Source organism: Rhodococcus sp. USK10, assembly GCF_019378875.1.
Classification (GTDB): Bacteria; Actinomycetota; Actinomycetes; order Mycobacteriales; family Mycobacteriaceae; genus Rhodococcus_F; species Rhodococcus_F pseudokoreensis.
In genome coordinates this window covers 7,700,879-8,396,788 of record NZ_CP076048.1, presented here as the reverse complement: position 1 = coordinate 8,396,788, position 695,910 = coordinate 7,700,879, and the positions used below count along the sequence as shown (strand labels likewise).

General features: G+C 68.6%; 652 protein-coding genes, 10 tRNA genes, 1 other RNA gene and 17 pseudogenes (1 of these 680 running past the window's edge). 253 read left to right on the top strand and 427 right to left on the bottom strand.

Going from position 1 to position 695,910, the window contains the following annotated elements:
- Nucleotides 1-783 precede the first annotated feature (783 nt).
- The 4 genes and pseudogenes from I1A62_RS45515 (at nucleotide 784) to I1A62_RS45505 (ending at nucleotide 4,168) form a co-directional block, all read left to right on the top strand.
- On the top strand, nucleotides 784-1,809 hold the full coding sequence (locus I1A62_RS45515; protein ID WP_257890701.1) for an aldo/keto reductase: 1,026 nt from the start codon (nucleotides 784-786) through the stop codon (nucleotides 1,807-1,809).
- Nucleotides 1,810-1,890: 81 nt separating this feature from the next.
- Nucleotides 1,891-2,510 (top strand): annotated as a pseudogene (locus I1A62_RS47385) (SDR family NAD(P)-dependent oxidoreductase); the annotation flags it as partial.
- Nucleotides 2,511-2,618: 108 nt separating this feature from the next.
- A complete protein-coding gene (locus I1A62_RS47380) occupies nucleotides 2,619-3,434 on the top strand; it encodes an oxidoreductase (protein WP_374710854.1) in 816 nt (271 codons plus the stop codon).
- A 62-nt stretch (nucleotides 3,435-3,496) separates the two neighbouring features.
- Nucleotides 3,497-4,168 (top strand): TetR/AcrR family transcriptional regulator, encoded by a 672-nt coding sequence (locus tag I1A62_RS45505; RefSeq protein WP_219458326.1) that lies wholly within the window; start codon nucleotides 3,497-3,499, stop codon nucleotides 4,166-4,168.
- A gap of 184 nt (nucleotides 4,169-4,352) precedes the next feature.
- On the opposite strand, the gene I1A62_RS46780 is transcribed toward I1A62_RS45505, so the two are convergent.
- Complete coding sequence (locus tag I1A62_RS46780; protein ID WP_257890700.1) at nucleotides 4,353-4,478, bottom strand: hypothetical protein; 126 nt, start codon at nucleotides 4,476-4,478, stop codon at nucleotides 4,353-4,355.
- A 389-nt stretch (nucleotides 4,479-4,867) separates the two neighbouring features.
- On the opposite strand from I1A62_RS46780, the gene I1A62_RS45500 reads away from it, so the two are divergent.
- Nucleotides 4,868-8,146 (top strand): protein kinase, encoded by a 3,279-nt coding sequence (locus I1A62_RS45500; RefSeq protein ID WP_219458325.1) that lies wholly within the window; start codon nucleotides 4,868-4,870, stop codon nucleotides 8,144-8,146.
- A gap of 57 nt (nucleotides 8,147-8,203) precedes the next feature.
- On the opposite strand, the gene I1A62_RS45495 is transcribed toward I1A62_RS45500, so the two are convergent.
- The 6 genes from I1A62_RS45495 to I1A62_RS45470 all read right to left on the bottom strand — a co-directional run bounded on the left by I1A62_RS45495 (nucleotide 8,204) and on the right by I1A62_RS45470 (nucleotide 15,147).
- On the bottom strand, nucleotides 8,204-8,872 hold the full coding sequence (locus tag I1A62_RS45495) for a FadR/GntR family transcriptional regulator (RefSeq protein ID WP_219458324.1): 669 nt from the start codon (nucleotides 8,870-8,872) through the stop codon (nucleotides 8,204-8,206).
- A 278-nt stretch (nucleotides 8,873-9,150) separates the two neighbouring features.
- Nucleotides 9,151-10,572 carry an MFS transporter gene (locus I1A62_RS45490; protein WP_219458323.1) on the bottom strand — a complete coding sequence of 474 codons (1,422 nt, stop codon included), beginning with the start codon at nucleotides 10,570-10,572 and terminating at the stop codon, nucleotides 9,151-9,153.
- 243 nt (nucleotides 10,573-10,815) lie between these two features.
- The gene (locus I1A62_RS45485) at nucleotides 10,816-11,316 is read right to left on the bottom strand and encodes an SRPBCC domain-containing protein (protein ID WP_219458322.1); all 501 of its coding nucleotides are present in this window, start codon (nucleotides 11,314-11,316) and stop codon (nucleotides 10,816-10,818) included.
- 602 nt (nucleotides 11,317-11,918) lie between these two features.
- On the bottom strand, nucleotides 11,919-12,644 hold the full coding sequence (locus I1A62_RS45480; protein ID WP_219458321.1) for an alpha/beta fold hydrolase: 726 nt from the start codon (nucleotides 12,642-12,644) through the stop codon (nucleotides 11,919-11,921).
- A gap of 66 nt (nucleotides 12,645-12,710) precedes the next feature.
- Complete coding sequence (locus tag I1A62_RS45475; protein ID WP_219458320.1) at nucleotides 12,711-13,493, bottom strand: enoyl-CoA hydratase/isomerase family protein; 783 nt, start codon at nucleotides 13,491-13,493, stop codon at nucleotides 12,711-12,713.
- Between the two features lie 88 nt (nucleotides 13,494-13,581).
- The gene (locus I1A62_RS45470; protein WP_219458319.1) at nucleotides 13,582-15,147 is read right to left on the bottom strand and encodes an AMP-binding protein; all 1,566 of its coding nucleotides are present in this window, start codon (nucleotides 15,145-15,147) and stop codon (nucleotides 13,582-13,584) included.
- A gap of 236 nt (nucleotides 15,148-15,383) precedes the next feature.
- On the opposite strand from I1A62_RS45470, the gene I1A62_RS45465 reads away from it, so the two are divergent.
- The 7 genes from I1A62_RS45465 to I1A62_RS45435 all read left to right on the top strand — a co-directional run bounded on the left by I1A62_RS45465 (nucleotide 15,384) and on the right by I1A62_RS45435 (nucleotide 21,401).
- A complete protein-coding gene (locus I1A62_RS45465; RefSeq protein ID WP_219458318.1) occupies nucleotides 15,384-16,607 on the top strand; it encodes an ABC transporter substrate-binding protein in 1,224 nt (407 codons plus the stop codon).
- Nucleotides 16,608-16,929: 322 nt separating this feature from the next.
- Nucleotides 16,930-17,913: an ABC transporter substrate-binding protein gene (locus tag I1A62_RS45460; protein WP_219458317.1), complete on the top strand. Its 984-nt coding sequence runs from the start codon at nucleotides 16,930-16,932 to the stop codon at nucleotides 17,911-17,913.
- Entirely contained in the window at nucleotides 17,910-18,746 is an 837-nt protein-coding gene (locus tag I1A62_RS45455) for an ABC transporter permease (RefSeq protein ID WP_219458316.1), read from the top strand. The genes I1A62_RS45460 and I1A62_RS45455 overlap by 4 nt, the downstream gene beginning before the upstream one ends.
- Nucleotides 18,747-18,781: 35 nt before the next feature.
- Nucleotides 18,782-19,519 carry an ABC transporter permease gene (locus I1A62_RS45450; RefSeq protein WP_219458315.1) on the top strand — a complete coding sequence of 246 codons (738 nt, stop codon included), beginning with the start codon at nucleotides 18,782-18,784 and terminating at the stop codon, nucleotides 19,517-19,519.
- A 47-nt stretch (nucleotides 19,520-19,566) separates the two neighbouring features.
- A complete protein-coding gene (locus I1A62_RS45445) occupies nucleotides 19,567-20,391 on the top strand; it encodes an ABC transporter ATP-binding protein (protein WP_219458314.1) in 825 nt (274 codons plus the stop codon).
- 4 nt (nucleotides 20,392-20,395) lie between these two features.
- Nucleotides 20,396-20,863 carry a VOC family protein gene (locus tag I1A62_RS45440; protein WP_219458313.1) on the top strand — a complete coding sequence of 156 codons (468 nt, stop codon included), beginning with the start codon at nucleotides 20,396-20,398 and terminating at the stop codon, nucleotides 20,861-20,863.
- A gap of 184 nt (nucleotides 20,864-21,047) precedes the next feature.
- Nucleotides 21,048-21,401 carry a hypothetical protein gene (locus tag I1A62_RS45435; protein WP_219458312.1) on the top strand — a complete coding sequence of 118 codons (354 nt, stop codon included), beginning with the start codon at nucleotides 21,048-21,050 and terminating at the stop codon, nucleotides 21,399-21,401.
- Between the two features lie 158 nt (nucleotides 21,402-21,559).
- Here the strand turns inward: I1A62_RS45435 and I1A62_RS45430 are convergent.
- Nucleotides 21,560-22,164, bottom strand: a pseudogene (locus I1A62_RS45430) (TetR/AcrR family transcriptional regulator).
- Between the two features lie 113 nt (nucleotides 22,165-22,277).
- On the opposite strand from I1A62_RS45430, the gene I1A62_RS45425 reads away from it, so the two are divergent.
- A complete protein-coding gene (locus I1A62_RS45425; RefSeq protein ID WP_219461756.1) occupies nucleotides 22,278-23,051 on the top strand; it encodes an SDR family NAD(P)-dependent oxidoreductase in 774 nt (257 codons plus the stop codon).
- Nucleotides 23,052-23,320: 269 nt separating this feature from the next.
- Here I1A62_RS45425 and I1A62_RS46775 read toward each other — a convergent pair whose 3' ends face one another.
- The 5 genes and pseudogenes from I1A62_RS46775 to I1A62_RS45395 form a co-directional block, all read right to left on the bottom strand.
- Nucleotides 23,321-23,488, bottom strand: a complete 168-nt coding sequence (locus I1A62_RS46775; RefSeq protein WP_257890699.1) for a hypothetical protein — start codon at nucleotides 23,486-23,488, stop codon at nucleotides 23,321-23,323.
- 226 nt (nucleotides 23,489-23,714) lie between these two features.
- Nucleotides 23,715-24,115: pseudogene (locus I1A62_RS46945) on the bottom strand (DUF6308 family protein).
- Nucleotides 24,116-24,140: 25 nt separating this feature from the next.
- Entirely contained in the window at nucleotides 24,141-24,308 is a 168-nt protein-coding gene (locus tag I1A62_RS46940) for a hypothetical protein (protein ID WP_219458311.1), read from the bottom strand.
- Nucleotides 24,309-24,352: 44 nt separating this feature from the next.
- Nucleotides 24,353-24,643: a pentapeptide repeat-containing protein gene (locus I1A62_RS45400; RefSeq protein ID WP_219461754.1), complete on the bottom strand. Its 291-nt coding sequence runs from the start codon at nucleotides 24,641-24,643 to the stop codon at nucleotides 24,353-24,355.
- A 10-nt stretch (nucleotides 24,644-24,653) separates the two neighbouring features.
- On the bottom strand, nucleotides 24,654-25,787 hold the full coding sequence (locus tag I1A62_RS45395) for an IS630 family transposase (protein WP_219461752.1): 1,134 nt from the start codon (nucleotides 25,785-25,787) through the stop codon (nucleotides 24,654-24,656).
- A gap of 110 nt (nucleotides 25,788-25,897) precedes the next feature.
- Between I1A62_RS45395 and I1A62_RS45390 the strand changes: the two genes are divergently transcribed.
- Nucleotides 25,898-26,245, top strand: a complete 348-nt coding sequence (locus tag I1A62_RS45390; RefSeq protein WP_244163500.1) for a hypothetical protein — start codon at nucleotides 25,898-25,900, stop codon at nucleotides 26,243-26,245.
- 13 nt (nucleotides 26,246-26,258) lie between these two features.
- On the opposite strand, the gene I1A62_RS45385 is transcribed toward I1A62_RS45390, so the two are convergent.
- The 3 genes from I1A62_RS45385 to I1A62_RS45375 all read right to left on the bottom strand — a co-directional run bounded on the left by I1A62_RS45385 (nucleotide 26,259) and on the right by I1A62_RS45375 (nucleotide 27,334).
- Nucleotides 26,259-26,567 carry a hypothetical protein gene (locus I1A62_RS45385; protein WP_257890698.1) on the bottom strand — a complete coding sequence of 103 codons (309 nt, stop codon included), beginning with the start codon at nucleotides 26,565-26,567 and terminating at the stop codon, nucleotides 26,259-26,261.
- 75 nt (nucleotides 26,568-26,642) lie between these two features.
- Nucleotides 26,643-27,083, bottom strand: a complete 441-nt coding sequence (gene arr / locus I1A62_RS45380; protein ID WP_192581798.1) for an NAD(+)--rifampin ADP-ribosyltransferase — start codon at nucleotides 27,081-27,083, stop codon at nucleotides 26,643-26,645.
- Nucleotides 27,068-27,334 (bottom strand): hypothetical protein, encoded by a 267-nt coding sequence (locus I1A62_RS45375; protein ID WP_219461758.1) that lies wholly within the window; start codon nucleotides 27,332-27,334, stop codon nucleotides 27,068-27,070. Before I1A62_RS45375 ends, arr begins: the two co-directional genes overlap by 16 nt.
- A 136-nt stretch (nucleotides 27,335-27,470) precedes the next feature.
- Between I1A62_RS45375 and I1A62_RS45370 the strand changes: the two genes are divergently transcribed.
- A complete protein-coding gene (locus I1A62_RS45370; protein ID WP_257890697.1) occupies nucleotides 27,471-28,172 on the top strand; it encodes a hypothetical protein in 702 nt (233 codons plus the stop codon).
- A gap of 55 nt (nucleotides 28,173-28,227) precedes the next feature.
- On the opposite strand, the pseudogene I1A62_RS47375 reads toward I1A62_RS45370, so the two are convergent.
- Nucleotides 28,228-28,575: pseudogene (locus I1A62_RS47375) on the bottom strand (hypothetical protein); the annotation flags it as partial.
- A gap of 50 nt (nucleotides 28,576-28,625) precedes the next feature.
- On the opposite strand from I1A62_RS47375, the gene I1A62_RS45360 reads away from it, so the two are divergent.
- A complete protein-coding gene (locus I1A62_RS45360; protein ID WP_219458309.1) occupies nucleotides 28,626-28,832 on the top strand; it encodes a hypothetical protein in 207 nt (68 codons plus the stop codon).
- Nucleotides 28,833-28,849: 17 nt separating this feature from the next.
- On the opposite strand, the gene I1A62_RS46765 is transcribed toward I1A62_RS45360, so the two are convergent.
- From I1A62_RS46765 to I1A62_RS45345, 3 genes and pseudogenes are all read right to left on the bottom strand, one after another.
- Nucleotides 28,850-29,092, bottom strand: a complete 243-nt coding sequence (locus I1A62_RS46765) for a hypothetical protein (protein ID WP_257890696.1) — start codon at nucleotides 29,090-29,092, stop codon at nucleotides 28,850-28,852.
- Nucleotides 29,093-29,758: 666 nt separating this feature from the next.
- Nucleotides 29,759-29,965: a hypothetical protein gene (locus I1A62_RS45350; RefSeq protein WP_218269481.1), complete on the bottom strand. Its 207-nt coding sequence runs from the start codon at nucleotides 29,963-29,965 to the stop codon at nucleotides 29,759-29,761.
- Between the two features lie 865 nt (nucleotides 29,966-30,830).
- A pseudogene (locus tag I1A62_RS45345) lies at nucleotides 30,831-31,471 on the bottom strand (ScbR family autoregulator-binding transcription factor).
- Nucleotides 31,472-32,008: 537 nt separating this feature from the next.
- On the opposite strand from I1A62_RS45345, the pseudogene I1A62_RS45340 reads away from it, so the two are divergent.
- The 5 genes and pseudogenes from I1A62_RS45340 to I1A62_RS45320 all read left to right on the top strand — a co-directional run.
- Nucleotides 32,009-32,227: pseudogene (locus I1A62_RS45340) on the top strand (trehalose-6-phosphate synthase); the annotation flags it as partial.
- An 8-nt stretch (nucleotides 32,228-32,235) separates the two neighbouring features.
- A complete protein-coding gene (locus I1A62_RS46930; RefSeq protein ID WP_219458307.1) occupies nucleotides 32,236-32,580 on the top strand; it encodes a cytochrome P450 in 345 nt (114 codons plus the stop codon).
- Nucleotides 32,580-32,994: pseudogene (locus I1A62_RS45330) on the top strand (IS110 family transposase); the annotation flags it as partial. The gene I1A62_RS46930 and the pseudogene I1A62_RS45330, both read left to right, overlap by 1 nt.
- 109 nt (nucleotides 32,995-33,103) lie before the next feature.
- A pseudogene (locus I1A62_RS45325) lies at nucleotides 33,104-33,900 on the top strand (IS256 family transposase); the annotation flags it as partial.
- Between the two features lie 63 nt (nucleotides 33,901-33,963).
- Nucleotides 33,964-34,904, top strand: a pseudogene (locus tag I1A62_RS45320) (phospholipase D family protein).
- 87 nt (nucleotides 34,905-34,991) lie between these two features.
- Here the strand turns inward: I1A62_RS45320 and I1A62_RS45315 are convergent.
- The 4 genes from I1A62_RS45315 to I1A62_RS45300 form a co-directional block, all read right to left on the bottom strand.
- Nucleotides 34,992-35,789 carry a hypothetical protein gene (locus I1A62_RS45315; RefSeq protein ID WP_219458306.1) on the bottom strand — a complete coding sequence of 266 codons (798 nt, stop codon included), beginning with the start codon at nucleotides 35,787-35,789 and terminating at the stop codon, nucleotides 34,992-34,994.
- Nucleotides 35,789-37,555, bottom strand: a complete 1,767-nt coding sequence (locus tag I1A62_RS45310) for a hypothetical protein (protein ID WP_219458305.1) — start codon at nucleotides 37,553-37,555, stop codon at nucleotides 35,789-35,791. Before I1A62_RS45310 ends, I1A62_RS45315 begins: the two co-directional genes overlap by 1 nt.
- 21 nt (nucleotides 37,556-37,576) lie before the next feature.
- Nucleotides 37,577-37,717, bottom strand: a complete 141-nt coding sequence (locus tag I1A62_RS45305; RefSeq protein WP_206011962.1) for a hypothetical protein — start codon at nucleotides 37,715-37,717, stop codon at nucleotides 37,577-37,579.
- A 1,204-nt stretch (nucleotides 37,718-38,921) separates the two neighbouring features.
- Complete coding sequence (locus I1A62_RS45300) at nucleotides 38,922-39,371, bottom strand: hypothetical protein (RefSeq protein WP_219458304.1); 450 nt, start codon at nucleotides 39,369-39,371, stop codon at nucleotides 38,922-38,924.
- Between the two features lie 250 nt (nucleotides 39,372-39,621).
- Here I1A62_RS45300 and nrdH point away from each other — a divergent pair, with 250 nt between their 5' ends.
- Entirely contained in the window at nucleotides 39,622-39,849 is a 228-nt protein-coding gene (gene nrdH, locus I1A62_RS45295; RefSeq protein ID WP_124390984.1) for a glutaredoxin-like protein NrdH, read from the top strand.
- Nucleotides 39,850-39,866: 17 nt separating this feature from the next.
- Here nrdH and I1A62_RS45290 read toward each other — a convergent pair whose 3' ends face one another.
- Nucleotides 39,867-40,412, bottom strand: coding sequence for an Lrp/AsnC family transcriptional regulator (locus tag I1A62_RS45290; RefSeq protein WP_124390983.1), 546 nt, complete (start codon nucleotides 40,410-40,412; stop codon nucleotides 39,867-39,869).
- Between the two features lie 195 nt (nucleotides 40,413-40,607).
- Between I1A62_RS45290 and I1A62_RS45285 the strand changes: the two genes are divergently transcribed.
- From I1A62_RS45285 to I1A62_RS45270, 4 genes are read left to right on the top strand one after another with little or no spacing between them, the layout of a single operon-like run.
- Nucleotides 40,608-41,999, top strand: a complete 1,392-nt coding sequence (locus I1A62_RS45285) for an NAD(P)/FAD-dependent oxidoreductase (RefSeq protein WP_219458303.1) — start codon at nucleotides 40,608-40,610, stop codon at nucleotides 41,997-41,999.
- A 44-nt stretch (nucleotides 42,000-42,043) separates the two neighbouring features.
- Nucleotides 42,044-43,003, top strand: a complete 960-nt coding sequence (locus I1A62_RS45280) for a metal ABC transporter substrate-binding protein (RefSeq protein ID WP_219458302.1) — start codon at nucleotides 42,044-42,046, stop codon at nucleotides 43,001-43,003.
- Nucleotides 43,000-43,737, top strand: a complete 738-nt coding sequence (locus I1A62_RS45275; protein ID WP_219458301.1) for a metal ABC transporter ATP-binding protein — start codon at nucleotides 43,000-43,002, stop codon at nucleotides 43,735-43,737. The genes I1A62_RS45280 and I1A62_RS45275 overlap by 4 nt, the downstream gene beginning before the upstream one ends.
- 6 nt (nucleotides 43,738-43,743) lie before the next feature.
- The gene (locus tag I1A62_RS45270) at nucleotides 43,744-44,634 is read left to right on the top strand and encodes a metal ABC transporter permease (RefSeq protein ID WP_219458300.1); all 891 of its coding nucleotides are present in this window, start codon (nucleotides 43,744-43,746) and stop codon (nucleotides 44,632-44,634) included.
- A 3-nt stretch (nucleotides 44,635-44,637) separates the two neighbouring features.
- Here I1A62_RS45270 and I1A62_RS45265 read toward each other — a convergent pair whose 3' ends face one another.
- Together I1A62_RS45265 and I1A62_RS45260 are read right to left on the bottom strand one after the other, a co-directional pair.
- Nucleotides 44,638-45,528, bottom strand: coding sequence for a universal stress protein (locus I1A62_RS45265; protein WP_219458299.1), 891 nt, complete (start codon nucleotides 45,526-45,528; stop codon nucleotides 44,638-44,640).
- Nucleotides 45,525-47,348, bottom strand: coding sequence for an amino acid permease (locus I1A62_RS45260; protein WP_219458298.1), 1,824 nt, complete (start codon nucleotides 47,346-47,348; stop codon nucleotides 45,525-45,527). Before I1A62_RS45260 ends, I1A62_RS45265 begins: the two co-directional genes overlap by 4 nt.
- 256 nt (nucleotides 47,349-47,604) lie before the next feature.
- Here I1A62_RS45260 and I1A62_RS45255 point away from each other — a divergent pair, with 256 nt between their 5' ends.
- The gene (locus I1A62_RS45255; RefSeq protein WP_124390977.1) at nucleotides 47,605-48,081 is read left to right on the top strand and encodes a hypothetical protein; all 477 of its coding nucleotides are present in this window, start codon (nucleotides 47,605-47,607) and stop codon (nucleotides 48,079-48,081) included.
- A 10-nt stretch (nucleotides 48,082-48,091) separates the two neighbouring features.
- On the opposite strand, the gene I1A62_RS45250 is transcribed toward I1A62_RS45255, so the two are convergent.
- From I1A62_RS45250 to I1A62_RS45240, 3 genes are all read right to left on the bottom strand, one after another.
- Entirely contained in the window at nucleotides 48,092-49,303 is a 1,212-nt protein-coding gene (locus tag I1A62_RS45250; RefSeq protein ID WP_124390976.1) for an RNA polymerase sigma factor, read from the bottom strand.
- 1 nt (nucleotide 49,304) lies between these two features.
- Complete coding sequence (locus tag I1A62_RS45245; protein ID WP_087561310.1) at nucleotides 49,305-49,667, bottom strand: YciI family protein; 363 nt, start codon at nucleotides 49,665-49,667, stop codon at nucleotides 49,305-49,307.
- 124 nt (nucleotides 49,668-49,791) lie between these two features.
- Entirely contained in the window at nucleotides 49,792-50,346 is a 555-nt protein-coding gene (locus I1A62_RS45240; protein ID WP_219458297.1) for a helix-turn-helix domain-containing protein, read from the bottom strand.
- 82 nt (nucleotides 50,347-50,428) lie between these two features.
- On the opposite strand from I1A62_RS45240, the gene I1A62_RS45235 reads away from it, so the two are divergent.
- The 5 genes from I1A62_RS45235 (at nucleotide 50,429) to I1A62_RS45215 (ending at nucleotide 54,117) form a co-directional block, all read left to right on the top strand.
- Nucleotides 50,429-51,103, top strand: coding sequence for an AzlC family ABC transporter permease (locus I1A62_RS45235; RefSeq protein ID WP_219458296.1), 675 nt, complete (start codon nucleotides 50,429-50,431; stop codon nucleotides 51,101-51,103).
- On the top strand, nucleotides 51,100-51,423 hold the full coding sequence (locus tag I1A62_RS45230) for an AzlD domain-containing protein (protein WP_219458295.1): 324 nt from the start codon (nucleotides 51,100-51,102) through the stop codon (nucleotides 51,421-51,423). The genes I1A62_RS45235 and I1A62_RS45230 overlap by 4 nt, the downstream gene beginning before the upstream one ends.
- A gap of 17 nt (nucleotides 51,424-51,440) precedes the next feature.
- On the top strand, nucleotides 51,441-52,265 hold the full coding sequence (locus tag I1A62_RS45225; protein WP_219458294.1) for an MBL fold metallo-hydrolase: 825 nt from the start codon (nucleotides 51,441-51,443) through the stop codon (nucleotides 52,263-52,265).
- 100 nt (nucleotides 52,266-52,365) lie between these two features.
- On the top strand, nucleotides 52,366-52,539 hold the full coding sequence (locus I1A62_RS45220) for an adenylate cyclase (protein ID WP_124390971.1): 174 nt from the start codon (nucleotides 52,366-52,368) through the stop codon (nucleotides 52,537-52,539).
- 183 nt (nucleotides 52,540-52,722) lie between these two features.
- Nucleotides 52,723-54,117: an NAD(P)/FAD-dependent oxidoreductase gene (locus tag I1A62_RS45215; RefSeq protein ID WP_218269553.1), complete on the top strand. Its 1,395-nt coding sequence runs from the start codon at nucleotides 52,723-52,725 to the stop codon at nucleotides 54,115-54,117.
- Nucleotides 54,118-54,195: 78 nt separating this feature from the next.
- Here I1A62_RS45215 and I1A62_RS45210 read toward each other — a convergent pair whose 3' ends face one another.
- Together I1A62_RS45210 and I1A62_RS45205 are read right to left on the bottom strand one after the other, a co-directional pair.
- Nucleotides 54,196-54,657 (bottom strand): PaaI family thioesterase, encoded by a 462-nt coding sequence (locus tag I1A62_RS45210; RefSeq protein WP_219458293.1) that lies wholly within the window; start codon nucleotides 54,655-54,657, stop codon nucleotides 54,196-54,198.
- A 250-nt stretch (nucleotides 54,658-54,907) separates the two neighbouring features.
- Nucleotides 54,908-55,681 carry a hypothetical protein gene (locus tag I1A62_RS45205; protein ID WP_219458292.1) on the bottom strand — a complete coding sequence of 258 codons (774 nt, stop codon included), beginning with the start codon at nucleotides 55,679-55,681 and terminating at the stop codon, nucleotides 54,908-54,910.
- A gap of 184 nt (nucleotides 55,682-55,865) precedes the next feature.
- Between I1A62_RS45205 and I1A62_RS45200 the strand changes: the two genes are divergently transcribed.
- Genes I1A62_RS45200 through I1A62_RS45190 form a run of 3 tightly spaced genes read left to right on the top strand, consistent with a single transcriptional unit; the run spans nucleotide 55,866 to nucleotide 59,268 of the window.
- Nucleotides 55,866-57,335 carry an iron ABC transporter permease gene (locus I1A62_RS45200; RefSeq protein ID WP_124390967.1) on the top strand — a complete coding sequence of 490 codons (1,470 nt, stop codon included), beginning with the start codon at nucleotides 55,866-55,868 and terminating at the stop codon, nucleotides 57,333-57,335.
- Complete coding sequence (locus I1A62_RS45195; protein ID WP_219458291.1) at nucleotides 57,332-58,438, top strand: iron chelate uptake ABC transporter family permease subunit; 1,107 nt, start codon at nucleotides 57,332-57,334, stop codon at nucleotides 58,436-58,438. The genes I1A62_RS45200 and I1A62_RS45195 overlap by 4 nt, the downstream gene beginning before the upstream one ends.
- A complete protein-coding gene (locus tag I1A62_RS45190; RefSeq protein WP_219458290.1) occupies nucleotides 58,435-59,268 on the top strand; it encodes an ABC transporter ATP-binding protein in 834 nt (277 codons plus the stop codon). Before I1A62_RS45195 ends, I1A62_RS45190 begins: the two co-directional genes overlap by 4 nt.
- Nucleotides 59,269-59,274: 6 nt before the next feature.
- On the opposite strand, the gene I1A62_RS45185 is transcribed toward I1A62_RS45190, so the two are convergent.
- Nucleotides 59,275-61,863, bottom strand: a complete 2,589-nt coding sequence (locus tag I1A62_RS45185) for a rhomboid family intramembrane serine protease (protein WP_219458289.1) — start codon at nucleotides 61,861-61,863, stop codon at nucleotides 59,275-59,277.
- Between the two features lie 175 nt (nucleotides 61,864-62,038).
- Here I1A62_RS45185 and I1A62_RS45180 point away from each other — a divergent pair, with 175 nt between their 5' ends.
- From I1A62_RS45180 to I1A62_RS45150, 7 genes are all read left to right on the top strand, one after another.
- The gene (locus tag I1A62_RS45180; RefSeq protein ID WP_015890703.1) at nucleotides 62,039-62,452 is read left to right on the top strand and encodes a BlaI/MecI/CopY family transcriptional regulator; all 414 of its coding nucleotides are present in this window, start codon (nucleotides 62,039-62,041) and stop codon (nucleotides 62,450-62,452) included.
- A 26-nt stretch (nucleotides 62,453-62,478) separates the two neighbouring features.
- Nucleotides 62,479-63,432: a M56 family metallopeptidase gene (locus tag I1A62_RS45175; RefSeq protein ID WP_206005003.1), complete on the top strand. Its 954-nt coding sequence runs from the start codon at nucleotides 62,479-62,481 to the stop codon at nucleotides 63,430-63,432.
- A gap of 225 nt (nucleotides 63,433-63,657) precedes the next feature.
- Entirely contained in the window at nucleotides 63,658-65,640 is a 1,983-nt protein-coding gene (locus tag I1A62_RS45170; protein WP_124390962.1) for a DEAD/DEAH box helicase, read from the top strand.
- Nucleotides 65,641-65,772: 132 nt separating this feature from the next.
- Nucleotides 65,773-67,224, top strand: coding sequence for an NADP-dependent phosphogluconate dehydrogenase (gndA, locus tag I1A62_RS45165; RefSeq protein ID WP_219458288.1), 1,452 nt, complete (start codon nucleotides 65,773-65,775; stop codon nucleotides 67,222-67,224).
- Nucleotides 67,225-67,371: 147 nt separating this feature from the next.
- Complete coding sequence (locus tag I1A62_RS45160; protein WP_219458287.1) at nucleotides 67,372-68,769, top strand: DEAD/DEAH box helicase; 1,398 nt, start codon at nucleotides 67,372-67,374, stop codon at nucleotides 68,767-68,769.
- A gap of 4 nt (nucleotides 68,770-68,773) precedes the next feature.
- On the top strand, nucleotides 68,774-69,652 hold the full coding sequence (locus I1A62_RS45155; protein ID WP_219458286.1) for a DMT family transporter: 879 nt from the start codon (nucleotides 68,774-68,776) through the stop codon (nucleotides 69,650-69,652).
- A 3-nt stretch (nucleotides 69,653-69,655) separates the two neighbouring features.
- Nucleotides 69,656-71,092 carry a GuaB1 family IMP dehydrogenase-related protein gene (locus tag I1A62_RS45150; RefSeq protein WP_219458285.1) on the top strand — a complete coding sequence of 479 codons (1,437 nt, stop codon included), beginning with the start codon at nucleotides 69,656-69,658 and terminating at the stop codon, nucleotides 71,090-71,092.
- A gap of 71 nt (nucleotides 71,093-71,163) precedes the next feature.
- Here I1A62_RS45150 and I1A62_RS45145 read toward each other — a convergent pair whose 3' ends face one another.
- Entirely contained in the window at nucleotides 71,164-71,406 is a 243-nt protein-coding gene (locus tag I1A62_RS45145) for a hypothetical protein (RefSeq protein WP_257890695.1), read from the bottom strand.
- Here I1A62_RS45145 and I1A62_RS45140 point away from each other — a divergent pair.
- The 3 genes from I1A62_RS45140 to I1A62_RS45130 are packed head-to-tail and all read left to right on the top strand — an operon-like array spanning nucleotide 71,399 to nucleotide 74,715.
- The gene (locus I1A62_RS45140) at nucleotides 71,399-72,769 is read left to right on the top strand and encodes a hemolysin family protein (RefSeq protein ID WP_219458283.1); all 1,371 of its coding nucleotides are present in this window, start codon (nucleotides 71,399-71,401) and stop codon (nucleotides 72,767-72,769) included. The genes I1A62_RS45145 and I1A62_RS45140 overlap by 8 nt on opposite strands.
- On the top strand, nucleotides 72,762-73,850 hold the full coding sequence (locus I1A62_RS45135; RefSeq protein ID WP_219458282.1) for a hemolysin family protein: 1,089 nt from the start codon (nucleotides 72,762-72,764) through the stop codon (nucleotides 73,848-73,850). Before I1A62_RS45140 ends, I1A62_RS45135 begins: the two co-directional genes overlap by 8 nt.
- Nucleotides 73,851-73,854: 4 nt before the next feature.
- Nucleotides 73,855-74,715, top strand: coding sequence for a 3-methyladenine DNA glycosylase (locus tag I1A62_RS45130; protein WP_219458281.1), 861 nt, complete (start codon nucleotides 73,855-73,857; stop codon nucleotides 74,713-74,715).
- A gap of 79 nt (nucleotides 74,716-74,794) precedes the next feature.
- Here I1A62_RS45130 and I1A62_RS45125 read toward each other — a convergent pair whose 3' ends face one another.
- Complete coding sequence (locus tag I1A62_RS45125; protein ID WP_219458280.1) at nucleotides 74,795-75,424, bottom strand: maleylpyruvate isomerase family mycothiol-dependent enzyme; 630 nt, start codon at nucleotides 75,422-75,424, stop codon at nucleotides 74,795-74,797.
- 90 nt (nucleotides 75,425-75,514) lie between these two features.
- On the opposite strand from I1A62_RS45125, the gene I1A62_RS45120 reads away from it, so the two are divergent.
- Together I1A62_RS45120 and I1A62_RS45115 are read left to right on the top strand one after the other, a co-directional pair.
- Complete coding sequence (locus I1A62_RS45120; protein WP_124390952.1) at nucleotides 75,515-75,982, top strand: OsmC family protein; 468 nt, start codon at nucleotides 75,515-75,517, stop codon at nucleotides 75,980-75,982.
- On the top strand, nucleotides 75,979-77,010 hold the full coding sequence (locus tag I1A62_RS45115; protein ID WP_219458279.1) for a nucleoside hydrolase: 1,032 nt from the start codon (nucleotides 75,979-75,981) through the stop codon (nucleotides 77,008-77,010). Before I1A62_RS45120 ends, I1A62_RS45115 begins: the two co-directional genes overlap by 4 nt.
- On the opposite strand, the gene meaB is transcribed toward I1A62_RS45115, so the two are convergent.
- From meaB to I1A62_RS45100, 3 genes are read right to left on the bottom strand one after another with little or no spacing between them, the layout of a single operon-like run.
- Nucleotides 76,999-78,003 (bottom strand): methylmalonyl Co-A mutase-associated GTPase MeaB, encoded by a 1,005-nt coding sequence (gene meaB / locus I1A62_RS45110; protein ID WP_219458278.1) that lies wholly within the window; start codon nucleotides 78,001-78,003, stop codon nucleotides 76,999-77,001. The genes I1A62_RS45115 and meaB overlap by 12 nt on opposite strands.
- A gap of 1 nt (nucleotide 78,004) precedes the next feature.
- Nucleotides 78,005-80,269, bottom strand: a complete 2,265-nt coding sequence (gene scpA, locus I1A62_RS45105) for a methylmalonyl-CoA mutase (protein ID WP_219458277.1) — start codon at nucleotides 80,267-80,269, stop codon at nucleotides 78,005-78,007.
- Nucleotides 80,266-82,182 carry a methylmalonyl-CoA mutase family protein gene (locus tag I1A62_RS45100; RefSeq protein WP_219458276.1) on the bottom strand — a complete coding sequence of 639 codons (1,917 nt, stop codon included), beginning with the start codon at nucleotides 82,180-82,182 and terminating at the stop codon, nucleotides 80,266-80,268. Before I1A62_RS45100 ends, scpA begins: the two co-directional genes overlap by 4 nt.
- 117 nt (nucleotides 82,183-82,299) lie before the next feature.
- On the opposite strand from I1A62_RS45100, the gene I1A62_RS45095 reads away from it, so the two are divergent.
- From I1A62_RS45095 to I1A62_RS45060, 8 genes are all read left to right on the top strand, one after another.
- Nucleotides 82,300-83,118: a PaaI family thioesterase gene (locus I1A62_RS45095; RefSeq protein WP_219458275.1), complete on the top strand. Its 819-nt coding sequence runs from the start codon at nucleotides 82,300-82,302 to the stop codon at nucleotides 83,116-83,118.
- Between the two features lie 49 nt (nucleotides 83,119-83,167).
- Nucleotides 83,168-83,878, top strand: a complete 711-nt coding sequence (locus I1A62_RS45090) for a TVP38/TMEM64 family protein (protein ID WP_257890694.1) — start codon at nucleotides 83,168-83,170, stop codon at nucleotides 83,876-83,878.
- Between the two features lie 59 nt (nucleotides 83,879-83,937).
- Nucleotides 83,938-84,519, top strand: a complete 582-nt coding sequence (locus tag I1A62_RS45085; RefSeq protein ID WP_219458274.1) for a SatD family protein — start codon at nucleotides 83,938-83,940, stop codon at nucleotides 84,517-84,519.
- Nucleotides 84,516-85,043, top strand: coding sequence for a hypothetical protein (locus tag I1A62_RS45080; protein ID WP_219458273.1), 528 nt, complete (start codon nucleotides 84,516-84,518; stop codon nucleotides 85,041-85,043). Before I1A62_RS45085 ends, I1A62_RS45080 begins: the two co-directional genes overlap by 4 nt.
- A 118-nt stretch (nucleotides 85,044-85,161) precedes the next feature.
- A complete protein-coding gene (locus I1A62_RS45075) occupies nucleotides 85,162-86,892 on the top strand; it encodes a fatty acyl-AMP ligase (RefSeq protein WP_219458272.1) in 1,731 nt (576 codons plus the stop codon).
- A gap of 26 nt (nucleotides 86,893-86,918) precedes the next feature.
- Nucleotides 86,919-87,206 carry an acyl carrier protein gene (locus I1A62_RS45070; RefSeq protein ID WP_218269568.1) on the top strand — a complete coding sequence of 96 codons (288 nt, stop codon included), beginning with the start codon at nucleotides 86,919-86,921 and terminating at the stop codon, nucleotides 87,204-87,206.
- Nucleotides 87,203-91,519: a type I polyketide synthase gene (locus I1A62_RS45065; protein ID WP_219458271.1), complete on the top strand. Its 4,317-nt coding sequence runs from the start codon at nucleotides 87,203-87,205 to the stop codon at nucleotides 91,517-91,519. The genes I1A62_RS45070 and I1A62_RS45065 overlap by 4 nt, the downstream gene beginning before the upstream one ends.
- A 4-nt stretch (nucleotides 91,520-91,523) precedes the next feature.
- Nucleotides 91,524-92,225 carry a thioesterase II family protein gene (locus I1A62_RS45060; protein WP_124390941.1) on the top strand — a complete coding sequence of 234 codons (702 nt, stop codon included), beginning with the start codon at nucleotides 91,524-91,526 and terminating at the stop codon, nucleotides 92,223-92,225.
- 24 nt (nucleotides 92,226-92,249) lie between these two features.
- Here the strand turns inward: I1A62_RS45060 and I1A62_RS45055 are convergent, their stop codons facing one another.
- From I1A62_RS45055 to I1A62_RS45045, 3 genes are read right to left on the bottom strand one after another with little or no spacing between them, the layout of a single operon-like run.
- The gene (locus tag I1A62_RS45055) at nucleotides 92,250-93,452 is read right to left on the bottom strand and encodes an SPFH domain-containing protein (protein ID WP_219458270.1); all 1,203 of its coding nucleotides are present in this window, start codon (nucleotides 93,450-93,452) and stop codon (nucleotides 92,250-92,252) included.
- Nucleotides 93,453-93,884 carry an NfeD family protein gene (locus I1A62_RS45050; protein ID WP_087561276.1) on the bottom strand — a complete coding sequence of 144 codons (432 nt, stop codon included), beginning with the start codon at nucleotides 93,882-93,884 and terminating at the stop codon, nucleotides 93,453-93,455. It abuts the gene before it with no gap.
- Nucleotides 93,885-93,892: 8 nt separating this feature from the next.
- Nucleotides 93,893-94,732, bottom strand: a complete 840-nt coding sequence (locus tag I1A62_RS45045) for a DUF3097 domain-containing protein (protein ID WP_219458269.1) — start codon at nucleotides 94,730-94,732, stop codon at nucleotides 93,893-93,895.
- A gap of 67 nt (nucleotides 94,733-94,799) precedes the next feature.
- Between I1A62_RS45045 and I1A62_RS45040 the strand changes: the two genes are divergently transcribed.
- Nucleotides 94,800-95,603, top strand: coding sequence for a hypothetical protein (locus I1A62_RS45040; protein WP_219458268.1), 804 nt, complete (start codon nucleotides 94,800-94,802; stop codon nucleotides 95,601-95,603).
- Here the strand turns inward: I1A62_RS45040 and I1A62_RS45035 are convergent.
- The 8 genes from I1A62_RS45035 to I1A62_RS45000 all read right to left on the bottom strand — a co-directional run bounded on the left by I1A62_RS45035 (nucleotide 95,569) and on the right by I1A62_RS45000 (nucleotide 104,204).
- The gene (locus I1A62_RS45035) at nucleotides 95,569-96,678 is read right to left on the bottom strand and encodes a ferrochelatase (RefSeq protein ID WP_206005027.1); all 1,110 of its coding nucleotides are present in this window, start codon (nucleotides 96,676-96,678) and stop codon (nucleotides 95,569-95,571) included. The two genes, I1A62_RS45040 and I1A62_RS45035, sit on opposite strands and share 35 nt — an antisense overlap.
- A gap of 41 nt (nucleotides 96,679-96,719) precedes the next feature.
- Nucleotides 96,720-97,517, bottom strand: a complete 798-nt coding sequence (gene inhA / locus I1A62_RS45030) for an NADH-dependent enoyl-ACP reductase InhA (protein WP_005241845.1) — start codon at nucleotides 97,515-97,517, stop codon at nucleotides 96,720-96,722.
- 46 nt (nucleotides 97,518-97,563) lie between these two features.
- Nucleotides 97,564-98,313 carry a 3-oxoacyl-ACP reductase FabG1 gene (gene fabG1, locus I1A62_RS45025; RefSeq protein WP_072942052.1) on the bottom strand — a complete coding sequence of 250 codons (750 nt, stop codon included), beginning with the start codon at nucleotides 98,311-98,313 and terminating at the stop codon, nucleotides 97,564-97,566.
- Nucleotides 98,314-98,406: 93 nt separating this feature from the next.
- Complete coding sequence (locus I1A62_RS45020; RefSeq protein ID WP_095860600.1) at nucleotides 98,407-99,387, bottom strand: VWA domain-containing protein; 981 nt, start codon at nucleotides 99,385-99,387, stop codon at nucleotides 98,407-98,409.
- Nucleotides 99,384-100,358, bottom strand: a complete 975-nt coding sequence (locus I1A62_RS45015; RefSeq protein WP_219458267.1) for a DUF58 domain-containing protein — start codon at nucleotides 100,356-100,358, stop codon at nucleotides 99,384-99,386. Before I1A62_RS45015 ends, I1A62_RS45020 begins: the two co-directional genes overlap by 4 nt.
- Complete coding sequence (locus I1A62_RS45010) at nucleotides 100,355-101,605, bottom strand: AAA family ATPase (RefSeq protein WP_374710735.1); 1,251 nt, start codon at nucleotides 101,603-101,605, stop codon at nucleotides 100,355-100,357. Before I1A62_RS45010 ends, I1A62_RS45015 begins: the two co-directional genes overlap by 4 nt.
- A 129-nt stretch (nucleotides 101,606-101,734) precedes the next feature.
- Nucleotides 101,735-103,216 carry an NlpC/P60 family protein gene (locus I1A62_RS45005; RefSeq protein WP_219461750.1) on the bottom strand — a complete coding sequence of 494 codons (1,482 nt, stop codon included), beginning with the start codon at nucleotides 103,214-103,216 and terminating at the stop codon, nucleotides 101,735-101,737.
- A gap of 379 nt (nucleotides 103,217-103,595) precedes the next feature.
- Nucleotides 103,596-104,204 (bottom strand): DUF6676 family protein, encoded by a 609-nt coding sequence (locus I1A62_RS45000; protein ID WP_124390933.1) that lies wholly within the window; start codon nucleotides 104,202-104,204, stop codon nucleotides 103,596-103,598.
- A 306-nt stretch (nucleotides 104,205-104,510) separates the two neighbouring features.
- On the opposite strand from I1A62_RS45000, the gene acnA reads away from it, so the two are divergent.
- Nucleotides 104,511-107,312, top strand: a complete 2,802-nt coding sequence (acnA, locus tag I1A62_RS44995) for an aconitate hydratase AcnA (protein WP_124390932.1) — start codon at nucleotides 104,511-104,513, stop codon at nucleotides 107,310-107,312.
- A gap of 172 nt (nucleotides 107,313-107,484) precedes the next feature.
- Complete coding sequence (locus I1A62_RS44990; protein WP_219458266.1) at nucleotides 107,485-108,051, top strand: TetR/AcrR family transcriptional regulator; 567 nt, start codon at nucleotides 107,485-107,487, stop codon at nucleotides 108,049-108,051.
- Nucleotides 108,052-108,076: 25 nt separating this feature from the next.
- Here the strand turns inward: I1A62_RS44990 and I1A62_RS44985 are convergent, their stop codons facing one another.
- Nucleotides 108,077-108,292 carry a helix-turn-helix domain-containing protein gene (locus I1A62_RS44985; RefSeq protein WP_043825986.1) on the bottom strand — a complete coding sequence of 72 codons (216 nt, stop codon included), beginning with the start codon at nucleotides 108,290-108,292 and terminating at the stop codon, nucleotides 108,077-108,079.
- A gap of 99 nt (nucleotides 108,293-108,391) precedes the next feature.
- The gene (locus I1A62_RS44980) at nucleotides 108,392-110,023 is read right to left on the bottom strand and encodes an ABC-F family ATP-binding cassette domain-containing protein (RefSeq protein ID WP_087561339.1); all 1,632 of its coding nucleotides are present in this window, start codon (nucleotides 110,021-110,023) and stop codon (nucleotides 108,392-108,394) included.
- A gap of 197 nt (nucleotides 110,024-110,220) precedes the next feature.
- Between I1A62_RS44980 and I1A62_RS44975 the strand changes: the two genes are divergently transcribed.
- Together I1A62_RS44975 and I1A62_RS44970 are read left to right on the top strand one after the other, a co-directional pair.
- Nucleotides 110,221-111,369, top strand: coding sequence for a lycopene cyclase family protein (locus I1A62_RS44975; RefSeq protein ID WP_219458265.1), 1,149 nt, complete (start codon nucleotides 110,221-110,223; stop codon nucleotides 111,367-111,369).
- A 31-nt stretch (nucleotides 111,370-111,400) separates the two neighbouring features.
- Entirely contained in the window at nucleotides 111,401-112,297 is an 897-nt protein-coding gene (locus tag I1A62_RS44970; protein ID WP_219458264.1) for a Ku protein, read from the top strand.
- Between the two features lie 66 nt (nucleotides 112,298-112,363).
- Here the strand turns inward: I1A62_RS44970 and I1A62_RS44965 are convergent, their stop codons facing one another.
- The 7 genes from I1A62_RS44965 to I1A62_RS44935 all read right to left on the bottom strand — a co-directional run bounded on the left by I1A62_RS44965 (nucleotide 112,364) and on the right by I1A62_RS44935 (nucleotide 118,955).
- Nucleotides 112,364-112,783 (bottom strand): metal-sulfur cluster assembly factor, encoded by a 420-nt coding sequence (locus tag I1A62_RS44965; RefSeq protein WP_219458263.1) that lies wholly within the window; start codon nucleotides 112,781-112,783, stop codon nucleotides 112,364-112,366.
- Nucleotides 112,780-113,295 carry a Fe-S cluster assembly sulfur transfer protein SufU gene (gene sufU / locus I1A62_RS44960; RefSeq protein WP_072942076.1) on the bottom strand — a complete coding sequence of 172 codons (516 nt, stop codon included), beginning with the start codon at nucleotides 113,293-113,295 and terminating at the stop codon, nucleotides 112,780-112,782. The genes I1A62_RS44965 and sufU overlap by 4 nt, the downstream gene beginning before the upstream one ends.
- Complete coding sequence (locus I1A62_RS44955) at nucleotides 113,292-114,551, bottom strand: cysteine desulfurase (protein WP_219458262.1); 1,260 nt, start codon at nucleotides 114,549-114,551, stop codon at nucleotides 113,292-113,294. The genes sufU and I1A62_RS44955 overlap by 4 nt, the downstream gene beginning before the upstream one ends.
- A 6-nt stretch (nucleotides 114,552-114,557) precedes the next feature.
- Entirely contained in the window at nucleotides 114,558-115,367 is an 810-nt protein-coding gene (gene sufC, locus I1A62_RS44950; protein ID WP_072942079.1) for a Fe-S cluster assembly ATPase SufC, read from the bottom strand.
- A gap of 45 nt (nucleotides 115,368-115,412) precedes the next feature.
- A complete protein-coding gene (gene sufD / locus I1A62_RS44945) occupies nucleotides 115,413-116,642 on the bottom strand; it encodes a Fe-S cluster assembly protein SufD (RefSeq protein ID WP_219458261.1) in 1,230 nt (409 codons plus the stop codon).
- A complete protein-coding gene (gene sufB / locus I1A62_RS44940; protein ID WP_072942082.1) occupies nucleotides 116,642-118,102 on the bottom strand; it encodes a Fe-S cluster assembly protein SufB in 1,461 nt (486 codons plus the stop codon). Before sufB ends, sufD begins: the two co-directional genes overlap by 1 nt.
- A gap of 103 nt (nucleotides 118,103-118,205) precedes the next feature.
- Nucleotides 118,206-118,955, bottom strand: coding sequence for a helix-turn-helix transcriptional regulator (locus I1A62_RS44935; RefSeq protein WP_373414841.1), 750 nt, complete (start codon nucleotides 118,953-118,955; stop codon nucleotides 118,206-118,208).
- 132 nt (nucleotides 118,956-119,087) lie between these two features.
- Here I1A62_RS44935 and mptB point away from each other — a divergent pair, with 132 nt between their 5' ends.
- The 5 genes from mptB (at nucleotide 119,088) to I1A62_RS44910 (ending at nucleotide 125,085) form a co-directional block, all read left to right on the top strand.
- Nucleotides 119,088-120,872 (top strand): polyprenol phosphomannose-dependent alpha 1,6 mannosyltransferase MptB, encoded by a 1,785-nt coding sequence (mptB, locus tag I1A62_RS44930; RefSeq protein WP_206005033.1) that lies wholly within the window; start codon nucleotides 119,088-119,090, stop codon nucleotides 120,870-120,872.
- A 6-nt stretch (nucleotides 120,873-120,878) separates the two neighbouring features.
- Complete coding sequence (locus tag I1A62_RS44925; protein WP_219458260.1) at nucleotides 120,879-121,823, top strand: ABC transporter ATP-binding protein; 945 nt, start codon at nucleotides 120,879-120,881, stop codon at nucleotides 121,821-121,823.
- Nucleotides 121,820-122,620 (top strand): ABC transporter permease, encoded by an 801-nt coding sequence (locus I1A62_RS44920; RefSeq protein WP_219458259.1) that lies wholly within the window; start codon nucleotides 121,820-121,822, stop codon nucleotides 122,618-122,620. Before I1A62_RS44925 ends, I1A62_RS44920 begins: the two co-directional genes overlap by 4 nt.
- A complete protein-coding gene (locus I1A62_RS44915; protein ID WP_219458258.1) occupies nucleotides 122,617-124,053 on the top strand; it encodes a hypothetical protein in 1,437 nt (478 codons plus the stop codon). The genes I1A62_RS44920 and I1A62_RS44915 overlap by 4 nt, the downstream gene beginning before the upstream one ends.
- Nucleotides 124,054-124,122: 69 nt before the next feature.
- Nucleotides 124,123-125,085 carry a heme A synthase gene (locus tag I1A62_RS44910; protein WP_124390920.1) on the top strand — a complete coding sequence of 321 codons (963 nt, stop codon included), beginning with the start codon at nucleotides 124,123-124,125 and terminating at the stop codon, nucleotides 125,083-125,085.
- Here the strand turns inward: I1A62_RS44910 and I1A62_RS44905 are convergent.
- Nucleotides 125,082-125,447 carry a hypothetical protein gene (locus I1A62_RS44905; protein WP_219458257.1) on the bottom strand — a complete coding sequence of 122 codons (366 nt, stop codon included), beginning with the start codon at nucleotides 125,445-125,447 and terminating at the stop codon, nucleotides 125,082-125,084. The genes I1A62_RS44910 and I1A62_RS44905 overlap by 4 nt on opposite strands.
- A 79-nt stretch (nucleotides 125,448-125,526) precedes the next feature.
- Here I1A62_RS44905 and I1A62_RS44900 point away from each other — a divergent pair, with 79 nt between their 5' ends.
- Nucleotides 125,527-126,492 (top strand): quinone oxidoreductase, encoded by a 966-nt coding sequence (locus tag I1A62_RS44900; RefSeq protein WP_219458256.1) that lies wholly within the window; start codon nucleotides 125,527-125,529, stop codon nucleotides 126,490-126,492.
- Between the two features lie 69 nt (nucleotides 126,493-126,561).
- On the opposite strand, the pseudogene I1A62_RS44895 reads toward I1A62_RS44900, so the two are convergent.
- A pseudogene (locus I1A62_RS44895) lies at nucleotides 126,562-127,544 on the bottom strand (heme o synthase).
- 217 nt (nucleotides 127,545-127,761) lie between these two features.
- On the opposite strand from I1A62_RS44895, the gene tkt reads away from it, so the two are divergent.
- Genes tkt through pgl form a run of 5 tightly spaced genes read left to right on the top strand, consistent with a single transcriptional unit; the run spans nucleotide 127,762 to nucleotide 134,197 of the window.
- Nucleotides 127,762-129,870 carry a transketolase gene (tkt, locus tag I1A62_RS44890; protein WP_219458254.1) on the top strand — a complete coding sequence of 703 codons (2,109 nt, stop codon included), beginning with the start codon at nucleotides 127,762-127,764 and terminating at the stop codon, nucleotides 129,868-129,870.
- A gap of 6 nt (nucleotides 129,871-129,876) precedes the next feature.
- Complete coding sequence (gene tal, locus I1A62_RS44885) at nucleotides 129,877-131,001, top strand: transaldolase (protein ID WP_218269582.1); 1,125 nt, start codon at nucleotides 129,877-129,879, stop codon at nucleotides 130,999-131,001.
- 3 nt (nucleotides 131,002-131,004) lie between these two features.
- Nucleotides 131,005-132,549: a glucose-6-phosphate dehydrogenase gene (zwf, locus tag I1A62_RS44880; protein WP_124390914.1), complete on the top strand. Its 1,545-nt coding sequence runs from the start codon at nucleotides 131,005-131,007 to the stop codon at nucleotides 132,547-132,549.
- Entirely contained in the window at nucleotides 132,550-133,461 is a 912-nt protein-coding gene (gene opcA / locus I1A62_RS44875; protein ID WP_124390913.1) for a glucose-6-phosphate dehydrogenase assembly protein OpcA, read from the top strand. It begins immediately after the preceding gene.
- On the top strand, nucleotides 133,454-134,197 hold the full coding sequence (gene pgl, locus I1A62_RS44870) for a 6-phosphogluconolactonase (RefSeq protein ID WP_219458253.1): 744 nt from the start codon (nucleotides 133,454-133,456) through the stop codon (nucleotides 134,195-134,197). Before opcA ends, pgl begins: the two co-directional genes overlap by 8 nt.
- 330 nt (nucleotides 134,198-134,527) lie before the next feature.
- Here pgl and ppc read toward each other — a convergent pair whose 3' ends face one another.
- The 15 genes from ppc to rpe form a co-directional block, all read right to left on the bottom strand.
- Nucleotides 134,528-137,284: a phosphoenolpyruvate carboxylase gene (gene ppc, locus I1A62_RS44865; protein ID WP_219458252.1), complete on the bottom strand. Its 2,757-nt coding sequence runs from the start codon at nucleotides 137,282-137,284 to the stop codon at nucleotides 134,528-134,530.
- A gap of 46 nt (nucleotides 137,285-137,330) precedes the next feature.
- Nucleotides 137,331-137,564: a preprotein translocase subunit SecG gene (secG, locus tag I1A62_RS44860; RefSeq protein ID WP_015890633.1), complete on the bottom strand. Its 234-nt coding sequence runs from the start codon at nucleotides 137,562-137,564 to the stop codon at nucleotides 137,331-137,333.
- A 125-nt stretch (nucleotides 137,565-137,689) separates the two neighbouring features.
- Nucleotides 137,690-138,475, bottom strand: coding sequence for a triose-phosphate isomerase (gene tpiA / locus I1A62_RS44855; RefSeq protein ID WP_219458251.1), 786 nt, complete (start codon nucleotides 138,473-138,475; stop codon nucleotides 137,690-137,692).
- A 3-nt stretch (nucleotides 138,476-138,478) separates the two neighbouring features.
- Nucleotides 138,479-139,690: a phosphoglycerate kinase gene (gene pgk, locus I1A62_RS44850; RefSeq protein WP_219458250.1), complete on the bottom strand. Its 1,212-nt coding sequence runs from the start codon at nucleotides 139,688-139,690 to the stop codon at nucleotides 138,479-138,481.
- Between the two features lie 17 nt (nucleotides 139,691-139,707).
- On the bottom strand, nucleotides 139,708-140,727 hold the full coding sequence (gene gap, locus I1A62_RS44845; RefSeq protein WP_015890630.1) for a type I glyceraldehyde-3-phosphate dehydrogenase: 1,020 nt from the start codon (nucleotides 140,725-140,727) through the stop codon (nucleotides 139,708-139,710).
- 265 nt (nucleotides 140,728-140,992) lie between these two features.
- Nucleotides 140,993-141,976: a DNA-binding protein WhiA gene (whiA, locus tag I1A62_RS44840; protein WP_037237817.1), complete on the bottom strand. Its 984-nt coding sequence runs from the start codon at nucleotides 141,974-141,976 to the stop codon at nucleotides 140,993-140,995.
- Complete coding sequence (gene yvcK / locus I1A62_RS44835) at nucleotides 141,967-142,992, bottom strand: uridine diphosphate-N-acetylglucosamine-binding protein YvcK (protein ID WP_219458249.1); 1,026 nt, start codon at nucleotides 142,990-142,992, stop codon at nucleotides 141,967-141,969. The genes whiA and yvcK overlap by 10 nt, the downstream gene beginning before the upstream one ends.
- The gene (gene rapZ / locus I1A62_RS44830; RefSeq protein WP_072942446.1) at nucleotides 142,989-143,855 is read right to left on the bottom strand and encodes an RNase adapter RapZ; all 867 of its coding nucleotides are present in this window, start codon (nucleotides 143,853-143,855) and stop codon (nucleotides 142,989-142,991) included. Before rapZ ends, yvcK begins: the two co-directional genes overlap by 4 nt.
- A 44-nt stretch (nucleotides 143,856-143,899) precedes the next feature.
- Nucleotides 143,900-146,083, bottom strand: a complete 2,184-nt coding sequence (uvrC, locus tag I1A62_RS44825; RefSeq protein ID WP_124390907.1) for an excinuclease ABC subunit UvrC — start codon at nucleotides 146,081-146,083, stop codon at nucleotides 143,900-143,902.
- Nucleotides 146,084-146,151: 68 nt separating this feature from the next.
- On the bottom strand, nucleotides 146,152-146,604 hold the full coding sequence (locus tag I1A62_RS44820; RefSeq protein WP_124390906.1) for a PH domain-containing protein: 453 nt from the start codon (nucleotides 146,602-146,604) through the stop codon (nucleotides 146,152-146,154).
- Between the two features lie 13 nt (nucleotides 146,605-146,617).
- The gene (ribH, locus tag I1A62_RS44815; protein ID WP_124390905.1) at nucleotides 146,618-147,109 is read right to left on the bottom strand and encodes a 6,7-dimethyl-8-ribityllumazine synthase; all 492 of its coding nucleotides are present in this window, start codon (nucleotides 147,107-147,109) and stop codon (nucleotides 146,618-146,620) included.
- On the bottom strand, nucleotides 147,106-148,359 hold the full coding sequence (locus tag I1A62_RS44810; RefSeq protein ID WP_124390904.1) for a bifunctional 3,4-dihydroxy-2-butanone-4-phosphate synthase/GTP cyclohydrolase II: 1,254 nt from the start codon (nucleotides 148,357-148,359) through the stop codon (nucleotides 147,106-147,108). The genes ribH and I1A62_RS44810 overlap by 4 nt, the downstream gene beginning before the upstream one ends.
- A gap of 80 nt (nucleotides 148,360-148,439) precedes the next feature.
- On the bottom strand, nucleotides 148,440-149,048 hold the full coding sequence (locus I1A62_RS44805; protein ID WP_072942119.1) for a riboflavin synthase: 609 nt from the start codon (nucleotides 149,046-149,048) through the stop codon (nucleotides 148,440-148,442).
- A gap of 11 nt (nucleotides 149,049-149,059) precedes the next feature.
- Complete coding sequence (gene ribD, locus I1A62_RS44800; protein ID WP_219461749.1) at nucleotides 149,060-150,112, bottom strand: bifunctional diaminohydroxyphosphoribosylaminopyrimidine deaminase/5-amino-6-(5-phosphoribosylamino)uracil reductase RibD; 1,053 nt, start codon at nucleotides 150,110-150,112, stop codon at nucleotides 149,060-149,062.
- 28 nt (nucleotides 150,113-150,140) lie between these two features.
- On the bottom strand, nucleotides 150,141-150,824 hold the full coding sequence (gene rpe, locus I1A62_RS44795) for a ribulose-phosphate 3-epimerase (protein ID WP_219458248.1): 684 nt from the start codon (nucleotides 150,822-150,824) through the stop codon (nucleotides 150,141-150,143).
- A 58-nt stretch (nucleotides 150,825-150,882) separates the two neighbouring features.
- Between rpe and I1A62_RS44790 the strand changes: the two genes are divergently transcribed.
- On the top strand, nucleotides 150,883-151,221 hold the full coding sequence (locus I1A62_RS44790; protein WP_124390902.1) for an MmcQ/YjbR family DNA-binding protein: 339 nt from the start codon (nucleotides 150,883-150,885) through the stop codon (nucleotides 151,219-151,221).
- Between the two features lie 60 nt (nucleotides 151,222-151,281).
- On the opposite strand, the gene I1A62_RS44785 is transcribed toward I1A62_RS44790, so the two are convergent.
- The 3 genes from I1A62_RS44785 to fmt form a co-directional block, all read right to left on the bottom strand.
- Nucleotides 151,282-152,139, bottom strand: a complete 858-nt coding sequence (locus I1A62_RS44785; RefSeq protein ID WP_219458247.1) for a mycofactocin-coupled SDR family oxidoreductase — start codon at nucleotides 152,137-152,139, stop codon at nucleotides 151,282-151,284.
- 120 nt (nucleotides 152,140-152,259) lie between these two features.
- Nucleotides 152,260-153,687: an RsmB/NOP family class I SAM-dependent RNA methyltransferase gene (locus tag I1A62_RS44780; RefSeq protein ID WP_124390900.1), complete on the bottom strand. Its 1,428-nt coding sequence runs from the start codon at nucleotides 153,685-153,687 to the stop codon at nucleotides 152,260-152,262.
- Nucleotides 153,684-154,607 (bottom strand): methionyl-tRNA formyltransferase, encoded by a 924-nt coding sequence (gene fmt / locus I1A62_RS44775; RefSeq protein WP_219458246.1) that lies wholly within the window; start codon nucleotides 154,605-154,607, stop codon nucleotides 153,684-153,686. The genes I1A62_RS44780 and fmt overlap by 4 nt, the downstream gene beginning before the upstream one ends.
- A 249-nt stretch (nucleotides 154,608-154,856) precedes the next feature.
- On the opposite strand from fmt, the gene I1A62_RS44770 reads away from it, so the two are divergent.
- Nucleotides 154,857-155,063: a hypothetical protein gene (locus I1A62_RS44770; protein WP_015890616.1), complete on the top strand. Its 207-nt coding sequence runs from the start codon at nucleotides 154,857-154,859 to the stop codon at nucleotides 155,061-155,063.
- A gap of 63 nt (nucleotides 155,064-155,126) precedes the next feature.
- Here I1A62_RS44770 and I1A62_RS44765 read toward each other — a convergent pair whose 3' ends face one another.
- The 18 genes from I1A62_RS44765 to I1A62_RS44680 form a co-directional block, all read right to left on the bottom strand.
- Nucleotides 155,127-156,104: a triacylglycerol lipase gene (locus I1A62_RS44765; protein WP_219458245.1), complete on the bottom strand. Its 978-nt coding sequence runs from the start codon at nucleotides 156,102-156,104 to the stop codon at nucleotides 155,127-155,129.
- 98 nt (nucleotides 156,105-156,202) lie between these two features.
- A complete protein-coding gene (locus tag I1A62_RS44760) occupies nucleotides 156,203-156,859 on the bottom strand; it encodes a PadR family transcriptional regulator (RefSeq protein WP_219461747.1) in 657 nt (218 codons plus the stop codon).
- 87 nt (nucleotides 156,860-156,946) lie between these two features.
- On the bottom strand, nucleotides 156,947-158,965 hold the full coding sequence (locus tag I1A62_RS44755) for a primosomal protein N' (RefSeq protein ID WP_219458244.1): 2,019 nt from the start codon (nucleotides 158,963-158,965) through the stop codon (nucleotides 156,947-156,949).
- Nucleotides 158,966-159,011: 46 nt separating this feature from the next.
- Complete coding sequence (metK, locus tag I1A62_RS44750) at nucleotides 159,012-160,226, bottom strand: methionine adenosyltransferase (RefSeq protein WP_120659112.1); 1,215 nt, start codon at nucleotides 160,224-160,226, stop codon at nucleotides 159,012-159,014.
- 132 nt (nucleotides 160,227-160,358) lie between these two features.
- On the bottom strand, nucleotides 160,359-161,660 hold the full coding sequence (gene coaBC, locus I1A62_RS44745) for a bifunctional phosphopantothenoylcysteine decarboxylase/phosphopantothenate--cysteine ligase CoaBC (protein ID WP_219458243.1): 1,302 nt from the start codon (nucleotides 161,658-161,660) through the stop codon (nucleotides 160,359-160,361).
- Nucleotides 161,661-161,674: 14 nt separating this feature from the next.
- Complete coding sequence (gene rpoZ / locus I1A62_RS44740; protein WP_005241734.1) at nucleotides 161,675-161,980, bottom strand: DNA-directed RNA polymerase subunit omega; 306 nt, start codon at nucleotides 161,978-161,980, stop codon at nucleotides 161,675-161,677.
- A 41-nt stretch (nucleotides 161,981-162,021) separates the two neighbouring features.
- Entirely contained in the window at nucleotides 162,022-162,645 is a 624-nt protein-coding gene (gene gmk / locus I1A62_RS44735) for a guanylate kinase (protein WP_219458242.1), read from the bottom strand.
- 8 nt (nucleotides 162,646-162,653) lie between these two features.
- Nucleotides 162,654-162,974 carry an integration host factor, actinobacterial type gene (gene mihF, locus I1A62_RS44730; protein WP_072942134.1) on the bottom strand — a complete coding sequence of 107 codons (321 nt, stop codon included), beginning with the start codon at nucleotides 162,972-162,974 and terminating at the stop codon, nucleotides 162,654-162,656.
- A gap of 126 nt (nucleotides 162,975-163,100) precedes the next feature.
- A complete protein-coding gene (gene pyrF / locus I1A62_RS44725) occupies nucleotides 163,101-163,946 on the bottom strand; it encodes an orotidine-5'-phosphate decarboxylase (RefSeq protein ID WP_219458241.1) in 846 nt (281 codons plus the stop codon).
- Nucleotides 163,943-167,311, bottom strand: a complete 3,369-nt coding sequence (gene carB, locus I1A62_RS44720; RefSeq protein ID WP_219458240.1) for a carbamoyl-phosphate synthase large subunit — start codon at nucleotides 167,309-167,311, stop codon at nucleotides 163,943-163,945. Before carB ends, pyrF begins: the two co-directional genes overlap by 4 nt.
- On the bottom strand, nucleotides 167,311-168,471 hold the full coding sequence (gene carA, locus I1A62_RS44715; protein WP_087555942.1) for a glutamine-hydrolyzing carbamoyl-phosphate synthase small subunit: 1,161 nt from the start codon (nucleotides 168,469-168,471) through the stop codon (nucleotides 167,311-167,313). Before carA ends, carB begins: the two co-directional genes overlap by 1 nt.
- Nucleotides 168,468-169,034, bottom strand: a complete 567-nt coding sequence (locus I1A62_RS44710) for a transporter (RefSeq protein WP_219458239.1) — start codon at nucleotides 169,032-169,034, stop codon at nucleotides 168,468-168,470. The genes carA and I1A62_RS44710 overlap by 4 nt, the downstream gene beginning before the upstream one ends.
- Nucleotides 169,031-170,374, bottom strand: coding sequence for a dihydroorotase (locus I1A62_RS44705; protein WP_219458238.1), 1,344 nt, complete (start codon nucleotides 170,372-170,374; stop codon nucleotides 169,031-169,033). Before I1A62_RS44705 ends, I1A62_RS44710 begins: the two co-directional genes overlap by 4 nt.
- Nucleotides 170,371-171,315 (bottom strand): aspartate carbamoyltransferase catalytic subunit, encoded by a 945-nt coding sequence (locus I1A62_RS44700; protein WP_124390892.1) that lies wholly within the window; start codon nucleotides 171,313-171,315, stop codon nucleotides 170,371-170,373. The genes I1A62_RS44705 and I1A62_RS44700 overlap by 4 nt, the downstream gene beginning before the upstream one ends.
- On the bottom strand, nucleotides 171,316-171,945 hold the full coding sequence (gene pyrR, locus I1A62_RS44695) for a bifunctional pyr operon transcriptional regulator/uracil phosphoribosyltransferase PyrR (RefSeq protein ID WP_087555939.1): 630 nt from the start codon (nucleotides 171,943-171,945) through the stop codon (nucleotides 171,316-171,318). It lies immediately after the preceding gene.
- Between the two features lie 140 nt (nucleotides 171,946-172,085).
- Nucleotides 172,086-172,595 carry a transcription antitermination factor NusB gene (nusB, locus tag I1A62_RS44690; protein ID WP_087555938.1) on the bottom strand — a complete coding sequence of 170 codons (510 nt, stop codon included), beginning with the start codon at nucleotides 172,593-172,595 and terminating at the stop codon, nucleotides 172,086-172,088.
- Nucleotides 172,596-173,159: an elongation factor P gene (gene efp, locus I1A62_RS44685; protein ID WP_005241702.1), complete on the bottom strand. Its 564-nt coding sequence runs from the start codon at nucleotides 173,157-173,159 to the stop codon at nucleotides 172,596-172,598.
- A gap of 34 nt (nucleotides 173,160-173,193) precedes the next feature.
- A complete protein-coding gene (locus I1A62_RS44680) occupies nucleotides 173,194-174,297 on the bottom strand; it encodes a Xaa-Pro peptidase family protein (RefSeq protein WP_219458237.1) in 1,104 nt (367 codons plus the stop codon).
- Nucleotides 174,298-174,433: 136 nt separating this feature from the next.
- Here I1A62_RS44680 and I1A62_RS44675 point away from each other — a divergent pair, with 136 nt between their 5' ends.
- A complete protein-coding gene (locus tag I1A62_RS44675; RefSeq protein ID WP_219458236.1) occupies nucleotides 174,434-175,180 on the top strand; it encodes a B-4DMT family transporter in 747 nt (248 codons plus the stop codon).
- 105 nt (nucleotides 175,181-175,285) lie between these two features.
- Here the strand turns inward: I1A62_RS44675 and aroB are convergent, their stop codons facing one another.
- The 14 genes from aroB to aspS all read right to left on the bottom strand — a co-directional run bounded on the left by aroB (nucleotide 175,286) and on the right by aspS (nucleotide 193,962).
- Nucleotides 175,286-176,398 (bottom strand): 3-dehydroquinate synthase, encoded by a 1,113-nt coding sequence (aroB, locus tag I1A62_RS44670; protein ID WP_219458235.1) that lies wholly within the window; start codon nucleotides 176,396-176,398, stop codon nucleotides 175,286-175,288.
- Between the two features lie 65 nt (nucleotides 176,399-176,463).
- Entirely contained in the window at nucleotides 176,464-176,970 is a 507-nt protein-coding gene (locus tag I1A62_RS44665; protein ID WP_124390889.1) for a shikimate kinase, read from the bottom strand.
- Between the two features lie 38 nt (nucleotides 176,971-177,008).
- On the bottom strand, nucleotides 177,009-178,196 hold the full coding sequence (aroC, locus tag I1A62_RS44660) for a chorismate synthase (protein WP_072942156.1): 1,188 nt from the start codon (nucleotides 178,194-178,196) through the stop codon (nucleotides 177,009-177,011).
- 75 nt (nucleotides 178,197-178,271) lie between these two features.
- Nucleotides 178,272-178,874 (bottom strand): A24 family peptidase, encoded by a 603-nt coding sequence (locus I1A62_RS44655; protein ID WP_219458234.1) that lies wholly within the window; start codon nucleotides 178,872-178,874, stop codon nucleotides 178,272-178,274.
- 91 nt (nucleotides 178,875-178,965) lie between these two features.
- Nucleotides 178,966-179,793, bottom strand: coding sequence for a shikimate dehydrogenase (locus tag I1A62_RS44650; RefSeq protein WP_219458233.1), 828 nt, complete (start codon nucleotides 179,791-179,793; stop codon nucleotides 178,966-178,968).
- Nucleotides 179,783-181,552 carry an endolytic transglycosylase MltG gene (mltG, locus tag I1A62_RS44645; RefSeq protein ID WP_219458232.1) on the bottom strand — a complete coding sequence of 590 codons (1,770 nt, stop codon included), beginning with the start codon at nucleotides 181,550-181,552 and terminating at the stop codon, nucleotides 179,783-179,785. Before mltG ends, I1A62_RS44650 begins: the two co-directional genes overlap by 11 nt.
- Nucleotides 181,549-182,085, bottom strand: a complete 537-nt coding sequence (gene ruvX / locus I1A62_RS44640; RefSeq protein ID WP_124390885.1) for a Holliday junction resolvase RuvX — start codon at nucleotides 182,083-182,085, stop codon at nucleotides 181,549-181,551. Before ruvX ends, mltG begins: the two co-directional genes overlap by 4 nt.
- A 2-nt stretch (nucleotides 182,086-182,087) precedes the next feature.
- Nucleotides 182,088-184,760 (bottom strand): alanine--tRNA ligase, encoded by a 2,673-nt coding sequence (gene alaS, locus I1A62_RS44635; protein ID WP_219458231.1) that lies wholly within the window; start codon nucleotides 184,758-184,760, stop codon nucleotides 182,088-182,090.
- Between the two features lie 78 nt (nucleotides 184,761-184,838).
- Nucleotides 184,839-186,290, bottom strand: a complete 1,452-nt coding sequence (locus tag I1A62_RS44630; RefSeq protein WP_219458230.1) for a replication-associated recombination protein A — start codon at nucleotides 186,288-186,290, stop codon at nucleotides 184,839-184,841.
- Nucleotides 186,291-186,345: 55 nt separating this feature from the next.
- Nucleotides 186,346-187,521 (bottom strand): phosphotransferase family protein, encoded by a 1,176-nt coding sequence (locus I1A62_RS44625; protein ID WP_124390882.1) that lies wholly within the window; start codon nucleotides 187,519-187,521, stop codon nucleotides 186,346-186,348.
- A gap of 65 nt (nucleotides 187,522-187,586) precedes the next feature.
- Entirely contained in the window at nucleotides 187,587-188,537 is a 951-nt protein-coding gene (locus tag I1A62_RS44620) for a transglutaminase family protein (RefSeq protein ID WP_219458229.1), read from the bottom strand.
- On the bottom strand, nucleotides 188,534-191,113 hold the full coding sequence (locus I1A62_RS44615) for a circularly permuted type 2 ATP-grasp protein (protein WP_219458228.1): 2,580 nt from the start codon (nucleotides 191,111-191,113) through the stop codon (nucleotides 188,534-188,536). The genes I1A62_RS44620 and I1A62_RS44615 overlap by 4 nt, the downstream gene beginning before the upstream one ends.
- Nucleotides 191,113-192,084, bottom strand: a complete 972-nt coding sequence (locus I1A62_RS44610; RefSeq protein WP_219458227.1) for a DUF389 domain-containing protein — start codon at nucleotides 192,082-192,084, stop codon at nucleotides 191,113-191,115. Before I1A62_RS44610 ends, I1A62_RS44615 begins: the two co-directional genes overlap by 1 nt.
- 69 nt (nucleotides 192,085-192,153) lie before the next feature.
- Nucleotides 192,154-193,962, bottom strand: coding sequence for an aspartate--tRNA ligase (gene aspS / locus I1A62_RS44605; protein ID WP_124390878.1), 1,809 nt, complete (start codon nucleotides 193,960-193,962; stop codon nucleotides 192,154-192,156).
- Nucleotides 193,963-194,105: 143 nt separating this feature from the next.
- Between aspS and I1A62_RS44600 the strand changes: the two genes are divergently transcribed.
- The 3 genes from I1A62_RS44600 to I1A62_RS44590 all read left to right on the top strand — a co-directional run bounded on the left by I1A62_RS44600 (nucleotide 194,106) and on the right by I1A62_RS44590 (nucleotide 196,438).
- Nucleotides 194,106-195,029: a neutral zinc metallopeptidase gene (locus I1A62_RS44600; protein WP_219458226.1), complete on the top strand. Its 924-nt coding sequence runs from the start codon at nucleotides 194,106-194,108 to the stop codon at nucleotides 195,027-195,029.
- Nucleotides 195,030-195,092: 63 nt separating this feature from the next.
- The gene (locus I1A62_RS44595) at nucleotides 195,093-195,719 is read left to right on the top strand and encodes a helix-turn-helix domain-containing protein (RefSeq protein WP_124390876.1); all 627 of its coding nucleotides are present in this window, start codon (nucleotides 195,093-195,095) and stop codon (nucleotides 195,717-195,719) included.
- A gap of 2 nt (nucleotides 195,720-195,721) precedes the next feature.
- On the top strand, nucleotides 195,722-196,438 hold the full coding sequence (locus tag I1A62_RS44590) for an SRPBCC domain-containing protein (protein ID WP_219458225.1): 717 nt from the start codon (nucleotides 195,722-195,724) through the stop codon (nucleotides 196,436-196,438).
- Between the two features lie 19 nt (nucleotides 196,439-196,457).
- Here the strand turns inward: I1A62_RS44590 and I1A62_RS44585 are convergent, their stop codons facing one another.
- A complete protein-coding gene (locus I1A62_RS44585) occupies nucleotides 196,458-196,913 on the bottom strand; it encodes a hypothetical protein (protein WP_219458224.1) in 456 nt (151 codons plus the stop codon).
- 105 nt (nucleotides 196,914-197,018) lie between these two features.
- The gene (locus I1A62_RS44580) at nucleotides 197,019-198,053 is read right to left on the bottom strand and encodes an Rv2578c family radical SAM protein (protein WP_219458223.1); all 1,035 of its coding nucleotides are present in this window, start codon (nucleotides 198,051-198,053) and stop codon (nucleotides 197,019-197,021) included.
- A gap of 108 nt (nucleotides 198,054-198,161) precedes the next feature.
- Between I1A62_RS44580 and I1A62_RS44575 the strand changes: the two genes are divergently transcribed.
- From I1A62_RS44575 to I1A62_RS44565, 3 genes are all read left to right on the top strand, one after another.
- Nucleotides 198,162-198,560 (top strand): RidA family protein, encoded by a 399-nt coding sequence (locus I1A62_RS44575; RefSeq protein ID WP_124390872.1) that lies wholly within the window; start codon nucleotides 198,162-198,164, stop codon nucleotides 198,558-198,560.
- A gap of 112 nt (nucleotides 198,561-198,672) precedes the next feature.
- A complete protein-coding gene (locus I1A62_RS44570; RefSeq protein ID WP_219458222.1) occupies nucleotides 198,673-199,656 on the top strand; it encodes a TrkA family potassium uptake protein in 984 nt (327 codons plus the stop codon).
- Nucleotides 199,657-200,299: 643 nt separating this feature from the next.
- Nucleotides 200,300-202,363, top strand: coding sequence for a transglycosylase domain-containing protein (locus I1A62_RS44565; RefSeq protein WP_124390870.1), 2,064 nt, complete (start codon nucleotides 200,300-200,302; stop codon nucleotides 202,361-202,363).
- A gap of 84 nt (nucleotides 202,364-202,447) precedes the next feature.
- Here the strand turns inward: I1A62_RS44565 and I1A62_RS44560 are convergent, their stop codons facing one another.
- Entirely contained in the window at nucleotides 202,448-203,740 is a 1,293-nt protein-coding gene (locus tag I1A62_RS44560) for a class I SAM-dependent methyltransferase (RefSeq protein WP_219458221.1), read from the bottom strand.
- Nucleotides 203,741-203,956: 216 nt separating this feature from the next.
- Entirely contained in the window at nucleotides 203,957-205,195 is a 1,239-nt protein-coding gene (locus I1A62_RS44555) for an RNA-guided endonuclease TnpB family protein (RefSeq protein WP_219458220.1), read from the bottom strand.
- Nucleotides 205,196-205,228: 33 nt separating this feature from the next.
- Between I1A62_RS44555 and tnpA the strand changes: the two genes are divergently transcribed.
- Both tnpA and I1A62_RS44545 read left to right on the top strand, forming a co-directional pair.
- Entirely contained in the window at nucleotides 205,229-205,741 is a 513-nt protein-coding gene (gene tnpA / locus I1A62_RS44550; protein ID WP_225858163.1) for an IS200/IS605 family transposase, read from the top strand.
- Nucleotides 205,742-206,144: 403 nt separating this feature from the next.
- Nucleotides 206,145-207,923 carry an ATP-binding cassette domain-containing protein gene (locus tag I1A62_RS44545; protein WP_257890693.1) on the top strand — a complete coding sequence of 593 codons (1,779 nt, stop codon included), beginning with the start codon at nucleotides 206,145-206,147 and terminating at the stop codon, nucleotides 207,921-207,923.
- Nucleotides 207,924-207,961: 38 nt separating this feature from the next.
- Here the strand turns inward: I1A62_RS44545 and I1A62_RS44540 are convergent, their stop codons facing one another.
- On the bottom strand, nucleotides 207,962-209,554 hold the full coding sequence (locus I1A62_RS44540; RefSeq protein WP_219458218.1) for an HD domain-containing phosphohydrolase: 1,593 nt from the start codon (nucleotides 209,552-209,554) through the stop codon (nucleotides 207,962-207,964).
- Between the two features lie 131 nt (nucleotides 209,555-209,685).
- On the opposite strand from I1A62_RS44540, the gene I1A62_RS44535 reads away from it, so the two are divergent.
- Genes I1A62_RS44535 through I1A62_RS44525 form a run of 3 tightly spaced genes read left to right on the top strand, consistent with a single transcriptional unit; the run spans nucleotide 209,686 to nucleotide 211,658 of the window.
- Nucleotides 209,686-210,771 carry a dihydrodipicolinate reductase gene (locus tag I1A62_RS44535; RefSeq protein WP_219458217.1) on the top strand — a complete coding sequence of 362 codons (1,086 nt, stop codon included), beginning with the start codon at nucleotides 209,686-209,688 and terminating at the stop codon, nucleotides 210,769-210,771.
- A 57-nt stretch (nucleotides 210,772-210,828) separates the two neighbouring features.
- Complete coding sequence (locus tag I1A62_RS44530) at nucleotides 210,829-211,185, top strand: helix-turn-helix transcriptional regulator (protein ID WP_219458216.1); 357 nt, start codon at nucleotides 210,829-210,831, stop codon at nucleotides 211,183-211,185.
- Nucleotides 211,182-211,658, top strand: coding sequence for an SRPBCC family protein (locus I1A62_RS44525; RefSeq protein ID WP_219458215.1), 477 nt, complete (start codon nucleotides 211,182-211,184; stop codon nucleotides 211,656-211,658). The genes I1A62_RS44530 and I1A62_RS44525 overlap by 4 nt, the downstream gene beginning before the upstream one ends.
- Nucleotides 211,659-211,681: 23 nt before the next feature.
- On the opposite strand, the gene I1A62_RS44520 is transcribed toward I1A62_RS44525, so the two are convergent.
- From I1A62_RS44520 to I1A62_RS44505, 4 genes are read right to left on the bottom strand one after another with little or no spacing between them, the layout of a single operon-like run.
- Entirely contained in the window at nucleotides 211,682-213,667 is a 1,986-nt protein-coding gene (locus I1A62_RS44520) for a 5-oxoprolinase/urea amidolyase family protein (protein WP_219458214.1), read from the bottom strand.
- Entirely contained in the window at nucleotides 213,664-214,320 is a 657-nt protein-coding gene (locus I1A62_RS44515; RefSeq protein WP_219458213.1) for an urea amidolyase associated protein UAAP2, read from the bottom strand. The genes I1A62_RS44520 and I1A62_RS44515 overlap by 4 nt, the downstream gene beginning before the upstream one ends.
- Nucleotides 214,317-215,162: an urea amidolyase associated protein UAAP1 gene (locus tag I1A62_RS44510; protein WP_219458212.1), complete on the bottom strand. Its 846-nt coding sequence runs from the start codon at nucleotides 215,160-215,162 to the stop codon at nucleotides 214,317-214,319. Before I1A62_RS44510 ends, I1A62_RS44515 begins: the two co-directional genes overlap by 4 nt.
- 1 nt (nucleotide 215,163) lies before the next feature.
- A complete protein-coding gene (locus I1A62_RS44505) occupies nucleotides 215,164-216,729 on the bottom strand; it encodes an amino acid permease (RefSeq protein ID WP_160099078.1) in 1,566 nt (521 codons plus the stop codon).
- A 194-nt stretch (nucleotides 216,730-216,923) separates the two neighbouring features.
- On the opposite strand from I1A62_RS44505, the gene I1A62_RS44500 reads away from it, so the two are divergent.
- The 3 genes from I1A62_RS44500 to I1A62_RS44490 all read left to right on the top strand — a co-directional run bounded on the left by I1A62_RS44500 (nucleotide 216,924) and on the right by I1A62_RS44490 (nucleotide 219,422).
- Nucleotides 216,924-217,628 (top strand): TetR/AcrR family transcriptional regulator, encoded by a 705-nt coding sequence (locus I1A62_RS44500; protein WP_219458211.1) that lies wholly within the window; start codon nucleotides 216,924-216,926, stop codon nucleotides 217,626-217,628.
- A gap of 61 nt (nucleotides 217,629-217,689) precedes the next feature.
- Nucleotides 217,690-218,019 carry a type VII secretion target gene (locus tag I1A62_RS44495; protein WP_219458210.1) on the top strand — a complete coding sequence of 110 codons (330 nt, stop codon included), beginning with the start codon at nucleotides 217,690-217,692 and terminating at the stop codon, nucleotides 218,017-218,019.
- Entirely contained in the window at nucleotides 218,016-219,422 is a 1,407-nt protein-coding gene (locus I1A62_RS44490; protein WP_219458209.1) for a hypothetical protein, read from the top strand. The genes I1A62_RS44495 and I1A62_RS44490 overlap by 4 nt, the downstream gene beginning before the upstream one ends.
- Nucleotides 219,423-219,426: 4 nt before the next feature.
- On the opposite strand, the gene I1A62_RS44485 is transcribed toward I1A62_RS44490, so the two are convergent.
- The 3 genes from I1A62_RS44485 to I1A62_RS44475 are packed head-to-tail and all read right to left on the bottom strand — an operon-like array spanning nucleotide 219,427 to nucleotide 222,016.
- Nucleotides 219,427-220,086: a hypothetical protein gene (locus I1A62_RS44485; RefSeq protein WP_219458208.1), complete on the bottom strand. Its 660-nt coding sequence runs from the start codon at nucleotides 220,084-220,086 to the stop codon at nucleotides 219,427-219,429.
- Nucleotides 220,049-221,320, bottom strand: coding sequence for a histidine--tRNA ligase (hisS, locus tag I1A62_RS44480; protein ID WP_219458207.1), 1,272 nt, complete (start codon nucleotides 221,318-221,320; stop codon nucleotides 220,049-220,051). Before hisS ends, I1A62_RS44485 begins: the two co-directional genes overlap by 38 nt.
- A gap of 15 nt (nucleotides 221,321-221,335) precedes the next feature.
- Nucleotides 221,336-222,016 (bottom strand): MBL fold metallo-hydrolase, encoded by a 681-nt coding sequence (locus I1A62_RS44475; RefSeq protein ID WP_219458206.1) that lies wholly within the window; start codon nucleotides 222,014-222,016, stop codon nucleotides 221,336-221,338.
- A gap of 177 nt (nucleotides 222,017-222,193) precedes the next feature.
- Between I1A62_RS44475 and I1A62_RS44470 the strand changes: the two genes are divergently transcribed.
- Nucleotides 222,194-223,072 carry a peptidylprolyl isomerase gene (locus I1A62_RS44470; RefSeq protein ID WP_219458205.1) on the top strand — a complete coding sequence of 293 codons (879 nt, stop codon included), beginning with the start codon at nucleotides 222,194-222,196 and terminating at the stop codon, nucleotides 223,070-223,072.
- A gap of 22 nt (nucleotides 223,073-223,094) precedes the next feature.
- Entirely contained in the window at nucleotides 223,095-223,889 is a 795-nt protein-coding gene (locus tag I1A62_RS44465) for a peptidylprolyl isomerase (RefSeq protein WP_219458204.1), read from the top strand.
- 94 nt (nucleotides 223,890-223,983) lie between these two features.
- Here I1A62_RS44465 and I1A62_RS44460 read toward each other — a convergent pair whose 3' ends face one another.
- The 10 genes from I1A62_RS44460 to I1A62_RS44415 all read right to left on the bottom strand — a co-directional run bounded on the left by I1A62_RS44460 (nucleotide 223,984) and on the right by I1A62_RS44415 (nucleotide 235,472).
- Nucleotides 223,984-226,359 carry a bifunctional (p)ppGpp synthetase/guanosine-3',5'-bis(diphosphate) 3'-pyrophosphohydrolase gene (locus I1A62_RS44460; protein ID WP_124392991.1) on the bottom strand — a complete coding sequence of 792 codons (2,376 nt, stop codon included), beginning with the start codon at nucleotides 226,357-226,359 and terminating at the stop codon, nucleotides 223,984-223,986.
- Between the two features lie 103 nt (nucleotides 226,360-226,462).
- Complete coding sequence (locus tag I1A62_RS44455) at nucleotides 226,463-226,996, bottom strand: adenine phosphoribosyltransferase (protein ID WP_219458203.1); 534 nt, start codon at nucleotides 226,994-226,996, stop codon at nucleotides 226,463-226,465.
- The gene (locus I1A62_RS44450) at nucleotides 226,993-228,759 is read right to left on the bottom strand and encodes an ABC transporter substrate-binding protein (RefSeq protein ID WP_219458202.1); all 1,767 of its coding nucleotides are present in this window, start codon (nucleotides 228,757-228,759) and stop codon (nucleotides 226,993-226,995) included. Before I1A62_RS44450 ends, I1A62_RS44455 begins: the two co-directional genes overlap by 4 nt.
- Nucleotide 228,760: 1 nt before the next feature.
- Nucleotides 228,761-229,984 carry a protein translocase subunit SecF gene (secF, locus tag I1A62_RS44445; protein WP_219458201.1) on the bottom strand — a complete coding sequence of 408 codons (1,224 nt, stop codon included), beginning with the start codon at nucleotides 229,982-229,984 and terminating at the stop codon, nucleotides 228,761-228,763.
- A complete protein-coding gene (secD, locus tag I1A62_RS44440) occupies nucleotides 229,981-231,651 on the bottom strand; it encodes a protein translocase subunit SecD (RefSeq protein WP_219458200.1) in 1,671 nt (556 codons plus the stop codon). The genes secF and secD overlap by 4 nt, the downstream gene beginning before the upstream one ends.
- Before the next feature lie 143 nt (nucleotides 231,652-231,794).
- On the bottom strand, nucleotides 231,795-232,187 hold the full coding sequence (gene yajC / locus I1A62_RS44435; RefSeq protein ID WP_218268442.1) for a preprotein translocase subunit YajC: 393 nt from the start codon (nucleotides 232,185-232,187) through the stop codon (nucleotides 231,795-231,797).
- 136 nt (nucleotides 232,188-232,323) lie between these two features.
- Nucleotides 232,324-233,418: a Holliday junction branch migration DNA helicase RuvB gene (gene ruvB / locus I1A62_RS44430; protein WP_124392985.1), complete on the bottom strand. Its 1,095-nt coding sequence runs from the start codon at nucleotides 233,416-233,418 to the stop codon at nucleotides 232,324-232,326.
- Nucleotides 233,415-234,017 (bottom strand): Holliday junction branch migration protein RuvA, encoded by a 603-nt coding sequence (ruvA, locus tag I1A62_RS44425; protein WP_219458199.1) that lies wholly within the window; start codon nucleotides 234,015-234,017, stop codon nucleotides 233,415-233,417. The genes ruvB and ruvA overlap by 4 nt, the downstream gene beginning before the upstream one ends.
- Nucleotides 234,014-234,583 (bottom strand): crossover junction endodeoxyribonuclease RuvC, encoded by a 570-nt coding sequence (gene ruvC / locus I1A62_RS44420; protein WP_124392983.1) that lies wholly within the window; start codon nucleotides 234,581-234,583, stop codon nucleotides 234,014-234,016. Before ruvC ends, ruvA begins: the two co-directional genes overlap by 4 nt.
- 136 nt (nucleotides 234,584-234,719) lie before the next feature.
- A complete protein-coding gene (locus I1A62_RS44415; RefSeq protein ID WP_124392982.1) occupies nucleotides 234,720-235,472 on the bottom strand; it encodes a YebC/PmpR family DNA-binding transcriptional regulator in 753 nt (250 codons plus the stop codon).
- Between the two features lie 144 nt (nucleotides 235,473-235,616).
- Between I1A62_RS44415 and I1A62_RS44410 the strand changes: the two genes are divergently transcribed.
- Nucleotides 235,617-235,973, top strand: coding sequence for a GntR family transcriptional regulator (locus tag I1A62_RS44410; RefSeq protein WP_124392981.1), 357 nt, complete (start codon nucleotides 235,617-235,619; stop codon nucleotides 235,971-235,973).
- Nucleotides 235,970-236,890: a hypothetical protein gene (locus I1A62_RS44405; protein WP_219458198.1), complete on the top strand. Its 921-nt coding sequence runs from the start codon at nucleotides 235,970-235,972 to the stop codon at nucleotides 236,888-236,890. Before I1A62_RS44410 ends, I1A62_RS44405 begins: the two co-directional genes overlap by 4 nt.
- Here I1A62_RS44405 and pdxT read toward each other — a convergent pair.
- Together pdxT and I1A62_RS44395 are read right to left on the bottom strand one after the other, a co-directional pair.
- Nucleotides 236,887-237,495, bottom strand: coding sequence for a pyridoxal 5'-phosphate synthase glutaminase subunit PdxT (gene pdxT, locus I1A62_RS44400; protein ID WP_087555886.1), 609 nt, complete (start codon nucleotides 237,493-237,495; stop codon nucleotides 236,887-236,889). The genes I1A62_RS44405 and pdxT overlap by 4 nt on opposite strands.
- On the bottom strand, nucleotides 237,492-238,346 hold the full coding sequence (locus I1A62_RS44395; RefSeq protein WP_124392979.1) for an acyl-CoA thioesterase II: 855 nt from the start codon (nucleotides 238,344-238,346) through the stop codon (nucleotides 237,492-237,494). The genes pdxT and I1A62_RS44395 overlap by 4 nt, the downstream gene beginning before the upstream one ends.
- Nucleotides 238,347-238,402: 56 nt before the next feature.
- Between I1A62_RS44395 and I1A62_RS44390 the strand changes: the two genes are divergently transcribed.
- Entirely contained in the window at nucleotides 238,403-239,026 is a 624-nt protein-coding gene (locus I1A62_RS44390; protein ID WP_219458197.1) for a hypothetical protein, read from the top strand.
- A 6-nt stretch (nucleotides 239,027-239,032) separates the two neighbouring features.
- Here the strand turns inward: I1A62_RS44390 and I1A62_RS44385 are convergent, their stop codons facing one another.
- From I1A62_RS44385 to I1A62_RS44335, 11 genes are all read right to left on the bottom strand, one after another.
- Nucleotides 239,033-239,854 carry an acyl-CoA thioesterase II gene (locus tag I1A62_RS44385; RefSeq protein WP_124392977.1) on the bottom strand — a complete coding sequence of 274 codons (822 nt, stop codon included), beginning with the start codon at nucleotides 239,852-239,854 and terminating at the stop codon, nucleotides 239,033-239,035.
- Nucleotides 239,855-240,005: 151 nt separating this feature from the next.
- A complete protein-coding gene (gene pdxS / locus I1A62_RS44380; protein WP_015890540.1) occupies nucleotides 240,006-240,908 on the bottom strand; it encodes a pyridoxal 5'-phosphate synthase lyase subunit PdxS in 903 nt (300 codons plus the stop codon).
- Between the two features lie 151 nt (nucleotides 240,909-241,059).
- Nucleotides 241,060-242,082: an NUDIX domain-containing protein gene (locus tag I1A62_RS44375; protein WP_124392976.1), complete on the bottom strand. Its 1,023-nt coding sequence runs from the start codon at nucleotides 242,080-242,082 to the stop codon at nucleotides 241,060-241,062.
- Nucleotides 242,079-243,206, bottom strand: coding sequence for a glycosyltransferase family 4 protein (locus I1A62_RS44370; protein ID WP_219458196.1), 1,128 nt, complete (start codon nucleotides 243,204-243,206; stop codon nucleotides 242,079-242,081). The genes I1A62_RS44375 and I1A62_RS44370 overlap by 4 nt, the downstream gene beginning before the upstream one ends.
- Nucleotides 243,203-244,108: a phosphatidylinositol mannoside acyltransferase gene (locus tag I1A62_RS44365; RefSeq protein ID WP_124392974.1), complete on the bottom strand. Its 906-nt coding sequence runs from the start codon at nucleotides 244,106-244,108 to the stop codon at nucleotides 243,203-243,205. Before I1A62_RS44365 ends, I1A62_RS44370 begins: the two co-directional genes overlap by 4 nt.
- Complete coding sequence (pgsA, locus tag I1A62_RS44360; protein WP_124392973.1) at nucleotides 244,105-244,770, bottom strand: phosphatidylinositol phosphate synthase; 666 nt, start codon at nucleotides 244,768-244,770, stop codon at nucleotides 244,105-244,107. Before pgsA (I1A62_RS44360) ends, I1A62_RS44365 begins: the two co-directional genes overlap by 4 nt.
- A gap of 79 nt (nucleotides 244,771-244,849) precedes the next feature.
- Complete coding sequence (locus I1A62_RS44355; RefSeq protein WP_124392972.1) at nucleotides 244,850-245,425, bottom strand: HIT domain-containing protein; 576 nt, start codon at nucleotides 245,423-245,425, stop codon at nucleotides 244,850-244,852.
- Between the two features lie 5 nt (nucleotides 245,426-245,430).
- Entirely contained in the window at nucleotides 245,431-247,488 is a 2,058-nt protein-coding gene (gene thrS, locus I1A62_RS44350; RefSeq protein ID WP_124392971.1) for a threonine--tRNA ligase, read from the bottom strand.
- 95 nt (nucleotides 247,489-247,583) lie between these two features.
- Nucleotides 247,584-248,009, bottom strand: a complete 426-nt coding sequence (locus tag I1A62_RS44345) for a TIGR02611 family protein (RefSeq protein ID WP_206011520.1) — start codon at nucleotides 248,007-248,009, stop codon at nucleotides 247,584-247,586.
- Nucleotides 248,010-248,086: 77 nt separating this feature from the next.
- Nucleotides 248,087-249,289, bottom strand: a complete 1,203-nt coding sequence (locus I1A62_RS44340; RefSeq protein WP_124392970.1) for an RtcB family protein — start codon at nucleotides 249,287-249,289, stop codon at nucleotides 248,087-248,089.
- A 155-nt stretch (nucleotides 249,290-249,444) separates the two neighbouring features.
- A tRNA-Val gene (locus I1A62_RS44335) sits at nucleotides 249,445-249,516 on the bottom strand.
- 263 nt (nucleotides 249,517-249,779) lie between these two features.
- Here I1A62_RS44335 and I1A62_RS44330 point away from each other — a divergent pair.
- The 5 genes from I1A62_RS44330 (at nucleotide 249,780) to I1A62_RS44310 (ending at nucleotide 250,263) form a co-directional block, all read left to right on the top strand.
- Nucleotides 249,780-249,852: transfer RNA gene (locus I1A62_RS44330), tRNA-Gly, on the top strand.
- A gap of 24 nt (nucleotides 249,853-249,876) precedes the next feature.
- Nucleotides 249,877-249,947, top strand: a tRNA-Cys gene (locus I1A62_RS44325).
- 1 nt (nucleotide 249,948) lies between these two features.
- Nucleotides 249,949-250,020: transfer RNA gene (locus I1A62_RS44320), tRNA-Val, on the top strand.
- A 79-nt stretch (nucleotides 250,021-250,099) separates the two neighbouring features.
- Nucleotides 250,100-250,172 (top strand) — tRNA-Gly (locus I1A62_RS44315).
- A 16-nt stretch (nucleotides 250,173-250,188) separates the two neighbouring features.
- Nucleotides 250,189-250,263 (top strand) — tRNA-Val (locus I1A62_RS44310).
- A gap of 70 nt (nucleotides 250,264-250,333) precedes the next feature.
- On the opposite strand, the gene I1A62_RS44305 is transcribed toward I1A62_RS44310, so the two are convergent.
- Complete coding sequence (locus tag I1A62_RS44305) at nucleotides 250,334-250,822, bottom strand: 2-isopropylmalate synthase (RefSeq protein WP_219458195.1); 489 nt, start codon at nucleotides 250,820-250,822, stop codon at nucleotides 250,334-250,336.
- A gap of 473 nt (nucleotides 250,823-251,295) precedes the next feature.
- Here I1A62_RS44305 and I1A62_RS44300 point away from each other — a divergent pair, with 473 nt between their 5' ends.
- From I1A62_RS44300 to I1A62_RS44290, 3 genes are read left to right on the top strand one after another with little or no spacing between them, the layout of a single operon-like run.
- Nucleotides 251,296-252,513: an MFS transporter gene (locus I1A62_RS44300; protein ID WP_124392968.1), complete on the top strand. Its 1,218-nt coding sequence runs from the start codon at nucleotides 251,296-251,298 to the stop codon at nucleotides 252,511-252,513.
- 22 nt (nucleotides 252,514-252,535) lie between these two features.
- A complete protein-coding gene (locus I1A62_RS44295; RefSeq protein ID WP_219458194.1) occupies nucleotides 252,536-252,877 on the top strand; it encodes a hypothetical protein in 342 nt (113 codons plus the stop codon).
- Nucleotides 252,874-253,404, top strand: coding sequence for a GNAT family N-acetyltransferase (locus tag I1A62_RS44290; RefSeq protein ID WP_124392966.1), 531 nt, complete (start codon nucleotides 252,874-252,876; stop codon nucleotides 253,402-253,404). Before I1A62_RS44295 ends, I1A62_RS44290 begins: the two co-directional genes overlap by 4 nt.
- A 9-nt stretch (nucleotides 253,405-253,413) precedes the next feature.
- On the opposite strand, the gene zapE is transcribed toward I1A62_RS44290, so the two are convergent.
- Nucleotides 253,414-254,430, bottom strand: a complete 1,017-nt coding sequence (zapE, locus tag I1A62_RS44285; RefSeq protein WP_124392965.1) for a cell division protein ZapE — start codon at nucleotides 254,428-254,430, stop codon at nucleotides 253,414-253,416.
- Nucleotides 254,431-254,464: 34 nt separating this feature from the next.
- Here zapE and I1A62_RS44280 point away from each other — a divergent pair, with 34 nt between their 5' ends.
- Genes I1A62_RS44280 through msrB form a run of 4 tightly spaced genes read left to right on the top strand, consistent with a single transcriptional unit; the run spans nucleotide 254,465 to nucleotide 258,698 of the window.
- Nucleotides 254,465-255,253 carry a pyrimidine reductase family protein gene (locus I1A62_RS44280; RefSeq protein WP_124393038.1) on the top strand — a complete coding sequence of 263 codons (789 nt, stop codon included), beginning with the start codon at nucleotides 254,465-254,467 and terminating at the stop codon, nucleotides 255,251-255,253.
- 23 nt (nucleotides 255,254-255,276) lie between these two features.
- Nucleotides 255,277-256,833 (top strand): alpha/beta hydrolase, encoded by a 1,557-nt coding sequence (locus I1A62_RS44275; protein ID WP_257890692.1) that lies wholly within the window; start codon nucleotides 255,277-255,279, stop codon nucleotides 256,831-256,833.
- A 34-nt stretch (nucleotides 256,834-256,867) separates the two neighbouring features.
- Complete coding sequence (locus I1A62_RS44270) at nucleotides 256,868-258,202, top strand: glycosyltransferase family 87 protein (RefSeq protein ID WP_124392963.1); 1,335 nt, start codon at nucleotides 256,868-256,870, stop codon at nucleotides 258,200-258,202.
- 58 nt (nucleotides 258,203-258,260) lie between these two features.
- Nucleotides 258,261-258,698: a peptide-methionine (R)-S-oxide reductase MsrB gene (gene msrB / locus I1A62_RS44265; protein WP_087555868.1), complete on the top strand. Its 438-nt coding sequence runs from the start codon at nucleotides 258,261-258,263 to the stop codon at nucleotides 258,696-258,698.
- Here msrB and I1A62_RS44260 read toward each other — a convergent pair.
- Genes I1A62_RS44260 through hemE form a run of 4 tightly spaced genes read right to left on the bottom strand, consistent with a single transcriptional unit; the run spans nucleotide 258,658 to nucleotide 264,147 of the window.
- Nucleotides 258,658-261,006 carry a molybdopterin-dependent oxidoreductase gene (locus I1A62_RS44260; RefSeq protein WP_124392962.1) on the bottom strand — a complete coding sequence of 783 codons (2,349 nt, stop codon included), beginning with the start codon at nucleotides 261,004-261,006 and terminating at the stop codon, nucleotides 258,658-258,660. The genes msrB and I1A62_RS44260 overlap by 41 nt on opposite strands.
- Nucleotides 261,007-261,021: 15 nt before the next feature.
- Nucleotides 261,022-261,717 (bottom strand): hydrogen peroxide-dependent heme synthase, encoded by a 696-nt coding sequence (gene hemQ, locus I1A62_RS44255; RefSeq protein ID WP_124392961.1) that lies wholly within the window; start codon nucleotides 261,715-261,717, stop codon nucleotides 261,022-261,024.
- A 4-nt stretch (nucleotides 261,718-261,721) separates the two neighbouring features.
- On the bottom strand, nucleotides 261,722-263,083 hold the full coding sequence (locus tag I1A62_RS44250; protein ID WP_219458192.1) for a protoporphyrinogen oxidase: 1,362 nt from the start codon (nucleotides 263,081-263,083) through the stop codon (nucleotides 261,722-261,724).
- Nucleotides 263,080-264,147 carry a uroporphyrinogen decarboxylase gene (hemE, locus tag I1A62_RS44245; protein WP_192581903.1) on the bottom strand — a complete coding sequence of 356 codons (1,068 nt, stop codon included), beginning with the start codon at nucleotides 264,145-264,147 and terminating at the stop codon, nucleotides 263,080-263,082. Before hemE ends, I1A62_RS44250 begins: the two co-directional genes overlap by 4 nt.
- Before the next feature lie 161 nt (nucleotides 264,148-264,308).
- On the opposite strand from hemE, the gene I1A62_RS44240 reads away from it, so the two are divergent.
- Nucleotides 264,309-264,902, top strand: a complete 594-nt coding sequence (locus tag I1A62_RS44240; protein WP_072942294.1) for a DUF3000 domain-containing protein — start codon at nucleotides 264,309-264,311, stop codon at nucleotides 264,900-264,902.
- On the opposite strand, the gene I1A62_RS44235 is transcribed toward I1A62_RS44240, so the two are convergent.
- The gene (locus I1A62_RS44235; protein ID WP_219458191.1) at nucleotides 264,903-266,165 is read right to left on the bottom strand and encodes an alpha/beta hydrolase; all 1,263 of its coding nucleotides are present in this window, start codon (nucleotides 266,163-266,165) and stop codon (nucleotides 264,903-264,905) included.
- 168 nt (nucleotides 266,166-266,333) lie between these two features.
- On the opposite strand from I1A62_RS44235, the gene I1A62_RS44230 reads away from it, so the two are divergent.
- The 4 genes and pseudogenes from I1A62_RS44230 to I1A62_RS44215 all read left to right on the top strand — a co-directional run bounded on the left by I1A62_RS44230 (nucleotide 266,334) and on the right by I1A62_RS44215 (nucleotide 272,530).
- Complete coding sequence (locus I1A62_RS44230) at nucleotides 266,334-267,728, top strand: wax ester/triacylglycerol synthase family O-acyltransferase (protein ID WP_219458190.1); 1,395 nt, start codon at nucleotides 266,334-266,336, stop codon at nucleotides 267,726-267,728.
- A 49-nt stretch (nucleotides 267,729-267,777) separates the two neighbouring features.
- Nucleotides 267,778-269,063: pseudogene (locus I1A62_RS44225) on the top strand (HRDC domain-containing protein).
- A 149-nt stretch (nucleotides 269,064-269,212) separates the two neighbouring features.
- On the top strand, nucleotides 269,213-270,421 hold the full coding sequence (locus I1A62_RS44220) for a thiolase family protein (RefSeq protein WP_124392955.1): 1,209 nt from the start codon (nucleotides 269,213-269,215) through the stop codon (nucleotides 270,419-270,421).
- The gene (locus I1A62_RS44215) at nucleotides 270,422-272,530 is read left to right on the top strand and encodes a 3-hydroxyacyl-CoA dehydrogenase NAD-binding domain-containing protein (RefSeq protein WP_124392954.1); all 2,109 of its coding nucleotides are present in this window, start codon (nucleotides 270,422-270,424) and stop codon (nucleotides 272,528-272,530) included.
- A 51-nt stretch (nucleotides 272,531-272,581) separates the two neighbouring features.
- Here the strand turns inward: I1A62_RS44215 and I1A62_RS44210 are convergent, their stop codons facing one another.
- Genes I1A62_RS44210 through I1A62_RS44185 form a run of 6 tightly spaced genes read right to left on the bottom strand, consistent with a single transcriptional unit; the run spans nucleotide 272,582 to nucleotide 279,361 of the window.
- Complete coding sequence (locus I1A62_RS44210) at nucleotides 272,582-275,281, bottom strand: fumarate reductase/succinate dehydrogenase flavoprotein subunit (protein ID WP_219458189.1); 2,700 nt, start codon at nucleotides 275,279-275,281, stop codon at nucleotides 272,582-272,584.
- A complete protein-coding gene (locus I1A62_RS44205) occupies nucleotides 275,281-276,060 on the bottom strand; it encodes an ABC transporter ATP-binding protein (RefSeq protein ID WP_124392952.1) in 780 nt (259 codons plus the stop codon). Before I1A62_RS44205 ends, I1A62_RS44210 begins: the two co-directional genes overlap by 1 nt.
- Nucleotides 276,057-276,914, bottom strand: coding sequence for an ABC transporter permease (locus tag I1A62_RS44200; RefSeq protein WP_219458188.1), 858 nt, complete (start codon nucleotides 276,912-276,914; stop codon nucleotides 276,057-276,059). Before I1A62_RS44200 ends, I1A62_RS44205 begins: the two co-directional genes overlap by 4 nt.
- Entirely contained in the window at nucleotides 276,911-278,341 is a 1,431-nt protein-coding gene (locus tag I1A62_RS44195) for an ABC transporter substrate-binding protein (protein ID WP_219458187.1), read from the bottom strand. Before I1A62_RS44195 ends, I1A62_RS44200 begins: the two co-directional genes overlap by 4 nt.
- Nucleotides 278,342-278,357: 16 nt before the next feature.
- Complete coding sequence (locus I1A62_RS44190) at nucleotides 278,358-278,585, bottom strand: ferredoxin family protein (protein ID WP_005240903.1); 228 nt, start codon at nucleotides 278,583-278,585, stop codon at nucleotides 278,358-278,360.
- Nucleotides 278,582-279,361, bottom strand: coding sequence for a GntR family transcriptional regulator (locus I1A62_RS44185; protein WP_087555854.1), 780 nt, complete (start codon nucleotides 279,359-279,361; stop codon nucleotides 278,582-278,584). Before I1A62_RS44185 ends, I1A62_RS44190 begins: the two co-directional genes overlap by 4 nt.
- A 294-nt stretch (nucleotides 279,362-279,655) precedes the next feature.
- Between I1A62_RS44185 and I1A62_RS44180 the strand changes: the two genes are divergently transcribed.
- A complete protein-coding gene (locus I1A62_RS44180) occupies nucleotides 279,656-280,672 on the top strand; it encodes an iron-siderophore ABC transporter substrate-binding protein (RefSeq protein ID WP_219458186.1) in 1,017 nt (338 codons plus the stop codon).
- A 96-nt stretch (nucleotides 280,673-280,768) separates the two neighbouring features.
- Nucleotides 280,769-282,166, top strand: a complete 1,398-nt coding sequence (locus I1A62_RS44175; protein WP_124392947.1) for a sugar porter family MFS transporter — start codon at nucleotides 280,769-280,771, stop codon at nucleotides 282,164-282,166.
- 74 nt (nucleotides 282,167-282,240) lie between these two features.
- On the opposite strand, the gene dxs is transcribed toward I1A62_RS44175, so the two are convergent.
- Nucleotides 282,241-284,187, bottom strand: a complete 1,947-nt coding sequence (gene dxs, locus I1A62_RS44170) for a 1-deoxy-D-xylulose-5-phosphate synthase (RefSeq protein ID WP_219461745.1) — start codon at nucleotides 284,185-284,187, stop codon at nucleotides 282,241-282,243.
- A gap of 251 nt (nucleotides 284,188-284,438) precedes the next feature.
- Here dxs and glsA point away from each other — a divergent pair, with 251 nt between their 5' ends.
- The 4 genes from glsA (at nucleotide 284,439) to I1A62_RS44150 (ending at nucleotide 288,813) form a co-directional block, all read left to right on the top strand.
- On the top strand, nucleotides 284,439-286,259 hold the full coding sequence (gene glsA, locus I1A62_RS44165; RefSeq protein ID WP_219458185.1) for a glutaminase A: 1,821 nt from the start codon (nucleotides 284,439-284,441) through the stop codon (nucleotides 286,257-286,259).
- Between the two features lie 105 nt (nucleotides 286,260-286,364).
- On the top strand, nucleotides 286,365-287,324 hold the full coding sequence (locus I1A62_RS44160) for an ATP-binding cassette domain-containing protein (protein WP_206005124.1): 960 nt from the start codon (nucleotides 286,365-286,367) through the stop codon (nucleotides 287,322-287,324).
- Nucleotides 287,321-288,160, top strand: coding sequence for an ABC transporter permease (locus tag I1A62_RS44155; RefSeq protein WP_219458184.1), 840 nt, complete (start codon nucleotides 287,321-287,323; stop codon nucleotides 288,158-288,160). Before I1A62_RS44160 ends, I1A62_RS44155 begins: the two co-directional genes overlap by 4 nt.
- Nucleotides 288,157-288,813, top strand: a complete 657-nt coding sequence (locus tag I1A62_RS44150; protein ID WP_219458183.1) for an SIMPL domain-containing protein — start codon at nucleotides 288,157-288,159, stop codon at nucleotides 288,811-288,813. The genes I1A62_RS44155 and I1A62_RS44150 overlap by 4 nt, the downstream gene beginning before the upstream one ends.
- On the opposite strand, the gene I1A62_RS44145 is transcribed toward I1A62_RS44150, so the two are convergent.
- Nucleotides 288,810-289,268, bottom strand: coding sequence for a MarR family winged helix-turn-helix transcriptional regulator (locus I1A62_RS44145; protein ID WP_124392942.1), 459 nt, complete (start codon nucleotides 289,266-289,268; stop codon nucleotides 288,810-288,812). The two genes, I1A62_RS44150 and I1A62_RS44145, sit on opposite strands and share 4 nt — an antisense overlap.
- A 603-nt stretch (nucleotides 289,269-289,871) precedes the next feature.
- Between I1A62_RS44145 and I1A62_RS44140 the strand changes: the two are divergent.
- Nucleotides 289,872-291,677 (top strand): annotated as a pseudogene (locus I1A62_RS44140) (transposase).
- Between the two features lie 42 nt (nucleotides 291,678-291,719).
- Here the strand turns inward: I1A62_RS44140 and I1A62_RS44135 are convergent.
- The gene (locus tag I1A62_RS44135; RefSeq protein WP_219458182.1) at nucleotides 291,720-292,988 is read right to left on the bottom strand and encodes a class I SAM-dependent RNA methyltransferase; all 1,269 of its coding nucleotides are present in this window, start codon (nucleotides 292,986-292,988) and stop codon (nucleotides 291,720-291,722) included.
- A 13-nt stretch (nucleotides 292,989-293,001) separates the two neighbouring features.
- Nucleotides 293,002-294,996: an APC family permease gene (locus tag I1A62_RS44130; protein WP_219458181.1), complete on the bottom strand. Its 1,995-nt coding sequence runs from the start codon at nucleotides 294,994-294,996 to the stop codon at nucleotides 293,002-293,004.
- A gap of 162 nt (nucleotides 294,997-295,158) precedes the next feature.
- Between I1A62_RS44130 and I1A62_RS44125 the strand changes: the two genes are divergently transcribed.
- Together I1A62_RS44125 and I1A62_RS44120 are read left to right on the top strand one after the other, a co-directional pair.
- Nucleotides 295,159-295,824, top strand: a complete 666-nt coding sequence (locus I1A62_RS44125) for a TrkA family potassium uptake protein (RefSeq protein ID WP_072942332.1) — start codon at nucleotides 295,159-295,161, stop codon at nucleotides 295,822-295,824.
- A 64-nt stretch (nucleotides 295,825-295,888) separates the two neighbouring features.
- Entirely contained in the window at nucleotides 295,889-296,548 is a 660-nt protein-coding gene (locus I1A62_RS44120; protein WP_124392938.1) for a TrkA family potassium uptake protein, read from the top strand.
- 78 nt (nucleotides 296,549-296,626) lie between these two features.
- On the opposite strand, the gene I1A62_RS44115 is transcribed toward I1A62_RS44120, so the two are convergent.
- Complete coding sequence (locus I1A62_RS44115) at nucleotides 296,627-297,307, bottom strand: DUF3159 domain-containing protein (protein ID WP_219458180.1); 681 nt, start codon at nucleotides 297,305-297,307, stop codon at nucleotides 296,627-296,629.
- A gap of 28 nt (nucleotides 297,308-297,335) precedes the next feature.
- Nucleotides 297,336-297,713 (bottom strand): OB-fold nucleic acid binding domain-containing protein, encoded by a 378-nt coding sequence (locus I1A62_RS44110; protein ID WP_043825920.1) that lies wholly within the window; start codon nucleotides 297,711-297,713, stop codon nucleotides 297,336-297,338.
- 136 nt (nucleotides 297,714-297,849) lie between these two features.
- On the opposite strand from I1A62_RS44110, the gene I1A62_RS44105 reads away from it, so the two are divergent.
- Nucleotides 297,850-298,563: an alpha/beta fold hydrolase gene (locus tag I1A62_RS44105; protein WP_124392936.1), complete on the top strand. Its 714-nt coding sequence runs from the start codon at nucleotides 297,850-297,852 to the stop codon at nucleotides 298,561-298,563.
- 23 nt (nucleotides 298,564-298,586) lie between these two features.
- On the opposite strand, the gene I1A62_RS44100 is transcribed toward I1A62_RS44105, so the two are convergent.
- Both I1A62_RS44100 and dut read right to left on the bottom strand, forming a co-directional pair.
- Nucleotides 298,587-299,447, bottom strand: a complete 861-nt coding sequence (locus tag I1A62_RS44100) for a DUF3710 domain-containing protein (protein WP_219458179.1) — start codon at nucleotides 299,445-299,447, stop codon at nucleotides 298,587-298,589.
- A gap of 2 nt (nucleotides 299,448-299,449) precedes the next feature.
- Nucleotides 299,450-299,971, bottom strand: coding sequence for a dUTP diphosphatase (dut, locus tag I1A62_RS44095; RefSeq protein ID WP_192581899.1), 522 nt, complete (start codon nucleotides 299,969-299,971; stop codon nucleotides 299,450-299,452).
- Between the two features lie 86 nt (nucleotides 299,972-300,057).
- Between dut and I1A62_RS44090 the strand changes: the two genes are divergently transcribed.
- The gene (locus I1A62_RS44090; RefSeq protein ID WP_087555839.1) at nucleotides 300,058-300,528 is read left to right on the top strand and encodes a DUF3093 domain-containing protein; all 471 of its coding nucleotides are present in this window, start codon (nucleotides 300,058-300,060) and stop codon (nucleotides 300,526-300,528) included.
- A 46-nt stretch (nucleotides 300,529-300,574) separates the two neighbouring features.
- Here the strand turns inward: I1A62_RS44090 and I1A62_RS44085 are convergent, their stop codons facing one another.
- Complete coding sequence (locus I1A62_RS44085) at nucleotides 300,575-300,877, bottom strand: DUF4193 domain-containing protein (RefSeq protein ID WP_087555838.1); 303 nt, start codon at nucleotides 300,875-300,877, stop codon at nucleotides 300,575-300,577.
- Between the two features lie 482 nt (nucleotides 300,878-301,359).
- Here I1A62_RS44085 and cei point away from each other — a divergent pair, with 482 nt between their 5' ends.
- Nucleotides 301,360-302,049, top strand: a complete 690-nt coding sequence (cei, locus tag I1A62_RS44080; protein ID WP_124392933.1) for an envelope integrity protein Cei — start codon at nucleotides 301,360-301,362, stop codon at nucleotides 302,047-302,049.
- A 7-nt stretch (nucleotides 302,050-302,056) separates the two neighbouring features.
- On the opposite strand, the gene I1A62_RS44075 is transcribed toward cei, so the two are convergent.
- A complete protein-coding gene (locus tag I1A62_RS44075) occupies nucleotides 302,057-302,959 on the bottom strand; it encodes an inositol monophosphatase family protein (protein WP_206005135.1) in 903 nt (300 codons plus the stop codon).
- Nucleotides 302,960-303,137: 178 nt separating this feature from the next.
- Between I1A62_RS44075 and ppgK the strand changes: the two genes are divergently transcribed.
- Together ppgK and I1A62_RS44065 are read left to right on the top strand one after the other, a co-directional pair.
- Entirely contained in the window at nucleotides 303,138-303,890 is a 753-nt protein-coding gene (gene ppgK / locus I1A62_RS44070) for a polyphosphate--glucose phosphotransferase (protein WP_219458178.1), read from the top strand.
- A 121-nt stretch (nucleotides 303,891-304,011) separates the two neighbouring features.
- Complete coding sequence (locus tag I1A62_RS44065) at nucleotides 304,012-305,385, top strand: RNA polymerase sigma factor (protein ID WP_087555835.1); 1,374 nt, start codon at nucleotides 304,012-304,014, stop codon at nucleotides 305,383-305,385.
- Between the two features lie 82 nt (nucleotides 305,386-305,467).
- Here I1A62_RS44065 and I1A62_RS44060 read toward each other — a convergent pair whose 3' ends face one another.
- From I1A62_RS44060 to I1A62_RS44050, 3 genes are read right to left on the bottom strand one after another with little or no spacing between them, the layout of a single operon-like run.
- The gene (locus tag I1A62_RS44060; protein ID WP_087555834.1) at nucleotides 305,468-306,640 is read right to left on the bottom strand and encodes a cation:proton antiporter; all 1,173 of its coding nucleotides are present in this window, start codon (nucleotides 306,638-306,640) and stop codon (nucleotides 305,468-305,470) included.
- 7 nt (nucleotides 306,641-306,647) lie between these two features.
- Nucleotides 306,648-307,130: a cation:proton antiporter regulatory subunit gene (locus I1A62_RS44055; protein ID WP_005240833.1), complete on the bottom strand. Its 483-nt coding sequence runs from the start codon at nucleotides 307,128-307,130 to the stop codon at nucleotides 306,648-306,650.
- 47 nt (nucleotides 307,131-307,177) lie between these two features.
- Nucleotides 307,178-307,531 (bottom strand): DUF952 domain-containing protein, encoded by a 354-nt coding sequence (locus tag I1A62_RS44050; RefSeq protein ID WP_124392931.1) that lies wholly within the window; start codon nucleotides 307,529-307,531, stop codon nucleotides 307,178-307,180.
- Nucleotides 307,532-307,794: 263 nt separating this feature from the next.
- On the opposite strand from I1A62_RS44050, the gene I1A62_RS46750 reads away from it, so the two are divergent.
- Nucleotides 307,795-307,989, top strand: a complete 195-nt coding sequence (locus I1A62_RS46750; protein ID WP_005240831.1) for a hypothetical protein — start codon at nucleotides 307,795-307,797, stop codon at nucleotides 307,987-307,989.
- Between the two features lie 110 nt (nucleotides 307,990-308,099).
- Here I1A62_RS46750 and I1A62_RS44045 read toward each other — a convergent pair whose 3' ends face one another.
- The gene (locus I1A62_RS44045) at nucleotides 308,100-309,863 is read right to left on the bottom strand and encodes a DEAD/DEAH box helicase (RefSeq protein ID WP_206011525.1); all 1,764 of its coding nucleotides are present in this window, start codon (nucleotides 309,861-309,863) and stop codon (nucleotides 308,100-308,102) included.
- 253 nt (nucleotides 309,864-310,116) lie between these two features.
- Here I1A62_RS44045 and I1A62_RS44040 point away from each other — a divergent pair, with 253 nt between their 5' ends.
- Entirely contained in the window at nucleotides 310,117-311,289 is a 1,173-nt protein-coding gene (locus I1A62_RS44040; RefSeq protein WP_219458177.1) for a YihY/virulence factor BrkB family protein, read from the top strand.
- Here I1A62_RS44040 and I1A62_RS44035 read toward each other — a convergent pair.
- A complete protein-coding gene (locus tag I1A62_RS44035) occupies nucleotides 311,262-311,498 on the bottom strand; it encodes a DUF3039 domain-containing protein (RefSeq protein ID WP_005240826.1) in 237 nt (78 codons plus the stop codon). The genes I1A62_RS44040 and I1A62_RS44035 overlap by 28 nt on opposite strands.
- Nucleotides 311,499-311,575: 77 nt before the next feature.
- Here I1A62_RS44035 and I1A62_RS44030 point away from each other — a divergent pair, with 77 nt between their 5' ends.
- The 3 genes from I1A62_RS44030 to I1A62_RS44020 all read left to right on the top strand — a co-directional run bounded on the left by I1A62_RS44030 (nucleotide 311,576) and on the right by I1A62_RS44020 (nucleotide 314,582).
- The gene (locus tag I1A62_RS44030) at nucleotides 311,576-311,935 is read left to right on the top strand and encodes a DUF3099 domain-containing protein (RefSeq protein ID WP_005261100.1); all 360 of its coding nucleotides are present in this window, start codon (nucleotides 311,576-311,578) and stop codon (nucleotides 311,933-311,935) included.
- A 30-nt stretch (nucleotides 311,936-311,965) separates the two neighbouring features.
- The gene (locus I1A62_RS44025; RefSeq protein ID WP_124392929.1) at nucleotides 311,966-313,444 is read left to right on the top strand and encodes a methyltransferase; all 1,479 of its coding nucleotides are present in this window, start codon (nucleotides 311,966-311,968) and stop codon (nucleotides 313,442-313,444) included.
- 166 nt (nucleotides 313,445-313,610) lie between these two features.
- Complete coding sequence (locus I1A62_RS44020) at nucleotides 313,611-314,582, top strand: sigma-70 family RNA polymerase sigma factor (protein WP_005240812.1); 972 nt, start codon at nucleotides 313,611-313,613, stop codon at nucleotides 314,580-314,582.
- A gap of 85 nt (nucleotides 314,583-314,667) precedes the next feature.
- Here the strand turns inward: I1A62_RS44020 and I1A62_RS44015 are convergent, their stop codons facing one another.
- Together I1A62_RS44015 and I1A62_RS44010 are read right to left on the bottom strand one after the other, a co-directional pair.
- Complete coding sequence (locus I1A62_RS44015; protein WP_124392928.1) at nucleotides 314,668-317,427, bottom strand: GNAT family N-acetyltransferase; 2,760 nt, start codon at nucleotides 317,425-317,427, stop codon at nucleotides 314,668-314,670.
- A complete protein-coding gene (locus I1A62_RS44010) occupies nucleotides 317,420-318,691 on the bottom strand; it encodes an acetoin utilization protein AcuC (RefSeq protein WP_124392927.1) in 1,272 nt (423 codons plus the stop codon). Before I1A62_RS44010 ends, I1A62_RS44015 begins: the two co-directional genes overlap by 8 nt.
- 133 nt (nucleotides 318,692-318,824) lie before the next feature.
- Between I1A62_RS44010 and I1A62_RS44005 the strand changes: the two genes are divergently transcribed.
- Together I1A62_RS44005 and galE are read left to right on the top strand one after the other, a co-directional pair.
- A complete protein-coding gene (locus I1A62_RS44005; protein WP_124393033.1) occupies nucleotides 318,825-319,517 on the top strand; it encodes a metal-dependent transcriptional regulator in 693 nt (230 codons plus the stop codon).
- A gap of 3 nt (nucleotides 319,518-319,520) precedes the next feature.
- On the top strand, nucleotides 319,521-320,513 hold the full coding sequence (galE, locus tag I1A62_RS44000) for a UDP-glucose 4-epimerase GalE (protein ID WP_219458176.1): 993 nt from the start codon (nucleotides 319,521-319,523) through the stop codon (nucleotides 320,511-320,513).
- 7 nt (nucleotides 320,514-320,520) lie between these two features.
- On the opposite strand, the gene I1A62_RS43995 is transcribed toward galE, so the two are convergent.
- The 3 genes from I1A62_RS43995 to I1A62_RS43985 form a co-directional block, all read right to left on the bottom strand.
- A complete protein-coding gene (locus I1A62_RS43995) occupies nucleotides 320,521-321,669 on the bottom strand; it encodes a DUF4192 domain-containing protein (protein WP_219458175.1) in 1,149 nt (382 codons plus the stop codon).
- A gap of 160 nt (nucleotides 321,670-321,829) precedes the next feature.
- On the bottom strand, nucleotides 321,830-322,495 hold the full coding sequence (locus tag I1A62_RS43990) for a DUF5642 family protein (protein ID WP_219461744.1): 666 nt from the start codon (nucleotides 322,493-322,495) through the stop codon (nucleotides 321,830-321,832).
- A 118-nt stretch (nucleotides 322,496-322,613) separates the two neighbouring features.
- Nucleotides 322,614-323,240, bottom strand: coding sequence for an MBL fold metallo-hydrolase (locus I1A62_RS43985; RefSeq protein ID WP_219458174.1), 627 nt, complete (start codon nucleotides 323,238-323,240; stop codon nucleotides 322,614-322,616).
- A gap of 285 nt (nucleotides 323,241-323,525) precedes the next feature.
- Here I1A62_RS43985 and I1A62_RS43980 point away from each other — a divergent pair, with 285 nt between their 5' ends.
- The 3 genes from I1A62_RS43980 (at nucleotide 323,526) to I1A62_RS43970 (ending at nucleotide 328,223) form a co-directional block, all read left to right on the top strand.
- Nucleotides 323,526-324,494 carry a proteasome assembly chaperone family protein gene (locus tag I1A62_RS43980; RefSeq protein WP_095860679.1) on the top strand — a complete coding sequence of 323 codons (969 nt, stop codon included), beginning with the start codon at nucleotides 323,526-323,528 and terminating at the stop codon, nucleotides 324,492-324,494.
- A 146-nt stretch (nucleotides 324,495-324,640) separates the two neighbouring features.
- Nucleotides 324,641-325,678: an alpha/beta fold hydrolase gene (locus tag I1A62_RS43975; protein WP_015890471.1), complete on the top strand. Its 1,038-nt coding sequence runs from the start codon at nucleotides 324,641-324,643 to the stop codon at nucleotides 325,676-325,678.
- A gap of 40 nt (nucleotides 325,679-325,718) precedes the next feature.
- Entirely contained in the window at nucleotides 325,719-328,223 is a 2,505-nt protein-coding gene (locus I1A62_RS43970) for an RNA helicase (RefSeq protein WP_072942366.1), read from the top strand.
- A 3-nt stretch (nucleotides 328,224-328,226) separates the two neighbouring features.
- Here the strand turns inward: I1A62_RS43970 and I1A62_RS43965 are convergent, their stop codons facing one another.
- Nucleotides 328,227-328,631, bottom strand: a complete 405-nt coding sequence (locus I1A62_RS43965; RefSeq protein WP_072942367.1) for a DUF5997 family protein — start codon at nucleotides 328,629-328,631, stop codon at nucleotides 328,227-328,229.
- Nucleotides 328,632-328,689: 58 nt separating this feature from the next.
- Here I1A62_RS43965 and I1A62_RS43960 point away from each other — a divergent pair, with 58 nt between their 5' ends.
- Nucleotides 328,690-329,457: a LysR substrate-binding domain-containing protein gene (locus I1A62_RS43960; protein ID WP_124392922.1), complete on the top strand. Its 768-nt coding sequence runs from the start codon at nucleotides 328,690-328,692 to the stop codon at nucleotides 329,455-329,457.
- A gap of 13 nt (nucleotides 329,458-329,470) precedes the next feature.
- Here I1A62_RS43960 and I1A62_RS43955 read toward each other — a convergent pair whose 3' ends face one another.
- Complete coding sequence (locus tag I1A62_RS43955; protein WP_124392921.1) at nucleotides 329,471-330,394, bottom strand: hydrogen peroxide-inducible genes activator; 924 nt, start codon at nucleotides 330,392-330,394, stop codon at nucleotides 329,471-329,473.
- A gap of 88 nt (nucleotides 330,395-330,482) precedes the next feature.
- On the opposite strand from I1A62_RS43955, the gene I1A62_RS43950 reads away from it, so the two are divergent.
- Entirely contained in the window at nucleotides 330,483-331,163 is a 681-nt protein-coding gene (locus tag I1A62_RS43950; protein WP_124392920.1) for a PhzF family phenazine biosynthesis protein, read from the top strand.
- On the opposite strand, the gene I1A62_RS43945 is transcribed toward I1A62_RS43950, so the two are convergent.
- Nucleotides 331,149-331,865, bottom strand: a complete 717-nt coding sequence (locus I1A62_RS43945) for a hypothetical protein (RefSeq protein ID WP_124392919.1) — start codon at nucleotides 331,863-331,865, stop codon at nucleotides 331,149-331,151. The genes I1A62_RS43950 and I1A62_RS43945 overlap by 15 nt on opposite strands.
- Nucleotides 331,866-331,883: 18 nt before the next feature.
- Between I1A62_RS43945 and I1A62_RS43940 the strand changes: the two genes are divergently transcribed.
- Nucleotides 331,884-332,186: a hypothetical protein gene (locus tag I1A62_RS43940; RefSeq protein ID WP_124392918.1), complete on the top strand. Its 303-nt coding sequence runs from the start codon at nucleotides 331,884-331,886 to the stop codon at nucleotides 332,184-332,186.
- Here I1A62_RS43940 and I1A62_RS43935 read toward each other — a convergent pair.
- From I1A62_RS43935 to I1A62_RS43920, 4 genes are all read right to left on the bottom strand, one after another.
- Nucleotides 332,150-333,376, bottom strand: coding sequence for an aspartate aminotransferase family protein (locus I1A62_RS43935; protein ID WP_219458173.1), 1,227 nt, complete (start codon nucleotides 333,374-333,376; stop codon nucleotides 332,150-332,152). The two genes, I1A62_RS43940 and I1A62_RS43935, sit on opposite strands and share 37 nt — an antisense overlap.
- Nucleotides 333,377-333,444: 68 nt before the next feature.
- A complete protein-coding gene (locus I1A62_RS43930) occupies nucleotides 333,445-334,809 on the bottom strand; it encodes an MFS transporter (protein ID WP_219458172.1) in 1,365 nt (454 codons plus the stop codon).
- Nucleotides 334,810-334,988: 179 nt separating this feature from the next.
- The gene (locus tag I1A62_RS43925; protein ID WP_219458171.1) at nucleotides 334,989-336,068 is read right to left on the bottom strand and encodes an alpha/beta fold hydrolase; all 1,080 of its coding nucleotides are present in this window, start codon (nucleotides 336,066-336,068) and stop codon (nucleotides 334,989-334,991) included.
- A 97-nt stretch (nucleotides 336,069-336,165) separates the two neighbouring features.
- Nucleotides 336,166-336,810, bottom strand: coding sequence for a Pr6Pr family membrane protein (locus tag I1A62_RS43920; protein WP_124392914.1), 645 nt, complete (start codon nucleotides 336,808-336,810; stop codon nucleotides 336,166-336,168).
- Nucleotides 336,811-336,880: 70 nt separating this feature from the next.
- On the opposite strand from I1A62_RS43920, the gene hrpA reads away from it, so the two are divergent.
- The gene (gene hrpA / locus I1A62_RS43915; RefSeq protein WP_219458170.1) at nucleotides 336,881-340,768 is read left to right on the top strand and encodes an ATP-dependent RNA helicase HrpA; all 3,888 of its coding nucleotides are present in this window, start codon (nucleotides 336,881-336,883) and stop codon (nucleotides 340,766-340,768) included.
- A 38-nt stretch (nucleotides 340,769-340,806) separates the two neighbouring features.
- On the opposite strand, the gene nrdR is transcribed toward hrpA, so the two are convergent.
- Together nrdR and I1A62_RS43905 are read right to left on the bottom strand one after the other, a co-directional pair.
- Nucleotides 340,807-341,271, bottom strand: coding sequence for a transcriptional regulator NrdR (gene nrdR, locus I1A62_RS43910; protein ID WP_124393031.1), 465 nt, complete (start codon nucleotides 341,269-341,271; stop codon nucleotides 340,807-340,809).
- Between the two features lie 180 nt (nucleotides 341,272-341,451).
- Entirely contained in the window at nucleotides 341,452-341,949 is a 498-nt protein-coding gene (locus I1A62_RS43905) for a LysM peptidoglycan-binding domain-containing protein (RefSeq protein WP_219458169.1), read from the bottom strand.
- Between the two features lie 216 nt (nucleotides 341,950-342,165).
- On the opposite strand from I1A62_RS43905, the gene lexA reads away from it, so the two are divergent.
- Nucleotides 342,166-342,897 (top strand): transcriptional repressor LexA, encoded by a 732-nt coding sequence (lexA, locus tag I1A62_RS43900; RefSeq protein WP_192581897.1) that lies wholly within the window; start codon nucleotides 342,166-342,168, stop codon nucleotides 342,895-342,897.
- Nucleotides 342,898-343,029: 132 nt separating this feature from the next.
- On the opposite strand, the gene I1A62_RS43895 is transcribed toward lexA, so the two are convergent.
- From I1A62_RS43895 to ptsP, 3 genes are all read right to left on the bottom strand, one after another.
- Nucleotides 343,030-344,172 (bottom strand): acyl-CoA dehydrogenase family protein, encoded by a 1,143-nt coding sequence (locus tag I1A62_RS43895; RefSeq protein ID WP_011598578.1) that lies wholly within the window; start codon nucleotides 344,170-344,172, stop codon nucleotides 343,030-343,032.
- 127 nt (nucleotides 344,173-344,299) lie between these two features.
- Complete coding sequence (locus I1A62_RS43890) at nucleotides 344,300-345,637, bottom strand: uracil-xanthine permease family protein (protein WP_257890691.1); 1,338 nt, start codon at nucleotides 345,635-345,637, stop codon at nucleotides 344,300-344,302.
- A gap of 82 nt (nucleotides 345,638-345,719) precedes the next feature.
- Nucleotides 345,720-347,390: a phosphoenolpyruvate--protein phosphotransferase gene (gene ptsP, locus I1A62_RS43885; RefSeq protein ID WP_219458168.1), complete on the bottom strand. Its 1,671-nt coding sequence runs from the start codon at nucleotides 347,388-347,390 to the stop codon at nucleotides 345,720-345,722.
- Nucleotides 347,391-347,587: 197 nt separating this feature from the next.
- On the opposite strand from ptsP, the gene I1A62_RS43880 reads away from it, so the two are divergent.
- From I1A62_RS43880 to I1A62_RS43865, 4 genes are read left to right on the top strand one after another with little or no spacing between them, the layout of a single operon-like run.
- Nucleotides 347,588-348,355: a DeoR/GlpR family DNA-binding transcription regulator gene (locus tag I1A62_RS43880; RefSeq protein WP_087555994.1), complete on the top strand. Its 768-nt coding sequence runs from the start codon at nucleotides 347,588-347,590 to the stop codon at nucleotides 348,353-348,355.
- Nucleotides 348,352-349,332 carry a 1-phosphofructokinase gene (gene pfkB / locus I1A62_RS43875; protein WP_087555807.1) on the top strand — a complete coding sequence of 327 codons (981 nt, stop codon included), beginning with the start codon at nucleotides 348,352-348,354 and terminating at the stop codon, nucleotides 349,330-349,332. Before I1A62_RS43880 ends, pfkB begins: the two co-directional genes overlap by 4 nt.
- Before the next feature lie 16 nt (nucleotides 349,333-349,348).
- Nucleotides 349,349-351,463, top strand: coding sequence for a fructose-specific PTS transporter subunit EIIC (locus I1A62_RS43870; RefSeq protein ID WP_219458167.1), 2,115 nt, complete (start codon nucleotides 349,349-349,351; stop codon nucleotides 351,461-351,463).
- Between the two features lie 57 nt (nucleotides 351,464-351,520).
- Complete coding sequence (locus I1A62_RS43865; RefSeq protein WP_005240765.1) at nucleotides 351,521-351,778, top strand: HPr family phosphocarrier protein; 258 nt, start codon at nucleotides 351,521-351,523, stop codon at nucleotides 351,776-351,778.
- A gap of 14 nt (nucleotides 351,779-351,792) precedes the next feature.
- Here the strand turns inward: I1A62_RS43865 and I1A62_RS43860 are convergent, their stop codons facing one another.
- The 7 genes from I1A62_RS43860 to I1A62_RS43830 form a co-directional block, all read right to left on the bottom strand.
- On the bottom strand, nucleotides 351,793-353,115 hold the full coding sequence (locus I1A62_RS43860) for an esterase family protein (protein ID WP_219458166.1): 1,323 nt from the start codon (nucleotides 353,113-353,115) through the stop codon (nucleotides 351,793-351,795).
- 69 nt (nucleotides 353,116-353,184) lie between these two features.
- Entirely contained in the window at nucleotides 353,185-354,300 is a 1,116-nt protein-coding gene (locus I1A62_RS43855) for a hypothetical protein (RefSeq protein WP_219458165.1), read from the bottom strand.
- Nucleotides 354,293-355,747: a GTPase HflX gene (gene hflX / locus I1A62_RS43850; RefSeq protein WP_219458164.1), complete on the bottom strand. Its 1,455-nt coding sequence runs from the start codon at nucleotides 355,745-355,747 to the stop codon at nucleotides 354,293-354,295. The genes I1A62_RS43855 and hflX overlap by 8 nt, the downstream gene beginning before the upstream one ends.
- A gap of 58 nt (nucleotides 355,748-355,805) precedes the next feature.
- Nucleotides 355,806-356,675: a diaminopimelate epimerase gene (gene dapF / locus I1A62_RS43845; RefSeq protein WP_219458163.1), complete on the bottom strand. Its 870-nt coding sequence runs from the start codon at nucleotides 356,673-356,675 to the stop codon at nucleotides 355,806-355,808.
- An 87-nt stretch (nucleotides 356,676-356,762) separates the two neighbouring features.
- Nucleotides 356,763-357,611 (bottom strand): RNA methyltransferase, encoded by an 849-nt coding sequence (locus I1A62_RS43840; protein WP_219458162.1) that lies wholly within the window; start codon nucleotides 357,609-357,611, stop codon nucleotides 356,763-356,765.
- A complete protein-coding gene (gene miaA, locus I1A62_RS43835) occupies nucleotides 357,608-358,537 on the bottom strand; it encodes a tRNA (adenosine(37)-N6)-dimethylallyltransferase MiaA (protein ID WP_218268391.1) in 930 nt (309 codons plus the stop codon). The genes I1A62_RS43840 and miaA overlap by 4 nt, the downstream gene beginning before the upstream one ends.
- Nucleotides 358,534-359,250, bottom strand: a complete 717-nt coding sequence (locus I1A62_RS43830) for a class III extradiol dioxygenase subunit B-like domain-containing protein (protein ID WP_219458161.1) — start codon at nucleotides 359,248-359,250, stop codon at nucleotides 358,534-358,536. The genes miaA and I1A62_RS43830 overlap by 4 nt, the downstream gene beginning before the upstream one ends.
- Nucleotides 359,251-359,453: 203 nt before the next feature.
- Here I1A62_RS43830 and I1A62_RS43825 point away from each other — a divergent pair, with 203 nt between their 5' ends.
- Nucleotides 359,454-360,839, top strand: a complete 1,386-nt coding sequence (locus I1A62_RS43825) for a DUF349 domain-containing protein (protein WP_124392902.1) — start codon at nucleotides 359,454-359,456, stop codon at nucleotides 360,837-360,839.
- A gap of 6 nt (nucleotides 360,840-360,845) precedes the next feature.
- Here I1A62_RS43825 and I1A62_RS43820 read toward each other — a convergent pair whose 3' ends face one another.
- Nucleotides 360,846-361,445, bottom strand: coding sequence for a hypothetical protein (locus tag I1A62_RS43820; protein ID WP_219458160.1), 600 nt, complete (start codon nucleotides 361,443-361,445; stop codon nucleotides 360,846-360,848).
- Entirely contained in the window at nucleotides 361,442-362,959 is a 1,518-nt protein-coding gene (gene miaB, locus I1A62_RS43815; protein WP_219458159.1) for a tRNA (N6-isopentenyl adenosine(37)-C2)-methylthiotransferase MiaB, read from the bottom strand. The genes I1A62_RS43820 and miaB overlap by 4 nt, the downstream gene beginning before the upstream one ends.
- Nucleotides 362,960-363,169: 210 nt before the next feature.
- Here miaB and gluA point away from each other — a divergent pair, with 210 nt between their 5' ends.
- From gluA to I1A62_RS43795, 4 genes are all read left to right on the top strand, one after another.
- Nucleotides 363,170-363,898 (top strand): glutamate ABC transporter ATP-binding protein GluA, encoded by a 729-nt coding sequence (gluA, locus tag I1A62_RS43810; protein ID WP_087555993.1) that lies wholly within the window; start codon nucleotides 363,170-363,172, stop codon nucleotides 363,896-363,898.
- A gap of 82 nt (nucleotides 363,899-363,980) precedes the next feature.
- A complete protein-coding gene (locus I1A62_RS43805) occupies nucleotides 363,981-364,814 on the top strand; it encodes a glutamate ABC transporter substrate-binding protein (RefSeq protein WP_219458158.1) in 834 nt (277 codons plus the stop codon).
- A gap of 91 nt (nucleotides 364,815-364,905) precedes the next feature.
- A complete protein-coding gene (locus tag I1A62_RS43800; RefSeq protein ID WP_072942416.1) occupies nucleotides 364,906-365,586 on the top strand; it encodes an amino acid ABC transporter permease in 681 nt (226 codons plus the stop codon).
- Entirely contained in the window at nucleotides 365,583-366,482 is a 900-nt protein-coding gene (locus I1A62_RS43795; protein WP_124392898.1) for an amino acid ABC transporter permease, read from the top strand. Before I1A62_RS43800 ends, I1A62_RS43795 begins: the two co-directional genes overlap by 4 nt.
- A gap of 99 nt (nucleotides 366,483-366,581) precedes the next feature.
- On the opposite strand, the gene recX is transcribed toward I1A62_RS43795, so the two are convergent.
- From recX to pgsA (I1A62_RS43730), 13 genes are all read right to left on the bottom strand, one after another.
- A complete protein-coding gene (gene recX, locus I1A62_RS43790; protein WP_219458157.1) occupies nucleotides 366,582-367,097 on the bottom strand; it encodes a recombination regulator RecX in 516 nt (171 codons plus the stop codon).
- Between the two features lie 8 nt (nucleotides 367,098-367,105).
- Complete coding sequence (gene recA / locus I1A62_RS43785; RefSeq protein WP_087555792.1) at nucleotides 367,106-368,152, bottom strand: recombinase RecA; 1,047 nt, start codon at nucleotides 368,150-368,152, stop codon at nucleotides 367,106-367,108.
- A 144-nt stretch (nucleotides 368,153-368,296) separates the two neighbouring features.
- The gene (locus tag I1A62_RS43780) at nucleotides 368,297-368,491 is read right to left on the bottom strand and encodes a DUF3046 domain-containing protein (protein WP_015890433.1); all 195 of its coding nucleotides are present in this window, start codon (nucleotides 368,489-368,491) and stop codon (nucleotides 368,297-368,299) included.
- Nucleotides 368,492-368,524: 33 nt separating this feature from the next.
- Nucleotides 368,525-369,673 carry a glycosyltransferase gene (locus I1A62_RS43775; RefSeq protein WP_219458156.1) on the bottom strand — a complete coding sequence of 383 codons (1,149 nt, stop codon included), beginning with the start codon at nucleotides 369,671-369,673 and terminating at the stop codon, nucleotides 368,525-368,527.
- Between the two features lie 27 nt (nucleotides 369,674-369,700).
- Nucleotides 369,701-371,245, bottom strand: a complete 1,545-nt coding sequence (locus tag I1A62_RS43770) for a glycerol-3-phosphate dehydrogenase/oxidase (protein ID WP_219458155.1) — start codon at nucleotides 371,243-371,245, stop codon at nucleotides 369,701-369,703.
- Nucleotides 371,242-371,874 carry a TetR/AcrR family transcriptional regulator gene (locus I1A62_RS43765; protein WP_219458154.1) on the bottom strand — a complete coding sequence of 211 codons (633 nt, stop codon included), beginning with the start codon at nucleotides 371,872-371,874 and terminating at the stop codon, nucleotides 371,242-371,244. Before I1A62_RS43765 ends, I1A62_RS43770 begins: the two co-directional genes overlap by 4 nt.
- A 72-nt stretch (nucleotides 371,875-371,946) precedes the next feature.
- Nucleotides 371,947-372,663 carry a PIG-L deacetylase family protein gene (locus I1A62_RS43760; RefSeq protein WP_124392893.1) on the bottom strand — a complete coding sequence of 239 codons (717 nt, stop codon included), beginning with the start codon at nucleotides 372,661-372,663 and terminating at the stop codon, nucleotides 371,947-371,949.
- A gap of 16 nt (nucleotides 372,664-372,679) precedes the next feature.
- Entirely contained in the window at nucleotides 372,680-372,856 is a 177-nt protein-coding gene (locus tag I1A62_RS43755) for a hypothetical protein (protein ID WP_192581895.1), read from the bottom strand.
- Between the two features lie 187 nt (nucleotides 372,857-373,043).
- Nucleotides 373,044-373,874, bottom strand: coding sequence for a hypothetical protein (locus I1A62_RS43750; protein WP_225858159.1), 831 nt, complete (start codon nucleotides 373,872-373,874; stop codon nucleotides 373,044-373,046).
- 17 nt (nucleotides 373,875-373,891) lie between these two features.
- Complete coding sequence (locus I1A62_RS43745; protein ID WP_124392892.1) at nucleotides 373,892-374,722, bottom strand: PspA/IM30 family protein; 831 nt, start codon at nucleotides 374,720-374,722, stop codon at nucleotides 373,892-373,894.
- A 154-nt stretch (nucleotides 374,723-374,876) separates the two neighbouring features.
- Nucleotides 374,877-375,263, bottom strand: coding sequence for a helix-turn-helix domain-containing protein (locus tag I1A62_RS43740; RefSeq protein ID WP_124392891.1), 387 nt, complete (start codon nucleotides 375,261-375,263; stop codon nucleotides 374,877-374,879).
- A gap of 71 nt (nucleotides 375,264-375,334) precedes the next feature.
- A complete protein-coding gene (locus I1A62_RS43735; RefSeq protein ID WP_124392890.1) occupies nucleotides 375,335-375,835 on the bottom strand; it encodes a CinA family protein in 501 nt (166 codons plus the stop codon).
- Complete coding sequence (pgsA, locus tag I1A62_RS43730; protein ID WP_219458153.1) at nucleotides 375,832-376,494, bottom strand: CDP-diacylglycerol--glycerol-3-phosphate 3-phosphatidyltransferase; 663 nt, start codon at nucleotides 376,492-376,494, stop codon at nucleotides 375,832-375,834. Before pgsA (I1A62_RS43730) ends, I1A62_RS43735 begins: the two co-directional genes overlap by 4 nt.
- Nucleotides 376,495-376,611: 117 nt before the next feature.
- Between pgsA (I1A62_RS43730) and I1A62_RS43725 the strand changes: the two genes are divergently transcribed.
- Together I1A62_RS43725 and I1A62_RS43720 are read left to right on the top strand one after the other, a co-directional pair.
- Nucleotides 376,612-377,136 carry an amino-acid N-acetyltransferase gene (locus I1A62_RS43725; RefSeq protein ID WP_087555781.1) on the top strand — a complete coding sequence of 175 codons (525 nt, stop codon included), beginning with the start codon at nucleotides 376,612-376,614 and terminating at the stop codon, nucleotides 377,134-377,136.
- Between the two features lie 74 nt (nucleotides 377,137-377,210).
- Nucleotides 377,211-377,495: a YciI family protein gene (locus tag I1A62_RS43720; RefSeq protein ID WP_124392888.1), complete on the top strand. Its 285-nt coding sequence runs from the start codon at nucleotides 377,211-377,213 to the stop codon at nucleotides 377,493-377,495.
- A 42-nt stretch (nucleotides 377,496-377,537) separates the two neighbouring features.
- Here I1A62_RS43720 and I1A62_RS43715 read toward each other — a convergent pair whose 3' ends face one another.
- The 6 genes from I1A62_RS43715 to thyX form a co-directional block, all read right to left on the bottom strand.
- Nucleotides 377,538-378,521 carry a TerC family protein gene (locus I1A62_RS43715; protein WP_124392887.1) on the bottom strand — a complete coding sequence of 328 codons (984 nt, stop codon included), beginning with the start codon at nucleotides 378,519-378,521 and terminating at the stop codon, nucleotides 377,538-377,540.
- 209 nt (nucleotides 378,522-378,730) lie between these two features.
- Nucleotides 378,731-381,343 carry a DNA translocase FtsK gene (locus tag I1A62_RS43710; RefSeq protein ID WP_219458152.1) on the bottom strand — a complete coding sequence of 871 codons (2,613 nt, stop codon included), beginning with the start codon at nucleotides 381,341-381,343 and terminating at the stop codon, nucleotides 378,731-378,733.
- Between the two features lie 80 nt (nucleotides 381,344-381,423).
- The gene (locus tag I1A62_RS43705; protein WP_124392885.1) at nucleotides 381,424-382,047 is read right to left on the bottom strand and encodes a TIGR03085 family metal-binding protein; all 624 of its coding nucleotides are present in this window, start codon (nucleotides 382,045-382,047) and stop codon (nucleotides 381,424-381,426) included.
- Nucleotides 382,048-382,072: 25 nt separating this feature from the next.
- Nucleotides 382,073-384,049 (bottom strand): ribonuclease J, encoded by a 1,977-nt coding sequence (locus I1A62_RS43700; RefSeq protein WP_308340761.1) that lies wholly within the window; start codon nucleotides 384,047-384,049, stop codon nucleotides 382,073-382,075.
- Nucleotides 384,046-384,954, bottom strand: coding sequence for a 4-hydroxy-tetrahydrodipicolinate synthase (gene dapA / locus I1A62_RS43695; RefSeq protein ID WP_124392883.1), 909 nt, complete (start codon nucleotides 384,952-384,954; stop codon nucleotides 384,046-384,048). The genes I1A62_RS43700 and dapA (I1A62_RS43695) overlap by 4 nt, the downstream gene beginning before the upstream one ends.
- A 43-nt stretch (nucleotides 384,955-384,997) precedes the next feature.
- On the bottom strand, nucleotides 384,998-385,750 hold the full coding sequence (gene thyX, locus I1A62_RS43690; RefSeq protein ID WP_124392882.1) for an FAD-dependent thymidylate synthase: 753 nt from the start codon (nucleotides 385,748-385,750) through the stop codon (nucleotides 384,998-385,000).
- A gap of 341 nt (nucleotides 385,751-386,091) precedes the next feature.
- Between thyX and I1A62_RS46745 the strand changes: the two genes are divergently transcribed.
- From I1A62_RS46745 to I1A62_RS43675, 3 genes are all read left to right on the top strand, one after another.
- Nucleotides 386,092-386,475, top strand: a complete 384-nt coding sequence (locus I1A62_RS46745; RefSeq protein ID WP_257890690.1) for a tyrosine-protein phosphatase — start codon at nucleotides 386,092-386,094, stop codon at nucleotides 386,473-386,475.
- Nucleotides 386,476-386,502: 27 nt separating this feature from the next.
- On the top strand, nucleotides 386,503-386,979 hold the full coding sequence (locus I1A62_RS43680) for a toxin-antitoxin system HicB family antitoxin (RefSeq protein ID WP_124392881.1): 477 nt from the start codon (nucleotides 386,503-386,505) through the stop codon (nucleotides 386,977-386,979).
- Between the two features lie 102 nt (nucleotides 386,980-387,081).
- A complete protein-coding gene (locus I1A62_RS43675; protein ID WP_015890414.1) occupies nucleotides 387,082-387,516 on the top strand; it encodes an SRPBCC family protein in 435 nt (144 codons plus the stop codon).
- Between the two features lie 5 nt (nucleotides 387,517-387,521).
- On the opposite strand, the gene I1A62_RS43670 is transcribed toward I1A62_RS43675, so the two are convergent.
- From I1A62_RS43670 to I1A62_RS43650, 5 genes are all read right to left on the bottom strand, one after another.
- On the bottom strand, nucleotides 387,522-388,754 hold the full coding sequence (locus tag I1A62_RS43670; protein ID WP_219458151.1) for a winged helix-turn-helix domain-containing protein: 1,233 nt from the start codon (nucleotides 388,752-388,754) through the stop codon (nucleotides 387,522-387,524).
- 46 nt (nucleotides 388,755-388,800) lie between these two features.
- On the bottom strand, nucleotides 388,801-389,259 hold the full coding sequence (locus I1A62_RS43665) for a flavodoxin family protein (RefSeq protein ID WP_160101486.1): 459 nt from the start codon (nucleotides 389,257-389,259) through the stop codon (nucleotides 388,801-388,803).
- A gap of 29 nt (nucleotides 389,260-389,288) precedes the next feature.
- The gene (locus tag I1A62_RS43660; RefSeq protein ID WP_124392878.1) at nucleotides 389,289-389,768 is read right to left on the bottom strand and encodes a hypothetical protein; all 480 of its coding nucleotides are present in this window, start codon (nucleotides 389,766-389,768) and stop codon (nucleotides 389,289-389,291) included.
- Nucleotides 389,765-390,523, bottom strand: a complete 759-nt coding sequence (dapB, locus tag I1A62_RS43655) for a 4-hydroxy-tetrahydrodipicolinate reductase (protein WP_124392877.1) — start codon at nucleotides 390,521-390,523, stop codon at nucleotides 389,765-389,767. Before dapB ends, I1A62_RS43660 begins: the two co-directional genes overlap by 4 nt.
- Nucleotides 390,524-390,626: 103 nt before the next feature.
- Entirely contained in the window at nucleotides 390,627-391,244 is a 618-nt protein-coding gene (locus I1A62_RS43650) for a TIGR03086 family metal-binding protein (protein ID WP_124392876.1), read from the bottom strand.
- Between the two features lie 90 nt (nucleotides 391,245-391,334).
- Between I1A62_RS43650 and I1A62_RS43645 the strand changes: the two genes are divergently transcribed.
- Complete coding sequence (locus I1A62_RS43645) at nucleotides 391,335-391,820, top strand: MarR family winged helix-turn-helix transcriptional regulator (protein WP_124392875.1); 486 nt, start codon at nucleotides 391,335-391,337, stop codon at nucleotides 391,818-391,820.
- 21 nt (nucleotides 391,821-391,841) lie between these two features.
- On the opposite strand, the gene I1A62_RS43640 is transcribed toward I1A62_RS43645, so the two are convergent.
- The 4 genes from I1A62_RS43640 to I1A62_RS43625 all read right to left on the bottom strand — a co-directional run bounded on the left by I1A62_RS43640 (nucleotide 391,842) and on the right by I1A62_RS43625 (nucleotide 395,625).
- On the bottom strand, nucleotides 391,842-392,282 hold the full coding sequence (locus I1A62_RS43640) for a YdeI/OmpD-associated family protein (RefSeq protein WP_124392874.1): 441 nt from the start codon (nucleotides 392,280-392,282) through the stop codon (nucleotides 391,842-391,844).
- A 33-nt stretch (nucleotides 392,283-392,315) separates the two neighbouring features.
- On the bottom strand, nucleotides 392,316-393,422 hold the full coding sequence (locus I1A62_RS43635; protein ID WP_124392873.1) for an alcohol dehydrogenase catalytic domain-containing protein: 1,107 nt from the start codon (nucleotides 393,420-393,422) through the stop codon (nucleotides 392,316-392,318).
- A gap of 36 nt (nucleotides 393,423-393,458) precedes the next feature.
- Nucleotides 393,459-394,805 (bottom strand): pitrilysin family protein, encoded by a 1,347-nt coding sequence (locus I1A62_RS43630; RefSeq protein ID WP_219458150.1) that lies wholly within the window; start codon nucleotides 394,803-394,805, stop codon nucleotides 393,459-393,461.
- 133 nt (nucleotides 394,806-394,938) lie between these two features.
- Nucleotides 394,939-395,625, bottom strand: coding sequence for a HemK2/MTQ2 family protein methyltransferase (locus I1A62_RS43625; protein ID WP_124392871.1), 687 nt, complete (start codon nucleotides 395,623-395,625; stop codon nucleotides 394,939-394,941).
- Between the two features lie 83 nt (nucleotides 395,626-395,708).
- Between I1A62_RS43625 and I1A62_RS43620 the strand changes: the two genes are divergently transcribed.
- Entirely contained in the window at nucleotides 395,709-396,164 is a 456-nt protein-coding gene (locus I1A62_RS43620; protein WP_257890689.1) for an SRPBCC family protein, read from the top strand.
- On the opposite strand, the gene I1A62_RS43615 is transcribed toward I1A62_RS43620, so the two are convergent.
- The 3 genes from I1A62_RS43615 to I1A62_RS43605 all read right to left on the bottom strand — a co-directional run bounded on the left by I1A62_RS43615 (nucleotide 396,161) and on the right by I1A62_RS43605 (nucleotide 399,067).
- Nucleotides 396,161-396,715: a DinB family protein gene (locus tag I1A62_RS43615; RefSeq protein ID WP_219458149.1), complete on the bottom strand. Its 555-nt coding sequence runs from the start codon at nucleotides 396,713-396,715 to the stop codon at nucleotides 396,161-396,163. The genes I1A62_RS43620 and I1A62_RS43615 overlap by 4 nt on opposite strands.
- A 244-nt stretch (nucleotides 396,716-396,959) precedes the next feature.
- Nucleotides 396,960-398,102, bottom strand: a complete 1,143-nt coding sequence (locus I1A62_RS43610; RefSeq protein ID WP_219458148.1) for an RNA-guided endonuclease TnpB family protein — start codon at nucleotides 398,100-398,102, stop codon at nucleotides 396,960-396,962.
- Between the two features lie 548 nt (nucleotides 398,103-398,650).
- Nucleotides 398,651-399,067, bottom strand: a complete 417-nt coding sequence (locus tag I1A62_RS43605) for a VOC family protein (RefSeq protein WP_124392868.1) — start codon at nucleotides 399,065-399,067, stop codon at nucleotides 398,651-398,653.
- Between the two features lie 89 nt (nucleotides 399,068-399,156).
- Here I1A62_RS43605 and I1A62_RS43600 point away from each other — a divergent pair.
- Nucleotides 399,157-399,660: pseudogene (locus I1A62_RS43600) on the top strand (helix-turn-helix transcriptional regulator); the annotation flags it as partial.
- Between the two features lie 52 nt (nucleotides 399,661-399,712).
- On the opposite strand, the gene I1A62_RS43595 reads toward I1A62_RS43600, so the two are convergent.
- Nucleotides 399,713-400,957, bottom strand: coding sequence for an IS256 family transposase (locus tag I1A62_RS43595; protein WP_219458147.1), 1,245 nt, complete (start codon nucleotides 400,955-400,957; stop codon nucleotides 399,713-399,715).
- 18 nt (nucleotides 400,958-400,975) lie between these two features.
- Between I1A62_RS43595 and I1A62_RS43590 the strand changes: the two genes are divergently transcribed.
- Complete coding sequence (locus I1A62_RS43590) at nucleotides 400,976-401,554, top strand: helix-turn-helix transcriptional regulator (RefSeq protein ID WP_374710730.1); 579 nt, start codon at nucleotides 400,976-400,978, stop codon at nucleotides 401,552-401,554.
- Here I1A62_RS43590 and I1A62_RS43585 read toward each other — a convergent pair.
- From I1A62_RS43585 to I1A62_RS43575, 3 genes and pseudogenes are all read right to left on the bottom strand, one after another.
- Nucleotides 401,539-401,835 carry an MTH1187 family thiamine-binding protein gene (locus I1A62_RS43585; RefSeq protein WP_124392866.1) on the bottom strand — a complete coding sequence of 99 codons (297 nt, stop codon included), beginning with the start codon at nucleotides 401,833-401,835 and terminating at the stop codon, nucleotides 401,539-401,541. The genes I1A62_RS43590 and I1A62_RS43585 overlap by 16 nt on opposite strands.
- Nucleotides 401,836-402,266: 431 nt before the next feature.
- Nucleotides 402,267-403,384, bottom strand: a pseudogene (locus tag I1A62_RS46925) (hemerythrin domain-containing protein).
- A 29-nt stretch (nucleotides 403,385-403,413) separates the two neighbouring features.
- Nucleotides 403,414-404,074, bottom strand: a pseudogene (locus I1A62_RS43575) (helix-turn-helix domain-containing protein).
- A 654-nt stretch (nucleotides 404,075-404,728) separates the two neighbouring features.
- On the opposite strand from I1A62_RS43575, the pseudogene I1A62_RS43570 reads away from it, so the two are divergent.
- Nucleotides 404,729-406,149: pseudogene (locus tag I1A62_RS43570) on the top strand (wax ester/triacylglycerol synthase family O-acyltransferase).
- Between the two features lie 47 nt (nucleotides 406,150-406,196).
- The gene (locus tag I1A62_RS46730) at nucleotides 406,197-406,319 is read left to right on the top strand and encodes a hypothetical protein (RefSeq protein ID WP_257890685.1); all 123 of its coding nucleotides are present in this window, start codon (nucleotides 406,197-406,199) and stop codon (nucleotides 406,317-406,319) included.
- Nucleotides 406,320-406,390: 71 nt separating this feature from the next.
- Here the strand turns inward: I1A62_RS46730 and dapA (I1A62_RS43565) are convergent, their stop codons facing one another.
- Both dapA (I1A62_RS43565) and I1A62_RS46920 read right to left on the bottom strand, forming a co-directional pair.
- On the bottom strand, nucleotides 406,391-407,296 hold the full coding sequence (gene dapA / locus I1A62_RS43565; protein WP_219458146.1) for a 4-hydroxy-tetrahydrodipicolinate synthase: 906 nt from the start codon (nucleotides 407,294-407,296) through the stop codon (nucleotides 406,391-406,393).
- A 153-nt stretch (nucleotides 407,297-407,449) separates the two neighbouring features.
- The gene (locus tag I1A62_RS46920) at nucleotides 407,450-407,677 is read right to left on the bottom strand and encodes a hypothetical protein (protein ID WP_308340787.1); all 228 of its coding nucleotides are present in this window, start codon (nucleotides 407,675-407,677) and stop codon (nucleotides 407,450-407,452) included.
- Nucleotides 407,678-407,745: 68 nt separating this feature from the next.
- Here I1A62_RS46920 and I1A62_RS43555 point away from each other — a divergent pair, with 68 nt between their 5' ends.
- Together I1A62_RS43555 and I1A62_RS43550 are read left to right on the top strand one after the other, a co-directional pair.
- Entirely contained in the window at nucleotides 407,746-408,066 is a 321-nt protein-coding gene (locus I1A62_RS43555; protein WP_219458145.1) for a hypothetical protein, read from the top strand.
- A 64-nt stretch (nucleotides 408,067-408,130) separates the two neighbouring features.
- The gene (locus I1A62_RS43550; RefSeq protein WP_124392861.1) at nucleotides 408,131-409,474 is read left to right on the top strand and encodes an NAD-dependent succinate-semialdehyde dehydrogenase; all 1,344 of its coding nucleotides are present in this window, start codon (nucleotides 408,131-408,133) and stop codon (nucleotides 409,472-409,474) included.
- 101 nt (nucleotides 409,475-409,575) lie between these two features.
- Here I1A62_RS43550 and I1A62_RS43545 read toward each other — a convergent pair whose 3' ends face one another.
- Nucleotides 409,576-410,475 (bottom strand): alpha/beta fold hydrolase, encoded by a 900-nt coding sequence (locus I1A62_RS43545; protein WP_124392860.1) that lies wholly within the window; start codon nucleotides 410,473-410,475, stop codon nucleotides 409,576-409,578.
- 421 nt (nucleotides 410,476-410,896) lie between these two features.
- Between I1A62_RS43545 and I1A62_RS43540 the strand changes: the two genes are divergently transcribed.
- The 3 genes from I1A62_RS43540 to I1A62_RS43530 all read left to right on the top strand — a co-directional run bounded on the left by I1A62_RS43540 (nucleotide 410,897) and on the right by I1A62_RS43530 (nucleotide 412,572).
- Entirely contained in the window at nucleotides 410,897-411,310 is a 414-nt protein-coding gene (locus I1A62_RS43540) for a cupin domain-containing protein (protein WP_124392859.1), read from the top strand.
- 102 nt (nucleotides 411,311-411,412) lie between these two features.
- On the top strand, nucleotides 411,413-411,745 hold the full coding sequence (locus I1A62_RS43535; protein ID WP_257890684.1) for a zinc-binding dehydrogenase: 333 nt from the start codon (nucleotides 411,413-411,415) through the stop codon (nucleotides 411,743-411,745).
- Nucleotides 411,746-411,834: 89 nt separating this feature from the next.
- On the top strand, nucleotides 411,835-412,572 hold the full coding sequence (locus I1A62_RS43530) for a class I SAM-dependent methyltransferase (RefSeq protein WP_124392858.1): 738 nt from the start codon (nucleotides 411,835-411,837) through the stop codon (nucleotides 412,570-412,572).
- On the opposite strand, the gene I1A62_RS43525 is transcribed toward I1A62_RS43530, so the two are convergent.
- On the bottom strand, nucleotides 412,564-412,770 hold the full coding sequence (locus I1A62_RS43525; RefSeq protein WP_124392857.1) for a hypothetical protein: 207 nt from the start codon (nucleotides 412,768-412,770) through the stop codon (nucleotides 412,564-412,566). The genes I1A62_RS43530 and I1A62_RS43525 overlap by 9 nt on opposite strands.
- Before the next feature lie 84 nt (nucleotides 412,771-412,854).
- Nucleotides 412,855-415,068 carry a serine/threonine-protein kinase gene (locus I1A62_RS43520; protein ID WP_219458144.1) on the bottom strand — a complete coding sequence of 738 codons (2,214 nt, stop codon included), beginning with the start codon at nucleotides 415,066-415,068 and terminating at the stop codon, nucleotides 412,855-412,857.
- A gap of 249 nt (nucleotides 415,069-415,317) precedes the next feature.
- Between I1A62_RS43520 and I1A62_RS43515 the strand changes: the two genes are divergently transcribed.
- On the top strand, nucleotides 415,318-416,673 hold the full coding sequence (locus tag I1A62_RS43515; protein WP_219458143.1) for an MCE family protein: 1,356 nt from the start codon (nucleotides 415,318-415,320) through the stop codon (nucleotides 416,671-416,673).
- Between the two features lie 32 nt (nucleotides 416,674-416,705).
- On the opposite strand, the gene I1A62_RS43510 is transcribed toward I1A62_RS43515, so the two are convergent.
- From I1A62_RS43510 to I1A62_RS43500, 3 genes are all read right to left on the bottom strand, one after another.
- Nucleotides 416,706-417,329 carry a maleylpyruvate isomerase family mycothiol-dependent enzyme gene (locus I1A62_RS43510; RefSeq protein ID WP_219458142.1) on the bottom strand — a complete coding sequence of 208 codons (624 nt, stop codon included), beginning with the start codon at nucleotides 417,327-417,329 and terminating at the stop codon, nucleotides 416,706-416,708.
- Nucleotides 417,330-417,445: 116 nt separating this feature from the next.
- Nucleotides 417,446-417,598, bottom strand: coding sequence for a hypothetical protein (locus I1A62_RS43505; protein WP_179220111.1), 153 nt, complete (start codon nucleotides 417,596-417,598; stop codon nucleotides 417,446-417,448).
- A 78-nt stretch (nucleotides 417,599-417,676) separates the two neighbouring features.
- Entirely contained in the window at nucleotides 417,677-418,897 is a 1,221-nt protein-coding gene (locus I1A62_RS43500; protein ID WP_257890682.1) for an MFS transporter, read from the bottom strand.
- Nucleotides 418,898-418,968: 71 nt separating this feature from the next.
- Between I1A62_RS43500 and I1A62_RS43495 the strand changes: the two genes are divergently transcribed.
- Nucleotides 418,969-419,904, top strand: coding sequence for a LysR family transcriptional regulator (locus I1A62_RS43495; protein WP_124392852.1), 936 nt, complete (start codon nucleotides 418,969-418,971; stop codon nucleotides 419,902-419,904).
- A complete protein-coding gene (locus tag I1A62_RS43490; protein ID WP_219458140.1) occupies nucleotides 419,901-420,665 on the top strand; it encodes a 2-phosphosulfolactate phosphatase in 765 nt (254 codons plus the stop codon). Before I1A62_RS43495 ends, I1A62_RS43490 begins: the two co-directional genes overlap by 4 nt.
- A gap of 11 nt (nucleotides 420,666-420,676) precedes the next feature.
- Here the strand turns inward: I1A62_RS43490 and I1A62_RS43485 are convergent, their stop codons facing one another.
- A complete protein-coding gene (locus I1A62_RS43485) occupies nucleotides 420,677-421,642 on the bottom strand; it encodes an NAD(P)-dependent alcohol dehydrogenase (RefSeq protein WP_219458139.1) in 966 nt (321 codons plus the stop codon).
- Nucleotides 421,643-421,986: 344 nt separating this feature from the next.
- Here I1A62_RS43485 and I1A62_RS47370 point away from each other — a divergent pair, with 344 nt between their 5' ends.
- Together I1A62_RS47370 and I1A62_RS47365 are read left to right on the top strand one after the other, a co-directional pair.
- Nucleotides 421,987-422,121: a hypothetical protein gene (locus I1A62_RS47370; protein ID WP_374710728.1), complete on the top strand. Its 135-nt coding sequence runs from the start codon at nucleotides 421,987-421,989 to the stop codon at nucleotides 422,119-422,121.
- Nucleotides 422,122-422,189: 68 nt separating this feature from the next.
- Nucleotides 422,190-422,438, top strand: a complete 249-nt coding sequence (locus tag I1A62_RS47365; protein ID WP_374710727.1) for a hypothetical protein — start codon at nucleotides 422,190-422,192, stop codon at nucleotides 422,436-422,438.
- 23 nt (nucleotides 422,439-422,461) lie between these two features.
- On the opposite strand, the gene I1A62_RS43475 is transcribed toward I1A62_RS47365, so the two are convergent.
- From I1A62_RS43475 to I1A62_RS43465, 3 genes are all read right to left on the bottom strand, one after another.
- On the bottom strand, nucleotides 422,462-423,715 hold the full coding sequence (locus tag I1A62_RS43475; protein WP_257890681.1) for an alpha/beta fold hydrolase: 1,254 nt from the start codon (nucleotides 423,713-423,715) through the stop codon (nucleotides 422,462-422,464).
- A gap of 144 nt (nucleotides 423,716-423,859) precedes the next feature.
- Complete coding sequence (locus I1A62_RS43470; RefSeq protein ID WP_257890680.1) at nucleotides 423,860-424,258, bottom strand: hypothetical protein; 399 nt, start codon at nucleotides 424,256-424,258, stop codon at nucleotides 423,860-423,862.
- The gene (locus tag I1A62_RS43465; protein ID WP_257890679.1) at nucleotides 424,255-424,695 is read right to left on the bottom strand and encodes a hypothetical protein; all 441 of its coding nucleotides are present in this window, start codon (nucleotides 424,693-424,695) and stop codon (nucleotides 424,255-424,257) included. The genes I1A62_RS43470 and I1A62_RS43465 overlap by 4 nt, the downstream gene beginning before the upstream one ends.
- Before the next feature lie 242 nt (nucleotides 424,696-424,937).
- Between I1A62_RS43465 and I1A62_RS43460 the strand changes: the two genes are divergently transcribed.
- Complete coding sequence (locus I1A62_RS43460) at nucleotides 424,938-425,378, top strand: protein-tyrosine phosphatase family protein (protein ID WP_219458137.1); 441 nt, start codon at nucleotides 424,938-424,940, stop codon at nucleotides 425,376-425,378.
- Between the two features lie 83 nt (nucleotides 425,379-425,461).
- Here the strand turns inward: I1A62_RS43460 and I1A62_RS43455 are convergent, their stop codons facing one another.
- From I1A62_RS43455 to I1A62_RS43445, 3 genes are all read right to left on the bottom strand, one after another.
- The gene (locus tag I1A62_RS43455) at nucleotides 425,462-427,735 is read right to left on the bottom strand and encodes a polyribonucleotide nucleotidyltransferase (RefSeq protein WP_124392846.1); all 2,274 of its coding nucleotides are present in this window, start codon (nucleotides 427,733-427,735) and stop codon (nucleotides 425,462-425,464) included.
- Nucleotides 427,736-428,047: 312 nt separating this feature from the next.
- On the bottom strand, nucleotides 428,048-428,317 hold the full coding sequence (gene rpsO / locus I1A62_RS43450) for a 30S ribosomal protein S15 (protein ID WP_015890377.1): 270 nt from the start codon (nucleotides 428,315-428,317) through the stop codon (nucleotides 428,048-428,050).
- Between the two features lie 110 nt (nucleotides 428,318-428,427).
- On the bottom strand, nucleotides 428,428-429,402 hold the full coding sequence (locus tag I1A62_RS43445; protein WP_025432373.1) for a bifunctional riboflavin kinase/FAD synthetase: 975 nt from the start codon (nucleotides 429,400-429,402) through the stop codon (nucleotides 428,428-428,430).
- Between the two features lie 176 nt (nucleotides 429,403-429,578).
- On the opposite strand from I1A62_RS43445, the gene I1A62_RS43440 reads away from it, so the two are divergent.
- Nucleotides 429,579-430,292, top strand: a complete 714-nt coding sequence (locus I1A62_RS43440; protein ID WP_124392845.1) for a metal-dependent transcriptional regulator — start codon at nucleotides 429,579-429,581, stop codon at nucleotides 430,290-430,292.
- A gap of 4 nt (nucleotides 430,293-430,296) precedes the next feature.
- Here the strand turns inward: I1A62_RS43440 and truB are convergent, their stop codons facing one another.
- The 11 genes from truB to rimP all read right to left on the bottom strand — a co-directional run bounded on the left by truB (nucleotide 430,297) and on the right by rimP (nucleotide 441,326).
- The gene (gene truB / locus I1A62_RS43435) at nucleotides 430,297-431,214 is read right to left on the bottom strand and encodes a tRNA pseudouridine(55) synthase TruB (RefSeq protein ID WP_219458136.1); all 918 of its coding nucleotides are present in this window, start codon (nucleotides 431,212-431,214) and stop codon (nucleotides 430,297-430,299) included.
- Nucleotides 431,215-431,276: 62 nt separating this feature from the next.
- Nucleotides 431,277-431,960 carry a 4'-phosphopantetheinyl transferase Npt gene (gene npt, locus I1A62_RS43430; protein WP_124392843.1) on the bottom strand — a complete coding sequence of 228 codons (684 nt, stop codon included), beginning with the start codon at nucleotides 431,958-431,960 and terminating at the stop codon, nucleotides 431,277-431,279.
- Nucleotides 431,957-432,886 (bottom strand): metallophosphoesterase, encoded by a 930-nt coding sequence (locus tag I1A62_RS43425; protein ID WP_124392842.1) that lies wholly within the window; start codon nucleotides 432,884-432,886, stop codon nucleotides 431,957-431,959. The genes npt and I1A62_RS43425 overlap by 4 nt, the downstream gene beginning before the upstream one ends.
- A gap of 1 nt (nucleotide 432,887) precedes the next feature.
- Nucleotides 432,888-434,276: an MATE family efflux transporter gene (locus I1A62_RS43420; protein WP_219458135.1), complete on the bottom strand. Its 1,389-nt coding sequence runs from the start codon at nucleotides 434,274-434,276 to the stop codon at nucleotides 432,888-432,890.
- A 12-nt stretch (nucleotides 434,277-434,288) separates the two neighbouring features.
- Nucleotides 434,289-435,290 carry a bifunctional oligoribonuclease/PAP phosphatase NrnA gene (locus I1A62_RS43415; protein ID WP_124392840.1) on the bottom strand — a complete coding sequence of 334 codons (1,002 nt, stop codon included), beginning with the start codon at nucleotides 435,288-435,290 and terminating at the stop codon, nucleotides 434,289-434,291.
- An 11-nt stretch (nucleotides 435,291-435,301) separates the two neighbouring features.
- Nucleotides 435,302-435,790: a 30S ribosome-binding factor RbfA gene (gene rbfA, locus I1A62_RS43410; protein WP_015890370.1), complete on the bottom strand. Its 489-nt coding sequence runs from the start codon at nucleotides 435,788-435,790 to the stop codon at nucleotides 435,302-435,304.
- A 112-nt stretch (nucleotides 435,791-435,902) separates the two neighbouring features.
- On the bottom strand, nucleotides 435,903-436,193 hold the full coding sequence (locus tag I1A62_RS43405; protein ID WP_015890369.1) for a DUF503 domain-containing protein: 291 nt from the start codon (nucleotides 436,191-436,193) through the stop codon (nucleotides 435,903-435,905).
- Nucleotides 436,194-436,294: 101 nt separating this feature from the next.
- Entirely contained in the window at nucleotides 436,295-439,219 is a 2,925-nt protein-coding gene (infB, locus tag I1A62_RS43400) for a translation initiation factor IF-2 (protein WP_124392839.1), read from the bottom strand.
- A 105-nt stretch (nucleotides 439,220-439,324) separates the two neighbouring features.
- Entirely contained in the window at nucleotides 439,325-439,678 is a 354-nt protein-coding gene (locus I1A62_RS43395; protein WP_072937877.1) for a YlxR family protein, read from the bottom strand.
- 44 nt (nucleotides 439,679-439,722) lie between these two features.
- Nucleotides 439,723-440,754, bottom strand: a complete 1,032-nt coding sequence (gene nusA, locus I1A62_RS43390; protein ID WP_072937876.1) for a transcription termination factor NusA — start codon at nucleotides 440,752-440,754, stop codon at nucleotides 439,723-439,725.
- On the bottom strand, nucleotides 440,751-441,326 hold the full coding sequence (gene rimP / locus I1A62_RS43385; protein WP_124392838.1) for a ribosome maturation factor RimP: 576 nt from the start codon (nucleotides 441,324-441,326) through the stop codon (nucleotides 440,751-440,753). Before rimP ends, nusA begins: the two co-directional genes overlap by 4 nt.
- Nucleotides 441,327-441,523: 197 nt before the next feature.
- On the opposite strand from rimP, the gene I1A62_RS43380 reads away from it, so the two are divergent.
- From I1A62_RS43380 to I1A62_RS43365, 4 genes are all read left to right on the top strand, one after another.
- The gene (locus I1A62_RS43380) at nucleotides 441,524-442,051 is read left to right on the top strand and encodes a hypothetical protein (protein WP_124393024.1); all 528 of its coding nucleotides are present in this window, start codon (nucleotides 441,524-441,526) and stop codon (nucleotides 442,049-442,051) included.
- Nucleotides 442,048-442,491 (top strand): ferritin-like domain-containing protein, encoded by a 444-nt coding sequence (locus I1A62_RS43375; RefSeq protein ID WP_124392837.1) that lies wholly within the window; start codon nucleotides 442,048-442,050, stop codon nucleotides 442,489-442,491. Before I1A62_RS43380 ends, I1A62_RS43375 begins: the two co-directional genes overlap by 4 nt.
- A gap of 98 nt (nucleotides 442,492-442,589) precedes the next feature.
- Nucleotides 442,590-443,075 carry a nuclear transport factor 2 family protein gene (locus I1A62_RS43370; protein WP_219458134.1) on the top strand — a complete coding sequence of 162 codons (486 nt, stop codon included), beginning with the start codon at nucleotides 442,590-442,592 and terminating at the stop codon, nucleotides 443,073-443,075.
- Nucleotides 443,072-443,899: an SDR family NAD(P)-dependent oxidoreductase gene (locus tag I1A62_RS43365; RefSeq protein WP_124392835.1), complete on the top strand. Its 828-nt coding sequence runs from the start codon at nucleotides 443,072-443,074 to the stop codon at nucleotides 443,897-443,899. Before I1A62_RS43370 ends, I1A62_RS43365 begins: the two co-directional genes overlap by 4 nt.
- Before the next feature lie 11 nt (nucleotides 443,900-443,910).
- On the opposite strand, the gene I1A62_RS43360 is transcribed toward I1A62_RS43365, so the two are convergent.
- Together I1A62_RS43360 and I1A62_RS43355 are read right to left on the bottom strand one after the other, a co-directional pair.
- Entirely contained in the window at nucleotides 443,911-444,759 is an 849-nt protein-coding gene (locus tag I1A62_RS43360; protein ID WP_219458133.1) for an ABC transporter permease subunit, read from the bottom strand.
- The gene (locus tag I1A62_RS43355; RefSeq protein WP_219458132.1) at nucleotides 444,756-445,694 is read right to left on the bottom strand and encodes an ABC transporter ATP-binding protein; all 939 of its coding nucleotides are present in this window, start codon (nucleotides 445,692-445,694) and stop codon (nucleotides 444,756-444,758) included. Before I1A62_RS43355 ends, I1A62_RS43360 begins: the two co-directional genes overlap by 4 nt.
- A gap of 73 nt (nucleotides 445,695-445,767) precedes the next feature.
- Here I1A62_RS43355 and I1A62_RS43350 point away from each other — a divergent pair, with 73 nt between their 5' ends.
- Nucleotides 445,768-446,982: a sensor histidine kinase gene (locus tag I1A62_RS43350; RefSeq protein WP_257890678.1), complete on the top strand. Its 1,215-nt coding sequence runs from the start codon at nucleotides 445,768-445,770 to the stop codon at nucleotides 446,980-446,982.
- The gene (locus I1A62_RS43345) at nucleotides 446,979-447,647 is read left to right on the top strand and encodes a response regulator transcription factor (protein WP_219458131.1); all 669 of its coding nucleotides are present in this window, start codon (nucleotides 446,979-446,981) and stop codon (nucleotides 447,645-447,647) included. Before I1A62_RS43350 ends, I1A62_RS43345 begins: the two co-directional genes overlap by 4 nt.
- Nucleotides 447,648-447,667: 20 nt before the next feature.
- Here I1A62_RS43345 and I1A62_RS43340 read toward each other — a convergent pair whose 3' ends face one another.
- The gene (locus I1A62_RS43340) at nucleotides 447,668-449,113 is read right to left on the bottom strand and encodes an MFS transporter (RefSeq protein ID WP_219458130.1); all 1,446 of its coding nucleotides are present in this window, start codon (nucleotides 449,111-449,113) and stop codon (nucleotides 447,668-447,670) included.
- A gap of 103 nt (nucleotides 449,114-449,216) precedes the next feature.
- Here I1A62_RS43340 and I1A62_RS43335 point away from each other — a divergent pair, with 103 nt between their 5' ends.
- Together I1A62_RS43335 and I1A62_RS43330 are read left to right on the top strand one after the other, a co-directional pair.
- The gene (locus I1A62_RS43335; RefSeq protein WP_124392830.1) at nucleotides 449,217-449,816 is read left to right on the top strand and encodes a TetR/AcrR family transcriptional regulator; all 600 of its coding nucleotides are present in this window, start codon (nucleotides 449,217-449,219) and stop codon (nucleotides 449,814-449,816) included.
- 57 nt (nucleotides 449,817-449,873) lie between these two features.
- The gene (locus I1A62_RS43330; RefSeq protein WP_124392829.1) at nucleotides 449,874-450,521 is read left to right on the top strand and encodes an FHA domain-containing protein; all 648 of its coding nucleotides are present in this window, start codon (nucleotides 449,874-449,876) and stop codon (nucleotides 450,519-450,521) included.
- On the opposite strand, the gene I1A62_RS43325 is transcribed toward I1A62_RS43330, so the two are convergent.
- From I1A62_RS43325 to I1A62_RS43305, 5 genes are all read right to left on the bottom strand, one after another.
- Nucleotides 450,522-451,484 (bottom strand): alpha/beta fold hydrolase, encoded by a 963-nt coding sequence (locus tag I1A62_RS43325; RefSeq protein WP_124392828.1) that lies wholly within the window; start codon nucleotides 451,482-451,484, stop codon nucleotides 450,522-450,524.
- Between the two features lie 270 nt (nucleotides 451,485-451,754).
- Entirely contained in the window at nucleotides 451,755-452,054 is a 300-nt protein-coding gene (locus tag I1A62_RS43320) for a hypothetical protein (RefSeq protein ID WP_219458129.1), read from the bottom strand.
- Between the two features lie 126 nt (nucleotides 452,055-452,180).
- On the bottom strand, nucleotides 452,181-452,594 hold the full coding sequence (locus I1A62_RS43315) for a hypothetical protein (RefSeq protein ID WP_192581894.1): 414 nt from the start codon (nucleotides 452,592-452,594) through the stop codon (nucleotides 452,181-452,183).
- A gap of 135 nt (nucleotides 452,595-452,729) precedes the next feature.
- Nucleotides 452,730-454,460 (bottom strand): acyl-CoA dehydrogenase family protein, encoded by a 1,731-nt coding sequence (locus tag I1A62_RS43310; protein ID WP_219458128.1) that lies wholly within the window; start codon nucleotides 454,458-454,460, stop codon nucleotides 452,730-452,732.
- 68 nt (nucleotides 454,461-454,528) lie between these two features.
- The gene (locus I1A62_RS43305) at nucleotides 454,529-456,274 is read right to left on the bottom strand and encodes a proline--tRNA ligase (RefSeq protein ID WP_219458127.1); all 1,746 of its coding nucleotides are present in this window, start codon (nucleotides 456,272-456,274) and stop codon (nucleotides 454,529-454,531) included.
- Nucleotides 456,275-456,330: 56 nt separating this feature from the next.
- Here I1A62_RS43305 and yaaA point away from each other — a divergent pair, with 56 nt between their 5' ends.
- The gene (gene yaaA, locus I1A62_RS43300; protein ID WP_124392823.1) at nucleotides 456,331-457,074 is read left to right on the top strand and encodes a peroxide stress protein YaaA; all 744 of its coding nucleotides are present in this window, start codon (nucleotides 456,331-456,333) and stop codon (nucleotides 457,072-457,074) included.
- Between the two features lie 53 nt (nucleotides 457,075-457,127).
- On the opposite strand, the gene I1A62_RS43295 is transcribed toward yaaA, so the two are convergent.
- The 4 genes from I1A62_RS43295 to I1A62_RS43280 are packed head-to-tail and all read right to left on the bottom strand — an operon-like array spanning nucleotide 457,128 to nucleotide 460,597.
- Nucleotides 457,128-457,520 carry a universal stress protein gene (locus I1A62_RS43295; protein ID WP_124392822.1) on the bottom strand — a complete coding sequence of 131 codons (393 nt, stop codon included), beginning with the start codon at nucleotides 457,518-457,520 and terminating at the stop codon, nucleotides 457,128-457,130.
- A complete protein-coding gene (locus tag I1A62_RS43290; protein ID WP_072937858.1) occupies nucleotides 457,517-459,076 on the bottom strand; it encodes a tripartite tricarboxylate transporter permease in 1,560 nt (519 codons plus the stop codon). The genes I1A62_RS43295 and I1A62_RS43290 overlap by 4 nt, the downstream gene beginning before the upstream one ends.
- A 1-nt stretch (nucleotide 459,077) precedes the next feature.
- Nucleotides 459,078-459,611 (bottom strand): tripartite tricarboxylate transporter TctB family protein, encoded by a 534-nt coding sequence (locus I1A62_RS43285; protein WP_124392821.1) that lies wholly within the window; start codon nucleotides 459,609-459,611, stop codon nucleotides 459,078-459,080.
- Nucleotides 459,608-460,597 (bottom strand): tripartite tricarboxylate transporter substrate binding protein, encoded by a 990-nt coding sequence (locus I1A62_RS43280; RefSeq protein WP_219461734.1) that lies wholly within the window; start codon nucleotides 460,595-460,597, stop codon nucleotides 459,608-459,610. Before I1A62_RS43280 ends, I1A62_RS43285 begins: the two co-directional genes overlap by 4 nt.
- 67 nt (nucleotides 460,598-460,664) lie before the next feature.
- On the opposite strand from I1A62_RS43280, the gene I1A62_RS43275 reads away from it, so the two are divergent.
- A complete protein-coding gene (locus tag I1A62_RS43275; RefSeq protein WP_219458126.1) occupies nucleotides 460,665-462,281 on the top strand; it encodes an ATP-binding protein in 1,617 nt (538 codons plus the stop codon).
- A 30-nt stretch (nucleotides 462,282-462,311) separates the two neighbouring features.
- Nucleotides 462,312-462,986, top strand: coding sequence for a response regulator (locus I1A62_RS43270; protein WP_124392819.1), 675 nt, complete (start codon nucleotides 462,312-462,314; stop codon nucleotides 462,984-462,986).
- 12 nt (nucleotides 462,987-462,998) lie between these two features.
- Here the strand turns inward: I1A62_RS43270 and I1A62_RS43265 are convergent, their stop codons facing one another.
- From I1A62_RS43265 to mqo, 10 genes are all read right to left on the bottom strand, one after another.
- A complete protein-coding gene (locus I1A62_RS43265) occupies nucleotides 462,999-463,760 on the bottom strand; it encodes a serine protease (RefSeq protein WP_219458125.1) in 762 nt (253 codons plus the stop codon).
- A gap of 62 nt (nucleotides 463,761-463,822) precedes the next feature.
- Entirely contained in the window at nucleotides 463,823-464,194 is a 372-nt protein-coding gene (locus I1A62_RS43260) for a glyoxalase superfamily protein (RefSeq protein WP_218268328.1), read from the bottom strand.
- Nucleotides 464,195-464,237: 43 nt separating this feature from the next.
- On the bottom strand, nucleotides 464,238-465,671 hold the full coding sequence (locus I1A62_RS43255; RefSeq protein WP_257890998.1) for an MFS transporter: 1,434 nt from the start codon (nucleotides 465,669-465,671) through the stop codon (nucleotides 464,238-464,240).
- Nucleotides 465,672-465,772: 101 nt separating this feature from the next.
- A complete protein-coding gene (cobA, locus tag I1A62_RS43250; RefSeq protein WP_219458124.1) occupies nucleotides 465,773-466,999 on the bottom strand; it encodes a uroporphyrinogen-III C-methyltransferase in 1,227 nt (408 codons plus the stop codon).
- Nucleotides 467,000-467,046: 47 nt separating this feature from the next.
- Nucleotides 467,047-467,427, bottom strand: coding sequence for a cobalamin biosynthesis protein (locus I1A62_RS43245; RefSeq protein ID WP_219458123.1), 381 nt, complete (start codon nucleotides 467,425-467,427; stop codon nucleotides 467,047-467,049).
- A complete protein-coding gene (locus I1A62_RS43240; protein ID WP_124392814.1) occupies nucleotides 467,420-468,820 on the bottom strand; it encodes a cobyrinate a,c-diamide synthase in 1,401 nt (466 codons plus the stop codon). The genes I1A62_RS43245 and I1A62_RS43240 overlap by 8 nt, the downstream gene beginning before the upstream one ends.
- The gene (gene cobO / locus I1A62_RS43235) at nucleotides 468,814-469,428 is read right to left on the bottom strand and encodes a cob(I)yrinic acid a,c-diamide adenosyltransferase (protein ID WP_124392813.1); all 615 of its coding nucleotides are present in this window, start codon (nucleotides 469,426-469,428) and stop codon (nucleotides 468,814-468,816) included. The genes I1A62_RS43240 and cobO overlap by 7 nt, the downstream gene beginning before the upstream one ends.
- Nucleotides 469,429-469,464: 36 nt before the next feature.
- Nucleotides 469,465-471,378 carry a magnesium chelatase subunit D family protein gene (locus I1A62_RS43230; RefSeq protein ID WP_219458122.1) on the bottom strand — a complete coding sequence of 638 codons (1,914 nt, stop codon included), beginning with the start codon at nucleotides 471,376-471,378 and terminating at the stop codon, nucleotides 469,465-469,467.
- A 211-nt stretch (nucleotides 471,379-471,589) separates the two neighbouring features.
- Nucleotides 471,590-472,102: a GNAT family N-acetyltransferase gene (locus I1A62_RS43225; RefSeq protein WP_219458121.1), complete on the bottom strand. Its 513-nt coding sequence runs from the start codon at nucleotides 472,100-472,102 to the stop codon at nucleotides 471,590-471,592.
- Between the two features lie 64 nt (nucleotides 472,103-472,166).
- Complete coding sequence (mqo, locus tag I1A62_RS43220; protein WP_124392810.1) at nucleotides 472,167-473,711, bottom strand: malate dehydrogenase (quinone); 1,545 nt, start codon at nucleotides 473,709-473,711, stop codon at nucleotides 472,167-472,169.
- A gap of 121 nt (nucleotides 473,712-473,832) precedes the next feature.
- On the opposite strand from mqo, the gene I1A62_RS43215 reads away from it, so the two are divergent.
- The 3 genes from I1A62_RS43215 to I1A62_RS43205 are packed head-to-tail and all read left to right on the top strand — an operon-like array spanning nucleotide 473,833 to nucleotide 476,551.
- Entirely contained in the window at nucleotides 473,833-474,843 is a 1,011-nt protein-coding gene (locus tag I1A62_RS43215) for an alpha/beta hydrolase (protein WP_087555705.1), read from the top strand.
- The gene (mtr, locus tag I1A62_RS43210) at nucleotides 474,840-476,225 is read left to right on the top strand and encodes a mycothione reductase (RefSeq protein WP_219458120.1); all 1,386 of its coding nucleotides are present in this window, start codon (nucleotides 474,840-474,842) and stop codon (nucleotides 476,223-476,225) included. The genes I1A62_RS43215 and mtr overlap by 4 nt, the downstream gene beginning before the upstream one ends.
- Nucleotides 476,222-476,551 (top strand): YnfA family protein, encoded by a 330-nt coding sequence (locus I1A62_RS43205; protein WP_219458119.1) that lies wholly within the window; start codon nucleotides 476,222-476,224, stop codon nucleotides 476,549-476,551. Before mtr ends, I1A62_RS43205 begins: the two co-directional genes overlap by 4 nt.
- Before the next feature lie 34 nt (nucleotides 476,552-476,585).
- Here the strand turns inward: I1A62_RS43205 and I1A62_RS43200 are convergent, their stop codons facing one another.
- Complete coding sequence (locus I1A62_RS43200; protein WP_087555702.1) at nucleotides 476,586-477,152, bottom strand: alpha/beta fold hydrolase; 567 nt, start codon at nucleotides 477,150-477,152, stop codon at nucleotides 476,586-476,588.
- A gap of 103 nt (nucleotides 477,153-477,255) precedes the next feature.
- Here I1A62_RS43200 and I1A62_RS43195 point away from each other — a divergent pair, with 103 nt between their 5' ends.
- From I1A62_RS43195 to I1A62_RS43185, 3 genes are read left to right on the top strand one after another with little or no spacing between them, the layout of a single operon-like run.
- Nucleotides 477,256-477,618 (top strand): GntR family transcriptional regulator, encoded by a 363-nt coding sequence (locus I1A62_RS43195; RefSeq protein ID WP_219458118.1) that lies wholly within the window; start codon nucleotides 477,256-477,258, stop codon nucleotides 477,616-477,618.
- Nucleotides 477,615-478,535, top strand: a complete 921-nt coding sequence (locus I1A62_RS43190) for an ABC transporter ATP-binding protein (protein ID WP_219458117.1) — start codon at nucleotides 477,615-477,617, stop codon at nucleotides 478,533-478,535. The genes I1A62_RS43195 and I1A62_RS43190 overlap by 4 nt, the downstream gene beginning before the upstream one ends.
- Nucleotides 478,532-479,230 carry an ABC transporter permease gene (locus tag I1A62_RS43185; protein WP_219458116.1) on the top strand — a complete coding sequence of 233 codons (699 nt, stop codon included), beginning with the start codon at nucleotides 478,532-478,534 and terminating at the stop codon, nucleotides 479,228-479,230. The genes I1A62_RS43190 and I1A62_RS43185 overlap by 4 nt, the downstream gene beginning before the upstream one ends.
- Here I1A62_RS43185 and I1A62_RS43180 read toward each other — a convergent pair.
- The 3 genes from I1A62_RS43180 to I1A62_RS43170 all read right to left on the bottom strand — a co-directional run bounded on the left by I1A62_RS43180 (nucleotide 479,227) and on the right by I1A62_RS43170 (nucleotide 483,358).
- Entirely contained in the window at nucleotides 479,227-480,765 is a 1,539-nt protein-coding gene (locus I1A62_RS43180) for a cobyric acid synthase (protein ID WP_219458115.1), read from the bottom strand. The genes I1A62_RS43185 and I1A62_RS43180 overlap by 4 nt on opposite strands.
- Nucleotides 480,762-481,619: a type I methionyl aminopeptidase gene (map, locus tag I1A62_RS43175; protein WP_072937841.1), complete on the bottom strand. Its 858-nt coding sequence runs from the start codon at nucleotides 481,617-481,619 to the stop codon at nucleotides 480,762-480,764. Before map ends, I1A62_RS43180 begins: the two co-directional genes overlap by 4 nt.
- A gap of 119 nt (nucleotides 481,620-481,738) precedes the next feature.
- Nucleotides 481,739-483,358 carry an AMP-binding protein gene (locus tag I1A62_RS43170; protein WP_219458114.1) on the bottom strand — a complete coding sequence of 540 codons (1,620 nt, stop codon included), beginning with the start codon at nucleotides 483,356-483,358 and terminating at the stop codon, nucleotides 481,739-481,741.
- A gap of 116 nt (nucleotides 483,359-483,474) precedes the next feature.
- Here I1A62_RS43170 and I1A62_RS43165 point away from each other — a divergent pair, with 116 nt between their 5' ends.
- Complete coding sequence (locus I1A62_RS43165; protein ID WP_124392802.1) at nucleotides 483,475-484,341, top strand: LuxR C-terminal-related transcriptional regulator; 867 nt, start codon at nucleotides 483,475-483,477, stop codon at nucleotides 484,339-484,341.
- Nucleotides 484,342-484,394: 53 nt separating this feature from the next.
- Nucleotides 484,395-485,816, top strand: a complete 1,422-nt coding sequence (locus I1A62_RS43160) for an APC family permease (protein WP_124392801.1) — start codon at nucleotides 484,395-484,397, stop codon at nucleotides 485,814-485,816.
- A gap of 16 nt (nucleotides 485,817-485,832) precedes the next feature.
- Here the strand turns inward: I1A62_RS43160 and I1A62_RS43155 are convergent, their stop codons facing one another.
- The 8 genes from I1A62_RS43155 to dxr form a co-directional block, all read right to left on the bottom strand.
- Nucleotides 485,833-486,261 carry a GyrI-like domain-containing protein gene (locus I1A62_RS43155; RefSeq protein ID WP_219458113.1) on the bottom strand — a complete coding sequence of 143 codons (429 nt, stop codon included), beginning with the start codon at nucleotides 486,259-486,261 and terminating at the stop codon, nucleotides 485,833-485,835.
- The gene (locus I1A62_RS43150; RefSeq protein WP_219458112.1) at nucleotides 486,261-486,740 is read right to left on the bottom strand and encodes a GyrI-like domain-containing protein; all 480 of its coding nucleotides are present in this window, start codon (nucleotides 486,738-486,740) and stop codon (nucleotides 486,261-486,263) included. Before I1A62_RS43150 ends, I1A62_RS43155 begins: the two co-directional genes overlap by 1 nt.
- A gap of 1 nt (nucleotide 486,741) precedes the next feature.
- Entirely contained in the window at nucleotides 486,742-487,047 is a 306-nt protein-coding gene (locus I1A62_RS43145; RefSeq protein WP_072937830.1) for a hypothetical protein, read from the bottom strand.
- 158 nt (nucleotides 487,048-487,205) lie between these two features.
- Nucleotides 487,206-489,020 (bottom strand): penicillin-binding transpeptidase domain-containing protein, encoded by a 1,815-nt coding sequence (locus I1A62_RS43140; RefSeq protein WP_219461730.1) that lies wholly within the window; start codon nucleotides 489,018-489,020, stop codon nucleotides 487,206-487,208.
- A 54-nt stretch (nucleotides 489,021-489,074) separates the two neighbouring features.
- The gene (locus I1A62_RS43135) at nucleotides 489,075-489,911 is read right to left on the bottom strand and encodes a GNAT family N-acetyltransferase (RefSeq protein ID WP_015890310.1); all 837 of its coding nucleotides are present in this window, start codon (nucleotides 489,909-489,911) and stop codon (nucleotides 489,075-489,077) included.
- A 94-nt stretch (nucleotides 489,912-490,005) separates the two neighbouring features.
- Nucleotides 490,006-491,163, bottom strand: coding sequence for a flavodoxin-dependent (E)-4-hydroxy-3-methylbut-2-enyl-diphosphate synthase (gene ispG, locus I1A62_RS43130; RefSeq protein ID WP_124392797.1), 1,158 nt, complete (start codon nucleotides 491,161-491,163; stop codon nucleotides 490,006-490,008).
- Nucleotides 491,164-491,204: 41 nt separating this feature from the next.
- Nucleotides 491,205-492,425: an RIP metalloprotease gene (locus I1A62_RS43125; protein ID WP_219458111.1), complete on the bottom strand. Its 1,221-nt coding sequence runs from the start codon at nucleotides 492,423-492,425 to the stop codon at nucleotides 491,205-491,207.
- Nucleotides 492,426-492,431: 6 nt separating this feature from the next.
- Nucleotides 492,432-493,589: a 1-deoxy-D-xylulose-5-phosphate reductoisomerase gene (dxr, locus tag I1A62_RS43120; protein ID WP_124392795.1), complete on the bottom strand. Its 1,158-nt coding sequence runs from the start codon at nucleotides 493,587-493,589 to the stop codon at nucleotides 492,432-492,434.
- A gap of 120 nt (nucleotides 493,590-493,709) precedes the next feature.
- Between dxr and I1A62_RS43115 the strand changes: the two genes are divergently transcribed.
- Nucleotides 493,710-493,979, top strand: coding sequence for a DUF2631 domain-containing protein (locus I1A62_RS43115; protein ID WP_072937825.1), 270 nt, complete (start codon nucleotides 493,710-493,712; stop codon nucleotides 493,977-493,979).
- An 80-nt stretch (nucleotides 493,980-494,059) separates the two neighbouring features.
- On the opposite strand, the gene rlmN is transcribed toward I1A62_RS43115, so the two are convergent.
- Nucleotides 494,060-495,169: a 23S rRNA (adenine(2503)-C(2))-methyltransferase RlmN gene (gene rlmN / locus I1A62_RS43110; protein WP_219458110.1), complete on the bottom strand. Its 1,110-nt coding sequence runs from the start codon at nucleotides 495,167-495,169 to the stop codon at nucleotides 494,060-494,062.
- Nucleotides 495,170-495,283: 114 nt separating this feature from the next.
- Between rlmN and I1A62_RS43105 the strand changes: the two genes are divergently transcribed.
- Both I1A62_RS43105 and I1A62_RS43100 read left to right on the top strand, forming a co-directional pair.
- On the top strand, nucleotides 495,284-495,697 hold the full coding sequence (locus I1A62_RS43105) for a lipopolysaccharide assembly LapA domain-containing protein (RefSeq protein ID WP_124392794.1): 414 nt from the start codon (nucleotides 495,284-495,286) through the stop codon (nucleotides 495,695-495,697).
- Nucleotides 495,698-495,780: 83 nt separating this feature from the next.
- Nucleotides 495,781-496,632, top strand: coding sequence for a CoA ester lyase (locus I1A62_RS43100; RefSeq protein ID WP_219458109.1), 852 nt, complete (start codon nucleotides 495,781-495,783; stop codon nucleotides 496,630-496,632).
- A gap of 9 nt (nucleotides 496,633-496,641) precedes the next feature.
- Here the strand turns inward: I1A62_RS43100 and I1A62_RS43095 are convergent, their stop codons facing one another.
- The 6 genes from I1A62_RS43095 to rpsB form a co-directional block, all read right to left on the bottom strand.
- Nucleotides 496,642-497,343, bottom strand: coding sequence for a class I SAM-dependent methyltransferase (locus I1A62_RS43095; RefSeq protein ID WP_219458108.1), 702 nt, complete (start codon nucleotides 497,341-497,343; stop codon nucleotides 496,642-496,644).
- Between the two features lie 10 nt (nucleotides 497,344-497,353).
- Nucleotides 497,354-498,280 (bottom strand): phosphatidate cytidylyltransferase, encoded by a 927-nt coding sequence (locus tag I1A62_RS43090; protein ID WP_124392791.1) that lies wholly within the window; start codon nucleotides 498,278-498,280, stop codon nucleotides 497,354-497,356.
- A 28-nt stretch (nucleotides 498,281-498,308) separates the two neighbouring features.
- Nucleotides 498,309-498,866 carry a ribosome recycling factor gene (gene frr / locus I1A62_RS43085; protein WP_015890301.1) on the bottom strand — a complete coding sequence of 186 codons (558 nt, stop codon included), beginning with the start codon at nucleotides 498,864-498,866 and terminating at the stop codon, nucleotides 498,309-498,311.
- A gap of 81 nt (nucleotides 498,867-498,947) precedes the next feature.
- On the bottom strand, nucleotides 498,948-499,676 hold the full coding sequence (gene pyrH / locus I1A62_RS43080; RefSeq protein ID WP_124392790.1) for a UMP kinase: 729 nt from the start codon (nucleotides 499,674-499,676) through the stop codon (nucleotides 498,948-498,950).
- Nucleotides 499,677-499,854: 178 nt separating this feature from the next.
- Nucleotides 499,855-500,679 (bottom strand): translation elongation factor Ts, encoded by an 825-nt coding sequence (gene tsf, locus I1A62_RS43075; protein WP_072937822.1) that lies wholly within the window; start codon nucleotides 500,677-500,679, stop codon nucleotides 499,855-499,857.
- 112 nt (nucleotides 500,680-500,791) lie between these two features.
- Nucleotides 500,792-501,658 (bottom strand): 30S ribosomal protein S2, encoded by an 867-nt coding sequence (rpsB, locus tag I1A62_RS43070; protein ID WP_015890299.1) that lies wholly within the window; start codon nucleotides 501,656-501,658, stop codon nucleotides 500,792-500,794.
- A gap of 315 nt (nucleotides 501,659-501,973) precedes the next feature.
- Here rpsB and I1A62_RS43065 point away from each other — a divergent pair, with 315 nt between their 5' ends.
- Entirely contained in the window at nucleotides 501,974-502,504 is a 531-nt protein-coding gene (locus I1A62_RS43065) for a M23 family metallopeptidase (RefSeq protein ID WP_225858148.1), read from the top strand.
- Here the strand turns inward: I1A62_RS43065 and I1A62_RS43060 are convergent.
- Nucleotides 502,501-503,526, bottom strand: coding sequence for a MinD/ParA family protein (locus I1A62_RS43060; protein ID WP_219461727.1), 1,026 nt, complete (start codon nucleotides 503,524-503,526; stop codon nucleotides 502,501-502,503). The two genes, I1A62_RS43065 and I1A62_RS43060, sit on opposite strands and share 4 nt — an antisense overlap.
- A gap of 301 nt (nucleotides 503,527-503,827) precedes the next feature.
- Between I1A62_RS43060 and I1A62_RS43055 the strand changes: the two genes are divergently transcribed.
- Nucleotides 503,828-504,997: a multidrug effflux MFS transporter gene (locus I1A62_RS43055; RefSeq protein ID WP_124393017.1), complete on the top strand. Its 1,170-nt coding sequence runs from the start codon at nucleotides 503,828-503,830 to the stop codon at nucleotides 504,995-504,997.
- Nucleotides 504,998-505,050: 53 nt separating this feature from the next.
- On the opposite strand, the gene I1A62_RS43050 is transcribed toward I1A62_RS43055, so the two are convergent.
- Nucleotides 505,051-505,830 carry a siderophore-interacting protein gene (locus I1A62_RS43050; protein WP_219458107.1) on the bottom strand — a complete coding sequence of 260 codons (780 nt, stop codon included), beginning with the start codon at nucleotides 505,828-505,830 and terminating at the stop codon, nucleotides 505,051-505,053.
- Between the two features lie 356 nt (nucleotides 505,831-506,186).
- Here I1A62_RS43050 and I1A62_RS43045 point away from each other — a divergent pair, with 356 nt between their 5' ends.
- A complete protein-coding gene (locus I1A62_RS43045; protein WP_219458106.1) occupies nucleotides 506,187-506,564 on the top strand; it encodes a helix-turn-helix transcriptional regulator in 378 nt (125 codons plus the stop codon).
- A complete protein-coding gene (locus tag I1A62_RS43040) occupies nucleotides 506,561-507,169 on the top strand; it encodes an SRPBCC family protein (RefSeq protein ID WP_219458105.1) in 609 nt (202 codons plus the stop codon). Before I1A62_RS43045 ends, I1A62_RS43040 begins: the two co-directional genes overlap by 4 nt.
- Before the next feature lie 40 nt (nucleotides 507,170-507,209).
- Here I1A62_RS43040 and dprA read toward each other — a convergent pair whose 3' ends face one another.
- From dprA to I1A62_RS42985, 11 genes are all read right to left on the bottom strand, one after another.
- Nucleotides 507,210-508,364 carry a DNA-processing protein DprA gene (gene dprA, locus I1A62_RS43035; RefSeq protein WP_124392785.1) on the bottom strand — a complete coding sequence of 385 codons (1,155 nt, stop codon included), beginning with the start codon at nucleotides 508,362-508,364 and terminating at the stop codon, nucleotides 507,210-507,212.
- A complete protein-coding gene (locus I1A62_RS43030) occupies nucleotides 508,361-509,869 on the bottom strand; it encodes a YifB family Mg chelatase-like AAA ATPase (protein WP_124392784.1) in 1,509 nt (502 codons plus the stop codon). The genes dprA and I1A62_RS43030 overlap by 4 nt, the downstream gene beginning before the upstream one ends.
- Entirely contained in the window at nucleotides 509,869-510,225 is a 357-nt protein-coding gene (locus I1A62_RS43025; protein WP_087556533.1) for a YraN family protein, read from the bottom strand. Before I1A62_RS43025 ends, I1A62_RS43030 begins: the two co-directional genes overlap by 1 nt.
- 209 nt (nucleotides 510,226-510,434) lie before the next feature.
- Nucleotides 510,435-511,307: an LLM class F420-dependent oxidoreductase gene (locus I1A62_RS43020; protein ID WP_219458104.1), complete on the bottom strand. Its 873-nt coding sequence runs from the start codon at nucleotides 511,305-511,307 to the stop codon at nucleotides 510,435-510,437.
- A 185-nt stretch (nucleotides 511,308-511,492) separates the two neighbouring features.
- Nucleotides 511,493-512,536 (bottom strand): patatin-like phospholipase family protein, encoded by a 1,044-nt coding sequence (locus I1A62_RS43015; protein WP_124392782.1) that lies wholly within the window; start codon nucleotides 512,534-512,536, stop codon nucleotides 511,493-511,495.
- A gap of 34 nt (nucleotides 512,537-512,570) precedes the next feature.
- On the bottom strand, nucleotides 512,571-512,888 hold the full coding sequence (locus I1A62_RS43010) for a DUF2469 domain-containing protein (protein WP_005240496.1): 318 nt from the start codon (nucleotides 512,886-512,888) through the stop codon (nucleotides 512,571-512,573).
- A 37-nt stretch (nucleotides 512,889-512,925) separates the two neighbouring features.
- Nucleotides 512,926-513,606, bottom strand: coding sequence for a ribonuclease HII (locus I1A62_RS43005; RefSeq protein ID WP_124392781.1), 681 nt, complete (start codon nucleotides 513,604-513,606; stop codon nucleotides 512,926-512,928).
- Nucleotides 513,603-514,385, bottom strand: a complete 783-nt coding sequence (lepB, locus tag I1A62_RS43000) for a signal peptidase I (protein ID WP_124393016.1) — start codon at nucleotides 514,383-514,385, stop codon at nucleotides 513,603-513,605. The genes I1A62_RS43005 and lepB overlap by 4 nt, the downstream gene beginning before the upstream one ends.
- An 81-nt stretch (nucleotides 514,386-514,466) precedes the next feature.
- The gene (gene rplS / locus I1A62_RS42995) at nucleotides 514,467-514,808 is read right to left on the bottom strand and encodes a 50S ribosomal protein L19 (protein ID WP_005240490.1); all 342 of its coding nucleotides are present in this window, start codon (nucleotides 514,806-514,808) and stop codon (nucleotides 514,467-514,469) included.
- A 94-nt stretch (nucleotides 514,809-514,902) separates the two neighbouring features.
- Complete coding sequence (locus I1A62_RS42990) at nucleotides 514,903-515,808, bottom strand: hypothetical protein (protein WP_072937973.1); 906 nt, start codon at nucleotides 515,806-515,808, stop codon at nucleotides 514,903-514,905.
- Nucleotides 515,809-515,881: 73 nt separating this feature from the next.
- Nucleotides 515,882-518,221, bottom strand: a complete 2,340-nt coding sequence (locus I1A62_RS42985) for a Tex family protein (protein ID WP_219458103.1) — start codon at nucleotides 518,219-518,221, stop codon at nucleotides 515,882-515,884.
- A gap of 75 nt (nucleotides 518,222-518,296) precedes the next feature.
- On the opposite strand from I1A62_RS42985, the gene I1A62_RS42980 reads away from it, so the two are divergent.
- Entirely contained in the window at nucleotides 518,297-519,343 is a 1,047-nt protein-coding gene (locus I1A62_RS42980; RefSeq protein WP_225858147.1) for a class A beta-lactamase-related serine hydrolase, read from the top strand.
- Nucleotides 519,344-519,364: 21 nt separating this feature from the next.
- On the opposite strand, the gene trmD is transcribed toward I1A62_RS42980, so the two are convergent.
- The 14 genes from trmD to I1A62_RS42910 form a co-directional block, all read right to left on the bottom strand.
- Nucleotides 519,365-520,057, bottom strand: coding sequence for a tRNA (guanosine(37)-N1)-methyltransferase TrmD (trmD, locus tag I1A62_RS42975; protein ID WP_124392779.1), 693 nt, complete (start codon nucleotides 520,055-520,057; stop codon nucleotides 519,365-519,367).
- A 10-nt stretch (nucleotides 520,058-520,067) separates the two neighbouring features.
- Nucleotides 520,068-520,619 (bottom strand): ribosome maturation factor RimM, encoded by a 552-nt coding sequence (gene rimM, locus I1A62_RS42970; protein ID WP_219458102.1) that lies wholly within the window; start codon nucleotides 520,617-520,619, stop codon nucleotides 520,068-520,070.
- 13 nt (nucleotides 520,620-520,632) lie between these two features.
- Nucleotides 520,633-520,875: an RNA-binding protein gene (locus I1A62_RS42965; protein ID WP_005240479.1), complete on the bottom strand. Its 243-nt coding sequence runs from the start codon at nucleotides 520,873-520,875 to the stop codon at nucleotides 520,633-520,635.
- Nucleotides 520,872-521,333: a 30S ribosomal protein S16 gene (rpsP, locus tag I1A62_RS42960; protein WP_219458101.1), complete on the bottom strand. Its 462-nt coding sequence runs from the start codon at nucleotides 521,331-521,333 to the stop codon at nucleotides 520,872-520,874. The genes I1A62_RS42965 and rpsP overlap by 4 nt, the downstream gene beginning before the upstream one ends.
- A 179-nt stretch (nucleotides 521,334-521,512) precedes the next feature.
- Nucleotides 521,513-522,598 (bottom strand): amidohydrolase family protein, encoded by a 1,086-nt coding sequence (locus I1A62_RS42955; protein WP_219458100.1) that lies wholly within the window; start codon nucleotides 522,596-522,598, stop codon nucleotides 521,513-521,515.
- A gap of 3 nt (nucleotides 522,599-522,601) precedes the next feature.
- Entirely contained in the window at nucleotides 522,602-524,191 is a 1,590-nt protein-coding gene (gene ffh, locus I1A62_RS42950; protein ID WP_124392776.1) for a signal recognition particle protein, read from the bottom strand.
- 76 nt (nucleotides 524,192-524,267) lie between these two features.
- Nucleotides 524,268-526,820 carry a [protein-PII] uridylyltransferase gene (locus I1A62_RS42945; RefSeq protein WP_219458099.1) on the bottom strand — a complete coding sequence of 851 codons (2,553 nt, stop codon included), beginning with the start codon at nucleotides 526,818-526,820 and terminating at the stop codon, nucleotides 524,268-524,270.
- Nucleotides 526,810-527,148 carry a P-II family nitrogen regulator gene (locus I1A62_RS42940; protein WP_005240467.1) on the bottom strand — a complete coding sequence of 113 codons (339 nt, stop codon included), beginning with the start codon at nucleotides 527,146-527,148 and terminating at the stop codon, nucleotides 526,810-526,812. Before I1A62_RS42940 ends, I1A62_RS42945 begins: the two co-directional genes overlap by 11 nt.
- 4 nt (nucleotides 527,149-527,152) lie before the next feature.
- Nucleotides 527,153-528,520, bottom strand: a complete 1,368-nt coding sequence (locus I1A62_RS42935; protein WP_124392774.1) for an ammonium transporter — start codon at nucleotides 528,518-528,520, stop codon at nucleotides 527,153-527,155.
- A gap of 211 nt (nucleotides 528,521-528,731) precedes the next feature.
- A complete protein-coding gene (gene ftsY, locus I1A62_RS42930; protein WP_219458098.1) occupies nucleotides 528,732-530,138 on the bottom strand; it encodes a signal recognition particle-docking protein FtsY in 1,407 nt (468 codons plus the stop codon).
- Between the two features lie 66 nt (nucleotides 530,139-530,204).
- The gene (smc, locus tag I1A62_RS42925) at nucleotides 530,205-533,810 is read right to left on the bottom strand and encodes a chromosome segregation protein SMC (RefSeq protein ID WP_219458097.1); all 3,606 of its coding nucleotides are present in this window, start codon (nucleotides 533,808-533,810) and stop codon (nucleotides 530,205-530,207) included.
- A gap of 22 nt (nucleotides 533,811-533,832) precedes the next feature.
- Entirely contained in the window at nucleotides 533,833-534,102 is a 270-nt protein-coding gene (locus I1A62_RS42920; protein ID WP_257890677.1) for an acylphosphatase, read from the bottom strand.
- Nucleotides 534,103-534,107: 5 nt separating this feature from the next.
- Nucleotides 534,108-535,037, bottom strand: a complete 930-nt coding sequence (locus I1A62_RS42915) for a hypothetical protein (RefSeq protein WP_219461725.1) — start codon at nucleotides 535,035-535,037, stop codon at nucleotides 534,108-534,110.
- On the bottom strand, nucleotides 535,037-535,477 hold the full coding sequence (locus I1A62_RS42910; protein ID WP_072937781.1) for an OsmC family protein: 441 nt from the start codon (nucleotides 535,475-535,477) through the stop codon (nucleotides 535,037-535,039). The genes I1A62_RS42915 and I1A62_RS42910 overlap by 1 nt, the downstream gene beginning before the upstream one ends.
- Before the next feature lie 147 nt (nucleotides 535,478-535,624).
- On the opposite strand from I1A62_RS42910, the gene I1A62_RS42905 reads away from it, so the two are divergent.
- Nucleotides 535,625-536,329 carry a pyridoxamine 5'-phosphate oxidase family protein gene (locus I1A62_RS42905; RefSeq protein WP_124392771.1) on the top strand — a complete coding sequence of 235 codons (705 nt, stop codon included), beginning with the start codon at nucleotides 535,625-535,627 and terminating at the stop codon, nucleotides 536,327-536,329.
- Here the strand turns inward: I1A62_RS42905 and mutM are convergent.
- From mutM to I1A62_RS42855, 10 genes are all read right to left on the bottom strand, one after another.
- Nucleotides 536,280-537,149 (bottom strand): bifunctional DNA-formamidopyrimidine glycosylase/DNA-(apurinic or apyrimidinic site) lyase, encoded by an 870-nt coding sequence (mutM, locus tag I1A62_RS42900; protein ID WP_124392770.1) that lies wholly within the window; start codon nucleotides 537,147-537,149, stop codon nucleotides 536,280-536,282. The two genes, I1A62_RS42905 and mutM, sit on opposite strands and share 50 nt — an antisense overlap.
- A complete protein-coding gene (gene rnc, locus I1A62_RS42895) occupies nucleotides 537,142-537,900 on the bottom strand; it encodes a ribonuclease III (protein WP_072937778.1) in 759 nt (252 codons plus the stop codon). Before rnc ends, mutM begins: the two co-directional genes overlap by 8 nt.
- A gap of 19 nt (nucleotides 537,901-537,919) precedes the next feature.
- A complete protein-coding gene (rpmF, locus tag I1A62_RS42890) occupies nucleotides 537,920-538,102 on the bottom strand; it encodes a 50S ribosomal protein L32 (RefSeq protein ID WP_005240446.1) in 183 nt (60 codons plus the stop codon).
- Between the two features lie 2 nt (nucleotides 538,103-538,104).
- Entirely contained in the window at nucleotides 538,105-538,665 is a 561-nt protein-coding gene (locus I1A62_RS42885; protein WP_124392769.1) for a DUF177 domain-containing protein, read from the bottom strand.
- Nucleotides 538,666-538,814: 149 nt separating this feature from the next.
- The gene (locus I1A62_RS42880) at nucleotides 538,815-539,588 is read right to left on the bottom strand and encodes a DivIVA domain-containing protein (RefSeq protein ID WP_124393012.1); all 774 of its coding nucleotides are present in this window, start codon (nucleotides 539,586-539,588) and stop codon (nucleotides 538,815-538,817) included.
- 108 nt (nucleotides 539,589-539,696) lie between these two features.
- Nucleotides 539,697-540,191, bottom strand: a complete 495-nt coding sequence (gene coaD, locus I1A62_RS42875; protein ID WP_124392768.1) for a pantetheine-phosphate adenylyltransferase — start codon at nucleotides 540,189-540,191, stop codon at nucleotides 539,697-539,699.
- A complete protein-coding gene (gene rsmD / locus I1A62_RS42870) occupies nucleotides 540,188-540,754 on the bottom strand; it encodes a 16S rRNA (guanine(966)-N(2))-methyltransferase RsmD (RefSeq protein WP_206005279.1) in 567 nt (188 codons plus the stop codon). The genes coaD and rsmD overlap by 4 nt, the downstream gene beginning before the upstream one ends.
- Complete coding sequence (locus I1A62_RS42865; protein WP_219458096.1) at nucleotides 540,751-544,155, bottom strand: pyruvate carboxylase; 3,405 nt, start codon at nucleotides 544,153-544,155, stop codon at nucleotides 540,751-540,753. Before I1A62_RS42865 ends, rsmD begins: the two co-directional genes overlap by 4 nt.
- A gap of 134 nt (nucleotides 544,156-544,289) precedes the next feature.
- On the bottom strand, nucleotides 544,290-546,548 hold the full coding sequence (recG, locus tag I1A62_RS42860; protein ID WP_219458095.1) for an ATP-dependent DNA helicase RecG: 2,259 nt from the start codon (nucleotides 546,546-546,548) through the stop codon (nucleotides 544,290-544,292).
- 8 nt (nucleotides 546,549-546,556) lie between these two features.
- Nucleotides 546,557-548,236, bottom strand: a complete 1,680-nt coding sequence (locus I1A62_RS42855) for a DAK2 domain-containing protein (RefSeq protein WP_124393011.1) — start codon at nucleotides 548,234-548,236, stop codon at nucleotides 546,557-546,559.
- Nucleotides 548,237-548,471: 235 nt separating this feature from the next.
- On the opposite strand from I1A62_RS42855, the gene rpmB reads away from it, so the two are divergent.
- Together rpmB and I1A62_RS42845 are read left to right on the top strand one after the other, a co-directional pair.
- Nucleotides 548,472-548,663, top strand: a complete 192-nt coding sequence (gene rpmB / locus I1A62_RS42850) for a 50S ribosomal protein L28 (protein WP_005240429.1) — start codon at nucleotides 548,472-548,474, stop codon at nucleotides 548,661-548,663.
- A gap of 151 nt (nucleotides 548,664-548,814) precedes the next feature.
- A complete protein-coding gene (locus I1A62_RS42845; protein WP_206005282.1) occupies nucleotides 548,815-549,603 on the top strand; it encodes an enoyl-CoA hydratase/isomerase family protein in 789 nt (262 codons plus the stop codon).
- Between the two features lie 75 nt (nucleotides 549,604-549,678).
- Here I1A62_RS42845 and I1A62_RS42840 read toward each other — a convergent pair whose 3' ends face one another.
- The 3 genes from I1A62_RS42840 to I1A62_RS42830 are packed head-to-tail and all read right to left on the bottom strand — an operon-like array spanning nucleotide 549,679 to nucleotide 551,768.
- Nucleotides 549,679-550,353 (bottom strand): uracil-DNA glycosylase, encoded by a 675-nt coding sequence (locus I1A62_RS42840; protein ID WP_219458094.1) that lies wholly within the window; start codon nucleotides 550,351-550,353, stop codon nucleotides 549,679-549,681.
- Nucleotides 550,353-550,874: a gamma carbonic anhydrase family protein gene (locus I1A62_RS42835; RefSeq protein WP_124392762.1), complete on the bottom strand. Its 522-nt coding sequence runs from the start codon at nucleotides 550,872-550,874 to the stop codon at nucleotides 550,353-550,355. Before I1A62_RS42835 ends, I1A62_RS42840 begins: the two co-directional genes overlap by 1 nt.
- Nucleotides 550,875-550,883: 9 nt before the next feature.
- Nucleotides 550,884-551,768 (bottom strand): thiamine-phosphate kinase, encoded by an 885-nt coding sequence (locus I1A62_RS42830; protein WP_374710726.1) that lies wholly within the window; start codon nucleotides 551,766-551,768, stop codon nucleotides 550,884-550,886.
- Between the two features lie 285 nt (nucleotides 551,769-552,053).
- Here I1A62_RS42830 and I1A62_RS42825 point away from each other — a divergent pair, with 285 nt between their 5' ends.
- Together I1A62_RS42825 and I1A62_RS42820 are read left to right on the top strand one after the other, a co-directional pair.
- A complete protein-coding gene (locus I1A62_RS42825) occupies nucleotides 552,054-552,287 on the top strand; it encodes an Lrp/AsnC ligand binding domain-containing protein (protein ID WP_072937768.1) in 234 nt (77 codons plus the stop codon).
- Between the two features lie 2 nt (nucleotides 552,288-552,289).
- Complete coding sequence (locus tag I1A62_RS42820; protein WP_124392760.1) at nucleotides 552,290-552,886, top strand: DUF3515 domain-containing protein; 597 nt, start codon at nucleotides 552,290-552,292, stop codon at nucleotides 552,884-552,886.
- Between the two features lie 19 nt (nucleotides 552,887-552,905).
- On the opposite strand, the gene I1A62_RS42815 is transcribed toward I1A62_RS42820, so the two are convergent.
- The 3 genes from I1A62_RS42815 to I1A62_RS42805 all read right to left on the bottom strand — a co-directional run bounded on the left by I1A62_RS42815 (nucleotide 552,906) and on the right by I1A62_RS42805 (nucleotide 556,239).
- Complete coding sequence (locus I1A62_RS42815; protein ID WP_124392759.1) at nucleotides 552,906-554,015, bottom strand: D-alanine--D-alanine ligase family protein; 1,110 nt, start codon at nucleotides 554,013-554,015, stop codon at nucleotides 552,906-552,908.
- Between the two features lie 95 nt (nucleotides 554,016-554,110).
- The gene (locus tag I1A62_RS42810) at nucleotides 554,111-555,235 is read right to left on the bottom strand and encodes a cystathionine gamma-lyase (protein WP_124392758.1); all 1,125 of its coding nucleotides are present in this window, start codon (nucleotides 555,233-555,235) and stop codon (nucleotides 554,111-554,113) included.
- Between the two features lie 5 nt (nucleotides 555,236-555,240).
- A complete protein-coding gene (locus tag I1A62_RS42805) occupies nucleotides 555,241-556,239 on the bottom strand; it encodes an NAD(P)H-dependent glycerol-3-phosphate dehydrogenase (protein ID WP_124392757.1) in 999 nt (332 codons plus the stop codon).
- A gap of 171 nt (nucleotides 556,240-556,410) precedes the next feature.
- Between I1A62_RS42805 and cofC the strand changes: the two genes are divergently transcribed.
- From cofC to I1A62_RS42790, 3 genes are all read left to right on the top strand, one after another.
- Nucleotides 556,411-557,112, top strand: coding sequence for a 2-phospho-L-lactate guanylyltransferase (gene cofC / locus I1A62_RS42800; RefSeq protein ID WP_307720178.1), 702 nt, complete (start codon nucleotides 556,411-556,413; stop codon nucleotides 557,110-557,112).
- A gap of 67 nt (nucleotides 557,113-557,179) precedes the next feature.
- On the top strand, nucleotides 557,180-559,384 hold the full coding sequence (locus I1A62_RS42795; RefSeq protein WP_124392755.1) for an RNA degradosome polyphosphate kinase: 2,205 nt from the start codon (nucleotides 557,180-557,182) through the stop codon (nucleotides 559,382-559,384).
- Nucleotides 559,385-559,419: 35 nt separating this feature from the next.
- Nucleotides 559,420-560,355, top strand: coding sequence for an NUDIX hydrolase (locus I1A62_RS42790; protein WP_124392754.1), 936 nt, complete (start codon nucleotides 559,420-559,422; stop codon nucleotides 560,353-560,355).
- 102 nt (nucleotides 560,356-560,457) lie between these two features.
- On the opposite strand, the gene I1A62_RS42785 is transcribed toward I1A62_RS42790, so the two are convergent.
- From I1A62_RS42785 to leuC, 3 genes are all read right to left on the bottom strand, one after another.
- Nucleotides 560,458-561,153 carry an HU family DNA-binding protein gene (locus tag I1A62_RS42785; RefSeq protein ID WP_124392753.1) on the bottom strand — a complete coding sequence of 232 codons (696 nt, stop codon included), beginning with the start codon at nucleotides 561,151-561,153 and terminating at the stop codon, nucleotides 560,458-560,460.
- 158 nt (nucleotides 561,154-561,311) lie between these two features.
- On the bottom strand, nucleotides 561,312-561,920 hold the full coding sequence (gene leuD / locus I1A62_RS42780) for a 3-isopropylmalate dehydratase small subunit (RefSeq protein ID WP_087556567.1): 609 nt from the start codon (nucleotides 561,918-561,920) through the stop codon (nucleotides 561,312-561,314).
- 27 nt (nucleotides 561,921-561,947) lie between these two features.
- The gene (gene leuC, locus I1A62_RS42775; RefSeq protein ID WP_124392752.1) at nucleotides 561,948-563,369 is read right to left on the bottom strand and encodes a 3-isopropylmalate dehydratase large subunit; all 1,422 of its coding nucleotides are present in this window, start codon (nucleotides 563,367-563,369) and stop codon (nucleotides 561,948-561,950) included.
- 137 nt (nucleotides 563,370-563,506) lie between these two features.
- On the opposite strand from leuC, the gene I1A62_RS42770 reads away from it, so the two are divergent.
- The 3 genes from I1A62_RS42770 (at nucleotide 563,507) to I1A62_RS42760 (ending at nucleotide 565,019) form a co-directional block, all read left to right on the top strand.
- Nucleotides 563,507-564,208 (top strand): IclR family transcriptional regulator, encoded by a 702-nt coding sequence (locus tag I1A62_RS42770; RefSeq protein ID WP_015890242.1) that lies wholly within the window; start codon nucleotides 563,507-563,509, stop codon nucleotides 564,206-564,208.
- Between the two features lie 38 nt (nucleotides 564,209-564,246).
- Nucleotides 564,247-564,765 (top strand): pyridoxamine 5'-phosphate oxidase family protein, encoded by a 519-nt coding sequence (locus I1A62_RS42765; protein WP_219458093.1) that lies wholly within the window; start codon nucleotides 564,247-564,249, stop codon nucleotides 564,763-564,765.
- An 86-nt stretch (nucleotides 564,766-564,851) separates the two neighbouring features.
- Complete coding sequence (locus I1A62_RS42760) at nucleotides 564,852-565,019, top strand: DUF5302 domain-containing protein (RefSeq protein WP_150136595.1); 168 nt, start codon at nucleotides 564,852-564,854, stop codon at nucleotides 565,017-565,019.
- 60 nt (nucleotides 565,020-565,079) lie between these two features.
- On the opposite strand, the gene I1A62_RS42755 is transcribed toward I1A62_RS42760, so the two are convergent.
- The 4 genes from I1A62_RS42755 to I1A62_RS42740 form a co-directional block, all read right to left on the bottom strand.
- Nucleotides 565,080-565,152 (bottom strand) — tRNA-Glu (locus I1A62_RS42755).
- 76 nt (nucleotides 565,153-565,228) lie between these two features.
- Nucleotides 565,229-565,300: transfer RNA gene (locus I1A62_RS42750), tRNA-Gln, on the bottom strand.
- Between the two features lie 141 nt (nucleotides 565,301-565,441).
- Nucleotides 565,442-566,917, bottom strand: a complete 1,476-nt coding sequence (gene gltX / locus I1A62_RS42745) for a glutamate--tRNA ligase (protein ID WP_219458092.1) — start codon at nucleotides 566,915-566,917, stop codon at nucleotides 565,442-565,444.
- Nucleotides 566,918-566,990: 73 nt separating this feature from the next.
- Nucleotides 566,991-567,764 (bottom strand): fumarylacetoacetate hydrolase family protein, encoded by a 774-nt coding sequence (locus tag I1A62_RS42740; RefSeq protein WP_206005293.1) that lies wholly within the window; start codon nucleotides 567,762-567,764, stop codon nucleotides 566,991-566,993.
- A gap of 115 nt (nucleotides 567,765-567,879) precedes the next feature.
- Between I1A62_RS42740 and I1A62_RS42735 the strand changes: the two genes are divergently transcribed.
- The gene (locus I1A62_RS42735) at nucleotides 567,880-569,124 is read left to right on the top strand and encodes an MFS transporter (RefSeq protein WP_124392749.1); all 1,245 of its coding nucleotides are present in this window, start codon (nucleotides 567,880-567,882) and stop codon (nucleotides 569,122-569,124) included.
- On the opposite strand, the gene I1A62_RS42730 is transcribed toward I1A62_RS42735, so the two are convergent.
- The 5 genes from I1A62_RS42730 to I1A62_RS42710 all read right to left on the bottom strand — a co-directional run bounded on the left by I1A62_RS42730 (nucleotide 569,121) and on the right by I1A62_RS42710 (nucleotide 575,513).
- Nucleotides 569,121-570,131, bottom strand: coding sequence for a 3-isopropylmalate dehydrogenase (locus I1A62_RS42730; protein ID WP_087556574.1), 1,011 nt, complete (start codon nucleotides 570,129-570,131; stop codon nucleotides 569,121-569,123). The genes I1A62_RS42735 and I1A62_RS42730 overlap by 4 nt on opposite strands.
- Before the next feature lie 68 nt (nucleotides 570,132-570,199).
- Complete coding sequence (serA, locus tag I1A62_RS42725) at nucleotides 570,200-571,795, bottom strand: phosphoglycerate dehydrogenase (protein ID WP_124392747.1); 1,596 nt, start codon at nucleotides 571,793-571,795, stop codon at nucleotides 570,200-570,202.
- 223 nt (nucleotides 571,796-572,018) lie between these two features.
- The gene (ilvC, locus tag I1A62_RS42720; RefSeq protein ID WP_179220164.1) at nucleotides 572,019-573,020 is read right to left on the bottom strand and encodes a ketol-acid reductoisomerase; all 1,002 of its coding nucleotides are present in this window, start codon (nucleotides 573,018-573,020) and stop codon (nucleotides 572,019-572,021) included.
- 49 nt (nucleotides 573,021-573,069) lie between these two features.
- The gene (gene ilvN, locus I1A62_RS42715) at nucleotides 573,070-573,573 is read right to left on the bottom strand and encodes an acetolactate synthase small subunit (protein WP_015890233.1); all 504 of its coding nucleotides are present in this window, start codon (nucleotides 573,571-573,573) and stop codon (nucleotides 573,070-573,072) included.
- The gene (locus I1A62_RS42710; RefSeq protein WP_087556578.1) at nucleotides 573,570-575,513 is read right to left on the bottom strand and encodes an acetolactate synthase large subunit; all 1,944 of its coding nucleotides are present in this window, start codon (nucleotides 575,511-575,513) and stop codon (nucleotides 573,570-573,572) included. The genes ilvN and I1A62_RS42710 overlap by 4 nt, the downstream gene beginning before the upstream one ends.
- Before the next feature lie 267 nt (nucleotides 575,514-575,780).
- On the opposite strand from I1A62_RS42710, the gene I1A62_RS42705 reads away from it, so the two are divergent.
- The 3 genes from I1A62_RS42705 (at nucleotide 575,781) to I1A62_RS42695 (ending at nucleotide 580,038) form a co-directional block, all read left to right on the top strand.
- Complete coding sequence (locus I1A62_RS42705; protein ID WP_218268468.1) at nucleotides 575,781-576,278, top strand: PH domain-containing protein; 498 nt, start codon at nucleotides 575,781-575,783, stop codon at nucleotides 576,276-576,278.
- Between the two features lie 52 nt (nucleotides 576,279-576,330).
- Entirely contained in the window at nucleotides 576,331-578,175 is a 1,845-nt protein-coding gene (ilvD, locus tag I1A62_RS42700) for a dihydroxy-acid dehydratase (RefSeq protein WP_219458090.1), read from the top strand.
- Nucleotides 578,176-578,496: 321 nt separating this feature from the next.
- Complete coding sequence (locus I1A62_RS42695) at nucleotides 578,497-580,038, top strand: amino acid permease (protein ID WP_124392745.1); 1,542 nt, start codon at nucleotides 578,497-578,499, stop codon at nucleotides 580,036-580,038.
- A gap of 84 nt (nucleotides 580,039-580,122) precedes the next feature.
- Here the strand turns inward: I1A62_RS42695 and I1A62_RS42690 are convergent, their stop codons facing one another.
- The gene (locus I1A62_RS42690; RefSeq protein WP_219461723.1) at nucleotides 580,123-580,989 is read right to left on the bottom strand and encodes a DoxX family protein; all 867 of its coding nucleotides are present in this window, start codon (nucleotides 580,987-580,989) and stop codon (nucleotides 580,123-580,125) included.
- A gap of 98 nt (nucleotides 580,990-581,087) precedes the next feature.
- On the opposite strand from I1A62_RS42690, the gene I1A62_RS42685 reads away from it, so the two are divergent.
- Nucleotides 581,088-582,236, top strand: coding sequence for a sorbosone dehydrogenase family protein (locus I1A62_RS42685; protein ID WP_219458088.1), 1,149 nt, complete (start codon nucleotides 581,088-581,090; stop codon nucleotides 582,234-582,236).
- A gap of 91 nt (nucleotides 582,237-582,327) precedes the next feature.
- On the opposite strand, the gene gatB is transcribed toward I1A62_RS42685, so the two are convergent.
- From gatB to I1A62_RS42665, 4 genes are all read right to left on the bottom strand, one after another.
- Nucleotides 582,328-583,842 (bottom strand): Asp-tRNA(Asn)/Glu-tRNA(Gln) amidotransferase subunit GatB, encoded by a 1,515-nt coding sequence (gene gatB, locus I1A62_RS42680; protein WP_124392743.1) that lies wholly within the window; start codon nucleotides 583,840-583,842, stop codon nucleotides 582,328-582,330.
- A gap of 42 nt (nucleotides 583,843-583,884) precedes the next feature.
- Complete coding sequence (locus I1A62_RS42675; protein ID WP_124392742.1) at nucleotides 583,885-584,916, bottom strand: ATP-dependent 6-phosphofructokinase; 1,032 nt, start codon at nucleotides 584,914-584,916, stop codon at nucleotides 583,885-583,887.
- A 96-nt stretch (nucleotides 584,917-585,012) separates the two neighbouring features.
- The gene (locus I1A62_RS42670) at nucleotides 585,013-585,675 is read right to left on the bottom strand and encodes a response regulator transcription factor (RefSeq protein WP_124392741.1); all 663 of its coding nucleotides are present in this window, start codon (nucleotides 585,673-585,675) and stop codon (nucleotides 585,013-585,015) included.
- A gap of 9 nt (nucleotides 585,676-585,684) precedes the next feature.
- The gene (locus I1A62_RS42665; RefSeq protein WP_219458087.1) at nucleotides 585,685-586,881 is read right to left on the bottom strand and encodes a sensor histidine kinase; all 1,197 of its coding nucleotides are present in this window, start codon (nucleotides 586,879-586,881) and stop codon (nucleotides 585,685-585,687) included.
- Between the two features lie 139 nt (nucleotides 586,882-587,020).
- Between I1A62_RS42665 and I1A62_RS42660 the strand changes: the two genes are divergently transcribed.
- Together I1A62_RS42660 and I1A62_RS42655 are read left to right on the top strand one after the other, a co-directional pair.
- Nucleotides 587,021-587,662 (top strand): hypothetical protein, encoded by a 642-nt coding sequence (locus I1A62_RS42660; protein WP_124392739.1) that lies wholly within the window; start codon nucleotides 587,021-587,023, stop codon nucleotides 587,660-587,662.
- Complete coding sequence (locus I1A62_RS42655) at nucleotides 587,659-589,110, top strand: alpha/beta-hydrolase family protein (RefSeq protein ID WP_219458085.1); 1,452 nt, start codon at nucleotides 587,659-587,661, stop codon at nucleotides 589,108-589,110. Before I1A62_RS42660 ends, I1A62_RS42655 begins: the two co-directional genes overlap by 4 nt.
- Here I1A62_RS42655 and gatA read toward each other — a convergent pair.
- The 3 genes from gatA to I1A62_RS42640 form a co-directional block, all read right to left on the bottom strand.
- Nucleotides 589,107-590,588, bottom strand: a complete 1,482-nt coding sequence (gatA, locus tag I1A62_RS42650; RefSeq protein WP_124392737.1) for an Asp-tRNA(Asn)/Glu-tRNA(Gln) amidotransferase subunit GatA — start codon at nucleotides 590,586-590,588, stop codon at nucleotides 589,107-589,109. The genes I1A62_RS42655 and gatA overlap by 4 nt on opposite strands.
- Nucleotides 590,585-590,884: an Asp-tRNA(Asn)/Glu-tRNA(Gln) amidotransferase subunit GatC gene (gene gatC / locus I1A62_RS42645; protein WP_005240352.1), complete on the bottom strand. Its 300-nt coding sequence runs from the start codon at nucleotides 590,882-590,884 to the stop codon at nucleotides 590,585-590,587. The genes gatA and gatC overlap by 4 nt, the downstream gene beginning before the upstream one ends.
- Nucleotides 590,885-590,959: 75 nt before the next feature.
- Nucleotides 590,960-591,517 carry an antibiotic biosynthesis monooxygenase gene (locus tag I1A62_RS42640; protein ID WP_219458083.1) on the bottom strand — a complete coding sequence of 186 codons (558 nt, stop codon included), beginning with the start codon at nucleotides 591,515-591,517 and terminating at the stop codon, nucleotides 590,960-590,962.
- Nucleotides 591,518-591,721: 204 nt separating this feature from the next.
- On the opposite strand from I1A62_RS42640, the gene I1A62_RS42635 reads away from it, so the two are divergent.
- Nucleotides 591,722-592,372: an amino acid-binding protein gene (locus I1A62_RS42635; protein WP_025432327.1), complete on the top strand. Its 651-nt coding sequence runs from the start codon at nucleotides 591,722-591,724 to the stop codon at nucleotides 592,370-592,372.
- Between the two features lie 69 nt (nucleotides 592,373-592,441).
- Here I1A62_RS42635 and I1A62_RS42630 read toward each other — a convergent pair whose 3' ends face one another.
- From I1A62_RS42630 to I1A62_RS42590, 9 genes are all read right to left on the bottom strand, one after another.
- A complete protein-coding gene (locus I1A62_RS42630) occupies nucleotides 592,442-592,930 on the bottom strand; it encodes a GNAT family N-acetyltransferase (RefSeq protein ID WP_124392735.1) in 489 nt (162 codons plus the stop codon).
- A gap of 57 nt (nucleotides 592,931-592,987) precedes the next feature.
- Nucleotides 592,988-595,078: an NAD-dependent DNA ligase LigA gene (gene ligA / locus I1A62_RS42625; protein WP_219458082.1), complete on the bottom strand. Its 2,091-nt coding sequence runs from the start codon at nucleotides 595,076-595,078 to the stop codon at nucleotides 592,988-592,990.
- 41 nt (nucleotides 595,079-595,119) lie between these two features.
- A complete protein-coding gene (locus I1A62_RS42620; protein ID WP_219458081.1) occupies nucleotides 595,120-596,142 on the bottom strand; it encodes a methionine synthase in 1,023 nt (340 codons plus the stop codon).
- Nucleotides 596,139-597,233, bottom strand: coding sequence for a tRNA 2-thiouridine(34) synthase MnmA (mnmA, locus tag I1A62_RS42615; protein WP_219458080.1), 1,095 nt, complete (start codon nucleotides 597,231-597,233; stop codon nucleotides 596,139-596,141). The genes I1A62_RS42620 and mnmA overlap by 4 nt, the downstream gene beginning before the upstream one ends.
- Complete coding sequence (locus I1A62_RS42610; protein ID WP_219458079.1) at nucleotides 597,233-598,453, bottom strand: cysteine desulfurase family protein; 1,221 nt, start codon at nucleotides 598,451-598,453, stop codon at nucleotides 597,233-597,235. The genes mnmA and I1A62_RS42610 overlap by 1 nt, the downstream gene beginning before the upstream one ends.
- Nucleotides 598,454-598,470: 17 nt before the next feature.
- Nucleotides 598,471-599,394, bottom strand: a complete 924-nt coding sequence (locus I1A62_RS42605; protein WP_124392730.1) for a 1-acyl-sn-glycerol-3-phosphate acyltransferase — start codon at nucleotides 599,392-599,394, stop codon at nucleotides 598,471-598,473.
- Nucleotides 599,391-600,224: a GNAT family N-acetyltransferase gene (locus I1A62_RS42600; protein ID WP_219458078.1), complete on the bottom strand. Its 834-nt coding sequence runs from the start codon at nucleotides 600,222-600,224 to the stop codon at nucleotides 599,391-599,393. The genes I1A62_RS42605 and I1A62_RS42600 overlap by 4 nt, the downstream gene beginning before the upstream one ends.
- 135 nt (nucleotides 600,225-600,359) lie before the next feature.
- Nucleotides 600,360-601,316, bottom strand: coding sequence for an electron transfer flavoprotein subunit alpha/FixB family protein (locus I1A62_RS42595; RefSeq protein ID WP_124392728.1), 957 nt, complete (start codon nucleotides 601,314-601,316; stop codon nucleotides 600,360-600,362).
- Nucleotides 601,317-601,362: 46 nt separating this feature from the next.
- Complete coding sequence (locus tag I1A62_RS42590) at nucleotides 601,363-602,163, bottom strand: electron transfer flavoprotein subunit beta/FixA family protein (protein WP_005259535.1); 801 nt, start codon at nucleotides 602,161-602,163, stop codon at nucleotides 601,363-601,365.
- A 242-nt stretch (nucleotides 602,164-602,405) separates the two neighbouring features.
- Between I1A62_RS42590 and I1A62_RS42585 the strand changes: the two genes are divergently transcribed.
- From I1A62_RS42585 to I1A62_RS42575, 3 genes are read left to right on the top strand one after another with little or no spacing between them, the layout of a single operon-like run.
- The gene (locus I1A62_RS42585) at nucleotides 602,406-603,185 is read left to right on the top strand and encodes a bifunctional 2-polyprenyl-6-hydroxyphenol methylase/3-demethylubiquinol 3-O-methyltransferase UbiG (protein ID WP_219458077.1); all 780 of its coding nucleotides are present in this window, start codon (nucleotides 602,406-602,408) and stop codon (nucleotides 603,183-603,185) included.
- A complete protein-coding gene (locus I1A62_RS42580) occupies nucleotides 603,182-604,774 on the top strand; it encodes a glycoside hydrolase family 57 protein (protein WP_219458076.1) in 1,593 nt (530 codons plus the stop codon). Before I1A62_RS42585 ends, I1A62_RS42580 begins: the two co-directional genes overlap by 4 nt.
- Complete coding sequence (locus I1A62_RS42575; protein WP_124392726.1) at nucleotides 604,771-606,015, top strand: glycosyltransferase family 4 protein; 1,245 nt, start codon at nucleotides 604,771-604,773, stop codon at nucleotides 606,013-606,015. The genes I1A62_RS42580 and I1A62_RS42575 overlap by 4 nt, the downstream gene beginning before the upstream one ends.
- Before the next feature lie 77 nt (nucleotides 606,016-606,092).
- On the opposite strand, the gene I1A62_RS42570 is transcribed toward I1A62_RS42575, so the two are convergent.
- Complete coding sequence (locus tag I1A62_RS42570; RefSeq protein WP_219458075.1) at nucleotides 606,093-606,350, bottom strand: DUF3253 domain-containing protein; 258 nt, start codon at nucleotides 606,348-606,350, stop codon at nucleotides 606,093-606,095.
- A 25-nt stretch (nucleotides 606,351-606,375) separates the two neighbouring features.
- Nucleotides 606,376-607,119 carry an acyltransferase gene (locus I1A62_RS42565; protein WP_124392724.1) on the bottom strand — a complete coding sequence of 248 codons (744 nt, stop codon included), beginning with the start codon at nucleotides 607,117-607,119 and terminating at the stop codon, nucleotides 606,376-606,378.
- A 137-nt stretch (nucleotides 607,120-607,256) separates the two neighbouring features.
- On the opposite strand from I1A62_RS42565, the gene I1A62_RS42560 reads away from it, so the two are divergent.
- Nucleotides 607,257-608,564 (top strand): PQQ-binding-like beta-propeller repeat protein, encoded by a 1,308-nt coding sequence (locus I1A62_RS42560; RefSeq protein ID WP_219458074.1) that lies wholly within the window; start codon nucleotides 607,257-607,259, stop codon nucleotides 608,562-608,564.
- 39 nt (nucleotides 608,565-608,603) lie between these two features.
- On the opposite strand, the gene I1A62_RS42555 is transcribed toward I1A62_RS42560, so the two are convergent.
- The 5 genes from I1A62_RS42555 to I1A62_RS42535 are packed head-to-tail and all read right to left on the bottom strand — an operon-like array spanning nucleotide 608,604 to nucleotide 613,343.
- Entirely contained in the window at nucleotides 608,604-609,761 is a 1,158-nt protein-coding gene (locus I1A62_RS42555) for a class I SAM-dependent methyltransferase (RefSeq protein ID WP_219458073.1), read from the bottom strand.
- A 1-nt stretch (nucleotide 609,762) separates the two neighbouring features.
- Nucleotides 609,763-610,734: a class I SAM-dependent methyltransferase gene (locus I1A62_RS42550; protein ID WP_124392721.1), complete on the bottom strand. Its 972-nt coding sequence runs from the start codon at nucleotides 610,732-610,734 to the stop codon at nucleotides 609,763-609,765.
- 55 nt (nucleotides 610,735-610,789) lie between these two features.
- Nucleotides 610,790-611,569: an enoyl-CoA hydratase/isomerase family protein gene (locus I1A62_RS42545; RefSeq protein ID WP_124392720.1), complete on the bottom strand. Its 780-nt coding sequence runs from the start codon at nucleotides 611,567-611,569 to the stop codon at nucleotides 610,790-610,792.
- Nucleotides 611,570-611,626: 57 nt separating this feature from the next.
- Complete coding sequence (locus I1A62_RS42540; RefSeq protein ID WP_219458072.1) at nucleotides 611,627-612,466, bottom strand: NUDIX domain-containing protein; 840 nt, start codon at nucleotides 612,464-612,466, stop codon at nucleotides 611,627-611,629.
- Between the two features lie 52 nt (nucleotides 612,467-612,518).
- Nucleotides 612,519-613,343, bottom strand: a complete 825-nt coding sequence (locus I1A62_RS42535) for an ABC transporter ATP-binding protein (protein WP_072937719.1) — start codon at nucleotides 613,341-613,343, stop codon at nucleotides 612,519-612,521.
- 83 nt (nucleotides 613,344-613,426) lie between these two features.
- Between I1A62_RS42535 and glgX the strand changes: the two are divergent.
- Nucleotides 613,427-615,394 (top strand): annotated as a pseudogene (gene glgX / locus I1A62_RS42530) (glycogen debranching protein GlgX); the annotation flags it as partial.
- A 14-nt stretch (nucleotides 615,395-615,408) separates the two neighbouring features.
- Here the strand turns inward: glgX and I1A62_RS42525 are convergent.
- The 4 genes from I1A62_RS42525 to ctaD form a co-directional block, all read right to left on the bottom strand.
- A complete protein-coding gene (locus I1A62_RS42525) occupies nucleotides 615,409-616,110 on the bottom strand; it encodes a YitT family protein (protein WP_257890676.1) in 702 nt (233 codons plus the stop codon).
- Between the two features lie 82 nt (nucleotides 616,111-616,192).
- The gene (locus tag I1A62_RS42520) at nucleotides 616,193-616,972 is read right to left on the bottom strand and encodes an aminoacyl-tRNA hydrolase (protein ID WP_124390298.1); all 780 of its coding nucleotides are present in this window, start codon (nucleotides 616,970-616,972) and stop codon (nucleotides 616,193-616,195) included.
- On the bottom strand, nucleotides 616,969-618,189 hold the full coding sequence (serB, locus tag I1A62_RS42515; RefSeq protein ID WP_219458069.1) for a phosphoserine phosphatase SerB: 1,221 nt from the start codon (nucleotides 618,187-618,189) through the stop codon (nucleotides 616,969-616,971). Before serB ends, I1A62_RS42520 begins: the two co-directional genes overlap by 4 nt.
- 104 nt (nucleotides 618,190-618,293) lie before the next feature.
- Nucleotides 618,294-620,084: a cytochrome c oxidase subunit I gene (ctaD, locus tag I1A62_RS42510; protein WP_005240299.1), complete on the bottom strand. Its 1,791-nt coding sequence runs from the start codon at nucleotides 620,082-620,084 to the stop codon at nucleotides 618,294-618,296.
- 312 nt (nucleotides 620,085-620,396) lie between these two features.
- On the opposite strand from ctaD, the gene I1A62_RS42505 reads away from it, so the two are divergent.
- Genes I1A62_RS42505 through I1A62_RS42495 form a run of 3 tightly spaced genes read left to right on the top strand, consistent with a single transcriptional unit; the run spans nucleotide 620,397 to nucleotide 622,989 of the window.
- Nucleotides 620,397-621,404: an ABC transporter substrate-binding protein gene (locus I1A62_RS42505; RefSeq protein WP_219458067.1), complete on the top strand. Its 1,008-nt coding sequence runs from the start codon at nucleotides 620,397-620,399 to the stop codon at nucleotides 621,402-621,404.
- A gap of 35 nt (nucleotides 621,405-621,439) precedes the next feature.
- Complete coding sequence (locus I1A62_RS42500; RefSeq protein WP_219458066.1) at nucleotides 621,440-622,507, top strand: iron-siderophore ABC transporter substrate-binding protein; 1,068 nt, start codon at nucleotides 621,440-621,442, stop codon at nucleotides 622,505-622,507.
- A gap of 8 nt (nucleotides 622,508-622,515) precedes the next feature.
- The gene (locus I1A62_RS42495) at nucleotides 622,516-622,989 is read left to right on the top strand and encodes an NUDIX domain-containing protein (RefSeq protein ID WP_124390301.1); all 474 of its coding nucleotides are present in this window, start codon (nucleotides 622,516-622,518) and stop codon (nucleotides 622,987-622,989) included.
- A gap of 75 nt (nucleotides 622,990-623,064) precedes the next feature.
- On the opposite strand, the gene nrdF is transcribed toward I1A62_RS42495, so the two are convergent.
- The 4 genes from nrdF to I1A62_RS42475 all read right to left on the bottom strand — a co-directional run bounded on the left by nrdF (nucleotide 623,065) and on the right by I1A62_RS42475 (nucleotide 627,047).
- Entirely contained in the window at nucleotides 623,065-624,030 is a 966-nt protein-coding gene (gene nrdF, locus I1A62_RS42490; RefSeq protein ID WP_219458064.1) for a class 1b ribonucleoside-diphosphate reductase subunit beta, read from the bottom strand.
- 77 nt (nucleotides 624,031-624,107) lie between these two features.
- Nucleotides 624,108-626,291 (bottom strand): class 1b ribonucleoside-diphosphate reductase subunit alpha, encoded by a 2,184-nt coding sequence (gene nrdE, locus I1A62_RS42485; protein WP_374710725.1) that lies wholly within the window; start codon nucleotides 626,289-626,291, stop codon nucleotides 624,108-624,110.
- The gene (gene nrdI, locus I1A62_RS42480) at nucleotides 626,249-626,725 is read right to left on the bottom strand and encodes a class Ib ribonucleoside-diphosphate reductase assembly flavoprotein NrdI (protein WP_087556616.1); all 477 of its coding nucleotides are present in this window, start codon (nucleotides 626,723-626,725) and stop codon (nucleotides 626,249-626,251) included. Before nrdI ends, nrdE begins: the two co-directional genes overlap by 43 nt.
- Before the next feature lie 88 nt (nucleotides 626,726-626,813).
- Nucleotides 626,814-627,047, bottom strand: coding sequence for a redoxin NrdH (locus tag I1A62_RS42475; protein WP_005240286.1), 234 nt, complete (start codon nucleotides 627,045-627,047; stop codon nucleotides 626,814-626,816).
- Between the two features lie 573 nt (nucleotides 627,048-627,620).
- Between I1A62_RS42475 and I1A62_RS42470 the strand changes: the two genes are divergently transcribed.
- Nucleotides 627,621-628,454: a siderophore-interacting protein gene (locus I1A62_RS42470; protein WP_219458062.1), complete on the top strand. Its 834-nt coding sequence runs from the start codon at nucleotides 627,621-627,623 to the stop codon at nucleotides 628,452-628,454.
- Nucleotides 628,455-628,481: 27 nt separating this feature from the next.
- Here I1A62_RS42470 and I1A62_RS42465 read toward each other — a convergent pair whose 3' ends face one another.
- On the bottom strand, nucleotides 628,482-629,045 hold the full coding sequence (locus I1A62_RS42465; protein ID WP_072937710.1) for an NAD(P)H-dependent oxidoreductase: 564 nt from the start codon (nucleotides 629,043-629,045) through the stop codon (nucleotides 628,482-628,484).
- 101 nt (nucleotides 629,046-629,146) lie between these two features.
- On the opposite strand from I1A62_RS42465, the gene I1A62_RS42460 reads away from it, so the two are divergent.
- Together I1A62_RS42460 and I1A62_RS42455 are read left to right on the top strand one after the other, a co-directional pair.
- Complete coding sequence (locus I1A62_RS42460) at nucleotides 629,147-629,746, top strand: TetR/AcrR family transcriptional regulator (RefSeq protein WP_087556618.1); 600 nt, start codon at nucleotides 629,147-629,149, stop codon at nucleotides 629,744-629,746.
- A 34-nt stretch (nucleotides 629,747-629,780) separates the two neighbouring features.
- Nucleotides 629,781-630,551 (top strand): META domain-containing protein, encoded by a 771-nt coding sequence (locus I1A62_RS42455; protein ID WP_219458060.1) that lies wholly within the window; start codon nucleotides 629,781-629,783, stop codon nucleotides 630,549-630,551.
- Here the strand turns inward: I1A62_RS42455 and I1A62_RS42450 are convergent.
- The gene (locus I1A62_RS42450; protein WP_124390307.1) at nucleotides 630,548-631,099 is read right to left on the bottom strand and encodes a nucleosidase; all 552 of its coding nucleotides are present in this window, start codon (nucleotides 631,097-631,099) and stop codon (nucleotides 630,548-630,550) included. The two genes, I1A62_RS42455 and I1A62_RS42450, sit on opposite strands and share 4 nt — an antisense overlap.
- Nucleotides 631,100-631,149: 50 nt before the next feature.
- On the opposite strand from I1A62_RS42450, the gene nadE reads away from it, so the two are divergent.
- Nucleotides 631,150-631,989 (top strand): ammonia-dependent NAD(+) synthetase, encoded by an 840-nt coding sequence (gene nadE, locus I1A62_RS42445; RefSeq protein WP_124390308.1) that lies wholly within the window; start codon nucleotides 631,150-631,152, stop codon nucleotides 631,987-631,989.
- A gap of 4 nt (nucleotides 631,990-631,993) precedes the next feature.
- The gene (locus tag I1A62_RS42440) at nucleotides 631,994-632,767 is read left to right on the top strand and encodes an SDR family oxidoreductase (protein WP_219458058.1); all 774 of its coding nucleotides are present in this window, start codon (nucleotides 631,994-631,996) and stop codon (nucleotides 632,765-632,767) included.
- Between the two features lie 20 nt (nucleotides 632,768-632,787).
- Here the strand turns inward: I1A62_RS42440 and I1A62_RS42435 are convergent, their stop codons facing one another.
- Nucleotides 632,788-633,045 (bottom strand): MoaD/ThiS family protein, encoded by a 258-nt coding sequence (locus I1A62_RS42435; RefSeq protein ID WP_087556623.1) that lies wholly within the window; start codon nucleotides 633,043-633,045, stop codon nucleotides 632,788-632,790.
- Nucleotides 633,038-634,093, bottom strand: coding sequence for a GTP 3',8-cyclase MoaA (moaA, locus tag I1A62_RS42430; RefSeq protein WP_219458056.1), 1,056 nt, complete (start codon nucleotides 634,091-634,093; stop codon nucleotides 633,038-633,040). The genes I1A62_RS42435 and moaA overlap by 8 nt, the downstream gene beginning before the upstream one ends.
- 119 nt (nucleotides 634,094-634,212) lie before the next feature.
- Between moaA and glp the strand changes: the two genes are divergently transcribed.
- The 4 genes from glp to I1A62_RS42410 all read left to right on the top strand — a co-directional run bounded on the left by glp (nucleotide 634,213) and on the right by I1A62_RS42410 (nucleotide 638,448).
- Nucleotides 634,213-635,397 (top strand): gephyrin-like molybdotransferase Glp, encoded by a 1,185-nt coding sequence (gene glp / locus I1A62_RS42425; RefSeq protein ID WP_124390311.1) that lies wholly within the window; start codon nucleotides 634,213-634,215, stop codon nucleotides 635,395-635,397.
- Nucleotides 635,394-636,368 (top strand): bifunctional molybdenum cofactor biosynthesis protein MoaC/MoaB, encoded by a 975-nt coding sequence (gene moaCB / locus I1A62_RS42420; RefSeq protein WP_219458054.1) that lies wholly within the window; start codon nucleotides 635,394-635,396, stop codon nucleotides 636,366-636,368. Before glp ends, moaCB begins: the two co-directional genes overlap by 4 nt.
- Complete coding sequence (locus tag I1A62_RS42415) at nucleotides 636,361-636,774, top strand: molybdenum cofactor biosynthesis protein MoaE (protein ID WP_219458053.1); 414 nt, start codon at nucleotides 636,361-636,363, stop codon at nucleotides 636,772-636,774. The genes moaCB and I1A62_RS42415 overlap by 8 nt, the downstream gene beginning before the upstream one ends.
- 252 nt (nucleotides 636,775-637,026) lie before the next feature.
- Nucleotides 637,027-638,448 (top strand): DEAD/DEAH box helicase, encoded by a 1,422-nt coding sequence (locus I1A62_RS42410; protein WP_219458051.1) that lies wholly within the window; start codon nucleotides 637,027-637,029, stop codon nucleotides 638,446-638,448.
- Here the strand turns inward: I1A62_RS42410 and bluB are convergent.
- The 3 genes from bluB to I1A62_RS42395 form a co-directional block, all read right to left on the bottom strand.
- Nucleotides 638,445-639,104 (bottom strand): 5,6-dimethylbenzimidazole synthase, encoded by a 660-nt coding sequence (gene bluB, locus I1A62_RS42405; protein ID WP_124390314.1) that lies wholly within the window; start codon nucleotides 639,102-639,104, stop codon nucleotides 638,445-638,447. The genes I1A62_RS42410 and bluB overlap by 4 nt on opposite strands.
- A complete protein-coding gene (locus tag I1A62_RS42400) occupies nucleotides 639,101-640,138 on the bottom strand; it encodes a GTP-binding protein (protein ID WP_219458050.1) in 1,038 nt (345 codons plus the stop codon). The genes bluB and I1A62_RS42400 overlap by 4 nt, the downstream gene beginning before the upstream one ends.
- Before the next feature lie 130 nt (nucleotides 640,139-640,268).
- Complete coding sequence (locus I1A62_RS42395; protein ID WP_124390316.1) at nucleotides 640,269-640,754, bottom strand: DapH/DapD/GlmU-related protein; 486 nt, start codon at nucleotides 640,752-640,754, stop codon at nucleotides 640,269-640,271.
- A 127-nt stretch (nucleotides 640,755-640,881) separates the two neighbouring features.
- On the opposite strand from I1A62_RS42395, the gene I1A62_RS42390 reads away from it, so the two are divergent.
- Complete coding sequence (locus tag I1A62_RS42390) at nucleotides 640,882-641,283, top strand: PAS domain S-box protein (RefSeq protein WP_225857933.1); 402 nt, start codon at nucleotides 640,882-640,884, stop codon at nucleotides 641,281-641,283.
- A gap of 264 nt (nucleotides 641,284-641,547) precedes the next feature.
- Here I1A62_RS42390 and I1A62_RS42385 read toward each other — a convergent pair whose 3' ends face one another.
- From I1A62_RS42385 to prfB, 16 genes are all read right to left on the bottom strand, one after another.
- Entirely contained in the window at nucleotides 641,548-641,757 is a 210-nt protein-coding gene (locus I1A62_RS42385; protein WP_011598322.1) for a hypothetical protein, read from the bottom strand.
- Between the two features lie 87 nt (nucleotides 641,758-641,844).
- Nucleotides 641,845-641,917: transfer RNA gene (locus tag I1A62_RS42380), tRNA-Ala, on the bottom strand.
- Between the two features lie 162 nt (nucleotides 641,918-642,079).
- Nucleotides 642,080-642,811, bottom strand: a complete 732-nt coding sequence (locus tag I1A62_RS42375) for a DsbA family protein (protein ID WP_219458048.1) — start codon at nucleotides 642,809-642,811, stop codon at nucleotides 642,080-642,082.
- 41 nt (nucleotides 642,812-642,852) lie between these two features.
- Nucleotides 642,853-643,341 (bottom strand): MauE/DoxX family redox-associated membrane protein, encoded by a 489-nt coding sequence (locus I1A62_RS42370; RefSeq protein ID WP_219458046.1) that lies wholly within the window; start codon nucleotides 643,339-643,341, stop codon nucleotides 642,853-642,855.
- Nucleotides 643,342-643,367: 26 nt separating this feature from the next.
- Nucleotides 643,368-644,594 carry an MFS transporter gene (locus I1A62_RS42365; RefSeq protein WP_219458043.1) on the bottom strand — a complete coding sequence of 409 codons (1,227 nt, stop codon included), beginning with the start codon at nucleotides 644,592-644,594 and terminating at the stop codon, nucleotides 643,368-643,370.
- A gap of 58 nt (nucleotides 644,595-644,652) precedes the next feature.
- Complete coding sequence (gene pgm / locus I1A62_RS42360) at nucleotides 644,653-646,284, bottom strand: phosphoglucomutase (alpha-D-glucose-1,6-bisphosphate-dependent) (RefSeq protein WP_219458041.1); 1,632 nt, start codon at nucleotides 646,282-646,284, stop codon at nucleotides 644,653-644,655.
- Nucleotides 646,285-646,357: 73 nt separating this feature from the next.
- On the bottom strand, nucleotides 646,358-646,702 hold the full coding sequence (gene crcB, locus I1A62_RS42355) for a fluoride efflux transporter CrcB (RefSeq protein ID WP_124390321.1): 345 nt from the start codon (nucleotides 646,700-646,702) through the stop codon (nucleotides 646,358-646,360).
- Nucleotides 646,699-647,073, bottom strand: coding sequence for a CrcB family protein (locus I1A62_RS42350; protein ID WP_219458040.1), 375 nt, complete (start codon nucleotides 647,071-647,073; stop codon nucleotides 646,699-646,701). The genes crcB and I1A62_RS42350 overlap by 4 nt, the downstream gene beginning before the upstream one ends.
- Before the next feature lie 88 nt (nucleotides 647,074-647,161).
- Nucleotides 647,162-647,533: a transfer-messenger RNA gene (ssrA, locus tag I1A62_RS42345) on the bottom strand.
- Between the two features lie 95 nt (nucleotides 647,534-647,628).
- Nucleotides 647,629-648,483, bottom strand: coding sequence for a DMT family transporter (locus I1A62_RS42340; protein ID WP_124390323.1), 855 nt, complete (start codon nucleotides 648,481-648,483; stop codon nucleotides 647,629-647,631).
- A gap of 8 nt (nucleotides 648,484-648,491) precedes the next feature.
- Nucleotides 648,492-648,965 carry an SsrA-binding protein SmpB gene (gene smpB, locus I1A62_RS42335; RefSeq protein WP_015890164.1) on the bottom strand — a complete coding sequence of 158 codons (474 nt, stop codon included), beginning with the start codon at nucleotides 648,963-648,965 and terminating at the stop codon, nucleotides 648,492-648,494.
- A 76-nt stretch (nucleotides 648,966-649,041) separates the two neighbouring features.
- On the bottom strand, nucleotides 649,042-649,947 hold the full coding sequence (gene ftsX / locus I1A62_RS42330) for a permease-like cell division protein FtsX (protein ID WP_087556638.1): 906 nt from the start codon (nucleotides 649,945-649,947) through the stop codon (nucleotides 649,042-649,044).
- A gap of 67 nt (nucleotides 649,948-650,014) precedes the next feature.
- Complete coding sequence (gene ftsE / locus I1A62_RS42325) at nucleotides 650,015-650,704, bottom strand: cell division ATP-binding protein FtsE (RefSeq protein ID WP_005240222.1); 690 nt, start codon at nucleotides 650,702-650,704, stop codon at nucleotides 650,015-650,017.
- A gap of 55 nt (nucleotides 650,705-650,759) precedes the next feature.
- Nucleotides 650,760-651,221 carry a hypothetical protein gene (locus I1A62_RS42320; protein ID WP_124390324.1) on the bottom strand — a complete coding sequence of 154 codons (462 nt, stop codon included), beginning with the start codon at nucleotides 651,219-651,221 and terminating at the stop codon, nucleotides 650,760-650,762.
- Nucleotides 651,218-652,114 carry a mechanosensitive ion channel family protein gene (locus tag I1A62_RS42315; RefSeq protein WP_072937794.1) on the bottom strand — a complete coding sequence of 299 codons (897 nt, stop codon included), beginning with the start codon at nucleotides 652,112-652,114 and terminating at the stop codon, nucleotides 651,218-651,220. The genes I1A62_RS42320 and I1A62_RS42315 overlap by 4 nt, the downstream gene beginning before the upstream one ends.
- 5 nt (nucleotides 652,115-652,119) lie before the next feature.
- On the bottom strand, nucleotides 652,120-653,226 hold the full coding sequence (gene prfB / locus I1A62_RS42310; protein ID WP_124390325.1) for a peptide chain release factor 2: 1,107 nt from the start codon (nucleotides 653,224-653,226) through the stop codon (nucleotides 652,120-652,122).
- Nucleotides 653,227-653,392: 166 nt separating this feature from the next.
- On the opposite strand from prfB, the gene I1A62_RS42305 reads away from it, so the two are divergent.
- The 4 genes from I1A62_RS42305 (at nucleotide 653,393) to I1A62_RS42290 (ending at nucleotide 657,583) form a co-directional block, all read left to right on the top strand.
- Nucleotides 653,393-653,887: a carbonic anhydrase gene (locus I1A62_RS42305; RefSeq protein WP_219458038.1), complete on the top strand. Its 495-nt coding sequence runs from the start codon at nucleotides 653,393-653,395 to the stop codon at nucleotides 653,885-653,887.
- Nucleotides 653,888-653,923: 36 nt separating this feature from the next.
- On the top strand, nucleotides 653,924-654,706 hold the full coding sequence (gene hisN, locus I1A62_RS42300; protein ID WP_124390327.1) for a histidinol-phosphatase: 783 nt from the start codon (nucleotides 653,924-653,926) through the stop codon (nucleotides 654,704-654,706).
- Nucleotides 654,707-654,935: 229 nt separating this feature from the next.
- A complete protein-coding gene (locus I1A62_RS42295; protein WP_219458036.1) occupies nucleotides 654,936-656,348 on the top strand; it encodes an acyl-CoA dehydrogenase family protein in 1,413 nt (470 codons plus the stop codon).
- A 29-nt stretch (nucleotides 656,349-656,377) separates the two neighbouring features.
- Entirely contained in the window at nucleotides 656,378-657,583 is a 1,206-nt protein-coding gene (locus I1A62_RS42290) for an acyl-CoA dehydrogenase family protein (RefSeq protein WP_219458034.1), read from the top strand.
- A gap of 36 nt (nucleotides 657,584-657,619) precedes the next feature.
- On the opposite strand, the gene I1A62_RS42285 is transcribed toward I1A62_RS42290, so the two are convergent.
- A complete protein-coding gene (locus tag I1A62_RS42285; protein WP_219458032.1) occupies nucleotides 657,620-659,611 on the bottom strand; it encodes a phage holin family protein in 1,992 nt (663 codons plus the stop codon).
- Nucleotides 659,612-659,708: 97 nt separating this feature from the next.
- On the opposite strand from I1A62_RS42285, the gene I1A62_RS42280 reads away from it, so the two are divergent.
- A complete protein-coding gene (locus tag I1A62_RS42280; RefSeq protein WP_219458030.1) occupies nucleotides 659,709-660,470 on the top strand; it encodes an MBL fold metallo-hydrolase in 762 nt (253 codons plus the stop codon).
- A gap of 79 nt (nucleotides 660,471-660,549) precedes the next feature.
- The gene (locus I1A62_RS42275; RefSeq protein ID WP_124390332.1) at nucleotides 660,550-662,184 is read left to right on the top strand and encodes an acyl-CoA synthetase; all 1,635 of its coding nucleotides are present in this window, start codon (nucleotides 660,550-660,552) and stop codon (nucleotides 662,182-662,184) included.
- Between the two features lie 105 nt (nucleotides 662,185-662,289).
- On the opposite strand, the gene I1A62_RS42270 is transcribed toward I1A62_RS42275, so the two are convergent.
- A tRNA-Met gene (locus tag I1A62_RS42270) sits at nucleotides 662,290-662,366 on the bottom strand.
- A gap of 439 nt (nucleotides 662,367-662,805) precedes the next feature.
- Between I1A62_RS42270 and I1A62_RS42265 the strand changes: the two genes are divergently transcribed.
- Complete coding sequence (locus I1A62_RS42265) at nucleotides 662,806-663,138, top strand: transglycosylase family protein (protein WP_124390333.1); 333 nt, start codon at nucleotides 662,806-662,808, stop codon at nucleotides 663,136-663,138.
- 477 nt (nucleotides 663,139-663,615) lie between these two features.
- On the top strand, nucleotides 663,616-664,176 hold the full coding sequence (locus I1A62_RS42260; RefSeq protein ID WP_124390334.1) for a transglycosylase family protein: 561 nt from the start codon (nucleotides 663,616-663,618) through the stop codon (nucleotides 664,174-664,176).
- A gap of 78 nt (nucleotides 664,177-664,254) precedes the next feature.
- Here the strand turns inward: I1A62_RS42260 and I1A62_RS42255 are convergent, their stop codons facing one another.
- Nucleotides 664,255-667,236, bottom strand: coding sequence for a UPF0182 family protein (locus tag I1A62_RS42255; RefSeq protein WP_206005356.1), 2,982 nt, complete (start codon nucleotides 667,234-667,236; stop codon nucleotides 664,255-664,257).
- 154 nt (nucleotides 667,237-667,390) lie between these two features.
- On the opposite strand from I1A62_RS42255, the gene I1A62_RS42250 reads away from it, so the two are divergent.
- A complete protein-coding gene (locus I1A62_RS42250; RefSeq protein WP_124390336.1) occupies nucleotides 667,391-668,002 on the top strand; it encodes a PPA1309 family protein in 612 nt (203 codons plus the stop codon).
- Nucleotides 668,003-668,005: 3 nt separating this feature from the next.
- On the opposite strand, the gene I1A62_RS42245 is transcribed toward I1A62_RS42250, so the two are convergent.
- A complete protein-coding gene (locus tag I1A62_RS42245; RefSeq protein WP_192581742.1) occupies nucleotides 668,006-669,028 on the bottom strand; it encodes a PDZ domain-containing protein in 1,023 nt (340 codons plus the stop codon).
- A 113-nt stretch (nucleotides 669,029-669,141) separates the two neighbouring features.
- On the opposite strand from I1A62_RS42245, the gene I1A62_RS42240 reads away from it, so the two are divergent.
- The 3 genes from I1A62_RS42240 (at nucleotide 669,142) to I1A62_RS42230 (ending at nucleotide 672,916) form a co-directional block, all read left to right on the top strand.
- Nucleotides 669,142-670,569: a zinc-dependent metalloprotease gene (locus I1A62_RS42240; protein WP_124390338.1), complete on the top strand. Its 1,428-nt coding sequence runs from the start codon at nucleotides 669,142-669,144 to the stop codon at nucleotides 670,567-670,569.
- A gap of 119 nt (nucleotides 670,570-670,688) precedes the next feature.
- Nucleotides 670,689-671,579, top strand: a complete 891-nt coding sequence (locus I1A62_RS42235) for a hypothetical protein (protein ID WP_124390339.1) — start codon at nucleotides 670,689-670,691, stop codon at nucleotides 671,577-671,579.
- Nucleotides 671,579-672,916: an AarF/ABC1/UbiB kinase family protein gene (locus tag I1A62_RS42230; RefSeq protein WP_124390406.1), complete on the top strand. Its 1,338-nt coding sequence runs from the start codon at nucleotides 671,579-671,581 to the stop codon at nucleotides 672,914-672,916. The genes I1A62_RS42235 and I1A62_RS42230 overlap by 1 nt, the downstream gene beginning before the upstream one ends.
- A 41-nt stretch (nucleotides 672,917-672,957) precedes the next feature.
- Here the strand turns inward: I1A62_RS42230 and I1A62_RS42225 are convergent, their stop codons facing one another.
- Nucleotides 672,958-673,299 (bottom strand): WhiB family transcriptional regulator, encoded by a 342-nt coding sequence (locus tag I1A62_RS42225; protein ID WP_072937673.1) that lies wholly within the window; start codon nucleotides 673,297-673,299, stop codon nucleotides 672,958-672,960.
- Nucleotides 673,300-673,750: 451 nt separating this feature from the next.
- The gene (locus tag I1A62_RS42220) at nucleotides 673,751-675,889 is read right to left on the bottom strand and encodes an ATP-dependent DNA helicase UvrD2 (RefSeq protein ID WP_219461719.1); all 2,139 of its coding nucleotides are present in this window, start codon (nucleotides 675,887-675,889) and stop codon (nucleotides 673,751-673,753) included.
- A gap of 80 nt (nucleotides 675,890-675,969) precedes the next feature.
- Here I1A62_RS42220 and I1A62_RS42215 point away from each other — a divergent pair, with 80 nt between their 5' ends.
- The gene (locus I1A62_RS42215) at nucleotides 675,970-676,224 is read left to right on the top strand and encodes a mycoredoxin (protein ID WP_015890142.1); all 255 of its coding nucleotides are present in this window, start codon (nucleotides 675,970-675,972) and stop codon (nucleotides 676,222-676,224) included.
- Here the strand turns inward: I1A62_RS42215 and nudC are convergent.
- Both nudC and I1A62_RS42205 read right to left on the bottom strand, forming a co-directional pair.
- Nucleotides 676,221-677,132: an NAD(+) diphosphatase gene (gene nudC / locus I1A62_RS42210; protein ID WP_219458027.1), complete on the bottom strand. Its 912-nt coding sequence runs from the start codon at nucleotides 677,130-677,132 to the stop codon at nucleotides 676,221-676,223. The two genes, I1A62_RS42215 and nudC, sit on opposite strands and share 4 nt — an antisense overlap.
- A 20-nt stretch (nucleotides 677,133-677,152) precedes the next feature.
- Complete coding sequence (locus tag I1A62_RS42205; RefSeq protein WP_219458025.1) at nucleotides 677,153-678,220, bottom strand: TrkA family potassium uptake protein; 1,068 nt, start codon at nucleotides 678,218-678,220, stop codon at nucleotides 677,153-677,155.
- A 121-nt stretch (nucleotides 678,221-678,341) separates the two neighbouring features.
- Here I1A62_RS42205 and I1A62_RS42200 point away from each other — a divergent pair, with 121 nt between their 5' ends.
- Nucleotides 678,342-678,740 (top strand): MauE/DoxX family redox-associated membrane protein, encoded by a 399-nt coding sequence (locus tag I1A62_RS42200; protein WP_124390343.1) that lies wholly within the window; start codon nucleotides 678,342-678,344, stop codon nucleotides 678,738-678,740.
- On the opposite strand, the gene I1A62_RS42195 is transcribed toward I1A62_RS42200, so the two are convergent.
- Nucleotides 678,718-682,065: an ATP-dependent helicase gene (locus tag I1A62_RS42195; RefSeq protein WP_219458024.1), complete on the bottom strand. Its 3,348-nt coding sequence runs from the start codon at nucleotides 682,063-682,065 to the stop codon at nucleotides 678,718-678,720. The genes I1A62_RS42200 and I1A62_RS42195 overlap by 23 nt on opposite strands.
- Nucleotides 682,062-685,358 carry an ATP-dependent DNA helicase gene (locus I1A62_RS42190; protein WP_124390345.1) on the bottom strand — a complete coding sequence of 1,099 codons (3,297 nt, stop codon included), beginning with the start codon at nucleotides 685,356-685,358 and terminating at the stop codon, nucleotides 682,062-682,064. Before I1A62_RS42190 ends, I1A62_RS42195 begins: the two co-directional genes overlap by 4 nt.
- Before the next feature lie 56 nt (nucleotides 685,359-685,414).
- Between I1A62_RS42190 and I1A62_RS42185 the strand changes: the two genes are divergently transcribed.
- Together I1A62_RS42185 and I1A62_RS42180 are read left to right on the top strand one after the other, a co-directional pair.
- On the top strand, nucleotides 685,415-686,200 hold the full coding sequence (locus tag I1A62_RS42185) for an alpha/beta fold hydrolase (protein WP_124390346.1): 786 nt from the start codon (nucleotides 685,415-685,417) through the stop codon (nucleotides 686,198-686,200).
- Entirely contained in the window at nucleotides 686,200-686,508 is a 309-nt protein-coding gene (locus tag I1A62_RS42180; protein WP_124390347.1) for an MGMT family protein, read from the top strand. The genes I1A62_RS42185 and I1A62_RS42180 overlap by 1 nt, the downstream gene beginning before the upstream one ends.
- Nucleotides 686,509-686,520: 12 nt before the next feature.
- On the opposite strand, the gene I1A62_RS42175 is transcribed toward I1A62_RS42180, so the two are convergent.
- Together I1A62_RS42175 and I1A62_RS42170 are read right to left on the bottom strand one after the other, a co-directional pair.
- Entirely contained in the window at nucleotides 686,521-687,786 is a 1,266-nt protein-coding gene (locus tag I1A62_RS42175; RefSeq protein ID WP_219458022.1) for a lipase family protein, read from the bottom strand.
- Between the two features lie 140 nt (nucleotides 687,787-687,926).
- A complete protein-coding gene (locus tag I1A62_RS42170; RefSeq protein WP_219458021.1) occupies nucleotides 687,927-689,372 on the bottom strand; it encodes a PLP-dependent aminotransferase family protein in 1,446 nt (481 codons plus the stop codon).
- A 61-nt stretch (nucleotides 689,373-689,433) separates the two neighbouring features.
- Between I1A62_RS42170 and I1A62_RS46725 the strand changes: the two genes are divergently transcribed.
- Complete coding sequence (locus tag I1A62_RS46725) at nucleotides 689,434-689,559, top strand: hypothetical protein (protein WP_257890675.1); 126 nt, start codon at nucleotides 689,434-689,436, stop codon at nucleotides 689,557-689,559.
- 22 nt (nucleotides 689,560-689,581) lie between these two features.
- Nucleotides 689,582-691,330, top strand: a complete 1,749-nt coding sequence (locus I1A62_RS42165) for an NTP transferase domain-containing protein (protein WP_219458019.1) — start codon at nucleotides 689,582-689,584, stop codon at nucleotides 691,328-691,330.
- Between the two features lie 9 nt (nucleotides 691,331-691,339).
- Here I1A62_RS42165 and I1A62_RS42160 read toward each other — a convergent pair whose 3' ends face one another.
- From I1A62_RS42160 to nirB, 4 genes are all read right to left on the bottom strand, one after another.
- On the bottom strand, nucleotides 691,340-692,044 hold the full coding sequence (locus I1A62_RS42160) for a sirohydrochlorin chelatase (protein WP_124390351.1): 705 nt from the start codon (nucleotides 692,042-692,044) through the stop codon (nucleotides 691,340-691,342).
- On the bottom strand, nucleotides 692,041-693,198 hold the full coding sequence (locus I1A62_RS42155) for a uroporphyrinogen-III synthase (protein ID WP_219458017.1): 1,158 nt from the start codon (nucleotides 693,196-693,198) through the stop codon (nucleotides 692,041-692,043). Before I1A62_RS42155 ends, I1A62_RS42160 begins: the two co-directional genes overlap by 4 nt.
- The gene (gene nirD, locus I1A62_RS42150) at nucleotides 693,195-693,596 is read right to left on the bottom strand and encodes a nitrite reductase small subunit NirD (protein ID WP_043825757.1); all 402 of its coding nucleotides are present in this window, start codon (nucleotides 693,594-693,596) and stop codon (nucleotides 693,195-693,197) included. The genes I1A62_RS42155 and nirD overlap by 4 nt, the downstream gene beginning before the upstream one ends.
- 81 nt (nucleotides 693,597-693,677) lie before the next feature.
- On the bottom strand, nucleotides 693,678-695,910 hold the 3' portion of the coding sequence (gene nirB, locus I1A62_RS42145) for a nitrite reductase large subunit NirB (protein WP_124390353.1). It continues 278 nt past the right edge of the window; 2,233 of the gene's 2,511 nt are visible here — the last part of the coding sequence; its start codon lies beyond the right edge, outside the window; the stop codon is at nucleotides 693,678-693,680.

Genomic DNA, 695,910 nt, shown 5'->3' with positions numbered 1-695,910 from the left:
TCGATTCCCGATGCCGTCAATCGAGTCGCTTCGCTCCTCTGAGTTTCCAAGATCAGGCTCTCACCAGTAGTTTTCGTCGACGCGTCAAATTCGGTCCCCCACTGCCCAACGAGGCTGGGGAGGTGGGCGGGTGCCTCTGCTTCGTTGCCCCGCCCACCTCCCGCGCCGCTCATCGTCATACCCACCAGTATTACCACCCACCCGCAGAGTGATACGAAACCCTAAAGTCGATTAACTCCCAAATCTATTGTTCTGCAGCATATTATAAATATAATATTCTGATGCTTGTGCATAACATCTATAAATACTTTCTATCCAACTGATTACCCAAAAATATTGGTACTCAAGACTTTTCAGAAACGACTTGAATCGGGCGAAACGAGCACCCGCAAGCCCCCGACTCCCGGCGCCGGTACTCCCCAGAACAGGTCGCCGGCACCCCCACATCACAAACCGGGGACATGTCATCACACCAGGTCACAGCACCATTACGCCCTCACACTGGACACGGCCCGCACCCTGGGGTCGGGTGCGGGCCGTGCACGAGAGGGTGAGCCCTTCTACCGGCCGGTGACGCCGTGGGTGCCCCGGTCTCGCCAGGGCCGATCGCCTCGGCCCTCGACGCACTGCCCGCCCGACGGACCCGAGGTCGGCCCATCCGGGTCGCGGACGATCACCGTCTCCACCGTCATGCCTGGCCCGTCCATGATTGATTAAAGGACGCTGGCCTGTTACCGTGTTTACGGTCCACTGGCCTTTAAAATCGAAGAGGAGCCAACTGGGATGACGCAAGGACCTCACGCACGCACTGCACTAGGCACCAGTGGCATCACCGTGCGATCCATCGGGCTAGGACTCATGGGCATGTCACAGTTCTATGGGGACACCGACGACGAAACCTCTGTCAGCACGATCCGCGCGGCCATAGATCTGGGGGTCGAGTTACTTGATACGTCTGACTACTACGGCGCCAGCAGTTCGGAGTACGGCGCGCCCGTCCCAGGATTCGGCCACAACGAGGAACTAGTGGGACGCGCGCTCAAAGGTCGGAGGGATCAGGTTGTCCTCGCGACCAAATTCTCTGCGCGTCCGACTGGAGACGGGACAAGTGTCTTTGACGGCCGCCCGGAGTACGTCGTAGAGGCTGTCGATGCAAGTTTGCGGCGGCTCCGCACTGATCACATCGACTTGTACTACTACCACCGTCTCGATCCGACGGTCCCGATCGAAGACACCGTCGGTGCAATGGCGCAGTTGGTCAGCGCCGGAAAGGTACGTGCCCTTGGTCTGAGTGAGGTTGATGCGGACGCGCTTCGGCGTGCCGTGGCTGTCCATCCGATTGCTGCGTTGCAGAGCGAGTACTCGTTGTGGGAACGCGGGATGGAAGCGCGAGTGATGCCGGTCGCCCGTCAGCTCGGGGTAACCGTCGTGCCTTACAGCCCCCTCGGGCGTGGCATGCTGACCGGTACCTTCGGTCCCGAGATAGTCTTCGCCCGGTCCGATTTCCGGTCGACTCTTCCGCGCTTCCAAGGCGAACATCTGAAGAGCAACCTCGAACTCGTCGACGAGTTGTCCGCGTTTGCCCACGAATGCGGCGCCACACCCGGTCAGATCGCACTCGCCTGGCTCCTGGCACAGCCGCACGATGTCTTGCCGATCCCTAGCAGCCGGCAGTTGAAGCGCATCGAGGAGAACCTCGCCGCAAGCGCAGTGCGTCTGAGCGCAGACGATCTGGCCGCGCTGTCGGCACTCTTCGATCCTGAGCGCGTTTCCGGAGAGCGTTACGGCATCAGACACCCGGCTCGATAGATTCCGAACGATCGAGGAGAGCGGCTGAATTCCAAACCCTTCGAGGGCAAGGTCGCTTACGTCACGGGCGCTGGATCCGGTATGGGGCCGACATCGCCCGACTACTTACGAGCGAGGCGCGAAGATCAGTCTGGTGGGCCGCCGAGAGGAGACATTGAGAAATGTCGCTGCGGAAATCTCCGACAAGGTGGGGAATCGAAGGTTTTCGCGGGCAATGTCAGCCGCATCGATGATGTCCAGCGGACCGTCGTGGAGACCGAGAAGCACTTCGGAGCTTTGCATCTCGCAGTCAACAACGCCGGAGTCTCGAGCGCCTTCTTCGACCTTCCAGATCTACCCGAGGAGGAATGGCTGTCGACTATCGGCATCGATCTTTCCGGCATCTTCCGCTGCCTGAAGTTCCAAATCCCGGCGATGTTCCGTGCCCAAGGGGGTTCGATTGTGAACATCTCGAGCGCCTTCGCCGATCGAGGGTTTGCGCGACGGCCTGCCTACAGCGGAGCAAGCACGCGATTCGTGGCCTGACCCGTTCAGCCGCCATCGAGTGGGCGCCGCAGGGCATCCGAATCAACGAACTGCAGCCGGGCGTTATCGCTGTTCCGCGGCAGCAGAGCAACACCGAGGATGTCGCGCGCATCGCTGCAGGCATTCCCATCCGTCGTGTCCGATCAGGCCGCGAAATTGCAACCGCGGTGGCCTTCCTACTTTCCGACGAGGCCGCCTACATCACCGGAGCGCGCCTCGCGATCGATGGCGGCTATGTCCTAACCCACAAGCACAACCACAACCACCAACAAGGAGAAACAACCATGAGCACATGGTTCCTCACAGGGAGTTCACGTGGCCTCGGACGCAGCATCGCCGAAGCCGTCCTCACTGCAGGTGACAACCTAGTCGCAACCGCGCGCACCACCGATTCCCTCGATGACCTCGTCGAGCTCTATAACGACCGCATTTACCCGCTCACCCTCGACGTGACAGATTCTGTGGCCGTGCGGGATGCCGTTGAGAGCGCTGTCGAGCACTTCGGTCGCATCGATGTCGTTGTGAATAACGCCGGCTACGCCGATGTCGCTTCCATCGAGGACATGAGCGATGGGGCGTTCCGTTCGCAGGTCGACGTCAACTTCTTCGGTGTCGTCAACGTGACCCGTGCTGTCCTCCCCATCATGCGCGCCCAGAGCGCCGGTCACATCATCCAGATCTCATCCGTCGGCGGTCGGGTCGGCGGTCCCGGCCTTGGCGCCTATCAGTCGGCGAAGTGGGCTGTTGGGGGCTTCTCTGAGGTGCTGGCAAAGGAGGTAGCGGGGTTCGGTATCCACGTCACTGTCGCCGAGCCTGGGTCTATGCGCACGAACTGGGCCGGTTCGTCGATGGCCACTCCGCCAGTCAGTGCGTCCTACGCTGGGGTGATTCGTCCAGTTATCGACCGTTTTCGCAAGTCTGATGGGAATCAGCCTGGCGACCCCGCGCGTATCGCGCAGATCCTGCGCGACATTGTGGAAGCAGAGCAGCCGCCGGTTCGACTACTTCTCGGCCGCGACGCGGTGCGCGTTGGCGCGATCGCTGCCGAAACTTTGGCCGATTCGGACGCGAAATGGCGCGAGGTCAGTGAGTCCGTCTAGCCTGCGAATCGGCCTTTCTAGGCTGGCGTCGACGCGGCTCGATTTCGGTGGAAGATAGGACGATGACTACGACGGATTTCGAACGAGCACGTAGACCTGAACACAAGGAGCTGCGTCGCGATGCAATACTTGCGGTCGCTCGCGAGATGCTCGCTGAAGTTCCGCTACGCGATATCAGTCTGCGCGAACTCAGTCGTCACGTTGGTCTGTCCAAATCCAACGTGGTCCGCTACTTCCCTACGCGCGAGGCCATCTTCTTCGGGCTCCTCAACCGAGAATTCGATCTGTGGCTCGATGATCTGTCAGTGGAGCTACCAACGCAGGATGCGCTGCCCCTCGAAGTCATCGACTGCTGGGTCGGGTCTCTGGCGCGCCGACCGATCCTGTGCGAGTTGTTGGCGGCGCTGGGCGGTGAGCTTGAACGAAACATTCCGTCGGAGGAAGTGCGCGACTTCAAACTCGCAATCGGCGTTGCCCAAAAGCGACTGGCCCGCCTCGTCGAGCCTAGGCTGGGGCTTGAGCCGGAAGCGGTCGAGGAATTAGTTTCCTTCAACATCGTCGTTGTTGCCGGGCTATGGCCATTTGCGAATCCGTCACCAGCGGTTGTGCTTGCCTTAGAAGATGATCGGCTGCGGCGTTCGCGTATCGACTTTCGACAGAGAGCTACGCGAGCCCTCAACCTCGCCCACGCTGGTTTGGTCCAAGAATCGCTTCGGTCGCAAGGCGGTGAATAGTTTCGCTACCCTCTGGCGGTCCTTGTCGTGCTCGTCGATCGGAACCGTCGGGAGGGCGACGGCAGCAAACGCGAGCTGATACCAGTCCGTGAGTGAATCGCTTGCGGCGTTTCGCTCGGACACCTCCGGAACCACCGCCTTAGGAAGACCTGCTTGAGGTTGTCGTGCTCATAACCCAGCGCGCTCAGTCGTCCTGCTGGCGGATCGTATCGAGCGCTTGTGCGAGTTGTTCGGGAATGACACCACTGCTGGCGGCGACTTCCCGGAGACCGCCTGGATCCTTGGCTCTGCGCTCCTCGTCGTCGATCAATCCGGCGATCTCACCTACCTTGGGGTCAGGCGATCGTCCTCGACGGCTGTAGCCGGTCGCCGGTGGCGCCTGCTCGGGGGCCTGTGGGTGCGTTACAACGGTGCAGAAAGCTGCAGGTCGGTTGCCTTCCGGATGACGAGGGTCAAAAACCGCTCCATACGCAATCCCTCCCACCCGCCAGAGCACCCCAGCTGGTCGGAAGGCGGGCCATCGCGAGATTCCCGAGGGTCCGCCGTTGACCGCAACATCTTCATAATCGTTAAAGCCGGTGGCGGCGATATCCTTGAGACCACGCCATCGAGAGGTGAGTCCGCGGTGGTATTCGCGCTGGTCGTGCCGTCGGGACCAGTGCGCGGATCGATAAGCCGACGGGGTGAGTAGACCGTCCGATGGGTGAAGGTGATCCGCTCGACACTCAGCGGTACCCGCCGTCCCCGGCCGCCGAACTCGGTGGAGCTGGTTTCGCCGATGTTCAGGAGATCGGCCGCGGCGGTTTCGGCGTGGTCTACCGCTGCACCCAGGCGGATCTGGATCGCACGGTGGCGGTGAAGGTGCTCACCGTCGAACTCGACGAGGAGAACCGGGCCCGCTTCTTTCGGGAACAGCGTGCGATGGGCCGGTTGACCGGTCACCCGAACATTCTCAACATATTGCAGGTCGGTGCCACCGACAGCGGCCGTCCCTACATCGTGATGCCGTACCACCCGCAAGAATCGCTGGAAGCCCCAGTCCGGAAGGACGGCCCGCTCCCCTTAGGCGAGGTTCTGCGACTCGGCGTGAAGATGGCCGGCGCGGTGGAGTCGGCGCACCGGCTCGGCATCCTCCATCGGGACGTCAAACCCGCAAACATCCTGCTCACCGATTACGGCGAGCCGGAGCTGGCCGATTTCGGTATCGCGCACATCAGCGGTGGCTTCGAGACCGCGACCGGTGCCGTCACCGGGTCGCCGGCCTACACCGCACCCGAGGTGCTCGGCGGTGAACCCCCGAGCCCGGCGGCCGACGTCTACGGCCTCGGCGCCACCCTGTTCAGCGCCCTCACCGGTCATGCCGCGTTCGAACGTCGCAGCGGCGAACAGGTCGTCGCCCAGTTCCTGCGGATCACCACGCAAGAGGTGCCCGATCTGCGTGAACAGGGGATCCCGGACGATGTGTCCGCGGTGATCGCCCGGGCGATGTCCCGCGAGCCCAGTGCGCGCCCGGCCACCGCCGCCGACTTCGGGCAGGAACTGCGAACGCTGCAGCGCGCCCACGGCTTCCCGGTCGACGAGATGGCGCTCCGCGTGGAACCCGATGGAGAAGGAAATGCACAATCCGGCGACCGAGGACCACTGTCGAGAGGCCAGCGACTCTCCACGACGTCCTCCCGTTCGGGCGGTACAAGCAGTCTCCCATTGGAGATGACCAGCTTCGTCGGCCGCCGGCACGAACTCACCGAAGCGAAGAACCTGCTGACCGGGTCCCGGCTCGTGACGTTCACCGGGATCGGGGGTGTCGGCAAGACCCGGCTGGCGATGCGGGTCGCCGCAACGGTGCAACGTGAGTACGACGACGGTGTTCGCCTAGTCGAGTTGGGTGAGCTACGCGACGAGTCGTCCCTTATCGACACCGTGGCCGCAGCCGTGGGATTGCGAGACCACTCGGCGAGGCCGCTCCGGGAGGTCCTGATCGAGTTTCTCGCGCCACGAGAGGTGCTGGTGGTCCTCGACAACTGCGAACACATCGTGGACGCCGTCGCCGAACTCGCCGAGACCCTCTTACGGGCAAGCCCGCGGCTGCGGATTCTGGCCACTAGCCGCGAACCCCTCGCCATCGGCGGGGAGGCAGTGCTGCGGGTCCCCCCGCTGGCTGTCCGGGACCCGGAACTGCGTCCCTCCCTGCGGGGGTTGCCCAAATACGATGCAGTGTCGTTGTTCATCGAACGCGCCGCGGCCGCCGTTCCTGGGTTCGCGCTCACCGAGGACAACGCGGCGACGGTGGCGGGGATCTGCCACCGTCTCGACGGGTTGCCGCTACCGATCGAGTTGGCCGCGGCAAGGTTGCGGGCGCTCTCGCCCGAGCAGATCCTCGATCGGCTGACCGACCGCTACACCCTGCTGACTCGCGGCAACCGGGGTGCCCCGACCCGGCAACAGACGCTGCGGTTGTGCATCGACTGGAGCTTCGAGTTATGCACCGCCGCAGAACAACTGGTGTGGGGCCGGGCGGCAGTCTTCGCGGGAAGCTTCGAACTCGACGCCGCGGAGCAGGTGTGCGGCGCCGACCTGACCCCCGAGGAGTTGCTCGACACGTTGACGTCCCTGGTGGAGAAGTCGATCCTGATCCGGGAAGAGCACGGGTCGGTCGTGCGGTTCCGGATGCTCGAGACCCTTCGCGAATACGGTTACGAGAAACTCGAGCAGACCGGTGAGGCTTTGCGTCTGCGTCGCCGCCACCGGGACTGGTACGAGACGTTGGCGCTCGCCGCGGACGCCGAGTGGATCAGCGCCCGCCAACTCGACTGGATCGCCCGCCTGAAACGGGAACAACCGAATCTGCGCGAAGCCCTCGAATTCAGTATCGCCGACGACCCCGCTGCCGGTCTGCGCACCGCCGCCGCACTGTTCTGGTTCTGGAGCTCCCAGGGCCTCTACAACGAGGGCCGGCGCTGGCTCGACCAGTTGCTCGCCCACCACGACGGCGCACCCACCTTGGAGTCAATCAAGGCACTCTATGGCGACAGCGTGATGGCTTTTGCTCAAGGCGATCTCCAAGCCGCGGCAGCACTTGTCGAGAAGGCGCGGACTCTCACCGGCGACACGGACGATCCAATGATGCGCTCTCTCGTCGACTTCGCGCAGGGCGCGGTGGCCCTCTACAGTGGCGATCTGTCGCGTGCATCTTCGCACCTCGAAGCCGCGCTCGCGGAGTTCAGTCAGCGTGGGGAGCGCACCCTTGAAACCAGTGTCCTGTTCCCGTTGGGGTTGATCTATGAGCTGTCCGGCCTGACGGATCGGGCGGTCGACCGTCTGGAGCGTGTTCTTGCGATCACGGAGCAGCACGGCGAGAAGATGTATCGGTCGCACTCGTTGTGGGCCCTGGGTATTTCCGTCTGGCGACAGGGCGACACCGATCGCGCGGTCCGGTTACTCGAACAATCGCTGCAGCTGTCACGGCAAGTGCACAACCCCCGTGTTGCCACAGCGGTCCTCGAGGCGCTGGCGTGGATCGCCGCCGAGCGGCGCGACGCCGTTCGGGCTGCAACGTTGATGGGTGCTGCAGAAGAGCAGTCGCGATCAGTGGGCTTTGCTGTGCTTGTACATCCCAATCTGTCTGCCTACCATGAGAATTGCGACCATTCTTCTCGTACGAAACTCGGAAGCAAAGCATTTGAGGCGGCCCATCGTAGGGGTCGAAGTTTGAACTTCGATGCAGCCATCGCCTATGCCCTCCATGAGCAACCATCGAGCACTGCCCCACCCGACACCGCTGCGGCGACGCACCTGACCAAGCGGGAACGACAGGTCGCCACCCTGATCGCCGATGGCCTGACCAATCAGGCCATCGCCGAACGCCTGGTGATCTCACCCCGCACCGCGCAAGGCCATGTGGAGCACATCCTGGCCAAACTGGGTTTCACCTCCCGCGCGCAGGTCGCGGCATGGGTCGTGGAGCAGACCGACGACTGACTCGAACTTCACCCGCATGAGCGCAACAGGGTAATGGCGCCGGTCGGCGGGTCAGATCTAGTCGATTTGCGTGTCGAGATGATCAGACAGCGCCGTTTCGGCCGCATCGAGGTCGTGATTACGGACGGCAGCGACGATCGACCGGTAGTCCGCGCAGGCGCTGCTGGTGTAATCGATCCAGGATTGGGTGTCGGATGGTTTCTGCTGTCGCTGCAGAGCGGCCGTCGCGCGCATCGCCCCCATCAGGTGAGCGAGAAGCCGGTTGCCGGAAGCGGCTGCCAACGCGACCTGGAATTGGGTCTCGAGCTCGAGGAACGCCGATCTGTTGGTGCTCGACTGTTCCAGCTCCGCGACCAGCTGCTCCAGGTGGTGAAGTTGGGCGTCGGTTCGCGACTCGGCGGCCTTTCGTGCTGCAGGGCGGGCGAGGATCGTCACGAGATCGACTACCTCTTCGGGCTCGAAATGGCCGAGGGCCATGTAGAGCCGCATCAGACGAGACACCGTCGGACCAACACGATCATTGATGATCGTTCCTCCGGCCGGTCCGATCCCGGTGCGGACCGTGACGATATCCATGCCCTCGAGCACCCTCAGCGCCTCACGAAGGGAAGGGCGGCTGACTTGAAGCGTTTCGGCGAGGGCTCGCTCCCCCGGCAGTCGATCACCCGGCCGCAAGCGGCCCTCGTGAATCAGAGTCTCGAGTTGATCGAGGACGCTCTCGAACATCCTCTGTTTGCCCACCGGCGCGAACAGGCTCGGTGATGCCTCTGATCTCGACTCCGTCAACACGGTTCCCTTCCTCATTGCAGGTTCTGCGCCAGACCCAGGTGTTCGGTGAGCGGCGGCTACCCACGCACTGAACGCCGACACAGCGTGAGCCTGGCCATCCGCTGCACCTATACGCCCACGTAGATCCTACTTCAGCGCTGCCCAGTGGATTGACGCTGCGCCCGAGGCGCAAATGAGCGAACCTCGGACGCAGCCTCCCTTCGTTCTCGCTGGCCTCAGCGTGTTTCTTCTCCAATCCGCGCCCTCGGCTGTGAGCTCTGCTCTTCATGCGACGCTGCCAGTGACTCGAGACTCTTACCTCGTGTTTCTCGGCCGAGAACCAGCACGAAGGCAGCGGCGGTGAACAGGCACGCGCTGATCGCGACGAAGGTGCCGACGTATCCCCACGTGACGAGGAGCGCGGGAATCATCAGCGGACCGATGACTGCGCCGATCCGGCCGGCTGCGGAGGCGGTGCCCGTTCCGAGAGCACGTGCACCGGTACCGAAGAGCTCAGGGGTGTAGGCGTAGAGCCCGGCCGACATGGCCGAGAGGCAGAAGTACATGACTGATCCTGCGACGATCACCATCACCGCGGAGGTTGCGGTTCCGTACCAGAGCGCGGCGGTGGAGCACATGACCGTACTTGCAGCGTAGACCGGCCTACGCCCGAGTCGTTCCAGCAGGACCGAGGCGAGCAAGGCCCCCGGGATGCCCCAGGCGAAGATGAACATCGTCATGCCGATCGAGGAGTTCACACTCGCGCCCCGGTCGACGAGCATCTTGGCGATCCAGATGTTGATCCCGCTCTGGGCCAGGAACTGGAAGAACCACATCGCCCACGCCGTCGTGGTGTGAGCGCGTTGCCCGCGCTGGAACAGGTCGCGCAACGGTCCGCGCGTCGAGACGGCGGTTTGGACCACAGTGGCCTGGACTACGTCCGGAGCGGTGGCCTCTCCCGCTGGTTGTTCGCCGAACTTCTTCAGTGTTGCTGCGGCCTTCTCGTACTTCTTATGGGCCACTTGCCACCGGATCGACTCCGGCAAACCACGGCGCACCACCAGCGCGAACAGGGACAGCACGAACATAAGGAGGAAGGCGCCACGCCAACCGAGCAGGAGCGTCGCGCAGCCCGATCCGAGGTAGGCGATCACGGCGACGACATGTGCGAGCCCGAGGTACTTGCCGCGGCGCGCGGCGGGAAGGAACTCGGACAGGAGGGCGATGGCGCAGGGGAGTTCGGCGCCCATTCCGATACCAGTGAGGAATCGGAAGCCGAGCAGGGAGCTGAAATCCCATGAGAAGGCGGTCAATAGGCTAGCGGTTCCCCATACCAGCATGCTGGCGGTGAACACGGGACGACGTCCGAACCGGTCGGATAGCCATCCGCCGCCGATTGATCCGATCGCCATTCCGATGAAGGAGGCACTGGCGATGGCGCCGGTTTGTACCTTGGTCAGGTCGAATTCGCTGCTGATCGGGGCCAACACGAATGTCAGAATCGCAACATCCATTGCGTCGAAGAGATATGCGGTCGCGACGACCGCGACAATTCGACGGTGGTAACGCGTGAAGGGGAGACCCTCCAATCGGTTGAGTATGTGCAACCCGACCGTGTCTTGAGTTCCGATGTCTCCGACGGCCTTACTCCGGCTCATCGTGTTCTCCTCGTGTCGCTGTGCTCATGGGAGTGAAATCTGCGGTGCACCAGCGCCTGTGGAACATCATCGATGACGCTGTAGGGAATTCCGGATACCCGGACGGGAGAGCTTCGTACTTCCAGCCGACCCTGTATGCGAGCTGCGGCGATACGCCACATCGACGTCAGTCGTTATGGCAACACCGTCCGGCGTCGTAGGGCGCGTCAGCAGTCGCGGGACGAGGCTGACTCGATATCGGCGTCAGTCACTCGCAAGAAGGGTGTCCATGCGGTCATACGATCTCTGCATCCTCTCCATCCCGGACTCCAGTGCCTGATCCCGGATGAACGATGAGGCGAACTCGCACGCGAGTGTCACCGTCGTTTTTCCGCCCTCTTCTTCGAAGATGGCGGTGATGACACTGTCCTTGTTGGTGTTCGAGGCCTGTTCGTCGTCGGGCATGTTCGCCCAGTGCTTGGTGTAGACGAACTTTCGCGGAGCGTCGATCTCGACGTACTCACCGCCGTAGATGACCTCGGATCCGTCGGGTGCCTTCTGTCCGAAACGCCAGCGCCCACCCGGCCGGAGGTCGATCTCCGTGATGTGGTTGGTGCGCCCAACCGGCCCCCACCACTGGCTCACCAGATTCGGGTCATGGAACGCCTCCCATACCCGTTCGCGTGATGCCTGGAGTTCTCGGGTAATGATGATCGACGTACCGCCCGAGGGCGTGACGACTGCCGAATCGACGGCATCACTCATTTTGTCGTGCTCCTTTTCGCCGTTCGCTGATTTTGTCGTGCCGCACGGGAGCGCGGAACAGGCCGGCTCGGAATGCCCGCATCTGTTGATGTCATACAGCCGCGCACAAGCGGTCCGGTTCCGAAAGCCTCTGTACCACTGGGCAGAAGCAGTGACTCGTGTCTGACATCACAGTTCTACCCGGCTATGGATAGTTTGTATAGTGGTTTGACCAAGAAACCAGTAATTTTACTTAACCCGCCCTGCCGGCGGAATCTCCACACCGGGATTGCCCATGACGCGAACCAGTCGCCCGAACGTCGAGAACAGCGCCGCGTGATGCACGCGAACGAGGATCGCACCGCTCCGACGTGCGCCGCGGAACTCACAGAATGGCGGTGGCGGTACGCCACTGCCCAACGCGGCCCGCACATCCCGTCTTCGACCGCTTCCGCGGGTTGCCCATGCCGTTCGGTCCGCCATCTCGATGCGATCCGCAGGTTTCTATCTGATCTGCGCTCACTCTTGGGGAGGCCCGAGACCATGAATACGCCCCGATGCCCGCCTGACGTGTGTGTGTCGGGCGGGCATCGGCATCTCGGTCGGTGGAACCCTGGTGGTGTTCAGTCGCGTCCGGCTTCGAGGATCTTGTCGGCGAGTAGACGCGGATTGGTGAACATGATCTCGTGGCTGCCCGGCATCTGGACGAGCCGGAAATATCCGAGGCGATTGGACATCCGGGGGTGCCACCCCCACTCACCCTGCAGGAGGCCGTTGTCCTCGGTGCAGTTGATGTAACTCTTGGGGATCTCGAGGGTGTAGAACGTCTTCAGGTCGATCGGCTCGGTGAATGTGCGGAAGGGTTGCGGGCGTAGGTGACCGTAGGTCTCCGTCGCCAGTTCGATGTCCGCGTCGTTGATGAAGCCGTCGCGCCAGACCTCGAATGGCAGCATGACCGTGCCGTCCCCGCGCTCCTCGCAGTTCGCGGTGAGCGCCGGCCCGAAGAAGGGTGGGGTGTTGTCGAGTACGCACTGTCCGTCCAGCGGAACGAACGCATTCTGATAGACGAGTCGTTTGATTCGCTGGGGGATGATTTCGGCGATCTTGGAGATCAGGAACCCGCCCCAGCTGTGTCCCAACAGGACGATGTCAGTGAGATCGTTGTCGCTGATGTACTCGAGAATGGGTTGACAGGATTCGAGGGTTCCGACCTCCGGGGAGTCACCGGTATTCAGCCCTCCGGCGGTGGGGGTATGCACCTCGTGCCCGTCTGCCTCGAGGGCGTTGCGGACCTCCTTCCATAGATCGCCGTAGTGCCAGGCACCATGGATGAGGACGTAAGTTGACATGATTCCATCTCCGATCGTTCGGATGTGAGCGGCGGTGTTGTGAGTTTGCGGTGGGCGGATCCGCCGTTATCGCCCCGTGTAGTTCGGCTTCCGCTTCTCGGCGAATGCGGTCAAACCTTCCTTCAAATCGTCGCTGTCGAAATGCGCGTACATCGCCTGACGCTCGGCGCGGAGCGCCGTTGCTGTGGACTGCTCGAGGCTGTCGTCGATCAGGCGCTTGGTGGCCGCGAGTACCAGCGGGCTTTTCTCCGAGATCTCCAGCGCCAGCTCCTGCACCCGGTCTTCGAACACGTCATCGTCGACCACTTCGCTGACGACGCCCCATTCGAGGAACTGCTCGGCGGGAAAGAGTTTCCCGGTGAAGGACAGGTATTTCGCCCGCATCGGACCCACGACTCGGGCCAGCCTGACCGCGCCTCCAGCGCCCGGGATCAGCCCGAAGTTGACGTGTGCGTCTCCGATGCGCACGCTGCGCTTGGCGACAACGACGTCGCAGGCGAGGGCGATTTCCAGGCCGCCGGCGGCGGTCACGCCGTTGAGCGCGGCAATCACGGGCTTGTCGACCTGGGGAATGTGTTCGAGGCTGCCCGCGGCGCGCCGGAGGAAGGTATTCATTGCGTCGTCGGAAAGTCCGCCCGAGAACGAACCCAGATCGCCGCCGGCGCAGAAGGCGCGGCCGGTTCCGGTGATGACCAGGACCCGGATGTCCTTGTCGAGTTCCAGCTCGGTCAGCGCTTCGTCGAGTTCGACGACCAGGTCCGCATTGAGTGCGTTGAGGACCTCCGGGCGGTTGAGGCGTATCCAGCCCACCGGGCCCCGTCGCTCGACGAGTACTGTACGAGAGTTCATGTGCCGATTCCTTTTTCCGAATGTGTGCACGCCGAAGCGTGGGGCGCGATGATGGGTGGGATCGCCGAGGATCTGCGGGCGGGTGGGTTCAGTTGACCAATCTGTCGTGGCCGTCCCAGTACTTGCTGCGCAGGGACTTCTTGTCGATCTTGCCGACGGCGGTGACCGGTAACTGGTCGACGACCTCGATGGATTTCGGGGCTTGATGGCTCCCCTTCTTTTCGCGAACCAGGTTCACGAGGTGCTCGGTATCGATACTCGATCCAGGTCGGGGAACCACGATCGCAGTCACGGCCTCACCCCATTTCCGGTCTGGCACACCGATGACCGCGACCGAGGAGACGGAGGGATCTCGTGAGATCACGTCCTCGATTTCTCGGGAGTAGACATTGAAACCGCCCGTGATGATCATGTCCTTTGCCCGTTCGACGATGTAGACGAAACCGTCCTCGTCTTGGATGGCAAGGTCGCCGGTGTGGAGCCAGTCGCCTGCGAGCGCCTTGGCGGTTTCGTCGGGCAGGTTGTGATATCCGCTCATGACCCCGCGGCCGCGGACGCAGATCTCGCCGATCTGTCCGGTCTCGACCGGTTCACCCGAGTCGTCGAGGATTTCGACGCGCATTCCCAAAACCGCTCTCCCGCACGAGGACAGTCGCTCGGGGTTGAGCAAGGGTTGGTGCTCGTCTTTGCGCAGCGTGGTCGCGAAGGAGACGCACTCGGTCTGCCCGTATGCCTGGAGGAGGACGGGGCCGAGCACCTCATGCGCCTCGCTGATGCGGGCAGGTGACATCGGGGACGAGCCGTACATGATCGTTTCCAGGGAACTGAGGTCGAACCTCTTCGGCTCGCCACGATCGAGGAGGGTGTGCAGCATGGTGGGGACGACGAAGCTCCAGTTGATTCGTTCGTCCTGCACTGTTCGCAACCACTGGTCCGGATCGAACGATTTCTGCACGACCACGGTTCCCCCGCGAACGAGGGTGGGCATGATCGGGAGCACTCCCGCATGGGAGATTGGTGCGACGGCCAGGAACCGGGGCACCTCCGGCAGCCCGAGAGAGGTCGTCACCGATTGGGCGGACTGCACCAGTGCGCGGTCCGGGATCTTGACGCCCTTGGATCGGCCGGTCGTCCCCCCGGTGTACGCGATCCAATGCACGTCCTCGGCGTCGATCGTTCGGCGCGTCAGCCGCTGCCCGCTGTGGTCGGCGGCGAGACCGAGGAGGTCAGGGGCATCACTGGACGGTCCCAGCGCCAACACCTCACGGACCGAGCCGGCGCGTTCAGCAACCGACAGGGCAGCTCCGACGTAGTCGGGGTGAGCGATGATCACCTCGACACCGGCGTCCTGGCAGATGAAGGCGTGATCGTCCGGCGAGCCGAGCGGGTGGAGGCCGCTGTACTGCGCACCGATGAGATACGCGGCGGCCTGCACCATCCACACTTCCGGAACATTCGAGCTGAGCATGCTGATCGCCCGGCCTCGGGTGATTCCGCGAGCCACCAGCACCTGCATGATCGTGCTGATGGTGTCAGCCGTCTCCGCGTAGGTGATTCGCCGATCACCGTGAACGAAAGCATCTCGGGTGGGGTACCGGGTCAGCGCCCCGACGAGAATGTCGCTGTAGTTCACATCGTCCGTCAAACGAGCCATTCGAAGAATCTCCTGCATGCGTGGACCAAGATTCGACCGGTCGATCCGACCGGACCGCGCGCTCCGAGCGCGAAAGGCGTGAGCGCCGTCACATCACACGGGCGTGAAGGCGCCCCTTGACAGGCTAACAACACCATGGTTTGTTGGTCAAACCATCATGGTAGAGATGGGGATCACATCTAAGACTCTCGCTGACCATTCGCGACGATGTCGCAGAGTCAGCAAGGAAGGCAGCAATGACGAACCGTCTGGCATACGTCGCACTCCTGGGGGCGGTCGGCCTAGCACTCGCCGCCTGTAGCGGCGGCGCAAACGGCACCGGCCAAGTCGCCGCAGAGTCCACACCGCCGCCATCCGGGGCGGGGCCCATCACCATCGGCCAAGTGGCCTCCCTGACCGGACCGAACTACATGGGCCTGGAAAACCGGGATGGAGCCGAACTCGCCGTTCAACAGATCAACGACGCCGGAGGCATCCTTGGCGGCCGCCAGGTGGAGCTGAAGGTCGAGGACGACAAGAGCCTTCCCCAGGGGGCCGTCGACGCCTACGGAAAACTTGCCGATCAGGGCGTCGCGGCAGTAGTAGGCACCTCGTACTCGAACGCCAGCCTCGCCGTGATCCCCTTCACCGACCAGCGCAAAATCGTGTACGTCTCGACCGGGGCAGCGCATGCCCAGGTCGACCCCGTTCGGCCATTCACGTACATGACACCGCCGACCGGCCAATTGGTCGCCGAACAGCTCCTCAAGTACTTCCGGGACCAGAATTTGACCAAGATCGCCGTTGCCTTCGATTCCGACAGCGCCTTCAACCGGGACGCGTGGGCCAAGCAGGAGACACTGCTCGCCCGATACGGAATCGAAGCGGTCGCTGTCGAATCGTTCAAGGTCGACAACGCAGATTTCAGTCCGACGATCAACGCGATCGCCGCGAGCGGAGCTCAGGCGATCATGGCCTGGGTGACCGGCCCGCCCGCCAACGGGCTCGGGAAGGCATACGCCGACTCCGGCCTGACAATCCCCATGGTCGCAGGACTCGGCGCGGCAAGTCCCGCATTCGTCGACGCGGTCGGTGCCGGAGCGGAGGGCATCGTTGTGGCGACCTCGCTGGTCGGCGTCGGATCAGACCTACCCGAATCGCAGACCCGGGAGGCCATCTCCGAACTGACCGAGCCGTTCCAGGCACGGCATGGACATCTGCCGTCCCAGTTCGCGGTGGACGGATACACGGCAGTCAAGCTGATTGCCGCCGCCATCGAAGAAGCCGGCACCGACGACCCGGTAGCAATCCAGAAAGCGATGGATTCGCTGACCAGCCTGACGCCGGAAGGGGAGTACAACTTCTCCCCCACCAACCACTCCGGCCTCGGAGCAGAAGACGTCGCGGTGGCCGTTATTCAAGACGGAAAGTTCCGCCTGACACCCTGGTCTCACCAGCAGCTGAGCCAGTCTCTGAAGTAACGCAGCACAGAGGACGCAACGGCATTCGGTGGCGCCCAGCCTCGCTGCGGACCACCGAATGCCTCCACCCATGGCGGTCACCCCCGTGGCAGCGATGAGTCCCTCCCAGCAGGGCTCGCGGTTAGCACCCGGAAGTTGGCTCCCGCATGGCCGCGCATGCCCCAACCGGACCATCCGAACGCCGAAAATCATTAGCTACCAAAGCAATCGAACCTACTAAACCAACTAGTTCACTCTATTTCGCGCAGTTGACAGACGTTTCGCGTTTGTGGTTAGTTGGTCTTACCAACACGCTGTGAAGTACATCACCTGAAGGACAAGAATGAAGACCAAGGCGATTTGCGCGTTCGTCGCATTGAGTGCAGCTTTGATGTCCGCAGCATGCGGTGTCGGAGATAGCGCTCCGGAACAATCCACGGACGGATCGGTCAAGAAGGTCCGAGTCGGCGTACCCGCAAACGCCAACGGGATCTCCGCCTACATCGCCGCCCGGGACTTCGCCGACGACTATGGGCTGCAAGTCGAGGCCGTGACGATCAAGTCCGGCGCCGAGGCCGTTCCGATGCTGATGAACGGACAACTCGATATCTCCCTCGGCGATGCTCTCGGCACCCTGATGGCATCGTCGAACGGCGTGCCCGTCGTGGTTGCCGGCGTGGCATCGGTCGCATCACCGGACCCGACGCTCGATCCTTCCGCGATCTTCGTCGCCGGCCCGGACACCGGAGTCACTCAGCTGGAAGGACAAACCCTTGCCGTGAGTGCACTCGGAGGCGCGCCGGAGCTGATTGCACGAGCGGGAATCGACGCGGCCGGTGGCTCGTCCGAGCACGTCAACTTCGTCGAACTCAATCCTGCCCAGATGGCCAACTCGATCTCATCCGGCCGCGTCAAGGCCGGGCTCGCGATCGAACCTTTCACCACCGCGGCATCAGAGGCGGGCCTCACCGAAGTCCTTCGACCGATGGCCACCGGGTACGCCGAACTTCCCGTCACCGTGTGGTTCACGTCGCAGAAGTTTGCGCAGACGCACCGTGACACCGTCGAAAGCTTCCTCGGAGCCGTTCAGAGCGCCGGTGTCGAGGCCAACCGTGATCTTCCCCGCGCGCGGAAGACAGCCGGTGAATTCATCGAGATGGATCCCCGTGTCCTCGACGCGATCCGCCTGCCGGTATTCGCCGAAAACGTCACCGACGTCGACTCCGTCGAGGAACTCGTCCAGCTCGCCGACCGCTACGACCTGTTCGACAAGAAGCCTGACCTCGGTGGCTTGCTCGGACAGAAGTTCGAGGCAGCGGCACCATGACCACAAGCCTTGACCGCCGGCCGGCCGTGACCGCGCGCCGAGATGTCGACCGGCTTCGCCCCACCATTCCGACATCACGGATGTTCTGGCGCGTGATCGCTGCGCTCTCCCTGCTGGCCGTGTGGTCGCTCGCGAGCGTGCTCATCGGCAGCTCATCGCTACCCGGACCTGCACAAACTGTCGAAGCAGTACTCGACCTCGCGACCAGCCCAACGTTCTGGGTAGCCTTGGCGCAAACTCTGATCGGCACATTGATCGGCCTCGCCACGGCGGCAGCCGTCGCTGTCCCGCTGGGCTTGGCAATCGGCGCCAGCAGGTTCGCAATCGAGAGCAGCCGCATCACGATCGACTTCTTTGCATCTATCCCCCCGGTCAGCTTCCTACCTCTTGCCCTCTTGCTCTACGGGCCCAGCATGGCCATGAAATTGATGCTGGTGATCTACGGTGTCGGCTGGCTCCTGCTCGTACGCACCATCGACGCGGTACGCGACATCGATCCCCATCAACGCGAAGTCGCGGATGCCTTCGGCCTGCCGAACAGCGTCAGATGGAGCCGCATCTATCTCCCTGCATCGCTCCCAGGAATCCTTGTCGGACTCCGAATTTCCTTCACCTTCGCGCTCCTTCTCGCCGTATCCGGGGAATACATCGGAGGCGCGACGGGAATCGGGGCGCAGCTCATGGCCGCCCAGGTCTCCGACCGGCCTGCCGACGCATTGGCGCTCGCCGTCATCGCCGCGCTGCTGGGCATGACCCTCAACATCGCCATGAACACCCTCTCGCGGCTGGCCATCGGCTGGCATCCCTCCATGAGAATCGCGTCCACATCATGAACCGAGCCCTACCGAACCTCCTTTCTCGGATTTGGTTGCCCGTCCTCCTGATCGCTGCATGGTGGCTCCTGTCCGCGGGCACCAAGTCGCTGTACTTCCCTGCAGCCAGCGACATCGCCGCCGAGATCGAGCGCACCTGGATCTTCGACCACGCCATACAGGATCTGCTTCCCAGCCTGCGCAATATGCTGGCGGGTTTCGTCATCGGCGTCGTAACAGGGACGTTGGTGGGAACAGTTCTCGGAAGCATTCCCCGCCTCCTCGACGCGCTTCACCCGGAGATCGAGTTCTCCCGCGCGCTACCGGGTGTCGCCATCTTGCCGATCGCCATCCTGGTCCTCGGCCTCGGTGACACCATGCGCGTGTTCGTCATCGCACTGGGAGCTATGTGGCCTGTTCTCGTGAACACCACCTACGCCGTGCGCGGAATCGACTCGACCACGAAAGACGTCGAGCGGGCCTTCGACTTGAGCGCACTGTCCAAATATTTCCGCGTCCGGCTTCCCGTGGTACTACCGCAAATCTTTGCCGGCGCCCGGGTGTCGCTGTATCTGTCGGTCGCACTGATCGTGGTGAGCGAAATGCAAGGGGCCGGAAAGGGAATCGGCCACTTCGTTCTGACCGCTCAACGCAACTGGGCTGTTACCGAGATGTGGAGTGGGATGGTCATCCTCGGCGTCGTCGGATACGGGCTCAGTGTCAGCTTCCGAGGCTGTGAACGAATCGCGCTGCGCAACTATCCACCAGACAACGTAAGGAAGGGACGCTCGTGAGAACCGCCAACGTCCGAGAGGCTCGACCCACCGGCACCAGCGAGGCAATGACCTCACCGGACGCCGCCCTGGTATCGATCGACCACGTCGGTCAAGACTACGTCGACGGAAAAACGACCCGCACCGTTCTCGACGGTGTGAGCTTTGACGTCGCGCCGGGCGAGTTCGTCTGCATCGTCGGTCCGTCCGGAGTCGGCAAGACCACGATGTTGCGCTGCATCGCAGGACTGCAGCAGCCCACCCGTGGCTCAGTACGCATCCGCGGACACCAGTTGAACGGACCCAGCCCCGATGTCGGGTTGGTGTTCCAGAATTACGACCGCTCGTTGATGCCCTGGTTGAACGTTCGCGAGAACGTCGAACTTCCCCTCCGCGGACGCCTCGATCGACGTAACCGGGAGTCCCGGGCCCGCGATGCGCTCATCGAGGTAGGCCTCGAACAGCACCTCGACAAGAAGCCGTGGCAGCTCTCGGGCGGAATGCAGCAACGTGTCGCGATCGCCCGGGCGCTGGCTTTCGGCGCGCCACTGCTCTTGATGGATGAGCCGTTCGCGTCCGTGGACGCCCAAACACGAGCAGATCTCGAAGATCTCACTCTGCGGGTCCAGAAGGACACCGGACAAGCCATCATCGTGATCACGCATGACATCGACGAGGCGATCTACCTCGCCAACCGCGTCATTGTGCTGGGTGGAAAACCCGCCTCCGTACGGACGGAAATCCGGGTAGACCTCGATGCCAACCGGAACCAAGTGGACACAAAATCACAGCCACGCTTCGGGGAACTTCGTTCGCAAATCCACGCACTGATACGAAGCGCCTCACACTCAACGAGTGCCGCCGAGCAGCCCATGCCTCAGGTCGAAAGTTAGTGCCATGAAATCGGATCCAGCTTCTCCCCGACTATCAGGAATCCACCACATCACGTTTCCGGTCGGTGACCTGCCGGCCAGCCTTACCTGGTACCAGCAGGTCATGCACGCAAGCCATGTCACCCGTCTCGACCACCTGGACGAAGCGGGCGAACGATACTCTGCCGTCGTTCGCCTACCGAACAGTCACGTCCTGGTCGAGCTTCGGCAAGGCTCTGCGCCAACCATCTACCCCTCCGAGATTCCGTTCCTGGCCTTCGAAGTCGAAGATCACGCGACGCTGATCCGCTGGGCCGAGCATCTCGATACTCAGCACGTCGACCGAACCGAGATCGCTCGCAGACGGGTAGGGTTCGCGTTCGATTTCTCGACCCTCGATGGAATGCGACTTTCCCTGTATACCGCGCCGGACGGAGGTTTCGACAACGTTCCCTTCGTCGAGCCGCACTCGCACAAAATCCTGAAGTGCTAGACCACTGACCTCATCTTCTTCTGCCGGCAACCGATGGACGGACAGAGTCTTTCGGCCGCTACCAGGACCTCGGGACCTACGTGACGCATATGCACATCGCGAAGACACCAGATTCGCGGTTCTCAGCCGTACCGCGCGAGCGGCGTACTGACCCGCGCTGACGCGCATCGCTTCAGGAAGCACCATGACCCACCTGCAAGGCACTCACCGCCCCCTCTCCGACACCACGATTCCCGGCCGGATGCCGACGCTCAGCGAGCAATTGGATCGGTACCGTGCCGAACGCCGCAGACGCCTCCGCCAGGCGACGCTCACACGACAGCACAGCGGCCGGTGGCCTACCGAGCAGGAAGAGCTGATCCGGTTCGCACGCATCTGGGCTCCTTACGGTGGCCCACCCCCGGAGGAGGTCTTCGTGAGGTTCGGTATCACCTCCACAGCCTTTGCCGAGCGCATTCGACAGATGCTGGCCACTTCCCGATACGACCGGAGAACGACCGAATCCCTCACCCTTGTCTACACCAAGCATCCTGCCTAACAGGACATATGAGATGGAACAGCAGCTGCAGAGCGCACACGCGAACGTTTCTATGACACCCCTCACGGGTAGGATTCCGGCACATTCTGCCGGTACCGCTCCCCCGCATCTCTCGACCGTGCGCCCCAGTCGGCAGCGGAGGAAGGCGGCGCAGCCGATCAGCAGGTAGCGCCGCGCGGTCCCGGGCCCCGAAGGTAGTCGATCAGAGTGTCGAGGACGGCCTCGAGATCCTCGACACTGCCCGTCGACCGCAGAACCTGCACCCCACCCTGAATTCCCGCGATGAACGCGGACGCGGTGCGCAGCGCATCCAGATCCGCCCGAATCTGCCCGGCCGCCTGCATCGCCTCGATCCCGGCCGCGACGTGGGTCCGCCACTGCGCCAGCAGTGTCCGGACCACCTCGTATGCCCCCGGCGTTCCACCCGCCTGCGCCAGCAACGACCCGAGCGGACAGTGCGCTCCCTGAGCGCGGTAGCGGGTGACCAACGCGTCCCGCCACCTCCCCACGCCGCCCACGACGTCAGCGCACCGAGGTGCGGTTGCTGATCATCGAGAACCCGGCCCGCCTCATAGTTCGCGACGGCGAGCAGCAACTCGTCCTTGCCGCCCGGAAAATAGTGGAACAGCTGGCCCTTGCTGGTTCCGGTGATCGCGCGGATGTCGTCGAGCGTGACCCGACCCGGCTCACCACCGCGAAGATGCATCGCGGCACCCTCGACGATGCGCGCCCTGGTAGCGAGCCCCTTCGCGGTGATCGGCATGCGACGACGGTACCGCAGTTCTGGACCAGCCAACCCACCATATCTCTCTTCCCAGCGATCACTCCCATTTTTCTGGACTTGCTGGTCCAAAAAATTCTTCTTACGGTCGGGATATAACCAATCACGTCACGAGCAACCGACTGCAGGGCCGCACCGCCCTCGTCACCGGATCGACCTCCAACATCGGGCGCGCCATCGCCGTCGCCTTCGCCGCCGAAGGCGCCCACGTGATCGTCTCCGGACGCGACGCCATACGCGGGGAGGAGACCATCGCCGCAATCCGGGCGGCGGGAGGCCGCGCGAACTTCCTCGCCGCCGACCTCGACGGCACCTCCGCCACCAGCCACGCCCTCGCCGAGCAGACGCTGCGCCTGACCGGCCGACACCTCGACATCCTGGTCAACAACGCCGGCATCTTCCCCGCCTCCGGCACCATGACCGTCGACGACGACGTCGTGGACCGCATCTACGCCATCAACGTCAAGGCACCCATCTTCCTGGTACAGGCCCTGGCACCACACATGACCGAGAACGGTGGCGGCGTCGTAGTCAACCTGGGCTCCTGGGTCGCCCGCCTCGGAATCCCACACGGCCCCGTCTACGCATCATCCAAGGCCGCGATAGAAAGCCTGACCCGATCCTGGGCCGCGGAATTCGGCCCGCAGGGCCTGCGCATCAACACCGTCTCCCCCGGCGTCATCCGCCCCACCGGACCCGACACAGACTCTCCCGCCGACACCCTGATGCACTCCACACCCGCCGGCCGGCCCGGCACCGCCGAAGACATCGCCCACGCCGTGCTCTACCTCGCCTCCGACGACGCCCGCTTCGTACACGGCACCATCCTCGACGTCGACGGCGGACGCATCGCGGTCAACACCGTGTGATGCGCCCGGCGGAAACCGAACACCGGCTCAGACCCCACGACCACAGCGTGAATGCGGCCGGAGGACCCAACGCGCCCCGGCTGGGCAGGCACACCCGATCACCGGCGAAAACGAAGAAGGTCATCGAACACAGCCCTCCGCCAGACCGCCGTGCTCGGACGCGAGCACATCGGCACCGACCACCGCCGACCGCAGCGCCGGCCAGAACCTCGAAACCTCAGATCCACGACCACAGTCACCGACGCCCTCGAACAACCCGAATAGCAGGTTCAGTCGGGGGTGAAGAACAGTTCCATCCCGATCATGAACCACGCCACCATTGCCGCCATCGGCACGAACGCACCCACCAACGGCAGGGCGAACTGGCGGCCGGCGCGCCAGGAAACCGTCATCAGCCCGCACGCCACCACCACCACCGCTGGTCCCGCCCAGCTCACCCAATACGAGGCCGGCGGCGGAACATCCCCGTAGTGCTGCCACAGCAAAACCGCCGCAGATAACAGAAGAACCCCAGCAACAGACCCGCGATGACGCCCACAGTGAAATCCGCCAACCCCTCGCCGACCCCGCCGGTGTCACCTCGCCCACATCCTCCCGGGACACGCCATCTTCCCAGGTCAGAGCGCTCACCCAGGCCGCGGTTCTTGCCATCCATCCACGCGATCACATCGAACACCCGCAGCGCGCCGATCTGTTCGGGGAGGCCGGCCTCCTTCCCAGATCGACAGCAACCGGCGATGCAACGCGCCGTCGTCGGCCCGAAGCGCCTCCCGGACCGGGTTCAGATGTGCTCGCTCGGTGCCCAGGACCTGACTGACCACCGAAACCGGCGATCGGATACAGCCGGGGACGTTTGCGGGCGATCAGCTTCGTCGCCTTCGTCTGGCCGATGCCCGGAAGCGCCCACATGGCGGTTTCCGGGTCCCAGGCGGGCCACCCCGGACCCAGCGGGTCCGGTCCGTCGACCCAAGGTCCCGATCCGGACCTATCGCCCTCAGAAGAGCATTCAACGCCTCCGCCTCGGTGTGCAGGATCGCCCGCGCCGCCTTCGGCGGGACCTGCACCGACAGGAACGTCACCGCGACCAGATCATCCGCGGTGAACCGATCCGCCTCCCCCACCCGTCCCGGTGCTCGACCAGGAATCGAAGTGCGCCCCGACGTAGGCCTCGTCGCCCAAATACGGGCGGCCGTAATACCTCGTCAACGCCGCGGCGTCCGAGTCGGTCGCGAGAGTGGTCGGCAGCCGCAATGTCATACCCCGCACCCTCTCACCAGTCTCACTCGTTTGCGGTTCTTGACTTACGCGCTCGACTCAGGTGAATCACTGTCCAAGATGGTCAGGACGGGGCCACGACGCGATGTTTCTCCTGGTAGGTGCCAGGCTATGTCGAACACCACCTCATCTATCTTGAAATGCGGGGCGGTGGTAAGGGCAAGCGACGATTCAGTAAAATCCGTCCCGGTCAGGTTTGCCCCAGTCAGGTCTGCAATGGTCAAGACCGCCCTCGTCAAGTTCGCCTTTGTCAGGTTTGCCCCAGTCAGCTTCGCCCCCAACAAGTTCGCGCCTGCTAAGTGGTCTGATTCGTTAATTCGTCGGGGGTCATGCCGCTTGCAGGGTTCGGTCGTGGAGGTCGAGTCGTTCGAGGTGTCGGTGCAGGTCGGTGGTGGTGTACCGCCACTTGAACGGCACGGAGGTGGCGTTGTACCGTTCCTCGAAGGCGAGCAGGCGCCGTTCGACAGCATCGAGTTCTTCGAAATCGTTGGGCGAGAGCACTTTGCGTTGGACTATGGAGAAGAAGATCTCGACCTGATTGAGCCACGACGCGTGCACCGGGGTGTGCACCATCACCGCGTTCGGATACCTCGCGGACAGCCGATCGATCGCGGCCCGGCCCCGGTGCGAGGATCCGTTGTCGACGATCCAAAACACCCGCTCCGCAGAGGCGTAGGGCTCGCAGGTCATGACCTGATCGACCAGGTCGGTGAACGGCACTATGCCGGTGGACTGTTCGCATCGACCGAACACTCGGGCATGGTGGACGTCGTAGGCCGCCAGATACGCCAACGCCCCACCGCGGCGGTAGTCGTGATTGACGCGCATCGGACGTCCCTTACCGGCCGGCTGGGTGGGATGGCAGCGGCGGCGGGCCTGGATGGAGGGTTTTTCGTCCGCGGAGATCACGTACTCGTCCGCGCCCAGCGCGATGCCGTCGTACCTGCGGGCGTAAAGGTCCAACACCACCGCCGCCTTGGCCTCGAACCGTGGATCCCGGATGAAGATCCACGACTGGTACTGCCAGGGTTTGAGGGCGTCCTGGGCGAGCCAGCGGCGGACCGTCGACACCGAGGCGCCGATCCCGTCGGTCAGTAGCTGGCGGGCCAGTTCCGGGGCGCTCCACCGAGACAGGGGCAGCTGGTGTTCGGCCGGCAACTCGCACGCCCACGCCTTGACTCGGGCCACGTCCGTGGGGGTGTACACCGGTGGGCGCCCCGAGCGGGGCGCGTCGACCAGTGCCTTGATACCCTTGGCGCAGAACCGGGCCCGCCACTTGCGGGCGGTATCGACGCAGATGCCGAGTTCGTCGGCGATGGCCGCGTTCGAGGCGCCGTCGGCGGCCAGCAACACGATCACCGCGCGCAGCACCACCTTCTGCGGGGTGTTGCCCGCCCGCACCCGCCGTTCGAGCTCGACGCGGTCGACGTCGTCCAACGCGACCTGGAACGGACTGACCATCACCACAGCAGCACCATCAGGTCACATTCATCACACATGCCACAACCTTCGCGTGCGACACCCCCGAGATAGGTGACCGACACGGGTGGTCATCGGGCACGATGAACCCTGTGCCGACACCACCGGAATCGACGAAGAACTCGCTGCGCCTTCGGTTGTTCGACCATGCCCGCGCCCGCTGGCCGCAACTGCGTGACGTCGACGCCCGATTTCGAGGATCCTTCGCCTACGTCGACGCGACACTGCCGGACGGCACCGTGCTACCGCTGATGCGGCTGCGTTACGGAGGATCGGCCCGCTCGTGGGGATTCGCGATCCACCTCGCCAGCACCGGCAAGTACCAGGACTCGATCCTGCCCAGCGGCGCCTTCGCCGGCACCCCCGAGGACGCACTCGACTGCGCCTGCGGGCTCTACCTCGCCGACCCCACCGCCTGGCAACAACCCCCGACGAACTAACGAATCAGACCACTTAGTCGCAGACCTGCGGTACGGCGAGAAACAATCCGCCGCAGACGAAGGCGCGGGAGAGCTTCCACTCGTTGTTGTAGCGCACGAAGGGGATTGGTCCCACGGGGTAGGGTTCCATGCCGTCGACCTGGCCCTGCCCATTCGCATTGATCGTTTCTGGGCCGACGGGTTCCACGCCGGTGAACTGGATGTATTGGGGTGTGGGCTGCGCACCCCACTCCCGCGCGATCGGCAGGGTCTGGTCGCTGGGACCGTCAGTCGACGCAGCGTGACAAGCCCGGGCCGCATCAACTCCCTGGTGCATCCCCATCAACGATCGATGTCCGATCACTAAGTGCAAAGTGCGTGGGTCCGGGTTCTCGGACTCAACCCGGCGGACCAGGATCTAGTCGTAGATGACGGCAAGCCCCCGACGCTCGAGGTCAGCCAAACCGCTCCGCATGGCCTGAAGCTGTTCAGGCGAGTGCCCCACCCAGTCGGTGATCTCGCCAACTATTCGCACGGGCTCCCGGGTGCGGTAGGAGCGAGTCGGATTTCCGGGAAACCTCTTGTCCGTCACATTCGGGTCGTCCTCCAGTGTGCCTTCCGGTTCCACAATGTAGATGCGGCACCGGCCCTGACCTGTAGCGAGCTCGGCTCCCCACACTGCGGCATCCAAGGTGTGCGTCACATAAACGTGGTTCGAGAGGCGTCCTTCGGCGTAGTTCGACCGGCAGCCGGGCAGCAGCAGATCTCCCACCGATAGGTCGGCCTTCGTGCCGTGCAGGAGCGCACCCGACTCGTGCACTTCGAACGGTTTCGGCGTGCTCGTCACAACAACCCCCATTTGTAGTCGGTCGGAAGATTGTGCAGCACGTCCGGGGCCTTGCCGCAAGCCCCGCCCTCTGCCATATGGTGAGAAGGGGAGGATGCCTCGGGGGTTTCGGCCACAGGCGCACGGCCTGCCTCCTCGACGCTGACCGCGAACTCCGATTCCAGGGCCAGCGCCCGGCCGAGCCGCTCGCGCTGCCCGAAAAATCGTCGCCCGGACGATCTGCGTCGACCCACGCCCGCGGCTCGCTGGTCCGGGACGGGCACGTCGGAACGTTGACGGTCGATGTTCAGGCCTGGGACCGCCCCGCCCTGCCGTGCGTGGCAGGGGCGGCGGATCGACGCGACACCCGCCCGGACAGCACGGTGCTCGACTTACTGGACACCTGGTACGAGGTCAACGGTGTCCGCACGCTCGAACGCACTGTCGTCGCGTACCTTCCCGACGGCACCCGGATCGTGGCCACGGCCACCGACGCCGACAACACCCGATCCGAGGGCGGGCGGCCGGCACAGCGGACGCATCCCGTTGACCCTCGACGAGTTGACCGCGATCGCCACCACCGGGTCCCTGGCGGTGACGGCACCCGTCCTCCCGGCCGTCCCGCTGATGCGATCCTGTGGGGCCTTCACCGATGGGAACGGCCCGGAGCTGACCCAGGAGAAGGTGGCCCGGCTCGACCGGGCACTCGAAGCCCGGTGGGCGAGTATGCCGGGTAACAGCGACCTCACCCTGGATCGGCCGATCGGATCACTCCGGTTGACCGACTTCGGCAAAGACACCATCTGCGAGGTGGTCACCGCGGAATCGGCCGCCGGAGAGCGGCGCCTGGAGATCGTCGTAGTCAGCGGTCAACCCGCGTCGTCACCGCAGGATGAATATCTGAACGAGATCGACCCGAATCGCACCACCACGGTGTCAGCAGACGGGACCATTGTCACCCGCGGGTTCTATCCCGAGCACGGCAGCGCCTACTTCTCGCTCATCCTCCCGTCCACCCAGCAGATCATCATCAGCATCACCCCTATCAATGGTTCCACCGTCCCGGTGACGTTGGCGCAGATCGAATACCTGGCCACCGCAACCGAACTCGCTCTGGGCTGAACCAGGCCGGACCGGGATTCGCACGCGCCTGGGCAGTCGTTGCCACTGCGGGCGTTCACCAGAGGGTGAGGGGAAGTCTGGCTGCTTCAGCACACCGGATTAGTTCCTCGATGCTGTCGGGATCGTCGCCGCGGGCGAGACCGGTGCGGATCGCGGCGGCGATAGCCCGGGTACGTCCGGCTGGGCCGCAGACATCGGCGAGCGGGCTGGCGAGATCGCGGCGGCGCAGCTGGTGTTCGGTGCGGTTGACAGCGTTGGCCCCCAATCGCATGTGCGCGGGGTTGACGCAACCGGCGAAATCGCACTGACACAGCACCGCGTCGTCGGCACCCGATCATCCCAGCCGCGGAATCACCCCGTACTCGACCTGATATGCGAACAGATGCGCCGGTACAGTGCCACGGTCGCGTTGCGTCACAGGTACCCTCGGTCCACGAGACAGGGAGGTCAGCTGTGAGCGCAACGAAGAAGCAGAAGGTACTCACCCAGCTAGAACTGATGATCAACTCGACCAATCCGGACTTCGCACCGCCGGCAGAAAGCGGTGATCCAGAAGAGCGTCACGAACGCCTCCAAGAATTCCACCGGCAGGTGACAGAAGCGGCCGACGACGACCCGATCATCGACACAGTCGCTCGCGAGATCGGACTACCTGAATAGAGCGTGTATCACGTGCTTTACGGGACAGGGAAGGTGCCGAGCCCCGGGTTGACCAGTATCTGGTACCCATCGACAGGGGGGTATGCGCCGACGTCGGCGACCGCGGCGATCGTGCCGCTGCCGGTGCCGGTGACGACCGTTATGGGGGCGTATCGGCACCAATTCTCCGGTGTGGTGGGCCGACTGTGGTCGGGCTCCACCAGTCGGAGGGCGGTGGTGCCGGCGACGCCGGTGGTCAGGTTCCGCCAGTTCACCGACACGGCAACGCAGTATCTCGAGTTCGTCGCTGAACGCTCCGCCGCAAAGGTCACTACGCCGGATGCACCCGTCGTTGCCGAGGGCGTCACGGTCGACAGCGGCGGTGGGTAGTCACAGGCCAACGTGGTCAGCAGCAGACATCCTGCGACGAACCGCACCGGGACCTGGAACGCAGTGGTCGTCGCTACAGGGACCGGCGGTGTGTTCGCCATCGCGGTGGCGGACGAGCAGAGCGGGATCGCGAGGACCGCCACGGATGCCGCGGCCCAGACTACGAAGGGACGACGAATTGCTGCACGACGCACGGCGTTAGCCTCTCGTGTTGGCTCAATCCCGACCCTGCTGCAGTGTCAGGCTACTCGCTTGGTGGCACCGCGGACCCGGCAACGGCGAGCGGGACAGGCCCCCGGGTACCTGCCACCCAGCTCTCGTCCGTCGATCAAGGCCGTTGCCGTGCCGTCGGCGTCGGCGTCGATGCCGAGTTCGTGACCAAACCCGTGTTGGCGCAGAACTTGATCGAATGCGCGCTCGACGCGGAGTGCCGTTCGGGTAGCTCATCGCGGAGGAGGCTTACGGTCGGGTGATGTCCCTGCGAACATGGCTCGCCGCGGTCTCGCCGAGCAGTGCCGCCGGATCTCCGCCGGCGACGGCGCGCGCGGACCGCACTGTTATCCGTGGGTGCGGGTACCGATGCGCATCGCAGGGGCACCGGACATATTGGCTGCCTTCGAAATGCCGTCGAGTTCGGCGACCTCGTCGACCGTGACCGCGAGGCCATCAGCCGCCACGAGGGCCCGCACCGCCGCGTCGGGCGTCAGGCCGACGCGATCGCCGCCGTGACGCCCTTCTGCGAGTAGCCACGCGACGAGATGCACCTCCCACTGAGGGCAGCCCCTTGTTCTCCCAACTCGACGACACACATAATTCGTCTCGCGAGTTTCGAGTTACCGAATCGAGATAGGTCAGCGTCCGAAACAGTAAATGATCTTGAACGGTCGGCTCATCCACGCGCGAATGACATTCACGGCATTTTCAGCAACTGACGCGGCGGAGACACGACCGGAAGTTCCGGTACAGCGAAAGGGGTCCGCGGGTGAAAGTACGGACCCCCTTGCTGCCACCGCAGAGCCAGTTCGGTTACTGGCCAGCGCTACTAACCGCTGAGTGAACCAGCAGAACCCGAGAAGAAGTCGAGGACGCCGAGAAGAGTGGAGACGTTCGAGAAAAAGTCGGCCAAGAAAGCGAGGTCCATCTTTGTAACTCCAGTTCGATTGTTCAGAGAATCGTGACACACAGCACACGATGTGAGTATTTATACCGGTCCGATAACAATTCCGCAACGACAAGTTTTGCGGTCAACCAGCAACGAGTGAAACCCGGCCCACACCGAGACGAGGGCACATCGCGGCCCGGTCCGCGGTGATGGAAACGCGGATCGATGGCCAGGCCCTCTATGTCGGCACAGACCAGCCACCCATCATCGGCCGCGACCGCCCACCGATGCACCGGCGCCCACTACCACCGGGTCCGGCTCACTGCCGCGTAATCCTCGATGATTTCCTCGATGACATCGGCCTAGGGACTCCTGCGGACCACTCCCCCGGCACGCGAGCTGACGTGCACGAACACCGGCCCGGCAGTCTTCCATCGTTGTTCCGATCGCGGTCGCCGGCGGAGTGCGGATGGCGCACTCATCGGTCTGCGGCGAGCATGTGCGGTAGTTCCGGTACTCTGAGCGCACTAATCCGCACGGTCGGGCGATCCGGTCACGGGAACGTCGGTGCGCGCCGCCCGGATCCGCATCATGTCGGGATGCCGGTTGGGCGGCATGATCCCCGGCAACAGGAACCCCCACATCTCGTCGACCCACTGCTCGAGATCCACGCGATGGGTCAGGATCCGGGACACGGTCTGGACCCCGGTGAACGCGCCGATGACGAATCGCGCGAACGTCGGCGGGTCGACGGTGTCGACAAGATCGCCCTCGGCGACCGCACGGGCCGCCAACTCTTGACAGACGGCGATCTAATCCAACTACGGGCCTGCGGGGCCACGGTCGTCGGCACTGAACTCGAAGGTGATGCGGATCCCGGCCCGCACCATCGGGTCGCGCACGATCTGCCGGGCCATCTCATGACACAGCGTCACGATCTGCTCGATCGCCGACACCTCTCGCGCGGCGATCACCTGCACCGCAGAGATGGAGATCCGGTGCTGCTCGGCGATGATGTGCCGGGCCAGATCCTCCTGGACCGGAAATGAAAGTACTACGCCCCCTCCGTCATACCCGCCGCCTCGACGATCTCGACGAGGCTGGCACCCTCGAACCCGGACTTGTCGAAAATTTCCGCTGCCCAACGGACGATCTGCGCCCGCCTCACCGCCGCCCGTTGCTACTGCACCATCCACCGCACCTTCCGCGCCCTTCGCGGCTGCAGCCCCGCGACTTTCGATCGCAGCCTGCAGCCTGCGCGACGCTATCACCGGCACCCGTGCGCGCCTCACCCCCGGAAGAGACCCGCGTCCACCAGCACAGGCGCCGGGGACACGGCAAGGGTGCCGTCGCTCGATCGACCCTCCCAACCCGTCGCTCCACCGTCGTCGCCCTCATCCACGTTGGTAACTGCGTGGCTCACAGGTGGCCGGGACTGCACGGCTACTTTGGGGTCCACACCAGTGCCGGCAAGGTTCGTTGCTCGGCCACCTCGTTTCGGGGCGGTCGCCGACGACCTTCCAGTTCGATCACGGGTGAGGTTTGCCCTGATGTTCTTCTACACCGCTGCAGCAACGGCCGCCGCCACCGCGGGCGCCAATCGGGGACCTCCCCCACCGAGGAACAACTTCGGATGCGCCGTCTTGCTCGTCGCCAGAGAATCCTTGAGCCGAGACATGAGAAACTTCCACGCGAGACGGACGAGCAGCCCGTACCCAGAATGTTGCGTGAGCTCCGACCCGACCTGAGAATCGGTTTCTTTCTCCACATTCCGTTCCCGCCCGTCGAGCTGTTCCTGCGGCTGCCCTGGCGCACGGAGATCATCGATGGACTCCTTGGCGCAGACCTGCTCGGCTTCCACCTCCCCGGCGGAGCCGATAACTTTCTCAGCCTCGTGCAACGCCTCAGAATCTCTCAAACTGCCAGCTCGCCGTGGCCAACCGTGATCCGCAGTACTACCCGCAGCCCGACGAGGTGAACTTCGACCGCGAGGCCAAGCCGCACCTGGCGTTCGGGCTCGGCCCGCATCGCTGCGTCGGCCTGCATCTGGCCCGGCTCGAGCTGAAGATCGCGTTCACCGAATTGCGCCGCAGGATGCCCAAATTCGAACTCGTTTCCGGCGTGATCTACCCCGCCGAACATGGCTCCGTGGTCCGCGCCGCCACGCTCGCGCTGCGCGCGGCAGAAAGGTTTGCCCGTTGCCGTCTTTGTGGTCCCGTTCCTCGGGATTGCGGTCGCCATGTTCGGTATGACTTCTTGCCCCTGTCTCTCGAATAATCCTGGGGCCCTGTGGCGATCCCGCCGAATCCGACAGTCCGGCAAAACGCAAACTCACCACGCTCGCGGCCAAGCACGCACCCCGCATGGGTGCCCGACTCGCCACCGAGATCCTCACCACACCGGAAACGCAATCGGTGACGGTGTCCGGCAGCAAGACCGCCGAGATCGTCCTGCCGACGCTCGCCGACTCCCTGAAAGAAGTCTTTCAGCAACGGAATACGATCGGCAGCACAGATCCTGCTCGAGATCGGCGACGGTTCCGCATTCAAGTCCGCCGGGCACCTCGCCGCCTATGCCGGCATTGCCCCGGTCACCCACCGATCCGGCTCCTCCATTCGCGGTGAACACCTTGCCCGGTCAACCAACCGCAAGCTCGAACGTGCCCTGTTTCTGTCCCCGCTCTCGGCGATCGGACCAGCCGCGACTGTGGCCACCGTCGCCGAATGCGTCGAGGAACCCTGGGTTGTACTCACGCAGCAGAGCGCGCAGTCGTGACAGTCATTCGAGACAGGACCACGCGATGACCACTGCCCACGATATCGACCTGCGCGAGGTTCTGACCGACCGGATCTCCCCTGCCAGTCCCGATCTGCTGCGTCGCCTGCTGTCCACGTTCATCGACGTGTTGATGAGTGCCGCGGCCAACAGTCTCTGCGGTGCCGGCTTCGGCGAACGTTCCGATGCCCGCACTGACAGCCGCAATGGATACCGGCACCGCGACTTCGATACCCGGGCCCGCACTCTCGACGTTGCCATCCCCAATCTGCGATCAGGCTCGTACTTCCCGGACTTGGTTGCCCGAGCGCCGCAAGCGTGCCGAGAAGGCGCTGACCTCGGTTGTGGCGAACCGCTACCTGCTCGGTGTCTCGACCCGGCGGATGGAGAAACTTGTCGATTCCCTCGGCATCACCTCCTTGTCGAAGTCGCAGGTGTCCGTCATGGCCAAGGATCTCGACGCCCAGGTCGAGGCAATCCGCCGCCGTCCACTGGACGGCGGTCCGTACCCGTTCGTCGCCGCCGACGCCCACGTGCTCGTGCGCGAGGTGCGAGAGAACAGCCGGGTGGTCAACGTGCACACCCTGGTCGCGGCCGGAGTGAACGCCGAGGGCTTCCGCGAAATCCTGGGAATCGAAGTCACCTCCGCCGAGGACGGGGCCGGCTGGCTGGCGTGCTTCCGATCGCTGGTCGCCCGCGGTGAGCGGGGCCCGGTTGGTGACCTCCGGCGCCCACGCCGGCCTCGTCGCGGCAATCGGGGCGTCGCTGCCCGGGGCTGCCCGGCAGAGATGTCGAACGCTGCACAGGATCAGGCTCCGCGCTACGTGCGCTTCTGGCAGGCTATTGCCCCGCCTGTCCCGTACATGCCGATTACCGTCTGCTGGTATGGGTACCACCTTCCACGGGCCGAGCCCGTGGCCACACATCACCCGAGCGATCCGCACCCGCGGCGCCCGGTACGCGGCGATCGGCTACCTCGGCCAGGACGCACCCGACCTGCTGCCACTGCGAGCCGGGGACATTCTCGTCGTCAACGCCTCCAAGTCCGCGGTGAAAGCGCACGCCACCTCCCCCGCCGCCCTCGCGCACTACCTGAACAAAGGTGTCCGGGTACTTTCCTGCCCCACCCTGCACGCCAAAGTCATCGCCACCACCACGCGGGCGGTGATCGGGTCGGCGAACGCCTCCGAGAACTCGACCCTCGCCGACGACGGTGTGGTCATCACCGACGATCCCGAGATCATCGCCTCGGTACGGAAGTTCATCGACGCTCTCACCGAGATCACCGAGGTCGATCAGGTGTTCCTCGACGGCGCCATCCGGGAGTGGGAGATCGGCCGGGCCGTCCCGCTTCCCGGTGTCACCGGCCGGATCCGCCCCGAAGCGGACTTCCTGCCCGCACCGGTCACCCGGATGTTCGTCAAACACGCCGTCGACTACGAACCCACCCCCACCGAGAATCGGGTGCTCGACAGGCGACGGGGCCGCCACGCCACCGGTGGTCCGGCAGTGAAATACCAACTCGACTCACTCCGCCTCGAGAAACCCGGCACCATCCGGCGGGGCGATGTGATCGTCTTCGTCTCCGCCGACGACCAGTGGCTCTACCCACCGGCGGTAGTGACCTCCGATGCCATGCGGGTCCCGCGGTCCGGCGGAGCGGTGCTGCATTTCCTGCGCACCCGCACCGACCTACCGGCCCTGCCCCTCACCGACGCAGCGAAGGCGCTCACCGGCCTCGGGCATCCGGGATCCGGCTACGCACCGATCACTACGTCCGCTCCCCGAGCCTGCGAGCCGCGTTGCTCGGGCTGTGGGAGCTGTAACCGGGCGGGGTGGCTTTTCGAGGATCGCGTTACCGAGGCAGTCGGCAACCTCGTACTGCCCGTGCGCAGTGTCGACCGTCTGGGTGGTCAGATCCAGTCGATGTGGACGGAGTCGATGTGGTCGAAATGGAATCCGAACTGGTCGCTGTATTTGTCGAAGCCCTTGTTCTCGGGGTAGTCGAGGGTGGCATGTCGTTCGAGGAGTGCCACGACGCGGGCGTGGTCGTCGTTGGCCAGTGCGGCGGCGAGTTCACGGGATTCGTCGCTGCTGAACGGTGTGTCGGAGTTGGCGAAATCCAGTGTGCGGACCCGGTAGTCGTATCCCTCGTCGGCGCCGTTGCGGACCATCACCCCGCCCCTGACACGAATGACGGCCTTCTTCGGTGTTCCGTCCGGGCGGAGTACGCCGGCGCGTTTCATGATGTCCTGGGCTTTGACGTTCCTGAGTTTCTTATCGGCGTCGGCACGCAGTTCATTCGTTTCCCCGGACCGGTATCGGGAAACGGCGGATCGGGATCGTCCGATCTTCGCGGCCACGGCGTCGATGCCGCCGAGGCGTTCGATCGCTGCGCGGCGTTGTGCACGCTCGAGGACGTCGGCGTGGGGAATGCGGCCAAGTTGGGCCCATCGACGCAGTGTGCGGTCCGACGGCGGTGTCCGGCCGGCGTCGATCGCCGCCTGCCGCAGGCCCTCGTTGCCGAGCTCTTTGCGCAGCTGCGTGACCGAGACCTTGCTGGTCAACCCGGCCAGTCCACCGCTCTTGACCTGCTTCGACTTTTCGACGCCGGTTGTTGCGGCGCCCGCGACCGAGACCTTGAGGCCGTCGAGACCGACCGTTTCCTGGGGCGGCTTCGTGGTCCGCGGCTTCGGAAGATGAAGCGCCATCACTCGTCCTCTTCCTCGGCGAAGGCCGCTTTGATCGCCAGATTCACGTCGTGAACGTCCTCGGCGGAAGCGAAGGCGGACAGGAGTGTATCCGTGAAGATGGTGTCCTTCTCCACCGACATCTTCCCGAGCGCCTCACTCGGGTCGGCGATGTCCTCGCCCTCGGCGAGCAGATACACCCAGGAGTCGGTGACGGTGCGGATCGGCCAGCGGCCGTGCTCACGGGCAATCCGCATCGCGACGCGGCGGCCGCGCCACCGGCAATGCGCGATGATCGACGCCCGCCACAGCGGCTGGTGATGGTGCTGCATCCGCGTCGCAGTCCACATGTCCGGGTTGACCATCCGCCCGATATAACCCTTGTAGCAAGATCCGACGAACCGCTTCGTCGGCACGTCGTCGATGTCCACCGCGGCGCGTCGTGCCTCGCGCAGGATCTTCGCCCACTTGTCCAGCACCCGGCCCTGCTGCGGATACACCCAGGCCTCGGTGATGTCGAGATCGCCCCGATCGGCACCGATCCCACCATCGGCCACCGGCGAGCACAATCCGTCGAGGCTGACCGAGGTAACCCAGGTCTGCACGGGCTGGTCTTCAAGCATGTGCGGGTGCGGCAACGGCAGCTTGCCGGGCAGAGACAGCGTCTGCCCGGGCGGCAGGGTCACCCGCCACAGTCCGAACGGGGCACCCTTGTCCCCCACGGCCGCAGCGGCGGCCGCCTCACCGGTCAGATGCTCGGGCTGCCCGTACCCGAATTCGAGCATGCCCGCGGAGGCGAGGTAGGCGGCGCGTTGGTCGATGGACACCACCCGGCTCGTTCCGTCGAGGTCCTCGGCGTCGGGCACTCTGGTCCAGCCGACTGCGGGTTCGAGGTCGCCGCGTGGGGCGCCGTCGAGAGGCGGTACCGGGCCCGCGGTCGCCACGACGAGGCCCTTCCCCGAGCGGGTGCGTTCCCGCTTGATCTTGTCGACGATCGCGGCGCCGGTGCGTGCGGGTGTCGGTCCGGGGAGCACCCCGAGATTCTTCGCGGACCATGCCAGCCGGCGTCCCAGCTCGCGTGCTGCCGGGAGGTCGTCGTCCGGGAGGTACGTTCCGGCGGTGGGTGAGCCGAGAATGCCCATCTCGCCGACCCGGTTGTTCCAGCCGAAGTCCTTGTTCCAGTACGTCCACACGTATGGCTCGATCACCACATCGACCATCGAGGTGAATTTGCCGACGGACCGGGACAGGTGCACCACGTGCCCCGGATCGCCGCGCAGCTCCCATCCCGCATTCAGCATCGGTGTCAGGGTGGCCTGCAGGACCGCGGTCAGATCGGAAGCGGCACGGGTGCGCAGCGCCTCCATGTCCTCGAAGTCGTCTTCCGAGCCGGGGTCGATCACCCACCCCAACGCCTCGCACGCACCGTGGCCCACGATCCACACCTGCGGAGGCGCACCCAGCGGGGTCAGGGCGGCCCAACGAATCAACTTGTCGAGCTTCTCGACCGAATCCACCGGACCGGTCAGCTCACGGCCGGACGGTGTGTACGTACCCTCGACGGTCACGATCAGGGCGTGGCCATCAGCTTCGTCTCCCCCGTGGAGCGTCTCCCACGCCGGTGGGGTCGCGGCTGCGGCACTGCCTGTTCCCGGGGGTGGTGGGGTCGAGATATCTTCGGCAACTTCGGGTTGTTCGTCCGATTCGGGTTCGGGGGGAACGTCAGCCGGGTCGACGTGTGTTGTGGTGTCATCGAATTCGAACAGTGCGTATTGGTCGTCTGCCATTGATCGTCCTCCCCCGTTCATCTATTCAGCGACCTCGCCGTTGGAGTCCACGTCGGGCACGCCGTTGCGTGCGAAGAACTCCTGCAGCGCAACGTCGACGACATTGGTCACCGAATATCCGTACTCCTGAGTGAACCACCCCAGCCGCCGCGACGTACTCACGAGCACGCGGGTATTGAGGGGCTCCTTGTCCGGTCCCTTTTTCGGCTCCAGTGCCGAGGTAATTCGTGGCGTCGAGGTGGGTGTTTCGGACCTCTCGGCGCGATGCCGGGATCGGGCATTTCGACTTCCCAGTCCGCGAGAATCGGGCATCGCACGTTGTCCTCTCCACATCCCGGTCGCCGGCGTTGTGTCACAGCCCGCCGACCTCGAATCGGCTTTCACCGTAGCCAACCGTCCTACGAGCGAACTTACGTGCATGCTTCCTTGCGCGCAAGAAAGCATGAATATTCGCGCGCAAGGTGCCTCCGATCTGTCCCACCGGGAGACCCCTCAGCCAATGCGGCAAGAGGCGCCTCTGCACATAAACACCGCGCTGACCAGGTCGTATGCGGCTCCACTGAAAAGGTCCTGCCGGCAACTATTCGTCGTGATCGGTCTCGATGCCCGAGGGGCGTGCACTTGGAATCTCGTTCACCGCGCTGGAATCTCGCGAATGAAACGCTCCCCCGCTGGAAGAAGTGGGTGTCCGCTGCGCGATTCGAACGCGCGCAGAGCACGCGCAGAGTCGGTCGATGAGGCCGATCGGCGGGGACCTGACCGTGCGGGTAACTACCAGATCTGAGCACGCACGCTGGCGACGCGCTGACTGAATTCAAGATAGGGCGCTTCCGAATTCAATCGCACATAGCGCTATTCCTGCCAACGGAATCGGTAAGCGGAAAGCCGGGACGGATGCCGTTCGAGGTGTTCAGGCGAACAATGCCGAGTTGAGAACAAAGTCGACAAGGTCTGCTGCCGCAGCGGTTTTCGCGGGGTCCTTCGTTGTTCCACTTCTGGTTGCCGAGTGGTCCAGGTAGCGGACCGCGCACGTGAACGCCGGTGTGGGGGCGGCGCCCTCGACCGTCACCGACCACTGTGGCGAGGGGTTTCCGTGGTGTTCGGCGTGGCTGATCACCCAGGCGATTGGGTTCTTCTCTCCCTTGCCGCGACGGTGATGGCGAGGCCCCACGCTGCGTCCTGTTCGGCTCGTTTCTTGCTGCCTACGGTTGCCCGGGGTCCGCAGATCTGTCCCATGCAGAACCGGCTGCGAACACTGGCCGGTTCCGTACCGATCCGACCGGTGTGTGCGGCCGCCGACCCGGGTGAAGTGGCCGATGCAATCGATCCAGGCGCAGTCCCCGTGAACCACAGTCAGACACCCGAATCACGCCGCCGGTCGCCCCTTCGGCACCAGTAACGCCACAAACGCGACGACTAGGCCACCGCCGGCGAGGTACAGCCCCCAGCGATCGATGAGCACGGAGTCGTAGTGGTCCCGGAGGTAGTCACCAACACGGTCATTGAGCCGCCATCCGAACACCGCGAGCGTGCCGATCCCCACCATCACGCCCAACCACTCGGCCGCACGGGAACCCACCAACGCGGCGACCAGCAGCAAGGCCGCAGCCCCCAGCAGCAGTGCCGTCATCGACTTGTAGAAGGTCACGGCCTGATTCTCGATCTGCTCAACGTCGGTGATTCCGATGGGGAAGCCGTCACGGAGATCGATCACCGCGACGTCGCCCGGCGTAATGCCGCCGACGACGGGAAGGAAGGCACCGATCGCGACCGCAATGGCGCACGCGAACAGGACCAGATGGATGAAGCTGCGCATCGGCATTCTCCTCGGTATCGGGCGGATGATACGGCGTCGGTTTCGGCTACTCGTCCGGCACCGGGGGCGGGGAGGCGGCCCGAAGCTGATCGATCGACAACGACACCGTAGTGCCGCGGGACCGCACCGAGCCGGGACCGTGCCGCAGCAAGAGGCTCCGCCATCGCCGCTCGCCGGGCGAACCGGGGCCGCAGCGCATATGCTTCCGGTCCCGCGCCGGCACACACAGCAACACAGAGCGGAGCGCACGATGACCATCACGATCTACGCCAAACCGGCCTGCGTGCAATGCACCGCCACCTACCGCGCCCTGGACAAGGAAGGCCTCGAATACACGGTCGTCGACATCACCCGCGACCTCGACGCCCACGACTACGTGCGGGCTCTCGGCTACCTGCAGGCGCCCGTCGTCGTGGCCGGTGACGACCATTGGGCCGGCTTCCGTCCCGACCGCATCAAGGCCCTCACCGCAGCCTGACCGCGACTCCGGGCACCTCAGCGGCCCGAAGACGGCTCGACCCGAGGCGCCCGGAGTCGCGGGCGCACATGCTCGAAGATCAGGATGGTCTCGGTCGAGGCGACCGCAGGATGCGCACTGAGGTGGTCGAGGACGAAACGCCTCAGCTCCTCGCTGCTCCCGGTCGCGACGTGGATCAGGTAATCGTCGGCGCCGGCGATGAAGTACACGTTCAGCACGTCGTCGAGGGTGGCGAGTTGCTCGGCGAGCTGCCCGAGGTGCTGTCGTGCATTGGCCTGCACGCGGACTGCGATCATCGCCTGCAGGTCCCTGCCCAGGGTGGCGGGGTCGATGTCGGCATGGAAGCCGCGGATCACTCCTCGGTCGATCAGGGAGCGCACGCGACCCAGACAGGTCGACGGTGCGATGCCCGCGAGAGCGGCGAGTGCGTTGTTCGGGGTACGGGCGTCCCGCGAGAGTTGATCGAGGAGGATCCGATCGATGTCGTCTATCGCCGCCCCCGCTCGAACATCATTCGACCGCGGGCCGTCGGAATACGGCGTCCCCGGAATATTCTTCTTCATCGGCTCAGTCTAGAGAATTTTCTTCTTGCGTCTTGGATTCGGTGCACCGATTGTTCATCATTGATGCCTGCCAGCCGAATTTTCCGGCAGACCTTCACGAACCACGAGCACCCGCTCCTGTTCCCCTGCTCCACGGCTGCAAAATGCCCCGACACCGAGATCGTCGCCGCCCAGCGTGATCGGAAAGGCTCCAACATGAGCAACCCACAGTCCCCGTCCGCGCGCCACCGCGTCGTCGTGATCGGATCTGGCTTCGGTGGGTTGTTCGCGACCAAGGCCCTCCGCCGCGCGGACGTCGACGTCACGGTGATCGACCGCACCACCCACCACCTGTTCCAGCCCCTCCTCTACCAGGTGGCGACCGGCATCCTCTCCGAGGGTGAGATCGCCCCGTCGACGCGGATGATCCTCAAGGACCAGGCCAACGCCGCCGTGCGCCTCGGTGACGTCACCGGAATCGACCTCACCGAACGCACCGTGACGTCCGAACACCTCGGCCAGTCCACCGTCACCGGATACGACAGCCTCATCGTCTCCGCCGGGGCGCAGCAGTCGTATTTCGGCAACGACCACTTCGCCGAACACGCCCCGGGAATGAAGTCCATCGACGACGCCCTCGAACTCCGCGGCCGCATCCTCGGCGCGTTCGAGCAGGCCGAGGTGACCGCCGACCCGCAGGAGCGGGCACGCCTGCTCACGTTCGTCGTGGTCGGTGCCGGGCCCACCGGCGTCGAGATGGCCGGTCAGATCGCCGAACTCGCCCACCGCACCCTCGTCGGGGCCTACACCAACTTCGACCCCCGCGACGCGCGGATCATCCTGCTCGACGCAGCCTCGGCGGTGCTGCCGCCGTTCGGTGACAACTTGGGTTCGGAGGCGGCGGAAACCCTCGAGAAGCTCGGGGTCGAGGTGCGGCTGGGTGCGTCGGTGACCGACGTCGACCCCGACGGACTGACCGTCCGGGATGCCGAGGGCACCGAGCACCGCATCGCGTCCGTCTGCAAGGTCTGGTCGGCAGGGGTGGCGGCCAGCCCACTCGGCGCGCAACTCGCCGCCCAGTCGGGTGCCGCCCTCGACCGCGCAGGCCGCGTCGCCGTCGAAGAAGATCTCACGCTGCCGGGCCATCCCGACGTGTTCGTCGTCGGCGACATGATGTCGCGTGATCGCCTGCCCGGCGTCGCCCAGGTCGCGATCCAAGGGGGCCGCTACGCCGCGAAGCGGATCGCCGCCGAGGTCGCCGCGGCAGCCACGGGACGCCCGGCGCCGGAACGGCCGCCGTTCCGGTACCGCGACAAGGGCTCGATGGCCACGATTTCCCGGTTCAACGCGGTCGCCAAGATCGGCGGTGTCGAGCTGACCGGTTTCCTCGCGTGGGTCATGTGGCTGGCGGTGCACGTGGTCTACGTCGTCGGGTTCCGGAGCCGTGTCGCCACCCTGCTGTCGTGGGCGTGGACTTTCCTCGGCACCTGGCGCGGGCAACTGACCAACACACATCAGCAGATCACCGCCCGCAATGCGATCGCGCAACTGCACAACCTCGAGCGTCGCGTCGAGCATCCGGACTCCCCTGTCGCGCGGGCGAGCTGACGAGCTCGCCGATCCACACTTGTGGTTTCGGTCAGCCAAACATTATGATTCGCCGCGTGAAAACAACGTCCTTCAAGGTGGGTGCGCGACGACGGCCGGTGACCGCTGCCGCGGTACTGACAGCGCTGGCCACGACGCTGCTGCTGTCCGCGTGCGGCAAGGGCAGCGGCCCCGCCGACGACAAACCGGTGGTGCTGACCACGTTCACCGTGCTCGCCGACATCGCCGCGAACGTCGGCGGCGAGCACCTGACCGTCGAATCGATCACCAAGGCGGGCGCCGAAATTCACGGATACGAGCCCACCCCCGGCGATATCAAGAAGGCCGCACAGGCCGACCTGATCCTCGACAACGGCATGAACATGGAGGCCTGGTTCGGCCAGTTCGTCGACGGGGTGGACGTCGAGCACGTGGTCGTCAGTGACGGCGTGGAGCCGATCGCGATCGGTGAGGACGCGTACGCGGGGAAACCGAATCCGCACGCCTGGATGTCACCGCTGAACGTGCAGATCTACGTCGACAACATGGTCGCCGCGTTCAGCGAACTCGATTCCGCTCATGCCGCCGACTACCGCTCCAACGGCGACGCGTACAAGGCGCAGTTGCAGAAGGTGCAGGACGAATTGGTCGCCGAACTGGGCGCACTGCCGGTCAACGAACGGGCGCTGGTCACGTGCGAGGGAGCGTTCTCGTATCTGGCCCGTGACGCGGGGCTGACAGAGAAGTACATCTGGCCGGTCAATGCCGAACAACAGGCCACTCCCCAGCAGATCGCGTCGACGATCGAGTTCGTGAAGCAGAACCGGGTTCCCGCGGTGTTCTGCGAGTCCACGGTGTCGGATGCGCCGATGCAACGGGTCGTCGAAGCGTCCGGCGCCGCGTTCGGTGGCACCCTGTACGTCGACTCGCTGTCCGAGGCGGACGGGCCCGTGCCGACGTATCTGGATCTGATCCGGCACGACGCCGACACTCTCACCTCCGCACTGAACGGGCAGCGGTCGTGACCACCCAGCCTGCCGTCGAGGTCCGGGACGTCACCGTCCACTACGGCGACGTCCGCGCGCTCGACCGGGTCTCCCTCGCCCTTCGCCCCGGACGCGTCTGCGGACTCGTCGGCATGAACGGCTCCGGAAAGTCCACCCTGTTCAAGACGATCATGGGCACGGTCAAACCCGACACCGGCACGGTCCGCATCAACGGCGCGGCGCCGGCCGCGGCGCGCAAGGCCGGGGTGCTGGGTTACGTTCCGCAAAGCGAGGACGTGGACTGGACGTTCCCGCTCTCGGTGCGGGACGTGGTGATGACCGGCAGGTACGGGCGAATGGGACCGACCCGGCGGCCCAAAAAGGCCGACCGCGACGCCGTCGAGCACGCTCTCGAACGCGTCGAACTCACGGACCTGGCGGACCGGCAGATCGGGCAACTGTCCGGCGGTCAGAAGAAGCGCACGTTCGTCGCCCGGGGAATCGCGCAGGGCGCCACCATCCTTCTGCTCGACGAACCGTTCGCCGGGGTGGACAAACGCTCCGAGGCCACCATCACCGCGCTGCTGCGGGAACTCGCCGACGCGGGTGCGGCGATCCTGGTCTCCACCCACGACCTGCACGCGCTACCCGACCTGGCCGACGAGGCGATCCTGCTGCTGCGCACGGTGCTGATGCACGGCGACCCCGGGGTCGTTCTGCAACCGGACAATCTGGCGGCCGCCTTCGGCCTCGACGTGATGACAAGGACCTGAGACTCAATGGATGTCATCGATTTCTTCGTCGACCCCCTGCGCTACGACTTCATGGTCCGTGCGCTGATCACCACCCTGATCGCGGCGGTGGTGTGCGCGGTGCTGTCGTGCTGGCTGGTGCTGATCGGCTGGTCGCTGATGGGTGATGCGGTCTCGCACGCGGTCCTGCCCGGCGTGGTCCTGGCCTACATCGTCGGCGCCCCGTTCGCGATCGGCGCGGTGATCTTCGGTTTCCTGGCCGTCGCACTGATCGGGCTGGTCCGCGACACCAGCCGGGTCAAAGAGGACGCCGCGATCGGCATCGTGTTCTCCACCCTGTTCGCCCTCGGTCTGGTGCTGGTCTCGGTCACCCCGAGCCAAACCGACCTGAACCACATCATTTTCGGCAACCTGCTGGGTGTCAGCCGGTCCGACCTCGTCCAGATCTCGATCCTCGGGGCGTTCGTCTTCGTCGCACTGATCGTCAAGCGCCGCGACTTCACGCTGTACGCGTTCGATCCCACCCATGCGCATGCCATCGGCCTGAACCCGCGGCTGCTCGGGGCGGCGCTGCTGGGGCTGCTGGCCCTGACGGCGGTGGTGGCCCTGCAGGCGGTCGGTGTCATCCTGGTGGTGGCCATGCTGATCATTCCCGGGGCGACGGCGTATCTGCTGACCGACAGTTTCCATCGGATGCTCGTCATCGCCCCGGCGATCTCGGCGTCCTGCGCCGTCATCGGCCTGTACCTGAGCTATCACCTCGACACCGCCAGCGGCGGAATGGTGGTGCTGTCCCAGGGTGCGGCGTTCGCGCTGGTCTATCTGCTCGCGCCGCGGCAGGGCGTGATCGGTCGCCGGATCACCGCGTCCCGGCGTCGCCGGGCATCCGCGGCCGCGACGGTGGTGGCCGACCGCTGACGGTTACGTCGCGGGTGTGTGCCGCGGCACGATCATCACCGGCACGGGGGCGTGCCGCAGGATTTTCGACGCGGCGGAGCCGAGGAACACGTGGGCGGCGGGTCCGGCGGCTCCCGAACCCAGCACGAGCATGTCGTCGGGCTCCCAGGAGACGGCCTCGACCGCCGCGCGCCAGTCGGTGCCGCTGCCGATCTCCACGTCCACGTCGGGAACCGGGATGCGGGCGCGCACCGCGTCGAGTTGCCGGGCGATGTCGTCGGTGGTACGGCGCGTCCACTGCCGGACGACGAGATCCTCGGTCGACTGCTCGATGGCGCCGCCGAACCGGGACACGGGCCGCACCGTGAACGACACGATCCGCCAGGTCACCGGCCACCCTGCAGCCATCTCGGCGGTGGCCGCGATGAGGCCGTTGACGTCGGCTTCGCCGCCGTAGGCGGCGGTGAGCCTGCGGATCGGTCCGGGCACCGATGGGTAGCCACGCGGCGCGATCGCGACGGGTACGGCCGCGGTGTGCACGAGCCGTTCGGTGACGCTGCCCAGCGCCACCCGGCCCAGCAGACCGGACGACGAAGACCCGACGACGACGAGGGTGGCGTCGTGGGCGGCGACGAGTTCGATGAGCCCGGTCGGGATCGAGGTCGACCGGTGAACGACGGTGGGGATGTCCAGGTCGCCCGGCAGCCCGGCGACCACCCCGTCGAGTGCCCGCGACGCCTCCGCGGTGACATAGCGCAGGTATTCGCGGTCGATGGGGTCGTCCTTCGCCGGCCACGGCTGTTCCACGACGGCCGCGGCCACGACCGTCTCGCCGGTCCAGCGCGCGATCCGCGCCGCCAGGTGCAGCGGCGCGGTCCCCTGACGGCTCGAGCTGAATCCGGCGATGATCGTCATCGAGCGGGTTTCCCTGCGCCGATCGGGTGCGCGACGACGTGGGTGACCGGCACACCGTGCTCGGCGCGGGCGCGGTCCACGACGTCGAACCGGTGCCACACCGACTCTTCGGGCGGCAGCGTGGAGATGACGATCTGATCCGGATGGAACGATTCGACGCCGGCGGCCAGGGCGCGCAGCGGCCGGTAGTCCCCCACCTCGCCGTCGGCGTCGAGATCCTCCGAGCGGAGGGTCGTCAGCGTGTCGTCGAGTCGCTGCCGGGCGACCTCCCGGGTCGCTTCGGCGACGTCGAGCGGGCCGTGGGTGGCGGCGGTTCCGGTCTCGATCGGGCTGGCGGGCACGACCACGAAGTAGACGGCTTCCCGATCCGCGCCGATGCGACGGAGCTCGTCGAGCATTTCCTTCGACTCGACGGTCTGGTTGGCCAGCACCAGTACCCGGTGAGGCCGGGTGGTCGCGGCAGCCCCCTCGACGGCGGGCCGCCGGCGCACGAACCAGGTGTTGGCGAGGAACAGCACGATGACGACCGCCCACGACACCAAGCTCAGCACGAGTTGCGACCGCACGTCCTCCTGCAGATACATCTGCACGAGGATCGCCACGATCGCGGCGGCGGTGATGAGCGACAACACCGGGAACAGCCACATCTTGACCCGCAGCTCCGAGGCCGGGGTGCGGTATCGCAGCACGATCTGGGAGACGGCGATGAGCAGGTACACGAACAGGATGATCGCGCCGCTGGAGTTCAGCAGGAACGCGAAGACGGTGTCGGGTGAGACGGCCGCGGCGATCACGCACAGAAAGCCGACGACCGAGGAGGCGAGGATCGCGATGGCGGGCACCCCGCGGCGGGTCACCCTGACCAGCTGCGCGGGGGCCTCCCGGCGCGCGGCGAGGACGAACAGCATGCGGGAGGCGGTGTACATGCCCGAGTTGAGGCAGCTCAGCACTGCCGTCAGCACGACGGCGTTCATGATGTCGTCGGCGTACGGGATCCCCATCTCGGTGAACGCGGCGACGAACGGGGAGGCGGCCATCTGCTCGTCGTCCCACGGCAGGATGGTGGCCAGCAGGAACGTCGAGCCGACGAAGAACACGGCGATCCGCACGATCACCGAGTTGGCGGCCTTGGTCACCGCCCGCTCCGGATCCGCCGATTCCGCGGCGGCGATCGTCGCGATTTCGGCGCCGACCATGGAGAAGATCACCGTGACCACGCCGACGGTGACGGCCATGGCGCCGAACGGGAGGAACCCGCCGTGGCTCCACAGGTTGGAGAAGTCGAGCGCCTTGTTCGGCCACACGCCGAGAACGAACAGTGCGCCGAGTGCGATGAACACGACGATCGCGGCGACCTTGATGCCGGCGAACCAGAATTCGAACTCGCCGAACGACGACACGGAGAACAAGTTCGTCGCGGTCATCAGGATCATCAGAACCAGCGCGGACAGCCACAGCGGGATGTCGATCCAGTACTGGATGATCGTCGCGCCGGCGATGGCCTCGAAGCCGACGACGATCACCCAGAAGTACCAGTACAACCAGCCGACGGAGAAGCCGGCCCAGTTGCCCAGCGCCCGGCGGGCATAGTCGGCGAACGATCCGGTCGACGGGTTGGCCACGGCCATCTCGGCCAGCATGCGCATGACCATGATGATCAGGACCCCGGCGAGGGCGTAGGTGACGAACGCCGCGGGCCCGGTGTCGCCGATGACGACGCCGGATCCGACGAACAGGCCCGCGCCGATCACCCCGCCGATCGCGATCATCGTCAACTGGCGCTGGCTCAGTGCCTTCTTCAGTGCGGGGATTCCGCTCATGTCTTCCCTCCGATGCTTCACGCGCCGGCGTGCTCGCTCTCCTGGCGAGACCGACTGTCGGAGTCCCAGGGTGTATTCGGCTGGGCGACGTCGAGGGGGCTTCGGCCGCGGGGCCTCGAAATTCAATCGTAGGCCGCGGGACTGGTCCGGCGAGCGGGATTCGGCGTGCGTCCCCTCGTGCCGTTTACCGGCCTGCGCGGCGGGTATCAATACGGTGACGTCCGGAGTGAGACCGCCGAGAACGAAGGTTCCGCTGATGACACTCGTGCCCCGGGTCGCGATCGCGCTGATCGCCGCAGGCCCCCTCGCCCTGTTCCTGGCCGCGCCCGCCGCCGCGGACCCGCCGGACGTGACCCTGGCGGCCGCCGTCGCGGGGAGCACCGTCACGACGACGCTCACCAACGACACCGGTGCGGACATCGTGTGCGGACTCGGTGGACTGAGGGCGGCGGACGACATCGTGAACCCCGAGTCCGTGGCGGTGTTTCACCGATCGAATGTGGTGATCGGACCGGGACCGCAGGAGTTCGTGTTCGAGTCGGTACCCGACGGTGACTATCTGATCCACTGGATCTGCAGTGAGAATGCGGGTCCCGGTGACGAGGTGTGGGGTTCGGCGCCGCTCCCGGAGACCGCGTACGCGAAGCCGGCGACGGCGGAACCGCTCCCCGTCAGCGTGCGAACGCAGACGTGTTTCGGTTCGCTGTGCCTGCCGCCGGGGCTGACCCTCTGACCGGCGCGCGTCATACGATCGAATCGCGCTGTGCCCGAAGGAATTCCCGTTCGGCCGTGTTGTCGGTGCGGTCGCGGGCGGCGTCGTAGGCGCGGGCGGCCTCGCCGGGGCGCCCGACGCGGCGGAGAAGATCGGCCCGCACCGCGTGGTACAGGTGATAGTCGTCGAGGTCGAGCTGGTCGACGAGCGCCAGCCCCTCCGCCGGTCCCCGCACTTCCGCCACCGCGACCGCCCGGTTCAACGCGACCACCGGGCTCGGCGCCAGCGACATCAGCTGGTCGTACAGCTGCAGGATCTGCCACCAGTCGGTGTCGGCGGCCGTCTCGGCGTCGCTGTGGACGGCGTTGATCGCGGCCTGAATCTGATACGGGCCCGGGATGTTCCGTCGCAGGCAGTCCCGCACCAGCGACTGCCCCTCGGCGATGAGGCCGGGATCCCACCGGCCGCGGTCCTGGTCGGGCAGGAGCACGAGTCGCCCGTCGGCGTCGGTACGGGCGGCGCGTCGCGATTCGATCAGCAGCATCAACGCGAGCAGCCCGGTGACTTCCGGTTCGCCGGGCATCAGGGCAGCCAGGACCCGGCCGAGGCGAATGGCCTCGGCGCACAGATCCGCCCGCGTCAGCCGGTCCCCCGAACTCGCCGTGTACCCCTCGTTGAAGATCAGGTAGACGACGGCCAGGACGGTGCGGAGACGATCCGGGAGATCGGCCTCGTCCGGCACCCGGTACGGGATCCGGGCGTCCCGGATCTTCCCCTTGGCCCTGACGAGGCGCTGCGCCATGGTCGGCTCGGGCACCAGGAAGGCGCGGGCGATCTCCGCGGTGCCGAGTCCACCGAGGAGGCGCAGGGTGAGTGCGACCTGGGCGGTGGGTGCCAGCGCCGGGTGGCAGCAGGTGAAGATCAGGCGTAGCCGGTCGTCGTGCACGGCGCCCTCCTCCGTCGGTCCGTCGCGGGCGAGCAGCAGCGCGGCCTGCGCGTGCCGGTCGTGCCGGGACGCCTCGCGCCGGAGCCGGTCGATCGTGCGGTGCCGGGCGGTGGTGATGATCCATCCGGCGGGGCTCGGTGGCAGCCCGTCCGACGGCCAGCGCTGCACCGCCTCGGCGAAGGCGTCCTGGACGGCGTCTTCGGCGAGGTCGATGTCGCCGAACACGCCGACCAGGACGGAGACCGCGCGACCGTGTTCGGTGCGGAACACGTGTTCGATGTCGGCGGTGTCGATCACGTCAGTGGCTTCCGGCCCCGGCGTGATGGGCGAACGGCCGGACCTCGATGGGCAGCGTCGTCGCCCGGGTGAGTTTGCGACCCCATCCGAGCGCGGCGTCGAGGTCGGGGGCCTCGACGATGGTGAATCCGCCGAGGTGTTCCTTGCCTTCGGTGTAGGGGCCGTCGGTGACGAGGACGTCGCCGCCGCGGGCCCGCAGCACGGTCGCGGTGGTGGGGGCGCACAGTCCCCCGCTGAACACCCACGCACCGGCGGACACCATCTCCTGATTGAGGGCGTCGAGGTCGTCGGCGATTTTCGCCAGGGTGTCGGGTTCGGGAGCGGGACCGTCGGGCTGGTACACACTCAACAGGTACTGAGTCATGTCGGGTTCCTCCTCGGATCGGGCGGTCGGCGCCTCGGGGTGTGCTGTGGCCGGCCTTCACCTCCTATACGAATGCCGGCCCCGCGAATCGACACTGTGCACGAGAAAGTTTTCGGAGGTGCCGTCAGTTGTGCTCGGACACCAGCACGGCGCGGGTCCCCGACTCCAGCGCCTCGAACACGTGTGCCACATCGCCCGGGTAGGCGATGTAGTCGCCGGGCCCGAGTTCGACGGGGGCGCTCGCCAGGCCGACGAGTGCGCGCCCGGCGCTGAGGATGACGTGCTCGACCACACCGGGCATGTGTGGTTCGGATTCGCGGGCGGGTCCGGGTTCGACAGCGAGGCGGTAGAGGTCCCGGCGCGCGGACGGTGGGCAGGAGGCGACGAGGGTGGCGCGGTAGTCGGCCCGGTCGGAGGTCAGTTCGGGTCCCTCGTCGGCGCGGATGACCTGGACCCGCGGGCGGGGCGGATCGAGGAGTTGCGACATCGGCACGTCCAGCGCGACGCAGAGGGCCCACAGGGTTTCGACGCTCGGGTTGCCGCCCCCTGATTCCAGTTGGGACAGAGTGGATTTCGCAACGCCGGCGCGACGGGCAACCTCGGTCAGGGACATGCCCGACCGTTCGCGTTCGCGGCGCAGCGAGGGTCCGATGTATCCCAGCGGGGATTGCCCGTCCATGGTTCCCTTCCCGAGATGTTCATTATTTCGGTCGGTACGTTCGACTTGACGAACGACTTGTCATCTGTTCAGTATATAAGTCATGCGTTCGATGAAGCGAACACTCGGCTCGCGAGTCCTCCGGAACATCGCGCTCGTATGCCTGGCCGACGGACTGGTCGGCATGTCGTACGGCGCGATCGCGGTGGGCTCGGGACTCGACGTGTGGCTGCCCGTCGCACTGTCGGTGCTGATCCTCGCCGGTTCCGCGGAGTTCCTGTTCGTCGGGATCGTCGCGGCAGGCGGCAGCCCGATCGCGGCTGCGATCGCCGGACTGCTGGTGAACGCGCGGCACCTGCCGTTCGGTCTGGCGGTCGGCGACGTACTCGGGCGAGGGCCTCGGCGAATCGTGGGCAGTCACCTGATGAACGACGAGTCGGTGGTGTTCGCGCTCGGGGAGACGGACCCGGACCGCAGGCGCGCCGCGTACTGGGCGTGTGGTGTGGGGATCGCGGTGTGCTGGCCGCTCGGGGCCCTGCTCGGCGCGGTGGCGGGCAATACGATCGGCGACCCCGCTGCGCTGGGTCTGGACGCGATGTTCCCGGCGGTGCTGCTGGCCCTGGTGCTGCCGGCGCTGCGTGATCGGGACGTGCGGGCGCCTGCCCTGATCGGCGCCGTCGTCGCCCTGGCGGCCACGCCGGTCCTGCCCGCCGGGCTTCCGGTGCTCGCGGCGCTGGTGGGTCTGCTCGCGGGTGTGCGGCAGGCGGTGCTGCGGTGACCGGGCAGCTCGTGCTGATCGGGTCGGTGGGGGTGCTCGCCGCGGGCACGTTCGCGTTCCGGTTCGCCGGACCGGCGCTGCGGCCGCGGATCGCGACCCGGCCCTGGGTGGAGCGGACCATGGCGTCGGCGGCCGTGGTCCTGCTCGCCGCGCTGGTGGGCACCGCGTCGCTCACCGAGGGCCACGACCTCGCCGGAGTGGCGCGTCCCACCGGAGTCGTCGTCGCGGGCCTACTCGCCTGGCGGAAGGCGCCTTTCGTCGTCATCGTCCTGTCCGCTGCCGCGACGGCTGCCGGATTGCGGCTCCTCGGCGTGCCGTGAGCATGCATCATCGAGGGGTGTTATTTCATCTCTGTGCCACGTGCGGCGTCGAACAGGACCCGAACACCCCGCTCCCCGACGAGTGCGCGATCTGCGCCGACGAACGCCAGTACATTCCGCTCGGCGGGCAGGTGTGGACCACCGTCGAGGCGCTGGCCGGCGCGGGGTACCGCGCCGTCGAACACGAGGTCGAGCCGGGACTGCACGGCCTGTACGTGGACCCGAAGACCGCGATCGGTCAGCAGTCCCTGGTGATCAGCACGCCCGCCGGGTCGTTGCTGTGGGATCCGATCGGATTCGTCGACGCCGCAGCCGTCGACGCCGTCGCCGCGCACGGCCCCGTCATCGCCGTCGCGGGCAGTCACCCGCACATGTTCGGTGTCCAGACGCAGTGGTCGAAGGCGCTCGGTGACGTGCCCATCCTGGTGGCGGACGCGGACCGCTCCTGGCTGGCACGGTCCGACGGGCCGATCGTGTTCTGGTCCGGCACACACGAAGTGGCGCCGGGGCTGACCCTGCACCAGATCGGCGGGCACTTCCCTGGCAGTGCCGTCGCGCACTGGCGCGACGGCGGTGACGGCCGGGGTGTGCTGCTCACCGGCGACGGCGTGTTCCCCAACCCGGACCGCCGCACCGTGTCGTTCCTCCGGTCGTACCCCAACCGGCTGCCGCTGTCCGCGGCGGTGGTGCGGCGCATCGCGGACCAGTTGTCGCACCTCGAGTTCGACCGCATCATCGGCAACTTCGACAACGTCATCGACCACGACGGCCGGGAGGCGCTCGCGTATTCGGCGACCCGGCACTGTGCCTGGGTGACCGGGGAGTTCGACCACCTGACGTGACGGCGCGAAGAACGCCGGCCACGGTCGTTTCTCTCCGCCGACGCGGCGACAGCGGCTACCCTCCGCAGTAGCGTGAGCAGCGACTGAGGAGGTAAGTCTGATGGACTTGACAGCAATTGGTGTCGGTTTCGGCTACGTGGTCGTAGTCCTCACCATTCTTGTCGTCGTGGTCGGGGTGACGGCTCTGTTCGTGTTTTCGATCAAATCGGATTTCATTCCCCCGGACTCGACCGGGACCCCCACGGGGAGGAAGCGGATCGGCCGGGTGGAATAGCCGCGTTGAGCACCGGAAGGCGGGCAGTCCCTCACGGAGGGGCTGCCCGGCTTCGCGTACGGGCGGGGAACCCCGTTTCTGGATCGATTCCGGACGCGGGCGCAGGGAAGCAAGCCTTACTGAGACGCTCGGGGACAAGGCGACTACCGTGACAGGAGTCGCCTATTTTTCGAGGAGCACGGAATGAGTATCCAGTCGGTTGAGTCACGCCGCCATCGCGTCGTGGTCATTGGATCCGGCTTCGGTGGGTTGTTCGGCACACAGGCGCTGAAGAACGCCGATGTCGACATCACCATGATCGCGCGCACCACTCACCACCTGTTCCAGCCGTTGCTGTACCAGGTGGCGACCGGCATCCTCTCCGTCGGCGACATCGCCCCCGCCACCCGGCTCGTGCTGCGGAAGCAGAAGAACACGCAGGTGCTGCTCGGCGATGTCGAGAAGATCGATCTCGAGGCGAAGACGATCACCTCCCGGTTCCTGGACCGGACCACCGTCACCCCGTACGACAGCCTGATCGTCGCCGCAGGCGCGGGCCAGTCGTACTTCGGCAACGATCACTTCTCCGAGTTCGCGCCCGGCATGAAGACGATCGACGACGCACTGGAGTTGCGCGGCCGGATCCTCGGCGCGTTCGAGCAGGCCGAATTGTCGAGCGATCCCGCCGAACGGGCCCGGCTCCTGACGTTCGTCGTCGTCGGCGCAGGCCCGACCGGTGTCGAGCTCGCCGGCCAGATCGCGGAACTGTCGCGGCGAACCCTGTCGGGGGCGTTCCGCAACATCGATCCCCGCGAGGCCCGGGTGATCCTGCTGGACGGCGCGGACGACGTCCTGCCCGTCTACGGCGGCAAGCTGAGCCGCAAGGCCCGCCAGCAGCTGGAGAAGCTCGGAATCGAGATCCAGCTCGGTGCAATGGTCGTCGACGTCGACGTCGACGGTCTCGCCGTCAAGGACAAGGACGGCACGCAGCGCCGGATCGAGTCGCAGTGCAAGGTGTGGTCGGCCGGTGTGCAGGCGAGCCCGCTGGGCAAGCAGATCGCGGACCAGTCCGACGCCGAGATCGACCGCGCCGGACGCGTCCTGGTCAACCCGGACCTGTCGGTGCCCGGGCATCCCGACGTGTTCGTGATCGGCGACATGATGTCGCTGGACAAGCTGCCGGGTCTGGCGCAGGTCGCGATGCAGGGCGGCAAATACGCGGCCCATCAGATCAAGGCCGGTCTGAGCGGGCAGAAGCCGGAGAACCGCCCGCCGTTCAAGTACTTCGACAAGGGCAGCATGGCCACCATCTCGCGGTTCAGCGCGGTGGCACAGGTCGGCAAGCTCGAGATCAGCGGATTCATCGGCTGGGTGGCGTGGCTGGCGATCCACCTGATGTACCTGGTGGGGTTCCGCAGCCGGCTGTCGACGCTGCTGTCGTGGACGGTGACGTTCCTCGGTCGCGGACGCGCGCAGATGGCGTCCACCGAGCAGTGGGTGTTCGCCCGCAACGCGATGGAGCAGTTGGAGCGGCACGAACGGGAGAAGGAGACGGCGGAGAAATCGTCCGGCGGCGAGCAGCGCAAAGCCGCCGGGTGACACAGTCATCCACCTGAGTTGAACACGGCGGAGGGGACGGACCATCGGGTCCGTCCCCTCCGCCGTGTCCGGGGTGTGTCAGTTGCCGAGGCGCCCGGTGTCGGTGATGTTCGCAAGCCGGACCTGCCCCTTGGAGACGAGTCGATCCTGCTCGTCGGTGATCCGGACCTCCCACAACTGCTGGGTGCGGCCGCGGTGGACGGGGCTGGCCTCGGCGGTCAGCGTTCCCTCCCGCGTGGCGCGGAGGAAGTCGGTGTTGTTGTTGACGCCGACGACGTGGCCGCGGCCGCCGAGCCAGACCGTGCCTGCCGTGCTGGCGACCGATTCGATGACCGAGCAGTACACGCCGCCGTGCTGGATGCCGGCGGGTTGCTGCAGGTCGGGGGTGACCGTCCACTGTGCTCGCACGCGGTCGGGGCCGAGTTCGAGGTATTCGAGTCCGATGAGGGCGTCGAATCCCTTGCCCAGTTGATCGGCCAGCGCGGCGGTGTCGCCGCGCCCGTCGCCGTTCGATGCCTGCTGCTGCCCGGAATCCACCATCGCACTCTCCATCGGATCGCGGTGCGCTCTCGCGGCGCACCCGCACTCCTGCCTACACGATGGGACGGGCGGCGGGACAAGCAGGTGGGGCCAACGGATCGGCGGGCCTCACGCTTGTTCAGCGTGAGGCCCGCCGTGGGATGGACCTGGGAGTCACTGCAGCCCTCAGGACTCCTGCGCGGTCCGGTAGTTCGGTTCTCGGCGTCGGCGTGTCGGCTCGACGTCTGCCATGAGTATAGGCAAGGCTTCCCTAATTAAGCAAGCGCTTCCGCGCCTGCGTCAGCCGACCGCAGTGCGGACGCGTGATCCGGCTCTTCGAGCGGACCGGCACCCCGGCGGCCACGAAGGCGTCCAGGATGCCCTGACCGCGGCGCTGCGCGGCGGCCTCGCCGCCACCGGCGAGGATCGGCACGTACGTTGCGGCGCCGAGCACGGACTCCCCCACGAGCCCCCAGAATCGGGACGCGTCGATCGGCGTCAGCCGGGCGATGGCATCGAACACCGCGTGCAGGGACGTGAGACTGCGGTGCACGGTCCAGAGCAGTAGCGCCCGCTCGCACGGCACGGTGACCGTCCGGGGGGCGCCGGCGTGGGGGTCGTCCGGCAGCACGCGCATGGTGTCGTCGACGACGCCCGCCCAGTCGATTCCCTCGTCACTGTCCATGTGGATCCACAGGTTCTCGAGCCCCGGATCCCAGGCCCGGCCCTCCAGCACGACGAGGGCGGTGACCCGCCCGACCACCGCGTGGATCAGTGCCGTCGCCACCTGCATGGCGGCGACGTCCGGATCGGGTACGTCCTCGAGCGAACGCGCCCACATCCGGGGCACCCGGTCGCCGTCGAGGTCGTCGGCGAGCGACCACCACCTGCGTTTACCCTCGTCTGCCATCGTCGCGACCGCGTACATGCGCGGATATTCGGCGTTCAGTGCGCGAAGTCGTGTGCAGGACACGTCCAGTGCGGTCGCGGGGGCGGACAGGGTCGAAGTCACCGTGCACTCCAATCGGTCGGGATGGAACACCACCAAACATAGGTGAGCCTAACCAAATATCAAGACTTGACATCATGTGATGTGAGGCACCCCCGCGCACCGCGACGCCCGGGACACGCCGCCGGATGTGGCAACGGGGATAGGGTTCCGTAACCTAAGTAGTTGAATCAGTGCAGATCCCGTGCACAGGCACACACGTCAGGAGCTTCCCCCGCCAGTGACGACGACGAGACAGTTCGGCAGCGACATCCCGCACCTGCCGACCGACGAGCCCTACGGAAAGCGCGACGTGCCGCGCGGTCCCGCCCCGCTGTACCTCCGGGCACTCGCGGGACTGCTCGACATCGGGATAGTGGCCATCCCTCTCGTTCTCGGGTGGTACATCGTCGACTCCCTCCGCGACGACAACGGCGGCGGGGAGGCCGACCGGGTCGTGTTCGGCGGCGCCGCCGTCGCGATCGCGCTGGGACTCGCCCTGTGGAACCGCGGATTCCGCGAAGGCAACACCGGGCAGAGTTCGGGCAAGGGCTGGGTCGGCCTCGTGACCCGCGACACCCACACCGGCGACGCGATCGGCCCGAAACGGTCGCTGCAGCGGGCGTTCCGGCGCACCGGCACCGAGGTCGTCCGGGAAAGCACCGCCACCGACGAGGGATTCGCCGTCCGTGAGAAAGACGTCAGCGTCGCTGCGATCCGGCGTCGCCGGCTGATCGGGCTGGGTGTCCTCGTGATCCTGCTCGGGCTGGTCCTGCTCGCCAGCGTCGCGGTCGGGGCGCGGCCGCTGTCGTTCGCGGAGATCTTCCACGCCCTGTTCGACCCGGACGGCTCGCAGACCGACATCATCGTGCGCACACTCCGCGGCCCCCGCACCGTGCTGGGCCTGGTCGTCGGAATGGCGCTCGGTGTCGCGGGCGCCCTCATCCAGGGGCACACCCGCAACCCGCTCGCCGACGCCGGACTCCTCGGCCTCAACGCCGGCGCCGCGTTCCTCGTCGTGCTGTCGATGTACCTGTTCGGATTCAGCGCCCCCAGCGAATACCTGTGGTTCGCGTTCGCCGGATCCTTCGCGGCGAGCGTGATCGTGTTCGGGCTGTCGTCGATCGGCAACGGGGCGGCGAGCCCACTGAGCCTGGCGCTGGCCGGCGCCGCCGTCGCGTTCTTCCTGCAGGCGATGACCAACGCCATCATCATCGTCGACCAGTCCAGCCTCGACTCCTACCGGTTCTGGGTGGTCGGGTCGGTGGCCGGCCGCGGCTTCGACGTGCTGTGGCAGGTGCTGCCGTTCCTGGTCCTCGGACTGATCCTCGCCCTCGTCAGCACCCCGGGCCTGAACGTCCTCAGCCTCGGCGAGGACGTGGCCCGGTCGCTGGGCACCAACATCGCGGCCAGCCGTGCGCTCGGCATCGTCGCGATCACCCTCCTCACCGGTGCGGCCACCGCGGCATGTGGTCCGATCGCGTTCATCGGCCTCGTCGTCCCCCACGTCGCACGGGCCATCACCGGCCCCGACTACCGGTGGCTGGTCCCCTACGCCGGACTCCTCGGCGGCGTCATGCTCGTGACCGCCGACGTCATCGGACGGGTCGTGGTCCGGCCGGGTGAGTTGCAGGTGGGCATCGTGCTCGCCGTGTTCGGGGCACCGTTCTTCATCGCGTTGGTTCGGCGCAGAAAGTTGGCAAGCCTGTGAGCACTCGAGACGACGTGCGCCCCGACCTCGGCGCCGCCCCGACGGCCCGGGTACCGGCACGCCCCGCATTCCGCCTCGGACCGGTCTCCTTGGTCCTGCGCCCCCTCGGCATCGCCGTCAACGTCGCCCTGCTGGCGGCCCTGTTCCTGGTGCTGTGCCTCAACATCGGCCGCGGCGACTACCCGCTGTCGATCCCCGAGGTCACGCGGGTGCTGTTCGGCGGCGGCACGAAGGCCCAGAACTTCATCGTCATGGACCTCCGGCTGCCGCGGTCGCTGACCGGGGTGTTCATCGGCATGGCCCTCGGCCTGGCAGGCGCCATCACCCAGTCGATCGCCCGCAACGCCCTCGCCAGCCCCGACATCCTCGGCATCACGTCCGGTGCCAGCGCCGCCGCGGTCGCGCTGATCGTCCTCGGTGGCGGCGGCAGCTTCGTCGGCATCCTCGCCACCCTGGGGATCCCGCTCGCCGCCCTGGTCGGCGGACTCCTCACCGCCCTGGTCATCTACCTGCTCGCGTGGCGCGGCGGGGTGGAGGGGTACCGGCTGATCCTGATCGGCATCGGTGTCAACGCCATGCTCATCGCGGTCACCGGGTGGCTGCTGATCTCGGCGGACATCAACGACGCGTCGCGGGCGCAGGTGTGGCTCAACGGGTCCCTCAACGGTGCCTCCTGGAGTCAGGTGTGGCCCGTCACGATCGCCGTCGTCCTCGTCGGCGGATACGCGGTGATCTCCTCGTTCACGATGGGCGCCCTGCGCCTCGGCGACGACAACGCGGTGTCGCTGGGAGTGCGGCTGCAGTGGTCGCAGGCCCGGCTGCTGCTCATGTCCGTCGCCCTCGCCGGCATCGCCACCGCCGCGGCAGGCCCGGTCGGGTTCGTCGCGCTCGCCGCACCGCAGGTGGCGCTGCGGCTGGTGCGGTCCCCCGGTCCGCCGCTGATCGCGTCGGCGCTGACCGGCGCCGTGCTCGTGGTGGGCAGCGACGTCGTCGCCCGCACCATCCTGCCCGTCGAACTGCCCGTGGGTATCGTCACCTCGGCACTCGGTGGCCCGTTCCTGCTGTATCTGCTGGTTCGCAACAATCGGAAGGTCTCCGCATGACCGTGCAGACTGACTCTCGACTGATCGCCGACAACCTGAGCCTCGGGTACGGCGACCGGGTCATCGTCGACCACCTGAACCTCGAGGTGCGGACCGGCGTGATCACCACCGTGATCGGGCCGAACGGCTGCGGCAAGTCCACCCTGCTGCGCGCGCTGGGACGACTTCTGAAGCCGCGCAACGGTTCCGTGCTGCTGGACGGCAAGGCCATCGGGTCGATGCGCACCAAGGACGTCGCCCGCACCCTCGGCATGCTCCCGCAGGCGCCGGTGGCCCCCGAGGGACTCACCGTCGCCGACCTGGTGGCCCGTGGCAGGCACCCGCACCAGTCGTGGCTGCGGCAGTGGTCGTCCGACGACGAGGGCGAGGTCGCCGAGGCGCTCGCCCTGACCGGGGTGTCCGACCTCGCGGACCGCCCCGTCGACCAGCTGTCCGGCGGCCAGCGTCAGCGGGCCTGGATCTCGATGGCCCTCGCGCAGGGAACCGACATCCTGCTGCTCGACGAGCCCACCACCTACCTGGACCTGGCGCATTCCGTCGAGGTCCTCGACCTGGTGGACCGGATGCACGAGGAACTGGGCCGCACCGTGGTGATGGTGCTGCACGACCTGAACCTCGCGATCCGCTACAGCGACCAGCTGATCGTCATGCGGGACGGCACCGTCGTCGCGTCCGGCGCGCCGAAGGACATCATCTCCGCCGAACTACTGCTCGAGGTGTTCGGCCTGGAGGCCGCGGTCATCGCCGACCCCGTGTCCGACCGCCCGCTGGTGGTGCCGATCGGCACCCGCCACGTGTACGGCGCGATCGGCGGACCGGACGCGAAGTAGCGGCCGTCAGCGCCGCCCGCCGATCATCGTCCGCACCAGGCGGTAACTCTGCCCCAGCGACACCGTCGGCAGGTACGCCCTGCCGACGGCGTTGCCGATGCTGGGGAGCGCGGCCGGGTCGGCGAACGTCATGTGCATGGCCACGTACCGGGGCTGGAACTTCGACTTGAACGCCAGCAGCGACCGGAACCCGTACACCGGTTCCAGGGTGCGGCCGAGCAGATCGAGCACGCTGTCCATCACCGCCGACAGGCCCGACGACTCCGACCGTTCCCGCTCGTCGGCGTCGCCGTCCGGTTGCTCGACCTTCGCGAGCGGGGCGCCGGACAGGCTGAGGAACTGCGCGCCCTCCTCCTCCAGTTTCAGTGCCGCGGACGCGATGAGGAACTCCATCGCCGGCCGGAACCCTTCCGCCCGCCGCCGCATGAAATCGAGGGTCCAGCCGACCACCCGCCCGTCCTGGTACACCGGCAGCCAGGACGTGATGCCGTGGACGGTGCGGTCCTCGTCGACGGCGATGAGGCAGCGCACCTCTCGGTCGTCGACCTCGTCGAGTCCGCCGAGTGTGAAACCCATTTCGGGCATGCCCTTGTCGGCCACCCATTCCTCGGAGATCGCGGTGATCTGGTCGGTGATCGCCCGGGGGGCGCTGGGGAAGCTGACCCATTCGGCGGTGATCCCCGATTTCTTCGCCTTGTTCAGGGCGGTGCGGACGTCCTGGAACCGTTTGCCGGTGAACGCGATCTGCCCCAGATCCAGCACCGTCTCCTCCGCCACCTGGATCCCGCTCCAGCCGAGGGCGTCGGTGATGTCGCGGACCTCACCGGTCACCGAATAGAAGCACGGGATCCAGCCGTTGGCGGCGGCGAACTCGGCGAAGTGTTCGACGGTGTCCCGCAACCGGTCCGGTGGGCCGACCGGATCGCCGGTGGTCAGCGCGACACCGGCGATGACCCGGTACGCGACGTAGCTGGTGCCGTCGGCGGAGAACCAGTAGTTGTTGCCGCGCCACGTCGTCATCCAGGACAGCGGGCTCCCGCTCCCCGACTTCAAGAGCGCACGGGCGCGTTCGGTGGACTTCGAATCCGAGCCGATGGCGGGGCTGAGGAACGTCGCCGCGACCAGCGCGCAGAGGGCGATCCAGAACACCACCCCGGTCCACTCGTACAGCAGCGTCGCGGGGATGCTCTCCGGCAGCAGCCGCGGATCGAGCCACTGCAGGTACACGGGCGGGATCAGCCGCTCCGGGAAGTCGGCCAGCAGCGTCGTCACCCCCGGCCGGGGGTCGAACCCGTGCCGCGCCCACAATCCGCCCAGGACGTAGAGGACGGCGAGCCCGGCGGCGAGCGCCACCAGGACACCGGCCAGCCGCCGGTACGTCCCGGCCGGGGCGGAGACGTCGAAGAAGCGCCGCGTCGCGAGCAGCACGATCAGGATCGCCAGAGGGGTCAGGAACGGCACCAGCGTCCGATACAGGTTCGGGTCGGCGAGACCGTAGAACAGGGAGTCCTCGTCGAGGGAGTCGACGAACCGGACCGCGAAGTTCAGCAGCGACAGCACCAGCAGGATCACCTGGGCGATCACCGACGCCACCCACGCGAAGCGACGGCCCCGTCGGAGGCCGTCGCTGAGGGTGAGCAGGAAGAGGGACGGCATCAGACTCAGCAGGGTCGGACCGACCCCTGACAGGCGCAGTTCGAGCAGCCCGCGCCGGCATTCGGGGTCCGCCGCCGACACCTCGCACAGGTCGCGGACCTCGCCCGCCGTGTACGGCACCCCGCGGAACAGGTCGCGCAGCACGGCGAGCGGCCCGACGGCCTCCGCGGACAGCGCGGCGATCATCGGTCCGATCGCGCTGGCCGCCACCACGATCGCGACGAGCACCCGGCCCTCCCGCTGGGTGCCCGCGATCCGCTCGCCGCGCGCGGAGCGGCCCACGATCCAGCGGCCGATCACCAACCCCACCACGGCCGCGGCCAGCCGGACCACGTCCTGCAGCGAACCACTGAACAGCGCCAGGGTGATCGTGAACACGAGGACGCCGACCCGGATCCGCCGCCGCCACAGCGTGCCCATGTTGGAACTGGCCACCATCGCGGCGCCGACGATCCAGGTGCTCGGGCCGACGGCCATCCCCACGTGCAGCCGGAACCCCCAGTTCGCGTCGACGACCTTCGCGACCGCGGCCACCGACAGCGCCAGCAACCCGCCGAGCACCTGGGTGGCGACCGCGGCCAGGGTGAACCGCGCCGACCCCATCCGGCGTTCCAGCGGTGCGGCCACCACCAGGAGCAGCACGGTCGTCGACAGGTACGCCAGGACGTCGTCGCCCCACAGCCCGGCGGTGAGCAGCGTCCACACCCAGCCGTTCTGGAACGCCCGGATCCCGATCGCGACGTGCTGGGACAGATCGTGGGAGGGCCCGCTGATCACACTGGACGTGGCGATCGCCAGGATCCAGATGGCAACCAGCAGCGCGATGCTGACCGGCGCGCCCCGGACCCCGCCCCAGACCCGTTCCGCGGCCCGCCCCGTCTGACCCCTGACCCTCGCTGCCGTACCGTGTCCGGTTGCCGCGCTGTCGTCGGTCTTCATCCGCCAGGTCCCCACTCTCCGCGATGTCGAGAACGAAAGCTTGCCCGGCGGGTCGGCCGCTAGCCAACCCGACCGTATCCACCCGTTCGGACTATGGCCAATACCACACGCCGTGACGCAGTTTTACTACTACCAGTAGTACGTATCTGCGTCGTCGTATCCGTAGAATCGATTTATGGCTGGACTCGGCGAACTCGAACGCGCAGTGATGGATCACCTGTGGTCCACTTCGGAACCGCAGACGGTACGGCAGGTGCACGAGGCACTGGCGGCACGCCGTGAACTCGCGTACACCACTGTCATGACAGTGCTCCAGCGGCTGGCGAAGAAGCACCTCGTCATCCAGCAGCGCGACGACCGCGCCCACCGGTACCTGCCGGTGCACCAGCGTGAGGAACTCGTCGCGAGCCTCATGGTGGACGCCCTGCAGCAGGCGGACAAGTCCGGCAGCCGCGCCGCCGCACTCGTGCACTTCGTCGGTCAGGTCGGCGCCGACGAGGCCGACGCGCTCCGCGAGGCCCTCGCCGCGCTCGAGGCCAAGGAACGCACTACAGGAGACAATCAGTCGGGAACCGTTCGCGCCGGCTGACGTTCGTCATGCATGATGAGTAGGACATGGACGCCACCACCGCGCTGGTCTTCGGAGTACTCGCACTTCTTCTCGCAGGGCCTGTCCCTGCGCTGCTGAGTCGAGCCCGATGGCCGCATCACGCCCCCCGAGCAGCACTCGTGCTGTGGCAGGCGATTGCCCTCGCCGCGGTCCTGTCCGCGTTCAGTTCGGGACTCGCGATCGCCAGCCAGCTCCTCGTCCCCGGACCGGACGGCCGCCCCACCACCGCACCGGTCGCCGAGATCGACGCCCTCGGCCTGCCCCTGTGGCTGCTGTACGTGGTGGTGTTCGCGCTCACCCTCCTCGTCGGGGCCAAACTGATCTTCGCGATCGTGCAGGTCGGTGTCCGAACCCGGCGCCGACGCGCCCGGCACCGCATGCTCGTCGACCTCCTCGACCGCTGCGACTCGACGTCCCCCCTCGCCCGGACCCCCGACCTGCGGGTCCTCGACGTCACCGAGCCCATCGCCTACTGCCTGCCCGGGCTGCGGCAGCGGGTCGTGCTGAGCCAGGGCACGTTCACCAATCTCGACGACGCCGAGATCACCGCGATCCTCACCCACGAGCGGTCCCACCTGCGGGCCCGGCACGACCTCGTCCTCGAGGCCTTCACCGCCGTCAACGCCGCCTTCCCCACCGTGGTGCGCAGCAAGTCCGCGCTGGGATCGGTCCAGTTGCTGGTCGAGATGCTCGCCGACGACTCTGCCGTCCGCGCCACCGGGCCCACCGCTCTGGCCCGCGCCCTCGTCGCCTGCTCGGGGTCGATCGCCCCGAAGGGCGCCATGGCCGCCGGCGGTCCCAGCACCCTGCTGCGGGTGCAGCGCCTGGCGTCCACGGAACAGGGCACCCGGGTCGCGCTCGCCGCCTACGCGGCGTCCGTGGCCATCCTCGTGGTGCCGACCATCGCCGTCGCCGTCCCCTGGCTCACCGAACTGAGCCGGTTGTTCAGCGCCGTATAGTCGCCCACCTCACAGTCCGCCGGGTTCGATAACCGGGCGCCCCGTCGCGTACACTGGTCGGCGGTCGCCACTGCGGCCCATCAACACTGAAACGGCACACAGCCCAATTCCCCGCACTTCCGCGAATGGATTGACCAGGTGACATGTGCCCTGGCTCGTCCCTTTGTGCGTGCTGCATGACAGCCCCCGCTCCGCGACGCGCCCTATGCCCGGAGAGGTACCCGCGTGACCAACGCTGTCCAGACGACGTCTGCCCCACTCGAGCAGGCCGAGACCGACACCCCTGACCAGAACGCCACCGAGGCCGACACGGCCACCGTGACGTTCGCCGAGATCGGCCTGCCCGCACCCTTGGTGCAGGCCCTCGCCCGCAACTCCATCACCGTCCCGTCGCCGATCCAGGCGCTGTCCGTCCCGGACGCGCTGGCCGGCACCAACGTCCTCGGCCGCGCACAGACCGGATCGGGCAAGACCCTCGCTTTCGGCCTGCCGATGCTCGCCCGGCTCGCCCGCCACGAGGACCGGCCCGCCCCCAAGCGGCCCCGCGCACTGGTGCTGGTCCCCACCCGGGAACTCGCATTCCAGGTCGTCGACTCCCTCAACTCCTACGCCGGTGCGATGGGACTGACCGTCCGCCCCGCCGTCGGCGGCACCCCGTTCACCAAGCAGGTCGACCAGCTGCGCCGCGGCGTCGACATCCTCGTCGCCACCCCCGGCCGCCTCGGTGACCACCTCCGTCAGGGCACCTGCATCCTCGACTCCGTCGAGATCACCGCCCTCGACGAGGCCGACCAGATGGCCGACATGGGCTTCCTGCCCGAGGTGCGGTCCATCCTCGGCGAGACCCCGGCCGACGGCCAGCGTCTCCTGTTCTCCGCCACCCTCGACCGTGAGGTGCAGTCGCTGGTCCGCCAGTTCCTGCCCGACCACGTGCAGCACTCCACCGAGGACGGTCGCGCCAGCGTCGACACGATGGAGCACTACGTGCTGCTCGTCGACCGCGGCCAGAAGGACAACGTTCTCGCCGAGATCGGTGCCCGCGAAGGCCGCACGATCATGTTCGCCCGCACCAAGCTCGGCTGCGAGGGCATCACCGACCGCCTCCGCGCGGTGGGCATCGCCGCCGAGGCCCTGCACGGCGGCAAGGCGCAGAACCAGCGCACCCGGGTCCTCGAACGCTTCAAGAACGGCCGCACCCCGGTGCTCGTCGCCACCGACGTCGCCGCCCGCGGCATCCACGTCGACGGCATCGACCTGGTCGTGCACGTCGATCCGCCGGCAGACCACAAGGACTACCTGCACCGCGCAGGCCGGACCGCCCGCGCAGGCGAGAAGGGCACCGTCGTCGCGATCGTGCTCCCCAACCAGAAGCGCACGTTCCGCCGCCTCACCGGCATGGCGGGCGTCGACGCCACCGCCGTGCCCGTCACCCCCGGCTCGGAGAAGCTGGCCAGCATCACCGGCGCCAAGGCGCCCAGCGGAGAACCGGTGCGCGACACCTATTCCCGCGGTGAGCGTGGCGGCGACCGCAAGTTCGGTGACCGCGGCCCCCGCCGCGAAGGCGGATACGCCGGACGCGACGGCGGCGGGTACCGCGGCAACCGCGGATTCGACGGTCGCGGCTCCTCCGATCGGGGCGGCCCGCGCCGCGACGCCGGGGACCGCGGGGAGCGCAGCTACGGCGACCGCCCGTCCGGTGGTCGCAGCTTCGAGGGCCGTGGTGGTTACGAAGGGCGGGGCAACGAGGGCCGGAGTTACGAAGGGCGGGGTTACGAAGGCCGCGGCCCGCGCCGCGACCAGACCGACAACCGGACCGGCGGCTACCGGGGCGACCGCCCGCAGCGCGACGGCGACAACCGCGGTGGGTACCGCGGCGACCGCGACAACCGGACGTTCTCCGATCGGGCTCCGCGCCGCGACTTCGGGGACAGCGCACCCCGGCGCGACTTCGGCGACCGTGGCGACAGCCACCGCGGTTCCGGCGAGCGCAGCTTCGACCGCAGCGCCCCGCGCCGCGACTTCGGCGACAACCGCGGCGCCGCAGGCGGGTTCCGCCGCGACGACCGGCGGGACGACCGCCGGGACGATCGGCGCCCCGCGGCCACGTCGGAGCGGCGTCCCGCGTCGACCGGCGGCGGGTTCCGCAGCCGCACCGACCGTCGCTCGTACGACGGCTTCGACGGCCCGCGCCGGGAGCGCCGCAGCTGATCGAACAGTGCCGTGACACGAAGGCCGGCCGTCGCATGTGCGACGGCCGGCCTTCGTGTGTTTGGCTTAGCCGGTCGAGCTTTTCGTAGCCGCCGATTTCACTACCGCCGAGCGAGAGGGAATGCTGTATCCATGACTATCGACAACACTGAGGGTGCCCGCGCGCAGATCGGCGTCACAGGCCTGGCCGTCATGGGCTCGAACATCGCCCGCAACTTCGCCCGGCACGGTCACACGGTCGCACTGCACAACCGCAGCATCGCCAAGACCGACGCCCTCATCGAAGAGCACGGCAGCGAGGGCGACTTCGTCCGCACGGAAACCATCGAGGAGTTCGTGGCAGCGCTGCAGAAGCCGCGCCGCGTGCTGATCATGGTCAAGGCCGGCGACCCCACCGACGCCGTCATCGAGGAACTCGCCTCGGCGATGGAGCCCGGTGACATCATCATCGACGGCGGCAACGCCCTGTACACGGATACGATCCGCCGCGAGGCGTCCCTCCGGGACCGTGGCCTGCACTTCGTCGGCGCCGGCATCTCCGGCGGCGAGGAGGGCGCACTGAACGGCCCGTCGATCATGCCGGGCGGACCGAAGGAGTCCTACCAGGCGCTGGGCCCGCTGCTCGAGTCGATCGCCGCCCAGGTCGACGGCACCCCCTGCTGCACGCACATCGGACCCGACGGGTCCGGGCACTTCGTGAAGATGGTCCACAACGGCATCGAGTACGCCGACATGCAGCTCATCGGCGAGGCGTACAACCTGTTCCGCGACGCCCTCGGCTACGACGCCGACCAGGTCGCCGACGTGTTCACCGAATGGAACTCCGGCGACCTCGAGAGCTACCTCGTCGAGATCACCGCCGAGGTGCTGAAGCAGAAGGACGCGAAGACCGGCAAGGCCCTCGTCGACGTGATCGTCGACGCCGCGGAGCAGAAGGGCACCGGCCGCTGGACCGTCAAGTCTGCCCTCGACCTCGGTGTCCCGGTCACCGGCATCGCCGAGGCCGTGTTCGCCCGCGCCCTGTCCGGGTCCCGCGAGCAGCGCAAGGCCGCGGTCGGTCTGGCCTCCGGCCGGCTGGCCGACAAGCCCGCCGACGCCGCCCAGTTCACCGAGGACATCCGGCAGGCCCTGTACGCGTCGAAGGTCGTGGCCTACGCGCAGGGATTCGACCAGATCGCGGCGGGCAGCGCCGAATACGACTGGGACCTGCACCCCGCCGACCTGGCGACGATCTGGCGTGGCGGCTGCATCATCCGCGCCCGATTCCTCAACCGCATCAAGGACGCGTACGACGAGAACCCGAAGCTGCCGAGCCTGATCCTGGCCCCGTACTTCCGGGACGCCATCGAGACGGCCATCGACAGCTGGCGCCGCGTGGTGTCCACCGCCACCCTGCTGGGGATCCCGGTGCCGGCGTTCGCGTCGTCGCTGTCCTACTACGACGCCCTGCGCGCCGAGCGGCTGCCCGCCGCCCTGACGCAGGGGCAGCGGGACTTCTTCGGCGCCCACACCTACGAGCGGGTCGACGCCGAGGGTAAGTTCCACACCCTCTGGAGCGGTGACCGCAGCGAAGTGCAGGCCTGACCCTCCCCGATCGACCGTCCCCGGCCGTGGCGTACCGCAGGTACGTCACGGCCGGGCCGCGATGTGGGCAGACCACGGCCGAGCCGCGCCGTGGGACCACGGCCGAGCCGTCGGATGCCCCGCCGCGGAGGCGGTAGCCTTCTGGATATGCCCGAAGACGAGTTCGCCTCGCCCGCACCGGTGGGTGAGACGTTCCTCGCGCTCGGTCTCCCCGCGGTGATGACCCACGCCCTCGCCCGCGGCGGCATCGCCGCGCCGTTCCCGATCCAGGCGGCCACCATTCCCGACGTCCTCGCCGGCCGGGACGTGCTGGGCCGGGCACCGACCGGGTCCGGGAAGACTCTCGCGTTCGGGTTGCCTATGCTCGTGCGGCTCAAGGGCGCAGCCAGCAGGCGCGGGTACCCGCGCGGCATCGTGCTGGTGCCCACCCGCGAACTGGCGCTGCAGATCGAACGCGCACTGGACGAGCCTGCCCTGTCGGTGGGGTTGCGGGTGGCGAACGTCGTCGGCGGCGTTCCGATCAAACGGCAGGTCGAGACGTTGTCGCGGGGTGTCGACCTGCTGATCGCGACGCCGGGGCGCCTCGCCGACCACCTGGCGCAGGGCTCGGTGTCCCTGGACGACGTGACGGTGCTGGCGCTCGACGAGGCCGACCACATGGCGGATCTGGGGTTCCTGCCGCAGGTCACGGCGATCCTCGACAAGACCCCTGCCGGCGGGCAGCGGCTGCTGTTCTCGGCGACGCTCGACGGGGAGGTCGACACCCTCGTCCGCCGGTACCTGCACGACCCGGTGACGCATTCGACGGCGCCGGCCGCGGCGGCAGTGCCGACGATGCGGCACCACCTGCTGTACGTCGACCGGCAGGACAAGTATTCGGTTGTGGCACATATCGGTTCACGACCGGGCCGGACGCTGATGTTCGTGCGCACCAAATACGGCGTGGACCGGGTGGCGCAGGAACTGCACGCCGCCGGCGTCGCGGCCGGGGCCCTCCACGGCGGCAAGGCCCAGAACAACCGCACCCGCACCCTGGCGTCGTTCGCCGACGGCAGCACCCCGGTCCTGGTGGCCACCGACGTGGCGGCCCGCGGCATCCACGTGGACGGCATCACCCTCGTCGTGCACGTCGATCCGCCCACCGAGGCCAAGGACTACCTGCACCGGGCGGGGCGCACCGCCCGTGCGGGCGAATCCGGTGTGGTGGTCACCCTCGTCACCGAGGACGAGCGGGACGCGGTGGAGAAGCTGACCCGCAAGGCCGGTCTCGACATCACGGGCACCCCGGTGCGGCCGGGTGACCGGGTGCTGGCCGAGCTCACCGGGGCGCGCCGCCCCACCGGGAAGGCGGTCGCCGCACCGGACACCCGGGCGCCGGCGCAGGACACCCCGAAGAAGGGCAGGCAGGCGCACGACCCCGCGGGTCGCGCCGCCCGTCGCGGCAGGCCCGGCGACAGCGGAGCGGCCCGGTCGGGTGCCCGCCGCGGCCGGAAACCTGGACCCGCGTCAACTCCCCACGGACACCGCAACCGCGGGGCACACTGAGAGCATGTCCCTGCCGTTCGCGTCGGTCGTGTGCGCGCTGATCGCGGCGCTGATGTTCGCGTGCGCGTCGGTCGCGCAGCAGAGTGCGGCGTCCGAGGTCCCCGAGGACGCCGCGTTCCTGTCCACCCTGCTGCGCAGTCCCCGCTGGTGGGCCGGCATCGTCGGCGACGGCGGCGGCTACGTGATGCAGGCGGTGGCGCTGGCGCTGGGGTCGGTGCTCGTGGTGCAGCCGCTGCTGGTCACCGCACTGCTGTTCGCGTTGCCGCTGTCGGCGAAATTCTCCGGGTACCGGCTCAGCCGCACCACGTGGGTGCTCGCCGTCGCGCTGGCCGTCGCGCTCGCGATCTTCCTGGTGATCGGCGACCCCACTGAGGGCAACATCGACGCCCCGTTCCGGGAATGGGTGGTGCCCCTCGGCATCCTGCTCGCCGTGGTGGCGGTCGCGGCCGCGGCGGGAATGACGAAGATCGACCCCGGGTGGCGGGCCCTGCTGCTCGGCGGGGCGGGCGGCATCCTCTACGGGGTGGCGGTCGCATTCACCAAGTACGTCGTCGAACTCGTCCCCCGCGGGTTGTGGGCGGTCCTGAGCAGCTGGCAGGCGTGGGCGCTGGTCGCCGCCGGGCTGGCCGGGGTGTATCTGCAGCAACGCGGCTTCCAGGTGGGGCCACTGTCCGCCTCCCTGCCCGCGCTGACCATCGCCGAACCGCTCGCCGCCGTGTTCCTCGGCATGACCGTCCTCGACGAACGCCTGCGGGTCGAAGGCCCCGGACTCGTGGTGGTCGGCTGCTCGGTCGCGGTGATGCTGGTGGCCACGATCGGACTGTCCAGGTCGCAGGCCCAGCGGACATCCGACACCGCTGCAATTTCCCCGGTATCGTCCTGAAATGTGCAGTTCCTCGACGGGCATCGCCCTCCCTATGACCTGACGTACGACGACGTGTTCCTGGTGCCGAACCGCACCGAGGTCACGTCGCGATTCGACGTCGACCTGGCCACCGCGGACGGTTCGGGCACCACCATCCCGATCGTCGTCGCCAACATGACGGCGGTGTCCGGGCGCCGCATGGCCGAAACCGTCGCCCGCCGTGGCGGTCTGGTGGTCCTCCCACAGGACCTTCCCGCCCGCGCGGTCGCGGAGACCGTGGCCTTCGTCAAGAGCAGGCACCTGGTCGCCGACACCCCGGTCACCCTCGGCCCCGACGCGGCCGTGTCCGACGCGCTGGCGCTGCTGCCGAAGCGGGCGCACGGCGCCGTCGTCGTCGTCGAGGAGAACCGTCCCGTCGGTGTCGTCACCGAAGCCTCCTGTGCGGACGTCGACCGGTTCGCGCGACTGCGCGCGGTGGCGCTGACCGACTTCGTCACCGCCCCCGTCTCGGCGTCGCCGCGGGAGGTGTTCGAACTACTCGACGGCACGCACGACGCCCTCGCCGTGATCGTGCACCCGGACGGCACCCTCGCCGGTGTCCTCACCCGCACCGGCGCGATCCGGGACGGCATCTACCAGCCCGCCGTCGACGGCAACGGGAAGCTGCGGGTGGCCGCGGCCGTCGGCGTCAACGGCGACGTCGCCGCGAAGGCGCGCGCCCTCGTCGACGCCGGGGCCGACCTGCTGGTCGTCGACACCGCGCACGGTCACCAGCAGAAAATGATCGACGTCCTCGGCGCACTGAAGAAGGCCGATCTCGGGGTGCCGCTGGTCGCCGGCAACGTCGTGTCCGCCGCCGGTACCCGGGACCTGATCGACGCGGGCGCCGACATCGTGAAGGTCGGGGTCGGGCCGGGTGCGATGTGCACCACCCGCATGATGACCGGGGTCGGCAGGCCGCAGTTCTCCGCCGTCGAGGAATGCGCCGCGCAGGCCCGCGCGATGGGTGCACATGTGTGGGCGGACGGAGGCGTCCGTCACCCCCGCGACGTGGCGCTCGCCCTGGCCGCGGGCGCGTCGAACGTGATGATCGGGTCGTGGTTCGCCGGCACCTACGAGTCACCCGGCGACCTGCGCGTTGACCAGTCCGGCAACGCGTACAAGGAGAGCTTCGGGATGGCCTCCAAGCGTGCGGTGGCGGCGCGGACCGCTACGGACACCGCATTCGACCGGGCCCGGAAAGGGCTGTTCGAGGAGGGTATTTCGAGTTCCCGGATGCGCCTGGACCCGGAACGTCCCGGCGTCGAGGACCTGATCGACCACATCTGTTCCGGGGTGCGCAGCACCTGCACGTACGCGGGCGCGCGGACGCTGGCGGAACTGCACGAGCGGGCTGTTCTCGGTGTGCAGTCCGCCGCCGGGTTCGCGGAGGGCCGCCCGCTGCCCGCCGGCTGGTGACGACCGCATCCTGAAGTGCCGGAGGGTGTCCTGTTCCACGGAACCGGACATCCCCCGGTATCATGGGTCGCTCAACCACACCAGTTCTCGGCGCCGGACCCGTCCGGGCCGTCGAGGCCGAACGAGAGGACTCCGGTGCCCGCGGCACCCACATACGCAGCAAGCGCTCCACCCGCCGTCTCCGGGAGTGTCGTCCCCTCCTGCCCCGTGGAATCGGACTCCGATTCCGCCGGTTCGGAGGGCTCCTCTACCGAGCCGGGTGACAAACCCGGCGACCCCCGTTCCTCCGCTCGGCGGCGATGACCCATGGACATCGCGCTCAGCATTCTCGCTCTGCTCGGCTTTCTCGCCCTGACCGCGGGTACCGCGTTGTTCGTGGCGGCGGAGTTCTCTCTCACCGCCCTCGAACGCAGCACCGTCGACGCGCACGCCCGCACCGGTGACCGGCGGGCCCGGCAGGTGCAGCACGCCCACCGCACCCTGTCGTTCCAGCTGTCGGGGGCGCAGCTCGGCATCACGATCACCACGCTGATCACCGGCTACCTGTCCGAACCGGTCCTCGCCCGCTTCATCACCCCGGTGCTGTCCGCGATCGGACTCAGCGAATCCGCCGCCGCGGCAACGTCTCTGGTGATCGCCCTGATCCTCGCGACGTCGTTCTCGATGGTGTTCGGCGAGCTCGTGCCGAAGAACCTCGCCATCGCGCACCCCCTGCCCACGGCGCGGGCGACGGCCGGGATGCAGGCCGCGTTCTCGCTGATCTTCAAATGGGCCATCAACGGGCTCAACGGAAGCGCGAACTGGCTGGTGCGACGCCTCGGCATCGAGCCTGCCGAGGAGTTGCGTTCCGCGCGGTCCCCGCAGGAACTCGGTTCGCTCGTGCGGACGTCCGCGCAGCGCGGCGCCATCGACAAAGGCACCGCACTGCTGGTCAACCGCTCGCTGCGGTTCGGCGAACGCACCGCGGAGGAACTGATGACCCCGCGCGTGAAGATCGAAACCCTGTCCACCACGGACACGGTGGCCGACCTGATCGACACCGCCGCCCGCACCGGATTCTCCCGCTTCCCCGTCGTCGACGGCGACCTGGACGACGCCGTCGGCATCGTCCACATCAAGCACGCGTTCGCTGTGACCGCGCATCGCCGCCGCACCACCCGCCTCAACACGCTGGCCCAGAAGGTGCCGGTGGTGCCGTCCAGCCTGGACGGCGACACCCTGATGGAACGGATCCGGTCCGACGGCATGCAGGTCGCGTTCGTCGTCGACGAATACGGCGGCACCGCCGGGATGGTCACGATGGAGGACCTGATCGAGGAAATCGTCGGCGACGTCCGCGACGAGCACGACGAACCGGAGATCGACGTCCAGCGGATCGGCGACGGCTGGTCCTGCTCCGGGCTGCTGCGCGTCGACGAGATCTCCGAGACCACCGGCTACACCGCCCCCGAGGGGGAATACGAAACCCTCGGCGGTCTCGTGCTCACCGAACTCGGGCGGATCCCCGACGAGGGCGACGAGGTGCAACTCCCGCTGGCCGAGGGCACACACGACCCCGGCGGCCGGTGGGTGGCCACCGTGACCCACATGGACGGCAGACGCATCGACCGGGTGCTGCTCACCCCGAAACCCGACCACACCATCGACACCGGCAGCGAGGAGGACGACGATGAGTGACCTTTTCGGTGTGCTGCTCACGTTCGTGCTGCTCGCCGGCAACGCCTTCTTCGTCGGCGCCGAGTTCGCGCTGATCTCGGCCCGCCGCGACCGGCTCGAGGCCCTCGAATCGCAGGGCAAGAAACGCGCCCGCACCGTGATCCTCGCGGGCGAGAACCTGTCGCTGATGCTGGCCGCCGCGCAGCTCGGCATCACCATCTGCTCGATCCTGCTCGGCAAGGTCGCCGAACCGGCGATCGCGCATCTCCTCGAGGTCCCGCTGCACGCGGTCGGGCTGCCCGCCGGACTGCTGCACCCGATCGCGTTCACGATCGCGCTGGCACTGGTCGTGGTGCTGCACATCCTGCTCGGTGAAATGGTGCCGAAGAACATCGCATTGGCGGGCCCGGAGCGGACGGCGATGCTGCTGGTCCCGGTGCACCTGCTGTTCATCAAGCTGGCCCGGCCGCTGATCTCGTTCTACAACCTGTGCGCCAACCTGACGCTCCGGATGCTGCGGGTGGAGCCGAAGGACGAACTCGACGTCACCGTGTCGGCGGTCGAACTGTCCGAGATGATCGGCGAATCCCGTTCCGAGGGACTGATCGACGCGGAGGAACACCGCCGGCTCACCCAGGCGCTGGAGACCACGGACCGCACGGTCACCGAGGTGATGATCCCGCTGAGCGAGGCGCGGACCATCCCGCTGACCGAGGGCGGCACCCGGCTCGGCGCCATCGAGCAGGCCGTCGTCGAGACCGGCTACTCCCGGTACCCGGTGCGCGCCGAGGACGGGTCGCTGGTCGGGTATCTGCACCTGAAGGACGTGCTCGACGACATCCTCGACGAGGAGGCCGGACCCGAAACCCTGATTCCGCGGTCGGACATCCGCCCGCTGCCGCGGATGTCGACCACCACCCCGCTCGCGGAGGCACTGGCCAGTCTGCGCCGCGCCAGTTCCCACCTGGGGGCTGCGGCGGACCCGTCGGGACAGATCGTCGGCATCGTCGCCCTCGAGGACCTCGTCGAGGAATACGTGGGCACCGTCCGCGACGGCACCCACCGCAACAACGGCGTCAATCCGGGACAGCGAACGAGCTGATCGGATGAACGTTCTGGACGCGTCGGAATGGATCCCTCGCCGCGACCGGCACCGGGCGCGGGTGTCCGCGCTGATCGGGCCCCACCTGGAGCGGCGCGACCGCGGGGAGAGCCACCCGGTGAACGACTTCCTGTTCACCTATTACAGCTACCGGCCGAACCAGCTGCTCCGCTGGCACGCCGGGTGGGGCACCGTCCTCGCCGGCGCGGACGAGTACGCCGAACTCCGCGGGTATCACCGCACCGACGCCGGGGTCGCCGTCGACCCGGAGTTCCTCCGGCGCCGCGCGGACACGGTCGCCTTCACCGCACGACTGATGGAGGCGACCACCGCGCGGCCCACCCACCTGTCCTGCTTCGGTCTGCACGAGTGGGCGATGGTGTACCGGTCCGAGGAGGTGCGGCACGGCGGCGTGCCGCTGCGGCTCGGGGCGGGCGGCACCGACTCCGTGGTGGAGTCGCTGCAACTGCGCTGCACCCACTACGACGCGTACCGCTTCTTCACCCCGGCCGCCGAACCGCGGAACAGTGTGCCGCTGACCCGGGCCGACCAGCTGGAGCGGGAGCAGCCCGGGTGCCTGCACGCGTCCATGGATCTGTACAAGTTCTGCTACAAGCTGGCGCCGATGATCGACTCGGACCTGACCGTCGACTGCTTCCAACTGGCGCTCGCCGCACGGGAACTCGACATGCGGGCCAGCCCGTACGACCTCAGCGGGTACGGCTACACCCCGATCCCGATCGAGACCCCGCACGGCCGCGCCGAATACGTCCGGGAGCAGGCGGCGCTGGCCGCCCGCGCCGCCCCGCTGCGGGCCGCGTTGCACGACCGGTGCCGCCGGTTGCTCGCCGCCGTGGGGCTGTGACTCCCCCGCTGCCTCACCGCGCACGGCAACCTGGTGACGGCCCGGCCCTGGGGCGGCGACGCCCCCGCCTGGCCCGGGCTCAGCCCGTCGCCGTGAACCGTGCGCTCGGTTCCCCGCTCAGATGCCCCGGCGGCAACCGGCGACCGCACAGCACGAGGAGCAGGTCCTGGGCGGAACCGCGCAGCGGCGCACCCGCACCGAAGGTCCAGGTCCGATCGTCCGCGGTCAACTGCACGTCCGTCAGGTCGACGCCGAAGTACTTCACGTGCTTCGGGCCGACGCCGTCGAGGACCCGGTCGAGGCGGTCGTCCGGGACCCGCCTGCCCAGGCCGAGCGCGACCGACACGTCGAGACCGTGGATCACATCGTGCGACAGTGCCCCCTCGAAGCCGCCGCCCGGCGGCGTCCACGGGTGCGTGACGTTCTCCTCCAGTGTGCGCAGCAGCGCATCGGCGGTCAGGGTCCGAGCGTCCTCGCGGGCCTGTGCGTCCGACATCCGGTTGAATTTGCCGCGCGCCTTCACCATCTTCAGCAGGATCCGCGGCGTCGAAAGGCGGTACGGCATGGTGATGTGCGCGATCACCTCCCGGGTGCGCCACCCCGCGCACAGCGACGGCGCGTCCCATTGCTCCGGCGTCAGTCCCGCCAGCATCGACGCCAGGTCGCGCCGCTCCCCTGCGACCCAGTCCGGGGCCGTGTCCCGTGCCATGTCCGCCTCCTCCGGTCGCCGTGTGATGCTCTACGTGAACAGACCGTGCCCGCCCGCGAAACTCATCGCGCGGCCGTGAAGAATGGCCGGGTGAGCACACACGACTACACGCTGACGGTCACCTGGACCGGCAACCGCGGCGCGGGAACGTCGGGCCCGGACACCTACGACCGGGACCACGTGATCGCGGCGGCCGGGAAACCGGATCTGCCGGGCAGCGCGGACCCGTCGTTCCGCGGCGACACCGCCCGCTGGAATCCGGAGGAACTGCTCGTCGCGTCGCTGTCGCAGTGCCACATGCTCTGGTATCTGGGCCTGGCCGCCGCGGCCGGCGTGGTCGTCGTCGACTACCGGGACGACCCGACGGGCACGATGGTCGAACACCCGGACGGCGCAGGCGAATTCACCGAGGTGGTGCTGCATCCCACGGTGACCGTCGCGGAGGCGGCGATGACCGCGCGCGCCGAGTCGCTGCACGCCCGGGCGCACGCGAAGTGCTTCATCGCCCGGTCGGTCGCGTTCCCCGTGCGCCACCGCCCGACGGTGGTGACGGCGTGAGCAGGCAGCGGCTGATCGTCGACGTCGACACCGGAATCGACGACTCCCTCGCCCTGCTGTATCTGCTGGCCAGCCCGGAGGCGGAGATCGCGGGCATCGCCAGCACCGCGGGCAACGTGCCCGTCGAGCAGGTCGCGGCCAACAACCTGAACTGGCTCGAACTGTGCGGGGCACCGGACGTCGAGGTGGCGCTCGGCGCCCGGGTGCCGCTGGCCTGCCCGCTGCGCACCACCGAGGACACGCACGGCCCGCAGGGCATCGGGTACGCCGTCCTCCCGGCGTCCGGGCGGTCGCTGTCCGAGCGGGACGCGACCACCCTGTGGGTGGACCTGGTCCGGGACGCTCCCGGGGAGCTGACGGGGCTGGTGACCGGGCCGCTGACGAACCTGGCCCTCGCGATCCGCGAGGAACCGGAACTGCCCCGGCTGCTGCAGCGCCTGGTCGTGATGGGCGGGGCGTTCAACCACCCCGGCAACACCACCCCCACCAGCGAATGGAACGTGTCGGTGGATCCGGAGGCGGCCAAGGAAGTGTTCGACGCCTTCTCCGGTCTCCCCGAGGGCAGGCGGCCCATCCTGTGCGGGCTGGACGTCACCGAGACGATCGAGATGACACCGGACCACGTGCGGCGGCTGGCAGAGGCGGCCGGCAGCACCCCCGCCGAGATCATCTCCCCCGACGACGGCCCGCAGGTGCGCTCGACCGCGAGCAACGCGGTGATCCGGCACCTGTCCGACGCCATCCGGTTCTACATGGACTTCCACCGCACCCACGACCAGGGATTCCTCGCGCACATGCACGACCCGTTCGCGGCGGCCGTGGCGCTGAACCCGGCGATCGCACGGACCCGGCCTGCGACCGTCGACGTCGAACTGCACGGGCGGCTCACCCGGGGCACCACGGTCGCCGACTGGGTGGGCCACTGGAACCGGGAACCCAACGTCGACATCGCGGTGAGCACCGACCCGGCCGCGTTCTTCGACGATCTCGTCGACCGGGTCGGGCGCTTCGCGAAATCAGTCGGCTGACGCGTCCGCACCGTCGAACGCGTCGAGGATCTCGGCGGCGGCCAGCGACGCCGTCAGGGATCCGTCCCGCACCCGCTGTTCGACGTCGCCGCGGATCGCCTTGACCCTCGTGTTCGACGCGAGGCGGCGCAGCAGCTGGTCGTTGACCATCGTCCACGTCCAGTCCACCTGCTGGCGGCGCCGGTTCTCCTCGAACTGACCGGCCGCGGTCAGCACCTCACGGTGCTTGCAGACGGTATTCCAGAAGTCCTCGAGACCGACACCCTCGAGACCGCTCATCGTGATCACCGGGGGCGTCCAGACGGCGTCGTGCGGGTAGATCAGGCGCAGCGCCCCGGCGAGTTCCCGGGCCGCGCCCTTCGCCTCCCGCTCGTGCTTACCGTCCGCCTTGTTCACGGCGACGAGGTCGGCGAGTTCGAGGACACCCTTCTTGATGCCCTGCAACTGGTCGCCGGTGCGGGCCAGGGTGAGGAAGCAGAAGCAGTCCACCATGTTCGCGACCGTCACCTCGGACTGCCCGACACCGACCGTCTCGACGAGGATCACGTCGAAACCGGCCGCCTCGAGCAGCACGATCGTCTCGCGGGTCGCCTTCGCGACCCCGCCGAGGGTCCCCGACGTCGGGGACGGCCGGATGTAGGCGTCCTTCTCGACGGTCAGCCGCGCCATCCGCGTCTTGTCACCCAGGATCGACCCGCCGGTGCGCGTCGACGACGGGTCGACGGCCAGGACCGCCACCCGGTGCCCCTGCCCGATCAGGTGCATCCCGAGCGCGTCGATGAACGTGGACTTCCCGACACCGGGCACCCCGGTGATCCCGACCCGGTGCGCCTTCCCCGACTCCGGCAGCAGCTCGAGCAGCAGCCGCTGCGCCGCCTCCCGGTGATCGGTGCGGGTGGACTCGACCAGGGTGATGGCCTTCGCCAGGCCGGCGCGCTGATTGGCGCGCACGGCCTGGGCGAGGGCATCGATGTCGACTGGAGGGCGCCCCATGCTATTCCGGGGTGCCCGTCAGGTCGTGGCCGAGCTGCGCGGCCAGCTTCTCGAGCAGACCGCTGGCGGCGTCCGCGATGACCGTCCCCGGCGGGAAGATCGCCGCGGCACCGGCCTCGTACAGTTCGGCGAAGTCGCCGGGCGGGATGACGCCACCGACCACGATCATGATGTCGGGGCGTCCCACCGCCGCGAGTGCTTCCCGGAGCGCAGGCACCAGCGTGAGGTGACCTGCGGCCAGCGACGACACACCGACCACGTGGACGTCGTTGTCGGCCGCCTGGTTGGCGACCTCTTCCGGGGTCTGGAACAGCGGTCCGACGTCCACGTCGAATCCGATGTCCGCGAAGGCCGTGGCGATCACCTTCTGGCCGCGGTCGTGACCGTCCTGCCCCATCTTCGCGATGAGGACACGGGGACGCCGGCCCTCCTCCTCCGCGAACTTCTCGACGAGTTCGGTTGCCTTGTTGATGTTGTCTACCTTCCCGGCCTCGTCCCGGTACACCCCGCTGATGGTGCGGATCTCGGCCTGGTGACGCCCGTACACCTTCTCCAGTGCCTCGGAGATCTCCCCGACCGTGGCCTTCGCCCGGGCCGCATCGATCGCCAGCGCCAGCAGGTTGTTCTCCATGCCGCCCTCGGTGGCGGCCGCGGCGCGGCTCAGTTCCGCGAGCGCCGCCTCGACGGCTCCTGAGTCGCGGTCGGCGCGCAGCCGGTCCAGTTTCTCGAGCTGTTCCTTGCGGACCCGCGAGTTCTCGACCTTGAGGACCTCGATCTCGTCGGCCTCGTCCGGCACGTACTTGTTGACGCCGATCAGCGGCTGCCGACCGGAGTCGATGCGGGCCTGGGTGCGGGCCGCGGCCTCCTCGATGCGCAGCTTCGGGATGCCCTCGCTGATCGCCTGCGCCATGCCGCCGGCCTCTTCGACCTCGGCGATGTGCGCACGCGCCCGGTTCGCCAGCTGGTGGGTGAGCCACTCGACGTAATGCGAACCGCCCCAGGGGTCGATGGGACGGACGGTCCCCGACTCCTGCTGCAGCAGCAACTGGGTGTTGCGGGCGATGCGGGCGGAGAAGTCCGTCGGCAGGGCGAGGGCCTCGTCGAGTGCGTTGGTGTGCAGCGACTGGGTGTGCCCCTGCGTCGCCGCCATCGCCTCGACACACGTGCGGGCCACGTTGTTGTACACGTCCTGCGCGGTCAGCGACCAGCCCGACGTCTGCGAGTGGGTGCGCAGCGACAGCGATTTCGCGGACTTCGGTTCGAACTTCGCGACCAGTTCACTCCACAGCAGGCGGCCGGCGCGGAGCTTCGCGACCTCCATGAAGAAGTTCATGCCGATCGCCCAGAAGAACGACAGCCGCGGCGCGAACTTGTCGATCTCCATGCCGGCGTCGAGGCCGGCGCGGATGTATTCGACACCGTCGGCGAGGGTGTATGCCAACTCCAGGTCGGCGGTGGCTCCGGCCTCCTGGATGTGGTAGCCGGAGATGGAGATCGAGTTGAACTTCGGCATCTTCGCGCTGGTGTACGCGAAGATGTCGGAGATGATCCGCATCGACGGCTTCGGCGGGTAGATGTAGGTGTTGCGGACCATGAACTCCTTCAGAATGTCGTTCTGAATGGTTCCGGCCAGCTGCTCCGGGGCGACACCCTGCTCCTCGGCGGCCACGACGTACAGCGCGAGGATCGGCAGCACCGCACCGTTCATGGTCATCGAGACGCTGACACTGTCGAGCGGGATGTGGTCGAACAGCTGACGCATGTCCAGGATCGAGTCGATCGCCACCCCGGCCATACCGACGTCGCCCTGCACCCGCGGGTGGTCGGAGTCGTAGCCGCGGTGCGTGGCCAGGTCGAACGCCACCGACAGACCCTTCTGCCCGGCCGCGAGGTTGCGACGGTAGAAGGCGTTGGATTCGGCGGCGGTGGAGAAGCCCGCGTACTGGCGGATCGTCCACGGCTGGTTCACGTACATGGTGGGGTACGGCCCTCGCACGAACGGTGCGGCGCCCGGGAAACTGCCGAGCGGGTAGCCCTCGGCCTCGGCGGCGTCCCGGTCGGACTTGGTGTAGACCGGTTTGACGTCGATGCCCTCGGGGGTGGACCACACCACCTGTTCCGGGCTGTAGTGGTTCGCCGCCGCGGCGGACGCGATCAGCTCGTCCGTCTGCTCCGGCGTCGGAGCGGACGGCTGCGGAGACTGCGGATCCTCCAGTGGCACTTCGGCGAAGCTGCCGATCGCGTGCTTGACCTCGCGAGTAGTCACTTCTTGCTCCCTGTGTCGCCCGAGGAGTCGCTCGGGCTCTCGATGGTGTCGAGCAGGCCGGACAGGACCGAGACTGCGTCGATGCGGGCGGTGACGAATCCGTCGGGCCGGGCGGCGCCGTCCGCGTCGGCGACGACCTTCTCCGGGCCGGCGAGCAGCACGGTGCCGATTCCGGCGGCGCGCAGCTCCTCCACCGCGGCCGTGGCCTCGGCGGCGTACCGCTTGTCGGTGCCGCAGATCACGGCGATCCCGGCGCCGGAATCCTTCGCGGCGGCGGCGATGCTGCCGTCACCGATCGCGAGGGGTCCGGGGTTGAGGGCCTCGATGCCGCCCGACGCAAGCAGGTTCGCGGTGAACGTGGTCCGCACGTTGTGCTCGGCGACGGGTCCGAGGGGGGCCAGGAACACGGTGGGTCGCGCACCGTGGGCCGCCAGGTAGGCGTCGGAGCGGTCCCGCAGTGCCTCGAACGCGGCGGCGTACCGGGCGACACGGCCCGTGTCCGCGGCGCCCGCGGGCAGCGGAGCCTCGCCGAGGTTCGGGAACTCGTTGACCCCGGTGACCGTGGTCTTGCGGTGCGCGATGTCCGAATCACGTTGCGCACGCGTGGAAGCGATGCGTTCGCCGATCAGGCCGGCGTCGAGTGCGGCGAGGTAACCGCCCGCCGCCTCGATCTGCTGGAAGAACTCCCACGCCTTGGCCGCGACCTGCTGGGTGAGGTCCTCGACGTACCAGGATCCGGCTGCGGGATCGAGCACCCGGCCGAGGTGCGACTCCTCGAGCAGCAGCAGCTGGGTGTTGCGGGCGATGCGCGCGGCGAAGGTCTTCGACACCCCCAGCGCCCCGGCGGGCAGCGCGGAGTCGAACGGCAGCACCGTGACGGCGTCCGCGCCGCCGACGCCGGCACCGAACGCGGCGAGGGTGGTGCGGAGCATGTTCACCCACGGGTCGCGCTGCGCCATCATGGCGGCGGACGTGACGGCGTGCTGCGGGGCGCCACCGAAGTCGGAGGCGCCGCACACCTGGGCGATCCGCGCCCACACCAGCCGCGCGGCACGGAACTTGGCGATGGTCTGGAACTGGTCGTCGGTGGCCGAGAACCGGAAGCCGAGCTGCCCGAGCGCCTGCCCGATGGTCAGTCCACTCGCGGTGAGTGCCCGCAGGTACTCGAGGCCCGCCGCGATCGACGCGCCGAGTTCCTCGGCGTCGGAGGCGCCGGCGTCGTGAAATGCGGTGCCGTCCACCGCGATCGCCCGCACGCTCTCGGACCGGGCCGCGGACTCGGTGGCGAGGGTCACCGCGTCGCCGAGTTCCACGTCGGCGGTACCGGCGAACGCACTCGTCAGCGGTGCGGCCCCGAGGTCGACGCGGACCGCCGTGCGGTCGGTGACCCCGTCTCCGGCGGCGGCACGCGCGTCGAGCAGCGCGAACAGCGCCCGCGCCGCGAGCGGTGCGTCGGTGCCGGCGTCGAGGGTCAGCGGGGCCAGGTCGAGGAGCACACCGTCGAGGGCCGTCTCCAGGGACCGGATGGGAAGGTCGGCGCCGCCGACGGCGAGCCAGAGGGCACTGACACCGTTCTCCAGGGAGTCCAGGACGGCGCGGTTGACGTCCGCTGCCTCCGCGCCGTCACCGAAGCGGGCGCTGACCAGCCAGCCGGCGTTGACGTCGCGGGTGGCGTCGGCGCCGCGCACGTAAGGGAAGGTGCCGGGCAGGGGCTGCTCCGGGCGCTCGTCGCGGGGGCTGTAGAGCGGTGCGACGGTGACACCGTCATAGGTGACGGTCTCGAGGAGCTTCTGGGGTTCCGGACCGAGTTCCGCGGCGTCGATCCGACGCGACTTCGCGAGGACTCCGGCCACGGAGTGCTGCCAGTCGGCGTACGCCCGCGCAGCTTCCTCGGTTTCTGAAGCTAGTGACACGGTGTCGGCTTCCTCTCCCTGATGAGCGATCGATCAATACGTTGTGTGACTGTGATGCTAGCCGCAGATCGGCGCCCCCTATCGTGAGGATCACCACACGATGAATAACCTCAGGTCATGAGCATTGCGCACGAACCGGCGGTGACCGGTCGCACGAACACCCAGCGGCTGTTCGGGCTCGGTGCGCCGACCCGGGACGTCGACGACCGCGGCGAACCACTCAATCGTATGAGCATGGACATCTCCGCGCTCGCCGCGAAGACCGCCGACATCTCCTACGGCGGCGTCCTCGCCGTGCTGCTCGACGACCTCCTCGGATTCACCGTGTGGGACCGGCGCGGAACACGCGACGGCCTGGTCACGGCCGAGTTGTCGATGGACGTCGTCACGCCGCGGCGGTGGCAGGGCCCGACGCTGCGGGCGGAGAGCCGGCTCCTCGCGGTCACCGCCGACGGCGGCACCTCCACCGCCCAGGTCCACGATGCGGCCGGGACCCTGATCGCCACCGGCACCCTGTGGGGCAACTTCGTGGACCTGCCTGCGCCGGCGCCGGACGGTGCCGCCCTGCCCGAGTTCCCGGAACCGGGGGTCGCGCCGCTCGACTGGATCGGCGGGCGGGTCGAGGACGACGGTGCGCGGGTGGTGGTGCCGGCGAACCCGCTGATCGCGAACAAACTCGGGTTTGTCCACGGCGGCGTCCAGGCCTGCGCGACGGACCTCGCCGCGAGCGCGGCCCTGAGCGGGCAGGGCGCGGACATGGACACCGCTTCCGTGCGGATCAACTATTTCCGCCCGGTCCCCCTGGACTGCGACACGACGTTCACCGCGGACGTGGTCCGGGCGGGCCGCGCGGTGGCGACGACCCGGGTGGCCGGGACGTCGGGCGGGCGGGTCTGCGTCGAGGCGACGGTGACCGGGCGCCGCCGCCTGCCCTGACCGGCGCTCGCGGCGCCCCACAGCGGTCTCCCGGGTAGCCTGGTGCCCTGTGAAGAGACGCCTCGGGGACCGCAGGGTGATCGGCGTCGCAGTATTGGCAGTCGCGCTGGTCGTCGTGGCGCTGCTGGCCCCGCATCCGTCCGTGCTGCAGGTGCGGGAATGGGCGCACTCCGTCGGTCCGGCGTTCCCCCTCGTCTTCTTCGCTGTGCACGCGGTGGTGACGGTGTTCCCGTTCCCCCGCACGGTGTTCACGCTCAGTGCCGGATTGCTGTTCGGCGCGTGGCTGGGCATCGCGATCGCGGTGCTGGCGTCGACACTGAGCGCCGTGCTCGCCCTCTACCTGGTGCGTGCCGTGGGCCGGGACGTGGTGTGGCAGCGCATCTCCAACCCGACGATCCGGCGGGTGGACGAGCGGATCGCCCGGCGCGGCTGGCTCGCGGTCGGGTCGCTGCGGCTGATCGCGTTCGTCCCGTTCTCGGTGGTGAACTACTGCGCCGGCGTATCCTCGATCCGGCTGGTCCCGTACGTGCTGGCCACGGTGATCGGCGTGCTGCCGGGAACCGTCGGCATCGTCGTGCTCGGCGACGCCCTCACCGGGGAGACGAAGCCGGGACTCCTGGTGCTGTCCGCAGTGTGCATCGCTCTCGGCATCGCCGGGCTGGTGGTGGATTCGCGGCGGCCGCTGGACGGGTCCGGCGACGCGGTGCCGGAACCGGCCGTCGACCGCCCCGCCGAGGACGAGTCAATCCCGCAGCCTTGAACTATTGAAGTCAAGCTTTGAGTCTTGACATCGAGATATCCAGTTTCTAACCTTGACCCATGTTCGTGTTGACGGTCGACCAGCGCGGCAGTCGCCGCGACATCGACCGTGTCGCCCAACTCCTCACCGAATTCGCGCACCGCGACCTCGTCCGCCCCTTCCAGCGGACCGCCGGCGACGAGGTCCAGGCCGTCGTCGCGGACCCGGCGACCGTCGTCGACCTCGCCCTCGACCTCGTCGCACGCGAACACTGGAGCATCGGCATCGGCGCCGGACCCGTCGAGGAACCCCTCCCCGCCGAGACCCGGGCCGGTCGCGGTCCCGCGTTCGAATCCGCGCGGGTCGCCGTCGACCGCGCCAAGAGCGCCCCCGGCCGGGTGGCCGTCGAGGGTTCCGACCCGGACGGCGCCGCCGACGCGGACACCGCGCTCGCCCTCGTCGCGGTCCTCGTCGCCCGCCGCACCGAGGAGGGCCGCGAGGCCGTCGAGCAGATGCGCCGCGGCGCCACCCAGACCGAGGCGGCCCGCGCGCTGGGCATCAGCAAGCAGGCCGTCTCCCAACGACTCTCCACCGCGGCCTGGCACGTCGAGACCGCGGGACGACGACTGGCCGAACGACTCCTACGCAAGGCGGACACGTGACGACCCTCGCCCTCCTCGCCCTCGGCGTCGCCGCGCTCGCACCCCTGGTGCTCGCCGCGCCCCGCGGGCCCCGCTGGATGTCGCAGTGGGCGGCGCCGATCGTGGTCGTGCTCGCCCTGGCCGTCGCGGCGGTCGCCGCGTCCGCCGCCGCACCGGTCACAGGGTTCGCCCTCGCCGCGACCCTCGTCCTGTGCGTCGCGGCCGCGATCACCGGCGGGGCGCCCCTCGTGCTGGCCGCGTTCCACATCGCGCGCCGCCAGCCCGACGCCGGATCCGACCCGCGACCCGACGCCGGGCCGCTGCGCGGCGGACGGATCATCGGCCTCCTCGAGCGTGCCGCCGTCGCCGTCTCGATCCTCGCCGCCTGGCCGGAGGGCATCGCCGTCGTCCTGGCGGTCAAGGGACTGGCCCGCTACCCCGAACTGCGCGAACCGCACGCGTCGGAACAATTCATCATCGGCACGTTCACCAGTGTGCTCTGGGCGATCGCGGTGTGCGGAACGGGACGCGCCCTCATCACGTAACCCCTCCAGGTCCGGAAACATTCACCCCGGGGGTGCGTGAGACCAGCCCTGGGGGTGCTGGGTTCCCGCCTCGGCGCGGACGAGAGTCGTACTCGTCCAAGCCCGAGGGAGACCATCCGTGCCTACCGATTTCGTGTCACACGTCCGCGCCCAGGTCGCCGTGTACGGCGACGACCGGTCCTACGTCTACCACCGTGAGGTCGGCCGGGAACTCGTCACCGAGACGGTGACCTACCGCGAACTGGACCGGGACGCCCGCGCGCTGGCGGTGTGGCTGTCGACGCGGCCCGAGTCCGCACACCCGGTGATGCTGCTGTACGTCGACGGAATCGACTTCCTCCGCGCGTTTCTCGGATGCCTCTACGCCGGGGTGGTCGCCGTGCCCGCTCCGGTCCCGCACGACGCGCGCAGCATGCAGCGGGTCGCGACGATGTTCGCGGACGCCGACGTGCACCTCGTGCTCACCACGTCCGCGGTCGCCGAACCGCTCGACAGCTGGATCCGCGAGTCCGGGCTCGCCGCCACCGACACCGCCGAACTCGGCGACCCCGACCACTGGCGCCTACCCGGCCTCGACGCAGGCACCCTGGCCTTCCTCCAGTACACGTCCGGTTCCACCAGCGAACCGAAGGGCGTGATGGTGACCCATGGCAACCTGCTGCACAACGCGGCGGCCATCACCGACGCAATCGGTGGCGACGACACGGTGACCGTCGCCGGCTGGCTCCCGCACTTCCACGACATGGGGCTGATCGGCATGCTGCTGTCGCCGCTCTACGCCGGCGGGAACCTCGCGTTCATGTCGCCGATGGCCTTCCTCAAACGGCCGGTGCGCTGGTTGCAGCTGATCGACCGGTACCGCGCCGACATGACCCTCGGCCCGAACTTCGCGTACGACCTCGTCGCCCGACGGATCCCGGACGACCAACTGGCCGGACTGGACCTGTCCTCGGTGCGGGTGGCCCTGAACGGGGCCGAACCCATCCGGCCCCGCACCCTCGACGCCGTGATCGACCGGCTCGGGCCCGTCGGTTTCCGGGCGGGCGCCTTCCTGACCGCATACGGCATGGCCGAGGCGACCCTGCTCGCCACCGCCAGCGAGGTCGGCTGCGCTCCAAGATATCTCGACGTCGACGCGGCCGCGCTGGAGCGCCACGAACTGACCCCGAAGGCCGGCGGCGCCCGGCTGGTCGGCAGCGGCAGGCCGTTCGGCTGCGACATCCGCATCGTCGACCCGGACACCGGCCGGGAGCAACCGCCCGGCCGCATCGGGGAGATCTGGATCTCCGGCGGCAGCGTCGCCGCCGGCTACTGGAATCGGCACGACGAGACCGCGGAGAAGTTCCACGCCACCCTCGACGGCGACGGACCGTACCTGCGCACCGGCGACCTCGGGGTATTCGACGACGGGCACCTCTACGTCACCGGCCGCCTGAAGGACCTGCTGATCGTCAACGGCCGCAACCTGTACCCGCAGGACGTCGAGGAGGCCGTGCGGGACGTGCATCCGGCGCTCACCGGTTCCGCCGGGGTGGTGTTCTCGCTCGACACGGGGCAGCACGAGCGGCTGCTGGTGATCCACGAGGTCAGGACTGCGCTGATCGACGACCTGACACTGCCCGCGCTCGCCCGCCGGATCAGGCTCTGCGTCGCCCGGACCTTCGACGTCCACGCGCCGAGCGTGGTGCTGGTCGACCGGCGCGGCGTGCACCGCACCACCAGCGGGAAGGTCCAGCGCAGATCGATGCGCGCCTCGTTCCTCCGGTCCCGCGTCGACGCCGTCCTGCACGAGGACATCGACCCGGCAGTGCAGCGCCTCCGGACCACCACCACCGCCGTGCCCGCCTGACCCCGATCACCGACCAGGAGAACCCGATGCCAGTCCCCGAGCAGATCACCCGCCGCGACCTCGCCCCCGTCATCGACTGGCTCGCACGCCGGGTCGCCGACCACACCGAACGGCCGGTGCACGACGTCGATCCGCACCTCCCCCTCGCCGAGCTGGGAATCGAATCGGTGTCCGCGGTGAGCCTGTGCGGCGAGATCGAGGACCGCTGGGACCTCGAACTCGATCCGACCGTGGTGTTCGACTATCCGACGATCGCCGAGCTCGCCGTCTTCGTCGTCGCCGAAACCACACTGCGGCACCGGAAGGCCTCATGACCGACGTCGCGATCGTGGGCCTCGACTGCCGCTTCCCGCAGGCCCCCGACGCCGCCGCGTTGTGGGCGCTGCTGATGGGCGGGGGCGACGGCATCACCGACGTCCCCGCAGGACGCTGGAACGCGGACACCGTGTTCGACGCCGCCGGTGGTCCCGGCTCGGTCAACAACCGCAGCGGCGGATTCCTCGCCGACGCGGACGCCTTCGACCACGACTTCTTCGGCATCGCACCCCGCGAGGCCGCGGCGATGGACCCGCAACAGCGGCTGCTGCTGCAGTCGGCGTGGCGGGCGTTCGAGGACGCCGCACTCGATCCGCGGGCCCAGGCCGGTTCGAACACCGGTGTGTACGTCGGCGTCATGGCCAACGAGTGGAGTCTCCAGATGCGCGACCTCCCGCGCATCACTCCGCAACTCGGCAGCGGCAACGGCTATTTCATGACCGCCAACCGGGTGTCCTACCAGCTGAACCTGCAGGGCCCGAGCATGGCGATCGACACCGCCTGCTCGTCGTCGCTCGTCGCGGTCCACCTGGCCTGCGTGGCGCTGCGGTCCGGGGACTGCGACCAGGCCCTCGCCGGGGGCGTCAATCTCACGCTGACCCCCACGGTGAACGTCTTCTACACGCAGGCCGGGCTGTCCGCGCCGGACGGCCGGTGCAAACCGTTCAGCGGGGCCGCCGACGGAATCGGCCGCGGCGAGGGCGTCGCGGTACTCGTGTTGCGCCGGCTCGCGGACGCGCAGGCGGAGGGCCTGCCGATCTACGCCGTCATCAAGGGCAGCGCCGTCAACAACGACGGCCGCAGCAACGGGATCACCGCCCCCAACCGCTGGGCCCAGCAACAGGTCGTCGAAAAGGCGTACCGGCGTGCGGGTGTCACGCCCGCACAGGTCGCGTTCGTCGAGGCGCACGGCACCGGGACGGTGCTCGGCGACATGATCGAGATCAAGGCCCTCGGTCACCTCCACGCGGTGCCCCGCCCGCAGCCGTGCGCAATCGGGTCGATCAAGGGCAATCTCGGTCACACCGAGGGCGCGGCCGGGGTGGCCGGTCTGATCAAGGCAGCCCTGGCGCTGCACCACCGGGTGGTACCGCCCAGCCGCGGCGCGGCCGAGGTCAACCCGCGACTCCGGTTGGCGGACAACGGTCTTCAGATCCTGTCCGAGCCGATGCCACTACCCGGCGGCGACGTGCACGGCGCCGTCAGCAGTTTCGGGCTCGGCGGCACCAACGCCCACCTGCTGCTGGCCGCGGCACCCGCCGGCGGCCCGCCCGCGGAGAGTACGGGCGGCGGCGTGCTCACCGTGTCGTCGAACGACCGGGACGGCCTCGCCCGCAGCGCCGCCGCCCTGGCCGACGACCTGCTCGCCCACCCCGACGCCGAACTGGGCCGGGTGTGCTGGAGCACCAACACGGTCAAGGCATCCGGGCGTCACCGTCTCGCGCTCCCCGCCCACGACCGGAACCAGGCCGCCACGACACTGCGCGCGGCGGCCGGCGACGAACACCTGCTCGAGTCGCTGTCCGGGACGGCCCGCCCCGTCAGCGTCGGCTGGTTCTTCACCGGTCAGGGCGCGCAGTACCCGGGAATGTCCCGCGCCCTGCACGAGAACCATGGCGCGTACCGGCGGGCGTTGTCGGACGTGGACGAGCGGATGACGCCGCATCTGGGCCGCTCGGTCCGGGACGTGCTGTTCGATGCCGGCGACGAGATCCACCGTACCGAGTTCGCGCAGCCCGCCCTGTTCGCGGTCGAATACGCGCTGGCCCGGACGCTCGGGGAACTGGGCATCGAACCGGCGTGGCTGCTCGGTCACAGCGTCGGCGAATACGCGGCCGCGGCGCACGCCGGCGTGTTCGGCCTCGACGACGCGTGCCGGCTGATCGTCGCGCGGGGACGGTTCATGCAGCAACTGCCCGCCGGCGGCGCGATGCTGGCGGTACGGGCCACCGCGGACGACGTCGCCGGCCTGCTCGCCGGCGAACCCGCGGCCGCACTGGCGGCGGTGAACGGGCCGCGGGACGTGGTGCTGTCGGGGGAGGCAGGCGCGGTCGACCGGATCGGCGCCGCGCTGACCGCGGCCGGAGTCCCCGTCCGCCGGCTCACCGTCTCGCACGCCTTCCACTCCCCCGCGATGGCGCCGATCCGGGACGCGTTCGCGGAGGTCGCCGCCGACTGCACATACAGCCCGCCCGAGATCCCGATCTTCTCGACCACCCGCGGTCGGCTGCTCGACGTCGACGAACCGATGGACGCGACGTACTGGACCGACCACATCACGGCGACCGTGCGGTTCGCGGACGCCGCCGCGGCCGCCCTGGCCTGCGATCCGACCCACCTGATCGAGGTGGGCCCCGCCCGAATCCTGTTGCCGCTGACCGTCCGCGCCCATCCGGGCTCGCCGGCGCGGCACCTGGCGCCGTGCCCCGGCCCGGCCGGCACCGGCGACGAGCTTCCCGCAATCGTCGCCGCCCTGTACCGGGGCGGCCACGACCCGGCGTGGGATGCGCTGTACGAGCCGGGTGTCCGGGTCCGCCGGCGGCTGCGCGGCTACCCGTTCGCGACCACCGCCCGCTTCTGGACACCCGAGGACGCACCCGCCGCCGCGGCTCAGCCCACCGAACCCGCAGCACCCACCGTCACATCCGAACCCACCGTCACTGCAGAGACCGAGGACACCACCATGGACCACCTGATCGCCCTCTTCCGGGAGCAGGCCGCCGTACTCGCTGCCGCCGCCGGGGTCCCCGCGACGGTCCAGTCCGCCCCGGCGGCGTCCCCGGACGCCGGGCCGGGTCCCGCGGCGGCGACCGACGACACCGCGACCCGGGTGCGCGCGGAAGTCGCACGGGTCAGCGGATTCCCCACGACCGCGCTGACGGCGACGCAGACGATCGCCGGCGACCTCGGATTCGACTCGATCATGATCACCGACCTGTTCGGCGGGTTGCGCCGCGCCTTCCCCGGGCTCGTCGTCGAACCGGACTGGTTCACACCGGGCCGCACGCTCGGCGAGGTGATCGACCACGTGACGGCGCACCGCGTCCCCGGGTCGCGGCCCACCGTCGCGCCCGTCCCGGACCCGGAACCGTCGGTGGCACCCGAGTTCCGCATCGCCGACTTCCCGGAGGTGCAGGCGCTCGACGCACGGCTGACCGCCGCCGAGGGGCTCGGCGTCACCAACCCGTACTTCCTCGTCAACGACGGCATCACCCGGGACACGTCGACGATCGACGGCGCGGAGGTCCTCAACTTCTCCAGCTACAACTACCTCGGCATGTCCGGGCACCCGGCCGTCGTCGCCGCGGTCCAGGACGCCGTCGCCCGCTACGGCAGCTCCTGCTCGGCCAGCCGCGTGCTGTCCGGGGAGAAACCGGTACACCGCGAACTCGAGGCCGCACTGGCCGGGCTGCTGGGAACCGAGGACGCCATAGCCCTGGTCAGCGGACACGCCACCAACGTCACGGTCATCGGCCACCTCCTCGGGGAGGGTGACCTCGTGGTCCACGACAGTCTCGCGCACGACAGCATCCTGCAGGGCTGCGCACTGTCCGGCGCCACCCGGCGCCCGTTCCCGCACAACGATCACGCGGCGCTCGATGCCCTGCTCACCGCGATCCGCTCCCGGTACCGGCGGGTCCTCGTTCTCATCGAAGGCGTCTACAGCCAGGACGGCGACATCCCGGACCTGCCCGCGATGATCGCAGTGAAGGAGAAGCACCAGGCGCTGATGATGATCGACGAGGCGCACAGCATCGGGGTGCTCGGCGCCACCGGCGGCGGCATCGGCGAGCACTTCGGCGTCGACCGCGACGACGTGGAACTGTGGTCGGGCACGACGTCGAAGGCGCTGGCCGGCTGCGGCGGCTACGTCGCCGGCAGCGCCGAACTCATCCGGTTCCTGAAGTACACGACGCCCGGCTTCGTCTACAGCGTCGGGATGACGCCCATGAATGCCGCGGCGTCCCTCGCGGCGATCCGGCAGATGCGCGCCGAACCCGAGGCCCTCGACCGGTTGCGTCGCAACTCCCGGCTGTTCCTGCGGCTCGCCGCGGACGCCGGAATCGACACCGGGGACAGCCGGGACACCCCGGTCATCCCCTGCATCGTCGGGGATTCGCTGCGCACCCTCGCGCTGTCGGGCGCGCTGCTCCGGCGCGGCATCAACGTCAACCCGATCCTCTACCCGGCAGTGCCGGAGAACCTCGCGCGGTTGCGCTTCTTCGTCACCTCCTGCCACACCGAGGAGCAGATCCGGTCCACCGTGGCGGCTCTCGCCGAGGAACTCGCCGCGCTCGTCGCGGCCGCGTAACGCCATGCCGCTCCAGCTGTTCTGCTTCCCGCACGCCGGCGGCGGGCCCACGACGTACCGGCACTGGCACCGCGCCCTGAACCCGCACGTGTCGGTGCGGCCGGTGCACCTGCCCGGGCGCGGAGGCAGGGCCGGGTTCACCGACGTCGAATCCCTCGTCGCCGCACTCGACTGCGAACTCGGCGAACAGCTCACGGCGCCGCACGTGTTCTTCGGGCACAGCATGGGTGCGCTGGTGGCGTACCGGCTCGCGTGCCGTCGACGCGCGACCGGTCGCCCGCTCCCGCGGGCGCTGCTGCTGTCCGGATACGCAGCCCCGCACCTGCCCGCGCCGCTGCCGCCGGTCGACGACCTGGACGACGCGACCCTGATCGCGATGCTGCGCGCCGCCGGGGGTGTTCCCGCCGGCCTCCCGGACCTGCCGGAGTTCCCCGCCCACCATCTTCCCGCGCTGCGGGACGATCTGCGCCTGTGCACCGGCTACCGCGACGCCGCAGACCCGCCCCTCAGCTGCCCGGCGCACGTGTTCGGCGGGGACGCCGACCCGCTGGTCGGCGAGCGGGAACTACGCGCCTGGGATCGGCACACCACCCGGCTGTCCGGGGTGCACCTCCTGGCGGGCGATCATTTCTACCTCGACCACGCACCCGAACAGCTCTTCCGGGTGCTGCGGCCGTTGCTGCGCCGCTACGCCGCGGCCCGGTAGGCGGCGTCAGAACAGGCGGGACGGTCAGCCGCCGTGCGGGGGGACGGGCGGCGGCAGCTGCCCGTGCGCTCCCCCCGGGTACAGCGGCGCGTGCTCGTCGACGCCGCCGGGCTTGGTGAGCGGTCCCGGACCGTCGACGGGCTGCCGTGCCTCGACCTCCGCGGCGCGGACGGCCTGCGCGATGGCCGGGTCGGACTTGGTCTCGAACCAGTCGGCGACCTCTTCCGAATCGTCCTCGGGCTTGGGCAGATCCTCGTCCGTGTTGGACGGTTCGTACCGGAACACCCCGTCCTGCCCCTGCGCGCCGAGAGTCTTCGCGAAACCCTTGAGGGCGTCACCGAAGTCGCTGGGCACCAGCCACACCTTGTTCGCATCGCCCTGCGCCATCTGCGGCAACGTCTGCAGGTACTGGTACGCGAGGAGTTCGGGGGTGGGTTTGCCGGACTTGATTGCGGCGAACACTTTTTCGATCGCCTTCGCCTGGCCCTGCGCCTGCAGGTACTTGGCGGCCCGGTCGCCCTGCGCCCGCAGGATCCGGGACTGCCGCTCACCCTCGGCGGTGAGGATCGACGCCTGCTTCGCGCCCTCCGCGGCGAGGATGCGGGACTGCTTGTCGCCCTCCGCCGTCTTGATGGCCGATTCCCGGTGCCCCTCGGCGGTGAGGATGGTGGCCCGCTTCTCGCGGTCCGCCTTCATCTGCTTCTCCATCGACTCCTGGATCGACGGCGGCGGGTCGATGCTCTTGAGTTCGACGCGGGCGACGCGCAGACCCCAGCGGCCGGTGGCCTCGTCCAGCACCCCGCGCAGCTGCCCGTTGATGGAGTCACGGGAGGTGAGCGTCTCCTCCAGCGTCATACCGCCGACGACGTTGCGCAGCGTGGTGGTGGTCAACTGTTCGACACCGACGATGTAGTTGCTGATCTCGTACACCGCGGCCTGCGGGTTGGTGACCTGGAAGTACACCACGGTGTCGATGTTCAGCGTCAGGTTGTCCTGGGTGATCACCGGCTGCGGCGGGAACGACACCACCCGTTCGCGCAGATCCACCTTGGCCCGGATGCGGTCCGCGAACGGGATCAGGAACGTCAGCTGACCCGACACGGTCCGCGAGTACCGGCCGAGTCGCTCGATCACCGCGGCCTCGGCCTGCGGCACCAGCGCCACCGATTTGGCCACCACCAGCGCAACGAACAACACGAGCACGATCAACACGATGAGTGCTGCCATCTACGGTCCCCTCCATACGACGGCGGTCGCGCCGTCAATTTGCATTACCGTCACGGTCGTTCCCGGTGGATACACTTCCGTGCTGTCGAGCGGGCGGGCCGTCCACACGTCCCCGCCGAGTTTGATCTGCCCGGCGTGCTCGGCGACTTCCTCGAGCACCAGCGCCTGCTTGCCGGTGAGCGCCGCGATGCCCGTCGGGGTCGGCGGCGGTGTCTCGAACTTGCGCAACAACACCGGGCGCACCCCGAGGATCAGCGCGAGGGACAGTATTCCGAAGATCACCGCGTCGACCCAGACCGGGAAGTCGGTGATCGCAGTGACCCCGGCCGTGGCCAGCGCACCGCCCGCCAGCATGAGGAGGAAGAAGTCCCCCGTCAACGCTTCCGCGGCGGCGAGCAGCACCCCCGCTACCAGCCAAATCAATGCAGCCACAACACCATCTAACCAGAATCTCCGGAACCGACGGTGACGAAGTCGACCAGCTGTTCGACCGCCCCGATCAGCGGCGCCTCCAGGTCGCGGAACGTGTCGACGGCCGAGTACACCCGGCGCCACCCGTCGCGCGGTGTCCCCCAGCCCAACTCGCGGCACACCCCGGTCTTCCAGTCCTCACCGCGCGGAATCTTCGGCCACGCCGCGATGCCCACCGCCGACGGGCGGACCGCTTCCCACACGTCGATGAACGGGTGCCCGGTGACGAGCACGTTCGGCCCGAGCCCCTGCGTGAGCTGGGTTTCCTTGGATCCGGTGACGAGGTGGTCGACGAGCACACCGACCCGCCGTCCCGGTCCGGGACGGAACTCGGCGAGCCGCTCCCCGAGGTTGTCGAGACCCTCGAGGTGCTCGACGACGACCCCCTCGACGCGCAGGTCGTGTCCCCACACCCGTTCCACGAGGGCGGCGTCGTGCACGCCCTCCACCCAGATCCGGCTGGCCAGCGCGGTCCGGGCCCGCAGTCCCTCCATCTTCGTCGACCCCGACGCCGACCGGGTGGCCGCCGGACCGGCGGGCTTGGCCGCGGGACGCACCAGGGTGACCGGTTTCCCGTCGATCAGGAACGCCGCCTCCCGCATCGCGAACAACCGGGTGCGCCGCGCCCCGTCCTCGAGCCGGACGAAATCGCCGTCGTAGGTGCGTTCGAACCCCACCACCGCACCGCAGAACCCGGTGCCCGCGTCCTCGACCACGAGGTCCCGCTCGGCCGGGACCGTCGGCGTCACCGGCTTCCTCGCGCGTGGGTGTCCGGAAAAGATGTCGCCGTATCTGTCGCCTCCGCTCACGGGCGCTGACGCTATGCGAGCGGCGCCGTTACGCACACGCCGCCACGCCGACATATGCTCGTTTATCGTGACTTCACCCAGCGCCACTCTCACCGTGTGGGCCAGTTCCTGGCTCGCCGGGAACAGTGCACCCGACGACGTCATCGACGCCCTCCACGCGTGGGCGCCGATGCATCTCGCCTGCGCGGAGGATCAGGACACGGCCCAGCGCACCGGGCTGCCGTGGCCCGACCCGCAGGACGCCGGGGTGACGGCGCTGCTGCAGACGATGCGCCGTTCCGTGTCGCAACCCGAGACCGAGATCCGGCTGGTCCTGCCCGGGCCGGGCGACGTGAGGGGACTGCCCGCGGGCACCGGGTTCGCGTCCGCCGCGATCGGCACCGGCGAGGGTGTCCTCGTCGGGCCGCCCGGCCGTCCCGGGACGGGGCTCGTCCCGCACGTCGAGGGTCCCGACGTGCTGCGGTGGACGGTGTCGACGATCGAGCGACTCCCCCTCGACGCCCACCACACCGGTCTGGGCGAGGCCGAGTTCACGATGCGGGAGGCGGTGCGCGATGCCGCGCTCGAGGCCCTGCACATGCTCGACTCCGGGTTCGGCACCGATCCGCGCGCGCTGATCGCCGACGCGCTGGCGAAGTCCGCGCTGCACCGGTATCCGACGACGATCGCGCCGCGGGCGCTGCGGATCCTGGACTCGGCCGATCAGGTGGCCGCGATCCTCACCGTCGCCGAGCAGATGGCCCCGGCCCGCACGGTGTCCGCGTCGGGCGCGGCCACCCTCGAGGATCTGCTGCGGCCGCTGCGTTCGGCGGTGCGCTCGGCGCGCACCGCCGCCGTCAATGCGTGTGCGCGGGACGGCCTGACGGCCTGACGACGGCCTTGCAGCAGTCGACCGCGCAGGACGCGCCGTCCAGGGTGGACCCGAGCAGCGGCTCGGATCCGAGCCGCGCGGCGGACGCACCGGTCAGCTGTTCGGCGACGAGTTCGACGACGAGTTCCGCGAACCGCCGATCCGTCCCGGGTGTGGCCGCGCGCACGAAGTCGATGCCGAGTTCGGCGGCCTTGTCCCGCGCCTCGGTGTCCAGGTCCCACACCACCTCGAGGTGATCGGAGACGAATCCCACCGGGCACACGATCACCGCGCGCACGTCTTCGCCGGCGAGGGCGTCGAGGTGGTCGCAGATGTCCGGTTCGAGCCACGGCACCTGCGGTGGCCCGGACCGGGACTGCCACACCAGATCGAAGTCGTCGAAACCGGCGGCGCGGGCGGTGAGCGCGGCGGCCTCGGCCACCTGCCTGCTGTAGAGGCGACCGCCTTCCGCGGGCGGACCGGCGTTCACGTCCGCGGCGACCGGCACGGAGTGGGCGGTGAACACCAGCCGCGCGTCTGCCCGGTGTTCGGCGGGGAGCTGCGCGGCGGCCGCGCGGACCGCGTCGGCGAACGCCCCGATCAGCAGCGGGTGGTCGTAGTACTGCCGCAGCTTCAGCAGGTGCGGCGCCCCGTCGCCGGCCGCGGCCCGCGCCCGGGACACGTCCTCGTGGTACTGCCGGCATCCCGAGTACCCGCCCCACGCCGACGTCGGGAACACCAGGGCCGAGCGGACCCCGTCCGCACCCATCCGGGCGACCGTGTCCTCGACCATCGGATGCCAGTTCCGGTTGCCGAAGTAGACTGGCAGATCGATTCCGGCGCTTACCAATTCGGATTCGACGCGGGAGATGATGTCGCGGTTGAGGGCGTTGATCGGCGACACACCCCCGAAATGCAGGTAGTGCTCGGCGACCGCGTCCAGACGTTCGGGCGGCACCCCGCGGCCCCGGGTGACGTTCTCCAGGAACGGGCGCACGTCCTCAGGCTTCTCCGGGCCCCCGAACGACAACAGAAGAAGGGCGTCGAACCGGGAATCGGAACCGTCCGTCGAATTCACAGCGCTCATGATCCCCATCTTCCGTGCTGCCGTTCGGGGCGCACTCCCCGGGTAGTGCTCTAGCCGGCCATCGCGTGGGCGCCGCCGTCGACGTAGATGATCGACGCGGTGGTGCCGGGCAGCCAGTCGGACAGCACAGTGCACACGGTCTTCGCGACCGGCTCCGGGTCGTCGACGTTCCAGCCGATGGGCGCGCGCTCGTCCCACGCCGTGTTCAGCTCGTTCATCTGCTTGGCGTCGTCGGTGGCGGTGCCGGCGATGGCCTTGGCGGCGAGGGTCTTGATCGGGCCGGCCGCGACGAGGTTGGAGCGGATGCCGCGTTCGCCGACCTCCTTGGCGACATACCGGTTCACCGACTCGAGGGTGGCCTTGGCGACGCCCATCCAGTTGTAGAACGGCACCGCGCGCGCCGGGTCGAAGTCCATGCCGACGATCGACGCGTTGTCGTTGAGCACCGGCAGTAGCGCCTTCGACAGGGACGCGTACGAGTAGGCCGACACCTCGAACGCCACGCCGACGTCGGACCACGGTGCGTCGAAGAACGGGCTGCCCAGGCAGGACCGCGGCGCGAACGCGATGGAGTGCACGACGCCGTCGACACCCTCCGGCGCGATCTCCCGGATGCGGTCGGCGAGGCTCGCGAGGTGCTCAGGATTTTGCACGTCGAGTTCGAGGGCCGGCGGCACCGGCTGCGGCAACCGCTGCGCGATCCGGTCGATCAGCCGCAGACGGTCGAATCCGGTGATGATCACCTTGGCGCCCTGTTCCTGGGCGACCTTGGCGACGTGGAACGCGATGGACGCGTCCGTGATGATGCCGGTGACGAGAATGGTCTTACCTTCGAGCAATCCGCCCATGAGGTGTCCTCCTGTGAAGAAAAGTCCGGGAAGTGGTGTGGGAGTTCTAGTGGCCCATGCCGAGGCCGCCGTCGACGGGGATCACCGCGCCGGAGACGTACGCGGAATCGTCGGAGGCCAGGAAGCTCACCACCGCGGCGACCTCCTCGGGCTTGCCCTGCCGCTGCAGCGGGACGGCGCCGGTGATCATGTCCTTGTACTTGTCGTCGAGGACCGCGGTCATGTCGGTGTCGATGAATCCCGGGGCCACCACGTTCGCGGTGATCGACCGGGACCCGAGTTCGCGGGTCAGCGACCGCGCGATGCCGACCACACCGGCCTTCGACGCCGCATAGTTGACCTGGCCGGGACCGCCGGCGAGGCCGACGACCGACCCGAGGAACACGAACCGGCCGAACCGGGACCGCAGCATCGAGCGGGTGGCGCGCTTCGCGACGCGGAACGCGCCGGTCAGGTTGGCATCGACGACGGAGGTGAACTGCTCCTCGGTCATCCGCATGATCAGCGTGTCGTCGGTGATGCCGGCGTTCGCGACGAGGACCTCGACCGGACCCTGATGCGCCTCCACTTCCTTGAAGGCGCGGTCGATCGACTCGGTGTCGGTGACGTCGCACTGGACGCCGAACAGGCCCTCGGGCGCACCCGAACCGCGGTGCGTGACCGCGACCTTGTGCCCGTCCGCCGCGAGGCGCTGCGCGACAGCGAGGCCGATCCCGCGGTTGCCGCCGGTGACGAGCACCGACCGGGGAGTGGACACCGTCCTCACCGACGCGTCGGTAGTTTCTGGGGTAGACATGCGGATAAACCTATCTGTTCAGATGTGCAGGAGTGGAAACGCGGGGCGGCCGTCAGCAGGGCGCTGGTGCCGGGAACGCCGCCGCAGCGAAGATCACGGCAGCCGTTGGCGCAGGACCAGCGCGAGGATCAGCCCCGCCGTCGCGGAGAGGACACCCAGCACGAGCCACGGGCGGCTGGCGTCTCCGCGGGTGGTCTCGAATCCGATCTGCTCCTCGAGGGTGTCGTAGACGTCCCGCAGTTCCTCCAGGCTCGACGCCGTGAAGAAGCTGCCGCCGGAGAGATTCGCGATCTCCCGCAGCGACGGGTCGTCGACGGGTACCGGGATGCGTTCGTCCTCGATCTCGACCTTGCCGTAGCTGGTGCCGAACGAGATCGTCGAGATGGGAACGTCCTTGTCCTTCGCCTGCCGCGCCGCGGTGAACCCGCCGCGCGGATCGTCCGGATTCTCGGGGACCGTCTGCTTGCCGTCGGAGAGCAGCACGATGCGGGCGGGCGGCGCCTGATCACTGCCGCCGAGCACCGCGGCCAGCGTGTCGATCGACTGCAGCGACGTGAAGATCGCCTCACCGGTGGCGGTCCGCTCGCTCAGCTGCAGATTGTCGATCGCGACCTTGGTGGCCTCCCGGTTGGTGGTCGGCGACACCAGCACCGACGCGGTGCCCGCGAACGCGACGAGACCGAGGTTGATGCCGGGGGTGAGCCCGTCGGCGAACGACTTCGCGGCGTCCTGCGCGGCGGCCAGCCGGGTCGGTTCCACGTCGGTCGCCTTCATCGACAACGACACGTCGATGACGAGGATCACGGTGGCCCGGTTCCGCGGAACCCGCTTGTCCTCCGTCGGCCCGGCCAGCGCCACGCTGAAGAACACCAGCGCCAGCACCATCAGCAGCGCCGGAATGTGCCGGGCCCGGCCCGGCCGCGACGGCGCGACCTTCTCGAGCAGCGCGTAGTTGGTGAACCGCAGGGTGTGCTTCTGCCGCTGCCGCTGCACCCACACGTATCCCGCGACCAACGCCACGACGACCAGGAGGAACAGCAACCACCACGGTGAGGTGAACTGCGAAAGACTCACCGGCGGGACCTCTGGTTCGTCGCGGTCCCGTAACTGTGCTTCCGGGCGGACACGAACCGCACCACGTCCGAGATCCAGTCCCGGTCGGTCCGCAGACCGAGCAGCGGGGCACCGCACCGCCGCAACGACTGCTCCACCTGCAGGCGGTGCTCCTCCGCGGCGCGCGCGAAGTCGGCGCGCAGTTGCGGTGTGGTCGTGAACTCGCGGGTCCGTCCGGACTCCGGATCGTGCAGCACTACATCCCCCAGGTCGGGTAATTCCAGATCTCGCGGGTCGAGCACCTCGACACCGAGTACGTCGTGGCGGCCCGAGATGGCCCGCAGCGACCGCTCCCAGTCGATCGGTCCCAGGAAGTCACTGATGACGACGGCCAGACCGCGGCGGCGCTGCGGCCGGCGCAACGACTCCACCGCCCCCTGCAGGTCGCCCCGCACTCCGTCCGGGGCGTGCGGGGTGGTCGCGATCTGACGCAACATCGCCTGCGCGTGGATCCGGCCGCCGCGGGCCGGGATCCGGGTGGTCTGGGCGCCGGTCGAGACGATCGCCCCGATCCGGTTGCCGCCGCCGCTGGTCAGATGCGTGACGGCGGCGGCCGCGGCCACCACCAGGTCCCGCTTCTCGCACCCGGCGGTACCGAAGTCGAGGCTCGCCGACAGGTCGACGACGAGCCACGTCTCCAGCTCCCGGTCGGCGACCGACTGCCGGACGTGCGGGTGTGTCGTCCGGGCGGTCACCGACCAGTCCATCTGACGCACGTCGTCACCCGGCTGGTACTCGCGCGCATCACCCGGCTCGGAGCCCGGACCCGGGATCAGGCCCAGATGGTCGCCGTGCAGCACACCGTCGAGGCGGCGGCGGACGGTCAGTTCCAGTGTCCGCAGCGCGGCGGACAGTTTCGGATCACGGAGTTCGCCGGAGCGAAACGACGGCGGCGGGCCGGAACTCTGCGAACCGGCGGTACGCGCACTCACCGTGGCTGGCTCATCGCCGTCGGTCCGGGCACCGACGTGGACGGGACGGGCGGTCCGTTGTGACCGGCGGGAGCGGCCGGGACCGCCGTCGGCTGCGCGGCGATCTGCGGCAGACCCACCGTCTGCAGCACACGGGAGATCACGTCGTCCGGGCTCACCTCGTCGGCGAGAGCGTCGTAGGACAGCACGAGACGGTGACGGAGCACGTCCGGGATCACCTCGAGCACGTCCTGCGGCACGACGTAGTCACGCCCGCGCAGCAACGCCAGTGCCCGCGCCGAGGAGATGATGCCCAGCGTCGCACGCGGAGACGCGCCGTACGCGATCCAGCCGTCGACGTCGGGAAGACCGAACTCCGCAGGCGTGCGGGTGGCCGCGATGACCCGCACCACGTAGTCGACGAGCGCATGGTGCACGAACACACCGCTCGCGACCTTCTGCAGCCGGACCAGTTCCTCGGGATCGAGAACCTGATGCGGTTCCGGCGCGTCGACACCCATCCGGTAGACGATCTCGCGCTCCTCCTCCACCGTCGGGTAGTCGACGAGGATCTTGAACAGGAAGCGGTCGCGCTGCGCCTCCGGCAACGGGTACACACCCTCGTTCTCGATCGGGTTCTGCGTCGCCATCACCAGGAACGGGTCGGGCATGTGGTACCGCTTGCCGCCGATCGAGACGTGCCGCTCGGCCATCACCTCGAGCAGCGCCGACTGCACCTTCGCCGGTGCGCGGTTGATCTCGTCGGCGAGCACGAAGTTCGCGACGACCGGGCCGAGTTCGGTGTCGAACTCCTCCCGCCCCTGCCGGTAGATGCGTGTACCGATCAGGTCGGTGGGCACCAGATCCGGGGTGAACTGGACGCGCGAGAACGACCCGCCGACCACCTTCGCGAACGTCTCGACGGCCAGGGTCTTCGCCACACCCGGCACACCCTCGAGCAGCACGTGCCCCTTCGCGAGCAGACCGACCAGGATCCGCTCCACCAGCCGGTCCTGCCCGACGATCACGCGCTTGACCTCGTAGATCGCGCGTTCCAGCGTCTGGACGTCGGCGGCGAGACTGGGCGCGACCGACTTCGTCATCGAGGTCTGCGGGCCCGAATCCCGTGAGGGTGCCTTCGGCGCGGTGGCGTTCCGGGGACCCGATCCGTTGGCCGCACCCCCGTTCTTCACACCTTCGGGAGCGGCCTTCGCGGGCGACTCCTTCCGGGCTGCACCCTCCGATACCGCATCATCACGTGAGGTCACCAAGAATCCACCGCTTTCACCTAGATCGTTCCGCCCGTTCACGTACTTGCTCAACTATTCCAGGTGCAAGCAACCCCCGCCGCAACCAAGCACGATCCGCACCGCGGACTACTTCATCGACATCATGGATCACGACACCATACGGACAGCGTAAGGGGTCATGCCGTCCCATCGCACCGGGGAGATCTTGACGACGTCTCCCGACTCGGGCGCCTCCAGCATCTGGTCGTCTCCGAGGTACAGAGCGACGTGCTGGCTGGCGTTCGGACCCCAGAAGATCATGTCGCCGCGCTGCATCTCCTCCGAGGGGACCTGCTCGCCCGCGGTGTACTGATAACCGGTGTAGTGCGGCAGCGAGATGCCGATCCCGGCGAACGCGTAGATCATCAGACCGGAGCAGTCGAAACCGACCTTGTTGAAGTCGCCGTAACTGTCGGCGACACCGCCGTCGCGGATGCCCAGGGTGGGGCCTTCCTCGTCGCCGCCGCCCCACGCGTACTCCACACCGATCTGGGACAGGCCGCGGTCGATGACGGTTTCGATGGCCTCACTGCCCGTCAGGTCCTCACCGCTGGTCGACGGTTTCGACTTGGGGGTGGACTTCGGCGTGGTGGTGGCGGAGTCCTCGTCCTCCGAATCGTCCTCGATCGTGGTGTGCGCCCGCTGCCCCGCGGCGAGTTCCGCGGCACGCTGGCGTGCCGCCTCGTTGGCGGCGACACGCGCGGCGGCCTGCGTCGCGGCCTCCCGGGCCGCGGCGGCGATGGCAGCCTTCTGTGCGTCCTCGGCGCGCTTCTGCTCCTCCCACGTCGCGTACGCCTCACGCTGCCCCTCGAGCCCCGCGACGTTCCCGCGGGCGGCGTCGAGCTGGGCCTGCGCGGCCGCTCGGTTGCTCTCGATCTGCGCCTTCTTGGCTGCCTGGTCCTGCAACGCCGACCGGGCGATCGCGATCGCCTGCTCGGCCAGCGACTTCTTCGACGCGGCCTGGTCGGCCGCCACGTCCGCCTGCTGCTTCGCCTCGCGCGCCGCGGAATCCTTGTTGGCCTGGGCGGTCCGGGCGCGCTGCAGACCCTCGAGCACCGCGTTCTGACTGGTGGCGAGAAGTTTCAGCACCTGCGCGCGGTCCAGGACGTCACCGGGCCCCTGGGCGCCGAGGTACGTCGAGATCGCGGACACGTTGGTGCCCTGCGTGTAGCTCGACCGGGCGTACTTGTCGAAGTCCTTCTGCGCCAGTTCGATCTGCGCGCCGGCGTCGCGCAGCGCCTGCTGGGAGGCGCCGACCACACTGGCGGCCAGATCGGCGGCGCTGCGGGCGTTCTGCAGATCGACCAGCGCCCGGTTCACGTCCTCGCGCTTGATGGCGACCTCGTTGTCGAGCTGGGCGAGTTGCTGATCCGCGGAGGCGACCTGATTGATCAGTTCGCTGACCTGCCCGAGGCCCGCCGACACCTGGGTCTGGGCCTGTGCGATGTCGGAGTCGGACGGATTCGGCGGCGGGGGCGGCACTGCGGCGGCCAGGCCGGGCGTGCTGCCGACCAGCGCGCCGACGATGCCCAGTCCGATCAGGAGCCGCACCGCGCGAGCGCGCCTGCGGGAGAAGCTACGGTGCCCCACTCCAGCTCGTGCTTGTCGCTTCACAACTCTCTCCCTCGGTTCTGCACCGATCGCGCAGGCCGCGCTGTGCTCGTCGTGGGGAGAAATTCCGGCAGCCACACCTTCCGCGTTTCGGCGACACCGACCTACGCCGGAACGCCGTCACTCTGGACGTCAATCACCAGCCTGCGACACTTCTTCCCCAAGAGCGCCAAATGCACCGTACGACACTTCCGGACTCTATGGAAACTTTAGTCACAAATAACACATGAGTAATTTGACCAGCGGAAATGCCGAACTGAGAATCGTCGGCGCCATTTACGCGCATCGACGCAGGCAGCGGCCGCACACGGGCGAATCGTGAAATTGCCGCCGAGTTATCCGGGGAATTCGGAAGGCGTCAGGGCTTCTGTCGCTCGTACGTCGTGCCGGCACCCGGGGCACTGTCACCCTTTTTCGCGGTGCCGCCGCCATTCGAGGCGGACGCCCGGCGCGACTTCGCGAAGAACGTCGCGGCCGACGCGATGACGACGATCGCCACGATGACAGCCGTGAACAGCGCCCACGGCGGTCCCGGCTCGACGACCTCGTCGACGAAGTGATTCGCGGAGACCACCGCGTCGCCGGTGTACGTGCGGTCCTGACCCGATTCGAGCAGCACCCGGCTGATCGAATCGCTGTACGTGCCGACCCAACTGGGGCTCAGCACCAGAACGGTGCCGCCCTCCTCCGCGCCGACCTCGGTCGCGAGGTCGCGCAACTGCGAGTCGCGGCCGGGATCCTCGTCCAGCACCACGATGCTCAGCTTGATGCCGTGCTCGGCCGCGCGGTCGACGACGGCGGCGAGTTCACCGGTCTCGTCGGACGGTGCCGACACTCCGTCGTCGGACACGTCCGCGACCACGTCGGAGACGTCGATGTCTTCCGGAAGGTCCGTCGACAACGGGAGGGCCGAATGGACGGGAACCGTGACACGGGCAGGAAGTGCGGTGGCGATAGGGGCAGGCATCTCTCATCCGGGTGTGCTGTAGGAACGTAAGCCTCGCGTGAACACTACGTGAGGTGTCCCCGAAGTTCCGTTCCGTCCGGCCGCGTCCCCGCCGCGGTAGTGGAGAATCGCCGGGGGCACGGGCCCGTTTCCGCCCCGGATTCTCACAGGACAAGCGTACTGTTAGACTATCGGAGGTACCGCGGTAGGGGCCGATTCCGTCATCGCTAGCACGACAGCGCACACGGATCAGCCGTGCCCGCAGTGCCTGCAGCCGTCGACACAGCCCCGTCGGTGGCGACCCTCACATAGACGAGTGGAGCTGACGTGAGCACCAGTATTGATTCATTCGGAGCAAAGGGAACCCTCGAGGTCGGTGAGAACTCCTACGAGATCTTCCGACTCGCGGCCGTCCCCGGCACCGAGAAATTGCCTTACTCCTTGAAGGTTCTCGCCGAGAACCTTCTCCGTACCGAAGACGGAGCCAACATCACCGCGGATCACATCCGCGCAATTGCAGGCTGGGATCCCTCGGCTCAGCCGAGCATCGAAATCCAGTTCACGCCGGCTCGCGTGATCATGCAGGACTTCACCGGCGTTCCCTGCGTCGTCGACCTCGCCACCATGCGTGAGGCTGTCACCGCCCTCGGCGGCGACCCCAACAAGGTCAACCCGCTCTCCCCCGCCGACATGGTCATCGACCACTCGGTCATTCTCGACATCTTCGGCCAGGCCGATGCACTCGAGCGCAACGTCGACCTCGAATACGAGCGCAACGGCGAGCGTTACCAGTTCCTCCGCTGGGGCCAGGGCGCATTCGACGACTTCAAGGTCGTCCCCCCGGGCATGGGCATCGTCCACCAGGTCAACATCGAATACCTGGCACCGACCGTCATGGCACGCAACGGCCAGGCATACCCCGACACCTGCGTCGGCACCGACTCGCACACCACGATGGTCAACGGCCTGGGCGTGCTGGGCTGGGGCGTCGGCGGCATCGAAGCCGAGGCAGCCATGCTCGGCCAGCCGGTCTCCATGCTCATCCCCCGCGTCGTCGGCTTCAAGCTCTCCGGTGAGATCAAGCCCGGCGTCACCGCGACCGACGTCGTGCTCACCGCCACCGAGATGCTCCGCAAGCACGGCGTGGTCGGTAAGTTCGTCGAGTTCTACGGCAAGGGTGTTGCCGAGGTTCCGCTCGCGAACCGCGCAACCCTGGGCAACATGAGCCCCGAATTCGGTTCCACCGCAGCGATCTTCCCGATCGACAGCGAGACGATCGACTACCTGCGCCTCACCGGCCGCAGCGACGAGCAGCTCGCCCTCGTCGAGGCCTACGCCAAGGAACAGGGCCTGTGGCACGATCCCGACAACGAGCCCGTCTTCTCCGAGTACATCGAGCTCGATCTGGGAACCGTTGTTCCCTCGATCGCCGGCCCGAAGCGCCCTCAGGACCGAATCCTGTTGTCGGAGTCGAAGACCGCGTTCCGCAAGGACATCCACAACTACGTGGAAGAGAACTACCCGACCGAGCACACTCAGCTCGACGAGGCCGTCGAGGAATCCTTCCCGGCGTCCGACCCCGCAGTACTGTCGTTTGCCGATGACGGAGCAGTCGACGTTCTCTCCGCCGCCAACGGCGCAGAAGGCCGCCCGAGCAAGCCGGTTACCGTCAAGTCCGACGCAGGCGAGTTCGTTCTCGATCACGGCGCCGTCGTCGTTGCCGGCATCACGTCCTGCACCAACACGTCCAACCCGTCGGTCATGCTCGGCGCTGCGCTGCTTGCGCGTAACGCCGTCGAGAAGGGCCTCGCCACCAAGCCGTGGGTCAAGACCAACATGGCACCCGGTTCACAGGTCGTCACCGACTACTACGAGAAGGCCGGCCTCTGGCCGTACCTCGAGAAGCTCGGCTACTACCTCGGCGGCTACGGATGCACCACGTGCATCGGCAACACCGGCCCGCTGCCCGAGGCAGTCTCCAAGGCCATCAACGACAACGACCTGTCGGTCACCGCTGTGCTCTCGGGCAACCGCAACTTCGAGGGACGCATCTCCCCCGACGTCAAGATGAACTACCTGGCCTCCCCGCCGCTCGTCATCGCCTACGGCCTTGCGGGAACCATGGACTTCGACTTCGAAACCGACTCGCTCGGCGACGACAGCGATGGCAACCCCGTGTTCCTGAAGGACATCTGGCCGTCCACGCAGGAAATCGAAGAGACCATCAAGACGGCGATCAGCCAGGACATGTTCCGCAAGTCCTACGCAACGATCTTCGCGGGCGACAGCCGCTGGCAGAACCTCTCGACCCCTGAGGGTGACACCTTCGAGTGGGACGAGAACTCGACCTATGTCCGCAAGGCTCCGTACTTCGACGGCATGCCGAAGGATCCGGCTCCGGTCAAGGACATCAAGGGCGCTCGAGTCCTCGCCCTGCTCGGCGACTCGGTCACCACCGACCACATCAGCCCGGCAGGTCCGATCAAGTCCGGCACCCCCGCCGCGCAGTACCTCGATTCCCATGGCGTCGAGCGCAAGGACTACAACTCGCTCGGCTCGCGTCGCGGCAACCACGAGGTGATGATCCGCGGAACGTTCGCGAACATCCGTCTGCGCAACCAGCTCCTCGACGACGTCTCCGGTGGCTACACCCGCGACTTCACGCAGGACGGCGGCCCGCAGGCCTTCATCTACGACGCGTCGCAGAACTATCAGAAGGCCGGCATCCCGCTGGTCGTCCTGGGCGGCAAGGAGTACGGCTCCGGATCGTCGCGTGACTGGGCCGCCAAGGGCACCAGCCTCCTCGGCGTCAAGGCCGTCATCACCGAGTCGTTCGAGCGCATCCACCGCTCCAACCTCATCGGTATGGGCGTCGTTCCGCTGCAGTTCCCGGCCGGCGAGTCGGCTGCGTCGCTGAAGCTCGACGGCACCGAAACCTTCGACATCGAAGGCGTCGAGAAGCTCAACGAGGGCGTCACCCCGAAGACCATGAAGGTCACGGCAACGCGCGAGAACGGCGAGAAGGTCGTGTTCGACGCAGTCGTACGCATCGATACCCCCGGTGAAGCGGATTACTACCGCAACGGCGGCATCCTGCAGTACGTGCTCCGCAACATGATCAAGGGCTAGTAGGCGCTTCGCGCCTGTGAGCACTTTCGGCGCGTGACAGGGCACAAAGCGCTCACGACCATTCTCGCTGGTAGGCGAAGCTTCGTGAAGAAGTGGTCGTGAGCGCTTTGTGCGTTTGGTGAGTTCGCCTACGAAGCGCCGAAAGTGCTCACAGGCCGACAAAGGAGGCATTTTGCCCAAGGTCAGTGAAGACCATCTCGCGGCCCGGCGCAGTCAGATCCTGGACGGCGCCCGCCGATGCTTTGCCGAATACGGTTACGACGGCGCCACCGTCCGCCGGCTCGAGGAAGTGACCGGACTGTCACGCGGGGCGATCTTCCATCACTTCAAGGACAAGGACGGGTTGTTCCTGGCGCTCGCCCACGAGGACGCGACCAGGATGGCCGACGTGGTCGCCCACGAAGGTCTCGTCCAGGTGATGCGGGACATGCTCGCCCAGCCCGACCAGTTCGACTGGCTGGGAACCCGACTCGAAATCGCCCGGCGGCTGCGGAACGATGGCGACTTCCGCAGAAGCTGGTCGCAACGGTCGGCGGAACTGACCGAGGCGACGATGGCACGCCTCGCGCGGCAGAAGTCCGCGGGTCGCCTCCGCGACGACGTGCCGACCGACGTCCTCATCGGCTACCTGGATCTGGTGCTCGACGGCCTCGTCGCACGCATCGCTTCCGGGCAGGCCGGCGACAACCTGTCGGCCGTGCTCGATCTCGTCGAGGAATCCGTCCGACGCCGCGACTGACACCGCACTCCCCCACCGACACCGGTCAGGTCTTACGACGGTGAGCTCCGCCTCGTCCGCGGAGCTCCACCTCGGACTCCGCGAGAATGTTGCGGACGAACCCGTACGATCGCCCCATTTCCCGGGCGAGGGAACGAATACTCGCCCCGGCCTGATAGCGCTGTTTCAGCTCCGCCTGCAGATCGGCGCGCGACGGTCCCGTGATCCGAGCGCTCTTGGCGAAGACCCCGATGTCAGCCATGAACTCCTCCAGTCGGCGAGCGACGGTGGTTTCCACGGTAGAGCGCAGCGACAGGGATATCTACGGAGAGCGCAGCGACCGCGATATCTACGCGCCGGCTCAGGCGAGCTGGATCAGTTCCAGGTAGTCCTGCGACCAGTGGTCCTCGGTGCCGTCGGGCAGGAGGATGACCCGCTCCGGGTCGAGCGCCTCGGCGGCGCCCGGGTCGTGGGTCACCAGCACGACGGCACCGGTGTAGCTGCGGAGCGCGTCGAGCACCTGTTCGCGGGAAACGGGGTCGAGGTTGTTGGTCGGCTCGTCGAGCAGCAGTACGTTCGCCGCCGACGACACGAGCCCGGCGAGCGCGAGGCGGGTCTTCTCACCACCGGACAGGGTTCCTGCCGGTTGCTCGAGTTGCGGGCCGGTGAACATGAACGCACCGAGCAGCGAACGCAGCTCCTGCTCCCCCGTGTCCGGCGCCGCGTGGCGGATGTTCTCCCACACCGACGCGTTGTCGTCGAGAGTGTCGTGTTCCTGTGCGAAATAGCCGATCTTCAGGCCGTGGCCGGGGACGAGTCCGCCGGCGTCCGGCGTCTCGACGCCGCCGAGGATGCGCAGCAGCGTCGTCTTACCCGCACCGTTGAGACCGAGCACGACGACGCGTGACCCACGGTCGATCGCGAGGTCCACGCCGGTGAAGATCTCCAGCGAGCCGTAGACCTTGGTCAGGTTCTCCGCCATCAGCGGCGTCTTGCCGCACGCGGCCGGCTCGGGGAATCGGATCCGGGCCACCTTGTCGGATACACGTTCCGCGTCGAGGTCCGACATCAGCTTGTCGGCGCGCTTCGCCATGTTCTGCGCCGCCACGGCCTTGGTGGCCTTCGCGCCGAGCTTCGCGGCCTGCGTGCGCAACGCACTTGCCTTCTTCTCCGCGTTCGCGCGCTCACGCCGGCGACGCTGCTCGTCGGTCGCGCGGGCGTCGAGGTACTTCTTCCAGCTCATGTTGTACACGTCGGCCTCGCCGCGCACGGCGTCGAGGAACCACACCCGGTTGACGACGTCGTTGAGCAGATCGACGTCGTGGCTGATCACGATCAGACCGCCCTCGTGGTTCTGCAGGAATCCCCGCAGCCACGTGATCGAGTCGGCGTCGAGGTGGTTGGTCGGCTCGTCCAGCAGCAGGGTCGTGTCCGACCGTCCACCGCTGCCGTCCGACGCGGCGAACAGGATGCGCGCCAGTTCGACACGGCGGCGCTGACCACCCGACAGGGTGTGCAGTTGCTGACCGAGGATGCGGTCGGCCAATCCGAGGCTGTTGCAGATGCGTGCCGCCTCGCTCTCGGCCTCGTATCCGCCGAGGGCGGAGAACCGGTCCTCGAGGTTGCCGTACTTGCGGACAGCCTTGTCGCGTTCGGCGTCGTCGACGACCTCCGACATCAGGATCTGCTGCTTCTCCATGTCCCGCAGCAGCGAATCGAGACCGCGCGCCGACAACACCCGGTCCTTCGCGAGGACGTCGAGGTCGCCTTCCTTCGGGTCCTGCGGGAGGTACCCGAGGTCGCCGGTGCGGACCACGGCGCCCGCGTACGGCTCTCCCTCCCCCGCGAGGATGCGGAGGGTGGTCGTCTTGCCGGCACCGTTACGGCCGACCAGCCCGATGCGGTCGCCGGGCTGTACCCGCAAAGCCGGTCCGGGCGCAGACAGCAACGTCCGCACTCCAGCTCGAACTTCCAGGTCGGTAGCGGTGATCAACAAGACTCCTAGGAAAATGACACAGGCGCTGAATGAGAAAAACTGCGCAAAGAACACACGAACCAGCAATTTTACCCGACGACGGCCCACTCGGAACACGCCCGTCCGTGATCCCGCTAACGTTGGCCGCCGCATCCGATCCCCCGGCGACCCCCGGCCCTGCCCTCGTTGCTTGGTGGCCGTGACAGGCTGGCGACGTGACAGCCACACCCCGTCCGCCGATCTGGGACGTCGCGATCGTCGGCCTCGGCCCCGCCGGCCGCGCCCTCGCCCACCGGGCCACTGCCCTCGGTTCGGCAGTCGTGTCGGTCGATCCGCTCCCCCGCAGATCGTGGACCGCGACGTACGCCGCCTGGGAAGACGAACTCCCCGGCTGGCTCCCTCGGGATGCCGTCGCGACGAGGACCGACCGACCGGCAGCGTGGACGGCACGCCGCCACATCATCGATCGCACCTACTGTGTTTTGAATACATCTATGCTGCAATCAATACTCGGTAACAATTGCGGAACTGTTATCGCAGGTAGAGCCGTCGACCTCTCCCCGACGTCCGTCCGATTGGACGACGGCTCGACGCTGAACGCTCACGTCGTCGTCGATGCCCGCGGCACGGGCGACAGCCCCGACCTTGCCCAGCAGACGGCATACGGAGTCGTCGTGGATCCCGGCACCGCCGCGCATGCGCTGGGAGGCGAGGCCGCGGTGTTCATGGACTGGCGCCGCGACAACGGCACGTCCCCCACGGACACGCCGTCCTTCCTCTACGGGATCCCGCTCACCCGGGACCGGTTCCTGCTCGAGGAGACCTGCCTCGTCGGCCGGCCCCCACTCCCGATCTCCGAACTCGCCACCAGACTCCACGACCGTCTCCGGGCGCGCGGCGTCACCGTGCCGTCCCATTCGGACGTCGAGCGCGTCAGATTCGCCGTCGAGCCCCCACCGGAGGCCGGTCGATCCCACAGTTCCGACCAGGTGCGCTTCGGAGCCCGCGCCGGGTTGATGCACCCCGGCACCGGCTACAGCGTCGCCGCGTCACTTCTGTACGCAGATGCCCTGGCCCGGGACCTCCGTGACGGGTCGAACACCCGGCTGTGGCCGTGGAAGGCACGCACTGTCGCGTCGCTGCGATCGGTCGGGCTTCGCGTCCTCCTGGATCTGGGGCCGGAACACGTCCCCGAATTCTTCGAGCATTTCTTCGATCTGCCGCCACGACTCCAGGCCGCATATCTGTCCGAACGGTCGAATCTGCGCGGAACCCTGTCGGCGATGGGCCGGATGTTTGTCGCATCCTCCGGCGATATCCGCGGTGTGATTCTCCGTTCCACGCTCCGCCGGGAAGTTCGATGAACTGTCGCGAGAATGCCAAAAGGAGACCATCATGGAACGCATGCGGTCGATATGGAAGGGCTCGATAGCGTTCGGACTCGTGAACGTGCCGGTCAAGGTCTATTCGGCAACCGAAGATCACGACATCAGATTTCACCAGGTCCATGCCAAGGACGGCGGCCGGATCAAATACAACCGCGTGTGCTCCGAATGCGGCAACGTCGTCCAATATGCCGATATCGACAAGGCCTACGACTCCGACGACGGCGTCCGAGTGGTGTTGACCGACGACGATTTCGGCAAGTTACCCGCCGCCGAGAAACACGAGATTCCCGTTCTGCAGTTCGTGCCAACCGAACAGATCGATCCCATTCTGTTCGAGAAGAGTTACTTTCTCGAACCGGATTCCAGCTCTCCGAAGGCCTATGTCCTACTTGCAACGGCCCTCGAAAACAGCGACCGGACCGCGCTCGTTCATTTCACGCTCCGTCAGCGCACCCGACTGGCCGCGATGCGCTCGCGGGACGGGGTGCTGGTGATCCAGACGCTGCTGTGGCCGGACGAGGTACGCGCGGCCGAGTTCTCGTCACTCGACGATGTCGAGAAGCCGAAGGCGAAGGAACTCGCGATGGCCGAGACCCTCGTCGACAGCATGGCCGACGACTTCGACCCCACCGAGTTCACCGACGACTACCAGGTGCAGTTGCGTGAACTGCTCGACGAGATGATCGAGTCGGGCGGCAAGAAGGTCATTCCCGTCGCCGAGGTCGAGAAGAGCGGCGAGGACGCCGAAGTGGTGGATCTCGTGGCCGCGCTGCAGCGCAGCGTCGATGCGGCCGGGAAGAAGGCCGTACCCGCCAAGAAGAAGCCGGCCAAGAAGGCCCCGGCCAAGACCGCGGCGAAGAAGGCCACCGCGAAGTCGTCCACCTCGGAACGCAAACGCGCCTGAACCGACACGGAGGGGCTCGGCGAGATGGTTCTCGCCGAGCCCCTCCGTGTCAACGGTGGTGGGTGGTCAGACCGTGAATCCGAGGGCGCGCAACTGCTCGCGGCCGTCTTCGGTGATCTTGTCGGGGCCCCACGGCGGGAGCCACACCCAGTTGATCTTCAGTTCGTTGCACAGACCGCTGCGGACGAGCGCACCGCGCGACTGGTCCTCGATGACGTCGGTCAGCGGGCAGGCCGCCGACGTGAGGGTCATGTCGAGGGTCACGACGTCCTCGGCTTCGGTGATTCCGTACACCAGGCCGAGATCGACGACGTTGATGCCGAGTTCGGGGTCGACGACGTCACGCATCGCCTCCTCGAGTTCCTCCAGGCGTTTCGGGTCGGTGATCACACCCGATGCGGCGGGCGCGGATTCGCCGCCCTGGTCCCCCGGCGCCTGCTCCGGTGCGACTGCGGCGTCCGCCTGCGGCGTCTGCGTCTCGCTCATGATGCCTGTCCTCCGATTCGAGCGGGTTCGCCGTCTGCTGTCGGAACGGCCGAATCCTGTTCGTCCACGACCCGGTCGTCCACTATCTGAACGACCGCGTCCTTGAATGCCATCCATCCCAGCAACGCGCATTTCACGCGGGCCGGGTACTTCGAGACGCCGACGAAGGCGATGCCGTCCCCGAGGACGTCCTCGTCCCCCTCGACGGTACCGCGGCTGCTGACCATTTCGTTGAACGCGGCAACGGTCTGCAGCGCCTGCTCGACGGGCATTCCCACCACCTGATCGGTGAGCACCGACGTCGACGCCTGGCTGATGGAGCAGCCCTGGCCGTCGTACGACACGTCCACCACGGTGCCGTCGTCGGCGAGTTGCACGCGCAGCGTCACTTCGTCGCCGCAGGTGGGGTTGACGTGGTGGACTTCGGCGCCGAACGGTTCACGAAGGCCGCGGCCGTGGGGATGCTTGTAGTGGTCCAGGATCACTTCCTGGTACATCTGTTCCATTCTCATGCAGGAACCTCCCCGAAGAACTCCTGGGCACGCCGCACCGCCGCCGCGAGAGCGGCGACCTCGTCGACCGTGTTGTACAGCGCGAACGACGCCCTCGCCGTGGCCGCGACACCGAAATGCCGGTGCAGGGGCCAGGCGCAGTGGTGGCCGACGCGGATGGCGACGCCCTCGTCGTCGAGGATCTGGCCGAGATCGTGCGCGTGGATTCCATCGACCACGAACGACACGGCCCCGCCGCGATCCTCCGCGGTCGTGGGTCCGATGATGCGCACGCCGTCGATGGCGCCGAGCGCTGCCAGTGCCGCCTCGACCAGGGTGTGCTCGTGCGCGGCGACCGCGTCCATCCCGATCTCGTCGAGATAGCGGACCGCTGCGCCGAGACCGACCACCTGCGACGTCATCGGAACGCCGGCCTCGAACCGCTGCGGCGGCGGCGCGTAGGTGGTGCGTTCCATCGTGACGGTCTCGATCATCGAGCCGCCGGTGATGAACGGCGGCATCGCGTTCAGCAGTTCGCGGCGCCCGTACAGGACACCCACGCCGGACGGGCCGAGCATCTTGTGACCGGAGAACGCCGCGTAGTCGACTCCGAGCGCGTGGAAGTCCACCGCCATGTGCGGGACGGACTGGCAGGCGTCGAGCACCACCAGGGCACCGACCGCGCGGGCTCGGCGGACCAGTTCCTCGACGGGTGCCACCGCCCCCGTCACGTTGGACTGGTGGGTGAACGACACGACCTTGACGGCATCGGTCAGCTCGAGCGAGTCGAGGTCGATGCGGCCGTCGTCGGTGACGCCGTACCAGCGCAACGTGGCACCGGTGCTGCGCGCAAGCTCCTGCCACGGCACCAGATTGGCGTGATGCTCGAGCTCGGTGATGACGATCTCGTCGCCGGGACCGAGGTGCCGTTCGAAGCGATCGTCGCCGAGGACGTGGGTGACGAGGTTGAGGGACTCCGTCGCGTTCTTGGTGAACACGAGTTCGTCGCTGTCGGCGCCGACGAACTCGGCGATCGCCGCACGCGCGTTCTCGTACGCGTCCGTGGCCTCTTCGGCGAGCTGGTGAGCGCCTCGGTGCACGGCGGCGTTACAGGTGGTGAGAAACTCCCTCTCGGCGTCGAGCACCTGGTTCGGGCGCTGCGATGTGGCACCCGAATCGAGGTACACCAGCGGTTTTCCGTCGCGGACCGTACGCGCCAGGATCGGGAAGTCCTCCCGGATCCGGGTGACGTCGAATACGCGCACCGAGGTGGTCATCTGCGTTTATGCTCCTTGCGTTGCTGCAGCCTGGGTGAAGCGCTCGTAGCCGTTCGCCTCGAGCTCGTCGGCCAGTTCCGGCCCGCCCGACTCGACGACGCGTCCGCCGACGAACACGTGGACGTACTCCGGCTTGATGTACCGGAGGATGCGCGTGTAGTGCGTGATCAGCAGGATTCCGCCGTGCTCGCGCTCCTTGTAGCGGTTCACGCCCTCGGAGACGACGCGCAGGGCGTCGACGTCGAGTCCGGAGTCGGTCTCGTCGAGGATCGCGATCTTCGGCTTCAGGAGGCCGAGCTGCAGGATCTCGTGGCGCTTCTTCTCACCGCCGGAGAAACCTTCGTTGACGCTGCGCTCGCCGAACGAGGGGTCGATGTCGAGTTCGGTCAGAGCTTCCTTGACTTCCTTCACCCAGTGGCGGAGCTTCGGGGCCTCGCCACGGACGGCGGTGGCCGCGGTGCGCAGGAAGTTCGACATCGAGACGCCGGGAACCTCGACGGGGTACTGCATCGCGAGGAACAGTCCGGCGCGGGCACGCTCGTCGACGCTCATCTCGAGGACGTCCTCACCGTTGAGGGTGATGGAGCCCGACGTGATCTGGTACTTGGGGTGACCCGCGATGGCGTACGACAGCGTCGACTTACCGGAACCGTTGGGTCCCATGATCGCGTGCGTCTCGCCGGACCGAACCGTCAGGTTCACACCCTTCAGGATGTTGATCGGTTCGGCGTTCTCGTCGGTGTTCGCGACGTCGACGTGCAGGTCCTTGATTTCCAGGACCGAGGTTTCGGGGGTGGAAGCGTCAGGGGTAGACATTGTGATCCTTCGAAGAAATGGGAAGTAGTGGTCCGGCGGCGCAGCTCAGACGCCGACTGCGGCGAGTTCGGCCTCGACGGCAGCCTCGAGACGCTCGCGGATCTCCGCGACGGCGATCTTGTTGATGATCTCGTGGAAGAAGCCGCGCACGACGAGTCGCCGTGCCGCGTCCTCGGGGATTCCGCGGGCGCGCAGGTAGAACAACTGCTCATCGTCGAATCGACCCGTGGCGCTGGCGTGGCCGGCACCCACGATCTCGCCGGTCTCGATCTCCAGGTTCGGGACCGAGTCCGCGCGGGCACCGTCCGTGAGGACGAGGTTGCGGTTCAGCTCGAACGTGTCGGTGCCTTCGGCCGCCGCACGGATCAGCACGTCGCCGACCCAGACGGTGTGGGCGTCGGGCTTGCCCGACTCCGGATCACCCTGCAGGGCACCCTTGTAGACCACGTTGGACTTGCAGTGCGGCTGCGAGTGATCCACCAGCAGTCGCTGCTCGAAGTGCTGTCCCGCGTCGGCGAAGTACAGACCCAGCAGTTCGGCGTCGCCGCCGGGGCCGTCGTACTTGACGGTCGCGGAGAGGCGGACGAGGTCGCCGCCGAGGCTGACGGCATTGTGCCGCAGGACCGCGTCCCGGCCGAGGCGCGCATGATGCGACGCGACGTGCACGGTGTCGTCCGCCCAGTCCTGGACGGCGACCACGGTGAGGTGGGCGCTGTCGCCGAGCACGAATTCGACGTTCTCGGCGAACGTGCCGCTGCCGCGCTGGTCGATGACGACGGTCGCCTTCGCGAACGCGTCGAGCCGGATCTGCAGGTGCCCGAAGGCGACCTTGCCCTCGCCCGGTCCCGTGATCGTGATGTTGATCGTCTCGTCGACCTCGATCTCACGGCCGACGGTCACGACGGTCGCCGTCTCGAAACCCGAGTACGCCTGCGCGGCCACCCGGTCGGCGGGAACGCCGGCCTTGCCCAGCCGGTCGTCGTCGCGGCCGACGGTCTCGACCTTCACCGAGTCCGGGCCTGCGACGCCGACGGTGGCCGTGCCGTTCGCCACGGCCGTTCCGTCGTGCAGTCCGCGGAGACGGCGCAGCGGTGTGAACCGCCAGACCTCGTCACGACCACCCGGGATCTCGAACGCCTTGACGTCGAACGACGTGAAGACCTCGCCCTTGTTGGCGATCGGCGAGCCGGTCGACGTCCGCGCTATCCGCGGATTCTCGCCCGCGACGGCTCCCGTGACTCCGAGATTCTGGACACCAGTTTCTGGCGTGGTCACTAACCCACCGCCCCTTCCATCTGCAGTTCGATCAGGCGGTTCAGTTCCAGGGCGTACTCCATCGGGAGTTCCTTGGCGATCGGCTCGACGAAGCCGCGCACGACCGTGGCCATGGCCTCGTCCTCGGTGAGCCCGCGGCTCATCAGGTAGAACAGCTGGTCGTCGCTCACCTTCGACACGGTGGCCTCGTGACCCATGGTCACGTCGTCCTCGCGGATGTCGACGTAGGGGTAGGTGTCCGAGCGGCTGATCTGATCGACCAGCAGCGCGTCACACTTGACCGTCGACTTCGAGCCGTGGGCGCCCTTGTTGACCTGGACGAGTCCGCGGTAGGACGCGCGTCCACCGCCGCGGGCCACCGACTTGCTGATGATGGTCGACGACGTGTGCGGCGCGAGATGCAGCATCTTGGCACCGGTGTCCTGGTGCTGGCCCTCACCGGCGAAAGCCACGGAGAGAACCTCGCCGCGGGCGTGCTCGCCCATCATCCAGACGGCCGGGTACTTCATGGTGACCTTGGACCCGATGTTGCCGTCGATCCACTCCATGGATCCGCCGGCCTCCACCTTGGTGCGCTTGGTGACCAGGTTGTAGACGTTGTTCGACCAGTTCTGGATGGTCGTGTAGCGGCAGTGGCCGCCCTTCTTCACGATGATCTCGACCACCGCGGAGTGCAGCGAGTCGGACTTGTAGATCGGCGCCGTGCAGCCCTCGACGTAGTGCACGGAGGCGCCCTCGTCGACGATGATCAGGGTCCGCTCGAACTGGCCCATGTTCTCCGTGTTGATGCGGAAGTAGGCCTGCAGCGGGATGTCTACGTGCACGCCCGGCGGGACGTAGATGAACGAGCCACCCGACCACACGGCCGTGTTCAGCGCGGAGAACTTGTTGTCGCCGGCCGGGATGACCGTACCGAAGTACTCCCGGAACAGCTCGGGATGCTGCTTCAGGCCCGTGTCGGTGTCGAGGAAGATGACGCCCTGCGACTCCAGGTCCTCACGGATCGAGTGGTAGACGACCTCCGACTCGTACTGAGCCGCGACACCGGCGACGAGGCGCTGCTTCTCGGCCTCGGGGATGCCCAGCTTGTCGTACGTGTTCTTGATGTCCTCGGGCAGGTCTTCCCAGCTCTCGGCCTGCTTCTCGCTCGAGCGCACGAAGTACTTGATGTTGTCGAAGTGGATGCCCTCGAGGTCCGATCCCCAGTTCGGCATCGGCTTCTTGTCGAAGGTCTTCAGCGCACGCAGGCGGATGTCGAGCATCCAGTCCGGTTCGCTCTTCTTCGCCGAGATGTCGCGCACGACGTCTTCGGACAGACCGCGCTGCGCACTGGCACCGGCCTCGTCGGAATCGGACCAGCCGTACCCGTAATGCCCGAGTGACGCGATGGTCTCTTCCTGCGTGAGCGGCTCGGCGTTGGCCGACGCAGTGGATGTCACCTGGTCTGATGTGACGGTCATGCGAGCTCCTTCCGGAGTCTTGTTACGAGACCGGCGAGGGCTGGTCGCCGGTGGAATTGCTGACTAGAGGATCTATCAGTGAAGCGATCTATCGGTGAAGCGATCATTTGGGACCGGACGGCGGGACGAGTGGAACGTGGGTGGTGCACGCGCAGTCGCCATTCGCGATGGTCGCGAGCCGCTGGACGTGGGTGCCGAGTAGTTGGGCGAACGCTGCCTGCTCGGCTTCGCACAGTTCCGGGAATTCCTCGGCGACGTGCGAGACCGGGCAGTGGTGCTGGCAGATCTGCACGCCGTTGCCGACCGGGCGGGTCGAGGCCGCGAATCCGGCGGTGGTGAACGCGTCGGCGATGGCGTCGGCGGTGGTTTCGAGACCCTCGGCGCTCTGATCCGCGGCCGGGGTGACGTCGCCGACGATCGCCTGCACTCGGCGACGCGCGAACTCGGTGATCGCGGCGTCTCCCCCGACCTCCCGCAGCTGACGCATGGCCGCGCCCGCGAGGTCGTCGTACGCGTGACCGAGCCTGCCGCGGCCCTTGGCGGTGATCTGGAAGTATTTGGCGGGCCGTCCCCGTCCGCGGTGACGCACGGCGACGGAGGACGCCTCGCGCGCCTCACCGGAGTCGAGGAGTGCGTCGAGATGGCGACGGACGCCGGCGGCACTCAGGCCGAGGCGGGTTCCGATTTCCGACGCAGTGATCGGCCCCTCCTCGAGGAGGAGCTTCACGACGGCCGCGCGGGTGTGCCCTTCGTGGCCCACGGCGACGGGTGACGCGGTTGCGACAGGCGCCGCCGAAGAAGGCGCGTGAACTGCGCTTTCCTTCGTTGCACGTGGTGTCGTATCCGTTTTCACAACACCAGTGTGACGGAATTCCGATCGCAGGTCTACTAAGGGTGCCCTGCCTTACACCTGTGATTATGTGCCGCCCGGGCGCGGAAATACTGGCCGAACCGGCCGTGTTCGGCGCACCGCTACGCTGCCTGTGTGCCGCAGACCCCCGAGAACCCGGAGCCGACCCGCGCGGAGCCGACCTTGACGGCTCGCGCCGCTCTTCGACATCCGGCCGAGCTGTTCCGGCGGGCGCTGGGCATCGACGGTCCCTCCCCGCGCTCGTCGGTGGCGGCCGCGTTGCACGGCGACGAACCGGAGACCGCAGGCCTGAACGGGCAGGAGACCGCCCAGCTCCGCGGCATCCGCCGGTTCGGCGCGACCGGCGCCGTCCTGATGGCGGTGGGCGCACTGGGCGCCGGCGCCCAGCCGGTACTGCAGAACCCCGTCCAGGGGCTGCGCATCATCGGACTTCCCGCCCGGATCCCCAGCGTCGCGCTGACCCTCACCATGACCGGCACCGTGATGATCGTGCTCGCGTGGCTGCTGCTCGGCCGGTTCGCGATCGGCAGTCTCCAGTCCGGGGCCGTGCGCCGCCTCAACCGGTCCCAGCTCGACCGCACCCTGCTGCTGTGGATCATCCCGCTGTCCGTCGCACCGCCGATGTTCAGCAAGGACGTGTACTCGTACCTCGCGCAGAGCGAGATCGCGGCCCGCGGGCTCGACCCGTACGCCATCGGTCCCGCGGGTGCTCTCGGGGTCGATCACGTCCTCACCCGCACGGTGCCGACGATCTGGCGGGACACACCCGCGCCGTACGGCCCCCTGTTCCTCTGGATGGGGCGAGGGATCAGCTGGCTGACCGGCGAGAACATCGTCGCGGGGATCTTCCTGCACCGGCTGCTCGCCCTCGCCGGCGTGGCCATGATCGTGTGGGCGCTCCCCCGCCTGGCGCGCCGCTGCGGCGTCGCCGAGGTCAGCGCCCTCTGGCTGGGCGCCGCCAACCCCCTGCTGCTGTTCCACCTGGTCGCCGGGATCCACAACGAGGCCCTGATGCTCGGCCTCATGCTGGCCGGGATCGAACTGGCGCTGCGGGCCGTCGAACGGTCGGAACCGATCCGCGGGCAGTCCCTTCTCCTGCTGCTGTCCGGGGCGGCGCTCATCGCCCTGTCGTCGACGATCAAGATCCCGTCCCTGCTCGCGCTGGGGTTCGTCGGGATGGCGCTGGCCAGGCGATGGGGTGGAACGCCGAAAGCCGTGCTCTACGCGGCCGCCCTGCTCGGCGGCGTGGCCCTGGTGGTCACCCTCGTCATCAGCACGTCCAGCGGACTCGGCATCGGCTGGGTGCACACCCTCGGCACGGCGAACGCGGTGCGCAGCTGGATGTCGATACCCACACTGCTCGGCCTTGGCACCGGCCTGGCCGGGGTGCTGCTGGGCCTCGGCGATCACACGACGGCAGTGCTGAGCCTGACCCGGCCGATCGCCGCCGTCGCTGCGGCGTTCATCACACTCCGGATGCTCGTCGCCACCCTCGTCGGCCGCATCCACGCGGTCGGCGCGCTCGGGCTGTCCCTCGGCGCGGTCGTCCTGCTGTTCCCCGTGGTGCAGCCGTGGTATCTGCTGTGGGCGGTCCTGCCGCTCGCCGCCTGGGCCACCGCGCCCGCGTTCCGCGTCCCCGCGATCGTCTTCTCGTCCATCGTCAGCGTCATCCTCATGCCGAACGGCGGCGAGTACCAGCCGTTCGTCATCGTCCAGGCCGCCATCGCCACCATCTTCACGGCCGGAACGCTGATCGTGATCACCCGCAACCGCCTGCCGTGGCGGGTCGGTCCGGGGCAGCAGCCGGCCGTGCCGGAACCGCAGGATCCGCCCCGGGACGACGCCGGCGCGGAAAGCCGGGGCACCGGCCGGGTCACACCCGGCCAGGGCTTACGCTGATTCCCCGTGACCTCGCGAACGCCCGGATCGGCGCAACCTGCTGTACGCCTGGAAGGCGTGGTGAAGACCTTCGACGGTGTGAGGGCCGTCGACGGGCTCGATCTCACCGTCGAACAGGCACAGGTCGTCGCGTTGCTCGGTCCCAACGGCGCGGGTAAGACCACCACCGTCGAAATGTGTGAGGGCTTCATCCGCCCGGACAGCGGCACCGTCCGCGTCCTCGGACTCGATCCCGTCGCGGATTCCGGCGCCGTCCGGGCCCGGATCGGTGTGATGCTGCAGGGTGGCGGCGCGTACCCCGGTTCCCGCGCAGGCGAGATGCTCGACCTGGTCGCCGCCTACTCCGCCGACCCCCTCGACCCCGACTGGTTGCTGCGGAGCCTCGGCCTCGAGGATTCGCGTCGCACCCCGTACCGCCGGCTGTCCGGCGGGCAGCAGCAACGCCTGTCCCTGGCCTGTGCGCTGGTCGGCCGCCCCGAACTGGTCTTCCTCGACGAACCCACCGCCGGGCTCGACGCCCAGGCCCGCCTGCTGGTGTGGGAACTGATCGACGCGTTGCGCCGCGACGGTGTCAGCGTGCTGCTGACGACGCACCTGATGGACGAGGCCGAGGAACTCGCGGACCGGCTCGTCATCATCGACCACGGGTCGATCGTCGCGGCCGGAACGCCCGCCGAGGTCACCAGCCGCGGCGCCGAAGGCCAGCTGCGGCTCACCGCGCCCGCCGGCCTCGACACCGGACCACTCGCGCGGACCCTCCCCGACGGCTTCCGGGTCGCCGAGTCCGGACCGGGCACCTACCTCGTCGAAGGGCCGATCGACCCGAAGGTGGTGGCCTCCGTCGCGTCGTGGTGCGCCGATCTGGACGCCCTGATCAGCGACATCCGCGTCGACCAGCGCAGCCTCGAGGACGTCTTCCTCGAACTCACCGGCCGGGAACTGAGGGGATGACGATGAGCACCAGTGACCGTCTGACGGAGAATCGTTTCGCCCCCGGCACGTTCACCCCCGACCCCCGCCCGAGCAGCGCGGCGGTCATGCTGCGGGCGCAGACCGCGCTCGAGCTGAAACTGCTCCTGCGCAACGGCGAACAACTGCTGCTGACGATGTTCATCCCGATCACGCTGCTGATCGGGCTGTGCCTGCTGCCCATCGGCGACCTCGGAACGTCGCGGGTCGACAAGGTGGTGCCCGCCGTGATGATGGTGGCGGTGATGTCCACCGCGTTCACCGGGCAGGCGATCGCGGTCGGTTTCGACCGCCGCTACGGCGCCCTCAAACGGCTCGGCGCTACCCCCCTGCCGACGTGGGGAATCATCGCCGGGAAGAGCGCCGCGGTGGTCATCGTCGTCGCCCTGCAGTCCGTCCTGCTCGGTGCGATCGGGCTGGCTCTCGGCTGGCGTCCGAGTGCGTGGGGACTCGTCCTCGGCGCCGTGATCATCGCCCTGGGCACCGTGACGTTCGCGGCGATGGGACTGCTGCTCGGCGGCACCCTGCGCGCCGACATCGTCCTCGCCCTCGCCAACATCCTGTGGTTCGTGATGGTCGGTGTCGGGAGTGTGGTATTCGCCACCGGCGACCTCCCCTGGCTTCTGCACACCGGGGCCCGGCTGATTCCGTCCGGAGCGCTCGCGCACGCCCTGGACGCCGCACTGTCGGGATCGGTGGACCTGCTCAGCGTCGTGGTCCTCGCCGTCTGGGGTGCGGCAGCGGGGGCCCTGGCGGCGAGGACGTTCCGATTCACGTGATCCGTCGACCCACGGCCCGCCGCGCGGGCACCGTTCTCGCCGTCCTGCTCGCCGTCCTCTGCGGTGGCGCGCTGCCCGCGGGCGCCGTACCGCAGTGGGGTCCGCCCGCGTCGCCGAATCCGTTCCTCGGACCCGCGGGCACGTCCACGATGCACGGCGACGCCGGGTCCACCGACGTGACGCCGCTGCCCGGTCCCGGCACCGGCCCCGTCACGCTGTCCGCGTACCCGCTCGTGTCCGCGTGCCCGACCCTCCTGCAGGGTTCCGACCGGCTCGTCGTCGCCCTGTGCACGTTCGTGGCCGGGCAGATTCCCACCGTGCACCTGATCGATCCCGCGGCCCCCGCGGCGCCGTTCGGCGGCTCGCTCGCCACGTTCGCGCTGGCGAAGGGCAGCCTGCTCGGTGGCGTGTACGCGTTTCTCGAAAACGACAACCGCCTCGTCGTCGTCGACGGCAACCGTCAGCTACTGCGCCTCGGACATTCGAGGGACCCCGCAGGCCGGTGGCGGATCACCGTCGACTCGCACGTCGACCTGTCCGGCAGTGTTCCTCAGGGCGACAACGTGACCGGGCTGACGCCGGACTGGCAGGGCAACGTCTGGTTCGCGACGGGCGGCGGCGTCGTCGGAGCCGTGGATCGCGGCGGTGTCGCGCACTCCCTGCCGCCGGCCGCGGGCGAGCAGGTGCAGAACAGCATCTCCACCTCACCCGCAGGCGCCGCGGTCGCGACCACGCACGCCCTGTATCAGTTCGCGCTCCGCGACGGTGAGGTCCGTCTGGACTGGCGCCGCGAATACGACCGCGGACCGGACCGCAAGCCGGGGCAGCTGAGCCACGGCACCGGCTCCACCCCCACCTACTTCGGACCGTCGACGGGCAGCGATTTCGTCGCGATCGTCGACAACGCCGACCCGCAGGTGAATCTCCGGGTCTTCCGCGCCGATTCCGGTGACGAGATCTGCACCCTCCCGGTGCTCGGCAATCCGGGCGGCAGCGAGAACTCCCCGATCGGCATCGGCAACTCGGTGTACGTCGCCGGGACGTACGGCTACCCGTATCCCACCGTTCCGGAGGGGGCGGGACCGGCCGTTCCGACGAACGCGCCGTTCACCGGCGGCATGACGCGGGTCGACATCGACCCGATCGGCTGCCACCAGGTGTGGAGCAACGACGTCCGCAGTGCCGCGGTCCCGCACCTGTCGACCGGCGACGGCCTGCTGTACACCGTGATCCGCCAGGGATTCGACGTCACGACCCCGCTGGACGGTTTCGCGTTCGCGGCGATCGACCCGTCCGACGGCTCCGTCGAGCACACCAGCCCGCTCCCCGGGACCGCGGTCAACGACACCCTGCAGATGTCCGGACTCGTCACCGATACCGGCGACTTCTGGCAGGGCACGGTGATCGGCATCCTGCGCATTCGCGGCGAGTAGCACGAAGTCGGCCGCGCCGCCACCGGCCCAACGACACGCTGTAGTTGACCGCCCTCTACCATCGATGCCGTGCTGTATCGCGGGTTTCTGAGCCTGGTAGACCGTCTCCCCCTTCCGTCGCTGACCGTGCAGCGTGTCATCGCGTTCGCGGTGATCCTCACGCAGGGCGGCATCGCCGTCACCGGGGCCGTCGTCCGGGTGACGGCCTCCGGCCTCGGCTGCCCCACCTGGCCGCAGTGCTTCCCCGGCAGCTTCGTGCCGGTCGGGCACGGCGAGGTCGCCGTCGTCCACCAGGCGGTCGAGTTCGGCAACCGGCTGCTGACGTTCGTCGTCGTCGTGGCCGCGGCCCTGATCGTCCTCGCGGTCACCCGTGCGCGCCGCCGCAAAGAGGTCCTCGTCTACGCGTGGATGATGCCGCTCGGCACCGTCGTGCAGGCCGTCATCGGCGGTGTCACGGTGCTCACCGGACTGCTGTGGTGGACGGTCGCGGTGCACCTGCTCGCATCGATGGCGATGGTGTGGCTGGCGACCGTGATGTACGCGAAGATCTGCGAACCCGACGACGCCCCGGCGATCGACGTGATCCCGGCACCGCTGCGCTGGCTGACCGCGCTGTCGGCTGTCGCGCTGGCCGGGGTCCTCGCCGCCGGAACGCTGGTCACGGGTGCGGGACCGCACGCGGGAGACAAGAGTCTCGACCGCGTGGTTCCCCGCCTCGAGGTGGAGATCGTCACGCTCGTGCACCTGCATGCGCAACTGCTGGTGGGTTACCTGGCGTTGCTGGTCGGCCTGTGCTTCGGCCTGTACGCCGTCGGCGCCACGCGCGCGGTGAAGGTCCGGGTGCAGGTTCTGCTCGCACTGGTGGTGGCGCAGGCGCTGATCGGGCTGGTCCAGTTCTTCACGGACGTTCCCGCCGCGTTGGTGGCGTTCCACGTGGCGGGGGCCGGGCTGTGCACCGCGGCCACCGCGGCGGTGTGGGCCGCGGGGCGCACCCGCGAGTACGTCACGCAGCCCGACACCGCGAGCGTCTAGCGCTCGTTGCGGGCCCTCGGGAAGCGGGTCTGCCGCGCGACCCAGCCGGCCATCTTCTGAATGTGACCCTTGCGGGGCGTGACGATGCTGGTGATCGCGCGGTCCCACTCCGAGACGGTGACATCGTCGAGCGAGGCGACGACGGCGTTCGCGGTGGCGAGATCCTCGACCACCTGGTCACCGAGGATGCCGTCGGCTCCGACGAGGGTGATCCGGACGCCGGCGAGCCCGATGGGCTGGATGACGGCGCTGGCCGAACCGCCGTGCTCGGCGACGAACTTCTTGATCGCGTCGACCGTGTGGGACGGCAGCGACGGCGCCGGGCTCGAGGGGGCCTGTTCCGCATGGGTGTCGGTACTCATGGTCCGAGAATACTGGGCGGTAGACGCGGCGTGTCCGCCAGGCTCCGTGCGGCGGGCCGCGCCGTGTAGAACTGAAACCATGCGCGCTATACAGGTTTCCCGTCTCGGTGGTCCCGACGTCCTCGAACCGGTAGAGGTTCCCGAACCCGGGATCGGAGCGACGGATCTGCTCGTTCGCACCGACGCGATCGGCATCAACTTCATCGACACGTACTTCCGGACGGGGCTGTATCCGCGGCCACTGCCCTACGTTCCCGGCGACGAGGGCTCCGGTGTCGTGGAAGCCGTCGGCGGCGACGTGGCTGATTTCGCACGCGGCGACCGGGTGGCCTGGTGCGCCGCTCCCGGCAGTTACGCGGAGAAGGTGGCCGTGCCCGCGGCGGCCGCGATCGCCGTCCCCGACTCCGTGCCCGCCCCGCAGGCCGCCTCCGCGCTGCTGCAGGGCATGACCGCCCACTACCTGGCCCACTCCACGTACCCGATCCGGTCCGGCGACACCGTGCTCGTCCACGCCGGTGCGGGCGGAGTCGGGTTGATCCTCACGCAGATGGCGACGACGCTGGGCGCCCGGGTGATCACCACCGTGTCCTCCGACGCGAAGGAGCAGTTGTCCCGGGACGCCGGGGCACACGAGGTGCTGCGCTACGACGACGACATCGCGGCCCGGGTGCGGGAACTCACCGACGGCGAGGGCGTCGCAGCAGCGTACGACGGTGTCGGCGCGTCCACGTTCGAGGCCAGTCTCGCGTCGGTGCGGATCCGGGGAACGGTCGCCCTGTTCGGTGCGGCGAGCGGGCCAGTGCCGCCGTTCGATCCGCAGCGGCTGAACCCGGCGGGTTCGCTGTTCCTCACCCGGCCCACGCTCGCGCACCACATCCGTAACCGGGAGGAATTGACGTGGCGGGCCGGGGACGTGTTCTCCGCCCTCGCCGACGGTGCACTGACGGTCCGGGTGGGAGCGGAGTACCCGCTCGAGCGGGCGGAGGAGGCACATCGCGACCTCGAAGCGCGGGCGACGACGGGATCGATCGTGCTGGTGCCCTGAGGCGAAGCCTCAGCGGAGGTCGAGGACCTCGGCCTGAACCGTCGCAGACTGGACTGAGGCGAAGCAGGGTCAGCTCAGCAGGCTGCCGATGGTCTGCAGTCCCAGCACCGAGTCGACGGCGAGCCCGACGAAGACGATGGCCAGGTAATTGTTGGACTGCAGGAACAGGCGGAGCGGTTTCACGGCCGCTCCGCCGCGGACGCTCCGGTACAGCTGGTGGGCCATGAGCAGGAACCAGGCGCCTGCGACGAGGGTGACGGCGGCGTAGACGACGCCCGCGGCGGGGACCAGCGCGAGCGACGTGACGACCATGGCCCAGCTGTACAGCAGGATCTGCTTGGTGACGTGCTCCTCGGTGGCGATCACCGGCAGCATCGGGACACCGGCCGCCTTGTAGTCCTCCTTGTAGCGCATCGCGAGCGCCCAGGTGTGCGGCGGCGTCCAGAAGAAGATGACCAGGAACAGCACGATGGGCTGCCAGCTCAGCGATCCGGTGACCGCCGACCAGCCGACCATGACCGGCATGCAGCCCGCGGCGCCGCCCCAGACGACGTTCTGCCAGGTCCGGCGCTTGAGCACCATCGTGTACACGAGCACGTAGAACGCGATGGTCAGGACGACCAGGCACCCGGCGAGCAGGTTGGCCCGCCACCACAACCACAGGAACGACGCGACCCCGAGGGTCATGCCGAACACGAACGCGTGCGACGTCGGCACCGCGTCGCGGGCCAGCGGCCGGCGCGCGGTGCGCTTCATGACCTTGTCGATGTCGGCGTCGACGACGCAGTTGAGGGAGTTCGCGCTCGCCGCACCCATCCAGCCGCCGAACAGCGTGCTGAGGATCAGCAGGATGTCGACGTTGCCGCGGTCGGCCAGCAGCATCGCCGGGATCGTCGCGACCAGCAGCAGTTCGATCACCCGCGGCTTGGTCAACGCGATGTAGGCCAGGACCTTGCCCGTGGCGCGACCGAGCACCGTGTCGGTGCCGGTCGCGCGGGGGCGGGGCTGGGGCTGCCGAAGCCGTGTCCGCTCGGCTGATGCCCTGTCCGCACGTTCTCTCCTCGCACCACGCGTAATTCCACATCCGAATGCCGGTGCCTGCTCCCGAAGTTCTTCGCGACGGCCGGCCGTTCTACTACAACCGATGGTAGACCGCCGTAATGCGCGAACCGAATCGACCCGGATACGACCGCGCACTAGGCTGGAGTCGCACAAGAGGCCCACGCATCCTCAGGCTCCACGTTCACCCATGTCAGGAGACTTCTGCCCGTGTCGATCACAGACGACATCCACGTCCTCACGCAACCGGTTCATCCCGCCGACTGGACCGAACTGGACACCAAGGCCGTCGACACCATCCGGGTGCTCGCCGCCGATGCAGTGCAGAAGGTGGGCAACGGCCACCCCGGCACGGCCATGAGCCTCGCCCCCCTCGCCTACACCCTCTTCCAGCGCGTCATGCGTCACGATCCCACCGACGCCGACTGGATCGGCCGCGACCGGTTCGTGCTGTCCTGTGGACACTCCAGCCTCACCCTCTACATCCAGCTGTACCTCGCCGGCTACGGGCTCGAACTGGAAGACCTGGAAGCGCTGCGCACCTGGGGCTCGAAGACCCCCGGCCACCCCGAGCACGGCCACACCCGCGGCGTCGAGATCACCACCGGTCCGCTGGGTCAGGGTCTGGCCTCCGCCGTCGGAATGGCCATGGCCGCCCGCCGTGAGCGCGGCCTGTTCGACCCCGAGCCCGCGCTCGGCGAGAGCCCATTCGATCACCACATCTACGTGATCGCCTCCGACGGCGACATCGAGGAGGGCGTCACCTCCGAGGCGTCGTCGATCGCCGGTGTGCAGCAGCTCGGCAACCTGACGCTGATCTACGACGACAACAAGATCTCCATCGAGGACGACACCGCCATCGCGCTGTCCGAGGACACCGCCGCCCGCTACGAGGCGTACGGCTGGCACGTGCAGATCGTCGAGGGCGGCGAGAACGTCGTCGCCATCGAAGAGGCCCTGAACAAGGCCCGCGAGGTCACCGACAAGCCGTCGCTGGTCCTGCTCCGCACGATCATCGGCTTCCCCGCCCCGACCAAGATGAACACGGGCGCGGCGCACGGCGCCGCCCTCGGTGCCGACGAGGTCGCGGCCGTGAAGAAGGCGCTCGGTTTCGATCCGGACAAGACGTTCGAGGTCGCCGACGACGTCATCGCGCACACCCGCAAGGTCGTCGAGCGCGGTGCGCAGGCGCACAAGGAATGGCAGGCCCAGTACGACGAGTGGACGCAGCGCGCCCCCGAGGGCAAGAAGCTGCTCGACCGCCTGATCGGGCGCGACCTGCCCGCCGGCTGGGCCGACGTCCTCCCGACGTGGGAGCCCGACGCGAAGGGTCTCGCCACCCGTAAGGCGTCCGCCGCCGTGCTGAACGCCGTCGGACCGGTGCTGCCCGAGCTGTGGGGTGGCTCCGCCGACCTCGCGGAGAGCAACAACACCACCATCAAGGGCGCCGACTCGTTCGGTCCCAAGTCCATTTCCACCAGCATGTGGAACGCGGAACCGTACGGTCGCACCCTGCACTTCGGTGTCCGCGAGCACGCGATGGGCTCGATCCTCAACGGCATCGCCCTGCACGGGCCGACCCGCCCCTACGGCGGCACGTTCCTCGTCTTCAGCGACTACATGCGTCCCGCCGTCCGGCTGGCCGCGATCATGAAGACCGCGGTCACCTACGTGTGGACGCACGACTCCATCGGACTCGGCGAGGACGGTCCCACCCACCAGCCGATCGAGCACCTCGCGGCACTGCGCGCCATCCCGGGCCTGTACGTCGTGCGGCCCGGCGACGCCAACGAGACCGCGCACGCGTGGCGCGCCGTTCTCGAGAAGGGCGCCGACGAGGCCACCCGCGCTCCCGCCGGTCTCGCCCTGACCCGCCAGGACCTGCCGGTCCTCGAGGGCACCAGCTACGAGGGTGTCTCCCGCGGCGGGTACGTCCTCGCCGACGCGTCCACGGGGGCACCGGAGGTCGTGCTGATCGGCACCGGCTCCGAGCTGCAGCTGGCGGTCGCCGCCCGCGAGGCCCTCGAAGCCGACGGCATCCCCACCCGGGTCGTGTCCATGCCCTGCGTCGAGTGGTTCGACGCCCAGGACCAGGCCTACCGCGACGGTGTGCTCCCCCCGACGGTCAAGGCGCGGGTCGCCGTCGAGGCCGGCATCTCCATGCCGTGGTACCGCTTCGTCGGTGACGCGGGCGAAATCATCTCCATCGAGCATTTCGGCGCCTCCGCCGACCACAAGACCCTGTTCCGCGAGTTCGGCTTCACCGCCGAAGCCGTCACCGCAGCCGCACAGCGCTCACTCGCACGCGTGAAGGGATAGAACGCCATGACCCAGAACCCCAACCTCCAGAAGCTCTCCGAAGCCGGCGTCTCGGTGTGGCTCGACGACCTCTCCCGTGACCGCATCGAGTCCGGCAACCTCGCCGAACTCATCGCGAGCAAGAGCATCGTCGGCGTCACCACCAACCCGTCGATCTTCCAGGCCGCACTCAGCAAGGGCCACGTCTACGACGCACAGGTCCGGGAACTCGCCGAACGCGGCGCCGACGTCGAGGCCACCATCCGCACGGTGACCACCGACGACGTCCGCGCCGCCTGCGACGTCCTCGCCCCACAGTTCGAGGCGAGCCACGGCGTCGACGGCCGGGTGTCCATCGAGGTCGACCCGCGCCTCGCCCACGACGCCGACAAGACCGTCGCGCAGGCCGTCGAACTGTGGAAGATCGTCGACCGCCCGAACCTGTTCATCAAGATCCCGGCCACCGAGGCCGGCATCCCGGCCATCGCCAAGGTGCTCGGTGAGGGCATCAGCGTCAACGTCACGCTGATCTTCTCGGTGGAACGCTACGAGCTCGTCATGGGCGCCTACCTCGACGGCCTCGAGGCCGCGAAGGCGGCCGGCCACGACCTGTCACGGATCCACTCGGTCGCCTCGTTCTTCGTCTCCCGCGTCGACACCGAAATCGACAAGCGGCTCGACAAGATCGGCACCCCCGACGCTCTCGCGCTGCGCGGCAAGGCCGGCCTCGCAAACGCCCGCCTCGCCTACGCTGCCTACCAGCAGGTCTTCGAGGTGCAGCCGCGGTTCCAGGGCCTGCTCGAAACCGGTGCCCGCCCGCAGCGCGCACTGTGGGCGTCGACGGGAGTCAAGAACCCCGCCTACCCGGACACCCTGTACGTCGCCGATCTGGTCGCCCCGAACACCGTGAACACGATGCCGGAGAAGACCCTCGACGCGTTCGCCGACCACGGCGAGGTCGCGGGCGACACCGTCTCCGGTACCGCGGTCGCGTCGCAGGAGATCTTCGACCAGCTCACCGCCGTCGGCATCGACCTTCCCGACGTGTTCAAGGTGCTCGAGGACGAGGGCGTCGACAAGTTCGAGGTGTCCTGGAACGAACTCCTGGAGGCCACCGCGGAGCAGCTGCGCGCAGCAGGGCAGAAGAGCTGATACGTGAGCGATCCCGCAGCGTCAGACGATTGGGTCAATCCACTTCGCGACAGTAGGGACAAGCGCCTACCACGCATCGCCGGGCCGTGTGCGCTGGTGATCTTCGGTGTCACCGGCGACCTGGCGCGGCGCAAGTTGATGCCCGCCATCTACGATCTGGCCAATCGTGGTCTTCTGCCGCCCGGGTTCGCTCTGGTCGGGTTCGCCCGCAGGGATTGGTCGGACGAGGATTTCGGCAAGATCGTGCACGATGCCGTGCGCGATCATTCCCGCACCCCGTTCCGGGAGGACGTGTGGGAGCGGCTGTCGGAGGGCCTGCGGTTCGTCAAGGGCAGCTTCGACGACCCGGCGTCCTTCCAGGAACTGGCGAACACCCTCGCCACGCTCGAACGCGAACGCGGGACCGGCGGCAATCACGGGTTCTATCTCGCGATTCCGCCGGACGCGTTCCCGGTGGTCCTCAAGCAGCTGTCCGAGGCCGGCCTTGCCCGGTCGACCGACAGCCAGTGGCGCCGGGTGGTCATCGAGAAGCCGTTCGGTCACGACCTCGCGAGCGCACGTGAGCTCAACGCGGTCGTGAACGAGGTCTTCCCCGAGGACACCGTCTTCCGGATCGACCACTACCTCGGCAAGGAAACCGTTCAGAACATCCTGGCGCTGCGCTTCGCCAACCAGTTGTTCGATCCGATCTGGAACGCCCACTACGTGGATCACGTGCAGATCACCATGGCCGAGGACATCGGTCTCGGTGGGCGGGCCGGGTACTACGACGGCATCGGGGCGGCGCGGGACGTCATCCAGAATCACCTGCTGCAACTCCTCGCGTTCACGGCGATGGAGGAGCCGATCAGCTTCGAACCGTCGGAGTTGCAGGCGGAGAAGATCAAGGTGCTCTCCGCCACCAAACTCGCGCAGCCACTCGACGAGACCACCGCGCGCGGGCAGTACGCGGGAGGCTGGCAGGGCGGTACCCGGGTGGTCGGCCTGCTGGAGGAGGACGGGTTCTCGCAGGACTCCACCACGGAGACGTTCGCGGCCATCACCCTCGAGGTCGACACCCGCCGCTGGGCGGGTGTGCCGTTCTATCTCCGCACCGGGAAGCGGCTCGGTCGCCGGGTCACCGAGATCGCCGTGATCTTCAAGCGCGCGCCGCACCTGCCGTTCGATCAGACGATGACCGAGGAACTCGGTCAGAACGCGCTCGTCATCCGGGTGCAGCCGGACGAGGGTGTGACGATGCGCTTCGGGTCCAAGGTCCCGGGATCGAGCATGGAGGTCCGCGACGTCAGCATGGACTTCAGCTACGGCCAGGCGTTCACCGAGTCGTCCCCCGAGGCGTACGAACGCCTCATCCTCGACATGCTGCTCGGTGAACCCTCCCTGTTCCCCGTCAACGCCGAGGTCGAATTGTCGTGGGAGATCCTCGATCCGGCGCTCGCCGCCTGGGCCGCGGAGGGCAAACCGGAACCGTACGAGGCAGGCACGTGGGGTCCCCCGTCCGCGGACGAAATGATGCAGCGCACCGGTCGCGAATGGAGAAGGCCGTAGATGATCATCGACATCCCCTCGACTACCACCGGCCAGGTCAACAAGAAGCTGGTGGAGGTCCGGAAGACCGGCGGGGCGGTGACGCTGGGACGGGTTCTCACCCTGGTGGTGTGCACCCGGGACAGCGAGAACTCCGAGGACATCATCGACGCCGCCAACGAGGCGAGCCGGGAACATCCCTGTCGTGTCATCGTCGTCGCCCGCGGTTCCCGCGACGCCGAACCACGGCTGGACGCCCAGATCAGGGTCGGGGGTGACGCCGGCGCCTCCGAGGTGGTGGTGCTCCGCCTGTTCGGCGAACTCGCCGACCACGAGAGCAGCGTGGTGGTGCCGTTCCTCCTCCCCGACACCCCGGTCGTCGTGTGGTGGCCCGAGTCCGCTCCCGCCGTCCCCGCGAAGGACCCGGTCGGGAAGCTCGCGATCCGGCGCATCACCGACGCCACGGACCGTGCGGATCCCGCCGCCGAGATCAAGGGCCGCCTCGCCTCCTACACGTCCGGTGACACGGATCTGGCGTGGAGCCGCATCACGATGTGGCGGGGGCTCATCACCTCGGCCGTCGATCAGCCACCGCATTCGCGCATCGAATCGGCGGTGGTGTCGGGTCTCGTGGACGAGCCCGCCGTCGACATGATCGCCGGATGGCTGGCGGGCCGTCTCGATGCGCCCGTCAGCCGCAGGGTCGGACCGTTGTTCGTGACACTCGCGTTCGCGGACGGTGGCACGCTGACCATCAGCCGCCCGCAGACCGGCACCACCGCGACGTTGTCGCGGACCGGGAAACCGGATGCGCTGGTGGCGCTGGGCAGGCGGGAGACCCGCGACTGCCTGGCCGAAGAACTACGCAGACTGGACCCCGACGAGGCCTACGAGGCCGCACTCGCCGGGCTGACGAAGGTGACGTATGAGTGACATCCACGTAGAAGTGCACCCCGACACCGCCACGCTGGTGACGAAGGCCGCGGAGCGGTTCGTCGCCACCGTCGTCGCCGCCCAGAAGGATCGCGGTTCGGCGTCGGTGGTCCTCACCGGCGGCGGCACCGGGATCGGGCTGCTCGAGAAGGTCCGGGAGAACCCGGGCGACATCGACTGGCGTGCGATCGACATCTTCTGGGGCGACGAGCGGTTCCTGCCGGCGGGCGATCCGGAACGCAACGACGTGCAGGCGCGGGCCGCGCTGCTCGACCATGTCGACGTCGATCCCGACCGCGTGCACACCATGCCCGTCGCGGACGGGATCTACGAAAACGACCCGGAGGCGGCCGCCGTCGCGTACGCGCAGGTGCTCGGGGCCCACTCCGACGGCAGGCAGGTCCCGGTCTTCGACGTCCACCTGCTCGGCATGGGCGGTGAGGGACACGTCAATTCGCTGTTCCCCGACACCGACGCGGTCCGCGAGGAGCACCGGTTCGTCGTCGCGGTGACGGACTCCCCCAAGCCGCCGCCGGTGCGGGTGACGCTGACCCTGCCCGCCGTCAGGCACGCCGACGAGGTGTGGCTCGTCGTGTCCGGTGACGCCAAGGCCGAGGCCGTGGCCGCCGCGATCGCGGGCGCACCGCCCGTCGAGATCCCGGCGTCCGGCGCCCGCGGACTCTCTGCCACCCGGTGGCTGCTCGACACGTCGGCCGCGTCTCTGCTGCCGAACTGACGCCTGCCGAACCGACGCTGTCATCCGACGGGGTCCTCGTCGTCTCCCGGTAACCCGGCGGGCGACCGGGGGTCCCGTTCGACCGGTGTCCGGGTGACCCGGCATTCGGTGACGATGCGGCCGGCCCGATGCGAGCTCGCCGCCCGCGTCCCCCGCCGCCCGATTCCGCCGCGCCAATAGACCGGGTCACCCGCGCATCGCCTCATCCGTCGCCCCACTTCGTCTCGGAAACAGTGCTCTTTCCCGTTTTGACGCAGGGACGGGCGGTTCGGTTCCCGCGCCCGGCAAGAAAGTTCGTGCACTTTCTCGCGGGCGCGGAAACCGGCTCTGCTACCCGCTGTTGCGCAGTGCGGTCGCCAGCCCGTTCATCGTGAGCTGGATGCCGCGGCGCGTCTGATCGGTGTCGTCCCCGGCCCGGTAGCGGCGCAGCAGTTCCACCTGCAGGTGGTTGAGCGGCTCGAGGTACGGGAACCGGTTGTGCACCGACCGCTCCAGACCGGGATTGTCGGCGAACAGTGTGTCGTTCCCGGTGACGGCCTTGTACATCCGGATGGTCCGCTCGTGCTCCTCGGCGATCTTGCCGAACACCCGTCGGCGCAGTTCCTCGTCGGGGACGAGTTCCGCGTAGCGGGCGGCGAGACCCATGTCTGACTTCGACATCACCATCGCCAGGTTCGACAGCACGGTCCGGAAGAACGGCCACGTCTCGTAGAGGCGGGACAGCGTCGCCACCCGGTCGGGGTCGCCCTGCGTCCATTCCTCGAACGCGGCGCCGGTGCCGTACCACCCGGGCAGCATGACCCGGGACTGGCTCCACGACAGCACCCACGGGATGGCCCGCAGGTCGGAGATGGACGTGGTCTGCTTGCGGGAGGCCGGGCGGCTGCCGATGTTGAGCGCCCCGATCTCCGCGACCGGGGTCGACATCTCGAAGTACTCCACGAATCCGGGTGTCTCGTGCACCAATTCGCCGTAGGCGCGGCGGGCCAATGCGGCGAGTTCGTCGAGGATGCGGTACGCCGGTTCGGCGTCGTCGCCGAGGCCCTCGACGTCGAGGAGGGTGGCCTCGAGGGTCGCGGCGAGCAGCGTTTCGAGATTGCGTTGCGCGAGGCGAGGTTCCGCGTACTTGGCGGCGATCACCTCACCCTGTTCGGTGATCCGCAGGGATCCGGCGACCGCACCGGGCGGCTGCGCGAGGATCGCCTCGTAGCTGGGTCCGCCGCCGCGGCCCACGGTGCCGCCGCGACCGTGGAAGAGCCGCAACCGGATTCCCGTCTTGCGGGCCGCGTCGACCAGGTCCAGCTCGGCGCGGTACAGCGCCCAGTTGGCCGCCAGATAGCCGCCGTCCTTGTTGGAGTCGGAGTACCCGAGCATCACTTCCTGGGCGTCGCCGCGCGCCGACACCAGGGCCCGGTAGATCGGGACTTCCAGGGTGGCCTCGAGGGTGGCGGCCCCCTGTTGCAGGTCCTCGATCGTCTCGAACAGCGGCACGATGCCCACCGGGCAGGTCGGCGCCTCCCCCGATCCGGGATCGAGGATGCCGACCTCCTTCAGCAGGACCGCAGCCTCGAGCATGTCGCTGACGGAGGTGCACATGCTGATGATGTAGTTGGGTACCGCGCCCGCACCGAGGGTCCGCACGGCGTCGGCGCCGGCCTGGAGAATGGCGAGTTCCTTTGCCGTGAGCTCGCTGAACTCGGCGTTCGCCGTGGTCAGGGGGCGCCGGGTGGACAGTTCCGCCGACAGCAACTCCACCCGCTCGTCCTCGGACAGCGACGAGTAGTCGGCGTGCACACCCGCCCACGCCAGCAGTTCGGCGACGACGGTCTCGTGCACGTCCGAGTTCTGCCGCATGTCGAGGCCGGAGAGGTGGAAACCGAACACCTCCACCGAGTCCCGCAGGGTCGCCAGTCCGTCGTCGGCGATCGTGCCGTCGCCGCCGCGCCGCAGCGAGTCGTCGACGACGTCGAGTTCGCCGAGCATCTGCCGCGGCGTGTCGTAGGGTGCGAGCCCGAGGTCGAGCCCGTGGTCCGGGGCCTCCCCGAGGATGCGGTGCGCGGTGGCCGTGAGACGCCCCCGGATGCCCCGCACGGCACGCCGGTACGGCTCGTCGGCGCGGAACGGCGAATCGTCCTGGGATGCCGCGGCCAGGAGGTCGAGGGCCGGTGTGACGGTGACGAGACGGGCCGACATGGACAGTTCCCGCTCGAGCGTCTCGAGTTGCCCGAGATGATGCTCGAGCGCGGTGGCCGCGGCGCGGGTGGTCGCCTGGCGGACCACCTCGTCGGTGACGTAGGGATTGCCGTCGCGGTCCCCGCCGATCCACGATCCGGGACGCAGAATCGGTTCCCGGCCCAGATCGGCGTCCGGCCACCGCGACCGCAGGGCACTGCGCAGTTCGGCGTTGATCTTCGGGACGACCTCGAACAGCGCCGCGTCGTAGTACCGCAGCCCGACCTCGATCTCGTCCTGAATCCGCAACCGCGACAACCGGATCAGCGCGGTCTGCCACAGGGTGAGGATCTGCCGACGCAACCGGACGTCGACGTCGGCCGTCTCGGACTCGGTCAGCGCGGTGCGTTCGCGGTACCGCATCAGTTCGGTGATCCGCGTCTGGGTCTCGAATACCGTGCGGCGACGGGTCTCGGTGGGATGCGCGGTGATGACCGGCGACACGAGCGCCCCGCGCAACGCGTCCGCGACGACGTCGCTGTTCAGGTGAGCGGCGTCGAGCTTGGCGAACGTGGCGGTCAGGGTGCTGTCGGGGGCGGGTTCACCGGCGGCGACGTGGACGGCACGCCGGCGTTCGCGGTGGTTGTCCTCGGCGAGGTTGGCCAGCAGGGCGAAATGGCTGAAAGCTCGGATGACGGGAATGGCGGCGCTCGTGGACACCTCGGTGAACATGTCGGCCAGATCGGCGCGGTCGATCTCGGAACGACGCACCCGGAACGATTCGACCCTGGCCTTCTCGACGAGGTCGAAGACGCCGTCTCCGGCCTGTTCCCGCACTATCTGACCGAGGATGCCGCCCAGGAGCCGAATGTCTTCGCGGAGTGGTTCAGTGGCCTCACGTGGGGTTTCGATCATGCATCCAGTATCGACCGGTGACGGCCCGTCCGCATGATGAAGCCGATCAGCCGAACTTGATCTCCAGCCCGATGCCGATGATGGCGATGAACCAGATCAGACCGGTGAAGACGGTGAGCCGGTCGAGGTTCTTCTCGACCACGGTGGAACCGGACAGGCTGGACTGGACACCGCCGCCGAACAGGCTGGACAGACCGCCGCCCTTACCGCGGTGCAGCAGCACCAGCAGAATCAGCAGCAAGCTGGTGATCACCAGCAAGATATCCAGGAACAGTTCCATGTCTGTCTACGTCCACCCATCCAGTAGGAACAACTACGACCTCGTACACCCTACAGGCGCTCCGCGCTCGTGCGCCTTTCCGGTACCCACCGCTACCGAAAAGGCGCACGAGCGCCGAAAGCGCCTTACGGCAGGGGTCCGCCCGCGGCGATCGCCGACAGGGTGGCGAACTCGTCGGCCTTCAGCGAGGCGCCGCCCACGAGAGCGCCGTCCACATCCGTCTGACCGACGATCTCCCCGACGTTCTTCGCGTTGACGCTGCCGCCGTACAGAATGCGGACACCGGACGCGACGTCCGGCGAGGCCAGCTCGCCGAGCGTGGCGCGGATCGCGGCGCAGACTTCCTGCGCGTCCGCGGCACTGGCCACCCGGCCGGTGCCGATGGCCCACACCGGCTCGTACGCGATGACGACCTTGGCGATGTCCTCGGCGGACAGCCCGGCGAGCGAACCCCGCAGCTGCTCGACGTTGTAGGACACGTGCTCGCCGGCCTCGCGGATATCGAGGCCCTCACCGATGCAGACGATCGGGGTGATCCCGTTCTTCAGCGCGGCCTTGGTCTTGGCCAGCACGGTGTCGTTGTCCTCACCGTGCAGCGTCCGGCGCTCCGAGTGCCCGACGACGACGAACGTGCAGCCCAGCTTGGCCAGCATGGAACCGCTGATCTCGCCGGTGTACGCGCCCGAATCCTGGGCCGACACGTCCTGCGCACCGTAGGTGAGCAGGAGCTTGTCGCCCTCGACCAGGGACTGCACGCTGCGGATGTCGGTGAACGGCGGGATCACCGTCACGTCGACCTTGTCGAAGTACTTCGCCGGGAGCGAGAAGGCGATCTTCTGAACCAGCGCGATGGCCTCGAGGTGGTTCAGATTCATCTTCCAGTTGCCGGCGATCAGCGGCTTCCGTGCCATGCCTCAGCCCTCCAGAACTGCGATGCCGGGGAGTTCCTTGCCCTCGAGGTACTCGAGGGAGGCGCCGCCACCGGTGGAGATGTGCGAGAAACCGTCCTCGGGCAGACCGAGCTGGCGCACCGCCGCGGCGGAGTCACCGCCACCGACGACGCTATACGCGCCCTTGCCGGTGGCCTCGATGATCGCCTCGGCGACACCCTTGGTGCCCGCGGCGAACTTCTCGAACTCGAACACGCCCATCGGGCCGTTCCAGAACACGGTCTTCGCGCTGGTCAGGATCGCCGCGAACCGGCGAACCGACTGCGGTCCGATGTCGAGTCCCATCCAGCCGTCCGGGATCTCGAGCACCGACACGATCTTCGACTCGGCGTCGGCCGAGAACGAATCGGCGATGACCACGTCCTGCGGGATGTGGATGACGTCGGCGTACTGCTCGAGCAGCGCCCTGCACGTGTCGATCATCGACTCCTCGCACAGCGAGTTGCCGACCGAGACGCCCTGCGCCGCCAGGAACGTGTAGTACATGCCGCCGCCGATGACGAGGGTGTCGACCTTGGGGGCCAGTGCCTCGATCACCGCGAGCTTGTCCGACACCTTGGAACCACCGAGCACGACCGCGTACGGCCGCTCCGGCTCCTCGGTGAGCTTGCCGAGCACCTCGATCTCGGCGTCGACGAGCGTGCCCGCATAGTGCGGGAGCAGCTTCGCGACGTCGTACACCGACGCCTGCGCGCGGTGCACGACACCGAACCCGTCGGACACGAACGCACCGTCGTCGCCGACGAGTTCGACCAGGGCCTTGGCGAGCTTCGTCCGCTCGGCCTCGTCCTTGCTGGTCTCCCGCGGGTCGAAGCGGATGTTCTCCAGCAGGAGGACGTCGCCGTCGGTGAGTCCCTCCGCGCGTGCCAGCGCGTCCTGCCCGACGACGTCGCCGGCGAGCTGGACGTTGCGGCCCAGCACCTCGGCGAGCTTGGCCGCCACCGGTGCGAGGGAGTACTGCGGGTCGGGCTCGCCCTTGGGGCGACCCAGATGGGCGGTGACGATGACCTTGGCGCCCGCCTCCGCCAGCGCCTTCAGCGTCGGTGCGGAAGCGAGGATGCGCCCGGGATCGGTGATCCGGTCGCCGTCGAGCGGAACGTTGAGGTCGGAGCGCACCAGCACGGCGCGCCCCTCGACCCCAGCGTTCAGAAGATCGTCGAGAGTCTGAACTGCCACTGTTACCGGACCTTCACTCAGAGAGACTTGGCGACGAGGCCGATGAGGTCGGCCAGACGGTTGGAGTAACCCCACTCGTTGTCGTACCAGGACACGATCTTGGCCTGATCCTCGATGACCTTCGTGAGGCCGGAGTCGAAGATCGAGCTGTGCGGGTCGGTGACGATGTCGGACGACACGATCGGGGCGTCCGTGTACTTCAGGATGCCCTTGAGCGGGCCCTCGGCGGCAGCCTTCATCGCGGCGTTGATGTCCTCGACGCTGGCCGACTTCCGCAGGTTCGCGGTGAGGTCCGTGACCGAACCCGTGGGGATCGGGACGCGCAGCGCGTAGCCGTCCAGCTTGCCGAGCAGCTGCGGGAGGACCAGGCCGATGGCCTTGGCGGCACCGGTTCCGGTGGGAACCACGTTCAGTGCGGCGGCACGGGCGCGACGCAAGTCGCTGTGCGGGCCGTCCTGTAGGTTCTGGTCCTGGGTGTAGGCGTGGACCGTCGTCATGAGGCCCTTGACGATGCCGAACTCGTCGTCGAGCACCTTGGCGATGGGGCCGAGGCAGTTGGTGGTGCACGAGGCGTTGGAGATGATGTTCTGACTGCCGTCGTACTTGTCGTCGTTGACGCCCATCACGATGGTGATGTCCTCGCCCTTGGCCGGGGCGGAGATGATGACCTTCTTGGCGCCGGCCTCGAGGTGGCCCTTCGCCTTGGCTGCGTCGGTGAAGATGCCGGTGGACTCGACGACGACGTCGACGCCCAGGTCGCCCCAGGGAAGTGCCGCGGGGCCTTCCTTGATGGCGAGAGCCTTGATCTTCTGGCTTCCGACGACGATGGTGTCTTCACCCTCGAGCGAGACGTCGTGCGGGAGACGACCGAGGATCGAGTCGTACTTCAGGAGATGCGCCAGCGAAGCGTTGTCCGTGAGGTCGTTGACCGCCACAATCTCGATGTCGGTGGTTCCCAGCGCCTTCTGCGCATCCACCGCCCTGAAGAAGTTACGCCCGATACGGCCGAAACCGTTTACGCCTACCCGGACAGTCACAATCTGCTCCTTTGTGCATGATTCTGGTTGTGCAGCTCTGCTCCCGCGCCGCTACGACACCATCCGACGGGTGATCGGCGCAGGGGTTCATCGGTCGATGTGGTTCCTACCCTAGTGCGCGGACGACGCCCGCGCGCAGTCAACTCCGAGCGCCCTTCGCCCTGCCGCCCCGACCGGAACGAACGGGACGCTCGTTCGATCTGACGCGACGGGCGTCCCGTTCGTCAGGGAAACCCGGGGTGGCGGGCGGTGACGGCGGACGAGGTCAGGCGTCGTCGAGAAGGTCTGCGGTGACGGCCGACTCGGTGTCCGGAATGCCGGTTTCCTTCGCCTTGCGATCCGCCATCGACAGCAGCCGCCGGATGCGGCCTGCCACGGCGTCCTTCGTCATCGGCGGGTCGGCGAGCTGGCCGAGTTCCTCGAGGGACGCCTGCCGGTGCTCCACCCGCAGGTGGCCCGCGGCCGCGAGGTGGTCGGGGACCTCGTCACCGAGGATGTCCAGGGCCCGTTCGACGCGGGCGGCGGCCGCGACCGCGGCGCGGGCGGAGCGGCGCAGGTTCGCGTCGTCGAAGTTGGCGAGCCGGTTGGCGGTGGCGCGGACCTCCCGGCGCATGCGCCGTTCCTCCCACACGAGGCGGGTGTCCTGGGCTCCCATCCGGGTGAGCAGCGCGCCGATGGCCTCGCCGTCGCGGATCACCACCCGGTCGGTGCCGCGGACCTCGCGGGCCTTCGCGGAGATGCCCAGCCTGCGCGCCGCCCCGACGAGGGCGAGCGCCGCCTCCGGGCCCGGGCAGGAGACCTCGAGCGCGGACGAGCGGCCCGGCTCGGTCAGCGAACCGTGCGCCAGGAACGCGCCGCGCCACGCGGCTTCCGCGTCGGCGACGCTGCCACCGACGACCTGCGCGGGAAGCCCGCGCACCGGACGGCCCCGCAGGTCCAGCAGCCCCGTCTGACGGGCGAGGGCCTCCCCCTCCTTCGCGACCCGCACGATGTACCGGGACGACTTGCGCAGCCCGCCCGCGCTGAGGACGTGGACGTCGGCGCTGTAGGTGAACAGGTCGAAGATCTCGCGGCGCAACCGGCGGGCCGTGGACCCCAGATCCACTTCCGCCTCGACCACTACCCGGCCGCCGACGATGTGCAATCCCCCGGCGAACCGCAGCAGCGACGAGACCTCGGCCTTCCGGCAACTCACGTGAGTGATGACGAGACGACTGAGTTCGTCTTTGACCTCTGCTGTCATTGCCACGAAGCGCTCTCCCTTTCCTCTGGTGTCTCGGCCGCTTCGCTCCCCCGAGACCCCGCTTCGGGGTCGCTCCAGAGCTGTTCGAGAACGGACGCAAGTTTTCCTGCATGGTGCGTGTGGGTGCCGTGCTCCGACACGTCGGCGTACACGACGCGTGCCCGGAACTGTCCGGCGGCGCGGGCGAGGTGCTCGCGCTCGCGCCCCGGTGGAACCGAACCCGAATCGACGACGACGTAGTCGACGGTGAGTTCGGGTGCGTGTTGGGACAGTACGTGCAGATGACGCTCGGTGGAGAATCCCGCGGTCTCGCCGGGTTCCGGAGCCAGGTTGAGTACCAGCACCTTCCGCGCGGGGGTGGCGATCAGCGTGTCGAGGAGTTCGGGCACGAGAACGTGCGGGATGACGCTGGAGAACCACGACCCGGGGCCGAGAACGGCCATGTCGGCGACGTCGATCGCCCGGACCGCGTCCGGGCATGCGGGCGGATTCGCCGGCAGCAACCGCACGCGGCGCACCTTGCCGGGGGTGGTCGCGACCGCGACCTGACCGCGGATGCAGCGGCTGACCCGCGGGTCCGCCTCGAGGCCCTGCACGTCGGCCTCGATGTCGAGGGCGATCGGCGACATCGGCAGCACCCGCCCGTCGATCCGCAGCAGCCGCGCGAGTTCGTCGAGCGCGGCGACGGGGTCGCCGAGCACCTCGGTGAGACCGGCGAGGATGAGATTGCCCACCGAGTGTCCGGCGAGGGCGCCGATTCCGCCGAATCGGTGCTGGATGGTGTCGGTCCAGTCCTGCACCTCGGGGTCGTCCGCGGCGAGCGCGGCGAGCGCCATCCGCAGATCCCCGGGCGGGATGACGCCGAGTTCGGCGCGGAGCCGTCCGGAGGATCCGCCGTCGTCCGCCACGGTGACGACGGCGGTCACGTCACGGCTGAGCCTGCGGGCGGCGCTGAGGGTGGCGAACAGCCCGTGGCCACCGCCGAGCGCGACGATCGCAGGCGCCTGGTGCACCGGCCTCATTCGCGCCCCAGATCCCGATGGACGACGCGCACGTTCAGCCCGGAGTCCTTTCCGAGCCGGCCCGCCAGGGCCTCCGACATGGCGACACTGCGATGTTTCCCCCCGGTGCATCCCACCGCGATGGTCATGTAGCGCTTCCCCTCCCGACGATATCCGGCGATCGTCAGATCCAGCAGGTGGTGATACGTGGCGAGGTAGTCGTCCGCACCATCCTGCGACAACACGTAGTCCCGCACGTCCGCGTTCTGCCCGGTGTGCGGACGCAACTCGGGGATCCAGTGCGGGTTGGGCAGGAACCGGACGTCGCAGACGAGATCGGCGTCCATCGGAAGACCGTACTTGAAACCGAACGACTGGACTGTTACCTGCATGGTGCGGTTCTCGGCGTCGCCGAACGCGTCCTCGATCTTCTGCCGCAACTGGTGCGCGGCGAGGGACGACGTGTCGATCACCAGATCCGCGGCGGCCTTCACCTTCGCGAGCTGGTCACGCTCGGCGGCGATGCCCTCCGACAGGGTGCCCTCGGCACCGCCGCCGGACAGCGGGTGACTGCGCCGGACCTGTTCGAACCGGCGGACCAGGACCTCGTCCGACGCGTCGAGGTACAGCACCCTCGTGTGCACGGGCTTGCTCTCGAGTTCGGTGAGGACCCAGCCGAGGTCGCCGGTGAACAACCGGGAACGCACGTCGATGACGACGGCGAGCCGCTCGAGCCGCGAATCGGATTCCAGGCTCAGATCCACCATCCGGGAGATCAGTTCCGGGGGAAGATTGTCCGCGACGTACCACCCGAGGTCCTCGAGGACCTTCGCCGCGGTCTGCAGACCCGCCCCGGAGAGCCCGGTGACGAGAAGGAAGTCCATCGGCCGAACCGTGGGCGGACGGTCGCTCTGCGCGTGCTGCTCGTTCACTCGACACCTGTCCGTTGCGATGCGCTCTGTGCTGCCGGGCCGTGCTGCCCTACCGGTTCGCGGGGTAGGTCCGCGCCGTTCCGTTCTGCCGTGCCCGGCCCGTTCCGATCTGGTTCATCATCCCCCACTCCCACGACGTCCGCAGACGGTTCCTCCGCCCCGAGAGCGGTGAGTACCGCCTTCGCCGTGGCCGTTCCGATGCCGGGCACCGCGGTGATCTCCTCGACGGAGGCCTGTTTGAGTTTGGCGACGGATCCGAAATGCGTCACCAGGGCCTTGCGCCGGGTCTCGCCGAGACCGCGGACCGAGTCGAGCGCGGAGGCCGTCATCCGGCGGGACCGTTTGCTGCGGTGGAACGTGATCGCGAAGCGGTGCGCCTCGTCCCGCACCCGCTGCAGCAGGTACAGCGACTCGCTGGTGCGCGGGAGGATCACCGGGTCCTCCTCCCCCGGCACCCACACCTCCTCGAGCCGCTTGGCCAGCCCGACGACGGCGACGTCGGTGATGCCCAATTCGTCGAGCACCGCCGAGGCCGCGGCCACCTGCGGGGCACCGCCGTCGACGACGAACAGGTTCGGCGGGTACGCGAACCGCCGCGGCCTGCCGGTCTGCGGGTCGATCGCCGCCTCCGGAGCGAGGTCGCCGCCGTCGCCGCCGGACACCTGGTCGGCGTCCGCCCCGGCCGCTTCCGCGCGCAGCACCCCGACGTCACGGTTGTGCCGGAGGAACCGGCGCCGGGTGACCTCGGCGATGCTGGCGACGTCGTCGGAGCGGCCGTCGCCTGCGGCTTCCTTGATGGCGTAGTGCCGGTAGTCGGACTTTCGCGGCAGGCCGTCCTCGAAGACGACGAGGGAGGCCACCACGTCGGTGCCCTGCACGTGGCTGATGTCGACGCATTCGATGCGCAGCGGCGCCGAGTCCAGGTCGAGGGCCTCCTGGATGCCCTGCAGGGCCGCCGACCGCGACGTGAAGTCGCCGGCGCGGCGCAGCTTGTGCTGTTGCAGCGCCTCCATCGCGTTGCGCTGTACGGTCTCGGCGAGTGCCTTCTTGTCGCCGCGCTGCGGCACCCGGAGACGGACGGCGGAACCGCGGAGACCGCTGAGCCATTCCTGTACCTGCTCGGCGTCCGGCGGCAGCACCGGCACCAGGACCTCCCGCGGCACCCCGCTGCTGCCCGCCTCCGGGTCGGCCGCGCCCGACAGCGCCGCCTGCTCACCGTAGAACTGGGTGAGGAACTGCTCGACGAGCAACGGCAGGTCCGAGCCCGCCGCGGAATCGACGCTGGCCCAGTCGATGACGTCGCCGGCCTTCTCGACCACCCAGCCGCGCTGCCCGCGGACGCGGCCGCCCCGGACGTGGAACACCTGGACCGCGGCCTCGAGTTCGTCGGTCGCGAACGCGGCGACGTCGGCATCGGTCCCGTCGCCGAGCACGACGGCCTGCTTCTCGAGTGCCCGCCGCAACGCGCCCACGTCGTCGCGCAGTCGCGCCGCCGTCTCGAAGTCGAGTTCCTCGGACGCCTGCTGCATCCGGGCCTCGAGCTGGCGGACCAGTTTGTCGGTGCGCCCCGACAGGAAGTCGCAGAAGTCCTCGACGATCTGGCGGTGTTCGGCCGCGGACACGCGTCCGACGCACGGCGCGGAGCACTTGTCGATGTAGCCGAGCAGGCAGGGCCGGCCGATCTGGTTGTGCCGCTTGAACACCCCGGCCGAGCAGGTGCGGGCGGGGAAGACCCGCAGCAGCAGGTCGAGGGTTTCGCGGATGGCCCACGCGTGCGAGTAGGGGCCGAAGTAGCGGACACCCTTGCGCCGGGGGCCGCGGTAGACGAACAGCCGCGGGTACTCCTCGTTGAGGGTGACCGCGAGAACCGGGTACGTCTTGTCGTCGCGGTAGCGGACGTTGAACCGGGGATCGAATTCCTTGATCCAGTTGTATTCGAGCTGGAGCGCCTCGACCTCGGTGCTCACCACGGTCCACTCGACACTGCCGGCCGTGGTCACCATCTGGCGGGTGCGCGGGTGCAGCGTCGAGACGTCGGCGAAATAGGAATTCAGCCGTGATCGAAGACTCTTCGCCTTCCCGACATAGATGACCCGGCCGTGCGGATCGCGGAACTTGTACACCCCCGGGTCGACCGGAATCGTTCCGGTCGCGGGGCGATATGTCGAAGGATCGGGCACCCCTCCACGTTAGTCGGCGCCACCGACCAACCCCGCATCCGCGACGTCGCGGAGGGGCGGCCCACCGGTCAGGACGTCGCGTACTCCGACGCGAGCGCGCGGAAGCGGTCGACGGCGTCCACGGCGTACTCGCGATCGTTCGACTGAATGGCCATCACGGCCAGGTACTCGTCGTCGGGCAGTTCGATCCGGGCCCATGCCGCGCCGTCCGGGAAGGACAGCCCCTCGTACAGGTCCCAGTCGACGATGCGCTCACCGAGCACGTTGCGCACGGCGATGCCGCGGGGCCCTATGCGCACCCGCGGGCGGGTCAGCAGCAACACGCCGGCCGCGAGGAGGCAGCCGATGCCCGCGAACGCCAGCTGGTCGGCGAGCCGGAAGTACACGCCCGTCGAATCGCCGCGCAACAGGATCGCGAACGTCACGTGCACGACGACGAGCAGGACCGCCACGCCGATGGCGTAGCGGCGGGACTTGCGGGGCTTCGCGACGAGTGTCCACTCGGATTCGGGGGTTGTCACGGGTGGATCCGGATCATGCGAAGGACTCCTCGGCCCGGCGCAGCCGCGCCAACGTGACGGCGGTGTCGAGTGCGGCCGCGCACGCCTGCCCGCCCTTGTCCTCGACGGATCCGGGCAGGCCGCTGCGGTCGACGGCCTGCTGCTCGGTGTCCGTGGTGAGCACACCGTTCCCGACCGGGGTGCCCTCGTCCAGCGAGACCCGGGTCAGACCGGCCGTCACGGCGTCGCAGACGTATTCGAAGTGCGGGGTCCCGCCGCGGATCACGACACCGAGCGCGACGACGGCGTCGTGGCTGCGGGCCAGCGCCTGCGCGACCACGGGCAGTTCGATGGCGCCCGCGACGCGGACCAGCGTGACGTTCTTCACGTTCGCCTCGGCGGCCACCTTCTGCGCGCCGGCGATCAGCGCCTCGGAGATCTCGGCGTGCCAGCTGCCTGCGACGATGGCGAGCCGGAGGTCGCCGGCCTCCCCGAGCTGCAGCTCCGGCAGTCCCTCGCCGCTCACAGCATCTCCCCCGCTTCGAAGTCGTCGAGCCCGATCAGGTCGTGGCCCATGCGGTCGCGCTTGGTGCGCAGGTAGGTCAGGTTCTCGGCGTTGGCTCGCAGCGGCATGGACACCCGCTCGGTGATCTGCAGCCCGTAGCCGTCGAGTCCGACCCGCTTGGCCGGATTGTTGGTGAGCAGCCGCATCGAGGAGATGCCGAGGTCCACCAGGATCTGCGCGCCGATGCCGTAGTCGCGGGCGTCGGCGGGCAGCCCGAGCTCGAGGTTGGCGTCGACGGTGTCCGAACCGGCGTCCTGCAGCTGGTAGGCCTGCAGCTTGTGCATCAGGCCGATGCCGCGGCCCTCGTGCCCGCGCATGTACAGGACCACCCCGCGGCCCTCCTGCGCGACCATGTCCAGGGCGGCGTCGAGCTGGGGACCGCAGTCGCAGCGCAGCGAGCCGAACACGTCGCCGGTGAGGCATTCGGAGTGCACGCGCACCAGCACGTCGCTGCCGTCGCCGTCCGGGCCGGGCAGGTCGCCGCGGACCAGGGCCACGTGCTCGACGTCGTCGTAGATGCTCGTGTAACCGACGGCCGTGAACTCGCCGTGCCGGGTGGGGATGCGCGCGGACGCGACCCGCACCACGTGCTTCTCGTGCTTGCGGCGCCACGCGATGAGGTCGGCGATGGAGATCAGCGCGAGGTTGTGGTCGTCGGCGAAGACCCGCAGTTCGTCGGTCTGGGCCATGTGGCCCTCGTCCTTCTGGCTGACGATCTCGCAGATCACGCCGGCCGGCCGGAGGTCGGCCATCCGGGCGAGGTCGACGGCGGCCTCGGTGTGGCCGGGACGGCGCAGCACGCCGCCCTCCTTGGCCCGCAGCGGCACGACGTGGCCGGGGCGGGTGAAGTCCTGGGCGCCGGAGTTCGGGTCGGCCAGCAACCGCATGGTGGCGGCGCGGTCGGACGCGGAGATGCCGGTGCCGATGCCCTCGCGGGCGTCGACGGTGACGGTGTACGCGGTGCCGTGCTTGTCCTGGTTGGTGGCGTACATCGGGGGCAGGCCGAGCCGGTCGCAGTCGGCGCCGTCGAGCGGCACACACAGGTAGCCGGAGGTGTATCGAACCATGAAGGCAACCAACTCGGGGGTGGCTTTCTCCGCGGCGAAGATGAGGTCTCCCTCGTTCTCGCGGTCTTCGTCGTCGACGACGACGACAGCCTTGCCTGCGGCGATATCCGCAACGGCGCGCTCGATAGTGTCGAACCTGGTCACGTGCTCGGTCTCCAAAGTCTTGACTGACGCATCTTCGAATACAACGGATGCATCCGTGGGATGCTCCTCAACAGTACGACTCAACGGCCGGCCGCTTGCAGCCGCTCCACATACTTCGCGATCACGTCGACCTCGAGGTTGACGGGCGTCCCGACGGACGCCGCCCCGAGCGTGGTCAGTTGCAGCGTGGTCGGGATGAGCGAGATCTCGAAGTATTCGGCGCCGCGTTCCCCGCCGAGCGCCGACACCGTCAGCGACACACCGTCGACCGTGATGGAGCCCTTCTCCACGACGTACCGGGAAATGGCGTCGGGAAGGGCTATGCGCACGACCTCCCAGTTCTCGGACGGGCTGCGGCTGATGATGTGCCCGGTACCGTCGACGTGGCCCTGGACGAGGTGGCCGCCGAGGCGGCTGTTCAGCGCGGCGGCCCGCTCCAGGTTGACGCGGCTGCCCACGTCGATCTTCTCGAGGCTCGACCGGTTCAGCGTCTCCTGCATGACGTCCGCGGTGAAGGAGCCGTCGGCGAGTACCTCGACGACAGTGAGGCACACACCGTTCACCGCGATCGAATCGCCGTGCGACGCATCGGAAGTCACGACCGGACCACGCACGGTGAACCGTGCGGCGTCGGCCAGTTCTTCCTTGGCGACGATTTCACCCAACTCTTCGACGATCCCGGTGAACACTGTGGCTTCTCCTACGTTCGGTGACTGTCAGGGTTTTCGGACACTGCTGGAACCAGACTCAACAAAAGATCGGGGCCGATTGTTTCGACCGACTCGTGCCGGAACCGCAGGGCGCCGTCGATCGTGTGCACACCCGCCTCCGACACGGCGGACGTGCCCGCGCCGAGGACCAGCGGGGCGAGGTACGCCTGGATGCGGTCGACCCGGCCCGCGGCGAGGAACGCGCCGGCCAGCCGGGGCCCGCCCTCGAGCAGCACGTCGGTGTACTCGGCGAGCGCGGCGAGGACCTCGTCGACGTCCCGGGTGCGCAGCAGCAGGGTGGGCGCCGAGTCGTCGAGGACGTGCGCGCCGGGCGGGATGTCGCCGAGTCCGACGACGACGCGCACCGGTTGGTGCGCCGCGAGCGACCCGTCGGGCGTCCGGGCGGTCAGGCGCGGGTCGTCGGCCAGCACCGTCCCCGTCCCGACCACGATCGCGTCGAGTTTCGCGCGGTCGGCGTGCACCCGTTCGCGCGCCTCGGGGCCGGTGATCCACCGGCTGGTGCCGTCGGCGGCCGCGCTGCGCCCGTCGAGTGTGGCCGCGTACTTCCAGGTCACGTGTGGTCGTCCGGTGCGCTGCCGATGCAGCCAGGCCCGCAGCGGGCCGCGTTCGACGTCCTGCGCGCGCAGACCGGACGTCACCTCGACGCCCGCGGAGACGAGGGTCTCGGCGCCGCCCGCGGCCTCCGGGTTGGGGTCGCCGACCGCGTAGTGCACGGCGACCACACCGGCGTCGAGCAGCGCCCGCGAGCACGGCCCGGTGCGGCCGGTGTGGTTGCACGGTTCCAACGTGACGACGGCGGTGCCGCCGCGGGCGGCGTCCCCCGCCTCCCGCAGCGCGACGACCTCGGCGTGGGGGCCGCCAGGCGGCTGCGTCATTCCGACGCCGGCGATGCGCCCGGCGGCGTCGAGGACCACCGCGCCGACCGCCGGGTTCGGGCTGGTGAATCCGCGCGCCGACTCCGCGGCGCCGATCGCGATCTGCATCGCGGCGTCGAGGTCCGCCACCGAATTCTCGTGCCGCACGTGGGGGTTCACGATGTGCCGGGTGCCGCTACCGGGACGGGCTCAGGTGCGGCGACGCCTTCGCGGCGCTGGCCCGCAGGGCGCGCACGGCCTCCGCGGGATCGCTCGTGCCGTAGACGGCGGAGCCGGCGACGAAGCAGTCGACACCGGCCTCGGCGGCGGCCTCGACGGTGTCGGCGTTGATGCCGCCGTCGATCTCCACTACGAGGCGCAGCTCACCGGAGTCGACGAGGCGGCGGACGGCTTTCGCCTTCGACAGGACCTCCGGGATGAACGACTGACCGCCGAAGCCGGGTTCGACGCTCATGACGAGGAGCGTGTCGAAGTCCTTCAGGATCTCCAGGTACGGCTCGATCGGCGTGCCGGGCTTGACGCTGAGGCCGGCCTTGGCGCCGGCGGCGCGGATGTCGCGGGCGACGGACCGGGGGTCGTCGGTCGCCTCGGCGTGGAACGTGACGTTGTGCGCGCCGGCCTCCGCGTAGGGCGGCGCCCAGCGGCCTGGGTCGTCGATCATGAGATGGCAGTCGAGCGGGATGTCCGTCGCCGCGAGGAGACTCGCCACGACGGGCAGGCCGAGGGTCAGGTTGGGCACGAAATGTGCGTCCATCACGTCGACGTGCAGCCAGTCGGCACCGGCGACCGCGTCCGCCTCCTCGGCGAGACGCGCGAAATCGGCAGAGAGAATGGACGGTGCGATCATCGGGGTTGCCACGCGCCGAAGTTTAGTCGTACGCGTGTGGGGGCCGGGTCACGCGGTCCATACTGGGCGCATGCCGACCTGGACGGACGTCGTGGCGATCGGTGCGTCGCTGCCGGAGGTGCAGGAGAGCACGTCGTACAACACTCCGGCACTGAAAGTGGCGGGCAAGTTGCTCGCCCGGTTGCGGGCCGAGTCGGACGGCGGCCTGGTGGTGATGTGCGACCTCGACGAGAAGGCGGCCCTGCTCGCCGAGGGCGCGCCGTTCTACACCACTGCGCACTACGACGGCCACGGTTCGATCCTCGTGGACCTCGAGAACGTCGACGTCCCGCAGCTGACCGAGTTGCTGCGGGACGCCTGGCGGATCAAGGCCCCGGCGAAGCTGCGCAAGCAGTTCGACCAGACCTGACGGGAAGGCGAGGGCCCGGGCGGCGCCCGCACACCGGCCCGGACCCTCATCGGATCGGCGTCAGACGCCGAGCTTGAGGCCCGCCCCGGCGTCGACCCTGAGTTGCTGACCGGTGACGAACCGGGACTCGTCGGACGACAGGAACACCACCGCGTGCGAGATGTCCTCGGGTTCGACCCACGGGGTGGGCATCGCCTGCATGAACGGGAACGTGACCTTCGCGTCCTCGGCGGTCGGGTTCTCGAGGTCGGGTCGAAACGTGCGGAACATCGGGGGGCTCTGCAGCATGTCCGTGTTGCAGTTGGTGGGGTGGATCGCGTTGACGCGGATCGACTTCGGGCCCAGGGTGAGGGCGAGCGAGTTGGTGTATGTCCACAGCATTTTCTTGGCGAGGCCGTAGCCGTCGCCGCCCGGCCCCTGCAGGGCCTGCTGTCCGTTCAGTCCGGTCTGCGGGACCAGCCCGGCCACTGATCCCGTCGCGATGATCGACGCGCCGGCGTCCAGGTGCGGGAGGGCCGAGTGGATCGTGTTGACCACACCGACGAAGTCGACGTCGAACGCATCGACGAAGCCCTCGACGGGTACGTCGTTTCCGAGGGGCGCGATCCCCGCGTTGGCGACGACGACGTCCAGCCGTCCCAGCGTCGCGACCGCGGCGTCGAGCTCGCGGCGCAGCGCCGCCCGGTCGCGCACGTCCACCTTGGCGGTGACGACGCGGCGCCCCGCCTTCTCGACGAGCCGTCCCGTCTCCGCGAGGTCGGCCTCGGTGGCCAGCGGGTACTCGTTGGATGCGATGTCCTCGCAGAGGTCGAAGGCGATGATGTCGGCGCCCTCGTCGGCGAGATGCACTGCATGACTTCGACCCTGGCCCCGCGCCGCTCCGGTGATCAGAACGACCTTCCCCGCTACCCGATTCATCTGAAGTCCTCCACTCGCTTCGTGACGTACGTCTCTGTCGCGAGAAGAATTAGAACACGTTTCACAACAAAAGTGAAACAGGTTCTACTCAAGTTTTCCGATAGGGGGAAGGCGACCGTCCTACGGCTTGCGCAACGCGGCCATGAACATCGCGTCGGTCCCCTGCCGGTGCGGCCAGAGCTGGACACTCGGACCGTCTCCCAGACCGGGCACCCCTGGAACGAGTTCGCGCGTGTCGAGCGCCGTGAGCCCGTGGCGCCGCACCGCGTCCGCGACCACGGCCACCGTCTCGGACAGGTGCGGCGAACACGTCGCGTACAGGATCACGCCGCCGGGGCGAACCAGCTCGGCGGCCGACGCGAGGAGTTCCCGCTGCAGCTTCGCGAGACCCGCCACGTCCGACGGCTGCCGGCGCCACCGCGCCTCCGGACGCCGGCGCAGCGCACCCAGTCCGGTGCACGGCGCGTCGACCAGGATGCGGTCGAACCCGCCCTCCAGCCCAGGATCGCGGCCGTCGGCGACGTGCACGTCGACGGGAAGTTCCTTCGTCGTCTTGCGGATCAGGTCCGCGCGGTGTGCCACCGGTTCCACTGCGTCGAGGCGCCCGCCCTCGATCCCGGCGAGTGCACCGAGCAGGGCGGCCTTGCCGCCGGGGCCCGCGCACAGGTCGAGCCAGCGGCCGGTGTCCGGTCCGTCCAGCGGCGCCAGCGACAGCGCGCGGGCGACGAGCTGACTGCCCTCGTCCTGCACTCCGGCGAGCCCCTCGCGGACCGCGTCGAGCAGACCCGGGTCGCCGCCGTCCAGGTAGACGGCGTACGGCGAGTACCGGCCCACCTCGCCGCCGGTGGCGAGCGCGAGTTCCTCCGACGAGATCTCCCCGGGGCGGGCGACGAGATGGACCGCGGGCCGCGCGTCGTCGGCGATGAGCACGTCCTCGAGTTCCCCGGCGTCGGCGCCGAGCGCGTCCGCGAACACCTGCGCGATCCACGTGGGGTGCGCGTGCTCGAACGCCAGCCGCCCCACCGGGTCGGCCGGGGCGAGACGCTCCACCCATTCCGCCTCCGACCGCTCCGACACCCGGCGCAGCACGGCGTTGACGAAGCCAGCCTTCCCCGGACCGGCCTCCGCGCGGACCAGGTCGACGGAGGTGGCGACGGCGGCGTGCGGGGCGACGCGGGTGCGCAGCAGCTGGTAGGCGCCCAACTGGAGAACGTCGAGGAGCGGGCCGTCGATCTCGGCGATCGGCCTGCCCGCGCAGTCGGCGATCACGGCGTCGAGGAGTCCGCGGGCACGGGCGGCGCCGTACGCCAGTTCCGTGGCGAGGGCGGCGTCACGGCCGTCCAGGCGCCGCTCACGCAGCAGCCCGGGCAGGACGAGGTTGGCGTAGGCGTCGCGTTCCCGGACGGCGCGCAGCACGTCCCTCGCGGCGAGCCGCGGCTGGTCGAGTCCGGACTGGGACGCGTCGGGGCGGCGCGCCTGCCGGGGACGGTCGTTGCGGCCACCCGAGCCGGACTGGCCGCGGCGTGCGGGCCTTCTGGATTCGCTCACTGTGCCCGTACCTCCGCGTCGAGTCGTGCGCCTCGTGCCCAGTCCAGGGCGGCCATCTGTTTCTTCCCCTGCGGCTGGACGCGGTCGAGCCGCACCGCCACCGTGGACGTCCCGATCAGAAATCCGGACTTGGTCACGGCGATTTCCCCCGGCTCCAGTCGCTCGTCCGTCACGGTGACCGGGCCGACCTTGACGCGCAGATCACCGATCGTCGTCCAGGCGCCGGGCGCGGGGGTCACCGACCGGACGTGCCGGTCCACCACCGCAGCCGTTCTGTCCCACCGGATCCGGGCCGCCTCGACCGTCACCTTGGCGGCGTGCGAGACCCCCTCGGCCGGTTGCGGGACCGCGGTGATCGCGCCGTCCTCGATCCCGTCGAGCACCGACTCCAGGAGCACGGCGCCGCTGTCGGCGAGGCGTCCGAGGAGGTCGCCTGCGGTGTCGGTGTCCCGGATCCGCTCGGTGACCACCCCGTAGACCGGACCGGTGTCCATCCCCGCCTCCAGCCGGAACGCGCTCGCGCCGGTCATGTCGTCGCCCGCGCCGATCGCGGCCTGCACGGGGGCGGCCCCGCGCCACGCCGGCAACAGCGAGAAGTGCAGGTTCACCCAGCCGTGGACCGGGATGTCGAGTACCTTCTGCGGCAGCAGCGCGCCGTAGGCGACGACGGGCGCACAGTCGGGTGCGAGGTCGGTGAGGCGCGCCAGGAACTCCGGTTCCGTGGGCCGCTCGGGCGTGAGCACCTCGATGCCGTGGGAGTCGGCGAGTGCGCCGATCGGTGAGCGAACCACCTTGCGTCCACGCCCAGCGACCGCGTCGGGGCGGGTGATCACCGCGATGACGTCGTGGCGTGGCGAACGGATCAGGCGTTCGAGGGAGGGAACGGCGGGCTCGGGGGTTCCGGCGAAGACTATGCGCACGCCGGCGACCCACACGACGGACGGTGGACCGCTGCGCGGGCCGAAACGGTACTCACGAAGGAAGCTCCCCTTTGATCGACGATGTGCCGACCAGTCTAGGGAGTCGCACCCGGGCCGTGACACTCGGCGAACGGTCGGCGAAGCGATTCCGCGGAACCGCACACAGCGACGGCGGACGGGTATTGACTGTTCTGAGGCCGGCGCGAACGGTCGGGCCGGTGTCCCGTTTTCGAACCTCTGGAGGTAACGATGGCAGGAATCGAGAGCAAGTTCGACAAGGCCTACGAGACGAAGCCCGTCGAAGAACTGGCAGGCGCCCCCGTCGCCGCCCTGCAGGGCGTGAGCGATTCCGACGCCGAACACCTGGCGGCCGCGTTCAACATCAAGACCGTGAAGGACCTCGGCACCAACAAGTACTTCCTGTGGGCGCAGGCCGTCGCGAAACTGGCGGAGTAGCAGTCACACACGAGAAGCGGGGAGCCGTTCAGTGCACGGCTCCCCGCTTCTGTCCGTCGTGAGCTAGCGGTTGCTGTCGACGACGACCTCCAAGATGCCCGCGCCGATCGGGACGAACTCGCAGCGAGCGAGCGGAACCGCGTCCGGGTCGAGCGCCGCACGGACGAGATCGAGTGCGAATGGATCGTACGGAGCGCGGAAGTGCCCGGTGCCGTCCTCGGGGCATCGATCCTGGATCAGGATGTTGACCGCACCGGCGCCGCGGAGCGCCATGTTCGTGTACGGCTGAATCATCTCGTCGAACCGTGACCCGATCGTCGTGTACGAGACGCCGGGCACCGTGTCACCGCCCGAATTGAGGTCGTTCATGAACGGCGAGCCCTGCATCTGCTGACTGACGGCCACCGACGTCACCGTGCGGGCGAACTCCGGGCCGCCGGGCAGCGCCTGCACGACCGGAACGAGGCCATACATCACTCCCCCGTAGCTGGGCGACGCGAGTCCGACCCAGTGGTCGACGAACGGGGCGCCGCCGAGCTTGTTGACGTAGTACCTGGTGACGTTCGCGCCCTGCGAGTAGCCGACGACGTCGACCTTGCCGGCGCCGGTGGCGTCGCGGACCCGGTCGACGAACCGGCCGAACTCCCCCGCGCTCGCGACGATGTCCTCGGTCCCGAACGAATCGGCGCCCGGCGCACCGCCGTAGTCGAGCGCGAACACGCAGTAGCCGTCCGCGGCGAGCATCGGCGACAGGGCCGCCCAGTCGGCGTAGGCGCTGGCGTCCGTGCCGTGCGCGAGCACGACCGGCTCGGGGTGGTCCGCGGAGGGCGTACAGGAGAAATCGTTGGATCCGGCAGGCGCGCTGCCCGGGTGGTCGTGCGCATACGCGGCGGCGGCACTACGGCCGGTCTGGGGAAGCCCCGCGCCTGTGGGCACGACGAATGAGGGTGGTGAGGCGTCGTCCGCCTGGGCGGTGGACACTGCGCCGGACATCAGCAGGACGACACCCGCGACGACCGCACCGGCACCCCGAAACCTCATGATCTCTCCCGACTTCGCTGTGACATTTCGGTGAACCTTCCCAGAAAGTGCACACACTGTCGCGTCGAGCCGGCGGGTCCGCGGCGGGGTGCGGCACCCTACGAGTCGGCCTCGTCCTTGCCCGCGTCGCTCTGATCGTCTTCTGCGAGAAGGCGATACAACGAGCGCCGCGCGTCGGTGAGAATCTCGCCGGCCCGCCGGACCTGGTCGTCGTCGCCGACCGCGGCGACCTGTCCCGCAGCACCCATCAGCAGCCCGATCAGTCCCCGCAGGTCCTCGGCCGGCCTGCCGACGCTCTCCCGCACGTCGTCCCACGGGGTGCCGAGTTCGGCCCTGTTCGCTTCGACGAAGGCCTTGCCCTCGTCCGTGAGGCGCGCGGTCTTGCGGCCCGCCACCTTTTCGATGAGCACCAGACCCTCGTCCTCGAGCTGCGACAGCGCGGGATAGATCGACCCGGGACTGGGCTTCCACACCCCGTCGCTGCGTTCGACGATCTGCTGGATCAGCTCGTAGCCGTGCATCGGCTGCTCGGTGAGCAGCAGCAGGATCGCGGAGCGGACATCGCCGCGCCGTCCCCGCCCACCCCGCCCGCGTCCGCGGCCGAAGTGCATTCCGGGCCCGAAGCCCGGACCGCCCTCGGGACCGAAGCCGCCTCGGCGGTGTCCGTGACGGTGCGGCCCGTCGGGCCGTGCCATCCGTTCGCGTCCGAATCGTTCCCGTCGGGAACCTCTGTGTTCGAAATGGAAGTCTTCCATCATCAGCCTCCTTCTGTATCGCTGATGCATCAACGATATATCGTCAATTGCAGCGCGGCAAGGCTCCTTTTCTGTGACGGTGGTCAACTACCCGATGCGAATGGGGTCGATCTGTACCCGCGCGGGCTGCGAGTCCTTCCGCGCACTGCGCACCGACTGCGCCTCCCCCAGCGCCTTGGCCAGCGGTTTCCCCTCCCCGCGGGGCACCCGGATCAGCATGCGCTCCACGTCCGCCGGCTCCGGTGCATCACCGGAGAACGGCAGCCGCTCCCCGGCGGGCAATTCGACCGGGCCGAGCAATTCCGCATTCTCCGGTAGATCGGCGAGGTCCAGGAGGTCGGCGATCGCCTTCGCGCTGCCGTCGATCGCAGCGAGATGGATGGCGGGCGGAAATCCGACCTCCGCCCGCTCCTCGTACTGCGCACGCGCGTGACCGACCGGATCCCAGCGGACCAGCGCCTGCACCGTCGGAATGCCCGAATCGGCCACCACGACCACCTGACCGCCGTCGGCGAACGGGCGCACGAGCGACGACGCCGTCATCCACCGCCGCATCGTCTCCTCGGCGGCACGCAGGTCGGGGCGGCCCAGCAGCGCCCAGCCGTCGAGCAGCAACGCCGCGCCGTAGCCGCCCGGCATCACCGGTTCGGCCCCGACCGTCGACACCACGAGGATGGGGCCCTGCTTCACTTCGTCGACGACGTCCGACCCTCCGGACATCCGGACGGCGACCCCCGGGAATGCGCGGCCCAGTTCCTCGGCGGTGCGTCCCGCACCGACCACGACCGCGCGCAGCGCCCGCGCTCCGCACGCGTGGCAGCGGTGCGCGGCGTCGGCGACGCCGCACCACCGGCACGCGGGTGTCCCCGCCCCGTCCGGACCGGCCTCGGACGGCAGCGCGAGCGGACCGTTGCACCGCCGGCACCGCGCGGGCGCCCGGCACTTGCCGCACGCGAGGCTGGGGACGTAGCCCCGCCGGGGCACCTGGACCAGCACACCCCGGCCTGCACCGAGAGCCTCCCGGGCCGCGGCGAACGCGATGGCCGGCAACCGGGCGGCCCGCGCTCCGGGGTCGCGGGCCAGGGCGTGGTCACTGTCTGCGAGTGCGGTGATCTTCGGGGCGGCCGCGCGCACGGTGTCCCGGGAGGCCACGAGGTCGTGCGCCCAGCCCGAGTCGACCAGGGCCTGTGCCTCCGCGGTGCGCGCGTGCCCGGCCAGCACCACCGCGCACCCACTGGCGTACGCGCGGAGCAGCGCCACCTCGCGGGCGTGCGGGTACGGTGCGCGCGGTTCGGAATGGTTGTCGTCCCCGTCGTCCCACACCACGATCAGTCCGGTGCGCGGTGTCGGCGCGAACACCGAACTCCGGGTTCCGACGACGACCCTGGCGGTCCCGCGCAGCGCCGCCAGCCACCGCCGGTAGCGCAGGGCGGGCCCGAGACCGGCGGCGAGTCCGACGACGGCGTCCTTGCCCAGCAGCGCCGCCACCGCGGCGACCACCCGGTCGAGGTCGCGCTGGTCGGGGACGACGACGACGGTGCTCGCCCCGGTGGCGGCGACGAGCCCGGACAGTTCGGCGAGACGTGCCGGCCAGTCCTCGGCGGGGAGCGCCTGCCACACCGCGCGTGGGGCGCGCCCCTCCGACAGCGCCGTCAGGAACGCGGCGCCGTGCATGTACCGGTCCCACGCGTCGGTGGCGATCGCGGTGCCGGACACCTCGGTCGGTTCGGATGCGGCCTCGGACTCCGCCCGCGCGTGCCTCGGCGGGATCGCGAGCCGCAGGACGTCGGCGCGGGTTCCGGCGTAGCGGCCGGCGACGAGGTCGACCACCCGGGTGATCTCCTCGGTCAGCACCCGTTCGGGTGAGATCACCCGTTCGAGCCAGCCAAACCGGCCCTGATGGTCGCTCGTCGCGGTGCGGGCGACGACGAATCCGTCGACGAGGCGCCCCGCGAACCGGATGCGGACCCGGACCCCGGGCTGCGCATGCTCGTCGAGGTCCTTCGGCACCAGATAGTCGAACTCGCGGTCGAGGTGAGCGAGCGGAAGGAGCGGCAGCACCCGGGCAACCGGGTCGACTTCTGCCGCAACCTTTTCCGCGCTCACGCGGCGGCCCCTACCGCAGCGGCGCCCGCCGCGCCGTGCCTACCGATCAGAGGCCTGCGGCTGCCCGCAGCTTCTCCGCCCGGTCGATGCTCTCCCACGGGAGGTCGATGTCGGTGCGACCGAAGTGACCGTACGCCGCGGTCTGCGCGTAGATCGGGCGCAGCAGGTCGAGGTCGCGGATGATGGCGCCCGGACGCAGATCGAACGTCTCGGTGATGGCCTGCTGGATCCGTGCCGGATCCGTCTTCTCGGTCCCGAACGTCTCGACGAACAGGCCCACCGGCGCCGCCTTGCCGATCGCGTACGCCACCTGGACCTCGATGCGGTCCGCGAGACCCGCCGCGACCGCGTTCTTGGCCACCCAGCGCATGGCGTAGGCCGCCGACCGGTCGACCTTGGACGGGTCCTTGCCGGAGAATGCGCCGCCGCCGTGGCGGGCCATGCCGCCGTACGTGTCGACGATGATCTTGCGGCCGGTCAACCCGGCGTCGCCCATCGGGCCGCCGAGCACGAACTTGCCGGTCGGGTTGACGAGCAGGCGAATGTTCGAGACGTCGAGTTCGGGCATGTCGATCTCGGCGAGTACCGAACCGAGCACCTTTTCCCGCAGATCCGGGGTGAGCAGGTTGTCGAGGTCGATGTCGGCGGCGTGCTGCGTCGAGATGACCACGGTGTCGAGACGGACCGCCTTGTCACCGTCGTATTCGATGGTGACCTGGGTCTTGCCGTCCGGACGGAGGTACGGCAGGACCCCCGACTTGCGGACCTCGGTGAGTCGACGCGACAGCCGGTGCGCCAGCGCGATCGGCAGCGGCATCAGTTCCGGGGTGTCGGTGGTGGCGAACCCGAACATCAGGCCCTGGTCGCCTGCGCCCTGACGGTCGATCTCGTCGTCGCTCAGTTCGCCGGTGCGGACCTCGTGCGAGTGGTCGACGCCCTGGGCGATCTCCGGGGACTGCGCCCCGATCGCGACGTTGACGCCGCAGGAGTTGCCGTCGAAGCCCTTGGCCGAGGAGTCGTACCCGATCTCGAGGACGGTGTCACGCACGATCTTGGGGATGTCGGCGTAGGCGGTGGTCGTCACCTCACCGGCGACGTGGACCTGTCCGGTGGTCACCAGCGTCTCGACGGCGACACGGGCACGGGGATCGTCGGTGAGGAGCGCGTCGAGGATGGAGTCGCTGATCGCATCACAAATCTTGTCCGGGTGCCCCTCGGTCACAGACTCACTGGTGAATAGCCGACTACCGGACTGGCTCACAGAATTCCCTCTCGACAGTTGTCCTGAACAGCACGTGAAAACAGCTTAGCTGCGTAATACAACGAACGACCCTAACGCCACCCCGGCGGGAGTGACACCCTTAGAATCACCGAAACCCTCCCGAACGTTTCGTCAAAGTGTCCGGAAGAGCTGGTCGACGGCGTCGAGCACCCGGCTCGCCATCAACGCCTTCGATCCGTGCTCGAGCGCGGACTCGGAACCGTCGGCTCCGAGCAGCCACCCGTCGTTGTGGTCGACCTCGAACGCCTTGCCCTCACCGACCGCGTTGACGACGAGGAGATCGCAACCCTTACGCGCGAGCTTGGCCCGTGCATACGTGAGGACGTCGCCGTCCGCGTCACCGGTCTCGGCCGCGAATCCGACGATCACGGTCTTCGCCGGGATCTCGCCGTCCCTCCGGGACTGGACGAGGCCGGCGAGGATGTCCTCGTTCTTGGTGAGTGCGATCGAGTCGGGCTCGCCCGCACCCTTCTTGATCTTGCTCGCCACCGTCGTCGTCGGCCGGAAGTCGGCGACGGCCGCGGCCATGATCACCGCGTCGAACCCGGGCGCATGCTTGGCGACGGCGACCCGCATGTCTTCCGCGGTGCGCACGTGCACCACGTCGACGGCGGCCGGGTCGGCGAGGCCGGCGGTGTACCCGGAGACGAGGGTGACCTCGGCGCCGCGCTGCACGGCGAGCCGGGCGATGGCGTACCCCTGCTTGCCCGAACTGCGGTTCCCGAGGAACCGCACCGGGTCGAGCGGTTCCCGGGTGCCGCCCGCGGACACGAGGACCCGCCGGCCCTCGAGGTCGCGGGGCAGCGCGTCGGGACGCTCGACCAGCAACGACGCCAACCCGACGATCTCGTCGGGTTCGGGCAGCCGGCCGGCGCCGGTGTCCTTGCCGGTGAGGCGGCCGGATGCGGGTTCGATGACGGTCACGCCGCGGGCGCGCAGCGTCGCGACGTTGGCGACGGTGGCCGGGTGCTCCCACATCTCGGTGTGCATCGCGGGTGCGAACACAACGGGACATCGCGCGGTGAGCAGCGTGGCGGTGAGCAGGTCGTCCGCGCGTCCCGCCACGGCCCGTGCCATGAGGTCCGCGGTGGCGGGTGCGATGACGACGAGATCCGCTTCCTGCCCGAGACGGACGTGCGGAACCTGCGGAACGTCGGTGAACACACCCGTGTGCACGGGGTTGCCCGACAGCGCCTCGAACGTCGCCTTGCCGACGAACTCGAGCGCGGACTCCGTCGGGATGACCCGCACGTGGTGTCCGGCCTCGGTGAAGGCGCGGATGACGGCGCAGCTCTTGTACGCGGCGATGCCGCCGCCGACACCGACGACGATCCGCTTGCGCACCCCCGAGGGCACCGGTTCCGGTGAATCCGTCCCGAGCCCGGAACCCGGGCCCGCTGCCTGGTCAGGCACCGCAGATCCTCCGCTCACTCGCCTTCGGTGTGCTCGAGAAGATCGGAGTGGATCTCACGCAGCGCGATCGACAGCGGCTTCTCCTGCAGCCCCGGCTCCACGAGGGGGCCGACGTACTCGAGGATGCCGTCGCCGAGCTGGTTGTAGTAGTCGTTGATCTGACGCGCACGCTTGGCCGCGTAGATCACCAGCGCGTACTTCGACGACGTGCGGGCGAGAAGCTCGTCGATCGGAGGGTTGGTGATGCCGAGCGGGGTGTCGTAGGCCGGCAGGGCGCCGTGGCTGGGTGTGGCGGACGCTACTGCGGGGGTGCTGCTCACTCGGTATCTCCTGAAATTGTTCTGGCTAGTTGATGTGAGATCTAGGGGGTCGACTCGGACTGTTCCGGTCGTCCAACCAACAAGGATACCAACTCGTCGCACGTTCGGCTGACATCCTCGTTCACGACGACCACGTCGAACTCGTCCTTGGCCTCCAGCTCGACCCGGGCGGTCGCGAGACGCCGCTCCACAACCTCGGCGGATTCGGTGCCCCGGCCGGTCAACCTCTCGACCAGCACGTCCCAGCTCGGGGGCGCCATGAAGACGAGCAGAGCCTCCGGCATCGCAGCACGGACGGCCCGCGCACCGGCGAGATCGACCTCGACCAGCACCGGTCTGCCCTGTTCGATCGCCGCGCGGACCGGTGCGGCCGGGGTTCCCGACAGCTGGAGTCCGCCGTGGATCTCGGCCCATTCGAGCAGCTCACCGGAATCGATCATCCGCTGGAACTCGTCACGAGAGGTGAACCGGTAGTCCTTGCCGTCCACCTCGCCCGGACGTGGATCGCGCGTCGTCGCGGACACGCTGAAGACGAGCTCCGGCATCCGCTCACGCAGGAGTCGCACCACGCTGGACTTACCGACGGCCGAGGGGCCGGCCAGTACTACCAGCCGACCCCTCCGCACTGCGGTCTTGCGCTCTGACACTTGTGCGTCAGCTACCACTGTCGTGCTCAGGCCTCGAAGTCGAACTTCGCGAGCAGTGCCTTCCGCTGCCGATCGCCGAGGCCACGGAGGCGACGGGTCGGAGCGATCTCCAGCTCGGTCATGATCTCCTGCGCCTTGACCTTGCCCACCTTGGGCAGCGCCTCGAGCAGTGCCGACACCTTCATCTTGCCCAGGATCTCGTCGTCCTCGGCGTCCTTGAGAACCTGCTTGAGGTCGGTGCCACCACGCTTCAGGCGCTCCTTGAGCTCAGCCCTGGCCTTGCGGGCAGCAGCTGCCTTCTCCAAAGCAGCAGCGCGCTGCTCATCAGTCAACTGGGGAAGGGCCACGGTTCCTCCGTCTCGTCGTTGGCAAATAGTCCAAACCACTGGATAACCAGCAGCGATAGCGACCGTACTCACGCCCGGCGCCGATTGCGAACCCACCCCCCGAGGTCAGAGCCGGATTCAGGTGGGCTATGAGAGTGCGGACTCGATCTCGTCACGCACCTTCACGGCCGCCTCACGCAGTGCCGCCGCCGACGGTCCGGCCTGGAGAACACCACGAGAACTGTTCGGCAACAACAGTTTTCGCGAATCGGGGAAAATGTCGGCGAGATCACCGGGAGTCGCGCCCTGGGCACCGAGACCGGGCGCGAGAATCGGCCCGGAAAAATTCGACAAATCCAAGCCGTGTCCGCGTGTCGCGCCCACCACCAGCCCCACCAGACCCGGTTGGGCGCTGTTGTGCCGGACCGCCGCGTCCACCACGGACTGGGCCACGGACACCCCTGCGGCCGTCCCCGCCGCCTGCAGATCGCCGCCCTCGGGATTGGACGTCCGGGCCAGCACGAAGAGCCCGCGGCCCTGCTCCGCCGCCAGCGACAGCGCCGGATCGAGTGCGCCGAATCCCAGGTACGGCGACACCGTCACGGCATCGGACGACAGAGGGGACTCCGCACCCAGCCAGGACTGCGCGTACGCCGCCATCGTCGACCCGATGTCCCCGCGCTTGGCGTCGGCGACGACGAGCGTCCCTGCCTCTCTGAGGACCGAAATGGTGCGTTCGAGCACCGCGAACCCGGCGGAGCCGTACGCTTCGAAGAACGCCACCTGAGGCTTCACGACGGCCACCTCACCGACGAAGGCCTCGACGCAGATCTCCGCGAACGTCTCCAGCCCCTCGGCGGAGACGGGCAGCCCCCAGGCCTCGAGCAGCCCCGGATGCGGGTCGATGCCGACACACAACCGCCCCCGGTGCTCGACCGCCGACGTCAGCCGATGCAACCAGGAGTGGTGGTGGTGGTGATGGTGTCCGCTCACGACGAGACGGATCCGGTCGAGGGGGCGACGACGACGGCCGGCGACCGCAGCCGCGCGTGCAGCGCCTGGAGCGACTGGACGCCGATGTCGCCGCGGATCGCGGCCTCGATGCCCTGCACCGCCGCGGACGCGCCCTGCACGGTGGTGACGCACGGGATGTTCATGGCGACGGCTGCACTGCGGATCTCGTAGCCGTCGACACGCGGTCCGGAGTTGCCGTACGGCGTGTTGATCACCATGTCGACCTCACCGTCGCGGATCGTCTCGACGATGGTGCGCTCCCCCGCCTCCAGCTTCTCGCCGGAGTGCTTGTGCACCTCCTGGCAGGTGATCCCGTTGCGGCGGAGAACCGCCGCGGTGCCCTCGGTGGCCAGGATCCGGAAGCCCAGGTCGGCGAGCCGCTTGACCGGGAAGATCAGCGACCGCTTGTCCTTGTTGGCGACCGACACGAACACCGAGCCCGAGGTGGGCAGCGAACCGTACGCGGCCGTCTGGCTCTTCGCGAACGCGGTGCCGAAGTCGGCGTCGATGCCCATGACCTCGCCGGTCGACTTCATCTCCGGGCTCAGCAGGGTGTCGACCCCGGTGCCGTCGGCGCGGCGGAACCGGTTGAACGGCAGCACCGCCTCCTTGACGGCGACGGGCGCGTCCGCCGGGGTCCAGCCGCCGTCGCCGGTGGCCGGGAGCACGCCGCTCGTGCGCAGATCGGCGATGGACTCGCCGAGCATGACGCGGGCGCACGCCTTGGCGAGCTGCACGGCCGTCGCCTTGGACACGAACGGCACGGTGCGGCTGGCGCGGGGGTTGGCCTCGAGGACGTACAGGATGTCGTCCTTGAGGGCGTACTGGACGTTGAGCAGGCCCTTCACGCCGATGCCCTTGGCGAGCGCCTCCGTGGAGCGGCGCACGTTCTCGAGGTCGGCGCGGCCGAGGGTGATCGGCGGCAGCGCGCAGGCCGAGTCGCCGGAGTGGATACCGGCCTCCTCGATGTGCTCCATCACGCCGCCGAGGTACACCTCGGTGCCGTCGCACAGGGCGTCGACGTCGATCTCGATGGCGTCTTCCAGGAACCGGTCGACGAGCACCGGCCGGTCGTCGGAGATCTCGGTGGCGCGAGAGATGTAGCTCTCCAGGGACGCCTCGTCGTACACGATCTCCATGCCGCGGCCACCGAGGACGTACGACGGCCGGACCAGCACCGGGTATCCGATGCCGGCCGCGATGTCGCGGGCGCCGGCGAACGTGGTGGCGGTGCCGAACTTGGGGGCGGGCAGACCGGCGTCGACCAGCACCTTCCCGAACTCGCCGCGGTCCTCCGCGAGGTCGATGGCCTCGGGGCTGGTGCCGACGATCGGCACCCCCGCCGCCTTCAGCCGCTTCGCCAGACCCAGCGGGGTCTGGCCGCCGAGCTGCACGATCACACCGGCGACGGTGCCCGAGATCGACTCCGCCCGGTACACCTCGAGCACGTCCTCGAACGTCAGCGGTTCGAAGTACAGCCGGTCGGCCGTGTCGTAGTCGGTGGAGACGGTCTCCGGGTTGCAGTTGACCATCACGGTCTCGTAGCCGGCCTCCGACAGCGTCAGCGCGGCGTGCACGCACGAGTAGTCGAACTCGATGCCCTGACCGATGCGGTTCGGTCCGGAACCGAGGATCAGGACCTTCGGACGCTCGGTCTGCGGGGCCACCTCGGACTCGGCCGCCGGGTCCAGTTCGTACGTGGAGTAGTGGTACGGCGTCTTCGCCTCGAACTCGGCGGCGCAGGTGTCGACCGTCTTGTAGACGGGGTGGACGTCCCACTGCTCACGCAGCGCGCGGACCGCGTCCTCGCCGCCGATCTCGGGGCGCAGGGCCGCGATCTGCCGGTCCGACAGGCCGTGGTGCTTGGCGCGCCGCAGGACCCGCTCGCTCACCTCGGGGGACTCGCGCAGCGTGTCGCCGAGTTCGTGGATCTGCAGGATCTGGTCCAGGAACCACGGGTCGATCTTCGTGGCGTCGAACAGCTGCTCGACGGTGGCGCCGAGCGCGAACGCCTTCTCGATGCCGTACACGCGTCCGTCGCGGGGGATGCTCAGTTCCGCGAGGAGACTGTCGAGGTCGGCGGCCTCCACGTCGGGACCGGTCCAGTACCCGGCCCGCTTGGTCTCGAGCGAGCGCAGCACCTTGCCGAACGCCTCGGTGAAGTTGCGGCCGATCGACATGGCCTCACCGACCGACTTCATCGTGGTGGTAAGGGTGTCGTCGGCGCCGGGGAACTTCTCGAACGCGAAGCGAGGCGCCTTGACCACGACGTAGTCGAGGGTCGGCTCGAAGCACGCCGGCGTTTCCTTGGTGATGTCGTTGACGATCTCGTCCAGGGTGTAGCCGATGGCGAGCTTCGCGGCGATCTTCGCGATCGGGAAGCCGGTCGCCTTCGACGCGAGCGCACTGGACCGGGACACGCGCGGGTTCATCTCGATGACGACGAGGCGCCCGTCGGCAGGGTCCATCGCGAACTGGATGTTGCAGCCACCGGTGTCGACGCCGACCTCGCGGAGGATGTCGATGGAGAGGTCGCGCATCGCCTGGTACTCACGGTCGGTGAGGGTCATGGCGGGGGCGACGGTGATCGAGTCGCCGGTGTGCACACCGACCGGGTCGACGTTCTCGATCGAGCACACGATCACGACGTTGTCGCGGCCGTCGCGCATCAGCTCGAGCTCGTATTCCTTCCACCCGAGGATCGACTCCTCGATCAGCACGTTGGCGGTGGGGGACGCCGCGAGGCCGCAGCCGGCGATCCGCGTGAGGTCCTCGTCGTCGTAGGCCATGCCGGAGCCGAGTCCGCCCATCGTGAACGACGGCCGCACGACCACCGGGAAGCCCAGTTCGGCGACCGTGTCGCGGACCTCGTCCATCGTGTAGCAGACGCGGGAGCGCGCCGACTCGCCACCGACCTTGGCGACGATGTCCTTGAACTTCTGCCGGTCCTCACCGCGCTGGATGGCGTCGAAGTCGGCGCCGATCAGCTCGACGTCGTACTTCTCGAGGATGCCCTGCTCGTGCAGCGCCACCGCGGTGTTGAGGGCCGTCTGGCCGCCGAGCGTCGCAAGGACGGCGTCGATCGGGTGCCCCTTCTCGGCCTCGAGGGCGATGACCTTCTCGACGAACTCGGCGGTGATCGGCTCCACGTACGTGGCGTCCGCGAATTCGGGGTCGGTCATGATCGTGGCCGGGTTGGAGTTGACGAGGCTGACCCGCAGGCCCTCCTCGCGCAGCACCCGGCAGGCCTGGGTTCCGGAGTAGTCGAACTCACAGGCCTGGCCGATGACGATCGGCCCGGAGCCGATCACCAGGATGTGGGAGAGATCGGTACGGCGTGGCATTAGTTCTTGACTCCCTCGAGCAGGCTGGTGAAGCGGTCGAACAGGTACGCAGCGTCGTGCGGGCCCGCCGCGGCCTCGGGGTGGTACTGCACCGAGAAGGCGGATCCGTCGAGTAGGCGGACCCCCTCGACGGCACCGTCGTTGGCGCAGGTGTGACTGACGACGGCCTTGCCGAACGGGGTGTCGAACTCCTGTCCGGCCTCCCCCTCCAGCGCGAACCCGTGGTTCTGCGCCGTGATCGCGATGCGTCCGGTCTCGTGTTCGACGACCGGGATGTTGATGCCCCGGTGACCGAACTTCATCTTGTAGGTGCCGAGACCGAGTGCGCGCCCGAGGATCTGGTTGCCGAAGCAGATGCCGAACAGGGGCAGGCCCTGCCCGATGACTTCCTTCGTCAGGTGCACGGCGCCGTCGGCGGTCGCCGGGTCGCCGGGACCGTTGGAGAGGAAGACGCCATCGGCCTTCAGGTCCAGGATCTGCGCGAGCGTGGCGTCGGACGGGAGCACGTGCACCCGGATGCCGCGCTCGGCGAACATGCGCGGGGTGTTGGTCTTGATGCCGAGGTCGATGGCCGCGACCGTGAAGCGCGCCTCTCCCCCGGTCGGCTCGACGACGTACCCGCTGGTGGTGCTGACCTCGCCGGCGAGGTCCGCGCCGAGCATCGACGGCTGGCCCTTCACCCGGTCGAGCAGCACGTCGGTGTCGGCGAGGGCGTCGCCGGAGAACACGCCGGCGCGCATGGAGCCGCGGGTACGCAGGTGGCGGACCAGGGCCCGCGTGTCGATGCCGGCGATCCCGACGACGCCCTGCTTGACGAGTTCGTCCTGCAGGGATCCGGTGGCACGCCAGCTGGACGTGCGGCGGGCGGGGTCGCGGACGACGTACCCGGCGACCCAGATCTTCGCCTCGGCGCTGCTGCCCGTGGGACCGACGGACTCGTCGTCCTCGTCGTTCCACCCGGTGTTGCCGATCTGCGGCGCGGTGGCCACGACGATCTGGCGGTGGTAGCTGGGGTCGGTGAGCGTCTCCTGGTAGCCGGTCATACCGGTGCTGAAGACGGCCTCACCGAGCGTCTGGCCGACGGCCCCGAAAGTGGTGCCCCGGAATACCCGCCCGTCCTCGAGGACCAGTACTGCAGAGTCGGTGTCGTAGCCGCTCATGCGTTCTCTCCGTTCTGCTCGACCTCACCAGAGCTCGCCGCATTCGCTGAATCTTCACTGTCTGTCTTGCCGTCCGGTGTCCCTGTGCCCACCCAGGCCGGGTACACGGACTTGTCGTCGCTCCGGAAACCGGTGTCGATCTCGGTGCCGGTCGGCAGCTCCCACCGGATCACCAGGACGCCGTCCTTGCTCATGACCTTGCCCGCGAGGCCGCGTTCGGTGCGCACCGCGCGGACCGCGTCCTGCGGGATCCAGATCGCCGACGCCCCGTCGCGTTCGAGCAGGATCCCGGTTTCGTAGCGGGAGATCTCGCCCGTCGCCCGGAAGCCGAGGTCGCCGACCGCGATCCGGTCCTGCCAGCTGGGGGCGAGGGTGCTGCCCACGTACAGTCCGGTGGCCGGGGCGATCGTCTGCGCGCCGAGGTGCACGGGCACGCCGGGAAGCTGCCCGACCCGGTCGGCCTGCCGCCGGGCCCGGCCGCGCCAGCCGATGTACATGAGGAAGATGGCCAGCGCCCAGAACGCGACGAGGCCCACAACCCACAGAATTCTCTCCACCGTCATCCCCTGCCGTTTCGCACCCGGACGCGGGCCTGGCCGTCGCTCGCGGTGATCCGGCCGCGCAGGATCGTCGTCGTCACCCGCGCCGGGAGGGTCATCGACTCGTACGGCGTGTTGTGGGCGACGCTGGCGAGATCGGGGCCGTGGACGGTCCATTCGGCGTCCGGGTCGACCAGCACGAGGTTGGCGGGCTCGCCGACCTCGAGCGGGCGACCCTGGTCGTCGAGTCCGACGATCTCGGCCGGGCGCTCACTCATCACCCGGGCCACGCCGCGCCAGTCGAGCAGCCCCGTGCGGACCATCGTCTGCACGACGATCGACAGCGCGGTCTCGAGCCCCAGCATTCCGGGGCGGGCGACCGCGAACTCGCAGCACTTGTCCTGCTCGGCGTGCGGCGCGTGGTCGGTCGCGACACAGTCGATGGTCCCCTCGGCCAGTCCGGCCCGCAGCGCGGCGACGTCGCTCGCCTCCCGCAGGGGCGGGTTCACCTTGTTGACGGCGTCGTACGTCTCGAGCCGGGAGTCGTCGAGCAGCAGGTGGTGCGGGGTGACCTCGGCGGTGATCGAAATACCTTGCCCGCGTGCCCACTTCATCAGTTCGACGGTGCCCGCGGTGGAGGCGTGGCAGATGTGCACCCGCGCCCCGGCGTCGCGGGCGAGCAGTGCGTCGCGGGCGACGATCGACTCCTCGGCGGCGCGGGGCCAGCCCGCCAGCCCGAGCCGGGCGGCGGTGGGTCCCTCGTGCGCGATCGCGCCGACGGTCAGTCGCGGCTCCTCCGCGTGCTGCGCGATGAGCACCCCGAGCGAACTCGAGTACTCGAGGGCCCGGCGCATGATCAGCGGGTCGTAGACGCAGTGGCCGTCGTCCGAGAACATCCGCACCCTGCCGGTCCCCGACGCCATCGTGGCCATCTCGGCGAGCTGCTTGCCCTCGAGCCCGACGGTGACGGCGCCGACGGGGTGCACGTCGACGAGCCCGACCTCCTGGCCGCGGCGCCACACGTGGTCGGTGACGACCACCGAATCGGCGACCGGGCTGGTGTTGGCCATCGCGAACACCGCGGTGTACCCGCCGAGCGCGGCGGCGGCGGAACCGGAATCGATGGTCTCGGTGTCCTCGCGGCCGGGTTCCCGCAGGTGGGTGTGCAGGTCGACGAAACCGGGGAGCAGGATCTGCCCCGCCGCGTCGATCACCTCGGCGTCGGGCGCGGCGTCCTTGCCCGCATCCGCACCGATCGCGGCGATGACTCCGTGACCGAGCAGAACGTCGGTGGGCTCGCCCTCGCCGTACAGCAACACGTTCTTGATGAGCACTGTCTCTCCTGTCACTGCACTGTCACTCATCCCGCAACTTCCTCCGCCCCGACCAGCAGCCGGAACAGCACCGCCATCCGCATGTGCACACCGTTGGTCACCTGCTGCAGCACGGCGGTTCTCGACGAATCGGCCACCGCCGAGGCGATTTCCATGCCGCGCAGCATCGGACCGGGGTGCAGCACCACCGCGTGCTCGGGAAGCAGCGCCAGCCGCTTCTCCGAGAGGCCGTAATTGATCGAGTACTCCCGCTGGGACGGGAAGAACCCGCCGTTCATCCGTTCCGCCTGCACCCGCAGCATGAGGACGGCGTCGAGACCGGGCAGCTCCGCGTCGAGGGAATGCGCCACCGACACCGGCCACGACGTCACACCGACCGGGAGCAGCGTGGGCGGCGCGACGAGAACGACCTCGGCGCCGAGCATCGACAGCAGCAGCGCGTTCGACCGCGCGACCCGGCTGTGCAGGATGTCGCCGACGATGGCGATGCGCTTGCCCTCGATGTCGCCGAGGCGCTGACGCAGCGTGAGCGCGTCGAGCAGCGCCTGGGTGGGGTGTTCGTGCGTGCCGTCGCCGGCGTTGATCACCGCGGGTCCGCCGTCGTCCTGACGTCCGGTCCAGCTCGCGATCTGGTGGGCCGCACCCGACGCGGGGTGCCGCACGATCAGGGCGTCGGCGCCGGCGGCGCGCAGCGTCATCGCCGTGTCCCGGAGGGATTCGCCCTTCGACACCGACGAACTGGACGCGCTGACGTTGATGACGTCCGCGCTCATCCACTTCCCGGCGACCTCGAACGACACCCGGGTGCGGGTCGAGTTCTCGAAGAACACGGTCATGACGGTCCGGCCGCGCAGCGTCGGGAGCTTGCGCACCTCACGTCCGAGGAGGGCCTGTTCGAAGCGTTCGGCCTCGTCGAGAAGTTCGACGGCCGATTCCCGTGTCAGGTCCGCGATCGACAACAGGTGCTTCACTTAGCTCTTCCCCCCGGAGATCATGACCGCGTCGCGGCCGTCGTGTTCGCTCAGGAGCACCTTGACGTCCTCGGTGCGGGCGGTGGGCACGTTCTTGCCCACGTAGTCGGCGCGCAGCGGCAGTTCGCGGTGCCCGCGGTCGACGAGGACGGCCAGCTGGACGGCGCGGGGCCGCCCGAGGTCGCGGAGGGCGTCGAGCGCCGAGCGGACGGTGCGGCCGGAGAACAGCACGTCGTCGACGAGGACGACCAGGGTGTTGTCGACGCCGCCCTCGGGAACCGAGGTGCGTTCGAGGGGGCGGTGCGGTTTGGTGCGCAGATCGTCGCGGTACAGGGTGATGTCGAGGGAACCGACCGGTGGGCGCACCCCGGAGAATTCTTCGATCTTCCCCGCGAGCCGCGCGGCGAGCGTCGTGCCCCGGGTCGGGATGCCGATCAGAACGACACGCGGCGCTTCACCGTCGGCGGCGTCGATCGCGGTCTTCTCGATGATCTGGTGCGCGATTCGCGCAATGGTCCGTCCCACATCGGCCGCGGACAGCAGCTCACGTGCAGGTTCGACGGACGGGGACTCTTCTGGTGTTGAATCCGCCGGTTCCCCGGCGGGGCGAGACCCTTCGGGCACGCGCATACAACGACCTCCTTCTCCGCCTCACTGGACGGATCGTTAAAGGATGCCTGACGCGGACAGCTTATCAGCGCGTCGACTGCGCCAGGCCCGGACCCCTGACCTGCGGACCCGCCGATGCGGGCCCGCAGCGGGACACGAACTTACGAGCGGGCGTCGTTCGACTCGCCGCCGGCGGTCTCGGCACGGCGCGACGTCGCGGCCGCAGCCGACCGCACCTGCGGGGCCACCAGCACGACCTGACCGAGGATGCCGTTGACGAAACCCGGCGACTCGTCGGTGGAGAGCTGCTTGGCCAGCTCCACCGCCTCGTCCACGGCCACGACCGGAGGCACGTCGGTGGCGTGGAACAGCTCCCACACGGCGATGCGCAGGATGGCGCGGTCGACGGCGGGAAGCCGCTCGAGCGTCCAGTCCTGCAGGTGGGACGAGATCACCTCGTCGAGGCGGTCCAAGTTTTCCGCGACACCCGTCACCACGGTGACGGTGTACGGGGCGACCGGTGCCACCGAATCGTCCTTGCCGGACAATTCCGCGCGCTCGGTCGCGAGATCGACCGGATCGAGATCTCGCGCCTCGGCCTCGAAGAGGAAATCGACGGCGCGTTTGCGGGCCTTGTGCCGCGCGCCGAGCTTCTTATGCGTACCGGACACTCAGGAATTCACACGCCCGAGGTAGTTGCCGTCGCGGGAGTCGACCTTCAGCTTGTCACCGGTGTTGATGAACAGCGGAACGTTGATCTCGGCGCCGGTCTCGAGGGTGGCGGGCTTGGTGCCGCCGGTGGAGCGGTCGCCCTGCAGGCCGGGATCGGTGTGCTGGACCACCAGTTCGACGGTGACGGGCAGTTCCACGAACAGCGGAACGTCCTCGTGGGTCGCGACCTGCACGGCCATGTTCTCGAGCATGAAGCGGGCGCCGTCGCCGACGGTGGCCTCGCTGATCGAGATCTGGTCGTAGGTGTCGCCGTCCATGAAGATGTAGTCGGTGCCGTCGTGGTACAGGTACGTCATGTCACGGCGGTCGACCGTGGCCGTGTCCACCTTGACGCCGGCGTTGAACGTCTTGTCGACGACCTTGCCCGAGAGCACGTTCTTCAACTTGGTGCGCACGAACGCGGGACCCTTGCCGGGCTTCACGTGCTGGAACTCGGTAATCGTCCACAGCTGGCCTTCGATCTGCAGGACCAGGCCGTTCTTGAAATCACTGGTGGAAGCCACTTGCTTCGCGTCTCCTCGATAAGGTCGAAACCGTCTACACGACAGTCAGGTCTTTGGTGGTGAGTGTGAGCAGTTCCGGTCCCTGCTCACGAACCACGAGCGTGTCCTCGATCCGCACGCCTCCGCGCCCGGAGAAGTACACGCCCGGCTCGACGGTCACCGCCGCACCGTCCAGAAGTGTACCGGTGCCCAGCTTGCCGATTCCCGGAGCTTCGTGGATCTCCAGGCCGACGCCGTGTCCGAGGCCGTGCAGGAACAGCTCCCCGTAGCCGGCGTCCTCGATGACCCGGCGGGCGGCGGCGTCCACCGCGGACACCTCCGCTCCCGGGCGCAGCGCGTCCCGCCCGGCCTCCTGCGACCGCGCGACCAGCGCATATACATCCCGTTGCCAGTCCGCGGCCTGCTCGAGGACATACGTTCTGGTCATGTCCGAGTGGTAACCGCCGACCTCCGCGCCGAAGTCCAGCTTCACGAAGTCGCCGCTGCCGAGCACCGCCTCGGTCGGCCGGTGGTGCGGGATCGCCGAGTGGGCGCCCGCCGCGACGATGGTCTCGAACGAGATCCCGTCGGCGCCGTGCGCGAGCATCAGCGCCTCCAGTTCCCGGCCCACCTCCTTCTCGGTGCGTCCGGGGCGGAGGCCACCACGCTCGATCAGTTCGGCGAGCGCGGAGTCGGCGGCCGTGCACGCCGCGCGCAGCAGCCCGACCTCGAAGTCGTCTTTCACCATCCGCAGTTCCTCGACGAGCCCCGGAACGGGTTCCAGCCGCGCGTCCGGCGCGAGCACCGACCAGGCCGCGAACTCGTCCACCGTGACGACGTGACTCTCGAACGCCAGCGACGACGGGCTCCGCCGCCCCAGCGATTCGATCAGGTGCGCGGCGCTGGCGCGGGCGATCTCCGCCCGCAGATCGGGAACCTGTTCTCCGACCTGTGTGAGGTAACGGCCGTCGGTGCAGATGACGGTGCGCTCCTCGGCGCCCACGGCGTCCGACGCGTGCACGAGCAGCGCGGCATTCGAGCCGGTGAACCCGGTGAGATACCGGATGTTCACCAGATTCGTCACCAGAAGTGCATCGAGATCCCGGGCGGCGAGGGCCGAGCGCAGCGCCGCGCGCCGCGAACCATGATCAGCAGGCATGTCGTCAAACGTACCGGCAATCCGCCGCGCGGAGGGCGCGGATCGACGGCACCCGTCCGGCGACGAGAACAGGTTTCAGACCGCCCCCGTGTGGGTTAGGCCACACGGACGAAAACCCGCTCGTTACGCTGTGCCCATGAATGCGTGGGTGGTACGCGGCCTCGGCATGGCCCTGATACATGTTTTCGTTCGTGTGATCCTCGGTGTGTCGATCACACAGTGGCCGCTTCAGGGTTCCGCTCTGAGATGGCTCGCACTGCTGATCGTGGTGTTCGTGGCACTGATCTGGGCCGGCATCGACGGCATCCGGGACCGTCGCCGGAACCCCGATCCGGAGGACGGCGCCGACCTGACGATGCTGTGGCTGAAGGCGGCCCTGCTCGGCGGAGTCGTCGCGGGGGTGGGGAGCTGGCTGGCGAACCTGGTGCCGAACCTCAACGTCACCCAGAACTCGTTCTTCTTCGAGATCACGTCGGGGGCCGCGTTCACGGTCCTTCTGATCTTCGTCCCAGCCATGCTGGCGGTGTTCCTCGGCCGGTTCTTCGTCGGCCGGGAGTCCAGGAAGACGGTGAAAGACCGCGGCGAACGCCGGCCGGCGGCGCGCGGCGCCGGAGTGGCCGCAGGAACCGCAGCGGGGGGAACCGCAGCCGCAGCCGTGGCCGACGACGACGGGTACGGCCAGAACTACCCCGGCCAGGCGTACGAGCAGACCCCGGATACCGGATACGCCGGTTCCGACGCCGACACGGCCGTGTTCGAACCGGTGCACAACTACCGCGAGGACACGTCCGACCTCGATCAGCCGCAGGGCGGGGACACCACGTGGCAGGACCCGGTCGATCTCGGCAAGCGGACCACGGACGACCAGCGGCGCGGCGAGTAACCGCTCTCGACTCTCCCACACCCGACACACGACACACCGACAGACGACGCGGCGGTGTGAGCACACTCGCTCACACCGCCGCATCCCTTGCCTTCTCCGGCTACGTCACAGGAGTACGGCACCGCCGGCGCCCGGCGCCGCCTCGCGGGCCACCGCGGAGTACGCGGCGACGAGCAGAGACGGATCCGGGCCCTCGAGCCGTCCGGGCTTCGCGAGCCCGTCGAGCACGACGAACCGCAGCACGCCTGCCCGGTTCTTCTTGTCCGTCTGCATCCCCTCGACCAGCTGGCCGAACGCGTCCGCGTCGTACGTGGTGGGCAGCCCCACCAGTTCCAGGATGGTGCGGTGCCGGTCCGCCGTCGCATCGTCCAGGCGTCCCGCCAACCGCCCCAGTTCGGCCGCGAAGACGAGCCCGACGGCGACCGCCGCACCGTGACGCCAGCGGTAGCGCTCCCGCCGCTCGATCGCGTGCCCGAGCGTGTGCCCGTAGTTGAGGATCTCCCGCAGATCCGACTCGCGCAGGTCCGCGGCCACGACCTTGGCCTTGACCTCCACGGACCGCCGGATCAGTTCGGGCAGAACGGTTCCCGTCGGGTCCAGCGCGGCCTCGGGATCCTTCTCGATGAGCTCCAGGATCACGGGGTCGGCGATGAATCCGGTCTTCACGACCTCCGCCATGCCCGCGACGATCTCGTTGCGGGGCACCGTCTCGAGCGTCGCCAGGTCGATGAGCACCGCCGACGGCTCGTGGAACGATCCCACCAGGTTCTTGCCGGCCTCGGTGTTGATGCCGGTCTTGCCGCCGACCGCCGCATCGACCATCGCGAGCAGCGTCGTGGGCACGTGAATCACGCGGACCCCGCGCATCCACGTCGCCGCGACGAACCCGGCGAGGTCGGTGGCCGCGCCGCCGCCCAGACTGACGACGGCGTCGCTGCGGGTCAGGCCGATCCGGCCGAGGACCTCCCAGCAGAACCCGGCGACGGCAAGATCCTTGCCGTCCTCCGCGTCCGGAATCTCGATGCGGTGCGCATCGATCCCCTTCTCGGCGAGCGCCGCGCGCACCGCCTCCGCCGTCTCGGCGAGCGGCGGCTGGTGGAAGATCGCCACCGTTCTCGTGCCCGTGAGTTCGTCCACCAGCTCGCCGAGCAATCCGCGCCCGATGATGACCGGGTAGGGGTTCGCCGTCTGCACCTGTACGCGTACCGGTTCGGTCACTGTCTGCTGCTCCGCTCCGTCTTGTCCGAGGTTCTCGGACGTCTTTGGTTCCGCTGGGTCGCCGATCAGTCGGCGAGTTTCGCCACCAGCTGCTGCACCACCCGGGCGGGACTCCGCCCGTCCGTGCGTATCCGGATGGACGCCACCTCCCGGTACAGCGGTCGGCGCTTGCGCATCAACTCGGTGTACACCTGGCGGGGGTCGCCACCGGACAGGAGCGGGCGCGCGGTGTTGGTTCCCGTGCGCTTGAGCCCCTCGGCCACGCTGATCTCCAGGTAGATCACGGTGTGGCCCTTCAACAATTCCCGGGTGCGCTCGGAGAGGATGGACCCGCCGCCGAGCGACACGATCCCCTCGTGGCTCTCGATGGCCTTCCGGACGATCTCTTCCTCGAGAGCGCGGAAGGCGGGTTCGCCCTCCTGGACGAAGATCTCGGCGATCGTGCGCCCCGCCTCTTCCTCGACGGCCACGTCGGTGTCGAACAACGACAGGTCCAGCGCCTGCGCGAGGCGACGCCCGATCGTGGACTTACCTGCTCCCGGCGGACCGACGAGCACGGCTTTCGGTGCCATCACCGGTCACCGCCCCGGCGCGACGGCAGACGGGCTGGTCATCGCGCGAGCCGGGCTGCGACACCCGATGCGTAACGCTCGTAGTTGGCGGCCGTCTCGGCGACCGAGTCGCCACCGAACTTCTCGAGCGCGGCCTGGGCCACGACCAACGCCACCATCGCCTCGGCCACGACACCGGCGGCGGGCACCGCGCACACGTCGGACCGCTGGTGGATGGCCACGGCTTCCTCACCGGTCGACATGTCGACGGTCGCCAGGGCGCGCGGGACCGTCGAGATCGGCTTCATCGCCGCGCGCACGCGGAGCGCCTCACCGTTGGTCATGCCGCCCTCGAGACCGCCTGCGCGGTTCGTCGAACGCAGAATTCCGTCCGGGCCCGGCCGCATCTCGTCGTGCGCCTGGCTGCCGCGGCGGCGCGCGGTCTCGAAGCCGTCGCCGACCTCGACACCCTTGATGGCCTGGATTCCCATCAGGGCGGACGCCAGACGGGCGTCGAGGCGGTCCGCGCCGCTGATGAACGATCCGAGACCCACGGGGAGACCGTGGATGACGACCTCGACGACACCGCCGAGGGTGTCGCCGTCACGCTTGGCGGCCTCGATCTCGGCGATCATCGATTCCTCGGCGGCCTTGTCGAACGCGCGGACCGGGCTGGCGTCGATCGCAGCGAGGTCGGAGGCGGTGGGTTCGGGACCGACGTACGGATCGGACGCGCCGATCGAGATCACGTGCGACAGCACCTCCACGCCGAACACCTGGCGCAGGAAACCGCGGGCGAACGTCGCGGCCGCGACCCGGGCCGCCGTCTCGCGCGCACTCGCGCGTTCGAGAACGGGGCGGGCGTCGTCGAACCCGTACTTGAGCATGCCCGAGTAGTCGGCGTGACCGGGGCGCGGACGGGTGAGCGGCGCGTTCCGCGCCTGATCGGCGAGCAGGTCGGCGTCCACCGGGTCGGCGGACATGATGGTTTCCCACTTGGGCCACTCGGTGTTGCCCACCTCGACGGCGATCGGGCCGCCGAGCGTACGCCCGTGTCGGACACCACCGACGATGGTGACCTTGTCGGCCTCGAACTTCATCCGCGCACCGCGGCCGTAACCGAGGCGGCGTCGCGCGAGTTGGGTCGAAATGTCCTCGGACGTCACTTCGACGCCCGCGACCATCCCCTCGAGCATCGCGACGAGGGCGGGACCATGGGATTCTCCGGCAGTTATCCAGCGCAGCACGCCAATATCTTTCCATGTCGCCGCGTCCGGCAGTGACGGTGGTCCTCCCGGGGCGCGTGCGGGGTGCGGACTCGGTCAGGTGAGGTGCCCGGCGAACAACGCCGCCAGTGTCGCGGCACACATGGCGGGCCCGTGCGGGAGCGGCGACGACGAGCGCCGGACGGCGAGGACGACGCAGCCCGCCACTGCGGTCAGTGCCGGTGCGAGCGCGGCCGCGAACACCCAGGCCTCTCCCCCGGCCAGGCCGGCGACCGCGCCGACCCCGAGCGCGAGTTTCACGTCGCCCGCGCCGATCGCACCGGGTGCCCCGAGGTACAGGGCGAGATAGGCGGCCGCCAGCAGGAGACCGCCGATCACGGCGGCGAACGCGGCGCCGGTCGCGACACCGACCGCGACGATCACCAGGAACCCGGGCAGCGTCAGCAGGTTCGGCAGCCTCCGCGCACACAGGTCGGTCGCGGCGAGACTCGCACACCACCACCAGAACGCCAGCGCACCCGGCAGCATCCACACCGGGTTGCGGCCGGCGTCGGCCCAGACCGTCGCGGCCACGCCGACCGCGCACACCGCCTCGCACCAGCCCGGCCACACCGGGCCCACGAAGCGGGCCGCGGTGAGACGCGCACACCGTCCCGCACCCGCACCGGCCACCACACTCGTCACGATCAGCCACCACATGCCGACCAGCGTGCGGGACGCGGCACCCGGACCCCTCGCGGCGACGTGCGCGAACGATCGCCCTGTGGATGGAAGCCGGGCCTGTGGACAACTAGCCCAGAGCGGCGGCCATCGCCTCGCGCGGCGCCGGGCGGCCGGTAAACTGCTCGACTTGCCCGAACGCCTGGTGCAGCAGCATCGACAGACCACCGACGACCGTTCCCCCGGCCGCCTCGACCGCGGCCGCCAGTGGGGTCGGCCAGGGGTCGTAGATCGCGTCGAGCACGAACGGCGCCCGGCCGAGAACGCCTGCGTAGTCGGTGATCGCGGCGGACGGAACGGTGCTGACGAGTGCGGCGGCCGCGACGCACCGGGCACCGAGTTCGGGGCTGCCGAAGCCCAGCAACCGGACGTCGAGCCCCACCGATTCCGCGCACCCCAGTGCACCTGCCGCGCGACCCGCGTCGCGGGCCACGACGGTCACGGATTTCACGCCCAGGTCGGCGAGCGCGACGAGCGCGGGCCTGGCCGTCCCGCCGGCGCCGACGACGACCGCCTCGGCGCCCGCGATGGCACCGACACCGCCCGCGGTGAGCGCGCCGCTGACCCCGTCCACGTCGGTGCAGTCGGCACGCCAGCCGCCCTCGATGCGCACGAGGGTGTTCGCGGATCCGATCGCCACGGCCCGGTCGGTGCGCTCGGACGCGAATTCGAGCGCGGCGATCTTGCCCGGCATCGTGACGGACAGACCGACCCATTCCGGGCCGAGCCCGGACACCAGGCCGGGGAGTCGCTCCCCGTCGCACTCGATGCGGTCGTACGTCCACCCGGTGAGACCGAGCGCGCGATACGCCGCGAGGTGCAGTTGCGGTGATCGCGAATGCGCGATCGGGCTGCCCAGCACCGCAGCTTTGCGTGCGGTCACCAACTCATCGTCCACTGTTGAGAATCCCGTTGTTCAGAGCCTGGTCGATGTTGGCCAGGTGTTCGTCGTAGCTCTTCGTGAAGAGTGTGGTGCCCTTGGCATCGATCGTCACGAAGTAGATCCAGTCGCCGGGCGCCGGTTGTTCGACCGCCTGGAGCGCCCCGATGCTCGGCGACGAGATCGGCGTCGCAGGCAGGCCGGGGCTGGCGTACGTGTTCCAGGGTGTCACCTGCGCGCGGTCGGCGTCGGTGGTGGCCAGTTCGGTGGTGTCCAGCGCGTAGTTGACGGTGGAGTCGAACTGCAGCGCCTGGTTGACGGCGAGCCGGTTGAGGATGACGCGGGCGACCTTCGAGAAGTCGTCGGGCATCGCCTCACGTTCCACGAGGGACGCCGCGACCAGCATCTTGTACGGGGTGAGACCGACCTGGTTGCCCGCGGTGAGGATCCCGGTCTTCTCGTAGCTCGCGGAACTCTCGGACACCAGCCGTTGCAGAATGGCGGCCGGACCGGCGGTCGGATCGAAATCCCAACTGCCCGCGGCGATCAGGCCCTCGAGCTGGCGATCCCGGTCCGGAACACCCGCGACCGAGTCCTTCGCCCAGTCGGGCACGCCGAGCGCGGTCAGGTCGCCCGCACCGGCGGCGTTGAGGTCGTCGTAGCTGATGCACTTCTGCTGACCGGCGTCACCCAGGCAGCTGGCCTCGGAGATCAGCGTGTAGATCCCCTTCTTCTTGGCGCCGGTCTGCACGTCGGTCGTGTCGTGGAGTTGCCTGCCCTCGGAGATGATCATCTGCCCGACGCGGGAGGCGGGGTCGACGAGTTCCTGCACGGCGTCGTCCGCCGGAATCTGGGTGGAGAGGCTGTAGAAGCCGGGTTGCACCGAGTTCATGGCGTTGCTCTGGACCGCGGCGTTGAAGAACGCCGATCCGCTGGCGACGACGTCGCGGTCCGCCAGGGTGGTGGCGATCTCCTCCGCGGTGTCGCCCGGATGGACCTGCACGACCACTTCGGGACCGCCGGGGCCTGCGTAGTCCGCGGGCGCGTCGGACCCGCCGAAGAACAACTTGCCGCCGACGAACACGACACCGACCAGCACGATCAGGACCGTTGCGGCGGCGAGGACGCCGAACACCTTGCCCCGGCGTGCGCGTCCCCGGGCTTGTTTACGCCGGCGGGCCTGCGTGCGGGCAGCGGCGCGGGTGGGCGGGATCTCCTCGGGAATCGCCGAGGGTGGGATCTCGCCGGGGATCGCCGAGATGATCTGCGTCTCGGCCTCCGCGAACGCGACGTCCGGTTGCGGACGGTCGTAGACGTCGTCGGGGTATGCCTGGGCGTCGTCCGGATCGTCGACGTGGGCGTCCACAAACGGGTGGTCGTCGGCCGGCGGCTCCCGGTACGCGCGGGCGTCGCCGTAGGAGCGGGGACCGTATCCGTCCTCGTACACGGAGTCGATGTCGGAGGGCTGCTCGTAGCGCGGCTCCGCGTAATCGCGGTGCGGTTCGTGGCGCTGCGGCTCCTCGAGGTGCGGTGCCTCGTAGTGTGGTTCGTCGACGTGCCGCTCGTCGTAATGCGGCTCGTCGTAATGCGGCTCGTCGAAATACGGTTCGTCGTACACGACGGCGTGGCGGCCGGTGGTGACGAGGTCGTCGTCGGGGGGCACCGTGTAGCCGACCTCGTCGTCGTCCTCTTCGAGGTAGCGGTGCCGTCGGGGTTCGCGGGGGATGTACTGGAAGTCGGGTCGCTCACCTGCGGGGCGGCGGCGGTGATTGCTCACTGGCCTGCCTCCGGTAGCTGCACGTCCCCACCTGAATCCCCTGCATTCACCGACCTGCTCCGCTCGTCCAACCATCCCTGCAAGATCGCCACCGCCGCAGCCTGGTCGATCACAGGACGCTGGCCCCTCGCACTGACACCGCTCTCGCGAAGCGCCCGCGCGGCAGTGACGGTCGTCAGACGTTCGTCCGCCATCCGCACCGGTATCGGGTCGACCTTCCTTCGCAATCGCTTCGCGAACACAGTAGCGATCGAGGCGGCTTTTCCCCGTTCACCCCGCAGGGTCTGCGGCAGACCGACGATAACCTCCACCGCCTCGTATTCCTCGACAATGTCGGCAATGCGCCGGATGTCCGGCGCGTCGAGCCCGCGTTCCTTGGACCGGGGCACCGTCTCCACGGGGGTGGCGAGGATCCCGTCAGGGTCGCTCGACGCGACACCGATGCGGACACTGCCCACATCGATGCCGATACGCCGACCACGCCCAGGGTCGTCGACTCCCGGTCGATCCGGACCCTGTTCCGCGTGATCCACCGTTACCGGCTCCCCACCTTGTCTGCGACTTGTGCCCGGACCGCGTCGAGGGCGGCCGCAATTCCGCTGGTGTCCGAGCCGGAACCCTGTGCCATATCGGCCTTTCCGCCGCCGCGGCCGCCGATCTTCGGACCGAATTCCTTCACGAGGTCGCCGGCCGACAGACCGAGTGCCTGGGCGGCCTTACTCACCGCGACCACGAACGGCACCTTGCCGTCGACGTCGCCGAGCAGCACGACCACGGCGGGCTGGGTGCCGAACCGGCCGCGGATGTCCGTGACGAGTCCGCGCAGGTCGTTGCCGCCGACACCGGCCGGGGCGGAGTCCGCGACCAGCAGCACCGGCCCGACCCGCTGGGCCTTGTCGACGAAGGTGCCCGCCGAGGCGAGAACCGCCTGCGCGCGGGTCTGTTCGAGTTCCTTCTCCGCCACCCGAAGTCGCTCCACCAGCGCCTCGACGCGGGCGGGCACCTCTTCCGAGGGCACCTTCAGCGACGACGACAGCCCGGCGAGCAGCGCCCGTTCCTTGGCCAGGTAGCGGTACGAGTCGAGTCCGACGTAGGCCTCGACTCGGCGCACGCCGGAGCCGACGGACTGCTCACCCAGCAGCGTGACGTTGCCGATCTGCGAGGAGCTGCCCACGTGGGTTCCACCACACAGCTCCATCGAGAACGGTCCGCCGATCTCGACGACCCGAACCTCGTCGCCGTAGTTCTCGCCGAACAACGCCATCGCGCCCATCGATTTCGCCTTGTCGAGGTCGGTGACGAACGTGTTCACGGAGTAGTCGGCGGCCACCGCTTCGTTCGCGACGACCTCGATGTCCTGCTTCTGCGCTTCGGTCAGCGCGCCCTGCCAGGAGAAGTCGAACCGCAGGTAGCCCGGCTTGTTCAGCGAGCCGGCCTGAACGGCGTTGGGGCCGAGCACCTGTCGCAGCGCGGCGTGCACCATGTGCGTGCCGGAGTGCCCCTGGGTGGCACCCTTGCGCCACGCGGCGTCGACCTGCGCGAGCACGACGTCGCCCTCGGTGATCTGCCCCTCCTGCACGGTCACCTTGTGGACCCACAGCTTCTTGGCGATCTTCTGGACGTCGTTGACCTTCACCCGCAGCCCCGGACCGGTGAGGGTGCCGAGGTCGGCGATCTGGCCGCCCGCCTCCGCGTACAGGGGACTGCGGTCGAGGATGACCTCGACGTCCTGGCCCACCGTCGCGACGGGGACGCGCTGCCCCTGCGAAATCAGGGCGAGAACGTGTGCCTCGGAGACCAATTCGTGGAATCCGGTGAACTCGGTGGGTCCGCGGTCGAGGAGTTCCTTGTAGACGGTCAGGTCGGCGTGCGCGTGCTTGCGGGCCTGGGCGTCGTCCTTCGCGCGCTGCCGCTGTTCGGCCATCAGCGTGCGGAAACCCTCCTCGTCGACGGTCAGACCGGCCTCGGCCGCCATCTCCAGGGTCAGGTCGATCGGGAAGCCGTACGTGTCGTGCAGCGCGAACGCCTGCTCGCCGCCGATCGTCGACTTGCCGGACGCCTTCACCGATTCGGCGGCGCCTTCGAACAGCTTGGAACCGGACGTGAGGGTCTTGAGGAACGCGGTCTCCTCCCCCACGGCGACCGTTTCGATGCGGCCGAAGTCGGTGTCGAGGACCGGGTAGGACGGCGCCATCGTGTCGCGGACGACGGTGATGAACTCCCGCATGCTGGGCTTGTCGGCGCCGAGCAACTTCGCGGAGCGGACGATGCGCCGCAGCAGGCGGCGCAGGACGTAGCCGCGTCCGTCGTTGCCGGGGTTCACGCCGTCGGCGATGAGCATCGCGGCGGTGCGCGCGTGGTCGGCGATCACCCGGAACCGCACGTCGTCGTCGTGGTCGACGCCGTACTTGCGGCCCGACAGTTCCTCGGCCTTCGCGATGACCGGCCGCACGAGATCCGTCTCGTACACGTTGTCGACGCCCTGGAGCAGGAAGGCGACGCGCTCGACGCCCATGCCGGTGTCGATGTTCTGCTTCGGCAGCGGTCCGAGGATCTCGAAGTTGTCCTTGCTGACGCCGAGACCGCGCTCGTTCTGCATGAACACGAGATTCCAGATCTCGATGTAGCGGTCCTCGTCGGCCTCCGGGCCGCCTTCCCGACCGAATTCGGGGCCGCGGTCGAAGTAGATCTCCGAGCACGGGCCGCAGGGCCCGGGGATGCCCATGGACCAGTAGTTGTCGGCCATGCCGCGGCGCTGGATCCGCGTCTCGGGGACGCCGACCTCGTCGCGCCAGATGTCGCGCGCCTCGTCGTCGTCGAGGTAGACCGTCACCCAGATCCGCTCGGGATCGAACCCGTAGCCGCCGTCGTCGACACCGGAGGTCAGCAGCGACCACGCGTGCTTGATCGCGTCGCGCTTGAAGTAGTCGCCGAAGGAGAAGTTGCCGGCCATCTGGAAGAACGTGTTGTGCCGTGTGGTGATGCCCACATTCTCGATGTCGAGGGTGCGCACACACTTCTGGACACTGGTCGCCCTCGGGTACGGCGGAGTCTGCTGGCCGAGGAAGAACGGCACGAACTGCACCATTCCGGCGTTGACGAACAGCAGGTTCGGATCGTCGAGAATCAGCGAGGCGCTGGGTACCTCGGTGTGGGCCGCCTTGACGAAATGGTCGAGGAAGCGCCGGCGAATCTCGTGGGTCTGCACGTCAGTGATCCTTATTGTCTGTCTCGAGGGCAACTACGGTCACCGGGTGGCTGGGCACACCCGGCGGTTCGGCAACATTCAGCTTAACCGGCCACCCTGACGGTTCGTGCCGCGGACGATGGCGCGCAGTTTGTCCACACGCCCCGCGATGTCACGCTCGCCGCCGTGGGTGGTGGGCTGGTAGTAGTCGACGCCGACGAGCTCGTCGGGCGGATACTGCTGCGCCAGTACCCCGTCCGGGTGGTCGTGGGGATATCGGTAGCCGACGGCGTTGCCGAGCTTCGCCGCTCCCGCGTAGTGACCGTCGCGCAGGTGCGGTGGAACGAGCCCGGCGTTTCCCGCCGCGACGTCCGCCATGGCGGCGCCGAGTGCGGCGATGACGGCCCCCGACTTCGGTGCGGTCGCGAGGTGGATGGTGGCCTGGGCGAGCGCGAGGCGGGCCTCCGGCATCCCGATCAGCTGCACCGCCTGCGCTGCGGCGGTCGCGGTCTGCAACGCGGTCGGGTCGGCCATCCCGATGTCCTCGCTGGCGTGGACGACCAGCCGGCGCGCGATGAAGCGAGGGTCCTCGCCCGCGGTCAGCATCCGCGCCAGGTAGTGCAGGGCGGCGTCGACGTCCGAGCCGCGGATCGATTTGATGAAGGCACTGATCACGTCGTAGTGCTGGTCGCCGTCGCGGTCGTAGCGAACGGCGGCCTTGTCGACGCTCGCCTCCACCGTCGCAAGGTCCAGCAGCACGGGACGGTCCGCGTCACCGGCCTGGTCGAGCGCCGCGCCCGCCGCCGCCTCGAGCGCGGTGAGCGCGCGCCGAGCGTCACCGGCCGCGAGGCGCACCAGATGGTCCATCGCGTCGCCGGCGATCTCGATATCCCCGCCGAGACCCCGCTCGTCGGTGCGCGCCCGCTCGAGGAGGTTCTCGATGTCGTCCGCCGTCAGCGACTGCAGTTGCAGGACCAGTGAGCGGGACAGCAGCGGGGACACAACGGAGAACGACGGATTCTCGGTGGTGGCGGCCACCAGCAGCACGATCCGGTTCTCCACTGCCGCCAGCAGTGCGTCCTGCTGGGTCTTCGAGAAGCGGTGCACCTCGTCGATGAACAGCACCGTCTGCTCACCCGCGAGGAGCCGTCGGCGGGCCAGTTCGATGACGCCACGCACTTCCTTCACGCCCGCGGACAGCGCGGACAGCGCCTCGAAGCGGCGCCCGGTGGCACCGGAGATCAACGACGCCAGCGTGGTCTTGCCGGTGCCCGGCGGACCGTACAGCAGCACGGACGCCGCCCCCGACCCCTCCACGAGGCGCCGCAGCGGCGCACCGGGGCCGAGGAGATGCTGCTGCCCGACCACCTCGCCGAGCGTGCGGGGACGCATGCGCACGGCCAGCGGTGCGCGGTGGTCGACCGGCACCGGACCGGGAACCGGGCGCGTAGCCGCCGCCTCGTCCGACTGCGCCGTCTCGTCCGACCGCACCGTCTCGAACAGGCCCGCCGACTCGTCCTCGCCGACATCCGAACCGAAAAGATCGCTCACAAGTTCGACGCTACTGGAACCCGCACCGTCCGACCCAGTCCGGCCGGACCACGGGTCAGCCGACGGACAGTCCCCGGATCTTGTCAGCGATGAGGCGGGCGTCGTGGGCGACCACCGTGTTCCCCGCGTGATCCGCCGAACGGGCCAGCTTGTCCCAGCGCTGGGTCAGCGCCTCGGACCGCGGCACCGACAGGTGATGCTCGCGGACCGCGGCGATCCGCGTGTGGTTGTCCGGCAGGAACAGGTACGTGCTGAGCCACACCCAGATCAGTTGCGCCTCGACCATGCGGGCGGCCAGCACGTTGTCGTCGGCGAGCGCGGGCCACATCCCCACGACCTCCGCCCGCCAGGCCTCGATCATCGCCTGGGTGCGGTCCTCGGACAGTTCGATGCTGCACAGGCAGCCCGGGAAGGAGACCAGCGCGTACGCGATGTCGAGCATGGCGTCGCGGAAACCGCCCCACTCGTAGTCGAGGAACCGGACGCCCTCGTCGTTGACGATGATGTTGTCCGGGCACAGGTCGGACGGGCTGAACGCCCGGAACCGGCCGCTCTCGAACAGCTTCGCGGCCCGTGCCACCTGTTCGGTCAGTTCCGGGGACACGTCGACGCGGAGGATGTCGGACAGCAGGCCGGGCACGGCGGGCACCGCACGCTCCACCTGCTCGGCCACGGTGTCGTCGCAGTGCGCCACCTCGGCGCGGCGCAGCAGTGCGGTGAAGTCTTCTTCGCGGCCCACGGTGGCCGCGTGCATGCGGCCGAGCGCCTGGGCCATGGCCATCAGGGTGTTGGTGACGGTGTCGGAATCGGAGTGCTCGAGCAGCGCGCTGATCGGGGTGGCGTCCCCGAGGTCGCTGAGCACGAGGAGCCGGGCCTCGAGGTCGGATGCGAGCAGTTCGGCTCCGGGGCGGCTGTCCGTCGCCAGCGCCGTGGCGAACTGGTACGAGACGGCCTCGCGGAGGAAGGCGCTACGGCTGTCGCCGGACAGGTCGTCGGGATCGACGGCCCGCGCGCCGGACACACCGGACTCCTCGCGGACCTGCTTGATCACCAACGTCCGAGGAAGGGAGAACGGATTCTCCGCCACCCGCACACGGAGCACGATGGTGCGGCCACTACCGCCGAGATCCACGGGATCCACCAGTGTCACGGGTGCCCCTGTGCGACGGGTGAGCAGCTTCTCGGCTGCGGCAACTACCTCTGAAACGGGGTCTGCCAGTATTGCAGTCATCGCGGACCAACTTACCTGCTAGTGACACGGATCATCGAGTCCTCCTCCGGAAGCCCCGATGAATTTCAGCATTTCGGCTGATCCGGTGCGAGTACTTCCATCGGCGCCACGTCAACCGACACCGCAATGGTGCTGTTTCGTGCCTCTGTGTATATGACACCGCGCAGCGGCGGCACGTCGGCGTAGTCCCGGCCCCACGCGACCACGGTGTACCGCTCGTCGACGAGCTGATCGTTGGTGGGGTCGAAGGCCAGCCACCGGTCACCCGGCATCCACACTGCGGCCCAGGCGTGCGTCGCGTCGATGCCGATCATCCGTTCCTTGCCGGGCGGCGGCTGCGTCGCCAGGTACCCGGACACATACCGGGCCGCGAGTCCGCGCGAACGCAGGCAGGCGATGGCGAGCCGGGCGAAGTCCTGGCACACGCCCGACCGCTTCTCCAGCACCTCCGCAACCCGCGTCGACACCGACGTCGACCCCGACTTGTACGCGAAGTCGCGGTGGATGCGGGTCGTGAGATCGACCACCGCGTCGACGAGGGGCCGCTCCGGCGGGAAGCTCGGCGCCGCGTACTCGCGGACCGCGTCGCCGATCTCGGGTGGCTCGAGGTCGAGGACGAACTCCTGCGCCATCGCCCCCTCGGTGCCCACCGGGCGGGACAGCTCCCACGGCGCGTTCGCCGGTGCGGCGGCGAGCCTCGCCCTGTCCGGTCCGTAGACCTCGATCTCGGATTCGGCCGACACCACCAGTTCCTCGTGCGGCGTGCTCACCTGGAAGTACAGGTCCCGGTTGCCGTACACGTCCGACCCGGTGGAACGGTCCGCGGGCGGCGGCGTGATCTCGACGACGGAAGCGACGCACCGCTGTTCCTCGGTGTCGCGCGGCAAGAGGTAACCCCGGCCGTACGAGGAGGTCACCGGCCCCGAGTACGTGTACGTCGTGCGGTGGGTGATCTTGTATCGGCGCAGAACCGGACATTCCGCTGCCGGGCCTGCCGGGGGTGTCGTGTCGGTCATGCGGGGACTCCGCCCGGGGAGGTGTTCCACGAGGTGCCGCTCCCCCACAGCGGCTGAGTGCCGCCGGGCAGCGACAGCTGACCCTTCAGCATCACGTCGGACAGTTCGCTCAGCAGTGCGCGCATCGTGGTCGTCAGCTCACCCAGCTCCTTCCGGGACCCGTTCGCATCGACCGATTCGAGTCGCACGGGGTCGACCCGGCGCACGGTGTTGACCATGTCCTCGGCAAGCCGCTCCGCGCGTGACGCACCCGAGGCGTCCGGCAGTGCGGCCAGATTCGTGCGCAACGCCTCCAGTTGGAACGCCAGCGACCGCGGGTTCTTCACGTCGAACAGCAGCAACTCGGCCACGGCCGCCGGGCGGATACCGCTGTTGCGGCGGCGGTAGACCACGGAACTCTCGGTGGCGACGAGAAGCGATTCGATCACCGTCCGTTCGGTCGCGGGATCCGTTTTCCGCCCGAGGGTCGAGTCCACCAGTGCGATCAGGGTGGCTGCCCGCTCGATCCGTTTGCCGATGTCCATGACGTGCCAGCCGGTGTCGCGGACCAGCGACTCCGCGGCGATCCCGGACAGGGCGAGCATGCCGCCGAGCACCGCGGACTGCGCCTCGAACAGCGCGGACCCGTCGTCGACGGTGTCGGCGGTGACCTGCCCGAGCGCGCGTTCGACGGTGCTGAGGACGGCCCAGATGTCGTTCGACAGTTGCCCGCGCACGGCCCGCGCGGCCTGCTCGACGCCGCGCACCGCGTGGGCGAGCGAGCCGTCCCGGTCGGGGTCCGCCGTCAGCGAGCGGAACTCGGAGCGCACCCGTCGCTGGTCGGTGACCGGACCGGAGCCCGGGTCGGCCCCGAGATCGAGCCCCTCCGGGTGATTCCCGGCGTCGGCGACCCGCAGGACCGTGTTCAGCAGGATCGGGAGGCTTCCGCCGCCCGCCAGCCACGGTCGCAGGCGGTAGTCGCGGTACTTCTCCCCCACGGCGATCATCAGCCGGGCCGCACCCTCGGCGCGTTCGGCGAACCGGCCCATCCAGAACAGTTCGGTCAGCGCGCGCGGCGACGTCATCAGGTCGGACGTCGTCGCCGCATACGTGGGCAGGGTCTCCCCGTCCCGCTCGGCGCCGTCGCCCGGGTCGGTGGACGCGGTGCGCTGCGCCAGCCGGATCCAGACGTCCTTCGCCCCGGCGTGGCGGCGGTCCCCGCGCTCGGCCCCGGGAACGAGGGACGTGCCGAGACCGCCGGCCATCGGGGTGAATCCCACCTGCTGCGCGACGCTGAACAGCCGCATCCCGACCGGTGCCAACACGACATCCCCGGACCGGTCGGCGGCAGGCGCGTACGACGGGTCCGGGACGATCTGCCCGACCCACCGCTCGGGTTCGGCCCGCACCCGGCCCAGCAGGGCCTCCCGGTCGGCGTCACGGAGTTCGGCGGGCACGATCGGCGCACCCCCGTGCACCGCGCGCAGCACCATCGACGAGGCGTTCGCGAGGATGTGCGACAGCTCCGACCGGTCGCCGCCCCAGAAACTCGGAACCGACGGCAGCAGCAGATCCTCGTCGAGCAGCCGGCGGCACAGGTCCGGAAGCAACCGGGTGAGCGCGGGGTTCTCGAGGATTCCGCTGCCGAGGGTGTTGACGACGGTCACGCCGCCCCGCCGCAGCACCTCGACGAGACCGACCACGCCGGACCGCGAGCCGGGGCGCAGGTCGAGGGGGTCGGCGAGGTCGGCGTCCACCCGCCGGACGATGACGTCGACGCGTTCCAGACTGCCGAGGGACCGCATCCACACGTGGCCGTCGCGGACCACCAGGTCGGCACTCTCCACGAGCGGGAAGCCGAGGACCGTCGCCAGATACGCCTGATCGAATGCGGCCTCGGACCGGGTGCGGGGGCTGAGGACGACGACGAGCGGGTCCTCGGTGCCCGCGGGAGCGGCGTCGATCGCCGCGAGCCGCATCGACTGGGCGAACGAGGACAGCGGGCGCGGTCCGACCGTCTCGTAGATACCGGGCATCGCCCGTGCGATGACGCGGCGGTCCGCCATCGCGTAGCCGGCGCCCGCCGGGGACTGCGTGTGGTCGCGCAGCGCGTGGAACGTGCCGTCCGCCCCGCGGCCGACGTCGAGTCCGTGCAGGAACAGCTGGTGGCGGCCCGGCACCGTGATGCCGTGCGCCGCACGGACGTAGCCGGGGTGCCCGAACACCGTGCGGGCCGGGACGGCGCCGCTCCGGACGAGGGTCATCGGTCCGTACAGGTCCGCGAGTACCGCGTCGAGAAGCCGGGAGCGCTGCACGAAACCCGCCGCGAGCTGCTCCCACTCCTCGGCGGCGACGATCAGCGGGACCGCGTCGATCTCCCACCGGGGCGATGCGGTCGGCGCGTCCGAACCGTCGAGGGGGTTGTAGGTGATCCCGTGGTTGTCGACGAGCAGCCGGATGCGGGACTGCAGGCGGAGGACGGAGTCGGGCCCGCCGTCCGTGAAGTCCTTGGCCAATTCCGCCCACGGTTCCCGGAGGCCGCCGTCACCGTCGAACAGTTCGTCGTAGCCCGCGCCGTCGTGCGGCGAGATGCTCATCAGGCCCTCCGCCGCTGCGCCGGGGAGCGATCTTTGCGCGCCTGCTCGAGCAGCCGGCGGGGATCGCCGCCGCTGCGCAGTCGCAGCGCCAGGACCAGGACGCCGGCGACGACGATGCCCACCATGTTGACCCCGAGTTGCAGCGCCGCCAAGGCCGCGACGCGCCATTCGCCCACGGTGACCGCGACGACGGCGAATCCGGCCGCCGGAACGGTGGTGACCGAGATGAAGACACCGACGAGTGCCGCCGACTTCGAGGACACGAGCGCGAGCATTCCTGCCGCGCCGGCGAGCAACGCGACGATCAGCGACAGCGGGCCGACCCGGTAGATGAAGTCGACCTGGTCGAGCGACTCGATGCTCTCGAACTCCATCCACCCGATTCGCTCCATCGCCAGCGTCGCGAGCAGTGTCGCCGCCATCGCGAACGGGAAACCGAACAGCAGGGCGATCAGCGACCGCCGGGCCAGCCCGAGCTTGCGCCGCATCAGGGCGACGGCGAGCGCGGCGAGCGGGCCGAACTCCGGCCCCACCACCATGGCCCCGACGACGGTGATCGGTGAGTCGGTCACCACGCCCACCGCGGCCAGCAGGCAGGCGATGGTGAGGAACGCGAGGAACGTGACGTTGAGCGTCGATTCCTCACGCGTCCGGCTGACCAGTTCCTCCCACACGACGCTGTCCGCGGGATCGCCCGGGGCCGCCTTCTCCGCCTCGCGCGCGGACTTCGAGAGCACCGTTTCGACGGGCTCCACCGTGATCGCGCCGGTGCGGTCGATGCCCAGGGCCTCGAGCGCGTCGATCACATCGTTGGCCGCCTCGCGGGCGACGTCGGTTTGGATCGCGTCGCCGGCGGGGTCGATCGCCGCCTGTCGCAGCACCACCACGTGGGTGGCGCCGGGTTCCGCGGCGAGCACACCGAGGACGTCCTCGGTGTGCTCGGCCGGACAGATCACTCGCAGGTGCAACATCGTGTCCCCCGGCTGTTCCGCGTCGTCCGATCGTTCGAGCCCGCCGGCGACACCCGCCGGCGGACCCGCCTACTTCTCGGCGTGGGCGTCGGGCTTCGCCGCGGCGGCGTCGCCCTTCGGCTCCGGCTTGGCGTCGACACCCGATTCCTTGCGCTGCTGCGCGGTGATCGGCGCAGGCGCACTGGTCAGCGGATCGACACCGCCACCCGACTTCGGGAACGCGATGACCTCACGGATCGAATCCACCCCGGCCAGCAGGGCGGTGATCCGGTCCCAGCCGAACGCGATGCCGCCGTGCGGCGGCGCCCCGAACGCGAACGCGTCGAGGAGGAAGCCGAACTTCTCCTCGGCCTCCTCGTGGGAGATGCCCATCACCTTGAACACTCGTTCCTGAATGTCCTTGCGGTGGATACGAATACTGCCGCCGCCGATCTCGTTGCCGTTGCAGACGATGTCGTAGGCGTACGCGAGCGCGGAACCCGGGTCGGTGTCGAACGTGTCGATCGACTCCGGCTTCGGCGAGGTGAACGCGTGGTGCACCGCCGTCCAGGCGCTGTACCCGAGCGCGACGTCGCCGCTCGCGGTGGCGTCCGCGGTCGGCTCGAACAGCGGTGCGTCGACGACCCACACGAACGCCCACGCGTCCGGGTCGATGAGGTTCTGCTTGCGGGCGATCTCGCCGCGGGCGGCGCCGAGCAGCGCGCGGGAGGACTTGGTGGCGCCGGCGGCGAAAAAGATGCAGTCGCCGGGCTTCGCGCCGACGTGCGCGGCGAGGCCCTCACGTTCGGCGTCGGTGAGGTTCTTGGCCACCGGTCCGCCGAGCGTGCCGTCCTCGCCGACGAGTACGTACGCCAGACCCTTCGACCCGCGCTGCTTCGCCCACTCCTGCCAGGCGTCGAGCTGCTTCCGCGGCTGGCTCGCGCCGCCGGGCATGACCACCGCACCGACGTATTCCTGCTGGAAAACGCGGAACGTGGTGTCCGTGAAGAACTCGGCGCACTCGACCAGTTCGACACCGAACCGCAGGTCCGGCTTGTCGGAACCGTAGCGGCGCATCGCCTCGGCGTACGTCATCCGCGCGATCGGCGTCTTGATCTCGTGCCCGACCAGCTTCCACAGCGAGGTCAGCACCTCCTCCGCGAGGAGGATGACGTCGTCCTGGTTGACGAAGCTCATCTCGATGTCGAGCTGCGTGAACTCGGGCTGACGGTCCGCGCGGAAATCCTCGTCGCGGTAGCAGCGCGCGATCTGGTAGTAGCGTTCGATGCCGCCGACCATGAGCAGCTGCTTGAACAGCTGCGGGCTCTGCGGAAGCGCGTAGAAGCTGCCCGGCTGCAGTCGCGCGGGAACCAGGAAGTCGCGGGCGCCCTCCGGCGTCGACCGCGTCAACGTGGGCGTCTCGACCTCGACGAACTCGTGGTGCGCGAGCACCGCGCGGGCCGCGGCGTTGACCTTGGACCGCAACCGGATGGCGTGACCGGGACCCTCACGGCGCAGGTCCAGGTAGCGGTACTTCAGGCGCGCTTCCTCGCCGGCCTGGTCGTCCAGCTGGAACGGCAGCGGCGCGCTCTCGTTGAGGACCTCGAGCTCGGTGACGTTGACCTCGATCGCCCCGGTGGGGATCTCGAAATTCTGGTTGCCCTCGGGACGGACCTCGACCACACCGGTGACCTTGACGCAGTACTCGGCGCGCAGACGGTGGGCCTGCTCGGCGGCGGCGCCCTCACGGAACACCACCTGAGACACGCCCGACGCGTCACGTAGATCGATGAAGATCACCCCGCCGTGATCACGACGCCTGGCAACCCAACCGGTGAGGGTTACGGTCTGCTGGGCCTGCTCGGCTCGCAATGAACCGGCGAGATGTGTGCGCAGCACGGGATTCCTTTCGAAACATGGGGCAAGCTACTTCGTTGGCTGAGATCCTACGGAGACACCGTGCGTGAGCGGAAACGCACACCCGCTTCACGTGGGAGGCTCGATCGGCACGCACCGGAAAACTGAAGAGAAAGCGAAGACACATGACCTTCAACGAGGGCGCCCGAATGGACTCCGGCCGGGTGTCGACCGGAGGTGGCGGCGGCGGTGGCCTCGGCGGCAAGTTCGCGATAGGTGGCGGCGCGGGCGGTCTGATCGTGCTGGTTCTGGCGCTGCTCCTCGGCGGCGATCCCGGTTCGCTGCTCGGCGGTCTCAGCGGCACCACCGAGTCCGGCCAGAACTCCGGCGCCGGCCTCGCGGGGTGCGAGACCGGCGCGGACGCCAACCGGGACGTCAACTGCCGGGTGGTGTTCACCGCGGGCAGTCTCGACTCCGTGTGGGGACAGGAACTCGCGCAACAGACCGGCACCGCGTACGTGCCGCCGGAGGTCGTGCTGTTCTCCGGTTCCGTCAGCACCGGCTGCGGCAACGCGACCAGCGAAGTCGGGCCGTTCTACTGCCCGGCCGACTCGACCGCGTACTTCGACACCAGTTTCTTCCAGCTCCTCGTCGACCGCTTCGGGTCCAGCGGCGGCCCGCTGGCGCAGGAGTACGTGGTGGCGCACGAGTTCGGTCACCACATCCAGAACCAGCTCGGCGACATCGGACGGGCGCAGGCCGACCCGCGCGGCGCCGACTCGGCCGCGGTGCGGACCGAACTGCAGGCCGACTGCTACGCGGGCGTGTGGGCCCACTACGCCGACACCCTCCCCGGCCCCGACGGCGGACCGCCGTTCCTGAACACCCTCACCGACACCGACATCGACGACGCCCTGTCCGCCGCCTCCTCGGTTGGCGACGACCGCATCCAGCAGTCGGCGGGCGCCCGGGTGAATCCGGAGGGCTGGACGCACGGCTCGTCGCAGCAGCGCCAGAAGTGGTTCGCCACCGGATACCGGACCGGCAAGGTGCAGGCCTGCGACACCTACTCGGCACGCGATCTGAACAACCCGCCCGCGCTCCGCTGACCGACATCCACCGACAGATTATTTTGTCTTGACAGAATTTACTGTCGGTGCGAGAGTTGACGCATGTTGGACGTAGCAGTGATCGATCAAGCGGCCGCCGCCGAGATCTCCCTGGACCCGGTCCGGGCGCGGTTGCTGGCGGCGCTCGCCGAACCCGGTTCGGCGAGTTCCGTCGCCGAGCAGGTGGGATTGACCCGGCAGAAGGCCAACTACCACCTGCGGGCGCTCGAGGAACACGGTCTCGTCGAACTCGTCGAGGAACGCAGGAAGGGCAACGTCACCGAACGCCTGTTCCAGGCCACTGCCGCGTCGTACGTCATCTCCCCCGCCGCGTTCGCCGCCCTCGCGCCCGATCCCGACCGGGCACCGGACCAACTGTCGGCCCACTGGCTGGTGGCACTGGCTGCGCGACTGGTCCGTGAGGTCGGCGAGTTGATCGCCGGCGCCACCGCGGCACGCCAGCCGTTGGCCACTTACGCGATCGACAGCGAGATCCTGTTCGCGTCGGCGGCCGACCGCTCCGCGTTCGCCGACGAACTCGGCGAATCCGTCAAGAACCTGGTGTCCCGCTACCACGACGAGAACGCCTCGAACGGGCGCAGGCACCGCCTCGTCGTCGCACTGCATCCGAGCCTGAAAACACCGTCCGCGCAAGCGAAGTCATCCGACAACCGTCACGAGGAGAGCTAGTCATGTCGAAGAATTTCGAGATCCGCCGCGAAGTCGTCCTGAACGCCACCCCAGAGGACGTGTTCGCCGCCGTCACCACCGGCACCGGCGGTTGGATGTTCCCCACCGAACTCGATCCCGGGGTCGGCAACGAGGGACCCGACGACCCCGCCGTCGTCGCGTGGGAGCCGCCGCAGAAGTTCGCGGTCCGCCAGGAGGGACCCGACGGCTGGTTCAACGCCCTCGAGTACCTCATCGAGGCGCGCGACGGCGGCACGGCAGCACTGCGCTACGTGCACAGCGGCATCTTCACCGACGACTGGGACGCGCAGTACGACGGCGCCGACAAGCACACGACGTTCTACCTTCACAGTCTCGGCCAGTACGTCCGGTACTTCGCGGGCCGCTCCGCCACCTACATCGCGACCGGCGGCCCGGCGGGCTCCGCCGATCCCGGCGCGATGACCACCCTCCGCGGGGCGCTCGGCCTGTCCGACACGTCGACCGCCGGCGACACCATCACCGTCGACGTCCCCGGTTTCGGCACGGTGGACGGCGTCGTCGACTACCTGACGCCGCACTTCATCGGCATCCGGACCGCCGACGCGCTGTACCGGTTCTACGGCCGCAACGCGTTCGGCGGAACGGTCGACGCGGCGCACCACCTGTTCGCCGCGGGCGCCGACCAGGAGAAGTCGCAGGACGCGTGGAAGTCCTGGCTGGACGACGTCTTCGCCTGATCCTCCGTCCTGCCCGAGTTCAGGAAGCCGTGAACTCGCCCCTACCCGGAATGTTCGGTGTGCTCGGGGTGATCTCGACACTGACGCGACCCGCCCCCGGATCGAAGTGGACGGCCGTCGGCGCCCCCGGACCGTCCCATCCGCTCAACGCCCATTGCTTCGTTCCGGAGGCGCCGGTGTCGAGGTTGCGCCAACGCATTGATCCGTCGACCATGCAGACCCGGGAAGTGCCCACGAAATGCGTCGTCAGCATGACGTAGTTCGGCCCGTACGGCCCCGGGTAGCCGGACGACGCCTGGGCGTCGATCCGGCCACCGCACACGCTGATGTCGCCGGGGTTCAGACCGTGCCCGATCGTGAACGTGGATGTCAGCGTGGCCGTATCCGCAACGGCGGCAGTGGGTGCGCCGAACAGTGCGGCAGCGGCAAACGACGCCACCACCGCCGAACGGACTACCAGATTTCCCACAGTCATGACACTCCTCGGTCGTGTGCGGCGGGCGAACCCCTCCCCCGTGTGTCTCCGGGAATGCCGGGCGCGTTACGCGTCCGCACGGTTGGGGTCGACACACCGTCCACGTCAGAAGAGGGTGAGCGCCGGTCCGGGTCGACCGGCCCCGACCAGTTCACCGCGGTCCGGGTCGAGCTGCCCGGCGTCCCGATGTTTCGCACCGCCGCCGAGGCCGTACCGGTCGACGAGGGGGTCGACTCGCTGCTTCAGCCACGACTTGTATTCGGGCGGAACGTAGGACGCCCGCCCGTACAACTGCCGGTACTGGCGGACGAGCGCGGGATGCTCCGTCGACAGCCAGTTCATGAACCAGCCCTTGGTGCTGCCGCGCAAGTGCATCGGAAAGACGGTCACGCCCGAGGCACCGGCATCGGCGATCGATTCGAGCAGGCCGTCCAGGTGCCGCACCGAATCGGTGAGGAACGGAATCACGGGAGCCACCATCACATTGCACGGCAGCCCGGCGTCGGTGATCGCCCGGATCAGATCGAGACGCGCCTTCGGGGTGGGTGTTCCCGGTTCGATCGACTTCTGGAGGTCGGGATCGTGGATCGCCAGCGAGACGCCGATGCTCACCGGCACCTGCTGGGCGGCCAGAGTCAGGAGCGGGAGGTCGCGCCGCAGCAGCGTCCCCTTGGTCAGAATCGAGAACGGGGTCGCGGATTCGGCGAGCGCGCGAATGATGCCGGGCATCAGACGGTATCGGCCCTCGGCGCGCTGATACGGATCGGTGTTGGTGCCGAGCGCCACGTGTTCACGCTTCCACGACCTGCGCCCCAACTCCTTGCGCAGCACCGCCGCGACGTTGGTCTTCACGACGATCTGATTGTCGAAGTCGCCGCCCGCATCGAGGTCGAGGTATTCGTGGGTGGGCCGGGCGAAACAGTAGCGGCATGCGTGCGAGCACCCGCGAAAGGCGTTGACGGTGAATCGGAATGGTAGTTGCGACTCCTCGGGCATCTTGTTCAGCGCACTCTTGCAGAGCACTTCGTGGAAGGTGATGCCATCGAACTCGGGTGTCTGCACGCTGCGCACGAGTCCGGCGCGTTCCAGCCCTGGCAATGCACCGTCGTCGGCGTCGACCGCTTGCCCATCCCACCTCATGAGTACATGCGAACATTTGTTCTAACCGGTGTCAAGGCTTCGCACCGGGTGGACACCAGATCGTCGACGTCGACCGCGCCGGTGAGAGCGAGGTCGACGCTTGCGAGAATGTCGCTCATGTCGAACAGAAACAACATCTCGTCCGGTTCCGAGTGGGAAGGCAAGATCGGCTATTCCCGCGCCGTGCGCATCGGTCAGCTCGTGTCCGTGTCGGGTACCACCGCGTCGGGTCCCGACGGCCCCGTCGGCGGCGACGATCTCGCCGAGCAGACCCGCGAGGCGCTGCGCCGAATCGAGGCCGCGCTCGCGGAGGCCGGCGCGAGCACGACCGACGTGATCCGCACCCGCATGTACCTCACCGACATGAGCCGGTGGGAGGAAGCCGGCATCGCGCACGGCGAGGTCTTCGGCGAGATCCGGCCCGCCACGACGATCCTCGAGGTCAGCGCGCTGATCGCTCCCGGCCTGCTCATCGAGATCGAGGCCGACGCCGTCATCGGCGACTGACCGCCCCGGGGAGGCGGCACCGCACCGACGAGTGCCACGGCCGCCTCCCCACCTACCGGTGGTCCACCGGAAGTACCCACTCTTCGACGAGATTGGGTGAACAATTGTCGCGGTGAGCCCCCTGGGACGAATCGGTCGAGCGCTCCTCGCGTTCGCGCTGGTCGTCGTCATCGGCACGGCGGGCTACATCGTCCTCGGCTTCGGACTCCTCGACGCGCTCTATCAGACCGTCACCACGATCACGACCGTCGGATTCCGCGAAGTACATCCCCTCAGCCGCGTCGGAGAAATATTCACGATCACCCTCATCCTCGCGGGGGTGGGCACCGCGCTGTACATGTTCGGCGTCCTCCTCGAGGCGCTCATCGAGGGCCACCTGCGCCACCACATGGAGAGACGGCGAATGGACCGACGCATCAGCCGGATGACCGGCCACATCATCATCTGCGGATGGGGCCGCGTAGGTACTGCGAGCGCGCAATACCTCACCTCACTCGGCCGTGAGATCGTCGTCATCGACCGCGAACCGGACAGACTCCGAGATATCCAGCACCCCACCGTCATCGGAGACGTCACCGACGACCGAACCCTCGAAGCCGCCGGGATCGCGCATGCACACGCTTTGATCTCCGCGCTCGACACCGACGCCGACAACGTGTACGTCACACTGTCGAGCCGGGCATTGCGCCCGGACCTCATCATCATCGCCCGCGCCCGGAACGAGGGGTCGATGTCCAAACTCGTGCGCGCCGGCGCCAACCGGGTGGTCAACCCGCAATTGATCGGCGGCCGCAGAATGGGTTCCTTTGCGCTGCAACCCCACGTGGCCGAATTCTTCGACGTGGTGATGCACGACGAAACCCTCGACTACCGCATGGAAGAGATCACCGTCGGTTCCGCTTCACCCTGGGTGGGATACACGCTCGCGCAGATGGGACTTCAGATAAGCGGCGCCCTCCTGCTTGCGATTCGCACCGTCTCCGGTCAGTTCGTCGCCAATCCGGCGCCCACTATCCAACTCGAACCCGCAATGATCCTCATCGCTCTCGGAACGCCCGACGAACTCGATGCGGCACGCCACCACGTCAACCCGTGACTCCCTGCGCGGGTCAGGGATTCCCTCCCCGCGTACCCAGCCGGTGACGCCGCGTCCTTCCCCTTCGATTCGAGTTTCGGAATGGTGGAGGTTCCGCCGCAGCTCTCGGCCGCGGGGGAACGGAGAAACTCGCCGCGAACCCGGCGAAGAGAACGTTCCCGGGCGGAGACGACAACACGATCACCGAAGCGCGAAGGCTCGTCAACGCCTACCTCGAGACCCTACGCCCCCGAGGCGTGACGGCATCAGTCGTCGGGGTGGCCGGTCACGGCGGTCGAGAAGCGGCGCCACACATCAAGTATTCGAATCCGCCTGCGGAAAGAAATGCGTAGCACCGACTTACTGTGCTCGGCCACGACGTACGCGTCTCCAACTCGCCGAATCGGCAGAAGGCACCGAACTGGTGAGCACGCTACGTGGCCGCCTGCACCGCCGTGGTGCTCTCGATGGTGCTGGTCATGTACCCCGTCGACGCCTCCCTGGTGACCGTCTGCCACAGCGGCCCCGCTCGTCCGCATCCTCGGCTGACACACCCGGGAACACCTCGTGCGTGTCATTCGCGCCCCAACCGCGCCGAGGGGCCCGATAATCGGGCGAGCACCGGTTGCGTCGTTGCCGGTGCATCGTCGCAGGAGGTGCCGAATTGCAATCCAGGACCGTTCTCAAACTCACCGGCGCCACGGTGGCCGCGGGGGTGCTGCTGGCCGGGGTGATGTTCCCGATCGCCGCCGGGCTGGGGTACGCATCCAACCGGGCCGCAGACAGCGTCGGTAATTCCTCGGCCGAACTGGCCGACGGGGTGGTGCCTGCGGTGACGACGATGACCGACGTCACCGGGAACCCGATCGCCTGGCTGTACGACCAGCGCCGATTCGAGGTCCCCAGCGACCAGATCTCCAACGACATGAAACTGGCGATTCTCTCGATCGAGGACAGACGGTTCGGCGAACACCAGGGGGTGGACTGGCAGGGCACGATGCGGGCGTTCTTCACCAACACCACCAGCGGTCAGATCGAACAGGGCGCCTCGACGATCAATCAGCAGTACGTGAAGAACTACCTGCTGCACGTGGTCGCCAAGACCGACGGCGAACGCCGGGCCGCGATCGAGACCACGCCGGTCCGCAAGATCCGGGAGATCCGGATGGCGATGACCCTCGACCAGGAACTGTCCAAAGAGGAAATCCTCACCCGGTATCTGAACCTGGTGCCGTTCGGCAACGGTTCCTTCGGGGTGCAGGACGCCGCCCGCACGTACTTCGGCATCGACGCGAAGGACCTGAACCTGGCGCAGTCGGCGATGCTCGCGGGCATGGTGCAGTCCAGTTCCGCACTCAACCCGTACACCAACCCGGAGGGGGTGTTCGAGCGCCGCAACGTCGTCCTGGACACCCTGGTCGTGAATGTCCCGGACCGGGCCGCCGAGATCCGCGCCCTGAAGGAAACGCCTCTCGGGGTGCTCCCGAAACCGAACAACCTGCCCCGCGGATGCATCGCCGCCGGCGACCGCGGGTTCTTCTGCGACTACGCGTTGCAGTACCTCCAGAACGCCGGGCTGTCCCGGGAGCAGCTCGAACGGGGCGGCTACCTGATCCGCACCACCCTCGATCCGGCCGTACAGGGATCGGTGAAGTCGGCGGTGACCAAATACGCCGACCCGAAACTTCCGGACATCGCGAGCGTGATGAACGTCGTGCAGCCCGGACAGGACCAGCACCGGGTCCTGGCCATGGCGGGCAGCCGCAACTACGGTCTGGACGCAGCAGCCGCCGAGACGGTGCAGGAGCTGCCCTATTCACTGTCCGGGCACGGCGCCGGATCGGTGTTCAAGATCTTCACCACCGCAGCGGCCATGGAGAAGGGGCTTCGGCTGAACGCGATCCTCGATGTACCGGGCCGGTTCGATGCCTACGGGATGGGCGACGGCGGCGCCCCCGGGTGCCCCGGAGGCGCCTACTGCGTGCAGAACGCCGCCCCGTATCCGCGGGCACTGTCGGTCACCGACGCCCTCGCCCAGTCACCGAACACCGCGTTCGTGAAACTTCTCCAGGCCACCGGGGTCGATGCGACGGTGGACATGGCGGTACGCCTCGGCATGCGGTCCTACAACGAACCGGGCACCTCCGGGTTCGGGGACCAGAGCCTGGCCGACATGCAGAAAGACCAGAATCTGGGGTCGTTCACCCTCGGCCCCGTGTGGATCAATCCGCTGGAGCTGTCGAATGTCGCCGCGACCCTGGCCTCACACGGCAAGTGGTGCCCGCCGAGCCCGATCGACTCGATCGTCGACCGGCAGGGCCGGCCGGTCCCGCTCACTCAGCAGGCGTGCGAGCAGGTCATCGACCCCGGTCTGGCCGACACCCTGTCCAACGCGCTCAGCAAGGACGATCTGCCCGGTGGCACGGCGTCGGCCGCGGCCGGCGCCGCCGGGTGGAAACTGCCGATGTCCGGCAAGACCGGGACCACCGAATCGCACATGTCGTCGGCTTTCGTCGGGTACACGAACAACCTGGCCGGCAGCGTCTACGTGTTCGGGGACACGCCGACCCCGGGCCAGATCTGCACCAGCCCATTGCGCGCGTGCGGGGACGGGAACCTGTTCGGCGGCACCGAGCCGGCCCGCACCTGGTTCACGGCGATGATGCCGATCGCGAACAACTTCGGCCCCACCGCCCTGCCACCGATCGACCCGCGCTACGCCCGGTGACCGGGTGATGTGGAGGCCCGCGACGACCTGAGCGGGCCTCCACCCCGGTGCGGTTCAGCGCCACCCGGGTTCGGAACGCCAACCCTATGTGTGCGCCTTCAACAGTTCGTCACGGGTACCGGGCATGCCGCTGCTGCCCCGTTCGGTGCTTTTGACTGCCAGAATCTGGTTGATCCCGAGCCGGTTCGCCGAGAACGCCAACGCCGCCCCGGCCATGTACAGCCGCCACACCCGTGCCCGCCCGGCGCTGCTGGAAGCCACCGCCTCGTCCCAGTTCGCCTCCAGGTTCCCCACCCAGGCCCGCAGGGTCAGCGCGTAGTGCTCGCGCAGCGACTCGACGTCGCGCACCTCGAAGCCTGCCCCTTCGAGCGCGTCGATCATCGGTGCCATCGGTTCGATTTCGCCGTCGGGGAACACATAGCGATCGATGAACGACGTCGTGGAGAAACTGTCCGCGGTTTCGCGTGGTCGCCGCGAGATCGCATGGTTGAGCAACCGGCCCTCCGGGCGTAGCAGTGCGAACAGGTCCGCGGAGTAGGTCGACAGCATCGCGTCGCCGACGTGTTCGGCCATGCCGATGCTCGAGATCGCGTCGTAGGGGCCGTCCGCGACGTCGCGGTAGTCCTGCACCCGGATCTGCACCAAGTCCCCCACCCCGGCGTCGACCATCCGTTTGGCGGCGTAGTCCGCCTGCTCGTGGGACAGGGTGACACCGACGACGTGCGCGCCGTACTGACGTGCCGCGTGCAGCGCGAAAGTCCCCCACCCGCAGCCGACGTCGAGTACCCGCATCCCCGCGGTCAGGCCGAGCTTGCGGGCCACCAGATCGCATTTGGCGTACTGGGCCGCGTCCAGATCCCCGCCCGGCTCCGCCCAGTACGCACACGAGTAGGTCATCGACTCACCGAGCACGAGTCGATAGAAATCGTTGCCGACGTCGTAGTGGTGGCTGATCGCGGCGGCGTCCCGGGCCTTGTCGTGCCGGCGCCCGCGCGCCAATTTCATCTCCTCCGCCGGCGGCTTCGGTGGCAGCCCGACGATCCCCAGGCGCAGCGCCGCCGTCACCAGTGCCTTTTTCGTCTGCCCGTCGATACGCACACCGGGGCCCCGGCTCGGGTCCGCCACCTCCTCCAGCGCGTCCAGTCCGGCGAGCAGGTCACCCTCGATGTCGATGTCGCCGGACACGTAGGCCCGGGCGAAACCGAGATCGTTCGGCGCCCACAGCAACCGCCGCAGGCCACGCCGATTGACGAGGTGCACCTGCCACGGCGCGTCAGGAGGCCCACTGCGACTACCGTCCCAGCACCTGATACCCACCGGGACCTGTGTACCGAGCACCGCGCGAACCAGCGGAGCCACCGTGTCAGCGACCGTCATACCCACCTCCGTCGAAGTGTGGGTCCGGCGTGCGCACTTCATGCCGCTCGCCGTGACCCACAGACCTGTCAACCCTCAAACGTCCCGAAATCCACCTCGTCGACCATATCGATGGAACGTCCGTCGCCGCAGACCATCACACCAACTACTGCTACCGATTCGGGCGTCGCGATTCTCGAATCTCGCCGCCCGCACGCCTGGGAACGACTAGATCAACTACCCGGTCCTGAAGGACGCGGGTTTGCTGCTCACGTTCTCACTGGCTGTGAGAGGGGTGGCTGCTTTAGGCACGGTTGATTGGGCGGCCCGGTAGTTGTCGTGTCCGAGTGCGGCAATGTTGGCGGCGGCGTTATGGTCCGCGTGGCCGGTCCATCCGCAGCCGCGGCACCGGAAGAGTGCTTGACTGTGCCTATTCGCGGTGTCGCAGTACCCGCAGAGGTGGCACGTCTTACTGGTATTGCGAGGGTTGATCACCTGCACCGGCACCCCTGCGGCGTGCGCCTTATAGGTGATCTGGTCGCGCAGTTGCGCGTATGCCCAGGAGTGCAATTGTTGCCGTTGTCTGCGTGCGAGCCGTACCCGGTCCCGGATTCCCGACAGGTCTTCTACCGCGATTCCTTGACCGGTGCGTTGTGCCTGGGCAACAATCGTTTTCGAGAGTTGGTGATTGATGTCGGTGGCGTACCGAGTCTCCTTCCTACGCCGTTTCTTCAGTTTCCGTTTCGCGGACTTGGTCCCCACCTTCTGCAGCGCGGACCGGATGGTTCCGTTCTTTTTCCGGCGGGCGGTGACCGCACCACCGGACCACCGGACGTCGAGTTCGGCCGGGTCGTCTGCGGTGGTCACAGCCAGGTTCACGATCCCCAAGTCCACGCCCAGCCACCCGGTGGGGTCGTCGGCGGGGACCAGCTGCTGCGGTGCGTCGGTGTCGACGGTTGCATGCAGGTAGAAACATCCGTCGCGGAAAATCAGATCCGACTCGCCTGTGCGGTCGGCGAGCATTGTCAGCTGCCACGGCGCGCACACGAATCCGACGCCGCGCATCCGGCCCGCGCTCGTCCAGATCGACACCGTCGATCGATCGATCTGCCACGACAAGCACCGATCGTCGAACGGTTGGCCCGCGTCCTGACGGAACACGATCGCCTTACCCGCCACCTTCGCATACCGTGTCGATCCCGGCGTGCCGTAATTGCCGTTACGCAGGTTCGCTGTCCGGGTCGCGTACGCATCCGCGACTTTCTTGATGACCCGGATCGCCGGTTGCGCCGACAACCCGCACGCTTTGAGCTGGGCATAGACCCGCTTTTGCAGCGCGAACGGGCGCCGATCGGCGGCGGTGTGCGCGAGCTGCGCAACCATGTTCGCCCCCGCATTGCACAACTCCAGTGTCGATTTCAGCGCCACATACTGCTCCGGGGTGGGAGCCAGCTTCACGACAACGATCCGCTTCACCCTGCGCCTTTCCCTGCGGATACTCTTTGGTCTATGTCACCGAGATGGCCGCCTGACCCGAACGTACGCCGCGGCCGTAGCGTTGTCTACAACCTACATGCGCACTTGGTCTTCGTCACGAAGTATCGTCGCGGTGCGTTCACCGACCCGATGCTGACCCGATGCGGGCAGATCATGGCAGAGGTGTGTGACAAGTTCGGCGCAACGTTGACCGAGTTCACCGGAGAAACCGACCACGTCCACCTATTGATCCACTACCCACCTACCGTGCAACTCTCCACCCTGGTCAATAGCCTCAAGGGCGTCTCCGCTCGATACCTGCGCCAAGAGTTCCCCGACCACATCCAGAAATACCTGTGGGGCACTCACTTCTGGTCACCGTCCTACTTCGCCGCCTCCGCCGGCGGACCCCCACTCGCCATCGTCGCCGAGTACATCACCAACCAAAAACGACCAGAACCCACACAAGAAAGCGACCCCGCTACGCGCGATCCCGCAATACAGAATCAGCTTCCTCCCGGCCCCCAAGGGCCAGGCTTCCTCTGATTAACCCGGTGAATGTCGGTGTTCTCTGCTCGTCACGCCGACGACCCTGAAGTGGTCGCCCAGGTCGCCTGGACCCGCAGGCACAGCGAAAGGACTCTCCGTGCCCACTGACACCCCGCTGCAGCCGGACGGAATCCGTCGAAGAAGGCACGTGCACAGCTCCTGTCGACCGCGGTAGCACTCCTGGCCGAGCAATATGGTTGCGGCCAGGAAGCCGCCTTCGACGCACTCCTCGACATTGCCCCCCGCAACCACGCCAGCGTCGCCAACGCGGCCGAACACGTCCTGTCCCGACGATCGATGGTTGACGGCCGGAAATTCTTCGCCCGCGCCCCGGACGGACCTCGCGATTTGAGGCAAACGCCTCATGCGACGACGGAACCGGCGGACCGATGATCAGGGCATGACAAAGCGAGTTCAGGAATCACGGAAATCACCGGTCACGACCGAATCGGCAGTCGAACCACCGACCGTCGGGCGGTCCGCTACGTGCCTGTCGGATCATGCCCTCGAGGCGGTGGTCGGCGGGAGGGTCGATGCGGTCGACGTGAGTAGGCACGTCGGGGGGCGGCAGATCCTCCAGGAGCTGTCGATATCGGTCGAGCCGGGCGAGTTGGTCGCCATAGCCGGCGGCAGTGGAGCAGGAAAGAGCACGTTGCTGGAGGTCCTCGCCGGACTGCAACCACCGTCGGCCGGGGAGGTTCGGCACGACGGCGTCGTGCGCGGGGTCCGGGTCAGCGCCGATTCCCGGATCGGCTACGTACCCCAGGACGACATCATCCACCTCGAGATGCCCCTGCGCCGCACACTGCGCTACGCGGCGCGGCTCCGGCTGCCCGCGGGCACGTCGGCGGCCGAAGCGGACCGGATCGTCGACGAGACCATGCAGGACCTCGACCTGGCGGATCGGGCCGAGGTGCCGGTCCGTGCGCTGTCCGGCGGCCAACGCAAGCGGGCCAGCATCGCCGTGGAGCTCCTCACCCGGCCACACCTCTTCTTCCTCGACGAACCCACCTCCGGGCTCGATCCGTCGACCGCGGCCGACGTGATGCGCCTGCTGCGCCGACTCACCCAACGCGGGGTCTCAGTCGTCCTCACGACACACGAGCCCGCGGGCATCGACCGGTGTGACCGGGTGGTGTTCCTCGCTCGGGACGGCCACCTGGCCTTCACCGGCAGCCCGACCGAGGCTCGGCGCTACTTCGGTGTGGCGGATCTCGCCGAGGTGTACGACCGGCTGGCACGGGAGCACACCCCTCAGATCTGGGCGCAGCGATTCGCGGCCATCGGTGAGAATGCGGACGCCCGGCCCGAATCTGCTCCACCGCCCCTCCCGGCCACCCGTTCGGACGACGAACGCCCGGGCATGGTGCGGCAATGGTGGCTACTCACACGACGCAATGTCGATGTTCTCCTTCGTAACCAGCTGACCCTGGCGGTCCTGCTCGGCTCACCGGTGCTGGTCACGGCGATGATGGCGACGCTGTTCCAGCGCGGCGCGTTCGACCCGCGCAGCGCGGCCGACCTCGGCCCCGCCCAGATCGTGTTCTGGATCGCCTTCGCGGGCTTCTTCTTCGGCCTCACCTACGGACTGCTCCAGATCGTCGGGGAGATGGCCGTCTTCCGGCAGGAGCGCCTGGCCGGGCTCAGCGTGGGCGCCTACGTGGCATCCAAGGTGACAGCGCTGCTTCCGGTGCTGGCCGGAGTGAGCGCGCTGCTTCTCGGTGTACTACGGGCGCTCGGTCGGCTCCCCGCTGTCGGATGGCACGTGTACGCCTTCCTGTTCGTGACGATTGTGATCGAAGCGACGTCCGCACTGGTCCTCGGTTTGCTCGCGTCGGCCGCGGTCTCCAACGCCGCGCAGGCCGCCCTCGCCCTGCCGATGCTCTGTTTCCCCCAGGTTCTGTTCGGTGGCGCCATCGTCCCCGTCGACGAGATGGCCGTCCCTGGACGCCTGATGAGCCTCGGCCTGTCCAACCGTCACGCCTTCGAAGCACTGGGTCGCGACCTGGATCTCGACCGGTACAGCGCCACGGTGCCGGCCATGTCCGCCTACGGCGACACCTTCCGGGGTGGTACCGGCGGCAGTCTCGTCGCGCTCGCCTCGTTCGCCGTGGTCGTCACACTGGCCACGGTGTGGGTACTGGACCGGCGGTCCCGGCCCGGCGCATCCCGGCGATGACGGCCCGGCACGGTCGGTCCCGCCGGCCGGTGGACTCGTCAGTTCTCCGCGACCGCCGTGACCGGGAAGCCCACCAGACCCCGGTCGATCGCGGCGAGACTGGCCTGCGTGCGGTTGTTGACACCGAGCTTGGCGTAGACACGTTCGACGTGGTTGCGTGCCGTCTTTTCGGCGATGAACAGGTCGGCGGCGATCTCCCGGTTCGATCGGCCCTGTGCGACCAGTCGCAGGATCTCGACCTCGCGGTCGGTCAACCCGGCCGGCCAGGGCGTACGCCGCGACATCCGCTGACCGGCCGCCGCCAGCACGGCGGCCACCGACTCGGCGTCGAGTCGTCCGGCACGCGCCTCGTCTCGCAACCGATCGGCGGCGCCGCGAGGATCGAGCGCCGCCCGGTGTGGACGCGGCTCGAGCAGACCCTGGTACGCCTCCGCCGCGGCGAGCAGCCGGTCCTTCGCGGTCAATTCCGCGCCGGCGATCCCCCGGGGAAACCCGGACCCGTCGATCCTTTCCCGGTGCTTCATCGCGACCGACACCACCGACTCCAAGCCCTTGACTCGGCTCAGTATCCGGCCGGTCAGATCCGGATACATCCGTACCCGTTCCCATTCCGCGGTCGTCAGCGGCCCCTTCTTCTCCCAGATCTGGTTGGACACCCCCATCTTGCCGAGGCTGTGCACGAGGCCGGCGCGGTAGAGATGCGTGACATCCGGTGATGGCATGCCCAGGTGCCGGGCCGCGCCGGCCGCCAGGCTCGCGACGCCACGCGAATGCCCCAGTGTGAACGGCGATTTGAGATCGACGAAATCAGCCATGGCCCTGAGCAACTCGTCGCTCTCCTCGGCCGTCAGGGTTCGGTCACGATCCGGAGCCTGGGTCAACGCCGCCACCCAGACGTCCATGTCGAACAACCCGTCCACGATTGCGGCCGCGTCACGTTCGAAGACGTCCGCCACGGCCGGGCTGAACTGACTGCCGCGCCGGGAACGGAGAACGTCCTTCGCGTGCGCGAGCCCACCCGTCCGCAGGTGCACCTCGACGACGTCTGCCACATGGGCGATATGGATCTCGACCGGGATGCCCTCTCCGCGACACCCGTTGGGCAGCCCTCGACCGTCCCACCGCTCGAAGACGTAGGCCAGCGCCTCTCCGACCTGTCCGTCCAAGCCCATCCGATCGGACAGAACCCCCGCGGAACTGCAATGCGAATGGATCAGTGTGGCGACCTGGCTGCGAGCCGCGACCAGAAATACTGCGGCGCTGATACCGCGCTCCCAGGCGGGCAGTCCGCGCCCCACGTGACTCGTCATCAGCCGCAGAAACGGCAGGCCTGTCATGTCCACCGCGTAGGTGTCGGCGCGGAAGGCGATGTCGTCGCCGAAGAGCGCAGAGAGTTCGTGGGAGTCGGCGTGACAACCGATCCACCCGACCAGATTGGCGTAGTACACGGTCGCCCGCTGTCGGTGGTCGAGTCCCATCCGCTCGGCGATCCGTGTCGCGATCAGGGACGATCGAAGCATGTGCTCCATGGGCTGACCCAGACCGAGGTCGATCGCCAGCGATACCGCGGCCAGCAGTTCAGCTCTGCTCAGTCCCTTTTCCGAGCCGGGCAGCGTCCCGTGCGGGTGCATCTACCCATTGTCTACCTGAACACGGCCCACCTGAATACGGCCGTGGCGCTGCCGCCGGCATTCGTCGAACGGCACCGGTGTTGCCCGATTCGGGCCATGACCGTCTCGCACACTGGGTAGGGTCCGATTTCATGGCCGACCAGGGGAAGATTCGGACCGTGGTGTGGGGAACCGGGAATGTGGGGCGAGCCGCGATCCGTGCCGTCGACGCCCACCCCGGGCTCGAACTGTCGGCGGTGCTCGTGGCGAACCCGGAGAAGGTCGGACGCGACGCCGGGGACCTCGCGGGCCTGGAACGCTCGCTCGGGGTGGCGGCCACCGACGATGCCGGCGCCGTGCTCGCGAACTCCCCCGGCGCCGTCGTCTACGCCGCGTCGGGTGACATTCGCCCGGACGATGCGGCGGCCGACATCACCCGCGCCCTCATGGCCGGGGCGGTCGTCGTGACCCCGTCGATCTATGCGCTGTACGACCAGCGCAACGCGCCGGCGGAGTTGCGCGACCCGATCGAAGCGGCGGCGAAGTCGGGCGGCGGCGCGCTGTTCGTGTCGGGCGTGGATCCGGGATGGGGCAACGACGTCCTGCCGATCCTGATGACGGGCCTGGCGGGCACGATCGACCTGATCCGGTGCCAGGAGATCTTCGACTACACCACGTACGACCAACACGATTCGGTGCGGTACCTCGTCGGCATGGGCCAGCCGATGGACTACGAACCGCCGATGGTCGCGGCGACGGTGCCGACGATGGTGTGGGGCGGGCAGATCCGGCTCATCGCCCGCGCCCTCGGCGTGGAACTCGACGAGATCCGCGAGACGCTGCTCCGCCGGCCGCTCGAGGAGACGATCACCACCGAACTCATGGGCGAGTTCGAGGCGGGCACCCAGGGGGCGCTGCGTTTCGAAGTCCAGGGCATCGTGGGCGGCGAACCCCGCATCGTCATCGAGCACGTCACCCGGATCCACCCGTCGTGCGCCCCGGACTGGCCCGTGCCACCGGACGGCGGGGACGGCGCCCACAAGGTGATCATCGAGGGCCGTCCACGGATCGAGGTCAATGTGGAGGCCACCGACGAGGGTGGCAATCGAGCAGCCGGCGGCAATGCCACCGCGGTGGGACGCCTGGTCAACGCGATTCCGTGGCTGCGGGCGGCCGCACCGGGGCTCTACGACGCCCTGGATGTCCCGCTCGTCCCCGGCCACGGCAAGCTCGGCTGACCCACTCCAAACAGTTAGCCCTTGCGCTAACCATCGTTGCGGTGAATACTTCGCCTTGTGGCTCAGTATCCGGATCGACTGAACGGCATCTTCCAGGCACTCGCCGACCCCACCCGGCGGGCCGTGCTGGGCCGCCTGAACCGCGGCCCGGCCACGGTCAGCGAACTTGCGAAACCGTTCGACATGGCCCTGCCCTCCTTCATGAAGCACATCCACTTCCTGGAGGACAGCGGGTGGATCCGGACACACAAGGAAGGCCGGGTACGGACGTGCGCGATCGAGAAGGCGCCGTTCACGGCGGTCGAATCGTGGCTCGCGGAGCAACAGGAACTCTGGGAGGGCCGCACCGACAGGCTCGAACAATTCGTCACCGAAGCCACACTCACCACTCACGCGAAGGACACACCGCAATGACCGACACTGCGAGACCCGATCTCGACCTCACGATTTCGCGCATCATCCGGGCGCCCCGGGCGCTGGTGTGGCGCGCCTGGACCGACCCCGCCAGCTTCGAACAGTGGTGGGTCCCCGCGCCCTCACGGTGCCGGGTCGTCGACATGGAACTACGCCCGGGCGGCGCGCTCACCACCCAGATCAGCGAGGACGGCAGCGAATTCGTGCCCCACCTGAGTGGCTGCTTCCTCGCCGTCGACGAACTCGAACGCATCGTGTTCACCAACTCCCTGGTCGGTGGCTGGCGGCCCGCCGAACAGCCGTTCATGACCGCGATCATCACGTTGACCGACCACCCGACGGGCACGGAATACGTCGCCCACGTGATGCACAAGAACAGCGCCGACCGCGACACCCATGAAGAAATGGGCTTCTACGACGGGTGGGGCACCGTCACGGAGCAACTCGCCGACCTCGCCGAGCGCCGGTCGTAACCTGAGAGGCCGGACAAGCGCAATCAGCCCACCGCCGCGAACTCCCCTGCCGCGGACCATCGTTGCCGCTCGGCGGCGAACGCGACGGCCTGCTCGGCGCGGAATCCGCCGATCGATTCGGCGTTCGCCGCGAGGAACTGCTGATGCTCGGCGAGCGAGAACGTGCCCTCCGTGATCTCGATGCCGCCGCCGCGGCCCGCCGCCACGTCGGATCGCAGGTCCATCAGCTCGTCCGGTTCCACGGGGTACCAAGAGATCCGGTCGAAGAAGCGCAGCAGCCAGGGGGTGCCGTCCTCGAACGGACCGGACTTCTCGGGATGCCGATGGTTCCACACCTGGGTGGTGCGGCCGACGAACTGGTAGCCGCCGGGCCCCTCCATACCATAGATGCACAGGTACGCCCCACCGATGCCGACCGCGTTCTCCGGTGTCCACGTGCGGGCGGGGTTGTACTTCGTGGTGACCAGCCGGTGCCGCGGGTCGAGGGGTGTCGCGACGGGAGCGCCGAGGTAGACGTCGCCGAGTCCGAGCACCATGTACTCCGCACCGAAGACGGTGTCGAAGACGTCGTCGACACTGCCGAGTCCGTTCATGCGGCGGATGAACTCGATGTTCCACGGGCACCACGGCGCGTCGGCGCGGACCCCGTGCATGTACCGCTGGATCGCCTCCCGCGTCGAGGGGTCGTCCCACGACAGCGGCATCCGCACGGACCGGCTCGGCACCACGAGTTCGTTCGCCGCGGGCAGTGCGTCCTCCGCCTCGGCGAGCAGCCCCATCAGCTTCGGGATCGGCAGCACGTCGGGGTCGACCCGGACCTGCAGCGACCGGATGCCCGGTGTCAGGTCGAGCAGCCCTGCCGGTTTCTCGACCTCGAGCCGCCGGTGCAGCGCGTGCGCGCGGGCCCGCAAGGCGAGGTCGAGGCTCATGTCACCGTATTCGACGAGCACGTTGTCGTCGCCGGAGCGCCGGTACGTCACGGCGGTCTCGCCGTCGCGCCGGGCGATCACGCCGTCGTCCCGGTCGCCGGTGGTGGAGAAGACCGTCGAGAACCCCGCCCGCCGGGCCGGCCCCAGTACACGCGTGGACGCGGCCCGGTCGGCCCGGATCGGCACGAAGCGCACCGTGTCGCCGGGGGCCAGTTGTCCGAGCTTCCAGCGTTCCGCGGAGACGACCGTGACCGGGCACACGAACCCGCCGAGGCTCGGACCGTCCGGGCCGAGAAGTATGGGGGTGTCTCCCGTGAAGTCCAGTGCGCCGACGGAATACGCGTTGTCGTGGATGTTGGACGGGTGCAGTCCCGCCTCGCCGCCGTCCGTGCGCGCCCAGTCGGGTTTGGGTCCGATCAGCCGCACCCCGGTGCGGTCCGAGTTGAAATGCACCTCGTAGTCGGTCCGGTACAGCGTGTCGATGTCGGCGCGGGTGAAGAATTCGGGTGCGCCGTGCGGGCCCTCGGTGACCGCGATCTCCCAGCGACTGCACAGGGCGGGGACGTGTTCGGCGGGAACGGCGGCCGCGCGGGTGCCGTCGTGCTCACCGACCGCGAGTACGTCGCCCTGCCGCAGCGTGCGGCCCTGATGCCCGCCGAACTTGCCGAGCGTGAATGTCGAGGCGCTGCCGAGGAAGTCGTCGACGTCGAGGCCGCCCTGGACAAGGAGGTAGATGCGCAGGCCGGGTCCGGCGACCGCGCCGACGTCCAGGGTCCCGCCTGCCGGTACCCGCACCGGACGCCACTGCGCGTGCAGCACACCGTCGACGGTGACCGCGGCGGGTGCGCCGGTCACGCAGACCACCGTCTCCTCGTCGAACTGCAACGCGGGTCCGGACATGGCGCATTCGATTCCGGCGGCGCCCTCGTCGTTGCCGAGCGCGGTGTTCCCGAGCCGGAACGACAGGTCGTCCATCGGACCTGACGGCGGCACCCCGACGTGCCAGTACCCGGTCCGGCCCGGGAAGTCCTGGACCGTGGTGAGCATGCCGGGCCGCTGCACGGTGATCTTGGCGCTCATGCGGGTGCTCCCGCCGGCCGGGTCACGATCATCCGCACCGGGGTCGGATCGAAACCGTTGCAGGGGTTGTTGATCTGCGGGCAATTGGACACCAGTACCAGAACGTCGCGGTCCGCGCGGAGCGCGAGGCGGCGGCCGGGTGCGGACAGGCCGTCGACGATGCCGAGTGTGCCGTCGGCGTCGACGGGGACGTTCATGAAGAAGTTGATGTTCGACACCAGATCCCGCTTGCCGATCCCCCACCGCGACCCTTCCGCGAGAAAGTTCTCGACGCAGGCGTGCTGATGCTTGGTGTGGTGGCCGTACCGCAGGGTGTTCGACTCCTGGGAGCAGGCGCCGCCCACCGTGTCGTGCGAGCCGACCTCGTCGGCGACGAGTGTCATCAGCGCGTCGTGATCGTCGGTGCGGAGCACACTTCCCGTGGTCAGGAACAGATTTCGCTGCGCCGACACCGTCGCGGCGGCCGAGTAGCGCTGCCGGTGGTCGTCGGCCGCGTAGATCAGGGTGTCGACGGCCTGGTTGCCGTACAGATCCACGATGGTCAGGACGTCGCCGGCCGCGACGACGGCGGACCAGTGTCCGCGGGCGCCGACCTCCTCGTCCAGGATCACCGTTCCCGGTACCAGCGGCGCGGTCTCGATGGTGGTGGTCATGCCTGCTCCCGTCCCTGGCACTGCGCTGCAGCCCAGACGTCTTCGGTGTTGAGGAACGCGCGCCGGTACTCCGGGTCGGCGTCGACGGGACCGGCCACGTCGGCGCCGGTCCAGGCGAGCACTTCGAGCGCGGTCGTGTCGTACGTCGGCGACGGATCCAGCGGATGGGCCGTGTTGGCGATCAGGACGATCACCGGGAGGTGGATCACGAGTTCGACGGCGGTGTCCTCGCCTGCGGATCCGATACTGCTCAGCGATCCATCCGCACCCACCCGCACCCCGTGGAAGAACGACAGCGACGGCGGGAGGTCGCGGCGCTCGAGCCCGTGCTTCGCGGCGGCCACGGTGAAGAGTTCACGGCCGGCGGGAGACGCCGAATGCAGGCTGCCGTCACCGTATTTCGCGGTGTTCGTGGCGAGCGAGGTGGTGCCGCAGAGAGCGTCGTGGCGCCCGGACCCGTCCGACACGACGGTCGCGAGGACGCGCCCCTGATCGGAGAGCAGCGGATGCCCGGTCCCCGTGTACGCCTGCCACGGCACCTTCACGGTGTCGGCGACGTTGAGCCGTTCCCACGGCGCGTCCGCCCGGTACAGCAGCAGGTGGGCGCAGGCCCGGCCGTCGAGGTCCCGCAGTCGCAACCGGGTGCCGCGGCCCAGCACCTTCGTCGTGTACCGGCCGCCGGGGACGGTCTCCGCCCACGTGAGCAGCGCCGGATCGACACCGGTAGGCGGGGCGGGCCAGGACGACGCCGGGACCACCGGCATCGAGTCGGTGACCACGCCCGACTGGGCTCGCGCGTGTTCCTTCGCAGCGCTGGTGGTCGAGGTGTCCGCTGAGGTCATGTCAGGCTCCGATCGTGACGGGGTTGGGGGTCGTGCGACCGCGAGGGAAGCACGCGATCCCGAGCGCGACCACGGCGGCGACGGTGACCGGGGCGGCCCACCGCAGGAGGGGGTAGTCGCCGCTGGGGTCGAAGATCTCGGCGCGCGGCCAGGACAGGTTGACGACCATCAGCGCGCCGTAGCCGACCGCCAGGATGTTCACGGGCAGTCCGAACCGTCCGAGCGAGAACAGCGTCCGGCCGTCCGCGTCGACCTGCGGTCCCCCGTGCGGCCAGCCCTTCAGCCTGCGCAGCAGCAGCGGCACCGTGACCATCAGGTAGGCGAGGTAGATGAGGATGATGCAGACGCTCGAGAGGGTCGCGAAGATCGCGGAGTTCCCGACGTTGACGGCGAGGATGCCGATGCACACGAGGCCGATCAGGACGGACGGTGCGATGGGGGTTCCGGTGCGGGGGTTCACCGTCGACAGAATCCGCGAGGCCGGCAGCCGGCCGTCCCGGGCCATGGAGAACACCAGTCGCGACGCCGCCGTCTGGATGGCGAGCGTGCAGACGAACACTGCGATCGCGACGTCGACGAGGAGCAGGGTTCCCCACGGGGAGCTGAGGATCGACGAGAGCACGTACGGCAGGCCCTCGGCGGCGAGACGGCCGTCCGTCAGGCTCGGTGCGGCCATCAGCGCGCCGATGATCATCAGCCCGCCGCCGAGCGCCGACACGGACAGCGCGAGGCGGATCGTGCGCGGTGCCACCCGGCGCGGGTTCCTGGTCTCCTCGGCGAGTTCGCCCGCCGAACCGAACCCGACCATCACGTACGCCGCCATCAGACCCGAGACGATCCAGGCCCATCCGTACCCGGGCGACGCCCCGGCCGTTCCGGTGTCGAACACGACGTCCGGTCCGCGCCGGGCGTGGGTGAGGAACATGCCGATCACCGCGATGACCCCGACGATCTCGCAGGTGACACCGATGTTGTTGATCCGGGACATCCAGTTGACGCCGATGCAGTTGATGAACGTGGTCAGCACGAGCAGGACGGAGCCGAGAAGCACCGCGTTGGCGGCACCGCTCGCGGACGTCAGCGTGCTGTCCTCCCCGATGATCTGGAATCCGCTCCACACGTTGGGGAGAACGACCTGCAGGGCGATGGCCGCGGCGGACGCCGTCACCATCTGCGCGAGGATCATGAACCATCCGGCGAACCAGCCGACCACCTCGCCGCCCATCCGGCGGGACCACTGGTAGATCGCCCCCGAGATGGGGTAGCGGGCGGCGAGTTCGGCGAAGTTGAGCGCAACCATGAACTGGCCGGCGAACACCACCGGCCACGTCCAGAAGAACGCGGGCCCGGCGAACCCGAATCCGAGCCCGAAGAGCTGGAAGATGGTGGTGAGGATGGAGACGAAGGAGAAGCCGGCGGCGAACGACGCGAACTTGCCCAGGGAACGGTGGAGTTGCTGCTCGTAACCGAATTCGCCGAGGTCACCCGTGTCGTCGACGCCGGACGGGCGGGAAGGTGCGGGAGCCGGCGCGGTCGGCACCTGCGCAGTCCTCGTGGGTGTACTCAAGGGCGTACTCCTTCGGCGAGAGCAATATCTGTCGCTCGATAGTTTTCTCGTCGGGAGGCCTCGATGGGTGACGCCCGCGTATCCAGATCGCGGTCGGCCGTAACAGCATCGTTGCCTACGTTTCGGTCGCGTGACGAAACCCTCACGGAGGGTGGCCGGGGCCGAGTCCGGACACGACCTGACATCATGGAGCGGTGACCACAGGGCCGGGACGACCCCGACTGACCAGTCAGCGCAGACCGGGACAGACCACTCCCGAGGAGATCCTCGACGCCGCCGGAGAGTTGTTCACCACCAAGGGTTTCGCCGCCACCTCGACCCGGCTGATCGCCGAGATGGTCGGCATCCGGCAGGCGTCGCTCTACCACCACTTCCCCAACAAGGAGGAGATCCTCGCAGCACTGCTCGAGGAGACGGTCTCCCCCGCGCTCGCCGCCGCCGAGCGACTCACCGACGCCGCCGCACCCGCCACGGTGCGCCTGCATGCACTGGCCATCTACGACGTCACCCAACTCACGACCACCAGATGGAATCTCGGTGCGCTGTACCTTCTCCCGGAACTGCTGACCGATCGGTTCGAGCCGTTCCGCACCCAACGCACCCTGCTGCGCGGGCACTACCGGCAACTGGCGGACCGGGCCCTGACGGAAATCACCGGCGATTCCGGCAGCATCTCCGCCCTGGCCGACCTGCCGTTCCGAATCGTGGAGAGCGCCATCGCAACCCGCGCCGACATCGAACGCGGACTACTGCCCGGGCCCGAGAACGAGGGCGCTGCCGGACTCCTCGCCGACGCCTGCCTCCGTACCCTCGGGTGGACGGCGCCGCTGGACGAAATCCGGGCGAAGTCGCGGGCGCTGCTCGCCGAGACCGGGGGCGGAACACCCCTTCACCGCTAGCCGAGCCTGTCGTTCCCGTGCGATAAAGTCTTGCGAACGCTTAATCACTGGGGGGGTTATCTTGAGCGAAGTCTTCGTCGTCACGGACGGCATCAGGAAATACGGCGCCACCGCCGCGCAGGCAGCCGAACAGATCAGCAGCGCCGCCGCACTCGATCTCGGGGCGAATCTCGCGGCACTCGCGCCCGTGTTCGGCCCGATCGGAGCCGACTTTCTCGCGTCCTTCGCTGTCGCGCAGGCAAATCACGCTACCTCGGTCGCCGAACTCGCCACGCACTACGCGCAGACCGCGATCGCGGCCGACGCCACCGCCCAGTCCTACGACTCCGTCGACGGCGCCAACGGCGCCGCGCTCGGTGCTGTCGGCGACGGACTCGGGGGCCTCGCGTGATCTCCCCCGAATCCGCCGGTCAGCCCGCCGAGCCCGGATCGATTCTCGACCTGATCCAGGGCTCACCCGTCGGCGACGCCCTCGCCACACCACTGCCGAGCACCCCGCTCGAGGCCCTGCAGAATTCACCGCTCGGCCCGTTGCTGGATGCGCCGCTCGGTGAACTGCCACCGTTGCCGGCCCTGCCGCCGTTGCCGCCCCTGCCACCGAACCCGGTCGAGGCGCTGCTGCAGGGGCACGCTCTGCCCGCGCTGCCGGGTGTGGACGAGTTGTTCAAGCCGCTCACCGATCTCGCCGGGAGCTTCGGCACCGGCACGTTCGGCGCGTTCGACCCGACGTCCTTCCTCGACATGTCCTCGGGCATGATCGACCAGGCCCTGTCGATGAGCCTGTCGGGCCTGAAGGTCCTCGACCAGATCTGGCAGAGCCAGGCGGCGCAGGCGGCGCAGTCCCAGGGCGTGCAGGCCCAGGCGAGCGGCACCGAACTGAGTGAACGTGGCACGGAGATCTCGGCCACCACCCAGACCGCCGCCGCGTCCGTGGCGCGGGGCAACGCGAACCTGATGACGATCTCGGAGTCGTTCGCGGCCACCGCGGTCGCCGCCGCGCCGATGGTGATGACTCCGCCCGGGCAGGCGATGCTGCTCGCGTCCGCGGCCGAGCACATCAAGGCGGCCATCGGAGTGGTGACGCAGACCCGCACCGAACTGAACGAGCAGACCCTCACGATGAACGGTCTCGCCGCGCCGGTCCCGGTACCGCCGCCCCCGGCACCGGGAGCCGTGGCGGGGGCCGCGCCGACGTCGCCGTTCGCCGTCGCGTCCACCGTCATCGAGGGTGTGGGCAAGCCGATGATCTCCACCGTCACCGACGGTGTCGGCGACCTGGTGTCGGCGAGTACCCAGGCGGCCGGTGTCTCCTCGTCCGACCTGCCCGCCGACACCGTCGCGGCGAAATCCGCCGTCACCCCGGCACACGGGGCCGCCGGCGGCGTTCCTGGCGCGGTGGGCACGGCCGGCGGCGCGGGCATCGGCATGTACGGCGGCGGCGCGGGCGGAAGCGTGTCCGCGGGCGGCGGTTCGGTACCCCGCGGAACGGTTTCCGGGGCGGTCGTGCCCCCGGCGACTGCGACCCCGGCGACACCGGGCACCGCTCCGGCACCCGGCGCCACTCCGGCCGCCTCGTCCCCCCTCGCACCGGGCGGGGCAATGGGCGGGATGGGCGGCGCCGGCATGGCAGGCGCCGCGCGCGGTGGCGACGAACAGCTGAGCGGCCGTTCCACACCGAGCTACCTCGTCAACGCCGGCGAGAACAACGCGTTCGTCGGCGACCTGCCGATGGTCGCACCCGCGGTCATCGGCGGCGAGGATCTCGACGACACGTCGTTCGGCGATCGGGGCTGATCGCTCAGTCGAGCAGTGCCGCCACCTCGTGATCGGTGAGCGTGGTGGTGGGCACGCGGCCCTCCGAACGCACCAGTTCGACGGCCCGGAACAGCGGGCGTTCGGGTAGGGCCGCGCCGCGCGCTTCCGCGCGGAGTTGCTCGATGAGGACCGACGCGATCGCGGCGGCCGGTACCAGTTCGCTGGTCGTCAAGGCGTCGGCGAACCTGCGGAGCCCGAGGATCTCGAGTTCCCGGCCGCCGTCGGTCGTGTAGAGGGCGAGCGGAACCGCGAGGCTCCCGTCGGGATCGGTGATCCGGACGCTCACCTCGCTGACTCTGGCCGATCGGACCACCAGTTCCGCGGCGACCGCGCGGGTGACGTCGACGTGCCGGCTGCGCAGTCCCCCCGTCGACCGGATCCGCCCGGCCTGCAGGGTGATGCGACGCCGCAACGTGAGGAGCGCGGACGCGGCGGTCGGGACCGCGATCACGACCCCGACCGTCACGCCGACCCACACGGGACCGAAGAACCCGACGACGACGCCGACCACGACACCGATCAACACGGCGATCGCCGCGACCTTCTTGAGGCGTGGTGCGATCAACTCGATCGGGACGAGGTCGAGCGACACCGGCGCGGTGTCGTCAGGCGCCAAGGATGGCTCCGACGCGCGCGAGAACATCTGCCGCCGACACCGATTCCTGATCGCCGGTGGCGAGAGTCTTGATTCCCACCGTGCCCTCGGCGATGTCGCGGTCGCCGAGCACCAGCGCCAGCGCGGCGCCGGACCGGTCGGCGGCCTTCATCGCGCCCTTCACGCCGCGGTTGCCGTACGCGAGATCGACTCGAATTCCTTGGGCGCGCAACTGCTGAGCGATCACCACCAGCTTCGCCTTCGCCTCCACGCCCAGCGGGACGCCGAAGACCTCGCAGCGGGCCGTCGAGCCCGCAGTCTTGCCCTCGGCGGCGAGCGCCAGGACGGTGCGGTCGACACCGAGCCCGAAACCGATGCCGGACAACGGCTGACCGCCGAGCTGCTCCATCAGACCGTCGTAGCGTCCGCCGCCCCCGATGCCCGACTGCGCGCCGAGACCGTCGTGGACGAACTCGAACGTCGTCTTCGTGTAGTAGTCGAGGCCGCGGACCATTCGCGGGTTCACCACGTACGGCACGCCCAGCGCGTCGAGGTGCGCGAGCACCTCGTCGAAGTGCGCCTTCGCCGTGTCCGAGAGGTGATCGAGCATCAGCGGGGCGTCCGCCGTCATCTCGCGCACCTCCTTGCGCTTGTCGTCGAGCACCCGCAGCGGGTTGATCTCCGCCCGCCGGCGCGTCTCCTCGTCGAGGGGAAGGGCGAACAGGAACTCCTGCAACCTTTCCCGGTACTGCGGACGGCACGTGTCGTCGCCGAGGGACGTGATCTCCAACCGGAAACCCTCGAGACCGAGGCCGCGGAAACCGGCGTCGGCGACGGCGATGACCTCGGCGTCGAGTGCCGGGTCGTCGACGCCGATGGCCTCCACCCCGACCTGCTGCAGCTGGCGGTACCGGCCGGCCTGCGGTCGCTCGTAACGGAAGAACGGGCCGGCGTAGCTCAGCTTCACCGGCAACTGCCCGCGGTCCAGGCCGTGCTCGATCACGGCCCGCATGACACCCGCGGTGCCCTCCGGCCGCAGGGTCACCGAACGGTCACCGCGGTCGGCGAACGTGTACATCTCCTTGCTGACGACGTCGGTGGACTCGCCGACACCGCGGGCGAAGAGCCCGGTGTCCTCGAAGATGGGAAGTTCGATGTGGCCGTATCCGGCCAGACGCGCAGCGCGCGTGAGTTCGTCACGAACCGCGACGAACTCGGACGACTGCGGCGGGACGTAATCGGGGACGCCCTTGGGGGCGGAGAATGTGCTGGCTTTGCTCACTGTCGTTACTTTTCCTTATTTCGATCCCGGGAGTCCAACGAGAAACGGGTTCGACCCGCGTTCGGCGCCGACCGTGCTCGACCCGCCGTGCCCGGGGAGGACCGCCGTGTCGTCGGCGAGGATCAGAAGCTTGTCGGCGATGGACTGCAGCAACTGTTCGTGGTTGCCACCGGGCAGGTCGCTGCGGCCGATCGATCCCTGGAACAGCGTGTCACCGGTGAGGGCGATCTCGACCGGACCGTTCTCGGTGACGACCCGGGTGCGGAACACCACGGACCCCTGCGTGTGCCCGGGGGTGTGGTCGACGGCGAACGACATCCCGGCCTGCTCGATCACGTCGCCGTCGGCGAGTTCGATCACCTCGCCCGGCTCGACGAACGTCATGCCCTCGATGAACGGTTTCATCGTCGGGCCGATGCCGCGGCCGGGGTCCGACAGCATGTACCGGTCCGCGGGGTGGATGTACGCGGGGATCCCGAACTTCTCGCAGACGTCGTAGGCGTTCCAGACGTGGTCGAGGTGACCGTGGGTCAGCAGCACCGCCGTCGGGGTCAGATTCGACTGGTCCAGGAACTCGAACAGCGGTTCGGCGGCATCCTGTCCTGGGTCGACGACGACGCACTCCGGGGCATCGTCCTGCGCGAGGATATAGCAGTTGGTCTGAAACATCCCGGCCGGGAATCCTGTGACGAGCACGCGCGACGCTCCTGTTCGAGTGGTCATTGCAGTCGCTACAGCCTAAGCCGCCGCCCCGCCAGGATGTTCTCAGGTTCGGATGGCAGACTCTGGAGGTCGTGTGCCGGGGGCAGTTCGCACCGGCCAACTGCCCTATCGACCGACTTCCAGCCAGACCGACACGGGAGGACCACCGCAGTGCCGAGCAACGAGCAGCGCCGGGAAGCAGCGAAACGAAAGCTCGAGCGTCAGCTCGAACGTCGCGCCGACAGAGCACGCAAACGTAAGCAGCTGACCATCGCCGGTTCGGTGCTCGGTGTCGTGCTCGTGGTGGCCGCCGGCGCCATCGTCTTCTCCCTCACCCGCGGCGACGACGAGGCGACGGAGGCATCGGCGGCGGAGTCGGTGTCGGCGTCACCGCAGTCGCCCGGTGTGATGCCCGCAGGCCGGTCCGAACCGCTGCCCGAGAAGGTGTCCTGCACGTACACCCCCGACAGTCAGCCGCCGGCCAAGCAGGTGAACCCGCCGCGCACCGACGAGATCGACACCACGCTCCGGGAAGTCAGCGTCAGCATGCAGACGACGCAGGGAAACATCGGTCTGGTCCTGGACAACGCCGACTCCCCGTGCACGGTCAACAACTTCCTGAGCCTGGCGAGCCAGAACTACTTCGACAACACCCCCTGCCACCGGCTCGTCACCTCCGAGGGACTGAAGGTCCTGCAGTGCGGCGATCCCACCGGCGCGGGCACCGGCGGTCCGGGCTACGGGTTCGCCAACGAATTCCCCACCGACCAGTACGAGGCGTCGGATCCGGCGCTGCAGGTTCCGGTGACGTACCCGCGCGGCACGATCGCGATGGCCAACAGCGGTCAGCCCGACAGCAACGGCAGCCAGTTCTTCCTCGTCTACGCGGACTCGCAGCTCCCCCCGCAGTACACCGCGTTCGGGAAGGTCGACGAGACCGGTCTCGCGACCATCGAGAAGGTGGCGGCGGCCGGTGACGACGGATCGATGCAGGCCGGCGGCGGCAAGCCGAACCTGCCCATCGACATCACGTCCGTCCGGATGGACTGACGTCACGTGTGAGGATGGACCGATGAAACGCACCTCGATTCTCGTCGCAGGCGTGAGCCTCGCGGTCCTCCTCGCCGGCTGTTCGGATTCGTCCGACTCCGGCGGCTCGTCGACCAGCACCTCGTCGAAGGCGGCCGCCACGAGCGCGGCGGAGCAGTCGCTCGATCTGTCCAAGTTCGGCACGCTCCCCGCGGTCCCGGCTTCCGCCGGGGCCACCGTGGACTGCACGTACCCGGCGGGGCGGCCCGCCGTCAAGGACGTCACCCCGCCGCCCACGTCCGGTGTGTCCACGGTGGGCACGGTTCCTGTGGACCTCCAGACCAGCGCCGGACCGATCGGCCTGGTCCTGGACCGCGCCGAGGCTCCGTGCACGGTGAACAGCTTCACGAGCCTGGCCCAGCAGGGGTACTTCGACGACACCCCCTGCCACCGGCTGACGACCGAAGTGGGTCTGCAGGTGCTGCAGTGCGGCGACCCGAGCGGGGCGGGCACCGGCGGCCCGGGCTACGGATTCGACACGGAGTACCCGGAGACCGCGTTCGCGCCGAACGATCCGGCACTCGCCAATCCGGTGGTCTACCCCCGCGGCACCGTCGCGATGGCCAACAGCGGGCAGCCCGGCAGCAACGGCAGCCAGTTCTTCCTCGTCTACGCCGACTCGGTGCTCCCGCCCAACTACACCGTCTTCGGTTCGATCTCCGAGGAGGGCCTCGCGACCGTCGAGAAGATCGCGGCCGACGGCGACGACGGATCCATGTCCGCAGGCGGCGGCAAGCCCAACACCCCGGTGCAGATCGAGACCGCGAAGGTCGGCTGACCCTCACACCCCGCTAACCACGCCCCGGCTGGACGAACGGGACGGTCGTTCGATCTGAGCGAACGACCGTCCCGTTCGTCGCCGGGGACGACCGCTAGGCGGCGGACGTCACCCGGTACACGTCGTACACGCCCTCGACGTTGCGGACCACGCTCAGCACGTGCCCGAGATGCTTCGGGTCGCCCATCTCGAACGTGAACTTGCTGATCGCCACCCGGTCGCCGGACGTCGTCACCGACGCCGACAGGATGTTGACCTTCTCGTCCGCGAGCGCCTTCGTCACGTCCGACAGCAGCCGGTGCCGATCGAGCGCCTCGATCTGGATGGCCACCAGGAACACCGACGACGGCGACGGCGCCCACTTGACCTCGATGATCCGCTCGGACTGCTCCTGCAGGGAGCCGGCGTTGGTGCAGTCGGTGCGGTGCACGCTGACCGCGCCGCCCCGGGTCACGAAGCCCATGATCTCGTCGCCGGGAACGGGTGTGCAGCACTTGGCGAGTTTGGCGACCGTGCCCTCCGCGCCGGGAACCAGCACACCCGCGTCGCCGGTGCTCCGGGGACGCATCGGCATGGTCGACGGGGTGGACCGCTCGGCCAGCTCCTCCTCGACGTCGCCGACCCCGCCCAGATGCGCCACCAGACGCTGGACGACGTGCTGCGCCGACACGTGACTCTCGCCGACCGCCGTGTACAGCATCGACACGTCGGTGTAGTGCAGTTCGTGTGCGATGGACGCCATCGATTCGGCGTTCATCAGGCGCTGCAGCGGCAGGCCGACCCGCCGCACCTCCTTCGCGATGGCGTCCTTGCCCGCCTCGAGCGCCTCTTCGCGGCGTTCCTTCGCGAACCACTGCCGGATCTTCGTCTTGGCGCGCGGCGAGACGGCGAACGTCTGCCAATCACGGCTCGGGCCGGCATTGACGGCCTTGGAGGTGAAGACCTCCACCACCTCGCCGTTCTCGAGCTTGCGTTCGAGCGCCACCAGCCTGCCGTTGACCCGGGCGCCGATACAGCGGTGCCCGACCTCGGTGTGCACGGCGTACGCGAAGTCGACGGGTGTCGACCCGGCGGGCAGCGTGACCACGTCCCCCTTGGGGGTGAAGACGAAGATCTCCTTGACCGCGAGGTCGTAGCGCAGCGACTCGAGGAACTCCCCCGGGTCGGCGGCCTCACGCTGCCAGTCGAGGAGCTGACGCATCCACGCCATGTCGTCGACCTCGGCGACGTCACCGGAGTGCCTGCCCTTGGTCTCCTTGTACCGCCAGTGCGCGGCGATGCCGAACTCCGCGGTCCGGTGCATGTCGTGGGTGCGGATCTGCACCTCGAGGGGTTTGCCCTCCGGTCCGACCACGGTGGTGTGCAGCGACTGGTAGACGCCGTAGCGCGGCTGCGCGATGTAGTCCTTGAACCGGCCGGCCATCGGCTGCCACAGCGAGTGGACGACACCGACGGCCGCGTAACAGTCCCGGACCTCGTCGCACAGGATCCGCACCCCGACCAGGTCGTGGATGTCGTCGAAGTCGCGGCCCTTGACGATCATCTTCTGGTAGATCGACCAGTAGTGCTTGGGCCTGCCCTCGACGACCGCGTTGATCCGCGACGCCGTCAGGGTCGCGTTGATCTCGGCCCGCACCTTCGCCAGGTAGGTGTCGCGGGACGGCGCCCGGTCGGCAACGAGCCGCACGATCTCGTCGTACTTCTTGGGATGCAGGATCGCGAAGGACAGGTCCTCGAGTTCCCATTTCACGGTGGCCATGCCGAGCCGGTGAGCCAGCGGCGCGATCACCTCGAGCGTTTCGCGGGCCTTGCGGGCCTGCTTCTCGGGTGGCAGGAACCGCATGGTCCGCATGTTGTGGAGTCGGTCGGCCACCTTGATCACCAGCACGCGCGGATCGCGGGCCATCGCGATGATCATCTTGCGGATGGTCTCGCCCTCGGCGGCGTTGCCGAGCACCACCTTGTCGAGTTTCGTGACACCGTCGACGAGGTGCGCGACTTCTTCGCCGAACTCGTCGGTCAGCTGCTCGAGGGAGTAACCGGTGTCTTCGACGGTGTCGTGGAGCAGGGCCGCGACCAGGGTGGTCGTGTCCATCCCCAGTTCGGCGAGGATGCTGGCGACGGCGAGCGGATGCGTGATGTACGGGTCGCCCGACTTGCGGCGCTGGCTGGCGTGCCGTTCCTCGGCCACGTCGTAGGCGCGCTGCAGGAGCGCCAGGTCCGCCTTGGGGTAGAGCTCGCGATGCAGACTGACGAGGGGTTCGAGAACCGGCCGGATGGTCGTGTTCCGCTGACCCGTGATGCGCCTGGCGAGTCGCGCTCGTACCCGGCGCGATGCGGACGCCGGAACGGCGAATCCCTGTGCTCCACGGTTGTTACCGGAAGCCGGGTTCGCTGCAGGTGACTCGGCATCGGTTTGCGCAGACGCGGGTGTTCCCGTGTTCTGCGACCGATCAAGATTCGAAGTCATGCCGTCACCTCCTACCACTGAAATGGCTCGGGCCCTGGGGCCCTGGTTGGTCTCGGGCATGCGCCCCGGTGGCCGTGACGACCACCAGGCCCAACTTTAGTACTCAGACCGTGACGAGGGACGTGAGCGGGTACTTTCCGAGGCGCTCCCGGCCGCCCAGCGCGGCGATCTCCAGGACCACGGCGATGCCGATCACGCGGGCACCTGCGGATTCCACGAGCCGCGCCGTCGCGTCGAGGGTGCCGCCGGTGGCGAGGACGTCGTCGACGACGAGAACCGAGCGCCCGTCCAGGCCGATCGACCCGGCCGGGATTTCCAGCGTGGCCGTTCCGTACTCGAGGGTGTACGACTGCGACAGCACGGGCGGCGGCAGTTTGCCGGACTTCCGCACGGCCACCACACCGGATCCCAGCTCCCGGGCGACGCCGCCGCCGAGGAGGAACCCCCGCGCGTCGACGGCGGCGATCACGTCCGTCTCCGGGGCGCAGGCGGCGAGCGCGTCGACGATGACGCGGAACCCGTCGGCGTCGGAGAAGACGGGCGTCAGATCGGCGAACCGCACACCGGGTTGCGGGAAGTCGTCGGCCCATCGGGTGAGCCGGGTGACGGCGTCACGGGCCGCGGAATGATCGGTCACCGGCGCAGCACCCACCTGTCCATGTTCCAGCCGGCGCCCGACACAGTCGGGTTGACTGCTCCTGCCTGCAGACCCGACGCGAACGCGACGGTCCGCGGCTGGTCGAACAGCGGCACCGTCGGCACGTCGGACCACAGGATGTTCTCCGCCTCCGTCGACAGCGACAGTTGCGTGGCGGTCGAGTCGTCGACGGCGAGCTGGTCGACGATCTGGTCGACGCGACTGTTGCTGTAATCGCCGAAGTTGGAACCGTTTCCGCTGCGGAGGGCGTACATCGCGGTGGTGGCCGCGGCGGTGCCTGCCGCACCGGGAGCGGATGCGGTGCCCGCGAGCACCACGTCCACCTGCCCGCTGCGCAGCATCGACGGCGTGAAGTCGGGCGAGGCGACGTCCTGCACGGTGATCCCGGCCGGGGCGCATGCCGCCGCGACCGCGGATACTATCTCGGCGCGCCGCGGATTCGGCCCCAGATATCCGATCCGGACGGTCGCCGTGGTGTTGTCGGTGTCGGCCAGCGCGGCGGTGGCCGCCGCCGTGTCCGCCGTCTCGTACCGGCCGCCGACAGCGCCGGCCACCGACTGGTGGACGAGACTGTCGGGTGCGGTGACCCGCGTGTCGACCGGACCGCCGGAGCCGGCGCCGTCCGCGTCCGGTTCCGCGGCGAGCCCGAATTTCGTCGCCAGCTCGTCGCGGGGCAGGCAGGCCGCGAACGCCCGCCGTCCCGCCGCGTTCTCGAACAGCCCCGATGTGGACAGGACGAACTGCTCGACGCTGCGGGAGGCCACCTCGGTCACGTCGAACCCGCCGAGGTCCAGGTCCGGCTCCGATCCTGCGGCGACGTCGACGACCTCGACCGCACCGTCACCGATCCGCGCGCTGATGTCGGAAAACTTGGGCCACACCACGATCCGGGACGTGGCGGGGCGGTTCCCCCACCAGCGGTCGTTGGCCACCAGCACCAGACCCTCGTCCGCGGAGAACGATTCGACCTTGTAGGGACCGGACGCCGGGAACAGCGTGAGGTCGAGGTCGCCTGGTGTCATCGTCCATCCGGAGTTCCAGAAGTCTGCGACGCGCGTCAGCGCCGCGGCGTCCGAGTTCTGCACGGCGGCCACGATGTCGGGGACGCCGGTCGCAGTCGCGACGACGTGCGCCGGCATTATCGACGTCGCACCGAACAGCGACTTCCAGTCGGTGACGTTCCGCCCCGCCTTGAACGTGACGACGGCATCCTTCGCGCCGGTCTGGCAGTCGATCCGGTCGATGTCCGCGTAGCCGGCGGTACTCGCCGCGTCGAACATCGGGACGGTCGCACCCTGGTCGTTCCGGCGGGTGAAGCGGCCGCTGTTCGCCGCCCAGGTGAGCACCAGGTCGTCGCAGGACATCGGGACGCCGTCGGAGTAGACGGAGTTGGGGTTCAGCTTGTACTGGATGGTGAGGGCGTCCCCGGGCATCGCGTTGGCGGTGCCGATGTCCGTGTCGGCCACCGGTCCGCCTTCGGGCCCGGTGTAGTTGAAGCCGGGCAGGACCCGCGCGAACGCCTGACGCGCCCCCGACACGGCACCCGCGACGCTGTTCGCGTTGTAGGTGGTGACGGTGTTGTCGATGGCGTAGCCGATCGACGGGATCTGCTCGCCCTCCTCGGCGCATCCGACGAGGGTGCCTGCGAGGAGCACGGCCGCGAGGAGACCGGCACCCGACACGGCCGCCGTCCGGCCGCGTCGGGTGGGCGCACCGCGCCGGGTGCTGTGCGATGCGGGCATGTCAGTGCCTCTTCTTGTTGCGCTTCCCGGTGGGACGTGAGCCCGGAGCAGGTGCGGACGCGGTTCGGGAACGCGGCACGGCCGCCTCCGGGGTGGATGCGGTCGCCGGCGCGCCGGCCTTCTGCGCACCGCCTTCGGCGAGGGTCGCCCGCCGGGCGAGGACCTTCCGCGTGTGCGCTGCCACCGGACCCCACCGCTCCTTCAGGGTGACCAGCAACGGTGTCGCGAAGAAGATCGACGAGTACGCACCGACGATGATGCCGACGAGCTGCACCAGCGCCAGGTCCTTCAGCGTTCCGACACCGAGCATCCACACCGCGACCACCATCAGCGCGAGCACCGGCAGCACGCTGATCAGGGTGGTGTTGATGGAGCGCATCAACGTCTGGTTGACCGCGAGGTTCGCCTGCTCGGCGTACGTGCGACGGGTCAGGTGCAGAATTCCCCGGGTGTTCTCCTCGACCTTGTCGAACACCACCACCGAGTCGTAGAGCGAGAAACCGAGAATCGTCAGCAGCCCGATGACGGTCGCCGGGGTGACCTCGAAGCCGACGAGCGAGTACACACCGGCGGTGACGGCGATGTCGAAGAAGAGTGCGACGATCGCGGCGACCGCCATGTCGCGCTCGAACCGGACAGCGATGTAGATACTGACGATCACGAGGAACGCAAGCAGCGCGATCAGCGCCTTCTGGGTGATCTGCCCGCCCCACGTCTCGCTGACGTCGGCGACGCTGATCACGTTCTCGTTGACGGTGCCGTCACTGTCCTTCGGCTGGAACTCGTCGTACAACGCGTCCTGCAGCTTCACCACCTGGGCCGCGTCGAGCGCCTCCGAGCGGATCTGCACGGTCGCACTCGAACCCGAGCCCACCGTCTGCACCGAGACGGGGTCCATTCCCAGCGCCTCGGAGTAGACGTTCTCCACCTGCGCGGTGTCCACGCCGTTGCCCGCGGGGAACTGGATCCGCGACCCACCCTCGAAGTCGATACCGAGGGTGAATCCGCGCACGAGGATACTCAGCAGCGAGATCAGCACGATCGTGCCGGTCAGGATGAAGTAGAAGCGGCGGCGGCCGACCACCTCGAAGGCACCGGTTCCGGTGTACAGCCGGGACAGCCAGCTGTGGTGGGGCATCGACGTCTGGTTGACGCCCGAATCGGACAGCGAAGACTCGGGGTCGGTCTGCGACGCAGACGTGTGCGACGTGGTCGATTCGCTCATACTCGTGACTCCTTCGCCGACGCTGCGGCAGCCTTGCGTTCCTTGGCGATCTGCTGCACGGCACCCAGCCCGTTGACGCCCGGCTTGGACCAGAACGGCGACTTCGAGGCCAGGTGGACCAGCGGCCACGTCACCAGGAACACGACGACGACGTCGAGAATGGTGGTCAGGCCGAGGGTGAACGCGAAGCCGCGCACCTGGCCGATCGCGAGGATGTACAGCACCGCGGCGGCGATGAAGCTGACCGCGTTACCGGACAGGATCGTGCGGCGCGCACGGGCCCAACCGCGTGGAACCGCGGACCGGAAACTGCGGCCCTCTCTCATCTCGTCCTTGATTCTCTCGAAGAACACCACGAACGAGTCGGCCGTCATGCCGATACCGATGATCAGACCGGCGATGCCGGCGAGGTCGAGGGTGAAGTTGATGTACCGGCCGAGCAGCACCATGATCGCGTAGACCATCACACCGGACAGGACCAGGGACAGCGCCGTGAGCACTCCGAGCATGCGGTAGTAGAGCAGGCAGTAGAGCAGCACCAGGACCAGACCCACCAGACCGGCGATGAGACCGGCCTGCAGCGAGGCGAGACCCAGGGTCGCGGACACCGTCTCGGCCTCCGACGCCGCGAACGACAGCGGCAGCGAGCCGTATTTCAGGGTGTTCGCGAGTTCCTTCGCACTGTCCGCGGTGAACGAACCGGTGATCGACGTCGAACTGCCTGCGGGTGTCGCGCCCTGCACGACCGGCGCGCTCACCACCTTGGAGTCGAGCGTGAACGCGGCCTGCTTGCCGATGTTCTGCGACGTGAACGTGGCCCAGGTGTTGCTGCCCTCGGTCTTGAACGTCAGGCTCACCTCGTGCCGCGACTGCTGGGAGTTGTACCCGGACGTCGCGTCGGCGATCTCCTGACCGTCGATGATCGCCGGTTCGAGCAGGTACACGGCCTGACCGTCGGTGGAGCACGCGACCAGCGGCAGGGCCGGGTCGTCGTTGCCCCGCAACGGGTCGGGCACGCTGCAGTCGAGGGTCGCCATGGCCTGCTGCTGCACGGCGGGGTCGGTGCTCTGGCGCGTGGCCCGGGCCGCCGCGATCTCGTCGGCGGCCTCGGCGGTCTCGGTCCCGGACTCGTCGGTGGGCGCCGGTTCCGCCGTGGGGGCGGGCGCGGGTGACGTGGACGGATCCTGCGCCGGGAACGGCCGGTTCTGCGGCGCGGGGGTCTCGGTTCCGGCGGGTGCCTGGGCCGGCGTCTCACCGGCGGCGGGTGCCTGCGTGCCTGGAGCGGCCGCGGCCTGCGACGTCTGGACGGGCCGGACGTACAACCGCGCCGTCTGGCCGAGCGACCGAGCCTGGGCGCTGTCGTCGCCGGGGACGGTGATGACCAGGTTGTCGCCGTCGATGACGACCTCGGAGCCGGACACGCCGAGTCCGTTCACACGGGTCTCGATGATCTCCTGCGCCTGCCGCAGGCTGTCCGGCGTCGGCTTGCTGCCGTCCGGGGTGCGTGCGGTGAGGGTGACTCGGGTCCCACCTTGCAGGTCGATGCCCAGCTTGGGTGTCGCGGACTTGTCGCCGGTGAAGAACACCAGGGCATACAGAACCGCCACGAGCACCGCGAAAACGGTGAGGTAGCGGACGGGATGCACCGATCCTGTGGAAGGTGCCACGATCTCTATGTCTCCTCAGTACGTGCAGTTCGGATGGGAACGCTCACAGCGCACGGCGCCGGTGGACGCAGGGCTGTGCCCCGGTCACCGCGCCCGGGCGCCTACGACGCGACGATTGCGCGGGTGCGCCGCGGAAGCGCAGGTCAATCCTTGTTCAGCCGCGGCGTGGTGTCGCCGCCGTTCTCACGATCCTCGCGCACGATGTCGGTGGCGGGGGCCTCGGTGCTGATCGACTCGTGGTCGATCGACTCGTGCTCGATGGCACCGTCACCCGGCGCCGGGGCATCGACGATCTGCTCGCGGACGACCAGACGCGACCACGTGGTGACCACGCCGGGAGCGATCTCGAGGTCGATCGTGTCGTCGCCGAGCGCGACGACGGTGCCGTGCAGACCGGCAGTCGTGAGGATGCGGTCGCCCACCGAGAGCGAGTCCTGCAGAACAGTCACCTTGGCCGCCTCCTTCTTCTGCCGGCGGATCCCCAGGAACATCGGGACGAGCAGCGCCAGAATCAGGAGCGGGAAGAGAAAATCCATCTGTAAGTCAACCTCGAGGTATGTCGCACGGTCCGAAGCACTGGTCCCGGTTGGACCGATGCAATACACCAGTGTGCCATCACCGGCCCGGACACCGGTTCGGTCGGCACGGGGCGGGCGTTTCTCCCGGCGTCGGTCAGGGGTCTTCGGGATCGAACAGGGAGGCCTGCGGTTCGTTGACCCGGACCTCGATTCCGCCGGTCACGGCGTCCGGCGGCGGGGTCAGGCCCAGTTGCATCCACGCGGCCGCGGTGGCGACCCGACCGCGGGGTGTGCGGGCGATCATTCCCGCGCGGACGAGGAACGGCTCACACACCTCTTCGACGGTGGCAGGCTCTTCCCCCACCGCGACGGCCAGCGTGGACACGCCGACCGGTCCGCCGCCGAAGCTGCGCACCAGGGCGCTGAGGACGGAGCGGTCGAGGCGATCGAGTCCCAGTTGGTCGACGTCGTACACGGCGAGGGCGGCGTGCGCGATCTCGCGGGTGACGACGCCGTCCGCGCGGACCTCTGCGTAGTCGCGGACGCGGCGGAGCAGGCGGTTCGCGATGCGGGGTGTGCCGCGGGACCGGCTCGCGATCTCGGCGCCGGCCTCCTCGCCGAGTTGCACCCCGAGGATGCCCGCCGATCGCATGAGGATCTGCTGCAGCTCCGCCGGTTCGTAGAAGTCCATGTGGGCGGTGAACCCGAACCGGTCGCGCAGCGGCCCGGTGAGCGCCCCCGAGCGGGTGGTGGCCCCGACCAGGGTGAACGGCGCGACCTCCAGGGGAATGGACGTGGCGCCGGGGCCTTTGCCGACCACGACGTCGACCCGGAAGTCCTCCATCGCGAGGTAGAGCATTTCCTCCGCCGGACGGGCGATGCGGTGGATCTCGTCGATGAACAGCACGTCGCCCTCGACGAGGTTGCTCAACATGGCGGCCAAATCGCCGGCACGCTCGAGCGCCGGACCCGACGTCAGCCTCAATGAGGAACCCAGTTCGGCGGCGATGATCATCGCCATGCTGGTCTTTCCCAGCCCGGGCGGGCCGGAGAGCAGGATGTGGTCGGGGGTGCCGCCGCGCATCTTCGCGCCGGTCAGGACGAGTTGCAACTGCTCCCGGACCCGCGGCTGCCCGATGAAATCGTGCAGGTTCTTCGGCCGCAGACTGGCCTCGATGTCGCCGTCGCCGGCGACGAGATCGGCCGAGACCGGGGACTCGTCGTAGTCACCGCCGGGTTCGGGATTCATCTGGTCTTCCCGAGCAGGGAGAGGGCGGAGCGCAGCGCGGACGAAGTGGTCGAATCGGGGGCCTCGGCGAGGACGGAGTCGGAGGCCTGTTCGGCCTGCTTGGCCGGGAATCCGAGCCCGACGAGCGCTTCGACGATCTGGTCGCGGACCGATCCAGGGCCGCCCGCACCGAGCGGCACCGCCCCGGACGTGGACGCGACCACGTCGACCTTGTCGCGCAATTCGACGACCATCCGCTCGGCTCCGCGCTTGCCGATGCCCGGCACCCGGGTGAGGGCGGTGACGTTGCCCTCGGCGAGCGCGGCCCGCAACGCGTCGGGTTCGAGGACGGCGAGTGTCGCCATCGCCAGGCGCGGACCGACACCCGACACCGTCTGGAGCAGCCCGAACAACTCCTTGGACTCCGAGTCGGGGAACCCGTACAGCGTCATCGAGTCCTCGCGGACGATCATCGCCGTGACCAGCCGGGCCTCGGTTCCCCGCTGCAGCCCGCCGAGGGTGGCCGGGGTCGCGTTCACGCGGTACCCCACCCCCGCGGATTCGATCACCGCATGGTCGAGGGCGATCTCGAGCACCTCGCCGCGGACGGACGCGATCATCGTGTACCTGCCTTCTTCACTTCGGCCAGCCGGGCCTGGTAGCGACGTTTCTGTTCGGCGGCCGCGGCCTCGGCGCGGGCCATGCGTTCGATCATCGGCGCCCGCCAGCAATGGCAGATCGCCAAGGCCAGCGCGTCCGCGGCGTCGGCCGGTTTGGGCGCGGCCGCCAGCTTGAGGATGCGTGTCACCATCGCCGTCACCTGAGCTTTGTCGGCCGATCCGCTCCCGGTGACGGCCGCTTTGACCTCACTGGGGGTATGGAAACACACGGGGATGCCGCGGCGTGCGGCGGCGAGGGCGACGACGCCGCCCGCCTGCGCGGTGCCCATCGCGGTGCGCACGTTGTGCTGGGAGAACACCCGCTCGATCGCCACGACCGCCGGCCGGTGCAGATCGATCCACGATTCGGCTGCCTCGGAGATCCGCAGCAGCCGGGACGACAATTCCAGGTCCGCCGGGGTCCGGACCACGTCGACGGCCACCGGGGTGACGGTGCGACCGTTGCCGCCGTCCACCACTCCGAATCCGCACCGGGTCAGACCGGGATCCACACCCAGCACACGCACGCAAAGCCACCTCTCCCACGCCGAACAGCTGTTCGATAGCTTAGCCGTGGGGTCGGACGTGTCGGCGCATCAACACGCAGAACGAGGCGGGGCGGGCGAGCACCGCTCCCCCGCCCCGCGCCGTGCGTCCGTGCGATCAGTCGTCGAGTTCGGCGAGCACCTCGTCGGAGAGGTCGACGTTGGTGTAGACGTTCTGCACGTCGTCGGACTCTTCGAGCGCGTCGACGAGCTTGAACACCTTGCGGGCCCCGTCCGCGTCGACCGGGACCTCGACGGATGCGCGGAAGTCGGCCTCGGCGGAGTCGTAGTCGATGCCCGCCTCCTGCAGAGCGCTGCGCACGGCCACGAGGTCCGTCGGCTCGCTCACGATCTCGAACGTCTCGCCCAGATCGGTGACCTCTTCGGCGCCCGCGTCGAGGACCGCCATCAGCACGTCGTCCTCGTTCTGGTCGCCCTTCTCCAGGGTGACGACGCCCTTGCGGGTGAACAGGTAGGACACCGAACCCGGGTCGGCCATGTTCCCGCCGTTGCGGGTCATCGCGGTCCGCACCTCGCCGGCCGCGCGGTTGCGGTTGTCGGTCAGGCACTCGATGAGCACGGCGACGCCGTTGGGTCCGTAGCCCTCGTACATGATGGTCTGCCAGTCGGCGCCGCCCGCTTCTTCACCGGCGCCGCGCTTGCGGGCACGCTCGATGTTGTCGTTGGGGACCGACGTCTTCTTGGCCTTCTGGATGGCGTCGTACAGGGTGGGGTTTCCCGCAGGGTCGCCACCGCCGGTACGGGCCGCCACCTCGATGTTCTTGATCAGCTTCGCGAAGGCTTTGCCACGCTTGGCGTCGATCACAGCCTTCTTGTGCTTGGTGGTGGCCCATTTGGAGTGGCCGCTCATGCGATTCAAGCCCCTTTCCTGCTGCTTTTGGCACGCCGAATGCGCGGTTTCAGCTTTGACGATGTTACCCGCAGCCCGGGCGCCCCTGCGCGATCCCGGGGTAACAACTCGCATAAGTCGCCATTGTTTGCATAGAATGCAAACATGTTGATGCGAGTCGACCACGGTTCCAGCACCCCACTGGGCGAACAGATCGCCGCCAATGTGCGCGGTGCGTTCCTGCGCGGCGAGATCGGTGCGGGCGACCGGCTCCCCTCCGCCCGGGCACTGGCCGAGTCCGTCGACGTCAACCTCCACACGGTGCTGCGCGCGTACGCCGCCCTCCGCGACGAGGGGCTGATCGACCTCCGCCGGGGCCGGGGCGCGGTCGTCCGCGCCGACACCGACCCGATTCGCACCGGATTGACCGAAGCCGCACGCACTTTCGTCGCCGAGGCCCGGCGCCTCGGACTCGACACCGAACAGATGCTCGACGTGATCAAGGAGACCACCAGACAATGACGACCTCCCGCACCCGCCTCCTCGCGGCGACCTCGGCCGTACCCCTCCTCGCCCTCGTGATCGCGAGACTCGCGTGGGGCGACGACCTGCCGCCGGTGGTGGCCAGTCACTGGTCCGGCACCGAACCCGACGGATTCAGCGACACGACCACCTACTTCTGGATCGCCGTCGCCGTCTGCGCGATCGCCGCGGGCATCGCCGGCGTCGTCGCAGTCCGGATCCGCACCGACGCCGCCCTCTGGCTGCCCGCGACCGTGTTCACCGGGTGGACGGTGGCCACGACCTGGATCGCCAGTGTCGCCGCCACCGTCCGTACGGGCGCGCCCGAGGCGGCGACGCTGGGCTGGTGGATCGTGATCCCCCTGCTGGGAATCCCGTGGGCTTTCGCCACGTTCGTGCTGCTCCCCCGGCCGCCGCGCGCCACGGAGAACGGCCCCGCACCGACGCTGCCCGTCCCCCTGGCGCCCGGCGAGCGCGCGTCCTGGACCGGATATGCGCGCGGGCGCTGGGCGGGCGTGCTCGCTCTCGCCATGGCCGTTGCCGCGGTCGTGTCCGCGCTGGTCGGCGCACTCTGGCTCGCGGTACTGTTCCTCGTCCTGGTGGTCGCCGGTGGCACCTTCGCGTCGGTGACCGTGCAGGTCGACCGCACCGGGCTGAGCCTGTCGTCGTGGAACGTGCGCTGGCGGCACATCCCACTCGACGCGGTCGACGAGGCGCAGGTGACCGAAATCCGCCCCGGCGAATGGGGCGGCTGGGGTTACCGCTTCTCACCGCGCGGAACGGCGGTGGTGATCCGCGGCGGCGAGGGCATCGTGGTGACCCGCACCGGCGGCCGCCCGTTCGCGGTCACCGTCGACGGCGCCGCTCAGGGTGCGGCGCTCCTCAACTCGCTCGCCGCACCCAGTCCGACGGGTTAGACCCCGCGGACGATGTCGACGAACAACTCGTGCACTCGCCGGTCTCCCGTGACCTCCGGGTGGAACGACGTCGCCACCACGGAACCTTGCCGCACGGCCACGATGCGTCCAGCGGCCGCGCCACCCGACTCGGGCACCCGGGCGAGGACCTGGACGTCGTCGCCGACGCGCTCCACCCACGGGGCCCGGATGAACACGGCCCGCATCGGATCGCCGACGATGCCCTCGAATTCGAGGTCGGACTCGAAGGAATCGACCTGACGGCCGAATGCGTTGCGGCGCACGGTCATGTCGATGGCGCCGAGGTGCTGGGCGTCGGGCCTCGTGTCGAGGATCTCGCTCGCGAGGAGGATCATCCCGGCGCACGACCCGTAGGCGGGCAACCCGTCGCGCAGGCGGGCCTTCAGCGGCTCGAGCAGTTCGAAGATCTGCAGCAGCTTGCTCATCGTCGTCGACTCACCGCCCGGGATCACCAGGCCGTCGATCTTCTCGAGCTCCTCCGGGCGACGGATGCCCACGGCGTCGGCGCCCGAATCATTCAGTGCAGCAAGGTGTTCACGGACATCGCCCTGCAGGGCGAGTACTCCGACGAGGGGACGGGTCATGCCATGTTTCCTGTCTCGATGTCGCGCTGGTCCTGATCGCGCTGGATGCGGGTCAACCCCTCCTGCACCACGGCGGCGACCATGGTGCCGTTCCGGTCGAACATGCGGCCCTGGGTGAGGGCGCGACCGAAGCCGGCGGAGGGTGAGGTCTGGTCGTAGAGCAGCCACTCGTCGGCGCGGAACGGGCGCAGGAACCACATGGCGTGGTCGAGCGACGCGGTCTGGGTGACCACTCCCGGGTGCGGGACCTTCGACGCGCCGAGGAGCGTCATGTCACTGAGGTAGGCGAGGGTGCAGATGTGGAAGACCTGATCGTCGGGCAGCTTGTCGCGGTAGCGCATCCACACGCGTTGCTGTGCGGCGATTCCGGGCGTCTTCCTGGTGGCGTCGGCCGGAACGATACGGACGTCCCATTCCTTCCACTCCCGGTAGAGATCGGTGGCGGCCATCTCCTCGACGGTCTGTGCGTCGACGAGCTCTTCGGGCTCGGGCACCGGCGGCATCGTGTCCTGGTGCTCGATGCCCTCGTCCCCCGAGTGGAACGACGCCGACATGGTGAAGATCGCCTTGCCGTCCTGGATTCCGGTGACCCGCCGGGTGCAGAACGACCGGCCGTCCCGGATCCGGTCGACCAGGTACACGGTGGGTTCCACCGGATTTCCGGGGCGCAGGAAGTACCCGTGCAGGGAGTGCACCTCGAATCGCTCGTCGACGGTGCGGACGGCGGAGACCAGCGACTGACCGGCGACCTGCCCGCCGAACGTCCTCTTCAGCACGGACGGATGAACCGAGCCGCGGAAGATGTCTTTCTCCAGCGCTTCGAGTTCGAGAATGTCCTCGATGCTCGCCATCAGCCCTCCTTCTGTGCCTGGTCAAGGTTATCCGCCCGGTTCGGGCTCGAGGCACCATGGGTGCCATGACGATGTTCACACCGACGAGCCCGGACGGTCTCGTCGCCCTCGTCACCGAACGCTGCCTCGTGGTGGACGGCATCGCCGTCGTCGCGATCGACGCCCCAGACGGCGCCCAGCCGCTGCCCCTTGCCGGCGCGGTCTGTGAGTCGTTGCGGGAGCAGGGCAGGCCCTGTGACGTCGTGTCCCTTCACGACTACGTCCGGCCCGCCTCCCTGCGGTTCGAGCACGGACGCGACGACGAACTCAGCTACCGCACGCTCTGGTTCGACTACGACGCCCTGAACCGGGAGGTGGTGCGGTCGGTCCGCACCGACCGCCGGTGGCTGCCGCGGTTGTGGGACGAAGACGAGGATCGCTCCGCCCGCTGTGCCCGGGTGCCCGCGGCCGACGGGCAGGTGCTGCTCGTGACGGGCCCGATGCTGCTCGGCCGGGACCTCGACTTCGACGTCACCGTGCAACTCCACCTGGGTGAAGGGGCCCTGCTGCGCCGTACCCCGGCCGATCAACGTTGGACCGTGCCCGCACTGCTACGCCGCGCCGCCGACGTCACCGACGAACCCGACCTGCTGGTGCGGTACGACCATCCGCCGAAACCCGCGGTCCGAGCGGGCCGCTGAACCCGCTCACGTCGTGCGCAGGAACCGGGTCAGCCCCTCCTGCACCACGGCGGCGACCAGGTTCCCCTTCCTGTCGAAGATCCGTCCCTGCGCGAGACCCCGGCCGAAGCCGGCGGACGGCGACGTCTGGTCGTACAGCAGCCATTCGTCGGCGCGGAACGGGCGCAGGAACCACAGCGCGTGATCGAGTGAGGCACTGTCGATCTCGACACCGGGATGCGGTGTCATCGCGGAACCGATGAGCGTCATGTCGCTCATGTACGCCAGCGCGCACACATGGAACACGGGGTCGTCGGGCAGCCTTCGGCGGGACCGGAACCACGCCTGCTGCTGCGCGGCCGCACCGCGGATGCGGTCGACCTCGCCGTGTCCGACGATCCGGATGTCCCAGTCGGACCACTCCCGGGCGAGCCAGGCGATCTCCGGGTCTTCGGACTCACTGGCGAACGGCAGCGAATCCGGCGGCGGGACCACCGGCATCTCGTCCTGGTGCTCGATGCCCACGTCCGCCACCTGGAAGGACGCCGACATCGTGAAGATGGCCTGGCCGTCCTGCACGGCGCTGACCCGCCGGGTGACGAACGAGCGGCCGTCCCGGATCCGGTCCACGAGGTACACGATCGGCATCGCGGGGTTGCCCGGACGGAGGAAGTAGCCGTGCAGCGAATGCACCGCGAACCGGGGTTCGACCGTGCGGACCGCCGCCACGAGTGCCTGACCCGCCACCTGACCGCCGAAGGTGCGGGGAAGCATGGTCTCGGTCGCTATGCCCCGGAAGATGTTCTCCTCGAGGCGTTCCACTTCCAGGATCTCTTCGATCGTCGCCATCCACGGCCCTTCCGATGCTCGTCCGCTGACACTCTCCCACGGACCCGCGCACCGGACCGGACCGCACGGGCCCGGGGTGGGGCCTCGTGCGGTGCGAGCGGAAGAGCAGCGCCGGGAGCGCCGGCGCTCGATCAGTGATCGAGCGCGCGGATCACCAGCCGCGTTCGGCGAGCCGGTGCGGGACGGGGATGTCGTCGACGTTGATGCCGACCATCGCCTCACCCAGCCCGCGGGAGACCTTCGCGAGAACGTCCGGGTCGTCGAAGAACGTGGTCGCCTTGACGATCGCCGCGGCCCGCTCGGCCGGGTTGCCCGACTTGAAGATGCCGGAGCCGACGAACACACCCTCCGCGCCGAGCTGCATCATCATCGCCGCGTCCGCCGGGGTGGCGATGCCACCGGCAGTGAACATGGTGACCGGCAACTTACCGGCCTTGGCGACCTCGACGACCAGGTCGTACGGGGCCTGCAGCTCCTTGGCCGCCACGTACAGCTCGTCCTCGCTCAGCGACGTCAGCCGGCGGATCTCCCCACCGATGGTGCGCATGTGGGTGGTCGCGTTGGACACGTCACCGGTGCCGGCCTCACCCTTCGAGCGGATCATCGCCGCACCCTCGGTGATCCGGCGCAGCGCCTCACCGAGATTGGTGGCACCACAGACGAACGGAACGGTGAACTTCCACTTGTCGATGTGGTTGGCGTAGTCGGCCGGCGTCAGGACCTCGGACTCGTCGATGTAGTCGACACCGAGCGACTGCAGGATCTGCGCCTCGACGAAGTGCCCGATCCGGGCCTTGGCCATCACCGGGATCGACACGGCGGAGATGATGCCGTCGATCATGTCCGGGTCGCTCATCCGGGACACGCCGCCCTGGGCGCGAATGTCCGCGGGCACCCGCTCGAGTGCCATCACCGCGACGGCACCGGCGTCCTCGGCGATCTTCGCCTGGTCGGGGGTGACGACGTCCATGATGACCCCGCCCTTCAACATCTCGGCCATGCCGCGCTTGACGCGCGCCGTACCGGTGGTGGGGGTGGTGTCGGGGGTGCTCACAGCGAACTCCTGAGGTGTGGCGTGGATTGATTGCGATAGCGGCATGCGTGAGCGACGACGTTCACGCTGCAGTACCCGATTCTAGGACGAACGCCAGTCCACTTCCGTAGCCAGTCCGCGATTGCTGGCTTTCTCCGGACCTGCGGGCGGCTCAGGTGATCGCGCGCACCTCGGGGTCGTCGGCGGCAACGGCGACCGCTTCGGCCTCGTCGAGGAGATCCGCGAGGTCGTGCGGGTACACGGCCTCACCCGCCGCCGCCAGTTCGCGGACCGTGTCCGCGGTGCACCACCGGTGACCGGTGATGGTGCGGCTCTCGAGTTCGGTGAAGCCGCCGTGATGCGGCTCGAACCCGTCGGTGCGCAGCGCGAAGAACAGTTCCTCGGAGCGGATGAGCTGCCCGTTCCAGGAGAAGATCGCCACCCGGCGCCACATCGGTCCGCGTAGCGACTCGGCCGATGCGGTGTGCCCGGTCTCCTCGGCGATCTCCCGGACCGCGGCGGCGCGGAGGTTCTCGCCCTTCTCGACGGCGCCGCCGATCGTGAACCAGTAGTAGATGTCGGGGACGGTGGGGTCGTGTCCCCGCAGCAGCAGCACCCGGCCCTCACCGTCGAGCAGCACCACCCGGGCGGAGGTGCGGACGGAGTCGAGGGACAGGCCCTCGGTGACCGCGGCCGCGGACGAGCGTTCGGTGATCTCGAAGTACGTCGGCAGCGGGGCCGTGCCGCCGAGGTGCAGCCATCGGACGGGCCGCCGGGTGCGCAGCGCGAGGGTGTCGCGGACGGCATCGTTGTGGAAGCGGCGGGCGATCAGCACCCGCGCCTCGGCGTCGGCGAGTTCCGCCACCAATTGGGGGCGCAGGGTGTCCGGGTCGAGCGACGAGAGTGCGCTGGACAACGCGTTCTCGGCGATCTCCCGGTCGGCCCGGTCCGACCGTTCGGCCCTGGCCGACAGCGCGGCCAGCGACCTGCCCTCGGGTGGGTCCATCGCCGCGGCCGCCGCGCGGACGACCACCGCCCGGCGGGCGAGGGCCGCGTCGAGGGCCTGCCAGGACAGGTCGGAACGGACGTGCAGGCGGTCGAGGCGGTTGGCCGTGCCGTACGCCCACAGGCCGATCACGAGGACGACGGCCGCGACCAGCGCGAGAACCAGGATCGTGAGGGCGGAGAGGGTCACGAGCCGACCTCCCGGACGCCGTCGCGGCCGACGGTGACCGTCTCGTAGACGCGCAGGATCTGCTCGGCCACCACCGGCCAGTCGTATTCGGTGACCACCGTGCGGCCGGCGTCGGTGAGCGCGGCGCTGCGCTCCGGGTCGCCCAGGACCGAGTCGATCCCGGCGGCGAGCGCGGCCGCATCCCCCACCGGCACCAGCACGCCCGCCTGGCCGTCCCGCAGGACCCGGCGGAACGCGTCCAGTTCGCTCGCGACGACGGCGGCACCGGCGGCCATCGCCTCCACCAGCACGATGCCGAAGCTCTCACCGCCGAGGTTGGGGGCGCAGTACACGTCGGCGCTCCGCAGCGCCGACGCCTTCTCGGCGTCGTCGACCTGGCCGAGCAGACGCAGGTTCCCGAACACCGGGCCCGCCTCGCGGCGCAACTTGTCCTCGTCGCCGCGGCCGACCACCAGCACCTCGAGGTCGGGATACTTCTCGACCAGCGCGGGCAGCGCCTTCAGGAGCACGGCCATGCCCTTGCGGGGCTCGTCGTAGCGTCCGAGGAAGAGGATGGTCTTTCCGGGGCGCGGGTAGCCGGGCAGCGGTTCGGCGTTCGCGAACGCCGGGACGTCGACCCCGTTGGGGATTTCGACGGCGTCGGAGCCGAGCGATTCCACCTGCCAGCGTCGCGCGAGTTCCGACACCGCGATGCGACCACTGATCTTCTCCAGGTACGGCTGGAGCACACCCTGAAACGTGCTCAGCACCAACGACTTCGTCGTCGAGGTGTGGAACGTCGCCACGATGGGGCCCTCGGCCACCCGCATGGCGAGCATCGACAGGCTCGGCGCGTTGGGCTCGTGGATGTGCAGGACGTCGAAGTCGTTGTCCGAGATCCAGCGCCGGACCCGGGCACTCGCGGCGGGGCCGAAACTCAGCCGGGCCACCGAACCGTTGTAGGGAATGGCGAGGGCGCGTCCCGCCGACACGACGAAACCGGGCAGGTCGACGTCGTCGGACGCCGGGGCCAGGACGCTCACCTTGTGCCCGCGCTCGATCAAGACCTCCGCGAGGTCGACGACGTGGGCCTGCACTCCGCCCGGGACGTCGAACGAGTACGGGCAGACCATGCCGATCTTCACGAGTTCTCCATGCGGGAGAGCCTCGCCTGCGACAGATCGGACAGCCACAGCGGCTGGAGCATGTGCCAGTCCTCGGGATGGGCGGCGATGTTGGCCTCGAACCGGTCCGCCAGGGCCTGGGTCGCCGCGGCCACTCCTGCGGTCGTGTCGATCGGCGGGTCGATGCGGAAACCCCACCCGCCGTCGGTGAACCAGCAGTGCACCGGCAGCAGCGGCGCACCGGTGTCGATCGCCAGCTTGGCGGGACCGGCGGGCATCCGGGTCGGTTCCCCGAAGAACGTCACCGGGACCCCCTTCTTCGCCAGGTCGCGTTCACCGAGCAGGCACACGATGCCGTTGTCCCGCAGCCGCTCCGACAATTCCACGAACGGGGGGTGCTCGCCGCCGCTGAGCGGGAAGATCTCGAAGCCGAGGCCTTCGCGGTAGTCGACGAACCGCTGGTACAGCGATTCGGGTTTCAGCCGTTCGGCGACCGTGGACAGGCCACCCCAGTGCTGGGCGCACCACACGCCGGCCATGTCCCAGTTGCCGCTGTGCGGAAGTGCGAGAATCGCGCCCGTGCCTGCTTCTTTCGCGGCGTCGAGGTGCTTCTGTCCCTCGATCAGCTCGTCGAGGGCGGCGCCGGTCTTCACCAGATCCATCGACGGCAGCCGGAAGGCCTCCCGCCAGTACCGCGCGTAGGACCGCATCGACGCCCGCATCAGCGTGTCCGGCACCTCCGCGGCGGGCACACCCAGCACGCGGGCGAGATTGCGGCGCAACTGGTCCGGGCCACCGTTCCGGACGGCGAAGTCCGCTCCCTTGTCGAACAGGGTGACCGCGGCCTTCTCGGGCAGGGCACGCACCAGCCGCCAGCCTGCCGCGTACCCCAGGTCGCTGAGGCGTTCGGACACGCCGCTCACTGCGCGGTCGCCTGTCCGTCTTCCGGCGTCGCGTCCGCGGGCGGCAGGGGCAGCACGTCCCGCGCCCCCGGCGACCTACGGACCGCCAGAACCCGCTGGAACACGGTGATCACGCTGCCCACCGACAGCAACCACATCGCGGCGTGCACGGCCCACGGCACTCCGAGTCCCGTGACGCCGGCGCCTACGAGCACGATGATCAGCCGATCGGGTCGCTCGATGAGCCCGCCGTCGGCGGACAGTCCGCTCGCCTCGGCGCGCGCCTTGGCGTACGAGATCACCTGCGAGGTGACCAGGCACAGCAGCGTCGCGATCAGCAGCGGTTTGCTGTTCTCGTGGTAGACCGCCCACCAGGCGAGACCGGCGAAAATCGCGCCGTCGGCCACCCGGTCGCAGGTGGCGTCGAGGACGGCGCCGTACCGGGTTCCGCCGCCCCGTGCGCGTGCCATCGCGCCGTCCAGCATGTCGAACATCACGAACAGCCAGATGAACATCGCTCCCCAGAACAGATGTCCGCTGGGAAACAGCGTGACGGCGCCCGCCACGGTCGCCACGGTGCCGATGACGGTGACGGAATCGGGGGTGAGCCCGGTCTTGACCAGGGCCTTCCCCAGCGGCGCCGTCACCTTGGACACGGATGCCCGTCCGAAGAAGCTCAGCACCTCTCCACCCCGTTCTTCACTTCCTGCCAGGAACCCCGAACGCGTGAGTCAGCGACTCGCGCGTCATTCATCTATCGCGTCATTCATTCCAGGCCTTCGCCAGCAGCCCCCGGGTCTCGCGCAGCAACTGCGGCATGACCTTGACCCCGGCGAGGACCGTGATGAAGTTCGCGTCCCCACCCCAGCGCGGAACGATGTGCTGATGCAGGTGCTCGGCGAGCGAACCGCCCGCCGCCGCACCGAGATTGAGGCCGACGTTGAAACCGTCCGGTCGCGACACCCGTTTGATCACGCGCAGCGCCTGCTGCGTGAACGACATCAGCTCGGCGCTTTCCTCCTCCGTCAGGTCCTCCAGCGCCGCGACCTTGCGGTAGGGAACCACCATCAGGTGCCCCGGGTTGTACGGGTACAGGTTCAGCACCGCGTACACGTGCTCCCCGCGGGCGACGATCAGCCCGTCCTCGTCGTCCATCTTCGGGATGTCGATGAACGGCTCGTTCGGGGCGTCCTTCGACTTCGGCGTCTCGGCGATGTACGACATGCGGTGCGGCGACCAGATCCGCTGGAGGTGATCGGGTTCGCCGGGACCGCGGTCGACGAGGCGGCCGGGGCCGCCGAGCATCTCGTCGGCCGTCACGTCGTCACCTCCGGTCATGTGCGTCACCCTTCCTGACCGGATTGCAGCAGTTCCGCCGTCGGCGAGGCGTTCTCGCGGCGGCCGATCCACTCGGTGACGATGCGCACGGCGTCGTCCACGGGCACGCCGTTGACCTGGGTGCCGTCGCGGAATCGGAAGCTGACTGCGCCGGCTTCGACGTCGCGCGCACCCGCCAGCAGCATGAACGGCACCTTCTGCGCCGTGTTGTTGAAGATCTTCTTCTGCATGCGGTCGTCGCTCGCGTCGACCTCGGCGCGGATACCGGCCGCCTTCAACCGCTTCACGACGTCGAAGAGGTGATCGGCGAACGTCTCCGCCACCGGGATGCCGACCACCTGGACGGGCGCCAGCCAGGCCGGGAACGCGCCCGCGTAGTGCTCGGTGAGCACCCCGAAGAACCGTTCGATGGACCCGAAAAGGGCCCGGTGGATCATCACCGGCCGCTGCTTGGTGCCGTCGTTGGCGGTGTACTCGAGGTCGAACCGCTCGGGCAGGTTGAAGTCGAGCTGAATCGTCGACATCTGCCAGGTACGCCCCAGGGCGTCCTGCACCTGCACCGAGATCTTCGGGCCGTAGAACGCGGCGCCGCCCGGATCGGGAACGAGGTTCAGCCCCGACGACTCCGCGACCTCGGCGAGCGTCGCCGTCGCTTCCTCCCACACGGCATCGTCGCCGACGAACTTGTCCGGATTCTTGGTGGACAGCTCGAGGTAGAAGTCGTCCAGTCCGTAGTCCTTCAGCAGACCCAGGACGAACTGCAGGGTGGTCGCCAGTTCGTCGCGCATCTGCTCGCGGGTGCAGTAGATGTGCGCGTCGTCCTGCGTCATGCCCCGCACGCGGGTCAGGCCGTGGACGACACCCGACTTCTCGTACCGGTACACCGAACCGAACTCGAAGAGCCGCAACGGCAGTTCGCGGTACGACCGTCCACGGGAGCGGAAGATCAGGTTGTGCATCGGGCAGTTCATCGGCTTGAGGTAGTAGTCCTGGCCCGGCTTGCGCACGGTGCCGTCCTCGTTCAGTTCCTCGTCGATGTGCATCGCGGGGAACATGCCGTCGCGGTACCAGTCCAGGTGACCCGACACCTCGTAGAGGTGGCCCTTGGTGATGTGGGGGGTGTTGACGAACTCGTACCCCTCGTCGACATGGCGCTTTCGGGAGTAGTCCTCCATCTCGGTGCGGATGATCCCGCCCCGGGGGTGGAACACGGGCAGTCCCGAGCCGAGCTCGTCGGGGAAGCTGAACAGGTCGAGTTCCGACCCCAGCTTGCGGTGGTCGCGACGCTCGGCCTCGGCGAGCAGTTCCAGGTGCTGCTCCAGCGCCTCCGCCGACTCCCACGCGGTACCGTAGATGCGCTGCAGGTCGGCGTTGTCCTGGTTACCACGCCAGTACGCCGCCGAGCTGCGGGTGAGCTTGAACGCCGGGATGTGCTTGGTGGTGGGAATGTGCGGGCCGCGGCACAGGTCTCCCCACACCTTCTCGCCGGTCCGCGGGTCCAGGTTGTCGTAGATGGTGAGTTCGTTGCCGCCCACCTCCATGATCTCCGGGTCGTCGATTCCCGACTTGTCGTCGATGAGTTCGAGCTTGAAGGGCTCGTTCGCCAGTTCGGCGCGTGCCTCCTCCAGCGAGTCGACGACGCGGCGCGAGAACCGCTGCGATCCCTTGACGATCTTCTTCATCCGCTTCTCGAGGTTCGCGAGGTCCTCGGGAGTGAACGGGCGTTCAACGGCGAAGTCGTAGTAGAAGCCGTCCTTGATCGGCGGGCCGATGCCGAGCTTGGCCTCGGGGAATTCCTGTTGGACGGCCTGCGCGAGGACGTGCGCCGCCGAGTGGCGGATGACGCTGCGGCCGTCGTCGGTGTTCGCCGCGACCGGTTCGACCTCGACGTCGGCGTCCGGCACCCAGGACAGGTCCTTGAGCTGGCCCTCCGCGTCACGGACCACGACGACGACGTCCGGGCCCTTGGTCGGGTAGCCGGCCTCCCGAACCGCTGTACCGGCCGTCGTCCCCGCGGGCACCCGGACGACGGTGGCTGGGGCGGCGGATGCGGGGGTGCTCACGGCGATGTTCTCCTAGGTGAGGTGTGCGGTGCAGACATGGTGAATGTGCCAGCCCATGTTATCGGCCCAGCAGTGACACCCAATCATGCGTCCGGCTAGAGCGGGCTCTCCAGCCACGGGTAGTCGAGGCCGATCCACGTCCCGACGAGACCGAACGTCCCGAGCAACCACAGCGTGGCGAGGACGACGGCACACGTCAGCAACGCGCCCAGCCCCTTGACCACCAGCGACTGCCGCGAGAACCAGTCCATGAACTTGTCGTAACGCTGCCGCGCGTAGTGCAGCAACCGGTGGGCCCACTCGAACTCGGACGCGAGAATCCCGAGCCCCGCGAACACGATCAGCCATCCGGGCCCGGGGTACGGGATCGCGACGATCCCGGCGGCCAGCACGAGAACGCCGATCACCCCCACCACGATGCGGTACGCCAGGTTGAGGCTCGGGCGCGCGGCGACGTGTGCCCGCCACCGGCGCCAGCGGCTCTCCGCTTCCTGGAACGGCGACAGATCCGAGTCGTCCACGTCCCTGTTCTCGGGCGCGGATCCCGGTCGAGCTTCTCTGCTGGTCACCAGTCCACCCTACCGACCGCGACCTGCGGTCACCCCTTCACACAGACGACCTGCCGCAGGTGGGCCACGACCTCGACGAGATCGGCCTGCGCTTCGATCACCTGCTCGATGTCCTTGTAGGCGCCGGGAATCTCGTCGATCACACCGGCGTCCTTGCGCGATTCGACGCCGGACGTCTGCCGCACCAGGTCGTCGACGGTGAACCGCTTCTTCGCCTTCGTGCGGCTCATCGTCCGTCCCGCCCCGTGCGACGCCGAATTGAAGGACAACTCGGAGCCCAGGCCCCGCACGACGTAGGACCCGGTACCCATCGACCCGGGGATGAGCCCGAGATCACCCCGGCCCGCCCGGATCGCCCCCTTACGCGTGACGAGCATCGGCTCGCCGTCGACGATCTCCTCCGACACATAGTTGTGGTGGCAGGAGATCGGCTCGTCGAACCGCACCGTCCTGCCGGGAAGGGACTGCCGGAAGGCCCGCATCACCAGCGTGAGCATGACGGCGCGGTTCCGGGCCGCGTATTCCTGCGCCCACGTCAGGTCGTGGCGATACGCATCCATCTCCTTGCTGCCTGCGAGGAACACCGCGAGATCACGATCGACCAGCCGCTGGTTGTGCGGCAGGGCCCGCGCCACCGCGATGTGCCGCTCCGCCAGTTCCTTGCCGATGTTGCGTGACCCGGAGTGCAGCATCAGCCAGACCTCGTCGGCGTCCGACAGACACACCTCGATGAAATGGTTGCCGCCGCCGAGCGTGCCGATCTGCTTCATCGCCCGCGATTCCCGGGACTGCACGCCGGAATGCAGGTCGCCGAACTCCTGCCAGAAGCGATGCCACCCCTTCTTCACTCCCCCGGCATCCGGACCCAGTGCGCCGACGTTCACCGAATGCTCGTGCATGGCGAAACCGACGGGCACCGCCCGCTCGATGTGCGACCTCATCGACCGCAGGCTGTCGGGCAGGTCGCTCGCGGTCACATCGGTCCGGACCGCCGTAATTCCGCAGCCGATGTCGACGCCGACCGCCGCGGGGGCGACCGCCTCCCGCATCGCGATGACGGAACCGACCGTCGCACCCTTGCCTACGTGGACGTCGGGCATGACGCGCACCCCGTGCACCCACGGCAGGTCGGCCATGTTCCGCAACTGCTGCAACGCAGCCTGCTCGATGGTCTGCTCCTCCGCCCACATCAGTGTCGGCGCGGTGGTGCCTTCCAGCCTCACGGGGAACATGGGACTTCAGTCCTTCGGTAGCGGATCACCCGGGAATTTACGGCCGGCTCAGTTCATTGTCCGTCGCACCTGAGAGCGGCAACAACCGATTTTCCGGGTGCGCACACGAAAAAGAAGAGGCCGTTTCCGATTTCGGAAACGGCCTCTTCTCTGTGTGGTCCCGGCTGGGATCGAACCAGCGACCTTCCCGGTGTGAACGGGACGCTCTTCCACTGAGCCACGGGACCGAGGCGCGCCAGATACTCGCGCTCGAACGAGTTGGAACATTAACAGACCGAGCGGCCGAACGAAAATCACCCCGATGGGATTCGGGTGGGATTCGGGTGGGATTCGTGCCGGCCCCTTCCCGCGGCACGCCCGCGCCCCGGTCCCGTTCACGCCGAGTTCACCCTCTGATGCCTTGACCTGCAGATTTGTAACTATCGCGGATGGTCGGCTAATGTTCTCAACCGCACCACGGAGAACATTCTCCGCGAGTTACACGGTGCATGCGGACGTGGCGCAGCTGGTAGCGCACAACCTTGCCAAGGTTGGGGTCGCGGGTTCGAATCCCGTCGTCCGCTCGAGAGGTTGGACTCAACCTTTACGGTGGAGTGGCCGAGTGGTGAGGCAACGGCCTGCAAAGCCGTGCACACGGGTTCGATTCCCGTCTCCACCTCGCGCGATTAGCTCAGCGGGAGAGCGCTTCCCTGACACGGAAGAGGTCACTGGTTCAATCCCAGTATCGCGCACCGAGATAGATGCTAGATGCTCGACTGTTAGTGTTTGACTTGCTCGACAGTGACGGCCCCGCACAGGGCCATCACGAATGCGGACGTGGCGCAGCTGGTAGCGCACAACCTTGCCAAGGTTGGGGTCGCGGGTTCGAATCCCGTCGTCCGCTCTCTTTTTTCCGTCCCGCGCGATTAGCTCAGCGGGAGAGCGCTTCCCTGACACGGAAGAGGTCACTGGTTCAATCCCAGTATCGCGCACCATTTCGCGTTCAACCGAAAAGTTCACGACGTGCGGCCCCGGTCATCGACCGGGGCCGCACGTCGTTGTGCGTCAGGCGGGCCGGAGCCGGTTGGCGCCGGAGATCATCGCGCGCAGAGTCGATTCCGTGCGGGACTCGCCGATTCCCATCGCCCAGAGCCGGATGCCGGCGCTCTCGCAGAGCAGGAAGGTCGCCGTGCGGTGCCCGATCTCGTGCTGATGGAAAGACAGGATCTCGATCGCACACCCCGCGTCGTACAGCATGGACGTCATGGCGGAGACCGGGCCGGGCGCGCTCGCACCGGTCTTGCAGATCGATTCGCCGATGCCGAGGGTGGCTTCGAAATCCCACATTCCGGGCCCGGTCTTCGTTTCCGACCAACTACCCAGGCGGAACGGTCCGTTGCACGGTGCGTAGACGGCGACGAACGCGGTCCAGGTCATTCCGGCGGCTTCGGTGCGGAGTTCCGACGGCAGCGACTTGCCGTGGCGCGCGGCGAACGGGTCGGCCGCAGGTGCCGACGAGGGAAAAGACGAAGCAAAAGAAGTGTTGGCGCTCATTTTCGTGGTCTTCCTGAAAGGAGGGAGGACCAACGCGTAGCTCAACGACCCGCAGCGAGGGGTCGGTCCGTATCAGACCCCGCTACGGCGGAGAACTACGAGAATGCGCTGCATGGAGGACACTGTAAGCGACAACCGTCCGCGGAGACAACCCCGAGTACGTGTCGTAGCGACGGGCACGGCGACGGCCGGGTGACGAAATCGTTACCCCCGCTTCTGGAACGTGAGGAAATCCTCATGTATCGTCGAACTTGCCATCCACCCCCCCGATGGCAATGAGCCCCAGCCATGACCCCCCATCCAAGGCTGGGGCTCAGTCTTGTTCCGGGCACCCCGCCGACCCGCGCTTTCGGACATATCACCCGAGATCCGGAGAACGCTGCACATCCCCGCGAAGTATTGGACACTCGTCCAATAAGAGACCAGGATCGCTGCACTCGCGGCGGGGATGTCCACGATCGAAGGCCGGCCACATGACGGATTCACCACGCGCGGACGTGTCCGCCGAACGATCGGCACGGATCGCCGCATCGGTCGCCTTCGGTCTGCAGGGTTTTCTCCTCGCGGCCGTCCTCACGCAACTGCCGCAGTACCAGGACCGATTCGGGTTCGATGACACGGTCATCGTGGTCGCCGTCGTGACGGTGTCGCTCATCGCCGGAGCGGGAAGCATCCTCGCCGAGCACCTGGCCCGCCGATTCTCCAGCAGAGCGGCACTGCAACTCGGGCTCGCGACGATCGCGGCCGCAGGCGGAGCGCTCGGTTTCAGCCCGAACACCGCCGCCTTCTTCGCCTGCCTGTCCGTGTACGGCGCCGGACTCGGCATCGTCGACGCCGCCGCCAACATGCAGGCGGTGTCGATCCAGCACGCCTACGGCCGCTTCGTCCTGTCGTCGTTCCACGCGGTGTGGAGCGTCGGTGCGATTGCCGGCGCGCTCTTCGTCGCCGCGACGTCGGCCCTCGGCGTGGGTGCCGCCGCCGCGCAGCTGACAGCGGCGTTCGTCGTGATTGCCGGCCTCGCCTACTGCGGGCCCCGGCTCCTCCGGCGCCGGGAACCGGCAGGCACCGCCGCACCGGCGACCGGCCCTGTCGCCGTTCCGGTTCCGATCCGGGCCCTGCTCGCACTCGGTACCGCGATGGCGTTGTTCTACGCCATCGATTTCGGTGTCGCCAACTGGTCCGCGCTGTACGTCAGGAACGTCCTGCTCGCGGATGCGGGTACGGCCGCCCTGGCGCTGGCCGCGTACCAGTGCGCGGCTCTGGTGTCGCGGTTGAGCGGCGACTTCTGGGTCGCGAAGTACGGCGAGATCGCCGTCGTCCGTGCGGGTTCGGCGGTCGGTGTCGCCGGAATGGCGGTCGTCGTGTTCGCCGGGTCCCCGGCCGTCGCCATCGCCGGATTCCTCGTCGTGGGCCTCGGTGTCCCGGTCGTCGCTCCCCTGTGCTTCAGCGCCGCCGGACGACTGGCGCCATCCGGACAGGTCGACGACGTGGTGGCGCGGATCAACCTGTTCAACTACGCGGGAACCCTCGTGGGTGGGGCGATCATCGGCGGCGTCGCCGCCGCGACCAGCCTGCGGACCGGGTTCGTGGTTCCGCTGCTGTTCGCGGTCGGGCTCCTCCTTCTCGCGCCCGCGTTCGCCCCGGACCGGGACAGCGACGAGCAATCCGAGTGGGCCCCGGATCGCGACTGACGGCGGATGTTCTACTTAGGTCATGCCGACTTGGGGATGGTTCGTGATCGCGGTGGGAAACGTCTACATCGCGGTTCTGGTCTCGTCGCGGTCCTGCCGCGGCGGCTCGCACACCCCACCCGACCTGCATCCCGCATCGACGTGGCGGCACCTCGACGACACCACCCGCGACGAGGTGACGTGCCTGCTGGACCGGGGCCGGACCACCGAGGCGATCAAGCTTCTCGTCGCGCGGGACGGAATCGGCGTGCGGCACGCGAAGGCCACGGTCGAGTACGGCCGGAGCATTGCGGCGATCAGCCTGCTGCGGGACAGTACGGGGATGACACTTCGGGAAGCGAAGGACGCGGTGGATCAGCTGTGACTGTCGAAATCGACCCCGCGGGAATCTGGGATTCCGAGGCGATCGCCGACGTCGCGGCGGCGACGTTCCCTCTCGCGTGCCCGCCCGGGGCGACGCAGGACGACATCGCCACGTTCATCGACGACGTGCTGTCCGCCGAACGGTTCTCCGAATACCTCACCGACCCCGACCGCACCGTCCTCAAGGTCACGCACGGCGGGGCGATCGTCGGCTACGCGATGCTGATCGACGGGGATCCCGCCGACCCGGACGTCGGCAGGGCCGTGACGCTGCGGCCGACCACCGAGATCAGCAAGCTGTACGTGCTGCCCGGCAATCACGGAACCGGCGTCGCGTCCGCACTGATGGATGCGATCGTCGAACGCGCGGTCGCGGCGGGGTGCGCGGGGCTGTGGCTGGGCGTGAACCAGGAGAACGTTCGAGCCCAGCGCTTCTACGCCAAGCACGGATTCACGCAGGTCGGAACGAAGACGTTCGTCGTCGGCACCCAACTGCACCACGATTTCGTGATGCAGCGGGCGCTGTAGCGAGCCGGATCAGCTCGCCGCGACCTCGAAACGCGACAGCGCCAGCAGGCGCGACGTGGCACGCAGGTACTTCTTCCGGTACCCGCCGGCCAGCATCTCGGGGGTGAAGATCGCGTCGAGCTTGGCCCCGGCCACGGTGACCGGGATGCTCGCGTCGTAGAGGCGGTCGGCGAGGACCACCAGCCGCAGCGCGACCGACTGGTCCTCGGCGGGGTGGACGCCGTCCAGGAACACGGCCGGAATGCCCTCGACCAGCTTGTTGTAGCGGGACGGGTGCAGCGTGCTGAGGTGCTTGCACAGGGCGTCGAAGTCGTCGAGGGTCGCGCCGGGGATGCTGTCGGCGCGCTCGGCGAGCTCCTCCGAGGAGATCGGGTCGGGGGCCGGCGGCAGGTCGCGATGGCGGTAGTCGGGTCCGTCGACGCGGATCGTCTCGAAGATGGAGCCGAGCTTCTTGATCTCCCGCAGGAAGTCCTGTGCGGCGAACCGGCCCTCACCGAGCTGGCCGGGCAGCGTGTTCGACGTCGCCACGATGGACACGCCGCGTGCCGACAACTCCGACAGCAGGCGGGAGACCAGCATGGTGTCGCCCGGGTCGTCGAGTTCGAATTCGTCGATGCACAGGACGCTGTGGTCGGACAGCTGCTCGACGGCCTTGTTGAAGCCGAGGGCGCCGACGACGTGCGTCAGCTCCACGAACGTGCCGAACGCCTTGGGCGACGGGACGCTGTGGAAGATCGAGGCCAGGAGGTGGGTCTTGCCGACGCCGAAGCCGCCGTCGAGGTAGAGACCGGCACCGGTGGCCGGCGTCTTCTTCCCGAACAGACCGCGTCGACCGCCGCTGCGGATCTTCACGACCTTCTTCGCGAACTCCTCCGCCGTCTGGACCGCGGCGGCCTGGCTGGGTTCTGCGGGATCGGGAATGTACGACGCGAAGCTCACCTCGTCGAACATGGCCGGGGGCACCATCTGAGCTACCAACTGATCAGCGGGGACCACGGGGCTGCGATCGACAAGACGTGCATGCATACAAGCAGGGTATCCACGTGTTGTGATCACCAACATGCACCGTGTACATATTGCGACATTTTTCACACCGGACAGTCCGCCCGCCCGGGAGGAGTCCAGCGAATCGACCGCGAACACGCTGCGCGAGCTGTACGCCTACCCGGCGGAGACCCCGCGGCCGTGGCTCCGCGTCAACTTCGTGAGCAGCATCGACGGCGCCGTCTCCGTCGACGGGGTCAGCGGGGCGCTCGGCACCCCCGCGGACGCACTGGTCTTCGAGACGCTGCGGGAACTGGCCGACATCGTGCTGGTCGGGGCCGGAACCGTCCGGGCGGAGAACTACGGCGGGGCGCGCGTCGGCGCCGAGGGCCGGCGACGCCGGGTGGCCTCGGGGATGCCGGAGGTCCCGCCGATCGCCGTCGTGTCCGCCCGCGCCCACCTCGACCCGCAGGCCCGCCTGTTCACGGACACCGAGGTGGCGCCGATCGTCGTCACGTGCGCGGACGCGGACCCGGCGCGGATCCGCGCCCTCGCCGATGCGGGCGCCCGGATCGTCACGGCCGGCGACGGGCAGATCAGCAGCGAGAAGCTGATCGCGGCGCTGGACGACCTCGGACTGCGGCGGGTGCTCTGCGAGGGCGGACCGAGCCTGTTCGGGCAGCTGATCGCGGACGACGCCGTCGACGAGGTCTGTCTGACCACGGCCCCGGTGCTCGCCGGGGGAACCGCCGGTCGCGTCGCTACCGCACCGAATGCCCGGATCACCGCGATGACTCCCGCGCACATCCTCACCGACACCGACGGCACCGTCCTCACCCGATGGGTGCGGCTGCCCCGCCCGTAGCGGAACCTGGCAGGGTGGTCGCCATGCGCAGATCGGTGTTGCTCGCAATGGTTCTCGTGGTGTGCACCGCGTGCGGAGCCGGACCGTCCAACCGCCCGCACGTGGCAGTCGAGCGCGAGGGCGGCGGCAGCGAACCCACCGCGACCGAGACCGAGAACCCCGACGCCGCCCCGCCCGTGCTGCAGACCCCGAAGAACGACCTGGCGTGGACCGACTGCACCCAGAGCACGCTCGGCGCCCTCGGCCCGGGCACGACGGCCCCCGCCGGGCTCATCTTCGAGTGCGGCTCCTACGAGGCGGCCGTCGACGAGAGCGGCACCCTGCCCGGGACCTTCACGATGGGCGCGATGCGGGCGCGGCTCGCCGACACCCCCGAGAACGCGGCCCCGCTCGTGCTCACGTCGGGATCGGACCGGTCGTCGACCGCGACGCTCGCAACGCTGAGCACCGGCGGTCTGACGTCACTGCTGTCGACGCGCCCGGTGGTCGCGGTGGACCGCCGCGGGATCGCCGCTTCGCAGGAGATCGAGTGCCTCACCCCGGAACTCCGCAGCAGCCTGGCGAATCTCGGGCAGTTCGACCCGGGAACGGGTGACCAGGTCGACAAGGTGACCGCGCTGGGCCGCGACGCCACCATCGCGTGCACCGACTACCTGCAGCCGCAGGAACTCGCGTTCGACAGCACCCACGCCGCCGACGACATCGAGGAACTGCGCCGCACCTGGGACGTCGACGCGCTCGGGATCCTCGCCACCGGCAACGGCAGCGCCGTCGCGCTCAGCTACGCCGCCAAGTACCCCGGCCGGGTCGGCCGGCTCGTCCTCGACTCCCCCGCCGTCACCACGGTGGACGCCGCGACCGTCACCGAGCAGCAGGTGGCGGGTCAGGAGGCGGCGTTCGACGCGTTCGCCCGCCAGTGCACGGCCCTGAACTGCTCCCTCGGCGCCGATCCGCGCGCCGCGGTGACGGACGCCGTCACCCGCGCCGCGAACGGGCAGATCCCGCAGGTCTCTGCGAACGCCCTCCTCACCGCGGTGTCCGGGACGCTCGCCGCGGCGGGCGGCGACCAGCAGGGCCGCGTCCGGGCCCTGTCGGATGCCGTGTCCGCCGCCCTCGCCGGGAACACGGCCCCGATCCTCGCGGCGGTCGCGCAGGCCGAGGCCGCTTACGAGAGCGACGGCCAGTTCATCACCCGCTGCACCGACGGCCAGCAGTGGCCCGCGCCCGACCGGGTCCGGGAACTGCAGAAGCTGTGGAGCGAACGGTTCCCGCTGTTCGGCCCGAACGCCGCCGTCGGTCTGCTCACGTGCACGTCCTGGCCCGCGACCGCGCCCCCCGCCCTGCCCGGCGAGCTGGCACTGCCGGTCCTGGTGCTCAGCGGCACCGCCGACCCGGTCGTCGGGAACGCCGGGGTGGGGACGGTGACGGGGGCCGTGTCGAGTGCAGGCGCCGCGACGGCGACGCTGACGTGGCACGGCAGCGGCCACCCCGCCACCCATTCGGACTGCGCGCAGAAGTCGATCGTCACCTACGTCACGGACGGGGTGCTGCCGCCGGACGGCAGCGCCTGCCCCGCCTAGCCGAGGTGTTCCGCCCGACACCCACAGGGGGTGCGTGACCGCACGTCAGGGCTTCTCGGTGTACCGTGCCGTGGTGTTCCTTCGACAACTCGAACCGCGCACCGGGCGGACTGCCAACGAGGTAATCAACTTCGCGCTGTGGCCGATCGCCGTCATGACCGTGCTGCATCGAGTGGTCGTCAAGGCGGTCAACGGGTACATCACCGACGACTTCCGGCCGGTCTACAACGCCGCCCTGGCCTTCCTCAACGGGCGTCCCGTCTACACCGCCAACTTCAACTGGGTCGACCCCCACTACCTGTACCCACCGTCCGGGACGCTGCTGATGGCGCCGATCGCGGTGATCGACCCCGAGAAGTCCCGCTGGTTGTTCATCATCGCCAACGCGATCGCCATCGTGATCGCCCTGTACCTGCTGCTGCGGCTGTTCGGCCTGGGATTGAACTCCATCGCGGCCCCGATCCTGCTGCTCGCCACGTTCTCGTCCGAGACCGTCACCAACACCCTGGTCTTCACCAACATCAACGGCCTCGTCCTGCTCGGCGAGATCGCGTTCCTGGTGTTGCTCATGAAGCGCAAGGACATGTGGTCCGGTGTGGCCATCGGATTGACGTTCGCGGTCAAACCGATTCTCGCCCCGCTGCTGTTGCTTCCCCTGGTGCGCGGACAGTGGAAGGTGTTCGTCACCGCGATCGGCATCCCCCTGATCCTCACTGCCGTGGCGTGGCCACTGTCCGCGGACCCGATGGACTTCGTGCACCACACGGTGCCGTACCTGATGGAGTCGCGCGACTACTTCAACAGCGCGATCGTCGGCAACGGCAAGTACTACGGGCTTCCCACCGGCCTGATCTGGGCGCTGCGCGGCGTCTTCGCCGCCATCGTGCTCTCGTCCCTGTGGCTGCTGTACCGCTTCTACCGCCACGACGAACTGTTCTTCGTGGTCACCACGTCCGGTGTTCTGCTGACGGCGTCGTGGCTGCTCGGTTCGCTGGGCCAGATGTACTACTCGATGATGCTGTTCCCGCTCCTGATGTCCGTGGTGCTGAAGAATTCGGTGATGCGGAACTGGCCGGCGTGGCTGGCCGTGTACGGCTTCATGAGCTACGACAGCTGGCTGTCGAGCCGGTTCATCGAAGCCGGCCGGACCGCGGAGTACATGAAGACCACGCTGGGGTGGAGTCTGATGCTCCTCGTGATCTTCGGGGTGCTCACCGTCCGGTACGTCACGGCGCGACGCGAAGGTCGCCTCGACCGGGGCATCGATCCGGCGTTCCTCCTCGAACCGGGCGAGACGATCCCCGCGACTCCGCGGGAGCCGGAACCGGACGAGCAGCCGCAGGTCGAGTCGGCCACCGCCAAGACGTAGCTCTGTCACACGCCGGGGCCTCACGGCCGGAATCGGCGAAACGTATTAGCGTGGAGCCATGAGTTCGCAGCAGCAGGATCCCACGCAGTCCGCCCCGAAGGTTGCTCTCTCCGACAGCGAGTGGCGCGAGAAACTGACTCCCGAGGAGTACGCGGTGCTGCGCCAGGCCGGCACCGAGCGCCCCTTCGTCGGCGAGTACACCGACACCAAGACGGAAGGCGTCTACCACTGCCGCGCCTGTGGCGCCGAACTGTTCCGCAGCACGGAGAAGTTCGAATCGCACTGCGGGTGGCCGTCGTTCTTCGACCCGGCCGACTCGGACGCCGTCATCCTCCACGAGGACACCTCGCTGGGCATGCGCCGCGTCGAGGTGGTCTGCGCGACGTGCCACAGCCACCTCGGCCACGTCTTCGAGGGCGAGGGCTACCCCACCCCCACCGATCAGCGGTACTGCATCAATTCGATCTCGCTGGTTCTGGAACCGGCCGGCGAATGATCGCAGGCGGATCGAACGCCCGGATCGGCGGCAGCTCGCCGTCGTAGCGTTCGATCTGCACGAGCACGTGCTGGCCCGTGCAGCCGTGGGCGAGTGACGACGTGCCCACGTCCGGGGTCAGCACGTTCGGGTTCCCGTGCACGCAGAGCGAATCCGGGTCGGTCGCGTCGAGGGGGTCGTACCAGGCCCCCGTCGACAGCTGCACCACACCGCGGCGGACGCCCTCGTCCACCACCACACCGGCGAGGCACGCGCCCCGGTCGTTGAACACGCGGACGACGTCGCCGCCGGTCACTCCGCGGTCGGCGGCGTCGTCCGGATGGATGCGCAGCGGTTCACGGCCCCGGATCTTCGACTTCTGGCTGGTGCCGCCGTGATCGAGTTGGCTGTGCAGGCGGGTGCGCGGCTGGTTGGCGATCAGATGCAGCGGGAACTGCCGGGCCCGCGGGCCGCCGAGCCATTCCTCCGGCTCGTACCAGCGGGGGTGTCCGGCGCAGTCGGCGTAGCCGAATCCGTCGATGTCCTCGGAGAAGATCTCGAGCCGACCGCTCGGGGTGCCGAGCGGGAACTTCACCGGATCCGCCCGGAAATCGCCGAACAGGATCAGATCGTCCTCGGTCCGCATCCGCACGTGGCCCTGCGTCCAGAAGTCGTCGAAACTCGGCGCCGGTCCGCCGTCCGCGCGCACGAAGTCCCGCCACTGCCCGTACAGGTGCTCGAGCCACTGCCCGGACGTGCGGCCCTCGGTGAACTTCTCGCCGACACCCAGTTTCCGGGCGACGGCGGCGAACGTGTCGTAGTCGTCCCGGGAGTCGGCGTACGGCGTCACCGCGGCGTGCATGGCGACGAGCAGCGGATCGTTGCGGGTGCAGCTGATGTCGGCCCGCTCGAGCGACGTCGTGGACGGGACGACGATGTCGGCGTGCCGGGCCATCGGCGTCCAGTAGGGGTCGTGGACCACGATCGTGTCGGGCCGGGCCAGCGCGCGGCGCAGACGCGGAATGTCCTGATGGTGGTGGAACGGGTTGCCGCCCGCCCAGTACAGCATCTTGATGTCCGGGTACGTCAGCCGCTGACCGTCGTAGTCGAACGGGGCACCCGGGTTCAGGAGCATGTCCGAGACCGCGGCCACGGGGATGAAGTCGCGGACCGGGTTCAGTCCCTGGGGAAGGGTGGGCAGCGGGTACGGGACCGGGGCGAGCCCGGGCTCGTTCATGGAACCGTAGCCGTGACCGAAACCTCCACCGGGAAGGCCGATCTGGCCCAGCATCGCGGCGAGGGTGACACCCATCCACGGGGCCTGCTCGCCGTGCCGGACCCGCTGCAGCGACCAGGTGACAGTCACCATCGTCCGGCCCGCCGCCATCCGCCGGGCGAGGGCCACCAGGTCCGGGGCGGCGATGCCGGAGATCTGCTCCGCCCATGCCGGTGACTTCGGGACACCGTCGGAGCGTCCGAGGAGGTAGTCCTCGAAGCGGTCGTAGCCGACGCAGTGGCTGCCGAGGAACGCCGTGTCGTGCAGGCCTTCCGACGCGAGAACGTACGCGAGGGCCAGCATGATCGCGACATCGGTGCCGGGCACCGGCGCGTGCCGTTCGGCGACGCCGTGCACGTCGTCGCTCAACGGACTGAACGAGACGACGGATCCGCCGCGCCGCCGCAGGGCGTCGAGGGCGTCACGGGTGGGATGGTCGCTGGTGCCGCCGTGATTGACACCGGTGTTCTTGAGGGGGACGCCGCCGAAGCACACCATGACGTCGGTGTGCTCGGCGATGAGCTTCCAGGACGTGGAGCGGGCGAACATCTTCCAGTGCGTGCCCACCACCCGGGGCATGACGACGCCCGTCGCGCCCAGCGAGTAGCTGTGCACCGAACGGGTGTAGCCGCCGAGGGTGTTCAGGAACCGGTGGACCTGGCTCTGCGCGTGATGGAACCGGCCCGCGCTGGCCCACCCGTACGAACCGCCGTAGATCGCCCTGTTGCCGTGGGTGTCGATCACCCGACGCAGTTCGTTCGCCAGCCGCTGGGTCAGCTCCTCCCAGTCCACCGGCACGAACTCGTCGGAACCGCGGGAGGTGCTCGGTCCCGGGCCGTGCTCGAGCCACCCCCGGCGCACGACCGGACCGGTGATCCGCGCCTTGGTGCGAACCGACCCGGCGAGGTTGCCCAGCACCGGTGACGGGTCGGCGTCACCGGTGTACGGGTGCGCGGCCACGACGTCGCCGTCGGCGACCTCGGCCTCGAACATGCCCCAGTGCGACATGTGCTGGTAGCGGGGCGCCCCGAGGGCCCCGTCGGCGTCACTCATTTCTCGTGCGTCAGATCACGGCAGAGCCGCGACGAGCTTCTCCACATCCACCCGCGGGCCGGTGAAGAACGGCACCTCCTCGCGGACGTGCAGCCGGGCCTCGGTGGCGCGCAGGTCGCGCATGAGGTCGACGATGCGGTACAGCTCGGGCGCCTCGAACGCGAGGATCCACTCGTAGTCGCCGAGCGCGAACGCGGGCACGGTGTTGGCGCGGACGTCCTTGTAGGTGCGGGCAGCCATGCCGTGGTCGGCGAGCATCTTCCGGCGCTCGTCGTCGGGCAGCAGGTACCACTCGTAGGAGCGGACGAACGGGTACACGCAGATGTAGTTGCCCGGATCCTCGCCGGCCAGGAACGCCGGGATGTGGCTCTTGTTGAATTCGGCGGGACGATGGCACGCGACGTTGCTCCACACGGGCTTGCTCGCGCGGCCCAGGGCGGTGGTGCGGCGGAAGTCGGCGTACGTCGCCTGCAGGGCCTCGATGCTCGCCGAGTGCGTCCAGATCATGAAGTCGGCGTCGGCGCGCAGTCCCGCCACGTCGTAGAGCCCGCGCACCACGACACCCTTCTCGGCCTGAGCTTCGAAGAAGATCCGCGCCTCCTTGATCACAGCTTCCCGGTCGTCCCCGAGTACACCGGGTTCCACCTGGAACACCGAGAACATGAGGTAGCGGATTTCAGAGTTCAATGCGTCGAAGTCGAGGCGTGCCATGGGTCTATCCTGCCACTCGCCCGGAGAGCCGTGCAGCCGCCGTCGTCGCAGCGGCTACGCACGCGGGTACACCCACCCCCCGCAGGAGCGCCCCGGACACCTCGACACAGTCCAGACCTGCGATTTCCTGCTCGATCACCGCCACCCGCCCGAGGTGGCCGGGACCGTACTGCGGCAGTCCGCCGTGCCAGCGCTGGACGTACGCGGCGACGGGTTCCGCGGACACGCCGGTGACGGTCGCGAGGTCGCGCCGGGCCGCCGCGATCAGCTCGTCGTCGGGTGCGTCGACGACGGCGGCGTCGCCGAACCGCCCGAACGACGCCCGCACGAGAGTGACTTCCCGCTCGGCGAGGTGCGGCCACTTGCGACTCGACAGGGTGAACGCCTTCGCGCCGAGCGACGTGTCGGTGGCGACCAGGATCCCGGAGTTCTGCGGGATGTCGGTGCCGGCAGGCAGGGCCAGCGCGACGACGGCCGAGGAGGCCAGCGGGATGTCGGCGGCGGCCGCCGACGCGCGGGGTGCGATACCGGCGAGCAGTTCGGCGAGCTGCGGAGCGGGCAGGGCGAGCACGACGCCGTCCACCCGGCCCACAGGGTTTGCCGACCAGCCGTCGCCGTCGCGGTCGAGCGTTTTTATTCGCTCGGGCACGATCTCCGCGCCCGTGGCGTCCGTCAGGGCGCGGAGCAGGACGCCGTAGCCGTCGCGCAGCGCCCCGAACACCGGTCCCGAGGCGGGAGGGGGAAGTGCCTCCGCCACGGCCGCGGACAGGCTCGTGGCACCGCGGTCGAGGGCGGCTGCGAGGGTGGGGAGGGCGGCGCGGACACCGATGGTGTCCGCCAGCCCCGAATAGACCCCTCCGAGAAGCGGATCCACCGACCGCCGGACCACCTGCGCACCGAACCGGTCGCCGACCAGCGCACCGACGGCGACGTCGGCGCCCGGTGTCCAGTCGAGGGGCACCGTCCGCTCCCCCGCCACCTGCGCGAGGGTCCGGTCGTCGACGAGGCCGCGGAGGCTGTTCTCGTCCGCGGGGATCCCCATGAGGGTATCGGCGGGCAGCGGGTGCAGGGCGTTCTCGGACCAGATCAGCGGACGCAGTCCGGCCGGGTGCACGAGCTGGTCGGCGAGACCGAGTTCGCCGAGCAGGGCAGGCAGTTCCGGGCGCCGCGCGATGAAGGCTTCCGCGCCGACGTCGACGGGCTCCCCGGCCAGGTCCACCGTGCGCAGCTTGCCCCCGAGCCGCCCCGCGCCGTCGGCGACGACGATCCGGGCATCAGGGCCGAGCCGTTGCCGCAGGCGGTACGCGGCCACGAGCCCGGAGATGCCGCCGCCGACGACGAGAACGTTCGGCGACGACCCGGTCACAGGGAGTGCACCAACTCGACCAGTGCGGTCAGCGCGCCCGGGTCGGTGTCGGGCAGGACGCCGTGACCGAGGTTGAAGATGTGTCCCGTCGCACCCGCGGCGAGGGCCGCGTCGGCCTCCGCGGTGATGCGGCGCACCTGCTTCTCGACCGCCGCCGGTCCCGCGAACAGGACCGCGGGGTCGAGGTTGCCCTGCAGCGCCTTGCCCGGACCGATCCGGCGCGCCGCGACGTCCAGGGGAATGCGCCAGTCGACGCCGACCACGTCGGCCCCCGCCTCGCCCATCGCACCGAGCAGCTCACCGGTTCCGACGCCGAAGTGGATCCGCGGCACCTTCGCGCTCTCCACCTCCGCGAACACCCGCTCGGAGTGCGGCAGCACGAATTCGCGGTACTCGGCCAGCGACAGCGCGCCCGCCCACGAGTCGAACAGCTGGATCGCGTCGACGCCGGCACGCAGCTGGGTCTGCAGGAACGTGATGGTGGTGTCGGCGAGCGTGCCGAGCAGCGCGTGCCACGTCTTCGGGTCGGAATGCATGAGCGCCTTCGTGCGCTCGTGGTTGCGGCTCGGCCCGCCCTCGACCAGGTACGAGGCGAGGGTGAACGGGGCACCGGCGAAACCGATCAGCGGCGTCGAACCGAGTTCCGCGGTGAGCAGCTGCACGGCCTGCGCGACCGCGCCGACCTCCTCGGGCACGAGGCGGGGCAGGGCGGCGACGTCCGCGATCGACCGGACCGGGTTCGCGACGACCGGGCCGGTGCCGGCCACGATGTCGAGATCGATGCCTGCGGCCTTGAGCGGCACCACGATGTCGGAGAACAGGATCGCGGCGTCGACCCCGTGCCTGCGCACGGGCTGCATGGTGATCTCGCAGACCAGTGCCGGATCGAAGCACGACTCGAGCATGCCGATCCCCGACCGGATCTCGCGGTACTCGGGAAGCGAACGGCCCGCCTGCCGCATGAACCACACCGGGCGCCGGCCTGGAGCGCGACCTTCCGCGGCCGCCAGGAGGGGTGCGTCGGGGAGCACCCGCCTCGCGGCGTACGTCGCCCGTTCGCTCATGCCTGCATTGGTGCTTTCCAACCCGCTCATCGGTCCTCGCGCTCTCTGCCTGCTCGAATTTCGGCAGCTCTCATGCTGCCATGCCGCGGCTCCGCCGCCGATCGGCCCTGCTCGGCGCGCCTCCGACGAGATGCAAGGGTCCGGGTCTAACGTCCCGAGCTGTGACGACTTCGGGATCACCCGCCGAACCGGCCGAGTTCCGCGCCGCCGTCGAAGCGATGAATTCCGCGCAGGTCCGTGCGGACATCGAGCTGGGTCCCATCCGGCCCCCGCAACGGCTCGCTCCGTTCAGCTACGCCGTCGGCGCAGAGGTCGTGCACGAGGACACCGGGGTCGTCGCCGAACAGAGCGAGGGTGACGCGTTCGGCAGATTGATCCTCCTGTTCGACCCCGAGGGCGACGAGGCGTGGAACGGCACGATGCGGCTGGTCGCCTACATCCAGGCCGACCTGGACGCCGCGGTGGCGTCCGACCCGCTCCTTCCCGAGGTGGCGTGGAGCTGGCTCGTCGACGCACTCGAGTCGCGCCACGAACCTCTCAACGCGCTCGGCGGGACGGTGACGGCGACGACGTCGGTGCGCTACGGCGACATCGCCGGTCCCCCGCATGCGCATCAGCTGGAACTGCGCGCGTCGTGGACGGCGACGTCGGTCGAACTGGCCGCGCACGTCGAGGCGTTCTGCGAGGTGCTGGCGTACGCGGCCGGTCTGCCGCCCGCCGGGGTGGCGCAGCTGAAGACGCTCGGCGGCAAGTAGTCAGGCTGATTCGGTACCTGCGGCCGTGCCCGCGGCGGGGACGTCGGTGGTGGCGCTGCGCGACCATTCCAGGAACCGCCCGACCGCCTGCGTGACCGAGATGCTGCGGATCGAGGGGAACACGTCGAACGCGTGCTGCGCGCCCTTCAGTTCCGCGTAGACGACGGGGTTGTCGGACACCTGCCGCAGTTCGTCGACGAAGATCCGCGCCTCGGCGACGGGAATGAGCGAATCGCTCGTCCCGTGGATCACGAAGAACGGGGGCGCGTCCGCCCGGAGGTGCGCGAGCGGCGACGCGGCCCGGTAATCGTCGGGGAAGGTGGCGTTCTTGCCGAGCACCATCGGCATCAGTCCGGAGTGCACGCGCTGGAGGACCGCCTTGATTCCGGTGTCGCCCGCGAAGTCGTAGACGCCGTAGTACGGGACACACGCCTGGACCGACGTGTCGACGTCCTCGAATCCGGGCTGCAGCCGGCTGTCGTTCGCGGTGAGTCCGACCATGGCGGCGAGGTGGCCGCCCGCGGAACCGCCGGTGACGGCGATGAAGTCGGGGTTGCCGCCGTACTCCTCGACGTGCTCCCGGAGCCAGGCCAGGGCCTGCTTGATCGCGATCAGGTGTTCCGGCCATTTCGCCTTCGGCGACAGCGGGTAGTTGACGGCCGCGCACACCCATCCCCGCGAGGCCATCTCGAGCATCAGCGGCAGACCCTGCTGATCCTTGTTCCCGATCACCCAGCCGCCGCCGTGGATCTGGAGGAGGACCGGGCTCGTCGACGGCAGGTCCTGCCGGTGGTAGATGTCCAGGCGGGCCCGGCGCCCACCCGGCCCGTACGCGAGGTTGCGGACCCGGGTGACGGCCTTGTTCCGCATCCAGAACGGGTTGAGGAGTTGCCGCCACACGGGTCGCCCGGGATGGTCGATGGCGTGGTCGCGGTCGGTGTAGTTCTCGCCGAGCGTCTCGACGAGCGCGGATTCGGCTTCGGCTCCGGCGCCCCGGCCGGTCGCGATGACGGCGGCGAGCCCGGCGGCGGAGGCGGCGGCCAGTGCGAGACCGACACGGTCGCTGCGGGTCCGCGTTCCGTGACGGGCCGCGTGCTGGGCGGCGTCGGCGGCGGTCACGGCGAGGAGGTGGGGTGCGAGTTCGGTGGTCAGCCACCCCGAGAAGAAGGCGACCACCGAGGTGGGCGCGCCGGGCAGGGGACGCAGGGCGTTGGCGGCGAGTGCGGCGCCGACGGCCTGCCGGAGTACGAAGCCTCGGGTCATACCTCCCACCGTAGAACATGTTCTAATCGCGCGGTTGCGCGCCCCACACCTCTGCGCGGGCGGATCGAGAACGGCACCGAGCGCCGCCTCGTCGACCCACCGTCGCGCGGACCTCGCGGTCCCGCGATTCGTTGGACCAGATTCTAGAACGTGTTCTAGTATCGGTTCATGCAGCGACTCAGCGGTCTCGACGCGTCCTTCCTCTATCTCGAAACGTCGACGCAACTCCTCCACGTCTGCGGAGTCATCGTTCTCGACGTCTCGACGATTCCCGGCGGCTACACGTTCGCCGGACTCAAGGCCGAACTCGGCGCCCGCACCGAGGCGATTCCCGCGTTCCGGCGCAAGCTGCAGGACTCCAGGTTCAACCTCGACCACCCGGTGTGGGTCGAGGACACCGACTTCGACATCGACCGGCACTGCCACCGCGTCGCCCTCCCCGCCCCCGGCGGCCGCGACGAGCTGGCCGAACTGTGCGGCGACATCGCGGGCATCCCCCTCGACCGCGCCCGGCCGCTGTGGGAGATGTGGGTGATCGAGGGCCTCGAGGACGGTTCCGTCGCCGTGATGTCGAAGATGCACCACGCCGGCGTCGACGGGATCACCGGCGCCAACATGATGGCCCAGCTGTGCGGCCTCGAACCGGACGCCCCGCGGCCCGACCGCGACGACTCCGCCGAGAGCGCGGGGCAGGCGAGCACGCTCGACATCGCCGTGGGCGGGCTGCTCGCCGTCGCGTCCCGGCCCGCGAAACTGCTGCGGATCGTCCCGCAGAGCCTGACGCTGCTGCCCCGCTGGATCGGCCGGGCCCGGCGCGGCGAGGCGATGCCTGCGCCGTTCACCGCACCGCGCACGTCCCTCAACGGCACGCTGACCAGCCACCGCAATCTCGCGTTCACCCAGCTCGACCTCGACAAGGTCAAGACGGTCAAGAACGCGTTCGACGTCAAGGTCAACGACGTCGTTCTCGCCCTGTGCTCGGGCGCACTGCGGAAGTACCTGCGCAGCCGCAGGGAACTGCCCGACAAGTCGCTGGTCGCGATCGTCCCGGTGTCGGTCCACGGAAAATCGGACCGGCCCGGCACCAACCAGGTGTCCGGGATGTTCACCCAACTCGGCACGCAGATCGAGGATCCCGCCGAACGTCTGCTGGCGATCGGCGAGCACAACTCGACGTCCAAGGAACACAACGAGACGCTCGGCCCGAGCCTGCTGCAGGACTGGTCGCAGTTCGCCGGCCAGGCCGTGTTCGGCACGGCGATGCGCCTCTATTCGACCCTCGGCCTGGCGGAACGGCATCCGGTGGTCCACAACCTGGTGATCTCGAATGTGCCGGGGCCAACGGTCCCGCTGTACTTCCTGGGCGCCCTGATCCGGGCGATGTATCCGCTGGGCCCGATCTTCCACGGCGCGGGACTCAACGTGACGGTGATGTCGCTGAACGGTCAACTCGACGTCGGCCTGATGAGCTGCCCGGAACTCGCGCCCCACCTCTGGGACCTCGCCGACGCGTTTCCGGCGGCCTTGGACGAGCTCGTCGAGGCAGCGGGGAACCGGCCGTGAACCCGCCGGTGCGCTGCGGGAATCCCGAAGAGACGTAGAGTCAGCTGTCATGTCCGAAGTCACCGACGACGCCTCGTCACCCGTCCCCGCCGAAGAACCCGGCAGGCAGGTAGTACCCCTGCTCGCACCCCGGGACGGCGTACCCGACGTGGTGACCACCGCGGAGGGTGTCGCGAAGGCCGCGGCCGCGCTGAGCGAGGGCACCGGGCCGCTGGCGGTCGACGCCGAGCGGGCGTCCGGCTTCCGCTATTCGGCGCGGGCGTATCTCGTGCAGCTGCGCCGGGAGGGCGCGGGGACGGTGCTCCTCGACCCGATCCCCACCGCCGCCGATCTCGCCCCGCTGGCGGAGGTGATCAATCCGCTGGAGTGGATCCTGCACTCCGCCGACCAGGATCTGCCGGGTCTCGCGGAGATCGGTCTGGCGCCGGCGACGCTGTTCGACACCGAACTCGCGGGGCGCCTCGCCGGGTTCGATCGGGTCGGCCTCGCCGCGATCGTCGAGCGGACACTGGGCCTCGAACTGCGGAAGGGGCACGGCGCCGCCGACTGGTCGAAGCGTCCGCTGCCCGACACGTGGCTGAACTACGCAGCCCTCGACGTCGAGGTCCTGGTCGAGTTGCGGAACGTGATGGCCGCGGAACTCGAGGAGCAGGGCAAGAGCGACTGGGCGGCACAGGAATTCGAGCACATCCGGCTCGCCGGGCCACCGCGGCCCAAGCCCGACCGCTGGCGCCGGACGTCGCACATCACGTCGCTGAAGACGCAGCGGCAACTCGCCGCCGCGCGCTCCCTGTGGCAGGCCCGCGAGGACCTGGCCCGCAAACGCGACGTCTCCCCCAGCCGGGTGCTTCCGGATTCGGCGATCATCGACGCCGCGACAAAGGACCCCCGCAGCATCGAGGCGCTGCGGGCGCTGCCGGTGTTCGGCGGTCCCCGGCAGCGGCGGCATTCCCGGATCTGGCTGCAGGCGCTCGAGGATGCCCGGGCGCTACCGGACTCCGAACTCCCCCGAAGACCCCGCCGTTCACGGGCCCCCCGCCCGCAAGCCGGTGGGCGCGGCACGACCCCGACGCCGCGGAACGGCTGACGGCGGCCCGCGCCGCGCTGGCCGCCCTCGGGGCGGAGGTGTCGGTGCCGGTGGAGAACCTGGTGACCCCGGAACTCGTCCGGAGGCTGTGCTGGGACTGGGCGGCTCCCGAGGACGGCGCCGAGGCGGCGATCGACCGGGTGCTCGACGCGGGCGGGGCGCGACCCTGGCAGCGGATGCTGACCGTGCCCCGGCTGGAAGCCGCGCTGCGCGCCGCGGCCGAGCAGAAGAGCTCCGCCGACGACTGATCGCGAGCACCGACACGCGGGGTGAGCGCGTGAATTCCCGATGAGGTACCCATTAAGTTACCCGTGAGTAACGGTAGGGGTACGCTGGTCTGGAGGCCGGACGCCTGGCCGTGATCCGGAACCAAACTGCTCCATCAGGAGGAATTCGCGTGGCTCCATCCACCACAACTCAACGCAACGTCGTATTCGTCGACGGCATCCGCACTCCGTTCGGCAAGGCCGGCCCCAAGGGCATGTACGCGGAGACCCGCGCGGACGACCTCGTCGTCAAGACCATCCGCGAACTGCTTCGCCGCAACCCCCAACTCGACCCCGCGCGCATCGACGAGGTCGCCATCGCCGCGACCACGCAGACCGGTGACCAGGGCCTCACCATCGGCCGCACCGCCGCGATCCTGGCCGGGCTCCCCGAGACGGTCCCCGGTTTCGCCATCGACCGCATGTGCGCAGGCGCCATGACGTCCGTCACCACCACCGCGTCGGGTATCGGCTTCGGCCAGTACGACGTGGTGATCGCCGGCGGCGTCGAGCACATGGGCCACCACCCGATGGGTGAGGGCGCCGACCCGAACCCCCGGTTCCTGGCCGATCGTCTCGTCGACCCCAGTGCCCTGGTCATGGGCAACACGGCCGAGAACCTCCACGACCGATTCCCGAGCATCACCAAGGACCGCACCGACGCGTACGCCGTCGCCAGCCAGAACAAGTACGAGGCCGCCCGCAAGGCCGGTTTCATCGCCGACACCCTCGTCCCCGTCGCCACCCGCTCCGCCGCGGGCTGGGGGCTGGCCACCGAGGACGAGCCGCCGCGTCCGGGCACCACGATCGAGGACCTCGCAAAGCTGAAGACGCCGTTCCGTCCCGCGGGCCGCATCACCGCGGGCAACGCGGCCGGTCTGAACGACGGCGCCACCGCCGCTCTCCTCGCCGGTGAGGACACCGCCCTCGAACTCGGGCTGCCGATCGGCATGCGCATGGTCGGATTCGCGTTCCAGGGCGTCGACCCCGCCGTCATGGGCATCGGACCGGTGCCCGCCACCGAGAAGCTGCTGGGCCGTACCGGTCTGAAGATCGAGGACATCGGCCTGTTCGAGATCAACGAGGCGTTCGCCGTCCAGGTCCTCGCGTTCCTCGAGCACTACGGCATCGCCGACGACGATCCGCGAGTCAACCAGTGGGGCGGCGCCATTGCGTGCGGCCACCCCCTCGCGTCCTCCGGTGTCCGCCTGATGACCCAGCTGTCCCGCCAGTTCGCCCAGCGCCCCGACGTCCGCTACGGCCTGACCACGATGTGCATCGGTCTGGGCATGGGCGGAACCGTGATCTGGGAGAACCCGAACTTCGATGGAGCCAAGTAGATGACCGACATTGCAACGGCATTCGCCGACGAGGTCGTGACCAACGCGTACACCAAGATCGTCGCGGTACCGGGCATCGAGGGCCCGGTCGCGCTGATCACCCTCGACAACGGTTTCGACCACACCAAGCCGTCGTCGTTCGGGCCGGGTGGCCTGGCGGCACTCGACGCCGCCCTGGACGAGGCGTTCGCCGCCCACCCCGTCGCGATCGCGATCACCGGCAAACCCTTCATCTTCGCCGCCGGGGCGGACCTCAAGGGTGTTCCGAGCATCACGAACCGTGACCAGGCGCTCGAACTGGGCCGCCTCGGGCACAAGGTATTCCGCCGGCTGCGCGAATCGTCCGTGCCGACGTTCGCGTTCGTCAACGGCGTCGCGCTGGGCGGCGGCCTCGAGGTCGCGCTGCACAGCCACTACCGCACCGCCTCCGAGAGCGCGGGCGCGCTGGGTCTGCCCGAGACGTTCCTCGGGCTGGTTCCGGGCTGGGGCGGAACGCAGTTGCTGCCCAACCTCATCGGCCCCTCGAACGCCGTCACCGTCGTCCTCGAGAACGCGCTGAACCAGAACCGGACGCTCACCCCGAAGAAGGCCCTCGAACTCGGCGTCGTCGACGCGGTGTTCGGCTCGGCCGACTTCCTCGAGCAGTCGTTCGCCTGGGCCGCACAGGTTCTGGCCGGCGAGATCACGCCCGCGCGTCCCGAGATCGACCGGGGCAAGGGCTGGGACGACGCGATCGCCCGCGCGAAGGCAATCGTCGAGGGCAAGACCAAGAACAACGCACCCGGACCGGCCAAGGCCGTCGAACTCCTCGAGCTGGCCCGGACCACCGATCTCACCGACCCGGCTTCGCTCGACAAGGGCTTCGCCGCCGAGGACGAGGCGCTCGCCGACCTTCTGCTCGCCGACGAGCTCCGCGCGGGCCTGTACGCGTTCGACCTGGTGAACAAGCGGGCCAAGCGGCCCGCGGGCGCACCGGACAAGTCGCTCGCGCGCAAGGTCACCGGCGTCGGCATCGTCGGGGCCGGCCTGATGGCCAGCCAGCTCGCGATGCTGTTCGTCCGCCAGCTGAAGGTGCCGGTGGTCCTCACCGACATCGACCAGGAGCGCATCGACAAGGGTGTCGGCTACGTCCACGGCGAGATCGACAAGCTGCAGGGCAAGGGCCGGCTGTCCCCCGACGCCGCCAATCGCCTGAAGGCACTCGTGTCCGGCTCGCTCGACAAGGCCGCGTTCGCGAACACCGACTTCGTGATCGAGGCGGTGTTCGAGAACCTCGATCTGAAGAAGAAGATCTTCGCGGAACTCGAGGAGTACATCGCCCCCGAGACCATCCTCGCCACCAACACGTCCTCGCTGTCGATCACCGAGATGGCCGCGGACCTGAAGCACCCCGAGCGGGTGGTGGGCTTCCACTTCTTCAACCCGGTCGCGGTGCTGCCGCTGCTCGAGGTCATCAAGGGCCAGAAGACCGACGACGCCACCCTGGCAACGGCGTTCGCCACCGCCAGGGCGCTGAAGAAGTCGGCCGTCGGTTCCGCCGACCTGCCCGGGTTCGTCTTCAACCGGCTCCTGATCCGCACCCTCGGTGAGGTCATGAACGCGGTCGACGAGGGCACCCCGTTCGAGGTGGCCGACAACGCCATCGCCGAACTCGGCATGCCGATGACCCCGTTCACGTTGCTCGCGCTCGTCGGTCCGGCGGTCGCGTTGCACACCGGCGAGACCCTCGCCGCGGCGTACCCGGAGCGGTTCCACAACTCCCCCGGGCTCGAGGCGCTGGTCGAGGCGAAGAAGCCGGCCGTGTGGAGCTACGGCGCCGACGGCACGCAGGTCGTCGACCCCGACGTCGCGGCACTGTGGAAGCAGGGCGACACGGCGTCCACGGCCGCGGAGGTTCTCGAGCGCACGCGGCGCGCGTTCGCCGAGGAGATCCAGATCATGCTCGACGAGGGTGTCGTCGCGGCGGCCGAGGACATCGATCTCTGCCTGATCCTCGGCGGCGGGTTCGGCTTCTGGAACGGCGGCATCACGCCGTACCTGGACCGCACCGGCACGTCCGAGGCGGTCAACGGCAAGCGGTTCCTGGCGCCGGGCGTCGCGAGCGTCTGACCCCCAGGTGAGTGGCGATGTGTGCCCCGGCACGCATCGCCACTCACCTGCTCAGGCCACGGGGACGTGGTCGGCGGCGGCGAGGGCCTGGCGGGCGTAGGCCCGCACGTCGGCGTCCGTGTCCTCGAGTGCGGCGGTGAGGGCGTCGACGGCGCCGCGGTCGCCGGTCCACCGGCCGAGTGCGAGGACGGCGGCCTTGCGCACGTCGAGGTGCGCGTCCGTCAGGGCGTCCGCCAGCGCGGGCACTGCGACGTCGGGTTCCGCACCGGAAAGTGCCCGGGCGGCGCCCTGCCGGATCTGCCAGGCCGACTCCTGCAGCGCCGCTGTCGCGAGCGCGACGTCGTCGCCGCGGCAACCGAGGCTCGCGAACGCCGTCAGCGCGGCGGCGCGCACCAGCGGATCCCGGTCTCCGGCCAGTGTGCGCACCGTCTCGACACCGCCGAGTCCGACGGTGGCCAGGCCGTGCGCGACGGTGATTCGCACTTCGCGGTTCTCGTCGTGTGCTCCCTCGGCCACCGACTCCCACCTGTCGAGCGACACCAGGGCCCGGACCGCTTCGATCCGGACGTGGTGATCGGCGTCGGACAGTGCGGCCAGGAACTGCTCCGCCGAACCCGCGTGCAGGGCGCGCAGGACGTCCACCACGGCGGCCCGGACCACGGCGTCGCCCGACCCCAGGTGCTCGGCCAGTCCGTCGCCGGACGGCAGCACCTCGACGAGTTCGCGGAGTCCGTCGGCGGCGGCGCGGCGCACCGTCACCGCGCCGTCGCCGAGCGCGTCGACGAGGGCGGCACCGAATCCGTCGGGTGTTCCCTCGGTCAGCACGGACAGTGCCGTGACGCGGACCTGCGGATCGGCGTCCTGCAGATACGGTGCGAGTTCGGCGACGCTCGGAGCGTCGAGTCCCAGGACCGCGACGATGGCCGGTGAGGACGGCTCCTGCCGGACCGGCACCGCGATGCGGGAGCGTTCCTCCACCGGCGCCCGGCCGCCGACCAGCGGCGGCTGAGCGACGGGAACGACGGTCCGGTCCACGGGAGGAAGGGAATCGAGTCCGGGCACCGGCACGAAGTACGGCTCGACGGGCCGCTTGAAGAACTCCATGTCCCCGTTCTCGCCGCGCCGCAGATTCAGGTGATAGCCCCATTCGTCGTCCCGCTGCTCGGGAAGATCGGCGCGTTCGTGGTACAGCCCCCACCGGCTCTCGGTCCTGGTGAGAGAACTGCGGGACGCCATTTCCGCGCAGTCGCGGATGAACGTGACCTCCGCGCAGCGCATCAGCTCGTGCGGGGTGGTCGCGCCCATCCCGGCGATCTCTCCCACCATCCGTTCGAACGTCTCGACGGCGATCGACAGCTTCGTCGCCGTCTTCGGCGGTGCGACATAGTCGTTGACGAAGCGGCGCAGCTTGTACTCGACCTGCGGCTGGGGCGGACCGTCCGGGTTGCGCAGCGGCCGGTAGATCAGCTCGTGCGCGGCGGCCAGTTGCTCTTCGGGCAGCGCGTCCGGCGCCTCGACGTCGGGCAGGGTGCCGGTGGCGTGGGATCCGGCGAGGTCGCCGTAGACGAATGCGCCGATCATGTAGTTGTGGGGGACGCAGGCCAGGTCGCCGGCGGCGTACAACCCCGGGACGGTGGTCGCGCCGTGCTCGTCCACCCACACCCCGGACGCGGAATGCCCGCTGCACAGGCCGATCTCGGAGATGTGCATCTCGATGTCGTGGCTGCGGTAGTCGTGCCCGCGGTTCGCGTGGAACGTGCCGCGGGTGGGGCGTTCGGTGGTGTGCAGGATCGACTCGAGCGTGTCGAGTGTTTCCTCCGGCAGGTGGCTGACCTTGAGATAGATGGGGCCGCGGGCGGATTCGATCTCGCTCTTGACCTCGCTCATCATCTGCCCCGACCAGTAGTCGGAGTCGACGAACCGCTCCCCCTCGGCGTTGACCTGGTAGCCGCCGAACGGGTTCGCGACGTATGCGCAGGCCGGGCCGTTGTAGTCCTTGATCAGGGGGTTGATCTGGAAGCATTCGATGCCGCTGAGTTCGGCGCCCGCGTGGTAGGCCATCGAGTAGCCGTCGCCCGCGTTGGTGGGGTTCTCGTAGGTGCCGTAGAGGTACCCCGACGCCGGCAGTCCCAGCCGGCCGCACGGGCCGGTCGCGAGGATGACCGCCTTCGCGCCGACCGCGACGAACTCGCCGGTGCGGGTGTTCAGCGCCGCGGCGCCGACCGCCCGGCCGTTCTCCGTCAGGACCCGGACGGGCATCAGCCGGTTCTCGATGCGGATCTTCTCGCGCATCTTCCGCTGCCGCAGCACCCGGTAGAGCGCCTTCTTCACGTCCTTGCCCTCGGGCATCGGCAGCACGTACGAACCGGAGCGGTGCACCCGGCGGACCGCGTATTCGCCGTACTCGTCCTTTTCGAACTTGACGCCGTACTTCTCGAGGCGCTGCACCATCGCGAAACCGCGGGTCGCGGTTTGGTACACGGTGCGCTGGTTGACGATTCCGTCGTTGGCGCGCGTGATCTCGGCGACGTAGTCCTCGGGTTCGGCCTTGCCTGGGATGACGGCGTTGTTGACACCGTCCATTCCCATGGCGAGCGCCCCGGAATGGCGCACGTGCGCCTTCTCGAGCAGCAGCACATTCGCACCGTTCTCGGCGGCGGTCAGCGCCGCCATCGTGCCTGCCGTGCCGCCGCCGATGACGAGGACGTCGCAGTCGAGGCGGACGGTGTCGGCGAGATCGGGGATGTCCATCAGGTCTCCGGAGTGTGGTTCAGCGCGCCGAGGACGTCGGCGCGGGCGGCACGGGTGCCGGGATGGTCGAGGTGGTCGCGGTCGCGGGGGTGCGGGATGTCGACGAGGGCCCGCAGCGGCTCACCCGCCCGGCCCAGCACCGCCACCCGGTCGCCGAGCAGCACCGCCTCGTCCACGTCGTGGGTCACGAACACCACCGTCGTCGGGTGCGTGCTCCACGTGTCGACGAGCAGTCGCTGCATGACGCCGCGGGTCTGGGTGTCGAGGGCGCCGAACGGTTCGTCCATCATCACGGCCCGCGGCGCCCCGGCGAGGCCGCGCGCCAACTGCACCCGCTGGCGCATGCCCCCGGACAGGTTCTTCGGCAGGAAGTCGCCGAAGCCGGTCAGACCCACCTCCGCGATCCAGCGATCGGCGGTCTCGCGGCGCCCCTTGCGGGGTTCGCCGCGCAGTGCGAGGGCCAGTTCGATGTTCGAGCGCACCGTGCGCCACGGGAGCAGCGCGTTGTCCTGGAACACGACCGCCCGGTCCCGGGACGTCGACTCCACCGCGGCGCCGTCGGCGACGACCCGCCCCGAATCGGGCGGCAGCAGGCCCGCCAGTGCCCGCAGCACCGTCGACTTGCCGCACCCCGAAGGTCCGGTGAGCACCAGGATCTCGCCGGGCACCACGGTCAGCGACAGCGAACGGATGACGGGTTTCCCGGTGTAGGACAGGGTGACATCCTCGAGGACCAGCGACATGCCCGCGGCCACGGACGTTCCGGCGGTGGCGGTCATGCGCGCTCCCCTCGTGGCAGCCAGCGGGTGACCCGCCTGCCGAGCAGTTCGACCGCCCCGGACGTGAGAAATCCGAGGATGCCGATCGTGATCATGCCGACGAAGACGCCTGGGTAGTCGACGATCGTGTACGCCTGCCAGGTGCGGTACCCGACACCGAGCCTGCCGGAGATCATTTCGGCGGAGATCACACAGATCCAGGCGACCCCGATCCCGACGGACAGTCCACCGAACACGCCGGGCAGGATCCCGGGCAGCACCACCCGGGACAGCACGTCCCAGCGTCCGCCGCCGAGGGTGCGCACCGAGTCCTCCCACAGCGTGGGGAGGGCCCGGACGGCGTGCCGGGTACTCACCATGATCGGGAAGAACGCGGCGACGAACGTGATGAACACGATGCCCGCCTCGTCACTGGGGAACAGCAGGATCGCGACGGGTACGACCGCGATGGCGGGGATCGGCCGGGCGAGTTCGGTCAGCGGGCCGAGGACGTCGGCGAACAGTTCCGATCTGCCGAGGGCGATTCCGGTGGCCACCCCGATAACCGTGGCGAGTCCGAATCCGCTGAGAATGCGGATCAGCGACTGTCCGAGGTCGAGGTAGAACAGATCGGTCTGCAGCTGGGTGCCGAACGCGGACACCACGTCGGTGACGGTGGGGAGCGTGTCGAACCGCAGCCACAACCGGACGTCGTAAGCGGTGAGCAGCTGCCACGCGAGGATCGCAGCCAGCACCGAGGCGACCCGCACGAGCCGGGACCGCCACGGCGACGATCGTCGGCGGGTCTCCGGATCATGTTCTTCCACAACACCTTCGGTGCCGGGCAGGACTTCCGGTTGTTCCAGCGTGGTCACGGCCGGACCTCCTCGACGGCGCGGTCGTAGGTGACCACGGCACCCGACGGGTGCGCCCTCAGGTAGCGGTCGGCCGCGGCGCCGGTGGTGAACGGCAGGAAGGTGTCGCCGTCGCGCACCCACACGGCCTTGTCCGCGAACCATCGGGTGCCCAGTTCGGCGTCGGGAACGTAGCCGGCGCGCACGGTGCGGCCCTCGGCGCGGGCCTGCTTCACCGCCCGGAGCAGGCAGGTCGGGTTCGCGGCCGGCTGGGTCTCGCCGGTGCCGTCGAACCACACCTCCCCGGCCAACGCCGGGTCGCTCGCGGGCGCGGCGCACACGGGGTCGGTACCGGTGACGGCGGCGGGGTTGGCGGTGGACGCGAGCGTGGTGTCGTAGTCCTGCCCGTCCGCCTCGAATGCCGACCGCAGCGGTGCGTCGTTCACGAAACCGTCGACGTCGAGGTCGGCGAAGTCGCCGATCGACTTCAGATACGGCACATCGTTCTTCAGTGCACCGATCAGACCGGGCTTGAGCGTGGTGTCGAACGAGGTGCCGCCCGGGCCGTTGTACAGGTACACGACCTCCTGCGGCAGCCCGCTGGCGTCGGCGACGATCCGCGACGCCTCGAGGGGTTCAGTCTGCACGAACCGGGTGGCGTCGAGTTGTGCCCGGAGGAACGCGTCGAGTACCTCGGGGTGCTCGTCCGCGTACGCCTCCCGGGCCACCACACCGTGCAGGGTCGGGGTGTGCAGTTCGGCGCCGTCGTACAGCAGCTTGGCCTTGTCCTGGAAGACGAGAAGTCCCGGCCACGCGACGAACTGCGACAACGCGGCCACCTGACCGGATTCCAGTGCCGACGATCCGACCTGCGGCTGCTGGTTCAGGACCTCGACGCCGGTGGCGGGGTCGATTCCGGCGCGGTCGAGTGCCTGGACGAGGGTCCCGTGGCCCGCGGATCCGACGCTCGCGGACACCTTCTTGCCGGCCAGGTCGCCGAGCGTGGTCGCGGGTGAGTTCGGCGGCACCACCACCATGTTCAGCGCGCCCTCGGGGTTGTATCCGGTCACCGAGACGATCTCCGTCTTCGAGCGCGGGTTCGCCTGGGTGCGGGAGCCGTTGATCAGCATCGGGTAGTCGCCCATCGATCCGATGTCGATCTTCTCCGCCACCATCTGCGCGGTGATCGGCGCACCGGTGTCGTAATCCTGCCACTCGACTGAGTACTTCGTCCCCGTCCGTTCCGTGACGTCCTGCAGACGCTGTTCGAGGTAGCCCTGCGCCCGCAGCAGGGTTCCGGCGGTGACGGTGTTGATCGTCTTGGACTGGTACCCGATCACCACGGTGACCGCGTCGCCGTTGCCTGCCGACGGTTCGAGGGAGCAACTCGTCGCCACGAGTGTCAGTGCCGCGGCGGCGATCGCGAAGGTGGGGAAACGTCGCTTCATCTGTGTGGTCTTTCGCTCAGCGGAGGAGGTACGGCATGTTCACGGTGACCGCGCCGGTCGGGCAGCGCGCCGCGCAGGGGCCGCAGTACCAGCATTCGTCGACGTGCATGAACGCCTTGCCGTTCTCCGGGTTGATGGCGAGGGAATCGAGTGGGCAGATCTCGACGCACAGGGTGCAGCCCTCGATGCACAGCGACTCGTCGATGGTGACGGGTACGTCGGCGCGTTGGTTGACCAAGGTCATGAGGTGAGCTCCCAGTTCGTGATGTCGGGTCTGCGGACGAGGTTGCTGCGCATGGTGATCCGGTCACCGCGCATGCGGATGTATTCGAGGTCGACCGGCCGTCCGTCGACGAGCCGGGTGAGGCGCTCGAGCAGCAGGAGCGCCGCGCCCTCGGGGGTCTGGAGGTTCGCGGCGGAGTGCGCGTCGGCGTTGACGGACTCGATCGCCAGATCGGCGGAACCCAGCGGCTGACCGCAGACCTCCTCGATCAGCGCGAACACGTCGTTGGTTTCGAGGTCGCGGCCGAGGATCTCGGCACCGATGTCGGGGACGAGGTACGTGAGGTCCAGGCTGAGCGGGAGGTCGCCGAGGTACCGCACCCGCTCGATGTACACGGCGGGTTCGCCCGGCTCCAACTGCAGCCGTCGGGCGACGGCGGGCGGCGGGGCGATCTCCACGGCGGCGCGGACGTCGTTGCGGACCTCGCCGTGCCCTTTCAGCGTCTCCTTCAGCCCCAGCAGGGCGTCGAGGCCGTGGTCGTACTTGCGCTGTGCCACGTGGGTTCCCACGCGCGGGGCTCGGTCGATGAGCCCCTCCTGCTTCAGCAGTGCCAGCCCGTCGCGCACCGCGTTGCGCGACACGCCGAACTCGGCGGCCAGCTCCGACTCCGACGGCAATCCGCGCTCGGCGAAGGACTCCGCGTGGATCTGCTGACGAAGCAGGTCGGCGAATCTGCGCGCATGGTCGGCACGGGAACTGCGTGACGCCGTCGGGAGGGGAGTCGGATTCACCACCATGGTTTCCTTCGTCGATAGTGCGTGTGAGCTGGACGAAGACACACGCTAACGGCAGTCCGCGGGGCCCGGAGTCGTGGCGGACACCTGCCCCGGACACCTCGGCGAATCGGCCGGGTCCGCGCCCGCGGCGACTCGCCTCACCAGCGCGAACCCGGCGAGGTTCCGGTAATGCGCCAGTCGGAGGCGGGCCCGGGAGTTCCAATCACGGTGATTCGAAGTGGCGACGTCCGCCGAACGAGCGCCCGACTCTAGGTTAGGCTTACCTTCTGTTTTCGTCCCGAAGGAGTCCTTGCCGTGTTCGCACCCACCGCCAGACGTCAGCTCGCCGTCGCACTCGCCGTGGCCAGTTCGCCCCTCTTCCTCGCCGCGTGCTCGTCCGGCGACGGCGGAGGCGCCGCAGAAGCGTCCGGTGAGGGATTCCCGGTCACCATCGACAACACGTTCGGATCGACCACCCTCGACGCGGCACCCGAACGCATCGTCACCCTCGGATGGAATGCCCAGGACGTCGTCTACGCACTCGGCCAGACACCGGTCGGCATGCCGAAATACACGTACGGCGCCGAGGCGAACGGCGTGATGCCCTGGCTGCAGGATCGATTCGACCCGTCCGCGACCACGTTGCTCGACGCGGCCACGTCCACCCCCATCGAGGGCGTCGCCGCGCTGGCGCCCGATGCGGTCCTCGCCCCGTACGAGGGATTCGACGAGGCGACGTACGAGAAGCTGTCGGGAATCGCCCCCACCGTGGCGTACCCGGACAAGGCGTGGCAGACCACGTGGCAGGACCAGACCACCCTGGTCGGACAGGCACTCGGCAAGAGCGCCGAGGCCGAGCAGCTCGTGGCCGGTCTCGACGACACCCTCGCCCGGACCGCCACCGCGCATCCCGAGTTCGCAGGCAAGACGATCTCGGTCATCAATTTCGACACCGACGCCGCGACCGTCAACGTGTACATGCCCTCCGATCCCCGCGTCCAGGTGCTGACCGAGCTCGGCTTCACCGTGTCCCCCGGCGTGCAGAAGCTGGCCGCGTCGAACGACCCCGACAAGTTCTTCGCCGACATCTCCGTGGAGAACATCTCCGACGTGGACGCCGACGTCGTCGTCGCATTCGTCCCGGAGAACACCGCCGTCGCGGCGAACCCGGCGTACGCGAATCTCGGTGCCATCGGCCGCGGTACCGCGGTCGCGCTGTCGGACACGAAGATCATCTCGGGGCTCAGCCAGACCAGCGTCCTCGCGACACCGTGGGTTCTGGACAAGCTGACGCCTCAGCTCAGCGAGGCCGCGAAGAAAGCGGGTGCCTGAACTCCCGCCCGAGAGGCGGTGTCGGGCGTAGCGTATTGCGGGACACCTAGTTCGCTTGTGCCCGCATCAGGAACGCTCGTCGAAAGCAGGTATGCGATGACGCAGATGTCCGAAAGACACACCGCGAAGGTCATCGGCGTCACCGTCGCCGCCGCGGTGGGTGGGTTTCTCTTCGGTTTCGACAGCTCCGTCATCAACGGCGCCGTCGACTCCATCCAGGACCACTTCGAGCTGGGGTCGTTCTTCACCGGCTTCGCAGTGGCGATCGCGCTGCTCGGATGTGCTGTGGGCGCGTGGTTTGCGGGCCGCCTCGCGGACCGCTGGGGCCGCAAGAAAGTGATGCTGCTCGGCTCGGTGCTGTTCGTGGTGTCCTCGTTCGGGTCCGGTCTCGCGTTCAGCGTCCCGGACCTGATGGTGTGGCGCGTCCTCGGCGGTCTGGGCATCGGTATCGCGTCGGTCATTGCGCCCACGTACATCTCGGAGATCGCGCCTGCCCGTTACCGCGGCGCGCTGGCGTCGCTGCAGCAACTGGCCATCACTCTCGGCATCTTCGCCGCGCTGCTGTCGGACGCGGTGCTGCAGAATGCGGCGGGCGGCGCGTCCGAAGAGCTGTGGCTCAACCTCGAGGCGTGGCGCTGGATGTTCCTCGTCGGCGTGATTCCCGCGGTCGTGTACGGCGTTCTCGCCCTGATGATCCCCGAGTCGCCGCGATACCTGGTGGGCAAGCACCTCGATCAGGAGGCCGCCGACGTCCTCGCGAACATCACCGGCGAGGTCGACCCGCAGGAACGCGTCTCCGAGATCCGGCTGACCCTCCGCCACGAGTCGACGGCGTCGTTCGACGATATTCGCGGCCCGAAGTTCGGGCTGCAGCCACTCGTCTGGGTCGGCATCTTCATGGCCGTCTTCCAGCAGTTCGTGGGTATCAACGCGATCTTCTACTACTCCACGACGCTGTGGAAGTCGGTGGGTTTCACCGAGAACGAGTCGTTCACCACGTCGGTGATCACCGCGATCATCAACGTGGGCATGACGTTCGTCGCCATCCTGTTCGTCGACCGGATCGGCCGGAAGATCCTGCTCGAGGTGGGCTCACTCGGCATGTTCGTGAGCCTGCTCCTCGCTGCTATCGCCTTCTCCCAGGCTACCGGCAGCGGCGACGACGTGGCGCTCCCCAGCCCGTGGGGAGCGCTCGCGCTGATCGGCGCCAACCTGTTCGTGATCTTCTTCGCCGCCACCTGGGGCCCGGTCATGTGGGTGATGCTGGGCGAGATGTTCCCCAACAACATGCGCGCCTACGCCCTCGGCATCAGCACGGCGGCGAACTGGATCGCGAACTTCACGGTCACGCTGTCGTTCCCGCCGCTCACCCGCTCGGTCGGGTTGTGGTTCCTGTACGGGCTGTTCGCGTTCTTCGCATTGCTGTCCTACTTCTTCGTCCGGTTGAAGGTCCGGGAGACGAAGGGCATGGAACTCGAGGAGATGCACACCTGAGCGGTGCCCACTACTGACAGATCCGGCCGAATCACACCGTGATTCGGCCGGATTTCTCGTGTGGGGCGGTCGGTCTACTGGCCGGTGTTCTCCGCGCGCTGTGAGTCGAGGCCGGCGACGACACCGTTCTGCCCGGAGCGCAGGTTGCCGAGGCCGGCGAACCATCCGGTGATCTGCCGGGCGACGTCCTGCGCCGTGAGTCCCAGCTCGGCATGAATCTGCGCGCGGGACGCGTGGTCGAGGAACCGCTGCGGAACACCGAGATCACGACAGGGCACGTCGACCCCGGCCGACCGCAGCGCGGCGGACACGGTGGAACCGACACCGCCGTGCAGTCCGCTGTCCTCGACGGTGACCACCATCGTGTAGTCCTCGGCGAGCTTCAGCAGCGACTCCGGGACCGGCAGCACCCACCGCGGGTCGACGACGGTCGCCGAGATGCCCTGCTGTTCCAGACGTTCGGCGGCTGCGAGCGCGAGGCCGGCGAATGCGCCGACCGACACGATGAGCACGTCGTTGCGCCCGGAGGGGGCGCGCAGGATGTCGACGACGCCGTCGAGCCTGCTCACGGCGGGCACGTCGTCACCGACTGTGCCCTTCGGGAAGCGGAGCGCGGTCGGACCGTCGTCGACGGCCAGCGCCTCGCCCAGTTCCTCCCGCAGGGTGGCGGTGTCGCGGGGAGCCGCGACCCGCATCCCCGGCACGATGCCCAGCAGCGACATGTCCCACATGCCGTTGTGGCTGGCGCCGTCGCTGCCGGTGATACCCGCGCGGTCGAGGACGAGGGTGACGGGCAGCTTCAGCAGGGCCACGTCCATCAGCAACTGGTCGAAGGCACGGTTGAGGAACGTCGAGTAGACGGCGACCACCGGGTGCAGGCCGCCGAGCGCCAGGCCTGCGGCCGACGTGACGGCGTGCTGCTCGGCGATCCCGACGTCGAACATGCGGTCGGGGTACTTCTCGCCGAACGCGGCGAGACCGGTCGGGCCCGCCATGGCGGCGGTGATCGCCACGATGTCCTGCCGGTGGCTCGCCTGCTCGATCAGCTCGGCGGAGAATACCGACGTCCAGTCGGCGGACGCCGATCCGGCCGATTTGCCGGTGACCGGGTCGATGACGCCGGTCGAGTGCATCTGATCGGCCACATGGTTCTCGGCGGGCGCGTAGCCCATGCCCTTGCGGGTGACGGCGTGGACGATGACCGGTCCGCCGAACGCCTTCGCGCGGCGCAGCGCGGATTCGAGCGCGGCCTCGTCGTGGCCGTCGACCGGTCCGAGATACTTGATGCCCAGGTCCGTGAACATCACCTGCGGGGCGACGGCGTCCTTGAGGCCCGCCTTCATGCCGTGCAGGACCGAGTAGGCGGTGCGTCCGACCCACGGCAGCTTCTTCACCATCCGCCGGCCGCTGTCGAGGATGCGCTCGTATCCCGGCTGGAGCCGGAGGGCGGCGAGGTGGTCGGCGAGACCACCGATGGTCGGCGCGTACGAGCGGCCGTTGTCGTTGACGACGATGACCACCGAGCGGTCCTTGCCTGCGGCGATGTTGTTCAGCGCCTCCCAGCACATGCCGCCGGTCAGGGCGCCGTCACCGACGACGGCGACGACGTGCCGGGCCTGCCCGGTCAGTTCGAAGGCCTTCGCGAGACCATCGGCGTACGACAGCGCCGCCGACGCGTGGGACGACTCGACCCAGTCGTGATCGCTCTCCGCCCGGCACGGGTACCCGGACAGGCCGCCCTGCTTGCGGAGCGAGTCGAAATCGTCCTTGCGGCCGGTGAGGATCTTGTGGACGTACGCCTGGTGCCCCGTGTCGAAGACGATCGGGTCGGCGGGCGACTCGAAGATGCGGTGCAGCGCGAGGGTCAGTTCGACGACGCCCAGGTTGGGGCCGAGATGCCCGCCGGTCGCCGCGACCTTCTGCACGAGGAACTCACGAATCTCCGCGGCGAGCTGCTTCATCTCCGCCGGATTCAGCTGACGAAGATCGTCAGGCGTCTGGATACGGGCAAGAACACCCAACGAGATCGCTCCCTCCGTGATGCACGCTGCCTTGCGTGCCTCTGCCACGTGCCGTCGTGTCACGTCACAGTGGAACCAGTCTACGGAGCCACGGAAGGGCGGGACACACGGTACCGGTCGCGGCGGCCCCGTGGTGCGGCTTCGTCCTCGGGCATTCCGGCCACGGCCGTGACCGGCTTCACACAATTGCGTCGCCGGGCGGACCCGGCGGAACACCCGACTTCGTCGTGAACAGGCTCTAGGGTCTTCTCATGAGCACCGTCGTGGACGCGCTGATCGGAAAAGTCTTCACCGAGACCCGGGAGAACCGCGGCGGACAGCTCGCCGACTACATTCCCGAGCTCGCCGCGGTGGCACCCGACTCGTTCGGCATCTGCGTCGCGACCGTGGACGGCTACGTGTACGAGGTCGGCGACACCCGCCTGCCGTTCACGATCCAGTCCATCTCGAAACCGTTCACGTACGCTCTGGCACTCGCCGATCGCGGTTCCGCCGCCGTCGCCGAGAAGATCGACGTCGAACCGTCCGGGGAACCGTTCAACGAGATCAGCCTCGACCCGCGGACGGAGCGGCCCCGCAACCCCATGATCAACGCCGGGGCGATCACCGCGACGTCGCTGGTGGCCGGTCCGGACCTGGAGACGCGGTTCGAGCGGATCCGGTCCACGTACTCCCGGTACGCAGGGCGGGACCTGACGTTCAACCGGTCGGTCTACGAGTCGGAGTCGCGGAGCGGGCACCGCAACCGGGCGATCGGCCACATGCTGCGCTCGTTCGACATCGTCACCGGCGACCCCGACGAGGCCGTCGACCTCTACTTCCGCCAGTGCTCCATCGACGTGACGTGCCGCGACCTGAGTCTGATGGCGGCGACGATGGCGAACAACGGCGTCAATCCCGTCACCCGGGAGACCGTCCTCGAGCCGGCACTGGTCGAGCGGGTCCTGAGTGTGATGTCGACGTGCGGCATGTACGACGGCGCGGGCAAATGGGTCTACGAGGTCGGGCTGCCCGCCAAGAGCGGAGTCGGGGGCGGCGTGCTCGCCGTCCTGCCCGGGCAGATCGGGATCGCGATCTATTCGCCGCGTCTCGACTCCCACGGCAACAGCGTCCGCGGAGTCGAGGCGTGCCGGGCCCTGTCGAACGAGTTGGAACTGCACTTCCTGCACGTCACCCGGGCAGCCCGTTCCGCGGTCCGTGCCCGGTACTCGGTGTCGGACGCCCCCTCGCGGATGCGGCGGTCCCCCGCCGAGCGCGCCGCCCTCGACGACGTCGGCAAACGCAGCCGGATCTACGAACTGCACGGGGATCTGCTGTTCGCCGGCGCGGAGAGCGCGGTCCGCGAGATCGGCGGCGTCGAGGAGGACCTGGAGGCGGTGGTGATCGACGTCCGGCGCGTCGACGACGTCAGCGGGGTCGCCCGCCGGATGTTCGAGACCCTGCGGGCAGACCTCGGTGAATGCGGGTGCGCGTTGGCGTTCGTCGACCCGGCCGGTCTGCTCGGCAACACCCGCTCCGACCTGTCGGGGAGGGCCGGCCGGGTGTTCGCCGACCTGGACGCGGCCGTGCAGTGGTGTGAGGACATCCTGCTCGACCGGCATTGCAGCACGGCCCGTCAAGCCTCGTCCGTCACGATCGCCGAGCACCCCATGCTGTCCAAGCTCACCGCGAAGCAACTCGAACGGTTCACCCGCGACCTCGTCACCCGCACGTATGCCCGCGGTGACCTCGTCATCCATCGGGGTGACCGCGCGGCCGGGCTGTTCCTCATCCTGTCCGGCACTGTCAGCACCACGATCAGCGACGATGCGGGTGCGGTGCACCGGATCATGACGTTGTCGGCCGGGATGAGCTTCGGGGAGATGACGATGATGCTCGACTCCCGTTTCCTCAACGACGTCCGCGCCGACACCGAGGTGACGGCCGCGGTGCTGACCACCGAGCGCTACGTCGAAATGGCTTCGGAGGAACCGAAACTGAAGCTGGCACTGCTCGAACGTCTCGCGTCGGGCGCCTACGAGCAACTCGACGTGATGCTGCGGGCGCTGCTGCGTCAGGGCGGCGGACTCTGACCGGTTCGCGGGAACCCCTCGCGGGAAAACCCGTTGCCCGAATCGGAAAAATCGGACAGGCTTGGGGCTCTGAACCGACGATGCTCGAATCGAAAGCAGGGTGCAATGCTCACAGCGACCAAGCTGGCCATCGAGACGACAGGACTCGTCAAGACATTCGGATCCACCCACGCGGTCGACGGCCTGGATCTGGCCGTTCCGCTCGGGGGCGTCTACGGCGTCCTCGGCCCGAACGGCGCGGGCAAGACCACCGCGATCCGGATGCTGGCCACGCTGCTGCCCCTCGACGGTGGAACCGCCACCGTGCTGGGACACGACGTCGCGACCGAACCGGACGCCGTGCGCGGCAAGGTCTCCCTCACCGGGCAGTTCGCCTCGCTCGACGAGGATCTGACGGGCAGCGAGAATCTGCTGCTGCTCGGCCGGCTGTACGGGTACTCCCGCGCGGCGGCCCGCACCCGATCCGAACAGTTGCTGTCCGCGTTCGGACTGGAGGAGGCGGGCAACCGGCAGGTGAAGAACTACTCCGGTGGCATGCGCCGACGGCTCGACATCGCGGCCAGCATCATCGTCACCCCGGAGATGATCTTCCTCGACGAACCGACCACCGGTCTCGACCCCCGCAGCCGCAATCAGGTGTGGGAGATCGTCCGCGCACTGGTGGCCGGCGGAACGACGGTACTGCTGACCACCCAGTACCTCGACGAGGCCGACCAACTCGCCGACCGGGTGGCCGTCATCGACCACGGCAAGGTGATCGCCGAGGGCACCACCGGCGAACTCAAGGCCTCCGTCGGATCGGGTGCGCTGCACGTGCGGGTCACCGACATCGCCACCCGCCCGGCGGCGGCGGCGCTGCTGCGGGACGTGCTCGAGGTGCCGGTCACCGAGGAAGCCGATCCGGCCGCCCTCACCGCCCGTATCGACGACCCGGCGCGGGTCTCGCGGGCGCTGCCCGCCCTCGACGACGCCGGAATCGCCGTCAGCACATTCGCATTGGGGCAGCCGAGCCTCGACGAAGTCTTCCTCTCCCTCACCGGCCGACCCACCGAGGAGCACGCATGACCTCTACCACCGACCGGACCGCCGACACCGCAGCCGCTGTCGCCGACGTCCTGAAGATGCCCGGCCCGAGGCCCGCGCGACCCACCGCGTTGTCGACGTCGCTGTCGTTCGGGTGGCGGGCCCTGCTCAAGATCAAACACGTCCCCGAGCAACTGTTCGACGTGACGATGTTCCCGATCATGTTCACGCTGATGTTCACGTATCTGTTCGGGGGTGCGCTGGCCGGATCGACCAGCGCCTACGTGCAGTTCCTGCTGCCGGGCATCCTCGTGCAGACCGTCGTCATGATCACCATGTACACCGGCCTGACGCTCAACAAGGACATCGAGAAGGGTGTCTTCGACCGCTTCCGCTCGCTCCCGATCTGGCGTCCGTCACCTCTCGTCGGAGCGCTGCTCGGTGACGTCGTCCGCTACACGATCGCGTCGATCATCGTCCTGATCCTCGGGCTGGTCCTGGGGTTCCGCCCGGACGGCGGGCTCGTCGGTGTCGTGGCGTCGATCGGACTGCTGCTGTTGTTCTCGTTCAGCCTGTCGTGGATCTGGACGATGTTCGCGATGCTCATGCGCACCGAGCAGGCGGTCATGGGGGTGTCGATGTTCATCCTGTTCCCGCTGACGTTCGCCAGCAACATCTTCGTCGACCCCGCGACCATGCCGGGCTGGCTTCAGGCGTTCGTCGGTGTCAACCCGATCAGCAAGCTGGTGACGTCCATTCGCGGGCTCATGGCCGGGACGATGGAGATGGCGGATCTCGCCGTCGTGTTCGGGTGGTGCGCCGGGTTCATCGTGATCTTCGGACCGCTGACGATGCGCCTGTACAACCGTAAGTCGTGACGGTGCCGGTGTCCGATCCCGCCGAGCATGCGGTGACGGTGCGCGGATCCGGAATCGTCTCCGCGGTTCCGGATCTCGTCCGCGTCGCCGTCACCGTGACGGCGACGCGTCCCGCGGTGGCCGACGCGTTCGAGGCCGTCGCCCGGGCAGGCACCGCGGTCACCGACACCTTGCGCGGGTACGGCGTCTCGGGACCCGACCTCGCGACCACCGGGCTGTCCGTGCACTCCGAGACCACGTGGACCGAGGGCCGGGGCAGCGAGGTGACGGGCTACACGGCGGAGACGACGCTGCAGATCACGGTCCGTGCGGCCGGGGCGCCGTCGCCGGCGCACGTGGTCGCCGCCTGCGTGGGTGCGGGTGGTGACGACATCCGCCTCGGCGGACTCGAATTCGACTTCTCCGATCCGGCCGCGCTGACGGTCACCGCACGGGAACGGGCGTGGGCCGATGCCCTCGCCAAGGCGGAGCAGTATGCCTCGCTGTCGGGGCGCACACTCGGCGAGGTACTCGACATCGCGGAGGTCGACGTCGGTGACGTGTCCCCGCGACCGGTCGCGAAGGCGTTCGCGGCAGCCGACGCCGCGATCGCGATCGAACGTGGTGAGAAGCCGACGCGGGTGGACGTGCGCGTGCGGTGGCGGCTGATCTAGGGCCGGGGGCCGCGCTGCTGCACCGAGGCGGCGAACGTGTCCGTGAGCTGGGTCAGCGACGTCACCGCCGCCAGTGCCTGTTCCTGCGACCAGTCCTCGAGCATGCCGCGCAGCCGTTCTGCCCGGCGTGCGGTCGTCTCGGCGAGAATGTCCATCCCGCTCGGCGACACCCGGATGCGGGATGCCCGCTTGTCGTCGGGATCGGCGGCGCGGGAAACATATCCCGCGTCGACGAGTTCGGAAATCTGCCTGCTCAGCGAGGACTGGCTCACGCACAGGTCGGCGGCCAGTTCGTTCTGGCGGCACTCCCCTCGCGCGGCGAGCACGAAGAGCACGCTCGTCAGTGCGGGCGCGATCGGGGTCTCGCCGCTCGCGGAGACGACCGCCCGCAACGACCGCCCGAGCGCGAACACCGCATCGACGAGCGCTTGCGCAGTATCTGCCTGTACCGACATCCTGTCCCCGTCCCGAACACCCACTACCTGCAGGCTCTCATCTGTTGCCAATGTATCTAATACTCGCTATCGGTTTCTGGCACTGTCTGCCACCGCGAACTGGTGACTGCGGAATTCGTGGAGTGCCGGTCGTTGGGGTGCGCACGGTCGCCGACGGAGGGCCGGTTGCTTTCTCGGCGCGCGGGTTCGGGTCCCCGACTCTGTGGCCTCGCGGACCGGGCGCCGATCTGGGCAGAACTGTATCGGGTTGTGCGGGAGCGACTCCCGAGAGGGCGGAGGTATCTATTGGGGAGGATCGCGGTTCGTGTCCCGGGGAGCAGCGGGCGGGGCGCGGGCGGGGCGCGGGCGGATGCTCGTCGACGGGCCCCGAGGGCCGCTACCCGGTGGTGTGGTGTGGTGGGATCGATTGCCCCGGTTCGCCGGTGGCGCGGATCGAGCGGTACTTGTCGGTGGTCGGCGTTAGAGTCGAGGCCCTGCGAGAGGTGGGGCAGCAGACCGTCGGGAAGGGGGTGATCGATGAGCTTGTCGGGCGATGGCGGTTCTTCTCGGGAGAGGGATGAGCCCGGGTTGATTCGGGTTGTTCCTGGCGCCGGGTCGGCCGGCATGACCGGGCCGGGAGCGACTGCGCCGCGGCAGTTCGCGTTCACCACCCGCGCCCACGTGGCGGTCGACGACGTGACCGGCGAGTCGATTGGTCTTGACGACGTCGATACCCGGGTGGGGTGGCTGCTGGACCTGATCGCGGCGGCCGGCACCGAGTTGGTGGCGCGGGTCTGGCATCCGGTCACGTTCGACGTGCTCGCCGCCGGCCTGGACCACCAGGACCGCAGGCTGCCGGTGCATGGGCATGTCGCCGCGGCCCGCCTCGGCTGGAATCCGCACTACCCGGACGGGGTCTACGTGCCGTCGCGGGTGACCCGGGTGGTGACGGCGCAGGTGGTGGCGACCTTGCGGACCCTGGCCTTCCGGGATGCCGCGATCGCGGCGCTGTCTGAGCGGTTCGATCCGGCCACGGGCACTCTGGCGGCGCCGACCGAACCGGGTGACTGGGTGCCATTGGGTTTCGCCCGGGGGGTGCGGCGCCAAATCCTCGCACGCGCCCGTCGCACCGACAGCGGGGCACTGGCCGGCCGGTTGCGGATCACCGACATCCAGGGACCACCGCAGACGAACGCGATGGCCCGACTCTCTCCTGCCGATCGGCAGCTCGCGCAGATCACCGTCACCGGTGACGAGCTGGTGTTGACGGTGAAGCTGCCCACCTGCCCGGCCCCGGCGGGGCGGGCGCAGTGGCGGCGGGTCCGGCTGACCGCCACCATCCCCGCGCACCTGCACGGCCGGGCGATCACCGACTGGCACCTGCCGACCCTGGCCCTCGACCGGAAAGGTTTGTTGTGGCGGTGCGCGGCGACCGACCTCGTCCCCGACTGTGAGCTGGGATCCGCGACCGTCGCGGTCGGGGTCGATTGGTCACCGTCCACCCTGGGTGCCGCCGCCATCACCACCGAAACCCCGGAGGGGCTGTCCTCGGACTTTCGGGGCTTCACCTACGACGACCGCGGCCTCGGGACCAAACTGGCCCGTTACAGACCGAAGGCCAGATGCTGCACCGCAAGGCGGCCCGGTTGACGCAGCTCGCCACCAACGCCGAACCCGAGGTCCGCGCCCGACTGGAGGAGAAGATCGCCGTCCTCAACGAGCACCGGACTGCGGTGGGCGTCAAACGGGGCAGGATCAATCGGGAGCTGGGATTTCACTTCGCCCGCCAGGTCACCGACTACGCCACCGCGGCGGGCGCGCAGGTGATCGCGGTGGAAGACCTCAGCACCCTCGAGACCCGCGGACACGGCCGGGTCAACAACAATCGGGCCGCGCAGTCCGCCCGCCGAAAGGCGGTCACCTCACTCGCCCACACCGCCGGGGGTGGGAATCGCGGTGGTGTCGGTGCCGGCCCGCGGATCCTCCGCACTGTGTCCGGGCTGCGACGCACCACTGGCACGACCCGGCGGCTACCACAGTGCGTGGTGTTCGGGTTGCCTGGTCGGCGGCAACCGCGACCACATCGCCGGGGTCAACCTGGCCAAACGCGCCCTGCTCGGCAAAACCAAGGTCACCCGGCGGCGGGGGCAGATGCCCGCGATCCGGGTCGCCGAGCACGCGCCGGTACGGCCATCCCGGGGCAAGACCAGTCCGACACCGAGCAGACCGCGGCACCGCCGGGTCCGCCGCAGCCTGCCCACTGTGACACCTCGGGCGGGGGTGACTCCGAACAGATATGTTCCTGCACCCCAAGCGTCGGTGTGGGACACGGTCAAACCCACACCACCGCAAGACGATGCGGGTAGCCGTGACACACGTACATCTCCAACAAACGCCACACCAGTGGTAGATAGTATGAGATCTACGTAGACGCTCGACTATACGTATTGTTGCGTTCGGTAAAGAACTTCGTCAGCGCGTGAGCAACGCGATGCACTCCACGTGGTGGGTGAGAGGGAACGCGTCGAACGCGCGCAACTCGTCGACATGATATCCCTGCGCAAGGTACAGCCCGATGTCGCGAGCGAACGACGCCGGGTCGCATCCCACGTGCACGACTCGTTCCGCGCCGGCGGCGGAGACCTCTTCGATCACCTCACGCCCTGCACCCGCGCGCGGCGGATCGAGCACCACGACCCGTGGCGGGGAGGCCAACCCGCCGATCGCGCGCTCGACCCGGTCGGCGTGGAAGCGCACCTGCGGGAGGTCGGAGAGCGCGGCCTTCCCGTCCGTCACGGCCTGGCGCGCGGCCTCCACGGAATCGATGTGCCCCGAAGACCCGGCACCCGCGGCGAGGGCGGCGGCGAACACCCCCACCCCCCCGTACAGGTCCCATGCCGTCGCACCCGCGGACAGCCCGGCCCATTCGGAGACCACCGCCGAATACGCCTCGGCGGCCCCGCGGTGCGCCTGCCAGAACCCGGTGGCGGCCAGTTCCCATTCCCTGTCACGTACCCGCTCGACCGGGCGGCCCGATCCCACGACGACCCGCTCCGCGCGCGGTGCACCGCCTGCGGCCCGCCGCGCCATGGCACCGCGCCGGCCGGGACTCGTGCGGCCGGTCCGCGACACCTTCGGCGGCGCGATCTCGACCACGTGCCGCTCCCCTGCGCCGTCGAGAACGATCTGCACCTCGCTGCCGGGCTTCCAATCATGTTCGCCCACACCGTCGTAGGCGGCGGCCTCGATCTGCGGGCACGCGAGGTCCGTGACGATCCCGGAACTGCGGTGCCGGTGATAGCCGGGACGGCCGTCCGGGTCGACGGCCAGCCGCACCCGGGTGCGCCAGCCGGTGCCGTCCCCCGTGCCGGGCAGTTCCTCGACGTCCACGTCCCGCTGCACCCGCGCGAGCCGCACCAGCTGCTCCGACACGACCTGCGACTTCATGTCCCGCTGCAGGTGCAGGCTCGCGTGCGAGAAGTCGCAGCAGCCCGCGCCGCCCGGACCCGACACCGGGCACACCGGGGCGACCCGCTCCGGGGACGCGTCGAGGATCTCGACCGCGTCGGCCCGGCAGTACGACCCGCCGCGGTCCTCGGTGACCCGGGCGATCACCCGCTCACCCGGCAGCCCGTGCCGGACGAAGACCACCCGGCCCTCGTGGCGGGCGACGACGAAACCGCCGTGCCCGGGATTTCCCAGCCGCAGCTCGAGGTGGCGGTCCGACCAGTTCTCACTCAACGCTTCTCGTCCGTCACTTGTCGTCGGGTTCGTAGCCGCGGCGCGAGGCCCCGGCCGTGTATTCGATGTTCAGTGTCTTCGCCTTCTCGGACGAGTTCAGCTGCCACGGAACGCTGGTGACCATCACACCCGGCTGGAACAGCAGACGGCTCTTGAGCCGCAGCGCACTCTGGTTGTGCAGGATCTGCTCCCACCAGTGCCCCACCACGTACTCGGGAATGAACACGGTGACGACGTCCCGCGGCGAGTCCTTCCGGACGCGGCGCACGTAGTCGAGCACGGGTTTGGTGATCTCGCGGTACGGCGACTCGATCACCTTGAGCGGCACCGCGATGTCACTCTTCTCCCACTGGCGCACCAGTGCCCGGGTGTCGGGTTCGTCGACGTTGACGGTGATCGCCTCGAGCGTGTCCGGCCGTGTCGCCCGGGCGTAGGCCAGCGCGCGCATCGTCGGCATGTGCAGCTTGGAGACCAGGACGATGGAGTGCGTGCGGCTGGGCAGCACCCCGTCCCATTCCTGCTCCTCGAGTTCCCTCGCGACGCTGTCGTAATGCTTCCGGATCATCTTCATCACGACGAAGATCGCGACCATGGCCACGATCGCGATCCAGGCGCCCGCCGCGAACTTCGTGATGAGCACGATGATCAGGACGGCGCCGGTCATGACGAGGCCGATGGAGTTGATCACTCGGGAGCGCTGCATCCGCCGGCGCGAAGCGGGGTCGTTCTCGCTCTTCAGGTGCCGGGTCCAGTGCCGGATCATGCCCGTCTGGCTCAGCACGAACGAGACGAACACACCGACGATGTACAGCTGGATCAGCTTGGTCACCTCGGCGCCGAACAGGACGACGAACGCGATCGCCGCCCCGGACAGGAACAGGATGCCGTTGCTGAACGCCAGCCGGTCGCCGCGGGTGTGCAGCTGACGGGGCAGGTAGCGGTCCTGCGCGAGGATCGAGCCGAGCACGGGGAATCCGTTGAACGCGGTGTTGGCAGCCAGCACCAGGATCAGGGCCGTCACGATGGCGATGAAGTAGAACCCGATGGGGAAACCGCCGAACACCGTCTCGGCGATCTGCGCGATCAGCGTCTTCTGGTGATAGCCGGCCGGGGCGCCGATCAGCTGCTCGGCCGGGCTGTGCGCGTACACGATCCCGATCTTCTGAGCCAGGATGATGATGCCCATCAGCAACGCGATGGCGATCGATCCGAGCAGCAGTAGCGTGGTCGCCGCATTGCGGGACTTGGGCTTCTGGAACGCGGGAACACCGTTGCTGATCGCCTCGACACCGGTCAGCGCCGCACACCCCGACGAAAAGGCCCGGGCGATCAGGAACGCGAAGGCGATCCCGTACAGGTGGGAATCCTCGGCCTCGAGCTGGAAACCGGCCGATTCGGCGCGCAGGTCGTCGCCGAACACGTAGATCTGGACGAACCCCCACAGCAGCATCAGCGCCATGCCGGCGATGAACGCGTACGTCGGGATCGCGAAGGCGGCACCGGATTCACGGATGCCCCGCAGGTTGATGGCGGTCAGCAGAACGATGGCCGCGACCGCGAACAGCACCTTGTGCTGGGCCACGAACGGGACCGCGGAACCGATGTTGGACGCCGCCGACGAGATGGAGACGGCCACCGTGAGCACGTAGTCCACCAGCAGGGCGCTGCCGACGGTCAGACCGGCGGTGGGACCCAGGTTGACGGTCGCGACCTCGTAGTCGCCGCCGCCCGACGGGTAGGCGTGCACGTTCTGCCGGTAGCTGGCGACCACCACCGCCATCACGGCGGCGACGGCGAGCCCGATCCAGGGGGTGTAGGCGTAGGCGGAGATGCCCGCCACCGACAGCACGAGGAAAATTTCCTCGGGGGCGTACGCCACCGACGACATCGCGTCGGACGCGAAGACGGGGAGGGCGATCCTCTTGGGAAGCAGCGTGTGCCCGAGCTTGTCGCTCCGGAAGGGTCTGCCTAGCAGTAGCCGCTTTGTGGCGGTCGAGAGCTTTGACACTGCCAAAGCGTAAGCCGTCCGCAGAAAACCTGGACCCTCACCCACCAATGTGTCCGGATTGCGATCTCTGTCCCGGTTGCTCTTCCGTCCGGGCACTGTACGGTTCGATTCGGTACGCACGTACTCGAGACGTGAAACCAGAGCCCAGAAACGGAGTACAAGGTGTATGTGGTCATCATGGGATGCGGCCGGGTCGGCTCATCCCTCGCCGGCTCGCTGACCCGGATCGGCCACGAGGTCGCGGTCATCGATCGCGACCCCGCCGCGTTCCTGCGTCTCGAACCCGACTTCCCCGGACACACCGTCGTCGGCATGGGTTTCGACCGTGACGTGCTGGTCAAGGCCGGTATCGAGCGTGCGGAGGCGTTCGCCGCCGTGTCGTCCGGCGACAACTCCAACATCATTTCCGCGCGGGTCGCCCGCGAGACGTTCGGTGTGGAACGCGTCGTCGCACGGATCTACGACGCGAAGCGCGCCGCCGTGTACGAGCGGCTCGGGATCCCCACCGTCGCGACCGTCCCGTGGTCGACGGACCGGTTCCTGCACACCCTCACCCGCGACAGCCAGACCACCAAGTGGCGCGACCCGTCCGGAACGGTCGCGGTCACCGAGTTGTCCCTGCACGAGGATTGGATCGGCAGGCCCGTCGCCGAACTGGAGGCGGCGACCCATTCGCGGGTCGCGTTCATCATCCGCTTCGGCACCGGCGTCCTGCCGGACCGCAAGACGGTGTTCCAGGCCGACGACCAGGTCTACATCGCGGCCGTGTCGGGAACGGTGGCCGAGGCCGTGGCACTCGCGGGCAATCCCCCGCCTTCGGACAATTGAGACGGCAGCGAGCCGAGACGGCAGTGAGAATGTTCACGATCGACCACCCGAACGGAAGCAATCGATGAGAGTCGCAATCGCAGGAGCCGGCGCAGTCGGACGCTCGATCGCGCGCGAACTGGTCCGCAGCGAACACGACGTCATGCTGATCGAGCGCAAACTCGAGCACGTCGAGCAGGAGTCGGTGCCCGAGGCGACCTGGGTCCACGCCGACGCGTGCGAGCTGAGCAGCCTCGAGACGGCCTCCCTGGAAACCTACGAGGTCGTGATCGCGGCCACCGGTGACGACAAGGCCAACCTCGTCCTCAGCCTCCTCGCGAAGACCGAGTTCGGGGTCAGCCGTGTGGTTGCCCGCGTCAACGATCCGCGCAACGAGTGGTTGTTCGACGAGTCCTGGGGCGTCGACGTCGCCGTGTCCACCCCCCGGATGCTCGCCTCGCTGGTGGAGGAGGCGGTGTCGGTAGGCGATCTCGTGCGGCTGATGACGCTGCGCCAGGGGCAGGCCAACCTCGTCGAGGTCACGCTGCCCGACAACACGCCGCTCGCCGGGAAACCGGTCCGCAAACTGCAATTGCCCCGCGACGCCGCCCTGGTGACCATCCTGCGCGGTGGACGAGTCATCGTGCCGCAGCAGGACGATCCGCTCGAGGGCGGTGACGAGCTGCTGTTCGTCGCCGGGGTGGACGTCGAGGACGACCTGCGCGCGGCGGTCGGGCTCTCGTAGCCGCCCGGCGCCAGCAGCGCCGAATTCTTCTCCGGCACAATCGGTCAGCGCTCAGACGGCCCGGGTAGGGGACCGCACTCAGGGGCGGTCGGTTTCCTCCCGGGGGCCGCCCGCTTCCGTATCGTCGGTCGGTACGCCCGTGGCCTCGGCCGGCCCCGGTTCGACGATCCGGTCTGCTCGGCGCACGGCCCAGATCGTCACCAGGAGAGCCAATCCGGCCAGCGGCCAGCCCATCGCGATGCGGGCGAACGCGAGCCAGCCGGTCTGGTCCGAATCGTAGAGTTGCGACTGCACGAGGTATCGGGCCGCGAACACCAGCGCCCAGGCGGTGGTGGCCACGTCGTAGGCGCGCACCGCGCCGCGATGGTGCCGCCAGAGATTGCCGTGGCCGTTGAGGAAGCCCCAGATCAGGCCGACGAGCGGCCGGCGCACCAGAATCGAGATCAGGAAGACCGCCCCGTACGCGAGGCTCGTGTAGATGCCGAACAGGAAGTACCCCTTGGCATCGCCGGTGCGGTAGGCGATGAACGCGGAGATACCCACACCGAAGAACCCGGACACCGCGGGCTGAATGGGGCTGTGGCGGATGAGACGCCAGACGAGAATGGCGACGGCGACGCCGAGCGCCGCCCAGATCGCCGGGCCCAGACCCCACACACCGTTGACCGGAACGAAGACCAGGATGGGCAGAGTCGAATAGATCAGCCCGCTGATACCACCGAGCTGGTCGAGTATGGATTGCTGCTTCGTTTCGGTCACTCAACGAGAGTGCCACACGAGGCGGACCCTACGAGTCGCCGCGCAGCTCGTAATACGGGTTGAAGATCACCTTCTGGCCGTCGCGCTCACCGACGCGTCCACGCACGAGCAGGGTCTTGCCCGGCTCGATACCCGGGATGCGCCGCCGCCCGATCCACACCAACTTGATCTGTTCCGTGCCGTCGAAGAATTCCGCCTCGATGCTGGCGTTTCCGGACTTCGGACAGGCTTCGACACTGCGGAGCCGTCCCAGCATGGTGACCTCTTCACCGCGGCTGCAGTCGCAGGCACGTTGTGCGCCGGACGCCTGAGACGTCTCGGCCATTTCCTCGGCGTCCAGCTGCTCGAGGTCCTCGGTGAGCCTTCGAGTCAGCCGACGAAAATATCCTGCCGTGGCGGGTGCCATTGCGCGCTCCTGGAGCATGTGCGACGCGAGATCTTCGCGCCGCTCGTAGGGCTGTGTATTCGCCACTGTAGACCCATTGGTTCCCCGCAACCACACCACCGGAAGGCCGCTGTGACGCACCAGGCAGGATCGACTCATGCCCTCTGATGACCGGCCGTCCGTGGCCGTCGTGCTCCCCGGTACCGGGTCCGATGCGGACTTCGTCGCCCGGGCCTTCACCGAGCCCCTGACCAGCCGTGGAGTGCGTACGGTCGCAGTCGAACCCGATCCCCGGCGGGTCGTCGGCAGCTACCTCGACGCGCTCGACGGCGCCGCCGCGCAGCACGGAAGAATCGTCGTCGGCGGGGTCTCCATCGGCGCCGCAGTGGCGTTGCAGTGGGCAGGATCACACCCCGATCACGTCGCGGGAGTACTCGCGGCGCTGCCCGCGTGGACCGGGACCGCCGCGGACGCCCCCGCCGCCGCCAGCGCCCGGTTCACCGCCGCCCGGCTGCGGGCGGACGGCCTCGAACGGGTCACCGCCGAGATGATCGCCTCCAGCCCGCCGTGGCTGGGCCGGGAACTCGCGAAATCCTGGCGATCCCAGTGGCCGCACCTCCCCGCGGCGCTGGACGAGGCGTCGGAATACCATGCGCCCGGTCTCGACGACCTCGAGCGCATCACGACGCCGGTGGGCATCGCTGCCGCCACCGACGACGCCGTGCATCCTCTCGAGGTCGCCCGCACCTGGTCCGAACGACTACCGCACGCGGGTCTCGTCACGGTGACACTGGACGAGATCGGTGCCGACCCGGCAGTTCTCGGCTACACGTGCCTCAGCGCGCTGGACTCGGTCCTGCACACGGCCTGAGCGTCATATCCCCCGACGCGGGGTCAGCGACCGAGTTGCTGCATCGCCGAACCCGATTCGCCGCGACGCTGCTGCGGCTGGGCCGGGGCCTGCTCCTGCGGCGGCTGCTGCTGCTCACCCTGCGGACCCGGTTCCGGCTGCTGCGCCGGCTGCGCAGGAGCCGGTTGCTGCGGGGCGCCACCCTGCTGCTGCGCCAGTTGCTGCTGGTGGGCTGCGGCCAGCTGCTGGGCGAGGGCCTCGGGCAGCACCACCGGCAGCGGGGTCCGTACCGGGTTCGGCTCGTTGCCCCGCTTCACCACGGTGTCGCTCAGGATCGCCCTGGCGGACGCGACGAGTTCCGAGTCGGCCGTGTTGCCACCGCTCGGTCCCGCGACCACGCAGCGCACCATCCACCGGTAACCGTCGACGCCGATGAAACGCAGGTCGGCGTTCGGGGTGACGGCGAATACCTCACGTCCCCACGGTCCGCTCTCGACGCTCACCGTCGCGTTGTCGTTGCGCAACGATTCCGCGAGGTCGCCCGCGACCTCACGCCACTGGCCGGGAGACTTCGGGGCCGCATACGCGGCCACCGTGATGCGTCCGTGCTGGGTGACGAGGTGCACGGCCTGCGGCGAACCGTCGGGCGCCATCTCGACCTGCAATTGGGCACCCTGCGGCATCGGCACGAGGACCGAACCGAGGTCGAGGCGGGTTCCCACCTCGCCGACGGTGAGGTCGGCGCCCGACTCGAGGTCGTCGGCGTCGTACGGACCGCCGTCCACCTCGGTCACGGCGTCGTAGTCGTCCTCGTAGTCGGCGGCGTCGGCGTCGTCCGCCTCGGCGTCCTCGAAGAATTCGGGCCGGTCGGCCTCGGCTTCCGCCTTCTTACGACGTCCGAACATGATCAGGCTCCTTCACTGGCATTGCCGACGAGGCTGGCGTGGCCTCCGCTCGACCCGTGTCCGTCGCTGCCGCGGGTGGTGCCGTCGAGGGACTCGACCTCGACGAACGACACCAGTTCGACCCGCTGCACGAGCAGTTGGGCGATCCGGTCGCCCCGCCGGATCTCGATCGGGGTGTCGAGGTCGTGATTGATCAGGCACACCTTGATCTCGCCCCGGTACCCGGCATCGATGGTGCCGGGGGTGTTGACCACCGACAGTCCCGATTTGGCGGCCAGCCCGGAGCGGGGGTGGATCAGTCCGACGGTGCCCAGGGGCAACGCGACCGCGATGCCGGTTCCGACGAGGACGCGGCGCCCCGGCTCGATGGTCACGTCGGCGGTGCTGCAGAGGTCGACACCTGCGTCGCCGTCGTGCGCGCGCTGCGGAACCGGAATGCCCGGGTCCAGCCGCTGGAGGGCGACGGGCGGAATGGTGGGGGTCGCGGCGGGAGAATGGCCGGGAGATAGGTCGCTCACGTGCACCGAGCCTACTCTCAGACACCGACTATCCTGGTCGGGTGTCAGAAACGTCCCGGCCCGAAGTCGCGCCCACCGATAACGCCTCGCCCGTGCTGTACTCCGAGCGCCTGTGGGTGCCCGTCTGGTGGTGGGCAGTGGGCCTGTTCGTCGCCGGGCTGCTCGCCGCGGAGGTGCACATGGGTGCGCCCGGCCTGCGCGCGTGGCTGCCGTACGTCCTGCTGCTGCCGCTGCCCGTGTGGGGGCTCGTCTGGCTGAGCCGCCTGCGCGTCGAGGTCGTCGAGGAACCGAGCGGCGTCCACCTGCGAGTCGGACAGGCGCATCTGCCGGTGGACGTCATCGCGCGGGTCGCCGAGGTTCCGGGTTCGGCGAAGAGTGCGGCTCTCGGCCGTCAGCTCGATCCCGCCGCCTTCGTGCAACACCGGGTCTGGGTCAAGCCGATGGCACTGATCGTGCTCGACGACCCCGAGGACCCGACCCCCTACTGGTTGATCAGCACGCGTCGGCCTGCGGAGTTGCTGGCCGCGCTCGACCGTGCCCGCCCGCAGGCGGACGGGGACTGATCGGACGGTGGGCCTCCCACCGTCCGCCTCTCGTACTCGCCGCCGCTCAGGCCGCGCAGTCCCTGCACACCAGCACTCCGCCCGCCTCACTGGCGAGCCGGCTGCGGTGGTGCACCAGGAAACAGCTCGAACACGTGAACTCGTCGGCCTGCTTCGGCACGACCCGCACCGAGAGTTCTTCACCGGACAGATCCGCGCCGGGCAGTTCGAACGACTCCGCGGTGTCGGACTCGTCGACGTCGACGACAGCCGACTGAGCCTCGTTGCGTCGCGCCTTCAGTTCCTCCAGCGAATCCTCCGAAACCTCGTCGGACTCTGTTCGCCGCGGTGCGTCGTAGTCAGTTGCCATGTCGCCTTCCCCTCATCTTCTTCCGTGTATCCCGGCCCGTGCGGCACGTCGGACCGATTGCCGGTCGACCGTCCACCCGAAAAACCGCCTCGGCGCAGATCACACCCTGCGGCTGCAGGGCGCCGCAGCGGATGGATACGTGCCCGGATATCAGGCTCCGGAAACATGATCTACGCCTCTTTTGTCATCTTCTGCCGACCCTCGTTCTGCATGCTTTGAACGACTGGGGCCGCCAGACAGTAGCCGAAGGAAGTACAAAAGACGTAACCGAATCGGCCGATCGCGCAAATTGTCTGCTAATCGTCACCAACACCACAGCAACCTGTGACATTCCACAACGGGGACGGGTTCGGGGTTATGACGCCGCAGGGATCTAAGGTAGGTGCCGAACCTGCGCCACGACGTGTGGCCGGGGCCTGTATCGGTGCGCTGGACGGGCGAAACGTTCCAAGTGCAGTTCGTAGGAGAGGTCGAGGCACACTGTGGTTTCACTGATCACCGAAGGCAGCCCGCTCGACGACAAGGGTCGTCCGTTCCGGCGGCGGCGGGCGATGCCGATCCTCGTGGTGTTCGCGGTTCTCGCTCTGCTCGGAGCCGTCGTGTGGATGGGTGTCCTCGGCGACGACGAGAACCTGACCGCGACGGTCGACTGCAATCTTCCGCAGCCGGCCGCGCAACCGGTCGATCCCGCGGCCCCGCCGCCGCAAGCGCTGGGCGAGAGGGTCGACGGTTCGACGTTGCGGGACGTGGAGCCCGCCGCACTGTCCGCCACGAAGGTGCGCGTGTTCAATGCCAACGGCGAGCACGGCCAGGCGGCTCAGGTGGCCGCTCAGCTGAGCGACTACGGGTTCGCGAGCGCACCCGACGTCCAGGCCGGAAACGACCCGATCTACGTCGACCAGAACATGCAGTGCCAGGGGCAGCTGCGGTTCGGCCCGAACGGCGCCGCTGCCGCGAGCGCGCTCTGGCTGGTGGCCCCGTGCGCCGAACTCATCCAGGACACCCGCGCCGACGACACGGTCGATCTCGCCCTCGGAACCTATTTCCGCAAGATCTCGCCGAACGCCGACGCCGAGGAGGTTCTGCGGTCGCTGAAGGATCCGCCGCCCGGGACCCAGCCCGCACCGCTCGACATCGACCTCCTGAAGGCGGCGCGCACCGCCCGTTGCTGACCGCCGGTCACCGCTCCGGGATCGGGGTGTCCACCCCGGTCTCGGCGAACAGGGCGTCCAGCGCGTCGGCGATGCCGGGGGCCGCGGCAACCACCACTTCGCCGTCCGCACTCGACGTGTGCGGCGACGGGATCCGCACGCGGGCGCCCGCCTCGGTCGCGATCAGCGACCCCGCCGCCCAGTCCCACGGACTCAGTCCGTGTTCGAAATGGGCATCGACACGGCCTGCCGCGACCATGCACAGGTCGAGGGCCGCGGAACCGATCCGGCGGATGTCGCGCACCCTCGGCAGGATGTCGGCGATGAGGGCGCCCTGCACCTTGCGGCGGGCAGCTCCGTATCCGAATCCGGTGGCGAGCAACGCCATCGAGACGTCCGTGACGGGGTTGCACCGCAGTGCGCTGACCCGCCCGTCGGCGTCGGTGAGGGTCGCCCCGCCGCCGCGTGCCGCCGCGTACGTCGATCGGGCCGCCACGTCGACCACGACCCCGGCGACGGACACTCCGTCGACCTGGGCGGCCACGGAGACCGCGTACGCGGGCACCCCGTACAGAAAGTTGACGGTGCCGTCGATCGGGTCGACGATCCAGCGCACCCCCGCGACGGAATCACCCTCTCCCCCACCTTCTTCGCCGAGGATCGCGTCCTCGGGACGAAGCTCCGCGAGGCGGTCGCGGATGACCTGCTCGCTCTCGGTGTCGACGACGGTAACGGGGTCGGTGGGAGTGCTCTTCGACGCCACGGAGTCGCCGGATTCCGCTCGCGTCCCGACGATTCCGAATACCTCGGGCCGCCGGGCCCGGACGTGGGCGGCGGCCTCCTCGGCCACCGCGACGGCGACCTCGAGCAGCCGTCTGGGATCGGTGCCGGCGTGGCCTTGCGCGGTGTCTGAACTCTGGGGTGCATGCACTCACCCATCGGATCACACTTTCGCTGCCTCACACCACCGCTGACGTTCGCGGTCCCCTTCCGGCGGCGCAGCGTCCTCGAGTGTCATCACCCACCGAACCCGCCTCGACGCACTAGTGTGACGGGCAGCAGAAGCGCGCCCGAGAACACGTCGTCGTCGACACGGAGGAGCACACGCCATGGCCAAAACGGGGTTCGGTGTCGACGTCGGAGGCAGCGGCGTCAAGGGTGGCGTCGTCGATCTCGAGACCGGCGAGCTGATCGGCGACCGCATCAAGCTCCTCACCCCCCAGCCGTCCACCCCGCAGGCGGTCGCGGAGACCGTCGCGGAGATCATCCGCCAGGCGGAATGGGACGGACCGGTCGGTATCACTCTGCCGAGCGTCGTCACCGGCGGCGTCGCACGATCCGCCGCGAACATCGACAAGGGGTGGATCGGGACGGACGCGCGCGCGCTGTTCTCGGGCGCACTCGGCGGCAGGCGCGTCACGGTCCTCAACGACGCCGACGCGGCGGGGATAGCGGAGGATGCGCTCGGCGCGGGCAAGGACGCGAAGGGGGTTCTCATCCTCCTCACGTTCGGCACGGGCATCGGCTCGGCGATCCTCCACGACGGCGTACTGCTCCCCAACACCGAGTTCGGGCACATGGAGGTGCATGGCAAGGAGGCCGAACACCGGGCGGCGTCCTCGGTGAAGGAAAAGAAGGATCTCTCGTACAAGGAGTGGGCCGTCGAGGTCAGCCGGGTCCTGACCCGGTTCGAGGACCTCCTGTGGCCGGATCTGTTCATCGCCGGCGGCGGAATCAGCCGCAAACACGAGAAGTGGATCCCCCATCTGACCAACAGGACACCCGTCGTACCTGCTGCGCTGCTCAACACGGCGGGAATCGTCGGTGCTGCGCTCGCGGTCGAAACGGGCATCGCTCCGTAACTATTTCGGATGGGTCGTTACAATGGAAGAGCCCGGCTGCGCGCCGGCGAAACCAGTAGACCTCTCCGCCGGATGACCACTCTGGCGTGACGCCGCACGACACCGTCACGAAAGGGCGTACGTGGCAGCCACCGATACACGTCAGACTGCTGATTCGACTTCAGAGTCAGGACCGGAAGCACCAGTCGCAGCGGCAGCCACCGGCACCGCTCCGGCAGCCGAGGCAGCTCCCGCGAAGAAGGCAGCGGCGAAGAAGGCCCCCGCCAAGAAGGCAGCAGCGAAGAAGGCCCCCGCCAAGAAGGCGGCGGCGAAGAAGGCGGGCGGCAAGAAGGCCACGGCCGGTAAGGGTGCGGACGGCGAGGACCTCGACGAGGATTCCGCCGACATGGAAGACATCGACATCACCGAGGGCGACCTCGCCGAGGTCGAGTCCGATGTCGTGGAGGTCGTCGCAGTCGGCGAGGACGAGGAGACCGAGGAGCCGTCCGAGAAGGACAAGGCTTCCGGCGACTTCGTGTGGGACGAGGAGGAGTCCGAGGCGCTCCGCCAGGCCCGCAAGGACGCCGAGCTGACCGCGTCCGCAGACTCCGTCCGCGCCTACCTCAAGCAGATCGGCAAGGTCGCCCTCCTCAACGCCGAAGAGGAGGTCGAGCTCGCCAAGCGGATCGAGGCCGGGCTGTACGCGACTCAGATCATGCAGGAGCTGTCCGACTCCGGCGAGAAGCTCCCCGCTGCCCAGCGCCGCGACATGAGCTGGATCTGCCGCGACGGAAACCGCGCCAAGAACCACCTCCTGGAGGCCAACCTCCGCCTCGTCGTGTCGCTGGCCAAGCGCTACACCGGCCGCGGCATGGCGTTCCTCGACCTGATCCAGGAAGGCAACCTGGGCCTCATCCGTGCCGTCGAGAAGTTCGACTACACCAAGGGCTACAAGTTCTCGACCTACGCCACGTGGTGGATCCGTCAGGCCATCACCCGTGCGATGGCCGACCAGGCCCGCACCATCCGCATCCCGGTGCACATGGTCGAGGTCATCAACAAGCTCGGCCGCATCCAGCGTGAACTCCTGCAGGACCTGGGCCGTGAGCCCACTCCTGAAGAGCTCGCCAAGGAAATGGACATCACGCCCGAGAAGGTGCTGGAGATCCAGCAGTACGCGCGTGAGCCCATCTCCCTCGACCAGACCATCGGCGACGAGGGCGACAGCCAGCTCGGCGACTTCATCGAGGACTCCGAGGCCGTCGTGGCCGTCGACGCCGTGTCCTTCACCCTGCTGCAGGACCAGCTGCAGTCGGTGCTCGAGACGCTCTCCGAGCGTGAAGCGGGCGTCGTGCGCCTGCGCTTCGGCCTGACCGACGGACAGCCCCGCACCCTCGACGAGATCGGACAGGTCTACGGCGTCACGCGTGAGCGCATCCGCCAGATCGAGTCCAAGACCATGTCGAAGCTGCGGCACCCGTCGCGGTCGCAGGTGCTGCGCGACTACCTGGACTGACGCACAGACTCCGATGCCCCCGGACTCCGAGCGAGTCCGGGGGCATCGTCGTCCGTGCGCCGGGGCATCCGGCCGCGGCCCGTCAGGCGGTGGTACGAACCCGGATCCAGGCGCCCGCCACCGGTTCGACCACCCGGGCCGCCACCGGGCCGATGACGGCCATCAGGAGCACGTACGCGGTGGCGAGTGCCACCAATTCGCTCTCCACTGCGCCCGCCGACAAAGCCAGGCCGGCGATGACGATCGAGAACTCGCCGCGCGCGATCAACGCGACCCCGGCGCGGGCCCGGCCCAGCCGCCCCACCCCTTGCTGTTTCGCCGCCCACGCACCGGTGATCATCTTCGTCAGCGCGGTGACGACGGCGAGCAGCACGGCCCAGCCGAGGACCGGCGGAATCGCCCGGGGATCGGTGTTGAGCCCGAACACCACGAAGAACATCGCCGCGAACAGATCGCGGAGCGGCTCGAGGACGCGGCTGGCGTTGTGGGCGGTCGTGCCGGAGATCGCGATCCCCAGCAGGAACGCCCCGACGGCGGCCGAGACCTGCATCGCCGAGCTGATTCCCGCCACGAGGAGCGCGGCACCGAGCAGCTTCAGCAGCAGGGTCTCGCTGTCCGGGCTGTCCAGCAGGGCGGACACGTAGCGGCCGTACCGGAGCGCGATCACGAGGACGACGGAGATCACGACGAGGGAGATGGCCACCGCCTCGAGTCCGCCGGCGAAGCTGACACCGGCGAGCAGGGCCGTCAGGATGGGCAGGTACACGGCCATCGCGAGGTCCTCGAACACCAGGATCGACAGCACAACCGGCGTTTCACGGTTACCGAGTCGTCCCAGGTCGCTCAAAACCTTCGCGATGATGCCCGAGGACGAGATGTAGGTGACGCCGGCCATCACGACGGCACCGGTAGGTCCCCACCCCAGCATCAGGGCGACGACGGCTCCCGGCGCGGCGTTGAGGACGGCGTCCACGACACCGGCCATCCACGACCGTCGCAGCCCGGTGACAAGTTCCGACGCGGTGTACTCGAGCCCCAGCAGAAGCAGGAGGAGGACCACCCCGATCTCGCTCGCCAGGTGGCTGAACTCGCTGATGTCGCCGAGGTTGACGAATCCGCCGCTGCCGAAGCAGAGGCCTCCGAGAAGATAGAACGGGATCGGCGACATCCCGAATTGAGCTGCCAGACGGCCCAGCAGACCGAGCGCGAAGAACACCGCGCCCAGTTCGATGAGCGCGAGCGTGGTGGTGTTCACGGGTCTGTCAGCCGTTGGCCAGGAGCTTGGCTGACGCGTCCAGTCCGTCTGTGGTTCCGACGGCGACCAGCAGGTCGCCGGAGGTGAGCAGGAAGTCGGGCTTCGGTGACGGGTACACCTGCCCCGCCCGCATGACCGCGACGATCGACACCCCGGTGCGCGTGCGCATCGCGGTGTCGCCCAGCGGGCGGCCGTCGAACCGGGAATCTTCCTTGATGTACAGCTGCTTGGTGCGGATGCCCGGCAGGTCCCGGTGTTCCTCCTCCAGCTGCGCGACCAGTTGCGGTGCTCCGAGCAGATTGCTGAGCACGGCCGCTTCCTCGGTGGTGAGCGGCACGGACGCGGCGCAGGCGTCGGGGTCGTCGGCCTTCGACACGATCAGGTCCGTGCGGCCGTCGCGGTGGGTGATGACACCGATGCGGCGACCGGCGGCGAGTTCGAAGTCCTTACGCACCCCGATACCGGGTAGTGGCGTCACTTCAACGTTCATGCCACCACGGTAGTCCGATGGGGGTGACCAACCGCGGAAGGCTCGCGTCAGCGCCGGGCCGGGAACGTGCCGTCCGCGTCGGGGCGGTACTCCTCGACGGCGGTGACCGCCGTGACGGGCAGCGGCCCGTACAGGTGTGGGAAGAGCATCGACGCCGGATCCGTCGGCACGCCCGGCTCCCACTTCACCGGCGCACCGAGCGCGTCGGGGTCGAGTCTGAGCAGGACGAGGTCCGTACGCCCGGCGAACAACCGGTTGGCGGGCAGATGCACCTGGGCGGGGGTGGAGAGGTGCACGAATCCGTCCGCGGCGTACGTGGCGGGCACGCGAGCGCCTTCGCGTTCGGCGGTGCGCCATTCGTCGCGGCTGCAGATGTGAACGAGCTGGTCTTCGGATTTCACAGGGCGAGACTAGCGTCACGCCCCGAAATCGAATCAGCTGTCAGCGAACCCGGACCGGTCGGTCTGTTCGCATCGGCGCTCGTCACGCCGCTGTCCGCACGTTTCGGGCCGATTTCGTGTGTGATGCAACACTGAGAAACGCCGTCGGGAACAACGCGTAAACCTCAAACGTCTGACAGAGTAGATCCACCGCGCCACCCCCGACGCGGCGGACCAAGGCCCCAGGCACTCGGCATCAGTCGAAAAGCCAGTACGGAGGAGTCATGCCCGGAACACTGACCAGCCCCCCGTTGACCGCAGCCGACCGGTGCGACCGGTGCGGTGCGGGAGCCCGCGTTCGCGCGGTCCTTCCGACCGGAGGAGAGTTGCTCTTCTGCGGTCACCACGCCAACGAGCACGCAGACCGTCTTCGCGAGATGAACGCCACGATCGTGTCCGAAGCCGAAGCTGCAATCTGATACGTCAGCCCGGGTGACCCGTCCCAGGCTCACCTCTTTCAGCAACAAGAGACCGGCGAGTGCACTGCACTCGCCGGTCTCTTGTGTGCGTTCGCGTCACGCGGCGGCGGTCACCACTGCCGCAGGGTGGAGATCCGCTCGGTGAGCTGCTCGACGGTGGCGATCGCAGTGGGCGGTCCCCCGCAGACCCGGCGGAGTTCGCCGTGGATGGTGCCGTGCGGCTTGCCCGTCCGGTGGTGGTGCATCGCGACGAGACTGTTCAGTTCGCGGCGCAGTTGCGCGAGCTGCCCGGCGGCGGCCACCCGGTCCGCGACCTGCGGAACCGGCGTGTGCACGGGCGCGGGCGCGGCGGGCTCCTGCTTGTCCAGCTGCTCGGACTGACGCTGCCGCAGCAGGGCGCGCATCTGGTCGGCGTCGAGCAGACCGGGCAGACCCAGGTAGTCGGCCTCCTCGTCGGATCCCGAGAACGTGGCCGTCCCGAAGGACGAGCCGTCGTAGATCACCTGGTCGAGCTCGGCATCGGCACCGAGCGAGGTGAATGCCTTCTCCTCCTCGCCGAGTTCGTCCTTCTGCTTGTTCGCGTCGGCGAGCAGGTCGTCGTCGAAGCCGTCCTTCTCCCGGTGCGGCTTGCCGAGCACGTGGTCGCGCTGCGCCTCCAGCTGGCTGGCCAGGTCGAGCAGCACCGGCACCGACGGGAGGAACACGCTCGCGGTCTCCCCCTTGCGGCGGGACCGCACGAAACGACCGATCGCCTGTGCGAAATAGAGCGGGGTGGACGCACTGGTGGCGTACACGCCGACGGCCAGGCGGGGGACGTCGACGCCTTCCGACACCATGCGGACGGCGACCATCCACTTCTGGGTACTCGCGCCGAACTCGGCGATCCGCTTGGACGCCGTCGGGTCGTCGGAGAGGACCACGACCGGATCCTCGCCGGTGACCACCTTCAGGGTCTGTGCGTACGCGCGGGCGACGGTCTGGTCGGTCGCGATCACGAGGCCGCCCGCGTCGGGCATGCCGCCGGTGCGCAACTGGCCGAGGCGGGTGTCGGCGGCGTGCAGGACCGCGGGGATCCAGTCGCCCGACGGGTCCAGGGCCGTGCGCCACGCCCGGGCCGTCTGTTCCGCGCTGAGCGGCTCGCCGAGCCGCGCGGAGAACTCCTCGCCCGCGTTGTTCCGCCAGCGTGCCTCGCCGGAGTATGCGAGGAACACGACGGGCCGGACGACGCCGTCCGCGAGCGCGTCCGAGTACCCGTAGGAGTGATCCGCCTTCGAGCGCATCAGACCCTCGCGGTCGGGTTCGTACGTCACGAACGGGATCGCGCTGTCGTCGCTGCGGAACGGCGTACCGGTCAGGGCGAGACGGCGGGTGGCGTCCCCGAACGCCTCCCGGATGGCGTCACCCCAGCTCTTCGCGTCGCCGCCGTGGTGGATCTCGTCGAGGATGACCAGCGTGCGCCGGCTCTCGGTGCGGACCCGGTGCTTGAACGGGTGGGAGGCGACCTGCGCGTACGTCACCACCACACCCTGGTAGTCGCTGGATGTCTGCCCGGTCGAGTTCGAGAAGTACGAATCCAGCGCGATGCCGTTGCGCGCCGCGGACTCCGCCCACTGATGCTTGAGGTGCTCGGTCGGCGCGACCACCGTCACCTGGTCGACGGTGCGGTCGCGCAGCAGTTCCGACGCGACCCGCAGCGCGAAGGTGGTCTTACCGGCGCCCGGCGTCGCGACCGCGAGGAAATCCTGCGGTCCGGTGGACAGATACTTGGTCAGCGCACGACGCTGCCAGGCGCGCAGCGATCCCGCGGGCCTGGCTGGTTCGGTCTGTGCGAGGTAGGCCTCGGTGCCCACGATCTGCGCGGCCTCGGTTTCCACTCTCGGCGCCGACTGGGAGCCCACTGTCTCAGCACTCACGGGCTGCCCTCCGCTGGCATGGCACTGTTTGCTCGCACTCCTCGGTATCGATCGACACATCCGGTCCACACCCGAAGGCGCTGTCCGTCAAGGAGCCTAGCGCCCGGATCCGACGCGAACCGCATTCGCGAGTTCCGATAGTGACAGATTTGTCGCGACACGAGGACAGCAGCGGTGGGCAACCGGGCGTGTCGTCAGGGATGCTGGAAACATCATGACCGAAACACCCTCGACGACACCGCAGAGTGGCGGTGATCCACCCCGGTCCGGGTGGCATCCGCTACGTCGCGCACTGAGCGTGATCGGTCGCACAGCGAGCAAGGCGTGGGACGATTCGATCTTCGGGAAGGCGGCGGCCGCGGCGTTCTGGCAGACGCTGTCGCTGCCCCCGCTCCTGCTCGGTCTGCTCGGAATGCTCGGCTACGTCGGCGGGTGGTTCGGACCCGACACCGTCGACATCATCCAGTCGAAGATCGTCAACTTCAGCGGGACCGTGTTCAGCGACAGCGTCGTCGAACAGATCATCCGCCCGACGGTCGGCGACGTCCTCGAACGGGGACGCCCCGAGATCGTGTCCCTGAGCTTCCTGCTGTCCCTCTGGGCGGGCTCGTCGGCCATCTCCACGTTCGTGGACTCGATCGTCGAGGCCCACGGCCAGCAGGAGGCGCGGCACCCCGTGTGGCAGCGTGTGTTCGCGTTGCTGCTCTACGTGATGTTCCTGATCCTCGCCGTGTTCACCCTGCCGCTGGTCGCGCTGGGGCCGACGCTCGTCGGGAGGGTCCTCCCGGAGGCGTGGCGCACGATCGGGACGGAGATCGTCGACACGTTCTACTACCCCGGGGTGGGACTGCTGCTCATCGTCGGCCTGACGACGCTGTACAAGGTGGCGCTCCCCCGGTCGCTGCCCTGGCATCGGATGCTCGGCGGCGCGCTCGTCGCGGGAGTGTTCTTCCTCGGCGCGAGCACCTGCCTGCGCCGCTACCTCTCGTGGGTTGCGGGCACCGGATACACGTACGGGGCGCTGGCCACGCCGATCGCGTTCCTGCTGTTCACGTTCTTCCTGGGTTTCGCGGTGGTGCTCGGCGCCGAGTTCAACGCCACCGTGCAGGAGTTCTGGCCTGCCAGGGCGACCCGCATCGACCAGATGCGGGACTGGATCGCCGCGCAGGCCGAGAGTTCACCGTCGGCGGGTCCGGTGACCAGCCTCACGCGTCGGATCGCCACCGGCCCGATCAAGGTGGTCGGCGACCGCGCCCGCACCGATCCGGACGGGCAGGGGTCAGGGAACGACGAAAAGCCCGACGGCCCGGTACGAGAATCTCCCGAGCCACCGGGTGTGCGGCGAGCGCCGGCGAAGCCTCAGTCGCCCTTGCGCAATCCTTCGTAGATCTTCTTGCAGTCGGGGCAGACCGGCGATCCCGGCTTCGCGGATTTCGTCACCGGAAACACCTCGCCGCACAACGCGACGACGTGAGTGCCCATGACGGCGCTCTCCGCGATCTTGTTCTTCTTCACGTAATGGAAGAACTTGGGAGTGTCGTCATCGGTCGACTCGTCGGTGGTGACGTCGGGCCGTTCCTTGGTTTGAGTGCTCACCCCTCAATAATGCCGCAACCGGCCGGTGATCCCACCCCCCGTGTGCATTTGCCGCCCGACAGTGGAACAGTGGAGTCATGGCACGAAGTGCAGGGTTCGGTGGGTCCCACGACGCCGGCTCACCGAGTAATCCGGTTCTCATCACCGAGGCAGCGCGATCCATCGAGGATCAGCACCGTGCCCGTGTCCGCAAGTATCTGCTCATCATGTCGTTCCGGTTCCCGGCGCTGATCTTCGCGGCGGTGGCGTACGGCATCTGGGAGAACCCGTGGATCTCGATGGCGATCATCGGCGTGTCGATCCCGTTGCCGTGGATCGCGGTCCTCATCGCGAACGACCGGCCGCCGCGCACCAAGGACGAGCCCAGCAGGTACGACCACCGCGAGTCGCCGTCCACCGCCCTGCCCGCGCCGCCGCACCACACGATCGAGGGCTGACGCCACGGGGCGTCCTGCAACAATGCACGGGTGAACCGTGACGAACTGCTGTCGATCTGCCCATCTCTGCGTGCGGCCCTCCTCCGTAATCGGTACGACACGGACACCCTGCTCGATGCGCTGGGCCCCGAGGTCCATGCGGCGTTGAGCCGCAACGAACCGGTCCCGGTGCGCCGGGCCAGCGCGTCGTGCGGCGAACTCGGCACCCTGATCCGCCTGTTCCTGCTCACCGACGACTGTCCCGCCGGCGAGGTGGCCGCGGCGCTGTCCCCGCTCGCGGTCGAGGACGCCGTCGCCGCGGGCCTGCTCGAATCCGACGGTGACGTCGTCCGGGCCGCCCTCGACCTGCGGCCGCTGGACATCGGCGGGGGCAACCGCTGGGTGCTCTCCGACCTCGACGGTTCCCTCCGCCCCCGCGAGACCACCGTCGATCACGTCATCGGCGTCGGGCACGCGTCGCTGTCGCTGCTGCAGGCCACCCCGACCGCGCCGGTCGGGACGCTGCTCGACATCGGGACCGGGTGCGGCATCCAGGCCCTGCACGGCGCCTCCTACGCCGACTCGATCACGGCGACAGACCTGAACGTCCGGGCCGTGGACCTGGCGGCCGTCACGGCGGCGCTCAACGAGCAGGAGGTGGAACTGCTCGCCGGGTCGTGGTTCGAGCCGGTCGAGGGCCGCACGTTCGATCAGGTGGTGGCCAATCCGCCGTTCGTCGTGAGTCGCGCCACGGTGGGCCACACCTACCGTGACTCCGGCCTCGACCTCGACGGCGCGAGCGAACTGATGATCTCGCGCGTGGCCGGCTACCTCGCGCCCGGCGGCACGGCGGCCATGCTGGCGTCGTGGATCCACGTCGAGGGCGAGGACTGGCGTGCCCGGGTGGCGTCCTGGCTGCCCGCCCACGGGATCGACGCGTGGGTGGTGCAGCGGGATGTCGCGGACCCGGCCCTGTACGTCGGCACCTGGATGCGGGACGGCGGCCTCGACACCCGGGACCCGGCCACCGCGACGATCGCCGAGGACTGGCTCGATCACCTCGCGAGCGCGGACGTGGAGGGAGTCGGTTTCGGGTTCGTCTACCTGCGCCGGACCGACGCACCCACCGACCTCATGGCGGAAGACCTCACCCACGGCTTCACCGATCCGCTCGGCGCGGAGGCGCTCGCGTACTTCGAGCGGGTGGCGTGGCTGCGCGACCACGACGTGCTCACCGCCCGGTTCCGCGTCGAGGAGAGCACCGCCCTGGAGCGGGTGTTCCTGCCCGGCGACGAGGGATGGACGCAAGTGGTCGCCCGGTTGCACCGGGGGAACGGTCCGGCGTGGCAGCACGAGGTCGACGATCTCGTCGCCTCGCTCGTCGCGGGCATGCGCGGCGACGGCCTCGTGCTGGGCGAACTGATCGAACTCCTCGCCGCCGCGCACGGGGTCGACGCGGAAGAACTCGCACAGTCGGCGGTGCCGCTCGTGCACGCCCTCGTCCGGCACGGACTGGTGCTTCCCGCGTAGCCGCCGGGTTCCCGATCCGTCCCCCTTATACGTGTTCTCAGCAACTTCTCAGGACCGAATCGAGGAACCCGCAGGTCACAGCGTCTTCATAAATTACCGGCCGGGAACTTTCCCGGGCCGTCGGTGCGTTGATCCATATGAGACACCACCGATGAGGAGGCAAGTCATGACAAGCCCCAGCACCACTACTCGCATTCGCCCCAGCGCCGCCGATCTGGACGCCCAGAGCCCCGCTGCCGACCTGGTCCGCGTCTACCTGAACGGCATCGGCCGCACAGCTCTCCTGACGGCCGCGGACGAGGTGGAACTGTCCAAGCGAATCGAGGCTGGGCTGTACGCCGCGCACATCCTGGAGACCGGGAAGCGCCTCTCCCCCGCGAAGAAGCGCGACCTCGCTACGGTCGTCCGGGAAGGACAGTCCGCCCGCGCGCACCTCCTCGAGGCCAACCTGCGGCTCGTCGTGTCGCTCGCGAAGCGGTACACCGGTCGCGGCATGCCACTGCTGGACCTCATCCAGGAGGGCAACCTCGGCCTGATCCGCGCAATGGAGAAGTTCGACTACGCGAAGGGGTTCAAGTTCTCGACGTACGCCACCTGGTGGATTCGTCAGGCGATCACCCGCGGCATGGCCGACCAGAGCCGCACGATCCGGCTCCCAGTGCACCTCGTGGAGCAGGTCAACAAGCTGGCCCGCATCAAACGTGAGCTGCATCAGCAACTCGGGCGGGAGGCGACCGACGACGAGCTCGCCGAGGAGTCGGGAATCCCGGCGCACAAGATCGCGGATCTCCTCGACCACAGCCGCGACCCGGTGAGCCTCGACATGCCGGTCGGCAACGACGAAGAGGCCCCGCTGGGCGACTTCATCGAGGATTCCGAGGCCACGTCCGCGGAGAACGCCGTGATCGCCGGTCTCCTGCACAGCGACGTGCGCACCGTGCTGGCCACCCTCGACGAACGTGAGCAGCAGGTCATCCGCCTGCGATACGGACTCGACGACGGTCAGCCGCGCACCCTCGACCAGATCGGCAAGCTCTTCGGGCTCTCCCGCGAGCGTGTCCGTCAGATCGAGCGCGAGGTGATGGGCAAACTGCGTCAGGGCGACCGCGCCGAGCGGCTGCGCTCCTACGCCAGCTGACACGCTCCCTCCGAATCAGTGCCGGTGCCGGTCGTACGCGACCGGCACCGGCGCTGTGCTGTCCTGCCTCGGCCTGGCCGACCGCTCAGCGCAGCCGGCGGGGGCCGAGGTCCGCGACGCTGGGCTCCGGGCCGATCCGCACGCGCGAATCGGTGACCAGCGCGCCCTCTGCGGACGCCAGCACCGGTTCGCAGGCCAACTCCCGCACCTCCGGCAGGTCGTCGGCGAGCGCGGAGATCCGCTGCACGAGGTCGACGAGGGCCGACTTGTTCACCGGCACCGCGCTGCGGTAGCCGGACAGCAGCGGCGCGGCCTTCGGTGCGTCGATCAGCTCCGCTGCGGCGTCCTCTGTGAGGGGCAGCACCCGGTAGGCGCGGTCACCGAGCAGGTCGGAGATCACGCCGGCGAGTCCGAACGAGATGAGCGAACCGAACGACGGGTCGTCCTGCACGCCGACGACGCAGCCGATCCCCTTGGTGGCCATCCGCTGCACCTGCAGCAGGGGTTCACCGGATGCGGCGGCGAGGTCACGGTAGGCCAAGCGGACCGAGTCGGGCCCGACGAGGTCCAGGCGGACACCGCCGAGGTCGGGCCGGTGCCGCCACTGCTCCCCCGTCGCCTTCACCGCAACCGGGTATCCCAGTTCCTCGGCGGCCTGCACGGCTTCCTCCTCGGTGGTGGCGGACCGGAATTCCACGACGTCCACGCCGTAGCACGCGAGGAGTTGCGACGCCTCGAAGTCCGACAGCCAGCGGCCGGACGACGCCCCGAGCCAGCCGTCGATCATCGCTTTCGCCCGTTCCGGATCGATCCCGTTGGGGCGCACCACTTTCGAGGACGGCTTACTCTTCCAGGCCGAGTACCGCCAGGCCCGCGCCAGCGCCAGCGCCGCGCGTTCGGGACCGGGATAGGAGGGCACCGAACCGCGCGTCGGGTGCCCGTCCTCACCGCGGACCGCCAGCACGTCGGGCACGCCCTCCGCCGCGAGGAACGTCGTGAGGACGGGTTTGTCGGCTTCCCGCACCGCTTCCCGCAGCGCCTGGGCAAAGGGTTCGACGGGAACGGCGACCGGGGGAACGAACACGGCGATCACCGAATCGACGTCGAAGGACGCGAGTGCCGTCCGGACGGCCGTCGCGAATTCCTCGGGACCGGCCTGCGGGCCGAGGTCGACGGGGTCGCCGACCTGCAGACCCTCGCTGCGGGCCGCGTCGGCGGCGAGGACACCGAGCGCGGTGGAGTTCCCGACCACGGCGAGCCGGGGGCCCGCAGGCAGCGGCTGGTACCCGAACAGCAGTGCACAGTCGAACAGCTGGGAGATCGATCCGACCTGCACCACCCCGGCCTGCTCGAAGAGGGCGCGCACGATCGAATCGTCCATCTCGCCGCCGCTGGCCGCCAGCGCGGGCGGGACGGCGTGCCGCCCGCTCTTGACCGCCACGATCGGCTTGTTCCGCGCCACCCTCCGCGCGATACGCGAGAACTTGCGGGGATTGCCGAAGCTCTCCAGGTACAGGAGCACGACCTCGGTGGCCGGGTCCGAATCCCAGTACTGCAGCAGGTCGTTGCCGGAGACGTCGGCGCGGTTGCCTGCGGAGACGAACGCGGACAACCCGATTCGGCTCCGCGCGGCCTCGTCGAGGATGGCGATGCCGAGTGCGCCGGACTGGCAGAAGAAGCCGACGTTGCCGGGGCTCGGCAGCACCGGCGCGAGCGTGGCGTTCAACGACACGTCCCGGTCGTTGTTGGCCACGCCGAGCGCGTTGGGACCGATCAGCCGCATCCCGTGCGCGCGGGCGGCGTGGACGAGGCGACGCTCCGACTGCCGTCCGTCCATTCCGGTTTCACTGAATCCCGAGGACACGACGACGAGGGCCTTGACCCCCTTGTCCAGGCAGTCGTCGAGGACGGCGTTGATCGATTCGGCGGGGACGGCGACGACCGCGAGGTCCACCTCGTCGGGGATGTCCCGGACCGTCGGGTACGCCCGCACCCCGTGGACCGAACGGTGCTCCGCGTTGACCGGATACACCGGGCCGGTGAATCCGGCCCGCAACAGGTTGGTCAGGACGGCGTTGCCGACCTTCGCCCGGTCGGTGGACGCGCCGATCACCGCGACCGACCGCGGGCTGAGCACGTTGCGCATGCTCCGCGCTTCGGCGGCCCGCTCGCGGGAATTGCGTACGGACACCATCGCTTCGGTGGGGTCGATCGCGAACTCGAGCCTGAGCACGCCACCCTCGAAGCTGCGGCTCACCTGGTATCCGGCCTCGCGGAAGACGGTCACCATGTTCCGGTTCTCCGCGAGGACCTCGGCCACGAACATCGTCAGACCGCTCTCCGCGGCCGCCGCGGCCAGGTGCTCGAGCAGGATCGGCCCGAGTCCGCGGCCCTGGTGCGCGTCGGCGACGACGAATGCCACTTCGGCGGATTTGCCGTCCCCTTCGCCGGTGAGCCGCTCGTACCGGCCGACGGCGATGATCTCGTCCCCCAGCACCACCACGAACGCGACCCGGTCGTGGTGATCGACCGTGGTGAAATGAACGACGTCCCGTTGCGACATCGTCGGGTAGGGACCGAAATACCGCAGATAGCGGGTGCGTTCGGACAGCTTGGAGTGGAACGCGACGAGTTTGTCGGCGTCCTCGGGCACGATCGGCCGCAGCGCGACCGCCCCGCCGTCGGCCGCGAGCACGTCGGCGACCCAATGCCGCGGGTAGTTGTGCGCCGGGTCGGGTTTCCCCGTCGCCCCGGCACCGACCGACGACTCAGTGCTGCCCGTCTCCGCGCTGCCCGGCGACTGCGTGGCGCCGGTCGTTTCGCTGTCGTCCGCCTGCTCAGTCACGGGGATCCTCCGGGTCGAGTCCGAGTAGCGGGAAGCAGGCGCGGCGGGTGGCGATGACGGCGGAGTCGATCCGCGTCAGTGCGCGGTCGACCGACGGAATCCCGGTTTCCGGTGTGCCACCGGGGCCGTCCCACGGCAGGTAGTCGACCTCCCCGCCGTCGCCCATGGTGTCCGGCAGGTCGACGCTGGGCGCGAGGGCGTGAGCCCGCTCCTGCCAGGCCTCGGGCACGGCACGGGCCGTGTCGATCTCCCGGTCGAGCGCCGCGGCGATCAGGTGGGTCCACGCACGCGGGACGACCCGGACGAGGCCGTAACCGCCGCCGCCGACGGCGAGCCAGCGCCCCTCGGCGTAGCGGTCGGCGAGGTCGCGCATCGCGAGGAACGCGGCCCGCTGGCCGTCGACGGTCAGCGCGAGGTCGGCCAGCGGGTCCTCCCGGTGGCTGTCGACACCGCACTGACTGATCACGATCTGCGGCCGGAACGCGGCGAGGGCACCGGGCACGACGGCGTGGAAACCGCGCAGCCACAACGCGTCGACGGTGCCGGGCAGCACGGGGAGGTTGATCGCCGTGCCCTCCGCCGATCCCTCGCCGACTTCGCTCGACCACCCCGTGTTGGGCCACAGGGTTGCCGGGTGCTGGTGCAGCGAGATCGTCAGGACCCGAGGGTCGTTGGCGAACGCGTGCTGGACGCCGTCACCGTGGTGTGCGTCGACGTCGATGTAGGCGATCCGGTCGAAACCGTTGTCCAGCAGCCAGGAGACGGCAATGGCGACATCGTTGTACACACAGAATCCGGAGGCCCAGTCGGGCATGGCGTGATGCATGCCGCCGCCGATGCTGACGGCGCGGCGGGTGCGGCCGGCGGCGATCTCCTGCGCCGCGGCGAGGGATCCGCCGGCGAGGATCGCGCTCGCCTCGTGCATCTGGGGGAAAACGGGATTGTCCTCCGTGCCGAGCCCGTGCGGTGCCTCCGCGCCGAGCACACCGGACGTCGCGGAGTGACCGGCCTGTTTGACCGCTTCGATGTACGCGGGCGTGTGGATCCGCAGCAGATCTGCGTCCGAGGCGGCGGCGGGCCGCAACAGTTCGACCCCCTCCAGAGTCCCGAGGCTGCGCGCGAGCGACATGGTCAGCTCGAGCCGCGTGGGATTCATCGGGTGGTCCGCACTCCACCGATAACTGAGATAGTCCGGACTCCACACGACTGCACGGTTCGATACCAGTGCAGCCGAATCCTCCCCGGAACTGAACGACGCGGTCATGGACTCACGCTACTGGTCCCCCGTGGAGGGTGTCAGCAGACCCCGCCGGACCGTCACCGACGCGCGGCGGGGACGGACGGCGCCGGTGCCGGGCAATCACCGGTAGAATCAACCGAGACGAAGGGGTGTGAGTGTGAAGGATCTGGTCGACACCACGGAGATGTACCTCCGGACGATCTATGACTTGGAAGAAGAGGGCGTCGTCCCACTTCGAGCACGTATTGCCGAACGACTCGAGCAGAGCGGCCCGACGGTCAGCCAGACCGTTGCCCGGATGGAACGGGACGGCCTTCTCCTGGTCGCCGGTGACCGCCACCTGGAACTGACGGAGAAGGGCCGCGAACTCGCGGTGTCCGTGATGCGGAAGCACCGCCTGGCCGAACGACTCCTCGTGGACGTCATCGGTCTCCGGTGGGAAGAGGTTCACGCGGAGGCGTGCCGGTGGGAGCACGTCATGAGCGAGGAAGTGGAGCGGCGCCTGGTGGAGGTGCTCAACAACCCCACCACCTCGCCGTACGGAAACCCGATTCCGGGACTTGCGCTGCTCGGACTCGATCGCCCGGTCGACCCCCCGGAGACGCTCATCCGCCTCACGGACGTGCCGCCCGGCAAGCCGACCGCGGTCGTCGTCCGCCGTCTCGCCGAGCACGTGCAGTCGGATCCGGACGTCATCGGGCAGTTGCGTGAGGCGGGCGTCGTCCCGGACGCGCGTGTCACCGTCGAGACGAAGCCCGGGTCGGTCACGATCACGGTGCCCGGCCACACCGGGTTCGATCTGTCCGAGGAGATGGCGCACGCCGTCCAGGTGAAGCAGGTTCAGGGATAGTCGATGAAACTTCTGGTCACCGGCGGCGCCGGCTATGTCGGCAGCGTCTGCAGCACGGTCCTGCTCGAACGAGGGCACGAGGTCGTCGTCATCGACGACCTGTCGACGGGTAATGCCGACGCGGTGCCGCTCGGTGCCGAGTTCATCGAGGGCGACGTCGCGGAGGTGGCGGCGGACGTGCTCGGCACGACCGGCACTCCCCGGTTCGACGGGGTCCTGCACTTCGCGGCGCAGTCGCTCGTCGGCGAATCCGTCGAGCGCCCGGAGAAGTACTGGCGCGGCAACGTCGTCACCACGCTCGAACTCCTGGAGGCCATGCGGCATTCGGGGACGCAGAAACTCGTGTTCTCGTCGACGGCCGCGACGTACGGCGAGCCCGAGCACTCGCCGATCACGGAGGCCGATCCGACGCGTCCCACCAATCCGTACGGGGCGACGAAACTCGCGATCGACCATGCCATCACCTCGTACTCGGTGGCGCATTCGCTCGCGGCGACCAGCCTGCGGTATTTCAACGTCGCGGGAGCCTACAAGTCGGCCGGCGAGAACCGCGTCGTCGAAACGCATTTGATTCCTCTCGTGCTCCAGGTGGCGCTCGGCCAGCGGGAAAAGATCTCGATCTTCGGAACCGACTGGCCGACTCCGGACGGAACGGCGATCCGCGACTACATCCATGTTCTCGACCTCGCCGAGGCGCACGTGCTGGCACTGGAGTCGTCGATCGAGGGCAGGCACCGCATCTACAATCTCGGTAGCGGCGCGGGTTTCAGTGTGCGCGAAGTCATCTCGGCGTGCGCGCGGGTCACCGGGCTTCCCATTGCAGTCGAGGACGCACCGCGCCGGGCCGGTGATCCCGCCGTGCTCGTCGCGTCGAGTGATCGTGCGATCGCGGAACTCGGGTGGCGGCCGGAACACACGGATCTCGACGAGATCGTTGCCGATTCCTGGGCCTACCTGCAGGAGCTGGGCGACCGGTCGCACGCGGCACGTCGCTGACACCGGCTCAGCCGGCGAGGGGCGGGGGCAGCACGACACCGACCGCGCTCGCGCGTTCGTAACCGACGTCGGCCAGTCCCCGCACCTCGCCCGGCCGCATTCCGCTGTGCAGTGCACCGTCCAGCAGGGTGGCCAGCCTGTGCCCCGGCTCCGAGTCCAGGGCGGCGGCCAACGCGATGCCCGCGAACGGTCCGTCTCCCCGCAGGTAGGCGCTGTAGCCGAGCAGCGCCGCCGGGTTCGCGCGTTCCGGGTCGGGGAGGTTGCGGGCCAGGAGAATCCAGAGTTGCTCGGCATCGTCCGCGTACGGGCCGACGGCGAGCGCGAGCACGCTGTCCCGGACTGTCACATTGTCCAGTGCGAGCGCGAGTTCCGCGTACTCCGGCGCGAGGAGCCTCTCACCGGACGACACCCGCGCCACGTGTGTCAGCACCAGTTCGAGCTCGAGCCGGTGGCAGCGGTCCGGCATGGACGACCGCTCGGCCAGCTCCCTTCGCAGAAGTGACGATGGGCGGCCACGTTCGATGAGGGCGGCAATCTGCATCCGTTCGAGCACCGGCCCCACCTCGATCGTGGCCTCCATCTCCTCGCGCGAGGCGCGGATGGGCTTGCCCTCGAGGACCCGTGCGAGCGCGACGCGGGACGCCGCCGGATCGGACTGGATGCCGCAATTGCCGCCGAAGAAGCTGAACCATGCACCACCCGAGGCGATCTCGGCCGTGACGAAGACGTCGAGAAGGCCGGTCGGCGTGAATTCGAGGAGCTCCTCGAATTCTTCGACGATCGCGGACATTTCGTCGAGGCAGAGCGCGGCCGGGCTGGTGAAGCGGTCGTCGACGAGAACCAGGATCACCCCGCCGGCGCGGTCGCGCTCACACACGGTGGCGAACTGGCCGAGCGCCGCGCACATCGTCGGGGTCGGCCCTGCGGCACCTCCGAGGACCAGGTCGTGTCTCATGACGGCGCCGACCGACGAGTTGCGCTTCCCGGTCAGGCACACCGCCACGATCGACCGGGCCGGCCGGAATCCGAGCAGTGCGGGAATCGAGGCGAGGAGGTCGTCCGGAGCGGACAGCGTGACCGTGTGCTGCTGCGGGGGCAGTTCCCCGCCGGGATCGTCGGAGAAGCCGGAACCGTGGGGGAATGCGGGTGTCGTCATGCCCCAGACTCTGTCGGGTCGACGTCGCGGGGGTCGGCGGGCGAACTGGGGAAACACAGAGGGCTGTGGATGGGCGACGGGTTGTGGACAACCCGTCCGCCGCGCCGGGCGGAGGCGCCGTTCGGCCGAGAAGTCGTCGGAGCCCTGTGCTAGGGCCCGCTCAGCTGTTCTGGACCTTCTGCACCGCGGCGGTGAACACGTCGTCGAGCGCGTCGGTATCGGCCTTCGCGTCGCCGAACGACATGAAGGTCGCGGACACCCGCACGTCGCCCACCTGCGCGATCAGCGTCACCATCGACTGGGTGACCTGTTCGCTCCCGGTGCCGGATCTGACGGTCCGCCGGAGCGCGAGGGTGTCGTCCGCCCGGATGGGAGGGGCCGGAGTGATCTCGGTGGTGACGGTGGACTCGGCCCCGCTGTCCGTCACGGTGACCTCACGGCACGTCTTCGTTTGTTCCGCCAGGTCGTCGAGGGGTGTATCGGTCCTGGTGAGCTCGACCGAGATCGTCGAACGACTCGCATTGTCGGTACCGACCGCCATGACCGTGCCGGTCGGTCCGTAGTCCTGAGCAGGAGGCGCGCAGTCCGCGGGGTCGACCACCGCACCCTGCGGAACCCCCGTCAGGTCGGGCGCCGCCATCGACACGGCCTGGGCGGGCAGCACGATCGCCTCGTACGGGGCTGGGAAGTCGGCCGGATCGACCAGGAGCGTCGACAGTCCCTTTCCGGACGGCGAACCCGCCGCGATGGTGGTGCTCGGCTGCGGTTCACCGGAGACGGTCGAGGTACACCCGGCGAGAATCGCCGCCGCGGCCAACGCGACCACCGGGACGACGGCTGTCCGTACCGCTGTGCGCCGAGATGTCACCGTCGTCCTCCCGTGTCGGATGTGCCCTTTCCGCCACTCTGCCACGCCGACGCGCCGACGGCGGGGAGGCTGCGGCTCAGCTGCCGCGAGCGATCCATTCCTCCAGATGCGGGGCTTCGGTGCCGATGGTGGTGCCGTCGCCGTGCCCGGTGCGGACCGTCGTCGACGCCGGCAGCGCGAACAGGCGATCGCGAATGGATCCGATGATCGTAGGGAAGTCCGAGTAGGAACGCCCGGTGGCTCCCGGACCGCCCGAGAACAGGGTGTCGCCGCTGAACAACTCCCCGGCCTCCGGCAGATACAGGCAGCAGGAGCCGGGGGAATGCCCCGGCGTGTGGAGTACGCGGACGTCGGTCCCGGCCACCGCGATCTCCTGCCCGTCCTCGATCGGCGTGTAGGCGACGCCGGGGTGCGTCTGCTGCCACAACACGTCGTCGGCCGGATGGAGGAAGATCGGGGCGTCCAGAGCCGCGGACAGTTCGGGGGCCACGGTGACGTGGTCGTTGTGACCGTGTGTGCAGACGATCGCCCGGACGCGCCTGCCACCGACGGCCTCGACGATCGGCGCGGTGGTGTGAGCTGCGTCGATCACCGCGACTTCGGCGTCGTCACCGACGATCCACACGTTGTTGTCGACGTCCCAGGTGCCGCCGTCGAGGCTGAAGGTGCCGGAGGTGACCACCCGGTCGATGCGCACGCTCACGACCCGACCTCAGATCGCCGTGTCGCCCGTACCCGTATCGCTCGTGCCCGTGTCGACATCGCGCACCTCCAGGTCGTCCGTCTCGGATCGTGCCGTTCCTCACATTGCCACAGACCGTGCGCGGGATCTCGCTGTGGGCGAACACCGGAGGCCGTCCGGCGGGAATTATCGGTCGCGCGTGGCGTGTTCCCCCAGAGCAGGGCCTCCGAGAGCAAAGTCCGACGTATCGATGCCGGAGACGATAGGGGACACTGGAGGCCAGGCACGAAGGAGAAGAGGTCTGTAATGGACGAACAGTCGAAGATGTACGAGCTGGAGTTCCCGGCACCGCAGCTGTCCTCCGCGGACGGGCAGGGACCCGTGCTGATCCATGGACTCGAGGGCTTCTCCGACGCAGGCCACGCCGTCAAACTCGCCACGACGCATCTCCGTGAGAGTCTCGAGAGCGAGCTCGTCGCCTCCTTCGCGGTCGACGAGCTCGTGGACTACCGCTCCCGTCGGCCCACGATGACGTTCAAGGCCGATCACTTCTCGGACTACGACCAGCCCGAGCTGAACCTGTATGCACTGAAGGACACGGCGGGTACCCCGTTCCTGCTGTTGGCCGGCATGGAGCCCGATCTGCGCTGGGAGCGGTTCACCACGGCGGTGCGCCTGCTGGCCGAGCAGCTCGGTGTGCGCCGGACCGTGGGCATCAACGCCATCCCGATGGCCATTCCGCACACCCGTCCGCTCGGTGTGACCGCGCATTCCACCAACAAGGACCTGATCAAGGACCACCAGCGCTGGTCGGGTGAATTGCAGGTGCCGGGCAGCGCGTCCTCGCTGATCGAGTTGCGGATGGCGCAGCACGGGCACGAGTCGGTGGGGTTCTCGGTTCACGTTCCCCACTACCTGGCCCAGACGGACTACCCGGGGGCGGCGGAAACCCTCCTCGAGAATGTGAGTGACGTCACCGACCTGGATCTGCCGCTGGCCGCGCTCGGCGAGGCCGCCGCCCGCGTCCGCGAACAGGTCGACGAGCACATCGCAGGTAACGACGAGGTACAAACCGTCGTCCACGCCCTGGAACGCCAGTACGATGCCTACGTAACGGCTCAAGAACAGCAATCCACGCTCCTGGCCAGCGAGGAAGACCTGCCGAGTGGCGACGAACTCGGTGCGGAATTCGAGCGTTTCCTGGCCGAGCAGGCGATGCAGGACGGTGAGAGCGGCAACTCCGAGGAGGAGGGGGGATCACAGGGCGGGGCCTGACCGGGTAGCGGTTTGTGCGGTCGCCCTCCCGGCACTGTGCGACCGCACGGTCCAGTTGTTCGGCCGGGACCGGTGCAATAGCGTCGAGACCAAGCGGATGATTGAGCTGTCAACATTCGGGAAATGCACCTAGTTCAGGAGGCGACATGAGCGACAACCGCATTCGTAAGCTCAGGCCTGTTCCGAACGCCGAAACCCGCATGATGTTCCGCACGATCCACGGCTACCGTCGCGCGTTCCGCATGGCAGGCGAGGGTCCCGCACTGCTGCTGATCCACGGCATCGGCGACAACTCGTCCACGTGGACCGAGATCATCCCGCACCTCGCCAAGAACTACACCGTCATCGCCCCCGACCTGCTGGGTCACGGACGCTCCGACAAGCCGCGGGCCGACTACTCGGTCGCGGCGTACGCCAACGGCATGCGCGACCTGCTGTCCACCCTGGGCATCGACAAGGTCACCGTCGTCGGTCATTCGCTCGGCGGCGGTGTCGCCATGCAGTTCTCCTACCAGTTCCCGCAGATGGTCGACCGTCTCGTGCTGGTGTCGGCAGGCGGCGTCACCAAGGACGTCCACCCGCTGCTCCGGCTCGCGTCCGTCCCGGTGGTCAACGAGGCCCTGAAGCTGCTGCGCATTCCCGGCGCGATGCCCACCGTGCGGCTGGTGGGAAACGTGCTGAGTCAGCTGAACGGCACACGCCTGCGCCCCGGTGCGATGCTCCACGACACTCCCGACCTGGTGCGGGTACTCGCCGAGTTGTACGACCCTACCGCGTACGAGGCGTACCTGCGCACCCTCCGCGCGGTCGTCGACTGGCGCGGGCAGGTCGTCACGATGCTCGACCGATGTTATCTGACCGAGAACCTCCCGGTGCAGCTCATCTGGGGTGATCAGGACGCCGTCATTCCGGTGAGCCACGCCCACCTCGCGCACGCGGCGATGCCCGGCTCCCACCTCGAGATCTTCCGCGGCGCAGGACATTTCCCATTCCGCGACGACCCGATGCGGTTCCTGCGCACCATCGAGAAGTTCCTGTCCGGAACCCATCCCCTGCAGTTCGACGAGGCGAAGTGGCGGCAGATGCTCGTCACCGGCGTCGGTGAGAGCACCATCACCGGCAGCGCGTCCACCCGCATGGCGGTTCTCGACGCGATGGGATCGGACGAACGCAGCGCGACATAGGCCCGGCAGCGGCGCACGGCCGTCCGGCTAGCCTGTAGCAGTGCTTCTCTCCGACCTGCTCCCCGAGAACGCGGATTCCGATTCCGTTTTCGACGCCTTCACCTCCTGGACCGAAGAACGAGGACTGACGCTCTATCCCGCCCAGGAAGAATCCGTCATGGAGCTGGTGTCCGGGGCCAATGTGATCCTGGCGACGCCCACCGGATCCGGTAAGTCGATGGTGGCGGTCGGCGCCCACTTCTACGCCATGGCCACCGGCAAGCGCACGTTCTACACGGCCCCGATCAAAGCCCTTGTCAGCGAGAAGTTCTTCGCCCTGTGCGAGGTGTTCGGCGCCGAGAACGTCGGCATGATGACCGGCGACGCCGCCGTCAACTCCCGGGCACCGATCATCTGCGCGACCGCCGAGATCGTCGCGAACCTCGCGCTGCGCGAGGGCCCCGACTCCGACATCGGCCAGGTCGTGATGGACGAGTTCCACTTCTACTCCGAACCCGACCGCGGCTGGGCGTGGCAGGTCCCCCTCGTCGAACTCCCCCACGCCCAGTTCCTGCTCATGTCGGCCACCCTCGGGGAGGTCGACTTCTTCTCGTCCGACCTCACCCGCCGGACCGGGCGGCCCACCACCGTCGTGGCGGGCACCGAGCGTCCCGTTCCGCTGATGTTCTCGTACGCGACGACACCCGTGAGCGAGACGATCGAGGAACTGGTGACCACCAATCAGGCCCCGGTGTACGTCGTCCACTTCACCCAGGCCGCCGCCCTGGAACGCGCGCAGGCCCTGACGAGCGTCAACTTCTGTTCGCGCGAGGAGAAGGACGCCATCGCCGACGCCCTCGGCGGTTTCCGGTTCACCACCGGATTCGGCAAGACGCTCTCACGTCTCGTCCGGCACGGCATCGGCGTCCACCACGCGGGCATGCTGCCGAAGTACCGGCGCCTCATCGAGAAACTGGCGCAGGACGGTCTGCTGAAGGTCATCTGCGGCACCGACACGCTCGGTGTGGGGATCAACGTCCCCATCCGCACCGTGCTGCTGACCGGGCTGACCAAGTTCGACGGCACCCGCACGCGACACCTGCGGGCCCGCGAGTTCCACCAGATCGCGGGACGTGCGGGACGCGCCGGCTACGACACGCTGGGCACCGTGGTGGTGCAGGCCCCCGAGCACGAGGTCGAGAATCTGCGGGCGCTGGCCAAGGCGGGCGACGACCCCAAGAAACGCCGGAAGGTGCAGCGCAAGAAGGCGCCGGACGGGTTCGTGTCGTGGGGCGAGGCCACGTTCGATCGCCTCGTCGCCGCGTCGCCGGAACCGCTCGTCTCCCGGTTCTCCGTGTCGAACTCCATGCTGCTCAACGTCATCGCACGCCCGGGGAACTGCTTCGAGTCCATGCGGCACCTCCTCGAGGACAACCACGAGCCGCGGCCGGCCCAGCGCAAGCACATCCTCAAGGCGCTGTCGCTGTACAGGGGGCTGATCGACGCCGGCGTGGTGCAGCGACTCGACGAACCCGACGCCGACGGCCGCATGGCCCGGCTCACGATGGAACTCCAGCGGGACTTCGCCCTCAACCAGCCGCTGTCGCCGTTCGCGCTGGCCGCCCTCGAACTCCTCGACGTCGAATCCGATTCCTATGCACTGGATGTGGTGTCGGTGATCGAGTCGACCCTCGACGACCCGCGGCAGGTGCTCATGGCGCAGCAGCACTTCGCGCGCGGTGAGGCGGTCTCGCAGATGAAGGCCGACGGGATCGAATACGAGGAACGCATGGAGTTGCTCGAGGAGGTCACCTGGCCCAAGCCTCTCGCGGACCTGTTGTTCCCGGCGTTCGAGATGTACCGGGGTGGGCATCCGTGGATCACGGAGTTCGCGCTGTCGCCCAAGTCCGTCGTGCGGGACATGGTCGAGCGGGCCATGACGTTCGCCGAAATGGTCAGCCACTACGGTCTGGCCCGTTCGGAAGGGCTCGTCCTGCGGTATCTCGCGGACGCGTATCGCGCACTGCGCCAGACCGTTCCGACCGAGGCCCGGACGGAGGAACTCGACGACCTCATCGAGTGGCTGGGTGAGCTGATCCGTCAGGTCGACTCGAGCCTGCTCGACGAATGGGAATCACTCACCGACCCCGGGGCCGAGGGCGACGACCAGCAGGTCGCGTTCGGCGCCGACGTGCCGCGCCCGATCTCGGCGAACACTCGGGCATTCCGGGTGATGGTGCGCAACGCCATGTTCCGGCGCATCGACCTCGCGTCGCGGCGGCGGTGGGCCGAATTGGAGGGGCTGGACGACGGCATCGACGCCGAGGAGTGGGAGGACCAGCTTCAGCCGTACTTCGACGAGTACGACTCGCTCGGCACCGGACCCTCGGCGCGCGGCCCCCAGCTGTTCCAGGTGGAGACCGCGCCCGAGCTGTGGCGGGTCCGGCAGGTTCTCGAGGACCCGCAGGGTGATCACGGGTGGGCGTTGACGGCGGTCGTGGACCTCCCCGAGTCCGACGCGGCCGGTGAAGTGATCTTCGACGAGCTCAGCATCGTCGAGGGATAGCGGTCAGGAACGCGGCCGGCGGGGCTGATCACGCCGTGCCGCGTTCTTCTCCTTGATGCGGACGGTCTCCTTGCGGACCTCGGCCTGGGTGGCGCGCTCCTGCTGCAGCCACTCGGGGCGATCCGCCATGAGGGCGTCGATCTGCTCGGTGGTGAGCGCCTCGGTGATGCCGCCGCGCGCGAGACCCGCGATGGACACCCCCAGCTTCGCCGCGACCACGGGACGCGGGTGCGGGCCGTTGCGGCGCAGCTCGAGCAGCCATTCCGGCGGATCGCTCTGCAGTGCGCCGAGCTCGTCGCGGGAGACGACACCCTCCTGGAACTCCGCGGGGGTGGCCTCGAGGTACACACCCAGCTTCTTCGCCGCGGTGGCGGGCTTCATAGTCTGAGGGCTCTTGTGCGACGTCATGGTGTCAAGAGTAACGAGCGTGTGCGGTGCCGTTGACCACGCCCGGTAGCCTGACGGAGTGACAGACGCGGATGCATCCTCTCCCTTCCGGCTCGCGTATGTCCCGGGCGTGACCCCCACCAAGTGGGTGCGGATCTGGGCCGAACGGCTGCCCGACGTCCCCCTCACGCTCGTCCCGGTGTCCGCCGCGGACGCACCCGATCAGCTGCGGGGCCGGAGGGCGGACGTGGGCCTGGTGCGGTTGCCGATCGACCGGACCGGTCTCAGCGCCATCCCCCTGTACACCGAGATCCCGGTGGTCGTGGCACCGAAGGATCACGTCGTGGCGGCGGTGGACGAGGTGTCGATCGCGGATCTGGCGGACGAGATCATCCAGCACCCCCTCGACGACGTCCTCGTGTGGGAGCGCGTGCCGGGACTGCCCGCCGCGGACCGTCCGGCCACGACGGCCGACGCGATCGAACTGGTCGTCGCGGGGGTCGGGCTGCTCGTCGTCCCGCAGTCGCTCGCCCGGCTCCACCACCGCAAGGACCTCGTCTACCGGACGGTGTCGGACGGCCCGGAGTCGCGGATCGCGCTGGCGTGGCCCGAGGACGAGACCACCGAACTGGTGGAGGAGTTCATCGGCATCGTGCGGGGTCGCACCGTCAACAGTTCCCGGGGCCGCACCCCGACGGCGGCCGAGCCGAAGAAGAAGCGTCCCGCCGCGTCCTCGTCCGCACGCCAGAAACCGGCCGCGGGGGCGAAGACGCCGCGGCCCGGATCCGGAGCCAAGGGCGGCAAGCCCAAAGGTGGCAAGAAGGGCAAACCGCGGCGGCGGTCCTGACACTCCGCGCCCGTCAAGCGGGGGTGCCCACCGGTGCCGTCTTCGTGAACAGGCGCGCGAGTTGTCCGTAGTCGTCCGCGCGGGCACTGGACGACCGGAACACGAGGCCGATCGTGCGACCGGGCGCGGGGGCGGCGAAGCGGGCGGTCGCGAGCGGCCCCCGTCCGGTTTCCACCTGGACGGCGGATTCCGGCACCAGAGTCACGCCGAGTCCGCCGGCGACGCACTGCACCACCGTCGACAGCGACGTGGCGCGGGTGTCGCCCGCCACCGGATGCGCGTCCACCGAGCGGCACAGGTCGAGGGTCTGGTCGCGCAGGCAGTGTCCCTCGTCGAGCAGCAGGAGGGGAAGCTCGTCCAGCATCGGCGGGGAGATGTCGGTGCGACCGGCCAGCGGGTGCCCCTTCGGGACGACCATCACGAAATCTTCTGTGTACAAGGGGATGTCGACGAGACCGCCGACACCGCTCGGCAGGGCCAGCACCGCGACGTCGAGTGAGCCCACACGCAGCGCCTCGAGAAGTCGCGCCGTCTGGTCCTCGATGACCTGCGGCTCCAGTGCGGGCATCTCCTCGCGCAGCGCCGGCAACAGGGCAGGCAGCACGTAGGGGGCGACGGTGGGAATGAGTCCGATCCGCAGGGGGCCGGCCAACCGGTCGCCGACACCCGCGGCCGTCGCGACGAAACCGTCCGCGGCCTCGAGGATGACCTTTGCCTGACCGAGGAGCCGCTCCCCCGCCGCGGTGACGAGGACGCGCCGGGTGCTGCGCTCGATGAGCTGCACACCGAGACCGTTCTCCAATGCCGCCAGCGACTGCGACAGTGTGGGTTGGCTCACACTCAATCGTGCTGCCGCCGTGCCGAAGTGGCGGTACTCCGCGACTGCCACGAACGCACGCAGCTGCGACAGTGTGGGTTGATAACTCTGATCGGCCATGCCTATCAGCCTAATGCTGTCCATCACCTCGGCCTGTTGGACGGGTTCCTACACAATGCAGGAACACCGGGAGCGATAGGGTGCGTCAATGCCCATCCACGTAGACGTCGTCCGGGTGTTCACCGACGACAAAGGACGCCACGGCAATCCGCTCGGCATCGTCGACTCCTCGGCCGTCCCGCCGGAGGATCGGCAGTCCGTCGCCACCAAACTCGGGTACAGCGAGACGATCTTCGTCGACATTCCCGGGCCCGACGACGAGCACGCGCGCGCCCAGATCTTCACCCCGACCACCGAACTGCCCTTCGCCGGACATCCCACCGTCGGGCTGTCCTGGTGGTTGCACGAGCGCGGCGCCGCCGTCACGACGCTCGACATCCCCGCGGGCCCCGTCGCCACCCGGCGTTCCGGCGCGATCACCTGGGTCCGGGCCCGGCCCGAATGGGCGCCGGAGTTCTCGCTGTACCCCATGGGCAGCGTGCGCGAGGTTCAGGCCGCCGACCCGAAGAAGTTCGGTGCCGGGCACCACTACCTGTGGGCGTGGACCGACAAGGTCGAGCATTCGATCCGGTCGCGAATGTTCGCCCCCGACATGGGCATCACCGAGGACGAGGCCACCGGAGCCGCTGCCGTCCGGATCACCGCGCACCTGCGGCACGCCCTCCTGATCACCCAGGGCAAAGGATCCGAACTGCGGACCACGTACGACCCCGCCGGCTGGATCGAGGTCGGCGGACGGGTCCACCCCGAGAAGTCACGCACCCTCTGACGACGGTCGCCTGCCCCGGCCCGCGGCGAGGTCGGCCTCGCTCAGGCTCACCTCGATCTCCCGGCCCAGCGTCACACCGGGCGCGAGGGGAAGCCGGTCGCCGCTCCAGAATTTGCCGGGGTCGTACCAGTTGGTGCGCCTGCGACCGCTGATCAGACTCATCTCCTCGTACGTCTGCGCGACCACCTCGGCGCAATAGGCGCTTTCGAGACCGGCCGACTGCTCCTGCCGACGGCGCAACCCGGGCAAGCGCCCACCGAACCACCGCGACGCGAGTTTCGCGGTGGACGGGAACGGCGTGCCGTCGAGCCGCGCGATCGCCCGCAGCAACGCGTCCTCCTGCTGCGGCGTCGCCGGTTCGGCGAGCTGACGCAGCCATCCCCGCTGCCCGTACCGCGCACCCCACACCTGGACGGCGGCGCGCAGGTCGTGGAGTTGCACACCACGCTGGAAGCGGCCCGTCCACATGTCCTGCAACGAATGCCCCAGCTCGGCGTGCCACATCAGCGGTGGAAGGTCCTCGAGCACCACCGACATGCCCACGTGGTTGACCGGACTGTTCGTCAGCGTCTGGATCGCCCTGTCGGCCGGGGATTCTCCGCGGAAGATCCAGATATCGCCGGTGCGGGTGACCTCGACCGCGGTGTCGAGGTCGATGGTGGAACCGTGTCGTCGTGCGTCCGTGTGCCGTGGCGCGTCCATGGGCCCTAGCCTAGAAGGATGCGACCCCGTGGCAGGCAATGGTGGAAACTTCTCGGACTCGCCGGTGTGGTGGGTGTCGCCGCGACCGGGGTCGTCGCGGTCCGCGCGGATCGGCAACGCAAGGCGTACACGCCCGACGAGGTGCGGGCCCGCCTGCACGAGCGCTACACCCGCGCGTACGCCGCGCACGACGGGCAGCAGGAGATTGCGCTGTCGGCGCCGACGTGGCGGGACCGGGTCACCGGCGCCCTGCACCGCCTCCGCAGGCGGGGCGCCGGCTCGGATCAGCCCAGCGCCCGGCGGAACCCGTCCGCGAGCTGAGCGACCTGATCGTCCGTCATCACGAACGACGGCGAGACCTGCATCGCGCCCTGCCCGGCGGCGCGGCCCGAGATTGCGAACTCGCGCAACGTGTTCACGAACGGGAGCGCCTCCGCCGGATCGGCCAACTGCACGGCAGCGACCGCGCCGAGACCGCTGCGCACTTCCTCGACCCGCGGGTGGTCGGCGAGGGGCGCGAGGTGCTCGTGCAACGAGGACTCGAGCCGCTTCGACTCCGCCAGCAGGTTCTCGCGCTCGATGATGTCGAGGTTGGCCAGTGCGGCCGCCGCGGCACCCGCGTGCCCGCCGTAGGTGTAGCCGTGCCGCCACCACACGCCGCCGGCGAAGAACGGCTCGGCCACCCGCGGGGCGATGAACACCGCACCCATCGGGACGTACCCGGAGGTGAGACCCTTCGCGGTCGTCATCATGTCGGGCTGCAGATCGAATCGCGTCGACGCGAACCACTCGCCGCCGATGCGGCCGAATCCCGTGACCACCTCGTCGACCACGAACAGGATGTCGTGCTCGCGGCAGATGTCGCGGACCTCCGCGAGGTAGCCCTCCGGCGGCAGATACACGCCGCCCGCGCCGATGACGGGTTCGCAGAAGAACGCGGCGATCGTGTCGGCGCCGACCTTCTCGATCAGCTCGAGCAGGCCCTTGGCGTCGTTCCACGCGACAGTGGCGCTGTCGGGCATCAACTCGCCGTAGCCCTCGCGATTGGCGGGGATTCCCGCCAGCGCAGTGCCCGCCACGTGCATCCCGTGATAGGCCTTCTGGCGGCCGACCACAATCGTCTTGGACGGCTTGCCCATTTCGTGCCAGTAGCGGCGGGCCAGCTTGGCCGCCGTGTCCACGGAGTCCGAACCACCCGAGGTGAAGAAGATCTTGCTGCCCGGCACGGGCGCGATGGTCGCGAGCCGGTCGGCCAGGGCCGCGGTCGTCTCGGGAACGAAGTCACCGAAATTCGAGAAATGGGCCACGGTCCGCAACTGTTCCGCGACGGCGTCCGCGATCTCCGCGCGGCCGTGCCCCACGTTGGTGAACCACAGACCCGCCGTCGCATCGAGGTACCGGTTGCCGCGATCGTCCCAGATGTACGCGCCCTCGCCGCGGGACACCACGAAGGCGCCCTTCTGTTCCACCGCACCCATGTCCGCGAATCCGTGCCACAGTGCCGACGCCATGCTGATCCCTTCGTGAAACCCCGCCCGAGCCGACTATGCCACGGCGCGCCCGGAAGGATCGTGGCGCATCACTTGTGCGCCAGGGCGGTGGGGTGAGCCTCCGTGTCGATGCCCGGGATCCCGCGACCGCGGATGGACGCGCCCGCGGTCTCCGCCACGAAGTACAGCGCGACGAGTCCGACCGCACACGCCGCCATCATGTAGAACGCCGGCATGAGGGTGTTGCCGGTCCATTCGATGAGCAGTTCGTTGACCGCGGGGGCTGTGCCGCCGAACAACGACGTCGACACGTTGTACGCGATGGCGAAACCCGCGAACCGCACGTGGGTCGGGAACATCGCCGGGAACGTCGCCGAAATCGTGGACAACTGCAGGACGTACAGCAACCCGAGCACCGCGAAGGCGACGATCGCCCATCCGAAACCCTGACGCATCAGCAGGTACATGGGGACGGCGAGCACGATCAGTCCCACCAGCGAGCCGTACCACAACGGCTTCCGGCCCACCCGGTCCGACAGCGCGCCCGCGAACGGGATGACCGCCATCATCACGATCTGCCCGACGATGAACAGGGTCAGCGACGCGGTGGACGTCAGCCCGATCTGTGTCTCGAGGTACGTCGGCATGTAACTGAGCAGCGTGTAGTTGGTGACGTTCAACGCGATCACGAGTCCGCCGAGCAGCAGCAGCGGCTTCCAGTACTCGGTGATCAGGTCCTTGAACTCGTGGGTCGTCCCCGACTCCACCGCGCCTTCCGCGTCCAGTTCCCGGAAGACGGGTGTCTCCTCGAGCTTGGTCCGCAGGTAGAGGCCGATCAGGCCCATCGGCCCGGCGATGAGGAACGGGATACGCCAGCCCCAGGTGGACATGAACGGATCACTGGAGAACAGCTCCACCACCAGGACCACGATCGCGCCGAGCGCGTACCCGCCGAGGGTACCGAACTCGAGAAAACTTCCACAGAATCCGCGCTTGCGGTCCGGCGAGTACTCGGCCATGAACGTTGCCGCGCCGCCGTATTCGCCGCCCGTCGAGAAGCCCTGGATCATGCGCAGCAGCACCAGCAGCAGGGGCGCCCAGAACCCGATGGCGTCGTAGCTCGGCACGAGGCCGACGCAGAACGTCGCACCCGCCATCAGGATGATCGTCAGCGCCAGCACCTGGCGGCGTCCGAGCCGGTCACCCAGCGGACCCCACACCAGGCCGCCGAGCGGTCGCACGACGAAGGACACCGCGAACACGAGCAGTGCGTAGAGGGTGGCCGAACCGGTGTCGCCGGGGAAGAACGCGGCCGAGATGTACGACACCGTGAACGCGTACACACCGTAGTCGAACCATTCGGTGGCGTTGCCCATCGCCGACGCCGCGATCGCGCGCCGGAGAACACCTGGTGGGAGGGTTTCCTGCTCGTCTGACGCATCCGCAGATGCCATAGATCCCGCCTCCTGAGGCCGGTGGTCGCGTGTCCTCATTGTGTCCCGAGTGGCACGTGTTGTCGCGAGTTTGCCATTTACGGACGCACCGCGATCCGCATCGCCGGTGTTCCAGCTGGTCGACGCCCCACGTTCGCGGGACGGTCCTCGCCGACCCCGAGGGCAACGAATTCTGCGCGTTACCGGAACGTGGGACCGACGACGGGACGACCGCGTAGCCCGCGCCACCAGGCGGCGGGCCCGCCGTGGGCGACCCAGTGCCGCACGTGGTCCACGTAGTCCGTGGCCACCCGCACCCACTCGCTCCAGGCGCTCGGTGTGGGCAGGGTTTCGACGGAACGGATCAGGAGACGATCGATCGCGTCCGTGACCAGCTGCGCGCGCTCCAGCTGCACCATGTGCCCTGCACCGGGCACCTTCACCAGTTCCACGTCCGGCAGATGCCCGGCGATGGCCTTCGAATACCGGAACGGGGTCAGCAGGTCGCGGTCGCCGCACACCACGAGCGTCTCGATCGGCGCGAGCAACGGCACCGCGGCCGTCTCGTCGTGATTCTTGAACGACGGCAGGAAGTCGACGAGCGTCTTGAGGGACGTGTCGTTGATCATCTGCTCGGAGTGCCACATGATCGCCGGGCTGATGCTGCGGTCACCGAACGACGCCGACCTCAGGATCGGCGCCAGCACCCGCTTGCTCGCGCCGCGACCGCTCTGGACCACCCGGGGCAGGTGACGGGCCGCGGTGCTGAATCCGGCGACGACGGGTGTGTTGAGGGTGCGCGCGAGCCCCACGTCACCGAGCTTCTCCGCCGCGGTGGCGATCAGGCCCACCCCGACGATGCGGGAACCGATCAGATCGGGATTCCGGCCGACATACGAGAGTACGGCCATACCGCCCATCGAGTGGCCGACCAGCACGATCGGTCCCTCCGGCACCAGCGCTCGGATGACCGCGTCGACGTCCTGCGCGAGATGCGGGATCGTGCACGTGTCCCGGCGCGGCACCCCGGAGCTGCCGTGGCCGCGCAGGTCGAAGAACACCATGCGGATCGTCGAGCCCCACGTCTCCTCGAGCTGAACCCGCTGGAAGTGCCAGCCGGTCATGCGGTTGCAGAAGCCGTGGACGAACACCACGGTCAGCGGGGCGAACGCCGGACCAACCTCGCGCACCGCGAGTGGGACCCCGTCGTCGGCGGCGACGACACTGCCGCGGTCGCGGGTGAGCAGGTCGAAGGTCTCCCCTGCGAACTCGTCGAACATAGTCTCCCAGCCGTTGCCGAAGTCACGGATGATCGCGTGGACGCCTGTCGTGTGGAGGATAGCGCGGCCTGCGAATCGGCTGTGCGAGGCTTCGCCGCTACCGGTCCTCGCCATACCGGCGGCGGGCACCGAGGCGTCCCACCGCGTTCACGGCGAGCGCCATCAACGCCATCGCCAGAAGCAACACGACCGCGGTGACGGCCAACTGGAGGTACCCCTGATCCCGAGGGTCCAGGAACGGATACGGGTACCAGTCGACGATCGGGCCGCGGATCAGGGAGTAGCCGCCGTACACGGCCGGAAAGATCAGCCAGCCGAGGCTCTGGGCGTCGGAGATCCGCACCCGGGACGGGGCGAGCACCCAGTCGAGCAGCAGAACGAGAGGCAGCAAGCGGTGCAGGGCCGTGTTGATCCAGGCGTCCTGCAGCATGACGTCGACATTCGCCAGCAGCACCGCGTACACGATTCCGGTGATGACCATGTACAGCGTCGTCGCACCGCGGAACAGCTGCCAGCGCCGCGACTGCGGATCCCGGACCGCGCCGATCAGGAGAACGACGACGGCGAGGATGTTGCTCTCGATGGTGAAATAGCTGAGGTAGTCGGCCGTCGAGAAGTCGGCGCTGCCGGCGTTGCGGAGGGGTATCCACAGCAGCGCGATCAGCCCGTAGACGGCGAACGCCGCCCGCAGAACCCGAACGATCCTCTGACCTCGCAGCTCCGTGACGACGGCGGCGTCCATCCGCCGATATTCGCACACGGGCGGGCGCGGCACAGGGCGATCCACCGGGTTGGCTAGGCTGGGGTCCAGCATGTCCACCACAGCACCCAGCCGGCGGGAACTGAACAACAGCCTCGGCGAACTCACTCTGCGCGACGAACACCGGCTCCGCCGGCGACTCGACCGTGCCCGCACCCCCGACGCACTCGCCTCCCTGTCCGACCAGATCGACGCCGCACGCGGCCGCATCACCCGGAGACTCGACAGCGTCCCCGCCATCGAATACCCGGACGCACTGCCGGTCAGCCGGCGCCGCGACGACATCGCGAAGGCGATCGCCGAGAATCAGGTCGTCATCGTGGCCGGCGAGACGGGATCCGGCAAGACGACGCAGATCCCGAAGATCTGCCTCGAACTCGGCCGCGGCGTCCGCGGCCTCATCGGACACACCCAGCCCCGCCGTCTCGCCGCGCGGACGGTCGCCGAACGGATCGCCGAGGAACTCCACAGCGAACTCGGTGAGACCGTCGGCTACACCGTGCGCTTCACCGACCAGGTGTCGGACGGCACGCTGGTGAAGCTGATGACCGACGGAATCCTGCTCGCCGAGATCCAGCGCGACCGGATGCTCCGCCGGTACGACACCCTCATCATCGACGAGGCGCACGAACGCAGCCTCAACATCGACTTCATCCTCGGATACCTGCGCCAGCTGCTCCCCCGCAGGCCCGACCTGAAAGTGATCATCACGTCGGCGACGATCGACCCGGAACGCTTCGCGGAACACTTCGCCGCCGACGGCGTGCCCGCGCCGATCGTCGAGGTGTCCGGGCGCACGTTCCCCGTCGAGATGCGGTACCGACCGCTCACGGTGGAAGTCGGCGAGCAGACGTTCGACCGCGACCCCGTCGACGCGGTGTGCGAGGCCGTCGAAGAACTCTCCGGCGAAGGCGACGGCGACATCCTCGTCTTCCTCTCCGGCGAACGGGAGATCCGCGACACCGCCGACGCCCTCCGCGACCGCAGACTGCGCGGCACCGAGATCGTCCCCCTGTACGCGCGATTGTCGGCAGCGGAACAGCACAAGGTGTTCACCCCGCACACCGGGCGGCGGGTCGTGCTGTCGACGAACGTCGCGGAAACGTCGCTCACCGTGCCCGGCATCCGGTACGTCGTGGACCCGGGCACCGCCCGCATCTCCCGCTACTCGGTGCGCACCAAGGTGCAACGCCTGCCGATCGAACCGATCTCGCAGGCGTCCGCCCGCCAGCGGTCCGGTCGTTGCGGCCGTGTCGCCGAAGGCATCTGCATCCGCCTCTACTCCGAGGAGGACTTCGAGTCGAGGCCCGCGTTCACCGAGCCGGAAATCCTGCGCACCAACCTCGCGTCCGTCATCCTGCAGATGACGGCGCTCGGCCTCGGTGACGTCGCCGCGTTCCCGTTCGTGCAGCCGCCGGACCCGCGGGCCGTCCGCGACGGCATCGGCCTGCTCGAGGAACTCGGCGCGATCGAACGGAAAGCCCAGAACGAGCAGCCCGTCCTCACCCCGGTCGGACGCGAACTCGCGCAAATCCCCGTCGATCCGCGCATGGCGCGGATGCTCGTCGAGGCGCACCGGAACGGCTGCCTGTCCGAGGTGCTCGTGATCGTCGCAGCCCTCTCCATCCAGGACGTGCGCGAACGTCCCGCCGAGTTCCAGCAGGCGGCCGACGAGAAGCACGCCCGGTTCGCCGTGGAGAATTCCGACTTCCTCGCCTACCTCGAACTGTGGACGTATCTGCGCGAGCAGCGGAACGAGTTGTCGTCCAACCAGTTCCGCAAGATGTGCCGAAACGAATTCCTGCACTGGCTGCGCATCCGCGAATGGCAGGACCTGCACGGTCAACTCCGCCAGATCACCCGGGGCCTCGGCTGGGACACCACCGGCACCCCGGCAGGCGAGGCGGCGATCCACCAGTCGCTCCTCGCCGGTCTGCTGTCGCACATCGGGTTGCGCGAGGGTGACAAACGGGACTTCCTCGGGGCCCGCGGAAGCCGATTCGCGGTGTTCCCGGGCTCGAGCCTGTTCAAGAAGCCGCCGCGATGGGTGATGGCCGCCGAACTGGTCGAGACGTCCCGGCTGTGGGCGCGGATGTCGGCCCGGATCGAACCCGAATGGGCCGAGAAACTGGCGCCGCACCTCGTGAAGCGCACCTACTCCGAACCGCACTGGTCGTCGAAACGCGGCGCCGCCATGGCCTACGAACGCGTGACGTTGTACGGGATCCCCCTCGTCGCCCGGCGTGCGGTCACCTACAGCACCATCGACCCCGAGACGTCCCGAGACCTGTTCATCCGTCATGCCCTGGTGCAGGGCGAATGGCAGACGCAGCACAAGTTCTTCCACGCCAACCGCGCGCTCCTCGAAGACGTCGAGGAACTCGAGCACCGCGCCCGCAGGCGCGACATCCTCGTCGACGACGACACCCTCTACGACTTCTACGACCAGCGCGTCGGCCCGGAGGCGGTCTCCGCCCGGCATTTCGACTCGTGGTGGAAAGTTGCCCGCCGCAAGAATCCGGACCTGCTCACGTTCACCCAGTCGACGGTCGTCAACGCCGATTCGGCCGCGGTACTCGGCGGCGAATACCCCGACGCGTGGCGTCAGGGCGACATGCAGGTCCCGCTCACCTACCAGTTCGAACCCGGCAACGAAGACGACGGCGTCAGCGCCCGCATCCCGATCGCGTTGCTCGCGGGGCTGCGCGCCGTCGGCTTCGACTGGCTGGTCCCCGGCATGCGCGTCGAACTGGTCACCGCACTGATCAAGACGCTCCCGAAGACCCTTCGCCGACAGGTGGTTCCGGCACCGGACTTCGCGGCCGCCGCACTGGCCGCGGTGAAACCCCGCTCCGAACCGCTCACCACGGCGATGGCACGCGAACTGTCCCGGCTCGGTGCCTGCCGCATCGATCCGAAGGATTTCGACGTCACCGCACTCCCCGACCACCTGCGCATGACGTTCGTCGCCGTGGACGAGAAGGGCGCCGTCCTCGGCCGGAACAAGGACCTCGCGTCGCTGCGCAAGTCGCTCGCACCCCGCGTCCAGGTGGAAGTGGCGAAGGCGGCGTCGAACTCGGAGCGACCGCCCGCACTCACGTGGACCCCCGCCACCCTCGGTTCCCTCGAGGCCACCGTCACACGCGAACTCGGCGGGCAGAAGGTCACCGGCTACCCCGCCCTGGTCCCGGAGGGTGACGGTGTCGCCGTCCGCGTCCTCAGCACCGCCGCCGCCCAGCGAACCGCGATGCGCGACGGAACGCGCCGGCTGCTGCTGGCCGCCGTTCCCACCCAGGCGAAGACGGTGACGTCCGGTCTGGGCAACGCACAGCGACTGGCGCTCGGGCAGAACCCCGACGGCAGCCTCGACGCGTTGATCGACGACTGTCGCACCGCCGCCGCGAACCAGTTGATCGCCGCACACGGCACCCCGGTGCGCACGCCGCAGGAATTCGACGCCCTCGTGGTGAAAGCGCGTGCGGAGATGGCCCGGAACGTGGCGGTGCTCGTGCGACTGGTGTCGCCGGTGCTCGAAGCGGACCACCGGCTCGCCGTCGTGCTGGAACGCGCCACCGGTGAGGCCGCCGACGACGTGCGGGAACAACGGCAGTCGCTGCTGTTTCCCGGATTCGTCGCCGACATCGGCGCCACCCGCCTCCGCGAACTGCCCCGCTACCTCGCTGCCGCGGTCGCACGGCTCGAAGCCCTGCCCGGGAGCGCACCGCGCGACCAGAAGGGAATGGATGCCCTCGACCGCGTGTACGCCGGATACGAGCGCATGCTCGCCGGCCTGCCGGAAGAACGGCAGCACTCACCCGAGGTCGACGCGATCCACTGGATGATCGAGGAACTGCGCGTCAGCCTGTTCGCTCAAACCCTCGGAACACCGGTCCCGGTCTCCGAGAAGCGGGTACTGGGCGCCATGCAGAAGGTGCGCTGACGCGCAGGGCAATGCAAGAAGTGCGCGGACGCGCAGGCTCAGGCGCCGTCGCGGGATTCGCGGTGTTCGCGTAGCTCTTTGATCTCGCGCGCGAAGTCCTCGGCGGAGCTGAACGACCGGTACACGGACGCGAAACGCAGATATGCGACCTCGTCGAGGTCACGAAGCGGACCGAGGATGGCGAGGCCCACCTCGTTGCTCGGGATCTCCGCGGAACCCGACGCGCGGACCGCGTCCTCGACCTGCTGGGCAAGGAGATTCAGTGCGTCGTTGTCGACCTGCCGGCCCTGGCAGGCGCGGCGGACACCCCGTACCACCTTCTCCCGGCTGAACGGTTCGGTGACCCCACTGCGTTTGACGACCGACAGGACGGCGGTCTCGACGGTGGTGAACCGTCGACCACACTCGGGGCACGACCGGCGGCGGCGGATGGCCTGTCCCTCGTCGGCTTCGCGCGAATCGACCACACGTGAATCGGGGTGCCGGCAGAACGGGCAGTGCATGGCGATTCCTTCGTCGTAGCCGTCGTGGCCGCAACTGTTCGCCTCCCCCGATGGCGAACCGACGAAAACGGATTCACGCAGCGGATGCACGATCTCGACGCGACCACACGCGGTGGTGGGACTGACAGCCTCCGAGACTACTCGGCCGTCCGGCGGAACAGTCATGCAGAGCCACCCCCGTCACCGGGTCGCGGACGACGGGACGATCAGACTCTGGCCCGGGTGCAGCGCCGAATTGGACATGGCATTGAGCTCCATGATCCGCTCGATCACCTGCGCCACCGGCATTCCCGGTGCGATCCGCGCTGCGACCGCGGCCAGGCTCTCGCCCTGCTGCACCTGCACGACCTCCGTGGCCGCCGAATTGCTCACACTGCCGCCGGTGGCGAGTTGGGCCACCCCGGCGAGCCCGCACAACACACCGGCGGTGATCACGACACCGGCGAGCACCGTCCGCCAGCCGACGTCGTTCGCGCCGCGTTCGTGGCCGGCGCGGGAGACTCCGGTGTGGGTGGGCCGGTACGCGACGGCGCCGGACGACGGACGGCGCAACTCCCCGTCGGTGCGCCGGCGACGCGGTTCGGTGCGGTACGACCGCGCGGCGCCGGAACGGACGACACCCCGCTCGAGTGCCTGCCGGTTCAGCACTGCCTGCCGATGGAGAACTGCGTTGCTCATCGGTACCTCCGCTGCTCGTGGCGTTCGATCACGCGTTCGAAAGAACACATGTTCGATTTCTACCACGACCCTCCGACAAAGTCTCTACTTCTGGCGACACATGTCGAACAGATGTTTGAAACTCCGAGGAAAGCGGGATAGATTCGTGTCACGCGGCACAGCAGTCACATGCGACCCATACCGACAAGATCGACACACAGACGGAGGCACCTCGCCATGAAGGACGACAGCTCGACCGACGGTTCGACTCCACGTGTGAGCGGTGGCTCCGCCGCCGGGTTGACCGACCGGCAGCGCCGTGTCCTCGAGGTGATCCGCACATCGGTCAACGAGCGCGGTTACCCGCCGAGCATCCGCGAGATCGGCGACGCGGTGGGGCTCACCTCCACGTCGTCCGTTGCCCATCAGTTGCGGACGCTGGAGCGGAAGGGCTTCCTCCGCCGGGACCCGAACCGTCCGCGCGCCGTCGACGTGCGCGGTCTCGACGAGGTCGCGGCGGGCGCCGCCGCGAACGCAGGCGCCGCTGCCGGGTTGGCCGCCGTCAAGACCGGGACCGACGGCACACCCCTGCCGGAGCCCACGTTCGTACCCGTCCTCGGCCGGATCGCCGCCGGTGGCCCGATCCTCGCCGAGGAAGCCGTCGAGGACGTCTTCCCGCTCCCCCGTGAACTCGTGGGCCAGGGTTCGCTGTTCCTGCTCAAGGTCGTCGGCGAATCGATGATCGACGCCGCGATCTGCGACGGCGACTGGGTGGTTGTCCGTCAGCAGAACGTGGCGGACAACGGGGACATCGTGGCAGCGATGATCGACGGCGAAGCCACCGTCAAGACGTTCAAGCGCACCGACAGCGAGGTGTGGCTGATGCCGCACAATCCGCTGTTCGATCCGATCCCCGGCAACGACGCCGCGATTCTGGGCAAGGTCGTCACCGTCATGCGCAAGATCTAGTCCTGCCGTATCCAGTCCCTGCCGTCGGCAGACACGAGTGGGCCCCACGGCGATCGCCGTGGGGCCCACTCGCATCCATCCGGGTACGGCCGGAGGCCGGAGTTCGTTTGCAGATACGCAGGTCGCGCGTCGTCAGAGATTGAGTCCGCGACCGATGATTTCCTTCATGATCTCGGTGGTGCCGCCGTAGATGGTCTGGACCCGAGAATCCATGTACGCCTTCGCGATCGGATACTCCTTCATGTACCCGTAGCCGCCGTGCAGCTGCAGGCACCGGTCGATCAGCCGGACCTGCGCCTCAGTGGTCCACCACTTGGCCATCGCCGCTTCCTGCACCGACAGCTTCTCGTCGTTGAGCAGTTCGATGAACTTGTCGACGAGGACCCGGACGGCCGTCGCCTCGGTGGCGAGTTCGGCGAGCACGAAGCGCGTGTTCTGGAAGCTGCCGATCGACTTTCCGAAGGCCTTCCGGTCGCGGCAGTACTGGATCGTCATGTCCAGCGCCGATTCCATTGCGGCGGCGGCCACCACGGCGATCGACAGCCGCTCCTGCGGGAGGTTCTTCATCAGGTAGAGGAATCCCATGCCTTCCTCACCGAGGAGGTTGGCGGCGGGGACGCGGACGTCGGTGAAGCTCAGCTCCGCGGTGTCCTGGGCCTTCATCCCGATCTTGTCGAGGTTGCGGCCGCGTTCGAAGCCCGGCATGTCTCGTTCGACCACGAGGAGGCTGAATCCCTGTGCGCCCTTGTCTGGATCGGTACACGCGACGACGATCACGAGGTCGGCGTTGATGCCGTTGGTGATGAACGTCTTGGAACCGTTGAGGACCCAGTCGTCGCCGTCGCGCACGGCGCGCGTCTTGATGCCCTGCAGGTCGCTGCCGGTTCCCGGTTCGGTCATCGCGATCGCCGTGATCAGCTCACCCGACGCGAAGCCGGGCAGCCACCGCTGCTTCTGCTCCTCGTTGCTCAGCTCGAGCAGGTACGGCGCGACGACGTCGTTGTGGAGCGTGAAGCCGATGCCGCTGTATCCACCGCGGGTCGTCTCCTCGGTGATGATCGCGTTGTACCGGAAGTCGCGCACGCCGCCGCCGCCGAATTCCTCCGGCACGGCCATGCCGAGAAAGCCCTGCTTTCCGGCCTCGACCCACAGGCTGCGGTCGACGATGTTCTGCTCTTCCCACTTGGCGTGGTTCGGCTCGGCGTGCTGTGCGAGAAACTTGCGGTACGACTCCCGGAACAGTTCGTGCTCCGGTTCGAACAGGGTGCGCTCCACGCCGACTCCTCGTATCAACTGTCTGTTACGTCTCGTTCGAGATACGTCTCGTTCGACGGTAGAGGCGAGGACCTACGGGGTGAATGACCCAGGTGATCGGGATTCGTGACCCATCCGGTCGCCGGTGTCAGGGCTTACGGAACCGCGCGAGCCGGCGCATCACCGGGTAGGCGACGAGGATTCCCACCGAACCCCAGGCGATGCCACCGAGTTCCACCGATCCGATCGTCAACGTCAGGTCGCCGATGCCGGCGACGAGCGCCGCGGCCACCACGGTGAGGTTCACGGGATCGGTGAAGTCGACCTCGGCGTCCATCCAGATCCGCACACCGAGGACGCCGATCAGTCCGTACAGCACGAGGGTGGCGCCGCCGATGACACCGTTCGGCACGGTGAAGACGAGGGCCCCGAACTTCGGTGAGAACGCGAGCACCACGGCCGTGGCGGCCGCGACCCAGTAGGCAGCGGTGGAGTACACCCGCGTCGCGGCCATCACGCCGATGTTCTCGGCGTAGGTGGTGGTTCCGGACCCACCGCCGAACCCGGCGAGGGTGGTGGCCAGTCCGTCCGCGACGAGGGCATTGCCGGCGACGACGTCGAGGGAGCGACCCGTCATGGCCGACACCGCCTTGACGTGACCGACGTTCTCGGCGATCAGGACGATCACCACCGGCAGGGTCAGCGCGATCACGGACCATTCGAACGTCGGCCCCCGCAGTTCGGGCACGCCGAACCAGGCCGCGTCTCGTAACGCCGTCACCCGCTCCTCCGCGAGACCGCCGGTCACCGCGGCGAACACCCAGCCGACGACGACGCCGACGAGGATGCCCAGGCGGCCCAGCAACCCCGGGCCGAGAACGGTCACGAGCAGGATCGCGAGCAGGGTGACCCCTGCGATCAGCGGTTGCGACTCGAACGAATCCACGGCGGTGGGTGCGAGATTGAGCCCGATCAGTGCCACCACGGCACCGGTGACGACTGGTGGCATCACCGCGTCGATGACCCGCGACCCGGCCAGCTTCACCGCGACACCGATGACGAGCAGCAGCAGACCCGCGGCCGCGACGCCGCCGAGTTGCGCTGCGGGACCGGAACTCTGCGACGCCGTCAGCGGCGCGATGAATGCGAACGACGACCCCAGGTAGCTGGGGATGCGGCCGCGCGTGATGAGCAGGAACAGGGCGGTCCCGATCCCCGAGAACAGCAGCGTCGTGGTGACCGGGAACCCGGTGATGGTCGGCACCAGGAGGGTGGCGCCGAACATCGCGATGACGTGCTGCATCCCGATTCCGACCGTGCGCGGCCAGGTGAGGCGCTCGCCGGGAGCGACCACCTCGCCCTCCCCGATCCGCCTGCCGTCGCCGTGCAGTGTCCACCCGAAGGCCCGCGTGGGGGCGGACACCTCGGCAGAGCCGCCGACCGGACCGTCGGGGGTGCCGGGTGCGCCGGTTTCTCGTTTCGTCACAGTTGGCCAATCGTAGGCACGATCTGCGAGTTTCGCGCCCTCGGGACCGAATCCCGCCGAAAATCGTGACGGGGAACCGGGACTACGTGCCGAGCACCCGCACCGCCGCGGCCCGCGCCTCCGCGGGATCGCTCGTGGCGAGCACGTCCTCGGCGGCCCGGCGGCAGTCGTCCAGCGTGACCGATCCCACCTTCGCCCCCACTCCGGAGACGGCGGCACCCGCGCAGGACAGCGACGTGACCCCGAGTCCGATCAGCACGCAGGCGAGCAGCGGGTCGGCGGCGGCCTCGCCGCAGACGCCGACCGGTTTGCCTGCCGCGACGCCGGCCTCGGCCGTGCGCGCGACGAGAGCGAGAACGGCCGGCTGCCAGGGATCGGTGAGCGAGGCCAGGTCGGAGGACATCCGGTCGGCGGCCATCGTGTACTGCGCGAGGTCGTTCGTGCCGATGGACAGGAAGTCGACGTGGCGCAGGAGGCGGTCGGCCAGCAGCGCCGCGGCAGGCACCTCGACCATCACCCCGGGCACGAGGCCGCGGGCGCGGACCTCGGCCGCGAAGGATTCGGCCTCGGCAGGAGTCGAAATCATCGGCGCCATCACCCACGGCTGCGACTGCGTCTGCTTCGCCGCGGCGGCGACGGCGTCGAGTTGCCTGCTGAGGATGCCCGGGTTCTGTTCGGCGATGCGGATACCGCGGACCCCGAGCGCCGGGTTTGCCTCTTCGGCGTGGTTGGCGAAGCGCAGCGGCTTGTCCGATCCCGCGTCGAGGGTCCGGATCACCACTTTCCGGCCCGCGAACGCGTCGAGCACCTCGCCGTAGATCTCGGCCTGCTCGTCGACGCCGGGCTCGGAATCGCGGTCCAGGAAGCACAACTCGGTGCGGAACAGTCCGACGCCCTCGGCGGCGGTCCCGGACGCCGACCGCGCCCCGGCCCCGTCCTGCACGTTGGCCAGAATCGAGACGGCGTGGCCGTCGCTGGTGCGGCCCGGCCCTTCCCAGGACTGGATGCGGAGCCGTTCGGCGCGCCCGTGCTCCACGGCGGCGCGGGCCTCGACGGGGTCCGGTTCCATCACGAGTTCGCCCGCCGAGCCGTCGAGGAGGACCGGGGTGCCCGAGACGACGGATTCGAGATCACGCACCGCGACGACACACGGGATGCCCAACTGCCGCGAGATGATCGCGGTGTGGCTCGTCGGGCCGCCGAGAACGGTCACGAGTCCGACGATCAGCTCGGGATCGAGACCGGCGGTGTCGGCGGGCGCGAGGTCCTGGGCGCAGAGGATCGACGGGGTCGTGGGCACGGGGATGCCCGGCTCGGGCAGGCCGAGGAGTTCGGAGACGACGCGGTCGCGGATGTCACGCAGGTCGGTCACGCGTTCGGCCATCAGCCCACCCATCTTGGTGAACAGGGTGACGAACTGCTCGGTGGCCTCCGCTGCCGCCTCCCCGGCCGGTGTTCCGCCGGCGATCAGCTTCTGCGCCGCACCGAGCCAGCCGCGGTCTGCGGCCATCGCCGCGTTCGCCTGCAGCACCTCCGCCGCGGCGCCGGAGACGCTCGCCGCGCGGTCGCGGAGTCGCTGCGACACCACGGCGGCCGCTTCCTCGAAGCGGACCTTCTCCGCGTCGCGCGACGCCTCGTCGATCCGGGCGGATCCGGGTGCGACCTCCGGTCGCGGGGCCGGCCAGATCACCGGGGCGTAGGCAATGCCCGGTACCACCGGCGTACCTCGCACGATTTCACGGTCTTCGGTCATCGGGTCCTCCTGGCCGGCTCGTTCTGTCGTCACACAGTCGGAAATGCGAATCGACTATGTGACGGAGATTACTCTCAACTCTTGACATGTCAACACACTCGGGCGTAAAACAACATGACACAACATTTCGTGTGATGCAGACCATAACGGATCGCATGACCGAACACTTCATCGACGAGAACAGGAACGGGGTCACGGTGTATCCGGAAGAACGCCAGCAAGCGGTCACCACGCTGATCTCGCAGCGGGGGCGCATGTCGGTCGCCGACCTCTCCGACACATTCGGCGTCACCACCGAGACCGTGCGCCGCGACCTCGCGTTACTCGAACGCCTCGGCCACGTCCGCCGGGTGCACGGCGGCGCGGTGCCCGCGGGTTCCCTCACTGTCACCGAGCCCGGCATGACGGAGCGCGATCACACCCGCGCCGAGCAGAAGGACCGGATCGCCAAGCGCGCCGCCGCCTACCTGCCGCCATCCGGTGGCAGCGTGCTGTTCGACGCGGGAACCACCACCGGGCGCATCATCCCGGAACTCCCGTCCGATCTGGACCTCACCGTGATCACCAACTCCGTGCCGATCGCGGCCCGGCTCGCGGGACTCAACTCGGTGACCCTGCACATGCTCGGCGGGCGGGTGCGCGGCATCACGCAGGCCGCCGTCGGCGAGGAGGCCCTGCGCATCCTCGACGTGCTTCGCGTCGACGTCGCGTTCATCGGCACCAATGCGCTCAGCGTCGGCCACGGTCTGTCCACACCGGACACCGAGGAGGCCGCGGTCAAGCGCGCGATGGTCCGGTGCGCCAACCACGTCGTCGTCGTCGCCGACTCGTCGAAGGTCGGCCGGGAGCATCTCGTCAGCTTCGCCCCCATCCACAGTGTCGACATCCTCGTCACCGACGCCGAGATCAGTTCCGCAGACCGAGCCCACTTCCACGACCAGGGAATCGAGGTGGTGATCGCATGATCGTCACGCTGACCGCCAATCCGAGCATCGACCGCACCGTCAACCTGCTCGGGCGCCTCGAACGGGGAACCGTTCTGCGCGCAGCCGCGACCCACAGCGACCCCGGAGGCAAGGGCGTCAACGTCGCCCGCGCACTCACGTCCGCCGGTGTCGACGCCGTCGCGGTGCTGCCCGGCAATGCGGGCGACCCCCTGCTCACCGCGTTGTCCGAGCACGGGATCGAGCACGTGACCGTGGCGACGTCCGGTTCGGCACGCACCAACATCACCATCACCGAACCCGACGGCACCACCACCAAGATCAACGAACCCGGTGTCACGATGTCGGCCGGGTCCCTCGCCGATCTGCAGTCGGAGATCATCGAACGCGGGTCCCGGGCCGAATGGGTGGTGCTGTCCGGTTCCCTTCCCCCGGGCATTCCCACCGACTGGTACGCCACACTCGTCGAGGCACTGCGTTCGGCGTCGTGCCGGGTCGCCGTCGACACGTCGGACGCACCACTGCTCGCACTCGCGGACCGGTTCCCGGCGGGCTGCCCCGACCTCGTGAAACCGAACAGCGAGGAACTCGCGCAACTCACCGGCGCCGACGGGCACCTGCTCGAGGAGTCGGCGCTGCGCGGGGACCCGACGGCCACCGCCCACGCGGGCAGGCAACTCGTGGACCGTGGGGTCGAAGCCGTCCTCGCCACGCTCGGCGCCGCGGGCGCCGTTCTCGTGACGGAAGCCGGCGCGTGGTGGGCCACGCCACCACCGATCGTCGCGCGCAGCACCGTCGGCGCCGGCGATTCCTCCCTGGCCGGCTATCTGGCAGCGCACCTGTCCGGCGCGTCGCCCGCGGACTGCCTCCGATCCGCCGTCGCCTACGGCAGCGCGGCGGCCGCCCTCCCGGGCACCACCCTGCCGACCCCCGAACACGTCGACATCGACGCCGTCACCGTCACCGCCCTCAGCTCCCCCGCCCCCGATCCGGCCTGAACCAGAAGGAAACACCATGTCTCACTCGACACCCGACCGCGATTCGGGGCCGCAGATCATCAGCGAAGATCTGATCTCCCTGGACACTGACCTCGGAGCCACAAAGGAGGACGTGATCTCCGCGCTCTCCCAGCGTCTGGCGGACGCCGGCCGCGCCACCGAGGCGGACGCTCTCCGCGACGCCGCGCTGGCGCGTGAATCACAATCGGCCACAGGACTTCCCGGCGGGATCGCGATCCCGCACTGCCGCTCGGAGGCCGTCGTCGCGGCATCGCTCGGATTCGCCCGGCTCGCCCCGAAGGTCGACTTCGGCGCCCCCGACGGACCGGCCGATCTGGTGTTCCTCATCGCCGCACCCGAGGGTGCGGGCGCGGAGCACATGAAGCTGCTGTCCTCGCTCGCCCGGGCGCTGGTTCGCCCGGCGTTCGTCGGCGCGCTGCGTGATGCGAAGACCCCCGCCGAGATCGTCACCCTGGTGAACGACGTCCTGGCACCCGCACCCGCCGCCGCACCTGCTGCCACCGCGGCCGCCACTGCTGCACCCGCTGCCGCTGCCGCCGCGGCTCCGGCTGCCGCCACGGCTCCGGCACCGAAGCCCGAACCCGTCGCCCCGGAGAAGGAACCCGAGCCCGAAGCGGGGCCGAAGCACATCGTCGCCGTCACGGCGTGCCCGACCGGCATCGCCCACACCTACATGGCCGCCGACTCCCTCGTCGCCGCCGGCGAACGCGCAGGCGTCGTCGTCCACGTGGAGACGCAGGGTTCGAGCGGCAGCACACCGCTCGCAGCCGGGGTGATCGCGGGCGCATCCGCCGTCATCTTCGCCACCGACGTCGGCGTGAAGGGCAAAGAGCGTTTCGCAGGCAAGCCGGTGGTCGCGTCGGGCGTCAAGCGCGCGATCAACGAGCCCGACACCATGATCACCGAGGCGCTGCGTGCGGGCATGAACCCGTCCGCGGCGACCGTCGACGCGGGGAGCGCGGGCAGCGCCGCGGACGAGCCGGCCGGATCGATCGGCTGGGGCACCCACCTGCGTCAGGTGCTGCTCACCGGTGTCAGTTACATGATCCCGTTCGTCGCCGCGGGTGGTCTGCTGATCGCCCTCGGGTTCCTGCTCGGCGGCTACGAGATCTCCGGTCCCGCGGAGGACATCGTCCTCAACAACTCGCTCGGCCAACTCCCCGACGGTGGCCTGACGACGTACCTCGGCGCGGTCCTGTTCCAGCTGGGTTCGCTCGCGTTCAGCTTCCTCGTCCCCGCACTGGCCGGTTACATCGCCTTCGCGATCGCCGACCGGCCCGGTCTGGCGCCGGGCTTCACCGCCGGTGCGGTGGCGGTCTTCGTGGGCGGCGGATTCATCGGAGGCCTCGTCGGCGGTCTGATCGCCGGCGGCGTCGCGCTGTGGATCAGCCGGATCCCGGTGCCCCAGTGGTTGCGCGGCCTGATGCCCGTGGTGATCATCCCGCTGTTCGCGACGCTGATCGTCGGCGCCCTCATGTTCCTGGTCCTGGGCCGACCGCTGGCCGCGATCACGACGGGCATGACGGACTGGCTCAACGGCCTGTCCGGTAGCTCGGTCATCTTCCTCGGCATCATCCTCGGACTGATGATGTGCTTCGACCTCGGTGGCCCCGTCAACAAGGCCGCATACGCGTTCGCGGTGGCCGGCCTCAACGTCAACGACACCGCGTCGCTGCGGATCATGGCGGCCGTGATGGCTGCGGGCATGGTCCCGCCGCTGGCCATGGCCCTGGCGTCGACCGTCCTGCGGCCCAGTCTGTTCAGCGAGGCGGAACGGGAGAACGGCAAGGCAGCCTGGCTCCTCGGCTCAGCGTTCATCTCCGAAGGCGCCATTCCGTTCGCCGCCGCCGACCCGCTGCGCGTCATCCCCTCGATGATGGCCGGCGGCGCCGTCACCGGCGCCCTGATCATGGCGTTCAACGTCACGCTCAGCGCACCGCACGGCGGAATCTTCGTCTTCTTCGCCATCGGCAACCTGCTGTGGTTCCTCGTCTCACTGGCCGCCGGTGTCGTCGTCTCCGCACTCTGCGTCGTCGGCGCGAAGGAATTCATCAAGCCCGGCGCGTCCGACGCCGAACTCGACCCCGACGTTGCGACAGTCGCAGCGTAAGAGAAACAGATCGACCCGCTCGACCCACACCAACCCCACCGACAGAGGAGAGAGTCCATGCCCAGCACCACAGTCGCCGTCGGTTCGTCCATCGGCCTGCACGCCCGTCCCGCCGCCGTCATCGCCGAAGCGGTTGCCGCCGCCGGTGTGCCCGTCACGCTGGCCGTGGCGGACAGCGAACCCGTGGACGCCGGTTCCGCACTGCTCATCATGACGCTCGGCGCCACCAAGGGCACCGACGTCACGGTCACCAGCGACGACGCCGACGCCGTCGAGAAGGTCGCCCAGCTTGTGGCGGCCGACCTCGACGCCTGACCGGTATCGGGCCGTCAGCTGGTGAGCCCCAGCCGACGGCCGGTCCAGTCCATCTCGCGTTCGAGTGCCGCACTCCAGGTGGCGCCCTCGTGGCCACCGGGAAGCTCGTAGTACCGCACGTCCAGACCGGCCGCCCGCGCGGCAGCGAACATTCGCTGCTGCTGCGGGCGGTATTCGTCGTCGGCGGCACCGGCCACGAACACCCCGGTCAACTCCGGGAACTGCCGTGTCTTCAGCACGTCGGCCGGATTGACCGCCGCGAACGCGCGCTCGTCGCCGCCGAACGTCGCCGCGACCGTTCCCGCGTGATCGCCGAGCGAGGGCTCGTCCTGACCGAGGAAATCGAGAAAGGTCGGGAAGATCTGCGGATAGTTCACCGCCAGCTGGATCGAGCAGGTTCCGCCGTAGGAGAATCCGCCGATCGCCCACTGCGCCGGATCGTGCGACACCTGCAGGGATGTCTCGATCCACGCGGGAACGTCGTGTGCCACGTAGGTGGCGGCGTTGCCGAGCGCCGAATCCAGGCACAGCGGATTCGCGTCCTGCGACCCCAGCGCGTCGACCACCACGACGACCGGTGCGAGTCCGTCGTGCCGTGCGGCATACGCGTCCACGGTGGACCCCAGTCGTCCGCTGCTGAACCAGTCCTGGGGCCGCCCCGGCTGTCCCGCGATCATCACCAGGACGGGGAGCACCGCCCGGGGTGACGTCAGGTACGCCGGCGGCAGGTACAGCACGGCCGGCCGGGCCGCGAATCCGGACTCGGTGCCCGGGATCTCCACTTCGGTCACCACGCCGGAGCCGGGTGTGCGCACCGGACGTGTCCACGCCGAGTCCATCGGGGTCCCCGACTGCACCGCGTCCTCGAACCCGGCGACGTCACCGAACGACACCGGCTGGACACTGGCCGGTGGACGGTGCCCCACCAGCGAGCCTGCGGTCGGGAAGACCCCGACCTCCGCGTTGACCTGGCCCACCGCCGCCGCCGCGACCACGGCGGCCGCCACACCGATCACTCCGGCCCGCCGGACTCCGGGTTTCCGGAGCAGGAGCGCCGCGGCGAGGACGAGAACGCCGACGGCGAGCCAGATCCAGGCGTACCCGGTGAGCGGTATCTGATTGGGCAGCGGGCGGTACGCCGCCCACACGACGCCTCCGATCGCGGCGGTCACGGGCACCGCGACCGCCGCGGCGCCGACGACCCGGGGCCTGACCGAACGAGTCACCGCGAGCAGCCCGACGAGGCCTGCCAGCACAGCCGCCGTCAACGCGAACCGGGCGCGACCGTGCTCGAGCGACAGGTGGGCGATACGCGACAACAACTCGTGGGCGTGCACAGAGCCCAGTATTCACACCGTGTCACCCGCCGAAAGAATCAGGCTCGCAACATTTCTCGCAAATCAGACCTATCGGGCACGACGGCGGACGAGGTAGCCGGCGACCACGACGAGCACTACTGCGCCGCCCGCGACCCCGATCCCCCACAGCGTTCCCGGCGACTGCGTCGACACCTCGTCCGAAACGGCCTGGACACGGGCCTGCTCCTGCACCCTCGACACCGCCCCGCGCAGCACCCGAATCGGTGGCACGGGCCCCTCCCTGGCCTCGGAGGCGATCAGCAGGTCGCCGTTCTCTGTGAACGCGACCGACTCCCCCTGCGGCTGCTCCGGCACGTGGGCGCGCACGACGGGTCCGGCCGCGAACGCCGCCGCCAGGTCGCCGTCCGGGGCGGAGAACAGGAACACGTCGGAATAGCTGCGCACGGCGGCGACGGTCCCGTCGGCGGACACGGCCCCGCCGGTGAACATCGTCGAATGCACGGCCGGGGCCGTGGTCCCGCTGCCGGTGGTCGCGTCGTCGACGCCGTTCGTCGCCGCGACGTCCAGCGTTCCGACCTTCTCCAGCGGGGTCGGGCCGGGGCTCGCAAGATCGCCCGCGGCGACACCGCCGACAGGCCGGTACACGTTGCCCGCCCCGAACACTTCCTTCGTGACGATCAGCGGGGTGCCGTCGCGTTGGACGAGCATCGTCTCGGCGTCGTGGGGGCCGTCCGGATACGTCAGCCGATGCAGCTCTCCCGCGCCCGTGTCACGGTCCATCGCGATCAACGCCACCGTCTCGCGCCTGCGTCCGTTGTCGCCGGTGTCGGCCAGCCACAGCCGGCCGTCGGGGCCGGACGCCAGGTCCTCGACGTCGTACGGATCGACCGGCAGCGGAAGCCAGCGCTGCACGGCGCAGTTCCCGTCCATCACCGCGACCGCCCGATCGGACCCGCTGTCGCCGACCGCGTACAGCAGCCCGCCCGCCGACACGAGCCCCGACAGCTCTTCGAGCGAGGCCTCGTCCGGGGTGCCGACCGCGGAATCGTCGGGAGTGCACAGCGCGCCGAACTCCGACGCATCGACAGCGGTCTGGTCGCGGAAGAACGGTTCGGCGGATCCGGTTCCCGCCGCGGCGAGCGGTGCGCACGCCGCGAGCACGGCGACCGCCACGCGGGCGGACCACCGTGAGCGGTCAGGCACTGCCGCTGTACTCGACCAGTGCCGACGCCAGCGCTTCGGGCACCCGCGCGTGGACGCGTGTGCCGTCCTCCTCGTGGGAGGAGTCGAGGATCTGACCGTCCGAGTGGATCCGGGCCATCAGGTCGCCCCTGTTGTACGGGAGGAGAACGCTGACCTCGATCTCCGGGCGGACCAGGACGTCGCTCAGATGTGCCCGCAACTCGGCGATGCCCTCGCCGGTCCGGGCAGAGACGAAAGACGCACCGGGCAGCAGGCCACGCAGCTGGGTCAACGTGACCGGGTCGGCGGCGTCGATCTTGTTCAACACGATGAGCTCGGGCGGTGCCGCGGCGTCGTTCTCCCGGATCACCTCGGTGATCACCTCGTGGACCGCCTTGATCTGATCCGTGGGCAGCGGATCGGAGCCGTCGACGACGTGCAGCAGCAGATCCGCGTCCGTCACTTCCTCGAGCGTCGAGCGGAACGCCTCGATCAGCTGCGTCGGCAGATGCCGCACGAACCCGACGGTGTCGGTGAGGACGTATTCGCGGCCGTCGTCCAGCGCCGCCCGCCGGGTGGTGGGATCGAGGGTGGCGAACAGTGCGTTCTGCACCAGCACCCCGGACCCGGTCAACGCGTTGAGCAGGCTGGACTTGCCTGCGTTCGTGTAGCCGACGATCGCGATGGACGGGGTCTCGCTGCGCAGACGCCTGGTGCGTTTGGTGTCGCGGGCGGCCTTCATGCCCTTGATCTCGCGACGCAGCTTTGCCATCCGCTCACGGATACGACGGCGGTCCGTCTCGATCTTGGTCTCACCGGGACCACGCAGACCCACGCCGCCGTTGCTACCGGCGCGGCCACCCGCCTGCCGGGACATCGATTCACCCCAGCCGCGCAGTCGGGGCAGCATGTATTCCATTTGGGCCAGCGCCACCTGCGCCTTGCCCTCCCTGGACGTGGCGTGCTGGGCGAAGATGTCGAGGATGAGGGCGGTTCGGTCGATGACCTTGACCTTGACGACCTTCTCCAGCGCGGTCAGCTGCGCAGGGGTGAGTTCACCGTCGCAGATGACGGTGTCGGCGCCGGTGGAGAGGACGACCTCGCGGAGTTCCTCGGCCTTGCCGGACCCGATGTAGGTGGCCGCGTCGGGTTTGTCCCGCCGCTGGACGAGGCCCTCGAGGACCTCGGATCCGGCGGTCTCGGCCAGCGCGGCGAGTTCGGCCATGCTGGATTCGGCCTGCGCCGCGGTTCCCTGGGTCCAGACACCGACGAGCACCACGCGTTCGAGGCGCAGCTGCCGGTATTCGACCTCGGTGACGTCTGTGAGCTCGGTGGAGAGCCCGGCAACCCGGCGCAGCGCGCTGCGGTCCTCGAGTTGCATCTCGCCGACCGAAGGGCGCCCGTCGTCGTAGGCGAACTCGGTGAAGTCGGAGATCGGCGATTCTTCTGTGCGATGTGATTTCGTCATACACCCCCATGATCCCACGGAATGTCGAGGGCGTGCACGTGCATTTCGCGCAGGGCGATCAGGCGAGGCCGTTCCACCACTTGTCGTCGAGGTTCCCGGACGCCACCAGGACCGACGGGCCGCGCAACGTCGCCCGGCCGTCGGACAGCGCCACCGTGACCTGACCACCAGGAATGCGGACATTCACCTCACCGGAATCGGCGCCGTCGAAGCGCAGTGCGGCGGTGGCCGCGGCCACCGTGCCGGTGCCGCACGACCGGGTCTCGCCGACCCCGCGCTCGTGCACCCGCATGTCCACGGCGCCGGAATCGATGCGGGTGAGGATCTCCACGTTGACGCCGTGCGGGAAGAAGCCGGGATCGAAGCCGGGTGCGGCCGTCAGGTCGAGGGCCGACAGCGACGCCGCCGTGAGGTGCGCGTCGACACACGCCAGGTGCGGATTGCCGACGTCGATGCCGATGCCGTTGAACACCTTGCCGTCGATGGTCGCGGCGCTCGTTCCGAGATCGCGCACCACACCCATGTCGACGGTGACCTCGCCGACGGAGCCGTCGGCCGAGTGCACGATCACCGGTTTGCCGCCGGCCCGGCTGCCGACCACGAACTCGTCGCGCGTCTCGAGACCGGTCGACCGGAGGTAGTGGGCGAAGACGCGGACACCGTTGCCGCACATTTCCGCGATCGATCCGTCGGCGTTGCGGTAGTCCATGAACCAGTCGTCCTCGGACGTGCCGTCCGGGAGTTCGGCGAGCACACCGGCAGCGGCCAGCGCACCGGCCTTGGCGACGCGCAGGATTCCGTCGGCACCGAGTCCGCGCCTGCGATCGCACAGCGCCGCCACCCGCGGGGCGGACAGGTCGATGCGGACGTCGGGATCGGGGAGGACCACGAAGTCGTTCTCGGTGCCGTGTCCCTTGCTGAAATCCATGCGCACCACTCTAACCAACCGCCGAGCGGGTACCAGTTCTCATCTGCGCTGCCGCGGAGCGGTTCATCGACGCTGCCGCGGAGCGGTTCATCGACGCTGCCGGGCGATTTCGTAGAGGGCGACGGCGCCGGCGGAGGGGGCGCCGAGGGAACTGGCCGCGCCCCCGATCGGGATGTTGACGACCGTGTCGCACGCGCTGCGCCACGCGGCGCTCATCCCGCGGGTCTCGTTGCCGATCACGAGCACGGTGCCGCCACCGAAGTCGTGGGCGTCGATGGTGACGGAACCGGTCTCGTCCGTCCCGACGATGTGCAGTTCGGTTCCGGACGCTCTCCTCGCTTCGCGGAAGGCGAGGATCTCGTCGACGGACGACACGGTGACGACCGGCATCGCGAAGAGCGATCCAGTGGAGGCGCGGACGCTGCGGGGGTCGAACGGGTCGGCGCCGTGGCCGACCACGACGACCGCGTCGGCGCCGAACGCGTTGGCGGAGCGGACGAGGGTGCCCAGGTTTCCGGGTGAGATGGGCCGGTCGAACACGACGATGAGGGGGACGGACTGCAGTCGCAGGTCCTTCAGTCGCGGTGCGCGGGTCTTCGCGACCGCGATCAGTTCCGGCGCGGTGTCGGTCTTCTCGCCGAGTTCGGTCATCAGTTCGGCGCTGACACCGATCTGTTCGACGGATCGGGTCGCGAGCAGTTCCCTCGCCCAGTCGGACAGCGGCGGGCCGTCGATGCGGTGCAGCAGCGATTCGATCGGCCAGTCGTGTTCCAGGGCGAGGTTGAGGGGGCGCACGCCCTGGATCAGGAAGCGTCCGGCCTTCGTCCGCTTGGCGCGGTTGGTGAGGTACGACTGCCACTGCTGGAAGCGGGCGTTGCGGGTGGTCACCAGCACGGACGAGGCCGGACGGTGCCGCCCGGACGGTGTTCGGCTCATCGTTCTCCCAGTGTTCGCGTCTCGTCGAGGGTGCGGATCGTGGCGTCCGCGAGGTCGGGGGTGTTTCCGTCGACCCAGTGGATGCGGGGGTCGCGGCGGAACCAGGACCGTTGTCTGCGCACGTAGCGCCGGGTGCCGATGAACGTGCGTTCCTCGGCCTCGGCCAGGTCGTATTCGCCGTCGAGCCACGCGAGGACCTGCGCGTAGCCGATGGCCCGGGGCGCGGTGACGCCGTCGCGCAGTCCCACGTCGATGAGCCCGCGCACCTCGTCGACGAGTCCCTGTTCGAACATCAGCCGGGTGCGGAGCCGGATCCGGTCGTCGAGTTCGGCGGTGTCGCGGTCGACGCCGACGATGTGTGCGCCCCAGCGTGGTTCGCCGATGCGCGGGGCGGACGCCGCGAACGGCCTGCCGGTGATCTCGACGACTTCGAGGGCACGGACCAGGCGCCTGCCGTCGGTGGGGAGGATCGATGCGGCGGCGTCGGGATCCACCCGGCTCAGCTCGGCGTGGACGGCCGCGACGCCCTGCTCGGCGAGGACGGCTTCCCACCGCGCCCGCACCGACGCGTCGGTGGCGGGGAAGCTCCACTCGTCGAGCAGTGACTGCACGTACATCATCGATCCGCCGACGATGACCGGCACGGCGCCGCGGGCGGCGATCGCCTCCACGTCGCGGACCGCGGCCTGCTGATAGTTCGCGACGGTGGCCGTCTGCGTCACGTCGAGCACGTCGAGTTGGTGATGCGGTATTCCGCGGCGTTCGGCCGGGGCGAGTTTGGCGGTGCCGATGTCCATGCCCCGGTACAGCTGCATGGCGTCGATGTTGACGATTTCGCCGCCGAGGCGTTCGGCCAGATCCAGCGCGAGATCCGACTTTCCGGTGGCGGTCGGTCCGACGACGGCGATCGGGACGGGTGAGGTCACGGACGCCACTCCCCCACGTGGTAGCCGACTCCGTAGGGCGCCGCGCTGTACAGCGTCCGGCAGGAGGCGGGCGCAGCGTCGAACACGCCGGCGAGAACCTGCCACGGGACGCGCCCGCCGATGCCGAGGGCGGCGCACTCGGCGGGGTCGAGGGCGAGCAGCGCCTCCCGGTCGCCGGTGTCGAGGGCCGCGTCGACCCGGGCCTGCACGCCTTCCGCGCGGGGGTCGAACGCGCCCGGTGCCTTCGCCGTGAGGGTGTTCGCCCCGTCCGCGACGATCACCAGCCCGCGCGGCTCGGGGTCCCGGTCGAGAAACGCGCGCAGTTTCGCGCCGTACGCGGCGCACTGCTGCGGCGACAGGTCGGCGGCGAGGATCCGCGCGTCGACGACGGTGTCCGGCGCGCACGTTCCCCGGATCCACCCGGCCGTCAGCGCCGCGAGCGGCAGGTCCGGGTCGGGCTCGTCGGCGGGACCGGGCCGCAGCGTGACCCGCACGTCGACGCCGTAGCCGCGGTAGGTGCCCTGCGCGTCGGCCCGCACTTCCGCCGCGATGGGCGCCGCGCCGACCGCCACCCATTCGGTGGCGATCGCGGACAAGGCCTTCGCCGCCGCCTGGACCGCGTCCCGCAGCGGCGCCGTCTCCGTAGCGGCCGCCCCGGTCAGTTCGGGTACCAGCAACGGTGGGGACGGCACGAGGATGGCAGCGGTGAACACACAGTCACGCTAGTCGACCGCTGGCACGGACCCGACATCCGATTCGGGCACTGCCGTCAATCGGTACCAACACGGACCGTCCGACCTGATTCAATAGTCCACAGGGCCCGTACCGGGTTGAATGGAGCCAGCACCCGTCCCGGGTCGTATGGAGCCAGTATTGCGTTCAGGCAGCCGTGACGCGCGGCAGAGATGAGGAACCGATGACCGACAGCAGCGACGCGAAGCCCGCCGTGGAGCCTGCCGCTCAGCAGCACGACACACCGAAGCCCAGCGTCCCGAAGCCGGGTGCCGCCGCGAAACCGGGTGCACCCAAGCCCCACCCCACACCGACGCACGCCCTCTCCGCCCCCGCCGTCGCCGCCCCCGCCCACAGTGATCCGAGCGAGTTCGGCCGCGTCGACGACGACGGCACCGCCTGGGTGAAGACCGCGGACGGCGACCGGCAGATCGGGTCGTGGCAGGCCGGAGACGCGGCCGAAGGCCTGGCGCACTTCGGTCGGCGCTTCGACGATCTCGCCACCGAAGTGGCCCTCCTCGAGGCACGGCTCAATTCCGGTGCGGGCGATGCGAAGAAGACGAAGACGGCCGCGATCGCTCTCGCCGAATCCCTCCCGACCGCCGCGGTGATCGGTGACATCGACTCGCTCGCCGCGCGACTCGACGTCATCATCGCCGGATCCGACGAGGCCGCCGCCCACGCCAAGCACGAGAAGGAACTGTCGCGGCAGGCGCACACCGAACGCAAGGAAGAACTGGCCGCCGAGGCGGAACAGATCGGTGCCGAGTCCACGCAATGGAAGGCCGCCGGCGACCGGTTGCGCGAGATCCTGGACGAGTGGAAGACGATCCGCGGCATCGACCGGAAGGTCGACGACGCGCTGTGGAAGCGGTATTCCAAGGCGCGGGAGGCGTTCAACCGGCGCCGCGGCGCGCATTTCGCCGAACTCGACCGTGAGCGCGCCGCCGCGAAGACCAAGAAGGAAGAACTCGTCGAGCGGGCGGAGGCACTGTCCGACTCCACCGACTGGGGTCCCACGGCCGGAGCCTTCCGCGATCTGCTCGCCGAATGGAAGGCCGCCGGACGCGCACCCCGAGAAGCCGACGACAACCTGTGGAAGCGTTTCAAGGGCGCTCAGGACGTGTTCTTCGCCGCCCGCAACGCCGCATCCTCCGAACGCGACGCCGAGTTCGAGGAGAACGCGGTCGCCAAGGAGGAGTTGCTGAAGAACGCCGGCCACATCGATCCGTCCAAGGACATCGACGGGGCGAGGGCCGCACTCCGTGACCTGCAGGAGAAGTGGGACGCCATCGGGAAGGTGCCCCGCGAGCGGATGCACGACCTCGAGGGCAAGCTGCGTGCCATCGAGAAGCGGGTCCGCGACGCCGCCGACGAGGAATGGCGCCGCACCGACCCGGAGGCGCTCGCCCGGGCCGCACAGTTCCGTGAGCGGGTCACGCAGTTCGAGGAGCAGGCGGCCAAGGCCACCGCGGCGGGCAAGACGAAGGACGCCGAGAGCGCCCTCGCGCAGGCCCAGCAGTGGCGCGAATGGGCCGAGGCTGCAGAGGGCGCCGTCAGCGGCCAGTAGGCACGATCAGCCGACGTTCCAGTCGCCGCGTCGCTCCGCTTCGGCGGCAGCGGCGCGGCGTTCCTCTTCCGCGGCCAGTTGCAGCGCGGTCCGGCTCCAGACCACCTTCAGCCAGTGGAACGTCAGCACGATGACGGTGAGCCAGCCGATGATCAGCCCGATGCCCGGTCCGGCCGCCTCGATGCCGGGCGCCGGTGTCTGCCGCGACCAGATGGCGAGCATGCCGAACACGATGGACACGGCGGTTCCCGCGAGGGCCACCCACGCGAGAGCCCAACGGCGGGTGACGAGCGCCAGCATCGACACGACGACCCCGAACACCACCTCGAACCACACGAACAGTCGCGACGGCAGTTTGATCGTCTCCGCGAGGGCGTCGTCCCTGTACACCAGCACCTCCCAGCCGTTGGCGATGCCGGAGTGCGGCAACGTCAGCGAGCCGAGGAGCACGACCACCGCGACGGCGACGACGAGCGCACGCGCCCCGGGATCGATCTCACCGGCCACCTTCTTCTCGGCGGCGTCGAAGTCCTTGAGGTAGCTCTCGATCGGCTCGTTCGCGTCACTCGGGTCGTCGGGGCGCTGGTCGTCGAACTGCGGGGTCATGCGTTGCATCCCATCTGAGCGGGTTGTGGTGCGGGCGCACCGATCTGCGGCAGTCCGAGTCCCACGCCGATCGGCGGGGTCTTCGGGGTGACGCCCTTCTCGTAGGAGTCGCCTGCGCGGGTGCGGCGGTGGGTCAGGACGGGGGTGTCCGCGACGAGGTGGTGCGGGGCGGCGGCGCTGATCACGATGGTGACGACGTCGCCGGGCCGGACGTTTCCGTCGAGGTTTCCCTCCGGCCGGAAGTGGACGAGCCGGCCGTCGCGGGCGCGCCCGCTCATCCGGGCGGTCTCCGCGTTCTTGCGGCCCTCCCCGGCGGCGACGAGCAGTTCCACCTCGGCGCCGACGAGCTTCTGGTTCTCCTCGAGCGTGATCTGTTCCTGCACCGCGATGAGACGTTCGTACCGTTCCTGCACGACGGCCTTGGGCAGCTGGCCGTCCATGTCCGCTGCCGGGGTGCCGGGCCGCTTGGAGTACTGGAAGGTGTACGCGCTGGTGAAGCGTGCCTGCCGGACGACGTCGAGCGTGTCCTGGAAGTCCTCCTCGGTCTCGCCCGGGAAGCCCACGATGATGTCGGTGGTGATCGCCGCGTGCGGCATCGCGGTGCGGACCTTCTCGATGATCCCCAGGAACCGCGACTTCCGGTAGGAGCGGCGCATCGCCTTGAGGACGCGGTCCGAACCGGATTGCAGCGGCATGTGCAGCTGGGGGCACACGTTGGGGGTCTCGGCCATCGCCTCGATGACGTCGTCGGTGAACTCGGCCGGGTGCGGCGAGGTGAAGCGGACGCGCTCGAGTCCGTCGATCTCGCCGCACGCACGCAGCAGCGCGGCGAACGCGCCGCGGTCGCGGGGCTGGTCGGGGTCGGCGAAGGACACACCGTACGCGTTGACGTTCTGCCCGAGCAGCGTGACCTCGACGACGCCCTCGTTCACCAGAGCCTGCACCTCGGCCAGGATGTCGCCGGGACGCCGGTCGACCTCCTTGCCGCGCAGCGCGGGCACGATGCAGAACGTGCACGTGTTGTTGCATCCCACCGAGATGGACACCCAGCCGGCGTACGCCGACTCCCGCTTGGCGGGCAGCGTCGACGGAAACGCCTCGAGCGCGTCGAGGATCTCGACCTCGGCCCGCTGATTGTGGCGCGCCCGGTCCAGCAGCGCCGGGAGCGACCCGATGTTGTGAGTGCCGAACACGACGTCCACCCACGGCGCCTTCTTCACGACGACGTCGCGGTCCTTCTGCGCCAGGCACCCGCCGACCGCGATCTGCATGTCGGGATTCAGTTCCTTTGCCGGCGCCAGATGGCTCAGGTTGCCGTACAGCTTGTTGTCGGCGTTCTCCCGCACCGCGCAGGTGTTGAAGACGACGAGGTCCGGCGACTGCCCGGCGGCCGCCTTCGTGTAGCCGGCGTCCTCGAGGAGCCCCGACAGCCGCTCGGAGTCGTGCACGTTCATCTGGCAGCCGTACGTGCGCACCTCGTAGCTGCGGTGAGGGGTCTGGTCGATCGTGTCCACGTATGCCAGGGTACGGCCCGCGCCAAATCGCCTCGTCGCGGCCGGTGTGCGCCGGGACACACGACCGAAGCCGGACAGTAAAGTTTCCGTGACATCCCGAGGATTCTCGGAGCAAATGACAGGTGCTCCCGCTCCCAGCACATAGGGTCATCGACTATGACGCAAGCCGACGACGCGACGCCGACACCCTCCACGGGCGCGGCCCCGTCCATGATCTCGATGAAATCGGTGAACAAACACTTCGGCGCCCTCCACGTCCTCCAGGAGATCGACCTCGAAGTTCCTCGCGGGCAGGTCGTGATCGTCCTGGGACCGTCCGGATCCGGGAAGTCGACGCTGTGCCGCACCATCAACCGCCTCGAGCCCATCGACTCCGGTGAGATCGCCGTGGACGGCAAGGTGCTGCCTGCCGAGGGCAAGGCACTGGCCGCGCTGCGCGCCGACGTGGGGATGGTGTTCCAGTCGTTCAACCTGTTCGCCCACAAGACGATCCTCGAGAACGTCATGCTCGCACCGGTCAAGGTGCGGAAGAAGAGCAGCGCCGACGCGAAGAAGACGGCCTACGAACTTCTCGAGCGGGTCGGCATCGCCAACCAGGCGGACAAGTACCCCGCGCAGTTGTCAGGCGGTCAGCAGCAGCGCGTCGCGATCGCCCGCGCACTCGCCATGAACCCCAAGGTCATGCTGTTCGACGAGCCGACGTCAGCGCTCGACCCGGAAATGGTCAACGAAGTCCTCGACGTCATGACCTCACTCGCCAAGGAAGGCATGACCATGCTCGTGGTGACCCACGAGATGGGCTTCGCCCGCAAGGCCGGCGACCGTGTCCTCTTCATGGCCGACGGCCAGATCGTCGAGGATTCCGAGCCCGCCACGTTCTTCACCGCTCCCAAATCCGAGCGCGCGAAGGACTTCCTCGGCAAAATTCTCAGCCACTGATCGGAGAGGGTGCCGCTGCGGTGCCCTCTCGGTCGACCGTGCTCCACAGGCAACACCCGTCATTTTCAATTGGAGGAACTCGATGAGGATCAACCGCTCGATTCGTGTGGGAATCGGCGTCATGGCGCTCGCCGTCGTCGCATCGGCCTGCGGCGGAGGTGAAGAGAAGAGCGCCTCCCAGAGCGCGTCGGAGGGCAAGCTCACGGTCGGCATCAAGTACGACCAGCCCGGCCTCGGACTGCGCAACCCCGATGGGTCCTTCAGCGGATTCGACGTCGAGGTGGCCGAGTACATCGCGGGCAAGCTGGGTGTCGCACCCGAGAACATCGAGTTCAAGGAGTCCCCGTCGGCTCAGCGCGAGACGCTGATCCAGAACGGTGAGGTCGACTACATCGTCGCCACCTACTCGATCACCGACGCCCGCAAGGAGAAGGTCGACTTCGCCGGGCCGTACTTCATCGCCGGACAGTCTCTCCTGGTGAAGTCCGACAACACCGACATCGCCGGCCCCGAGTCGCTCAACGGCGGCAAGAAGCTGTGCTCCGTCACCGGGTCCACCCCGGCGCAGAAGGTCAAGGACCAGTACGCGAAGGACGTGCAACTGCAGGAGTTCGACACGTACTCCGCCTGCGTCGAGGCGCTGCGGAACGGCGCAGTCGACGCCGTTACCACCGACGACATCATCCTCGCCGGTTACGCGGCGCAGTATCCGGGCGAGCTGAAGGTGGTCGGCGCGCCGTTCACCCAGGAGCGCTACGGGGTCGGGCTGGCCAAGGGCGACGACGAGACCCGCGCCAAGATCAACGACGCCATCGAGGCGATGATCGCGGACGGTTCGTGGGCGCGTGCGTTCAACGAGACCGTCGGCGCATCGGGCTACCCGATCCCCGCACCGCCGACCGTCGATCGGTACTGAGCAACTCACTCACCCGGGTCGGACGACTCCCCTTCGTGGAGGCGTCCGGCCCGGTTCGACACCAACCACCGGTGACCTGGGGAGACGGTAAGTGGACCTACTGAGCAAATACAGCGATCAGCTGATCGACGCGTTCTGGACGACGGTGCAGCTGACCGCGTTCTCGGCTGTCGGCGCTCTGATACTCGGCACGATCCTCGCGGCGATGCGGGTGTCACCGATCCCGGTCGCACGCGGTGTCGGCGCGGCGTACGTGACGATCTTCCGGAACACTCCCCTGACACTCATCATCATCTTCTGCTCGTTCGGGCTGTTCCAGACGATGGGCGTCAAGCTCGCCCCCGAACAGTCACCCACGTTCTTCGAGCAGAACAACTTCCGGCTCGCCGTTCTCGGCCTCAGCATCTACACCGCGGCCTTCGTCTGCGAGTCGCTGCGGTCCGGTATCAACACCGTGCACGTCGGCCAAGCGGAGGCTGGCCGGTCGCTCGGTCTCACGTTCTCCCAGAATCTACGGCTCATCGTGCTGCCGCAGGCATTCCGCGCGGTCACCGCACCCCTCGGCAGCGTGCTGATCGCACTGACGAAGAACACGACGATCGCCTCGGTGATCGGTGTGGCGGAGGCATCGCTCCTGATGAAGGAAATGATCGAGAACGAGGCCGCCATCTTCGTCGTCGGTGGCATCTTCGCGCTCGGATTCGTGATCCTGACCCTGCCGATGGGGCTTCTCTTCGGATACCTGAGCAAGCGATTCGAGGTTGCACGATGAGCAATTCCGCCACCGTCCTCTACGACGCGCCGGGCCCGAAGGCGAAGAACATTTACCGCCTGATCTCCGTCGCCGTCGCCCTCGCCCTGCTGGGAATCGGCTACCTCGTCTACGCCGCACTCGACGACAAGGGTCAGCTGACCGCGGCGAAATGGGAACCGTTCACCGAATCGACCTCGTGGACCACGTATCTCATTCCCGGTATCCGCGGCACCCTCGTCGCGGCCGCCGTGTCGATCGTGTTCGCGTTGATCCTCGGCGCGATCCTCGGCATCGGACGCCTGTCGGACCACCGCCCGGTGCGATGGGTGGCGGGCGGAATCGTCGAACTGTTCCGCGCCATCCCGGTGCTGATCCTGATGATCTTCTCGTACCAGCTGTTCGCCGAGTACGAGGTGTTCAAGTCGAAATACCTGGCGCTCGCCGCCGTCATCGTGGGCCTCACCCTGTACAACGGCTCGGTGATCGCCGAAATCGTCAGGGCCGGAATCAACTCGCTCCCCAAGGGCCAGAGCGAGGCCGCCATGGCACTGGGCATGCGCAAGAGCCAGGTCATGCGCACCATCCTGCTGCCGCAGGCCGTGACGGCGATGCTCCCCGCGATCATCTCGCAGATGGTGGTCGCCCTGAAGGACTCCGCGCTCGGTTACCTCATCGGCTACGTCGAAGTGGTGCGGTCCGGTCAGCAACTCGGTGCGTTCTACGGCAACTACCTGCCCGCCCTGATCGTCGTGGCGATCATCATGATCGTCCTCAACTACACGCTCACCGTGGTGGCGACCAGGGTGGAGAAGCGGCTGCGGGCCGCTCGCAAGGGCGGAGGGCCCAAGGGGGCCGTTCCCGAACTTCCCGCGGTATCGGTCCCGGGCATGGACATCACCGACAAGCGGCTGTGACCCGGCACTGCTCCTGACACGGCGCTGCGGTCGGACGGGAACTCGGTTCCCGTCCGACCGCAGTGTTGTTGGTCGTGTCTAATTCAGGCAGTGTCCGAGTCAGGTCTCGTCCAACAGGCCGTCGGTCTCCGCGCCGGCACGGTCGAGTTGCTCCTTGACGACCTCGAACGCCATGCCCTGGGGGAACCCGCGACGCGCCAGCATGGACACCAGCCGGCGGACCGCCCGGTCACGATCGTCCGCCGACACGGTGCGCAGTTTCTTCGCGACCAGTTCGGTGGCTCGCGCTCGTTCGTCTTCGCTGTCGATCTGAGCGAGCGCCTCGGTGGCGTCTTCCTGACCGATGCCCTTGCGGCGCAGTTCCAGTGCGAGCGCACGTTTCCCCTTGCCGGAGTACGTGTGCCGCGAATGCACCCACTGCTGGGCGAAGTCGGCATCGTTGACCAGCCCGACCTCGGTGAGCCGATCCAGTACACGCTCGGCGATGTCGGCCGAGTACCCCTTCTTCGCCAGACGGTCGGACAACTCCGCTCGACTCCGGGCACGGTCCGTCAGGAGACGCAGGCACAAATCCTTGGCCTGCGTCTCCGTTCCACCTTCGCCCGTGGGACGCACGGCAGCGCCTAGAATTCGACCGGTGCGGCGTCGTCCGTAGCAGCAGCAGTGACGTCGGCGCCGATTCCGAGCTTTTCCTTGATTTTCTTCTCGATCTCGTCCCGGATGTCGGTGTTCTCCAACAGGAACTTGCGGGCGTTCTCCTTGCCCTGCCCCAGCTGGTCGCCTTCGTAGGTGTACCAGGAACCCGACTTGCGAATGAACCCGTGCTCGACACCCATGTCGATCAGCGAGCCTTCCTTGCTGATTCCCTGGCCGTAGAGGATGTCGAACTCGGCCTGCTTGAACGGCGGCGCGACCTTGTTCTTGACCACCTTGACGCGGGTGCGGTTACCCACCGCGTCGGTGCCGTCCTTCAGGGTCTCGATCCGCCGCACGTCGAGGCGCACGGACGAGTAGAACTTCAACGCCTTACCACCGGTGGTGGTTTCGGGGGAACCGAACATGACGCCGATCTTCTCGCGCAGCTGGTTGATGAAGATCGCGGTGGTGCCGGAGTTGCTGAGCGCGCCGGTCATCTTACGAAGCGCCTGGCTCATCAGACGTGCCTGCAGACCCACGTGGCTGTCGCCCATCTCGCCCTCGATCTCGGCGCGCGGGACGAGAGCGGCCACGGAGTCGACGACGAGGATGTCGAGGGCGCCGGAGCGGATCAGCATGTCAGCGATCTCGAGCGCCTGCTCACCGGTGTCGGGCTGCGACACCAGCAGTGCGTCGGTGTCGACGCCGAGCTTCTGGGCGTAGTCGGGGTCGAGCGCGTGCTCGGCGTCGATGAACGCGGCGATGCCGCCGGCCGCCTGGGCGTTGGCGACCGCGTGCAGAGCGACGGTGGTCTTACCCGAGGACTCCGGGCCGTAGATCTCGACGACACGGCCGCGGGGCAGCCCGCCGATGCCGAGGGCGACGTCCAGCGCGATGGAACCGGTCGGGATGACGGCGATGGGCTGACGGACACCTTCGCCCAGGCGCATCACCGAGCCCTTGCCGAAGTTCTTGTCGATCTGCGCCAGCGCGAGGTCGAGCGCCTTGTCTCGATCGTGTGCCTGTGGTGCCATCGTCGTCCCCATTCTCGAGTCTCATCAGTGATCTGCGGTCAGGTTAGATCCAGGTACCGACAAGAACCGTGACCACCGAACATCTCCAGCATAGGGGAACATGTGTTCGATTGGCACGACCGGCCCGTTCGACACGCCGGATTTCTACCGGCGCTGCGGTGGGACGTCGAACTCGGCGCACAGTTCACGCCACACCTCGCGGGGTTCCCGGCCGTCCTCGATGGCCTCGGCGGCGGTCTTGCCCCCGAGGCTGAGCAGCACGTGGTCGACGAGTAGTGCGTCGCCGCGCATCTGCCCGAACTCTTCGCGGACGAGTTCGTGAAATTCTGTCAGTCGCACGCTTCCACGCTAGCCGAACCCCGGGCGGCGCTCTCACCGCAGCGCGTCGCGGCACACCTCCACCGGATCCGCCACGTCCGCGGCGCTCCGCGCGGCCCGCTGCGCGGCCTCCGCGTGCGCGCCGTTCGAGAGCACCTGGTCGACCGCCGCACGGAGCGCCTCGGCGCTCGGGGGACGCACCACGACGGCACTCCCCTGCCGCGCGGCGCGATTCGCGAGTTCCCACTGATCGCCGCCGCCGGGGACCACCACCGCCGGGACACCCGCGAGCAGGGCCTTCGCCAGCATCCCGTGCCCCCCGCCGCAGACGACGGCGGAGGCCTCGCGGAGCATCGCGTCCTGACGGCCGAGACCCGCTCGCACCCAGGGCGGGACCGCAGCCGACGATCCGTCCAGTATCGACGCGATCACGCGGACGCCGGCCCCGCCGAGCCCGGCGAGCGTCGTCTCGAGCATGCCCTCGGCACCGGTGAACGCGGTCGACGGAGCCACCATGACCAGCGGATCGGTGCCGTCCGGCGGCTCGAGCACCTCGTTCGTCGGTTCCCACAGCAGCGGCCCGACCACGTGCGCCTCGGCGGGCCAGTCCGGTCTCGGTACCTCGAGCGCGGGGAGCGTCGCGATCAGCCGGCGCACCGGTCCCGGATCCTTCGCCGGCAACCCGACGCCGACGCGGGCTTCGGAGCGCTGCCGCTCGCCCTGCCGGATCGACCGCGCCGTCGCGGCCCGCATGAGCGTGTCTCGGGCCCGACCGCGGATTCCCACCCCCGGAGCCAACCCGCTTCCGATGGGCGGCAATCCCCGGGACGCCGCGTACAGCGGGTGCGGGGACAACTCGACCCAGGGGATCCCCAGCCGCTCCGCCGCCATGCCGCCACCTGCGGTGAGGATGTCCGAGACCACGAGATCGGGTCCCATCGCGCGCAGGTCGGGAAGCAACTCTGTGGAGATGTGCGCGGCGCGGGCGTGGATGCGCGCGCCCGCATCGAGGTCGTCGTCCGTCGGTCGGGGGGCGAGACCTTTCAGCAACTCGGCAGGCACACCCGCCGCCCGCGCGGGCTCCACCCACCGGGCGCCGGTGAACAGGACCGGTTCGTCCCCGGCCTCGATGAAGGCGAGGCACAACGCCAGGGCGGGAAAGGCATGTCCGGGATCAGGCCCGGCGACCACGGCGACTCGCACGAAGCACAGGGTGTCACACGGCCCGCGTCACCGTTTCTCGAACACGGCTTCCGCGGCGGCGAGAGACCGCGCACGGTCGGCGGGGACGAGGCCGATCCGGGTGCGACGGTCGAGGAGGTCGTCGACGTCGAGTGCGCCCTCGTGGGTCACCGCGAACTCGAACTCGGCGCGGGTCACATCCACGCCCTCGGCGATCGGAGCCAGCAGTTCGGGGTCGGCCGCGGCGATCAGCGCCGCCTCCGTTCCGTAGCGGGCGAGCAGCGCCGGCGGGGCCGAAACCTGCCGCAGCGCTTCGGGAGTCGCGGCGCCGACGAGCGGGAGGGCGCGCGTCCGGCAGGGGCGCGCGTCCAGTCCTGCCGCCGCCACCGCGGCGTCGACGGCGTCTTCCGCCATCTTCCGGTACGTGGTCAGCTTGCCGCCCACCACACTGACCAGACCGGCGTCCGAGCGGAGGACGGCGTGGTTGCGCGAGAGGTCGGCGGTCGATCCGTCGCCGGTGTCGAGCAGCGGTCGCAGTCCGGCGAACGTGCCGAGGACGTCCGAACGCCGCAACGGCACTTCGAGTGCGGTGTTGACCGTGTCGAGCAGGAAGTCGATCTCCTGCTCCGACGCTTCCGGAACGTCGGGGACGGGTCCCGGCGCCGCCTCGTCGGTCAGGCCGAGGTACACGCGGCCCAGCTGTGCGGGCAGCGCGAAGACGAAGCGATTGGTCTCACCGGGGATCGGAACCGTGAGCGCCGCCGTCGGGTTCCCGAGCCGTTCCGCCGGCAGGACCAGATGCGTTCCGCGACTGGGCCGCAGCGTGATCGACGGATCGATCTCACCCGACCACACGCCTGCCGCGTTGACCACGGCGCGCGCGGTGATCGACAGCTCCGAGCCGGTCAGTTCGTCGCGCAGGGTCGCGGATGTCCCGGTCACGTCGTAGGCGCCCGTCCGGGTGAGCACCTTCGCGCCGTGGAGCGCGGCGGTGCGCGCGAGGGACACCACGAGCCTGGCGTCGTCGACCAACTGGCCGTCGAATGCCATCAGACCGCCCCGCAGACCGTCCCGGCGCACAGCGGGGGCCAGTTCGACCACCCGGTCCGCCCGGACCCTCCGCGATCGCGGCAGGACCGCCGACGGTGTGCGAGCGCTCGCACGGAGCAGGTCACCGGCCAGGAATCCCGTGCGGACGAGGGACTTTCCGAACAGCGTCGTGGAATCGAGGACGGGGACGAGCTGTGGCAGCGCCCGGACGAGGTGGGGCGCGGTGCGGGTCATGAGGATTCCGCGTTCGACCGCACTCTCGCGGGCGATGCCGACGTTGCCCGACGCCAGGTACCGCAATCCGCCGTGGGCAAGTTTCGAACTCCACCGGCTGGTCCCGAACGCGAGGTCCCGCTTCTCCACGAGCACGACGTCGAGGCCGCGTGACGCCGCATCGAGCGCGACACCCACGCCGGTCACCCCGCCGCCGATCACCAGGACGTCGACGCGTGCGCCGTCCGACAGCTGGTCGAGCTCGCGTGTCCGTCGTGCGGCGTTCAGCGCCGACGAGCGGCTCGCGGGCGGCGTGCTGGAGTGGGTCACCGGTCTCCTCGATCTGTCGAGTGGGTGTCGGCTGCGTCGGGTGCCAGATAGGCGCCGACGGCGTGCCGGAGTTGTTCGGTCAGGGCGTCGCCGGGAAGTTCCTCGGCGACCATCACGGCCGACTGGACCGCGGACTGTGCGATCAGCAGCACCATGGTGGCGATCTGACGGCTGTGCCCCGCGCGGATCGAGCCCTGGTCCTGCCCCGCCGACACCGCGGCCGAGACCTGGTCGATGATCGCCCGCTGGCTGGTACCGAGCCGCTCTAGGATGTAGGTGGTGAACAGTTCCTGATCCGAGCGCAGGATCTTCACGAACAGCGGATGGTCACGCACCTCGGTGGACACGCGAACCACGGCGTCGACCAGTTGGCGGTGAACCGATTCCTCGGTGGAGAATTCGGGCATCACCGCAGCGATCTCGCGGGTCATGAGATCGGCGACCACCGCCCTGGTGTCCGACCAGCGCCGGTAGACGGTCGGCCTGCTGACGCCGGCCCTCCGCGCGACCTCCGCGAGGGTGGTGCGGCGCAGTCCGAAATCGAGGATGCACGAGCGTGCGGCGTCGAGGATGGAGTCTTCGACGCTCGCTGAGGTGTCGTCACGCGACGGTGGATTACGAATAGACATTGTATGTAACACCGTAACGCATGAATGCCCCGCCGGCACCATCCCGCGCATCGTCGCGATCGCTTCGCGAACTCAGCCGACGTAGTAGAGCTCGAACCCCACCGCGCGTTCGGCGTCGAATCCCGGTTCCGGCCCGGTCACCATCTCGACCTGCGCCCGTGCCTGCTGCCCCACTGGCACGTCGCTGAGCGCCTCCAGGTAGTGGACGTGCTCGGCCAGGGAGAGCACCGCCCGATCCACCGTGTGGGTGACGTCCACGGCGTGGGTGGGGGTCATCGTGTGGACCGCCACCCACCGGACTCCGCGCCACGGCGGCAATCCCGACTCCCCCAGTTCGGGGAAGATCCATTCGTTCGCGGCGTCCGCGGTGGCGTCGAGGACGGCTCGCCCGAGAGCGCGGTGGTCCGCACTGTTCAGCTGCCCCGGCCCCCAGGTGTCGCCGAAGTTCGCCGTGACCACGAGATCCGGGCGATGACGACGGATCGCCGTGGCGAGGTCGCGTCGGAGCGCGAGACTCTCGACGAGAGTGCCGTCGGGGTAACCGAGGAACTCGACGTCGGTCACCCCCACCACGGCCGCGGAGCGCCGTTCCTCCGCCTCCCGCAGCGGGCCCGACTCCGTCGGGTGCAGGCCCGCGATCCCGGCCTCTCCGCTGGTGGCGAGCACGTAGCGGATGTCCTTGCCCTGCCCGGTCCAGCGCGCCACGGCCGCCGCTGCGCCGTATTCGATGTCGTCGGGGTGCGCGACCACGACGAGCCCACGATGCCAGTCCTCCGGTACCGGTTCCATGGGTAGAGCATGCCCGTCAGCTACGCGTGATGTCCGATTTCTCGCCGGTTCCCGACATCGCCTTGATCAACAGGTACACACCGAACACGACGGCGCTGACGACGAGAATCCAGAACAGGCCCTTGACGAGGGCACCGACCACTGCGAGGGCGATCCAGATCGCCGCGACAGCCAGAACAATCTTCCAGAACATGGTTTCCTCCACTCACGTCTCCCCGATCGATTTCTGCGCCCGACGTCCGGTCGACCCCATGTATCGGGTACGCACACCAGCCTGGCACGCCGGCTCGGGTAAATCACCAGGTCAACGTAAAGATCAGGGAAAGATCAGGGTTCTCCCCCACACAAGGTCCCAGAGTTTCTCGCGTCGGTCGACCGGGTCAGCGGTAGCGGCGAACGATGTCGTCGATCTCGCCGAGGGCCGCCGCGAGGCCGGCGAGTTTTTCGGTCGCCGACACGAGTTCCGCGCGTTCGTAGGCGAGTTCGCCGACGGCACTCGCCGTTCCGGGCACGGCGACCTCGGCGGCAGCGGCCACCAGTTCTTCGAACTGCTCGACGCCGTCTCCGAGTTGCCCGGCGGCCGAGGCGATCGCCCGGTGGAGCGGCGCTGCCGCGGCCCGGCTGCCCTGGGCGGCGTCCTCCATGGACGTGATGTCGAGGGCTACCGCCTGCAACGCGGCTGCCGCGGAGCGGGCCGTGGAACGGGTGTCCTCGATGTCCTCGGCGCTGATGGTCCCGGACCGGGACAGCACGCCGAGGATGCCGTGCAGTGCTCGTTCGTTGTGCACGAGCCTCTCCATCGGCTCGCGGGCCGCCGAGGACGGCGCCGGAAGCACCCGGCGGGCAGGCAGACCCGGCGGCAGGGTCACGGCGTCGAGCTTGCGGTAACGGCTGACGGCCAGCAGCGCGGGAACCGCGAACACGACCGCGCCGCCACCGGCCATCAGCATCGACCACTCCGGCGCAGCCATCAGCGCGAGACCGGCGGCGCCGGTGGCCGAGGATCCGGACACGATGCCGTAGCGCTTCGCGCGACGCCGGGCCCGCCGCTTCTTGCGCAGGAGACGTTCACGAGGGTCGCGCCACCGCTGCGCCGCGTCCGCAACGGACTCACCGGCCTCGCGCAGTGCGCCCTGGATCCCGGCGAGCCCGGACACGACAGTGGCCGACCGGACTGCACGTCCAGGTCGGCCACGTCGGGTGGAACTCATGCTCACAGGCGATTCGGTTACTGCGCCGTGCCGGTCTGGCCCGCGGCCGGCGGCTGCTTGTCGAGGTTCGGGTTGGCGGCGGGGGTCGCCGGTGCGCCTGCGGCACCGCCGGAGGGCAGGGCATCACCCTTCATGGAGGCCCGGATCTGCTCGAGCCGGCTGTGTCCGGCCATCTGGATGCTCGCCTGCTGCACTTCCATCATGCGGCCCGACACCGAGTTCTGCGCCAACTCTGCGGAACCGAGGGCATCGGCGTACCGCCGCTCGATCTTGTCGCGCACAGCATCGAGGCTGGGTGTGTTGCCGGGAGCGGAGAGTGTGCTGTCCATCGAGCGCAGCGACTCGCTGACCCGTTCCTGCATCTTGGCCTGCTCCAGCTGGCTGAGCAGCTTGGTGCGTTCCGCGACCTTGGCCTGCAGGGCCATCGCGTTCTGCTCTACGGCCTTCTTCGCCTGGGCAGCTGCCTGCAGCGACTGGTCGTGCAGTGCCTTGAGGTCCTCGACGCCCTGCTCGGCGGTGACGAGCTGCGCGGCGAACGCCTCGGCGGCGTTGGTGTACTGGATGGCCTTCTCGGTGTCGCCGGCGGCCTGCGCCTGGTCTGCCAGGTTGACGGCCTGACGGGCGTTGGCGTTGAGCTTCTCCACCTCGTCGAGCTGTCGGCTGAGCTTCATCTCGAGCTGGCGTTGGTTGCCGATGACAGACGCGGCCTGCTGAGACAGGGCCTGGTGCTGACGCTGCGCATCCTCGATCGCCTGCTGAATCTGAACCTTGGGGTCAGCCTTCTCATCGATCTTGGAATTGAAGAGCGCCATCAGGTACTTCCATCCCTTGACGAAAGGATTAGCCATGGGTTTGATCCTGCCTCCATCTGTTGCGCCGCGCGATGCGCGACCCGATACGCGACCGTCACGCACCGGAACAAGGGCTGCGCCCCGACTACCTGGCTCACCCGCCGACGAGATCGGCGGTTGACTGAAATCTATCGGTTCGGCACGGGTGTTGCTATGCGGCAGCCAGCGCCTGCGCGGGTGCAGGGATGACCACCCGGGTGTCGCGGGCGATGGTCGTCGAACCCGGTCGTGCGCTCGCGGCAGGGGCCTCTGCGGGCGTCGATTCGACCGCGTGCCGCTCGGTGTCCGCACGCTTGGCCGTAGACCCGTCGGACAGCGATTCGCTGACGTCGACGAGCACGTCGGACAGTGGGACCGCCAGCGCGTCGCAGATCGCCGCCAGGAGCTCACTCGAGGCTTCCTTGCGCCCTCGTTCGACCTCGGACAAGTACCCGAGGCTCACACGAGCACTGTTGGAGACCTCACGCAGGGTCCGGCTCTGCGAAACGCGCGTACGCCGAAGACTGTCACCGATTGCCTCACGCAATAGCAGCGCCATCTCGCTCCTCCTTCATCCGTCACCTGTCTCGCCTATCTCAACGCGCGAACAGGACCGATTGGTTCCCGACCTTAGCCTGCGGATGTTTCCTGCACACGATCGAGGAGTCCCGACACGGCGGCGGAAACCGCAGATTTACGGATATGCCACCGGTCGCCGGACAATCCGAGCTCGAGGACCGACGTTCCGGCCGTCCCGGAAATGCTCAGGAACACCGTGCCCACAGGATGTCCGTCCTGCGTGTCGGGGCCGGCGACACCCGTCAATCCGACGCCCCAGTCGGCGCCGCAGCGGTCGCGGGCACCGTCCGCCAGTGCGTGTGCCGTGGACGCCGCCACCGGCCCGTCCTCCGCCAGCCGGGTGGGATCCACCCCGGCGAGGGTGGCCTTCAGGTCGGTGGCGTAGACGACGAGTCCGCCGCGGAGCACGTTGCTCGCGCCGGGCACACCGGCGATGGTCGCGGTGAGCAGTCCCGCGGTGAGCGATTCCGCGGTCGCGACGGTCTCGCCGCGAGCAGTGAGCACGGCGACGAGGTCGGCGGCCCTCGTACCGTCCACCAGCGGGTCGGTCACGCGCCGGTGCTCGCGTTCGCCTCGACCTTGTGTACCCCGGCCCGAAGGCGGGCGGCCTGCACGACGTAGTCCAGCCCGGTGACGACGGTCAGCAGCACGGCCGCACCCATCAGCACCCATCCGAGGATGTCGAATCCGTCCGGCAGCGGCAGCAGGTAGAAACCGATCGCGATCGTCTGGACGAGAGTCTTGAGCTTGCCGCCCCGGCCCGCGGGAATGACGGCGTGCCGCAGGACCGCGAACCGGAGCAGGGTGATGCCCAGTTCCCGGACCGCGATCACCGCGGTCACCCACCAGGGCAGGTCCCCGAGAATCGACAGCCCCACGAGCGCGGCACCGATCAGCGCCTTGTCCGCGATGGGGTCGGCGAGCTTGCCGAAATCGGTGACGAGGCCGTACTTGCGGGCGAGTTGCCCGTCGATCCGGTCGGTGATGGCGGCGACGGCGAACACACCGGTGGCGATCAGGCGCCACGTCGTCGAGTGTCCGTCGCCGACGAACAGCACGATCAGGAAGACGGGGACCAGCAGGATCCGGAGGATCGTCAGGATGTTCGCGATGTTCAGCAGTGGTACGGCCGTCTCACTCGCGGGCTCGACCGACGGATCCGGGGCCGCCGGAGCGTCGGCGGCCGTCCATTCCTCACGTTGCGCGCTCATCGGAGCACCGCAGCGTCGAACTGCACCCCGGGACGCGGCGGGGAGTGGGAGGGATTCGTAGGTCGTACCGGCACGTGCCTAAGAATATCGGTACGGCCGTTGGCTAATGTTCACGACATGACTTCTCGGACGCCGGACACCGCCGACAATCAGCTGATCGTGCGGCGAGCACGAACCTCCGACGTTCCCGAGATCAAGCGTCTGATCGACATCTACTCCGGCAAGATCCTGCTCGAGAAGAACCTCGTGACCCTGTACGAATCCGTTCAGGAGTTCTGGGTGGCCGAACGCGACGGCAACGTGATCGGTTGTGGCGCAATGCACGTGCTGTGGGGGGACCTCGGCGAGGTACGCACGATCGCGGTCGATCCGTCGGCCAAGGGCCAGGGTGCCGGCCATCATGTGGTGGCCAAGTTGATCGAGGTCGCGCGGGAACTCGAACTCGAGCGTCTGTTCGTTCTCACGTTCGAGGTCGACTTCTTCGGCAAGCACGGATTCGTCGAGATCGACGGCACACCCGTCACCGCCGAGGTGTACGCGGAGATGTGCCGTTCGTACGACACCGGTGTCGCCGAGTTCCTCGACCTGAGCTACGTCAAGCCGAACACCCTCGGCAACACCCGAATGCTTCTCACCCTCTGAAATCCCAGTGCGTGAGACAGATGGAGCCTGATCCCATCTTTTGTCAGATGTACCCGTCCCGAGAGAGCGAGAACATGTCCCTGTTCGTAGTGGAGTACACGTATTCGGCCGATACCGTCGCCGGACGCGACGAGCATCGCCCCGCCCACCGGGAGTGGCTCGGTGAACTGGCCGAGCAGAAGACCGTCGTGTCGTCCGGCCCGTTCGCCGACGGCAGCGGCGCGTTCATCCTCGTCGACGCCGCCGACGCGGCGGCCGTGGAACAGCTCTTCACCAACGACCCGTTCGCCCGTAACGGCCTCGTGACGGCCACCCGGATCGTCGAATGGGTTCCGGTACTCGGCGCATTCAGCTCCTGAACCGCCGAGCACCGGACCCCTCGAGCACGACGCCCGGCGAAGCTACTTCGCCGGCGTCGTGTTCCGCGTCTTGAGGAGGCTGGCGACGGTCGTCACTGCCAGCACACCGATGATGACGGCGAGCGAGAACACCGTCGACACCTCCGGCACGGCCACGTGCTCCCCGCCGTTGATGAAGCCCAGCGTGTTCTCGTGCAGAGCGTGCAGAACCAGCTTGATGCCGATGAAGGCCAGGATGATCGACAGGCCATACGACAGGTACACCAGGCGATCCAGCAGGCCGCCGATCAGGAAGTACAGCTGACGCAGACCCATCAGCGCGAACGCATTCGCCGTGAACACCAGGTACGGCTCCTGGGTGAGCCCGTAGATCGCGGGGATCGAGTCGAGCGCGAACAGCACGTCGGTGAATCCGATGGCGACCAGCGCGAGCAGCAGCGGCGTCACGACGCGCTTGCCGTTGATCCGCGTGACGAGCCTGTCGCCGTCGTAGGTGTCCGTGGTGGGGAGGATCTTCTTCGCGATGGCCACGATCTTGCTGTCGCGTTCCTCCTCCACCTCCTTCTCGTGCCCGTGATCACGCACCAGCGTGTACGCGGTGTAGATGAGGAACGCGCCGAACAGGTAGAACACCCAGCTGTAGGCGTTGATCGCCGCGGCGCCGACGCCGATGAAGATTCCGCGCATCACCAGCGCCATCACGATGCCGATCAGCAGCACCTTCTGCTGGTACTCCCGTGGCACCGCGAACGTGCCCATGATGATGACGAACACGAAGAGGTTGTCGACCGACAACGCCTTCTCGGTGACGTAGCCGGCGAAATACTCGCCGCCGTACTGACTTCCCCACAGCCACATCACGATCAGGCCGAAGAGGATGGCGACGCCGATGTAGACCGACGACCAGAACGCCGACTCACGGAACGTGGGGGCGTGCGGGGTGCGCACGTGAGCGAAGAAGTCGAACACGAACAGTCCGAGAATCACCACACAGGTGATGACCCAGACCAGCGGTGACACATGCATTTACACAGACCTCCGGTAGACCTAGCGGGTACCGGAGGTCTCTCCCGCCGCACCGGAATCACTGCCCGAGCGACTGACAGCCCCGGATCGGCAATGGTGCCGATCGTGTTGACGATGCTGTCACAGAAGTGGGGATACTCCCCTCCAATTCGGTCACCATTCAACCACAGTGCGCGCGAACCGCACATTTCGGACACGCGCAGCGGGTGTCATTCCTGGTCGGACGGCGCCTCGTCCGGGTCGCCGCCGCGGATCGACCACAGCAGGCCGTCCAGTTCCTCGGGCTTGATGAGGACCTCGCGGGCCTTCGAGCCCTCGCTGGGGCCCACCACTCCCCTGGTCTCCATCAGGTCCATCAGCCGGCCCGCCTTCGCGAATCCGACCCGCAACTTGCGCTGCAACATCGACGTGGACCCGAACTGGCTGGAGACGACGAGTTCCACCGCCTGCAGCAGCACGTCCATGTCGTCGCCGATGTCGGGGTCGACGTCCTTCTTCTCCCCGACCTTTGCGGCGGTGACGCCGTCGGTGTACTCCGGCTCCGCCTGGTTCTTGCTGAAATCGACGACGGCGGAAATCTCTTCGTCGGTGATGAACGCACCCTGCAGGCGGGTCGGCTTGCCCGCGCCCATCGGCAGGAACAGCCCGTCACCCATACCGATCAGCTTCTCGGCGCCTGGCTGGTCCAGGATGACCCGGGAGTCGGTCAGGGACGATGTCGCGAAGGCCAGCCGCGACGGCACGTTGGTCTTGATCAGACCCGTCACGACGTCCACCGAGGGCCTCTGGGTGGCCAGCACGAGGTGGATGCCGGCGGCGCGGGCCTTCTGGGTGATGCGGACGATCGCGTCCTCGACGTCGCGCGGTGCGGTCATCATGAGGTCCGCGAGTTCGTCGACGATGGCGAGGATGTACGGGTACGGCCGGTAGACCCGTTCACTGCCGAGCGGCGCCGTGATCTCACCCGACTTCACCTTGGAGTTGAAGTCGTCGATGTGGCGCACCCGGTTGGCCTGCATGTCCTGGTAGCGCTGTTCCATCTCCTCCACCAGCCAGGCCAGCGCGGCGGCGGCCTTCTTCGGCTGGGTGATGATGGGCGTGATGAGGTGCGGAATGCCCTCGTACGGCGTCAACTCCACCATCTTGGGGTCGATGAGGATCATCCGCACCTCGTCGGGTGTGGCGCGGGACAGCAGCGACACCAGCATCGAGTTCACGAAGCTCGACTTACCGGACCCGGTGGACCCGGCCACCAGCAGGTGCGGCATCTTCGCGAGATTGGCGCTGACGAAGTGGCCCTCGATGTCCTTGCCGAGACCGATCACCAGCGGATGGTGGTCCTTGCGGGTGCTCGGGGCAGTGAGCACGTCGGCGAGGCGCACCATCTCGCGGTCGGAGTTGGGCACCTCGATACCGACGGCGGACTTGCCGGGGATCGGCGCGAGCAGGCGCACGTTGTCGGTGGCGACGGCGTACGCGATGTTGCGGGCGAGCGCGGTGATCTTCTCGACCTTCACACCCGGGCCGAGTTCCACCTCGTAGCGGGTGACGGTCGGGCCGCGGGTGAATCCGGTGACGGCGGCGTCGATCTTGAACTGTTCGAGGACCTCGGTGATGGCCTCGATCATCGCGTCGTTGGCCGAACTGCGCATCTTCGGCGGATCGCCATCGATGAGCAGGGACGTCGGCGGCAGTGTGTAGTCGCCCTCGACCACCCGGTCGGTGACGAACTTGTCGACGTCGGGCAGGGGTTCCGGCTTCGGGGCGACGACGGGCTTGGCCTTGGCGCGCGCCGGTTTCGGGGCCGGGGCTGGGACGGGTTCCGCGGCGGGCTCGGTCTCCCACAGCCTGAGCACCTCCGTCTTCGCGGTGTCGCCGACGTCGTACTCGTCGGTGGGATAGTTGTCGGCCGGCGCACCCCGGACCCCGCTCTTGTAGTCGTCGACGGGGTAGCCGTCGGCGTCGAACAGGGTGGGGTCGTACTCGCCGTCCTCGTAGTACTCGCTGTCGTAGTCGGCGTAATGGTCGCGGCCGAACGACGTTCCGAAGTACGACTGCAGTTTGCCGGGCACCTCGCGGATCGTGGTCCCGGTCAGGAGCAGGACGCCGAACAGTGTCGCCATCAGCAGCAGCGGCGCGGCGAGCCACACGGTGATGCCGTCGGTCAGGGGACCGCCCGCCGCATACCCGACGAAACCGGCGCCGCGGGCCCTGCCGTCGGCGTCGGTGGGCGAACCGGTCGCGATGTGCCACAGGCCGAGAACCGGCAGACCGACCAGCAGCGACCCCAGCACCAGCCTCGGCCGGATCTCGGGTTTCGGCTCGGTGCGCATCAGGATCACCGCGACGGCGACACCGATCAGGGGCAGGACGGCGGACGCCCCGCCGAACACGGCGCGGACTCCGGTCTCGATCCATTCGCCCACCGGACCGCCCGCGGAGAACCAGATTCCGCCGGCGACGACGACGCTGATCGCGATCAGTCCGAGGGCGATGCCGTCGCGCCGGTGGCCCTGCTCGATCTCGGCCGCCTTTCCTACGGTGCGGGTGGTGGCCCCGACGCCCTTCGCCACGAGCGACCAGCCGGCGCCGATCCCCCGGCCCACCGACTTCAGCGGAACGGATGCGGACGCCTTCTGCGCGGCGGGCCTCCGGGCTCCGCCGCGGGAGCCGCCGCCACGCGGCGACTTGGAATCTCGCGGAGCGCTGACCGTGCGGGTCGTGCGGGACTTGGGCTTGGACGACGTGGCCGAGCCGCCTCGCACGCCCGTCCTCGCCGTGGACGTAGTGCTCGAACCGCGGGCGCTCGCCTTACCTGCCATGGCTCTCAGATTAGTCGCTACGGCACCTTCCGGACCATCCGCAACACCCGTAACAGCGGCAGAGCTGCGTCGAAATGGCCTCAGAACCCTCGGCCGAGGGAGGTCACGGCCTCGATGTCGGCGGCCTCACCCTCGGTCTCGATCCGCACCTGATTCCGGCCGAACGCGTGCAGGGCGAGTTCCGACGGTTCCCCCCGCAGGATCACCCGGCCGGTGCCGGCGGTGCGGACGGTGGCCTGCTCCCCGGACGGCCGCTCGAGCACCACCGTCACCGGGGCGTGCCGGTAGCCGAGTTTGCCGACCTTGCGCGCCAGACCCCACAGCGCGTCCTGACGCTCGCCGGGCAGCACGCGCGGCTCCCATCCGTCGTGGGCGCGGCGCACGTCCTCGTGATGAACGAACATCTCCCCCAGGTTCACCTGCGCGTCCACCCAGTACATCGGCGACCACCTCGGCGGACCCGATCGGACCTCGTCCAGCAACCGGCTCCACGGACGTGTCGCCGTCTCGTTCTGGACGCGTTCGGTGTACCCGGCGAGCAGGCCCACGACGATGCCGGGGGCAGCGTCGAGGCGCCGTTCGCGCACGATCAGGTGGGCGGCCAGATCCCGGTTGGTCCACGTCCCGCAGAGGGTCGGGGCGTCGGGACCGAATTCGGCCATCGAGTCGACGAGGGCGAGGCGTTCATCTCGGGCGAAGGTCACCCGACCGAATGTACCTGTCGGAGAACTACTTGCCCTCCGCCGACGGCACCGCGATGACGGTCGGGACGATCATCGGCCGGCGACGGTACTTGTCGGCCACCCATCGGCCGACGACGCGCCGGATCGCCTGGGCGATGCGGTGAGCGTCGTTGATGCCTTCGGTGGCCAGTCGCAGCAGCTCCGCCTCGACCAACTGCGCCGCATCCTTGAGGGCCGTCGGGTCGTCGGAGAATCCGCGTCCGGACACCTCGGGAGTGCTGACCGCACGGCCCGTGTGGTCGTCGATGACGACGTTGATGGCGATGAACCCGCCCTCACCGAGGACCAGCCGGTCCGACAGCGTGGAGTCGCCGACGTCGCCGACGGACAGTCCGTCGACGTAGACGTGCCCGACGGGAACCTGCCCGACGATCTCGGCGAGTCCGTCGACCATGTCGACCACCACACCGTCCTCGGCCAGCACGATCCGCTCCTCCGGCACACCGGTGGCCTTCGCCAGGGCGGCGTTGGCGCGCAGGTGGCGCCATTCGCCGTGGACCGGCATCGCATTGGTGGGCCGGACCGCGTTGTACAGGTACAGAAGCTCGCCCGCCGAGGCGTGACCGGAGACGTGCACCTTCGCGCTCTGCTGGGTGACGACGGTGGCGCCGCGCTTGGCGAGGCCGTTGACGACGGCGAACACGGAGTTCTCGTTGCCGGGGATCAGCGACGAGGCCAGCACGACGAGGTCGTTGGCCCGGATGTTGATCTGCCGGTGCTCGCCGCGGGCCATCCGCGACAGCGCCGACAGCGGTTCACCCTGCGAGCCGGTGGAGATGAGGACGAGCCGGTCGTCGGGAAGGTTGGCCGCGGTGTCGATGTCGACGACCAGACCGTCCGGCACGCTCAGATATCCGAGGTCCTGCGCGATCTGCATGTTGCGGACCATCGACCGGCCCACGAACGCGACGCGCCGGTTGTACCGGTGGGCGACGTCGACGACCTGCTGGATGCGGTGCACGTGGCTGGCGAACGACGCCACGATCACGCGTTGCCGGGCCTTGCCGATGACGTTGTCGAGCACTCCCCCGATCTCACGTTCGGGGGTGACGAATCCGGGCACCTCGGCGTTGGTCGAGTCGACGAGGAACAGGTCGACGCCCTCGTCGCCGAGACGGGAGAAGCCTGCGAGGTCGGTGAGCCTGCCGTCGAGCGGCAACTGGTCGAGCTTGATGTCGCCGGTGTGCAGCACGACGCCGGCGTCGGTCCGGATCGCCACGGCGATGGCGTCGGGGATCGAGTGGTTGACGGCGAAGTACTCGCACTCGAACGGGCCGTGTTCGGTGCGCTGCCCCTCGACGACCTCGACGAGGTTGGGGCGCTGGCGGTGCTCACGGCACTTGGCCGCGACGAGCGCGAGCGTGAACCGCGAACCCACGACCGGCAGATCCGGGCGCAGGCGCAGCAGGAACGGGATGGCGCCGATGTGGTCCTCGTGGCCGTGCGTGAGGACGACGGCCTCGACGTCGTCCATGCGGTCCTCGATGTGCCGGAAGTCCGGGAGGATCAGGTCGACACCCGGCTGCTGGTCTTCCGGGAACAGCACACCGCAGTCGACGATGAGCAGCTTGCCCTGGTGCTCGAAGACGGTCATGTTGCGACCGATCTCGCCGATGCCGCCGAGAGCCACCACCCGCAGACCCTTGAACGGGGCCTTCGGCGGGGCGCCGAGCCGAGCCGTCGGATCGACTGCGGCCGGTCGCGTGTCCTGACGCTTGTTGCCGCCGCCGCGACGGCCTGAGCGTGACGACGATTTGTTGGCGGCGCCCCCCTTCGTGGACGAGGCCTTCACGGGCGCAGACTTGGCCTGCTCCGACTTCGGGGCACTCGGCTCGTCGGCAACAACGGGCGCCGACTTCGGCTGTTCCGCAGCGACGGTCGCCGACTTCGTCGGCTCGCTCGCTGTGGGGGAAGGGGGACCTGCCTGGCGGCTGGCGCTGCGACGACGAGGCGGTCGGGTCACGCGAGCACCCCCGCAGCGTGCAGATCGGCGGCCAGGAGATCGATCTGATCGTGCGTGGGCGCCACCTGCGGCAACCGGGGTTCGCCGACGTCGAGGCCGATCAGGCGCAGCCCCGCCTTCGACGCGCTCACGCCGCCGAGACGCGCCACCGAGCGGATGACCGGGATGAGGCTGAGGTTGATGGCGCGGGCACGGGCGATGTCCCCGGCCGCGAAGGCGGTGTGCAGTTCACGCAGCCGGCCGGGCACGAGGTGCCCGATGACGCTGACGAATCCCGTCGCGCCCACCGACAGCCACGGCAGGTTGAGCGGATCGTCCCCCGAGTAGAACTGGAGGTCCGTGGTGCCGATCAGTTCGGCGCCCGCGTTGAGGTCGCCCTTGGCGTCCTTGACCGCGACGATGCGCGGGTTCTCGGCGAGACGCCGGATGGTCTCCGTCTCGATGGGGACCACGGAGCGGGGTGGAATGTCGTAGAGCATGACCGGAAGGTCGGTGGCATTGGCGACGGCGGTGAAGTGCGCGAACAGTCCGGCCTGCGGCGGACGCGAGTAGTAGGGCGTGACGACGAGGAGGCCCTGCGCGCCCGCGCGAGCGGCATCACGGGCGAGTTCGACGCTGTGCGCGGTGTCGTTGCTGCCCGCGCCGGCGATGATCTTCGCGCGGTTGCCCACCGCGTCGATGACCGCCCGGAGCAGCTCGAGCTTCTCGTTTTCGGTGGTCGTCGGCGACTCACCGGTCGTGCCGGCGAGCACGAGGGAGTCGCACCCGTTGTCGACGAGGTACGCCGCGAGGCGGACACCGGCGTCGACGTCCAGCTTTCCGTCCGAGGTGAACGGCGTCACCATCGCTGTGGACACGGTGCCGAACGGACGCTCGACTGGAGAAGCGGAATCACCGTAGGTCATGGTCAGAAGGCTACCCGGTGACCCAGGTACTTTTGCACACCAGTCACGCGTCGGCGGAAAACGTGCTCCTCGCCACCTCCGTGCCGTCGCCCCAGTCCAGTACCTCGAAGTCGCCGAAGACATTCGGTGCGGCCGCTTGCAGCTGCCTCAGGCACTCGACCGCGACACGGCGAATCTCCACGTCGGCGTGCTCGGTGGCCCGCATGGAGACGAAGTGCCGCCAGGCCCGGTAATTGCCGGTAACCACCACCCGGGTCTCCGTCGCGTTGGGCAGGACGGCCCTCGCGGCCTGCCTCGCCTGCTTGTTGCGCAGCGGCACGCTGGACGTGTCGGCCAGCTTCGATTCGAGGGCCTCGAGCAGTTCGCCGTACGCCGTCCGGCTGGCGTCGGTGGCCTTCGCGAACAGCTCCTCGAGTTCCGGGTCGCCGGCGATCGCCGGCGGGACGACGACCTTCCCGTCGTTCTCCCGCACGAAGCGCTGGGACAGCTGTGAGTAGGAGAAGTGGCGGTGCCGGATCAGCTCGTGGGTGCAGGACCGGGAGATGCCGGTGATGTAGAAGCTGACGGTGCCGTGTTCGAGGACCGACTCGTGCCCTACCTCGAGCAGATGGCGCAGGTAGCCGGCGTTGGTCGCGGTGCGGGGGTTGGGTTTGGACCAGCTCTGGTAGCACGCCCGGCCCGCGAATTCCGCCAGCGCTTCACCGCCGTCGGCGTCGGTCTCCCACGGGATGTCCGCCGGTGGAAAGAACTCCGTCTTCGCGACGAGTTGCACCCTGAGCGGCACGGTCTGCGGCACTGCGCTGATCCTCCTACCGAACTCCTGTCGGGAGTCCCTCCTGAATGCATCGACCCTAGTCGCAGCGCCGGCGGGGGGCGCGGCGTGCCCCGGCCCGGCTCCCGTGCGTTCAGCCGCGCGTGCCAGTCTCGTCTCGCCCACAGTTTCGTGGTGCTCTGGGTCCGCGAGGGAGACTTTCCTGTGCAGTACCGCAGTGGCCGCGCACGCCGCGCCGTCGTGATCGCAGTTCTCGGGGCGGCAGTTCTCGGGGCCACTCCCCCCCGCCGGACCGGCTTCCGGCCGGAGCGGACGGACACTGGTACGACGTTCTGGGGCAGTCGCCGATCACCACCCTGGTCGACATGCCCGCCGCCTACCGCGCCTTCGTGACGGGCCCGGGGGCGAACGAGGCGTTCTCTGCGGTTCTGCACGACATCGCGAAATCGGACGGCGCGACGATCTATCACTGCAGCGCGGGCAAGGATCGCACTGGGTGGGCGACGGCCGTGCTGCTCACCGTCCTGGGAGTCCCGCGCGAGACGGTGAACGCGGACTATCTGCTCAGTAACACCTATCGCGGCGCCGACCCGGAACATCCGGGGTTGGACGGTGTCGACCAGGCCTGGCTCGACAGCGCCTTCGACACGGCCGTCGCCACATACGGCAGCTTCGACGCGTACGTGTCGGAGGGACTGAAACTGTCCGACGGTGACATCACCAAACTGAAGTCACGACTCCTTGACTGACGTCACTTTTGACGTCATGCTGGCGTCATGGACCTCGGCATCTACGTCTCCCGGCTGCGAGACGACCTGAACGCAGCGGCCGCACTCGGCGACGAGCAGACTCGGGCGACCGCTGCGGCGCTCGCCGCCGCGGTCGAACCCGCCGCGCGCCTGCTCCTCCTCTCGGCGCTCACCGACTTTGCCGGCGAGGTGTCTTCCGAACTCGGCAATCGCACCGTCGGTGTGCGCCTGGACGGCAGCGAGGTGGCGGTCGACGTGCACCGCACCCCCGCCCAGCCCGGGCCTGACGGCGAACGCACCGCCACCGCCGAGGATCTCGGTGCCGCCTTCGATGACGTCACCGGTGACATCAGCCGCGTCACCCTCCGCCTCATGGATCAGATCAAGTCGAAGGCCGAGGAGGCCGCCTCCCAGAACGGGGTGTCGCTCAATTCCTGGGTGTCGCAAGCCGTCCAGGGCGCACTCAAGGACCAGATGCGCCGGAACGGGAGAGGCGATTTCTGAGTGCCGGTGCACTCACTCCACGCGCCCGTCGACGGCGGTGATGTAATTACGTCGCATCAGCCACACGGTGAGAGTCGCCACGGGCTCGAAGGAGCGAAGAACATGGCCGTTTCCGGCGTCAAGGAATTCGAGATCAAGGCCGATCCGGCCACGGTGATGGCCGCGATCGCTGCGGTGGATCGCCTGCCCGAGTGGTCCTCGGCCCACAAGTCGGTCACCATCGAGAGCACACACGACGACGGCCGCCCCCACCGAGTCCGGATGAGTGTCTCCATCCTCGGGATCAGCGACGAGCAGGTCGTCGACTACACGTTCGAGGGCGACAACACGGTGTCGTGGCACCTCGTCGAGAGCGGCCAGCAGAACGCTCAGGACGGGTCGTACGTCCTCACCGAGTCCGGCGCAGGCACCAAGGTGACGTTCGAGTTGACGGTCGACCCGAAGATTCCGCTGCCGGGGTTCCTCGTGAAGAAGGCGCAGAAGACGGCGCTCGAGACCGCGAGCAAGGGCCTGACGAAGTTCGTCGAGAGCCTGTAGACCCTCTACTCTCCTCGCGGCCGCGACGCCTCGGCCGCGAGGAGGGCACCGAGGTTGCCGCGATCGTCCACCCGGACGTCGTCCAGGCCCAACCACGTTGCCATTCTTCGCAGTTCCGGAACCAGCGCCTCCACCACGCGCCCCGGACTCCGGTCGGGTTCGACGAACGCGGATCGCACTTCGAGCGTTCCCGACGCGCGGTCGGCCTTGAGATCGACCCTCGCGACCAGTTCACCGTTCAGCAGGAACGGGAAGACGTAGTAGCCGTGGACACGTTTGTGCGCGGGGGTATAGATCTCGAGGCGGTACCGGAAGTCGAATACCCGCTCGGTGCGGGGACGGCAGAAGACCAGCGGATCGAACGGACACAGCAGCGCCGCCCCCTCCACCTTGCGGGGAACCCGGACGTCGCGGTGGACGAATGCCGGTGCCTCCCAGCCCCGGACCCCGACCCGTTCGAGCACTCCGTCCTCGACGAGGTCCTCGACGGCCGCGGCGCTCTGCGCCGGCGACAGCCGGTAGTAGTCGCGCAGATCGGGTTCGGTGGCCACACCGAGGGCCCGCGCGGACCGCTGCACCAGGCCACGGACGGCGTCCTCCTCCGAAACATTGTCGGCGAGGACCGCTTTCGGCAGGACCCGTTCGGTGAGGTCGTAGTGACGGGTGAAGGCGACGCGCTTGTCGACCGCCAGCGCGCCGGACGCGAACAACTGCTCGCACACCACTTTGGTGTCGCTGCGATCCCACCACGGACCCTTGCGGTCGGGCCGGTCGACCTCGAGGTGTTTCTCCACGTCGCCCGCGCTGCACGCACCGACGGCGCCGATCACGTCGAGCACGTCGGCGGCGAGCGTGGGATTGCGGTCGAGTACCCGGGATTCGCCGGACCAGCGTCCGTGTCGGTACCGGTGCATCCGCCAGCGCAGCAGGGGCCAGTCCTCGACCGGGATGAACGCCGCCTCGTGCGCCCAGTACTCCGCCAGCATGCGGGGCGCGCGGGTGGAATGCGACCACGCCGCCGAATCGACCAGCCCGCGGTCGTACACCCCGAGGCGACTGAACAGCGGGACGTAGTGGGCGCGCACAGCCACCGACACCGAGTCGATCTGGAACAACCGCACGCGGTCGAGAACCGATCGGACGTGCCTGCGCGTCGGTGCACCGGCCGGCTTCCGGTCGGCGAACCCCTGCGCCCAGAGCGCCGATCTCCGGGCAGCGGCGGCGGTCATCTCACGCATGCCCGAAGCATGCCATCGGCCACCGACACAGTCGACGGCGACGCGGTCAGGCGTCCTCGGCCAACGTGACCGCCACCGTCGCACCGAGTTCGTACAACCGCTCCCGCGCGCTCGCGTCGAGGGATCCGGTCAGTTCCAGGATCTCGGCGACCTGGGTGAGCGCCAGCCCGGTCACGATCTTCTGCACCGACTTCACGGCCCCGGCGGTGTCGTTGTTGCCGTGCACCCAGAGTCCGTAGGGACGTCCGGCGACCGCGTCGAGGCACGGGTAGTAGACGGTGTCGAAGAAGTGCTTCAGCGCACCGGACATGTAGCCGAAGTTGGCGGAGGTCCCGAACAGGAATCCGTCGGCTTCGAGGACGTCGGGGACGGTCGCGCCGAGTGCGGGGATCGACTTCACCTCGACCCCGTCGATGTCGGGGTCCCGGGCGCCTTTCAGCACGGCTTCGAGGCACTCACGGGTCACCGGCGACGGCGTGTGGTGGACGACGAGTAGCGACTTCACAGTCGTCAGCGTACGACCGGTTCCGTGCCCTACCGGCCGGACCCGGCTTCCCGTTCGACGCGTTCGAGTTCCACGGCTCGTTTCATCGTTTCCCGTGCCCGTCCGCGGTCGCCCGCGTAGTCGTAGGCGCGCGCGAGCCGGTACGAGTTCCGCCAGTTGTCCGGGTCTGCTTCCCATTCGGACTTGACCTGCTGGAACAGTGCGTCGGCCGCGTCCCGGTCGATGCGGCCCGACGGACGCTTCGGCAGATCGGAGACGTCCAGGTCGAGTCGCTCCTCGGCGATGCGGCGGGACAGGTGCTGGTGCTGGAATCCGGCGCGCAGCGTGGCGTAGACGATCCAGGCGCCCAGGAACGGCAGGATCAGGACGCCGATGCCCAGCCCGATCGCCGCTACCCCGCCGTCCTGGATCAGTTCGATGCCGCGCTGCCCGAGCAGGACGAAGTAGAACGCCAGGGCAGCGACCAGCAGTCCGATCGTGACGACGGTCCTGGTCGAGCCGTCCTTCACAGGTCGAGAAGGGGGTCGATACCGACGGTGAGCCCCGGGCGGTTGCCGATCTCCCGCACACCGAGCAGGACGCCGGGGGCGAAGGAGTTGCGGTCGATCGAATCGTGGCGGATGGTCAGCGTCTCGCCCTGCGTGCCGAGGATCACCTCCTGATGTGCGACCAGACCTGCCAGCCGCACGGAATGCACCCGCACGCCGTCCACGTCGGCGCCGCGCGCCCCGTCCAGCTCGGTGGTGGTGGCGTCGGGGCTCGGCCCGACGCCGGCCTTGCGCCGCGCCTCCGAGATGAGGGCGGCGGTCCGGTAGGCGGTGCCGGACGGCGCATCCGCCTTGTTGGGGTGGTGCAGCTCGATGACCTCGACGGAATCGAAGAATCGTGCTGCCGCCTCGGCGAAGCGCATGGAGAGGACGGCGCCGATCGCGAAGTTGGGGGCGATCAGGACCCCGGCCTCGGGGCGCTCGGTCAGCCACGATCGCACGGTGTCGAGCCTGGTGTCGTCGAACCCGGTGGTGCCCACTACGGCATGAATGCCGTTGGAGACGAGGAACTTCAGGTTGTCCATCACCACGTCGGGGTGGGTGAAGTCGACGACGACCTGTGTTCCGGCCTCGACGAACGACTCGAGCCGGTCGCCGTGGTCGACCTCCGCGACGAGTTCGAGGTCCGGCGCCTGCTCCACCGCCTCGCAGATCGCCCGGCCGACCTTGCCCTTGGCCCCGAGAACCCCGACCCTGATGGGTGCTGCTGCGCTCACTTCTCCACGCTCCGTCCAGTCACAACGATTCGCCCGAAAGCCTACGCAATCGCCGGGTGCCGACCGCTGCGCAGGGGCGGCGCGGGAGACCTGCGTCTCGTCCTCACACCCGGCGGGTCTCGTATTCGGCGTGCCACTGCGATGACCGGCCGAGCAGCGACAGGACGGCGTCGAAATCGGCGGAGTCGGCGCCGGCGGGCAGTCCGGGCGCGAACGCGGCGCCTTCGCGCAGTCGGTCCGCACCGTCCGGCACCAGGCGCGCGATGGGGAGAACCGCGGCCACCATGCCGGATTCGGGTACGAAGTCGAGCCCGAGCGACCGTGCGACGTCCCACGAATGGACGACGTAGTCGAGGAAGTGGAACCCGACGGCGGTGGCCGCGGGGAACGGGAACTCCGTGCTGATCTCCGGCAGCCAGAACTGCCGCTCCCCGACGCCGTCGCGGGCGAAGGCCCCGAGGACGGCGTCCGCCGCCGCGCGGTAGTCGGCAACGGGGTCGGCCGACGCGTGCGGCCGCCAGTGCGACAGGTCGGGCCCGTTGCCCGCGGCCGCTGCGGCGAACCCCCGGTGCTGCACCGTCATGTGGGCCAGCAGTTCGCCGAGGGTCCACTGCGCGCACGGTGTCGCGCGCTGCAGGTCGCGGCTCGTCACGTGCGACACGATCTCCACACTCGCCTCCACGGCGCGGGCATCCCAGCGCCGGACCTCGTCCACATTCATCGTTGGCACCTCGTCCTCCGAATCGAATTAATACGCTCCTGCTTATCATCTGCTCGGGTAGATGATCGGTCAAGGTGTATTTTCTGCGATATGCCGAGCCCCGACCCGACGAACGGACAGCACGAGCGCACCCGCCCCGACCTCGCCGCCATGACGACCGCCCTGAACCGGTCGCTGGTGGCGGCGGAACTCCCCGTGCTCGCAGAGCACGGGCTGACCATGTGGGGCTACGTCGTGCTCCTGGCACTCGACGAGCACCCGCTCCGCACCCAGGCCGCGCTCGCGGAGGCGATCGGCGCCGACAAGACCCGGATCATCGGCGTGCTCGACGAACTGCAGGATCGCGGTCTGATCGACCGGCAGCGCGATCCCGCGGACCGCCGGGCCCGGCTGCTGTCGCTGACCCCGGACGGGCATCGGGTGCGCGATTCGGCGCAGGCAGCGATCCGGCGGGGCGAGGAGCGACTGCTCGCCAGGTTGCCGGGGCGGGAGCGCGCGGGCTTTCTGGCCGGCCTGATCGCGTTGTCGGCACTGTCCGTCGAAGACGTCACGGGACGTCCGGGCGACGCCCGCTGACGGAGTTCGCGCGAACCCGCCTCAGCCCTCGCGCAGCGTGTCCACGGCCTTGCCGATCCGGCGCTGCCGGGTCTCGTCCGTCTTGGCGCCCTCGATCGACAGCACGTGCCTGCGCTGATTGCTGTACGACAGCGCGTCGAACGCCTTCCGCGCGTCCGGCTGCCGGTCGAGCGCCTCGGCGAAGTCGGGTGGCACCGTGACGACCCGGGGTTCGGTGTCGAGTTCGACGTCCACATCCACCTCGTCGCCTGCCGCGACCCCCGCACCGACCCGGTTCTCGGCGCTGAGCGGAATCATGAACACGCCGCCCATCGGTGCGACCGTGGTGCGGTAGGTGTAGCCGCCGATCGTGATCCGGACCGCAGGCCGCTTGCCCGATCCCAGGTTCGCGACGACGCTCTCGGGGATCCGGAAGCCGGTCGCGGTCTTGCCGCCCAACTCGATGGTGGTGCGAAACCTCATGGGCAGAATTCTGCCCGCGACCGGCCCGCCGGGTCAGTCGAACACGATGATCTGCCGGATCGCCTTTCCGTCGGCGAGTTCGTCCATGCCGCGGTTGATGTCGTCGAGCGTGATGCGGGAGGAGATGAGTTTCTCCACGGGAAGCTTCCCGGAGCGCCAGAGGTCCTCGTAGATCGGGATGTCCCGGGACGGCACGGCCGAGCCGAGGTAGCTGCCGATGATCGTGCGGGCCTCGGCCACCAGGATGAGCGGGGAGATCGACGACCGCGCGTCCGGGGACGGCAGTCCGACGGTGATCGTCTTGCCGCCGGGAGCAGTTGCGCGAACGGCCGATTCGAAGGCGCGGGCGTTTCCGGCGGCCTCGATGACGATGGGCGCCCGGACACCGGCCTCCTCGAGTTCCGCCGGGGTGTAGACCGCCGTCGCTCCGAGTTCGCGTGCGGTCTGCAGTTTCTCGGGTACGGCATCGACGCCGATGACCTCGCCGGCGCCCCGGGAGACGGCGGTCAGGATTGCGGCCATTCCCACGCCGCCGAGCCCGACGACCATCACCGCCTGGCCGGGACGCGGATCGCCGGCGTTGAGGACGGCGCCGCCGCCGGTGAGGACGGCGCATCCGAGCACGGCCGCCACGTCGGCGGGGACGTCGTCGCCGACGGGAACGACGGACCGCCGGTTGACGACGGCGTGCGTCGCGAATCCGGACACCCCGAGGTGGTGATGCACGGGGTCGTCGCCGCGGTGCAGTCGCGCTCCCCCGTCGAGCAGGGTTCCGGCGTTGTTGGCGCTCGTGCCGGGCACGCACGGCATGCGGCCGTCCGTGGCGCAGCCCTCGCACTCCCCGCAGCGCGGAAGGAACGTCATGACCACGCGCTGCCCGACGGTGACGTCGTCGACTCCGGCGCCGAGTTGCGTGATCCGTCCCGCTGCCTCGTGCCCGAGGAGCATCGGGACCGGGCGCACCCGGTTGCCGTCGACGACGGACAGATCGGAGTGGCACAGACCCGCGGCCTCGATCCGGACGAGGATCTCGCCTGCACCGGGTTCGTCGAGGTCGAGTTCGGAGATCGAGATCGGCGCCGACTCGGCGAACGGGCGCGTTCTCCCGATCTCCTCGAGTACCGCTCCACGGATCTTCATCTCGGGCTGCTCCTGTCGGTGGTCGGCGAATCCTCGTTACCGGACGATGCCGCGCACCGAGGCCGGCAGGTCACGCTTGCGACGATACGGTCCGACGACGGCGGCGCCGAACGGGCGCTGCAGCAGGACCCTCGCGACATCGCGCACCTCGTCGGTGGTGACCGCGTCGATCTTGCTCAGGGTTTCAGTGATACTGCGGTGATTGCCGTAGTTGAGCTCGCTGCGACCGATGCGGTGCATCCGGGAACCCGAATCCTCCAACCCCAGAACCAGTCCGCCCCGCAGCGAACCCTTGGCGCGGGCGCATTCGGCGTCGGTGATGCCCTCGGCGGCCACGTTCGAGAGCACCTCGCGGACCACCGTGGTGACCTCGCCGAGGTTCTCGGGCTGGCACCCGGCGTAGATCGAGAACGCACCCGTGTCGGAGAACGTGTCGATGCCCGAGTACACGGAATATGCCAGGCCGCGGATCTCCCGCACTTCCTGGAACAGCCGGGAACTGAGCCCGCCGCCGACAGCGGCGTTGAGTACCGACAGTGCCCAGCGGTGGGACTCGTGCCGCCCGAACGCGCGCACCCCGAGCGAGAGGTGGACCTGTTCGCTGTCCCGGTTGGTCAGGCTGAGTGCCGGTTCGGTCCGCAGGCGCAGGGTGCCGGCGCGGCGTGGAGCCGGTTCGGACGCCGATTCGAGGTGCCCGGCGAACGCGCGCCGCACCAGTTCGACCGTGTGGTCGTGCTCCACGTTGCCGGCGACGGCGACCACCATGCGCGGCGGCGTGTAGCGCCGCACGTGGAACGAGTGGAGTTGGGTGCGGGTCATCGATTCGATGGATTCGACGCTGCCGATCACCGGCCGGCCGACGGGATGGTCGCCGTACAGGGCGGTCAGGAACGCGTCGCCGAGGAGGTCTTCGGGGTCGTCGTCGCGCATCGAGATCTCTTCGAGGACTACCTGGCGTTCCACGTCCACGTCGGACGACCGGCAGCGGCCGCGCAGGACGACGTCACTGACGAGGTCGATGGCGAGCGGCAGGTCGTCGTCGAGCACGTGCGCGTAGAAGCAGGTGTGTTCCTTGGACGTGAAGGCGTTGAGCTCGCCGCCGACGCCGTCCATCACCTGCGCGATGTCGAGAGCGCTGCGCGACGGCGTGGCCTTGAACAGCAGGTGCTCGAGGAAGTGCGCCGCACCGGCGACGGTGGGCTGCTCGTCGCGTGACCCGACACCCACCCAGACGCCCACGGACGCGGATCGGACACCGGGAACGTATTCGGTGACCACCCGAAGCCCGCCGGGGAGCACGGTGCGCCGGACGCCGGCATCCGGCTCGTGCAGGGTCGGCGCTTGGGTGAGTGCGGCAGTGCGGCTGCGATCGATCTTGGCCATGTAGTGGTTCAGCGGTCCTCGAAAGCTCGGCGTCGTCGAACGGCAAACTTTACACGCGGCGCCCGACAGCGGTTCACCAGCCTCGACGAACCCGTCGACGACCACCGCGCAACCTACAGCCGGGCCGCGGCTTTCAGCGTCGGGTGGGTCGGTGCCGGGTGCCGCCGGACCGCAGGTCGGTCGCCGCCAGCACCGCAATCCGCTCGGTGCGCTGGCCGGGCCGGATCAGCTCCCGCGACTCCAACATCCTCGTGCGGGACGCGAGCGCGGGACCGAACGGCACGTCCTCCGACGCGACCACGTCCACCCGCAGTCCCCGCTCTTCCAGCATCGCCCGCGTCTTGTCCACTCCGTTGAGCGTCGACTGGACGAGGAGCAGGGTGCCGCCGGGAGCGAGGAGGTCCGGGGTTTCGCTGCAGATCCGGTCGAGCACGGCGCGCCCGTCGACGCCGGCGTCCCAGGCTCGCGCGAGTACCCGGCCCGGCGTTCCGTCGTCGGTCGCGGGCGCGTAGGGCGGGTTGGCCACCACCACGTCGAATCGAAGTGTCCGGACGGCGTCCACCAGGTCGCCCCGCACCACACGGATGGTCCGGCGGTTCAGTTTGGCGTTGAGCCACGTACTGATCGCGGCGCGGCGCGACACGTCGACCGCGGTCACCCAGCCGGCCCCCGCCGCGCACGCCTCGACACTCAACGCCCCTGTGCCACAGCAGAGATCGAGCACACGGGTGCCCGGACCGAGATCTCGGGCGGCCAGCGCCTCGGCGAGCAGCCACGTGTCGCGCTGGGGGCGATACACCCCGGGTAGACGAACGAGCATGATCGGCTCCCTCCCTCGCCGTTCCCTACAAGCGTGGCCAGTACCGCGAGTTACACGCAACTCGACACGGCCCAATTCACCCGTTGTTCACGTCCACCCCCTCCGCGCTGCCGACCGGGGCCGAAAACGGGTACTCCTCCCCCGTGCCGCATTCCTTCTCAGCTGATTCCGACGCCCCGGTGGACACGGTGTGGGCGCTCGTCGCACGGCCCTCGCGCTGGCCCGAGTGGGCTCCGCACGTGCGCGGCGCGTGGGGTCTCGGATTCCCCGAAATCGAAGCCGGCAGATGCGGCGCGGCACGACTGCTCTGGATCGTGCCGGTACCCGCATCCATCTCCGCCAAGACACCGGGCCGCTCCTGGACGTGGCGGGTGGGACCGATGACGCTCGATCACCTCGTCGAGCCCCGCGGCACCGGTTCGCGGATCACGATGACGATGTCCGCGCCGGGGCCACTCGATGCGGTGCTCGGCGTCACCTACGGCCCGGTCGTGCGGACTCTCGTCCGCCGACTCGCCCGCGTCGCCGGCGAACGCTAGGCCGGTCGTCGCAGGTACAGATCTCGCAGCAGCGCCACTTCGGCACCGTGGTGGATGACCTCGCGGTTGATGTGCAACACCAGCGCCGCCATCGGGTAGTCCGCGAACGGTCCCTCGCTGGGCCCGCACGGCTGGGCGAGACCGCTGGTTCCCAGGCCTCGCACGCCGTCGCACCAGGCGTCGTACTGCTCGTCGAGTTGGGTGAGCGCCTGCGCAGCGGTGCCGGCGTAGTCGAACGTCTCATAGTCGATGGCCGGCCCGCCGAAGTGATTGCCGATCCGCATGCCGAAGACGCCGACGATGATGTGCCCGAGCCGCCAGGCGATGGTCGTGATCGGGGGCGGGTCCGGCGTGGGAAAGGCGAAATCGATGGTGAACTCGCCGCTGCCGGCCTGAACGGGAGCCTGCGAGCGGCCTCTCGGCCGCACACTCCAGCAGTCCGGGGCGGGCTCCCAGAAGTACTCCTCGTCGGTCAGCCCCGCCAGCCGTGGGCGCAACTGATGCTCCCAATGCCAATCGAGCTGATCGGCGAGTTCGTGCGGCCAGTCCATTCGATTCTCCCCTCTCCCGGTCGCCGGAATGATCTACGACTGCACACCGTCCCCGATCCGCACACCCGGATGGTTGGCCCGCAGATTTCTCGCAGCCAGCGTGACCGTCCGTTCGATCCGCCGCTTCCTCGTGTCCGGCTTCTTGGCTGACGCTTTGACTTCCTCTCGGCCGTGAACGACCGAGATTCCCCTCGGGACTCGCGTCCCGAGGTTCCTGTTTCACCGACAGTTGCCTCCCCACACTTTAGGTGCGGGGTGGTCTCACACCGTCTCCGCAGGCTGCAACCGTCAGTCCGACGGCCAAAATGTTCCTCGCCGCATTCACATCCCGGTCGTGGACGACGCCGCACCGGCACGCCCACTCCCGCACATCCAGCGACATCGCCGACGCGACCACCCCGCACACCGAGCAGGTCTTCGACGACGGATGAAACCGATCGACCGCCACCACCCGCCGCCCGTACCAGACGGCCTTGTACTCGAGCATCGACCGGAACTCCGACCAACCCGCATCCGAGATCGCCCGAGACAACGACCGGTTCTTCACCATGTTCCGCACACTCAGATCCTCGATGGCGATCACTTGGTTTTCGCGCACCAAACGAGTGGAGAGTTTATGCAGATAATCGCGCCGCCGATCAGCGATCCGGCCATGAATCTTCGCGACCTTCAGTCGGGCCTTGGCCCGGTTCCGGGACCCTTTCTCCTTCCTGGCGAGCACCCGTTGCGCCTTCGCCAACCGCGCACGGTCCCTGCGCTCATGGCGCGGGTTGGTGATCTTCTCCCCCGTCGAGAGTGTGTACAGGCTGGTGATCCCGGCGTCGAGCCCGACCACCCGATCGGCCGGTTCGAGCTCGGGAATCACGTCTTCGACGAGGATCGAGATGTGATATTGCCCGCGAGCGTTACGCGAGACCGTCACCTGCGACGGCACGGCCCCCTCCGGTAGCGGCCTCGACCACCGAATGTCCAGGGGTTCGGACTGCTTGGCCAACCGGAGCTGCCCGCCCCGGTAGGTGAAGCAGTTCGAGAAGTAGGTAGCCGAATCCTTCGACTGCCCCTTCCTCTTGAACTGCGGGTAGCGGGACTGCTTGCGCCAGAACCTCTCGAACGCGCCCTGCAACTGCCGCAGCGATTCCTGCAACGGCCCCTTCGACGGCTCCGCCAACCACGCGGTCTCGGGGTCCCGTTTCCATCCGGTGAGCATCTTCGAGGTGTCCGCATAGGTGATTCGCCGTTGCTCCTGCGACCAGGCCCGCGTCCGCTCCGCCAACGCCCGATTGTAGACATACCGGGTGCACCCGAACGTTCGAGCAAGCTGTTCCGCCTGCACCGCAGTCGGATAGAAACGGTACTTGAACGCCCGCTTCACCACCCTCCCCGCCATGACCGAAGACACTAGCCCCAGGGTCCGACAAATCCAGATCGGCTATCCCGGACCTGAAGGACCGGGTTTGCGCGGAAGACTCCAGGATCAACCGTGTCGAAGACGGCGGAAACTTCTCGAAGTTCGCGTGTGCAACCTCGTTTCGCGCGAACGCTGCCCGCAGATCGCCGGAGACCACCGAGTTGTCGCCGTTCGCCGCGTTCTCCCATGTCCCCTTGGACTTGGCCAGATCGATGGCCGCGTGACCGGCCTCGGTCATCAGTCCCTGCTCGATCATGCTCGCCGCGCGCTGCCGGTTGACCCGGCTCCAGGAACTGCGCGCGGTGCGGGGCGTGAAGCGCAGGCGCGAACTGTCGGCGTCGTGTGTGCGGTGCAGGCCGTCGATCCATCCGAAGCACAGCGCCTGTTCGATCGCCTCGTGATAGCGGATGCTCGGCCTCCCGCTGTCCTTGTGGTGGATGACCAGCCAGACCTCCTTCTCGGACCGGCAATTCTCCGAGAGCCATGCACGCCACTGTGCGGCCGTGCGAGCGACGACAATGTTCATGTCACACCCCCGCCTTCGACGCGAGAATGTCCAGGTAGTGCTGGTTGTACATCACGCCGAGTATGTTCCCGAACGGGTCGGTCACGGATGCGGTGACGAATCCCGGCCCGCGCTCGACCGGCTTCCCGTGCAGGGTGGCACCCAGGGACAGCAGCCGCTCGACACTCGCCTCCACATCGTCGACGTGCCAGTAGGTCATCGTGTTCTCGGCGTCACGCGAACGGTCCGGTCCGGCAAATCGGCTGTCGATGATGCCGAGTTCGTGCTGGTAGTCGCCGATCCGAAACTCGATGTAGGCGGGCGCCCCCGCCACCGAGCGCACGAAATACGGCTCGACTCCGAGCAGTTCGGTGTACCAGGCCTTGGCGGCCGTCAGGTCGTCGGCGTAGAAGCTGACGGTGGTGAGTCCTCGCAACATCGGTGGGTCCTTTCCTCGGTCGGTGACAAGATCCATCCTCCGAGTCAAAGTGCTCACCAATTGAGCCCTTTTCGAGAGAAACTGAGAACATGCGCGCTGACCGACTCGTCGCCACCCTCCTGCTGATGCAATCCCGGGGACGGGTGACCGCCGCCGAAGTGGCCGAGGAACTCGAGGTGTCCGTCGCCACCGCGCGCCGAGACCTGGAGGCGCTGTCCGCCGCGGGGATCCCGGTCTACCCCCAGTCCGGGCGCGGCGGCGGATGGTCGCTCCTCGGCGGCGCTCGCACCGACCTCAGCGGGCTGTCCGCGACCGAGGCCCAGGCCCTGTTCCTGCTGGTCGGACCGGCCGCCGCCGTGTCGGGCGAGGCCAAAGCGGCGCTGCGCAAACTCGTGCGGGCGCTGCCGCAGACCTTCCGTGCCGACGCCGAGGCCGCCGCCACTGCCACCATGATCGACCCCACCCGGTGGGGCGAGCGCGACCGCCACAGACCCGAGATGGTCGACCTACTGCAGGCCGCCGTCATCCGGCGTCGGAAAGTCCGACTGACCTACACCAACAGCGCACGGCAACGGTCCGAAAGACTCGTCGACGGTCAAGTCCCGGGGCGTGGTGTACGAAGTCGTCGTGTGACTCCTCGTGGGGTTATGCGGTCAGTTCCGCGGGTGGTGTCACCTCCTGGTTCGGTTCGGTAGTGGTGGTGTTGTCGCCGCGGGATCGGGCAAGTACGTCGAGTCCGAGGTAGCGGCGTCCTTCGATCCACTCGTCGTGTTGCTCGGCGAGGACCGCCCCGACGAGCCGGATCAGGGCGGTGCGATCGGGGAAGATCCCGACCACATCGGTTCTCCTGCGGATTTCCCTATTTAGGCGCTCCTGCGGATTGTTGCTCCAGATCTGCCTCCAGATCTGCTTGGGAAATGCGGTGAATGCCAACAGGTCCGACCGTGCGGCGTCGAGGTGGTCGGCGACCTTCGGCAGCTTCTCCGACAGGGCGTCGATGATTCGATCATATTGGGCATGAACAGAATCGGAGTCGGGTTGGTCGTAGACCGAGTGCAGCAACGTCTTCACCCAAGGCCACGACCCCTTCGGGGTCTGCGCCATCAGATTCGTCGAGTAGTGGGTTCGGCACCTCTGCCATGAGGCGCCGGGCAGGGTCGCCCCGATTGCCGCGACGAGGCCGGCGTGGGCGTCGGAGGTCACCAACCGCACCCCGGACAGGCCGCGGGCGACCAGGGAGCGGAAGAACGCCAGCCAGCCGGCCCCGTCCTCGGACGAGGTCACGTCCAGGCCCAGGATCTCGCGGTAGCCCTCGGCGTTGACACCGACCGCGACCAACGCGTGCACGTTGACCACCCGCCCGTTCTCGCGCACCTTGAGCACGAGCGCGTCGGCCGCGACGAACGTGTACGGCCCGGCATCGAGCGGCCGGCTGCGGAACGCCTCGACCTGGGAGTCGAGGTCCTTCGCCATGACGCTGACCTGTGATTTCGACAGCGAGGTGATGCCGAGGGAGTCGACGAGTTTCTCCATCCGCCGGGTCGAGACCCCGAGCAGGTAGCAGGTCGCCACGACCGAGGTCAACGCCTTCTCGGCGCGTTTGCGGCGCTCGAGCAACCAATCCGGGAAGTACGAACCGGACCGCAGCTTGGGGATGGCGACGTCGAGGGTGCCGGCGCGGGTGTCGAAGTCGCGGTGCCGGTATCCGTTACGTGAGTTGGTGCGGGCATCGGAGCGTTCGCCGAAGCCGGCCCCACACAGGCTGTCGGCCTCGGCGCCCATCAGCGCATCGATGAACGTGGACAGCAGGTTGCGCAGCAGATCGGGACTGGCGCCGGAGAGCCGGTCGGTCAGGAATTGGTGCAGGTCGTTATCGTGGGCAGTGGTCATCGCGTGGTCCTGTCTCGAATGACTGTGGTAGGTCTCTCGAAGAGTCACGCGATGGCCGCCTTCTTGGGGCTACGACACGCCGGTCAGGTTCGGATCCGGTTCATACACCACTCTGCTGGACGCAACCTCGTCGACCCGTGGGGTCTCGTCGACAAGGACGACATCTGGTACCTGCTCGCCGGCACCGAACGGGGTCAGCGAACCTTCCGGGTCGACCGGATCGTCGACGCCGAATCGACGGAGCAACCCGCCGAGCGCCCCGACGACTTCACGCTCGCCGCGGCGTGGGACGAAGTCGTCGGCGAGATGGAGCAGCGGCGTTCCACGACGTGGGCGACGGTGCTCATCGACGCCAGGTTCGTGCCGATTCTGCGTGACCACTTCGGGCGGCACTGCCACCCCGACGGTGAGAGTGACGACGGCCGCGCCCGGATACGCCTCGCCGCACCGACCCCGTTGGACATCGCCCGAAACCTCGCCGGCTGGGGCTCGATGGTCGAAGTCCTCGAACCGCGGGCGGTCCGCGCCGAACTCGCCCGAATCGGCACAGAACTCGCCCGCCGGTACGCCGGCGAGGACGATCAATCGGTCAGGTGACGCTCCACGGTCTCGACCTTCGCCTGCAGCTGACCGCTGCGCGCCGGGCGAATATCCGCCTTCAGCACCAGGCTGACCCGCGGAAACTGTTCCAGCAGAACGTCCGTCGCGCGCTTCACGACTGCCATTACCTCGTCCCACTCACCCTCGACGGTGGTGAACATCGACGTGGTCTCGTTGGGCAGCCCGGATTCGCGGACCACCCGCACGGCCGCGGCGACGGCAGCACCGACACTGTCGGAGTCCCCGCCCATCGGGCTGACGCTGAATGCAACCAGCATGTGCTCTCCTTCTGTGGGAATCGATAGCCACCATCGAATCACCTCGTCCGGGTCTCCGTTGCACCCACCGGGTACTCAGCCTGCGGAGCTACGCCGACGTTCCACAGACATACGTCGGGCGACGCCCCTGATCAAGGTGACGCCGCCCGCGAGCACGAACATCTGGTTACCAAGCTGCATGGTTGCGCGGGGTCAAATGTGGCCTCGGCGTCGGGCATCCCCCCGGCCTGACGCAAGCCCACCGCGCTGAGCCCAGTTAGTGGGCCGTGCTTTTGCGTGGGTGCCTACAACTCGTGCTGGGCGCCACGACCGAGAGGTGGAATCTTCTCTTCCGGTCCGACCTTGGTCTGTCGTGGATCCGTACCTCAGGTCTACCCCGCATACCCCGATAAGGCAACGGACGTGAGCCCCCGCGCGCAAGCCGATGCTTCCTAGGCCGTTCGGGGCAGGGACCCTGTGGGCGCGCCGGCGTGTGCCTGCCGCCGCAGCGCCTCGAGATTCTGCCGCATCTGCGGCCGCATGTCCCGGTGCTGCGGCTGGAGGCGTGCGTAGAGCGAGAGCAGCGGGCGGTACGGCAGTACGTCGATCCGATACGAATGCGTCACCCGGGTCCCGTCACCGTCCGCCCTGAAGGTGTATGACCAGGTGGTCGAGTCGTGGTACAGCGGGTTGCGCCGATCCGACACGGTGTGGAATTCGAATTTCCTGCCCGGATCGGCGGCGGCCACTTCGCAAACCCGAGACCATCGCATGTGATGCGCGCGGTTGCGTCCCCGGAATCGGGCGCCCACGGTCCCCGGCGACAGTCCCGGTAGCCAGCCGCAATTGCGGCACTCGGGGCTGCGTTCGTTGATGCGGGTGACGTCGGCGACCATGTCGTACAGCTGCCGTGCCGGGACGTCGATCCACAGCTCCACCGAGCCCTCGGTGCGGGGTGGCTGGTGGATCCGGGGGCTCACGTCGTGGCGGGACCGACTTTGTGAACGGTGACGTCGTAGTCTTCCCGATCGACACCGTCGACAATCCAGTGAGCTTCGATCCCCAGCTCCCGCTTGGTCTTCGAGGCGATGAACACCTGCTCTTCGACGTCGTCCCACCGACGACGGGTCAGGGTTCGGGCGACGACCGGCATCATCTCGTCCTCCTCACACTGCAGATGCGGCAGCAGAACCTGTTCGAGAGCGGCGAGAGCATGCGAAAGTCCTTCTCGGGCAGTCGGATGCACACGGTATTCGGTTGCCGCAGCGGTGACCCGCTCCATCTCGGGGCGGATCCGCGCATGGTCGGCGTCCATCGCGTCGAGCAGTGCCCCGGCGTCCGGGTTCAGCTCACGGACCAGCGGCCACAGCCCACGGTCCTCACCGCTGTGGTGCAGGTGCAGGAAATGCATCATCCACACGAGATGATCCGCGAGGGCGACCCGTTGGGTCTGCGCGGGCGGCGGTGCTGTGCGCAATACCTGCGCAGAGCGAGCGATATCACGGCGCAGTGCGTTGTGGACGATGCGCATGATGCGAGTGTCGACAGATTGCAGAGTGCCGGTTGTCATGACCTACTCCAGACAATGGCGCCGGTGTGTCACACCGGGCGGTCGAGGATTTCTTCGATGCGGTCGATCAGCCATGACTCGTAGCGGAGGCGACTCCAACCGCATTCGTCCACGAGCAGGGCGTAGACCTGGTCGTGGGGCCTGGACCCACAGCTCGTCGACCTGACCTGGATCGGCGTGACGACCCACGATCAGGTCTGCGACGTCGGCGACCGCGCGCCGGCGCTGCCCCTCCAGGTCGGCGGCCACCGCTGCGAGCGTGGCATCGGTCGTCGCACCCTGGCGGATTGCCACGGCCAGGCGGTGGGTGCGCTCGTTGATCGTGGCGATCAGGCGCGCACCCGACTCGATGCGGTCACCGGTCGTGCGCCCCGTTCCGATCGCCGTGTAGACGGGCCGGTCGGCCAACGGCACCTGAGCGTCATCGCCGACGATGGCGACCTCCAGTGCCGCTTTCAACAAGTCGGCCTTGGATCCGAATGTCGCGTAGACGGTTTCGACGGAAACCTCCGCGGCCCGCGCGATATCCCGCACTCCGGTGCCAGCCCAGCCGCGCTCGGCGAACAACCGGGTGGCGGCCTCGAGCACGACCGCCCGCGCCTGCGCTGCCTGCATGCGACGCAGTGGTGAGCGGTACCGGCGGGTCCCGGATCCGCCCGGCACCGCCGAGTCGGGCTCGACCGTCGCCATACCTAATCCGAGAACGCACAAGTTTTCAATACAACCGCGTTCAGGTGATTTCAGCGACGCGCCCGTCCGTGCCCGAACGCGGTCGAGGAGCACCCCCTTTTCAGCACACTGTGGCCGTTCGGATTCGACGGGGCGTGTTGACTCCCGCCGACTTCGCTACAGCTTGTCCGTCGACGGATCCGGAGAGTCGCACCTGACACCGACAATCTCATGGCCGGCCAGTCCTCGATCGAATTACCTACTTTTCAACGGTTTCACTGTCACCGACCCGGCGGAATGATATCGGCGCGGATGCCTGCAGCCTTCCGTCGAGGATCGCGTCGGAGCGGAGAGCATGGAAGTTCTACGCTCACAGCGGTATCAGCCGTTCCGCCGACAGGGTAGGCACGGTCGGTTAGCAGTGAGAAGGCATCGACGGTGACGCATCCCCGCCCGGCCGACCGGTTGACTTGCCCGACTTGTCCTATCCGGGACTTTCGGCCTCGCGCGATTGTCCGCGCGTCCTGTACAACTGAATGAGGGATGCCAGATTGTGACATGAACCACACCTGACCGTTATCTTACGACTCGATTACCTAGAGCTGAACACTAGGTTCCCTGGAACCCCGCAGTGGCAGTGCGGGTGTGCGAGCGGGGCCGGAAGGGACACCTCACATGCTGCTGCCGATGTCGCCGACCGATTCGCTGTTCCTCCTCGGCGAGTCGCGGGAACATCCGATGCACGTCGGCGGCCTGGCAGTATTCACGCCACCGGACGGCGCCGACGCGGCCGACATGGGGGCGATGTTCGAGACGGCTGCAACCTCCGACGAGGTGGCACCGCTCTTCCGCAAGCAGGCCCGACGATCGGTGACGACCCTGGGACAGTGGGGTTGGGACACCGCGACCGACGTCGACGTCGACTACCACGTGCACCGCAACGCCCTCCCCCAACCGGGTGGCATGCCCGAACTGATGACACTGGTGGCCCGACTGCACGGCACCGCACTCGACCGCACCCGCCCACTGTGGGAGATACACCTGATCGAAGGCCTCGCCGACGGCCGCTACGCCGTGTACACCAAGATCCACCACGCCCTCGCCGACGGCGCATCGGCGATGAACCTGTTGCGCCGCAGCATGAGCGAGGACCCCACCCGCACGGGCATGCCCGCCCCTGGCAACCCGCCGCACCCGTGACGGCGACCGACACCGCCCTGCCAGAACATGCGTCAACGATGCCGCCGAATCCGCGTGGCCTACCGGGTCAGGTCCTGCGCGGAATCCGCGCCGCGTCGAGCGAGGTCGTCGGCCTGGCACCGGCTCTCGCCGGCACCGTCGAACGCGCCCTACGCGCCGAGGGCGGCCCGTTATCCATGCAGGCACCGCACACGATGTTCAACGTCGAGATCGGGGGCGCCCGCCAATTCGCCGCCCGCACCTGGCCACTCGAACGGATACGGCTGCTCGCCAAGCACGCCGACGCCACAGTCAACGACATCATCCTGGCGATGTCCGCAGGAGCACTGCGCGGCTACCTGCACGACCTCGGTGCGCTGCCGGCCGATCCGCTGATCGCGATGGTCCCGGTGTCCCTGCGCCCCAACACCTCCGGCACCGATGTAGAATCCGCGAACGGGAACCGGATCGGGGTCCTGATGTGCAACCTCGCCACCCACCTACCCGACCCCGCCCACCGCCTCGACACCGTGCGCACCTGCATGCGCGAAGGCAAACACGCCCTCCGCACGATGAGCCCCGCCCAAGTGCTGGCGATGAGCGCCGTCGGCGCCGCCCCACTCGGTATCGAAATGATCCTCGGCCGGCGAGGACCACAGCGGCCGCCGTTCAACCTGGTGATCTCCAACGTCGCCGGACCCGGCACCCCGCTGTACTGGAACGGCGCCCGCCTCGACTCCCTCTACCCCCTGTCGATCCCGGTCACCGGACAAGCCTTGAACATCACCTGCACCAGCAGCGACGACCAACTCGTGTTCGGGTTGACCGGCTGCCGACGCACCATCCCGAACCTGCACCACATGCTCGACCACCTCGACACCGAACTCGGCACCCTCGAACACGTCGTCGGTCTGTAACACCACCGACACCACAACACCGGCGTCCGCCCAGTAGAAGGAATTCCATGAAAATCCACAAGTCACTGCTCATACTGCTACTCGGCGGCACCGCCGCCCTCCGCACGATCCTCCGCCGCCCCACCCCGCGCCGCCGCGGAGACGGCGTCCCCTTCCACGCCAACGGCTGACACCATCGATGACGCCACGCAGGTGGCTGGTCGCATGAGTCGATCCAGATCTCAGTGCACACTCGGCCCGGTCAGCGCAGCAACTCTGAAGCCAACAGCCCCGTCCGAAGTGCTTCATACTCGCCGTCGTCGAGAGCAAGTAGAGGGGACCTCACGGTTCTGTTCTGCAGGACAGCGAGCAACTGCAGCGCCCCTTTGACCGTCGTAGCACCGTAATTGGGGACACCCATTACCGCACGCAGAGCCGGCTGCAGGCGGGCATTGATCTCCCGCGCGGTTTCGACGTCCCCCGAGAAGAATGCCTCGATCATGGCGCGGATCTCGTCACCCGCCACGTGGCCGAGGACAGAGACGACCCCACATGCCCCGTACGCGAGGAAACCCAGGGTGAGGCTGTCGTCTCCCGAGTAGACCGCGTAGCCCAATTCGCGCAGCATGATCGCTTGTGTGGGGTCGCCGGCTGCATCCTTCACCGCGACCACGGACGGCCAGTCCGCCATCGCCTCGAATGTCGAGGGTGCCAGCTTGGTGCCGGCCCGGCTGGGAATGTCGTAGAGCATGACAGGGACATCGACGGCATCCACTACGTAGCGAAAGTGTTGCAGTATCCCGCCTTGACTCGGCTTGTTGTAGTACGGCGTTACCAGCAGCAGCCCGTCGGCACCCTGCATGACAGCCTGGCGCGCCAATTCCAGCGTATGGCGGGTGTCGTTTGTACCCACCCCGGCAATGATCTTGGCGCGGTTGCCTACCGCGTCCTTGACCACTCGCAGTATCCGACCATCCTCGGCGGTGGTGGTCGTGGCAGCCTCACCGGTTGTCCCGGACACGACCAGTCCGTCGTGTCCGTGGTCGACCAAGTGCAGAGCGATTCGAGCAGTCGCCTCCTCGTCGATCTCGCCATCCACGGTGAACGCCGTAGCCATCGCGGTAAGTACGCGCCCGAACGGGGCGACAGGCGCTGACGGAAGTGTCATTGCCCCAGTGTATGCGCCATCAAACCGCGACAGCGTCGACCGAACCTTTTATTCACTGACTGCAACCCACAGGGTCGCGCGGCGGACGACAGCCGCCCCGCACGCACGATCGGATCCCGACGACCAAGCCTCGCGCGACGCTGCCGCGCCGTCTTACCCGAAGGTCAGCGGGACGACGATCATTACCGACCAGAAAATCAGCGACACGACGCCGCAGACGTTGTTTGTGCTGATCGGCACGGGGTGGGGGTCGTCCGGGTTGAACACTGATGCCGCCGATTCGCGCTCCCACCCGGAAGTGTCTCCCTGGACGGGAGGAGTCGGTCGCGTCGTCGTCGGCGCCGTCGAGGACGTGTATCCGGAACCGCTTTCCGCGGCCACGTCTTTCGGTGGATGCCGGTCGATCGGTCACTGCGCGGGCAGCGGTGAATGTGTGCCGGGTGCACCACGTGGGGCGCACGCCCGGCAGCCCGGTTGTCGTCGTGGACAGTGGCGACGGCTCGGTCGTAGCCGTGACGGCCGGTGAGCTGCTCGCGGACGCTGTCGCGAATCACCACCATTTCGGACCGGCGGAAGGGTTCTCGATCATGCGGTGCGGCAGCACGATCGGGGCACCGGGCTGTTCTGGAGTGGTTCTGGCACAGGATGTCAGGCCTGGAGATGTGGTGGCATCGGTCAGTCGCGACGGCAACGATCTGGTGGGCTCGGCCGCTGCCGTCTCCGTCGCCCATGGCCGCATGCACGAGCTCACAACCGAACAGTCCCGGTGACTACCCACGGCAGCACCTCATCGCGCGTAATACTGGGGTACCCGACCTTCCGAGGAGACGCGACATGAGCCTGTACGCAGTAGTGGACCCGGCCACCGGGAAGACGGTGCGCGAATACCCGACCGCCACCGATGAGGAGATGCAGGCGGCGTTGTCCGCGGCGGACAAGGCGCACCGTGAGTGGTCGCGGCGCTCGACGATTCCCGAGCGCGCTGGACTGCTCACGCGAGTCGCCGAGTTACACACCGAACGCCGCGACGAACTGGCCAAGATCATCCAGCGGGAGATGGGCAAGCCACTCGATCAGTCGCTGGGGGAAGTGGACTTCAGCGCCGCGATCTACCAGTACTACGCCGACAACGCCGAGAAGTTCCTCGCCGACGAGCCCATCGACCTGGTCGAGGGCACCGGTTCCGCGCTGATCCGGCGGCGCTCGATCGGTGTGCTGATCGGCATCATGCCGTGGAATTACCCCTACTACCAGGTGGCCCGGTTCGCGGGTCCGAATCTGGCGCTGGGCAACACGATCGTGCTCAAACACGCGCCGCAGTGTCCCGAATCGGCGGCGGCGCTGCACCAGATCTTCAGCGACGCCGGATATCCGGAGGGCGCCTACGTCAACGTCTACGCGACCAACGAGCAGATCGCCGACGCGATCGCCGACCCGCGGGTCCAGGGCGTGTCGCTGACCGGGTCCGAGCGTGCGGGTGCGGCGGTCGCCGAGATCGCCGGACGCAATCTCAAGAAGGTGGTGCTGGAACTCGGCGGTTCCGATCCGTTCATCGTGCTCAGTTCCGATGACCTCGACGCCACTGTCAAGGCGGCAGTGGAAGGCCGTTTCGAAAACACCGGGCAGGCCTGCAACGCAGCGAAGCGATTCATCATCGCCGAGGACCTGTACGACGATTTCGTCGGCAAATTCACCGCGGAGGTGCTCGCCTCTGCTGACGGCCTCGCGCCGCTGTCGTCGGTCGCCGCCGCCGACCGACTGGCCGAGCAGGTGGAGCAGGCGATCGCCGAGGGCGCCACCCTCGAGTCCGAGGGTGAACGGCAGGGAGCCTTCTTCCCACCCGCCGTGCTGACGAATGTGTCACCCGATTCGCGCACGTACCGGGAGGAACTGTTCGGGCCGGTAGCGACCGTCTACAAGGCAGGCTCCGAGGCCGAGGCCGTCGAACTGGCCAACGACACCCCGTTCGGTCTCGGCTCGTACGTCTTCACTACCGACCCCGCTCAGGCCGATCGGGTCGCCGACTCGCTGGACGCGGGCATGGTGTTCGTCAATGCCGTTGGCGCCGAAGGAGTCGAGCTGCCGTTCGGCGGCGTCAAACGCTCAGGCTTCGGTCGCGAACTCGGCAAATACGGGATCGACGAATTCGTGAACAAGAAACTCATCCGCATCAGCTGATATCGCTGCGCGCCGTGCCCGGCGGTGGGACGGGAGAGCAGACCAGAGGAATCGCAGGACGAGTATCCAACGGCCGGCTACGTTCGAGCGGCTGGACGTCTTCAGCGGCGGATCGCGACAACGTCTTCGTCGAGGAACCCCTTCAACCCGCCGCTGAAGACATCGTTGTCGTCGCCGGCCACCATGTGACCCGCACCGGTGACGTCGATCAGCTTGGCGGTCGGGATCAGTTCGAGCAGCTCTTTCGCGCCTTCCTCACTCACCACGTTGGATTGCTGGCCACGAACGAGCATCGTGGGAACAGTGATCGCGGCCGCGGCGTCCCGAGCGCGTTCGTATCGCACGATCGAGTCGGATTGGCGAGTGGGTTCGTCGCCGACGCGCAGAAACTCCGGATCCCAATGCCAGTACCAACGGCCGTCACGCAGGCGAAGATTCTTGCGCAACCCCTGCGGGTTGGGCTTGCGGACACGGTTCGGGGTGTACGCCGCGATCGCTGCTGCCGCGTCGTCGAGGCTCGCGAAACCCTCGAGGCCACTGCGCATGAAGGCCATGATCTCCGCGGTACCGCTCGTCTCGACCTTCGGCGCGATATCGACCAAGACCAGGCCGCGAGCGAGATCGGGATTCTCCCCCTGCCCGATCAACGACGTCATACCGCCCATCGAGGCACCGACGAGAACCGGCTTCTCCCCCAGCCCTTCGATGACCGAGGTCAAGTCGGCGACCAACGCGTCGATGCCATAGTCCCCGTCCGGCGCCCACTGACTGTCCCCATGCCCACGGGCATCGAGCGCAATGGCGGACCAGCCGTCCGCCGCGAGGCTGCGTCCGGTGTTTCGCCAGGAATGCCGGGTCTGCCCGCCGCCGTGCAGCAGCAGGACCAGGCCCTTTCTGTCGACGCCTGATCCGCCGTCACCCAGTGTCGGTGGATCCCACCGGTCGGCGGCAAGCATGACGCCATCACCGGCGAATTCGGATTGTGCGACTACGGGATCCATGGAGTTCCTCACCAACATCATCGAGTCGAGCATTCTCCATCATGGTGCACCACGGGGTGAACAGTAATTCACCCGGTGCCGGTGTTTGTGCGCCGCCACAGCTGTATGGCGGTGGTCGAATCCCGGCTAGGCAGATTCGACGGCTTCAGACTTCTGCGCCTTCTCCGTCGTCGACAGCGGTCCGCAGTGCGCGTATCGCGGCGAAGGCAGCTCGCGGCGGGTCCAGACATCGCCGAACAGCACATCGTCGTCGGCTCCGGGGTCGCGGGGCCGAGGGAGGTACTGCGATTACCCGGAAGAGCAGGCACTCCCGCAGGCGAGCTCACCCGCCTTTACTGAGTGAGACCGCGAACCTGCCCGGGCGCATCCCGTCAGATCTCCGCGCACTTCGATCTCGACGCCGACAACTGAGGAGCACCTCATGGAGTTCATCACCCCCGTCCCCACGGGCAAGGGGCCGGCCGGACAATTCACCGGCGACGTCTGGTACGACGTCATCTACGCAGGTAAGGAACCCTCGCGGGTACGGACGAACATGGTTCGCTTCTCCCCCGGCGCCCGCACGTTCTGGCATCGCCATGTCCTCGGGCAAACCCTGCACGTCGTCTCCGGTGTCGCGCTGGTCGGCACCCGCGACGGTGTCGTCTTCGCAGCCCACCCGGGCGAGACCGTGACCTGTCCCGCCGGTGAGGAGCACTGGCACGGCGCCGCCGAAGAGCGGTTCATGGAACACCTTGCGATCTGGGAAGGCGACGGTTCCCGCGCGCCGGAGACGACCTGGCTCGAGGAAGTCACCGACGTGCAATACCACGCACCGCGCACCCGCCGCTCCTGAGCGATCCGAACACCACAAAAGGAGATCGCCTGCGCGCTGCCGACAGGCCTGCGCGCCGAACATGGCGCGCTCACCACCGCCGGGTTCACGGCCGGGCAGAGCGTGCTGATCACCGGCGCCTCGACCGCGATCGGCCTCATCGGAGCCCAGATGGTCACGGCGTTGGGTGCATCGCACGTGATCGGCACGACGCGCAGCAGCGCCAAGAGGGACCTGCTCACCGGCGCCGGCGTCGATACCGTCATCTTGACCGGCGAGCAGGACCTGACCGAGGCGACGCTGGCCGTCACCGACGGCCACGGCGTGGACGTCGTGCTCGACCATGTCGCGGGGCAGACGTTCGCAGACTGCCTGCGGGCGACGAAAGAGGAGCGGGCTGCCGATCGGCTACGTTCCGGTGAGGCGCTCGGAAAGATCGTGATCACCCTTCCCTGACACCCGTTGCGGCGGTGACGCCGCCAGTGACGAGTTCGGCTACGCAGCGCCTGGAACCGGCGGCGACTCCGATGCGACATGATCGGGTCGTGGCGATATTCAACGACTACGACAAGTACGCGTCGGCGTACGACGCCGACATCGAGGACAACGTATATAACGCGTTGTACGAGCGACCGGCGACGTTGGCGCTGGTCGGCGACGTCGCCGGCCGGAGGGTGCTGGATGCGGGCTGCGGCAGCGGTGTGCTGTCGCAGGCGCTCGCCGCCTCGGGCGCTGCGGTCACCGGCGTCGATCTCAGCACGAATCTGCTCGCGATCGCCCGGCACCGCCTGGGACCCGACGTCCCGTTGATCCAGGCAGATCTCGACCAGCAGTTGCCCATCCGGTCATCGACCTTCGACGTCGTGGTGGCGTCGCTGGTGATGCACTACCTCCACGACTGGTCGGGACCGTTGTCCGAGTTTCGACGGGTCCTCGCGCCGGGCGGGTGCGTCATCATCTCGACGCATCACCCGTTCGTGGACTTCAGGCCGTCCGGGCAGGGCGACTACCTCGGAACGTTCGAGTTCACCGAGGAATGGGTGAAGTCCGGTGAGAGGTTCCTCATGAGGTTCTGGCACCGGCCGTTGCACGCCATGTTCGACGCCTTCACCGCGGCGGGATTCACCGTCGAACGTGTCTCGGAGCCGCGCCCCGGTGCCGCCGTGCGCGATCGCTCTCCGGAACTGTTCGAGCAGCTCAGCCGTGAAGCCCCGTTCATCTTCTTCATTCTGCGCAGCGACGACCGCGATCCCTCGCCGGCCGGCGAGACGCCGTCACGGTAAATGCATCAGCTTTCCGGCGAGGGTGAAGAGCCGGCGGGCGAGCCTCATGACGGGCAGGCCCAGAGGGATCAGGAGGATCGTCACGCACAGTATCCCGCCGACGAGCCACACCACGGCCGCGACGATCCCGAGCACCGTGCCGAGCACGGCCGTGAGAATTCCCAGCACCACATCGAGCAGGCCCCGTATCAATCGCATGATGACCTCCTTGTTCCAGTCTGCGCGCATGCCCACCGGATCGCACCCGTCGAAAGTGGCCCGCATCAGAGATTCTCGGTTGCGTCAGACCACCCGCTCGAGTGCGCGGACGTCCGCGTCCAGTTTCCTGTACAGCCAGTACACGGCGACGAACGCGAGCCCGGAGGCCGCGCACAACCACAGGACCGAATCGCGCACCAGTGGCAACTCCTCGGGTTCGAGGGTGCTGAATCCGGCCAGTACACCGACGAGCGGCACGGACGCCGTCACCGCCAGATACACCGTCGTCCTTCGGCGCAGCCCGCCGAGAACGTCGGCGTCGTGCGCCGTCGCGAGCCCTTGTCGCAGATAGATGGGATAGACGCAGCGCACGATGTAGAACGTCGACAGGAAGAATGTGTAGGCAACGGAGATCCCAGCCGCCACCAGAGTGGTCGTCACCGCATGGACCTGCAACCGAGCAGGGAGGTCGGTCAACCACCGCATCGCCCCCACCCCCCACACCGTTGCCAAGACCCAGGACAGCAACGTGTTCATCGCACACAGGTCGCCCCAGAACAGTGTTCGTGACCGAACCCGTGCGAGGACGGCCTCGTCGTAGCGTCTGCCGCTACGCAGGCCGCGGGGCACAGCGAGCAGATCGCGGGACATATAGGCATAGATGACGACGGCCAGCGGGAGGAAGCAGAGAATGAAAACGACGACGGCAGCGTAGAGCTGCGCATAGATGGCATCGGACAGCCGCTCGTTGAGCAGTTCCTGCAGGTGCACGGCGAAATAGATCGTCGCAAGGCCGACACCTACCCATGACGACGTCCACAGGATGGGGGTGGGCCACTGCGACAGTCGCGCCCGCCAACTGTTCGGCGGCGGATAGACCAGGTCCCGGGACCGCTTCTCAAGGCACAAGTCCAACTGCTGGGCCAGTTCCGAACCGCTCGGATAGCGGTCTTCGCGGTCGGGCGACAGGCATTTCAGCAGTACCCGGCGCAGGGCCATGGGGCAATCCGGCGGAAGCTCCGACAGGAACTGCGCATCCACGGGCCTGCGTCGCAGTTCGAGCATGCGGGCCAGCGACGTCTCCGACTCACCGGCCGTGGTTTCGTCCGCGAACGGCCGACGTCCGGTGAGCAACTCCCACAGCATGACCGCGAGCGCGAAGATGTCGCTTCGGGTGTCGAGGTCGGCGGCGGTGGTCGGTGAGCCCGGGTGGCAGGCTTCGAGCTGTTCGGGTGACATGTAGGCCAGTGAGCCACCGAAATACGCCAGCGGACTGGTGCCCTTGATTCGTTGGCTGGAGCTGACGTTGAAGTCGGCCAGCTTCGGAATCCCCTCGGCGCTCAGCAGCACGTTCGCCGGTTTGATGTCTCGATGCAGCACCCCTCGTTCGGAGGCGTGCCGAAGCGCGTCGGCAAGCCGGCGGCCCAGCCAGGCCACCGTCTCCGGCCACGTCAGGGAGGCGATCCGGGTTCGAACAGCGGATTCGGTCGGCCGCACCTCGCCCTTGGCGGCAAGGACCCCGTCGACGGCGTCGAGCAGCAGTTGCCCACTCCGGTGTTCCGTCGGCGTCGAGCGCAGTAGATGTACCACATCGAGCAGCGTTCCCCCCGGCAGATACTGCATGTAGAGCAACTTCAACTCGCCCTCGGCAATCAGTCGCTGGTCGTAGATGCGCACGATGTAGTCGTGATCCAGCTGCGCGAGGGTCTGCGGCTCGATGCCGTGGTTGTGGGAAATCTTGACCGCGACGAGCCGCTGCATCGATTGCTGCCGCGCAAGATACACCTGGGCGAAGGCGCCGGACCCGATCCTCATCAGCAGGTCGAAGTCGTCGACACGATCGCCGACGTCGATGTTGCCGAGAACAACCTGTGCCCGCGGTCGCGCGATCATCGTGCTGCAGTAGTCATCCGTGAACTCCTCGGCCCCGCGGCCGCCCGCCATGGTGGCAGCCTCGGCGGCCATGGTGGCCGCATCGGCTTCGGGCGTACTGCGACGCCGGGCGTGAAATTCCTCGTAGACCAACTCGGCGGGAAGCGGTCCGTCCTGCAGTTCCGCGAACTCCGCTCGGTACTCGGTCAGTCGTTTGGGAAAGTCGTAGCGAAGCCAGCGGTATTCGAGGTCGATCTTGATCAGTTCGATCAGTATCGAACGTCGCTCAGCCGGTTCGCGGGGTAGGAAGGCGGACAGGTCAGGCGGGCACCCGGACCCCCACGCGTCCGAAAACCGTGCCACGACGGTAGCAAGCGCTGTGCGGGTTCGTTCTGCTGATTCGACCAGGTCGGTCGGCTCGTACATCGGTAACTCGGAGTGCAGCCCCGTGCGATCACGCGGCGGCTACGCGCGGTACGGCGCCGGGTCGTTGCTGCCCCACATTGTGTCCTTCCGCCGAATTTCCCCCTCAAGCGTATCGCTCCGATACGGGCGCACGGGCGCCAAAACGGCGGGGACCGCACCGCCGAAGCCGAGAGTGGCCGAGAATTTGTCGGCACCTGGGCCGACGCGGTCTCGGCGGCCACCACCGACGGCGATCGTGAGGGTGGTCGAATGAACGACACGGCATCCGTCGTGGGCCGACGGGTACTGGGGCTGGTGTTCTTCCTCGTCCTCGTGCTGTTCCTGGCAGCCTCCTTCGCACTGTTCGACACGACGTTCACCAAGGTCGTCGAGATCGACCTCGTCACCGACAGCACCGGAAGCGCATTGGCACCCGACGCGGACGTGAAGGTCCGTGGCCTCATCGTCGGCGAGGTGCGCTCGGCGACCTCTGAGGAGGGCGAGGTCACGCTCGCTCTCGCGATCCAGCCGGACAAGGCACCGCTGATCCCGTCCAACGCGACGGCGCGGCTGCTGCCCAAGACACTGTTCGGTGAACGCTATGTGTCGCTGATCGTTCCGGAGGGCGACACGGCTCCGCCGATCCAGGCCGGTGACACGCTGCGTCAGGACAAGAGCGGCAACGCCGTCGAGGTCGGCGAAGTTCTGGACGGCCTGCTGCCGCTCCTGCAGGCGATTCCGCCGCAGGACCTGGCGAACACGCTCGGCGCGCTGTCCCAAGGTCTGAGCGGACGCGGCGCCGAACTCGGGCTGACACTCGACCGTCTCGAAAAGATCTTCGGCGGGCTGAACACCGAACTTCCCGCCATCCAGGAGGATCTGCGCGGCCTGGCGGACTTCTCGCAGACATATTCCGAGGCGGCGCCCGATCTGGTCCACGCCCTCGACAACCTGCGGACCACCGGAAACACCGTGGTGGAGAAGCAGAATGAGATCGCCACGCTGCTCGCGACAGTCACCGGGACAAGTGCGTCCACCGCGGACCTCTTGCAGGCGAATTCCCGGAGCATCGTGACGATCGCCTCCGACTCGCGTGAGGCGCTGCAGCTCCTCGGCCGCTACTCACCGAGCTTCGGCTGCACCCTGGCGGCCTTCGTGCGGGCGGCGCCGATCGCCCTCGAGTTACTCGCGCTCGACGATCCTTATCCCGGCGGGCGAGGCACCGTGCAGTTCGTCAACCCGAAGGGCCGCTACCTGCCCAACCAGGACGAGCCGCGCCTGCTCGACAACCGCGGACCGGCTTGCTACGACGACGTCACCGCACCGGGCGGGAGGTTTCCGCAATACCCGGGCGGATCGTTCAACGACGGCGCCTACCAGGTGCCCACGCGGAACCCCGGACCGTCGGACATCGGGTACTTCCCTGCGCCCGCCGGCGTCCCCGACCAGGTCCCGGGGTACGGAGCCCAGGTCACCCCCGCGAGTTACCCGGGTTCGAAGATGGAACAGGACACCCTGGATGTCGTCTACGGCGAGGCCGGCGGCATGGCACCGGAGGACGTGCCGAGCTGGACGACACACATCGGCGCGCCGACCCTGAGGGGCGCCGAGGTGACCTTCGAATGACGACGCGGCTCTCGAACCCCTGCGGGACGATCTCAGAGCGCCGCCGCCAGCGTGCCGACTCCCGGTCCGTCGAGGTCGTCCAGCGCCACCTTCCGGCCGGAGACGGCCAGAAGGAGGGACAGGGCAGTGCCGCTCACGTCCGGACCGTCGCCGATCGATACGTCGGCGTCCGCGGCCGTCAGCCGGACACGGGCGACAAGTTCCTTGGCGCCGCCGAAGGACGCCGGGGTGCGCGTCTGCAGGCGGAGCGATCTGACGACTGCCTCCGCCGGGTAGGAGCGGGTGAGGCCCAGCGGTCGACGGATGTCCTCACCGTGCACGACCTCCTCGACGAGCCGGCTGTCGAGGGGCGCCGGGGGTGTCGACGTGCGCGACGCCACCCGGCGAAGCCGCTCCAGCGTCTCCTGCGGCGAGGCACCGCGTTCGCGTTCCACGCCGCGAGCGTTCTGGCGGTCGAAGTCGAACCGCGCCCGGGCGAGGCCGACCACGAACCCGAGGCGCGTCGTTCGAGCCGTGTCGACCAGGTGAGCGACCACGTCGTGGACCGTCCACTCGCCGCAGAGCGACGGCTCGTCCCACCGCTCGGCGTCGAGGTGCACGAGGTCGTCGATCAGCGCGGCACGCTCCGCGTGCACCATCGACCAGACATCTTCCACGGCTCTCTCCTTCGGACCGACGCATCGTCTGCCGGGTAGGACTCCCCGACCCGCGGAAAATCATCGGTCACCCGGTCGCGGGTTCGACGTCCGTCAACTCCGGTTCGAGTGTCCGGTCAGGACCGGCGATCGTCGCAGACTTCGGTTCGGCCGTCGAACGTACACGCGCACAGCGGGTTCGGTTCCGCTCCCCCGAACAGTGCGACCGCCAATCCCAGGACACCGATGCCGCCGGACAGCACGGCACCGAGCAGGAATACGTCAGTCATCAAGCGCCCTCCCCCTTGTCTCTCGTCCCCCATTACAACAGGTCTGCCCTCGGATCGTAGCCCCGGCCCACCGGGGATTCACCGCGGCAGGTTTGTCTTCGGGAGAAGCGCGAGGACGAGGGCCAGCGCCGTCAGGACGAGGACGAGCACGGCCACGCCGGCCCAGTGTCCGCTCGCCCAGGCGATACCTCCGACCCAGCCGAAGAGGCTGGATCCGGCGTAATAGGAGACGTTGTACAGCGCCGTTGCCTGCGCCCTGCCCGTTGTCGCGTGCGCGCCGACCATGCCGGACGCGACGGCGTGGCCGACGAACAGTCCGGCGGTCACCGCGGCCAGACCGAGGAGGATCGTGATCAGCGATCCGTCGAGGCTCAGGACCGTCCCGCCTGCCATGAACGTGCAGGCCAGCACGAGCACCGTTCGGTGGCCGAGCCGTCCCACCATCCAGCCCGCGGCGCGGGAGCCCGCGGTGCCCGCCAGGTACGCAAGGAAGATCAGCGACACCACCGTCGGCGCGAGATGGTAAGGGGCCGCCTCGAGGCGGAAGGGAAGGTAGTTGAAGACCGCCACCATGCCGCCGACGAGCAGCGCACCGATGCCGAACAGTGCCAGCATCCGGACATCCCGCAGGTGAACCGCGAGACCGCCGCTGGACGGGACGGCGGAGCGCCGACCCTGCCCGGCGGGTAACAGCACGACCAGGACGGCCATCAGAATCGCCACGCCCACTCCGAGAATCGCCAGCGCGGGACGCCACCCGAGATGATCCGCCACCGGGACGACCAGAAGCCGACCACTCAGCCCACCCAAAGATGTTGCGGCAACGTAGGAACCGGCCAGCACCGCCGTCCGCGCCGGAGCCGCGACCTCGTGGAGCAGCGTCATCGCCAACGCGGGTAGTCCACCGAGCGCCACGCCCTGGACGAATCGTCCCGCCACCAGTGCCTCGAACGTGGGAAGCCAGGGGACGGCCACGGCGAGCAGCCCGGCGGTCGTCGCCGCGTACCGCATCGCGGTGGGACGCCCGACTCGATCCGACAACCGGGCCCACGGCAGCACCGACAACGCCAACCCGAGGGTGGCCGACGAGACCAGGAGCGACGCCTGTGCGGCACTGACGGAGGCGTCCTGCCCGATCTGCGTCAGGAGGCCCTGCGGCGCATACATCAACGCGAAGGTCGCCAGGCCCGCACACCACAGGGCCGCCGAGAGTCGCCGGTCCCGATTCGACTCCGTCGGCACATCTCGAGAGGCCACCGGCTCGCGGGTGCCCCTCTCGGTGAAATGCGTGGCGGACATGCCCCCGACGGTAAGGCGACACGACCGATGAATCCAATGCATCTGAGGCGAACAACTCATACAGTTGAATCATGAATAGCGAGGCGGTCAAGGCCCTGCTGCCACACCTTCCGGTCCTCGTCGCCCTCGGCGAGGTCGAACATGTAACCATTGCCGCCGCAATGCTCGGAATGCCTCAGCCCACGGTCAGCCGGATAGTCCGCCGGCTGGAGAAGCAACTCGGCACACCACTCCTGGAACCGGACGGGCGTGGCGTCCGGTTGACGGATGCAGGCCGGACACTGGTGCCGTACGCGCAACGCGCACTCGAGGCGGTGGTGGACGGCCTCGACGCCGTCCAGTCGCAGGACCGACGGACGCGGGCAACCGTCCGCATCGCGTTTCAGACGTCGCTCGGCGAGCACCTCGTGCCCGAACTGATTCGGATCGTCCGCGCGGAGGATCCGGCGATCCGTTTCGTCCTCAGCCAGGGCGCGCGGCGCACGTGCCTGAACACCCTCGTCGACGGGGAAGCGGACATCGCCCTCGTCTCTCGTCTCAACCCTCCGCCGGACGGACTGACGGTCACGCCGCTGTTCGAACAGCCACTCGTCGTCCTGGTGCCCTCCGACCACCCGCGGGCCGCCTCGACATCGACGACGATCCGCGACCTCGCATCCGAGCCGATCATCACGCTCAAGCCGGGCTACGGCCTCCGCGGGTCCGTCGACGACCTGTTCGCACGGGCCGGCGCCCTCCCCACGATCGCGTTCGAAGGCGAGGACCTGCGGACCGTGTCCGGACTGGTGGCATCCGGCTTGGGCGTCGGCATCATGCCGGCCGCCGGCACTCCCCCACCCGGCTGCGCGCAGATTCGCCTCGACGATCCCCGGGCGACCCGGGACATCGGTGCCGCGCTGCTGCCCGGCGCCCCACGCGCCGCGGTCACCACGGTGCTCACCGCTCTCGTCGCGCTCACCGCGAGGGACAACCGTCACGAGCAACCGAACCCGAGGGAGTCGACGTGAATCGCGAACATCTTCAACGGGACTACGGATTGCGCTTCGATTGGGGCCTGCCGGGGGCGACAGCCGTCGGGACCGTCGCCGTCGTCGCGGTCGTGGTGGACGTCCTCTCGTTCACCACCACCCTGACCGTGGCGGTCGACGCCGGCATCGACGTGCTGCCGTACCGATGGAACGCCGGGTCCGCGGAGCGCTACGCCCGCGAGTCGGACGCGGTCCTCGCCGTCGGGCGCAGCCGAGCGACGAACGGTCAGATCAGCTTGTCGCCGAACACGATTCGACGCTCCACCGCGCCGCGCCGGCTGGTCCTCCCCTCGCCGAACGGATCGAGCATCTGCTTCGAGCTCGGCGCCGGAGCCGGGGTGTGCGTCGGAGCCTCGCTACGGAATGCGACCGCGGTCGCCGGCTGGATCACCCGGCACTACCCGCCGACGACGGTGGTGGCGGTGATCGCCGCCGGTGAGAAGTGGCCGGGCGGCGAACTCCGGCCGGCGATCGAAGACCTGTGGGGTGCGGGCGCCGTGATGTCCGCACTGACCGCGGCCGGCTGGGACGCCGGAGCGTCGCCGGAAGCCCTGATGGCCATCACCGCCTGGCGCGCCGTCGCGGACACCCTCCCGCAGTCTCTCGCGGCATGTGCGTCGGGACGAGAATTGCGCGCAGCGGGATACCCGGAGGACGTCGCCATCGCCGCCGAAGTCGACCGGAGCACCGCCGTACCGGTCCTCGAGGATCGGGTCTTCCGAGGACGCAAGGCCGGTTGACCGCCGGATGGTCAACCGCTGACGGTGACCGTCACGTTGCCGACCTTGTGGCCGAGGTCGACGTATCGGTGTGCGTCGACGATCCGATCCATCGGGAAATTGCGGTCGACGACGACGCGAAACCCATCGGACTCGATCAGTTCCTTCACACAGGCAAGTGCGCTCTTCTTCTCGACGGACATCCCCGGTCGAACGGTCCTTCCGCCGCGCAGCGCAGTCCACGCACCGAGCGGCCAGTTGATCAGACCGGTTGTGGGGAGGTAACAGCCGTGCGGCGTGAGTGCCCGTCGGCATCGCGCGAACGACGTCGGGCTGACGGTGTCGAAGATGACGTCGTAGGCCGCCTCGTGGGAGGTGAAGTCTTCCGTGTGGTAGTCGACGACGTGGTCGGCGCCCAGGTCGGTGACCAGATCGGCGTTACGGGACCCGCACACCGCGGTGACTTCGGCGCCGAGGTGTTTGGCGAGTTGCACCGCGGCGGTTCCGATGCTCCCGGAGGCGCCGTTGACCAAGACGTGCCGGCCGCTGCGGACGTGTGCCGTGTCTCGAAGGAAGTACAGTGCCGTCGAGGGTCCGTCGACCGCGGCGGCGGCCTCCTCGAAGCCGATGCCGACGGGCTTCCGTTCGAGCGATCCGGACTCGGGCAAGCAGACGTATTCGGCGCACGCACCCAAATGGAATCCCGCGAATCCGAAAACCTGGTCGCCGGCAGCGAATCGGCGCACGTCCGCGCCCGCAGCGTCGATCTCTCCGGCAAATTCGAGCCCGAGAATCCGCCGATTCCTCCGCGGCCGAGTGACGCCGAGGACGACACGCCCCCAACGGGGCAACCCCCGGCGCATCAGGGTCTCCGCCCTCGTCACCGTCGTCGCGTGCACACGCACCAACACCTCGTCCGGCTTCGGTGTGGGTCGCGCAATCTCGCGGACGCTGAGGACTTCCGGCGGTCCGTATTCGGAGTACATGACTGCCTTCACCGGCAAATCCTCCTCCCGAAAGCTCGTCCGAGATCGACGCCGCGGTTGATCCCATCATCGCCCAACCTGACGCCGAGCGGACGCGCCGCTGGGCGATGACGCGGCGTTGCCGATCGCGTGGGATGTTCGACGACCGCTGCGGGATCGAGCGCAGGAGAAATGCGACGACCCTCGCGAATCTCGAAGATCCTGATCAACGGACGCGAGCTGGTCCCCGGCCGCGTGACCGTCGTTCTCATCCGCGAAGCCATCGGATATTGAGAGCACGTCAAGAGCGTCACACCTCGGTGTCCCGGCGTCTACGCTGACCCGCACACGCACGCTCTCGTCGAGGGAGGCCCGGGATGTTCATCCTGCTCCGGCACGCCCATGCGATAGGAAAGCAAGACTGGAGCGGGTCCGACGCCGACCGGCCTCTCAGCGCGCTCGGACGTGACCAGGCCACCGGCCTCGTCGCCACGCTCACCGGAGTCGAGTAGCGTGTCCTGTACTGCAGCCCGACCACCCGCTGCCTCGACACCCTCGCGCCCTTGGCCGCAGCTACGGCTTGCCCATCCACGAGCATCCGCTGCTCGGCCCGGATGCGGTTCCCGACGAACTGTGCGCCGCGCTGGACACGATCGACCTCGACGGCACCCTGTGGTGCACCCACGGGGAAGTCCTTACCGGGCTGGCCGCTTGCACCCGCGCGGACGGAACACGCACGTACCCCATCGGGCAGACTGCGAAGGGCGGAGCCTGGCTGCTGAATGCGCATGTCCCGCTGCGCTATATCGACCCCGTCCCACCGCAATAAGAGCCAAGTTGTGGTTTCGGCGCTCAGGCGATGCGCCCAGGGTTCGAGCGGGTCGGCTCACGTGCTGTGGTGGCGAGCTGCTCGCGGATCAGGTGGAGGGTCATCTCGGGCTGCTCGAACTGGGGTACATGCCCGCAGGCTTGCAGCGTCACCGATCTGGCGGCGGGAACGGTGCTCGTGACGTGGCGGGCGAATCGAGCGGGAACGAGCGTGTCGCGGTCGCCCCACAGGAACAGTGCGGGTACCTCGAGGCCCGCGATCCGGTCCCAGAGCCCGGTCTCCCCGAACGGTTCGTCGAGATACAGGCCGAGCAGCGCCGACCACAGCGCCCGGCGGCGCGAGGCATGCCGCAACGACAGCTCCCATTCGTCGGCTGCGGCCTCATACCAGTGCCGCGGCACCACGCTCGGATCAGTCAGCAGTGCCCGCAGCCCGGCACGGGCCCCCGCGTGGAGCAGTCGCGGCGGCACGGCGAGGGGAAGCCGCGCCAGATCCAGCGGAAGCACCCGGGCCAGTGAGGTCAGTCGGCGACGGCGGCGGAAGGCCATCGCCGGGCACAGCAGCACCAACCCGGTCACAGCGTCCGGGTCGCGCAGCGCGAGTTCGAGAGCGACCCGGCCGCCGAGAGAATGTCCGACCAGTGCGGCACCGCGGGCGTCGACCGCATCGAGGAAGGCCCCCAACCAGCGATGCAATTGTTCGGGGGTGTAACGCCAGGCCGGGGCCGCCGAGGATCCGAACCCGGGAAGATCGGGGCAGATCACCCGATGGTCCACTGCGAGGTCGGCCAGCACCGGCAGCATGGAGGAGTTGTTGGCGCCGAGACCGTGCAGCAGCACCACCGGCCGTTCGTCCGGGTCACCCGCCTCGAGATATGCCGTATGCACCCCGTAGGCGCTGGTCTCGCGGGCATGTGCCCGGGTCGGCAACTCGACGTCGGGCGCGAAGGTACCGCCGATCGCGAGAACCGTTGTCATGCTGCCGCGGATCTCGAGTGCTCCGGACAGGAAAGCGTTCGCGACACCGACTCGGCCGGCAAGCAGGTCGCCGAGAGTGGCCGCGTCGGTGCGGACGGTGCTTGTCGGGTGCGCAACCCCGCCGCGGCGGTACGTGACGGTGCCTTCGTCGATGCGGACGGTCCATGTGCCGTGGTCGGTGATGTCGAGGTTCATCGTGACCCGCCGGTGGCCGAGCGCGCTGCGGGTGACATCGCGTGGCAGATACTCGGCGAGACAGATTTCCGGATCACAGCTCACGGGTGAGCGTGCCATGGTCATGACCACTCCTTACCGCGCCGATACCCACCGGTCCAGGTCGGATCGCTGAGGATGCACTCCCTCGTGAGGACTGCATCGGTGCGTTGCTCCTCGGGAACGATGTTCGCCCGTTCCCTCCTGGTTTCAACACCGACGAGGCACCGACTAATCCTCCTGGTCCGTATTTCGGTGCGGCCTCCTCGACAGGCGTACGACCGAGAACACCACTGCCACGACCACCAGATACGCGGCCCAGAGCAGCAGGAACGGACGCAGCCATCCCTCGTCGATCGTCTGCCCCCGATCGCCGACGCAGTACAACGCAAAGTTGGTGGAAGTCCCGTCGCCATCGGTATAGGTATCCGATACGACGATCGCCTCGTCCGTCGGCTGTGCACAGAACACCGGGGCAAGGTAGACCGTCTGGCCCGGCCAGATCACCGACGCAATCATTGCGAACATGCCGACGGCCGCCACGGCGCCGATCACCCACCACAATGCAGGCATCACCCCGCGTCGCCGCCGCGGTGCGGGCTCCACACCCAACTCCACCGGTCCGGTCACAGCTGCTGCACCCCGATCACCGTTCCCTCGGCGTCGAACACGACCAGTGCCCGTGACCGCGGTGACTCGACCATCACCGTCGGCCACAGCCTCTCGGTCCTGTTCACCGAAATACCGGCCACTTCTCCCCCGTCGAATCCGGTGTGCGCGAGGGCATCATCCACGAGTGCCTCGACGCGGCTCAGCGCCGGCACGTCGCCGAGCCGGAACGCCCGCGCATCGAGATCCTCCAGTGCGGAGACCATCACCGGACTGGCGTCGCTCAACCACTCGCCGTCAAAGGTGTACCGGTCGAGCTGATCCGGCCTCGCAGGGTTCCGAACCGTCACATCCAGCGTCTCGACCGGCGCCACATCGACACTCGTCACCTGCAGGTCTGCAACGCCGTACCGGGCGGCAAGCTGCGCCAACCCGTCACGGACGAGTGCGCTCGTCATGCCCCCGCCACGTGACCGCATCGCAGCGTCGAAATCCGCGCGATCAACAGCCCCGACACAACCCGTGGCACACAAGGCCATGCACAGCGCCGTCAACGACAACCCTGACCAACGCAACGGTGACGCCACCGACTTCATCGCGTGAGAATATCCGACGCTGCCGGTCAGGCGGGAGTCAGTCCGCGGAACGCATTCTCTTGGGCGAGAACAGCATCACCGGAACTCCCCATAGAGTGACGAGCATGATCGACACCTGGGACGCCGACGCTCCCGGAATACTCCGCCTGCCGTCCGGGCGCCTCGTCCGCGGCCGGGGGCTGCGACGACCGCTCCCCGACGGTCCCCTGCCCGATTTCGCCGTGTACCTGCTGGGGCGCACACCGCCTCCGGTGCAGTGGGACTCACGGTGGGTCCGGTGGCCCGATTTCGCGCTGCCCCGGGACCGCCGCGACACTGTGGATGCACTGGGCGAGGTGTGGCGCCGCGCCGCGTCCGAGCGAGTGGAGGTGGCGTGCGGGGGTGGCCGCGGCCGGACGGGCACCGCGCTCGCCTGCATCGCCGTCCTCGATGGGGTGCCTGCGCGGGACGCCCTCGCGTACGTCCGTCGGCACTATCACCCGCACGCGGTCGAGACGCCCTGGCAGCGGCGGTATGTCGGAGGGTTCACCACCGCATCCTCCTGACACCGCCCACCCGTACGACACGAGAACGCCGGCGGCCCCGCACGAGATTCGTGCGGGGCCGCCGGCGGGAGACCGGGAGAAGGCTACTTCTCGGCAGCCGCCTCTTCGCTCTGCTCGGCCGGAGCCGCAGCACCGTCTTCCTCGACGGGGATCAGCGAGATCTTGCCGCGGTTGTCGATGTCGGCGATCTCGACACGCAACTTCGAGCCGACGCTCACGACGTCCTCGACCTTGGCGATGCGCTTGCCGCTGCCCAGCTTCGAGATGTGCACCAGCCCGTCGCGGCCGGGGAGGAGCGACACGAACGCACCGAAGGCGGTGGTCTTGACGACCGTCCCCAGGAAGCGCTCGCCGACCTTCGGCAGCTGCGGGTTGGCGATGGCGTTGATCATGTCGATCGCGGCCTGCGCGGACGGGCCGTCCGTCGCACCGACGAACACGGTGCCGTCATCTTCGATGGAGATGTTGGCGCCGGTCTGCTCGGTGATGGAGTTGATCATCTTGCCCTTGGGGCCGATGACCTCACCGATCTTGTCGACGGGGACCTTGATGGCCGTGACGCGCGGAGCGAACGGGCTCATCTCGTCGGGGGTGTCGATGGCCTCGGCCATGACCTCGAGGATGGTCGCCCGTGCGTCCTTGGCCTGCGACAGCGCGCCGGCGAGGACCTTGGACGGGATGCCGTCGAGCTTCGTGTCGAGCTGCAGAGCCGTGACGAAGTCCTTCGTGCCCGCGACCTTGAAGTCCATGTCGCCGAACGCGTCCTCGGCACCGAGGATGTCGGTGAGCGCGACGTACCGGGTCTCACCGTCGACCTGGTCGGAGACGAGGCCCATGGCGATACCGGCGACCGGAGCCTTCAACGGCACACCGGCGTTGAGCAGTGCGAGCGTCGACGCGCACACGGAGCCCATCGAGGTGGAGCCGTTGGAGCTGAGGGCCTCCGAGACCTGACGGATGGCGTACGGGAACTCCTCGACGCTGGGCAGCACGGGCATGAGAGCCCGCTCCGCCAGCGCGCCGTGACCGATCTCGCGGCGCTTCGGCGAACCGACGCGTCCCGTCTCACCGGTGGAGTACGGCGGGAAGTTGTAATGGTGCATGTACCGCTTGGACGTCTCGGGTCCGAGCGAATCGACCTGCTGCGCCATCTTCACCATGTCGAGGGTGGTGACACCCAGGATCTGGGTCTCGCCGCGCTCGAACAGAGCGGAGCCGTGTGCGCGCGGAACGATGGCGACCTCGGCCGACAGCGAACGGATGTCCGTGATGCCGCGGCCGTCGATGCGGAACTGGTCGCGCAGGATGCGCTGACGGACCAGCTTCTTCGTCAGCGAGCGGAATGCCGCGCCGAGTTCCTTCTCGCGTCCCTCGAAGTTCGGGGCGACCTGCTCGAGGACCTCGACCTTGACCTCGTCGGTCTTGTCGTCGCGCTCCTGCTTGCCGGCGATGGTCAGTGCCGCGCTGAGCTTCTCCGCTGCGGCGGCCTCGACGGCGGCGAACACGTCGTCCTGGTACGCCGGGAAGACAGGGAAGTCACCGGTGGGCTTGGACGCCTTCTCCGCGAGCTGCTGCTGCGCGGTGCACAGGCGAGCGATGAACGGCTTGGCGGCCTCGAGGCCCTCGGCGACGATCGTCTCGGTGGGAGCCTGTGCGCCACCGTCGATCAGGGAGATCACGTTGTCGGTGGCCTCGGCCTCGACCATCATGATCGCGACGTCGGCGTCGTCACCGCTGCCGGAGACGATGCGGCCGGCGACGACCATGTCGAAAACGGCGTTCTCGAGCTGGTCGACCGTGGGGAAGGCAACCCACTGGCCGGCCTTGTTCTCGTCCGACGTGATGAGTGCGACGCGCACGCCACCGACGGGGCCGGAGAACGGCAGTCCGGCGATCTGGGTGGAGGCGGACGCCGCGTTGATCGCGACCACGTCGTACAGGTCCTGCGGGTTCAGGCTCATCACCGTGACGACGACCTGGATCTCGTTGCGCAGACCGTCGACGAACGACGGGCGCAGCGGCCGGTCGATCAGGCGGCAGGTCAGGATCGCGTCCGTGGAGGGGCGGCCCTCACGACGGAAGAACGAGCCGGGGATGCGGCCCGCGGCGTACATGCGCTCCTCGACGTCCACCGTCAGTGGGAAGAAGTCGAAGTGCTCCTTGGGGTGCTTGCTGGCGCTCGTCGCGGACAGCAGCATCGTCTCGTCGTCCAGGTAGGCGACGACGGCGCCGGCGGCCTGCTGCGCGAGGCGACCGGTCTCGAAACGAATGGTGCGGGTTCCGAAGGACCCGTTGTCGATCACTGCGGTGGATTCGAACACACCCTCATCGACCTCTACTGCGGAATTCTCTGTCATCTCTTCTTTTCACTTCCCTCTCGTCTTCGCCGTACCCGCGGGGGCGTTCTCACCCTCCTGGCGAGAACTGCGCACCTGAGGGACATCCCCCTCTCGAGTTCTCGGGATGTCACTGTGCGGAGGCGGTCGTCGATCGAAGTCCGCCGGACCGTGTCCGGAAGACCACTACCGAAGACCGACACCACATTCTCGGGTGCATACGGTAGTGCTGCCCTCGGCAGCTAACGCCGATAGCCAGCGAGGCCCAGTCTAAGCAAGGCCCCGCCGGCTACCGGAGTGATTTGCGATCGAAATGATCGCTGTTTGCGAAACTCAGCGACGCAGGCCGAGACGCTCGATCAGCGAGCGGTAACGCGCGATGTCGACCTTCTGGACGTACTTGAGCAGACGACGACGGCGTCCGACCAGCAGCAGGAGGCCGCGGCGGGAGTGGTGGTCGTGCTTGTGCATCTTGAGGTGTTCAGTGAGATCGACGATGCGCTTGGTGAGCATGGCCACCTGCGCCTCCGGCGAACCGGTGTCGGTCTCGTGCAGGCCGTACTCGCTCAGAACCTGCTTCTTTTCTTCGGTGGTCAATGCCACTGGTTCACTCCTGGTGATGACGTTCGCGTGCAAGGATCGAAACTCGGCGCGGCCGCCGCGAACCGCAGCGCACGCCAGCGGTTCACTTTACCAGCTGAAATGCGAGTGCTTTACCGCACGTCCTCCGACGCCGCCAGGATCGCGCGCGCACGCTCGGCGTCCTTGCCCATCGCGACGATGAGGTCGTCGACGGAATCGAACTTCTCCATCCCCCGGAGACGTTCGACGAGGTCGACGGCCACGTGCTGGCCGTACAGGTCGGCTTCCCGGTCGAGGACGAAGGCCTCCACGGTGCGCGTCCGCCCGGAGAACGTCGGATTGGTGCCCACCGACACGGCGGCCATGTACCGCTCGCCGGAGGTGACGGTGCCCAGGTCGACTCCGTGCCCGAGCACGGTGAACCAGGCGGCGTACACGCCGTCCGCGGGAATCGCGGCGTACATCGGCGGCGCGACGTTCGCGGTCGGGTAGCCGAGCTGCCGTCCACGACCGTCGCCGTGGACGACGACGCCCTCGACGCGGTGCGGGCGGCCGAGGGCCTCCGTCGCGGCGGCCATGTCGCCGGCGTCCACGCAGGAACGGATGTAGGTGGACGAGAACGTGACCGCGTGCTCCGCGAGCAACGTCACACCGTCGACCGCGAACCCGAACCGGTCGCCGATCTGCCGCAGCAGGTCGACGTTGCCGGCGGCCTTCTTGCCGAACGTGAAGTTCTCACCGACGACGACGTCCGCCACGTGCAGGCGCTCCACGAGGATCTCGTGGGCGTACCGCTCCGGGGTCAGCTTCATGAATTCGGCGGTGAACGGCATGACGCAGAACACGTCGATGCCCAGCTCCTCCGCCAACTCCGCCCTGCGGGCGAGCGTCGTGAGCTGGGCGGGATGACTGCCCGGACGAACCACTTCCATCGGATGAGGATCGAAAGTCATGAGCACGCTGGGTATTCCACGCGTGCGGGCAGCCGCCACCGCTCGACTGATCAGTTGGGCGTGACCTCGGTGCACGCCATCGAATACGCCGATCGTGAGAACACAACGACCCCAATCGGCAGGAACCTCGTCGAGACCACGCCATCTCAGCACGAGTGGCAGCCTACGGTGCCGCGCGCCGATGTTCATCTTCGGACCGCCTGTCAGGCGGTCAGGCGTGGCGGGGAATCGTCACGACCTCGCGGTTCGCGGTCGTCGGTGACGTCCCCCGGGGACGGATCAGGTGTGTCGATGTGTCTCGCCGGTAAGACTTGCCTAAGCTCGGGGGCGTGGCCGTGAACAAGAATGACCAGAGCGTGACCGAGGACTCGACCTCCGAGACCGGGGCGCTCTCGGCAGTGGCGCAGGATTACCTGAAGGTCATCTGGACCGTTCAGGAGTGGTCGCAGGAGCGGGTGTCGACGAAACTGCTCTCCGAGAAGATCGGGGTGTCGGCGTCCACCGTGTCGGAGGCCATCCGGAAACTGTCCGACCAGGGCCTCGTCGATCACGCCCGCTACGGGTCGATCGCTCTGACCGAGGCGGGTCGCGTCGCCGCCGTCGGGATGGTCCGCAGGCACCGCCTCATCGAGACGTATCTGGTGCACGAACTGGGGTACGGCTGGGACGAGGTGCACGACGAGGCGGAGGTGCTCGAGCACGCCGTCTCGGATCTGATGATCTCCCGGATGGACGCCAAGCTCGGTCATCCCGAACGTGATCCGCACGGCGATCCGATTCCCGCGGTCGACGGGTCGGTGCCCACTCCCCCGGCACGGCAGCTCAGCGACTTCGTCAACGGCGAGAGCGGCCGAATCGCCCGCATCTCGGACTCCGACCCGGCCATGCTGCGGTACTTCGACTCGGTGGGTGTGGCACTGGACGTCACGGTGACGGTGCTGGAGCGACGCGACTTCGCCGGCACCGTGTCGGTCCGGATCGGCGTCCAGGAGGACACCGTCGAGCTCGGAAACCCCGCAGCCCAGGCCATCTGGCTGGTGTGAGCCGCTACCTCAGGGTCGCGGGACGGACGACCATCACCGAACTCGCCCGCTTTCCCCGCTCCTGGAGCAGCGCGATCGTGTGCCCACTCGGATCGATCGCGGCGTAGACACCCTTGATGCCGATCGGTTCGAGCCAGCGGCCCTGACTGATCGCCTCGGCCTCGCCCGCGTCGATCTGCCGGTGCGGGAAAGCGGTCTGCGCGGCGGCGTCGATGTCGAGACTGACGCCCGGCTCCTCGGCCAGCTGTTCCAGCGTGCGCGCGTGCTCGAGGGTGAACGGTCCCACCCGGGTCCGTCGCAGCGACGTGAGATGCCCGCCGACGCCGATCAACGCGATCCCCAGATCACGTGCGAGCGCCCGCACATAGGTTCCGGACGAACATTCCACCTCGACGTCGAGGTCGACGAACGTGCCCTCGGTGCGCCTGGCGATCACCTCGAACCGGGACACCGTCACCGACCGGGGAGCGAGTTCGAACTCCTCCCCCGCACGGATCAGCGCGTGCGCCCGCCGGCCGTCCACCTTGATGGCGCTGACGCTCGACGGGATCTGCTGGATGTCTCCGGTGAGGGTGCGCACCTGCGCCGCGATCTCCTCATCCCTCACGCCGGACGCATCGGCCGACGCGACGACGTCACCCTCGGCGTCGTCGGTGGTGGTGGCCTGCCCCAACCGGATCGTGGCCGTGTACGCCTTGGTGGTCAGCGCGAGAAGCCCCAGTAGCTTCGTCGCCCGCTCGATACCGAGCACCAGCACCCCGGTGGCCATCGGATCCAGAGTGCCCGCGTGGCCGACCTTCCGGGTGCCGAGCAACTTGCGGCACCGGGCCACCACGTCGTGGCTGGTGACGCCTGCATTCTTGTCGACGATGAGCAGTCCGGCGCCGACGAGACCGGAAGAGGGCTTTTCGCGTGCAGACACGAGGCCCGATTCTGCCAGCCGCCGTCACCGCACCGAAATCAGTGCACCGCACTGTGCCGAAATCAGTGCACCGCAATGGCGGTGATGATGAGGCCGTCGGACACCATCCACCGTCCGTCGAACGAGGCCAGCGGTGGTCCGTCGACGGTCTCCCCGGAGATGAGGAGATCGGAATGGAACGTGCCCGTGCCGTCGCCGGACGCCTCGAACGTGATGTGCGCGTCCTCGAACCCGAGCCACCGGGCGGTCAGCGGGAACCACGCCTTGTACGTCGCTTCCTTGGCGCAGAACAGCAGTCTGTCCCGGTGCACCGGACCACCGGTGGCCGAGAGCCACTGCCCCGAGTCCGCCGCACCCGACAGCCAGTCGCGTTCGGCCGGCAGGCTCACCGCGTCCAGCACTCCGTCGGGCAGCGCGTCGTGCGGTTCGGCGTCGATGCCGACGGACCGCACCTGCATCGCGTAGCCGAGCGCCGCGCCGCGGTAACCGTCGCAGTGGGTGAGGCTCCCCACCACACCGCGCGGCCACACGGGGGAACCCTTGTCGCCCCGCAGAACAGGGGCCTGGTCCACACCCAGCTTCGTCATCGCCAGGCGGGCGCAGTGACGTGCGGTGGTGAATTCGCGTCGCCGCTTCTCCACCGCCCGCCCGATCAGCGCCTCCTCCTGCGGGTGCGGACGCAGCCCCACCGGATCCTCGAACAGTTCCGAGGACACCACCCCGGCAGGCAGAATTCTCTCGATCACAGGGCCCCCCTCGCCCGCATCTTCTCCACTTCGGCTTCCTGTTCGGGAGTGACCTTGAAGTGGCCGCCCCACTTGTTCAACGTTCCCGGCGGATATTCCGGCACCGGGAGGATCTGCCGCAGCAGATTGTCGGGGAGTCCCCGCCGCTGCCACTCCCGCGGATAGCCGAGCGACACCTCCTCGAACCGCACCCCGTCGTAGTAGGTGGTGCGTGGAATGTGCAGATGCCCGTACACGGCGCAGACGGCGTTGTACCGGGTGTGCCAGTCCGCGGTCAGTTCGGTTCCGCACCACAGGGAGAACTCCGGGTACCACAGCACCTGCGTCGGCTGACGCACCAATGGGAAGTGGTTGATCAGTACAGTGCGGGTGCCGGCAGGCAGGGCGTCCAGCCGGGCCTTCGTCGTCTCGACGCGGTTGCGGCACCACGCGTCCCGGGTTCCGTACGGTTCGCTCGACAGCAGGAATTCGTCCGTGGCCACCACGTTCTTCTCCCGCGCGATCGCGAGGCCCTCCTCCTTGGTGGTGGCGCCGTCGGGCAGGAACGTGTAGTCGTACAGCAGGAACATCGGGACCAGCGTCACCGGGCCGTCGTCCGCCTCCCACACCGGGAACGGGTCCTCGGGGGTGATGACCCCGATCTCGCGGCACATGGTGACCAGGTAGTCGTAGCGGGCGGCGCCGTGGATCTGCACCGGGTCCTTCGCCGTCGTCCACAGTTCGTGGTTGCCGGGAACCCAGATGACCTGCGCGAAGCGACTGCGCAGGAGTTTCAGCGCCCACCGGATGTCGTCGGTCTTCTCCGAGACGTCCCCGGCGACGATCAACCAGTCCTCGGGCGAGTCCGGGTAGATGTCCTCGGTGATCGGGCGGTTTCCCCGGTGCCCCACATGGGTGTCGCTCACCGCCATCAGTTTGGGTGCCACGTCAACCACCTTTCCGATCGTGCTCCGCCGCCGGATCGCTGTCCGATCCGTGCCGTGCCTGCAGGTCGGCCCCGACCACTGCCCAGCGGCCCGTTCCGACCCGCCACACGACCGCAAGCATCCGAAGAATCAAGAACACCATGAGTCCCGTCCAGATTCCCGCGAGGCCCCAGTCGTTCAGCATCGACAGCCAGATCAGTGGCAGGAATCCGGCCAGCGCGCAGGCCAGCGTGGCATTCCGCAGGAAGGCGACGTCCCCGGCCCCGAGCAGCACGCCGTCGAGCGCGAACACGACACCGGCAACCGGCATGATCGCGACGAAGAACCACCAGGCGACCGCCATCTCGTCGAGCACGGCCCGGTCGGAGGTGAAGAGTTCGGGGATCACGCCGTGGCCGAGCGCGAAGATCAGGGCGAGTCCGGTCGCGAAGATCGTGGACCATCGGGTGATGCGCCACGACAGTCGCGTCGCGCCGGCGGCGTGCCCGGCGCCCAGCGCGGCACCGACGAGCGCCTGCGCGGCGATCGCCAGGGAGTCGAGGGTGAGGGCCACGAGGTTCCACAGCTGCAGCACCACCTGGTGGGCGGCGACCGCGGCGGCGCCGAACCGGGACGCGACAGCGGCGGCGGAGAGGAAGCACGCCTGGAACGCCAGGCTCCGCAGGATCAGGTCGCGGCCGAGAACCATCTGGGCGCGCATGACGTGCCACCGCGGCCGCAACGGCACTCGCTCGACCACCAGCGCCCCGACGAACAGGCTCGCGGACACGGCCTGCCCGATCACGTTCGCGACCGCCGAACCCTCGAGTTCCAGCCGCGGCGCGCCCCACAATCCGTGCACCAGCACGGGGCAGGCCACGGCCGACACGACGAGACCGGCGATCACGAAACGCAGGGGCCGCACCGTGTTCTGCACACCGCGCATCCAGCCGTTTCCTGCCATCGCGACGAGGATCAGCGGGGCGCCGAACACCGCGATCCGCAACCAGCTCCCGGCGGCCGCGGCGATGTCGGAGCCGCCGGCGATCGCCGATGTGACCGGCCGTCCAAACAGGTGGACCAGTGCGATCACCACCGCGCCGATGCCCAGTGCCAGCCACGTGGCCTGCACACCCTCCCGGACCGCGCCGCGCTCGTCGCCGGCGCCGTGCATGCGGGACGCGCGCGCCGTCGTGCCGTAGGACAGGAACGTCAGCTGGGTGCTGACCTGGGCGAGGATGAGACCGCCGACGGCAAGACCCGCGAGCGCCAGCGCACCCAGCCGGCCGACGACGGCGATGTCGAAGAGCAGATAGATCGGTTCGGCCGCGAGCACGCCGAGCGCGGGCAACGCCAGCCCGAAAACCGTCCGGGCGGTCGCGTCGCCCGTGACTTCCGAAACCTCAGCCAACGATTTCGGACCTCAGCCGAGCGATTCGACGAGCGCGGTCACGATCTCGTCCGCCGAAGTCACCGCCGTGTAGCCGGCGGCGAACCGATGCCCGCCGCCGCCGAGGTACCCAGCGACGATCGAGACGTCCACGTCGGACTTCGACCGCAGCGACACCGAATACGTGCCGTCCACCGCCTCCTTGAGGACGGCCGCGACCTCGGCCTCGGACGTCGTCCGGACGATGTCGATCACACTCTCGATCTCCTCCGAGCGCAGATCCCCGACATAGGCCTGCCGGATGACGGCGTAGACGAGTCCACGCCCGCCCGCCGCCTCGGGGACCAGCGTCGCCGACCCGAGTACCGACGACAACATCGGCAGCCACCCGAACGGGTGGGTGTCGAGCAGGCGACGGGCGATGCGGGCTCCGTCGATGCCGGTGGCGAGGAGCCGCTCCGCGAGAGTGTGCGTGCCGGGCTGCACCCAGCGGAACGAACCGGTGTCGGTCACGAGACCGGCGTACAGGCAGTGTGCGAGGTCGGCGTCGATGTCCACACCCCACACGTCGAACATCTGCGCCACGACAGCGGTCGTCGACTCCGCCGACTCGTCGATCAGGTTCATCCGACCGAACCGGGTGTTGGACCGGTGGTGATCGATGACGAGGGTCTCCCCCGCGTTCGCGAGCCGGTCGGCGAGCTTCCCGAGACGTCCGGCGCTGCCGCAGTCGACGGTCACGAGCAGATCGACGTTGCGGCGCACCTGGTCCGCCGGCACCAGCAGGTGGGTGCCCGGCAGTTCGCGCATCGATTCCGGCAGTTCGTCGGGCGCGCCGAACGCGACCTGCACCGGAATCCCCTTGCGCTCGAGCACCAATGCCAGGGCGAGTCCACTGCCGATCGTGTCGGCATCGGGCTGGACGTGACACAGAATCGTCACCGACGTCGCGTTCTCGAGAACGGCGACCGCCTGCGGCAGAAACACCTCGTGACGATCGAGATCAGACAGGGACGTCTCCTGAGTGTGGGTCATGTCGGTTCGTGTCAGTCCGCCTGGCGGGAACGGGACGGCTCGTCGACTTCGGCGTCGTCCGCGTCCTCGACTCGGGGTTCCTTGTACGGGTCGGGGTCGCCGGCCGGCGACGCACCGGCCGCGACCCGCGCGACCTCGTCGTCGGCGGCGCGGGCGCGGGCGAGGAGTTCCTCCATGTGCCGTGCCGTGTCGGGGACCGTGTCCGCGACGAACGTCAGCGTCGGCGTGAACCGGACTCCGGTGCCTGCACCCACCTTCGAGCGCAGAACGCCCTTCGCCTTCTCCAGTCCGGCAGCCGCGGACACGAGGTCCGGTTCGGACTCGAGGTCGGCGCCCATCACGGTGTAGTAGACAGTGGCGTCGTGAAGATCGGCCGTCACCTTGGTATCGGTGATCGTGACGAACGCCAGGCGAGGGTCCTTGATTTCGTGGTCGATCGCCGTCGCGACGATCGTGCCGATGCGCTTGGCGAGTTTGCGTGCCCGGGCGGGATCCACCATGACAATCAGACTCCTCTCCCTGGCCGCTCGATAAGTTGTGAAGTTGCGGTGTAGCTGTAGTTCATTCTGCACGCCGGGCCGCGGACGCGGCGGGCGGGCAGGGCGCTCCGAATCAGTCCTCGGGGCCGAAAATCCTTCGCCGGACCGCAAGGAGTTGCAGTTCCGGCATCCCGGCGACGTGCCGTTCGCACGTGTCGAGTACCTCGTGTACGTGATCGACCGCCGAACTCGCCATCGTGACGCCGAGCATCGACCGGCGGTACCGATCCTGTTCCCCGGTCTCCGCCGCCGAGACGCCGTAACGTCGCAGCTCCGCCAGAACCGGTTTGACCATTGCACGCTTCTCTTTGAGAGATCGCACGTCACCGAGCAAGATGTCGAGCTCGAGCGCACCGACGTACAAACTTTCCTCCTTCGGGGAGACGTGCGCTCCCCCGGCCGATCGACTCGGCCGGAGAAGCGCACGCCGGATGACGCTGCTACGTCACCCCAAACGGATGGCGACTAGTCGCGCGGCTTTTCCCGAAGCTCGTAGGCCTCGATGACGTCACCGACCTTGATGTCGGAGTAGGTGAGCGTCAAACCGCACTCGTAACCCTCGCGTACCTCGACAGCGTCCTCCTTCTCCCGCTTCAGCGAGGAGATGGTGACGGTCTCGGCGACAACCGTGTTGTCACGCAGCAGCCGGGCCTTCGCATTGCGACGGATGGTACCCGAGGTGACGAGGCAACCGGCAATGTTGCCGACCTTGGACGAACGGAACATCGCGCGGATCTCCGCCTTGCCCAGCTCGACCTCTTCGTAGATCGGCTTGAGCATGCCCTTGAGAGCCTTCTCGACCTCGTCGATGGCCTGGTAGATCACCGAGTAGTACCGGATGTCGACGCCCTCGCGGTTCGCCAACTCCGTCGCCTTGCCCTCGGCGCGGACGTTGAACCCGATGATGATCGCGTTCGACGCAGCGGCCAGGTTGACGTTGGTCTCGGTGACGCCACCGACACCACGGTCGATGACCCGCAACTGCACCTCGTCGTCGATCTCGATGCCGTGCAGGGCCTCTTCCAAGGCCTCCACGGTTCCCGAGTTGTCGCCCTTGAGGATGAGGTTGAGCTGCGACGTCTCCTTGAGAGCCGAATCCAGGTCCTCGAGGCTGATGCGCTTGCGGCTCTTCGCGGCCAGAGCGTTGCGCTTCCGCGCATTGCGCCGGTCGGCGATCTGACGGGCGATGCGGTCCTCGTCGACCACGAGCAGGTTGTCGCCCGCACCGGGGACCGACGTGAAGCCGACCACCTGGACGGGACGCGAGGGCATGGCCTCGAGCACGTCGTCGCCGTGCTCGTCGACCATGCGGCGCACACGTCCGTATGCGTCGCCGGCCACGATCGAGTCGCCGACCCGCAGCGTTCCGCGCTGGATGAGCACGGTCGCGACGGGGCCGCGTCCACGGTCGAGGTGCGCCTCGATGGCGACACCCTGAGCGTCCATGTCCGGGTTGGCCCGCAGGTCCAGGGCAGCGTCCGCCGTCAACAGCACCGCTTCGAGCAGTGCGTCGATGTTGGTGCCCTGCTTCGCCGAGATGTCGACGAACATGGTGTCTCCGCCGTATTCCTCGGCGACCAGTCCGTACTCGGTGAGCTGCTGCCGGATCTTGTCCGGGTTCGCGCCTTCCTTGTCGATCTTGTTCACCGCGACCACGATCGGCACGTCGGCCGCCTGGGCGTGGTTGATCGCTTCCACCGTCTGCGGCATGACGCCGTCGTCGGCGGCGACGACCAGGATCGCGAGGTCGGTGGCCTTGGCACCACGGGCACGCATGGCCGTGAAGGCCTCGTGACCGGGGGTGTCGATGAACGTCACGAGACGCTCGTTGCCGTCGAGCTCGGTCAGCACCTGGTAGGCACCGATGTGCTGCGTGATGCCGCCGGCCTCGCCCTCACGGACGTTGGCCTTACGGATCGTGTCGAGCAGTCGGGTCTTACCGTGGTCGACGTGGCCCATGACGGTGACCACCGGCGGTCGGGACTCGAGGTCCTCTTCGCCGCCTTCGTCCTCGCCGTAGGTGAGGTCGAAGCTGTCGAGCAGCTCGCGGTCCTCGTCCTCCGGGCTGACGACCTGGACGACGTAGTTCATCTCGCCGCCGAGCAGTTCCAGCGTCTCGTCGTTGACCGACTGGGTCGCCGTCACCATCTCGCCGAGGTTGAACAGTGCCTGCACCAACGCTGCGGGGTTCGCGTCGATCTTCTCCGCGAAGTCCGACAGGGATGCACCGCGGGCGAGGCGAATGGTCTCACCGTTGCCACGGGGCAACCGCACGCCGCCGACGGCGGGCGCCTGCATGGAATCGTATTCCTGGCGCTTCTGACGCTTCGACTTGCGACCACGACGCGGGGCGCCACCGGGACGACCGAAGGCACCTGCTGCCGCACCGCGCTGACCGGGGCGTCCACCGCCACCGGGACGACCGCGGAAACCACCTGCGGGTGCTCCGCCACCGGGCGCGCCTGCGCCGGCACCGGGTGCTCCGCCGCCGCGGTATCCACCGCCGCCGCCACCGGGACGACCGCCGGGGGCTCCGCCGGGACGACCGGGACGACCGCCGGGAGCGGGACGTGCCGAACGAGCAGGCATCGCGCCCGGGTTGGGGCGAGGAGGCATCGAGCCGGGGCTGGGACGGGGTCCACCCTGACCCGGTGCCGGACGGGGACCGCCCTGGCCGGGAGCCGGACGGGGTCCACCCTGACCGGGAGCCGGACGGGGACCGCCCTGACCCGGTGCCGGACGGGGTCCACCCTGACCGGGAGCCGGACGGGGTGCACCCGGACGCGGCGCGCCGGGAGCGGGACGGGGTGCCGGACGCTCGGCCGGAGCCGAGGAGTACGGGTTGTTACCGACGCGCGGGGGCTTCGGGCCGGGGCGGGGTCCGCCGGGCTTGGCGCCCGTGGACGGAGCCGCGGGAGCACTGGCCGCCGCCGGGGCGACCGGGGCTGCGGGTGCGGCCGGAGCCGGGGCAGCCGGGGTGGGGCGACCGGGCTTGGGAGCATTGCTCGCCGGTGCAGCCGGGGTGGCTGCGCTCGCTGCGGGTGCGGCCGGTGCCGGGGCCTGAGCCTCGGGAGTGGGCGCGGGTGCTGCTGCAGCGGGTGCTGCCGGAGCCGGGGCTGCCGGCTTGGGGCCGGGACGGGGTCCGCCCGGCTTGGCCGAGGTCGCGGGGGTGCTCGGCGCGGGCGCGCCGGGCTTGGCAGCCGGACGGGCTGCGGAATCAGCCGACTTCGCCGACGGGAAGGACTCCCGCAGACGCCTGGCGACGGGCGCCTCCACTGTGGAGGACGCCGACTTCACGAACTCGCCCTGCTCCTTGAGCGTTGCGAGTAGTTCTTTACTTGTGACACCGAGTTCTTTAGCCAACTCGTGCACGCGGGCCTTGCCTGCCACTGCTCTCCTCACTGATGAGGTCGAGCAGGAGGCTCCCCTGAGAGGGGCCCGCACGACCTCGGGTTATCTCCGATGGACGATCATCGCTGGTGCTTCACGGTGTGCTCATGAGTGCTTGTGCCTGTTCTGTTCGAGAGGTACTGCTCTGGGTGGGTGCCCTGCGCGTACCCAGTGGTCGACTTCTGACGTGTCGACACTTCCGGACACTCGCAGCGCTCTGCCGAATGCTCGGCGTCGTTCCGCGAGACTCAGGCAAACCTCGACGGGGTGCAGCCACGCACCTCGACCGGGAAGCCTGCGCCTCGGGTCCGGGGCGAGAACATGACCTTGCGGCCCGCTCTCACTAACCACAACCCTGAGCAGATCGACAGCCAGCGCGCGCTCCCTACATCCTATGCATGTTCGGACCGGTGAACCGGTAGGAACGCGCGCGGAATCGGGATGCTCATGCTGAACCATTGACCACTCTACCGCCGACTTGCCCCGATCTCCGCATTCCCGGCTCAACGACTGGTCGCGGCGGGTCCGCCTGCCGACTCGGGAGCGGGTGCGGCGTCACTGCGGATGTCGATCCGCCACCCGGTCAAGCGCGCAGCAAGACGGGCATTTTGCCCTTCCTTGCCGATGGCGAGGGACAGCTGGAAGTCGGGGACGACGACACGCGCGGCCCGCGCTTCGGGGTCCACGACAGTGACGGAGACCACTTTCGACGGCGACAGCGCGTTGCCGACGAACCGGGCCGGGTCGTCGTCGAAGTCGATGATGTCGATCTTCTCGCCGGCGAGTTCACTCATCACGTTGCGCACGCGCTGACCCATCGGCCCGATGCACGCACCCTTCGCGTTCAGCCCCTGCACCCGCGACTGGACGGCGATTTTCGACCGGTGGCCTGCCTCGCGGGCGACGGCGATGATCTCGACCGAGCCGTCCGCGATTTCCGGGACCTCGAGCGCGAACAGTTTGCGCACGAGATTCGGGTGGGTGCGCGACAGGGTGATCTGCGGTCCGCGCTGCCCGCGGGCGACACCGACGACGTAGCACTTGAGCCGCTCGCCGTGTTCGTAATTCTCCCCGGGCACCTGCTCGGCGGGCGGGATCAGGCCCTCGGCGCCGCTGGCCTCGCTCCCGATCCGCACCACGACCATGCCGCGCGAGTTCGCCCGCGTGTCGCGCTGGATCACGCCGCCGACGATCTCACCCTCGTGGGTGGAGTACTCGCCGAAGCTCCGCTCGTGCTCGGCGTCGCGCAGCCGCTGCAGGATGACCTGGCGCGCGGTGGTCGCCGCGATCCGGCCGAACCCTTCCGGGGTGTCGTCCCATTCCTCGCCGACCATGTTGCCGTCGGAGTCGACGTCGTGTGCCATCACCCGCACGATGCCGCTCTTGGTGTCGACGTCGATCCGGGCGTGCTGCTGATGCCCCTCGGTGTGCCGGTAGGCGGTGAGCAGCGCCGTCTGGATCGTCGAGATGACGGTCTCGATCGAGATGCCCTTGTCGGCTTCGATGGCGCGCAGCGCCGCAATGTCGATATTCACTTGTCCAGCCCCTCTACTACTACTTCTTCATCCTCCGACGCGTCTGCGTCCGCAGGTGCCACGCGACCCTCGGGTATTCCGCCCGCGAGTTCCAGCTCCCTCGGGTCGGGTTTCGAGAATTCCACCTGCACAACAGCTTTCTGAATGTCCGGGAGCGCGATGCGCCGAACGTCCGGACCGGTGCGCGAGCCGATCACCACCGCGACCGAGTCGCCGTCGAGGGCCCCGATCCGGCCCACGACCGTCTCGTGCGCGAGGTCGATACGGGCTTTGCGGCCGCGGGCCCGGCGCCAGTGCCGCTCGTGCGTGAGCGGCCGGTCGATACCGGGAGACGTGACCTCGAGCGTGTACGGGGACTCCCCGAAATCGGACACCGAATCGAAGACCTCGGAGATCTCGTGGCTCAGGTTCGCGACCGCGTCGAGTTCGAGTCCGGCGTCGCTGTCCACCATGATCCGGACCGCGCTGTGCTTACCCGCGAGGGTGACCGCAACGTCCTCCACGTCGTAGCCCTGACGTTGCACCAGATCGGAGATGAGCTCCGTCACCCTCTCCTTGGATGGAACCGGCATCGGGGAAGCTCCTCGTTTCAGTTGTCGCTCGTCGTGTGTCGTGGTCTGCAGGTCACCGTGCCGCACAGGGCAGCACCTCGAACCCGCCGGGACGGGTTCGAGCATCTAAGAGTAACGCCGATTCGAGGCGCCCGTGACCAGCCCCGGTGCTCGATTCCCGGGATCGCGGCCCGACCTGGCACCATGGACCGGTGCTCATGCCCACCGTCTCCCGGCCCCCGACTTCCGGTCCGGCCGTGTCCCGGCGCACCGCTCTCCGGTTCGCAGCAGCCTCCGCGTTCGGCGTGGCGAGCGTCCCCCTGCTGGCGGGATGCGCCGACGGCGAGGACGCCGACACCGAGGTCGATTCACTGGTCGCGCAGTCGCGTCTGGCGCGTCGCGACGCCGCAGGCGCGGCGGCGACCATCGCACTGCTGCCCGACCGCGGCGCCGCACTCGAACTGGTCCGCGCCCAGCGCACCGCGCACGCCGACGCGTTGGACGCCGAAATCGCCAGGGCCGCAGGCACGTACCCGGACGGCACCGCACCGACGACGTCCGCTCCCCCGTCCGCGACACCGACCGCACCCGCACCTCCGCCCGGTCTCGAGCAACTGCGGGCCGACCTGGCCGAGTCGCAGCGCAGCGCGGCCGACTCGGCCCGCGCGCTGACCGCGTACCGCGCGGGACTGTGTGCGTCGATCAGCGCCGCGTGCGGAACGTACCTGGCGGTGGTGCTGCCGTGACGACACCCACCGAAGCCGAGGGCAAGAGCCTCGGCGACGCGCTGGCCGCCGAACATTCCGCGGTGTTCGCCTACGGGGTGGTCGCCGCCTTCTCGAATCCCACGCGGGCAGCGCAGGTGGCCACCGCCGCCGCGGCCCACCGGGCCCGCCGGGACGAACTCCTGGACACACTGACCGCTGCGGGTCTGACGGCCCCGGCCGCCGAAGCGGGCTACACACTGCCCTTCCCGGTCGCCGACCCGATCACCGCCGCGCAACTCGCGGCCCAGGTCGAGGCGGACACCGCGGTCGCGTGGCGGGCGGTCGTCGAGCACGGCGAGACGGCGGACACCCGCACGCTCGGGGTGACCGCGCTGACCGACGCCACCGTCCGGGAAGCCACCTGGCGCGTGGCCCTCGGAACCGATCCGGTGGTCGACCCGTTTCCCGGCCAGCCCTGACACGGAGGCTCCCGCCCACCGGGATTGTGTCCCCACCGGGCGCGCTCCCGGCTTAGCGTCTCTCCCGACACACTGAACGGCAACGGGAGGACGGCGGCGTGGACGAACGCTCGGTGGAGCAGCGTGTGGCGGACCTGGAGCGGGTGACCGCGATCAAGGCCCTCAAGTACCGCTACTGGCGAGCGTGCGACGGCAAGGATCCGGACGCGTTCCGTGCCTGCTTCGTCGTGTCCGGGGCGTCCGTCGACTTCGGCCCCCTCGGCAGGTTCGACGACGCCGACCGGCTCACGGACGTCTTCCGCAGGATCGCGCTCCACGAGGTGGACGGCAAGCACGTGATTCTGGACATGCACCACGGCTTCCATCCGGACATCGTGCTGCACGGCGACACCGAGGCGACCGGTACGTGGACGCTGCAGTTCCGCCAGGTCGATCTGCTGAAGCGGACGGAGACCGTGTCCGCCGGCGAGTACGACGACGCCTACCGCTTCGAAAGCGGTGAATGGCGAATGTCGCGATGCCACTTCACCACTCGATGGTCGATCACCCGCCCGCTCACCGAGGACACGGTGGTCGTCCAGTGAGCGCCCGGGTAGCACTTGTCACCGGGGGAAGCCGCGGCGTCGGCAAGGGCGTCGCGACCGCGCTGGGGGCCGCCGGGTGGACCGTCTACGTCACAGGACGCGGCCCGGTCACCGCGGACAGCCCGCTGTCGGCGTCCGCGCGAGCGGTCACCGACGCCGGGGGCACCGGCGTCGCGGTGGCCTGCGATCACCGCGTCGACGAGGAGGTGCATGCGCTGTTCGCCTGGATCGCGGACGAGCAGGCCGGCCGACTCGACCTGCTGGTCAACAACGTGTGGGCCGCACCCGAGGGATTCGGCGGGTTCAGCACACCGTTCTGGGAACGGCCCCTCGACGACTGGGACTCGTTGATCGGCGTCGGACTGCGCGCCCACTACGTTGCGTCGGTGGAGGCAGCGCGGTTGATGGTTCCCCGACGGTCCGGGTTGATCGCGAACATTTCGTCGTTCGGCACCCGGGGGCATCTGCACTCGGTGCTCTACGGCATGTCCAAGGCCGGGTTGGACAAGATGGCCAGCGACATGGCGGCGGAGCTGGCACCGCACGACGTGCGTGCGGTCTCGCTGTGGCCGGGCATCGTGCGCACGGAGATGATCGTCGCCAGCGGCATGGAGACCATCGCCGGCTTTCCCGTCGCGGACGCCGAGTCTCCCGAGTTCGTCGGCGAGGTGATCTGCGCCCTCACCGCGGACCCCACCCTGCCGGAGCGCAGCGGCCACACGTTCGTGACGGCGGAGCTGGCCGTCGAATACGGCATCACCGACACCCAGGGCCGCACCCCGCCGTCGCACCGGGAACCGTTCGGCGGCGGCCCCCTGTTCTGAGCCGCCGGCTCTCAGTTCACGTCACGGCGGCGGACGAGCCAGATCGTGCCTGCCGCGAACGCGGCGACATAGCCGGCCAGGACGAGCACCGACGTGCCGCCGTCGAGGATGTTCAGTACACCGGGGGTGGTGTCGCCGCCGAAGTCGCGGAGCGAGCCTGCCAGCGAGCCCGCAGCGGTGCCGGGGAGGAAGTCCGTCACCACCGACACGGGGTCGAGAATGGCGGCGACTCCGCGGAGCAGGTTTTCGACCACCAGCACCCACACGAGGCCGAGACCGACAGACAAGGCGGGCCCCCGCGCGAGGGCGCCGACGAGGACACCGGCAACGGTCCACATGGCGAGGATGAGCATCCCGGAGGCGAGCGCCTTCAGCATCGCCGAGGCGGCGGGCAGATTCGCCGGTTCCGATTCGACCGTGGCGATGACGGTGGCCACCCCGACGTCGACGGCCGCCACGGTGAGGACGAGTCCGATCACCACGGTCAGCAACGCGAGGAGCGTTCCGGCGAGTGCGGCCGATCGCGAAGGCCCCTGGGTGAACACGGTCTTCCACGTCCCCCACCCGTAGCCGCTGCCGATCGTGAGGGCGCCGAGGATGAGCATCAGCACACCCCCGAACATGGCCATGCCCTGGGTGAACACCTGGGGCACCGCCGAGGGCAGCATCTGCACGAGCAGCACGTCCGGGGGCGCGGACGACGCCATGTCGGTGGTGCCGCCGGTCTTGAACGTGATGAAGTTGAACACGTAGACGAAGACCAGGTTCAGCACGATCCACGCGGCGAGCAGCACCCACATGGACGGCCATTTCCGCAGTCGGAGAAGCTCGGCTCGGGTGCTGGCGATCACTGCATTCATGACACTCTCCTCGGATCGTTGCTTGCCGTGCGGTCGCCGGGACTGCTGCCCGACGTCATCGCGAAGAAGACGTCCTCGAGCGATCGTTCCCGCCGGGACAATTCGTGCAGGTCGATTCCCGCGTCGACGAGAACGCGGGCCACCTTCGGTGCCAGTTCCGTCGACACGGCGACGGCGAGCGCGTCACCCACCGTGTCGACGACGCCGCGTCCCAGCAGCTCCTCGAGCACCGCCGCGGCCCGTTCCCGCGGATCGGCGCGCACCAGCAGGCTGGTGCCACCGCGCAGTTCGGCGACGGTGGACTGCGCGATCAGCTCCCCGCGTGAGATCACGCCGACGCGATCGCAGATCTCCTGGACCTCGCTGAGCATGTGGCTGGAGAGCATCACGGAATGCCCGGAATCCGCGAGTTCGACTATCAGTTCCCGCATCTCGGCCATCCCCGCCGGGTCGAGCCCGTTGGTGGGTTCGTCGAGGATCAGCAGGTCGGGTTCGCCGAGGAGTGCGGCCGCGACACCGAGTCGCTGCTTCATCCCGAGCGAATAGGTGCGGAACCGGTCGTGTCCGCGATCGCGCAGGCCCACCCGGTGCAGCGCGGACTCCACCGCGTCGTCCGGCAGCCGCCGGTACCTGCTCAGCACCCGCAGGTTGTCGCGACCGGACAGGTAGGGGAAGAAGCCGGGGCCTTCGATCAGCACCCCGGTGCGGGCCGCCACCGTGCTGGCGCCGGGCACGCACCCGAAAAGCGTCGCGGTCCCGGAGGTCGGCCGGACCAGGCCCGTGAGCATGCGCAGGGTGGTGGTCTTGCCTGCGCCGTTCGGTCCGAGGAACCCGTACACCTCGCCCGCCCGCACGGTCAGGCTGACGGCGTCGACCGCCGTGTGTTCGCCGTAGCGTTTGGTCAACTTGTCGGTGACCACGATGTCGGAAGTCATGGCTCCAGCCTCGGCTCCGCGGAAGACGCGCACATCCGCCTGCGCGCGTCTTCTCGCGTACGTGTCGCGGACGATGACAGCGTCGCCGGATCCGGTCTACGTTCGGGTGGTGCACACCGACCGGAGGGACACGTCGATCGCCCCGCGGGACGTCCTGATTGCCCTGGGCATCGCAATCGTGCAGGTCGTCGGGAGTGTGGGCGCCAACCACAACCAGTCGTGGGCGACGCCGCTGGACGCGGCAGGTTTCGTGTTGCTGGTGTGCGGTCCGCTCGCGCTGCTCGTCCGGCGACGGTTGCCGGTGACGGTCCTGCTCCTGGTCCTTGCCGTCACGGTCCTCTACGTCGCCCGGGGTTACGGGTACGGCCCGGTGTTCCTGTCGCTCGTGGTCGCGTTTCTGAGCGCCGCGACGGCCGGGTCCCGATGGCGCACGTATCCGATCCTCGCGGTCGGGTACGTGCTGATCGTCTTCGCCGTGCCGGCCGTGTCCGCTGCCGAGGCCCCGTCGCTCCTGGCCCTCACCGGTATCGCGGCCTGGTTGCTGGTGCTCCTCGCCGTCGCCGAGATCATCCGTCAGCGACGCGGGACGCTCGACGCCCGCAGGCAACGCGCCGAGGCGGCGCACCGCAGCACGCTGGACGAGCAGCGCCGGCGGGCCAGCGAGGAGCGGCTCGCGATCGCCCGCGAGCTGCACGATGTTCTGGCACACAGCCTTTCGCTCATCAACGTGCAGGCCTCGGTCGCACTCGAGCTGTGGGACAGCAGACCCGAACAGTCACAGGAGGCGCTGGCCGCGATCAAGATCGCGAGCCGCGACGCGATCGGCGACGTCCACACACTGCTGACGTCACTGCGTGGCGGCGACGGCCCGCCCACCGCGCCGACCGCCGGGATCGTGGACCTGGACGGCGTGGTCGAGCGTGCCCGTGCCGCGGGTCTCGCGGTCACCACGGTCGTCGAGGGCACGCCGCGGCCGTTGCCTGCCGTGGTCGACGTCGCTGCGGCGCGCATCGTGCAGGAGTCGCTGACCAACGTGGCCCGCCACTCCGGCGGCTCGTCCGCCGACGTCACGGTGACGTACTCGCCCGAATCCGTCCGCGTCCGGATCGACGACGACGGCCGGGGCCCGGACGGCGCGCCGTCCGGTGGCGGCGGAAACGGCATCCCCGGCATGCGGGAACGCGCCCGCGCCCTCGGCGGTGAGCTGACCGCCGGGAGCGGACCTGGTGGCGGCTTCCGGGTGCAGGCGACACTCCCCCTCGCCCACGACACGGCGGGCCGGGCATGACGATTCGCGTCCTCGTCGCCGACGACCAGGCCCTCGTGCGGGCGGGTTTCGCCGCCCTGCTCGACGCCCAGCCGGACATCACCGTGGCCGGTCAGGCCGAGAACGGTGAGCAGGCGGTGAGCCTGACCCGGACTCTGGTTCCCGACGTCGTCCTCATGGACATCCGGATGCCGGTGCTCGACGGACTGGAAGCGACCCGGCGGATAGCCGCCGATCCCGCGCTGTCCGGTGTGCGGGTGGTGGTGCTCACCACGTTCGAACTCGACGAGTACGTCTTCGAGGCCATGCGCGCGGGGGCGACGGGTTTCCTCGTCAAACACACCGAACCCGCCGAACTGGTGCGGGCGGTCCGTGTGGTGGCCGACGGGGATGCGCTGCTGTCGCCGTCGGTCACGCGGAAACTGGTCGCGGAGTTCGCGACCCATGCCAAACAGCCACCCCACCCCAGCCGCCTCGACAGCCTCACCGATCGTGAACGCGAGGTGATGATCCTGATCGCCGAGGGTCTCACGAACGCCGAGATCGGCTCGCGGCTGTTCCTGAGCCCGGCCACCTCCCGCACGCACGTCAGCCGGATTCTGCTGAAACTCGGCGCCCGGGACCGCACACAACTGGTGGTCCTGGCGTACGAGTGGGGCCTGGTCCGGCCGGGCTGGCAGGACTGAGGACGACCGGTCCTGCCCGCTCAGGTCGACGCCAGGACCGCCTTCGACCGTCCCGGCATCAGGGCGGCGGCGACGACCGCGACCGCCACGGATCCGGCTCCCACGTACAGGGCGGGCGCCAGGGCGTCGATGTATCCCGTCGGCGTGAGGCTGCCGCCCGCCCCGAGGAACACCGCGGTCAGCAACGCAATCCCCAGCGCGACTCCGATCTCCCGGAGCGTCGCGTTGGTCGAACTGGCCGTTCCGTGGTCGGCCTCGGGCATGTCGGCGAGAACGGCGGTCGCGTTGGGTGCGAACGTCAGACCCATTCCGGCGCCGGCCATCACGAACGCCGGAACCATGCTGCCGTAGGTGGCGCCGGGGACGATGAGCGACGCCATCCAGAGCAGTGACAGTCCCTGCAGCACCAGTCCGGTGACAAGGAGCGTCCGGACACCCAGCCGGGGCGCGAGCAACCCCGCGATCGGCGCCACCACCATCGGGGCCGCCGTCCACGGCAGCGTCCGCAGGCCGGCCTCGAACGGGGAATACCCCATGACGATCTGGAGATACTGGGACAGGAGGAAGACGGCACCCATCATTCCCAGCGTGAACGTCAGCCCGATCACGTTGGCCAGGGAGAACTGGCGGGACCGGAACAGCCGCAGCGGCATCACGGGGAACGGCGTACGCAACTCACGCACCACGAACGCCGCGAGCAGCACCACCGCCGCGAGGAGGGCCCCGAGAACCGTGGCACTGGTCCAGCCGTCGTCGTTGCCGTGCACGATGCCCCACACTCCGAGGAACACCGCGGCCCCGGCCAGCACGACGCCGAGCGGATCCAGAGGTTGCCGCTTCCCCGTCGGCTCGCCGAGCGCGTAGAGCGCCAACGGGATCGCGACCGCGGCGACGGGAACGTTGATCCAGAACACGGCCTGCCACGACACCCCGTCGACGACTGCGCCGCCGATCACCGGTCCGAGAGCGATTCCGAGGCCCGAGATGCCGCCCCAGATCCCGATGGCGAGGGCCCGCTTGGCGAGCGGCACGGCGCCGGCGAGCAGGGTGAGGGAGAGCGGCATGATCGCGGCCGCGCCGACACCCTGGACGGCACGCGCCGCGATCAGCATCTCGGAGGTGGTCGACAGCGCCGAGGCGATCGACGCCAGCGCGAAGAGCACTATGCCCCACAGGAATACACGCCGGCGGCCGAGCCGGTCGCCCAGCGCCGACAGCGTCAGCATCAAGGTCGCGAACGCCAGCGTGTAGGCGTTCATGAACCACTGCAACTGCCCCACCGACGCACTCAGGTCGCGTTGGATCACCGGCAGGGCGCTGGTCATCACCAGGTTGTCGAGGGTGGCCATGAACATCGGGATCGAGGCGGCGGCGATCGCCAGCCACACCGGCACCGTCCGGCCGCGGCCGTGCCCCGGGGGCGGCGCCGACGATTCGTGGTCGAGGCGTTCGGAGAGTGTCGTCATGACGGGACCTCACATCCGAGTCGTGGGTAGAGGAAACCAGAAGTTGTAAGCATCAGATGATTACTTATTTCGGAGACTAGTAATCAACTGATAACATGTCAACATGGCCTCGCCCGTGAAACAGACCCGCATGAGCGCGACGGAACGGCGTGAACTCGTACTGGCCGCCGCCTCCCGCGCGTTCGCCAGGGACGGCTATCACGGCACCAGCACCGACGCCGTCGCACGCGAGGCGGGAGTGTCGCAGCCGTACGTGGTCCGCATGTTCGGTTCGAAATCGCGGCTGTTCGCCGACGTCTTCGATCGTGCGATGTCCCGGATTCTCGACACCTTCGAGCCCTGGTTCGACGGTGTCGCCGCGGACCCCGAGAACGACGAGTCGTGGCTCCCGATGGGCGTCGCATACACCCAATTGCTCGAGGACCGCGACCTCCTGCTCGTGATGATGCACGGCTTCACGTCCGGCGCGAACCCGGAGATCGGCGCACTGGCGCGCGACTGGATGTCCCGGCTCTACACGCAGATCCGCACACGCACCGGCTGCAGCCCCGAACGGGCCCGCACCTTCATCGCCAACGGAATGCTGCTCAACACCCTGCTCGCCATGCAGGTACCCGAGCATGCCGGGCAGGATCCGGCGCTCGAGGAACTCGCCGTGTGCGCATTCGGAAACACCCTCGACGCCGCAAGCTCCGAGAACTGATCCGTGATCGGCGATTTCCGTTCTTGATCTTGCTCATCGGACACACTGGAGGGCACGATGGAAGCGTGCGGAAGGGGTGTCCCCGTGGACCGAGCCGTTGAGTCTCGACTGAGCTATTCCGACAAGGAGGGTCACCACCACACCGTGGACCTCTCCCCCACTTCCGCGCGCGTCACCATCGGACGGTCCCCCGGCTCCGATCTACTTCTCACGGAGGACGACGAGGTCTCGCGACTCCATGCCGTGCTCGAATGCGTCGGCTCGCACTGGACCATCCTCGACGACGGTCTTTCCCGTAACGGCACGTTCGTCAACGGCGAGCGCCTCGCCGGCAGGCGCCGACTCCGGCAGGGCGATAGCATCCGCATCGGCGGAACCAAGATCCGCTACCTGGAATTCGGCGGCGCTCTCGACGAGGCCACCCGGATGGGGACCGACATGCCCGACGTCCGGTCCCTCACCGACACCCAGCGGGCGGTCCTCACGGCGCTGTGCCGGCCGTACAAGCACGGCGCCGCGTTCGCGAATCCCGCCTCGAACCAGCAGATCGCGCAGGAACTGTTCCTCAGTGTCGACGCAATCAAGACGCACCTGCGGGCGCTGTTCGCGAAGTTCGGCGTCGGCGATCTCCCGCAGAATCAGAAGCGGGTCAGCCTGGCCGAGCGGGCCATGCGCAGCGGCATCATCAACGAGCGCGACCTCTGATCAGCACGCGGCCATCAGTTCGCGGTCGCGCGCGGCCGTCTCACCGTGGGCGATCCGCTCGACGAGTCCGATGATGGCGAGCGCGACGTCGGCCGCGCGGTCGAGGATCACCGAGTGTCCCGCGCCGTCGACGCTCACGAGTTCCGAAGCGGGGAGCTTCGAGGCCATCGCGACGGAATGCTGGAACGGGGTGAGCATGTCGACCGAGCCGCACAGGATCAGCGACGGAATGTGTGCGAGCGCCGTCAGGGAGTGCCGCTCGTCGAACCCGAGCAGGGATTCGAGGAAGCTCGACATGGTGACGACGGACGTCGTGTTGACCATGGCCGAGACCAGGGCCGCGAGTCGCGGATCGACGGCCCGGTTGCGAGCGCTCGCCGCACGGGCGATCGCGGTGCAGACTGTGCGACCCACCCGCTTGGATCCGTGCACGACCCGCGGTGCCCGCCGCACCGCGGTGCGGAACAGCGACACTGCCGGGCTGCGCAGGTGGCGACCGAGACCGGCCTCGGCGAGATCGCACGCCGCGGTGGAGATCAGGGCCATGCCCACGATCCGCGAGCCGATGGTGTGCGGGTTCTGCCGCGTGTAGGACAGCGCGGTCATTCCGCCCATCGAGTGCCCGACGAGGACGACCGGACCGTGCGGTGCAACGGCGTCGAGGACGGACCCGAGGTCGCGGCCGAGCTGATCGATCGTGTAGGTGGCGGCCGGCGCCTCCCCCGACTCGCCGTGCCCCCGGTGATCGTAGAAGACCATGCGAACATCGTTGCGCCAGAAGCGGACCAGCTGTTCGCGCAGCGCCCACCACGACTCGGTGCGCAGGCAATGACCGTGGACGAACACCACCGTGGTGGCCGCGTCGGGCGAACCGAACTCGCGAACCGCGAGCGGGACCCCGTCGTCGGTCCTGACCGTGAGACGACGACCTTCGTGCTCATGTGCAACCGGGGTGTTCGTCATGATGGCCTCCTCGGTTTCTTCGCTCGCGGCTGGTGAAGCGTTACGTCCTTGCTTGTCCCCTACTCTGCCGCGCACCGTCGGCACCAACCAGAACCCCCAGTGGTGGCCTCCGCACCCGGAGGTGTCGCGCATTCCACCCCTGGGGTGGGTGGACACGGGCATGCCGGACATCCCCCTCCCGTCGCCCGCTTCTGGAGGGTGTTCGCTGCTGCCGATTCAGGATGCGGTGCCCGGGCGGGCACCACCAGGCACCCCGGGGTGGGGAACCCGTCACCCCCAGGGAAGGCCCGGGCCGCCCTGTCCGCCGAAGTCGTGGCCGCCGACGCTCGCTCCGCCGGGCCCGGCCTTGATCCCGTCCACCGCTATCGGCCCGACGTGGGGGCCGCCGATGTCGACGTTGCCGCCCTGTGCGTTCGGTCCGGGAGCAAGGGTGCTCACGGAGGGATCGTCGGACGGGGCGTCCGGCGCCGCCGACGCGATGCCCGCGCCCGCCGCGAGGACGAAGAACGCGGCCGCGACGGTGGCACCGGTGCGGGTGAGGACAGTGGAGAAGCCGAGGGAAGTCGACATGGGAAGAACCTTTCGCAGTGCGTGGCAGGGAGGCGGGGTGGGCGGTACGGGCATGGCACCGAGGGGCCGGCACCTGACGGTGGCGACCCCTCGGATGTTCAGCGAGATCGAGCGATCACGACTCGGTCAGAAGCAGAAGACGAACCCGCAGTTCTGGGTGTTGTCCGTGGTGGTCGTGTCACCGGCGCCCGCGCCGCCGTTCGCGGAGCCGCCGTTCGCATCCCCGGCATTGCCGCCATTGGCATCTCCGGCGTTGCCGCCGTTTCCTCCGTTGCCACCGTTGCCGGCGTTCTGGGGACCGGTGGTGGTACCCGGGCTGCCGATCACCGGACCGCCCAGCACGACGTTTCCACCGGAGCCGTTGCCGCCGGCGCCGCCGGCGCCGCCTTGGGAAGTGCCTCCGTTGCCACCCTGCGAGGTGCCGCCCGGTGCCGTGCCGCCGTTGCCACCCGGATCGGCGGAGGCGATTCCTGCTCCGGCCGTGAGGGCGAAGCCCGCGATCGCGAGAGCGGAGAGGGTGCGCTTGAAGGTGTGTGCCATGTGTGGATCTTTCTGTGGGGGTGGGGTTTTGCTTGCCACATAAGAATGCGCTGAGAGCGCCCACCCGAACAGATACCCCAGGGGGCGCAAGCGGCACCCCGAGGGATGACGCCGCCCCACCCCGTGGAGCCGTGACTACGGCCGCATTTCGTACGCCCCGTCGTAGCTCTCCACCTGCGCCCACACCCGCGAGAATCGTTCCGCGTCCACGACCGGCCGGCGGATCGCGCCGAGCGCCCACTGCTGCTGAGCGTCGGTGGCGGACGATTTACCGTGCAGCGCAACGGCATAACGGGAGAAGTCGCGGATCTGGAAGTCGAAGATCTGGTCGATCAGGTCGCGGTCGATGCCGGCGATGTCGGCCTGCTCGAGAATCAGGTGCCCGTAGACCACGAGTGAGAACAGGTGCCCGAGGTCGAGCAGGAAGTCGAGGTCCTTCTGCTGGTCGGCGTCGGGCGGGGCGGTGGTGAGCAGTTCCCGCAACGCCGTCGCCTGCTCGTGGAACCGAGCCACGTTGGGGACGTCCGAATGCGCCTCGTACGCCTTCGTCCAGTCGTGGAACTGGATCTTGCCCGCACCGCGGGTCGGTCCCTGCGCCCAGAAGAAGGCGTCGTCGGCGGCGTCGAGGCGGGTGCCGATCTCCGGGTACTCCGCGGGGTTGAGCAGGTAGTTCGGCATGAACTTCAGGATCAGGCCGACGTTGACGTGCACCGTGCCCTCCAGCTTCGGCAGGGTGCCGATCAGCTGGGCGGCCTCCCGGAAGTAGGTGTTCTTCTCGTAGCCCTTCGCCGCGATCACGTCGTGCAGGAGCGCGATCACCTTCTCGCCCTCGGAGGTGACCTTCGCCTTCGTCATCGGGTTGAACAGCAGGTACCGGCGGTCGTCGAGACTGGCGCTGCGGAAGTAGTCGACGGAGCGGGCGCTGAACAGCTTCATCGCGACCAGCCTGCTGTACGCGTCGACGAAGTTTCCGCGCACGTGCGGGAAATCGGTGACGGGGTTTCCGTACAGAATCCTGTTGTGCGCGTGGGTGATCGACTCGTAGAACGCGTGCTCGGAGATACCGATGGAACCGGTGCACAGGTTGAACTTGCCGACGTTGACCGTGTTCAGCGCGGCCTCGAACGCGGCGACCCCGGTGTGCAGGATGTCCTCTTCCCGCACCGGGTAGCCCTCGAGCCGGAACGTGCTGACGTACATCTGGCCGTGCACCACGTTGCCCTGCAGGTGGTACGCAGGGTGGCGGCTGTCCGCGACGAAGAAGACGTATCCGTCGCTGCCCTCGACGTCGGTGCGCCTGCCGAACACCGACACCATGCCCGCGACGTTGCCGTTGCCGATGTAGTACTTGTCGCCGCTCGCGGTGAACGCGAGATCCGGGTCGCCCTCGGCGGGGGTCAGCAGCATGTCCGTCGAGTAGACGTCCGCACCGTGTTCGCGCTCCGACAGACCGAACGCCAGCACCCCGCCGTCGTCGAGGAGCCTCGCGGCGCGATCCTTCGCCGCCCGGTTCCCGCTCATCCAGATGGGGCCGAGACCCAGGACCGTCACCTGCCACGCGTACCAGTACGCCAGCCCGTAGAACCCGAAGATCTCACTGAGCGCGGCGTTGCGTGCGGCATCCCAGCGTTTGCCCGGATCGCCGCCCGCCGACTCGGCTGGCGTGAGGAACGTGGCGAACAGCTTCTCCCGTTTCACGAACTCCAGGAAGTCCTCGGGCCAGACCGCCTCGAGATCGTCCTCGATGAGCCGCTTCTTGCCCCGCGACTCGAACCACTCGATCAGCGCCCGCAGCAGTCTGCGCGTCTCCGGATCGAAGTGCTCGGGATCGTAGGAGTTCGGATCGAACAGCAGGGAGTTCGTCACAGCAGGCCTCTCGTCCGGACGTGTCAGGCCAAGCTAACAGTCCGGACGAAAGGCGTGGGGCGGTTTGATCAGCCCCTGACGGTCTTGACGATCTCGCTCAGCGCCGACTCGGCGGCCACCTCGCGGCTCTCGCCGGTGAAGCGGTCCCGCACCTCCACCTTGCCCTCGCCCCAGCCGCGGCCGACGACCACGACCAGCGGGACACCGAGCAGTTCGGAGTCCTTGAACTTCACGCCCGGCGACGCCTTGCGGTCGTCGAGGATGACCTCGAGACCGGCCTTGTCGAGGTCGGCGGCCAGTCCCTCGGCGCCCTCACGAGCAGTGTCGTCCTTGTTGGCGATCACCACGTGCACGTCGGCGGGCGACACCTCGGCCGGCCAGCGCAGGCCCTTCTCGTCGTGGTGCTGTTCCGCGATCACGGCGACGAGGCGGGAGACACCGACGCCGTAGGACCCCATGGTGGGCCGGACGGGCTTGCCGTTCTCGCCGAGCACGTCCACGGAGAACACGTCCGTGTACTTGCGGCCCAGCTGGAAGACGTGACCGATCTCGATGCCCCGCGCCGCGACGAGTTCACCGGCGCCGTCGGGTGACGGGTCGCCGCCACGGACCTCGGCGGCCTCGATCGTGCCGTCCGGGACGAAGTCGCGGCCCGCGACGAGCCCGACCACGTGCTTGCCCTTCTCGTCGGCTCCGGTGATCCAGCTGGTGCCGTCGACGATGCGGGGGTCGACGAGGTACCGGACACCGTTGGCCTGCAGCGCCTTCGGTCCGACGTAACCCTTGACCAGGAACGGGTTGGCCTCGAAGTCCGCTTCGGTGAGCAGTGCGAACTCCGCGGGCTCGAGCGAGGCTCCGAGACGCTTGTCGTCCACCTCGCGGTCGCCGGGAACACCGATGGCGAGCAGTTCCCACTCGCCGCCGGGCTGCCGGGTCTTGACGAGGAGGTTCTTCAGCGTGTCCGCCTCGGTGACGGTCCGGCCCAGGTCGGCGTCGTTCGCCCACGCGACGAGCGTCGCGATCGTGGGGGTGTCCGGAGTGTCGTACACCTTGGCGTCGGGCAGTCCGTCGAACGGAATCGGCTCGGGAGCCAGCGTCTTCACGGCCTCCACGTTGGCGGCGTAACCGGACTCGACGCAGCGGACGTACGTGTCCTCACCGATCTCGCTCTCGGCGAGGAACTCCTCCGACGCGCTGCCGCCCATCGCGCCGGACGTCGCCGACACGATCACGTACTTGACGCCGAGCCGGGCGAAGATCCGCTCGTACGCGTCGCGGTGCGCCTGGTACGACTCGGTCAGGCCCTCGTCGGTGAGGTCGAAGGAGTACGAGTCCTTCATGACGAACTCGCGGCCGCGGAGGATGCCGGCCCGCGGGCGCTCCTCGTCGCGGTACTTGGTCTGCACCTGGTACAGGGTGACCGGGAAATCCTTGTACGAGTTGTACTCGCCCTTGACAGTGAGCGCGAACAGTTCCTCGTGGGTGGGGCCGAGCAGGTAGTCGCCGCCCTTGCGGTCCTTCAGGCGGAACAGTCCGTCGCCGTACTCGGTCCAGCGGTTGGACGCCTCGTACGGTTCCCGCGGCAGCAGCGCGGGCAGGGAGATCTCCTGCGCACCGATACCGTTCATCTCTTCCCGCACCACCCGCTCGACCTCGCGCAGCACGCGCAGACCCAGCGGCAGCCACGAGTAGACGCCGGGCGCGATTCGACGCACGTAACCGGCGCGGACCAGCAGCTTGTGGCTGGGGACCTCGGCGTCGGCGGGGTCGTCGCGCAGCGTGCGGAGGAACAGGTGGGACAGGCGGGTAATCACGGGATACCAGAATAGTCGGCTGGGACGAGGCCGGGCGCGTCGGTAGGGTTTCCTGCGTGCTGGTGCTACTTCCTCCCTCCGAAACCAAGTCCGACGGCGGCGCCGACGCGCCCCTCGACCTGGCCGAGCTGTCCATGCCGCAGCTCACCGAAACCCGCGAAATTCTGATCCAGTCGCTGGTCACGCTGGCGGCGGACGGGGAGGCGTCGCAGCTCGCGCTCGGCCTCGGCCCCACCCAGGCCGACGAGATCGAGCGCAACGCCAAGTTGTGGGTCTCCCCCACCCGGCCCGCACTCGAGCGCTACACGGGTGTGCTGTTCGACGCGCTCGACGCGAAGTCGTTCACCAGGGCGCAGAAGTCCAAGGCGCTGTCCCGGCTGGCGATGGGGTCCGCACTGTTCGGTGCGGTCCGCGCCGGTGACCTGATCCCCGCCTACCGGCTGTCGGGCGGATCGAAGCTTCCCGGGCTGAGCACCCTCCGGGCGTTGTGGAAGCCGGAACTGTCCCGGGCGATCACCGCCGAGGCGGACGGACTCGTCGTCGACCTGCGGTCGGGGACGTACCAGCAGCTCGGACCGATCCCCGAGGCCGTGATCGCCACCGTCCTCACCGAGAAACCGGACGGCACCCGCACCGTCGTCAGCCATTTCAACAAACACCACAAGGGTCTGCTCGCGCGGGCGCTCACCGTCTCCCGCGCCGAACCCCACGACGTTCGCGGGGTGGCGCGGGTGGCGGCGAAAGCCGGACTGCGCGTCGAGGTGGCGTCGGATCGCGAGCTGATCATCCTCACCGGCTGACCACCCGTGAGTACTTCTCAACCGCGGGCGGTTGAGAAGTACTCACGGGTGCGTCAGCGCTCGGCGGGCTTGACGGCGAGCACCGGTTTGCGGCAGGACAGCAGCAGCCGCTGGGCGGTACTGCCCATCAGCAGCTTCCCGACGGGGGTGCGGTCGCGGATGCCGATCACGAGCAGTTCCGCGTTCGGCGCCGTCATCGTCTCGAGGATCACGTCGACGGTTTCGTCCCCGACGATCTGCCGGACCTCGTGGTCGATCCCGCTCGCGGCCAGTTTGCCTTCGAGTTCCTGCAGGTGCGCGTTGTCGGCGAACGACTGATCGGCGAGGGAGTCGCCCTTCGACGAGTTGATCACGAGCAGCGACGTTCCGCGCAGCTGCGCCTCCGCGACGCCGTGTTCGAGGGCCGCCCCTCCGAACTGGTCGGGGGTGTATCCGACGACGATCATGCGTGTGCCTTCTCTCTGGTGTCGGTGGAGTCGCCGCCGGCCGGTCCGTCCGGGAAATCGGGGGCCGCGACGGGGTAGTGCGCGCGGACGACCTTGGCGACGAGGGGTGCGATGAGGAGCACGGCGATCACGATGTAGACGATGATCGCGACGGGCTCGGTGAACAGGCTGCCCCAGTCGCCGCCGCCGAGTTGCAGGCTCTGCCGCAGTTGCCGTTCGATGCGCGGCCCGAGGATGACGCCGATGATCAACGGCAGCACCGGCAGCCCGAACCTTCGCATCATCAGACCCAGCAACCCGAAAGTCAGCAGCAGCGCCAGGTCGAGCCATTGGAGGTTGACGGCGAACGCGCCCAGTGCGGCGAAGAACAGGATGCCCGCGTACAGGTAGGGGCGCGGGGTGCGAAGCAGCTTCGCCCACAGCGGCGCGAGCGGAAGGTTGAGCACCAGCAGCAGGAAATTGCCGATGAACAGACTGGCGATCAGTGTCCAGATCAGCAGCGGTTCCTTCTCGAACAGGGTCGGTCCCGGCTGGATGCCGTACGACACGAAGGCCGTCAGCATGACCGCGGCCGTGGCGTTGGTCGGCAGACCCAGCGAGAGCATCGGCACGAGCGTGCCTGCCGCCGACGCATTGTTGGCGGCTTCGGGGCCTGCGACACCTTCGATGGCGCCCTTGCCGAATTCGTCCTTGTGCTTCGACAGCTTCTTCTCGGTGATGTAGGAGAGGAACGTGGGCAGTTCGGCACCGCCAGCGGGCAGCGCACCGAACGGGAACCCGTACGCGGTGCCCCGCAGCCACGGCTTCCAGGAACGCTTCCAGTCGCTCTTGCCCATCCAGGGCCTGCCGACGGGGATGACCTCGGCCGGTTTGCGACGGAGGTGCGCGGCGACCCAGAGAGCCTCGCCCAGCGCGAACACGGCGACCGCGACGACGACGATGTCGATCCCGTCCGACAGCTGCGGGATGCCGAACGTGGCACGCGGCTGGCCGGTGAGGAAGTCGATGCCGACCAACCCGATCGCGAGACCGAGGAGCAGGGAGATACAACCGCGGAGCTTGGAGGTTCCGAGGACGGCGGTGACGGCGACGAGGGCGAGCAGCATGATCGCGAGGTACGACGGCGCACCGAGGGTGACCGCGAAACTCGAGACGGCAGGCGCGAAGAGCACCAGGAGCATCGTGCCGATGGACCCGGCGACGAACGACCCGATCGCGGCGGTCGCCAGGGCCTGCGCGGCCCTGCCTGCTCTCGCCATCTTGTTGCCTTCGATCGCCGTGATCACCGAGGAGGACTCGCCCGGCGTGTTCAGCAGGATCGACGTCGTCGACCCGCCGTACATGCCGCCGTAGTAGATGCCGGCGAACATGATGAACGCGGCGCTCGGGCTGACGTTGTAGGTGACGGGCAGTAGCAGGGCGACGGTCATGGCCGGTCCGATGCCCGGGAGCACACCGACCGCCGTGCCGAGGAGGACGCCGATGCAGGCGTAGAGCAGGTTCATGGGGGTGGCCGCCTGCTCGAACCCCTGCAGCAGCCAGTTCAGATTGTCCATGTCAGAGAATTCCGTCCAGAATGCCTGCGGGCAGCGGTATTCCGAGCCCGACGTAGAACGCGTAGAAGCTGCCGAATCCGAGCACGGCCCCGATCGCGATGTTGCGCAGCCAGTGCCTGCTGCCCAGAATTGTTGCGGCCCCGGCGAACAGGACGGTGCCGATGATCGCCCAGCCCAGGAAGTCGACGAGCGCGATGGTCATCACGAACAACCCGACGAGCAGGCCGACTGTCTTCCAGTCGCCCGGGGAGTCCGGATCGACATCCTCGCCGCTGTCGGCGTCCCCGGTGGAGCCACGCAGGATCGCGACGGCGAACACCACCGACAACACCAGCAGTCCCCCACCGATGACGAGCGGGAACAGGCGCGGGCCCACCGGGTCCACCTTCGCGAAGCCGTCGCTGAGCGACAGCGCGTCGACGACGAGGAACACCCCGATCACGGCCAGCACCGCGCACACGACGAACTGCGCGTAGTCCCTCCGCTTCGGCGCCGTGTCCGCGGAGACGGCGGACGGTTCTGCGGGGGCGGTCATGCCAGCCCCAATTCGGCCAGTGTGGACGAGACCCGTTCGTCCTGGTCCCGGAGGAACTGCTCGAACTCCGGTCCCGTCATGAAGGCGTCACTCCAACCGTTCTTCACCAGGGCCTCCTTCCATTCCGTTGTGCCGTGCAACTTTTCAAGCGCCGCGACCATGTCGGCCTTGACGCCGTCGGACAGCCCGGGCGGCGCCAGGATGCCCCGCCAGTTGGTGAAGGTCAGGTCCACCCCGGCCTCCGTGAGGGTTGGCGCGTCGACACCTTCGACCCGCTCGTTTCCCGACACCGCGAGGACCCGGACCTGGCCGGCCTCGATCTGGTCCACGTACTCGCCGAGCCCCGACGTGCCCGCGGTGATCTTCTTGCCGAGAAGGGCCGTCAGCAGGTCGCCGCCGCCGTCGTAGGACACGTAGTTCACCGCGTTCGGGTCCACTCCCACCGCGCGTGCCGTCTCCATCGGGAACAGGTGGTCGGGGCCGCCTGGCGAGGAACCGCCGCCGATGGTGATCGACGCCGGGTCGGCGCGCCATGCGGCCACGAAGTCGTCGATGGTCTGCAACGGCGAATCCGCGGGCACGAGGATGCCCTCCTGCTCCTCGACCACCTTGGCCAGCGCGGTGGCATCGGAGACACGTGCGGTCGAGCCGTTGGTGTAGCCGGCGCCGACCACGCCGAGACCCATCATCATCATGAGGTCGTCGTTGCCGGCCTCGTTCATCAGCCTGGCCATCGCGACCGTTCCACCTGCACCGATCACGTTGAAGACCTCGACGCGGCCGGTGATGCCCTCGTCTTCCATGATCTTCACCGCGGTCCGCGCCGTGAGGTCGTAGCCGCCGCCCGGACTGTTCGGAACCATCATCCGCACCCTGTGCAGGCCCTCGTCCTCGCCGCGGGTGACCCCGCAGCCGGCCACGAGGAGGCCTACGAGCGCGAGCAGGAGCAGCGCGCGTACCCTGCTCCCGCTACCTGTTCTCGACATCGTTCCCCATTTCGCCATGAATGTGATCTTCCGCAATACTGAACCCCGGGGGTGAGGCACGTCACCTATGCGAACGAAACGGAACTTAAGTTCATTGTGGTCACCACTTCATCCCCGCGTGCGTAGCCTCGCGGGCCAGGTCCTGCTCCTCCAGCTCGTCGTCGTCGGCGTCGTGCTGCTCGCGGTGGCCGCGGTGTCGGTCCACCAGTCGACCGTGGAGTTCCGCGACCTCCAGGGACAGCGCATGATCGCGGTGGCCGAGAACGTGGCGTCGACGCCGGTGGTGCGCGACCAGCTGTCGGACCGCTCCGTCGAGCGGGTGCTGGCACCGGAGGTCGATCGCGCCGTCAACCTGTCGGGCGCCACGCTCGCCGAGATCGTCGCACCGAACGGGGCGGTCACCGTATCGTCGGATCCGACCCGGCTCGGGGACCCCGCGGAACTCGGGGCCAGCGACGTGATGACCGGGCGCGCCTGGTCGGGCGACGTGGACGTCGACGGGCGCCGCGCCATCGTCGGGCACGTCCCGATCCTGTCCGCCACCGGGGACGTCCTCGCGGTCGTCTCCGTCAGCGACGACTACCCGTCCATCTGGGACCTGCTCAGCAGTGCGGGTGCCCGCCTGCTCCTGTATCTCGGGATCGGTGCCGGCCTGGGGCTTCTCGGCTCGTGGCTGCTGTCGCGCCGGATCAAGACCCATACCCGCGGACTCGAAATCGCCGAGATCGCAAGCCTCGCCGACCATCGCGAGGCCCTGCTGCACAGCATCCGCGAGGGGGTGGTCGCGGTGAACCCCGACGGAGTGATCACCGTGCTCAACGACAGCGCCCAGGAACTGCTCGACCTCACCGGCGACGCCGTCGGCAGGCACGTCGACGACGTCACGCTCGACCCCGCCGTGCGGCAGTACCTCCTCACCGGGGAGGACGGCCGCGACGTCGTGCTGTCGACGTCGTCGCGGATGCTCGCGCTGAGCCGCCGGGCGGCGACCAGCCAGGGCCACAAGATCGGCACCGTCACCACGATGCGCGACAGCACCGAACTGGCGTCGATGCAGAGCCAGCTGTCTTCGCACAAGAGCGTCACCGACACCCTGCGGGCGCAGACGCACGAGTTCGCCAATCAGCTCCACACGATCTCGGGGCTGACGCAGCTCGGCGACTACGACGCGGTCACCGAGTTCGTCGGCACCCTCACCCGCCGACGCGCGGAGATCAGTGATGCTGTCACGCAACGCATCTCGGATCCAGCTGTGGCCGCGCTGCTGATCGCGAAGACGTCGCTCGCCGCAGAGACCGGAGTGGCGCTGACGCTGGAACCGGACTCGCACCTGCACGCCCTCGACCCCGAACTCGCCACCGACGTGATCACCGTGCTCGGCAACCTCATCGACAACGCCGTCGACGTGTCCGAGGGCGGCCGGGACGCGCGGATCTCGATCCGGATCACCGACGACGACGGCATTCTCATCGAGGTCGCCGATTCCGGCCCCGGAGTTCCCGAGACGATGCGGGAAGAGATCTTCTCCCGCGGGGTCACCTCGAAGCCCGGCACACCCGGCGGCCGCGGAATCGGTCTCGCCCTGGTCCGTCTCGTCAGCTCCCAGCACGGCGGGTCCGCGGCCGTCTCGGACGCACCCGGCACCGGTGGTGCCTTGTTCACCGTCCACGTGCCGCGTAGCTAGACTCTCCGATCATGACGGGACGGCGTGGCAATGTATGAGGTCCTGGTCGTCGACGACGACTTCATGGTCGCGGAGATCCACCGCCGATTCGTCGACAAGACACCGGGGTTCACCACGGTCGGGGTGGCGCGGACCGCCGCGGAGGCCCTCGAATCGGTGCGCACCGGCAACCCCGACCTCGTGCTCCTGGACGTGTACCTGCCGGACATGTCGGGTCTCGACGTCCTGCAGCGACTGCGCGCCGAGGGCAACGCCGTCGGCGTCATCATGATCACCGCCGCCCGGGAGATCGACACCGTCAGCCGCGCACTGCACGGCGGCGCCTCCGACTATCTGGTCAAGCCGTTCGACTACACGCAGCTGCAGGAGAAACTGGAGAACTTCCGGCGCCGCGCCCGCGCCCTCGAATCACATTCCGGCGCAGACCAATCGCTGATCGACTCCCTGTTCGGGGGCAAGGGCAAGAATCCGGAATCGAGCCGGCTCCCGAAGGGGCTCAGCGCCGAAACCGGCCGCTTGGTGCTCGACATCCTGCGGTCGAAGGGCGAGTTGTCGTCGACCGAGTGCGCCGAACTCGCCGGACTGTCCCGGGTCAGTGTGCGGCGCTACCTCGAGCACTACCTGTCCGAGGGACTGCTGGAGGTCCGGCTGGAATACGGGGGTGCGGGCAGGCCGGTGCGCCGGTACCGTCCCGCCCCCCGCTGACCTCAGTCGCCGTCAGGATCGGGTGCAGGTACCGGGCAGCGCGAACGGTGTCGAGTCGCCCGCGCCGCGGCTCTCCGCGCGCTGCAACAGGTCGAATGTGGCGGCGCCGAAGGCCGGTGAGTAGGACACCGAGTCGGTACACCCGCCGTGGTCGAGGCCCCCGACGATTGCGACGACCCGCGGACCCGCCACCCACGGGCCACCACTCGTTCCGTCGCCGAGACCGTCGCAGACCACCGTCGGATAGCTGTCCGTCGACGTGGTCGCGGCCGTGCACGACACCGGACTGTCGCCCAGCGTCGGGTAGCCGGTGACCGCCACGGTGGTCTCGGCTTGCGGGGCGGGCGCCAGTTCGAAGCCGCCACCGACCACCGATTCGACGGAAGCGGGCACGGTGGTTCCACTCGGCGCCACCCGGAGGACGGCGTAGTCGTGCTGAGGGTCCTGCGACTCCAGCCAGGCGGTGTCGACGTAGACCTGGGACACCGTCCACAGTCCGAACGGAGCCACGCCGCGGTCGTATCCGGGGGCGAACGACAGGACGCCGCCGGACCCTGCGATGCAGTGCGCGGCGGTGAGCACGAGGTCGCCGTCCGTGCTGTCCAGTACCGATCCGGTGCAGACGTGGATCGGCGTCCCGGCCAGGAACAGCGGACCGACGCGTGGGTCCGGTGCGGCGGGCGCGGCGGTGGCCGGAACCCCGGCCACCCAGGCAGCCAGCAGAAGGACCACTGCGACTACCCCCGTGCCGAGCGTGCGAGAGGGTGTGAGCACAGGACCATCATGCTCCGCCCGGCGTGCGCGGGCGGGCCGATTTCTGCTACCTGCCGCCGGAGTCAGCCGCGTTGCGGTAGCTGCTGCAGCGCCCACTCGTTGCCGTCGGGATCGGCGAAGTACACGAAGCGCCCCCATGCCAGATCCTGCACCTCGCTGACGGGCACACCGCGGGAGGACAGTTCCGCGTGGGCGGCATCGGCGTCGTCGATGACGATCTGCAACCCGTGCACCGAGCCGGGCGGGGTGTCGACCAGGCCCTCGCCGACGGCGATCGAGCAGGCCGACCCGGGCGGAGTGAGTTGGACGAACCGCACATTCTCGTCCACGCGGTGATCGTGGTCGACGACGAAGCCGACCTGGTCGGCGTAGAACGCCTTGGCCCGGTCCACGTCGGACACCGGCAGAATGATCAGCTCGATTTTGTAGTCCATGGCCGGATGCTAGCGACCGCCCCCGACGCCCGGGCCGAAACGCTCACGCCTGCTGCGCGGCCTTCTCGGCGGCCTGCGCCTGCGCGACCTGTTGCGGGGTGAAGCGGATGAACAGCGCGGCGAATCCGGCGATGAGCGCGCAGCCGGCGCTGCCGACGAGGGCGAAGGTGTACCCGTTGCCGAGTGCCTCGAGTTGCGCCGGGTTCATGTCCGCGACCTTGCCGGAGATGCCGCCGAGCGACAGGGTGCGCGAGGTGGCCATCGCCCCGATGACGGCGAGGGCGAGAGGTCCGCCCAGCGTCTGCGCCACCTGCGCGATGGCGGCGAGCGGCCCGATTTCCGTTTCCGACACCCCGGCGATGGCGCACAGTGGGAGTGGGACGACGGCGAGTCCGACGCCGAACCCGATGCCGATGACCGGCACGAACAGGTTGGCCAGGTAGGTGGCGGAACTGTCGAGGGTCGACCCGTAGAGCAGCCCGACCACCATGATCGTGGCGCCGGCGACCACGAGCCATCGCGGCTGGATCCGCACGGCGAGCTTGGACGCCACCGCGGCGGCGCTGCCGAGGCCGAACGCGAACGGGATGAACGCGAGACCCGCTTCGAGGGGGCTGTAGCCGAGGATGTCCTGGACGAACAACGCGACGAACGCGGCGACCGTGAACATGACGGCACCGGCGAAGAAGATCGCGACGAGCGTCGCCACCCGGTTCTTGTCGTGGAACAGCGAGAACGGCAGCAGCGGGTTGTCGGCGGTCCGTTCGACGTACAGGAACGCGCCGAACAGCAACAGCCCGGCGATGAGCGCGCCGATCACGTACGGACTCCCCCAGCCGAGTTCCGGGCCCTCGGTGAGCGCGAACACCACACCCGTCGCCGCGACCGTCGCGAGGACCGCGCCGGGAACGTCGAGGGCCAGGCGCTCGCCCGCGGTCTCCTTCAACGCCACGAACGCGCACCCCACGATGACGACCCCGATGGGCACGTTGATGAGGAAGATCAGGCGCCATGACACCTCGGTGAGCGCGCCGCCGATGATCAGTCCTGCGATGGACCCGATGCCCGTCATGGCCGCGAAGATCGCGATGGCCTGGTTGCGTGCGGGTCCGGCCGCGAATGTGGTCGCGACCAGGGCCAGCGCCGTCGGCGACGCCACCGCGGCGCCGACGCCTTGCAGGAACCGGGCCGCGATCAGCATGAACTCGCCCACCGCCAGGCCACACAGCAGCGAGGCGACGGTGAACAGGGCGACACCGCCGACGAACATCTTCTTCCGGCCGAACGCGTCACCGAGCCGTCCGCCCAGCAGCATGAGGCCACCGAAGGCGAGCGCGTACGACGTGAGCACCCAGTTGCGGCCGCTGTCGCTCAGACCCAGGTCGGCCTGCAGCGGCGCGAGCGCCAGGTTGGCGACGGTGCCGTCGAGGACCACCATCATCTGCAGCCCGCTCAGCACCACGATCGCCAGCCCCATCACGCGGGTGGCGGCGGGCGGATTCACCGCGGTTCTCGCCGCAGACGGGTTCGACGTCGGCGCGCCTTCGGGTACTCGGGATTCAGACACGGGGGTTCACGTTACCCAGCGTCCACAGAAAACCCGGCCACGGGCCCGATGACCACGATGGCGGGGGGACGGATCTGCTCTTCCTTGACCCGAGCGGCGACGGTCTGGAGATCGGCCCGGAGGGTGCGCTGCGTCCGGAGGGTTCCCTCCTGGATCACCGTGACCGGGGTGTCCACGGGACGCCCGCCGTCCATCAGGACGGTCGCGAATGCCTCGATACGTTCGACGGCCATCAGCAACACGATCGTGCCCTTCAACCGGGCCAGCGCCGACCAGTCGACGAGTGAATCCGGGTGATCGGGGGCGACGTGGCCGCTGACGACGACGAACTCGTGGGTGACGCCTCGATGCGTGACCGGGATGCCCGCGGCCGAGGGCACCGAGATGGCGCTGGTGATGCCGGGGACGACCGTGACGGGCACACCTGCAGCAGCGCACGCCTCCAGTTCCTCGTAGCCGCGCCCGAACACGTACGGGTCGCCGCCCTTGAGTCGCACCACGAATTTGCCGGCCTTCGCGCCGTCGACGAGGGCGGCGTTGATCGCCTCCTGCGCCATCGCACGGCCGTAGGGAATCTTCGCGGCATCGATGACCTCGACGTCCGAGCCCAGTTCGGCGAGCAGTTCCGGCGGAGCGAGGCGATCGGCGACCACCACGTCGGCACGGGCGAGCAGTCGACGGCCGCGCACGGTGATGAGGTCGGGGTCGCCCGGGCCGCCGCCGACCAGTGCGACGCCGGCCGCAGGCGACTCGGCGGTGTCGGCGACCGCACCGGACTGCAACCCCTCGACGAGGGCGGTGCGCACGGCCGCGGACCGGCGGTGGTCGCCGCCCGCCAGCACACCGATGCTCATGCCGTCGTAGCTCGCGCTCGCAGGGGTGACGGCCGTCCCGTAGCGGGCGTTGTCGGCGCGCACGCAGAACACGCGATTCCGTTCGGCCTCGGCGACGATCGCCGCGTTGGTGTCCGGTTCGTCCGTGCACGCGATGGCGTACCAGGCGTCGGCGAGGTCGCCGTCCCGGTATTCGCGAAGTTCCACTGTGATCTGTCCCGCAGTGGCCATTCCCTCGACCGCAGGTGTGACCTCGCGGCTGATCAGGTGCACCCGAGCACCCGACGCGATCAGGAGCCCGAGCCTGCGCTGAGCCACCGTTCCGCCACCGACCACGACCACACGACGATCGGCCAAATTGAGTCCGACCAGGTAGTTGGTCTCGTCTCCGGTGGCAGCAGTCACGCGCTCTCCCCGTTTCTCCTGAAATTCCTGCACGGCTCGTCTCGAACCTACGAAACTTTACGGGCTGCCGCGACGACGACGCCATTCGCGGACCACTTGGTCACGATCAAGGGCCCGCCGCCCGCGCCGAGCACCGCCGCCGCTTCCGCGACGCTCGGCGATCCCGTCGCCGACTGCACCCGGTCCGACGGGTTGGCCACCTCGACGGCGGCGAGTTCGCCCGCCGCGAATCCGCGGACGGGGACGCCCAACTCCGACGCGGCGTCCAGGAGGGCCGGTTCCGCTGCCTTGCGGTCGAGGGTGCACAGGCAGTGCAGCGCCACGTCCGAACCGTGGTGCGCGGACGCCAGCACATGCCGGACGGCGGCGACGATGTCGGCGCGGCCCGCTGCCGCTCGGAACCCGACGCCGACGCAGACGTCAGCCACGAGCGGAAAACGTGCGGGCCGCGGCGACGAAGCGGGTGATCGCCTGCGGGTGGCCCGCGGGGTGGGTGTGCAGGTACGAGGCGTGCACACCGCCGCGCACGAAGCCCTCCCGCGCCGGGGCGCCGTCCCAGGGGCGCCACCCCCACGCCGGTGCGAAGCCGTCCGCCTCCGCCGCGGCGAGGGACGTGCGATGGAACTCGTGGCCGACCACCCGCTCACCCGCCGCGAAGAGGATGGAGTCCGTCACGGCCACCGCTTCGCGGTACCCGAGTGTCAGGCGAGACCCGAACGTGGCGTCGACCCCGACCACGGAGGCCATGGCGTGGCCGTCGAGGGTGCGCGCGAGATAGAGCAGACCGGCGCATTCGGCGTGGATCGGCGCCCCAGCGCCGGCGAGTTCGCGGATCTGCGCCAGGAGCGCGGCGTTCCCGGCGAGCGCGACGGCGTGCTCCTCGGGGAAACCACCGGGCAGCACCACGCCGCTGGTGCCGGGCGGCAGCGGGTCGTGCAGGGGGTCGAACGTGATCACGTCCGCACCGGCCGCGCCCAGGAGTTCGCGGTGCTCGGCGTATCCGAACGTGAACGCGCGGCCCCCGGCGATCGCCACGGTGGGACGCGGGCCGGGCGGAGGTGGTCCGACCTCGGCGGCGGGATCCCACGCCGGACCGTCGACTGTCGCGGACGCGAGCGCACGAATGGCCGGGAGGTCGAGGTGGCGGGCGGCGAGGCGAGTCATAGCGTCGACGGCGTTCACCGCGTCGGCGCCGTGTTCGGCGGCCGGGATCAGCCCGAGGTGGCGCGAGGGGACCTCCAGTTCGGCCATCCGCGGCACGGCGCCGAGCACGGGGAGCCCGACGCGGTCGCACGCCTGCCGCAGCACCTGTTCGTGCCGCGGGCTGCCCACCCGGTTGAGGATCACCCCGCCGATACGGACCCCGGAGTCGTACGTCGAGAAGCCGTGCAGGACGGCGGCCAGGCTCTGACTGTGGCCGCGGGCGTCCACCACGAGCACCACGGGGGCGCCGAGCAGCGCGGCCACCTGGGCGGTCGATCCCTCCGCCGACGGCTCGTGGGACGCGGCGTCGATCTTGCCGTCGAACAGACCCATGACGCCCTCGACGACCGCGAGGTCACAGCCCGAACTCCCGTGCCGGTACAGCGGCGCGATCCGCTCCGCGCCGACCATGACCGGGTCGAGGTTGCGTCCCGGACGTCCCGCCGCGAGCCCGTGGTACCCGGGGTCGATGTAGTCGGGGCCGACCTTGAACGGCGCCACCGCGCAGCCGGACTCGCGCAGGGCCCCCACCAGACCGGTTGCGACGGTGGTCTTTCCGCTGCCCGACGCGGGTGCTGCGATGACCACCGCGGGCACCGCGGGGAGAGTGGTCACCACTCGATGCCTCGCTGACCCTTCCGGCCGGCGTCCATCGGATGCTTGATCTTGGTCATCTCCGTCACCAGGTCCGCCGCGTCGATCAGCGCCTGCGGGGCGTCGCGGCCCGTGATCACCACGTGCTGGTTGCCCGGCCGGTTCCGCAGGACCTCGACCACCTCGTCGACGTCGACCCACCCCCACTTCAGGGGATATGTGAACTCGTCGAGCACGTAGAAGCGGTGCTCCTCGGCGCCCAGCCTGCGGGCGATCTCGGTCCACCCCTCGGCGGCCGCGGCGGCGTGGTCTTCCTCGCTGCCGTGCTTACGCGTCCACGACCAGCCCTCGCCCATCTTGTGCCACTGGACCGCGCCGCCGACACCGGTGTCGTCGTGTAGTTGGCCGAGGGCGCGGAACGCCGCTTCCTCCCCCACCTTCCACTTGGCGCTCTTGACGAACTGGAATACCCCGACGTCGAATCCCTGGTTCCAGGCGCGCAGTGCCATGCCGAACGCGGCCGTCGACTTCCCCTTGCCCGGTCCGGTGTGGACCGCGAGCACGGGAGCGTTGCGCCGTTGACGCGTCGTGAGGCCGTCGTTCGGAACGTTCTCGGGAACACCCTTGGGCATGTGTCTTCTCTCTCCCTACCGAATTCCGCGTCCGGGTCAGGCCGCGGCGCGGACGACGCCCGCGACCTGCTGCGCGGACAATTCGCCGAGCCGGACGTAACCACCCCGCAGCAGGCGGGACAGTTCCGCGGCCAGCCCGAGCCGGACCATCCCGGTCTCGCAGTCGACGACGACCGACGCAACCGCGCTGTCGGCGAGCAGGCCCGCGGCCACCTTCGCCCGGTGCAGTGCATCCTTGCCGCCGGTCGCCCGACCGTCGGTCAGCGCGACGACGAGGGCGCGGCGCTGCGGGTCGCGGAGCCGTTCCCGCAGCACGACCTCGCGTGCGCGCAGAAACCCTTCTGCGAGTGGCGATTTGCCGCCCGTCTTCATTCCCTGCAGGCGGCGGACGGCGATGTCGACCGACGAGGTGGGTGGCAGGACGAGTTCCGCGGCACGCCCGCGGACCGTGATCACCGCCACCTTGTCGCGGCGCTGGTAGGCGTCGCGGAGCAGTGAGACGACGGCGCCGGTCACGGCCGACAACCGGTCACGGGCCGCCATCGACCCGGAGGCGTCCACGACGAACACCACGAGGTTGCCCTCGCGGCCTTCGCGGATCGCTCCGCGCAGATCGACGGAATCGAGGATCATCCGCCCGGCGGTCCGGCCGCGGGCCACCTGCTGCCCGGCGGCGGCGAAGAGCGTGCCCACCAGGTGGAGTCCGTGCCCCTGCTCGGCGGTCGAGCGCACCGCGCGGCCGCGGGACGAGCGGGAACGGGAACGCCTGCCGGGCGCGCCCTCGCCGACTCCGGGTACCTCGAGAAGCTTGGTGGTGAACTGGGTGCCGGTCGGCCCGGCCGGGCGCTCCGGGGGTGCCGGTGCGCCGCCTCCGGGCCCGTCGGGATCGTCGGGTCCCTCGGGGTCGGTGTCCGTGCCGTCCGCCGCGGACGGCGGGCTGGGCGGGGATCCGGATTCCTGCTCAGGGTGTTCCCCGGCGCCGGACCGCGCGTCCTCGTCGGCCTGCCTGAGCGCATCGTCGAGTTGCTGTTCGTCGAGGCCGGGTTCGTCGAACGGATCCCGTCGGCGACGGTGCGGCAGGGTCAGTTCGGCGGCCACCCGCACGTCCTCCGCCTCGACGGCCCCGGCGCCCCGCCACGCGGCGTGCGCAGTCGCGGTGCGCGCGAGGACGAGATCGGCGCGCATGCCGTCCACATCGAACGACGCACAGAGAGAAGCGATTCGGCGCAGCTCGACGTCGTCGAGCACGACGGCGTCGAGCCTGTCGCGGGCCTCGAGGATGGCGGCGGCGAGGACGGCGTCCTGCTCGGCGTAGCGTTCGACGAACCCTGCGGGATCACGCTCGAAGTCCAGACGCCGCCGGACCACCTCCATTCGCACGTCCACCTCCCGCGACGCGGCGACGTCGACGGCCAGCCCGAACCGGTCGAGGAGCTGCGGCCGGAGTTCGCCCTCCTCGGGATTCATCGTGCCGACCATGACGAACCGGGCGGCGTGCGAATGCGAGATGCCGTCCCGTTCGACGTGGACGCGGCCCATCGCCGCGGCGTCGAGGAGCACGTCGACCAGATGGTCGTGCAGGAGATTGACCTCGTCGACGTAGAGCACACCCTGATGGGCAGCAGACAGCAGACCGGGTTGGAACGCGCGCTCACCGTCGCGCAGAACCTTCTCGAGATCGAGGGAACCGACGACGCGGTCTTCCGTGGCCCCGACCGGCAATTCGATCAGCCGCGCCGGGCGGGTGCCGTTCTCGTCCTGCACCGCGGGCAACAGGGCGGTGAGAGCGCGGACCACCGTCGACTTGGCCGTCCCCTTCTCACCGCGGACGAGAACGCCGCCGATACCAGGGTGGACCGCGCAGAGGACGAGGGCCAGCCGCAACCGGTCCTGGCCGACCACCGCACTGAACGGAAATCCCCACGAAAAGTCGGGTCGAACCTGGTCCACTTCACGATCCGTACGCACGCTGCATCCCTTCACGTCCCGGTTTCCTCGCCGAGAGCTTTGGCCGGTACGAACGCCGCGGCAATCTGGCTGGGAGACCGGATCGGCAACCAGGGTGGTGGCAGCCGGTCAGAGATCCGTCACAGTGGCGGGACCGCGCCTGATTCGAGCAGGACTTCCCCGCGGACATTCACCTGACGACCCTAGTCGGCGCTTACTTCCCCGCGCTCGACGGGGCCGCCTCCGCCACCTCGTACGCCGCGCCACCGCCGGCACCGCCGCCGCGACGCATGGGGACGTGCGGGATGCCGTCCTCGACGAATTCTTCGCCGTCCGGCCGGAAACCGTGCTTGGCGTACATGTCCACCAGGTACGTCTGCGCGTTGATGCGGCACGGCGCGTCGCCGACCTCGGCGAGCGCGGCGCGCAGCAGACGCGTGGTGTGTCCCTGACCGCGCGCCGGCCGCGCCGTGCACAGCCGGCCGATGCGGAACGACTTGTTGCCGTCGGCGTGCTCCTCGAGGAGGCGGAGAGTGCAGACCACCTGACCGTCCTGCTCCAGCCAGAAGTGGCGTGTCTCGGCCAGCAGGTCCCGGCCGTCGAGTTCCGGGTACGGGCACGCCTGCTCGACGACGAAGACCTCTACGCGGAGCTGGAGCAACTCGTAGAGCGTCTTGTTGTCGAGATCGAGTGCCCACGAACGCTTGAGTGCTGCAGTTGCCGTCATGACAGGCAACTATCGCACAGCACTCGCGAGTGCGCGCGCCCGTGGACCCGGGCCGAGCGGTCGGTCAGACCGCGACCGACGCGTCCTCGACCTTGCTGGTGTCGAGCTGGAGCACCTTCGACGTCCAGTCCCACACCTGCGAGAACAGGCCGGTGTCGTCGGAGAGCTTGACACCCAGCGAGGGCACCATTTCCTGGAGCTTCGGCTTCCACGACTCGTATTGCGTCGGGAAGCAGCGCTGCAGCACGTCGAGCATGGCGGGCACTGCGGTGGACGCACCGGGCGACGCACCGAGCAGGCCTGCGATGCTGCCGTCGCCGGCGTTGACGACGGCGGTTCCGAATTCGAGGACGCCGCCCTTGCCCTTGGCCCGGCGGATGACCTGGACGCGCTGGCCGGCGGTGATCAGCTCCCAGTCCTTTCCGAGCGCCTTCGGGACGAACTCCCGGAGGGTCTCGATGCGGCCGGCCTCGGACATCGCGAGCTCACTGATCAGGTACTTGACGAGGCCGAGTTCGCTGACGCCGACGCCGAGCATCGACAGCAGGTTGTTCGGCTTGACCGAGCTGGGCAGGTCGGTGACGCGGCCCTGCTTGAGGAACTTGGGCGACCAGCCGGCGTACGGACCGAACAGCAGTCCGGGCTTGTTGCCGATCACGCGGGTGTCGAGGTGCGGAACCGACATGGGGGGCGCACCGACGGCGGCCTTGCCGTAGACCTTGGCGCGGTGCTGGTCGATGAGCTCCGGGTTGGTGCAGCGCAGGAACGCGCCGCTGACGGGGAACCCACCGAAGCCCTTGGCCTCCTCGATGCCGGACTTCTGCAGCAGGTGCAGTGCACCGCCGCCTGCACCGACGAACACGAACTTGGCGCGCACGACCTTCTTCGCACCGTTGCGGCGGTTGGTGACCTTGACCACCCAGCTGCCGTCGGACTGCTTGGTGAGGTCGGTGACCTCGTGCCCGAAGTGGACGACGCCGCCGGACGCGCCGACGTAGCCGAGGAGCTGCTTGGTGAGGGCGCCGAAGTCGACGTCGGTGCCGTCCTGGGTCCAATTGAGGGCGATCGGATCGCTGAAGTCTCGGCCCTTCGCCATCAACGGCAGCCGGCGGGTGAACTCGTCGGGGGCGTCGATGTATTCCATGCCCGCGAACAGGGGGTGGCCGGCGAGGGCGTCGTAGCGGGCCCGCAGGTACTTCGCGTTGGCCTCGCCGTGCACGAAGCTCACGTGCGGAATGGGGTTGATGAACTCCTTGGGCTGCGTCAGCACACCGCTCTCGACGCCGTGCGCCCAGAACTGCCGCGACACCTGGAACTGCTCGTTCACGTTGACGGCCTTCGTGATGTCCACGCTGCCGTCGGCGTTCTGCGGGGTGTAATTGAGCTCACACAGTGCGGAGTGCCCGGTACCCGCGTTGTTCCACGGGTCGCTGCTCTCGGCGGCTACTGCGTCGAGCCGCTCGAATGTGGTGATCGACCAATCAGGCTGCACCTGACGCAGGATCGCTCCCAGCGTCGCGCTCATGATGCCCGCGCCAACCAGCACTACATCCGTTTTCGTCTCTACCGCATTCTGATCTGACACTGGAGTATCGACTTCCTTGTCCATAGCCGTACGCGCATACGCCTGCCGTGTTCGCCGGATAGGTTACCCGCGCGTATGAGCGAAAATCACCTGCCCCAATTGTGCGCCTCCCCGCACGCCCGAAACGCACATTAGATTGTGATCTGTGACTACTTGGGCTCCCGACGTTCTCGGCGACGGTTATCAACAACTGACCATCCCTCTCGGCACCGACCCCGACGGGGAGGGCGAGGTGAAGGCGACACTGATCCGCTACCAGCCCGCGCAGGAGACGAAGAAGACCGGCCGCGCCGTGCTCTACGTCCACGGATTCACCGATTACTTCTTCCAGAAGCACCTGGCCGAGCACTTCGCCGAACAGGGTTACGCGTTCTTCGCACTCGATCTGCGCAAGTGCGGGCGCTCGCTCGAACCGGGGCAGACGCCGCACTTCGTCTCCGATCTGAGCCTGTACGACGCCGAACTGGACGAGGCGTTGCGCCAGGTCCGGGAACAGACCGCGGACGGGGAGGTTCTGCTGGTCGCGCATTCGACGGGCGGCCTGGTGCTGCCGCTGTGGCTGCACCGCCTGCAACGCAAGGCGGGCGGCACCGCCGCGCTCGGCATCAGCGGAGTCATCCTCAACAGCCCGTGGTTCGATCTGCAGGGGCCGTCGTACCTGCGGAACGTGGGGACGGTGGCCGTCGACGCGGTCGGGCGGGTCAAGCGCAAGTCGATCATCCCGAAGACCGGCCTCGACACGTACGGCGTGAGCCTGCACGTGGAGGGCAACGGCATCTGGAATTACAACCTCGACTGGAAGCCGCTGAGCGGTTTCCCCGTCACGTTCGGGTGGCTGCGCGCGGTGCGCCGCGGGCACGCGCAGTTGCACCGGGGACTCGACATCGGCGTTCCCGCCCTGATCCTGCGTTCCAAGGCGTCGTATTTCGCGCCGCGGTACGACCCCCGGGTCGACACCGCCGACGCCGTCCTCGACGTCCGGCAGATCGCACGCTGGGCGGGGTGCCTCGGCGACCGCACCACGATCGTGCCGATCGCGGGTGCCCGGCACGACGTGTTCCTGTCCGCCGACCAGCCCCGCGCCGAGGCGTTCGCCGAGGTGGACCTGTGGCTCGAGTGGCTGCACGGCCACAACGCGGCGGAGGCGAACCGGTGACACATTTCGATCTGGCGATCATCGGTTCGGGGTCCGGCAACTCGCTGCCCGACGAACGGTTCGCGGACATGAAGGTCGCGATCCTGGAAGAGGGCACGTACGGCGGAACGTGCCTGAACGTGGGCTGCATCCCGACGAAGATGTTCGTCTACGCCGCGGAGGTGGCCCGCACGGTCACCGGTTCCGCCAAGTACGGCGTCGACGCGCAACTCGAGGGTGTGCGCTGGCCCGACATCGTCAAACGGGTCTTCGGCCGCATCGACCCGATCTCGGCCGGCGGGGAACGCTACCGCGCCGAGGACAGCCCGAACACGACGCTGTTCCGCGGGCACGCGACATTCGTGGGTCCGCGGACCCTCGACACCGGAACCGGAGAGGTGATCACGGCCGATCAGGTGGTGATCGCCGCGGGATCTCGGCCGATCATTCCCGACGTCGTCCGCGAATCGGGTGTGCCGTTCTACACGAACAACGACATCATGAGGCTGCCGGAACTGCCCGAGCGGATGGTGATCATCGGCGCGGGATTCATCGCCGCCGAGTTCGCGCACGTGTTCTCCGCGCTGGGCACCCGGGTGTCGCTGATCGCGCGCAGTCCGCGCCTGCTGCGCCACCTCGACGAGGACGTCTCCCGCCGGTTCACGGATCTCGCCGAGCAGAAATGGGACGTGCACCGCGGGCACGCCGTGACGGCCGTGCGCCGGGACGGTGACGGCGTCGCCGTCGAACTCGAGGACGGCACCGTCGTCTCGGGCGACGTTCTCCTGGTGGCCACCGGGCGGCAGTCGAACGGGGACGCCATCGGGGCCGCCGCCGGCGGCATCGACCTCGACGACGAGGGACGCGTCGTGGTCGACGACTTCCAACGGACCAGTGCCGAAAGTGTTTTCGCGCTCGGCGACGTCTCCTCGCCGTACCAGCTCAAGCATGTCGCCAACCACGAGGCCCGGGTCGTTCAGCACAATCTGCTGCAGGACGCGTGGAAGGACACGTCGGGGCTGCGCGCCTCGGACCACCGGTTCGTTCCCGCCGCCGTGTTCACCGACCCGCAGATCGCGCACGTCGGGCTGACCGAGGCCGAGGCCCGGGAGGCCGGCTGGGACGTCACGGTGAAGGTGCAGGCGTACGGCGACGTCGCGTACGGGTGGGCGATGGAGGACGACGAGGGGCTCTGCAAGGTCGTCGCCGAACGGGGCACTGGGCGTCTGCTGGGGGCCCACGTGATCGGCGCCCAGGCGCCGACGGTGATCCAGCCGCTGATCCAGGCGATGAGCTTCGGGTTGACGGCGCAGCAGGTGGCGCGGGGACAGTACTGGATTCACCCGGCGATGCCCGAGGTGGTCGAGAACGCTCTCCTCGGCCTCGACGTGCCGTTCGAGTGACGGTCGCCAGATCCGTCTCGTTGTTCGCCGTCGCGGCGCTGTTCGAGATCGGCGGCGCGTGGCTGGTGTCGCAGGGCGTCCGCGAGCACCGGGGCTGGATCTGGATCGGCGCCGGTGTCGCGGCGCTCGGAGCGTACGGGTTCGTCGCGACGATGCAGCCGGACGCCGACTTCGGCCGCATCCTCGCCGCCTACGGCGGGGTGTTCGTCGCGGGCTCGCTGATCTGGGGCATGGTGGCCGACGGTTTCCGCCCGGATCGCTGGGATGTCTCGGGCGCCCTCATCTGCCTGCTGGGCATGGCCGTCATCATGTACGCCCCACGCTGAGCCCGGCCGGGCTCGGCGTGGGGCCGCACCGGGTCTACCAGGGACTGGTGCGGAGCACGATCTCGGTCGCGAGTTCCGCCGCCGCGGCCGCCGGGACGTTGCTGACGCCATCGAGTTGGACGACGCGGAAGTCGGAGTAGACGAAGCGTCCGCTGGCGTCCGCCTCGGCGCGCCGGTCGGGGTCCCCGACCATCACGGTCGTGGGGAGTTCGACCGCAGGACAGTCGGATCCGCGCACCGCACCCGCGGCGTCGGGAGCCGCCGGATGCCCCCGGTCGGCGACGACGAGGCTCGCGAAGCGCCCGAATTGACGCGCCGCCAGCGACCAGGCCAGTTCGGCCCCTTCCCGGCTGCCGACGAGGTTGACCCACCCGACCTTCAGCTCGTCGAGCAGGCCCATGACCGCTGTTTCGTCGAGACCGGTGATGTCCTCGGGCACGATCGTGCGCAGATCCGAATTGTGCAGGCGCTCGCAGACGCCGTCGTAGACATCCGGCCCGTCGCCGGCCCCCGGTAGCAGGAGAACGGTGTGTTTGCTCTCCGGTCCGTCGATCCGGACCGTGCAGTTTCCATTTCCCACCGCCACGTGCGTCAGTTCCATGAGCTAAAAACTACGCGATCGGGGACCTCTTGCGCTCGGACCGCCCTAGTTCTATGGTTCATTACATGAGTAATGAACCGATCAACCGACGAGGCGGGCGTCGATGATCGACAACGGCAGACCGCTGTTCCAGCAGATCGCAGAACTCATCGAGAACTCGATCATCGACGGCAGCCTTCCCGAAGAAGGTCAGGTGCCGTCCACCAACGAGCTCGCCGCGTTCCACCGGATCAACCCGGCGACCGCAGCCAAGGGCCTGAATCAGCTCGTCGCCGACGGGATCCTCTACAAGAAGCGGGGAATCGGGATGTTCGTCACGTCCGGCGCCCGGGACGCGCTGCGCTTCAGGCGACGCGAGCGGTTCGCGCGCCAGTTCATCGATCCGCTCGTCACCGAGGCGGACAAACTCGGCGTCAGCATCGCCGAGCTCAAGACCATGCTCGACCAATGGGAGGGAGCACGATGATCGGCACGATATCCGACACGAAGACCATCGCCTCGGCGCGGGGCCTCGGCAAGCGATTCGGCGACTTCGCCGCACTCGACGCGATCGATTTCTCGTTGCAGGAGAAGAAGATCTACGGCCTCCTCGGCCGCAATGGCGCGGGCAAGACCACGCTCATGCAGATCCTGACCGGCCAGGAGTTCCCGACCTCGGGTGCGGTCGAGGTCTTCGGGCAGGCACCGCACGAGAATGCCCGGGTGCTCACCGACGTCTGCTTCGTCAAGGAGAGCCAGAAGTACCCGGACGACTTCAAGGTGCGGCACGTCCTCGCGAGCGCGCGGCACCTGCTCCCCCACTGGAACGAGGAACTCGCACAGACGCTGATGGAGGATTTCGACCTTCCGTCGTGCCGCAAGGTGAAGAAACTCTCGCGGGGCATGACCTCCGCGCTCGGAGTGACGGTCGGCCTGGCCTCCCGCGCACCGCTCACCCTGTTCGACGAGCCGTATCTCGGTCTCGACGCCGTCGCACGGCATCTCTTCTACGACCGGTTGCTCGCCGACTACGCCGCACACCCGCGCACGGTCGTGCTGTCCACGCACCTCATCGACGAGGTCAGCGACCTGATCGAACACGTGATCCTGATCGACAAGGGACGGATCGTCCTCGACGAGGACGCCGACGCACTCCGCGGGGGCGCCGTCGTCGTCTCCGGCCTTGCGTCGCTCGTGGCCGCATTCACCTCGAACAAGACCGTGCTGCACCGGGAATCGCTCGGCAGTCACGAACGGGCGACGGTACAGACCTCCCTGACGGACACCGAACGAGACCGGGCGGTCGACGAGGGCCTGCAGTTCGAACCCCTCAGCCTTCAACAACTCGTGGTCCGCAGCACCACCGCCGCCGGCACCACCACCCGCCAGGAGGAAGCACGATGACGAACCGGGTCCTGACCGTCTCCCGCATCCACACCGTCGCCTGGCCCCTGCTCGTCGCGTGGCCGCTGGGCGTCCTCGTCGGATCGTTCACGATCGGTGCCGCCATCTTCGCGATGGTCGGCGACACCGGCAGCGACATCAATTTCAGCGGCGGCGTCTTCTCCCTGTTCGGGTTCGCGCTCGCGTTCTACCTGCAGGCCATGACGCAGACGTTCCCGTTCGCACTGGGAATGAGCGTCACCCGGCGCGACTACTTCGCAGCCACCCTGCTGGTCGCCGCCGTCCAGGTTCTCGTGTTCGGGGTGCTGCTCTACTGTCTGTCGCTGATCGAGGTGGCCACCGGCGGATGGGGCGTCGGGATGCGGATGTTCGCGATACCCGTCTATTTCACGTCCGCACCGGTGATCCAGCTCGCGACGTACTTCGCCTTCCTGTCGCTGACCGCGGCGGCGGGACTGTTCCTGGGCGCACTGCATCACCGGTGGCGGGTGGTGGGCCTGTTCACGCTCGGCGTCGGCACTCTCCTCGCCGCAGGCGCCGCCGCATTCGTGATCACGTGGCAGAAGTGGTGGCCGGACATCGGCCACTGGTTCGCCGACGTGCCCCGATCGGTGCCGATGGTGTGGCTGCCCGCGCTGGCCGCCGCGGCGGGCATCCTCGCCGCGTGGACGGTCGTCCGCCGCGCGACGGCCTAACGCAGCAGGGTCGACGCGATGGTCGGCAGCCCGGTCGGGGCGCCCGCCCCGAGCAGCGCCTCGAGGGCGTGCAGATCGAGATTCTGCTCCACCAGGTCCGCCAGCAGATCGAGTTGAGCGGTCCGGATCGCGGCGACGTCCGTGTCCGGGGCGGTGACGAAACCGGTTCTCCCCGCGTGCTCGGCCACGTCGTCCAGCAGAAGCCGGCGGAAGCGGTCCGTCTCGAGAAGACCGTGCCAGTGTGTGCCGTACACGGCGCCGCGGATACTGCCTTCCGCGGCGCCGCTGCTCGCGTGGAGCAGCGGCGGATCGCCGTTGCGGCGCACCCGCCCGTGATGGATCTCGTACCCGGACACCGGAACTCCGTGGGCGTCGCCGCGGACCTGGGCGAGCACCTTGTCCGGGGCGAACTCCACCTCGAGGTCGAGCAGGCCCAGTCCGGGCACCGCACCCCGGCCGGATTCGACGTCGTCGACGATGACGGACCCGAGCATCTGGTAGCCGCCGCAGACACCGAGAACCGGGCCGCCGCGTTTCGCATGCACGGTGATCGCATCCGCGATGCCGGTGCGGCGCAACCACTCCAGATCCGACACGGTCGACTTGCTGCCGGGCAGCACGATCAGGTCGGCGTCCTCGAGCCGCGACGGATCGGTGACCCAGCGCACCGACACCCCCGGTTCGCACGCGAGCGCCTCGACGTCCGTCGAATTGGAGATGCGGGGAAGGCGGATCGCCGCCACGCGCAACCAGTCGTCGCCGACCGGCGGCGCCGGACGCCCGACCGGCGCGTCGCCCACCACACCCAGTGAATCCTCCGCGTCGAGCCACAGGTCCTCGGCGAACGGAATCACCCCGAATGTCGGGCGACCCGTCATCGCCGTCAACTGCTGCAGACCCGGCGCCAGCAACGACACGTCGCCGCGGAACTTGTTGATCACGAAACCCGCGATCAGCGCCTGGTCCTCTGGTGCGAGGACCGCCACCGTGCCGAACAGGTGAGCCAGCACCCCACCGCGGTCGATGTCGCCGACGACGAGCACCGGCAGGTCCGCCGCGCGCGCGAGCCCCATGTTCGCGAGGTCCGTGGCCCGCAGGTTGATCTCGGCGGGAGACCCTGCCCCCTCACACAGCACGACGTCGTAGTCGGCGCGCAGCGATTCCAGTTCCTCGGCCACCACCGCGCGCAGGTGCTGCCGGTGCTCGATGTAGTCGCGGGCCCCGACCGTCGTGACGGCACGCCCGCGCACCACCAGTTGCGACGTGCGGTCGCTGCCCGGTTTCAGCAGCACCGGGTTGAAGCGGACGCTCGGCTCGAGCCCGCAGGCCGCGGCCTGCAGGGCCTGCGCTCGGCCGATCTCGCCGCCGTCCAGCGTGACGACGGAGTTGTTCGACATGTTCTGCGCCTTGAACGGCGCCACCCGGACACCCCGCCGCGCCAGCATCCGGCACAGTCCGGCCACGAGCACACTCTTGCCCGCGTCGGACGTGGTGCCGGCGACGAGCAGGGCGCCCCTCCACCGGCTCTCGCTCAAGGCAGGGTGAGGATCTCGTTGCCGGTCTCGGTGACCACGATGGTGTGCTCGAACTGGGCCGTCCACTTGCGGTCCTTGGTGACCACGGTCCAGTCGTCGTCCCACATGTCCCAGCCGATGTCACCGAGGTTGATCATCGGTTCGATCGTGAACACCATGCCGGGTTCGATGACCGTGTCCACGGAGGGCTCGTCGTAGTGGAGGATGACGAGGCCGTTGTGGAACGTGGTGCCGATGCCGTGCCCGGTGAAGTCGCGGACCACGCCGTATCCGAAGCGGTGCGCGTACGACTCGATGACGCGGCCGACGACGTTGAGCGCGCGGCCCGGCTTGACGGCCTTGATGGCACGCATCGTCGCCTCGTGGGTCCGCTCCACCAGCAACCGGTTCTCCTCGGCGACGTCGCCGGCGAGGAACGTGGCGTTGGTGTCTCCGTGCACGCCGCCGATGTAGGCGGTGACGTCGATGTTGACGATGTCACCGTCCTGGATCACCGTCGAGTCGGGGATGCCGTGGCAGATCACCTCGTTCAGCGACGTGCAGCACGACTTGGGGAATCCCTTGTAGCCGAGCGTCGACGGATAGGCGCCGTGATCGATCATGTACTCGTGCGCGATGCGGTCGAGTTCGTCGGTCGTGACACCCGGCGCCACCGCCTTACCGGCCTCCTGCAGGGCCTGCGCGGCGATCTTGCTCGCCACCCGCATGGCCTCGATTGTCTCCGGGGTCTGGACCCACGGCTCGTTGCCTTCCTTCGCCGTGGGCTTCCACGCGTACTCAGGACGCTCGATCCCCGCCGGTACGGCGAGGACGGGAGACACGGTTCCGGGGCTCAGTGCTGTGCGGACAGACATGGCTACCAGGTTAGACCCGCACCTGGCCGGGGCGCCCCGGGACCCGCCGCGCTGACGCACCCGTGCGCCTTTCCGGTAGGGCGGGTTCAACCGGAAAGGCGCACGAGCGGCGGAGCCGCCTACCGCTGGCGGAGCAGGTACCGCTGCACCTTGCCGCTGGGGGTCTTCGGCAGGCCCGGGACGAAGTGCACAGTGCGCGGGTAGGCGTGCGCGGCGAACTTCTTCTTCACCAGGGTCTGCAGTTCGACCTCGAGTTCACCGGTTCCGTCGATGCCGTCGCGCAGGACGACGAATGCCTCGAGCACCTCACCGCGCAGTTCGTCGGGCATCCCGACGACCGCCGCCTCGACGACGTGGTCGTGCATGACGAGCACGCTCTCGACGTCGAACGGCCCGATCCGGTAGCCGGCCATGATGATCACGTCGTCGTCGCGGGCGGAGAAGAAGTAGAAGCCGTCCTCGTCGGTCTGCCCGGCGTCGCCGGTGAGGTACCAGCGACCGTCGGCGGTGAACCGCTGCGCGGTCTTCTCCGGTGCGTCGACGTAGCCGGTGAACCACATCAGCGGGCTGTTATGAGTGTCGATGGCGACCCGCCCCGGGGTGCGCGGCGCGGCAACGGCGTCGGAATCGTCCGCGAGGACGGCACACGCCCACCCCGGCAGCGGCTTGCCCATGGACCCCTCGCGCACCTCGTCCTGCAGCCCGTCGGCCCAGGCGTTGGCGATGAACATGCCGTGTTCGGTCTGGCCGTAGTGGTCGCGGACGAACACGTTCAGGTTGGCCTCGGCCCACGAGATCACGTCGGGGGTGAGGGGTTCACCTGCCGACGACGCGCGCCGCAGCGTCACGGTCTCGGGAATCGGCGTGGGGTCGGCGCGCAGGCTGCGGTAGACGGTGGGCGCGGCGGCGAAGTTGGTGACGCCGAACCGCTCCATCACCTGCCAGGTGAGGGGTGCGGAGAACCCGGCGTGCAGCAGAATGCTGCGGGTGCCCGCGGCGAGCGGCCCGAGCAGCGCGTAGTAGAGGCCATACGCCCAGCCGGGGTCGGCGGCGTTCCAGAACACGTCGTCCTTGCGGACGTCGAGGCCGAACTCCTGGTAGGCGTGGAACGACGCGAGTGCCCGCAGGGGCACCGGCACACCCTTCGGGGTCCCGGTCGTGCCACTGGTGAACAACTGGACGAGGGGTCCCGCGCCGCCGACCGTGACGGCCGCGCCCTTCGCGTCCGCCGCGTCGCGCGACTCCACGAGCGTCGCGAAATCGAGAGCGCCGGAGCCGCCACCCACGACGACGACCTGCCACGACGCGTCCGCGGGAATGTCTTCCCCGGGGGCCAGCTTCTCGACCTGATTGGCGTCGGAGACGACGACCTTCGCGCCGCTGGCACCGAGCCGGAACGCGATCGCCGGCGGCGCGAACGCGGTGAACAGGGGGACGTGGACGGCGCCCCGGCGCCAGATCCCGAGCAGTGCGACCACCAGTTCCGCCGACTTGCCCATCAGCGTCGCGACGTGATCCCCCGGCTGCACCCCGAGGTCCGCCAGTGCGGCGGCGAACCGCGACGACTGCTCGCGCAGGTAGCCGTAGGTGAGGTCCGTCGACGACAGGTCGGATTCGACGACGGTGAACGCCACGTCGTCGGCGGGGTGTCGATCACACAACAGTTCCGCGGCGGACGCCGTCGGCGTGTCGTACTGGTCCAGCAGTTCACGCACGCGCGCGGCGGGATCGGTGGTCATGCGGTACTCCTCGTGTTCTCATGGCCAGGTAAAGAGGTCGGGCCGTCGCCCGAACCCACTACGGTTATGATCTAGCTCACAGACCGCTGTGACTACCCCCGGAAAGGGGTGACGACTTGGTTGCTCGAGCACCGTCGCTGCTGCGCCCTCGGGACGGGGACGCACTGCGTGGTGAGCTGCGCGCCATCGCAGCTCACGGCGTTGCGCCGGTCCTGTTCGGCGGCGAGGTCCAGGACGACACCCTCCACCTCAGCGAGTTCGTCGGCACCCGCACCAACAACCTCAAGGGGCTCGCCATCCCTGCGCGTTCCGGACTGGGCGGTCGCGTGGTCGTCCAGCGCTCACCCGCGTCGGTCCACGACTACGGCAGAGCCTCGACCATCACGCATCACTACGACCGGCCCGTTCTCAGCGAGGGACTCCGGTCCATCCTGGCGGTGCCCGTCATGGTGCAGGGCAGTTCGCGTGCGGTGCTGTACGCCGCCATCCGCGATTGCGCGCCGATCGGCGACCGCACCGCGGACATCGTCGTCGCCGCGTCGCGGCGCCTCGGTACGGAGATCGCCATCCGGGACGAGGTCGACCGCCGCCTCGAGATGATGACGACACTCGAGGGCAACGGCGCAGGCGGCGCCACCACCGAGGAACTCCGGGACATCCACGCGGAACTGCGGAGTGTCGCGCAGACCGTCACCGACACCTCGCTGCAGGCCCGCCTCCGCGGGCTGTCGCAGCGACTGGCCGGGATCCTGCGCCCGGACGCCGGTGGCGCCGACGAGGACCCGGGCGTCCACCTCACGCCGCGTGAGATCGACGTCCTGTCCCACGTCGCCCTGGGATGCACCAACGGTGAAGCCGCACAGCGACTCTCGGTCGGACCGGAGACGGTGAAGAGCTACCTGCGCAGCGCCATGAGCAAACTCGACGCACGGTCGCGGCACGAGGCGGTGGTCACCGCACGCAGGCTCGGGCTGCTCCCCTAGCGAACGCGTCTCCTCGAACGAGGGACGCTGGCGGTAGTGAAAGGCGGTGGATCATGGGATCGACAGCGGACGCCACGAATTCGGGCACACCGGGTTCGAATTCACCCGAACAGCCGAGCCTCAAACGGGTCATGGGCCCGGGGCTGCTCCTGTTGTTCATCGTCGGCGACATCCTCGGCACCGGCATCTACGCGCTCACCGGCAAGGTGGCCAATCAGGTCGGGGGCGCGGTGTGGCTGCCGTTCCTGGTGGCGTTCCTCGTCGCGATCATCACGGCGTTCAGCTACCTGGAGTTGGTCACGAAATACCCGAAGGCCGCCGGCGCCGCGCTGTACACGCACAAGGCGTTCGGGGTGCATTTCCTCACGTACATGGTCGCGTTCGCCGTGATGTGCTCGGGAATCACGTCCGCCTCGACGGCGTCGCGGGCGTTCGCGGCCAATTTCGTCGAGGCGTTCCATCTCGACTTCTCCACCGGAATCGGCATCACCCTGCTCGGTCTCGGATTCATGACGCTGGTGGGTCTCGTCAACTTCCGCGGAGTCAGCGAGAGCGTCAAGACCAACGTCGTGCTCACCTGCGTCGAGTTGTCCGGACTCCTGATCATCATCATGATCGGGTTGTGGGCACTCGGCGTCGGCGACGGCGACTTCTCGCGGGTCACCACGTTCGACACCGGCGACCGATCGGCACTCGGCGCGGTCGTCGCCGGGACCGCCCTCGCGTTCTTCGCGATGGTCGGGTTCGAGGACTCGGTCAACATGGCCGAGGAATGCAAGGAACCGAGCCGCATCTTCCCGAAGGTCCTGCTGACCGGTCTCATCATCACCGGCTGCATCTACGTTTTCGTGTCGATCACCGCGATCGCGCTGGTGCCGGTGAGCGAACTCGGCGAGGGCGACACTCCGCTCCTGAAGGTCGTTCAGGCCGGCGCGCCCGCCTTTCCGATCGGGATCTTCGCGTTCATCACCATGTTCGCCGTCGCCAACACGGCGCTGATCAACATGCTGATGGCGAGCCGGTTGCTGTACGGCATGAGCCGGGAGGGCGTCCTGCCGCCCCCGCTCGGCCGCGTGCACTCCACCAGGCGCACCCCGTACGTGGCGATCGTCTTCACGACGCTCCTCGCGTTCGGCCTCATCACGTTCGTCGGTGAGGTCCCCGAACTGGGCGGCACGACGGCGCTGCTGCTGCTGGGCGTGTTCACCATCGTCAACGTCACCGTGCTCGTCCTGCGCAGGCAACCGGTGGAGCACAAGCATTTCCGGGTACCGACCATCCTGCCGATCATCGGCGCCCTCACATGCGGCTTCCTCGTCACTCCTTTCGCCGACCGCCCCGCGGTGCAGTACCAGATCGCGGGCATCCTCCTCGGAATCGGTGTCGTGCTGTGGGCCGGGACCGTCGTCGTGAACAAGAGGCTCGGCAAGGGCGGGCCCGAGATCGACCCCGAGAAACTCGCCGAGCACGAGTGACCCGCCGGTCCGCCGCTCAGTGGAGCGAGAGGAACAGTTCGACCGACCCGTCCGGATGATGCACCTCCAGATCCTCGGTGAAAGCGCGTTCGATCCGGCCGCGCGCCGCCGCGTAGTCGGCGACGCTCCACGTCTCGGCCAGCGCGTCCGGTTCCGATTCGTCCTCGCACCGGAATCGGGCGAAGTAGCCGGACCGTACGCCGACCAGGACGTCGCCGGGCTCCATCTTGTCGGTCGAATCGCACGGGTATCCGACCACGACCGTGAACGTGCGCGGCGGCGGGGATGCCGCGTAGACGACGAAGATCTCGGAGATCCCCCGATCCCTGATCCGCTCCACGGTGAAGTCGACGAGTTCCCGGCCCTGCCCGGGACGTCCGGGTCTTCCTTCGGGGATGGTCAGGCCCACGAACGATTCGGCCTGCCTCTTGACGATCTCGATCATCACTTCTCACCTGTTGCCTTCGACGGTCCGGCGGACTCGTCCACGCGGATAGGGATGTACAGGTCGACGGCGTAGGCGTGCGGATACGCCTCGAGGTCGCCGGTGTACGTCCGCTCGATGTCGCCTTGCGCCTCCGCCTCGCTGACCTGCGCCCACAGCCGCAACATGACGTCCGGGAACATGCCCCGCGAGGAGAACTTCGCGTACGTGCCGGGCGGGATCCGCGAAATGACGTGGCCCCGCGTGGCGTCGTCCACCGTCGCGCACTCGTACCCGACGATCTGGGTGTAATACGACTCGACGTCGGGCGCGAAGTCGATGTAGGTGGACGCGAGCGGCCCGCCGACCTCGTGGTGGAGCACCCTCGTCCAGGCGCGGTCGAGACGAGGGTCGCTCAGCTGTCCCAACGCCCGCCGGGGGCTGCGCACGGGCAGCCCGGCTACGAGGGTTTCGCCGCGCTCGATGATCTCGAATGACATGTCAGATCGCGTCCTCGAGCACGTGTGCGTCGCGAACGCCGACGCAGGGCACCCCTCGAGCCCGCGCCAGCTGCATCGCCATCGCATCGGATGGCGAACAGAGTCCGTCCAGAACGTCCTCGGTCGCGATCGCGCAGACGACGTCACCCTCACATTCGGTGATCGATTCGACTCCACGGTCGGAAGCCCACTGCCGCAACGCAACCCACCGCGTCAGCTCAGTGCCGGCGCCCGGGCGCCCGACGAACAACACCCGCCGGGTGCGGTTCGCTGTCTCCACGCAATTCACTTCTGCACTGATGGTCATCGTCCGACTTCCTGTCCACGTTGGCTTTTCGATCCCGGCTGTGCGGGTTCTTCCGTCTGCACCCAACTATGGACGGCGCCGACGAGGAAGTCTGTCCGCCGATCAGCCCCCGAACAGGATGAATTCCGCGTCCCCCGATCGGTGGACAGTGACCGTGGTCAGTACCCCTCGGGCAGGGCGGCGAACATGTCGCGGGTGACGGCGACGGCGTTGTCGGAACTGCCGCCGCGCACCACCAGCGTCGCGAACGCCAGGTCGCCGCGGTATCCGACGAACCAGGCGTGCGAGCCGCCCTCGACCTCGGCCTCACCGGTCTTGCCGTACACCTCGCCCTGATCTTCGATCCGCTCGGCGGTACCGCTCGTCACCACGAGGCGCATCATGCCGCGCAGCCCGTCGACCATCTCCGGGCTGATCGGCGGATGCTCCCCGTCGATCTTGGTTTCCCGACCCGCGATCAACCGCGGCACCGGCGTCGTACCGTGCGCGATGGTCGCCGCGGCCAACGCCATCCCGAACGGACTGACCACCACCTTGCCCTGACCGAACCCGTCCTCGGTCCGCTGCACCAGGTCGTCGGCGGGCGGCACCGAACCCGAGTCGGTGGGCAGGCCGACCACGTCGTAGTCGGGCCCGATTCCGTACTGCGATGCCGCGACCGTCAGTGCGTCGGGCCGCATCTCGCTGGCGAGTTTCGCGAACGACGTGTTGCACGAACGGGCGAACGCCGTCGCCATGGGCACGGTGCCGAGCGCGAATTCGTTGTAGTTCGGGACGCTGCGCTCACCGATCTCGATGCGTCCGGGACACGGCACCATCGTGTCGGGTGTCGCGATGCCCGAGGAGATCGCGGCGCCTGCGGTGATGATCTTGAACGTCGAACCGGGCGGATACAGGCCGGTGAGCGCAACCGGCCCGTCCTTGTCCGCCGCCTTGTTCTGCGCGACGGCCAGCACGTCGCCGGTCGACGGCTGGATGACGACCATCATGGTCTGGTCGGTGCGGGCATTGACGGCGTTCTGCGCGGCGATCTGGATGGGACGGTCCAGGCTGATCGAGAACGACGGGGAGGTCTGCGGCGCCGTCTCGGTGAGCACGTCCGTGTCCACCCCGTTCTGGTTGACCGTGACCACGCTCCAACCGGCCTTGCCGTCGACTTCGTCGATCACGGTCTTCTTGACCTGACCGACCAGATCCGGTGCGAAATTCCGGTCGGTCGCGACGAGGTCCGCCTCGTCGGACACGCTCACCCCGGGAATGGCACCGAGCACACCGGCGACCTGTTCGTAATCGTCCGACCGCAACCGGGTGACGAGGTAGTCGCCCTTGACCGCCGTCGCCGATTCGGCGATCGACTGCGCGGTGAGCGTGTTGTCGAACGTGACGAGCGCCGACGCGAGGGACTGGGCGCTGCCGATCACGTTGCCCGACTGCGCCGCATCGAACTTCACGCGGTACACCACGCCGGGGACGAGGACGTCCGAACCGGAATGCTCGTTGACCCGCGCCCGGGGGGCTGCGGTGGAACGCAGCGACATCGTCTGCCGGTCCCCCAGCCGGGGATGGACGTTCGTGGAACTCCACCGCACGGCCCAGTCGCCGCCGCGCCGCCCCATCTGCAGTTCACCCGAATACGCCCAGACCCGGTTCTTCGGCAGATGCCATTCGTACGTGTACCCGACGGTGGCCGTGTCACCGCTGACGTCGACGTCCGTCGTCCGGGCGTCGAGCGACTCGGCCTGCAGCGACGTCCACGCGGACTCGAGGGCCTGGCGGGCCACGTCCGGGCGATCCGACAGGTCGGCGGCCTGCTCCGAATCCTGCTCGGCGAACGCCGTCAGAAACGCCTGCGCCGCCGGTTCCGGACCGTCCGGTCTCGGCGTGCACGCGGCGAGACCCACCGTCAGCACAGCGGCGCCGCAGAGGGCGATCGCCTGGACGACGCGGGAGCGAGAGTGTGGCCGCAGATTCATCGCCGCCCATGCTATGTCGGCGGACACCGCCGACACGGTAGGCGGGCCAGCGCGTCAGTCCAGGAGAATTGTGGCGAACGTCGCGACCTGCCTGAAGCCGATGCGTGCGTACGCGCTCCGGGCCACCGTGTTGAAACTGTTGACGTAGAGACTGGCGATGCGGCCCTCCGCGATGACGGCCTCCGCGACCGTCGCGGTGCCCGCCGCGCCGAACCCGTGCCCGCGGTACATCGGGTGCACCCAGACGCCCTGGATCTGCCCGACCCGCGCGGACACCGAACCGACCTCGGCCTTGAACACCACCTGATCGTCCTCGAATCTCGCCCACGCCCGGCCTGCGGCGATGAGATTGGCGACGCGGCGCCGGTATCCTCGACCGCCGTCGTTGGCGCGGGGGTCGATGCCGACCTCCTCGATGAACATCGCGACCGCGGCAGGCAGGTACTGCTCGAGTTCGTGCATCCGCACCTGCCGGACCAACGGATCCGGGCGGCATTGCGGCGTACTCGCCAGCGCCAGCAGCGGCTGATCGGGCCGGACCTCGCGGGCAGGCCCCCAATCCAGCTCGAGCATCTCCCACAACGGCAACGTCAACTCGGCCCGCCCGACCAGCGACGAGCACATGCGCGGCGTGCGACAGGCGCGGTCGGCGAACGCCCGCATGTCGTCGATGCTGCCGCGCAGCGGCACGAAATTCGCACCGGAGAAGCACAACGATTCGAGCGGCCCGCCCCGACTCCACAACTCTCCGTGGATCATCCGGGGATCGATACCGCCCTCTTCTACGCGAGCGGCAACCATGCAGGCGGCGACAGGATCGGCGTCGAGAACGCGGAGCACGTGTGCTGCGTCCCGACTGCTCAACTGTTTGGCACCGAGGAGCTTGAGCATCTACCCAACCTTGTCAGCTAGTGGACCTGCCCACCAGATTGCCACGAACTCGCCGGAAACGGGAGACGTTTCGTTGCCCGCTGCGGGCGCCGGGTCAGCTGACCGTCACGACGGGAGATCCGGACGTCGAATCGCCCTCCATCTCCTCCGCGATTCGCATCGCTTCCTCGATCAACGTTTCGACGATCTGCGCCTCCGGCACCGTCTTGATGACCTTGCCCTTGACGAAGATCTGGCCCTTGCCGTTGCCGGACGCGACACCCAGATCGGCCTCGCGGGCCTCACCGGGACCGTTGACGACACAACCCATGACGGCCACGCGCAGCGGGATCTCCATGCCCTCGAGTCCGGCGGTCACCTCGTCGGCCAACGTGTACACGTCGACCTGGGCCCGCCCGCACGACGGGCAGGACACGATCTCGAGCTTCCGGGGCCGCAGGTTCAGCGACTGCAGGATCTGCGTGCCGACCTTGATCTCCTCGGCGGGCGGGGCGGACAGCGACACCCGGATGGTGTCGCCGATGCCGTCGGCCAACAGTGCGCCGAACGCCACCGCCGACTTGATCGTGCCCTGGAACGCGGGACCGGCCTCGGTCACCCCCAGGTGCAGCGGGTAGTCGCACTGCGCCGCCAGCTGCCGGTAGGCCTCGACCATGATCACCGGGTCGTTGTGCTTCACCGAGATCTTGATGTCGCCGAACCCGTGTTCCTCGAACAGTCCCGCCTCCCACAGCGCGGACTCGACAAGCGCCTCCGGAGTGGCCTTGCCGTACTTCTGCATCAGCCGCGGGTCGAGGGATCCGGCGTTCACGCCGATGCGGATCGGGATGCCGGCGTCTCCTGCCGCCTTCGCGACCTCCTTGACGCGTCCGTCGAACTCCTTGATGTTGCCGGGGTTCACGCGGACGGCCGCGCAGCCCGCCTCGATGGCCGCGAAGATGTATCGCGGCTGGAAGTGGATGTCGGCGATGACCGGGATCTGGCTCTTCTTCGCGATCGTCGCGAGCGCGTCGGCGTCCTCCTGACGCGGGCAGGCGACGCGCACGATGTCGCAACCGGATGCCGTGAGTTCGGCGATCTGCTGCAGCGTAGCGTTGACGTCGTGGGTCTTGGTGGTGCACATCGACTGCACGGATACCGGGAAGTCGCTGCCGACACCGACAGATCCGACCTGGAGCTGGCGAGTCTTGCGGCGAGGTGCGAGAACGGCGGCCGGGCCTTCGGGCATACCCAATCCGACAGGGCTGGTCACGTGGGTGCCTTCTTTCGTAGCTTCAAGTCCGAGTTTAGCGTTCACTGGAAGAGCTTGATCGGGTTGACGATGTCGGCGGTCAGTGTGAGAAGCATGTATGCGCCGCCTATGACGATCACCACATAGGTGACGGGCAGGAGCTTCATGTAGTCGACGGGTCCGCCGCGCGGAAGTCCGCGCCTGCCGCGGAACCAGTCCCGGACCCGCTCGTAGATTGTGACCGCCATGTGCCCGCCGTCGAGCGGCAGCAGTGGCAGGAGGTTGAACATTCCGAGGAAGAAGTTCAGGCTCGCGAGCAGCAGCACGAACGCTTCCCAGATGCCCTGTTCGGCGATCTGACCGCCGATGACGCTGGCGCCGTACACCGAGATCGGGGTCTCCGGGTCGCGTTCGCCGCCGGTCACCGCGTGCCACAGGTCGACCGCCTTGCTCGGCATCTGCACCATCCGCTCGGCGGTCATCGCGAACATGTCGCCGGTGAACTCGAACGACGCGGGAACCGCCGAGAGCGCCGAGTGCTCGACGACGCTCGGGGTCGCGCCGATGCCGATCGCACCGACCGTCGCCTCGTGCGGTTCGGTCTCGCCCTTCTCCTGGACCCAGCGCTGCACCTGCTGGACCGGGACGACGATCGTCTGTTCCTCGCCGTCCCGCTCGATCGTGAAGTCGACCGGGCCGGACAGCAAGCGGGTCGCGGCGGCCACGTCGGCAAACGTGGCCGTGTCCTTGCCGTCGACCGCGGTGATGACGTCGCCGGTCCTGATGCCCGCCTGCTCGGCGGGGCCCGGGCCGGTGCACTCGGACAGGGCGTAGTCGGGGCCGGGACCCTGGGTCGGCGCAGCGCATCCGACCGACCCGACGACCGCGTCGGTGGACCGGTTCAGATCGGGCAGCCCCCAGCCGACGGCGAGGACGTAGACCAGCACGAGGCCGAGGACGAAGTTCATGCCGATGCCGCCGGACATCACCGCGAGGCGCTTCCAGGTCGGCTTCTTGTACATGGCCCGGTCTTCTTCGTCCGGTTCGAGTTCGTCCAGCGCCGTCATCCCGGCGATGTCGCAGAACCCGCCGAGCGGGAGCGCCTTGAGCCCGTACTCGGTCTCACCGCGGCGGAAGGAGAAGATCTTGGGTCCGAAGCCGATGAAGTACCGGCGGACCTTCATGCCGGTGGCCTGCGCCACCCACATGTGTCCCGCTTCGTGAAGTGCGATCGACAACGCGATCCCGAGGGCGAAGAGAACAACGCCCACTGCGAACACCATGCAGTTCTAGCCTTCCTGCTTCACGAGCTGACGTGCTCGCTCACGTGCCCAGCCGTCGGCGGCCAGTACGTCTTCCACGGTAGCCGGTGGCGCCGACCACTCGTCCGCCTCGGACAGCACGGAGGCGACGGTGCGGACGATGCGCGGGAACCGGATGATCCCGTCCAAGAATGCCTGAGCCGCGACCTCGTTCGCAGCGTTGTACACGGCGGTGAGGCATCCGCCACCCTTGCCCGCCTCGCGGGCGAGGTCGACGGCAGGGAAAACCTGCGAGTCGAGTGGCTCGAACTCCCAGCTGGACGCGGTGCTGAAATCGCAGGCCGCGGCGGCGCCCGCGACCCGGTGCGGCCAGCCGAGGGCCAGCGCGATCGGGAGCTTCATGTCCGGGGGGCTGGCCTGCGCGAGCGTCGAGCCGTCGGTGAACGTGACCATCGAGTGCACGATGGACTGCGGGTGCACGGTGACGTCGATCCGGTCGTAGTCGACGCCGAACAGCAGGTGGGTCTCGATCAGTTCGAGCCCCTTGTTGACGAGGGTCGCCGAGTTCAGCGTGTTCATCGGCCCCATCGACCACGTGGGGTGGGCGCCGGCCTGCTCGGGTGTCACCGATTCCAGCCGATCGGCCGTCCAACCGCGGAACGGCCCGCCCGAGGCGGTGAGGACCAGGCGGTCCACCTCGCCGGCGCTGCCGCCGCGCAGGCACTGGGCCAGCGCCGAGTGCTCGGAGTCGACCGGCACGATCTGCCCCGGCGCCGCGGCCGCCGTCACGAGGGGCCCACCTGCGACGAGCGACTCCTTGTTGGCCAGCGCGAGCCGCGCACCGGACTCGAGCGCGGCCAGTGTCGGCTCCAGGCCCAGCGAACCGACCAGTGCATTGAGGACGACGTCCGCTTCCGTCGTGCGCACGAGTTCGGTGACGGCGTCCGGCCCGCTCAGCACCCCGGGCCGATCCAGCGCGGCCGCCGCGCGCGGATCCGCGACTGCGACCGACGACACACCCGTCTCACGAATCTGCCGGGTCAACAGTTCGACGTTTCCGCCGCCGGCCGCGAGCCCCACCACCGTGAACTTGTCCGGGTTGGCGGCCACCACCTCCAACGCCTGGGTGCCGATCGAACCTGTGCTGCCGAGCAGCAGGACGCGGGTGGGCCTGTTTTCATCCACCCACCCATTGTTCCTGATGAAATGCGGACCGCCCGCCACGGATGGCCCCACTACATACGACGGACGGTCGTATGTCACGATATGTCGAGTAGCGCAACCGAATCTGCAGGAGGATCGATCGTGGCCGGAACCCAGTTGGAGCCCTCGTCCAGCGACCCCATCGTGGCCGCACACATCGACACCGCGGAGGTCCCGTCGGCAGCATGGGGCTGGAGCGGTGAGGCGCCGAAGACGTTCCGATTCTTCGGATGGTTCTTCGCCGTGTTCCTGCTGCTCATGATCATCGGCAACCACAGGGGTTTCGTCGAGGACCTGTGGCTGATCGGCTGCGCAGCCGTGATGTTCTTCATCCTCATTCGCGACATCGTCCTGCGGCGCAAGCCCCGGTAGCACCGAACCACGAACGAAACCCCTCGTCCCGATCACTCGGGGACGAGGGGTTTCGTCGTATCGGCCTGCGCTGCGGACGCTCAGTTCTCGGCGGCGAGCTGCCCGCAAGCGGCGGCGATCTCCTGGCCACGGGTGTCCCGCACCGTGCAGGACACCCCCTGCGCCAGCACGCGCCGGACGAATTCCTTCTCCACCGGCTTCGGGCTCGCGTCCCACTCACTGCCCGGTGTGGGGTTCAGCGGGATCAGATTCACGTGCACCAGCGGTCCGAGCGCCTTGCGCAGCTTCTTGCCCAGCAGGTCGGCGCGCCACGGCTGATCGTTCACGTCCCGGATCAGCGCGTACTCGATGGAGACCCGGCGACCGGACTTGTCCGCGTAGTAGCGGGCGGCGTCGAGGACCTCCGCCACCGACCAGCGGTTGTTCACCGGGACCAGGGTGTCGCGCAGTTCGTCGTCCGGGGTGTGCAGGGACACGGCCAGCGTCACGCTGAGATCCTCGTCCGCGAGCTTGCGGATGGCGGGCGCCAAGCCCACCGTCGACACCGTCACGGAGCGTTGCGACAACCCGAGACCTTCGGGGGCGGGCGAGGTGATGCGGCGGACGGCGGCGACCACGCGCTTGTAGTTGGCGAGCGGCTCCCCCATCCCCATGAACACGACGTTCGACAACCGGCCCGGGCCGCCGTGGACGTCACCGTCGCGCAGGGCGGCCGCGGCGGCACGCACCTGGTCGACGATCTCGGCGGTCGACAGGTTGCGCTGCAGCCCGCCCTGCCCGGTCGCGCAGAACGGGCACGCCATTCCGCACCCGGCCTGACTGGAGATACACAGCGTCGCGCGGTCCGGGTAGCGCATGAGGACGCTCTCGAGCAGCGTCCCGTCGTTCGCCTTCCAGAGCGTCTTGCGGGTGTCGCCGCCGTCGCAGGCCAGGTGTTTGACGGCGGTGAGCAGCGTCGGGAACAGCGCCGCGCCCACCTGCTCGCGCACGGCGGCGGGAAGGTCGGTCATCTTCTCCGGATCCGCCTCGAGCCGCGCGTAGTACTGACGGGCCAGCTGGTCGGCCCGGAACCCGGGCAGACCCAGCTCCTTGACGGCCTCCCGCCGCTCGGTGGAGTCGAGGTCCGCGAGATGCTTGGGGGGCATCCCACGCCGGGGCGCGGTGAAAACGAGGGGAAGCGAGACAGCCATAGTTTCTCCATTGTCCCATTGATTCGGGGGTCGTTGTCGTGCGGATGCCTGATCGACGTCGATTCGCCGCCCGATGCGCATGCGGAACCCGCCCAGGTGGGTGAAGATCAACTCATGTCGACAACACCGGACGACCCTTCGAACTTCCCACCGGACGTCCCGGCCGGTCGCGCTCCGGGCACTGAACCGGTGCCCGCGGACCCGACGCACCCCGACACGACACCGGCAGGCACGGAGCACCCCGACGTCGCCCGCCGCAAGGGGATCAAGCACACCCGGGTGGGTGCCACCTGGACCGGCCTGGTGATCGGAATCGTCGTTCTGGTACTGCTTCTCGTCTTCATCCTGCAGAACCTCGACAGCGTGACCCTCGAACTGTTCGCCTGGGAATTCACGCTCCCGCTGGGCGTCACCTTGCTGTTCGCGGCAATCGCAGGCGCGGTGATCATGGCCCTCGCTGGCGGTGTCCGCATCATCCAGATCCGGCGGGCCGCGAACCGGCAGCGGCGTCTGAACAGTAATTTCTAACTGAACAATAGTTACGCAAGTGGATTGCGCCGGCCCCCTGCGAGCAGAATTACTGTCGTGGATATCACCGGAACGGCACAACTGTGAAGGCCGACATGGAGACGACTGTGGCACCGCGCATCGCAGCTGAACAAGCACGATCCTGGCTGCTGGTTCCCGCCGGCAAACCCGAGGGGTTCGAGGCTGCCCACACCAGCGCCGCCGACGCGGTGATCCTCGACCTCGAGGACGCCGTCACTCCCGATCGCAAACCCCAGGCCCGGGCCGACGTGGTCGCCTGGCTCGGCGAGAACCGCCGCGCGTGGGTGCGGATCAACGACGCCACCACCCCATACTGGGCGGACGACCTGGCAGCCCTACACGGCGTGCCCGGACTCGAAGGCGTCATGCTCGCGAAGACCGAGAGCGGCATGCAGGTCGACGCCACCGCCGAGCGACTTCCCGAGGGCACGAAGGTGCTCGCCCTCGTCGAATCCGCGATGGGACTCGAGGCCGCACCCGAGATCGCCCGGACCGAGGCCACCTTCCGGCTGGCGTTCGGCAGCGGCGACTTCCGTCGCGACACCGGCATGGACGACTCACCGCTGGCGATGGCGTATCCCCGCTCCCGGCTGACGGTCGCCAGCCGGGCCGCCCGGATCGCACCGCCGATCGACGGCCCCACCCTCGGCACCGACGTCGACGCCCTGATCCGCGCGTCGGCGCTCACCCTGTCGATGGGTATGACCGGGAAACTGTGCATGACCATCGCGCAGACGGCGCCGGTCAACGACGCGCTGAGCCCGTCCCCGGCGGAGGCCGAATGGGCACGGGACGTGATCGCGGACCTCGGCGAGGACGGTTCCCGGGTGCGGGACGGCAGCGACCTCCCCAAGCTGGCGAAGGCCAAGAAGATCAACGCGCTCGCGAAGCTCTTCCACATCGCATCGCGGTAACGACACCGGTCAGAGCAATTCCAGCCCGGCGGGCTTTCGGCGAACGTGCACGCGGTAGCGCACGTCGAGAGCCACGCCGGGTGTCTGCGCGAATGCCGTGGACGCCGTCTTCTTCGTGAACTCGATGCCGAGGACTGCGCGCAGCGCTTCCCGGTTCGGGAAGCGCCATCGTGTCTCGACTCGGGCCAGGTCGAACCCCTGCGCCGCGAAGAAGGCCTCCACGGCCGCGGGGTGGTATCGCGGCAGGTCGGTGCGCATCCACTCCCCGTAGGGATGCGCCGTCGCATCGAGATCGACCACGACCAGTGCGCCGCCCGGGCGCAGCACCCGCATCGCCTCGCGGATTCCGCGGCCGCAACCCGGCCCGAAGAAATACGCGGTCCGCGCGTGCACGACGTCGACGGTCGCGTCGCCCAGAGGGGTGCCCTCCGCCGAGCCGGCGAGCACGCGGACGTTCGGCAGGTGCCCCACGCGGGCGCGGGCGCGTTCCAGAAGCGGCGAATGCGGTTCGATGCCGTAGACCGTCGCCGCGGACTCGGCGAAGACCGGGAGATGGAAACCGGTGCCGCAGCCCACGTCGGCGACGACGCCGCCCGTCCAGTCCACGGCCCCGCGCAAGTGCCGGAAGATCGCACCGTCCACGTCCTGGGCACGATTCTCCACCTCGTACCACTCCGGCCAGTGCCAGATGTTCGGGCTGGGAATGGTCACGACAGCGCGGTCACACGAGGACCGTGAGCACCAGCCACGTCACGAACGCCGACGGCAGCAGGGAATCGAGACGGTCCATGATCCCGCCGTGCCCGGGAAGCAGAGTGCCCATGTCCTTGATTCGCAGCTCGCGCTTGACCTGAGATTCGATGAGATCGCCGAGCGTGGCGGTGACCACCAGCACGATGCCGAGGAGCACACCGATCATCGAATTCTCGTCGAGGATCAGTGTGACCGTCAGCAGGCTTCCGATCACGCAGAACAGCAGCGACCCGAAGAACCCTTCCCACGACTTCTTGGGGCTTATCGCCGGCACCATCGGATGCTTGCCGAACAGCACACCCGCCGCATAACCGCCCACGTCGGAGCAGACCACGCCGATCATCAGGCACAGCACCCGCCCGGCGCCGTCGTCCTGCAGCACCATCAGCACGGCGAACGACGCCAGCAACGGGATCCAGGACGCCACGAACACGGTGATCGCCGTGTCCCGGAGGAAGTTCTGCGGCGTCGCCTTCAACCCGTGGTCGAACAGGCGCCAGACCATGCAGACCAGCACCGTGCCCGCGAAGGCGCTGAGCACGCCGACCGGACCGAACGGCCACCCGAGCCACAGGATCGCCTGGCCCCCGGCGATCAGCGGAATCCGGGGGGCGCTGATACCGGCCTCCCGGAGCCGCTTCGTGACCTCCCACGTGGCGACGGCCATCGCGACCGCGACGACCCCGATCCACACCAGGGGGACGTAGACGAGGATCAGGATGAGCGCGACGCCGAGTCCGACGCCGACGCCGATCGCCGCGGGGAGATTACGCCCGGCCTTGGATTTCGCGGCCGTGGCCGCCTCCGGCGCGGGCTTCCCCTCGGAGACCGGTCCCGAGGGGTCGCCCTCGGAGATGGGTCCTCCTGGGGTCCCGTGTTCTGCTGGCACGGTCACTGTCCCCGATCCACTCCTCGTCTCGTGACTAAACTTCCAGTAACTCGGCTTCCTTGTGCTTCACCAGTTCGTCGACCTGCGCGACGTACCGGGCGGTCGTCTTGTCGAGTTCCTTCTCGGCCCGCCCGACCTCGTCCTCGCCGGCCTCGCCGTCCTTCTGGATCCGGGACAGCTCGTCCATCGCCTTGCGGCGCACGTTGCGCACGGACACCTTCGCGTCCTCGCCCTTCGACTTCGCCTGCTTCACCAGTTCGCGGCGGCGTTCCTCGGTGAGCTGGGGAACGGAGATGCGGATCAGGTTTCCGTCGTTGGACGGGTTCACGCCCAGGTCCGAGTTCCGGATCGCCGTCTCGATGGCGTTCAGCTGCGAGGCCTCGTACGGCTTGACGACGACGAGTCGCGCTTCCGGCACGTTGATGCTGGCGAGCTGCGTGATCGGGGTGAACGCGCCGTAGTAGTCGATTCCGATGCGGTTGAACATGCCAGGATTCGCGCGGCCCGTGCGGATCGACCCGAGATCGTCCTTGGCCACCGTGACAGCCTTCTCCATCTTCTCCTCGGCTTCGAAGAGAGCTTCATCAATCACGGCCGTTCCTCCATGTCGTTCTGCATCGATTCGTCACTGCCTCTGTTTCGAGAAAACCCTGTGTCGAGCGTGGCACGCGCGTCATGACTTGACGAGCGTTCCGATCTTCTCACCGGACACCGCCCGAGCGATATTCCCCTCGGTCAGCAGATTGAACACCATGATCGGCATCTGGTTGTCCATACACAGGCTGAAGGCCGTCGCGTCGGCCACCTTCAGCTCCTGCTCGATGACCTCACGGTGCGTGATCTGCGTGTACATCGTCGCGTTCGGGTCGAGGTTCGGGTCCGCGGTGAACACACCGTCGACGGCCTTGGCCATCAGCACCACCTCGGCACCGATCTCGAGGGCCCGCTGCGCCGCGGTCGTGTCGGTCGAGAAGTACGGCATGCCCATGCCGGCGCCGAAGATCACGACGCGCCCCTTCTCGAGGTGACGCTGGGCGCGCAGCGGAATGTACGGTTCCGCCACCTGACCCATGGTGATCGCCGTCTGCACGCGGCTGTCGATGCCCTCTTTCTCCAGGAAGTCCTGCAGAGCAAGGCAATTCATGACCGTGCCGAGCATGCCCATGTAGTCGGAACGCGCGCGGTCCAAACCTCGCTGCTGCAGTTCCGCACCACGGAAGAAGTTGCCGCCGCCGATGACCACCGCCACCTGCACCCCGGATCGCACGACCTCCGCGATCTGCTCCGCGACCTTGGTCACCACGTCGGGGTCGAGACCGACCTTGCCACCACCGAACATTTCTCCGCCGAGTTTGAGAAGGACTCGATGGAATCCCGGACGTTCGTTGGCTGGTTCGGACATTGCTCTCCTCAGTTCCACAGCACTCGTCGATTTCGACAGCGGCCGAGCGCACCCATGCGGCTACCCGGCCCATACAGACGGCCATCCTCATCCTGCCTCATCAGGACGGTGGCGGTATACGTAGGCCCCGCCGGGCGAGCGCACTCGTCCGACGGGGCCATACGACTCACACGACTTCCTACGAAGCACCGACCTCGAAGCGGACGAAGCGCTTGATGGTCACGCCGGCCTCGTCGAGGATCGCCTTGACGGACTTCTTGGAGTCCTGGACCGAGGACTGCTCGGTCAGCACGACGTCCTTGAAGTAGCCGTTGACGCGGCCTTCGATGATCTTCGGCAGAGCCTGCTCCGGCTTGCCCTCGGCGCGCGCGGTCTCCTCGGCGATGTGACGCTCGTTGGCGACGATGTCCTCGGGGACCTCGTCGCGCGTGACGTACTTGGCCTTGAGCGCCGCGACCTGCATGGCGGCGCCGCGAGCGGCCTCCGCAGCAGCGTCGCCCTCACCGGTGTATTCGACGAGGACGCCGACGGCGGGCGGCAGGTCGGCGCTGCGCTTGTGCAGGTAGACCGCGACCGGTCCGTCGAAGGAAGCGATCTTGCTCAGGACGAGCTTCTCGCCGATCTTCGCGGACTGCTCCTGGATGACGGTGTCGACCGTCTTGCCGTCGAGCTCGAGCGCCTTGAGGGCGTCGACGTCGGCGGGCTTCGCTGCTGCGGCGACCGTGACGATCGACTCGGCGAGCTTCAGGAAGTCCTCGTTCTTCGCGACGAAGTCCGTCTCGCAGTCGAGCTCGAGCAGGACGCCGTCCTTGGAAACGACCAGGCCCTCGGCCGTGGTGCGCTCGGCACGCTTGCCCACGTCCTTGGCGCCCTTGATGCGCAGCTGCTCGACAGCCTTGTCGAAGTCACCCTCGGCCTCAGCGAGAGCGTTCTTGCAGGCCATCATTCCGGAGCCGGTGAGCTCGCGGAGCCGCTTGACGTCAGCGGCGGTGTAGTTCGCCATGGTGAGCGAGCCTCCTCATATGTCTGTTGGGACGTAAGTCAGGGTAGTACTCGGGGCAGACCGTGAAACGGCCCTGACCAAAGATCTCTTGGTCAGGGCCGTTTGCATCGGATCAGGCCTCGGTGGAGGGAGCCTCTGCTGCGGGGGCCTCGGCAGCCGGAGCCGCCTGCGCCTCAGCTGCGGGAGCGGCCTCTGCTGCGGGCGCTGCCTGCGAGAGCAGTTCCTGCTCCCACTCGGCGAGGGGTTCACCGGCGCCGGCCTCGGGCTTCGCGTCCTTGTCGGAGCTCAGTCCGGCGCGGGCCTGCACGCCCTCGGCCACCGCGGAAGCGACGACCTTGGTGAGCAGGGCGGCGCTGCGGATGGCGTCGTCGTTGCCCGGGATCGGGTAGTCGACGAGGTCGGGGTCGCAGTTGGTGTCCAGGATCGCGATGACCGGGATGTTCAGCTTGCGAGCCTCGGCAACCGCCAGGTGCTCCTTGTTGGTGTCGACGACCCACACCGCGGAGGGGACCTTGGCCATGTCGCGGATACCACCGAGAGTGCGGTCCAGCTTGGTCATCTCACGCGTGAGCATGAGGATTTCCTTCTTGGTGCGACCCTCGAAGCCACCGGTCTGCTCCATCGCCTCGAGCTCCTTGAGGCGGAGAAGACGCTTGTGGACGGTGGTGAAGTTGGTGAGCATGCCGCCGAGCCAACGCTGGTTGACATAGGGCATCCCGACGCGAGTGGCCTCGGCCGCGATGGACTCCTGGGCCTGCTTCTTGGTGCCGACGAAGAGAACGGTGCCGCCGTGGGCAACGGTCTCCTTGACGAATTCGTACGCCTTGTCGATGTACGTCAGCGTCTGCTGCAAGTCGATGATGTAGATGCCGTTGCGGTCGGTGAAGATGAATCGCTTCATCTTCGGGTTCCAGCGACGGGTCTGGTGACCGAAGTGCGTGCCGCTGTCCAGCAGCTGCTTCATTGTTACGACAGCCATGGCTGTGTATCTCTCTTTCATTCCGGTTGATGCCGAACGTCGGTGACGTTCCGCCCTGGCGCCCGTGAATCGTCGGACTCCCATCGAAATGCGAGACCAGCCGACGATCCGTACACTGCGCGGACGCGCGAAGTCGGACTGTGCGAACACAGACCGCTCGATCAGTGTACGGCCTCCACGCCCCACGCCCTAACCGCCCCTGACACACCCGGTCCACGCGTGCAAGGGTTCTGCGGAATCTGTGGACGAAACGGAATCCATCCACAATGTCGTCCGCCGCCCGATTCTTGCCCCGACGTGCGGGATCGTCGAGTCATGACGAAGTTCGGGGCGATCCTGCGGGTCCTGACGGCGGCGGTTACGGCGACGACCCTCCTGAGCGCCGCGGTTCTCCTCGGCCCGCCCGCCGATGCCGCACCGACCGGCGATTTCGACTGGCCGCTGCACCCGCGGCCGCGAGTAGTGCGGGCATTCGACAATCCCGAGCACGACTGGCTTCCCGGCCATCGCGGCGTGGATCTGGGTGGCGTCCCCGACGAGGCGGTGTTGTCCGCGGGCGCGGGCATCGTGGTGTTCGCCGGCACAGTCGCGGGCAAGCCCGTCGTCTCCGTCGACCACCCGGGAGGTCTGCGCACCACGTACGAACCGGTGACCGCCCGGGTCACCCCCGGGCTGCGCGTCGGCCGCGGCACCGTCCTCGGGACACTCGAACCCGGGCACCCGGGCTGCATCGCCCCCGTCGCCGCGTGCCTGCACTGGGGTCTGCGCCGCGACCGCGAATACCTCGACCCCCTCGGACTCGTCCGGGTGGCACCGGTACGGCTCGAACCCGTCGGCGGCGGCTAACGCCACTCGGCGACAGCGTGTCTGCCCGCCGACTCCGGGAAGTCGTCCGCAACCATCGCGGCGAGTTCGACGAACGCCTTGCGTGTCTCGGGACGCAGCAGATCCAGATCCACGACCGAACCCTCGGCGAGGTGCTCGTCGAACGGCACCACCTTCACGGCCCGGCACCGGAGCAGGAAATGGTTGGTCAGCTCCGTCATGTCGATCATGCTCGACCCCGGCCGGGCGGCACTGATCACGACGACGGTGCGGGACACGAGGTGCCCGTAACCGTGGTGCTGCAGCCAGTCCAGCGTGGCGGCGGCACTGCGGGCGCCGTCGATCGCGGGCGAACTCACCAGCACCAGGGAATTGGCGAGTTGCAGAACACCGTTCATCGCCGAATGCATGATGCCGGTGCCGCAGTCGGTGAGGATGATGTTGTAGTACACCTGCAGGATGTCGATGACCCGCCGGTAGTCGTCCTCGCTGAACGCCTCGGAGATCGCCGGGTCCTGCTCGCTCGCGAGCACCTCGAGGCGGCTCGGCGCCTGCGACGTGTGAGCCCGCACATCCGAATAGCGCAAGATGTCCGGCTCCGCCGCGATGAGGTCACGGACCGTCGAATGTGTCTGCAGGGGAACCCGTTGCGCGAGCGTCCCGAAGTCGGGGTTGGCGTCGACGGCGATCACGCAGTCGCCGCGCAACGACGCGAACGTCGAACCGAGCCCGATCGTGGTCGTCGTCTTCCCGACGCCGCCCTTCAAGGACAGGAACGCAATTCGATAGTCCCCCTGGATCGGCTGCCGGATCCGGTCGAGGACTGCCGCGTCGCGAGCCTCCCCCGCCGACTCCCCCGGGTTCACCGTTCCCCCGGTGAGCCGGTGCAGTCCGCGCCGCCATCCCCGGCTCGGCGCCTTGCGCGCCCGCTTCAGGAGCGCATCCGCCACCAGATCCTGATTGGTCACCTGATGCTGACTCGGCGCGGGAGTGGGATCGTCCCAGGACTGCTGCCCCCACGGATCCGCCGCGGCATCGCCCACCGGGGCGCCGCCACCGTCGTTCAGCCAGGACGGCTGCGATCGAGTCAAGTCTTCGCGGTCCACTGTTCCCCCGGGATAGTGCAGAAACAACTGCAGATTCGAGGGGCGACGCTACCAAATCGGGTCAGGCCCGGGGATGCGCCTGATCGTGCGCCGCACGCAGCCTGCCCGGAACCGTCCGTCGCGAGTGCGGGCTGCCGGATGGTCGCTGCTCAGAGAGGCAGCAGTCGACTCGGGCGGGGCAAAAATCGAGCAGCCGCGCCGCTACAGTTCTTTTGTGCAGCGAACGATCTCCATCCCGATGTTGTGTGTTCTGGCGTTACTGTCCGCGATCGCCCCACTGGCCACCGACATGTATCTCCCCGGTCTTCCCCTGATGACGGAGAGCCTGAACACGTCGGCGCCGAGCGTGCAGCTGACACTGACCACCTTCATGGCGGGGCTCGGGATCGGCCAGCTCGTGGTCGGACCGTTGTCGGACGGTCTCGGACGCCGTCGCCTGCTGATCGGCGCCACCGTCGTGACGACCCTCGCCGCGATGGCCTGCGCTCTCGCCCCGACCGTCGAAACCCTCATCGCCGCACGACTTTTCCAGGGACTGAGCGGCGGCGCGGCGATCGTGCTCGCGCGCGCCTGCATCGCCGACCGGGCCCGCGGGGACAGCGCCGCACGGCTCTTCAGCATCATGATGATCATCGGCGGCGTCGCACCGGTGGTCGCACCGCTGCTGGGTGGGGCCCTGCTCGGGCCGGTCGGCTGGCGAGGGATCTTCTGGGTCCTCACCGCCGCCGGGGTGGCGATGTTCGCGGGCGTGCTGATCCTCGTCCCGGAGACGCTTCCCCCGGAGAACCGGCACGGCGGCGGGCTCACTGCCCTCGTCCGGAACCTGCACTACGTCGTCGGCAACCGCGTCTACCTGGGTTACGCGTTCACGTTCATGTTCGGGTTCGTCGCACTCTTCTCGTACATCTCTGCGTCGCCGTTCGTCGTGCAGAACGTCCTCGGCCTCAGTCCGGGGCAGTTCTCGATGGTGTTCGCGGTGAACGCGGCCGGGATGGTGAGTGCCGCGATCGTGAACACGCGACTCGTGGGCACGTTCCATGCCCGGCAGCTGCTGCGTTTCGGGGTCACGCTGCTCCTGGCGGCGGGCGCGGTGCTGCTGCTCGCCGCGACAACGATCGATACGCCGCCCTGGTGGGCGATCCTGATCCCGCTGTTCGTCTCCGTGTCGAGCATCGGTTTCGTGATGGGCAACGCGACGGCGCTGGCTCAGGGCGAGGTGACGAAGGCGTCCGGCACCGGGTCCGCGCTCCTCGGGGCCGGCCAGTTCGGGCTCGCCGCGGTGGTCTCGCCGCTCGTCGGCATCGACGGACCCGACAGTGCCGTGCCGATGGCCGTCGCGATCCCGTCGGCGGGTGCCGTGGCCATGCTGTCGCTGTTGGTGCTGACGCGGCGGACGCACACCTCGTAGCGCCTCCGCCGTGCCAGCGGGTCAGCGTGTCAGCGTGTCAGCGTGTCAGCGTGTCAGCGAGAGGCACCCTCGCTCGCGGTGAGCTCGGACTTCCACACCCGGAAGCCTTCCTCGGTGCGACCGCGGCGCCAGTATCCGGAGATCGACGCGGCCGAAGCGGGGACGCCCCGCTCGTTGCGCACGTAGGAGCGGAGGTTCTGCATCACGGCCTGCGCCTCACCGTGAATGAACACCTGCGCGTTTCCGGGCAGCCATTCGGCGCCACAAACCGCCGCGACAAGGGGGGCATTGCCTCCCGACGCCTCTTCCCCGATCCGGTCCGCCGTGTCGCCGCGGTGGATCCAGGTGACGTCGACGCCCGCGGGCGCGTCGAAGGCGATCTCGTCGTCCAGGCCTGCGACCTCGATGATCACCCTCCCCACCGCCGACGCGTCGAGCTTTTCGACGGACGCCGAGATGGCGGGGATCGCGGTCTCGTCGCCCGCGAGCAGGTACCAGTCGGCCGCCGGGTCCGGTGCGAATGCCCCTCCGGGGCCGCGCAGCGTCAGGACGTCACCGGCCGCCGCGGACGCCGCCCACGGTCCGGCGACACCGGCGTCGCCGTGGACCACGAAGTCGATGGCGATCTCCCGCGTCACCGGGTCCACGGACCGGATCGTGTAGGTGCGCAGCACGGGCGCTTCGGGGCTTCCGAATTCGAGTTTCGCGTAGGCGTCGGTGAAGGCGTTGGGAACGAAACTGTCGAATCCCGGGTCGCCGAGGATTACCCGCACCATGTGCGGGGTCAGCCATTCGGTCCGGAGCACGGTCAGCGTTGCAGTCGGCTTTGCCACAGGCATCTCTCCAATGAACTCAAGTTGGTTAGTGTTACCTAACTACGGTACAGGAGAGACTGCCGGCGGCGGCCGGAGTCGCCTACGAGCCGGAAGCGAACAACAGGCTCAATACCTGCGCGACGAAGTTCCGCCACAAATCCTCGGCTGACCCCATATCTCACTCCTTACGTGACGCTGATCCACCTGTGGGCATCGCATGTTGTGAGGTGCGTTCCAGAGACGTTTCTACTCCACCTCGTCGCCGATCGGTCGGTTCGACTCACCCTTTCGGCAGGCCGGGCGCGCCGAACAGTCTTACCCCGCGACATACTTCGGCCCTTGCCTATATTGGCATAGGCCGATACAAAGGGTATGTGCATGCGTTCGACGTACTCGGCGACCCCGTCCGCCGGCGGATCATGGAACTCCTGTCGGAGGGCGAACTCTCGGCCGGTCAGGTGACCGAAGTCGCAGCCGCAGAGTTCGGGATCTCACAGCCGACGGTGTCCGGGCACCTTCGCGTGCTGAGGGAGAACGGGTTCGCCACCGTCCGTCGCGAAGGCACCAGGCGCCTCTACGCGGTCGAGTCGGCGCCGCTGCAGGAAGTGGATCGATGGCTCGACGGGTTCCGCCGGTTCTGGAGCCAGCCGCTCGACGCCCTGGCCACCGAACTCGCCCGCGGGAGTGGTCAGGACCGCCGGCCGAGCCGGTCCGCACACCCCGAATCATCGACAGAAGGAGACCGACAGTGAACGAGATCGCCGGTCAGGACACCAGCCTGACGACAGTGCAGCGGAGCATGGGTAATCGCGAGATCGCCGAGGGTGCAGCGCGAACGGCGGTACTCCGACGACGCTACGACGCGCCGATCGACGACGTCTGGAATGCCATCACGACCCCGGACCGCGTCGACCGCTTCTTCCTCCCGCTCAGCGGCGACCTGCGCGCGGGCGGATCCTTCGCCCTGCAGGGCCAGGCCAGTGGGGAAATCCTGGCCTGCGACGCCCCGCATCTGCTGCGGCTGCAGTGGACTCCGCCCGGCGACCGTGGTTACAGCGACCAGGTCGAGGTCCGGCTGACCGCCGACGGTCCGGACGCGACGTGGCTGGAGTTGGAACACGCCTCCGTCGCCGACGTCTTCCGCAACGACCCGGACACGGGCTGCTACGGCGTCGGAACGGGCTGGGAAGGTCCCCTGCACTATCTCGGCGAGTACCTGCGCGGCGCCCTGCCGGACCGCCCCAGCACCGAGTGGTACACCTTCGACGAAGCCGAGGAACTGCGCCTCGCCAACTACCGCGGCACGGAATGGGCCAAGGTCGAGGCGCAGCACGCGCGGAGCACCGGCGACGCCTGAGAAGGCATTCAGGTCGCCTGCCCCCGGGGCCCGCTCCGTCTCACCGCTGCCGGGACCATCCCGTGTCGTCGCAGCCGACAAAACCCTCCATCTCCAGCAGTGGGAGTACGGCGCGGACGTGCTCGACCGCGACCCCGGACAGTTCGGACAGTTCCCGGACCCCACGCGGTCCGGCGGCCGGCAACGCCTCGTACACGAGCAGCGCGTCACCCGACAGCGCATCGAGATCGCGGACCACCTCGGGGCCGTCCCGCAGTCCGATCGGCCCGGCCTCCTCGACCACGTCGCCGGCGTTCGCGACCAACCGCGCCTCCCCCTCCCGAATCATCCGATTGCATCCGGTCGACGACGCCGACGTCACCGGACCGGGCACCGCCATCACCGGACGGCCCAGTTTGCGCGCCCAGCTCACGGTGTTCCTGGCGCCGCTGCGCCAGCCCGCCTCCACCACGACCACCCCGTCGGACAGGCTCGCCACCAACCGGTTCCGCGCCAGGAACCGATGTTTCGCCGGAGTCGTGCCCGGCGCGTACTCGCTGACCACCGCACCGTTCTGTGCGATCTGCCGCAACAGGCGCGCATGCCCCGCTGGGTACGCGCGATCCACACCACACGCCAGCACCGCCACCGTCAGGCCCCCGACGCCCAGCGCCGCACGATGCGCGGCGCCGTCGACCCCGAACGCCGCGCCCGACACGATCGTCCACCCGTCGACCGCGAGATCACCGGCAATCTCCGCCGTCACGTGCTCGCCGTACCCACTCGCCGCCCGTGTCCCCACGATCGAGATCGCCCGATCGGTGAGTTCGGCCACCGGGCGCGACCCGAGTACCCACAGCGCCAGCGGCGGGCCCTCGTCCCGCGACCGCGACAGATTCCCGAAACCGAGGAGCCGCCACTGTGGCCATTCGTCGTCGTCCGGCGTCACGAGCCGGCCACCCATCCCCGCCACCAGTTCGAGATCTTCCGCGGCCGTGTCCACGTGGGCACGGGCCACCGTGCGCTCCCCCAGCACTTCCGACAGGTCCCGCTCCCGCACGGCCCGCGCGGCCTCCTGCGGCCCCACCTCCTCCACGAGGCGGGACAGCGCCGGGCACGGCCCCTGCACCACCTTCGACAGATACGCCCACGCCAACCGGCGCGGATCGTGAACTCCACTCGGACCGTTTGCGTCACTTCGACTTTCCACCGTCATTGAAAGCTCCGATCACGAAATCCCAGTGCGGTGACCACCTGCTCCGGGCCCGGCATGGCGAGGCCCGCCAGATCGCTCACCGTCCATGCCACCCGTAGCGCACGATCGGCCCCTCGGGCCGTGATCAGCCCCTTGCGCAGCGCCCGCTCGACCGGCGCCAGCGCCGGGCGCGCCAGCCGGAACTTCTGCCGCAGGGCCGGGCCCGGCACCTCCGCGTTGGTGCGCCACCCGTAGTCGCTCCACCGCTCGCCTGCGGCGGCGCGCGCCTCGGCCACCCGCCGCCGGACGTCCTCGGTGCTCTCGCCGACCTCGTCGATGAACGCCCCGGTCGCGACGGCCTGCATCCGCACACGCAGGTCCACGCGGTCCATCAGCGGTCCCGACAACTTGCCGAGATAGCGTCGCCGGGCGGTCGGCGCGCACACGCAGTCCGCCTCCCGCGGCGGCGCGCACGGGCACGGATTGGCCGCGAGGATCAGCTGGAAACGCGCCGGGTAGCGGGCGACCCCGTCCCGTCTCGCGATCCGCACCTCCCCGTCCTCGAGTGGGGTCCGCAGGGCCTCGAGTACCTTGGTTCCGATCTCGGCGCACTCGTCGAGGAACAGCACCCCGCGGTGGGCGCGACTGACCGCACCGGGTTTCGCGACACCGCTGCCGCCGCCGACGAGTGCACTCACCGACGCCGTGTGGTGGGGTGCGATGAACGGCGGCACGTCGATGAGGGGGCGCTCGGGCGGCAGGAGTCCCGCCACCGAGTGGATTGCCGTCACCTCGAGCGATTCGCTCTCGGTGAGCGGCGGCAGAACTCCCGGAAGACGTTGCGCCAGCATCGTCTTCCCGACGCCGGGTGGGCCGGTGAGCATGAGGTGGTGTGCTCCCGCCGCCGCCACCTCGATGGCCCAGCGGGCCTCCGTCTGACCGACCACCTCGCTCAGATCGGCGCGCACCGGCTGCTCGACCCACTGCGCCGGCTCGGGGTACTCGAGATCGCGCTCCTCCCGCAGCCACGCGATCGCCGCCCTCAGATCCTGTGCGCCGAGCACCTCGACACCGCCGACCAGCCCTGCCTCGGGCAACGACTGCACCGGGACCACCACGGTTGCCCATCCCGCGTTCTTCGCCGCGAGCACCGCGGGCAGGATCCCGCGCACTGACCGGAGCCGGCCGTCGAGCGCCAGTTCGCCGAGCAGAACGGTCTCGCGCAGCCGCTGCCGCTTCACCTGTTTGGCCGCATCGAGCACGGCAGCGACGAGCGCGAGGTCGTAGACCGATCCGACCTTCGGCAGGGTTGCAGGCGACAACGCGAGGATCACCTTCGAATCCGGCCACTCCTCGCCCGAATTCGCGACCGCGGCCCTGATCCGGTCGCGCGCCTCCGACAGCGCGGTGTCGGGCAGCCCGACCAGGTGTACTGCGGGCAGCCCCCGGCCGATGTCGGCCTCGATCTCGACGAGCTGACCGTCGACCCCGGTCACCGCCACCGAATGCGCGCGCCCCAGCGCCATCAGAACGCATCCCGGACATGCTCGATCTGTGGTTGCGGACCGTGCCCGATCATGATCGCGACGACGTCGAACCGCACCCGCGACCAGTGTCGGCTCGACTCCCGCAGCCATTCGACCGCCAGCAGGCGGATGCGTCGCTGTTTGGAGAACGTCACGGCCTCGGCGGGAGTGCCGTATCCCAGGCCGCGCCGCGTCTTCACCTCGACGAAGACGAGCCAGTCCCCTTCCGCCGCAATGAGATCGACCTCACCGTAGCGGGATCGCCAGTTGCGGTCGACGATCTCCATACCCGCCTCGGTGAGATACCGGGCGGCCAGATCCTCTCCATGTGCACCCAGCGCGAGATTGTGCGCCACAGCAGCCTCCACCCCGTCCCGCGGCGGCCCACCGATGCGAACCGCGCCTCTCGCACCACCATGGCCGAACCGGATTCCGGACGACCCACGCGAACTGGGCGAACAGATTGGGTTGTGGATGGATCACGAGTTGGGGACAACTCGGCAGTCCGCGACGGCCGTGCGCGAGGAAACCCCAGGCCAGGGCTGTCAAGACGGTAATCGGACGATCAGCCGACGGCCGGCATCCAGCGGCGTGCGAGACCGGCCACCCACTCGACGGCCTCACCGGGATCCTCGGGTGGTGATTCGACGAGGACGAGTTCGTCGACGCCCGCGCCGACCAGGGCGTCGACGTGGGACGGGTCCACTTCGCGCAGGGCAACGGCCAGGCGCAAGCCGGCGGGATCGCGCCCCGCGTCCCGGCACAGTGCGCGGATCGCTTCGATCCGTTCGGCGACGACGTCGACGCCGTCCAGGTTGAACCCGTACCAGCCGTCGCCCCACGCCGCGACCCGGCGGAGCGCGGCGTCGCTGTTGCCGCCGAGCACGACCGGAATCCGGCGATCGCGCACGGGTTTCGGGTTCACGCGAATCGAATCGAAGTGGACGAACTCGCCGTCGAACGTAGCGACGTCGTCACGCCACAGCGTGCGCATCGCGGCGACGTATTCGGCAGCGCGCTCGCCGCGGCGCCCGAACGGAATGCCGAGTGCAGCGAATTCTTCCCTGGACCAGCCGATGCCGACGCCGAGCATCAGCCGGCCACCGCTCATCACATCCAGCGTCGCCGCCTGCTTGGCCATGAGCACGGGATTGTGTTCGGGCAGCAGCACTATCCCGGTGGCGACGCCGATCGTGTGGGTGGCTGCGGCGGCGAAGCTCAGCCCGATCATCGGGTCGAGCCAATCCGCGACGGCGGGGACGGCGATCTTTCCGTCGTCCGCGTACGGATACCGCGACTCCGGCCGGTCCACCATCACGACGTGTTCGCCGGCCCACAGCGTCGCGAATCCGCTGTTCTCCGCGGCCACCGCGACCGCGTCGATCACGGCGCGGCGAGCGCCGGTACCGATCCCGAGGGCGTGCAACCCGAGGCGCATCGGCCGATCGTCTCACAGTTGCCCGGCCGAAGTGCCCGGTTCCGGGACGCACCTATCCGCGCACGTCGAGGCTCCTGGCGTAGTGCTCCTTGAACACCTCGAGGTGCGTCCAGCTCTCCAGGGCCGCCAGCTGACAACCCGTGACAGGGAAGGGTCGGTGCTGCGCAGCACCGACCCTGTCGCGGTCAGCCGGGCTCGCCGTCCGAATCCGCCGGAGACGGGGCGGCCGTCGTCGCGGTGAGTCCGGCATCGTCGAGCGCACGCCCGGTGAGTACCCGGCCCAGTTCGATCATCTCGGCGGCGCGGTGGAAGTCGAGGCTGCGGCACGCGTTCCGCGGGACCCGGACGTGCACGTCCGGTGGGTACGCGGCGAGCTGGTACCGGGCCAACGTCGCCTGCATCACGTCGAGCGAGCGGTTCATCACCGCGAACCGGCTGAACTTCGGGACGGCCACCGCGGTCCCCTCGACCACGGCCTGGTCAGCGATCACCTGGCCGTCCGGCTCCTCCGACGGATCCGGGTCGGTGTGCGCGGCGCCGAACCGTCCGACCACCGACCGCACGATGTCCAGGTCACGCAGCTGCGCGGCGCTGCGGCGGAAGCGGGCCATCCATTCGTCCACCGGCCGCGAGTCCGCGCTGACGTTCTCCGGGGCCGGGGAACGGCCGTCCCGATCCTCGGCGCCCAGGCTGATTCCGACGGTCAGGTCGGCGCTCACCGAGACGAGCGGCGCCATCGGCAGCGGATCCAGCACCCCACCGTCGGCGAGGACCCTGCCGTTGAGCACATACGGCGTGATGACGCCGGGGATGGCGATCGATGCGCGGATCGCCGCGTCGACGGGGCCGCGCTGGAACCACACCGACCGGCCCGCAGCGAGATCGGTGGCCACGGCCGTGTACGGAATGGGTAGGTCTTCGATGCGGATCTCGCCGAGGATCTCCCGGACCCGGTGCAGGATCTTCTCGGCGTGGATGGCGCCGGGCGCGGACACCGACAGGTCGAGGAGCCGCACGACGTCCAGCTGGGTCAGACCGACCGCCCACCGGGTGAAGTCGTCGAGCTTCCCCGCGGCGTGGAGGCCACCGACGAGGGCGCCCATCGACGATCCTGCGACACCGACGATCTCGAATCCGCGCTCCTCGAGTACCTGGATCGCGCCGATGTGGGCGTACCCGCGGGCGCCGCCACTGCCCAGAGCCAGCGCGACGCGCCTCGGTCCGGTCATCGGATGATCTTACGCGGCCGGGAAGTTCGGATCGTCAGGACAGGCCGTTGTCCGGGAGCCGCAGGTCCGGCTTGTCGAGTTCCTCGATGTTCACGTCCTTGAACGTGATGACGCGGACGTACTTCACGAACCGGGCGGGGCGGTACATGTCCCACACCCAGGCATCGGACATCCGCAGCTCGAAGTAGATCTCGCCGTCCGCGTTGTGCGGCAGCAACTCCACCGAGTTGGCCAGATAGAACCGGCGCTCGGTCTCCACGACATAGGAGAACTGACCGACGATGTCCCGATACTCGCGGTAGAGCGACAGCTCCATCTCGGTTTCGTACTTCTCGAGATCCTCGGCACTCATCGGTCTCGGAGTCCTCCTGCTCTGGTGTGAATTGTCATCATCTCGCACTTCCGGAACTGTTATCCACTCGGTGTAGCAGCGCCGCGACATTCGACCACGATCGGCGGTGCTCCGGGCACGGTCCCAGCTCGTCGAGCGCCGCCAGGTGGGCGGGCGTGTTGTACCCCTTGTGGATCGCGAAACCATAACCGGGGTGTGTGTCGTCCATCGCGACCATCACCCGGTCCCGCGACACCTTGGCCAGGACGCTCGCCGCCGCGATGCACGCCGCCGCGGCGTCGCCCCCGATCACCGGCAGCGACGGGGCCGGGAGCCCCGGGACGCGGAAGCCGTCGGTGAGAACGTAGCCGGGGGTCGTCGAGAGCCCCGCGACCGCACGCCTCATGCCCTCGATGTTGGCGACGTGGACCCCCATGCGGTCGACTTCCTCCGCCGGAAAGGACACGACGCTCCACGCCACTGCCAGGCGGGTGATGGCCGGGAACAGCTCTTCGCGCGTGCGCTCGGTGAGCTTCTTCGAATCGTCGAGCCGCGCCAGCGCCGGATACGGCTTCGGTGCGAGCACACAGGCCGCCACGACGAGCGGGCCCGCACACGCGCCCCGGCCGGCCTCGTCGACACCGGCCACCGGCCCGAGTCCGCTGCGGACCAGGGCCGACTCCATCGTCCGCAGACCGGACGACCTGCGAATGACGATGCGTGGAGGCCAGGAAGTCACTTGCCCTGGATATCGGGTGAACTGATCGTGCCCATCCGCGACGGCGGCAACGCGATGAAGACTGCCTTGCCGATCACGTTGTCGAGCGGGATGGTGCCTTGCATGTCGTCGCCCACGTGGTACCGCGAGTCCGCGGAGTTGCTGCGGTTGTCGCCCATCATCCACAGATGACCCTCGGGGACGGTGACGGGACCGAAGCAGCGTGCCGACTTCAGCGCCGTGTCGCAGGTCTGTGAGCCTGGGACGAACGGGAAGTCCATGACGACGTAGGGCTCGTCGAGTGGTTTACCGTCCACCAGGATGCGCCCCTGGTCGTCACAGCATTCGACGGTCTGACCGCCGGTGGCGATCACACGCTTGACGAGGTCGTTCTCGTCCGGCGGGACGAGTCCGACGAGGGAACCGACTTCCTGCGCACCGCGGATCACCACGTTGGAGGAACGGGTGGAGACGAAATCCTGTGACCACGAGTCGGGGCCGCGGAACACGATGACGTCACCCGGTTTCGGATCACCGAAGCGGTAACCGATCTTCTCGACCACGATGCGGTCACCGGTGCAGCCCGCGCACCCGTGCAGCGTCGGTTCCATCGATTCCGACGGAATGAGATAGACCCGCGCGACGAACGTCTGCAGCAAGAAACTCAGGACGAGCGCGACCAGAATCAGGATCGGTAACTCGCGGAGGAAGGAGCGGGGCTTCTTCTCGGGCTCCGCCGCACCGCCGTTCACCGCGGAGGTGGCGGCCGAATCGCCGGTGGTCTCGGATTCCGACGACAATGCCCGCTCCTTCGAAGAATCTGTCACGAAATCAGATTAGCCCGGCACCGCGCGTACGCAGTGCCGGGCTCATCGGAAAGGTCAGCGCTTTTCCTTGATCTTGGCGGCCTTGCCACGCAGATCGCGGAGGTAGTACAGCTTGGCGCGACGGACGTCACCGCGGGTGACGACCTCGATCTGCGCCAGGTTGGGGCTGTGAACCGGGAAGGTGCGCTCGACGCCGACGCCGAAGGAGACCTTGCGGACCGTGAAGGTCTCGCGGACGCCGCCGCCCTGACGGCGGATCACGACGCCCTTGAAGACCTGCACGCGCTCCTTGGAGCCTTCGATGACCTTGACGTGCACGTTGAGGGTGTCGCCGGGACGGAACTCGGGAATGTCGTCGCGGAGGGACTTCTTGTCCAGGAAATCGAGAGTGTTCATCGGTGTTCCATCCTTGCGTTTTCGCAGGAGCAGAGGAACCGAGCGGCACCCGGACGTTCGGAGAACACCGGTGCTCGTCTGGTTCGTGCCCAGATCAAGTACTGCTGCCTGGTCCAGGCAACCCGTCCATTGTGCCAGACGCCACCGGGTGAAGCGAAATCGGTGGTGGCGCCGCATGCACCACGTGGTCGAGTTCCACCTCGGCCGCCACCTTGGCATGTTCCGCGGCTTCCTTCACGTGCACCGCGCTGGGCGTCCCGGCGATGAAGTCCTGCACGAAGATCTTGGCCCGGATGACCGGCCGCCGCCACTTGCGCTCCCGTTCGAGTGCCCGCAGCATCCGCTTCGGCTTCGAGGTGTAGCGCCACCGTGCCCACGGCGCGCTCGGCCTGCTGAGCCGGAGCGCCCCGATCAGCAGGATCGGGAACACGAACAATCCGAGCAGTCCCGTCCAGATCTTCCCCTTGAGCAGCACCACCGCCGCGATGAGCAGATTGATCACCGACGACAGCGCGATCGCCACCCGCACCCAGGGATCAGGCGAATCCCGGAAGTCGGTGACATTGATCAGTTCGAGTGGACGCAGCCCGAGGAGCAGCAGACCGGTGACGGCGATCGCGACGAACACGGCATCGACGGACGTCCGGCCCTCGTCCGCCCAATACACGTCTTGCAGGTAGAAGATCAGCGCGAACTCGTCCAGCACCAGAGCGGCGCCGATCCCGAAGAACGTGGCGAGGACGGCGCCGGTGGTCTGGGTGCCGTCCTCGTACACGGCGATGAGGGCAACACCGGACATGAGCATCGTCACGACGCCGAACACCACGTGGTGGACGTGGTGCCCGCCGGGTTTCACGTTGCCCGGCCACCACGAGACCTCGGCGCGGATCATCCGCACGCTCAGCCGGATGAACAGGAATGCCGCGAGAAACCCGAGCAGGAAAAAGAGCAGAGGCAGGCGCCCGTGCCCGACGATTTCCCTATCCAGCCATTCGTACATCGGCATCCACTATCCCAGTAAAGAACTGGTCACTCCACGGGAAAGTGGCGGCTCGTGTCGGGATGGTGACCTCCTACTTGCCGAACCCCGCCTTCCGCAGCGCGTCGGCCATCGACCCGCCGGGTGCCGGGCGGTTGTCCCGGCCCCGGTCGCGTCCACCCTGCTGCTGCGGCTTGCCCCCGCCGCGCCGGTCCTGCGGCTGCCCGCCGCCCCGCCGATCCTGCCGCTGCCCGCCGCCGCGGGGCCCGTCGTTCTTGCGACCGCCTGCCCCGACCTCGTCGTCGAGTCGCAGCGTCAACCCGATACGCTGACGCGCCTCGTCGACCTCGAGGACCTTGACCGTCACCACGTCGCCCGACTTCACGACGTCGCGTGGGTCCTTCACGAAGTTGTGGGACATCGCCGACACGTGGACGAGGCCGTCCTGGTGGACACCGATGTCGACGAACGCACCGAACGCCGCCACGTTGGTGACGACGCCCTCGAGGGTCATCCCTGGCTTCAGGTGCGACACCTTCTCGATGCCCGCCGCAAACGTGGCCGTCTTGAATTCCGGGCGGGGGTCGCGTCCGGGCTTCTCGAGCTCACCGATGATGTCGGTGACGGTGGGGAGTCCGAACCGGTCGTCGACGAAGTCGGCCGGGTTCAGGCTGCGCAGCGCGGATGTGTTGCCGATGATCTCGCGTACGCCGGTGCCGCTGGTCTGGACGATCTTGCGCACCACCGGGTAGGCCTCGGGATGGACGCTGGACGCGTCGAGGGGGTCGTCGCCGTTGGGGATCCGGAGGAAGCCGGCGCACTGTTCGAACGCCTTCGGGCCGAGCCTCGCGACGTCCTTGAGCCCCTCGCGGCTGCGGAACGGGCCGTTCTGGTCACGGTGCGCGACGATGCTCTCGGCGAGGGACCCGGCGATACCGGACACTCGGGACAGCAGCGGCACGGACGCGGTGTTGACGTCGACGCCCACGGCGTTCACCGCGTCCTCGACGACGGCGCCGAGTGAACGCGCGAGCAGGGTCTCCGACACGTCGTGCTGGTACTGGCCGACGCCGATCGACTTCGGGTCGATCTTCACCAGTTCGGCGAGGGGATCCTGCAGGCGCCGGGCGATGGAGACGGCGCCGCGGATCGACACGTCGAGGTCGGGCAGCTCCGCCGACGCGTACGCGGAGGCCGAATACACGGACGCGCCGGCCTCGGAGACGACGATCTTCGTGAGGTTGGTGGCGCCGGACTTGGCGATCAGCTCGCTCGCGAGCGCGTCCGTCTCACGGGAGGCGGTGCCGTTCCCGATGGCGATCAGCTCCACGCCGTGCTTGGCGACGAGGCCGGCGAGAGTGGCGAGGGAGGCGTCCCATTTGTTCTGCGGCTGGTGCGGGTAGATCGTCTCGTGGGCCACCACCTTGCCGGTGGCGTCCACGACCGCGACCTTGGTGCCGGTCCGGAAACCGGGGTCCAGGCCCATCGTGGCGCGGGTGCCTGCCGGCGCCGCCAGAAGCAGGTCTTTCAGGTTGGTGGCGAACACGTCGACGGCGTCCTTCTCCGCCGACTGACGCAGCCGCATCCGGGTGTCGATGCCCAGGGTGACGATCATCTTGGTGCGCCACGCCCACCGCACGGTGTCGAGGAGCCACCGGTCGGCCGGCCTGCCGCGGTCGGCGATGCCGAAGCGTCCGGCGATCCGGCCCTCGTAGACCGTGGGCTCGCCCGGGACGGCCTCTTCCGTGTCGGGCGCCAGGGTGAGCGAGAGCACCTCTTCCTTCTCGCCGCGGAGCACCGCCAGGATCCGGTGCGAGGGGAGCTTGCCGAACGGTTCGGAGAACTCGAAGTAGTCGGCGAACTTCGCGCCCTCGGTTTCCTTGCCCTTGCGGACCGCGGACACCAGTTGACCGCGGGTCCACATCAGCTCACGGAGCTCACCGACCAGGTCGGCGTCCTCGGCGAAGCGTTCGACGAGGATCGCGCGCGCACCTTCGAGCTGTTCGGCGGTGTACGACGCCGGGTCGGTCGAGGGATCGGTGATCAGCGCGTCGGCGACGGGCTCGTGACCGGCTTCGCGCGCGATCTGCGCCTTGGTGCGCCGCTTCGGCTTGAACGGCAGGTAGATGTCCTCGAGACGCGCCTTCGTCTCGGCGGTCATGATCTGCCCGCGCAGCTGATCGTCGAGCTTGCCCTGCGAGTCGATCGACTCGAGCACGGCGTCCCGGCGCTCGTCCAGTTCCCGCAGGTACCGCAGGCGTTCCTCGAGCTGGCGGAGCTGAGCGTCGTCGAGCGTTCCGGTGACTTCCTTGCGGTACCGGGCGATGAAGGGCACGGTGGCTCCGCCGTCGAGGAGATCCACGGCGGCCGCGACCTGTCCCTCCCGGACGTCGAGCTCCTCGGCAATGCGCTGGTTCACGGTCTTGAGAGTCACGGAAATGGACCCTACCGCTACTCTGAGACAATAACGTCGGCGGTGAGGCCGTCACGGAAATCTCGGGAGAATTTCATGTCCAGGCTGATCCGCTGCCTGACGGTCATGGTCTTCCTGCTGGGTGCGACGCAAGCCTGCACGATCCCGACCGAGACGAACTCCGTGGTCGACATCCCCGCGACTTCACCGACGGTCGCGACCCCCGACCTTCTCCCTGCCGAGGTACCCGCAGGGGAACCTGCCGGTGACGGCCTGACCGTGAGCCCGGAGCCGTTCCCCTCCGCGCGGGTTCCCGTCTCCGCGCCTCTCGCGGAGCGCATCTCGGCGGCGGTGGCGACCGCGGCGGCCGAGCGCGGCGCCGACGTGTCGATCGCCGTCCTGGACCGGGCCACCGGCAGCTATCTGGAGGACGCTGCAACCGAACCGGTCGAAACGGCGTCGCTGGCCAAGCTCTTCATTGCCGCCCAGATGTATCACCTCGACGCGCACGGTGAGCGGCCGCTGTCCGACTTCGACCGTCTCCTGCTGAAGCGGATGCTCGAGTCCTCCGACGACGATGCGGCCAACACGCTCTGGGACGATCTCGGTGGTTCGGACCTGGTCGTCGACGTCGCGGGGCGATACGGGCTCGCCGCCACCACACCGCCGTGGGACGGGTTGTGGTGGAACACCGAGACGACCGCCGCCGACCTCGTGACGTTCTACACCGGGCTTCTCGACGACCGCGACGGGCTGGGCCCCGGGCGCATCGCCGAGTTCGTCGCCTACCTGCGCGCGTCGACACCCGAGGGCATCGACGGCTACGACCAGCGGTTCGGCATCCCCGACGGGTTGCCGGGCGAGACCGTCGTCGGGGTGAAGCAGGGCTGGATGTGCTGTGTGGGTGATCGGTGGATCCACGCGTCGACCGGGGTGATCGGGGAGGGCAACCGCTACATCGTGGTGGTCGCGTCGCGGGAGGACATCCGGTACGAGGACGACGAGGAGTCGTATCCGGACACCGCAATCACGGATGTCACCGAGGATTCGAGTGCGCAGCACGCACGGGACACGATGACCGGGATCGTGAAGTCCCTGTTCCCCACCGGGGTCGTCGACGACTGGGCGCAGCCCCAGGGTTAGCGCCCGGGTCCGGAAATCGTTTCAGGGCAACAGGTCCGGACGACGTTCGGCGGTGCGGTGCAGCGACTGCTCGCGTCGCCACGCCGCCACCTTCGCATGATCGCCCGACAGGAGGACGGGCGGGACGTCGAGTCCGCGCCACGTGGCGGGCCGGGTGTAGCTGGGACCTTCCAGGAGGCCGTCGGAGAACGAATCCTCTTGGTGCGATTGCTGATTGCCAAGGACTCCGGGAATCAGGCGCACGAACGCCTCCGTCATCACCAGCACGGCCGCCTCCCCGCCGATGAGGACGTAGTCACCGATGCTCACTTCTTCGACACGCACCCGGCGGGCTGCGTCGTCGAACACCCGCTGATCGATGCCTTCATAACGCCCGCAGGCGAAGACGATGTGCTTCTCCCCCGCCCAGCGCTCGGCGGTGGCCTGTGTGAAGGGAACGCCGGCGGGTGTGGGGACGACGAGCAACGTGTCGGTGTCGCCGTCACCGGCGGCGAGGACGTCGTCCAGCGCGGGCCCCCACACGGTGGGCTTCATGACCATCCCCGGCCCGCCGCCGTACGGCGAATCGTCGACCGCCTTGTGGACGTCGTGCGTCCAATCCCGCAGATCGTGCACCTCGACGGAGATGAGGCCCTTGTCGATGGCCTTGCCGAGCAACGCGGCGCGAAGCGGTTCGAGGTATTCGGGAAAGATGGTGACCACGTCGAGGCGCACGGCTACCGACTCACTTCCCGTCGGCGGATTCACCGAAGTCGGGGTCGAGCAGCCCTTCCGGCGGATCGATCTCGACGATGCCGTCGGCCACGGACACCGACGTGACGATCGCGGCCACGAACGGGACCAGGAGTTCGCCGGACTGTTCACCGGCCCGACGGACCGAGAGCAATTCGCCTGCCGCGGAATGCAATACCTCGATGACGGTACCCACCTCGGTGCCGTCCGCGAGGCGCACCGACAGTCCCTCGAGTTCGTGATCGTAGAACTCGTCGGGGTCGTCGGAGGGCACCAGTTCGGCGCTGTCGATGACGAACAGCGTGCCCCGCAGCGCATCCGCGGCAGTGCGATCCGGGATGCCCTCGAGGCGCAGCAGAAGCCGCCCGGAATGCTCCCGGGCGGCTTCCACCGTGTACGTGCTCACAGTCTGCTCGCGCGGCTTGTGTCCCCGCAGCACGGCACCGACGGCGAATCGATCCCCGGGTTCGTCGGTGCGAACCTCGACCACGATCTCACCCTTGATGCCGTGCGACTTGGCGACACGGCCGACCACGAGCTCCACTGTTGTAAGGCCTCTACTGATCGGTGTCGACGACGTCGACGCGGATCCCGCGGCCACCGATACCGGAGACCAGCGTGCGCAGAGCGGTCGCGGTGCGACCACCGCGGCCGATGACCTTGCCGAGATCGTCAGGGTTGACGTGCACCTCGACAGTGCGCCCCCGACGCCCGGTGATCAGCTCGACACGAACGTCGTCGGGGTTGGCGACGATGCCACGAACGAGGTGCTCCACGGCATCGGCGACGACGGCACTCACTTGTCAGCAGCCTCGGACTCTGCAGCAGCCTCGGCGGGAGCGTCGGCAGCAGCCTCGGTGTCCTCGGCCTTCGCCTTCTTCTTCTTGGGCGTGATGGCCTCGCCGACGGGCTCGTTCTCGGCCTGCGCGAGCGCAGCCTGGAACAGCTCCAGCTTGGACGGCTTGGCTTCCTTGACCCGGAGGGTGCCCTCGGCGCCCGGCAGGCCCTTGAACTTCTGCCAGTCACCGGTGATCTTGAGGATGGCCTCGACGGGCTCGGTGGGCTGGGCGCCGACGCCGAGCCAGTACTGAGCGCGCTCGGAATCGACCTCGATCAGCGAGGGCTCTTCCTTGGGGTGGTACTTGCCGATGGTCTCGATCGCACGGCCGTTGCGGCGGGTGCGGGAATCGGCGACGACGATGCGGTACTGCGGGTTCCGGATCTTTCCGAGCCGGGTGAGCTTGATCTTGACAGCCACTGCTGTACTTCTCCTTCAGTGCGCACACGAATGTGCCCACGTGTCACGTGCAATTCGGCGACGCGCAGGAATAGCGCGCCCGGTTTTGCCTCTAATCTGTGACCGCCGCGCGGTGCGTAACCGGATGCGGCGAACAGCGGTTCATTCTGCCAGACGAACCCCGGCAGGGGGAAACCAGGTCATCGGGTCTTGACGACGACGCCCCGCAACACCACGACGTCGGGCGCGGCGAGGGTGTCGCTGCTCGCACGGGGGTCGTTCCGGAAGACCAGCAGATCCGCGGGCGCACCCGCTTCGACACCCGGATGTCCGAGCCACGCCCGCGCATCCCAGCACGCGGCGCCGAGCGCCTCGGACGGGGTCAGCCCGACCGCCTTCAGTTCCTCGACCTCGTCGGCGATGCGTCCGTGGACGATCGATCCGCCCGCGTCGGTGCCCGCGTAGATCGGGATCCCCGCGTCATGCGCGGCGCCGATCGTGTCCTTCACCCGCGAGTGCAGGTCGCGCATGTGCGCGGCGTAGACCGGGAACCGCGACGCGGACTCCGCGATCTCCGGGAACGTCGCGATGTTGATCAGCGTCGGGACGAGCGCCGTCCCGTGCGAGACCATCATCTCGATCGTCTCGTCGGTGAGCCCGGTGCCGTGCTCGATGCAGTCGATTCCGGCGTTGATCAGGCCCGGGAGCGCATCCTCCGCGAAGACGTGCGCGGTGACGCGCGCCCCTTCGCGGTGCGCCGCCGCAATCGCCTCGACCAGGATGTCGTCGCTCCACAGCGGCGCCAGGTCGCCCGCGGAGCGGTCGATCCAGTCGCCGACGAGCTTGACCCACCCGTCCCCGGCCCGGGCCTGGCGCACGACCTCGTCCGGCAACTGCGACTCGTCCTCGAGATCGATGGGCAGTCCGCGGATGTACCGCTTGGGGGCGGCGATGTGCTGCCCGGCGCGGACGATCCTCGGCAGGTCGGGGCGGTCGTCGACGAAGCGGGTGTCGACCGGTGAACCGGCGTCGCGAATCAGGAGCACCCCGCAGTCGCGCTCGGTCTCCGCCTGCGCGATCAACCCCTCGATGCTCTCGCCACCGCCGCCGCCGAACTTGATGCCGACGTGGCAGTGGGCGTCGACGAGACCGGGAACGATCCACCCCGACTCGCAGACGGTCTCGGCGCCGGGAATCGGCTCCGTCGAGATCACACCGCCGTCGACCCAGAACTCGACCGGCTGTTCGTCGGGCAGACCGGTTCCCCGGAAGTGCAGTGCTGCCATCGGCTACTTCTTCGGCAGCTTCAGCTGGGACAGGTCGATGCCCTCGAGTCCGGGCGGCAACTCGTCGAGGCCCTTCGGCATGTTCGACAGGTCGGGCATCCCCGCGGGGAGACCTCCGGGCGGCATCCCCGGGAACCCGCCGGGCAGGCCACCGGGGAATCCTCCGCGCACCTTCGGCGGCGTCGGTCCCTTGCCACCCTTCTTGCCCTTCTTGCCCTTCTTGTTGCTGCGCTGCGGCTTGCGCGCACCCGGCATGCCCATGCGCCCGGCCATCGCGGCCATCATCTTGCGGGCCTCGAAGAAGCGGTCCACGAGCTGGTTGACGTCGGAGACCTTCACGCCGGAACCGTTGGCGATCCGCAGCCTGCGGGAGGCGTTGATGATCTTCGGGTCGTCGCGCTCGGCGGGGGTCATACCGCGGATGATCGCCTGCACCCGGTCCAGCTGCTTCTCGTCGACGTTCGCGAGAGCGTCCTTCATCTGCCCCGCACCCGGGAGCATGCCCAGGAGGTTGCCGATGGGACCCATCTTGCGGACGGCCATCATCTGCTCGAGGAAGTCTTCGAGCGTCAGCTGGCCGGAGCCGATCTTCTGCGCGGTGGCCTCGGCCTGCTTCTGGTCGAAGACCTGCTCCGCCTGCTCGATCAGGCTGAGCACGTCACCCATGCCGAGGATGCGACTGGCCATGCGGTCGGGGTGGAAGATGTCGAAGTCTTCGAGCTTCTCACCCGTGGACGCGAACAGGATCGGCTGCCCGGTGACCTCGCGGACGCTGAGCGCGGCGCCACCACGGGCATCGCCGTCGAGCTTCGTGAGCACGACACCGGTGAATCCGACGCCCTCGCGGAACGCCTCGGCGGTGCTGACCGCGTCCTGACCGATCATCGCGTCGAGGACGAAGATCGTCTCGTCGGGGTTCACGGCGTCGCGGATGCCCGCGGCCTGCGCCATCAGGTCGGCGTCGATACCCAGGCGACCCGCGGTGTCGACGATGACCACGTCGAACTGCTTGTTGCGGGCTTCCTCGACACCGGCCCGGGCCACCTCGACCGGGTCGGCCGCGGTGATGCCCAGCTCGTTGTCGCCGCCGCCGATGGACGTGCCCGGGTGCGGCGCGAACACCGTGGCTCCGGCGCGCTCACCGACGATCTGCAGCTGGGTGACGGCGCCGGGACGCTGCAGGTCGCAGGCGACGAGCAGCGGGGTGTGCCCCTGGTCCCGCAGCCACTTCGCGAGCTTGCCCGCGAGGGTGGTCTTACCGGAACCCTGCAGACCGGCGAGCATGATGACCGTCGGCGGCGTCTTGGCGAACACCAGCCGGCGGGTCTCGCCACCGAGGATCCCGACGAGTTCCTCGTTGACGATCTTGACGACCTGCTGCGCCGGGTTCAGCGCCGCCGAGACCTCGACGCCCTTGGCGCGTTCCTTGATCTTGGCGATGAACGAGCGGACGACGGGCAGCGCGACGTCTGCCTCGAGCAGGGCCAACCGGATCTCACGGCAGGTGGCATCGATGTCGGCTCCGGAAAGGCGACCCTTGCCACGCAGATCCTTGAGGGCTCCGGTCAACCTGTCGGAAAGGGATTCGAACACCGAGTGCGCTCCTGAAGTCATACGAGTGTGCGGTGGATATTCTCGGGCACCAGCCTAGCCGCTCACGTCCGGTCGTTCATTCTCCCCCGCTGCCCTCCTGCTTCTTCGGCTTCGTGAGCGGGACGACGCCGAGGATCGCGCTCTCGACCTGTTCCCGGCTCGCCCTGGTGTCCCCGCCGCCGACATCGAGGCAGAACGAGTCGATCACCGACGAGCCCAAGGTGGTCACCCGCGCCCACCGGACGTCCGCTCCGCACGTGTCGAACGCGTCGGCCAGCCTGCACAGCAGCCCCAGCCGGTCCTCGGCCCTGAGCTCGAGGATGACCTCGCCGGGCGACGCCGTGTCGAACCAGATGACCCGCGGCGGCGCCTGCGCGTACTGCACCGGAACCGCGGCCTCGCCGCGTTCCTCGACGGCGGCGACGCGCTGGCTCTCGCGGGCCTCCTCCTCCTTGGCGGTCAGCATCTCCAGCAGATTCAGCTCCCCTGCCAGCGCGCGGATCAGCTCCTGGCGCAGCAGTCCCGCCTGCGGCGGGGCCCCGAACCTCGGGGACACGACGAACGAGTTGACCGCCGAACCCTCGGCACCGCCCAGCGAGGCGGAGAAAACCCGCAGGGAGTGCAGCGCGAGCACGCCCGCTGCCTTCGACAGCAGACCCCGCTGGTCGGGGGCGATGACCGTCACCACATACGTGTGGGGACTGTCCGCGGGGACCAGTGCGACGTGCACGCCCCCCGTCGCCGCCAGAGCGACGTGCTCCGGGTCGAGCGGATCCGGCGCGGGCAGCACCTCACCCGCCATGACCAGGCGGCAGCGGCGCACGAGTTCGCCGATGAGCGAGGACTTCCAGTCACCCCACACCCCGGGACCGGTCGCCAGTGAATCCGCCTCCGCCAGCGCGTGCAGCAGTTCCAGCAGAACGCCGTCTCCGCCGAGCGCCTCGACCACCCTCTCGACCGTCGCGGGATCGTCGAGGTCCCGCCGCGTCGCGGTGTGCGGCAGCAGGAGATGGTGGCGCACGATCGCCGTCAGCAGCGCGACGTCGGACGGCCACAATCCCAGCCGCTTGCCGATCTGGGTGGCCAGTTCCGCGCCGACCACGCTGTGATCGCCGCCGCGGCCCTTACCGATGTCGTGCAGCAGCGCGCCGAGCATCAGCAGATCCGGGCGCGCGACTCGGGTGGTGAACCCACTGGCATACGCGGCGGTCTCGACGAGGTGGCGATCCACCGTCCACGTGTGCACCGCGTCCCGCGGCGGCAGGTCCCGGACGGCACCCCACTCGGGAAGCAGCCTGCCCCACAGTCCGGTGCGATCGAGGGCCTCGATCGCGGCGACGGCCCGGCTACCGGAGCCGAGCATCACCAGCAGATCGTTCAGCGCCTCCTTCGGCCACGGCTCACGCAGCTCGGGGGCGTTGTCGGCCAGGCGATTCAGGGTGGACGCCGACATCGGCATCCCCGTCGTCGCCGACGCCGACGCCACCCGCAGCACAAGGCCGGGGTCCTTCGCGGGCCGGGCGTCGCGGGCCAGCACCACTTCACCGGCGTGCTCGACGACTCCCTCGTCGAGGGGCCGCCGCACCGGTGGACGGCGCAACCGCGCCAGACCACGCCGCGGCAGAGCATGGCCTGCCGTCCGCACCCCGACGTCGACGGAGTAGCTGATGGTGCGCGCGGCATCGCTGAGCATGCGCGCGAGGTCGAACCGATCGCCGATCCGGAGCGCGGCGCCGATCTCGTCGGCGTCCTGCGCCCGCAACTGGTCGCGCGAGCGTCCCGCCACCCGGTGCAGTTCGGTCCGGACGTCGAGGAGCCGCCGGTGCGCGAGCGCCAGTCCCCCGCCGGGCGACTCCGGGCCGAGTCCGGGCATGCCGTCGGTGAGCTGCGCAATGGACAGCGCGTTGAGCAACTGCACGTCCCGCAGTCCACCGCGACCGCTCTTGAGGTCGGGCTCGGCACGGTGAGCGATCTGGCCGCTGCGTTCCCAGCGGGCCTGCGTCTGCTCGATGAGGCCGTCGAAGCGGTTACGGATGTCGGTACGCCACTGCCGGCGCACGCCGCTGATGAGCAGATTGGTCAGCTCGACGTCGCCGACGATGTGGCGCGCCTCGAGCATCCCCAGGGCCGCGGTGATGTCCGTGTCCGCCACCTGCAGCGCCTGGGGGATGGTGCGGACACTGTGGTCGAGCTTGATGTGCGCGTCCCACAACGGATACCAGAGCTGGTCGGCCACCTGCGAGACCACCGCCGGATCCATGTCGTCGTGGAGCAGGAGGAGGTCGAGATCCGAGTACGGCAGCATCTCCCGCCGGCCGAGCCCTCCGACCGCGACGAGCGCGAACCCGCTGTCCGGTTTGATACCGAGTTCGGCACCCTTTGTGGTCAACCAGAACTCGTGCAGGTCGACGAGCGCGTGACGCAGCGCAGCCGCGTCGAGCCGACGTCCGTGACCTGCCGGATTCCTTGTGCCGGGGCCGGTCTCGGGGCCGCCGGCGAGCAGTTGCCTGCGTGCGCGGGCCAGGTCCGCCGCTTCGTCCGATCCGCCTGACGCAACCGGCCCTGGTTCCGTCGCCTTGGCGACGGAACCAGGGCCGGTCTTACCGGACCCGTTGGGGTCAGAGCGCATCCGCGCCGCGTTCCCCGGTGCGTACCCGGATGACCGACTCGACCGGTGAGACCCACACCTTGCCGTCACCGATCTTGCCGGTGCGTGCCGCCTCGACGATCACCTCGACGACCTTGTCCACAGCAGCGTCGTCCACGACGACCTCGACCCGGACCTTCGGTACGAAATCGACCGAGTACTCGGCGCCTCGGTAGACCTCGGTGTGGCCCTTCTGCCGGCCGTACCCCTGAACCTCACTGACAGTCATGCCGAGGACGCCCGCCTGCTCGAGTCCCGTCTTGACGTCCTCCAGAGTGAACGGCTTGACAATTGCTGTGATCAGCTTCATTTCCTCATCCCTCCTTGCCGGATACACGAGCGGCTGCCGAGTTTCCGCCGAGAGCGGCGAAATCGTAGGCGGTTTCTGCGTGTTCCGACTCGTCCACTCCAAGTGATTCACTCTCGTCGCTGAGCCGCAGCCCGATCGTGAACTTCACGATCAATGCGACGACGGCCGTACCGACGAGCGAGTAAAGCAGTACTGCTCCGGCGCCCACTGCCTGACGCCAGAGTTGGTCGAGGCCTCCACCATAGAACAGTCCGACAACACCCGCGGGCGCCTCGGCCGTCGCGACCAGGCCGACCATCAGCGTTCCGACGATGCCACCGACCAGGTGAACACCGACGACGTCGAGCGAGTCGTCGAACCCGAAGCGGAACTTGAGTCCGACGGCGAGAGCGCAGAGTGCGCCGGCCACGACGCCGATCGCGAGTGCACCGAGGACGTTCACCGAGGAGCAGGAAGGCGTGATGGCGACCAGGCCGGCCACGATTCCGGAAGCCGCGCCGAGCGTGGTGGCGTGGCCGTCGCGAATACGCTCGACCAGGAGCCAGGCGAGCATCGCCGCGCACGTTGCGATGACCGTCGTGATGAAGGTTGCGCCCGCGATTCCGTTGGAACCGACGGCCGAACCGGCGTTGAAGCCGAACCAGCCGAACCACAGCAGGCCTGCGCCGAGCATCACGAAGGGCAGGTTGTGCGGACGGAACGGGGTTCCCGGCCATCCCTTGCGCTTGCCGAGGATGATCGCGAGAACGAGGCCTGCGGCGCCGGCGTTGATGTGGACAGCGGTACCACCCGCGAAGTCGACCGCGGCGAGTTTGTTGGCGATCCACCCGCCGGTCTCGGCGGTGACGCCGTCGAAGGCGAAGACCCAGTGCGCCACGGGGAAGTACACGACCGTCGCCCAGAGCCCGGCGAACAGCAGCCAGGAACCGAACCGCAGGCGATCTGCGACGGCACCCGAGATGAGGGCGACGGTGATGATCGCGAACATGGCCTGGAACGCGACGAACACCGTCGCGGGGATGGTGCCGACGAGCGGGATCGCGGAATCGGCGATGACCGAACCGGCGTCGTCGGTCTCGGCGAGGTAGGATCCGCCGATCAGTCCTTTGAGGCCGAAGTACTGGAACGGATCACCGACAAGGTTCCCCTTGTCCTCTCCGAACGCCATGGAGTAGCCGTAGAGAACCCACAGGATGCCGACGACACCCATCGCGCTGATGCTCATCATGAGCATGTTCAGCACGCTCTTGGCCCGCACCATGCCGCCGTAGAAGAACGCAAGACCCGGAGTCATGAGCAACACGAGCGCGGCGCTGGTCAGCATCCACGCTGTGTCCCCGGTGTCCGGTGCACCGATAGTGGGGAAATCCACCTTGAGCCTCCTCCTTCTCTGCCCAGCCGGTTGCGGCTGACGACCTGAGAAGAAGGGTGCTCAGTTGGTGTTTCGGCTGTGCCACTGCACTGTTTCGCGCACGTGAACGCATCGACCTATTTTGTTGCGTATACGTTTCGCCAGGCGATTTGCGGTCGGTTTCGGGTCCCCGGAGCCGTCCGGGACCCCGAGACGACCGCGGGATCCCCCTCTAACCGAGCAACGCGTCGACGAAGGCGCCCGGCTCGAACGGCGCCAGATCGTCGGCGCCCTCACCGAGTCCGACGAGCTTCACGGGAACCCCGAGTTCGTGCTGCACCTGGAACACGATGCCGCCCTTGGCGGTGCCGTCGAGTTTGGTGAGCACCACACCGGTGATGTCGACGACCTCGGCGAACACCCGCGCCTGCGCCAGACCGTTCTGGCCGATGGTCGCGTCGAGGACCAGCAGGACATCGTCGACCGACGCCTTCTTCTCGATGACCCGCTTGACCTTGCCGAGTTCGTCCATCAGGCCTGTCTTGGTGTGCAGCCTGCCCGCGGTGTCGATCAGCACGACGTCGACGCCGTTGTCGATCCCCTTGGCCACCGCGTCGAACGCGACGGCCGCCGGATCCGCGGCTTCCTTCCCGCGCACCACTTCGGCGCCGACCCGTTCGGCCCACGTCTGCAACTGGTCGGCGGCGGCCGCGCGGAACGTGTCGGCGGCGCCCAGCAGGACGCGCCTGCCGTCGGCCACGAGAACACGCGCGAGCTTGCCCGTGGTGGTGGTCTTGCCGGTGCCGTTCACTCCGACGACGAGCAGGACAGCCGGGTGATCGTCGTGTGGAAGGGCGCGGATGGAGCGGTCGAGTTCCGGACGGAGTTCGGCGACCAGGACCTCACGCAGCAGCGCGCGGGCGTCAGCCTCGGTGCGGACGCTGCGCGACGCCATCTGCTCACGCAGCGACGTGACGATCTTCGTGGTGGTCGCCGAACCGAGGTCGGCGATGAGGAGCGTGTCCTCCACCTCTTCCCAGGAGTCCTCGTCGAGGTCGCCGCCGCCGAGCAGTCCCAGCAGGCTCTTGCCCACCGCCGACTGGGACCGGGACAGACGCCCACGTAGACGGTCGAGGCGGCCTTCGGTGGGGGCAATGACGTCGAGCGCGGGTGCCGCGGGAGCCGGTTCGGGCTCGGGAGCCGGCGCGACCTCGGGTTCCGGTTCGACCTCCGGGGCGACCACCGGTTCGTAGGTGACCGGCTCCGGCGGGGCTTTCGGCTTCTCCGGTGCCTTTTCGGGGGCCTTCTCCGGCGCGGGAGCCTTCTCCGGCTCCGGAGGCGCCACGACCTCCGGTTCGGGGGCGATCGTGGGTTCCGGCACCGGTTCGGGCAGCACCGGCTCCGGCACCACCTCGCGGGGCGGCGCCGTCGCCGTCGACCCCTGGCTGAAGTTGAAGCCGCCGTCGGCGCGATAACTGCCCGAACGGTCCTTCTCCGCCGTGGTGACCTGCGGGGTGTCCGGCGCCTTCAGGGAGATCCGGCGACGCCGATACAGCAGGGACCCGACGACGAGAACGACGAGAAGTACGGCCAGTGCGGCCGCGATGGCAATCCAAGCTCCGGTAGTCACGCCGCCCATTGTTTCAGGCTCCGGATTCCGTCGCGCACTGCCTCGCCGGGCGCACCGTCCCGGCCGGCGCCGGAATCAGGCGTCTGCGGCCGCCATGTCCTGGCCACGGAGCCGCTGCGAGATGACAGTGGTGATGCCGTCGCCGCGCATGCTCACGCCGTACAGCGCGTCGGCCACCTCCATCGTCGGCTTCTGGTGGGTGATGACGATCAGCTGAGACTTCTCCCGCAGCTGCTCGAACAATCCGATGAGGCGACGCAGATTGGTGTCGTCCAGCGCGGCCTCCACCTCGTCCATCACATAGAAGGGGGACGGCCTGGCCCTGAAGATCGCCACGAGCATCGCCACGGCCGTGAGCGATTTCTCACCACCGGAGAGCAACGACAGCCGCTTGACCTTCTTGCCGGGCGGCCGGGCCTCCACCTCGATGCCGGTCGTCAGCATGTCCGACGGGTCGGTGAGCACCAGCCTGCCCTCACCGCCGGGGAACAGTTTCGCGAAGACCTGCACGAATTCGCGTTCGACGTCCGCGTAGGCCTCGGTGAACACCTGCAGGATGCGGGCGTCGACGTCGGCGACGACACCGAGGAGGTCCTTGCGGGCGGTCTTCACGTCCTCGAGCTGTGTGGAGAGGAAGTTGTAGCGCTCCTCGAGCGCGGCGAACTCCTCGAGCGCCAGCGGGTTGACCTTGCCGAGGGTCGCCAGATCCTTCTCGGCACGTTTCGCGCGACGTTCCTGCGTGGTGCGGTCGTACGGAATCGGCGCTGGCATCGTGACCTGTTCGCCGCGCTCCTTCGCCTGCTCGTACTCCTCCATCTCGAGTGCGGACGGTGGCAGCGCGACGTCGGGACCGTATTCGGCGATCAGATCGTCCAGGCCGATCCCGTGCTGGTCGAGGATCGCCTCCTCGAGTTGTTCGATGCGCAGTGCGGCCTGGGCGCGGGCCACCTCGTCGCGGTGCACGGCGTCGGTGAGCGACGCCAGCTGTCCGGTGAGCTGACGCACCCTCTCCTTCACCTGTTCGAGTTGGGTCGTCCGCTCGGTGCGGGCCCGGGCGAGGTCGTCCCGGTGCGCCATCGCGGCGTCGACGACCTCGCCGAGGTGCTCGGCGACCCGCTGCCCGGACTCGGCGACCGCAGCCGCGACGGCGGCCGCGTTCTGCCGGGCCTTCATCGCGCGTTCGGCCCGGGCACGCGCGTCGCGTTCCACCTGGGCGGCGCGGCGCAGCGAATCGGCCTTGCCGCGCACCGACTCGGCCCGTTCCTCGGCCGTGCGGACGGACAGCCGGGCCTCGACCTCCACGGCCCGCACTTCCGCCAGGGCCGCGGCCGCCATCTCCCGATCGATGCTCGTCGAATCGGAACCACCCGTGTCGGCGCCGGCAGGCGAGGCGTCCTGTTCCGCCATCCGCAGCCGTTCTTCGAGTTCGGCCAGCCCGGTCAGCGTGTCCTCGCGACCGCTCTCGGCCTTGTCCCGCTGCGCCATGAGCCGATCGGATTCGGCGTGCGCGGCGCGGGCCGCCTGGCCGAGGCGGCCGAGGCGTTCGTAGATGGCCGACATCGCGGCGTCGGACTCGTTCAGCGCGGCCAGCGCCTGCTCGGCGTTCTCCTGGCGGTCGGCCTGTTCCGCGACGGCTCCGGACAGTGCCGCGGACAATTCTTCGGCGCGCCGTTCGGCGCGGGCGAGGTCCTGCACCGAGTTGTCGATGGCGGCCTGCACCTCGAGGGTGCTCGGCTGCCGGTCCGAGCCGCCGCTCATCCAGCCCGCCCCGAGGAGATCTCCGTCGCGGGTGACGGCGCGCACGTCGGGTCTGCGCCGGACGTGTTCGACGGCGTCGTCGAGGGAGTCGACGACGACCACGCCGCCCAGGAGTGCCGCGAGCCCGGTCCGCAGTTCGGCGGGGCAGTCGATGACGTCGACGGCCCACCGGGCGCCGGAATCCAGGTGCCCACCGTTCGGCACGGCCTGATCGGTGCCGATGACCAGGGACGCCCGACCGCTGTCCGTGTCCTTCAGCGCACCGACCGCGCCGCGGGCGGCGTCGAGGGATTCGGCGACCACGGCGTCCGCGGCGGGACCCATCGCTGCCGCGACCGCACCCTCGTAGCCCTTTTCGACGGTGATGAGGCCACCGATCGGTCCCCGGATACCGTGCTCGCCCCGGTTCTCGACGAGCCAGCCGGCGCCGTCCTTGCGTTCGAGGCCCATCGACAGCGCGTCGATCCGGGCGCGGAGCGACGCCACTTCCTGCCCGGCGGCGCGTTCGTCGGCCTGGAGTTCGGTGACGCGTTCGGTGATCAGACGCAGCGCCTCGACGGCACGCTCGTGGTGGGAGTCGAGCCCGAGTTCACCGGCGTCGAGGTCGCCGATCTCGTCCTGGACGACCTCGAACTCGGACTGCGCGGCGTCGCCGCGCCGGCGGGCCTCGTCGATCGCGACGGTCAGCCGCGACACTTCGGCGTCGACGGAGTCGGCGCGGGTGCGCAGGGTGTCGACCTGCCCGGACAGCCGGGCCAGACCTTCCCGGCGGTCGGCGATCGCCCGCACCGCCGCCATGTGGGCCCGTTCCGCGTCGGCAGCGGTCTCCTCCCCCAGCGCCAGTTGCTCCTTGGCCGCGTCCAGCGCCGCGCGGGCCATTTCGACGGCTTCGACGAGTTCCATTTCCTCCGCGGCGATCCGGTCGGCGCGGGCCTCCATCTCGTCCGGATCCTGGCCGCGGTTCGCGGACGGCTCGGAGTCGAGGTGGCGCGCCCGTTCGCGGGCGATGCGGATGGTCGCGTTGACGCGTTCCGCGAGCGCCGACAGCTGGAACCACGTCTGCGCGGCCGCTTCGGCACCCGGTGTGAGCCTCGACAGTTCCTGCTCGTGCCGTCCCAGCTCCAGATTGGCCTCGTCGAGCGCCTCGGTGACGTGGTCGTGCTGTTCGCGGGCGACCTTCTCGTCCTGCGCCTGGTCGGCCAGCTCCTCGCGCCGCGTCACCAGGTCGTCGGCGGCGAGCCGCAGCTTCGCGTCGCGCAGGTCGGCCTGCACGGTCTGCGCGCGGCGGGCCACCTCGGCCTGCCGCCCGAGTGGTTTGAGCTGTCGGCGCAGTTCCGCCGTGAGGTCGTTGAGGCGGGCCAGATTGGCCTGCATCGCATCGAGTTTGCGTACCGCTTTTTCCTTGCGTTTGCGGTGCTTGAGCACCCCGGCGGCCTCTTCGATGAACGCGCGCCGGTCTTCCGGACGCGATTCGAGGATGGCGGCGAGTCGACCCTGCCCGACGATCACGTGCATCTCCCGGCCGATACCGGAGTCGCTGAGCAGTTCCTGCACGTCCATGAGCCGGCACGAGCTGCCGTTGATCTCGTATTCGCCGGCGCCGTCGCGGAACATGCGCCGGGTGATCGACACCTCGGAGTAGTCGATCGGCAGGGCACCGTCGGAGTTGTCGATGGTCAGCGTCACCTCGGCGCGCCCGAGGGGCGCCCGCCCGGCGGTGCCGGCGAAGATGACGTCTTCCATCTTGCCGCCGCGCAGCGCCTTCGCCCCCTGCTCACCCATCACCCAGGTGAGCGCGTCGACGACGTTCGACTTACCCGACCCGTTGGGCCCTACGACACAGGTGATTCCCGGCTCGAATCGCAGAGTCGTTGCGGACGCAAAGGATTTGAATCCCTTCAGCGTCAGACTCTTCAGATGCATGACGGAGAACTTTACCTTCGGTTCACCGTTCGACGAACCCGGTGAGGTCGCCGCGGGGGGAATCCCATTGCTCCACGACGAGATCCACCGCGCCCGGCGTGTCTCCCGACCGCAGCATCGTCAGCAGGGTGTCCAGCTTGTCCCGGGGTCCCTCGGCGATGACGAGTACCCGGCCGTCCTTCTGGTTGGCCGCGTATCCGACGAGGCCGAGTTCGAGTGCGCGGGCGCGGGTCCACCACCGGAATCCGACACCCTGCACGTACCCGTGCACCCACGCGGTCATTCTCTCCATATCCGTCACGCCCGTTCGAGCTTGTAGATCTTCCCGGTGAAGCTGGTGGCGTAGAGCGCGTCCGGGTCCCAGCCCGGTCCGGCGCCGAAGCGCACCGAGGACACGAGGGGCAGCCCGGACGCGAGCGCGCAGCTCTCCCCCGTCGCCGGATCGACGCGGACCACCTTGCCGCCGCCGTTGTACGCGACGTACACGATGCCGTCCGGTCCGACGGTGAGGTCGTCGGCTGCGTTGAGCGGCCCGGAGCCGGGCAACTCGACGGACACGACGGGACCGCGCAGGTCGTCCTCGCGGAGGATGCGCAGCGTGGTGGTGGTGTCGAACGTCGTGACCGTGTACACGTTGCCGTCGTGCACGGCGAGTCCGTCGACGGTCCCCAGATCGGTGCGCACGACCTCCGGTGTGCGGGGATCCTCCGCCGGGACGCGGGTCAGTCCGGCGCCGGAGCCGAGATTCCGCGCGGTGAGGATGTCGCCGTTGCTCAGCCGGACGAGCCCGTTCGGCATGACCAGCCCCTCGGCGACGGTGCTCGTGTCACCGGTGTCGAGATTCACGACATCGACGGTGCCGCTCGTCGAGCCCGTGACCCCGGAGGCGAAGGAGTTCCCCGTGGCGAAGTACGCGTCGGCGCCGTCCACGGCGATCCCGCCCGGCGACTCGACCTCGGGCACGATCGGGGTGACGGTGCCGTCGGGGCTGACGCCGTCCAGGGCTCCGCCGCCCACCAGGCCCGTCCGCGACACCAGCATGGTGCCCGCGCCGTCGAAGGCCAGGTTCTCGAGCACGCCCGCGCCCGACGTCACCTCCGACACCGACCACGGGGTGCAGGCGCCGCCGGGGGGCGAGAACGCGGGCCCGGCCGCGGCCGGCGCGACCACGAGCAGACCAGCGCAGAGCGCCGCCCCGCCCGCGAGTGCGGCGAGCTCACGCCGCATCATTGTTCCTTCTCGACGGTCAACGTCACTTTCGTCCCGGCCTTCAGCGTCCGCCCGACCGTGCACACCTTGTCGACCGACCGTTCCACGAGCGTGACCAGACGCTCCTGCGCGTCGGCGTCGAGTTCGCTGAGATCGAGCTCGAGCACCTCGTCGAGCTGCGGGTACACCTCGTTCTCCCGGTCGGCGGCGCCGGACACCCGGATGGTGGCCTCGTAGTTGTCGCCCAGGCGCCGCGACAGCGGGAAGTCCGAGCTCATTCCGCTGCACGCGGCGAGTGCGATCTTCAGAAGCTCCCCTGGAGTGAACACGCCCTCCACGCCCTCGGAGCCGATCAGGACCTCGGCGCCGCGGGAGCTGCGGCCGGTGTACAGCCGGGTGCCCGTTCGCTCGACCCACAGTGAAGTGGGCGCCGTCGTGTCGGAAGTCTGTTCTGCCATGTGCTCAATCCTGCCACCGAGGGGCGCAACGCCAGGTAGGCGGGTGGGCGGCACCGGTTTCCACCGATTTGTGAACGCCGATTCTCAGCAGTGGGAACCGGTGGGCCGTAGGGTGAACCGACCAACGATGCCGAGACGTAGCGGGGAATGCTGATGGGCCAGATCGGGAGTGCGGGAGAACGCCGACTTCAATCCGAGTTCGGCACCGGGGATCGTGCCGCCAAGTTCTACTCGGATCAGATGCTGGACCATCTCAATCCGACGATGATCGAGTTCGTCGGACGCCAGGAGATCGCGTTCATCGCCACCGCCGACGCCTCCGGCGAGTGCGACAACAGCCTGCGCGCCGGGACACCGGGATTCATGCACGTCATCGACTCGAAGACCCTCGCGTACCCGGAGTACCGCGGCAACGGTGTCATGGCGAGCCTCGGCAACATCCTGGAAAATCCGCACGTCGGAATCATTCTCGTGGACTTCGTGCAGGACCTCATCGGACTGCACGTGAACGGCTCGGCCCGGATCGTCGACCACGAGGTCCTCCGCTCCGAGATCGCGGATCTGCCGGTGGACCACTCCGGCGGGCGGGTCCCGGAACGCTGGGTGGTCGTGGACGTGGAGGAGGCATACATCCACTGCCGCAAGCACATTCCGAGGATGGCACCGGTTCCCCGCCACCGCGAATGGGGAACCGACGACGTGAAACGCAAGGGCGGCGACTACTTCGACGCCAAGGCGACGCCACGCCACGACACCGACGGACAGGTCGCCGAAGAACCCGTGCCCGCCGGACTCACCCAGGTCATCTCGCCGGGCTTCTCCGTGGCGCCGGCTGGCACTTCGGGCAACTGAACGACGAGCGGTTCATGAACTTCTCCCGCCGGATCGCGGTGCCGCACCGCGGGCACGGGCGATCCTCCTGACCGTAGGCGGACAGGGAGCGGTCGAAGTAGCCCGATTCACCGTTGACGTTCACGTACAGCGCGTCGAAGGACGTGCCGCCCTGGGTGAGTGCCTCGCGCATCACCTGCTGGGCGGCGGTGAGCACCGCACGAATCCGGGGACCGGTCAGCCTGTCGGTGAGCCGGTTTCCGTGGATCTGCGCGCGCCACAACGCCTCGTCCGCGTAGATGTTGCCGATGCCGGAGACGACGGTCTGGTCCAGCAGCACACGTTTGATCTCGGTATGCTTGCCGCGCACCACCTTCACGGTGGCCGCCAGATCGAAACGCGGATCCAGTGGGTCGCGGGCGATGTGCGCCACCGAGTCCGGCACGAGCGAGCCGTCGACGTCGACGAGAGGCGCGAGCGCCCAGCCCCCGAACGTCCGCTGATCGACGAACCGGAGGTCGAGACCGGAATCGAGCCGGGCCCGGATACGCAGATGCTTCTCGGTCGGCAATTCCGGTGGCTGCACGAGCATTTGACCACTCATACCGAGATGCACCACGAGGGCGACCGTGCTGGGTTCGAGGACCAGCCACAGGTACTTTCCGCGGCGGTCGGCGCCCGCGATCCGTTCGCCGGTGAGCTGTCCGGCGAGGTCCGCGGCACCGGGCAGGTGACGCCGGATCGCCCGCGGATGCAGGATGTCCACCGAATCGATGGACGCCCCCACGATGTGGCGTTCGAGTCCGCGCCGGACTACCTCGACTTCGGGTAGTTCAGGCACTGACGTCGTCGGTCGCTACGTCGGGTCCTGCGTCGGACAACGCATTCCACGCCGTGCTCGCAGCCTTCTGCTCGGCCTCTTTCTTGGAGCGGCCGATCCCGACGCCGAGGGGCTTGCCGCCGACGATCACGGTGGCGGTGAACTCCTTGTCGTGATCCGGACCGGTCGCGGTGATCTCGTACGCCGGAACTCCGACGCCACGCTCCGCGGTCAGCTCCTGCAGGCTCGTCTTCCAGTCCAGGCCCGCGCCGAGGCGGGGGGCTCGCTGGAGGAGGTCACTGAAGAGATCGAGGACGACGCGTCGCGCCGTCTCGATTCCGTGCTCGAGATGGATGGCGCCGAGAATCGACTCCATGCCGTCGGCCAGGATGCTCGGCTTGTCGCGGCCGCCGGTCATCTCCTCGCCCTTCCCGAGCAGGAGATGGGCACCGAGACCGCCCTCACCGAGGCTGCGCGCCACTTCCGCGAGCGCGTGCATGTTCACGATGCTCGCCCGGATCTTCGCGAGGTCGCCCTCGGATTTGTCGGGGTGCGCGAGGTAGAGCTTCTCCGTGACGGTGACTCCGAGCACGGAGTCACCGAGAAACTCGAGACGCTCGTTGGTGGGCAGACCACCGTTCTCGTACGCATACGAGCGGTGCGTCAACGCCAAGGTGAGCAGTGAAGGCTCGATTTCTACGCCGAGGGCGGCGAGGAGGGAAGCATGATCCTCCTCGCCGCCGGCGGGTGTATTACTGATGTCGCTCGTCACAACGCCTCTCCGTGGAGAATTAGACGGCGGCAGTGACCTGGCGGCCCTTGTATGTGCCACACGACGGGCACGCGACGTGGGGCAGCGTCTTCTCGCCGCAGCCACGGTTGGGGCAGGTGACGAGGGTAGGCACAGTGGTCTTCCACTGGCTGCGACGCGACCTCGTGTTGGATCGCGACATTCTGCGCTTGGGGACAGCCACTTCTACTTCTCCTCGGCTTCGTTGTTCACAAGATTCTTGCTGGGTTCCGAATCCACGCCAAATTTGGCTGCAAGACCAGCCCAGCGAGGATCAAGTATGTCATGCCCGTGGCCAGATTCGGCAATCGCCAGGCGAACGCCACATTCTGGGCACAATCCTTGGCAGTCGTCACTGCAGAGCGGCTGCAACGGCAGTGCGAGGCCGACGGCGTCGATCACGACGGGTTCGAGGTCGATCTCGTCGTCGACGACGTGATAGACCTCCCCCTCCTCCGTGGTCTCTTCCGTGGCGCTGTCCGGGTACGCGAACAGTTCCGTGAGAGTCAGGTCCACCGTGCCGGAGAACGGCTCGAGACATCTCGAGCACTCCCCGACGGTGTCGGCTCGCAACGAACCGGTGACCAGGACCCCCTCGGATACGGCCTCCAACCGGAGATCCAGATCGATCTCCGATCCGTCCTCGATGGCGATCAGGTCGAGACCGATGCGCCGTGGCGCCGTCACCACCCGTTCCACGGTGCGCATCGAACCGGGACGACGGCCGAGTTTGACCGTGTCCAGCACGAAGTCCGCGTCCCGACGGGAACGCGATGAGCTGTGGCGATGGGATGACAACAGGCTTCACTTTCGAGAAAAGGAAAACGACAAAGGGCAACCACTCCACGATACGCAATGAGCGCGGTGGAGCCAAATTCGGTCGGGAGTTCGGACGCTCAGCGGCGGCGCTCGGCGCGGCGGTCGTCGACGTCGTAGTCGGAGGCGTAGTCGGGAACGCCCGAACCGGTCCGCAACTGCTGACGCCCCCTCCCCACGGACCGCACGGTGCCGTTGAGGAAGTCCTCGAACTCCGCGAGCTTCGTGTCGACGTACAGGTCGCAGTCCGAGCGGAGACGATCCGATTCGGCGTGCGCGGAATCGATCACCCGCGCCGACTCTGCGTGGGCGGCCTGGACGACCTCCGTCTGCGAGACGAGCCGTGCCTGCTCGGCCGTGCCCTCCGCGACGGACCTCTCGTAGGACGCCTTACCCGACTCGATCATGCGATCGGCCTCGGACCGCGCCCGGCCCGTGAGTGCGTCGTACTCCCGCTGACCTTCGGCGACGGAGGACTCGGCCTCGGCGCGCGCGTCGGTGACCAACTGCTCGGCGTGCGCGCGGGCCTCGGCCACCATCCGGTCGGCCTGCGCCTTCGCGTCCGCCAGGATGCGGTCGGCGTCGTCGCGGGCGTTCTCGATGGTGGAGTTCGCCTCGGCGTTGGCGCTGGAGACGGTCTTCTCCGCGTTGGCGCGGGCATCCCCCACCAGTTTGTCCTTGTGGTCCAGGACGTCCTGGGCGTCGTCGAGTTCACCGGGAATCGCATCGCGCACGTCGTCGAGCAGTTCGAGGACGTCGCCGCGGGGAACCACGCAGCCGGCGGTCATCGGTACGCCGCGTGCCTCTTCGACAATCGCGACAAGTTCGTCGAGCGCCTCGAATACCCGGTACACAAGCAACCCCAATCGTCGATGACCCTCAGCAGGTCGGCGCAGCCTTCCTCGTGCAAGTCTGCACGACAGGACGCCGTGGGTGGCTCCTGGCAGCCGGTGTGTCGGGTATCAGCTGCTCTCGGAAGCGCGCTCGGCAATCCTGGTGAGGAGGCGGGCGTGCACCTTCTCGGGGAGCATGTCGGAGACGTCGCCACCGAAGGTGGCCACTTCCTTCACGAGCGAACTCGACAGGTAGCTGTAGGTGGGGTTGGTCGGGATGAAGAGGGTGTCGACGCCACTGAGCTTCTGGTTCATCTGCGCCATCTGCAGCTCGTAGTCGAAGTCGTTGGCGCCGCGCAAGCCCTTGACGATCGCCGTGATCCCTTGCTGCTTGGCGTAATCCACCAGAAGGCCGTGCCAGGAGGAGACCCGCACGTTGGGCAGATCGGCGGTCGAGTCTTCGAGCATCTCGATGCGTTCCTCGACGGTGAAGAGGCCACGCTTGTTCTTGTTGACCATGACGGTCACGATGACCTCGTCGAACTGCGCGGCAGCCCTGCCGATCACGTCAAGGTGGCCATTGGTCACGGGGTCGAAGGATCCGGGGCAGACAGCGCCAGTCATGAGTCCAGACCGTAGCAGGTCGCCAATTCGATTCTCGCCTCGCCGTACTTCTTCGCCTTGACGGGCGCGAAGCCGTCGGGCCAGGCCGTCTCGGGTGACCTCGACGACCGCTCGAGCACCACGATCGAGCCGTCGCCGACCCAGCCGTTGACCCGCAGGTGGCCGAGGACCGTCTGAACCGCCGCATCGTCGACGGCGTACGGCGGATCCGCCATCACCAGGTCGTACGGCCGGTCGGCGGTGCCCGCGAGCACCGCGGCCACCGGAGCGCCGCGGACTTCCGCACCGGGCAGACCGACCGTCGTCACGTTGTGCTTGATGATGCCCGCCGCCTTCGAGTCGGACTCGACGAGGACGACACGATCCGCACCCCGGGACAGCGCCTCGAGGCCGAGCGCCCCCGATCCCGCGTAGAGATCGAGGACGGACGCGCCCTCGAGGTCCATCCTGCTGTGCAGTGCGCTGAACAATGCCTCGCGGACCCGGTCCGAGGTGGGCCGGGTCCCGCTCGGCGGGACCCGCAGGCGTCGACCGCCTGCGAGTCCCGCGATGATCCGAGTCACTCGCTCGCGGACTCCCCCGTCGCCACGACGGCGAGGAGGTCGCCGCCCTCCACCTGCTGGACCGATCCGATGGCCAGCCGGGAGACGGTGCCACCGCGGGGTGCGGTGATGGCCGCTTCCATCTTCATGGCCTCGATGGTGGCGATCGTGTCGCCCGCGGCGACGTGCTGGCCCTCGCTGACCGCGAGGGTCACCACACCGGCGAACGGCGCCGGCACGTGGCCGGGGTTGTTCTTGTCGGCCTTCTCCGCGGCGGGGATCTCACTGGAGATCGACCGGTCACGCACCGACACCGGACGCAACTGCCCGTTGAGGATGGCCATGACGGTGCGGTAGCCACGCTCGTCGGGTTCGGAGATGGCCTCGAGTCCGATGAGCAGCTCGACACCCTGCGCGAGGCGGACCCGGTGCTCGTCGCCGCGGCGCAGGCCGTAGAAGAACTGGTTCGCCGACAGCTGCGAGGTGTCGCCGTACTTGTCCCTGTGCTCGAGGAATTCCTTCGTCGGGCCGGGGAACAGCAGCCGGTTGAGCGTCGCGCGGCGTTCCGCGGACGTGCCCGCGAGGGCCTTCTCGTCCTCCGCCGACAGCGGCACCTCGGGCTTGGCGTCGCCGCGGCCTTCGAGTGCCCGGGTGCGGAACGGTTCCGGCCAGCCCCCGGGCGGGGTGCCCAGTTCGCCGCGCAGGAATCCGACCACCGAGTCGGGGAGGTCGAACTTCGCCGGGTTCTCCTTGAACTCCTCGGTGGAGGCACCGGAGCCGACGAGGTGCAGGGCGAGGTCGCCGACCACCTTCGACGACGGGGTGACCTTCACCAGCCGGCCGAGCATCCGGTCGGCGGCCGCGTACTTGGCCTCGACCTCCTCGAACTTGTCGCCGAGCCCGAGGGCCACGGCCTGCGTCCGCAGGTTCGACAGCTGACCGCCCGGGATCTCGTGCGTGTAGACACGCCCGGTGGGGGCGGGCAGCCCGGACTCGAACGGGGCGTAGACCTTGCGCAGCGCCTCCCAGTACGGCTCGAGGTCGCACACCGCCTGCAAATCCAGGCCGGTGTCGTGCTCCGAGTGCGCCGCCGCCGCCACGATCGCCGACAACGCCGGCTGGCTGGTGGTGCCGGCCAGCGCGGCCGAGGCGCCGTCGACGGCGTCCGCGCCCGCCTGCCATGCGGCCAGGTACGTCGCGAGCTGTCCGCCCGGGGTGTCGTGGGTGTGCACGTGCACGGGCAGGTCGAAGTTCTTGCGCAGCGCGGTCACCAGGGTGGTGGCGGCCGGGGCGCGGAGCAGTCCGGCCATGTCCTTGATCGCGATGATGTGCGCACCGGCCTCGACGATCTCCTCCGCCAGGCGCAGGTAGTAGTCGAGGGTGTACAGCTTCTCGTTCGGGTCCGACAGGTCGCCGGTGTAGGACAGGGCGACCTCGGCGACCGAGGTGCCGGTCTCGCGGACGGCGTCGATGGCCGGCCGCATCTGGTCGACGTTGTTGAGGGCGTCGAAGATGCGGAAGATGTCGATGCCGCTGTTGGTGGCCTCCTCGACGAACGCCCGCGTCACCTTCTCCGGGTACGGGGTGTACCCGACGGTGTTCCGGCCGCGCAGCAGCATCTGCAGGCAGATGTTGGGCACGGCCTCACGCAGCGCCGACAGCCGGTACCAGGGGTCCTCGTGCAGGAACCGCAGCGCCACGTCGTAGGTGGCACCGCCCCACGCCTCGATCGAGAGAAGTTCCGGCGTCATCCGGGCCACGTGCCCGGCGACGTCGAGCAGACCGCTGGTGCGCACGCGGGTCGCGAGCAGCGACTGGTGGGCGTCGCGGAACGTCGTCTCGGTGACCGCGAGTGCCTTCTGCTCCCGCAGCGCCTTGGCGAATCCCTCCGGCCCGAGGGCGAGCAGCTTCTGGCGGCTGCCGTCCTGCGGCGGGGCGGACAGATCGATCTGGGGCAGCTTGTCGCGCGGGTACACCGCGGACGGGCGCTCGCCGTGCGGCTTGTTGACCGTCACGTCGGCGAGGTAGGACAGGATCTTGGTGCCGCGGTCGGCGGAGCTGCGCAGCGTGAGCAGCTCGGGACGCTCCTCGATGAACGAGGTGGTGACCCGTCCCGCCTTGAAATCGGGGTCGTCGAGCACGGCCTGCAGGAACGGGATGTTCGTCGACACGCCGCGGATGCGGAACTCGGTGACCGCGCGGCGGGCACGGGCGACGGCGGTTTCGAAGTCGCGGCCGCGGCAGGTGAGCTTGACGAGCATCGAGTCGAAGTACGCGCCCACCTCGGCGCCGAGGGTGGCACCGCCGTCGAGACGGATGCCTGCGCCACCCGGTGTGCGGTACGCGGTGATCCGACCGGTGTCCGGACGGAACCCGTTGGCCGGGTCCTCGGTGGTGATGCGGCACTGCAACGCCGCACCGCGGAGCTTGACCTTGTCCTGGCTCAGGCCCAGATCGGCGAGGGACTCCCCCGACGCGATCCGCAGCTGCGACTGCACGAGGTCGACGTCGGTGACCTCTTCGGTGACGGTGTGCTCGACCTGGATGCGCGGGTTCATCTCGATGAACACGTGGTTGCCGCGGGTGTCGAGGAGGAACTCGACGGTGCCCGCACAGGAGTAGTTGATCTCCTTCGCGAACGCGACGGCGTCCGCGCAGATCTTCGCCCGCAGCTCCTCCGGCAGGTTCGGGGCCGGCGCGAGTTCGATGACCTTCTGGTGGCGGCGCTGCAGCGAGCAGTCCCGCTCGAACAGGTGGATGACGTTGCCCTGACCGTCGGCCAGGATCTGGACCTCGATGTGCCGCGGGTCGACGACGGCCTGCTCGAGGAACACCGTCGGATCACCGAACGCCGACTCCGCCTCGCGGGCAGCGGCCTCGATGGACTCCTTGAGCTGCGCCCGCTCGGCGACCCGGCGCATGCCGCGGCCACCGCCGCCGGCGACGGCCTTGACGAACAGCGGGAACTGCATGGTCTCGGCCGCGGCCAGCAACTCGTCCACGTCGGCGGACGGCTCCGACGATGCCAGCACCGGCAGACCGGCCGCCTTCGCCGCGGCGATCGCGCGCGCCTTGTTGCCGGTGAGCTCGAGCACCTCGGAGGAGGGACCGACGAACGTGATGCCCGCCTCGGCGCACGCGGCGGCGAGATCCGGGTTCTCGGAAAGGAAGCCGTAGCCGGGGTAGATGGCGTCGGCGCCTGCCTGCTTGGCCGCGGAGACGATCTCGTCGACGGAGAGGTACGCCCGAACCGGGTGTCCCTCCTCGCCGATCTGATAACTCTCATCAGCCTTCAGACGGTGGATCGAGTTCCGATCCTCGTACGGGAACACCGCAACCGTTCCAGCACCTAGTTCGTAGGCGGCACGGAAAGCGCGGATCGCAATTTCGCCACGGTTGGCGACCAGGACTTTGGAGAACATTGGAGCAAACTACCCCGTCGAAGACGGCCGTGGAGAACAGGCATCCCACATTGCAAGATTCTCCACAAACTTCACAAAGATGCCCCTGACGTGTGCGAATTCTGCAACAGACCCGAAACAGACGTGCGAAGTTCTCACGTTTTCTCCAAATATTCGATGCGGTCGGCGTCGAGCGCCGACGTCACCATCGCCGACAGCCCCGGGTGATTTTCGAGCCGCGGATCGTCGGCGATCACCGACCGCGCGAACTCGGATGCCGCCGCGATGACGTCCTCGTGGCCGAGCAGCGACAACAGCCGCAGCGTGGACGTCGTGCCCGACTGCGCCGCACCGAGGATGTCTCCCTCGCGGCGGGTGGCGAGGTCGAGTTGCGCGAGTTCGAAGCCGTCGTTGGTCGACGCGACGTTCGACAGTCGCTCGTAGGCGGGGCCGCCCGGATTCATTTCCGTGACGAGAATGCACAGGCCCTGGTGTCTGCCCCGGCCGACGCGGCCGCGCAGCTGGTGCAGCTGACTGACACCGAACCGGTCCGCGTCGACGATCACCATGATCGTCGCGTTCGGGACGTCGACGCCGACCTCCACCACCGTGGTGCACACGAGGACGTCGATGTCGCCGGCCGTGAAGTCGCGCATCACCGCGTCCTTCTCGTCCGCGGGCAGCCTGCCGTGCAGCAGTCCCACCCGCAGGTCGGCCATGATGTCGCCGCTCAGTTCCTCGAACACGTCGACGGCGGACTTCGTCTCGGGCGCCTTCTCGTCGAACGTGTCCTCGCCGTCGCCCTTCTCGCCGTCGCCGATCCGTGAGCACACGACGTACGCCTGCCGCCCGTCGGCGACGTCCTCGCGGATCCGTTCCCACGCCCGCGCGACCCACTGCGGCTTCTGGGACGCTGGTACCACACTGCTCTTGATCGGGGAACGCCCCTTCGGCAGCTGGCGCAGCGTCGACACCTCCAGATCGCCGAGCACCGTCATCGCGATGGTGCGGGGAATCGGGGTCGCCGTCATCACCAGCAGGTGCGGGCTCAGCCCCTCCCGCGCCCTCGACCGCAGCCGGTCGCGCTGTTCGACACCGAACCGGTGCTGCTCGTCGACGACCACCATCCCGAGGTTGAAGAACTCCACGTTGTCCTGGATGAGGGCGTGCGTGCCGATGACGATTCCGGCGTCGCCGGTGATCGCCTCGTTCATGGCCGTCCGCTTGGCGGCGACGCCCATCGACCCCGTCAGCAGCGCCACCCGGGTCGCCTTCTCGTGCGCGCCGAGTTCCCCGGCGGTCGCGAGGGATCCGAGCATCGCCCGCAGCGATCGGGCGTGCTGCGTGGCGAGCACCTCGGTGGGCGCGAGCAGCGCGCACTGGTAGCCGGCGTCGACCACCTGGAGCATGGCGCGCAGCGCCACGATCGTCTTGCCCGAACCGACCTCACCCTGCAGCAGCCTGCTCATCGGGTGTGGTTGCGCCAGATCGGCGGAGATCTCGTCGGCGACCGAATGCTGACCGTCGGTGAGCTGGAACGGGAGCATGCTCTCGAACACGTCCGCGATCCCGCCGGGCACGGGCGGGCACGCCGGCGCGACCCGCTCGGCGTTGTCGTGGCGGCGACGGGCGAGCACCAGTTGCAGCGCGGTCGCCTCGTCGAACCGCAGCCGGTCGTGGGCGTTCTCGACGTCCTCGCGGGTGTCGGGCAAATGGACCGACCGCAGGGCTTCGTCGAGTCCGATCAGGTCCCGTTCGGCCCGGATGTTCTCCGGCAGCGGGTCGTCGACGTGGTCGAGCTGGTCCAGGATCTGGCGGACGCATTTCATGATCGTCCAGCTCTCCACGTCCCGGGTCGCGGGGTAGAGCGGGATCAGCGCGAGGTCGAACACCGACATGTCGACCCCGGCCCCGGCTTCCTGCGACGCCCGGGCGATGCCCGCGAGATCCCCGGCGCCGCGGATCCGGCCGACGTTCACGACGGGGTCCTCGCTACCCGCGCGCGGTTCGGGAAGGACGAGGTAGCTGGGGTGGGTGAGGCTCCATTTGCTGCGGAAGTACTTCACCGTTCCCGAGAACATCGCGCGCACGCCGGGCTTGATCACGTGCTTGACCTTCTGCGGACTGAAGAAGGTGACGTCCACGTTCTGGGTGTCGGTCGACAGGACCACCTTGAGCATGCTGCCCGGCCGGTTCTTCATCTTCACGACGGCCGCGGACGTGACCCGGGCGATGATCGTGATGTGCTCGCCCTCCGGCGGGTCCTTCTCGGCGAGTTCCCGGCCCTGGGAGGCGTACCGGTGCGGGTAGTGCCGCAGCAGGTCCTCGACCGTGCGGATGGCGAACGCCTCCTCGAGCGCGTCGGCGGTCTTCTTCCCCAGCAGATGATCGAGCCGGTCGGACAATGTGGCCATCGAATTCCTCATTCCACCCCGAGTTGCAACAGATCTCCAGGTTGTCCTCCGTGGTAGATCATCACCTCGACGCCGGGGTGCCGCTGCGAGATGTGATCGGCCAGTTCGGTGTCGAGCCCCCCGGGCGCTTCCGAGCCCATCAGGAGTGTCACCAGTTCTCCACCCGCACCGAGGACGAGGTCGACGAGCCGGCGTCCGGCGGCGACCGCGTCCGGTTCGATGACGATCACCTCGTGCCCCATCAGTCCGATGCCGTCGCCCGGTTCGCACGTGCCCACGTAGGTGAGGGCGCGTTCGCGGGCGATCCGCAGCGACCCCCAGCGGGTGGCGGCGGCGGCCTCGGACATCGCGAACGCGTCGTCCACCGCCTCGCGCTCGGGATCGTGCACCGCCAGGGACGCGAGTCCCTGCACCATCGCGGACGTCGCGAGCAGCAGGACCTCGTGCCGGGCGTCGCGCGCCGCGGCGCTGACCGCGACGAGTTCCTGTGCCGTCAGCGCGCCGTTGGGGAGCACCAGCACTTCGGTCCGTCCCATCTGCCGGATGACGCCGAGGAGCTGGGCGCGGGTGACGGGGGCGTCGTCGCAGCGCAGGATCGTCGCGCCCTCGCTCGCGAACAGTTCGGCTGCGCCGTCCCCGGCCACGACGGCGACGATTCCCCGCTCGCCCTGATCGGGCCGGGTGCGGACCGGCGGAAAGAGCAGCCCCTGGTCCCGCGCGTCCACGAGAAAGCTGCTGACCCGGATTCCGTGGACGCGTCCCGCCGCGAGCCCGGCTTCCACGGCGGCGCCCGCGTCCGTGCAATGCACGTGCACCGACCAGCCGCCGCCGCCGTCGCCGACGATCACGATCGAGTCCCCGAGGTCGTTCAGTGCGCTGCGCAGCCCCGCCATCCGGGCCTCGTCGGACTCCGCCACCAGGTACATCACCTCGAAGTCCTGGTCCGCGCCCTCGTCGCAGTCGGGTCCCGGATGCGCGTGTGCGGCCTGCGGCGCGGCGACGGACACGGGTTCGGCGCGGCGTGCGGACGGCGTGCGCCGCGGAACGTGGAGTGCGATCGGCGGACGATCCGGCGGCGCACCCGTCACGGCGGTGACGAGCGCGTCGAGGATCACCACGAGTCCGAGTCCGCCCGCATCGACGACGCCCGCGGTGCCCAGCACCTCGAGTTGCGACGGCGTCCTGGTGAGCGCGGCGGCCGCCGCATCGGCGGCGGCGCGCGCGGTGTCCGCGATCGGCGCCTCGTCCGGGAATTCCGCCGCAGCGTCGGCGGCGCAGCGCAGCACGGTGACGATGGTGCCCTCCACGAGGTAGCTCACCGCGTCCGTCACCAGGTTGGTGGCCATCAGCAGTCCCGTGCGGACCGTCCGGGTGTCGACGGCGGACGCGACGGCCGCTTCCGCGACCCCCCGCAGCACCTGGGACAGGATCACCCCGGAATTGCCGCGCGCACCGGCGACCGCGCCCCGCGCCAGGGCGATCGCCACCTGCCGGACGTCCTTGGTGCCGCCGTCGGCGCCCGCGTACTCGTCGATCGCACCCAGCGCCGCACGCATCGTGAACAGCAGGTTGGTGCCCGTGTCCGAGTCCGGGATCGGAAAGACGTTGAGGCTGTTGATCTCCTCGCACCGCCGTTCCAGTCCCGCGACGGCGGTCCGCGCCCACGACTCGAGGACTCGACCGTCCATCGGGAGCTCAGGGGCCACTGTCGTCCTCTCCGGCCGGGGAATGGGAAGGTGCCGCCAGACTAGTCGGGGGACGGTGATCGGGCCCGCGGTCCGAGCCGTTCGGGACCGGGTTTGGCCATTCCCCACTCGAGCGGCTACTCTTGCACGGTTGCCTCGTTAAGGGCGCACTTGCTGTGCCCTGTTTCCACGAGGCCAGCAAATTTCACAGTTCACTATCTTGAAGGAGTTCGCGACTATGGCTGCCGTCTGCGACGTATGCGCCAAGGGGCCCGGCTTCGGTAAGTCGGTCTCGCACTCGCACCGGCGTACCAACCGTCGCTGGAACCCGAACATTCAGACTGTTCGTGCCGAGGTTGCCCCCGGAAACACCCGGAAGGTCAACGTCTGCACGTCCTGCCTGAAGGCTGGAAAGGTTGCTCGGGGCTGACCCGACGCTGCGTGCGATGTCACTGCGCCCCCGACACTTCGGTGCCGGGGGCGCAGTTTTTTCTGTCACGACTGCGCCCGCCCCGCTTCGGCATCGTCGCAGCGCATCGGGGCACGTCGGGCACCGGCAGGGGCCCACGTAGGGTGCAACGGTGACTTCTCTCGATGGATTCAGCAAAGTACAGCTCGAAGACGGCGTCCTGCGCGTCACGATCGCGACGGCGGAGAACGGCACCTCGCTGGACGGCGAGGGCTTGGTGCAGGGTGCCCGCGCACTGGAAGCGGTCGGTGACCGGATCGGCAGCGTCCTCCTCGTCGGTGAGGGCCCGAACTTCTGCGCGGGCGGCAACGTCCGCGCCTTCGCGTCCGCACCGGTGCGCAGCGAGTGCGTCGCCGAGGTGGCGGGCGTCTTCCACGACTTCGTTCGGGCACTCGACGCCGTGACGGTTCCGGTGATCGCCGGTGTCCACGGCTGGGCGGCGGGCGCCGGCATGAGCCTCGTCTGCCTCACGGACGTCGCGATCGGCGGCCCCGGCACCAAGCTGCGCCCCGCCTACCCGTCGATCGGCTACACGCCGGACGGCGGCATGTCCTGGACCCTGCCGCGCATCGTCGGCGACGCCCGTGCGCGGGAGATCCTGATCACCGACGCCGTTCTCAGCGGTGACGAGGCCGTGCGCCTCGGCATCCTCAGCCGCCTCGTCGGCGACGACGTCGTCCAGGACGAGGCGCTGCGCCTGGCCCGCACCCTCGCGGCCGGCCCGACGTCGTCCTACTCGGGGATCAAGACACTCGTGCGCGATTCGCGGTCCCGCACTCTCGCCGAGCAACTCGACGCGGAGGCCGAGTCGATCGCCGCTGCGGCCGACAGTCCGGTGGGACGCGAGGGCGTCGACGCCTTCATCGAAAAGAGGCGTGCCGATTTCGCGTCAGTGAAGTGAAGAGACGTGCCGATTTCGCGTCGGTGAAGGAAACGCAGGACTGACGAGGTCGTACGAGCCGTCCCGGCGGCGGCTTTACGGCAGCTGCCAGTTCACCGGTTCCGCGCCCAGGCCGTCGAGGAGTTCGTTCGCGCGGCTGAACGGCCGCGAACCGAAGAATCCGCGCGACGCCGACAACGGTGAGGGGTGCGCCGACTCGATCGTCGGCACGTCGCCGAGCATCGGTTTCAGGGTGGACGCATCCCGGCCCCACAGAATCGCGACGAGGGGTTCGGGGCGCGCCACGAGAGCGCGAATGGCCTGTTCGGTCACTGCCTCCCAGCCCTTCTTCCGGTGCGAGGCCGGGAGTCCCGGCTGCACGGTGAGGACCCTGTTCAGCAGGAGCACGCCCTGGCGGGACCACGGGGTGAGGTCGCCGGTGGTCGGCGTCTGATAGCCGAGGTCCTCGCTGTACTCGGTGAAGATGTTGCCGAGGCTGCGCGGAACCGGCCTCACCTCCGGAGCGACCGAGAAGCTGAGACCGACGGCGTGACCGGGTGTGGGGTACGGGTCCTGGCCCACGATCAGGACCTTGACCTCGGAGAACGGGTGGGTGAACGCCCTCAGGACGTTCTCACCGGCGGGGAGGTACTCACGACCGCCGGCGATTTCCGCGCGCAGGAATTCGCCCATCTCCGTGATCCGTCCGGACACCGGCTCGAGTGCCTCGGCCCATCCGGCCTCGACGAGGTCCGACAGCGGCGCCGCCATCAGTCGAGCCTGCGCAGCGACTCGCGGTAGTAGGCCGCGTTCGCGGCGTACATCTTCACGTTCCTGTCGAGGTGCCCCTCGGGGACCTCGTAGCCCTGCCGGATCTTCGCGGGGACGCCGAGCGCCATGCTCCGCGGCGGAACCTCGAACTTGAACGGGACGACGGCGCCTGCTCCGACGATCGACCCTTCGCCGATGACCGAACCGTTGAGCACGATCGAACCGGACGCGATCAGGCAGTGGTCGCCGATCGTCGATCCCTCGATGTGCGCCGCGTGGCCGACGACGCATCCCGAGCCGATGACGGTGGGATCGAACACCGTGCAGTGGATGACGGTGCCGTCCTGGATGTTGGTGTCGGCGCCGACGGTGATGGTGCCGTAGTCGGCGCGGAGCACGGCCTGCGGCCACACCGAGGTTCCCGCCGCCAGGGTCACGTTTCCGATCACCACGGCGTCAGGGTGGACGTAGGCGTCCGGATGGATGTCGGGTTCGCGGTCCCCGAGCGCGTAGATAGCCATGCGTGCAACCTATACCGCGAAACTCTGCCAGCCGCCGGCCCCCGGCCAGGTCTCGCCGTCGACCGAGATGCCGGACCCGTCGTGGACGACGCCGATCCGGGTCCACCCCGCCGGGAGCGGGACGTCGGCAGGGAAGGTGGCGGTGAAGCCGTGGTCCTCTCCCCCGGTGAGCACCCATTCCCAGTGGTCGGCGCCGAGACTCGTCGCCGCCGACACCAGTTCCGGTGACACGGTCATGTCGGATCTGGTGAGCGACATCCCGACTCCGGAGGCGTCGCAGATGTGGCCGAGATCCGCGAGGAGCCCGTCGGAGATGTCGGTCATCGCGTGAACACCGCCGTCGGCGGCGGCCCAGGCCGCGGCATACGGCGGGGTGGGGACGCGGTGCGCGGCGAGAAGGTCCGGGAAATCCGTGGATCCGCCGAGCAGCAGCGCGAGACCGGCCGCCGATCGGCCGAGTTCCCCGGCCACCGCGACCACGTCCCCCGGCCGCGCGCCCGACCGCCGGATCGGGCTCCGCCCGCCCAGATCGCCGAGGACGGTGACGGAAATCACGACCTGGGCGGCCTGCACGAGATCCCCGCCCACGACGCCGGCTCCGAGTTCCTCGGCGCTCTCCCCGATCGCCGCGGAGATGCCGTCCGCCACGTCGATCGGCGTGTCCGGCGGCAGACCGAGAGATACCAGGAACGCCGTCGGCCGCGCACCCATCGCCGCGACGTCGGCGGCGTTCTGGGCCACCGCCTTGCGGCCGATGTCTCGCGGCGAAGACCAGTCGAGGCGAAAATGCCTGTCCTGCACCAGCATGTCGGCGGACACCGCCACCCGCCCGTCGGCCGCGCGGACGAGGGCGGCGTCGTCTCCGGGTCCGATCAGGGTGGTCGGGGGCTGCACCCGGCCGTCCACCGCACGGCCGATGACGGCGAATTCGCCGACGTCGGCGACGGTGCGGGGCGGAGTCGGGTCCGGGGAATCCGTCGGTGTGATGGTGTGCCTCCACGCGCGCCGTAGTGTCGGGTGACCCGCGCGACGGCCGTGGGTCCGGTCGACGGAATGTGCGACTGCGGTACCTTTTAGCTGTTGCCGGGACTACTCGGCACGTGACCGATCAGCGCGCCGAAGCACCCGCGACTCTACCGAGATACCTGCGGGGCGGAACAGGGAAGGGCCGGAGCGAGAGTGCAAGCGTTCATCCTGATCCAGACCGAAGTCGGCAAGGCTGCGGCGATTGCGACCGAGATCGCGAAGATCACCGGAGTGCGGACCGCGGAGGACGTGGTCGGACCGTACGACGTCATCGTGCGGGTGTCCGCCGACGACGTCGCTCCCGTCGTCAAGGAGATCCGTCAGGTCGCCGGCATCACCCGTACCCTCACCTGCGACGTCCCCGAAAAGTCTGCGAACAAGAACTGAGCATGTCCGATCCCGAACCCGAACAGAACGCATCCGACGGCACTTCCGGCGCGGCTCCCGCGGAGCGACGGAATCCGGCGCTCATCGCGACGGCCGTGGCACTACCCGTTGCCCTGATCATCGGCATCGTCGTCGCCGCGGTGTTCGCCGGGCGGAACCCGGCCAAGGAACCCGTGTCGCTGGGTCCGGTGCCCGCGCCGGCGTCCGGCTCCGCGGAGTGCGCCGCCCTGATGGCGGGCCTCCCCGACGCGCTGGGCGACTACACCCGGGCGGAACTCACCGAACCCGCACCCGAGGCGACCGCCGCGTGGCAGCCGGCCGAGGGTGAACCCCTCGTGCTGCGGTGCGGCCTGGACCGTCCCGCGGAGTTCGATCAGGCGTCAGCGCTTCAGGTGATCGACGGGGTGCAGTGGTTCGAGATCTCCGGTGCGAGCGCCGGAATCGACGCGAGCAGCTATTTCGCCGTCGACCGCGGCGTGTACATCGGACTCACGGTTCCTACCGGGGTGGGCCCGACGCCGCTCCAGGACATCTCCGGCGCCGTGTCGCAGGCACTGCCGCAGAAGCCCCTCGATCCGGCGCCGGTCGCCAATCCCTGAGCGCAGGACCGCCGTTTCGCTACCGCAGGCCGGTACCGCGCGCGAGGGCGGTGTCGACGAGGGTCGAGACGAGGGTGCCGTAGTCGACGCCCACCGCGTCCCACATGCGCGGGTACATCGAGATCGACGTGAATCCCGGCATGGTGTTGATCTCGTTGATCACCGGGCCGTCCTCGGTGACGAAGAAGTCGACGCGCGCGAGTCCCTGGCAGTCGAGCGCGGAGAATGCGCGCACCGCGAGTTCGCGGATCTCGTCGCTGACCGAGTCCTCGAGTTTCGCGGGCACGTCGAACTCGCACACGTCGTCGAGGTATTTGCTGTCGAAGTCGTAGAACGCCTCGTCGTCTTCGTCGGTGCCTTCCGGCATCCGGATCTCGGCGATGACGCTGGCCCGCACTTCGCCGTCCGGGAACTCGAGGACTCCGCACTCGACCTCGCGGCCGTGGATCCCCGATTCGACGATCACCTTGGGATCGTGCCTGCGGGCGTGGGTGATGGCGTCGTCGAGTGTGGCCCAGTCGGCCACCCGGGTGATGCCGATGGACGACCCGCCGCGGGCAGGTTTCACGAACACCGGGAGGTGGAGGCGCGACTTCTGTTCGTGGGTCAGCGTGGCGGTGCCGGGGCGCAGGACGACCTGGAACCCGATCGGCAGGCCTTCCGCGGCGAGCAGTTTCTTCGTGAATTCCTTGTCCATGCCAGCCGCGCTCGCGAGCACGCCGGGACCGACGTACGGGACACCGGCGAGTTCGAGCAGGCCCTGGATGGTGCCGTCCTCGCCGTAGGCGCCGTGCAGGACTGGGAAGACGACGTCGACGGACGCCAGGATCTTGCCCGCTTCGCCGTCGTCGAGGGCGACGAGGTCGCCGGACCGCGTCGGATCGGCGGTGAGCGCCAGTGCGGACCCCTCGGCATCGACGCTGGGCAGCGCGCGGCCGCGGATGGAGAGCGTCTCGGGGTCGGTGGAGGCGAGAACCCACGAACCCTCGGTGGTGATGCCGATCGGCACCACCTCGTACCGTTCCGGGTCGAGGTTCCTCAGGACGCTTCCGGCCGACACACAGGACACGGAATGCTCGTTGCTGCGGCCACCGAAGATGACGGCTACCCGGGTACGCGGTTTACTCACGACACAAACCGTACCGTCGCCGTGACCCACTCACCGCACCCACCTCTCCTCACGTTTCCTCCGCCGACCTCAGGACACGACGGGCGGCACGCACGTCACAATGCGGACAATGCACTCTCGAGATCGGCGACGAGGTCGTCGGTGTCCTCGATTCCACACGAGAGCCGCACGAACCCGTCGGGCACGGGGTCACCCCATCGGGCCCGGCGGTCGGCGGTCGTGTGGATACCGCCGAAACTCGTCGCCGGTACGAGGAGGTCGCTGCCGGCCACGAGCCGGTGGAACTGTTCGGCGGAGTCCACCTCGAACGTCACCAGCCCGCCGAACCGGCTCATCTGCCCGGCGGCGACGGCATGCGCGGGATCACCGGGCAGCCCCGGGTACCGGACGCGGTGGGCCGCCGGGTGCGTCTCCAGCAGGTCCGCGAGCGCCAGGGCGTTGGCGCATTGCCGCTCGAATCGCAGCCCCGCCGTTCCGAGGCTGCGGTGGGCGAGCCACGTCTCGAACGGGCCCAGCACCGTGCCCGACAGCGCCCTCTCGCGTTCCATGCCGGCCAGGAAGTCGGCGTCCGACGCGGCGATATACCCCATGAGAAGATCACTGTGCCCGCTCAAAGTCTTTGTGCCGCTGGCGACTACCACGTCTGCGCCCAGCTCGAGCGGTTGCTGGCCGAGCGGGGTGGCTGTCGTGTTGTCCACCACGAGAACCGCGCCCGCGTTCGCGCACTGCTCGGACACGATCCGCAGATCCACCACGTCCAGGGACGGGTTGGCCGGCGTCTCGGCCACCACGACCGTCGTCCCCTCGGCGGAGGCCAGCAGTGCGTCGGCCGCCTCGCCGGCCATGTCGACGGTCCGCAGTTCGTGCACGGTGATGCCCATCGGCTCCAGACGCTCCCGCGCGTACGCGCGCACCTGGTAGTAGCCGTCGGACGGCACGACAACCGTGTCGCCTGCGGTGAGCAGACTCCGCAGCACGACGGTGATCGCCGACATCCCGGAGCCCACGACGAGCGCGCCCGCTGCGCCCTCGAGCGTCGCCAGTGCCGATTCGAGGTCACGCCAGCCCGGGTTGGAGGCGCGCGCATAGGTGTCGGATTCGCTCCCCTCGTCCGAGCTCAGCTGGTACGGCGCCGCGAAGACCGGACCCCTCTGCATCGGAGAACCGGGAACTTTATCTGCTGCAACGGCTTTGACGCAGCGGGTCGAATCTCCACTCACGTGTCTCACTCCGGCTTCGTGCGGCGGCCGAGCAGCTGACCGATCGCGTCCTGCACCGCGAGCCCCTCGTGGCACACCCGGTGCACGGCGTCGGTCAGCGGCATCTCGACGTCGTAGCTGGAGGCCAGAGCCCGCACCGACGAGCACGATTTGACGCCCTCGGCGACCTGACCGTGGGTGGCCGCCTGGGCGCTCTCGATCGATCCACCCTGACCGAGACGTTCCCCGAACGACCGATTCCGGGACAGGGGCGACGTGCACGTGGCGACCAGATCGCCCACCCCGGCGAGACCCGCGAGGGTGGCTGGTTTCGCACCGAGCGCAACTCCGAGCCGGATGATCTCGGCGAGACCGCGAGTGATGATGCTCGCAATCGTGTTCTCGCCCAATCCGATTCCCGATGCCATACCGCAGGCGAGGGCGATGACGTTCTTGCAGGCGCCGCCGATCTCGCACCCGATGACATCCGAATTCGTGTACGGCCTGAAGTATCCGGTGGCCGAGGCCTTCTGCAGTTCCAGCGCCCGCGTCGAATCCGTGCACGCGACGACCGTCGCCGCCGGCTGACCGATCGCGATCTCCCGGGCCAGATTGGGCCCGGACAGCACGGCGACGCGTCCCGGATCCGCGCCGGTGACCTGAATGATCACCTGACTCATCCGCATCAGGGTGCCGGTTTCGATGCCCTTGGCGAGGCTCAGCATCGTCGCGTTCGCGGGGATCATCGGACTCCAGACCTGCAGGTTGTCGCGCAGGGACTGCGACGGCACCGCGAGGACGACGATGTCCGCGCCGTCGAGCGCGGCCCGCGCATCGTCGGTGGCGGTCAACGACGGAGGCAGGGCGATGCCCGGCAGATAGTCCGCGTTCTCGTGCCGCGTCACGATCGATTCGGCGACCTCGGCGCGTCGCGCCCACATGGTGACATCGGTCCCGGCGTCGGCCAGGACCTTCGCAAATGCAGTCCCCCATGAACCCGCTCCCAGTACCGCAGCCTTGCTCACACAGCCCCCTCGTCGTTCGTTACCCGATGCGTCGCCCACAGTATTGCCGATGCCGAGGTCGGGCGCCGCCCCGCTACCGAACTCGTTCGCTGCTCAGCCCCGACCCGGGCGTCCGGCGCACCACCCGGCGCGGGCTGGCAAGATATCCGCATGAGCACAGCGACCCGATCCGTGGCGCCGCGCGCGCACGTACTCGTCGCGGTGAAGGAACTCCACGCGGCCAAGACGCGACTGTCGGGCGTCTTCGACACGGACGACCGCACCGGACTGGTGCTGTCGATGCTGCGCGACACCCTGGCCGTCGTCAGCGACGTCGCGACGGTCGTCGGTGTCACCGTGGTCACGCCGGATCCCGCGGTGGCCCGGCTCGCACGCAGCGTCGGCGCGCACGTCTACGCCGACCCAGCCCCCGTCGCCGCCGAAAGTCGTCCGGAGGAGAGCGGCACCGAGCACGGTCTCAACGCGGCACTGGCCGCCGCGGCCGAGCACGTCCGCCGCAACGAGAGTGGAGTCGACGTCGTCGCACTGCAGGCCGACCTTCCGTCACTGCGCGGCGGCGAATTCGGCGAAGCACTCGCCGCGGCGAGAACCGGCGGCAGGTCGGTGGTCGTCGACCATCACGGCACCGGAACGGCCGCACTGTTCTCCTGCGACCCGGCGATTCCCCTCGATCCCCGGTTCGGACCGGGATCGGCGAAGCGGCATCTCGACTCCGGGGCCCGTCCTCTCGACGGCCACTGGCCGGGGCTGCGGACCGACGTCGACACCGCCGACGACCTCGATGCCGCGCAGGCTCTCGGCGTCGGACCTGCGACGCGTGCCGCCCTCGACGCGCTCGAGCACACCGCACCCTCGCGCTGCGGAAACGAATAGCCCGCGCACGCCTGTGAATTTGCCCCATCGATTGTCCGCGGCCGAATTCTCGAGGGATGATCGTGGGGTGAGCAACCGAGAAGCACTCGATCACCCGACCGACGTCGACGGAAAGAACGGAACCCGCGACGGGATCGTGACGGCCAACCCCACGAACGTTCCGATGGCTCCCCCAGCTGCGACGAGTGCCCTCACGAGCGCGCTGACGGACGGGCTCCCCGAAGATCGTTACCTCAACCGTGAACTCAGCTGGCTCGATTTCAACGCCCGGGTGCTCGCCCTCGCCGAGGACACGTCGCTGCCGCTGCTCGAGCGCGCCAAGTTCCTCGCCATCTTCGCGTCCAATCTGGACGAATTCTTCATGGTCCGGGTCGCGGGACTCAAGCGCCGCGACGAGACCGGCCTGTCCGTGCGATCCGCCGACGGCCTCTCCCCTCGCGAGCAACTCTCACTGATCGCGACCCGCACCCAGGAGATCTCGGAGAAGGCCGCGCGGGTGTTCCTCGACTCCGTTCGTCCTGCGCTTGCCGCCGAAGGGATCTCCATCATCGGATGGGACGAACTCACCGACGACGATCGCGAGCGACTGTCGGTGCATTTCCAGGACCAGATCTTCCCGGTGCTCACCCCGCTCGCCGTCGACCATGCCCACCCGTTCCCGTACATCAGCGGCCTGAGTCTCAACCTCGCCGTGACGGTGAAGGATGCGCTCACCGGTGGCGAACACTTTGCGAGGGTCAAGGTTCCGGACAACGTGGGACGGTTCGTCCGCGTCCGCCGCGACGAGACACCGTCCTCCATCGACGCGTTCCTGCCCCTGGAAGATCTGATCTCCGCTCACCTCGACATGCTGTTCCCGGGCATGGAGATCGTGGAGCACCATGCCTTCCGCATCACGCGCAACGCCGATTTCGAGGTCGAGGAAGACCGCGACGAGGATCTTCTGCAGGCCCTCGAGCGTGAATTGGCGCGCCGTCGCTTCGGTTCCCCGGTGCGACTCGAGGTCGCGGACGACATGACCGAGCACATGCTCGACCTTCTCCTGCGCGAACTCGACGTCGATCCCGGCGACGTCATCCAGGTGCCCGGACTGCTGGATCTGTCGTGCCTCTGGCAGGTGTACGCGGTCGACCGGCCCGCGCTCAAGGACGCTCCGTTCGTGCCGGCAACGCATCCGGCGTTCGGCGAGCGGGAAACACCGAAGAGCGTCTTCTCGACCCTCCGCGACGGCGACGTCCTGGTCCACCACCCGTACGACTCGTTCTCCACGAGCGTGCAGCGCTTCATCGAGCAGGCCGCGGCCGACCCTCAGGTCCTGGCGATCAAGCAGACGCTCTACCGCACGTCCGGCGACTCCCCCATCGTCGACGCCTTGATCACCGCCGCCGAGGCGGGCAAACAGGTTGTGGCACTGGTCGAGATCAAGGCGCGGTTCGACGAGCAGGCGAACATCAAGTGGGCCCGCAAGCTCGAACACGCGGGTGTGCACGTGGTGTACGGACTGGTCGGGCTCAAGACCCACTGCAAGACGTGCCTCGTCGTCCGCCGCGAAGGGTCCACCATCAGGCGTTACTGCCACATCGGCACGGGCAACTACAACCCGAAGACGGCCCGCCTGTACGAAGACATCGGTCTGCTCACCGCGGCGCCGGAGATCGGCGCCGACCTCACGGACCTGTTCAATTCGCTCACCGGCTACTCGCGGAAGACGCAGTATCGCAACCTCCTCGTCGCGCCGTACGGTGTGCGCCGGGGCATCATCGAGCGGATCGACGGTGAGATAGCGCACAAGTTGCGGGGCGAAGACGCCGGAATCCTCCTGAAGGCCAACGCCTTGGTGGACGAACAGGTGATCGACTCGCTCTATCGCGCATCCAAGGCCGGTGTGCCCGTCGAGATCGTCGTGCGTGGCATCTGCGCCCTCAAGCCCGGAGTTCCCGGACTGAGCGAGAACATCCACGTCCGGTCGATCCTCGGCCGTTTCCTCGAGCACTCGCGAGTCTTCCACTTCCGCGGCGCCGACGAATTCTGGATCGGCAGCGCAGACATGATGCACCGCAACCTCGACCGGCGCGTCGAGGTCATGGCGCAGGTGAAGGATCCTCGCCTCACCGCTCAGATCGGCGACATCGTCGACTCGGCGCTCGATCCCGTCACGCGGTGCTGGGTGCTCGGGCCCGACGGCCGGTGGGTTCCGTCGCCGGCACACGGCGAGGAGGTACGCGACCACCAGGAGGCCATGATGCGTAAACGAATGGGCACCGGATCCTGATCGCGGCGCAACCGCGGCAGTAGGGAAGGAACTCGGTGAGCAGCACACCCGGCAAACCGGTCAAAGCCAATATCTTCGCGGCGGGAGCAGTGCTGTGGCGAAAGTCTCCCGAGAATCCCGACGAGATCGAGATCGCGGTGATTCACCGGCCCAAATATGAGGACTGGTCGTTTCCCAAGGGAAAACTCGACCCCGGTGAAACCGCTGTGGTGGCAGCACTGCGCGAGGTGGAAGAAGAGACGGGTATTCGCGGGCGCCTCGGCAGGCATCTCGGCGCGTTGACCTATCCGATTCCGGGGCACCGCCGGTTGAAACGAGTCGAATACTGGGCGGCCGAGGCCCGCGCCGGCGAATTCGTCGCCAACAGCGAAGTGGACGTGATGCGGTGGCTTCCGGTACCTGAGGTGGCCGATCAGCTGTCCTATCCCATGGATCGCAAGATGCTCCGCCGGTTCACGGCTCAACCCCCCGACACCGCGACCGTGCTGCTGGTGCGGCATGCCAAGGCGGGAAGCCGGAAACGGTACAAGGGCGACGACGCGACCCGGCCCCTGGACGCGAACGGCGTACTGCAGGCCGACGCGCTCGTAGCCCAGCTCGAGGCGTTCGGGGCCACCGACATCACGTCGGCCGATCGGACGCGGTGCACGCAGACGGTCGACCCGCTGGCTCGCGCCCTGGACACGACCGTCCGGTTGGATCCGCTCCTGTCCGAGGAGAGTTACGCCGCCGACCCGGCAGCCACCCGTACCCGCGTCCGCAAGATCGCCGCGCTCGGCGGGGTTCAGGTGATCTGCAGTCAGGGCGGCGTCATTCCCGATCTGCTCGACTGGTGGGCGGACATCGACGGCGTCGCACTACCCCCGGCACGGAACAGGAAGGCGAGCACCTGGGTGCTCTCCCTGTCCGGGGGCAAACTCATCGCCGCCGACCACATCGACAGCCCGCTGCCTCCCACGCGGAAGGACTGAGGCCGCCGGCCGGATTTCATCCGGGAACGACGACGACACAGACAGGCGCCAACCCCCAGGGTCGGCGCCTGTCTGTGTTCGGGAAGACCCGTGTGCGCTGTCTTACTTGGCGCGCTTCGCGGGAGCCTTCTTCGCTGCGGTCTTCTTTGCAGCCGTCTTGGCCGGAGCCTTCTTGGCCGCAGTCTTCTTCGCGGCCACCGTCTTGGCGGGAGCGACCTTCTTCGCGACGGTCTTCTTCGCTGCCGCGGTCTTGGCCGGAGCCTTCTTGGCCGCAGTCTTCTTCGCAGCCACCGTCTTGGCGGGAGCGACCTTCTTCGCGACGGTCTTCTTCGCTGCCGCCGTCTTGGCGGGAGCGACCTTCTTCGCGACGGTCTTCTTCGCTGCCGCCGTCTTGGCCGGAGCCTTCTTGGCGGCGGTCTTCTTCGCTGCCGTCTTCTTGGCAGCAGCCTTCTTGGCGGCGGCCTTGGTGGCGGGCGCCGCTGCGCCGCGCTTGACTGCCGGACCGGTGGCCGGAAGCTTCTGGCCGCCAGCGATAACCGCCTTGAACTGAGCGCCCGGACGGAACGCCGGCACCGACGTCGGCTTGACCTTGACGGTCTCACCCGTGCGCGGGTTACGTGCGACACGTGCTGCACGACGCCGCTGCTCGAAGACGCCGAAACCGGTGATGGTCACGCTGTCGCCGCGGTGCACTGCCCGGACGATCGTGTCCACGACATGCTCGACAGCTTCCGTTGCCGTGCGCCTGTCCGTGCCCAGTTTCTCGGTCAGAACATCGATGAGCTCTGCCTTATTCATTGAAATTCCTCCGCGAACTAATGGTCCATCATCGGACCGACTACGAACTACGGTAAACCTGAATACCGCAGGAGTCTATGTGCCACGCCAATTCTCAAACAACGCGGCACCATTCTCAGGAACTTATTATCTCGGAGACAAGGCTCCGATTCCAACTTTCAGTCGGCCGAAGTGGGCTCCGGAAGAGTCACAGGTTTCCAAGAAGGCCTTGCCTTTTCGAACTCGGAAATGGCTTCTACCTGCCGTAATGTCAATCCGATGTCGTCGAGACCCTCGAGCAGACGCCACCGTGTGTAGTCATCAATCGCAAAGGGCACCACGGTGGTTCCGGCGGTCACGGTCTTGTTCTCGAGGTCGACGATCAATTCGAGACCGGGCTGTTCGTCGAGCAACTTCCAGAGCAGTTCGACGTCCGACTGGGACACCTGAGCGGCCAGCAGACCGGCCTTGCCGGCGTTGCCCCGGAAGATGTCCGCGAACCGGGACGCAATCACGACCCGAAATCCGAAGTCGGATAGCGCCCACACGGCGTGCTCCCGGGAGGAGCCGGTGCCGAAGTCCGGTCCCGCGACCAGAACGCTGCCCTTGTCGTACGGGGCGACGTTGAGGACGAAGTCCGGATCGTTCCGCCACGCGGCGAACAGACCGTCCTCGAAACCGGTGCGGGTCACTCGTTTCAGGTAGACCGCCGGGATGATCTGGTCCGTGTCCACGTTGGATCGCCGCAGCGGAACGCCGATACCTTTGTGTGTGCTAAAGGATTCCATCGAAAAATCTCCTAAATTCCTTGGGTCCTAGGCCAGATCTGTCGGCGCGGACAGGGTTCCCCGGACTGCGGTCGCGGCGGCGACCAGCGGCGAAACCAGGTGAGTCCGCCCGCCCTTGCCTTGACGGCCTTCGAAATTGCGGTTGGACGTGGAGGCCGAACGCTCGCCGGGCGCGAGCTGATCCGGGTTCATGCCGAGGCACATGGAGCAGCCCGCCTGCCGCCATTCGGCGCCGGCGGCGGTGAAGATCTCGCCGAGACCCTCCTTTTCGGCCTGGGCGCGGACCCGCATCGAACCCGGCACGATCAGCATCCGGACCCCGTCGGCGACGTGCCGCCCGCGCAACACGTCGGCCACGGCCCGCAGATCCTCGATCCGGCCGTTGGTGCACGAACCCACGAAAACTGTGTCGATCGCCACGTCACGCAACGGAGTTCCGGCTTCGAGACCCATGTAGGTCAACGCCTTCTCCGCGGCGTGACGTTCGCTCTCGTCCACGATCTGCTCGGGATCCGGCACGGTCTCGCCGAGCGGCAGACCCTGGCCCGGGTTGGTACCCCAGGTCACGAACGGCGTCAGCGTGCTCGCGTCGATGTGGATCTCGTTGTCGAAAACCGCACCCTCGTCGGTCTTCAACTGCTCCCAGGCCGCCACCGCGGCGTCCCAGTCGGCGCCCTGCGGCGCGTGGGGGCGTCCCTTGATGAACTCGTAGGTGATTTCGTCTGGGGCGATCATGCCTGCCCGCGCACCGGCCTCGATGGACATGTTGCAGATGGTCATCCGCGCTTCCATCGACATCTTCCGGATCGCTTCGCCGCGGTACTCCAGGACGTAGCCCTGGCCTCCGCCGGTTCCGATCTTCGCGATGACGGCCAGAATGAGATCTTTGCTCGTCACGCCTTCGGGCAATTCGCCGTCGACGGTGATCGCCATCGTCCGGAACGGACGCAGAGACAACGTCTGCGTCGCCATGACGTGTTCGACCTCACTGGTGCCGATACCCATCGCGATCGCACCGAAGGCGCCGTGGGTGGACGTGTGGCTGTCGCCGCACACCACGGTCATACCGGGCTGGGTGAGACCGAGTTGCGGGCCGACGACGTGAACGATGCCCTGGTCGATGTTTCCCATCGGGTGCAGCCGGACGCCGAATTCCTCACAGTTGCGCCGGAGCGTGTCCACCTGAGTCTTGGAGACGGGGTCGGCGATCGGCTTGTCGATGTCGACGGTGGGGACGTTGTGGTCCTCGGTGGCGATCGTCAGGTCGGGCCTCCGGAGCGGGCGCCCCGCCAGCCGAAGTCCGTCGAATGCCTGCGGACTCGTCACTTCGTGAACGAGATGCAGATCGATGTAGATGAGGTCGGGGTTGTCTCCCTCGCCCCGGACCACGACGTGGTCGTCCCACACCTTCTCTGCCAGGGTGCGTGCTTTGTCGGCCATCTTCTCCACCTCTGTGTGTCTCTCGCACCGCGGGCTTCGGGCTGGTCCGCCGTGCGCTTGTTGTCGTTACTGTCTTCCCGGACACGCACTCGACGTGAGACGAAGGTGCGCTATGATCCCAATATGCGAGAAAGTGGTATCGACCTATGAGACAGCATAGCGGCATCGGGGTCCTTGACAAAGCGGTGGGCGTGCTTCATGCCGTGGCCGAGAAGCCCTGCAGCCTCACCGAACTGTGCTCGCGCACCGGACTCCCCCGCGCCACCGCCCATCGGCTGGCCGTCGGGCTCGAGGTCCACCGCCTCCTGACGCGTGATTCCGACGGGCTGTGGTGCCCCGGTCCCGGCCTCGCCGAACTCGCTGCAACGGCTAACGATCCGCTCGTCTCGGCGGCGGCTCTCGTCCTTCCGCGACTGCGCGAGATCACCGGCGAGAGCGTGCAGCTGTACCGCAGGGAAGGTACGCAACGCATCTGCGTGGCGGCGATGGAGCCGCCCACCGGCCTCCGCGACACCGTTCTCGTGGGAGCACGCCTGCCGATGAGCGCCGGTTCGGGCGCCAAGGTCCTCCTCGCCTGGGCCGACCCGCAGACCCAGCGCACGGTTCTCCCCGACGCGGCGTTCGGCGAGCGCGTGCTGCTCGAGGTCCGCCGCCGCGGATGGGCGCAGAGCGCCGCCGAGCGTGAACCCGGCGTCGCCAGTGTCGCCGCACCCGTGCGGGACTCCGCGGGCGCTGTCATCGCGGCGATTTCGGTGTCCGGCCCCATCGACAGGATGGGCAGACGCCCCGGCGCCCGGTGGGCTGCCGACCTCCTCGCCGCCGCGGAGGCGTTGCACAAGAGACTCTGACCACTCACGACCGATACTCACCGCGACAGGAGAAGCCGATGGGGAAGAACCAGCGATCGCAGATCACGATGACGGATTCGGAGATCACCGAATTCGTGGACCGGAGCCGGATCGCCACGCTGGCAACGGTGGCAGCCGACGGCAGGGCCCATCTGGTCGCCATGTGGTACGCCGTGATCGACGGCGAGATCTGGTTCGAGACGAAATCCAAATCGCAGAAGGCGGTCAACCTGCGCCGCGACGACCGGGTCACCGTGCTGATCGAGGACGGCCAGACGTACGACACCCTGCGTGGAATTTCGATCGAGGGCCGGGCGGAGATCGTGGTGGATCCGGACGCGATGTTCGCCGTCGGCGTCAGCGTGTGGGAACGCTACACAGGGCCCTACACCGACGATCTGCGTCCCGCCATCGATCAGCTGCTGCACAAGCGGGTGGTCGTGCGGATCGTTCCCGAGCGCATCAGGAGCTGGGACCACGCCAAGCTCGGCCTTCCCGCGATGCCGGTGGGCGGAACCACGGCCGCATACGTGGAGACGGCCGACCGCCGCGACTGATATCGGGCAGGGCGGAAAAACAGGAGCATTCTCGGTGCCCTCGGCGTAGCTTCACAGAGTGAACCGACTACCCGAGGGAGTTCACCGTGACTGACGCCGATAACGAGGACACGAAAAAGAAATTCCGCGAAGCACTGGAGCGGAAGAATCATCAGGCCGGGCTGTCCGCCGATCACAAGGACGCGGATTCCAAGGTGCACCATGCGCACGGGCCTGCCGACCACAAACGCGAATTCCGCCGCAAGACCGGATAAACGCATCATCCCTATATATAAAGAAACACCCTCCGATTACTCGGAGGGTGTTTCTTTTTGTAGCCCCGACGGGATTCGAACCCGCGCTACCGCCTTGAGAGGGCGGCGTCCTAGGCCGCTAGACGACGGGGCCAGGAACTTTGTCTTGCTTTGGAAGCTCAGCAAGCATAGCTTCCAGAAGTTCGGAGTCAAAATCGGCCGAACTTCCGCTGGGGTACCAGGACTCGAACCTAGAATGGCGGTACCAGAAACCGCTGTGTTGCCAATTACACCATACCCCAATGGCCGTTCTCGAACCGCTGAGCTTCTGCGCTCTGCGGCCCGCCTCGGGCCGAAGAAGAGATTACCAGCCTACTCCCGGGATTTACCAAATCGTATGGTCAGAGGCTGTTTTTGCACCCTTTTCGGCCCGAGGCGGCGGTTTAACCGGCGATGCCGGCCCGCGCGGAACGCAGCCGGGACAGCGACACGTCGCGTCCGAGCAGTTCCATCGATTCGTAGAGCGGCGGGCTGATGTGCGAGCCCGTGACGGCCACCCGCACCGGCGCGAACGCCTTACGTGGCTTGAGGCCCAGTTCGTCCACGAGAGCGGTCTTGAGGGCCTCCTCCAGCGAGGCTGCGTCCCACGCACCGACTGCGTCCAGCGATGCGAGGGCGGCGTCGAGAACCGGCGCCGAGTCGGCCCCCAGGTTCTTCGCCGCGGCGGCCGGATCGATCGCGAAGTCGGCCTCCTCGACGAACAGGAACTTCAGCAGATCCCACGCGTCGGACAGCACCACGATGCGCGTCTGGACCAGGTCGGCAGCGGTCGCGAAGACGGACTCGTCCACCGTCTCGCCGAGGTGGCCGTGGAGAGTGAGGAACGCACGCAGGCGCGCGGCGAAATCGGCGGGCTCGAGCAGCCGGATGTGCTCGGCGTTGATCGCGTCGGCCTTTTTCTGATCGAACCGGGCCGGATTGGAATTGACCTTGGAGATATCGAAGGCGGCGACCATCTCGTCCAGCGAGAACACGTCGTGGTCGTCGGAAATACCCCAGCCCAGCAGCGCCAGGTAATTCAACAATCCCTCGGGGACGAAACCACGGTCGCGATGGATGAAGAGGTTCGACTCGGGATCGCGCTTGGACAGCTTCTTGTTGCCCTGCCCCATCACGAACGGCAGATGCCCGAACTGCGGCGTGAAATCGGCCACGCCGATCCGCTGCATCGCCTCGTAGAGGGCGAGCTGCCGTGGCGTCGACGACAACAGGTCTTCTCCGCGCAGCACGTGTGTGATCTTCATCAATGCGTCGTCGACGGGGTTGACCAACGTGTACAGCGGGATCCCGTTGCCGCGGGTCAGCGCGAAGTCGGGCACGGTGCCGGCCTTGAACGTCGTCTCGCCGCGCACGAGGTCGTCCCACATCAGGTCGTGGTCGGGCATCCGGAGCCGGACCACGGGCTTGCGGCCCTCGTCGAGGAACGCCTGCCGCTGCTCCGGCGTCAGGTCACGATCGAAGTTGTCGTAGCCGAGCTTGGGGTCGCGGCCGGCCGCCTTGTGCCGCTCCTCGACCTCCTCGGGCGTCGAGAACGACTCGTACGCCTCGCCCGCTGCGAGCAGTTTCGCGACGACGTCCAAGTGCAGGTCGCGTCGCTGGGACTGGCGGTACGGCTCGTACGGTCCCCCGACCTCCGGGCCCTCGTCCCAGTTCAGCCCGAGCCAGCGCAGCGCGTCCAGGATCGCCTGGTACGACTCCTCACTGTCACGGGCAGCATCGGTGTCCTCGATGCGGAACACGAACGACCCGCCGTTGTGTCGGGCGAACGCCCAGTTGAACAGGGCGGTTCGGACGAGCCCCACGTGCGGGGTTCCGGTGGGCGACGGGCAGAAACGGACGCGAACTTCGCTTGTGGTCATGGCTCACTTGGGTCGACGCTGGGAAAACGGACTCCTACAGGCTAGTCCGCTCCCGATGTCGACACGAGAGCCGTCAGCGCTTGGCGGTCACCGGGTTGGTGAGGGTGCCGATGCCGCCGATGGTCACGCTGACGCTCTGTCCGTCGACGATCGGACCGACGCCTTCCGGGGTGCCCGTGAGGATGACGTCGCCGGGGAGCAGCGTCATCACGGCCGACACCCATTCGATGATCTTCGGAATGTCGTGCAGCAGAAGCGAAGTGTTACTCCGCTGCTTCACGACACCGTCGACCTCGGTGGTGATGTCGACGTCGGACGCGTCGAGCTGGGTCTCGATCCACGGGCCCAGCGGGCAGAACGTGTCGTGGCCCTTCGCCCTCGCCCACTGGCCGTCGTGGCGCTGGTGGTCTCGCGCCGACACGTCGTTGGCCGCCGTGTAGCCGAGCACCACGTCGAGGGCCTTGGCCGCGGGCACGTCCTTGCAGGGGCGCCCGATGACGACCGCGAGCTCCCCCTCGTAATGAACTTCGTTGGAGGACTTCGGCAGGACGATCGCGGCGTCGGGGCCCACGATCGAGGTGTTCGGTTTGAGGAAGATCACAGGATCGGCGGGCGCCTCTCCGCCCATCTCGGCGGCGTGGGCGGCGTAGTTCTTTCCGATGGCGACGACCTTGCTGGCGAGGATCGGGGCCAGCAGTCGCACGTCGGCGAGCGGCCAGCTCCGGCCGGTGAAAGTGGGGTTGCCGAACGGATGCTCGGCGATCTCTTTCGCGACCCGGGACTCCCCGTCCCCTTCGATACTGACGAACGCAACACCATCGGGACTTGCCACTCGACCAAGACGCATGGCGCCGAGTCTATCGGCCCGGCGTCACCGCCGTGCCGGGACGCCGGGCGACGCGAGGTATAGACTCCGAACGTTCGCCAATATATGAGAATCAAATCCTAGATATTGAGATGACATGACAGCATCGATCGACACCGCGTCCGCCGTCGGAACTGCTCGCAGATGGTGGATGCTCGCCCTCGGGATGTTCGCCCAGGCCGCACAGGCGGTCTTCGTCAACGGCGTCGCCTTCCTGATCCCCGAACTCCAGGAGAATCACGGGCTCAGCCTCGCCCGCACCGGACTCGTCGTCGCCGCACCCACCCTCGGGGTCATGGTGACGCTGATCGCGTGGGGCGCACTGGCCGACCGTTACGGCGAACGGAGGGTGCTGGCCGCAGGCATGGCGATCACCGCAGCTGCCGGAGTGGGCGCGGCCCTCTCCGGATCGCTCACGGCCACCGCGGTCTTCCTGCTGCTCGGCGGCATGGCGGCGGCGTCGGCGAATGCCGCGAGCGGACGCGTCGTCGTCGGCTGGTTCCCGCCCGAGCGCCGCGGCCTGGCGATGGGCATCCGGCAGATGTCACTGCCGCTCGGCATCGCCTGCGCTGCGCTGACGCTCCCCTCGATCGCACACGACCACGGCATCGGATGGGCGCTCGCGCTGCCCGCCGTCCTGTGCGCCGCTGCCGCGCTGGCCTGTGGACTCTGGGTGGTCGATCCGCCCCGGCCGAGTCGCAGCGACGCGGCGGATCTCGGCATGCTCACGAATCCGTACCGCAGCAGCGGCACACTGTGGCGGATCCACGCCGTCTCCGTGCTGCTCGTCGTGCCCCAGTACACGGTGTGGACGTACGCGCTCGTGTGGCTGATCTCCGAAAGGCACTGGGAAGCAACGGCGGCCGGCCTGATCGTGACCCTCGCCCAGATCCTCGGAGCGTTCGGCCGGATGGGCGTCGGTTTCTGGTCCGACGTGGTGGGCAGCCGGATGCGTCCGCTTCGCTGGGTCGCGGCCGCCGGTGGACTGTCGATGGCGGCACTCGCCGTGACGGACGCGATGGATTCGCCGCTCGCGATCGTGGTGCTGCTCGCGGCGTCCGTCGCGACGGTGGCACCGAACGGGCTGGCCTTCACCGCCGTCGCCGAGATCGCGGGCCCGTTCTGGGGTGGGCGCGCCCTCGGTGTCCAGAACACCGGGCAGTTCGTCGCGGCCTCCATCGTTCCCCCGGTGTTCGGCGCACTGATCGGAATCGTCGGATTCCCGGTGACTTTCGCCATAGCCGCTGGATTTCCTGCCGCCTCGATACCACTGATCCCCGTGGCCCGGTCCGAAGACCGGTCCACGGGGATCGAGGGAGACAGGGTCGACGCTCGGCCCTAGAGGGCCGCGGCGATCCGGTCGCCGACCTCCGACGTGACGACCTTCGAGTCGCCCCGGGACGCCAGATCGGCCTCGACCGCGGCTTCGATGCGCGCGGCGTCGCCGTCCCGGCCGAGGTGACGCAGCAGCAGCGCCGCGGACAGGATGGCCGCCGTGGGATCCGCGATCCCCTGGCCCGCGATGTCCGGGGCGCTGCCGTGCACCGGTTCGAACATCGACGGGTTCGTCCCCGAGGCGTCGATGTTCCCCGACGCCGCCAGGCCGATACCGCCCGTGACCGCACCCGCGAGGTCGGTGATGATGTCGCCGAACAGGTTGTCCGTGACGATCACGTCGAAGCGCGACGGGTCGGTGACCATGTAGATGGTGGCCGCGTCGATGTGGCAGTACGCCGTCTCCACGTCCGGATATTCGGCCGACACCGTCTCCACCGCGCGCGTCCAGATCGCACCGGCGTTGGAGAGGACGTTCGTCTTGTGGATCAGGGTGACGTGCTTGCGCCGGGTCTGCGCGAGCGCGAACGCGTAGCGCACCACTCTCTCGGCGCCGAACCACGTGTTGATCGACACCTCGGTCGCGATCTCGTGCGGGGTGCCGACCCGGATCGCGCCACCGTTACCGGTGTACGGGCCCTCGGTGCCCTCGCGCACCACCACGAAATCGATATCCGGCTGAGCCGCGAGCGGCGACTTCGTCCCCGGATAGAGCTGCGACGGACGCAGATTCACGTGATGATCCAACGCGAACCGCATGTTCAGCAGCAGTCCACGCTCGAGCACGCCCGGCGTGACCGACGGGTCGCCGATGGCGCCCAGCAGGATCGCGTCGTGCTCGCGGATCGCCGCGAGATCGGCGTCCGGGAGCAACTCCCCCGTCGCGTTGTAGCGACGGGCACCGAGGTCGTACTCGGTGGTCTCGAGATCGGGGACGAGTTTCCGCAGCACCTTCAGCGCCTCGGCCGTGACCTCGACACCGATGCCGTCACCCGGAATGACCGCAAGCTTCATGAACGCCTCACTTCAGAGAGAGCTGTGCGCGTGCCCACGACGGAGTCGTGGCACGCGCACAGTGGGGATTAGGCCAGGTTGACGAGCTCGATCTTGGTGGCGCCGACGGCGGTGGAGATCGCGTCCCGCACCTCGCTCGGCACCTCCTGGTCGACGCGGAGGAGGATGGTCGCACCCTCGCCCTCGGCGTCCTGGCTGAGCTGCGCGGCCTGGATGTCGATGCCGGCGTTGCCGAGCTGCGTGCCGATCTTGCCCAGTGCGCCGGGCTGATCGGTGTAGTTGACCACCAGGTTGAGACCCTCGGCGCGCAGTTCGAAGTTGCGGCCGTTGATGTTGACGATCTTCTCGACCTGCTGCGGACCGGTCAGCGTGCCCGAGACGTTGATGACGCTGCCGTCGCCGAACACGCCCCGCAGGTCCACGACGCTGCGGTGGTTGGGGCTTTCGGCGGCCTTGGTGACCTCCGCCGTGACGCCACGCTCCTCCGCGAGAGCGGGGGCGTTGACGAACGTGACCGCGTCCTCGATGACAGCGGAGAACACGCCGCGCAGAGCCGAGAGCGCGAGCACCTCGACGTCCTCGGAGGCGAGCTCGCCGCGCACGTCGACGGACAGGCTGACGGGCAGTTCGCCCGACAGAGCGCCGAGAAGCACACCCTGCTTGCGGACGATCTCGAGCCACGGGGCAACTTCCTCGCCCACGGCGCCACCGGACACGTTGACGGCATCCGGAACGAAATCGCCTGCGAGAGCGAGCAGTACGGACTTCGCGACGTCCGTGCCCGCGCGGTCCTGAGCCTCGCTCGTCGACGCGCCGAGGTGCGGCGTCACGACGACCTCGGGCAGGTCGAACAGCGGGCTGTCGGTGCACGGTTCGGTCTCGAACACGTCGAGGCCCGCGGCGCGCACGTGACCCGACTTGATGGCCTCGGCCAGCGCGGCCTCGTCGATCAGGCCGCCGCGGGCGGCGTTGACGATGACGACGCCCTTCTTCGTCTTCGCCAGGTTCTCCGTGCCGAGCAGCCCCTTGGTCTCGGGCGTCTTGGGAAGGTGCACGGAGATGAGGTCGGCGCGCTTCAGCAGTTCGTCGAGGGTGACGAGTTCGATGCCGAGCTGCGCGGCGCGGGCGGCCGACACGTAGGGGTCGTACGCGATGACGTGGGTCTCGAATGCGGCGAGGCGCTGCGCGAACAGCTGTCCGATGCGGCCGAGGCCGACGACGCCGACCGTCTTGCCGAAGATTTCGACGCCGTTGAACTTGCTGCGCTTCCACTCGCGGTCACGCAGGGTGGCGTCGGCGGCGGGGATCTGGCGGGCGGTGGCGAGCATCAGCGCGACGGCGTGCTCGGCGGCCGTGTGGATGTTCGACGTCGGGGCGTTGACGACCATGACACCGCGCTCGGTGGCGGCGGGCACGTCGACGTTGTCGAGGCCGACGCCGGCGCGGGCGACGATCTTGAGCTTGGTACCGGCCGCCAGGACCTCGGCGTCCACGGTGGTGGCGGAACGGACGAGGATCGCGTCGGCCTCGGGCACCGCCGCGAGCAGCGCCGGGCGATCAGGTCCGTCGACCCATCGCACCTCCACACCGTCGCCCAATGCCTCGACGGTGGACGGCGCGAGCTTGTCGGCGATCAGAACTACAGGACGGCCTGGCTGGCTCACGTGCAAACTCCCTGAGTAGGTGGGTGTGGGGGTGTTTTGACCACACACAGCTTAGTCCGCCCTCACCGGGAAACCACATCCCGGTCTGCGATACCACATAGTGGACGCCTGCAACAACGGAACCGGGCACGAAACAACACCGGCCCGATGTCGCTGCGGAGGCCTCCGACGAGGCCGACGCGACATGGGCCGGTGCTGTGGTGGAACTGTAAAGCAGTGAAACCTAGGCGGTTTCGGTGATCGGCCGGTCGACCCAGCTCATCAGGTCGCGCAGCTTCTTGCCGGTGACCTCGATCGGGTGCTCGGCGTTGGCCTTCCGCAGGCCCTCGAGCTCGGTGTTGCCGTTCTCGACGTTCGCGACGAGGCGGCGGGTGAACTCACCCGACTGGATGTCGGCGAGGATCGCCTTCATGCGCTCCTTGGTGCCGGCGTCGATGACGCGCGGACCGGACAGGTAGCCACCGAACTCCGCGGTGTCGGACACCGAGTAGTTCATGCGCGCGATGCCACCCTCGTACATGAGGTCGACGATGAGCTTGAGCTCGTGCAGCACCTCGAAGTACGCCATCTCGGGCGCGTAACCGGCCTCGACCATGACCTCGAAACCGGTCTTGACCAGTTCCTCGGTGCCACCGCAGAGCACGGCCTGCTCGCCGAAGAGGTCCGTCTCGGTCTCTTCCTTGAACGTGGTCTTGATGACGCCGGCGCGGGCGCCGCCGATGGCCTTGGCGTAGGACAGCGCGAGGGCCTGGCCCTCACCCTTCGGGTCCTGGTCGATCGCGATGAGCGCGGGAACACCCTTGCCGTCGACGAACTGACGACGCACCAGGTGGCCGGGGCCCTTGGGGGCGACCATGCCGACGGTGACGAACTCCGGAGCCTTGATCAGCTTGAAGTGGATGTTGAGGCCGTGTCCGAAGAACAGCGCGTCGCCGTCCTTCAGGTTCGGCTCGATGTCATTGGTGAAGATCGACGCCTGCGCGGTGTCGGGTGCGAGCACCATGATCACGTCGGCCCACTCGGAGACCTCGGCGGGGGTACCGACGGTCAGGCCTTGCTCCTCGGCCTTCGCGCGGGACTTCGAGCCTTCCTTGAGGCCGATACGCACATCGACGCCCGAGTCGCGCAGGCTCAGCGAGTGCGCGTGGCCCTGGCTTCCGTAACCGATCACAGCGACCTTACGGCCCTGAATGATCGACAGATCGGCATCGTCGTCGTAGAACATCTCGACTGCCACAGTTCAACCTCTTTCTTGGATTTGCGTATCTAAAGTACTAGCGCGTGGCCGTGATGGACTTAGGCCCCCGTCCCACGGCCACGACCCCGGACTGCACGATCTCCCGGATGCCGTACGGATCGAGCATCCGCAGCAGCGCATCCAGCTTGGATCGCGTTCCAGTCGCCTCGATCGTGACCGACTCCGGGGAGACGTCGATCACCTTGGCGCGGAACAGATTCACCGTCTCGATCACCTGCGTGCGCACGCTGGCGTCGGCTCGCACCTTGATGAGCACCAGCTCGCGGGCGACGGAGGCCTCACCGTCCTGCTCGACGATCTTGATGACGTTGACGAGCTTGTTCAGCTGCTTCGTCACCTGTTCGAGCGGGAACTCGTCGACGGTCACGACGATGGTCATGCGTGAGATCTCGGGAAGCTCGGTGCCACCGACGGCGAGCGACTCGATGTTGAACCCACGACGGGAGAACAGCGCGGCCACCCTGGCCAGCACGCCCGGCTTGTCCTCGACGAGAACACTGAGGGTGTGGCTGGTGCTCACTGATCTTCCTCCCCGGCCGCTGCGGCCGTGCCCGAACGCTGCTCGCGCTCCATGGCCTCGTGAATGACGGCCGGCTCGGCGGCCGCCTCGTCGTCGTCGAACAGCGGACGGATGCCCCGTGCCGCCATGATCTCGTCGTTGCTCGTGCCCGCCGCGACCATCGGCCACACCTGGGCGTCGGCGCCGACGATGAAGTCGATCACCACCGGCTTGTCGTTGATGGCCTGTGCCTCACGAATCGCCGCCTCGACGTCCTCTTCGCGCTCGACGCGAATGCCGTGGCAGCCCAACGCCTCCGCGAGCTTCACGAAGTCGGGGATGCGGATGGCGCCGTGCGTGCCGAGGTTGGTGTTGGAGTAGCGCTGGTCGTAGAACAGCGTCTGCCACTGGCGCACCATGCCGAGGTTGCCGTTGTTGATGAGCGCAACCTTGATCGGGATGCCCTCGAGCGCGCAGGTGGCGAGTTCCTGATTGGTCATCTGGAAGCAGCCGTCACCGTCGATGGCCCACACCTCGGTGTCGGGCATGCCCATCTTGGCGCCCATCGCGGCAGGCACCGCGTAGCCCATCGTGCCGAGACCACCGGAGTTCAGCCAGGTGCGCGGCTTCTCGTAGTTGACGAACTGCGCGGCCCACATCTGATGCTGGCCGACGCCGGCGCAGTAGATCGCGTCGGGACCGGCGAGCTTGCCGACCGCCTGGATCACGTATTCCGGGGACAGCGCGCCGTCCGAGGGACGGTCGTAGCTGAGCGGATACGTGCGACGGATTCCGTCGAGGTACGCCCACCACTCGGTGAGGTCCAGCGTGGTTCCGGTGGCCAGGTCGGCCTTGATCGCCTCGATCAGCTCGACGATGACCTCTTTGCAGTCGCCCACGATCGGGACGTCCGCGTACCGGTTCTTGCCGATCTCCGCCGGATCGATGTCGGCGTGGATGACCTTGGCGTCGGGGGCGAACGAGTCGAGCTGACCGGTGACGCGGTCGTCGAACCGCGCGCCGAGCGTGATCAGCAGGTCGCTGCGCTGCAATGCCGCCACCGCCGCGACGGTGCCGTGCATGCCGGGCATGCCGCAGTTCAGCGTGTGGCTGTCCGGGAACGCGCCGCGCGCCATGAGGGTGGTGACCACCGGAATGCCGGTGAGCTCGGCCAGTTCGAGCAGTTCCGGGGACGATTCCGACTTGATGACGCCGCCACCGACGTACAGCACCGGGTGCTTCGCGTCGGCGATGAGGCGAGCGGCCTCGCGGACCTGCTTGCCGTGCGGCTTCGTGACGGGACGGTATCCGGGCAGCCGCATCTCCGGCGGCCACGAGAACGTGGTCTGCGCCTGGAGGACGTCCTTCGGGATGTCGACGAGCACCGCTCCGGGACGACCGCTGGAGGCGAGGTAGAACGCCTCCGCGATGATCCGGGGGATGTCGACGCCGTCGGTGATGAGGAAGTTGTGCTTCGTGATGGGCATAGTGATGCCCGAGATGTCGGCTTCCTGGAACGCATCGGTGCCGATGAGCCCGCGGCCGACCTGACCGGTGATGGCCACGACCGGAACGGAGTCCATCTGCGCGTCGGCGAGCGGCGTCACGAGGTTGGTCGCACCGGGACCGGACGTTGCCATGCAGACGCCGACCTTGCCGGTCGCCTGCGCGTACCCGGTGGCGGCGTGACCTGCACCCTGCTCGTGACGGACGAGCACGTGCCGGACCTTCTTCGAGTCGAAGAGCGGGTCGTAGACAGGGAGAACGGCACCACCCGGAATGCCGAATACCGTGTCGACCTCGAGCTCCTCGAGGGCTCGGACCACGGACTGGGCGCCGCTGACCCGCTCGGGGGCGAGTTGGCGGCGGCTACCGGTCTGCGTCGCGGCGGCCGCGGTCGTCGGGCTTGCTGCCCCCGACTTGCGCGGCGTGGGTTGAGGCCGTGCGGTTGGTGCGCTCACTGGGAAATCCTCTGATTCTGGCTCCGGGCAACAAAAAACCCCCGTCAGCTGATGCTGTACGAGGGTGGCGCGTCGTTATCTGGCGAGTTGAAGAAATCGACTCAGGCGACGACGCGCCGGCCGATTACGAGCAACTCATTCTGTTTCACGCGCTCGACGGTAGGCGCGCTAATAGTGAACAGTCAACTTGGTGAGTCGGCCGTCCCAGAATATGAGATACGTCGGCTGCGGTGCGAAGATGTAGAGGTGTCAACTCCGCAGCAGCCCGTGCCACCAGAATCATCATCCCACACGACGAACCCGCCCAAGCGCGTCATCCGGATTTCTCCCCTCGCCTATCTGGGATGCGCCTTCCTCCTGTTCGCCGTGTCGTTCCCCATCTTCGGCTGGCCCGCCGCCTTCGGCTGGCTCGTGATCGCCCCGATCCTCGCGGTGGCCTGGGTCGCGCGGGTGCGCACGACCGTCACACCCGACGGACTCGAGGTGCGCAAGCTGTTCGGCGGCCGGTCGCTCGCATGGTCCGAGATCACCGGATTCCGCTTCCCCAAGCGCGGCTGGGCCCGGGCCACACTGGCCGACGGCGGCGAAGTCGCCCTTCCCGTCGTCACGTTCGACCGGCTCCCCGAGATCGCCGAAGCGAGCGGCGGCCGCATCACCGACCCCTACGCGGCAGCGGCCGCGGCGGACGAGGCAGCCCAGCACGCCGACGCCGAATCGAACGGCGAGCAGCCGGCGAAGAACCGGCCGGACACAGACGGGGAATAGTGCGCGAGTAGCGTTTGTCAGTACTTCCGTACGCTGACTAAGGAATACGCTCATGCCCCCGCTGAGGTCCCGAACCACCACCGCAGGACGAAATGCCGCAGGCGCCCGCGCACTGTGGCGCGCCACCGGAATGACCGACTCCGACTTCGGGAAGCCGATCGTCGCGATCGCCAACTCGTACACGCAGTTCGTTCCCGGCCACGTCCACCTCAAGAACGTCGGCGACATCGTCGCCGACGCCGTCCGCGCCGCCGGTGGTGTACCTCGCGAGTTCCACACGATCGCCGTCGACGACGGCATCGCGATGGGGCACGGCGGCATGCTGTATTCGCTTCCCAGCCGGGAGATCATCGCCGACTCCGTCGAGTACATGGTCAACGCGCACACCGCCGACGCGCTCGTCTGCATCTCCAACTGCGACAAGATCACCCCCGGAATGCTCAATGCCGCAATGCGTTTGAACGTTCCCACCGTGTTCGTGTCGGGCGGTCCGATGGAGGCGGGCAAGGCAGTGGTGGTCAACGGCGTCGCGCAGGCCCCCACCGACCTCATCACGGCGATCTCGGCGAGCGCCAACGACGAGGTCGACGAGGACGGGCTGTCCGAGGTCGAGCGCAGCGCCTGCCCGACGTGCGGATCGTGCTCGGGCATGTTCACCGCGAACTCCATGAACTGCCTCACCGAGGCGCTCGGTCTGGCGTTGCCGGGCAACGGTTCGACGCTGGCCACCCACGAAGCCCGGCGCGCGCTGTTCACCCGTGCGGGCACCACCGTCGTCGAGGCCGCCCTGCGGTACTACCGGGACGAGGACGACTCCGTCCTCCCCCGCAACATCGCGACGCCCGCCGCGTTCCGCAACGCAATGGCGCTGGACGTCGCGATGGGCGGTTCCACCAACACGGTGCTGCACACCCTCGCGGCCGCGCAGGAGGGTGAGGTGTTCGACTTCGACCTCGACAAGATCGACGAGATCAGTCGCAAGGTGCCCTGCCTGTCGAAGGTCTCACCCAACTCGGACTACCACATGGAGGACGTGCACCGGGCAGGCGGAATCCCCGCGATCCTCGGCGAACTCCGCCGGGCCGACCTGCTCGAGAGCGACGTCTCGACCGTCCACACGAAGAGCTTCGACGAGTGGCTCGACACGTGGGACATCCGGTCCGGCAAGGCATCCGACGAGGCCGTCGAACTGTTCCACGCCGCTCCCGGCGGCGTCCGCACCATCGAGCCGTTCTCGACGAACAACCGCTGGTCGTCGCTCGACACTGACGCCGCCAACGGCTGCATCCGCGATTTCGAGCACAAGCACACGGTCGAGGGCGGCCTGGCCGTGCTGCGCGGCAACATCGCCGTCGACGGCGCGGTCATCAAGACGGCAGGCATCGACGAAGACCTGTTCCACTTCCAGGGACCCGCACGCGTCGTGGAGTCGCAGGAGGAGGCGGTGTCGGTGATCCTCGGCAAGAAGATCCAGCCGGGTGAGGTCCTCGTCGTGCGCTACGAGGGTCCCGCGGGCGGCCCGGGCATGCAGGAGATGCTGCACCCCACCGCATTCCTGAAGGGCTCCGGCCTCGGCAAGAAGTGCGCGCTGATCACCGACGGCCGTTTCTCCGGCGGTTCCTCGGGATTGTCCATCGGCCACATCTCCCCCGAAGCCGCCAGCGGCGGCGCCATCGGCCTGGTGGAGGACGGCGACCAGATCCTCATCGACATCGCGACGCGCAGCCTGAAACTGCTCGTCGACGACGCAGTGCTCGCCGAGCGCCGCGCGAAGATGGATTCGTCCGAGCGTCCGTGGCAGCCGGTGAACCGCGAACGGACCGTCACCACGGCCCTGCGCGCGTACGCCGCACTGGCGACGTCCGCCGACAAGGGCGCGGTCCGTCAGGTTCCCTGACCGCACGCACCGACAGCACGAGCACACGCGAAGCCGGGTGCCGCAGCAGGTTTCCTGCCGCGGCACCCGGCTTCCGTCGTCGGTGCGACCGCGAATTCCGGCTCGGATGTGACCGCTCTCACGGGTGATCAACTCGCTCAAACGGCGACACCCCTGAACAGGTTCTACTGATCGAATTGATCAGTTGAGCCCGCGCTTCTTGCACACGGCGCTCAGTAGTGGTTCCCTCAGTTGGCCGTTGAGACCTACATCACAATCGGCAGCACCACCGGAACTTCTCCGGCCCACGAGGCCATCGGGAACACAACCAAGGAGCGACACATGCCAGGAGTCGGCATATGGCGAACGAAATCCGTTGAGCAATCGATAGCGGACACCGACGAACCCGACACCCGGCTGCGGAGGGAACTCACCGCGAAGGACCTCACCGTCTTCGGTGTCGCAGTCGTGATCGGCGCCGGCATCTTCACGCTCACCGCCCGGACTGCAGGCAACGTCGCCGGGCCGTCCATTTCGCTCGCCTTCGTCCTCGCCGCCATCGCCTGCGGCCTGGCCGCCCTCTGCTACGCCGAGTTCGCATCCACCGTCCCCGTCGCAGGCAGCGCGTACACGTTCTCCTACGCCACCTTCGGCGAGTTCGTCGCCTGGATCATCGGCTGGGACCTCATCCTCGAATTCGCCCTCGCAGCGGCCGTCGTCTCGAAGGGCTGGTCGCTGTACCTGGGTAACGTCCTCGGATTCAGCGGATCCACCACCGCCCACCTCGGGCCCATCGACTTCGACTGGGGCTCGCTGATCATCGTCGGCGGAATCACCATCGTGCTCGCCATCGGGACCAAGGTGTCCTCCCGCGTGTCCGCCGTGATCACGGCCATCAAGATCGCCGTCGTCCTCCTCGTCATCACCGTCGGCGTCTTCTACATCAAGAAGGAGAACTACGCCCCGTACATCCCGCCGGCCGAGGGCAACGAGAGCGCCGCACACGGTGTGCACCAGACCCTCTTCTCCTTCCTCTCCGGAGCGGACGGCAGCAGCTACGGCTGGTACGGCCTCCTCGCCGCCGCGAGCCTCGTGTTCTTCGCCTTCATCGGATTCGACGTCGTCGCCACCACCGCCGAGGAGACCAAGGACCCGCAGAAGGCGCTCCCCCGCGGCATTCTCGGCTCGCTCGCGATCGTCACCGTGCTCTACGTCGCGGTCACCCTCGTGCTCACCGGCATGGTGAAGTACACCGACCTCAAGACCGGCAGCCCGCTCGTCGGCGACAGCAGCGCCACCCTGGCGACCGCCTTCGAGGCACACGGCATCACCTGGGCCCAGACCGCCATCAACTTCGGCGGACTCGCAGGCCTCACCACCGTCGTGATGGTGATGATGCTCGGCCAGACCCGCGTCCTGTTCGCGATGTCCCGCGACGGACTCGTCCCCCGCGGTCTCGCGAAGACCGGCAAGAAGGGCACCCCGGTCCGCATCACTCTGTTCGTCGGCGCCGTGGTGGCACTCCTCGCCGCGTTCTTCCCGATGGGCACCCTCGAGGAGATGGTGAACATCGGCACCCTCTTCGCGTTCGTGCTCGTCTGCATCGGCGTCGTCATCCTGCGCCGCACCCGCCCCGACCTGCCGCGCGGGTTCCGCGTTCCGCTGGTCCCGCTCGTGCCCATCCTCGCCGTCCTGGCCTGCGGATGGCTGATGCTGAACCTGTCCGTCGAGACCTGGATCCGATTCCTGGTGTGGATGGCCCTCGGCGTCGTCGTCTACCTCGCCTACGGCAGGCGCAAGTCCGTCCTCGGACAGAGGCTCGCCGCACAGGCACAGGCCGCCCCACCCGAGGAGGAGAACATCCCGGAACTCGTCCAGCGCTGACCCTCGGCCGGCACTGATCCGGCAGAAACGACTGCGCCGCACTCCCGATCGGGGGTGCGGCGCAGTCGTGGTTCGGAGAAACGATCAGATGAGCGGGTTGGCGCCGTTGAGGAAGATCCAGATGCACACGCCGGCGGCGACGCCCAGAATCAGTGCCGCGAACGACCCGATGAACGGCCGCGTGGCCCAGCCGCGGCGGCCGTCGAGCGAGATCCGTCCCGGCCCGGTGAGAATGATCACGCCCGCGCACACGCCGAGTAGCGTCTCGTACTCGGTGCCGGAGGGTGCGAAGTACTCGAGCCCCGGTTCCGCGATCTGCCGGAACGCCCACGCATTGATCATCACGGCCAGCACCGAGGCGGCGGCCAGCGGGGTGACGAGGCCGAGGATCAGCAGCGCACCGCCCGCGACCTCACCGATGGCGCCGAGGATCGCGAGCAGTTTCGCCTGCTGGAAGCCCGAGTTCACGAGCACCTCCTCGAAACCGTCGAGGCCCGGACCGTTCCACATTCCGGTCAGCTTCTGCAGACCGTGCACGAGCGCCGTACCGCCGACCGCGAGTCGCAGTGCCAGCAGTCCGAGATCCAGGGTGCCGCGGCCGATCTTCACGTCCCCCTCGCCGAGCCGGTCGGTCGACGGATCACCCGCCGTGGCCCCGGGGGACGCACCGGAGGTCGCGCCGATCACCTGCGTCGGCTGGTCCGGCACGTCGGACGCCGACTGCCGGTACGCGGGGATCTGCTCGGTGGGCAGACCGGCGGCGCGTGCATCGCCGTAATCGAGTTCGTCGTCGGTGTGCGGGAGACCCTGTCCCGCGGAACCGGACGTCGGCGTGGCCGACGGAAACCGCTCGGTGGGAAGGTCGTAAGGGCTCGAGACCCTGCCGTAGCCGGGTGAGGCGCCTTGCTGCGCGGCACCGTCGTCCGACGACTCGCTGGGGTCTTTCCGCATGTCAGTCACACCGTCAAGCCTAGGTCGATCCGCCGGACAACGCTGGTAGGCGGAACCGGCGTGGCGGCGACCTCGCACTCTTCCGTAACGTCTCCATCATGATGGTGGGTGGGCGGCGCCGCACGGCGTCCCGCAAGATGGCGATGTCCGCACTGTGCGTGACGGCGGTCCTCGCCGCCGGGTGCGCGAAATTCGACGACTCCGCGTCCTCCCCCTTCACACCCGAGCCGACGGGTGCGTCGGGCGCGGAGGTCGAACCGGAGAACCCGCCACCGTCCACCACGACCACACCGCCGCCCAGCGGGCCGCTGGGACCGTGTCAGGATCCGGATCCCAGTGTCATCGCCACGTGTCTCGACACCACCGGCGGACTCGTCGTCCTCCCCGACGGGGCCACCGCTCTGGTCGCGGAGCGCCGGACCGGACGCATCCTGCAGGTCGCCCAGGGGCAGACCCCCAAGGAGATCGCGCACGTCGACGTCGACGGCAGCACCGACGGCGGCCTCCTCGACATCGCGCTGTCCCCGAGTTTCGCCGAGGACAACCTCATTTACGCCTACGTCACCACCCCGACCGACAACCGGGTGGTGCGGATCGCACCGGGCGACTCCGCCAAGGAAGTTCTCGGCGGGATCCCGCGCGGCGACACGGGCAATGCGGGGTCGCTCGAATTCTCCGGCGACGAACTGATGGTCCTGACCGGCAACGCGAACAACCCGGCGGCGGCCGCCGATCCGGCGTCCCTCGCCGGCAAACTACTGAAGGTCACCGCGCTGTCGCCCGCACCGACGCCGGCACAGCCCCGGCCGCAGGTGGTGCTGACGGGCATGGGGACCGCGGGCGGGGTCTGCGTCGACCCGGGGGTGGCCGTGTGGGTCACCGACCGCACCCCGCTCGAGGATCGGCTGGTGCGGGTCAGCGCGGACGGAGCGGTGTCGTCTCCGGTGTGGACGTGGCCGGAGCGGCCCGGCGTCGGCGGCTGCGTCGCCGCCGGTGATGTCGTGGCGGTGTCACTGAGCACCGCGAAGGCCATGTCGGCGCTCGCTGCCGACCCCGGCACGGGTGCCGTCACCACCGCACCGGGGGTCATCGTCCAGGACCGGTACGGCCAACTCGGCGGCGCCGCACTCGGTCCCGACGGGCTCATCTGGGTGAGCACCGTCAACAAGACCGCCGGTCAGCCCGGACCCAACGACGACCGCGTCATCAAGATGCCCCTGCCCTCCGGTGGCGGCGGATTCGACTGACGGGCCTCGCCCTCGCGCCGCGTCCCCGCCCAACGAACGGGACGCTCGTTCGGTTGATCCGAACGAGCGTCCCGCTGGTGCAGAGGGGAGGTCAGCCGCCGCAGGCCTCGATGACCAGCTCCTTGACGCGGGCCGGATCGGCCTGACCGCGAGTGGCCTTCATCACGTCGCCGACGATCTTGCCCGCAGCCGCGACCTTGCCGCCGCGAATCTTCTCGGCGATGTCGGGGTTCGCGGCCAGGGCCTCGTCGACGGCAGCCTTCAGCTTCGTGTCGTCGCGTTCGACGACGAGCTCGGGATGATCCGCGACGACCTGCTCGGGGTCACCCTCACCGGCGAGGACGTGGTCGACCACCTGGCGGGCCACCTTGTTGTTCAGCTTCCCGCTGTCGATCAGCGCGACCACCTGCGCGACCTGGGCCGGCGTGATCGGCAGCTCGCCGAGTTCCACCCCGCGGGTGTTCGCCTGCTGCGCCAGGTACGACACCCACCAGGACCGTGCGGCCTCCGGCGAGGCGCCGGCCTCGACGGTCGCGATGACGAGGTCGACGGCGTTCGCGTTGACGAGGTCACGCATGACCTCGTCGGAGACACCCCAGTCGGCCTGGATCCGGGCGCGGCGGACCCACGGCAGCTCGGGCAGGGTGCCCCGCAGTTCCTCGACCCACTCGGCGCTGGGCGCGACCGGCTCGAGGTCGGGCTCCGGGAAGTAGCGGTAGTCCTCGGCGGTCTCCTTGCGGCGGCCCGGCGACGTGGTGCCGTCCGCTTCCTGGAAGTGCCGGGTCTCCTGGATCACCTCACCGCCGGCCTCGAGCACCGCGGCCTGGCGGCGCATCTCGTACCGGACCGCGACCTCGACGCTCTTGAGGGAGTTGACGTTCTTCGTCTCGGTGCGGGTGCCGAGTTCGGTCGCCCCGATCGGCATCAGCGACGCGTTGGCGTCGCATCGCATCGAGCCCTGGTCCATGCGGACGTCCGACACGTTCAGCGACTTCAGCAGGTCGCGGAGCGCGGTGACGTACGCGCGGGCCACCTCGGGGGCGCGGGCACCGGCGCCGCTGATGGTCTTGGTGACGATCTCGACGAGCGGGACCCCGGCGCGGTTGTAGTCGAGCAGCGAGTGGCTGGCACCGTGGATGCGACCGGTCGCGCCGCCGACGTGCAGCGACTTTCCGGTGTCCTCCTCCATGTGCGCGCGCTCGATCTCGACGCGCCACGTGGTGCCGTCGTCGAGGATGACGTCGAGGTAGCCGTCGGTGGCGATCGGCTCGTCGTACTGGGAGATCTGGTAGTTCTTCGGCTGGTCCGGGTAGAAGTAGTTCTTCCGCGCGAACCGGCCCCACGGTGTGATGGAACAGTTCAGTGCGAGTCCGATCCGGATCGCGGACTCCACCGCCGCCTCATTCACGACGGGCAGCGACCCGGGCAGACCGAGGCACACCGGGCAGACCTGCGTGTTCGGCTCGGCGCCGAACTCGGTGGGGCACGGGCAGAACATCTTCGTGTCGGTGCCGAGCTCTACGTGCACCTCCATGCCGAGAACAGGCTCGTACTTCGCGAGCACGTCGTCGTAGTCGAGGAGGTCCGGAGTGTCGACAGCAGTCATGCCACAGAGTTTATGCGTCCGGCGGTTCACCGGAAAACGCGGTCAGCCGAAAAATGCGGCCGCCTCGTCGTACCGCTCCCGCGGCACCGTCTTGAGGCGCCGGGTGGCCTCCTCGAGGGGCACGAGGTCGATCGACGTGCCGTGCAGCGCGACCATGTTGCCGAAGTCGCCGCGGTGGACCGCGTCGGTGGCGTGCACCCCGAAGCGGGTGGCGAGCACCCGGTCGTACGGCGTCGGGGTGCCGCCGCGCTGCACGTGCCCGAGCACCGTCGTCCGCACCTCCTTGCCGATGCGGCGTTCGATCTCGTCGCCGAGTTGCTGTGCGACCCCGGTGAACCGTTTGTGACCGAACTCGTCGATGCCGCCTTCGCGCAGGCTCATCGACTCCGGGGTGGGTGTGGCGCCCTCCGCGACGACGCAGATGAAATGCGAATCGCCGCGCTGGAACCGCTTCTTCACCATGGCGCACACCTCGCCGACGTCGAACGGGACCTCGGGAACGAGCGTGAGGTGTGCACCGGTCGCGAGCCCGGAGTGCAGGGCGATCCAGCCCGCGTGCCTGCCCATCACCTCGACGAGCATCACCCGCTGGTGGGACTCGGCGGTGGTGTGCAGGCGGTCGATCGCGTCCGTCGCGATGGACAGGGCGGTGTCGAAACCGAACGTCACATCGGTGCAGTCGATGTCGTTGTCGATGGTCTTCGGGACCCCGATCACGGGCACCCCGCTCTCGGCGAGCCAGCTCGCCGCCGTGAGCGTGCCCTCGCCGCCGATCGGGATGAGTGCGTCGATGCCGTTGTCGTCGAGCGTCTGCCGGATCTGGTCGAGGCCCGCCTTGAGCTTGTCCGGGTTGACCCGCGCGGTACCGAGGATGGTGCCGCCCCGGGTGAGGATCCGGTCGATCCGGTCGTCGTTGGACAGCGCGACCTTGCGGTCTTCGAGCAGACCACGCCACCCGTCCCGGAATCCCACCACCGAGCTGCGGTACCGGCCGTCGGCCGTCCGCACCACTGCCCTGATCACCGCATTGAGCCCGGGGCAGTCGCCGCCTCCGGTGAGGATTCCGATCCGCATCCAAGCACCCCTCGTCGTCTCGTGTGGTGATGGTGGTTCTCATTAGACATCTTGCCGCCCGAAACGTGTTCGAGCACCTCGGATCGGCCGGTTCGGTCAGCCGGGTGTGACGAGACCGCTCTCGTAGGCCAGGACCACCGCCTGCGCCCGGTCGCGCAGATCCAATTTGGACAGCACCTTGCCGACGTGCGTCTTGACGGTCTGCTCGGCGACGAACAGGCGGTCCGCAATCTCGGTGTTCGACATGCCGCGGGCGATCAGCTCGAGCACCTCGCGTTCGCGGGGCGTCAGCGCCGACAGCGCGGCCGGTTTGCGGCGGGCGGTGCTCCGGCGGCTGGTCACGTCGGCGATGAGACGCCGCGTGACGGTCGGCGCGAGGAGTGCCTCGCCGTCGGCGACCACCCGCACCGCGCGGATGAGTTCCTCCGCGGGCGCGTCCTTGAGCATGAAACCGCTGGCCCCGATGCTCAGCGCCTCGTACACGTAGTCGTCCACGTCGAACGTCGTGAGCATGAGCACCCGCACCGGCGGATCGAACCCCGCCGATAGGATGACGCGGGCGGCGTCGAGTCCGTTCATCTCCGGCATGCGCACGTCCATCAGGACCACGTCGGGTCGCAGGCGTTTGACCTCGCTCACCGCTACCGCCCCGTCCGGGGCGTCGCCGATGACACTGATGTCGGGCTGGGAGGCGAGCAGGGCTCCGAAACCCTGCCGGACCATAGCCTGGTCGTCGGCGATGAATACGGTGATGGCCACGCCGCCAGCCTAGGCGGAGGCGACCGGGAACTCGGCGTGGACCTCGAATCCGCCGTTGTCGTGCAGGTGCGTGGAGAGGACGCCGCCGACCGCCTGCGCACGTTCGCGCATCCCGATGATGCCGTTGCCGCCGGTCGACTCGTGCCTGGTCAGGGCCGAGACGAGGCTCCGCCGCGGCGGGCCGTTGACGATCGACACGGACGCGATCGGCGTCTCGTACGCGATCTTCACCTCGACCGCGGCGCCCGCCGCGTGCCGGGCCGTGTTGGCGAGGGACTCCTGCAGGATGCGGTACATCACCAGCCCCACAGACTCCGACACGTGCCGCGGGTCGCCGTCGGTGTGCCAGGAGACGGGGATGCCGGCCCGGCGGCTGCCCTCGAGCAGCTCGCTGATCTGCTGGACCCCGGGCTGCGGCGCGTGCTCGGCCACCTGGCCGTCGCTGCGCAACACACCGAGGAGTCCGCGCACCTCGTTCAGTGCGGCGCGGCCCGCGGCTCCGATCGATTCGAACTCGGCCCGCGTCTCGTCCGACATGCCCGCGATGCGGTACGGCGCGCTCTGCGCCTGCACCACGACCATCGACATGTGGTGCGCGACGACGTCGTGCAGGTCCCGGGCGATGCGCGCCTTCTCCTCGAGGATCGTCCTGCGGGTGCGCTCGAGTTCGCTCAGCTCCTCCTGCTGCGCGAGTTGCCGCCGGGACAGCACCAGCCACCGGATCAGCAGGCCGAACACGACGATGGCGGTCAGTCCCACGGCCCACCCGCGACCGTTGGTGCCCGGGGTGTCGGCGAGGAACAGGAGAACGGTGGAGATCCATGCCACACCCACGACCGGGATCGCGGCGCGCATGCTGACCGCGGCCAGCAGGGCGAGCATCACCAGGATGTGGACCACCTGCCAGGGGTAGTCGTAGCCGTCCTGCAGCGCGAAGACGCGCGGGATCACCAGCGCCGAGATCGCGGAGACCGCCCAGGCCAGCGCCGGGTTCGACCGGATGAGCAGGAACGGGAACGTCGCGAGCGCCGCCACGAACGGTTGAATCGGAGGACTGACCTGGTGGGTCAGCTGCAGGGTCGGCCACGCCACGGCGAACAGGATCGCCGTGACCACGACAATTGCCACGTTCAGCCACTGGCCTTCGGCGGCTCTCCGGATGCGCGTCTTCGTCTTCACACCCTCGACAGTAGAAACACAGGTCACGGCGTGTCCTCATACCCCGGACTCACGTCGGCCTAGTACCGGAGTATGAGATCGGAGCCCTCTCCCCCCACGAGGCCAGTGATCGAACCGGACCCGGGAGTGATGTGGCTGCGCAACACGAATTCATAACGTCGTCGTCATGCGAACGACGGGGACACGGAGAACGACTTGGGCCGCGGTGGCGTGCGCGGCCACCGCGCTACTGACCACCACAGGATTCGCCGGCACCGGCGCGGCGAGCACGCCCCGTCACGAAAACGCCGCCGCGTCCGCCGCGGTGCACACGCTCACCACACCGGCGACGCTCGCCGAGGACTCCATTCCCGACGACTTCGCATCGGTGATGGGGTACACACCGGTGCGGATCGACGGCATGCTCGCCAACCCCGGCGGAGACTGCTCCTCCCCCGTCCCACTGCCGCTCGAGTTCGACACCGCATGCAAGGCCCACGACCTCGGCTACGACCTCCTGCGATACGCATCGCGGTCCGGCGAGGATCTCGGCCCCTGGGCGCGGCAGTCGCTCGACACGCAACTGGATCAGCGGATGCACTCCGCGTGCGACACCCGACTCGACGAGCAGGCGCGGGCGCAGTGCTTCGTGATGGCCAACATCGCGACCACCGCCGTCACCGGAAACAGCTGGCGTCAAGGCTATTCGACGCCGGTCACCGAAGCCGGGCTCCCGTACGCGCTGGCCGGCGCCGCCGGCGCCGCACTGCTCGCAGGCGCGGCCTGGTCGATCCGCCGCCGCCCGCGTCCGGTCGGGGCGATCGCATGACCACTGCGGCTCTGTCCGGTCCCGGACGGAGCCCGGCGCGCTCCCGGTCGCGTACCGCGCCGAACGCCCTGCGCCGCACACTGACCACGACGATTCCGATCTCCGCGCTCCCCCGCACCTCCTCCACGATCGCCGTCACCACCGCGACACTCGCGTCGCTCGCCCCCTCTCTGCTCCCCCGCAGTGCGCTGACGCAGGCACTGTTCACCGGATTCCTCGCCGCGGCCGGCGTCGGGATCCTCGTCCTCGCCCGCCTGCTGCGGCGACTTGTCACGCATTCACACCCCCATCACCCTCCGCGGGACTCGGTGCGTCTGCTCGTCCTGATCGGCGCCATGATCGTGGCGACGTGGGCGATCGTGCTCGCCGACCACTGGCAGGATTCGCTGCGCGCCGCCATGGGTATGCCGGGCATCGGGCCGGACCACTGGATGCAGGCGATCCTCGGGGCGGCGCTGACGTTCCTGCTGTTCGCCGGCATCGGCAGCGTCGTCGCCGCGGTCGCCCGTCGCCTCGGCTGGATCGGCAGCGCCACCACCGCGGTCGTTCTCGCGACCGGGCTGCAACTGGTCGCCGGACCCGCGCTGTGGGGGATGATGTCCCGTTCCTACAGCGACTCCAACGCGCTCGTCGACGTGTCCCTGCACCGGCCGGTATCGGCCGAATCGTCCGGCGGCCCGGAGTCCGCGATCAGCTGGGAGTCGCTCGGGCGCCAGGGACGGCGGTTCGTGGCGGCGGGCGAGCAGTCGGCCGCCATCCGCACCTACGTGGGAATGGATTCGGCCCCCGACGTCGAATCTCGTGCGGCACTGGCGGTCTCGGAGCTGGAACGGGCGGGCGGGTTCACCCGGTCCGCCATCGTCCTCACGGTGCCCACCGGCTCGGGGTGGATCGACGAGAACGCGGCCGAAGGATTCGAGGAACGCTTCGCCGACGACGTCGCGATCGTCGGCATGCAGTACTCGTATCTGCCGAGCTGGATCACGTTCGTGTTCGGACGTTCCGCCGCGGACGATTCGGCGGCAGCACTGTTCGACGCCGTCGCCGAGCGGATCGCCGACCTACCCGACGTCCTCCGCCCGGCGCTCTACGTCTACGGCCAGAGCCTCGGATCCGTCGGCGGCAGCGCGATTTTCACCGACGCCGACCAACTCCGGGAACGCGTCTGCGGCGCATTGTGGTCGGGCCCGCCCGCCGGTTCGGTGCTGACGGACGGCGCGACGGTGCTGGCGAACACGTCCGACCCGGTGGTGTGGTGGTCCCCCGACCTGATCCTGCACCGGCCCGACCTCTCGCTCGCAGTACGCGATGCGCCGGTCCCCCAATGGATTCCGGGCATCACGTTCCTACAGACGAGTGTCGACCTGGTGTCCGCGCTGAACTTCGCGTCCGGGCACGGACACCGCTACGGCAGCGAGCAGGGCACCGCCCTGCCCGACTGCCCCTAGCTCGGCGAGCCGATCGGACCGCGCGCGGCCTCGTAGGCGGCGCCGACCCGGTACAGCCGCTCGTCGGCCAGCGCGGGAGCCATGATCTGCAGTCCCACCGGCAGACCGTCGTCCACGGACAGCCCCGACGGAACCGACATCGCGCAGTGCCCGGCCAGGTTGGTGGGCAGGGTGCACAGGTCCGACAGGTACATCGCGAGCGGGTCGCCGACCTTCTCGCCCAGCTTCCACGGCGTGAACGGACTGGTGGGCGACACCAGGACGTCCACCTTCTCGTAGGCCTTGTCGAAGTCCCGGGCGATGAGCGTCCGCACCTTGAGCGCCTGACCGTAGTAGGCGTCGTAGTAGCCGGACGACAGCGCGTAGGTGCCGATCATGATGCGACGCTTGACCTCCGGGCCGAAGCCGGCGGCACGCGTCGCGGCCATCACCTGGTCGGCGCTCATGTCGCCCTGGTCGATGCGCAGCCCGTACCGCATGGCGTCGAAGCGCGCGAGGTTCGACGACACCTCGCTCGGCAGGATGAGGTAGTACGACGCGAGCGCGTACTCGAAGTTGGGGCACGACACCTCGACGACCTCGGCACCGAGTTCGGTGAGTTGCGCGACAGCGGCATCGAACGAGGAGATGACGCCGGGCTGGTAGCTGCCGGAGTGCAGTTCCTTGACCACACCGACCTTCACGCCCTTCAGGTTGCCGCCGGCGCCCTCACGCGCAGCCGCCACCACGGGACGCACGGGCGCGTCGATCGACGTGGAGTCGCGCGGGTCGTGCCCGGCGATGACCTCGTGCAGCAGTGCGGTGTCGAGGACCGTGCGGCCGCACGGACCACCCTGGTCCAGCGAGGACGCGCAGGCGACGAGACCGAACCGGGACACCGTGCCGTACGTCGGCTTGGTGCCGACCGTCGCCGTGACGGCGGCGGGCTGGCGGATCGAGCCACCGGTGTCGGTGCCGATCGCGAGCGGGGCCTGCCGGGACGCGAGTGCCGCGGCACTGCCGCCGCCCGAGCCGCCCGGGATGCGGGTGGTGTCCCACGGGTTGCGGGTGGGTCCGTACGCGGAGTTCTCGGTGGACGATCCCATCGCGAACTCGTCGAGGTTGGTCTTACCCAGGATCGGGATGCCGGCCTCGCGCAGCTTCTTCGTCAGCGTCGCGTCGTACGGCGCGATCCAGCCTTCGAGGATCTTCGACGCGCACGTGGTGGGCATGTCGGTGGTGGTGAAGATGTCCTTGAGCGCCAACGGAACTCCCGCGAGCGGGGAAGCGGGCGCATTACCCGCGGCGAGGCTGCTGTCCACCTCCTTCGCCGATACGAGGGCTTGCTCGCCTGCCACGTGCAGGAAGGCGTTCAGGTCACCGTCGACCGCGGCGATGCGGTCCAGATGCGCCTGGGTGACCTCGACGGACGACACCTCACGGCTGTGGATCTTCGACGCGAGATCTGCGGCGTCGAGAGTGGTCAGATCGGCGCTCATTCGCCCTCTCCAAGAATCTGCGGGACGGCGAAACGATCCTGCTCGACGGCCGGCGCGCCGGACAGCGCCTGCTCGGGCGTCAGGCCGGGAACGATCACGTCGGGACGGGTCACGTTGGTGACGGCGTTCGGGTTCGCCATCGGCGGAACATCCTCGGCGGGCACCTCGGTGACCACCTTCACGTGGCTGAGAATCGAGTCCAGCTGACCGGCGAACTCGTCGAGCTCGGCATCGGTCAGGGCGAGTCGAGACAGCCGCGCGAGGTGCGCGACCTCGTCACGGGAGATGGCAGGCACCGCGGGGCCCCTTTCGGTTCGGACGTACACATTCGGACGTACACAAGTGTGTCCCAGCCTAGAGCAGTGGTCGGATCAGCCGTGCAACCAGCGCCGCAACCTGGCCGTCAGGAACGGTAGAACCACGAACACCATCACCGGAGTCGTGAGCACCGTCGCCACCACGGTGCGGGTCACCACGTCCAGAGCCGCCAGCCGGGGAGTGACGAACATCGCGACGAGCAGCGAGATCGGGAAGAACCCGAGCCAGATCGTGACCGCCTGCTTCCACCGCGGCGGTGGGGTGCTGACCCGCAAGGCGTGGGTGAGCGTCGACTGCGGTTCGAACCAGCCCTCCACCCCGGTCAGCCGGTGCGTCACCGTGTCCTGCGCGAGACCCGTCCCCCGCCCCACCCACACCTTCCGCGCAGGCGAGGTGGTCCACGCGTCGAGTGTGTGCTCGTCCGCGAACCGGTACACCACGTGATACTGCTCGGGGTCGGACGCCGCGCGCAGCCAGCCCCCGCCGAGGAACCCCGGGAACGTGCCCGCCATCGCCATCCCGGCGTCCGTCCAGCGCAGGAACTCCTGCTCGCGGCCCGCCGCCACCCGCCTCGAGACGGACGTCGTCACTCCCGTTGCCGTGGTGTTCATGCACCCATGTTTGGGCCGCCGTGTTTCGCGCACGAGGCGAATCCGTATCGGCGATGTCACGAATCGAGCGCGACCTGCGAGTCCCCGTTCCGACCCGGGCGAAGCCGCAGGGGGGACCGCATACTCGGGAACGAAAGTGCAAAGATGGTGAGCGACGGGGGTCGCAGGTACTCCCGCGTCTATCTCGTGGTGAAAGGGACGCACGTGTCGTATCTGCTTCGCGTCCAGCTCCCCGACCGTCCCGGTAGCCTCGGCTCTCTCGCCGTCGCCCTGGGCTCGGTGGGTGCTGACATTCTGTCGCTCGACGTGGTGGAACGGGGTGCCGGATTCGCCATCGACGACCTCGTCGTCGATGTCGAGCCGGGATCGCTCCCCGACACCCTCATCACGGCCGCCGAGAACCTGCCCGGCGTCACCGTCGACTCCATCCGGCCGTACGCCGGAATACTCGACACCCACCGCGAGCTCGAACTCATCGACCAGGTCGCCACCGCCGCGGACGATCGACTGCAGGTCCTCGTCGACGGCGCCCCTCGGGTGCTCCGGGTCGGCTGGTCCGTGGTCGCCGATCTCGGCCCGCACGGCGCATACCGGGTGGTCGGCAGCTCGGGAGCGCCCGAGACGCACGCCACCGAGATCCCGTGGATGCCGCTGGAGAAGCCGACCGCGCTCGACGGCGAGGGCGATTGGGTGCCGCAGGTGTGGCGCGACATGAACACCACACTCGCCGCGGCTCCCCTCGGGACCACCGGCCGCGTGCTGATGCTCGGCCGCCCCGGCGGCCCGGAGTTCCGTCCGTCCGAGATCGCCCGGCTGGGCTACCTCGCAGGCATCATCGCGACGGTGCTGAGCTGACCGCCGCCCCGGGCCGGAAGGTCCGGGGCCGGAAGGTTCGGGGCCGGGCGGTCCGGGTCTGGGGTCGCCTCAGACGAGTTCGCGGACCAGGACGGTGAGCTCGACACCCGGGACGGGCGCCCAATTGCGGTCGGGCACAGGCACGAAACCGTTGCGGTCGTAGATGCGGCGGGCGTCTTCCATGTCCGGTTGGGTCGACATCACCACAGCGCGGTCGCCGCGATCGTAGGCCGTGTCGAGCACGTGCCGCACGAGCGCCGACCCGACGCCGGAACCGCGGGCGTCGGGTGACACGGCGAGCATCCGGAATTCGAGTTCCCCCGGCTGCGCGACGTCCGCGTACGGGGACGCGGGTTCCGCGATCGTGACGGAACCCACGACCCGGCCCGCCATCACCGCCACCCGGACCTCCGCCTTGTCCGCCCGTTCAGCGGTGTCGCGCAACCGGTTCGTGTACGGATCGTGTGCCTCGACGTGTCCGCCGCCCACGTAGGCGATCACCGTGAGGTCGCTGACGGCCTCGTACTCGTCCGGTGTCGCATTCCGAATCTCGATCATGTCCAGAACTATGACAGGACAGCTCACGCCGCCCCAAACTCGAGCGTGAGGTTCCCGTCACACTCCCGAATCCGCGACCGCGCCCGGTCCCCCCTCCAGCAGTCGGCGGAACCCGTCCTCGTCGAGGACCGGCACACCGAGTTCGACGGCTTTGTCGTGCTTCGACCCCGGGGATTCGCCGGCCACCACGAACGCCGTCTTCTTCGACACCGAACCCGCGGCCTTGCCGCCTCGGACGAGGATCGCCTCCTTCGCCTGATCGCGGGAGAACGTCTCGAGCGAACCCGTGACGACGATCGACAGTCCCTCGAGGTTGCGCGGAATCGATTCGTCGCGTTCGTCTTCCATGCGCACACCGGCCGCCGACCACTTGTCGACGATCTGCCGGTGCCAGTCGACGCCGAACCATTCGACGACGGCCGCGGCGATGGTGCCACCGACCCCGTCGACGGCCGCGAGTTCCTCGACGGAGCTCTCCCGGATCCGGTCCAGCGACCCGAACTCGCCCGCGAGCGCACGCGCCGCCGTGGGACCGACGTGGCGGATCGACAGGGCGACCAGCACCCGCCACAGCGGCTTGTCCTTGGCGGAATCGAGATTGTCGAGCAGCCTGCGGCCGTTGGCCGACAGCCCGCCGGCCTTGGTCCGGAACAGCGTCGTCTTCAGCAGGTCGTCCTCGGTGAGCGAGAACAGGTCGCCCTCGTCGCCGATCGCCTTCGCTTCGAGCAGGCTCGTCGCGGCCTCGTAGCCGAGCACCTCGATGTCGAACGCACCGCGGCCCGCGACGTGGAACACACGTTCCCGGAGTTGCGCGGGGCAGTACTGCTGGTTGGGGCAGCGAATATCCGCGTCGCCCTCCTTGGCGGGAGCGAGCGGCGTGTCGCACTCCGGGCAGTTCGCCGGCATCACGAACTCGTACTCGTCGCCGGTCCTGGCGTCCACCACCGGCCCGAGGACCTCGGGAATCACGTCGCCGGCCTTGCGCAGCACCACCGTGTCGCCGATCAGCACGCCCTTGCGTTTGACCTCGGAGCCGTTGTGCAGGGTGGCGAGGGAGACGGTGGACCCGGCGACCGTGACCGGTTCCATGTAGGCGAACGGGGTGACCCGGCCGGTGCGGCCGACGTTGACCCGGATGTCGAGGAGCTTGGTGGTGGCCTCCTCCGGCGGGTACTTGTAGGCGATCGCCCAGCGCGGCGCCCGCGACGTGGACCCCAGCCGGCGTTGCAGCGACGTCTCGTCGACCTTGACGACCAGGCCGTCTATCTCGTGCTCCACGTCGTGCCGGTGCTCGCCCCAGTACTGCACCCGGTCCACGACGGCGTCCGCGCCGGTGACACGGACGGTGTGGGTGGACACGGGCAGGCCCCACGCCGCCAGCGCGGTGTACGCGTCGTACTGGGAGGCAGGCTCGAATCCTTCGCTCCGGCCGAGGCCGTGGCAGATCATTCCGAGGCGCCTGCGGGCGGTGACGGCCGGATTCTTCTGCCGGAGCGACCCGGCCGCGGAGTTGCGGGGATTCGCGAACGGCGCCTTGCCCTCCTCGACGAGCGCCGCGTTGAGTGCCGCGAAGTCCTCGAGCCGGAAGAACACCTCACCGCGTACCTCGAGGAGCGCCGGAACCGGGTATTCGTCTGTGCCGGTGAGCTTTTCCGGGATGTCTTCGATGGTCCGGGCGTTGAGCGTCACTTCTTCGCCGGTCCGGCCGTCGCCGCGGGTGGCGGCGCGGACGAGTCTGCCGTTCTCGTACACCAGGTTCAGCGCGACTCCGTCGATCTTCACCTCGCACAGGTAGTGCAGGTCGGGGCCGGTCTCCTGCTCCACCCGGCTGATCCAGGTGCGCAGTTCGTCGGTCGCAAAGACGTTGTCGAGGCTCAGCATCCGCTCGAGGTGATCGGCGGAGGCGAAGTCGGTGGCGAATCCGCCGCCGACGAGCTGGGTCGGCGAATCCGGCGTCCGCAGGTCGGGGTACTGGTTCTCGAGGTCGTTCAGCTCGCCCAGCAGCACGTCGAACTCTCCGTCGGAGATGATGGGCGCGTCGCGGACGTAGTAGCGGAACTGGTGCTGCCGCACTTCCTCGGCCAGCTCGTTCCAGTGCTCCCGGACGTGTCCGGGGGCCGGTGTCGGGGCTTCGGTCGATTCACTCACCATCGAAGATTAACCGGTCCGGCCGACACCGAACCCCGGACTCAGAGCGATTCGGGGTCGTCGGTGAACGCGCCGCTCACCTCGGCGCAGAACTTCAGCGCGTCGCGGCTCCAGGACGCGTCGGCGCCCGCGAGTCCGCAGGCCGGTGTCACGGCGACCTGGGTCCGCAGCGTCGTGCGCGGGAATCCGAGCCGGTCGATCAGCGTCACCGCAGGTCGGGCGAGGTCGCGCCAGGTGGGGGGCACGGCGGGAGCGGTGGTCGGGATCAGCCCCAGCGCCAGCTCCTTGCCCGCGTCGAGCAACTCGCCGATGCCGTCCAGGTCCGACGACGCCAGCTGCGACACGTCCAGACCGACCGCGCGCGCACTGCTGCGCCGCAGCAGGTCCGTGGGCAGGTCCGCGGAGCAGCAGTGCACCATGGTCACTCCGCCGGACCCGGCGAGGGTGGCCTCGAGCACGGCGAGAGCCTCCGGCTCCGGCATCGCCCGCACGGTCTCGAGCCTCGACCGACCGGACAGCGTGCCCGCCAGCACGGCGGGCAGTCGTGGCTCGTCGAACTGGATCAGCACCTGCGCACCGACACGCCGGGCGACCTCCGCGGCGTGCCGCGCGAGTCCTTCGCCCAGCGATTCGGCGAAGTCGCGCACCGCACCGGGGTCGGTGAGCACGCGCCTGCCGGTGCCGAGTTCCACCTCGGCCGCCAGCGTGAGAGGACCCACCGACTGCACCTTCACCACGTGATCGGCCCCGGCGAGGCCCGCACTCTCCCATGCTTCCTCGAGCGCGTCGAGGTCCTGGTTCAGGAAGTCGGTCGCCCGCTTGGCCACCGAGCCGCGGCGCTGCACCACGCGGTAGGCGGACGTGGACACGTCCAGTTGCAGATCCACGAGCAGGGCGCTGGCGCGGCCGATCATGTCGGCGCCGAGCCCGCGGGCGGGCAACTCCACCAGGTGCGGAAGTCTGCCGAGTTCGCCGAGAACGACGGTGGCGGCTTCGCGCGGATCCGCTCCGGGCCACGAGCCGACGCCGGTGACGGCACCGGCCAGTGAGATATCCTGCGTCACTGCGTGTTCGGACGCGCGTCGGTACCCGAGATGGTTCCGCTGCCCAGCACGATGTCGCCTGCCGGGTCGGTCCGGTACAGCACGACGGCCTGCCCCTTCGCGACACCGGTGAGCGGTTCGCGCAGCGAGATGCGGATACCGCCGTCGGCGGCTTCCGCCACGGCCTCGGCAAGTCCGCCGTGCGCGCGTACCTGGACGGTGCATTCGACCGGTCCCGCCGGCGCGCTTCCGGACGTCCACACGGCGCGGTCCGCGGTGATCGCGTGCACCTCGAGGTCGCGTGCCGAACCGACACGGACGGTGCCGGTTTCGGGTTCGATCGACGTCACGTACCGCGGCTGCCCGTCGGCCGCGGGCCCCTGGACGCCGAGGCCCTTCCGCTGGCCGATCGTGAACCCGTGCACGCCTTCGTGTTCCGCGAGCACCTCACCCGAATCGGCGTCGACCACACTGCCCGGGCGGATGCCGATGTGGGCGCCGAGGAATGCCCGGGTGTCACCGGACGGGATGAAGCAGATGTCGTGGCTGTCGGGCTTGTTCGCCACTGCGAGGCCGCGTTCGGCGGCTTCTTCCCGGATCCGGTCCTTCGGGGTGTCGCCGACGGGGAACATCGCCCGCGACAGCTGCTCGGCCGTCAACACACCGAGCACGTACGACTGGTCCTTGTCCGCGTCGACGGCCCGGCGCAGCACACCGTCCTCGAGCTGCGCGTAGTGACCGGTGGCCACCGCGTCGAACCCGAGGGCGATCGCGCGGTCCGCGAGCGCCGCGAACTTGATCTTCTCGTTGCACCGCAGGCACGGGTTGGGGGTCTCCCCCGCCGCGTAGGACGCCACGAAGTCGTCGATCACGTCTTCCTTGAAGCGGTCGGCGAAATCCCAGACGTAGAACGGGATTCCGAGCACGTCCGCGGCACGCCGGGCGTCACCGGCGTCTTCCTTGGAGCAGCAGCCCCGGGATCCGGTGCGCAGCGTGCCCGGCTCGGCGGACAGTGCGAGATGCACGCCCACCACGTCGTGTCCGGCAGCGACTGCCCGTGCCGCCGCCACGGCGGAATCGACGCCGCCGCTCATGGCCGCCAGTACTCGCATCAACGATTCCCTCCACGCGCTCCGACACCGGCGAGCCCGGCGGCGCGGGCCCGCTCCACAACTTGCGGCAATGCCGCGACGACTGCATCCACGTCCGCGACCGTCGACGTGTGCCCGAACGAGAAGCGCAACGATCCGCGGGCGGTCGCCGCATCCACGCCCATCGCGGTCAGGACGTGACTCGGGCGGGCGACCCCGGCGGTACACGCCGAACCGGTCGAACACTCGATCCCAGCGGCGTCGAGCAGCATCAGCAGCGAATCGCCCTCGCATCCGGGGAACGTGAAGTGGGCGTTGCCCGGCAGTCGCGCGCTGCCCACCGGACCGTTCAGCACGGCGTCCCGGACGATCTCGCCGACGCGCTCGATGAGGCGGTCACGCAGGACGGACAGTTCCGCGGCGCGGGAGTCGAGGTTCGCGGTCGCGTCGCGCAGCGCTGCGGCCATGCCGACGACACCGGCGGTGTCCGGGGTGCCCGAACGCAGATCGCGTTCGTGTCCCCCGCCGTGCAGCAGCGGCGCACACGGGACCTGCCGTCCCAGCAGGAGCGCACCGACGCCCTGCGGTCCGCCGACCTTGTGCGCGGCGATGCTCAGCGCGGACAGCCCGCTCGCAGCGAAGTCCACGGGGATGTGTGTGACGGCCTGGACGGCGTCGCTGTGCATGGGCACGTCGAACTCGGCCGCCACCGCGGCGAGTTCGGTGATCGGCATGATCGTGCCGACCTCGTTGTTGGCCCACATGATCGTGACCAGCGCGGTCTCGTCCGCATGGACGGCGAGCTCGTCGCGCAGCGTCTGCGGCGACACCCGGCCCAGTTCGTCGACGGGCAGCCACGTGACCTGTGCGCCCTCGTGCTTCTCGAGCCACTCCACCGCGTCGAGTACCGCATGGTGCTCGACGGCACTGGCCAAGATTCGCACCCGTCCGGGGTCGGCGTCACGCCGCGCCCAGAAGATGCCCTTGACCGCGAGGTTGTCGCTCTCGGTGCCACCGGAGGTGAAGATGACCTCGGACGGCCTGGCGCCGAGGTCGGCGGCGATCGACTCGCGGGCCTCCTCGATGCGACGGCGGGCAGCGCGCCCGGAACCGTGCAGCGAGGACGCATTGCCCACGGTACTGAAGATGTCGGTCATCGCCCGGACGGCCGCCGGCACCATGGGAGTGGTGGCTGCGTGGTCCAGGTAGACGGGGTGATCGGCACTGCGGGCAGAGGTCATGACGTGACCAGGATAGCTCAGGCGACGAGACGCTCCGCCGCCTCGATGCCCGCAGCCGCCGTCCCGACCGCACCCTGCAACGGATCGACGATGTCGTGCGCTGCGAGATCGATGCGTTCGTCGCCTCGCGCAGCGCGTTCGCATCGGGCCGCCAGATCCCGGCGGCACTCCCCCGGATACTCGATCGGCGCCAGCCGGACCTCGGCGTTGACACCCTTCTGGCGGATGATGCGCCGGATCGACCGGCCGATCGTCTCCTCGCCCACGAAGCACGGCCCGGTCGTCAGTTCCCCGCCCCGGCCGGTGTATCGCAGCGAGATCGGCTGGACCGGGCACTCCGCGTCGATCGCCGCCTGGAACAGCGCGGGCCGGAATCCGCCATACGCGCGTCCGCACCACGTGGTGCCCTCGGGGAACGCGACGACTCGTTCGCCGTCGCGCAGCCTGCCCGCCGTCGTCGCCACCGTGCCCGGCAGCGCCCGCAGACTCTGCCGTTCGATCGGGACGACCCGCATCCGCCGGGCGAGCGAGCCCAGAACCGGCCAGTCCAGCAGATCGCCGCGGGCGACGAAGTTCGCCGGTGCGAGCGCGCTGAGCACCAGCACGTCGGTCCAGGACACGTGGCCGGCCACCACCAGAAGTCCGCCGTCGTGCCTGCGCTTTCCGCGGTGATCGACCACGACGAGGCGAATTCCGACACAGCGCAACAGCATCGCCGCGTACCGACGCTGCAGACCGGTCCGCCACGACCGCGGCAGCAACCATCCCGCGGTCAGGAGCGGCGCCGTCGCCAGCGCCGACACGACGAGGCACCACCGCACGACCACGGTCGGGATCGACACGGCGTTCGCCTCCGCGGGCAGACATCCCGCACCGCACGGACTCGACGGCATCCACGAATGCACGGGCACCGCGGCCGTCTCCGACACGGCAGTGCTCATGCCTGTGCCCCCGCCTCGAAAGTGGCCGAAGCCGAACGCAGGCGGTCGAGGTAGCGCTCGTTCGCCCCGTGCAATCCCTGCAGGGCGACGAAGTCGGCGACACCGAATTCCGGATCGTGCGCGGGCTCGCCGCACACCGTGGCGCCGAGGCGCAGGTACCCCCGGAGCAGCGGCGGCAGAACCGGGCGGGCGGGCGGGTCGATCTCGTCGAGTGATCGCCCGTCGACGCGCACCGGGTTCCGGGGCACGGCCCGGGAGGCCGGGTCGCTGCCGTACTTGCGGAGCAGCAGATCACGCACGCCGCGGACGTTGGAACCGGCCACCGCGTCCGGGTGCTCCCGCATCGGCACGGAGACGCAGCCCATCACCCACTCGTATCCGGTCAATTGCAGGTAGTGCAGGATCCCGGCCCACATCAGGCTCAGGACCGAACCGGAACGGTGATCGGGGTCGACGCACGCCCGGCCCATCTCGACGATGCGGTTGCCGACGGGATCGAGTGCCGAGATGTCGAATTCGGTGGCGGTGTAATAGCCGCCGGCCTGGGCGGCGGCGTCGGGCGGGAGCATGCGATAGCACCCGACGAATTCGCCGGTCTCCTCGTGCCGGACGAGGAGGTGGTCGCAGAAGTCGTCGAACCGGTCGGCGTCGAGGGCGTCCGCGTGCGCGGGGACGGAGAAACCGGGTTCCGAGGCGAACACGCGGTATCGCAACCGCTGAGCGGCCACGCGGTGTTCGCGGTCGGACGAGACGACCAGGGAGTATCTGGGTGGGGTTACAACAGAATCGGCGGTCTCACTCGGTGCGCGGAGAACTGACGAAGTTGTCATGGCGCAGGTTTACCGAGCAGGGGCGGCGCGGGGGCGTCGCCCGGGTGTCGTGTCGATGCAGCCCGGATGAACGACGGAAGATACGACGGCGGCCCCGCTCCCGGGAAAGGGAACGGGGCCGCCGTCGGTGGAAAATCAGCCCTTGTGAGCCTTGACGGCCTCGGTGAGCTGCGGAGCGACGTTGAACAGGTCGCCGACGATGCCGAAGTCCGCGATCTCGAAGATCGGGGCTTCCTCGTCCTTGTTCACGGCGACGATGGTCTTCGACGTCTGCATGCCGGCACGGTGCTGGATGGCACCGGAGATGCCGAGCGCGATGTACAGCTGCGGGGAGACCGTCTTACCGGTCTGACCGACCTGGAACTGGCCCGGGTAGTAGCCCGAGTCGACCGCGGCACGCGAGGCGCCGACAGCGGCACCGAGCGAATCGGCGAGTTCCTCGACGACGGTGAACTTGTCGGCGCTGCCGACACCGCGGCCACCGGAGACGACGACGGTCGCCTCGGTGAGCTCGGGGCGGTCGCCACCGACGATCGGATCACGCGAGGTGATCTTGACGGCACCCTCGTCCTGGGCCGGAACCTCGACGGAAACCTTCTCGCCTGCACCGGCTTCGGGCTTCGCCTCGATGGCACCCGGGCGAACCGAGATGACCGGGACGTCGCCGTTGGCCTTGGCGTCGACGGTGAACGCGCCACCGAAGATGGAGTGCACGGCACTGCCGTCGGACTTCACGTCGACGACGTCGACGAGCAGGCCGGAGCCGATGCGGGCAGCAAGACGTCCGGAGACCTCCTTGCCCTCGACGCTGGCGGCGGTGATGACCGCGGCCGGGGCGGCCGACTCGACGAGCGACGCGAGCACGTCGACCTTCGGCGTGACCAGGTAGCCCTCGATGTCGTCCGACTCGGCGACGTAGATCTTGGCCGCGCCTGCGGCGGCGAGACCCTCGGCCAGCTTGTCGGCGGTACCGGCGGGACCGGTGACCACTGCGGCCGGCTCACCGAGCGCGCGAGCGGCGGTGATGAGTTCGGTGCTGACCTTCTTCAGTGCACCCTCTGCGTGCTCGACGAGCACCAGTACTTCTGCCATGTCTAACTCTCCCTGTATGTGTCTGCTGGTGTGTAGAGGGGCGCGATCAGATGATCTTCTGGCCCACGAGGTAGGCAGCGATCTTGCTGCCGCCGTCGCCCTCGTCGACGATGCGCTCACCAGCGGTACGCGGGGGCTTGGGGGTGGAGGCGGTGACGGTGGTGCCCGCGTTGGCGACACCGACGGTCTCCGGGTCGACACCGAGGTCGGCCAGCGTGTAGACGAGAACTTCCTTCTTCTTCGCGGCCATGATGCCCTTGAAGGAGGGGAAGCGGGGCTCGTTGATCTTCTCGGTGACGCTGACGATGGCCGGCAGGCTCGCCTCGAGGCCGAAGACGCCCTCGTCGGTCTCGCGCTCACCGGTGACGGTGCCGTCGGCGACGGTCAGCTTGCGCAGCTGCGTGAGCTGCGGGATGCCCAGGTACTCGGCGATGATGGCCGGAACGGCGCCGACGCGGCCGTCGGTGGCCTCGTTGCCGGCGATGATCAGGTCGGCGGGCTCTTCGTTCTCGAACGTGATCTGTCCGAGCGCCGCGGCCAGGGTCCACGCGGTCTGCACCGCGTCGGAGCCGTGGAGGGCCGGGTCGTTGATGTGCACTGCCTTGTCGGCACCCATGGACAGGGCCTTGCGGATGGCGTCGGTGGCGCGGTCCGGTCCTGCGGAGAGGACGGTCACCTCGCCGCCCTGGGCCTCCTTGATCAGGAGCGCTTCTTCGACGGCGCGCTCGTTGATCTCGTCGAGCACTGCATCGGCGGCCTCGCGGTCAAGCGTGTAGTCGCCGTCGGTCAGCTTGCGCTCGGACCACGTGTCGGGGACCTGCTTGATCAAAACAACGATGTTCGTCATGGGTCTTCGTCGACCTCCTGTGTGTTCTTGCGTGGTTATCGTGAGTCGCTCCGCGCGGACCGAGCTCTCGTCTTTCGATATTTCGTCGCACGATTGCTCTGCGACAGATTACCCCACGCTAAGTTACCCGTTGGTAACTTGCGCGAAAGTCTCGTTCACCATAACGGCCGAAACCGCATTTCACCGCTGTGATGTAGACCACCTGGGCGAGCGACCTTGCCGGGGGCACTAACCTCGCACCGGTGAGCGAATCATTTGTCGGCGACCGCGAGGACGCACCACTGCCCCTCACGGGCGAGCGGACCGTGCCCGGTATCCCCGAGGAGAACTACTGGTTCCGGCGGCACGAGGTCGTCTACCGCGACCTCCTCCCCCGCTGCGCGGGACGCCGGGTACTCGAGGCCGGATCCGGAGAAGGCTACGGCGCCAACATGATTGCCGATGTGGCACAGAGCGTCACCGGACTCGACTACGACATCTCCGCCGTCGAACACGTCCGCGTGCGGTACCCCCGGGTCGAGATGCTGCACGGCAATCTCGCGGAGCTTCCCCTCGGCGACGAATCCGTCGACACCGTCGTCAATTTCCAGGTGATCGAACACCTGTGGGACCAGGCCCAATTCCTGCGCGAGTGCTTCCGGGTGCTGACCCCCGGAGGGGAACTGCTCGTCAGCACACCCAACCGCATCACGTTCTCGCCGGGCCGCGACACGCCGCTGAATCCGTTCCACACCCGCGAACTCGACGCGGCCGAGCTGACCGAACTGCTCGAGGAGGCCGGATTCACCGTCGCCCTCCTGACCGGCGTGCACCACGGCACGCGGCTGAAGGCCCTCGACACGAAGCATGGCGGCTCGTTCATCGGCGCGCAGATCGACCGCGCACTCGCCGGCGAACCGTGGCCCGAGGAACTGACCCGCGACGTCGAGGGCATCACCGTCGACGATTTCGCACTGCACGAAGGCGACATCGACGACAGCCTCGACCTGGTGGCCATCGCGGTGAAGGATCCTGTTCGGTGACCGGATCCGACAACCGCACCGGAGCGGGCGACGCGACGGAACCGGGCATGTTCTGCCTGGTCCTGCACTCCCACCTGCCCTGGCTCGCCAACCACGGCCGCTGGCCCGTCGGCGAGGAATGGCTCTACCAGTCGTGGGCGGCGTCGTACCTCCCGCTCACCGCGATGCTGCGGCGGCTGTCCGACGAGGGTCGCTCGCATCTGCTGACCCTCGGCATCACCCCCGTTCTCGCAGCTCAGCTCGATGATCCGCACTGCCTCACCGGGATGCACCACTGGCTCGGGAACTGGCAGATCCGCGCGCACGAGGCGGCAGGAATGCCCGACGACGCGCACCGCGAACTCGGTGCGCGCGAACACCGTGCGTCCGCCGCGGCCCTCGCCGACTTCGAGTTGCGCTGGCGCCACGGCGGCTCGCCGGTGCTGCGCGACCTCCTCGACCGCGAGGCGTTCGAACTGCTCGGCGGTCCGCTCGCCCACCCGTTCCAGCCGCTGCTCGATCCGCGGCTGCGCGCCTTCTCCCTCCGCGAGGGGATCGCCGACGCCGCCGCCCGGTGGAACTGCACGCCGACAGGTATCTGGGGGCCCGAATGCGGGTACACCCCCGGCATGGAGACCGGATACGCCGACGCCGGCGTGACGCATTTCATGGTCGACGGTCCCGCCCTGCGCGGCGACACGTCCCTCGGCCGGCCGGTCCGGGACTCCGACGTGGTCGCGTTCGGACGCGATCTGCAGGTCAGCTACCGGGTGTGGTCGCCGAAGTCGGGCTACCCCGGCCACGGCGCCTACCGCGACTTCCACACGTACGACCACGCCACGGGACTCAAACCGGCCCGGGTCACCGGCCGCACGGTCGACTCGGCCGACAAGGCGCCGTACGACCCCGCTCTCGCGTCGGTGGCGGTCGACCGGCACGTCGCCGACTTCGTCGCCACCGTCCGCAAACGGCTGCGCGTCGAGTCCGAGCGCATCGGGCGGCCCGCGCTCGTCGTCGCCGCGTTCGACACGGAACTGTTCGGGCACTGGTGGCACGAGGGCCCCGAATGGCTCGAGAAGGTGCTGCGGGCGCTGCCCGAGGCCGGAATCCGGGTCGGCACCCTCGACGACGCCCGCAGCCAGGGCTACGTCGGCGAACCCGTCCAGCTCGAGAACTCGTCGTGGGGATCCGGCAAGGACTGGCGGGTGTGGGCCGGCGATCAGGTCGCGGACCTGGTGCAACTCAACTCCGAGGTGGTCGGGACCGCCCTCGACACCGTCGACAAGTCCCACGACGCCGCCCCGGGACGTCCCGCACTCCGGAATCGCGTCAACGACCAGATGCTGCGCGAGGCACTCATGACGGTGTCGAGCGACTGGGCGTTCATGGTCAGCAAGGATTCGGCCGCCGGGTACGCCCGCGACCGGGCACACAAGCACGCGCACGCCACCCGTGAGATCGCCGCCGCCGTCTCGGCGGGCAAGGACGCGGCCGCGAGCAGGATCGCAGAGGGATGGAACCGCGCCGACGGCCTGTTCCCCGGGCTCGATGCGCGACGTCTGCCCGCCGGGGACCACCGGCTGACGGGCACCGAGGGAGGGGCGTCGTGAAGATCCTGATCGTGTCGTGGGAGTACCCACCCGTCGTGGTCGGCGGTCTCGGCCGGCACGTGCACCACCTGGCCACCGAACTCGCCGCCGCCGGACACGAAGTGGTGGTGCTGTCGCGGCGGCCGTCGGGCACCGACGCGTCGACCCATCCCACCGTCACCCACATCGAGGACGGCGTCCTGGTGGTCGCCGTCGCCGAGGACCCCGCGCACTTCGTGTTCGGCGAGGACATGCTCGCGTGGACGCTCGCGATGGGGCACGCGATGGTGCGGGCCGGCGTCGCACTGCACAAGCCGGGTGTCGGGGAGGGCTGGCAGCCGGACGTGGTGCACGCGCACGACTGGCTGGTGGCGCATCCAGCCATCGCGTTGGCCGAATTCTACGACGTCCCTTTGGTTTCCACGCTCCACGCCACCGAAGCCGGCCGGCACAGCGGCTGGGTGTCCGGCCGGATCAACCGGCAGGTGCACTCGGTGGAATGGTGGCTGGCCAACGAATCCGATGCGCTCATCACGTGTTCCGCGTCGATGCAGGACGAGGTGACCGCACTCTACGGTCCGCAGCTCCCGCCGATCACGGTGATCCGCAACGGAATCGACCTCACGACGTGGAGTTTCCGCGAGCGCGCGCCACGGTCCGGGCCGCCGAAACTGCTGTTCGTCGGCCGCCTCGAATACGAGAAGGGCGTGCAGGACGCCATCGCCGCGCTCCCCCGCATCCGACGCAGCCACCCCGGGACGACGCTGTCGATCGCCGGGGAGGGCACCCAGTTCACCTGGCTCTACCAGCAGGCCCGCACCCATCGCGTCGCCCGCGCCGTGAACTTCCTCGGCAACCTCGACCACATCGAACTGCTCGGGTGGCTGCACGGCGCCGACGCCATCGTCCTGCCCAGCCGGTACGAGCCGTTCGGCATCATCGCGCTCGAGGCCGCCGCCTCCGGAACCCCGCTCGTCGCGTCCACCGCGGGCGGCCTCGGAGAAGCGGTCGTCGACGGCGAAACGGGCATGTCGTTCCAGCCGGGCGACGTCACCGGACTCACGTCCGCAGTCCGGGAGGTCCTCGACGACCCGGCCGGGGCGCAGCAGCGCGCAGTGGCCGCCCGCGACCGGCTCACCGCCGATTTCGACTGGCACAAGGTGGCCGAGGAGACCGTCCACGTCTACGCGGGCGCCAAACGTCGCGTGCGGCATCCGCTCGCGCGGCCGGAGATCCCCGAGCGTCCCCTGCCCGGCCGCTGACCGGGCTCCGTGCCGAGCTCTGACCGGGCGAATGTACCGTTCGGCGCCTTCGGTGCGCCGAGCGGTACATTCGCCGCTCAGTTCGTGCGGGCCCGCCGGATCCGGATCGGGCCGCGTGCCGATTCCGGATCCACCACGTCACCCTTCTGGGTGATCTCGACCTCTCCGGCGTCTGCCAGACGCCGCGCAGCCTCTCGAACCGGTTCCATGAGAGGTTGCCAGTCGTCGGGGGCGACGGCTCGCGCGACATCCGACGGGCAGATGCTCGCGCTGTCGGCCCGGGCGTCGAGTAGCGCCCGGATGCGGTCCTCGAGTTCGCTGTCCGACGCGGCCATGCTTCCGACTATGGCACCGCGCCGCTCAGTTCTCCTGTGCCGCCTTCTTGCGGGCGATGTCTTCGAGGGCCGCGATGTACTTCGCGCGGTCGGCCGCGCCGGCCTCCCACTCCGACTTGCGGTTCTTCACGGCCTTGGCCGGCGACCCGACGGCGATGCTGAAGTCCGGGATGTCACCCTTCACGACGGCATGCGCGCCGAGAACGCAGCCACGCCCCACGCGCGTGTTGCGCAAGACCGTCACCTTGGCCGCCACCCACGTGTCGGGACCGATGCGGACGGGGCCCTTCACGATGCCCTGATCCTTGATCGGGACGTTCACGTCGTCCATGCGGTGGTCGAAGTCCGTGATGTAACACCAGTCGGCCACGAGCGTCGACGCGCCGATCTCGATGTCGAGGTACGTGTTGACGACGTTGTCCTTCCCGAACACCACCTTGTCGCCGATGCGCAGCGAACCCTCGTGGCAGCGGATGGCGTTGCCGTCGCCGATGTGCACCCACCGGCCGATCTCGAGCCGGGACAGGTCGGGGGTCGAATGGATCTCCACCCGCTTGCCGAGGAACACCATGCCGCGCAGGATCACGTGCGGGTTGGCGAGCTTGAACTTCGCGAGCCGGTAGTACCGCACCAGGTACCACGGCGTGTACGCCTTGTTCGCCAGCACCCATCGCAGCGAGTCGCGTGTCAGGAAGCGGGCCTGCTCGCTGTCGCTCCGCCGGGATCCTCGCCACCTCGTACGCAACGGTGCGCCCCACATGCTCGTCATAGCCTGTCAGCCTACGTTCACCGCCCGCACCCCCGTTCGGGTGCGTCCGGACTCCGGCACCGCCTCGGGGAGTGTGCTCGACCCCACCTCGGCGAGATAGTCTCTGGGCCGAGCGTTATCGAAGACGAGGAGATGTAATGCGGCGGGTCCTACGTTCGTCAGTACTGGCGCTGGCGACGATCTCGACTGTCGTCCTCAGCGGATGCAGCAGCGGACCGCAGGTCGACGACATCTTCTCGGCGGGCGGGTGGCCCGGCATGCACGCCGACGCCCGCAACAGCGACACCAGCCCCGTCACCGGTTCCCGCGACCTCTCCTTCGCGTGGTCGCGCCCGCTCGGCGGCCCGGTCGCGAATTACGCGTCCGTGGCGGCGAGCGGCCAGATCTTCGTCACCGCGCGCACCGAGAAGGGCTGCAATCTCTTCTCCTACCAGATGGACAGCGGCCGCAAACGCTGGTGCCGGCAACTCGCCCCCGGTGTCGTGGCGTCCACACCGGTCGTCGACGGTGCCGCGAACGTGTACGTCGGCGAGAACGGCGCCATCAACTCGTTCAACGAATACGGCCAGCTGCGTTGGCGCACACCGGTGGTCGGGACCCCGCTGTCCGCGCAGTTCACCGGTGACGGCAATCTCCTCTTCATCACCCAGCTCGGCCAGATCAACGTCGTGAACACGCAGAACGGCCAGAAGGTCGTGGCGCCGTACGATCTCGTCCCGCCGCCGTCCTTCGCCGACGGTGCCAACGCCGACATCATCCCGGACGACCAGGGCCTTCGCGGCTGCTTCTTCGGCGCACCCGACTGCCCGGTGGCGAACATGCCTGCCATCGACCTCGAGTCCGGCAAGTTCTACTTCACGCTCTTCGCGCCCGGCGCACCCCAGGCGGAACTCGTCGCGATGAAGTACTCCGGTGGCGACAACCCCGCGATCACCCAGGAATGGTCCAGCGACACACTGCCCGGCGGCAGCGCGTCCAGCCCGGACCTGTCGGCCGACGGCTCCGTCGTCTACGCCAACGACAACTGGGGAACGATGTGGGCGATCGACTCTGCGACCGGTGATCCGAAGTGGAGCTACGACATCGGGTACGCCGCGGCAGGCAGCCCGTCGACGTCCGCGGACGGCCTGATCATCCCCGCGGGTGGTCCCGACGGCCACCTGCTGGCCCTGCAGGACAAGGGCGATCACGCCGAACTCGTCTGGGAGCGAAAGGATCTGCTGCAGCTGGGAGTCCCGGCGCAGACGGCCGGGTCCACCGGGTACGCGGTGGTCCGTGAGGGTGCGGACGGACTGGCGATGCTCACGTTCGACACCGGCACCGGCGAAACCCTCGATCAGGACACGCTGCCCGGGGCGAAGGGCTTCACCGTCGGCACGTCCGTCGGCCCGAAGGGTGAAGTGCTCACGCCCACCCTACTCGGGGAACTGTTCGTCCTCCGCTGACCCGTGAGTACTTGTTAACCGCCGGACGTTAACAAGTACTCACGGGCGCGCAGCGCAAATGAAGGCGACGCCGGACCGGCCGATCCGCGTGATCACCACACTGAGCGAACGGCTTCCGCGCAGCTTCAGCTTGGGCCGCAGGACCGCGGGATCGACGTCGACGCCGCGCACCAGGATTTCCGCCACACCGCAATCGTGACGGGCAAGTTCCTGCCGCAGCGACTTCTCCGAATACTTCACCTGATCGAGGATGCGGAATCCCCGTACGCCGTCGGGAACCGAATCGCCGGTGAGATACGCGATCCGGGGATCGAGCTGCCACAGTCCATTCCGGGCGGCGTAGTGCCGCACCAGGCCGGCACGCACGACGGCGCCGTCCGGGTCGACGATCCACTCGCCCGGTGCGCGTTCGGGGATGTCGTCGCCCTCGGCGTCCGTGACCGTCCAGGCGGTTCCGTCGGAGCCGAGCACGCTCGCCCGCCGCGTGACACCGCCGCCGGACAGTCCCGGCGACCACAGGCAGGCCTCGCGCACACCGCCGTCGAGGGACACCACCTCCGCCTCGCCGTCCCAGCCGAGCCGGTCGAAATCGAGTCCGGGGGCGCACTTCACGGCCAGATCGCGACCGCGGTACGCGTCGATCAGATCGGGCAGCGGCGGTTCCAGCGCAGCGGGGTTGTGCGTGCGCCTGCCGCCGGACCGTCGCGCCGGATCGGCGAGGACGACGGTTCCGCGGGTGCACGGGACGAGCGCGTCGGCGCGCAGAACCGTCGCGCCGGGAACGTTGTGCTTCGCCATCAGGAGCCGAACAGGGTCGAGGTCGCTGCCGATCACCGTCGCCGCCGTCCCGACGACCGCGTCCAGTTCGGCACCGATGGAACAGGTGACGTCGTGGACGTTCCGGTCCGTCAACCGCGTCGCCCGGTGCGCGGCGACCGCACGCGGGGTCGCCTGTTGCAGTGCGTCGTCGGTGAAGAACCAGGTTCCGGTGCCGGGCAGTTTGGCGGCCGCCTTCCGCCGAAGCAGGACGGTCTCCACCAGCAACGCCACGTGGGAGCCGAAACGCGTACGCGCCCGGCCGATGTCGGCCAGGCGCGTAGACGCGGTCAGTGCGAGGGCGTCCACTTCCGTGAGAGCGGCGGCCCCTTCCTCACTCTGCAGGAACTCCACGTCCCCGGGAGTGAACGCATAGCCCAATTCAGTTGCCGGGCTTCACGCCGGTGATCATGACGTTGTAGAAGAATCCGCGCGGCACCACGTGCCGGAGAAGCTTCTCGTCGACCCAGCTCAGCGTCTTCCATCCGGTGAACGCGAAACGTCCCCAGCCCCAGCCCAGCTTCTCCGGGGGCACAGCGGCCTCGAACGTGCGGACCGGCCATCCGAGCAGAGCGGCGGCGAATTCCTCGGTGGCCGCGTGAACCTGCTCGGCGCCTGCCGACTTCGCGATCTTCTCGAGGTCGCTCGGATCGAACGTGTGGAGGTCGACGACGGCCTCGAGCGCGGCCGCGCGCGAGGACTCGTCCAGTTCCGCCTGCGGGCGACGCCAGTCGGCGAGGAACGGCAACCGGGTGATCCGGGTGGTGGCCTCCCATGTCGCGCGGCCGAGCCAGCGGGCGTAGAAGTTCCCGATGGTCGTCGGCTCACCGGCGAACACGAAGCGACCGCCCGGCTTGAGGACACGGAGGACCTCGCGCAGCGACTGCTCGACGTCCGGGATGTGGTGCAGGACCGCATGTCCCACGACGAGGTCGAACGTGTCGTCCTCGTACGGGATGGTCTCGGCGTCCGCGACGCGGCCGTCGACCGACAGTCCGAGGCCCTCGGCGTTGCGGAGCGCGACCTTCACCATGCCGGGCGAGAGGTCGGTGACCGAACCGGTATTCGCGACTCCACCCTGCATGAGGTTGAGGAGGAAGAACCCGGTGCCGCAGCCTAGTTCGAGCGCCCGCTCGTAGGGCAGCGGCTGATCGCCCGCGACGGCGTCGAAACGTCCGCGCGCGTAGTCGATGCACCGTTCGTCGTACGAGATCGACCACTTCTCGTCGTACGTCTCGGCTTCCCAGTCGTGGTACAGCACCTGGGCCAGTTTGGTGTCCTTCAGCGCAGCCTCGACCTCTTCGGCGGTGGCGTGCGGATGAGGAGCTGGGTCGTCGTGGGCGCTTGCAGTCATGCGGCAAATCCTACTCGCTGGTAAGAGTGAACAGGTTCTAGTTTGGGGCTTCAGACTACTCGCCCGTGAACTGAGCCTTACCCGGGCCGTTCTCGATGAACGATTCCATCCCGATCTTGCGGTCCCGGGTGGCGAACAGCGCGGTGAACAGCTGACGCTCCACCGCCAGGCCGGTGCCCAGGTCGACGTCCAGCCCACGGTCGACGGCGGCCTTGGCCGCGGCCAGTGCGCGGCCCGCTCCCTTCGTGAACTGCGATGCCCAGGTGCGCGCCGCCTCGTACACGTCGTCCGGCGCCACGACCTCGTCGACCAGACCGATCGCCAGAGCCTCCTCGGCGTCGACGAACCGGCCGGTGAACAGCAGATCCTTGGCTTTGGACGGTCCGATCAGCCGGGCGAGACGCTGGGTGCCACCGCCTCCGGGAATGATGCCGAGCAGGATCTCCGGCACGCCGAGCTTCGCGTTGTCACCCACGATGCGCCGATCGGCCGACAGCGCGACCTCCAGTCCGCCGCCGAGCGCGTACCCCGTGATGGCGGCGACGGTCGGCTTCGGGATCTCGGAGACCGCCGCGAGATCCGACTGCAGGTCGCCGATCACGTCGGACATCTGCCCGAACTCCATCTCGGACATTTCCTTCACGTCCGCGCCCGCGGCGAAGACCTTCTCACCGCCGTAGACGATGACGGCCTTCACGTCGGAGTCGACGGTCGCCGCCCGCGCCGCGGCCCGCAACTCCTGCTGGACCTGACGGTTCAGAGCGTTCATCGGGGGGCGCGCGAGCCGGATCGTGCCGATGCCTTCGGATACCTCGAGGGTGACAAACTCAGCCATGAGGCAAAAGGCTACTTGTCTGCCTCGGACCCGGTTTCGCGGCCCGCCCCATCGCGATCAGTCGCGGGACGCCCACGGATGCGGACCGGCTACGTAGTAGCCGTCCTGTCCCGGGAACTCGACGCGGAGCTGCTCCTCGCTGGTGATCAGCGTCGGCAGGATCACCGGGATCTCCGGCTCCGCGGCCAGCACATCCGCGACCGAGCCGAACGCGCTGAGCGCCGTCAGCTGACTCCACGTCGGCGGCAGCAGGATGCTTCCGCCGCCCTGCCAGTGCTCGAGCGCCGCGGCCGGACTCTGCCACTGCACCTCCTCCGCCTCGGACGTCGCACCGTCCGCGATCTGGCCCTGCGGTGCGGCGGCCACGAAGAACCTCGTGTCGTAGCGGCGGCCCTCGCCGACCGGGGTGATCCAGTTGGCCCAGGGCCGCAGCAGATCGGCCCGCAGGACGAGGTTCTCGCGTTTCAGGAAGTCGCTGAACGACAGCTCGCGCTTCTCGAGTTGGGTACGTGCCTGCGCGTACCGCGACGTGTCCGCCACGACCGTGTCTGCGCTCGGTCCCGCGAGGAGCACGCCGCATTCCTCGAACGTCTCGCGCACTGCCGCGCACACGAGAGCCTTCGCGCGCGCCGCGTCGGTGGAGAACCGTTCGGCCCACCAATCGACGGACGGTCCCGCCCAGTCGACCTCGGCCTCGGCGTCGGACGGGTCGACGCCGCCGCCGGGGAACACGGTCATTCCGCCGGCGAACGCCATCCCCTTCACCCGGCGGAGGAGGAACACCTCGATGCCGGACGCCGCGGCACCTGCGGCGTCACGGATGAGAATGACGGTGGACGCGTCCTTGGGCGCCACGTCGGTACTGTCGCGGGGCGTCTGCTCTTGCTTCGAGACCATGCCTCGGAACCTACGCCGCCGGGTGACGCGCGTCGCAGTCGGTCCCCGGTCCTCAGCCCCTCCGGTGCGCGCCGGGGACGCGGGTCCGCCGCGCGAAGAACCGGCCGTCCACCTTGTCCAGGCTGATGGACTGGCTGAACGCCTCGCTGAGGTTCTCGGCCGTGATGACCTGGTCCAGGAGCCCCTGAGAGACCACCGCCCCCTCCTTGAGGAGCATGGCGTGGGTGAATCCCGGCGGGATCTCCTCGACGTGGTGGGTGATGAGGACCGTCGCGGGGGCGTCGGGGTCCGCGGCGAGATCGGTGAGGCGCGCGACCAGTTCCTCGCGCCCACCGAGGTCGAGACCGGCGGCGGGCTCGTCGAGCAGCAGCAGTTCCGGGTCGGTCATCAGCGCACGGGCGATGAGGACGCGCTTGCGCTCGCCCTCGGACAACGTGCCGTAGGTGCGCTTGGCGAGGTGTTCGGCACCGAGGCTCTCGAGCATCTCTACGGCACGATCGGTGTCCATGTCGTCATAACGCTCACGCCACCGCCCGAGCACCGCGTAGCCGGCGGAGACGACGAGATCGCTCACGACCTCCTCGGACGGCACCCGGTTGGCGAGCGCCGAGGAGGACAGTCCGATCCGCGGCCGGAGTTCGTTGATGTCGACGCGGCCGAGTCGCTCGCCGAGGAGGTAGGCGCTTCCGCTCGTGGGATGCAGTTCGGCGGCCGCGATGCGGAGCAACGACGTCTTCCCTGCTCCGTTCGGCCCGAGGACGACCCATCGTTCGTCGAGTTCCACCTTCCAGGTGACCGGGCCCACGAGAGTGTTGCCCCCGCGGCGGAGGAGAACGTCGTCGAATTCGATGAGGAGATCAGGATCAGGTTCATGCACGGACCCATCTTCCCGCACATCTTCCGGGCATTCACGGCAGGATCAGTTGCGTGTCGCCTCACATCGATCCGTACCCCGGCGAGATGTCGTCCCTCCCGCCGAGTCTGCGGCTGCCCGGGTCGCCGTTTCCCCTGGGAGCGAAAGTGCGTGGCACCGGAACGCAGTTCGCGGTTCACGCCCCCGACGCCGAACTGGTACAGGTGTGCCTGATTTCGGAGGAGGGCGACGAGACCCGGATCGACCTGGTCCAGCGGACGTACGGCATCTGGCACGGCGTCGTCGAGGGTGTCGGCGCGGGGCAGCGCTACGGCTACCGCGCGCACGGTCGCTGGGATCCCGCGCACGGCGTGCGCCTCAACCCCGCCAAACTACTTCTGGATCCGTGGGCCACACGCATCACCGGCGAACTCGGCGACCACGAGGCGCTGCTCTCCCACGACGGCGGCCCGTTCGGCGGCCCGTCTCTCATCGACAGCCTGGGCCACACACCAGTGTCGGTGGTGACGGCCGATCACGCCCGCACGAGCGGACCGCGGATCGAAAGGCCGTGGGAGGAAACCGTTGTCTACGAACTCCACGTGGGGTCGTTCACCGCGCGGCACCCCGACGTGCCGCCGCGGTACCGCGGAACGTATCTGGGTCTCGCCGAACCGGCCGTCGTCGGTCATCTCGTCCGCCTCGGGGTGACCGCGGTCGAACTGCTCCCGGTGCAGGCGTACGTCTCCGAGGCCACCGTGCGCTCGCGGGGCATGCGCAACCACTGGGGATACTCCACCGCAGCGTTCTTCGCCCCCCACCCCGGGTACGCGGTCGTGCCCGGCGAGGAGATCACCGAGTTCCACACCATGGTCGACGCGCTGCACGCCGCGGGGATCGAGGTCGTTCTGGACGTGGTCTACAACCACACCTGCGAGCAGAGCGTCGACGGCATCAGTCTCAGCTGGCGCGGCCTCGACGCCCCCGGCTACTACCTCCTCGACTCCGAGGGGCGCGACATCGATCTCACCGGGTGCGGGAACACCGTCGACGCGCAGTCGCCCGTCGTCGTCCGGATGATCGGCGACAGCCTGCGGTACTGGGCGCACGAGATGGGCGTCGACGGCTTCCGGTTCGACCTCGCGTCCGCGCTCGGCCGGCCCGGCGGCGGCCGATTCGATTCCCGCGCTTCGATCTTCTCCGCGATCACCGCGGATCCCGTTCTCTCGCGCTGCAAACTGATCGCCGAACCGTGGGACGCCACCTCCGACGGATACCGGGTCGGGCACTTCGGCTCCCAGTGGTCCGAGTGGAACGACAAGTACCGCAACGCCGTTCGGCGGTTCTGGAACGGCGGCACCGGGGTGCGCGAACTCGCCTCCCGGGTGGCGGGCTCCGAGGACGTCTTCGGCACCCGGCGCCCCTGGGCTTCGGTCAATTTCGTCACGGCGCACGACGGGTTCACCGCCGCGGACCTCGTGTCGTACACCCGCAAACGCAACGAGGCCAACGGCGAGGACAACCGGGACGGCGCCGACTTCAACGACTCCGTCGACCACGGCGTCGAAGGCCCCACCGACGACCCGGCGGTCACCGAGGCGCGGTCCCGGCACGTCCGCGCGCTGCTGGCCACCCTCGCGCTGTCCACCGGCACACCGATGTTCACCGCGGGCGACGAATTCGGGCACACCCTGGGCGGCAACAACAACGCGTACTGCGTTCCCGAAGGCACCCCGCGCGAAGATTCCTGGCCCCTCGACTGGAGCGCCGGGGACCCGACCCTCGTCGCGTTCGTCACCCGGGCCCTCGACCTCCGGCGCGCCTCCCCCGCCCTGCGTCAGCCGGAATTCTTCGAGGGCAGGCGCACACCCACCGGCCATCCCGACCTCGTGTGGTTCGGCGCGGACGGCGCCGAGATGGACGATTCGGCGTGGCACGACGACTCCCGGCGCACCCTCCAGGCGTGGATCGACGGTTCCGACATCCGCTCCCACACCGAGGACGGGCACCAGCTCACCGACGACAGCTGGCTTCTCGTCTTCCACTCGGGGGGGCCTGCCGCGATCACCCTGGGGTGTCCCGAATGGTTCTACGGGACGGTGCTCGCCGAGTTCGACTCGGCCTCACCGGACGGCGCACCGGAACCGGGCGGCCCGATCTCCGGCGACTCCACGATCGCGGTGTCCGGTCCCGCACTGCTCGTCTTCCGCGCGGTCGGGTAGATGCCGCCGAAACGCATCATCAACTGGATGAGCGGGCCGATGCCCAGCGCGTAGACGACGGTGCCCACCCCGACGGTGCCGCCGAGCACCCAGCCGGTGGCCAGCACGGTCACCTCGATCGACGTCCGGATCACCCGCACCGACAGCCCGGTCCGCGCGACCAGCCCGGTCATGAGGCCGTCCCGCGGGCCCGGGCCCATCCCCGCACCGATGTACAGCACGGTGGCGAGCGCGTTGAGGACGACACCGCCGAGCATCACCGCGATCCGCACGGCGAGAGAGTCGGCAGGTTCGAGCCACGCCAGCGACGTGTCCACCGACACCGCGATGACCACCACGTTGGCGACCGTGCCGAATCCCGGTTTCTGGCGGATCGGAATCCAGAGTGCGAGCACCACGACGCCGGTCAACGCGGTCACGGCGCCGAAACTGAGTGGCGTGCGGCCGGCGACGCCCTGATGGAACACGTCCCACGGGTCGAGGCCGAGGCCGGCGGTGATCATCATGGCCATCGAGAAGCCGTACAGCCACAGTCCGGCGAACAGTGCGATCAGGCGTCGAGCGAGCATGACCACCAGTCTGTCGTGAACCCGGGCGGGACCCCATAGCCATGACGACGTTACTGGACTGTCGACGCGTCGGCCGTGGCTCTCAGGGGCAGGCGATCACGGTCATGGATCCGGGTGCCACCTCCGTGAAGCCGGCGTCGCGCACCGCGATCGCCCTGCCCCGCACCACCTCGATGGTCAGCGTCTCCCACAGCCCGACGTCGGCGTCACGCACGGCGCAGCGGTAACCGGTGGCCGCCCAGGCACGAGCCTGTTCGGTGGTCATCGCGCCGGCCAGCAGCATCGACGCGTGGCCGACCTGCGCCGCGGCCTTCCCGACCGTCATGTCCAGGGCGGAGTTGATCCACAGCACCGGAACGCCGTCCGGGATCTCCCCCGGATCGTCGTGATCGAGGTCGGTGCCGCCGATCTGCAACTTCCTGATGCGCGGATCGAGCGCGCCCACGGCAACGGGCACGAGCGCGCGGGCCTGCGCACCGTCGACGTCGACGGTGATCCCGTCGACCTCCTGCGCCGCCCGCCAGCCGGCTCCCCGCGCCCGCCGCGACACCTTGCGGATCCGGGACCCCACCCACGTCTGGTAGTCCGCCTGCCACGGTCCGGGCGCGCCGGTCTCGTCGGGGCCGACGCGCGGGTCGAGGCACAACGCCACCGTCGCGGTCGCGGCTGCCTCCAGCAGGGCACAGCGCGGCGGAGGGTCGGTCTTCGGGATGTGCAGCACGATCGGCATCGCGAGGACCTGCGCCGGGTCGTCCGGATCCGGCCTGCCGCCGTATCCGGCCGCGAGGACGGCGTGACGCGCCGCCCACCCGGAATCGGCGCCGGCTTCCCCCGTGACCGCGTCGCGGCACGATTCCGTCACGGCAGCGGGACTCGTCGCACCACGCCGTCCACCGCGTCGGCGGCCTCGACCTCGTCGCGGGTGACCCCGAGGATGAACAGCACGGCGTCGAGGAACGGGTGCGACAGTGCGGTGTCCGCGACCTCCCGCAGCGCGGGCTTGGCGTTGAACGCGATTCCCAGGCCGGCCGCGTTGAGCATGTCGATGTCGTTGGCGCCGTCGCCGACCGCCACCGTCTGTTCCATCGGGACGCCGACCTGACCGGCGAACTTGCGCAGCGCGGTCGCCTTCGCGGCCCGGTCCACGATGTCGCCGATCACCCGGCCGGTGAGTTTGCCGTCCACGATCTCGAGCGTGTTGGCCTGCACGAAGTCGAGTTCCAGTTCGTGGGCCAGACCCTCGATGACCTGCCGGAAGCCGCCGGACACCACACCGCAGTGGAAGCCGAGCCTGCGGAGCGTCCGGATGGTGGTGCGGGCGCCCGGTGTCAGCTCGAGACCGTCCGCGACGTCGTCGATCACGGACGCGTCGAGGCCGGCGAGGGTCGCGACCCGCTGGTGCAGGGATTCGGTGAAATCGATCTCGCCGCGCATCGCCGACTCGGTGACGGCACGCACCTCGTCCTCGACTCCGGCCCGCGCGGCGAGCATCTCGATGACCTCACCCCGGACGAGCGTCGAGTCGACGTCGAACACGATGAGCCGCTTGGCGCGGCGGGCCAGTCCCCCGCGTTCGACCGCGATGTCGACGTTCTCCCGCACGGCCACCTCGGCCAGCACGGTGCGCAGGCTCTTGTCCGCCTCCGCCGTGCCGGGAGCGCTCACCAGGAGTTCGAGTCCCGTCACCGGGTAGTCGGCGACCCCGCGGATCGAGTCGATGTTGACCCCGAGGGTCGCCATCTCCCGGGCCACCGAACGCAGCGCGCGAGCCGACACGGGGCTGCCGAGGACCACCACGGCATGGGTGGACAGCGACTGCCTGCCCGGATCCGCGCCGATCTCGACGTCCACCGACATCCCGACGGTGGCCATCGCCTCTTCCAGTTCCTCCTGCAGCGCTTCCCCGTTCTCGGGGCACGCCACGAGGACACCGAGGGTCAGCCGCCCACGAATCACCACCTGCTCCACGTCGAGAAGGCTCACGTCGTGGCGGGAGAGCGACCCGAAGAGCACCGAGGTGACGCCGGGTCGGTCGGGGCCCGTCACGGTCACCAGGACAGTGGTGTCAGCTGCACCCACCGATGTACTCCGATCATGTTGCTCGCGCGGCTTGTCCGGCACCATTGTGCCAAGTGAAAGGCCCCGCCCGTTGCTGGGGCGGGGCCTTTCCGAAACGTGCTGTGTCAGCGGCCGGTGTCGGTACCGGGGTCGCCTTCGTCGCCGACGGTCAGCGGCTCGTGACGTTCCTTCTCGAGCACGGTGCTGGCGTGCTTGCCACCGTGACCCGGTCCGACATGCGCCTCGGCCTTCATCCGCTCGACCATGTGCGGGTAGTGCAGCTCGAACGCGGGGCGCTCGGAGCGGATGCGCGGCAGCTCCGTGAAGTTGTGCCGCGGCGGCGGGCAGCTGGTGGCCCACTCGAGCGAGTTGCCGTAACCCCACGGGTCGTCGACGGTGACGACCTCACCGTACCGATAGCTCTTGAAGACGTTCCAGATGAACGGCAGCGTCGAGGCACCGAGGACGAACGCGAAGATCGTCGAGAAGCTGTTCAGGAACGTGAACCCGTCCGAGGGCAGGTAGTCGGCGTAACGACGCGGCATACCTTCGTTACCCAGCCAGTGCTGGACGAGGAACGTGCCGTGGAAGCCGATGAACGTGGTCCAGAAGTGCCACTTGCCGAGACGCTCGTCCATCATGCGACCGGTCATCTTCGGGAACCAGAAGTAGATGCCGGCGTAGGTGGCGAACACGACGGTGCCGAAGACCACGTAGTGGAAGTGGGCGACCACGAAGTAGGTGTCCGTGACGTGGAAGTCCAGCGGCGGGCTCGCGAGAATGACGCCCGACAGACCACCGAAGAGGAACGTGATGAGGAAGCCGATCGAGAACAGCATCGGCGACTCGAACGTCAGCTGACCCTTCCACATGGTGCCGATCCAGTTGAAGATCTTCACACCCGTCGGGACGGCGATCAGGAACGTCATGAACGAGAAGTACGGGAGCAGCACGGCGCCGGTGGCGTACATGTGGTGAGCCCACACCGCGATGGAGAGCGCGGCGATCGCCAGGGTCGCGTAGACCAGGCCGCTGTAACCGAACACGGGCTTACGGCTGAAGACCGGGAAGATCTCCGAGACGATGCCGAAGAACGGCAGAGCGATGATGTACACCTCGGGGTGACCGAAGAACCAGAACAGGTGCTGCCACAGCAGCACACCGCCAGTGGCCGGGTCGAAGATGTGACCACCGAGGTGACGGTCGACGAACAGACCCATGAACGCAGCGGTCAGCAGCGGGAACGCCAGCAGAATCAGAATGCTGGTGATGAAGATGTTCCACGTGAAGATCGGCATCCGGAACATGGTCATGCCGGGGGCACGCAGGCAGATGACGGTGGTGATCATGTTGACACCACCGAGGATGGTGCCGAGGCCGGCGACCGCGAGGCCCATGACCCAGAGGTCGGCGCCGACGCCCGGGGAGTGCAGCGCACTCGTCAGGGGCGTGTAGGCGGTCCAGCCGAAGTCGGCGGCACCACCGGGGGTGATGAAGCCCGCGGTCGTGATGATCGCGCCGAACACGTACAGCCAGTAGCTGAACGCGTTGAGTCGCGGGAACGCGACGTCGGGGGCGCCGATCTGAAGCGGCAGGATGTAGTTGGCGAACCCGAACACGATCGGCGTCGCGTACAGCAGCAGCATGATCGTGCCGTGCATCGTGAACAGCTGGTTGAACTGTTCGTTCGACAAGAACTGCATACCGGGCACAGCGAGCTCGGCGCGCATCATCAGGGCCATGAGACCACCGATGAGGAAGAACGCGATCGAGGTCGTCAAGTACATGATTCCGAGCACCTTGGGGTCGGTGGTCGTAATCATTTTGAAGATGAACGAGCCCTTGGGTCCCTGCCGCGGCGGGTAAGGCCTGGCTGCAGCTATCGCGGGGACTGGCTGGGGCGCTACGGCAGTCACTGATCCTCCTGAATGCGCGTCCGACCCCGGGCTGCGAGGCGAACGGTCTCTGGCTTGCGCTCATCGAATCGTAGACCGTGCCCTCTGCGGCCTCCGACTGGGTCCTACCCACTGTCGTACTTACCCGGACTCAGAGCAAACCGGGGCGCGGACGACCTGCGGTTTGTCCCACCGGGGAGTACCGGGGAGTGCTCACTGTCACGCGGTCCGGCGTGTCGCGCGGGGCTGCGCGACACGGTCTCGCCGAGGCTCCGGCACGCCGGAACTGTGCTGCTAAGGTTTCGCTCACCTAACTTCCTTCAGGAGCTCCATGTGAACGTTCTCTCCCGCCGCCGGGTCGTCGCCGGCGCGGTCGCGCTGGCCGCGGCAGCCGCCTTCTCGATCACGTCCTGCTCGAGCAGCGACGACTCCGCCGCCGCTTCCGGCACCACGTCGTCGACCGGGCAGTTCCCCCGCACCGTCGACCACTTCCGCGGCAGCACCGAGATCCCGGCCGCACCGCAGCGCATCGTGGCACTCGACAACAGCTTCACCGACGCCGTCCTCCTCCTCGAGGCGCCACTGGTCGGGTACGTCGACTACCGCGAGCCCGGCCTCCCCGACTACCTCGGCACCACACGCGACGAGTTCGCGGCGCACGCGAAGTCGGTGGGCAAGGTCAGCAACGCGAGCCTCGAGCAGATCGCGGCGCTGCAACCCGACCTGATCATCTCCGCCGAGGTGCGCGACGGAAAGAACTACGAGCAACTGTCCGCGATCGCGCCGACCATCTTCACCGAGACGACCGGTCCCACGTGGAAGGACAACATCCGGCTCGTCGGCAAGGCACTCGGCAAGGAAGACCTCGCGGAGCAGAAGATCGGCGCCTACGAGGAGCGGGCCGCCGCCGTCGGTGCCGAGATCAACGCGTCGGCGTCGAATCCGGTGATCTCGGTCGTCCGATTCGCGGGTGAGCCGACGGCACGCCTCTACCGCACCACCTCGTTCAGCGGAATCGTCCTCGCGGACGCCGGGCTGGCGCGTCCGCAGAGCCAGGGCCCCGACCCGGCCGACCCGGACAACATCATGCAGGCCGTAAGCACCGAACTGATCAGCGAGGCGGAGGCCGACGTCATCTTCGTCAGTACCTGGCAGGACCCCGCAGGCAAGAGCGCCGAAGCGGCGAAGCCGTTCCTGGAGAGCCCGCTGTGGCAGACGCTGAAGGGACGCAAGGTCGACGTCGAGGACGCCCGCTGGATGACGCCGGTCAGCGTCCAGGGCGCGCACCTGATCCTCGACGACCTGTCGGACACGTTCGGGGTGGGCAAGCACAGCGGCTAACCTGAACGCGCCCGCACACACAGGAAGTCGCCGAATTGTCCCCTCGTAGGTTTTCCGCCCGCCGCGCGTCCACCGGTCTGGTCGCCGCCGTCGCCGCGCTCGCGCTGGCCGGCTGCTCGCAACCGTCCGACGACGATCCCGCAGCATCCATCGTCCGGACCACCACGCAGATCGCCGGAGCCGGCGTGGTCGGCATCGAGCGGGACACCACGACGGCCTGCGCCGAGCCGGCCCCGGTCGACGCCGCACTCGCGGCCGGCTCGACGCACCGGGTGGTCCACACCAAGGGTGAGAGCGACGTCCCGTCCGATCCGCAGCGGATCGTGGTCCTCGACAGCGCCGCCCTGGACGCGGTGTGCGCCCTCGGCCTGTGGGAGAACGTGGTCGGCGCGGCAACCCTCGACGGTGATTCGCCGCAGCCCGGCTACCTCGGCACCGGCGTCTCCGATATCCCGAGCGTCGGATCCGTCGACGCCCCGGACGTGAACAAGATCGCGCAGGCGGACCCGGACCTGATCCTCGGATCGAGCCCGGCGTCCGACCAGCTGTACGACGCACTGTCCCCTATCGCGCCCACCGTGTTCGTCGGCTCCGATCCCGTGTACTGGAAGGCGCAGTTCCTCCTCGCCGGCAACGCGCTGGGCCGGGCCGACGCGGCGACGGCGGCACTCGAGCAGTACCAGCAGGACGCGAAGCAACTCGGCATCGACATCGATGCCGCGCAGACACAGGCGTCCGTCGTCCGTTTCGACGCCGACAGCATGGAGGTCGAGGGTCCGGCGACGTTCGCGGGCCAGGTCCTCACCGACGCCGGAGTGCGGCGGCCCGCCTATCAGAACCTCGACGGCGTCGTCACCGAACCGATCTCCGAAGCCGACATCGACCAGGCCGAGGGCGACCTCATTTATGCCGTCCTGGACGGCAAGGACGGCACCGCGCACGCGGAGGACGTCATGTCCGGGGAGGCCTGGGAAGACCTCGAGGCCGCCCACGACAAACGGGTCTTCGCCGTCGAGGGTGACGTGTGGGGCGGAAACGGCGTCGTCGCCGCGCGCGCGATGCTCACCGATCTGAGGAACACGCTGAACGGCTACGTCGGCTAGGAGGCTCGATGCCCGTCCCCGAGTTCGTCACCGCCCTGCGCGGCCACGTCGGCACGGCGCCGCTGTGGCTGTCCGGGGTGAGCGTCGTGGTGCGTGACGGCGATGGTCGGGTGCTGCTGACCCGGCGCGTCGACAACGGCAAGTGGGCGGTCGTGTCCGGCATCCTCGAACCCGGGGAGGAACCCGGACCGGCCGCGCTGCGGGAGATCCGTGAGGAAACCGGTGTCGACGCCGAACTGGTCCGGATCACGAGCGTCGACGTCACCGATCCGGTCACCTACCCCAACGGCGACGTCGCGCAGTACCTCGACGTGTGCTTCCTCGCCCGGTACGTCGGCGGAGAGGCCGCCGTGTCGGACGACGAGAACCACGACGTGGCGTGGTTCTCCCCCGACTCGCTGCCGGACGACCTCACCCCGTCCTCGCGGCTGCGCCTCGACAAGGCACTGCAGGACGTCCCCGAGGCGTGGTTCCGCCGCTGAACGCACTTCGCCCGATGTCGCACCGGTGCAGCAGAACTGGACCGGCGTGGCATCGGGCGACGCGAAAGGTTCGTTCTAGAAGTCCCAGTCTTCGTCTTCGGTGTTGACGGCCTTGCCGATGACGTAGGAGCTGCCCGAACCGGAGAAGAAGTCGTGGTTCTCGTCCGCGTTGGGTGAGAGCGCCGACAGGATCGCCGGGTTGACGTCCGTCTCGTCCTTCGGGAACAGACCCTCGTAGCCGAGGTTCATCAGCGCCTTGTTGGCGTTGTACCGCAGGAACTTCTTGACGTCCTCGGTGAGGCCCACCTCGTCGTAGAGGTCCTGGGTGTAGTCGACCTCGTTGTCGTAGAGCTCGAAGAGCAACTCGAACGTGTAGTTCTTGAGGTCGTCGCGCTCGGCCTCGGTGAGCTGCTCGAGACCCTTCTGGTACTTGTAGCCGATGTAGTACCCGTGCACGGCCTCGTCACGGATGATGAGGCGGATGAGGTCGGCGGTGTTGGTGAGCTTCGCCCGCGACGACCAGTACATCGGCAGGTAGAAGCCGGAGTAGAACAGGAAGCTCTCGAGCAGGGTGGACGCCACCTTGCGCTTGAGCGGCTCGTCGCCCTGGTAGTAGTCCATGACGATCTCGGCCTTGCGCTGCAGGTTCGGGTTCTCCTCGGACCAGCGGAAGGCGTCGTCGATGTCGCGGGTGGAGCACAGCGTCGAGAAGATCGAGCTGTAGCTCTTCGCGTGCACCGACTCCATGAACGCGATGTTGGTGTACACCGCCTCTTCGTGCGGGGTGATGGCGTCGGGGATGAGGCTGACGGCGCCCACCGTGCCCTGAATGGTGTCGAGGAGCGTCAGCCCCGTGAACACCCGCATCGTGAGCTGCTTCTCGTGCGCCGTGAGCGTCCCCCACGACGGGATGTCGTTGGACACCGGCACTTTTTCGGGCAGCCAGAAGTTGCCGACGAGACGGTCCCACACCTCGGCGTCCTTCTCGTCCTGGACGCGGTTCCAGTTGATCGCGGATACGCGACTCACCAGCTTGACCATTGATTCCTCACTTCGTTCGGCTGTGAGTACTTGTTAACCGCCGGCGGTTAACAAGTACTCACGGGCGGCGGAGCCGCCTACAGCATGCAGGAGACGCAGCCTTCGACCTCGGTACCCTCCAGAGCCATCTGACGCAGCCGGATGTAGTACAGCGTCTTGATGCCCTTGCGCCACGCGTAGATCTGCGCCTTGTTGATGTCGCGGGTGGTGGCGGTGTCCTTGAAGAACAGCGTCAGCGACAGCCCCTGGTCGACGTGCTGCGTCGCGGCGGCATAGGTGTCGATGATCTTCTCGTACCCGATCTCGTAGGCATCCTGGTAGTACTCCAGGTTGTCGTTGGTCAGGTAGGGCGCCGGGTAGTAGACGCGGCCGATCTTGCCTTCCTTGCGGATCTCGATCTTCGACGCCACCGGGTGGATGGAGCTGGTGGAGTTGTTGATGTAGGAGATCGATCCGGTCGGCGGCACCGCCTGCAGGTTCTGGTTGTAGATGCCGTGCTTCTGCACGGACGCCTTCAGCTCACGCCAGTCGTCCTGGGTCGGGATGTGCAGGCCCGCATCGGCGAACAGCTGCCGCACCCGCTCGGTCTCCGGCTCCCACACCCGGTCGGTGTACTTGTCGAAGAACTCTCCGGACGCGTACTTGGACTCCGGGAAGCCCGCGAAGTACGTGCCGCGCTCCTTGGCGATCTCGTTGGACGCCCGGATCGCGTGGAACACCACGGTGTAGAAGTAGATGTTCGTGAAATCGATGCCCTCGTCGGAGCCGTAGTGGATCCGCTCGCGCGCCAGGTATCCGTGCAGGTTCATCTGCCCGAGTCCGATGGCGTGACCCTCGTCGTTCGCCTTCCGGATCGACGGGACGGAGTCGATGGAGGTCTGATCGGCGACGGCGGTCAGCGCGCGGATCGACGTCTCGATGGTGCGTGCGAAGTCCGGCGAGTCCATGGTCTTCGCAATGTTCAGCGAACCGAGGTTGCAGGAGATGTCCTTGCCGATGTGGCTGTAGGACAGGTCGTCGTTGAACAGCGACGGCGTGGAGACCTGCAGGATCTCCGAGCACAGGTTCGAGTGGGTGACCTTGCCCGCGATCGGGTTGGCGCGGTTCACCGTGTCCTCGTACATGATGTACGGATAACCGGACTCGAACTGCAGCTCGGCGACGGTCTGGAAGAACTCGCGCGCCTTGATCTTCGACTTGCGGATGCGCTTGTCGTCGACCATCTCGTAGTACTTCTCGGTGACGTTGATGTCCGCGAACGGCTTGCCGTAGATGCGCTCCACGTCGTACGGCGAGAAGAGGTACATGTCCTCGTTCTTCTTCGCCAGCTCGAACGTGATGTCCGGGATGACGACGCCGAGAGACAGCGTCTTGATGCGGATCTTCTCGTCCGCGTTCTCGCGCTTGGTGTCGAGGAAGCGGTAGATGTCCGGGTGGTGCGCGTGCAGGTACACCGCGCCCGCGCCCTGACGCGCGCCCAGCTGATTGGCGTACGAGAAGGAGTCCTCGAGCAGCTTCATGATCGGGATGACCCCGGAGCTCTGGTTCTCGATCTTCTTGATCGGTGCACCGTGCTCACGAACGTTGCTGAGCAGCAACGCAACTCCGCCGCCGCGCTTGGACAGCTGCAGGGCGGAGTTGATGGAGCGGCCGATCGACTCCATGTTGTCCTCGATGCGCAGCAGGAAGCAGGACACGGGCTCGCCGCGCTGCTTCTTGCCCGAGTTGAGGAAGGTCGGGGTGGCCGGCTGGAAGCGGCCGGCGATGATCTCGTCGACGAGCTTGGTCGCCAGGTCCTCGTCGCCCGCGGCCAGCGTCAGGGCGACCATGCAGACACGGTCCTCGAAACGCTCCAGGTACCGCTTACCGTCGAACGTCTTGAGCGTGTACGAGGTGTAGTACTTGAACGCGCCCAGGAACGTCGGGAAACGGAACTTCTTCGAGTAGGCGTGGTCGATCAGCGTCTTGACGAAGTTGCGGGTGTACTGGTCGAGGACCTCACGCTCGTAGTAGTTCTCCTTGACCAGGTAGTCCAGCTTCTCGTCCTGGTTGTGGAAGAAGACGGTGTTCTGGTTGACGTGCTGGAGGAAGTACTGGTTCGCGGCCTCGCGGTCCTTGTCGAACTGGATCTCACCGTTGGGCCCGTACAGGTTGAGCATCGCGTTGAGCGCGTGGTAATCGAGACCGTTCGTCGAGTCTCCACCGCGCGCGTCGCGCTCTACGCTCCCCGCGTCGATGGTGTCTGTGATGGTCGGCGCCACTTCTCGTGCTCCTCGTCGTCTAAGTGATCCCAGAATTCACCCAGACCGGCCTTTACCCGCTCGACGTCCTCGGCTGTGCCCATGAGTTCGAAGCGGTAGAGGTAGGGAACGTGGCATTTCTGAGAAATGATATTTCCTGCAAAGCAATAGGATTCACCGAAATTGGTGTTTCCCGCCGCGATCACTGCTCGGATCAGCGACCTGTTGTGTGTGTTGTTGAGAAATCGGATGACCGGCTTCGGGACGTAACTGGTGTCGCGGCCCATGGCCGTCGTCCCCCCGCCGTAAGTCGGGAGGATCAGCACATAGGGTTCGTGCACCTCGAAGGTGCCCTCGCGGTCATGAATGGGTATGCGCGTCGCAGGCAGCCCGAGCCGCTGGACGAATCGGTGCGTGTTCTCCGAGGCGCTGGAGAAGTACACCAGCGATGTCATCGGTTTCCACCATCTGGACTAGTACTACCGTTTACTTCCGTCCGGGAATCGGCTCGTCCTCCGCCTCGGGCGGTGCGATCGCCTCGCTTCAAGCAGCGTTTGCCGAGAGGGTCTTGATGCGGTCGGGGCGGAAGCCCGACCAGTGCTCGTCACCGGCCACGATCACGGGCGCCTGCAGGTATCCCAGTGCCATGACGTAGTCCCGGGCTTCGGGGTCTTCGGTGATGTCGACGACGGAGTATTCGATACCCGCCTTGTCGAGGGCCCGGTAGGTGGCATTGCACTGAACGCAAGCGGGCTTGGTGTAGACGGTGATGCTCATGAAGTCCCTCTTTCCACTGCCGAATGGAGCTGACGAAGTGTGTGTTCAGCGCACTGAGACTTCCCCTGATCGAGATGGCGGTGACCCCCGATGGAGATGCTCACCGAGTCGGTTCTCGTTGTGGTCTCTCAGTGCTCAAGACACTACACCTAGTGGCCGACAGAAACACTTAACCCGAGATGTTGTGAGTCACATTGATGAAATTCCCTGGTCGTCATCCCGCGGACCACAAATTTCATGCTCGCTCCGGCGTGTCGCACATCACATTTTCGGCGTGACGCGGGACACCCCTGAAATCGCGCTCGTGCACTGGAGGCTCGCGGGAGCTTACGTCACCTCCGACGACACGCCCGCATCGGCGGCGCGGGCGCCGGGAGAGCCCCGTGCGGAGCGGCCGGACACCGCTCCGGCGGGCGATGCAGGCCCTTCCGGGACCCGTCCCCCGCAGCACCCGGCACCCCCGCTCCACTGCCTGCCGCGTCCGGGCCACACCGGGTGCCGCACCCGACCGGCCCCCACGCTTGCCGGCCGGTAACTGCAGGCCTCGGCTCCCCCTCCCGGTACCTTGAGCGCATGTCCGACGACTCCCTGGGCGACCCCGGCTGGTCGGCGCCCGTAGCGCGCACGAGGCGAGTGACGCCGAACATGCAGAGGATCACCCTCGCGGGCGGGGATCTGACCCGATTCGCGTCCAGTGGGACGCCCGACGAGCGCCTGCTCCTCGCGTTCCCGCCGGACGGCGCGGAGAAGCGCAGTTACACCGTGCGCCGCTGGGACCCGGACGCCCTGGAGATGGACATCGACTTCGCCGTCCACGCGGGCGGGACCGCGGCGCACTGGGCCGCGGTCGCGCGCCCGGGCGAGATGGTCGGGTTCTCCACCGCCTCGGGGTGGTACGCGCCGCCCGCGGACGCCGAATGGCAGCTCCTCGTCGCCGACATGACGGCATTGCCCGCCGTCGGACGCATCCTGGAGGAACTACCCGGATCGGCGCGGGTGCACGTGATCGCGGAGGTCACCACCCCGGCGGATCGGCAGCAGTTCGCGACCGGTGCCGCGCTGACCGTGACGTGGCTGGACGGAAGCGGCAATGGCGCCGGGGACAGCCTGCTGGCCGAGGCTGCCCGGGACCTGCCGCTCCCGGATTCACCGGGATACGTGTGGTTCGCGGGCGAGGCGAAGGTGTCTCGGGTGGTGCGACGCTGGTTGCGCCACGACCTTCACTGGCCGGCGGACCGCTACGACGTCATCGGCTACTGGCGCGACAACAAGGAGGAGTGGGTCGCGCGGTACGAGACGGTGCGCGAACAGATAGAAGCCGCCAGGGACTCTGCCCTGGCGGCCGGTGAAGACTTCGACTCGGTGCGGGACGCCGTCGACGCAGCCCTGGATCGGACCGGACTGTAGCGGCGACGGCGTTCCGCGCGCGGATCGTCAGGCGTCGACGAGTTCCTTCGTGGCGTCCACCAGGCTGGCGACGACGCCCGCGACCTGCTGCGCGACCTCGGCGTTCTCGCGCGGGTGCCGGTCACCGAACTTGTCGATGGTGCCGCCGATGGCGAGGGTGACGTCCTCGAGGACCTTGCCGCCTGCGATGCGGACGGCCTTACGGGTGTCCTCGTGCGCCCACTGCGCGCCGTTGCCGCTGGGCGAGGCGCTGATGACGGCGACGGGCTTGTCCTTGACGGCGCCGGTGCCGTACGGCCGGGAGATCCAGTCGATGGCGTTCTTGAGGACGGCAGGGATGGTGCCGTTGTACTCGGGGGTGAGCAGCAGCAGCGCGTCGGCGCGGCCTGCGGCGTCACGCAGGGCCTCGACGGCGGGGATGGAGCCGGCGACGTCGATGTCCTCGTTGTAGAAGGGGACCTCACCGAGTCCGTCGAACACGATCACCTCGGCGCCCTCGGGTGCCACGGCGACCGCGGTCTCGGCGAGCTGACGGTTGACCGAGGCGGCGCGGAGGCTGCCGACGAGAACGAGAACGTTGGTCTGTGACATGTCAATATTCCTTCGATGGTGCGTAGGGCGACTCGTGAACATGTATAGCAACTAAACGGACCGCGGTCCACTTATGTTCCCGTCACGGTAGGATGCGGAGTGTGACCAGCCCCCTCCTGCCCCAGATCGGGGTCGACACCCCCGAACGCGGAGACGCCGCACGTAATCGGCGCCTGCTGCTCGATGCGGCCGCGCTGCTGGTCGCCGAACGCGGCGTCGACGCCGTCACGATGGACGCCGTCGCCTGCAGGGCCGGTGTGGGGAAGGGCACAGTGTTCCGCCGGTTCGGCAGCCGGTCGGGCCTCATGCACGCGCTCCTCGACCACACCGAACGAGAACTCCAGCAGTCCTTCATGTTCGGTCCGCCGCCCCTCGGGCCGGGCGCCGACCCGATCGACCGGCTGATCGCTTTCGGGCACGCCCGCCTCGCGATCGTCGAAGTACAGGGCGAAGTCCTGCGCGCGGCCGAGAACTCTCTCGAGTTCCGCTTCGCCGCCCCCGCCCGGGCAGTGTCCGTGAGTCATGTCGTGTCCCTCCTCCGCGCGGCAGGCGTGCAGGGCGATCACGAACTGCTCGCCTGCTCGCTGCTCGCCCCCCTGGAGGCCACACTCGTCCTTCACGAACTGCGCGACCTCGGGATGTCCGTCGAACGGCTCGGGGACGCCTGGGAGGACCTGATCCGGCGCGTCACCCGATGTTGATCCCGGATTCGGACATTTTGTCTAACCTCGGGGAATGCGCACCACCGCCGCCGTTCTCGGCCTCCTGACGTTCGCCTCGCTCACCGCCTGCGGCGGCGATGCGCAGACCGAGGTCCAGGACCCGACCGGCCGCACGTTCATCTCCACCTCCGTCGAGGGCGAGCCCATTCCCGGCGGCGGTCCGCTCGTGCTCGGGTTCACCGACCCCGGGCGACTGTCCGTCGACGCCGGATGCAATCAGGGCAGCGCCGACGTCGACCTGTCCGACGGGAAGATCGTGACGGGGCCGCTCGCCATGACGTTGATGGCGTGCCCCGGCGAGGCGGCAGGCGCCGACGCCTGGGCGGCGGCCCTGCTGGACGCGGAACCGAATTGGACCCTCGGCGGCGACACGCTCACCCTCACCACCCCCTCCGCTTCGGTGACGCTGACCGACGAGAAGGTCGTCCGGCCGGACCGGCCCGTCGTCGGGACCACGTGGACGGTGACCGCGCTGATCAGTCCGGACGCGGTCACCATAACGGAAGCGCTGGAGCGGACGGCACCGCAGTTGCTGATCGCCGGCGACGGTTCGGCGTCCGGTTTCACCGGCTGCAACCGGATGACCGGGACCGCGGACGTGCAGCAGAGTTCGATCACGTTCGGGTCGTGGGCCACCACCCGGATGGCGTGTCCGCCGGACGAGTCCGAGGTGGAGCGCGCGGTCCTCGCGGCACTGACCGGGGAGACGGGCTACACCGTCCGTTCGGACACGCTGCGCCTCGTCGACGGCGCCGGGACCGGGCTGGAACTGCGGGCGAGCTAGAGCGCCGCCAGCCAGCGCCCGAGTTCGCGGGCGCTCGCATCGATCCGGGCGGGCCAGTCCAGTGCCGAGTCGTCGGCGGTGTCGCTGACGTGCTTGACGAGCCGGCACCGGGCGCCGCCGCGGGCACTGGCGTAGGCGACGGCGAAACCCTCCATGTCGACGAGGTCGGCCCTGCGGGCGAGTTCGTCGCGCACGCCGACGTCGGACACGAACAGATCTCCGGTGGCCAGCACGGAACCGTCGCCGTCGGGCAGGGCGAGGAGATCGGCCACCTCGTGCCCGAGCGCCCGGATGGCGTCGCCGCTGATGTCGTGGTTCAGGACAGTCGACGGCGTGAACAGCCCGCTGTGATGCTCGTGCAGCGCGCCCGCGGTGCCGATGTTGACGACGAGCGGCTTGGCGGTTCGCGGGTAGTCGGCGAGCGCGGACGCCACGGCCACGGCGGCACTCACCTTGCCGATCCCGGTGATCAGGACCTCGAACTCGGACGGGACGTGCACCGCCTCCGCCTTGGTCGCGCTGACCACCAGAACGTCCGATCTACTCATGCGCGGAACCGTACCCTGCGCCCGTCAGGGGCACTCGCTAGAGTTCTGGCATGGCGAATCTACGTGCGCAGATCCTCGAGGAACTCGGTGCCCGGCCCACCATCGACGCGGCCGGCGAGATCCGCAAACGTGTTCAGTTCCTGAAGGACTACCTGCTGTCGACCCCGGCCAAGGGTTTCGTCCTGGGTATCAGCGGCGGTCAGGACAGCACCCTCACCGGACGCCTCGCCCAGCTCGCGGCAAGCGAGTTGCGCGAGGAGGGCCACGACGCCGAGTTCGTCGCCGTGCGGCTGCCCTACGGCACCCAGGCCGACGAGTCCGACGCGCAGATCTCCCTCGACTTCATCAAGCCCGACCGGTCGGTGGTCGTCAACGTGAAGCCCGGCGCGGACGCGACCGCGAAGGAGTCGTCCGAGGCGCTGCGCGACATCATCGGCGACGGCGGCGAACTCCGCGACTTCGTCCGCGGCAACATCAAGGCCCGCGAGCGCATGGTGATCCAGTACTCGATCGCCGGTCAGCTCGGCTTTCTGGTCGTCGGCACCGACCATGCCGCCGAGGCGATCACCGGTTTCTTCACCAAGTTCGGCGACGGCGGCGTGGACGTCACTCCCCTGACCGGGCTGTCCAAGCGTCAGGGCGCCGCGCTGCTCCGCGAACTCGGCGCGCCCGAGAGCACGTGGAAGAAGGTTCCCACCGCCGACCTCGAGGACGACCGTCCCGCGCTTCCCGACGAGGAGGCGCTGGGCCTGACGTACGCGCAGATCGACGACTACCTCGAGGGCAAGGACGTCCCGGACGCCGTGGCCGAGAAGCTCGAGGCGATGTTCCTGAATACCCGTCACAAGCGCACGGTCCCGGTGACCCCGCTCGACACGTGGTGGCGGTGACCCGGTGGTCCAGGCGCTGGTCGCGGGCGGTACCGGCACTGCAGGCCGGCAGGTGGTCAAGGAGTTCCTCGCCCGCGGTCACTCCGTTCGGGTCCTGACCCGGCACGGCGGGGCGCCGGGTACCGAGATCGCGCATTTCCACGGTGATCTCGTCACCGGCGACGGCCTCGCCGAGGCGCTCGACGGTGTCGACGTCGTGGTCGACACCACCGACGGCAAGACCAAGGGCACCCGGGCGGTGCTGGAGAAGGGCTCCGAGAACCTGCTCGCCACCGCGGACGGCGCGGGAGTCCGACGCGCCGTCCTCCTCTCCATCGTCAACGTGGACCTGGCCGAATTCGCCTATTACCAGTCGAAGCGCACCCAGGAGCGGGTCTACGACAGTGCTGCGATCGAGACGGTGATCGTGCGGGCGACCCAGTTCCACGACTTCATTCCCATGACCGCGAAGCCGGCGAGCCGGGTGGGACTGATCCCGGCCTTCTCGAAGACGAGCTTTCAGACCATCGACACGAGGGACGTCGCGACCGCCCTGGTCGACGCCGCCCTGGCCACCGACGCGCCGGAGGGGCCGATCACCATCGGCGGCCCGGAGGTGCGCACGGCCCGCGATCTGACGACGGCATGGAAGAAGGCCACCGGGACGCACGGGTTCGTCGTGAACGTTCCGCTTCCCGGCGCGCTGGGGCAGTTCCTGCGGAACGGGTCGAACCTGGTGCCCGACAACCGGTTCGGAACGATCACCTTCGACCGGTGGCTGGCCGAGTCCGTCCACTGAACGGCCCGGCGGACAGCGGGCTAGCCGCCGGCAAACGGCGGCAGCACGTCCACCTGCGCCCCGGCGGTGCGCGTCAGATCGCGGGTCAACTCGGAGTCCACCAGGAAGGCGGAGACCGACAGCACCTGCTGCATGCCGGGACCGTATTTGGCGAGCAGAAGGTCCTTCACCTGGCCGAGGTCCGCGGTGGCCGGGAGGTCGAGGGTCTCCTTGGTGCAGCCCGCTGCGTCGGCAGCGGCCGCGAAGTACCGAACCGAAATGCCTGTCACGTCAACCACCGATTGCTCCCATGCTGCGTTGCGGCGGGGCGAAGCCGTCCGCGTTGATTCCGTGGCCTGCCCACTTGTTCCACATCGCGCCGCGCCACAACTGCGCCAGATCCTCGTCGCCCGCGCCCGATCGCAGTGCCGACCGCAGGTCGATCTCCTGATCGCTGAACAGGCACGAACGTACCGTTCCCTCGGCGGTGAGTCGGGTGCGGTCGCAGTCGGAGCAGAACGACCGGGTCACGGACGCGATGATTCCGACCGTGCCCGGTCCGCCGTCGACGAGCCACTCCTCGGCGGGCGCCGACGGGTCTTCCCTCCCGTGTTCGGTGAGGGTGAACCGCTCGCCGAGGACGGCCAGCAACCGGTCGGCGGTGACCATGTTGTCGCGTGCCCACTCGTGATCGGCGTCGAGCGGCATCTCCTCGATGAACCGCAGCGTGACGCCCTCGTGCAGGCACCATTCCAGGAGATCGGCTGCTCCGCTGAGCGTTTCGGGCATCAGCACCGCATTGATCTTCATCGGTGCCAGTCCGGCTCGGGCGGCGGCGCGGATACCGGCCATCACCGACGGCAGACGGTCGCGTCTGGTCAGTCTCGCGAAGTGCTCACGGTCGACCGAATCGAGAGACACGTTGACCCGTGTCAGCCCGGCCCGGGCGAGCCCGGCCGCGCGGTGCTCGAGACCGACCGCGTTGGTGGTCATCGCGAGCGGAATCCCCGGCACCCGCTCGGCGCATCCGGCGATCATCCGCTCGAGATCCACCCGCATCAGCGGTTCGCCCCCGGTGAAACGGACCTCGCGGACACCGAGCCGGTGAACGGCGATGTCGACGAGCCTGACGATCTCGTCCGCGGTGAGGAGATTCTGCGCCGGAATCGCGGGCAGGCCCTCCTCGGGCATGCAGTACGTGCAGCGCAGCGAACATTTCTCGGTGATCGACACCCGCAGATCCCGCGCCACCCGGCCGAACCGGTCGACCAGCTGATCGACGTCCGGTCTGCCGTCGAGCGAGACCGACGACCGGACGGTCGGGATCCCCATCTCTACCGTCGTCATCGAGTTGCCTTTCCCTGCATCTGTCCAGTATGCCGCGCGGCGGTGAGCGTTGTCCGACGCGGTGCGCGTCACTCCGCCGGGAGGTGCCTAGGATTGGTGACCATGGCCGGAGGAATATCGTGACCGCACGCTCTGTGGAGCAGCACGCCCAGCACGTCGCCGGACTCCTCGCGCCGCTGCACGAGCGCCCGGCCGAGGAGATCCCGCTCGGCGAGGCACTCGGGCGCGCCCTCGCCGCCGACGTCCACTCCCCCGTCGACCTGCCCCTGTTTCGGAATTCGCAGATGGACGGATACGCGGTCGACGCCGCCTCCATCGCGTCGATCCCGGCGGTGCTGCCGGTGCGGGGCGTGATCGCCGCGGGACCGGCGGGCACCACCACCCACACACCCGGGACCGCCTACCGGATCATGACCGGCGCGCCGATCCCCGACGGCGCCGACGCGATCGTCCCGGTCGAGGACACCGAGGCCGCGGACGGACAGGTCCGCATCGAACGCTCGCGCACCGCCGGCGAGTTCGTGCGCGAGCGCGGCAGCGACGTCCGGAAGGGCATGCTTTTGCTGCCCGCGGGCAGTGTGCTCGCCGCCCGGCACATCGCCGTCCTCGCCGCCGTCGGCCTGCAGCGGATCCTTGTGCGCCCGCGCCCGCGCATCGCGGTGATCACCACGGGAGCCGAACTGGTGGACGCGGGAACGACGCTGCACGCCGGAGAGATCTACGACTCCAACGGAATCGCCCTCGCGTCGAGCGCCAGGGCCAACGGCGCCGAGGTCGTCTCGATCACGCGCAGCGGCGACGACCCGGCCGAGTTCCGCACCCTGCTCGCGGAGGCGACCACCACCGCGGATCTCGTCCTCACCTCCGGTGGGGTGTCGATGGGCGACTTCGAGGTGGTCAAGGAGACGCTCTCACCGCTCGGCGGGCACTTCGGTCACGTCGCGATGCAACCGGGAGGGCCGCAGGGCACCGCCGTCGTGGACGGCACGCCCGTCCTCAACTTTCCGGGGAACCCGGTCAGCACCCTCATCTCGTTCGAGGTGTTCGCACGTCCTGAAATCCGGCGCGCGGCCGGGCTCCCCCCGACGGAACCCGAGGAACTGCCGCTCGCCGCGGCCGTCACCTCCATTCCCGGCAAGCGGCAGTTCCTCCGGGCACGCCGCACCGACGCCGGAGTCGAACTCGTGTCCGGCCCCGGCTCCCACCTCGTCGCCGCGATGGCGTGGGCGGACGTCCTCCTCGACGTTCCCGCCGACGTCACCTCGCTCGACGCCGGCCAACTCGTGAAGGTGATCCCCCTATGAGCGACCTGACGCACCTCGACAGCGAGGGCCGCGCGCGCATGGTCGACGTGAGCGCAAAAGCGGACACGACCCGAACGGCGGTCGCCGCCGGGCAATTGATCACCACCCCCGCGGTGATCGAACTGGTCCGGGCCGACGACCTGCCCAAGGCCGACGTTCTCGCGACGGCCCGGATCGCCGGGATCTCCGGGGCGAAGAAGACGTCCGAGCTGATTCCGCTCTGCCATCAGCTCGCGCTGTCGTCGGTGAAGCTGGAGTTCGGGTTCACCGAGAATGCGATCACGATCGAGGCCACCGCGAAGACGAAGGGCCCGACCGGCGTCGAGATGGAGGCCCTGACCGCCGTGGCGGTGGCCGGATTGACGTTGCACGACATGGTGAAAGCCGTCGACCCCGCCGCGACGCTGGACGGCGTCCGGCTGCTCACCAAGGACGGCGGCAAACGCGGACACTGGACGCGTGAGCAGCAAAGCACCGGAACTCCCACGGTGACAGCGCGATCCGCGGCCGTCCTGGTCGCCTCCACCGGCGGGGCGAAGGGCACGCGAGAGGACACGACCGGCCCGGTGATCGCCGCGTGGCTCGAGGAACGTGGCTTCACCACCCGGGGTCCGCTCGTCTACGCGGACGCGGACATCGCGGCCGGCCTCGCCGACGCACTGTCCGGGAGCCCGGCACTGATCATCAGCACCGGCGGCACCGGGGTCTCCCCCACGGACGCGACCCCGGAGGCCACCCGCGCGGTGCTCGACCGCGAACTGCCCGGCGTGGCCGACGCCATCCGGAACCGCGGCACGGAGGTGACCCCGCACGCCTCGCTGAGCCGCGGACTCGCCGGTGTGGCGAACGGCACAGTCGTGGTGAATCTCCCCGGCTCGCCGGGCGGGGTAAAGGACGGATTGTCCGTCCTCGACCCCATCGTCGATCATCTTCTCGCTCAGGTCGCAGGTGGAGGTGCGCACGATGCCTGACATTCTCGCCCAGATCTCGGATCAGCCGCTCGATCCCGCCGTCGTCGACGCCGCCGTGGCCGGGCCCGAACACGGCGCCGTCGTCGTGTTCACCGGTGTCGTCCGCAATCACGATGGCGGACAATCGGTCTCGGCACTCGAATACCAGTCACACCCGGACGCCGAACGCTTCCTGCGCACCGTCTGCGAGGAGGTCGCGGCCTCGTCCGGACTCCCCGTCGCGGCCATCCACCGGGTCGGATCCCTCACCGTCGGCGACTTCGCGGTGGTCGCCGCGGTCGCCGCTCCCCACCGCGCCGAGGCGTTCACCACGTGCGCCGAACTGGTGGAGCGCATCAAGCACGAGGTACCCATCTGGAAGCGGCAGAAATTCGCCGACGGGGCGTCCGAATGGGTCGGTCTGTGACTCCTCGGTCGGATTGGCCGGCCGTCACCAGGTAGACTCGCCATCACTAGGTGACCACGACGGTCATCCAGCGTCGTAGAACGCATTCAGTTCGGTCACCCGAATCCTGTTGGATGTGCACCAGCGCATCCGCTCTTCTTACGGCGAAGAAGCTTGCCGACCGGCAACGCCGCCAACCTGTGCTCGAGCTCCGACGGAGACCTTCCGTATCGGCCCTCCGGGCACAACCCTGTGCTCGAAAGGCCTGACCACTTGTCTGACACGAATACCCCCGACACGACGTTCGCCGCGCTCGGTGTCCGCGAACCGCTGGTGAAAGCACTCGCCGACAAGGGGATCACCTCCCCGTTCCCCATCCAGGTCGACACCCTCCCCGACACGCTGTCGGGACGCGACGTGCTCGGCCGCGGCAAGACGGGCAGCGGCAAGACGCTGGCCTTCTCCATTCCGATGGTGTCCCGCCTCGCGGGTGAAGTGTCCGGCGGAAAGCGCCGCCCGGGCCGCCCGGTGGGCCTGATCCTCGCCCCCACCCGTGAGCTCGCCACGCAGATCACCGCGACCCTCGAGCCCCTCGCCGCCGCGTACGACCTGCGAGTCACCACGATCTTCGGTGGTGTCTCCCAGAACCGTCAGGTGAGCGCCCTCAAGGCGGGCGTCGACATCGTCGTCGCGTGCCCCGGACGGCTCGAAGACCTGATGAAGCAGAAGTTCGTGAGCCTCGACGCCGTCGAGATCACTGTGCTCGACGAGGCCGATCACATGGCGGACCTCGGCTTCCTGCCCGTCGTCACCCGCATCCTCACCGCGACCCCCCAGCAGGGGCAGCGGCTGCTGTTCTCCGCCACCCTGGACAACGGCGTCGACAAGCTCGTGAAGCGGTTCCTGAAGAACGAGGTGCTGCACTCGGTGGACGAGGCGAACTCGCCCGTCGCGGCCATGACGCACCACGTGTTCGACGTGGACGGCGTCGAGGCCAAGCGCAAGCTGGTCGAGCGGCTTGCATCGGGCACTGGACGCCGCATCCTCTTCATGCGCACCAAGCATCAGGCCCGCAAGCTGGCCCGTCAGCTCACCGAGGCGGGAATCCCCTCGGTCGATCTGCACGGCAACCTGTCGCAGGCGGCCCGCGACCGCAACCTCGCCTCGTTCTCCGCCGGTGAGGCCCGCGTGCTGGTGGCCACCGACGTCGCGGCGCGCGGCGTGCACGTCGACGACGTCCAGTTGGTCGTCCACGTCGATCCGCCCGCCGAGCACAAGGCCTACCTGCACCGTTCCGGCCGCACCGCACGCGCGGGCAGCGCAGGCGACGTCGTCACGGTCGTGCTGCCCGAGCAGCGCAAGGACCTCGCCGTCCTCATGCGCAAGGCCGCGATCAAGGTGACCCCGGTCCGCAGCACCGCGGACTCCGCACACGTGCTCGACCTCGTCGGCGACATCGCACCGCACGTCGCTCCCGCCCCGAAGGCGGCACCGGCGTCGAACGGCGGCGGACGCAACCAGCGGCCGGGCGGCGCCCAGGGTGGACGCGGCGGTCAGGGCGGCCGCGCACACGGTCAGGGCGGCGGCGCACGTCGCTCCCGCTCGGGTGGAGCCGGACGCCCCCGCGCAGCCTCCTCCACAGGCGGCGGAACCCGCACGGCGTCCGCCGGCGGTTCACGCCGCCGTCAGGGCTAGAACTTCTCGAGGTGGACGGCGTCGGCCAATGGCCGGCGCCCCCGCCACCCGAAGCGCTCGAGGTCCGGCACCTGCTGGAACTCGGCAACCCTCCCCACGCACAGCCACGCGATGGGCCGCACCGGCTCGGGGATTCCCAGCAGTTCGGTGAGATAGGGCTCGTCGTAGAACGACACCCAGCCGACACCCACGTTCTCGGCGGCCGCGGCGAGCCACAGATTCTGGATCGCGAGCACCGCGGAGAACAGACCCGTGTCGTCGACCGTGTGCCTGCCGAGGATGTGTTCGCCGCCGCGGCTCCGGTCGTACGTCACGACCACCCCCATGCCGCTCTCGCAGATCCCCTCGATCTTGATGGGATCGAACGTCTTCTTCCGGTCTTCGGGCAGCGACTCCGCGAACCGCCTGCGGGCGCCTGCCACGTGGTCGGCGAACGTGGTCAGCGTCCCGGTGTCGCGTACGACGACGAAATCCCACGGCTGGGTGTTGCCTACGCTGGGCGCGCAGTGCGCGGCGCCCAGAATGCGGTCGAGAACCTCTTCCGCGATCGGCTTCCCGGTGAACTCGGCCCGCACGTCGCGGCGGCGGCGGATCGCGTCGTACACCGACAGCGCCGGCTCGGGATTCGTTTCGGGGCTACACGCAGACTCGGTCACGCCGTCACGGTATAGCGGTGCACACCCAGCATCGCGCCGGGGTCCGCATCTTCACCCTCTGCCACGACGCAGCCCGCGAGCCGGGTCCGCACGTGCTCGGCCTCGATGTCGGCCCCGATGAGCACCAGCTGGGTCGCCCGCTCCTCGCCGGGCTCCCAGCGCGTCGACGTGAACCTGATGTGCGGGCCGACGGTCTGCACCTCGAACTTCCGCGACCGCCCGGGCACCGCGAAATGCACGAACCCCTTGATCCGGTAGATCCCGACCGGCCGCTTCTCGAGGAACTCCACGAGCCGCCGCGGATCGATCGGGTCGCCGGAGGCGAAATCGACTGCCTCGTACGACGAATGCAGGTGGTCGTGGTCCTCGCAGTGGTCGTGCTGATCCAGCAGGAGCTGGTCGAGGGTGAGCTGCTCCCCCGCCGCCGGTTCACGTCCGGGTTCCCGGTCGAACAGCAGGGTGGGCTCGATCCGGCCGTGCGCGGTGGTGAGGACGGGCGCGCGGTCGTTGTAGCCGCGGACCATCGCCTGCACGGCGGCGCGCCGGTCGTCGTCGATGCGGTCCGTCTTGTTCAGGATCACGAGGTCGGCGAGTGTGACGTGCTTGCCGAGGTCCGGGTGCTGCGCCGACATGTCCTCGAACTGCTCACCGTCGACCATCACGACGAGACCGCCGTACATCACGTGCGGGTTGGTGCTTCCGAGAACGAGACGAATCATGTTGCGCGGCTCGGCAAGCCCGCTCGCCTCGACGATGATCACGTCGATCTGCGACGCGGGGTGCGCGAGGCGGTCCAGCATCTCGTCCATGTCGCTGACGTCCACGGCGCAGCACATGCAGCCGTTGCTCAGCGACACCATGGAATCGACCTGGCCGGCCACCATCATTGAATCGATGTTGACGGCGCCGAAGTCGTTGACGATGACGCCGACCCGGACGCCGCGGTTGTTGCGCAGCACGTGGTTGAGCAGGGTGGTCTTTCCCGAACCGAGGAATCCGGCGACGATGACGACGGGAATCCGCTTCTTCGCCAACGCTGCGACCTCCGTGGGACCTCGACGAGCTACCGGGCGCCCATCCTAACGCCCGGCACGCACCACCGACGTGGGGACGGTACCGACTGCCGTCATCGCATCCTCCCTTTCTCGGCCGGACGTGCTTCGCTCAGCGGACGGACGGCGCGGGGTCGAGGTCACGGACCCGACGCGCAGGCGACCCCGCGTAGAGCCCGTTCGGCTCGCAGTCGCGGGTGACCACGGCGCCGGCCCCGATTACGCACCCTTCGCCCACCGTCACTCCGGGAAGGATGATCGCGCCCGCGCCGATCCAGCACCCGTCGCCGATCACGATCGGGCGGTCGAGAACCCGCCCGCCCCGGCCGGAACTCGGACCGATCTCGTGGGTGCTCGTGACGAACTGGACGCGGTGCCCGACGGCGACCTGCCTGCCGAGTGTGATGGGCGCGGTGCCGTCGAACAGGACTCCGCGGTTGACGAACGTCCCCAGCCCCATCGTGACGTCCTTGCTGCCGAAATAGCAGCCCGAGTAGATGCCGGCTCCCCACACTTTCGCTCCCGCGGCCATCAGCAGCAGGACCCGCAGCCACACGGGGACGAACGCGGAGGCCTGGACGATGGTGACGAACCGCATCCCGTCACCCTATCCCCGCGGAGCGCGGTCGGGGTCGAGGTTGCTCTTCGTTAACTGAATCACCGCACGAACCTGCGGGGTGCGGCGTACTATGTGGGCGCCATCGAAGACGCCCGAGGGGGGAACAGTGAAACAACTGGATAGCGACGGATTCGCTGCGTTGATGGAGTCCATTCCTCACGCGATCAGCGTTCACGACCGCGAACGAAACGTCGTGTTCAGCAACCCCGCGTGCGCGGCCCTGATCGGCTACGACGCCGAAGAATTCGCGGACCTCGACCACGAGCAACTGTTCCACCCCGACGACGCCGCGCTGTGGGGCACCATGCTCGCCCGGGTCCTGAGTCAGGAAAGCCCCAGCGCGACAGCACATCTGCGGATCCGGCACCGCGAGGGCCACTGGATCTGGGTGCTCGTCGCGGCGTCCACGTTCACCGCAGGCACCGAGAGACTGGTCGCCCTCGTGCTCCAGGACGTGTCCGACACGATCTGGGGCAACCCCACGGCCGCGCGGCAGCCGATCCGATAACCGTCCGCTCACCGACCGTCGCCGGAAGCGCCGCTGCACGGCGGAGTCCGGACAGTGGCGCCGCATCGCCGGCAGAAATGGGTGCGGTGCCCGCCATTGTTGGACGTCGCACACCCGCACACCTCCCACCCCACCAGGCACGTATTGGCGGCCAGCGGGTGCCCGTTCGGGCAGCACCCCGGCGCGGTCTCGGTTCTGGCGGCCACACGTCGAATCTACCCGGCCATCGAACACATGTGCGAATCGAACCGACGGCCGGAACCGTCACATGTAGTTGCCGGGCGAACCGTCCTCCTGGCCGTCCTCCCGCTCCACCAGGAACCAGCTCCCGGGGGCGTAGATCAGCTCCCGCGCGGCGCGGACGATGACGAGCGCCCCGGACTCGTGGATGCTGTAGCTGTCGTCGTCGCCGAAGTCGGTGACGGCGAACTCTGCCAATTGGTCGAATGAGCGATGCGTCACAGTGAATGTCATGACGCCAGTGTCCCACCGGGACAAGAGGGATGAATGAGGAAAGCCTCTCACCCGCATCGTCTGCGGATGAGAGGCTTCTCTCGAAAGTGGAGCTAAGGGGACTCGAACCCCTGACCCCCACACTGCCAGTGTGGTGCGCTACCAGCTGCGCCATAGCCCCGTATTCGGTTGTTCTCCGCACTCGGAATGACTTCCTCCGTGCTCGAAGAAAGTTACACCATTGCCGACCGGGCCAACAAATCGCCTGGTCAGAGGCGCTTCGCGCCCGTGCGTGGTTAACGAGTCCAGACACTCGACAACCACGCACGGGCGGCGGAGCCGCCTACAGTTGCGACACCCAGTTCTCGTTGGACAGCGCGTCGATCACGGTGCCGTCCTTCACCACGGCGGGCGTGCCGGTGGCACCGCTCGCGGCGAGGGCCTGACGGCCCGCCTCGGCGTGCGCACTCGCCTGCTCGACCTTCGCCCCGGTGGTGATGCACTCGGCGGCTGTGTCGGATGCTCCGGCGTCGCGGGCGATCTGCGCGAGTTCCTCGTTGGTGTGATCGGAGTTGCCGTTCTCCTTCGGCTGGTTCGCCGGCGAGAACAGCGCCGCATGGAACGCCGAATACGCCACGGCGTCACCGGTTTCGGCGACGCACTCGGACGCCGCGACGGCGCGGGTGGAATAGTCGCCGCTGGCCGAGAGCCGGTTGAGGAAGTTCAGGACGTGGTAGCGGACGGCCACCTTGCCGTCGTCGATGGACTGGGCGAGTTCCTGGCCGTTCTTGTTCTCGAGTTCGGCGCAGTACGGGCACATGGGATCTTCGAACAGGTCGATCGTGGTCGCCGCGTCCGGCTTGCCGAGGAGCACCACGCCGTCGTTCTGCAACGCCACCTGGACCTCGGAGTTCTGGACCCCGCCATAACCGTCGTTTCGCGGCTTGCTGCGGTTGCTCTGCCAGATCACACCCCCGATGACGAGTACGGCGATGACCAGTACGGCGAGCCCACCGAGAATGTAGGTGGACCGGCTGGATTCCGGCTGCGGGTTGTACTTGTTCTTCGAGCTCACGTGGATGCAGTCCTTCGACGTCGGATCGATTTACCGAATGCTTACTCTGCCACCGTCTGCTGAGGGGTCACTGAGAAAGTGGTGCGGGAGCGGAGCCCCAGCGCCAACGGGGAACGGGGGAACACGATCAGCCACACGGCCAGTGCGAGGAAGCCCACATCCCGGAGGATTTCCTCGGCGTAGTCCCACCCGTTCACGTCGGCCGCACCGCCGCCGCCGAAGCATCCGCAGTCGATGGACAGCCCGCGAGTCCACACCGAGACGATCACGCCGATGAGGACGAGCAGGAGCACCGCGGACGCCGAGGCCGTGGCGCGGACGGCGAGCCCGATCAGCAGGAGCAGACCCAGGGCGATCTCGAAGAACGGCAGCGTGTTGGCGACCGGCCGGACGAGGTCTTCGGGCAGTAGCTGGTACGCCCGGACCGCGATGATCGTCTGGGCGGGATCGGCGACTTTCAGTGCGCCGGAGACCAGCCAGACGGCGGCGAGAGACAGCCGGGCGAGCAGGGAGACGACCTTGATCCACACCCGGACGAGCGTACCGAAGACGCCGGTCAGACCGCCTCGACCGACACCTTGGGCGCCGCCTTGTTCGGTACCAGCAGCCAGCCGATCGCGGCGAGGAGCATGACCCCTCCGGTGACACCGAATGCGACCGCGTACGACAGATGCTGGGCGAGCAGGCCCGCGCCGACCGGGCCGAGGACCCCGCCGACGTCCGCGACCATCTGGAACGCGGCCAGCACGGGGCCGCCGCGGGACTTGGCGCCCACGACGTCGGCGACCGCGGCCTGCTGTGCGGGGCTCATCACTCCGGAACCGATGCCTGCGATGCCGGACAGCACGAGGAACACCAGCAGGTTCTCGCTGAGCCCCATTCCGACGGTGCTGGCGCCGCACACCAGCAGTCCGAGCAGGACGAACACCTTCCGGCCGTAGACGTCCGACAGTCGCCCGGACACGATGAGGACGAGGGCATTGCCGACGGCGAACACGGTGAGGGCGATACCGGCGAGGGCGGCGTCGCGGTGCAGCGCCTCGACGACGAACAGCGGCACCATCGCCACCCGCACCCCGAAGATCACACCACCGAACGCGAAATTGGAGCCGAGCGCGGCCCGGTAGACGGGCTGCCCGAGTGCCTCCCGCAGCGTCATGGCGGCACTGGAGGCGGTGGCGTCGGGCGCCGTCAGGTGCGAACCCCGCAGGCTCACGAAGACGACAGCCGCAGCGACGACGAGGGCGATCGCGTAGATGACGAACGGAACCCGGAGCCCGAATCCGACGAGCAACCCGCCGACGAGGGGCCCGGAGATCGATCCCATCAGGAAGCTCGTCGCGTAGAGCCCGGACACGCGACCGCGGCTGTCCACCGGTGCGATGCGGATCACCAGGCCCATCGACGACACCGTGAACATCGTCGAGCCGATCCCCCCGAGTGCGCGGAAGAGCAGCAACTGCCAGTAGTCGCCCGCGACCGCGCAGGCGGCGGTCGAGGCCGCGACGATCAGAAGCCCGGTGATGTAGACGGGCCGCTCCCCCAGTTTCTGCACGAGCCGGCCGCTGACCGGGGCGAAGATCAGGCGCATGAACGCGAACGACGAGATCACGACGGTGGCCGCCGTCACGCTCACGTCGAAGCTGCGAGCGAACTGCGGGAGGGCGGGTGCGACGATCCCGAATCCGAGTGCGATGACGAAGCTGGCCGAGACCAGCACCCAGATTTCCGAAGGGAGCCGCGGGCTGCGCCCGGCGGGCAGCCCGGCTGCGCGAGTGTTCATAGTTGAATCCGATGGTAGGTGCCCCCGCTTCCGCGGCAGCACCTACCCCGCCGAACACCTACTTCAGGACGTCGGCCACCAGTTCCTTGGCCGCCGCCTGCACCTGCGCGAGATGATCCGGGCCCTGGAACGATTCGGCGTAGATCTTGTAGACGTCCTCGGTGCCCGAGGGCCGCGCCGCGAACCACGCCGATTCGGTGGTGACCTTCAGCCCGCCGAGAGCCGCCCCGTTGCCCGGGGCGCTCGTCAGCGTCGCGGTGATCGGCTCCCCCGCCAGTTCGGTGGCCGACACCTGTTCGGGGGACAGTTTCGCCAGCACTGCCTTCTGCTCCCGGGTGGCGGGGGCGTCGATGCGGGCGTAGGCGGGGCTGCCGAACTGCTCCGTCAGTTCCCGGTACCGGACCGACGGTGTCTTTCCCGTCACCGCCGTCATCTCCGAGGCGAGCAGGGCCAGGATGATCCCGTCCTTGTCGGTGGTCCACACCTCGCCGTCGTGGCGCAGGAACGACGCTCCCGCGCTCTCCTCGCCGCCGAAACCGAGCGAACCCTCGAGCAGGCCGGGGACGAACCACTTGAAACCCACCGGGACCTCGAGCAGTCCACGGCCGAGGCTTCCGACGACCCGGTCGATCATCGACGAACTGACCAGCGTCTTGCCCACCTTCATACTCGAGCCCCACCCTTTTCGGTGCGAGAACAGGTAGTCGATGGCGACCGCGAGGTAGTGGTTGGGATTCATCAGTCCCCCATCGGGAGTGACGATTCCGTGCCGGTCCGCGTCGGCGTCGTTGCCGGTGGAGATGTCGAACCGGTCCCGGGCTCCGATCAGCGAGGCCATGGCGTTCGGCGACGAGCAGTCCATGCGGATCTTGCCGTCGGTGTCGAGGGTCATGAACCGCCACGTGGCGTCGACGAGCGGGTTGACGACCTCGAGGTCGAGCCGGTGGATGTCGGCGATCGCACCCCAATAGTCGACGCTCGCTCCGCCCAGCGGGTCGGCGCCGATCCGCACTCCGGTACTCCGGATGGCGTCGAGATCGAGAACGCTCGGCAGGTCGTCGATGTAGAAGCGGAGGAAGTCGTACCGCTCGGCCCGCGCGATCGCCCGGGCTGCCGGGACTCGCCGCACCCCCGAGAGGTCCCGCCGGAGTAGCTCGTTCGCCCGGTCGGCGATGATCGTCGTCGCCTCGGAGCCGGCAGGACCACCGTGCGGCGGGTTGTATTTGAAACCGCCGTCGCGGGGTGGGTTGTGCGACGGGGTCACGACGATCCCGTCGGCCTTCGACTCCGGGCCGCTGCGGTTGTAGCGGAGAATCGCGTGGCTCACCGCGGGGGTCGGCGTGTAGCGGTCCCGCGAATCGATCAGCACTGTCACGTCGTTCGCGGCCAGCACCTCGAGCGCCGACGTCCACGCCGGCTCGGACAGGGCGTGAGTGTCGCGCCCGAGAAACAGTGGTCCGTCGATGCCCTGGGACGCCCGGTACTCGACGATGGCCTGGGTGGTGGCGAGGATGTGCGCCTCGTTGAACGCGGTGTCCAGGCTCGACCCGCGGTGGCCGGACGTCCCGAACAGCACCTGCTGCAATGGGTTCTCGGGGTCGGGCACGCCGCTGTAGTACGCGGTCACCAGGTGCGCGATGTCTACGAGATCCTCCGGCAGTGCCACCTGACCCGCCCTGTCGTGCGCCACGAGACCTCCTGGATACGTTTCGGGATCGAACTCGGCTCCAACCCATCCTGCACCCTCGCGCCGGAGTCTGCCCTCAAGACGTCAATCGGAACCCCAGCCAGGCGGCGGCCAGACCGGCCGCCACACTCGCGACCGAGTAGACGACGGACGTGAGCGCCAGCCGGATCCGCAGCAGTCCCACCGATTCCACCGCGAACGTCGAGTACGTGGTCAATCCGCCGCAGAAGCCGGTGCCCAGCAACGCGAACGTCTGCGCGGGCATCGACGCCCCCGACAGCAGTCCGAGGATCAGGCACCCGGCGACGTTCACGACGAAGGTGGCCACCGGGAAACTGCGGTACGAGCCGACGTACCGGCCGGCGAGGTACCGCGTCGTCGCACCGAGCGCGCCGCCGAGCGCCACGAGGAGGACGGTCATGCGGCCGCCTTCCGCGCCAGCCGGTGGCGGTGACCGACGAGCATCCCCAGCCGCGCCGCGAGCAGGGCGGGGACCAGGGTGGCCACCACGTAGAGGGTCGCGGTCACCGCGTCCTCCCGCACGGCGTCGACGGCGAAGGTCGAGAACGTGGTGAAACCGCCGAGGACGCCGACTCCCAGGAACAGCCGCCACAACCGGTCCGGTCCCACCGTCTCGGCGAGGTAGCCGAGCAGCAGCGTCCCGATCACGTTGATCACGAGGATGGTCCAGATTCCCGGCCACAGCTCGGACAGGAGAAATCTCGCACTCGCGCCGAGCGCACCGCCCAGCGCGACCACGGCCACCGGTTTCGTCAGGGACACGGCACACATCGTGACACGGCGGCCCGCCGGGATGGTCGAACTCCGGTGGGCACAAAAAAATCCGGGCCGGAACACCTGGTGGTGTCCGGCCCGGACTTCGTGGAGCTGCCGGGAATTGAACCCGGGTCCTCCGCAGCAAAGCTAGGGCTTCTCCGTGTGCAGTTTGCTATGTCTCTACTTGGATCTCCCAGTCTCGCAAACAAGCCAGGATGACGATCCCAGTCGCTGTTGGTTGTCCCATTCGACTCCGCGACCGAGTCGAACGGTAAAGCCCTCTAGCTGATGCCAGTACCCGGACCGAGGGCGAACCCGGACTGACAGACACGCAGTCGCTACTTAGGCAGCGAGTGCGTAGTCGCGCTGATTGGAATCGGCGCTTATATGTTTGCAGCGACGCTTACGGTGGTCTCTTGCCTGCACCGACACGCTTCCCCTACCTCAACGTACGCAGTCGAAACCGTTCAGCCCCGTACGTGCCCCACGAGTCTCGCGGGGCCACCTAGTGTAACGCGAACCCCGCCCGGATTCATCCCGGTTTTCTCCGGGAGTGTCGACGGGCGTATTTCAGCTGGCCACGGCGATCATTCCGACGGCGGCGAGGGCGAGGAGCATCCCCGCCTGCTGCATTCTGCTCACCCGTTCACCGAGCATCACCATCGCCAGCAGCACGGTGGCCGCGGGGTACAGCGACCCGATGACGCTGACGAGCGACAGCAGCCCACCCTGGAACGCGTACATCATCGCCGCGTTGGCCAGAACGTCGAGGAAACTCACATACACGGCGAGTTTGAGGGGTTCGCCGTGCGGCGGGACGAAGTGGCCGGCGGCCAGGGCGACGAGCCACACCACCGCGGTCGCCGCGGCACGGGACACGGCAAGCGCCCACATTCCGCCCTCGTCGCCGATCTGGTGCAGCGAGACGAAGGACAGCGCGAAAGCGATGCCGGATCCGACGGTGAGCAGCGCCACGGTGCGGGTGAAGCGCAGCACCCTGCCGCCTGCCACCTCGCCCGCGGTCTCGTCGGGCGATTCCCGGCTGACGAGGACGACGGCGACGAGGGCGACCGCGATCCCGATGTACGCGACGGGCCCGGGCCGCTCGCCGAACGCGAGCCCGATCAACACCGGAATACCGGCGACCAGCACCGCCGTCAGCGGAGACACCACCGACATCGGTCCCGACGCCAACGCGAGATAGAACCACCAGACCGCCACGCCGCCTGCCACTCCCGCCACCGCGCCCCACACGAGGGAGGACGACGTGAGGGTGCCTCCGGCGAATGGGGCGATCACGAGCACGATCAGCAGGGACAGCGGGTACGACACGATGACGACGCGCAGCGCCGCCACCCTGCGGGACGCGACTCCCCCGACGAAATCGCTCACGCCGTAACCGATCGCGGCCACCAGCGCGAGCAGGATGGACGTCAGCGCATGCCCTTGACTCGGCGTCCGAGTTCGCGGGTCACCTCACGCTCGGCGGTCCGCCTGGCCAGGTCCTGGCGCTTGTCGTAGTCCTGCTTGCCCTTGGCGAGCGCGAGCTCCACCTTTACCTTGCCGTCGGAGAAGTACATCGACAGGGGAACCAGGGTCTGGTTGCCCTCGCGGGTCTTGCCGACGAGGTGCTCAATCTCCCGCTTGTGCAGCAGCAGCTTCCGGGTGCGGCGCGGCGAGTGGTTGGTCCACGTGCCCTGCGTGTACTCGGGGATGTGCAGGGAGCGCAGCCACACTTCCCCGTCGTCGACGGTGGCGAACGCGTCGACCAGCGACGCCTTGCCCTCGCGCAGACTCTTCACCTCGGTACCGACGAGGGCGATCCCCGCCTCGTAGACGTCGAGAATGGTGTAGTTGTGACGCGCCTTGCGGTTGGTCGCAATGACCTTGCGGCCCTTTTCCTTCACGTTCCGGGCCTTTCAGTCCGCGATGTCCGAGGTGAACAGTTCGTATCCTCCAGCATAGGAGAAGGCGCAAACCGAATTATTCGCGGACGTACAAGCGCAGGGTCACGTACGCGGTGACGGCCGCCATACCGACGCCCACGAGCACCAGCACCGGCGCCACGAACAGCACGTCGCTGTTGGAGATCCGCGCCACGATGTTGGCCTCGTACACGTCCGCGAGCACGTCGTCGATGAACATGTTCTTCGCGGTGAACAGGCCGACGATGGCGAGGATTGCACCCACCAGCGCGGCGACCACCGCCTCGAGCAGGAACGGCAACTGCGTGTACCAGCGGGTGGCACCGACCAACCGCATGATGCCGACCTCGGTGCGACGGGTGAAGGCCGCGATCTGAACCATGTTCGCGATCAGGAGAATTGCCGCCACGGCCTGCACGATCGCGATCGCGAACGCGGCGTTGCGCACCCCGTTGAGGACGCTGAAGAGCCGCTCGACGAGTTCGCGTTGGTTGAGGACGCTCTCGACGCCCGGCCGGGTGCCGAAGTTCTCGTTGATCACGCCGAACCGCTCGGGGTCGCTGAGCTTGACCTTGAACGAGGCGGGGAAGCTGTCGGGGCTGACGAGTGCGGCGAGTTCGGGCTGATCCTTGAACACCCGCTCCGTCGCGTCCTTCACCGCGTCGTCCCGGTTGAGGTACTCCACCGACACCACCGACGGCGTGTCCTCCAGTTCCGTGCGCAGCGACTTGCAGATCTCCCCCTCGCAGCCCGGGTCGGACGTGGAGATGTCGTCGGTGAGGAAGATCTGTACCTCGACGCGGTCCAGGAAGATCTGCTGGGTCTTGCCGGCCATCTGCACCACCAGCAACCCGCTCCCGAACAGGCCGAGGGAGATCGCGGTGGTGAGGATCATCGCGATGGTCATGGTGACGTTGCGGCGGAGTCCGGTCAGGACCTCACTGAAAATGAAACTGGCACGCATCGGGGAATCAGAGTCCTTCGTAGGAGGCTTGGGGACAGTACTGAGGCTCGGGGTGCAGGGAGGGCGGCTAACGCCCCACGCCGTACACACCCCGAGCCTCGTCGCGCACCACTCTGCCGAGGTCCAGTTCCACCACGCGGCGGCGCATCGAGTCGACGATGTGGTGGTCGTGGGTCGCCATCACCACCGTCGTTCCGGTGCGGTTGATCCGTTCGAGCAGCAGCATGATGTCCTGGCTGGTCTCCGGGTCGAGGTTGCCGGTGGGCTCGTCGCACAGCAGTACCAGGGGCCGGTTCACGAACGCCCGCGCGATCGCCACGCGCTGCTGCTCACCGCCGGACAGCTCGGTGGGGAGCCGGTCTGCCTTCCCGGACAGCCCGACCATCTCGAGCACCTCGGGGACGGTCCGGGAGATCATCGCACGCGGCTTCCCGATCACCTCGAGCGCGAACGCGACGTTCTCGGACACGGTCTTCTTCTGCAGGAGCCGGAAGTCCTGGAAGACGACGCCCATGCTCTGCCGCAGCTTCGGCACACGCCGGGCGGACAGCTTGTTGACGTGGAAATCCGCGATGTGAATGTCACCCGACGTCGGCGACTCCTCCTTGAGGAGCAGGCGCATGAACGTCGACTTTCCCGAGCCCGACGGGCCGATCAGGAAGACGAACTCGCCCTTGTCCACCTCGACGCTCACCTTGTCCAGGGCGGGCCTCGTGGAGGTCTTGTACGACTTCGACACATTCTCGACGCTGATCACGAGGAGCCAGTCTAGACGTTATCGAACAGTGACCAAATGGAGCGACGCGCGGGCGTCAGCGCCCGGGCTGCGGTGTCGCCGACGTCGTCGGGACGGAAGACGTGGTCGGCGGCGTGGTCGTCGGCGGTGGCGGGAACGGATTGGGAATCCCGAACGGCAGCGTCGGCGTCGACGTCACCTGGCTGGTCCCGGTGGGCGCCGTCTGCTCCGGTGTCGGCTCGGGTGTCGTCTCGGTGGTCGTGGCCGTCTCCGTCGTCGACTCGATCGTCGTCTCGTACTCCGACGTCGGCGGCGTGGTCTCCTGGATCGGCGCCTCCCGGGTGGGGACGACTGCCGGAGCGACCGGCCCCTGGACCACCTCTTCGGCGGGGTTGAGGTACGTGTACAGCGTGTACAGCACCACCCACAGGATGCACAGCACCAGTGTCGACGTCCGCACCCGGCCGCCGAGGATCTTGGCGGGAAGGAACGAGGAGTGCAGAATCCGGTCCAGTCCGCGCCGGGGTTCGTCGGTCATCCCTCGCCCTCCGCTGCCCGGACCGTCTGGAGGTCCGGTTCGACGGTGATCCCCTGCCGTCTCATCGCGGTGGCGATGCGCACTCGCAGTGCGCGACCGACCTGGAACTGCTTACCCGGCAGGGTCCGCGCCACGACGCGGACGCTGACCTCGTCGACCGTCAGACTCTCCACTCCCATCACCGTCGGCTCGTCGAGCAGTAGTTTCTTCAGTCCGCGATCCGCGAAGGCCTCGACACCGACCTGGTGGAGCACCTCGTTGACGCGGTTGATGTCCGACGTGGCCGGAACGGGAACGTCGATCACGGCACGCGCCCAGTCCTTGGACAGGTTGATCGCCTTCACGATCTGGCCGTTGGGCACGGTGATGACCTCGCCGTCCGAGTTCCGCATCCGGGTGACCCGGAGGGTGACGTCCTCGATCACGCCCTCGGCGTCCTCCGACGACCCCGTCACCGCGAGCTGCACCGTGTCACCGAATCCGTACTGGCGTTCGGTGATGATGAAGAAGCCGGCGAGGATGTCCTGCACGACGCGCTGCGCGCCGAAACCGAGCGCCGCACCGAGCACGGTGGCCGGGGCCACCAGGCTGCCGATCGGCAGGCTCAGCTGGTCGAGGACCTTCATCGTCGCGATCACGTAGATGATGGTGATGATCACCCAGGTGATCACCTGCGCCACCGAGTGGCGGTGCTTGGTCGCCTCGGACCGCACGAGGGCGTCGCCCTGCATGTAGTTGCTGTCGATCCGGTCGGTGACCTTGCCGCCGCCCCAACTGACGAACCGCGCCATCAGGATCGCTCCGAGGACGGTGAGGGACACCGCGAGCCCCGTCGACGAGAGCCAGTCGAGGAGGTTCTGGGTGGGAGCGAACACTGCCGCCGCCGGTTCCATGGAGATCAGGACGCCTGATTCTCGCGCATACGCCACCGGATGCCGGATTCGAGGAAGCCGTCGATGTCACCGTCGAGCACCGCCGACGGGTTGTTGACCTCGTACTCGGTGCGCAGATCCTTGACCATCTGGTACGGGTGCAGCACGTACGACCGCATCTGGTTGCCCCAGGAACTGCCGCCGTCGCCCTTGAGCGCGTCCATTTCGGCGCGCTCCTCCTTGCGCTTGACCTCGAGCAGCTTGGCCTGGAGGACGCGCATCGCCGACACCTTGTTCTGCAGCTGCGACTTCTCGTTCTGACACGTCACGACGATGCCGGTCGGGATGTGCGTCAACCGGACCGCGGAGTCGGTGGTGTTGACCGACTGCCCGCCGGGGCCCGAGGAGCGGTACACGTCGACGCGGACGTCGTTCTCGTTGACGTCGATGTGGTCGGTGGTCTCGACCACGGGCAGGACCTCGACCTCGGCGAACGACGTCTGGCGGCGGCCCTGGTTGTCGAACGGGCTGATCCGGACCAGCCGGTGCGTGCCCATCTCGACGGAGAGGGTTCCGTAGCTGTACGGCGCCTTGACCGCGAACGTCGCGCTCTTGATGCCGGCCTCTTCCGCGTAGGACGTGTCGTAGACCTCGACGCCGTAACCGTGCTTCTCGGCCCACCGGATGTACATGCGCATCAGCATCTCGGCCCAGTCGGCGGCGTCGACGCCACCGGCGCCGGAGCGGATGTTGACCAGCGCGTCACGCTCGTCGTATTCGCCGGAGAGCATCGTCTTGACTTCCATCGCCGCGATGTCCTCGCGCAGGCTGTGCCGCTCGGCGTCGGCGTCGGCGACGGCCTCCGCGCCCTCGTCCTCGGCAAGTTCGTACAGCACCGGCATGTCGTCGAGCCGCGAGCGCAGTTCCTCGACGCGGCGCAGTTCGGCCTGGGAGTGCGACAGCTGGCTGGTGACCTGCTGGGCGTGCTCCTGGTCGTTCCACAGCTCCGGATCGGCAGCCTGGTGTTCGAGCTCGTCGATGCGGCGGCGCAACTCCTCCACGTCCAGCACCGATTCGACGGTGCGGAGGGTGGTGTCGAGCTCGCTCAGGTCTGCGGATACGTCGGGATGCACGGTTCCCAAGGTTACCGGGTGCGGACGGGTGCCCTGTCACCCCTTCGCTGCGGCCGAAGTCACCCCTTCCGATCACGTGGCGCGAAAGCCTTGCGGACCCCGGAAGCGCCTTGTTGCATGCACGGGTACGCACTTGTTCGTACCGCCATCCCGGACGGAGTCGAGAATGACCGTGACCGACCAGTACCTGAAGAACAACGAGGAGTACGCCGCCGGATTCACCGGGCCGCTCCCCCTGCCCCCGAGCAAGCACGTCGCGGTCCTCGCCTGCATGGACGCACGTCTGGACGTCTACCGGATCCTCGGTCTCCAGGAGGGCGAGGCGCACGTCATCCGCAACGCGGGCGGGGTGGTGACGGACGACGAGATCCGGTCGCTCGCCATCAGCCAGCGACTGCTCGGCACCACCGAGATCATCCTCATCCACCACACGGACTGCGGGATGCTCACGTTCACCGACGACGACTTCAAGAAGTCCATCCAGGACGAGGTCGGGATCAAACCCGCCTGGTCGGCCGAGGCGTTCCCGGATCTCGACGAGGACGTCCGGCAGTCGCTGCGCCGCATCCAGGCCAGTCCCTTCGTCGCGGCGACCACATCCCTGCGTGGGTTCGTCTTCGACGTCGCCACCGGCAAGCTCGCCGAAGTGAAGATCGATTGAGCTCGGACCGGTGCGGTACGAGTAATCTGTGCGACCGTGACCGACCTCGACGCCGACCTGCAGCTCGCCCTCCGAATCGCCGACGAGGCGGACGCGATCACGAGGGCCCGCTTCGGGGCACTCGACCTGTCGGTGGACGACAAACCCGACCTCACCCCGGTCACGGACGCGGACCTGGCGGTGGAAAGGGCGGTCCGGGCGACGCTGGAATCCGAGCGGCCCGCCGACGCCGTCCTCGGTGAGGAGTTCGGCGGCGACGCCCAGTTCTCGGGACGGCAGTGGGTGGTCGACCCGATCGACGGCACCAAGAACTTCGTGCGGGGCGTCCCCATCTGGGCCACGCTGATCGCGCTGCTCGAGGACGGCGTTCCCACCGTCGGCGTCGTGAGCGCCCCGGCACTCGCGCGCCGCTGGTGGGCGGCGTCGGGTCGCGGCGCCTGGTCGACGTTCGACGGCTCCGAGCCCACTCGCCTCGCCGTCTCGGCCGTAGACCGGCTGGGTTCGGCCAGCCTCACGTTCTCGAGCCTGTCCGGGTGGAAGGAACTCGGTATCCGCGAGCAGTTCCTCGCCCTCACCGATGATGTGTGGCGGGTCCGCGGATTCGGCGACTTCTTCTCCTACTGCCTGCTCGCCGAGGGCGCCGTCGACATCGCCGCCGAGCCCGAGGTGTCGTTGTGGGATCTCGCACCTCTCGACGTCCTGGTGCGCGAGGCCGGTGGCCGGTTCACCAACCTCGCCGGCGCCGACGGCCCGCACGGCGGTAGCGCGCTGGCGACCAACACCTTGCTGCACGACGAGGCGCTGTCCCGACTGCGCTGATGCAGTAATACAGACACACCGTCCTTTCCAGGCCCCGAGAAGGAGGCCGGCCCCGCCCTCCTCGCCCCCCGAGGAGGGCGGTTTTCGCATGTCTGCCGCCTTCCCGAAATCGGGCTCGAACCCGGCGCGATGGGAGCTCGCGGGCACCGGAACTTACTCGATAGTAGACACCCACCTTACTGCTGAGTAAGATAGTTCGTGTCCACGCCCGAACACCGAGAAACAGCTGGTGATCATGAGCAAGCAAGACACTGTTGCCCCCAACGGCAGAGCGAAGCGGAACCCCCGTGACACGTCCGCCGTCGGACTGAATCCCGTCAAGCGCGACGCCATGGGTGCCGCGATGCGCGTGCTGACCAAGATCACCGGATCCGATCTGGCCGAGAAGTACAACCTGCGCCAGACGATCGACCGGGTGACCTACGAAGGCACGAAGACCGGTTTCAAGACCCTCGGTGCCGCGACCCGCGGATTCCAGAAGGTGTCCGGCGGCGGCGCACCGAAACGCCTGCCCGACAACCCGACCGCCAAGGCCGGCTACTTCGACCTGACCCCGAGCGACGAGCAGCAGATGATCGTCGAGACCGTGCGCGAGTTCGCCGCCGAGATCCTGCGGCCCGCAGGCCACGACGCCGACGCTGCCGCCTCCGCACCGGCCGATCTCGTGAAACGCGCCGCCGAACTCGGCATCACCCTGATCAACGTTCCCGAGGAACTCGACGGGGCCGCCAGCGAGCGCGGGGCCGTCACCAACTCCCTCGTCGCCGAGGCTCTCGCCCACGGCGACATGGGGCTCGCGCTGCCGATTCTCGCGCCGAGTGGCGTCGCGGTCGCCCTCACCCAGTGGGGCACCGACTCCCAGCAGAAGACCTACCTGCCCTCGTTCACGGGCGAGCAGGTCCCGAACGCCGCCGTGGTCGTCAACGAGCCCCGCGCACTGTTCGACCCGTTCGCGTTGCAGACCAAGGCGGTCCGCTCCCCCAGCGGCTACAAGCTCAACGGCGTCAAGAGCCTCGTTCCCGCCGCCGCCTCGTCGGAGCTGTTCATCGTGGCGGCCGAACTCGACGGCAAACCCTCCTTCTTCGTCGTCGAGGCCGACACCAAGGGACTCGTCGTCGAGGCGGACCCGAGCATGGGCCTGCGCGCCGCGGGCCTCGGCCGGCTCAACCTCACCGACGTCGCCGTGCCCGAGTCGGGTCTGCTCGGCGCCGCCGACGCCGACGCGCGGAAGGCCGAATACGCCGACGCCATCCGGCTGGCCCGCCTCGGTTGGGCGTCGCTCGCGGTCGGCACCGGTCAGGCCGTTCTCGACTACGTGATCCCGTACGTCAACGAGCGGGTCGCGTTCGGTGAGCCGATCAGCAACCGTCAGGCGGTCGCCTTCATGGTCGCGAACATCGGCATCGAACTCGACGGCCTGCGCCTGGTCACGTTGCGCGGCGCCTCCCGCGCCGAGCAGGGACTCTCCTTCGCCCGCGAATCGGCCCTCGCCCGAAAGCTGGCGTCCGAGAAGGGCATGCAGATCGGTCTCGACGGCGTCCAGCTGCTCGGTGGCCACGGTTACACCAAGGAACATCCCGTGGAGCGCTGGTACCGCGATCTGCGCGCCATCGGCGTCGCCGAGGGCATCGTCCTGATCTGAGCGGCCGGATTCGAACTAAGGAAACAGTCATGATCAACCTCGAACTTCCCAAGAAGCTCAAAGCCTCCGCGAACCAGGCGCACCAGGTTGCGGCAGAAATCTTCCGGCCGATCTCCCGCAAGTACGATCTCGCGGAGCACGCCTACCCCAGGGAACTCGACACCATGGCCGCCATGGTGGAGGGTCTCAACGACTCCGGCAAGGGGGCGGCGGGCGCCGCTCTCGGACGCGGCGACGAACCGAAGGTCATCGGGAACGTCAACGGCGGCAACATGTCCTCGCTGATGAACGTCATCGAAACCTGCTGGGGCGACGTGGGTCTCACTCTGGCGATCCCGTACCAGGGTCTCGGCAACTCGGCCATCGCGGCAGTCGCCACCGACGAGCAGCTCGAGCGTTTCGGCAAGGTGTGGGCGTCGATGGCGATCACCGAACCCGGATTCGGCTCCGACTCCGCCGCCGTCACCACCACCGCGGTCCTCGACGGCGACGAATACGTCCTCAACGGTGAGAAGATCTTCGTCACCGCCGGAGAGCGTTCCACCCACATCGTCGTGTGGGCCACCGTCGACAAGACCAAGGGCCGCGCCGCGATCAAGTCGTTCGTCGTCCCGCGCGACGCGCCGGGCCTGAGCGTCGCCCGGCTCGAGCACAAGCTGGGTGTCAAGGCGTCCGACACCGCAGTGCTGCTGCTGCAGGACTGCCGGATCCCGAAGGACAACCTGCTCGGCACCCCGGAGGTCAACGTCGAGAAGGGCTTTGCCGGCGTCATGCAGACGTTCGACAACACTCGCCCGATCGTCGCCGGTATGGCGGTCGGCCTGGGCCGTGCCGCGCTCGAGGAACTGCGCCGCATCCTCTCCGACGCCGGCGTGGAGATCTCCTACGACACCCCCGCGTACAACCAGCACGCGGCCGCCGCCGAGTTCCTGCAGCTCGAGGCCGACTGGGAAGCCGCCTACCTGCTCGCTCTGCGGGCAACGTGGATGGCGGACAACAAGAAGCCGAACTCGCTCGAGGCGTCGATGTCGAAGGCGAAGGCAGGCCGCACCGGAACCGCCATCTCCCTCAAGGCCGTCGAACTCGCGGGCACCTTGGGATACTCGGAGCGCCCGCTGCTCGAGAAGTGGGCACGCGACTCGAAGATCCTCGACATCTTCGAGGGGACGCAGCAGATCCAGCAGCTGATCGTGGCCCGCCGTCTGCTCGGGAAGTCGTCGGCCGAGCTGAAGTAGCACCCGCGCACGGCTCATGTCGTGCGGGAACGGGATTCACGCGAGATCGCGCCACCGGACGAGCACCTCGTGCACCGCTTCGGCGCCCTGCAGAGGGTTCGGTGGCGCGGGCAGGTCGGCGGGATACAGCAGGAACGGCGTGTTCTGGGGTCCACCGAGCCCGCCGTGCGATCCGACCTGATCTTCGAACGCGGCGACCTCCCGGGTCTCCGGCCAGTACTGCCCGCCCACCATCAGGTCGGCGACGTTGTCGAACGTGTCCGTGCGGCGAACCCGGTCGAGGGCGCCCGGCCCGAAGTCGGCGAGCGGATCGACGCCGTCGACCTCACCGGTAGCGACGTCGACGCTGCCGGCAGACCCGAGCACGACCGAGCCGCCGTCGCCGCGGGCCACGAGCACGAACCCGATACCGGGATGTGTGACGAGCGCCGGAATCAGGTCCGGGTACCGGGCGTCGATCCATTCGCGGGTGGCCCGGCCCGGCACCAGAGGGAAGCTGACCAGCCCGAGATTGCCGGACGCGAGAACCACCGGATTCTCGCCCGGGGCGACGGCGACATCGGGGGCAGCCTCCGACCGGAGGCTGGCCTCGGCATATCCGAGGCCCTCGGCGCCGCGCCCTCGGCTGCCGAGCGTGACGGAGTCGCGCTCACGGCCATCCGGTGCGTGGCAGGCGTCGAGCACGACGTCCTCGAGGCCCTTGCCGTAGCGGTAGCGGAACGTGGCCCCCTGACTCTGCCCGTGATCCGACAGCACGACGATGCGGTACGGCCTGCCCGCCTGAGCGGCGACGGCGGCGATCATCCCGATCTCGTCGTCGAGGGTGCGCAGGACCTTGCGCGTCTCGGGGCGTTCGACACCGGAATGGTGGGCGACCTCGTCGTACCCGACCAGGTCGACGTACACGGGGCTGCGGCCCGCGATGAGATCGCCGATGACCGCGGCGACGACGACGTCCGTCTCGACGACGGTCGTGAACGCGCGGACCAGCGGATACAGCCCGCCCCGCCGGACGCGGGGCGTGACGTCGGCGCGGCGTTGCCGGTATGCCTGCACGTTCTCCCGCAGCACCTCGGCGACGAGCCGTACCGCGGTGCGCACGGCGCTCGCCGGGTCGACGAAGTAGTCGGCGTATCCGGTTGCCCTGCCGCCCATCCGGGCGCCTCGCATGCGGCTCACCACGAGAACGTTGTCGTCGGCGCCGCCGGTGACCAGGTTGCCGCGGCTCGTGCCACCGGTGAGCAGACCGGGCCGGTGCGCACGCTCGAGTTCGCGGGCGGCGTTGTCGGCGGGATTGCTGAAGACGGCGACGGTGCCGCGGGACTTGTCGTACCACCGGAATGCGGGCACGTTGCGGTTGTCACCGTGCAGGATCCCGAGCTGGCTCGCACCGGTCTGGCTGCTCCAGTCCGTGTGCCAGGGCGTCAGGACATGGGAGCCGCGGTGCACGAGCCCGGCGAGGTGCGGCGTGACGCCGTCGCGGATCGCGCGTTGCAGCACCGCGTGGCCGAGGCCGTCGATCTGGATGCAGAGCAGTCCGGGCGCCCCAGGCGCCGCGTCCGCAGCCCCGCGGCGCCGCAGTCGGGACCGGTTGCGGCGCACCAGCATCAATCGGTACGTGTCATCGCGCCGGGCCGCGATGGCTCCGGCGACACCGGAACCGACGACCGACATCACCAGAGCCAGCACCAGCACGTCGGCGACCCGTTCCGTGGTGGCGACCGGCACGACCCGCACCGCGAGCACCATGATCAGCCAGTTCCCGGCGAACACACCCAGGAAAAGCAGCGCCGGACCCACCCACAACATCGCGCGCACCAGCAACGGCCACAGGGTGACCGACAGCAGTCCGTACACCAGGGCGAGGAACAGCGCCGCCGGGATGGTGTCGAAGGGGCCGCCCGCAGGCGTCGGATGCAGCCGGACCCCCGGCAGGATCAGGTCGGTCAGGACCAGCGCGACGGCGGAGACGAGCCACAGCACGAGAAATTCGGTGACCGTTCTGGCCGCCGAGCCCAGAGAGCGCATCGCAGACCTCCCTTCTGGGGGATCGTAAGGTCTGACAGGTAGTGGCGCGGCGGAACTCATCGCAGCGGCGTCACCGCGACGAGCGAACGGGGCCGCCATGACCGAGAACGCAGGGGTGCGCATCCTGTGGCGGGGGCACGCGACGGTCGAGATCACGGACAGCGGGACGACGATCCTCACGGATCCGGTGCTGACGGCACGGGTGGCTCACCTGCGGCGTCGCCGTGGCCCGGACCCGATGGCCGACCCGGTGCGGCCGGACGCCGTGCTGCTGTCCCATCTCCACGCCGACCACACCCACCTGCCCTCGCTCGCCCTGATCGAGAACGATGTTCCGATCGTCGTTCCCCGCGGCGCCGTGGATGCGTTTGCGGGACTGCGGGTGTTCGGCGACCGGCTGATCGAGGTGTCGGCCGGGCAGGACGTGCGACTCGGTTCGGTGACCGTGCGCGCGGTGCCCGCCGTGCACGACGGCCGGCGGTGGCGCCGTGGCCCGCAGCGAGCGCAGGCGCTGGGCTACGTCGTCGAAGGCGCGGCAAGCACGTACTTCGCCGGCGACACCGCACTCGATCCCGCGATGGCGGACTGGGTTCCGCGCTGCAACGTCGCGCTGCTGCCTGTCGGAGGGTGGGGGCCGAATCTCGGACCGGGACACATGGATCCGGAATCAGCGGCCGCCGCGGCGAGGTCGGTGGCCGCCGACGTGTCGATCCCGATCCACTTCGGCACACTGTGGCCGATCGGAATGGACGCGGTGCGGCCACGCCGGTTCCACGGCCCCGGCGGCGAGTTCGTCCGTCGCGCGGACGCGGCCGGCCTCCGGGCCGTCGAACTGGCCCCCGGCGAGGCATTCCGGTGACTTTCGGTTACGACCGGCACCGGTGCCGCTGTCCTCTACCCTGACTGTGACGCGGTCCCGCCTATCCGAAGGGTTCGACATGTCAGTGCAGCACGTTCTCACCAAGCTGACGGACACCGTGGGAGCTGTGCGGGTGATGAACCGCGCAGGCCTCGTTCCGTTTCCCCGCGTCGACCAGGGCGTCCGCTCCATTCTGGCGGTGCGGAAGTACGGCCCGTTCGCGGGCCCCGTCCACGCGAACGCCGAAGCAGGCCTGGATGCGGTGGCCATCGTCGACGAGCGCGGCCCCCTCACCTACGCCGACATCGAGGAACAGTCCAACGCCCTGGTGCGGGCGTGGCAGGCCGACGGCATCACCCCCGGTTCCGTCATGGGATGCATGTGCCGCAATCATCGTGGCCTGGTGCTCACGATGCTCGCCGCCGCCAAGAACGGCACCAAACTGGTGCTGATGAACACCGGTTTCGCCCGGCCCCAACTCGTCGACGTCGCCGCCCGCGAACAGGTGCAGGCCTTCGTGTACGACGACGAATTCCACGCGGTCGCCGAGGCCCTCCCGGACGAGGTGATCGTCTATCGCTCGTGGGCCGAGGAAGATTCGACATCCCTGGTCCGCACACTCGACGATGTGATGGAGGGCCGGGACCGAAGTTCGCTGCCCGCGCCGTCCATGCTGGGCGGATTCGTCCTTCTCACCAGCGGCACCACCGGCACACCGAAGGGCGCTCCCCGCGGACACACGTCGCCGCTCGCGTCGGCGCAGTTCCTCGACCGGGTTCCGCTGCGTCGCGGCCAGACGATGATGATGGCGGCCCCCGCGTTCCACGGGACCGGAGTCTCCCAGTTCGCGCTCGCGCTGGCACTGGGCCAGACCGTGGTGATGCATCGGAAGTTCGATCCGGAGAACACGATTCGCCTGGTCGAGAAGCACCGCTGCGACACGCTGGTCGTCGTTCCCACCATGCTGCAGCGCATCATCGATCTCGGACCGGAGACCTTGGCGAAGTACGACACGTCGAGCCTGACGATCATCTTCGCGGCCGGGTCCGCGCTCTCCCCCGACCTCTGCAAGCGCACCACCGCGGCGTTCGGCAAGGTGCTCCACAACCTGTACGGCTCCACCGAGGTCGCCGTCGCCACCGTCGCGACCCCCGCCGATCTCGAACTGGCGCCGGGCACCGCCGGAAGGGCCCCCGTCACGTGCCACGTGGAGTTGTACGACGAGTCGGGTCGACGGATCACCGAACCCGAGACCGTCGGGCGCATCTTCGTCGCCAGCGGTCTCAGCTTCTCGGGTTATACGGACGGTCGCGACAAGGAACGCATCAACGGCCTGCTGTCGACCGGCGACGTCGGGCACTTCGACCGCAACGGCCTGCTCTTCGTGGACGGCCGCGACGACGACATGATCGTGTCCGGCGGCGAGAACGTCTACCCGCTCGAGGTCGAGAACCTGCTCGCCGACCGCGAGGACGTGCTCGAGGCCGCCGTGATCGGTGTCGAGGACTCCGAGTTCGGCCATCGCCTCAGGGCTTTCGTCGTGCCCGCCCCCGGGTCCGCGAAGGACGCCGAGGAAATGAAGGCGCACGTCAAGTCGAACCTGGCGCGGTACAAGGTGCCCCGCGAGATCATCTTCATCGAAGAACTTCCCCGCAACGCGACCGGCAAGTTGCTGCGCCGCGTCCTGATCGAGATGGACGTCACGGAGGGCTGATCCACCGGCCTGCATCCCACTCGGCGTTCCGTCGCCTGCCCACCGAACCGAATACGGAAACAAAAAAGAACCGGTGCCCTGGATTCCAGGACACCGGTTCTTCGGTGGTAGCGGGGACAGGATTTGAACCTGCGACCTCTGGGTTATGAGCCCAGCGAGCTACCGAGCTGCTCCACCCCGCGCTGCATGAACAAAGTTACACGAGCGAACGAACGGATTGCAAATCGCCCGAAAAGAGGCCGCGCAGCAACCTTTCAGCACCACCCGAGTCACATCCGTTACCTAAAAGTTATGACCTGCGTCACAATTTCGGGAATATCTGTAACGTTTTCGCAACCTGCAATTTGTCGGTCGACCTGCGAAAACACGGTGCGTTCATCCCAGTATTTGGACGCCCGTCACAGAAAATCGGCCCGTGACCATTCCGTGATCGCCGCGTACGTTCGTTGCCAGCCCGAAACCAACGGGCAACGCCGACCCGCCGCAGCTCGACCTGCCCCAGCGGGATCCGGAATCCCGACACCTCGAGGGGCAGGACGAGGACAGATCGACCACCGGGTCGGCACACCAGCCGTCACCACACGACCACCTCGTCGGCAGGCGCGGAGAGGAACCAACCACATGATCAATTCCAGCATCGTCAAGCGGACCATGGGCGCAGTCGCACTCACCGGAGCAGTCATCGGAGTGCCGCTCGGCCTGAGCACCGGCACCGCTTCGGCCGCTTCCGGAGACTGGGACGCCGTCGCGGCTTGCGAGAGCAGCGGCAACTGGGCCGCCGACACCGGAAACGGCTTCTCGGGCGGCCTGCAGTTCACCGATAGCACCTGGGCGGCGAACGGCGGCTCGGGCTCGCCGGCGAACGCCTCACGCGAGGAGCAGATCGCCGTCGCCGAGAACGTCCTGGCGACCCAGGGACCCGGCGCCTGGCCGGTCTGCGGTCAGTACCTCTGATCCGCACCCCACACTTGCCCGAGCGCCCTGCGCGCAGCACGACTGCGCGCAGGGCGCTCTTGCATTGCAGGGCATCGGCTTACACCACCGAGATCCGTTTCCCCGCCATTTACGCGTGAGCCGCTGCACAAATTCGTAGTGATCCCCGCCACATAACAACGGTGTAACGAATCGACTCCGAAACGATATCAAGCGCTTCTGAACTGCGGAAACAGGGAAAATTCGCCCTCGACTCCGGACACCTGTCCATCGATTTCGCCAGGTGAATTGCGGGCGAAGCTCCCGTACGGTCGCTCTCGGCCCGAAACAACCGGGCGAAAGCCGACCCGCCGCTGCTAGCTCTGCCCCGCGGGTTCGGAATCCCCGAAACCTTCGAGGGGCAGGGACGCGGCACAGAATCGCAGCCCGGCGCGACGACGCACACGTCGTCGCCCGCAGGCCGGCCACGCCAGCAAGCGCGGAGAGGATTGACCCCCCATGACCAATCACAGCATCAGCAAGCGTGCCCTCGGCTGGATCGCCGTCACCGGAGCCGTCGTCGCCGTCCCGCTCGGCCTGAGCACCGGCACCGCCTCCGCCGCCTCCCACAACTGGGACGGCGTCGCACAGTGCGAGAGCGGCGGAAACTGGGGAATCAACACCGGAAACGGCTACTACGGCGGCCTGCAGTTCTCGCAGAGCACGTGGCAGGCCAACGGCGGCAGCGGCTCGGCGTCGAACGCCAGCAAGGCCGAGCAGGTCCGTGTCGCCGAGAATGTTCTCGCGACGCAGGGCCAGGGCGCCTGGCCGGTGTGCGGTCAGTACCTGACCACCGGTGGCGGCGACGTCGCCGAAGCCCCCGCGCCCGCTCCCGCACCGGAGCCCACCCCGGCGCCCGCCCCCGCGGCACCGGCACAGGTCCAGACGCCCGCCCCGGTCCAGCCCGCCGCGCAGCAGGCACTGGACGCCGCGCGTCAGGTCGCCGAGCAGAACGGCTTCGGACAGCAGTTCCAGCAGCTGGTGAACGCCAACCCGCAGCTGGTCGACGCACTGCGCTGATCTTCCGCTCGCAGACGACGAGGCCCTGTCATCCGATTCGGATGACAGGGCCTCGTTCGCTTTCTCTGTGAAACGCCTCTACTTCGGGATCGCCTCGTACGCGGCGACCGCCTTCTGCACCCGAGCGAGGGCTGCACCGTACGCCGCGAAGTCACCGCTGCGCTGCGCCACCGTCAACGCGTTGAGCGACGCATCCAGCTCCGCCACAGCCGCCGAGACGTCCGTGCCGGACGGCGGCGCCGCCGGTGCGGTGGGCGCTGCCGGGGCCGCACCCTGGTCGACGGGCGGCGTCGTGCCCGTCTCGGGAGGCGTCCCCTCCTCGGCGCTGGGTGCCGTCGCCACCGAGCCCGTCCCGGCACCGAACACCTGGTCGAGCGCCTGTGCCAGAGTCGGGGCGTACCCGACGCGAACACTGTTACTCGGCGGCGGCTCTCGGTAGCTCACCAGCACTCGGGACAGCTGCGGGAACGTCGACGTGTTCGGGCCCGTCGAACTTCGCTCCGTATACATCGGTTCGACGTACAGGATGCCGCCGTTCGCGATCGGCAGGGTCAGCAGGTTGCCGTACTGAATCTTGTTCGATCTCTCGAGCAGCGTTCTCTCCGACGCCACCCGCGGATCGGAGATCATCGAGTTCTGCGTCTGCTGCGGACCCTGGGTCTGCGTGTCCGTCGGCAATTGCAGCACCGTGAACTTGCCGTAGTTCTCCGGGTCCGATTTCACCGACAGATAGGCGGACAGGAACTCGCGGCTGTAACCCACCATCGCACTGGTCAGGTTGAAGGACGGTTTCCCGGTCTCGGGATCACCGACCAGCACGTAGTACGGCGGCTGGTTCGCGCTCGTGTCGATCGTGGGATCGCTCGGCACCGACCAGAACGCGTTGTTGGTGAAGAACTCCTTCGGATCGTCCACGTGGTACTTGGCGAGCATCTCGCGCTGCACCTTGAACAGGTCCTCGGGGTAACGGAAGTGCGCGCGCAGTTCGTCCGGGATCGAATCCGCAGGCTGCACCGCATCCGGGAACACACCCATCCACGCATCGAGCACGGGATCGTTCTGGTCCACCTGGTAGAGCTTCACTGTGCCGTCGTACGCGTCGACGGTGGCCTTCACCGAGTTGCGGATGTAGGACACCTCCTTGCGGGGCAGAAGGCGGCCGGTGTTCTGGTCGATGCTGTCCTCGACGAGTCCGTCGAGCGAACTGCGCTGCGCGTACGGGTAGTCCTGCAGCGTGGTGTAGGCGTCCACGATCCACACGACCTTGCCGTCGACGACGGCCGGGTACGAGTCGCCGTCCGCGGTCAACCACGGTGCGACGTGGGTGACGCGGTCCCGGGGGTCCCGGTTGTAGATGATCTTCGAATCCGAACCGATGGCACCGGAGAACAGGATGTTGCGTTCGGTGTACTTCGCCGCGAACGCCAACCGGTTGAACCAGTTGCCGATCGGCACGCCACCCGAACCGGTGTACGTATAGCGCGAGGTGTCGGTGTCGTACTCCCGCGGATCCGAACCCTGGGAACCACCGACGATCGCGTAGTCGGCATCGGTGTCGGCGATGACCTCGCCGTAGTAGATGCGCGGCTGCTCGACCGGGATGACCTGATTGCCCGCGGCCTGGGAGGCGATGTCGCTGACCATGTAGACGGGGTAGCCGCTGTTGCTGTTCGCGGCTTCCTCCGCGGACTCGCCTGCTGCGGCATTCACTCGGTTCGCGGGGGCCGCGACCAGTCCGTTGCCGTGTGTGTAGACGGTGTGCTTGTTGATCCAGTCCGTCTGGTTGCCGGTCAGGCTCTTGGACGACAACTCTCGGGCCGCGACGATGTAGTCACGCATCTCCCCGTCGATGTCGTACCGGTCGATGTCGAGCGTCGGCGGGAAACCGTAGAAGTTCTTCAGCTGCTGCTGCTGGGTGAACGTCCGCGACAGGATGTTCGGGTCGAGCAGTCGGGTGTTCGCGATGGTCGTCACGTCGGCGGGCACGTCGCGCGGCGGCGTCGTCCCGTACCCCTGGTAGTCCTGGTACTCGACCTTGTCGTCGGTGATGCCGTACGCCTGCCGCGTGGCGGCGATGTTCCGCTCGATGTACGCGCTCTCCTTGTCGGCGGCGTTGGGGCGCACCGAGAACTGCTCCACCACAAGCGGCCACACCGCGCCGACCAGGATCGACGAGAGCACGAGAAGGGCTGTGGCCATTGCGGGAATCCGCAGGTCGCGCAGGAAGATCGCCGCGAAGAACGCGCCCGCGCAGATGACCGCGATGGCCAGCAGGATCAGCTTCGCCTGCAGCACCGCGTTCATGTCCGTGTAGCTACCACCGGTGAACGTGGGCTCCTTGCGGCTGCTGGACAGCAGGGAGTACCGGTCGAACCAGTACGCGACCGCCTTGAGGAGAATGAACGTTCCCGCGAGCACTGCCAACTGGACTCGCGCCGCATTCGTCAGCGCCCCGCCCCGGCCCGCGAGCTTGAGCCCACCGAAGATGTAGTGCGTCACCAGGCTCGCGAAGAACGCCAGCAGCACCGCGACGAACAGCCAGTTCAGGACGAACCGGTAGAACGGCAGATCGAACGTGTAGAAGCCGACGTCGAGGCCGAATTCGGGATCGGCTACGCCGAACGCGCCGCCGTTGATGAACAGCTGCACCGTCACCCAGCTGGACTGGGCGATCAGGCCGGCGAGCAGTCCCACCGCGATCGGAATGGCAAGTCCGAACAGGCGCAGCCGGGTCATCACCGTGGTGCGGTACCGCGCCACGGGATCGTTGGGACCCGACACCGGGACGAACACCGGCCGCGAACGGTACGCGAGCAGCAGTGCCAGCCAGACGATTCCGCCGACCACCACCCCTACGACGAGGAAGAGCAGCAGTCGGGTGACGAGGACCGTGGTGAAGACACCACGGAATCCGACCTCACCGAACCACAACCAGTCCGTGTACGTGCTGATCAGCCGAGGACCCACCAGCAGCAGGGCCGCAACGACAAGCGCCAGCACCAGCAGCACTCGACTGCGTTTGGACAACGACGGTAAACCTGCGGGGGGCCGCATGCCCACGTGCCACACTCCAAGAACTCGGCGACGCTCGCGCGCCGCGGTCAACTGCACCGTTCGGTCGTCCACACCCGAACAGCGAGGGCGTGACCGTTTCGTCCCACTCTACGTAACAACCGAGAGTTGCCGCCGTCGGTCCTGTTCCGGGGGTGCGAAGATGGGTCCTGTGAGTGAAGAGAATGTGAACCGAGAGCCGGACGCCCTCGCCCGCTGTGTGCGTGAGGTGGTCGAATTCGTCGATGCCGGAGGGTGGGATCAGCCGCCCCAGATGTTCGCACTCGTCCCGACCGAACTCCTCGCGGCCGCCGAACCGAGCCTGCTCGACCAACTCGCCGACGGTGCGGAATTGACCCCGGTGGAACAGGATCCGTTCCCCGGCGACATCGACGGCGGGTCACGCGCACTCGACGAATTCCTCGCCACCACCAGCTGGCCCGAGTCCGTGGTCGGGTGCGCCCTCGTCCAGGAGATCGTCGTCCTGCCCCCCGAGGCGGAATCCGATCTGGACGACGCACTCGTCCCGCTGCTGTCCGACCGCGACGCCGCCGACGACGCCGCGCGGGCCGCAGCCGAATCGCATCCCGACCGCCGGTCCGCCCGGCTGATCGCCGCCGTGCTGCGCGACGGACCGTCGCTGTGCCTGATGCAGTTGCGCCCCGACGAGGACGCCGACCCGTACGCGGGGATCGAACTGCTCACCTACGAGGATCTGGCGCCGAATCTCGTCAGCGCGCTGTACGCCACCCTCGACGCGACGGACGACGACTGACGGTCAGCAGTGCGGCGCGTCGACTCCGGCATTGACGGCCTCGAGCGCGTCGACTGCTCCGTCGAGGTTCTCGACCTTCACCAGCCGGAGCCCGTCGGGTGCGCCCTGGCGTGCCTCGTCGCAGTTCTTCGCCGGCACCAGGAACGTCTCGGCGCCCGCCTCGGACGCGGCGATCAACTTGTACTTGATGCCTCCGATGGGACCGACGTCGCCGTCGGAGTCGATCGTGCCGGTGCCGGCGACGAACTTGCCGCCGTTGAGTTCGCCCGGGCTGAGTTTGTCGATCACCGCGAGGGTGAACATGAGTCCCGCCGACGGGCCACCCACGTCGGCGAGGTTGAAGTCGATCGTGAACGGGACGTCCGGGACCTCCTCCGGCGTGATCCCCAGGTAGCCCTTGGCCTCGTCGCCCGGGCGGGCACCGAGCACCACCCGCACCGTGGTCTCGGCGCCGTCACGCCGGATCACGATCGGCACCTCGGTGTTCGGGGGCACGTCGGCCACCGCCTCCTGCACGCCGCCGACCGTCGACACCGGCTTTCCGTCGACACTGACCAGCACGTCGCCTTCGCGCAGCAGCCCCTGGGAGGGGCCGTCCTCACCGACCTTCGCGATCCGCAGGTCCACCGGCTTGTCCAGGAAGTGGAGCGCAGCAAGTTCGGCGCTGTCCTCCGACTGCTGGAAGTCGGCGTCGTTCTCCTGCTTGACCTCGTCCTTCGACTTGTCCGGCGGGTACACCTCCTCGCGGGGCACGATGCCCTGGCGTCCGCTGGCCCACAGTCCGAACGCTTCGAACACGTTCAGGTCGTCGCGCACGGCGACCGTCGTCATGTTGAGGTGGCCGGTGGTGTCGTCCACGTCCGTTCCCTCGATCGCGACGACCTGCTCACCACCCACTTCGCCGAGGGTGTTGAACGTGGGTCCCGGCCCGAGAGCCACGAACGGCACCTTGATCACGGTGCCGAGAATGCCGAGTACCACGATCGGGGCCAGCGCAGCCAGAAGCGTCACGATCCGTCGATTCACCTGGACCAGCGTAGAGCGCGAACCGGCGGGCACCGCTGTCGGCCGTCCGCGTGTTCGCCGTCAGCGTGACGCGGTCGGCAGCCACCGGACCATGCGCCTTGTACCGTTGAGTCATGAGCAATCCGCCCTTCGGCTTCTCCAAACCCGACGACGATCCCGATCGTGACAAGAACACGGGGGATCAGAACGGGCCCGACCGCGACAAGAACGCGGGCGGTTCCGGCGACTTCGGTTTCGGGGCGGGTGGTTTTCCCGCCGGGGGCTTCGACCCGGCCGCCCTCGGCCAGATGCTCACCCAGTTCGGCCAGATGCTGAGCGGGATGGGCACGTCGATGGGCTCCGGGGAGCAGACCGGCCCGGTCAACTACGAGATCGCGAAGAAACTCGCCCGCCAGCAGATGGGGTCCGTCGCTCCGATCACACAGGGCAACTCGGAGGCGATCGCCGATGCCTCGCGGCTCGCCGAATTGTGGCTGGACGCCGCGACGACGCTGCCCGCAGGCGCGTCGAAGACCGTCGCGTGGACGCCCAACGACTGGCTCGACAACACCCTCGACACCTGGAAGCGGCTGTGCGACCCGGTCGCGGAGAAGGTGTCGGGCATGTGGGTGCAGGGGCTCCCCGAAGAGGCGCAGCAGATGGCGGGCCCCATGCTCGGCATGATGAGCCAGATGGGTGGCCTCGCGTTCGGCTCCCAGCTCGGCCAGGCGCTGGGTCAGCTGTCGAAGGAGGTGCTCACCTCCACCGACATCGGTCTCCCGCTCGGTCCGGCGGGCACGGGCGCACTGCTTCCCGCCGCGGTGGAGCGGTTCAGCAAGGGGCTCGAACAGCCCGACCGAGAGATCCTCGTCTTCCTCGCCGCCCGTGAGGCCGCCTACCAGCGCCTGTACAGCCACGTCCCGTGGCTGCGTCAGCGTCTCCTCGCCACCGTCGAGGAGTACGCCCGCGGCATCACCATGGATTTCTCCGCCATCGAGGACATGGCGAAGGGGCTCGATCCGTCCGCGCTGACCGATCCGTCGCAGCTCGAGAACATCCTGCAGCAGGGTGCGTTCGAACCGCAGACCACACCCGAGCAGAAGCAGGCGCTCGAGCGACTCGAGACGCTACTCGCCCTGATCGAGGGCTGGGTCGAGGTCGTCGTCGCGTCGGCGCTGAACGACCGCCTGCCCGGCGTCGCGGCCCTCAGCGAGACGCTCCGCCGCAGGCGCGCGACCGGCGGACCCGCCGAGCAGACGTTCGCGACGCTCGTCGGACTCGAACTGCGTCCCCGCAAGGTCCGCGAGGCCGCGCAGCTGTGGACACGGCTCACGTCCGAGTCGACCGTCGACGCCCGTGACGGCGTGTGGGCCCACCCCGACCTGCTGCCCGACTCCTCCGATCTCGACAGCCCGGACGCGTTCGTCCAGCGGGTGCTCGGCGGCGGCGACGGCGGCGACTTCGACAATCCGATGGCGCAGCTGGAGGCGACGGAGGCCCGCGAGCGGGCCGAGGAGGCCGAACGCGGCAAGTCCGGCAAGGACGAAGAGCCGGAGTCCTGACCCCCTGATCGCACCAAATTGTCGGTAGCGGGAAGTCCGCAGGTCGGAGCACGTTTCGGCCTGTGGACAACTCGCCTTTTCCGGGGCGGCGGCCGGTCGCGGCCTGAAATCCTCGGTGGGTGACCATTCAGCACCCGCACCCTATCGGTGTCACCCTCGACCCCCGGATCGCCGTGCTCGTCCGCCCCGACGGGCGGGTGCAGTTCGGCTGGGATCCCGAACGCGCACTCGTTCTCTCCCCGCCGCCCGGAGTCCGGACCGAACAACTCCTCGCCGTCGTCCGGCTGCTCGACGGCCGGAACACTCGGCCGCACATCCTGTGGACGGCTGTCGGGTACGGCCTGGCGCCCACGGACGTGTCGAAGCTGCTCGGCGATCTCGACCGCGCCGGTCTGATCGACGTCGCAGGCACGTCGCCCGTCGCGGACACGATCACCATCCGCGTGCACGGGCGCGGACCGCTGTCGGATGCGGTGTCCGCCGGGCTCACCGACGCCGGCATCAGGGTCTCCCGCTCGTTCCGCTACTCCGCCGACGGCGACGTCCGGCGGTGGAACGCCCTGTGCGTCGTGCTCGCGGACGATCTGGTGGCGGACCCTCGCCTCGCCGCGGACCTTGTTCAGAGCGGGATACCGCACCTGCAGGTCCGGCTGCGGGACGGTCGCGGTGTGGTCGGTCCGCTGGTTCTTCCGGGCCACACGAGTTGCCTGCGGTGCGCCGACCTCCTCCGCGCCGCGTACGACGAGGACTGGCCGCACCTGTCCGCTCAGCTCCTCGGGACGGTCGGGCACGCGAGTCCCGCCGTGATCATGGCCACGACCGCCGTCGCACTGGGCCAACTCGAGGCCGTCTTGTCCGCCCCCAGAGGCGCGCCGCCCAGCAGTCTCGACGCCACGCTCGAGATCGATCTGGGCGCGCACCGGCTGGTGACGCGGCGCTGGCCGAGGCAGGCGAGTTGCAGCTGCACGTATCTGGCGCCCGCCGTGGGCGAATCGAACCGGCATCGGTGATGATGCATGATGGTGGGGTGCCCGACATCCCCCGCAGGAGTTCTGCCCGCACCGCGAAACTCGCGAGCATCCCATTGGGGATCGCGGGGCGTGCCGCGATGGGGTTCGGCCGCAAACTGACCGGCGGCGACAAGGACGAGATCGACGCCCAACTGAGCGCGAGGGCCGCCGAGCAATTGTTCGCCGTCCTCGGCGAACTCAAGGGCGGCGCCATGAAACTGGGGCAGGCGCTCAGCGTCATGGAGGCGGCGATCCCCGAGGAGTTCGCGGAACCCTACCGCGAATCGCTGAACAAGCTGCAGGCGCAGGCACCTCCGTTGCCCGCGAAGGCCGTCCACCGGATGCTCGACCAGCAACTGGGCACCAAGTGGCGGGAGCGGTTCCAGTCGTTCGACGACACCCCGACCGCATCGGCCAGCATCGGCCAGGTGCATCGCGCCGTGTGGGCCGACGGCCGCGACGTGGCCGTCAAGGTTCAGTACCCCGGCGCCGACGAGGCACTGCGCGCCGACCTGAAGACACTCGGCCGGTTCGCGGGACTGTTCGCCTCGGTCATGCCCGGCGTCGACGTGCGCCCGGTCATCGACGAATTCACCGCCCGCACCGAAGAAGAACTCGACTACCGGATCGAGGCGAACAATCAGCGCCGCTTCGCGAAGGTGTACGACGGGGACCCGCAGTTCGCGATTCCGCATGTCGTCGCGAGTGCTCCCAAGGTGGTGGTCACCGAATGGATGTCGGCGAAACCGCTGTCGGCCATCATCGCCGGCGGCACCCCCGAGGAACGCAACACCGCAGGCGCACTGCTCGCGGAGTTCCACTTCGCCTCCCCCACCCGCGTCGGCCTGCTCCACTGCGACCCGCACCCGGGTAACTTCATGCTGCACAGCGACGGCCGCCTGGGGGTCATCGATTTCGGTGCCGCGGCACCGTTTCCGCACGGTCTTCCACCGGTGCTCGGGGCGATGGTCCGGCTGGCAGTCCACGAGGAGTTCGACGAGCTGACGGAGTTGCTGCACGCCAACGGATTCGTCCTGCCGGGCAGAACGGTGACCGACAAGGAGATCGCGGACTACCTGCGTCCCGTCACCGATCCCATCCGCACCGAATCGTTCCACTTCACCCGCGCCTGGCTGCAGAAGGCTGCGGGGTCCGCGACCGACTTCAACAGTGCGCAGTTCCGAACCGCCCGGGCACTGAATCTGCCCGCCGAGTATCTGATGATCTTCCGGGTTCTCGTCGGCTCGGTGGGGATCTGCGCTCAACTGGACGCGTACGCGCCGTACATGGCGATCCTCACACGGTGGCTCCCCGGGTTCGTCGACCCCGACCTGTGAGTACTTCTTAACCGCGGGCGGTTAAGAAGTACTCACAGGTGCTACGCGCACACCAGCGCCGGCGTCTTGCGGGGACGTCCACGCGGACGCTTGCGGGCGATCACGACACCCTGGTCGAAGATCTCCCCACCCCACACGCCCCACGGCTCACCTCGATCGAGGGCCGCGTCGAGGCAGCGGGAGCGAATCGGGCAGGACGCGCACAGCGCCTTCGCCTGCTCCAGTTCGGTGGGAGAGTCCGCGAACCACAGGTCGGGGTCGTCGACCCGGCACGGCAGGTCACCACGTGCGGTAGCTATCTGAACAAATCCGCTTGTGGCGGTTGAGGTTTCGGATACCCCTCGGCATGTCACGGTAGACACGTCGTTCTCCTCTGCTCTCATTGCGACGGTTGATCTCTTCGGTTCGATGAAATGGGTGCGAACCAGAGCCGAGGCTGCGAGCGGAAAAGGTGCTCGAACTACGAAGGCCACGGTCCGCGATGCGGGTCCGTGGCCTTGAAAAGACGGTGGGAGTTGATCTACCGAGGAATTCCTCGACAACTCCGATACACGGACTCGACTGCTGTTGCGGGACGACGACGGGCTGCCGACCAGACAATCGCCGGTGCCGGTTCCGCCGCGTTCATGCCGAACAACGCGGAGGCAGCAGCGACTGCCGTCTCATGTGCTTGGAACTTTGTCATTTCACCGCCACCTCCATTTCTTCTCGATCCGATGTGAACCACACGGGTCTCCCCGCGCACTGAAACCACAGTAGGCAATTCTCCAGAACCGCACAACCTATTTTTGACCTGCAGTGATGGGTGCTACTTCCCACCCGTTCGGAAGTCGTTCAGTGACTGCCGCTTCCCTTGATCACATCGAGGACGTCTTCGCCGAACTGCTCGAGCTTCTTCGCACCGATCCCGGGGATCGCGACGAGCCCGCGGTCGTCCTGCGGGCGCTGCTCGGCGAGAGCCGTCAACGTGTTGTCGCTGAACACCACGTACGCCGGGACCTTCAGCTCCCTCGACTTCTCGAGCCGCCACGACCGCAGCGATTCGAGCAGTTCCATGTCGATGTTCGACGGGCATCCCTCGCAGCGACCGAGCATGGTCGCGGTCGTCCCGATCAGCTGTTTTCCGCAGAGCCGGCACCGTGGACGCTTCTTGTTGCTCTTGACGGGCGCCGCGATCCGCGAGGCAGGCGAGTCTTCGGGGATGAGTCCGTGCAGGAAACGCGAACGGCGCCGCGACTTACGGCCGCCCTCGTTCCGGGACAGCGCCCACGACATCTGCAGGTGTTCACGGGCGCGGGTGACGCCGACGTACAGCAACCGGCGTTCCTCCTCGACGGCCGCGTCGTCGGGCGCCGAGTTGGAGTCGCCGAGCACGTGCTGGATGGGCAGTGTTCCGTCGGTGAGGCCGACGAGGAACACGGCGTCCCATTCGAGACCCTTCGCGGCGTGCAGGGACGCGAGGGTCACACCCTGCACGACGGGTGGGTGCCGCGCCTCCGCCCGCAGACTGAGCTCGCGCAGCAGTGCGTCGAGGGTCAACTCCGGATCCTGGGTCAGCTGTTCCTCGGTGAGCGCGACGAGCGCCGACAGGGAGGCCCAGCGCTCGCGGGCCTGCGCACCCGCCGGTTCGGCGTCCGTCAGCCCGAGCGGGACGAGGACGGCGCGGACGAGCGTGACGAGGTCGGCGCCGACCGCGTCGGGCAGGTCGTCGCGGCCCGCGGCCTGGCGCAGCGCCGCCACGGCCTGACGCACCTCGGTGCGGGTGAAGAAGCCCTCCCCGCCGCGCACCTGGTACGGGATGTCGAGTTTCGTCAGCGCCTGCTCGTGCACCTCGGACTGGGCGTTGATCCGGTACAGCACCGCGATCTCCGCCGCCGGGGTGCCGGACGCGATGAGCCGCTTGATCGTGCGCGCCACGCCGGCTGCCTCGGCCGGTTCGTCGTCGAACTCGACGAAACTCGGCTCCGGCCCGGAGTCGCGCTGCCCGATCAGTTGCAGACGGGTGCCCGCGATCCGGCCGCGCGCCGCTCCGATCACCCGGTTCGCCATCGACACGACCTCGGGGGTCGACCGGTAGTCGCGCTCGAGGCGCACGACGGTGGCCTCGGGGAACCGGCGCGAGAAGTCGAGCAGGTAGTTCGGTGTGGCGCCGGTGAACGAGTAGATGGTCTGGTTGGCGTCGCCGACGACGGTGAGGTCGTCCCGCTCCCCGAGCCAGGCGTCGAGGACACGCTGCTGCAGCGGGGTGACGTCCTGGTATTCGTCGACGACGAAGCAGCGGTAACGGTCGCGGAACTCCTCGGCGACCGCCGAATGCTCTTCGAGTGCCGCCGCCGTGTGGAGCAGGAGGTCGTCGAAATCGAGGAGCATCCCGTCCTGGCCGCGGGCCTTGAGCTGTTCGTAGCCGTGATACACCTCGGCGACCTTCGCGGCGTCGACCGGCGCCTCCCGGCGCAACTTCGCCACCGCACGCGGGTAGTCCTCGGGCGCGATCAGCGACGCCTTGGCCCATTCGATCTCACTCGCCAGGTCCCGGATGCTCTCCGTGCTGGTGGACAGCCCGACCCGTCCGGCGGCGGACGACACGACCGCGAACTTGCGGTCCAGCAGCCGCCATTCCGTGTCGCCGATCACCTGCGGCCAGAAGTACCGCAACTGCCGCAGCGCGGCGGCGTGGAACGTGCGCGCCTGGACCTGCGCTCCCCCGTCGCCGATCCCCAGGCTGCGCAGCCGCCCGCGCATCTCGCCTGCCGCGCGCGCCGTGAACGTGACCGCCAGCACCTGCCCCGCGGCGACGTGCCCGCTGGCCACGAGATGCGCGATCCGCCGGGTGATGGTCCGGGTCTTGCCTGTTCCGGCCCCCGCCAGCACGCACACCGGCCCCCGGGGAGCGAGGACCGCTGCGGACTGTTCGGGATCGAGACCGGTAGTCGTCACCTCTGCTGCGCCGGCTGCTGACATGGCGTCCATCATGACAGGGGCAACCGACACGGCGCGAAGCGGACGAGCACCGCAGTGGGAACACACAGCGGACTCGTGGTGTTATATGCGCCGTGACTGCTACCGACACCCCCGCCCTGACCATCTACTCCACCACCTGGTGCGGCTACTGCCGACGCCTGAAGACGCAGCTGGACGAATCCGGCATCGGCTACGTGGAGATCGACATCGAGGACGATCCGGCGTCGGCGGAGTTCGTCGGCAGCGTCAACGGCGGCAACCACGTCGTTCCCACCGTCAAGTTCGCCGACGGCAGCACCGCGACCAATCCGTCGCTGGCGCAGGTCAAGCAGCTTCTCGGCGTCTAGGACTCCGTCGCTGCCGCAGTCCAGGACTCGATGATTCCGCGCGCGATGGAAATCGAGCCCGGGAGCAGCAGCGCGGCGTCGGTGTCCGACGCCCAGTCGCCGAGTTCGAGTGCCGTGCGCACCTCGTCCCGGGTGAACCACCGGGCCTCGGCGATCTCGCCGTCCGCGAACGTCAGCGGGGCGTCGGGATCGCCGACGGCCGCGAACCCGATCATCACCGAACGGGGAAACGGCCACGGCTGGCTGCCGAGGTAGCGCACGTCACGGACGTCGACGCCCACCTCTTCCTTGATCTCCCGGACGACGCACGTCTCGAGGGATTCACCGGCCTCGACGAATCCGGCCAGGATCGAGAACCGTCGCGGCGGCCACGTGGGCTGCCGGGCCAGGAGCACACGATCCCCGCCGTCGTGCACGAGGCAGATGACCGCCGGATCGGTGCGAGGAAATTCTTCGTGACCGGTGCTCGTCGAGATACGCGACCACCCCGACATCGTCGGCTCCGACGCCGCGCCGTCGAGCGCACTGAAACCCGCACTGTCGTGCCAGTTGAGCATCGCGAGGGCGCCGGTGAGCACGCCGGCGTCGGCGTCGTCCAGCGTGCCGCCGAGAATCCGGAGATCGGCCAGCTCGCCGGTCAGCGCCTGCACCCGCACCGCCCACACGTGCCGGTCCTTGCGGATGCCGAGGAACACCGCCCCCGGTTTCGGTTCGGGGCCGAGTTCGGTGGCATCCGCGAACACCAGACCGTCGTCCCCCACCCGCACCTGTCCGCGGTGATTGACGCGCAGCAGCAGCGCATCTCGCCAGCCCGCTCGCAGCGCGTCCGTGTCCGAACGCAATTCCTCGGCCCGCCCGACGGCGGAGCGGGACAGGAGCGGGGTGTCGTTGAGCCGGAATGCAGTCACGCCGTCGACACTACTGCCGATCAGCTGGCGACCCGACGGATGTACAGCAGTCGGTCGTTCTCCTCGATGGAATCGACCTCCGGCGAGCCGACCCGGATCAACCGGCCGTCCCGCACCACACCGAGCACGATGTCCGCGAGGTGACGCGGGGAGCCGCCGATCTCGTCCCGCTCCACGGGACGTTCCGCGATCGCGAAACCCGCCTCCGGTGTCAGGAGGTCCTCCATCATCTCGACGACGCTCGGCGTCTTCGTGGCGATGCCGAGGAGCCGGCCCGCGGTCTCGGAGGACACGACCACCGAGTCGGCGCCGGACTGCCGGAGCAGATGCGTGTTCTCGGATTCTCGGATCGCGGCGACGATCTTCGCCTTCGGGGCGATCTCGCGCGCCGTCAGCGTCACCAGCACCGCGGTGTCGTCGCGGTTGGCGGCGACGATGATGGCCGACGCGTTCTGCGCGCCCGCCAACCGGAGCACGTCCGATTTGGTGGCGGATCCGTGGACCGTGACGAGGCCTTTGCTGGCCGCCGAGTCGAGCACGGCGTGGTCGGTATCGACCACCACGATCTCCGACGGCGGAACGTCGTCGCCGAGCATCGCGTCGATCGCGGTGCGTCCCTTGGTTCCGTAGCCGATCACCACGGTGTGATTGCGCACGTGCTGCCTCCAACGCTGAATTTTGAACGCCTGCCGGGAGCTCGCCGTGAGCGCGGAGAGAGTCGTACCGACCAGGACGATGAGGAAGAAGATTCGAAGTGGCGTGATCAGGAGGACGTTGACGAGCCTCGCCGACGGTGTGAACGGCGTGATGTCGCCGTATCCCGTCGTCGACAACGACACCGTCGCGTAATAGATGCAGTCGAGCAACGACAGTTCGTTGTCCTGCACGTCGCGGTAGCCCGCCCGGTCGATGTAGACGATGAGAACCGCCAACGCCAACGCCGCCAGGGCGATCCCCACCCGGCGGTAGATCGCCCGCGCCGGACTCGTCTGCAACTCCGGAATCCGGAGCACACCCACCAACGCGAAGTCCGGCCGGTCAGTGAGGGTGTCCGACCTGGTCAATCTCTCACGCAGCCTACCGGCCATATGTTTGTCTCCACGTTGCACTGAACTCCGACATCGGCTGGCAGCCTAACCCCGATTGTCCCACCGGACACACGTCGGAGCCCCGTTGTCGCGAACCGGGTGGTTCGGGCAAGCTGGCGTCATGCAACGAGAGAGCGTCACACCACGACCGAGCCAGAAGCCCGCACTCCGTCTCGCCGCACTGCTGCTGGGCGCGGGCACGATGCACTTCGTCGCCCCGAAGTTCTTCGATTCCACGGTCCCCACGCAGTTGCCGGGCGACGCGCGCACCTACACCTACGTGTCCGGGGTCGCCGAACTCGCCATCGGCACCGCGCTGGCCGTGCCGCGCACGCGCAGGCTCGGTGGCGGTCTCGCCGCACTGCTGTTCGTCGCCGTCTTCCCCGCCAACATCAACATGGCAGCGGACTGGCTGAAGAGCCCGAAGACGACGACCGTGCAGAAAACCGGTGCGCTGCTGCGTCTTCCGCTGCAGATCCCGTTGGTCACCGAGGCCCTCAAAGCTCGGCGTCACGCCTGAGGTCGTCCTCGGGACCACCGTCGCCGGCGCCGGCGGTACGGAGGAGGCGGGCGAGCGCGTCGGCGCCGGGCAGACGGTCCGGCGCGATCGTCCGTCCGGTCCGCACGTAATGGAATGCGGCGCGCACCCGCTCGATCGGAACGTCCATCAGTTCGGCCCACGCCAGCCGGTACGCGGCGAGTTGCATCACGACGGCCTTCTCGTTGGCCGCGCTCGGTTCGGCACCGGTCTTCCAGTCGATCACCGTCCATCCGCCGTCGGGGTCGGTGAACACCGCGTCGATCCGTCCCCTCAGCACCGTCCCCGCCACCGAAGTCTCGAACGGCACCTCGACCTCCGTCGGGTTGCGGTCAGCCCACGGCGAGCGCAGGAACGCGTCCTGCAACGTCGCGAGGTCGGCATCCGGGCCCGCACCCGTGTCGGCGGCACCGGGCAGCTCGTCGAGGTCGAGCAGCCGGGTGGCCCCGAAGCGGCGCTCCACCCAGGCGTGGAACGCGGTGCCGCGCCGGGCGAGCGGATTCGGCGGGAACGGCAGCGGCCGCCGCAGCCGGGCGGCCAGGGCGTCCGGGTCGGCCTCGAGTTCGACGAGCTGGCTCACCGACAGCTGGCCGGGTAACACCACCTCGGTGCGGGCGTTGGCACGCGCTTCCCGCTCCGCGAGGAGGGCGTCGACGTCGGCCGCCCAGTTCTCGGGATCGTCGTCCTCGTCCGCCGGCGCCTGCTTGCCGACGTTCTTCAGCGCCGCGACGACCAGCGCCGCACCGCGCTCGACCGACTCCCGGCGGAGCCCGAGCGGATCCCGCGGCCACACCGCCGACTTGGGGGTGCTGGTCAGCAGGTTCTGCTCCTCGGGTTCGGGTGCGGGCGCCCAGAGATCGACGGTGCCGATGCCCTCGTGCTGCTCGTCCGTCACCGTGTCGCGCAGTTCGGTGAGGAACTCCGACGGCCCCTTCGGCTCGGTTCCCGATTCTGCCCAGTGGTGACCCGACGCGAACAGCACCCGTTCCGTACGGGTGAGGGCGACGTAGAACAACCGGCGGTCCTCGTCGAGTCGGCGGGCCGCCAGCGCCGATTTGTGCGCCCTCACGGCCTCCTCGAGGTCTTTCCGGTCGTACAGGTTCTCGAGGTCGAGGACGGGCACGCCGTCGGCCGACTCCCCCGGCCGCGCCCGGTCTCCGCGCAGCGACGGCGGCAGTTCGCCGAGCGCACCGAGCCAGGACCCGGACGCGGTCCGCGACGGAAAGACACCGGCCGTGAGGTGCGGCACCGCCACCACTTCCCACTCCAGCCCCTTCGCAGAGTGCACGGTCAGCACCTGGACGCGGTGCGGGTCCACCTCGACTTCGCCGGGCGCCAGGCCTTTTTCGACCGATTCCGCGGCGGACAGGAAGGCGAGCAGTCCCGTGACGGTGGCCGACGTGCGGTTCGCGTAACCGGCGACGACGTCGGCGAAGGCGTCGAGATGTTCACGCCCCGCACTCCCCCGCGCCGATTGCCGCGTCCGGGCCTGCGCTTCGATGCCGATCCCCAGCACCCGTTCGACCTCGGCCACCAATTCGGTGAGTGGCTGCCCGATCCGCTCGCGCAGGGACGCCAACTCCGCCGCCACCGCGGTGATCCGTGCGTAGCCGACCTGCGAATAGCGTTCGGCTGGGCCGGGATCCGCCAGCGCGTCGGCCAGCCCCGCCTGCTCCGCGTGTTCACCGGGCATCGCCTCGCCGACGGCGTCGGCCAGGGCGGCCGAATCCGTGACGGCGCCGGTGGTTCCGTAGCCCGTTCCGATGGCCAGTTCGGACGCTCGCCGCGACAGCGCCGTCAGGTCGGCGGCCCCGATCTGCCAGCGAGCCCCGGTCAGCATCCGAACGGCGGCACTGCCCGCCATCGGGTCGGCGACGACCCGGAGCATCGCGATGACGTCGGCCACCTCGGGCGTGTGGAGCAGACCGCCGAGACCGACGACCTCGACCGGCAGACCCCGCGACCGCAGCACCTCCGCGATCGGTGCCGCGTCGGCGTTGCGGCGGATAAGCACCGCGGCGGTCGGCGGATCATCGCCCCGGTCCGCGGCGTCCGCGTACTGTTCGGCGATGCGGTCGGCCACCCATTCCCGTTCCTGCACGACGTCGCCGGTGAGGGCCAGCCGAACGTCCCCGGGTACGGCCTGCGGTCGCGCCCGCAGCATGCTGACCGCCACACCCCGCTCCCGCAGGGACGCCGACGCCATGTTGGCCAGCGCCAGAGCCTCCGGCGGGTTGCGCCAGCTGGTGAGCAGTTCCAGCGTCGGCGCCGGATCCCCGTTCGTCAGTGGGAAATCCGTGGCGAAGCGGGGCAGGTTGGCGGCCGACGCTCCACGCCAGCCGTAGATCGACTGCATGGGATCGCCCACCGCGGTGAGCGCGAGTTCGCCGTCGAGGCCGCCGCCGAACAGCGACGACAGCAACACCCGCTGCGCGTGTCCCGTGTCCTGGTACTCGTCGAGCAGCACCACCCGGAAACGGGTGCGCTCGGCGAGGCCGACCTCGGGGTGGTCCGCGGCTACGCGTGCCGCCAGCGACATCTGGCTGCCGAAGTCGAGCGCGCCTTCCCGTCGCAGGGTGTCCGCGAGCCGCTGCACCAGCGGCAGCAGTTCGACCCGGCGGTGCTGGGTGTCGAGGATGTCGAGCAGTTCCTTGCCAGGACCGCCGCGCTGCCGCGGTCCGGCGGGCAGGGTGTGGACGAGCTTGTCGAGTTCGGTGTGCGCCTCCCGCAGATCGTCCGGTTCAACGAGGTGCTCGGCGAGCTGCCCGGCCAGCGCGAGGACCGCCTCGGTGACGGACGCCGGATTTCTGTCGGTGTCGAGGTCGCCGTCCCACGAGCTGACCACCCGGTGCGCCAGCTGCCACAGTTCCGTCTCCGACAGCAGCGTCGCCGACGGTTCGATGGGCAGCAGGAGCCCGTGCTCGGACAGCAATCGCCCGGCGTAGGAGTGGTACGTGCTGACCTCCGGTTCGCCGGCGAGGATGCGCGACCGGAGGTCACCGCTCGGGTCGACCCGGCGGAGCAGGTCCGAACCCGCAAGCCGGGCAAGGCGTTTCCTGATCCGGGCGGTCAGCTGCTGCGCCGCCTTGCGGGTGAACGTCAGACCCAGCACCGCCTCGGGGTCGACGACCCCGTTGGCCACCAGCCACACGACGCGGGCGGCCATCGTCTCGGTCTTGCCCGCGCCTGCCCCCGCGACGACGAGGGTCGGGCCGAGGGGGGCCGCGATGACGGCGGCCTGTTCCGGGGTCGGCGGATGCTGCCCCAGTCCGATCGCGAGTTCCACCGGGTCGATTCGGATGGTCATTCCGACGTCACCTGCCGTCCCTCGTCGTGCGCGGGACAACTCGTCCGCACCGGGCAGTGCCTGCATCCGTCGTTGACGCGGGCGAGGAACTCCGGACCCTTGGTGGCGGCCGCCGCCGCATGGATGACCGCGAGCCACGTCTCGAGGTCCTCCTCCGACAGCGGTGCCTGCACCCGCTGCGTCGCGCCTTCCTTCTTGTGCGGTTTGGCGACGAAGACCAGCCGCGCCCCACCGGGTTTCGACGCCGGCTCCCCGTCGATCGCACCGGTGGCCGCCGCCACCTGGTAGGCCGCCAGCTGGGCGTGCTGCTGGGCGTCGTCCTTGGTGACGGGTGAGCGGGCGGTCTTCACGTCGACGATCACGGGCCTGCCCTCGGCGTCGCGTTCGAGCCGGTCGATCCGCCCCCGCAGCCGGATCTTCGGGGAACCCTCCTCGCGCGGCTCGAGGACGCCGTCGACGGCCACCTCGACGCCGACCTCGGTGAGTTCGGACCGGGTGTTCCCGAGCCAGGCGGTGAACGTGGCGAGCATGTCCCGGGTGCGGTCGAGTTCGCGCCGCGAGTACCACTGGGAGCCGAGATCGATCGATTCCCAGGCGTTCTCGAGCGCACGTTCCACCTGATCGGGTGGGATGCGGCCTGCGAGCGCCTGCACCAGCGTGTGCACGAGCGTTCCGGCGATGGCGTGGGTGTTGTCGCCGTCCCGGCCGCCGTGGCGTTCGAGCAGCCACCGCAACGGGCAGGTGTTGAGCAGGTCGACGGTGGACGGCGACAGCGACACCGGTCCGTCCTCCGCGTTCCACAACGCCACCCCGGTGCTCGGTTCGGCGGTGCCGTACCACTGGTCCGGGTGTGCGCCGCGCACTCCGGCTTCGGCGAGCCGGGCGAGTTGGCGGGCGGCGCGTTCCTGGCGGGCGGGGTCGAAGTCGGCGACGTCCGGATCGCAGACCACGCTGCGCAGTTCGGCGACGAGGGCGGGCAGGGCCAGGACCCGGGTCGCCGGATCGTCCGCGGGCACGACCGCCTCCTCGACGTCCGGATCCTGTTCTCCGGCGAGCAGTTCGTCGACGAAACGGGAGTGGACGAGATCGGCGTCGCCGCTGGCCGAGTCGACCGCGGTGACCAGCAGACTCCGCCTCGCCCGGCTGCACGCCACCAGGAACAGCCGACGTTCCTCGGCGAGCAGCGGTGCGGTGCGCGACATCCGGTCGGCCGCGGTCTCGCTGCCGTCGGACACGCCGCCCGTGAGGTCGATCAGCGCCTCGGTGCCGAGCAGGCTTCCGCGGGCCCGCAGGCTCGGCCACAGCCCTTCCTGCACCCCGGCGACCGCGACGACGTCCCATTCACGGCCGGCGGCGGAGTGGGCGCTGAGCACCGACACGGCGTCGGCCGGAACGACGGAGACAGTGCGCGCGGTGGGAATCGCCTGCCCGGTCAGGTAGTCGACGAACCCGGCGAGCTGCGCGCGAGGGAGACGGTCGACGTAACTCGCCGCGGCGTCGAACAGGGCGACCACGGCGTCGAGGTCGCGGTCGGCCTGCGCCCCGATCGGACCGCCGCGGGCGGACGCCGCCGCCCAGCGACGTTCGAGTCCGGTGGCCTGCCACGCCGCCCACAGCACGTCCTCGATGCCGCGACCCCGCTCGAGCGGAACCCTCGCCTTGCGCAGCACGGACAGCACCCGGTTCAGGGACGCCGCTTCGACGTCGGTCAGCTTCGCCGTGACCCTGCGGGTGCTGTCCGTCTCGCCGACCAGCAGGAGACGGAGCAGTTCCGCGGAGTCGCGGTCGCCGCCGGAGGCCAGCTCGGCGCGCCGCAGACCCCGGCGAAGACGCCGGAGCGCCACGGGTTCCGCGCCGCCGACCGGGCCTGCGAGCAGGGCGAGCGCGTCCTCGCCCGTGAATTCCTGCCCCGACAGTGCCCGCAGCACCAGCATCAGCCCCGACACCCCGTGCTGACGAGCCAGCGGCAACTCGGAGGCCGCGGTGGTGACGGGCACACCCGCACCCAGCAGCGCCCGCCGGAGCGGAGCCAGCGCCCGCGGAACCGAACGCACGATCACCGCCATCTCCGACCACGGCACCCCGTCGAGGAGGTGGGCGCGGCGCAGGGTGTCGGCGATCAGCGCCGCCTCCTTCGCCGCGGTGCCCAGGACCCGGACCGACGTCCTTCCGCCGTCCTGCGACGGGGTCCAGATCCGGTGGGGCAGATGCCCCGGCAGGCGGGACGTGATCCGGGCCGCGGTGGTCGCGACCTCCGCCGAACTGCGAAAGTTGACCGGTAGCAGCACCTGCCGCGGGTCGCCCTTGTCGGCCAGGTCGGCGAGGAACGTGGGGTCGGCCCCGCGGAACCCGTAGATCGACTGGTCCGGGTCACCGGCCACGACCGTGGTACGGGTACCGGTGCCGACGAGCCTGACCAGTTCCGCGGCCTGCGGATCGAGGTGCTGGGCGTCGTCGACGAGCAGGTGCCGCACCCGGGCCCGTTCCGCGCGCAACAGGTCCGGGTCGGTGGCGAACGCGGTGAGGGCCGCACCGATGAGTTCGGCCGCGTCCAGCGCCGGCGCCGTGGCCTCGGGGGCCTCGACACCCACCGCTCCGCGCAGCAGCATGCCGTGCTCGTACCGGGCGGCGAACCTGCCCGCCGCCACCCACTCGGAGCGGTCGTGCCGCCGGCCCAGCTTGATGAGATCTTCCGGGCCGAGACCCCGCTCACTCGAGCGCAACATGAGGTCGCGCAGTTCGACGGCGAAGCCGCCCAGCGCCAGTGCGGGACGCAGACGGTCGGGCCACATCTCGCCGCCGTCTTCGATGTCGCCCTGCAGCATCTCGCGGAGGACGGCGTCCTGCTCGGCGCCGGTGATGAGGCGCGGCGGCGGATTGCCGTGGGCGGCGGCCTGCAACCGCAGCACCGCGAACGCGTAGGAGTGGACGGTGCGGACGAGCGGTTCGCGCGTGGCCCGGGGCCCGTGGTGCTCGTCGTGACCGATGAGGGCGGCGGTCACCTCTTCGCGCACCCGGCCCGCCGCACGCTTCGACTGCGTCAGGACGAGCACCGACTCCGGGTCTTCGCCGCCGGCGATCCGGTCCACCGCCACATCGACGAGCAGCGACGTCTTGCCGGTTCCCGGGCCGCCGAGCACCTGCCAGGGATTCCAGCCCAGGCCGAGGGGCGGGGCGGTGAGGACCCGCTGCGTGGAGTCGTCCCACACCCGGGCCGGGCGGTCGGGGCTCGGGCGGTGCACGAGCCGGGCCCGGGGAGCCGACGTCCTGGTGCGCACCGCCGATTCCGTCATGGGCAGCATTCCACCAGAACGGTCCGACATCTCCGGCGGCGGCCCGATCCGGCATCATGGGTCACGTGTCAGCACTGAATACGTACCTGTTCGGCGCCGAGGACGGCACGGAGATCCTCGCCCTGCACGGACTCACCGGCCACGGCAGACGGTGGGAGGCGCTGGCCACCGACCAGCTGCCCGACGCCCGGTGGATCTCCCCCGACCTGCTCGGGCACGGCCGCTCGACGTGGTCGCCGCCGTGGAACCTCGAGGCCCACGTCGGGAGCCTCGTCGACACCCTCGACGCGCACGCCCGGGGACCGGTCCTGGTGGTGGGCCACTCGTTCGGGTGCGCCCTGGCGCTGCACTTGGCACGCACCGTCCCCGACCGGGTCCGCGGCCTCGTGCTGCTCGACCCGGCGATCGGGCTCGATCCCGCGCAGATGCGGTCGGTGGCCGATCTCACCATCTCCTCCCCCGACTACACCGACGTCGAGGAGGCCCGGTCCGACAAGCTGCACGGCTCGTGGGGCGAGGTGGCCCGCGACGTCCTCGAGGACGAGATCGCCGAACACCTCGTGCCCCTCGAGAACGGCCGGGTCAACTGGCGACTGTCCACCCCGGCCGTCGTGACGGCGTGGGGCGAACTGGCCCGCGAGGCGGTCCTGCCGCCCGCGCATCTGCCGACCGTGCTCGTGCAGGCGTCGAAGGTGCAGCCGCCGTACGTCACACCCGAGTTCCGCAAGGCCCTCGTCGACCACCTGGGCGACAACCTCACCGCCGTCGACCTCGACTGCGATCACATGGTGCCGCAGGCCCGGCCCGACGAGGTGGCCGCGCTCATCCGCACACTTCTCTGATGGTCGCGACGACGGAAGAACAGGTCGAGGCGGTCCGCGCGCTGGTCGCGTCGATTCCGCCGGGCCGGGTGGCCACCTACGGCGACATCGCCGCGGCGGCCGGGCTGTCCAGTGCGCGGACGGTGGGCTGGATCATGCGCACCGACTCCGCCGACCTCCCCTGGCACCGCGTGCTGGGCGCCTCGGGGCGGCCGGCGCCGCACCTCGCGCACAAGCAGATCGCGAAGCTCGAACTCGAGGGCGCGCCCATCCGGGACGGCCGCGTGGATCTCGCGGCGGCGCGGTACCGGTTCGATCCGCCCGGCTGACGGTCACCCGCCTCAGCAGGTGCTCGGCGCGGGGTCGCCGCGGAACCGGGCGTCCATCCAGTCCAGCCCCTGGGGCAGTCCCAGCGCCGCCGCCGACAGATGGTCGGGTGTCGGCGTGAGCAGCGTCTGCACCGGGGTGCCCGCGTCGCAGTACCGCCGCAGGGTGGTGTCGATCGAATCGACCGGGATCAGCGCGTCCGTCGGGCTGTGCCATTCGAAGATCGGTACGGTGGGCACGCCCGGGTACAGCTCCAGGCTGTTCTCCTCCATCACCTTCCACGCTTCCGGGTCGTCCATGAAGTTCTGGTTGTCGGTCATTTCCGAGGCGCTGTGCCCGATTCCGAACAGCATGATCTCGTTGGTGCATCCGTTGCCGATCATCTGCTTCATCCGGCGGCCCTCGTCGTTGAGTTGGCCGCTGACGTCGATGCGATCCGGGTATTCGCGTTCCAGACCCAGTGCGGCGGCCATCGCGAGACCGAACGCGGGGTGCGGGTTGGTGCCCAGCGCCTCCGCCATCTTCACCAGGTTCATCGGGGTTCCGCCCTCGGCGGCGCCGACGATGTTCAGCTCGGGGGCGTAGCTCGGCGCCAGCGCCGCCGCCCATGCCGTCGCCATGCCGCCACCGGAGTACCCGCCCAGTCCGACCTTGCTGTTCTGTACCTGCAATTCGGGGACCCGCTGGACGGCCCGGATGCCGTCGAGCGTGATCTGGCCACCGAGTTTGGCTGCGCCGTACGCCATCCGCGGTCCCAGATGGTCGGGCAGCGCTACCGCCCAGCCGCGCGCGAGAGCGATGTTGAGGCCTGCCGCCTCCCGGATCTGGTGCAGCGGGTCGGTCGTGTACAGCTCGGTGACGATCTTGCACTTGTTGCCCAGCGAATTGATGATGTGCTGATACGACACCAGCGGGCCGTCCGGGACGTGGTTCGGGGGCAGCACGTACGTGGTGTTCGCCGCGATCGGCCTGCCCTCGGAGTCGGTGGTCCGGAACAGCAGCTCCCACATCGCACTACCGGGGAAGTAGTACGACGGCGGCAACTGGCGGATCTTCAGCACGTCGCCCGGAGCGTGGTCGGCGATGTCCGTGGGCTGAATGTAGAAGGGGTCCGGGTCGGCGACCGGGAAGATCGCGTCCGCAGCGGGCGGGGTCGGCAAGGGCGGCAACGGCACCAGCGGTTGTGCCGCGGAAGTTCCAGCGCCGACGAGGGCGGCGGTCAGGGCGAGGACCGGGCCGACTACGGCGGTGCCGAAGGATCTGCGGAACAACGAGCCCATGACATACCCCACATTTCAGCGACGGGTCGACGGCATCACTATGCCAGAGCGTCGATAAAGATCCGCCCCTTTCCCGGTACCGAACAGGTCTCTGACCGATACTTCGATTCACAGATACTTTTCCGTGACACACCCGCGCGTCACACGACGAGCGACGGCGTCACGGACATCGAGGTGTCGGCGGACACGACCAGCGTGGCAAGGACATTCACGGCGGCGGTCAGTTCGGACACCGGCCGCGTGAACGGCATCCGCTGATGGTCGTCGAACAGATGGCCAGTGCCGAACCGCGGCCCCGGCGCCAGCAGCAGCCCCCTCGACCGCGCGGCCGCGACGAGGTCCGTCGAACTCGCACCGGCCGGAAGCCTGCACCACAGGGACAGTCCCCCAGCAGGCAGCACGTAACTCCACCCGGGCAACCGCTCGTCGACCGCCGCCGCAAGCGCGTCCCGCTGCACCCGGAGGTCGCGGCGGCGCTGCGCGACCAGCCGGTCGTGCCAGGCGAACAGGCGCACGGCCGCAAGCTGATCCAGCACGGAGACCGACAACTGCCTACGGGCCATGATCTTGGCCATCTGCGCGGTGCGGGCAGCCTCCGCACGCACCCAGCCGATGCGGATACCTCCCCACACGGTCTTGCTGAGGCTGCCGATCGCCACGGTCGCCGATTCCGGGACCGGGACGCCGAACGGCTCGAGGTCGTCCGGACCGTCCAGCACGATGTCGGCCGCCACTTCGTCCACGACGGTCACCACTCCGTGGCGGGCGAGGGTCGCGGCCAGCCGCCGTCTGCCGTCGGGGGTCGCCCTTGCTCCCGACGGATTGGAGAAGTCCGGCATCACGTACGCCACCGTGGGGGCACTCTGCCGGGCGGCCCGGTCCACTTCGGCGACGAACGCGTCCGGGTCGGTCGCGTCGATCGGCACCGGAACGGGTCTGCCGCCGGCCGCCTGCACGGATTCGACCGCGCCGGGATACGTCGGGTGTTCGATCAGGACGCGGTCGCCCGCCTCGACGAGCGCCTCGAACACCACCTCGGTGGCGTCGCCCGCGCCCCCGGTGACGAGGATCTGGTCCGTCGTGGTCGGGCGACCACGGCGCGTGTAGCGGTCTGCGATCGCGGCCCGGAGTGTGGTCAGTCCCCCGGGGTGGTATCCGTGCTGGGGCATGAAGTGGGGCAACTCGTCGACGGCGTCGAGGTACGCCTCCCTGAGTTCGGGGGCCGCCGCCGGTGCGGCGTTGACGAGGTCGATCACACCGTCGACCGGCGCCCCGACCATGCTCCCCCAGGCAGGCGGACCGGACGGCATCGCCACGAATGTCCCCGATCCGTGCCGCGCCGACGCCCAACCCGCCTCTCTCAGTTCGCGATAGGCGGCGCTGACGGTCACCCGGCTGAGCCGGAGTTCCTCCGCGAGGGCCCGTTCGGCGGGCAGCCGGACTCCGACGGCCATGGATCCGTCGGCGACCCTCTCGCGGAGGGCGTCGGCGAGCCCGCGGTACAGCGATTGCCCGCCTGCGGGCGCCGCACCGAGCAGCACCGCCAATTCGGCCGCGGAGACGGTTCGCACCGGTTCACTGCTCATACAGGCCACTTTTCCACAGAGGACTGAATATCGCAGTCCACTTCGGGCCGACAATCGATACATGCTGGTAATTGGAATCCTCTTGGCCCTCAGCCTGGCGTCGGTGGCCTGGCTCTGCGTCAGCACGGCGCAGGGCGGACGGTCCGGGCTCGCCGGTCCTCCACGCAGCCACCTGCACAGCGACTGAGGGTGTGCGGCAGCATGAGGGAATGAACTTTGCCGCGCCCGTTCACGCGATCGTCCTCGCCGGTGGACGAGCCACTCGAATGGGCGGCGTCGACAAGCCGGCCGTGGTGGTCGGCGGACGCCGGATGCTCGACACCGCTCTCGACGCGGTCGACGACTGTGAGCGCATCGTCGTCGTGGGACCTCGCCGCGCCGACCTCGATTCGACGGTGCTCCAGACGCAGGAGACGACGCCGGGCGCGGGCCCGGTCGCGGGGGTGGCCGCAGGGCTGGCCGTGCTCGACGCCGACCCGGGCGACCGGGTGATCCTGCTCGCGTCGGACCTGCCGTTCGCGGAACCGGCGATGGCGGAGGCCCTCGCCGCCGCCGTGCAGGACGCCGACACGGTGTTCGCGGTCGACGAGTCGGGCCGCCTGCAGTTCCTGTTGTCCGCGTGGCGCGTCGGCGCGCTCACCGACCGGCTCCGCGCGCTCGGCTCGGCCGTGAACCAGCCGATGAAGGCCCTCGTCCCGGAATCGTTCGACACGGTGCTCTTCCGCGGCGTCACCGACTGCGACACACCGGAGGACGTCGAGCGGGCCCGCAGCACGGCCGCGGCGGTGCCCGTCACCGTCGCCGAAGCCCGGACCGCGATCCTGGCCGCGGTTCCCCGACTGCCACCGCGCGCCGCGGCGCTCGGCACGTCGCTCGGCGCCACACTGGCCGAGCCGCTGCTCGCCGCCGAAGCCCTGCCGCGTATCGCGGTGTCCGCCATGGACGGGTACGCCGTCGCGGGCGACGGTCCGTGGGTGCTGCGCGACTCCATCCGGTACGCCGGCAGCGACGAGGAACTGGAACTGGCGGAAGGTGAGGCGGCGCGGATCGCGACCGGCGCGCACCTGCCCACCGGCGCCTCCACCGTCGTGCGGGACGAATTCGCCGTGACGACAGACACTTCCGAGGGGCCGCGACTGTCCCGCCGGGCCGACGCCCCGGTGCGCGACGACGCGCGGCGTCGCGGCGAGGACTGGCACGAGGGGTACCGGCTCGCGGCGGAGGGCACGGCCGTCACACCCGCGCTCGTCTCCGCGGCCGCAAGCGCCGAGGTGACCACCGCCGGGGTCCGCGGACCGGTCCGCGCGCACGTCGTGGTGACGGGAGACGAGATCCGGCGCGACGGCCCGCTGCGGCAAGGACAGACGCGGGATGCCCTGGGACCCGTTCTCCCCCAGTTCCTCTCGTGGTGCGGAATCCACACGGTCGCCGACACGCACCTGCGGGACACGTCCGACAGCTTCGACGAGTTGTTCCGGGAAGTCCGCCGGCCCGACCTGATCGTGATCGTCGGGGCCACCGGCGGTGGCGCGGCCGACCAGCTGCGTGCGGCGCTCGACCGCGCGGACGCCCGGATCGTCGTGGGGAGGGTGCGGTGCCGCCCGGGCGGTTCCCAGGTGACCGCCCTGCTGCCCGACGGCCGGGTGGTGCTCGGGCTGCCCGGCAACCCGTACGCCGCGGTCGTGACACTGCTGACCACGGTTCCATCCATCGCGGCCGCGCTCACCGGTCGCACCCCGGCACCGATTCAGCTGGGGCGCATCGCGAATGCGTCCGAGGTCAGTGGTGACGCCACCCGCATCCTGCCCGCTGTCCCGCAACCGGACGGCACGTGGCGCGTCGACCCCGGAATCCGGACCGCGCATCTCGCGGGCCTGATCGACCGCGAGGCGCTGGCGCTGGTCCCGGCTGGGGCCGTCGACGGCGATCTCGCCGAGCTGGTGCCGCTACCGCGCTGAGCGGACGGTTCAGCGCTGGTACGACAGGGCGCGGACCGCGGCCGGGATTCCGCTGCGGTAGCGGTCGGCGACGAGATCGACGATCGCCGGATCGACGCCGAGCGGCTCGGCCACCCCGTCCGCACCGGCATCGGCGAGGCGGGCGTGGAACAGTCCGTGGGCCAGGAGGTACGACGCGACGAACACTCGCTGCTCGCCCCCGGCCCGCACTCCGGCGACCACGTCGGGGACGCGCGGCTGCGCGGTCGCCACGTAACCGATCCGGACCCGCGACGCGACGAGTTCCGACAACATCGCCGCGGCGCGCCGGACGTCGCGCAACGCCCGGGGGTCGGACGAGCCGGCCGCGGCGAGGACCACCGCGTCGCCGGGCCGCCAGCCCGCGTCGACGAGCCGCCGCAGCAGGACCTCCGCGAGAACGGGGTCCGGTCCCAGGGCCCGGGTCACGGCCACGGAGGGATGGCCGCTGTCGGCCACCTCCCGCGGAACGTCGGTGTGGACGTGGTAGCCCGACGCGAGGAACGCCGGCACCACGACGGCGGGCCCGGTGATGTCACCGAGCACCTCGGCGGGTGACGGCCCGAGAACGTCCACGAAGGACACCCGGGTCGGTCCGACCTGCTCGGCGACGGCGTCGGCGAGCGCGGCGATCATTTCCACGCCCCGGGGACTCCGCGTTCCGTGTGCCACCAGTACCAGTGCTGTCTCGTTCATTGCTGTCCCTCCTCACGTGAATCGGCGCAGTCGACGGGATCGAGCGCGAGGCGGTATCCCCGCTTGACCACCGTCTGGACTGCTTTCGGTGCGCCCAGGGACGCGCGCAGTCTGGCGACCGCCGTTTCCACGGCGTGGGTGTCGCCGCCGCCACCGGGCAGTGCGGCGAGCAGTTCGTCCCGTGGGACGACCCGGCCGGGCCGGGCGCCGAGCGTGCGCATCAGCGACATCGCGGCGGGCGGCAGCTGGCGCACCTCGCCGTCGACGACGACGCATCCGCCGCGGATGCTCAGCTCGTGTCCGGCGGTGTGGATCTTGTTCGCCCGCCGCGGCAGCTCGTCGGCGATGTGCCGGGCGAGCGCACCCAGCCGCGAGCGTGCCGGCATCGTCGTCGGAACCTCGAGTTCGCGGAGCGGTCCGGCGGTGACCGGTCCGACGCAGGCGGCGACAACCCGGTGCCGGAACGAGTGCAGCACCATCTCGATCATTCCGGTCTCCTTGGCGCGGGTCAGCAGCGAGGCCACCGCCGGTGCGCTGGTGAAGCTGACCGCGTCGAGACCGCCGGAAGCGATCAGTTCGATCATCCGGTCCATCGGGGCCTGGTCCTCGAGCGGCGTCCACCGGTAGACGGGGACGGCGATCACGTCGGCGCCCGCACAGCGCAGCACCTCGCAGAAGTCCGCGACCGGCTCCCACTCCGTGGTGGCGCCGTGCAACTGGACCGCGATGCGCTTGCCTTCGACACCCTCGCCGAGGAGGTGATCGAGTACTTCGGCCGACGACTCCGACGCGGGTGACCACTCTTCCCGCAGGTCCGCCGCCCGGATCGCCCCCTTTGCCTTGGGTCCGCGGGCCAGCAGCCGGCTGGAGGCCAGCGCCCGGCCCAGCTCCTCCGCTTCACCCCAGCCGTCCGCGGCCTCCATCCAGCCGCGGAAACCGATCCCGGTGGTCGCGACGACGATCTCCGGCGGGTTGTCGATGATCTGGCGCGTGACGCGCTCGAGTTCCGTGTCATCGGCCAACGGGATGATGCGGATGGCCGGAGCGTGCACCACGGTGGCACCCCGCCGCGTCAGCAGCGTGGCGAACTCTTCCGCACGCCGGGACGCCGTGATCCCGATCGTGAACCCGCACAGCGGCGTCGCGTCGTTCACGCGTGCGTGCTGTGGACCTGGACGACGCCGGCCCACACCCGCACGTCGTACACGGGCAGCCGCACCGACTCGTCGTCGAGGCAGCGACCGTCGACCAGCGAGAAAACCTGCTTGAGCAGCGGCGACGCCACGGTGGGCTCCCCGGCCCGGTCTCCAACGAGGCCGCGGGACATCACGGCGGCGCGCCCGAACGGGTCGATGTTGCCGACGGCGTGCAGGGATCCGTCCTCGAGAAGGAACAGTGCCACCTGCTCTCCGCCCCGCAGCAGCACCGCCACCCCGAGACCGGGGATCAGCTGGCTGAGCGGACACGCGGACGTCCATTCGAGACGGCCTGACTTGACGCTTTCGAACCTGGTTCCACTGGCACTGTGGACGTTCATGTCGACGACGGTCATCACAGTCCTCCTTCGGGCTGGTGTGTATCCGTTCTTGGATACATAGTTCGTGGTGGGTGTTTCCGCAGCGTTAAGCGGGGATTACTCCGATGTAGAAGCTGCGAATTTCGGCATTCCCATCAACACCGGAACCTTCCGGACACCCGTGTCGTCGAACGCGACGGTCGGATCGGCCTCGTCGGGCGCGTTGACGAACGAGACGAACCGCGACAGCTTCTCCGGGTCCTCGAGCACACCCGCCCACTCGTCCTTGTATCCCAGAACGTGCTTGGCCATGGCCGCCTCGAGATCGGCGGCGATACCCAGGCTGTCCTCGCACACCACGGCCTTGAGGTGGTCGAGTCCGCCTTCGAGGGACTCGACCCACGGAGCGGTGCGCTGGAGCCGGTCCGCGGTGCGGATGTAGAACATCAGGTACCGGTCGATGTAGCGGATCAGGGTCTCGTCGTCGAGCCCGCCCGCGAGCAGCTGGGCGTGCTTCGGGGACTGGCCGCCGTTACCACCGACGTACAGGTTCCAGCCGTTCTCGGTGGCGATGACGCCGACGTCCTTGCCGCGCGCCTCGGCGCATTCGCGGGCACAGCCCGACACACCGAACTTGATCTTGTGCGGGGACCGCAGACCGCGGTACCGGTTCTCCAGGTCGACCGCCATACCCACGGAGTCCTGCACGCCGTACCGGCACCAGGTGGATCCGACGCAGCTCTTCACGGTGCGCAGCGACTTGCCGTACGCCTGGCCCGACTCCATGCCCGCGTCGACGAGACGCTTCCAGATCGCGGGCAACTGCTCGACGCGCGCGCCGAACAGGTCGATGCGCTGACCGCCGGTGACTTTCGTGTACAGGCCGAAGTCGCGGGCCACCTCGCCGATGACGATGAGCTGCTCGGGCGTGCATTCGCCGCCGGGCATCCGCGGCACCACCGAGTAGGTGCCGTTCTTCTGGATGTTGGCCAGGAAGTGGTCGTTCGTGTCCTGCAGGCCAGCCTGGTTGCGGTGCAGAATGTGGTCCGAGTCGGTGGACGCCAGGATCGAGGCGACGACGGGCTTGCAGATGTCGCAGCCCGAGCCCGTTCCGTACTTCGAGATCAGCGCGGAGAACGTGCGTGTGTCGGTGGCCTGCACGATCTCGAACAGCTCGGCGCGGGACTGCTCGAAGTGCTCGCACAGCGCCTTCGACATCACCACTCCGGACGACGCGAGCAGCTGCTTGATGGTCGGCAGGCAGCCACCGCACGTGGTTCCGGCGTTGGTGCAGCTCTTGACCTGCGCGATGTCGCAGGCGCCGTCGGCGATGGCCCCGCAGATCGAGCCCTTGGTGACGCCGTTGCAGGAGCACACCTCGGCGTCGTCGGGCAGGGATCCGGCGCCGGGCTTCTCCCCCGCGGGCGAGATGAGCGAGGCCGGATCGCCGGGCAGTTCGCGGCCGACGAGGGGTCGCAGCGACGCGTACGCGGAGGCGTCGCCGACGAGGATGCCGCCGAGCAGCGTCTTCGCGTCGTCGGACACCACGAGCTTGGCGTAGGTGCCCTTGGCGGCGTCGCTGAGAACCACCTCCAGCGCGCCGGGGGTCTGAGCGTGGGCGTCGCCGAAGCTGGCGACGTCCACACCCATCAGCTTGAGCTTGGTGGACAGGTCGGCGCCCGGGAACTCCGCCGCCCCGCCCAGCAACCGGTCCGCGACGATCTCCGCGGTGGTGTAGCCGGGAGCGACGAGGCCGTAGCACCGGCCCTCCACCGCGGCGCACTCGCCGACCGCGTAGATGTTCTCGTCCGACGTGCGGCAACCGAGGTCGGTGATGATCCCGCCCCGCTCGCCGACCTCGAGTCCCGCGTCGCGGGCCAGCTGGTCCTGCGGCCGCACACCCGCGGAGAACACCAGCAGCGCGGCCTCGATCACCGAGCCGTCGGACAGTTCGACGCTGATCCCGTCCGGGCCCTCGGTGATGCCCGCGGTGCCGACGCCCGTGTGGACGGTGAGCCCCAGATCGGTGACGAGGTTGGCGAGCAGCGCGCCGCCGCCCTCGTCGACCTGCAGCGGCATCAGCCGGGGGGCGAACTCGACCACGTGCGGGGTCATGCCCATCAACTTGAGGGCGTTCGCGGCCTCGAGTCCGAGCAGGCCGCCGCCGACCACGACACCGACGGCGCCGGGACCGGCCGCGTCGGCACGCTTCCGGATGCCGTCGAGGTCGGCGAGCGTGCGGTAGACGAAGCACTCCGGCCGGTCGTGGCCGGGGATCGGCGGCACGAACGGATACGAACCGGTGGCCATCACGAGGGCGTCGTACCCGACGACCTCACCCGAATCGGTG

Bases quoted from the DNA above. Each gene is read 5' to 3' on its own strand.
- I1A62_RS45515 (WP_257890701.1), top strand. From the start codon at position 784: ATGACGCAAGGACCTCACGCACGCACTGCACTAGGCACCAGTGGCATC.
- I1A62_RS47380 (WP_374710854.1), top strand. From the start codon at position 2,619: ATGAGCACATGGTTCCTCACAGGGAGTTCACGTGGCCTCGGACGCAGC.
- I1A62_RS45505 (WP_219458326.1), top strand. From the start codon at position 3,497: ATGACTACGACGGATTTCGAACGAGCACGTAGACCTGAACACAAGGAG.
- I1A62_RS45500 (WP_219458325.1), top strand. From the start codon at position 4,868: ATGGGTGAAGGTGATCCGCTCGACACTCAGCGGTACCCGCCGTCCCCG.
- I1A62_RS45495 (WP_219458324.1), bottom strand. From the start codon at position 8,872: ATGTTCGAGAGCGTCCTCGATCAACTCGAGACTCTGATTCACGAGGGC.
- I1A62_RS45490 (WP_219458323.1), bottom strand. From the start codon at position 10,572: ATGAGCCGGAGTAAGGCCGTCGGAGACATCGGAACTCAAGACACGGTC.
- I1A62_RS45485 (WP_219458322.1), bottom strand. From the start codon at position 11,316: ATGAGTGATGCCGTCGATTCGGCAGTCGTCACGCCCTCGGGCGGTACG.
- I1A62_RS45480 (WP_219458321.1), bottom strand. From the start codon at position 12,644: ATGTCAACTTACGTCCTCATCCATGGTGCCTGGCACTACGGCGATCTA.
- I1A62_RS45475 (WP_219458320.1), bottom strand. From the start codon at position 13,493: ATGAACTCTCGTACAGTACTCGTCGAGCGACGGGGCCCGGTGGGCTGG.
- I1A62_RS45470 (WP_219458319.1), bottom strand. From the start codon at position 15,147: ATGGCTCGTTTGACGGACGATGTGAACTACAGCGACATTCTCGTCGGG.
- I1A62_RS45465 (WP_219458318.1), top strand. From the start codon at position 15,384: ATGACGAACCGTCTGGCATACGTCGCACTCCTGGGGGCGGTCGGCCTA.
- I1A62_RS45460 (WP_219458317.1), top strand. From the start codon at position 16,930: ATGAAGACCAAGGCGATTTGCGCGTTCGTCGCATTGAGTGCAGCTTTG.
- I1A62_RS45455 (WP_219458316.1), top strand. From the start codon at position 17,910: ATGACCACAAGCCTTGACCGCCGGCCGGCCGTGACCGCGCGCCGAGAT.
- I1A62_RS45445 (WP_219458314.1), top strand. From the start codon at position 19,567: ATGACCTCACCGGACGCCGCCCTGGTATCGATCGACCACGTCGGTCAA.
- I1A62_RS45440 (WP_219458313.1), top strand. From the start codon at position 20,396: ATGAAATCGGATCCAGCTTCTCCCCGACTATCAGGAATCCACCACATC.
- I1A62_RS45435 (WP_219458312.1), top strand. From the start codon at position 21,048: ATGACCCACCTGCAAGGCACTCACCGCCCCCTCTCCGACACCACGATT.
- I1A62_RS46940 (WP_219458311.1), bottom strand. From the start codon at position 24,308: ATGACATTGCGGCTGCCGACCACTCTCGCGACCGACTCGGACGCCGCG.
- I1A62_RS45395 (WP_219461752.1), bottom strand. From the start codon at position 25,787: ATGGTCAGTCCGTTCCAGGTCGCGTTGGACGACGTCGACCGCGTCGAG.
- I1A62_RS45385 (WP_257890698.1), bottom strand. From the start codon at position 26,567: ATGGGGATGCACCAGGGAGTTGATGCGGCCCGGGCTTGTCACGCTGCG.
- arr (WP_192581798.1), bottom strand. From the start codon at position 27,083: ATGGGGGTTGTTGTGACGAGCACGCCGAAACCGTTCGAAGTGCACGAG.
- I1A62_RS45315 (WP_219458306.1), bottom strand. From the start codon at position 35,789: ATGGCGCTTCATCTTCCGAAGCCGCGGACCACGAAGCCGCCCCAGGAA.
- I1A62_RS45310 (WP_219458305.1), bottom strand. From the start codon at position 37,555: ATGGCAGACGACCAATACGCACTGTTCGAATTCGATGACACCACAACA.
- I1A62_RS45300 (WP_219458304.1), bottom strand. From the start codon at position 39,371: ATGCGCAGCTTCATCCATCTGGTCCTGTTCGCGTGCGCCATTGCGGTC.
- nrdH (WP_124390984.1), top strand. From the start codon at position 39,622: ATGACCATCACGATCTACGCCAAACCGGCCTGCGTGCAATGCACCGCC.
- I1A62_RS45290 (WP_124390983.1), bottom strand. From the start codon at position 40,412: ATGAAGAAGAATATTCCGGGGACGCCGTATTCCGACGGCCCGCGGTCG.
- I1A62_RS45285 (WP_219458303.1), top strand. From the start codon at position 40,608: ATGAGCAACCCACAGTCCCCGTCCGCGCGCCACCGCGTCGTCGTGATC.
- I1A62_RS45280 (WP_219458302.1), top strand. From the start codon at position 42,044: ATGATTCGCCGCGTGAAAACAACGTCCTTCAAGGTGGGTGCGCGACGA.
- I1A62_RS45270 (WP_219458300.1), top strand. From the start codon at position 43,744: ATGGATGTCATCGATTTCTTCGTCGACCCCCTGCGCTACGACTTCATG.
- I1A62_RS45265 (WP_219458299.1), bottom strand. From the start codon at position 45,528: ATGACGATCATCGCCGGATTCAGCTCGAGCCGTCAGGGGACCGCGCCG.
- I1A62_RS45260 (WP_219458298.1), bottom strand. From the start codon at position 47,348: ATGAGCGGAATCCCCGCACTGAAGAAGGCACTGAGCCAGCGCCAGTTG.
- I1A62_RS45255 (WP_124390977.1), top strand. From the start codon at position 47,605: ATGACACTCGTGCCCCGGGTCGCGATCGCGCTGATCGCCGCAGGCCCC.
- I1A62_RS45245 (WP_087561310.1), bottom strand. From the start codon at position 49,667: ATGACTCAGTACCTGTTGAGTGTGTACCAGCCCGACGGTCCCGCTCCC.
- I1A62_RS45240 (WP_219458297.1), bottom strand. From the start codon at position 50,346: ATGGACGGGCAATCCCCGCTGGGATACATCGGACCCTCGCTGCGCCGC.
- I1A62_RS45235 (WP_219458296.1), top strand. From the start codon at position 50,429: ATGCGTTCGATGAAGCGAACACTCGGCTCGCGAGTCCTCCGGAACATC.
- I1A62_RS45220 (WP_124390971.1), top strand. From the start codon at position 52,366: ATGGACTTGACAGCAATTGGTGTCGGTTTCGGCTACGTGGTCGTAGTC.
- I1A62_RS45215 (WP_218269553.1), top strand. From the start codon at position 52,723: ATGAGTATCCAGTCGGTTGAGTCACGCCGCCATCGCGTCGTGGTCATT.
- I1A62_RS45210 (WP_219458293.1), bottom strand. From the start codon at position 54,657: ATGGTGGATTCCGGGCAGCAGCAGGCATCGAACGGCGACGGGCGCGGC.
- I1A62_RS45190 (WP_219458290.1), top strand. From the start codon at position 58,435: ATGACCGTGCAGACTGACTCTCGACTGATCGCCGACAACCTGAGCCTC.
- I1A62_RS45185 (WP_219458289.1), bottom strand. From the start codon at position 61,863: ATGAAGACCGACGACAGCGCGGCAACCGGACACGGTACGGCAGCGAGG.
- I1A62_RS45180 (WP_015890703.1), top strand. From the start codon at position 62,039: ATGGCTGGACTCGGCGAACTCGAACGCGCAGTGATGGATCACCTGTGG.
- I1A62_RS45175 (WP_206005003.1), top strand. From the start codon at position 62,479: ATGGACGCCACCACCGCGCTGGTCTTCGGAGTACTCGCACTTCTTCTC.
- gndA (WP_219458288.1), top strand. From the start codon at position 65,773: ATGACTATCGACAACACTGAGGGTGCCCGCGCGCAGATCGGCGTCACA.
- I1A62_RS45160 (WP_219458287.1), top strand. From the start codon at position 67,372: ATGCCCGAAGACGAGTTCGCCTCGCCCGCACCGGTGGGTGAGACGTTC.
- I1A62_RS45155 (WP_219458286.1), top strand. From the start codon at position 68,774: ATGTCCCTGCCGTTCGCGTCGGTCGTGTGCGCGCTGATCGCGGCGCTG.
- I1A62_RS45140 (WP_219458283.1), top strand. From the start codon at position 71,399: ATGGACATCGCGCTCAGCATTCTCGCTCTGCTCGGCTTTCTCGCCCTG.
- I1A62_RS45145 (WP_257890695.1), bottom strand. From the start codon at position 71,406: ATGTCCATGGGTCATCGCCGCCGAGCGGAGGAACGGGGGTCGCCGGGT.
- I1A62_RS45135 (WP_219458282.1), top strand. From the start codon at position 72,762: ATGAGTGACCTTTTCGGTGTGCTGCTCACGTTCGTGCTGCTCGCCGGC.
- I1A62_RS45130 (WP_219458281.1), top strand. From the start codon at position 73,855: ATGAACGTTCTGGACGCGTCGGAATGGATCCCTCGCCGCGACCGGCAC.
- I1A62_RS45125 (WP_219458280.1), bottom strand. From the start codon at position 75,424: ATGGCACGGGACACGGCCCCGGACTGGGTCGCAGGGGAGCGGCGCGAC.
- meaB (WP_219458278.1), bottom strand. From the start codon at position 78,003: ATGGGGCGCCCTCCAGTCGACATCGATGCCCTCGCCCAGGCCGTGCGC.
- I1A62_RS45095 (WP_219458275.1), top strand. From the start codon at position 82,300: ATGAGCATTGCGCACGAACCGGCGGTGACCGGTCGCACGAACACCCAG.
- I1A62_RS45085 (WP_219458274.1), top strand. From the start codon at position 83,938: ATGTTCGTGTTGACGGTCGACCAGCGCGGCAGTCGCCGCGACATCGAC.
- I1A62_RS45070 (WP_218269568.1), top strand. From the start codon at position 86,919: ATGCCAGTCCCCGAGCAGATCACCCGCCGCGACCTCGCCCCCGTCATC.
- I1A62_RS45065 (WP_219458271.1), top strand. From the start codon at position 87,203: ATGACCGACGTCGCGATCGTGGGCCTCGACTGCCGCTTCCCGCAGGCC.
- I1A62_RS45060 (WP_124390941.1), top strand. From the start codon at position 91,524: ATGCCGCTCCAGCTGTTCTGCTTCCCGCACGCCGGCGGCGGGCCCACG.
- I1A62_RS45055 (WP_219458270.1), bottom strand. From the start codon at position 93,452: ATGGCAGCACTCATCGTGTTGATCGTGCTCGTGTTGTTCGTTGCGCTG.
- I1A62_RS45035 (WP_206005027.1), bottom strand. From the start codon at position 96,678: ATGGGGATCATGAGCGCTGTGAATTCGACGGACGGTTCCGATTCCCGG.
- inhA (WP_005241845.1), bottom strand. From the start codon at position 97,517: ATGGGCGGATTGCTCGAAGGTAAGACCATTCTCGTCACCGGCATCATC.
- fabG1 (WP_072942052.1), bottom strand. From the start codon at position 98,313: ATGTCTACCCCAGAAACTACCGACGCGTCGGTGAGGACGGTGTCCACT.
- I1A62_RS45000 (WP_124390933.1), bottom strand. From the start codon at position 104,204: ATGCCTGCCCCTATCGCCACCGCACTTCCTGCCCGTGTCACGGTTCCC.
- I1A62_RS44985 (WP_043825986.1), bottom strand. From the start codon at position 108,292: ATGGCTGACATCGGGGTCTTCGCCAAGAGCGCTCGGATCACGGGACCG.
- I1A62_RS44970 (WP_219458264.1), top strand. From the start codon at position 111,401: ATGGAACGCATGCGGTCGATATGGAAGGGCTCGATAGCGTTCGGACTC.
- I1A62_RS44965 (WP_219458263.1), bottom strand. From the start codon at position 112,783: ATGAGCGAGACGCAGACGCCGCAGGCGGACGCCGCAGTCGCACCGGAG.
- sufU (WP_072942076.1), bottom strand. From the start codon at position 113,295: ATGAGAATGGAACAGATGTACCAGGAAGTGATCCTGGACCACTACAAG.
- I1A62_RS44955 (WP_219458262.1), bottom strand. From the start codon at position 114,551: ATGACCACCTCGGTGCGCGTATTCGACGTCACCCGGATCCGGGAGGAC.
- sufC (WP_072942079.1), bottom strand. From the start codon at position 115,367: ATGTCTACCCCTGACGCTTCCACCCCCGAAACCTCGGTCCTGGAAATC.
- sufB (WP_072942082.1), bottom strand. From the start codon at position 118,102: ATGACCGTCACATCAGACCAGGTGACATCCACTGCGTCGGCCAACGCC.
- I1A62_RS44920 (WP_219458259.1), top strand. From the start codon at position 121,820: ATGACGATGAGCACCAGTGACCGTCTGACGGAGAATCGTTTCGCCCCC.
- I1A62_RS44905 (WP_219458257.1), bottom strand. From the start codon at position 125,447: ATGAGTACCGACACCCATGCGGAACAGGCCCCCTCGAGCCCGGCGCCG.
- I1A62_RS44900 (WP_219458256.1), top strand. From the start codon at position 125,527: ATGCGCGCTATACAGGTTTCCCGTCTCGGTGGTCCCGACGTCCTCGAA.
- tal (WP_218269582.1), top strand. From the start codon at position 129,877: ATGACCCAGAACCCCAACCTCCAGAAGCTCTCCGAAGCCGGCGTCTCG.
- opcA (WP_124390913.1), top strand. From the start codon at position 132,550: ATGATCATCGACATCCCCTCGACTACCACCGGCCAGGTCAACAAGAAG.
- pgl (WP_219458253.1), top strand. From the start codon at position 133,454: ATGAGTGACATCCACGTAGAAGTGCACCCCGACACCGCCACGCTGGTG.
- ppc (WP_219458252.1), bottom strand. From the start codon at position 137,284: ATGATCGAAACCCCACGTGAGGCCACTGAACCACTCCGCGAAGACATT.
- secG (WP_015890633.1), bottom strand. From the start codon at position 137,564: ATGGAACTGTTCCTGGATATCTTGCTGGTGATCACCAGCTTGCTGCTG.
- tpiA (WP_219458251.1), bottom strand. From the start codon at position 138,475: ATGGCACGGAAGCCGCTGATCGCCGGCAACTGGAAGATGAATCTGAAC.
- yvcK (WP_219458249.1), bottom strand. From the start codon at position 142,992: ATGAGGCCGGTGCACCAGGCGCCTGCGATCGTCGCGCTCGGCGGTGGC.
- rapZ (WP_072942446.1), bottom strand. From the start codon at position 143,855: ATGGACTTCCTTCTCGTCACCGGGCTCTCCGGGGCGGGTCTGCAGACC.
- I1A62_RS44790 (WP_124390902.1), top strand. From the start codon at position 150,883: ATGCCGACCTGGACGGACGTCGTGGCGATCGGTGCGTCGCTGCCGGAG.
- I1A62_RS44785 (WP_219458247.1), bottom strand. From the start codon at position 152,139: ATGAATCGGGTAGCGGGGAAGGTCGTTCTGATCACCGGAGCGGCGCGG.
- I1A62_RS44770 (WP_015890616.1), top strand. From the start codon at position 154,857: ATGGCAGGAATCGAGAGCAAGTTCGACAAGGCCTACGAGACGAAGCCC.
- I1A62_RS44765 (WP_219458245.1), bottom strand. From the start codon at position 156,104: ATGAGGTTTCGGGGTGCCGGTGCGGTCGTCGCGGGTGTCGTCCTGCTG.
- I1A62_RS44760 (WP_219461747.1), bottom strand. From the start codon at position 156,859: ATGGAAGACTTCCATTTCGAACACAGAGGTTCCCGACGGGAACGATTC.
- carB (WP_219458240.1), bottom strand. From the start codon at position 167,311: ATGCCACGCCGTACCGATCTCTCCCACATCCTGGTGATCGGCTCCGGG.
- carA (WP_087555942.1), bottom strand. From the start codon at position 168,471: ATGAGCGGCTACGACACCGACTCTGCAGTACTGGTCCTCGAGGACGGG.
- I1A62_RS44710 (WP_219458239.1), bottom strand. From the start codon at position 169,034: ATGACGGTGGAGAGAATTCTGTGGGTTGTGGGCCTCGTCGCGTTCTGG.
- I1A62_RS44705 (WP_219458238.1), bottom strand. From the start codon at position 170,374: ATGAGTGACAGTGCAGTGACAGGAGAGACAGTGCTCATCAAGAACGTG.
- pyrR (WP_087555939.1), bottom strand. From the start codon at position 171,945: ATGCGCGTGCCCGAAGGGTCTCGCCCCGCCGGGGAACCGGCGGATTCA.
- I1A62_RS44680 (WP_219458237.1), bottom strand. From the start codon at position 174,297: ATGCCTGCTGATCATGGTTCGCGGCGCGCGGCGCTGCGCTCGGCCCTC.
- I1A62_RS44675 (WP_219458236.1), top strand. From the start codon at position 174,434: ATGAATGCGTGGGTGGTACGCGGCCTCGGCATGGCCCTGATACATGTT.
- I1A62_RS44665 (WP_124390889.1), bottom strand. From the start codon at position 176,970: ATGGCACCGAAAGCCGTGCTCGTCGGTCCGCCGGGAGCAGGTAAGTCC.
- I1A62_RS44655 (WP_219458234.1), bottom strand. From the start codon at position 178,874: ATGTGGTGGCTGATCGTGACGAGTGTGGTGGCCGGTGCGGGTGCGGGA.
- I1A62_RS44625 (WP_124390882.1), bottom strand. From the start codon at position 187,521: ATGACTGCAATACTGGCAGACCCCGTTTCAGAGGTAGTTGCCGCAGCC.
- I1A62_RS44620 (WP_219458229.1), bottom strand. From the start codon at position 188,537: ATGACCGACACGACACCCCCGGCAGGCCCGGCAGCGGAATGTCCGGTT.
- I1A62_RS44615 (WP_219458228.1), bottom strand. From the start codon at position 191,113: ATGAGCATCTCGCCGCACGACGGCGCGGGCTACGACGAACTGTTCGAC.
- I1A62_RS44610 (WP_219458227.1), bottom strand. From the start codon at position 192,084: ATGTTGCACCTGCGAGTGATCTGTCCGGCCGAGCACACCGAGGACGTC.
- I1A62_RS44600 (WP_219458226.1), top strand. From the start codon at position 194,106: ATGACCTTCAACGAGGGCGCCCGAATGGACTCCGGCCGGGTGTCGACC.
- I1A62_RS44595 (WP_124390876.1), top strand. From the start codon at position 195,093: ATGTTGGACGTAGCAGTGATCGATCAAGCGGCCGCCGCCGAGATCTCC.
- I1A62_RS44590 (WP_219458225.1), top strand. From the start codon at position 195,722: ATGTCGAAGAATTTCGAGATCCGCCGCGAAGTCGTCCTGAACGCCACC.
- I1A62_RS44585 (WP_219458224.1), bottom strand. From the start codon at position 196,913: ATGACTGTGGGAAATCTGGTAGTCCGTTCGGCGGTGGTGGCGTCGTTT.
- I1A62_RS44580 (WP_219458223.1), bottom strand. From the start codon at position 198,053: ATGAGGTGGGATGGGCAAGCGGTCGACGCCGACGACGGTGCATTGCCA.
- I1A62_RS44575 (WP_124390872.1), top strand. From the start codon at position 198,162: ATGTCGCTCATGTCGAACAGAAACAACATCTCGTCCGGTTCCGAGTGG.
- I1A62_RS44560 (WP_219458221.1), bottom strand. From the start codon at position 203,740: ATGACGGTCGCTGACACGGTGGCTCCGCTGGTTCGCGCGGTGCTCGGT.
- tnpA (WP_225858163.1), top strand. From the start codon at position 205,229: ATGTCACCGAGATGGCCGCCTGACCCGAACGTACGCCGCGGCCGTAGC.
- I1A62_RS44545 (WP_257890693.1), top strand. From the start codon at position 206,145: ATGACAAAGCGAGTTCAGGAATCACGGAAATCACCGGTCACGACCGAA.
- I1A62_RS44540 (WP_219458218.1), bottom strand. From the start codon at position 209,554: ATGCACCCGCACGGGACGCTGCCCGGCTCGGAAAAGGGACTGAGCAGA.
- I1A62_RS44535 (WP_219458217.1), top strand. From the start codon at position 209,686: ATGGCCGACCAGGGGAAGATTCGGACCGTGGTGTGGGGAACCGGGAAT.
- I1A62_RS44525 (WP_219458215.1), top strand. From the start codon at position 211,182: ATGACCGACACTGCGAGACCCGATCTCGACCTCACGATTTCGCGCATC.
- I1A62_RS44520 (WP_219458214.1), bottom strand. From the start codon at position 213,667: ATGAGCGCCAAGATCACCGTGCAGCGGCCCGGCATGCTCACCACGGTC.
- I1A62_RS44515 (WP_219458213.1), bottom strand. From the start codon at position 214,320: ATGACCACCACCATCGAGACCGCGCCGCTGGTACCGGGAACGGTGATC.
- I1A62_RS44510 (WP_219458212.1), bottom strand. From the start codon at position 215,162: ATGACCTCAGCGGACACCTCGACCACCAGCGCTGCGAAGGAACACGCG.
- I1A62_RS44485 (WP_219458208.1), bottom strand. From the start codon at position 220,086: ATGTTCTCGCGCGCGTCGGAGCCATCCTTGGCGCCTGACGACACCGCG.
- I1A62_RS44465 (WP_219458204.1), top strand. From the start codon at position 223,095: ATGAAACGCACCTCGATTCTCGTCGCAGGCGTGAGCCTCGCGGTCCTC.
- I1A62_RS44460 (WP_124392991.1), bottom strand. From the start codon at position 226,359: ATGACTTCGAATCTTGATCGGTCGCAGAACACGGGAACACCCGCGTCT.
- I1A62_RS44450 (WP_219458202.1), bottom strand. From the start codon at position 228,759: ATGCCCGCATCGCACAGCACCCGGCGCGGTGCGCCCACCCGACGCGGC.
- secF (WP_219458201.1), bottom strand. From the start codon at position 229,984: ATGAGCGAATCGACCACGTCGCACACGTCTGCGTCGCAGACCGACCCC.
- yajC (WP_218268442.1), bottom strand. From the start codon at position 232,187: ATGGATTTTCTCTTCCCGCTCCTGATTCTGGCGCTGCTCGTCCCGATG.
- ruvB (WP_124392985.1), bottom strand. From the start codon at position 233,418: ATGAATCCCGAACCCGGCGGTGACTACGACGAGTCCCCGGTCTCGGCC.
- ruvA (WP_219458199.1), bottom strand. From the start codon at position 234,017: ATGATCGCGTCCGTCCGCGGCGAGGTGCTCGAGATCGCCCTCGACCAT.
- I1A62_RS44415 (WP_124392982.1), bottom strand. From the start codon at position 235,472: ATGAGCGGCCACTCCAAATGGGCCACCACCAAGCACAAGAAGGCTGTG.
- I1A62_RS44410 (WP_124392981.1), top strand. From the start codon at position 235,617: ATGTTGATGCGAGTCGACCACGGTTCCAGCACCCCACTGGGCGAACAG.
- I1A62_RS44405 (WP_219458198.1), top strand. From the start codon at position 235,970: ATGACGACCTCCCGCACCCGCCTCCTCGCGGCGACCTCGGCCGTACCC.
- pdxT (WP_087555886.1), bottom strand. From the start codon at position 237,495: ATGACCCGTCCCCTCGTCGGAGTACTCGCCCTGCAGGGCGATGTCCGT.
- I1A62_RS44395 (WP_124392979.1), bottom strand. From the start codon at position 238,346: ATGGCGAGCATCGAGGACATTCTCGAACTCGAAGCGCTGGAGAAAGAC.
- I1A62_RS44390 (WP_219458197.1), top strand. From the start codon at position 238,403: ATGGGTGCCATGACGATGTTCACACCGACGAGCCCGGACGGTCTCGTC.
- I1A62_RS44385 (WP_124392977.1), bottom strand. From the start codon at position 239,854: ATGGCGACGATCGAAGAGATCCTGGAAGTGGAACGCCTCGAGGAGAAC.
- I1A62_RS44355 (WP_124392972.1), bottom strand. From the start codon at position 245,425: ATGACCGGAGGTGACGACGTGACGGCCGACGAGATGCTCGGCGGCCCC.
- I1A62_RS44340 (WP_124392970.1), bottom strand. From the start codon at position 249,289: ATGTTCCCCGTGAGGCTGGAAGGCACCACCGCGCCGACACTGATGTGG.
- I1A62_RS44305 (WP_219458195.1), bottom strand. From the start codon at position 250,822: ATGAGCGCCAACACTTCTTTTGCTTCGTCTTTTCCCTCGTCGGCACCT.
- I1A62_RS44300 (WP_124392968.1), top strand. From the start codon at position 251,296: ATGACGGATTCACCACGCGCGGACGTGTCCGCCGAACGATCGGCACGG.
- I1A62_RS44295 (WP_219458194.1), top strand. From the start codon at position 252,536: ATGCCGACTTGGGGATGGTTCGTGATCGCGGTGGGAAACGTCTACATC.
- zapE (WP_124392965.1), bottom strand. From the start codon at position 254,430: ATGCATGCACGTCTTGTCGATCGCAGCCCCGTGGTCCCCGCTGATCAG.
- I1A62_RS44280 (WP_124393038.1), top strand. From the start codon at position 254,465: ATGCACCGTGTACATATTGCGACATTTTTCACACCGGACAGTCCGCCC.
- I1A62_RS44275 (WP_257890692.1), top strand. From the start codon at position 255,277: ATGCGCAGATCGGTGTTGCTCGCAATGGTTCTCGTGGTGTGCACCGCG.
- msrB (WP_087555868.1), top strand. From the start codon at position 258,261: ATGAGTTCGCAGCAGCAGGATCCCACGCAGTCCGCCCCGAAGGTTGCT.
- I1A62_RS44260 (WP_124392962.1), bottom strand. From the start codon at position 261,006: ATGAGTGACGCCGACGGGGCCCTCGGGGCGCCCCGCTACCAGCACATG.
- hemQ (WP_124392961.1), bottom strand. From the start codon at position 261,717: ATGGCACGCCTCGACTTCGACGCATTGAACTCTGAAATCCGCTACCTC.
- hemE (WP_192581903.1), bottom strand. From the start codon at position 264,147: ATGAGCGAACGGGCGACGTACGCCGCGAGGCGGGTGCTCCCCGACGCA.
- I1A62_RS44235 (WP_219458191.1), bottom strand. From the start codon at position 266,165: ATGACCCGAGGCTTCGTACTCCGGCAGGCCGTCGGCGCCGCACTCGCC.
- I1A62_RS44230 (WP_219458190.1), top strand. From the start codon at position 266,334: ATGCAGCGACTCAGCGGTCTCGACGCGTCCTTCCTCTATCTCGAAACG.
- I1A62_RS44215 (WP_124392954.1), top strand. From the start codon at position 270,422: ATGACCGACATTGCAACGGCATTCGCCGACGAGGTCGTGACCAACGCG.
- I1A62_RS44210 (WP_219458189.1), bottom strand. From the start codon at position 275,281: ATGGACATCCCCGATCTCGCCGACACCGTCCGCCTCGACTGCGACGTC.
- I1A62_RS44205 (WP_124392952.1), bottom strand. From the start codon at position 276,060: ATGACCGCCACCGCCGGAACGTCCGTGGCCGCGGGCATGTCGCTGGTC.
- I1A62_RS44195 (WP_219458187.1), bottom strand. From the start codon at position 278,341: ATGAAGCGACGTTTCCCCACCTTCGCGATCGCCGCCGCGGCACTGACA.
- I1A62_RS44190 (WP_005240903.1), bottom strand. From the start codon at position 278,585: ATGACCTTGGTCAACCAACGCGCCGACGTACCCGTCACCATCGACGAG.
- I1A62_RS44185 (WP_087555854.1), bottom strand. From the start codon at position 279,361: ATGGTGGTGAATCCGACTCCCCTCCCGACGGCGTCACGCAGTTCCCGT.
- I1A62_RS44175 (WP_124392947.1), top strand. From the start codon at position 280,769: ATGACGCAGATGTCCGAAAGACACACCGCGAAGGTCATCGGCGTCACC.
- glsA (WP_219458185.1), top strand. From the start codon at position 284,439: ATGAGCACCGTCGTGGACGCGCTGATCGGAAAAGTCTTCACCGAGACC.
- I1A62_RS44160 (WP_206005124.1), top strand. From the start codon at position 286,365: ATGCTCACAGCGACCAAGCTGGCCATCGAGACGACAGGACTCGTCAAG.
- I1A62_RS44155 (WP_219458184.1), top strand. From the start codon at position 287,321: ATGACCTCTACCACCGACCGGACCGCCGACACCGCAGCCGCTGTCGCC.
- I1A62_RS44145 (WP_124392942.1), bottom strand. From the start codon at position 289,268: ATGTCGGTACAGGCAGATACTGCGCAAGCGCTCGTCGATGCGGTGTTC.
- I1A62_RS44120 (WP_124392938.1), top strand. From the start codon at position 295,889: ATGAGAGTCGCAATCGCAGGAGCCGGCGCAGTCGGACGCTCGATCGCG.
- I1A62_RS44110 (WP_043825920.1), bottom strand. From the start codon at position 297,713: ATGGCACCCGCCACGGCAGGATATTTTCGTCGGCTGACTCGAAGGCTC.
- I1A62_RS44105 (WP_124392936.1), top strand. From the start codon at position 297,850: ATGCCCTCTGATGACCGGCCGTCCGTGGCCGTCGTGCTCCCCGGTACC.
- I1A62_RS44100 (WP_219458179.1), bottom strand. From the start codon at position 299,447: ATGTTCGGACGTCGTAAGAAGGCGGAAGCCGAGGCCGACCGGCCCGAA.
- I1A62_RS44085 (WP_087555838.1), bottom strand. From the start codon at position 300,877: ATGGCAACTGACTACGACGCACCGCGGCGAACAGAGTCCGACGAGGTT.
- ppgK (WP_219458178.1), top strand. From the start codon at position 303,138: ATGGCCAAAACGGGGTTCGGTGTCGACGTCGGAGGCAGCGGCGTCAAG.
- I1A62_RS44055 (WP_005240833.1), bottom strand. From the start codon at position 307,130: ATGAACGTTGAAGTGACGCCACTACCCGGTATCGGGGTGCGTAAGGAC.
- I1A62_RS46750 (WP_005240831.1), top strand. From the start codon at position 307,795: ATGCCCGGAACACTGACCAGCCCCCCGTTGACCGCAGCCGACCGGTGC.
- I1A62_RS44040 (WP_219458177.1), top strand. From the start codon at position 310,117: ATGACCGAAACACCCTCGACGACACCGCAGAGTGGCGGTGATCCACCC.
- I1A62_RS44030 (WP_005261100.1), top strand. From the start codon at position 311,576: ATGGCACGAAGTGCAGGGTTCGGTGGGTCCCACGACGCCGGCTCACCG.
- I1A62_RS44020 (WP_005240812.1), top strand. From the start codon at position 313,611: ATGACAAGCCCCAGCACCACTACTCGCATTCGCCCCAGCGCCGCCGAT.
- I1A62_RS44010 (WP_124392927.1), bottom strand. From the start codon at position 318,691: ATGACCGCGTCGTTCAGTTCCGGGGAGGATTCGGCTGCACTGGTATCG.
- galE (WP_219458176.1), top strand. From the start codon at position 319,521: ATGAAACTTCTGGTCACCGGCGGCGCCGGCTATGTCGGCAGCGTCTGC.
- I1A62_RS43995 (WP_219458175.1), bottom strand. From the start codon at position 321,669: ATGACGACACCCGCATTCCCCCACGGTTCCGGCTTCTCCGACGATCCC.
- I1A62_RS43980 (WP_095860679.1), top strand. From the start codon at position 323,526: ATGGACGAACAGTCGAAGATGTACGAGCTGGAGTTCCCGGCACCGCAG.
- I1A62_RS43975 (WP_015890471.1), top strand. From the start codon at position 324,641: ATGAGCGACAACCGCATTCGTAAGCTCAGGCCTGTTCCGAACGCCGAA.
- I1A62_RS43965 (WP_072942367.1), bottom strand. From the start codon at position 328,631: ATGACGTCGCACAAGAGCCCTCAGACTATGAAGCCCGCCACCGCGGCG.
- I1A62_RS43955 (WP_124392921.1), bottom strand. From the start codon at position 330,394: ATGGCCGATCAGAGTTATCAACCCACACTGTCGCAGCTGCGTGCGTTC.
- I1A62_RS43950 (WP_124392920.1), top strand. From the start codon at position 330,483: ATGCCCATCCACGTAGACGTCGTCCGGGTGTTCACCGACGACAAAGGA.
- I1A62_RS43945 (WP_124392919.1), bottom strand. From the start codon at position 331,865: ATGGACGCGCCACGGCACACGGACGCACGACGACACGGTTCCACCATC.
- I1A62_RS43940 (WP_124392918.1), top strand. From the start codon at position 331,884: ATGCGACCCCGTGGCAGGCAATGGTGGAAACTTCTCGGACTCGCCGGT.
- I1A62_RS43935 (WP_219458173.1), bottom strand. From the start codon at position 333,376: ATGGCGTCGGCACTGTGGCACGGATTCGCGGACATGGGTGCGGTGGAA.
- I1A62_RS43930 (WP_219458172.1), bottom strand. From the start codon at position 334,809: ATGGCATCTGCGGATGCGTCAGACGAGCAGGAAACCCTCCCACCAGGT.
- I1A62_RS43925 (WP_219458171.1), bottom strand. From the start codon at position 336,068: ATGTTCGACGAGTTCGCAGGGGAGACCTTCGACCTGCTCACCCGCGAC.
- I1A62_RS43920 (WP_124392914.1), bottom strand. From the start codon at position 336,810: ATGGACGCCGCCGTCGTCACGGAGCTGCGAGGTCAGAGGATCGTTCGG.
- hrpA (WP_219458170.1), top strand. From the start codon at position 336,881: ATGTCCACCACAGCACCCAGCCGGCGGGAACTGAACAACAGCCTCGGC.
- nrdR (WP_124393031.1), bottom strand. From the start codon at position 341,271: ATGCACTGCCCGTTCTGCCGGCACCCCGATTCACGTGTGGTCGATTCG.
- I1A62_RS43905 (WP_219458169.1), bottom strand. From the start codon at position 341,949: ATGAGCAACGCAGTTCTCCATCGGCAGGCAGTGCTGAACCGGCAGGCA.
- lexA (WP_192581897.1), top strand. From the start codon at position 342,166: ATGAAGGACGACAGCTCGACCGACGGTTCGACTCCACGTGTGAGCGGT.
- ptsP (WP_219458168.1), bottom strand. From the start codon at position 347,390: ATGACCGAAGACCGTGAAATCGTGCGAGGTACGCCGGTGGTACCGGGC.
- pfkB (WP_087555807.1), top strand. From the start codon at position 348,352: ATGATCGTCACGCTGACCGCCAATCCGAGCATCGACCGCACCGTCAAC.
- I1A62_RS43870 (WP_219458167.1), top strand. From the start codon at position 349,349: ATGTCTCACTCGACACCCGACCGCGATTCGGGGCCGCAGATCATCAGC.
- I1A62_RS43865 (WP_005240765.1), top strand. From the start codon at position 351,521: ATGCCCAGCACCACAGTCGCCGTCGGTTCGTCCATCGGCCTGCACGCC.
- hflX (WP_219458164.1), bottom strand. From the start codon at position 355,747: ATGACGAAATCACATCGCACAGAAGAATCGCCGATCTCCGACTTCACC.
- dapF (WP_219458163.1), bottom strand. From the start codon at position 356,675: ATGGATTTCAGCAAGGGACACGGCACCGAGAACGACTTCGTGGTCCTC.
- I1A62_RS43840 (WP_219458162.1), bottom strand. From the start codon at position 357,611: ATGAGCCGAACACCGTCCGGGCGGCACCGTCCGGCCTCGTCCGTGCTG.
- I1A62_RS43825 (WP_124392902.1), top strand. From the start codon at position 359,454: ATGACCGACAGCAGCGACGCGAAGCCCGCCGTGGAGCCTGCCGCTCAG.
- I1A62_RS43820 (WP_219458160.1), bottom strand. From the start codon at position 361,445: ATGACCCCGCAGTTCGACGACCAGCGCCCCGACGACCCGAGTGACGCG.
- gluA (WP_087555993.1), top strand. From the start codon at position 363,170: ATGATCTCGATGAAATCGGTGAACAAACACTTCGGCGCCCTCCACGTC.
- I1A62_RS43805 (WP_219458158.1), top strand. From the start codon at position 363,981: ATGAGGATCAACCGCTCGATTCGTGTGGGAATCGGCGTCATGGCGCTC.
- I1A62_RS43795 (WP_124392898.1), top strand. From the start codon at position 365,583: ATGAGCAATTCCGCCACCGTCCTCTACGACGCGCCGGGCCCGAAGGCG.
- recA (WP_087555792.1), bottom strand. From the start codon at position 368,152: ATGGCACCACAGGCACACGATCGAGACAAGGCGCTCGACCTCGCGCTG.
- I1A62_RS43765 (WP_219458154.1), bottom strand. From the start codon at position 371,874: ATGTCTATTCGTAATCCACCGTCGCGTGACGACACCTCAGCGAGCGTC.
- I1A62_RS43760 (WP_124392893.1), bottom strand. From the start codon at position 372,663: ATGGAACCGGTACCGGAGGACTGGCATCGTGGGCTCGTCGTGGTCGCG.
- I1A62_RS43755 (WP_192581895.1), bottom strand. From the start codon at position 372,856: ATGTTCTGGAAGATTGTTCTGGCTGTCGCGGCGATCTGGATCGCCCTC.
- I1A62_RS43750 (WP_225858159.1), bottom strand. From the start codon at position 373,874: ATGAGTTCCACCCGACGTGGCCGACCTGGACGTGCAGTCCGGTCGGCC.
- I1A62_RS43745 (WP_124392892.1), bottom strand. From the start codon at position 374,722: ATGGCTAATCCTTTCGTCAAGGGATGGAAGTACCTGATGGCGCTCTTC.
- I1A62_RS43740 (WP_124392891.1), bottom strand. From the start codon at position 375,263: ATGGCGCTGCTATTGCGTGAGGCAATCGGTGACAGTCTTCGGCGTACG.
- pgsA (WP_219458153.1), bottom strand. From the start codon at position 376,494: ATGAGCGCGCAACGTGAGGAATGGACGGCCGCCGACGCTCCGGCGGCC.
- I1A62_RS43725 (WP_087555781.1), top strand. From the start codon at position 376,612: ATGACTTCTCGGACGCCGGACACCGCCGACAATCAGCTGATCGTGCGG.
- I1A62_RS43720 (WP_124392888.1), top strand. From the start codon at position 377,211: ATGTCCCTGTTCGTAGTGGAGTACACGTATTCGGCCGATACCGTCGCC.
- I1A62_RS43715 (WP_124392887.1), bottom strand. From the start codon at position 378,521: ATGCATGTGTCACCGCTGGTCTGGGTCATCACCTGTGTGGTGATTCTC.
- I1A62_RS43710 (WP_219458152.1), bottom strand. From the start codon at position 381,343: ATGGCAGGTAAGGCGAGCGCCCGCGGTTCGAGCACTACGTCCACGGCG.
- dapA (WP_124392883.1), bottom strand. From the start codon at position 384,954: ATGACCTACGGTGATTCCGCTTCTCCAGTCGAGCGTCCGTTCGGCACC.
- I1A62_RS46745 (WP_257890690.1), top strand. From the start codon at position 386,092: ATGCCCGCCGCCTACCGCGCCTTCGTGACGGGCCCGGGGGCGAACGAG.
- I1A62_RS43680 (WP_124392881.1), top strand. From the start codon at position 386,503: ATGGACCTCGGCATCTACGTCTCCCGGCTGCGAGACGACCTGAACGCA.
- I1A62_RS43675 (WP_015890414.1), top strand. From the start codon at position 387,082: ATGGCCGTTTCCGGCGTCAAGGAATTCGAGATCAAGGCCGATCCGGCC.
- I1A62_RS43670 (WP_219458151.1), bottom strand. From the start codon at position 388,754: ATGCGTGAGATGACCGCCGCCGCTGCCCGGAGATCGGCGCTCTGGGCG.
- I1A62_RS43650 (WP_124392876.1), bottom strand. From the start codon at position 391,244: ATGAATGTGGACGAGGTCCGGCGCTGGGATGCCCGCGCCGTGGAGGCG.
- I1A62_RS43645 (WP_124392875.1), top strand. From the start codon at position 391,335: ATGCCGAGCCCCGACCCGACGAACGGACAGCACGAGCGCACCCGCCCC.
- I1A62_RS43640 (WP_124392874.1), bottom strand. From the start codon at position 392,282: ATGAGGTTTCGCACCACCATCGAGTTGGGCGGCAAGACCGCGACCGGC.
- I1A62_RS43635 (WP_124392873.1), bottom strand. From the start codon at position 393,422: ATGAAGATCCGTGGAGCGGTACTCGAGGAGATCGGGAGAACGCGCCCG.
- I1A62_RS43630 (WP_219458150.1), bottom strand. From the start codon at position 394,805: ATGGCCAAGATCGATCGCAGCCGCACTGCCGCACTCACCCAAGCGCCG.
- I1A62_RS43625 (WP_124392871.1), bottom strand. From the start codon at position 395,625: ATGCTCGTTCGTCTACCCGGGGTGTATCGCCCCCAGCGCGACACGTGG.
- I1A62_RS43615 (WP_219458149.1), bottom strand. From the start codon at position 396,715: ATGGACTGGCCGCACGAACTCGCCGATCAGCTCGATTGGCATTGGGAG.
- I1A62_RS43610 (WP_219458148.1), bottom strand. From the start codon at position 398,102: ATGGCGGGGAGGGTGGTGAAGCGGGCGTTCAAGTACCGTTTCTATCCG.
- I1A62_RS43605 (WP_124392868.1), bottom strand. From the start codon at position 399,067: ATGTTGCGAGGACTCACCACCGTCAGCTTCTACGCCGACGACCTGACG.
- I1A62_RS43595 (WP_219458147.1), bottom strand. From the start codon at position 400,957: ATGACCACTGCCCACGATAACGACCTGCACCAATTCCTGACCGACCGG.
- I1A62_RS43590 (WP_374710730.1), top strand. From the start codon at position 400,976: ATGACTGTGGTAGGTCTCTCGAAGAGTCACGCGATGGCCGCCTTCTTG.
- I1A62_RS43585 (WP_124392866.1), bottom strand. From the start codon at position 401,835: ATGCTGGTTGCATTCAGCGTCAGCCCGATGGGCGGGGACTCCGACAGT.
- I1A62_RS46730 (WP_257890685.1), top strand. From the start codon at position 406,197: ATGAAAATCCACAAGTCACTGCTCATACTGCTACTCGGCGGCACCGCC.
- dapA (WP_219458146.1), bottom strand. From the start codon at position 407,296: ATGACACTTCCGTCAGCGCCTGTCGCCCCGTTCGGGCGCGTACTTACC.
- I1A62_RS43550 (WP_124392861.1), top strand. From the start codon at position 408,131: ATGAGCCTGTACGCAGTAGTGGACCCGGCCACCGGGAAGACGGTGCGC.
- I1A62_RS43545 (WP_124392860.1), bottom strand. From the start codon at position 410,475: ATGGATCCCGTAGTCGCACAATCCGAATTCGCCGGTGATGGCGTCATG.
- I1A62_RS43540 (WP_124392859.1), top strand. From the start codon at position 410,897: ATGGAGTTCATCACCCCCGTCCCCACGGGCAAGGGGCCGGCCGGACAA.
- I1A62_RS43525 (WP_124392857.1), bottom strand. From the start codon at position 412,770: ATGCGATTGATACGGGGCCTGCTCGATGTGGTGCTGGGAATTCTCACG.
- I1A62_RS43520 (WP_219458144.1), bottom strand. From the start codon at position 415,068: ATGTACGAGCCGACCGACCTGGTCGAATCAGCAGAACGAACCCGCACA.
- I1A62_RS43515 (WP_219458143.1), top strand. From the start codon at position 415,318: ATGAACGACACGGCATCCGTCGTGGGCCGACGGGTACTGGGGCTGGTG.
- I1A62_RS43505 (WP_179220111.1), bottom strand. From the start codon at position 417,598: ATGACTGACGTATTCCTGCTCGGTGCCGTGCTGTCCGGCGGCATCGGT.
- I1A62_RS43500 (WP_257890682.1), bottom strand. From the start codon at position 418,897: ATGTCCGCCACGCATTTCACCGAGAGGGGCACCCGCGAGCCGGTGGCC.
- I1A62_RS43495 (WP_124392852.1), top strand. From the start codon at position 418,969: ATGAATAGCGAGGCGGTCAAGGCCCTGCTGCCACACCTTCCGGTCCTC.
- I1A62_RS47370 (WP_374710728.1), top strand. From the start codon at position 421,987: ATGTTCATCCTGCTCCGGCACGCCCATGCGATAGGAAAGCAAGACTGG.
- I1A62_RS43475 (WP_257890681.1), bottom strand. From the start codon at position 423,715: ATGACCATGGCACGCTCACCCGTGAGCTGTGATCCGGAAATCTGTCTC.
- I1A62_RS43465 (WP_257890679.1), bottom strand. From the start codon at position 424,695: ATGACGAGCGCACTCGTCCGTGACGGGTTGGCGCAGCTTGCCGCCCGG.
- I1A62_RS43460 (WP_219458137.1), top strand. From the start codon at position 424,938: ATGATCGACACCTGGGACGCCGACGCTCCCGGAATACTCCGCCTGCCG.
- I1A62_RS43455 (WP_124392846.1), bottom strand. From the start codon at position 427,735: ATGACAGAGAATTCCGCAGTAGAGGTCGATGAGGGTGTGTTCGAATCC.
- I1A62_RS43415 (WP_124392840.1), bottom strand. From the start codon at position 435,290: ATGACCCACACTCAGGAGACGTCCCTGTCTGATCTCGATCGTCACGAG.
- rbfA (WP_015890370.1), bottom strand. From the start codon at position 435,790: ATGGTGGATCCCGCCCGGGCACGCAAACTCGCCAAGCGCATCGGCACG.
- I1A62_RS43395 (WP_072937877.1), bottom strand. From the start codon at position 439,678: ATGGTTCAGCATGAGCATCCCGATTCCGCGCGCGTTCCTACCGGTTCA.
- rimP (WP_124392838.1), bottom strand. From the start codon at position 441,326: ATGCCGGTTCCATCCAAGGAGAGGGTGACGGAGCTCATCTCCGATCTG.
- I1A62_RS43380 (WP_124393024.1), top strand. From the start codon at position 441,524: ATGCCCACCGTCTCCCGGCCCCCGACTTCCGGTCCGGCCGTGTCCCGG.
- I1A62_RS43360 (WP_219458133.1), bottom strand. From the start codon at position 444,759: ATGAATGCAGTGATCGCCAGCACCCGAGCCGAGCTTCTCCGACTGCGG.
- I1A62_RS43355 (WP_219458132.1), bottom strand. From the start codon at position 445,694: ATGACTTCCGACATCGTGGTCACCGACAAGTTGACCAAACGCTACGGC.
- I1A62_RS43350 (WP_257890678.1), top strand. From the start codon at position 445,768: ATGACAGCGTCGCCGGATCCGGTCTACGTTCGGGTGGTGCACACCGAC.
- I1A62_RS43345 (WP_219458131.1), top strand. From the start codon at position 446,979: ATGACGATTCGCGTCCTCGTCGCCGACGACCAGGCCCTCGTGCGGGCG.
- I1A62_RS43340 (WP_219458130.1), bottom strand. From the start codon at position 449,113: ATGACGACACTCTCCGAACGCCTCGACCACGAATCGTCGGCGCCGCCC.
- I1A62_RS43335 (WP_124392830.1), top strand. From the start codon at position 449,217: ATGGCCTCGCCCGTGAAACAGACCCGCATGAGCGCGACGGAACGGCGT.
- I1A62_RS43330 (WP_124392829.1), top strand. From the start codon at position 449,874: ATGGAAGCGTGCGGAAGGGGTGTCCCCGTGGACCGAGCCGTTGAGTCT.
- I1A62_RS43325 (WP_124392828.1), bottom strand. From the start codon at position 451,484: ATGACGAACACCCCGGTTGCACATGAGCACGAAGGTCGTCGTCTCACG.
- I1A62_RS43320 (WP_219458129.1), bottom strand. From the start codon at position 452,054: ATGTCGACTTCCCTCGGCTTCTCCACTGTCCTCACCCGCACCGGTGCC.
- I1A62_RS43315 (WP_192581894.1), bottom strand. From the start codon at position 452,594: ATGGCACACACCTTCAAGCGCACCCTCTCCGCTCTCGCGATCGCGGGC.
- I1A62_RS43295 (WP_124392822.1), bottom strand. From the start codon at position 457,520: ATGATCGTCGTCGGATACACCCCCGACCAGTTCGGAGGGGCGGCCCTC.
- I1A62_RS43290 (WP_072937858.1), bottom strand. From the start codon at position 459,076: ATGGACAATCTGAACTGGCTGCTGCAGGGGTTCGAGCAGGCGGCCACC.
- I1A62_RS43285 (WP_124392821.1), bottom strand. From the start codon at position 459,611: ATGACCGCCCCCGCAGAACCGTCCGCCGTCTCCGCGGACACGGCGCCG.
- I1A62_RS43280 (WP_219461734.1), bottom strand. From the start codon at position 460,597: ATGTCGAGAACAGGTAGCGGGAGCAGGGTACGCGCGCTGCTCCTGCTC.
- I1A62_RS43275 (WP_219458126.1), top strand. From the start codon at position 460,665: ATGCGAACGAAACGGAACTTAAGTTCATTGTGGTCACCACTTCATCCC.
- I1A62_RS43270 (WP_124392819.1), top strand. From the start codon at position 462,312: ATGTATGAGGTCCTGGTCGTCGACGACGACTTCATGGTCGCGGAGATC.
- I1A62_RS43260 (WP_218268328.1), bottom strand. From the start codon at position 464,194: ATGGACTACAAAATCGAGCTGATCATTCTGCCGGTGTCCGACGTGGAC.
- I1A62_RS43255 (WP_257890998.1), bottom strand. From the start codon at position 465,671: ATGGGGCTGGCGATCGTGGTGCTGAGCGGGCTGCAGATGATGGTGGTC.
- cobO (WP_124392813.1), bottom strand. From the start codon at position 469,428: ATGCCCAAGGGTGTTCCCGAGAACGTTCCGAACGACGGCCTCACGACG.
- I1A62_RS43225 (WP_219458121.1), bottom strand. From the start codon at position 472,102: ATGACGGCAACTGCAGCACTCAAGCGTTCGTGGGCACTCGATCTCGAC.
- mqo (WP_124392810.1), bottom strand. From the start codon at position 473,711: ATGGACAAGGAAGTCGATACTCCAGTGTCAGATCAGAATGCGGTAGAG.
- I1A62_RS43200 (WP_087555702.1), bottom strand. From the start codon at position 477,152: ATGGAACTGACGCACGTGGCGGTGGGAAATGGAAACTGCACGGTCCGG.
- I1A62_RS43195 (WP_219458118.1), top strand. From the start codon at position 477,256: ATGATCGACAACGGCAGACCGCTGTTCCAGCAGATCGCAGAACTCATC.
- I1A62_RS43190 (WP_219458117.1), top strand. From the start codon at position 477,615: ATGATCGGCACGATATCCGACACGAAGACCATCGCCTCGGCGCGGGGC.
- I1A62_RS43185 (WP_219458116.1), top strand. From the start codon at position 478,532: ATGACGAACCGGGTCCTGACCGTCTCCCGCATCCACACCGTCGCCTGG.
- map (WP_072937841.1), bottom strand. From the start codon at position 481,619: ATGTCTGTCCGCACAGCACTGAGCCCCGGAACCGTGTCTCCCGTCCTC.
- I1A62_RS43170 (WP_219458114.1), bottom strand. From the start codon at position 483,358: ATGACCACCGATCCCGCCGCGCGCGTGCGTGAACTGCTGGACCAGTAC.
- I1A62_RS43160 (WP_124392801.1), top strand. From the start codon at position 484,395: ATGGGATCGACAGCGGACGCCACGAATTCGGGCACACCGGGTTCGAAT.
- I1A62_RS43155 (WP_219458113.1), bottom strand. From the start codon at position 486,261: ATGATCGAGATCGTCAAGAGGCAGGCCGAATCGTTCGTGGGCCTGACC.
- I1A62_RS43150 (WP_219458112.1), bottom strand. From the start codon at position 486,740: ATGTCATTCGAGATCATCGAGCGCGGCGAAACCCTCGTAGCCGGGCTG.
- I1A62_RS43145 (WP_072937830.1), bottom strand. From the start codon at position 487,047: ATGACCATCAGTGCAGAAGTGAATTGCGTGGAGACAGCGAACCGCACC.
- I1A62_RS43140 (WP_219461730.1), bottom strand. From the start codon at position 489,020: ATGAATCTGCGGCCACACTCTCGCTCCCGCGTCGTCCAGGCGATCGCC.
- I1A62_RS43135 (WP_015890310.1), bottom strand. From the start codon at position 489,911: ATGCTCAAGCTCCTCGGTGCCAAACAGTTGAGCAGTCGGGACGCAGCA.
- I1A62_RS43125 (WP_219458111.1), bottom strand. From the start codon at position 492,425: ATGGTGTTCGCAGTGGGCGTTGTTCTCTTCGCCCTCGGGATCGCGTTG.
- rlmN (WP_219458110.1), bottom strand. From the start codon at position 495,169: ATGGCTGTCTCGCTTCCCCTCGTTTTCACCGCGCCCCGGCGTGGGATG.
- I1A62_RS43105 (WP_124392794.1), top strand. From the start codon at position 495,284: ATGTCGACAACACCGGACGACCCTTCGAACTTCCCACCGGACGTCCCG.
- pyrH (WP_124392790.1), bottom strand. From the start codon at position 499,676: ATGTCCGAACCAGCCAACGAACGTCCGGGATTCCATCGAGTCCTTCTC.
- tsf (WP_072937822.1), bottom strand. From the start codon at position 500,679: ATGGCGAACTACACCGCCGCTGACGTCAAGCGGCTCCGCGAGCTCACC.
- rpsB (WP_015890299.1), bottom strand. From the start codon at position 501,658: ATGGCTGTCGTAACAATGAAGCAGCTGCTGGACAGCGGCACGCACTTC.
- I1A62_RS43065 (WP_225858148.1), top strand. From the start codon at position 501,974: ATGACGAAGTTCGGGGCGATCCTGCGGGTCCTGACGGCGGCGGTTACG.
- I1A62_RS43055 (WP_124393017.1), top strand. From the start codon at position 503,828: ATGTTGTGTGTTCTGGCGTTACTGTCCGCGATCGCCCCACTGGCCACC.
- dprA (WP_124392785.1), bottom strand. From the start codon at position 508,364: ATGACGGTGGAAAGTCGAAGTGACGCAAACGGTCCGAGTGGAGTTCAC.
- I1A62_RS43030 (WP_124392784.1), bottom strand. From the start codon at position 509,869: ATGGCGCTGGGGCGCGCGCATTCGGTGGCGGTGACCGGGGTCGACGGT.
- I1A62_RS43020 (WP_219458104.1), bottom strand. From the start codon at position 511,307: ATGCGCCTCGGGTTGCACGCCCTCGGGATCGGTACCGGCGCTCGCCGC.
- I1A62_RS43015 (WP_124392782.1), bottom strand. From the start codon at position 512,536: ATGACCGGACCGAGGCGCGTCGCGCTGGCTCTGGGCAGTGGCGGCGCC.
- I1A62_RS43010 (WP_005240496.1), bottom strand. From the start codon at position 512,888: ATGAGTGCCGAGGATCTCGAGAAGTACGAAACCGAGATGGAGCTGTCG.
- rplS (WP_005240490.1), bottom strand. From the start codon at position 514,808: ATGAACACTCTCGATTTCCTGGACAAGAAGTCCCTCCGCGACGACATT.
- I1A62_RS42990 (WP_072937973.1), bottom strand. From the start codon at position 515,808: ATGTACGAATGGCTGGATAGGGAAATCGTCGGGCACGGGCGCCTGCCT.
- I1A62_RS42980 (WP_225858147.1), top strand. From the start codon at position 518,297: ATGTCCAGGCTGATCCGCTGCCTGACGGTCATGGTCTTCCTGCTGGGT.
- I1A62_RS42955 (WP_219458100.1), bottom strand. From the start codon at position 522,598: ATGGCAGCACTGCACTTCCGGGGAACCGGTCTGCCCGACGAACAGCCG.
- I1A62_RS42945 (WP_219458099.1), bottom strand. From the start codon at position 526,820: ATGCGCTCTGACCCCAACGGGTCCGGTAAGACCGGCCCTGGTTCCGTC.
- I1A62_RS42940 (WP_005240467.1), bottom strand. From the start codon at position 527,148: ATGAAGCTGATCACAGCAATTGTCAAGCCGTTCACTCTGGAGGACGTC.
- ftsY (WP_219458098.1), bottom strand. From the start codon at position 530,138: ATGGGCGGCGTGACTACCGGAGCTTGGATTGCCATCGCGGCCGCACTG.
- smc (WP_219458097.1), bottom strand. From the start codon at position 533,810: ATGCATCTGAAGAGTCTGACGCTGAAGGGATTCAAATCCTTTGCGTCC.
- I1A62_RS42920 (WP_257890677.1), bottom strand. From the start codon at position 534,102: ATGGAGAGAATGACCGCGTGGGTGCACGGGTACGTGCAGGGTGTCGGA.
- I1A62_RS42915 (WP_219461725.1), bottom strand. From the start codon at position 535,037: ATGCGGCGTGAGCTCGCCGCACTCGCGGGCGGGGCGGCGCTCTGCGCT.
- I1A62_RS42910 (WP_072937781.1), bottom strand. From the start codon at position 535,477: ATGGCAGAACAGACTTCCGACACGACGGCGCCCACTTCACTGTGGGTC.
- I1A62_RS42905 (WP_124392771.1), top strand. From the start codon at position 535,625: ATGCTGATGGGCCAGATCGGGAGTGCGGGAGAACGCCGACTTCAATCC.
- coaD (WP_124392768.1), bottom strand. From the start codon at position 540,191: ATGACTGGCGCTGTCTGCCCCGGATCCTTCGACCCCGTGACCAATGGC.
- I1A62_RS42865 (WP_219458096.1), bottom strand. From the start codon at position 544,155: ATGTTCTCCAAAGTCCTGGTCGCCAACCGTGGCGAAATTGCGATCCGC.
- recG (WP_219458095.1), bottom strand. From the start codon at position 546,548: ATGGCCACATTGTCCGACCGGCTCGATCATCTGCTGGGGAAGAAGACC.
- I1A62_RS42855 (WP_124393011.1), bottom strand. From the start codon at position 548,236: ATGGACGGTCGAGTCCTCGAGTCGTGGGCGCGGACCGCCGTCGCGGGA.
- rpmB (WP_005240429.1), top strand. From the start codon at position 548,472: ATGGCTGCCGTCTGCGACGTATGCGCCAAGGGGCCCGGCTTCGGTAAG.
- I1A62_RS42840 (WP_219458094.1), bottom strand. From the start codon at position 550,353: ATGGCGGCGCCGCTGTCGGACCTCGTCGAGGCCGGATGGGCCGAGGCA.
- I1A62_RS42835 (WP_124392762.1), bottom strand. From the start codon at position 550,874: ATGGCTATCTACGCGCTCGGGGACCGCGAACCCGACATCCATCCGGAC.
- I1A62_RS42820 (WP_124392760.1), top strand. From the start codon at position 552,290: ATGTCCGATCCCGAACCCGAACAGAACGCATCCGACGGCACTTCCGGC.
- I1A62_RS42785 (WP_124392753.1), bottom strand. From the start codon at position 561,153: ATGAATAAGGCAGAGCTCATCGATGTTCTGACCGAGAAACTGGGCACG.
- leuD (WP_087556567.1), bottom strand. From the start codon at position 561,920: ATGGAATCCTTTAGCACACACAAAGGTATCGGCGTTCCGCTGCGGCGA.
- I1A62_RS42770 (WP_015890242.1), top strand. From the start codon at position 563,507: ATGAGACAGCATAGCGGCATCGGGGTCCTTGACAAAGCGGTGGGCGTG.
- I1A62_RS42765 (WP_219458093.1), top strand. From the start codon at position 564,247: ATGGGGAAGAACCAGCGATCGCAGATCACGATGACGGATTCGGAGATC.
- gltX (WP_219458092.1), bottom strand. From the start codon at position 566,917: ATGACCACAAGCGAAGTTCGCGTCCGTTTCTGCCCGTCGCCCACCGGA.
- I1A62_RS42740 (WP_206005293.1), bottom strand. From the start codon at position 567,764: ATGCGTCTTGGTCGAGTGGCAAGTCCCGATGGTGTTGCGTTCGTCAGT.
- I1A62_RS42735 (WP_124392749.1), top strand. From the start codon at position 567,880: ATGACAGCATCGATCGACACCGCGTCCGCCGTCGGAACTGCTCGCAGA.
- I1A62_RS42730 (WP_087556574.1), bottom strand. From the start codon at position 570,131: ATGAAGCTTGCGGTCATTCCGGGTGACGGCATCGGTGTCGAGGTCACG.
- ilvC (WP_179220164.1), bottom strand. From the start codon at position 573,020: ATGTTCTACGACGACGATGCCGATCTGTCGATCATTCAGGGCCGTAAG.
- ilvD (WP_219458090.1), top strand. From the start codon at position 576,331: ATGCCCCCGCTGAGGTCCCGAACCACCACCGCAGGACGAAATGCCGCA.
- I1A62_RS42695 (WP_124392745.1), top strand. From the start codon at position 578,497: ATGCCAGGAGTCGGCATATGGCGAACGAAATCCGTTGAGCAATCGATA.
- I1A62_RS42690 (WP_219461723.1), bottom strand. From the start codon at position 580,989: ATGCGGAAAGACCCCAGCGAGTCGTCGGACGACGGTGCCGCGCAGCAA.
- I1A62_RS42685 (WP_219458088.1), top strand. From the start codon at position 581,088: ATGATGGTGGGTGGGCGGCGCCGCACGGCGTCCCGCAAGATGGCGATG.
- gatB (WP_124392743.1), bottom strand. From the start codon at position 583,842: ATGACTGCTGTCGACACTCCGGACCTCCTCGACTACGACGACGTGCTC.
- I1A62_RS42675 (WP_124392742.1), bottom strand. From the start codon at position 584,916: ATGCGGATCGGAATCCTCACCGGAGGCGGCGACTGCCCCGGGCTCAAT.
- I1A62_RS42660 (WP_124392739.1), top strand. From the start codon at position 587,021: ATGCGAACGACGGGGACACGGAGAACGACTTGGGCCGCGGTGGCGTGC.
- I1A62_RS42655 (WP_219458085.1), top strand. From the start codon at position 587,659: ATGACCACTGCGGCTCTGTCCGGTCCCGGACGGAGCCCGGCGCGCTCC.
- gatA (WP_124392737.1), bottom strand. From the start codon at position 590,588: ATGAGCGCCGATCTGACCACTCTCGACGCCGCAGATCTCGCGTCGAAG.
- I1A62_RS42640 (WP_219458083.1), bottom strand. From the start codon at position 591,517: ATGAACACCACGGCAACGGGAGTGACGACGTCCGTCTCGAGGCGGGTG.
- I1A62_RS42630 (WP_124392735.1), bottom strand. From the start codon at position 592,930: ATGATCGAGATTCGGAATGCGACACCGGACGAGTACGAGGCCGTCAGC.
- mnmA (WP_219458080.1), bottom strand. From the start codon at position 597,233: ATGCGAGTACTGGCGGCCATGAGCGGCGGCGTCGATTCCGCCGTGGCG.
- I1A62_RS42610 (WP_219458079.1), bottom strand. From the start codon at position 598,453: ATGACCTCTGCCCGCAGTGCCGATCACCCCGTCTACCTGGACCACGCA.
- I1A62_RS42605 (WP_124392730.1), bottom strand. From the start codon at position 599,394: ATGAGCACTGCCGTGTCGGAGACGGCCGCGGTGCCCGTGCATTCGTGG.
- I1A62_RS42600 (WP_219458078.1), bottom strand. From the start codon at position 600,224: ATGACAACTTCGTCAGTTCTCCGCGCACCGAGTGAGACCGCCGATTCT.
- I1A62_RS42595 (WP_124392728.1), bottom strand. From the start codon at position 601,316: ATGGCAGAAGTACTGGTGCTCGTCGAGCACGCAGAGGGTGCACTGAAG.
- I1A62_RS42590 (WP_005259535.1), bottom strand. From the start codon at position 602,163: ATGACGAACATCGTTGTTTTGATCAAGCAGGTCCCCGACACGTGGTCC.
- I1A62_RS42570 (WP_219458075.1), bottom strand. From the start codon at position 606,350: ATGGCCGCGTCGGACAGCGAACTCGAGGACCGCATCCGGGCGCTACTC.
- I1A62_RS42565 (WP_124392724.1), bottom strand. From the start codon at position 607,119: ATGACGAGCATGTGGGGCGCACCGTTGCGTACGAGGTGGCGAGGATCC.
- I1A62_RS42560 (WP_219458074.1), top strand. From the start codon at position 607,257: ATGCGGCGGGTCCTACGTTCGTCAGTACTGGCGCTGGCGACGATCTCG.
- I1A62_RS42550 (WP_124392721.1), bottom strand. From the start codon at position 610,734: ATGACTGCAAGCGCCCACGACGACCCAGCTCCTCATCCGCACGCCACC.
- I1A62_RS42545 (WP_124392720.1), bottom strand. From the start codon at position 611,569: ATGGCTGAGTTTGTCACCCTCGAGGTATCCGAAGGCATCGGCACGATC.
- I1A62_RS42540 (WP_219458072.1), bottom strand. From the start codon at position 612,466: ATGGTCTCGAAGCAAGAGCAGACGCCCCGCGACAGTACCGACGTGGCG.
- I1A62_RS42525 (WP_257890676.1), bottom strand. From the start codon at position 616,110: ATGCTCGCTCGACGCCTGATCGCACTGTTCGCCGGACTGTGGCTGTAC.
- I1A62_RS42495 (WP_124390301.1), top strand. From the start codon at position 622,516: ATGCCCGTCCCCGAGTTCGTCACCGCCCTGCGCGGCCACGTCGGCACG.
- nrdF (WP_219458064.1), bottom strand. From the start codon at position 624,030: ATGGTCAAGCTGGTGAGTCGCGTATCCGCGATCAACTGGAACCGCGTC.
- nrdI (WP_087556616.1), bottom strand. From the start codon at position 626,725: ATGACATCGCTGGTGTACTTCTCCAGCGCCTCGGAGAACACGCACCGA.
- I1A62_RS42475 (WP_005240286.1), bottom strand. From the start codon at position 627,047: ATGAGCATCACCGTCTACACCAAGCCCGCTTGCGTTCAGTGCAATGCC.
- I1A62_RS42470 (WP_219458062.1), top strand. From the start codon at position 627,621: ATGTCCGACGACTCCCTGGGCGACCCCGGCTGGTCGGCGCCCGTAGCG.
- I1A62_RS42465 (WP_072937710.1), bottom strand. From the start codon at position 629,045: ATGTCACAGACCAACGTTCTCGTTCTCGTCGGCAGCCTCCGCGCCGCC.
- I1A62_RS42455 (WP_219458060.1), top strand. From the start codon at position 629,781: ATGCGCACCACCGCCGCCGTTCTCGGCCTCCTGACGTTCGCCTCGCTC.
- I1A62_RS42450 (WP_124390307.1), bottom strand. From the start codon at position 631,099: ATGAGTAGATCGGACGTTCTGGTGGTCAGCGCGACCAAGGCGGAGGCG.
- nadE (WP_124390308.1), top strand. From the start codon at position 631,150: ATGGCGAATCTACGTGCGCAGATCCTCGAGGAACTCGGTGCCCGGCCC.
- moaA (WP_219458056.1), bottom strand. From the start codon at position 634,093: ATGACGACGGTAGAGATGGGGATCCCGACCGTCCGGTCGTCGGTCTCG.
- moaCB (WP_219458054.1), top strand. From the start codon at position 635,394: ATGAGCGACCTGACGCACCTCGACAGCGAGGGCCGCGCGCGCATGGTC.
- I1A62_RS42415 (WP_219458053.1), top strand. From the start codon at position 636,361: ATGCCTGACATTCTCGCCCAGATCTCGGATCAGCCGCTCGATCCCGCC.
- I1A62_RS42395 (WP_124390316.1), bottom strand. From the start codon at position 640,754: ATGCGGTTCGTCACCATCGTCCAGGCCTCCGCGTTCGTCCCCGTGTGG.
- I1A62_RS42385 (WP_011598322.1), bottom strand. From the start codon at position 641,757: ATGACATTCACTGTGACGCATCGCTCATTCGACCAATTGGCAGAGTTC.
- I1A62_RS42365 (WP_219458043.1), bottom strand. From the start codon at position 644,594: ATGAACACTCGCGCAGCCGGGCTGCCCGCCGGGCGCAGCCCGCGGCTC.
- crcB (WP_124390321.1), bottom strand. From the start codon at position 646,702: ATGACCGTCCTCCTCGTGGCGCTCGGCGGCGCGCTCGGTGCGACGACG.
- I1A62_RS42350 (WP_219458040.1), bottom strand. From the start codon at position 647,073: ATGTGTGCCGTGTCCCTGACGAAACCGGTGGCCGTGGTCGCGCTGGGC.
- ftsX (WP_087556638.1), bottom strand. From the start codon at position 649,947: ATGCGTGCCAGTTTCATTTTCAGTGAGGTCCTGACCGGACTCCGCCGC.
- I1A62_RS42320 (WP_124390324.1), bottom strand. From the start codon at position 651,221: ATGACCGACGAACCCCGGCGCGGACTGGACCGGATTCTGCACTCCTCG.
- I1A62_RS42315 (WP_072937794.1), bottom strand. From the start codon at position 652,114: ATGGAACCGGCGGCGGCAGTGTTCGCTCCCACCCAGAACCTCCTCGAC.
- I1A62_RS42305 (WP_219458038.1), top strand. From the start codon at position 653,393: ATGACCGTGACCGACCAGTACCTGAAGAACAACGAGGAGTACGCCGCC.
- I1A62_RS42290 (WP_219458034.1), top strand. From the start codon at position 656,378: ATGATCAACCTCGAACTTCCCAAGAAGCTCAAAGCCTCCGCGAACCAG.
- I1A62_RS42285 (WP_219458032.1), bottom strand. From the start codon at position 659,611: ATGCGCTCTCTGGGCTCGGCGGCCAGAACGGTCACCGAATTTCTCGTG.
- I1A62_RS42280 (WP_219458030.1), top strand. From the start codon at position 659,709: ATGACCGAGAACGCAGGGGTGCGCATCCTGTGGCGGGGGCACGCGACG.
- I1A62_RS42275 (WP_124390332.1), top strand. From the start codon at position 660,550: ATGTCAGTGCAGCACGTTCTCACCAAGCTGACGGACACCGTGGGAGCT.
- I1A62_RS42265 (WP_124390333.1), top strand. From the start codon at position 662,806: ATGATCAATTCCAGCATCGTCAAGCGGACCATGGGCGCAGTCGCACTC.
- I1A62_RS42260 (WP_124390334.1), top strand. From the start codon at position 663,616: ATGACCAATCACAGCATCAGCAAGCGTGCCCTCGGCTGGATCGCCGTC.
- I1A62_RS42250 (WP_124390336.1), top strand. From the start codon at position 667,391: ATGGGTCCTGTGAGTGAAGAGAATGTGAACCGAGAGCCGGACGCCCTC.
- I1A62_RS42240 (WP_124390338.1), top strand. From the start codon at position 669,142: ATGAGCAATCCGCCCTTCGGCTTCTCCAAACCCGACGACGATCCCGAT.
- I1A62_RS42230 (WP_124390406.1), top strand. From the start codon at position 671,579: ATGATGCATGATGGTGGGGTGCCCGACATCCCCCGCAGGAGTTCTGCC.
- I1A62_RS42225 (WP_072937673.1), bottom strand. From the start codon at position 673,299: ATGAGAGCAGAGGAGAACGACGTGTCTACCGTGACATGCCGAGGGGTA.
- I1A62_RS42220 (WP_219461719.1), bottom strand. From the start codon at position 675,889: ATGATGGACGCCATGTCAGCAGCCGGCGCAGCAGAGGTGACGACTACC.
- I1A62_RS42205 (WP_219458025.1), bottom strand. From the start codon at position 678,220: ATGGCCGGTAGGCTGCGTGAGAGATTGACCAGGTCGGACACCCTCACT.
- I1A62_RS42200 (WP_124390343.1), top strand. From the start codon at position 678,342: ATGCAACGAGAGAGCGTCACACCACGACCGAGCCAGAAGCCCGCACTC.
- I1A62_RS42195 (WP_219458024.1), bottom strand. From the start codon at position 682,065: ATGACCATCCGAATCGACCCGGTGGAACTCGCGATCGGACTGGGGCAG.
- I1A62_RS42190 (WP_124390345.1), bottom strand. From the start codon at position 685,358: ATGACGGAATCGGCGGTGCGCACCAGGACGTCGGCTCCCCGGGCCCGG.
- I1A62_RS42185 (WP_124390346.1), top strand. From the start codon at position 685,415: ATGGGTCACGTGTCAGCACTGAATACGTACCTGTTCGGCGCCGAGGAC.
- I1A62_RS42180 (WP_124390347.1), top strand. From the start codon at position 686,200: ATGGTCGCGACGACGGAAGAACAGGTCGAGGCGGTCCGCGCGCTGGTC.
- I1A62_RS42175 (WP_219458022.1), bottom strand. From the start codon at position 687,786: ATGGGCTCGTTGTTCCGCAGATCCTTCGGCACCGCCGTAGTCGGCCCG.
- I1A62_RS42170 (WP_219458021.1), bottom strand. From the start codon at position 689,372: ATGAGCAGTGAACCGGTGCGAACCGTCTCCGCGGCCGAATTGGCGGTG.
- I1A62_RS46725 (WP_257890675.1), top strand. From the start codon at position 689,434: ATGCTGGTAATTGGAATCCTCTTGGCCCTCAGCCTGGCGTCGGTGGCC.
- I1A62_RS42165 (WP_219458019.1), top strand. From the start codon at position 689,582: ATGAACTTTGCCGCGCCCGTTCACGCGATCGTCCTCGCCGGTGGACGA.
- I1A62_RS42160 (WP_124390351.1), bottom strand. From the start codon at position 692,044: ATGAACGAGACAGCACTGGTACTGGTGGCACACGGAACGCGGAGTCCC.
- nirD (WP_043825757.1), bottom strand. From the start codon at position 693,596: ATGACCGTCGTCGACATGAACGTCCACAGTGCCAGTGGAACCAGGTTC.